The following is a 904,811-nucleotide window of genomic DNA, read 5'->3' as shown; positions in this document are numbered from 1 at the left end:
GCCGCCACGGCAACAAGGGCGTGGTGTCGAAGATCGTGCCGATCGAGGACATGCCGTTCCTCGAAGACGGCACCCATGCCGACATCGTGCTCAATCCGCTCGGCGTGCCCTCGCGCATGAACGTCGGACAGATCCTCGAGACCCATCTCGGCTGGGCCTGCGCCGGCCTCGGCAAGCGTATCGGCCAGACGGTCGATGCCTATTTGTCGAAGCAGGACATCAAGCCGCTGAAGGAAACCTTGAAGAAGGTCTACGGCGAGGACGAGACGATCAGGTCGCTCAACGACAACGAGCTGATCGAGCTTGGCCATAACCTCAGCCGCGGTGTTCCGATCGCGACGCCGGTGTTCGACGGCGCCAAGGAAGCCGACATCGAGGAGATGCTGAAGCTTGCCGGTCTGGACGCTTCGGGCCAGTCGACCGTCTATGACGGCCGCACCGGCGATCCGTTCGATCGCAAGGTGACGGTGGGCTACATCTACATGCTCAAGCTGCACCATCTGGTCGACGACAAGATCCACGCGCGTTCGATCGGTCCGTACTCGCTCGTCACCCAGCAGCCGCTGGGCGGCAAGGCGCAGTTCGGCGGCCAGCGCTTCGGCGAAATGGAGGTGTGGGCGCTCGAGGCTTACGGCGCGGCGTACACGCTCCAGGAGATGCTGACGGTGAAGTCGGACGACGTCGCCGGCCGTACCAAGGTGTACGAGGCGATCGTGCGCGGCGACGACACGTTCGAGGCCGGTATTCCGGAATCGTTCAACGTGCTGGTCAAGGAAATGCGCTCGCTCGGCCTCAACGTCGACCTGCACAACTCCAAGGTGGGACCGGCGCCGACGTCGGAAGCGGCCGAGTAATCGACCTGTTCATGCCCGGCCTTTACGGCCGGGCACCGGCGCCCCGCCCGAGGCCTTGAGGGCAGGGCGCCTGCTCAAGTGATTTTCGAATTTGCGGCCGGAGGCGACCGGCACGCGAGGAGAAGACGATGAACCAAGAAATTATGAATCTCTTCAACCCGACGACGCCGGCTCAGGTCTTCGACCAGATCCGGATCTCGATCGCGTCTCCAGAGAAGATTCTGTCCTGGTCCTACGGCGAGATCAAGAAGCCGGAGACCATCAACTACCGTACCTTCAAGCCCGAGCGCGACGGCCTGTTCTGCGCCCGCATCTTCGGGCCGATCAAGGACTACGAGTGCTTGTGCGGCAAGTACAAGCGCATGAAGTACAAGGGCATCATCTGCGAGAAGTGCTCGGTCGAGGTCACGCTGTCGCGCGTCCGGCGCGAGCGCATGGGCCATATCGAGCTCGCAGCCCCCGTCGCCCACATCTGGTTCCTGAAGTCGCTGCCCTCGCGCATCGGCCTTCTGCTGGACATGACGCTGAAGGATCTCGAGCGGATCCTCTATTTCGAATACTACGTCGTGCTCGAGCCGGGCCTCACCGCGCTGAAGGACCGCCAGCTGCTGTCGGAAGACGAGTATCTGAAGGCGCAGGACGAGTACGGCCAGGATTCCTTCACCGCCATGATCGGCGCCGAAGCGATCCGCGAGCTGCTCAAGGGCATGGACCTCGAGAAGCTCGAATTGTCCTTGCGCGCGGAGATGCAGGAGACCGACTCCGACATCAAGCACAAGAAGCTCGCCAAGCGCCTGAAGATCGTGGAAGCGTTCCGCCACTCCGGCAACAAGCCGGAATGGATGATCATGACCGTGGTTCCGGTGATTCCGCCGGACCTGCGTCCGCTCGTGCCGCTCGACGGCGGCCGTTTCGCGACCTCGGACCTCAACGACCTCTACCGCCGCGTCATCAACCGCAACAACCGCTTGAAGCGGCTGATGGAGCTGCGCGCGCCTGACATCATCATCCGCAACGAGAAGCGCATGCTTCAGGAAGCGGTCGATGCGCTGTTCGACAACGGTCGCCGCGGCCGCGTCATCACGGGCGCCAACAAGCGTCCGCTGAAGTCGCTCGCCGACATGCTCAAGGGCAAGCAGGGTCGCTTCCGCCAGAACCTGCTCGGCAAGCGCGTCGACTATTCGGGCCGTTCGGTGATCGTGGTCGGTCCCGAGCTGCGCCTGCATCAGTGCGGCCTGCCGAAGAAGATGGCGCTCGAGCTGTTCAAGCCGTTCATCTATTCGCGGCTTGACGCCAAGGGCCTGTCCACCACCGTGAAGCAGGCGAAGAAGCTGGTCGAGAAGGAGCGGCCCGAGGTCTGGGACATCCTGGACGAGGTCATCCGCGAGCATCCGGTGCTGCTGAACCGCGCACCGACGCTGCATCGCCTCGGCATCCAGGCGTTCGAGCCGGTGCTGATCGAGGGCAAGGCGATTCAGCTTCACCCGCTGGTCTGCTCCGCGTTCAACGCCGACTTCGACGGCGACCAGATGGCCGTGCACGTCCCGCTGTCGCTCGAAGCGCAGCTGGAAGCGCGCGTCCTGATGATGTCGACCAACAACATCCTGCATCCGGCCAACGGTCAGCCGATCATCGTGCCGTCGCAGGACATCGTGCTCGGTCTCTACTACGTCTCGATCATGCGCGAAGGCCTGCCCGGCGAGGGCAAGGTGTTCGGCGAGATGGCCGAGCTCGAGCACGCGCTGCACGCGAAGGTCATTCACCTCCACACCAAGATCAAGTACCGGTGGGAAGGCATCGACGAGACCGGCAAGATCTCCAAGCGCTGGATCGAGACCACCGCCGGCCGCGTCATGCTCGGCAATCTGCTGCCGAAGAACCCGCGCGTCCCGTACGAGATCATCAACAAGCTGATGACCAAGCGCGAGATCTCGGGCGTCATCGACCAGGTCTACCGCCACTGCGGTCAGAAGGAGACGGTGATCTTCTGCGACCGCATCATGGCGCTCGGCTTCTACAACGCGTTCAAGGCCGGCATCTCGTTCGGCAAGGACGACATGGTCGTACCGCACTCCAAGTGGAAGATCGTCGACACCACCCGTACGCTGGCGAAGGATTTCGAGCAGCAGTACAACGACGGTCTGATCACCCATGGCGAGAAGTACAACAAGGTCGTCGACGCCTGGTCGAAGGCCACGGAAGAAATCGCCAAGGCGATGATGAAGGAGATCTCCTCCACCAAGAAGACGGCGAGTGGAGCGGATGCCGACATCAACTCGATCTACATGATGGCTCACTCCGGTGCCCGCGGTTCGCCGGCCCAGATGCGCCAGCTCGCCGGCATGCGCGGCCTGATGGCCAAGCCGTCGGGTGAGATCATCGAGACGCCGATCATCTCGAACTTCAAGGAAGGCCTCTCGGTTCTCGAGTACTTCAACTCGACCCACGGCGCCCGCAAGGGTCTCGCGGACACCGCGTTGAAGACCGCGAACTCGGGCTACCTGACCCGTCGTCTGGTCGACGTCGCGCAGGACTGCATCATCACGCAGAGCGACTGCGGCACCAAGCTCGGCATCAAGATGCGCGCCATCGTCGATGCCGGCACCGTGGTTGCTTCGCTCGGTTCGCGCATCCTCGGACGCACGGCCTGCGAAGACATCCGTGACAGCTCGGGCAAGGTGATCATCAAGCGCGATACGCTGATGGAAGAAAGCCATCTGGACGCCATCCAGCAGGGTGGTGTGCAGGAGGTGAAGATCCGTTCGGCGCTGACCTGCGAACTCGTCAACGGCATCTGCGGCAAGTGCTACGGCCGCGACCTCGCCCGCGGCACGCCGGTCAACCACGGCGAAGCGGTCGGCGTCATCGCGGCGCAGTCGATCGGTGAGCCGGGCACCCAGCTCACCATGCGCACCTTCCACATCGGTGGTGCGGCGCAGCTCAACGAGCAGTCGTTCGTCGAAGCCAATTTCGACGGCAAGATCGTGATCAGGAACAAGGCCATCGCTCGCAACAGCGAAGGTCACCTGGTTGCGATGGTGCGCAACATGGTGGTGGCGATCGTCGATGCCGACGGCACCGAGCGTGCGACGCACCGCGTCCAGTACGGCTCGCGCCTGCACGTCGACGAGGGCGACAACGTCAAGCGCGGTCAGCGCATCGTCGAGTGGGATCCCTACACCCGTCCGCTCCTCACCGAAGTCGAAGGTACCATCGGCTTCGAGGATCTGGTCGAAGGGCAGTCGATCTCGGAAACGCTGGACGAGGCCACCGGTATCGCCAAGCGCGTCGTCATCGACTGGCGCTCGACCCGCGGCGGCGCGGACCTGCGTCCGGCCATCGTGGTCAAGGGCAAGGACGGCAAGGTGCTCAAGCTCGCCCGTGGCGGCGATGCCCGCTACATGCTGTCGGTCGACGCCATTCTCTCGGTCGACGTCGGAGCCAAGGTCAATCCGGGCGACATCCTCGCCCGTGTCTCCACCGAAAGCGCCAAGACGCGTGACATCACCGGCGGTCTGCCGCGGGTGGCGGAACTGTTCGAGGCCCGGCGTCCGAAGGATGCGGCGATCATCGCCGAAATCGCGGGCACCATCCGGTTCGGGCGCGACTACAAGAACAAGCGTCGCATCTCGATCGAGCCGATGGACAAGACCGACGAGCCGCGCGAGTACCTGATCCCGAAGGGCAAGCACATCCACCTTCAGGACGGCGACGTCGTCGAAAAGGGCGACTTCATCGTGGAAGGCAACCCGGCCCCGCACGATATCCTGGCGGTCAAGGGCATCGAGGAGCTCGCGGCCTATCTGGTCAACGAGATCCAGGAGGTCTACCGGCTCCAGGGCGTGCTCATCAACGACAAGCACATCGAGGTGATTGTCCGTCAGATGCTCCAGAAGGTGGAAGTCACCGACCAGGGCGACACGGACATGATCTCCGGCGAGCAGGTCGACAAGATCGAGTTCGACGCGCTGAACGAGAAGGCCAAGGAAGAGGGCAAGAAGGTCGCCACGGGGACGCCGGTTCTGCTCGGCATCACCAAGGCGAGCCTCCAGACCCGTTCGTTCTTCTCGGCGGCCTCCTTCCAGGAGACCACCCGCGTCCTCACGGAAGCGGCGGTCAACGGCAAGGTCGATCCGCTCGAAGGCCTCAAGGAGAACGTCATCGTCGGCCGGCTGATCCCGGCAGGCACCGGTGCCTCGATGGCCAAGATCCGCGAAGTCGCCATGAAGCGCGACAAGCTGATCCTGGACGAGCGCGAGAAGCAGGCGGCCGTCGTGTCGCCCGCGCCGGAAGCGGAGCTTCCTGCACTGCCGCCTGCGGAATGATGGTTCATCCGTAGGAATACCGAGGACAATGAAAAGGCCGGCGCAAGCCGGCCTTTTTGCTGCTTTCATTGCCTGCTGCGATGCAGGATCAACCTTTGTTCATCTTTCCTTCAGGCGCAAAAGCGCTTCTGCTAGGAGAGTTTAGACCGGTGGATCCCGTGACGGGGGCAGGGCCGGAGACCACGGAACTCACATGCTTGATCTCGCAATCGTAGGCGGCGGCCCCGGTGGGCTGATGAGCGCCTGGTATCTGAAGCGCAAGCTTGGCGATCTCTGTCGTGTCACCATCTACGAGGCCTCCGACCGGCTCGGCGGCAAGATCGTCACGCGCAAGTTCGATTCCGCGCCTGCGATGTACGAGGCCGGCGTTGCCGAGATCTACGACTACTCGATGACCGGGCCCGATCCGCTGCGCGAGCTGATTCAGCATTTCGGGCTGCAGACCATTCCGATGGATGCCGAGCAGGTGCAGTTCGGCGGCGAGCTGCTGAGCGACGTGCCCGGCATGCGCCGCAAATACGGCGCCAAGACCGCGGCTGCCATCGAAGCGTTCCGCAAACGTTGTACCGAGGTGATGTCGCCGATCGAATATTACGAGGGCGTCGGCGCGCACGACAACGACAACCCCTGGGCGTACAAGACCGCCGAGCAGGTGCTCGACGAGGAGGTCGAGGACGAGACCGCAAAGCGCTTCTTCAAGGTGATGGCGCGCTCCGACATTGCGACCGAGAGCCACAACACCAACGGCCTCAACGCGCTCAAGAACTATCTGATGGATGTTGACGGCTATATTGGCCTCTATTCCATCCAGAACGGCAACGAGCAGCTGATCGAATGCCTGCAGTCGGAGGTCAACGCCGACATCCAGCTCAATCACCGCGTGCTCACCGTGGGCAAGGCGCCGACCGGCCGCTACCAGCTCAAGATGATGAACGGCAAGGGACCGGAGACCCGCGACTTCGATCTCGTGCTGGTCTGCCTGCCGCATTCCTGGCTCGCCACCGTCGGCTGGGAAGGCGAGCAGCTGCGCAAGTCGATGGTCAAGCACGTCTCCTATTTCGACCGTCCCGCGCATTACCTGCGCGTCTCGATTCTGTTCGACACGCCATTCTGGGGCGAGAAGATTCCCGGCGCCTGGTTCATGTCGGAAGCCTTCGGCGGCTGCTGCGTCTACAACGAGGGCGCGCGCCACGACGTCGGCAAGCACGGCGTGCTGAACTGGCTGATTCCCGGCTCGGACGCGCTGGCCTTCGCCAATCTGTCGGACCAGGAGCTGATCGACGCCGCGCTGAAGTCGCTGCCGGCTTCGCTCGGCGATGCGCGGTCGCATTTCATGGAAGGCAAGATCCACCGCTGGCTGTCGTCCGTGAACGCTATACCGGGCGGTCTGCCCGTGCGCGACGTCATGACCAACCACCGGCCGGAGCCGAAGGAGCATCCGGGCATCGTGGTGGTCGGCGACTATCTGTTCGACTCGACGCTGAACGGCCTGCTCGATTCCTCGGACGCGGCGACCGACATCATCCTGACCGAGATGATGCGCCTGCGCCGCAAGCGCGCGCAGGATGGCAAGCCGGTCTCCGACAAGATCGACCGCGACTATTTCGAGAACTATCGGGGCCTTGGCCCCTATCACGAGGCGTGGCGCCACTTCACCGACCCGGATTATCTCGCCAAGCTGCTTGGCATCGTCTGGGGCAAGACCAAGGGCGCCAAGCTGCTCGTCGCGGGCTCGGCCAGCGGTGAGCTGGTCGGCGCCTTGCGCGAGCGCGGCATCGATGCCTTCGGCATCGAGAACAACCGTGCCGTCCACGCCAGGACGCCGAAGGCGCTGAGCAAGTACAACAAGCTCGGCTCGATCACCGACATGCCGTTCAAGGACGGCGCGTTCGACTTCGTGTTCGAGACCAGCCTTTGCCACGTTTCTCCGAAGCAGGTGGTCCGCGCGATCAAGGAGCTGAACCGCGTGGTCAAGACCGGCCTCGTGTTCGGCTCGATCACCTCGGACATGGCTCCGGCTCTGATTGACCGCTACGACCTCCTGCGCGGGGTCAAGAAGCTCGGGACCTGGTGGGAATGGTCCGAGCTGTTCTTCGGCAACGGTTTCGACCTCTCGATGCACCGCAAGGATTGCACCGATGCGCTCTGGGAGGCGACGCTCGCCGCCAACAGGGGGCCGGGGCAGTGGTATGCCGACGCCGACAGCTTGCGCTATTCCTTCTTCGACAAGGTCGAGGACGAGGACGACGATTAGCCGCTTGGAGCGAGCGCCTTCGCCAATTGTTTTGCCGAATTCATCTTGATCGCATAGAATCGGTGCAATAGCGGTTACCGCTATCTCCTGCTTTCTCTGCGGTCATGCCGGCCGTCAGCATCGGTTGGTTTCATGGCGTCCAAGCCCCTCCCGCCCGACAAACAGAAGCTCGCCGCCGAAGAGGCGGCCGAGCTCGACGACAAGCTCGCCGCTTCTGCCAAGCCGGACCTCGAAGACGACGAGGACGACGAAGACGAGGCAGATGACGAGTTGGAGCTTGATGACGACGATGAGGACGAGGACCTCGTCGTCTTTACCGCACGCGAGGCCGCCGGCGCGCTCGCGACCATCGTCGGGTTCGTCAAACCCCATCTGACCAATTACAAGCGGATGCTGTCATTCGTGGCGTTTGGCGTCCTCGTCGAGACGCTGTTCAACGTCATCATGCCTCTCAGCCTCAAGTTCCTGATCGACGATGCGCTCGGCGAGGAGGACTTCCAGGCGCTGTACAAGATCCTCGGCGTGCTCGCCGTCGCCGGCATCTTCACCTCGATCGTCGCCGTCTGGTACGAGCGCTGGGATGCGCGGCTGGCGGCCTGTATCATCTCCGACGTCCGCAAGCGCCTGTTTGAGCACGTCCAGGACCTGCCGGCGGCCTATTTCGGCCGCATCAAGCGCGGCGAGATCCTGTCGCGCTTCTCGGTCGACCTTTCGGCCTTTGAAGGCTCGGTGAAGACTTTCGCCAACAGTGCCGCGCTGCCGTTTCTGGAATTGATCGCCGGCATCGTCCTGATGGTGTTCCTGAACTGGCAGCTCGCGGCCGTTGCGCTGCTCGTGTTCCCGATCACGCTGATCGGCCCGCGGATCCTGACGCCCAAGGCGGTGCAGGCCAATTACGAGCAGAAGCTCAACGAGAGCGCGCTGCTCGGGATGGTGCAGGAGAACGTGGCGGCACAGGCCGTGATCAAGGCATTCAGCCTGCAGCGCAAGATGTTCGGGTTCTTCCGCTTCCGCAACGACGAGACCCGCAACAAGATCGCCTCGGCCACGTTCCTGTCGACCATGGTGGAGCGCACGGTCACCATCTCGGTGCTGCTGCTGCACCTCGTCGTGCTGGCCATCGGCGCGTACCTGGCGACCAAGGGCCAGATCACCATCGGCACCTTCGTCACCTTCGAGAGCGCGTTCTGGGAGGTCTCCTACAACATCGCCCACGTGATGCATTTCATCCCCGTGTCGATCTCCTCGGCCGCCGCGATCCGCCACATCCAGGAGTTGCTGGACCAGCCGACCCGCAGCGCTGATCGCCCTGGCGCGCCCGACCTGCCGCGCATCACCAACGACATCACCTTCGATCACGTCACCTTCCAGTACGAGGGCAGTCAGACGCCGGTGCTGGATAATCTCAGTCTCAAGCTCAATGCGGGCAAGCGCATCGCGATCGTCGGCCCGAGCGGCTCCGGCAAGAGCACGTTGCTCAACCTGATCCTGCGGCTCTACGTGCCCAACGAGGGGCGCGTCACCATCGACGGCGTCGACGTCCGCAAGGTGACGCTGGATTCCCTGCGCCGGAGCATGGCAGTGGTGTTCCAGGAGAACATGCTGTTCAACATGTCGATCCGCGAGAACATCCGGCTCGGCAAGGAAGGCGCGAGCGACGAGGAGGTGGAGGACGCGGCCAAGAAGGCCGAGATCCACCGCTATATCATGAGCCTGCCGCAGCGATACGACACGCCGGTCGGCGAGCGCGGCGATACCCTGTCGGGCGGCCAGCGCCAGCGCATCGCGATCGCGCGCGCGATCATTCGCAATCCCTCGGTGCTGCTGCTGGACGAGGCGACCTCGGCGCTGGACCAGACCACGGAAGCTGCAATCAACCGGACGCTGCTCAAGGTCGCCAAGGGCCGCACCATGATCTGGTCGACCCACCGGCTGACCTCGGTGGTTGAGATGGACGAAATCATCGTGATTTCCGCGGGCAGGGCGATCGAACGCGGCTCGCATGCCCAATTGCTCGCCAAGAACGGCACCTATCGCAAGCTGTGGAACGACCAGATCCACCAGCCGCATGGCGCGGCGGCTCACGCCGACGACGGCAGAGACGATGATGATGAAGACGACCTCGAGGATGATGAGGACGACGACGGGGAGGAGTAAGCGGGCCGCACCGATTCTGTGATTCCGGTCTTCGGCATTCGCGGGGGTCCGCATGGACCGATGAACTCGTCGATTCGAAAGCTCGGCCGGATATCTCTCACGGGGAATCGGCCGGGACGCGATGTCACGGACGTTGGTCGCGCGGGCGACCTTTCGCCATTTTTTGGTAACGTCCCGATGCCGATTGCTGTCGAAGCGAAGAGATTAACGCTCGTTAACGCGTTAAGAGCCCAAAAAGCTCTCGCAGATCGTTATAAAGTTACATTTCGCCCGGATATAAATGTTCGACGAGCTGGCGAAATGGGTGCTGCGCTTCCATATCAGGGGCAGGCGGCGAGGGCGGCAAACAGCGATTTTGACAGGCTCCTGAGCGCTTTGTGACTGTCGTTTCGCCTTGACTTGAACGATTCTCACTTATAGAAAGCGCCTCACTTAACGACAGGCGGTGAGCATCGCCAGCGTCGGAACGGGCCACCCGTTAGATCCCCAAGAGCTAGATCCCACAAGGACTAGATCAGCAGGGATCGCTCAAGACGGGCACCAACCTCGACGAATGCCGCTCAAACGCTGTCGATCATAGCTAGGCAATGCCAGTGCGATTCTAGTTCTCTTGAGCACGTTCTCTAGAGATCGAATTCGGATGCATGACCTCAGTGCGCGGGCCGCGGCTTTACGCTGACCGGCCTCATACTGCGGTCCTCTGTGGCGTCGAAGCGCTTTCCGCCCGTTGATGGGGCGGTTGGCGCGATTTCGCTTTGTGCGGATTGTTCCGCGGAAGGCGACCCCGTCGGGCGGGTTGCTCGAAAGAATTTGCGGTCCCGGCAACGGGCTGCGGCAAGACAGCGGATCCGGAAGGATCTGCGACAGAACAAAGGGTAAGGCCAGGATGCCGACGATCAACCAGCTGATCGCTCAACCGCGTGAAGTGCAGAAGTCGCGCAAGAAGGTGCCGGCGCTGCAGCAGTCGCCGCAGAAGCGTGGTGTTTGCACCCGCGTCTACACCACGACCCCGAAGAAGCCGAACTCGGCGCTTCGTAAGGTCGCCAAGGTGCGCCTGACCAACGGCTTCGAGGTGATCGGCTACATCCCCGGTGAGGGCCATAACCTCCAGGAGCACTCGGTGGTCATGATCCGCGGCGGTCGCGTCAAGGACTTGCCCGGCGTGCGCTACCACATCCTCCGCGGCGTTCTGGATACCCAGGGCGTCAAGAACCGTAAGCAGCGTCGTTCGAAGTACGGCGCGAAGCGTCCGAAGTAAGCGGGAACCAGGTCCATGTCTCGTCGCCACTCAGCGGAAAAGCGCGAAGTCCTTCCCGATCCGAAGTTCGGGAACATCATCGTCACGAAGTTCATGAACTCGGTGATGTACGCCGGCAAGAAGTCGGTCGCGGAAGGCATCGTCTACGGTGCGTTCGGCATCATCGAAACCAAGACCAAGCAGAACCCGCTCGGCGTGTTCGAGCAGGCGCTCGAGAACGTCATGCCGACGATCGAAGTCCGCTCCCGCCGCGTCGGCGGCGCGACCTACCAGGTCCCGGTCGAGGTTCGTTCGACCCGCCGTCAGGCGCTGGGCATCCGCTGGCTGATCTCCGCTGCGCGCGATCGCAACGAGAAGACCATGACCGAGCGGCTGTCGGCGGAACTCCTGGATGCGTCGAACAACCGTGGCAACGCCGTCAAGAAGCGCGAAGACGTGCACCGGATGGCGGAAGCCAACCGCGCCTTCTCGCACTATCGCTGGTAACGGCGAAACACGGAATCTAAGGAACACCCAATGCCCCGCGTTCATGCCATAGAGAATTACCGCAACTTCGGTATCATGGCGCACATCGATGCCGGCAAGACGACGACGACCGAGCGCATCCTGTATTACACCGGCAAGAGCCACAAGATCGGCGAAGTGCACGAAGGTGCCGCGACGATGGACTGGATGGAGCAGGAGCAGGAGCGTGGCATCACGATCACCTCGGCTGCGACCACCGCGTTCTGGGCCGGCAAGCGTCTGAACATCATCGACACCCCCGGCCACGTCGACTTCACCATCGAAGTCGAGCGTTCGCTGCGCGTGCTCGACGGCGCCGTCTGCGTGCTCGACTCCAACCAGGGCGTCGAGCCCCAGACCGAGACCGTCTGGCGTCAGGGCGACAAGTACAAGGTTCCGCGCATCGTCTTCGCCAACAAGATGGACAAGACCGGCGCCGACTTCTTCAAGTGCCTGGCCGACATCGTCGACCGCCTCGGCGCCAAGCCGATCGCGATCCAGCTTCCGATCGGTGCCGAGAACAACTTCAAGGGGCTCGTCGACCTCGTGAAGATGCAGGGCATCATCTGGAACGATGAATCGCTCGGCGCGAAGTTCGACTATGTCGACATTCCCGAGGATCTCGTCGAGCAGGCCAAGGAATACCGCGAGAAGATGGTGGAAGCCGCCGTCGAGCTCGACGACGACGCCATGGCCGCCTATCTCGACGGCAAGGAGCCGGACGAAGAGACGCTGAAGCGGCTGATCCGCAAGGCGGTTCTGACCGGCGCGTTCTATCCCGTGCTGTGCGGCTCGGCCTTCAAGAACAAGGGCGTGCAGCCACTGCTCGACGCCGTCGTCGACTATCTGCCGTCGCCGATCGACGTGCCCGCGATCAAGGGCACCGACGACCGCGGCAACGAGGTCGTGCGCAAGGCGGACGACAAGGAGCCGCTCGCGCTGCTCGCGTTCAAGATCATGGACGACCCGTTCGTCGGCACCATCACCTTCTGTCGCATCTACTCCGGCGTTCTGCAGAGCGGCACCGGCGTCGTGAACTCGACCCGCGAGAAGAAGGAGCGTATCGGGCGCATGCTCTTGATGCATGCGAACAACCGCGAAGACATCAAGGAAGCCTATGCCGGCGACATCGTCGCGCTGGCCGGCCTGAAGGAAGCGCGCACCGGTGACACGCTGTGCGATCCTGACAAGCAGGTGATCCTGGAGAAGATGGAATTCCCCGAGCCGGTCATCGAGATCGCGATCGAGCCGAAGTCCAAGGCCGACCAGGAAAAGCTGGGCGTGGCGCTGGCCAAGCTCGCCGCGGAGGATCCGTCCTTCCGCGTGTCGACCGACCAGGAGTCCGGCCAGACCATCCTCAAGGGCATGGGCGAACTCCATCTCGACATCAAGGTCGACATCCTCAAGCGTACCTACAAGGTCGACGCCAACATCGGCGCGCCGCAGGTTGCGTTCCGTGAGCGCGTCACCAAGAAGGCCGAGGTGAAGTACACCCACAAGAAGCAGACCGGCGGTACCGGTCAGTTCGCGGAAGTGTCGATCGTGGTCGAGCCGAACGAGCCCGGCAAGGGCTACGAGTTCGAGTCCAAGATCGTCGGTGGTGCGGTTCCGAAGGAATACATCCCCGGCGTCGAAAAGGGCCTCAACAGCGTGATGAGCTCTGGCGTGGTCGCGGGCTTCCCCGTGGTCGACGTCAAGGTTCAGCTCGTCGACGGCAAGTATCACGACGTCGACTCGTCGGCGCTCGCCTTCGAAATCGCATCGCGCGCGGCATTCCGCGAAGCCTTGCAGAAGGGCAAGTCCGTCCTGCTCGAGCCGATCATGAAGGTCGAAGTGGTGACCCCGGAAGACTACACCGGCTCGGTCATCGGCGACCTGAATTCGCGGCGCGGTCAGATCCAGGGGCAGGACATGCGCGGCAACGCCAACGTCATCAACGCGATGGTGCCGCTCATGAACATGTTCGGTTACGTGAATAACCTGCGCTCGATGAGCCAGGGTCGCGCAACCTTCACCATGCAGTTCGACCACTACGCAGAAGCGCCGGCCAACGTGTCGGCAGAAGTCCAGAAGAAGTTTGCCTGATTGTCGTCGGTCACGAACTGACGATTGAACGGAGAGTCAAATGGCCAAAGCAAAGTTTGAACGTAACAAGCCGCACTGCAACATCGGCACCATCGGTCACGTCGACCATGGCAAGACGTCGCTGACCGCGGCGATCACCAAGGTTCTCGCCGAAGCCGGCGGTGCGACGTTCACCGCGTACGACCAGATCGACAAGGCGCCGGAAGAAAAGGCGCGCGGCATCACCATCTCGACCGCACACGTCGAGTACGAGACGCCGAACCGCCACTACGCCCACGTCGACTGCCCCGGCCACGCCGACTACGTGAAGAACATGATCACCGGTGCCGCCCAGATGGACGGTGCGATCCTGGTCGTGTCGGCCGCTGACGGCCCGATGCCGCAGACCCGCGAGCACATCCTGCTCGCCCGCCAGGTCGGCGTGCCCGCGCTGGTCGTGTTCCTGAACAAGTGCGACATGGTCGACGATCCGGAACTGCTCGAGCTCGTCGAGCTCGAAGTCCGCGAGCTGCTTTCGAAGTACGACTTCCCGGGCGACAAGATCCCGATCATCAAGGGTTCGGCGCTCGCCGCTCTCGAAGATTCCGACAAGAAGCTCGGTCACGACGCCATCCTCGAGCTGATGAAGAACGTCGACGAGTACATCCCGCAGCCGGAGCGTCCGATCGACCAGCCGTTCCTGATGCCGGTTGAAGACGTGTTCTCGATCTCCGGCCGCGGCACCGTGGTGACCGGCCGTGTCGAGCGCGGCATCGTCAAGGTCGGCGAGGAAATCGAGATCGTCGGTCTCCGTGCGACCCAGAAGACGACCGTCACCGGCGTTGAAATGTTCCGCAAGCTGCTCGATCAGGGCCAGGCCGGCGACAACATCGGTGCGCTGCTCCGCGGCACCAAGCGTGAAGACGTCGAGCGCGGCCAGGTGCTGTGCAAGCCGGGTTCGGTCAAGCCGCACACCAAGTTCAAGGCTGAGGCTTACATCCTCACCAAGGAAGAGGGCGGTCGCCACACCCCGTTCTTCACCAACTACCGTCCGCAGTTCTACTTCCGCACCACCGACGTGACCGGTGTCGTGCACCTGCCGGAAGGCACCGAGATGGTGATGCCGGGCGACAACATCGCGATGGAAGTGCACCTGATCGTGCCGATCGCGATGGAAGAGAAGCTCCGTTTCGCGATCCGCGAAGGTGGCCGCACCGTCGGCGCCGGCGTCGTCGCCTCGATCATCGAGTAACAAGCGAATAGGGAATGGGGAGTGGCGAATAGGGAATTCTATTCGCTACTCGCTACTCGCCACTCACTAGAGAAAGCACGGCAATGAACGGCCAAAACATTCGTATCCGTCTCAAGGCGTTCGACCATCGTATCCTCGATACGTCGACCCGCGAGATCGTGAACACGGCGAAGCGCACCGGCGCGCAGGTCCGCGGACCCATTCCGCTGCCCACCCGCATCGAGAAGTTCACCGTCAACCGTTCGCCCCACGTCGACAAGAAGAGCCGCGAGCAGTTCGAGATGCGCACTCACAAGCGCCTGCTCGACATCGTCGATCCGACCCCGCAGACCGTCGATGCTTTGATGAAGCTCGACCTGGCCGCCGGTGTCGACGTCGAGATCAAGCTCTAAGATTTTTGGATCCCGTTCGCGCAAGCGGACAGAAAGAACAGGAAGCAAGCCGATGCGCTCCGGAGTGATCGCACAAAAGGTCGGGATGACGCGGGTCTTTACAGAGGCCGGCGAACATATCCCCGTGACCGTGCTGAAGCTCGGCAATTGCCAGGTCGTAGGCCACCGCACCGAAGAGAAGAACGGTTACGTCGCGCTCCAGCTTGGTTCTGGCAGCCGCAAGACCGTTTACATGCCCAAGGCGGAGCGCGGCCAGTTCGCGGTCGCCAAGGTCGAGCCGAAGCGGCAGGTCGAGGAATTCCGCGTCACCGCGGATGCCATGATCCCCGTTGGTGCCGAGATCCTTGCCGACCACTTCGTCGTCGGCCAGTTCGTCGACGTCACCGGCACCTCGGTCGGTAAGGGCTTCGCCGGTGGTATGAAGCGCTGGAACTTCGGCGGCCTGCGCGCCACCCACGGCGTCTCGGTCTCGCACCGCTCGATCGGTTCGACCGGTGGCCGTCAGGACCCCGGCAAGACCTGGAAGAACAAGAAGATGCCCGGCCATATGGGTGTCGACCGCATCACCACGCTCAACCTTCGCGTCGTTCAGCTCGATGTCGAGCGTGGCCTGATCCTCGTCGAAGGCGCCGTTCCCGGCTCCAAGGGCGGCTGGATTCGCGTGCGCGACGCCGTCAAGAAGCCGCTGCCGAAGGAAGCTCCGAAGCCCGGCAAGTTCAAGGTTGCGGGTGGCGAAGCCGAGGCTGCGGCCCAGCAGGAGGGTGCGTGAGATGGAACTGAAGGTCACCACCCTCGAAGGTAAGGAAGCCGGTTCGGTCCAGCTGTCCGACACCATTTTCGGCCTCGAGCCGCGCCAGGACATTATTGCGCGTTGCGTGCAATGGCAGCTCAACAAGCGTCAGGCCGGCACGCACAAGGCCAAGGGCCGCGCCGAGATTTGGCGCACTGGCAAGAAGATGTACAAGCAGAAGGGCACCGGCGGTGCTCGTCACGGTTCGGCCCGCGTGCCGCAGTTCCGCGGCGGCGGCCGTGCCTTCGGGCCGGTGGTGCGTTCGCACGCCACCGACCTGCCGAAGAAGGTCCGCGCACTGGCGCTGAAGCATGCGCTCTCGGCCAAGGCCAAGGACGGCGATCTCGTCGTGATCGAGAAGGCCGCGCTGGAAGCCGCCAAGACCAAGGCGCTGCTCGGTCACTTCTCGGGTCTCGGCCTGACCAACGCGCTGATCATCGACGGCGCCGAGCTCAACAACGGCTTCGCCGCTGCGGCTCGCAACATCCCGAACATGGACGTGCTGCCGATCCAGGGCATCAACGTCTACGACATCCTGCGCCGTCAGAAGCTCGTTCTGACCAAGGCCGCCATCGATGCGCTGGAGGCGCGCTTCAAATGACGAAGAACATCGAGGCTCGCCACTACGACGTGATCGTGTCGCCGGTCGTGACCGAAAAGGCGACGATCGCCTCCGAGCACAACAAGGTTCTGTTCAAGGTGGCCGCCAAGGCGACCAAGCCGCAGATCAAGGAAGCGATCGAGAAGCTGTTCGACGTCAAGGTCAAGAGCGTCAACACGCTTGTCCGCAAGGGCAAGACCAAGATCTTCCGCGGCAATCTCGGCTCGCAGTCGAACACCAAGCGCGCGATCGTGACCCTCGAAGAGGGCCACCGGATCGACGTCACCACCGGTCTGTAAGGTCGTACGACGATGGCACTGAAGACATTCAATCCTACGACGCCGGGCCAGCGCCAGCTGGTCATGGTCGATCGTTCGGCCCTCTACAAGGGCAAGCCGGTCAAGGCGCTCACCGAGGGCAAGCACTCCTCGGGCGGCCGCAACAACACCGGTCGCATCACCGTGCGCTTCCGCGGCGGCGGTCACAAGCAGACCCTGCGCATCGTCGACTTCAAGCGCGACAAGGTCGATGCGCCCGCGACGGTCGAGCGGCTGGAATACGATCCGAACCGCACCGCGTTCATCGCGTTGGTCAAGTATGAGGACGGCACCCAGGCCTATATCCTGGCGCCGCAGCGCCTGGCCGTGGGTGACACCGTCGTCGCCGGCAACTATGTCGACGTGAAGCCGGGCAACGTCATGCCGCTCGGCAACATGCCGGTCGGTACGATCATCCACAACATCGAGGTCAAGATCGGGAAGGGCGGCCAGCTTGCCCGTTCCGCGGGCACCTATGCTCAGCTCGTCGGCCGCGACCAGGACTACGTGATCATCCGCCTGAACTCGGGCGAGCAGCGCCTGGTGCACGGCCGTTGCCGCGGCACGATCGGCGCGGTGTCGAACCCGGATCACATGAACACCTCGATCGGCAAGGCCGGCCGTAACCGTTGGCTGGGCCGCAAGCCGCATAACCGCGGTGTCTCGATGAACCCGATCGACCATCCGCACGGCGGTGGTGAAGGTCGTACCTCGGGCGGCCGCCACCCGGTCACTCCGTGGGGCAAGCCGACCAAGGGCAAGAAGACCCGCACCAACAAGTCGACCAACAAATTCATTCTCCTAAGCCGCCACAAGCGGAAGAAGTAAGGAACGCCGGACATGGTTCGTTCAGTCTGGAAAGGCCCGTTCGTCGAGGGTTCTCTGCTCAAGAAGGCAGATGCCGCCCGCGCGTCCGGCCGTCACGACGTCATCAAGATCTGGAGCCGTCGCTCGACGATCCTGCCGCAGTTCGTCGGCCTGACCTTCGGCGTCTACAACGGTCAGAAGCACGTGCCGGTGGCCGTCAACGAGGAAATGGTCGGTCACAAGTTCGGCGAGTTTTCGCCGACCCGGACCTTCCATGGCCACTCCGGCGACAAGAAAGCCAAGAAGGCTTGAGGATTAAACGATGAGCAAACCTAAGCGCGAACGGAGCCTCGCCGAGAACGAGGCCAAGGCGGTCGCCCGGATGCTGCGGGTGAGCCCGCAGAAGCTCAACCTGGTCGCCCAGCTCATTCGCGGCCGGAAGGCAGCTGCTGCGCTCGCCGATCTGCAGTTTTCGCGCAAGCGGATCGCGGTCGACGTGAAGAAGTGCCTGGAATCGGCTATCGCCAACGCCGAGAACAACCACGATCTCGACGTCGACGATCTCGTCGTGGCGCAGGCCTTCGTCGGCAACGGTCTCGTGATGAAGCGCTTTGCCGCTCGCGGCCGTGGCCGCTCGGGCCGTGTCTACAAACCATTTTCGCAGCTGACGATCATCGTTCGTCAGGTCGAAGCTGAAGCCGCCGCTTAAGGGCGCAGGAGAACACGATGGGTCAAAAGATCAATCCGATCGGTCTGCGCCTCGGCATCAACCGTACCTGGGATTCCCGCTGGTTCGCCGGCAAGCAGGAATACGGCAAGCTGCTGCACGAGGACGTCAAGATCCGTGAGATCCTGCACAAGGAGCTCAAGCAGGCGGCCGTCGCCCGCATCGTGATCGAGCGTCCGCACAAGAAGTGCCGCGTCACCATCCACTCGGCCCGTCCGGGCGTGGTGATCGGCAAGAAGGGCGCAGACATCGACAAGCTGCGCAAGAAGGTCGCGGACATCACCTCGTCCGACGTCGTCATCAATATCGTCGAAATCCGCAAGCCGGAGCTCGATGCGACGCTGGTGGCCGAGTCGATCGCGCAGCAGCTGGAGCGCCGCGTGGCGTTCCGCCGTGCCATGAAGCGCGCCGTTCAGTCGGCGATGCGTCTCGGCGCGGAAGGCATCCGCATCAACTGCTCGGGTCGTCTGGGTGGCGCGGAAATCGCGCGTATGGAGTGGTATCGCGAAGGTCGCGTGCCGCTGCACACCCTGCGCGCCGACATCGACTACGGCGTTGCGACCGCGTTCACGACCTTCGGCACCTGCGGCGTCAAGGTCTGGATCTTCAAGGGCGAGATCCTCGAGCACGATCCGATGGCCCAGGACAAGAGAATGGCCGAAGGCGAGACCAGCGGTGGTGGTGATCGCGGTGGCCGTGGGCGCCGTGACAACGCTGCGGCCTGATCCGCACTGAGAATTTGAGGGCTTAAAGCCATGATGCAACCTAAGAAGACGAAGTTCCGGAAGGCGCATAAGGGCCGTATCCACGGCGTTGCGTCGTCGGGCGCGACGTTGGCGTTCGGCCAGTTCGGCCTGAAGGCGACCGAGCCTGAGCGCGTCACCGCGCGCCAGATCGAAGCCGCTCGCCGCGCGCTGACCCGCCACATGAAGCGCGCCGGCCGCGTCTGGATCCGCGTATTCCCCGACGTTCCGGTGTCGAAGAAGCCGGCCGAAGTCCGCATGGGCTCCGGCAAGGGTTCGCCGGAATTGTGGGTCGCCCGCGTCAAGCCGGGCCGGGTGCTGTTCGAGATCGACGGCGTCAACACCCAGACGGCGCGTGAGGCGCTGACCCTGGCGGCCGCCAAGCTGCCGATCAAGACGCGCTTCGTCGAGCGCATTGCGGAGTAATGGCCATGGCCCAGATGAAGATCGAAGACATCCGCGCGATGAGCCCCGACCAGCAGGACGACGCCGTCCTGAACCTGAAGAAGGAGCGCTTCAACCTGCGCTTCCAGCGCGCCACCGGGCAGCTCGAGAATACCTCGCGCCTGCGCGAGGCCCGCCGTGACATCGCCCGGATCAAGACCGTCGCCGCGCAGTCGCGCGCGAAGAAGAAGTAAGAGGCTTACGAAGATGCCGAAACGTACTTTGCAGGGCGTGGTCGTCAGCGACAAGCAAGCCAAGACCATCGTGGTGCGCGTCGATCGCCGCTTCACGCACCCGATCTACAAGAAGACGATCCGCCGTTCGAAGAACTACCACGCGCACGACGAGAGCAACGAGTTCAAGCCGGGCGACATGGTGTGGATCGAGGAATCGAAGCCGATTTCGAAGTTGAAGCGCTGGGTCGTGATCCGGGGCGAACACAAGAAAAGCGCCTGATCTGTTGGCTTTAGCCGACTGACTTCAGGGAAATGTTGAGCGCCGGCTGGGCTGGCGCAAATAGAAGAGGACGAGGTGCATCAATGATTCAGATGCAGACCAACCTCGACGTGGCCGATAATTCTGGCGCACGCCGTGTCATGTGTATCAAGGTGCTCGGGGGCTCCAAGCGCCGCTACGCCACGATCGGCGACATCATCGTCGTTTCGATCAAGGAAGCGATTCCGCGTGGCAAGGTGAAGAAGGGCGACGTGATGAAGGCCGTCGTGGTGCGCGTCCGCAAGGACATTCGCCGCGCCGACGGTTCGGTCATCCGCTTCGACCGCAACGCCGCCGTCCTGATCAACAACCAGTCCGAGCCGGTCGGTACCCGTATCTTCGGGCCCGTGCCGCGCGAGCTGCGCGCGAAGAACCACATGAAGATCATCTCGCTCGCGCCGGAGGTGCTGTGATGGCTGCGAAGATCCGCAAGGGCGACAAGGTCGTCGTGCTGACCGGCCGCGACAAGGGCCGCACCGGCGAAGTGTTCGAAGTGCGTCCCGGCGCCGGCACGGCACTCGTGCGCGGCATCAACATGGTCAAGCGTCACCAGAAGCAGACGCAGGCCCAGGAGGGCGGCATCATCTCGAAGGAGTCGCCGATCCAACTGTCCAACATCGCGTATGTCGGCAAGGATGGAAAGCCGACCCGCGTCGGATTCAAGATTCTGGCGGACGGCAAGAAGGTCCGCATCGCCAAGAGCTCGGGAGCTGAGATCGATGGCTGAGGCCGCTTACACGCCGCGCCTGCGCGCGGAATACGATGCGAAGATCCGCACGGCGATGACCGAGAAGTTCGGTTATGAGAACGTCATGCAGGTTCCGCGTCTGGACAAGGTCGTGCTGAACATGGGCGTTGGCGATTCCGTCAACGACCGCAAGAAGGCCGAGACCGCCGCCGCCGAGCTGACCCAGATCGCCGGTCAGAAGGCGATCGTGACCTATTCGCGTGTCGCGATTGCGACCTTCAAGCTGCGCGAGAACCAGCCGATCGGCTGCAAGGTCACGCTGCGCAAGTCCCACATGTACGAGTTCATCGATCGCCTGGTGACGGTCGCGCTGCCGCGCGTCCGCGACTTCCGCGGCCTGAACCCGAAGAGCTTCGACGGCCGCGGCAACTACTCGCTCGGCATCAAGGAGCACATCATTTTCCCCGAGATCGACTTCGACAAGGTCACGGAAGCCCGCGGCATGGACATCACCGTCTGCACCACGGCCAAGACCGACGAAGAGGCGAGGGCCTTGTTGACCGCTTTCAATTTCCCGTTCCGGCAGTGAGACGCTGACCTAAAGCCTCTCAAACGCGGATACCCAGGAGCCAAGCATGGCAAAGAAGAGTTCAGTCGAGAAGAACAACCGGCGCAAGCGGATGGTGAAGAACGCCGCCCCGAAGCGCGAGCGGTTGAAGGCGATCATCGCCGACAAGAAGCTGCCGATGGAGGAGCGGTTCGCCGCCACCCTGAAGCTCGCGGAAATGCCGCGCAATTCGTCGGCAACCCGCATCCGCCTGCGTTGTGAGCTGTCGGGCCGCCCGCGCTCGAATTACCGCAAGAACAAGCTGTCCCGTATCGCGCTGCGCGAACTTGGCTCCAAGGGCATGGTCCCGGGCCTCGTGAAGTCCAGCTGGTAAGGAGGGTCGTTTAGATGTCTACGCACGATCCAATCAGCGATCTGATCACCCGTATCCGCAACGCGCAGATGCGCTCCAAGAACAAGGTCTCCACGCCTGGCTCGAAGATGCGCGAGAACGTGCTCGAGGTCCTCAAGAGCGAGGGCTACATCCGCGGTTACGCCACGCTCGAGCATTCCTCGGGACGCAGCGAGATCGAGATCGAGCTGAAGTATTTCGACGGCGAGCCCGTCATCCGCGAGATCGAACGTGTCTCCAAGCCCGGGCGTCGCGTTTACGCCTCGGTGAAGAACCTGCCGCGTGTGAACAACGGACTCGGCATTTCGGTGTTGTCGACGCCGAAGGGAATCATGGCCGATCACAGTGCGCGTGAAGCGAACGTGGGCGGTGAAGTTCTCTTCACGGTGTTCTGAGAAGGATTTTTGATCCATGTCACGAGTTGGCAAAAGGCCTGTTCCGGTTCCGTCGGGTGTGACCGCGACCGTCGATGGGCAGACCGTCAAGATGAAGGGGCCGAAGGGCCAGCTTCAGTTCGTCGTCCATGACGACGTCGAGGTGAAGCTTGAGAACGGCCAGGTGAAGGTGAACCCGCGGGCCGAGACCAACCGCGCGCGCGCGCTGTACGGTACCGCTCGCGCCCAGGTCGCGAATCTGGTCGAAGGCGTCACCAAGGGCTTCGAGAAGAAGCTCGAAATCACCGGCGTCGGTTACCGCGCCGCGATGCAGGGCAAGAACCTGCAGCTCGCGCTCGGCTACAGCCACGACGTGGTCTACGCGATCCCGGAAGGGATCACGATCACCGTGCCGAAACCGACCGAGATCACGGTCTCGGGCAGCGACATCCAGCGTGTCGGCCAGGTCGCGGCCGAGATCCGCAGCTATCGCCCGCCGGAGCCCTACAAGGGCAAGGGCGTGAAGTATGTTGGCGAATTCATCTTCCGCAAGGAAGGCAAGAAGAAGTAACGGAGCCGGTCATGTCCAAAGCCAAGGTTACCAATGCCCGGCGCAAGCGGAGTGTGCGGCTGAAGCTGCGCCGCTCCGGCGGTGGTCGTCCGCGTCTGTCGGTGTTCCGCTCGTCCAAGCACATCTACGCCCAGGTCATCGACGACCTGAAGGGCGAGACGCTGGCCTCGGCCTCGTCGCTCGAGAAGTCGATGCGCGACGGCGGCAAGACCGGCGCCGACATCGATGCGGCGAAGGCAGTCGGCAAGCTGCTGGCCGAGCGCGCCGCCGAGAAGGGCGTCAAGGAAGTCGTTTTCGATCGCGGCAGCTACCTCTATCACGGGCGCGTCAAGGCTCTGGCCGACGCGGCGCGTGAGAGCGGGCTGAGCTTCTAACGGAATTTGAGGATTGAGGCGTAAGCCTCTGAAGGATTGGAAAAATGGCAGAACGCGAACAGCGTGGTGGACGCGATCAACGCGGCGGCGGACGTGAACGCAGGGAGCGCGAGGAGCGCGACAGCGAGTTCGTCGACAAGCTCGTCCACATCAACCGCGTGGCCAAGGTCGTCAAGGGCGGCAAGCGCTTCGGTTTCGCCGCGCTGGTCGTGATCGGCGACCAGAAGGGCCGGGCCGGCTTCGGTCACGGCAAGGCGCGCGAAGTGCCCGAGGCGATCCGCAAGGCAACCGAGTCCGCCAAGCGCAACCTGACTCGCGTGTCGCTGCGCGAGGGCCGCACCCTCCATCACGACATCGCCGGCCGTCATGGCGCGGGCCGTGTCTACCTGCGTGCGGCTCCGGCCGGTACCGGGATCATCGCCGGCGGTCCGATGCGCGCCGTGTTCGAGACGCTCGGCGTCCAGGACGTGGTGGCGAAGTCGATCGGCTCGTCGAACCCGTACAACATGGTGCGCGCGACCTTCGACGCGCTGAAGCATCAGGATTCGCCGCGCTCGGTCGCTGCCCGCCGCAACATCAAGGTGTCCACCCTCCAGTCTCGCCGTATTGGCGGCGACGCCGAGGCGGCTGCCGACTAACGGAAGCTTTTCGGAGTAGACTCCCATGGCCAAGGCCGCAAAGACGATCAAGCTCGAGCAGACCGGCAGCGCGATCCGCCGCCATCACTCGCAGCGCTCGACGCTGATCGGGCTCAAGCTCAACAAGATCGGTCGCACCAGTGAACTGCCGGACACCCCGGCGGTCCGCGGCATGATCGAGAAGGTTCACCATCTCGTCCGCATCGTCGACGAGAAGTAAGCAAAGGCGCATGATCCCGAAGAGCGGGCACCGTTTTTCGGCGAAGATCGTGCGCAAGACACAAGGAGAAGGGCGATGAAGCTCAGCGATATCGCCGACAACGCCGGCTCGCGCAAGAAGCGTATGCGCGTCGGCCGCGGCATCGGTTCGGGCAAGGGCAAGCAGTCCGGCCGCGGCGGCAAGGGCCAGACTGCGCGTTCGGGCGTGCGCATCAAGGGTTTCGAAGGCGGTCAGATGCCGATGCATCGCCGTCTGCCCAAGCGCGGCTTCAACAACATCTTCCGCGTCGAGTTCGCCGAGATCAATCTCGACCGGCTCCAGGAAGCGGTCGATGCCAAGAAGATCGACGCTGGCAGCGTCGTGAACGTCGAGGCCCTGGTGAAGGGCGGCGTGCTGCGCCGCGCCAAGGGCGGCCTGCGGCTGCTCGGCCGTGGCGAGCTCAAGTCCAAGCTCAACATCGAAGTGCACGGCGCCACCAAGACCGCGATCGCCGCGGTCGAGAAGGCCGGCGGTTCGGTAAAGATCCTCGCCCCTGCCAAGGAAGAAGGCGAGGCGGCGTAACAACTGCGTCATTGGCCCGCGGCTCGCGGGCCTTTACGCATGCGGGACGTGGACTTATCGAAGCCGAGCCCCAGATAATGTCCGGCGTCCGCGAGAGTAGCCCGGCCGCGGGCATGACGGCGCAATAGGCGGCGGGAGAAAGTCCAAGATGGCCTCTGCAGCGGAACAACTGGCAGCCAATCTCAATTTCGGTGCGTTTGCCAAGGCTGACGAACTGAAGAAGCGCATCTGGTTCACCCTGGGTGCGCTGCTCGTTTATCGGCTCGGGACCTACATCCCGCTCCCCGGCATCGATCCCAATATATGGGAGCAGGTGTTCCGTTCCCAGGCGGGCGGCATCCTCGGCATGTTCAACATGTTCGCCGGCGGCGGCATCCACCGCATGGCGATCTTCGCGCTGAACATCATGCCGTATATCTCGGCCTCGATCATCATCCAGCTCCTCACCACCGTCTCGCCGCAACTCGAGGCGCTGAAGAAGGAAGGCGAGTCCGGCCGCAAGCTGCTGAACCAGTACACCCGCTATCTCACCGTGATCCTGGCCGCGTTCCAGTCCTACGGTATTGCGGTGGGTCTCGAGGGCGCCGGCAACGTCGTCAGCGACCCCGGGTTGTTCTTCCGCCTGTCCACCGCGATCACGCTCACCGGCGGCACCATGTTCCTGATGTGGCTGGGCGAGCAGATCACCTCGCGCGGCATCGGCAACGGCATCTCGCTGATCATTCTCGCCGGCATCGTCGCCGAGCTCCCCGCCGCGCTCGCCAACATGCTCGAGCTCGGCCGTCAGGGCGCGATGTCGACCGGCCTGATCCTGGTCGTCATCATCATGGCGGTCGCCGTGATCGCCTTCATCGTGTTCATGGAGCGCGCGCAGCGCCGCCTCTTGATCCAGTATCCGAAGCGTCAGGTCGGCAACAAGATGTTCGAGGGCCAGTCCTCGCACCTGCCGCTCAAGCTCAACACCTCGGGCGTGATCCCGCCGATCTTCGCGTCCTCGCTGCTGCTGCTGCCGACCACGGTTGCGAACTTCAATGCGGGCAGTGGGCCGGAATGGTTCCAGTGGATCACCACCCAGCTCGGCCACGGCCGTCCGCTGTTCCTGATCATGTATCTGGCGCTGATCGTGTTCTTCGCATTCTTCTACACCGCGATCGTGTTCAACCCGACCGAGACCGCGGACAATCTCAAGAAGCACGGCGGCTTCATTCCGGGCATCCGTCCCGGCGAGCGCACCGCGGAATATATCGACTACGTGCTCTCGCGCGTCACCGTGCTCGGCGCGGTCTATCTGGCGATCGTCTGCTTGATCCCGGAGATCCTGATCTCCTACGCCTCGGTGCCGTTCTACTTCGGCGGCACCTCGCTGCTGATCGTCGTCAGTGTCACCATGGACACCGTGGCGCAGGTGCAGGGCTATCTGCTGGCGCATCAGTATGAAGGCCTGATCCGCAAGTCGAAGCTGCGCGGCCGCCGCCGCTAAATGCGTTCTCTCGGCGGCGCCAATGCGCCGCCGATTCGCGGCGCAAGCAATGCGCCGCTGCGCCGTCAGCGGGCCACCGGCCGCGTCGGCAGAGCTGCTCTCACTGCGGCGCAATCCCTGATTTCAAAGCCTCCTTGGCGTCCGCCCATTCGCTCCCTTATGATATGGGTAGCGGTGCGGCGCTGATTGTGGTTTGCACCGTTCTTGATCTTCAAACACAGGTGCGCGACGTATCGCTCACCAATCCGGGGGGCGTACGCCGATGAGAATTATACTTCTGGGACCGCCGGGGTCGGGCAAGGGGACCCAGGCGCAGCTCTTGGTGCATCGCTATGGCATCGTCCAGCTCTCGACCGGCGAGATGCTGCGCGCGGCTGTTGCGGCAGGAACGCCGGTCGGGCTGAAGGCCAAGGAGATCATGGCCAGCGGCGGCCTCGTGCCCGACGAGGTCGTGGTCGGAATCATCTCCGACCGAATCGACCAGCCTGATGCCAAAAACGGTTTCATCCTCGACGGCTTCCCGCGCACCGTGCCGCAGGCCGAGGCGCTGGACGAGTTGCTCAAGCACAAGCACCTCAAGCTCGATGCCGTGATCGAGCTCCGCGTCAACGAGAGCGCGCTGCTGAGCCGCGTCGAGACTCGCGTCGCCCAGATGCGTGAGCGCGGGGAGGAGGTCCGACTCGACGACACCCCGGAGGTCCTGACCAAGCGGTTAGCCAGCTACCGCAATCAGACGGAACCGCTGATTCACTACTATTCCGAGCGGCGGAAGCTCTCGACCATCGACGGGATGATGGCCATCGACGAGGTCACCCGCGCCATCCATCGGCAGCTGTTGGCGCTGGGCGCGGTCGAGCCGAAGACCCACGCCAGAAGCGCAGCCAAGGCGGCGCCGGCCAAGAAGGCCAGGGCGGGCAAGACGGTGAGCAAGGCGGCGACCAGGAAAACAGCCAAAAAGCCGGCGAAAACGACCAGAAAACCCGCCAAATCGGCTAAAAAGGCAGCCAAGACGGCGGTGAAGGGCCCCAAGAAGACGGCCAAGAAAGCCGGCCAGAAGACCGTCAAGAAGGCAGCGAAAAAGGCAGCCCAAAAGACCGCCAAGAAGGCAATCAAAAAGGGTGCCAAGAAGGCTGCAAAAAAGGTCACGAAAAAGCGAGCCAAGCGCTAGCAGCGGTTGACGAAAGCCCCTGGAATCCCTTAATAAGCCCCGCATCCAAGTCGGATAGTTTCAGACGATGCCGGGCCCCAGGAAGACCAGGGGTGGGCGTCGTGTTCGCGTTTGTGAACACCTGCCCGAGAACACAAGCACTTAAGCCCGATCCTGACGAGGATCGGCGACAGGAGAGAAGGCCGTGGCCCGTATTGCCGGCGTGAACATTCCCACCAACAAGCGCGTGCTGATCGCGCTCCAGTACATCCATGGCATCGGTCAGAAGATCGCCGGTGAGATCCTGGAGAAGGTGAAGATCCCCGTGGATCGTCGCGTCAATCAGCTCAGCGATGCCGAAGTGCTCCAGATCCGCGAAGTGATCGACCGCGACTATCTCGTCGAGGGCGACCTGCGTCGCGAGGTCGGCATCAACATCAAGCGTCTGATGGACCTCGGCTGCTATCGCGGCCTGCGTCATCGTCGCGGCCTGCCGGTGCGCGGCCAGCGCACCCACACCAATGCGCGCACGCGCAAGGGCCCGGCGAAGGCCATCGCCGGCAAGAAGAAGTAAACTGGCGAATTGAGAGTGGCGAATGGCGAGTAGGGAGCTTTCCCTATTCGCCATTCGCTACTCGCTATTTCGCTTTCACAGGTGTAGCCGCTGGCATTACGGCGGCGTTTGAGATCTTCAGGAAAGGTACTCTATGGGCAAGGAAGCCACCCGCGTTCGTCGTCGTGAGCGCAAGAACATCGCCTCCGGCGTCGCGCACGTGAACTCGTCGTTCAACAACACGACCATCACCATCACCGACGCGCAGGGCAACACGATTGCCTGGTCTTCCGCCGGCACGATGGGCTTCAAGGGCTCGCGCAAGTCGACCCCGTACGCCGCGCAGGTTGCCGCCGAGGACGTGTCCAAGAAGGCGCAGGAGCACGGCATGCGCACGCTGGAAGTCGAAGTTGCCGGTCCCGGTTCGGGCCGCGAATCGGCGCTCCGCGCGCTTCAGGCCGCAGGCTTCACCGTCACCTCGATCCGCGACGTGACCACGATCCCGCACAACGGTTGCCGTCCCCGCAAGCGTCGGCGCGTTTGATACCAAATTGCGGGCGCATTGGCGCCCGCAATGACTTTTCTAAGAAGCCGCAGGAATGATCTGCGGCCTTTCTCCAACGCCAGTATTTGAACTTTCAAATTGACTGGCCTGTATGGGTGAAACAGTGACGATCCAGAAAAATTGGCAAGAACTGATTCGACCGAACAAGCTCCAGGTCACGCCCGGCAGCGATTCGAACCGTTTCGCGACCATCGTCGCCGAGCCGCTCGAGCGCGGCTTCGGCCAGACGCTCGGCAACGCGCTGCGCCGCATCCTGCTCTCCTCGCTCCAGGGCGCGGCGGTGCAGTCGGTGCATATCGACGGCGTGCTGCACGAGTTCTCCTCGATCGCGGGCGTTCGTGAGGACGTCACCGACATCGTGCTCAACATCAAGGACATCTCGATCAAGATGCAGGGCGAAGGCCCCAAGCGCATGGTCGTGAAGAAGTCCGGCCCGGGCGTCGTCACCGCCGGCGACATCCAGACCGTCGGCGACGTCGTGGTGCTCAACCCGGACCTGCAGATCTGCACCCTCGACGAGGGCGCCGAGATCCGCATGGAGTTCACGGTCGCCACCGGCAAGGGCTACGTGCCCGCCGAGCGCAATCGTCCCGAGGACGCGCCGATCGGCCTGATCCCGGTCGACAGCCTGTACTCGCCGGTCCGCAAGGTCTCCTACAAGGTCGAGAACACCCGTGAGGGCCAGATCCTCGACTACGACAAGCTGACCATGACGATCGAGACCAACGGCGCGATCTCGCCGGATGATTCGGTGGCTTACGCCGCCCGCATCCTGCAGGATCAGCTCAACGTGTTCGTCAACTTCGAAGAGCCCCGCAAGGAAGTCGCCCAGGAGATCATCCCGGACCTCGCCTTCAACCCGGCCTTCCTCAAGAAGGTGGACGAGCTCGAGCTGTCGGTGCGTTCGGCCAACTGCTTGAAGAACGACAACATCGTCTACATCGGCGACCTCGTGCAGAAGAGCGAAGCGGAAATGCTCCGCACCCCGAACTTCGGCCGCAAGTCGCTCAACGAGATCAAGGAAGTGCTGGCCCAGATGGGTCTGCACCTCGGCATGGAAGTGCCGGGCTGGCCGCCGGAGAACATCGACGAGCTCGCCAAGCGCTTCGAGGATCACTACTAAGCGAATTGGGAGTGGCGAATAGCGAATAGAACATCCATTCGCTACTCGCCATTCGCTATTCGCGACCCAGGGCGAACGCAGGAAGCCCACCTGAAAACCAGTCGCTGAACCACCGCGACACAATCGAAAAAGGACTACACACATGCGTCACGGCAAGGTTCATCGTAAGCTCAACCGCACTGCCGAGCATCGCCGCGCGATGTTCGCCAACATGTGCGCCGCGCTGATCAAGCACGAGCAGATCGTCACCACGCTGCCGAAGGCGAAGGAATTGCGTCCGATCGTCGAGAAGCTGGTCACCCTCGGCAAGAAGGGCGGGCTGGCCATGCGCCGCCAGGCCATCTCCGAGATGCGCGACAAGGACCAGGTCAAGAAGCTGTTCGACGTCCTGGCGCCCCGCTACAAGGATCGTCAGGGCGGCTACACCCGCATCATCAAGGCCGGCTTCCGCTACGGCGACAACGCCGCGATGGCCGTGATCGAGTTCGTCGATCGTGATGTCGATGCCAAGGGCCAGGATTCCGGTCCGGTGCAGGAGAAGGAAGCCGAGGCGGCGTAAGCCGACCGGCACTTAAGTTTTCAGAAAGCGGCGCCCCTGGGCGCCGCTTTTTTGTATGGCGCGGCGACATCTCATGCTGCGCATCGTTTTGTTGAACGCATTCCGGGCGGGGGCTCTCATGAGGATTGTGTTTGGATTCGTGTTGGCGCTGCTGATGTCGCCGGCCGCTGGCGAAACGCTGTTCGAGCGGGGCGCCTATCTGGTTGGCAGCGTGATGGTCTGCCATAACTGCCACACGCCGCGCGGACCGCAAGGGCTCGATCTCTCGCGCGCGCTCTCTGGCGGGAGCCAGGTTTTCGACGAGCCCGCGTTCAAGGTCACCGGCTCCAACATCACGCCGGACAAGGACACCGGCATCGGCAACTGGAGCGATGCGGAGCTGAAGCATTTCCTCGTCAGCGGCATCAGGCCGAACGGCACCAAGGTCGCGCCGATCATGCCGACCGCGTTCTACACCGTGCTCACGGGCCGCGATCTCGACGCGCTCACGGCTTATTTGCGCTCGGTACCATCCGTGCGCCATGAGACGCCGGCGCCGGAATACAAGATCGCGCTGAAGCCGGAGGTGCCGATCTATGCCGGCAAGCAGGCGAGCGAGCAGGAGCTGTCCGACCAGCTCGCGCGCGGCCGTTATCTGTTGACCATTGCCCATTGCCTGGAATGCCATACGCCGGAAGGCCCGTCCGCCGTGCACGATTTCGCCGCAGCGAGCGGCAAGGGCGGCCGGACGTTCAGGGGGCCGTGGGGCGAGTCCGTCTCTCCCAACATCACCCCCGATCGAGCGGTCGGCCTGGGCCAATGGAGCGACGACGAAATTAAACGTGCGATTACGCAAGGCATCGCGCGCGATGGTCACAGGCTCAAGCCGCCGATGGCTTATGCTGCTTATGCCAGCATGACGGCCCAGGATCTCGATGCGATCGTCGCCTTTCTCAGGACGCTGCCGCCGCGATGACGGACCGTAGGGTGGCAAAGGCGCGCTCTTCGCGCGCCGTGCCCACCATCGGTCTAGCACCGTCTCGAAATGGTGGGCACGCTCCGCTTTGCCCACCCTACGATTCCTCATTGTGGCGGCCGATCCTCACGCGTCGGTGAGTGGCGATTGCATCTGTCTGCGCTGCGCACGATATCCGCACCACCTTCAAATGGAGATGACGCATGAAGATCGACCTTTCCGGAAAGACCGCGCTCGTGACCGGCTCGACCGCCGGCATCGGCCACGCCATTGCAAAAGGCCTTGCCGGCTCGGGCGCGAGCGTCGTGATCAACGGCCGTGGCCAAGACAAGGTCGATGCCGCCGTACGCAAGCTGGAAGGGACGGGCGCCAAGGTCCGCGGCATCGCCGCCGACGTCTCGACCGCCTCGGGCTGCAAGGCGCTCGTGTCTGCGCTGCCGGACGTCGACATCCTCATCAACAATGCCGGCATCTTCGAGCCGAAGGATTTTTTCGACATCCCCGACGAGGACTGGAGCCGTTTCTTCGAGGTCAACGTCATGAGCGGCGTGCGGCTGTCGCGGGCCTACATGAAGGGCATGCTCAAGCGCAATTGGGGCCGCATCGTCTTCATTTCCTCGGAGTCCGGGCTCAACATTCCCGTCGAGATGATCCACTACGGCATGAGCAAGACGGCCCAGCTCTCGGTCGCGCGAGGCCTGGCGCAGCTCACCCGCGGCACCGGTGTCACCGTCAATTCCGTGCTGCCGGGCCCGACCATGTCGGAGGGCGTCGAGACCTTCGTGAAGGATCTCGCGAAGCAAAACGGACAATCCGTGGACGAGGCCGCGGCCAATTTCGTCAAGCAGCATCGCCCGAGCTCGTTGATTCAGCGCTTCGCCAGCGTCGACGAGATCGCCAACATGGTGGTCTACGTTGCTTCGAAGCAGGCGTCTGCCACCAACGGCGCGGCGCTCCGCGCGGAAGGCGGCATCGTCAACACGATCGCCTGAGGCAGCGAAATGGCTGCCTACGTGATCTCCGAAGTCGAGATACGCGATCCCGACGGATTTGATGCCTATCGGACGCTCGCCGCGAAGACGATCGCGCAGTACGGCGGGCACTATCTCGTCCGAGGCGGCAAAGCCGAATTGGCGGAGGGCAATCTTCCGCCGAAGGCCATCGTGATCGTCGAATTCCCTTCGATGGCGAGGCTGAAGGAATGGTACGCCTCGCCGGAATACGCCGAGGCGCTCAAGCTGCGGCAGACGGCGCTCGAGCGACGGCTGCTATTCGTCGAGGGCGCGGCTTAAATGTAGCTGCCGTAGGGTGGGCAAAGCGTAGCGTGCCCACCTCTTCGAGTGCTGTTGAGAAGATGGTGGGCACGGCGCAAGTGCGCCTTTGCCCACCCTACGAGCCCTTCGCCTACCACCCCTCCAGCACGATCTTGCCGCGCGACTTGCCGCTCTCGAGCAGCGCGTGCGCGCGCTTGAGGTTGGCTGCGTTGATCGTGCCGAAGGTCTGGTCGAGCGTGGTGCGCAAGACGCCCTTATCGATGAGGTCGGCGACGTCATTGAGCAGGTGATGCTGCGCGATCATGTCCGGCGTGTGGAACGAGGAGCGCGTGAACATCGATTCCCAATGCACCGAGATCGCCTTGCCCTTGAAGGCGGCAACCGTGAACTCCGGGGGATCGTCGATCAGGCCGAACTTGCCCTGCGGCGCCATGAACTCGGCGATCGCCTTGTAGTGCTGGTCGGTGAAGGTGAGGCTCGCCACCAATGCGACCGGCGGCAGCTTGAGCTTCTCGATCTGCTCCTTCATCGGCTTGCCGTGATCGACCACCGCATGCGCGCCGAGATCGAGGCACCATTTTTGCGATTCCGGCCGCGTCGCGGTCGCGAGCACCGTCAGCCCGGTGAGGCGGCGGGCAAGCTGGATCAAAATCGAGCCGACGCCACCGGCGCCACCTGTGATCAGCAGCGTGCGTGGATCGACGCTCTTGCCGGGCACCGCGCCGAGCCGGTCGAACAGCAGCTCCCATGCCGTAATGGAGGTGAGGGGAAGGGCGGCGGCCTGCGCGAACGACAAGCTCTTCGGCTTGTTGCCGACGATGCGTTCGTCGACCAGATGGAATTCGGCATTGGTGCCTTGGCGCAGGATCGAGCCGGCGTAAAACACCTCGTCGCCCGGCTTGAACAACGTAACCTCGGGGCCGACTGCGTCGACCACGCCGGCCGCGTCATAGCCCAGGATCTTCGTCTCGCCCTCGGGCGGGGCGGCGCGCTTGCGCACCTTGTAATCGACCGGATTGGCCGAGATCGCCTTCACGGCGACGCGGATGTCGCGTCCTTTGGGATCTGGCTTGGCGGTCTCGAAATCGAACAGCGCGTCCTGATCCTCGATCGGAAGCGATTTCTTGTAGCCGACGGCCTTCATGGCTTGTCTCCATCAGATGGCGTGCTCGCCTGCGGTCCTAACTGTCGCTATGGCTCCGATTTGGCAAGTACTGTAAATTCGGGGATATAGTCCCTGTTTGGATACTATTGGGAAAACACGCATGAAACGGCGAGACTTTGCCCGTCGTCCCGGCTGCTCGGTCGAGGCGACGCTGGATCTGATCGACGGCAAGTGGAAGGGCGTGATCCTGTATCATCTGCAAGACGGCACCCAGCGCTTCGGCGAACTGCGCCGCCGGATGCCCGGCATCACCCAGCGCATGCTGACGAAACAGCTTCGCGCGCTGGAAGAGGACAAGCTCGTCATTCGCAAGGTGTATGCGGAAGTGCCGCCGCGGGTGGACTATTGCCTCTCCGAGCTCGGCGAGAGCCTCAAGCCGGTGATCGATATCCTGAAGGCTTGGGGCGAGAGCCATCAGCAGCGATCGTCCTGTGCGCCGGCGCCGGTTGTCGTGAAGAAGCCCAAGCGCGCGGCGTAAACATCCGGGAGCAGTGTGCCGCTCCCGGATGAACGAGCCTCAGAACGCGAATTGCGTGCGCATCGCGACGGCATTGAACTTCGAACCGACGTCTGCGGTCGAGACCGGCGAGGCCTGCCTCGAGACCGTGCCATGCAGGTAGTCGAGCATGAAGCGGACGTTGCCGTTGACGTACCAGTTCAGCGCCAGCGTGTAGACGGTCTGCCGGCCGCCGGCGATGCCGGTCGCCGTTCCCAGCTGATTGTTGAGGTCGATCGTCGAGAAGCGTCCCGCGATCTCCCACGCGCCCCAGCCGCCGCCTTCGAGCGAGAACGGATGCGCCGGCTTGACGCCGTTATAGGCGGCGTTGGCGGCGTTGTAGGTCCGGCCTTCGCCCGTCAGCACATAGCCGGCCTGCGCATAGCCGCCCTGGAATTTGAGGCTGGGCGCGCCGACCAGCGGCACGCCAGTGTTGGCGCTGCGATCGACATTGTACCAGAAGTACTCGCCCTGAACGATGAGCGGGCCATATGTCGCAGCAGCTTCGACGCTGTAGACCTGCGCGCCCGAAGCGTTGGCGATCGCGCCGGTCGAGATCAGCGTCGTTGGATCAAGCCGCAGTTCCGGGCGGTCGCTGAGCGTCACCGTTTGCGTGTTGGCGATGAGGTTGCGCGGCGGCTGGATCAGCCACTGCGCGTCGGCGCCGATATGAATGGAATAGTCCTTGCCGCTGACCGGATTGCCGGCAATACGCGCCACGGCGCCATATTGCTCGCTCGTGCCGGCTGGTGTCGCGCTCGAGGCGGAGTGGATCGCGCCCGTTGATGGTCCGGTGACGTAGCCGCCGATCCAGAGCTGGTCGGTGTACCAGCGTGTGCCCGCCGCGGAGCGGAAGTCGCCGGCGGCGATGTTGGTCGCGATCACGCCGGGCGAGGCGCGCTCCATGAACATGATGTCGTTGGAGCTCGTGGCCTCGTCCATGGTGTAGGGCAGGTCCATGATGCCGGCCTCAATCGCCATCTTGCCGCCGAACGGCTTCAAGCCGGTGTAGCTGAGATAGGCGTTCTCGACGCCGGAGACACCGCCGCCGGGGAGCGATCCCGGAGCCGTCCCACCAAATCCGTCGGAGGAGCCGCCGAAATCGTAGACCAGTGCGAAATTCCAGTCGTTGAAGAATTTGCCGGTAACGCCGATGCGCGCGCGGCGGACGTTCTCGCCGCTGTCGAGCTTCTGCGGCACGGTCGCCGCCGTGTTGGGGCGATAGTCGTAGCCGCCGACATCCCAGTGCACGCGGCTGGTGATGGCGACGCAATTTGCCTGGTCGGCGGTGCAGATGGTCGGCCGGTTGTTCGGCATCGTCACGACCACGCCGGAGGCCGGCGCCGGCCCCTTGAGCGGGATCGCTGCGTTGGCATTGGCCACGACCGCTTTCGCCTCCGATCGCGCGTCGGCCTTCGCTTCAGCCCTGGCCTTTGCCGTGGCCGCCGTGTTTGCGGCGGTCTGGCTCTGGAGCTTGTCGAGCTTCTGCTCCAGCATCTTCAACTGTTGCTTGAGCAGCGCGATCTCCTGCTCGCTGCTGCTTGCTGATTGGGCCTGGGCTTGCGAGGCCGTCAGCGCGCTGGCGAGACCAATTGCCGTCGCTGCAATTCTTGTTTTGCTCCTGCTCACGTCACGCCTCCATCGTTAACTTTGCCAAGTCGCTGGCGGAGAGCCTAGGTATGATCGATGACTGCCCCGCGACGCTGCGCCCGGTTGCGTGGGTTCCTGCTGATGCAAATTCGCCGCAACCGAATCCGCTCGGCGTTACAATGAGGGAGGATGCACATCATGCCAATCGAGCCCTCAGGCCAATTGCCGATTCGCACGTTCAGCTTGCATCCCGGACACACCGGAAAGGGCCCCGAATTGCCGCCCGGCGCCCTTCTATTGAGGGGCGAACGCGCCTATATTCCGGCGTCTTTTCCAAGAGGTAGGAATGTTTCGATCGACCTGGACCGCCGCCGTTACGGCATTGTGCATAGGCTTTTCCGCCCACTTCAATCCGGCTGCGGCGCAGGACCGCCGTGTCCCGTCCTCGCCGGCCGAGCTGCGGCTGTCCTATGCGCCGATCGTGCAGCGGGTGCAGCCGGCCGTGGTCAACGTCTATGCCGCCAAGGTGGTCCAGAACCGCAATCCGCTGCTCGATGACCCCATCTTCCGCCGCTTCTTCGGCGTGCCTGGCCAGCAGCCTGAGCAGATGCAGCGCTCGCTCGGCTCGGGCGTCATCGTCGACGCCTCCGGCCTCGTCGTCACCAACGTCCATGTCATCGAGGGCGCGGACCAGGTGAAGGTGTCGCTGTCGGACAAGCGCGAGTTCGAAGCCGAGATCCTGCTGAAGGATTCCCGCACCGATCTCGCCGTACTCCGCCTGAAGGACACCAAGGAGAAGTTCCCGACCCTCGATTTCACCAACTCCGACGAATTGCTGGTCGGTGACGTCGTGCTTGCGATCGGCAATCCCTTCGGCGTCGGCCAGACCGTGACCCACGGCATCATCTCGGCGCTCGCGCGCACGCAGGTCGGGATCACCGACTACCAGTTCTTCATCCAGACTGACGCTGCGATCAATCCCGGCAATTCCGGCGGCGCGCTGGTCGACATGAGCGGCAAGCTCGCCGGCATCAACACCGCGATCTATTCGCGCTCCGGCGGCTCGCAAGGAATCGGCTTTGCGATCCCTGCCAACATGGTGCGCGTCGTCGTCGCCTCCGCCAAGAGCGGCGGCAAGGCGGTGAAGCGGCCGTGGCTCGGGGCAAAGTTGCAGGTGGTGACGCCGGAGATCGCCGAGAGCCTCGGCTTGCGTTCGCCGACCGGTGCGCTGGTCGCGAGCGTGGTCTCGAACGGCCCCGCGGCGAAGGCCGGCCTGAAATCCTCCGATCTCATCATCGGGATCGACGGCCAGACCGTGGATGATCCCAACGCTTTCGATTATCGCTTCGCCACCCGTCCGCTCGGCGGCAGCGCGCAGATCGACGTGCAGCGCGGCGGCAAGCCGCTCAAGCTGGCGGTGGCGCTGGAGACCGCTCCCGATACGGGGCGCAACGAACTCGTCGTCACCGCGCGCTCGCCGTTCCAGGGAGCGAAGGTCTCGACCATCACGCCGGCGGTCGCCGACGAGCTGCATCTTGACGCCGATACCGAGGGTGTCGTGATCACCGATCTCGGCGGCGACAGTGCGGCCGCCAATGTCGGCTTCCAGAAGGGCGACATCATTCTCGCGGTCAACAACCAGAAGATCGGCAAGACCGGCGACCTCGAAAAGGCGGCCGGCGAGCGCCCGAGGATCTGGCGCATCACGCTGGTGCGGGGCGGCCAGCAGATCAACGTCACGCTGGGCGGATGAGTCCGAAGCGACCACAGGAGACGCCAACTCTCTTCGCCGCGGCGGGGCTCGACCACGACGCCCCGCATCCGCTGCCGGACCGGCTGCGCCCGCGCGCATTGTCGGAGGTCGTCGGCCAGGACCATATCCTCGGCCCCGACGGGGCGCTCACGCGCATGCTGGAGACTCGCACGCTGGGATCGCTGGTGTTCTGGGGACCGCCGGGCACCGGCAAGACCACGGTGGCGCGGCTGCTGGCGGATGCGACGGATTTGCATTTCGAGCAGATCTCCGCGGTGTTCTCCGGCGTTGCCGATCTGAAGAAGGCCTTCGACGCCGCGCGCGCCCGCCGCGAGATGGGCAAGGGCACGCTGCTATTCGTCGACGAGGTGCACAGATTCAATCGTGCCCAGCAGGATTCGTTTCTGCCGGTCATGGAAGACGGCACGGTGGTGATGGTCGGCGCCACCACCGAGAACCCGTCGTTCGAGCTCAACGCGGCGCTTCTGTCCCGCGCGCGGGTGCTGGTGTTTCGCTCGCTCGACGCGGCGGCAATTGAAAAACTGTTCGCGCACGCCGAGGAGGTCGAGGGCCGCAAGCTGCCGCTCGATGAAGAGGCGCGCGCCGTGCTGGTGCGCATGGCCGACGGCGACGGAAGGGCGTCGCTGACGCTCGCCGAAGAGGTCTGGCGCTCGGCGCGGACGGACGAGATTTTCAACGCCGCGCAGTTACAGGACATCCTGCAGCGCCGTGCACCGATCTACGACAAATCGGCCGATGGCCACTACAATCTGATCTCGGCGCTGCATAAATCGGTGCGCGGCTCCGATCCCGACGCGGCGCTGTATTATCTCGCGCGCATGTTGGATGCCGGCGAGGACCCGTTGTTCCTGGCCCGCCGCGTCGTGCGCATGGCGGTGGAAGACATCGGGCTTGCCGATCCGCAAGCGCTCGTCATCGCCAATGCGGCCAAGGACGCCTTCGACTTCCTCGGCCATCCCGAGGGCGAGCTCGCGATCGCGCAGGCCGTGGTCTATCTCGCCACCGCACCGAAATCGAACGCGGTCTATACCGCCTTCGGGACCGCGATGCAGGTGGCAAAACAGGCAGGCTCGCTGCTGCCGCCAAAGCACATCCTCAATTCCCCGACCAAGCTGATGAAGTCGGAAGGCTACGGCGCATCTTACGAATACGACCACGACGCGCCGGATGCCTTCTCCGGCCAGGACTACTTCCCGGAAGCCCTGGGCCGCCAGACCTTCTACGACCCGCCCGAGCGCGGCTTCGAGCGCGAGATCAGAAAGCGGCTGGATTACTGGGCGAAGCTGCGGAAGGAGCGGGGCGGCTCAGGCTAGAAGCGGCCATTTCGCCGTGACGGCAGCCGGCTTTTAGGGTACGCAGGCAGCCATGAGCCGCCGTATCAAAAGAACCGATCCAAAGCCCCGTTCGCGCGACGAGCGCAAGGAGGCGCGCCCGTTCAAGGCGCGCAGCGCGAAGACAGCCGGCCCGCGTCCGGGCGGCAAGCCGAGTGGCAAGCCGCCGCGCTTTGGGGGCGAGCGCGCCGAGCGACGTGCGCCCAAGGCTGAACAGGAGAGAGCCGCGCCGGAAAAACCCGTGGAGGCATTGCTGCCGACCAAGGTGCAGACCGTCACGGTGACGGCCGACGAGAACAACATGCGTGTCGACCGTTTCCTCGAAGCGCGCTTTCCCGGCCTGTCGTTCTCCCACATCCAGCGCGTCGTGCGCAAAGGCGAGCTGCGCGTCGACGGCAAGCGCGTCGACAGCAAGGACCGCCTGGAAGAGGGCCAGAGCGTCCGCATTCCGCCGCTGAAGCTCGACACGCCGAAGACGGCCGGCCCGCTGTCGGACGCCGCGCAAAAGACGCTCGCCGCGCTGAAGGAGATGACGATCTTTGAGGATGACGACGTCCTCGTCCTGAACAAGCCGGCGGGCCTTGCCGTGCAGGGCGGCTCCGGCATGACGCGGCACATCGACCAGATGCTCGAGGTGATGCGCGATGCCAAGGGCCAGAAGCCGCGCCTTGTGCACCGCATCGACCGGGAGACGTCGGGCTGTCTCCTGATCGCCAAGACGCGCTTTGCTGCCTCGCATCTAACCGGCGCATTCCGTTCGCGGTCGGCGCGCAAGACCTATTGGGCGCTGGTGCCGGGCCTGCCGAAGCCGAAGCAGGGTCGTATCTCGACCTTCCTCGCCAAGGAAGAGAGCGAGGATGACACCATCATGCGCGTCGCCCAGCATGGCGACGAGGGCGCGAGCCACGCGGTGACCTATTACGCGATGGTCGAGACCGCCGGCAACAAGCTGACCTGGGTGTCGCTGAAGCCGGTGACGGGTCGCACCCACCAGCTGCGCGCCCACATGGCCCATATCGGCCATCCCATCATCGGCGATCCCAAATACTTCAACATCGAGAACTGGCAGCTGCCGGGCGGCCTGCAAAACCGGCTGCATCTGCTCGCGCGCCGCATCGTCATCCCGCATCCGCGCGGCGGCGTGATCGACGCTACCGCGCCATTGCCGCAGCACATGCAGCAGTCGTGGAATCTGCTTGGGCTCGATGCGAGCCGGTTTGATCCGATCGAGAACGCGCCGGAGGAGTAGGGCGCGAGTTCCGCTGCCAGCCCCGACATTGCGAGGGGCTCTTGCGACGAAGCAATCCAGAGTCCCACCGCACATGCATTCTGGATTGTTTCGCTGCGCTCTGACGGAATGGAGATAGCGGGTGGTTGTCACCCTCAATTCCGAAACTGCTCCAAAAACATCCGCAAGGAATCGTGCGGGCTCTCGACATCCGTGATCAGCCAGCCCTCGGGCCCGTTCACCAGGACGAAGTTCAGCACCATCCGCCTGCCGCGATTGTCGAAATTCGCCGCGACATAGGTCTTGTCGTATTGCCTGCGGACGACCGCGATTGCGACCGGGCCCAGCCTCCAGCTGTGGCTCTGCACCAGGAAATCGTAGGGCTCGACCCGCGGCGTGCTCCAGGCCTTGCGAAGGGGAGGATCGAAGAATTGCCGGGCGGTCGCAGCATCCCTTGGTAGTCCCTTGGACAGTTCAGGCGCGCCTTCGCCGTAATGGGCATAGACGTTGCGAACCAGCGATTCCGGGCTGCGAAAGCCGGCCTCCGCCGCGGCCAGCCAAAGCCCGGCGAACAGGGCCACAATGCCCGCAAGTTCCCTCATGCCCGCCGCTCGCTTTATCGGCCGCCGATCTTATCTTAAAAGCCTAGCATCCAGCGACCGGGGCCGAAACTATATGCGTGAATTGTTCGAAGAAGCCGCGGGACAGACCCCGCTCGATCCGCAAGGCGCGATCCGGCAGGCCGCGCGCCCGCCGCAGCGCAAGCGCTTCTACAAAGACGCAGGCGTCACCGATGTCGAAGGCGGCTTCGCCATCAGCCTCGACGGCAAGCCGATCCGCACGCCCTCCGGCCGTCAGGTGGTGATCCCCTCTCGCGCGCTGGCCGATGCGGTGGCTGGGGAATGGTCAGCCCAGGGGGAGACGATCGATCCCGTGACCATGCCGCTGACGCGGATAGCCAACAGCGTCGTGGAAGGCGTCGTCGATCGGGTCGAACTCGTCAGCGAAGACCTCGCAAAATACTTCGAGTCCGATTTGCTGTTCTATCGTGCCGGCCATCCCGAAGGGCTGGTCGCCCGCGAGGCCGCGCATTGGGATCCCGTGCTGTTCTGGGCCGCGGAGGCGCTGGGGGCGCATTTCATCCTGTCTGAGGGCGTCATGCACGTGAAGCAGCCCGACGAGGCCGTCGCAGCCGCGCGCGCCGCGCTGCCAGGGGACGCCTGGTCAGTGGCCGCACTCCACGTGATGACGACCCTGACCGGCTCAGCGCTGCTGGCGCTGGCCCTGGCGCATGGCGCGCGGGACGCCGGCCAGGTCTGGGCTGCCGCCCATGTCGATGAGGATTGGAACGCCGACCAATGGGGCGTGGACGAGGAGGCAGCCAGCCGCCGGGCCACCCGCCTCAGGGATTTCGAGGCCGCCGTGGCGGTTTTGGCGGCCCTGAAGGCGCCCGTGGCCGAAGGTCCTTAACGAGAGGTTTACGACGGCGGCGTTAGGGTGGCCCGTGCTCCATCCCGTGCTCCTTTGGGCTCCCTGAGATGCCGACGCCGGTCACTTCCATCGTTCCCGTCAGTGCCGCCAGCCCCGTGGCGGATGCGGCGACGCCTGACCTCGTGCTTCAGGCCGGCAGCGTCGTCGATGCCAGGGTGGTGAGCGTGCTCGCCGACAATCTGGTGCGGATTGCGATCGCCAACCTCTCGATGGACGTGATGTCGGAGGTATCGCTGACGCCCGGGCAGAATCTCCAGCTGGCCGTGTCTCAGAACGAGGGCACCATCCGCCTCGCTGTATTGGGCGGGGCAGGCGAGGCGGCCACCGATCAGATCACGCTGACGCCGCGTGCGGCTTCGCTGGTGGAAAGCCCGCCGCTTGCGCCCTCGGTCAATGCGGCACGCACTGCCCTGACGCCGACCGAGCAGATTGCAGTCACATTGGCCTCGGCCGAGGCCGCGACGAAGCAGGGCAGCCAGGCGCCGCTGTTCGCCAATCTGGCCTCCGTCGTCACCGGCAGCAATCTGCCCGCAGGCTTGAAGCAGGCGGTGCTGGACGTATTGGCGCAGCAGACGCCGCTCAATCCCGGGCTCGATGGCGCCGATGTCGAGTCCGCATTCCAGAAGTCCGGCTTGTTCCTCGAGGCCTCGCTGGCCGCGGGCGGGACGCCGCCCTCCGGCACGATGCCCGACCTGAAAGCGGCATTGCTGGTGCTGCGCCAGACCTTGGCCACACTCGAGTCCGCTGCGCCGCAGGCGCAAGGCGCCGCGCTTCCGGGCAGCACCACGGGATCACCGCAGGTTGCCGCCGCGCCTGCTCAGGCGTCGTCGACCGAGCCGGAAATCGCCCAACAGCCGCAAATGCCGCGCAGTCCCAATCTCGCGGCCGCCGTGCTGGCCGACATGGCGTCAGACGCGCCGCAACCAGCGATGCCGCGGCTCATGTCCGTCGGCCTTGCCGCGAGCCTCCTGCAGGAGGTCACGCAAAGCCTGCCGCGCCTGACCGGCAGCGTGCCCGGCTCCAACAGAGCCGTGCCTGACGGCCATATCTTCGAGGCAGCGGCGCGCACGACACCGCCGCCGTTCCGTGGCGCGCTGCCGTCGCCGCAATCCATTGCCTCGCCATCGCTCGCGCCGGATACGCCGCTCTCCGCGACCGTGCATCGCCTGCTCGACGATACCGATGCCGCGATCGCGCGGCAGACCCTGCTGCAGGTCGCTTCGCTTCCCGATCGCGCGGATGCCAGCGGTCACCGCGTTGATCCGGCCGTGCCGCAGTGGAATTTCGAAATTCCCTTTGCGACGCCGCAAGGCACCGCGATGGCGCAGTTCGAGATCTCGCGTGACGGTGGCAACGAATCCCCCGATCCCGCCAAGCAAGCCTGGCGCGCGCGCTTTTCGCTCAATGTCGAGCCGGCCGGCCCGGTGCATGCGCTGATCACACTGAACGGCGACAAGACTTTCGTGCGGATGTGGGCGGAGCGGCCGGCGACGGCGCAGCAGCTCCGCGCCGGAATCGGCGAGCTCAACCAGGCTTTGACGCGAGCCGAGCTCAAGCCCGGCGATATCGTGGTTCGCGAGGGCACGCCACCACAACCGGCGCCGGCCCGCGCCGGCCATTTCCTGGATCGCGCCACATGAGCGATTCCTCCAAGCTTGCGATTGCCCTGCACTACGAGAAGGGCACCAACGCGCCGGTCGTCGTCGCCAAGGGCAGGGGCACGATCGGCGAAAAGATCGTCGAGATCGCCAAGGCCCACGACATTCCGATCGAGGAAAACGAGGTCTTGGCCGGCGCGCTGTCCAAGGTCGAGCTCGGCGAGGAGATCCCGCCGGACCTTTACAAGGCGGTCGCCGAGGTGCTGGTTTTCGTGCTGCGGCTGTCGGGCCGAGGGCGGTAGCTGTCATCGTTTGACCAGATATCGACGGCAGTGTAGCCGTCACCTTCATCGTTCAACGGACATCGCTCTTGATCACCCGCCGTTCCACTCTCGGCCTGCTCGCCGCAGCCACAATCGTGCCCTCGCGCGTGCTCGCCCACGTCGCGCCGCCGCGCAACGAGATCCGCGACAGCCTGGCAAAGCGCTTCACCGACCTTGGCACGTCAGGCACCTTCGTCGGCTACAAGGTCGAGGACTATCTGGTCGTCGCCAGCGACAAGGAGCGCTCGGGCGAGGGGAAGCTGCCGGCCTCGACCTTCAAGATTCCCAACTCGCTGATCGCGCTGGAGACCGGCGTGGTCGCCGACCCCGACAAGGATGTGTTTCCCTGGGATGGCGTGAAGCGCCCGATCGAGGCCTGGAACAAGGATCACACGTTACGCAGTGCGATCGCGGTGAGTGCGGTGCCGGTCTATCAGGAGATCGCGCGGCGCATCGGGCAGGAGCGCATGCAGAAATACGTCGACGAGTTCGACTACGGCAATCGCGATATCGGCGGCGGTATCGACCAGTTCTGGCTCACCGGGGCGCTGCGCATCGATCCGGTCGAGCAGATCGATTTCGTCGATCGGCTGCGCCGCCGTGCGCTGCCGATCAGCAAGCGCAGCCAGGATCTCGTCGCTGACATCCTGCCGGTCACCAAGGTGGGCGACAGCGTCATCCGCGCCAAGTCTGGGTTGCTCGGCGCCGAGCGCGGCGAGCCGTCGCTTGGCTGGATGGTCGGCTGGGCCGAGAAGGGCGAAGCGCACACCGTGTTCGCGCTCAACATGGACTGCAAGGAGCCGCGTCTCATCAGTGAGCGCATGCCGCTGACGCAAGCCTGCCTTGCCGAGATCGGCGCGATCTAGCGTCATTACGCCGGCGCCTCTCTCCAGCGTCCTCGTCATTGCGAGGAGCCCTTGCGACGAAGCAATCCAGACTGCCGCCGCGGGAAAAGTCTGGATTGCTTCGCTGCGCTCGCAATGACGGAGTATATCGAGCGCCGGCGCAGATGCCGTAGCAACCATTAAAGGCTAGGCGACTTTTTCGGTCCAGGGCGTGCCGCGTTGTACGACAGTATTGGCGTAGATCAGGAGTTTCCTGGCGCAGGCGATTAGTGCTGCGTTGTGGACTTTGCCCCTTGCCATGAGGCGTGCATAGAGCGCGATCAAGGCCTTGTTCCAGCGGAAGGCAGCTGGAAGGGCCGCGGCGAACAGGGAGCGCCGTAGGCGGCTGCGGCCTCCGGCGATCTTGCGCTGTCCTCTGTGCTGTCCGCTGTCGGAATCGAAGGGAGCCAGCCCGGCCAGGGCTGCGGCTTGCTCCCGGCTGACGCGTCCGAGTTCGGGCATGCGGATGACGATCGCCAGCGCCGTCCGCTCGCCGATGCCGGGAATGCTCAGCACCAGCTTGAGCCGCATGGCTAGGGCGTCGTGGGCACGAAGGCGCTTGGCAATGTCACGAATCTGCGCGGCCTTGCGTGCCTTCAACCGGGCGATGTCGCTGTTGATGATGCGTCGCAACGCAGGCTCGTCGATGTGCTCGAGACGCGTCTTGAAGCGCCGGATATCTTCCTCGATCTGCTCAAGGAAGGTCAGATAGTCGGCCAATTCCGTCAATCGCGGATCCGGCGCGATCTCAGGGGGATCGAGCGCCGCAGCACAGGCGGCGATCAATACGGCGTCGAGCGCATCGTTCTTGGCCCGGCGCAAATGCACCTTGGCGAAGGCCTTGACCTGAAGCGGCTGCAGCAACAGCACGGTAAAACCGGCCGATCGCAAATGCTCCACCACGCCACGTTCATAGCCGCCAGTGGCCTCGATCCCGATCCGCGTGACGCCGGCCTTGGCCAGGTTTGCTGCCAGAGCGCGCCAACCCGGTAAAGCATTGGCGACCTGCCAGCGTTCGGTTCGACCATGAACCGCGATGTCCAGTTTAGCCTTGGACGTATCGATCCCGGCCGTCGTTATGTTAGTCTGTGTCATCTTCGTCGACCCTGCCTTGTGAAGCGAACCAAGTTGTTCCGGCAACCATCCGGGTCCGATGAAGGTGCTGACGCGATCACGCTACGGGGCAGCCACAAACTGCTCTGGGTGGGCTCGATCCGATCGCCAGCGGCCTGTCGCGGGGTGCAAACCGCGGCAGGCCATTCCTCATGGAACGGGTCGAGAATAAACGATCGCGCTATTACAAGGGTGGGCAAAGGCGCGTAGCGCCGTGCCCACGATCTTCCTCTGTAGTGACCGTTAGGTGGGCACGCTACGCTTTGCCCACCCTACAAGACCGCATTCGGAGCAGGCGGTTTCACCCCAGCTTGAACAGCGCCAGCAAGAACTCCACGACCGCTTTCCGCGACTCCGCAGCCGTCTTCGGATTGCCGCCGACATGCGGGTTGAGCTCGACACACGCGTCCTTGTAGGAGAAGGGCGCGTTGGTGTCGCCGTTCATCAGCACGCTGCCGTCGCCTTCCCTGATGTGGCAGTTGCGCACGGTCTGCGCATTGGCCGATACGGCGACGGTGCTGACGCCGAGCAGGCCGCTGTCGAACCCGTGCGCGCTATCAGGATATTCGGTCAGCACCACATCGCGCCCGGCGGTCTTGAGCCGCTCCACGAAGGCCTTGCAGCTCTTGACGGGATTGTAGTCGTCGGGCGTGCCGTGGAAGATCCTGATCGGGCGTGCGGTGACCTCGCTGTCGCCAACGTAGGTCGTGGAGCAGTCCGGATAGAACGGGATATAAGCCGCGAACTGGATGCCTGACTTGTTCCAGAGCTTGTGGAAGCGGTCGAGGCTTGCATAGAGCGTCGCCTGTCCGCCGCGCGAAAAGCCCATCAGCACGATACGGTCCGGATCGACGCGCGGGTGTTTCGCCAGGATTTCGAGCGAGCGGTAGATGTCGACGATCAGGTTGAGCCGGCCAAGCAGCGCCTGGTTCGGTCCCACCACGGTCAGCCCGCGGCCGGTGAAACCGTCGATCACGAAGGTCGAGACGCCCATGGCGTTGAAAGCGTGCACCCAGGCCTCGGTGGTCGCGCCGACCCCGCTCGAGCCGTGCATCAGCACCACGACCGGGAGCTTGCCGGTCCCCTGGGCCACGCGGAATTCGCCGGCCACCGTCACCGCCTTGCCGGCGGCGGCATCGCCGCTGAGGAATTGCTGGTCGGAGAGCGTGAGCGAGGGGATCGGATAGATCTCGGCGCGGGTGGCGACTTCCTTGGGCAGCGACTGCGCGGCGGCTTCGCCGCCGGCGAACGAACTCGAAACGCACAGCGCGATCAGCACTGCGAAAGCGCGCCATGTCGTGGCCATTGGATGCTCCCCTGAGTTTTTGTCAGTAGAACAATGGGCCCGCGCGCTGTCAATTGATGCGTGCAATTTGCCCGTCAGCCCGGCACCTGCACTTCGGTCGTCGCAATCAGGCGCCAGTCGGCGAGCGCGGCCAAGCGGTGCGGTTCGGCGTCGCGGCGATAATCCGCGCTCAAAACAATGCGCTGAAAGGTTGCGAAGTCGGGATAGCGGACGATGGCCGCGTCGTGCCAAGCTTCGCCTTCCGCTCCCACCAGCAGAGCTCCGACCGATCCAAGCCAGTTTGGCACGACCCCTTGGCTGAGCGCCAGCTTGCGAAATGCAGGAACATATCGCGTGTAGTAGGCTTCGCGGCCACTGCAGGCGGGAAGCTTCGGGCTCGCCCGGTACAAGGCCTCATCCCGATAACGGAGAAGGTTGAGCATGAAGATCGGCTGATCTTCCTTTAATTTCGCTGCCGCTGAGGCGAGTGATGCTTCGCCGATTTCAACAAACACTGTTCTCTCCAATTGTCAGATGCATTGTTGCGATCTGATATCAGCCCTCGCAGCCGGTCTTGTAGTGGGCTTAATGTCATTGCTATGATGACACCATGGCAACACCACGCAGCCATCAGCAGCTCCTCAATCTGCTCCAGTTCGTCCGCGTCGTCGAAGCTGGCTCGTTCGCCGAAGCCGCCCGCCGCGCCGGAACGTCGACCTCGGCGATGTCGAAGGCGATTGCGCGGTTCGAGCAGATGCGGGGCGTGAAGCTGCTTCATCGGACCACGCATGCGATCTCGCTGACGCATGACGGCGAACGCCTGCTGGAGAGCGCCCGCGATCTGTTGCGGCAGGCCGAGCAACTCAACGTGATGCTGGACGAAGCCACCGGGGGCGAAGCCGGACGCGTGCGCCTTGCAGCGCCGGGCGCTTTCCTCAGGGCCTGCATCGCGCCGAAGCTGCCGGCCATTCTCAAGGCCAATCCGGCGCTCGAGCTCGAGCTGAAGGTGGACGATTTCGGCCTCGATCTGGGATCCGAGGGGATTGACGTCGCTATCCGCTTCGGCCCCCTCGATCGCCATCCGGGCGTCACCGCGAAGCGGCTGGCGACGTTCCCCTGGGTGCTGGTCGCGACCCGCCGCTACGTTGAGTTCATGGGAGAACCGCGCTCGATTCGAGACCTCAAGGCGCATCATCAGATTGGTTTTCGTGATCCGGCAACCGGGCAGCTCATGCCGTGGCAGTTTCAGGATCCCTCGGACGGCGCGCTGATCAGGATGGTGCCGCGAAAGCGCGTGGTCGTCGAGGACATGTCGGTGGCGTGGGCGATGGTCTCGCGCGGCCTTGGAATAGCCTGGCTTCCGGCATGGTGCGGCCTGAAGGATCTCGAAGGTGGACGCATTGTCGAATTGTTGCGCCGCTGGCGGGTGCCGAATACGCCGATCCATGCCGTGCAAGTCAGCCGTAAACAGATGCCCACACGAATCCGCAGTCTGTTGCGGGTTCTCTCGGACGGTGCGTCCACTTGGGAATATCACGGGTAATCCGGGGATCAGCTTCGGCGGCCGGGCCGAGGACCTCAGGCGGGACCGGCGGTCTTCTTCGCCGTCAGCGCCTTGTCGATCGCAAAGCCGCCGATCTCGCTCATCGCGTGCGAGATCACGTCGCCCTTGCGGGCAAAGCCGTCGGAGAGGAAATCGAACTGTGTCCGCGCCAGCCGCAGCACCTCGATCGGCACGGAGACCGCGGTCTCGTTGAAACTGTCGACGGAGGCGCGCAAGCTGTCGAGCTCGGTTGTGAGCTTGCCGATATGGCTCTCGGCATTCTGCATCAGGCCGATCAGCTTGCCGCGCTCGGCATCGAAGGCGGCGCGCTCCGCTGCGGCTGCCGCGGTGACCTCGGCAAGCTGCGCCCGTAGTCCCTCGATCTGGCCGACCATGGCATCGGAGGCGAGCTCGGCGGCCTCGCGCAGCTCGGAATTGCGCCTGCCCTCGACCTGCTGCTCGTGATAGAGCTGCTCGGCCGACATCGCCCGCTGTGCCAGCGACTCGATCAGGCTTGCGGCACGCAGCAGCATTTCGCCGTTCCGCCCCGACACCATGCTGGCCATCCGCCGCAGGAAGTCGATGGTTGCGGACGATGAGTTCGGCAGCAGGGGAACGACCGTCGCGGACATGTGTGATGCCAAAGCCAAGGCTTGGTGACCGCCGCCGTACCGACTGGGCTCACGCAACATTCGGCGCCTGATCGTAAGGTCGGAGCAAGCCTGAATCGGCGGGCCCGGTCAACCGGGCGGGGACACCAATTTGCTGGAGACAGCCGGGATCAGGCGCTCTTATGCCAGCCAATCCGGCCGTGACGGGTGAAGCCGAAGCCCGGCCCGTCCCGCCATTCCCGCGTCCACGATCGGCTCCCAGGCAAAACTTTGTAATTCCTTGCGCTTTCACGCTGCTTCAGGGCAGCCCTGCGACGCCGAAAGCGGCTTCCCGCTTCGCAAAATGCCGTGTTAGAACCCCCGGCATCTTAAGGCCTAAGAACTGGCGGGAGCAAATGAAACACATCCTGGACGCCCTTGAAGATCGTCGTGCCGGCGCAAAGCTCGGCGGCGGGGAGAAGCGCATCGAGGCGCAGCACGCCCGCGGCAAGCTGACCGCGCGCGAGCGCATCGAGCTGCTGCTCGACAAGGGATCGTTCGAGGAATTCGACATGTTCGTCGAGCACCGCTCCACCGAGTTCGGCATGGAGAAGACCAAGGTCCCCGGCGATGGCGTGGTCACCGGCTGGGGCACCGTCAACGGCCGCAAGACGTTCGTGTTCGCGAAGGATTTTACGGTCTTCGGCGGTTCGCTCTCGGAAACGCACGCGCTGAAGATCACGAAGCTGCAGGACATGGCGATGAAGGCGAGGGCGCCCATCATCGGCCTCTATGACGCGGGCGGCGCCCGCATCCAGGAAGGCGTGGCGGCGCTCGCCGGCTACTCCTACGTGTTCCGCCGCAACGTGCTCGCCTCGGGCGTGATCCCGCAGATCTCCGTCATCATGGGCCCCTGCGCCGGTGGCGACGTTTATTCGCCGGCGATGACCGACTTCATCTTCATGGTGAAGAACACCAGCTACATGTTCGTCACGGGCCCCGATGTGGTGAAGACCGTCACCAACGAGGTCGTCACGGCCGAAGAGCTCGGCGGCGCCTCGGTGCACGCCACGCGTTCCTCGATCGCCGATGGCGCCTTCGAGAACGACGTCGAGACGCTGTTGCAGATGCGGCGCCTGATCGACTTCCTGCCGTCCAACAACACCGACGGCGTTCCGGAATGGCCGAGCTTCGACGACATCGGCCGGGTCGACATGTCCCTGGACACGCTGATCCCCGACAATCCGAACAAACCCTACGACATGAAGGAGCTGATCCTGAAGGTCGTGGACGAGGGCGACTTCTTCGAGATCGCCGACATGTTCGCCAAGAACATCGTCACCGGCTTCGGCCGCATCGCGGGGCGCACCGTCGGCTTCGTCGCCAACCAGCCGATGGTGCTGGCCGGCGTGCTCGACAGCGATGCCTCGCGCAAGGCCGCGCGCTTCGTGCGCTTCTGCGACGCCTTCAACATCCCGATCGTCACCTTCGTCGACGTGCCGGGCTTCCTGCCCGGCACCGCGCAGGAATATGGCGGCCTGATCAAGCACGGCGCCAAGCTGCTGTTTGCCTATTCGCAGTGCACCGTGCCGCTGGTCACCATCATCACCCGCAAGGCCTATGGCGGCGCCTTCGACGTCATGGCCTCCAAGGAGATCGGCGCGGACATGAACTACGCCTGGCCGACCGCCCAGATCGCAGTGATGGGCGCCAAGGGCGCGGTCGAGATCATCTTCCGCTCAGACATCGGCGACCCCGACAAGATCGCCGCACGCACCAAGGAATACGAAGACCGCTTCCTGTCCCCCTTCATCGCCGCCGAGCGCGGCTATATCGACGACGTCATCATGCCGCACTCGACCCGCAAGCGGATCGCACGCGCGCTGTCGATGCTGAAGGACAAGAAGGTGGAAACGCCGGCGAAGAAGCACGACAATTTGCCGTTGTGAACGCACGTAGCCCGGATGAGCGCAGCGACATCCGGGACTTTGCCTAGGTCCCGCAGGTCGCTTCGCTCATGCGGGCGACTAATTCTCTTGAATTGGCATGACTGAAGACGATCCGACCGACGAAATCTCCGATATCGAAGATCGGATCGAGCGGCTCGCCGAGATCGCCGAGCGGTGCCGGAAGTACATCCTGGCGTCCAAGATCGCCATCGGCGGCGGGGCCGCGCTGCTGTTGATCACGATCCTGGGTGTGCTTGGCTTTGGTCAGACCGCAGCGCTCGGATCGATTGCGCTGGTGCTGGGCGGGATCGTGTCGCTCGGCTCGAACGTCTCGACGCTGCGGCAGACGGACGAGGCCATCAGTGCTGCGGAGGCGCGGCGTGCGGCCCTGATCGGCAGCATCGACCTGCGCGTCGTCGCGGACGCGCCGCTGAAGCTGGTGTGAGGTGTAGGGCGGATTAGCGATAGCGTAATCCGCCAAGATTGCGTCGTCGGATGGAGAAGTGGCGGATTACGCTGACGCTAATCCGCCCTACGTATCTCACGCATCCGGCCCACCACGCCTCAAGCGGCGGTCTTGAGCGTCAGCTCCGACAATTCCGTGCGGCATTCGGCGGCGAAGGCTTGCAGCCGATCGGCGGTTTGCCGGTCGAGGATGGCTTTGGCCAGCCGCTCGGCGCGGGCGATCTGTCGCTTGAGATATTCGATGCGGACCATGTGTCACCTGTCGAATTGCTTCTGTCCGGTTGCGACGACTGTAGGCCGGGCACCGGAACGATTATGTGAGGCGCATCACGCTCCGCGCGCCTTATCCGCCGCAGCGAAATGCGCCATCTGGTCCGCGTGCGCCTTGGCGAACGCCGGGCGGCCGGTGGAGCGTGCGACGTAGGCGCGGCAGGCAGGACTGTCCGCCAGCCCTTCGAAACCATCGACGACGCGCAGCACGTCCGACATCAGGATGTCGGCGACGGAGAACGAGCCCGCCAGCCATTCGCGGCCGGCCAGCACCGGCTCGAGATGCTTGAGCCGAAGCTTGAGGAAGTCGTCGACGAATTTCCACGCCGCCGTGTCCGTCGGATGTCCCATGAACTTCGACATCGCCCAGGGCAGGCTGGCCATCTCCACCGAATTGAGCGCCGCGAACACCCATTCCGTCGTCTCGGCGCGGCCGTGCGGGTCCGTGGGCATCAGCTTCGCGCTGCGCTCGCCGAGATGCAGCAGAATCGCGCCGCTCTCGAAGATCGAGAGGTCGCCGTTGGTCAGCCACGGCACCTGGCCGAACGGCTGGTGCGCGAAATGCGCAGGCCCGCGATCTTCGAAAGGCGCGCTGGCGACTCGATAGGGCAGCGCGGCTTCTTCGAGGGCCCAGCGCACGCGCAGATCACGCACGAAACCTCGCGGCGGTTCGGGAACCCAATCGAAGGTGGTCAGGGTGAGGTCGGCCATTAGATGTCTCCGTGTCTGGCTCGAAGCAAAGGACGAGTGAAGGGCGCCCGTTCCGACACCGGTAGCAACCTTTTTGTCGCCGGCGGCCGAAGCGGTTAGTGTTGGTTCAAACAAGAGGAGGAAACCCGATGCCATCAGCGTTCTTCGTCGTCCGCGCCACCGTCCCCGACGCCAGCAAGCGCGCCGCCTTCGACAGATGGTACGAGACGGAACATTTGCCCGACGCGGTGAAGGCATTTGGCGTCAACAAGGCTTGGCGGTTCTGGAGCCTTGATGATCCCTCGCTGCACCAGGCGATGTATCAGTTCGATGACGAGGCCAGGCTCGCGGCGATGCTGAAGGGTGACGCGCTGCAAAAGCTCGTCGCCGATTTCAACCGCGACTGGCCCGACGTGAAGCGTACGCGCGAGACGCTGGTGCTGGCGCAGGAGTTTGTGAAGTAGCGAAGTCCTGTAGCCCGGATGGAGCGCAGCGCAATCCGGGGTCTTTGCCCCAAGCACGAATCCCGGATTGCGCTGCGCTCCTCCGGGCTACGAATTCTCCATGTCGCTTCGCGTGTGAATGCGAACCCATGATTCAGCCTTGGTTGATTCAGCCTTGGTTCATGTCGTGAGCGCAACACTTCCTCTGCATCACTTGCTCGATAGCCTAGAGGATATGTCATGGAGCGTCGGAACTTTTTGAAACTTGCATTGGGGGTGACGGCGGGCGCTGCCGCCTTCGCCGCGACGGCGCAGGCCGCGCCGCTGTCGCCGCAGCCGCTCAGTGATCCCGCTCGCACGCCGCAAGGCAATCCCGACGCTCATCCGGCCGTCACCACCAGCGAGGAAGCCGCCAAGCTGACTCCCGAACAGGTTCACTGGCATGGCCGCCATCGCGGCTGGGGCCACCGTCATTGGCGCCGGCATCGTCGGCGCTGGCACCGCCGCCATCACTGGTAAGCTCGCCGCAGCGCGTGAATTGGACGGGGATCGCAGCCAGCGGTCCCCGTTTCGATTCCGAGGTGCTCCAATTCGCGGCGAATCGTCAGGCACCCCCAGAACGAAAAATGGCCGCGCAGGCTTTCGCCGCGCGGCCATTTCGCAAACGTTAATGGACGAGATCAGAACGGGCGGCAGCGGCCAGCGTACCAGCGGAAGCCATAGGGGCACACGCGCGCGCGGGGCACGACGACGACCGGCGGAGCCACCACCACGGGGGCGGGACGCACCACGACCGCGCCACGCATCGGGCGGCAATTGCCATAGGGACCGCGATAGAACCCTCGGCCGCAGCCCTCGGCGGCGCTGGCCGCCTCGCTGAAACCAACGACCGCGCTGGCGAGCATGGCGGCGGCGAACAGGTATTTCATTTGATCTTCCTTCTCGTCCTTGGGGGCAAGTCTTTGGGGGCAAGTCTTGGGGGCAAGTCTTTGGGTTTGGCGCTTCCGGCGCACAGTGAATCAAAAGACACGATTCGACATGTCAAATCTTGCAACACATCGACACGGCGCGATCCAAACCTGCCAATCATGACCTGAATGCGGCATGAACGTTCGCCGCGTGCGGTCTGGGACGACAGAAACTGACGCAGGCGGACGGGAAAGCCCGGCCTCAGCACCTGAAGCGCGCGCGGTCAGTCCTTTCCATTACCGAACAGCACGGCAAACTGCTTCTCGCCGGTGCGGGTGAAATTCACGACGCGACTGCCGGGCGTGGCGTCGCGCGCCGCCCATTTCAGCTCGGCGAATCGCTGCATCATGGCGGCTCCCAGCGTGCCCGCGAGGTGATGCCGCCGCTCGCTCCAGTCGAGACAGGCCTTGCACACCGGGCGGCGCGGGTGGCTCAGCATATCGGGCGAGATCTGCAGATGTTTGGCGAGGAAGCGCTCGCCCTCGGCCGTCAGCTCGATGTCCTGCTTCTTCTGCCTGACCAGATTCCGCTCGCGCAGGGAATCGAGCATTTGCACGCCGAGATCGCCGGCGAGATGGTCGTAGCAGATTCGCGCGCGCCGCAACGCCGGATCCTTTGGCCCGGTGCGCACCCGCATGTGGCCGGTCCGCGCCGCAAGTCCCGCCAGACCTTCGAGCACGCCGGCGACGTCGTCGTCGGTGAGGCGATAGTAGCGGTGGCGGCCCTGCTTCTCCGGCTCGACCAGCCCGCCGGCCTCAAGCTTGGCCAGGTGCGAGCTCGCCGTCTGCGGCGTGATGCCGGCCTCCTGCGCCAGCTCGCTCGCAGTCAGCGCGCGCCCGTTCATCAGCGCGGTGAGCATGTTGGCGCGGGCGGGGTCGCCGACCAGCGAAGCGACCAGGGCGATGTCGGGTCCTGATTTCATGCTTCGATGATAGCCGAAGCATTGCGGTCGGGCAAGGGCGTAGCGTGTTGCCAAGTCGTCATTGCGAGGAGCGAAGCCGTAGGCTGGGCAAAGGAGCGTAGCGACGTGCCCACCATTCGTCGTTGCCGACAAATGACGTGGGCACGCTTCGCTTTGCCCACCCTACGAGACTTCGCAAAACCAGGAGCCCATCATGTCCGTCACCGTCTTCATTCGCTACCAGCTCGACCCTTTCAAGCGCGCGCAGTTCGAGGAATATTCAAAGCGCTGGCTCACCATCATCCCGAAATGCGGTGGCGATCTGATCGGCTATTTTATGCCGCACGAGGGCACCAACAACATTGCCTTTGGGCTGATCACCTTCGAGAGTCTCGCCGCCTATGAAGCCTATCGGACCCGGTTGCGGCAGGACGCCGAAGGCATGGCCAATTTCCATTTCGCCGAGGAACACAAATTCATCCTCGCCGAAGAGCGCACCTTCCTGCGCAAGGTGGTATTGTAGGCGAAATAGCAGCAGGAGATGCCCATGATCGCCGTGATCTTCGAGGTCTGGCCCAAGCCGGAACATCGTCAGGATTATTTCGACCTCGCAGCCGATCTGAAGCCGCTGCTGCAAACCATCGATGGCTTCATCTCGGTCGAGCGTTTCGAGAGCCTGACCGAGAAGGGCAAGATCCTGTCGGTGTCGTTCTGGCGGGACGAGGCGGCGGTGCAGGCCTGGCGCAACACGATGGAGCACCGCCGCACCCAGGCCAAGGGCAGGGCGCAGATCTTTGCCGATTATCATCTGCGCATCGCCAGCGTCGTCAGGGATTACAGCATGAATGATCGCGAGCAGGCGCCGAAGGACAGTCGCGCCGTGCACGACGCGCACTAGCGCTGCCGGGCGCGCTCTGGCGCTGCCGCGTGAACGTGCCTATGTCTGCGCGGCTATCAAGGGAGAGAAACATGCACGTGACAACCGCTGACAAGCGCGCGGCGTTCAAGAAGATGCACGAGAGCGGATGCTTCATCCTGCCCAATCCGGTCGATGTCGGCAGCGCCAAGGCGTTGCAGCATCTCGGTTTCAAGGCGATTGCCTCATCGAGCGCGGGCTTTGCCTGGACCATCGGCAAGGCCGACAACCACGTTACCGTCGAGGACGTCTGTCAGCATCTGGCAGCATTGAGCTCGGCGGTCGATATTCCGGTGAACGCAGATTTCGAGGGCGGCTTCGCGGTCGAGCCGGACAGGGTCGCGGACAATGTCGAGCGCTGCGTGCGCACCGGCGTTGCCGGTCTGTCGATCGAGGATTCCACCGGCGACAAGGACAAGCCGATCTACGAGCGCACGCTCGCGGTCGAGCGCATCAAGGCCTCGCGCAAGGCGATCGGCGACAGCGGCACGCTGCTGGTCGGCCGCTGCGAAGCCTATTTATGGGGCGTGACCGATCTCAAACTGGTCATCGACCGGCTCACCGCTTACGCGGACGCCGGCGCCGACTGCCTCTACGCGCCAGGCCTCAAGACCCGCGAGGATATCGCCGCAGTGGTGAAGGCTGTCGCACCAAAACCATTCAACCTGCTGATCGGTGCACCCGGCCTGTCGTTGCAGGAAGCCGCCGACCTCGGCGTACGCCGGATCAGCGTCGGTGGGTCGCTTGCGCGCGCCGCCTGGGGCGGCTTCATGCGTGCGGCGAAAGAGATGGCGGAGAAGGGCACATTCACCGAGCTCGGCGGCGGCTATTCCGGCGGCGAGCTCAACAAGATGTTCAGCTAACAAACGAAGAGCGGCGGGACATTGTCCCGCCGCTCTCACGTCTCAGCGAACTATTGCTTCGCGCCGTCAGACGGCGTCTGCGTATCCGGCGCCGGCTTTGCGGCAGGCGTATCCGGAGCCGCCGGCTTGCTCGGTGCAGCACCCGTGGTCACGCCCGGGCCGGTATTGGTGCGCGGCGTCACGTCGCGCATGCCGGGAGGCGTGGCCGGATTGGCGGGCTGCGTCTGTGCCGTCTGCGAGGCCGGTGCGTTGCTGGCCTGATTGGTCGTGCTGGTATTGTTCAGGCCGTAGAACACGGCACCCAGCACCAGTGCAATCGCAACGGCAAACAACGCAACCTTGCCGCTGGAGGCGGGGCCTTCGCCAAGCTCGGGATCGGCCTGAAGGTCGGCATCCCGGCGCGCCGCGCGAAGATACTCATCGTCGGCGAGGTTCGGGCGGTACGGATCGTTGGGAAAACGGTCGTCAGCCATCGATTGGGTCTCCTCGGTTATGACGCCCGGACAACCCTCAGGTGCGAGATTCTGTTCCGCGCTCCCTATGCTTTCGTTGCATGTTGCTCTCATCCCGGGAATCGGGAACCTGTCTAGCAGGGAACTGGACGCGAGTTCCATCGCCGCGACGAAGGGAACAAGCCCAACGGAACAAGCCCAAGGGAATAAGCTATGTGGAGTCTGCCGCCGACAGATAGCGTACTGCATTTCCTGTCCCTGGTCGCGATAGCCGCCCAAGGCATGACGGCGGCGCTGGCTGCCGGACGCCGCAGCATGGACTGGCTAGGAGTCTGCTTTCTCGGCTGCATCACCGCGCTCGGCGGCGGTACGTTGCGCGATCTCTTCCTCGGACATTACCCGCTGGCCTGGGTACAAAACCCGACCTACCTCGCGCTCGCAGGCGGTGCCGCTTTCCTCACCATCCTGTTCGCGCGTCTGGTGCACCGGTTGAAGGTCGCCTTCATTGTGCTCGACGCCATCGGGCTCGTCGTCTTCACCATGATCGGCTGCGATGTTGCTTGGCAGATGGATGCCTCGCTGCCAATCGTGATCGTCTCCGGCATGGTGACGGGCTGCGCCGGCGGCGTGCTCCGCGACGTGCTCTGCAATGACGTGCCGCTGCTGTTTCGCTCCGAGCTCTATGCCAGCGTCTCGGTCGTGACGGGCCTGTTCTACGCCACCGCGTTCGGCCTCAAGCTCAACGCCGAGCTCTGGACCATCCTGACCTTCGTCCTCGGCATCAGCTTCCGCCTGCTCGCGGTGCGCTACAAATGGGAGATGCCGAAATTCGTGTTCAGGGGGCAAGACGAGAAGTAGCGCTTCACGCGCACAGCTTTATCCACGTCGTCATTGCGAGCGTAGCGAAGCAATCCAGGATCTTTCCGCGGAGGCAGTCTGGATTGCTTCGCTGCGCTCGCAATGACGGGGATGGAATTACTCTTCCTTCCGCGCCTTCGCCACTTGCGCCGACGTCACCAGCACGCCGGCATTGCCCCAGGAATTGCGGATGTAGTTCGTGACTGCCGCGATCTCCTCATTGGACAATTGCTTGGCATAGCCCGGCATCTCGCCGGTGTTGGGCGCGCGCGCCGTGGTGACGGTGTGGGCGCCGTCGAGGATGATGCGCAAGGTGGAGGACGGATTGATCGATTGCAGCAGCGCATTGCCGGGCAGCGGCGGATAGATGCGCGGTGCACCGGAGCCGTCGGCCTCATGGCAGGCGATGCAGAGTTTTGCGTAGACCGCTTGGCCGGCCTTCATCTCGGCGTCGTCGGGCGGCGTCACGATCGTCTCGCGCCGTGCCGGCGGCAGGCTCTTCAGGTAAACCGCGATCGCGCGCACGTCGGCATCGCTCATCTTCGAGGTCGAGTTGACGACCACTTCCGCCATCGGCCCGCCTGCGTGGCTCCTGGCGTTGCGTCCGCTTTGCAGATACTCCGTGATATCAGCCTCGCTCCACGATTTCAGCCCGGTGCGGGTGGCGCCATCGAGGCGCGGGGCGAACCAGCCGCCGATCTCATTGCCGGACAGCGGCTGCGCGTCTCTGTCGGCGCCGAAATAATTCTTCGGCGTGTGGCAGGCGCCGCAATGGCCGAGCCCGGTGACGAGATAGCCGCCCCTGTTCCAGGCCGCGCTTTTGCTCTGGTCCGGCTCGAACAGGCCGGGCTTGAAATACATGGCATTCCAGACCCGCACCAAGCCGCGATAGCCGAACGGCCAGCGCAACTCCGGCGGCTTGTTGCGGCTGACGACGGGCGCCAGCGTGCCGAGATAAGCGCGGATCGCCAGCGTGTCGCCCTTCGTCATCTTCGTGAAGTAGGGGTAGGGGAAGGCCGGATAATAGTTCGAGCCGTCAGGCGCGATGCCGGTGCGCAAGGCGCGGGTGAAATCGGCATCTGGCCAGGCGCCGATCCCGGTGTCGCGGTCTGGGGTCAGGTTCGGCGCGTAGATCGCGCCGAAGGGCGTGTCGATGCGCTTGCCGCCCGCGAACGGTTTTGCGGGATCGGCGGTGTGGCAACCCGCGCAGTCGCCGGCCTCGACCAGCGTCTTGCCGTAGGCGATCAGCTCCGGTGACGGCTCGGCAGCAGGGGCGGCATTCACAACCGCACTGCACAACGCGATCACAGCCAGAATCGTCCGCATCAAAGCCACTCCTGCGACCAATCGCCCGCATCCCCGCACGAGGCCGCGTCAATTCATTTCGCGGCGGCGGGGGTATGGTGACACAAATTGAAAATGCCCAGCGTGTTTCAGGCCACGAAATTGCGATTTTTACTCAGGCCTCCCTTTGGTCCAGATTTGTGATGCGGATCGTGAAATATCCGACATAGAGTGGCGGAGATGGTCGGCGCGCCCTAGCTAAAAACAACGGGAAGGCAACGGCTTAAGTCAGCAAGACCTGAACAGGGCGAAACGAGGACAGCATGGGCATCAACCAGGGTCCGATCAGTCTCGATCAAAAATACACCCAGGAAACCGGGCACGTCTTCACCACGGGCATCCAGGCCCTGGTCCGCTTGCCCATGGCCCAGATCCGGCGCGACCGCGCCAGCGGCCTCAACACCGCGGGCTTCATCTCCGGCTATCGCGGCTCGCCGCTCGGCGGCTACGACCAGCAGCTCTTTGCCGCCCGCAAGCATCTCGAAGCGTACAACATCAAGTTCCAGCCTGGCGTGAATGAGGATCTGGCGGCCACCGCCGTCTGGGGTTCGCAGCAGCTTAACCTCTCGCCCGGCGCCAAACACGACGGCGTGGTCGGCATCTGGTACGGCAAGGGCCCCGGCGTCGACCGTTGCGGCGACGTGTTCCGCCACGGCAATGCCGCAGGCTCGGCCAAGAACGGCGGCGTGCTGTGCCTTGCCGGCGACGACCACGGCGCAAAATCCTCCACCGTCCCGCATCAATCCGACCATGCCTTCATGTCGGCGCTGATGCCGTATCTGTATCCATCGAGCATCCACGAGATGATCGAGATGGGCCTGCTCGGCATCGCAATGTCGCGGTACTCCGGCTGCTGGGTCGGCATGAAGGTGATCACGGAGACGGTGGAGACCACCGCCGAGATCGACCTCACCGACGAGATGAAGCCGTTCATCATCCCCAGCGATTTCGAGCTGCCGCCCGGCGGCCTCAATCTGCGCTGGCCCGACGACCGCTTCGAGCAGGACCGCCGCCTGCAGGACTACAAGGGCTTTGCCGCCATCGCCTTTGCGCGCGCCAACAGGGTCAACCGCGTCACCATGGACTCGCCGAACGCCCGCTTCGGCATCATGGCCTCGGGCAAGAGCTACGAGGACGTGCGGCAGGCGCTGCGCGAGCTCGGGATTACCGAGGAGGTCGCCGCAAAGATCGGCCTTCGCCTCTACAAGATCGGCATGCCCTGGCCGCTGGAGCCGGAAGGCGTGCATGAATTCGCGGTCGGCCTGGAGGAGATCTTCATCGTCGAGGAGCGCCGCGAGATCGTCGAGAACCAGGTCAAGCAGGTGCTGTTCAACTGGCGCGACGATGTTCGTCCGCGCATCGTCGGCAAGATGGACGAGCACGACAAGCGCTTCCTCACCTTCGCCGCCGAGCTCAGCGTCGCCTCGCTCGCGACCTCGCTCACCGAGCGGCTTCTAAGGCTGAATCTCAATCCAGAGATCGCGGAGATGCTCCGTGTCAAGGCCGATTGGTTCAACGGCCGCCAGGCGACCCAGATGCAGGCGGTCGCACCCGTTTCACGCACCCCGTATTTCTGCTCCGGCTGTCCCCACAACACCTCCACGAAAGTCCCCGAAGGCAGCCGCGCGCTGGCCGGCATCGGTTGTCACTTCATGGCGCTGTGGATGGACCGCTCGACCGAGACCTTTACGCATATGGGCGGCGAGGGCGTGCCGTGGGTCGGCATCGCGCCGTTCACCAACGAGAACCACATCTTCGCGAACCTCGGCGACGGCACCTATTTCCACTCCGGGCTTCTGGCGATCCGCCAGGCGGTGGCGTCCAAGGCCAACATCACCTACAAGATCCTCTACAACGACGCGGTGGCCATGACCGGCGGCCAGCGCCATGACGGCGATCTCTCGCCGCAGCAGATCACGCATCAGCTCCACGCCGAAGGCATCCGCGAGATCTATCTGGTCTCGGAAGCGCCTGACGCTTATCCGGCCGACACCATCGCGCCCGGCGTGAAGCTGTATCATCGCGATCAACTGCAGAACGTCATGAAGATGTGCCGGGAACACAAGGGCACCTCGGCCATCGTCTTCGTGCAGACCTGCGCCGCCGAGAAGCGCCGCCGCCGCAAGCGCGGCCTGATGGAAGATCCGGCGCGCCGCGTCATGATCAACCCGGCCGTCTGCGAAGGCTGCGGCGACTGCTCGGTGCAGTCGAACTGCATCTCGGTCGAGCCGCTGGAGACCGAGTTCGGCCGCAAGCGCGCCATCAACCAGTCGTCCTGCAACAAGGATTATTCCTGTCTCAAGGGTTTTTGCCCGTCCTTCGTCACCGTGGATGGCGGCAAGCCGCGCCACCGCGCGCCTGGCGAGCTCGCTGATATCGGTGAGCTGCCCGAGCCGGCCTCGCGCCCGACGCTCGACAAGCCCTACAACATCGCCGTCGGCGGTGTCGGCGGCACCGGCGTTCTCACCATCGGCGCACTGCTCGGCATGGCCGCCCATATCGAGGGCAAGGCCTCGATGATCCTCGACATGTCGGGCCTTGCGCAAAAGGGCGGGGCGGTGCTCAGCCACGTCCGCCTGTCGGATCATCCGGCGGAGGTGACCTGCTCGCGCATCGTCACCGGCACGGCCGATCTGGTGCTCGCCGCGGATGAGGTGGTCGCGGTCGCCAAGGACACGATCTCGCTCTGCGATAGCAGCCGCACCCGCGGCATCATCAACAGCCACGTCATCCCGACCGCCGACTTCGTCCTCAACCGCGACTTCAACTTCCAGACCCGCAAGCTGAACGGGCTCTTGGAAACCGCGCTGCACAAGGACTCCGTCTTCTTCGACTTCACCAAGCCGGCCGAGCAGCTGCTCGGCGATGCCATCGCCACCAACATGATGATGATGGGCTATGCCTATCAGAAGGGGCTGTTCCCGCTGTCGGCGGAGGCGATCGAGCAGGCGATCGAGGTCAACGGCGTCTCGATCAAGATGAACAAGGAAGCCTTCCGCCTCGGCCGCCTCGCTGTCGCCGACCCTCAGCGCCTCGCCGACATGCTGAAGGGGACGGACGAGCTCGTCGCGCCCAAGACCCTCGACGCAATGACGCTGGACGAGGTTATCGAGCACCGCGCCAAGCATCTGACCGCCTATCAGAACGGCCGCCTCGCCAAGCGTTACCGCAAGCTGGTCGATCAGGTCCGCGATGTCGCGGCGAAGGGCGGCTATGGCGAGGCGCTGCCGCGCGCGGTCGCGGTGAACTACGCCAAGCTCCTGGCCTACAAGGATGAGTACGAAGTCGCGCGCCTCTACACCGACGGGGCCTTTGAGCAGCAGCTTCGCGACCAATTCGAGGGTGACTTCAAGTTCAACTTCAACCTGGCACCGCCGATTTTGGCGAGCGGCGTCGACGCGCTCGGTCGTCCGAAGAAGCGCGCGTTCGGCCCGTGGATGCTGAACGTCTTCCGCGTGCTGGCAAAGTTCAAATTCCTGCGCGGCACCGCGCTCGACATCTTCGGCCGCAGCGCCGACCGCAAGCTCGAGCGCGATCTGATCGCCGGCTACGAGAAGGACGTCGCCACCGTGCTCGGCCTGTTGTCGCCCGTGACGATCGACACCGCCGTCGAACTGCTCTCGCTGCCCGACCGCATCCGCGGCTACGGCCCGGTGAAGGAGAAGGCCGTTGCGGACGCCAAGGTGCGTTACGCCCAGCTCGCGGCGGACTTGGCGAACCCGCCGCCCGCGCCAAGGCAGATCGCGGCGGAGTAGGGCAGTCTCGTAGGGCGGATTAGCGAAGCGTAATCCGCCACGTCTGTTGGCGCCGAGATCAAAGCGGCGGATTACGCCTTCGGCTAATCCGCCCTACGAGCTGGCGCTGGCTCCGAGGCAGATCACAACCAATCAGGGCGCTCCAGTAGGGTGGACAAAGGCGCAAAGCGCCGTGCCCACCATTTCACCAGGATTGCACGAGAAGACGTGGGCACGCTTCGCTTTGCCCACCCTACGGAGGGTTGCTCCTGCTGCGCTCCATCCGGACCACAACCTCAGCAAGCCAGTGTCATTCCAAGCTGGTTCGTCGCAGTGTATCCTCACCGTCTATGACTGGATGCTGCTGCGATGTTCACAGCCCTTGATGCCCCTCCTGACCGGCTCGATAAGCATGAGCAGAACTTCGTCGAGAAAGTCCGCAAGCACGGCTGGTTCGGCACGCATGTCATGCCGGACGAAGAAGGATCGGGCTTCGCCTACACCACCGGCTTCTGGCTGAAGTTCAGGTTTCCAGAGGTGATCGTGTTTTCGATGCGGCAGCAGACGGCGCAGGATACGTTCTGGACGATCTACCGTGAGCTTGACGCTGGACGGCGACCGATGCGCTGTTTCAGAATGCCGCCGCTGTGCTTCTTCCGGTGTCGTCGCAGCACTATCGCTCGCATCTCGGATGGAGCAGGTGGTTCTACGGCAATGACGAGTTCGAATGTCTGCAGGTCGTGTACCCCGATCGTGACGGGTATTTTCCCTGGGCCGTGGACGCCTCTGGTGAAGCCCGCGCTGCGCAGCCCGATTTGACGGAAGGCAACTGGCAAGGCCTGCGCAGGGTCTCGTAGGGTGGGCAAAGCGAAGCGTGCCCACGTCTTCGGGATTGATCTCGGCGACATGGTGGGCAGGGCGCGTTGCGCCTTACCACCTTGTGACACCATCCCTTGTGTTGCCCGACGGGCAAAACATCCACGCCGTGGGGCAATCCATTCGCGCCAAAATATTCCGATTGACCGAAATTCGGAAAGGTCGTATCGATCCGCCACCTCATCCCAGTCAGAGGGGCGTATCGCGATCGTCACGAACGCGGGGTGAGCGGCGGTGGACGCAGGCGGCGTCGGCGCGGAGGCGGTTGCAGGGCGGGTCACACCGTGAGCAACGCCGGCGCGCACACGACCGGCGCGGTCTCGCGTACGGCAAAATCGTGTGGTCCTGACGCCCGGGGTCTGTGCGTCAAGGCTTGCGGTGATGTGGAGGCCCGACCGGGTCCGCGCATCGATCATCCGCAAGGCGACGGGGGCAATAGTGCAACGCTCCCCGGGGAGAGCACGACATAAGCCGTCAAACCACTGCGCAGGGAAGGCCGGATGTTTGGCCGCACCTGTATGCCGCTGTGCATCTGTGCTTCGCGCATTTGCGCACAGCGGACCGTGGGTGCCCAGCCGGCACCCGGTCTTCCCTGCGCCCTCTGTTTCGGGAGGGAGCCAGACGGACGCAAAGCTCGGGCGAGAAGCGCCGCGAGGATGCGGGGGTGTGTCTGGCCGTCATTGCGAGCGCAGCGAAGCAATCCAGAAATGTATCCGCGGAGAAACTCCTGGATTGCTTCGCTGCGCTCGCAATGACGATGTGGAGGCACCGAGCCATGTCTGACCGTCATCCCCTTGCAACGGCGAAGTCGTTGTCGCTGGAGGCGCTCGCCTCTTCGGCGAGCCTCGAAGGGGCGACAGCCCGGCTGTCGCGGCGCGGCTGTCGAGATGGCCGGGCCGTTCATCCTTCGAGGCTCCCGGCGCGATGCTTTGCATCGCGCCACCCGCGCCTCAGGATGACGGGGCGGGGAGTTGCGCTCACCCGCTGCCCTCTCGCGGGGCGGAATATTTCCGCGCTTGCCAATCCGGCCACCGCGGTTCAGAAAAAAGAGCGAAGAAGAAACGCCAGCGGAGACCTGAAGTTTGACCATCAAGGGCAAGGCCTACATTGCCGGGATTTTTGAACACCCGACCCGGCATGCGCCGGACAAATCCACCGCGCAGCTCCATGCCGAGGTCGCCAAGGGCGCGATCGAGGATGCCGGGCTCTCCAAGGACGATGTCGACGGCTATTTCTGCGCAGGCGATGCGCCCGGCGGCGCCTGGCCGATGGTCGATTATCTCGGCCTGAACACCAAGAAGCTCCGCCACGTCGATTCCACCGAGACCGGCGGCTGTTCCTATATCATCCATCTCGGCCATGCCGCCGAGGCGATCGCGGCGGGCAAGTGCTCGATCGCGCTGATCACGCTCGCCGGCAAGCCGCGCACCGGCGTGATGCCGCCGCGTGCCGCTGGCGCGGAAGCCGATTTCGAGTCCGCTTACGGCGCGACCACGCACAATGCCTATGGCATGTGTGCCATGCGCCACATGCACGACTACGGCACCACCTCAGAGCAGCTCGCCTGGATCAAGGTCGCGGCCTCGCATCACGCGCAATACAATCCGCATGCGATGCTGAAAGATGTCGTCACCGTCGAGGACGTGCTGAACTCGCCGATGATCTCCGATCCCCTGCATCGCATGGATTGCTGCGTCGTCTCCGACGGCGGCGGCGCGCTGATCGTGACGACGCCGGAGATCGCCAAGAGCCTGAAGAAGCCGCTGGTCACGCTGATCGGCCACGGCGAGGCGATGAAGGGGCCGCGCGGCGGCAAGGATCTCGATCTCACGTACTCCGCCGGCATCTGGTCCGGTCCGCGCGCCTTCGAGGAAGCCGGCATCACGCCGAAGGACATCAAATACGCCTCCATCTATGACAGCTTCACCATCACGGTGCTGATGCAGCTCGAAGACCTCGGCTTCTGCAAGAAGGGCGAGGGCGGCAAGTTCGTCGCCGACGGCAATCTGATCTCTGGCGTCGGCAAGCTGCCGTTCAACACCGATGGCGGCGGCCTTTGCAGCAACCATCCCGTCAACCGCGGCGGCATGACCAAGATCATCGAGGCTGTGCGGCAGCTGCGCGGCGAGGCGCATCCGAAGGTGCAGGTCAAGAATTGCGATCTCGCCATCGCCCACGGCACCGGCGGCCTTTTGGGTGTTCGCCACGCCGCCTCGACCGCCATTCTGGAGCGCGTGTGATGAGTGAAGCGAAGAAATATCCGGCCCCGGTCACGAACCCCGAGACCGCCGCGTTCTGGGACGCGGCCAAAGAGGGCAAGTTCATGATCAAGCGCTGCACGGCGTGCGGCGAGGCGCATTACTTCCCGCGCTCGATCTGTCCGTTCTGCTATTCCGACAAGACGGTGTGGGAGCAAGCTTCGGGCGAGGGCACGATCTACACCTGGAGCCTGATGCGGAAGTCGCCGACCGGGCCCTATGCCATCGGCTATGTCACGCTGAAGGAGGGGCCGTCGGTGCAGACCAATTTCGTCGACTGCGATCTCACGACGCTGAAGATCGGCCAGAAGGTGAAGGTGGTGTTCAAGCCCACGGATGGCGCGCCATTGCCGTTCTTCACCGTGGCTTGAGCGCGAGGCTGCGTTGGGTGGGTAGAGCGAAGCGAAACCCACCGACGCTCGCAATGATGGGTTTCGCTTCGCTCTACCCATCCTACGAATTCTTTCTTCCTTCTCCCCTTGTGGGAGAAGGTGGCGCGAAGCGCCGGATGAGGGGTTTGTCTCCGCAGAGAGACTGCTCGATGAGGAAGCAACCCCTCACCCAAATGAGTTTGTTGCGGGCAGCATCTGGCCCTCTCCCACAAGGGGAGAGGGCACATTAACGAGCGCCGCTGCTCGCGGAGAGTCCGGGAAGGAAACCAGAAAAATGTCCGCCAGATACGAAGAACTGAAGTCCCTCAAGAACCTCGGCCAAAAATATGCCTACACCGACCGGGAGGTGATGCTCTACGCCTACGGCATCGGCCTCGGCGCCGATCCCATGGACGAGAAGGAGCTTGCCTTTGTCAACGAGGGCACGTTGACGCCGCGGCCGCTGAAGGTGGTGCCGACGTTCGCGTCCGTCGCCGCGTGGGGCTCGGGGCCGGGCGAGATGAATCTCAACCGCGTCATGGTGGTGGACGGCGAGCGCGACATCACCTTCCACCAGCCGCTGCCGGTCGCTGCGAACATCACCGCCGACTCCTCCGTCGTCGAGGTCTACGACAAGGGCAAGGACAAGGGCGTCGTCATCGCCCATCAGACCGTGCTCAAGAACGAGAAGGGCGAGAAGCTGGCAACGCTGGTCGCCTCGCGCTTCGCCCGCGGCGACGGCGGCTTTGGCGGGCCCAACCTGACCCAGCCCGATCCGCACAAGATCCCCTCACGCAACCCCGACAAGACCATCGACATCGTAACGCGCCCCGATCAGGCGCTGGTCTACCGCCTCTGCGGCGACCGCAACCCGCTGCACTCGGACCCCGAGTTTGCGAAGAAGGCCGGCTTTCCGCGCCCGATCCTGCACGGCATGTGCACCTACGGCATCACCTGCCGCGGCGTGCTCCAGACCTATGCCGACTACGACGCCTCCGCGTTCCGCCAGCATGTCGCGCGGTTCTCCTCGCCGGTCTATCCCGGCGAGACCGTGACCATGGACCTCTGGAAGGACGGCAACGTGATCTCGTTCGAAGCCAAGGTGAAGGCGCGCGGGGTTACGGTGATCAAGAACGGCAAGACGGTGCTGGGTTAGTCTCCGCTGTCATTCCGGGGCGCGCGAAGCGCGAACCCGGAATCTCGCGCTAGGACCTCCGGATTCCGGGTTCAGCGCTGCGCGCTGCCCCGGAATGACAATAACAAAAAGGGAGAGGCCACCATGGGACTACTCGACGGCAAGGTTGCGCTGATCACCGGCGCGGGCGGGGGCCTCGGTGAGGCCTACGCAAAGCTGTTCGCGCGGGAAGGGGCCTCGGTCGTGGTCAACGACCTCGGCGGGCCCCGCGACGGCTCCGGTGCCGACAAGTCCATGGCGCAGCTTGTGGTGGACGCGATCACGGCCGAGGGCGGCAAGGCGGTCGCCAACGGCGCCGACATCTCCACCATGGAGGGCGGCCAGTCGGTGTTCGACGACGCCATCAAGCACTTCGGCCGCGCCGACATCCTGGTCAACAATGCCGGTATCCTGCGCGACCAGACCTTCGCAAAAGCCACCGAATCGGACTGGGACAAGGTGATCAAGGTGCATCTGAAAGGCACCTTTTGTTGCACCCTGCCGGTGTTTCGCTGGATGCGGGAAAACGGCGGCGGCGTCATCGTCAACACCTCCTCGACCTCGGGCCTGATCGGCAATTTCGGCCAGACCAATTATGGAGCTGCCAAGGGCGGCATCTGGGGCCTGTCCAACGTGCTGGCGATCGAGGGCCGCAAGTACAACATCCGGATCTGGACGCTGGCGCCGGGCGCCCTGACCCGCATGACCGCAGACCTGCCCCGCTATAAGGAGAACCCGGGCGCGGCGCTGGGGCCGGACGGCATCGCGCCGGCCGTGCTATACATGGTCAGCGACTTGTCGGGCGACCAGACCGGCAAGGTGCTGGGCGTGTCCGGGCCCCGCGGCGTGCGCGAGATGCGGATGATGGAAATGGAAGGCTGGAAACCGCCGCACACGGGCTGGAAGGCCCAGGACATCGCCGATCATGCCAAGGAGATCTTCTTCTCCGAGGAGCAGATCAAGATGGGAGCACGGCGGTTTTAGCGTGATTTGTCGTTCCGGGGCACGCGAAGCGTGAACCCGGAACCTCGAGATTCCGGGTTCGATGCTGACGCATCGTCCCGGAATGACGAAACAAAGGATACAAGGACTGATGAAACTCACCGCCGACGCCAAGGGCACTTTCGCAATCGCGCCGACGCCGTTCCACGACGACGGCCGGATCGACGAGCGCTCGATCGACCGCCTGACCGATTTCTACGAGGAGGTCGGCTGCGACGGCGTCACGGTGCTGGGCATCCTCGGCGAAGCGCCCAAGCTCGACGCCGCTGAAGCCGAGCAGGTCGCGGTGCGCTTCGTCAAGCGCGCCAAGAAGATGCAGGTGATCGTCGGCGTCTCCGCGCCGGGCTTTGCCACCATGCGCTCGCTGGCGAAGGCGTCCATGGATGCGGGTGCGGCCGGCGTCATGATCGCGCCGCCGCCGTCGCTTCGCACCGACGACCAGATCGTCGGCTATTTCAAGCAGGCGGCCGAAGCGATCGGGCCTGATGTGCCCTGGGTGCTGCAGGATTATCCGCTGACGCTGTCGGTGGTGTTCACGCCCGCCGTGATCCGCAAGATCGTCATGGACAATCCGAATTGCGTGATGCTCAAGCATGAGGACTGGCCGGGGCTCGAGAAGATCACGACACTGCGCGGCTTCCAGAAGGACGGTTCGCTCCGTCCGCTCTCCATTCTCTGCGGCAATGGCGGCACGTTCCTGGACTTCGAGATGGAGCGCGGTGCCGACGGCGCCATGACCGGCTACGCCTTCCCGGAGCTTCTGATCGACGTCGTGAATCTCTCCAAGGCCGGCAAGCGCGATGCCGCGCATGATCTGTTCGACGCGCACCTGCCGCTGATCCGCTACGAGCAGCAGCCCGGTGTCGGCCTGACCATCCGCAAATACGTGCTCCAGAAGCGCGGCATCATCGCCTCCAGCGCCCAGCGCAAGCCCGGCGCGACCATCACGGCGATGGCGAAGGCGGAGGTCGAATACCTGCTGTCGCGCGTCGCCCGTGTCGACAAGCGCGCCAATCTCGGCCCGCAATCCAGCGCCGCGGGTTAATCGCATGGCCGAGACATCAGCATCACGCCCGGCCTCGACGATCCTCCTGCTGCGCGATGGCGCGAGGGCCGACGGCAAGGGCCGCGGCGAAATTGAAGTCTTCATGATGGTTCGCCATCATCAGATCGAGTTCAGCTCGGGCGCGCTGGTGTTTCCCGGCGGCAGCGTCGATGCCGGTGACAAGGAGATCGTCGCCCGCACCGATCTGTATTCGGGCGGCGAGGGCTTGAGCGAAGCGGACCGCGGCTTCCGCATCGCCGCGATCCGCGAGACCTTTGAGGAAAGCGGCATCCTGCTGGCGAGCTCGAGGGGGACTGGTGCGCCTGTCGATGCCAAGCGTGCCGGCGAACTCGCAGATCAACACCGCGTCGCGCTCAACGAGCACAAGGTCAGCTTCCTGAGCATCCTGGCCGACAACAATCTGCAGCTCGCGCTCGACACGCTGGTGCCTTACGCGCACTGGATCACGCCCGAGGGCATGCCAAAACGCTTCGACACCTGGTTCTTCCTTGCCGCAGCGCCGCCCGACCAGCTCGGCGCCCATGACGGCCGGGAGTCGACGGATTCGATCTGGATTTCGCCGCGCGAGGCGGTGGACGGCGGCGAAAGCGGCCGCTTCAAGCTGCCGTTCCCGACCACGCGTAATCTGATCCGGCTGGCGAAGCAGGCAACGGTGCAGGCCGCGATGGAGCATGCCCGCGGCATGTCGATCGTCACGGTGATGCCGGTCATGACCAAGACCGAAACCGGCCGCCAGCTCCGCATCCCCCGCGAGGCCGGCTATGACGGCGAGGTGTTCGAGGTGGGGGCACTGGGCTAAGACACTTCGACACCCGACGAAGTATCAAGGACTGCGGTCGCGCTAGGTTCCGTCCGTCGCGAACGGATGGGACGCACAGAATGGACAACCGGCAGGACACCAACATCGCCGTCGAGCTGGCGCTCCTGGTCGCGCTCGCAACGCTCTGGGGCGGGTCCTACACCTTCATCAAGCTCGGCGTTGCCACCATCCCGCCGATCACGCTGATCGCGGCGCGCACCACGATCGCGGGCCTGTTGCTGCTGGCCGTCATGTGGGCACGCGGCATCCGAATGCCGACGGATGCCGCGACCTGGCGGCGGTTCGCGTTCCAGGCCGTACTCAACAGCGTGATCCCCTGGACGCTGATCGCCTGGGGCGAGCGCCACGTCGATGCCGCGCTGGCCACCATCCTCAACTCGGCCGGACCGATCTTCACCTTCCTGCTCACTGCAATCGTGACCCGTCACGAAGCGACGACACCGCGAAAGCTGTTCGGCGTCGTCGCCGGCATGGCCGGCATCCTGCTGATCGTCGGCGTCGATGCCTTCCATGACATTGGCGGCGGCCTCGTCGCGGAGGCCGCGATCGTCGCCGCCACCATCTGCTATGCATGCGCCGCGATCTTCGGCCGCAGCTTCAAGGGGCTCGATCCCATGGCGCCGGCAGCCGGCTCGCTGCTGGCCGGGGCCGCCGTCCTGATCCCGGCCTCGCTCGTGGTCGAGCAGCCCTGGACGCTGTCGCCCTCGCAAAGCTCAGTGCTGGCGCTGCTCGCGCTCGCCGTGTTCTCGACGGCCGCAGCGTTTGCGATCTACTTCCGCCTGATCCAGACCCTGGGCTCGGTCGGCACCACGGCGCAGGCCTATCTCCGCGTGCCCATCGGTGTCGCCATCAGCGTCGCCCTTCTCGGCGAGAGCCTGAGCCAGACTGCCTGGATCGGGCTTGCCTGCGTCGTCCTCGGCGTCGCCGCCATGACGATCCCGGCCCGGCGGCAGGCAAGCGTCAAACCGTCATAGGGGGACGGGGGCTCCGAAGACCGCAATATTAAGGATAATCGGCGGCCCGAGGCATGTTTCCCCCGGGCGGCAATACGTCGTATATTGGGCCTCCAGTAGCCCGGTCCCCCCAAAGACACCAATGTCCGCCGAATTGACGCCGACCCCTGAGAAAAAGCGAACCTTCTCGCTCTCCATCGGCCAGCTCACCTTCGGCAGCTTCTTGCTCGTGCTGGCGGTGATCATCGTCACATCGACCGCGAGCGTGATCGCGATTCGGCACATCGACACGACCTTTGCGGAGCTGCAGCGGCTCCAGAGCGTCGGCGACCTCGCCGAGGACATCGACCGCCGCATGAACGAACTGCGCCTTGCCGCGCGCGACTTCGTCACCGATCCCGGCGCCGGCACCCAGTTCCAGCAGGTCGGCGAGGCGGCCTCGACGCTCAGCGACATCCTGAAGAAGACCCGCATCGAGCTCGCGCCCGAGCAGCAGGACATGATCGACGGGGTCACCGAGCGGCTTGCCACTTATCGCACCGGCCTCGAGCGGATCTCGACCCTGATCGATCGTCGCGCCCAGCTGCTCGCCAACCTGCCGCCGCTGCGCGAGCAGTTCGACGCCGTCGTCGCAGGCACCGCCGACCGCGAGCTGGCCTCGCGCCTGTCCGAGGCGCAGAGCCGCATCGCGCTCGGGCTGCTCGCGCGCAACCCGTCCGCGGCAGAGCAGGCCGCGCAGAACATGCGGGCGCTGAATATTGGCGATGCCAGGCTGAGGTCGGCGGTGAACGATTATGCCGAGGCCATCATGGCCGTGGCCGTCCGCGAGCGGCAGATCGCCGACATCGACCGCGAGGTGCTGGGAACCGAGGGCCGGCTGATCGGCCGCGTCACCGAATTGCTGCGCGAAGTCAGCGACCGGCGCGGCCACGTGCTGTCGCGTGACTTTGCCCGTACGCTGACGGAAGCGCGATGGCAGAGCATCGTGCTTGGCACCATCGGGGTTCTGATCGGCATTCTCGCGGCCGGCTTCGTGGTGCGCAGGACGGTCCGTCCGCTCGCCCAGATCGCACGCTCCATTCGCGCGCTTGCGGCGGGCCAGAAAGACACCTCCATCCCGTCCGCCGACCTCGACAACGAGATCGGCGACATCGCGCGTGCGGCCGAAGTGTTCCGCCGTGCGCTGGAGGAGGCCGATACGGCGCGCGAGGCGGCGGTGCGCGCACTCACCGAGCAGCGCCTCGCCGAAGAGAGCTACCGGAAACTGTTCGAGGGCTCGGTCGACGGCATTTATGTGACGACGCCGGCCGGCGATCTGCTCAACGCCAATCCGGCGCTGGCGCGAATGATGGGCTACGACAGCCCGCAGCAGCTGATCGACAGCATCAACGACATCGCCCACACCATCTACGTCCATCCCGAGGCGCGCGTCGAATACCAGCGGCTGATGACGCGCGACGGCATGGTGCGCGAGTTCGAGTATCAGGTGCGCCAGCGCAGCGGCGACATCCTTTGGCTCTCCGACAGCGCCACCGGCGTGCGCGACGAAGCGGGCAATATCGTCCGCTACGAGGGCACGCTGCGCGACATCACCGACCAGAAGCGCGCGGAAGATGCCATCGCCGAAGGCCGGCGCCTGCTCCAGCAGGTCATCGACACCGTGCCCGCGGTGATCAACGTCAAGGACCGCGACCTGCGCTATGTGCTGATGAACCGTTACATGGCCGGCATCTTCGGCATCGAGCCGGGCGATGCGCTCGGCCGCACCACGGCCGACCTGATGTCGCGCTATGGCGCGGCCAAGTCCGACGAGAGCGACAAGAGGGTGCTCAAGCTCCGCAAAGGCCTTGGCTTCTACGAGGAGGAGTACAAGGACGCCTCCGGCAACATGCGGCAATGGCTCGTCAACAAGCTGCCGCTGCTCGATGCCGAGGGCGAGATCGAGCGGATCGTCACCGTCGCGCTCGACATCGGCGAGCGCAAGCGCGGCGAGCAGGAGATGCGCAAGGCCAAGGAATCCGCCGAGACCGCGCTGCGCAATCTGCGCGAGACGCAGGCTTCGCTGATCGAGGCCGAGAAGCTCGCGGCGCTCGGCCGCCTCGTCGCCGGCGTTGCGCACGAGGTCAACAATCCCGTCGGCATCAGTCTCACGGTCGCTTCCGCGTTGGAGCGCAAGACCGCGATGTTCACCGCCGAGGTCGAGCGCGGCGAGCTGCGCCGCTCCACGCTCAACGACTTCCTCAGCACCAGCCGCGACGCATCCTCGCAGCTCGTCTCCAATCTCAACCGCGCCGCCGAGCTGATCCAGTCGTTCAAGCAGGTCGCGGCCGACCGCAATTATTCGGACCAGCGCAACTTCGACCTCGGCGACCTCACCGAGCAGGTGGTGATGAGTCTGCGGCCGGGCCTGCGCAAGCACAATCTGACGCTCAACGTCGAGTGCCAGCCGGATCTGACCATGAACAGCTATCCGGGCCCGTACGGCCAGGTGCTGACCAATCTGTTTCTCAATTCGGTGGCGCACGCCTTCCCGGACGGCCGGCCCGGGACCATCGACATTCAGGTGCGGGAGTCCGGCAAGGACAATGTCGGGATCATCTTCTCCGACAATGGCTGCGGCATGTCGCTCGACGTCCGCCGCCGTGCCTTCGATCCGTTCTTCACGACGCGGCGCGACCAGGGCGGCACCGGCCTCGGATTGCACATCGTCTATAGCATTGTCACCAACCGGCTCGGCGGGCGGCTCGATCTCGATTCCGAGCCGGGCAGCGGCACCCGCATCCAGATCATCCTGCCACGCACGGCGCCGCTCGAGCAGGCTGCGGAATAGCTAATCAGCCTCGGCGAGCTTGTGCAGCGTTGCGCCGAAAATCAGGCTGGCCTTGCCGACCAGCGCGGTGCCCGTCATCTCCGCGCGGGTGTCCGTGTAGGTCCCGCTGACACCGATGCCGACCGGGGCAGGGCCGCCGAATAGCGGATTGTCGTCGCCCCGCGGCGAGGTGTGCCGTTGCACCAGCACCTCGCCTTTGAAGGTGGTGTCATCCTTCACCACGTAGCTGCCGGTGTAATAGAGGTAGGCATCGCCGCCAAGAATCTTGCCGTCGCGAAAAAGAATGACGCCGCTGCCCTTGCCGGCTCGACCATCGAGCAGGGTCACATGAATCGAATAGAGACCGTTCTTCATAACGTCCCGCAGGCCGGCCGCCATCGCCCAATGGCGCAACCAATCCTGCTTTTATGCCAAAGCGCATCCGCTCGCGCAACGCGGCAGTTTGCCTGCCAGCGGCGGGAGTTTCCGCTTCGAGCCGTAGTTGTCCCGGCTTGTGCGTGACGCCCGCATGACGGTCTGATGATGGGGCGAGGCCGGTCGTTGCGAATCAGAGTTGGCCCGCGAAATGCATAAAATTTGCTGCACTGGCCGCGGGGTGCTGGAGCACGACGATGAGCAACTGGATCGATTCCGGCGGCGATGAGCCGCGTCTGTACAGTGCGCGCCCCACGAATTGCACAAGCGAACGACGGCGCTCCGGTAGCGCAACACGCTGGCGAAGCATGACAGGGCTGGCTTCCGTGAGGCTGGCTTGCGTTTTGGCCCTGATTGCGCTCGCCGCTCCGTTCGGGCATGCGCGCGACCGCGGCCAGTTCGTCAATACCAATGCGGATTTGAAAGCCTGGTTCGACGGCCTTCGCAGCGGCAAGGGACCATGCTGCTCCGATGCCGACGGTTCGGCGCTCTCGGATACCGACTGGGACAGCAAGGACGGGCACTATCGTGTCCGCCTCCCGCGCTATGCTTCCGGGCTCGAAGGGCGGCCGCAAGAGCTTGTCTGGGTCGAGGTCCCCGAGGAGGCCGTGATTTCCGAGCCGAACCGGGTGGGGCGCACCATGGTGTGGCCGATCTACGGCTATATGGGCGTCACCATCCGTTGCTTCATGCCCGGCAGCATGACTTAGCCGCATCGGACGGAATGTCGTCCGGTGCGGCACGCGCCGCGTCAGGTGTATTTCTTATCGCGCTCCAGCAGCTCGATCGAGATGCCTTCGGGGCCGCGGATGAAGCAGATGCGCACGCCGGGCCGGATCGTGGTCGGCTCACGCGTGAAGGTGACGCCCTTGGCCTTGATCTCGGCCGCGACGGCATCGATGTCCTTCACCGTCAGGCCAAAATGATCGAGGCCCTGATGCGGGTGCGGAGGCGGCGGGTTGACGGCGCTATCGCCCTCGAGCGGTGCGATGAAAATCCTGGCGCCGCCAAGGTTCACGTCGATCCGTCCCGGCGCATGCACGATCTCGCCACCGAGGATGTCCCGCAGCCAAGCTGCCGTGGCCTCCGGATCGGGGCTGCGCAGATGGACGTGATCCCAAGTGACGACGACTGGCATTCCAATTCTCCCAACGCGATCGTTCGATGTTGCGGCGCATGTTAACGGTCCCGGCCGGTGATCGCCATCCTTGCCGATTCGGAGGGAACCTTAGTTCGTCTTCTGGATTGAAGTAAGCTGCGGCCGAGTCTGTGTCGCAAGTCCGTCGTCGGACGTGCTCAGCCGCTATCGGTGATGCAATCATGAACGCCAGGCTCCACCGGATGGTATTGGAGCGCTTCGCCGGAACCGGCGAGCGACTGGCGCGGGCCGTGACGTTGGCGAGCGTCTCATTTGGCCGAAGCCTGCTGTGGCTGATGGCCGCCGTCATTGTCGGCTGCGGGGTCTGGATGCTGCTGCCCCTCTCCAAAGGCAATAGTGCTGAGCCCCTGAAGTCGGAGCTGGCGGCAGCCGAGCCTTCTCCTTCGGGCGATCCGGCGGCATCGGCCTCGTTGGCTTCCGAAGCTCAGGTCCCGGCTATGGCGGACCTCGATCGTCTCAGGATTTCATCGCAGACCTGGCGGCGGGGCGGCCTTGGCTCGAAAGCCCTGGTGACGCTCACGCTGCGAAACGACAATGACTATGCCGTAAAGAATGTCGAGATCGTTTGCGCCTTTTCGCGGCGCGACGGCAGTCATCTCACCGATCGGAGCCGCGTGCTGGCAGATCCGGTCAGCATGAAGAGCCGCAAGACCTTTGCCCGAATCTCCGTGGGCTTTGTCAACGTCAATGCCGATCAGGCGAAATGCTCGTTGGTTGCGGCACGTCGCGCGTAAGCACGGCATGTTCCGGTAGCGGAAAAGTTACCCTCCCTAGTGCTTGGCAAAAAAACCTGGCGTCGCCATTTGAACCGAACGGCTGGGTCAGGAACCAATTAAATGATCGCCTGTTGAAGGCGAAGAGCCCACGCGGGGATGCGGGGGGCGGAGCTCGGCCAATGCCCATCTTTCGGTATTTCGTCTTTGTCGGTGGAGCCTTGCTCGCACTGCTGTTTGCAGCGAACTATGTTCTGCCATCGCAACCGGTTGCGCAGGCTGTCGCCACCGTAAGCAATGATCAGCCGCTGATCCGGATCCGCTCCGACCGCCATCTGCCGGAGCGTGTCGTGCTGGATACGACCCAGCCCACGATTGCCGCGCCCGCGGTGCAGACCGCCGCAGTCGTGCCTCCCCGGCCGCTGGTGCAGGAGGGCCTGTCGCCGGCCTTGGCCGAGCTATCGGCCAAGGCGCGGGTGCGCGAGACATTCGCCCAGTTCACGCCGCCGAAGGCCGATGCTGCCGCGGCCAGGAAGCCCGAGGCCAAGCCGCAGGGCTCTCAGGCCCAGGGTTCTCAGGCCCAGGCTGCTCCGGTCCAGGCTCAGCCCAGGCGCAGGGTCGCCAGGGCGCATCCGGCACAGCCTCAGGGCCGGCCGATGATGGTCGCCCAGCAGCCGCATTTCGGCCTCTTCAACACGACCTGGTAAGAGCAGCCTCGATCCGTATCGAGGGAGGCGAGGAGGGCTTTTTATTGGTCAGCCTCTCTGCTAATTCGTATCCATCCGAACGCCGCCCCGGTGTGCTGGCTCGTCAGCAGCCGGTCGGGCAGGTCTCGGTTTGCGGCCCGGTAGCCCCGGGCCGGGGCGCTCGTAGCTCAGCTGGATAGAGCATCGGATTTCGATTCCGAGGGTCGGAGGTTCGAATCCTTCCGAGCGCGCCAGTCCCCTGGCGTTCCAGATATGTCCGAGATGACGCCGATGCCGGTCACCGTCGCGAGGGGCTTGCGGCGTCAGTCAGTCCGACGGGACACCTGCCGCCCCCGGGCCAGCGTGTCCGAGGGCGCCTCGTGGAACGTCGCGCGGTAGGCTGCGGCAAATTCACCGAGATGATGGAAGCCCTGGGCACGGGCGCAGGTCGCGACGGTGGCGCCGCCACCCCTCAGGAGGCGGCCGCGGGTCGCCCACAGCCTCTTGAGGCGAATGTACTGGTGCAGGCTCATGCCACGCACCTTGCTGACTGCGCCGCCGAGCGTTCGGATCGAGACGCCGAACTCGCCGGCGAGATCGGCGGTGTAGATCGGCGCGGTCGGATGGGCCGCGACGTAGTCGTCGATCCGCTGCACGAGCTTGATCGCGCGCTCGCTCTGGGCCGAGGCGCTCAGATCCGACATCGAATCGATCCGAAACAAATCGTCGAGCGCGAGCAGCAGACCCTCCTGGAGATGGGCGGCCACCTCGCTGGTTTCGAACAGGAACGGCTGCACGGACGCGGTTCGCAGGATGTCGAGCAGGAGTCGCCGCGTGTGGAGCAGGGCGGGCCGGTTCGCGACGCGGGCTCGCAAGTCGTCGGCGTGATCGAACCAGCCCCGGTCTCTCAGCTCGGGGGAGAAGATGATCATGGCATGATGATTGGTCTGAGGCTCGACGAAATGGCATTCATCGTTGCCGCGGAGCGCAACGAAGAAGCGCGCATCGAGATCCAAACCCTTGAAGTTGACCTGGAGGTCGTCGGTCATGGACAGGATTACCATCCCGCCCGGCATCCGATAGGCGGTGTCGAGGATGCGCGCAAACGACCTCATCACGACGATGCGGCATGCCGGCAGGGAGACAACGGCGCGGGCCGCTGCGAAGCTTGGGATGTCGAGCGGAATGCTTCTCGCGTCCTCCATCGTCTCGATCGGCCGAAACGCATCGACGTCGGCAAAGCCGATCAGTTGGAGCGCGGAGGATGGAGCGAGGGCGTCGAACAACATGCGTCTGGCCGGCTGCTGAAATGTGACAAATCAAATGAACGTCGGTACATCGCCATCAATGGCGAAACATCGCGTTTCAGTAAATCGAATTCCAGGCCGTAGTATTGCGGACATCATGCCATGACGCCCGCAAGATCAATGTCACCGTCAACGTTCCCGGTTCATCGGTTGGCCGGAGGCTGCGTCGAGGAAATGTAGCCGCATGCACGCGGGGCAGGCGAAGGACGCAAAGCTTCGTCCCTCCTGTCTCGGCTGCTTCTCAAGATGCGTCTGCACGTTCATGCCCGTCTGAGGGCATCGAAAAACGATCAACTCGGCCATCACCGCAGAATGACGGTGCGGGCCGATTTCATCTTTGATCTGGATCAGTTTTGGAATCGCTCCAGGCCGGCGACAACCGCGCAAGGAATGATCTCGCAAAAGCGAAGGGGCCCTGAGGCCCCTTCGGATGTCACCAGCGGCGATAGCGTGGGCCATAGCCGTAATAGCGCGGCCCGTAAGCACGTGGTCCATAATACCGCGGGCCGTAATACGGCCGCGGACCGTAATACCCATAATAGTTCGGACGCCACCAGCAGCGTCCCCAGGCGTCGCAGACCATGCGAACCTGCTCGACGCCGGAGACCTGCGGTGTCGCAGGCGCGGGCGCGACGGGCATGGCGGACGCCGCCGGCAATGTCGCCAAGGCACCCAACGTGGCACCGAACAGGGCTGCGGCGACGAGGCCGATCTTGAGAGTCATGATGTCTTCCTCCGCTTACGCGATCCAGAATATCGAAGTTGTTCTGATCAAATTGTGGCGGAAGCGAAATGTAATGCTGATGAACAAATTCAGCAAATCGGCCCGGCTGGCTTTGACCGCATGGCCGATGCCGTGCCGGAGACCTTGATCCTGCGCAATTCGCAAGTCTGCCGCGGCCCTTAGTGTTGCTGGCGTGGCAGCGGCGTGGTGCTTGCTGCCGGGCAAGGTGAACCGATGCTGGTCATTCCAAATCTGTCGATCTCGCCGGAGAAAGTCTTCTTCGTCATCTCGAAATCGCGCCGGTCCGACAGCGAGGCGGCCGGAGGGGGCGTCATCGTGGACTTCGGCGACGATGACATGAGCTATGGCCGTAGCGGGCGCGGCGGGTCCACCGATCGTGCGGAGCTCGCGGGCTTTATCCGCGATCTCAATGTCGACGAGCAGATCGACCTCGTGGCGCTGATCTGGCTTGGTCGCGGCGGCGGCGATCTCTCCAATTGGCGGGAATTGCATACCCAGGCCGCGCAGGCGCACAACCAGCGCACCGCTTCCTACCTGATCGGCACGCCAATGCTCGCTGACTATCTGGAGGAGGCGATGGCGCAATTCGGCAAGTCCTTCGAGGAATTCGAAGAACATCTCTGATGCCGGACGCGGCGTCGATAAGTTTCAAGGAGAGTTGCAATGGACAAGATGAGAATCGACAAGGGCGACTGGCTGGTCGTGTGCGATGGGCGCAAGGCGCTCATTCTGGAAAATCTCGGCGACGAGATGTTTCCGAACCTCCACACCAGGGAGGTGCACGAGCACCCCAACCCCTCGACCAGTGCGCAAGGGACCGACGCGCCGGGCCGCCTGCATGCCGCTACCGGCGGGGCGCGCAGCTCGGCCGAGCAGACCGACTGGCATGATGAGGCCGAGCGCGCCTTCCTGCGAAGCCTGGCGGGTCGGCTCGATGCCGCCGTGAACTCCGGCGAGACCACGGCCCTGACCATGGTGGCCTCACCACGTGCCCTCGGCATGATCCGTGCCGACTATTCGGAAGTCATGCGCAAGGCGCTTCGGGGCGAGATCGGCAAGGATCTCGTCAAGCTGCCGGTCTACGAGATCGAGAAGCAATTGCTGCTGTCGGGCGCCGCCAAATAGGGGCGCCCTCAGAGACCGCGCCAGCGTCCCTCAGTAGCAGGGGTGCCGGCGGCGGTCCTGGCCGACATAGGCGGCCGCGCTCTGGTAGCAATGGTTGGTCGACGGGCCATCGTAATAGGCGAAGGTGCCGGGGGTGATGCCGGGACCGTAATTGTGGACGTAGCTGATCGGGTAGGGCAGCGGGTTGACGTAGCGGTGGTACCGGTGGTGCCCCCGCGCCTCCGCGAGGCCAGGGGCTAGGATTGCGGCCGACAGGGCAGCAACCGCGGCTACAAGCTTCAACTTGCTCATCTTGATTCTCCGGGACCCGCGCGAATAAGTCGGCCATCTATAGCCACTTCGGGCCTCCGGGGCACCCGTTCGGTGCCCGGAAATCCGGGATAGTCCCGCAGATTCCCGGGTGGGTGTGACAGAATTGCCGGAAACGGCGTCGGGCCTTGCCCATTTTTGGCCTTTTCGGGATGCTTAACGAATTCCCCACACAAGTATGACCAAAGACTATTCGGTTAAGAATCCTCTCGCCGGCCCCAGGGCTCATTCACGGGTCCTTCGAGGCCGGTCCATTCCTGAAGGCTTTCGCCGTCACGCCGCCATGCGCATCACGCTTCTGAGCCTGCTGTTGCTCTCCATCGCCGCCGCCGCGCCGGCGCGGGCCGACCTGCATATTACCCGCGACCACGGCGGCTATGTCGAGGAATACAAGGCCAAGTACAAGCGCGTCCGCGAGAAGGGCGAGCGGGTCATCATCGACGGCATCTGCAACTCAGCCTGCACGCTGGTGCTCGGCATGGTGCCAATGAACAAGATCTGCGTGACGCCGCGCGCAAGCCTTGGCTTCCACCAGGCCTATTACGACAAGGCCTTCACCTTCGGCATCAAGGTCACCAGCTCCGAGGGGACGTCCGACCTGATGTCCTACTACCCCAACACGGTGAAGGACTGGATTCGGCGCAATGGCGGGCTCACCACCGACATGAAGAAAATCAAGAACGGCGTCGAGCTCTGGAAGATCATCGACCCCTGTCCGGAAGAGTGGTGAGCGGCTGGCGCCGTTGCCCTGCCTCGCAGCGCAGCATCGTCCGGACGAAATTCGCATTGCCGCATGAGCCCCCATGAGGCATGAGGGCGGCAATGGACCACAATCAAGAAGCCCTGACCGCCCGCGCCGCGCCGATCCTGTTCGTGCTGCTCTGGAGCACCGGATTCATCGGCACCAAATACGTCGTCGACAATGCCGATCCCTTGACCTATCTCGCCATCCGCATGGCGATCGTGGTCGGCCTGATGGCGATGATCGCGGCGATCGCGCGGCCGAAATGGCCGGATCGTATCGGCATCGCGCATAGCGCGGTCGCCGGCATTCTCGTCCACGGCTTCTATCTCGGCGGCACCGCGATCGCGATCGCGCACTCGATCCCGGCCGGACTCTCCGCGCTCATTCCGGGCCTTCAGCCGATCCTGACCTCGACCATCGCCAACCGCTGGCTCGGCGAGCGGGTGACGCCGCTGCAATGGGCAGGGCTGGTGCTCGGCCTCGGCGGCGTGGTGATGATCCTGCACAACCGTCCCATGACCGGCGAAGCCGGGCTTGGCTGGCTCGCCTCGGTGGTTTCGCTGATCAGCATCACGCTCGGCACGCTCTATCAGCGCCGCTACTGCAACCAGATCGACTGGCGCGCCGGCAATCTCGTGCAATATGTCGCTGTCACCATTTTCTTTGCGATCGGGGCCTTCCTGTTCGAAGACCGCGTGGTGCACTGGACGCGGGAATTCGTGCTCGCGCTCGCCTGGCTCGCCGTGGCACTTTCGATCGGATCGATCGGGCTATTGTACTGGCTGATCCGCCACGCCGCGGCGACCTCGGTCGCGAGCCTGTTCTATCTGGTGCCTGCCGTGACCGCGCTGATGGCTTATCTGCTGTTCGGCGAGAAGCTCGATGGGCTGGCGATTGCCGGCATGGCGATGTGCGCGGCCGCGGTGTTCGTCGTCAACCGGCGCTTCTAGGCAGACAGGGCAGGACGCCGGATTACATCCCTGACGTGCGGGACCCGCTCGTGTTAGGTTGGGCTGATTTCAGCTTCCCTTTCACACGGTGATTTCATGAAGAAAGCGCGGCGCGCACTGCTCGGCAGGTCCTTAAGGCCCGTCCGGATTGCCTGCATCAATTACGCGGAGGAGATGATAAGCGACCGGATGATGGCGAGGCTCACGGCCGCGCTTCAGAAATGCTACGACGAGCACTTCCTGCCAATATGGGGCTACCCCGTCCATCTCGACGTCACCCGCAAGCCGAAGCCGACGGACTGGCAGCTCGTCTATTTCGACGATGCCACCCACAAGAACTTCCTCGGACGGCACGAGTTGACCCATCGGGGGCAGCCGATCTCGAAGATCTTCGTCAAGGCGCTGGGTGACGAGCCCGTCAGCATGGCGGCGTCGCACGAGCTGTTCGAGATGGTGCTCGATCCCATGGCCAATCTGTGGGCCGACAAGACCCGCCACACCCAATATGCCTATGAGGTCTGCGACGCCGTGGAGGAGGAGTCCTTTCTCGTCAACGGTTTTCCGATGTCGAACTTCGTCTATCCGTCCTGGTTCGAGTCGTTCGGGCATCCCCGCGGCACCAAATTCGACCATATGGGATCGTTGAAGGAGCCGTTCTCGATGACGGAGGGCGGCTACGTCATCAAGAAGGTCAACGGCAGGCGGCTGATCAAGCAGTTCGGCTCGCCGGAAAAGCGGCGGCGCTTCAACGCCGAGGACCGCCGTGGCCATCGCAGCGAATTCCGCGATCCGAAGGGAGAGCATCACCCGGGCCGGCGCGCAGCCAAGCGACGTGGATAGGGTGTCGCTGTCTCCGGGTGCGTCCGCACCCGGAGACGTCTCCAAGCGTTGGGCTCAGCGCTTGGCCTTCTTGGCCTTCTTCTTCGACCTGGTGGCTTTCTTGGCGCCTTTCTTGGCGGCCTTCTTCGCAGACTTCTTGGTGGCCTTTTTCGCGGCTTTCTTTGAAGACTTCTTCGCCGCTTTCTTCGTGGTCTTCTTCGCAGCCTTCTTGGCTTTCTTCTTGGCAGCTTTCTTCGGGGCTACTTTCTTCGCGACCTTCTTGGCGGCTGTCTTCACCTGCTTGACGGCGATGACTGCGGCGTCCTTGGTCGCTTCCACCGCATTGGTGATCGTGTCCATCGCCTGCTCAGTGATCGGCTTCTCGTCGTCCATATCGTCCCCCATTGTTTGAATGGAGCGATCACGATAGCGGGTTTCGAAATTGTGTCAAAGCAGCGCTCAACCTTTGCGGATCCTTGCGTAAGCGGCGAGCGCGCGCTCGCGCCCCCTGGCATGATCGACGATCGGCTGCGGATAGGTCTTGCCGGGTGTGATGCCCGCGCTCGCAAGCTCGATCGGCGACGCCCGCCACGGCTGGTGGATCAGCTTCACCGGGAGATCCTTCAGCTCCGGCACCCAACGCCGTACGTAGGTTCCATCGGGATCGAACTTCTCGCCCTGAAGCTGCGGGTTGAATACGCGGAAATAGGGCGCGGCGTCGGCGCCGCAGCCGGCGACCCACTGCCAGTTGGCGGGATTGCTGCCCGCGTCCGCATCGACCAGTGTATCCCAGAACCAGGCCTCGCCCTCGCGCCAGTCGATCAAGAGGTGCTTGACGAGGAACGAGGCGACCACCATCCGCACCCGGTTGTGCATCACCCCGGTGTGCCAGAGCTCGCGCAGGCCGGCATCGACGATGGGATAGCCGGTGCGCCCGCGCTGCCAGGCGGCGAGAGCCTTGCCGTCGGGTTTCCAGGGGAAGCCGTCGAAGTTCGTCTGCAGGTTTTCGGTGGCGAGGCCGGGATGATCGTGGAGGAGGTGGCGGCAGAACTCGCGCCAGCCGAGTTCGCTCAGGAACTTGTCGATGCCCGGTCCGAGTGCCGGATCTTCATCCGCGGCGAACCGCGCCGCGTGCCAGACATGGCGCGGGCTCAGTTCGCCGAACCTCAAGTGCGGCGACAGGCCTGAGGTGCCCTCGCGATCCGGGCGGTCGCGATCGCCGACATAGCGGCGCGCGGTGTGCTTGAGGAAGTCGCGCAGGCGTGTGCGGGCCGAGGCCTCGCCCGGTGTCCAGCTCTGACGCAGGCCGCCTGACCAGTCGGGTTTGGTCGGCTCAAGCTTCCAGCTCTCCAACCTGTCGCTCGCAATTGTCGCAGCCGGGCGAAGCTCCTTCGGAGCAGACAACGGTTTTGGCGGATCGCCGAGCGACAACACGCGCCGCCAGAACGGCGTGAACACGCGCAGGCCACGGCCTTCCTTGGTGCGGATCGCCGAGGGCGGCACAAGGAGGTCGCCAGGGAAGCTCTGCGAATCGACGCCGAGCCTTGCGAGGGCCGCTTCGAGTTGGCGCTCAACCGCCTGATGCGGCGCCTGCGCGATCCCGTTCCAGTAAACGGCCCGGGCGCCGCTCTCTCGCGCCACCTCGGGGACCACCCTGGCCGCACGTCCCCTGCGCAGGACCAGAGATCCGCCGCGCGCGGCGATCTCGGCTCCGAGCGCCCGCAGCGACTGCGCCAGCCACCAGCGCGTTGCGGCGCCGGGCGGACGCCCGACGCTGTCGTCGAGGACGAAGAGGCAGAGCACGGTTGCGCCCGCTTTCGCTGCGGCGTGGAGAGCGGGATGGTCGGACAGGCGAAGATCATCGCGGAACCAGACGATGATGGGCGGCGCGTTTGGCGTGGTCAGGGAGGGCCTCGTTTACCAATTGGAAACCATGCCGGGGTGCGGCGGTGCGAACCGCCGTTAATGCGGCCGTAAGCCGATTGCACGAATATGCAGGAATTACGGGGGTCATTCCATCCATGTCTAATATTCCAACGGCGAAGTTCCTGCCGCAGTTCAAGCTCGGCACCAAGGCGGTCCTGTGCGCCGTGTTGCTGATCGCCGTGAACACGGCGCTCGTGGTCGGCGCCGGCTATTGGTCGCTGACGTCCGCCTTCAATGACCGCGCATTGCGCGACATCGAGGTCAATCTGCGCACGCTGGCGCTGGCCTTTACCGAGACCGTTCCGGCCGCCAAGATCACGATGCGGGATGGCGCGGTGGCGCGCGCCGAGATCCCCAAGATGCCCGACTTCAACGATCACGCCATCGTCGATCGTGCCGTGTCCTATGTCGGCGGCAACGCGACCCTGTTCGTGTTCGACGATGCCAGCGGACAGTTCGTCCGCCGCTCCACCAACGTGAAAAAGGAAAATGGCGACCGCGCCGTCGGCACCCAGCTTGCCGCCGACCATCCGGGACAGGCGCCGCTGCGCCGGGGCGAGGCCTATAAGGGGCCGGCCACACTGTTCGGCAAGACGTTCATGACCGCCTATTTCCCGATCGCGGACGCCACCGGCAAGGTCACCGGCATCCTCTATGTCGGCATCCCCATGGCCCAGTATGAGAGCATGCTGGCCCACGCCATCGAGAGCATGGCAGCGGCCGCCGGGCTCGCCGCGCTTCTGGTGCTGGTCCTGACCCTGCTGGTCGTCCGCCGCGTCACCCGGCCGCTCACCTCGGTCACACGCTCGCTCACCGCGCTTGCCGACGGCCAGAGCGACGTCGCGATCGAATGCGAGGATCGCGCCGACGAGATCGGCGAGATCGCCCGCACGGTCGCGGTGTTCAAGAGCAATTCGCTGGAGCGGGCGCGGATGCGCAGCGAGCAGGCGGCGGCCTCGGCCGCAGCGGTCGAGCAGCGCAAATCCGACCTGCGCAACTTCGTCGAGGAATTCCGCGGCAGCGTCGGCGGCGTCCTCGACAAGGTGCTGACCTCGTCGGGTGAGTTCGAGCGCGTGGCGCGACAGCTCACCGACGTCGCACGCTCCACCGCCGATCTGTCGGCTCAGTCCGCCGGCGCCTCCGAAAATGCCTCCGAGCACGTCCGTTCGGCAGCGTCAGCCTCCGACGAGCTGTCTCAGTCGATCTCCGAGATCACCCGGCGCGTGCAGGAATCGAACGAGATTTCCGCCGAGGCGGTGCAGCAGGCCGAGGCGACCGACCAGCGCATCGCGCAGCTTTCCGAGGCAGGCGCGCGCATCGGCGACGTCGTCAAGCTGATCACCTCAATCGCCGAGCAGACCAACCTGTTGGCGCTGAACGCCACCATCGAGGCCGCGCGCGCGGGCGATGCCGGCCGCGGCTTCGCGGTGGTGGCCCAGGAGGTCAAGACGCTCGCCGGCCAGACGGCCAAGGCGACCGACGAGATCTCGAGCCAGATCGAAAGCATGCAGCTCGCGACCGAGGAATCGGTCGCCGCCATCAAGGCGATCAGCCAGACCATCGAACGCATCAGCGGCATCGCGGGCTCGATCTCGGCTGCGGTCGAGCAGCAGAAGAGCGCGACCCACAACATCGTGGCCAGCGTTCGCGCCGCGGTGTCGGGCACCGCCGATGTCGCCGTCAACGTCCGTCACGCCGCCGAGGGCGCAAGCGAGACCGGAGAGACCTCGAGCCGGATGTTCGTCTCCGCACAGGCTCTGTCGGGCGAGAGCCTGCATCTGAAGGCCGAGGTCGACAGGTTCCTCGACCGCGTGAACGCGGCGTAATCCAACCTCGTCATCCCGGGATGGTCCGAAGGACCAGACCTCAGGTGCGCAATTGCGCACCGGGGGATCTCGAGATTCCGGGTTCGGTCCTTCGGACCGCCCCGGAATGACAGTTGGATTACTTCGGCTGCGGCACGATGCGGATGTAGGGCTTCGGCTCCTTCCAGCCCTGCGGGTAGATCGTCTTGGCCTCGTCATTGGAGACCGAGCCCGCGATGATGACGTCCTCGCCCTGCGACCAGTCCGCGGGGGTGGCGACGCGATGCTTGGCGGTGAGCTGGAGCGAGTCGATGACGCGCAGGATCTCCTGGAAGTTCCGCCCCGTCGTCATCGGGTAGACCAGCACCAGCTTGATCTTCTTGTCCGGCCCGATGACGAAGACGTTGCGGACGGTCTGGTTGTCGGCCGCGGTGCGGGTGAGGGGATCGCCCGAGATCGCGGCCGGCAGCATGCCGTAGAGCTTCGAGACGTTGTAATCGGTGTCGCCGATCATCGGATAGTTGGGAGCTGCGCCTTGCGTCTCCTTGATGTCTTCCGACCATTTGGCATGGCGGTCGACCGGATCGACCGACAGGCCCATCAGCTTGACGCCGCGCTTGTCGAACTCCGGCTTCAGCTTGGCGAGCGCGCCGAGCTCGGTCGTGCAGACCGGCGTGAAGTCTTTCGGATGCGAGAACAGGAGCGCCCAGCTGTTGCCGATCCAGTCGTGGAACTTGATCTTCCCTTCGGTGGTCTCGGCTTCGAAGTCGGGTGCAGTGGTGCCGATCGGGAGTGTCATGGATCTACCTCATCGCATTGAATCTAAATGAGAAATTGTCTTTGTCGTCACGCCCATTATAGGGCGTCGTCGAACTGAAGTGAACCGCTTCAAGTAAAATGTGAATTCCTACTTTGAAGGGCCGATATCGTAGCACTTTTTTGTTACAGCTGCGCCTGCGACGAAACATCTCCACCGGAGCCGCACGGGACCCGATTGCCCCGATAAAGCCTTTTATGACTTTCATCACGCTCGCCCGGCGCTCCTAGAACCAAAACGGTCCTGACAGCGACCAATTGGCAACCATCTCGAAAAGTCGCGATCGCCGTATCGAATCGTTAACCACCCCTTTACGCCGGCATGAAAATGCTGGTCGATCAGAAGAAGTCTGGAAGTGAACTATGTCTGCCGCTGCGCCTAAATCTGTTGAGTCACCGTCCCTGGAGCCGTCCTGCCGCGATACCGCGGCCCATGCGCTGAGCATCGTGCGCGACGGCGTGATTACGGGCGAAGGCCCGACCACCAAGGGAAGGGTGCATTTCTCCCGCTCGCTCGATGCCGATGACACCGCCTGGTGCACGCGCATCCTGACCGCAACCGCCGTCAACGACCAGCCCGTTAGCCGCACCGAGGCTGAAGTGCTGTTCGAGATCAACGAGGCCGCGACCGAGCGAACCGATGGCGGCCGCTTCGACGATTTGCTCGCCAAGGCCGTTGCCCATTATGCCGCAAGCGCCTCGGGCCTCAAGGTGCCGCCGCGCAGCGTTGCGCTGTCGGCCGACACCGACATCGAGAGCTGGGCGCCGTCCTATGCCTCCAAGGTCAACAGCGAGATGCTGGAGTGGATCGCCGGCCAGATGCGCGGCAAGCGCCACAACAACCGTCGCCTGATGGCGATGGTGGCGACCTTCCTGGGCGCCACCGCGCTGCCTCTGGCGGGCCAGCTGCCGAACGTGTTCGACATTGGGATGTAAAAATCTGGGCATGTAACAACCGGGATCTTCTCGCGCCCCCTGCGGGGCGCGAGCGAAAGCGGCGGGGTTATTTCCCCGCCGTTTTTTGTTTGCCGGCGTCGACCTCGAGCCCCAGCGTGCGGCCCGGGAAGCCGGCGGCGTCGAAATAGCGCTGGCTGCCGACGCGCTGGAGGTTGAGCACGGTCTGAAGGCCGTTCTCGGAGACTTTCGACTTCTCAACCGCCTTGAACGCTTTCGGCGTGTCGCCGTTGGGCAGCGCCTCGGACATCACCCGGCCGACCAGGCCGCCGTTCTGGGTGGCGCGAAGGCCCATGAGCTGGACGGCCGTCATGCCCACGTCGGCATTGCTGACCGGCAGCTCGTCGACGAAGCCGGCTTTGAAGTCCGGCCCGATCGCCGCCATGAAGTTCATGGTGTCGCCGCGGCTGAAGCTGCCATGCATGCCCTGTCCCTGGCGCAGCACGGTGTCGGCGACCTGCACCGAGCAGTTGGTCGGCGCCTCGCCGCAATCGCTGGCATAGGAGCGGAAGTTGACGACGATCGACGGCGTCGGCGTTGCCGACTTGCCGCGCAGATTGATGCTCGACAGCGGTAGCGTGCCGGGGAAGCGGCCGAGCGAATCCTCGACGAACAGGCCGGAGACGTAGTCCTGCTCGAGCAGCGCCTTGATGGTTTTCGCCGCCAGCTTCTTGTCCTTGGTTGGCAGGTAGACCAGGTCGGAACCGCCATTGGTGGCGACGACGAGATCGGGCTTGGTGGGATCCTTGCCGAGCACGCCGTTACCGGCCTTGGGATGCTTGTTGCCTTCGACCTTCGCGTTCTTGTCGTTGGGGTCGAACAGCGGCAGGTCGAGCGCCTTGGCGAGGTCGAGCGCCAGAAAGCCCATCGGCAGGAAGTCCTTCGGCGTGTCGTCATAGCTGACCTTGGCCGAGGGGCTGGTCTTGCTCTCCTTGGAGATGGTGGAGAAGCCGTGATCGGCCGACACGATGATGTTGGTCGAGGCGGCGAGCCCGAGCTCGTCGAGCGCCTTTCTGAGCTGGGCGAGGTTGGTGTCCGCGTTCTTGATGCCGGCCATCGAGGTCGGGCCGTTGATGCCGGGCTTGATCTGGTTGAGGCTGTCGCCGGTGTTATGCTGGCTGCCGTCGGGATCGCGCGACCAGAACACCAGCACGAACGGCTTGTTGCGCGCCTTGAACATCGGCAGCACCACCTTGGTGGCGACGTCGGCGAAGTAGGCCTGCTGGGCAACGTTGGCAGACGTGGTGCCTGGCGTCTTGGCATCGCCCGCCTTGGAATTGTCACCGCGCGGCGGCGTGGCGGCGGGCAGGCCGGCCTTGGTCAGCGCGTCCTTCACCTCGTCCGATAGCGCGACACCATTCTTGCCGCCGGTGGAGTCGTCGAACACGACCGAATGCAGGCCGGCCTTCTCGGGCTTGTCGGTGTGGTCGAACTGGTAGGTCGGGCCGACCTTGCCGATCGCCGCGGTGCTGAGGCCCTTGTCGCGGGCCAGCTTCAAGATGGTCTCTTCGTTGAGATAGTCGCCCTTGAAATGCTCATCGATGTCGCCGAGCACGGCGTCGTTCTCGATGAAGGGCACCACGGTGTCGCCGGCGGGCACGGAGGTGTAATTGGTCCAGATCGTGTTGGAGAACACGCCGGTGTCGCCGAGATAATGGCCGGTCGACATCGCCGAGCCGTTGGCCATGGTGAAGGTCGGGAAGAGCGAATGCGAATTCTTGAAATTGACGCCCTTGTCGCGGACCTCGGCCATGGCGGGTGCCGTTTCAGGGTTGACCTTCAGCGCGCGCAGGCCGTCCGGAATGAACAGGATCAAATTGCGGGGCGTGTTGTTCTGTGCGGAGGCAAGTCCGTTGGCAAGTCCGGCGGACAGCATTGTCAGTCCGGCGGACAGCAACACCAGTGAACGGCGCATCAAAATCTCCCTGCGGTGAGGCTTGGCCGCCGACCGCGGCCCCCGGTTCGTTTAGTTTCGCTGGATGTCAGTTTTGTTACAAGGCCTGTGACATCTGCAATGGGCTGGGGAGGCCACCTGCCGCTCTCGTGTCCCGGACGCGACGCGCGCGCGAGCGTGCGACGCAGAGCCGGGACCCAGGAGGTCACGGTACTCGCTGCTGCATGGTCCGGGCTCTGCAGCGCATCACTTCGTGCTGCGCAGCGTCCGGGGCACGAGAGCGGAGTTTGGCGCGAAGCTGCATCAACATCGTCATTGCGAGCGCAGCGAAGCAATCCAGAATCTTTCCGCGGAGGCAGCCTGGATTGCTTCGTCGCAAGGGCTCCTCGCAATGACGGAAGGTGTTGGGGGCGGCATCGCTCTTTCGATTCGCATCGTCATTGCAGTCGCCGTAGGATGGGTAGAGCGAAGCGAAACCCATCAACGCGCTCTCCACGTTTAAACATGGTGGGTTTCGCTTCGCTCTACCCATCCTGCAATCTACTGCAGTGGCTGGAGAGGGCGCCTGCCACTCTCGTGTCCCGGACGCGCTGCAACGCTCTTCGCGTTGCTGCGCAGAGCCGGGACCCAGGAGGCCACGGCACTCGCTGCCACATGGGCCCCGGCTCTGCAGCGCATCACTTCGTGCTGCGCAGCGTCCGGGGCACGAGAGCGGAGTTTGGCGCGAATCTGCATCAACATCGTCATTGCGAGCGCAGCGAAGCAATCCAGGAATCTTTCCGCGGAGGCAGCCTGGATTGCTTCGTCGCAAGGGCTCCTCGCAATGACGGAGGGTGTGGGGGGCGGGCGTCGCTCATCATTTGCATTTCACCCGCTGACACACTTCTCACCTGCAGACACACCTTCGCAGCCTCGCGGCTCAATTCGCCCGAGCTTTGCCTCGTTGCCTTGCCCTCAATTGAAAGAGGGCGCAGGGAAGGCCGGGAGCCGGTTGGCTCCCGTGGACCGCCATGCCAAGAGCAGATTGCGTGTGCTTCTGCATAGCGGAGAACAGGGCAACCGGAGACATCCCGGCCTTCCCTGCGCAGTGGTTTGACGGCTTATGGCGTGCTCTCCCCGGGGAGCGATGCACTATTGCCCCCGTCGCCTTGCGGATGATCGATGCGTGGGCCCGGTTGAGCCGCACTCATCACCGCTGAGACTTGACGCACAGACCCCGGGCGTCAGGACCACACGATTTTGCCGTACGCCGATCACACCGGTCGTGTGCGCGAGGCGTTTCGCTCACGGCTCTCCGCCCTGCGAAACCCTTCGCGCCGATGTCATCAGCGCCCACCGCCGTCCGGCCCGCGTTCGTGACGATCGCGATACGCCCCTCTTCGTTGGGCCGGGTTGCGACGACACATACGCTCTTTCCGAATTTCGGTAAAGTGGAATATTTCTCGCTGCGCGCGTTGACCCAGGGCTCGCCTGTTTTGCCCGTCGGGCAACGCAAGGGATTGTGTCCGGCGTTCAATCCGGCGCGGTCAGCACCGGTGAACTTTGAGCAGGCGCCTGCGCGGGCTTTGGCGCCGTCGGACGGAGGTCGGACTTGGCGCGGTCAATCCTGGCAAGATCGCGGCGGAGCGACAATGGCGCCGCGTGCAGGGCAAACGCGATCGCGATCTGCGTTCGGTTCGAAAGCCGGTATTTGCGCATGATGTTGCCGATATGCGCCCGAACCGTGTTCTCCGAGATCTTGAGCTCGTAGGCGATGTTCTTGTTTTGCAGCCCCCGGGCGATCAGCATCATCAGCTCACGCTCGCGCGGTGTCGGTGTAATCGAATCCTTCGGATCCGGGCTCATGGTAGGCTCCTCGCTGGTCTTCGGGCTGAATTGGCCGCCTTTGGCATCTTCTCACTCCGTTTTGAGCGCCTCGATCGGGCTGAGCTTGGATGCTTTGTGGGCGGGATAGAAACCGAAGATGATGCCGGTGGCGATCGAGAAGACCAGGGCAAGACCGATCGCCTGACCGTCGATCGAGGTGACCCATCCTGCCATGCGGGCGACTGTCATCGAGAGCGTGACGCCGCCGGCGACACCGATGGCGCCGCCGAGCAGGCAGAGCACAAGCGCTTCGCAGAGGAACTGCAGGCGGATGTCCCGCATCCGCCCGCCCAGCGCGCGGCGGATTCCGATCTCCCGCGTGCGTTCGGTGACCGAGACGATCATGACATTCATGATGCTGATGCCGCCGACCAGCAACGAGACCGAGGCGATGGCAACGAGCAGCAGCGCGACAGTGCGGATCGCGCCCTGCTGCGCTTCCATCGCGGCGGCGGGATCCTGGACCTTGAAATCGTCCTCCTGGCCGGCGGGGATGCGGTGGCGCTGCCGCAGCAGGTTCTCGATCTCCGATCGGGCACCCGCCATCTGGCCGTCGCCGGCCACCTTGGCGATGATGTAGGCAACCGAATCCCGATTGATGTTGCTGGCACTGCCGAGAAAGCGCAGCTTGGCGGTGGCGAGCGGCACGAAGGCGACGTCGTCCTGCGCCGGTCCCTTGCGATCGAGCACGCCGACCACCTCTAACGGCACCTTCATGATCCGGATCTGCGCGCCGATCGGGTCGTCGCCGGGCGCGAACAGCTCGCGCGCGACCGTGCTGCCGAGGATCACCACCTTGCCGGCGCCTGCCTCCTCGGAGCCGGAAAAATAGCGCCCGCTCGCAAGCTGCCAGTCGCGCACCATGAAATGCCCCGTCGTCGTGCCGTTGATGGTGGTATTCCAGTTCTTGCCCTCGTGGATGACCTGCGCCGTTCCGGCGATCGAGCCGGCCGCAGCCTGGATTTCCGGAATCTGCTCGAGGATGGCCTGCACGTCACTCTCGGTCATCGTCAGCTTGCTGCCGTCCTTGAGACGCACGCCGCCCTGATAGACCGCGCCGGGGGTGATCATCAGCACGTTGGCGCCGATCGAGCGGATCTGCTCCTGCAGGCGAAGCTGCGCGCCGGCTCCGATCGCAAACACCGTCACGATGGAGGCGACGCCGATCACGATGCCCAGCATGGTGAGGAAGCTGCGCAGCGGATTGAGGCGCAAGGCGTGCAGAGCAATCTGGAAGCCCTGGAGCATCGTCATGACACGGCGCTCCGTTTCGGCAGGATCGGGACCAGGGTCTCGTCACTGACGAGCTCGCCGTCATGCAGGCGGATGGTGCGGCGGCACTGCGTCGCGATGCCGGGATCATGCGTGATCATCACGATGGTCTGACCGGTCCGGTTGAGCGCGGCGAACAGCGCCAGGATCTCGGCGCCGGTGCGGCTGTCGAGGGCGCCGGTCGGCTCGTCGGCGAGCACGATCAGCGGGGAGGCGATCAGTGCGCGCGCAATCGCGACACGCTGCTGCTCGCCGCCGGAGAGCTGCCGCGGGAAGTGATGGGCCCGGTGCAGCATGCCGACGGACTGAAGGCTCTGCTCGGCGCGCGCCAGACGTTCCTTGCGAGCGATGCCGCAATAGACCAGCGGCAACGCGACGTTCTCGATTGCATTGTGGCGGGCAAGCAGATTGTAGGACTGGAACACGAAGCCGATGCTGCGGGCACGCAAGGACGAGCGGCGATCTTCCGACAGACCGGCGACGTCGGCGCCCTGGAGATAGACGGCGCCCTCGTTCGGCAGGTCGAGCAGCCCGATCATGTTCATCAATGTCGATTTGCCGGAGCCGGACGGTCCCATCACGGCGACGATCTCGCCTTGCGCGATCTCGAAACTGACATTGCGTACCGCAGTCACCGCGACCCCGTCCGTGCGATAGGTCCTGCTGACCGACTGGAGGCTGATGAGGGGTGGGGAGGCGGTCATGATCCGAACCTGATTCCGAGAAATTCAAAGCCCGCCGGGCGGATCGCCTGGCCGACGGCAACCTGGCTGCCCTCGTCGAGATCTCCGCTCTTGAGTGCGACCTGTTCGATGCCGGCCGCGCCCACCGTGACGGCAATGCGCTGGAGCGCGCCGCTTGCGGTGCGGACCCACACTCCGCTGCGCGTGCTGCCTGAGTCCGGCCGCGTGCCGGAGGGCTGGAAACGCAGTGCGGCGAGCGGCACCTTCAGAACGTCGTCCTGCCGCTCGATCACGATCTTCACCAGCGCGGTCATTCCGGGGAGCAGCGCGCCGTCCAGATTCGAGGTCGCGAGGACCACGGTGTAGGTGACGACGTGCTGCTGGTTCTGCGGCGCCTTGCGCACCTGCCGCACCACCGCCTCGAAGCGGCGGTCCGGGTAGGCGTCCACGGTGAAATGCGCGCGCTGGCTAGGGGCGATGCGGCCGATATCGGCTTCGTCGACCTGCGCGTGAATTTCCATGTCTTCCAGGCGATGCGCCACCACGAAGGTGGTGCGCGATTCCAATCCGACCGCGAGCGTCTGGCCCTCGTTGACGAACCTGCCGACGACGACACCATCGATCGGCGAGCGGATCACGGTGCGGTCGAGATCGGCTTGGGCCGCGGCGAGAACGGCCGCTTTCTCCGGCACGGCCATGCGTGCCTGCTGCAACTCCGCCTCGATCCGGCGGACGTCGGCCTGCGCGCCCTCCACCGAATAGGAGTTGAGGGACATCAGGATCTCGGCCTCGCGCTCCTGGGCGAGGCGGGCGGTGAACTCCGTCTGCGCGTCGTCGACCGTCGACGTCGCCACCACGTTTTGCGACTGGAGCGCCAGCTTCCGCTGCAGGGTCTTCTGCGCCGAGCTCTTGACCGCCTGGGCGCTTTCGAGCTTGGCCGCGAGCACGTCCCGGCTGCCCCTGGCATTTTGCAGGTCGATCCTGGCGCGATCGAGCTTGGCCCGTGCGATGTCGACCAGGGAATTGGCGACGGCGAGGGAGGCCTTGGCTTCGTCGACCTTGGCCGCAAAGCTGCGCGGATCGATCAAGGCGAGCGGCTGATCCTTGGTGACGGTGTCGTTGAAATCGACATAGACCCGGGCGAGCTGCCCGGACAATTGGGAACCGACCTCGATCGTCTTGACCGGCTGCAGGGCACCAGTGACGGTGACGGTCTGCTCGATGCTGCCGCGCTGGATCGAGGCATAGCGGAACATTGGCGCATCCGACCCGAAAGTCGGGACGTCTCGCCCAGCAGGCACGAGCAGCCGCCTGGTGGAGTCCAGGACGTGCGACGCCCTGTCCGCAGCGCTCCCGGCCGCGCCGGTGATGACGGCGGGCCCCGCGATGTAGATCGCGGCGAGGCTGCACCCAGTTCCGAGCAAGGCAATAATTGGTACAAATCGCATATCAAAAACCCGCCTCTTTGAAATGGCCTCGATGGCGGCGCGGACAAAGATCGCGCTATGGTTGTAAATCTCCCAAAGCGATATCGATCGTCCGTATGTCGCTGCTGCCGGGGCGACGGTCGGGCTCGACTCATCATCCAGTAGTAAAGTCGGTGCCGTGCTACTTTTCGTGATTTGATCGAAATGCATACCGAGCGTATCGATATGACGCGCGCGGTATCGAACTCGATAGACTGACTGAACATCCCGTCTGCTTTGGCGAAGCGGACGGTGCCCGCGTTCGAGTCGGCACATGAGCGGCGATGCATGACGCAGTTGGCGATACTGCTTTCAAGATACCGGACTGTACGACACCGGATTGTCGCATTTTCGCGATCGCGCGCTGCGGACGGCGGCGAGCTCAATTCCTTCCAATCACGAAGACCGATATGTGAACGCCTTCACTCGTCACGAGCGCGTGTTGGCCTTAAGACGTCGAACCGGTGGACCGATGCGCTTCGCCCGATCCCCGCGAATACTTCCAAGCACATTGTTTTCGCTTGCAAGAAGAATGGATGGCTCGTTGCCTGCTCATCGAGCCCCAAGCCGGGGAGTCCGTTGCCATGAATTCAGGTCAAGCCATAGTTTATATCGTTGACGACGAGATTCAGATTCGAACCGCGATCGGAAGTCTGTGCGAGGAGACCGGACACCAGGTGAAGCTGTTCGCTTCGACGGAAGAATTCCTCGCGGAGAATATTTCGCCCGGGCCTGCGTGCCTTGTGCTCGATGTCCGCTTTCCGGGCACGTCGCCGACCGGCCTCGAGCTTCAGCGCCGGCTCGCCGAGACGGGCGTGCCTATCCCGATCGTCTTCATCAGCGGCCATTCCGACGTCCGCGTCTCGGTCGAAGCCATGAAGCGCGGCGCGGTCGAATTTCTGCCAAAACCCTTTCGCGAGCAGGAGATCCTCGACGCGATCCGGCATGGCATCGAGCGCGATCGCAGGCGGCTCGAACGCGAAGACACGGTGCGGGAAGCCCGCCAGCGGGTCGAGACGCTGACGGCGCGAGAACGCGAGATCATGCTGCTGATGGCCGAAGGGCTCGTCGCCAAGCAGATCGCGGCGCGGCTCGGCGTGAGCGAAGTGACGGCGAAGGTCCATCGCGCCAGGATGATGCGAAAGCTGGAGCTGCGTACGCCGATCGAAGTGGTGCGGCTGATTGACAGCATGGAGCGCGAAGCGGGGACGACACGCGCCGGCATGGGATAGAAGCTGCTCCTGCGCTTTCATGTGCCGACATTTCGCGCAACGTCTAGTCCGTACCGATTAGCATGAACTGCAGTCTGTCGCGCAGGCCACGATCGGTTCACAGTATCCCTACGATGTCGGCCTCTTCCAAGACGGCATCCGTACTCAGCCACTCAGACAACTTGGCCAGAAAGGGATACTCCATGCGTAAATTTCTTTTTGCTTCCGTTGCATTGTTCGCCCTGTCCTCCGCCGCGCAGGCCGCCAACACCTCGACCACGGTGCAGGTCGGACTCGTGAACGGCTCGAGCGTTTCGCAGCAGGGACTCACCAACGACACTTCCTCGACCAGCCAGCTCGGCATCGTGAACACTGCGACCACGATGCAGGGCACCAGCTCCGCCTCGCTCAACAACGGCAGCACGGTGAACCAGGTCGGCGTGCAGAACACGGCAACCACCGGTCAGGTCGCGTTCGGCAACAACGGCAGCTCGATCACCCAGAACTCGTTCGGGCCGCCCGCGCTGCAGAACAACGCCGCCAGCGTCGGCCAGCTCAGCGTGTTCGGCATCAACGGCAGCACCGTCTCGCAGACGGCGCACTGAACCACGCAACCGTTTGGCCGGACGCATCCAGTTGCGGTGCGTCCGCGCCATCCTCGAATGCACCGCAACCGGCCGGCCGATCAATTGCGATGGCTCGCTTATTCTCGCGGAGGAATTGACATGCGGATCACCTATTTCATTGCAACGGTTGCAGCGTTCGGTGCGCTGACGGCCGCCGATGCACAGGCCGGCAACAGCGCCAGCGTGCTGCAGTTCGGAACGACCAACACTTCGTTCATTTCGCAGAGCGGCGGCACCAGCAACAGCGCCACGACGCTGCAGTTCGGCGCCACCAATACCGCGACCACCTTGCAGACGGGCTCGCTCCTGACCGTCAACAATTCGGTGATCGGGCAGGGCGGCACCACCGCGACTGCATCCAACACCGCGCTGGCCGGCCAGGTCGGTGGCATCAATTCGAGCCTGATCGGCCAGATCGGTGCCAACAACACGGCCGGCGTCGGACAGCTCGGAATCCTGAACGGCTCGACGATCATCCAGCAGGCTCCGTGAGCAGATCCGAAGTGGCGAGGCATGTCATGAAACATCATTTGGGATGCGCGGGCGCCATCATGCTCGCTTTGTGCTCGGTCGGCGCCGGGTCGGCCGGTGCCCAGACCGCCGACATCAAGACCATCGTCTCGGTCGGCGGCCCGCCCGTCGTGCTCAATCAGAACAGTCAGCTCAACATGGCGGGCGTGTTCATGATCGGCGGCAGTACCAGTGCGACCGTGACGCAGAACGGCACCAACAATGCCACGGGCGTTCTGCAATTCGGCGGGACGACTTCCGCATCGATCGGGCAGACGGGAGCGAACAATCTCGCGTTCGTCGGTCAGACCGGTCAGTCGGCGACCAGCCTGATATCCCAGCTCGGCGCGATGAACGCGGGCACGGTGGCGCAATTTGGCACGGTCAACGCCTCGACGATCGTCCAGACCGGCCCGTAACAGGCGAGCGAGCTCGCCGCTGGCACGCGCAACTATGCCAACGTGATCCAGGTGGGCGGCACCACCAATGCGATCATCGGTCAGTCCGGTGTGAGCAACACCGCCGATATCACCCAGATCGGCAATTCCAACCAACGCGCTCCTGCTCCAGATCGGAGACATGAATTCGGGAGCCGTAAGGCAGTTCGGGCGTTTCAACTGGCTGGCGATCTTTCAGTTCAGCCGATGATGGAGGTGTGACATGAGGTTGCTCCTGCTCGCATCCGGAATAGGACTCATGAGCGTGATTGCGGCGGCGCCGGCCGGCGCCGGCGACGGTTACAGCACGGTGGTCCAGGACGAAAACGGCACGTCGGTGATCACTCAGAGCGGCGATCCGGCGCAGGCCGAGGTCAAGATCGAGAAGGAACCCGGGCGCACGACGGTCTATCGCCGCAGCGGCGGCAACACCGCGATCGTGACGCAAGGTACTGGAGAAGGCACTGGAACGCCGCAGGACATGCTCGACTGGCTGCGCAAGCAGCAGGGCCGTTGACGCACGAAGGCCCACCGTCCGATGTGGACGGTGGGCCTCACGTCGGGCGCCCTACCAGCGATAGCCGCCGGTCAGCGTGCCGTTGTTGTTGCCACCAGGGCCGACGTCGCCCTGTGTCGAGCTCGGGGTCGGATGGTTGCTGCCGTTGATTGCGCCGTAAGGTCCCGCGACATCAGGATAGTACGCACGCGGCTGAACCGGCTCGTAAGGGGACGCGGTGCGGTCCCAACCCACGCGCGGACCATTCCAGTCGTAGCCCTGCGCCGAGGCAGCCGCAGTGCCGGCGACGAGTGATGCCGTGATCAGGCAGAGGAGTTTTGACTTGTTCTGCATTCGAGATGCTCCTTGCTTGTGTCGGGAGCCAACGGTTGCAGTGCGGGAGCGTTCCGGACCTGTTGGCCGCCCGCGATCAACTCCGATCAACTGGTTATGAGGGGCTTTTCGCGGAACGAAGTGTCGATCAGCGGAGAATTTCGGTCGACTTGCCGCAGTTGTTCCGCGGTTAATCCCGTGCCTTAACCAATAATTAATTATACGTTTGCGGGTGGGCGACGGCCCGGCCTAGCGTGGCTGCGGGGAGCCGCAATCGCTTAAGCCAAACGAGTTGGTGCGTATCATGACGTATAGAATGCATGGGGCCTTGCTCGCCTCGCTCTACACAGCCGTGCTGCTCCTTCCCGCCAATGACAGTTTTGCCAGACCCGGCGGCGCCGCGCCGCATGGGGTGACGGCTGCGCCGTCCGGCGCAATGGCGCGTGCGCCGATCGGGCCGGGAGGCCGGTTCCATCGGCGGAATAATCCCTGGGTCTACTGGCCGGGCGGCGGCGGGTTCTTCTACGACGGCGCCGGCTACAGCCAGCCCTTCGTCGATGCCGGGCAGCCGGTGTCCACCGACGTGCGCTACACCTACACCTACGACGTTCCCTGGGACTGGACGCATCGCTTCCCGCCGAACGTCGTGCCGTCCGACCGGCCCTATGTGCCGAGCTGCCCGACGGAGCAGGTGACGGTGCCCGGCCGCGGCGGCAGCGAGCACACCGTCAACATCATGCGCTGCTATTGAGCTGCGCTCTAACCTAGCTCAAAGCTGGTCACGCCGAAGACGCGGTCGATGTGCAGCGGCGCAATCGGCCCCGTGTACATCCGCGCGGTCTCGAACACCGGCTTGAGCCCGAGCGCCTCCGCGAGCGCGATCGCCTCGCGATTGAAGGCGGGGACGTCGAGGAAGACTTCGCCGATATCGGCGCTCGCAAGCAGGGCCTGCACGATCGTCTCCGCCGCCGCGCGGTCGTCGGCGACGAGCGGGCCGATCTTGTGGCCGGTCCGGCACGGCCGGATCACGCCCCATGCGGCGAGCCTGCCGTCGCGCACGAGCGCGCGTCCAGCATGGCCCGACGTGTTGATCCAGGCGCGCAGGAAGGCGCTGCGCCGGGCCGGGAAAACGGTGGCATCGTCGGTCTCCACATTTGCAAACGGGATTTTGTCGAGCGCAACGACATCGACCGGCGGCTCCACGGGCGCGGCGGCGATGCCGCCATAGCGGATGTTGGCGTAAGCGAGCTGGAAGCCGGATTTCCTGTAATTGTCCTGCTGCGCCACGACGCCGTCGAGCCCGATCACGCGCGCGCCCGCATGCGCGATCGCCGCATTCCAGATGCGCAGGCCGTGGCCAGAGCCGCGCACGTCTGCGCGCACGATATAGAAGCCGAGGAAGGCGAAGCGGTCGTCGTAGTTGACGCAGGAAACGGTCGCGACCGGTTCGCCATCGATCTCGCCGACGAAGAAGCCTTGCGCGTCGGGAACCGCGAAGCAGGCGGCATCGCTGAGGCCCGGATTCCAGCCCTCGGCCGCGGCCCAGTCGGTGGCGAGAGAGATCTCCCCGGGGCGCAAATTGCGGATCTGCAAATCACTCATCTCGCATTGCTCATGAGGTAGCGTCCTTCGACCATGGACCTGCCGGCAGGTCTGGCTGTAGAAGGCCTCATGATAGGCCGAGCCTGTGGCTCGCCTCAACTCAAGGGATGATCGGTCATGGCAGCAGAGAAGGTTGCGCTCGTTACCGCCGGCGGCAGCGGCATGGGGGCAGGGGCTGCGCGGCGGCTGGCGGCGGACGGGTTTCGCGTCGCGATCCTGTCGTCTTCCGGCAAGGGCGAGGCGCTGGCCGCCGAACTCGGCGGGCTCGGCGTCACCGGCTCGAACAAGGAGAACGACGACCTGAAGCGTCTCGTCGACGGCACTCTCGCGAAGTGGGGACGGATCGACGTCCTCGTCAACAGCGCTGGCCACGGGCCGCGCGCGCCGATCACCGAGATCACCGACGAGCAGTGGCACACCGGCCTCGACACGTATCTGCTGAACGTGATCCGTCCGACGCGGCTGGTGACGCCGATCATGCAGGTGCAAAAGGGTGGCGCCATCATCAACATCTCGACCGCCTGGGCGTTCGAGCCCAGCGCGATGTTCCCGACCTCGGCGGTGTTCCGCGCCGGCCTTGCCGCCTTCACCAAGATCTTCACCGACACCCATGCCGCCGACAACATCCGCATGAACAACGTTTTGCCGGGCTGGATCGACAGCCTGCCGCAGCTGGATGCGCGCCGCGACACCGTGCCGATGAAGCGCTACGGCAAGGTCGAGGAGGTCGCGGCGACGATCTCGTTCCTGGCCTCCGACGGCGCGGCTTACATCACCGGCCAGAACATCCGCGTCGACGGCGGGCTGACGCGCTCGGTCTGAGGCCCAGAGCCGAATCGCGCCCTGGTGGTCTTGTCGTGATGCGACACCGGCGTTGCGCTGCGCGCCGCCAGTGGTGGTTGATGCGTGGCTCTCCGGCCACACCCGTCATCCGTTCGCACGATCTGAGGCTCACACTACGTCACAGTCCTTATGAACTTCGCCGCAGCCCAAGACGAGCAGCGGCGCACGCCCTATGCCCTCACTGCGCCGGTTGCCTTTTAGCCGCGCGCATTCGAAACGCGAGGTCAATCGCGTGGGGCAAGGAGACTGGAATGAACAAGTTTTTGCTGGCGATCGCTTCGGTTGTCCTGGGGACCGCATCCGTTCAGGCGGCTGACCTCGCGGCGCATTACACCAAGGCGCCGGTGATGGCGCCGGCCTATAACTGGACCGGCTTCTACGTCGGCGGCAATGTCGGCGGGCAGTGGGGCAGCGCGAACCCCGCCACCACCACGTTGTTTCCGGTGGCCGCCTATTTCGCGGATTCGAGCGTGACCGCCATCGGATCGGTCGGCGCCCAGCACATCAACAGCTCCGGCGTGACCGGCGGCTTCACCGCCGGCTACAACTGGCAGGTCAACAACGCCGTGCTCGGCCTCGAGGGCGACATCAACTATTTCGGCTTCAAGGGCAGCGCGAGCAGCACGGCATTGTATCCCTGCTGCGCGCCGACCACCTTCACCGTCAATTCGTCGGTCTCGGCCGATTGGCTCGCCACCATTCGTGGCCGCATCGGCTTCCTCGCGACACCGAGCTGGCTGATCTACGCCACCGGCGGTGCCGCCATCGCCGAGGTGAAGGGCAATTTCAGCTTCACGGACACCTTTGCAGGCGCGACCGAGTCCGGAGCGATCCGCGACACCCGCGTCGGCTGGACGGCAGGTCTCGGCGGTGAATACGCCGTTGGCAACGGCTGGTCGTTGAAGGCCGAATATCTCTATGTCGATCTCGGCCGCAGCAGCATGACCAGCAACAATTTCAACGTTGGTGTGGCGTTGCCGGCCCAGACCTTCACCCATTCGGTCGATCTCAGGTCGAACATCGTGCGCGTCGGTGTGAACTACAAGTTCGGCGGACCCGTCGTCGCCAGGTATTGATCCATCCCGGTCCCATCCTGGTGTGGAAAGCCCCGGCTCGGCCGGGGCTTTCTGTTTTAAGGCTCAGCCGGCGTGCGATGCCAGCAGCCGCGCCAGTGCCGGCAATATCTTGTAGCGGGCGATCTCGTGCGGATACTCGCCGCGATTGGCGAACATGACGATGGCGATCCGCCGCGACGGCACCAGGCCGATATAGCCCGAGGCGTTGTTGAGGCCGCCCGGCTTGTCGACGACGGTGGCATCAGGGAGATGCACGGTCTCCCAGGCCATGGCCTGTCCGAATTTCTCGTCGACGCGGACGACCTCACGCTGCGTCATCCGCAGCGCCTCGCGCAAATGCGGATCGATCGCCCGGCCGTCGACGCAGGCCGCTGCGAAAGCGGCAAGATCCCGGGCGGAGGAGAACATCTGGCCCGTGCCGGGAAAGTCGAAATAGCTCTGCTGGCTGCCGATTGGGCCGATCGCCACGCCCTGGTCGGAATAGCCCTGGACCACGCGCTGCATCCAGGCCTCGTCCATGACGGCGCGATTGTCTGCGCCGCGCTCGGGGATGAAGGTGGCTTCCATGGCGAGGGGCCGGAGAATGCGGTGCTGGATCAGCGCGTGGATCGGCTTGCCGTAGCAGCGCTCGAGCACGAGCTGAAGCACCACGTAGCCGGCATGGGTGTAGATGCGCTGCCGGCCGGGCGCAATGCCGGGCGCCGGCGCGAAGGCGTTCAGCATGGCGATGAACCGCTCGCGCGTGTACTGCTCGTTCGGCCAGGGCGGATGGTCGGTCGGCAGCAACAGCCCCGAGCTATGCGTGACCAACTGGCCAACGGTAACGTTGCGGATATAGGTGCCGTCCAGTTCGGGCAGGTATTTCGGCAGGCGGTCGTCGAGCCGCAGCTCGCCGCGCAGCACGCCGAGCGCGACGAGAGCCGCCTCGAACGGTTTTCGCAATGACGCGAGGTTGAACAGCGTGTCCGGCGTCACCGGCCGCTTCGTGACATCGTCGGCAAGACCATAGCTGAAGAACTCGACATGGCGTCCGGCATAGAGCGCGGCAGCCAGGCCCCCTGCATGGTCCGGCGTCGCGGTCGGCGTCAGCTCGTTCGCAACGATGTCGCGCATCTGCGCGATCATGTCGGAATCCGCCGAGGCGCGGCGCGGGCGAAGCGCGATGGCGAGTGGAATGAGCGCTGCCCGGGAGAGCGCGCGCCGGGTGAGGTGCGATGAAGTGACAACGGCTGGCACGGCTCTGACGCATGTGTGATGCGCCCCCGGGGTCTTCTTAGCGCGAAGAGGCGAGCGTCCCAATTCACGATTGCGCGTTGTCGGTTCCGTCTGACGGATGCAGTTCGTAGCCCGGATGGAGCGAGCGTAATCCGGGATTCTTTGCCTCGAGCACGAAGGTTCCGGATTTTGCTTCACTGCATCCGGGCTGCGGAGCGACAATTTAAACTTAGCTAAGTGGCTAACAATTATTGACACGGGACCATGGTGGGTCTATAGTTAGCTTCATGGCTAACCAATTATCCGCCCTCGACCAAGTCTTCTCCGCGCTCGCCGATCCCACGCGGCGGGCGATCGTGATGCGGCTCTGCGCGGGGGAGGCGTCGGTCGGCGAGCTCGCCGATCCCTTTGACATGGCGCTGCCGAGCTTCATGAAGCACATCCATGTGCTGGAGACGAGCGGGCTGGTTCTGTCGGAGAAATCCGGCCGCGTGCGCACCTGCCGCCTCAGCCCGGATGCGCTCCTCGGTGCGGAGGACTGGTTCCAGCGGCAACGCGCGATCTGGGAGGCGCGGCTCGACCGGTTCGAAGCCTACGTGATGAAGCTCAAGAAAGAGAAGGAGAGGGCGGCCGCCAAGCGGCCGTCCCGCACAACAAAGAAGAAAGGTTCTGAGTGATGACGAATTCTGCCAATCCCGCTCTGTCGCAATGGTCACTCGACCGCGAGATCGTGATGTCGCGCGTGATCGACGCGCCGCGCGATCTGGTGTTCGAGGCGTGGTCCGACCCGAAACATCTGCCGCAATGGTTCGGGCCGAAGGGGTTCAAGGTCGAGACCTTCGAGATCGACGTGCGGGTCGGCGGCGTCTGGCGCTTCAACATGATCGGCCCCGACGGCACGGTCTATCCAAACCGCATGCGCTTCCGCCGTATCGAGCGGCCGCACCTGTTGGAGATGGATCATGGTCTCGACCAGGACGAGGATCCCGGCATGTTCCGCTTCACCGTCACCTTTGCCGAGCAGAGCAATGGCAAGACCGTGCTGATGATGCGCCAGCTGGCCTCGAGCGCCGAGCAGCGTGACGGCATGATCGGTTTCGGCGCAGTCGAATACGGCTACCAGACGCTGGACAAGCTTGCAGCCTATGTGGCGGGCATGAATCGGTGAGGACAAATGCGGTCCCGGCTGAGGACAAGCCGGGACCGTTCACGCGCGCACCGTCAAAGTTCGATTGCCGAAGCGCGATCGACGGCGCAATTAACGCCGTGGTGTCGTGCCGTTGGACCGCGGAGTGGTCTCGTTGCGCATGCCTGGAGCGCTGGAAGCGCCTTGTCCGCCGCGTTCCGTATGGGTGATTCCGCCACTGCCGGAGCCGGAGCCGTCTCCGGCGCTTCCTGAGCCAGCACCGCTACCGCCCGCACCGGCGCCTGCGCCCGCTCCAGCGCCTGCACCTCCCGCACCGCCGCCGGCGCCACCAGCACCGCCAGCGCCACCGCCCGCACCGCCACCGGCGCCTTGTGCGATCGCTGCGCCGACCGAAGCACCGGCCAGCATCGCGGCTGTTAAGATTGTCAGAATTGTCTTACGCATGTTGTTTCTCCTCGATGTTCATGCTGGACCAATCACGCCCGCCGCCAACCGTTCCTGCACGCGTTGATGGGAAGGGGCTGTGTCGGCCAAGGTGCTAGGCGGCGCTATCGCAGGTTAGTTTCGGGTCCCAAGTGCGGAACATCGTTCGGGATCGGTGCCGGAGGCCAAGGCACCGCTGGAGACATCGTTGAAGGAGGAGCAACGCATGGCCGCCTTGATCGATTGCAATGTCGGGAAGGTGACGATGGAGTTTCTGTCGCAGCAGCGCCAGGCGGCGTAATTATTCGCCTTCTTTGCCAGGATCGAACCATCGGCGCGCCAGGTCGGCCGGTGGCGTTTCAGGCCTTCAGCCCCGGCCGTGCCCGCCCGCCCGGTAGGAACGATCGTCGCGCTCCGGCTTTGCCAGTGATGACGCACATTATCTTCAGCGACTATCGCAATCCCGCCGCGGAGCAGGCTTACGAGATCGCCTGGGACTTTCTCGCCCGCACCGGCGGCATCCGCGACGAATTCCAGGCCTGCGTGTTCCTGGCGCAGCGGATCACCGTTATGGTCGAGCAGGGAGAGACGAACCGAATCCGCATGGCCAATCGCGCCATCTCCCTATATCAGCGCCACGTCGCGGAGAGCGACGACGTCATCAGCAGCGGCGGCCGTCGTGCGGAAGGGCGTTGATCGCCGCACGCGAACCAGCCTCGCGCCGCCTCATTCCCTGGCCTCGTACGTCACGATGTCGCCAAGCGCATGTGCCTGTGCGATCGACATCACCGGGTGAGCGCCGTGACCGCGACGCGATCGAGAAGACGGTTCTTCATTTTCATTCCCTGTTCGCTAACGGTCATTCGCCCTTGAGACCGGCGTCGCGGATCAGCTTGGTCCATTTCTGCGTCTCGGCGTCTATGAACTGGCCGAACTCGGCCGCATTGCCGGCGCGCACTTCGAGGCCCTGAGCAGTCAGCTTGTCGTTGATCGCAGGTTCTGCCAGCGCGCGTAGAACTTCGGCCTGGAGCTTGTCGACGACCGCGCGCGGCGTCGGCGAGGGCGCCATGAATCCGTACCAGCCGGCAGCAGCCACGTTGGGAAAGCCCTGCTCGCGCAGGGTCGGCGCCTGCGGGTAGAGTGCGCTGCGCTCGGGCGAGGCGACGCCGAGCACGATGAACTTGCCGCTCTGGATGTAGGGCAGGGCGGTCGGCAACGCCGTCAACGTGGCATCGACGCGGCCGGCGAGCAGCTCGGTATAGGAGGCGGCATCGCCCCGGAACGGGATGTTGAGACCCTTGACGCCAGCGTCGCGAAACAGAAGCTCGCCGGCAAGGTGTGGCTGCGAGCCGGCGCCGGGTGACGCGAAGGTCAGCCCCTCCGGTTTCGACTCGCCGTGGGCGATCAGTTCGGGAAGCGTCTTGAACGGCGCGTCGGCGCTGATGATGAGAAACAGCGGCGCGACCACCGCCATTGCCACCGGCTGCAGATCCTTGCGGTCATAGGTCAGCTTGCCGAACAGCGCCTCGGCGGTGGCGTAGGGGGCCGCGACGTAAAGAAGGGTGTAGCCGTCGCCCGGTGCATGCGCGACCATGTCGTTGGCGATGCGGGTGCCGGCACCCGGCTTGTTCTCGACGATGAATTGCTGACGGAGACTGCGGCCGAATTCCTCGGCCAGCAGGCGCAAGGAGATGTCGTTGGAGCCGCCGGGCCCGTAGGGCGAGATCAGCCGCACCATCCGCAAGGGCCAGGCATCCTCGGCGCGTGCCGTCAGGCCCGAGCCGGCGACCAGGCCGCCTGCGATTGTGCCCAGCAGGGTTCGTCGCGTGACTTCGAGTGATGCCACGATCTTCTTCCTCCCTTTTGTTGTCAGTCTTCTTGTTACGTTCAGATCACCTTTCGCTGGGTGAGCCGTTCAATCTCGTCCTCTGAAAGGCTGAGCCAATCGCAATAGACTTCGCGATTGTCCTGACCGACATCACCTGCGGCGTGACGCATTCGCGTGGGATCGACGGTGAAGCGCGGAACGACGTTGGTCATGGCGACAGTGCCGAAATCCCTGTCAGGGACGCGCGTGATGACTTCGCGCGCTTGCATTTGCGGGTCGTCCGCGATCTGGTCGATCGAATAGACGGGGCGAGCGTGCCTTGCGCGGCGTTGAATCTGGCGAGCACCTCGTCGAGGGGATGGGCGGCGCACCAGTTGGCGAAAATGTCGTTGAGCTCGGCGGCATGCTTGACGCGCCGGTCGTTGGTGGCAAAGCGCGGATCGTCGATCAGGTCGGGCCGCTCGATCGCCCGGCAGTTTGCCGCAAACAGCGCATTGGTCGAACCCGCGAGCGTCACCCAGTGATCGTCGCTGGTGCGAAACACGGCGGCCGGCGCCGAATAGCCGTTGGCATTGCCGATCCGGCTGCGAATGGCGCCGAGCTGATCGTGCTCGATGGCGAGGACGTCGAGCAGGCGGAAGGTGGCCTCTGTCAGCGAAAGATCGATCTCCTCGCCAGGCGCATTCGGGTCGCGCGCCCGCTTCCACAGCGCCGCGAGCGCGCCGACGGCGCCGAACAGTCCGCCGATCGAATCCCCGATCGGGTATCCTGGATGGGTCGGCTCGCCGTCGCTCTCCCCGGTGATGTAGGTGAGCCCGCCCATGGCCTCGAAGATGCGGGCAAAGCCGGGCCGCTCGCGATAGGGGCCATCCTGCCCGAAGGCGGTGGCGCGCAGAATCACGAGGCGCGGCTGGATCGACCACAGCACCTCCTTCGACAGCCCCCATCGATCGAGTGTCCCCGGACGGAAATTCTCGACCAGCACGTCGAAGCGCGGAAGCAGCTGCTTGAACAGCGCAAGACCATCCGGCGTGCGCAGATCGAGCGTGGCAAACTTCTTGTTGCGGTTGGCCGCCTTCCACCACAGCGGCTTGCCGTCCTTGAACGGCGGAAACGCCCGCACGCCGTCGCCATGCCCGGGCATCTCGATCTTGAGCACGTCCGCGCCGTAGTCGGCCAGCAGTGTTGCGGCAAAGGGCGCTGCGATGATCGTCGCGATATCGAGAACCTTCAGTCCCTCGAGCGGTCCAGCCATGTCATGTCCCGGCGCTTGTGATTTTCCTGGTTTTGCGCGGTGGCATGAGCTCAGCCTGCCCGACGATGGCGCGGATGCTGTCGGCGAGCGCCGCGATTCGCGGTCCGATCTCGCTCTCCAGCTGCCCCGGCTGGAGCCGGAACGCGGGGATGCCGCAATTGATCGAGAACGTCTGCTTGGATTCGCTGGCGTGAAACAGCGGCGCGGCGACCGCATGGATCGAGGCCATGTATTCGCCCCAGCAGGTGCAGAAGCCGCGGCTTTTTCCTTGCGCGATCCCGGCGCGGTATTTGTCACGAAAGGCCGACCATAGCTCGGCGTCTTCGGCGGCGATGTTCCGTTCGAGCCGGTCCGCATCGCCCGGCGGCAAAGTCGCCGCCGCGGCGCGTCCCATCGCGGTCATCACCACGGGAATCGGCATGCCGATGTCGGGCGCGTGCGGCCCGACATCGCCGGAGCGCGCGGTCTCGACATAGATCATCGAGGTGGCGTCGAGCAGGCCGATCGAGACCGTGCCGCGGACGCTGAGCGCCAGCTCCTGCATCATCGGCCGCGCCACTTGGCGGAATTGCATTCCGGCCAGCAGAGGATGCGCGATCCGCAGCGCCCGCGCGCCGACGCGGTACTTGGCCCGCTCGGCGTCGTAGCGGAGATAGCCGAGCTCGGCCAGCGTGTGGGTCAGCCGCGCGACCGTCGGACGCGGAATTCCGGTGAGCGTCGACAGCTCCATGTTGCCCAGCAGCGGGCTGCCGGCCTTGAACGCCTCGAGCACCACGAGCCCCTTTGCCAGCGTCGTGGCGAAGGCGGCGTCATCGACACTCTCCGCCAGCACCGCCGCGGCGGAGGAAAGTGGATGTCGAGGTTTGGCGGAATCGGTCCGGGGCATTTCTAACTATCGGACGGAGAGACTTCGAATGTCCAATAAATTCGTCAATTGTGCGCAAAATGTCCAATATGTGGACGGCAGGGCGACGCCGAGGTTTCGCTGAAGCACGCGCTCGACCGACCGAACACACAGATTTTTGTCGTGATTGCATGCCGTCCTGTGACAGGATTATTACGTCGGCATGTCAGATTGATAATTCTTGGAGCGGTTCATGTTGCAGTGGCAGGCGCGGTCGAATCCCCTCGCGTGGTGGTGGGGGTCCCTCACGCTCGTGAGCGGCGCCAACATCCTGGTCTGGTTCATGCTGTACCGCGAGTTCTACCCGACGCCTTTGGGTAGCCTCGGTGGCGGCTCGGACATCGGGCTGATGTTCCTATTGTGCGCCGGCTATGTGTTCGGCTGCGCGTTCCGCTCGATCCTGCCGCGCGCGGACGTGCAGCGCATCTGCCTGTTCGACACATGGCTCTCGAGCGTCGTCGTCGGCCGAACGGTCGCGACCGTGGCCGAGCTCTGCTTCGTCGCGCAATGGGCCATCATCCTGCACCAGCTCGGCAAGATGACAGGCGCCGAGACGGTCGTGAACATCGCGCTCGTGATCGTGCCGATCATCATCATCGCGGAATGCTTCTCCTGGTACGCGGTGGTGACGACCAACTTCCTCTACAACGCGATCGAGAACTCGCTGTGGGCGGTGACCTTCTTCCTGGCGGGCATCGCACTCTGCCGCCTGATGCCGGAATTCCAGGGCCCGGTGCGCTGGGCGCTGACCGCCGGCATCGTCGGCATCGCCTGCTTCCTCGCCTTCCTCGTCACCGTCGACGTGCCGATGTATCTCAGCCGCTGGCGGGCAGGGCACGTCGAAGGCAATAGGTTCCTCGGCTTCCTCGAAGGCCTGCATGACGTCTCGACGCGCTGGGTGGTGACCCACGACATCGCGCACTGGAAGGGCGAGCTGACCTGGATGTTTCTGTATTTCAGCGCCGCGGTGTGGTCGAGCCTGGCGCTCTGCGCGCTCTATGCCATGGAAGGCTATCTCACGCGTTATCTGGCCTGAGCGATCAGGCCTCGCCGAGATCGAGCTGCGTCAACAGTCCCTGGCGGAGCGCCAGGCGGACCAGCTCGATGTCGGAGCCTACGCCGAGCTTGTCCTTGATCAGGGAATGCAGGTTCGCCACCGTCTTCGGGCTGACGTGGAGCGTCTCGGCGATTTCGTCGGTCGTCTTCTCCGCGAGCAGCAGCCGCAGCACCTCGAACTCGCGCGCGGTGAGGACGTCGGCAGCCGAGCTTTCGCCGCCGAGCCGGCTCAATGCCAGCTCGTGGTCGATGTCGGGGCTGATCGCGATCTTGCCGGCGAGCACGTCCATCACGGCGCGCACCAGCGTTTCGGGCGGGCTGGTCTTGGTGACGTAACCCCTGGCGCCGGCGCGGATCGCCTGCACGGCGAAGCCCGCATTCTGGTGCATGGTGAAGATGAGAATCTTTGCGCCCTTGTCCCACTGCCTGATCCGCCTGACGGCCTCGATGCCGCCGATGCCGGGCATGCTGAGGTCCATGATGACGAGATCGGGCGCCTCTGATTTGTACAGACGATAGGCCTCCGCGCCGTCGGCCGCTTCAGCGATGACGCGCAGGCCCGGCTGCTTCTGGAGCACGGAGCGATAGCCCTCGCGGACGACGGAATGGTCGTCGACCAGCAGGATGGACGCATCCGCCGCGCTCATGCCGCATGCTCCAGCGCCTGCCGGTCGGCGGCGGCGAGCGGAATGACGACGCGCAGCGCCGAGCCGCCGTTGGGGCCGACTTCAAAGTTCATCCGGCCGCGCAGGGCCGCAACGCGCTCGCGCATGCCGAGCAGTCCCATGCCGGATTTGCCCGAGGCATCGCTCGGCCGGCCGTCGTCGTCGATGGCAAGCGCAATCTCGTTTTCCGCCATCGTCAAATGCAGGTCGACCTTGGTCGCGCCGGCATGCTTGGCGGCGTTGGTGAGCGCCTCCTGCACGATGCGGTAGAGGTTGGCGCTGATCGCCGCGGGCAGGGTTTCGAACGCGCCGTCGAAATGGATCGAAAAGCGCGTCTCGCCGCGGCTGCGCCCGTTCCAGCCAGCGACGAGGCCTTCCAGGCTTGCAACGAGCCCGAGCTCCTCGACGTCGGGCGGGCGAAGCCGGAACAGCGCGCCGCGCAGCGTCTCCATCATGCCGGTCGCGGTCCGCGCGATACCGTCGCATTCGCCGAGCAAAGCCGGGCAGTCCTGCGCGGCGGTCTGGCGGGCGGACGAGGCCAGCGCGCGGATCGCGGCCAGCGACTGGCCGAACTCGTCATGCAGCTCGCGGGCGAGATGGCGGCGCTCGTCGTCCTGCAGCGCGATCAGCTTCCGCGTCAGCTCGCTGCGTTCGGCCAGCGCATTGTCGAGGCTTTCGGCGAGATGGTTGAAGCCGTCGCGGATCGCGGAGAGCTCGGCGAGATCGAACGGCGGCAGCCGCGCCGTGAGGTCGTTGGCCGCGATCCGCTCGAGACCAGTGCAGATCAGGCGGGTCGGGCGCAGCGCGCGCGCCAGCGCAGCATAGACCAGCAGGCACAACAGCGGCAGCGCGATTGCAAGCGCAATCATTAGGCGGCCGGCCTCGTGCCACGCCTCCGCCGTCTGCACGGCCGGATCGACCGAAACCACGGTCTCGCCGAGCTTGGCCCCGCGCACGATCACGGGCCGTGCCGCTTCGCGGCCGGGATCGAACAGGCTGCGATAGAAGGCCGCGAAAGCCTGCGGGGGCGGGTTCGCCGGGGCAGGCGCACCGCTGCAGAACCGCTGCAGCATCTCGCCGCTCGCGCCGCGGAAGGCCAGACACAGGCCGGGCGTCATCACATAGGCCGCGACGGGGTCGAGGTTGGGAAAATCGCGCGGGCCGGCCGCCCACTGGATCTTGCCTTGCTGCAGCTCCAGCGATTTCGCCACAATCGCGGCGATGCCGTCGATGCGCGCGTGCACCGCGCGGTCGGCCGCGATTAGGAAATAAGCGGAGATTGCCGCGAAGCAGGCGGCCGTGATGGCAGCCACGCGCAACGTCAGACGGACCTTGAGATCGAATCTCGGGCGGTTCCACATCGAAGGCACCTAGCGCGAACGGGTTGTCGCAGCCGTATTAAACGGCAGAACGCCAGCTGCGGAAAGCGCTACGCTCTGCCGCAGTGCAGCGCCGTGAAATTTTCCCGGCGCTCGCCGGGAGGGCCGCCGTTGCAGGGGCGCGGGCTGGCCGCCGAGATTTGCGAACCGCTTCCTGCTGCGAGGCCCGCTCATGCACCTCTTCCGGTTGATCCTTCCTGCTTTGCTCCTCGCTGTCCTCGTGGGTGTCCGGCCTGCCGACGCGGGCCCAGAGGCGGCAGCGCCGGCCGGCGTGTCGATCGAGGATTTCCAATATCTGGATACGTCCGGCGAGCCGGTCGACCAGACCGCCGCCCACGAGAAGCGGCTGGCCGCGTTCATGGCCGCGCTGCGGCGGGATGTCGGGGCGGACAGGCGCTATCAGCTCACGCCCGCCGGACAAGCCGATGCGAAATTCAAGGTCGTCGGCGGCGTCCAGAAGACCAGCACGCTGGTGCAATGGGCGCGGGTTGCCGTGATCGATACCGGCGCTAGGAAGGTCCTGTTCGAGAAGCTCTACACCTTCCGCGGCGACAACGACGAAGCCTGGGACCGCGCCGAGGCGTTCCTCGCCCGCGAGGTCATCGCGGCGCTCGCGCAGCCTGCGCCGGTCGCGCTTGCCGTGTTCGATTTCGAGCTCGAGGACATGACCGCCGCCTCGGGAGGCACCTTAGCCGCTTCAGACGCCTCGTACCTGGCCGAGGTCACTGGCGGCGTGCGCGACGTCCTCGGCCAATCCGGGCGCTACCGCATCGTCGACGTTGGCAGCGGCGAGGCGGCAAAGGCGGGCGCTTTACGCGACTGCGGCGGGTGCGAGGCGGCGATGGCGCAGAAGCTGGGCGCGGATCAATCGCTGATCGGCGTGGTGCGACGGGTCAGCCGCACCGAATATACGCTCGGCTTCCAGGTGCGCGACGCCGGCACCGGCGCGGTGCTGGCGCGTGGCGACAGCGGCCTGCGCCTCGGCGCGGACTATTCGTGGAAACGGGGCGCCGTGCGGCTGGTCAGCGACCGGCTGATCGAGAGCCAGCAGGCCGCCGACGCGGCTAAAAAGTAAGCTGCACCTTCATCGATTGCGAGCGGTCGCTGGCGAGCTCGAAGGCGGCGACCGCGTTCTCGAATGGCATGGTGGCCGTGATCAGCGGCTTGACGTCGATCAGGCCTTCGCCCATCAGGCGCACCGCAAGCTCGAACTCGGGATCGAACCGGAAGGTGCCGCGGAGCTGCAATTCCTTGGCGACGATGGAATTGATCGGCAGCGTCATCTCGCCGCCGAGGCCGAGCTGAACGAGGGTCGCGCCAGGGCGCAGCACGTCGAGCGCGGTGCGCAGCGCAGCCTGGTTGCCTGAGGCTTCGAACAGCGTGTCGAACACGCCCTTGCCGGCGCGCCAGGGATCGAGCGCGGCGGCCTCAGTCGCGACGTTGATGGCGTGACTGGCACCGAGCTTTTTGGCGACCGCGAGCGGTGCGTCGGCGACATCCGTCACCACGATCTCGGCCGCGCCGCCAAAGCGCGCGACCAAAATCATCAGCGCGCCGATCGGGCCGCAGCCGGTGATCAGCACGCGCTTGCCGAGCAGCGGGCCGGCCTGCTTGCCGGCATGCAGGCACACCGCGAGCGGTTCGGCGACCGCGGCTTCTGCCAGCGAGAGCTTGTCCGCGATCGGCACCGCCTGCGTGGCGTCGACGGTGATGAATTCACGGAAACCGCCTTGCACATGGGGAAAGCGCATCGCGCTGCCGAGGAAGCGCATGTCGAGGCACTGGTTGCGCATGCCCTCCTGGCAATGCAGGCACTGGCCGCACGGCTTGCTCGGATTGACCGCAACGCGTGTGCCTGCCGTCACGCTGGTGACGCCGTCACCGACGGCGGCGACCACGCCGGCGATCTCGTGCCCCAGCGCCATCGGCTGCTGGATGCGCACGACGCCGAAACCGCCGTGATGGTAGTAGTGCAGGTCGGAGCCGCAGATGCCGCCATTGGCGATCTTGACACGGACCTCGCCCGGGCCGGGCGCCGGATCGGGATGGAGGTCGATCCGCAGGTCTTTCGGGGCGTGGATGACGACGGCGCGCATGGTCTCGTTCCCTGTTTCGCGGGTTACATCGCGGCGATCATGCCGCCATCGACATAGATGATCTGGCCGTTGACGTAAGTGGAGGCGTCCGAGGCGAGGAAGATCGCCGCGCCCACCAGCTCGTCCGGCTTGCCCCAGCGCTTGGAGGGAATGCGGCCCATCAGCCAATTGTTGAAATCGGTGTTGTTGACCAGCGCCTCGTTCATGTCGGTCAGCATGTAGCCGGGGCCGATCGCATTGGCCTGGATGCCGTGCTGGGCCCATTCCACCGCCATCGAGCGGGTCAGGTTCTTGATGCCGCCCTTGGCCGCGGTGTAGGGCGCGATGGTGGGGCGGGCGAGCTCGCTGCCGAGCGAGCCGATATTGATGATCTTGCCGTGCTTGCGCGGGATCATGCGCTTGGCCGCCTCGCGGCCGATCACGAAGGCGCTGGTCAGGTTGGTCTCGATCACCTTGCGCCACTCGTCGGTGGTGAACTCCACCAGCGGCTTGCGGTGCTGGATGCCGGCATTGTTGACGACGATGTCGACGGCAATGCCTTGTTTGTCGAACTCGTTGAAGGCGGCGACGATCGCGGGCTCGTCGGTGACGTTGAAGGCGGCGCCTTCGGCCTGATGGCCGGCGGCACGAAACTCGCCGACAGCCTGCTCGACTCGCTCAGGGTCGACGCCGTTGACGATGATCCTGGCGCCTGCCTTGGCCATGCCCTCGGCGATGGCGCGGCCGAGCCCGCGGGAGGAGCCGGTCACGAGCGCGGTGCGGCCGGAGAGATCGAAGAGGGACGTGCTCATCGCAAGAATCCTTAAGAGTTGGAGCGGCGCACGATCAGATCGGTGCGGTCGAAGACGGCGGGCAGGAGGTCGACGCCAAGGCCGGGGCCCTCCATCGGGAAGACATAGCCGTCCTTGATCACGGGCATCGTCGTGACGAGCTCGTTGTACCAGCCTTTGTAGAAGGCGCGCACCGATTCCTGGATCAGCGTGTTGGGCTGGCTGAACGACATGTGGATGGCGGCGATGAAGCCGATCGGGCCGATGCAATCGTGCGGCGCGAAGGGGCGGTGATAGGTCTCGGCCATCGCGGCGATCTTGCGCCCTTCGGTGAGACCGCCGGTCCAGCACAGATCGGCCATCACCACGTGCATGGCGTCGCGGTCGAGCATGTCCTTGTAGGGGAAGCGCGAGCCCAGCGTCTCGCTGGCGCAGACCCAGACGTCGGTCGAGCGCGCATATTCGGCGAGCGCCTGCGGCGAGTTCATCCGGATCGGGTCCTCGTACCAGGTCGGCTTGTAGGGCTCGATCGCGCGCGCGATCTGCTTGGCGGTCGGCAGATTCCACAGCGAATGAAGCTCGACCATGATCTCCATCTTGTCACCGACCGCCTTGCGGATCTTCTCGAACGGCTCGATCGCCTGCTTCATCTGCGCGGCGGTGATGTAGAGGCCCTTGTTCTCCTGCGCCGCCGGATCGAACGGCCAGATCTTCATCGCGGAGATGCCGCTTTCCAAGAGGCTCTCGGCGAGGGCGTCGGCACGGTTCATGAAGCCGTCGAGATCCTCGTAAGGCCCCTTGTTGGCGCCGAGATTCCAGTTCGCGACCGGGCTGATATTGGTCGAGCGGACATATTGCGTGCCGGCGCAGGTGTTGTAGATGCGCTGCTTGTCGCGGCAGAGGCCGCCGAGCATCTGGTGCACCGGCTGGCCGCAGACCTTGCCGAACAGGTCCCACAGCGCGATGTCGATCGCGGAGGCCGCGCGATATTCCACGCCGGTGGATGACTGCGCCATCGGCAGGTTCAGCATGTCGCGGTGGATGGCCTCGATGTGCAGGGGATTGCGGCCGAGCAGGCGGCCGGCAAAGGTGTCGTGGATCTGCGCTTCGACCGCGCCCGCGCCATAGAAGGTCTCACCGAGCCCGATCACGCCAGCGTCGGTATGGACACGCACCCAGATGACGTTGGAGAACTCCTCGGTGCGCAGGGTTTCGATCGACGTGATCTTCACGGCAACAATCCTCCCGTCGGGTCCATAGCGCCCGCTTTGTTTGTCATTTCTGCGCCGCCATTACCGGCGGGACCTGAGGCCGTTCTACGCCCGCTTGTAATATATCACAACATGTTTTAAGGATATCACAAACAAGGCGTCGCCAAGCGAGGCGAGAACGCGGGCTGACGGGAGGACGACATGGCACGGCGCAAGCGCACGCTCGAGGTGGTGAGAAGCGATCACGACGGCGAGGGCAGGCCCTCCCGGCGCAACCGCCTCAACTTCTTCGAGCTGGCCTATCAGAAGATCGAGGAGCTCCTGGTCCATTGCGAGCTCAAGCCCGGTCAGTTCATGACCATGCTGGAATTGCAGGAGATGACCGGCTTCGGCCGTACGCCGGTGCACCACGCAGTCAATCGTCTCTCCGCCGACACGCTCATCATCATCCGTCCGCGCCACGGGCTGCACATCGCGCCGATCGATCTGGCGCGCGAACGCATGCTGCTGGCCTTGCGCCGCGACATGGAGCGCTTCGTGATCCGCCTCGCGGCCGATCGCGCCAGCCTTTCGCATCGCAATCAGGCACTGCACATCGAGCGCCTCCTGCGCGAGCGCCGCGCCAGCCTGACGCTCGACGAATTCAACAGCATCGATCGCCGCATCGACGCGCTGGTGCTGGAGGCGGCCGGCGAACCGTTCCTGGTGCACACGCTGCGGCCGCTGCACACGCTGTACCGGCGTATCGGCTACATCCACCACCGCTTCATGCCGGGGCAGGCCGATCTGTCAGGCACGATCGATCATCATCTCGCCATTCTCAACGCGGTGGCCAACCGCCGCGTCGATGACGCCGTGAAGGCGAGCGATGCGCTGATCGACTACATGGGCGAGATGTTCACGGGCATGGAGGTGGGAATCGACCCGCGCCTGCTCGATTGCAGCATCGAGCCGCTGCTCGGCGCGTAAAAATTTTGAAAAGAGGACCAGACATGTCAACGATGGCGATGCCACAACCGACCGCGAGCGAAGCCGCGGTCCGCTACCTCATCACGAACTACAGCCCCAAGGGCAACAAGGTCGGCTGGCTGATGATGGCCTCGATCCTGGTCGAAGCCTGGGACCTCTATTCGATCGCCTTCGTGCTGATCTTCATCAAGGAGCAGTACAATCCCGATCCGCTGATGCTGGGTCTGGCCGCCGCCGGCACGCAGGGCGGCGCGCTGATTGGCGCACTGCTGGGCGGCTGGCTCTCCGACAAGATCGGCCGCCGCGTCATGTTCCTGGCGACGATGGTGCTGTTCATCGTGCTGGCGCTGGCGCAGGCCTTCGTGCCTAATGTCACCTGGCTGATCGTGATCCGCTTTCTGCTCGGCATTCCGCTCGGCTCGGACATCTCGACCGGCTACACCTACATCATGGAATCCATGGCCAAAGGCGAGCGCGAGGTCATGGGCAATCGCTGGCAGTTCATGTTCGCGGTCGGCGAAGTCCTCACCATCGGCGTCATCGTGATCTTCCTGCTGATCGACATGCAGCACGAGATGCTCTGGCGCGTGACGCTCGGTCTCGGCGCGTTGCCGGCGCTGATCATTCTGATCATGCGCCACGACGTGCCTGAGACTGCCGTCTGGCTGGTGCAGAAGGGACGCTACCGGGAGGCCAAGCAGGTCGCGCGCGAGATGTTCAACGACGATCTCGCGATGCTGCCGGACCGGGACGTCGAGGTGCCGAAGGTCTCGACCCGCGCCTTCCTCGCCGACCTCAGGAAGGATCCGATCCGCTGGCGCGCCACGGTGTACGGCTGGATCGCCTGCTTCGCGCAAGCCAGCGAATTCTCGACCTTCGCGTTCTATCTGCCGGTGCTGTTCGTGATGGTCGGCGTGTCGAGCGTGCTCGGCATCAATCTGGTGACGATGGCGCTGTTCTCCTTCGCCGCCCTGTCGGGCTGGGTCGGTCCGCTGCTGACGCCGAAGATCGGCCACCGCGGCATCTCGATCGCGGGCTTCTCGATCGTGCTGGCCGCGCTGCTGGTCGCGGCCTTCGCGCTCTACACCGACAACAAGATCCTGCTGCCGTTCGCGGCCGCCGCGATGCTGTGGGGCCATTATTGGGACGCGTCAAACTGCATGACGATCCCGACCATGGTCGCCAAGCCGAAATATCGCGGCACCGCCAGCGGCTTCGCCTACATGTTCGTGAAGCTGCCGTCGTTCCTGGCGATCTTCCTGTTCCCGACGGTGTTCGCCGCGATCGGGCAGGCGAATGCCACGCTGATGGTCGCGATTTTCCCGCTGATCGGATTGCTCGCCGCGATCTTCATCCTGCCGGAAGTCTACGGCTACGAGAACGACTGACGAAGCGCGGGTCCGGTCGCGGCGTCATCGAGCGTGGGCTTAGCGGATCGCAGCCGCCAGCGCCGCGATCAGGGCCGGCGGGGTCACCAGCAGGCCGAGCTTGAGGAACGGCCAGGCGCCGACCTCGATCTTCTCCCGCCGGAGCGCGACCAGCCAGAGGATGGTGGCAAGCGATCCGGTCACCGACAGATTGGGGCCGAGGTCGACGCCGATCAGGATGGCGCTGACGACCGGGGCGGGCAAATGACCGTTGGCGGCGACCGAGCCGGCGACGAGGCCGACGGGAAGGTTGTTGGCGATATTCGTGGCGAGTGCGGTTGCAATGCCCACGCTCCAGGCCGCCTTCGGGACCGATTGGGCCACCGCCTGGTGCAGCAGCGCGCTGAGCTGCGCGATCACGCCGGTCTTGATCAGTGCTTCCACCATGACAAAGAGCCCGCCGACCAGTGGCAGCACACTCCAGGACACGCCGCGCAGCACCGGCAAGGGCGATTGCCGGCTGAGCAGCAGCACGATCGCGGCCGTCACGCCGCCGCAGATGAAGGTCGGCAGGCCCAGTTGCTTGTCCAGCGCCGACGCCGTGACCAGCACGACGCCGATCGCGACGATGCCGATGGCCGTCAGCTTGCCGCCGCGGCCGAGCTTGGGATGCGGCACGCTACGTGCGATCGTCTCCTCCTTCAGCGCGCGGTGCTGGGTCAGGCGCAGCACGATGTAGGTCAGCAGGATGGAGGCGGCCGAGGGCAGGGCGAACAGGCGCAGCCATTCGGTGAGCTCGGGCATGCGCGCGCCGAACACGACCAGATTGGCGGGGTTGGAGATCGGCAGCACGAAGCTTGCGGCATTGGCGATGAAGGCGCAGACGAACAGATAAGGCAGCGGTTTTGCGCCGGCCGCGCGCGTCGCGGCATAGACGGCCGGCGTCAGCACGATCGCGGTGGCATCGTTGGAGAGCAGCACGGTGACGAGCGTGCCGACGAGATAGATCAGCAGGAACAACCGCTGCGGCGAGCCGTCAGCATATTCCACCGCGAGCGCGGCGAGATAGTCGAACAGGCCCTCGAGCCGCGCCAGCTCGGCGATCAGCATCATGCCGATCAGGAAGAGGTAGACGTCGACGCCCTTTTCGATGCCGGTGAGCGCGTCCCGCCATGGCAGCAGGCCTGATAGCACCAGGGCGCCTGCACCGATCACGGCCCAGACCGCCTCGGGCAGGCGAAACGGACGGATGATGACGCAAGCGGTCGCGACGACGATGATGCTCCAGGCCCAGATGGCGTCAGACGGCACGGTCAGTTCTCGAAACGGGTTGGGTTCATTCGGCAGCGATAGCCGATGCCGACGCCGCTGTCTTCCCCTGTGGGCGAGGGGCGCCATGTCGTGTCTCGGGCAGCGCGAGAATGCAAATGACGGCACCGATCGCAGCGACGGCGCCGAGGCTGATGAACGCGGCGCTGTAACCCGCACCGACCACCACGGAGCCCCCTAGCGTCGTCGACAGCGCGGCACCGATGCTCTGGGCGGTGATGACGGCGCCTTGCGTGACGTTGAAGCGGCCAGTGTTGCGCATAAGGTCGGCGACGATCACCGGGAAGATTGCGCCGAAGATGCCCGCGCCGACACCGTCCAGCAACTGCACGCCGACCAGCCAGAACGGATTGTCCGAGAGCGTGTAGAGGGCGGCGCGAACAGGCAGGGTCAGCAGCGCGGCGAGAAAGAAGCGCTTGTGGCCCCAGTGGTCGGCCTTCGCACCGACCAGCATCGCGAACGGCACCATGACGATCTGGGCGGCGACGATGCAGGCCGACATCAGGCTGGTGCCCATGTTCTTGTCCTGAAGCGCCAGCTTTTGCCCGACCAGCGGCAGCATGGCCGCGTTGGACAGATGGAAGAGCAGCACGCAGATTGCAAAGACGAGCAGGGGGCGGCAGGTCAGTAGCACGGTGATGCCCGACGGCGTGTCCCGCCGCGCATCGGCGTCTGCATCATGCAGCCCGCGGGCCAGGTCGTGATCGATGGCGCGGGCAGGGATCGCGAGGATACTGAGGAGGCTCGCGATCGCCATCGCGCCGAGGAGGAAGAAGACGACAGTCGGGCCAAACCAATAGGCGGAGACACCCGCGAGCGCGGCCGCGACCGCATTGCCGGCGTGGTTGAAGGTCTCATTGCGGCCGATCCGCCGGGTGAAGGCGGCATGGCCGAAGATGCCGAGCGAGACGGCTGCGATCGCGGGCGGAAACATCACGGCAGCGGCCTGCGCGATTCCTTGCGAGATCGCGACGGGGAGGAAGCTCGGAAACAACGGCAGCGACAGCGATGCCAGCGTCACCATGATCGCAGCAATCACCATCACGAGCCGCTTCGCCCGGGTCGCATCCACGAGCGCGCCAGCCGGCGTCTGCGCCACGATGCCTGCAATGGTCGCGATCGACATCACGAGGCCGATGCGCGCCTCATCCCAGTGCTGCTCGGTGAGGAGATAGACGGCGAGATAAGGGCCGAGCCCGTCGCGAACGTCGGCAAGGAAGAAATTGGCCGCGTCCAGCGCGCGGCCGGCTCGCCTCGTCTGATCGGGATCTTGGCTCGACATCAGGTTCTCGATCGAGGCTGGAAAGCGCCGCCGCAAGAACCGATTTCAAGGCAACTTTGTTCCCCCTTAAGACTTCACATCGGCGGCAATTGCGCCGTCATTGCGAGGAGCGGAGCGACCAAGCAATCCAGACTGCTTCTGCGGAAAGATTCTGGTTTGCTTCGCTTCGCTCGCAATGACGGAGTTTGCGACAGCTTCCTGCGCCCATAACACTCACCGCGTCAGCGACAGCTTCTCCGTGATCGCCTTGCGCAGAATCCGCGACAGCGACTCCACCGAATACGGCTTCTGGATCAGCTCGAACCCGCGATGGGCGTTTTCGGCGAGCACGTTGCTGTAGCCGGAGGTGAGCACCACCGGCAGGCCCGGATAGCGCTCGCGGATGATGCCGGCGAGCTCGACGCCGTTCATGCCGGGCATGATGACGTCGGAGAACACGAGGTCGACCGCGAATTCGTTCTCGCCGAGAATCGCCAGCGCCGCGCTGGCGTTGGCGACGCGGCGGACGACATAGCCGAGATCTTCCAGAAGCTCGGTCGAGAACTGGCCGACATCGTCATTGTCCTCGACCACGAGCACGCGATAGCCGCGCCCGGTGGTCGCAGCCTCATGGGTCAGCGCCGCGGCTTCCTTCTCGGCGGCGGGGCTGTGCGCCTGCGGCAGATAGATGGTGAAGGTCGCGCCTTTGCCTTGCGTGCTCGTCACCGCGATGTCGCCCTCGGACTGCTTTGCGAATCCGAAGGCCTGGCTGAGACCGAGACCGGTGCCCTTGCCGACCTCCTTGGTGGTGAAGAACGGCTCGAAGATCGAATCGAGATGATCCGGCGCGATGCCACTGCCGGTATCAGTGACCGAGATCGCGACATAGTCGCCGCCGCGCGCCCATTGCGCGCGCAGGCTCGGAATGCCAGAGACCTTGCGCACGGCGATGGTGAGGCGGCCTTCGCCGTCCATGGCGTCGCGTGCGTTGATGGCGAGGTTGATCAGCGCGGTCTCGAACTGGGCGATGTCGGCGACGGTGAAGCAGTCGGCATCGTCGATCTCGACGACGATCTCGATGCGGCCGCCGACCAGCGGCCGGATCAGCTGCGCGACGCCCTCGACCTGGCTGCCGACGTTGAAGATCTGGGGTTTCAGCGGCTGCCGGCGCGCGAACGCCAGAAGTTGAGCGGTCAGCTTGGAGGCGCGCTCGACCGTCTCCGAGATGGCGTCGACATAGCGGCGGCGGCGCTCTTCAGGCAGCTCGCGCCGGCGCAGGAAGTCGGTGGCCGAGCGGATGATGGTGAGGAGATTGTTGAAATCGTGCGCGACGCCGCCGGTGAGCTGGCCGATCGCCTCCATCTTCTGCGACTGCCGCAATGCTTCCTCGCCGCGGCGGCGCTCGGTGATGTCGACGGCCTCGGGCACGGCGCCGGTGATGTTGCCGTGGCGGTCGAGCACGGGGCGCATGCCGAAGTCGAAATCGCGCTCGCCGACGGGAAGGCGCAGCCGCATCTCAAGCCGCACAGCTTCGCCCTTGAGCACGGTGTGGAAGGCGTCCTGCACCTGCGCGCTCATGCCCTCCGTCGCGCTGAACCAGGGCGTCTCCCACAACGGCTTTCCGATCACGTCTGCAGAGCTCGCCTTGATGCCGTCGAGTGCGGTTCTGTTGGCGTAGAGCAGTTCGCCCTTGAGATTGACCAGGCCTTGGTACTGGTTGCTGGTTTCCAGGATCGCGCGCAGCCGCGCCTCGTTGAATTCGAGCTCGGCGGTGCGCTCGGCGATGCGTTCTTCCAGCGTCTCGTTGAGCCGCCTGAGCTCGATCTCGGCCTGCTTGGCGACGGTGATGTCGTGGGCAACGCCGATGAAGCCGATATGCTTGCCGGTCGGGTCCCAGCGTGGCTGCGATTCCGAGCGTAGCCAGCGCCATTCGCCGCTGGCGTTCTTGTAACGCGCTTCCAGCACGAAGGGTTTGAGTGACGCTTCGCCTTGCACGGATTGCTGGAGCACGTGCGGCAGGTCGTCCGGATGCAGCACCTTGCGCCAGTCGAAGTCGATGGCCTGATCATAGGGCAGGCCGACGAAGTCGACATAGGCCTGGTTGGCGAAGGACCGCTTGCGATCGAGCTTGGTCACCCAGATCGGCACCGGCGCGCTGTCGGCGATCAGCCGGAAGCGATCCTCGCTCTCGCGCAGGGTCTCGCGCGCGAGCATCTGGCCGGTGATGTCGATATGGGCGCCGACGAGGCGGATGGCGCGGCCATCCTTGTCGCGCTCGATCTTGGCGACGACTCGGATCCAGCGGGTCTCGCCGTCATTGGGGCGGATGATCCGGTATTCGGCGGTGTAGTCTTCGCTCGTGCCGGCGAGAGCCTCGAAGAAATGCTGGACCGTCGCTTCCCGATCCTCAGGATGGAGGCGATTGACCCAATCCTCATGTGACTCGTCGGCGGCCTCGAGCGGCAGGCCATGAATCATCAGATATTCGGGCGAGCGGCGGTTCTTGAAGCCTTCGCGAAAGTCGACCTCGACGCCGCCGACCTTGCCGATGCGCTGGACGCGTGCGAGCTCGGCCTCGCGCTCCTGGAGCGCGCGGTAGGCGTTGTCACGCTCGCGCGCGACGTCTTCGAGGTGCTGGCGCAGCCTTTCGGCGGCGATGGTTTCGGGCAAGGGATCGTTCAAGGCATCGGCCGTTGTCATGCGGTTGCGCACGTGCCGGACCGATATTCACACAGACGGAGCGTGATGGCCATTGTTTAGAGGAAATAGACTGTCTGGAAAGGCCGGCGGCGAGCCGGAGCATGCGGAAAGTGCAGTCAGGCAACCCCGGGTCTGGCATTTTGTTCCTGAAGTTGGAACGATGCAGCTGCGGATGCGTCTTCGCGAGGCGCCACAACGCTCGTTCGTCAGACTCCTTTCCGAAGAGGCTAAATCTTGAAGCTCTTTGTCTGCCAGGCCTGCGGCAACGTCCTCTATTTCGAGAACCGTGCCTGCGAACGCTGCGGTCATCGGGTCGCCTTCCTCCCCGAGAAGGAGACGATGTCGGCGATCGAGCCCGACGGAGAGGCCTGGCGGACACTGGCGGGCAAGGGCGAAAGCCGGATGCTGTGCCGGAATGCCGAGTACGATTCCTGCAACTGGCTGACGGATCCAGGTGAGGGCAACGGCTATTGCCGCGCCTGCCGCCACAACGGCATCGTACCGGATTTGTCCGACCCCGCCCAACTTGCCGGCTGGCGCGAACTGGAGGTGGCGAAGCACCGTCTGTTCTATTCCCTGATCCGCTGGAAGCTGCCGCTTAAGACCCGGCAGGACGACCCCGAGCATGGTCTGATCTTCAATTTCCTCGCCGACGATCCGAACAGCGGAGAGAAGATCATGACCGGCCACGACAACGGCCTGATCACGATTGCGCTCACCGAGGCCGATACCATCGAGCGCGAGCGGCGCAGGCTCGAGATGGGCGAGCCGTACCGTACGCTGCTCGGGCATTTCCGCCACGAGGTCGGCCACTATTTCTGGGACGTGCTGGTGCAGGGCGGCGGCAAGCTCGATGAATGCCGCGCCGTATTCGGTGATGATTCCGCCGATTACGGCCAGGCCTTGCAGCGCCACTATGCCGAAGGCCCGCCGCCGGACTGGCAGCAGAATTACGTTTCGGCTTATGCCACGACCCATCCCTGGGAAGACTTCGCCGAGACCTGGGCGCACTATCTCCACATCGTGGATGCTCTGGAGATGGCCGGCGAGTTCGGCATGGAGGTGCGCCCCAAGGTCGACCGCGACGGGGAGTTGACGGCGCGCATCCGCTTCAACCCCTACGAGGCAAGGGACGTCGAGGCGCTGGTTGGCGCATGGCTGCCCTTCACCTTCGCCATGAACAGCGTCAACCGCGCCATGGGCCTGCGCGACCTCTATCCCTTCATCCTGTCGCCCGCGGTGGTCGGCAAGCTCGGCTTCATTCACGGCCTGGTCCGGGACGTGGCCAAGGCCAGGAAGGTCCGGGACGCCGCAGGACGTCCCTAGGGGCTTGCCGAGCCCGTTTCAGTCTTGCGCTGGTACGCCAGAGCGGGCCGGATTTAGACCGTTGCCTCCGGCCCATTTTGATGTACGACGGGAGCCACACGGCCCGTCCCCCATAGGCCCCAACGGCCAGGGAAGGGTCCCGCCCAAGGTCGAGACTCAAAAAAAGCATGTTCAAACGCATCCTGATCGCCAATCGCGGCGAAATCGCCTGCCGGGTCATCAAGACCGCTCGCCGCATGGGAATTCAGACGGTTGCGGTCTATTCCGAAGCCGATCGCGACGCCCTCCATGTCGAGATGGCCGACGAGGCCGTGCTGATCGGCCCGCCCGCAGCGGCTGAGAGCTATCTGGTGATCGAGAAGATCGTCGAGGCCTGCCGCAAGACGGGCGCTGAGGCCGTGCATCCCGGTTACGGCTTCCTGTCCGAGCGCGAGGCGTTTCCGCGCGCGCTGGAAGCCGCCGGCATCGTCTTCATCGGTCCCAACCCCGGCGCGATCGCTGCGATGGGCGACAAGATCGAGTCGAAGAAGGCGGCCGCCAAGGCCAAGGTCTCGACCGTGCCCGGCTATCTCGGCGTCATCGAGGATGACAGGCACGCGGTCAGGATCGCCGACGAGATCGGTTATCCCGTGATGATCAAGGCTTCCGCCGGCGGCGGCGGCAAGGGCATGCGCATCGCGCATTCGACGGCCGAGGTCGCGGAAGGTTTCAACCTCGCCAAGGCCGAGGCCAAGGCCTCGTTCGGCGACGACCGCGTCTTCGTCGAGAAGTTCATCGTCGATCCCCGCCACATCGAGATTCAGGTGCTCGGCGACAAGCATGGCAACGTCATCTATCTCGGCGAGCGCGAATGCTCGATCCAGCGCCGCAACCAGAAGGTCATCGAGGAGGCGCCATCGCCGCTGCTCGACGAGGCCACCCGTCGCCAGATGGGCGAGCAGGCGGTCGCGCTGGCGAAAGCCGTGAATTACGACTCCGCCGGCACCGTCGAGTTCGTCGCAGGACAAGACAAGAGCTTCTATTTCCTGGAGATGAACACGCGCCTCCAGGTCGAGCATCCCGTCACCGAGCTCGTCACCGGCATCGACCTCGTGGAGCAGATGATCCGCGTTGCCGCCGGCGAGAAGCTCGCGCTGGCGCAGAAGGACGTCACGCTCACGGGCTGGGCGGTGGAATCGCGCCTCTATGCCGAGGATCCGTTCCGCAACTTCCTGCCCTCGATCGGGCGTCTGGTAAAATATCGTCCGCCGGCGGAAGCCAGCCAGGACGGCATCACAATCCGCAACGACACCGGCGTGCAGGAGGGCGGCGAGATCTCGATCCATTACGATCCGATGATCGCCAAGCTGGTCACGCATGCGCCCTCGCGCGCGGCTGCGATCGAGGCGCAGGCCACCGCGCTGGATTCGTTCTATGTCGACGGTATCAGGCACAACATCCCGTTCCTGTCGGCGCTGATGCATCATCCGCGTTGGCGCGAGGGCCGGCTCTCGACCGGATTCATCGCCGAGGAATTCCCCAAGGGCTTTGCGGTGCGCGTGCCCGAAGGCGAGGTCGCGCGGCGGATCGCCGCGGTCGGCGCCGCCATCGATCACGTGCTCGGGGAGCGCAAGCGACAGATCTCGGGCCAGATGGGCGGCCGCATCGTGCAGCGCGAGCGCCGCCGCGCGGTCTGGCTCGACCGACAAGAGATCCAGCTCGAGGTCGGCCGCGAGGGCGAGGCGATCGCGGTGCGTTTCGTCGATGCCGCCGGCAAGGCCGGCAATGCGCATCTGTTGCAATCGCCGTGGAAGCCCGGCGATCCGGTCTGGCAGGGCACCATCGACGGCCATTTCGTCGCGGTGCAGACGCGGCCGATTCCCAATGGCATTCGTCTGGCGCATCAGGGCGTCGAGGTGCCGGTCTATGTCTGGACCGAAGCCGAAGCTGCGTCCGCGCGCTTGATGCCGGTGACGACCGCCTCCGACAGCGGCAAGAAGCTGCTGTGCCCGATGCCCGGCCTCGTGGTCTCGATCGCGGTCACCGAGGGACAGGAAGTCAAGGCCGGCGAGACGCTCGCGGTGGTCGAAGCCATGAAGATGCAGAACGTGCTTCGCGCCGAGCAGGACGGCACCGTGAAGAAAGTCCACGCCAGCGCCGGCGCGACGCTTGCGGTGGACGCGCTGATTTTGGAGTTTGCGTAAAGATGTGAGTGGGGCGGGCGGTCCGTCCCCCAACCACCGTCATTGCGAGGAGCCCGCGACAAAATTGCGGAGCAATTTTGCGCTGGCGACGAAGCAATCCAGTCTGTCTCCGCGGACGCATTCCTGGATTGCTTCGCTTCGCTCGCAATGACGGAGTATGCTGTGGCCTCCGTGACCTAACCGAGACAGCACCATGGCCTTTCGTTCCCGCCGCGAGAAACTGCGCTCCGTCCTGTCGGGCGCAACCTGTGTCCATCCCGGCTCGGTGTACGACGCCATCTCGATCCGTATCGCCGAGGACCTCGACTTTCCGCTCGGCATGTTCGGCGGTTCGGTCGCCTCGCTCGCGGTGCTTGGCGACCCCGACATTACCCTGATCACGCTCACCGAGCTCGCCGAGCAGATGCGGCGGATGTCGCGCGCCTCCGCGCTGCCGGTGCTGGTCGATGCCGATCACGGCTATGGCAATGCGCTCAACGTGCGCCGCACCGTGCAGGAGCTGGAGGCGGCGGGCGCCGCCGGTCTCACCATCGAGGACACGCGGCTGCCGGCCGCTTTTGGCGAGGCGAAGACGCAGCTGATCTCGCTCGAGGAGGGCGTCGGCAAGATGAAGGCCGCGCTCGGCGGCCGCAGCGATGGCTCGCTGGTCATCATGGGCCGCACGGGAGCTGCTTCGATCACCTCGATCGAGGACGCGATCCGCCGCGCCTGGGCATATGAAGCCGCCGGGGTCGATGCGCTGTTCTTCACCGGCATCAAGTCGCGCGCCGAGCTCGAGGCGGTTACCGCTGCGACGCGCCTGCCGATCGTGCTCGGCGGGGCGCCGGAGGACTTGAACGGGCTCGATTACCTCGCCAGTCAGCGCGTACGCATCGCGCTCCAGGGACATGCGCCGATCGCAGCCGCGACGCAGGCGGTTTACGAGACGCTGAGAGCGCTACGCGAAGGCGCGCCGCCGAAAAGCCTCAAGGGGCTCGCATCGTCGGAGCTGACGGCCCGCGTCATGCGCGAGGCCGATGTCAAGGCGCGCAGTGCCGACGTCCTCGGATTGAAAAAATGAGCCGGGCTATTCTCCAGGTAATGATCCGCGGGCGCGTGCAGGGCGTTGGCTACCGGGCCTGGGTCGAGCACCAGGCGATAACGAGCGGCCTCGAAGGCTGGGTCCGCAACCGCCGCGACGGCGGCGTGGAAGCGCTGTTCGCCGGCCCGCCAAATCACGTCGCCGACATGGTCGCGCTCTGCCGCCACGGCCCGCCATCCTCGCGCGTCGACAGTCTCACCAGCGAGACCGCCGGTGCCGATGAGCTGAATTTGCGCAGGGCAGGGGAAGCGTTTTCGGTGCTGCCGACGGTGTAGGTGCTGTCTGTGCGCCGGCCGCGGGCAAATGCCGAGCAGCTAAGTTGGTCTCGTAGGGTGGGCAAAGGCGCCTTCCGTGCCCACCATGACTTTCGCGATCGTGATGAGATGGTGGGCACGCTCCGCTTTGCCCACCCTACGCGTGTTCACCTCTTGAGAACCTCACCTTGGCAGCTTGGCGATCGCCTCGCTGAGCTCGTGGATCTCATACGGCTTGCGCAGGATCGGGAAATCCCCGCGCACGCCGGCGGCGACCTCGCTGTAGCCGGTGGCGAGCAGGATCGGCAGGCCGGGCCGGATCTGGCGGAGATGATGGGCGAGGGTGAGGCCGTCCATCTTGCCGGGCATGACGATGTCCGAGAACACGAAGTCGACGCCGTTGTTCTCGATCTCGCGCAGCGCAGCTTCGGCATCGGCGACCCGGCGCACATGGTAGCCGAGCTGCTCCAGCAGGCCGATGCTGACGATGGCGACGTCCGGATTGTCCTCCACCAGCAACACCGTGCCGCTGCCTTGGAACGCCGGCTCCCCGGCCGTGTCGGACGATGGCACGTCTTCTCCGCGCGGCAGGAGGATGGTGAAGGTCGTGCCCTTGCTGAGTTCGCTTGCGACGCTCACCGTGCCGCCGGCCTGGTGCGCGAAGCCGTGCACCTGAGACAGGCCAAGGCCCGTGCCCTTTCCGATCGGCTTGGTCGTGAAGAACGGCTCGAAGATCTTGTCGAGAACGTCACCGGGAATGCCGAGCCCGGTATCGGTGACGTCGATCGCGACGAAATCGCCGGCGAGGGTTGTCTCGTCCAGCACGACATTGCGCGCGCTGATCGTCACCGTGCCGCCGTCGGGCATTGCGTCGCGGGCATTGATGACGAGGTTGAGCAGCGCGGTCTCGAGTTCGGAGACGTCGGCCTTGATCGGCCAGACCTCGCGGTCGATGTGGAAGGCCAGGCGCACGGAGCTGCCGACGCCGGCATCGAGCACCTCGCGAATCGCCGTGATGCGTTCGGCGAAATCGATCGCCTGCGGATTGACGCTCTGCCGCCGCGCGAAGGTGAGGAGCTGGTTGGTCAGCGCCGCGCCGCGCTTGGTGGCGGTCTCGATGGCCGAGATCGCACGCTGGAGCTTGGCCGCGTCGTCGGCCCCTCGCTTCAGCATGTGGAGGCTGCCGCTGATGATCATCAGGAGGTTGTTGAAGTCGTGGGCGACCCCGCCGGTGAGTTGTCCGAGCGCGTCGAACTTCTGGGACTCGGCGAGCTGCTTCTGCATCGCCTCGAGCTTGATCTGGGTATTGCGGCGTTCGGTGATGTCGCGCGTGATCTTCGCGAATCCGACCAGTTCGCCGTCCTCGTAGATCGGATCGATCACGACACTGGCCCAGAAGAAGGTGCCGTCCCTGCGGACGCGCCAGCCTTCCTCCTCGTAGCGGCCCTTTTCCCTGGCGATGCCGAGCGCACGGGTCGGCTTGCCGTTGGCGCGGTCAGTTTCGGTGTAGAAGCGGGAGAAATGCTGGCCGAGGATCTCCTCGGGTGAATAGCCCTTGATGCGCTCGCCGCCGATGTTCCAGCTGGTGATGATTCCGTTGGGATCGAGCATGTAGAGCGCGTAGTCCGCAACTCCCTCAACCAACAGCCGGAAACTGCGTTCGCTCTCGAACAAGTCTCTCTGTTGACTGAACTTTTTTACCATTCCCGGACCCTGCGTCGACCGGAGCAAACGCCACAGATGGCGGATGGTTCCCTGAACTTGGGACATTTTTAGGCAGATATCCCCGCGTCGTATACGGATCCACGCACGCTTGACAGGGGAACGGTATCGTCAGATATTTCTGTCATGACAGAAATAACCGGAAAGAAGAAACTCCCAGCCGCCGTCGAGCGCTTCATCCTGCATTGGGGCGATATGGGGGACGAGTGGGGCGTCAATCGCTCGGTCAGCCAGATCCACGGGCTGCTCTACCTCGCCGAAGCGCCGATGACGGCCGAGGACATTGCCGACACGCTCGGCATGGCGCGCTCCAACGTCTCGAACTCGCTGAAGGAGCTGCTCGCCTGGAACTTGATCCGGCGGGTGCCGATCCTCGGCGACCGGCGCGATCATTACGAGGCCGAGACCGACATCTGGGAGGTCGCGGCGAGAATCGCGGCGCGGCGCAAGGAGCGGGAGCTCGATCCGGCGATCGCGGCGCTCAGGGCCTGTGTGTCCGATGCCGCCGAGGATCCGACCGTCAATCCGGTCGCGAGCAAGCGGCTGAAGGAGATGCTCGCCTTCACCGAGCTCGCCGACCACTGGTTCATGCAAATGCTGAAGGTGCCGAGGCCGCGGCTGGTCGCCTTGATGCGGCTTGGCGAGAAGATCGCCAACCTGCTGCCGCTGGGCAAGGCCAAATAGCCTCGAGGAGGATACGATGACGTCGGCAAGATTATCGGGCTGCAACGCATCGACCTCCGCTCATACCAGACTGCTCGACGATCGCCGGTTCCGCGCGCTGCTATCGGACGAGGATTGGGGCCGCCTCCCGCTCGCGACCTGGCGGCGCTTCTCCAAGCGCGTCGCCGATGGCGACAGCGTCGTCTATGTCGGAACCGTCGACGAGATCGGCTTCAGCAACATTGGCTGGTGGGTCGCACAGGCCGCACGCATGATCGGCCGGCCGCTGCCGACCGGCCGTGACACCGGCGTGCCGATGATCGTGACTGTTACCGAGGACGCCGCAACTGATGGTCAGACCTGGACGCGCATCTGCGCGCGCAAGCGCGGCTTCCCCCAGGTGATCCATTCCGCCAAGCGTTTTGCCGGTCCGACCGGGCTCGAAGAATATGTCGGCTTCGGCGTTTCGATGGCGCTCCGCATCGCGGTCGAGGACCAGGCGCTGACCTTTCGCAGCGCTGGTTACGGCCTCCAGCTCAGACGCCTCTGGATCCCGCTGCCGCAATGGCTGACGCCGGGCGATCTCACGGTGACGCACCGCGACCTCGGCGAGGGCGCGTTCCGCTTCACCCTCGATGTCATTCATCCGCGTTACGGCGCGCTGATCCACCAGTCCGCCACCTTCAGGGAGGCCGTGTCATGACACAGCTGTTGTGGACGCTCATCGCCATCCAGATCGTGATGGGCGTGTTCGACACCTTCTACCATCACGAATTCACCGAACGTCTGGCCTGGCGGGTGTCGCAGCGCTTTGAGCTGAAGCTGCACGGCATCCGCAACATGCTCTATGCGCTGCTGTTCCTGCTGCTCGGCTGGCTCGAGGTCTATGGCGTGCTGGCGCTCTTGATCGTCGCGGTGCTGATGGCCGAGATCGTGATCACGCTGATGGATTTCGTCGAGGAGGACCTGAGCCGAAAACTGCCGCCGAGCGAGCGCATCAATCACACGCTGCTCGCGATCAATTACGGCGCCATCCTGGTGCTGCTGCTGCCGGTGCTGATCGACTGGGCGATGCAGCCGTTCGGCGTGACCGTGGTGTATCAGGGCCTGCTCAGCATGGCCGCGACCGCCTGCGCGGTCGGCGCGGCGCTCTGCGGCGTCAGGGACTTTGCCGCGATGCGCCGGCTCGGCCGCATGCGAAGCGTGCCCGCACACGGGCTCGTCGAAAAACTCCCCGCCCGCAAGACCGTGCTGATATCAGGCGCCACCGGCTTCATCGGCAGCCGCCTTGCGGCGGGCCTCAGCGGGGCAGGGCATCACGTCATCGCGCTGATCCGCAATCCCGCCAAGGCCGAGATGCTGCCGCCGCCGGTGACGCTGATCACCAGCCTCGATCAACTCGCCGCGGACAGGAAGATCGACGCCATCGTCAATCTCGCGGGCGAGCCGATCGGCAACGGCCTGTGGACCGAAGCGAAGCGCGCGAAGATCATCGGCTCGCGCATCGACATGACCGGCGAAATCGTCAAGCTGATCGCGCGGCTCGACCACAAGCCCGAGGTGCTCGTCAGCGGCTCCGCGATCGGCTGGTACGGATTGTGGGCCGACCAGGTGCTGACGGAATCGGCGAGGTCGCATGCTTGCTTCAGCCACGAGCTGTGCGCGGCCTGGGAGCAGGCGGCGCGGCCGGCGGAAGAGCTCGGCGTCCGCGTGGTTTACTTGCGCATCGGCCTCGTGCTCGGCACCGAAGGCGGTTTTGTCACGCGCATGCTGACGCCGTTCGAGTTCGGGCTCGGCGGCCCGCTCGGTACCGGGCGGCAGTGGATGTCCTGGATCGAGCGCGACGATCTGATCCGGCTGATCGCCTATGTGATGGCGACGCCCGATCTCGCCGGCCCCGTCAACGCCACCGCGCCGATCCCCGTCACCAACGCAAAGTTCACCGAGGAACTCGGCCGCCGCCTGCATCGGCCGGCGGTGTTCCGCATTCCCGGCGGCTTGCTGCGCCGGATCGGCGGCGGCTTTGCCGACGAGCTTTTGCTGGGCGGTCAGCGCGTGCTGCCGAACAAGGCGCTCAGCCGCGGCTTTGTGTTCCGGCACGAGACGTTGCGCAGCGCGTTCGAGGCGATCTTGTGAGACTTCAGGTGGCAGCTACACTCCGAAACGTCGCCGCGACCGCGCGTAGTGCCGCGAGCTTGGCGGGATCGCTGACCTTCGAATGCAGCATCACCTTGGAGCTGCCGAGCTTCGGCAGCCTGTGCGTGGGTCCGATGTCGATCAGCCCGGGAGGCGCGATCCGCCGCGCCAGCGGCGCAATCGCAAGTCCGGCAAGTGCGGCCGCGACCACTGCCGTCACGCCGCCGCCGACAAAGCGCTCGCGCCAGGCGAGGCCGGCCTTGTCGAGTGTGCGGACGGCGACGGCGCGGACGCCGCAGGGCGGGGCGAGGGTCGCGAGCGGCAGCGCTTCGTCCTTCGGCAGCGTGAAGCGTCGCGATGCGAACCAGCCGAACTCGTCCTCAGTCAGCTTCTCGCCGCCGCGGCGGCTGCCTTCCTGGCGGACGATCACCGCATCGAGCTGACCTTCATCATAGGCATCCTGCATCTCGCGCGAGAAGCCGATGGTGACGGCGAGGGTGAGGTTTGACGACATGGCGTGCAGCCGTTCGAGCAGCGGCACCAGTTCAGGGCCCGCCGCGTGATCGGAGATGCCGAGCGAGAGCGATTGCGCGGCCGGTGCATCACCCGTCAATGCACGATCATGCGCCGCGATCAGCGCACGGGCGCGTTCGAGGAATCCGGCGCCGTCGGCGGTGAGCCGGACCGCGCGCGGCGAGCGCTCGACGAGGCGTTTGCCCAGCAGCGTCTCCAGCCGTTGCAGCTTGAGGCTAACGGCGGCCTGCGTCGTGCCGAGCGCTTCGGCGGTGCGGGTAAAGCTCTGGAGGTCGGCGACCAGCAGGAAGGCCTTGATGGTGGCGATGTCGAGTGTGGCTGTCGTCATTATGATTTATTATCATTTATTATCACTGGTATCAACATAGATAAGATACCAAAATGACGGCCGGAGGTCTAGCTTCTCACCAACGCCGCGCAAATCGCGCGACATGTTGAGGAGAACGACAATGCCCCTGATCACCGTGGCTTACACCACCTCCCGCCAGTCGCCCTCGCTGAAGGCTGACATCGCGAGCGCCGTGTCCGAGCTCACCGCTGAGATCCTGCACAAGGATCCGAAGGTGACCGCCATCATCGTCAAGCCGGTCGATGCCGATGACTGGTTCGCCGGCGGCAAGTCGCTGGCCGAGCAGAAGCTTGCAAGCTACTGGATCGACATCCACGTCAGCGAAGGCACCAACACCAAGGACGAAAAGGCAGCCTATCTCGCCGCGATGTTCAGGCGCATGGCCGAGATTCTCGGCCCGCTGCATCCCGAGACCTATCTGCATGTCGACGAGGTCAAGGGCGATGCCTACGGCTTTGGCGGCCTGACCCAGGAGCGGCGCTACATCGCCGGCAAGCTCGAGGTTTCGCTCAAGGCGGCGTGAGGCCTTAGAGCCGCGGGTGAGACCATCTCACCCGCGGCCTGATTGTCAGCTTGCGGCGCGGAACTGAACCTCGGCATTGTTCAGGAAGCACGTCTTGTCGAACAGCTTCAGGTCCAGCGGGTTCGGCAACCGGACATCGCACAGATCGGGGCAGGGTTTTATCGACGGATCATAGGACCGGTCGATCTGCGAAATGAAGACGACGATCAGTCCCTTGTCGCGCGCGAAGGATTTCAGCGCGCGCACCTGAACGGTGAGATCAGGGTTTTCCCGCCGCTGGTCGAGCAGCTGCAGATAGTCGATCACCACGAATGTGCCGCTGGGAGCCGCGGCCATCTGCTTGACGACGTGATCGGCGCTGATGGCATCGGAGCAATCGACCTCGAAGAGCTTTTCGAATTGCGCGGGGTCCACGCCGATCGCCCGCAAGCGCTCCAGAACGTCCTTCTCGGTATATTCGAGCGAGAAGAACGCGGCGCGATGGCCGGACCGCATCGCCTCCACGGCAAGCTCGAGGCTCATCAGCGTCTTGCCGTGACCGGGGCGCGCCCCGACCAGCACCATGTCGCCCGGCCGGAATTGCGGGAACAGCTTGTTCGCCGGCGTCATCGCGGCAGCTTTCGCCGCGAGCATGCTCCAGGCGGAAAAACCTTCCGTCGCGGCGACGCGGTCGAGCGCATCGTGCAGCGGGATGTTTTCGTCGCGCGACAGCCGCTTTGCTTTTCGCTTCAGATGATAGATCGGTGCAGACAACTTCATCGAAAGAACCTCCCATCGCGGGCAGAAGCGCAATCCCTCCTTATGCCTGGCGCCCGAACAGTCGGTCCGATGGTCTCGTCGCCCGGCATGAAGTCTGCTTTCCCGGCGGAGGGGGAGGCGTGGGCGGCGCCGGAGTGAAGCCTAGCCGATTCCGCGCCTGCGGAGAACAAGCGGCTTAGAGCGCCGCCTCCGGCACCAGCGCGCGTGTCGGGCCGAACAGCTCCTCGAACGCCTGGCGGAGTGCGACGTCGACATCAGTCATGGTCACGAGCTGGCCGAGATCGACCAGCGAGGTGACGCCGTAGCGGGCGTCAGTGACGCCGCACGGCACAATGCCGGCGAAATGCGATAGCTCGGGCTCGACATTGATCGCGATGCCGTGGAACGAGACCCAGCGCTTCAGCCGGACGCCGATCGCGGCGATCTTATCCTCGTAACCTTCGCCCTTGTCGGGCCGCTTGACCCAGACCCCGACCCGGTCCTCGCGCCGCTCACCGCGGACGTTGAAGGCGGCGAGCGTGCGCAGAATCAGCTCCTCCAGGCTCGCGACATAGGCCCGGACGTCCGGTCGCCGGCGCTTGAGGTCCAGCATGACATAAGCCACCCGCTGGCCGGGCCCGTGATAGGTGAGCTGGCCGCCTCGTCCGGTGGCGAAGATCGGGAATCGGGGATCGAGCAGGTCGGTGGCCTTGCCCGAGGTGCCGGAGGTGTAGAGCGGGGGGTGTTCGAGCAGCCAGACCAGCTCCGCGGCTTCGCCGGCCGCGATGGCGGCGACCCGGGCTTCCATGGCGGCCACCGCCTCGGCATAGGGCACTGGCGCGTCCGAGATGCGCCACTCGACGGGCTCGCCGCCTGCGGCGGAGAACGACGTCAAATCGAGCTCTTGACGCTGGTTTTGGCGTGGGTTTTGAGGCGAATTAACCATTGGCTAACCATAACGTGGTGATCATCTCGGGAGCAAATGCCAGTCTCAAGTTGCGGCGGTCCTGACAGTGCCCACCCTCGATAAAGTTACCGTGGATCTCATGGTCGTCCTCGGGACGACCACCATGCCGATCCATCAAGTATTACGTCTTTCCCGCGGCGCCATCATCGAACTGGACGCAACCGAGGCCGACGAGGTCAAGGTTTTGGCCAATAATCTGCCGGTCGCTTCCGGCGTCGTCCTGGTCGACCGCAACCGGATCGCGGTCGAGGTCAAGCAGATGCTGCCGCGCTCACCGGGCACGCGGTAACGGCCTGGGCAAGCGGTAGCTGCCTGGGCACGCCGTAGCGGCCCGGACACCCCCGGTCATGCCGATTCGGGCGAGGGGGCCCGAACTTTCCTGCAAAGCTTGTGGAATTCAGGGCTTTTGCAGGCTTGTACCCCTCTGATGGATTTGTTAGATCGGCGCCGTTGATCCGGCCGGCCCTCAAGCCTCAGGCCGGCATCCCCAAAGCGCTCGTGGCGGAACTGGTAGACGCGCTGCCTTGAGGTGGCAGTGAGTAAAATCGTGGGGGTTCGAGTCCCTCCGAGCGCACCAGGGCTCTTTCTCTTATTGAAATCATTGAGTTTTCCAGACGCAATCCCTTGGGATTGCGTCGTTGCGGTCGATTCCGCCGCACTGGATTTGTGCTGCCTAGCGAGAGTTCGCCGGTCGCATCAGCGCAAGCCTATTGCGGCTCGATTCCGGCCGCTTTGATGATCCGTCCCCATTTGCCGATCTCGGCTTTCAGGAATGTCTCGAGCGCTTCCGGCGTCGCACGCTCGGGCTCGACCGGCGCCATGCTGAGCTCGGCAAAGCGGCTGATCAGGGCGGGATCCTTCAGCGCTGTCTGCAGCGCGCCCACGAGATGGTCGATCACGGGTTTCGGTGTCCCCTTCGGCGCGTAGAGACCATACCACGTCGTCACGTCGAATGCGGGAACGCCGGCTTCGGCCGAGGTCGGCACGCCGGGCAACGTCGCCACGCGCGTCTTGCTGGTGATCGCGTAGCCCTTGATCGTGTTCGACTGGATATAGGGCGTCGGTCCGGTCGCGGGATCGCAATAGACGTCGATATGGCCGGCGATGACGTCGTTCAGCGCCGGTCCGCCGCCCTTGTAGTAGATCGGGGTGAGCTTGGTATCGGTGGCGCTCATGAACATCAGGCCGCAGAGCTGCGAGGCCGAGCCGAGACCGACATTGCCGAAGGTGATCTTGTCGCCGGCGTTGCGAATGGTCGTCACCAGATCGCGAAGATCCTTGGCCGGAAAGTTCGGTCGCGCCACGAGGATCATCGGGACGTCGGTGACGAGCCCGATCGGAGCGAAATCGCCGACCGGGTCGAACGGCAGCTTGGCGTAGAGGGAAGGCGCGGTGGCCTGGCCGACGTGCATCAGAAGCACCGTGTAGCCGTCGGGGGCGGCCTTGGCGACGCGGTTGGTGCCGAGCGTGCCGCCGGCGCCGACGACATTCTCGATGACGATGGACTGTTTCAGCGTCGCGCTCATGGCGCTGCCGAGGATGCGTGCGATGACGTCGCCGGGACCGCCGGCGGAGAACGGCACGATGACCGTGACCGGCCGGGCGGGGTAGTCGTCCGCGATCGCCGCGTCGCGAGGACAGAGCAGGAGGAACAGGATCAGCGATCGTACGAGAAACTTCATCGAACACTCCCTGGCGGCATTTCTCAGTCGTCGGAAGGCGCCGCCTCCTTGGCCGCCGACGATTTTTCGATCATGTCGAGGGCGGCCACCGCAGCCGCATTGATGTGGTCGACGCAGCAACGCTCGGCGAGATCCGCATCGCCGTTCTGGATCGCACGCCAGATCGCGGTGACCTCGCGAAGGCTCTTGTTGATCCGCTTCGGTTGCGACATCGAGGTGATCCGCAACAGCTGGATCCGGTCGTGGAGCGGCTTGAGCGCGCGCTCGATGAAGGCATTGCGGCAGCCACCGATCAGCGCGGCGTAAAAGTCGGTCTTGGCCTCGAGGCACCCGATGAGATCCTGTTTGGCCGCCGCGGCCTTCAGGCGAGTCAGGGCGTCCCCGATCCGGCGCGCCACTTCCGGGTCATGCAGCCTGGCGCATTCGCGGCCGGCGAAGCCTTCGAGCACGGCGCGCGCGGCGTAGAGCTGCCGCGCCTCTTCGAGGCTGATCGTGGAAACCACGGGGCCGCGGTGCGGGACCGTGTTGACCAGCCCGTCGGCTTCGAGCGCACGCAGCGCTTCGCGGATCGAGGGGCGGCTGACGCCCATCATCTCGCAGAGCTCGCGCTCGACCAGGCGCTGGCCCGGCTTCAGCGTTCCCGACATGATCGCCGCGCGCAGCTTTTGCGCCACCATCGCCCGGACGGTCGGGACGTCCTCGATGCGGAGTGTCGACTGCAATTCGCGACGTCTTTCCATGTCCGGGCCTTGGTTTGAATGATTCAATATCGATTTACAGGCAGAATCATCATTTCGGCAATTTGAACGTGGGCGGGCTGGTCGAGGGCGAAGACGATCGAGCGGGCGATATCGGCCGGATCGAGCGTCATCCTGAACTGGTCGAAATAGTCTTTTTCCTTCTGCTGATCGCCGCGGTAGCGGGTCAGGATGATGTTGGTCCGGGTCAGGCCGGGCTGCAGCTCGGTCACCCGGATTGCGGTTTCGGCCAGCTCGCCCCGGAGGGTCTCGGTGAACATGTGCACGCCCGCCTTGCTGGTGCTGTAGGCCGCCATGTCAGGCACGATCCGGACCGCGTTGATCGAGCTGATGTTGACGACATGACCGGCGTTGCGCTGGACCATGCCGGGCAGGATCGCGCGCGTGACACGCATCAGGCCGATCAGATTGGTCTGGATGATGTTGGACCAGTCGTCCGCAGAACCAATGTCGAAGCGCGTCCGGCCGCCAATGTCGTGGCCGGCATTGTTGATGAGAACGTCGACCGGCTTGAAATGAGCGGGAATGGCATCGGGCAGGCGATCGACGCCGTTTGCATCGCTGACGTCGAGCTGGATCGGAAAAACCGCGTTGCCTGCCGCAGCTGCCAGCTCCTGAAGAGCCTTGGCGTCGCGGTCAACCAGCACGACGCGGCGGCCGCTGTCCAGCAGCGCCTTGGTGATGGCGCGTCCCATGCCGCCGGCGGCACCCGTCAGCACGACGGTCTGGCCAGATGGTTCAGTCATCGCAGCACTCCCATTCCAATGCTCTCATGCGACCGACCAGCCGCCGTCGATCGGCAGGCTGGCGCCGGTGATGTCGTTTGCGGCGGGACCACAGAGAAAGACGACCATGGCGGCGACGGCGTCCATTTCGATGAAGCGCTGCGTCGGCTGGCGCTCGTCGAGATAGTCGCGCGTCACGTCCGCGACGGGACGACCGCTGTTCGATGCCATCGTCGCGATCTTGTTCAGGATGGCCGGCGTCGGCAGCGTGCCGGGGCAGAGCGTGTTGCAGGTGATGCCGCTGCGCGCCGTCTCGATGGCGACCGCGCGGGTCATGCCGAGAATTGCCGTCTTGGTGGTGACGTAGTCGATGCGGTCCTCGACCGCGCGGGTCGAATAGATCGACCCCATGTTGATGATCCGGCCCCAGCCGCGCTGCTTCATCGCGGGCAGCGCCAGGCGAATGAGGTGGAACGGCGCCGAGAGGTTGACGGCCAGCGCCTCGTCCCAGCGATCGGGCGGAAACTGCTCGATTGCTGAAAAATGCCTGATGACCGCATTGTTGACGAGGATGTCGATGGCGCCGCAGCGGTCGAGCAGGTCCGCCATCATGGCCTCGATCGCCTCGCGTCGGGACAGATCGACGCCGACAGCTATCGTTTCGACGCCGAAGCGGGCGCGAAGGACATCCGCAACCTGTTTCGGCTGAGCGAGGTCGTGCAGGACAATGTTGGCACCCGCGCCGGCCAGGCCTTCCGCCATGGCGAGGCCAAGGCCTGCGGTCGCACCGGTCACGAGCGCCCATTTGCCCTTCATCGCCGTCACGCTCCGTTATGCCTTGTCGAGCTCGGCGAAGACTTCCTTCGCGTTTCGGAACGCATCGACGCCGGCCGGCACGCCGCAATAGATCGCGACCTGCATGAAGACCTCGCGGATTTCCTCCCGGGTCGCGCCGTTGGCGAGCGCGCCGCGGACGTGCGTCTTCAGCTCATGCGGGCGGTTGAGCGCGCAGAGCATTGCAAGGTTAAGGAAGCTCCGGGTCTTTCGTGTCAGGCCTTCGCGGCCCCAGACGTAGCCCCAGCAATACTCGGTGGTCAGGTCCTGCATCGGGCGGTTGAACTCGTCCGCGGATGCGATCGCCTTGTCGACAAACTCGTTGCCGAGCACGCTCTTGCGGATCTCGAGACCGCGGTCGTAGGTCGCCTTGTCCATTTTTGTTTTCCGTTTCTTGTTCGGGGTTGTCAGTTCTTCGGCCAGAACGGTTTTGCCAGCGCCAATTCGGGCGGGAACACCGTCACCGGCACGCCGGCCTGCCACTGCACGATGGTCATGCCGGCGCCGACGCGGCGGCCTTTCTCGTCGAACTTGATCTCGCCCAGCGGGTAATATTTCGATGGACCGCCATCCATGGTGCGAAGCGCTTCGCCGACGGCGACGCGATCGGCCTTGCCGGCTTTCTCCAGCGCGTCCTTGATCACCCACATGTCCCCATAGGTGGAGATCGCGTTTTGCGTCATCCACGGCTCCTTGTAGCGGGTCTTCAGCTCGGCGATCAGCGCCTCGTGGCCCTTCGCGCCCCAGCTTGCGACGCAGGTCAAGACGCCCTGGAGCAGCTCGGCGCTGACGGTCTGCAGCATGTCGGGCTCGGCGATCGCGATGCCGAACGAGATCGTCGGAATCTTGCCCTGGCCGAGGCCGAACTCGTTCATCTTCTCCAGCAGCAGCTTCGCATCCGAGATCACGGTCGGCAGGAAGAACAGCAGGTCGGGTTTGGCCGAACGGATCTTCTGCACCAGGGAGGTTGCGTCGGCCAGCGGCGGTGTGAACGTCTCGTCCACGATCAGCTGCAGCTGGTTCTCCGCGAGCAGGCCCTCGCGCATCGCCTTGGCGGAGGCGATCGAGGCCCCCGTGTTGTCGGTCAGGATCGCGACCGTCTTCGGCCGCTTGCCTGCGGCCGTCTCCGCCAGCTTGACGATCTGGGGCAAGGCTTGCCGTGCCTGCGAACCTGCAGTGGCCGCGGTCTGGAATACGTACTTGAATCCGCGCTCGGTGATCAGGTCGGAGTAGGAGAGGGTGAGCATGGGCAGGTTGGCGCGCTCGGTCACTTCCGTCACCGCGAGGGTGAACGAGGACAGATAGGCGCCGCTGGCCGCGACCAGATCGGTCTCCTGCGCCACCATGCGCTGCGCCGCGTTCTTGGCCTTCTCGGTGGTGTCGCCGGAATCGAGCACGACCAGCTTCAGCTTGGCGCCGCCGAGCGCCTTGATGCCGCCTTGCGCGTTGATGTGATCGATCGCCATCTCGGCGCCTTCGCGCATCACCGTTCCCGGACGGGCATAGAGCCCGGAGATCGGCACCAGCAGGCCGACTTTCACCTCCGATGGCAGCTGCGCCCAAGCGCGGGATGCGATCAGCGTGCCGGAGGCGCCGGCGAGCAGCGTTCGTCGGGTGATCGAGATCTTGCTGTTTGCAGTCATGACAATTCTCCTCCCTGAAAAATTGCGCGACGCTGTCAGGATTTTTTCGGCCAGAACGGCTGCGCCTGCGCGAGTTCGGGCGGATAAACGGTGACGGGCACGCCCGATTGCCATTGCACGATGACGACGCCGGCGCCGACGCGGCGGCCCTTCTCGTCGAATTTGAGCTGACCGCCCGGATAATATTTGGAAGGACCGGCATCCAGGGTGCGGAAGGCCTGAGCGACAGCGTTGCGGTCGGCCTTGCCGGCCTTCTCCAGCGCTTCCTTCATCAGCCACATGTCGCCATAGGTCGAGATGACGTTCTGCGTCATCCAGGGCTCCTTGTATTTGGCCTTGAGCTCGGCGATCAGGGCCTCGTGGCCCTTCGAGCCCCAGTTGGCGACGATGGTCATGATGCCTTGCACCGTCTCCGGGCTCACGCTCTGCAGCATGTCGGGCTCGGCAATGGTGATGCTGAAGGACACGGTCGGAATCTTGCCCTGGCCAAGGCCGAACTCGCTGATCTTCTCGAGGCCGAGCTTGGCGTCCGACACCGCATTCGGCATGAACAGCAGCAGGTCGGGCTTGGCCGAGCGGACCTTCTGGATCAGCGGCGTCGCATCAGACAGCGGCGGGGTCCAGACTTCCTCGACCACGAGCTGGAGGCCTTCCTGCGCGAACAGTTTCTCCTTGAGCGCCTTTGCGGTTGCGACTGACGTTGCGGTGTTGTCCATCAACATCGCCACGGTCTTGGGCTTCTTGCCCGAGGCATTCTCGGCGAGCTTCATCAGCGTCGGCAGGCCGAGCTCGGACTGGCGGCTCGCGGTCGCCGCGGTCTGGAAGATGTATTTGAAGCCGCGGTCGGTCAAAAGGTCGGAATAAGACAGCGTCAGCACCGGCAGTTCGGCGCGCTCGGTCACCTCGGTCACCGCCAGCGTGAAGGAGGAGAGATAGGAGCCGGTGGCGGCGACGAGGTCGGGCTCCTGTGCCACCATGCGCTGTGCTGCGTTCTTGGCCTTCTCGGTGGTGTCGCCGCAGTCGATCACGACGAGCTTCAGCTTGGCGCCGCCGAGCGCCTTGATGCCGCCTTGCGCGTTGATGTGCTCGATGCCCATCTCGGCGCCCATCTTCATCACCTGGCCGGGGCGGGTGTAGATGCCCGACAGGGGCACGATCAGGCCGACCTTGATCTCGCCAGGGGCCTGTGCGCGCGCAACGCCTGCGAGGCCGACGGCGGCGGCGCCCGACAGCACGGTCCGGCGCGTCAGGCCCGTCGATATCCCGCCCTTCGATGTCTTGTTCATTTTGCTTGCTCCCTGGTCCTTGTTTTTATGATCGTCACATGCCGAGATAGGCCTTGCGCACGCGGTCGTCGGCGCGCAGCGTGGCGTTGTTGCCTTCGAGCACGACGTGTCCGGCTTCGAGGACGTAGCCGTGATCGGCGGATTCCAGCGCTTCCGCGACGCGCTGCTCGACCAGCAGCATGGTCAGCCCGGCCTGGCGCCGGATCTCGATCAGTCGCTCGAAGATGAAATCCGCCGTCGAGGGCGCGAGCCCCATCGAGGGCTCGTCCAGCATCAGTAGCTTCGGCGAGGAGGCGAGGCCGCGGCCGATCGCGAGCATCTGCTGCTGGCCGCCGGACATCGTGCCGGCGAATTGATCGCGGCGCTCCTTCAGCACCGGCAGCCATTCGAAGATCCGCTCGATATTGGCCTGCCAGTCACGGCGGCCGCTTTCGGTCATCGCGCCCATTTCCAGATTCTCCAGCACCGTCAGGGACGGGAAGACCTGGCGTCCCTCCGGGACGTGGGCGATGCCGAGATGGGCGCGCTGCGGCGGCGGCACTGCGAGCAGGTCGATGCCGTCGAACGTGATCGCGCCACCGCTCGGCTTGACGATGCCGGAGATGGTCTTGAACAGCGTGGTCTTGCCGGCGCCGTTGGGGCCGACGATCGCGACGAACTGGCCCGCGCCGACGTTGATCGAGACGCCGTTCAGGACCGGCTTTGCCGAATAGCCTGCACTCAATCCCTCAATTCGCAGCATGGCCCACCCACTTTTTGCCGAGATAGGCCTCGATCACGCGGCTGTCGCGCGTCACCACTTCCGGCAGGCCCTCGGTGATGACGGCGCCGTGGTCGAGCACGAGGAAGCTGTCGACCAGGCGGACCATGGCCTGCATCGTGTGCTCGATGATGGCGATGGTCATGCCGTCGCGCGCGAGCTGCTGGATCACGGCGACGACCTCGTCCGCCTCGCCGTGGCCGAGGCCCGCGAGCGTTTCGTCGAGCAGCAGGATGCGCGGCTGGCCGGCGATCGCGCGGGCGAGCTCCATCAGCCGCAGCTCCTTGGTCGAGAGCTCGCCGGCGACACGGTTCGCGACGGCAGAGAGCCCGACGCGAGCCACCGCGTCGGCGGCCAGCTTCCGGGCCTCGTCGTCGGAGCGCGCGCGCACATAGGCGCCGACCACGACGTTGTCGAGGATCGACATGCGCAGGAACGGTCGCATCACCTGGAAGGTGCGGCCGATGCCGGCCTCGCAGATCACGTGCGGCCGCTGGCCGGACATGTTGCGGCCGTCGATCAGCACCTCGCCCTGGCTCGGCTTCAGGAAGCCGTTGAGGAGGTTGAATAGCGTGGTCTTGCCGGCACCGTTCGGTCCGATGATGCCGAGGATCTCGTTCTTGTGCAGCTTGAAGCTGACGTCCTGCACCGCCTTCAGGCCGCCGAAGGAACGCGATAGGTTGCGCACTTCGAGCACGACCTCAGCGGTGGCTGCGCGTTGCCGCGCGGTGGGCTTCAGGGCCGTCACGTTGGCCACTGCCGGTTCCGGAGTTTCGCTGGCGGCTGGTTTGGAAACACTCCGCTTGCGCAGGAGATCGCGCAGCTTCCAGAACAGTCCTTCCGGAGCCAGCAGGATGACGCAGACGATGGCAATGCCGAAGATCACGCCCTGAATGCCGGGGATACGCGCACCGGCCTCCGCGTGCAGGATCTCGGCGAGGGGGATCAGGATCACCGAGCCGATCACCGGACCCCAGACCGTGCCGACGCCGCCGAACATCGCAACCGTCAGCGCCTGCGCCGACACCAGCATGCCGAACACGGATTGAGGGGTCACGACCAGCAGCACCTGCGCGTAGAAGCCGCCGATGGCGGCGGCGATGGCCCCGCTCAGCGTGATCGCGCGCAGCTTCCAGGCCAGCGTGTTGATGCCGGCTGCCTCGGCCGCGGCCTCGTTCTGCTTGATCGCGAGCAGCGCCATGCCGAAGCGGGATCGCTCGATCCATTGCGTCAGCACGATGGTGGCGAGCATGATCGCCAGTCCGAGCAGGGTGTAGAGGTGCGGATCGGCGAACTGCATATAGGCAATCGGCGCATCGCGCTTGATCGGAAGCGTCACCTCCTGGAAGCCGAGCCACTCGAACACGTAGAGGATGGCGAGCGGGTAGGCGAGCATCGCCAGCGCGAAGTAGTGGCCCTGGAGGCGGAAGGTCGGAAAGCCGATCAGCAGCCCGGCGATGCCGCCGAGCATGGCGGCGACCGGGATCAGCAACCAGGGCGAGATGTCGAAATAGATCTGGCCGAGCGCGGTCGCGTAAGCACCGATCCCGAAGAAGGCGGCGTGCCCGAACGAGATCAGGCCGGTGTAGCCGCTGAGCAGATTCCACGACAGCCCGAACACCGCCCACACCGGCACCAGCGTCAGGATGAGCTGGTAGTAGGAGTTGGTGACGCCGAGCGAGATCCCGGCGTAGGCGAGCGTGAAGAGCAGGGGAGGCAGCAGGGAACGCATCCGGAGCATGGTCACGTCCTCTCGACCATGCGCCCGAAGAAGCCTTGCGGACGGAAGAAGATGATAAGGAGGAAGACGGCGAAGATCGCGGCGTTCTGCAATTGCGTGGGCAGGATCAGCGTCGACATCTGCTGCACGAGGCCGATCGTCATGCCGCCCCAGAACGCGCCGATGATGCTGCCCATGCCGCCGAGCACGACGCCCGCATACATGACGATGACATATTCGAGGCCGACGAACGGGTGGAACGGATAGTTGGTGGCGAGCAGGCCGCCTGCAATCGCGGTGATGCCGCAGCCGAGCGCGAAGGCGGTGCGGTGGGCGCGGTCGACGTCGATGCCCATATAGGTCGCGGCGGTCGGATTGTCCGCGGCGGCGCGGAGCGACTTGCCGATCCGGGTCCGCGTGATCAGCAGCGAAAGCAGGATCATGATCGCCAGCGAAACGACCATATCGATGCTGCGGGCCTTGTTGAGGAAGATGCTCATGTCGAAGAACGGGCCGAGCTCCCAGGCCGAGCTCGACAGCGGCGTGCGGATCGAGGCCAGCACCGAGCCGAACACGATGAGGCCGCCGTTCTGCAGGATCAGCGCGATGCCGAGCGTGAGGATGAGCTGGGCGTAATGGCCTTCGCCTTCGAGCGAGGCGGTGCGCGTCCCCGATACGTGCGAGATCAGCGCCAGATGCACGAAATAGCCGAACACGGCGAGCACGGGCCCAGCCAGCAGGATGGCGACGAACGGTCCCACCGTGTTGCCGAACAGCGCCTGAACGCCGGCCGCGGTGAAGAGATAGAAGGCGGTGTACATGCCGAGCATCATGAAGTCGCCATGGGCGAAGTTGATGACGCGCATGACGCCGAAGATCATGCCGAGCCCGACGCACATCAGGCCGTAGACCGCGCCGATCAGAAGGCCCGCGGCGAGCGCTTGAAAGAATCCTTCCATCAGCCCGGACTCCGCGTCGCTGACGATTCCAAGCTGGTCTCCAGGTCGACCATGTTTCCCCCGTACTCTCCGGCAATTCTTATGATGCCGATCGTAAAGCCCGTTCCGTTGCGTTCAGGCGGCATTGCGCGGCGATGGCGCCGGCATTGCCGAGCTGCTCGCAATCGTCGATGAGTTGCTCGAGCCGGCGCGCGCGGTCCTCGCCGAGAGCGCCGGCTGCCGCGCTGCGGAAGCGCGCGCGAATATCCGAAGAGGTTGCGGCGATGACGTCGGGCAAAGCGTGCCGAATGGTCCGGCCATCGCGCAGCCGCACGGTCACCTCCGCGCCCTGCCTGCCCGGGAAGGCGGCCGTGAAGCCGGCATCTGCCTTGAGCTCGGTGACCGCAACCAGGCGGATGATGTCGGCATCATCGAGCTCGGCGTAGTTCTCTTCCTCGATCTCGCCCCGCGCCAGTGTGGCCGCGACACTGAACGGAATGCTCATCTTGGCCTGGAGCGCATTGCGATAGGGCCCGGCGGAATCGCAGCCGGGATAGCGAACGGCGGCATCGGGCGCGCTGATGACGACACGATCGATCTCCTCAGTGCTGGCGAGCTCGTGCGAGACGCGGAGCGCCGCTTGAGCCGCTGTCTGCGCGAAATTGCAGGCCGGGACCGGCTTGTTGTAGACGGCCATGATCTCGCATTCGCCGTTCGGGAATAGCGCGATACTGTCGGGCGCGGCCTGGCGTCGGTAGGCGGCGAACAGGCCGGCCTCGCCTTCGAGGATGGTCTCCGAGCCGAAGGCGCCGGCCGCGGCAAGGCCGATCGCCTTGATCGCGTTGCTGGCGGCAAAACCCGGATGGAAATACATGTCGGAGCCGCCGGCATGCGGCCATTCGTTGAGTCCGGAGGACGTATTGGCCGCGAACGCGATGGCGCTGGTTGCCTGGTCCTCGGAAAGGCCGAGTGCGAAACTTCCGGCAAGCGCAGCGCCCGGAGGGGCCACGAGGCCGGTTGGGCGGTAGAGACGCGCGAGGTCGGAGGTCAGTAGCGCGCGGCCGATCCGCGCGCCGGTCTCATAGCCGATGATGGCGGCCGCCAGCAGTCTGGCGCCGTGCAGCGGCGTCTGTTCGGACAGGGCGAGAAGGGTCGGCCAGATCACGACGCCGTGGTGTGCGATGCTGGCGGCATGCATGTCTTCGCGCACGAGGCCGTGACCCATGACGGCATTGGCGAAGGCGGCGTCGGCGGGCGAGGAGAGTTGCGAGGTCCCAATGATCGTTGCGGGGCCGCCGGCTTGCGCGATGGCAACCGCCTGACGGCTCCAGGGATGATGACCGGCCTCGAAGGCGCAGGACAGGAAGTCGAGCAGGCAGAGCTTTGCCTTGGCGACGACCTCCGGCCCGAAATCGCCGAGATCGACAGCAAGTGCGCTCCGCGCCATCTGGCGCGCGAGCGATACTTTGCCGGATTCGGTCGGGACGATCGTCATCGCGGGGCGCTCTCTCCCATGGCTTGCGCGCTTAGCCGCGCATCTCGACCCCGGCCCACTCCTCGAGCACCTTGGCGATCGAGGTGAAGTCGGATGACGCGCCGTATTTGGCGTTGGTGATCGCGAGCATCTGCCGCACCACCGCGCCGCAGACCATCGGCACGCCCATGGCCTCGGCCTCGTCCACGCAGAGACGGACGTCCTTGTAGGAAAGGCCGGTGGTGAAGCCGAAATCGAAGGTGCCGGGCAGCACCGCGCGCGGGAATTTGTCTTCGGATGCGCTGTTGCGGCCGCTGCTGGCGTTGATGATGTCGATCAGCACCTTGGCATTGACGCCGCCCTTGACGCCCATCGCGACGGCTTCCGAGGTGATCACGAGCGCTGCGGCCGCCATCAGATTGTTGGCGAGCTTGGCCGTCTGCGCCACGCCGGGCTTGTCGCCGGTATAGAACAGCTTGCCGAAATTCTTCAGGATCGGCTGCACGGTCTCAAAGGTCGCCTGTGGGCAGGACACCATCACGGCCAGCGTGCCGTTGACGGCGCCCTTGATGCCGCCGCTCACGGGCGCATCGACCAGCGTCATGCCCTTGGCCTTCAGGCCTTCCGCGACGAACTTCGCCGCGCCGAGACCCGAGGTCGACAGATCGATGACGATCTTGGCGCGGTTGCCGCTGCTGATGCCGTCCTGGCCGAGCGCAACGGCCTTGACGATGTCGGGCGTCGGCAAGCTCGCAAGCACGATATCGGCGCGGGAGGCGACCTCGGCCGGCGAGTTGGCAGGGAGGGCGCCGCGCTTGATCAGCGGCTGGGTTGCCTCGGTCTGCGTGTCATAAACGACGAGCGAATAGCCCGCGTCCATCAATCGTCCCGCCATGGGACCGCCCATGCGGCCCGTGCCGATCACGCCGAGCGTTTCTCCCGCCATCGTTCACTCCCTGTCGCGCGGTCCCGTGACGGGCGCGCCTTCTTGATCTTCTGGTCGATCGTTTCGCGGTCGGTCTCGTCGGCCGCAAGCGTTGCGGCGAGGGGACCCCGCGCCAGCGGGCGGGATTGTTATGATTGTCAGACAAGCTGTCAAGCATAACATTTGGGGTCGACAGTTTGCCGCGGATCGGCATATGGTTCGGGAAAACGAGGAAGACGCCCCGCGTGCCGCAAGACTCAATTCCAAGCGTGAGCAGGACGCTCGCTGATTTCGTCGCGGCCTCGTCGTGGGCGGAAGTGGAGGCGCAGAGCCTCGAGGCGCGACGATCGATCCTCAATTTCTTTGCGACCGCGCTCGGCTCTGCACGCGATCCCGTGGTTGTGGCCGCGATGCGGACGCTGTCGCCGTTCAGCGGTGCCGCGACTGCGACGGTCATCGGTCATTCGGAGCGAATGGACGCGATGTGCGCCGCGTTTCTCAATGCCGTCTCGGCGAATCTGCTCGACTTCGACGACACCCATCCCGACACGATCATTCATCCGGCCGCGCCTGTCGCCGCGCCTGTGCTGGCGCTCGCGGAAACGCGCGGGATGACGGGGCGCGAGGTGCTGACCGCGTTCATCCTCGGTGTGGACGTGGAGTGCCGGATCGGCAACTCAGTGTCGCCGCGCCACTATGCGCGCGGCTGGCACGTCACCTCGACCTGCGGCATTTTCGGCGCGGCGGCGGCGTGCGCGAAACTGCTGGGGCTGCCGGCGGAGGGGATCGCGAATGCGATCGGAATTGCGGCGAGCCAGTCGGCCGGCAATGTCGAGAACCTGCCCAGTGCCGCCAAGAATGTCAGCGTGGGCAATGCTGCGCGGAACGGATTGTTCGCCGCGCTGCTGGCGCAGCAGGGCTATGAGGCGGCCCCTCGTGCCATTGAAGGCCCGCTCGGTTGGGCGCGCACCATGGGCGACGAGCCGGATATTGCTCGCCTGCTCGACGGTCTCGGCAAGACCTGGGAGATCGCGAAGAACACCTACAAGCCTTACCCCGCCGGCATCGTCTTCCATTCGGTCATCGATGCCAGCCTTGTTTTGCGCGAGCGCATCGGCCGGCAGGTCGATCAGATCGAGTCGGTAACGGTACAGGGCTCGGCGCTGCTGCTTGCCCGCGGCGATCGCCCCGTCAACAACGAGCGCGATGCGCGCGTCAGCATCCATCATGGCGTGGCGTGCGGATTATTGCTTGGTGCCGCCGGGGTCGCTGAATTTGCGCGCGAGACGGTCGTCCGGCCCGATATAGCCCGACTGCGGCAGAAGGTGAGGGGGCAGCTTGATGACCAGATGCCTGACGGCGCCGCACGTGTGACCTTGCGCCTGGCGTCCGGTGAGGTCTTCACCGAGACCGTCATCTCGCCCCGGGGCAGCCAGGCGGCGCCGCTCGCAGATCGGGACATCGAGGCCAAGCTGCGCGAGGGCGTGCGGACCGGTCGAAGCGATTGGGACGCAGACCGTGTCATCGAAGCGGTCTGGCGACTCGACGCGGTCGATGACATCGCCGGCTTCATGCAATCGCTGCGGCCGCCGCCGGCGTCGCGCCATGCCGCTTCCAACTAGAATCTCCAAGACCTGAAAGGGACGATCATGAGCAAGACCGAACTGTTCGAAAAGGGCCTCAAGGTCCGTAAAGAGGTGCTCGGCGAGGACTACGTCAACAAGTCGATCGCCGGTGCCGACGAGTTCACGCGCACCATGGCGGAGTGGTCGACCGAATTCTGCTGGGGTGCGCTGTGGACGCGGCCCGGCGTCGACCGGCGCACGCGCTCGATCGTCAATCTGGCGATGCTCGGCGCGCTGAACCGGCCGCACGAGCTGAAGCTGCACGTCAAGGGCGCCCTGAAGAACGGGCTGACCAAGGAGGAGATCAAGGAGATTTTGCTCCAGGTCGCGGTCTATTGCGGCGTTCCGGCCGGCATCGATGCCTTCCGCAATGCGCGCGAGGCCTTCAACGAGGTCGACGCGGCAGGTTCTTGACCGCGAGCGCCATGGCAGACCCGGAATACGAGCTCTTCGCCATCCGCTACGCAACGCGCGATGCCCAGCGCAGCGAGCACTTCATCGGCGGCGATCCGCATGACGGACCGATGCCGATGGACTATTTCATGTGGGTGGCGAGGGGAGGCGGGCGCACATTCGTCATCGACACCGGCTTCAACGCGGACGTTGCCAAGCAGCGCAGGCGGAATTTCCTGCGCTGCCCGATCAAGACGCTTGGCGCCTTCGATATCGATCCTGCCGACGTCAAGGATGTGATCCTCACGCATCTGCACTACGACCATGCCGGCAATTTCGACCGGTTTCCGAACGCGCGATTCCATCTGCAGGAGCGCGAGCTGGCCTACGCCACCGGACGCTATATGCAATATCCGAGATTGTCGCATTCGTTCGAGGTTGAGGACGTCTGCGGGATCGTGCGGCTGAACTACGCGCGCCGGGTGCTGTTCTACGACGGCGACGCCGAGATTGCGCCCGGGCTGACGGTCCACGCGGCCGGCGGCCACTCAGCCGGTCTTCAATTCGTCCGCGTCAACACACGCCGCGGTCTTGTCGTGCTCGCCTCCGACGTCAGTCATTTCTACGAGAACATGACCAGCGAGCGCCCGTTCACGACGGCGTTTCATGTCGGCGACATGCTGGTGGGCTTCGACAAGCTGCGCGCCGCGGCACCTGACGCGGACCACATCGTTCCCGGCCACGATCCGCTCGTCATGAAGCTCTATCCGGCGCCAGGCCCGGGCCTGAATGGCATCGCGGTTCGTCTCGACGTGGCGCCGGCAGAAGCCGCCGAGGGCGAGGGCGTCTAGGGAACGCCGGCGCGACCGGGTTCGCGGAACCAAAGCCCTTCCATTGGCATTCAGTCGCTGAATTCGCCGCCGCGATGTCGACTGACGGCTTGCGGCGATGCGCTTGACGGTGGAGACCAATGAGGGACAGCGCTTCGGACGTCGCCGACATCAGGGATGCCGTTCACCTCTGCATCGATATGCAGAACATTTTCGCCCCCGGCGGCTTATGGGCGACACCGTGGATGGAGCGGGTCCTGCCGGCGATCGTCTCGATCGTTTCGCGCCACCAGGCCAGAACCATCTTCACGCGATTCATCACGCCGCAGGATCCGGAAGATCGTCCCGGCCAGTGGCAGAGCTATTTTCATCGCTGGCGCGAGGCGACCCGCAATCGTCTTCCGCCATCCGCGCTCGAACTCGTGCCGGCGCTGAACAAGTTCGTTCCGCCGGCTGCCATCATCGACAAGCCGGCCTATTCCGCGTTCAGCAATCCCGCCCTCGCGAGCCTGCTGGTCGACAAGAATGTCGGCACGGTCGTGATATCAGGGGCAGAGACGGACGTCTGCGTGCTGTCGACGGTCCTGAGCGCCGTCGATCTCGGCTTCAGGGTCGTCATCGTCGAGGATGCGCTGTGCAGCTCGTCCGACGTCGGGCATGACGCGCTCATGACGATGTACCGCACCCGCTTTCACGGCCAGGTTGACCTGATGACCGCGGAGGAGCTGTCGGAGTTCTGGCGCGAGTAGGGGTGGACATCCCCTCCAAGCCGAAAAATGCATCGCGGCCGATTCACATAGCCTAATGCGCAGCCGCCCCGAAACCGTCAAATTGTACGGGCTGGAAACAGAAGGGGGCTGAATGGCGATGGATCGCATCGAACAGGCCTTTGTCGCGACGGCAATCACGGGATTTCTCGTGATGTTGGTGGCATTTGCCTGGATGATGATGAGCTGACGCGGGGAGGCTTGCCGTCTTGCGCGTCGCGTTACCTTACGCCGCGGTTCTGCTCTGCCTGGCGGTGACCGCCTGGCTCGCCTTTGCGCATCTGTTTTGATCGTCGATCGGCTGCGAACCCCAGAGCTGCGAACCCTCAGATCAGTGCTCGTCTCCGGATTTCCGGCTGACCCGGCGCGCTTTCTCGCGGCGTTCCTGCTCCAACTCGTCGCGCAGGCGCATGGCGCGCACGAGTTGGTCACTGCGGCGCAGCAGCGCCATGGCCTCGCGAACCAGCGCCTGCGAATGGCTCACCAATTGCTTGTCGATGGTCGTATCGGGTGCGTAGATCATCGAACGTCACTCTTGTTTGCAACAGATGCTTGCAAGGCAGGCCAATTTGCAAGCAGCGGTCACGGCGCTGCTGCGTCGCCCGTCGCCGGTTGATCGCCGACGAGACTCGCAAGGTTCTGCACCATGGCCACGATATCAATCGGCTTCTCCCAGAGCGGCACATCCTGGAATTCCGTCTCGATGCAAATCTTGTCGTAACCCGTGGTGAACACGAACGGCACGTGGCGTGCCCTGAGCTCGCGGGCGATCGGAAAGACCGGCTCGGCGCGGATGTTCACGTCCAGGACCGCGGCATCGAGGGCGCCGCCATTGTGCAGCATCTCGACCGCATCCTCGATGTGGCCGACGGGACCTGCGATTTCCGCGCCGAACGTGCGCAGCGCGTTGCCGATGTCATCGGCGAGAAAATATTCGTCCTCGACCACGAGGATGCGGCGACCCTGCAGCGGCGCGCGTTGACGAGACGACGTGGGCGATACCGGCATGATCCCTCCAGCGTTCCCTCCTCCTATTAGGAACATAAGGCCGGAGGACGCCTTGGTGCAACGATACAGCCAAAGGCGGGTTCCATGAGCCACCGCGATATCATCGTCATCGGAGGCTCGGCCGGAGCCACCCAGCCGTTGAAGCAGATTCTGAGCCGTCTGCCCGCGGATCTGCCGGCCGCCGTCTTCGTCGTCCTGCACATTCCCGCGCAGGGCATCGGCATCCTCTCGACGGTTGCCAGCAGCGCCGGCCCGCTTCCGGTCCGGCAGGCCGAGAACGGCATGAAGATCGAGCCGGGCCGGGTCTATCTGGGCGCGCCGGATCATCATCTCCTCCTTGCGGAGGATCACATTTTCCTCGGCCGCGGTCCGCGCGAGAACATGGTCCGGCCGGCGATCGACGCCCTGTTCCGATCGGCGGCCCTCAATCACGGGCCACGCGTGATCGGGGTGCTCCTCAGCGGTCTGTTGTCCGACGGCGCGGCCGGGCTCAACGCCATCAAGCGCTGCGGCGGGATGACCGTGGTCCAGGACCCGGCGGACGCCGTCTCCGACGAGATGCCGCGGCGCGCGATGGAGGCGACCACCATCGATCTCTGCGTCCCAGGCGCCGGTATGGGCGACGTCCTGTCCGATCTCGTCAGGGAACAGGCCGGAGCCTCTTTGCCGATCCCGCCCGAGATCAGGCTTGAGGTCGAGATCGCGGCCGGAGACCGGATCGGCAGCGACAAGCTCGTTTCCGTGGCTGAACCGGTCGCCTTGACCTGTCCGGCGTGCGGCGGCGTCATGTCCGAGGTCAAGCAAGCCCGCCCGCTGCGCTTCCGCTGCCAGGTCGGTCACGCCTATACGGCCGATGCGCTCGCCAAGGAGCAGGAAGGCCGGGTGGACGAAGCCCTGCGGGTGGCGCTGCGCATCATCGAGGAACGCGCCGAACTGGTGCATCGCATGGCCGCCGACGGCCGGCGGAGCGGGAGGTCCGCGATCGCCGAGATGTACGAGGCGCGGGCGGCCGAGTACCGCGAATATGCCGACATGATCCGGCGCGTTGTGCTACAGTCGCTCGACCCTCCGGTGCGCAAGCCGGAGGCTTGAAGGCGCCACCATGGCTATCCCTCTTGCCGAACGGGCCGCCCAGCTGAACGCCGAGCAGACTCTCCTGGTGAAGGCCGACAAGGACATCGAGGAGGGCTGGCAGCGCATCCGCAATCAGGAAGACCGCGTGCGCGAGCTCATGGCGGGCGGCCACGATACGCGCCAGGCGGAACGGCTGGTCGATCTGCTCAAGCAGACCCTGGTCGAATGGGAGCGCCACCGCGTCCTGATAGAGCAGCGTGTCAGGTATCTGCAGCAGGAGGTCGAGGCGGGGTAGCCGGCGCTGGGCCGGCTGAACGCCGCATCAGGCTCGACATAGGGCATATGCTGCCTGGCATCCCCTATCCCTGTCGCCGGATCGAAACAGGTCCGGGCACATTTTTGCCTTTGATCTGTTGGGATAATATCGATTTCTGCTATTTGCGGGGGCCGGGCGCTCGTTGGCCCCGCGTCGGTGAACGAAAGCTGCCTGAGCCATGAATGAAGTCGGCGACCAGCCGGTCGATGGAGAGCGTCAGACGAAGACCCCGCTGATCATCGGCGTGGGCGCCTCGCCGGGGGCGCTGGACAGCATCGAGCGATTCTTCGCCAAGCTGATCGTCGGGGCCGATCAGGCCATCGTGCTGGCGCTTCAGTATCATGAGGCTTTCGACGAGCCGCGGCTGCGCGAGGTCGTGCGAAATGCCAACGGCAAGATCGCCGAGATCGCCGATGGCCATGCGGTGGAGGGCGGCAGGATCTATCTGTGCCCGCCGGCGATGATCACCACCATCCATGACGGCCGATTTGCGATCCGCAAGGCCGAGCAGGCGCCTGGCGAGCGCGCCACCATCGACAGCTTCCTGGTATCGCTCGCGGAGGAACGCGCCGAGCAATCGATCGGCGTCCTCCTCGCCGGGACCGGCGGTGACGGCACGCTGGGCACTGCGACGCTGAAGGATCATGGTGGCCTCGCCATTGCCGAAAGGGTCGCGAGCCCCGAACAAGCCGAGCATCTGGTCGACGGCAATACGCCCGCTTCGATCGCGGACTACGTGCTGCCGCCGGAGGACATCCCCGAGCACATCCAGGTCTATGCCCGGCATCTGCGGCGCCTGGAGGAGAAACAGGGTTTCGACGAGGTTCTGGCCGCGGCGGCGAGCTCGCTGTCGCGCATCGCGGATATCCTGCGCAACAAGACCGGCAACGACTTCCACGGCTACAAGCAGAACACCTTCCTGCGCCGCGTGCAGCGGCGCATGCAGGTGGTCCAGATCGATGACATTTCCGCCTATGTCGATTTCCTGCGCAGCGACAAGGACGAAGCGCAGAATCTCTTCAACGACCTCCTGATCGGCGTCACCGAGTTCTTCCGCGACAAGCGCGAATTCGAGGTGCTCGAAACTCAGATCATTCCGAGGATTTTCGACGGAAAGAGCGCGGGTCAGCAGGTTCGCATCTGGGTGCTCGGCTGCGCCACCGGCGAGGAGGCCTATTCGATCGGCATCCTTCTGCGCGAGCAGATGGCGCGGATGGATTCGGCGCCGCAGGTCCAGATCTTCGCCACCGACATCGACGGACGCGCGCTCGCGACCGCCCGCGTTGGCCGCTATCGCACCAATATCGAAACAGACATGACGAGCGACCGCCTGGCGCGCTGGTTCGTGCGCGAGGGTGACACTTACTGCGTGGTCAAGGAGCTGCGCGAGATGTGCATCTTCTCGCAGCACAACGTCATCAAGGACGCGCCGTTTTCCAAGCTCGACCTCGTCTCCTGCCGCAACCTGCTGATCTATCTCAATGCCGAATTGCAGAACCGCGTGATCCCGCTGTTCCATTTCGCGCTGCTGCCCAACCGTTACCTGTTTCTCGGCAATTCCGAGAACGTGACGCGGCATCCGAAGATGTTCGAGCCGATCGACCGCCGCGCCCGCATCTTCAAGAAGCTGGAGACCGGAACGCGGCTGCCGCCGGAATTCCCGATCACGACCGCGGCGGGCAGGGCTCCGGTCGAGGTGCCGCCGGCCCGCTCCTTCGGCCCCGACGTCGGACTGGAGCGGCGTGCCCAGCGCATCGCGGAGCGCTATGCGCCGGCCTATGTCATTATCGACGACAATTTCCACATCCTGCACTTCTCCGGGCGGACCGGGCGCTACATCGAGCCGACGGCGGGCGCCGCTACGCTCGACCTGCTTCAATTGGTGCATCGTGATCTGCGGCTGGAATTACGCACCGCGCTCAGCCGCGCCGCCGAGACTAACGAACCTGCTCATGCCGAGCAGGTGCAACTTGGGGTGAACGGTCACCGCATCCTCGTCGACGTGACGGTCGAGCCGATCCAGGAGGGGGCCGGAAGCCACCGCAATTTTGTCGTGCTGTTCAAGGACGGTCCCATCCGCGCGATCGAGGCTGACCGGAACAATCCCAATGTGCTGGTGCGCACCGAGCACGTCGAGCGCCTCGAAGGCGAGCTGCGCGCCACGCGCGAACGCCTCCAGGCAACCATCGAGGAACTCGAAAGCACCAACGAAGAGCTGAAATCCTCCAACGAGGAGTATCAGTCGCTCAACGAGGAGCTTCAGTCAGCCAATGAGGAACTCGAGACCTCGCGCGAAGAGCTGCAGTCGGTCAACGAGGAATTGACGACGGTCAACGGCGAGCTGGCGCACCGTGTCCAGGAATTGACGCGCGCCACCAGCGACCTCAAGAACTTCCTCGAGAGCACGCAGATCGCCACCGTGTTTCTCGACAACGATTTGCGCGTGATGAACTTCACGCCTGCGATCACGCAGATCCTGCATCTCGTCGAGACAGATACGGGCCGGCCGATCGCCCACATCAAGGCCCGCATCCCGATCGAGGAGCTCTATGACGACGTCCGCCGCGTGCTGCGCACGCTCGCCAGCGTCGAGCGCGAACTGAGCGCGCCGGACAGCGGCACGCGCTACATCGTGCGCATCCTGCCGTATCGCAGCATCGACAATTTCATCGCGGGCGTGGTCGTCACCTTCATCGACGTCACCGCCATCACCCGCGCCGAGGAGCGCCAGCGCCTGCTGCTGGCCGAGCTGCAGCATCGTGTCCGCAACACGCTCGGTGTGGTGCGCTCGATCGCCCGCCGCTCGGCGGAGTCGAGCTCAACCGTGGAGGAATACGCCTCGCATCTCGACGGCCGGCTCAACGCATTCGCCCGCACCCAGGCGATGGTGACGCGCGATCCCGAGGGCGGCATCGATCTGGAATACCTCGTGGTCGAGGAGCTTCTGGCCTATAATGCCCACGAGGGTGAGCAGATGCGGGTATCCGGCCCCAAGGTGCGCTTCCAGGCCAAGGCCGCGGAGACGTTTGCGCTCGCGATCCACGAGCTTGCGACCAACGCACTGAAATATGGCGCCCTGAGCCAGCCGAGCGGACGTCTCGAAATCACCTGGCGCATCGACGAGGGCAGGGACCCTGCTGAGCTCCTCTTCGAATGGCGCGAGCGCGGCGGGCCGCAGGTCAAGCCGCCGCCGCGAAAGGGTTTCGGTACCGAGCTTCTGGAGCGCACGCTGGCATTCGAGTTCAAGGGGCACACCGCGTTGGCATTCAGCCCAGCCGGGCTGGAATGCTCCATCACGATTCCCCTCAGCAGGCGTACTTTCCATACACCGGTGGTGGCTGGCTGATGCCGTTGTTGACGTCTGATCGCAGCGTGATGGAGCCGGCCGTTCGCCGGCTGAGCGCGTTGAGGCCATTGTCGGCGGAGGCCCGCGCTTCACTCGAATATGCGATGCTCGAAGGGCTGCAACGCGCCGGCTCGGGCGAGGACCTCCTCTCGGAGGGGGATCGCGTCGACGGCGTCCGTATCGTGCTGTCGGGCTGGCTCTGCCGCTACAAGACGCTCGAGGACGGCCGTCGCCAGATCGTCAATTTCATTTTTCCGGGCGAGAGCTGCGACGCCCATGCGTTCCTGCTCTCGGTGATGGACCATTCCATTGCGACGCTGACGCCGGCAGTCTACGCCGAGGTCAAGCGCGCGCGTTTCGAGAGCCTGCTGGCCGGCGACCACTCGCTCGCCGAAGCGTTCTGGTGCGAGACCCTGGTCAACACCGCGATCCAGCGCGAATGGGCCGTCAATCTCGGCCGGCGCGTGGCGGTGGAGCGCGTGGCGCATCTGTTCTGCGAGATATTCGAGCGGCTTCGTCCTGTCGGCATGGTCGAGGGCAATTCCTGCACCATGCCGGTGACGCAAATGGATCTCGCCGATGCAACGGGGCTGTCGGTGGTTCATCTCAACCGCACCGTCCAGGAGTTGCGCGCGTCGGGCCTGATCGTGCTGCGCGATCGGACGCTGACCATCAACGACCTCGACGCGCTCAAGGACGCGGCGCTGTACTCGCCGAGCTATCTGCAGCTCTATCGGCGCGGCTAGACCGCGACCTGCACCGGACCGCCGGCCGTGGCCGGGCCGGGGATCGATCATTCAACGATCGTGATCATTTGCGTCACCCAGACCATCACCTGAATCAAGCCTCTCCTTGGGGAAGGGCTCGTAGCTCTTGCGGCCAAGAAACGTGTCCGGCGGGGACGTCGTGAGCACGTCCCATGCCTCGCGGATCGTCCTGCGCGCATGCTCGACGTGCTCTGCGTCAGACGGCAATGGAAAGTGAATCGGCGTTTGCATGGCCGTGCTCCCTGTTGTGCAGGCGGGAGCGCAAGCGGTCTCTCAGCCACCGGCGCCTAGGGCAAAGCCTCAGCCGGTGATGAACGGACGATACGCCTTTCGCGGTGTTATGGCCATAGGTGCCATGCCCGCTGCTCAGGGCTTTTCGGTCCGTCCGGGCGCGGCGGCCTGAAGCTCCACGCATTCGGCTCGTTTGCGATACTCCTCCGCCATTTCCAGGAGCGCAGTTCGCGTTGCGGAGGAGGAACTAAGAGCGGCCTGATGCTCGCAGCTCTTCTGGAGTTGGCGATAACTGTCCATTTGCGTCAATCCAGGCTGGGCCACGATGTTCCTAGATTAGCAAAAGACGTCATCGGCTGATTTAACCCATGTTACGCTTCTGATGCTGTGGACGGCTCCTCCACGGGCACGAGAGTGCCAAGGAGTGGGCGCCGTTTAAAGCTCCCACGATTCGGAGGAGCAGCCTATGCAGTCAATTTCGACGATTGGTCTGGATATCGCAAAGTCGGTCTTCCAGGTGCACGGCGTCGATGGAGCCGGTCAGGTGGTGATGCGCCGGCAGTTAAAACGCCGTTTTGTGCATTCCTTCTTTGAGAAGCTGCCGCCGTGCTTGGTGGGAATCGAAGCTTGCGCGTCATCCCATTATTGGTCCCGCGAACTGCAGGCGTTGGGGCATACAGTGCGGTTGATGCCTCCGGGTTACGTGAAGCCCTACGTCAAGCGGCAGAAGAACGATACGGCCGATGCAGAGGCGATTTGCGAGGCGGTCACGAGACCCAATATGCGGTTTGTGCCGACCAAGACAATCGAGCAACAGAGTTGCCTAATGCTTCATCGAGCGCGCCATCTTTTTATCCGGCAGCAGACTTCGGTCATCAATTCAATCCGCGCCTATCTTGCCGAGTTCGGTATCGTCGCTCCCGTCGGACGCAGAGGTGTCGAGCAACTACTGGAAGTCGTCGCCGATAAAGCCGAAGACCGGATCCCGGAGGTCGCCCGGATGTGCCTAGCCGCTCTCGGCGAACAACTGTGCGCTCTAAAGGCTCGCATCCTTGAGTTCGACCGACGCATCATAGCCTGGCATCGATCAAACGCGACGAGCCAGCGGCTTGATGTTATTCCCGGCGTCGGTCCGGCGCTGGCAACAGCGCTGGTCGCCAGCATTGCCGATCCTAAAGCCTTCCGATCCGGGCGAGACTTCTCGGCTTGGGTCGGTCTCGTGCCAAAGCAGAGCTCGAGCGGGGGCAAAGACAGGCTTGGCAGCATTACCAAGCAAGGCGATCGCTATTTGCGTAGCCTGTTCACGGCTGGCGCACTCGCGGTGATCCGCTACGCCAAGATTCACGGCCCCGATCATCGACCCTGGCTCACACGATTGTTGGCCCGGCGGCCCGCCAAGGTCGCGGCGATCGCGTTAGCCAACAAACTCGCCCGGATTGCTTGGGCGATGATGGCCAGGAACGAACGCTATCAGGAACCGGCCGCGCTGGCGGCCTAAACGAGATCGCGTCGGGCATATCCGACGTGACGTAACGGTTGGGAGGACGAACAGCACGTAATGCAGTGCCGGTCGATCCGGCGATCAGGACAACCCACATGGGCCATGGCATCTCGAATGCGTGCTTTTGACCGGGACCTGATCCGCGGAGGGCATTATGGCCAGCGGTCACGTATACCGCGCGAAAAGGCCGAACACATGGCTGCTCCGACCAATCCCTGCAGCGTGAAGATTCTTCTTGCCAACCCGGAGCCGTCCACACATGGCCCATGTTACGCCTCGCGAAGCGATCCCTCTCTGACGGCGCTGAGCAACCGTTCCGTGTCTGGAATGTTGTAGAGGCATCGCCTGCGCGATGATCTCAATCGGTAAGAACGCAACGGAGCGCTCGACCCAATGATCAGGGAGAACGCCCCATGTTGATGCGGCGTCGAGTGAGGCAAATGGATCCGCTGGAGATACGGCTTGCCGCCGAAGCGGAGCGGCTGCGCGAAGAAGCAAAATTGCTTCCGCCCGGCGCGGCTCGCGACGAGATGCTGCGCAAGGCGCGTCAGGCGGAAACTGGCTCTCAGATGAGCGAGTGGCTGCGATCGCCGGGCCTGCAGCCACCGGATTAACGTCTGCTGAACGCTGCGGTGCTAGCGCCGCTTCGCCGTCTTGCTGCGCCGGTTGTAAGGCGAGCGGTTGGCGGGCCGCAGCGAAATCCCCTCGCGTTGCGCCTTGCTGCGAATAGCCGCGACCGGACGCTGCAGCTTGATGCTCATGACGCCGGTCGGCGTGTTGCCTTTCGCGAGCTGCTTCAACTTGCTCACGTCCGCGGGCGTCCACGGTTGCCGCGCGCGGCGCTTGTACGCGGGATTTGCCTTGCGCGGTCCCTTGCGCCCGATCGGTGAGCCCGCGCGCTTCCATGCTGCTTTTGCCATGATGGTCCTCCTTCAAGTCCTTCAAGAACATACGAATCAGCATTTCGGTTCCGCCGCAATCAGGCGACGGACCGGGCGTCACGCCCGCTCGCGATCGCAAAATCAGCCGGCGTTAACTTATTGAAATGCTGGAACCCTCTGTTGCGGCGGAAGCTACCAGCGTTGCCGGCTGGGCCGCCTCAACCGGCAAGCGACTGAGTGACAGAGAACTGGCCCCGGCCAGATCCCCCGCCGGGGCCGATTTCCTTCCATCCGAAATCCGCTGTGAAAGTCCAATGACCGCAAAACGAAACCGCAGGAAACAGACCCAATCGCTCCAGGAGCGGTTGGCGGCATTCGCTGAAAAGGCTCGCGAGCGCGCAAGCAGCCTGCCACCCGGCAAGGAGCGCGAGACGCTGCTGCGGCGCGCGAAGCAGAACGAGATGACCTCGAACCTCACAGACTGGCTGAGCGCCCCGGTCTATCCAAGGCGAGGCGGTGACCATGCGTAGCTTCAAGCATTACCGCGCGTTCCAGATCGATCCGGACGGGCACGTGTTCGGATGCATCAACCTCGTCTGCGACGACGACGAGCAGGCCAAGCGGGAAGCCGCCGCGCTCGTGCTGGTCCATCACATCGAGCTGTGGCGACTGGACCGGCGGATTGCGCGATTCGATGTGCCCCCGGAAGCGGCTCGCCAGTAAGGGTTGAGGAACCGCGTGCAGTGCACCGGGTTGGTCGGATACCGACTTCGCCGGGAGCCAGCATGACGGACGCCGAAATTCGCAAGGGGATGCCGCCCGTCAAGCTGTCGCGCGGAGAGTTCGAGCAGCGTTACAAGAGCCAATTCGTCGATCCCGCCTTTGCGCCGCTGCAACGCGAGCTCGATGCGATCGTCGGCGCCGCCTGGGACGCCTACAGCCATTCGCGCAAGGCGCCGCTGACGCGAAAGGCGGGCGCGGGCTTCTCCGATCCCGACTACGACATCGCCATCGACTGGCTGGATGCGCGCGCAAAAATCCTGGAAGCGCAGCGACGGCACGACGATGCGGAGGAGACGCCGCGCATCCTCGTCATCAACGGTTCGGCCCGCAGCGAGCACACCTGTCCCGGCGAGATGTCCAAGACCTGGCGCCTGGTCAAGCTGGCCGAGCCTGTCTTCACAGAGATGGGATTTGCCGTCGACATCCTCGATCTGTCACGCCTCGCCTCTGAATTCGGCAAGACCATTTATCCCTGCAAGTCCTGCGTCGGGACGGCGATGCCGCTCTGCCATTGGCCATGCAGCTGCTATCCGAACTATTCGCTGGGGCAGACCCACGACTGGATGAACGAGATCTATCCGCTGTGGGTTGCCGCCCACGGCATCCTGATCGTGACGCCGGTGAACTGGTATCACGTGCCTTCAGGGCTCAAGGCGATGATGGATCGCATGGTCTGCGCCGACGGCGGCAATCCCGATCCAACCTCGACGCACGGCAAGAAGGCCGATGAAGCCAAGGCGATGGAGCTGAAGGGCTGGCGCTATCCGCGCCATCTCGCCGGCCGTCATTTCGGCGTCGTCGTTCATGGCGATGCCGTCGGTGCCGAGGGCGTGCGCCGCGCCTTGTCGGACTGGCTGACCGACATGCAGCTGATCTCGGCGGGACGCTTTGCCGAGCTCGATGGCTATGTTGGCTACATGGAGCCGTACGCCACTTCGCATAGCGCGCTCGATGAAGACAGGGGATTCCAGCAGGAGGTGCAGAACACAGCGCGCGCGCTCGGCAACGCCGTCCGGCTGGCGAGAAGTGGGCGCCTTCAGGAGCCCGGCGAGGGTCTTCAGGACCCGAACCCCAAATGACCATTGCGCGGTTTGATTGCCTGATTGTCGGCGGCGGCCCTGCGGGTCTGATGGCTGCGGTCTATCTGGCGCGCTTCCGCCGCAGCGTCTGCGTCGTGGACGCGGGCGCGAGCCGGGCCGCGCTGATCCCGCGCAGCCACAACGTCCCCGGCTTCGTCCACGGGCTGTCAGGCACGGATCTGATTGCCCGCATGTCGGCGCAACTTGACGAACTCGCCGTCACGCGCGTGGAGGCCGAGGTCACCGCGTTGCGGCGGCACGATCATGGTTTCGAGGCGAGCTGGAACGGCGATGCGCATGCAGCCGCCACTGTCATTCTGGCCAGCGGCATCGTCGATACCCATCCGCCATTCCGGGAGTGGCGCGCTGCGGTCGCGGACGGGTTGTTGCGCTACTGCCCGGTCTGCGACGCCTTCGAGGCGGCCGGCCAACGCATTGGCGTCATAGGCCCGCTGCACCGTGCCGCCGGCAAGGCGCTGTTCCTGCGCGGCTACTCGCGCGACGTGACGCTGCTCGCCGTCGGCCAGGATGACGAAGCCGGCGCAACGCCGGAGCTGACCGAAGCCGGCGTCGAAATCGTGTTCGCGCCCGATCTGCATCTGCGGCGGAGGAGCGGGGGCATCGAGGCTGTCTTCGCCGACGGGCGGACGCTGCCGTTCGACACGGTCTATCCGGCGATGGGCGCCGAGGTGCGCTCGCAGCTCGCGGTGTCGCTGGGGGCCGAGCATGTCGGGGAAGGCTATCTGAAAGTCGATGACCACCAGCGTACCTCGGTCCGCGGGCTCTACGGTATCGGCGACGTCGTCACCGACCTGCACCAGATCTCGGTCGCGTTCGGCCACGCGGCGGTCGCGGCTTGTGCGATCCACCACAGCCTGCCGCGGCATCTGGCTTGACGGGGAACGATGGGCGCGGCTCCGCCTTGGTTGAGCGGGACGCGCGACATCGGAGCGCAATGCCGACCTGAAGGAAGTCCTCATGCTGGAAGAGAAACTGAAGGAAGCCATCGTTGGTGAGTTGCAACGGCAAGCCGCCAACCGGCCGCAGACGCTCAAGGTTCAAGGCGCGGACGATGCGAACAGTTCGGAGGAGCTGATCGTCAATGGCAGGATCGACCTGGGCGCGCTGGCGATGGTGATCGCGGGATCCGTCGCCGGCGGGCCCTAGCCATATTCCTCGCCGATGCCGTATTCCCGGTAGATCTCCAGCGGGTCGAGGTCGGGAAACAGGCGGCATTTGGCCTGGGCGAGGTGCAGGCTCACCGCCGCCGGCTCCTTGCCGTTCGACAGCATCTTGCGGATGTCGTCCATATGCGCGTTCGGCTGGTGCTTTGGCTCGAGCTGCTCCAGCGCGACCAGGGCGGTCGCGAGGGCCTCGGTCAGAACCCAGTCGTCGTGGCCGGTGATTCCCTTCTTCGGCATCGGCAGACCCCAGCTGTGGCGGCAGCGCCCAGTCTATCGCGACTTCCGCCAAATCACCATTGAGCCGTTGCGGACGCGCTGCGGGCCAGGGTGACGGCCGTCCTCTAGCTTGCATTATGGCCGCGTGTGGCTAAAAGGCGGCGACTTGCAGTATCTTTGTTGAAACAATCTTGGCGTAGACGGGCCTGCACCGCATCCAGGCCGGCTGTTCCGGTTTGGGCCCCTGATCCCGTATCGCAACGATTCGATCGCGCTTCCCCTTCAAGGCTCGAGCCAGCATGATCTTTCTTAGCTTCGTCTACCGCTTCGTGACCAATTTCGCATTCATGGCGATGGTCTATTTCAGTCTCAACTTCATGGAGAAATACCAGAACCGGGCGATCATCGCGATCCTGGTGCTGGTCTATGCCGCCATGCGCGCCGCCTCGACGCTGCGGGCGTTCTACTTCTTCCAGAAGATCGAGAAACTGGAAGCCGAGACGCGGCGCCTTCAGGGCCCGATCAACGACGGCTCCGGGGGAACGAACGCGCGCAAGCAGGTCGTCGCCGACGTCGCGCGGCTGCGGCGCGACGGCGAGCTCAAGTCCTATATGGACCTGTTCTTTCTCGCGCTCATCGTGCTGCTCTGCGTCGCCGCCATCATGCGGCAGTAGGACTCAGGCGCGTTTCTTCGCGCTGGTGGCGAGGCGGGTCGGGCGGGAGGCAGTCGTCTTGGCCTGTGCGGCATGCTTCGGTGCGGCCTGCGCCGCATGTGCCGTTCGCCGTCCCTGCGGCTTGGCCTTGTTCTTGGCCGCATGCGGCGTCTCGGCCGCCATCGCCAGCCGCGTCGCGGCACGCCGCGACAATGTCGTCGACATCAGCACCTCGACCGAGCCTTCCGGGATCGCAAAGAGAGTGCGGCCGGGCACGGGCAGGGTGGCCGCGACATTGGCCTGCGCCATGGTCCGGCGCGGCAGCAGCGGCTGATGCTCGGTCTGCGCATTGAGGTCGGCGAGCGAGGGCGCCGGAAGCGTTTTGGTCTGCGTGAACACGAAGCCCGGAACGGCCGGCCAGCGCGCGATCGGCACAGTCTCGGTCGGCGGATGCAGCAGCCACTCCACGGGATTGGTCGGTGTCGCCGGCCGGTCGGCGGTCGCGGGCACCACATGCACGATGCGATAGCCGCGCGCCTTGAGGTCGCGGATGATCTTCGGCAGCGCCGCCACGGTGCGGGCCTGGATGTCGTGCAGCAGCAGGATGCCCTTGCCCTTGGCCTCCAGCCGCTGGATCGCGAGCTGATAGACGCGGTCGGACGACACATGGCGCCAGTCGTCGGCCGGGAAGTCGGCGCTCCAGACCTGGATGCCGCGCGAGATCAGATGGTGCTCGACGCCTTCGGCGCGCATCAGGCCGGGAATGCGGAAGAACGGCGCCAGCTTGGACGGATCGGTCATCGCGGCCGACGTCCACGCGATGCCGCCGTTGATCTCGGCCTCGAATTTCTCGGCCGGCATCCGGTCGAAGGTCAGCGGATGGTCCATGCTGTGCGTGCCGACGGTGTGGCCCGCCGCCACCAGCTTGCGCACGCCTTCCGGGTTCGCCTTGGCCTGGTTGCCGATGATGAAGAAGGTCGCCTTGATGCACTCGTCGTCGAGGATCTTGAGGACCTGGTTGGAATATTTCGGCAGCGGACCGTCGTCGAAGGTCAGGACGACTTCATGATCCCTAAGCGGCAGCGTCTCGCGGTACTGCATGGTGCCGATCAACGGATGCTCGCGCGGGTCGACCACGAGGGTGCGGGACGTGCCGATGGCGTCGGGGTGGCCCGGGCAGTCGGCCGCAAGCGCCGCCGGCGATCCGAGGGTGGAAAATCCGAGGAATCCGCCGAGGCAAAGGACGGTCCACGATCGCGTCTGCGAAACAACGCTACTTCCGATCATGAACCCCGTCTGCCCTCATATGCGCTTGCCGCCATAGTAGGTCGGAGACATCAGGAAACGGTTCAGGCGCAAAGAACCTTTCCCATCGCAAAGTCCCCATCCATTTGCAGGGGGTAGCATGAACAGAGTGTTAATAGGGCCCAAATCACCCCATTTTGCGCCGGCGTGACATTCCGGCATCAGCGCGCATCGGCATTCTTCTGCGGCACGCCGGCCGGTACGACGTGAACCACGCGAAAACCGTTCTCCCTCAGATACCGCAGGAAGGCCGGCATGATCGCGGCCGTGCGCACCTTGGGGTCGTGGAAGAGGACGATGCCCTTGCCGCTCGCGGCAAGGCGCTCCGTGACGAGCCTCAATTCCTGCTCAGGCGTCATCTCGTTCCAGTCGCTGGCCCACAAATCGGCCCCGAACACGACGATGCCGCGCGACTGCAGCAGGTCGAGCTGCGCCGGCGTCCCCTGGAAATAGGGGAAGCGGAAGAACGGCGTCGAGGGCGTCGTCGTCGACGTCCCGTGCAGCGCCAGCTCGTCGGCCGCGATGCCGCGGTCGATCTCGCTCTTCGCCTTGTCGAACGGGATCCGCGCCATGAACGGGTGCGAGAAGGTGTGGTGGCCGATGGTGTGGCCTTCGCGGGCGATGCGCTTGACCATGTCGGGATGCTCGCTGGCGTGCAGGCCGATCAGGAAAAAGGTCGCGCGCACGCATTCCTGCGCCAGCGCGGCCAGCACCTTCGACGTCGTCGGCGGGTTCGGCCCGTCGTCGAAGGTCAGCACCACCTCGCGATCGGCCAGTGCAAGCGTCTGCGGAAAGCTCTTCAGGCCCACGCGCGGCGTGGTCTTGGCATCGACGCTCAGCACGCGCGAGGTGCCGAGCGCGTCCTTGCGCGGGCACTCGGCGGCTTCAGTGGAGGCAATACCGGCGAGGGCCGCGAGGGCCACGCCCAGCGCCATCGAAGTCCCCCTCAGTCGAAGCATCTTTGTCATTGCGCTCGCAGTTGGCTTGTGGGTATTGCCTGACCGTCAGCTCAGACCACCTGATCCAACCTGTCAAACGGCGAGGCGCGCCATGGATGAACATATGGACGTTGCCCGATCCGCCGCGGATTCGGTACTCGACCACGTGCCGATGCGCAATGAAGACGGCGATATCAGGCACGAATTCGTCGAGGAGATCGCGCATGCGATCGAGGCCGGCGACAGCGCATCGCTGCGCGCCTGCGTCGCCGAGCTGCACGAGGCCGATCTCGGCGATCTGATCGGCGCTCTCGAGCCCGACGACCGCGTCCGCCTGGTCGAGCTGACCGGACGCGACTTCGACTTCTCCGCGCTGAACGAGGTCGACGAGGCCGTCCGCGAGGAGATCCTGGAGGAACTGCCGCCGGAGACGGTCGCCGAGGGCGTCCGCGAGCTCGAATCCGACGACGCGGTCGAGCTGCTCGAGACCCTCGACCAGGCCGAGCAGGAGGAGATCCTCGAAAAGCTGCCGCTCAAGGAGCGCGTCGCGCTCGAACGCAGCCTGCTATATCCCGAGAATTCCGCGGGACGTCGGATGCAGACCGAGTTCATCGCGGTGCCCCAGGACTTCACCGTGGGCCAGGCGATCGACTATATGCGCGAGACGCCGGATCTGCCCGACCGCTTCTACGAGATTTACGTCGTCGACAAGGACCAGCATTGGCAGGGCGCGGTGCCGCTCGACGTGCTCCTGCGCGCGCGCCGGCCGGTGGCGCTCACAGAACTCACCGACGAGGATCGCCGCCGCGTCTCCGTCCTGGAGGACCAGGAAGAGGTGGCGCGCATGTTCGGCAAGTACAATCTCGTCGCAGCCCCCGTGCTCGACACCCACGATCGCCTGGTCGGCGTCATCACCGTCGACGACGTCGTCGACGTCATCGAGGAGGAGGCGGACGAGGACCTCAAGGCGCTCGGCGGCGTCACCAGCGACGAAGAGCTGTCGGACACCTTCCTGACCATCGCGCGCGGCCGCTTCAACTGGCTGCTGGTCAATCTCGCCACCGCCTTTCTGGCGTCTTCCGTGCTGGGCCTGTTCGAGGGCCAGCTCGAAAAGATGGTCGCGCTCGCCGTGCTGGCGCCGATCGTGGCGAGCCAGGGCGGCAATGCCGCGACCCAGACCATGACGGTCGCGGTGCGGGCGCTGGCGACGCGTGAGCTCGGCTCCTCCAATGCCTGGCGCGTGGTGATGCGCGAGGCGCTGGTCGGTCTGATCAACGGGCTCGCCTTTGCCGTGATCACGGGCATCGCGGCGGTCGCCTGGTTCAAGATTCCCGGCCTCGGCATCGTCATCGGGCTTGCGATGGTCTGCAACCTCATCGCCGGTGCGCTCGGCGGCATCCTGATCCCGATGGCGCTCGAACGCGTCAGGGCCGACCCGGCGGTGGCCTCCGGCACCTTCGTCACCACCGTGACCGACGTCGTCGGCTTCTTCTCCTTCCTCGGGATTGCGACGCTCTGGTTCGGGCTGAGGTAGGGGGCGAGGCCACGCTCTCTCCACGTCATTGCGAGCGCAGCGAAGCAATCCAGAATCCCTCCGCGGTGGCAGCCTGGATTGCTTCGTCGCAAGAGCTCCTCGCAATGACGGGGATAGGCAACGGGCTCCCCCCGTGTCCCGAGCGCGTTGCAACGCGTAGCGCTGCTGCGCAGAACCGGGACCCAGAAGGCGGCATGCTCCGCGGCAATATAGGCCCCGGCTCAGCTGCGCATCACTTCGTGCTGCGCAGCGTCCGGGGCACGAGACCTCGTATCTTTAATCCGAACTTAAGCGACCTGCCGCATCATCGCCTCGCTTGGGGGAATGAGCATGCGGTTGCGGCTGAAGGCGGACGGACGGGTCGTTGAGTTGCGGGACGGACAGGAGTTTCCCGTCCAGCCGTCAGCGGTGGAGCCCACGGCAACAGCCGCGCCCGGCGATAGCTCTTCGCTCGCGGTGCGCGATTTGCGCCGCCGCGCCTGCCTGACCCAGATGGAGTTCGCCGCCAAGCTCGGCGTTCCCGTCGAGACCATCCGCAATTGGGAGCAGGGCAAGCGTGCTCCGCGGGGACCGGCCCGCGCGCTGCTCGCGGTGATCGCGCACGCCCCGGATACGGTGTTCCAGGCGCTCGCCAAAGCCTGACGCCAAAGCCTGGCGTCAAGGGCTACGAGCCCCGACGCGAACCTCCCGTTAGCATTGCGCCAAATATCCCCCCGGGACTGCCGCGGCTTCCGTTGGCAGCGTCATGGGCCGGGTCCATAATGAGGCCTGATGACGTCAGGGGTTGCCGCAACGGAAGAGGACTCCTCATGCTGTTCGTCGAGGCCAATGGCGCAAGAATCCCGGCGATCGGGCTCGGGACCTGGGAGTTGAGCGGAAGGCCTGCCGCGCGACTGGTCGAGCAGGCGCTGCGGCTCGGCTATCGCCACATCGACACCGCGCAGGTCTACGACAATGAACGCGAGGTCGGCGACGGCTTGCGCGCCTCTGGCGTCCGCCGCGACGACGTTTTCCTCACCACCAAGGTCTGGACCAACCATTTCGCGCCCCACGATCTCGAGCGCTCGGTCAAGGAGAGCCTGGCGCGCTTGCGGCTTACCTCCGTCGACCTGTTGCTGCTGCACTGGCCCAACCCGCACGTGCCGCTGGCGGAGACGCTCGGCGCGCTGTCGCATGCCAAGCGCATGGGCCTGACCCGCCACATCGGCGTCTCCAATTTCACGGTGGCGCTGATGGAGCAGGCGGTGGCGCTGTCGGGCGAGCCGCTGGTCTGCAACCAGGTCGAATACCACCCCTATCTCGGCCAGGCGAAGGTGAGGGCGGCCTGCGATCAGCATGGCCTTGCACTCGTCGCCTACAGCCCGATCGCCAAGGGCCGCATCAAGTCCGACCAGACGCTGGCCGGGATCGGGCGCACCCATCGCAAGACGCCGGCGCAGATCTGCCTGCGTTGGCTGGTGCAACAGAATGTCGCTGCGATCCCGCGCACCTCGCGCATCGAGCGCCTGTCTGAAAACATCGAGATCTTCGATTTCGAGCTGTCGGAGGACGAGATGAGCCGGATCGCCGCGCTCGCCAACCCCAAGGGCCGCCTGACCGACTTCGGCTTCGCCCCGAAATGGGATTGAGAGGGGGCCGGGGTATGCTAGGACCGCGACGGCAACCCAAGATCGGTCGATGGAACTGCGGAAGATCATACGGACGGACATTGCGGCGTCGGCAATCGCGCATCTGACGCTGGTGGCGCTGATCATCGTGATCAGCGAGGTCCATCCGTTTCACGCCGCGCCGCCCGAGACCGTGACCGTCGACATCGTCACGCCGGAGCAGGTGAAGGAGGAGATCAAGGAGCAGGAGACGAAAGAGGCGGCCAAGGAGAAATTGCCGGAGCCGCCGCCCGATCTGAAGCTGCCGAAGCTTGATTTCACTGACAAGTCCGAAGCGGCGGGCAAGCCTGCGGCCAAGCAGCAGGCAGCAGCACCATCGCCGCAGCAGACGCCAGCTGAACCGCAGCAGAAGCAGCCGCAACCCTCGTCGGCGCCGAAGCAGCGTGAGGCCAACGTGCAGCCGCAGCCTGAACAGCCGCAGCCCTCGCAACAGCCGCCGCCGCAACCGCAGCAACAACCGCCGGCCCAGCCAATGCAGCAGCCATCGATGCAACCGCCGCCACAGGCGATGCAGCAGCCACAGGCCGCGCCGCCGCCGGCCTATCAGGCTCCGCAGCCTGACGTCACCGTCAAGTACGGCGTCATGCTGGGCCTGCCACCTGAATTGCCGCCGCAGTTGCCGAAAGACGCCCCCAAGGACGATGGCGGCGATGCCAAGGATTCGATCGCAGCCAAGTTGCCGGCTGAAATCATCGCCGCGCTTCGCAGCCACTTGCGCAGCTGTGCGAAATTGCCGGCCGGACTTGCGCCGACCGACAACGTTCGTATCAAGCTGCGCACGGTGTTCGCCACCGACGGCACGCTGGCGCGCGAGCCGATCCTGCTCGAAGCCCCGCCGTCCACCAAAGGGGTGGCCCTCGTGAAGTCCGCAATGAGCGCGCTTCAGAATTGTCAGCCCTACAAGATGCTGCCAGCCAATCTGTACGAGGAATGGAAGGTGCTGGACCTTGCGTTCAGCCCGCGGGATTTAGGGTCGTAGCTTCCCGTAGCCCAGATGGAGCGAAGCGTAATCCGGGGCGCCGCTCGCCCGGCATCTCGCACCGTCCCGGTTTACGCTGCGCTCCATCCGGGCTACGGCTCCATCACCGTCACCCTGAGGCGCTCGCCTCTTCGGCGAGCCTCGAAGGGCGACGGCCCGGCTGTGGCCGTTCATCCTTCGAGGCTCCCGGCGCGATGCGATGCGCATCGCGCCACTCGCACCTCAGGATGACGGAACGAGCGGCACCCTGTGTCGCCCTCTGTCAATCCACCCCCACAAAAATATTCCACTTTACCGAAATTCGGTTTCGGCGTATGTGTCGCTCATCCCGGCTCACCAAGAGGGGCGATCTTGTGTCGTCACTGTCGCGAGCCGGGCCTGCGGTGGACGCGGCAGCGTCGGCACGAGATGGGGCGGGCAGGGCGGGTAGACCCCTGTGAGCTCGAAACCCGCGTGCGGACGAGCGGCGCTGCTAGGTTCGTCTCGCCTGTAAGTTTCCGGCCTTGTCGACAGGGCTGGGAAAACTGCGGCGAAATGGCGGGCCGTGCGTACGGCAAAACCGTGTGGTCCTGGCCGTCGTTGCTACGGTCAAGCCTTTCGCGAAGGTGCGAGCGAGCCCAACCGGGCAGACTGCATCATCAATTCGCGAGGCGAGGGAGGCCAGAGGGAAAGTTCGGCTCCCGGGAGATCACGGTATAAGCCGTCCGACCATCGCGCAGGGAAGGCCGAGTGATCGGCACCACCTGTATGCTGCTGTGCGGTTCTTCCTGCGTGCGCGTTTCGCGCAGCGGACCGCGGGTGCGAGCTGGCACCCGGCCTTCCCTGTGCCCTCTTGGATTTGGGGGTGGAGTGATCAAGCAAAGCTCGGGTGATTCAAGCCGCGAGATCGAAGAGCCATGTCTGCCACCATACACGTGGTGTCATCGCCCGGCCTGACCGGGCGATCCAGTACTCCGAGACGGTCGTGATCGAATCGAGAAGCCGCGGCGTACTGGATTCCCCGCTTTCGCGGGGAATGACAGCGTCACTTGGGGAAGCAACTTGTCACCTCATCCTCCGTCATTGCGAGCGCAGCGACTTGTCCGCCGAAGCCTTGGCGAAGGCGGAAGCAATCCAGAATGTCTCCTCGGCGGGACTCTGGATTGCTTCGTCGCAAGGGCTCCTCGCAATGACGATGTGGATTCGGACATGCGCCTCACCCGCTCTCGTGCCCCGGACGCAGCGCAGCGTCCCCGGCGATGCGAAGCATCGACCGGCGACGGTGCGCTGCAGAGCCGGGGCCCCATCCATCCGCATTGTGCCGTGTCGCCTTCTGGGTCCCGGCTCTGCGCGGCAACGCTGCGCGTTGCCGCTTGTCGGGGACACGTGCCCTCAATGACCGCGCTTTCCCATCTCCTCGCCATCCGCCCCCTCCGGCGCCATCGCCGCCCAGGCACTGGACGCAAACTGCCGTCGCCAGGTCACGATCACCACGGCTGCCGTGGTGACGAACAGCAGCCAGGGGCTGACGAACCAGCCGAGATAGCCGAGCGCGAAGAAGAAGGCGCGCTGGCCGCGGTTGAAGTGGCGGCCGGCGGATTCGAACAGGCGCGAGGTGCGGATGACATGGGCTTCGGCGGCAGGCGTGTCGCGCTGGTCCGCCGGCGGCATGCCGCCGAACAGGATCGCGACGTAATTGAAAAGGCGGTAAGCCCAGGCGAACTTGAAGAAGGCGTAGACGCAGATCAGCACGAGGCCGACGCATTTCAGCTCCCACATGGCCGGCGAGGTGCTGAGGTCGATCGGCAGCTTGCTCAGAATCGTGATGGCGTCGTTGGTGGCGTGCAGCAGCGCCAGCGCGCCGCCGAGCGCGATCAGGCTGGTGGAGGCGAAGAAGGCGGTGCCGTTCTGCAGCGAGGCCATGATCTGCATGTCGACCATGCGGGTGTCGCGGTCGAGCAGGCGGCGCACCCAGACCTCGCGATAGCGGTTCATGCGCGCCGACAGGCTGTCGCGGCCATAGGCCGAATGCTCCAGCGTCAGCGCATAGACCAGCCATTCGATGATGAAGAAGCCGACGGCGGTGATGTCGACCCAATGCCTGCTCATGTCTGTCTCCTGGCGCGGACCGCAACGATTGCCACGCATGACGAGATGCAGCAACGATTGATTGGCGGCAGGCGATGGCGTTAAAAGCGGCTCGCTCTAGGACGTCTCGGGAAGGACTGAGGACATGGCTGCGCTTAAACTCGCGATTGGCAACAAGAACTACTCGTCATGGTCGATGCGGCCCTGGCTCGCGCTTCGCGCCAACGACATCCCGTTCGTGGAGACGCTCATCCCGCTCTACACCGACAATCCCGCGGACAAGGAGCAGATCCTGTCCTTCAGCCGCGCCGGCAAGGTGCCGGTGCTGGTCGACGGCGACGTCACGGTGTGGGATTCGCTCGCCATCATCGAATACGTCGCCGAGCGCTATCCGGAAGTGAAGCTGTGGCCGGACGAGGTCGCCGCGCGCGCGCATGCCCGATCGGTGTGCGCCGAGATGCATTCCGGATTCGTCGCTCTGCGCAACGAATGCGGCATGAACCTGCATCGGCCGATCGGGCCCGTGGCGCTGTCGGCGGACGCCAAGGCCAACATCGCCCGCATCGAGGAGATCTGGCGCGAATGTCGCACGCGCCATGGTGCCAAGGGTCCGTTCCTGTTCGGCCGCTTCGGTGCCGCGGACGCGATGTACGCGCCGGTCGTGCACCGCCTGCGTACCTACGCGATCGACGTCGCGCCGGACACCAAGGCCTACATGGAGGCGATGATGGCCTTGCCGGCGTTCCAGGAATGGACCCGCGACGGGCTGGCCGAAACGCTCGTCATCGCCAAGTTCGAGGACGTCTGATCGCCGGATCCGACCGAGGCGGCCGGCCGCGTGCCGGCCGGCGGCGCTCATGTCCGGGCAATTGACCGGGCTACGGATCACCCGGGCTGCGACCGGCCTGCGACATGCCGCCTGAACGCGCGGCCCCGGCGGCATCATCGGTCCGCCGGTTCCATCGCTATCGCTCTGAAAAGACTTCAAAATGTGCGTGTTTGCCATGCGGGCATGGCGCTGGCCAAAACGACCGGCCGCGTGCTATACAGCGCCCGGGTTTCTGGCCGGCCGTCGCAGTGGGACCATGGGCGAGGCAGGCGTTGTTTGAGTGGAGAGGGTGTTGAAGCACAAATTCCCGATTGGAACGCGCGTATTGTTCACGGCCAGCAACGTCGCGCGCCCCGCTGCCAGCGGCTCGTATGAGGTCATCCGTCTGCTGCCGACCGACGGCGATGATTGCCAGTACCGGATCAAGAGCTCGACCGAAGCCTTCGAACGCGTCGCCAAGGAAAGCCAGCTCGCGCTCTCCTGAAGCCAGCACGCGCTCCTGAAGGCTGACGCACCCCGCGCATTGGTGCCATCCGGGAATTGTATCCTGCCGCCGTCAAAAGGCCCGCTTCACCTTCAAAAGGTGCGCCGGGGCAGTTGCCGACTCGCGGTGCTCGCTTGACCATTCGCTCTCTGTTCGGGTGAGGGGACGTCGCGCATGAACTGGGCATTGGCCACTTCGCTCGACCAAATCTGGCGCTCGCCGGCCTTTCCGATGTGGATGACGCTGGCCGCTGCCGGATTCTTCGGGTTGATTCTCCTGATCACGCTGCTGCGCGCCGACAGGTCGGTCGCCAATGGCGCGCTGACGGTGATTACGCTGCTGTCCATCGCGATCGCCGGAGCCGCCACCGTGCGCGTCTATGGACCGGCGGGGCAGGACGCCCCGACCGAAGCGCGCGCGCAAGGTGCGGTCATCGCGAGCCTGCCGGCGCTGTCGTGCCTCGACGATCTCGCCGGCGATGCGGTCGCCATCGGCTGCGAGAAGGCGCTGTTCGGTTCCCCGGATGCCGCGGCTGCGGCCGTATCCTACACCGCGGTCCGGATCGACCGGCTGACCGCGCTCGGTGATGCCGGGACCGCGGACAAGAGCCTGACGGCGGACATGAAGGCGCTGCGCAAGGCGCTGGAGCACGATCGCTACGGCTTCGTGGCGCAGGTGCTGGTCGCGCGTGACGGCTGCACGCAGTTCGATTGCGCCGCATTTCGCGCGCTGACCGACCAGCAGCGGGTCGCCGCCAACATGGATTCGCATCTCTACGACACGCTGATCGCGCGCCATGCGCCGACCTGGAACGCGCCTGCAGGGGTGCCGCCGATGCCGGCCAATGCGGCGCTTGCCGGGCTGCCGCCCTCGATGCCGACGGGCAAGCCGACCAGTGCGGAGTTCCCGAGCGCCTCGTCGACGCCGCCCGTGAGCATCATGAATCCGGAGCCCACGGCCACGACGCGGCAGGCGGCGCCCGCTGCAAACGCGACGGCCGCGCCGCGCGCGCCAGCGGCTGCCTCCGCACAGGCCGCGGCCCCTGCGGCACCACCGGCCGCGAAGAAACCGCCGGCTCCCAAGGCTGCTCGCGCTCCCGCAGCACCGGTTCCGCTCGCTCCGCCGCCGGCCACGGCGGCCGCTCCCGCGGCTGCGGATAACGAATAGATCGGCATTCCAAATGCGGTGCTGCCCGGCTAATGCTTGGGCATGCCGCTACATCTGATCAAGCTCGCCGTCGGCTGCGACTCCGTCAAGGAATTGAAGGAGTGGATCGCCGAACGGATGCAGACCGCCAAGAAGAAGGGTCTGCCGCAACATCACATCCACATCACGCGCATGGTGCCCAAGCGCGACACCGAGATCCTCGCGGGCGGGTCGCTCTATTGGGTGATCAAGGGCGAGATCGCCGCGCGGGAGAAGATCATCGGCATCGAGCCGTTCCGCGACAAGGACGGCATCGGGCGCTGCCGCATCGTGATGCAGCCGAAGGTGATCTCGGTGTCGCCGCGTCCGATGCGCCCGTTCCAGGGCTGGCGCTATCTCACTGAGGATGCCGTGCCGCCCGATCTCGGCAAGTCCGCCGCCGGCTCGATCGCGGCGATGCCGGAGCCGATGCGGCGCGAATTGCGCGATCTCGGGCTGCTCTAAGCATGATCCGGAAAAGTGCGCAGCGGTTTTCCGAAAAGATCATGTTCAAACAATAAGCTGAAGCGCGATGATATCATCGCGGTTCAGACAGCGATATTGTCGATCAGGCGGGTGTTGCCGAGCTTGGCCGCGACCAGGATCCGCAAGGGGCCGTCCTTGCGCGAGGTGACCGGCGCCAGCGTCTCGGCATGGCGGACCTCGAAATAATCGAGCGCAAAGCCAGCCGCCTTGATCATCTCGGCGCCGCCCGCCATCGCGGGCGCGACGGCTTCGCCGGCCTTGATCCGCCGCCCGCTCGCTTTCATGGCACGGTAGAGGGCGGTGGCGGTCTGCCGCTCCTCGGGCGACAGATAGACGTTGCGCGAGGACATCGCGAGCCCGTCGCGCTCGCGCACGGTGCGCGAGCCGATCACCTTGACGCCGAGGTCGAGGTCGCGCGCCATCTGCGTCACCACCCGCAACTGCTGAAAATCCTTTTCGCCGAAGATCGCAAAGTCCGGCCGGCACTGCGTGAACAGCTTGCCGACGACGGTTGCGACGCCGCCGAAAAAATGCGGGCGGAAGCGGTCCTCGAGCCCGGCGAGCGCCGGCCCCTCCGGCACGATGCGGGTGACAAAGCCGTCGGGATACATCGCCTTGACCTCCGGATGCCAGACGACGTCGACATCCTCGGCCGCGAGCTTGGCGATGTCGGCCTTCCAGGTGCGCGGATAGGCGCCGAAATCCTCGGTCGGTGCGAACTGGGTCGGGTTGACGAAGATCGAGACCACGACGCGGCTGGCGCGCCGCTTGGCGAGGCGGACGAGGGACACATGGCCGTCATGGAGAGCTCCCATGGTCGGGACCAGCGCGATCGTGGCCTTTCGCTTGCGAAGATTGTCGACGGCGCGGCGCAAGGCGGGGACCGTGCGGGCGATCAGGGGGCTTGGTGACATCGGGACTCGACAGGGTTTGGGAATCGGCGCGGCACGATCTGGCGCCCGGGGCGGCTAACCTTAACAAGCAGCGATCATGGACGCCATGCACCCGGATGCGGCACAGCATCCTCCGCAAGCTGGCGCACGACGTCCCGACATCGTGGGCTGTATCACAGACGAAGATGAGTGCCGCTATTCATGATGAAGAACGGCGCGATACGATTTGCATAACCTGTCACGCATTTCACTTGACCGCAGACGCGGCCAACTCGAAGATTATTCATCAGGGGTGTTGAGGGTCGCCATGCTTGTGCAGGCTAGCCAAGGCCAATCCGGCTCGGCGCACGTTGTCGTGCTCGGCAACGAGAAGGGCGGCTCCGGCAAGTCGACCACCGCCCTGCACATCGCGGTTGCGCTCCTGAAGGCCGGACAGCGGGTCGCCACCATCGACCTCGACTGCCGTCAGCAGAGTTTTACCCACTACATCGGCAATCGTGCCGCCTGGGCGCGCCGCACCAAGCTCGACCTCGAGCTGCCGGTGCATCGCTGCATCAAGCTCGGCGAGACCATGCAGATCGCCGAGAACGAGAACTCCGAGTTCCTGCAGTTCATGGAGGCTGTCTCGGCAGTCGAGAGCAGCTTCGACTTCATCGTCATCGATACGCCGGGCACCGACAGCTACCTCATGCGCCTTGCGCACTCGATGGCGGACACGCTGGTCACGCCGATCAACGACAGCTTCCTCGATTTCGACGTGCTCGGTACCGTCGATCCCGCGAACTACGCGGTGACGGGCGAGAGCCACTATGCCGAGATGGTGCGCGACGTGAGGCGCAAGCGCCGCCAGCTCGACGGTTCGACCACCGACTGGATCGTCGTGCGCAACCGCCTGTCGATGCTCGGCTCCCGCAACAAGCAGCTCGTCGCCGAGGGGTTGAAGGATCTGTCGCTGCGGCTCGGCTTCCGCTACGTCGACGGCTTCGCCGAACGCGTGGTCTATCGCGAATTTTTCCCGCGCGGCTTGACCGCCCTCGACGAGATCGACGAGGCCACGCTCGGCATGCGGCCCAATCTCGGCCATCTCACCGCTCGGGAAGAGGTGACGAGTCTGCTCCGCCAGCTCAAGCTGCCGCTCGATGAGCGCGGGCGCCGTCGCGCGGCTAACCGGGCCGAGTGGTTCAATCAGATCGACAAGCCGCTCGAAGTTCACGACATCCTGGGCGCCTGAGCGGTATATCGCTACTTTCGATCGATCAGAATGCCTGGTTCCCGGGGGAACCCTGGTCGCGTTCGGCCGTTTTCATCCCGCATTTACTGTGAAATTGAACCCGATTGCCACTGGTTGCGTCCGATGGTGAGCTGCACCCTACGTAACTTAGGAATAGCGGAGTGCCCACAAAACGTGTGCGCCGCACAACGAAAGAGCTGCCGGTTCACAATATTTGGCCTTCCTGTCACGCGCCTGTGACATATATTAGCGATTAGGCGACCAGGGGACGAAGAGCCCCGGAAGAACACGATTTTCAACAGGGATTCAGGCCGCAAGAGCCTGAGGCTGAGGACGAAAATGAAGCGTGGAATTGCCGTTTTGGTTTCCGTCAGTGCCCTCTGCGGCATCGCCTATTTCACGGCGAGCAAGTGGGCGATCAAGCACGAGACCATCACTTTCTACGACGCCTCCCGCGACAACCGTCCAGTGCCCGTCCAAATCGCGGTGCGACGCGACAAGGAAATGCAGGCCAATGCCGGCATGATCACGCTGCCGGTCGCAGTGATCAATCACGGCAATACCGTCAAGAACACCGAATACGGCTTCCTCGCCAACATCTTCGCTGCGCGCGGCTACATGGTCGTGAGCCCGCAGCACGACTTGCCGACCGATCCTCCGATGGTCACCAAGCCGGGTGAGCTCTATGTTGGCCGGCTGCCGCAGATCCTGCGCGGCGTCGCCAACATTCATCTCGCCATGCAGGAGATGAAGAAGGTTCAGCCCAACGCCGATTACGCCAGGGTGACGATGGTCGGCCACTCCATGGGCGGCGACATCACGATGTATTTCGCCAAGCAGTATCCGGATGAGGTCAAGAAGGTCGTCACGCTCGACAATCTGCGCGTGCCCTTCGTCACCGCGGGCAAGTTCAAGATCCTGTCGTTCCGTTCGCAGGACCCGCAGTTCAAGGCCGATGCGGGCGTGCTCCCGACCGACGAGGAATGCGAGAAGGCGGGCATCCAGGTCGTGAAGACCGAGTTTCAGCACAACGACATGCGTGACACCGGTCCGGATGTCGCAAAGAACTCAATCCAGAGCATGCTCGACAAATTCCTGAGCGCGACCGACAGCGAGATCGCGCCGGTCGACACGCAATCGTCGCCGCCCAACATCCTCGAGCCCGGCCCGGTCGCGCTGATGGCGCCTGCCAAGAGCTAACTTCGAGAGCCGACCCTCTCACCCCCGATTGTACTGATTTCCAAAGCCTCCGCCGGCCTCCGCCCGCGGAGGCTTTGCACATTGACCGGGCTGCCTGCGCTGACCACATTAGCTGCTTACGCAGGGTCAAGCGATGTCGGGCGAACCCATCAAGCCGCGCGGCGGCGATGCCGTCTCGGCACAAGGAGGCGGCGCGGTGCCGCAGGCCGGAACGTCGACCGCGGAGGACATTGCCGCTTTCGTCGCCAAGGCGCGGGCGCTGTCACCTCATGCGCCGGGCGCGAAGGGGCGGCTGATCTTCGCATTGGATGCCACGATGAGCCGGCAGCCCACCTGGGACATGGCTTGCGCGCTTCAGGCCGACATGTTTCGCGAGACCGCGGCACTCGGCAGTCTCGATATCCGGCTCGTCTACTATCGCGGTCTGAACGAGTGCCGCGCCACGGGATGGATCTCCGATAGCACCAGGCTTGCGGCGTTGATGAGCAAGATCGATTGCCGCGGCGGCGACACTCAGATCGGCAAGGTGCTGAGTGAGGCGCGGCGCGAAGCGGTCGCATCGGGCGTGCGCGCCGTCGTCTTCGTCGGCGATGCCATGGAGGAGAATGTCGACGAGCTCTGCGTCAAGGCCGGCGAGCTCGGCATGCTCAAGGTGCCGGTGTTCGTGTTTCAGGAAGGTCATGACGCGGTCGCCGAGCAGGCCTTTCGCGAGATCGCGCGCCTGACCGGCGGCGCCTGGTGCCGGTTTGATCCGGGCGCGGCGGCGCAGCTGCGCGAGTTGCTGCGGGCAGCCGCGGCCTATGCCGCCGGCGGTCGCGAGGCATTGTTGAAATTGGCAAAGACCGCGAGCGGCGCGGCCAAGCTGATCGGTCAGATGAAGTAGCGCTCAGGTCGTCGCCGCTCGCGGCGGGGCGTATGCCATGCATTTTGCCGCGAGGGCGACTATATTCCTGATATGACCCTCATCGCCGGCGCTGTCGCTGTTATCACGCTTTACCTGCTGCTCCAGATGTTCCACGCCGCCAACCCGGCGTCGCTGGCGCGCGCCATCAGGTTCGGCGGCGGCGCGGTGGCGCTGGCGGTCGCAGCATTCACGGGCTTGCGGGGCGAGCTGGCGGTGGCGATCCCGCTGGGGATTTTCGGTGCCGGGCTGCTGGGTTGGAAGCCGCTGGCAAACGCCGGCTTCGGCAATGTCGGTGGGCTGTTCGGCGGCGGTGCTGCGCCCGCGTCAGGCCAGGCCTCACGCGTGCGCTCGCAATTCCTGCACATGCGGCTCGACCACGACACCGGCCAGCTTGGCGGGCAGATCGTCGCCGGGCCTCACGCCGGGCGCGATCTCGGCGAGTTCGATCTCGCGGGACTTTTGGCGATGGTCCCGACGTTCGACGCGGAGAGCGTAGCCCTACTTGAAAGCTATCTGGACCGCCGGTTTCCCGCTTGGCGTCAGAACGCGCAGGGCGACGCGGCAGGGGGGCAGCGCCGCACGGCGGCGAGCAGCAAAATGACGGCGGAGGAGGCCTATCAGATCCTTGGCCTGCAGCCGGGGGCGGGGCGCGACGACATCAGCCGGGCGCACAAGTCCCTGATGAAGAAACTCCATCCCGACCAGGGGGGCTCGAACTATCTCGCTGCCCGTGTAAACGAGGCCAAGGATACTCTGCTTCGTACGCATAACGGCTAACTCCGGCACAACGCCACAAACGCCCGTACCGTGTGAGCTCCGCTTGCTCCGTTTGCCGTCGCCCCGATGCCCGCCATTTCGGCGTGGTCGATCCCTTGAGCAAAGTTTTAACCCTAAATTCTTGACGAGAGGTTGTCGTGGAACAGCCTTGTCACGAACAGCGCCCGCGTCATCGCGTCCCAAAAACGAAAATGCCCGCGCTTAGCGCGGGCATTTCGTCTCAAATCGGCAAAGAGATCAGTTGCGGACGGTGATGCAGGAGATCTCGGCGCGCTTCAGGGTGCGACAGACGGCTTCGGCCTGGTCGCGCTCGAGGCCGGCGAAGCGGGCGCGGTAGAGCTTGCGATTGTCCTTTGCGACGACTTCGGTGAACGGATCGGCCTTGCTGAGCAGGCCGCGGGCCGAGCTGCGCGCGGCGTCGATGCGGTGCTGCGCTTCATTCTCGCTCTCGAGCGCGCCGACCTGGACGATCCAGCCGCTATGGGTGACGGCCGGCTTGGTGGTGGCGCTCATCTGGACCGGCATCGGATCGGCGGAGGCGAGCTTCGGCGCGGCCGGGGCGGGCGCGGCGGCGTTTGCGGCCGGCAGCACCCCGAGGATGCCGTTCCCGGTGCCGAAGCCCGCCGGCTGCCGGGGCATGTCGGTACGGGCGATCTCGGCCTTCGGCGCCTCCGGTTGGCTGACGATCTCGGGCTTGTTGATGAGATCGGCCCGGGCGACGACGGCGCCGGAGGTTTCCGCGACGTCGGAACGGGGCGAAATGGCGTTGGTGACCGGCGGGGCGACCTGGGTGGGGGCGGCGGAGGCGACCTTCACGGCGCCGGCCTTGACCTGAACCGTCTTGACCCGAACCGGCTTCATCGGCTCGGACGAGCCGGGGATGATGGAGAGCGGCTGGCTCGAGATCACGCCATTGGTGAGCGGCGCGGGCTCGATCCTGGATTCCGTCGGCCGAACCTCGGGTTTGGGCTGGGCCGGCGGCACCGCGGCCGTCGCAGCCGCCAGCGTCGACAGACGCGCCGCCAGACGCGACGGGGCGGCCTCGGGAGCAGGAGCGGCTGCAGCCTGAACCTGCGCCGCGGGCCGTGCCGGAGTATCCGATGCGTCGGCGACCTCGACATTGGCATCAGCGCCGTTGCGCTCGGTGACCGCGACAACGGTGTGGGTGGTCGCGCCCTTATCGAGATTCTCGGCGAGCAGGTTGCGCATGATGGCATCGCGCGAGCCGCCGCTGCGGCCGCCGAGCACGACGCCGATCAGGTGGCGGTTGCCGCGCCGCATCGAGCTGACGAGGTTGAAGCCGGAGGCGCGGGTATAGCCGGTCTTGATGCCGTCCACGCCCTCGACGCTGCCGAGCAGGTGATTGTGATTGCGGATCGACTGTCCACGCCAATTGAACGTGGAGGTCGCGAAATAACGATAGTAGCGCGGGAAGCGCTCCTGGATGGCGCGCCCGAGCGTGGCCTGGTCGCGTGCGGTCGTGACCTGCTCGTCGTTGGGAAGGCCGTTGGCGTTGCGGTACACCGTCTTGGACATGCCGAGCGCGCGGGCCTTGCGCGTCATCATCTGGGCGAAATCGTCCTCGTCGCCGGCGATTGCTTCCGCGATGACCACAGCGGCGTCGTTGGCGGAGCGGGTGACGAGACCCTTGATGGCATCCTCGACACGGATGGTCTGGCCGGCACGCAGGTTCAGCTTGGTCGGATCCTGATCGGCGGCATGCTTGGACACCGGCATCTCGGTGTCGAGTTTCATTTTCCCGGACTCAAGGCGCTCGAACAGCAGGTAGAGCGTCATGATCTTGGTCAGCGAGGCGGGATGGCGGATCCCGTCGGGACTCGTTGCCTGCAGCACCGCGCCGGAATTGCCGTCGACGATGATGGACGCGAATTTCGGGCTGGAGCTCTCGGACACATCGCGCTGCACCCGGTGGTGCGCGTAGTGGCGGCGATGGCGCCGCGCCTCGGCGGCATCGGTGGTGAAGATGACCGCGGTGGTGACCGTAAGAAGCCCGAAAACGCCAACCCGCGCCAAGCGCGAGGAAGACAAGTTTTTACGAAGCATGGAACCCCGTCCCCGTTTCTGACTTGATCACCGGCTCGTGAGGCGAAATTGTGCCCAAGGACCCGGGATCATTACCTGCTCAGGCTGTCCCTCCGCTGGTGTTCGCCGCGGGGGACGTTCGGCCTGAGCCGCTATTCTGGCTAAGGTGATGTTCTTGAACGGCTTCTGACCGCTTGCGGAAGTGAACACGTCCAGGGAATCAGGGTAGGGGGCCTGGGTTTCCAAAAGCTTAAGGAACTATTGCGGGAAACCCCGGGAATCTCCGCGATTTGCATTCAATTTTGTGCGTCGCACAAAGATTCTTGACTTTTTTGTGCGTTGCACTAATTGTGGGCAGAGTCAGGGAGCCGGGGCTTCCCGACGAGAGCCAGGGAAAAGGATTCCGAAATGTTCAAGGTTGAAGACTTTCAGAACTACGGGAAAGAGCACTTCGAGCAGTACGTCGCCTCCGCGACCTCGGTGCAGCACGGCCTCCAGGCGATCGCCAGCGCCTATGGCGACTATACGAAGAAGTCGTTCGAAGACACCAAGTCCTTCGTCGAGAAGCTTTCCGGCGTGAAGTCGCTGGACAAGGCCATGGAAGCGCAGACCGACTTCGCCCGTTCCTCCTACGAGACCTTCGTTGCGGAATCGCAGAAGATCGCCGGCCTCTACAGCGACCTCGCCAAGCAGGCGTTCAAGCCGGTCGAGACCATCGTGTCGAAGTTCACCCCGGCCGCCCAGTAACGTTTTCAGGACATCCTGGAATCGAAAAGCCCGGCTGAACCAGCCGGGCTTTTTGTTTGCGCGCGGTCGATCCGTCAGCGCGCCACGCGCAGCTTCGACAGCGAGGTGCCGATGTCCTTGAACACGGAGACGGTCTGGCTGGCCGATGTGACCAGATAGAATTTGTCGGTGCTGCTGGCGCAATATTGCAGCACGGTCGAGGTCGGATCGCTGCCGGTGTTCACCTGCACCGAGTAAATGGTGATGTTCTCGGCCTTGGCGTTGTCGCACAGCTTTTTCTGTCGCGTGTCGATCTGCGAAGCATTGCTGTACCAGCGGTTCTGCGTGTTCAGACCGTCGGAGAGCAGAACGATCGCGTCCTTGTAGGTGTAGTTCGCATCCTTGGCTGGCGCGTTCATGGGATTGCCGGTCGACAACGTCATCCAGCCCCAGGCGAGGCCGATGCCCTGGTTGGTGTTGCCGGTCGGCTTCATGGCATCGATGCGGCTCTTGAGCGCGCTCCAATCGTAGCTCAGCGGCATGATCGGTTGCAGATAGGACGAGCTGCCGGAGTTGCAGTAGGAATATTGCTCGGCCGGGAAGAGCGTCCCCACATTGCCGTTCGTCGGCGTGGTGTTCTTGGTGTCGTAGTCCTGGTCGCGATCGACCATGCAGCCGGTCCAGGTGTTGTGATTTGCCGGCGTCCACTTCCAATTGTTGCAGTTCCAGTTGTTGCCTGCGCTGCAGGTCCAGCTGCCATTGGCGGCATCCCATTCGCTGAAATCGATCCAGTCCTTGTTGTAGTTGCTGGCGTCGACGTTGACGTCCTTGGCGAACGGAACGATCGAGATGTAGACGTCGCCATCGGCCTTCGCGAGCGCGCTGAGCTGGTCGACGAGGTTCTTCGCGGCCGTCTGCATCGCCGGCATCTTGCCGTCCTGGGCCATGGAGCCGGTGTTGTCGAGCACCAGGGCCACGCGCATGCGGACGTTGCCCCAAGCGCTGGTGGACGTGGTGCCGATGCCGAGCGTCGGGAAGCCGGCGATCTTCATGAAGCTGGTCGTGTAGGTGCCAGTTCCGGTGAGCTGGATCGTGGAGCCCATGCTGGTGCTCGCGGTATAGGTGGCGGCGACGCTGACCGATGGCAGGGTGGCGGTGCCGGTAAACAGCGCGTTGAAATAGGCTTGCGCCTTCGTGCTGATCTGCGACGTGGTGATGGTGCCGGACGACAGATCCTTGGAGAGCATCAGGGCGGCGGAGTCGAGGGCCGCCTGCATGGAAGTGCGGGCCTGAACAGCGCGGCTATAGTCCACCGCGGCACCGACCAAGCTCAGGACCGGGACCAGCGCGATGGCGAAGATCATGGCGATATTGCCTTGCTCGGCTGCCGCGAAGCAGGTGAGCCGTCGACCGATCAGGCTGACAAGCGGCGAGCGAAACATGACGATCCCCGAAATCCGTGGTTTTGCCCGATTTCGCGCCACGGCCATTGAATGCTTGGTAAATTGCACCGTAGAAGTCCGGGGAAGCCCGGGCGAAACGTCGCAATCGTGTTAAATGACCGGGTTCCTGGTCAAAATGTTCTAACTGGCGCCGGGGAAATTTTTGTCAAATCGGTCCGGGTTGATTAACCTTTGCTGGATCGCCCGGATGGGAATCGGGACTGCCGCAACCGCATTGGCCGGATTTTTGCGCGCTTGCGGCGAGCCGGGGGCAGGCCCATATTGCTGGCGAACGATCCGGCTTGGACCGGATTTGTCGGGAGCGGCGATCCAACAAGGCGGCGCGCCTGCGCCAGGCTCCGACGGGCGGGGTCGCGCGGTGACCGCCATTCGCTTCCATGGGGAAATTTGAACGCCTGAGCCATGCCGCAATTGACTTCAAGACTCGACCTGTCCGCGCCAGCCGCTGCCTACGCTCCTCGCTTGAGCAATGACGAGAACCGTTCGGGTAACCCCTCGGGTCCGAACACTTCGGTCATCACCAAGGTCAAGCCCAAGACCAAACGGCCGAACCTCTACCGGGTGCTGATCCTGAACGACGATTACACGCCGATGGAATTCGTCGTCCACGTGCTGGAGAAGTTCTTCAACAAGGACATCGAGGCCGCGACCAAGATCATGCTGCACGTCCATCATCATGGCATCGGGGAGTGCGGCGTGTTCACCTACGAGATCGCCGAGACCAAGGTGACGCAGGTGATGGATTTCGCCCGCAAGCACCAGCACCCGCTGCAATGCGTGATGGAAAAGAAGTAATCGCGCGTCCGGGTTCTTTAGAGTGGTTCTGTTCGCGTGGTGTGTGATGTCAGCACGAGCTGCTGCATGATCCGGCGGGCATCGGCGCCAGCGTCAACCTGCCCGATTGGGTAGTTCTGCCCAAATCGGAACGGGTTTTGCATCGAAAATGTCGCGGTGTGTCGCCGCCCGAGTCGCGGAACCGGTCTTTCGCCGCGATCTTGTATAACTATATGTGACAAAGGTTGTTGTTGCCTGACCGGGCGATGGCGATCATGATGGTGGGGGCCATAGAGGACGCGAATGCCGACTTTTTCCCAAAGCCTTGAACAATCCCTGCATCGTGCACTGGCGATCGCAAACGAGCGTCATCACCAATACGCGACGCTCGAGCATCTCTTGCTCTCCTTGATCGACGACTCCGATGCAGCCGCCGTCATGCGCGCCTGTAGCGTCGATCTCGACAAGCTCCGCACGAGCCTGGTTAATTACCTCGAGACCGAATTCGAGAACCTGGTGACGGATGGCGCCGACGATGCCAAGCCGACCGCCGGCTTCCAGCGCGTGATCCAGCGCGCGGTGATCCACGTGCAATCCTCCGGTCGTGAAGAGGTGACCGGTGCCAACGTGCTGATCGCTATCTTCGCCGAGCGCGAGAGCCACGCCGCGTATTTCCTGCAGGAGCAGGACATGACGCGCTATGACGCGGTCAACTACATCAGCCATGGCATCGCCAAGCGGCCGGGCGTCTCTGAGGCGCGGCCGGTGCGCGGCGTCGACGAGGAGACCGAGGCCAAGGGCAACGAGGACGCCAAGAAGAAGGGCGAGGCGCTCGAGACCTATTGCGTCAACCTCAACAAGAAGGCGCGCGACGGCAAGATCGATCCGGTGATCGGACGCAATTCCGAAATCAACCGTGCGATCCAGGTGCTGTGCCGCCGGCAGAAGAACAACCCGTTGTTCGTCGGCGAAGCCGGCGTCGGCAAGACCGCGATCGCCGAGGGCCTCGCCAAGCGCATCGTCGACAGCGAAGTGCCGGAGGTTCTGGCGGCCGCCACGGTGTTCTCGCTCGACATGGGCACGCTGCTCGCGGGCACGCGCTATCGCGGCGACTTCGAAGAGCGCCTGAAGCAGGTGCTGAAGGAGCTCGAAGCGCATCCCAACGCCATCCTGTTCATCGACGAAATCCACACCGTGATCGGTGCGGGCGCGACGTCGGGCGGGGCGATGGATGCCTCGAACCTGCTCAAGCCGGCGCTCGCCTCGGGCACCATCCGTTGCATGGGCTCGACCACCTACAAGGAATACCGCCAGCACTTCGAGAAGGACCGTGCGCTGGTGCGGCGCTTCCAGAAGATCGACATCAACGAGCCGACGGTCGAGGACGCGATCGCGATCCTCAAGGGTCTCAAGCCGTATTTCGAGGATTACCACCGGCTGAAATACACCAATGAGGCGATCGAGGCTGCGGTGCAGCTGTCCTCGCGCTACATCCACGACCGCAAGCTGCCGGACAAGGCGATCGATGTGATCGACGAGTCCGGCGCGGCGCAGATGCTCGTCGCCGAGAACAAGCGCAAGAAGACGATCGGCATCAAGGAGATCGAGACCACGATCGCCTCGATGGCGCGGATCCCGCCGAAGAGCGTGTCGAAGAACGACGCCGAGGTGCTCAAGCACCTCGAGCAGACCCTGAAGCGCACCGTGTTCGGTCAGGACAAGGCGATCGAGTCGCTCGCCGCCTCGATCAAGCTGGCGCGTGCCGGCCTGCGCGAGCCGGAGAAGCCGATCGGCAGCTACTTGTTCTCGGGTCCGACCGGCGTCGGCAAGACCGAGGTCGCAAAACAGCTCGCGGCGTCGCTCGGCGTCGAGCTGCTGCGCTTCGACATGTCAGAATACATGGAGCGCCACACCGTGTCGCGCCTGATCGGCGCGCCTCCCGGCTATGTCGGCTTCGACCAGGGCGGCCTGCTGACCGACGGCGTCGACCAGCATCCGCATTGCGTGGTGCTGCTCGACGAGATCGAGAAGGCGCATCCCGATCTCTACAACGTGCTGCTCCAGATCATGGATCACGGCCGGCTCACCGACCACAACGGCAAGCAGGTCAATTTCCGCAACGTGATCCTGATCATGACCACGAACGCGGGTGCATCCGATCTCGCCAAGCAGGCGTTCGGCTTCACGCGCTCCAAGCGTGAAGGCGACGACCACGAGGCGATCAACCGGCAGTTCGCGCCCGAATTCCGCAACCGGCTCGATGCCGTCGTCTCGTTCGGCCATCTCAGCGTCGAGGTGATCGGCACGGTCGTGGAGAAGTTCGTGCTGCAGCTCGAGGCGCAACTCGGCGATCGCGACGTCACCATCGAGCTGTCCGAGCCGGCCAAGGCCTGGCTGGTCCAGCATGGCTACGACGAGCAGATGGGCGCGCGTCCCATGGCCCGCGTGATCCAGGAGCACATCAAGAAGCCGCTGGCTGACGAAGTGCTGTTCGGCAAGCTCAAGGGCGGCGGCCATGTCCGCGTCGTTCTGGTCAAAGACGAGGCCGACGAGACCAAGGACAAGATCGGCTTCGAATTCGTCGAGGGGCCGGTTACCCCGAAGCAGGAGAAGCTGCCGGGCGCCCGCAAGCGTCCGCCGGGCAAGTCCAAGCCGGGCGGCCCCGGCGGCTCCAAGGGGCCGACCTCCAAGGGTCCGCTGGTCAAGGCTTGATCTGGGCTAGATGAAATCGAAAAGGCCGGCTGCGAAGCCGGCCTTTTTGTTTCCGTGGCTGGGTGTGAGCCTTACGTTCCGGCTTCGGGCGCGGGCGCGGTCGCTGGCGGACGCGGCTTGCGCGGCGCGGCCGGCCGCGCGCTGCGGGCGGGGGCGGTCGGCTGCATCGTCACGATGACCGGATTGGGCTTGTGATCGGTGGCCGCCCCGGTCGCGGCATCGACGCCCATGCCGATGACGCCGCCGGCGAGGAGATTGCCGGCGAAACCGGCGGCGCCCGTGCCCGACACTTCCTTGGTGAGTTGCACCGTCTGGGGTTGATAGCCTTCCTTTTCGAAGGTGATCGTGATGTCGGCGCTACGCTTGGCGACGATGGCGCAAGGTGTTGTGCAGGTTGTCGGCACCTCAAGCCCGCTGACCACGGCCTCTACACCAGAAGGTGTCGATGAGATGCTGATATTCTCGGTCGTGCCGCGCGTGACAGACGCGCAGCCGCCCAGCATGACGCTGAGCGCCACAATTCCCAATGAACGCATGAAATGCCCCTTGTTCCCCACGCCAATGAAGCGCAACCGGAGCGCGAGGGCAATAGGTCACAGGTCGGGATAGTTAAGCCACGCAGGGGTTGTGCACGAGAACAGCGGGCACCTGGACGTGGGGCCGTGCTATTCGCCGCGCAGGCGCTGATCGTCCTGCACGCGGACGCGCTCGGCGCCGCGCGCGCCGGCGGGAGACAGCCGCATCATGCTCAGCACGGCGCCGCACAGTGCAAATCCTACGCCGGCAAGCAGCGCCAGCCTGGTCCCCTCAACCGGATACTGTCCGAGCAGCAACGCCACCAGCGCAGCGCCGGTGGTCTGGCCGAGCAGGCGCGCCGTGCCCAGCATGCCGCTGGCGCCGCCGGCGCGCTCGCGCGGGGCGGCTGCGATCATGGTGCGATTGTTGGGGGTCTGGAACAGACCGAACCCGGCGCCGGCCAGCGCCATGCGCCAGATCACGTCGAACGGCGTCGGGTCCGCGGGCAGGAAGGCGAGCGCGGCAAGGCCGCAGGCGAACAGCGTAAGCCCGATGCCGCCGAGCAGGCCGGCCGGGTAACGCTCGACCAGGCGGCCGGCGAGCGGCGCCGCGAAGGCTAGCGCGATCGGCCATGGCGTGATCAGAAGACCCATATGCACCGCCGAATAGCCGAAGCGGCTCTGGAGGTAGAAGGGGATCGCGACGAAGGCGAGCATCTGCCCGCAGAACGAGGCGATCGAGGTCGCAATCGACAGCGCGAACACCGGGATGCGCAACAGGTCGACCGGCAAGAGCGGCGAGGTCATGTGGGTCTCGCGGTAGATCAGGAGCGCACCGGCGACGACAGCGATGGCGAACTCGATCAGGCAGGTGATCGCGGCTTCGCCATGGCCGACGCTGTCGACCGCGGCGATGCCGACACCGAACGTGATCGCTGATAGCCCCGCGCTCTGCCAGTCGAACGAATGGCTGGCGGGCTTGGTGTGCGGCAGGCTGCGCAGGCCCAGCAGCAGCGTCGCCGCGCCGAGCGGCACGTTGATGGCGAACAGCCAGGGCCAGCTTCCGACCGCGAGGATGCCTGCAGCGAGCGTCGGGCCGACCGCTGCGGAGAAAGCGACGACGAGCGCGTTGAGCCCGATGCCGCGGCCGAGCTGGCTGCGCGGATAGGTGAAGCGCACCAGCGCCGCGTTGACGCTCATGATGCCGGCCGCGCCGAAGCCCTGGATGATGCGTGCGATCGTCAGCAGCGGCAGCGTATGCGCCAGCGCGCAGAAGGCGGACGCCAGCGTGAACAGCACCAGCCCGACCAGATAGACGCGGCGATAGCCGACGATCTCTCCGAGCGAAGCCAGCGGCAGCAGCGAGATCGTGATCGCGAGCTGGTAGCCGTTGACGATCCAGATCGAAAACGCCGGACTAGCATCCAGGTCGGCCGCGATCGTCGGCAGCGCGACATTGGCGATGGCGCTGTCGACCACCGCCATGATGATGCCGAGCGCGATGGTCAGCACCGCCTGGTTGCGCTGCGGCTGCGGCAGGCCGTCGGCATGCTCGATCGGGGCAGGCGACATGATGGAGGCGGGCTTGATTCGAGCCGTGGTGCATCTCCGAATAGGAAATTGCCGGATCGACCGCAACCCGGCAGGACCCGGACAGTTCCCAAGCCGGAAGCAGTCTCTCCGGCATGGCAAGCATGGTCGGGAGCGCTGTCGAGAGCGCCCTAGGGCTGGGCCGTTAGGCGATTGGCTGTCGCTACACCGCCGGCGGGTTCCGGTCGGTGAAGGTCGTCCGCTGGTGCCAGTAGGGATAGGGCAGCGTCACCTTGCTCGCTGCGTCGAGCTTTGCGATCTGGTCCTTGGTCAGCGACCAGCCGACCGCGCCAAGATTTTCGCGGAGCTGCGTCTCGTTGCGCGCGCCGATGATCAGCGTCGACACGGTGGGGCGCTGCAGCAGCCAGTTCAGCGCGATCTGCGTCACGCTCTTTCCGGTTTCCTTCGCGACCTCGTCGATGGCCTCGACGACACGATAGACGTGCTCGTCCGGCACCGGCGGGCCGAAATCGGCCGTCTTGGGCAGGCGGCTCACCTCGGGCTTCGGCTGACCCCGGCGGATCTTGCCGGTGAGGCGTCCCCAGCCGAGCGGCGACCAGACCACGGCACCCAGCCCCTGGTCGAGGCCGAGCGGCATCAACTCCCATTCGTAGTCGCGCCCGATCAGCGAATAATAGGTCTGGTTGGCGACGTAGCGCGGGAAGCCGTGCTTGTCGGCAACGGAGAGCGATTTCATCAGGTGCCAGCCGGAGAAATTCGAAACGCCGACGTAGCGGATCTTGCCGGCGCGCACGAGCACGTCGAGCGTGCCGAGCACCTCTTCGGGCGGAGTGAAGGCGTCGAAGCCATGAAGCTGGAACAGATCGATGTAGTCGGTGCCGAGCCGGCGCAGCGAACCGTCGATGGCTGCGAGCAGATGGTGCCGTGACGAGCCGATGTCGTTGGGGCCGTCGCCGAAGCGGAAGGTGGCTTTGGTCGAGACCAGCACCTTGTCGCGGCGGCCCTTGATGGCTTCGCCGAGCACTCGCTCGGACTCGCCGAGCGAATAGACGTCCGCGGTGTCGAACATCGACACGCCGGCATCGAGACAGATGTCCAGCAGGCGCCGGGCTTCGGTCGCGTCCGTCGTGCCCCACGCCGCGAGGCGGCCGACACCGCCGAACGTGCCGGTCCCGAGACTCAAGGCGGGCACCATGAGGCCCGACCGGCCCAAGCGTCGGTATTCCATCGATATGCTCCTCGGCTGACTGCGGATTGTTCGTTGCGGCCCTGGTGCCGAAGTTAGCGCAAGCGGACGTCTTGTCCTATCATGCGCTCACATACCGGCCCTGCTTGGGAGCAGCCTAGTCGTGCAGCAGCATGTCATCGAACGCTGCATCGGCAACCTGCGAGCGGATCGCTTTCGCCTGAGGCTCGCTGCTCGTTACAGGTGAGGGAAGGCAGGCGCGTTCGCTGTCACGCGTTTGCCGTGGCAGGAACGTCAGGCCCCAGCCGACCAGAACCAGCGCCGCGAGTCGGATCGCGATCATACCCAGCAACAGCTCCGATCCGCCTATCGTGGTGCGCGTCCTCATGTGCGCCAGCCTGATGCAGGCGGCAGGGCCTGACAATCTGGAATTGGCGAGCCTTGTCTTCGTCGCAAACGAAGGCTCGCGGCGATGACCGCTCAGTAACCGGCGGCATGAGACAGAGTTGGTGGAAGAGCCTCGCCGCGCTCGAGCGCTGGGCGCAGTCCCTCGATGATCAGCCCACGCAATGCCCGAGCAATTCCGGATGCGCGGCGCAGATGTGATGCGCACCGGCGTCCCTGAGCTCGGCCTCGCTGCCATAGCCATAGAGCACGCCGATGGCGGTCATGCCGTTGGTGCGGGCGCCGACCACGTCATGGCTGCGGTCGCCGATCATGATCGCACTGCTCGCATCGACCCTGGTCTCGTCGAGCGCGTAGCGCAGCAGGTCGCGCTTGTCGACGCGCGTGCCGTCGAGCTCGGAGCCGAACACACGCTCGAAATAGGGCTTCAGACCGAAATGATCGACGATGCGGGTGGCGTAGACCGCGGGCTTGCTGGTCGCGACAAACATGCGCGGCGTCGTCGCGGCCAGCGTCGTCAGAGTGTCCACGATGCCGGCATAGGCTTCGTTCTCGAAGAGGCCGATATCGCTGAAGCGCTCGCGATAGAGCAGTAACGCGCGGTCGGCGAGCTCGTCGGTTCCGGTGAGCATTTTCAGACTGGCATGCAGCGGCGGGCCGATGCACCAGGTCAGCTCGTCCTCGCTCGGCACCGCGACACCCAGCCGCTCCAGCGCGTACTGGATCGAGCGCGTGATCCCCGGCTTCGGGTTTGTGAGCGTGCCGTCGAGATCAAAAAAGATTGTCACCATTCGGGTGGGACCTGCGTTGATACTGCCGTCTGTTGCTAGTTGGCTGGGGTTCCAAGTCAAGGTCCGATTTTGGTCGATTGCGTCGATGCCATGCGAATAGCTCGGTTTATCGCTGTCTTGTGCCTTGCCCTCGTGCTGTCGCCGGCGCTCGCAGAGGAGGCGCCGCAGCCCGTCGCGCCTCCGAAGGCGGAGGAGCCCGCGAAGCCGGCGGAGAAGCCGGCTGACGCGCGCGAGAGCGATATGCGGGAATCGATCTGCCTGATCGTGGAGGCGGCCGCGCGCGATGCCAATCTTCCGCTGGAATTCTTCGCCCGGGTGATCTGGCAGGAGAGCCGCTTTCAGGCCGATGCGGTGGGCCCCACGACGCGCAGTGGCGAGCACGCACAGGGGATCGCGCAGTTCATGCCGGGCACCGCCAGCGAGCGCGGGCTGCTCAATCCGTTCAATCCGGTGCAGGCATTGCCGAAGTCGGCGGAGTTCTTGAGCGAACTGCGCAGCCAGTTCGGCAATCTCGGCCTTGCCGCAGCCGCCTACAATGCCGGCCCGCGGCGCGTGCAGGAATGGCTCGCCGGCACCGGGGGCATGCCGGAGCAGACCCGCAACTACGTCTTCGCCATCACCGGCACGAGCGTCGATGCCTGGGCCAAGGCGGGAGCGACCGGCAAGGGCCCGCCGAGCTCACCGCCGACCAGCTGCCGTGATCTGATGGCGCTGCTCAAACGCGCGCCGAATGCCTTCGTCGCCGAGCTCGAGCAGCATGTGGAGCTTGCGGCCGCAAAGGCATGGGGCGTCCAGCTCGCCGCCGGCTTCGACCGCAACAGGGCACTGGCGATGTACTCCCGCGCCGTGACGCGGCTCAGCACGGTGATTGGCGAGCGCGATCCGAGCCTGCTGTCATCCGTGATGCGCAGCCGCGGCACGCGCGCATTCTACCAGGTACGCATCGGCACTGATACGCGTAGCGAGGCGGATGATCTGTGCAACCGCATCCGCAAAGCGGGTGGGGCGTGCTTCGTGCTGAAGAACAAGGGTGTGGCGGGGTAGGGGTGCGTATCTCTCCGCTCGTCATTCCGGGGCGCGCCCTCTTGGGCGCGAGCCCGGAATCCATACTCACGATGGTGGTTATGGATTCCGGGCTCGCGCTTCGCGCGCCCCGGAATGACAGCGGTGAGTATGTCACGCATGCCAGCCCCGCCGCCGGCTTCCTTGACGTCAGCCGTCGTCTCGCACGTTATGCGGGCACGAGTCCTCACCCGGCCAAACCCTCCGTGGCGCTTCCTCCGCTCGATTCTCCTCAATGGCAAAGTCCCTGGCTTGCCTTCGGCTGGGGGCTGCGCTCGATCACGCAGACGATCCTCACCATCGTGCTGTTCGTGACCTATCTCGGCATCGGCGCACTCGCCCATGACACCCATTTCAGCCTGGCCTGGGCGCTCTGTTCGACGCTGTTCGTCTGGGCGGGGCCGGCGCAGATCATCCTGATCACCACGCTCGGCTCCGGCGCCACCATCATTCAGTCGGCGATTGCAGTCACGGTCAGCGCGATCCGTCTGTTTCCGATGGTGGTCTCGGTGCTGCCGCTGATGCGCACGCCGACGACCAAACGCCGCGAGCTGATCTTTGCTGCGCATCTCACCGCGGTGACGCTGTGGGTCGAATGCCACCGCTTCCTGCCGCAAGTGCCGCGTGAGCGGCGGATCGCGTTCGTTCACGGGCTCGGCTGCGGCCTCGTCTCGGTCTGCCTCGTCGCCAACACGGTCGGCTATTTCCTCGCCGCCAATCTGACGCAGACGCTTGGAGCTGCGATCCTGCTGCTGACGCCGCTGTCCTTCCTGTTCTCGACCGCGCGCAACAGCCGCGAGATCGCCGATGTCGTCGCGCTCGTGCTCGGCATATTGCTGTATCCGCTGGCCGCGAAGATGAACTCCGGCGTCGATATCCTGGTCAGTGGGGTGGTGGCCGGCACGATCGCCTATGGCGTGCATTGGTGGCGACAGGTGCGCGCATGAGCTTTGCGCAAGCGATCGGCGACTGGCATGCGCTGGCGGTGCTGTTCGTCGCCGGCGTCGTTCCCAACCAGATTTGGCGCATGCTGGGCCTGTGGTTCGGCGGCGGCATCGACGAAGGCTCCGAACTGCTGGTCTGGGTGCGGGCGGTTGCGACCGCGATCCTCGCCGGCGTCATCGCCGAGATCGTGGTCGAGCCGCCGGGCGCGCTCGCCAGCGTGCCGGATGTGCTGCGCTATGGCGCGGTGGCGGCCGGCCTCGTCGCCTTTCTGCTGGCCCGTCGCTCGATCTTTGCAGGCGTGGTCACCGGCGAGGTCTTCATGCTGGCCGGCAAGTGGTGGTTGGGCTAAAACCGCCGGCGAACAGCTAAGGAACAGGAATATGGTTCGCGAACAGGAGCTCCGCGAGGGCGAGGTCGCCATCGAGCTGCCACCGACGCAAGATGCCGGCCTCGTCTTCATCGGCCGTATCCGCACGCCCTGGGCGTCGCGGCTGGAGACGCCGCGGCAGGGACGTCAGGATGGTCCGGTGTGCCGTCTCGAGATCTTCGAGCCGTTCGTGCCGGCCATCAAGGGCGTCGATTTCTACAGCAATCTCGAAGTGCTCTACTGGCTCGACCAGTCGCGCCGCGACATCATCCTGCAAAGTCCGAAGAACAACGAGAAAACCCGCGGCACCTTTTCGCTGCGCTCGCCGGTCCGGCCTAATCCGATCGGCACCTCGATCGTGAAGCTGGTCGGGATCGAGGGCAATGCGATCCTGGTGCGCGGGCTCGACTGCCTCGACAACACGCCGCTGATCGACATCAAGCCGGATCGTTGCGAGTTCACGCCTCTGGCCGCGCCGCAGAAGGGCGATTTCGAGACGGAGTAGCCTGTCATTCCGGGGCGACGCGAAGCGTCGAACTCTGGTGCGCAATCGCGCACCTGAGAATCCATCGGGCGGCAGTGATGGTGGTGAAATGGATTCCGGGTTCGCGCCAAGAGGCGCGCCCCGGAATGACGAGTGGAGAGACCTAGCCTGCCTTCAGCGCCGCGATCAGCTTCGCGGCGTGCTCTTCCAGCACCTTGGCGTCTTCCTTGCGGCTGGCGGGAGGCAGCATCGCGACGCCGTCGTGGCGCGGCATCACGTGCATGTGCAGGTGAAACACCACCTGTCCGCCGGCGGGCTCGTTGAATTGTTGCACGGTGATGCCGTCGGCCTTGAAGGCCTTCATTGCGGCCGCCGCGATCTTGTGCGCGCCGCGGGCGACATGGGCGTAATCGTCAGGCTTGATGTCGAGGATGTTGCGAGCAGCGGCCTTCGGGATCACCAGCGTATGACCGGGGACGCGCGGCATGATGTCGAGGAAAGCGAACACGTGCTCGTCCTCGTACACCTTGGAGCAAGGCAGCTCGCCGCGCAGGATCTTTGCGAAGATGTTGTTGGTATCGTAGGCGGTCATACGGCGGCTCCTCGAATTTTGCGCTTACTGTCACCAGCCACGGCAAACCGTCAAGGCGCCTCGTCGACGCCTTTGCGGAACGGGCCGAGCTCGGCGAGCTCCCGTCCGGCTTCCGCGACATAGGCGCGCTCGCGCTTGAGATAATCGTCGATGGCGCGGCGCAGGCCGGGATCGGCGATGAAGTGGGCGGAATGGGTGGTGCGCGGCAGGTAGCCGCGCGCGATCTTGTGCTCGCCTTGCGCGCCGGCCTCGACATGCTGCAGGCCGCGATTGATCGCGAAATCGATCGCCTGATAGTAGCAGACCTCGAAATGCAGGAAGGGATGATGCTCGACCGCGCCCCAGTTGCGCCCGAACAGCGTGTCCGAGCCGATGAAGTTGATTGCGCCTGCGATCCAGCAATCGTTGCGGCGAGCCATTACCAGCAGCACGTCCTCGCTCATGGTCTCGCCGATCAGCGAGAAGAACTCGCGCGTCAGATAGGGGCGGCCCCATTTGCGCGAGCCGGTCTCCATGTAGAACATGAAGAAAGCATCCCAGGCGTCCTCGGTGATGTCCTTGCCCGTGAGCCAGTGGATGGTGATCCCGGCGGCGAGCGCATCGCGCCGCTCGCGCTTGATCGATTTGCGGTGGCGCGAGTTCAGCGTCGCCAGGAAATCGTCGAAGCTCGCGAAGCCCTCATTGTGCCAGTGGAACTGCTGATCGGTGCGCAGAAGGAAGCCGTGCTCGCCGAGCAGCTTCCACTCGGCCTCCTGCGCGAACGTGACATGGACAGAAGAGGCCTTGCTGACGCCGCACAGCGCCACCAGCCCACTCGCCAGCGCCTCCATGATGCGTTCGCGATCGACGCCGTCGCGGACCAGCAGCCGCGGCCCGGTTGCCGGGGTGAAGGGAACCGAGACCTGGAGCTTCGGATAATAGCGCCCGCCGGCGCGCTCATAGGCGTCCGCCCAGCCGCGGTCAAAGACGTACTCGCCTTGGGAATGCGATTTCAGATAGCAGGGCACGACGCCGGCGACGCGGCCATCGAGCTTGGCCACGAGGTGCCGCGGGCCCCAGCCGGTGCGGATGGTCGCCGAACCCGATGTCTCGACGGCGGAGAGAAATGCGTGCGAGACGAATGGGTTATAGGCAGGTTCTAAGAGACCGAGGGAATCACCTGGAAGTCCGGATGAGGTTCCCGGGCCATGTCCGTTGCAGGTCTTTTCGTTAAAGGCCTTGCCGGGGTTGGCGCAGGCGTCCCAGTCCTCCGGTGACACGTTGCCAATCGAAGGTACGGCCTCGAGCGTGATTTCAGGTGATGCCATCCCGCCCAAGATCGTGCATTGCAGCAGCGACTTCAAGGGGGCGGGAAGTGGCTCGATCGTGCCCCGGACGCAGCGCAGCGCTGATTCAGCGGTGCGCTGCAGAGCCGGGGCCCATGTGGCAGCGCGCTTGCGGAGAGATGGGTCCCGGCTCTGCGCAGCAACGCTACGCGTGGCAGCGCGTCCGGGACACGAGCGAGGCTTACGGCACGAACCCTTCAAAAATCATTTGATCCGCATGCTGCCCAACCCGCGTCCGCTGCTCGCCCGTGCGCACCGTCCAGCCGAGCAGGGCGCAGCCGAAGACGTTGCGGGCGATCCAGGGGGCGGGGGCCGGGAGGTCGTCGACCCGAAAGGCGACGAAGTGGGGCTGGGTCCGAAAGCCGTGGCGCAGATACAGCATGCTGTCGCGCTGCTCCTGGCTCAGCTTGGCCCAGTAATCGTCCTCATAGGTGCGCTGCGCGACGATGCCGCGCGGGCGGTTGGGCAACAACTCGCGCAGCGCCAGCACCTGGTCGGGATCGAAGGACATGCCGACGGCTGGCCCGTCATAGGATTCCAGCACCTCCGCCATCCGCTTCACCAGCTTGCGGTCGCCGCCAAAATGGCTCTTCACCTCGATCACCAGCGGGACGCGGCCGGCGACGAGCGCGCAGAGATCGCTGAGCGACATCATCCGCTCAGGCGTGTCCTTGAACTTGATCGCCTTCAACTCCGCCGCGGTCCTTTCGACCACCTCGCCGGTGGCCTCGGTGAGGCGGCCGAGCGCATGGTCGTGATGCACCATGGCCTCGCCATCGGCGGAGAGCTGGATGTCGACCTCGATCGAGAAATTGCCCGCGATCGCAGCCTGCACCGCGCCCGGCATGTTCTCGACAATGCCACGAGAGATGTCGTGCAGGCCGCGATGGGCGACTGGCCGGGCTGTTAGCCAATCCGGAGCGCGCATGCGCGTCAGGCGACCTCGAACACGCCGTCGACCTCGACCGCCGCATCGGCGGGCAGCGAGGCGACGCCGACGGTGGTGCGGGCATGGCGGCCCTTGTCACCGAAGGCGGCGACCATCAAATCCGAGGCGCCGTTCAGGACCTTCGGCCCGTCCAGGAAGTCAGGCGCCGAATTGATGAAGCCACCGAGGCGGACCACGCGCACGACCTTATCGAGGTCGCCCAGCGCCGCCTTGACCTGGGCCAGCAGGTTCACCGCGCAGCCGCGTGCCGCCGCAGCGCCGTCCTCGATGGAGACGCCGGCGCCCAGCTTGCCCTTGGCGATCAGCTTGCCGGCGGGGTCGAAGCAGACCTGGCCGGAGACGAACAACAGATTGCCGGTGCGCACGAACGGGACGTAATTGGCGACGGGCGTGGGAGCCTCGTGCAGCTTGATGCCCTGTTCCGCCAGCTTCTGCTCGACCGTGCCCGCCATGTCCGACCTCGTTGTCCAGAAATCATTCGCCCCGGCGCGTCCGCAGGCGGCCGGGCGCGCCCTGTTTCGCCCATCGGGCCGCCACATGCAAGCAACCGGAAGGGGGCTGTATTTGTTGAGGCCCGGCAGCAGGTTCAACGCAAGGGCCGCAACTTTACGTGAAACGGCCTCAGTTGCGACGCAATGGAACGGTCATTAAAATGTCGAATCTGCGCTTCCCAAGGACGCGTCCCCAAGGAATAGACATGGTGCACCTTTTCCGGACTTCGCTCGGTGTGATGGCGCTCGCGGCGGCCGCTTTCGGTCCCGGCGGCGGGGCTCAGGCCGCCAACGGTCCGTTTCTGGCGCATCAAGCGCTCTATGACCTCAGCCTGGTGAAATCGCGTTCCAACTCCGTCAACAGCGCGCGTGGCCGCATCCTCTACAACTTCACCGGAAGCTCGTGCGAGGGCTACACCTCCGAATTCCGTCAGGTCTCCGAGCTCGACAGCGGCGAGGGCAAGGTTACGCTCAGCGACCTCCGTTCCAATTCCTGGGAGGATGCCGCCGGCAAGAGCTATCGCTTCAAGATCGAAACGCGCATGAACGAGGCGGATGCCGGCCGGGTCGACGGCTCGGCCGAGCGCGACGGCGACCACATCAACGTCAAGCTGAAGCTGCCGGCGCCGAAGAGTTTCACCCTCGATGGCAAGATCGTGTTTCCGACCGAGCAGATCCAGCGCATCATCGCGGCAGCCAACGAAGGCAAGTCGCTGCTCGAGCTCTCGGTCTATGACGGCTCCGACGACGGCCAGAAGGTCTACAACACGCTGACCGTGATCGGCCAGCCGGTCCCCGCCGACCGCGCCGGCTCGCCGGATCCGTCGACCTCCGACGAGCACATGAAGTCGCTCAAGCGCTGGCCCGTCACCGTCAGCTATTTCGACCGCGAGGCCCAGCAGAAGGAAGGCGAGCAGACGCCGGTCTACGCGATGGCGTTCGAGCTCTACGAAAATGGCGTCTCGCGCCAGCTCGTGCTCGACTACAACGATTTTGTCATTTCCGGCGCGATGGGCAAGTTCGACGTCAAGGACAGCAAGCCCTGTAATTGAGGGGGCGCTCCCTCTGCGCGAGCAGGGCCGTAGGGTGGGCAAAGTAGCGTGCCCACCACTTCCCAGGTCAACTGCAAGATCGTGGGCACGGCGCTGGTGCTCCTATGCTCACCCTGCAAGATCTATTCTATCACCGTCACGCTGAGGCGGCCGCTTCTTGAGCGGCCCTCGAAGGGCGACGGCCCGGCTGCAGTAGCGGGGGCCGTGCATCCTTCGAGGCTCGCTGCGCGAGCGCCTCAAGATGACGGAGTGCCATTGGTGCGCGTCGCATCTAGCTCTTGTCATGATCCCCAGCTACGCTCCCGCCCAAGCAAAAACCTAAGGGAGCCAGCCCATGCCCAAGCTCGATCATCTCCGCCCCAGCGGCTTGCATCACAATCCCGCTTATTCCCACGTCGTCACGGCGACCGGCGCGCGGACTATCTACATTTCCGGCCAAGTGTCGGTGGACGAGGAGGGGCGGATCGTCGGCGAGGGCGATATTGCCGCGCAGACGACGCAGGTGATGCAGAATCTCGGGCACGCGCTGAAGGCGGCGGGGGCGAGCTACGCCAACATCGTCAAGATCACGACCTTCGTCGTGAACTACAAGCCGGAGCTGCGCCCCATCATCGGCAAGGCTCGCTCCGCCTTCTTCGAAGGCATGGAGCCGCCGGCCTCTACGCTCGTCGGCGTCTCCGCACTCGCCGCGCCGGAATGGATGATCGAGATCGAGGCGGTGGCCGTCGCGGATTGAGGTGATCGTAGGATGGGTAGAGCACTTGCGAAACCCATCGCGCCTGGTGCGCGGAAAGAGCTTGATGGGTTTCGCTTCGCTCTACCCATCCTACGTTGCTTTGGACATCTCTCGCAGGAGAGCCAGCGCCTCGTCGGCCCGGTCAGCCCGCACGAAGAGATGATCGTGATGGTAAGCCGAGACGGCGTTCACGCTGATGCCGGCTTCGGCCAGACGCGCCGTGATGGCGGCCAGGAAGCCCACCGCATCGAGCGCGGAGCGAACCGTCAGGGTGATCAGGCGCGATGGAAATTCATGGCGCAGTCCGGCACGTTCGGCCTCCTCGTGCAGTAGCACCAGCGTCGTACCTTCACGTTCGCGGAATGTCAGCATCGGGCTGATCGTGGCTGGAAGCCTCGCGCCCGGCGCAAGCGTGCAAAACACGAAGGTGCCGTTCATCATCTCCGGCTTCATGCCTTTCAGCAGCGCGTCGAGATCGCATTCGCCTGTCACGGTGCGAGCCTCAGGACGAGGAAGGACGCCATTGCGAAGCTGTCGGCGCCGGCGGCTGTGGAAACCATGTCCAACATACCTTTGTATGTCTCCTCCAATCCTTCTCATACGCCGAGCTTACGCTGGTACAATTGAGCGACGGCGGGAGATTCTTACAATTTGAGTCCACTCGGGTCACTGCGAGGAAGCTCAAATGAACGTGGTCATTCGAAAGCTCAACGGCCTGTGGCACCTCATCGTCGGATCTTGTCAGATCCGTACTCCGTTCCTGGAGACACAGGATCGGCAGCTGGTGGTTCAGTATGCCAGGCGCGCCTATCCGGGGGCACGGATCTTCGAACGCGACTGAGTTGAGCAGGGCTCGATCACTCCTGCGCCTTCGGTCGCTCGTAGGCAATGCCGCGGATCACGGCGGCGCTGCCGAACTTCTTGCGCAGGCTGTCCACGGCGCGCTCGGCATGGGCGGCGCGGCGGTCGAGCATGTCGGTGTCGTCGATCGCCGATCCCTCGCGCAGCGCGCTGACGCCGGCGCCCATCAGGCGGAAGGCGGTGCCGTCGATTTCCTTGGCCAGCATCTCGCGGCAGATCGAGAAGATCTTCGCGGCGAGCTGCGTCGGCGCCGCGATCGACTGCGAGCGGGTGCGCTGGCGGAAATCGGCGGTCTTCAGCTTCAGCGTCACGGTCGAGCCGGCGAGCTCGCTGCTCTTGAGCCGCGACGACGTCTTTTCGCACAGCCGCCACAGGATCTTCTCCAGCGTCGCGAAATCGCGGATGTCGGTCTCGAAGGTGGTTTCGCTGGAAATCGTCTTGGCGCCCCGATCAGGCTCGACGCGACGGTCGTCGATGCCGCGCGCGAGCCGCCACAGCCGGCGGCCATCGCTCGGAAACTGCCGCATCATCTCGATCTCGTCGGCCTTCTGCAGGTCGGCGATGAGGCGGAAGCCGCGCTGCACCAGGCGCTCCTGCGTGGCGGGGCCGACGCCGAAGATGAAGCCAACCGGCTTGTCCGCGAGCATCAAACGTGCGTCCTCCTGGTCCAGCGCGGCAAAGCCACGCGGCTTGTCGAGGTCGGACGCGATCTTGGCCAAAAACTTGTTGCAGGACAGGCCGACCGAGACGGAGATGCCGATGTCGCGTTCGACGTTGCGGGCAAAGCGCGCCAGCACCTTGGCCGGGATCATGCCGTGCACCCGTTCGGTGCCGGAGAGATCGAGGAAGGCCTCGTCGATCGAGAGCGGCTCGACCAGCGGCGTCAGCGCCTGCATGGCCTGGCGCACCTCGCGGCCGACGCGAACATACTTCGCCATGTCGGGCGGGATTACGGTCGCATGCGGGCAGGCTTCGAGTGCCTTGAACATCGGCATCGCCGAGCGCACGCCATAGGTGCGGGCGATGTAGCAGGCAGCCGACACCACGCCGCGCTTGCCGCCGCCGATGATGACGGGCTTGTCGGCAATATCGGGGTTATCCCGCTTCTCGACGGTCGCGTAGAAAGCGTCGCAGTCGATATGCGCGATGCTCAGCGTCGACAGCGCCCGGTGGCGGACGAGGCGAGGGGAACCACAGGCCGAGCAGCGCCGCACGCCCATGTCCAGATCGGCCAGACAATCCCGGCAGAAGCAGCGGGGCCCGGCCGGGTCGGAGCTGGTCACGGCACGTCGCGCTCCCAGGAAGGGTCGCCGAGCGCGTCGCCGAGGACCTGCCGCGCTGCGGCAACGTTGGTCGGGTGTAGTTCCGCGGAGCTGGCAAAGGCCTTCACAGTGGCGTCATCGCGCAGCACGAAATCGAGCACACTGAGCAGGAAATTGGGGTCCGCGGCAGCATTACGCAGGGTCTCCGGACCGACCCCTGTCTCAGCCAGGAACAGGCCCAGCCGCTCGGGCTCGCTCGCGACGAAGGACAGTGCCTGAATCGCAACGATTTCAGCGACTTCGCGGGGGTTGTGAACAGGCTTTTTCAAGGGGACGGTTTGCCTTTCCGTTAACTTTCGGTCTCTAATTTGGAATCATCATGCCCGAGTCTCGTCCGTGAGTCTTCCGACCCCAGGCAAGCAACTGGAAACCACATCGCGGAAAGTCGACCCTCGGGTTTAACGAAACTCAAGCGAATCTGAGGCTAGTTTGAATCCAGTTTTCGAAACGCCGGAAAGCGGCGTCTGAGGCGTCACATGTACTGGTCTGCGGACCCATCAGGAGGGCGGGATGGCTAAGACCGTCCTGATCGTGGAAGACAACGAGCTCAACATGAAGCTCTTCCGCGACCTGTTGGAGGCGCACGGCTACCAGACCTCCGGCACCAGCAACGGCTACGAGGCGCTCGACCTCGTTCGCAAGATGCGGCCCGACCTCGTGCTGATGGATATCCAATTGCCGCAGGTCTCCGGCCTCGAGGTGACGCGCTGGATCAAGGACGATCCGGAGCTGCGCGCCATTCCCGTCGTCGCGGTCACGGCGTTCGCGATGAAGGGCGACGAAGAGCGCATCCGCGAGGGCGGCTGCGAGGCCTATTTGTCCAAGCCGATCTCGGTCGGCAAATTCATCGAGACGGTCCGGCGTTTTATCGGATAGGAAGTGAGTTCACAGTGTCCGCGCGTATCCTGGTTGTCGATGACGTTCCTGCCAACGTCAAACTCCTCGAAGCCCGCCTGTCCGCCGAATATTTCGACGTGATGACCGCCTCGAACGGCACCGAGGCGCTGGCGATCAGCCGCCGCGCCGAATGCGACATCATCCTGCTCGACGTGATGATGCCTGATATGGACGGTTTCGAAGTCTGCCGCCGCCTCAAGACCGATCCGGCGACGCACCACATTCCCGTCGTCATGGTGACGGCGCTCGATAGCCCGGCCGACCGCAATCGCGGGCTGGAGGCTGGCGCCGATGATTTCCTGACCAAACCCGTCTCCGATGTCGTGCTGATCGCGCGCGTGCGCTCGCTGACGCGGCTGAAGATGATGACCGACGAACTGCGCATGCGCGCCATCACCTCGCTCGAGATCGGCATGCAGGCGCCCGAGCGCAGCGCCGTGGCCGACACCGGCAAGGGCGGCCGCATCCTGCTGGTCGACGACCGTCAGTCCTCCTACGAGCGGCTGGCGACGATCCTTGCCGCCGAGCACACCATCGACGTCGAGCCGAACCCGACGGAGGCGTTGTTCCACGCCGCCGAGGGCAATTACGACCTGCTGATCGTCTCGCTCGACCTCAACAATTTCGACGGCCTCAGGCTCTGCAGCCAGGCGCGCTCGCTGGAGCGGACGCGGCACGTGCCGATCCTGGCGATCGCCGACCCCGAGAACTCGACGCGGCTGCTCCGCGGCCTCGAGATCGGCGTCAACGACTACCTGCTGCGTCCCATCGACAAGATCGAGCTCTTGGCGCGCGCACGCACCCAGATCCGCCGCCGCCGCTATACCGATCATTTGCGCGACAACGTGCAGAACTCGATCGAGATGGCGATCACCGATGCGCTCACCGGCCTGCACAATCGCCGCTACATGGAGAGCCATCTGGCGACGCTCGCAGAGCAGGCCGCGACCCGCGGCAAGCCGTTGGCGCTGATGATCCTGGACATCGACTTCTTCAAGTCGATCAACGACAATTTTGGCCACGACGCCGGCGACGACGTGCTGCGCGAGTTCGCGGTGCGGGTCCGCAAGTCGATCCGCGGCATTGATCTGGCCTGCCGCTACGGCGGCGAGGAGTTCGTCATCGTGATGCCCGAGACCGATCTCCATGTCGCCGGCATGGTCGCCGAGCGCCTGCGCCGCTCGATCGCGGGAGAGCCGTTCGCGATCCACAAGGGTGCCAAGCGCATCGAGGTCACGATCTCGATCGGCCTGACCACGCTGGAGCAGAAGGGCGAGGCGGTAGGCGACGTGCTCAAGCGCGCCGACACCGCGCTCTATCGCGCCAAGCACGACGGGCGCAATCGCGTGGTGTCGCAGGCGGCGTGAGGGCGCCCCCGCGAATTCGCGAAAACAACCCCATGCACAGTAGCCGGCGCTAGCCGGATCAATGGCTTACGGGGGTGGCAAAGCGGCGTGCGCTGGCAGCAACGCCGTTTGACTCGTCGGGCAAAACAGGGGCATGTTGTTAGGATCGCGACAGTCCCACAAACTCCGCTGTCATTCCCCGCGAAGGCGGGGAATCCAGTACGCCGCGGCTTCTCGGTTCTAGCTTTACTGCTGGTGGAATACTGGATCACCGGCCTTCGCGGGTGATGACACCGAATAATGCGTCGACAGCGGTTATTGTGGCGTGGGCTTGCGCTTCCTGACCGGCTTCGCACCATCCCCCACATCCACCCCCGCATTCTGCAAGAGCACCTTCGCCGCTTCCTTCGCCGCGCGCGCCATCGCGGGGTCGTCGCGGACGAGGTCCTGTGCGATGGAGCCATCGACCAGCAGCACGAGCTGCGTTGCCAGCGCCTCGGCATCCGCAACGCCGAGCTCGTTCAGGCGGTCGCGAAACCAGACGCGGCGGCTTTCCTTGAAGGCAACTGCGATCTTCTTCACGGCACGGTCCTGAGGGCCAAGCTCGGCCACCGCATTCACGAACGGGCAGCCGCGGAAATCCTTGGCCGCAAAGCGCCGCTCCAGCGAATCGAAGGTGGCGAGGATCTGCTCGGCCGGCGGCTTGTCGGAGGGACGCTGAGCTACGAAGCGGCGTTGCAGATAGGCCGCGATCAGCGCGTCCTTGGAGGGGAAGTGGTTGTAGAGCGTGCGTTTGGAGATGCCGATCTCGGCCGCGATGGTGTCGACGCCGATCGCGCGAATGCCCTGCAGATAGAACAGCTTGTCGGCGGTCTGAAGGATCCGCTCTTTCATCGTCTGTGGGGCGGGCGGGGGAGCCATGCGGTAGCGCGCGTCCAGTTCGCTTGACAGCACCAGCTATCCATAGCCTAAGTACACAGGTCTGTGTACCCAAAATCAACGGCAAAAGCGGACGACGGCAATTGCGCCGTGCCCAAAAGGGAGAAGAAAATGCCCCTGCTGCAGGTCCTGCGTCCGACATTGCCCATCCTGATCGGCGCCTCGATCATGCTGACGCTGAGCATGGGGCTGCGGCAGTCGCTCGGGATATTCATGCAGCCGCTGACGCATGACATCCACATTTCGATCTCTGATTTCACGCTGGCGCTGGCCGTGCAGAACCTCGCCTGGGGCTTTCTTCAGCCGCTCGCCGGCGCGATGACGGTGCGCTACGGCTTCCGTCCGATCATGATCGTGGGATCGCTGATGTACATCGTCGGCCTCATTCTGATGGCGACCGCGAACGGGCTGGTCAGCCTCATGATCGGCGCCGGCGTGCTGATCGGCACCTCGCTCGCCTGCACCGCGGCGGCGATCGCGATGTCGGTGGCGGCGCGCGCGGTGCCGGCGACGGTGCGCTCCACCGTGCTCGGCATTGTCTCCGGCGCGGGCTCGCTCGGCGCGCTGCTGTCGGCGCCGATCGGACAGGTGCTCAACGAGGGGTTTGGCTGGCGCATCGGCCTTGCCGGCTTCGTCGTCATGTCGGTGCTGATGATCCCCGCGGCCTGGTATGCCGGCCGTGTCGATCAGGTCCCGCTGCCCAAGCCCGCCCCCGATGACATTGGCGATGCGACCGCCGCGTCGGTAACCAGGGCGGCGTTCGGGAACGCCTCCTTCGTGGTGATGACCTGCGCCTATCTCGTTTGCGGCATGCAGCTCGTGTTCCTCACCACGCATCTGCCGTCCTATCTTGCGATCTGCGGCCTCGATCCGATGCTGAGCGCGCAGACGCTCGGCATGATCGGCGGCTTCAACGTGCTGGGTTCGCTGTTCTTCGGCTGGGCCGGCGAGCGCTGGAACAAGCTGGCGCTTCTGGGCGGCATCTACATCCTGCGCTCGCTGGCGCTCGCCTGGTACTTCATGCTGCCGGCAACGCCGTTCTCGACGCTGCTGTTCGGCGCGATCATGGGCTTCCTCTGGATGGGCGTCGGCCCGCTGGTCGCAGGCGCCGTCGCCGAGATGTTCGGCCTGCGCTGGCAGGCGATGATCCAGGGCCTCGCCTTCATGAGCCACCAGATCGGCAGCTTCCTCGGCGCGTATGGAGGCGGGGTGCTCTACGACGCGCTCGGCTCCTACACAATGGCCTGGCGCATCGGCGTGGCGCTGGGGCTAGCCGGCGGCATCTTGCAGGTGGCGTTCGCGCTTGTCAGGCCGTCGCAGCCGCCGGCGCCGGTGCTGCGGGCGGCGTAGGCGGGAAGGGTGATCGCGAGCGTCGGCTTGGGAGCTCATAGCGGTCCCCACGCTACTTGGTCGTGATGGTCGCTTGTGACCCTGAGCCGCCGTTCAGACGTGGACGGCTTCATGCCACTGCTGAAAACCGTCCAGATCCCATCCAAGCGACTGGCTAAGAGCCAGCCATGCTCGTGCACCTCATTAACTAGCGGTATCTCGGGTCTTCTCGGAGCTGGCAGTGATCTCGCGAAGTGTTGCTCTGGCAGCCTGAAGATCCGCTGTCCCAAAACCCTCAGTGAATTGGCTGTAGAGCGGGATGACAAGGTCGTGAGCCTCGTCGTGCCGACCTTGTTCGTTCCACAAGCGTGCAAGACGTGTCGCTGCGCGCAACTCCCACAGCTTGGCACCTTGCTGGCGCGCCGTTGCAGCGGCCTGCCCGAACTGTGCTTCCGCCGCGATCGGGTCGGGCTTGGGCAACTGCAACATCAGCTCGCCCATGATCCGATGGAGTTCGGCCTCGAACCATCCCTCGCCGGTTTCTTCCACGCGATCCAGCGCCGTTTCAACCAGCTCCAAACCTTCCTCCACCGCGCCCAAACAGCCGCGTGCCTCAGCCTGCAGGCCGAGGAAATACGGCTCATAGAGACCAGCCCCGGTGGCACGCCATGCCGGAAGGCCCTGCCGAAGCTGCGTGAGCCCAATCTCCGCTTCACCCGACTGAGTCAGAGCCCAACCGCGGATTACCGTGGCAGGCGCGAGGAAATGCGGAAATCCCTGTTCGGTCGAGAGCTCAACCAGTGCTTCGGCTCGGTCCTTCGCCTCACGCCACGCCAGACAATACTGCTCGAAGAAAGACGCGAACAAAAGGGCGTAAGCCACCGTGTTGAGGTGAGCGAGCTCACGTGCCGCATCGAGCGCTTCGCGGCTCCGCGTCCGAGCCTGCTCCGGATAGCCCAGCGCAAACAACGTCCATGAGAGCCCCGACAGCGCAGCCACCCGCGGATCCTGCACATAGAGAGAGACGAGCGAGTGATGCTGCTCCCGGTCATAGAGGGCAAGCGTCCGCTCCAGATGGATGCGGGCAGCAGGCAGCTCGCCGCGCCACAATGCACCGGTCCCGCAGATGCGGTGAGCAACCACCGCCGGCGACGTGTCATTATGGTCCTGCGCCCGGCGAAGAAACTCGTCTGCCACGCTTCGCGCCGCGTTGTGCTCGCCTCGCACCCCGTGGAACACCCATTGACCGTAGAGCACGGGCCAGAGCTGAGCGGCGGCGCCGAGCTGCTCGCAGAGCTCGCGAGCACGGGCGTTGGCTCGCCCGGCTTCCGGCGCTGCCCAGCCTTGCGTTGCCATCAGTGCCACACCCAACGCCACCTGGAGGTCCAGTTCTCGCCGCGGGCGGGCGACCTCGGGCAAGCGCGCAAGCAGGCCCAACCCGCTCCGCAACTGCGCCAGCGCTTCAGACATCGCCGAGCGCGTGATGGCTCGCTGTCCCGCCCTCAGCCAATAGTCGATCGCCGGTTCGACCAGTCCGGCCTCCATGTAATGGTGGGCCAGAAGTTCGGGCTGCACCTGCACCTTCTCCGGAAAATGCTGCTCAAGCGCGGCAGCGATCCGGGCGTGCAAGCGCTGCCGTTTCGCGCGCACCAGCGTGGCATAGGCGGTGTCCTGTACGAGTGCATGCTTGAAGCTATAGGTCGCCTGCGGCGCAGTTCCTCTCTGGAACACCAGGCCCGAGTCGACAAGCTCGTCCAACCCCGCCTGCAGATCGCTCTCCGGCAGCGCGGCAGCGATCCCGAGCAGTTCGTGAGAGAATTCCCGGCCAATAGCGGCTGCGACCTGGGCCACCTCCCGGGCTGGAGCCAGCCGGTCGAGCCGCGCCAACAGTGACTCCTGGAGCGTGGCCGGGATCGCCATCGGCGGCAGCGGTCCGGCAAGCGCGTAGTGGTCGCCCTCATCGCGGAGCAAATTGGTCTCCAGCACCGTCCGCGTCAGTTCCTCGACGAACAGCGGCACGCCGTCCGTCTTGGCAACGATCTGGTCGAGCACGGCAGGGGGTAGCGCCTTGCCGCCGCTCAGCTGCGCGACCATGGCCGCACCCTGCCGACGGCTCAAGCGGCTGAGGGTCAGCGCTGTGACGTGGGCATAGCGCATCCAAGGCGGCTCGAACTCGGGCCGGAAGGTCATGAGGACGAGTACGCGGGCGCCTTGCACCCGGTCGACCAGGAGATCGAGCAGCTCGAGCGACGTCGGATCTGCCCAGTGCACGTCCTCGTACATGGCCAGCACGGGCCGCCTTGCTGCGAGCCCCAATACCTGAGCGACCAGCTCCTCGAGTGTCCGCTCCTTCTGCCGATGCGGACTCATCTCGAGGGGCGGGTACCGCGCACCCGTCTCGAGCGACAGTAATGCCGCGAGCAGCGGCGCCACCGCGGTGACATCGTCGGTCGATAGCGCGAGCAGCGCCTGGAGCTTGTCGAGCCTCGTTGCGGCGGGATCGTCCGTGGTGAAGCCCGCCGCGCGCTCCAGCAGGCCGATCACAGGATAAAGCGGGCTGGTCTGATGGTGCGGTGAGCAGTAGTGGCTCAGGGTGGTATGCGGCTCATCTTCAAGTCGTCCGCGCAGCGTCCGCACAAGGCGTGATTTGCCGATGCCAGCCTCGCCCGCCAGCAGCACCACCTGGCCTTCACCCTCCTTGGATCGCTCCCAGTGCTCGAGCAGCAGGCCGATCTCATTTTCGCGGCCGACAAGCGGCGTCAGACCTGCCCCGTGCAACGCCTCGAACCGGCTCTCGGCGGCGCCTTCCCCGACCACCCGCCACGGGCGTACCGGTACGGGAAATCCCTTCAAGATCTGCATGCCAAGCTCGGCGAGTTCGAACAGCCCGCCAACGAGCTCCCGGGTGCGAGCGGAGATCACCACCGTGCCCGGGTCGGCCAAGGCTTGCAGCCGCGCCGCGAGGTTCGGCGTGTCGCCGACCACCGTCTCCTCCCGCGCCGCGCCTTCGCCGATCAATTCACCGACAACCACTGGGCCGGTCGCGATACCGACCCGGGCCGCCAGTGACTTGCCATGCGCCGACTCCAGTCTGTGCACCGCCGCGACTGCAGCGAGGCCGGCCCGTACAGCGCGTTCGGCCTCATCTTCATGGGCGCGAGGATAACCGAAGTAGGCCAGCACACCATCCCCCATGTACTTTGCCACGTACCCTTCGAACCGCGCGATCGCGCCGGTCACTACGCTCTGATAGATCCGCAGGACTTCGGCCATTTCCTCCGGATCGAGGCGCGCCGCGAGGGCGGTCGAGTCGACCAGGTCGACGAACATCACTGTGAGCTGGCGGCGCTCAGCCTCGGGTGCGAGCCAAGCCTTTTCGGAGATAGCGGCGGGTGCAGACGTGGCAGGAGTAGTGGCCGAAATTGAGCCGGCACGCAGGGCAGCAATGGCGGCGAGCAGCTTGCGGCGATGGCCGATCGAGGCGACGCCGAGCCCGATTAAATCCTCGGCCGTGAGATCGGCCAGGACCCCGGCGTCGACGTCGTTCTCGCGGAACGCCTGCTCGTACTGTCCCAGCCCCAAACCGCGCAGCCAGGCCGCGACGTCCATGGGCTCATCTCCCGGCTCGGCCGTCCTCAGACGTCCTTAGAGCGCTAGGTACTCTAGTCTATCTCAAAATGGCGTGCGGTGGGCGCGGTGAAACGTCACGAGCTGACCGTGAGGAGGGTCAGCTATCGTCCCTAGGGAATTTTGGTTAGGTCATGGCCGCCGGGGGGCACTGACGCTTTCCATCCCTTGAAGGTTCGAGCGGCTCCTTTGATTTAGCGGCACCGTAGCGCGCGGCTGCACAGCTTGCGGCTGGAAGCGAATTTGAATGAAGACGCCTGGGACGCTGGCTGGGTCCCGGCCAGGACAGCCGCAGCGGCTCCAGATGCCGAAATGGCGCGGCCAGCCCCTTGAACCCGGCTTTCACAACATCCATCTAACATCCACACACCATCCATATGGATGGAATGAGGTTGTTGCATGGCTGATAACGTGCGCGAGCTGCGATCCAGAACCCCCGACACTGAGAAGATCACGATCAACCTTGGCTATGTCGACCTCGGCCACGTCGATCTCATGGTGCAGGAGGGGTTCTATTCGAACCGGACCGATTTCATCCGGACGGCTATCCGGAACCAGCTCGAGCGCCATGCAGATGTCGTCAGGCAATCCACGGCTCGGAAGAGCCTTGACCTCGGCCTGCGCAACTACACCCGCGATGATCTCGAAGCGGCGCGGCGCGCCGGCGAGATGCTGCAGATCAATGTTTTGGGCCTGGCCACCATCGCCCAGGACGTCACTCCCGAGTTGGCCCGCGCCACCATCGCGTCGGTCTCGGTGCTGGGAGCCCTTCATGCCACTCCCGCGGTCAAGGCCGCTCTCGCCGACAGAACGAGGTGAACGATGCTGAATCAAGACATAGTCCGCGAAGCGACCCGCCTCACGCGTGCCGGTCAACTGGTCGAGGCCACCGCGCTCCTGCAGCGCATGCTTCGGGGCGATAGCGCCCGAGCACCGACAGCTCGCAGCGCCGCCCCGGCTCCGCCCGCGCGGCTCGAGCCGCCGACCATCGACGTCGAGCCCAACGTCGTCGAAGACAGGGAAAGCCGGCCGACCTCGCAGCCTCGCCCTGTTCAGGGACGCAAACGCACCTCACCGCTCGATGAGATGAGGAAGTTTTCCGGGTTCGGCCTGCAAGGTCCGATCGGACGTACTCCGCCATCCACGTCGGACATCGTGCCCGAGGGCACACGGTTCATCGCCGGCACCTACGGCAACGCGGCAGGAAGCCGGACCTACAAGCTGTTCATCCCGAGCGGCTGTCAGGGACAACAGCTTCCCCTCATCGTCATGCTCCATGGTTGCACGCAGTCGCCGGACGATTTCGCCGCTGGCACCAGGATGAACTTCCTGGCGGAAGAGCAGAATTGCTTCGTGGTGTATCCCGAGCAGCCGAGGGGAGCCAACCAGTCGAAGTGCTGGAACTGGTTTCGCACGGGCGACCAGCGCCGCGGCGGGGGCGAGCCCTCGATGATCGCCGGCATCACGCGTCAGATCATGCGCGACCATGCGATTGATCCGAAGCGCGTCTACGTCGCGGGTCTGTCGGCCGGCGGGGCCGCCGCCGCCATCATGGGCGCAACGTATAGCGACCTGTACGCGGCCGTCGGTGTTCATTCGGGCCTGGCGTGCGGGGCCGCGAGCGATCTTCCCTCTGCGTTCGCCGCCATGCAGGGAGGCGGCTCCAAGGCAATTGCGGATGGCAAAACGTCTGTGCCGACCATCGTTTTCCATGGCAATCGCGACACGACGGTGCATCCCAAGAATGGCGACCAGATTATCGAGCAGTCCGCCGGAGCGATGAGACCGACAACGAAGGTACTTCGCGGACGCGTACCCAACGGTCATGCCTACACTCGCACCATCCTGAGCGACGCGGGCGGTCGGGCAATCTCCGAACACTGGAACATCGATGGCGCCGGACACGCGTGGTCGGGCGGTAGTCCGGCCGGGTCCTACACCGACCCGCAAGGGCCGGATGCGACGAGGGAAATGCTGCGCTTCTTCCTCGAGCACTCGCTCGGTAGGTAGTCGGACTTCACAGTGCGCTTAGTTCCTCGGGAACGTGGCCGAACTTCCGGATCAGCTCGGCGTCGCCGAAAGTCGCCGGTGGCGGTATCCTCGCTGCGGTCCTTAGCGAGCCGAGGGTGACTGTTCTTAGGCCGCCGCCCTTGGACGCAGACCCTCGGACCGCCAGCTCGACGTTCGTTGGTTGGCGTTGCTACCTAAAATCATCGTCGAGATCCAGAACGCGCCATTGCTCTAGTTCATGCGGAACTCGCATCATCCACGCGTTGGGAACGCCGCCCCGCAAAGCCGGTTGTCTTTTCAGAAATGACCGACGTGGTCGCCCCCGTTTTCTTGGAGCGTCAGATGAGCAAACGTAAGCCGGCAAAACCGTCAAAGCGCCCGCGCACCGCGAAAACGGCTGAGCGGGTCCAACGGAGCAAGGAGGCCATTGATAGGAGCCCGAAAGAGAATGACAATCTTCGCTCTGTCGCGATAGCCGCGATTGAATCGCCTCTCAAGCTTCATGACGATTCAAGGCACGAGGCTCCCCTCGTTGAAAATGGGGCCGGTGATCTAAAGGATGATCTCCGTCAGAAGATGAGGGACAGCGATCCAAAGCAAGGGTGTGGTTTAGCGGCGCCAAACATGCCAGCTTATCAAATGAAGCTTCTTGAAATAGCGCAAGCCAACATGCACTTCGCTTTCGAATTCGGCCTGAGGCTTGCTGCGATCAGGTCACCGATCGACTTTTTCGCCGTCATATCGGAATTTACGACCAGACGGGTCGACATGTTCGGGCAGCATTCGAAAGAATTGGCGGCATATCCGTTCTGGCGCATCGAGCCGTCCCGGGAGCTCACCGCTCTGCGGGCACGATAAGTGTAAGCCGTACCCGCAGCGGCAAATGGATGGACGCAATGCGGATCGCGCACGCGCCGAGCACGGTTGCTTTCGGCTGGGGACCGCGGCTCACAGAGGAGAGGAATCAGCATCCGCATTGGCCCTTAGCGGGCTCAGGGCCGCCGATTTGGAGCCCGCCAGCGCGAAATATAGGTTGACCCGATGTCCACAACCGAAACCGTCCTGCTGATCATTTTGGTCGGACTGGTCGTTCTGATACTCGGCAACATCGCCTTTCAGGTGGCAGCTGAGCAAAAGAATCCGCCGATCGGCGTCTTCACCGTGTGCGACGGAGTGCGCCTTCACTATATCGAACGGGGCGATGCCGCCGCGCCTTGCGTGGTCCTGCTCCACGGAAATGGCACCATGGTTCAGGATCTCGTCCTGAGCGGTTTGGTCGACCGCCTGGCCCAGAACTATCGCGTCGTTTGCTTCGACCGACCAGGGTTTGGCTACAGCCACCGTCCGCGCACGCGCATCTGGACGGCCACAACGCAAGCTGCCTTGTTCGCGAAGGCTCTTGATCAGCTTGGGGTGCGCAATCCCGTGGTGCTGGGCCACTCCTGGGGAACGCTGGTGGCGATCGCGCTGGCGCTGCGAAGCGACTCTGCCGTGAGTGGGCTGGTGCTTGTGTCCGGCTACTATTTTCCAACCTCTCGGATGGACTTTTGGCTCATGTCAGTTCCGGCACTGCCGCTGCTCGGCGATCTGATGCGCTACACTATCTCGCCGATCATATCGTGGGCCATTATGCCGAAACTGATGCGCACCTTGTTCGCGCCGCGTGCCATTCCGCCGGAATTCAAGAACGAATTTCCGATCTCGTTGGCTCTCCGGCCCAAGCAGTTGAGGGCGGCCGCCGAGGAGAGCGCGCTCCTTATTCCAGCTGCTGCGCAATTGCGGCTTCAATATCGGGGCATCCGGTGTCCGGTTAGGATCGTGCATGGAAAGGCTGACCGGCTCATCGAGGCCGACCAGTCGCGTCGCCTGCACGAGGCGTTACCCCGCTCCCTGCTACATCTGGTCGAGGATGGCGGTCACATGGTTACCTATGCAGATGCGCCGGGAATAGCGGATGCCGTGGCGGCGCTGGCGCTCACCGCACCGGCAAGGACCGCATAGGCATTCTTGTTGCACGTGGGTCCGGCAGTGGCCCATCGCTTGCGTTGACGCGGTGCCGCTACATGTCGGTTCAGAGGGATAGAAGCGGCGGCGATTTCAGGCCGGGTCTTCGCCAGCTTCACTGGGCCACGCCGAAGTGGGTCGCATCGCCCGTTTCATTTAACGCGTCGGCAGAACCAAACGCGAGTTCAGGCTGGATCGATAGAAAAGATATCGTCGGCTTCGAGACGCATGGCGTCGCGGCATTCGCACGCCACCGCTGTGCCCCGGGCACGGCGCAGCGTCACTTCGACGGTGCGCTGCTGAGCCGGGGCCCATGCGTCCACATCGCCGCGTATTGCTTGCTGGGTCTCGGCTCTGCGCAGCAGCGTTGCACGCTGCAGCGCGTCCGGGACACGAGATGGCACAAAATAAAACGGGGCCCGTGAGGGCCCCGTAAAACTCTTCAACGCTGCGCCGATCTTACTTGATCTTCTTACTTGATCTTGGCTTCGCGGAATTCGACGTGCTTGCGCGCGACCGGATCGTACTTCTTCTTGACCAGCTTGTCGGTCATGGTGCGCGAATTCTTCTTGGCGACGTAGTAGAAGCCGGTGTCGGCCGAGGACACGAGCTTGACCTTGATGGTGACCGCTTTGGCCATGTTTCGAACCTCAGAGATGAAGGGAATCTGGAGCCGGCCAAACGGCCCGCGTTGGCCGGCAACCTAGCCAGAAACCGCCTGATGTCAAGGTTTTACACCCCAAAAAACCACCCAAAACGGGCCCATTAGGCCTCAAAGAACCGGTTTTTCGGCCGTGGCAGGCCCAGATTTTCCCTCAAAGTGGCCCCTTCATACTCCTTGCGGAAAATCCCGCGGCGCTGCAGCTCCGGGACCACTTTGTCGACGAAATCGTCGAGGCCGGCGGGCAGGAACGGGAACATGATGTTGAAGCCGTCGGAGCCGCGCCCGACCAGCCATTCCTCCATCTGATCGGCGATGGTTTTGGCTGTGCCGACGAAGGACAGCCCACCATAGCCGCCGACGCGCTGGGCGAGCTGGCGCACCGTCAGCTTGTCGCGCCTGGCGAGGTCGACCATGCGCTGACGGCCGCTCTTGCTGGCATTGGTTTCGGGAATCTCCGGCAACTGGCCATCCGGATCGAATCCCGATGCGTCGGTGCCGAGGATGACGGACAGTGAGGCGATGGCGCTGTCGTAGTGCACGCGGCTGTCGAGCAGCGCGCGCTTCTCCTTGGCTTCATCGACGCTGTCGCCGACCACGACGAAGGCGCCGGGCAGGATCTTGAGGTGCTCGGGGTCGCGGCCAACCTTCTCCATGCGGCCCTTGATGTCGGCGTAGAGCTTTTGCCCGTCGGCGAGGCTGCCGCCGCCGGTGAAGACGGCTTCCGCTGTTTCGGCCGCGAGTTGCTTGCCGTCTTCCGACGCGCCGGCCTGCACGATCACCGGCCAGCCCTGCACCGGACGGGCGATGTTGAGGGGACCTCGCACCTTCAGGTATTTGCCGTTGTGGTCGAGCGTGTGCATCTTCGCGGGATCGACGAACAGCCCGCTCTCGACGTCGCGCACGAATGCATCGTCGGCGAAGGAATCCCACAGACCGGTGACGACGTCGTAGAACTCGCGCGCGCGCTTGTAGCGCTCGGCGTGCTCCATGTGATCGTCGAGACCGAAATTCAGCGCCGCGTCCGGGTTCGAGGTCGTGACGATATTCCAACCGGCGCGGCCGCCGCTGAGATGGTCGAGGGAAGCGAAGCGGCGCGCGACGTGATAGGGCTCGTCGAACGTGGTCGAGCCCGTCGCGATCAGGCCGATGCGCTCAGTGACCGCCGAGAGCGCCGACAGCAGCGTGAACGGCTCGAACGAGGTCACGGTGTGGCTGCGCTTGAGCGCGTTGATCGGCATGTTCAACACGGCGAGGTGATCGGCCATGAAGAAGGCGTCGAACTTGCCGGCCTCTAACTTCTGGATCAGCTGCTTGATGTGACCGAAATTGAAATTGGCGTCAGGCCAGGCCCCGGGATAGCGCCAGGCGCCGGTGTGGATGCTGATCGGGCGCATGAACGCGCCAAGCTTGAGTTGCCGTTGTGCCATCGCCCGGTGTCCGTTCTTGGTGACGCTCGGGAAGACATAGGCATGCTCGGGAACTCCGCCATCGGGGGAGGCGGGAAGATTATTTTGTTTTTTTATGCTCTCTCAGCACGTCATTCCAGGGCGCGCGTAGCGCGAACTATGGTGCGCAATTGCGCACCTGAGAATCCATTTTCCAGCGATCTCCGCGGCCCAATGGATTCTCAGGTGCGCAATTGCGCACCATAGCTCGCCGCTGACGCGGTCGCCCCGGAATGACGACAGGAGAGAGCCGCGCCCCGCCATGACGGCCTAGCTCAAAACATCCTTCTGCATCTTGCCGCCGTAGAAATGGAAGAACGGCACCGACGCATCGTGGCGGAGCGGGCCGGTGGCAAGGCGGGCGTCGAGCTCGTTGAGCACGTTGCGCGTCATCGGATGCAGATCGGCCAGCGGCTTCGAGCCGAGCTCGACCCAGACCAGCTCGACCAGCTCGGCATCGGCATGGATCACGCCGTCGACGCGATGGGTGATCGCGGAGGCATCCGCGGTGAAGAAGCGCGTGTCGAACCGCTTGACGCGGCCGGGCGGAGTGATCGCGCGGGCGATCAGGAACAAGCCGGAGGGATCGGGCAAGAGGCCTGCATCCGCGAACGGTTTCCAGGGGCCATCGAGCTTCGGCGTTTTGCCCTCCGCTTTGCGGCCGAGGCAGAGTCCCGTCTCCTCGCAGGCCTCGCGGATCGCGGCAATGGCGAGCGACTTCGCGCGCGAGGCTGGCGTCTTCGGGCTGCCCTTGGCGAGATTGGCTTCGAGCTCGGCCGTGATCGGCGCCGCACAGGGCACGCGATAGTCGGCCTTGTCGACGCGCCCGCCCGGGAAGACGAACTTGCCGGGCATGAACACCACCTTGTCGTGGCGTTTGCCGACCAGCACTTTCGGAATGGCGCCGCTGCGATCGACCAGGATCAGGGTCGCCGCATCCCTCGGGCGAAAATAGGGATGGTGATCGACCTCCTTCTCCTCGTGGATCTTGGCCTTCTCCGTGACTTGCGCAATATCCGCCATATCCTCACCCAAACCGCTTCTTGCTTCTTGCTTACACAGGCGGAATACCATCCGGAGGGTTCTCGTCAAACCCGTGCATGCGCAGAGCCCATTGCAGGCCGACCACAGCTCCCTTGACGGGCTGCAGCAGCGCGAGCGAGGCGACGAAGGTGAAGGGCAGATAGGCCGCGAAGCTGAGCCAGACCGGCGTGGTGTAATTGGTCTCGATCCAGAGGATGGCAGGCACCACGATGTGGCCGACAATGACGATGACGAGATAGGCGGGCAGGTCGTCGGCACGATGCGGCGTGAAATCGAGGCCGCATTTGGCGCAATCGTCAGCGGTCTTCAGGAAGGCGCGGAACAGCTTTCCCTGGCCACAGCGCGGGCAGCGGCCGCGAAAGCCGCGCTTCATTGCCGTCCAGAGATCGCGCTTCTCGACGAGACCGGTCTCCCGCGTCCAGATTTTTGGGGCCGTGCTCATCGTCACCATGCTTTGCCCTTTTTGCCCTTGGCTTTTCCCTTGTTCTTCTTCCCCTTGCTGGATTTTAGCTTCGCCGGCTTGCGTTTCTTATCCGGGCTGCGTCCGGGATGCGCCTTGAACGAGGGGCGGCGTTGCGGGCCGGATGGCCTGCGGCCACGCGGCGCGCTTTCACTGGCCGACGACAGCAGCTCGAAGCGTAGCGCGCCCGCGATCGGGGCAGCTTCGATCAGGCGGACGTCGACGACGTCACCGAGCTGATACATGGTGCCGCTTCGGGTGCCGACGAGGGCGTGCCGGCCCTCGTCATAATTGAAATATTCCGTGCCGAGGGATCGGATCGGGATCAGACCGTCGGCACCGGTCTCGGCAAGCTTGACGAACAGGCCGGCGCGCGTGACGCCGGAGACGCGGCCCTGGAAACTCGCGCCGATGCGGTCGGCGAGGTGATGGGCGATCAGGCGGTCGACGGTCTCGCGCTCCGCCTTCATCGCGCGCCGCTCGGTCACCGAGATGTGGGCTGCGACTTCGCCAAGGCTTTCCGGCGTCTCGCTGTCGGGCAGGGCGCCTTCGCCGAGGCCCAGCGCGCGAACGAGCGCGCGGTGCACGACGAGGTCCGCATAGCGGCGGATCGGCGAGGTGAAATGCGCGTAGCGGCGCAGGTTCAAGCCGAAATGACCGTAATTCTCGGAAGAATATTCGGCCTGCGCCTGGGCGCGCAGCACCACCTCGCTCACCAGCGGGTAGTAATCATGGCCTTCAAGCTGGGCCAGCACGCGGTTGAACAGGGTGGGGCGCAGCGCGCCTGATTTCGCGAAGGGGACGTCGAGCGTCTCCAAGAATTCCGCGAGCGCGTGAACCTTCTCCAGCGTCGGCTCGTCATGCACGCGGTAGATCAGCGGGAGCGACTTCTTCTCCAGCATCTCGGCCGCCGCGACGTTGGCGAGGATCATGAATTCCTCGATCAGCTTGTGCGCGTCGAGCCGTTCAGGCACGACGACGCGGTCGACCGTGCCGTCGCTCTTGAGCAGGATCTTGCGCTCGGGCAGATCGAGATTGAGCGGATCGCGCTCGTCGCGTGCGCGCTTGGCGCAGGCATAGGCGGCATAGAGCGGCCGCAGGATCGGATCGAGCAGGGGACCGGTGGTGTCGTCCGGCCGTCCGTCGATCGCGGCCTGCGCCTGCGCGTAGCTCAGCTTCGCGGCCGAGCGCATCAGGATGCGGTGGAAGCTGTGCGAGCGTTTCCGGCCATCGGGACCGAGCACCATCCGCACCGCGAGCGCGCCGCGCGGCTCGCCAGGCACCAGCGAGCAGAGATTGTTGGAAATGCGCTCGGGCAGCATCGGCACGACGCGGTCGGGGAAGTAGACCGAGTTGCCGCGGTCGAGCGCGTCGCGGTCGAGCGCGGTGCCCGGCCTGACGTAGAAGCTGACGTCGGCAATGGCGACGTTGACGATGAAGCCGCCTTTGTTGTTCGGATCAGGATCTGGCTCGGCATGCACCGCGTCGTCATGGTCCTTCGCATCCGGCGGATCGATGGTGACGAGCGGCACGTCGCGCCAGTCCTCGCGCCCCTTCAGGTTCGCGGGTTCCGCCGCTTCCGCCTCGCGCTCGGCGGCAGAGGAGAATTGCAGGGGGATGTCGTGGGCGTAGATCGCGATCAGGCTGATCGCCTTCTCCGACTTGACCGAGCCGAGCTTTTCTTTCACCCGGCCGGACGCAAGCCCAAAGCTGCGCGAGCGGACAATGTCGACGCTGACGAGGTCACCGTCCTGCGCGCCGTGCGTATCGGCTGCTGCAATGTTGAGTTCGCGGTCGGCAGCCTTCTTGTCAACGGGCACGAGCCGGCCGCCGCCTTCGGGAAGGCTGCGGAACACGCCGAGGATACGGCTCTTCGTCTTGTCGAAGACCTTGATGACGTGGCCGAGATAGGCCGGGCCTTCGGCCTCGTTGCTCGGCTCGACGCGCAGCAGCACCCGGTCGCGAACACCGGCGACAGTGCCGGGCTTCGGCCGGCGCGGCATCAGGATGCGGATCTTCGGCGGCTCGCCGCTTTCGACCTCGTCCCATTCGGTCGGAGAGGCGATCAATTCGCCGTCGGAGTCGCGCCCGGTAATGTCGGCGACCAGCGTCGGCGGCAGCGTGTCCGGCTCGGACACCTTGTGACGTTTTTTCTTGATGGTCCCGTCGTCGGCGAGCTCGCGCAGCATGCGCTTGAGCTCGACGCGATCGGCGTTCTTCAGGCCGAACTCGCGCGCAATTTCGCGGGTCCCGACCTTTCCTGGATTTGCCTTGATGAAGGCGACGATGGCTTGCCTGTCGGGAAAGCCATGGTCATTCTTGCGTTTCACTTAACCTCTAATTCTGACTTAAGTCTTGCCGGCACTCTTCTTGGCCGGAGCCTTGCCGGCGGCGGCCTTGGTCGGCGACGTCTTGGCTGTCGACGACACGGCGGCGCGCGCCTTGCTGGTGGATTCAGTTTTCGATTTGGCCGCGGCTTTCTTCGCGGCCGGCTTCTTCGGCTTTGGCGCGGCGTCCTCGCCGTCCGTAGCCTTCTCCGTAGCTTTGTCCGTAGCTTTCTTGGCCTTGGCCGGCTTTGCCGCCTTCTTGGCCGTCTTGGTGTTCTTGGCCTTGCCGCCGCCCTTGGCTGCGCGCTCGTCGATCAGCGCGATCGCCTGCGGCAGCGTGACGGTGTCCTTTTCGAACTCGGCGGGGATCGTCGCGTTGACGCCGCCTGCGGTGACATAGGCGCCGTAGCGGCCGCTCTTCACGGTGACGGTGCCGAGTGTCGGATGATCGCCGATCGCCTTGCCGGGATCGGCGCCGAAGCGGCGGCTCGGGCCCTTGGCGACCTTCTCCGCGATCAGCGTCACCGCGCGGTTGAGGCCGATGTCGAATACCTCGTCGCCGCTCTCCAGGCTGGCATAGGTCTTCTCGTGCTTCACGAACGGCCCGAAGCGGCCGAGGCCGGCGGTGATGGGCTGGCCGGTTTCCGGATGTTTTCCAATTTCGCGCGGCAGGGAGAGGAGCTTCAGCGCGAGCTCAAGCTCGACATCGCCGGGCGAGGTGCCCTTCGGGATGCCTGCGCGCTTCGGCTTCTCGCCTTCCTCATAATCCTTCTGCTCGCCGAGCTGGATATAGGGGCCGAACCGGCCGGCCTTGACCCAGACATCGCGACCCGTATCGGGGTCCTGGCCGAGCGAACGATCAGCAGTCGCCTCGCCATCGGCGGCGAGCTGGCGGGTGTAGCGGCACTCCGGATAGTTCGAGCAGCCGACGAAGGCGCCGAACTTGCCGGCCTTCAGATTGAGACGGCCATTGCCGCAGCTGGGGCACTGCCTGATGTCACCCCCATCGGGCCGCGGCGGATAGATATGCTGTCCGAGCATCTCGTCCAGCACGTCGAGCACCTGCGCCACACGCAGGTCCTTGATCTCGTCGACGGCGCCGATGAAGCCGGTCCAGAAATCCTTCAGCACCTGCTGCCAGGAGATCTCATTGTTGGAGATGCGGTCGAGCTGCTCTTCCAGATTGGCGGTGAAATCGTATTCGACGTAGCGGCTGAAGAAGCTCTCGAGGAACGCGACCACGACGCGGCCCTTGTCCTCGCCATGCAGGCGCTTCTTCTCCAGCTTGACGTAGCCGCGGTCCTTCAGCACCTGGAGGATCGACGCATAGGTCGAGGGCCGGCCGATGCCGAGCTCTTCCATGCGCTTGACCAGCGAGGCCTCCGAGAAGCGCGGCGGCGGCTCGGTGAAGTGCTGGGTGACGGACAGGCTCTGCCGCTTGAGCGCGTCGTTCGGGCTCATAGCGGGGAGGCGGCGCGAATCCTCGTCTTCCTCGTCGTCACGGCCTTCCTGGTAGAGCGCGAGGAAGCCGTCGAACTTGACGACCTGGCCTGTGGCACGCAGCTCCAGCGTGCGGGAGCCTGCCTTCGCCGTGATGTCGACGGTGGTGCGCTCCAGCTCGGCGGATTCCATCTGGCTTGCGATGGTGCGCTTCCAGATCAGCTCATAGAGACGCGCCTGATCGGCATCGAGCTTGCGGCTCATGCTGTCGGGGCGGCGGGACATGTCGGTCGGGCGGATCGCTTCGTGCGCTTCTTGCGCGTTCTTGGCCTTGGTCTGGTACTGGCGCGGGGCGTCCGGCACGTAGGCGTTGCCGTAATCCTCGCCGATCACCTTGCGCGCCTGCGTGATCGCGGACGGATCAATCTGCACGCCGTCGGTACGCATATAAGTAATGAGTCCGGTGGTCTCGCCGCCGATGTCGATGCCTTCATAGAGGCGCTGGGCGATGCGCATCGTGTGCGCCGGCGCAAAGCCGTATTTGCGGCTGGCTTCCTGCTGCAGCGTCGAGGTGGTGAAGGGCGCCTGCGGATTGCGCCGCGCGGGCTTGGCGTCGACCGCCGTGACGGCGTAGGCCGCCGTCTCCAGCGCCTTCTTGAAATCCTCGGCTTCTGCGCCAGTGCCGATGTCGAGACGCTGGATCTTCTTGCCGTCGGCGCCGACGAGGCGGGCCTCGAACGCATCGCCGCGCGGGGTCAGCAGGGTCGCGATCAGCGACCAATATTCACGCGCGACGAACTTCTCGATCTCGAGTTCGCGGTCGCAGACGAGGCGCAGCGCCACCGACTGCACGCGGCCGGCGGAGCGGGCGCCCGGCAACTTGCGCCACAGCACGGGGGAGAGGGTGAAGCCGACCAGATAGTCGAGCGCGCGGCGCGCCATATAGGCGTCGACAAGCGCGCCGTCGATCTGGCGCGGATGCTTCATCGCGTCCGAGACCGCCTGCTTGGTGATGGCGTTGAACACCACCCGCTCGATCTTCTGGTCCTTCAGTGCGCGCTTTTCCTTCAGCACCTCCAGCACGTGCCAGGAGATGGCCTCGCCCTCGCGATCAGGGTCGGTGGCGAGAATCAAGCGGTCGGCGTTCTTCAGGGACTTGGCGATGTCGTTGAGCCGGCCGGCCGCCTTGGGGTCGACCTCCCAGATCATCTTGAAATTGGCGTCGGGATCGACGGAGCCATTCTTCGCGGGCAGGTCGCGGACATGGCCGAACGAGGCCAGAACCTCGTAGGACGAGCCCAGATATTTGTTGATCGTCTTGGCTTTCGCCGGCGACTCCACAATGACGATATTCATGTAGTTCCAGTAACTTATGGGAAAATCTTGGGCCGAAAACGAAAGGACTCGGGTCGGCCGTTTCGACCCGAACATGGGTGGTGAGGCCGTTCCTGTCAAATCGAAGGGTGTTGAAAGCCGCCGCGATGGGAAAAGTTTCATATCGAGAAAGTTGCAAAATACCACCTTGGAGTTGCGGCCGATGTCGGCGTAATGTTTCTGCGGGGCATGGATTCGGGGTGGGGTCTGGTGACTAAGCCAGGAAAGAAACGAGCGCGCGCCGCATCGGGCGTGCCGGGGGGCTCGCGCCACGAGGAACCGGGCGAAGGCGGCGCGGATGAGGCGGTCGCCTTCATCGCCGAGCAGACGGCTGCCCTGCGCAAGCTCGCCGAGCGCCACAAGCTGCACGTGTTACATTATTTATTGGGCATGACGCAGCTGGAAGCCGACGAGCACTCAAGGCTGCGGAGCAGGCGCAAGCTGTCGTGAGCGTGCGAGCGTAGCGAAGCACAGATTCTTTTCCGAGGAGACAGTCTGGATTGCTTCGTCGCAAGGGCTCCTCGCAATGACTGTGTGGCGGCAGTCGGACGCTCTCAGGCCGATCGCCGTCGCGGCGCCGGCCGCGGCTTCAACGTCGTATCAGCGGAGCTGAGCAGCCGCCCGTCCTCCGCGCGGATTTCGAGCTTCTTCACCGGGCGGCCCTTGGCGCGATCGACCAGGATGGTCGCGATCTCCTCCGGATGGTCGTCGAACTCCTCGCTCCATTGCCGCAGCGCCACCAGGATCGGGAAGGTGCCGCGGCCCTTTGGCGTCAGCACATATTCTTGATAAGCGCTGCCGTCGGAGGCGGGGGCAGTCGCCAGAATGCCGTGATCGACCAGCGCGCGCAGCCGCGCCGACAGGATGTTCTTGGCCATGCCGAGCTTGCTCTGAAATTCGCCGAAACGGCGCTGCCCGGACAGCGCCTCACGGATGATCAGCAGCGACCACCAGTCGCCGATCGCTTCCAGCGCCCGTGCGACCGGGCAGGAATCACCTTCGAAGCTCGTTCGTTTCACCATCGTGTTCGTCCCACAGCATTCGCCAGGTCTGGCGCCGATCACGCGCTTGTGTGGTTGCATAATAAAACCATTTGCCCTAGATGGCAATCTAGTTTCATCATGAAACTGATGGAGGCGAACGTGAGACTGAAGAACAAGACGGCCCTGATCACCGGCGGCAACAGCGGCATTGGGCTTGCGACCGCGAAGCTGTTCGCGGGTGAGGGCGCGAAGGTGGTGATCACTGGCCGCAACAAGGCGACGTTGGAAGCGGCGGCGAAGGAGCTGGGACCCAACGCGCTCGCGCTCGCCGCCGATGCCACCGACATCGCCGCGACGGAAGCTGCGATCAAGCAGGGCGCCGAAAAATTCGGCAAGTTCGACATCGTGTTCGCCAATGCCGGCATCGCCGGCAGCACGCCACTGGGCGCGGCAACGCTCGAGGTATTCGAGAAGGTCATCAGCACGAATCTCACCGGCGTGTTCTTCACCGTGCAATCTGCGCTGCCTTATCTCAACGACAACGCCTCGATCATTCTCAACGGCTCGGTGATCTCGGTGCTCGGCATTCCCGGTTTCTCGGCCTACGGTGCAGCGAAGGCAGGCGTGCGCGCGATGGCGCGGATCATGGCTTCGGAGCTGTCGCCGCGCGGCATCCGCGTCAACGTCGTGGCGCCCGGCGCGATCCGCACGCCGATGTGGGGGCCTGCGATCGCGACGCCGGAAGCCGAGAAGGCATTCGAGAAGCGGATCGCGCTGTCGACGCCGCTCGGCCGTCTGGGCGAAACCGATCACGTTGCGAAGACGGTGTTGTTCCTGGCTTCGGATGATTCCGCGCACGTACAGGGCCAGGAAATCTTCGTCGACGGCGGCGCGGTAGCCTCTCCAAGCGGCGCGCCGATCTATCGCGGCTGATTGCTCGCGCGAACCTGGTCGGGCGCAACGAGCGAGTTGCGCCCGACGGTACAGCCGTCGCGAGCCCTATGCGGCGTGCAGGCTGGTTGCGGCCTGGAGCGCTCCGGTGAGCGCCTTCTCGCGATGTTCCGGCCCGACCTGGATGCCGTCGGCAATGATGAATTCGGCATCATGGATGCCCATGAAGCCGAACACGCCGCGCAGATAACTTTCGAGATGCTCCAGCGCCGCGGCAGGCGAGCCCGCGCCGTAATAGCCACCGCGCGAGATCGCGACGATCACGCGCTTGCCTCCGGCGAGCCCCTCGGGCCCGGTCGCGCCGTATTTGAAAGTCTTTCCCGCCACCAGGATGCGGTCGATCCAGGCCTTGAGTTGGCTCGGAATGGTAAAATTGTACATGGGCGCGCCGATCACGACGATGTCAGCGGCCAAAAACTCGTCCAGCGCAGCCGCGCTCGCGGCGAGGTCGGGCGCGAGTTCAGCCGGCACCGGGGCGCCTTGCGCGGCCGCAAGATGCGAGCCGGAGAGATGGGCGAGTGGGGTCTGGGTCAGGTCACGATAGGTGGCATCGAGGCCGGGCGTCGTCTGCCGGAGGCGGTCGACGATGGCGGCGGAAACCTGCCTTGAGACGGAGTGGGGGCCGAGCACGCTGGAGTCGATATGGAGGAGTTTCATTTGGGGTCACCTTGGTATATGTTTGTAACCAGGGCTACATGAGTGACTGTAGAAATCCCCGCAAGAACGCACTTTTTTGAGCCATGGGCACATTATTGAAACCTGAGAACACTGATTTGCCTGCCTCGCCGAGGCCAGATGCAAGGTCAGATACGAGACCGGACCCCAACCACGCGGACTGCCGCGGGGTGGCCTCCGTGTTGTCTCGCGTCGGCGATAAATGGAGCGTGTTCGTGATCATGATGCTCGGCGGCGGGCCGAAGCGCTTCAATGAGCTGAAGCGCATGATCAACGGCATCTCGCAGCGGATGCTGACCTTGACGCTGCGCGGGCTGGAGCGCGACGGCCTCGTCACGCGCACGATCTTTCCGACCATTCCGCCGCGCGTCGACTACGAGCTGACCGATCTCGGCCGCGGGCTGTCGCAGCCAGTCGAGGCCCTCGGCAGATGGGCGATGGAGCATCTCGCGCAGATCGAGGCTGCGCGGACACGTTTCGATCAGCGCAACGATAACTAGATCAGCGACACCAACCCGCCGCCGTGGCGTTCGAGCTTTCCGGCAAGCTCGAGCTCCAGCAGCACGGTGCGCACGATGGCGGGCGATGCGCCGGACATCCGCACGAGATCGTCGATCGTAACAGGGGCAGGACCAAGCAGGCCGGTGATCTGGTCGCGGTCATGCCCTTGCGGATCGCTCTCGAACGGCTCGCTGTCGGGCTCGCTCGCCGGATGCATCAGCGGGCGCTCCATGATCGGCTGGACCGCGTTGACGATGTCGGCGGCTTCCGTGACCAGCGTGGCGCCCTGCTTGATCAGATCGTTGGCGCCGGCGGCGCGCGGATCGAGCGGCGAGCCCGGCACCGCGAACACCTCGCGGCCCTGTTCGGCCGCCATGCGCGCGGTGATCAGCGAGCCCGAGCGGTGCGCGGCTTCCACCACGACCACGCCGAGCGAGGCGCCCGAGATCAATCGGTTGCGGCGAGGGAAGTCACGCGCGCGCGGCTCGTGGCCGAGCGGCATCTCGGAGATCGCGGCGCCCGCGTGGTCGAGGATCGCTGTGAGGAGATCGCCATGCTCGGGCGGATAGATGCAGTCATGGCCGCCTGCGAGCACCGCGACCGTGCCGCTCTCGACGCTGGTGCGATGCGCGGCCTGATCAACGCCGCGGGCGAGGCCGGAGATGACCACGAAGCCGGCTTCGCCGAGCTCACGCGCCAGCATGCCGGCGAATTTCAGCCCGGCGCCGGAAGCATTGCGCGAGCCGACGATCGCGATCATCGGCCGCATCAGGGTTTTCGTGTCGCCGCGCACTGCGAGCAGCGGCGGCCCATCGTCGATCATCGCCAGCCGCTCAGGATAACCGTCCTCGCCCGGCGCGAGCCAGGCGATGCCGAACTTGCGGCTCGCGGCAAGCTCGGCCTTGGCTTCATCGGCGCTGCAGATGCGTCCCGATCGCTGCGCGCCGCCGCGGCGCGCCAAATCAGGCAGCCGCTCCAGCGCGGCGCGCGCGGTGCCGAAATGATCGACCAGCGAGCGGAAGGTGCGCGGCCCGACATTGTCGGAGCGGATCAGCCGCAGGCGGTCGATCCGCTCAGCCTCGGTCAGCTCCACGCTCGGATTGATGGCGTCCACGGCGTCTCCTTGCAGGCATAGCATGGAACAACCTGAGGGCGTTGCGCAACAGTGACGTGTGCTTGCGCGACCTCGCCCCGATGCTAAAAGCGATCCAATAAGAAGGATGTTGCCATGATTTCACTCGCCGACCTCCAGCGCCGCATCGAAGCGGGCGAGTTGTCGCCCGATGCCGCCATCGCGCAATCGCACGCGGCGATCGAGGCCAGAGAGAAGGACGTCCGTGCGTTCGTCCGTCACGACAAGGCTGCCAAGGCACAAGCATCCGGCCCGCTGCGGGGCATTGCGGTCGGCATCAAGGACATCATCGACACCGCCAATATGCCGACCGAGATGGGTTCGGAGATCTATCGCGGCTGGCAGCCGCGCTCGGACGCGCCTGTGGTGATGATGCTGAAGCGGGCGGGGGCCACCATCATCGGCAAGACCACGACGACCGCGTTCGCCTCGCGCGATCCGACCCCGACGCTCAATCCACACAATCTCGGCCATTCGCCGGGCGGCTCCTCCTCGGGTTCGGCGGCGGCCGTCGGCGCCGGCATGATCCCGCTGGCGCTGGGCACCCAGACCGGCGGCTCGGTGATCCGGCCCGCGGCGTATTGCGGGACCGCTGCGATCAAGCCGTCGTTCCGCATGCTGCCGACGGTCGGCGTCAAATGTTACTCGTGGGCACTCGACACCGTCGGCCTGTTCGGCGCGCGTGCGGAGGATCTCGCGCGCGGACTTTTGGCGATAACGGGCCGCAGCGAATTTTCCGGCATCGCTCCGGCGAAGTCGCCGCGCATCGGCGTGGTCAGGCAGGAATTCGCCGGCGCCGTGGAGCCTGCGGCGGAAGAAGGCTTGCTGGCCGCGATCAAGGCGGCGGAGCGCGCAGGTGCCAGCGTGCAGGCCATTGATCTGCCCCAGGCGGTGCAGGAGGCCTGGCGCATCCATCCGGTCATCATGGAATTCGAGGCGCATCGCGCGCTGGCCTGGGAGTTTTCCGAGCGTCACGACGAGATCGCGCCGCTGCTGCGCGCCAGCCTCGATGCGACGGCCCATCTGACGCCGAAGGAGTATGACGAGGCGCGCCGGATCAGCCGCCGCGGCCGCCGCGAGCTCGGCGAGCTGTTCGAGGGTTTCGACGTGCTGCTCACCTATTCCGCGCCTGGCACGGCGCCTGCCAAGGAGCTCGCGACCACGGGCGATCCCCGCTACAACCGGCTCTGGACGTTGATGGGCAATCCTTGCGTCAACGTGCCGGTGCTGAAGGTGAGTGGCCTGCCGATCGGCGTGCAGGTGATCGCGCGCTTCGGCAACGATGCGCATGCGCTGGCGACGGCGTGGTTCCTGGAGGACGCGCTGGCGAAGTCAGGCTAGCGCCGGTTCGGCCGCGGGCAATCTGCGTTGGGCCGCGTTGCTCGTCGCGCTTTGCCCGAGCCAGCGCTCGGCGGCTGCGCGGCCGCTCCGGTGCAAGAGGCGAATGAAGCCGTGGCCGAGATCGGTCGATGAGCGCTGGGCCAGGCCGTCAACGGAATCTTCTGCCGCGATCCTGGTGAGCCGCAGCGAAGATACTGCGTGCGACTGCCCCCATGCGATCGCGGCGATCTCGGCATTGAGCGCGGCGTTGGCCGCGATCTGGTCGAGCCGGCGATCGATCGCGGCGAGGGTGATCGGCACGTAGCTGTCGCGCGCCGGCGTAACCTGGACGAGCAGGACGTCGGAGGTCGTCGTCTCCTGCGCCAGCCGCAGCAAAGGCGGATTGCCGCCGAAGCCGCCGTCCCAATAGGCCTCGCCGTCGATCTCGACGGCGCAGTGAACCAGCGGCGGACAGGTCGAGGCCAACGCGACGTCGGCGGTCAGGGCGTCGTTGCGGAAGATCTGCTGCTGACCGTCGCGGATCCGCGTCGCCGCGATCAGCAGATTTGGACAGCGGGCCCCGCGCAACGCGGAAAAGTCGATGTCGCGCGACAGCGCCTGCCGCAGCGGATCGAGATCGAACGGATCGAACTGGCCGGAGCGCAACGTCGGGCCGAATGCGACCGAGCTTCCCGCCGGCGAAAAGCCGCCGACCAGCATCAGCGAGCGAAACGAGGCTTCGTGCATCAGGCGGAGCCAGAACCGGTTCAGCCGGCTACGTGCAGCTTCGCGGCCGCCCTCCGCGAGGCCGGAGGCGAGCAGGAGCGCATTGATGGCGCCGGCACTGGCGCCGCTGATCGTGTCGATCTCGATGGGGTCTTCCAGCAGCCGCTCCAGCACGCCCCATGTGAAGGCGGCAAAGGTGCCGCCGCCCTGGAGCGCCAGCGATAGTCTTCGCGGCGGCCATTGGTCGGAGCGTGCCTGCGCGTGCCCGACCGGCGTAGCTCTGGTCTCGACCTCGGCCGTCACAGGCGCTTGCGCGATCACATCGGGCTCCGCCGCGGGCGGCAAGACCGGAACAGGCTTTGGCGAAGGCGAGGGCCCGTCGGACCAGATATTGGTCGTCGAGAGCAGCCGGCTTGCTGCGGTGCAGGAAGCACCCAGCGAACCAACTCCGTCATGCGCGTCGACAATCTTCTCGCTCATTCTGAGCAACCGCGTAACGCCATCTCGGCCGTCAGGATGACAGGCCCCGGACCCGTTCGCCAATACAACCGTGATTCGGCCGCAAGTTGCGAACAGGATTTGGCATATAATGCAGAAGGGTCGCTTCGGTATCCGTAGATGCCCGGCTTCAAGCCTTCTCGCCGATCCGGCTTTCCTTGCCCCCTTGCAACCGCTTGATGTTCTCGCGATGCGCGTAGAACAAGAGCAGCGTCAGCACCGCGAACAATGCTGCGAGCGCGAGATGGCCGAACCACCACAGGAACATCGGCGTGATGAACGCCGCGACCAGCGCCGACAGCGAGGAATAGCGGGTGGTGAAGGCGGTCGCGAGCCAAAGCAGGCAGAACACCAGTGCGCCGGGCCAGAACAGGCCGAGCAGGATGCCGATATAGACGGCGACGCCCTTGCCCCCTTTGAACTTCAGCCAGACCGGGAAGAGATGGCCGAGGAACGCGCCGAGCCCGGCCACCATCGCGGCGTTGGGGCCGGCAAGGTAACCGGCGATCACCACGGCCACCGTGCCCTTGAGCGCGTCGAGCAGCAGGGTGCCCGCGGCGAGGCTCTTGCGTCCGGTGCGCAGCACATTGGTGGCGCCGATGCTGCCGGAGCCGATCGAGCGGATATCCTGCGTGCCGGCGAGCCTGGTCAGCACCAGGCCGAACGGAATCGAGCCGAGCAGGTAGCCGATGACGAAAGCCACCGGCAGGAACGCTTCAAGCCCCATGGCGGCAGCTCCAAAGGCTGGATCTCAATATCGAGGGATCGCGCACGTCAGACATGCTCATACACCGTCCGGCCACCGACAATGGTGCGCACCACGCGGCCTGTAAAGCGGGCCTCGTCGAACGGGGTGTTCTTGCAGGGCGATTTCAGGTCGGCTGGATCGACCACCCAGGGCACGTCGGGGTCGATCACGATGACGTCGGCCGGGCTGCCTGCGCGCAGGGTTCCGCCAGGCAGGCCGAGCAACTCGGCCGGGCGGGTCGACATCGCCCGGATCAGCGTCTTCAGTTCCAGCTCGCCGTTGTGAACGAGGCGCAGGCCGGCGGGCAGCATGGTTTCAAGACCGACGGCGCCGGGAGCGGCTTCCGCGAACGGCAGGCGCTTGACCTCGACGTCCTGCGGATTGTGGTCGGACATGATGACGTCGAGAAGGCCGGAGGCGATTGCGGCCACCAGCGCGCGGCGGTCGTTCTCGGTGCGCAGCGGCGGCGACAGTTTCAGGAACGACCGGTAGGGGCCGATGTCGTTCTCGTTCAGCGCAAGATGGTTGATCGAGACCGAGGCGCTGACGGGGAGCCCGGCATCGCGGGCGCGCTGGAGGACATCGAGCGACTCGATGCAGGTCAGCGCGGCCGCGTGATAGCGGCCGCCGGTCAACGCCACGAGGCGCATGTCGCGTTCGAGGATCACCGCCTCGGCGGCATTCGGGATGCCCACCAGGCCGAGCCGCGATGCGAACTCGCCCTCGTTCATCACGCCCTCGCCGACGAGATCGGGGTCCTCGGTGTAGTGGACGATCAGCGCGTCGAAATCGCGCGCATAGGTCAGCGCGCGGCGCATCACCTGCGCATTGGTCACGCTTCTGGCGCTATCGCCGAAGGCGACGGCGCCCGCGGCCTTCAACAGGCCGAACTCGGTCATCTCCTCGCCGTGCATGCCCTTGGTGAGGGCGGCCATCGGCTGGATGTTGACGATCGCGGTGTCGCGGGCGCGGCGCATCACGAAGTCGACGGTCGCCGAGTTATCGATCACCGGAGACGTGTCGGGCTGGCAGATGATGGTGGTGATGCCGCCGGTCGCAGCCGCCTGGCTCGCGGTTGCAAAGGTCTCGCGATGGCTGAAGCCCGGCTCGCCGACGAAGGCACGCATGTCGATCAGGCCGGGCGCGACGACCTTGCCGGAGCAGTTGACGATGTCGGTGCCCTCGGGGACGCCGGCAGCGCCAATGCCGCGGCGGGTCTCGCGGATGATGCCATCGGCGATGAGGACGTCGCCGAGACCGTCGAAATCCCTGGAGGGATCGACGACGCGGGCGTTGGCGAGCAGGATGGGGCGGCGATCGGTCAACATCGGCATCACGCGTTCGGCAGGTTACGGGCGAGCGCTTCCAGCACCGCCATGCGGACGGCGACGCCCATCTCCACCTGTTCGCGGATCAGGGACTGCGCGCCGTCGGCCACGATCGAGTCGATCTCCACGCCGCGGTTCATGGGGCCGGGATGCATCACGAGTGCATCCGGCTTGGCGTAGGCGAGTTTCTTCTGGTCGAGCCCGAAATAGTGGAAATACTCGGACGACGAGGGCACGAAGGAGCCGTTCATGCGCTCGCGCTGCAGCCGCAGCATCATGACGATATCAGCGCCGTTGAGGCCCTCGCGCATGTCGCGCGCGACCTCGACGCCCATCCGCTCGATGCCGGGCGGCAGCAGCGTGGTGGGGCCGACCACGCGGACGCGGGCGCCCATCGTGTTGAGCAGAATGATGTTGGAGCGGGCGACGCGCGAATGCAGCACGTCGCCGCAGATCGCGACCACGAGCCCTTCGATGCGGCCCTTGTTGCGGCGGATGGTGAGCGCGTCGAGCAAGGCTTGTGTCGGATGCTCATGCGCGCCGTCGCCGGCATTGATCACGGAACCGTCAACCTTGCGCGCCAGCAGTTCCACCGCGCCGGAGGCGTGATGGCGCATCACCAGGATGTCCGGATGCATCGCGTTCAGCGTCATCGCGGTGTCGATCAGCGTCTCGCCCTTCTTCATGGACGAGGAGGACACCGACATGTTCATCACGTCGGCACCCAAGCGCTTGCCTGCGAGCTCGAACGAGGATTGGGTCCGGGTGGAGGCCTCGAAGAAGAGGTTCACCTGCGTCCGTCCCCGCAGGACGGTGCGCTTCTTGTCAACCTGACGGTTGAGCTCGACATATTCTTCGGACAGGTCGAGGAGGCCGGTGATGTCGGCCGCGGAAAGGCCCTCGATGCCCAGCAAATGCCGGTGGCCGAGGACGAAGGTCGATTTCGATGTCATTAAAGCGAGAGCTATAGGCGCGGATGGCTGGGGGAGCAAGGGCCAATGCCGGGGCCGGGAGTTATCCCCTGATAGTCCTACCTCCTCCGTCATGCCCGGGCTTGTCCCGGGCATCCACGTTCTTCTATCGCATTGACGCAATAAGAACGTGGATGGCCGGGCATAGGCGAGCGGAAGCGACGCCGTCCTTCAGACGGCTATGCCCGGCCATGACGAAGTTGGGGCTTCCGATGAAAACGACTCCGATCGCGCTCTTGGCCGCAATGACGATCAGCGCAGCCCAAGCCCAGTCGCTCCCCGGCGGCTTCGCCTATCTGCGCGACATCGATCCCGGCATCGTCCAGGACATCCGCTACGCCACCTCGAACAATTTCGTCGGGCGTCCGCTCGCCGGCTATGGCGCCGGCGAATGCGTGGTGAAGCGCGAGGTGGGGCTGCGGCTGAAGGCGGTTCAAGAAGAGCTGACCGCGCAAAACCTGTCGCTCAAGATGTTCGACTGCTACCGGCCGGCGCGGGCCTCGCTCGACATGGTCAAGTGGTCGCAGAACGGCCACGAGACCGCCGCCGAGCGGCGCTACAATCCAAAGATCCCGAAGACCGAGCTGTTCCGCCTGGGCTACATCGCGAGCCGCTCGCAGCACTCCACCGGTGCAGCACTCGATCTCACGCTGGTCGATCTCAAAGCTGACAATTCGGGCAAGTACGACCCGTCAAGGACCTATGCCGACTGCACCGCGCCGGTCGAGACGCGCGCGCCGGAAGGCAGCGTCGACATGGGCACCGGCTACGACTGCACCGACACGAAAGGCCATACCGCGGCACCGTCGATCACGTCCGAGCAGCGCATCTGGCGCAAGCGGCTGGTCGCTGCGATGGCCAGGCAAGGCTTTGTGAACTATTCGAAGGAGTGGTGGCATTTTTCCCTGCCAGGGGCCGGTGGGGCAGCCTATGATTTCCCGATCCAGCCGCGCCGGAACTAAAGTCCGCGCCGAGGAAACTGATGACCCAGCCGAGCTTCGCGACCCACGAGGTCTTCAATCAATCGCCCCCGTTCGAGGATGTTGACCTGTTCGCCATGGATCGGCCGCTGGTCGAGGCGGTCAAGGCCAATGGCGGTGCGGCGGCTGAACGTGAGCTGTCCGCGTTCGGCAAGCAATGGGGCTCGGCCGCGATGGCCGACCGCGGGCGCGCCGCGAACGAGAACACGCCAAAGCTGCGCACCTTCGATGCCAAGGGCAACCGGCGCGACCAGGTCGAGTTTCATCCCGCCTATCACGAGCTGATGGCGCATTCTGCGCACGCCGGCGTCCACAATTCGACCTGGACCGCGGATGGAAAGCCTGCGGGCGATGCCGCCGAAGTCATTCGGGCGGCAAAATTCTACATGGCGTCGCAGGTTGAGACGGGGCATCTGTGCCCGATCACAATGACGCGCGCCTCCGTCGGTGCGCTCGCGACGCAGCCGGACCTGCTCGCGCGCGTGATGCCGGTGCTGTCGACCAGGAGCTACGACCCGAGCTTCGCGCCGTGGTGGGACAAGCGCGGCATGACGCTCGGCATGGGGATGACCGAGAAGCAGGGCGGCACCGACGTGCGCGCCAACGTGACCCGCGCGGTGCGCGAGGGCGAGGTCTATCGCATCACCGGCCATAAATGGTTCATGTCGGCGCCGATGTGCGATGCGTTCCTGGTGTTGGCGCAGGCCGATGGCGGGCTGACCTGTTTCTTCATGCCGCGCTTCGCGCCGGATGGCTCGGTGAATGCGATCCAGTTCCAGCGGCTGAAGGACAAGCTCGGCAATCGCTCCAACGCCTCGTCCGAGGTCGAATTCACAGGTGCCTACGCCGAACGGATCGGCGAGGAGGGCAAGGGCATCCGCACCATCATCCAGATGGTGCAGCTGACGCGGCAGGATTGCGCGATCGCCTCCGTCGGCCTGATGCGCTCGGGGCTGGCGCATGCGCTGCATCACGCCCGCCACCGCAGCGTGTTCCAGAAGCATCTCGCCGACCAGCCGCTGATGCAGGCCGTGCTGTCGGACATGGCGTTGCATGTCGAGGCGAGCACGGCCCTGGTGATGCGGCTCTGCCGCGCCTTCGACCGCACGCCGCAGGATGCGGCGGAGGCCGCCTATATGCGGCTGCTGACGCCCGCCATCAAATACTGGACCTGCAAGAGCGCGCCGCCGTTCCTCTATGAAGCCATGGAATGCCTCGGCGGCAATGGCTACGTCGAGGACGGCATTCTGGCGCGGCACTATCGGGAGTCGCCGGTCAACGCGATCTGGGAAGGCTCGGGCAACGTGATGTGCCTCGACGTGCTTCGCGCGCTGGCACGCGAACCGGAGCCGGCGACGGCTGTGCTGCAATCGCTCGCAGGCGAGACGAAGGGCTTGCCCGGGGCTGGGGAGACGGTCGCGTTTATCGGTAAGATGTTTCGGCGCGCCGATGGCGAGCGTGTCGCGCGCCTTGCGGTCGAGAAGCTGGCGCTGCTTGCGGCTGCTGCGGCGCTCAACGGCGTGTCGCCGCGCCATGCCGAACTGTTCGCGAGCACGCGTCTCGCAACCAATCACGCCAGCATGTACGGCGCCGTGGAGCTGGAGAACGGTGACGTGCATGCGCTGCTGGAGCGCGCGCTGCCGTGAATAGGCACGGTCTTTCCACAACGTCATGGCCGGGCCTGACCCGGGCATGACGACCCCTCGAATAGTTTGCCCGACCTAGCGAAAGCCCGCTGATGGACACCCTCAATCCCGATCATCCGCCGCTGACCGTGACGCCTGCGGAACAGGCGCCTCGCGTCTGGAAGTTCTGGGGCACGGCGCTGTGGGGCCTCTTCGTCTTCGTCGCGATGTTTGTCGGGCAGATTGGCGCCGTCGTTCTGCTGGCGGCGCAGCGTGGCCTTCCCATGGACCTCGCCTCGGTCCAGCTCGTCGGCCACGAGCCCCAGACGCTCGCGCTGTCGGTCATCATGGGCCTGCCGGCGACGCTTTTCGCGGTGTGGCTCGCCATTGCCATCAAGAAGGCCTCCTTCGTCGACTATCTCGCGCTGCATTGGCCGTCCTGGAAGCAGCTCCTGTTCGGTGCCGTCGGCCTCATCCTGATCGTGCTGGCCTGGGAGACGATGTCGCGCGCGCTCGGCCGCGAGGCGACGCCGGGCTTCATGACCGATCTCTTGAAATCGGGCCGCGACAAGGGCGCAGCGTTGTTGCTTCTGTTCGCCTTCAGCGTGGCCGCGCCGATGTCGGAAGAGATTCTGGCGCGCGGCTTCCTCTATCGCGGCTGGTCGGCGAGCTTCCTGCGGGTACCGGGCGCGATCCTGTTGTCGTCGCTGGTCTGGACAGTCGTGCACCTGCAATACGACATGTACTTCCTCGCCGAGGTCTTCACCATCGGCCTGTGGTTCGGCTACATGCGTTATCGCGCGAGCTCGCTCTGGCTCACCATCATCCTGCACGCGCTGAACAATTTGACCGCGGTGGTGCTGACGATGTGGCTGGGGAGCTAACTCCGCACTCCGTCATTGCGAGCGCAGCGAAGCAATCCAGAATCCCTCCGCGGAAAGACCCTGGATTGCTTCGTCGCTAGGGCTCCTCGCAATGACGGTGTGAGAGAGGTGCGTCCCCAAATGACGCGTTCTACGCCACCAGCGCGATCGCGATCGGCATGGTGATCGCCGCCAGAATAGTCTGCAGCGTGATGATCTGCGCCAGCAGCGGCGCGTCGCCGCCCATCTGGCGGGCGAGGACATAGGCGCTCGACGAGGTCGGGACCGCCGAGCAGATCGCGACGATCGCCAGGCTCTCGCCCGACAGCCCGAACCAGACGGCGAGGACGAGGGCAAGTGCCGGCATCAGCACCAGCTTGAAGACGACGCCGATCGCAGCGCTGGCGCTCGGGCGCAGCAGGCCTTCGAGATGCAATCCCGCGCCGGTGACGAGCAGGCCGATCGCGAGCGAGGAGCGGCTGAGCGCGTCCGCCACCTCATGCCAGAGTTTTGGCAGCGGCAGGTGGGTGACATTGACCAGGAGCCCGATCGCACAGGCCCAGATCAGGGGATTGCGGACCAATGTCATGACGATGGCGCGGCCTGACTGCTTCTCGGGCGCGGCATAGTGCGCGAGCACGGCGACGCTGAACACGTTGACGAGAGGAATGATGGCGACCATGGCCACGGAGGCGAGCGCCAGCCCGACGTCGCCGAACATGTTGGCGCAGACGGACAGCCCGACGAAGGTCTGCCAGCGTGTCGCGCCCTGGAAGATCGAGGTGAAGGCGGGGCCGTCGATGCCGAGCCGCGCCAGGGCGGGGCGGAGCGCGAGGCATAGCAGCGACATCGCGAGCGCCGACAGCAGCAGCGCGCCGCCGACGCCGGCGACCGGCACCCTGGAAAGGTCGGCCTTCACCAGCGTCTGGATCAGCAGCATCGGAAACAGCACGAAATAGGTCAGCCGCTCCAGCCCGTGCCATTGCGTGTCGAGCCGCATCAGGCTGCGCTTCAGCACGACACCGAGCACGATGAGGATGAAGACCGGCAGCAGCGCCGCGATCACGACGGCCATGGATCAGTCAGTCCCCGAGGCGGCGCGAAGATTGGCGAGGCGGTCGAGCGCGCCTTGCAGGATGAAGATCGCGGCATGCTCGTCGATCACCTCGGCGCGCTTGGCGCGGCTGACGTCCATGCCGATCAGCTCGCGCTCGACCGCCGCAGTCGAAAGGCGCTCGTCCCAGAGGCCGATGGGAAGCGCGGTCAGGCCGGCCAGGTTGCGGGCGAAGGCGCGGGTGGATTGCGCGCGCGGGCCCTCGCTGCCGTCCATGTTGATGGGCAGGCCCAGCACGAAACCGGCGGCCTTGCGTTCGGCCGCGATTGCGAGAAGGCGGGCGGCGTCCTGCTTGAACGCCTTGCGCTGGACCGTCTCGACGCCGGTCGCAAGCCGCCGGTCCGGGTCGGACACGGCGATGCCGATGGTCTTGGTGCCCAGATCGAGCCCGACCAGCGCGCCGCGCGCGGGCCAGTGGGTTGCAGCATCGACGAGAGGCAGGATAAGAGCCGGCATGGCCTAGCGCATATCACGCGTCGCGCCGCGGAGTGAACCCGGAACATGGATGCGCTGACATTATTCGGCCTGTTCGCCGTGACGGCGATGCTGGTCTGTTATGCGATGGAAGATCGCAGCCATTGGTTCGTGCTGCTGTTCGCGGCGTCCTGCGCGCTCGGCTCAGCCTACGGTTTTCTCCAGGGCGCCTGGCCGTTCGGCTTGGTCGAAGCGATCTGGTCCGTCGTCGCGCTGCGGCGGTGGCACCTCCAGGCCGCGGTAAGAAAGGGGGCGGGCGAGGGCACTTGCGGTCCCCGCCCGTGAGAAGCTTGTCGCTCAGCGGATCGCGATCGGATTGATGATCGCCTGTACGCCGCCGGTCCAGCGCGGCTGTCCCAGCACGAACAGGAATTCGTAACCCTTGTCCCGGGCGAGCGCGGCGGTGTCCATGTTCTCGAGGATGTAGGTCCCGTTCATCGCAAGCAGGATCTGGTGCACCTCGAACACGTTCTTGGATTCGAACGGCAGCACCTCGAGGCCCCAGGTGTCGGCACCGACCGCGACGACCCCCTTGCCGGTGAGGTACTTCGCGCCTTCGACGCCGAGGCCGGGCTCGCCCGCCGAATAGCGCTTGTCGTCCCTGCCGATCAGGCTGAGCCAGCCGGTGTGGAAGATCACGACGTCGCCTTGCCGGATCTCGACGTTCTGCTGCTTGGCGGCTTCCTCGATTTCCTTGACGTTGAAGGCGGTGCCCTCCTTGACCACGTCGGTTTTGAAGTAGGCCGCCATGTCGAGCAGCACGCCGCGCGTCACCATCGGCGGCACCTTTTCGATGCCGAGCTTCTTCAATCCGTTCGGGTCGGCGAAATCAGCGAGCTTGTTGCCGTTGTAATAGACGTGCTCGACGCCAAGATGGCCGAGCCCGTCGAGTTGGCTGCCGATGCCGACCCAGGTGTCGAGGATGTCGTCGTTATAGGTCGCCTTGTTGGGACCGAGACCCGGACTGCCGGCCTGTCCGGGCTGCACGATGGTGAGCTTGAACGCGCGCGGCGGATAGGCCGGCGTCTGCGGCGTGACTGGAATGCCGAGTGCGTAGGTCTTGCCGGTCTTCACCAGCGAGGCGGCCTTCAGCACGAGTTCGGGCGTCATGTAGTTGGCGGCGCCGATCTCGTCGTTCGGCCCCCATTTCGATTTGGTCCAATCCTGTGCGCTTGCAGTTCCAGATATCGCCGACAACGCGGCGACGCAGCACAACACGAAGGTATTGCGCATCGATAGTCCTCCCAATGTTTTTGCCGATGTTTGGCTTCGTTATGGTTTCGCGCTTGGCCAGTGACGCATCGTAGCGCAGAAGGAGCGCGCGCTTCAAAATGATTCAACGCGCTGTGCCGCGAGAGCTGAACGCAGCGCAACGCGCAATCGATTCAAGTACGACAGATTTGTGACAACGAAATTTCGCGCGATGGAACGAAAGCGTCGCGTCAGGCGGCGATGACGTCTTCGTCCTGCTTCAGGCATGCGGCAAAACCGCAGAGTGCGCTGGTTCGATGTCCGGCGGAGCGTTGGATGAAGAGTGTCTCGACGCGCGCATGCGAGGCGCTCAACGCGTGGATCGAGACGCTGCCATTCATGGCGCTGCGTTCGACGACCGCACGGGGCAGTAGCGTCACGCCCATGTCGGCGGCGACGCAGCCGATCATGCCGTCGAGCGTGCCGAGCTCGAAGCGTGCGGCCGAAGGCCAGCCGAAATCGACGAAGATCTGCTCGAGCCGTTGGCGGTAGGTGCAGCCGGTGCGGAACACCAGCGCGGTCGGCCCGGACTCCGGCGTGCCGGCGCGCAGCTCGGCAAGCGAGCTCCAGCGCCGCGCGCTGACCAGCACCAGCTCCTCGCGGAAGGCGCTCGTCGCCGTGAGGTCGACATGCGCGATCGGACCTGCGACGAAGGCACCGTCGAGCCCACCTTCGAGCACGCCTGCCACGAGGTCGGCCGTGGTTGCGGTGCGCAAGGAAAGCCGCACGGCGGGAAAGCGGCGGTGGAAGTCGGCGAGCAGCGGCGGCAGCCGCACCGCCGCGGTCGTTTCCATCGAGCCGATCGCAAGCGGTCCCTTTGGCTCGCCATCGTCGCGCGCGGCGAGCACGGCCTCGCGCGACAACGCGGCCATCCGTTGTGCATAGGGCAGGAGGCGCTTGCCGGCGCCGGTCAGCGTCATGCCGCGGCTGTGGCGTTCGAACAGCGCCGTGCCGATCTCCGCCTCCAGCGCCTTCACGCGCTGGGTGACGTTCGACTGCACCGTGTTGAGCTCTTCGGCGGCGCGGGTGATGCCGCCGGTACGGGCGACGGCGGCAAAGGTCTGGAGATCGCTGAGTTCCATGGCCCGTTTCTCTTTTGAGATGGCAGCGTTCTGTAGAATTCAATTTTGCAGAATGTTATTCGCGCCTAGTCTTCCTGTCCAGAGTGGGAGAACCCATGCCGATTGCCACGCCGCTGACGGAGCTTCTGGGGATCAGGCATCCGATCCTGTCGGCGCCCATGGATACGATCGCTGGCAGCCGGCTGACCCGCGCGGTCAGCGAGGCCGGCGGATTCGGCATCCTGGGTGGCGGATACGGTGACCCTGTTCGACTTCAGACAGAGGCCGCAGAGCTGAAGGGCTTTGCGCCGTTCGGTATCGGCTTCATCACCTGGAGCCTGGCGAAACAGCCCGAACTGCTCGACATCGCGCTCGACGCTCGCCCGCAGGCCATCATGCTGTCATTCGGCGATCCCGCGCCGTTCGCGCCGCGCATCGCGGCGAGCGGTGCGCGACTGATCTGTCAAGTACAGAGCGAGGACATGGCCAAGCAGGCGCTCGATGCCGGCGCGGAGATCCTGATCGCACAGGGCACCGAAGCCGGCGGCCATGGCGGATCGCGCACCACGGTCGACATCGTGCCCGCGATCGTCGATCTGGCGGCCGGACGTGTGCCTGTCGTCGCGGCCGGCGGGATCGCCGACGGCCGGGGTCTCGCCGCAATGATGATGCTGGGCGCATCCGGCGTGCTGATCGGCACGCGCTTCTACGCCAGCGTGGAGGCCAACGGCGCGCAGGAGGCCAAGCAGCGCATTGGCATGGCGAGCAGCAACGACACGGTGCGCGGCGTTGTCGCTGACTGGTCGCGAAGCCTGTTCTGGCCGGCCCCGTTCACGGCACGAACGCTGGTCAACGACCATATCAGGCACTGGACCGGCCGCGAGATCGAGCTCATGCAACGCGCTGGCGAGGTCGCTGTGGAATATGCTGCGGCGAAGGCCGCTGGCAATTTCGAGGTCGCAGCCGTCTTTGCCGGCGAGGCGGTTGGGCTGATCCATGATATTCCGCCCGCAGCCGAGATCGTCGAGCGGATTGCGATCGAAGCGGAGCAGTTGCTGGAAGGGCGGCGGAATTCGGTGAGAGGAGTTCTTCCTTCTCCCCTTGTGGGAGAAGGTGGCGCGTAGCGCCGGATGAGGGGTATCTCCCCGCAAACTTAGTCTGGTGATTGAGGAGAGATACCCCTCACCCGTCTCGCCGCTGCGCGGCGATCCACCCTCTCCCACAAGGGGAGAGGGGAAGAGCGAATACGAGGCAAGAACCATGTGGCCTGACCGTCGATTGATCGACCTCTTCAAGACCGAATTTCCGATCGTGCTGGCGCCGATGGCCGGAGTGATGGATGCCGAGCTGGTGATCGCCGTGGCGGAAGGCGGAGGGCTCGGTTCGTTGCCGAGTGCGATGCTATCGCCGGAGAAGGCGCGGGAGCAGGTCAAGCTCATTCGTCAGCGCGTGAAGGCGCCGGTGAACATGAACTTCTTCTGCCACACGCCGGTTGACCTTACGGCCGACGCCGAGGCGCGCTGGAAGCAGCGGCTCGCGGGCTATTACACCGAGCATGGCCTCGATCCCTCGGCGCCGATCACTGCCGCGAACCGTGCGCCGTTCGATGCCTCTTTCTGCGAGGTCGTCGAGGAGCTGAAGCCGGAAATCGTCAGCTTCCATTTCGGCCTGCCGGACGCGACGCTGCTCAAGCGCGTCAAGGCGGCCGGCTGCCTCGTCATTTCGTCGGCAACGACGGTGAAGGAAGCGGTCTGGCTGGAACAGCACGGCGCCGATGCCGTTATCGCGCAAGGCGCGGAGGCCGGCGGTCATCGCGGCATGTTCCTGACCGACAAGATCGCCGAGCAGCCCGGCACGTTTGCGCTGGTGCCGCAGGTCGTCGATGCCGTGAAGGTGCCGGTGATAGCTGCCGGCGGCATCGCCGACGGGCGCGGCATTGCCGCCGCTTTCGCGCTCGGTGCCTCAGGCGTGCAGATCGGCAGCGCTTATCTGCGCTGTCCGGAATCCAAGGTCAGTGCGGGAGGCCGCAAGGCGCTGGCCGAGGCGCGGGACGATTCCACCGTCATCACCAATGTGATGACCGGCCGTCCGGCGCGCGGGGTCCAGAACCGGCTGATGCGCGAGGCCGGCCCGGTCTCGCCGGATGCGCCGCCCTTTCCCCATGCCGCGACCGCGCTGGCGCCGCTCAAGGCGGCTGCCGAAAAGCAGGGCAGGGTGGACTTCACCAATCTCTGGGCGGGCCAAGCTGTGGCCCTCAGCCGCGAGGTCCCGGCGGCTGAATTGACCCGGGATCTGGCCAGATCGGCGCTGGCCCGCATGAAAGCGCTGGCCGGTTAGGTGTTCTAGGTTCTTGTTGCGCATGATCTTTTCGGAAAACCGCGCCACACTTTTCCGGATCATGCGCTAGCGCCGGTTGCGGCGCAAAACCGGCCTCTGCTATACGGCACATAGGTTTTGCCGTGAGAGGCCTTATATAATGTCCGTCGACGCCGCTACCGTCCGCCGCATCGCGCATCTGGCGCGCATTGCGGTTTCCGAGGGCGAGGTTCCGCATCTTCAGGGCGAGCTCAATGCCATGCTCGCCTTCGTCGAGCAGCTTTCGGAAGTCAATGTCGAGGGCGTGGAGCCGATGACCTCGGTCACCCCGATGCAGATGAAGAAGCGGCCGGACGTGGTCGATGACGGCGAGATCGCCGACGATATCGTTGCCAACGCGCCCGCGACCGAAGGTCACTTCTTCCTGGTGCCCAAGGTTGTTGAGTAGTTCTTAGGACCAAGTCCGATGTGCATGCTTTGCGATGATGAAAAGGCCTATCAGGCCTACATGAACTATCTCGACAAGATGGAACGGCAGGGCAAGGCTGCCGACCCCAACGTCGCCGTCAATGCCGTGCTCGACGACATCGAGGCCGCCGCGAAAGCAGCCGCCAGGAAAGACGACCCGGCCAACGACAAGACCCTGTCTCCGTTCTTCTGCAGCCCGATCAATAAATGACCGATTTGACATCGCTGACGCTCGCCGAGGCCCGCAAGGGTCTCGCCGACAAGACTTTCACGTCCCTCGAGTTGACCGACGCGCACCTCTCCGCGATCGAAGCCGCGCGCGTGCTCAATGCCTTCGTGATGGAGACGCCGGACCGGGCGCGCGACATGGCGCGCGAGGCCGATGGCAAGATCGCCAAGGGTGAGGCGGGCCCGCTCGCGGGCATCCCGCTCGGCATCAAGGATCTGTTCGCGACCAAGGGCGTGCGCACCACGGCGTGCTCGAAGATCCTCGGCAACTTCGTGCCGACCTATGAGTCCACGGTGACCTCGCAGCTTTGGCGCGACGGTGCCGTGATGCTTGGCAAGCTCAACAACGACGAGTTCGCGATGGGCTCGGCCAACGAGACCTCGTGCTTCGGTCCCGTCGGCAATCCCTGGCGGCGCGAGGGAAGCAACACGACGCTGGTGCCGGGCGGTTCGTCCGGCGGTTCGGCCTCGGCCGTGGCGGCGCTGCTGTGCATGGGTGCGACCGCGACCGACACCGGCGGCTCGATCCGCCAGCCGGCGGCGTTCACCGCGACCGTCGGGATCAAGCCGACCTATGGCCGCTGCTCGCGCTGGGGCATCGTCGCCTTTGCGTCCTCGCTCGATCAGGCAGGTCCCATTGCGCGCAGCGTGCGCGACAGCGCGATGCTGCTGCGTTCGATGGCCGGGCACGATCCGAAGGACACGACCTCCGTTGACGTTCCGGTACCGGACTATGAGGCCGCGATCGGCAAGTCCGTGAAGGGCATCAGGATCGGCATTCCCAGGGAATACCGCCTCGACGGCATGCCGGCCGAGATTGAGAAGCTGTGGAGCGAGGGCGCGGCCTGGCTGAAGGCGGCCGGCGCCGAGCTCGTCGAGGTGTCGCTGCCGCACACCAAGTACGCGCTGCCGGCGTATTACATCGTGGCGCCGGCGGAGGCCTCCTCCAACCTCGCGCGCTATGATGGCGTCCGCTACGGCCCGCGCGAGCAGGCGAAGAACATCAACGAGCTCTATGAGAACACCCGTGCTGAAGGTTTTGGCGCGGAGGTGAAGCGCCGTGTCATGATCGGCACCTATGTGCTCTCGGCCGGCTATTACGATGCGTATTATCTCCGTGCGCAAAAGGTGCGCACGCTGATCAAGAAAGATTTTGAGGATTGCTTCGCGAAAGGCGTCGACGCGATCCTGACGCCGGCAACGCCCTCGGCGGCCTTCGGTATCGGCGAGAAGGGCGGTGCCGATCCGGTCGAGATGTACCTGAACGACATCTTCACGGTGACCGTGAACATGGCGGGCCTGCCCGGCATCGCCGTGCCCGCCGGCAAGGACGCGCAGGGCCTGCCGCTCGGCTTGCAGCTGATCGGCCGTCCCTTCAACGAGGAGACATTGTTCTCGCTCGGCGAGGTGATCGAGCAGGCGGCCGGCCGCTTCACCCCCGCGAGGTGGTGGTGAATGTCGCCGCGTTCATCGCGAGCCTCGACGGCGCGGCGCCCGCGCCGGACCTGAACGCGCCGCTCGCCGGTCTCTGGTGGGCCGCCAAGGGCGACTGGGACCGCGCGCACAAGATCGTTCAGGACGAGAGCAGCCGCGAGGCGGCCTGGGTGCACGCTTACCTGCACCGCGTCGAAGGCGATCTCGGCAATGCCGGCTACTGGTACCGCCAGGCTGGGCAGGTCGCCGCGAAGGATTCATTGGAAGCGGAGTGGGAGCGGATGGTTTCCGCGCTGCTCGGGGATGGAAAAGCATGAACACGTCAGTCAGACAGGGAAAACTGATCAAGGGCCAGACCGGCGATTGGGAAGTCGTGATCGGCATGGAGGTGCATGCTCAGGTCACCTCGCAGTCGAAACTGTTCTCCGGGGCCGCGACCGAATTCGGCGGCGAGCCCAACAGCCATGTCTCGCTGGTTGACGCGGCGATGCCGGGCATGCTGCCTGTCATCAACGGGGAGTGCGTCAGGCAGGCTGTCCGAACCGGGCTCGGTCTCAACGCCGCGATCAATTTGCGCTCGGTGTTCGACCGCAAGAACTATTTCTATCCGGACTCGCCGCAGGGCTACCAGATCAGCCAGTACAAATCGCCGATCGTCGGCGAGGGCGACGTCGTCGTCGAACTGGACGGTGGCAAGGTCGCCACCATCGGTATCGAGCGGCTGCATCTGGAGCAGGATGCAGGCAAATTGCTGCACGACCAGTCGCCGACCATGTCCTTTGTCGACCTCAATCGCTGCGGCGTTGCGTTGATGGAGATCGTGTCAAAACCCGACATCCGCGATGCCGAGCAGGCCAAGGCCTATGTGACCAAGCTGCGCTCGATCCTGCGCTATCTCGGCACCTGCGACGGCGACATGGAGAAGGGAAGCTTGCGGGCCGACGTCAACGTCTCGGTGCGCAAGCCCGGCGGGCCGCTCGGCACCCGCTGCGAGATCAAGAACATGAACTCGATCACCTTCATCGGGCAGGCGATCGAGTACGAGGCGCGGCGCCAGATCGAGATCCTCGAGGACGGCGGCGCCATTGACCAGGAGACGCGGCTCTATGACCCCAACAAGGGCGAGACCCGCTCGATGCGCTCCAAGGAAGAGGCGCATGACTACCGCTACTTCCCCGACCCGGACTTGCTGCCGCTGGAGTTCAGTCAGGCGTTCGTCGACGCGCTGAAGGCGGAGCTGCCGGAGCTGCCGGACCAGAAGAAGACGCGCTTCGTCGCCGACTTCGGCCTGTCAGCCTATGATGCGAGCGTGCTGGTCGCCGAGCGCGAGAGCGCGGTGTTCTACGAGACCGTGCTCGACAGGCTCGCCAACCGCGCGCGCGACGGCAAGATGGCGGCGAACTGGGTGATCAACGAGCTGTTCGGCCGCCTCAACAAGGAAGGCCGGGATATTACGGACTCTCCCGTCAACGCCGAGCAGCTGGCTGCGATCATCGACCTGATCGGCGAGGGCACGATCTCCGGCAAGATCGCCAAGGATCTGTTCGAGATCGTCTGGCAGGAGGGCGGCGATCCCCGCGCACTGGTGGAAAGCCGCGGCATGAAGCAGGTGACCGACCTCTCGGCGATCGAGAAGGTGGTCGACGACATCATCGCGGCCAATCCCGACAAGGCCGCGCAGGTGAAGGACAAGCCGCAGTCGCTCGGCTGGTTCGTCGGCCAGGTGATGAAGGCGTCCGGCGGCAAGGCCAACCCGCAGAGCGTCAACGAACTGCTCAAGTCCAAGCTCGGCGTCTAGCGTCGCGCGTTCGAACGAGGTGATGGAGCGTGTCCGTCACCTCGCTTTCCGTTCGCGGCGCGACGCTCGCACGCATCCTCGGCGGCGAACTTCATCCCGATCAGACGCGATGTGACGACCGAATCGCGGTCACGCGATTCGCGCCAAACGGCGGCCCGCGCGCGCTTCGACGAGGGCTCGCGGCGTTAAGCATGAAAATATTTTCGTTGCCAAAAGTCGCGACTCAGAGTCCGCGAAACGCCCTTGCGAGGCGATCGCGCGCGTCGCGACACGCATCGTCGCGTTGATCATGCGCAATGCGTTAGTGCAGGAAAATACTTTCTGCATAGTGTTTTCCTGCAATCACTAGTCTGGCGAACACCGATGACGCGGCCACTCTCTGCGATCGCACGAACGCGTCATGCAGTGCGCTTGCGTCGCACTCGCCAAGCGCACGCGCGTTGCGTCGTCAACACTTCTTTAAGCGAGACGCTGTTTTTTTCGTTGTGTTGGTGTATTCGGGATGAGTGCATTCGATCCCCGACTGCACGCAGCGATTAAAGCCATCTCACACATCGGAGGGCAACATGGCCAAGAAAGCAAAGAAGGCGAAGAAGGCGAAGAAGGCGAAGAGCGCAGTGAAGAAGACTGCGAAGAAGACCCGCAAGGTCGCCAAGAAGAAGTAACTTCGCTTCTGAAGTTGCCGGCTCTTGAAATGAGCCGGCACGTCATCAGCGCCTCCTAAAGGTTCTGGTCGACGATAGAGGGTGTCGGCGAGACATCAGGTCAACGGTCGGATCGTTCACTTTGACGGTCCGGCAGAAGAAACAAGTTTTCTTCGTTCGGTGCGGTTCTCCGTAAGGGGCTCCGCAATTTCATAGGCGGCCTTCGGGCCAACGTGAAATCTGGTCCTGACGTGTTCGCCGACGCCCTCGTTCTCCTGAGGCCGGGGCATTGCCGGCATTCCTTTCCCCAGACATTGCTGATCTGACCGCGACGTCGTCGCACTGCCGTTGAGCAGGCGAAGGGCTCCGTGCACGTTGGGTGCCTGCCGCAGTCCGCGGGTCGTTCGACCTGTGCGGCGTCATCGCCCGGCATCGACCGGGCGATCCGGTACGCCGCAACTTCTCGGCGGATCACTGCTGCCTCTGCGATACCGGGTCACCCGCCTTCGCGCAGGGCAATTGCATATGACATTGCGGCGCCTGAGCGCGCGCCTCGTCCTTCGAGATGACCTGCTGCCGAACACTCCGTCCTCATCCTGAGGGCCTGGCAAAGGCGGGCGTCTCGAAGGATGGCCGCAGGCGGTCTTCAAAGGCGATAGCCCTGCGCCTTCGCGGGTGACGACAGAGGTTGGAAGCCGCAGGGCGCGCGCCACTGCGCGCAATGGTTATCGTTCTCTCAAAATCGCAGGGTAAACCGAATCTGACGAATCGCAGAAGTACCTGCAAGTCGGGGATTTTTCGCATTCCGCGCGCTCGCGTCGCGCGCTCGCGTTTACGTCTGCTTCATCGCGATACTTAAACTGCCATTCAAATTTGCCCGCCATCATCGCCTCCAACAAGCCGGCAAACGGCACGGGGATGAGTTGAACAATATCTGGACGGGAGCCGCGCTCGGGGGAACGAGGCGGCACAAGAAAAAAGGGGATGCGTGATGTTTCAGGGTACTTTCGATATGGAGACGGCAACGCCGATCGACGCGAGCGCGCTGTCGGACGTGCTGTTCGAGCGCGGGATTTATTGGGCGAGCGGCCGCGCCGGCCTCGTCGATCTCGTCGCCGCACACAAATGGTTCAACCTCGCCGCCTTGAAGGGCCGCAAGGATGCCGTGACGCTGCGCCAGGAAGTTGCCGGGCAGATGTCGGAGGTCGAGATCTCGGCCGCGCAGCGTGCGGCGAGGGCGTGGGTTTCCGCCCACTGAACCTTGGAAACGCATCCACACCCGTGTTCGCACGGGTGGGCCCGGTTGCGTTGAATCAAGTTTCGTCGTCGTGCCGTCACATAAGACCCAAGCGGCATGAGCGAGCTCGACACCAATGGACGATGGCGACCGATTCAGATCGCTCCCGATGAGTGCGAGCTGGAACTCGGGCGTCGACGCAAGACGGGGATTCTGCCCTGGTCGTTTCCGTGCCGGCGCAGGTCCGGCGTATGGTTCAACGCCTGGGCCGATGAAGCGGTGCTGATTTCGCCCTCGCACTGGCGGATCTGGCGGTTCCGCCGCGAGACGCGGACGCACATATATAAAGATGGTGCGAATCGATCTGAGCGCACCGCGCCGATCCCAGCGCCAGGCTTTCGCGCCGGCCTCACGATCGATTTCAGGTGAAACGCCCAGATCTTGATTGATTCTGCCGCTGGGTGGCGGAGAGGGAGGGATTCGAACCCTCGATACAGCTTGAGACCGTATGACGCTTTAGCAAAGCGTTGCCTTCAGCCACTCGGCCACCTCTCCGGTGCGAGCCTTATGCATCCAATTGCTTGGGCCGGTCAATTTGGAAGCGTGTGTTTTCGCTCGAATATTCCCAGCGATTTTCGAAACAGGATGGCTTGGCTTCCCGGGGCCTGAACGTAACGTTGCGGGAATGGGCGCATGGGAGGAGCGCCTGGCACATGTCGAAGCAGGGTTCCGCGTCTGAGCCCGTCTTTGCTCCGTGTAAGAGACTGAGTTTCCTGGAAGATTCGATCAGGGGCGGGATGAAGGCTGTCGAAAGTTCGAATCGCCCGTCTCCGCCGGCCGGGCCCGCATAGTCCCGCGCTCCATTCATAGAGTGTTCGCCGCGCGCCCTGAGGCCGTGCCTGCTTAGGCCAGAGAGTTGGCAGAGAGCAGTTCGACCCTCTCCTTGAGTCTCCCCCTGATTCCACGATTCGAGCGCGTCAAAGCCCCTCCAGGCCACCACCCCGTCTGCAGTGCCTTAAGTGAGGAACTTTGATGGCAATCGGAACCGCTTCAAAAACATCAGTTGGAACAATGCCTTACGAAGGCGATCCGATCACATCTGCGTGTTATTTGTGCAACACCCGTCGGAAAACAAGCTCCATAGGCCCGTCTCGAAGCGTTCTGTTGTTGTGTGTGCAAGGACGTTCGGTAATTGTGACTGAGCGACGGAGGGGGGCATCCCGAGGTCGTCCCGTTTAGGTCATTCGCTTAAGTCCCTCGCGTTCATGCGGGTGTGTCCGAAGACGCGAAGGAGCCCAAAGCGGTGATTTAGAGGGGGTTGGGGAATTGGCCGTCCGGTCAGTGACCTTCCCTGAAGAGCAACTTGGAGGTTTAACATGAAGTTGGTTAAGAGCCTTTTGCTCGGCTCAGCGGCGGGTCTGATCGCCGTGGGCGGAGCGCAGGCAGCCGATCTCCCCGTGAAGGCCAAGGCGGTCGAATACGTGAAGATCTGCTCGCTGTACGGAGCCGGTTTCTACTACATCCCGGGCACCGACACCTGCATCAAGCTGGGTGGTTATCTGCGCGCTGAAGTCGCGCTGAACACCAACTCGAGCTTCAGTGGTCAGCTCACGTCGAACAACGGTTCGCGTAACCGTCTGACGAACTACTACACCATGCGCGCTCGTGAAGATCTCAACATCGACACGCGCACCGCGACCGAGTACGGCGTCGTCCGTACCTTCTTCGACGGCGTGTTCTCCTGGACCACCGGCAACTACGCCGGCACGGGCAGCGCGACGGGCACCACCGCCTACAGCGGCACGCTGGCGCTCAACACCTCCGGCGCCACTCCGGCGCTCGTTGGTTCGTCGATTAACGGCACCGACGGCAACACCTCGGGCGGTTCGCTCGGCGTGTACTACGCCTTCATCCAGTTCGCTGGCTTCACCATGGGTAAGGCCGTGTCGCAGTTCGACGCGCCCTGGACCAACTATCCCGGCAACAACTTCGACAGCCTCGTCGGCGGTTCCGGCACGGTCACTGGTGTCAACCAGTTCACCTACACTGCTGACTTCGGTCAGGGCGTGACGGCCTCGTTCTCGGCTGAAGACGCGACGGCCTACTACCAGGCCGGCAACCTGAACATGACCGGCGCTTCGGTGGCGGGCATCGCAGGCGGCGCGTATGGCTCCAACGCCATCGGCGGCTCGCGTTCGCCGAACCTCGTCGGTATGGTCCGCGTCGACCAGGCCTGGGGTCTGTTCCAGGCGTCGGTCGCTGCTCACGACAACCACGTTGCCTACTATGGCGCCACCGAGCCGACTGGCCACCCCGACGACAAGTGGGGTTGGGCTGTTCAGCTCGCTCTGTCGATCAAGAACATCCCGACTGGCGCGGGTGACGTGATCAACATTTCGGGCGTCTACACCGACGGCGCGTCCCGCTACAACTTCCAGAACCTGGCGGGCGGCTCCTACTCGATGTTCGGCAGCTCGGGCGTCGCTTACCAGAGCGTCGGCTTCGCTCAAGCTCCGGACACGGTGTTCGTGACCGGCTCTTCGCAGGAGACTGTGAAGACCTGGGGCTTCCGTGGTGCCTACACCCACAACTGGGATCCCTTCTGGAACACCGCGCTCTACGGTGCCTACGCTCAGGCGCAGTTCGGCTCGCTGGCCAAGACCACCATCTGCGGCGCTGGCGGTGCAGGCGGCGTGTTCGGCGGCCTGGTTGGTGTGACGAGCTGTAACCCTGACTTCGCGGTTGCGCAGGTCGGTGTCATCACCCGTTGGACCCCGGTCAAGAACCTCACCTTCTCGGCTGACTTGAACTGGACCCACCTCGACCAGAAGTACTCCGGTACTTTTGCTTACCCGGGTTCGGGCACGACGGCCAAGCCGGCCACCGTGTATCAGCTGAAGGATCAGGACACCATCACCCTGCTCCTCCGCGCTCAGCGCAACTGGTAAGTTCGGTCTAACGACCTGACAGAAAGCCCCGGCGGGAAACCGCCGGGGCTTTTCTTATGTCGCATGCTTGCTTTCGCGCCTGACGCAATGGGCAGGCTGGCCCGTCGCTCTTCCTTGATCGGCCTTCGTTGCGATCTGATGGAAGCCGTTGTGGAAAGCGGATGCCCGCGCGCTTGCCCCCGACCGGGGCGACGAGGGGAGAGCTGCCGTTGATCAGGGTGGCCGTGCAAATCCCTCGCTGATCTGCCTTCGCAAGCGATAGCGGCCGGCGCCTTCATCTTCGCTCGGACGGAGCAGCGCCGCGCTTGCCGATCTGACCGCGGCTGTCGCAGCACGCGAGAAGCGTGTCGAGCAAGGCTCACCTGAACCGCCCCTGATCGCTGGATATGCTTCGGGCGGGCTCGGTCCTGCCAGGACAGCGCGCGCCGTCCATGCTCAGGGCTGCGAATCGAAAGTGGGACCGTTATTCCACGCTTGCGGTGCCGCGGCGCAGATCGGCCTCGATCTGCAAGCGCGAGCCGCCGCCGAAGCGGGCGCGGTAGACCTGAAGGTTCTCCATGATCCGCTGCACGTAGTTGCGCGTCTCCGAGAATGGAATCAGCTCGACCCAGTCGACCGCGTCCACCTTCGGGTCGCGCGGATCGCCGTAGCGATCGATCCACTTCTTCACGCTGCCGCGGCCGGCATTGTAGGCGGCAAAGGTCATGATGTAGGAGCCGCGGTAATCCTCGAGCAGTCCGCCGAGCTCGGCCGAGCCGAGCGTGGCATTGTAGACCGAATCGTTCTTCAGCCGGCCCAGATCGTAAGTCGCGCCGTGCCGCTTGCAGACATAGCGCGCGGCGTCCGGCGTCACCTGCATCAGCCCGTAGGCTTGTGCCGGCGAGACCACCGAGGGGTTGAACGCGCTTTCCTGCCGGGCGATCGCGTAGACGATGCTGCGCTCGACCTCGGGGCCGATCGGCGTGAATTGCGGAATGCCGTTGACGGGGTAGGCGTAGAAGTCGAAGGGCAGGCCGCGGTTGAGCGCGGCCTTGCCGAGCAGCAGCATGCCGCGCGCGTCGCTATAGCGCTGGGTCAGTTCGCCGAGGCCGGCAAGCGCTTCGGGATCGCCGTTCTCGCCCATGTCTGCAAGCAGAGGTATCGCCATCTCACGCTCGTCGAGCTCGTAGAGCAAATGCGCGGCGCGCACGATCTCCAGCCGGTCGGCGCCGCGCCCGCGCGGCTGACTGTTGAGCTCGATCTGCGGCAGGCCGAGCTTTGCGCGTGCGAGCTGGCCGTAATAGCTGGTCGATTGTTCGGCAGCCCGCCCATAGGCGTTGCGCGCCTCCTGCTGGCGGCCCATCGCCTCCGCGGCGCGGCCCTGCCAATAGCCGGCGCGCGCCAGCGCGGTCGGATTGACGCTGCCGACCCCGATGCGGGCGAAATGCTGCGCGGCGGCGGCGGGGTCGTTGAGGAAGCGGAGCGCGATCCACCCGGCGGTGAACTCCTGCTCGGTCTTGTAGATGTCGCGCGAGGGCAGCGCGGCATCGCGCGCGATCAGATAGGCACTGCGGAATTCCTCGGTGTCGATCATCTTGCGTGCCAGCAGACGCCGCTCGATCCACCATTCGTCGAGATTGTGGAGGCGGCCCGGATCCTTCGGCGCGGACAGCATCAGCTGGGCGGCCTCGGCGAACTTCTCCTCGCGGCGCAGGAGCTGGATCTTGCTGAAGGTGAAGCCGGGATCGTTGTGCAGCTCACGCGGTACCGCGTCGAGCAGCGCGCGTGCGTTCGGTGCCTTCTTGACGGCGGCGATGCGGGCCCTGGCGAGTGCGACATAGCCGGCGCCGAGACGCTTTGCGGCGCGCAGCGCGGCCTCGTTCTCGCTGCCGTAGAGCAGGGTGTCCATCCGCGCCTTCTGGTCGCCCGGCGTCAGCAGGGCGCCGAACTGGTCGAGCGCGTTGTTCTCGGTGTCCTCTGACATTGGATCGCTGCGCCAGGCCTCGCGCACCAGCCGCTCGGCGTTGGCGCGGTCGCCGCGCGCCAGCATCGCCTTGGCGAGCGTGAAGCGGCCCTTGGCCGAGATCGGAGATTCGTTCTCGAACCACGACCACGCGACGGAATCGTCGCGCCTGTCGTCCCACATCGCAGCTTCGAGGCGACGGCGTAGAAAGGTCTGCGACGGCCAGCTCGGATTGGCGGAGAGGAAGGCGCGGTAGCGCTCCACGGTCGCGCCATTGTCCTCGCTGCGCAGGATGATCCATTCCGCAAGTTTTCGCGCGACCGGATCGGAAATGCTGGCGCTCGCGTTGGTGGCGTCACCCGCCTTGCGCTTGCGCACGAGCTCGATGACGCTCTCCAGCGTCTCCTTGTCGCCCTGGGACGTCGACGACGTCGCAGCGACCGCGGCCGGGACGACCGGCTTGCGCGGCGCGGCATGTTGGCGGGTCGCCGGAGCCAGCACAGGCGCCGCGGCCGGCCTGGCGACGGGGGCAGAAGGTCTGACGGTGGCGGTCGCGGCCGGCGCGGGGGCCGTTTTCGGAGGCGAACCGTGGGCGGTCGAATGTGATTTCGGAGCAGGTGCCGCTGCGGCAGGCTTGGGTTTGTCCTTTGCGGGTTCTTTCCCGGCGCTCTTGCCCGCGTCCTTGCCAGTATCCTTGCCCGTATCCTTGGCCGGTTTCTTCGCGGTGTCCTTACTCGGGGCGCCAGCCGCCCCTTTGCTCGCCCCCTTGGCTGCGTCCTTCGAAGTGTCCTTGCCGGTTCCCTTGTTGGTCTCCTTGGACGAGCCCTTTGCCGCGTCCTTGGCGGCGGGCTTTGCGGTGACGGTCTCCGCCGTCGTCTCGTTGGACTTGGCCAGGGCGGCGCAGCCGACCGAGAGCCCTGCCATCAGGCACACGACCAGACCAGTGGACCGCCAAGCGGCGCGAGGGAATGAGGTCACGGGTTTTGTCGCCCCCGAATCAGTCAAGTGGCTCAAGATCTAGCTGTATTTGATTGAATATGCGGACAAAATACCAACAGCGGCTTACCTCGGGCCGATTTGCACCACCACCGCGGCAAAATCGCGGCTTAAACGGTGCGTCACACGGAAGCGGGCCTTTTACCGGCGGGATAGACCCGATATGAATGGCGCTTGCTCGAGATAGCCGCGTACGGAGGAAGTCCATGGCAGCCAAGACGAAATTCCGGGGGTCGTTCACCGCCTTGGTCACGCCGTTCAAGAACGGCTCGCTGGACGAGGCGGCGTTCCGCTCCCTCGTCAACTGGCAGATTTCAGAGGGCACCAACGGCCTGGTCCCGGTTGGCACCACCGGCGAGAGCCCGACCCTCAGCCATGACGAGCACAAGAAGGTGGTCGAATGGTGCATCGCCGAGGCCAAGGGCCGCGTGCCCGTCGTCGCCGGCGCAGGCTCCAACTCGACCCAGGAGGCGGTCGAGCTCTCCCAGCACGCCGAGAAGGCAGGCGCGGACGCCGTGCTGGTCGTGACGCCCTATTACAACAAGCCGACGCAAGAAGGCATGTACCAGCACTTCAAGGCGATCAACGACGCGGTCGGGATCCCGATCATCATCTACAACATCCCGCCGCGCTCGGTGATCGACATGTCGGTCGACACCATGAAGCGGCTGTGGGAGCTGAAGAACATCGCCGGCGTCAAGGACGCCACCGCCAGCATGGTGCGCGTGTCGCAGCAGCGCGCGGCGATGGGCGAGGAGTTCAACCAGCTCTCCGGCGAGGACGCCACCATCCTCGGCTACATGGCCCATGGCGGCCACGGCTGCATCTCCGTCACCTCGAACGTGGCGCCGCGCCTGTGCTCGGAGTTCCACGTCGCCTGGCAGAAGGGCGACCATGCCACCGCCTTGAAGCTGCACGACAAGCTGATGCCGCTGCACAACAACCTCTTCATCGAGAGCAATCCGGCGCCGATCAAGTATGCACTGTCACTGCTCGGCAAGCTGGACGAGACGCTGCGGCTGCCGATGGTGCCGGTTTCCGAGCCGACCCGCGTTGCGGTCCGTAGCGCCATGGTGCACGCTGGCCTGATCAACTGACGCGCTGGCATCGGGAGGCCGTTCATGGGCGTCGAGGAAAAGGGCACACGCATGCTCAAGGAATTCCGCGAATTCGCCATGAAGGGCAACGTCGTCGATCTCGCGGTCGGCGTCATCATCGGCGCGGCCTTCGGTGCCATCGTCACGTCGCTGGTCGGTGACATCATCATGCCGATCATCGGCGCGGTCACCGGCGGCCTCGACTTCTCGAACTACTTTGTCCCCTTGTCGAAGGCGGTCTCAGCCACCAACTTAGCTGATGCGAAAAAGCAAGGCGCCGTACTTGCTTACGGCAGCTTCCTGACGCTGACGATCAACTTCATCATCGTCGCCTTCGTGCTGTTCCTGGTGATCCGCGCCATGAACACCTTGAAGCGCAAGGAGGAGGCGGCGCCGGCCGCGGCCCCGAAGTCGTCGGCCGAGGTCGAGCTGCTGACTGAGATCCGTGATCTCCTCAAGAAGTGACGCGCGCGCTTCATCCGAACTGTTAGCTTACGCGCACATCTCGATCAGGTTTGCCTGTCATGGCCGATAAAAACGAACGTCCAATCAAGGTCATGGCGGAGAATCGCAAGGCCCGCTTCAACTATGCGATCGAGGACACGATCGAGGCCGGCATTGCGCTGACCGGCACCGAGGTCAAGTCGATCCGCAACGGCAAGAGCACGATTGCGGAATCCTACGCCGACTCCAAGGACGGCGAGATCTGGCTGATCAACGCCACCATTCCCGAATATCTCCAGGGCAACCGTTTCAATCACGAGCCCAAGCGGCCGCGAAAATTGCTGCTGCATCGTCGGCAGATCAACAAGCTGATGGGCGCGGTCGACCGCGAGGGCATGACGCTGATCCCGCTCAAGCTCTATTTCAACGAGCGTGGGCGGGCCAAATTACAGCTGGCGGTGGCAAAGGGCAAAAAGCTGCACGACAAGCGCGAGACCGAGAAGAAGCGCGATTGGAGCCGGGAGAAGGGGCGCCTGATGCGGGCGAGGGGCTGACGAGATGACTCAGCGGAACCTGCTCGAGGTCGATTGGACCCGGATTCCCGCGCCCGAAGATGATGGCGCCGCCGCGCATCTCACGGGCATGACGCTGCCCTCGATCGGCCTGCTCGCAACCGACGACACGTCAGTCACGCTGTCGGCGCTGCGCGGCCGCACCGTTGTGTTCGCCTATCCGCGCACGGGCGAGCCCGGCAAGATCGCGCTGGTCGACGATTGGGACATGATTCCGGGTGCGCGCGGTTGCACGCCGCAGACTTGTGCGTTTCGCGATCTGTTCGCCGAGCTGAAGGCCGCCGGTGCCGCCCACGTGTTCGGCCTCTCGACACAAAGCAACGAATACCAGACCGAGATGGCCTCACGGCTGCATCTGCCGTTCCCGGTGCTGTCGGACGAGAAGCTGGCGCTGACGCGCGCGCTGAAGCTGCCGACGATGGAGGTCGCGGGCCTGACGTTGATCAAGCGCCTCGCGCTCATCATCGACGATGCCAGCATCACGCACGTGCTCTATCCCGTGTTCCCGCCTGACCGGAACGCCGGCGACGTCCTGGACTGGCTGAAGGCCAATCCAGCAAAGGCGTAAGGCGTATCCCGTACGCGGGCAGTTCAACAGCCTGCCATGATGGGAGTAATGCCGCGCACCTAAGCCTGTCACCGTCATCCTGAGGTGCTCGTCCTGCAACGCAGGGCGAGCCTCGAAGGACGACGGCCCGGCTGCATCCCGGCCGCTCATCCTTCGAGGCTCGCCGAGCGCCGCTCCCCGCCGCGCGGCTCACGTCTCAGGATGACGGTTTAGACAAGGCCCGTGCCCTGGCTGCTCTCTAATCGAGATCCGCCTTCACCTTCGCGAACACCGACCGGAACATGCCCGCCGTCAGCACGCCCGTGTTCGTGTTGTAGCGCGAGCAGTGATAGCTGTCGTAAAGCTTGAACGCGCCGGCCTGATGCACGGCGCCATGGCCGAAGGGGGCTTGAGAGGCCTTCAGCTTCAGCGGCTTGAGCACGCTGTCGTGCGCAATTCGCCCGAGCGCGATGATCGCGCGCAGCTTCGGCATCGTCTCGAGATTCGCGACCAGAAACTGCCGGCAGGTGTTGATCTCGACCGGCAGCGGCTTGTTCTGCGGCGGAACGCAATGCACTGCGTTGGCGATCCGGCAGTCGATCAGCTTCAAGCCGTCATCGGGACGCGCCTGATAGGTGCCCTTGGCAAACCCGTATTCGAGCAAGGTGGCGTAGAGCAGGTCGCCGGCATAATCGCCGGTGAACGGCCGTCCCGTGCGGTTGGCGCCCTGCATCCCCGGCGCGAGGCCGACGATCAAAAGGCGCGCCTTGATGTCGCCGAAGGGCGCTACCGGCGCATTGTGCCACAACGGCTCACGCGCCCGGTTCGCCTCGCGAAAGGCGACCAGACGCGGACAGAGCGGACAATCGCGGTCGGGAACGACGGTGGAAGGCTGGCGGCTTGACCGGGCCGCCTCACTCCTCGAAGTCGTCATCGCCCCTCGGCGCCATCGTGGTTGCGCGCTGGAGGAATTGGGGGGCGTGGTGGCGTTCGCCACGCTCACCACGGTCACGCGGGGCGGGGCGTTCGGACGGATCGCGGCCGAGCTTGGATTGCAGCTCGACCAGGTCGGTGAAGACGTCGGCCTGGCGGCGCAGCTCGTCGGCGATCATCGGCGGCTGGCTGGCGATGGTGGAGATCACGGTGACCCGCACGCCGCGGCGCTGCACGGCCTCGACCAGGGAGCGGAAGTCGCCGTCACCGGAGAACAGCACCATCTGGTCGATGTGCTCGGCGAGCTCCATGGCGTCCACGGCGAGCTCGATGTCCATGTTACCCTTGACCTTGCGGCGGCCGGAGGCGTCGATGAACTCCTTGGTCGCCTTGGTCACGACGGTGTAGCCGTTGTAGTCCAGCCAGTCGATCAACGGGCGAATCGAGGAGTATTCCTGATCCTCGATGATCGCGGTGTAGTAGAACGCCCGAAGCAGCGTCCCGCGGCTCTGAAACTCCTTCAACAGGCGCTTGTAGTCGATGTCGAAGCCCAGAGTTTTCGCCGTCGCGTAGAGATTGGCTCCGTCGATGAAGAGCGCGATCTTGTCGGTAGAGGAAGGGGACATTCAGTTTGCTCGCGTAGTGTGTCGTGATTGATCGTTTATTGTTGGCGCGCGGCGGCAAGCCACGCACTTCAGAGTGCTGCCGAAACCCGTCGAAACCGCAAATCCGGAGAAGTCGGGGCAATCAAGGTATAGTTATGGCGGACTTTCATATCTCCGGCGCCGCCCTCGATGGCAGCCCGGGAAACCACCCGTCCCAGCCCCAATGTGGGGGTAGCAGAGCCGTTTGGCGAGGCCAAATCACAAATTGGCCTTGCGAAACCGTCCTGGCCCCTATAACTAGCCCCAATCATCCACATATTTCGTCCCACCCACAACGGAGCGACAGTCCATGGCTCGCGTCACCGTAGAAGATTGTATCGACAAGGTCGACAACCGGTTTGACTTGGTCCTGCTGGCCGCCCACCGTGCCCGCATGATTTCGTCCGGTTCACAACTAACGGTTGACCGCGATAACGACAAGAACCCCGTTGTGTCTTTGCGCGAAATTGCCGAGACGACCATTTCGCCCGAGGACCTCCGCGAGGAGCTGGTGCACTCGCTCCAGAAGTTCGTCGAGGTCGACGAGCCCGAGCCGGATACGGTGCCGCTGATCGGTTCCGCGGGTGCAAGCGTCGATGCGGACGATACCGAAGTCGCCGTCGAGCGCATGACCGAAGAGGAGCTCCTGAAGGGTCTCGAAGGCCTCGCGCCGCCCGAGGAGCAGCCCGAGGAAGACGAGTAAATCGTCGGTCGCGATTGTCGACTTCTTGTGATTTTATCAAGGGCCCGAACGGTTGTTCGGGCCTTTGCTTTTGTTGACGTTTTCGTGGTTACCATAGCGTGTCGCTGACAATGCGTCCTGTCACCGAATTGATCGGACACAAGCGCGATCGGAGCTAAGATGTATACAGCGGGTTGCTTAGGGCCCGTTTGAAGGCAGGACGGCATGGTCTATCGGCGCCGCAGATTCACGCAGATGCAGGCCGCAACCGAATCGGTTGCCGTGGCCCCGACTGCGCCGGTCGCCCGCCCGGCCAAGCCCCGCGCGCGCATGATGCGTCAATATGACCTCGTCGAGCGCGTCCGGTCCTACAATCACAACACCAACGAAGACCTGCTGAACCGCGCCTATGTCTATGCCATGAAGGCGCATGGCTCGCAGACCCGCGCCTCGGGTGATCCGTATTTCTCGCACCCGCTCGAAGTGGCAGCGATTCTCACCGACCTGAAGCTCGATGACGCCACCATCGTGGCCGCGCTGCTCCACGACACGATCGAGGATACCGAAGCAACACGGGCCGAGATCGACCAGATCTTCGGGCCGGAGATCGGCGCCCTGGTCGAGGGGCTGACCAAGCTGAAGCGACTCGAGCTGGTGTCACGGGAGGCCAAGCAGGCCGAAAATCTGCGCAAATTGTTGCTGGCCATTGCCGACGATGTCCGCGTGCTCTTGGTCAAGCTCGCCGACCGTCTGCACAACATGCGCACGCTGGACTTCGTGCCGACGGAATCGCGCAGACGCATCGCCGAGGAGACGCTCGACATCTATGCACCGCTGGCCGGGCGCATGGGCATGCAGGAAATGCGCGAGGAGCTGGAGGATCTGTCCTTTCGCACCCTCGATCCCGAAGCCTATTCGGTGGTGATGCAGCGCCTCGACGCGCTCGCCGAACGCAACCGCAATCTGATCGGCGAGATCGAGGACCAGCTCTCCAACAATCTGCGCCACAGGGGCTTGGGGGCGCGGGTCTATGGCCGCCGCAAGAAGCCATTCTCGATCTGGACCAAGATGGAGCGCAAGTCGGTCGGCTTCGAGCAATTGTCCGACATCTTCGGCTTCCGCCTCGTCGTCAACGACATCGAGGCCTGCTATCGCGCGCTCGGCATCGTCCACACCACCTGGCCGGTCGTGCCGGGGCGCTTCAAGGACTACATTTCGACGCCGAAGCAGAACGACTACCGCTCGATCCACACCACGGTGATCGGCCCCGGCAACCAGCGCGTCGAGCTGCAGATCCGCACCGAGGCGATGGACCAGATCGCCGAGCGCGGCATCGCCGCGCACGTCTTCTACAAGGAGGGCGTCGGCTCGCCGACCGAATTCCTCAAGCGCGAGTCCAACGCGTTCGCCTGGCTGCGCCACACCATCGGCATCCTCTCGGAGAGCGCCAACCCGGAGGAATTCCTCGAGCACACCAAGCTCGAGCTGTTCCACGACCAGGTGTTCTGCTTCACCCCGAAGGGCAAGCTGATCGCGCTGCCGCGCCACGCCAACGTGATCGACTTCGCCTATGCCGTGCATACCGACGTCGGCAACAGCGCGGTGGGCTGCAAGATCAACGGCCAGTTCGCGCCGCTATCCTCGGAGCTGCAGAACGGCGACGAGGTCGAGGTGCTGACCTCGGAAGCGCAATCGGCACCGCCCTCGGCCTGGGAAACGCTTGCGGTCACCGGCAAGGCGCGTGCCGCGATCCGCCGTGCCACGCGCACCGCCGTGCGTGATCAATATGCCGGTCTTGGCCGGCGCATCGTCGAGCGCCTGTTCGAGCGCGCCAAGATCGAATATGCCGACGACAAGCTCAAGGGCGCGCTGCCGCGCCTCGCGCGCACCTCGATCGAGGACGTGATGGCGGCTGTGGGGCGCGGCGAGATCAAGGCTTCCCACGTCGCGCGTGCGATGTACCCCGACTACAAGGAGGAGCGCATTGCGCGCTACGGCGTCAAGAAGGGGCTTGCCGCCAAGCTCAAGGAGAAGTCCTCGGAGCCGCGCAGCCCGGTCGCCATTCCGATCCGCGGCATCAATTCCGACCTGCCGGTGAAATTCGCCCCGAACGGCGGCGCCGTGCCGGGGGATCGCATCGTCGGCATCGTCACGCCGGGCGAGGGCATCACGATTTATCCGATCCAGGCGCCCGCCCTGAAGGATTTCGAGGAGGAGCCGGAGCGCTGGCTCGACGTCCGCTGGGACATCGAGGACTCCGCGCCGCAGCGATTCCCGGCCCGCATCAAGGTCGAGAACGTCAACGAGCCCGGAGCGCTCGCGCAGATCGCGACCGTGATCGCCGAGCACGACGGCAACATCGACAACATCAGCATGCAGCGCCGCTCACCTGATTTCACGGAGACGACGATCGATCTCGAAGTCTACGATTTGAAGCATCTGAGCGCGATCCTGGCCCAGTTGCGCGCGAAGGCAGTCGTCGCCAAAGTCGAACGTGTTAATGGATAGGTGCATCTCGCATGCGCCTTTTCCTCTGATTTCGTGAGTTCTGAAATGCCCGCAACTCCGCTCCGCCTCGGCGTCAATATCGATCACGTCGCAACCGTGCGTAACGCCCGCGGCGGCCGCCATCCCGATCCGGTGCGTGCGGCGCTGCTGGCGATCGAGGCCGGCGCCGACGGCATCACCGCCCATTTGCGTGAGGACCGCCGCCACATCCGCGACGAGGACATGGCGCGGCTGAAGGCCGAGATCTCCAAGCCGCTGAATTTCGAGATGGCGGCGACCGACGACATGATGCGCATCTCGCTCGCCACCAAGCCGCACGCGGTGTGCCTGGTGCCAGAGCGTCGGCAGGAGGTGACCACCGAAGGCGGCCTCGACGTGGTCGGCCAGCACAACGCGCTCGCACCCTACATCGCGCGGCTGAACGATGCCGGTATTCGGGTCTCCCTGTTCATCGCCGCCGATCCCGCCCAGATCGAGATGGCGGCGCGGCTGCGCGCGCCCGTGATCGAGATCCATACCGGCGCCTGGTGCGACGCCGTGGTCGACGGCCACACGGAGAAAGCTGAGGCCGAATGGCAGCGGATCGTGGCGGGGGTGAAGTTGGCAAAGTCCGCCGGACTGGAGGTTCATGCCGGGCACGGGCTCGACTATGCGACCGCGGAGACGATCGCGGCCCTGCCTGAGATCATGGAGCTGAACATCGGCTATTACATGATCGGTGAAGCGCTGTTCGTCGGCCTTGCCGAGACGGTACGCAGCATGCGCGCGGCGATGGACCGCGGCCGGAGCCGGGCGTGATCATCGGCATCGGCTCCGACCTCATCGACATCACCCGCGTCGCCAAGGTGATCGAGCGCCATGGCGAGCGCTTCCTCGACCGCATCTTCACCCCGGCCGAGCGGGCCAAGGCGGAGCGGCGCGCCAAGAACGAGAAAATGGTGGTGGCGACCTACGCCAAGCGTTTCGCCGCCAAGGAGGCCTGCTCCAAGGCGCTCGGCACCGGGATCCGGCGCGGCGTGTGGTGGCGCGACATGGGGGTGGTCAACCTGCCGGGCGGGCGGCCGACCATGCAACTGACCGGCGGCGCCCTGGCCCGGCTTCAGGCCCTGACGCCGGAGGGGTTCGAGGCGCGGATCGACCTGTCGATCACCGACGATTGGCCGCTGGCGCAGGCCTTCGTCGTCATTTCCGCCGTGCCGCTGCCGAAACCCTGATTGGGCGTCGGGATTTATGATTGTCTTTGTAAATCAATATCTTATGAAGTTTTAACGCGATCCTTGATTGCGTGACCTCCGACAACCGTCTAAAAGTCCGCGGACGCAAAATCAGCTTGGGCGAATTCGGCTTTACGCCGGAATTGGCCCTCACTATCAGAATCAGGACAATCTCCTTGTGCCGCGAACCGGTGGGCCGTTCGCGGGAGGAGGGCGCTCTGTGATCGCCGGCCGGAATTGAGAGAGCAATGAGCGTGACTTCGGGAACGAAAACTGAGAGCGGCGTCGGCGAAACGATCCGGGTCGTGATCCACGCTCTCCTGATCGCGCTGGTGATCCGCACCTTCCTGTTCCAGCCGTTCAACATCCCGTCCGGCTCGATGAAGGCGACGCTGCTGGTCGGCGACTATCTGTTCGTCTCGAAATATTCCTACGGCTATAGCCACTATTCGATTCCATTCTCGCCGCCGCTGTTCTCCGGGCGGATCTGGGGCTCGGACCCGAGCCGCGGCGACATCGTCGTGTTTCGCCTGCCGAAGGACGATTCCACCGATTACATCAAGCGCGTGATCGGCCTTCCCGGCGACCGCATCCAGATGCGGGACGGGCTGCTCTACATCAACGACACGCCGGTCGAGCGGCAGCGGATGAGCGAATATGTCGGAGAGGAGCCCTGCGGCTCGGAAGGCGGCGGCATCTCCCGGGTGAAGCGCTGGAAGGAAACGCTGCCGAACGGCGTGTCCTATGAGACGCTCGACTGCGCCGACAACGGCTATGTGGACAACACCAACGTCTACACCGTGCCATCAGGCCATTTCTTCATGATGGGCGACAACCGCGATAACTCCACCGATAGCCGCTTCCTCGGCCAGGTCGGCTATGTGCCGCAGGAGAATCTGATCGGCCGCGCCCAGATGATCTTCTTCTCCATCGCCGAAGGCGAGCATGCCTGGATGTTCTGGCGCTGGCCGTGGGCGGTGCGCTGGAATCGCTTCTTCAAAATCGTCCGATGAAAGACGAAGCCAAGGACATCGCGATCCAACCAACCGAGGCCCAAGCGGGCCCCGACGGCGAAGTTGCGACCACGAACCTTGCGACCAAGACTCCTGAAACCAAGACTCCTGAGGCCAAGGCGCCCGCCAAGAAGAAGCGGGCGCGGAGCAGCAAGGCCAAGGGCTCCGATGCCAACGCGGCGCTCGAGGCGCGCATCGGCTACAGCTTCACTGACCCGAACCTCCTGATGCAGGGGATCACGCATGTCTCGGCGCTGAAGTCCGGGCGCAAGCGCGGCGACAGCTATCAGCGGCTGGAATTCCTCGGCGACCACGTGCTCGGGCTCGTCGTCTCCGACATGCTCTATCACGCCTTCCCGAACGCCGATGAGGGCGAGTTGTCCAAGCGCCTTGCCGAACTCGTGCGCAAGGAAAGCTGCGCCGACGTCGCCAAGTCGCTCGGTCTGCTCGACGACGTCAAGCTGGGCTCGGTCGGCCCCAGCGCCGACGCGCGCCTGCGCAAGTCTGTGCTCGGCGACATCTGTGAGGCCGTGATCGGCGCTGTCTTCCTCGACGGCGGCTACGCGGCGGCGTCCGAGTTCGTCAAACGTAACTGGACCGAGCGCATGCACAAGCCGCGCCGTCCCTTGCGCGATCCCAAGACCGTGTTGCAGGAATGGGCGCAGGGCAAGGGGCTGCCGACGCCGGTTTACCGCGAGGTCGAGCGCACCGGCCCGCATCACGATCCGCAGTTCCGCGTCGCGGTGGATCTGCCGGGCCTCGCGCCGGCCGAAGGCATCGGCGGCAGCAAGCGCGCAGCAGAGAAAGTAGCAGCATCAGTGATGATCGAACGTGAAGGTGTTGGCGGCGGCAATGACGGCTGAAGCAAGCGGCGAGACGCCCACCGCGACGCGCTGCGGCTTCGTTGCGCTGATCGGCGCGCCCAATGTCGGCAAGTCCACGCTGGTCAATGCGCTGGTCGGGGCCAAGGTCACGATCGTCTCGCGCAAGGTGCAGACCACGCGCGCGCTGATCCGCGGCATCGTGATCGAGAACAACGCCCAGATCATCCTGGTCGACACGCCCGGTATCTTCCTGCCCAAGCGCCGGCTCGACCGCGCCATGGTCTCGACCGCCTGGAGCGGGGCGCATGACGCCGATCTCGTCTGCGTGCTGCTCGATGCCAAGGCCGGGATCGACGAAGAGGCCGAGGCGATCCTCACCAAGGTCGCCAGCGTGAAACACGAGAAGATCCTGGTCATCAACAAGGTCGACCTGGTCCAGCGCGAGAAGCTGCTGGCGCTGGCGCAGGCCGCCAACGAGCGCATGAAGTTCGCGCGGACCTTCATGATCGCGGCGATCTCGGGCGATGGCGTCGACGACATCCGCACGACGCTTTCAGAGATGGTGCCGCCGGGACCGTTCCTCTATCCCGAGGACCAGATGTCGGACGCGCCGATGCGGCAGCTGGCGGCCGAGATCACGCGCGAAAAAATCTATCAGAAGCTGCACCAGGAATTGCCCTACCAGTCCACGGTCGAGACCGACAAATGGGAGGAGCGCAAGGACAAGTCGGTGCGGATCGAGCAGACGATCTTCGTCGAGCGCGAAAGCCAGCGCAAGATCGTGCTCGGCAAGGGCGGCGCCACCATCAAGTCGATCGGCGCGGACTCGCGCAAGGAGCTGATGCAGATCCTTGACGTGCCGGTGCACCTGTTCCTGTTCGTCAAGGTGCGCGAGAACTGGGGCGACGATCCCGATCGCTACCGCGAGATGGGCCTGGACTTTCCCAGGGAATAACCAGGAAAAGATCGGTATCCGATGAGCGTGCCCAGCAACGTCCGGCGCTTCGAAGCGCTGCTCTATGCATCGTTGATGCTGGACGCCTTGTCCGTTGCGGTGCAGGACCGCACGCCCAATGCCGAGATGACCGAGCAGATGATCATGACGGGGACCTTGCTCGCCGGCGGCATGATCCTGCTCCTGGTCTATTTCGTCCGGCTGGCCGCGCATCATCGCAAGAATTGGCCACGCTGGGTGCTGGCGGCGGCCCTCGTGCTGACGGTGATCTCGCTCGGCCAGATCATCGGGGAGAAGGGCATGGAGCTCGACAGCGCCATCGAGATCGTGTCCTGCGCGCTGACCACGATGGGCCTGTATTTTTCCTTCACCGGCGACGCGCAGGGCTGGTTCAACGCGTGACGTTTGCGCGGTGCCGTAGGGTGGATTAGCGAAGCGTAATCCACCATTTGACGTGCACGAGCGATTGGCGGATTACGCCTTCGGCTAATCCGCCCTACGATTGAACGCCGGAATCCGCTACACTTCCTCCCATGGAATGGACCGACGAAGGCATCGTGCTGGGCGTGCGGCGGCATGGCGAGAGCAGTGCCATCGTCGAGCTGCTGACGCGCGCGCACGGCCGGCATCTGGGCCTTGTGCGCGGCGGCGCCGGCTCGCGGATGCGGCCGCTGCTCCAGCCGGGGAACAGCGTCAGTGTGGTGTGGCGGGCACGGCTCGACGAGCATCTCGGCACTTATGCGATCGAAGGCCTGAAGCTGCGCGCGGCCAATTTGCTCGGATCATCCCATGGTGTCTACGGCGTCACCCATCTCGCCTCGATTGCGCGGCTGCTGCCGGAGCGCGATCCGCACGAGGAGATCTTCGCACTGCTCGAGCATTCGCTCGACGATTTCGACGATATCGGCGGCGCCGCCGTCCACGTCATCCATTTCGAGCTGGCGATGCTCGCCGAGCTTGGTTTCGGCCTGGCGCTGGACAATTGTGCGGTGACCGGCGAGACCACCGACCTTATCTATGTTTCGCCGAAATCCGGGGGCGCGGTGTCCCGCGGCGCCGGCGAGCCGTGGCGTGACCGCCTGTTGCGCCTGCCGCCGTTTCTGCGCCAGGGCGAAACCGCAAGCGACCTCACCGAGCAGGATCTCCAGGACGGCTTCCGGCTCACCGGCCTGTTCCTGCTTCGCCATGTGCTGGAGCCGCGGGGGCAGGGCCATTCCGACGCGCGTGCGGGCTTCATCAATGCCCTGATACGGCAGCAGGCGAGGGCGGCGATCCCGGCGCCATGAGCGCAGCGGGACTCTGCCTTGTTCCCAAAACGGAGTTCTCCGGGAACTAAATCGGTGTCGTCGAGTTCGGCTCTGAGGTTCCACAACGGGGACAGCCTAAATGTTGATCAGGGGATTCGCCTTGTCCGCGGCGCTGCTCGCGTTTGCGCCTGATGCAATGGCCGGCGAGCCGCAACCCGGCGTGTTTCGCCGGGCATCCTGTACCGTCGTCCGGTACTATGTGGCCAAATATTCCGCTGCGGCCGCAGAGACATGGGCGCGGTCGAAGGGGGCGACGGAGGCCGAAATCGAGGCCGCCCGGCGTTGTCTGACCAATGGGCCGGCGCCCGTTCAGGCCAAAACCGAGACCGTGACAGCCGGCTGGGCGGGCCACTAGCCGCCCACAGGGAACCAATCCATCCTTGCCCGATTCGCTTCCACGGTTTAACCGGGCGGCATGGGAAAACGATTGATTCCGCCGCAAGAGCCGGCCGAAATTCACGAGGTGCCGCTGCGTGAAGCGCTGGAAGAGCGCTATCTCGCCTATGCGCTCTCCACCATCATGCACCGCGCGCTGCCCGACGCGCGCGACGGCCTGAAGCCGGTTCACCGGCGCATCCTCTACGGCATGCGCCTGCTCAGGCTCGATCCCGGCACGGCCTTCAAGAAATCCGCCAAAATCGTCGGCGACGTGATGGGCTCGTTCCATCCGCACGGCGACCAGGCGATCTACGACGCCATGGTCCGCCTCGCGCAGGATTTCTCCTCGCGTTATCCGCTGGTCGACGGCCAGGGCAATTTCGGCAATATCGACGGCGATAACCCCGCCGCCTACCGCTACACCGAAGCGCGCATGACCGACGTCGCGCGGCTTCTGCTCGACGGCATCGACGAGGACGGTGTCGAGTTCCGCGCCAATTACGACGGCCAGTCGAAGGAGCCGGTCGTGCTGCCCGGCGGCTTCCCGAACCTGCTCGCCAACGGCGCGCAAGGCATCGCGGTCGGCATGGCGACCTCGATCCCGCCGCACAACGCCGCAGAGCTTTGCGACGCCGCGCTGCATCTGATCGAGAAGCCCGACGCCAAATCCAAGGCGCTGATGAAGTGGGTGAAGGGCCCGGACTTCCCGACCGGCGGCATCTGCGTCGATTCCAAGCAGGCCATCGCTGAAGCCTACACCACCGGCCGCGGCTCGTTCCGCGTTCGCGCCAGGTGGGAGCAGGAGGAGGGCGCGCGGGGCTCCTGGGTCGTCGTCGTCACCGAGATTCCCTTTCTGGTGCAGAAGTCGCGCCTGATCGAGAAGGTCGCCGAGCTGCTCGACCAGAAGAAGCTGCCGCTGGTCGGCGACATCAGGGACGAGTCGGCCGAAGACGTCCGCATCGTGATCGAGCCGAAGTCGAAGAACGTCGATCCCGCCTTGATGATGGAATCGCTGTTCCGGCTCACCGAGCTCGAAAACAAGATCCCGTTGAACCTCAACGTGCTGATCAAGGGCAAGGTGCCCAAGGTGGTGGGGCTCGCGGAGTGCTTGCGCGAATGGCTCGACCATCTGCGCGACGTGCTGATCCGGCGCAGCAATTACCGCAAGGCGCAGATCGAGCACCGGCTGGAAGTGCTCGGCGGCTTCCTCATCGCCTATCTGAACATCGACAAGGTGATCAAGATCATCCGCACCGAGGATGAGCCGAAGCCGGCCTTGATGAAGGAGTTCAAGCTCACCGAGGTGCAGGCCGAAGCCATCCTCAACATGCGGCTGCGCTCCTTGCGCAAGCTCGAGGAAATGGAGATCCGCACCGAGGACAAGAATCTCCGTGCCGAGCTCAAGGGCATCAACGCAGTGCTCGCCTCGGAAGCCGAGCAATGGAAGAAGGTCGGCGAGCAGGTCGGCAAGGTTCGCGACATGTTCGGGCCGAAGACGCCGCTCGGCAAGCGCCGCACCACCTTCGCCGACGCGCCCGAGCACGATCTGGCCGCGATCGAGGAAGCCTTCGTCGAGCGCGAGCCGGTGACGGTCGTCGTCTCGGACAAGGGCTGGATCCGCACCATGAAGGGCCATGTCGAGGACCTCTCGGGGCTCGCCTTCAAGCAGGACGACAAGCTCGGCTTCGCCTTCTTCGCGGAGACCACTTCGAAGCTGCTGCTGTTTGCCACCAACGGCAAGTTCTACTCGCTCGATGTCGCAAAGCTCCCGGGCGGCCGCGGCCACGGCGAGCCGATCCGCCTCTTCATCGATCTCGAGCAGGAAGCGGCGCCCGTCGCGCTGTTCGTCAACAAGGGCGGACGCAAATTCCTGGTCGCGAGCCACGAGGGCCAGGGCTTCGTCGTCAACGAGGACGATTGCGTCGGCACCACCAAGAAGGGCAAGCAGGTCCTCAACGTCGACATGCCGAACGAGGCGCGCACGGTCACCGAGGTGATCGGCGATACCGTCGCGGTCATCGGCGAGAACCGCAAGATGCTCGTCTTCCCGCTCGATCAGGTGCCGGAAATGGCGCGCGGCCGCGGCGTGCGCCTGCAGAAGTACAAGGACGGCGGCCTCTCCGACGTCGTCGTGTTCGAGGCCAAGGCGGGCCTCACCTGGAAGGACTCTGCGGGGCGCGAATTCAGCGCGACCATGAAGGAGCTCGCGGAGTGGCAAGGCACCCGCGCCGACGCCGGCCGCCTGCCGCCGAAGGGTTTCCCGAAGTCGAACAAGTTCGGCAAGGTGATCGGGTAGGGCGGCAGGACGCACTGCTGCCACAACATTGGTGTCATGCCCCGGCTTGACCGGGGCATCCAGTAGGCCGCGGCTTCTCCGCTCAATCACTGGCGTCTCTGGAATACTGGATCGCCCGGTCAAGCCGGGCGGTGACGGTAGTGGTGCGACGCGCGCCTGCGCCCACACCGTCATTGCGAGCGCAGCGAAGCAATCCAGTCTGCCTCTGCGGAAAGACTCTGGATTGCTTCGCTGCGCTCGCAATGACGAGCTGCGACAGCGCCGCTCTCCAATTCGCATTCCACCGCCCAGCGCGGTCTGATACCGTTCACGACGCCGGTGTTCTGGAATGTTGAGACCTAACGCGATGTACGATGTCATTGTTGTCGGCGGCGGCTCCGCTGGCGCTGCTGTTGCGGCTCGGCTGTCTGAGGATCCCGCACGGCGCGTCCTGCTGCTGGAGGCGGGCCTGGACTGGCGTGCCGACGAGGCGCCGTGGGAGGTGCGGACGCCGAATCCGATCCCGATCATCCACAAGCGCGAGTACCAGGAGAAATGGCAGTGGCCTGATCTCCTGACGCGCCGGGTGGCGGGGCAGGAGCCGCGCTTCTACTGGCGCGGCAAGGGGCTCGGCGGCTCCTCGATGATGAACGGCCAGATTGCCATTCGCGGCGTCGCGGACGCCTTCGACGAATGGGCCGCCAATGGCTGCTCCGGCTGGTCGGCCAGGGAGGTGATGCCGTTATTCTCCGTGATCGAGGACGATCTCGAATTCGGCGATGCCGCAGGCCACAGCCGCGGCGGACCGCTGCCGGTCTATCGCGCGCCACCGGAAAAGTGGGGACCGATCGATCGCGGCTTGCGCGATGCCGCGCTTGCGAGCGGCTATCCCTGGTGCGCCGATCTCAACGGCCCCGACGGCGAGGGCGTTGCCTGCTATCCCATCAACAGCCGCGACAGCCGGCGCATCGGCACCAATGAGGGTTATCTCGAGCCCGCGCGCGGCCGCGCCAATCTCGAAATTCGCGGCCATGCGCTGGTCGATCGCGTCCTGATCAGCGACGGAAGGGCGACCGGCGTCCGCGTCCATATCGAGGGGCAGGGCACCAGCGAGATCAGCGCCCGGCAGATCGTGCTGTGTGCCGGCGCCATCCACAGTCCGGCGATCCTGCTGCGCTCGGGCATCGGGCCGGCCGAGGAATTGAAGGCGATGGGGATTGCGGTCGAGCGCGACCTGCCGGTCGGCAAGCACTACTTCGACCATCCGTTGTTTCGCGCCACCATCCAGCTCCACGAAAACCTGCGGCCAACCGATCCGGACACCCGCCACACCAATTGCTGCGTGAGCTATTCCTCGGGGCTTGCGGACGGCGGCAAGCGCGACATGATCCTGATCGCCTTCAATCACCGCGGCATCGGCGTGCCGGGCGCGATCGGCGCGGGCCTGTTCAATGCCTATTCGCGTGGAACGCTGAAGCTGGCCTCGACCGATCCCGCGGTCGATCCCGTCGTCGAGGAGAACATGCTGGCCGATCCCCGCGACATGCTGCGCATGATGGATGCGGTGAAGCGGCTCGCCGTGATCACCTCCCAGCCGGCGCTGTCAGGCATTGCCGACTGGATCCGGCTCGCCGACACCGACCTGACGCTGCCGCAGGCAGCATCACTGCCGGATCGCGAGCTCGACGCGGTGCTGCGCCGTGAGACCGGCGACATCCAGCATGCCGCCGGCAGTTGCCGCATGAGCGGCCCCGGCGATGCCCATGGTGTGGTCAATCCCGATGGCGGTGTGAAGGGCATCTCGGGCCTGCGCGTCGCCGACGCCTCGATCATGCCGTCGGACTGCCGCGCCAACACGCATCTCACCACGGTGGTGATCGGGGAAGCGATCGCGCGGATGATGATGCGATAGTATCCACAAAGTTGGTGTCATGCCCCGGCTTGCCGCCTTCGCTGAAGCTCCGGCGCGCCGAGTGACTCCCTGGGCCTCGGCATAGCCTTGGCGGAGCCGGGACCGGGGCATCCAGTACGCCGCGGCCTTTCTTTTCGATCACGCCCGTCTCGGAGTACTGGATCGCCCGGTCAAGCCGGGCGATGACATCGAGGGTGGGGCTCGCGGCTTCCACATCGTCATTGCGAGCGCAGCGAGGCAATCCAGAATCCCCATCGCGGAAAGACTCTGGATTGCTTCGCTGCGCTCGCAATGACTGAGCCAGGGGCGAGGCCGTCGCTCTCCAATTCACACTTCAAACAGCAGTCACACTTTCGCCTTCTCGCGGCGCGTCTCGCCCGAGGTTTGCGTCTCGCACGCCCTCGAAAATGACAAGGGCGCAGGGAAGGCCGGGCGCCGGCTGGCACCCGAGATCCGTGCGCGATACAAATGCACACGGGGTGGACCACAGGTGTGCCGGTCGCCCGGCCTTCCCTGCGCGAATGGTTTTAACGGTGTCCTTCGTGCTCTCCTCGGGGGGCGTTGCGCTATTGCCCCCGTCGCCTTGCGAATATCGATGCGCGCGCCCGGTCGGGCCGCCACATCACCGCAAGACTTGACGCACAGACCCCGGGCGTCGGGACCACACGACTTCTCCGTCCCCGCACGTCCTCGCTGGGAATCCGGGGGGTGGCGTGTGCTCGCCCCCGAAGCCATGCGAAGACGCTGTCAGCGTCGGGTCGTATGCGCGGAAAGGCGATTGCTCACGGTGTCCCGCCCTGCAATGCCCGTTGCGCCCGACGCCGTCGCGTCCATCGCTGCCCAGCCCGCGGTTCGTGACGATCGCGATCCGCCCCTCGTCTCGGGTCAGGGTGTTTTGTATGTACGACAAATCCGAATTTCGGTAAAGCGGAATATTTTCAGCGACGGGGCTTGACAGGCGGCATGGTCAAACTGACCGACTGTGGTGCCCGACGGGCATGCGGCCCTGAATCGCCACGAAAGCCAATTGTTTCAGCGCGGATTCGTGGTTAATCTACCTGTTCCGTCTGGGCAGATAAGCCGGAGACGAACATGGTGCGATTGGGAGCGGCCGCTCGGGCGGCAGGTGCACTGACCATAATTCTCGTAGGTACGGCGGGCGCGCACGCGCAGGTCACCGAGAAGCCACCGTTTTGGGCCTACACTTACAACCCGCCCGACTTCAAGCCGCCGCCGGATGACGGTCAACCTCGCCGCGTTCCCGACAGCACGGCGAGCTATACGGTCCCACAAACGCGCGATCGCTTCCTGGCGCCGGATTGGCACCCAGGTGACCATCCGATGATGCCGGCAGTCGTGGCGAGCGGTCGCCAGCCTGACGTCTACGCCTGCGGCTTCTGCCATCGTGCCTCTGGCACGGGTGGTCCGGAGAACGCCGACATCGCTGGCCTGCCGGTTTCCTATTTTATTCAGCAGATGCACGACTACAGGAGCGGCAAACGCTCGACGGCATTGCCCGACCGCGTTCCGCAAGCATGGATGATCTCGCTTGCGAAGGCGGCGAACGACGATGAGATTAAGGCGGCGGCAGAATATTTCGCCGCCATCAAGCCAAGGAAGTTGGTCGATGTGGTGGAGACTGAGACCGTGCCGAAGCCTACCGTCGCCGGCTGGTTCTTCGTCACCAAAGGCGATGAACGCGAGCCGATCGGCGCGCGCATCGTCGAGACGCCGGCTGACGTCGGCCGCTTCGTCAACCGCGACGCGCGAGTTCGCTTTACCGCCTACGTGCCGACAGGCAGCGTGGCTGCCGGCCGCGAGCTGGCCGCAAGGCCCGAAATCGCTTGTGCCACCTGCCACGGCGACAAGCTGACCGGCACGAACGTCGTGCCAGGCATCGCCGGGCGCTCGCCGACCTACATCTTCCGCCAGCTCTACGAATACCGGCACGGCTTCCGCGCTGGGCCGGAGAGCAAGCCGATGATCGACGTCGTCAAAGCGCTCAACGAGGCAGATTTTTTGACGCTCGCCGCCTATCTCGCCACGCTGGAGCGATGAAGTGGCGCCGACGGTCACCCCCGCTGGCTTCTCATTGATCTATCCTCGACAGGAACTACCGTGCTCTCACGACCTTGAGGGTTCCAATGAAGCGGCGACATTTGATTGCGCTTTTCCTGATCGCAACAATTATCTCGCCTTGCGCGGCATACGCGGAAAAGGGCACGCTTCCAACAATTGGCTATCTCGGCTTCGACACAGCCGACAAGAGCAAGGAACTGCTCGTCGCCTTTCGGGATGGTCTCCGCACCAACGGCTTTGTAGAAGGCCAGAACGTGGCGATCGAGTACCGCTTCGCTGATGGAAAGTATGATCGCTTTCCGGACTTGATTGCAGGTCTCATTCGGGATCGCGTCCAGGTGATCGTCGCCGCCACTGGTACGAACGGAGTTTTGGCGACAACGGCAGCGACTAAGACGATTCCGATCGTGTTTGCGATTGCCATGGACCCGGTACATCTTGGCGTTGTTTCCAGTTTGAACAGGCCGGGAGGAAATGCAACCGGCGTGAGCATGTACACTCCGCAACTCACCGCCAAGCGACTTGAGCTGTTGGCAGAGTTGACGCCGGCAGGCGGAACGATCGCCATGCTGGTAAATCCAACAAATCCAAATGCGAATGTAGTGGTTTCGGATGCCGAAGCTGCGGCCAAGTCGCTTGGCCGAGAAATTCACGTCCTGAAGGCGAGTACGGACGAGCAAATTGCTGCTGCCTTCGGCGAAGTCAGAAACCGGAAGCATGCCGCGCTTCTCGTCAGTCCAGATGCATTTTATATTGCACGTCGAGAGCAACTCGCAGCGTTGTGCGAGCAGTATCGGATCCCCGCGACTTATGAATGGTCTTTTTTTGTCAAATCCGGCGGCCTTATGAGTTATTCGCCTCGCATTACCGATGTTCAGCGTCAGCTTGCCGACTATACAGGAAAAATTCTAAACGGCGCTCGACCCGCCGACCTTCCGGTCGAACAGCCCACCAGATTCGAGCTGGCGATCAATCTCAAAACAGCAAAGAGCATCGGCCTTACTATCCCGCCTTATCTCCTCGCTCGCGCCGACGAAGTCATCGAATAGAGTAGCGTTTGCTGCGATGCATGTTCCGCAAGTGGCCCGCCGCTGACCTTAGCTTATGGTGCGGTGTCTGCTTCCTGACGGTGACCCGAACAGGCCGTGCAAGCTGGTCAAGGCAGCCTTTGACCCAAAGCCGTCCTGCGCCACACGCCGTACTTGCGACGCAGCATCGCAGTCCGCGCGACCATCGAACGTGATACTTTGTCTCCCATCGTCCTCAAGCTGCGATGAGGATCCGATGAAGCGGCGGGAGTTCATAGCGGCTACTGCGGCACTGCTCGTTTCGCGAAGGCGCTCGTGGGCGCAGGGAGCTCGCCGTCAACTTGGCTTTCTTGCCATAGGTGATGGGAGCGGGCGGGCCCTAAACCAAGCCGAGCGTGTGTTCGTTGATGCGTTGCGAAGTCTCGGCTGGGTGGAGGGGAAAAATCTGGTGATCGAGTATCGCTTTTCCCAACCCCCGGATCGACTGCCAGCTTCCGTCGCCGACCTGGTTGCACTCAATCCGGATGTCCTTGTTGCTCCGGGACCACAAGCAGCCATGGCCCTGAAATCGGCGACTGCCACCATTCCGATTGTATTCGTGGGGGTAGCCGATCCCGTGCAGCTTGGCCTCGTCCAAGGCCTGTCACGCCCCGGTGGCAACATAACGGGTCTTTCGACCATGGTACCAGATGATTTCCTCGCTAAACGTCTCGAAATCCTTCGGGAACTCGTACCCGGCGCCTCGAAGATCGCGCTCTTGGTCAATCCCGACAACCCAATGCAAAGGCATTACTTGGCGGAAGAGATACCCGGCCTGACTCGTAGGCTCGGTATACTCGGTATAGTTCTGCTGATAGTTGAGGCGACCACGGCCGAAGAACTCGACGCCGCCTTTGCCTCGGCCGCCGTTCAGCACGTCGATGCGATAATCGATTTTGGTGATCCTCTCACCTATGTCCAGGCTCCGCGAATCATCGCGCTGGCGGCGAAATATCATCTGCCGGCAATGTACTTGTTCCGACATTACGCCAATGGCGGATTGTCGGTATACGGAGCCGACGCGGGCGATCTGATGCGCCGTGCGGGCGGCTACGTGGACAAGATACTCAAGGGCACCAAGCCTTCCGAGTTGCCGGTAGAGAGGCCAACCAAATTCGAGTTGGTCATCAACATGAAGACCGCCAAAGCACTTGGTCTCACTGTGCCTACCTCGTTACTCATCCGCGCCGACGAGGTGATCGAATAGCAACGACAATTGCAGCGGTGCATGAGTCCGCAGATGGCCCAAAGCCGTCATGATGCGCTGTCGGCTGCAACGTCTACTCTCGATGCGATCCGGACGCGACGAACCGACGAGGATACGCCTAGATCACGCCCGCCATTCGCAACGCCACGCCCGCCGCGCAGCTCCCTGCCAGCACCGCCAGCATCCCCAGCTTGAACCGGAAGATCGCCGTCGCCGCCGCGATCGACAGCAGCAGCGCGGGGATGTCGACGCTGGTCAGCACCGGCCTATCGAAGTTCAGCGGAAACGCGTGCACCGGCGCCGTCTCGCGGAACAGCGTGTGCAGCGCGAACCAGATCGAGAGGTTGAGGATCACGCCGACGACGGCGGCCGTGATCGCGCTCAGCGCGCCGGCCAATCCCGTGTTGCCGCGCAGGCGCTCGATGTAGGGGGCGCCGACGAAGATCCAGAGGAAGCAGGGCGTGAAGGTGACCCAGGTCGCGAGCAATCCGCCGAGGGTCGCCGCCAGCATCGGCGACAGCCCGCTGGGGTCGCGGTAGGCCGCCATGAAGCCGACGAACTGGAGCACCATGATCAGCGGGCCCGGCGTGGTCTCGGCCATGCCGAGGCCGTCGAGCATCTCGTGCGGCTTCAGCCAGTGATAATGCTCGACCGCCTGCTGGGCGACATAGGCCAGCACGGCATAGGCGCCGCCGAACGTGACCAGCGACATCTTCGAGAAGAACAGCGCGATCTGGCTGAACACGTTGGCCTGGCCCAAGGCAGCGAGCAGCGCGATCACCGGCACCAGCCAGAGCGCAAGCCATAGCGCACCGACGCGGATCGCGCGCGCCGTATTGGGCCGCACGTGCTTGGGCACGGCTTCGCCGAGCATGCTGTCGATCACCGCATTGCTGTCGCCATGGCCGTGTCCGGCCGGCGCGAATTCGGGCCGGCCGCTCCGCGCGCCGGCATAGCCGATGATGCCGGCGGCGATGATGATGATCGGGAAGGGGACGGCGAAGAAGAAGATCGCGACGAAGGCTGTGGCTGCGAGCGCGATCATGATGCGGTTCTTCAGCGCGCGCTTGCCGACGCGCACTACGGCCTCGACGACGATGGCGAGCACGGCGGCCTTCAGCCCGTAGAACAGCGCCTCGACGAAGCTGACATTGCCGAAAGCCGCGTAGATGTAGCTGAGGCCCATGATGGCGATGATGCCGGGCAGGATGAACAGCCCACCCGCCATCAGTCCGCCGGCGGTGCGATGCATCAGCCAGCCGACATAGGTCGCGAGCTGCTGGGCCTCCGGTCCCGGCAGCAGCATGCAATAGTTCAGCGCATGCAGGAAGCGTCCCTCGGAGATCCATTTCTTCTCCTCGACCAGGATGCGGTGCATCACCGCGATCTGGCCCGCGGGCCCGCCGAAGCTCAAGGACGCAACGCGAAGCCAGACGCGAAAGGCTTCCCCGAAGCTGATGCCGTGACCGGCATCAGCTCCTGCTTGAACGTTACGGGTGTCCATTACGCCTTCACCTTGTTGGTCGGCCAGTTGTGCGTCTCGGTGGTGGCGTCGCGGCACCAGCGGTAGAAGGCATCGTAAAGCGTCATGCCGGCCTCGAGCTGTTCGAGGTCGTCGTCGTACATCCGCGACAGCCCGAGCGAGGCCGCGAGCAGGCCGGGTGCCTCCGGCGCCAGATCCGGCCGCGCCGTGTCGGCGCCGCGCACCAATGTTGCCAGCCGCACCAGGGCCGGGGTGGCGATGCCGAACTCCTCGATCATCACGTCGAAGGTGCAGAGCTCGCCGCGGTGACTCCAGAACACGTTCTCGATGTCGAACGGGGCTGCGCCAAAGCGCTCACCGACGGCGATCACCTCGGATGGCGCCACATAGAGGAACACCGCCTGGGGATCGACGAAGCGGCGGATCAGCCAGGGGCAGGCGATGCGATCGACCTTCGGCCGGGCCCGCGTCACCCAGACCGTGCGCCCCTTGGCATCGCGCGGCGGCAGCTTGCGGGCGTCGACGAGCGGCAGCTTGGCCGCCTTCCAGCCCTCGAAGCCGCCCTCCAGCGTCTCGGCTTGCACACCGAGCTGGCGCAGCCAGGCCGCGGTGCCCTGCGCGAGCTTCTCGCCGCGGAAGCATGAGACCACGGCGCGGCGGCCGGCGAATGCGCCGCCCCAGTCCGTCACCTTGTCGTGGCTGAGCTTGATGGAGCCCGGGATCAGCCGCTGGTCGGCGGCAAAATCCTCCTCCGTCCGAACGTCGATCAGGGCAGGGCCGTTCGCCGTGCCGATCAGCCGTGCCAATTTGTCAGACGATATCGCTGTGAATGTAGACATGTTGCGTCCTCGCAAGAATTGAACGGGACGCGATGCTTGGGCCTGTCGCCTCGTGGGGAGATCGCTCAAATCCCCATGGGGCAGATTACAGCGAAACTAAGAAGCACTGTCAATCCGCCGGACGATTGCGCCTTCGAAAATTGCTGTCCGCCGGGCTATACTGAATCCCAACAGACCTGAATCTCCTGGAGAATTCGATGCATTCCCATTCCATCGAACAATGGACCCACGACCACGCCTTCCTGGGCGAAAAGCACGACGAGAACGAGCGGCGCACCTGGCTCGTGGTCCTGCTGACGCTCGTCATGATGGTCGGCGAGATCGTGGCCGGTTCGCTGTTCGGGTCGATGGCGCTCCTGGCCGACGGCTGGCACATGGGCACGCATGCGGCGGCGCTCGGCATTGCCGTCTTCGCCTACCGCTTCGCGCGGCGGCATCTGGGCAATGCGCACTTCACCTTCGGCACCGGCAAGTTCGGCGATCTCGCCGCCTTCGCCAGTGCGATCATCCTCGGCCTGATCGCGGTCGAGATCGCGTATGAGAGTGTGCTGCGGCTGATCAATCCGGTGCCGATCGTCTACGGTGAGGCAATGGCGGTGGCCGCCCTCGGTCTCTGCGTCAACCTCGCCAGTGCGTGGCTGCTGCGCGACAACCACGATCATCACCATCATGGTCATGAGCACGGCCATGCGCATGATGAGCACGACGATCATGACCATGATCACCACGGCCATCACCATCACGACAACAATCTGCGCGCGGCCTATGTCCATGTCATGACCGATGCCGCGACCTCGGTGCTGGCGATCGCAGCGCTCGCGGTCGCCATGTATTCGGGATGGGTCTGGGCCGATCCCGCCGTCGGCCTGATCGGCAGCGCGGTGATCGCGAGCTGGGCCTTCGGCCTCGTCAAGTCGTCAGGTGCGGTGCTGCTCGACGTGCGCGCCGACGTGAAGCTGGAGCGGGTGATCCGGGCGCGCATGGAGGTCGGTGACGACCGCGTCACCGATTTGCATCTGTGGCAGGTCGGCCCCGGCCATTGTGCCGTGCTGCTCTCGGTGGTGTCGGACCAGCCGAAGCAGCCGGCCGCTTACAAGCGGCGGCTCGCCGGGCTGAAGGGCCTCAGCCATGTCACGGTGGAGGTCGAGACCTGCCCGCATTGACGAGACCGGAATTCTGCGGCGCGGCCGGGGTTGTTCCTCGGTCGGCCTGCACGGCTGCAAGGGAGGAACAATGATGCGCAGGACCAAGCTCGCTCTCCTTATCGCTGCACTGGCCCTGTCCGGCCCCGCGGCGCTGGCGCAATCGGAAAAATCCGGCGTCGAAAGGCTCTACGTGCTCAATTGCGGCGAGGGCACCGCCGGCGACATCTCGCGCTGGACGCCCGGCCTGAACGAGGGCAAGACGATGGACTTCGTCGACAGCTGCTATCTCGTCAAGCACAGCAAGGGCTGGTTCCTGTGGGATACCGGCATCGCCGATTCCGTCGCTTCCATGCCTGGCGGTCTCGTGCCCGCCGACCCCAAGGCCGTCACCTGGCGGCGGCCGAAGACGCTGGCCAGCCAGCTCGAACAGCTCGGCCTCAAGCCGGAGGACGTCAAGGCGATGGCCGTCTCACATACGCATCCCGATCACACCGGCAATGTCGAGCTGTTTCCGCAGGCCATGCTTTACGTGCAGAAGGCCGAATATGACTGGCCCGGTGCCAACAACGCACCGCGCTTCAAGCCTTCGCATCCGGTGGAGCTGCTTAACGGCGACAAGGATGTCTTCGGCGACGGCAGCGTGACCATCCTGTCGACGCCCGGCCACACGCCGGGACACCAGTCGCTGCTGGTGAAACTGCCGAAGACCGGCGCTGTGGTGCTGTCCGGCGATGCCGTGCACTTCAAGGACAATTGGGACAACCGCCGCGTGCCCGGCATGAACGTCGACAAGGACCAGAGCGCGGCCTCGATGCAGAAGATCGCCGATACCCTCGCCAAGGAAAAAGGGCAGCTCTGGATCAACCATGACAAGGCCCAGCGCGACAGCCAGAAGATGGCGCCGGAGTTTTACGACTAAGGCGTGGATCAGCCTTTCGGCGCGGTCGCCGCGGGCGGGCTCGGCTCCGGCGTCCTCTTCGGCTTCAGCGTGCCGGCATAGAACGAGAGCAGCCAGATCAAGAGGAGGGCGAGGAGGTAGACGCCCCAGGCCTGCGGCGGCGTGGTCGCCCAGCGCAGGAGGCCTTTGAATGTGCGGGGCGGGCCGGCGTCTTCGCTCATGGCCCGCTTCTGCGCGAAAGCTCCCCCGCCGTCAATCCGGCCGCGGCCTGGTGCGGATCAGGAACAGCGCGGCCAGCGCCGAAAGGCTTAGCGCGGAGGAGACGATCAGCACCTTGGCGCCCATGAGGTCGATCAAGAGGCCGAAAGCCAGCGGCGCCACCGCCTGAGCCATCCGCGCGGGCGCGCCGACGATGCCGAGACGGTAGCCGAAATCGTTCGGGCCGAAGATCGACAGCGGCAGCGTGCCGCGCGCGATCGTCAGGATGCCGTTGCCGGAGCCGTGGAACAGCGCGAAGGCGCTTGCCGCAGCGCCGCCGAAGATCGCCACGATCACCGCGCCGATCGGGTGGGTGAGGCAGGCGAGCCGCGTCGACCACAGCGGATGGAAACGGCTGAGGAAGCCGGCCTCCAACATGCGCGCACCGACTTGCGCCGGGCCGATCAGTGCGCCGGCGGCGATCGCCTCGGCCGGCGTGGCTCCTGTCGTCTCCAGGATGCGCGGGAAATGCGCGGCCATGGCGCCGGTGACGGTCCAGACCGCCGCGAAGATGAAGGCGAGCAGGAGCATGGTGCGGTCGAGCGGCAGATGCGGCTTCTCGGCCGTGGCCGCCGCCTGCCTGGCGCCCTTGATCACCGGCAGCATGAAGAAGTTGAGCGGCAGGCCGATCAGGATGTTGGCGGCCGCCCAGGCAAAGCAGGTCTCGCGCCAGCCGATATGCGCGAGGCCCCAGGCGGTGAGCGGCCAGCCGACGGTGGAGGCAAAACCCGCCATCAGCGTGATGCCGGTGATGGGCCTGCGTGCCTCGGTGCCGTAGATGCGGCCCAGCGCGGCGAACGCGGCGTCGTAGAGCCCCATGGCCATGCCGATGCCGAGCACGAGCCAGGCGAATACCATCCCCGGGATGGAGTGTGCGAAGCCAAGCAGCGCGAGGCCGGCGGCAATCGTCAGGTTCGAGGCCGACAGCACCTGCCGGCCGCCGACGAGATCGATCTGGCGCCCGATGCGCGGGCCGAGCATCGCCGAGATCACCAGCGAAGCCGAGAACGCGCCAAAGATCCAGTTGGAGGAGACACCGAGGTCGCGCGCCATGGGATCGGCGATCAGCGCCGGCAGATAATAGCTGGACGCCCAGGCCAGCGTCTGCGTGGTGCCGAGCGCCAGGATAATCGGGAGCTGGCGCTGGCTCATATTCCTGTATTTATGGTCGGCGGTGTCATCGGTTCCATTTGCAGTCGGCATGACAGCGCGTCAACAGCGGCTGCGGCATATTCGACCTGCTATGGGCGGGAGCCTCGGATGCACGAGGTTCGCGCGTGGCCTTCCGCTCGTCACGAATGCACGCCATAATGGCGCATGCAATTGACCTCGCGCCTTGCGCTGATGAACTGGCTCACCGGCCAGGGACTCACGGGCCTGCCCGAAAACGAACTGCTCCGCGGCTTCTGCGAGCGCTGCTGCGCCGAAGGGCTGGACCTGTCGCGCGGGCTGGTCGTGATCGACACGCTGCATCCGATCTATGAAGGCCGCGGCTTCCGCTGGAGCGACCGTGCCAGCAACGAGAGCGACGCGTTCGAATACGGCTCGACCGCCGACGGCGACGCCGCCAAGAGCTGGCGCCGCTCGGTGTTCTTCCACATGCTCGAGAATGGCGACGACGAGATGGTGATCGATCTCGCCGATGCGCCGTCGCTGGATTTCTCGCAGATCGGCGAACTCGCCGAAAAAGGCCACAAGCACTATCTCGCCTTCGTGCATCGCTTTGGCGAGAACGGCGCGCTCGGCCTGATGGACTGTCTTTATTCCTGCTGGACCACGCGGCGCGACAGCGGCTTCAGCCAAGCCGAGCTGGAAGCGCTGCGCGATCTCGTGCCGGTGCTGGGGCTCGCGATCAAATCGGCGCAGCAGGTCGACATCGTGCGCACGCTCGGCCGCGTCTATCTCGGCCGCGATGCCTCCGAGCAGGTGCTGCGCGGGCGCATCTCGCGCGGCGTCACCGAGCGCATCAACGCCGTGCTGTGGTACTCCGACCTGCGCGGCTCGACCGGGATCAGCGAAAGCATCGGCCCCGACGAGATCATCCCGTTCCTCAACGATTATGCGCAGGCCGTGATCGACGCGATCCACGATGCCGGCGGCGACGTGCTCAAGCTGATCGGGGACGGCGTACTCGCGATGTTCTGGGGCGAGGACATGGCGGATGCACGGCGCGCAGCGCTTCGCGCCGAGCACCTGTTCCGCAAGAACGTCGCGGCGCTGAACAAACGGCGCGAGGCCGATGGCCGTCCCACCACGTCAGCCTATATCGGCCTGCATGTCGGCCAGGTCTTTTACGGCAATATCGGTAGCGAGGACCGGCTCGACTTCACGGTGGTCGGCCCGACCGTCAACGAGGTCAGTCGCATCGCCTCGATGAGCCGTTCGGTCGACCGCGAGCTGCTGGCTTCCGCGGAGTTCTACAAGGGCCTGGATGCCGCTGGGCGGCGCTATCTCGTCTCCACCGGCCGCTACGCCCTGCGCGGCATCGGCCGCGCGCAGGATCTTTACACGCTCGACCCTGAGGTCGACGCCAGCGAGCCGGTGACGGGGAGCTACGAGCGCTATCTGGCGGGTTAGGCTTCACGACTGCATCGATGGCCGGACGCCGCAGGAGCGAGCGTCCGGACGTTCGAAGCGGATCAGCGACGCACTGTGACGCGCCTGCTCGTCGTGGACGTTCGTCCGCGGTCCGGCTTGGATTGGCCCCCGCGCTGCTGGCGCGTCGTTGTGGTCCTGCGATTGGGCGAAGCCGGTTTGGCACCGGCTTGTCCAGACGCCGCCGCCGGCAGGCCGCGCAGCACCTTGCCGATCTGTCCGATGGTGAACGAGGGCAGGAAGTTCTCGTTCTGGACGATGCTCATGGCCTTCTTCTGGGTCAGGGCGCCTTGCCGCGTTACGTTCGTCTCGCCATTGCCGATCTGCCAGGCGCTTTCCCAGAGCACGGCGAGCAGATGCGCGCCGTCCTGCATCACGCCGATGGTCTTCTTGCCGAACAGGGACCACAACTTGGCAGAGGCGGCCTTGCCACCCTTGCCCACGTCGACATAGGCCTGCACGACCTTCGCAGGCGGCAACGACTTGAACGTCTCGCGCATCAACTTGATCGTCGCGATCGCCGCGTCGCGGCCGGAGGCGACGAGCTCGGATTGCTGAACCTTGGGCGTTTGCTTCAGTCCCTGGAGAATGGCCTTGCGGTTCTCGAAGACCATGGCGTCCTCATAGGCGCTGTGGACGCCCATGCCGAGCGCTTGCAGCTTGGTCTGTCCAGCCTTCTTTCCCTTGCTGAAGACATGCTTGACCGCGCGTCCGGGATCGCCGTCGTGCAGATAGGAAATATGGAGCGGCTGACAGGCGTCTCCGAGATAGTGGGCGAGCACGCCGGCAGCGCAGACGAATTCCTCGGCCTTGCCCTTCGCGGCGAAGTCGCACATCTGGTCGAAGATCTGCCAGACGCGGAACGGCAGCAGGCCGCGCCGATCTTCCTTGATCTTCTCGCCGCTGAGGATGTCGGTGATGCCATCGTAGAAGGTTTCCCAGACGTTCGGGTCGACGTTGGCGTCATTCTTGGTGAGATCCAGCAGCGTCTTGCCTTGCGGACCGGGCTGATCCATGTCGGCGAAGTGATTGCTGCCTTCGAATTGGCGGGCGAAGCCCTGCTTAGCGACACGCGGCTTCCAGAAGAAGTCGGGAACGTCGGCCATGGGCACGAAATCCTCGCTCCCCATGCCTTTGAAGTCGCCCTCGTCGAGGGCCGCGTCCTCATGGCTGATGATGGCGAGATTGTTCTCCATCAGCTTCTTCAGCTTCGGGAAGCGGGTCGACAGCGCGACCAGCGTTCGCGAGGCGATGGAGAAATGTCCAAGCGCGCCCCAGGTGTCGGGCTGATCTATGTTCCACCCGCGCACGAAGTCGACCTCGAGCAGAGCGCAGGTGCGCGACAGCAGGGTGGTCAACGCGAAGCCCTGAGGCGGAGCCTTGTCTGCCGAATAGAGCATATTGCGCCCCCACTGCATGGCCAGCGGCAGGTACTGAGCGTTGGCGGCCTTGTCCCTATCGTCGGCATCCGCTTTTCCGGCCGGCTCGAGCAACCAGAGCGCTCCAGAGTCTCCCGGCAGCGTTGCGAACTTCGTCGCCGCCTGCTTGCCTGCCGCCTCGTGTGTCCGCGGTCCGATCATCAGGTCGGCGACATATTCGAATCCGCCGCTGGTCTTGTAGCGGTAGAAGAGGCCGTGAATCTCCCCGAGCATGGTCCCGCTGGCCGCGCCGATGCCGCGCACGGCGCATCCGACCAGACTCAGTGAGAGGTTGGAGCCGGAGAAGTCAGCCATCGGTCCGACCGTGCCCTCGATGCCTTTGACTTGCGTGGTCCAGCGCGAGATATCGTCGATCTCGACGAGCCCAACATCGAGGTTCACGAAGGTGTCGCTGAGCGTGAGGTTTGGGTAAAGCGACGAGAACGGAAGGCGGGTAAGCTGTTTGGCGGCGGTCTCACCGATGCGCTCCTCGGTCCCCGCCAAGATCGCGTTCACCGGCTCGCCTTCCTCTCCCGCAACGTGGCGATTGGTCAGGGCATAGAACTTGTGGCCGTCGCTGACCAGGCAGGCGATCGTCGCGAGAAATCTTTGCCCCTGGACGTTGGCGATCAGCGGGTTGCCCGGACCGATGTTGTTGAGGGGATAGCTGATGTCGTTCGGTGCCTCGATGGACGTCTCCGATTCCCTGGGGGCCTCGATGACGCAGATCGGGACTTTCGAGCCGTCCGGCATGAACACCGTGCTCGGGATCAGATCGCCCGGCCGGGACTGGAATTCGCTCGGGTTCTGCCACTCCGAGACGAAGACCAGGATACAGGGCCACGAGTAGGGGCGGATTTCCGAGTTGTCGAGGCGCCGTACGCCCTTGCCGTGATGCTTTTTCCTGGCATGCGGCCAGCTGTCTCCCTTGCGAATGCGGTAGCGGCCGATCGCGGTGGCGACGACGTTGGGATGCCGCATCAAGTGAATGTGGAAGAGTTCGCGGGCGTCGATCAGGTTCTTCAATGACAAATGCGCGAAATCATTGTCGTCAGTGTGAAACTTCGACAGGTCGATCGGAGGCTGACGATGGGGCATGGCAATCTCCAGGAGGGTGATGAAATCCAAATTCAAAAGCGCGAATGAGACAGGAAGCCGCGTCCGAAAATTCCCGACATGGAAACGGCGCGGCAATATTGGCCGAAAGGGGTCGGTGTCGCGCCCAAAGTGCAACATGAAAAAGTTGCAACTTCAAGACTGGTTTGGCGAATTCTTGATCCGCGCGCTCTGCGCACGGGCCGAGCCAGTGTTGACCGGATCCGACGAGCTGCGTCGTGGCCGGCTCGTTAGAACCCCACCGCCACTTCGTCTCCCACCATGTCCGGCTGCCGATGCAGCGCCACCGCCGGCGACAGCCAGATCACCAGCGCCTGCACGCCGAACACGGCGGCCGCGAGATAGAGGCACGCTTCCGCGCTCCAGAGGCCGCCGACGACCGCGCCCAGTGCCGAGCCGAGCGGGCGGGCGCCGTAGCTCATGATGTTGATGGCGGAGACGCGGCCGAGGAGGCGCGGCGGCGTCACCGACTGGCGCAGTGTCGTAGTCGAGATCACCCACAGGATCGGCCCGACGCCGAGCAGGAAGAAACTCAAGGCCGCGAGCCAGGGCGAGGGGACCAGCACCGTCAGCGCCATCACGACGGCGGCGACGAAGCCGGTGACCGGGCCGAGACCGACGACGGTGCCGAAGGCGATACGCTGCATCACGCGGGTGGCGAGCAGCGCGCCGATCACCATGCCGACGCCGTACATCGTCAGCACGGTGCCGACGCCGGCGGCGGTCAGGCCGAGATGGCGCACGGCGTAGGGCACGAACACGGCGATCTGCAGGAACCAGCCGGTGTTGAAGATGAACTGGGTGATGAACACCGGCCGCAGCAGCGGATGGTGAAACACGAAGGCCGCGCCTTCACGGATGTCCTGGAACGGATGGCGCCGCGGCGCCGGCGCGCGGGCAGGTTCGAAGATGCCGGAGAGCAGCACCACCGCAATCGCCGAGAGCGCCGCGGCGAAGCCGAAGGCCGGGCTCGCGCCCCACCAGCCGACCAGCGCGCCGCCGAGCGCAGGCCCGCTGGCAAAGGCGATGGTGCGCGCGAGCTCGATCCGCGCATTCGCTGCCGGCAACAGCTCCGCGCTCACCAGCGAGGGCACCAGCGCCGGCGCGGCTACGCTATAGACGACGGTGCCGCACACCGCCGCGAAGCCGAGCAGCGCCAGCAGCGGAAGATTGAGGGCGCCGAGCGCCAGCAGCAGCACGATGGTGGCGAGCGCCACCGCCCGTAGCGCCTCGGCCCCTGCCATCAGCGAGCGGCGCGAGATGCGGTCGGCGAGCAGGCCGGCCGGAATGGCGAACAGCACAAAGGGCAGGGTCAGGGCGGTCTGCAACAGGCCGGTCTGGCCTTCCGCGACCCCGAGCGTGAGCACGGCGACGATGGGGGCTGCGGCCAATGCGATCTGCTCGGCCGACTGCGCCGCGAGGTTGGACCAGGCGAGGCGGCCAAAGGTGTCGGGGAGACGGGGCGGGTTTGACATGGCTCGTGTCCTGCAAAGTACGGGTTGGCGCCAGTATCCGGCTGCGAGGCCCGCCAAACCCACCCGCTTTCCGACAGGATGGCCGCATCCCGGCCGGGACGGGAACCCATGCCGCTAGATGCAGTTGCAAATGAGTTGCAATAAGGAGGAAGTTCGGTATTCTCGCCCCATGGATGCCCGATCACCCCACCTGAGCCCCGACGCCGCCGGCTGGCGCACGGATGCGCCCACCACCAAGAGCCTCGCCGAGGTCAATTCCACAGTCGCGATCCCGGCCGCTGGCCATTGGTCGCGGCGGCTGCTGGCCTTTGTCGGTCCGGGCTATCTCGTGTCGGTCGGCTACATGGACCCCGGCAACTGGGCGACCGACCTCGCGGGCGGATCGAAGTTCGGCTACACGCTGCTCTCCGTCATCCTGCTCTCGAACCTGATGGCGATCCTGCTGCAGTCGCTGGCGGCACGGCTCGGCATCGTCACCGACCGCGACCTGGCGCAGGCCTGCCGCGCCACCTACTCGCCGGCGGTGAACTTCCTGCTCTGGCTGGCCTGCGAGGCGGCGATCATCGCCTGCGATCTCGCCGAGGTCATCGGCACCGCGATCGCGCTCAAGCTCCTGTTCGGCATTCCCCTGATCGGCGGGGCGCTGCTCGCAGCCCTCGACGCTTTCCTGCTTCTGATTTTGATGAACCGCGGCTTCCGCTTCCTCGAAGCCTTCGTCATCGCACTGCTCGCGGTGATCGCGGTGTGCTTCGCGGTCCAGATCGTGGCCGCGGCCCCGCCGGTCGCGGAGGTGCTGCGCGGTTTCATGCCGAAGAGCGAGATCTTCACCAACCCTGAAATGCTCTACATCGCGATCGGCATCATCGGCGCGACCGTGATGCCGCATAATCTCTACCTGCACTCCTCGATCGTGCAGACGCGCGCCTATGAACGCAACGACACCGGCCGCCGCGAGGCGATCAAATGGGCGACGACGGACTCGACCATCGCCCTGATGCTGGCGCTGTTCATCAATGCCGCAATCCTCGTCGTGGCGGCTGCGACCTTCCACAAGAGCGGCCATTCCGATGTCGCCGAGATCGGCCAGGCCTTCGAGCTGTTGTCGCCGCTGCTTGGCCTCGGCATCGCCTCGACGCTGTTCGCGGTGGCGCTGCTCGCCTCCGGCCTCAACTCGACGGTGACCGCGACGCTCGCCGGCCAGATCGTGATGGAAGGCTTTCTCGACCTGCGCCTGCCGAGCTGGGCGCGCCGCCTGCTCACGCGCGGCATCGCCATCGTCCCCGTGATCGTCGTGACCGCGATCTATGGCGAGCGCGGCACGGCCGATTTGCTGGTGTTCAGTCAGGTCGTGCTGTCGATGCAGCTGCCCTTTGCGGTCATCCCGCTGGTCCGCTTCGTCTCCGACCGCCGCAAGATGGGCCAGTTCGCGATTCCCGCCTACGTCGCCGCGATCGCGTGGATCGTCGCGGGCGTGATCGTGATTTTGAATCTGAAGCTGCTGGCGGATACGCTTTTTGGGTGAGCGATTAACGCTGTCATCGCCCGCGAAGGCGGGCGATCCAGTATCCCAGAGGCGTTAGTCGTAGAGCTCGCTCTCACCACAACTGCCGCGGCGTACTGGATGCCCCGCCTTCGCGTGGCATGACGAGAGAACTAATCCTGCGGTTCGGACGCCGTATCCCCCTGCGCGTCAATGCGCAGCCAGCCTGAGGGCGCGAGGCGCTGCTGCGGCAGGAAGCGGGCCTTGTAGTCCATCTTCTTCGAGCCCTCGATCCAGTAGCCGAGATAAACGTAAGGCAGGCCCTGACGTCGCGCGCGGGCGATGTGGTCGAGGATCATGAAGGTGCCCATCGAGCGGCTGACCTGGCCAGGCTCGAAGAACGAATAAACCATCGACAGACCGTCGCTGAGCACGTCGGTGAGCGCCACCGCGATCAGCTCCTCGCCGCGGCCGGTGATGCCACTGTCGGGGCCGCGCTTGCGGTACTCGATGATGCGGGTCTCGACATGGCTGTCCTCGACCATCATGGCGTAGTCGAGCACGGTCATGTCGGCCATGCCGCCGTGGCGGTGGCGGGCGTCGAGATAGGCGCGGAACACCGAATATTGCTCGGAGGTGGGCACTGCGCTGCGCTGCTCGCCGATGATGTCGGCGTTGCGTGCCATCACCTTGCGGAAGTTGCGGGAGGGACGGAACTCGTTGGCGACGACCCGGACCGAGACGCAGGCGCGGCACTGGTCGCAGGCCGGCCGGTAGGCGATCGACTGGCTGCGGCGGAAGCCGCCATGGGTCAGGAGGTCGTTGAGGTCACCGGCGCGCTCCCCAACGAGGTGCGTGAACACCTTGCGCTCATGCCGGCCCGGCAGATACGGGCAGGGCGAGGGCGCCGTAAGGTAAAATTGGGGGGTGTCGCGCGAGTGCTGGGTCAAGGGACGTCGTGGGCCTCCGAAGTGAGTATCAGCATCGCGCTACGGAAGCCCCCGGTCAATTGGTCAGCTCGGCAGGTCAGATCAGTCAGCTTAGATGGTCCTGGTTGATAGGTCGTTGCTCAGTAGGTCCTCGCGGCCTGCGGCTCCGGGGCGCGGATGGAATTGTTGATCACGACCGTTCCCAGCACAATGTCATGCAGCAGGCGCCGGCGGCCGTTGAACAGTCCGACCAGCACCACGAAGGGCGTCAGGAACGAGACCGTCACCCAGAACAGCACGGCATGGGTGGCGCCGAGCACGAAATAGCCGGGCGCGCCGTACCAGGTGCGCAGCTCCAGATCCATCAGGCGCATGCCGACCGTCGCCGACGAGGGACCGCCGATGCAGGCGCCATAGTAGACGATGGCCCAGATCACGGAGGCCGGCCAGGCCAGCCAGAACAGCGCCCAGCCGATGCCGAGGGTGACCACGCCGAACAATGCGATGAAGACGTAGCCGAGGATGACCGGCACCGAGATCACGACCATGTCGATCAGGAAGGCGAATGCGCGCCGCGTCGCAACGCCGCGGAACAGTTCCGGATGCAGATAGGGGTCGTAGGCATGCGGTTGCGCCCCGCCGTCATTGCGCCAGGCGCCTGAGTTGCCCGAGTCATACGACATTGGTCCGTCCTCCCAGGGGGAACAGAGGGAAAACCCTCGAGCAGGACATGGGAACAGGCCATCCCCGTGCCAAGGGCGCAGGGACATTAACAAGCCGAAATATTCCGGCGATTCGGCGGCGGGGGCCGCAGGCGAGATGCTGTAGGGTGGGCAAAGGCGCGCAGCGCCGTGCCCACCATTCTCTCGATTCGATAAAGGTGGTGGGCACGCTTCGCTTTGCCCCCCTACGGCACCTTACCCCTGGCTGCGCAGTTTCTCCGCCGCCTTCGGTGCAAAGTAGCTCAGCACGCCGTCGGCGCCGGCGCGCTTGAACGCCAGGAGGCTCTCCATCATCGCGCGCTCGCCGTCGAGCCAGCCGTTATTCGCGGCGGCCGCGATCATCGCGTATTCGCCGGAGACCTGGTAGGCGAAGGTCGGCATCGCAAAGGTGTCCTTCACGCGGCGGACGACGTCGAGATAGGGCATGCCGGGCTTCACCATCACCATGTCGGCGCCTTCGGCGATGTCGAGCTCGACCTCGCGCAGCGCTTCGTCGGTGTTGGCGCTGTCCATCTGATAGGTGCGCTTGTCGCCGGTGAGCGTTTTGGCCGAACCGATGGCGTCGCGGAACGGGCCGTAGAAGGCGGAGGCGTATTTGGCCGCATAGGCCATGATCTGCACGTCGAGCAGGCCTGTGCGATCCAGCGCCTCGCGGATCGCGGCGACGCGACCGTCCATCATGTCGGAGGGCGCGATGATGTCGCAGCCGGCCTCGGCCTGCACCAGCGCCTGACGCACCAGCACGGCGACCGTCTCGTCGTTCAAAATCTTGCCGTCGGAGAGCAAGCCGTCATGGCCGTGGCTGGTGAAGGGATCGAGCGCGACGTCGCAGAGAACGCCGATCTCCGGAAACTCCTTCTTGATTGCACGCACCGCCTGGCAGACCAGATTGTTCGGATTGGACGCTTCAGAACCGTCCTCATCGCGCAGGGAGGGGTCGGTGTAAGGGAACAGCGCGATGCAGGGGATGGTCAGCTTCATCGCGCGCTCGGCCTCGCGCACCGCCTGGTCGACGCTGAGGCGCTCGATCCCGGGCATCGAGGCGACCTGCTCGCGCTTGTTGTTGCCGTCGATTAGGAACAGAGGCCAGATCAGATCGTCCGTGGTGAGCACGTTCTCCCGCACCATGCGTCGGGCCCATTCGGCCTTGCGGTTGCGGCGGGGGCGGACGGTCAGATCGAGGGCAGGGGAGGCGCCAGCGCCATCCCGGCGAGAAACCTCGCGCAATTCGATCGGACGTCCGTATTTTATCGCCATCACTCTTCCTCCCGCTGGAATTATTCTTATACCAGCTCGCATGGTTCCCGCCACCGCGGCTTGACCTGCCGCAAGGCAGAACGGAAGCGATTTGGGCAGCCGATTGATTTTGCGGGCCGAAGCAGCCAGAAGGGGCCCATGTCCGAGATCTCCACCCGCGATGCGGCCCGTGACGGCAGCCCCAGGGACGCCGTCAGAGACAATGCCCGAGACAGCGCGATGTCGGTGGCTGCGATCTCGTCGGAGCGCTCGGAGTCCGACGACAATGTCTGGACGCGCCGCCTCGTGCTGTTCCTGCGGGTGATGGCGCTGCTCTCGATCCTGAAAGGTCTCTATCACTGGGCGCAGGTGACGGGCTTCGTCGGCGGCGAGGACGAGGCGTTCGAGAACCAGTCGATGGCATGGCAGGCCGCGACCGTCTACTTCGCCGTGATCGAGCTCGTCGCCGCGGTCGGCCTGTGGCTGGCAACGCCCTGGGGTGCGGTGGTGTGGCTCACGACCGTGGTGTCGATGGCGGTGATCGAGCTGATGTTCCCGGGCATCTACGGCGGCAGCCTGATCGTCGTCGGGGTCGAGGCCTTCATGCTCGCCGCCTATCTCGCGCTCGCCTGGATGGCCGCGCGCGAACGGCCGCCGTAGGCGATCTCTTGTAGGATGGGCAGAGCGAAGCGAAACCCATCGATGTGGCCGCGCGGTGGATGATGGGTCTCGCTTCGCTCTACCCATCCTACGATCTGTTCAGCCCTGGGACACGAGAGCGGCGCTGGTCCGGGACACCAGAGTGTTGCTCTTGGTTGACCGTTGGTTGCCTAAAATTTGCGGTAAGTTTTCGTTGACCAGCTGTGTTCCGCCACAGCCGTTACGCGCCCGTTTCGAAACGGGGCGGGGCTGTTCTGGAATGCGACAACGGGGGCGGACGGAGGGTGAACAGGACCTTGCGAAGGTCAACAGAGCGTTGCGAAAAGTGCTTGTGGCACAGGCTTAATCCGCAATTCACTGTCTTAAATTCATGATCTCTTTATTCTCTTATTTAAGCCGATCTTCAAACGAGCCCCTTAAGTTGCACCTATCAGACGGAGCACAAGTTTCGTCGAATAAGTGTCGATAAAAACGACAACAGGGGAAGTGTCATGATGAAAGCCGTCGCAACTGCGGCAGATACCGCAGAGCGCGTCTCCGGCCAGCAGGGTTCGGTGCAGTCGCTCTATCTGGAAGCTTTGACTCTGGTGGAGCGGCTGCATCGCCGGCTCCTCGACGTGATCAAGGATGAATTCGATCGCCGCGGTCGTGCGGACATCAACTCGGTGCAGGCGCTCCTGCTCTACAACATCGGCGACAAGGAGCTGACCGCGGGCGAGCTGCGCACGCGCGGTTACTATCTCGGCTCCAACGTCTCCTACAATCTGAAGAAGCTCGTCGAGCTCGGCTTCCTCGATCATCAGCGCTCGCGCGTCGATCGCCGCTCGGTGCGCATCCGCCTGACCCCGCAGGGCCAGGAAGTCCGCCGCATCGTCGATACGCTCTACCAGAAGCACGTCAAGACGGTGGAGCAGGTCGGCGGCATCTCTGGCGAGGAGTTCTCGACCCTCAACAAGTCGCTGCATCGCCTCGAGCGGTTCTGGACCGACCAGATCCTCTATCGGCTCTGAGTTTTCTTAAGGGATCAAGGCCAAGCCGGCCCCCAACAAGACCGGCAGGCTTCCCGAACGTGCCTGAACTTCCCCAAGCGCGCCGGCCCGGAGTTGCCCCGGACCGGTGCGTTTTACTTTGTGCACCTGCGAAAAAATTGCTCGCGATGCGGAACCAGCTCCGGCCTCAGCGCTTATCTCCTTCGGATCGGAGACAAGTCGATGCTGGTCGAGCGCGGGCTTCAGGCGATGAACGTGGAACTCGTGAGCGAGGCCTACGCCATCGCCGCGAACTACCTTCGCCGCTCCGGCGCGATCCCCGATACCCTCGTCACCGACGAACACCTGCTGGGGATTATTGTGAAGCTGCTCCAACAGGGCGAATTCAACAAGATCAGGCTCGCCAACAAGGCGATCACGTGGTTCGAGACGCAGTCCGAGGCCCGCGCGGTTGCCTGAACAAGACTCCGAAATTCAAGAGAACCAGAGGGTGCCATGGAAGCCGCCATCGACCGCATCATGCAGACCTATGACCTGCTCGCCAACCGCACCGCCGCGGCCAGCGAGGAGGCACGGGCAAAGGTCACGAACTATCTCACTACTCTGATGGAGGCCGGCGAGAAGGACCCCCATAGGTTGACCGTTTGCGGCCTGACCTATCTGCGCCAGCTCGATGGCAGCGTGGACCCCGTGAAGGCGGGGTATACCGGGCTGTGACGCGATTTCTGCCGTACCCGCGGCTTCGGGCATGAGGAATTAAAGGCCCGAAGCGGCCCCATTTCGGATGTAACGGACGGGCGATTCCCTCAGGCCGGCCCGTTGCCGAAAACCTCCGCTCCCCACCATATCTTGCACAAATCTCGCCCCCGACCCGCAAATGCTTGGCCTGTTGCGGGCGATGTGGTAGATCGCGCTCGCCGCTTCCGATCGCCACACCAGACCGCCCGTAGCCCGCCAAAAGGCTGCGGCGGTGGAGATATTCGCAAGATGACCGCAGCCAAAACCGCCTCCGCGCCCGATTCGTTTTTCACCGCCTCGCTCGAGCAGGCCGACCCGGAAATCGCCGCCGCCATCAAGGGCGAGCTCGGCCGGCAGCGCCACGAGGTCGAGCTGATCGCCTCCGAGAACATCGTCAGCCGGGCCGTGCTGGAAGCGCAGGGTTCGGTCATGACCAACAAATACGCGGAAGGCTATCCGGGCGCGCGCTACTATGGCGGTTGTGAGTGGGTGGATGTCGCCGAGAACCTCGCGATCGATCGCGCCAAGAAGCTGTTCGGCGCCAATTTCGCCAACGTGCAGCCGAACTCCGGCAGCCAGATGAACCAGGCTGTGTTTTTGGCGCTGCTGCAGCCCGGCGACACCTTCATGGGTCTCGATCTCGCGGCCGGCGGCCATCTCACCCACGGCTCGCCCGTCAACATGAGCGGCAAGTGGTTCAAGGCTGCGCACTACACCGTGCGCCGCGAGGACCAGATCATCGACATGGACGCGGTCGCCAAGCAGGCCGAAGAGGTCAAGCCGAAGCTGATCGTCGCCGGCGGCTCGGCCTATTCGCGCGCCTGGGACTTCAAGCGCTTCCGCGAGATCGCGGACTCGGTCGGCGCCTATCTCCTGGTCGACATGGCTCACTTTGCGGGCCTCGTTGCCGGCGGCGTGCATGCTTCGCCCGTGCCGCATGCCCACGTCACCACGACGACGACGCACAAGTCGCTGCGCGGTCCGCGCGGCGGCCTGATCCTCTCCAACGACGAGGCGCTCGCCAAGAAGCTCAACTCGGCGATCTTCCCGGGCCTGCAGGGCGGCCCCTTGATGCATGTGATCGCGGCGAAGGCGGTTGCCTTTGGCGAGGCGCTGCGTCCGGACTTCAAGGTCTATGCGAAGAACGTCGTCGAGAACGCCAAGGCACTGGCCGAGGCGATGAAGAGCCACGGCTTCGACATCGTCTCCGGCGGCACCGACAACCATCTGATGCTGGTCGACCTCCGGCCGAAGGGCCTGAAGGGCAACGTCTCGGAGAAGGCGCTGGTTCGCGCCGCCATCACCTGCAACAAGAACGGTATTCCGTTCGACCCCGAAAAGCCCTTCGTCACCTCGGGCCTGCGTCTCGGCACCCCGGCGGCGACCACCCGCGGCTTCGGCGTCGCCGAATTCCAGCAGGTCGGCGGCATGATCGCCGAGGTCCTGAACGCGATCGCGCAGTCCGACGACGGCAAGGCGCCGCTGGTGGAAGCCGCGATCAAGGAGCGGGTCAAGGCGCTCACCGACCGGTTCCCGATCTATCAGTAAGGCTAGGCCAAGCGGATGCGCTGCCCGAACTGCAACAGTCTCGATACGCAGGTAAAGGACTCGCGTCCGACCGAGGACTCTTCCGTGATCCGCAGGCGGCGCGTGTGCGTCGCCTGCAATTTCCGCTTCACCACGTTCGAGCGCGTGCAGCTGCGCGAGCTCACCGTGATCAAGCGCAACGGCCGCCGCGTGCCGTTCGATCGCGACAAGCTGATGCGCTCGGTGCAGATCTCCTTGCGCAAGCGGCAGGTCGAGCCGGAGCGGGTGGAGAAGATGGTCTCCACCATCGTGCGCGAGCTCGAGACCGGGGGCGAGGCCGAAATCTCCTCCGAGGTGATCGGCGAGACCGTGATGGAGCATCTGCGCACGCTCGACGACGTCGCCTATGTGCGCTTCGCCTCGGTCTACCGCAATTTCCGCGAGGCCAAGGATTTCGCCGAGGTGCTCGGCGAGCTCTCCGGTGAGGAGGAAGCGCGGCTCGCCGCGATCCGCAAATGATCTTCCGTATCCTGGAAGATCAGTTCGCGCAGAGGGCCCGCGAGGCTAAGGACGCCGATTTTCGTTTCATGCAACTTGCGCTGGCGCTGGGTAAGCGCGGGCAGGGGCGCACCTGGCCCAATCCGGCCGTCGGCGCGGTCATTGTGAAGGACGGGGTCATCGTCGGGCGGGGCTGGACGCAGCCCGGCGGGCGGCCGCATGGCGAGCCCGAGGCCTTGCTGCGGGCAGGCGAGGCGGCGCGGGGCGCCACGCTCTACGTCACGCTGGAGCCGTGCTCGCATTTCGGCAAGTCGCCGCCTTGCGCCGATGCTGTGATCGCAGCCGGCATCAAGCGGGTGGTGGCGGCGATCGAGGATCCCAATCCTGAGGTCGCGGGACAGGGGCATGCGCGCCTGCGCGCCGCCGGCATCACGGTAGATTTGGGCCTGTGCGCGGCGGAAGCCGCATTCGACCATGCCGGGCATTTCCGCCGCATCCGGGACAAGCGTCCGCATGTGATCCTGAAGCTCGCGGTCTCGCCCGACGGCAAGATCGGCGCTGCCGGCGGCAAGCCGGTCGCGATCACCGGCGAAGCGGCGCGCAATCGCGTGCATCTGCTCCGCGCCCAGAGCGATGCGATCCTGGTCGGCATCGGCACGGTGCTGGCGGACGATCCGCTTCTCACCTGCCGCCTGCCGGGCATGGGGCCGCGCTCGCCGGTGCGCGTGGTGCTCGATCAGAGCCTGCGCATTCCCGGCGCGAGCAGGCTCATAGGCTCCGCGCGCGAGACGCCGCTCTGGGTGGTGGGATCTGAGCTTGCGGAAGCCGCAGCTGCGACGCGTCTCGGTGCGACCGGCGCGCAAGTGATCCGCGTCCCGCCGGCAAATGCCTCCGGGCTCGATTTGCCGGCCGCGCTGCATGCGCTGGCCGGGAAGGGCATCTCCCGCCTGATGGTCGAGGGCGGCAGCAGGGTTGCGTCCTCGTTCGTCGCCGCCGACCTCGTCGACGAGATTTGGCTGTTCCGTGGGGCGGAAGCGGTGGGCACGGGCGGCGTCGATGCGCTCGATGCATTGCCCCTGTCGAAAATCACGCAGTCGCAGGCCTACAAGGTTCATGCTAGCGAAACATTCGACAAGGATACTCTCACCATCTACGAGCGCGCGTAATGTTCACCGGCATTGTCACCGATATCGGCGAGATCGTCAGCTTCACGCCCGTGGCGCAGGGCCAGTTGCACCGGCTGCGCATCGCCTGCAGCTATGACCAGACCAGCATCGCCGACGGCGCCTCGATCGCCAGCAACGGCGTGTGCCTCACCGTTGTCGCCTCCGGCGTCGCAGGCGGCAAAACCTGGTATGAGGTCGATGCGGCTGCGGAGACGCTGGCTCTGACGACGGCGAAGCTCTGGAAGCTGGGCACCAAGCTCAACCTCGAGCGCGCCCTCAAGATCGGCGATGAGCTCGGCGGCCACATCGTCGCCGGCCATGCCGATGGCATTGCGACCATCGTCAGCCGCGAGGACCTGCCCGACATGGCCCGGTTCGAGCTGTCGACCACGCGGGAGCTGGCGCGGTTCATCGCCACCAAGGGCTCGATCACGCTCGACGGCGTCTCGTTGACGGTCAATACGGTCAAGGACGTGACCTTTTCGGTGCTGATCATCCCGCACACGCTGACGGTGACGACCATCGGCGGCTGGAAGGCGGGGGCCGAGGTCAATATCGAGGTCGATTTGATGGCCCGCTACGCGGCGCGGCTGACGGAAATGACGGTTTAAAACTTGGCTTACGTGCCTGCGGCGACTACATAACGCGCCGACCACTGTAGAGTAGAACGGATCGAACGATGGCAGACGCGCGGCGCGCACCCCTGAAGGACCAGACCGACATTTCCGGCGCGCGCGCGCTGATTGTCGAGGCGCGGTTCTATGACGATCTCCAGGACGCGCTTCTGGGCGGCGCCATTGCCGAGCTGAAGGCGGCCGGCCTGACGCATGACGTCATCACGGTTCCCGGCGCGCTGGAGATTCCGGCGGCGGTGGCCATCGCGGTGGATGCCGCGGCGGCGAACGGCAAGCCCTATGACGCCGTGATCGCGCTCGGCTGCGTGATCCGCGGTGACACCATTCACTTCGAGATCGTGTCGCAGGAATCCTCGCGCGCGCTGATGGACCTTGCGGTTTCGCGCAAGTTGCCACTGGGCAACGGCATCCTCACCGTCAACACCGAGGCGCAGGCATGGGCGCGGGCGCGCGCCAGCGAGCTCGACAAGGGTGGCGATGCCGCGCGCGCCGCGCTTGCGATGCTGCGCATCAAACGCCGCCTGGCGCAGGCCTGAGCCATGGCCGACAACACCAAAAAGCCGGCAGGCGTTGCCGAGAAGAAGGCGAACCGGCGCGGTGCGGCGCGGCTCGCGGCCGTGCAGGCGCTGTACCAGATGGATATCGCGGGCGCCGGCATCAACGACATCTTTGCCGAGTTCGAGAGCCATTGGCTCGGCAACGAGGTCGAGGGCGACACTTACCTGCCGGCCGAAGCCGCGTTCTTCCGCGATGTCGTTTCGGGCGTGGTGCGCGACCAGAAGAAGCTCGACCCCCTGATCGACGAGGCGCTGTCGAAGGGCTGGCCTTTGAAGCGGATCGAGGCAATTCTGCGCGCGGTGCTGCGGGCGGGGGCTTACGAATTGGAGCACCGCAAGGACGTGCCGGGCCGCGTCGTCGTCTCCGAATATGTCGACGTCGCCAACGCCTTCGTCGACCGCGAGGAGACCGGCATGGTCAATGCCGTGCTCGACCAGATCGGCCGCCAGTTTCGCGGCGACGAGTTCGGGCGGGGGTAGTTACCCGCAAGGGCGGTGAATTGATGCGCGATGGCTGCCCCATACTCCGCTGTCATCACCCGCGAAGGCGGGTGATCCAGTACGCCGCGGCCTATCGATTTGACACGACCGCCTCTGGGATACTGGATCGCCCGGTCAAGCCGGGCGATGACAGCGATGGGTGTGGCTAGCGCCGATGGCAAATACTCCCTCCGCCGAAGACTCCCTCATCGCGCGCTACTTCAGGCCGCTGGCGACTGATCCCGGCGCGTTCGGTCTGGTCGACGACGCCGCGGTGCTGTCGTCATCCGGTGACGATATCGTCGTCACCACCGACGCCGTCGTCGAGGGTGTGCATTATCTTGCCACGGACCCGCCCGACACCATCGCGCAAAAAGCGCTGCGGGTGAACCTGTCTGACCTGGCCGCCAAGGGCGCGGTGCCTGCCGGCTTCGTGCTGACGCTGGCGCTGCGCAGCAAGGAGGATGGCTGGCTGCGCCCCTTCGCGGATGCGCTGGGCGAGGATGCCAAGGAATTCGCTTGTCCGCTGCTCGGCGGCGACACGGTTTCGACGCCGGGCCCGCAGATGGTCTCGATCACCGCCTTCGGCCGCGTGCCTCAAGGGCGGATGGTCGGCCGTACCGGCGCGAGGCCAGGCGATCGCATCCTGGTGACGGGCACGATCGGCGATGCTGCGCTCGGCCTCGACGTGCTCACCGGCGGCGCCGCTGCGGCGGCGCTCGCGACCGATCCCGCAGCAAGGGACGCCCTGGTCCGGCGCTATCGCGTGCCGCAGCCGCGCAATGTGCTGGCGCGGGCCGTGCGCGATCATGCGACCGCGGCGATGGACGTCTCCGACGGGCTCGCCGGCGATCTGGTGAAACTCTGCGCAGCGTCCGGGGTCTCGGCCACGGTCGACGTGGCAAGCGTTCCGCTCTCAGCGGCGGCGGCGGGCCTGGTCGCCCGCAAAATCGTTTGCGTCGAGACGCTGCTAGCGGGGGGCGATGATTACGAGGTGTTGTGCACCGTCCCGCCGGCGCAGGCCGATGCACTGATTGCCGCTGGGCGGACGACCGGCCTTGCCGTCACGGCGATCGGCACCATCGTCGCGGGGACGGAGAGGCCGCGCTTCCTGGACGGGCAGGGCCAGGAATTGGCCCTGACAAGGCTATCCTACAGCCACTTCTAGGAATTGCTCCAAACCGGCATCTTAGTTCTCGGGACTTGCCCTAAATACTTGCCGAGATCGGCTTTTTCGGCCTCATCCGGCGTTGCACCCTCAATTTGATTTTGGCAAGCTTGCGGCTGACTAAGGCCGTCCCTTTTGGGCAAGGGGCGGCTTTGTTCGAAAATCAAGGCGCCGCACCGCACGACGGACAACAAAAGGCGCCGGGGGTACATCAAGGATCTGAGGCAAAAATCACATGACAGCATTATGGTTGATTGTGCTCTGCGGAGCGCTTTCCGTCGTCTACGCGATTTGGGCGACGTCTTCGGTGTTAAGCGCGGATGCGGGGTCGCCGCGCATGCAGGAGATCGCTGGAGCGGTCGCTGAGGGTGCACAAGCCTACCTACGGCGCCAGTACACCACGATCGGTATCGTCGGCATCGTCATCTTCGTGCTGCTTGCCTATTTCCTCGGGCTTTATGTCGCGATCGGTTTTGCCATCGGCGCTATCCTGTCCGGTGCCGCGGGCTTCATCGGCATGAACGTCTCGGTCCGCGCCAATGTGCGCACGGCCCAGGCTGCGACAACGTCGCTGGCCGGCGGCCTCGAGCTCGCCTTCAAGGCGGGCGCCATCACCGGCATGCTGGTGGCGGGTCTCGCGCTGCTCGGTGTGACGCTCTATTTCGGCTTCCTGGTCCATTCGCTGAAGCTGGCGCCCGATAGCCGCACTGTGGTCGACGCCATGGTGGCGCTCGGCTTCGGTGCCTCGCTGATCTCGATCTTCGCCCGTCTCGGCGGCGGCATCTTTACTAAGGGTGCGGACGTCGGCGGCGACCTCGTCGGCAAGGTTGAGGCCGGCATTCCCGAGGATGATCCGCGCAATCCCGCCACCATCGCTGACAACGTCGGCGACAACGTGGGCGACTGTGCCGGCATGGCCGCCGATCTGTTCGAGACCTATGCGGTGACCGCGGTCGCCACCATGGTCTTGGCGGCGATCTTCTTCGCCAAGACGCCGATCCTTGCCAACATGATGACGCTGCCGCTCGCGATCGGCGGCATCTGCATCATCACCTCGATCATCGGCACCTTCTTCGTCAAGCTGGGGCCGAGCCAGTCGATCATGGGCGCGCTCTACAAGGGCCTGATCGCAACCGGCATCCTGTCGCTGGTTGGCATCGCGCTGGTGATCTACTACCTGATCGGCTTCGGCAAGCTCGACGGCGTCGACTATACCGGCATGGCGCTGTTCGAATGCGGCGTGGTCGGCCTCGTCGTCACCGCGCTGATCATCTGGATCACCGAATACTACACCGGCACGGACTATCGGCCGGTGAAGTCGATCGCCCAGGCCTCGGTGACCGGTCACGGCACCAACGTGATCCAGGGCCTCGCCGTCTCGATGGAGGCGACCGCGCTGCCCGCGATCGTGATCATCGCCGGCATCCTGGTGACCTACAGCTTGGCCGGCCTGTTCGGCATCGCGATCGCGACCGCCACCATGCTGGCGCTGGCCGGCATGGTCGTCGCGCTCGACGCGTTCGGCCCCGTCACCGACAATGCCGGCGGCATTGCCGAAATGGCGGGCCTGCCGAAGGAGGTGCGCAAGTCGACCGACGCGCTCGACGCGGTCGGCAACACCACCAAGGCGGTGACGAAAGGCTACGCGATCGGCTCCGCCGGTCTCGGTGCCCTCGTGCTGTTCGCGGCCTACAACCAGGACCTCAAGTTCTTCGTTGCGGACAGCGCGCACCATCCCTACTTCGCCGGCGTCAATCCGGACTTCTCGCTGAACAATCCCTACGTGGTTGTCGGCCTGCTGTTCGGCGGCCTCTTGCCGTATTTGTTCGGCGCGATGGGCATGACCGCGGTGGGACGCGCCGCCAGCGCGATCGTGGAAGAGGTACGGCGCCAGTTCCGCGAGAAGCCCGGCATCATGCAGGGCACCGACAAGCCTGATTACGGCAAGGCGGTGGACCTGCTGACCCGGGCGGCGATCAAGGAGATGATCATCCCCTCGCTGCTGCCGGTGCTGTCGCCGATCGTGGTCTACTTCCTGATCTACGCCATCGCGGGCGGTGGCGTGGCCGGCAAGTCGGCGGCGTTCTCCGCGGTCGGCGCGATGCTGCTCGGCGTGATCGTGACGGGCCTGTTCGTCGCGATCTCCATGACCTCGGGCGGCGGCGCCTGGGACAACGCCAAGAAGTACATCGAGGACGGCCATTTCGGCGGCAAGGGCTCTGATGCCCACAAGTCGGCGGTGACCGGCGACACCGTCGGCGATCCCTACAAGGACACGGCAGGTCCCGCGGTGAACCCGATGATCAAGATCACCAACATCGTGGCCTTGCTGCTGCTGGCGATCCTGGCGCACTGAGCGGCGAGCAGAGGCTCTGCAAGACAAAACCCCGCGGCACGAGCCGCGGGGTTTTTGTTTGATGGACTGCACGCTCTCACCGCGTCATTGCGAGGAGCTCTGCGACGAAGCAATCCAGAGTCTTTCCGCGGAGACAGTCTGGATTGCTTCCGCCTTCGCCAAGGCTTCGACGGTCAAGCCTCAGGCTCTCGGCTCCGATCCCTCGGCTCTTTGCGCAAAGACCTCCTTCGCTGCGAACAGGCCGTTGACGGCAGCCGGGAAGCCGGCATAGACGGCCATCTGCATGAGGATCTCGATGATCTCCTCTCGGCCGAGCCCGACATTAAGACCTGCCTCGATATGCACCTTGAGCTGAGGTGCAGCGTTGCCCAGGGCCGCGAGCGCTGCGATCGTTGCGATTTCGCGCGAACGGACGTCGAGCCCCGGCCGTGAGTAGATGTCGCCAAATGGGAATTCGAATATATAGGTGGCGAAGTCCGGGGCGATGTCGCCAAGCGCCGCCACGACCTTATGGCCGGCCTCTCCGTCGATCTTAGCGAGTGCGCGGCGACCGCGCTCCAGCCGGCTTTCGTCGGCGTTCGGGAAGTGTTGCATCATAATCTTTCATCCTCTGTTCCGTTTCGGCATAACCGCCGATTTTGGTGTCGAGGACGAGAAGGCAGGCATTCAGCTCGTCGACGTGGGCGCGCACGCTTTCGCGGTGTCGCTCCAGCAGCGCGCGCCGCTCGGCCTCAGTGCCGCTGCCTCGATCCCGGAGATCCGCATAAAGCAGCATGTCCCGGATCGGCATGCCGGTTGTCTTCAGGCGGCCGAGAAACTCGATCCAGGCAAGGATCGAGGCGTCGTAGTCACGTCGGCTGGATCGATCCCGGTCGGCGTAAGGCAACAGTCCGATCCGCTCGTAGTAGCGGATCGTATGGGCCGTCAGTCCGGAACGCTTCGCGAGTTCGCCGATCTTCATACCTGTCTCTCATCACGACGCACGCAAACTACGAGTTTGAGCGCGCTCTAAGTCAAGAGACATTCTGGCCCAGACAGCGAACTGTGTAGGGCGGATTAGCGAAGCGTAATCCGCCCCCACTCGAACAGAAGAAGGCGGATTACGCTTTCGCTAATCCGCCCTACAGATCGCGGCCATGCGTCACTGCACGTCCATCTGCAGGCCTTCCTTCTGGATGATGCCGGCGAACTTCGTCGTCTCGGCGTCCACGAAGGCGGCGAATTGCTGCGGCGTGCCGTAGTCGGCGCGGGCGCCCATGGCGGCGATCTGCTTCTTGATGTCGTCGCGCTCCAGCATCGCCTTGACCTGGAGGTTGAGCGCGTTGAGCACCTCGGGCGAGACGCCCTTCGGCAGGAAAACCGAGAACCACGACGAAACGTCGAAACTCGCCAGCTCCGGCGCGCTCTCGCGCATGGTCGGCAGGTTCGGCGCGAGCTCGCTGCGCTCGGTGGTGGTGACGCACAGCCCGTTGAGCGTGCCGCTCTGCACCTGCGGCAGGCTCGGATAGAGATTGTCGAACAGGATCTGGATGTCGCCGGCGAGCGCGGCCTGAAGCGCCGGGCCTGCGCCGCGGAACGGAATGTGGGTCATCTTCAATCCGGTGAGCTGGAGAAACCAGGCGCCGGTGAGGTGAGGGCTCTGGCCGACGCCGGAGGAGGCGTAGCTGAGCTTGTCCGGATTGGCCTTGAGATAGGCGATCAGCTCGGCGATCGACTTGATGCCGGTCTTCGGATGCGCCGAGACGATGTTCGGAATCCGGATCATGTTGGAGACCGGCTGAAGCTGATCCGGCTTGTAGGTGAGATTCTTGAAGATGCTGTAGGCAATCGCGTTTGGACCCGGATTGCCGACCAGGATGGTGTGGCCATCAGGCTTGGCGCGGACCGCCTCGGCGGTGCCGATGGTACCGCCGCCGCCTGAGCGGTTCTCCACGACGGCCGTCCCGCCCCATGCGGTCTGCAGATGCGCGGCCAGCAGCCGGCCCATGACGTCGGTCGAGCCGCCGGCCGCGGCTGGCACAATGAGACGAACGGTCTCGGTGGGCTTCCAGTCCGCAAGGCTCGAACGCGGCAGGATGGCTGCGGCCGAAAGGCCGGCAGCACCGGTGAGCACGCGACGGCGGGACAACAAAGTGTTCTGAAGTTTCTTGGACACGAATCCACTCCCAGCTTCTTGCTTTGGCGGGAGCGTAGGGAACCTCACTTGTGACGGCAAGTCGCACGCCACGGCAAAGGCCGCGCGAAGGGCGGCACGACGCCGCAGGCTAGAGCCAATTACCTTGTGGTGGAATTGGAACGGGCTCTAGCTTCTTGTTTGACGCGCTTCTTGACGCGAACCGGTATCCACCTTCGCTCGAAAGGTTCTGCTCAGTTGAAGCTGAGCAGCTTGAACAGCGGCGTGAGGTAGCTCATCTCCTGACCCGACGTCGGCGTGGTGCGGCTGATGAAGTCGAAGATCTTGCCGTCCTGCAGGCCGTAATTCGCCAGCCGGCGCACGCGCCGGTTCTTGTCGAAATAGATCGCGATGACGCGCTGGTCGACCACCTTCTGGTTCATGAAGGCTACCATGCGCTCCGAGCGCTGCGAAATGTAATAGAACACTTCGCCGTCGAGGGTGGCGACCGTCGAGGGGGTGCCCATCACGATCAGCACCTGATCCTGGCTGGCGCCGATCGGGATCTGCTCCAGCGCGCCGGGCGGCAGGATGTAACCCTTCTGGAACTGCTCACCGGTGCAGCCCGCGAGCGCCGCACCGATCAGGGTGACGGCCGCGAGCATGCGCAAGCCGCGCCAGCGTGCATGAAGGCCGCGCCGGTGACTTGCGCGCTGGCTGGTCTGGTTCGTTGTGGTCATAGCGGAACTGATTCCGTCCCCTTGCGTCGCGCGAGGCGCTGAAGTACCGGGCTGAGGCTCTGAATGCAACTCGCGCGCGCCCGCTTGCGGAAACCACAATGCTTTGGCCGTTCAATCACTTCAGGAAACCCCGGCTAACCCCGTCGGGCACCATCGAAGCCATCTATGGCATGATCGTGACGCAGGCGCGAGAACCCATGTTTTACCGCGACTTGGGCGTGCCCGATACGGTTAACGGGCGTTTCGATCTGTTGCTGCTGCATCTCTGGCTTCTGCTGCGCCGCCTGCGCACCGTCCACGGCGCCACCGAGCTGTCCCAGGCGCTGTTCGACCGATTCTGCGAGGATATGGACGACAATCTGCGCGAGATGGGGATAGGCGACCAGACCGTGCCGAAGCGGATGCGGGCCTTCGGCGAGGCCTTTTACGGCCGGGTGCAGGCCTATGACCAGGCCATGGAGGCCGGGGGCGAGGCCCTGGCAGAGGCGATCTGCAAGAATATCTTGAACGGGACTGGCCTGGACCGGGCGCGGCGACTTGCCGCCTATGCCCGGGCCAGCGAGGCCGATCTCGGCCGCGCCGGCGAGGCTGCGTTGCTCCGCGCCTCCTTCAGGTTTCCTCCAGCTACTCCCGAGGATGTCACGCCATGAGCCGACCGAATGCCGAATCCCGACCCGATCCCTGGCGGTCCCCCGTCGTCGTCGCGCAGATCCCCGACACGGGCCTGCATCGCAAGCTCGAGGCTTCGGCCGCCGAGCGGCAGGCCATTGCTGAAGTCGGCGGCTTGCGGGAAGTGCTGTCCGCCCAGGCCGAGCTCGACGTCGTGCCCAAGAGCGGCGGCCGGGTTCAGGTGACCGGCACCGTCCGGACCCGGATCGGCCAGACCTGCGTGGTCACGCTCGATCCCATCGAGAGCGAGATCGAGGAGGAGGTGGACCTGGTGTTCGCTCCCGAGGCCGAGGTTCGGAAGATGGCCGACCTGATCGAGGAGGGGCAGGACGATGAGGAGCCGCCGGAGGTGATCGATCCGCCGGAGCCGATCATCAATGGCATCATCGACCTCGGCCGGATCGCCACCGATGCCCTGTTCCTGGCGGTTGACCCCTATCCGCGCAAGGAGGGGGCCGTGTTCGAGGCCGAGATCACGGCGCCCGATCCGGAGGACCATCCTTTCGCGGCGCTGAGGGCGCTCCAGGACAACACCAAGAAGGGCAGGAAGAAAGGCAAATAGCTGGGCATTCCCCGTAAGACCACTTTTGCCAGGGAGCGTGAGGGGATTGCGGGAGTGGTTTGAGAGGCTGATTTATCTCTTTGATCTTTTTATGTATTTCCTGAGCATTCCTTTGTTCGCCCCCGGATCGACCCGGATGCAAAAGGCTGGGGGCAAGAGGTTGTTTCGGGATAACAAAACGCTATTGTCGCGCCCCGGTCCGGGCGCGGCGTGGCGCCTGACCGGTCGCCATGTCCATGGCGAAGCCATTCTGCGGCCCCGCTCGTTCAAGACCGCACCAGACCAGGTTTTCCAGGACTTTTATGCCAAGCAAGGTTCGCATTGCGCTTGACGCCATGGGAGGCGACGCCGGCGCCGCCGTGGTCATTCCGGGCGCGGCCATCTCGCTTGGCAGGCATCGCGACACCGAATTCCTGCTGGTCGGGGACCGCGCCAAGATCGAGCCCGAGCTCGACCGGCACCCCCAGCTCAAGGCCGCCTCGAAGATCATCCATACCGACGTTGCCGTCAGTGGTTCGGACAAGCCGAGCCAAGCGCTGCGGCGCGGCCGCAGGACGTCCTCGATGTGGCTTGCCATCGACGCGGTGAAGAAGGGGGATGCGGATGTCGCGGTCTCCGCCGGCAATACCGGTGCGCTGATGGCGATGTCGCGCTTCCACCTGCGCACGCTGAAGGGGATCGACCGCCCGGCGATTACGGGGTTATGGCCGACCATGCGGGGCGAGTCCGCCGTGCTCGACCTTGGCGCCACCATCGGGGGCGACGCGCACCATCTGGTGGCGCTCGCACTGATGGGCGCCGCGATGGCAAGCGTGCTGTTCGACAAGAAGCGGCCCACGGTCGGGCTCCTCAATATCGGAACCGAAGAGATCAAGGGCCACGAGGAAATCCGCGAGGCCGGGGAAATCCTGCGTGCCAGAAACCTGCCGGAACTCGACTATATCGGCTTCATCGAGGGCGACGGCATCGGCAAGGGGCTGGCCGACGTCATCGTCACCGAAGGTTTCAGCGGCAATATCGCGCTCAAGGCCGCCGAGGGAACCGCCCGGCAGATGGCCGAATTACTCCGCAACGGGATGAAGCGGAGCTGGCTGTCCAAGCTCGGCTATCTCTTTGCCCGCAGCGCCTTCCAGGCCCTGCGCGACAAGATGGACCCGAACAAGTCCAATGGCGGCGTGTTCCTGGGTCTGAACGGACTGGTGGTCAAGAGCCACGGCGGAACCAGCGCCGAAGGCTTTGCCTATGCGATCGATGTTGGCTATGAGATGGCTCACTACGATCTCCTGAACAAGATCAATCAGACGCTCAACCGCGAGGGTGGTGCACTCAATTCCGTGCAGGCCGCGCAGGAGGCTGTTTCGTGACTCAAATTCGTTCGGTCGTGCTTGGCTGCGGCTCCTATCTGCCGGAGCAGGTGGTGACCAACGCCCAATTGGCGGCGCGCATCGATACCTCCGACGAGTGGATCGTGCAGCGCACCGGCATTCGCGAACGGCACATCGCGGCCGAGGGCGAGTTCACCTCGCATCTGGCGATCAAGGCGGCGCAGGCCGCGCTCAGCGATGCCGGCATGGACGCGCAGTCGATCGACCTCATCGTGCTGGCGACCTCGACGCCGGACAACACCTTTCCCGCCACCGCCGTCGCCGTGCAGCATGCCCTCGGAATCAACCACGGCGCGGCCTTCGACCTCCAGGCGGTGTGCTCGGGCTTCGTGTTCGCGCTCGCCACTGCCGACAATTTCCTGCGCACCGGCGCCTTCAAGCGCGCGCTGGTGATCGGCGCCGAGACCTTCTCGCGCATCCTCGACTGGAACGACCGCGGCACCTGCGTGCTGTTCGGCGACGGCGCCGGCGCGGTGGTGCTGGAGGCGCAGGCGCAGCCGGGCAATGCCGCGACCGACCGCGGCGTCGTCACCACCCACTTGCGCTCCGACGGCCGCCACAAGGCAAAGCTGTTCGTCGACGGCGGGCCGTCCTCGACCCAGACCGTCGGCCATCTGCGCATGGAGGGCCGCGAGGTCTTCAAGCATGCGGTCGGCATGATCACCGACGTCATCGTCGACGCCTTCCAGGCGACCGGGCTCAATGCCGAAACCATCGACTGGTTTGTCCCGCACCAGGCCAACAAGCGAATCATCGACGCTTCCGCCCACAAGCTCCATATCTCGCCGGAGAAGGTGGTGCTGACGGTGGACCGTCACGGCAACACCTCGGCCGCCTCGATCCCGCTGGCGCTCTCGGTGGCGCGCAAGGACGGCCGCATCAAGAAGGGCGATGTGGTGCTGCTGGAAGCGATGGGCGGCGGCTTCACCTGGGGCTCCGCGCTCGTGCGCTGGTAGAGCCACAGTCGATAAAATTCTGCCGATCAGCGCCGATTATCGATGCGTCTGCATTGATGAGCGCTGTTGACCGCTGTATCGTAAGCTCCTAATTTCAGACAACAATTGTTCGCCGTGATGTGGGGCAGGGCGATGACCGATCAAAGTAAAACCGTAACGCGTGTCGATCTCTGCGAAGCCGTCTACCAGAAGGTGGGCCTGTCGCGGACGGAATCGTCCGCCTTCGTGGAACTCGTGCTGAAGGAGATCACCGATTGCCTGGAAAAGGGCGAGACGGTGAAGCTGTCCTCGTTCGGGTCCTTCATGGTCCGCAAGAAGGGTCAGCGCATCGGCCGTAACCCGAAGACCGGCACCGAGGTACCGATCTCGCCGCGCCGGGTCATGGTGTTCAAGCCGTCGGCCATCCTGAAGCAGCGGATCAACGCTCAGCACCGCACCAATGGCGATGCCAGCAAGGCTCAACCCGAGGCATAACCGCCTCCGCGAAGGATTTGGCATTTGGACAAGGCGCCGGATGCGTTCCGAACCATCAGCGAAGTAGCGCAGGAACTCGACATCCCGCAGCACGTGCTGCGGTTCTGGGAGACCCGGTTCTCCCAGATCAAGCCGATGAAGCGCAGCGGCGGCCGCCGCTATTACCGCCCCGACGACGTCGACCTGCTCAAGGGCATCCGCCGTCTGCTCTACGGCGAGGGCTACACCATCCGCGGCGTGCAGCGGATCCTGAAGGAGCACGGCGTCAAATCGGTGCAGGGCCTCGCCGACAGCGCGGCCGCGGTCTCCTTCGGTGCGATCGAGGACGCCATCGGCGCGAGCCTGATGGAGCCCGAGGACGAGGAGGCGCCCATCAAGGGCGTCACTGACTCCGACGATGACGACTACCAGGGGGACGAAGAGGAAGGCATCGACTTCCGCTTCACCGAGGTCGACGACGAGGACATCCTCACCACCTTCCGCAAGGGCGGCACCCCCGCCGCACCCGCCGGCCCCAGCGCGCTGGACCGGGAGCGGCTCGGCCGTGCGCTCGCCGACCTCGTTGCCATCAGGGAAATGCTGAATCAGGCGCTGAACGACGGGTAGGACACTTTCGCCGGTTTTGCGGCCAGTTCCCAGGCTTGGACGGAGACACCAAAATGGTGTCGCTCGCCTTGCGCATCGCGCCGATCCTAGCTAATGGAACGACGTTCGGAGCGTGGCGCAGCCCGGTTAGCGCACTAGTCTGGGAGACTAGGGGTCGGAGGTTCAAATCCTCTCGCTCCGACCATTTACCTCAAGTCAGCTGTTGGGTGGATTGACGTCGGCGTGGAGCTCCTGCTCCTGCCCGTGACGCATGCGCGCCCGTCGTTGGCGGGTGGGGCGTCGGCGGCTGGTAAGCTAAAATGTCGAAAACAACCCCATGCACAGTAGCGAAATCGTTGGCGGAGTGATGTTTTTCCGAATCAGTTTGACGCGTCGGGCAAAAACAGGGGCATGATGTCATCATGCCAGCCTGTGGGATCGGGGAATGTATCGGATCGTTCTGTTCTGTATGTTCGCCCTGACCGCCTCGCCTACGTTGGCCGGCGATCAGCCGAAAGACCAAGAAACTGATCGGCTCATGCAGGTTCTTCGCGATGAGATCGCGCGCGAGGATTGTCTGTGGCGCGAGAGCTTGGAGCGATTGTCCAATCAAACTTCAGACGAGCAGCAGAAGATTGCCGGGCTCGTCGCCTATTTCTGCAGCCAGAAGAATAGAGAACGCATCGTTCAAGGGGCGACGACGGAAGATCTCGTCAGGCATGAAGTCGCTCAATACGACCAACTGGGGGCGCAGGAGAGGGCGATCGCGATCGGACGGCAGATTCGCAATCTTAGAGAGCGCCGGCTTCCCTAGAAGCACGCGTGCTCGGGATTGATGCTCGCCTTACCTCAAATACCCCACCACCATCCGCGTCGTCTCTTCCACCAGCACCTTCACCATCTTCTCCGACAGCATCTCGGCATGGTCCAGCACCGTGTTGTGCGCGACGGCCTCGATCGCGCTCACGCAGATGAAGGTTGCGACGTCGAGGTCGATCTTGCGCATCTCCTTGCGGCGGCTTTCGAGATAGGTGCGCACTAACGTGTGGACCTCGCGGTTGAAGGCTTCGACGTCTTTGAGCTGGCCGGTGCGCGGGATCTGCTCGGCGAGGACGCGGTGAAGCTTCGGGTTGATGCGGTGGGCTTCGATCGCGACGGTGACGAGTTTTCGCACGGCCTTGTCGATCGGGAGGTCCGCGGCTTCGGTGAGGGCGGCGCGGACGATGCCCATGATCTCCTCGTTGTGACGCTCGATCACGGCGGCGATGAGGGCCTCCTTGCTCGGGAAATATTGGTAGAGCGAGCCGACGCTGACGCCGGCCACATCGGCGATGCGGTTGGTGCTGGCCTTCTCGAAACCGTCGCGGACCAGAATGCGAGCAGTCGCCTCGACCAGCGCGTCGACGGTGGCGCGGGATCGCGCCTGCAAGGCATTTTTCCGGGGCTTTGTCGGTGGCGTGCGCACCATGGGCGTTGCGGTCCGAAATGCGAGTAGGAAAAGCGAGCGAATGCTCGCATTATATCCGCCTATGGCGGCCTTTCGGCAAGCCTTCTCGTCGCCATATGATCCGAGCCAGGTGGAGAACTGACCATGAGCGTCGCAAGGCTTGTGTCGGCCCTGCAGTTTTGTCCTGATGTCTGCGGACCGCGGAGCCGCGATCCCGCACCAAGCCTGCAAAGCCGCGTCTTCAACCTGCTGCTGCGACAGCTTCCCTATAAGCAGCAACTCGCCTCCGCCGAGGCGGTGCAGGCGCATGTGCAGAAGCTTGCCTTGCAGCCGGCCTCGTTCGAGCCGACCGGGCTCGGTCGCGGCGTCGAGGCGATCCTGACCAGGATGGGCGGCTGGCCCGTGTATTACACCGCGCCGTCGTCGGGCCATGAGGGCTGCAACTACGTCATGTTCCTGCATGGCGGCGGCTACATCAACGAGATCGTGCCGGCGCATTGGCGCTTCATCGGCGAGATGACGCGCAAGGCGCGCGTCTCGTGCGTCGTGCCGATCTATCCGCTGGCGCCGCGCGCGACCGCCAGGGATGTCGTGCCGAAGACGGCCGAGCTGCTGCAAATGTTGCTTGAAGACGCTGGCGCCGCAAAGGTCACGGTGGTGGGCAATTCCGCAGGCGCAGGGCTTGCGCTCGCCGCCTGTCAGTGGCTGCGTGATCGCGGCCATCGGCAGCCGGCGCGGCTGGTGCTGATCTCGCCCGCGGCCGATGCGTCGGTCAGTCGTCCGGAGCAGGTCGAGATCGCAACGCGCGATCCAATCCAGAATATTCCGGGCATCGTCGAGGCCGGACGGCTCTATGCCGGCGAGCTCGATGTCGGTCATCCCTTCGTCAGCCCGCTCAACGGCGCTTTCCGTTTCCTCGCGCCGATGACGATCTTCGCAGGGACGCGCGATCTTCTGTACCCTGATAGCGTCGATCTCGCGGCGCGGGCGAGGGCAGTGGGCGTGCCGGTGGAGCTGCATCTCTTGCGTGACCTGCCGCACAATTATGCGCTGATGCCGACGCCGGAGGGGCGGCAGGCGCGTGCGCTCATCATGCGCGCGGTGGCGTGATTGGAGAGGCGTATGATCGTTGTCACAGGACGCGCCGTCTCATCGGACTGGCGCGGCGCGGCCCATCGGAGGCGGCCCCCGGGGCGTTTCCTCGATCCGTCGTCTTCGGATCAGCAGTTTTGCGGGGCCTTAGGCGTGGCCCTTGATCTCGTAATGGCCGGGCACGCATTTGTATCGATCCAGGCGCCAATTGGCGTGATAGATCGGATGCTCGCCCATCCATTTCGCCAGCGGTGCCTGTGCGCCGACCGCGCACTGCATCATCGAAATCTCGGGCGTCATGTTGCTGTCGGTCACGATTTCCTCGACGCAACTGCCTGAGCTTGCTGCGCTTAGCCGGCAGAGCACGGCAACGATGGTCACGAACATTCCTGTCACCTCATCGGTAGTTTCAGACCACGAAGAGGATGCAAGCGGAGTGCCAGAGCCTGTGACACGCAAACAACACGCTGGCCTGGCCGACTCGCCCCAGCGTCCGGCGTCCATTTGACGATTCGGATTGTAAAAAAATTGCCCATAAACCGAAGCCGGACAAATACGGGAACCGGGCAGTTTTGCCCGGTGGCGGGCCCGGCGCTCTAAGGGGCGGCCGCGCATCGAAGCGGCGGAATAGTCCATCCGCCGAAATAAGCGATGTCGAACAGGATGGCGCGCTGCTTTTACCTGCGGATGCGGCACTGCTACATTTCGCGCGCGCCCGGCGAGCGGTGCGCTAACGAAGAAACATACCGACAGGGAGGGGCCGAAAGTCCCATGAAGGATTTTGCTGGAAAGATCGCGGTCATCACCGGCGGCGGCACGGGAATGGGGCGCGAGCTCGCACGGCAGCTCGTGGCCGAGGGCTGCAATGTCGCGATGTGCGACGTCTCGGAGGCCGCGATGGCCGAGACCAAGCGGCTCTGCGAGGCCGAGAAGCTGCCGCAGGGCCTGCGCGTCACGACGCACGTCGCCGACGTCGCGATCGAGGATCATCTGAAGCGTTTTCGCGACGAGCTCGCCGAGCAGCAGAAGACCGACAAGATCCATCTGCTGTTCAACAATGCCGGCATCGGCGGCGGCGGCAGCCTGTTCACCAACACGCGCGAGCAGTGGGAGCGCACCTTCAACATCTGCTGGGGCGGCGTCTATCTCGGCGTGCGCACCTTCCTGCCGATGCTGGTCGCCGCCGACGAGGCCCACATCGTCAACACCGCGAGCGTCAACGGCTTCTGGGCCTCGATCGGCATGGGCCAGGCCCACACCGCCTACAGCTCGGCGAAGTTCGCGGTGAAGGGATTTACCGAAGCGCTGATCAACGACCTGCGCCTGCACGCGCCGCACGTCAAATGCTCGGTGGTGATGCCCGGTCACATCGGCACCTCGATCGTCTCCAATTCGCGCAAGGTGCAGAGCGCCGACGGATCGGAGCGGCTCAACGCCGACGAGGTCGCGCTGACCCGCAAGCGCATGGTCGCGGCCGGCGTGCCAGATGCTGACAAAATGTCGGACGAGGACATCCAGGCGGCGTTCGCCGAGCGCGCCCGCAGTTTCCTCGAGGATGCGCCGACGAGCGCGGCAGAGGCCGCGAAGATCATCCTCGACGGCGTCAAGGCGGAGCGCTGGCGCATCCTCGTCGGCGCGGACGCTGAGCGCCTCGACGCACGCGTGCGCGCGACGCCCGAGCAGGCCTATGACCGCGCCTTCTACGAAAGTTTTACGCAGGAGGTCGGCTGGCGACTCGGTTGAGACCGCCGGGCCGAGCCTCGTCGAACGCGCGCGCATGTAGGTATGATAGTCATCATGTCAAGAGCCGCGCCGGTCATTTCACCGACCGTCTGCCGCGCGCGTTCGCCATCTCATGACAAAATGGAATGTCACGCATGACGTGACGTTCGTTCAAGCGATGGTGATCTCGAACGGCTCTCATTCGGCGCGCGGCTGCTTGGTTGGGGAACTGAAATAGTTTAGTCAATCAGGGGTAACGCGATGATAGAGCGTAGCTCCCGATGATACCCGCATGCCTCTCTGACGACTTGATTCTTTGCCCGGAACGAGAGGACATCTCCGCTGAATTCACGCGGCTGCTCATCGCGGCGCAGGAGGGCGGGGCCACGATTGCCGAATGCCTGATGATTGCGCGGCAGCTGAAGCGCGGCGACGATCAGTCTTGGCATCGTGAGTGGAAGCGGCTGGCGCAGGCCAATCGGCAGCGCGCCGAGGCCGCCTTCGCGGAAGGTCACATGGCGAGCGCCCAGCGCAACTGGCTCCGCGCCATGAACTATTATAGTGCGGCGGCGATGCCGCTCGAGCCGGACGACGAGCGCCGCTGGGTTGCAGTGCTGGCGATGCAGGATTGCGCTCGCCGCTACCTTTCGGCGCGCAGCCCGGCGGGCGAGGTCGTGACGATCCCCTGGCTCGACGGGCACGCGTTGCAGGGCTACTTCCTCCCAGCGCCGTCGGGAAGCGGCCAGGCGCCGACCGTGATCTGCATCGGCGAGCCCGGCCACCGCAAGGAGGAGTTTCTGTTCAAGCTCGTGCCGCATGCGCGCGAGCGTGGCTTCTCGATGCTGGCGCTTGATCTGTTCGGCGACCAGCGCGACGATTTTATCGATGCGCTGCTGCGGCGGAGCGATCTCGAGAGCGCGATTCCCAGTGTCATGGACTATCTGGAGACGCGCAGTGATGTCGATTTCGCGCGCGTCGGGATCATCGCCGACGGCTGGGGCTCTTCCTTCGTCGCGCGCGCGGTGTTGCAGGAGCCGCGGCTTGCCGCCGCTGTCTGCGACGGCGGCCTGTGGGACCTGCACGAGCGGGCCTTCTTTGCCAGCCGATTCGCGATGAGCGACCTCAGCATCGTGCCGGTGCCGCATGCGCCCCTGATGGCCTCCAGCGCCGACTGTCCGGTGCTGATCACGCTCGGCGAGGACGGCTGGCTCAAGGCCGACCGGGCGCGTCAGATCGTCCAGAACTCCCGGCTCGGCAGCTCGAATGTCATGTTGAAGGTGTTCACGGCGGCCGAGACCGGCGCGGCTCAGGCCCATGCGGACAATCCGAGCCTTGCCAATGAATACATCTTCGACTGGCTCGAATCGCGGCTAGGCCCCGCCGTCCGGCGGATCTGAGCGCCGCTTTATTGTGTGGCCATGATCTCCGCGCAAACGCGTGTCGCGTTTGTCGTGAGGGAAAACCGCTACGCACTTTGCGCTAACGGGGCCCTTCGGGTCCGGATCATGCCCTAGAAGTCGAGCGAGATCCGGACGCAGGCCTTCTCGAGGCGATTCTTCAGCGTCGCGAGCTTGGTGGTGAATTCGGTCAGCTCGTTCTCGTCGAACTCCTGGAAGACGAATTCGCGGATCGTCTTGTACTGCTCGTTGAGGCTTGCGATGTGCTTCTGCGTCTTCTCGGCCAGCGACAATCGCACCACGCGGGCGTCGGTCGGCGAGGGGCGACGGCGCAACAGGCCCTTCTTCTCGAGCAGCTTGGACTGCGTGGTGATGAAGGACGGATCCACGTTGAGGAGCTTGGAGACGACGTTGACGGGGATGCCGTCGTCCTTGTCGAGGTCGGAGATGGCCATCAGGATCAGCCATTGCGGTCCGCTGATGCCGAGCGTCTTCGCCCAGAACTGACGCAATTCCTCCAGATGCATGTTGATCGACGATATCTCCCAGGTGAAGCGCCTGATGATATCCAGGTTGCCGATCGAGCGCATTCGCGCTCCTTCTTTTCTCGTCGCGGACACAGCGTCACTCCAGTGAACGATAGTTCAGGCCAGTGTTCGTGGAGGGCCATAGTCCACGCAAGCCTGCTCTGACGCAAGTGCAGAGCAGGGTAATCTCGTCATTAAAATTACAAAGATGATTTGCTCAGCGATTGGGCCGGGGACATACGGTGTGGCGCGTGGGGCACAGGTCGAACGAAACCATAAAGCTGATCTAATAAACTATTTTGATTAGCGAACGACGCGCTGCATATTGTTCCCCGACGGTGGGGGGTACTCGATCGTCCCGTTGCAGGTGGTTCGCTCACGTTCCTCGCGTCGAAAAGCGGGGGTGTCCGAAAGCGGCCGAGCGGATTTGAGAGACGGGGATCTTGGGGGGCCTCACGGTCCGGTCTCCGTAAAATGAGCAACTTGGAGGTTTTAAATGAAAGTGGTGAAGAGCCTTTTGCTCGGCACTGCGGCGGGTCTGATCGCCGTCGGTGGAGCCCAGGCGGCCGATCTTCCGGTCAAGGCCAAGGCAGTCGAGTACGTCAAGATCTGCTCGCTGTACGGCGCGGGCTACTACTACATCCCCGGCACCGACACCTGCATCAAGCTGGGCGGCTATGTGCGCGCCGAAGTGGCGCTCAATGCCGGCGGTAACTACAGCGCCCAGTACAACGGCGTGTTCGCGGCTAACAACCGCCTGACCAACTACTACTCGATGCGCGCTCGTGAAGATCTCAACATCGACACGCGCACCGCGACCGAATACGGCGTCGTCCGCACCTATTTCGACGCGGTCTTCACCTGGACGACCGGCAACTATGGCGGAACGGGTTCGGCCACGGGCGCGACCCAGTACAGCGGCACGATCGGCCTCAACGCGGCCGGCACCGGACTCACCGGCTCGAGCGGCGGCAGCATCAACGGCACCGACGGCAACACCTCGGGCGGTGCGCTCGGCGTGTATTACGCCTTCATCCAGTTCGCCGGCTTCACCATGGGTAAGGCCGTGTCGCAGTTCGACGCGCCCTGGATCAACTATCCCGGCAACAACTTCGACCAGCTCGTCGGCGGCAGCGGCAGCACCAACGGCGTGGCGCAGTTCACCTATACGGCCGATTTCGGCCAGGGCATCACGGCTGCGTTCTCGGCCCAGGACCAGACGCAGGTCTTCCAGACCAGCCTCTGGAACACGGCGGGCATGTCGACCACGGGCGTGCTCGGCGGTGCGTACGGCTCCAACGCCATCGGCGGCAGCCGCTCGCCGGACCTCGTCGCGATGGTTCGCGTCGATCAGGCCTGGGGCCTTTTCCAGGCGTCAGTCGCCGCGCACGACAACCATGTCGCCTATTACGGCGCCAACGAAGCCACCGGTCATCCGGAAGACAAGTGGGGCTGGGCCGTTCAGCTCGCGTTGGGCATCAAGAACATCCCGACCGGCGCAGGCGACGTGATCAACATCTCGGGCGTCTACACCGAAGGCGCGAGCCGCTACAACTTCCAGGAGCTGGCTGCGACCAGCTACTCGATGTTCGGCAGCTCGAACGCCGCTTATCAGAGCATCGGCTTCGCCGGCGTGTCTGACGCGGTGTTCGCGCCTGGCGGCGGCCTCGAGCTGACCAAGACCTACGGCTTCCGGGGTGCCTTCACCCACAACTGGAGCCCGTACTGGAACACGGCGCTCTACGGCGCGTGGGCTGCGGTCAACTACAACGGCACCGCGAAGGGCCTGATCTGCGGCAGCGCCGCGTTCGCCACCCTGACCGGCACCTGCAACCCGGACTTCAACATCGGCCAGGTCGGTGTCATCACCCGCTGGACGCCGGTGAAGAACCTGACCTTCTCGGCTGACTTCACCTACAGCCACCTCGATCAGAAGTATTCGGGTGCGATCACGACCGCAGCGCTGACGGGCGTCGCCAAGCCGGCGGCGACCTACGAGCTGAAGGACCAGGACACCTACAGCCTGCTGCTGCGCGCCCAGCGCAACTGGTAAGCTTTCGGGTTCTTCGATGCGACACAGCCCCGGCGGGAGACCGCCGGGGCTTTTTTTGCGCGGACTTTCGGAAATCCAAATGGCCCGTTGCAGCGGACGAAGACGAGCCATGCGATTCAACCGTCCTCAAATTAATTTACTTACATGAGTTACTAAGCTATATAGTTCCAAGCCAGATACGAAAGTTGCGGCTCTTAGCTTCATGCTAAGCCTCCAGAAACCTCCGGTGATGCCCCGCCGGAGGTTTTTCGTTTGGGAGGGATTCAACCGCGCATGACGCGGGCACGCGCGTTCGGCCGGTAGGCGAGGCGGCTGTGGCCGGCGCAATAGGGCTGGCCGTCGGGCGCGGAGTTGCCGCAGAAGCAGAAATCCTCGGCGCCCGGCGTCGAGATCGGCCAGCGGCAGCGGTTCTCGGCAAGCTCCAGCAGCGAGCAGCGATTGGCGTCGTCGATGGGACCTGTCACCACGGGGGCGTCGGTCTCGCCATAGATCGTGGCGAGCATCTCATATTGCAGCCGTGGCACGGCCCTCGATGCCCGCGCCAGGCCTCGCTCGTGAACCTTGCGGTCGTCATTCGTCGTGCCACGCGTCAGATTGAGGCGAGACAGCTTGCCGATCACGGCGTTGCGGCTGACGCCGATGTCGGCGGCGATCTCGCGGCAGGAGAGGCCGGCCTCGAAGTGCCGCTTCAGAAGTTCGATGCGTTCGTCGGTCCAGGTCGGGGAGAGAACAGGCATGTGTAACGGTCCCAGGTTGCAGATGTGGCCATCCGCTTCTCGAAATCCGTCCGCTTCACGTTCGGCGCACGCTCACGTCCTGCCATTGTCGCGGATCGACAAAAGTCCGTCCTTGATGGCGAGACGGATGCCTTCCTCGATCAAGGTACGCGCGACGCCGGGAACGCTGGTGCCGTGGGTGCCCTGTCTCACCAACTTCTCCAGGTAGGTGATGGTCGAGAGCGCCAAGGTTACGGGAATACGGTCAGTCTCGGCTTTTTCGGTGGCCATGGCCTGAACGCTAGCCTCTTACTCAGGTACATAAAAGTAACGATTAAGACTCTATTTAGGTTCGGGGGCGGGAGTCAAATGCAGTCTGAGCTTGACGCTCAGCGCGTTGGAATCGCACAGGAAATTAGACACGACTCGGATCGCCGCGCGGAAGACCGGCGGCGGCGTGGCGTCAACAGGTCGGGGAAGGGTGGGCCGGTCTCAGCCGTGCACGAGCGCCTTGTCGATCATGCAATGGATGCCCTTGGCGCCATTGACGGTCTGGGTCACCCGCAGATCTGCCGCCAGGCTGCACAGCGTGTAGGCGTCCTCGCGCGACAGGTTTCGCTTCTCGCCGAGCAGTGCGATCATGTCGCGCAGCGCGCGCACCACGCATTGGTCGAGGTCGGGGTCCATCGCCATGGTCATGTAGTGGGTCGCCGTCTCGGCGCGGGGATAGTCGAACCGGAGGTCCTTGCGCAGCGTCAGGCGGAAGCGGCCCTGGAGCGCAGTCTCGATCGCGGTGACGCAGACTTCGCCGTCGCCTTGCACGCCATGGCCGTCGCCGCAGGAGAACATCGCGCCCGGCACGAACACCGGCAAATAGAGCGTCGCGCCGGCACCCAACTCCTTGTTGTCGAGATTGCCGCCCATGGCGCGCGGGATCAGCGAGGAGATGCGGCCCCAGCTCGGTGGCGGTGAAACGCCCATCACGCCGAAGAACGGTTTGAGAGGCAGGTCGAGGCCCCACGGCATGCGGCCGACCATCCTGGTACGGTCGAGCGGGATGTTGAGGATGCGCGTCTCGTGGAAATCGTCGGGCAGGGTGCCGGACAACGGCTTGATCATGTTCCAGCCCCAATCCTGCCGGAGCTGAACGTCGAGGATATCGACCGCGAGCACGTCGCCGGGCTCGGCGCCTTCGACCGCGATCGGGCCGGTGAGGATGTGACCGGGCAGCATGCGCTCGTTGTTGGCATGAACCTCATGCATCTCGGGCGGTATATGAAACTTGTCGCGGTCGGGCAGCATGTCGGGGCCGCCGCTGATGGTGTCGACCGTTACCTCATCGCCGCTCGCGATGGTGAGGACGGGCTTGAGCGCGGCTTCGAAGAAGCCCCAATGGCAGGTTTTGGGGCTGGAATGCAGGTGGTGATGGGTCATTTGCCGCGTCCGGTCGCTTTCATCAGGCCGGGCTTGACCCGGCGATCGATCCTCTTTCAAGAAGATTTCCGAGGATCGCCGGGCAGGTCAAGCCCTGCGCCGACTGGCAAGCTCATTCCAGCGAGGCTCCCCTGTTTTTCGTTCTGTCCAAGACCCTCGGCACCGCGCTGCTGCCGATCAACCTTCTGGTCGAGCTCGGTATCCTGTCGCTGGTGCTGATGGCGACACGCTTTGCCGGGCTCGGCCGCAAGCTTGCCGTGACCACGCTGGTGCTGCTGGCGCTGGCGGCGTTCTCGCCGCTCGGCAATCTCCTGATCTATCCGCTTGAAGCGCGCTTTCCCGCGTGGGACGCCTCGCGCGGCGCGCCCGACGGCATCATTGTGCTCGGCGGCTCGGTCGACACCGATCTGTCGGCGGCCCATCGCACGCCGGTGGTCGCGCACGCAGCCGATCGTCTGTTTGCGCCGGCCGAGCTCGCACGCCGCTATCCGAATGCACGCGTCGTGTTTACCGGCGGAACCGCGAACCTGGTTGCAACCGAGGCGAAGGAGGCCGACTATTCCGCGCCGATCCTGGAGAATCTCGGCATACCGAAGGACCGCCTGATCCTCGAACGCAATTCCCGCAACACCTGGGAGAATGCGATCTTCACGAAAGAGCTGGTGACGCCGAAGCCGGGCGAGCGCTGGCTGCTGGTGACCTCGGCCTTCCACATGCCGCGCTCGATGGGAATCTTCCGCAAGGCCGGATTTGACGTCGAGGCCTATCCCGTGGACTGGCGGATGGGCGGACGTGACGATCTTTTGTCCTTCACCAACATGGGTGCGGACGGGCTGGGCCGAACCGAAGTCGCCGTACGCGAATGGATCGGCCTCGTGGCTTACCGTCTGATGGGCCGGACCGGCGAGTTGCTTCCGGGGCCCACCAAGGACTAGAACGAGGACCGCAAAACAAGAACACGCGGCGCGCGATCGGCCGGTCCGGAGGAAGCCATGCAACAGCAGAATGCAGACAGCATCGATCTCGCCGGCCTCGTCGCCGATCTCAACGGCCTGCTGCGGCTGAAGACGACAGTGATCGGCATGAAGCTGTTCGCGCAAGCGGCGGAGATGGAGGCGATCCCGAAGATCCGGCGGCCGAACGCGATTCACACCACCGACCAGATCGTCTCGATGGCCGCACGGCTGGGCTGGACCGTCGGCATCACCGCTGATGATCTTGTCGGCGCGCAATGCCGCGCGGTGATCGGGCTTGCGCCGCAGGACGAGACATGGCTCGCCGGCGAAAATTATGTCGGGGTCTGGCACGGCACGGCCGAGGACGCGCGCAAGCGCCAGGAGGCGCTGGACGTGGTTCCGTTCGGACAATATCAGGCGCTCGCCGTCAGTCCGCTCGCCAGCGGCCGGCTCGATCCGCCCGACATCTGCCTCGTCTATGCGACGCCCGGGCAAATGATCATCCTGATCAACGGGCTGCAATATACCGGGTACAAGAAGTTCGAATGGGGCGTGGTCGGCGAAACCGCCTGCGCGGATTCCTGGGGCCGGGCGCTCAAGACCGGGGAGCCCAGCCTGTCCTTGCCATGCTATGCCGAACGGCGCTATGGCGGCGTGCCGGACGAGGAGATGCTGATGGCCTTGAAGCCGTCGTATCTCGCCAAAGCGGTTCTGGGCATGAAGGCGCTGGCCAAGAACGGCCTGCGCTATCCGATCCCGCCCTATGGCATTCAAAGTGACGTCCGTGCCGGCATGGGCGTGAGTTACGCAAAGAAATAAAGGCCGATCATGAGCTCTGCGAAATTCGACATCGTCATCTACGGTGCGACCGGTTTCACCGGCCAGCTCGTCGCCGAGTATCTGACGAGGCACTACAAGACCGACAATTCGCTCAAATGGGCGATGGCAGGCCGCAGCCTCGGCAAGCTGAAATCGGTGCGCGATGCGATCGGCGCGCCCGGGAATACGCCGCTGATCGTTGCGGATGCGTCGGACGCGGCGTCGCTGAAGGCGATGGCGGAGCAGACCATGTCGGTGATCACGACGGTCGGTCCGTATCAGTTCTACGGCGAGGAATTGTTAGCTGCCTGCGTCGCCACCGGCACGGACTATTTCGATCTCTGCGGTGAGCCGATCTGGATGCGGCAGATGATCGACAAGTACGAGGTGGCTGCCAAAGAGAGCGGCGCGCGCATCGTGTTTTCCTGCGGCTATGATTCCGTGCCGTTCGAGCTTGGGACCTTCTTCGTGCAGGAAGAGGCCAAGCGGGTGTTCGGCGCGCCGGCGCCGCGCGTGAAGGGCCGCGTGCGCGACATGCGCGGCACGCTGTCAGGCGGCACCGCGGCAAGTGCAAAAGCGACCTTCGATGCGGTCGCCAAGGACCTCAGCCTCGTCGCCATTCTCAACGATCATTTTGCGCTGACGCCGGGATTCACTGGCCCGAAGCAGCCGAAGGGCAACAGGGCGATCCTCGAGGACGATCTGCAATCCTGGGCCGCGCCGTTCATGATGGCGCTGATCAACACGCGCAACGTCCATCGCTCCAACATGCTGATGGGCTTTCCCTATGGTCAGGAGTTCGTCTACGACGAGATGGTCCTGACCGGTCCTGGCGAGAAGGGTGAGGCCAACGCCAAGCGCGTGATGGCCGCCAACGCCGAGAAGACCGGCCCGAACGCGCCGAAGCCGGGCGAGGGGCCGTCGAAGGAAGAGCAGGAGAACGGCCGCTTCGATCTGCTCTATGTCGCGATCGCACCCGATGGCCGCATGGTCCGCGCCGGCGTCACCGGCGACCGCGATCCCGGCTACGGCTCGACCTCGAAGATGATCTCCGAATGCGCGATCTGCATGCTGCGCGATACCACGGACGTTCCGGCAGGCTTCTGGACGCCGGGCGCAGCGATGCAGCACAAGCTGATCAAGCGGCTGCGGGACAATGCGGGGCTGACGTTTGAAGTGGAAAGCTAGCTTGGTATCGTAGGGTGGGTTAGCCGAGCGGACGCGCAAAGCGCATCCGCTCGGCGTAACCCACGACTTCGTCCCGCATGTGAGGACGCGTGGTGGGTTACGCCTTCGGCTAACCCACCCTACGGCACCGCGCCGCTACACCGCCCGCGCGTCATACGCGTACATGAAGTCCATGCTCTTGGCGCCGAGCGGCAACAGCCATTTCAGCATCTGATTGCGCATCCACGCGCCGGTGGCGCTGAATTCGCGCTTGCTGTTGCCGTTGCGGCGGGCCATCGCGACGATCTTCTCGGTGCGCGGGCGACGCTCGGCCTCGAAGGCCTGGAAAGTGGCGCCGAGCTCCTGGCGCTCCTGCATCAGACGGGCAAGCCGCATCGCATCTTCCAGCGCGAGCGAGGCGCCCTGGCCGGCATGGGGGCTGGTCGCATGCGCGGCATCACCGATCAGCAGCGAGCGCTTGCGCGACCAGGTCGGCAATGTCGCCACGTCGAGCGTGTCGGTGACCACGATGTTCTCGGCCGCGTCGATGATGGCGGGGATCGGATCGTGCCAGCCGCGGTGGAAGCCGCGCAGATGCTGCTTCAGCGTCGCCGGATCGAGCGCGCGAAACATCGCCGCGTCCATGCCGTGCGCCGGCTGCGTGCTCCACCACATCACACCATCGTTCGGATTCGGGCTGCAATAGCCGTAGCCGAAGAAGCCGCTCTGGCCGAACGTGGTCTCGACGTGCCGGCCGATCGATCTGCCGTCGAGCACGGTGTGCGGGACGAAGCCACCGAAGCCGATCAGGCCCGTGTCGAACGGCTGCGGTCCGTCCGGCACCACTTGGCGGCGTGCCACAGAATGCACGCCGTCGGCGCCGATCAAAAAGTCGCCCTCGGCGGTGGTGCCATCGGCGAAATAGGCGATGATCGGCTGGTCGCCGCGGTCCTCGACCTTGATCAGGCGCTTGTCGAAATAGAGCGAGACGCTGGCGCACCAGGCCTTGTCGATCAGGATCTCGTTCAGCGTGGCGCGAGAAATGTTGACCGCCGGCTGGCCGAAGCGCCGCGCCATGTCGCGGTTGATCGAGCCGAGCCGCTCGCCGCCTTGCGAATAGAAGTCGAAGGATTCCGCAACCGAGCCGCAGCTGATCAACTCATTCGCCAGCCCGATCTCGTCCATCACATGCATGCCGTTCGGCGCGATCTGAAGCCCGCCGCCGATGCCCTTGGAGTAGGGCCAGGCCTCGTAGATGGCGCACTCGATGCCGGCGCGGCGCAGCAGGATCGCGGCCACGGGTCCGGCAATGCCGGCGCCGATGATCAGCGCCTTGCGGGGACGATAGGACATGGCTTGCTCCCGACGTTTCCGTGGTGCTAGGAGAAATTACGGTCGCTAAATCTCTTAGCGACTAAGATATATATCGCCTAAGAGATGGGGCCAACCTTGTCAAGGACGAAGGCGCGTACGGCGCTGTTGCAGGAGCTCGAGGAAGCGATGCGCCGGTCGTCCGCGCAGGGCGTGCTCTATGGCCAGACCGTTGCGAACGTTGCCGGAATTGCCAATTCCGACCTCGAATGCATGGACATCCTGTATCTCGAAGGCCGCGTCACCGCAGGGAGGCTCGCCGAGGTCACGGGCCTCACGACGGGCGCCATTACCGGCGTGGTCGACCGGCTCGAAAAGGCCGGCTTGGTCCGCCGCGAACGCGACGAGAAAGACCGCCGCAAGGTTTTCATCGCGGTCGTGCCGGAGGCGGCCATGAGGATCGGCCAGTTTTACGTGCCGATGCAGCAGGCGATGGAGAAGGTCTTCGTTGGTTATTCCGACGAGGAACTGCGGCTGCTGCTGCGTTTCGCGAATGAGGGCTACAAGGGCGTGCTCGCGGCGACGGAAGCACTGAAGGGGCTGCTCGACACGCCGCCGGAGAAGCGTCCCGCTCTCAAGCTGAAGACGCGTCCTCGCCAGCCCTGATCTTGTAGATCTGTGCGGCCGCGATCATGCCCCACATCACGCCCAGCATCATCCAGAAGTGGCGCCAGTGGTCGGTGTCGATCACGAAGCTTTCGCCGACGGTGCCGACGAACGCGGTGAACACGGCGAGATAAGCGCGCTGCCAGGGCACGCGGACGAAGACGTGCCGGAAGCCCATGATGACGGTGGTGAAGACCAGCGCGGGATAGCACACGCCTGCCAGCCAACCGCCGGACATGAAGGCATTGAGGTAGGAGTTGTGGGTGTCCTCGGGGAAGAACCGATGGAATTGCAAGGGACCGATGCCGAACGGCAGGTCGAGCGCCATCTCCGCTCCCAGGATGTGCCGGCCGAAGCGGCCGAAGCGGCCTTCGTCGTAGCTCTGGTCGAAGCTCGCGCGCTGCTTGAACATCTCGGCGGTGGAATCGAACGACAGCAGCACCGCGATCAGCGCGAGCCCCAGCACCGCGGCGACGATCGCCATGATGATGATGCGCGAGCGCTGCGCGTTGGTGCGGCTGGTCAGCACCATCAGCGCCAGCATGAAGGCCGAGGTCAGCACCAGCCCGCCCCAGGCGGCGCGCGAGAAGGCGAGCAGGATTGCCAGCGACATGATGCCGAAGGCGAAGACGTTGCGGAACGCCTTGCCGAGCTTGTCCGAAACCACACTCTGAAGCGCGAACAGCGCCGGCAGGATCAGGAAGGCGCCAAGCACGTTCGGGTCCTTGAACGTGCCGCGCGCGCGCCCGTAGAGCGTAAGGAGGTCGTTGCCGCCGGGAACCAGGTGGAAATAGCCGGCGACCGCCAGCACCGAGGCGACCATCGCGCCGACCACGAGGCCGCGGCGGAGCATGTCGAGCCGGGCCAGTGTATCCTCGGACATGACCATGGCGAAGAACACCACGGTCACCGCCATGTACCAGGAGGTCGCGATCCAGCTCACCACCTCGGACTTGTCGAACAGCGGGATCGCGCTGATCGTGTAGCCGACATTGAGCAGGACCAGCAGGGCGACCAGCGGCATCAGGGCGAGCCGCAAGCGCAGGCCGGTGGCGAAGAACGTCACGGCCGCGAGCAGCGTCACGATCTCGTAGGGGCTCGGCTCGATGAAGACGACCGCGCCGGAGGCGCCGACCAGCCACACCAGCGCGCGCTGCAGCGCCAGCACGCCGGGCGCAGCCGGTGCGGCCACGTTCATTCCACCGGCTGTCGCCGCATACGCCATCACACGCTCATACGCTCACGCAAAACTCGTCGTCACAACTTCCGCTGTCATCGCCCGGCTTGACCGGGCGATCCAGTACTCCGCAGCGAGCATTGCGAGAAACGACTGCCGCGGCGTACTGGATGCCCCGGTCAAGCCGGGGCATGACAGAAACTCAAACTCAATACGCATTCTCGTTCTTGGTCAGCAGCGAGATCGGCGTCTTCAGGAGAATGTAGAGGTCGAACAGCACCGACCAGTTCTCGATGTAATAGAGGTCGAACTCGACGCGCTTCTGGATCTTCTCTTCGTTGTCGATCTCGCCGCGCCAGCCGTTGATCTGGGCCCAGCCGGTGATGCCCGGCTTGACGCGGTGGCGCGCGAAATAGCCGTCGACGGCTTCGTCGAACAGCCGGCTTTGCAGCTTGCCTTGCACCGCATGCGGACGCGGACCGACCAGCGAGAGATTGCCGGCAAAAACCACGTTGAAGAGCTGCGGCAGCTCGTCGAGGCTGGTCTTGCGGATGAAGCGGCCGACGCGGGTGACGCGCGGATCGTTCTTGGTCACGACCTTCGAGGCCGTGGGATCGGCCTGATGATGGTACATCGAGCGGAATTTGTAGACGTCGATGCGTTCGTTGTTGAAGCCGAATCGCTTCTGGCGGAACAGCACCGGGCCGGGGCTGTCGAGCCTCACTGCGAGCGCGACGAGGCCCATCACCGGCAGGGCGGCGAGCAGGGCGAGGCTGCCGACGACGCGGTCGAACAGCCATTTCATCACCAGATCCCAGTCCGTGATCGGCGCCTCGAACACGTCGAGCGTCGGGACCTCGCCGAGATAGGAATAGGAGCGGGGCCGGAAGCGCAGCTTGTTGGTGTGCGCGGAGAGGCGGATGTCGACCGGCAGCACCCAGAGCTTCTTCAACATTTCCAGGATGCGTGTCTCCGCCGAGATCGGCAGCGCGAACAGCACGAGATCGACGCGAGTGCGGCGGGCGAATTCGACGATGTCGTCGACCTTGCCGAGCTTGCGCGCGCCGGCGCAGGTGTCGAGCGCTCGGCTGTCGTTGCGGTCGTCGAACACGCCGAGCACGTGGATGTCGGAGTCTTCTTGCGCCTTCAGCGCTTCGACCAGCTGCTCGCCATTGCTGTCGGAGCCGACGATGATGGTGCGGCGGTCGAGCCGGCCCTGGCGTGCCCAGCCGCGAACCAGCGAGCGCAGCACCAGGCGCTCGGCGATCAGCGCGGCGAGCCCGAGGAAGTAGAAGGCGGCAAGCCACAGCCGCGAGATTTCGCTGCCGTATTTGGCGAAGAAGGAGATGCCGATGAACAGCAGGAAGACGAACGACCAGGAGGAGATCATCCGTGTCATCTGCCGCAGCTGCCCGCGGAACAGCTGCACCTGATAGATATCGGCGGCCTGGAAGCAGACCACGGCGGCGATCGCCACGGCGACGACCTCCGCAGGATAGACCCAGTTGAAGCCGGAGTTCGGCACGACGTAACCGGCATAGAGCGCGATGCCGACGAGGCTCAGCAGCACGAAATCGGCGAGGCGCACGAAGCCGGCGATCACGATCGGCGAATAGGCGCGGGCGACCTTCTGGTTGACGACTTCGAGCGCAGCGGGCGACAGCCGGCGGCGGCGCTCCACGAAGGGCTGGTCAGCGGGCTTCGCCGCGGCGCTGGTCGCGGCGTCGAGCATCGAGCGTGCGTTGAGCGGTTCCACGGGCGTCCACGTCCATTCCAAAGCCCGCGGCACGGCCTTGCGCGCGCGGGCGAGCATCCCCTGGCCCTTCGATTATCGAACAAATCGGAAGATTTTCTAAAGCGGGCTTAAGGATGGTTAATGATTGGCAAATGCGTCGCGATAGCCCGCGATCACGCCGTCCACCATCGCGGCTTGCGAGAAATGCGCCGAGATGCGTTCGCGCAACGAGACCGCGCGCTGCGCCGTTGTTTTGGGATCGTCGAGTGCGGCCGCGATCGCCTCGGCCATGGCCTCGGAATTGCTCGGCGCGAACAGGGCCGGACTGTCGGTTCCGAAGATCTCGGGGATGCCGCCGATTCTGGACGCGATCATGGGAATGCCGGCCGCGCCGGCCTCGATCACGACATAGGGCATGGAATCGCCGCGCGAGGGGACGACAAGCAGCCGCCCCTTGGAGAAGCCGTAGCGCGCCTTGACGTGACCGATGAAGCGGATGGCGCTGGTGAGGCCGAGCTTCTCGACCTGCGCCTTCAGCGCCGCCGTTTCCTCGCCATCGCCGCCGAGCGTCAGCGTGACCTTCTTGCCGCTCTCGTGCAGGCGCGCCACGGCATCGACCAAGAGGTCTGCGCCCTTGATGTGCCTGAACTCGCCGACATAGCACAGGTCGGTGGCATCGTCGGCGGTCACGACAGGCTCGAACTCCTCCGGCGTGACGCCGTTGAAGACGCAATGCACCACGCCGTTGGGCGTTCCGACAATGCGTTGATAGGTGTCGCGGGCAAACGCGCTCTCGAACAGGAACAGGTCGGTCGAATCCATCAGCGTTCGCTCGAGCCGTGCGTAGAATTCGCCCTTCAGCGTGTTGAGCGGATAGTGCAGCGAGCCGCCATGCGGCGTGTAGATGCGGATGGTGTCGTCGGAGCGCCGCCGCATGCGGATGAAGGCGCCGGCCTTGGCGCCGTGGCCGTGCATGACGTCGGGCTTGAGCGTGGCGATCAGGCGCCGCATGCGAAGCCACACCAGCACGTCGTCGGGCGAGGGTTCACGGCGGATCGCGAGCCGGTGCACGCCGAGCTTCAGCCGCGGCGCGAGCTCGGCAAGTGCCTTGTCGGCGCGCTCGCCGCCGGTGAGGCTGTCGGCGAGAATGCCGACATGATGGCCGTGGTCGACCTGGCCATTGGCGACGTCGAGGATGTGGCGGAAGATACCGCCGACCGGAGCGCGCACGGCGTGCAGGATGCGGAGCGGCCGGTCGGGAGAAGGGGGCATGAATGAAAACCAGCGCTCGACGGCTTATGCCGAACAATTCCTAGGAAATATCGAGACGGATTAAGGGCCCTCGTGGTTAACAAACGGTGACGAGCGCGCGCGCGACGCTCGCCGGATGCTGCGATTAACCCAGCGGCAACCTTAATGGAGTGTAATCGCGCCGGTTGAGGTAGCTTGTGGCGTTGCCCCTGCGGGAGTGTTCGATGCGTTTAGCGTTCTGGCGTGCCGGCAAGGACAAGGCGGTGATTGCGCGGGCCGTTGCAAAGCCCAAGGCCGAAGCCGCACCCAAGGTCGAAGCGCAGGTTGAAGCCGAGGTCGAGACCCAGGTTGAGGCAAGACCTGCAGCCGTCCCCACCAAGCAGCCGCAAGCAGAATCGGGTGACATCGACCTGCACGCGCTCGGCGCGGCATTGGCGCGCAGGCGCGGCTGGATCATCGTGCCGACGGTGCTGGCGCTCGTCGCATCCGTTGCCGTCGTCAATCTCGTTACGCCCCGCTACAAGTCCGAATCGCGCATCCTGATCGATGGCCGCGAGAACGTGTTCCTGCGCCCGAGCAGCGACCGTACCGAGGAGCGCCAGGCGCTCGACGCCGAGGCCGTCACCAGCCAGGTGCAATTGGTGCTGTCGCGCGATCTCGCGCGCGAGATCATCAAGAAGAACAAGCTCGCCGAGCGCCCCGAATTCGATCCGGTGCTGCAAGGCATCTCGCCCTTGAAGTCGCTGGCCGCGATGATCGGTATCGGCCGCGATCCGTTCTCGATGACGCCGGAAGAACGCGTGCTCGACGCCTATTACGAGCGCCTCCAGGCCTACGCCGTCGACAAGTCGCGCGTGATCGTGGTCGAATTCCAGTCCGCCGATCCAGAGCTTGCCGCCCGCGTCGCCAATTCGATCGCCGACGGCTATCTCGTGCTCCAGCAGGGCGTGCGCCAGGAGCAGGCCAAGAACGCCAGCCAGTGGCTGGCGGGCGAGATCGAGAACTTGCGCAAGAAAGTCTCCGACGCCGAGGCCCGGGTGGAGGACTTCCGTTCCAAGTCGTCACTCTTCATCGGCACCAACAACACGACGCTGTCGAACCAGCAGATGGGTGAAGTCAACACCCAGCTCAACAATGCACGCTCGATGAAGGCCGACGCGGAGTCCAAGGCGCGGTTGATCCGCGAAATGCTCCAGAGCGGCAAGCCGATCGAGGCATCCGAGGTCGTGAACTCCGAATTGATGCGGCGGCTGTCGGAGCAACGGGTGACGTTGCGTGCGCAGCTCGCCGAACAATCATCCACGCTGCTCGGCAATCACCCGCGGATCAAGGAGCTGAAGGCCCAGCTTGGCGACCTCGACAACCAGATTCGCGACGAAGCGGCCAAGATCTCACGCTCGCTCGAAAGCGACGCCCGGATCGCCAGCGGCCGGGTCGATGGCCTGACCGTGAGCCTCGAGCAGCTCAAGAAGCAGGCGGCCTCGACCAACGGTCAGGACGTCCAGCTCCGCGCGCTGGAGCGTGAGGCCAAGGCGCAGCGCGACCTGCTCGAGACCTACCTCGCCAAGTACCGCGAGGCCAACACCCGCGAAACCATCGACACCGCGCCGACGGACGGACGCATCATTTCGCGCGCCATCGTCTCGAACACGCCGGCCTATCCGAAGAAGCTGCCGATCGTGCTGATCGCGACGATCGCGACGCTGCTGCTTTCGTCCGGCGTCGTCGTCACCGGCGAGCTGCTGCGCCAGACCGCGCCGCGCGCGGTGCCGGCGGTGCTCCCGGCACAGGCGCCGGTGCGCCAAGAAGTGCAAGTCCAGCCGATCGTCGATCCCGTCATCGATCCTGTCATCGATCTCGCGTTGGCAGAGCCCGCGCCGCTCCAGCCGGAGATGACGACCGATATGGACGTCACCGAATTCACCGAGATCGAGCGTCTCGCCGACAGCCTGCTTGCCGCCGGCGCTGCGGCGAAGAAGATCACGGTGCTCGGTACCGCGGCCGGCGAAGCCATCACGCTGTCGACATTGACGCTCGCCCGGCATCTGGCACGCGAGGCGCGCGTCGTTGTGGTCGATCTCGCCGCGTCCTCGCCGACGATCGCCGCGGTGTCGGTCGATGCTTCGGCTTCCGGCCTTGCCGAGCTGATGCAGGGCGAGGCGTCGTTCGCGCAAATCATCACCCGGGACAAGCTGTCGCGGCTGCATCTCGTCATGGCCGGCCGTCCCGGCTTCGACCGTAGCCTGCTGCAATCGCCGCGGGTGACGCTCGCCATCGACGCGCTGCTGCGCGCCTACGATCACGTGCTGATCGACGCCGGCAGTGCCTCAGACCTTCCGGCCGAGCTGCTGACGGCGCATGCCCGCGCCGTCGTGGTGCCCGATGCGTCGATGGCGCCGGATGCGCGGACGCTGATGTGCGAGCAGCTGAGGGCGGTCGGCTTCAGCGAGGTGACGATGCTGAGCAAGCCGGTGCAGGCTTCGGATGCGGTGGACGCGCCGCGCGTGGTGGCGGCGTAGGCCTCTTTACCCTCTCCCCTTGCGGGAGAGGGTGGCTTCGCGAAGCGAAGACGGGTGAGGGGCCTCTCTCGGCGAGTCCCGCTGTATTTTGAGCCAGAGGATAAATACCCCTCATCCGGCGCTTCGCGCCACCTTCTCCCACAAGGGGAGAAGGGATGACATCTCGCGAGAGGATGGATTTTACCCGAACGCCTGCCGCACGCGCCGCGCTAAATCAAACAGCATCTGGTTCTGCTTCACCAGCCGCTTGCCGTGGCTCAGCGATGACATCGCCATCGCCGCGAGTTTTCCGCGCGAGGTCAGCGGAACAAAACTGTCAAAGATCTCTTCGTCGTCCTTGCAGAACATCCGCTTGTAATCGTCCGAACCGATGCCGAGGTCGAGCGAGCGGTAGCCGCGCTCGCCGTAGCGATCGATGATGTAGCGCATCAGGATCAGGCCGGGGCTGTAGCGGGCGTGCTCGGACATCGTGTAGGTGTTGAACATCATCGAGAAGCGCCCGCCGTCGGCGACGCCGGCGAAGATCGCAATCACCTCCTCGTCGCATTCGAGCGCATGGATGTCGATGACGCGGCCTTCACCGCGCGGCGCAAGGCAGGCGCTGCGGACGAACTGTTCGACGCCGGGCTCGGCGAAGACGTTCGGGAGCTTCTGTTCCGCCATTCGCACCGGCTTGACGCGGAAGAACCAGTCGAGCAGGCGGGTGATGTCTGCGTCCGACGTGGCAAGGTGGTAGCGATAGCCGGGGAGTGCCTGGAGCTTCTTTTCCTTGCTCTTGAGTCGGCGGCGGAAGGAGTTGCTGATCCGCGATGCCGGCGGCCCGCCCGGCTCCATCACCAGCTGCGGGCAGCCGTTGATCGCGCTCTGTCGCGGCAGCAGCGCAAACGGGTTCTGCTGGTCGTGCCAGCGCAGCGGCTGCTGCGTCAGCGCAAGCACGTCGATGTGCTCGCGGAGCGGCGCAAGCAGCGCCTCAAGATCGGCGGTACTGGTCTGTGCGGCACACGCAACGTTCCACAGGCCCATGTTGAACGTCGTATGCTTGCCGCCCATGAAGCAGGCCGTGCGCACGCCGTGGCTCTGGCGCAGCGAGAGCGGCAGAAGCAGCAGCGGCCGGTGATCGGCGTCGCGGCCGATCATGACGAAGGGGCGCGCGCCCTCGCGCTCGCCGACCAGTCGTTGCCAGGGGCCCAGCAGGTCGAACCGCTGATAGGGCGTGAAGAGATGGCCGGGCTCCTCGAAGCCGCGCCAGATCGCCTCGGCGGCGTCGAGATCGGTGACGATATCGACATGCGCGATACGGCTCGCTTCCGACCGCGCTGGCGCTTCTGCCGTCCGGCTTTGCATCGCCGCAGCCATGGTCATCCGCGAAACCTGTCGAGAAATCAGAAATAGACGTCAATCGGCCTGTGGCCGACCTTTGCAAAGAAATGTCAACAAAGGGTAAGGACAATGGGAACGGGAACAGGCGCCTTAGGGGCGCGAAGGGTGGGATATTGGCATCCGACGACAGATGGCTGGAACGGCTGCGCCTCGAGCTGGCCTGGTTCACCGGCCGGGCCGCGCTAGGCCGTCGAGGCAGCGGCGCCATCCTGCGCTTTGAGCGGGTGCGGCCGCGGCGGCGCGGCGGATTTCAGCCACTGCGCCCGCACGAGATCACCCCGCAGTTTCTCGACCGAGCCATTCGCGCGCTCAAGCGTTGGAAATACGATTTTCTCGGCATGGATGAAGTCTGCCGGCGCGCGGTGACGCTGCCGGAGCAGCGGCGCTTCGTGGCGCTTACCTTCGACGGCGCCAACAAGGACCTGATCGACTTCGCCTATCCGGTGCTGGCGCACCACGCCGTGCCCTTCACGGTCTACGTGCCGACCGCCTTTCCCGACGGCGTCGGACAGGCCTGGTGGCTCGGGCTCGAACGGGTGATCGCACGCGAGAGCCGCATCAGCCTGATGATGGGGGAGAAGGAGCAACGCTTCGTCGTCACGGATCGTGCCGAGAAGCAGGCGCTGTTTTCGCACCTTGAGAGCTGGCTGCGCTCGCTGTCGCCGGCGGATCTGTCGGCGGCGATCGCCGACCTCTGCACGCGCTACCGGATCGACCTCGCCGCGCTCTCGCGCGAGGCGTCGATGGATTGGGAGGATCTGGCGAAGCTGGCAGCCGACCCGCTCGTCACGATCGGCAGCGCGACCGTGAACTATCCAGTCCTCACCAACATGAAGGACGCAGCCGCGTTGCGCGAGATGACGATGGGCAAGGCGGTCGCCGAAGCGGCGTTCAGGCGCGAGATCCGCCATCTTGCCTTTCCGTTCGGTGATCGCACCTCGTTCCGGCATAGCCATGTCGTCATGGCGGAGGAGGCCGGCTTTACCAGCGCGGTGTCGACGATCCCAGGTATCGTGGATGCGGAGGGGCGGACCAATCTGCGCGCGCTGCCGCGGATCGCCTGGGACGGCCGTGTGCGCTCGCTGCGCATGTTGCGTGCGCTGGTGTCAGGCGTCGCCTTTGCGCCGGTGAAGCCGACCGGCGGCGCTGCGAACTAGAGGCGCTACGAATTGGACTTGGCGCGGTCGGGACGCTGCATCCAGCTCACGATCGGCATCGCCGGCAGCACCCAGCCCATGCCGACAACGACGTAGTAGATCGCCTGCCGCCAGCCGGACTCGGCAATCCACGGCATCTGCGCCGCGGCCATGCCGAGCAGGGCCCAGACCGTGGCCAGCACCAGGAGCAGGATGGCGCCGAGGAACTTGCGGGTACGGATCGTCATGGCGGGAGCTTGCTGCCTTCGCGTAACTTGCGCTGCGGGAGCGGGGGACTATAAGGGGCACGCAATCCGGTTCAAGCCCTGGTTTTAACCTGAAATGACGACGAATTCCGTTCCAACCAACCCGCATCGCGCCGTGCGCTGGTGGCTGATTTCGGTGGCTGCTTTGATCGCGCTGATGGTGCTGGTCGGCGGCGCGACGCGGCTGACGGAATCCGGCCTCTCGATCGTCGAATGGAAGCCGGTTACGGGCAGCGTGCCGCCGCTGTCGGAGGCGCAGTGGACCGAGGCGTTCGAGGCCTACAAGAAGATCCCGCAATATCGCGAGCTCAACGCCGGCATGAGCCTGTCCGAGTTCAAGCAGATCTTCTGGTGGGAGTGGAGCCACCGGTTGCTGGGCCGCTTCATCGGCGTCGCCTATCTCCTGCCGTTCCTGTTCTTCCTGTGGCGTGGCGGCCTGTCCGGCGAATTGAAGCGCCGGCTGTGGTTGCTGTTCGCGCTCGGCGGTCTTCAGGGTGCGGTCGGCTGGTGGATGGTCGCCTCGGGCCTGACGGAACGGGTCGAGGTGTCGCAATATCGGTTGGCGACGCATCTGCTGCTCGCGCTGCTGATCTTCGCCGGCATCGTCTGGACGGTGCGGCGGCTCAAGCAACGGCCGCAGATCGCGGCACCGGCGCGGCTGCGGTTCACGAGCGCGCTGCTGCTCGTCCTGACGTTCGTGCAGATCTATTTCGGTGCGCTGGTCGCGGGCTTGCGCGCAGGGCGTGCCTACAACACCTGGCCGCAGATCGACGGCGCGTTCATTCCCTCGGCGGAGCGGCTGTGGTTCGAGACGCCGTGGTGGCGCAACATGTTCGACAACGTCCTGACGGTGCAGTTCGAGCACCGCATGACCGCCTATGCACTTTTCGTGCTGGCGGCATTGCATGCGATCGACGCGGTGCGCTCGCGCGCGGGTTCAGCGGCCGGCGGCGCGCTGTGGCTGCTCGCGGCGGTGAGCGTGCAGGCGGTGCTCGGCATCCTCACGCTGCTGAATCAGGTGCCGATCGATCTGGCGCTTTCGCACCAGGCGGTTGCGATCGTGGTGCTGACGCTTGCGGTGGTGCAAGTGGAACGGCTCGCTTCGCGCCAGCAGGCGCACGCGCAGCCGCGCGCGGTTCCGGTCGGTCAGGCCGGCTGATCAGATCAGCAATAGCCGTAGATGCCGCACGCGTAGGGCAGCCGCCAGAAATAATCGACCTGCTGCCCGCCGTAATACGCGCCCTGATAGTCGTAGTCCCATGGGCGGCCGTAATAGCCCGGCAGCGTGTGGGAGCCCGGCAGCAGCGGTGTGCCCGGCAGGTTGCGAATGTAGCTGCCGATGCCATAGGCCGGCGAGATCAGCGCATCCGGATCGGTCTCGACATAGACCTTCGGCGGCTCCTGCTGCGTGGCGGCCCGCCGTTTCGGCGTGGCCGGCAAGTCGGCGGCAACGGCAGCCGAGACCGTCAGCATTGCCGCAAGGGCAGGCACCATCCAGCGCAACATCGTCGGCTCCGAATCAGAAGGGGCGATCCAACGATGATGTATGCGGCAGATATGGTTAATGACTGTTAATCGAGGCTGTCATTCCGGGGCGGCTCGGAGAGCCGAACCCGGAATCTCGAGGTTCCGGGCTCGGTGCTCTGCACCGCCCCGGAACGACTCTAACTCTTACGCGCCCAGCGCCTGCTCCAGATCGGCGATCAGATCTTCCTTGTCCTCGATACCGATCGAGAGCCGCACCACGTCGGGGCCGGCGCCGGACTTCACCTTCGCCGCGTCGTCGAGCTGGCTGTGCGTGGTCGAGGCGGGATGGATCACGAGCGAGCGGGTGTCGCCGACATTGGCGAGGTGCGAGAACAGCTGCAGCTTCGACACCAAATTGACGCCCGCGTCATAGCCGCCCTTCAGGCTGAAGGTGAACACGGCGCCTGCGCCCTTCGGCGCGTATTTGCGGGCGAGCTGGTTGTACTTGTCACTTGGAAGGCCCGCATAGCTCACCGAGGCTACCGCCGGATGGCCCGCCAGGAATTCGGCGACGGCCTTGGCATTGTCGCAGTGCTTCTGCATGCGCAGCGGCAGCGTCTCGATGCCGGTCAGGATCATGAAGGCGTTGAACGGCGACAGCGCAGGGCCAAGGTCGCGCAGGCCGAGCACGCGGCAGGCGATCGCGAAGGCGAAATTGCCAAAGGTCTCCTGCAGGCGGATGCCGTGATATTCGGGCCGCGGCTCCGACAGCATCGGGTATTTGCCGCCGGTGGACCAGTCGAAGGTGCCGGCATCGACAATGATGCCGCCGAGCGAATTGCCGTGACCGCCCAGGAATTTCGTCAGCGAGTGCACGACGATGTCGGCGCCGTGGTCGATCGGGCGGATCAGATAGGGCGAGGCCAGCGTGTTGTCGACGATCAGCGGCACGCCCGCCTTGCGCGCCACCGTCGATATCGCCTCGATGTCGGTGATGCTGCCGGCGGGATTGGCGATGGACTCGATGAAGATCGCCTTGGTGCGCGGCGTCACCGCGCGCTCGAAGCTGGCGATGTCATCGGGATCGGCCCACACGACGTTCCAGCCAAAGCTCTTGAACGCGTGCGTGAACTGGTTGATCGAGCCGCCATAGAGCTTTCGCGCCGCGATGAACTCGTCGCCGGGCTGGAGCAATTGCTGCAACACCACGACCTGGGCGGCATGGCCCGAGGCCACCGCAAGCGCAGCCGTGCCGCCTTCGAGGGCGGCGACGCGCTCTTCCAGCACCGCGTTGGTGGGATTGCCGATGCGGGTATAGATGTTGCCGAACGCCTGCAAGCCGAACAGCGAGGCGGCGTGATCCGCGTCGTTGAAAACGAACGAGGTCGTTTGATAAATCGGAGTCGCCCGCGCACCGGTCGTCGGATCGGGCTGTGCACCGGCATGCACGGCGAGGGTTGAAAATCCCGGAAGGCGATCGCTCATTGAGGGCGTCCTGTTCTCTTGGTCTGAAATCGCGCGGCATGCTGATGGGCGCCGCGCTCGCCGTCAAGGCGCCGCTTCACGTCGATGCCATTTGGGCATGATCGTGCTACGCATTGTCGCGTTCGCGAAAAGATTCCTTCGCGATCGGGTCAGCTTTGCTCGGTCTTGTTTTTGGCGGCGCGATCGGAGGCGGCAGTATCGCCGCCGCCGACGCTCATCCGATTGAGGGATAAGCGCATACCTTGCGTCGGCGCCGGCGGGCGCTTGGAACTGAGGGTGCGCGAGTTCACACCCATCCAGGAAATCTCGGACGACAAGCGGCCATATTCGATTTTGGGGCAGCGGTTCATCACCACCTTGATACCAACTGATTCCGCCTTCAGCGCCGCCGCGTCATCACGCGCGCCGAGCTGCATCCAGATCACCTTCGGTAGCGGATCGAGCGTGAGCGCCTCTTCGACGACAGGCATGATGTGGCTGGAATTGCGAAAGATGTCGATCATGTCGATGGGACGGCCGATGTCGGAGAGCGAGGCGACGAAGGGCTTTCCGAGCAGCTCCTTGCTGACATGGCCGGGGTTGACCGGGATCATGTCGTAGCCGCGCTGCGCCAGATATTTAAACGCGAAATAGCTCGGCCGCACATTCTGCGGCGAAGCGCCGACCATCGCGATCGACTTCACGCTGTTGAGGATGCCGCGGATGTAATTGTCGGGATAGGCGTCGTGGTTCATTTGTGGTTCTTTTTCTTCCTTGTCATTGCGAGAAGCGAAGCGACGAAGCAATCCAGGCTGTCACCGCGCAGGTATTCTGGATTGCTTCGCTCCGCTCGCAATGACTAGTGTCACTCATCCCGCCAATTCGGCGTGCGCTTCTCGATGAACGCGCCGATGCCTTCCTCGGCATCTCGCGCCATCATGTTCTCTGTCATCACCTCGGCCGCATAGCGATAGGCATCGGCAAGGCTCATCTCGGCCTGGCGATAGAACGCTTCCTTGCCGAGCTTGACGGTGTAGGCGGATTTCAGCGCGACCTGCTCCGCCAGCGCGATCGCGGCATCGCGCTCGGTCCCGGCCGCGACCACGCGGTTGACGAGTCCGATCTCACGGGCGCGCACGGCCGGGATCGGTTCGCCGGTCAGCAGCATCTCCATTGCCTGCTTGCGCGGCACGTTGCGCGACAGCGCCACCATCGGGGTCGAACAGAACAGGCCGATGTCGACGCCGGGCGTGGCGAAGCTTGCCGCGTCCGAGGCAATGGCGAGATCGCAGCTCGCCACGAGCTGGCAGCCGGCCGCGGTCGCGATGCCCTGGACGGCAGCGACCACCGGCTTGGGCAGGTGCACGATCGCCTGCATCATCGCGCTGCAGGCGGTCATCATCTCGGCGAAGAAGGCACGGCCGCGATCGGGGTCGGTGCGGCGGGCGGTGAGCTCCTTCATGTCGTGGCCGGCGGAGAAGGCGGGACCGTTGGCCGCGATCACGACGCCGCGGACCGCCTTGTCGTCGCGGATCTCGTTGAGCTCGGCATGCAGGCTGGCGATCATCGCTTCCGACAGGCTGTTGCGCGCGGCCGGCCGGTTAAGCGTGAGGACGGTGATGGGGCCTGCGGTCTCGCGCAGCAGGATCGGCGGTTGCGGGGAGGGGGCGCGGGCGGCCTGGCCGGACATCGGAGCGTTTCCGTTGGATTATTGCATTTGGATGACGCAGATAACTTAATGTAACAGGGGACGTGAAGCGAGGGTGGGGAACAGCATGGCATTAGCGAAAATGAGCGTGGCGGAAGTCGAGCAGTTTCTCCGCGACCAATTCCCCCAGGCGTTCAGCGGCGACGACATCACGATCGAAAGTGCGGACGGCCAGACCTGCCTTTTGCGCCAGCGCTACAGCGAAAGGATGCTGCGGCCGGGTGGAACCGTGTCCGGCCCGACGCTGATGGCGCTCGCAGATTTTGCCATGTACGTGGTGCTCCTGTCCGCAATCGGGCCGATTGGGCTCGCCGTGACCACCAATCTCAACATCAACTTCCTGCGCAAGGGCCAGCCCGGGCAGGACGTGCTGGCTGAGGCGCGGCTGCTCAAGCTCGGCAAACGGCTGGCAGTGGGGGAGGTGAACCTCTTGTCGGGCACCTCACCCGATCCGATTGCCCATGTCACCTCGACCTATTCCATTCCAAATGTTTGAGCTTTTCGCAGGTAATATCGCACCATATTTTTAAACTACTGATATTGCAGCGTTAAATTCCGTCTTCGGGCATTGACCGTGGCGCGTCTGTTCTCTAGAAAACCGCGCAGTCCGGTGCGGTGTTCGCGCCGATGCTCCCCGTCCACGGAAACTCTGACATGAAAACCTTTTCGGCAAAGCCGGCTGAGGTGACGAAGAAGTGGGTGCTGATCGACGCCAAGGGTCTGGTCGTCGGCCGCCTCGCCACCATCGTCGCCATGCGCCTGCGCGGCAAGCACCTCCCGACCTACACCCCGCACGTTGATTGCGGCGACAACGTCATCATCATCAACGCGCAGCATGCGGTCCTCACCGGGCGCAAGCGCGAGCAGAAGACCTATTACAAGCACACCGGTTACGTCGGCCACATCAAGGAGCGCACCGCGCGCCAGATTCTCGAGGGCAAGCATCCCGAGCGCGTGCTCGAGAAGGCCGTCGAGCGCATGATCCCGCGTGGCCCGCTCGGTCGCGTCCAGATGGGCAACCTGCGTGTCTACGGCGGCGCCGATCATCCGCACGAGGCTCAGACCCCCGAGAAGATCGATATCGCCAAGTTGAACCGCAAGAACACGAGGGCCGCATAACATGGCCGAATCCATCCAGTCGCTCGACCAGCTCTCGCAGCTCAAGACGGCGGCCGCGCCCGACGCGCCCAAGCACGAGAAGAAGGTCGACAAGTTCAACCGCGCCTATGCCACCGGCAAGCGCAAGGACGCGGTCGCTCGCGTGTGGATCAAGCCGGGCGCCGGCAAGGTCACCGTCAACTCGCGCGAGGTCGAGGTCTATTTCGCCCGTCCCGTGCTGCGCATGATGATCGAGCAGCCGTTCTCCGTGGCCGCGCGTTCCGGCCAGTACGACGTGATCTGCACCGTCGCCGGCGGCGGTCTGTCCGGCCAGGCCGGCGCGGTCCGTCACGGCATCTCCAAGGCGCTGACCTATTTCGAGCCGGAGCTGCGCTCCGTGCTCAAGAAGGGCGGCTTCCTGACCCGCGACTCGCGCGTGGTCGAGCGCAAGAAGTACGGCAAGGCCAAGGCCCGCCGGTCCTTCCAGTTCTCGAAGCGTTAATCGCTTCAATCGCATTCGCCGCGAAAGCGGCTTCAATGAGATGCAAAAGGGCGCTGATTTCAGCGCCCTTTTTGCTGTTCGTTTGTACGCAAATTGATGGCGTGTTTCCCGAAAACTTGGCCTCCGACGAAAACCTGAATGGAACTCGCGGGACCTAGCGTCGCATTCGGAAGGGCGCGCAAATCGGCTGGGCCGGTCGCGTAACTGCTATGTTCTAGAGGGGGCCGACATGATGTCGCTCGATAGCATCACGCTCTATTTGGTCGCCACCATGGTTGCCGCACTGCTCGGCGCCATGATGGTGTTTTTCGGCAGGCAGGAGGACAGCCCTGCACTGAAATGGTGGGGCACCGCCTATCTGCTCGGTGCCGCCTCGGTCGCGCTATGGACCGCGGCCGGCGACAGGATGGGCCCGCATCTCTATCTGGCGTTAAATGCCGTCGGCTTCGTTGCCTGCGGCATGGTGTGGAATGCGGCGCGCGTTTTCCATGGCCGCAAGCCGAACTGGCCCGGCCTCGTGCTCGGCGCGCTCGCCTGGGTCGCCGCCGTCACGCTGCTCGATCCCGCGGCGTCCATGCTGCGCATGATCGCTGGTGCCGGCATCGTCTCGGTCTATGCGGCGCTGACCGCCAGCGAGCTCTGGACCGAGCGGCGCAAGAGCCTGCAGCGGCGCTGGCCGGCCTTCGTGATGCCGGTGATGCACGGCTGCGTGTTGATGCTGCCGATCCTGATCGGCAGCTTCCTGCGCCCGCACGATGCCGGCTTCTCGTCGAGCATCTGGGTCACGGTGTTCGCCGTCGAGCTCGTGCTCTATGCCGTCGGCACCGTGTTCGTGATCTTCATGCTGGTGTCGGAGCGCACCGTGACCGCGCACCGGACCGCCGCGTCGACCGATCCGCTGACCGGCATGCTCAACCGGCGCGGCTTCTCGGAGGCCTGCTCGCGCGTGATCGAGCGCGAGGCAAAGGGCGGACGTCCCGTGACCGTGATGATCTTCGACATCGACCACTTCAAGTCGATCAACGACCGCTTCGGCCATCCTGCCGGCGACGAGATGCTGAAGCTGTTCTCGACCGTCGTCGTCAGCAACCTACGCATCACCGACCTGTCGGGCCGCATCGGCGGCGAGGAATTCGCAGCGCTGCTGCCGTGTTCGCTGGAGGAGGGCGTGCTGGTCGCCGAGCGCGTGCGTGAGGCGTTCGAAACCTCCGGCGTCGTGGTCGATGAAGGCCCGGTCGACACCACCGTCAGCATCGGCGTCGCCGGCGGTCCGGCCGGCACCGAGCTCGAGGTGCTGCTGGCTTCGGCCGATACCGCGCTCTACCAGGCCAAGCGCGGCGGCCGTAACCGCGTCGAGGCCGCGGAGGAGCTGCCGCTGTCGTTGGAGAACTGGCGCCGCCAGAGCGCCGCGCGGGCCGGTGCGCCGCAGGTGCGGCCGGCCACCGCCTGAGACGCAAGGCGGCGTTGCGGTAATCTTCTGTTTACCATTCGATCCCTACCATTGCGGTCATGGAATCGATCCGTCGACAGAACCCGCAAGCCGCCTTGATGTCGCTCGAAGCCGCTGCAGCCTCGGCACGCAGTGGTTTCGCCTGTCTGTTCTCGACCGCGGATGAGTACGAGAGCGCGCTGATCAGCGAGCGCCGCGCGCAGGGACGCTACACGCAAAGCCGCCGCAGCTACTGGCCGCTGGCGCTGTTCGTCGGTTGCGCCCTGATCGTGGCGGGCGCGGTTCTGCTGCTGGTCTGAGTGACGTGTAAGAGACCTGCATTTTCTGGCCTACCAGGGCGCCGTTTCGGCGCCTTTTTCTTTTTGGCCGGCTGCGCTAGACACGCCGATCGAACAAAAATGGGTGGAAACCGATGATCACCGAGATCGCGCAAATCGACGTCAAGCCGGGCAGCGAGAAGGACTTTGAGGCCGCCGTCGCCAAGGCCAAGGCCGCTTTCGGCCGTTCCAAGGGGTTTCACGGCTTCGAGCTGCACAAGTCGATCGAGAAGCCGCAGCGCTACCGGCTGATGGTGAAATGGGCGACGCTGGAAAACCACACCGTCGATTTCCGCGGCTCGGAGAATTTCACCGAATGGCGCGGCCTCGTCGGCCAGTATTTTGCCTCGCCCCCTGAGGTCGAGCACACCGAGACCGTGCTGACGACCTGATCTGCTTGATGACGTATTACGCCGCCTCGGCCAGCGGCGGCGCCTCATACGTCTTGAAATGGTCGATCATGACCTTGGCGATGGCGACCAGCGGCAGCGCCAGCGCGAGGCCCCAGATTCCGAACACGACGCCGAGCACGATCTGGAACGCGAACAGCGTGGCCGGCGGGATGTCGAGCGCCTGCCGCTGCAGGATCGGCGTCAGCACGTAGCTCTCCATGGCGTGCACGCCCATGAAGAGCAGAAAGGCCGACAGCGCCGGGATCCAACCCGAGGCGAGGCTTGCCAGCACCACGATGACGCCGGCGATGATGGCCCCGACGGTCGGGATGAAGGCGAGCAGGCCGGCCTGAATCGCCAGGATGAACGAGCCGGGGATGCCGATGAGGGCAAGCCCGATCCAGGTCACTGCACCGACCGCGAGCATGACGATGATCTGCGCGATCAGCCAGCGCTCCAGGGTCTCAGCTATGCGGTCGATGATGAGGGTGACGCGGGTGCGGTGCCTCGCCGGCGCCAGGAACAGCAGGCCGTCGTGATAGACGGCGGGCTGGGCGGCGAAGGCGAATCCCAGGAACAGCACGATGAAGATGTTGCCCACACCGTGGATGGTGCCGAGCAGCAGCTTGAAGGTCTGGCTCACGATCGCCCCGCCGCTGGAGGCCAGCGCGCCCGCGCCGGGCAATGGACCGCGCGAAGGCGCTGCCGGTGCGGGCGTCGCCTCCGACGGCGTGCTGACCGAGGAATCAGACGCGCCGTTGCCGAGATCGAAGAAGCTGGTGTCGATGCCGTGGTTATCGAGGAAGGACCGGACATTGGCGAGCTGCGACTTGAGGGTCTTGCTCAGCAACGAAGCCTGCTCGGCAATGGTGGCGCCGCCGAGATAGGCGATGCCGGCGAGCATCAGGGCCAGCGCGGTGCAGACGATCGCGAGCCGCACCGCATGCGGCAGGGGCACGCGGCGGCCGAGCGCGATCGTCAGCGCGTTGAGACCGAGACCGAGCAGCATGCCGGTAAAGATCAGCAGCAGGGTGGCGGCGAAATACCAGGTGAAGGCGATCAGCGCGGTGAACAGCACGACGCCGATGCCCCCGACCGAGATCGCCCAAGCCTGATCCCGAGCCAGGTCGTCGCGGGTCCGGAAGCGTTCATCTTTGGACATCGTCACATCGGGTCCTTTTCAGCGCGGTGCGCCGCACTCTCTCGACAAACGCGCTTCCGATCAAGACCGCGTCAACGCGCTGGTTTGACGCCGCCGCGCCGGCGGTGCAGAGCGATGAGGAAAGAACAGTGGGGGCCGTTTGAGCTTCATCAGCAAATGGGCCGGTCTGCTCGGGCTCCTGGCCGTGCTCGTGATCGGCGACCAGATCCGGATCAACCGGCCGGGCCACAAATTTCGCCTCACGGTCGAGGTGACGACGCCTGACGGGATCAAGACCGGGTCCGGCGTTCTGGCCGTCGTGCCCGACCGCAACTATAACCGGGGCGGCCGTACCACGACGCGCGGGGAGGCGGTGTTCGTCGACCTCGGGCAGGACCTCGGCCAAAACTTGGGCCAAAACTTGGGCCAAGACTTGGGCCAAGACTTGGGCCAAGACCGCGGCAAAGGCAGGAATCTGGTGGCATTGCTGGCGCACCGGCAGGGCGCAAAGCTGGATTTCGACGACATCAACTATGTCGCGCTCCGCGCCTATGGCGCCGCGCGCGGCAACCGCGTCTCGTTCAACGATATCCACCGGCAGACCGGCGTCGTCCCGGTGCAGGGAGACCTCATTCCCGTGCTCGTGAGCTTTGGCGATCCCAATGATCCCAAGACCGCGCGCCTTGTCGCTGCCGACCGTGCCGAGGCGGTTCTGGGCGAGGGCTATGCGATCCGTGGTCTCACGGCCGAGGTCGTGCCCAACGGGTTTTGGCCGATTGATTTCGGTGGGGCGCTCGGGGAGCCCGTGACGCGCGGAATCGACGCGAAATTGCCCTGGCTGGCCGCGCCGGGCGATCCGGCGGCAACTGCACTGGAGGCCGCCGGCCTGCCTGCCGGGGGCGAGGCCCGGGAGGCATTTGCGCGAAAATAGCATTGCCGTCCCGCGTACCCTTCTGTTGAATTTGTTCCATCGGAGAGGCATGTTTGGGGAATCTTCTTCGGCGGAGAGGCACGGAACGACAGATGAGAAAGCCGGTCGTCGGCGTGATCGGGAATTCCCATCGCGTCGAAAATCGATTTCAGGTCCAGATGGTCGGCGAGCGAAACCTGCGCGCCGTAGCCGAGGTCTCCGGTGCCTTGCCGTTGATCGTCGCGGCCGCGCCCGACATCACTGATATCGGCGCGCTGCTCGACGTGGTCGACGGGATCGTGCTCACCGGCGCCCGCGCCAATGTCCATCCGACCCGCTTCAATGTCGACCCGTGTGAGCGGCACGAGCCCTACGATATCCATCGCGACGAGGTGGCGCTGGCGCTTTCGGTCGCCTGTGTCGCCCGCGGCGTGCCGCTGTTCGGTATCTGCCGCGGCCTCCAGGAGATGAACGTCGCCTTCGGTGGCTCGCTGCACCCCGAGATCCGCGAAATCCCCGGCCGCATGAACCATCGCATGCCCCGGCTCGAGAACGGCGAGATCCATCCCGATCCGACCGTCGTGTTCGCCGACCGTCACGACGTCGACCTGACGCCCGGCGGGGCGTTCGCAAGACTGCTCGGCTGCGAGAAGATCCGGGTCAATTCGCTGCACGGGCAGGGCATATTGGAGCTCGGCAAGCGCGTGCTGATCGAAGGCATCGCCGAGGACGGCACCATCGAGGCGATCGGCATCGCGGAAGCCCCGACCTTTGCGCTCGGTGTGCAATGGCACGCCGAATACGATCCCCAGCACAATCCCATCAACCGCAAGCTGTTCGAGGCGTTCGGCGAAGCGCTGGTCGCAAGGCAGAAGGCGGCGGCGTAGGGCAGGAGAGCGCGAGTGGCGCTCCCTCTCTCCACGTTGTCATTGCGAGGAGCTCGCGACAAAATTGCGAAGCAATTTTGCGCTGATGCGACGAAGCAATCCAGACTCATTCCGCGCCGGCAGTCTGGATTGCTTCGCTGCGCTCGCAATGACGGAGTATGAGGGGTCATCTTGCTTCTCCAAGTGACGCAATCATTCCCCGCGAAGGCGGGGAATCCAGTACGCCGCGGCCTCCCGATTCAATCACCTCGGCCTCTGGAATACTGGATCACCCGCTTTCGCGGGCGATGACACCGAGTGTGTAGCTGCAGACACGCCTTCGCAATCTCGCGGCGCGTTTCGCCCGAGGCTTGCTGTCGTTCGGCGCCCGATGGAGGCCAAAGGGCGCAGGGAAGGCCGGGCGCCGGCGGCACCCGAGATCCGTGCGCTACGAAGATGCACACGGGGTGGATCACAGGTGATGCCGGTGCCCGGCCTTCCCTGCGCGGATGGTTTTAACGGTGTCCTTCGTGCTCTCCCCGGGGAGCGATGCACTATTGCCCCCGTCGCCTTGCGGATGATCGATGCGCGTGCCCGGTCGGGCCGCCACATCACCGCTGAGACTTGACGCACAGACCCCGGGCGTCAGGACCACACGACTTCTCCGTCCGCGGACGACCGGGCCGGATCGTCAGGGGCTGGCGCGTGCTCGCCCCCGATGTCCAACCTGACCGCTGTGACCGCGCCGGGTCGTATCGCGCCGCCTGAAGACTCACGGTTGCCCGCCCTGTCATCACGCTATCCGCGCCGGCGCTACCGCGTCCACCGCAAGCCCGGCCCACACTCGTGACGATCGCGAAGCGCCCCTTTGGCAAGGGCCGGGATGTCGGGTGTATGCCACAAATCCGAAATTCGGGAAAGTGGAATATTTTTTCGGGTAGGGGTTGACGCCGTGTTTCGCTGTGTTGCCCGACGCCTCTGGGGCGGCTTGATCTTCTTGGGCGCTCCCTCCGGCCCAGAACGTCGAGGTCTGCTGCGGGATCGAAGCCGGTCCGTGCTCGCCGCTGCGCTGCCAGCAAGTGACCCGGGCGGACCGGGCCGGATTGCGCTATCCCAATGCCGGGAGCGGCTTTATCGGAAAGACTTGTTTGATGGGTTTGGCAGATGCAATTAAAGTTCTGCCCCAAGACGGAGGATTACCTTCATGAGCAGACCCGTGAAGACTGAAAGCGAACTGATCGCCATGGCGAAGGCCGAGTTGAAGGTCCACGCCGACTGTCCCGATGGCATGACAATTTCCATCCTTCGCGATGGTCATTCCTGGGAGTTTCGAGCCAGCGCGGATCAGGCCACCTCAGATCGGCCCGGTTACCCTGAATGCGTCGCCATGCTTGTCCAGATCGGCGATCATCTCTGCAAGCAGTACGACGTCGAGGGGTAGGCCTACCCGCAATTCGACATGCCCCGCAGGCCAACCCATTAAGCACTGCGACCATGTTTTAGGCGTTGCTGCGGCAAACTGGCCATTTTTTTTGTTGACCCGGAATTGGCCGACGGTAATGGTGGCCTCGCTTCACGCGGCGGGTGAGACCTCAAAATGTCTTGCCAAAACCGACAAACAAGAACGGGCGGAAGCATCAGGAGGGGTAACTAGCTCCCGTGCAGAAATGGAAGGCTGCTGCTGCAGCCCCATGGTCCTGCTCGCCTGGGGGGTAGCACTCAGCGAGCGGGGAAAAGGCATCGATGCGCCCATTGTTGGCGGTAAGTACGGCTATCGACTGGCTGAATGAAAAGGTCGGCAACGTCTGCAACATTCTGGTGCTCGCGGCCTGCGTGGTCAGCGCTGTCAATGCGATGATCCGGTATGCCTTCAGCTACAGCTCCAACAGCTGGCTCGAGACTCAGTGGTACATGTTCGCCGTCATCGTGATGTTCGGCTCGTCCTACACTTTCAAACGCAACGAGCATGTGCGCGTCGAAATCCTGTACCTCATGCTTTCCGAACGCGGCCAGCTGTGGCTCGACCTGATCGGGACATTGGTTTTCCTCGTCCCGGCGTGCCTGCTCCTCAGCTACCTCTCATGGTCGATGTTCTACAACTCGCTCATCATCGGCGAAATGTCCAATAATGCTGGCGGCCTCCTCCGGTGGCCGATCAAGTTCGTCCTGCCGGCAGGATTTTTCATGGTGGCTTTGCAAGGTGTTTCGGAAGCCATCAAACGCATTGCGGCCTTGCGTGGTGAAGTCACCATCGAGGCAAAATATGAGCGGCCGACCCAATGATCACGATTGATATGATGCCGCCGCTGATGTTCGGCGGGCTGGTCTTCGCCATGCTGATCGGATTTCCGGTCGCTTTCACGCTGGCCGCTCTCGGCCTTTCGTTCGGTTTTCTCGCGATCCACGAAGGATTTTTCGGGTTTAGCTTCCTCCAGGCAATCCCCGAGCGCATCTACGGCAGCGTTCTGGCAAACGAACTGCTGCTGGCAATTCCGTTCTTCACGTTCATGGGATCGATCCTCGAGCGATGCGGCCTCGCAGAGGACATGCTGGATTCGATGGGGCAGTTGTTCGGCCCCATTCGCGGCGGTCTCGGTTATTCCGTGATCATTGTCGGTTTCATCCTCGGTGCCATCACGGGCACCGTGGCGGCGCAGGTGATCGCGATGGCGCTGATCTCGATGCCCGTGATGATCCGCTACGGCTACAACATGCGCTACATCACCGGCGTGCTCGCGGCCTCCGGCACCATCACCCAGCTGGTGCCTCCCTCACTGGTTCTGATCGTGCTCGCGGACCAGCTTGGGAAGTCGGTTGGTGATATGTATCTGGGCGCCTGGGGCCCATCGCTGCTTCAGATCGCACTCTTCGCGGGCTACACGTTTGCTCTGAGCGTGATCAAGCCGCATCACGTTCCGGCGGTGCCCAAGGAAGCAAGGACGCTCACAGGTTGGGCGCTCTGGCGCAAATGCCTGTTGGGCATCATCCCGTCCGCCGTCCTGATCTTCGTGGTGCTCGGCACGATGATGCTCGGCCTCGCGACCCCGACCGAAGCAGGCGCGATGGGCGCAGTCGGCGCGATCGTCCTCGCCGTCATCCATCACAAGGATTTCAGCTCGGCTGGTCACAAGATATTGCTGATCGGCGTTGCGGCCGCGGGTGTCGGTACCATCATCGGCATCTACTTCACGCCGAATCTGCTGTTCAAGATCGCCTTTGCGATTGCCTATCTCGCAGTCGCCTGGGTTTGCATCGAGACGATCAGGATTCCCGACCTCCGCACCCTGGTCAAGCAGGGCTATGAGACCACCATGCGCATCACCTGCATGGTGACGTTCATCCTGATCGGATCGACCTGCTTCTCGATCGTCTTTCTCGGTTGCAATGGTGGTGTCTGGCTGGAGCACATGCTGACATCGCTGCCGGGCGGGGTCTGGGGCTTCCTGATCTTCATGAACCTCTTCATCTTCTTCATCGCCTTCTTCCTCGACTTCTTCGAGATCGCCTTCATCATCATCCCGATGATCGCGCCGATCGCGCAGAAGCTGCTCACTCCCGTCGTCGGGGCGGATGCGGCCTTGATCTGGTTCGGTGTCATGCTCTGCGTCAACATGCAGACCTCGTTCCTGCATCCGCCCTTCGGCTTCGCCTTGTTCTATCTGCGGGGTGTGGCGCCGAAGGAGGTCAAGAGCTCGGACATTTATTGGGGCGCGATGCCCTGGATCGGCCTGCAGGCGATCATGGTCGCGGTCGTCATCGCGTTCCCGATCACCGTCACCGGGCTGCTGGACGCTCCCAGGAAGGTGGATCTGGACAAGATCAAGATCGAAATTCCGGATATTGAGCTGCCACCGCCGCTCGATTTCGGCCAGCCGAAGAATTGAGAAGATATCTCTGCCCGGGATTGATCCGGGGAGAGATATTGGGAGGTCTGCCGGCCGCCTGCGAAGGCATGCCCTTTGCACGGGGAACAGCAGGCCCAATGGGGACTTTGCGACTGACCAATCGTCTGGTGGAGTGGTGGCTGTCGGGTGACGATCCGCTTCGGCGGGAAGACGGGTGCGCCCAGGTCGCTGTCCGGTGACGGCGTGAAGACGGCCTCCGACAATGCGGCGCTGGTGAAATGGGCGCCTGTCGTGACGGAGATCGGCGGGAATTTTCCGGACAAGTGACGATGTGTGCTGGTGCGTAGGGCGGATTAGCCGAAGGCGTAATCCGCCATCTTGACCTGATCGGGCAGCTTCAATGCCAAACTATCGCCGTGCATTTGTTCCGGGTGGTTGCTGGTTCTTCACGGTCAATCTTCTCGACCGGAAGCAGAGGCTGCTCGTCGAGCACATCGCAGCGCTGCGGGCGGCCGTTGCAGCGACGCGTCGGGACTATCCTTTCACAATCGATGCGTTTGTCGTTCTTCCGAACCACCTTCATGCTGTCTGGACGCTTCCGGACGGCGATGCCGATTTTTCCATGCGGTGGAGGTTGATCAAGACGCGATTCGTCAAGACCTTGCCGAACACGGAGCCCTTGACGGCGGTACAGATCGCTGGACGGGAACGTGGCATATGGCAGAGCCGGTTCTGGGAGCACCTCATCCGCGACGAGACCGACTATGCACGCCATGTCGAGTATTGTTACATCAATCCAGTGAAGCACGGATATGTGACCCGCGTGTTGGATTGGCCACATTCGTCGTTTCACCGAGATGTCGAGGATGGGCTGTTTCCCGAGGATTGGGCGGGGGATAGCAGCGCGGACGTTGACTTTGGCGAATCTGCGTGAGCGTCGCGAGCAGTCGGCGGATTACGCCTTCGGCTAATCCGCCCTACGAGAACTGGCTCCATGCATCGAATGCGCATTCCAAATCTCGGACGGAATAAACCAATCGGTAGGAATTGGTCCGCCCCGGTTTTTCCGGATCTGATTTGTTCTTTGAGAACGAAGTGGAGTCAGATGCAGAACGAAAGCCGACGGATCTGATCTGCATGGTTATCCCTGCACCGTCCGCTCCATCCGCCGCGCGCGATAGGCCTGCGGTGACATCAAGGTCAGCTTGCGGAACGCCTTGCGAAAGCTGCTCTCGTCCTCGTAGCCGGCCGTGCGTGCGATGGCCTTGATCGGCTGCGTCGTCGTCTCCAGCAGCGTGCGCGCGTGCTCGACGCGGCGGCGCATGATGAAGGCTTGCGGCGGTTCGCGCGTGAGCTCCTGAAATTTCCGGTTCAGCGTACGCTCGCTGAGGCCGAGCGCGCCGGCAAGGCGCTTGACCGTCATCGGGGCCTTGCCCGTGCGGCGAACCAGCAGGTCGGCTCTGGTCAGCAGCGGGTCCTGCGAGAGCAGATAGCCGACGGGCATGAAAATCGATTGGGTCCGCTGGGCCGTGTCGATGACGACGTAGTCCGCGCACAGCTTTGCGATCTCCTTGCCCTCGACCATCTCGATCAGCCGGAGCAGGAGGTCGACCCACGACATCGGTCCGGCCGCGCAGACGATGCGGTCGGTCGCGGTGACAACAGCGTCGGCCGCGAGGTCGACCGCGGGATGCCGTTGCCGCAGCTCGCCTTGCAGCCACCAGGTGATGGTGGCGCGGCGGTTGTCGAGCAGGCCGGCGCCGGCCAGCAGGAACACGCCGCTGCAGAAGGCGCCGATCAGCCGGCCGTTTGCGTGCTGCTGCCGGAGCCAGGCGCCGGCACGGGCATATTGCGGTTGCAGCCGCTCGGCCGTGACGTGATCGACGAGGTTGCCGGGGACGATGATCGCGTCGAAGCGCGCGCGTTTATCGATCGCGCCATCGACTGGGACCACCCGGCCACCGCCGGCGCGCACGGGCTTGCCGTCAAGCGACAGCGTCTGGAACGCGAAGCGGGATTTTGCGCCGCTCTGCTGCATGACGTGGTTGGCGAGCGACAGGATGTCGGCGATCCCCGCGATCGCCGAATGCATGCAACCTTCCAGTGCCAAAATTGCGAGCTTCAAGAGACCTCCGGGTTGATGCCGCGATCCTAGCCGAACGGCGCGCGGACGCGTGGCGGAAATTGCCTTATCTCTGTCTTATCCGCCACTGCCTTGCGGCGAGGGGCCGGTCCAATCTGCCGCCGTCGTTACCCGACACGATTGGAGAGAGACATGCCTTACATCACCATTTCCACCGTCCGCGGCATCCTTGATGCCGCCCAGAAGAAGACGCTGCTCGAACGCGTCACCGACCTGATGGTCGAGGTCGAAGGGCAGAACAACCCGGACTTCCGCCGCAACGTCTGGGTCAGGATCGAGGAGCAGGAGCCTTCCCACTGGTCGCTCGGCGGCATGCAGCCGACCAGCGAGATCATCGCTGGAATGTTCGGCACGATAGGGTCCGATGGCGTGAGAGTGGCACGGTAGCAACTCGTGGGGCAGGGCGGACCAGTCGCAGGGCATGGTCCGCCAGCGCCTTTGCTTGACGGACCACATCGCCATCCTGCGTGGCCATTTTCCATTGCGTTGCACAATCGCAGCGCCGGTCTCTTCGCACAGCATTGAGGTTCAAGAGACGAGCACCATATGCTCTGCAAGGGAGCCCTGCCGTGCAGACCATGAAGGCGGCCCTCGTTGCGGCGATTGGCGTCGTGGCTTTGATCTGCTGCCTCCTTCCCAGCTCAGCGGAGGAGAACGGCCGTCTTGCACTGATTGTTTCGATCGACGGGGCGATTGGCCCTGCGTCGGCCAGCTACGTGAAGGAGGCCTTGGCCAAGGCGAGCGAACGGCGCGCCGAGGTCGTGCTTCTGAGAATGAACACGCCCGGCGGTCTCAATTCCAGCATGCGCGAGATCATTGCGGACGTGCTGGCCTCGCCCATCCCCGTCGTCGGTTACGTCGCGCCCTCCGGCGCCCACGCGGCGAGCGCGGGGACCTATATCCTTTATGCGACCCACATCGCGGCGATGGCGCCAGGCACCAATATCGGTGCCGCGACGCCGGTGCAGATTGGCGGGCCGCTTCCGGGCCTGCCGAGCGGTACACCCGACAAGGACGGCAAAGACAAGAAGGATGAGCCGAAGGACGCGATGACGGCGAAGGTGACGAACGATGCCGTCGCTTTCATCCGCAGCCTCGCGGAGCTGCGCAACCGCAATGCGGACTGGGCGGAGAAGGCGGTCCGTGAAGCCGCCACGCTCTCTGCCAACGGCGCGCTCGAGGCCCATGCCATCGATCTCGTCGCGCGCGATCAGGCTGAATTGCTGAGGCAGCTCGATGGTCGCGAGGTGGAAGTTGCAGGCGGCAAGACGCAACGCCTCGCGACGAAGGATGCGGTCGTTGAAGCCGTCGACCCCGGACGAATATCCCGCTTCCTGGCGGTGATCACCGATCCGAACGTGGCGTTCATCCTCCTGATGATCGGCATCTACGGCCTGATCTTCGAGTTCATATCTCCCGGTGCCGTCGCCCCGGGAGTCGTCGGCGCGATCTGCCTGCTGATCGGCCTCTATGCCCTCAATTTGCTGCCGATCAACTATGCCGGACTTGCCCTGATGCTGGTCGGCATAGTGCTTCTCACCGTCGAAGCCTTCAACCCGACGGTGGTGATCGGTCTCGGAGGGATCATCGCTTTCGTGCTGGGAGCGCTGATGCTTTTCAGGGTCGAGGCGCCCGGCTACCACCTGTCGTGGTGGGTGATCGGCATCACCGCAGCTGTGTTCGTCGGCTTTGCTCTCGTCGTGCTTGGTTCGCTTCGGCGTGCCGCCAAGGCTCCTGAACGGGTCGGCGCGCAGGCCATGCGAGGCTTGCCCGCCGAGGTTCTCGACTGGCGTGGGAGCGAAGGTCATGTTTTCGCCCATGGTGAGCGCTGGCAGGCGCGCGGCGCCGAAACGTTCAAGCCCGGAGAGACGGTCGAAGTCGCGAACGTTGTCGACCTCACTCTGCTGATACGGCGCGCACCAGCCCGCACGGGCGAGGGAGGTCCATCATGATGCTGGAATATCTGACTTATGCGGCGCTCGCGTTGCTTGTCATCATGTTCCTGTCCCAGGCTATTCGAATCCTGCGTGAATACGAGCGTGGCGTCGTCTTTACGCTCGGTCGCTTTACCGGCGTGAAGGGCCCGGGCCTCATCATCCTCGTTCCGGTCGTGCAGCAACTCGTCAAGGTCGATCTACGGGTGATGGTGCAGGTCGTCCCGCCCCAGGACGTGATTTCGCGGGACAACGTCTCCGTCAAGGTCAACGCCGTTCTGTACTTCCGCATCGTCGATCCTGAACGGGCCATCATCAAGGTCGGCGACTACATGGCTGCCACCAGCCAGCTCGCGCAGACCACCTTGCGCTCGGTGCTCGGCAAGCACGAGCTCGACGAGATGCTTGCCGAACGCGACAGGTTGAACGCCGACATCCAGGAGATACTCGACAAGCAGACCGACGTCTGGGGCATCAAGGTCACCGGGATCGAGATCAAGGACATCGATCTCAACGAAACCATGGTGCGGGCGATCGCCAAGCAGGCCGAAGCGGAGCGGTTGCGGCGTGCCAAGGTGATCAATGCGATGGGCGAGCAGCAGGCTGCCGAAAAGCTCGTCGAGGCCGGCCGGATTCTCGCGCAAGAGCCCCAGGCGATGCAGCTCCGTTACTTCGCGGCCCTGCACGATATCGCGGGCGAACGGTCGTCGACCGTCGTCTTTCCCCTGCCGACGGGTTTGCTCGACCATTTCATGCCGCGGCGGGACAACCCGCAGCCGTAAGCGGCAGGCTGACCCATCTTCGGCCTTAATAGACGTATCGAATGGCGATCCCTACTTAAACGGGAGGACAATTCGATGACGACGCCTACCGCCAATGCAGCCGGTCGCCGCCAAAGCTGGATTTCAATTCTCTCCATTCCCCTGTTCGCGCTCACACTCTGGACGTGCGAGAGCGCGGTCCAGGCCGCGGAGCCGGGCAAGGACGCGGCGGCCGCCGGCCTGCCGCGCATTCTCGTGCTCGCGACGGGAGGCACCATCGCCGGTCAGGCCGACCCGCGTGCCACGGGTGCGTACAAATCCGGCCAGATCACGGGCGAGCAGCTGATGGCGTCGGTGCCGGGCCTGGACAAGCTCGCCAAGATCAACGCCGAGCAGATTTCGTCGATCGGCTCGCAAGACATGAACGACAAGGTCTGGTTTGCGCTGGCCCGTCGCATCCAGGATGCCTTCGACAAGAACGAAGCCGACGGAATCATCATCACCCATGGCACCGATACGCTGGAGGAGACGGCGTTCTTCCTCGACAATGTGGTGCGCGGCGACAAGCCGGTGGTGATCGTCGGCTCGATGCGTCCGGCCACGGCCGTCAGCGCGGACGGCCCCGGCAATCTCTACGAGGCGGTGCAGGTCGCCGCCGATCCCCGCTCGCGCGGGCGCGGCGTGATGGCGGTGCTGAACGACAAGATTCAAGGCGCCCGTTCCGTCACCAAGACCAACACCACGAGCATCGAGACGTTCGGTTCTGCCAATGACGGGCCGGTCGGCTATGTCGATACCGCCGGCGGCATTCGCTTCATGGCGCAGGCTCCCGGTTTCAAGCGTGCGACCTATCAACTGCCGGCCGGTGAGCAATTGCCCCGCGTCGCGATCGTCTACTCGCACGCCAATATGGACGCGGTTCCGGTCGAGGACGCCCTCTCGCACGGCGCCAAGGGCATCGTGCTGGCCGGGGTCGGCGACGGTAACACGTCGAAGTCGGCGCTCGATGCGCTCGAAGCGGCGGCGAAGAAGGGGATCATCGTCGTCCGCTCCACGCGGGTTCGATCCGGCTTCGTCACCCGCAACGTCGAGGTCGACGACGACAAGAACGGTTTTGTCGTCTCCGAGGACCTCAACCCGCAGAAGGCACGCGTTCTCACCCAGTTGCTGATTGCGGGCGGCGTCACGGCGCCTGCCGAGTTGCAGAAGGCGTTCACGGCGACGTGGTAGCGGCTGAGTAGGATGGGTAGAGCGCAGCGAAACCCATCGTCCTTGCAAGGCGCGGGATGATGGGTTTCGCAAGGGCTCTACCCATCCTACGCCCCCGAAACAAAAAGGCGCCCCGAGGGGCGCCTTTCGCGTGTCGTCTCTCCGGGCCGATCAGCCCGAATAGTACATTTCGAACTCGACCGGGTGCGGGGTCATTTCGAAGCGGGCGACTTCGGTCATCTTCAGCTCGATGTAAGCGTCGATGAAGTCGTCGTCGAACACGCCGCCGTTCTTGAGGAAGCCGCGGTCCTTGTCGAGGTTTTCGAGCGCCTCGCGGAGCGAACCGCAGACGGTCGGGATCTGCTTCAGCTCTTCCTTCGGCAGGTCGTACAGGTCCTTGTCCATCGCCGGACCCGGATCGATCTTGTTCTTGATGCCGTCGAGGCCGGCCATCAGCATCGCGGCGAAGCCGAGATAGGGGTTGGCCATCGGATCGGGGAAGCGCACCTCGACGCGCTTGGCCTTCGGCGAAGCGGTGTAGGGGATGCGGCAGGAGGCCGAGCGGTTGCGCGCGGAGTAGGCGAGCAGCACGGGGGCCTCATAGCCCGGGACCAGACGCTTGTAGGAGTTGGTCGACGGGTTGGTGAAGGCGTTGATCGCCTTGGCGTGCTTGATGATGCCGCCGATGTAGTGCAGGCAGGTCTCCGACAGGTCGGCGTATTTGTTGCCGGCGAACACCGGCTTGCCGTCCTTCCAGATCGACTGGTGCACGTGCATGCCCGAGCCGTTGTCGCCGAAGATCGGCTTCGGCATGAAGGTGGCGGTCTTGCCGTAGATGTGCGCGACCTGGTGGATGCAGTACTTGTAGATCTGCATGTGGTCGGCCATCAGCGTCAGCGTGTCGAACTTCATGCCGAGCTCGTGCTGGGCGGAAGCGACCTCATGGTGATGCTTCTCGACCTTGACGCCCATCTTGGCCATGGCGCCGAGCATTTCCGAGCGCATGTCCTGCACCGAATCCTGCGGCGGAACCGGGAAGTAGCCGCCCTTGGTGCGGATGCGGTGGCCGAGATTGCCGCCTTCATATTCGGTGTCGGAATTGGTCGGCAGCTCCGAAGAGTCGAGCCGGAAACCGGTCTTGTAGGGCTCGGCCGAGTAGCGCACGTCGTCGAACACGAAGAACTCGGCCTCGGGGCCGACGAACACGCTGTCGCCCACTCCCATCGACTTCACCATGGCTTCGGCCTTCTTGGCGATGCCGCGGGGGTCGCGGTTGTAGGGCTCGCCGGTGGTCGGCTCGAGCACGTCGCAGGTGATGACCATGGTGGTCTCGGCGAAGAACGGATCGATCGTCGCGGTGACCGGATCGGGCATCAGGCACATGTCGGACTCGTTGATCGCTTTCCAGCCGGCGATCGAGGAGCCGTCGAACATCGTTCCTTCGGCGAAGATGTCATCGTCGATCATGCTGACGTCGAACGTCACATGCTGCCACTTGCCGCGCGGATCGGTGAAGCGCAGGTCGACGTACTTGACGTCGTTGTCCTTGATCGATTTCAGGACGTCTTTGGCGGTCTTCATGCATACCCCTTTTGGCTCTGCGGGTCGGTTTCCAGATGAGCAAAATTATTCTCGCTCGGGCGAGTTTTGCGCGACCGCACAAACGAAATCAGGCCGCCGAAGCAGCCTTCTTTCTAGTCGGAGTGTCGCAAAATTCGGGATAGCACCCGGCTCAGATAGCGTCCAGCCCGGATTCGCCGGTTCGGATGCGGATCGCCTCTTCGATGTTGGAGACGAAGATCTTACCGTCGCCGATGCGCCCGGTCTGCGCGGCGCGGCGGATCGCGTCGATGGCGCGCTCGACCAGATCGTCGCCGATCACGATCTCGATCTTCACCTTGGGCAAGAAGTCGACGATGTATTCTGCGCCGCGGTAGAGCTCGGCGTGCCCCTTCTGCCGGCCAAAGCCCTTGGCTTCGGTGACAGTGATGCCCTGAAGGCCGACTTCCTGAAGCGCTTCCTTCACCTCGTCGAGCTTGAATGGCTTGATGATGGCTTCGATTTTCTTCACTGCGCGCCTCCCGGCCTTTCGATCAAATAGCAACGTCTTCGTCAGGATGCGCTTTTCTTAACGCACGATCTTGTCTTCGCTAAGCCGGGATCCCTGACCTGTCCGGCAACAACGGCCGGCGACACCTGATAAATGCCAGTGAGCACGACGAACCGAAGCGGCTTCCTCGAAAGCAGGGTCTATGCCAAGTTGCAAATGCCCTGATTATTGGAGCGTTATCAGTCTTTTAACGAGCATCTCTGAGTGGTGGCGCCAACTTGCACAAAATACCGAAGACTACGAAATAGGCAAACGGTTCAATATGTGTGCAGATCGTTGTTTCCCCGCGTCGGATCGGCGCGGAAGATGCCTGTTGAAAAGGCGATTGTACTAGGGAAGTGGCATGGAAGTTCTGACCAACGCCGAAATGCAGCGGGCGGACCAGCTCGCCATCGCGGCCGGTACGCCGGGTTTCAAGCTGATGCTGAGCGCGGGACAGGCGGTCGCCGAGGCCGCCCAGGCGCTGGTGGAGGAGGGGCCGATCCTGATCGTGGCCGGGCCCGGCAACAATGGCGGCGACGGTTTCGTCGCAGCCGCCGAGCTCGTCGCCCAGGGGCGCGAGGTCTCGGTGATCGCGATGTGCGAGCGCGACCAGCTCCAGGGCGATGCGGCCTCCGCCGCGCGCGGCTGGAAGCATCCGCTGCTGCCGTTCAATCCGCAGGCGATCGGACGGCCCGCGCTGATCATCGATGCGCTGTTCGGCGCGGGCCTCAGCCGTCCTGTCGACGGCGAGGCGCATGCGATGATCGAGGCGATCAACGCCAACGGCGCCCCGGTGCTCGCGGTCGACCTGCCGAGCGGCATCAATGGTACCAGCGCGGCCGTGATGGGCGCCGCGGTGAATGCCACCGAGACCGTCACCTTCTTTCGCAAGAAGCCGGCGCATCTGCTGCTGCCGGGCCGGGTGCATTGCGGCCGCGTGCGCGTCGCCGACATCGGGATCGACGCGCAGGTGCTGGACGAGATCGCGCCGCAGACCTTCGAGAACGATCCGGATGTCTGGGGCGCCGCTTTCCCGGTGCCTCGCATCGACGGCCACAAATATGCGCGGGGCCATGTGCTGGCGGTCTCCGGCGATGCGGCGGCGACCGGTGCGGCACGGCTGGCCGCGCGCGGCGCGCTGCGGGCAGGAGCGGGCCTGGTGACGCTGGCGAGCCCCCGCGATGCGCTCGCGATCAACGCGGCCGCACTAACGGCCGTCATGGTGCGTCCCGTCGACACCGTCGTCGAGTTCGGCGAGCTGCTCGGCGACAAACGCTACGGCACCTGCATCATCGGTCCCGGCGCGGGCGTCGGTGAGCGCACCTGCGATCTCGTTCACACCGTGCTGAGCGCCCAACGTCGTCTGGTGCTCGATGCCGATGCGCTGACGAGCTTTGCCGCAACCCCCGAGCGGCTGTTCGAATCGATCAGGTCCTCAGGTGACAATGCGGTGGTGCTGACCCCGCACGAAGGCGAGTTTCCGCGCCTGTTCTCCGACCTCAGCAACAAATTTCCGGGCCGCTCCAAGCTGGAGCGCGTGCGCGCCGCCGCCGAGCGCTGCGGCGCCGTCGTGCTGCTGAAGGGACCCGACACCACGATCGCCGCTCCCGACGGCCGCGCCACCATCGCCGCCAACGCGCCGCCTTGGCTTGCCACCGCCGGCGCCGGCGACGTGCTCTCCGGCATCATCGCAGGCCTCTTGGCGCAGGGCGTGCCGGCGTTCGAAGCCGCCAGCATTGGCGTATGGATGCATGGTGAGGCGGGGAGCGAGGCGGGACCGGGGCTGATCGCGGAAGACCTCACCGAGACGCTGCCCGCGGTGCACCGGCGTATCTATGGTGCGCTCGGGGTGGAGTACTAGCCATCAAGTAGGATGGGTAGAGCGCAGCGAAACCCATCATCTCAAACCTTGCCGCAGTAGCGATGGGTTTCGCTGCGCTCTACCCATCCTACGAAATCTCACTCCACCCCATACCACCGCACCAGCCGCGGCGCGGCCCAGTCGGTCGTGACGGATCGATCAGCCATCGTCCGGGGGAGGTCGCGGCGAAGGCGATACGCTGGGTCTGGCCGGGCTCGATCGCGAGCGTGTCGAGCCAGTAGGGCTTCCAGCCATCGTCGAGCTTGTCGAGCAGGCGGAAGGGTTGGCCGTGCAGGTGGAAGACGGTAGTTGCGGGAGCAGCGTTCTTGAGGGCCAGCACAACGGTGCGGCCGGGCTTGGCGCGGAAGGCGGGGGCTGAGGCGGTGGAGAAGCTTGCAGGCCGGATCCAGCCGGCGTCGGGTGCGCCGAGCGCGACATCGAACCGCAGGGCGCTTTTCAGGTCGAGCTTCTCGGGGAGATCGTTTGCAGGGAGCGGCTGCGGCGGCAACAGCGGCACGCGCCGCTCCAGTGTGCCTGAGATCGTCAACTGACCGACTTGGCGCGCCTCCTTGCCGTCATGCAGCAGGAATGCGGCCGATGTGGCTGTATCCACAAACGTATCGGCGCGTGCGCCCGGCGCCAGCACCAGGGCGCCGTTGCGGGCCGGGAACGGCTCGGCCGGCTGTCCATCCAGGGCCATCACGCGGACCTCGTGGTTTTCCAATTTGATTGCCAGAACAGTACGTTGGGAGCCATTGATAAAGCGCAACCGCAGCCGCTGATGGCCCTGGGCTGAGAGTTCGAATGAAGTCTGCCCGTTGATTGTATAGAGCGGCTTCGCGTCCTTCGGGTCCTGGCCCGGCGGGACAGCGGTGCCATCCGGCTGCAGGCGCCATTCCTCGATCAGCAGGACCTCGTCACGATCGACGGCGACCGGGCCGGTCTCGGCCGAGATGATCGGAAGCGGGCGGGCCGGCTGCTTCAGGCCGTCCTCGAACAGGCGGAAGTCGGCCAGCAAGGTTCCTGCATTGGGAATTGAAATGATTGATGTTTCGACTGCAGTTGGTGGGGCAGGCGCGCGTCCCCGGAGCGGGTCGGCCGGGCCCCCGCCGCTGAGGCCGTACCAGACTGGCGCAAGCGGCACAGGTAGGTCGTTCCGAAACACCATTTCGCAACGGTCACCACGCCTCAGACGGACGTCCCCAATGTGGCTTACGGCGGCGAGCTCCCAGATTGATGTAGGTGGCTGCCCTGGCCTGAGAGCCAGCGTCGCCGGCCTTGCCTGAAGGGCGAGCTGGGCGGTCACGAGCGGGCCTGCGCCACCCGCGATCAGCCCGGCCGCCGAGGCGCCAAGCCCGGCTGAAAGTCCGGCGCCAAGGCCGGCCAAAAGCTCGCGTCGGGTCGGGTCGAAGATCCCAGGTTTCATGGGCCGATCCGGACCACGCCGCGCTGGATAAGTCCAGCCGCCGTGCCTACGTAAAGCCTGCCTCCATCGGGCCATTTTTTTGCTGCGAACAGTCAGGCACATGCTATAAGCCCGGCCGCCCGCGGCATCGCGGCCGGTCTTGATGCAACTTCACGCGGGCGTGGCGGAACTGGTAGACGCGCTGGATTTAGGTTCCAGTGACGAAAGTTGTGGGGGTTCGAGTCCCTCCGCCCGCACCAAGCGCTTATCGCGTTTGCACGGATTACGAGACCTGCTTCCGCGCGGATGTTTGTCCGCTGGGAGCCGGTCCGATAAAGCACCGGCGTTGAGGCGTTTGCCTCGCGCCGGATCGATTAATGACAGCGTCCCGACGCATGCGCGCCGGGACCGAACGAGAAGAAGATGGACGCCATGCAGGTCACAGAGACCCTCTCGGAAGGTTTGAAGCACGAGTTCAAGATCAGCGTCCCTGCGTCGGATCTCGACGCCAAGGCCGGTGCCAAACTCGTTGACCTCAAGGACAAGGTTCGCATCAACGGCTTCCGTCCCGGCAAGGTGCCGGTCGCTCACCTCAAGAAGGTCTATGGTCGCTCGGTGATGGCCGAGACCATCGACCAGACCATCCGCGACACCAACACGCAGCTGTTTTCCGAGCGCGGCTTTCGCCTTGCGACCGAGCCGAAGATCACCATGCCGAGCGAGCAGGCCGAGGTCGAGGAATTGCTGAGCGGCAAGACCGATCTGACCTACACGGTCGCGATCGAGGTGGTGCCTTCGATTGCGCTCGCCGACTTCAAGTCCTTCGAGGTCGAGAAGCCCGTCGCCGACGTCACCGACGCCGACGTGGACGAGGCGATCAAGCGCATCGCCGATACCAACCGCACCTTTGCCGACAAGGGTGAGGGCGCCAAGGCCGCCTCGGGTGACCGCGTCACCATCAACTTCAAGGGCAGCATCAACGGCGAAGTCTTCGAGGGTGGCACCGGCGAGGGCATCCAGGTCGCCATCGGCTCCAACACCTTCATTCCCGGCTTCGAGGAGCAGCTGATCGGCATCGGCGCCAATGAGACGCGCACGCTGAAAGTGTCGTTCCCGAACAACTACATGAACGACAAGCTCGCCGGCCAGCCGGCCGAGTTCGAGACCACCGCGACGCTGATCGAGGCGCCGCAGGATCTGGCGATCGACGACGAGTTCGCCAAGACGCTCGGCCTCGAATCGCTGGACAAGCTGAAGGAAGCCGCGCGCGAGCGTCTGGTTGCCGAGTTCGCCGGCGCGACGCGCCAGCGCGTCAAGCGCGCGTTGCTCGATCGCCTCGACGAAGCGCACCGCTTCGAGGCGCCGCCCTCGCTGGTCGACGAAGAGTTCAATCTGATGTGGAACTCGGTCAAGGCCGAGATGGCCTCCGCCGGCAAGACCTTTGCCGACGAGGACACCACTGAGGACAAGGCCAAGGAAGAGTACCGCAAGATTGCCGACCGTCGCGTGCGGCTCGGCCTCGTGCTCTCCGAGATCGGCGAGAAGAACAAGATCTCCGTGACTGACGACGAGGTCGGCCGCGCCGTGATCGAGCGTGCGCGCTCGATGCCCGGCCGCGAGAAGGAAGTCTGGGACTATTATCGCAGCAACGCCCAGGCGTTGGCCCAGCTTCGCGCACCGATCTATGAGGACAAGGTCGTCGACTTCATCCTCGAACTTGCCAACGTGACCGAGAAGAAGGTCTCGCGCGAGGACCTCTACAAGGACGACGAGGCGGAAAAGACCGCCGCCTGAAGGCTCTGGAGCGTTTTCGTGGATGCCGGTTCGCGCAAGGAAAACGCGTCAAAACTAAAATCCAGAGCCCCGTTCCGATTCCATCGGAATGGGGCTCTGGGACAGTCATCTATTAAGGATGATCAGCAAAGAGGCCCAGCTAGCCAGATGGCCGGCTGGGCCTCTTTGTGCGAATCAGCTTCAACTGCCCGACGGATTAAGCCTTAATGCGCTCCGCACTTGTCAGAAGCGAATTGGGCTATATCTGTCGGTACGCCTTCTACCTCTTACCCAAGTTCCTGCATCACAGGACGTCCATCCGCCCTTCCGGCAAGCCAAACTGGCAGCCTGGCCCGGCGATGTCCGTCTCCGAAAACCCTAGGTGACTCATGCGCGATCCGGTTGAAACCTACATGAACCTCGTGCCCATGGTGGTCGAGCAGACCAACCGTGGCGAGCGCGCCTACGACATCTTCTCGCGCCTCCTGAAGGAGCGCATCATCTTCCTGACTGGGCCGGTCGAGGACGGCATGTCGACGCTGGTCGTCGCGCAGCTCTTGTTCCTCGAGGCGGAAAATCCGAAGAAGGAAATCTCGATGTACATCAACTCGCCAGGCGGCGTGGTGACGTCGGGCCTTGCGATCTACGACACCATGCAGTTCATCCGCCCGCCGGTTTCGACGCTGTGCACGGGACAGGCCGCCTCGATGGGCTCGCTGCTGCTCTGCGCCGGCGAGAAGGACATGCGCTTCTCGCTGCCGAATGCGCGCATCATGGTGCATCAGCCCTCCGGCGGCTTCCAGGGGCAGGCCACCGACATCATGCTGCATGCTCAGGAAATCCTGAACCTGAAGAAGCGGCTCAACGAGATCTACGTGAAGCACACCGGCCAGACCTACAAGTCGATCGAGGACGCGCTGGAACGCGACAAGTTCCTGACCGCGAACGACGCCAAGGAGTTCGGCCTGGTCGACAGGGTCATCGACAAGCGCGCTGAGGAAGCGGCAGCGGCGAAGACTCCGTAACACTACTGGAGTGTGACGGCGATCCCTCGGCAACCTCTTGGGATCGTCGCGCACCATCAGGATGGTGTTCACGCTATGGGCGCGTGTGCGCGCTGCAAAACGCGGTTTTGCGCCCTGCGACAGGCAGAAAGTTCCGCTTTCGTGCTTGTTTTTCGTGGCAATCCAGCAACGCCGGGGTGATTTCGATCACTTCGCCCGTGCCAAGACCGGAAATCACGGTATTGTCACGGGTAGCCGGCGACCCCCGATTAGCGAATTCTTGATAGTCGGGTGACAGCATGGTTGGCTACGAATGATCGGCTAAGATCGCGGAGAATCGAGTGACCGTGATTCGCACGGGATGTAACGCGTAGGGTCTTTTTTGGTACGCAATTTGCTCTACTTAAGCTTCAAGCCGGCCACCGTGCCGGAATGGAGCGATCGAGCGGAACGGGATCGAACCGCGGACGGAGACATGAATGAGTAAGGTCGGCACGAGCGACTCCAAGAACACGCTATATTGCTCGTTCTGCGGCAAGAGCCAGCACGAAGTCCGCAAACTGATCGCGGGTCCCACGGTCTTCATCTGCGACGAGTGCGTCGAGCTCTGTATGGACATCATCCGCGAGGAGAACAAATCCTCGCTGGTCAAGTCGCGCGACGGCATTCCGACGCCGAAGGAAATCTGCAAGGTCCTGGACGATTACGTGATCGGCCAGAGTCATGCGAAGAAGGTCCTGTCGGTCGCGGTGCACAACCACTACAAGCGCCTCAACCACCAGACCAAGCACAACGACGTCGAGCTCGCGAAGTCGAACATCCTGCTGATCGGTCCGACCGGCTCGGGCAAGACGCTGCTCGCGCAGACGCTCGCCCGCATCCTCGACGTGCCGTTCACCATGGCGGATGCGACGACGCTGACCGAAGCCGGCTACGTCGGTGAGGACGTCGAGAACATCATCCTGAAGCTGCTCCAGGCCGCCGACTACAATGTCGAGCGCGCCCAGCGCGGCATCGTCTACATCGACGAAATCGACAAGATCAGCCGCAAGTCCGACAACCCCTCGATCACGCGCGACGTGTCGGGTGAGGGCGTGCAGCAGGCGCTGCTCAAGATCATGGAGGGCACGGTGGCTTCGGTCCCGCCGCAGGGCGGCCGCAAGCATCCGCAGCAGGAATTCCTGCAGGTGGACACCACCAACATCTTGTTCATCTGCGGCGGCGCGTTCGCGGGTCTCGAGAAGATCATCTCGGCACGCGGACGGTCGACGTCGATCGGTTTCGCTGCCCAGGTGATGGCGCCGGAAGACCGCCGCACCGGCGAGATCTTCCGTCACGTCGAACCTGAGGACCTCCTGAAGTACGGCCTCATCCCCGAATTCGTCGGCCGTCTGCCTGTTGTGGCGACGCTCGAGGATCTCGACGAGGCCTCGCTGAAGAAGATCCTGACGGAGCCGAAGAACGCGCTGGTGAAACAGTACCAGCGGCTGTTCGAGATGGAGAACATCGAGCTGACCTTCGCCGACGAGGCGCTTGGCGCGGTCGCCCGCAAGGCGATCGAGCGCAAGACCGGCGCGCGCGGGTTGCGTTCGATCCTCGAAGCGATCCTGCTCGAGACGATGTTCGATCTGCCGGGCCTGGAAGGTGTGGAAGAAGTTGTGATTTCCCGCGAGGTCGTGGAAGGAACGGCGCGTCCGCTCTACATCTACGCCGATCGGTCCGATCGCGCCGTCGAGAACGCCAGCGCCTGATCTGGCGGCGCTGGAGCGCTCCAATTGTACCCTCAAGTTGGGCTGCGGAAGTTTATCTCCGCAGCCGGTGTTGCGTCGCTTATCGCGTTGCGTAAGCGCCTGATGGCGCGCGTTTTTCAATGACTTGACACCCCCCGGGTCGATAGCCACCTAATGTCGGCGGCGAGCGAAAATTCTCTTCCAGATTCGCCTCAGTTCCGATCCGGCAAGCCCGGTCCGACCTTCGATTGGTAGGGACGGTTTTGTGGATCACCTCGGCACCTTGTGGCGGTTGCGCATGAAGACGGCGGGCTGCGTGCAAGGGGGCAAAGCAAAAGGAAAAGGCCATGACTAATCCAAAACCGCGGCCAACCATCGTCCATGGCGAAACGCACGCTTATCCCGTGCTGCCGCTGCGCGACATCGTGGTCTTCCCGCACATGATCGTTCCGCTCTTCGTCGGCCGCGAGAAGTCGATCCGCGCGCTGGAAGAGGTGATGAAGAACGACGCGCTGATCATGCTCGCGACGCAGAAGAACGCGTCCGACGATGATCCGGCGCCCGATGCCATTTACGAGACCGGTACGCTCGCCAGCGTGCTGCAGCTCTTGAAGCTCCCCGACGGCACCGTGAAGGTGCTGGTCGAAGGGCTCGAGCGTGCGCGCGTGCAGAAATACACCGATCGCGCCGACTATTACGAAGCGACCGCCATTGCGCTCGCCGACACCGATGCGAAGTCGGTCGAGGCCGAAGCGATGGCACGCTCGGTCGTGTCCGACTTCGAGAGCTATGTGAAGCTCAACAAGAAGATCTCGGCCGAGGTCGTCGGCGTCGTGCAGGCGATCACCGATTTCGCCAAGCTCGCCGACACCGTGGCATCGCATCTCGCCGTCAAGATCGCCGACCGCCAGGGCATCCTGGAGACGCTGTCGGTCACCACGCGCCTGGAGAAGGTGCTGGGCCTGATGGAGAGCGAGATCTCGGTGCTGCAGGTCGAGAAGCGCATCCGCTCGCGTGTCAAGCGCCAGATGGAGAAGACCCAGCGCGAGTATTATCTCAACGAGCAGATGAAGGCGATCCAGAAGGAACTCGGCGACGACGACGGTCGCGACGAGCTCGCCGATCTCGAAGAGAAGATCTCCAAGACCAAGCTCTCCAAGGAAGCGCGCGAGAAGGCGCAGCATGAATTGAAGAAGCTGCGCCAGATGTCGCCGATGTCCGCGGAAGCGACCGTCGTGCGCAACTATCTGGATTGGCTGCTGTCGATTCCGTGGAACAAGAAGTCCAAGGTGAAGAAGGACCTGGAAGCGGCGCAGGCCGTCCTGGACTCCGATCACTACGGGCTGGAGAAGGTCAAGGAGCGCATCGTCGAGTATCTCGCCGTGCAGTCGCGCGCCAACAAGCTGACGGGCCCGATCCTGTGCCTCGTCGGGCCTCCCGGCGTCGGCAAAACCTCGCTCGGCAAGTCGATCGCGAAGGCGACGGGACGCGAATTCGTGCGCGTCTCGCTCGGCGGCGTGCGCGACGAGGCCGAAATCCGCGGTCACCGCCGCACCTATATCGGCTCGATGCCCGGCAAGATCATCCAGTCGATGCGCAAGGCGAAGTCGTCCAATCCGCTGTTCCTGCTCGACGAGATCGACAAGATGGGCGCCGATTTCCGCGGCGATCCGTCCTCGGCCTTGCTCGAGGTCCTCGACCCCGAGCAGAACGGGACGTTCAACGACCACTATCTCGAGGTCGACTACGATCTGTCCAACGTGATGTTCATCACGACCGCGAATACGCTCAATATTCCGGGACCGTTGATGGACCGCATGGAGATCATCCGGATCGCGGGCTACACCGAGAACGAGAAGGTCGAGATCGCGCGCAAGCATCTGATCCCGAACGCGGTGTCCAAGCACGGTCTGGACTCCAAGGAGTTCTCGATCGACGACGACGCGCTGCTGCTTCTGATCCGCCGCTACACCCGCGAAGCGGGCGTGCGTAATCTGGAGCGTGAGCTTTCGACACTCGCCCGCAAGGCGGTGAAGGAGCTGATGATCTCCAAGAAGAAGGCGGTCAAGGTCACCGAGAAGACTCTGGAAGAGTTGCTCGGCGTGCCGAAGTACCGCTTCGGCGAGATCGAGAGCGAGCCGCAGGTCGGCATCGTCACCGGCCTTGCCTGGACCGATGTCGGCGGCGAGCTGCTGACCATCGAAGGCGTCATGATGCCCGGCAAGGGCAAGATGACGGTCACGGGCAACCTGCGTGACGTGATGAAGGAATCGATCTCGGCAGCGGCGTCCTATGTCCGCTCGCGCGCGATCAATTACGGCATCGAGCCGCCGATGTTCGATCGCCGCGACATCCACGTGCACGTGCCAGAGGGCGCGACGCCGAAGGACGGTCCGTCCGCGGGCGTCGCCATGGCCACCGCGATCATCTCGGTCATGACCGGCATCCCGGTCCGCCACGATGTCGCGATGACCGGCGAGATCACGCTGCGCGGCCGCGTGCTGCCGATCGGCGGCCTGAAGGAGAAGCTGCTGGCTGCGGCCCGCGGCGGCATCAAGACGGTGCTGATCCCCGAGGACAACGCCAAGGATCTCACGGAGATTTCCGATGCGATCAAGGGCGGCATGGAGATCATCCCGGTCTCGCGCCTCGACGACGTCGTCGCCAAGGCGCTGGTCAAGAAGCCGGTGCCGATCGTCTGGGAAGAGGACACCAAGGTGACGGTGAAGCCGGACGGCGATGAAGCCGCCGGCGGCCTGACCGCTCACTAGGCCATCGCGAAACATGATAAAACGGCGCCTTCGGGCGCCGTTTTTGTTTTGGGGCAAGGAGACGCTGGCGATGCAGATCGACGGGCAATGCCATTGCGGGACAATCACCTTCGAGGCCGAGGTCGATCCGGAGGCGGTCTCGGTCTGCCACTGCACCGATTGCCAGACGCTGACCGGCTCGCCGTTCCGGGTCACGGCGGTCTGTTCCGGCGCCGATGTCCGCCTGACCGGCGGTTCGCCAAAGATCTACGGCAAGCGCGGCGACAACGGCCGGATGCGTTTCCAGCACTTTTGCGCCGATTGCGGTTCCCCGCTGTTCACGAGCGGCGAGGGCGAGGAGGCCGACGATTGGGGCATCCGCTGGGGCAGCATCCGCCAGCGCGACAAGTTGCGGCCTGTCCGGCAGATCTGGTGCCAGTCGGCGGCGGTGTGGATCGACGCGGTGCCCCTGCTGCCGGGGCGGCCGGGGGATTGAAGTCCGTTAGGGCTGGGCACTTGCCCCTTTGGGGTACGTAGGGCTAAAGAGGCGGCGAGGGCGGTTAGCTCAGCTGGTTAGAGCATCTCGTTTACACCGAGAGGGTCCGCGGTTCGAATCCGTGACCGCCCACCAATCTCCTCCTGCGGCGCCGCTTTCGTTGTCCGTCGGTCAATTGCAGACCTCACGCAGGCCGCTGACCGTATTATCGGCGACTTTCTCCAAATGGCACCCCTTGCGCACGGGACGACAGCCAGCATTGTTGCAAGTCATTTGCCCCGCCACCTGCGGCGCTGAGGGCGCTGCCTCGATTTGCCTGCGCGCCCTGTCTCTGTGGGTCGAATCCTCTCGCGTCGCGACAGGCTTCTTGTCCTGCACCTTCTCGCATTCATTGTCGTCGTTGACGCGATAGCCGGCACGGCAAGCAATCTTCACGCAGGCGTCGCCGTCGGCCTTGAAGCCGTAGTCGCAGACCAGCGGGCAGACACGTCCCGGCTTGGCCTTGATCGCATCGAGCGCGTCGAAGCTCGCGAGCTTGGGGTCGAACTTGGTGCCGGCGTACTTGTTGAAAAACGTCAATGAGCGTTGTGACGACGCGTTCCAGTCGCCGTCTACCGAAGTCGTCAGGCACCCGACGCGGTGCAGCTCCGCCTGCACCAGCTTCGTCGTTTCCTGCGCTGACATCGCGGGCGGGGACGAAGAGGGCGCCACGGCTGCGACCTTCTGCTCCGCATTGGCGGAGGCTGGTTTCTCCGACGCCTGATTGGCCGCCAGATCAGCTGCGGCCTTGTCGGTCGCGAGCCTATCGGCCAGCGCCTTCTCCGCTGCCAGTTTGTCGGCCAATGCGTTTGCCACCGCGGCTTCGGCGGCTCTGGCCGCAGCCGCCGCCTTGTCCTGCGCGGCCTTGTTGGCGCGCTCGGCTGCGAGCCGGGCCTTGGCGTCTTCAGCCTGACGTGCCTTCTCGGCTGCGGCTGCGCGCGCCTCTTCGGCCGCGACGTTCTTCAGTTGCGCGCGGGCGAGGCCGGCATAGAACCCGTCGGGATAGGCCTGCAGGAAGGCCTCCCACGCGTCCCGATTGCCCGCCTGCAGCGCCAGCTCATAATCCCGGCGAATTGCGTCCTGAGGGCTCGCTTGCGGTCCTGCGGCAACAGGCTTGGCCGGGATCAGCGCGACGTCATCGCCGCCGAGCGAGCCGTAGACATAAGGCTCCTGCTTGTAGCCGGTGTTCTTGAGGACATCGTCACGGACGAAGCCGAACGCCTTGCGCAGGTCGAGCCCGGGGGTGGGGAGGCGTTCGACCAGCGCCGCGGCAAACGGGCTGTTCCTGGAATCGCCGTCCGAGGCGGTCGAGCCGGCCTTGGCCGCGAAGGCGATCATGGTGTTCGGGCTGGTCGGTTCGACCTTGGCGAGGCCACGCCCGATCGCGCGCGCGGCCATCGTCCGCTTCATGGTTTTGGAGAACGGATTGTCGCGGCAGGCATCCAGGATCACAAGGCGGAGCTGCTTGGCCGGCTCGACGGCGAACAGGGCGCGTTCCAGCGGCAGCGTCTCGTCGAGCACATCGCTGTCCGTCTCGAGCGTGGCATCGGTGGGGATTAAATAGTTGGTGCCGTCCAGCTCAATGCCGTGACCGGCATAGTAGACCACGGCCACATCGGCTTCGCGCGTCCTGCCGCCGAAGTCGCGGAGTGCCCGGCGCATCTCGGCGGCATTGAGGTCCAGCTTGACGTCGACGCTATCGAACCCGGCCTTCCTGAACATGCCGCCGACGAGGCTCGCATCATTCACCGGGTTGGTCAGTCTGGGTGCACTCTTGTAGGCGGAATTGCCGATCACCAGCGCGACGCGCTTCTCGGCCCTCGCGGAGCCAAGACCGAGCCAACACGCCAGGAAGAAAAGAATGGTGAGCCGTAGAACGGCCATGCTGCCCCCGGATCGCCTGCAATCAGACTAGCCAGAGTCTCTCTAAAGGCAAGGCGTCGATCTGTGACGGCGGTCACAAAGTCGGATTAACGTTTATCGCCAGGCATCGTCTCTGCGGAAGTCCGGATCGAGTAGAGCAGCCCTGCAGCAGACCTGCTGCAGGGCAATTCTCTTCGTACCGCGGATCTCGTTGCCCGGCCGAGGAGGCGGCGATCATGCTCGCCGCTGCCGTGATGCGCCTCGAGCCCGTCTGATGTCAGGCTGTCTTGGTGAACATCGTCAGGACACCGTCGGCGATGTTGATCGCGACGACTTGTGACGAACTCAAGCCCTTGGCCTTGAGCACGGAGGCTGCCTGCGGCGTGGCGTCGATGGATTGCCGAAGCGACTGGATGTCTTTATCGGTTGTGTTGGCCACGAGTTCATCGACTTTCGCGCGCACCGCCGGCTGCAATTCCTTGACGTCCACGACCTGTATGCTCCGGATCTCCGTGCGGGACTGCGTGGAGGGCTGTTCCGCGCCGGGTTGCGACGATGCGCCCTGTGCCTGCACCAGAGCAGGTGTTCCGAGGGAGAGAGCTGCAACGATGACGGATGCCGTGAAGGTGCGCATGGTCATGCCTTTTCCAGTTTGAGGAGCGGCGACCCTATCGAGAAAATTGGGTTGGCATCTGATTCCGATGTGGCCGTTCGGTGAAACCAATGCGGCCGCAATGCGCACGGATGAAACCGGCTGTGGGTCCGGCGACGTCCAAGCGCCGCGAAGGAGAGCGGCGCTCAGCCCGCCTGGGTTCCGGGAAAGGGTGCGCCGGACATCCCGACGTGATATCGCCGGTGTGCGGTTGTAGAACCGCGACAGGATGGGCATCGCGAATGGGAATGACCGGGGACATCATGCAGCAACCAAGCGGACACGCCGAGAACGCCGACCAGATCGCGTATTGGAACGGCCCGAGCGGGCAGCGCTGGGCCGATCGCCATGCGGCGCAGGAGAACCTGCTCGGCCCCATTGCCGACGCGCTGATCGACCACGCCAAGCCGAAGCCGGGTGAGCGCGTCCTCGATGTCGGTTGCGGCTCCGGTGCGACGACGTTCGCGTTCGCCAAGGCGGTGTCCCCGAACGGTTTTGCGCTCGGCCTCGACGTGTCCGAACCGATGCTGTCACAGGCGCGCACGTTTGCGCCAAAAGGCCTGCCGCTCGATTTCGTGCTGGCGGATGCGACGGTCTATCCGTTCGAGCCGGCCAGCTTTGACCTGCTGGCCTCGCGCTTCGGCGTGATGTTCTTTGCCGATCCCATTGCGTCCTTCACCAACCTCCGCCGCGCGCTGAAGCCGTCCGGGCGGCTCGCCTTCGCCTGCTGGCGCGAGCCGAAGGAGAATCCGTGGATGATGGCGCCGCTGATGGCGGTCTACAAACATGTACCCAAGATGCCGCCGGTCGGGCCGGAGGAGCCGGGCCCGTTCGCCTTCGCCTCGGAAGAGCGCGTGATGCGAATCCTGAAGGGAGCGGGCTTCGCGGACGTAGCGATGGAGCCGCACAATCTGCCGATGGATGTCGCGATCGGCGGCGGCATCGATGCGGCCGTGGACGGCGCGTTGCAGATCGGCCCGGCCAGCCGCGCGCTCCAGGGCCATCCGCCAGAGACGTATGCGGCCGCCAGGGCCTCGATCCGCGAGATGCTCACGCCGTTCCTGAAGGGGCAGAGCGTGGCGTTGCAGGGCGCGATCTGGATCGTCACAGCGAAGGCGGGGTAGGCGGCGAAGGCGAATCTCTCTCCGCCGTCATTGCGAGGAGCACTTGCGACGAAGCAATCCAGAGCGCCTCCGCGGAGACAGTCTGGATTGCTTCGCTGCGCTCGCAATGACGACGTGTATGGAGCTGTGGCGCCTCACACCACATCGTCCGGCGCCAGCGCGCAGCCATTGTCCGGATGCGTTTCCACCTGAAGCGTGGTGTGGCCGATGCGGAACGACGCCTTCAGCAATTGCGCGGTCTCCATCAGGAACGCATCGCCGGTGCCGGTGGGCATGACGAGGTGGCAGGTCAGCGCCGTCTCGGTGGTCGAGATCGGCCAGACGTGGAGATCGTGGATCGCCGAGACGCCGGGCCGCGCGAGCAAAAACGCCCTGATCGCGGCGAGATCGGTACCCTTCGGCGCCGCTGCCATCGACATGTCGATGGAGCCGCGCAAGAGGCTTGTCGTGCTCCACAGGATGGTGGCGCAGATCACGAGGCTGGTGACGGGGTCGAGCCAGAGCCAGCCGGTCCAGATGATCAGCGCCGCCGAGACCACGACGCCGAGCGAGACCGCGGCGTCGGCCGCCATGTGCAGATAAGCGCCTTCGATGTTGATGTCGTCCTTGCGCCCGCTTGCAAACAGCATGGCGGTGAAACCGTTGATGAGAATGCCGATGCCGGCGACCACCATCACAGTGACGCCTGCGACCGGCTCCGGCTCGCGCAGGCGCAAAATCGCCTCCCAGCCGATCGCGCCGGTTGCGACCAGCAGGAATACCGCATTGGCCAGCGCCGCCAGGATGGTGGAGGCGCGAAAGCCATAGGTGAAGCGGCCGCTCGGCGCGCGCCGCGCCGCGATCGAGGCGCCCCAAGCCACGACCAGGCCGAGCACGTCGGACAAATTATGGCCGGCGTCGGCGAGCAGGGCGGTGGAGTTGCCGATATAGCCGTAGACGGCTTCGGCCACGACCAGCGCGGTGTTGAGCGAAATGCCGATCGCGAAGGCTTTGCCGAAATTCGCGGGGGCATGGACATGGCCGTGACCATGACTGTGGTTGTGACCATGACTGTGGTCGTGACCATGACCATGGGCATGGTCGCCATGATCATGGTGGTGGTGACCGTGATGATCGTGGCTGCCCAATGCTAGCGCTCCCGGGAAGTCGCCAAATCAGGCGCCATTGTAGGCGTTTCGCTGGTCCCGTCACGACGGAACAGCACGTAAAGCGCCGGCAGCACCAGCAATGTCAGCACCGTCGAGGAGATGATGCCGCCGATCACCACGGTCGCAAGCGGCCGCTGCACTTCGGCGCCGGCGCCGGTGGCGAGCGCCATCGGCACGAAGCCGAGCGAGGCGACGAGCGCCGTCATCAACACCGGGCGCAGCCGCGTCAGCGCACCCTCGCGCACGGCGTCCGCGATGGGGTGTCCCTCGCTGCGGAGTCGCTCGATGAAGGCGATGATGACGAGGCCGTTGAGCACGGCGACGCCCGAGAGCGCGATGAAGCCGACACCGGCGCTGATGGACAGCGGGATGTCGCGCAGCAGCAGCGCGGCAACGCCGCCGGTCAGCGCCAGCGGCACGCCGGAGAACACCAGCGCCGCATCGGCCGCCGATCCCATCCCCATGAACAGCAGCAGGAACACCAGCAACAGCGCCACCGGCACCACGATCGTCAGCCGCTTGGTCGCGGACACCAGCTGCTCGAACTGGCCGCCCCAGCCGATCCAGTAACCCGGCGGCAGCTTGACCTTCTCCGCCACCGCCGCTTCCGCCTCGGACACGAAGGAGCCGAGATCGCGTGCGCGGACATTGGCGGTGACGACGATGCGCCGCTTGCCGTTCTCCCGGCTGATCTGGTTCGGTCCGGGCGTCGCATCGACGGTCGCAACCGAGGACAGCGGCACATAGCGCATCTGGGTGAGCGGGGAGGCCGCCAGCGCGGTTCGAAGGGCCGTGCCGGAGCCGGCCTCCTCGCCGGGCGGCAGCGGGATCGGGATGGCCCGGATCGCCTCGAGATTGCCGCGCAGGTGTTCCGGCAGGCGCACGACGATGTCGAAGCGGCGGTCGCCCTCGAACAGCTTGCCGGCCGATTTGCCGCCGACCGCGATCTCGACGATGCCCTGCACCTCACTGATGCTGAGGCCGTAGCGGGCGAGCGCCTGGCGATCGAGGCGGACGGTGAGGATCGGCAGGCCGGAGACCTGCTCGATCTTGACGTCGCTGGCGCCGCGGATGCCGCGGATCGCGGCCTCCACCTGTTTTGCCGCGCCTTGCAGGATGTCGAGGTCGTCGCCGAAGATCTTGACGCCGACGTCGGTGCGCACGCCGGAGATCAGCTCGTTGACACGGAACTGGATCGGCTGGGAGATTTCATAGGCGCTGCCGGGAATCTCGTCAGCGGCATGCTCGATGGTCTCGATCACCTCCGATTTCGGCTTGTCCGGGTCGGGCCATTCGGCGCGCGGCTTCAGCATGATGTAGCCGTCGGTCTGGGCCGGCGACATCGGGTCGGTCGCGATCTCGGCGGTGCCGATGCGGGTGAAGAACTCCTTCACTTCGGGGATTTGCTTGATGCGCTTTTCCAGCGCCTTCTGAAGATCCAGCGATTGGGTGAGGCTGGTGCCGGGAATCCGGATCGAAGCCAGCGCGACGTCGCCTTCGTCCAGGCTCGGGATGAATTCGCCACCCATCCGCGACGCGGCGATGCCGCTCGCGATCACGATGAGTGCGGCCATGATGGCGACCGCGCCCCTGTTGTCGATGGCAAAGCGGAGCAGGGGCAGGTAGACGCGTTTCGCAACCCGCATGAACAGGTTTTCGTGTTCGGACACTTTGCCGGTGACGAAGATGGCAACGGCCGCCGGCACGAAGGTGATGGAGAACAGCACGGCGGCACCCAGCGCCATCAAGACGGTCAGCGCCATCGGCGTGAACATCTTGCCCTCGACGCCGGTGAGCGTCAGCACGGGCAGATAGACCACTGCAATGATCAGCGTTCCGAACAGGCTTGGCTTGATCACCTCGCTCGATCCGCGCAGGATCGCGCGCAGCCGCTCTGAGGTCGTCAGCAGCCCGCCTTTCTCGCGCTGGGCCGCGGCCAGCATGCGCAGGCAGTTCTCGACGATGATCACGGCGCCGTCGACGATGATGCCGAAATCGATCGCGCCCAGGCTCATCAGGTTGGCGCTGACTTTTGTCTCGACCATGCCGGTGATCGTCATCGCCATGGACAGCGGGATGACGCAGGCCACCACGAGGGCCGCGCGGATGTTGCCGAGGATCAGGAACAGCACCGCCACCACCAGTGCTGCGCCTTCCAGCAAATTGTTCTTGACCGTGCGGATGGTGGCTTCGACCAGATCGGTGCGATCGTAGACGGTCCGCGTCACCACGCCTTCGGGCAGCGATTTGGCGATGTCCTCGAGCCGGGCTGCGACGCGGCGGGCCACGCTGCGGCTGTTCTCGCCGATCAGCAGCATCGCGGTGCCGAGCACGGTCTCTTCGCCGTTCCACGTCGCTGCGCCCGTGCGAAGATCGCGGCCTTCCCTGACGGTCGCGACGTCCCTGATCCTGACGGGATTTCCGCCACGCGAGCCGATGACGATGTCCTGGATCTCGCTGACATTGCCGACCTGGCCCGGCGAGCGAACCAGATATTGCTCGCCGTTGCGCTCGATATAGCCGGCGCCGACATTGGCGTTGTTGGCGGCGAGCGCGGTCATGACGTCGCGAAAGCCCAGCCGATAGGCCATCAGCTTGCCCGGGTCCGGCAGCACGTGGAACTGCCGCTCGAAGCCGCCGATGGTATTGACCTCGATCACCCCAGGCACGTTGCGAAGCTGCGGCCGGATGATCCAGTCCTGCACGGTGCGCAAATCGGTCAGCGAATAGTCATGGCCGCCTTGGGTCTTCGCGCCTGCCTTGGCCTCGACGGTGTACATGAAGATTTCGCCGAGCCCGGTCGAGACCGGCCCCATCGCGACCTCGACGCCGGCCGGAAGCTGGTCCTTCACCTGCTGGATGCGTTCGCCGACGAGCTGGCGGGCGAAAAAGATGTCGGTGCCGTCCTTGAAGACGACCGTCACCTGGCTGAGGCCGTAGCGCGACAGCGAGCGGGTGTAGTCGAGTTTCGGCAGGCCGCCCATCGCGGTCTCGACCGGGAAGGTGATGCGCTGCTCGTTCTCGAGCGGCGAATAGCCGGGTGCGCGGGTGTTGATCTGGACCTGGACGTTGGTGATGTCAGGCACGGCGTCGATCGGAAGGCGCTGGAAATTCCAGGCTCCGAAAGCGATAGCGCCGAGCGCGAGCACGAGGACCAGCCAGCGCTGCTGCAGCGAGACGGCGATGAGGCGCTCAATCATGCTCAGCCTCGCCCTTGCCCATCTCCGCCTTCACGACAAAGCTGTTCTCCGCGACGTAGTGCTCGCCGGCGGACAGGCCGGCCTTGATCTCGACATGACGGGGATCGGAATCGCCAAGCTCCACGGGGCGCGCCTCGATCTTGTCGCCGTCCTCGCGGACGAACACGATGGTCCGGTTCTCCAGCGTCTGGATTGCGCTCCGGCGCACGGCGACCGCGACGTTACGGGCGGCGAGGATCAGCCGTGCCGTGACGAACAGGCCGGGGCGTAAGCGGCCGTCCGGATTTTGCAGCACCACGCGGGCCAATGCGGTCTGGGTCTCGCTCGAGCCGATCGGCGCCATGTAGGAGATCGTGCCCTTGATCTCGCCGCGGCCGTCGTCGGGATCAATCAGCACCTCGTCATTGAGGCGAACACGCCGGAGGTCCTGCCGGTAGATCGACAGATCGACCCAGATGGTGGATAGGTCGGCGACCACGAAGGCCGGCTTCTGCTCGGAAGCGTATTCGCCGAGCGAGATCTGCCGTTCGATGATGGTGCCGGCAATCGGAGCCTTCAGCTCGTAGACGGTCAGGCTCTGGTTGCTCTCGATCGCGGCGAGCAGGTCGTCCTTGGCGACCTTGTCGCCGATGCGCTTCTGGATGGATTTGGCGAGGCCCGGGAAGCGCGGCGTCACCTGCACGACCGCTTCCTGGTTGGCGCGCAGAATGCCGTTGAAGGCGAGCGTGTCGGTCAGTGTCGCGCTCGCAGCCTCCGCCAGCGTGACGCCGGCGGCCGCCAGTTTGACGTCGGAGATGCGGATGCGGTCGGCGCCGTGCTCGTCCTGCTCGACATGGTCGTTCGGCTTCTTCGGTTCGGAATGCTCGGAATGCTCGCTGTGCGCGGGCTTGGCCGGCGCGAGCAGGGAATAGCCGTAAGCGCCGAGCCCGGCGGCAACGATGGCCACGAGAATGGTGGAGGACGTCTTCATCGTGCGCTCTCCCGCGCCAGCGTGAAGGGATTGCCGACGAGGCCTTCGATGGTCGCAACGCCCGCGTGGAAGTTCTGGAGCGCCTCCTGCTCGCGCAGCCGTGCCTGGGTGACGCTGGCCTGGGCATCGAGCACCTCGAGCAAAGTGAAACGGCCCTGGCCATAGCCTTGTGAGATCGCCTCGGACGCTTCGACGGCCTTGGGGATAGCGGTCTCGCGCAAGATCGCGAGCTCGCGCAGCGAGCCCTGGAGCGAGTCATAGGCGCGGCCGGCGATTACGATCAGCGTGTTGCGGTTGGCCTCGCGCTCGGCCTTGGTCTTGGCGAGGCTTTCCTGCGCCGACAGGATGTTGCCCTGGTTCTGGTCGAACACGGGGATCGGTACCGAGACGGTCATGCGCACGGCATCGTCATTGGTTTCGTTATAGTGGCGCCAGCCAGCCGCGATCCGTACGTCCGGATAGGGCTTGAGCCGCGCCAGCAGCAGCTCGGCATTGCGCTGGGCAAAGACGGCGGTCCAGCGCACCAGCTGCGGATTGGCGTCGATGGCGGAAACCACCGCCTGGAACGCGGGCGGCCGTCCCGTGGTGTCGAGCCGGCCGGAAACCTCGCCGAAGTTCGCCGTGGGATCGCCCATCAGCACCGCAAGCTCGCGCCGGGCGCTCGCCAGCGTCGCCTTGAAGCGCTCGCGGTCGGCCTTCACCAGCGCTGAGGCGACCTCGGCGCGGCCGGTCTCGGCCGGCGAGGAGGCCCCAGCCTCGACGCGGCGTCGCAACAGCGGCGTCAGGCGGTCGATGGCGGCGATCTGCTCGTCGAGGATCTGGATGCGCCGCTGCGCGCCGAGCACGCTGAGGAAGGCGATCGCGGTCTCCGACAGCACCTCCAGCCTGACGGCCTTGCGCTGGATCGCGGCGACCTCGATGCCCGCCGCTCCAGCCGCGATCCGCGCGTCGCGCTTGCCGAACAGCTCGAAGGCCTGGCTGATCTGGAGCGTGGTCTCGGCCGATCGGGTCCCGCGATATTTGCCTGAGCCGAATGAATCGTCCTGTTCATAGGTCAGTTCCGGATTGAACAGCGCACCGGCCTGGATGCGCTGGCCCGTGGCGATGCCGACGTCGCGTTCCGCCGCCGTCAGCCGCGGACTCGCGGTCAGCGCGCGCGACAGAGCGCTCCGCATCGTCAAAGTCTGGGCGTGAGACGGTGCAAGCGCCGCTCCGGCAATCAGACACACCGCCGCGCACGCCAGGCGCGCAGCCATTCCCCTGCAAAACATGAAACCGACCTGTGAAGGATGAACCTAATGGGCGCGGAACGCCCGACCAATCCGTTCAGGCAATAGGCTTGGGGGGCGGGGACGTCGTGTCGGGTGCGATGCCGACCAGCATCGGCTGCCGCTGCGCGACCGGTGCGGCAATGACACCGGCCGTGGTTGCGGAGTGCAATGGCTGCGCGATCGCGACTGAGAAGCAGCCATGGCAGTGATGGCCGGCGAGGGCCTTGTGATCGCCGTGCCCAGCCGAACCGTCGTCGACAAACGAGGCGATTTCCGAGCCGCCAGAGGGGCTGGTGACATCGATGTCGCACAGCCCGTGAGCGGCACCTGCGAACAGATAGGTCACCGCAACAAGCACAGCCAGCAGTCCGCGCCAATGACGCAGGCGGTGGAGTATCGCAGGCCGGCGGTTCGGGAACACGAATTCACTCTCGTTGTCGGTAGGGCTGGCCTAGCACGGCAACGGGAATAGTGTCGACCCGCAACAATGTTACGGGTGAGGAACTTGATGTCGCGGGCAGGACGGCCCTCGTGATTGTCCGGGACGCGCAATCGCCCTATCTTATCGGCATGGCCGACGCATGCTGCTCGCCTCCGCCGCTCAATCTGGATCGCCATCGCGACAACAAGGCCTATGGCCGCGTGCTATGGGCGGTGCTCGCCATCAACGCCGTCATGTTCCTGGTTGAAATCGGCGCGGGTCTCGCCGCCGGATCAGCGTCGCTCCAAGCAGATGCGCTCGACTTTCTCGGAGACGCCGCGAACTACGCTATCAGCCTCCTCGTGGTGGGGATGGCGCTGCGCTATCGCGCCGCCGCGGCACTCGCGAAGGGGCTGACGATGGGCGCTTTCGGCCTGTGGGTGGTCGGTACGGTGGTCTGGCACGCGGCTCATGGTACGCTGCCGAGTGCGTTCACAATGGGTGCGGTCGGCGCTGCGGCCCTTGCCGCGAATGCAGCCTCCTTTGGATTATTGTGGGCCTATCGCAAGGGCGACGCCAACATGCGCTCCGCCTGGATCTGCACCCGCAACGACGTGCTCGGCAACATCGCCGTGCTGCTGGCCGCCCTCGGCGTGTTCGGCACCGGTACGGGATGGCCCGACGTGATTGTCGCCGCCATCATGGCCGGCCTTGCGCTCCAGGGCGCGGTCGTGGTGGTGCAGCAATCACGCATGGAGCTGAACGTTCGTCCAGCCTGACGCGAGAGTTGCCATGCCGGCAGTGCTCATGCCGCAGACTCCTCAATATTCTTGGGCTCCATGATTCGGACATCCTGTGCCGGCGACGTTCGTTCGTGGCCTGATGGCAGGCTGACACTCTTCACCAGGGCGAAGATCGCGGGGATCACGATCAGCGTCAGCAGGGTCGAGGAGATCATACCGCCGATCATGGGCACGGCGATCCGCTGCATGATCTCCGAGCCGGTGCCGGTGCTCCACATGATCGGCAACAGGCCGGCCATGATCGCAACCACCGTCATCATCTTCGGGCGGACACGTTCGACGGCGCCTTCCATGATAGCGGCGTGAAGGTCCGCGCGGGTGAGCGAGCGGCCGGGGGCCGCACAGCGTGCCTTGGTTTCGGCCAGTGCATGGTTGAGATAGATCAGCATCACCACGCCGGTCTCGGCCGCGACGCCCGCGAGCGCAATGAAGCCGACGGCGACCGCGACCGACAGGTTGAAGCCGAGCCACCACATCAGCCAAAGGCCGCCGACGAGGGCGAAGGGCAGCGAGAGCATGACGATCATCGTCTCGGTAACCGAGCGGAAGTTGAGATAGAGCAGCAGGAAGATAATCAGGAGCGTCACCGGCACTACGATCTTGAGCCGCGCGGTGGCGCGTTCGAGATATTCGTACTGCCCGCTCCACACCAAATAATATCCGGGCGGGAACTGGACGCTTGCCTGCACCGCGCGCTGGGCCTCAGCGACGTAACCGCCGAGGTCGCGATCGCGGATGTCGACGTAGATGTAGGTCGCGAGCTGCCCGTTCTCGGTTCGGATCGAACTTGGCCCGCGTGCTGGCGTCACACTTGCGACCTCACCGAGGGGGACGACGCCGCCTGATGGCATCGGCACCAGGAGGTCGCTGGCTATCGCCTTCGGATTGTCGCGCAGGTCGCGCGGGTAGCGCATATTGACCGTGAAGCGCTGACGGCCTTCGACGGTCGTGGTCACGGTCTGGCCGCCAAGCGCGGTCGCGATCGTGTCCTGCACGTCCTGCACCATCATGCCGTAGCGGGCCAGCGCTTCACGGTTCGGCGTGATCTCGAGGTAATAGCCGCCGAGGCCGCGTTCGGCATAGGCGGAGGAGGTGCCGGGGACCGCCTTGAGCACCTGCTCGACCTGTTTTGCAAGCTTGTCGATCCCGCCGAGATCGGTGCCGATGACCTTGACGCCCACGGGCGTCCGGATGCCGGTCGAGAGCATGTCGATGCGGGCCTTGATCGGCATGGTCCAGGCGTTGGAAACGCCGGGGAACTGCAGCGCCTTGTCCATCTCCGCGATCAGGCTGTCGACGGTTACGCCTGCCCGCCACTCGGCCTTGGGCTTCAGGTTGACGATGGTCTCGAACATCTCCGACGGCGCCGGATCGGTTGCAGTCGCCGCGCGGCCGGCCTTGCCATAGACCGAGGCAACCTCGGGGAACGATCGGATTATGCGATCCTGGGTCTGCATCAGCTCGGCGGCCTTGGTCACGGAAATGCCGGGCAGCGTCGTCGGCATGTAGAGCAGGGTGCCTTCGTTGAGATCAGGCATGAACTCGGAGCCGAGCTGACGTGCCGGCCAGATCGAGACGGCGAGCACGCCAAGCGCGAGCAGGATCACGGGGATTTTTGCGCGCAGCACGCCTGATATCACCGGACGATAGATCCAGATCAGGAAGCGGTTGATCGGATTCTTGTGCTCCGGAAGGATCTTGCCGCGAACGAAGATCACCATCAGCGCCGGCACCAGTGTGACCGACAGCAGCGCCGCCGCCGCCATCGCAAAGGTCTTGGTGAAGGCGAGTGGGCCGAACAGCCGGCCCTCCTGCGATTCCAGCGTGAAGATCGGCATGAACGACACGGTGATGATGAGGAGGCTGAAGAACAGGGCAGGGCCGACCTCGGTGGCGGCTTCGATCAGGATCTCCACCCGAGAACGGCAGGGCTCGGCGCGTTCGAGATGCTTGTGCGCGTTCTCGATCATGACGATCGCGGCGTCGATCATGGCGCCGATCGCGATCGCGATGCCGCCGAGACTCATGATGTTGGAACCGATTCCGAGCAGCTTCATCGCCCCGAAGGCCATCAGCACGCCGACGGGAAGCATCAGGATGGCGACCAGCGCGCTACGCACATGCAGCAGGAACACGATGCAGACGAGGGCAACGACGATGCTCTCCTCGACTAGCGTGTGCTTCAGCGTGTCGATCGCCGCGTAGATCAGGTTCGAGCGGTCGTAGACCGGGACGATCTCGACCGACTTCGGCAGGCTGGTCGCGATCTCCCGGAACCGCTTCTTGACGTTCTCGATGACGTCGAGCGCGTTCATGCCGAAACGCTGGAGAACGATGCCGCTCGCCACTTCGCCCTCGCCGTTGAGCTCGGCGATGCCGCGCCGCTCGTCAGGGCCGAGCTCGACACGGGCGACGTCGCGCAGCTTGACGGGCGTGCCGTTGTCGGTCTTCAGCACGATGTTGCCGATGTCGTCGGTGCTCTTGAGATAGCCCTTGCCGCGGATGACATATTCGAACTCCGAGAGCTCGACGGTGCGGCCGCCGACATCGGCATTGCTCGCGCGGATCGCCTCGCGCATCTTCTGCATGGTGATGCCGAGATCGCGCATGCGCTGTGGATCGAGGATGACGTTGTACTGCCTGACGAAGCCGCCGACGCCGGCGACTTCCGCGACGCCTTCCGCCTTGGCGAGCGCAAATTTCAGATTCCAGTCCTGGATCGTCCGGGTCTCCGCGAGGTTCAGCTCCTTCGACATCACGGCATATTGGTAGACCCAGCCGACGCCGGTGGCGTCGGGGCCGATCGTCGGCGATACGCCGGCGGGCAGCCGCGAGCCCGCGCCGTTGAGGAATTCGAGGACCCGCGAGCGCGCCCAGTAGATGTCGGTGCCGTCCTCGAAGATGACGTAGACGAAGGAGACGCCGAAAAAGGAGAAGCCGCGCACTACTTTCGACTTCGGCACCGTCAGCATCGCGGTGGTGAGGGGATAGGTGACTTGGTCTTCGATCACCTGAGGCGCCTGGCCGGGATATTCGGTGTAGACGATGACCTGGGTGTCGGAGAGATCAGGAATGGCGTCCAGCGGCAGATGGAGGAGGGCGTAGAGGCCTGCTGCGGCGGCAAAGCCGGTGCCGAACAGCACCAGCAACGGGTTGCGTGCGGACCATGCGATGAGGCGGGCGATCATTTGCGCGCCTCCGTACCACCCGCTCGGTCCAAACCCGGCGTGTTGTCGGCGTCGGCAAATCCCTTCAAAGCCGCTTTCAGATTGCTTTCGGCGTCGATCAGGAAGTTGGCCGAGGTCACGACCGCTTCGCCTTCGGCGAGGCCTTCGGCGATCTCCACGTAGCCGCCGCCCCGACGGCCGAGTTTGACGTCGCGCGGCTCGAAACGGCCCTGGCCCTTATCGATCAGGACCGCTTGGCGTTTGCCGCTGTCGAGTACGGCACTTTCGGGAACAGCGAGCACCGGACCTGGCGGCCCGGTCTCGATCTCGGCGTCGACGTACATCTCGGGCCGCAGCGTTTCATCCGGATTGGGCACTTCGACGCGGATGCGCGCTGTGCGGGTCTTGGCGTTCAGATGCGGATAGATCAGCGCCACGGTCCCTGTGAAGGTCTGGCCGGCCAGCGCGCGCGGCCTGACGGTTACTTTCGCGCCGATGGAGACCTGAGCCAGATCGCGTTCGGCGACATCGATGAGAACCCACAGCAGCTGGTGATCGGATATCCTGAACAGAACGTCGCCGGCTCCCGCCCGCATTCCGTTCACCGCGTTTCGTTCGAGGATTTCGCCATCCTGCGGAGCGGGCCAGGCAATCGAGAGCGAGATGTCGCGGGTACGTTCGAGATCCCTGATGGCCTGCTCGGGTGTCGCGAGATTCTCAAGCCTCCGACGAGCGCCCTTCAGTTCCTTTCCGGTGGCGCCCGCGGCGATTGCGGACAGATATTCCGCGGCAGCGCTGGAAAGCGCCGGGCTGTACACGTTCATGAGGGGCTGACCCTTGCGAACGTGGTCGCCGGTCGTGACGTTGGCAACGCTCTCCACGAAGCCCTCGAAGCGCAGCGCGACGACCGAGATGCGGCGCTCGTCCTCCTGGACAGTCCCGGGCGCGCGGATGACCGATCTGACGGGCTGCCGCACGACCGGCTCGGACTTCGCGCCGGTGCGCTGGATCTTGCCCGGCGAGAGCTTGACGGTCCCGTCGCTGTCGTCGCCTTCGTAGACGGGGATATAGTCCATCCCCATGGAGTCCTTCTTCGGCACCGGCGAGGTGTCGGGCAGGCCCATCGGATTGCGGTAGTATTTGATCTTGCGGTCGCCCTTGGTCTCGGCCGCCGCCATCTCAGCAGGCTGCTCGGGCTCATCAAAGCTTATGTCGGCGCCTGCAGGCACGGCACGATAGTCGCGGCCGTCCGCCGTCTTCTTCGGCGTCGGGGAATAGAGCGGTTTGCCGTCCGGGTCCTGATAGTAGATCGGGGCGCTTGTATCTGCTGCGTTCGCGGCGGATACAAGTTGGCCGACGTCCGGCTGTCGCCGCACGGCGCCGGCGGTGAGTAGCACGAGGGCTGCCGCTGCGAGGATCGCAGCGACAGTGCTCACGGGGCCGAGGCGGGTCATTTGTCGGCCGTGACGACGAGCTTGTTCTCGACCGTGCCGGTCTCGCCCTGCACCTTGGCGCCGAGCGAGAGCTGCCAGCGTCCGGCCATGCTGAAATTGGCCTTGAAGCGGTAGGTCCCGGGCTCCGTGCCCGGCATCGGCGTCACTTTGGTGGCCATCTCCTGCATGCCGTCAGGGGCCATGTCGAGTCGGCTGGCAAAGATCACCGCGTCGGGGACCGCCTTGCCGCTGGTCTTGTCGACCAGCCGCACGGTCACAATGCGATCGGCGCCGGCCTTGACGGTCGGTTGAACGAGCTGGAACTCGTAGTTCTTGATTTCGGCGTGTGCGGCTCCCGTGAGTGCAGCACCGATCAGCGCGGCCATGGCGGCACGCGCGAGTTTGGTGGTCGTCATGATTTATAGATCCTCGATAGGTCTGATGGAGCCGCCGGGCGGCACGCGGCAACCTAGATGCAGCGCGGCGACAGGGGATAGCGCGCACGCCGATGTTTGCGCGCACGATCATCAGGCGCGTTAGCGCCGATCAGACCTGGGTTCGAGGGGGGTGGTCGGGGGGCTTTGCGGCGAGACCGATTTGCAGGCGGTCATTGCTCAGCGCGAGCGCGCTCTTCCGCGGCTGCCTAGCTATCACCGAGCTCGCTCCGGACGGGGCGGGGAGCGACAGGCTCAGCATGCACAGCGCGACGAACGGACAGGAGTCGCAGGTCTTGCTCTTGGTCTGGTCCGGACAGCAGGGCATGTCCTCGGACATCGACTGCATGTCGTCTGATATGGCCGGCATGACGCTGCCGGCACTCGATACCGGCATGGCAGATGCCGGCGCGGCCAGCGGCGCGAGCAGGAGCCCGGCCGCGACCAGCAACATCACCACAGCGTTGGCGGACCGTTTCAGCAGCATGCGCCATTGTCGCACGCCATCGCGGAACCCGCAAACCGGACCGCTTCACGATTTAGCCATGCAGGCGAATGGCGCCGAGGGCCGGCTCCGGAACATCGCAGGTAGGGTCAGCCTCCACGGTAACGATGGCGCACCGACCCGCTTCCATCGCCTGCTCCAGCCATTTGATGGCTTCATCGATCCACTGGTCGTGGTGCTCGGGATCGGCGAGAGCCTTCTCCCGGAATGCATCTGCCTGATGCAGGCACGCCGTTCTGCGATCCACGCGCCGCTCCCGGTCCGGAAGGTTCCGCCCCGATCGCATCCTTGATGATCCCGGGGCCGGCGTCCTTAACATAGGACAGGCGTAGGAGAGATAAGGCGCTGCAAATGCGGAAAGGCCCCAGCCCGGGGCTGACCGGCTGAGGCCTTTTGTGCTCACAATCTTCATCCTTGGGACTCGAACAGGCAACGCACATCTTGCCGGTTCGTTCCGCAACCGACGCCGAATTAGGAACGTTCCTCATTCCTCCCGATTAGCAACCAGAAATGTCTGAGGAGGATGGGACTATGGACGGACTGATTTATCTCATCGGCTTGATCGTCGTGATCATGGCGATCCTGTCGTTCTTCGGCCTGCGCTGAGAGAACGGCAATGGAAACTCTCGTACGGGACAACATGATGGAGGGCGGTGCCGCTGCCGACGACCGCCGGACCATCCAGTGGAGTTCGGTGTTCGCAGGCGCTCTCTCCGCCGGCGCAATGTCGTTCATCCTGGTCGGCTTTGGCGTTGCCATCGGCCTGGGTGTCAGTTCGGCCTCGCCGACATGGCGCGATGCCTCGGCGGCGCTTGCGCTGCTCTCCGGGTTCTATCTGATCATCCAGGCGATCATCAGCTTCGGCTTTGGCGGCTACATCGCCGGCCGGACAACCCGACCGGCGCCTGCGCTTGCAACGATCGAGGATGATGGGGAGCGGCGCGACGGGCTGCATGGCCTGACCTCCTGGGCGCTGGCCGTGCTGGCCGGCGCAGCTCTGCTGGCGCTTCTTGGCGCTGCTGCGATCGACCGTTCGCCGATGCGCAGCTCGGCGAGCAATACGTCCGCAGCTGAGCCTCTGTTGAGCTACGAGCTCGACAAGCTGTTCCGCGCACCCCGCCGTGCGCCAAACACCGATCTGAGGGAAGTCCGCGCCGAAGCGGGTCGTGTCCTCATGACGTCATCCAGCCACAGCGGCGTCAGCGCCGACGACCGAACCTACCTCGTGCAGCAGGTCGCCGCGGTGACGGGACTGGCGGCCCCCGACGCCGAACGGCGCGTTGATGCGCTGATCGCAGACTCCAAGACGGCCATCAACCGTGCGCGGCGCAATTCGATCATCGTGGCGTTCTCGGTCGCAGCCGCGACCCTGATCGGCGCAGCGGTCGCCTGGGCTGCGGCTGTCGCCGGCGGGCGCCACCGCGATGGAGAGCCGTTGCCGAACTGGATGGCGAGCTCCAACCGTTTCCATCGCAGCCCGCGCGCAATGCCGGTGCCGTAAATCTCCGGGCGGATTGGCCGGGCGCGAGCCCGGCCATGACGGAGATTTGCGCGGCTAGCTCAGGCCTTCTCTTCCCAGATCATGGCGAGGTGCACGATGGTCTGCACGGCCTTTTCCATATCCTGCCGGCTGACCCATTCCAGCCGCGAGTGAAACGCGTGCTCGCCGGCAAAGATGTTGGGGCAGGGCAGGCCCATGAAGGACAGGCGCGAGCCATCGGTGCCGCCGCGGATCGCGGTGCGCATCGGACGCAGGCCGGCACGGCGGATCGCCTCGATGGCATATTCGAGCACGTGCGGGTGACGGTCGATCACCTGCTTCATGTTGCGGTACTGCTCGCGGACGTCGAACTTGTAGGTCGAGCGCGGATAGTCCTTCATCACGTCCTTGACGATGGTCTCGAGCAGGTCCTCTTTCTCCTTCAAACCTTCCTCAGTGAAGTCGCGGACGATGAAGGACAGCGTCGCCTGCTCCAGCGCGCCCTCGATGCCGATCGGATGCAGGAAGCCCTGCTTGCCTGAGGTCGTTTCCGGCGAGCAGCCTTCCTTGGGCAGGCGCTCGACGATGGCGGCCGCGATCTTGATCGCGTGCTCCATCTTGCCCTTGGCATAGCCGGGATGGGCGCTGACGCCGTTGATGGTGATGGTGGCGCCATCGGCCGAGAAGGTCTCGTCCTCGACGCAGCCCGCGCTCTCGCCGTCCATGGTGTAGCCGAAATCGGCCCCCAGCTTCTTCAGGTCGACATTGTCGACGCCGCGGCCGATCTCTTCGTCCGGCGTGAACAGGATCTTGATGGTGCCGTGCTTCACATCGGGGTTGTTGATGAAGAAATACGCGGCATCCATGATCTCGGCGACGCCGGCCTTGTTATCGGCGCCGAGTAGCGTCGTGCCGTCGGTGGTGATGATGTCGTTGCCGATCTGGTTCTTCAGCGCAGGGTGCTCATTGAAGCGGATCACCTGGCTGGCGTCCCCGGGCAGCGTGATGTCGCCGCCGCGATAGTTCTTCAACAGCTGCGGCTTGACGTCCTTGCCGGTCACGTCGGGCGAGGTGTCCATGTGCGAGCAGAAGCAGATCACCGGCACCTTCTTGTCGGTGTTGGCCGGGATCGTGCCGTAGACGTAGCCATAGTGGTCGAGATGCGCGTCCTCGACGCCAATGGCTTTCAGCTCGGCGGCGAGCACGCGGCCGAGATCCTTCTGCTTCTCGGTCGAAGGCGAGTGAGGGGATTCCGGATCGGACTGGGTGTCGATGGTGACGTAGCGCAGGAAGCGCTCGGTCACGGTATGCGAGAAGGTGAGGGAGGACATTTCTGGTCAAACCGCCGGGGTCAGGGAAGCGGGCGGTATATCAGAAAAAGCGGGCCGGGATGCGGCCGGAACGGCGCGGATAGGCTTAACGAACGCTTACGTCAGACGTCAAGAATCCCGGTATGTATGTAACCGGGCGCTATGTAGCTGTGACTCAACACGGAATCGGGGTGCTGGTGAGGAAACGTAACCGGCCCGCTCATACATTATACTCCTGCCCCTCGTCGGACCGCAGCGCAGCCGCCGCGGCCGACCCGTTTTATGGGATTGATGTTCCAAGGAATCTGCGGGAAGCGCTGCCGTCAAGTTTAACGCAACGTCAGTCCACAGTTTGGAGAATGCCGGCCGGAACCGAGCTTACTCGTCCTCTTGGCCGCGATCGATGTCGGTGAGCTTCTCGTCGAGCTGCGTGATCGTCATCCCCGCCGCAAAGGCGTTTCGCTGCCAGCGGATGAACTGCTGTTTGAGGCTCTTGTTTTCGTATTCGAGCAAAGCGATGCGGTTGTCGCGAGATTTGATCTGCTCCTCGAAATATTCCTCCATGCCGGAGGAACGGCGTGACTTGCGCGGCTTCCCCGCTTGGGATTTCCGTTCGTCTTCTTTGCTCTGGCGCGCGTTGCGGTAGCGGACTTTCGTGGCGTCGAAGGCCTCCCGGAGGGCCTTGTGCTTCCAAAGCGTCTGCCGGTTGATCTTCAGGTCCGGATAAGGTTTGCGGAATTTTTTCCGAACGAGCTCGCATACCAATTCCCATGAAAACGCTTCCGCGTCCCAGGCGAGGATTTCCTTCTTGATCCATGCTCTGATCGCGGGCGTCAACGTGAAGCGATCAGAGGGCGGGACGGCGCGATTCTGCTCAGGTAACGTCGGGGGGAGCGTGGTGCGGGCACCAACGGTGACCCGTTCCGCGACAGACGACGGGCCCTTGGCCGCATTGGCGTTGATGGGAACGGAGCGCTTCGCCATGACATGCGGCCCGCCATCGAGCCACGCGCCCCCGTTCGCCGGAGTGATCGCTCCGACGTCGGGAGTGCATTGATACCGCGGAACAGGAGAGATTTTGAGCGCCGGCCGCTTGTCATCTCGATACCTCGAGATAGAGTCGGTCTGTTGGTTGGGCTCGGCCCCGTGGGTTTCGCGACCCATGGTGTTTCCGGTTCCACTCTGGAAAGGGCGTCCGCCACTAACGGACGTCCTTTCTGCTTTTGGGCGGGGCTGCCAACTCCTTTCCACTGGTTCCCTTTCCTTCCAATCCTACGCAACCCGCGCCGCTGAGTCGATGGGTTTGACAAGGAAAATCATCGCAAGGCATTGAAACAACAAGGTTATTTCAAGGATTCGAAATTCGATGGCGTGCATTTCCGAATCCTTGCTCGGGAGACTCACCCGCAATCGCGCTCAGCGGCCGCGATCGCGCGGCACGCGCTCTCGACGACGGACCAGATGTCGCCGCGGCCGCGTATCTCGACCACGCAGGAGGTGACGGCCAGGCCTCCGTCGTCCTCGATGGCGCACACATCGACCTCGCAAATCGAGTACGGAGCCGAGACGCTTTCGATGCGCATGGCCACCAACCGACGCCGGCGCGTCTCGTCGCCGTCCGGAACTTCATCAATGGTAACGGCCAGCATGGGGCCTCCGTTCTCCGAGGAAGAGGATGCGATCGGCGGCCGTGCCGCTCGCGGCGAAGATCCTGCGCGCCTCGTCGCCGTCGACGTGGCGCTGCTCCATCAGCAGCTCGGCGAGTTCGAGAAGGGCGTGTCGGTTGGCGCGCATGATGTCGAGCGCGCGGCTCTCGAGGCGCCGTAGGTCGCGCTCGACGGCGCGGCGAATGCCGCGGTCCGCCCGGACCGCCTGCAGTGCGTTCTCCCAGCTTGCGAGGTAGGCGATGCTGTCGCCGAGGCCGGCACTCGCGTGGAGGCCGGCGATCAAGCGCGTGGCGGTTGCGACGTCGCCTTGCTCGCCTCCGGATCCCACGCCCTCCGCGGACAGGAAGATACGTTCGGCGGCGCGGCCGCAGAGGTCCACGGTCACGTGATCCTCGATGGTCACGCGCGTGAACTCGTCGGGAGGATCGATGTCCGTGCGCCCGAGCGAGATGCCGCGTTCGGCCGCGGAGAGGGACAGCAGCGTCCCGTACCCCAAGGCCAGGCTACCGATTGCGTGACCGCTCTCATGGATGCAGATGCGGAACAGCTTCTCGAGCGTCGTCGGACTCGCGGGCAGGATGGCGGCGACGAGATCGTCGACGTGCAGAGCCCGATTGGCCTGGCGCGCGCTGCGCCGCGCGGTCTGAACGTGCCCCGCGATCTCGGCCGAGGTGAGCCGTTCCGCGATGCGGGCGGCGGCTTCGATGTCCGCTTCACCGAGCGACCCGCGCAAATGGTGGCGCAGGACGTTGGCGGCGCCGGCACGGTCCTGTCGGCCGAGCTCGACGATGCGCTCGAAGCGCCCCGGGCGGCGCAGCGCGGCGTCGACGCCGGCGAGGTAGTTTGTCGCGGCCGCCAGGATGATCGCGCCGCCTCCCGGTCCGCTGGTGGTCCGACGGGGGCCGGCGAGAGCCGTATCCACCGCGAGCATGAACTCAGTGATTACAGGCCGCCAATAGTCGGCCCCTCTGCTACCTAAAGTTGCACGATTGGGCAAAGCGTCAACCTCGTCCCAGAGGACGCAGACCGGGCGGGGAGGACCGCCCGAACCGTCGTTGATCGCGCTCATCGCGGCAGCCCTCGAATAGACCTCGCGGATTCCTCGGATCACCTCATCCAGGAACGCGCTCTTCGTGAAAAGTTCGGAGATCGACATCGGCAGCATCGGCACCGAGCACGCATCCATTACCAGCTTGATTCCGTAGGTTTTCCCGCAGCCGGGCTCGCTATGGCACAGGATAGCGCGCCCGACGTCAGCCCATGGAAGCCCCGAGGCGCGGTATGCTTCCAGATCCCGTTTGAGCTCGAGACCATACGTCCGCAGAGGTCCGAGTTCGTGCGCGGAGTCGAGATCGGGCAGACGTTCGGCCACCGTGGCGAAGGGGCCTCGGTTGCGCGCCCTGGTCAGCCGCTGGACGATCGCGTCGGCGTCCGAGCCAGGACGGAAGGCGGTGGCGATCTCGTCGAAATCCAGCCCCGCGCACAGATCGTCGTCGGCCACCTTTGAGCAGTCGCCGGTGAAGAGTTTTATCGCGCGTGAGAGCGCCTTGCCGTTCACGCCGCGGAGGGAGATGTAATGGTCCGCAGCGGTGATCAGTGCAGCCGGCAGGAGATCAATGGACGGTGCGATGCCCACCGTGCAGCAGCCCCTGCCAAGCGCCGACGCGACCTCGTCGTTGCCGAGCGAGGATTTGTGACGGGAGCGGTCGGTCCCGTCCCTCGCGATGCAGACCCACGACGAGCGGCTCAGCGACGCGCAGAACTTCTGTGCGGGTTTCACCCATGCCGCGCTCGGCACGGTGACGATGATCGCGAGATTTACCGAGTTCTCGATGAGGGCGCGCTGCGCGTCATCGAGCGTGGTCTCGAACACGGCGCGAAACAGGGCAAGGGGTGCCGACGGACGGCGGAAGGAAGACATCGCCGCGCGCTCCTCGGAGGCTTCCTCCGGAGCGGGCGGGTTGTCGTCGGGCTCCGTTTGGTTGGAACGGATCATCGGCGCCTCGCGATGACCAGGGTATCGGGCCCGAGCGTGTGCTCATCCAGATCGATGCAGAGCCGGTCCGCGCATGCCAGCGCGAAGATGGCCGCGCCGCCATCGGGCTCGGCTCCAACGGTCTTGAGCAACCGTCCCAGTTTCGTGGGGCCGACGTCTTCGAGGTGACCGAGGACCCGGCAGCGTAAGTCGAAGGAGACGGGGTGGTTGCGGCAGCGCCAGACGGCGCGCGCATTCGCGAAGCGCGGCTGCTCCATGATGCGTGCCGACGTCAGCACAAGCGACCGCAGACCGAGATCTTCGAGCCCGATGAGGAAAAGGCCTTCCTGCTCGATCGTCCGCAACGGGCGCGCGGCGACGACGTCGAGGTGGAAGCGGCCGTCGGCACGGTCGAGGACGATAGCGTCCAACGCCACGGCTTGGTCGCAGACTGTCGTCGTTCCGACGTAGTCGATTGCCGTTACGTCGGTGGCGAGCGTAGCCTGAATGAGCGCGTCCTTGACGAGGCCGCCGACGGAGGGAATGGATCGAACGCACTTGGCGGATGCGAAGGCATGGGACCCGGCGAGAGAGGCGAACGCAAAACGGGACATGTGACGCTCGATACTTGTTCTTGTTTTGTTCCAATACGCTCGACACTAATGGCAGGTCTCATCACGAATGGCAACATAGTTATTATAGATATATATCTATGTTGATATGTTGTGGTGAATCCGGACGGGAGCGCTATTGGTAGTCGACTTTGTAGCGAGGCGACGGCGGAAAGCAGTAGATGACCGAAGACAAAGCGAAGAAAAAGACCGGACGGCCGCTCCCGCCGAATGCCGAGAACCGGAAGCAATTCCTGGCTGTCATGGACGCCGACGTGATCCGAGACATCAAGGTAGCTGCGGCCGCGCAGCAGACCACCGCGTCGCTGCTTCTCGAGAAGATCGCAAGGGAATACCTCGATCGAGGCGGCCGTGTGAACGGGCGGAAGCGCTGATCTAGGCGGGCAGCCCGAATATCTCGAGCGCGGTGGCACGATGTTTGGCGTCCGGAGCCGTGAGGTGTTGGCAGGTCCCGGCGGACGCGTCGATCCAGAGGAAGAGGTCGATCGTGCGCGCAGCGTCGCAAACCTGGCCCTGCATTTTTTTGCCCAGCATGAAGAGCGGCGGGCGGCCTGGAACGGGTAGGCCCGCGATTGTCGCGATCAGATCGCGCCGCTCGATCTCGGGCGTGTGGCTCACGAACACGATGACGTTCGGTTTGTCGTGCTCTGGATTTCCCGCGTCCAGTTGCTTCGCTGCGCCGATGACGCGTTGCCCCAGCTTCCGATAGAAGGGGACGTTCCTGCGGACAGCCATTTCGCCTTCGGGCGGATCCCCAAGGGCTTCGAAGTCGAACAAGGATTTGACCTCGCAGTAACCGACGAATTCGCCATCCTTCGTCAGCTTGAAGTCGGGTGTCTTGCCGGCGTTGAGGGCGGCATTGTCGTAGGGCTCAAGCACGATGCCTGCGCCGTCGCAGATCAGATCGTGCAGCAGCTGGACGTCCGCGGCCTCGTCTGGAACAGGCACACCTGCGGAAACTCTCGGCGCTGCCGGATCGTGGGTGATCTTCACGAGGTGCCGGACCTTGTGGATCATGCCCCGGGTCGCCGGCGTGTCGGCTGGCCACGCTACCCGTCCGATTTTATTTAGCTTGAGCCCGATCAGCGTCTCGCGTTGATCTCGGCGGCGGCGGATCGGACTGCCGATCTGTTCGATCTCGATGTATCGCATCCTGTCCTCAAACCCTTGCCGAGAACCGCGTGAAAGCGGTCAGCCTCTGCGTTCGCGGCTCGACGTCGCGCAGGTAGATCTCCGTTTTCAGAAACGCGATTTCGTCGTCGAGGGCGGCTTCGCAGACGTCGACGAACCAACTCCTGGGTCTTCCGTCGCTGCCGTCGCTCCATCGATAGCCGCGGGTTTTGAGGCGATTTTTGAGCTCGAACGGCGATTGCTCCGCCCACACGCGAACCGTTCTCTTCCGCGCGTTCTCCAGCAGCAGGGCGAGCTGGGCGGCCGATGGTAGGCAGCTCGAACGCTAGGATTTCGAGCAAGGCGTTGCAATCGTCGACGGCGCGATGGGCTTGGTGGAAATAGCCGGCACCGTGCAGCAGATAGCCCAGTTTGGCGCCCTCGAAGCCGTACTTGCGCCACTCGATTTCGGTCGCGCTGCAGGCCCATGCCTTCTGCGCGAACACTGGCCAGTATCGCTCGGCAAACCCGCGGTCGAATTGGCTGTGATGCGCGATAATTAAGACCGCGTCATCGACGAATTTCTCCACCGCTACGGCGTCGATGCGGTGACCGGCGACTAACTCATCGCTGATGCCGGTCAAGTCGGTGATGTCGGCGGGGATTGGATCGATCGGTTCGTTGAAGGCCGAGAATGTGTCCCGCACGCCGACGATGTTGCCGTTGGGAGTATAGTCAAATTTCACCATCCCCAATTCGATGATCTCGTTCCGCTGCGCGTCGAGGCCGGTCGTTTCGGTGTCCAGGATGACCGCCGTTTTAGTCTCCTGGTCCGAAGACGGCGTGAACGGAAGGCGCGCCATCAGGCGCCGCAGTACGCGGTAGTCCGGCGACTGGCTCAAGGCCTCGGCCATCGCGGCCAGGCTGCTGGTGTCCTGAAACATCGAATCCCTGGGGAACCGTAGAAACCTGGGGGCGGAATCTAGCACGCGCCCGTGTGGCGCGCAGCGCGATCTTCCTTGGTCTGGCTTTCATCAAAAGAAAGCCCGCGATCGCTTCTACAGACCCCTTATTTTGTTGCAGTTTCGAAGAGTGATTTTTCGAGTCCAGCCGGCGATTCACATCATGCGTCAACGGATGCGCAGGCGATGAGCCTGAGCCGTTCGCCGGGACGTGCCCGATTTGCGGAATTTTGAGGATCGGCTGCTGCCTGGTAGGATTCCCGGCGGGAGCAGGGGGAAGCGATCAGTGGACGCCGAGGGCGTAGCGCCAGGAGCCAAGGGGACCGACTGGACGGCTGAGCAGGTCGCCATCGTGGTCGCGAGCTACTTCCAGATGCTCGAGCGGGAGCGCGCCGGCGACAAGATCAACAAGGCCCACCTGTACCGGCGCCTGGCGCTGGAAGTGGGGCGCTCCGAGAAGTCGATCGAGTGGAAGCTTCGCAACGTGTCGGCCGTCTTGGAGGAGCTAGGGATCGCCTGGATCCCGGGCCTGCTGCCGGCCCACAATTATCAGGACTCCCTGGTGGAGGCTGTCGAGGCCCAATTGGGGCTGCATCCGAGTCTCCTGATCGATGCGGTATCGGTGAAGCCGCGCTTCACCTCGGCGGGAGGGCCGGCCCTGGTGCCGCCGCCGGCGTTTTTGAATTCGGACCCGCAGGATCTTCAGCCGGCGCTGCGGCGCCTGGTCGGCAAGTACGACCCGGCGGCCAGGGACGAGCTCAACCGCTTCCTGGGACGCGCGGGCGAGGAGATGGTGTTCAAGTTCGAGTTCGACCGGCTGTGTCAGGCCGGCCGGCGTGACCTGGCCAAGGAGATGGACTGGCCCGCCGATCGCGGCGAGGACCATCGGGGCTACGACATCAGATCCTTCGAACCGAGCAACGGCGAGGAGCGGCTGCTCGAGATCAAGACCACCAACGGGCACGCCCGCACGCGGTTCTGGCTGTCGCGCAATCAGTACGAGGCGGCCGCGCAGAACCCGTCGACCTACCGCGTCCGCAGGGTCTTCCACTTCCGGAATGGCGCGGAGATGTTCGACATCAAGCCGCCGCTTGACGCCGGCCTGTGGCTGGCGCCGGACAAGTATGTGGCCGTGCCGAGGTGACGCGGTTCACGTGGAGCGGCCGGAAAGCTGCGCCGGCGAACGCCAACCCGGCCAAGAACCCGCGGAAGGCAGGCAGAGGGAGATGCCGATCAAAGGAAACGGCCGCGAAGAAGCCGCGGCCAAGCCCGCAGCGGAAATCGGCGTAGCCGCCCCTTCTCTGGGTACGAAGGTGTAAACGCGGAATTTTATCTGCAAGAATTTGATAGTCGGCCTGTAACCGAAACGATCGCGCGATCGAACTTAGGTGTAGATGGCGAGCATGACCGTGGAAATGGAGCTGAAGGCGCTCATGCTTGCCAGTCAGGACGGGGACGCGGCCGCGCATCGCATGCTGCTTGGGCGGCTGAGCCGGCATTTGCGTGCCTACTACAAAGGCAAGCTGGCGCGGATCGGTCGAGGCGCAACGGAGGCGGAGGATCTGGTTCAGGAGGCCGTCTTGGCCATTCACACCCAGCGACACACATACGATCCAGGAGAGCCGTTGACGCCGTGGCTACACGCGATTGCGCGCTACAAGCTGATCGATTTTCTCCGCCGGAACCGGGCGTTTATGGCCGATGTGCCGATCGACGAAGCCAGTGAAGTCACGGCGCGCGACGATCACCTCAGCGTGGAGAGCAGCCTTGACCTCCGGCGTCTGCTGAAGCTGCTGCCCGAGAAGATGGCATGCGCGATCGAGGCCGTGAAGGTCGACGGCCTGAGCGTAGCGGAAGCCGCACGGCGGTGCCGCATCTCGGAATCGAGCGTGAAGGTCAATATTCATCGTGGATTGAAGGCCTTGGCGACGTTGATCGCTCAGAGAGCGCAAACATGAAGACCGACGAACTGATCGCCGCACTCAGCACGAACGTCGAGCCGGTCAATCGGCGGCTGGTCGATCGGAACGTGGGCATCGCGCTTGCGGTCGCAATCGTCGTTGCGATCGGGATCGCGTTGTTCGCGCTGGGCGTCCGTAGCGACCTGACGACGCCTCGCGCCGCGATTTTCCTGTTCCTGAAGCTCGCGTTCGCGATCGGAACGGTAGGCGCGGCGTCCGTCTATTTGACGCGGCTTGCCCGTCCAGGAGGCGAGCGAAGAGTCTCTGCTGGCCTCGCCGCGCTACCGTTCGTGGCGATCCTGCTGCTTGCCGGCATCCGCCTTGGACAGGCGCCCAGCTCGCACTGGGACGAGATGGTGATGGGGAAAGACTGGCTTGAATGCCTCATTTCCATTCCGATCATTGCGATCGTTCCCTTCGCGGTCGTTATCTGGGCCGTGCGACAGGCGGCGCCGACCAACCTGGTGCGCACAGGCGCGTTCAGCGGGCTTGTCGCGGGTGGCGTGAGTGCGATCGGCTATGCGCTTCACTGCACCGACGACTCGCTGCCCTTTGTCGCGCTCTGGTACGGCGGCACGATCGTGCTGTGCACGCTCGCGGGCGCAATCCTGGGACCGCGGCTGCTGCGCTGGTAACTGACGTCTCACGTCGGCGTGAGCGTGTAACCGCCGGACGATCGGCTCCGAACTCCTCATTAGAAGCGCAACGCATGCGCTTCAGCAAAATGATGGAGCCGGGACCATGTTGACGAAAAGCCTTCTCGCAATCACGCTTCTGGCGGCGTTGTCCGCCAGTGCCCAGGCGGGCTCGACGATTTCCGACAGAAGCTATTGGCCAAACGAGGCCAAGCAACCCGCGCAAGCCAGAACTACCATCCCGCAGCGCAGTCCGTATGCGGCGTTCGCCTATGATCGCGGAGCGTTGGGGTATGAGGCCGTGACCGCTCCGATGGCCGGTGAATCCCCATGGCGCTATCACGGCGGACCCAAATCCCGCTAGTTTTCGTGGCCGACGTTCGCTGATTGGCCCATCGAGGGATCGCGGATAAGCTCCGCAATCCTTCTACCTTCTTCATCACGGAGAGGCGTCCGATGACCGACCGAAAACGAAGCGCCGAGATGGACGGCTTTGCGCGACGATCCTTTCTGGCCCTGATCGCTGCCGCGACGCTTGGAGCAGCGGCCCGCCCCGCCGTTGCCGCTGAACCCATGATCAAGGTCCACAAGGATCCCAACTGCGGCTGCTGCTCGGGCTGGGTACAACACCTGCGCGACGCAGGATTCACGGTCCAGGTGGTGGATGCTTCCGACCTCCCGAACGTCCGGAGACGCCTTGGCGTCCCGGCCGATCTGGCCGCGTGCCACACGGCAGAGGTGGACGGCTACATCCTTGAGGGACACGTCCCTGCGTCGGCGGTGCGGCGGTTGCTGACAGAGCGCCCGAAGGCTGTGGGGCTTGCCGTACCCGGCATGCCCGTAGGATCGCCCGGGATGGAAGGTGGACACCCGCAGCCTTACGCGGTCGTACAGTTTGGACCGGCAGGTCGGACGACGTTCATGCGTTTCGTCGGCAAGGAAGTCATCGGCTGACGCTTGAGAAGGTTAACCACCACGGCGTCCGGCTCGCGCATTTGTGAACCGGGGCACTTTCCAGCGTTCCGCCCCTGTGAGACTGTGACCACATGAATGCTCGCCGCTTCCTCAGGTTCCTGCTCGCGGTCCTTGTGACCGCGGGACTGACGGTCGCGCCGCTGGTGACACCGGCGGCGGCGGGACATTCGATGGGCGCGATGCAGATGGCAGACGCGCAAGACATGCCGGATGACATGTCGTGCTGCCCCGACAAGCAGAACAGCAAGCAATGCCAGGACTGTCCTCTCATCGCGATCTGCATGTTGAAGGTACTCCAGACCGGACCGTCGGCGGCAACGGGAAGCATCAGGCAACCCGTGCGTGAGCTGCTGCGGCCGCTCGATGACATGATTGCCGACGGCCTGACCCGCCCCCCTCCAGACCAGCCCCCTCGATCGATCGTCTGACCGGCGCTGCGGCGCCGGAACGCTGGCGCGCGTCCATTGCGCGCATTTCGCATGCCGCTTCGGCGGTTCAACAGACGTTTCGAGGAACAGACATCATGAGGATCTCCACTGCTGCGCGCGGGCTGGCCGCCGCGCTGGTCGGCCTTTCGCTTACGGCAGCGCCGAAGTTCGCCTTCGCCGACATCAAGGATTACGAATTCCAGCTCGTCCAGCCGACGGTTCAGACGGGCCCCGAGAAGGTCGTGACGGTGCGGCTGGTGAACAGGAAGACCGGCAAACCCGTACCGGACGCGGTCATATTCGCGTCCCGGCTCGACATGGCGCCGGACGGCATGCAGGAGATGGTCACGAAGGTGACCTCGATGCCGGGGACGGAGCCGGGGACGTACCGGTTCAAGGCCAACTTCAGCATGGCGGGCCGCTGGCAATTGTCCCTCGGCGCCAAGGTGCAGGGCGAGACCGGCACGGTCGAAAACAAGCTCGTCGTCACGGCGAAGCAATGAGGCGCGCCATCACCATAGGTGCGGCCGCTGCGATGTGCGCAGCGGCCGGCGCCGCCCTTTACGCGGGCGCGATCCCGCGGGCGAATCCGTTCGCCGGCGCCGTGACGTCGGTCGCCGCAGCAGCCGAAGGCGGCGCGACGATCTACTACCAGGATCCGGATGGGAAGCCGTTCTATTCGCTTGAGCCCAAGAAGACGTCGGATGGGCGCGCCTGGCGCGCCGTGCCAGCGGGTGCCGATATCAGCTTCGAAGAACCTGAGGAGGCGCCGGCGCAGAGCAAGGCGGCGGACGCGAAGGCAGAGCGAAAGATCAATTACTACCGCAACCCGATGGGCCTGCCCGACACCTCGCCGGTGCCGAAGAAGGATTCCATGGGGATGGACTACATCGCCGTCTACGAAGGCGAGGACACCGACGACGGCTCCGTGAAGCTCTCGCTGGGCAAGATCCAGCGCACAGGAGCCAGGTCCGAGCCGGTCGTGCGGCGGCCCGTCACGACCCTGATCCGCGCGCCAGGGACCGTTCAGGAGGACGAGAGGCGCGTCTCGGTGGTCGCGCTGCGCTTCGAGGGATTCGTCGAGAGCGTGGCCAACGTCACGACCGGCGATCACGTTCACAAGGGGCAACCGTTGCTGAACGTGTACAGCCCCGCGCTGTCGAGCGCCGCGGCGGAATATCTGTCGGCCTTCAACGCCGGCGCGACCGGAAAAGAACTGAAGGGCGCACGCCGCAGACTGGAGAACCTCGCGACCCCGGAGGCGGCCATCAAGGAGCTCGAACGCACCAAAGAGATCTCGCTCTCGATTCCATGGCTTGCACCGCAGGACGGCGAGATCCTGGAGCGCAACGTCGTGCCCGGCATGCGTGCCGGGCCCGGAGACGTGTTGTTCAGGATTGCGGACCACCGCCTGGTCTGGGTGCTCATCGACGTCGCGGAGCGCGATCTGCCGCAAGTCGCCGTCGGCACGAAGGTGACCATCAGGCCGCGGGCGTTCGCCGGCCAGAGCTTCGCCGGCACGGTGGCGCTGATCTATCCCCATCTCAACGCCGCGACGCGCACCGCGCGGATCCGGGTCGAGGTGCCCAATCCCGACGAGGTGCTGCGGCCCGAGATGTACGTCGATGCCGAGATCGAGGCCGGCACGCCGGGACCGGTGCTGGCGGTGGCGGAGAGCGCCGTGCTCGACAGCGGAAGCCGCCAGGCCGTCCTGGTCGACAGGGGAGAGGGCCGTTTCGAGCCGCGTGAAGTGAAGCTCGGCCGTCGCGGCGGCGGCTTCGTCGAGGTGACCCAAGGCGTGTCGGAGGGCGAGGCCGTCGTCACCTCGGCCAATTTCCTGATCGACGCCGAGAGCAACCTGAAGGCCGCGCTGAAGGGGTTTACCGCGCCCGAGGGTACGCAACCCGCCCAGGCGGCAGGCACGACGGGAGCGCGCCCATGATCGCCCGCCTCATCGCCTGGTCGGCGCGCAACCTGCTGCTGGTGCTGTTCGGCACCGGCTTTGCCGCTGCCGCCGGAATCTACGCGCTCGTCCATCTGCCGCTCGACGCCATCCCCGACCTCTCCGACACGCAGGTCATCGTCTACACCGAGTATTCGGGGCAGGCGCCACAGGTGATCGAGGACCAGGTCACCTATCCGCTCGCGACCGCAATGCTGACGGTGCCGAAATCCAAGGTGGTGCGCGGCTTCTCCTTCTTCGGGGTCTCCTTCGTCTACGTGATCTTCGAGGACGGCACCGACATCTACTGGGCGCGCTCGCGGGTCCTCGAATTCCTCAACGCCGCGACCTCACGGTTGCCGGCGGGGGTGACGCCGACCATCGGTCCGGACGCGACCGGCGTCGGCTGGGTCTACCAGTACGCGGTGATGTCCAAGGAACTGAATCTCGCGGACACACGCACGATCCAGGACTGGAATCTCAAATTCGCGCTCGCCAAGGCCGAGGGCGTCGCGGAGGTCGCGAGCGTTGGCGGCTTCGTCAAGCAGTACAACGTCGTCCTCGACGCGCAGCGGATGCGCGATCTCGGCATCACCATACAGAAGATCCGGGACGCCATCCGCGCCAGCAACGCCGACGTCGGCGGGCGTACCGTCGAGCTGTCGGAGTTCGAGTACGTCATCCGCGGAAAGGGCTATCTGAAGAGTATCGACGATCTCGGCAACATCGTCCTCAAGACCGACAAGGGCACGCCGGTGCTGCTACGGGACGTCTCCAGGGTCGAACTGGGACCGGACGAGCGGCGCGGCATCACCGAGCTCAACGGCGAGGGGGAAGTCGCCAGCGGGATCGTGCTGCAGCGCTTCGGGATGAACGCGCTCGACGTCATCGAGAACGTCAAGAAGCGGTTCAAGGACATCGCGACCAGCCTGCCGAAATCGGTCGAGATCGTGCCGGTCTACGACCGGTCGAACCTGATCTATGCCGCCATCGACACGCTCAAGCACACCTTGGTCGAAGAAAGCGTCGTCGTCGCGCTGGTCTGCGTGGTCTTCCTGCTGCACGTCCGGAGCGCGCTGGTCGCCATCCTGATGCTGCCGGTCGGCGTGCTGATGGCGTTCGGAGCGATGAAGCTGCTCGGGATCGGCTCCAACATCATGAGCCTCGGCGGCATCGCGATCGCCATCGGCGCCATGGTCGACGCCGCCATCGTCATGATCGAGAACGCCCACAAACACCTCGAGCGCGCCGAGCCGAATAAGTCGCGGATCGCGATCCTGATCGAGGCGGCCTCGCAGGTCGGACCGGCGCTGTTCTTCAGTCTGCTGATCATCACGGTATCGTTCATGCCGATCTTCACGCTGGAATCCCAGGAGGGGCGGCTGTTCAGCCCGCTCGCCTTCACCAAGACCTTCGCGATGGCTGCGGCCGCGCTGCTCTCGGTGACCCTGGTGCCCGCGCTGATGGTGATCTTCGTCCGCGGGCGGATCGTTCCGGAGCATCGCAATCCGCTCAACCGCTTCCTGATCTGGATCTACCGTCCGGTCATCAAGGGCGTGCTGCGCGCGAAGACGCTGGTTATCCTGCTTGCGCTCGCCGCGCTCGCGGTCACGATCTGGCCCGCCCGTCAGCTCGGCACCGAATTCATGCCGAACCTCAACGAGGGAACGCTCCTCTACATGCCGACGACCTTGCCGGGCATCTCGGTGACGAAGGCGGCCGAACTGATGCAGACCCAGGATCGCATCATCAAGTCGTTTCCGGAAGTGGAGTCCGTCTACGGCAAGGCCGGCCGCGCCTCCACGTCGACCGATCCGGCGCCGACCGAGATGTTCGAGACGGTGGTCAATCTCAAGCCGAAGGAGCAGTGGCGGCCAGGCCTCACCACCGACGGGCTGATCGCCCAAATGGACAAGGCGCTACAGTTTCCCGGCGTGTCGAACGCATGGACGATGCCGATCAAGGCGCGCATCGACATGCTCTCGACCGGCATCCGGACCCCCGTCGGCGTCAAAGTGATCGGCACCGACCTCGTCGAGATCGACAGGCTCGCGAAGCAGATCGAGCAGGTGCTGCGGGTGGTACCCGGGACCTCGTCCGCCTACGCGGAGCGCAGCATCGGCGGCTACTATCTGGAGATCACGCCCGACCGGTCGGCGCTGGCGCGCTATGGAATCATGGTCCAGGACGTCCAGGACACCATCGCGACCGCGCTCGGCGGTCAGGCGGTCACCACCACCGTCGAGGGCCGGCAGCGCTTCACGGTCAACATGCGCTACCCCCGCGACCTCCGGGACGATCCGAAGAAGATCGCAAGCGACGTCCTCGTTCCGATGCCGGCCGGCGGCGCCGTCCCGCTCGCGGAAGTCGCGACCGTCCAACTCGCGAGAGGCCCGACGTCGATCCGGACGGAGAACGCGCAGCTTGCGACCTACATCTACGTCGACATCCGCGACCGCGATCTCGGCGGCTACGTCGCGGAGGCGCAGCGCGCCGTCCAGGCCAGCATCCAATTTCCGCCGGGCTACTATGTGGTCTGGAGTGGCCAGTACGAATATCTCGAGCGGGCCATGGCCCGTCTGAAGATCGTCGTGCCGGCGACGCTGCTCATCATCTTCCTGCTGCTGTACCTCAATTTCAGGTCGGTGACGGACACGATGATCGTCATGCTGTCGCTGCCGTTCGCGCTGGTCGGCGGGCTTTGGCTGATGTGGTGGCTCGGATTCAATCTCTCGGTCGCGGTCGCCGTCGGGTTCATCGCACTCGCCGGCGTCGCCGCCGAGACCGGCGTTGTGATGCTGATCTACCTCAACCAGGCGCTTGCGGAGCTCAGGGAGCGCCGCGCCGCCGAGGGTTGGACGCTGAGCCGGATCGACCTCCGCGAGGCCATCATGGAGGGCGCGGTCGAGCGCGTCCGACCCAAGATGATGACGGTGGTCGCCATCATGGCGGGACTGCTGCCGATCATGTGGAGCACCGGTACCGGCTCCGAGATCATGCAGCGGATCGCGGTGCCGATGATCGGCGGCATGATCTCGTCGACCCTGCTCACGCTGATCGTGATCCCGGCGATCTTCGGCCTGGTCAAAGGCTTCCGTCTGCCTCCTGCGGGCAAACCGCTACCATCGGCGAAGTCGAAAGCGATCGTCTCGAAATTGCTAATGCCGGAGCCTGCCAAATGAGGTGATCCAATGATGCAGGACATGATGTCGGGAATGATGGGCGGCATGGGGCTGATCGCAGTGCTGGTCGTGATCGTGCTCGCGCTGGGGGCCGCCGCGCTGGTCAAGTACCTGTTCTTCTCAAACCGGGGAGATTGAAGATGGATCGCCTTCTCTTCGTGGCATTAGTCGCCTTCTTCGTCTCCTCGCCGGCCGGCGCGCAGCAGGACAGCGCAGCGCCGGGCGAACGCAATTTTCGCGCCTGCGCGGCCTGTCACTCGCTCGAGCCCGACCGCAACATGACGGGGCCGAGTCTTGCGAACCTCTGGGGAAGGAAAGCCGGAAGCCTGCCGAGCTTCGACCGCTACTCCGACGCTCTCAAGGCTTCCGGAATTATCTGGGACGACCGGTCGCTCGACGCTTGGCTGACCGATCCTGCGCACATGGTGCCGGATAACGAGATGCCGTTCGAGGGTATCAAGGACTCACGCGCTCGCGCGGATCTGTTGGCATTCCTCAAGGAGGCCACCAAGCCTGGGGCCGCGCCGGAGCGGACGGCCGAAAACCGCATGAACGGGATGGGCGGCATGATGGGTGGGATGATGGGTGGCGGCCGGGCCCCCAATCTGAAGGATCTGGATCCCTCTCAACACGTCACCGGCATCACCCATTGCCGGGACACCTACCGAGTGACCACGGCTGATGGCAATACCCGGCACTTCTGGGAGCGCAATCTGCGCCTGAAGACGGATTCCGGCCAGGACGGACCGCAGAGCGGAGCGCCCGCCATCGTACCCGCCGGAATGATGGGCGACCGGGCGGACGTGATCTTCGCCGCGCCCGAGGAGATCAGCAAGTCGATCGAGCCGCGATGCTAGGAGATGCGCGGATGGGCTTCTACAACGACGTCATTCTTCCGCGTCTATGCGACCTTGCGATGCGCAACAAGGATCTTCTTCCCTACCGGGAGCGGGCGATCCGTGCGGCGCGGGGCCGCGTGCTCGAGATCGGGCTCGGGTCCGGTCGCAACCTGCCGTTCTACGGGCCGGCCGTGAAGCAGGTTGTGGGGCTTGAACCCGGTCCAAAGCTTCTCGAGATGGCGCAGTACACTCCACATCCGGGAACTCCGGTTGAGTTTGTCGAAGCTTCGGCCGAGGCGATTCCGATCGAGGACCGCAGCATCGACACGGTCGTGACGACCTGGACCATGTGCAGCATCCCGGATGTCGATCGCGCCATGACGGAGGTGCGGCGGGTGCTGAGACCGGGAGGAAAGCTACTCTTTGTCGAGCACGGCCGCGCGCCGGAACCGCGCGTGCGCTGGTGGCAGGACCGCCTGACCCCCGCGTGGAAGCGCATCTCGGGCGGTTGTCATCTCAATCGGGACATCGCTGACGTCCTGACCAGGAACGGCTTTGGCATCGAAGACATGCGTACCGGATATATGAATGGGCTGAAGCCTATGACCTTCATGTACGAGGGGCAGGCGAGCCCTCGTTGACGCCTGAGGTTTACCGATCTTGCGTTTGTCTGTAGAGGCTCGTCGAATGGACACAGGATTGACGACCATGGGCGGCATCGTCAGTAGGCGCGTATTATTGATGCCGCCGTTTACGTCGGCGGAAGAGTGGGCAGGAGCTTCTGTCTTCATTCCAAGCGGAAAAGGGGCCGTTCAGCACGACAGCGCGCTCTGGAGGAGCCTTTCTGCCGACCACCTCGATCTGCTCCCTGGCAAGCTCCAGCTTCGGACTGAGCTCATCGGGTCCGCCAACAGCTAAGCCGTCAGGGTCTTCAGATTCCGTAGAACGACGGCCGCACTCTCTTCGCTCGATATGCCTCTCGCCATCGCCAAGTGCCTCACGGCCGTCGCGACATCGCACGGCCGGGCAGGGCCGTCGCCCTCGGATGTGAAGGGGCCGTCGGTCTCCGTGAGGAGGCGGTCGATCGGCAGCGAGGAGACCAGCGCGCGCCCACGGTCCGTCTGCAGCATCTGACTGTTGACCGAGAAGTAGCAGCCAAGGTCCGCGGCACGCCTTGCGTCCGCGGCCGAACCCGTGAACCAATGGAAAACGAATTTCGCGCGGCCCTTCGGAACCTCTTCCTCGATCAGATCGAGCACCTTGGGCGCCGCGCGCACGCTGTGGATCGACAGGATCTTGCCGCCCGCCTGTGCGCAGCAGCGCAGGACGCGGCGCAAAACCTCGGTTTGGCGATCCATCGAGGAGTAGTAGCGGGGACCGGCATCGAGGCCCACTTCGCCGACGTACCGCGTTTCGTCGAGAAGACGCTCCCAGAGGTCGATCTCTCTCCACCGCTCCGCCACCAACTGGGGATGCAGGCCGAGCGCTGCTCGGACGTACTTGGTCGAGGAGGCCAGCTTGTTGTTGCGCGCCCAGGCCTTCGGCGTCGTGGTGACCGCGAGCGTGAAGATGCCGAGCCGCTCGCTTTCGGCGACGAGCGTCTCGAACTCCGGATACAGGTCGAGGTGGCAGTGGAAGTCGACGAGCCTCATGCCGTCATCTCGGCCTCTGCCGCCGGTGAAAACGTCTTTACGTCGCGTAGCAATTGGCCGACCTCCATGATGCCCCGCGAATACACTCCGGCAAGCCCGTCGAGCTGGGCGATGTCCTCGAGCAGCGGTCCCGGTTCGTGGATCAGGACGCGGGCGAGATCGGGGCGTCCCGCGAGGCGGGCCACCGCGTACTGGAACGCCCGCACCTGCTTGCCTTCCGCCGCCCGCGTACTCAAGCGATTCTGGTGGATGTCGACCCGATATCCGGTGGGATCGTTGCCTCGGCCCCATGCGCGGTCGAACGCAGCCTGGCGTATGAGGCACGGGACGCAATGGCCGCAATGGGTATGCCGGCCGGCCGCCGACTTGACCCAGCGGCCGGCGGCTGGGTGGGCGCAGGAGAGGGACGCGCCGGCGAGCTCGCGCAGCAGGTCCGGATTGAGGCAGCGTTCCATCATCTCGCCCTTGGTCTTGTCCCAGTAACGGTTGACGATGACGCCGTCGATTCCGACCTGCGACAGCAATTCGTTCCAGCGGCGCAGATAGAAGGGGTGGGTCGTGCGCGTGCTCAACGATCCCAACCTGACGCTGTCGAGCGGGACGTTCAATGCGATCAGGCCGTTCTCCGGGACTTCGAGCGAAAAGCGACGACCCAGCCCGGACCCAGCCGCGGCGGCGAGGGCGATGAACAGAAACGACCGGCCGCGGGTGCTTTCCTCGCGTCCTACCCCCGGCGTGATCTTGTCGGTGAAGCTCATTCCGAGGCGGACCCGCCTCGGTTCGCGATTGCCGTTGCGGTACGCCGCGGCGACATCCACGAACAGATCCTTCTGAGGCTTGCTGATCGCTCCGTCGCCTCCATGGCTCACGAACAGGGGAAAGGAGCCCTGCTCAAGACGATCGATCGCGCCGATCAGGCTGTCCAATCCGCCCGAGAAGAGGGCAACCCCGTCGAAGCCGTGGTCCTGCAGACCCGCGACGGGTCGTCTGACGAAGTCGGCCATTCCCTCCGGGCGTGGCCTGAACGAGACCGTCCAATGGTCTCCGGTGAGAAACCGGAGCGTCTTTTCGAGCAAGGCGCGCTGCGCGGTCCATAATTCGGGATCGGATACCGGCACGCAGATGCCGAGTTCGCGCGTCCACGCGTCCTGGGACGTCTGAACGCGATTGATGCGCGTGTCGGCGGCATGCACCATCGCCGCGAGGACCAGAACGTCGACGCCGACTTCGCTCGGATAGACGCCGAGCCTTCCGAGGGTCCGGACGACGCCGCCCATCCCGTATCCCAGCGTCCTGTTCCCGCTCAAAAGATCGACGCGGAACTGGTCTTGCCAGCGACCTGCGAGATCAGGTGCCTGGTCGGCTGGTCCCATGTGACCGATCAAAGAGTAGGCCGTCATCACGCGATCTCCCCATGGGCTTCCACTTCGAGCTCGTCACCCGTTTCGACGTCCGGACCTTCCTGGTCCGACCCCTCCAACAGGACGACGGAGCGTTCGTAGATGTCGTCGATGGTCGACACGATAATGTCGGCGGGAAAATCTTCGCCGGCCTCCGTCATCGCGTCGTTCACCTTGCCCCGGATGAAGTCGTTGATCTGCTGCTCGACGTTCTGGACCGCGGCGACGTCGCGTGGAATCGCGACGACCTTGTTTCCGACCGCGTTGAGCAATCGGTTTTGGATCGCGTTGGTGATGAAGGAGGCAAGGAAGGAGATGGTGGTCTCGGGTGACGGACGTTCGAGATCTGCCTGGGCCTCGCTGATTTCAGCCAGCGCTTTGATGTAGGCCTCTCTGGCGAATGACTCGTCGAGTTCGCCGCCCGGTTCGCAGATGACGTCGACGAGGGCGGCATATATGTCCTGCACCGGCAGCGTTGCCAACTGCGCGAAGCCTAGCCGGCGGACGGTCTCCTGGATGCCGGCGGTGCCGGCAGTGGAAAGGATCCGTCCCAGGCTCGCAGTGGCGCTGCGCTCCGCCGCCATGCGCTGCGTGGCCCGGCGCGCGCCGCCGCTCGACTTTCCGACGAACGACCGGACCGCGCGGCGCAGGTTGCGGTTGGTCCCGCCGCCGCGACCTCCGCCTCCGCCGCCCCCGCCGGATTTGGCGAACTTGAAGAAGTTGGTGCGCGCGCTTTGGAAACGGTTTGGCGCCGGCGCGTCGCCTTGGCCCGCAGCGCCGCCGTTTCCGCCAGCCGCAGGCGCGGCGCCCGGATTGCCTCCACCTGGGTTCGCGCCGCCCGGATTTCCGTTGCCGGGAGTGCCGCCACCCGGAGCACCTGGTGCGCCGGGGGGACTGGGGGGAGGAGCGCCCGGGGGTGCAGCACCCGGTCCGGCCCCCCCGACCCAGTCGGGCACGAGAGGATTGCGGTTGTTGCCGCCGTTGAAGGGATTAGACGTTCCCATGGCCGCGGCCCCCTCGTGCCGGTTTCTTCGGCTCCAGCTCGGCCCTCAGCAACGGGTTCTTGGTCGCCTTCTTCCACTTGTCGCGAAGGGCTTCGATCCGGGCTTTCGGAGCCGCTTCGGTCACGAAAGCATGTCCGGATGCGACCCACAGGCCGACGCGGTCGGGCGGCAGGGCTTCGAGGATGTCGACGTACCGGCCCTGAAGGGACGGGTGCGCCTCCACCACGACGGCGACGCCCGGTATCGCTGCCGGTCGGGCCTCGAAATTCGGCGCCTCCCGCACCTTCCTTCCCAGCGCATCGAAGAGCAGGATGGCCTCCGGCAGATTGAGGCTCTTGACGTCGGGGAGGGCGCCTTTGGCCGACATGTCGCCGCCGAGCAGCTTTTCCAGGAGCGCAGCGAGTTTGGCCGGCAGCGGCGCGGCGGAGGCGAGATAGTTTTTCCTGTCCTTGATCACGAAGAGGTACGGTTTGAGCGAAACCTTGCCGAGGTCCGGTTTGACCGCCGCCCACCGCATGACGTCGGGGCGCGTCTTCCATTCGTCGATCACGGGATTGCCAGCTTCGGTCGCTTCTTCTTCCTCGCTCGTCGATGCAGGTCCGCTACCGCCGGCGGCGATCTTTTCGATCAGCGCGATCTCCGGGCAGATGCCGTCCTCCGAACTGGCGGCCGTCGTGGCGATATGATCGAACACCGTCGTGTGCAGGAACATCTCGGCCAACATGACCTTCGCCAGATGGGGTTGTTCGATGGCGTTGCCGAAGCCGCGAGCTTCCGCAATCGCGAGCCTGAGGGCGAGGGCATTCAGGAAGCGCTTGATCTGTCGCGGATTGCCCTTCGTTCCGGCGGCGAGCACCGGACTAACGCGATCGGCCAGCGCCAGGGCATCGACGATCTCGTCGAACCTCTTTCCGGCCGCGGTCTTGATCGCGTCGTGATCGATCCCCTTGCCCTCCCACGGCTTGCCCAAGGCCGCTCGGCCGAGAGCCAGCAACTTCGTGAACTCCTCCGAGTCCTCGCCGAGAGCCCGGCCGAGCAGTAGGAGCGTCACGTAGATGCCGGTTTCGGTTTCGCCCAGCGCCGGGATGCGGAACGGCACCTGCAGCAGCTTTTCGAGATACGACCGCCTGTAGTTCTGGTTAGAATCGCGTGCGTTGCTGGATACGACGTCGACTTCGGGCAGGTTCTTGAAATGGTCGCGGACCGCGATCTCGATCATGCCTTCGTCGGCGCCGACGATGAAGGCCGTCTTGTCCCACAGCACGAACAGCCGGATGGCCTCGAGCGTCTCGATCGCGGTCTGAGGCAGGCAGCGGTCCAGGTCGTCGATCAGCACGACGAGGCGCTTGATGCCGGCCTTCTTGATCAGATCCTTGTAGGCCTCGCGGAATTCTTTGATTTCCGTCGGTACGCTTTTGCTGGTGGCCTCGTCGCTCTTTTCCTTCTTGAATTCCTCGATCTGCTTGATGGCCGCTTCGCGCGCATCCTTGTCGGTCAAGGCGTTCTTCACGCGATCGACGACGGAGCCGACCAGGTCGTCGAGGCCCAACATCGGAATGCCCGTGTAGGCCGTGAGCGCCAGGCCGCCGCCCTTCTTGGCGACCTTCAGCCAGTCGATGCTTTTCAGCACACGCTTGACCTCTTCAACCGCCTTGGTCGTGAGCGAGCGCTTCTCGATGAGGCCGTTCACGACGCCTTCGATTAGCGCGATCTTGGCGTCCTCGAATCCCTGAAACTGCCAGCCGCTGAACTTCAGGCAGAGGACGTCGCCTCCGTCGGGGAAGGCGGCCTCGACCATCTCCAGCACGCTGGATTTTCCTGCACCCCAGTCACCGTGGACGCCGATCGTCACGGCGGAATCGGCGGTCTCCGCGATTAGCCGGACTATGGTTTTCGCGATCGCCTCATTGTTGAGAAGATCGACCTTGGTTTCCTTATCGCTCAGATAGCCCAGCGGCGTGACCTTTTCGGCGGACACAGGCCCTCCTTTTCGCAATGCGGCGAAGGCGTCGCCGATAACCGTTGGTTGCAACGCGCCCCAAAAGCATACAATTAGGTTCCCCGGAGCTTCGCCGCAAGTCGACAAGAAGACGGAGCGGTCTCGGCACTTGCGGGATGATGTCCGAGCGAAGGCGCTCGGGCTCTCCAGGGATCATGACGCATGATCCCCGGATGTAGCCGTCTTCGGCTCGTCCTTGGCATCGGCGTGCTCGCCCGCAAGGGACGCTGCGCTCTTCGCCCTTGCCGTGCTGTGCGCGCCGTCGCCTGCGGGTCGCCTGCGACGGCGACACCGGGGATCATGAAGACATCGACGAGGGAGCCGTCGTCTCCGCGGTTGGAGGCCAACGCAGGCCGTGGATCCGGCTTTCCGCCGCGGGAGGCTTCGCCACGGCTCTCGCGAACACGTCGCGATCGCCGACGAGGACGACCTGCTCTTCGGCGCGGGTAACGGCGGTGTACAGCCACGACCGGTCGAGTAGCCGGCTTTCGTAGATCGGGATGACGACGCGCTTCGCGCTCGACCCCTGCATCCGGTGGCACGTGACCGCGTAGGCGAGATCGAGGTCGACGAGGTGCTCGTCGCCCAGCCGCTTCGGCTGGCTGTCGCCGTCGAACAGGATGTCGATGGTCCGTTCGTCGGGATCGATCGCGACGACATGGCCGAGGAGGCCGTTCCAGAGGCCGGCGCGGTAATCGTTCTTGCCGAAGATGATGGGCTCTCCGACCGAGAAGCGGCGGCCGAAGAAGCCTCGCAGTTCGGCGCTCCCGCCGGCGACGTGCCGACGATGGCCACGTTCGTTGACGGCGTCGACGCCAGCGGCGCCCGCGACCGTTGCCGTGACGACGAGCACCTCGCCGTCGCCGGCGAGCCTCGCGACGACCTCGTCGAGCTTGCGGTCCAGCGCGGAAGGGTCGACATCCAGGAACGACACGCCTGCGGTCGCGCCGGCGAACTCGGAGAATGCGGGCATGGTGCCGGACCGTACGGCGGCGGCGGCGTGCGGGATGCCGGTCGCTTCGGCCTGCCGATGGACTTCGGTCAGCCGCAGCGCGACGGCGGGATCCTGCACCAGCTTGTGGAAGACGATCCCGAATCCGATCGGCGGCAGTTGCGCCTCGTCACCGACGAAGAGCAGGCGGCTGCCGGCGACCAGGCGCTTCGCTATCGCGTGGACCGTCGGCAGGTCGGTCATCGAGGCCTCGTCGACGACGACCAGCGTCTTGTCGTCGACGAGGCTGAGGGATTCGAGCTTGGTCCGGATCTTCGCGCTTTCGCTCTCGGACGTGTCCGGATCGCTCAGGGCGGATTCCAGTTCGTCGCGCTCGGCGAGCTCCGCCAGCATGCGTGCCAGGGTCTTGGCGAGGCGCCCGGTCGAGCGCGACAGCCGCAGCGCTGCTTTGCCCGCGAGGGCGCACAACAGCACGCGACCGCCGAGACGCACCCACAGATCGCAGATGAGCTTGCACGTGTACGTCTTGCCGGTGCCGGCGCCGCCGACGAGGCAGGCGAGCGGGCGCGAGATCATGCCGACGGCGGCGGCGCGCTGCTCGTCGGTGGGCGTTCGTCCGGGCCCGGCGATATCTGCGAGCAATTCTGACCAGCCGCTGGCGCTGCGGAGGGCCAGGCGCGCCTCGCGCGGCGTGCGCGATAGGGCGGCGAGCATCTCGACCAGGTCGTCTTCGAGCGCTGCGGCGCCCGGTGCCCTCACCACACGGTCCGCAGGTACGACGGCCCCGTTCCTCAGGGCGGCGGCGACGGCCGTCTCGATCACCCGCTGCTCCTCGGTCGCCAGCAGGATCCCCAGTTGATCGGCGAACTCGTCGACCTCGATTGCGGTGTCGCCCCGTCGGAGCATCCTTTTGACTGCCTCGTCGGCGGCGCCGACCAGCCGCCGCGTGTCGGCGGCGGGGTCGCATCCATCTTCGCGCAGCAGGCGGCGGCCGAGTTCGTCCATCTGCTTCCACGGCAGAAGGGGCACCATGCTGTAGGGGTTCTCGGCCAGGGTCTCGGCCGCAGACGCGCCCAGCACCCGGTGCAGTCGGCGGACGATCCTGAGGTCGCGTACGCCCTGCCGGTCGAGCCAGGCGACGAGGTCGGCTTCGCCAGCGGCATTCTGCCAGGCCGAGGTAACGAATACGGCGAGGCGGCGCCCGAGCGACGGTTTGTCGGGCGACATGACGGCGGCGATCTCGGAGAGCATGTCATTGTTGGACAGGATCTCCGGAAGGTTCTCGCCGAAGGCCGCCCAGAGGCGGTGGGCGCGTTCGGGACCCACGCCAGGCACGTGGCTCGCCAGGAATTGCTTGATCAGGAGTCCCGACGGCAGGATGCGGCGACCGTATTTGGCGGCGATCTGCGGTCCGAACGCGGTCTGGAGAATCTCGCCTTCGATCTCCCAGGTGTCGCCGGGTACGGGAATGCCGAGGAGCCTGTCGAAGCCGGCGCGTACGCGAAGCTGCTGTCCCCGGACGGCGCCGTCCGTCACGGTGCCGGCGAATATGATTCCGAAGGGCCTTTCCGAAACGATCCCGTCGACCGCGACCCTCACCGCAGCACCGGCCCCGTCCGCAACACCTGGCCGGTCTCCTCGAACATCCTCAGCTGCTCGCGCAGGCTCTCGATCGTGCGACGCTGTTTCAAGATGACGGCGGCCTGTTCGGCGGCCAGCTTCGAAACCTCGCTGCTGCGCATGTCGGTCCGGCGGATCCGGTCCGCGACCGCCTTGTCGGGCTCCTCGGACTCAGGCCGGCTGCGGATCGGCTTTAGCCCCTGTTCGATCGCGACCGCGTTGACCGCCGATTTCAATTCGGCCTTGCGGAAGATGTGCTGCTCCTGCGATTGCGGCCGCCCGAGCGCGGCGACGAGCGCGCGGACATTCACCTTTCCGTCGAGCGTGGCGGGCAAAGTCGGCGTGCGCTCGCCGGTCTGGGCCAGCCAGTCGCGCGCTTGGCGATCGAGATAGAGTTCGAGGTCCTTGAGGAATTCGGGAACGATCGATTGGGGCATCGGATATCTCCTGCAGATGACGCGTGATCGGCCTGCGGCTCTCTCAGACCTGCACCATCTTCCCGTCCTCGAGGTCGGGGTTTTCGTGCACCGCGAGGGTCTTCCTGAGGCCGTCGACGATCTTCTGGTTGTGCGCGACCCAGTCGCTGGCGCCATAGGTGCCCTCGTCCATTTCCGCCTTCGCCTGCGCGAGCATGCTTTCGTGCTCGGCGAGCAGCCGCGCGGTGCGGGCCTTGTGTTCTGGGTTTCCCTTGATGACCAGGTGGTCGCCGCAGCCGCCGCACTGGCCGTACTTGGAGCAGGGCGTCAGGGACCAGTCCTGGATGCACGCTCCGATGTCGGTGATGTGCAAGGTGTTGATGCGGGCCTCGATGAAGGCATCGCGGTCCGTCGGAGGAAGCCTGTCGACCGCGTCGACGATGCGTCCGCCCATCGCCTTCGTTTTCAGCATCTCGCGGGCGCGCTTCTTCGTCTGGCGTCCGTCGCCATGGTAGTAGGCGGCGTTCTGCTCGATGCGCTTGCGGCCGCTCCAGCGTGCCATGTCCAGTTCCGACATGCCGCCATCCTTCGCGATCGTGTTGAGATAGTGCCGGAAGGCGTGGCTGGTGACCCGGTAGGCCTTGCCGTTGGAGTCGTTGATCTCCAGCCGTTCGAACACGGAAGGACGCTTGTTCGTCTTGCCCGAGGAGGGATTTTTCCTTTCGTGCGAAGTCAGGAAATCGCTGATCTGGAAGTCGCTGACGAACGTCACGACGCCGTACTGGGTGCTCAGATCGTCGCGGAAGTAGTGCTGCGGGACGAGCATCAGGTATTGCGACAGTGTCTGCGGCAGATCCGCAGGGATCTTCGGCTGCAGCCGCAGCATCGCGGCTTCCACCTCGTCGAGGCGGCACCAGCGTTTGCCGTCCCGCTTTTCGGTCGGAACCTTGTTCGATGTCAGCCAGTCGACGGCCGCGGTCAGGCTCCTGACGCCGAGTGCGACGACGAGGTCTTTCATCGAGAGTTGAGTGGACGGGTCGGCCAGACGGAACGGTTCGGCCAGATACGCGCGGCCCGGATGCTGCTCCATCCAGCGCGCGATGTCCCTCGTCGGCTGGGTGATCCGGACGATGTCCGCGAACGCGCGTCTGGCGATCTCGACCATCTTCGGCGCGACCCATTTGACGGCGTCGTCGGCCTCCTTCGAACCGTCGTAGGCGAAGCCGAAGCCTTCGTAGGTTTCGCCCGTGGCGGGATCGAGCCCGGTTTTCGCCCGGTCGGACTTGGCCCGCAGCATCAGGGTCTCGTTGATCCTCCATGGGGCGCACAGCAGGAGTTCGACGATGGCGGCGCGCAGGATGTCGCGATCGTCGCCCCGTTCGCGCACGATGTCGCTCATCGCGATGACGGCGTCGATGAGTTCTTCCGACGGCATCTTGCTGGCACGATGCTGCTGCGCCTTCTTGTTGGACTGGGCGTCGAGCCGCTGCGGAGGGTGCGGATTGGTGTAGACGATCCGCGACTGGGAGAGTGCGTTCTTGTTCACGAACTCGGCGATCACCTCGAGATCCTGCGCCACATTGTATTTGTAGCCGGGTGTTCCTTCGATGGCCCGGGCCGCGGCGTGGAAGTTGTCGCTTCGTAGCCTGGCGGGATCGAATCCGCGGTTCTCCATGGTTTCGTAGAGCAGGCGGGCCGCCTGCAGCAGCTTGCGGTAGCGGTCCGCGCCGACCGGTCTGGCGAATTCGCGGAGCGCGATGATGGCCTTGATGAGGTTGCCGAACGCGGGATCGAAGGGGACGCGTCCCTCCATGCTTCTGGTTTCGCGCTGCGTGATGCGGGTGAAGTACAGGTTGTGGGTCTGCTGGGCCGATGGCCGGCCGATCTTCACGTCCGAGAGATTCCAGACCGGCGCATCGAAATCCACCGTTGGACCGAAGACCTGAAGCGCGCGGGCGCGCTCGGATAGGTGCGCGAGCGAGGTCGCTGCGTCAAGCAGTCTGCGATCTGGAAGGGCAACGACGTTCATGGCGACGGAGCCTCGCAGGCCTTCACTACTTCGGCGACCGCGAGGATGGTGGCGTCGTGGATGCGGATGAACTGCTGGTTACGCCCTTCCTTGAGCCTGCGGTCGCGCTCGTCGCACAGCCAGTTCAGCACCTCTTCGTGGGGGCCGTCGCGCCAAGGCTGGAACGATTTGCAGGTGTAGCAGGAGAGCGGCGCGAACAGGCCGCATGGTCCGGAGCCGCAGGTGCCCAGGTCTCCGGCCTTCTCCGGCGGGCGGTCGGGATGGCGGTTGTAGAACGGAATACGCTTGGACGGGTCGTTGCCGTTGACCGCGTCGCGTTCGGTGCGGACGATGCGCCCCATGAACGCGTCGGCGATCGGACCGAGATGCATGGCCGTGGCGGCGTCGAGGCGCAGCACCTGACTGACGCGGCTTTCGAAGTACGTCATCACGGTGCCGAGGTCCGAATGGTCGAGCATGACCGCAAGCTCCGAGGGCGTGGCGCCGGCCTCGACGGCGCGGGTGGCGAAGGTGCGACGAAAGCGGCGCATGTTGACGACGAGGGGTTCGCCGGTCCGGTGCGAGATGATCTCCAGCTTGGCGATCGCCTGCTGGATCGTCCTGGTGATCTCGTCCGGAGTCATGTGCATGGCGTAGGCGTGGTAGGGGCCGTTCGCCCGCGCCGGATCGGGGTCGAAGCGCCTGAACAGCGGGTATTCGCAGCCTTCTGGCCAGCCCTGCTGCTGGCGATGGGCCCGGTTCTCCATGACCAGGCGGTTGACCCAGGTCCCGACGTCGTCGTTGAGCATCCGCGGATGGAATTGCTGGCGGTAGAGCGCGTCGCCCTTCTTGATCCGCGGCAGGTCCAGCAGGGCGTGGATGCGACCGGTCTCTGGTTCCTGTAGGGGCTTGTAGTCTTCCTCGCGCGTCAGGGCGTAGGCGAGTGCGTTCGCGCCGCAGGCGACGGCGAGCCAGCAGAGCGTGTTCTCCAGGGTCGTCAGGCGATCTGGGCCTAGTGCCCGCAGCTTGGTCGTGATGGCCAGGAATTCGATGTCGTCGAACGCTCCCCGGACCGGGTCTTCGGTGCGCACCGCGTGGCCCTGTTCATTGCCGGGGATGCTCAGCTCGCGGATCCGCAGCGCGGTCTCTTCCGGAAATTGATCGATGCCATGGTCGGCGCACCAGCAGTACCAGGCGCGCACGTAGTGAAGCCTGTATTCGGCGAACTCGGGAAGCTGGCGCAGGTCGCTGATGAGCTGCTCGCCGACGATGCCGCCAGCGGCGTCGACTTCGCGGAAGTGCGCGGACCGCTGCACGTAGGTCAAGGTCTCGAACGTGCCGCGCACATTGTCGACCGAGGTGACTTTGATCAGGTCGGCGATGAATCGGGCGACGGAGGAGAGGAGCGCGCCGGATCCGATCGCCAACCTCCGAAAATTGAGCACCGTCGCATTCACCGGATGATGGAGCTTCCACTCCCAACCGGTTGCGTCCACCTCGCAGTCGGCCCGATCGATGATCGTGCCCTGGCTCGGGAAGGTGGGGAGGGCGGCCGTGACTTGGCGGATTGCGGAATCAGTCATCCTTGCGACCCTTTGTAGCCATGTCCTGCATCTTGACGGCGAGCTTGTTGCCCTTTTTCCGGAGACTGCGGCGCTGGTAGTTGAGGCGCGTCTTGGAGTTTCGCGTCCAACCGCTCTCCTGGTTGACGACCTCTTCCTCCTCGTCGGGGGTCCATTCGAGTTCGTCCGCGGCGTCCTTCATGTGATCCTTGTTGGTGCGACGGACCATGTGCGGTCCGAAGTTCTCCGGGATGCCGGGTACCTTCGCGCGCAGCTGCTTGTACATGTGCTCGACAGAGCCGATCGAGAGCGGCTTGGGCGCCGTGTTGGAGCTTTCCTGGGAGAGGAAGACGTACTTGGATTTTTTCGCGCCCTTGTACGTGGGCCGGTGGTTGACGATGTAACGATGGATGATGGCGGCCCTATCGGGGCTCAGGTTCACCGGGTGGGCCTTCGTCTTGTTGCGCGGTTCGTGCGCGCGGGAGTCGTCCTTGTCGTCCTGGACGCGCGGGACGTAGACGTATGGTTCGTCCTCGTTGAGATGCAGGTGGCGCCCGGTGAGCGTGAGCGGCGCCGAGCGGCGCAGCCCGGCATGGTAGAGCAGCCAGAGTGCCTGGTTGCGATGCTGGTTGCGAGGGTTGAAAGGATTGGTCGGGTGGTCGGGAGTGATCGCTTCTAGGAACGCGACCTCCGTCTTTTCGTCCATGCCCTCCTTGGACGAGTTCTTGCTCACGACGATCTTCCCGACCAGGCGCTTCGGCAGACGGTCCACCCGACGGCGCACTTCCGCGAGTCTCGGGTCGCGTGTGGAGACGCGGTCGATGACGGGGTCCGTCCGCCAGACGATGTAGTCGTTGACCGCGGTCAGTCTGCTCTTCCAGTGCGCGGCCTTCACGGCGTTCGAGTCGCCGGGTCTGACGATCTGACGTTTGCGTAGCTCGTCGCGGATCGTCGCGATCTCGTTCTCGCGGAAGAGTTCGAGGCTTTCGATGCGAGCGTCGATGTCGATATCGAGTTTGGCGCAGACGTTGTGGAAGACGCAGATGGCGTTCATGTACGCCTGCATCGTGGAGTAACCGATGTTCCTCTCGCGGATGGCGATCTGGCAGTAGAGGTTCGGCCACCAGGCCGGCATGGCGTTGGCGGCGACCGTCAGCGAGAAGCGCTCGCCGGTTTCGAGGCGAAGCTGTTCGGTGCGGAATGGGGTCGGCTCGATCAAGGTTCGTTTCCGGGTTGTTCCCGGTCTGAGCCTGTCAGGTCGGCGGAGCCTTGTGTACGTGCATTTTCGACGGCGAAAACGTGCGGCGATGGATTCTTTGAAATGCCTGTGGCGCAGGCGTTTCTCGCGCTTTCGGTTACATTTTTCGAAACTAATGTTCTTGGAGGCGCTTTCGGTTACATTTCGAAAAAGAAGAACCCCTCGAAATCCGTGTGATTTCGAGGGGTTAGGAGAATCTCGGTTACATTCTGAAAACTAATGTTCTAAATCGCCTCTTTCAGTTCCTTGACCGGGCGGAAGGTGACCTTCTTGCTGGCCTTGATGTGGATCGGCTCGCCGGTGGCGGGATTGCGGCCGGTGCGGGCGGCGCGCTTGCGGACCTGGAGGATACCGAGCCCGACGATGCGGACGCGGTCGCCCTTCTTCAGGTGCTTGGTGATCAAATCAACCATGTCGGTGAGGACAGCTTCGGCGTGCTTTTTCGACAGGTCCTGGCTCTCTGCGATATCGGCGGCGAGGTGCTTGAGCGTGATGGTGGCGGGAGCGGCTGCCTTCTTTGCCGAATCCTTCTTAGCCAAATCCTTCTTAGCCATGTCTGGCCTCCTCGATTCCAATGACAGGGAAGCCCGGAAAAGCCGGAAATGCGTGGGAATCCCTCTAAGTGCTGGAAGGCGTAGACGATTCGGACGTGGGCTGACTATGCCGCGAGTTCCCGCCGGACGTCGGCGATCACCGGCGCAGATGCGACAGGCCTTGAGGCGTTTCGGCTAAGACTATGAAGGGATTGCCAAAATGGCGCGAGAGACGGGGCTCGAACCCGCGACCTCCGGCGTGACAGGCCGGCGCTCTAACCAACTGAGCTACTCCCGCGTGGTTCGCTGATGCGCGCGGAACGAGGGGGGACTTAAAGGCGGGGCTGGGTGAAGTCAAGGACGTTGCGCTGGCGCGGTCGATCTCGGCTAAGCATTGCTCTGGAAAACGAAAAAGGCCGCCCGGAGGCGGCCATTGGTCAGCCCGGAAGAGACTGTTTCAGCGAATCTCCGACGTCCCGGCGCTCGTCACCACCACCGGCTTGCCGGCCTTGATGACGTGGGTGGACTGGGCGGTCTGGCTATAATCGGCATTGGTACGGGCTGCGATCCCGAAGCCGGCCACCATGATGCCGGCCACGAGCGCCACCACCACGATCTTGAGGTGGGTCGCACGATCAGCAGAGTGAATGGAGTGGTTCATCTGAGCCTCCCGACGGGCTTTGCCGCCGTCTATGGCTCTGTCTTAAGGACCATCTGTTTCCGGATGGTTTCGCGGGTTCCGCAAAATGGTTTCATCTCCCGCCCGGCTGGTTTCGCCGAAACGGGCCGAGCCGGGCCCGGTCTCAGGCGGCGGCACGGCCGATGTCATCCCGGATCGTGCGGGCGGCCCAGATGACCAAGAGGGCGCCGAGCCTGGTCGTGACCGCGGAGGTCGCTGTGACCCGGCTTGGCAGGTTCGGGCTTTCTTGGCAGAGGTGGATCATGAGCCAGACCGAGAGCTGGGGCGTGGCGACGTTGCCCGCAGCGGCCGAGAGCGAACCGTTGGCCCCGATCACCGTGATGCTGTCGTCGCGACTGATGGTGCTTGCCAGTTTGCTCAAGCGTGGCGCGATCCTGCGCTACAAGCGCCTCACCGGCTTGTCCTTGGTCGAGTTCGGTCTTGCCGCCTCGCTCGGCCGCCGGCCGCCGATGAGCGTGGCGCGGCTCGCCGAGGCCGTCGGCCAGGACAAGGGACAGATCAGCCGCGCGCTGGCCAATCTGCTCTCGCGCAAGCTGATCGCGAAATCGGCTAATCCGGAAGACAGCCGCGAGGTGCTGATCTCGCTGACGCCTGCAGGTCTCGTTGCGCATGACGCGATCGTCGACGGCGCGCAGGAGCGCAACCGGCGCCTGCTGGAGCATTTGAGCGAAGCCGAGTTCCACACGCTGATGCGGCAGGTCGATCAGCTCACGGCGATCGCCACCGAGATGCTCGAGAGCGAGAAGAGTTCGCGCTGATCTCGCAGCAATCTCCGGAACTGTTGGAGCGCTTCTAAGAGTCCTTCTAAGAAGCTTTCAATTAGGGAAATCGCGCACCCTCCCATAAGCGTCATCGCAAGTGCATGCCGCCACGGGACTGACGGCATGACGCATGCAGATACGTTTTGGGGTAGCGCGTGAACAGTCTGGGAATGCTGCGGTCGGCTGTGTTGGCGGCCGCGTCCGCTTTGGTTTTGGTGCCGCAGGCATCGCTTGCACAATCGTCCGCACCGAGCGGCGCAACGAGCCTGCCGTCGGTCACCGTCACCGCGCCGGAAGCACGCCGCCGCGTCGCCACGACGCCGCAGCGTCGCGCGCCGCGGTCGGTGCAGACCGCCAATCGAAGCAAGCCGCAGCCACAGCGCAATGTCGGCTTCGTCGAGACGCCGCGTGGCCCGGTAAATGGCTACGTCGCCGGTCGCAGCTCGTCCGGCACCAAGACCAACACGCCGATCATAGAGACGCCGCAATCGGTGTCGGTCATCAGCGCGGAGCAGATCCGCGACCAGAAGATCGTCAGCAAGTTCGACGAGGTGCTGCGTTACACGCCCGGCGTGATCGCCGGCACCTACGGCGCCGATTTCCGCAACGACTGGTTCTTGATCCGCGGCTTCCCCGCGCAGAACGAGTCACTGTTCCTCGACGGCCTGCAGCTGTTTTACACCTCCTATGCGAGCTGGAAGCTGCAACCATTCAACCTCGAGCGCGTCGAGGTGCTGCGCGGGCCGTCCGGCATCCTGTACGGCGGCTCGGCGCCGGGCGGTCTCGTCAACGCGGTGAGCAAGCTGCCGCGCGCCGAGCCGGTGCGCTATCTCGAGACCGGCATCAACAACCATGGCAACGCCTACATGGCGTTCGACATCGGCGGCGTGGTCCCGCAGTCCGGCAACGGGCAAACGTTGTACCGGTTTGTCGGCCAAGTGCAGGGCGGCGGCACTCAGACCGACTATACCTATGACAACAACTTCTTCTTCGCTCCGTCGGTGACGTGGCGGCCGGACGGCGACACCAAGCTCACCGTCTACGCGACGGCTGCGCACAACAACACCAGGGCGGAGAACTTCCTGCCCTATGTCGGCACCGTCACCAACGCGCCGTTCGGCCGCATTCCCACCAGCCTGTTCGCCGGCGACCCCCGCGCCGACCAGTTTCGCCGCGAGCAGGAGACGCTCGGCTACCAGTTCGAGAAGAACATCACGGATAGCCTCGACTTCCGCCAGAATGCGCGCTTCGCCCACGTCGACGTCTTCTACACCGGCCTCTATGGGCTGGGCTACGCGACGACGCCGGCGGCCGCCGACATCATGCGCGGCAATTTCTACGCCCGCGGCGTCGCCAACCAGTTGAACCTCGACAACCAGCTCGAGTACCGCTTCGCCACCGGCGCGCTGCAGCACACCACGCTCTTCGGCGTCGACCTCAAGCACTATGCCCTCGACGACCGCCAGGGCTTCGGGGTGGGCACCAATCTCAACGTGCTCAACCCGGTCTACGGCGTCAACGCGCCGTTCAACGCTGCGCTGTATCAGGACGCCTATCTCACTCAGGGCATGGCCGCGGTATATCTCCAGGATCAGGTCAAGCTCGATCGGCTGACGGTGGTGCTATCCGGCCGTCAGGATTGGGTTGACCTCGACAACGACAACCGGCTCGGCCCCGATCAAAGCCGCAAGGACGGCAAGTTCTCCGGCCGCGTCGGCGCGATCTACAATCTCGACTTTGGCGTTGCGCCCTATGTCTCGTACATGACGGGCTACAATCCGATCATCGGCGTCAACGCGGCCGGGCGGCTGCAACTGCCGGAGACATCGGAGCAGACCGAGGTCGGCGTGAAGTACGAGCCGGTCGGGCTCAACGCCCGGTTCAGCGTCGCGTGGTTCGATCTGAAGCGCAAGAATGCGCTGACCACCGATCCGAACAATCCGCTGTTCCAGACCCAGAACGGCGAGATCACTTCGCGTGGCGTCGAGCTCGAGGCGGTGGCGAACATCACGCCGGACTTCAAGCTGGTGGCGAGCTACACCAATTACGATCTGTTCGTGAGCCAGGACCTCAATCCCGCGCTGATCGGCACTGTTCCGACCAACACACCCCGGGAGTTCGCCTCGGTCTGGACCGACTATACATTCAGCGAGGGCCCGCTGCGGGGCTTCGGCCTTGGCGGCGGCGTGCGCTACGTAGGCTCGTCCTTTGCCGACACCGCGAACACCGTGCTCGTTCCGTCTTTCGTGCTGGGCGATCTCGCAATGCACTACGAATGGGACAACCACTGGCGTGCGGCGCTCAACGTCGCGAACGTGACGGACAAGATCTACGTCGCGAGCTGCGCGGTCATCACCTCATGCTATTACGGCGACCGTCGCCGCATCACCGCAAGCCTCGGCTACAAATGGTGATGGCGGGCGAGGGGAGAGCTTCGTGAAGGCGCCCACTGTCAAGGGGTGGTCTTCGCGGGATCGATGAGCTCGCGGGCCATGCCCCCCGGCCCGAAGCTCATCCAGGCGCGGCGCGCGCGACGACCACCAGGTCGTCGCCGCCGCGCTCGCGGCTGATCCGGGGCGGGGCGCCTGCCGATGCATTCGCCGGATGAGCCCCGATCCCATCATGATGCATGGCTCGTCTGACCTTCGCGCCTGTGGATACGTGTCTTTCCTGCACCTGTTCCGCGCGTGGTCGCAACCATCACAGGCGCTCCCGGCCGCGCTGCCCTGAGGGAGGCGCGGCTAATATGTCGCCCGGGTGACGGTGGGCGTCTGTTCACGTTGTAATTTGGATTTTGCCGCGCCCCGGCTTAAATAAAGCGAGCTTCCCCAACACCGGACCTTACGGCCGAGCGCGCCTAGAATGATCGGGATCGCCCTTGCTGGCCTTGGCGATCTGCTCCATACCAGCCGCGGGGTGATTCCGGGATTTCCAGCGTGCTGGGGGCGGCAAAGGGCCTAAAAAGAGCGTGTCTTGCGCCCATTGGTGCACTGCGCTAAGGCTCAGAATAATTCCAAATCGGACGAATCCGTGGCTGTCCCGAGGCTGCGGGAAAAAGGGCTCGTCAATGAGCGGCATTCTGCAGAACTATCTTCCACTCGTCGTCTTTATAGGGGTCGCGGGCCTCATCGGCCTCGTGCTGCTGATCGCACCCTTCGTCGTGGCGTTCCAGCAGCCGGACCCGGAAAAGCTGTCGGCATATGAGTGCGGTTTCAACGCCTTCGACGATGCCCGCATGAAGTTCGACGTCCGCTTCTACCTGGTCGCCATCCTCTTCATCATCTTCGACCTCGAGGTGGCGTTCCTGTTTCCCTGGGCGGTGGCGTTCGGCAAGCTTGGCGCGACCGGCTTCTGGTCCATGGTGGTCTTCCTCGCCGTGCTGACGGTCGGGTTCGCCTATGAATGGAAGAAGGGAGCACTCGAATGGGATTGAACCCTGCATCGTCCATGGGTCCGGTCGTCGCGCCGGCTCCCAAGGGCATCCTGGACCCGTCGACCGGCAAGCCGGTCGGGGCCAATGATCCGTTCTTCCTCGAGGTCAATTCCGAGCTGTCCGACAAGGGCTTCTTCGTGGCCGCGACCGACGACCTCATCACCTGGGCCCGCACCGGGTCGCTGATGTGGATGACCTTCGGTCTCGCCTGCTGCGCGGTCGAGATGATGCAGGTGTCGATGCCGCGCTACGACGTCGAGCGCTTCGGCTTTGCGCCGCGCGCCTCGCCGCGCCAGTCCGACGTGATGATCGTCGCCGGCACGCTGACCAACAAGATGGCGCCCGCGCTGCGCAAGGTCTACGACCAGATGCCGGAGCCGCGCTACGTCATCTCGATGGGCTCCTGCGCCAATGGCGGCGGCTACTATCACTATTCCTACTCGGTCGTGCGCGGTTGCGACCGCATCGTGCCGATCGACATCTACGTGCCGGGCTGCCCGCCCACGGCGGAAGCGCTGCTCTACGGCGTGCTGCTGCTGCAGAAGAAGATCCGGCGCACCGGCACCATCGAACGCTAAGGTTTTACGTCATGGACGACGCCAAGCTCGACGCCCTGGGGCAGACGATCGTTAGCGCGCTTCCGGGCGCTGCCATCGGTCATTCGGTGGCCTTCAACCAGCTCACGGTTGATGTCGAGGCCAGCAAGATCGTCGAGGTGGTCAAGTACCTCCGCGACGACCCGAATTGCCGCTTCATCAACTTCACCGACATCACGGCAGCGGACTATCCGTCGCGCGAGAAGCGCTTCGACGTGATCTATCACTTCCTGTCCCCGACCCTGAATACGCGCATCCGGCTCAAGGCCCAGGCCGACGAGACCACGCAGGTGCCGTCGCTGATCGACGTGTTCCCCGGCGCCGACTGGTTCGAGCGCGAGGCCTACGACCTCTACGGCGTGTTCTTCGTCGGTCATCCCGACATGCGCCGCATCCTCACCGATTACGGGTTCGAGGGCCATCCGCTGCGCAAGGATTTCCCGACCACCGGTTTCGTCGAGGTCCGCTACGACGACCAGGAAAAGCGGGTGGTGTACGAGCCGGTCCGGCTCAATCAGGAATTCCGCAAGTTCGACTTTTTGTCGCCGTGGGAGGGAGCCGACTATCCGGTCCTTCCGGGTGATGAAAAAGCGGGACCGAAGGTCTGATCATGAACGAGCAACCCGAACAGCTTCGCAATTTCACCATCAACTTTGGCCCCCAGCATCCGGCGGCGCACGGCGTGCTGCGTCTGGTCCTGGAGCTTGACGGCGAGGTCGTCGCGCGCGTCGATCCGCATATCGGCTTGCTTCACCGCGGCACCGAGAAGCTGATCGAGCAGAAGACTTATCTCCAGGCGATCCCTTATTTCGACCGGCTCGACTACGTCGCACCGATGAACCAGGAGCACGCCTTCTGCATGGCTGCAGAAAAGCTGCTCGGCATCGAGGTGCCGCGCCGCGGCCAGCTGATCCGCGTGCTCTATTGCGAGATCGGCCGCATCCTGTCGCATCTGCTCAACGTCACCACGCAGGCGATGGACGTCGGCGCGCTAACCCCGCCGCTGTGGGGTTTCGAAGAGCGCGAGAAGCTGATGGTGTTCTACGAGCGCGCCTCGGGCAGCCGTATGCATGCGGCCTTCTTCCGCGTCGGCGGCGTGCATCAGGACCTGCCGCAGAAGCTGGTCGACGACATCGAGGCCTGGTGCGATCCGTTCCTGAAGGTGGTGGACGACCTCGACCGTCTCCTCACCGCCAACCGCATCTTCAAGCAGCGCAACGTGGACATCGGCGTGGTGCCGCTGAAGGAAGCCTGGGAGTGGGGTTTTTCGGGCGTGATGGTGCGCGGCTCGGGCGCGGCCTGGGATTTGCGCAAGTCGCAGCCCTATGAATGCTATGCCGAGATGGATTTCGACATTCCGATCGGCAAGAACGGCGACTGCTACGACCGCTACCTGATCCGCATGGAAGAGATGCGGCAGTCCATCCGCATCATGAAGCAGTGCATCCAGAAGCTGAACGCGCCTGACGGTAAGGGCCCCGTCGTCGTCGCCGACAACAAGGTCGCGCCGCCGCGCCGTGGCGAGATGAAGCGTTCGATGGAAGCGCTGATCCACCACTTCAAGCTCTACACCGAAGGCGTCCACGTGCCGGCCGGCGAAGTCTACGCCGCGGTCGAGGCGCCCAAGGGCGAGTTCGGCGTCTATCTGATCTCCGACGGCACCAACAAGCCCTACAAGTGCAAGATCCGCGCGCCGGGCTTTGCGCATCTGCAGGCCATGGATCACATCTGTCGCGGCCATCTGCTCGCCGACGTCTCGGCGATCCTCGGCTCGCTCGACATCGTGTTCGGAGAGGTCGATCGGTGATGGCGCAGGCGCCAATCCAGTTTGACCGTGCCTCGGGGGCCCTTGAAGGGGCCAACCTGTGGGAGCGGACGGCTGCCTTGGCGCTGGTGACGGGATCGAAGATCTCGTCGCACTTCTCGCATATGGGCTACATCGCCTGTGCCAACCTGCTGCGGAAGACGCTGCCCGAGCGCAACATCGCGATCAGGCTCAATCCCGACGCCGTGTTCGAATTCCCTTACGGCGACGGCTATTGGAGCAAGCTGCTCAACCGCTCGTACAATTATGAAGACGAGCTCGAGCTGCTGTTCGCCGACTCCATCGACGTCGATTACACGTTGCTGGATTGCGGCGCCAATTACGGCTACTGGTCCGTGCTGGTCTCGAGCAAGCCGTTCGGCGCGCACAGGGCGATCGCGATCGAGCCGTCGGGACAGAACTACCCGAAGCTCGCCAACAACGCCCGCGTCAACGGCAATCGCTTCGAGACCATGAAATGTGCGATCGGTGCATCGCGCGGCACTGCGCGGCTGTCGGGCACCAAGCACGAGGCCTTCAGCATCGCCGGCGATCCATCGGCCGGCGGTGAGGACGTGCCGGTCATCGCACTCGACAATCTGATCGAGGACGGCACGATCGCGAGCACCGGCAAATACCTGATCAAGCTCGACGTCGAGGGCGTCGAGATCGAGGCGATCAAGGGCGGCGCCCGGCTGCTTGAGGCCGACAGCGTCATCATGTGCGAGGAGCACGGCAGCGACCGCTCTCATGCCGTGTCGCGTTTCATCCTCGAACAGACCCCGCTGAAGCTGATCGTGTTCGATCCGCGCAGCAACCGCATGGAGACCGTGACCGAGCTGTCGATCCTCGACCGCATCAAGGTCTCGACCCACGTCGGCTACAACGTTTTCGGCACCGCAAGCGCGTTCTGGCAGGACAGGATCGATGCCCTGAATGCCAAGATCTTGAACGCCAAGTCCGCGCGCCGCATGCAGTGAGAGATTGAAGAGATGTCCGTTCGCCGATTAGCACCGAAGGAAGTCCAGCCCGCGAGCTTTACGTTCACGGAGGAGAACCTCGCGTTCGCCAAGCAGCAGATCGCGAAATATCCGGCGGGACGTCAGGCCTCCGCGGTCATCGCGATCCTCTGGCGCGTCCAGGAGCAGCATGAGGGCTGGGTCTCGGAAGCCGCGATCCGCGCGGTCGCCGACCTGCTCGACATGCCCTATATCCGTGTGCTGGAAGTCGCGACCTTCTACACGATGTTCCAGCTCGCGCCCGTCGGCAAGAAGGCTCACGTCCAGGTCTGCGGCACCACGCCGTGCCGGCTGCGCGGCGCCGAGGATCTGATCCACGTCTGCGAGCACCGCATCCATCACGAGCCGTTCCATCTGTCCAAGGACGGCAATTTCAGCTGGGAAGAGGTGGAGTGCCTCGGTGCCTGCGTGAACGCGCCGATGGTGCTGATCGGCAAGGACACCTATGAGGACCTGACCAAGGAAAGCTTCGGTAAGGTGCTCGACGGCTTCGCTTCGGGCAATCCGCCCAAGCCGGGTCCGCAGAACGGCCGCCAGTTCTCGGCGCCGATCAACGGACCGACCACGCTGAAGGAGATCACCTGATGCGTGATCTCTCGTCGCAGGCCATGGAGGGGAGCGGTGCCATGAAGAAGTGGGGCTTCATCGCGATGCATGCCGCTGTTGCGGCCGCCTTCATTTTCCTGCTGCAGCGTTTCAGCCTGAACGCGTCGCTGGAATCCAGTCTGCTCTGGGCGCTGACCTTTGGCATCTGCGCCGCCGGACTTGCCTACAAGCAGTCCAATAGTTGATCGGAAAGCACTGATATGCTCGAGGACAAGGACCGCATCTTCAAGAACCTCTACGGCCTCCACGATTGGGGGCTCGAGGGCGCGCGGCGTCGCGGCGCCTGGGACGGCACGAAGAACATCATCGACAAGGGCCGCGACTGGATCATCAACGAGATGAAGGCCTCGGGCCTGCGCGGCCGCGGTGGCGCAGGCTTCCCGACCGGCCTGAAATGGTCGTTCATGCCGAAGGAATCGACCGACGGCCGGCCGAGCTATCTCGTCGTCAACGCCGACGAATCCGAGCCCGGCACCTGCAAGGATCGCGAGATCATGCGGCACGATCCGCATCTCCTGATCGAGGGCTGCCTGATCGCGAGCTGCGCGATGAACGCGCACGCCTGCTACATCTATGTCCGCGGCGAGTTCATCCGCGAGCGCGAGCATCTCCAGGCCGCGATCGACCAGGCCTATGAGGCTAAGCTGGTCGGCAAGGACAACATCCACGGCTGGCCGTTCGACATCTACGTCGCGCACGGCGCCGGCGCTTACATCTGCGGCGAGGAAACCGCGCTGCTCGAAAGCCTCGAAGGCAAGAAGGGCCAGCCGCGGCTGAAGCCACCGTTCCCGGCCAATGTCGGCCTGTTCGGCTGCCCGACCACCGTCAACAACGTCGAGTCCATCGCCGTTGCACCGGACATCCTGCGCCGTGGCGCGGCCTGGTTCGCCGGCATCGGCCGTCCGAACAATGTCGGCACCAAGCTGTTCTGCATCTCCGGCCATGTCGAGCGGCCCTGCAACGTCGAAGAGGCCATGGGCATTCCGTTCCGTGAGCTGATCGACAAGCATTGCGGCGGCATCCGTGGCGGCTGGGACAACCTCAAGGCCGTGATCCCCGGCGGATCGTCGGTGCGCATGGTGCCGGCCGAGCAGATCATCGACACGCCGATGGATTTCGACTCCTTGAGCAAGCTGCGCTCGGGCCTCGGCACCGCGGCCGTCATCGTGATGGACAAGTCCACCGATTTGATCCGCGCCATCGCCCGCATCTCCTACTTCTACAAGCATGAGAGCTGCGGCCAGTGCACGCCGTGCCGCGAGGGTACGGGGTGGATGTGGCGCGTGCTCACCCGCATGGCGGAAGGCCGCGCCCACAAGCGCGAGATCGACATGCTGCTCGAGGTGACGAAGCAGGTCGAAGGCCACACCATCTGCGCGCTCGGCGACGCGGCGGCCTGGCCGATCCAGGGCCTGATCGCGCATTTCCGTCACGAGATCGAAGCGCGTATCGACCAATATTCGCACAGGGCTGACATTGACGATATCGGCGTCCGCGATCCCGTGAACATGGTCGCGGCGGAGTGATCGCGATGTCGCAACCGAGCGTTTTCTGGTGGCAGAAATTCGGCACGCTGGCGCAGATGGCGCAGGCGGCCGTGGCGCTGCTCGGCTTTGTTGCGATCCTGTTTCAGATCAACGAAATCCGCACCAACAACCGTGCCGCGAGCGCGCGTCAGGCGTATCTCGGCTATACGGATCTGGCGTTCAAGAATCCGAAATTCTCGCAAGCCGATTACGAAGCGATCAAGACTGGCAACCGCGAGGAGCGGGTTCGGTACGAAAGCTTCGTGTCGTACTTCCTCTATGCCTGCGAGGAGACGATCGCTGCTTTTGCCGACAAGCGGGAATGGCAGGCCTCCTGCGATTACGAGCTGAAGCCGCATCTGCCGTTCCTGTGCGAGAAGAATGCGGCGCAGCCGGCCTATCTCGCCACCTACGGCGTCGAGACCCAGCAATGGATCAAGGCGTCACTGAAGACCGCCAGCGTTACACCGCCAGACTGCAAGCTGGGAAAGACCTGAGACCGCAATGACCAAACTCATCATCGACGGCAAAGAGATCGATGTCCCCGCCGAGTACACGCTGCTCCAGGCGTGCGAGGCCGCGGGCGCCGAGATTCCGCGCTTCTGCTATCACGAGCGGCTGTCGATCGCCGGCAATTGCCGGATGTGCCTCGTCGAAGTGAAGGGCGGCCCGAAGCCGGTCGCGAGCTGCGCGTGGGGCGTGCGTGACTGCCGTCCGGGGCCCAAGGGCGAGCCGCCGGAAATCTCCACGCGTTCGCCGATGGTGAAGAAGGCGCGCGAAGGCGTGATGGAGTTCCTTCTGATCAACCATCCCCTGGACTGCCCGATCTGCGACCAGGGCGGCGAGTGCGACCTGCAGGACCAGGCGATGGGCTATGGTGTCGACACCAGCCGCTTCGCCGAGAACAAGCGCGCGGTCGAGGACAAATATCTCGGCGCGCTGGTCAAGACCTCGATGAACCGCTGCATCCAGTGCACGCGCTGCGTCCGCTTCTCGGCGGAAGTCGCCGGCGCTCCCGAGATGGGTGCTACCGGTCGCGGCGAGGATATGGAGATCACGACCTATCTCGAGCACGCGCTGACGTCGGAATTGCAGGGCAATCTCGTCGACATCTGCCCGGTCGGGGCGTTGACTTCGAAGCCTTATGCCTTCGCGGCGCGTCCGTGGGAGCTCGGCAAAACCCAGTCGATCGACGTGATGGACGGCATCGGGGCCGCCATCCGTGTCGACACCCGCGGCCGCGAGGTGATGCGCGTGCTGCCGCGCATCAACGAGGCCGTGAACGAGGAGTGGATCTCCGACAAGACCCGCCACGTCGTCGACGGCCTGCGCACCCAACGTCTCGATCGGCCCTATATCCGCGAAGCCGGCAAGCTGCGCGCGGCGAGCTGGACCGAGGCCTTCGCCGCGATCGCCGCCAAGGCGGCGCGTACCGACGGCAAGCGCATCGGCGCGATCGCCGGCGACCTCGCCGGCGTCGAGGAGATGTTCGCGCTGAAGGACCTGCTCGCCAAGTACGGCTCGACGAATTTGGCGGTGCAGGGCGGCGACGCCTTCGACCCCGCGCTCGGCCGCGGCTCCTACATCTTCAACCCGACGTTGGCGGGCGTGGAGAGGGCAGATGCACTGCTCATCATCGGCGCCAATCCGCGGAAAGAGGCGGCCGTGTTCAACGCCCGCATCCGCAAGCGCTGGCGCGCCGGCGGATTCAAGGTCGGCGTGATCGGCGCCAAGGTCGATCTGACCTACGATTACGATCATCTCGGCGCGGGCACCGAGACGCTCAGTGAGCTCGCGGCCGGCCGGCACTCCTTCATGGACGTGCTGAAGAACGCCAAGAATCCCATCATCCTGGTCGGCGGAGGCGCGGCCTCGCGCCACGACGGCGCCGCCATTCTCGCCGCGAGCGCCAAGCTCGCGCTCGACGTCGGCGCACTTAAGGACGGCTGGAACGGCTTTGGCGTGCTGCATGAGACCGCCTCGCGCGTCGGCGCCCTCGATATCGGCTTCTCCGCAACCACCGGCGGGCTGAACGCTGCGCAGATGACGACGTTCGGCACGCTGGACTTGCTGTTCCTGCTTGGCGCCGACGAGATCAACGCACCGGATGGCACCTTTGTCGTCTATATCGGCACCCATGGCGACCGCGGCGCGCACCGCGCCGACGTGATCCTGCCGGCGGCGGCCTACACCGAGAAGTCCGCGATCTACGTCAACACCGAAGGCCGCGTGCAGATGACGGGCCGCGCCGCGTTCCCGCCGGGCGAGGCCCGCGAGGATTGGGCGATCGTCCGCGCGCTGTCGGAGGCGCTCGGCAAGAAGCTCGGCTACGACTCGCTTACGGCCCTGCGCCAGGCGGTGTTCAAGGCCGTGCCGCATCTGATCCGTCTCGACCAGATCGAGGCCGGCTCTGCCGACCAGATCAAGAAGCTGGCGGGGAAGGGCGGCTCGCCGGAGAAGGCGCCGTTCAAGCCGCGGGTCGAGGACTTCTACCTGACCAACCCAATCGCGCGTGCATCCGCCGTGATGGCGGAATGCTCGCGCCTCGCCTCCGGGCATATGCTGACCGCAGCGGAGTGAGCGTGATCTGATGGAATTCTTCGAAAGCGCATTCTGGACCGGGTTCCTCTGGCCGCTGATCATCATGGTCGCGCAGAGCGTCCTCGTGCTCGTCGTCCTCCTGGTGGCGATCGCCTACATCCTGCTCGCCGACCGCAAGATCTGGGCGGCGGTGCAGATCCGGCGCGGCCCGAACGTGGTCGGCCCCTGGGGCCTGCTGCAATCCTTCGCCGACCTGCTCAAGTTCGTGCTGAAGGAGCCGATCATTCCGGCCGGCGCCAACAAGGGCGTGTTCCTGCTGGCCCCACTGGTGTCGTGCGTGCTCGCACTGGCTGCCTGGGCGGTCATCCCGACCAATCTCGGCTGGGTGATCTCCGACATCAATGTCGGCATCCTCTTCATCTTCGCGATCTCGTCGCTGTCGATCTACGGCATCATCATGGCCGGCTGGTCGTCGAACTCGAAGTATCCGTTCCTGGCCGCGCTGCGCTCCGCGGCGCAGATGGTGTCCTACGAGGTCTCGATCGGCTTCGTCATCATCACGGTGCTGCTCTGCGCCGGCACGCTGAACCTGTCGGCCGTGGTCGAGGCCCAGCATGTCCGCGGCCTTGCCAGCCTTATCGGGCTGCCGCAGCTCACCATCCTGAACTGGTACGTCTGGCCTCTGTTCCCGATGTTCGTGGTATTCTACGTCTCGGCGCTGGCCGAGACCAACCGTCCGCCCTTCGACCTCGTCGAAGCGGAATCCGAGCTCGTCGCCGGCTTCATGGTCGAGTACGGCTCGACGCCGTATCTGCTGTTCATGCTCGGCGAGTATGTCGCGATCGTCACGATGTGCGCGATGGCCACGATCCTGTTCCTCGGCGGCTGGCTGCCGCCGGTGGACCTGCCGCCCTTCAATTGGGTGCCGGGGATCATCTGGTTCTCGCTCAAAGTCTTCTTCATGTTCTTCCTGTTCGCGATGGCAAAGGCGATCGTGCCGCGCTACCGCTACGATCAATTGATGCGCCTCGGCTGGAAGGTGTTCCTGCCGCTGTCGCTGGCGATGGTGATCGTGGTGGCCGGCGTGCTGCATTTCGCCGGCATCGCGCCGAAGTGAGGGCCGTCATGGGTATCAACATCAACGCGACTGCACGCTCGCTTCTGCTGTCGGAATTCGTCTCGGCGTTCTTCCTCGCCATGCGCTATTTCTTCCAGCCGAAGCCGACGCTGAACTATCCGTTCGAGAAGGGCCCGATCTCGCCGCGTTTCCGCGGCGAGCACGCGCTGCGCCGCTATCCGAACGGCGAAGAACGCTGCATCGCCTGCAAGCTGTGCGAAGCGATCTGTCCGGCGCAGGCCATCACCATCGAGGCCGGCCCGCGCCGCAACGACGGCACCCGCCGCACCGTGCGCTACGACATCGACATGGTGAAGTGCATCTATTGCGGCCTCTGCCAGGAGGCCTGTCCGGTCGACGCCATCGTCGAAGGTCCGAACTTCGAGTTCGCGACCGAGACCCGCGAGGAACTGTTCTATGACAAGGCCAAGCTGCTCGCCAACGGCGACCGCTGGGAACGCGAGATCGCGAAAGCGATCGAGCTCGACGCGCCGTACCGGTGAGGTGAGGGCATGATCCTTCCCGCGCTGTTCTTCTATCTCTTCGCCGGCGTCTGCGTCGCCTCGGCCGTGATGGTGATTGTCTCGCGCAATCCCGTGCACTCCGTGCTGTACCTGATCCTGGCCTTCGTCAACGCCTCCGGCCTGTTCGTGCTGATGGGCGCCGAATTCCTGGCGATGATCCTGATCGTCGTCTATGTCGGCGCCGTCGCGGTGCTGTTCCTGTTCGTGATCATGATGCTCGATGTCGACTTCCTCGAGCTGCGCGAGGGCTTCATCGAGTACCTGCCGGTTGGCCTGGTGATCGGCGGCATCTTCCTGTTCGAGCTGCTGCTCACCGTCGGGTTCTGGGTCATCAACCCCGGCGTCGCCAAGACGATCACGGCGGCGATTCCGGCCAACGTCGCGAATACCGAGGCGCTGGGTCTCGTGCTCTATACGAAGTACATCCACTACTTCCAGCTATCGGGCATGGTGCTGCTGGTCGCCATGATCGGCGCCATCGTGCTGACGCTGCGCCACAAGGCGAGCGTGAAGCGGCAGGACATCAACGTTCAGAACGCGCGCACGCCGGAGATGGCGATGGCGATGCGCAAGGTGGCGCCGGGGCAGGGGCTCTCGGATGCCGACGCGGCGGAGTGGGTGAAATGACGATCGGGCTCGGACATTATCTGGCGGTCGGCGCGATCCTGTTCACGCTCGGCATTCTCGGCATCTTCCTGAACCGCAAGAACATCATCGTCATCCTGATGTCGATCGAGCTGATCCTGCTCTCGGTCAACATCAACCTCGTCGCGTTCTCGACCTTCCTCGGCGACATCGTCGGCCAGGTCTTCGCGCTTTTGGTGCTGACCGTCGCAGCCGCTGAAGCCGCGATCGGTCTCGCTATCCTGGTGGTCTATTTCCGCAACCGCGGCTCGATCGCGGTTGAGGACGTCAATCTGATGAAGGGCTGAGCTCAGTCATGGTTCAGGCAATTGTCTTTCTGCCTCTGCTGGGCGCCATTCTGGCCGGCTTCATCGCGCTGTTCGGCGCGCATGCCCGCAATCCCTCAGGCGACGAGCTCGAGCATCACGGCGACCATGGTCACGGTGCGCATGGCCATGCTTCCGATACGATCAATGAGGATGCCTCCGTCATCCACGAGACGCATCATGAGCCCGGCGACGGGCACGATGATCACGGCCATGGCCCGACCGAGCCGCCGGCGGCCGGCTCGCGCGCTGCCGAGCTGATCACGACCGCGCTGCTGTTCGTCTCGGCGGCGCTGTCCTGGATGACGCTGGTCGATGTCGGCTTCATGCACCACGACTACAGGATCCAGCTGCTGCCCTGGATCTTCTCCGGAGACTTGCAGGTCTGGTGGACGCTGCGGGTCGACACGCTTACCGCCGTGATGCTGGTGGTGGTGACGACCGTGTCCTCGCTCGTGCACCTCTATTCCATCGGCTACATGGACGAGGATCCGAACCGGCCACGCTTCTTCGGCTATCTCAGCCTGTTCACCTTCGCCATGCTGATGCTGGTGACGGCGGACAACCTCGTGCAGCTGTTCTTCGGCTGGGAAGGCGTGGGTCTCGCCAGCTACCTCTTGATTGGGTTCTGGTACCAGAAGCCGACGGCCAACGCCGCCGCCATCAAGGCCTTCGTCGTCAACCGCGTCGGCGATTTCGGTTTTGCGCTCGGCATCTTCGCGATCTTCATGCTGGTCGGCTCGACCGATTTCGAGACGATCTTCCATGCCGCGCCCGGTCTGACCGGCAAGACCATCAACTTCCTTGGCTGGCATGCCGATGCGCTGACCCTGACCTGCCTCCTCCTGTTCATGGGTGCGATGGGCAAGTCGGCGCAGTTCCTGCTGCACACCTGGTTGCCGGACGCGATGGAAGGTCCGACCCCGGTCTCCGCGCTGATCCACGCCGCGACCATGGTCACCGCGGGCGTGTTCATGGTGGCGCGCCTGTCGCCGCTGTTCGAGCTCGCGCCGAATGCGCAGGCCGTCGTGATGTTCTTCGGCGCCACCACGGCATTCTTTGCCGCGACCGTCGGTCTCGTCCAGAACGACATCAAGCGCATCGTCGCCTACTCGACCTGTTCGCAGCTCGGCTACATGTTCGTGGCGATGGGAGCAGGGGCCTATTCGGTCGGCATGTTCCACCTGTTCACGCACGCCTTCTTCAAGGCGCTGCTGTTCCTAGGCTCCGGCTCGGTGATCTATGCGATGCACCACGAGCAGGACATCCGCAACATGGGCGGCCTCTGGAGGAAGATCCCCTACACCTATGCGGTGATGGTGGTCGGTACCCTGGCGCTGACCGGATTTCCGCTCACGGCCGGCTATTTCTCCAAGGACGCGATCATCGAAGCGGCCTACGCCTCGCATAATCCGTTCGGGGTGTACGGCTTCCTGATGACGGTCGTCGCGGCTGGCCTGACCTCGTTCTACTCCTGGCGCCTGATCTTCAAGACCTTCCACGGCGAGCCGCATGACGAGCATCATTACGAAGCCGCGCATGAGGCTCCGCTCTGGATCCTGATCCCGATCGGCGTGCTCGCGGTCGGCTCGTTCGTCGCAGGGTTACCGTTCAAGGAGTTGTTCGCCGGTCACGGCGTCGAGGAATTCTTCCGCGAGTCCGTGAAGATGAACCCGCACATCATCGAGGAGATGCACCACATCCCCGAGACCATCGCCTTCCTGCCGACGGTGATGATGGTGCTGGGCTTCCTCGTGTCGTACCTGTTCTACATCCGCCGGCCTTACCTGCCGGTCGAGCTCGCGAACACACAGCCGATGCTGTACCAGTTCCTGCTCAACAAATGGTACTTCGACGAGCTCTACGACATCATCTTCGTCCGTCCGGCGAAGTGGATCGGCTACCAGCTCTGGAAGAAGGGCGACGGCTTCATCATCGACGGCCTCGGCCCCGACGGCGTCTCCGCCCGCGTGCTGGACGTCACCCGCAACGTCGTGAAGATCCAGACCGGCTATCTCTATCACTACGCGTTCGCCATGCTGATCGGCGCCGCCGGCCTGATCACCTGGTTCATGTTCGGCTTTGGAGGCCAGTAAATGACAACCTGGCCCATTCTTTCGGTCACGACGTTCCTGCCGCTGGTCGGCGCGCTGATCGTTTATCTCAGCCGCGGCGATGACGAGGCGGCCCGGCGCAACGCGCGCTGGATCGCGCTCTGGACCACGCTGATCACCTTCGCGGTGTCGGTGATCCTGGTCATGCGCTTCGACCCCAGCAATCCCGACTTCCAGTTCGTCGAGAAGGCGAACTGGCTCGCCACCGGCATCACCTACCACATGGGTATCGACGGCATTTCGCTGCCGTTGGTGATCCTCACCACCGCGGTGATGCCGTTCTGCATCATCGCGAGCTGGAAGGCGATCACCAACCGCGTCCGCGAATACATGATGGCGTTCCTGATCCTGGAAACGCTGATGATCGGCACCTTCTCGGCGCTCGATCTCGTGCTGTTCTACCTGTTCTTCGAGGGCGGCCTGATCCCGATGTTCCTGATCATCGGCGTCTGGGGCGGTCCGCGCCGGGTCTACGCGTCGTTCAAGTTCTTTCTCTACACGCTGCTCGGCTCGGTCCTGATGCTGCTCGCCATCATGGCGCTGTACTGGAACGGCGGCACCACCGACATCCCGACCCTGATGCACACCGCCGTGCCGCGGTCGTTGCAGACCTGGGCGTGGCTCGCCTTCTTCGCTTCGTTTGCGGTGAAGATGCCGATGTGGCCGGTGCACACCTGGCTTCCGGACGCGCACGTCGAGGCGCCGACCGCGGGCTCGGTGGTCTTGGCCGCGATCCTGCTGAAGATGGGCGGCTACGGCTTCCTGCGCTTCTCGCTGCCGATGTTCCCGCTGGCCTCGCACGACTTCGCGCCGCTGATCTTCACGCTCTCGGCCATCGCCATCATCTACACCTCGCTGGTGGCCTTGATGCAGGAGGACATGAAGAAGCTGATCGCGTACTCGTCCGTCGCGCATATGGGCTTCGTCACCATGGGCATCTTCGCCGGCACCATGCAGGGCGTCGCCGGCGGCGTGTTCCAGATGATCTCGCACGGCATCGTCTCCGGCGCGCTGTTCCTCTGCGTCGGCGTCGTCTACGACCGTCTGCACACCCGCGAGATCGCGGCCTATGGCGGCCTCGTCAACCGGATGCCGCTCTACGCGCTGACCTTCATGGTCTTCACCATGGCCAATGTCGGTCTGCCCGGCACGAGCGGCTTCGTCGGCGAGTTCATGACGCTGCTCGGCACCTTCAAGGTCTCGATCCCGACGGCGTTCTTCGCCAGCTTCGGCGTGATCCTGTCGGCGTGCTACGCGCTGTGGCTCTACCGCAAGGTCGTGTTCGGGGCGCTGGTCAAGCCGTCGCTGGCGAGCATGAAGGATCTCACCTTCCGGGAGTGCCTGACGCTGTTCCCGATGATCGCGCTGACGATCCTGTTCGGCGTCTATCCGAAGCCGGTGCTCGACATGTCGGCCGCCTCGGTCCAGCAACTCGTCAACAATTACAACACCGCTGTGACGGCCGTGAAGGCCGCCGCACTGCTCCAGTGATCGGGCAGGTCAGGATATCGCCATGAGCTTTGAGACTGCAGGTTATCAACTGGCGCCGGTGCTGCCCGAGATCGTGCTCGCGATCGGGGCCATGGCGCTCCTGATGCTGGGAGCCTATCGCGGGCAGGGGACGACCGGCACAGTCACCTCGCTGGCGGTCGTGCTCCTGGTCGTGGTCGGTGTGCTCGAATACATGCTGCCCGCGGGCAAGCATGTGACCTTCGGCGGCAGCTTCATCGTCGACGACTTCGCTCGCTTCATGAAGATTCTCGCCCTGATCGGCTCGGCGGTGACGCTGGTGCTGTCGACCGAGTTCCTGTCCGACCCTTCGCGGCGGATCTTCGAGTACGCCATCCTGGTGCTGCTCTCGACGCTCGGGATGATGGTGCTGATCTCGGCCGGCGACCTGATCTCGCTCTATCTCGGCCTCGAATTGATGTCGCTGGCGCTCTACGTCGTGGCGGCCTCGAACCGCGACAACGCCAAGTCGACCGAAGCCGGTTTGAAGTATTTCGTGCTCGGCGCGCTGTCCTCGGGCATGCTGCTGTACGGCGCCTCGCTCATTTACGGCTTCACCGGCACCGTGAGCTTCGCCGGCATCGCGGCGGCCGCGACGGTCTCGAATGTCGGCCTCGTCTTTGGCCTCGTCTTCCTGCTCGTCGGCCTCTGCTTCAAGGTCTCGGCCGTGCCGTTCCACATGTGGACTCCGGACGTGTATGAAGGCGCGCCGACCCCGGTCACCGCCTTCTTTGCCTCGGCGCCGAAGGTCGCCGCGCTCGCCGTGTTCACCCGCGTCACGCTGACCGCATTCCCGGGCATCGTCTCGCAGTGGCAGCAGATCCTGGTGTTCGTGGCGATCGCCTCGATGGCGCTGGGTTCGTTCGCCGCGATCGGCCAGAGCAACATCAAGCGCCTGATGGCCTATTCCTCGATCGGTCATATGGGCTTCGCGCTGGTCGGCCTTGCCTCGGGCACGGTCGAGGGCGCGCAGGGCGTCCTGATGTACATCGTGATCTATGTCGCGATGACGCTGGGTTCGTTCTCGATCATCCTCGCGATGCGCCGCAACGGCCAGGCCGTCGAGCAGATCAGCGATTTCGCAGGTCTGTCGCGGACCAATCCGCTGCTCGCCTTCATGTTCGCGATGCTGCTGTTCTCGCTGGCCGGCATTCCGCCGCTCGCCGGCTTCTTCGCCAAATGGTACGTCTTCGTCGCCGCCATCAAGGCGAACCTGTTCACGCTCGCCGTCATCGGCGTGCTGACCAGCGTGGTCGGCGCCTACTACTACCTCGCCATCGTCAAGACGATGTATTTCGACGAGCCGGCCGGCCAGGTCGACCCGGTGCGCGTTGAGGTGAAGACGGTGCTGGCGGTCGCGGGCCTGTTCAACATCCTGTTTGCGCTGTTCGCAGGTCCGGTGGTGAGCGTCGCCTCCGCCGCCGCAAAGTCGCTGTTCTAGGATGGCTTTCGCGCTCGGTCCTCGCGCATCGGCCGCGGGCTACAAGCTCGCAGCGTTCGAACGGATCGGCTCGACCAATACCGAGGCGATCGAGCAGGCGAGGGCCGGCGAGCGCGGCCCAATCTGGTTCGTCACGTCGGAACAGACCGCCGGCCGCGGCCGCCGTCAGCGCGCCTGGATCGCGCCGCGCGGCAATCTCGCCGCGAGCATCCTCGAAGTCATGGACGTCGTTCCCGCCGTCGCCGCCACGCTCGGCTTTGCCGCCGGGCTCGCCGAAGAGGCGGCGCTGGAGAAGGTCAGCCTCGAGGCCGCGCTGCGCCTCGGCGAGGGCCGTCCCCGCTACGCCCTGAAATGGCCCAATGACGTGCTCGCCGGCGGCAAGAAGCTGGTCGGCATTGCGCTCGAAGCCGAGGCCATCGGGGATCGCCTCGCTGTGGTGGCGGGCATGGGCACCAACGTCGTCGCTGCACCAGAGGGCACGCCGACGCCCGCCGTGTCCTTGGCCGCGCTTGGCGTCCAGATCAGTGCGGAAGAGCTATTCTCGGCGCTCTCCGACGCCTGGGTCGAGTTCCGCGGCATCTGGGACAATGGCCGCGGCTTTGCCGAGATCCGCAAGCTGTGGCTGGAGCGCGCCGCCGGTCTCGGCGAGAAGGTCGCGATCCACACGGGAACGACGACGCTGGAAGGCATTTTTGACACCATCGACGACACCGGCTGCCTGATCGTCCGCACCGCGGAGGGCCGCCTTGTGCCGGTGGCTGCGGGCGAGGTGTTCTTCGGCCCGGTCGCCTCCGTGGGAGCTGCGTGATGGCGAAGCCCGAGGAACTGGTATTTGCGCCGCTCGGCGGCGTTGGCGAGATCGGCATGAACCTGTCGATCTACGGCCTCGGCAACCGCCAGCAGCGCGCCTGGCTCGCGGTCGATCTCGGCGTTTCCTTCGGCGACGAGGAGCATCTGCCGGGTATCGACCTGATCATGCCCGACATCAGCTTCCTGGAGAAGGAACGCAAGAACCTGATGGGCCTGGTGCTGACCCACGCCCATGAGGACCATTTCGGCGCCATCATCGATCTGTGGCCGAAGCTGAAATGCCCGATCTATGCGACGCAGTTCAGCGCCGCGTTGTTCGAGGCCAAATGCGCCGCCGAGCGCAACGCGCCGAAGATCCCGGTGACGGTGGTGCCGTCGGGCGGGCGTATCGATGTCGGCCCGTTCAATGTCGAATTCATCCCGGTCGCACATTCGATTCCCGAGGCGCACGCGCTGGCGATCCACACCTCGGCCGGCACGGTGCTGCACACCGGCGACTGGAAGATCGACCCGACCCCGACCCTGGGACGTCCGACCGACGAGAAGCGGCTGCGCGAGCTGGGCGATGAGGGGCTTCTCGCCCTGATCGGCGATTCCACCAACGCGGTGCGCGACGGCCGCTCGCCCTCGGAAGCCGAGGTCGCCCGGACCATCATCGACCTCGTGAAATCGGCCAAGGGCCGCGTCGCGGTGACGACCTTCGCCTCCAACGTCGCCCGCATCAAGGCTGTGGCCGCCGCTGCGAGAGCCGCCGACCGCGAGGTCGTCGTGGTCGGCCGCGCCATGGAGCGCGTGGTTCAGGTGGCGCGCGAGACCGGCTATCTCGACGGCGTGCAGAATTTCCGCTCGCCCGACATCTACGGCCACCTGCCGCAGGACAAGGTGCTGGCGCTCTGCACCGGCAGCCAGGGCGAGCCGCGCGCCGCGCTGGCGCGCATCGCCAATGACGACCACCCCGAGATCACGCTCAATCGCGGCGACAGCGTCATCTTCTCCTCGCGCACCATTCCGGGCAACGAGAAGGCGGTCGGCTCGATCATCAACAATCTGGTGCTCCAGGGCGTCGAGATCATCACCGACCGCGATGCTCTGGTTCACGTCTCCGGCCATCCCCGCCGCGACGAATTGCGCGACCTGATCGCCTGGACCAGGCCACAGCTCTTGATCCCCGTCCATGGCGAGGCCCTGCATCTGCACGAGCACGCCAAGCTGGCGCGCGCTGCCGGCGTGCCGCGCGTGCTGGTCTGCCGCAACGGCGATCTCGTCAAGCTTGGCCCCGGCGATCCCGGCATTATTGGCGAGGTGCCCTCGGGCCGTCTCTACAAGGACGGCACGATCCTGGAGGATTCCAAGTCGCGCGCCGTGGTCGAGCGGCGGCGGATGGCCTTCTCCGGCTGCGCCTTCGTCGCCATCGCCATGACGGAGCAGGGAGAGCTCGCCGACGATCCCGAGGTCGATCTGGTCGGCATTCCCGAGAAGAACCGGGCAGGCGAGCCCTTCGACGACATCGTCTTCGATGCCGTGATGTCGACGATCGAGGGACTGCCGAAGGCGCGCCGCCGCGATGCGGACGCTCTCGCCGAGTCGGTGCGACGCGCTGTCCGGGCCGTCATCAACGAACATTGGGGCAAGAAGCCCCCCTGTCTGGTACATGTACTGACAGTCTAACGGGAGAGAACCATGCTGGGCCGGCTCAACCATGTCGCGATCGCGACCAAGGATGCCGTCAAGGCTGCCAGGATCTATGGCGCCGCATTTGGGGCCCAGATCTCGGAAGCCGTGCCGTTGCCCGAGCACGGCGTCATCACCGTGTTCGCCACGCTCCCCAACACCAAGATCGAGTTCATCGAGCCGCTCGGCGAGGCTTCGCCGATCGCAAAGTTCGTCGAGCGTAACCCGGACGGCGGCATCCACCACGTCTGCTACGAGGTCGTCGACATCATCGCCTCGCGCGACACGCTGGTGAAGGAGGGCGCCCGCGTGCTCGGCGACGGCGTGCCGAAGATCGGTGCCCACGGCAAGCCGGTGCTGTTCCTGCACCCGAAGGATTTTTCCGGCGCGCTGGTCGAAATCGAGCAGGCATAAGGCCGTCCCATGGCCATCCAGATATCGACCGCGATTGCGATCTACTTTGTCATCTGGTGGGTCGCGCTGTTCGTGACGCTGCCGTTCGGCGTGCGCAGCCAGCACGAGGACGGCGTCGGCGCGCCCGGCACCGACCCCGGCGCCCCGATCCTGACCCGGATGGGCGGCAAGCTGATCTGGACCACGATCATCTCGGCGATCATCTATGGCCTGGGCCTCGCCGCCTATCACGCCGGCTATCTCTCGATCGAGCGCCTGTCGAAGATGATGGGCATGCCGTTCTGAGAGTTCGAGCCGATCGCGACGAAAGGCGATAGACTAAGGCTCTCGACCAAGTTCGTCATTGCGAGCGCAGCGAAGCAATCCAGTGTCCCGCCGCGGAAAGATTCTGGATTGCTTCGCTGCGCTCGCAATGACGCCGAGATAGTTTGCATATTGAAACAAAGTTAGGGGACACGAATGACTTTTCAACGCATCGTCATTGCGCTTCTGGTGCTGATCGTCGCCGGTCTCGGCACCATCGGCTATGTCGAGTGGAAGATGGCGGTGCAGGTGCGGACGCTGAAGGCGTTCGTCGAGGGCTATGTCTTCAACGAAGCCGTGATGGCCTGCGAGCAGGCCAAGAGCTCGACGCCGTTCAAGTGGAACGGCGGCAAGAGCACCTCGGTGATCGGACTGAACTCGGTCAAGACAGACAAATACACCGTCAGCGCCAGCTACACGCTGGTGGCGGACCTCGTTTATTGTGATTACGATCCGATCAAAAGAAAGGCCGAGATCGGCTCGAGCTTCCTGGAGCGGGAGTAACGATCCGCGCGAGCCTAGATCGCGCGGCGTTGCCGGCCGGCGACGAGACCGTAGACGAACAGCACGACGATCGCGCCGACCACGGCACCGATCAGGCCGGCCCCTTCGCCAGGGCGATACCAGCCCAGCGCTTGCCCGAGGTAGGAAGCAACGAAGGCGCCGACGATGCCGAGAATGGTCGTCAGGATGAAGCCGGACGGTTCATTGTCGCCCGGCATGATGAATTTGGCGATCACGCCGGCGAGAAAGCCGATGATGATGGTCCAAAGAAGGCTCATGTTTACACCTCTTCTGAATAGCCGTTGCAGCTAGGCGTTGGGCAGACGTCCATCCGGCGTGTATTTGTCGATGGCAGTAGGAAGCTCACGGGATAGACGTGTGACGATCTCGTCTTGAGAAAGCCCGGTCTGCTGGGCGAGCTTCTCGAGGACATCGCTGCCGATGGCTTGCTTGAGCTCCGGCGAAGATATTTCCTTATTGGGGCCAGGCTTCACCCATGAATCGGCAATCTCGCCCTGCCCATTCTGGTTAAACCGCTCCAGGAGCTCGCCAATTCCGCCATTGAGCAGGCCACCGATTCCGCCCGCGCCGAGCATGCCGCCGAGATTGCCGAGCACGCCTCCAGGCGGCTGCTGGCCGCCAGCGGACGAGCCGGCGCCCGCGCCTTTCAGCAGCTCTGCCAGTTTATCGCGGTTCTGATATCCGGCGATGGCCAGCATCGCCAAAAGGGCAGTCATGGAGGGCATTCCGCGGCTCATGGGCAGCTCCTTCAAAGGTTCACAAAAGCAAAAACCGTCTCGGCCCGCTTGTGTTCCTAGTCGGCAGGTCGTGGGCTGGCGACCAAGCGTCCCAGTTGGCCGCCCGATACTCACGACCTTGCGTCCGTCTCCCTGTTCACCGGCACAGCCAAAAGCGCCGGGTGGCAGACTGCATTGATTGCGATTACGATCCGATCAAAGAATGGCCGCGATCGGCTCGAGCTTCCCAGCATCGGGAGAAATGATCCGGCCCAGAGGTGGGATGGGATCGCCATGACCGGGAGCTGGACGGGGGACTATCGGATTTTGCAGGAAGCGGCTTTGCGGGACTACCTCGCGGGCCTGCCCGATATCGCCGCGCTGCTCGGCGGCGAGCCGTCCGGCTGGGGGATCACCGAAGTCGGCGACGGCAACCTCAACCTCGTCTTCATCGTCAAGGGCGCGAGCGGCGGCGTCGCCGTCAAGCAGGCGCTGCCCTATGTCCGCCTCGTCGGCGAGAGCTGGCCGTTGCCGCTATCGCGGGCCCATTACGAATATCTGGCGCTGTCGAAGCAGGCCCAGCTCGCCCCCGGCCTTGTGCCGGCCTTGCTGCATCACAGCGAAAGTCTCGCGCTGACGGTGATGGAACTGCTCAAGCCCCACATCATCATGCGCAAGGGGCTGGTCGCGGGCACGCAATATCCCGGCTTCGTCGGTGATATCTCCACGTTCATGGCGCGAACGCTGTTCTTCACCTCCGACCTCGCGCTGTCCGCGGCCGAGAAGAAGGAGGGCATCGCGGCTTTCGCCGGCAACCATGCGCTCTGCAAGATCACCGAGGATTTGATCTTCACCGATCCCTACCGCATCGCCGAACAAAACCGCTGGACCGCGCCATATCTCGATGCGCTCGCCGCAAGCCTGCGTGATGATATGGAGCTGCATGTCGCGATCTCCCGGCTCAAGCTGAAGTTCATGGCAAGCCCCGAGGCGCTGCTGCACGGCGACCTCCACACCGGATCGATCATGGTCACGGACAGCCAGACGCGGGTGATCGATCCCGAATTCGCGTTCTATGGCCCAATGGGGTTCGACGTCGGCGCCCTGCTCGCCAACCTCTTGATGGCCTATTTTGCATCGAGTGGCCACGAGCGCGCGCCGGGCGGGCGGGCCGCATTCGAGGCCTGGGTGCTGGAGACGGTCGAGCAGGTCTGGAACGAGTTTTCCCGCAAATTCCTCGACCTCTGGCGCGCGGGCGCCGCGGGCGATGCCTATCCGGTCTCGCTCTTCGCCGGCGAGAAGGGCGCCGCGCGCCTGGAGGCCGAGCGGCAGGCCTACATGCAGCGCCTGTTCACGGATGCCGTCGGCTTCGCCGCCGCAAAGATCGTCCGCCGCATCTTCGGCCTCGCCCACAACATCGATTTCGAGCTGATCGAGGATCCGAAGACGCGCGCTGTCAGCGAGGCGCGCGCCGTGCGGTTGGCGCGGGCGATGATGGTGGAGGCGGGGACGTTTCGGACGATCGCTGACGTCACGGGCGCCGCGCGAAAATTGCGCGATTGGCAGCCGGAACTGTCTGGCTGAAGACGTCGTGAGAGGCGTACCCACACTCCGTCATTGCGAGCGCAGCGAAGCAATCCAGACTGCCACCGCGGAAAGAGTCTGGATTGCTTCGTCGCAAGTGCTCCTCGCAATGACGGGGGGAAGAAAGGCGCCCTCAATACAGCCGCAACGGAAGCGGGGCCCCATCGGGACCGACCAGGAGGCCCCAGGTCTCGTCGGCCGCGACCTCGAACTCGCGCTGCTGCGCCGCGCTGCCTTCGAGCTTGAGGGTGACCTTGTACCTGCCCGGCGGCAGATCGATCTTCTGGTTATCAGGCAGCTTGGCCGCGGCGGCGTCGGAGGCCGTCAGGTCCTCTCCGGCGCGAGCCTCCAGTCTGATGGTTCGCTCATTGACGGTGATGTCGGCCGCTTCATCCGTCTTGTTGCCGACCAACAACATCACTCGGTCCGGCGCCGGCCGGATGCCGGACGTGGCGGCCAGCAGCTTGCGCAGCGACAGGTCGGCAATCGTCATGTTGTTCTGACGGCGAAGCCGGAGCAGCCCCGGCCCATCTGACGTTGTGAAGGCGACGACGGCCCTGTCAGCCTCGACGACCGCGCCGTCGTTTTCAGTCCAGCCGCGTTGTTCGAGTGCGGCGCGATAGAAGCCGAGCACGGCCTCGAGACCGAGCGGCGTCTCGACGTGAGCCGACCTGATGAAGGGTGAATTCTTCGCGGTCATCAGGCCCCAGCGGTCGGCAAGCGGCAGGCCCACGTCGTCGGACATTTTGGCTTCGAACGTCCGGCTGGCGGCCCCTGCCAACAGTCCGATGGCATCGCAGAGCAGGCGCTCGCCAAGATTGTCCGGGGCGCAACGGTCCCTGAGCGCCCACCATGTATCGTCGACATATCCGTTGGACCGCGTGGTGTGGGACCAGTTGATATGGATGGTGTTCGTCGGGCGGTCGCGGACAGGGTCCGGCGTGACCGGGATCGCCATCGCCGCCGTTGCGGCGACTAGACTGCCGGCGAGCAGGATACCTAGCTTTCGGCGTTTCATTTTTCCCGCGATCCCTGTTTTTCGCGATTCCTGAGGCTCAGGTAACGATCCAGAGCTTGGTCGCGTCGACCGCGACGAATGTTCACGGGTCCCGGCCGCCTGATGACGCACCGCGTCAATCGGCGGCTTGGATCGCTGCGGGATGCAACCCGGTCTCGGAGGTCTCCTCGTTGAAAACGCGCCCTCCCGGAACCGACATTGGTCGTCAGCAAAAACGAAGCTTGCATTCGACGGGCTGCGAATGATCAAATCTCTAATCGGCATGCACCTGCGTTGTTGGGGGACTCATGATGTTCAGGATGATTGCGATCGTCGCTGGTTTGGGACTGGCGCTCGCCGGATCGGCGGAGGCCCAGACTCCACGCAAGGGCGGAACCATCCGCATGACCGCGCCCTACGGTTCGAGCTTCACGAGTCTCGACATTCACACCACGCAGCGCGCCCAGGACGAGATCTACGCCAAGGCGCTGCATCGCTCGCTCTACGTCTGGAATTCGGCGGAAGGCAAACCGGTTCTGGAACTGGCCAAGGAGGATGCCGTCTCGGGTGGCGGTCTCGTTCACACCTTCAAGCTGCGCGACGACGCCTATTTCCACAATGGCCGTAAGATGACGGCTGACGACGTCATCTGGTCCTACACCCGCATCATGGACGGCACCAAGGCCTTTCCCGGTGCGCGTTTCGTCCGCGTGATCGAGGGCGCGGCCGCGGTCGAGAAGGGCCAGGCCAAGGAGATCTCCGGCCTGAAGAAGATCGACGATTTCACCCTCGAAATGAAGCTGACAGAGAAGGTCGATCCCGGCTTTTACTTCTTCACCGCGCTGACCTCGATCTATCCCGCCGACGAGGGCGCCAAGGAAAGCTTCATCCAGAAGCCGATCGGTCTCGGACCGTTCAAATTCGTCGAGCACGTGCCGGGATCGCGCATCGTGCTGGAGCGGTGGGACCGGTTCTACAAGCCCGGCAAGCCCTATGCCGACAAGATCGTCGTGTCCGTCATGGGCGAAGCCGCGGCCCGCGATGTTGCCTTCCGCAACAAGGAGATCGACACCTCGGTGCTGGGGCCGGCGCAATACGTCGCCTATCAATCCGACGCCGCCCTCAAGGGCACCATCGTCGAGGTCGCCGAGGTCTTCACGCGCTACATGGGCATGAATCCCTCGTTCAAGCCGTTCGCCGATAAGCGCGTCCGGCAGGCCATCAACTACGCGATCGACACCGATTTGATCATCACCAAGCTAGTCAAGGGCAAGGCCTACCGCGCCACCAGCTGGCTGCCGCTGACCGCTCCGGCCTACGACAAGGCGATGAAGCCGTACCCCTACGATCCCGCCAAGGCCAAGCAACTGCTCGCCGAGGCGGGCTATCCCAACGGCTTCGAATTTGAATGGACCACCAGCCAGAATGAAAGCTGGGGCCTGCCGATCGTCTCGGCCGTCATCCCGATGCTGGACAAGGTGGGCATCAAGGCCAAGGTCAAGCAGGTCGAGACCGCGGTGCTGGCGGAGGTGGTTCGCAGCGGCGACTACCAGGCTTTCATCTATTCCCAGGCGAGCGGGCCGGATCCGCAGGCCGCGCTCAAATGCTTCCACTCGTCGACGCCGCAGCCGGCCTGCAACTACACGACCTTCAAGAACGCCGACTTCGACAAGATCGTCGACGAGGCCGGGCAGGCCGACGATCCCGCCAAGCGCATCCAGCTGCTGCAAAAGGCCAATGCGCTGCTCTATGAGGAGGCGCCGGTCTGGTTCTTCAACTACAACAAGGCGGTCATGGCGGTGCAGCCGTGGCTCAAGGGCGTTCAGTTGAATGCGACGGAGCTGACCCATCAGAACGTCGAGGACCTCTGGGTCGACGAGACCTCGCCCGCGAAGTGACACGCGCTGTCGCGCTCCCTCCATCGCATCATGTGATGGAGGGAGAGAGGAAAAGTGCCGATGCTCTCGTTCCTGTTCCGTCGACTCCTGCAGACCATTCCGACCGTGCTCGCCGTCGTGCTGCTGGTCTTCGTGCTGTTCAGCGTCGTTCCCGGCAGCATCGCTTCGAGCATGAGTGATGATGCAGATCCGCAGGTCGAGCTGCGCATGAAAAAGCAGCTCGGCCTCGACGACCCCGTCTATGTGCGTTTCGGCGTCTACATTGCCAAGCTCGCGAGCGGCGATTTCGGGACCTCGTTCCGGACGCACGAGCCTGTCACAAGCATGATTGCCAAGCGGGCATGGCCGACGCTGCAACTCATATTCACCGCCATGGCGTTTGCCGTCGTGATCGGCGTTCCTCTTGGCTTTATCGCGGCCCTTCAACCCGGGGGCATCGTCGATACGCTCGCCATGGTCGTGGCCGTGTCGGGCCTTTCCATTGCCAAATTCTGGCTCGGACTGGTGCTGATGTATCTGTTTGCGTTGAAGCTCGGCTGGCTTCCGAGTTTTGGCTACGGCGATGGCGGGCTGAAATATCTGCTGCTGCCGGCCGTGACGCTCGGTGTCTCGCCGATGGCGCTTTTCGCCCGCACCACGCGCGCTGCGGTCCTCGAGATCATGACCGCTGATTTCGTCCGCACCGCACGCTCCAAGGGCATGAGCGAGACCAGGGTGGTGAAGTGGCACGTGATGCGCAATGCGCTCGTCATCATCCTCACGACGGTCGGCCTGCAGTTCGGCGGACTGATGGGGCAGGCAGTCGTCGTCGAGAAACTGTTCTCCTGGCCGGGCATCGGCTCGCTGCTGGTCGACAGCGTACTCCAGCGCGACATTCCGGCCGTTCAGGGCTCCATTCTCGTGGTGGTGCTGGCCTTTCTCGCGATCAATCTGCTGATCGACGTGCTCTACGGCGTGATCGATCCCAGGATCAGATACGCATGAAGCTCCGGGCCAATCTCGTCATCGGTGGCGTGTTGTTCGCGCTGGCGATCTTCGTTGGCCTGCTCGCGCCCTGGCTGGCGCACACCGATCCCGTCATGGACGCCAACCTCATGAACGCGGAGGAGCCGCCGAGCTGGACCTGGTGGTTCGGGACCGATGACCAGGGCCGCGATATCTATTCCCGCGTCGTGTACGGCGCGCGGGTCTCGCTGACGGTCGGCATCATCTCGCAGCTGATCAACAGCGTCATCGGCGTGGCCCTCGGCCTGAGCGCCGGTTATTGGGGCGGCTGGTGGGATGATGTCGTCAACGCCCTGACCAATGTCATGCTCGCGATCCCCTCGCTGATCTTCGCGCTCGCCATCATGGCGGTGCTGGGACCAGGCTTGACAAGCCTGCTTATCGCCCTCGGTCTGACCAACTGGTCCTTCACCTGCCGGATCGCACGGGCCTCGGCGCTGTCGCTCAGGAGCCAGGGCTACGTGCAGGCTGCAACCGTGCTTGGCTATGGCGATGCGCGGATCATGATCACGCAGCTGCTGCCGAATATGCTCGGACCGATCGTCGTCATCGGCACGCTCGGCATGGGCAGCGCGGTGCTGTCCGAGGCCGCATTGTCGTTCCTCGGCCTCGGGGTCCGCCCGCCTTTTCCGAGCTGGGGCAGCATGCTGTCTGAAGCCCGCGAGCAGATCACGACGGCGCCGTGGCTCTCGATCTTTCCCGGCCTCGCAATCTTCCTGACGGTGCTCGGCCTCAATCTGCTCGGCGACGGCCTGCGCGACATCCTCGATCCCCAATCGCGGAGCCGGCGGACATGACCGGCACGCCGCTGATCGAAGTCGAGGATCTGCGCATCGATCTCGATGACGGGTCCAGAGCCGTTGCGGCAGCCGAGGGCGTTTCGTTTCGCATCGACCGCGGCGAGACGTTCGGCCTCGTCGGCGAATCCGGCTGCGGCAAGAGCATCACGGCGCTCGCTTTGATCGGCCTGTTGCGGCACCCCTTGTCGATCGGCGGCGGCGTCATCCGGTTCGAGGGGCGGGAGATCCAGCACCTTTCCGCCGCCAGGCAGCGGGAGCTCCGCGGCAATCGCATCGCCATGATCTTCCAGGAGCCGATGACGGCGCTGAACCCGGTCTCACCCGTAGGCCGGCAGATCGCCGAGATGTTCGTGCTGCACAAGGGCAAGAGCTGGCGGGAGGCCGATCAACTCGCGGTCGAGGCGCTGGCGAGTGTGCGCGTTCCCGCACCCGAGCGCCGCGTAAAGGATTATCCGCACCAGCTGTCCGGCGGCATGCGTCAGCGCGTGATGATCGCCATCGCGCTGGCATGCGGTCCGGATCTCCTGATCGCCGACGAGCCGACCACCGCGCTCGACGTGACCGTGCAGGCCGAAATCATCGAGCTGATGCGGAATTTATGCGCGGAGCGAGGAACGGCGATCCTGATGATCAGCCACGATCTCGGCCTGGTCGCCAATGTCTGCCGCCGCGTCGCCGTCATGTATGCCGGCCGCATCGTCGAGGAGCGCGGCTCGGCGGATATCTTCCGCTCGCCCTCGCATCCCTATACGCAAGGCCTGGTCGCCTCGCTGCCGCGGCTCGGCAGCCGCGCCGCGCTCGGGCGCAGCAGGCTCAAGGAGATCGCGGGCGTCGTCCCGGCCATCACGAATTTCCCTGATGGCTGCCGGTTCAATCCGCGCTGCGCGCAGGCGACCGATATTTGCCGGACTGTCGCGCCGGAGACGGATCCCCTGGAGGCAGGCGGTCTGGTCAGGTGTCATCACCATGCATGAGCCGCAAGTCGTGCAGGGCAAGGCGAGGCCGAACGACGATCTCATCCTCAGCGTCGAGGATCTCGCGGTGCATTTTCCGCTGGGAGGCGGCTTGCTGGGCCGTGGCCGGCGGCTGCTCCGGGCCGTCGACGGCGTTGATCTCAGCTTGAGGCGGGGTGAATGCCTCGGCCTCGTCGGCGAGTCCGGTTCCGGCAAGTCGACGGTCGCCTTGTCGATCCTTGGTCTCCTGACGCCGACACGCGGCCGCATTGTGCTGGACGGGGAGGTCGTCACGAACCGGCAATCCGGCGATCGCAAGGCGTTGGCTCGCATCGTGCAGATGGTATTTCAGGACCCTTACGCCTCGCTCAATCCACGCCAGACCGTGCGTCGCACGCTCGAAGATCCGCTGCGCGTGCATGGCGTGACCGCAAAGAGCGAGATCGAGGACCGCGTCGCCACGATGCTGCGACATGTGGGCCTGCGGCCCGAACAGTCAGGCCGCTACCCGCATGAATTCTCCGGCGGCCAGCGCCAGCGTATCGGCATTGCCCGTGCCCTGATCCTCAACCCCAAGATCGTCATCTGCGACGAGCCGGTCTCGGCGCTCGATGTCTCGATCCGCGCCCAAATCATCAATCTGCTGCTGGAGTTGAAGGAGACGCTCGGCCTCTCCTACATCATGATCAGTCACGACCTCGGCGTCGTCGAGCACATGAGCGACCGCGTCGCCGTGATGTATCTCGGCCGCATCGTCGAGAATGGCGACTGGCGCGAGATCTTCGAACGGCCGGCGCACCCGTACACGCAAGCCCTGATTGCCGCCATTCCCGATCCGCTGCGCCATGCGCCGCTGGCGACGACAGGCGGCGATCTGCCAAATCCGCTCAATCCGCCCAACGGCTGTGCGTTCAGCCCGCGCTGCCGTTATGCGGAGGGCGTGTGCCGCCACGAGCCGGGGCCAGTGCTGGAGACGCGGCCCGACGGGCATGCGGTGCGGTGTTGGCGGGCTGACGAGATTGCGGGGCAGGCGGTATTAGCCACGACCGAAAGCGGACATCCCTAGGTGGATGGCGCATCCATTGTGCGTCAAAAGCATGGTCCTAATCGCGCGCCAGTCACTTCCGGTCTGTCCCGATAGCGGACGATTTGGAGCGCGCCCATGGGCAATCGCGCGGGGTTGATCCTAGAGGCGGTCCAATCGCGTACCGTCGCATTTCCATGTGTGCTACCTAGTTGGATAGCAAAATGGTAGCAGGAGAGGCAGATCATGACTGACGATCAGGTCAATCTCGTCGTTCAGCACCTTTGCGAGCAATTGCACTTGGCGCTCCGATTGAAGGGCAGCGAAGCACATCCACCAAACGCCAAGGATATTGGATTCGATCCGGCCTCTGTGAGAACCGTATTGCTGACCGGCTTGCGTTCGGCGGGTGTCACGATCCACCACGAGGCGGTCGGGACGAGCGAAGAGCCGCCGTGGTCCTAAACACAAAACGCGGGACAGAAGCCTCGCGCCAATGTCTAGGTTGGGGCAGCAGCGGACAAGTCCACTACAGCGTCCATAAGTTCGTTAAGGGCCAACAGCAGAAGTCACGCCATTATTCAGCTCGTCGCCACGGCTGAGCACCTGGCCGCGATGGTCATTCCGGCAGCCCGGCTTGCCGCAATCCCTCTTCAAATCGCGAGAGGTCTACCGCCCGCCGAAAAGGGCCTACCACGTCTTTTAGAGTGGAAACACGTAGCGTGGGGTTGAGTTGCCGCACCCGAGCCACGGCCTGATGTGCTTGCTCCGGGCGTCCGGCCATCGCATTGCTTGCGGCGGCGATCCGTAGTCCAGGTTGATAGTTGTCCTGCAACGCCATTGCCACCCACGATGCCGCTTCGGCATAGCGGCCCAGGAAGAAATGTGCATGCGCGGTCCCAGCCCGCGAGGCTAACGCCCGCGGATCAAGTGGGCTCAAGCGCATGGCACGCGCGAAGCGCTCGATCGCCAGTTCCGGCTCGCCGAGGTAGTTTTTTGCCCAGCCGCCGTAAAACCATGCCTCGGCCAGATTGGAATTGAGCACAAGCGCGCGATCGATTAAGCCGGCCCCTGCCTCCAGATCGCGAACAACATGGGCTAACGCCCACCCGCTGGCGGCGAGCGCCATCGCATCATCTTTACCCAACTCAACCGCCCGCTGAGCGAGCCTCGTCACTTCGGCAATCTCGCTCGGTGTGCCTGAAATCCAGCCATTGCCCTTGGCATAGGCGTAGCAAGACGCGGCACGAGCGTAGGCCGACGCAAAATCCGGGTCGATCTCGATCGCGTTGTTGAACAGGCGCAATGCCTCGTCGTTCACTTGCCGACCAGCAAACTGATAAAACCTGGCCAAACCGCGTAAATAGATGGCATAGGCGTCGAGACTCTCGGTCGGCTTGCGCTTGGCACGCTCGATCTCGGCTTTCTCCAGCGCTGGCGCGATCGCCCCGACAACGCTCTCGGTCACCTGATCCTGCAGATTAAAGACGTCGCCGAGACCACCATCAAACCGGTCCGCCCATAGATGTGCACCGGTGGCGGCATCGACGAGCTGTCCCGTGATGCGCACTCGGTTTGCTGCTTTGCGAACGCTGCCTTCCAACACGTAACGCACCCCTAGTTTTCGCCCGATCTGCTTCACGTCAACGGCGCGCCCCTTGTAGGTGAAGCTCGAGTTGCGAGCGATGACGAACAGCGCCTTGAACCGGGATAGCGCCGTGATGATGTCATCTACCATTCCGTCCGCGAAATACTCCTGTTCGGGATCACCTGACAGGTTGTGGAATGGCAACACCGCGATCGAAGGCTTATCGGGCAGCGTAAGGACCGGTTTCGACGGTTCTACGGCGTTATCGGTGACTACCGCATCTGTGGCTCCCTGTGCTTCCCGCACTGGTCCGACGAAACGGAAGCCCTTGCGCGGGAGGGTTTTGATGAGGCGTTGTTCCTCACCGGAATCGCCGAGCGCACTGCGGGCGGCATTCAGGCGCGTTGTCAGCGCCGCATCGGACACGATACGGCCGTTCCAAATGGAATTGATGAGGTCGTCTTTACTGACGACGCGCTCCCTGTTGCGGATCAGGTAGTCGAGCAGGTCGAATACCTGTGGCGCGACGGAGACGACGTCCGCCCCGCGATGCAGCTCGCGCCGGTCAGTGTCGATTGCGTACTCCTCGAAGAGATAGCGCAAGCTGCCAATCCCTCAGGCGGCCTCCGATCGTCGGGACCTCTAGCACCGCTTGGAACGCAAAGAATAAGCCGCCGGTAAGGAAAATGTAAGCCGAATGTCAAGCGCGCTCGCTTATGCCTTGGCACCCTCGTCCGGGTAGAAACAACACCCAGGAGATTCCGCCATGAGCACGACCTATGGTGCAACAGGGTTGGGACAGTCGGCCGTATCGACCCGGCGCGTCTCCAGTTTTTTCATGACATATTGGGGCGCGTTTCAGGAACGACGCAAACGCCAGAGGTTGATAGCCAACTTGTGCGACCTGAGCGACAGGGAGCTAATGGATATCGGTACTACGCGCGGCGAGATCGACTACGTCGCCTCGAACAGGGGTATCGACCCGCGGGGCATCCGATCCGCCGAATGATCGTTCGATTTTCCGCCAAGTAAGGATGGGATGGTCGGACACGACTAGACGCATCATTGCCCAGAGGCCAGCTTCCGGCAGGGGTCATGAACGACAAAGCCCGAACTGAGCGCAATAGGTCTGCTTTCGGGCATATTGCCGCCAATCTGCTCGGCGGCAGGCTAGGTTGAGCCAGACCGCCTAGCCGTGATTCAAGCTCCCGATTAGGAGGCGAGTGCGGCTCGAACGACCAAGCTGGGTTTGAGCTTAGAGCTCGCCAGACACGCGATCGCCGCATGATGATGTTCTGATCCTGTTTTGCCCGACGTGTCCAACCGTCGTCGCGGCGAGGCTATGGATTGCCGGTCGAGCCTATCGTCTGATGCCCACCAGGCGAGGGCGGTGTTGGTCTGCGCGCGGCTTCTCAGCCTTCAGGGCGCGCAGCCATTCGCGAAAACTGACGACCTCGGGACAGTCCGCCGTACCTTCGGGCGCAATCAGCCAATCACCCAAACCCGATCCCTCATCGATCCGGTCGCAGCGATAGCCGGGATGGTGGCCGAGACCGCGGGCGATCAGCAGATCGACCTTGCCTTCGACCAGTTCGTGCAGGCCGGCAGGTTGCAGCACCCGCAGACCGATGTCGGGATGCGCGCTGCGAAACTCCGCCAATTCGAGGCGGCGCAGGTCGAAGCTGCCATGGACCCCCAATTGCAGCAGCACCGCGCCTGCTGGCTTCAAATGCGAGGTCGCTTCGGCAATGTGACGAAAGCCTTCGGATATCCCGGGCAAATAGGCCTGGCCGGCTGCGGTGAGGATGAGCTGCTTATGCAGCCGCTCGAACAGGCGTACGCCGAGGCGCGCCTCCAGCGCCTTCACCTGCTGCCCCACGGCGGCGGGCGTCACGTGCAGCTCGTGCGCGGCCAGCTTGAAGCTGAGATGCCGGGCCGCGGCTTCGAATGCGCGAAGCGCGTTGAGTGGTGGAAGAGCGTAGGTCATCGCGCGGCACTTTGACACCGATGGAGCACGGCCTTGCAATAGATTTTCTTGCGCTGAACCGCAGGAATGATGCTTTGCGCCGCCGCGACGCCGCCGGATAGGCTTCGGTCTGCAACCCGGAGAAGCCCATGTCCCCAGCTCATATCGTCAGCCACAATCCTGCAACGGTCAACGCGCCCGCCGGCGGCTACAGCATGGGACTTGAACTGAAGCAGCATCGGCGCCTGTTGTTCATCAGCGGCCAGGTCCCTGAAAGCTCCGACGGCGCCGTGCCCGAAGGTTTCGAGGCGCAATGCGAGCAGGCCTGGCGCAACGTCAAGGAAGTGCTCGCCGCAGCCGGCCTCGGCGTCGCGCATCTGGTCAAGGTCACGACGTTCCTGACTGACCGCAACCAGGTCGTGACCAACCGTACCATTCGGCGCGCGATGCTCGGCGATCATCAGCCCGCGTTAACTGTCGTGATCGTCGAGACCGTTGACAGCAAATGGCTGCTGGAGATCGAGGCGATCGCTGCAGAGTGAAGTGACAGTCCAACCCGATCGAGAAACATCCAATGCCTGAGACGATCCATTCCTTTTACGAAGCGCATCGCGGTGCCATGGAAGCCGCCATGTGCCATCGGCTCGACCTCGCCGAAACGATGCTGTCCAAGCGCGCCCTTGTGTCCGATACCAACGCCATCCGGCGGGAGGTGATGGACGAATTCGAGCTCGTGCTCACCCAAATGCCCTATGTCGGTGGCGCGGCAAGCCGCATGAGCGATTTCTTCATGCGTCTCATGGGCTTCATGGCCATCAGCCGCGTGCTCCGGCGACACGGCGTGCCGCTGCCCGTGATCGGCGACATCGAGCGGGAAACCTACAAGGCGCAATTGCTCACGGTGCCTGAAGCGGAACGTCTAGCCGCGGGACGCCAATTCATGTCGCCGGAGAACCAAGCGTTGCTCCGCGAGCAGGCCGCAGAGAGCGTCACGAAGAGCCATCGGGACGCGTTTTCGGAAGATTTCGTCTACGATTTCGTCGAACCCGGTCCGGGTGACCACTTTGAATTCGGTATCGACTACAAGGCTTGCGGCTTCTGCAAATTCGCTGCTCGCCACGGAGACAAGGCCATCCTGCCGAACATCTGCGGGCTCGATTTCGACGCCTACGCAACGCGCGGCATCCGCCTGGAACGGACGCAAACGCTGGCCGGCGGCGCGAGCCACTGCGATTTCAGATTTTCGCGGCTTCCGCCGGACCGGACCGCCGGGAGCTAAGCAACGTTCTCAACGTTGTTCAGCCCTCTTGTCGCCACATCGTCATTGCGAGCGCAGCGAAGCAATCCAGGCTGCCACCGCGGAATGATTCTGGATTGCTTCGCTGCGCTCGCAATGACGGGATCGATACAGCGAGCCTCGCTCTCTCTCCGTCACCCTGAGGTGCCGGAGCGCAGCGGAGGCCTCGAAGGGCGACGGATCACCCTTTTGCGCGTCGCCGGCAAGCCATTGATTTCGCTAGCCCCGGTTACTGTGCATGGGGTTGTTTTCGCACTTTTTGTTTCGAGCGGAGGCTACTCCGCCGCTTTTTCCCTCAGCCGCTGCGCATAGACGTTGATGACCAGCGCAGCCAAGAGGATCAGGCCGCGGATCAGGATCTTCAGGAAGCTGTCGATGTTGACGTGGTCGAGGCCGTTATTGAGAACACCGAGCACGAAAAGACCGACGATGGTGTTGCCGATGCCGCCGCGGCCGCCGAACAGGCTGGTGCCGCCGACGACGACGGCGGCGATGGAGTCGAGCAGATAGGTGTCGAACTCGTTCTGCTGCGCGCTGCCGAAATGGGCGACGCCCAGCATGCCGCCGATGCCGGAGCAGACCGCCGAGATCACCATCACCGCGCCGAGGATGAGCTTGACGTTAAGGCCGGCATACTCGGCCGCCTCGCGGTTTCCGCCGACCATGTAGACGTAGCGGCCGAAGCGCGTGTAGGTCAGCACCAGATGGCCGGCGAGCAGCATGATGGCTGCGACGATGACGAGCCAAGGGATGCCGCCGATCGAGCCCGAGCCGAGCGTCGTGATCAGGCTCGGAACCTTGTAGGCGATCTGTCCGCGCACCAGCAGCGCCGAGATGCCGGCCGCGATCTGCATCATCGCCAAGGTCATGATGAAGGAGGGGATGCCGATCACGGTCAGCCCGAGGGCATTGACGAGGCCGAGCAGGGCGCAGAGCAGGATCGACAGCAGAATCGCGACTGCGCCGGGCAGCGGCACGTTGGCGATGTTGACGTAGGATTCCTGGAGCGTGAAGTAGGCGACCGCGATGCCGGTGACGTTGGCGATGCTGGCGATCGACAGGTCGATCTCGGCGCAGAGGATCACGAAGGTGAGGCCGACCGCGATGATGCCGGTGACCGACACTTGCGTCAGGATGTTGCCGAGATTGTCCAGCGTCGCGAAGGACGGGCTGGCAAAGGCGAAGAAGCCGGACAGGAAGATCAGCGTCAGGAACGGGGCGATGTTGCGCATCTGCGAGCGCAGGAAGGGCGCTAGACCGCGTGCCCGCTGCCCCACCGCCGGAACCGTTTCACTGCTCGCCATGGTGCTTCTCCGTCACGCCGCTTCCAGCAGGCGGTCCTTGCTGACCGGCTCGTTCTTGAATTCCCGTACCACCGCGCCGCGCTTGAGCACGAGGATGCGGTCGGCCAGCGACAGCACCGTTTCCGGCTCGGTCGAGAGCACGATGATCGCAAGGCCCTTGGCGCGGAGGTCGCGGACGATGTTGATGACGTCGTTCTTGGCGCCGACATCCATGCCGCGGGTCGGCTCGCACAACACCAAAAGCTTGGGCGGGTAGGTCAGCCATTTCGCCAGCGCGACCTTCTGCTGATTGCCGCCGGAGAGCATGCCGAGGTCGAGGCCGACCACCGGCGGCCTGATCTGCAGCTGCTCGACCTGGCGCTGGGCAATGTCGCGCTCCTGCGCCGGCTTCAGCAGCAGCGCCGAGATGCGGTCCAGAATGCTGATCGAGATGTTCTTGTAGACCGGCTCCTGGTGAAACAGCATGTCGCGCCGGCTCTCGGGCACCAGCGCCACCCCGGCCCGCCGGGCCGCCGCCGTGCTGGCGAAGGTCTTTGGCTTGCCCTCGACCGCGAGCGTGCCGCTGTCCGGCTTCAGCTTGCCGAACAGGATGCGCGACAGCTCCTGCTGGCCACAGCCCATGAAGCCGTAAATGCCGAGCACCTCGCTGGCGCGCGCCTCGAAGGAGACGTCTTGAAGAGTGCGGGCGAGCGATAGCTGGTCGACCTTCAGGATCACCGAGCTTCCGCTCGGTTGTGGCAACATCAGATCGTCGGTGTAGCTGTGCTCGAGCGCCTCGCCGCCGCGGCCGATCATCGCTTCGATCAGCGCGCCCTTGCTGGTCGCGGCGCTCGCCGTCTCCGCGACCTTCCGCCCGTTGCGGAACACAGTCACGGTGTCGGACACGCGCAAAATATCCTCGATGAAATGCGAAATGAAGACGATGGCAGTGCCTTGCTCGCGCAGGCGCCGAAGCGTTGCGAACAGCCGCTCGACCTCGGGCGGGGAGAGGGCGGAGGTCGGCTCGTCCAGGATGACGATGCGGGCGCCGGAGAACAGCACGCGGGCGATCTCGATCAGCTGCTGCAGCCCGATCGGCAAGTCGCCGAGCCTGCTCATCGGATCGACGTCGATGCCGAAGCGGGCGAGCTGCTCGCCGGCCTCGCGCGCCATGCGCCGCCATTGCACGAGGCCCAAGGCGTTGGTCGGCTGGTTGCCGAGGAAGACGTTCTCGGCGACCGTGAGGTCGGGCGCGACAGAGAGCTCCTGATGCACCATGGCGATGCCGGCCGCGTGCGCGTCGCGGGCCGAGCGAAAATGTGTCTCCGTCCCGTCGATCAGGAAGCGTCCGGAGAATTCGGTGTGCACGCCGGCGATGATCTTCATCAGCGTGCTTTTTCCGGCGCCGTTCTCGCCGACGAGACCGTGGATCTCGCCGGGAAGAAGCGCGAAGTCGACACCACGGAGTGCTTCGACGCCGCCGAAGCTCTTCGTGATGCCCTGCAGTTCAAGGATGGGCGAGCGACCCTCTGACATGAAAGTTCAGATCTTGGAGGCTCAGATCAGGAAGTGATCCTGCATCCACTGCATTCCGGCGGCATTGGCCTTGGTCACGACCGGGCCGTCGGTGACGACGTTCTTGGGAATGCCCTGTCCGCTCTTCTCGCCGCCGACCACGGCCGAGACGCCCGCGATGATGGCGCCGCCATGGATGCGGCAGGAGGGGTTGCGGACGGTCGCGAACATGCGGCCCTCGCTGACGGCCTGGATCGCCGGCGGCATGGCGTCGACGCCGCCGATCAGGATGTTGGTGCGGCCCCGCGCCTTCATGATGTTGGCGGCGGCGAGCGCCATGTCGTCATTGTGGAAGAACGCCGCGTCGATTTGCGGATACTTGGTCAGATACGTTTCCCACAGACGCGCCGTCTTGGAGACGTCCCAGTCGGCCGGCTGGGTATCGAGTACCTCGATCCCGGGGAATTGCTTGACCACCGAGGTGAAGCCCTTGGCGCGGCCTTGCGCGCCGGTATGGCCGAGCGCGCCTTGCGTCATGATGATCTTGCCCTTGCCGCCCATGGCGTTGCAGAGGGCCTGGGTCACCGAGGCGCCCATGAACTCGTTGTCGGGGGCGAGGAAGGAGTGGACGTTGATCTGGTCGAGCGGCGCGATCAGCGTGTCCATGTCGATCACGGGCGTGCCGGCGTCGATCATTTTCTGCACGGGCTGGGTGAGGGTGCCGATGCCGAAGGCCTGGATCGCGACGAAATCCCATTTCTGCGAGGCCATGTTGTCGATCGCCGCGCGCTGCTTCACGGCGTCGAGCTGGCCATCGAACCAGGTGACCTCGACGTTGAACAGCTTGCCCCAGAACTCCGCGGCCTGCTTGCCCTGTGCGCACCAGGTGGCCTGAAGGCCCGCATTGGAGAATGCCGCCTTCAGCGGCTTCTCGCTGCGTCCGACTTCGGCCGCCAGTGCTGGATTGATACCCATGCTGCCGAAGAGGGCAGCTCCGGCGCCGGCGGTCGCGGCCGCCTGAAGAAGATCGCGCCTCGTCGTCGAGAAATCTTTCGTCCCGGACATCGCTCGCTCCCATACACTTTATCGTCGGCGCGTCATTGATTGCGCGACCGATGTCCGAAAGTGTCTCACAAGAGTTGGTGCCACTCAATCCGCAATCACTCGCCATCGCGGCAAGCCGGGTTGGTGCAGCGCAAAGCGTCAGCCGGTCGCGCCGGTGAGTGCGTCGATGTCGACGAGCAATGTGTCCCAGGCTTGCGCGATCTCGGTCGACCATTCATCGCCGAGCAGATCGCGCAGCGTATCCCTGATGACGGCGAAGAAGGCGATGAACAGCTCGCGCGGCGTGCCGTAGCCATCGTGCGAGGCGATCTCGCAGGTGATCAGCCGGAAATGCCCGCGCCGCTGGCCTGCGAAGTCGAGGATCGCCTCGATCGTCAGCGCGAGCATCGACCCCATCACGAGCCCGCTGCCTTGCGAGCGGAACATCGCCTGTGTTTCAGGATGCTCTTTGAACAACCGTTGATAGACGAGCGGCGTGAGATCAGTGCAACGGGAGGCTGCAAGCTCAAAACTCTTTTCGATGGGATTGGGAGACGCATGCATCGGCGCCTCAGCCTCGCGGACAAAAAAAGAGCGGGGCCCTGGCCCCGCTCAAAAATTGTGTCGACCCTATTATCCCCGATTCTAAGATTTGCTCTTGATTGACGGGGCGACGCTGCGTTTTGCGCGCCAGGGGCTCCTCCCGAGACTTGGACCACCAGGCCTTGACCTCGCGGTCAGCGCCTGAGCAAGAGGGATGCTAGATCAACTTTTCTCACTTGTCATCATTTTCGGCAACGAATGTTCAAAATTCGAGCAGTTGGCGAAATGATCGGGCTTTTGGCCCCCAAGTATATGACAAATCTAAGAAATCTGTGGGCGGCGGGCCGTTTGACGCGCCTCAAATCCCCGACCCCGGTCCCGTGGTGGGTTACTCCGACCACGGTTCTCGGCCAAATTTGCGCTGGACCAAGAAGGCGGCGGAACTGACCTCGACTTGGGGCCGGCACGGTGTTTAGTTAGCAGACGAACGAATGGTTCGGCGGATGCGCGCGCGGCTACAAGAATTCCTGCCCCTGGTCTTGCTCGCTTTGGCGATGCAGGTGCTGGCGCCGATTGCCGCCTGCTGGGCGACGGGGCTCGCCGTTGCCGATCCGCTGTCTGCCGGAATCATCTGCCACAGTGGGGGCGATCAAGGCGGCCTGAACGATCGGACCGGCGCGCCGACCGCGCATGCCGGCGCGTGCGCCCTGTGTTGTCTGGGCCAAGCCAATGCGTCGCTCGATTCGCCGACGCATGCGGTACTCCAAATTCCCTTCCGCCATGCCGAACCCGTGGTGTGGCACCCGGCGGATGCGCTTGCGATCGCCGTTCACGCGGGCACGAGCGCTCAGGCGCGCGCCCCACCTCAATCTTCCTGACGTAGCGACAAACCGAACCGTTGGTGCGCGCCGTTGCGTGCCGATGGCGTGCTCAATGACCGGCCGACATGCCGGATGTCAGGAATTCAAGAGATGTTACGCATTCGTGCGATCGGGAGCGCGGGCTTGCCCGTGCTTGTCGGACTGGTGTCCCCGATCGGTTCAGGCGCGCTCGCCCAGTCTGCCTCGGAAGCGCTCCCCGCGGTGACGGTCGAGGCGCCGCAGGTCGCCCGTCCCAAGCCAATCACCCGGCCATCGCGATCGCGCTCCGCTTCGGCGGCCCGTGCCGTGAGGCCGGTCGCGCGGAACGCGACCGATGGCGCCCATGGGCAGAACAACGCCGGGAGCGCCGGCGAAGCGCGGGCTAGCCTCAACCAGTCGCCGGCCGGCCAGACCGCGACCACCATCGACCGCAGCCAGTTCGACAATCGCCCGTCGTTTTCGGTCAGCGACGTCCTGCGGGACAGTCCGGGCATTTCGATCAAGCAGGGCAACGGTCCCCGGGACTTCGGCATCTCGATTCGCGGCTCCAACGCCCGCAACGGCTTCGCGATCCGCAATCTCGTGATCTTCGAGGACGGCTTCCCGGTGACACAGCCGGACGGTCTGTCGCGCAGCGACCTGATCGATCCCCATGCCTATGGTGCGATCGACGTGGTCCGCGGCCCTTCGTCGGCGCTCTACGGCAATTATGCGACCGGCGGCGCGCTCAATTTCCGGACGCGGCCGGGCGGCACGATCGACGGCGTCGAATATGGCGTCGACGGCGGCAGCTACGGCTATCTCAACAACTACCTCGCCGCCGGCAAGAAGGTCGGGAATTTCGAGGGCTCGCTGTTCGCGAGCGACACAAGGGGCGACGGCTACATCGGCAACAGCTGGTTCAATACCCAGACCGTCAACTTCCTCGGCACCCTCCAGGCGACGCCGGACGATCGCTTCACGGTCAAGATCATCAACAACGATCTCAGCGCGCGGCTGCCGATCCGGCAGTCGCTGAACCAGTTCTACACCAATCCGTTCCAGCGGGGGTGCTCGACCGGTGCAACGGCGGCCGCCGGATGTCCCACCGTGTCTCTCTTCAACAACGGCTTTAACGGCGGCAAGGACACCGAGACAGCGACGCAAGCAGGTCTCGGGCGAAACGATCGACGAACCATTGTCGGAGCACGATGGGAGCACGACTTCGATAACACGATGACTTGGCGGAACCAGTTCGTCTTCGACGACAGGAACATCAGCCAGCCCACCGGCGCGACCAGCGCGATCGGCGATTTCCCCTCGTACAACTACATGAGCGACATCACGAAGCGCGGCGAGATCTTCGGCATGGAGTCCACCACATTGGTTGGCGCCTGGTACAACACGCTCGTGGCCTCGAGCGACACGCGTAACGTCATGCCCGGCGGAAACGCCACGCTGGGACTGATCTCGGCCAACACCTACAGCGATACATCCAACTACGGGATACGGGCGAGGGAGGAGTTGAAGCTCACTCCCGACTTGACCGCGATCGCCGGAATTGGATGGGAAACCACCATTCTGAAGGGCGTCAATACCCTCTACAAATACAACACGATCAACGTTCCGGTCGTTACGATACCTACGCCCACCGCCGTCGACCGCAGGATTGAGAACACGGCTCCCGAATTGGCGCTGCTCTACAGGCTCAATCAGGAATGGCAGTTTCGCGGACGGGTCGCGACCGGTTACGGAACGCCGCAAGTGTCGAATCTGTTCGTTCTTCCGAACGGTGATTTCGGCAACAACACTCAGCTCAAGACGCAAACCAATGTCGGCTATGATCTCGGCTTTGATTGGACGCCAAGCAATGCGGTCAAGCTGAGTGCAACGGCATTCTACGAGTTCTTCCGGAATGAATTGGTCAGCCAGGCCGCCAGCAATCCCAGCGCGAGCAACACGACCTATATGTTCAACGCGCCGCGGTCGGAGCACCGCGGCATCGAGCTTGCCGCCGACTGGAAGTTCTATCCGGGCTGGCGGTTCATGGCGGCGTATACCTATCTCGATGAGGTCTACACCGAATATGTCGAGAACATCACCAATGGCGCCGTCTTCAGCTTCAACCGTGCGGGTAACAAGATTCCCGGTATCTCACCCAATGAGCTGACAGCCCGCATTGGCTACGACGAGTTCGCCGGACCGCTGGCTGGCCTCGGAGGCTTCGTCGAGGTCCAGTGGAAGGACTCCTTCTACATGGACAATGCGAATCTGCTGAAGGCGCCGGGCTATGAACTGGTCAATGTGAACGTCCACTACAAGACCGATCTGGTGTCCGACACTTTCAGGTCACTCAATCTGTTTTTCGAAGTCAGGAACGTATTCGATCGCACTTATGTTGCGTCGGCAAACAACATCGCAAATACGGTGACGGCGGCCGGCCTTCAAATTCCCGGGAGCACGCTCGCAAACACGACGGGATCGATCTATGCGGGCTCGCCGCGCCTGTTCGTTGCAGGTATGAAGGTGGCGTTCAAATGATCCGGGCTCTTGAAGGGAGTGGGGCCATGATCCGAACCGGCTTGCTCGGGATAGTCGCCTGCGTGTTCCTGCAAAGTGCGGCCCAGGGACAGATGCACGGCAAGCACGCGTCCGAAGCGGCCTGTGAGGAGCCGACGCTGCGCTGTGCGACCAAGGCGACGCCGGCCTTCGGCCCGGACGGAACGTTGTGGCTGGTCTGGATGGCGGGGGGGCAGGTCTCGGTCGCACGTTCGCAGGATGAAGGCCGCAGTTTTTCGGCGTCAACCCAGGTCACGACGAAGCGGCTGAATCTCGATTGGGGGCCGGATGCGCGGCCGAAGATCGTCATCGACCGCAAGGGCGGCATCGCGCTCGCGTTCTCGGCCTTCAGGGACGAGGCCTTCAACGGAGAGGTGCTCTACACGCGCTCGGCCGACGGGGGTAAGAGCTTCGCGGAGCTGAAGCCCATCACCGCAAACAACGAGAGCCAGCGGTTCGAGGCGCTGGCGCTTGATCAGGATGGAACGGTCTTTGCGGCCTGGGTCGACAAGCGCAATCGTGTCCCTGCCAAGGAGGCAGGACGCAAGTACGAGGGAGCGGGGCTGTTCTTTGCCGCCTCGCGCGATGGCGGCGCCACCTACGCGGAAGCCGCTCTTGCGCGTGAGGGCACCTGCGAGTGCTGCCGATTAGGGGTGACGTTCGCGGCGCCCGGGCGGCCGGCCGTGATCTTCAGAAACATCTTCGACGGCGGCGTGCGCGACCATGCGGTGATGACCTTCACCGATATGTCGACACCGGGCGAAATCCGTCGGGTCAGCGAAGACGACTGGCAGATCAATGCCTGCCCGCATCACGGGCCGAGTCTCACCGTTGCGCCGAACGGAACCTATCACGTCGCCTGGTACACGAACGGGAAGGCGCGAAAGGGATTGTTCTACTCCCACTCCCGCGACGAAGGACGGACCTTCTCTGCGCCGATGGCGCTGGGGCAGCCACGCCGCAACCCGACACGCCCCTACGTGCTTGCAGGCGCGAAGGGAACGGTGATCGCCTGGAAGGAGTTCGATGGCGAGAAGACCTCAGTCCACATCGAGACCTCCCGCGATGATGGCGAGACCTGGTCGCCGCCGAAGGCGATATCGAGCACGACCGACACCTCCGACCATCCCTTGCTCGTTTCCAACGGTGGGCAGATCTACCTGTCATGGATGACGAAGGCGGATGGCTATCGTCTTATCGCGATCGAGGACCAACCATGAGACGTCGACTTGCAGCTATTATTCTGGGTCTGGGTGTCCTGGTCGCATCGGCGTCGGCGCTTGGGGCGTCGCCCGGCCTCAAACCGTTCGAACGCGGCACTTGGCAAAGCGTACTGAGGGGGCATACCGGGCGTCCGACGCTCGTGCACTTCTGGGGCGTGACCTGCGGGCCCTGCAAGGTCGAGCTGCCGCTGCTCGGGCGGTTTGCAAAAGACCATCCAGAGATCGACGTCGTCACGATCAGCGCCGATCTCGTGCCGAACCTGCCGGCCGCCACGCAATCGATGCTCGACAAGGCGGGACTGTCGTCGACCGAGAACTTCGTCTTCAACGACGGCTTTGCCGAGCGCTTGCGGTTCGAGATTGACCCTGCCTGGCAAGGCGACATCCCCAGGACCATGCTCATCTCCCGGGAAGGGGCCATCACGACGATCGAAGGCTCCGCCGAAATTGCCGATCTCGAAAAATGGTCGGCGCAACAACGCTCCAAACGCTGAAGTTCAGTCTGCAAAGGGAATACCGTTATGAAGACAATGTTGAAAGACGTGCTGCTCGCTGCGTTCGCTGTTGCGCTCTGCGCAGCACCGGCGGTCGCGGACGACGTCAAGGCCGGCGATCTCGTGATCTCGCAGGCGTGGAGCCGCGCGACGCCGGGCGGCGCGAAGGTCGCCGGCGGCTATTTGACCATCGAGAACAAGGGGACGGCGGCAGACAAGCTGATCAGCGTGTCCACCGATATCGCGGGCAAGGCCGAGATTCACGAGATGGCCATGGACAATGGCGTCATGAAGATGCGCCCACTCGACAAGGGGCTCGCGATCGATCCCGGCAAGATGGTGAAGTTCGCGCCCGGTGGCAATCATTTGATGTTGCAGGAGCTGAAGGGCCCGTTCAAGCAGGGCGACAAGGTGCCGGTGACGCTGCAATTCGAGAGGGCCGGCAAAGTCGCCGTCTCCCTCGACGTCCAGGGCGTGGGTGCGCAGGCGCCTGGTGATGCCGGGCATTCAGGTCACATGGACATGAAGAAAATGCCGGACCATTCGGGAATGAAAATGAAATGAGACTGATCTGGGCTCTCGGGAGACCGAACATGAAGCGATCCTGCCTGTTCCTGACTGCCGCGCTCGCCGCCTCGCCGGCGGCGGCGCATGTCTCGCTCGAGACCAAGCAAGCAACGGTCGGCGCGTCGTACAAGGCTGTTTTCACCGTGCCGCACGGCTGCGCGGGCTCGCCGACGGTGAAGATCCGCGTCCAGATCCCGGAAGGGGTGATCGCGGTGAAGCCGATGCCGAAGGCGGGCTGGAACGTCGACGTCGTCGAGGGCAAATATGCCGGCGAATATGACTATCACGGCAACAAGCTCTCCTCCGGCGTCAAGGAGGTGGTGTGGTCCGGCGGCAAGCTGCCGGACAAGAATTATGACGAGTTCGTCCTTAGCACGTTCCTTACCGACGCCCTGAAGGCGAACACGATTCTGTACTTCCCCGTCGTTCAGGAATGCGAGGCAGGCGTCAGCCGCTGGATCGAAATTCCGGCGGCGGGGGCAGGGCATTCACATGAGGGCAAGTCCGAGGGCAAGGCGCCGGCGCCGGGCGTGAAATTGTTGCCAAAGCCCTGATGCGCCTTCTCGCCGCGCTTGCGACGCTGCTCCTCGCTGCCGGCCTCGCGAGCGCCGCGTGGGCGCACGCCGCGCTGGTCTCGGTCGAGCCGGCGAGCGGCAGCATGCTCAAGACCGCGCCCAAGGCGGTGGAGTTGCGCTTCAACGAGACGGTGACGCCCGGCGCGATCCGGCTGATCGACGCTGCGGGCAGGGCGCGGAACGATACCCGTGTCAGCGCATCGGGCGAGACGATTTCGGTCGCGATGCCGGCGGACCTGCCTGAGGGGACTGCGGTCGTCAGCTATCGTGTGATCTCGCAGGACGGCCATCCCGTCACGGGATCGGTGACCTTCTCGATCGGCATGCCGACGGCGACGAAGCCTCCGGCTGCCGCGGATAACAGGTTGGACGTGCTGATCTGGCTGGCGCGGATCGGGCTTTATGTCGGGCTGTTCGTCGGAATCGGCGGCGTGTTCTTCGCGCGCTGGGTTGCGTGGTCGATGATCGGCATGGCCGTTCCGCGCCTGGCGCTCGCGATCGGCCTTCCGAGTGCGGTGGTCTCCGTTGGCGTATTGGGCCTCGATCTCCTCGGGCTGCCTCCGACTGCTCTTGCGACGGCCAGTCCCTGGAAGGTCGCATTTGCGACCAGCGCAGGCCCTGCCTTGATCGTTGCCCTCGCAGCCACGCTGTTCGCATGGATGGCGCTGCACAGCGCATGGTACGCGCGCGCTTTTGCGATGATCGCATTCATCGGTGTCGGTCTGTCGCTCGCCATGACCGGGCACGCCGCAACGGCGCCGCCGGAGGCGCTGACACGGCCGGCGGTCTTTCTCCATGGCCTCGGTGTTGCCTTGTGGATCGGCGCTCTCGCGCCGCTGGTCGCGCTGGTGTCGAAGCCGACGACGGCGACACTCCCGATCGTGAACCGCTTTTCCCGCATTGCTGCGCTCGCGGTCGGCGTGTTGGCCTTGACCGGCCTCGCACTCGCGATCGTGCAGCTCGAAAAGCCGGGAGCGCTGGTCGCGACCCGTTACGGGCTGATCCTCTCGATCAAGCTCGTCCTGGTCACGGGATTGCTGGCGCTGGCCGCGCTCAATCGGTTCCGGCTGACTCCGGCTCTGGCCCGGAACGAGACAGGGACGCCCGCCCTCAAGCGCTCGATCCTGCTCGAATGCGCCATCGCTCTCGCCATTCTCGCCGTGGTCGCCGGCTGGCGCTTTACGCCGCCGCCGCGGACCATCGTTCCGGAGACGCCTTTGGCGATCCACATCCACAGCGACAAGGCGATGTTCCAGGTCCTGGTCTCTCCGGGCAAGGCGGGGCTCGACGATTTCGTGCTCCAGCTCATGACCGGCGAGGGGACACCGTTGGCGGCCAAGGAGGCGACGTTGACGCTGAGCCTGCCCGAGCGCGGCATCGAGCCGATGGAGCGGAAGGCCTCGCTAGGGGCGGACGGCTACTGGCATGTGCGCAAGGTGGAGCTTCCCTTTGCCGGCCGCTGGCATGTGCGAATTGACGCGCTGGTGACCGACTTCGAGCAAATCACGCTCGAAGATGAACTCGACGTCACGTTGCCGTAAGGCACAGCTTAAGCAGAACCTGAAGTCCGACGGAAAAATGACAGGAATTCCGTTGCCTTAGCGGCTTTTCCTCATTCCCGGTCTTGTGTTTTCGCTCTCAATCCGGTTTCACTGCAGGCGATCACTGATTCCCAGAGTATTGCCATGCGGTTGTCGCGGTTCTTTCTGCCCATCCTGAAGGAAAATCCGAAAGAGGCGGAGATCGTCTCGCATCGGCTGATGCTGCGCGCGGGCATGATCCGGCAGGAGGCGGCCGGCATTTATGCCTGGCTGCCGCTCGGCTTCCGCGTGCTGAAGAAGATTGAGCAGATCGTGCGCGAGGAGCAGGATCGCTCCGGCGCGCTGGAACTGTTGATGCCGACCCTGCAGCTTGCCGACCTCTGGCGCGAGAGCGGCCGCTACGACGCCTATGGTCCGGAGATGCTGCGCATCGCCGACCGCCACAAGCGCGAGCTGTTGTACGGGCCGACTAACGAGGAAATGATCACCGAGATCTTCCGGGCCTATGTGAAGTCCTACAAGAACCTGCCGTTGAATCTCTATCATATTCAATGGAAATTCCGCGACGAGCAGCGTCCGCGTTTCGGCGTGATGCGCGGCCGCGAGTTCCTGATGAAGGACGCCTATTCCTTCGACCTCAACGAGGCCGCGGCGCGTGTTGCCTACAACAAGATGTTCGTGGCTTACCTGCGCACCTTCGCGCGCATGGGGCTGAAGGCGATCCCGATGCGGGCCGAGACGGGCCCGATCGGCGGCGACCTCAGCCACGAGTTCATCGTGCTGGCCGAAACCGGAGAATCCGGCGTCTTCATCAATCGCGACGTGCTGGACCTGCCGGTGCCCGGCGAGGACGTCGATTATGAGAGCGACCTGACGCCGATCATCAAGCAGTGGACCTCGGTCTACGCCGCCACCGAAGACGTCCACGATGCCGCGCGCTTCGAGCAGGAAGTGCCCGTGGACAAGCGGGTGAACACCCGCGGCATCGAGGTCGGGCAGATCTTCTATTTCGGCACCAAATATTCGGACGCGATGAAGGCCCTGGTTGCGGGTCCCGACGGCGTCGACGTGCCGATCCATGGCGGTTCCTACGGCGTCGGCGTCTCGCGCCTGCTCGGCGCCATCATCGAGGCCTGCCATGACGATGCCGGCATCAAATGGCCGGAGGCGGTGGCTCCGTTCCGCGTGTCGATCCTCAACCTCAAGCAGGGCGATGCTGCCGTCGATGCGGCCTGCGAGAAGCTCTATGCCGAGCTCACCGCCAAGAGCGTTGACGTGCTCTACGACGACACCGACCAACGCGCCGGCGCCAAGTTTGCCGCCGCCGACCTCATCGGTATCCCCTGGCAGATCATGATCGGGCCGAAGGGGCTCGCCGACGGCAAGGTCGAGATCAAGCGGCGCAGTGACGGCTCCCGCGAGACCATGTCGCCTGCCGACGCGGTCGCAAGACTTGTGGGCTGATAAGGCTGGTCGGCTGAATATTGTTCATCGCGCGAGATCGCGGCCGCCAATCCGGCCACATTTGACCCCGAATCATGGGATTATCGAGCGATGGATGAGACCATGACCGAAACCGTGCAGACCGCGCCTTTTGCGCCATTCGAGTGGATGCTGTCGGGGCGCTATTTGCGGGCGCGCCGCAAGGAGGGATTCATCTCGGTCATCGCCGGGTTCTCCTTTCTCGGCATCATGCTGGGCGTGGCGACGCTGATCATCGTCATGGCCGTCATGAACGGCTTCCGCAAAGAGCTGCTCGACAAGATCCTGGGGCTGAACGGCCACATCCTGGTCCAGCCGCTGGAATCGCCGCTGACCGACTGGAAGGACGTCGCCGACCGCCTCAGCCAGGTCCAGGGCATCCGGCTCGCCGCGCCCGTGGTCGATGGTCAGGCGCTGGCGTCATCGCCGTGGAACGCCTCTGGCGTGCTGGTGCGCGGCATTCGCTCCGACGACCTCAACAACCTCACCTCGATCGCCAAGAACATCAAGCAGGGCTCGCTCGAGGGCTTCGACGACGGGCAGGGTGTTGCGATCGGCCGGCGCCTCGCCGACCAGCTCTCGCTGCATGCCGGCGACAGCATCACGCTGGTGGCGCCGAAGGGCGCGGTCACGCCGATGGGCACGACGCCGCGCATCAAGCCGTACAAGATCGCCGCGGTGTTCGAAATCGGCATGTCCGAATACGATCTCGGCTTCGTGTTCATGCCGCTCGCCGAAGCGCAGGCCTATTTCAACCGCAGCAACGACGTCACCTCGATCGAGGTGTTCACCACCAACCCCGACAAGATCGACGCCTTCCGCAAGGCGGTGACGGAGGCCGCGGGCCGTCCGGTCTTCCTGGTCGATTGGCGGCAGCGCAACTCGACCTTCTTCAACGCGCTCCAGGTCGAGCGCAACGTGATGTTCCTGATCCTGACCATGATCGTGCTGGTCGCGGCGCTGAACATCGTGTCCGGCCTGATCATGCTAGTGAAGGACAAGGGCAGCGACATCGCGATCCTGCGCACGATGGGCGCCTCGCAAGGATCGATCATGCGGATCTTCCTGATCACGGGCGCCTCGATCGGCGTGGTCGGCACGATGGTCGGCTTCTTCGTCGGCCTCGTGATCTGCCTCAACATCGAATCGATCAGGCAATTCCTGTCCTGGCTGACCAGCACAGAGCTGTTCTCGCCGGAACTCTATTTCCTGTCGAAACTGCCCGCCGAGATCGACGTCGGCGAGACCACGGCCGTCGTCATCATGGCGCTGACGCTGTCGTTCCTGGCGACGCTGTATCCGTCGTGGCGCGCCGCGCGCCTCGATCCCGTCGAAGCGCTCCGGTACGAGTGAGGGGCTGATGGAGCAGCAGCAGGGGGCTGAAGATGTACCGGTCATTTATCTCCACGAGATAAAGCGGCAGTACTTGCAGGGCGAGGTGCCGCTGACGATCCTCGACGGCGCCAAGCTCGCGCTCTGGGCCGGCCAATCGGTCGCGCTGGTCGCGCCGTCGGGCTCGGGCAAATCGACGCTGTTGCACATCGCGGGGCTGCTCGAAGCGCCGGATTCCGGCGAGGTCTATGTCTCGGGCGCGCCGACCTCGCAGCTGCCCGACATCGAGCGCACGCAGCTGCGCCGTACCGATATCGGCTTCGTCTACCAGTCGCACCGGCTGCTGCCGGAGTTCTCTGCGCTAGAGAACGTCATGATGCCGCAGATGATCCGCGGCCTCAAGAAGTCCGAGAGCGTCAAGCGCGCCAAGGAGATCCTTGGCTATCTCGGTCTCGGCGACCGCATCACCCATCGCCCCGCCGAGTTGTCTGGCGGCGAGCAGCAGCGCGTCGCAATCGCGCGCGCGGTTGCCAATGCGCCGCGCGTGCTGTTTGCGGACGAGCCGACCGGCAATCTCGATCCGCACACCGCCGATCACGTCTTCCAGGCGCTGATGCAGCTGGTCAAGGCAACCAAGGTCTCGATGCTGATTGCGACTCACAACATGGAGCTCGCCGGCCGCATGGACCGGCGCGTCTCACTGTCGAACGGCCAGGTGGTCGAGCTCGAATAGAAACGCGAAAACAACCCCATGCACAGTAGCCAAGTGCCTGGTCGGACTGACGAAAAACAAGGCGACGGCGCTCCGTCGCCGCCCGAATGCTCAGGGCCTGATCACCGTCATTTTGAACGGTCCGCCGTTGGCGGCGGCATGAGCGATGGCTTCGTTGGCATGGTCGAGGTCGAAAGCCGTGGCCTCGTACTCGTCGAGCCGCAGCAGACCCGCGCGGACCAGCGCGATCAGGCGGCTCGCGGCGTCCGGCGGATACATCCAGACGCCATGAATGCTGATGCAGTTGCGCATGATCCAGGGGTAGGGCAGCTCGAGCCCCGGGCCGCCCGCCATACCGACGCCGCCCATCAGCACGACGCGGCCATAGGGGCGCACCGTCATGACCGCCGCCCGCACGACGTTGGTGCCGACCGAAGGCGGCATGATGTCGAACACGCAATCGACCGGGCCTGATGCGGCGCGCTTCATGCTTTCGCGGTCGTCGTCCTCATTGCCGGTGAGTTTCACCGGCTTCACGCGGGCGCCGAAGCGGCGGACGAGGTCGGCCAGGATCTCCTCGTTGCGGCCGGGCGCGACCACGCAGGCCGCGCCCATCGCCAGCGCGACCGAGACGGCGGCGCTGCCGAAATTGCCGGTTGCCCCGCTCACCAGCACGCTCTCGCCTGGTCGCAGTTTCGCGGCGAGGAAGCCGCCATAGGGCACCATCAATGTCCCAAGGGCACACCATTGCGTCGCTTGCTGCGATGTGATCGCGCCGAGGGGTTTGACGTTCTCGGTCGGCACGCGCATCTGCTCGGCAAACGAGCCGTGGCGAAAATGCTGTTGCAGGCGCATGCCGCCGGGGCCGGCAGCGGTCAGTCCTTGCAGGGCGATGTCGGGCGCGACGGCGTCGTCGCGCGAACGCACCGTCGGATCGCAGAACACCCAGTCGCCGACGGCCAATTTGGTCGCGTCCGGGCCGATCGCACGCACGCGGCCGATGCCGCCGGGGCCGGGGATGATCGGCAGGTCGAGCGCGTAGTTGCGCGTCCCGTCGAAGACCTCGTTCATGTAGGACAGCACGCGGGTGGCGACGATATCGACGATGACCTCGCCGGTGCCGAGCACCGGGGCGGGGGCATTCTCGATCGCCAGCGGCGAGCCGAAGGATTTGAGCACGGCAGCTTTCATGATGTTCACCTCAAGATCGGGTGAAGCCGATATGCACCGCCTTGGAGGGGACAAGAAGGCCTGGTATTATCCTAGTATTCCAGGAGCCCTCCATCGCGGGAGCGACAGCAATGGCCGACCCACGGCGCGTCGAATTCGGCGATTTTCTCAGGTCCCGCCGCGAAAAGCTGTCGCCGAAGATCGTGGGCCTTCCGGCGGGCCGCCGGCGGCGCACCGCAGGCTTGCGGCGTGAGGAGGTCGCGCAGCTCGCCGGCATCGGCGTCGACTGGTACGTCCGCCTCGAGCAGGGCCGCACCGTCAGCCCGTCCGTCACCACCATCGACGCGCTGGCCCGCGCGCTCCGTCTTACCAAGACCGAGCACGCGCATCTGAAGGCGCTGGCCCGTGACGGCGCGAGGGCCGCCTTCGTGCCCGAGATCGTGCCGCCGCCCATCCGGCGGATGATCGAAAGCCTGAAGCAGCCGGCCTACATCACCGGGCGACGTTGGGACGTGCTGGCCTGGAACGCGGCGGCCGAGGAGATCTTTGGATTCGGCCAGTTGCCGGAGCAGGATCGCAATACGCTGCTGCTGGTGTTGACGAACAAGCAGACGCGAAAATTCTACGGCGCGGGCTGGACGGACGTGGCCAAGAGCATGGTCGCGATGTTTCGCGCCACCCACGATGTCTGGGCCGGCGATCCCGCCTTCTCGGAACTGCTGACGCGGTTGCGCCAGGGCAGTTCGGAATTCGTCAAATGGTGGGAAGCTCACGATATCCGCAGCACCATGTCCGGCCTCAAGACCATGAACCATCCGACCAGGGGCGTGCTGAATTTCGAGCACACCAGCTTCCAGGCCAATGACGATCCTGCGCTGAAGCTCGTGATTTACACGCCGCTCGACGGCGGAGACTGACGGACCGGGCTCGCTTCGGCTTCGGAAGGGGTGATTGGCAAGCCGGCCCATCGCTTGCCGCGTGCTTACGGCGCGGGCGCGGCCGAAGGCGCTGCGCTGACGTTCGGCAAGGAACCTGCTGCTGTCCAGGGAGTGGCCGTCCAGGGTGTCGGCTGCAGAGCATTCGCTGGCCAGGGTTTTGCCGGGCGTGCCGCCGCCGAGCTGCACGACGTCCCGAGCTGAATCCACAGCGAAGTCAAACCGGACATGTCGATGTTGAAGCTTGTGACCTCAGCCTTTCCCTCTGATTCCGGCGTGGTTTCCCGGACCTGCAGGGAGTGCGAGGCAAGCACCGCCTTGACCATGTCGGGATCGACGGCGCCGCTCCAGACCTCGTACTTTCCGAGCCGCACCGGAGGTCCTCCCGCTTCCTTGCTCAGGTCGGCGCTGGCGGCCATCAGGATCGATTTCTTGCCGGTGGCGGATGCGTCGATCTCGCTTGCGAACATCAGCGGGACGCGCTTCTTGTTTTCGCAATACAGGCGCCATTCCATGGTCCGGAACGAGGCGTCGCTCTCCTTCTTCACCGCGGCGACCTTGCTGATGAACGGTCGTGCTCCCTTCTCCAGCCGCCACATCGTCTCGGCCAGCGGCCGCGTGTCTACTCCGAACCGATAGAGCTCGGGCCGCGTCAGCACGTGCAGGCTTTCGAACTTCACGGTGCGGATCAGCGCATCGAGCTCGCCGCTGATTCCCATCGCCGCAATGTACGCGGCGCGGTCGCGGTCTGCGCCGGCGATCCGGCGCCGCCGCGCCTCTGCGACCACCTCCGGAGGTGGATTGCCGCGAAAGTGGAGGATCAGCCTGGAGTTATGGACCGCCAGCGCGGCATCGGGCGCAACCTCGCGAGAGGTCGCCCCGAAAAACAGGTAACCGCAGGCCGAGTTGCACATCGCATGGTAGGTGGTGAGGTCGGCCTCGACCTCGCCGGTCGCATTCTTGATCTTCAGGCATGCGGCGTCCTCCTGCGCGCCTGCGGCGCACGCCGTCGCGATCGTTCGGCCAACCCGCGCGACCGCCTTGCGGCTGCGCAGCAGCCGGCCGATCACATAGGACTGCTCCACGTTTCCGCCGGGCGAATGAAAGTAGATCGGCCGCTGCGTGTCCTTGACGCCGGCGAGGAAGCGGCGAAGGCGGGACGCTGCGTCCTGGTCGATTTGGCCTTCGATCGCGATCCAGCGGTCGCAACCCGGCCCGCACGCGTCGGGGGCGCCCTTGGCGAGATAGATCGTCAGCTTGGACGAAAATCCGGCTTTCTCGGCCGGCGGTCCTTCTGCGCGCAACGCGCCGGGAAACAGGCAGGCCAGGAGAAACAGGACTCGGACGAGCATGAACTGTCAGACCACGAGGTGCATACCAACAGCGACGCTATACGACGATCGGCGCCGTCACAACTTGCGGTGGCGTCTCGGGCCGCGTTTATTTTGCGACATCCCGCGCCGGTTCGAGCAACACGAGCTACCAGGCCGACGATAATCCCCGACTGAAGTTCGTGATTGCACGCCGCTGTAGGGCAGCCTCAGTTCGCTCTCACCAGTGTCGGAGGCGGGGAGTGGAGCAACCCGGCGTATGACGTGCGCCGGCGGAACCTTAACGCCTTCATGAAGTTATCGGACGCGCGGGTGCCGATTTCTCGCTGGCGTCGTCGTCGGCTCGAAGCGGACATCACGTCGCAAGCTTGCTTTGAAACGCTATTTGGTGAAACGAGCAAACTGTCGGGGGGAGTCAGATGACAACGGCGGCCGGGGAGAACTCGACCGATCGCAATGCCGTCTTGGCCGCACTTGGCGACTACATCCGAGAGATCGCTAACCCCGACCATCTTGCCTATGCTGCGGCAGAGTTGCTCGGCCGCAGTTTGAAGGTGAGCCGGGCAGGCTATGGCACGGTCGATATTTCGGCCGAGACCATCACCATCGTTCGCGACTGGAACGCGCCCGGAATCTCCAGCCTGGCGGGGGTGCTGCGCTTCCGGGACTACGGCAGCTACATCGAAGATCTGAAGCGCGGCGACACCGTCGTCTGTGCGGATGCGGAAAAAGATCCTCGTGTCGGCGACCGCGCCGGGGCTCTCGAGGCCATCTCCGCGCGCGCGCTCGTCAACATGCCGATCTCGGAGCCCGACGGGGTCGTGGCGCTGCTGTATCTCAACAACGCCGCGCCCCGCGAATGGAGCCTCGAAGAGCTGGAGCTCATCCGCGACGTCGCCGAGCGCACGCGCACTGCGGTCGAGCGTCGCCGTGCAGAGACGGCCGTGCGGGAGAACGAGGCCCGGCTGCTCTTCCTGGACGCCCTGAACAAGGAGACGGCCAAGACGCGCGATGCCGATGGCGTGATGGCGGTGACGACCAGGATGCTTGGCGAGCATCTCGGTGTTTCCAATTGTGCCTATGCTGACATGGATCCCGATCAGGACGGCTTCACCATTCGCGGCGATTGGGCCGCGCCCGGCGCGATGCATATCCTTGGCCACTACAGCCTCGCTGATTTCGGCACGAAGGCGGTGCGAGAGCTCGGTGCCGGCAGGCCACTCATCATCAACGACAATCTGAAGGAGATTGCACCCGAGGAAGCTGCCACGTTCCAGAACATCGGGATCGGTTCGACGATTTGCATGCCTTTGGTCAAGGAAGGGCAGCTCACCGCCTTGATGGCGATCCATCACCGCGGCCCGCATCGGTGGACGTCGCGCGAGCTCGCCCTGCTCACCGAGGTGACCGAGCGATCTTGGGCGCATATCGAGCGCGTTCGCTCCGAACAGGCTGCCCGGGAAGCAGCCGAGCGGCTGGTGCTCGCGAACAAGGCGGCCGGCATCGGCACCTGGGACTACGATCCGGTCAACGACGTTCTGCGATGGGACAGCCGCTGCAAGGAGGTGTTCGGTCTCTCGCCGGACGCCGAGGTCAGCTATGAAGCGTCGTTCCTGCGGGGCATTCATCCCGACGACAGGCAGCGCGCTCACGAAGCCGTATCAGCAGCGCTAAATTCCAATGCACCGACGGGTTACAACATCGAATACCGAACCGTCGGGATCGAGGATGGTGTCGAGCGCTGGGTTGCCGCGACTGGTGAAGCCATCTTTGCCGACGGCCAGGCCGTTCGATTCATCGGGACGGTCCTGGACATCACCGCGCAAAAGAAAACCGAGCGTCACCTCAGACTACTGAACGACACAGGTGCGTCGGTCGCCCGTGAACGCGACCTCGAGAAAATCGTGCAGACCGTGACGGATGCCGGCGTCGAGCTGACGGGTGCCCAATTTGGAGCTTTCTTCTACAACGTTCTGACGGCGGACGGCGGCAGCTACATGCTCTATTCGTTGTCCGGCGTGCCGCGATCCGCCTTCGAGAACTTTCCGATGCCCCGCAATACTGCCGTGTTCGGGCCGACCTTCGAGGGCACAGGCGTAGTGAGGTCCGACGACATCCTGCAGGATCCGCGCTATGGCAAGAACGCACCGCGGAAGGGCATGCCCGAGGGCCATCTACCGGTCCGATCCTATCTGGCGGTCCCTGTGATCTCGCGGACCGGCGAGGTGCTCGGGGGGCTTTTCTTCGGTCATGCCGAGACAGGTAAATTCCAGCCCGAGCATGAGGCCGCGTTGCTCGGAATTGCCGGCCATGCTGCCACCGCGATCGACAACGCCCGGCTTCTGACCCGGCTCGAGGCGCTCAACGCCGAGCTGGAGCAGCGTGTCGCAGATGAGATCGCCGAGCGCATGAAGGCCGAGGAGCAATTGCGACAATCCCAGAAGATGGAAGCCGTGGGTCAGTTGACCGGAGGCATCGCCCACGACTTCAACAATATGCTGGCCGTGATTCTCGGCAGCTTGAATCTCGCCAAGCGGCGGCTCGGCAAGGGAGAGGTCAACATCGACCGCTTCATCGAGGGCGCCATCGACGGAGCAAACCGGGCTGCCACCTTGACGCAAAGGTTGCTCGCGTTCTCTCGCCAACAACCCTTGGCGCCCGAAGTCGTAGACCTCAACAAGATGGTCGGAGGGATGAGCGAGCTGCTGGAGCGATCGCTCGGCGAGCTTGTCCGCCTCGAAACGGTCCTTGCGGACGGCCTCTGGCGCGTCAGGGCGGATCCGGCCCAGTTGGAAAGCGCGATCATCAACCTCGCGGTGAATGCGCGCGATGCGATGCCGAAGGGCGGCAGGCTGACGATAGAAACCAGCAACGTCTCGATCGACCGGAAATTCGCCCGCGAATACGCATTGTCGCCGGGACAGTATCTTCTCATTGCCGTGACGGACAACGGCATTGGAATTCCAGCCGACGTGCTGGGAAAGGTATTCGATCCGTTTTTTACGACCAAGGTCGTGGGCAAGGGCACCGGTCTCGGCCTCAGTCAGGTCTACGGCTTCGTCCGGCAGTCGGGCGGTCATGTCAAAATCTACTCGGAAGTCGACGTCGGCACGACCGTGAAGATCTATCTTCCGCGTTTCGCGGGCGAGACGGCTGCCTCGACTCCGTCGCAAGGCGTGACACATCCCAGTGCAAGCCTTCGCGGCGAGACCATCCTCGTCGTCGAGGACGACGAGCGGGTCCGCAGCATCTCATCCGAAAGCCTGCGCGAGCTTGGCTATACGGTGATCGAGGCCGCGAGCGCCAAGGAAGCGATCAGGACGATCGAAAGTGGTTTCGTTCCGGATCTGCTGTTTACCGACGTCGTCATGCCCGACATGACCGGCGCTGAACTTGCGACCGAACTGTCGAAGCGACACCGGGATCTGAAAGTGCTGTTCACCACCGGATATACGCGCAACGCGATCGTTCACAACGGCATGCTCGATGCCGGCAAGCATCTGCTTTCCAAGCCCTTCGCGATCGAAGACCTGGCCGCCAAGGTTCGCAATCTGCTCGACGAGGGTTGAAGACGTTTCGGGCGAGGAGAACTCTGCGGTTTGCAAGCCGGCTTCGCAAGCGCTATGCCAGCGCTTTCGGAAGAGCATGGCATGACGATCTCGGATGACGACGACCTCACGCGCCTGAAAGAGATCGGGCGTATCGTCGCCAATACGCTGGAGGCGATGGGGAAGGCGCTTGAGCCGGGCATGACCACCTCCGAACTCGACCTGATCGGGCGAAAGCTCCTGGAGGGCGCCGGAGCGCGTTCGGCCCCGGAGCTCGCCTACGATTTTCCCGGGGCGACTTGCATCAGCGTGAACGAGGAGATCGCTCACGGCATTCCTGGCGAGCGGCGGATCGCGCGCGGCGACCTCGTGAACATCGACGTGTCAGCCGAGAAGAACGGCTTGTTTGCCGATACGGGCGCCTCGTTCGCCGTTCTGCCCGCAACGCGCGCTGTCGAACGTCTTTGCAGGGATGGCCGGCGCGCGATGTGGACGGGCCTGCAGCAGGTCGGAGCCGGCAAACCGATTGCCGGCATCGGTCAAGCCATCGGGACGTTTGCGCGCAAGAACGGTTACAGCCTGGTCCGCAATCTCGCCAGTCATGGCGTCGGCCTGTCGCTCCACGAGGAGCCGACCGAGATCGCAACATGGCCCGACCGCTCCGAGCGCCGCCTCATGAACGAGGGCCTGGTGTTCACCGTCGAGCCATTCCTGTCTCTTGGCGCCGAGTGGGCAGAGGATGGCGATGATCCGTGGACGCTCTATAGCAGCCCCGCGGCACCGACCGTCCAGTACGAGCACACCGTGATCGCCACGCGAAACGGACCTTTGATCGTGACGCTGGCTGGTTAAGGTCATCGAGGCCGGAGTCGAATCACGATGGGCGGTTGATGATCTTGAGGAGCCGGTCGCAGGACACCTCGATCCTCCTGAGCGGAGACGTTGCGATACCCAGCAACAGTCCTGGGCGCGCCGAAGCCTTCGACGCATACCAGAGCGACAGCGGCGTAGGCGCCAGCCCAAGCGGTGCTGCTTCCCGGGCGATGGCAAGATCGGATGCCCGGTCCGGCAATCGCAGCACCGCCGCCAATCCGGCAATCGCAACGTTTGCGGTGCGTGGGCGAAGGTATTTCAGCAACGCATCGCCTTGCGCGGCGTAGGTGCGCTTCGTGCGTCGCAGATGCCTGAGATAATGGCCGTCGCGCATGAAATCGGCCGTGGCGAGCTGCACCGCGGGCCCGGGTGCCGGCGCGAGGCACGCCGCAGTCTCGGCGAATCGCGACGCCAGAGCGGCGGGTACCACGACAAAGCCGAGCCGCAAGGCAGGGGTTATGGTCTTGCTGAAGGAGCCGATGTGAATAACCCGGCCCGCGCGATCGAGCGAGGCGAGCGCCGGCGTGGCCCGGCCCTTAAGTTGAAGTTCGCTCAGATAATCATCCTCGATCACCCATGCCTTGCTTTGGGCCGCCCAGTCGAGCAGGCGCGCGCGCCGTGCCAGTGACAGTGTGGATCCGAGCGGCGCTTGCTGCCCTGGGGTCACGACAACCAGCGCCGCGTCGGGTGCATGTTGCAGCCCGAAATCGACATCAATGCCATCATCGTCAACCGGGATCGGCACGATCGACAATCCCGCAAGCCCGAGCCCGTGCCGGGTGAAGGGAAAGCCGGGATCCTCGATCCAGACCTTCTGCTTTTGCTCGATGCCGAGGACACGGAGCGTCAGGCCGAGGCCGCCGCTGAAGCCGCTGGTGATGATGATCTGGGACGGCGTGCACTCGATCCCGCGCGCCAGCGCAAGGTAGGCCGCGATCTCATCTCGCAAGTCCGGCTCGCCGCGCGGATCGGGGTAAATCGTAGGAGCGCTCATTTCGACACGAACCGCCCGCGACCGCATTCGCGCGAGCAGCGTCGCAGGAAAGGTCTCCTGTGAAGGCACGCCCATCTGGAAGATCGCCGGGCCCGCCGTGAGCTCCTGGTACATTTCCATGAATGAGCCGGGGGCGGGGGCCTTGTCCCGCCGCACGGGGAGGCGCGGCCGGTCCGCGACATGCGTGCCTGTCGCGCGGGCTGCGACAATCAGTTGGGCGGATGCGAGCTTTTCATAGGCTGAGCGTACGGTGCCGCGCGCAACGCCAAGCTGGGCGGCCAGATCCTGCCATGAAGGCAGGCGTGCGCCCGGTGCGAGCACGCCGCTTTCGATGGCGGCCCTGATCCCTTTGTGGATCTGCTCTGCCAGCGGTGCCTTCGCGGACCGATCGAGCTCCAGCCGCAGCGGTTTGGTCATGGTTCTTGGTACATGATTTTCGTGCGTTCTTGGTTCTTTTTTATGAACCAGAGCGAGGGCATTTGAGAGAGGAAGGGGGAGTGCTTGTCCCCTCGATCATCAAGGAGAATGCAGATGAGTGAACGCCTCAACTACAACCACATCGCACCGGCAGGCGCGAAGGCGCTCGGCGGCGTCTATGGCTACGTCATGCAGAGCGGACTTTCCGCGACGCTGGTGACCCTCGCTTACCTGCGCATCTCGCAGATCAACAATTGCGCCTACTGCCTCGACATGCACACCCGCGATCTGCTCAAGAGCGGGGTGAAGATCGAAAAGCTCGCGCTGGTCCAGGCATGGGCTGAGGCCGGCGATCTCTTCGACGAACGCGAGCGCGCGGCGCTCGCATGGGCCGAGACGGTGACTCGCGTCGCCGAGACGGGCGTGCCGGATGAGGCGTATCAGGCTGCCCGCGCGGTCTTCGGTGAGCGTGAACTTGTCGATCTCACGATCGCCATCAGCCTGATGAATGCGTACAATCGTATGTCGATCAGCTTCCGAAATATGCCGCAGGCCGCGCTCGAGAAGGCGGCCTGACGGATCGTGCGGCATCAGCCGAAACGCAAAGCAGGAGCTTGAAAATGACGAGCGTGATTTCCGGCGTCAAAATTCCCGACAGCCAACTGGCGCGAGAGGCCACTGAATTGGTGCGCAGCTACGAAGACGACATGCTGTTCAATCATTCCGTCCGCGTCTACGTGTTCGGCGCGATGAAGGGGCTGCGTCAGAAACTGAAATTCGATTCCGAGCTGCTCTATGTCGCGGCGCTGTTCCACGACCTCGGCTTGGTCGATCATTATCACACGCAGACAAAGCGATTTGAGGTCGACGGAGCCGACGCTGCGCGTGAGTTTCTCCGGACGCGCGGTATCGCCGAGCCGCAGGCCGATCTGGTCTGGGAAGCAATCGCGCTGCACACCACGCCCGGCATTCCACAATATATGAGGCCGGAGATCGCTCTCACCAACGCAGGCGTTTTGGTGGACGTCGTCGGCGTTGGATATGACGACTACACACCGGAGCAGCGGGACCAGGTGATATCAGCGTTTCCGCGTGGCGACTTCAAGAACGAATTCCTCAAGGTGCAGACCTGTTCGGCCCTGAAGAAGCCGCAGACGACGTTCGGGACGGTCAATTTCGACTACATCGAAGATCACGATCCGAGTTTCCGCAAGCCGAACGCGTGCACGCGCATCCGCAATACGCCTTGGCAAAGCTGAGGGACGCGAAGGCAATAGTTGGGGAATCATTCGGTGTCAGCTGCACCGCGTCTGGAGCGACGAGAGGGCGGCGGTTTCCTCTGCGAGAAATACGGATTCACCACGCAACTCGCCGAACGTCCGACGGCGAGATATCTGCACTGTTCGAGCGAGCCGTAGCGGCAGTCGAAATAGCCGACGGGGCCGTAGATCTGCATGCACACGGGATAGCTCGGATCATAGGTCTGCGCGCGTGCAGATCCGCCCGCGAGGAGCAGACCGATCACGACGAGTGCGAGGCGAGGGCGGTGCATCTCAGCGCGGCAGGTAGTAGCCGGGTGAATAACCCGGCGTCTGCGCGCGCGGACGATTCTGGTAGGCGTAGGGGTCGTCGCTCTGTCCGGCGAAGAAGGGATTCGCGATGCAGGTCAGCGCGCGACCCGATGCGCTTGCCTGACACTGCGCGTAGGTGTCGAACCTGCAATTGCTCAGACCCGGCCATTCATCGCCGGTGAGGCAAAATGGATGGTGCGTGCCGAACGCGCGCGCCGGTGTGCTTGCGCTCGACGAGAGTGCAAATGTGGCGAGTGCGAGCGAAAATGTGGCCACAATGGGGAGGGCAACTCGTCTAGGCATCTTCAATTCTCCATCACGCGAACGTGCGAGCGACGTTGTTACGCGTGCATGCAATTTATCTCGTGTTGCCGACATTGGAACTACAGAAAACACTTGTTTCAAAGGGTTTCCAGCCCGCGTTGATAAATCTTCATTCATGAAGCGCGGGCCTTTGGTGCGAACTGTGGCGTCGAGGTTACAGCAATTCCGTTGTTCGCTGTTATGACCACTGCGCGGCCAGGGGGCCTAACGACGAAACTGGAACGGGACTCAAATGAAGAAGAATTTGTTGCTTGCTGCTGTGAGCCTTGTCGCGCTGAGCGCGACTGCGCCGGCGCTGGCTGCTGATCTCGCGGCACGGCCCTACACCAAGGCGCCAGCGATGGTCGCCGCGATCTACGACTGGAGCGGCTTCTACATCGGTATCAACGGCGGCGGCGGTTCGGCCGATACCTCGTGGAACCTCGTCGGCTTCGGCCCCGAAGGCTCCCACAATTCCACTGGCGGCACGGTCGGTGGTCAGGTCGGTTACCGCTTGCAGTCCGGCCAGTTCGTGTTCGGCGTCGAAGGCCAGGGCAACTGGGCCGACTTCTCGGGCGACAACATCAGCGGCATCACCGGCTTCCGGAACCGCACGCGTGTCGACTCGTTCGGTCTGATCACCGGCCAGGTTGGCTATGCCTGGAACAACGTCCTGCTCTACGCGAAGGGCGGTGCGGCCGTCGTCAGCAACAAGTACGACGTTTACAGCGCTGTCACGGGTGCGAACCTCGACCGGGCCGATGAGACCCGTTGGGGTGGCACGGTCGGCGCGGGCCTGGAGTTTGGCTTTGCTCCGAACTGGTCGGTCGGCGTCGAGTACAATCACATCTTCCTCGGCGACCACGACGTCACCTTTGCCAGTGGCGCTGTCGAGCGCGTCAAGCAGGACGTGGACATGGGCCTCGTTCGCCTGAACTACAAGTTCGGCGGCCCGATCCTCGGCCGTTACTGATATCAATCGCTCTCTTCGGGCGTTTGTCGAAAGCCCCGGCCTTGCGCCGGGGCTTTTTTTATTGTGCGGATTCAACGAGTTAACCATTCGATTGCGGGATGGTTGAGGTGGCTTGACTCCTGAGAACGAAATGAGAACAATGTTCTTCATACGTTCTAGCAAGGGAGCGAGATCATGTTCAAGATTTTCGTGGAAGAAGCTGCAGCCCTGGCGTCCATCACGCTGTTCGTAGGGATGATCGCCATCTGGGCCCAGGTCATACCGCAGCTCTGATTCCGCAGCTCCAGGGCGGCGGCTTGTGAACCGGTGCTCCTCTTGTCGGTGGCCCCTTGGGGAAAAGCGGGACGACGCGGCGAATCGGCCGCTCCGGCGTGGACTCTGGAGCAGTGACACCTCACCATTGTGAGGCGAGTCGGCCGGGCGAGGGCATGATGCCTTGAAGAGCCGGCGACCGCTCCATCTCATCTGCAAGAGGCCGTCACGCGACCATGCCGAGCGCCGGATTTGTTCACCTTCACGTTCACTCGGCCTATTCGCTGCTCAAGGGCTCGATCAAGATCGCCAAGCTCGCCGAGCTTGCCAAGAAGGATCACCAGCCGGCCCTGGCACTGACCGACACCGACAATCTGTTCGGTGCGCTGGAGTTCTCCGACAAGATGGCGGGCTCCGGCATCCAGCCGATCGTCGGCTGCGAGCTGGCGATCGATTTCGGTGACCAGGATCCGAACGCGCGCAACGCGATGGGGCCCTCGCGCGTGGTGCTGCTGGCGGCGCAGGAGCGCGGCTATCGCAGCCTGATGCGGCTGAACTCGCGCGCGTTCCTCGAATCGCCAGACAGCCATGCTCCGTTCGTCAGGCTCGACTGGTTCGACGGCGAGACCGAAGGACTGATCGCGCTGACGGGCGGACCGGACGGGCCGATCTCGCTGGCGCTTGCCGGCGGTCACGCCGAACTTGCCGCACTGCGCTGCGAGCGTCTGGCCGGCCTGTTCGGCGACCGCCTCTACATCGAATTGCAGCGCCACAACACCGACAAGGAGCGGCGTGTCGAAAGCGGCCTGATCGACATGGCCTACGCCAAGGGATTGCCGCTGGTTGCGACCAACGAGCCGTATTTCGCCTCGACCGACGATTACGAAGCGCATGATGCACTGCTCTGCATCGCCGGCGGGCGGCTGATCGCGGAGACCGAGCGCGAGCAGCTCACGCCCGATCACCGTTTCAAGACCCGCGCCGAGATGGCGGTGCTGTTCGCCGACATTCCGGAGGCGCTGGCCTCGACGGTGGAGATTGCCGAGCGCTGCTCGTTCCGGCCGATGACGCGCAAGCCGATCCTGCCGTTCTTCACCGTCGGCGCCGCGCAGAGCTCGGACGCCGCGGCGGTCGAGTCGGCGGAATTGAAGCGCCAGGCGGAGGCGGGGCTTGCCAACCGTCTCAGCGTCCACGGCCTGTCGCAGGGCACCACGGAAGAGGACTACAACAAGCGCCTGGCGTTCGAGCTCGACGTCATCATGCGCATGAAATACGCGGGCTACTTCCTGATCGTGTCCGACTTCATCAAATGGGCGAAGGGCCAAGGGATTCCGGTCGGGCCGGGCCGCGGCTCCGGCGCAGGCTCGCTGGTCGCCTGGGCGCTGACCATCACCGACCTCGATCCGATCAAGTTCGGCCTGCTGTTCGAGCGCTTCCTCAATCCCGAACGCGTCTCGATGCCGGACTTCGACATCGACTTCTGCCAGGACCGCCGCGGCGAGGTGATCAGCTACGTGCAGCAGCGCTACGGCCGCGACCAGGTCGCGCAGATCATCACCTTCGGTACGCTGCAGGCGCGCGGTGTGCTGCGCGACGTCGGCCGCGTCCTGCAAATGCCTTACGGGCAGGTCGACAAACTCACAAAACTCGTGCCGCAGAATCCGGCCGCGCCGGTGACGCTCGCCGCGGCGATCGAGAGCGAGCCAAAGCTCCAGGCGTTTCGCGACGAAGACCCGGTGGTCGCGCGCGCCTTCGACATCGCCCAGCGCCTGGAAGGCCTGACGCGCCATGCCTCGACCCATGCGGCCGGCATCGTCATCGGCGATCGGCCCCTGAGCGAGCTCGTGCCGCTCTACCGCGATCCCAAATCCGACATGCCGGTGACCCAGTTCAACATGAAGTGGGTCGAGCCGGCCGGCCTCGTCAAGTTCGACTTCCTCGGCCTGAAGACGCTGACCGTGCTCGACGTCGCGTGCAAGCTGCTCAAGCCGCGCAACATCGACGTCGATCTTGCGACGCTGCCGATCGACGATGCCGAGAGCTACCAGATGCTGGCGCGCGGCGAGGTGGTCGGCGTGTTCCAGGTTGAAAGCCAGGGCATGCGGCGCGCGCTGGTCGACATGCGCCCGGACCGGTTCGAGGACATCATCGCGCTGGTCGCGCTGTATCGCCCGGGCCCGATGGCGAACATCCCGACCTATTGTGCGCGCAAGCACGGCGACGAGGAGCCGGAATATCTGCATCCCGTGCTGGAGCCGATCCTGAAAGAGACCTTCGGCGTCATCATCTACCAGGAACAGGTGATGCAGATCGCGCAGGTGATGTCGGGCTATTCGCTCGGCGACGCCGACCTCCTGCGCCGCGCCATGGGCAAGAAGATCCGCGCCGAGATGGACAAGCAGCGCGACATCTTCGTCGCGGGCGCGGTGAAGAACGGCGTGCCGAAGGCACAGGCCGAGACCATCTTCGAGCTGCTCGCCAAGTTCGCCGACTACGGCTTCAACAAGAGCCACGCGGCGGCCTATGCGCTGGTGTCCTACCACACCGCCTACATGAAGGCGCATTATCCGGTGGAGTTCATCGCGGCGTCGATGACGCTCGATCTCAACAACACCGACAAGCTCTCTGAATTCCGCTCGGAGGCGCAGCGCCTCGGCATCAAGGTCGAGCCGCCGAACGTCAACCGCTCCGGCGCGACCTTCGAGGTCGGCGAAAAGACGATCTACTACGCGCTCGCAGCGCTCAAGGGCGTCGGCATCCAGGCGATTGAGCAGATCATCGAGGAGCGCACCAAGCGGGGATTGTTCACCTCGCTCGCCGACTTTGCCGCGCGGGTCAATCCGCGCGCGATCAACAAGCGCATCATCGAAAGTCTCGCCGCCGCCGGCGCCTTCGACACGCTGGAGCCGAACCGCGCCCGCGTCTTCGCCGGCGCGGACTCGATCCTCGCCGCCTGCCAGCGCGCGCATCAGGCCGAGACCATCGGCCAGAACGACATGTTCGGGATGTCGGCGGATGCACCGACCATCATGCTGCCGCAGATCGAGCCGTGGCTGCCGGCCGAAAAGCTGCGCCGCGAATATGATGCGATCGGATTCTTCCTGTCGGGACATCCGCTCGACGATTACGCCACAGTGCTGAAGCGCCTGCGGGTGCAGAGCTGGGCCGAATTCTCGCGCGCCGTGAAGACCGGCGCCACCGCCGGCAAGGTCGCGGCCACCGTGGTGTCGCGCATGGAACGGCGCACCAAGACCGGCAACAAGATGGGCATCATGGGCCTGTCTGATCCGACCGGCCATTTCGAGGCGGTGCTGTTCTCCGAAGGCCTCGCGCAATATCGCGATGTGCTGGAGCCGGGCGCCGCCGTGCTGCTGCAGCTCGGGGCCGAGCTCCAGGGCGAGGACGTGCGCGCCCGCGTGCTGCATGCGGAGCCGCTGGATGATGCCGCCGCCAAGACGCAGAAGGGGCTGCGCATCTTTGTGCGCGACACCAAGCCGCTGGAGTCGATTGCCAAGCGGTTGGCCAGCCCCGACATGGCCGCATCGAATGGCGCCGCGCCAAAGATCGGCAGTCCGGGCATCGCACCACGCTCGAACGGCGATGGCGAGGTCTCACTGGTGATGATGCTCGACCTCGAGACCGAAGTCGAGATGAAGCTGCCCGGCCGCTTCAAGGTCTCGCCGCAGATCGCCGGCGCGATCAAGGCGGTCGCGGGCGTGGTGGACGTGCAGCAGCTATGATCGCGCGCCGCGGACGCACCCCCGTGAAGGCCGCGGGTTCGGGCGGCAGATGTTGTGGTTTCGTCACGTCATCGCGGCTATGATCGCGGCGTCGTCGCGTATTCGCGGCGACGGCTTCGATCGCGCCGGGAGGAGATGAGAGATGTGCCACAAGTGCTCTGAATCTCGACATGACGGGTTCGTCCCCTCGCGGCGGTCCGCGATGCTGCTTGCGGCCTCTGCGCTCGGCCTCGCCTTCACTGGCAGGGCCCTTGCCAAGGAGGCGAAGGCGCCGCCCAAGCCGCAGAACGTGCTCTCGCCGGATGCCGCCTTGAAGCGTCTGACGGAGGGCAATGCGCGCTATGTCCAGGGCGTGTCGCGGCGGCACGATTTCAAGCACGAGCGCGAGGCGCTGGCCGGCGGGCAGAACCCGTTCGCGGCGGTGCTGAGCTGCGCCGATTCACGCATCGCGCCGGAATATGCCTTCGACACCGGCCGCGGCGATCTGTTCGTCTGCCGCGTCGCCGGAAATTTCGCCGGCGTCGAGACCATTGCCAGCATGGAATATGCGGTCGCCGTGCTGGGCGCGCCGCTGATCCTCGTTCTCGGCCACGACGCTTGCGGCGCCGTCGATGCGACGCTGAAGGCGATCAAGGACAACACGTCGCCGCCCGGCCACATCCCCGCGCTCGTGGATGCGATCGCGCCTGCCGCCAAGGCGGCCATGCAGCAGGGCGGGGAGGTGCTCGACCAGGCGATTCGGCAGAACGTGATCGATAACGTCGCGAAGCTGAAGTCGGCGGCGCCGATCCTCAATGCGGCCGTGGAGCAGGGCAAGCTGAATGTCCTGGGCGGCATCTACCGGCTCAAGACGGGGACGGTCGACCTGATTGCGCAGGGATGAACGAGGACGGAGCGGGGTGCCGCAGGGCAGCGAGGCTGGCCTGGGGCTGACGGCCGGAACGATCTGGCCACGCCACCGCCTCAATCCAAGCCTTTCATAATTCAAGCCTTTCGTTATTCAAGCTTTCGTTCAAGCACCATTCAGCCGGCTGCGCGCCTGGATGCGCGCGGCACCTCAACGACACTAGCGGGCAAGCAAGCCATGCGTGGGACGCTCAAACTCTTCATCTGCCTTCTCCTGCCGATCGTGGCGCTTGCCGCGGGCGCGCCGGGACCAGCGGGCGCCCAGCAGCAGGAGAAGCGCATCGCGCTCGTGGTCGGCAATGGTGCCTACGCCAAGTCGCCGCTGGCGAGCACCGCGAACGATGCCGGCCTGATCGCCCAGACGCTGCAGGCGGCGGGCTTCGACGTGGTCGGCGCGCGCGACCTCGACGGCGACACGCTGCGCAAGAGTTTTCGCGATTTCGTCCAGAAGGCGCAGGCGTCGGGACCAGGCACCGTCGCGATGGTCTATCTGGCCGGCTACGGCGTGCAACTCGCCGGCGAGAACTATTTCATCCCAGTCGATTCCAACATCACCCGCGATACCGACATCCCGACCGAGGCCTTGCGCATCAGCGACTATGCGCGGCAGCTTGCCGCTATTCCGCTCAAGGCCAACATCGTCGTGCTCGATGCTGCCCGCGCGCAGCCCTTCATCGAGGGCGGCCAGCCGATCGCCAGCGGCCTGGCGCTGGTCGAACCTGATCCGAACATGCTGATCGCCTTCAACGCGGCGCCCGGCACGGTGGCGCCGGAGGAGCCGGGCCCCTACGGCATTTACGCCCAGTCGCTGGCCGAGATGATCCGCACCGGCGGCCTGCCGCTGCCTGAGGTGTTCGACCGCGTCCGCCTGCGCGTCAACGAGGCCTCGAAGGGTGCGCAAGTGCCCTGGAACGAGCAGAAGATCACAGCCCCGTTTTCGTTCTTCGAGCGGGCGCCCGACGCGCCGCCGCCGGAGACCGCGCCCGACCAGGTCGCCGCGATCAGGAGCAAGCCGATCCGAGATCTCGGCGTGCAGGATGCCTATGCCGCCGCGCTCGAGCGCGACACGCTGCCGGCCTATGAGGAATTCCTCGCGGCCTATCCCGGTGATCCCTTGTCGAAGCGCGTGATGGCGATCGTCGCGGCGCGCCGCGAGGCGATCACCTGGCGGCGCACCTACCGGAACGACACGCCGGAGGCCTATTGGTCGTATCTGCGCCGCTATCCGCGCGGGCCGCACGCGGCCGATGCACGCCGGCGCCTCGCGATTCTCACCGCACCGGCCGAGCCGCCGCCGACCTTTGCGATGATCGACTACGACGTGCCGCCACCGCCGCCGGAGGAGGTGGTCTATGTCGATCGCCCGGTGCTGTATTTCAGCGACCCCGATTTCGGCTTCGTGCCGCCACCGCCGCCGCCGGTCTATTATCTGCCGCCGCCGCCGCCGGATTTCATCGTGCTGCCGCCGCCGCTGCCGGTGGTCGGCCTGTTCGTGCTGCCGCAGCCGGTGTTCGTGCCGATCCCGGTGTTCGTCAGGCCGCCGGTCTATGTCGCGCCGCCGCCGAACAACATCATCTATCAGAACATCCACAATACGACGGTCATCAACACCGTGATCAACCGCCCGCCGGCTCCGCCGACGGGCGCAGGGCCCGCGCTGGGCAATCTGGCGCCCGCGGTCGCCGGCCGTGCCAACCCGGCCGGACCCGCCGTGCCGCAGGCGGTCGTACAGCGAGCCGCGCTGATCCAGCAGGGCAAGGCGCCGATGCCGCCGAGCGCAACCATCCAGCCGACGGCAAGGCCCGGTCCCGCGGCACCGCCTCCGGCCAATGTCGCTCCTCTCACGACAGCGCCGCCGCCGGCGGGCGCAAAGCCGCCGCAGGCCAATACCTTGCCGGCACCTGGCACTCCTGGCGCTCCAGCCGCCGGGGCAGGGGTGGTGCCCGGCGTTGTCACGCCGAACGGCACGCCGAGTCCGACCGCGACGGTCCCGGCTGGCAACGCTGCTGCGACCCCGCAAGCAGCGGCACCGGCCAAGCTGCCGCAGGCCAATACGCTGCCGCAGGCCAATACGCTGCCGGTGCCCGGGACGCCTGGCGGACCGCCGCCCCCAGCACGGGCAGGGGGCGCGCCCGGCGCCGCCCCATCCCATGGCAAACCCGTTGCGACTACCCCGTCGCCCGCCGGCAATATCCCCCCGGCGCAGCCGAACGCGGCAACCGCTACGGCGCCCAACCAGCCGCCGGCTTCCGGAGGGACGACCCCGTCCGCTGGGCTGCCCAAGCCTGCGGCATCGCCTCCGTCCGCGACTGACCCGCGCGGCAGGCCGACCGGCCCGCAGCCGGGCGGTTTGCCGCCGCCGAGCGCGGCTGCGGGCAAACCGGCCGTCCCGAACACGGTCAAGCCGGTGGCACCTCCACCGCCGCCCGTGGCAGCACGGGAGCCGTCCAGGGTTCAAGGTCAGCGGCCCGCTGCGCCGCCGCAGGCCGCCAAGCCCGTTGCGCCCCCAGCCCATCCACAAGCTCTGGCGAGACCGACCCCGCCGCCACCGCCTCGGGTCGCACCACCTCCGCCGCAAAGGGCTGCGCCTCCGCCCGTGGCCGTAGCGCGCCCGGCACCACCACCGCCCATTGCCCGGCCCGCACCGCCCCCAATGGCGCGTGCAGCGCCACCGTCGCCGGTCGCTCGGCCGGCTCCCCCGCCACCGCCCCGGATGGCGGTCGCACCACCACCCCCGCCGCGCCCGGCAGCGCCTCCGCCGCGTCCCGCAGCGCCGCCGCCTGCGGCGAAGAAATGTCCGCCGAACCAGCCGAAGTGCTAGGGGACGGCCCGCCCGCCATGAAAGGCCTCCCGGAGGCGAATACCGCCCCCGAAAGGCCCTTATTTCCTTGCTTCTGGCCGAAATGGCGCTATACAGCGCGCCATCTCACACGGAAACATGGCTCACAAGGCCGTCCGGTGGCAGCCGGGGCGAGAACGCTCCGTTTTGCTCACACGTTTCCGGAGGAACCAACCGGAGAATTAGAACGATGGCAATACCCGATTTCACTATGCGTCAGCTGCTTGAAGCTGGCGTGCACTTTGGTCACCAGTCTCACCGCTGGAATCCGAAAATGGCTCCGTTCATTTTCGGCGCTCGCAACAACATTCACATCGTCGACCTCGCGCAGACCGTGCCGATGCTGCACACGGCCTTGCAGGCGGTCAGCGACACCGTCGCCAAGGGCGGCCGTATCCTGTTCGTCGGCACCAAGCGCCAGGCGCAGGACGGCGTCGCGGACGCTGCCAAGCGCTGCGCGCAGTATTTCGTCAATTCGCGCTGGCTCGGCGGCACGCTGACCAACTGGAAGACGATCTCGGCCTCGATCAAGCGCCTGCGTCACCTCGACGACGTGCTGGCCGGCGGCGATGCCAGCTCCTACACCAAGAAGGAGCGCCTGACGCTTCAGCGCGAGCGCGACAAGCTCGACCGCTCGCTCGGCGGCATCAAGGACATGGGCGGTCTGCCCGACCTGATCTTCGTCATCGACACCAACAAGGAAGACATCGCGATCCAGGAGGCCCAGCGCCTCAACATCCCGGTCGCCGCGATCGTCGACACCAATTCGGACCCCAAGGGCATCACCTATGTGGTGCCGGGCAATGACGACGCCGGCCGTGCGATCGCGCTTTATTGCGACCTGATCGCGCGCGCCGCGATCGACGGCATCTCCCGCGCCCAGGGTGATTCGGGCATCGACGTCGGCGCGTCCGCCCGTCCGCTTGCTGAAGAGCTGCCGGCGGCCTCGTCGAGCGGCTTCCAGGGCCTTGCAGGTCCGCGCGGCACCGCCGACGATCTCAAGAAGCTCCCGGGCGTGTCGGGTGCGATCGAGAAGAAGTTCAACGACCTCGGCATCTTCCACTACTGGCAGCTCGCCGAGCTCGACCACGACACCGCGCACAAGATCGGCGAAGAAGTCGGTCTGCCGAGCCGTGCGGATGCCTGGGTGGCCAAGGCCAAGGCGCTGACCGCGGAAGCGGAATAGTCAAAAAGAGCGATGGGTTGGCCGGATAGGATCCGGCCACCATTTCAGTTGACGCGAATCCCTGAGATGGACCGCGGCGAGGCGATCAGGCCGCGCCGCGGCGAACCGGCAGGCACAAAGGATTTTCAACGATGGCAACGATCACAGCTGCGATGGTCAAGGACCTGCGCGAGTCGACCGGCGCGGGCATGATGGACTGCAAGGCCGCGCTGACCGAGAACGACGGCAACATGGAAGCGGCGCAGGATTGGCTGCGCAAGAAGGGGCTGTCCAAGGCCGCCAAGAAGTCGGGCCGCGTTGCGGCCGAGGGTCTGATCGGCGCGCTCACCAAGGGCACCAAGGGCGTCGTGGTCGAGGTCAACTCCGAGACCGACTTCGTCGCGCGCAACGGTCAATTCCAGGGCCTGGTCAAGCTGGTCGCCCAGGTCGCATTCGACGCCGGCGCCGATGTCGAGAAGATCAAGGCCGCCAAGGTCGGTGAGGTCACGGTCGAAGCCGCGATCAATGACGCGATCGCCACCATCGGCGAGAACATGACGCTGCGCCGCGCAGCTTCGCTCGAGGTGAGCCAGGGCGTCGTGGCGCATTACGTCCACGGTGCCGTCGTCGACGGCGCCGGCAAGATGGGCGTGATCGTGGCGCTGGAATCGCCCGGCAAGGCCGACGAGCTCGCAGCCCTCGGCCGCCAGATCGCGATGCATGTCGCTGCCGCCAACCCGCTGGCGCTCGGTCCGTCCGGCCTCGATCCGGCGGTCGTCAAGCGCGAGAAGGACGTGCTCGCCGACAAATATCGCCAGCAGGGCAAGCCCGAGAACGTGATCGAGAAGATCGTCGAGTCCGGCCTCAAGACCTACTACAAGGAAGTCTGTTTGCTCGAGCAGGCCTTCATCCACGACACCGGCAAGTCGGTGGCGCAGGCGGTGAAGGAGGCCGAGGGCAAGGTCGGCGGCGCTGTAAAGATCGCGGGCTTTGTGCGCTATGCTCTCGGTGAGGGAATCGAGAAGCAGGAAAGCGACTTCGCAGCCGAGGTCGCCGCGGCCAGCGGCAAGAAGTAAGCGCCGGAACGTTCCTTCCGGCGTGCCGCCGGAAGCGGCGCCCGGACAAGGAAAAGTGCTCATGACTGATCCGGTCTATCGTCGCGTCGTGATCAAGCTGTCCGGCGAATATCTCGCGGGACAGCAAGGCTTTGGCATCGATCAGCCGACAGTCGACCGGGTTGCGGACGACCTGATCGCGGCCCGCAAGCTCGGCACCGAGGTTGCGGTCGTGATCGGCGGCGGCAATATCGTGCGCGGCGTCGAGGTCTCGGCCCGCGGCGTGTCGCGCCCGACCGGCGACACCATGGGCATGCTCGCCACCATGATGAACTGCCTCGCCCTAGAAGCGGCGATCGAGCGGAAGGGCACGCCGGCGCGCACGCTGTCGGCCTTCCTTATGCCCGAGATTTCCGAGCTGTTCACCCGCACTGCGGCGCACAAATATCTCGCCGAAGGCCGCATCGTGCTGCTTGGCGGCGGCACCGGCAATCCGTTCTTCACCACCGATACAACCGCGGTGTTGCGCGCCGCCGAGATCGGCGCCCAGGCGGTGCTGAAGGCGACTAATGTCGACGGCGTCTACTCGGCCGATCCGAAGAAGGATCCGTCCGCCACGCGGTTTGACCGGCTGACCCATTCGCAGGCGATCGAGGGTGGCTACAAGGTGATGGATGCGACCGCCTTCGCGCTTGCCCGCGAGACGTCGCTGCCTATCATCGTATTCTCGATCGCGGAGCCGGGGTCGATCGGCGCGATTCTGCGCGGCGTCGGCCACGGAACCATCGTCGCCGGCTGACGGCTCGTCTGGCGCGCCCGAGGGAAGGGCGCCGAGCAGCCGCCGGGATTTTGAAGGAGAAACGTGATGCCCACGGAAAATTTCGACCTCAACGAAGTGAAGCGCCGCATGCAGGGCGCCGTCGCCTCCCTCAAGCACGAGCTCGGCGGCCTGCGGACGGGGCGCGCCTCCGCCTCGATGCTCGATCCGGTGCAGGTCGACGCTTACGGCAGTCACATGCCGCTGAACCAGCTCGCCACCGTCAGCGTGCCGGAGCCGCGCCTGATCTCGGTCCAGGTCTGGGACAAGTCGATGGTCAAGGCGGTGGAGAAGGCGATCGTCGATTCCAATCTCGGCCTGTCGCCCGCGACCGAGGGCCAGGTGCTGCGTCTGCGCATCCCCGAGCTCAACGAGGAGCGGCGCAAGGAGCTGGTGAAGGTCGCGCATAAATATGCGGAAGCCGCCAAGGTCGCCGCGCGCCACGTCCGCCGCGACGGTCTCGACGTCCTCAAGAAGCTCGAGAAGAACCACGAGATGTCGGAGGACGACCAGAAGCGCCACGCCGACGAGGTGCAGAAGGCGACCGACAGCACGATCGCCGAAATCGACCAGCTGCTGGCCGCCAAGGAAAAAGAAGTCCTCACCGTTTAAGGCATCGCCTTCATGTCCAACGCCGCCGCGCCCGCAACGGAAGGACCAGATCGGTCCGAGGCGCCCGCGCATGTCGCCATCATCATGGATGGCAACGGGCGCTGGGCGGCCGCGCGCGGTCTGCCGCGTGCGGAGGGGCATCGCCGCGGCGTCGAGGCTCTGCGCCGCGTCGTGCGTGCCTCGCACGAGCTCGGCATCCGCTATCTCACCATCTTCTCCTTCTCTTCGGAGAACTGGTCGCGCCCGGCGAGCGAAATCGGCGATCTCTTTGGTCTGCTCCGCCGCTTCATCCGTAACGACCTGGCGAGCCTGCATCGTGACGGCGTCAAGGTCCGCATCATCGGCGAGCGCGAAGGGCTGGAGGGCGACATCTGCGCGCTTTTGAACGAGGCCGAAGAGCTGACGCGCGACAACACGCGCCTCACGCTCGTCGTCGCCTTCAACTACGGCTCGCGGCAGGAGATCGCGAAGGCGGCGCAGAAGCTTGCCCGCGAGGTCGCGGAGGGGAGGCGCGACCCTGATTCGATCGACGCCGAGACGCTCGGCGCGCATCTCGATGCGCCTGATATTCCGGATCCCGACCTCATCATCCGCACCAGCGGCGAGCAGCGCCTGTCCAATTTCCTGATGTGGCAGGCCGCCTATAGCGAACTCGTGTTCGTGCCGATCCACTGGCCCGATTTCGACAAGGCGGCGCTGGAAAGCGCGATCGCCGAATTCGCCAGGCGCGAGCGCCGTTTCGGCGGCCTGGTCGCGAAAACCGCCTCGTGAGCGAACAAGACGCCGCACCGGCGGGCGCCAAGCCTGCCCCGAGCAATCTCGTGATGCGAGTCCTCGCAGCGCTGGTGCTGGCGCCGCTGACCATTGCGATCGCTTATGCCGGCGGCTGGCTGTGGGTGTTGCTCGTCACCCTCGTCTCGATCGGACTATTCGCAGAATGGCTGACGGTGGTGGGCGCGGGATCGGCCGCGCTGACCGGGGCAGGGACGGTGGTCATCGCGATGATGGGGGCCGCTGTCGCTTTTGGCGGGCTCAAGACCTCCGTCATCGTCGGCCTCATCGGCGGCGCGATCGTGACGCTGATGGCGCGCGGCAAATTCATTTGGGCCGCGACCGGGTTCGCGTATGCGGCGGCGGCGCTACTCGCCTCAATCCTGCTCCGGAAGGATCTCGTCAACGGCTTCTCGGCATTGATGTTCGTGCTGCTGGTGGTGTGGGCAACCGATATCGGCGGCTATTTCGCCGGCCGCAGCATCGGCGGACCGAAGCTATGGCCGCGCGTGAGCCCCAAGAAGACCTGGGCGGGCGCGATCGGCGGCTTTGTCGCAAGCCTCCTGGTTGCGGTCGGCTTTGCGGCTTGCGGGCTCGGAAAGATGGCGCCATTGCTGCTCGTCAGCGCCATCCTCTCGGTGGTATCGGCGCTCGGCGATCTGTTCGAATCCGCAGTGAAGCGGCGCTTCGGCGTCAAGGATTCCAGTCACTTAATTCCCGGCCATGGCGGGCTTATGGACCGCCTGGACGGCTTTGTCGCCGCCATCCTGGCGGCATGGATTATCGGCTTTCTCCGCCATGGTGTGCATAGCGCCGGAAGCGGTCTTATGGTTTGGTGAGGATATGAGCGCAGTCCCATTGCGTAATAACAGGCTTGCTGCGTCCGACGTCCGCAGCGTCTCGGTTCTCGGCGCCACCGGTTCGATCGGCGACAGCACGATGGATCTGCTGCGCGCCTCGCCCGAGCGTTACCGCGTCGAGGCCTTGACGGCGAACAGCAACGTCGAAGCGCTAGCGAAGCTCGCGAAGGAATTTTCCGCGCGCTACGTCGCAATCGCCGACACCTCCAAGCTCGCCGAGCTCAAGTCCGCGCTCGCGGGAACGAGCACGGAATGCGGCGCCGGTGAAAGCGCGGTGATCGAAGCCGGCGCGCGTCCGGCCGATTGGGTGATGGCGGCCGTGAGCGGCGCCGCCGGATTGAAGCCGGCACTGGCAGCGGTCGATCGCGGCGCGCATGTGGCGCTGGCCAACAAGGAATGTCTGGTCTGCGCCGGTGATTTCTTCATGCAGCGTGCGGCCAAGGCCGGGGCCTGCATCCTGCCGGCCGATTCCGAGCACAATGCGCTGTTCCAGGCGCTCGCTTCAGGCAATCGCGATGAGCTCGTCCGCGTCATCATCACGGCCTCGGGCGGCCCGTTCCGGACCTGGAAGCCGGCGGATATCGAGCAGGCGACCCTCGCGCAGGCCCTGAAGCATCCGAACTGGAGCATGGGCCAGAAGATCACGATCGATTCCGCCTCGATGATGAACAAGGGGCTCGAGGTGATCGAGGCGTCCTATCTGTTCGCGCTCACGCCCGACGAGATCGACGTGCTCGTTCATCCGCAGTCGATCATCCACGGCATGGTCGAGTTTTCCGACTGCTCGGTGGTGGCCCAGCTCGGCGCGCCCGACATGCGCACCCCGATCGCGCACTGCCTTGGCTGGCCCGATCGCATCAAGGGGCCGGCGGCCAAGCTGGACCTCGCCAAGATCGGCCAGCTGACCTTCGAGGCGCCCGATTTCGAGCGCTTCCCCGGGCTTCGGCTGGCTTTCGATTCGCTCCGGACCGGGAAGGGGGCGACCACCGTTTACAACGCGGCCAACGAGGTTGCGGTCGCCGCGTTCATCGCCGGCAAGATCCGGTTCGGCGCGATCGCCCGGCTGGTGGAGGCGACCCTGGACGACTGGATCCGCAGCGGGAACCAGGCGCCCCTGACGTCCGCCGACGATGCAATCTCTGTTGACCATGTTGCTCGAAATAGGGCTGCCGCCCTATTGCCTCAAATTGCCTTAAAGGCATCCTAGATGGTTCGCGGCCAGGGCCTTGCGGCGCTGGATGAGGGAATTCGATGATCGACTTTTTTGTCCATAGTTTCAATACGTTGAGCCATGGGCTCCTCGGCTACGCGGTTCCCTTCCTGTTCGTCCTGACCATCGTCGTGTTCTTCCATGAGCTCGGCCACTTTCTGGTCGCGCGCTGGGCGGGCGTTCGCGTGCTAACTTTTTCGCTCGGTTTCGGACCTGAGCTGGTCGGTTTCAACGACCGCCACGGCACCCGCTGGAAGATCTCGGCAATCCCGCTCGGCGGCTACGTCAAGTTCTTCGGCGACGAGAGCGAGGCCTCGACCCCGTCGGCCCAGACGCTTGCGGCCATGACGACCGAGGAGCGCGCCGGCAGCTTCCACCACAAGAAGGTCGGGCCGCGCGCCGCGATCGTCGCGGCCGGCCCGATCGCCAATTTCATCCTGGGCGCGCTGATCTTCGCGGGCATGGCGCTCTACTACGGCAAGCCCAGCACGATCGCGCGCGTTGACGGCGTCGTCGCCGACGGCGCCGCGGCGGCGGCCGGCTTCAAGATCGGGGACGTCGTCGTCCAGATCGACGGCAAGCCGATCGAGAGCTTTGCCGACATGCAGCGAATCGTTGCGATGAATGCGGGTTCGGCCCTTGCCTTCCAGGTGAAGCGGGACGGGACCATCGTCTCGCTGACCGCAACGCCGGCGCTGCTCGAGCGCAAGGATCCGTTCGGCAACAGCCACCGTCTCGGTGTGCTCGGCGTCGAGCACAAGTCGCAGGCCGGCGAGGCCTCGACCGCCCCGGTGGGCGTCGGCGAGGCGCTCAAGATCGGGGTCGAGCAGGTCTGGTTCATCATCACCAGCACGTTCAAGTTCCTGGGCTCGCTGTTCGTCGGAAACGGCAATCCCAACGAAGTCAGCGGCGTTCTGGGAATCGCGAAGATGTCGGGGCAGGCGGCCAGCGCCGGGTTCCAGTTCGTGATCAACCTGTGCGCGGTGCTGTCGGTGTCGATCGGCCTTTTGAACCTGTTCCCGATCCCGCTGCTCGATGGCGGCCACCTTATGTTCTACGCGGCCGAAGTGGTCCGCGGCCGGCCCTTGTCCGAGCGGACTCAGGAGATGGGGTTCCGAATCGGGCTCGGCTTGGTACTGATGTTGATGGTGTTTGCGACCTACAACGACATCCTGCGGATGGCGGCATCTTGATGGAGGCTTTTTTGTGGCGTTGCTGTTGAGCAACGTCTTGGAATGAAATTGAAATCACGACGCTTTCGGCCGTTTGCGGCGTCGGCGAAATTGGCTACAAGCGGCCTCGACTTGGGGAATCTCCAGACCGGCGTTGGGGTTGGGTCTGGCTCGGAATGATAAGGGCGCGTTGCGCGATGAAGTTTGGACTGCGACTCCGGGGGGGCTTGCTCGCAACCCTGATCATGTTCGGCGCGCCGGTGGTTGCCCCGGTCGGGGCTGTTTTTGTGTCTTCGTCTGCGCTCGCTCAGACCGTTCAGTCGATTTCCGTCGAAGGAAATCGCCGCGTCGAGGTGGAGACGATCCGCTCCTATTTCAAGCCGGGTCCGGGCGGTCGCCTGGATCAAGGCGCCGTCGATGACGGCCTCAAGGCGTTGATCGAAACCGGCCTGTTCCAGGACGTCAGGATCAACCGCGGCGCCGGCGGCCAGATCATCGTCTCGGTGGTCGAAAACCCGGTCATCGGCCGGGTCGCCTTCGAGGGTAACAAGAAGATCAAGGACGAGCAGCTCACCACTGAGGTCCAGTCCAAGGCGCGCGGCACCTTCTCCCGCGCCATGGTGCAGTCCGACACGCTGCGAATCGCCGAAATCTATCGCCGGTCCGGCCGCTACGACGTGCGCGTCACGCCCGAGATCATCGAGCAGCCGAACAACCGTGTCGACCTCATCTTTACGGTCGAGGAGGGCGCCAAGACCGGCGTCAAGTCGATCGAGTTCGTCGGCAACGTCGCATTCTCGTCCTACCGCCTCAGGGACGTCATCAAGACGCGTGAATCGAACCTGCTGAGCTTCCTCGCCAGTGGCGACATCTACGATCCCGACCGCGTCGAAGCCGACCGCGACCTGATCCGCCGTTTCTATCTCAAGAACGGTTTCGCCGACGTCCAGGTGGTGGCTGCGCTCACCGAATACGATCCGGAGAAGAAGGGCTTCAACGTCACCTTCAAGATCGAGGAAGGATCGCAATACCGCGTCGGCGCGATCGACTTCCGCTCCAGCATTCCGAACTTCGATCCCGCGTCGATGCGCGGCTATTCGCGCGTCAATGTCGGCTCGCTCTACAATGTCGAGTCGGTCGAGAAGTCGGTCGAGGAGATGCAGATCGAGGCCTCCCGCCGCGGCTATGCCTTCGCCGTGGTCCGGCCCGGCGGCGACCGCAACTTCGAGGCGCACACCGTCTCCGTCGTGTTCAACATCGACGAGGGCCCGCGCACCTATATCGAACGCATCAACCTGCGCGGCAACACGCGCACCCGCGACTACGTGATCCGCCGCGAGTTCGACATCTCGGAAGGAGATGCCTACAACCGCGCCCTGGTCGACCGTGCCGAGCGTCGCCTGAAGAACCTCGACTATTTCAAGAGCGTGAAGATCACGACGGAGCCAGGCTCGTCGAGCGACCGCGTGGTTCTGATCGTCGACATGGAAGAGAAATCGACCGGCGACTTCTCGATCTCGGGCGGTTACTCCACCACCGACGGCGCGCTGGCCGAAGTCTCGATCTCCGAGCGCAATCTGCTCGGCCGCGGCCTGTTCGCCAAGGCGTCGGTGACCTATGGCCAGTATGCACGCGGCTACTCGCTGTCGTTTGTCGAGCCGTATCTGCTCGACTACCGCGTCGCGCTCGGCCTCGACCTCTATCAGCGCCAGCAACTGTCCAACAGCTACATCTCCTACGGCACCAAGACGCTTGGCTTCTCGCCGCGCCTCGGCTTCTCCCTGCGTGAAGATCTGGCGCTGCAGCTGCGCTACTCGATCTACCAGCAGGAAATCACGCTGCCGTACTACCTGGCGAACTGTAACAACAATCTAGGTACGTCGGCCTTCAATCCGAGCCCGGCCTTCGCCGCGTCGCAGGTTCCGCCGATCGACCTGAGCGCCACCAATGGTCTCGGCTGCTACAGCGACGGCGAAGCTTCGCTGCCGGTGCGCAGGGAGCTCGCCAACGGCAAGACCCTGACCTCGGCGCTCGGCTACACGCTGACCTACAACACGCTCGACAACAACAAGAACCCCAGCGATGGTCTGCTCGTCGACTTCCGTCAGGACTTCGCCGGCGTCGGCGGCGACGTCTCCTACCTGAAGTCGGTCATCGATGCGAAGTACTACACTCCGCTGGTGTCGGACATCGTCGGCCTCGTCCGCCTGCAGAGCGGCATGCTGAACAAGATCGGCAGCGATCTGCGCATGCTCGATCACTTCCAGATGGGTTCGAACCTCGTCCGCGGCTTTGCCCCGAACGGCATCGGCCCGCGCGATTTGAACCCCTTCGGTACGCAGGACGCCCTCGGCGGCACCAAGTACTGGGGCGCATCGGTCGAACTGCAGATGCCGTTCTGGTTCCTGCCGAAGGAAGTGGGTCTGAAGGGTGCGGTTTATGCCGATGCCGGCGGCCTCTACGACTATAAGGGACCGACCAGCTGGACCACGACCAACGAAGTCAATGTGCCGGGCTGCATTCCCTCGACCGTCAATCCGTCGTCTGCGGGCACCTGTACCGGCCTCGTGTATGACGACAGCAAGGTCGTCCGTTCGTCGGTTGGTGTCGGCCTGATCTGGCAGTCGCCGTTCGGTCCGCTGCGCTTCGACTACGCCGTGCCGCTCAGCAAGGGCAAGTACGACCGTACGCAGGAGTTCCGGTTCGGCGGCGGCACCACGTTCTAGTTCGAACAGCACGGCACGATCCGGATCACTGGAGCCGGTTTCCGAAAGGGATCGTGCCAATCCAACAGATGAGGCATGATGCGGCCTGACCGCTTCATGCCGAAGCCGGACCGCGACGGGGTGGAATGGCGCAGCCGATCTTCTTCACAAAGCCGCCTGCCTCAGCACTGGCTGACATTGCCGCGCTGACCAAGGCGGAGCTGGTCGATCCCGGCAGGGGCGGTCAAATCATCACGGGCCTTGCTTCGCTCGACGAAGCGGGCCCGATGCATTTGGCATTCTTCGACAACCTGAAATACGCCGACGAGCTCAAGGCGACCAAGGCCGGCGCGTGCCTGGTGAGCCCGCGCTTCGAAGCCAGGGTGCCCGCGCATGTGGCGGTGCTGCGGGTGGCGCAGCCGTTCCGGGCCTTCGTCAGGCTCGCGCGGGAATGGCATGGCGATGCGCTCAGGCCGCAATCCTGGGTCGGCAATGACGGCATCGCGCCGTCCGCGATCATCGATCCCACGGCCCGGCTCGAGGACGGCGTGATCGTCGATCCCCTGGCGGTGATCGGCCCGGACGTTGAGATCGGCAGCGGCACGGTGGTCGGCGCCGGGGCGGTGATCGGTCCCGGGGTCAAGATTGGCCGCGATTGTAACGTCGGCGCCCGTACTGCCATCCAATGCGCGCTGATCGGCAACGACGTGCTGATCCATCCCGGCTGCTCGATCGGCCAGGACGGCTATGGCTTCATCTTCTTCGGCCCCGAGGGCCACCTGAAGGTGCCGCAGACCGGCCGCGTGCTGATCCAGAACAATGTGGAGGTCGGCGCCGGCACCACCATCGATCGCGGGTCCTTGCGCGACACCGTGATCGGGGAGGGCACCAAAATCGACAATCAGGTCCAGATCGGCCACAATGTGACCATCGGCCGGAACTGCCTGCTTGCGGCTCAGATCGGGCTGGCCGGCAGCCTGACCATTGGCGACAACGTGGCGCTGGGAGCCAAGGTTGGCATCAACAACCACCTCAAGATCGGAGATGGGGCCCAGGTCACCGCGATGAGCGGCGTCAAGGACGACATCCCGGCAGGCGGCCGCTGGGGTGGTTTTTTTGCCAAACCGACCAAGCAATGGTTCAAGGAGATCATCGCGGTGGAGCGTCTGGTGCGCGACAGCAAGGCCGATGCGAAGGACGAGGGACGGGAATGACGGCGGAATCACCTGTTAAGTTCGAGCTGGTGGATATCAATGCCATCCTCCAGACCCTGCCGCACCGCTTCCCGATGCTGCTGATCGATCGCGTGATCAACATCCGCGCCGACTACAGCGGCATCGGCATCAAGAACGTTACCTTCAACGAGCCGGCCTTCCAGGGGCATTTCCCTGAGCGTCCGGTCTATCCCGGCGTCATGATGATCGAGGCGATGGCGCAGACCGCGGGCGTGATCGGCATCAAGTCGGTCGAAGGCACCGAGAAGCCGCGGGCGGTCTATTTCCTCACCATCGACAAGTGCAAGTTCCGCAAGCCCGTGCTGCCCGGCGACACCATCGAGTACCACATGCGCTCGGTTGGCCGCCGCAAGGCCATGTGGTGGTTTCACGGCGACGCCAAGGTCAACGGGCAGGTGGTTGCGGAAGCCGATGTCGGCGCCATGCTGACGGACTGAGCGGCTTCGGCCCCGAGCGACTGGGCTCACGCGCTGCAATCGTAGCGGCTGCCGGCGGCCTCGCGCCCGATATGCCGGTTGAAGAACTGGCCCATGGACGGCGCGCCCAGAAGGCGGTCGACTGTCTCGGCCGCGACGCCGCAATAGCGCGCATAGAAGCCGCCAGTCGCGACGACGAGGTCGTGCTGAGCGCGATCATAGCAGACACGCTGAAGCACCGTGCTGCGAGTGATTTCGCGGCATTCGAATGTCGCGAGATCGATGGGCCGGCGATCGCCGGTCTCGACCGTCTCGGACACGATCGGCACCGCCGCGAGCTGTGCGAGTAGAAGTGCCAAGGCCCTGACCACGAGTGCTGAAGCTCCGTGTGAACATGTTTGACGGACCGGGAAGGCCGCCTCATCCAGTACTTGAAACAGGCAGAGATGATACGTCACTGGACAGATCGGGCATAGTCGCGCTAACCACCGGAAAACTGAGCTACTTCAACACATAATCAGAGCTTCCTGACGAGTAAGATTTGCTTGATGAGCAAGATTGATCCCACCGCACGGGTCGCGGACGGCGCCGTGATCGGCGAGGGCACCGAGATCGGACCCTATTGCATCATCGGCCCGCATGTCGTGATCGGCAACAATTGCAAGCTGGTCGGACATGTGCACGTCACCGCGCAGACCACGATCGGCGACGATTGCACCATCTATCCGTTCGCCTCGCTCGGCACGCCGCCACAGTCGCTCAGCTATCGTGGCGAGCTGACACAGCTCAAGATCGGCTCGGGCTGCACCATCCGCGAATCCGTGACCATGAATGCCGGCACCGTCGCCGGCGGCGGGGTCACCACGGTTGGCGACCGCGGCTATTTCATGAACTGCAGCCATGTCGGCCACGATTGCCATGTCGGCAATGACGCGATCTTAGCGACGTCGGCAACGCTCGGCGGTCATTGCGAGATTGCCGACTTCGTCTTTATTGGCGGACTGTCCGCCGTGCACCAGTTTACCCGCATCGGCCCGCAGGTCATGGTTGGCGGCGTGTGTGGCGTGCGCGACGACATCATCCCGTTTGGCCTCGTCAACGGCCAATATGCGGTGCTGGAGGGCCTCAACCTGATCGGCATGAAGCGGCGCAAGTTCACCAAGCAGCGGCTGGCGACGGTGCGTGGGTTCTACCAAAAACTCTTCCACGGCCCGGGCACCTTCGCCGAGCGGTTAGAGGCGTCCAGGCCGCTCGCCGGCGAAGATCCGGCGATCGCCGAGATCCTCGACTTCATCGGCAAGGGCAAACGCCCGCTCTGTCTTCCCGCTATTACGAAGTGATGTTGGGATGGCCGCGGGCATGACATCGGCGGCGTCGGAGATTGCATCGCCGGTCGGCATCGTCGCCGGCGGCGGCGCAATGCCGTTCGCGGTCGCCGACTCGCTCGCCGCCCGCGGCATCACGCCCGTGCTGTTTCCCCTTCGCGGGGCCTGCGATCCGGCGCGGGTGGAGAAATTCCGCCACCGCTGGATCTCGGTCGGCCAGCTCGGTCGCGCCATGCGGCTGTTTCGCGAGGAGGGCTGCCGCGACCTGATCTTCATCGGGACGCTGGTGCGACCTTCGCTCGCGGAGATCCGGTTCGACGTCAAGACGCTGCGCCTGCTCGGCAACGTCATCCGCGCCTTTCGCGGCGGCGACGATCATCTCTTGTCCGGCGTTGGCCGCATCCTCGAGCAGGATGGCTTTCGCATGATCGGCATCAAGGACGTCGCGCCTGATCTGCTGATGCCCGAAGGCTGCATCAGCCGCGCCTGGCCCAGCGATACCGGCAAGACCGACATCGCGCGCGGCCGTGCGGTGCTGACGGCGCTCGGTCCGTTCGACATCGGCCAGGCCGCGGTGGTGATCGACGGCCATGTGGTGGCGGTCGAGGACATCGAGGGCACCGACGCGCTGCTCGCGCGCGTTGCGCGGCTGCGCGAGGAGGGGCGCATCCGCGCCGCCATGGGCCGCGGCGTGCTGGTGAAGGCGCCAAAAAGCGGCCAGGATCTTCGCTTCGACCTGCCGACGATCGGCCCGCGCACGCTCGAAGGTGTTGCCGCCGCCGGCTTGGCCGGCATTGCCGTCATCGCCGGCAACACTATCGCCGCCGAGCCGCAGGCGATGATCGCCTTCGCCGACGCGAAATATCTCTTCGTCATCGGTCTGCCGGCGTGATGCAGTCGCGCGATCCCAAGCGCAGGATCTTCCTGATCGCCACCGAAGAATCGGGCGACCGGCTCGGCAGTGCCTTGATGAAGGTGCTGCGGCAGCGCCTCGGCGACGGCGTCGAGTTCGTCGGCGTCGGCGGCCGCACCATGGCGCGCGAGGGGCTGGAATCTCTGTTTCCGATCGAGGAGCTGTCGATCGTCGGCTTCGCCGCGGTGGTGCAGCAATTGCCGAAGATCCTGCGGTTGATCCGCAACACGGCGGACGCCGTGCTGGAGGCCGCGCCGGACGCGCTCGTCATCATCGACAGCCCCGATTTCACCCATCGCGTCGCCCGTCGCGTGCGCGCGACGAATTCGGCCATTCCCGTCGTCGACTACGTCTCGCCGCAGCTCTGGGCGTGGCGGCCGGGACGGGCCCGGACCATGCTCGGCTATGTCGACCATGTGCTCGGCCTTCTGCCTTTCGAGCCGGAGGAATACCGCAAGCTCGGCGGGCCGCCGTGCAGCTATGTCGGCCATCCCCTGGTCGAGCAATTGCCGTCGCTGCGGCCAAACGCAGAGGAGCAGGCGCGTCGCGACAGTGAGCCGCCGGTGCTGCTGGTATTGCCCGGCAGCCGTCGCAGCGAGGTCAGGCACCATCTCGAGGTGTTTGGCGCAACGCTCGGCCGGTTGCAGGCGGAAGGGCGTGCGTTCGAGCTGGTACTGCCGACCATGCCGCATCTCGAAGCCACCATCCGCGAGGGCGTCGCGAACTGGCCGGTCAAGCCAAGGATCGTGACCGGCGAGAACGAGAAGCGTACCGCGTTCCGGATCGCGCGTGCGGCACTGGCCAAATCCGGCACAGTGACGCTGGAGCTTGCATTGTCGGGCATTCCGATGGTGACGGCCTATCGCGTCGGTGCCATCGAGGCCTTCATCCTGCGCCGCGCGATCCGCGTCTCCTCCGTGATCCTCGCCAATCTCGTGATCGGCAAGGACGTGATTCCGGAGTTTTTGCAGGAGGAGTGCACGCCGGAGAAGCTGGCGCCGGCGCTCGCCGAGGTGCTGACGGATTCACCGCTGCGCCGGGAGCAGGTCGAGGCGTTCGCCCGGCTCGACACCATCATGTCGACCGGCAACAAGTCACCAAGCGTGCTCGCCGCCGACATCGTGCTCGCCACGATGCGCAAGAGCCGGTGATAAGAGGCGGTTTAGTAGGGTGGGCAAAGCGCAGCGTGCCCACCATGTCTTGCGCAGTCACGAAGAGTTGGTGGGCACGCTTCGCTTTGCCCACCCTACAAGACTACGCAAGTCCGCCATCGACGCGAAAACACTGGCTGGTGATGCGCTGGCTTTCGTCGGAGGCGAGGAACAGCGCCATGTTGGCGATGTCCTCGGGCGTCACCGCATCCGGAACGGCCTGGCGCGAGCGCATCTCGGCGATGACCTGCTCGTCCGGATACCACAGCCGGCGCTGGCGTTCGGTGATGACCATGCCCGGCGCTATCGCGTTGACGCGAATGCGGTCGAGGCCGACCGAACGCGCCAGCGAGTTGGTGAAGCCGACGATCGCAGCCTTTGCCCCGGCGTAGACCGGCAGCGCCGGTGCGCCTCGCATCCAGGCGATCGATGACATGTTGATGATCGAGCCGCCGCCGCGCGCCTGCATCTGCGGCACCACCGCTTGCGCTGCGAAGAAAACGTGCTTGAGATTGGCGCCGATCATCCAGTCGAACTCGGTGGGCGTCACCTCGGAAAGAACCTGGCGTTGATCATTGGCTGCGTTGTTGACGAGGACGGCGGCGTCACCGAGCGATCGCTGGACCTGCGCCATGGCGGCGCGCAAGGCGTCGATGTCTAGGAGGTCGCACGGCACGAACAGCGGCGCCGTACCGGAGGAAGCCGCGACCTCAGCGGCCAGCGCCTTGCCGGCCGTCTGATCGATATCGAGAAACGCCACACGGGCGCGTTGGGTGGCGAAGGCGCGCACGAAGGCTGCACCGATGCCGCTGGCGCCACCGGTGATCAGCACCACGCGGCCCGCGAGGCCGGCATAGTTCGTCTTGGTCATGCGATCAGTCGCTCCGTCTCGGGGTCGAACAGGCAAATGCGGCGGGTGTCGAGCGCGAAGGGCGCAGAGGTGCCGGGCGTGGGGCGGACGTCCGGCGAGATGCGCGCCTGCGCCGGTTCGCCGCCGAGCCGGAGCAGGACGATGGTCTCGGCACCGGTGGGCTCGACCATCTCAACCGGCGCGGTGATTACAACCGGCGCGCTCACGGCGCCGGAGAACGCGCGGTCCCCCTCGGCAATACACTCTGGCCTGATCCCGAACACCAGCTCGCGGCCGAGATAGGGTGCCGCCGCATCGTAGCCCTGCAGACGAAGGCGAACCTCGTCCGATCGTCCTGCCCCGATCACGACCGTCGGCCCGTCGCCATCTGCTTCGAGCCGCGCCGGCATCGTGTTCATCGGCGGCGAGCCCATGAAGCGCGCCACGAACAGATTGGCGGGGTAGCGATACACCGTATCGGGATCGGCGAACTGCTGCACCACGCCGCGATGCATCACGGCGATCCGCGTCGCCATCGTCATCGCCTCGATCTGGTCGTGGGTGACATAGACGATGGTAGCGCCGATGCGCTGGTGCAGGCGCTTGATCTCCATCCGCATCTCGACGCGCAGCTTGGCGTCGAGATTGGACAGCGGCTCGTCGAACAGGAAGAGCAGGGGATCTCGCACCAGCGCGCGCCCCATCGCCACGCGCTGGCGCTGGCCGCCGGAGAGCTGCGAAGGTTTGCGTCCGAGCAACGGCTCGATCTGCAGCAGCTTCGCCACGTTCGCGACCGCCTTCTCCTGCTCGGCCTTGGCTACACCTCGGCATTCCATGCCGAAGGTGATGTTCTGACGTACCGTCATCGACGGATAGAGCGCGTAGGACTGGAACACCATGGCGATGTCGCGGTCCTTGGGCGGGATGTCATTGACCACGCGTCCGCCGATCTCGACCGTCCCTGCGCTCGGATGATCGAGCCCGGCAACGATGTTGAGCAGCGTGGACTTGCCGCACCCGGATGGCCCGACCAGCACCGTGAACTCGCCGCTTTCGATATCGAGATCGACGCCCTTCAGCACCTCCAGATTGGCGTAGCGCTTCGACAGGGTGCGAATGCTCAGTGCTGCCATGATGGCCTCGTCATTTCACGGCCCCGGCGGTGAGGCCTCGGACGAAGTATCTGCCGCCGAGGACATAGATCAACAAAGTGGGGAGCGCTGCGATGATCACCGCGGCGCTCTGCACGCCATGCTGCGGGATGTCTGCCACCGCGGCAGATAGCGCGATGAGCGCGGCCGTGACGGGCTGCTGCTGGCCGCTCGTGAACGTCACGCCATAGAGGAACTCGTTCCAGATATGAGTGAACTGCCAGATCACGGTGACGATCAGGATGGGAGGCGACAGCGGCAGGATGATGCGCCAGAAAATGCGAAAGAACCCGGCGCCGTCGATCCGCGCGGCCCTGATCAATTCATGGGGAATGGCGACATAGTAGTTTCGGCAGAACAGCGTGGTGAAGGACAGTCCCTGGATGGTGTGGATCAGCACGAGCCCCGCCAGCGTGTTGATGAGGCCGATGTCCCGCAGCACGATGGTCCAGGGCAACAGGCGCATCTGCTGGGGAAGGAAGAGGCCAAGGGTGACGATTCCGTAGATCCAGTTGTCGCCGCGAAAGCGCCAGAGCGACACCGCGTAACCCGCGACCGCACCGAGCAAGGTCGAGAAGATTGTCGCGGGAATCGTGACCAGCGCGGAGTTCAGCATGTACGGCCGAATGCCGGCGCAGGTCTCGGCGACGCAAAAGCCGCTCCAGGCCGCGGTGTAGTTGCCCCAGGCCAGATGTTGCGGCCAGCCGATCATCGAACCTTGCGCGATCTCCTCGTTGGTGCGGAGCGAGTTCAGGACGACGACGGCCAGCGGCGCGAGCCAGGCCGCGGCGATCAGCAGGACGACGAGGTAGATCAGGATCCGGCTTGGTGCGAAGCCTCGCTCACGCATGGGTCGCCCGCCGCCGCTGGAGATATCGCCACGCTGCATAGGGCAACAGGACCGCGAGAAGAATGAGCAACATGAGCACCGCCGCCGCCGCGCCTCGGCCGAGCAGGCTGCGCTGGAACATCAGGTCGTAGACGACGAGGGCGGGCAGCTGGGTCGCTATACCCGGCCCGCCGTTGGTAAGCGCGCGGACGAGATCGAACGTCGAAATCGCGAACTGCAGCTGGATCACGACGACGGTGACGGTGATCGGCCAAAGCGAGGGCAGAATGATGCGCCGGTACATCCTGACTGGTCCGGCGCCGTCGATCTGCGCGGCCTTGACGATGTCGCCGTCGACGGACCTGAGGCCGGCAAGGAACAGCGCCATGGCAAAGCCGGAGGATTGCCAGATCGCGGCGATGACGATGGTCCAGATCGCCATGTCGCGGTCGATCAGCCAGTCGAACTTGAAGGAGGTCCAGCCGAGGTCGTGGACGAGCTTCTGGATTCCAAGGCCAGGATTGAGCAGCCAGCTCCAGACCGTGCCGGTGACCACGAACGACACCGCGAGCGGGTAGAGGAAGACGGATCGCAGCACGTTCTCGCCGCGAATGCGCTGGTCGAGCAGGATCGCAAGGACGAGGCCGGTCGCCGCGCTCAACACCACGAAACAGATGCCGAACAGCAGCAGATTATCGAAGGCGATCTGCCAGTTCCGCGATGCCGCGACCGCCGAGTAGTTGCGCAATCCCACCCAGCCCGAGACCGGAACGAGGGTGGATGGCGTGAACGAGATCCAGATCGTCCACAGCGAGAACGAGACGAGGTGCGCGGCGGAGAGCAGCAGCGGCACCCAGATCATCAGATATTCGGGCAGCCGGCGCACCCATTCAGGGAGCGCCGACCGGCCCGGTCTCATCGCGGCGGCATTGCTCAACGTGAGCCCTCGACGGCCTCGGCGAGGCGCGTGGCCGCCTGCTCGGGCTTGATCGTCTTGTTCTTCACGTACTCCGTGATGACGTCGATCATCGCGGCGGTGATACCGTTTTCCTGCGCCATATTGTGCGCGAGGCTCAGGACTGCCTGATTGCTGGCGATAGCCTCCTTCAAAGCCGCGCCGGTCCGGCGTTGACCATCCGACCAGCCTTCACCGGACAGATCGACATCGGTACGCACGGGGATTGATCCCGTGATCTGCGAGTACATGGTCTGGATCGCCGGATCCATGACGAGCTGGGCCATCAGCGTTTGGCCGGCTTGCAAATCCGCCTCCTTGCGCTGCCAGAAGATGAAGGCATCGGCATTCAACAGGAAGACAGGCTTGCCGTTGTCGCTGGGGCCCGGCGCAATCACGAAGTCCTCGAACTTGAAACCGGCGTTGCGCAAGACGCCTTGCGCCCAGCCGCCCATGATCATCATGCCCATGTCGCCGTCGACGAAGCGCTTCAAATTGGTCGAGAAGTGCTGGGCGCCGACATTGGGATCCATCCAGTCGGCGATCTTGCGCACTTGCGCGAACGCAGCGTTGATCTCGGGACCCTCGAGAGCCTTCTTCTCGAGGTTCATGATGGCGGCGCGGTAAGCGAGCGGACTGATGCCCGCCAAGGCGGCCTCGAACTTTTGCCCGTCGTCCGGGCGGGTCCCGCCGTTGGCGATGGGATAGGCGACACCGCCCGCCTTCATCTTTTCAGCGAGGTCGTTGAACTCCGCCCACGTGACGGGAATCTTGTCGGCCTTGGCCTTGTCCATCGCGCGCTTGGAGAGAAACAGCATGTTGGTGCTGTAGATCTGCAACGGCAGTGCAATCCACTTGCCGCCCGGCTTGTGCAATTTCGCAAGGTCTGGAGCGACGACCTTTTCGTAACCGGCGGCAGCGACAAGGGCATCGAGGTCGACGGTCGGGGCAATCTTCGACCAGGCCGCAATCTCGGGGCCCTTGAGTTGCGAACAGGCCGGCGGATCGCCGGCCATGATCTGCGCCCGCAGCTTGTTCATCATCTCGGTTGTGAACCCGGGCACGGGCGAATGCTGCCAGACGCCGCCTTTCTCCTCGAATTTCTTGCCGAGCGCGGTGATCGCCGCGCCATCGCTGCCCGCGGACCATTGCGAGATCACGGTCAGGCGCGGCTTGGCCGCGCCTTGCGCGCGGGCAAATGCCGGCAGTGCGAGCGTGGCAACGGATCCAGCGAGCAGACGACGCCTTGTTGTTGTGATCGGCATGGCAGTTCCTCCCGGTGTGAAATCTCGGCGCGTATGGGCCGTGCAGGCTCAGCGCATGTCAGGCCGCCTCCGTCGATGCGGCGGGCATGCCGCCGCGGCTGGCGAGACAAAAGGCGGCGAAGGCAAGTGCGGCCTGCGGATCGTTGCCCGTCGACGGCGGCACGAAGGCGAGGGACACCTGCGCCAATTTGCGGCCGCCCAGCAGGCACGCGTCAATTCCGTCGACCACGGCGTTGCGATCGTCGTCGGCGAGAAGCGACGGCCAGCCGCTGATCGCGACGCCACCGCACGGCTTCACGTTCAGCGTGTTGCCGATCGCAAGGCCGAGCCGGAACAAGCGCCGGCGCAGCTCCTGGCGCACGCGCGAGGCGAGCGGGATCGTGTTCACCCATTCGCTGCCGAGCTGGAGCAATTCGGCTTCGGCAACGCCGAGAAGCTCGGCAAGGGCGGGAAGCGACGTGTACGCCTCGACGCAGCCATGGTGGCCGCAGCGACAACGTGGCCCGTCGGGACCGAACACCATGTGGCCGAGCTCGACCGGCTGAAGGTTGTCGGCCTCGGTTGGATCGTCCATCCAGGCGCCGGCAACGCCCTGGCTGACGAAGACGAACAGATGGGTGTCGCTGAACGGATAATTGTCCGTGCGACAGCGGTGAAAGGTGGCGTGCGCGACGACTGAATTGGTGAACTCGAGCGGCACGTCGGCGAACATCTCGCCGAACATGTCGCTGATGCGACCGACATCGCAGGGGATGATCGGATTGGCCGATATGCTGAGACGGCCGAGGCCGGGAATGGAGACGCCGATCTGGGACAGGGTAACCCGGCGGCGCCGCGTCCAGTCGCGCAGCAATGTCATGGCTTCGCGAAACGCCCGGCCGACGGTCTCGACGGTTGGCGTCTTCGGTAGCTGCACACGCTCGGTGTAGTGCAGTTCGCCTGACAGGCCGCCGACGCCGACGCTGAGGTGCTGAGCGGTCAGCTCGAAGGCTGCGAGGGCGACCGAGCCATCGAGCAACACGAGGCCGGTCGGGCCGCCGACGTAAGGGGCAGGGCGCCGCACTTCCTCGATCAGGCCTTCGGCCTTCAGGTCGAACAGGATGCGCGACAGGCTCGCCTCGGACAGGCGCACGGCCTTGGCCAGAGGCGGACGAAACGAGCCGCCCGACTGAAGCAGATGAGTCAAAATGGCAGCGCGCGTCTGCCGCCGACTTCTCGGCTGCTCCGGCATTTCCATCCCTGTGGTCATTCTTACTTAGTGTAAGAATGCGCGCGGAGGGTTTCGACTGTCAAGCGTTCGGCGGCGCGATGCCTGGATTTGTTGTTGTGCGCGGCAGCAAGCGTGGAGCGGCACAATCGGTCTCGTAGGGTGGGCAAAGCGAAGCGTGCCCACGACTTCGTACCGGTCGCGGACAGGCGGTGGGCACGCTTCGCTTTGCCCACCCTACAAGCGCATGCACAAACAAAAACGGCGCCATCTTGCGATGGCGCCGTTTCGTTGGACACTTTCGTCCGAAGTTACTTGCGATCCTTGATCGCGACGTAGTCGCGACGGGTGACGCCGGTGTAGAGCTGGCGCGGACGGCCGATCTTCTGCTGCGGATCCTCGATCATCTCGCTCCACTGGCTGATCCAGCCGACGGTGCGGGCGACCGCGAACAGCACGGTGAACATCGAGACCGGGAAGCCCATCGCCTTCAGCGTGATGCCCGAATAGAAGTCGACGTTCGGGTAGAGCTTGCGGTCGATGAAGTACTGGTCGCTGAGCGCGATCTTCTCCAGCTCCATCGCCACCTTCAGCATCGGATCGTCGCCATGGCCGGTCTCCTTGAGCACGGCGTGACACATCTTCTGCATGATCTTGGCGCGCGGATCGTAGTTCTTGTAGACGCGATGACCAAAGCCCATCAGGCGGACTTCAGAGTTCTTGTCCTTCACCTTGGCGATGAACTCGGGGATCTTGTCCACAGAGCCGATCTCGGCGAGCATCGCGAGCGCGGCCTCGTTGGCGCCGCCATGCGCCGGGCCCCACAGGCAGGCGATGCCGGCGGCGATGCAGGCGAACGGATTGGCGCCGGAGGAGCCGGCGATACGCACCGTCGAGGTCGAGGCGTTCTGCTCGTGGTCGGCGTGCAGGATGAAGATCTTGTCCAGCGCGTCAGCAAGCACCGGGTTGATCTTGTACTCCTCGCACGGCACGGCGAAGCACATGTTGAGGAAGTTCTCGGCGAAGGTGAGCGAGTTCTTCGGATACACGAAGGGTTGGCCGACCGTGTACTTGTAGGCCATCGCCGCCAGCGTCGGGATCTTGGCGATCATGCGCATGGAAGCGATCATGCGCTGCTTCGGATCGTTGATGTCGGTGCTGTCGTGATAGAACGCGGCGAGCGCGCCGACCGAGGCGACCATAACGGCCATCGGATGGGCGTCGCGGCGGAAGCCCTGGAAGAAGCGGGCCATCTGCTCGTGCACCATCGTGTGACGGGTCACACGGTCGTCGAAATCCTTCTTCTGCGCGGCGGTCGGCAGGTTCCCGTAGAGCAGGAGATAGCAGGTCTCCAGGAAGTCACCGTTCTCGGCGAGCTGCTCGATCGGGTAGCCGCGGTATTCCAGCACGCCCGCGTCGCCGTCGATATAGGTGATCTTGGACTGGCAGCTCGCGGTGGAGGTGAAGCCGGGATCATAGGTGAACAGGCCGGACTGGCCGTAGAGCTTGCCGATATCGATGACATCAGGCCCGACGCTGCCGCTATGGATCGGGAGATCGTAGTTCTTGTTTCCGACCGTCAGTGTAGCGGTCTTATTGCTCGGTTTTGCGTCCATCGTTGGTCCCCGATGAAATGTGAAACGGGCCGGAGCCGGAGGCCCCTTTGCGAGATGATGGGGCAGGCCGGATGTTCCAGAAGGTACGGGGGAGATGGGTATATTATTGCTGTGTGCGCTGCAAGATCACCCCACGCATGGTCGACTTACGTCGTAGACTGGTCCTTGAGCCGGGCGAGGCTCTCCTGGCGTCCCAGAACGTCCAAAACCTCAAATATACCAGGCGACGTCGTCCGTCCGGTCAGCGCCGCCCGCAAGGGCTGGGCGACCGCGCCGAGCTTGAGACTATTTTCCTCGGCAAAAGCGCGCAGGGCGGCTTCCGTGCTGGCCCCGCTCCACGTCTCGACTTTCTCCAGCGCGGAATGAAGCTGGCCGATCAGCTTGCTGTTCTCTTGTGTCAGCAGCGCCTGCGCCTTGGGATCGAGCTCCAAGGGACGGTCGGCGAAGATGAAATAGGCGCTGTCGATCAGCTCAATCAGCGTCTTGGCGCGCTCCTTCAGCGCCGGCATGGCCTTGAGAAGTTGCGCGCGCGTGGTGTCGCTCAACTTGGCCTTAAGCTCGTCGCGGCTGGGCACGAGATGGTCGAGCACGTCCTCGAACATCTTCACGAGTGATTGATCGTCGGCGTGGCGGATGTAGTGGCCGTTGAGATTTTCCAGCTTGGCAAAATCGAAGCGGGCAGCGGCGCGGCCGACGCTGGCAAGGTCGAACGCCGCGATCATCTCCTCGGTCGAGAAAATCTCCTGATCGCCATGGCTCCAGCCGAGCCGGACGAGGTAATTGCGGAGCGCGGCCGGCAAATATCCCATGGCGCGGTAGGCATCGACACCGAGCGCGCCATGCCGCTTGGACAGCTTTGAGCCGTCCGGGCCGTGGATCAGGGGAATGTGGGACATGCTCGGCAGAGCCCAACCCATCGCATCGTAGATCTGCTTCTGGCGCGCCGCGTTGATCAGATGGTCGTCGCCGCGGATCACATGGGTGACGCCCATGTCGTGGTCATCGACCACCACCGCGAGCATGTAGGTGGGGTTGCCATCGCCGCGCAGCAGGACGAGGTCGTCGAGGTTCTCGTTCTGCCAGACCACGCGGCCCTGGACCTGATCCTCGATCACGGTCTCGCCGGTCTGCGGTGCGCGCAGGCGGATGGTCGGCTTGACGTCGCTCGGCGCCGTCGTGGGATCGCGGTCGCGCCACATGCCGTCATAGAGGCGGGTTCGCCCTTCCGCACGCGCTTTCTCGCGCATGGCGGCAAGCTCCTCGGCGGTCGCGTAGCAGCGATAGGCCTTGCCGTCGGCGAGCAGCTGCTCGGCGACCTCGCGGTGGCGCGCGGCGCGGCTGAACTGGTAGATGACCTCGCCGTCCCAGCCGAGCTCCAGCCATTTCAGGCCGTCGAGGATGGCGCCGATCGCGGCCTCCGTGGAACGCTCCCGATCGGTGTCCTCGATCCGCAGCAGCATCTTGCCGCCATGCTTCTTCGCATAGAGCCAGTTGAACAGCGCCGTGCGGGCGCCCCCGATATGGAGGAAGCCGGTCGGAGAGGGGGCAAAGCGGGTGACGACGGAATCGGTCATTCTTGGCAGGGCCTATGCATTGGAGGCGGTGGTGTATAGCAGGAACGGGACATAAACAAAGCCCGTCGGCGGACCTGCCAGGCGTTGCTTAAGCTCTTGGCTCAGCCTTCCGAATTTGGCAGAAGGACCGCTGATTTCCCTGCAGGATTTTCGTAATGACAGAACCGGTGGCGACAGAGGTTGGGCGCGATTTCATTCGTGACATCATCCAGGCCGACCTCGATCAGGGCAGGTACCGGGAGATCGTGACCCGGTTCCCGCCGGAGCCGAACGGTTACCTGCATATCGGCCACGCCAAGTCGATCGCACTCAATTTCGGCATCGCCCAGGAGTTTCCGGGCCGCTGCCACTTGCGCTTCGACGACACCAATCCGGTCAAGGAAGAGCAGGAATATATCGATTCCATCCAGGCCGACGTGCGCTGGCTCGGCTTCGACTGGGGCAAAAATCTGTTCTTCGCCTCAGACTATTTCGAGCGCCTGTACGAATGGGCGGAGCAGCTGATCCGCGACGGGCTCGCCTATGTCGACGACCAGACCCAGGAGGAAATCCGCACCTCGCGCGGCACGCTGACCGAGCCGGGCAAGAACTCGCCGTTCCGCGACCGCAGTGTGGACGAAAACGTCGACCTGTTCCGGCGCATGAAGGCCGGTGAATTCCCGAACGGCGCGCGCGTCCTGCGGGCCAAGATCGACATGGCCGCCGGCAACATCAATCTGCGCGATCCCGTGCTCTATCGGATCCTGCACGCGCACCATCCGCGCACCGGCACCAAGTGGCACATCTATCCGAGCTACGATTATGCGCACGGCCAGTCGGACGCGATCGAGGGCATCACGCACTCGATCTGCACGCTGGAGTTCGAGGACCACCGGCCGCTCTACGACTGGTTCATCGAGAAACTGCCGGTGCCGTCACAGCCGCACCAGTATGAATTCGCGCGGCTGAACCTGACCTACACGCTGCTGTCCAAGCGCGTGCTGACCCAGCTCGTCCGCGACGGCCATGTCGCGGGCTGGGATGATCCGCGGATGCCGACCATGGCGGGCATGCGTCGCCGCGGCGTGCCTCCGGCAGCCTTGCGCGAGTTCGTCAAGCGCATTGGGGTTGCGAAAGCCAACAGCGTGGTCGATGTCGGCATGCTGGAGTTCTGCATCCGCGAGGAGCTGAACCGCACGTCGCAGCGGCGCATGGGCGTGCTGCGGCCGCTCAAGGTGGTGATCGAGAACTATCCGGAAGGGCAGACCGAGGAACTCGAGGCGATCAACCACCCGGATGATCCCAGCGCGGGCACGCGGAAAATCACGTTTGGCCGCGAGCTCTATATCGAGCAGGACGACTTCATGGAGACCCCGCCGAAAAAGTTCTTCCGCCTGTCGCCGGGCAACGAGGTGCGGCTGCGCTACGCTTACTTTGTCAAGTGCACCGGCGTGATCAAGAACGATAAGGGCGAGGTGGTGGAGCTGCGCTGCACCTATGACCCCGCGACCAAGGGCGGCAACGCGCCCGACGGCCGCAAGGTCAAGGCGACCATGCACTGGCTGCCGGCGGCGACGTCAAAGCCTGCGGAGATCCGCATCTACAACCAGCTGTTCGCCAATCCGAGCCCGGACGCCTCGAACTTTGCGGCCGATCTCAATCCGAATTCGCTGGAGATCCTGTCCGACGCGCGGATCGAGGCGTCGGTGGCCGAGAGCAATTCGACCGAGCCGATGCAATTCGAGCGCCAGGGCTATTTCGTGCGCGACAAGGACTCGACGCCCGGCAAGCCGGTGTTTTCGCGCACCATCGGCCTGCGCGACACCTTCGCGAAGGAAGTCGCGAAGGGCTGACAGGGGAAGGCATAATGAGCAACGAAGCCGACGCCATCGTTTCCGTCATCATCGCGAAATGGTGCGCCGGCTTCGCGACGCTCGACGCGGCCGCGCTGTCGCAACTGTATTCGAAGAACGCGTTCTTCTTCGGCTCCAACCCGAAGCTTTATCGGGGCAGGGATGGTGTCGCCGATTATTTCAATGGTCTGCCGCGGTGGCGCAAGCCGACCGCTGTGTTCTCCGATGTGAACGCGGCGCAGGCCGGCCCTGATCTGATCAATATGGCCGCGACCATCTCATTCGATCTCGCCGGCGAGCGGGACGATCTCATCGTCAAGATGAGCTGGGTCATTATCCGCGAGGATGGCGACTGGAAGATCGTCAATCACCACGCCTCGTCACAGGCGCCGCTGATTTAGCGCTTGCGCTGCAAGCGGTTTCGTCATTCTGGGATGGCCCGAAGGGCCAGGCCTGGAATCCACAACCCCGCCTCGTGGTTATGGATTCTCAGCGCCGTAGGGTGAGCAAGGCGCAAAGCGCCGTGCCCACGGTCTTTCGGTGACGAGAAAATTGGTGGGCACGCTTCGCCTTGCCTACCCTACGGCACCTGACGAAACAGCCTCGCACGGCATCGTCATTCACGAGAGAGAACGAACTTCCTCTCCGCGCGTTGGCGTGGGTCCAACAAGGAACCCACCATGCAGAACATCGCAGAGCATATGGAAGTCATCGGCGCCGACGGCGTCCATGTCGGCACGGTCGACAAGGTCGAAGGCAATCGCATCAAGCTGACCAAGAAGGACAGCGGCGAGGGCAGCCACAAGGGCCATCATCATTTTATCGACAAGGGCCTGGTTGCCGACGTCGAAGGCAACAAGGTCCGCCTCTCGGCCAAGGCCTCGGTGGCCGTGACCATGGAAGAGGAAAAGTAGGGCGCCTCCGAGCCCGTTCCTGATCCGTACCCTATTCGGCCAACTGCACGTTCCGGTAGCCTCTGGACCCATCGCGTCGCGTAAGGTGCAGGGGTATGGCGGAGCCGGGGCGGCCAGTGCGCTCCCAAGGTATAGCCGGGACGTGGCCCGTTGGCCGCGCTGCGCCCGCCGGCGGCTTTGTTCCGGCGGGCCTTGGCGTCTGGCCCGCAATCGTCGAGACCTTGCGCGGGTGGGCCCGCGCCGAAGCCGGCCCCGGGCGCCTGCTGCCGTGGGTGCCTGTCGCCTTCGGCGGCGGCATCGCGCTCTATTTCGCCGCCGATCATGAGCCGGTGCTGTGGGTCGTCGCGGCGACGGCTGTCGCGCTCCTGTTCGGCGCGGTCCTGTTGCGGCGGAGCCGCCTGTTCGCGCCCGCGATCATGATCGCGGCGGTCGCGGCGGGGTTTGCCGTGGCGACCTGGAAGACCGCGCGCATCGCCCACCCCGTGCTGGCAAAACCGCTCTATTCGGTGGCGCTGTCAGGCTTCGTCGAGACGCGCGACATCCGCGAGCGCACCGATCGCTTCGTGCTGCGGGTCACCGCCATGGAAGCGCAGCGCAGCGACGTCAAGCTGGAACGCGTCCGCCTCTCCGTGCGCAAGGGCACGGCGCCCGAGGTCGGCAGCTTCGTGCAGCTCAAGGCGCGGCTGATGCCGCCGCTCTCGCCGGTGCGCCCCGGCAGCTACGATTTTTCGCGCGATATGTTCTTTCAGGGTATCGGCGCCTCCGGCTTCGTGATGGGCGCGATCACGGCTTCAATCCCGCCCGATGCCGGCGGCCTGCGGCTGCGCTATGCCGCCTTCATGCAGGGCCTGCGCGATGCGATCGACGCCCGCATCCGCTCAACCCTCGAGGGCGACAATCGTGCGATCGCGACAGCGCTGCTCACCGGGCGGCGCGATGCGATTTCCACGCCCGTCAACGACGCCATGTTCGTCTCGGGACTCGGACACGTTCTCTCGATCTCCGGCTATCACATGGCGGTTGTCGCGGGCGTGGTCTTCTTCGCGGTGCGCGCGTTGCTGGCGTTGGTCCAGGGCCTGGCGGTCAGCTTCCCCATCAAGAAATGGTCGGCCGGCGCCGCGCTGGTTGCGGCCGCATTCTATCTGCTGCTGTCGGGCGCGGAGGTCGCGACGCAACGTTCGTTCTTCATGACGGCGGTGGTGCTGATCGCGGTGATGGTCGATCGCCGCGCCATCACCTTTCGCACGCTGGCCGTGGCGGCGCTGATCGTGCTCGCGGTCGCGCCGGAGGCGCTGGTGCATCCGAGCTTTCAGATGTCGTTCGCGGCAACGCTTGGGCTGGTGGCGCTGGTGCAGATCGGCATGCCGAACCTGTTTGCCTCGCCTGATCATTCGGCGACAGCGCGCGTTGCGCTGTGGGGCGGCCGCGAGATCGCGATGCTGTTCCTGGCCTCGCTGATCGCGGGGCTTGCGACCACGCCCTATGCCGCCTTCCACTTCCACCGCGTTACGCCTTACGGCGTGCTTGCCAATCTCGGCGCGATGCCGGTGGTCTCCGCGCTGGTGATGCCGGCGGGCCTGTTGGGACTGCTCGCGGCGCCCTTCGGGCTCGATGGCGTGTTCTGGTGGCTGATGGGGATCGGCATCGACTGGATGGTCGCGGTCTCGCGCTGGGTGGCGGCCTTGCCGGGCGCGGTCGGCCGCATCCCCGCATTTGGTATCGCGCCGCTGATTGCGGCAAGCCTTGGGATCATCGTGATGGGGCTGTTGCGCACGCCCCTGCGCTGGTGCGGTGCCATGGTGCTGCTGGCCTCCATCGCCTGGGGCCTGTCGGTGCGCCAGCCCGATATCCTGATTGCCGGGGACGGCGCGAGCGTTGCGGTGCGCGGCGGGGACGGGCGGTTGCACCTGATCAGGACGGGCAAGGATAGTTTCTTGCTGAGGGAGTGGCTAGCGGCCGACGCCGATCCGCGCGATGCCGGCACTAGCGCGTTGGCCGAGCGCGTGTCGTGCGACGAGTCCGGATGCGTGACGCCGCTCGCCGACGGGCGGCTGGTCGCGCTGGCTTCGCGCATCGACGCGTTGGCGGACGATTGCAGCCGGGCCACGCTGGTGGTGACGTCACGGCCCGCGCCGCCCGATTGCGCGGCGATGGTGGTGGATCGGCAGCGGCTCGTTCGCCAGGGTGCGCTGGCTCTGACACAGCGTGGCGATGGTTTTTCGGTTCAGGCGGTGAGGGCGAGAGGCACGAACCGCCCGTGGTTACCGGCCGGTGCCGGCGAAGGTGATTTCGACGGCAGCCTTGCGCCGAAGGCGGCGCCCCGCAACCGGGACGCAACGCCATCAGAGACCGACCCGCAGGCCGACGATTGACGCGATTGATTTACAGATACCAGGCCAGCACGGCTTCCAGCCTTGCGTTGCCGATGACCGGCAGGGCCACCATCCGGCTCAACCCGGCTGCGCAGGCCTCGGAGCCGGCGATCGAGCCGTCATCGGTGAGATCGTCGTTGAGCACTGGCATGCCGGCGGCCCAGGCGCCGCCGATGCTGCCTTCGCCCCAGGCAATGGATTGCGTCGCATAGCGTGCGGCAAGGTCGGTGTGCGCGCTGCAATCGCCGGCACGCAGGACCAGCGCCGAACGGGCCTCGTTCGGGACCCAGATCTCGACGCGTCGCGCGATCGGCGTTGCCTGCGCGGAGAGGAATGTCAGAACCCAGGTTTGGTCGGTGCCGGTCCGGTAGGGCACGCCGACCCCCAAATTGATCCCGATCTTGGCCGCGTCCTCCCAGCGCAGGAAGCTCCTGGCGTCGTGCAGGTCCTTGATAATCAGTGGCAGACCCGCCTTCCAGGTGCGTCCGGGCAGGCCGAAGCCGCGAGGAAACGTGGTGTGGCGGGAGTTGAATTCGAACATGTCCGCCGTGCCGTAATAGCCGTCGACAAGCGCCATCTCGTGGGAGCGATCAGGATCGTTGTGCCAGAGTTCGATCGCGCCGACATGCGCCTCGTCGTCGCCGCAGAACAGCACCATCACGGCTTGCAGAAATTCGCCTGCAAACACCGGCACGGCCACGCCGCAGGTGAGGCCGGCCGCGAGCGCCTGATCGGTGCGCTTGAAATAGGAGTTGGCGAATGTCGTGAGGATGACGGGATGGCCAGAGGCCCAGGCCTTGCCTGGAAGCCCCTCGTCATATCCGAAATGCAGCTCTGCGCTGGCGGTCTTGAATGCGGACAGGCCTTCGTCGTAGAGGCCGCCGCCGAATTCCAGCCGCATGCGCGTCCGGTCAGGTATCCAGAGTTCAACGACGCGAATGAAGGTCTTCATCGAGCTGTCCGCCGCCTCAAACCACGACAGCATCGGACATTTGGCTGCGGAGCGGACGTTCAAAATTCAGGCAGGACGGGTTAAACTTCGTGCGGCGACGATGTGCGGCGGCGGGTCTCGCCGATCGATTTTCGTGAAACACAAACCCGCCGGGCTCGCCGGCCTCGGCCGGCGATGGCATTTCAATCCTGGCCCGACCTATTGTCGGTCGAGTGGCGTCAGCCGATCGGCAGGCGCGTGACCGTCGGCCGGCCGTCGGCGATGATCTGCGGCTTGTGCTCGCGCTCGCTGACGGGCTGGGTCACCGGCAGTTGCAGCACGGTTGCGCGCTGGCCTTCGACGAGTTGCGTCACCAGCACGTATTTGCCATCCGGGAATTCGATCGCGTCGTGATGGCGATCGGGAATGTGCGGATCGATCTTGCCGAACTTGCCGACGCGCGAATTGACGGTGCGCGTCCAGATCCAGCGATTGTCGTAACGGACGTTGTCGGCGAAGGCGAGCTCCGTCCCCGGCAGCAGGCAGACGGCCACGGTCGGATCGGCCGCAGAAGCAAAACCACGCGTCGAGGTGCCGCGGAACGTTGTCGACACGATCGTCTCGCCGACTTCGGCGGGGCGCGATGCAACGGCATGCAGGCTGTAGTCACACATCGGGTGCTCCTCATGCGAAGATAGCAACCCGCGCCTCCCTCGGAGGCGCAAGCCTCTATCAGAGTGGAAGCAGACAACGCTCTGCTTGGTTGTAGGCAAATCTGCGGCTGGCACGCGGGATGCGATCAAATTATCTTTTCGAATCCGCGAGGAACAAAGCTCACATCAATGCATTCGGCAAAGACGAGCGTTAGCGGCCCGCGCGCGCCGATGTATCATTGTCTGCTCGAGGCCTCGAGACCGAAAAGTGACGAGTGCTTGGCGGCGACACGCCGGGGCGTCGCGCTGGAAGGGGCCGGACAATCTGCGCAAGACCAGAAGACTGCCCAGCAGGAGCGGATCAGATCCGCTCCAATCGGAATCATTGGTATCGAATGACCGCCGAGGGGTCTCAGTACTTCCGGTAAAGCCCGATCAGCTTGCCCTGAATTTTCACGCGGTTCGGCGGCAGGATGCGCACCTCATAAGCGGCATTGGCGGGTTCGAGTGCGATCGAGGCGCCGCGGCGGCGGAAGCGCTTGAGCGTGGCCTCCTCGTCGTCGATCAGCGCCACCACGATGTCACCGGTATCGGCGCTCTCGTTGCGCTGGATCAGCGCCATGTCGCCGTCGAGGATACCGGCCTCGACCATGGAATCGCCGCGCACTTCGAGGGCGTAGTGCTCGCCGGAGCCGAGCATGTCAGGCGGCACGCTGATGGTGTGGCTGCGGGTCTGCAACGCCTCGATCGGCGTGCCGGCCGCGATGCGGCCCATCACGGGCACTGCAACGGGCCGCTCGCCCTCGTCCACGGCCGGGCTGGAGCTCGCGCGGACCTTGCCGAGATTGCCCTCGATGACGCTCGGCGTGAAGCCGCGTCGGTTGCCGGCGGCAGCTTGAAGCTCCGGCAGCTTGATCACTTCGATGGCGCGGGCGCGGTTGGGCAGGCGGCGGATGAAGCCGCGCTCCTCGAGCGCGGTGATCAGGCGGTGAATGCCTGACTTCGAGCGCAGGTCGAGCGCATCCTTCATCTCGTCGAAGGAGGGCGGCACGCCGCTTTCCTTCAAGCGTTCGCTGATGAACCGCAGAAGCTCGTATTGTTTGCGCGTTAACATCTCGACCAAAGTCCCCCGGTTGATGTCGTTCGATTCCGAGACGATGAATTCAGCGATAAGCCGCTGCATGCTCGAAACAAATCATGAACGGACACTATATGTTCGATACATGTTCCGCAACTGCTTAATTTACCGTGAACAGAGGCAAACTCGCGGAATGCGTGTGGCCGCGCAGTTCAGACGGGGAGCCGCAGCACCTCGCAAGGGCTGCCGGCCTCGGCCTTCGGGGCGAACGGTGGGCGGACGAGAAGTACCTGTGCTGCAGCGAGATTCGCAAGCAGAGAGGAGTCCTGATGACTGACGGGAACGGCGACGAGCGTGCCGTCGTCGCGCAGCTCCAGCCGCGCGCGCAGATAATCCTCGCGCTGGTCGTTGGCGCCGAGATCGCGGCCCAGCACGGCGCGCTCGCGACGATGATGGATCACTGAACGGCCCGACAGCGCGCGAATCAGCGGCACCATGAACAGGAAGGCGCAGACGTAGGAGGACACGGGATTGCCGGGCAGGCCGATCACACCCATCGCGCCGAGCCGTCCGTGCATCATCGGCTTGCCGGGCCGAATCGCGATCTTCCAGAACGCCATCGAGATGCCTTCGTCCAGGAGCGCCTGCTGGACCAGATCGTGGTCGCCGACCGACGCGCCGCCGGTCGTGATCAGGATGTCGGTACCGCTCTCGCGGGCGCGACGGATGCCGGCGGAGGTGGCTGCAAGCGTATCGGCGGCAACGCCGAGGTCGATGGTCTCGGCGCCCTCGCTGCGGGCTAGAGCGTGCAGGGCGTAGCCATTGGAATAGACGATCTGGCCGTGCCCGGGCGTTGAGCCCGGCATCACCAGTTCGTCGCCGGTGGCGAGGATCGCGACCTTCGGACGGCGGCAGACGGCGAGATGCGGGTGATTCATTCCGGCTGCGAGCGCGAGGTCGCGCTCTGTCAGACGGGTTCCTTTGCGCAAGAGCACGTCGCCCTCGCGGAAGTCGACGCCTGCCGGGCGGATGTGCCGTCCGGCGATCGCGGCTTCCTTGATCGTGACGCTATCGCCGTCCGCGACGGTGTCCTCCTGGATCACGACCGCGTCCGCACCGTCGGGAATGACGCCGCCCGTGAAGATCCGTACGGCTTCGCCGGCACCGACCGTTCCTGCGAAAGGACGGCCCGCCGCGACCTCGCCGATGACCGTCAGCCGGGAATCGATCGTTGCCGCATCGGCGGCGCGCACGGCATAGCCGTCCATCGCCGACATCGCTTGCGGCGGCTGCGTGCGCCGCGCCGCGACGTCGCGCGCGAGCACGCGATGGTAGGCCTCGTCGAGGGAGGCCTTCTGTTCGGGCAGTGGCTCTGCACCCGCCAGCACCGCGGCAAGCGCGTCCGAAACCGGCATCAGGGCCACGGGCTAAACTCCTGCTGAGCACATTGGTAAATGGCCGGCGAGAGTTCTATCCGAGTGCGGGCGCGAGGCAAAGCAGCACGCAGGGTGATTTATCCTGCGTGGCCTCAGCAGTGGAGGAGGCGGCTCAATTCCGTCGCGGCATGATCCGGAAGGCGAGACAGACCGGGATGAGGATGGCCATGGCGAGCACGAGAAGGACGAATGCCACGGCCAGCATCGGTCAACTCCCGCTCGGTCGGCCCGAGCCGTCGTTCAGTGCGACGTCGGGAGCTTTGGGACCTTGATCCTTGTCGGGCAGAGGGTCGGCCTGAGACTTCAGGTCGGCGGCCTTGCTGATCAGCTTGGCGGAAAGGTCAGAATCCGAGGTGGTTCTTGCGAATTCAAGCAGGAGAGAGGCTTGCTTGGTGAGATAGGTTTTGCCCAGCACGTCGATAAGTCCGATGTAGAAGTCCCAACCGACTCATGAGTCCGAAGGGTGGCATTCCGTTCCCGGAACTCTGTACAAAAATGCACAAAGGGTTTGGGTTCCTCATGTTCCGCAGATTTGGTCCCGGGAACCGGGGCGTGCGGTGGGCTCGCGCTGGGACCGTTTAGCCTCAGATTCCTAGGGCCTTCAAGGCGTTCCCGACATCGCGCGGCGACGTGACATGCACGGCGGTCAGGCCGCGCGCCTGCGCTCCCTCGATGTTCTCGGCGAGATCGTCGAAGAACACGATGCGCTCCGCTGGCACGCCGATCGCCGCGACGACATGGTCGAAAGCCTCCGCATCCGGTTTGCGCAGGCCGATGCTGGAAGACAAATACAGTCCGCGGAAATGGCCGAGCAGATCGGCATATTCCTTCGAGAAATAGTCGACGTGCGGCCGGTTGGTGTTGGAGAAGGCGTAGAGCGGCATCTGCTTCGCCGCGCGCGGCAACAACTCGGCGATATCCGGCATTTCGCCGGCGAAGATCGCGTTCCAGCCCTCCAGGAACTGGGCGTCCGAAATGCCGATTCCGAGCGAAGCACGTAGCGAGGCGAAATAATCCTCGTCGCTGATCTTGCCGACCTCGTGCAGCCGGTAGGCCTCGTCACGCACATAGCGCGCGACAATGGATTCGGGCTGGCAGCCGGCATGCCCCGCCCAGCAGGCGATCGCCTTGGAGAAGTCGATGTCGAGCACCACGCGCCCGAGATCGAACAAAAGCGCATCGGCGCTGCCGGGAGAGAGCGATGTCACCTGCGTCCTTTCACTTCGATATCGGCAAGAGTTCGGCAAGAGTCGGCAAGTCACTATCGACAAGTCAGTATCGATAAGGCTCGTGGTCGAACAGCGGGAACGCGCTGAACACGCTCGGCGCGTTGGTGGCGGTCGCCGGATGCAGGCAGGATTTGTCGACTTCGGCAAACGAAGTGGCGCCCAAGAGGCCGAGGCAGCGCAGCACTTCGTCCTCCATGAGCTCCAGCATCCGTGTGATGCCGGCTTCGCCGGCCGCCGCCAGTGCCCAACATTGCATCCGGCCGATGCCGACGAGGTCTGCGCCTGCCGCGATCGCCTTGACGATATCGGTGCCGCGACAGATGCCGCCGTCTACCATGATCTTGGCGCGACCCTTCACGGCCTCGACGATTTCGGGCAGCACATGCATGGCGCCGCGGCCATGGTCGAGCTGGCGTCCGCCATGGTTGGAGACGTAGATCCATTCGACGCCGTGATCGACCGCGATCAGGGCGTCCTCCGCGGTGGCGATGCCCTTCAGGATCAGCGGGATCTTGAACTTGTCCTTGACCATCTTCACGGTCCGCCACTCCAGGCCCTTCTGGAAATCGCCGCCGGTGGCGCGCAGGCGGCTCTCGCGAACGTAGCGCTTGGCGATGTCACGTTCGCGACGGCTGTAATGGGCGGTGTCGACGGTCAGACAGAAGGCGGCATAGGCGTTCTTCTCGGCACGGCTGACGACATCGGCAACGAAGGCGTCGTCGCCGCGGACATAGAGCTGATAGAGCCGCAGCGCATCGGGGGCCATCTCGGCGGTCTTCTCCAGGCCGGGCTCGGACACCGAACTCAGCATGTGCGCGGCACCGAAGGTGCCGGCGCCGCGCGCAACGCTGGCCGCGCCATCCGGATCGAAGATCTCGAGCGCGCCGACGGGGGCGAGCACCACCGGCAGGCGCATCTTGCGGCCGAACTGCTGAACCGAGCCGTCCACCTTGCGGACGTCGCGCAGCACGCGCGGGCGAAAGGCGATCTCGTCCAGCGCCATGCGGTTGCGGCGCATCGTGGTTTCGGTCTCGGCGGCGCCGACAATGTAGTCCCAGGCGTTCTGGTTGAGGTTGGCCCGCGCTTTCCGGATGAATTCGTGCAGGTTCTGGAACGGCTCGTTGCTGGCGCCGAGTTCGACGTTCCGTTCCGGCCGGATGCGGGGTGCTTCGTTCATTGTTATCCTCCCGAGAATTTGAAGCCTTATGTCATCGCCTAACCCGTCCAGCCCTCCAAAACTATCCTAAAATCGCATAGCTGCGAGGCGTAGACCGGCCCACCGATTCCCCTTGCGGGCGGACCAGTCCTGCAACGTTGCCAAAAGTTTAGGCCCGAACGAAGCGATTTCTGCGGAGGTACCCGCCCGCGTGGCGTCCCGGCCTTGAAGAAACCAGAATGGTATTGTGAGAAACGGACTGGATCGCCAATTGCATGGCGCCCCAAAGCCCCAAGCGAAAAGGTCAGACTACATGCGGAAATCCCTGCTGTTCCCTCTGGGCGCGCTCACCGGAGCGTCTCTGACCTTTCTGGTAGCCAGCCCCCACGGCGGCGTATGGGCGGCGCGGGCGGCAGCGGGTGCGAATGATGCCTATTCCCAGCTCAACCTGTTCGGCGAAGTGTTCGAGCGCGTGAAGGCGAGCTATGTCGAGAAGCCGGACAATGCCAAGCTGGTCGAGGGCGCGATCACGGGCATGGTGACCTCGCTCGATCCGCATTCGCGCTACATGAATGCGAAGGCCTGGACCGAGATGCAGGAGACCACCTCCGGCGAGTTCGGCGGCCTCGGCATCGAGGTCACGATGGAAGACGGCCTCGTCAAGGTCGTCTCGCCGATAGACGATACGCCCGCCTCGAAGGCCGGCATCATGTCCGGCGACCTCATCAGCAAGATCGACGGCGAGGCCGTGCAGGGCATGACGCTCGAGCAGGCCGTTAACAAGATGAAGGGCCCGGTCGATACCCAGACCAAGCTCACCATCGTGCGCAAGGGCGCCGACGCCCCGCTCGATGTCGCGATCAAGCGCGAGATCATTCATGTGCGCCCGGTTCGCTTCCATGTCGAGAACGGCGACATCGGCTATATCCGCATCACCTCGTTCAACGAGCAGACCACCGATGGCCTGAAGAAGGCGATCGCCTCGATCACCAGGGACGTCTCGCAGGACAAGCTCGTCGGCTACGTGGTGGACCTGCGCAACAATCCGGGCGGTCTGCTCGACCAGGCCGTGTCGGTGTCGAGTGCGTTCCTGCAACGTGGCGAGGTCGTTTCGACCCGTGGCCGCAGTCCCGAAGAGACCCAGCGCTTCACTGCGCATGGCGGCGACCTCACCAAGGGCAAGCCGCTGGTGATCCTGGTCAATGGCGGCTCGGCCTCCGCCTCGGAGATCGTGGCCGGCGCGCTGCATGACCACAAGCGTGCCACGATCATCGGCACGCGCTCGTTCGGCAAGGGCTCGGTGCAGACGATCATTCCGCTCGGCGCCGGCAACGGTGCGCTGGCGCTGACCACGGCGCGTTATTACACGCCGTCGGGCCGCTCGATTCAGGCCCAGGGCGTTGCCCCCGACATCGAGATCCTGCAGGACGTGCCGCCCGAGCTGAAGGGCCGGATGGACACCATGGCGGAGTCGCAGATGCGCGGGCATCTGTCGGCCGGCGAGGGTGGCGAGCAGACCGGATCGCAGTCCTACGTTCCTCCGAAGGAGGAGGACGACAAGGCCCTGCATGCGGCTTACGATTTCCTGCACGGCGTCACGGCGAATGCGGTTGCGGCGAAGCGCGCGCCGAAGGCTGCGGTGCCGAACTAAGCTCTACGACTTCGAGACATCGAGATCGCCCGGGAGTGCATCACCGCTCCCGGGCGATTTCGTTTGGGGACTGTCACGGTAATCCGCAGCCCGGATGGAGCGCAGCGCAATCCGGGCTACAGCGCTACGTTCCGGTCTAACCCGCCTCGCGGCGCCGGCTGCCGCTGCCTTCGCGCTGGGCGAGCCGGCTGCGATGCAGCGCGAACAGCTCGAGCACTTTGTCGGCGGGCTTGGCGGCGCTGAAGAGATAGCCCTGCATCTCGGAACAGCCGAGCGCGCGGAGCAGGCGCTGCTGCTCCTCGGTCTCGACGCCCTCGGCCGTGGTGGTCATGCGGCGCGCGGCCGCCAGATTGACGACGGCCTGGACGATGCTGGCTGAGCCGTCGGGACCGGCGATGTCGTTGACGAAACAGCGGTCAATCTTGATCTTGTCGAACGGGAAGCGGTGCAGATAGCTCAGCGACGAGTAGCCGGTGCCGAAATCGTCGAGCGCGATGCGCACGCCGATGGCCCGGAGCTGGTGGAGGATCGTAAGCGCAGTGTCGTCGTCGCGGATCAGCACCGCCTCGGTGATCTCGAGCTCCAGCCGGCTCGCCGGCAGGTTCGAAGCAGCGAGCGCCGCCATGATCTTCAGCGCCAGAGTGCCGCTCTTGAACTGCACCGGCGAGACGTTGACGGCGAGGCGGATGTCGTCGGGCCAGCTTGCCGCGTCCCGGCAGGCGGTCGCCAGCACCCATTCGCCGATCTCGTTGATCAGGCCGGTATCTTCGGCGATCGGGATGAACTCCGCCGGCGAGACCATGCCGCGCTCGGGATGGCGCCAGCGCACCAGTGCCTCGCAGCCGGTGATGCGATCATCCTTCAGGCCGAGGCAGGGCTGATAATAGACCTCGAGGCCGCCTTCGAGACCCCCTTGGACGATGGCGTGGCGCAGGTCGCTCTCGAGCTGCCGGCGTTCGCGAGCCTTGGCGTCCATCTCCGGCTCGAAGAAGCGATAGGTGCGACGTCCGGCGGATTTGGCGGCGTACATCGCCATGTCCGCGTTCTTGAGGATCTGGTCGAGCGCAGTGCCATGTTCGGGTGCGAGCGCGATGCCGATGCTGGCATCGGTATTGAGATGATGGCCCAGACAGTCGAACGGCGCGCGGATGGCCTCGAAGACCCGCGCGACGAGTTCGTTGACCTGGTCCAGCGACGTCACCGGGCTCTGTACGATGGCGAATTCGTCGCCGCCGAGCCGCGCCACGAAATCCGCCGGGCCCGCACAGCGACGCAGGCTTGCGGCAACCGATTTCAACAGCTCGTCCCCGACGAGATGGCCGAGCGCGTCGTTGACGCCCTTGAACTCGTCGATGTCGATGTAGTGCACCGCGATCTCTTCGCCGTTGCCGACAGCGGCGAGCTCTTCGCGCAGATGCTCGTGAAACATGGTGCGGTTGGGCAGATCGGTCAGCGCGTCGTAATGGGCAAGGTGAGTAATGTGCTCCTCGATACGACGTCGCTCGGTGATGTCCTCATGGGTAGCCACCCAGCCGCCGTCCGCGAGCGGTTCGTTGAGGACGAGGATCGAGCGGCCGTCGGAAGTATCGACGACCATCGAGTTGCGCGCATGTACGTCCTTCAGCACGCGCGCGACATAATCGTCGACGTCGCCCGTGAAGGAGCCGGTCACCTTGCGATGCGCGATGATATCGTGGAAGCTCGAGCCGGGCTTCACGGTTTCGGCCGAAAGTCCGTACATCTCGATGTAGCGCTGGTTGCAGACCACCAGCCGACGGTCGGCGTCGAACAGCAAAAGGCCTTGCGTCATGTTGTTGACGGCGCGGTCGAGCCGCTGCTTTTCCAGCGTCAATCGTTCCCGCGAGAGTCGGTGCTGTGTCAGCAGCTTGCGCACGACCGCGATCAGGACGCCTGCGATGGCGAGCGCGGAAGAGGCGGCGACCGAGATCAGGATGCCGATCTGCTCTCGCCAGTCCGCTAGTGCAGCCGCGCGCGTCGTGGTGGCCATCATCAGGATCGGGTAGTGGGGCAGGGCGCGCGAGGAGATCAGCCGGTCGTCGCCGTCGATCGGGCTTACAAAGCGGCCGGCGAAGTGATCGAGACCAAAAACCCTCTGCTGCGCAAATGAACCGTTCTTGAAATTCCGTCCCATCAATTCGCTGGAATGCGGATACCGGGCGAGCAGCGTACCGTCGCGATGCAGCATCGAGATTGTGGCGTCTTCGCCGAGCGCGACGGAGGCGAAGAATTTCTCAAAATTCGCGGGCTCGATCCCGCGTCCGACGACACCCAGGAATTCGCCGCTCGGTCCGACGATCTTCCGGGCCACCAGGATGGTCCATGCGCCGGAGACGCGGCTATGCAGCGGCTCGATCAGCACGTCAGGCGAATAGGGATCGTATTTGAAGGTGCGAAAATAGCCGCGATCGGCAACGTTCACTTTCGGAGCCGGCCAGGCCGTGGAGGAGTTGATCAGATCGCCGTCGGCGTCGATGATGTTGACGCCGCCGATGTAGGGCAGCGCCTCGATCTTCGAGCGCAACATCCGATGGACGTCCTGGCCCGAGAGGCGCTTGCGATAGTCCTCGGCACTGTTGATTGCTGTGCTGCGGACGTGGTCGACGAAATCCTTCTGGATGACCGCGAAATCCAGCAATTGCTGATCGAAATGGTGGGCGAGCAGCAAGACCGTGTTGTCAAGCTCGCGGCTGGAGTTACGCAGCGCCCGCTCGCGGAAATTCTGCGCCATCAGCACCGAGCCTATGGCAATTGCCGCGATCAGCAGCGTGCCGCCCATCACCAGCCAGCGGATCGGTCCGCCGCGCACGAAGGCCTGGTCAAAGAGGCGATTGCCGAATCTCGTCATCATGCTGGATCATTGCCGTGCACACGTCAGGGTCAATTCTTGGCCCGGTAAACATCCGTTGGTTTACGGGATCGGTGTGGAGGCGAAGTTAGGAAGCGCGGTTAATGCGATGTGAACGGCCGCGCACAAAAGCAATCGATGCGCAGGGCGCAAGACCGTGCAGGAATTGCCGCAAGCTCCCGCGATGCCGGTCAATTCCTGCCGGCCGTGCCGTGATCAACCAGGGCTTAACCATCTAACATGTTGGCGTTCCTCGAAAGCGCATTGGCACGTGATTTGCGAACACATCTGCCAGCGACACAGAGAGGGACGCGATCATGACGAACATTCTGAAGAGCTTCATCGCCGACGAGCGTGGTGCGACCGCGATCGAATACGGCCTGATCGCCGCCGGCATCGCGCTTGCGATCATCACCGTCGTGAACGGCCTGGGCTCCAGGCTCAACACGAAATTCACATCGATCAGCACGTCGCTGAAGTAACGTTCACGCGCGGTAGTGGCCGGACTTGCCGCCGAGCTTCTCGACCAGATGGATCCCGTCGATGCGCACGCCGCGCTCGACCGCCTTGATCATGTCGTAGATGGTGAGGCAGGCGACCGACACGGCCGTGAGGGCCTCCATCTCGACGCCGGTCGGGCCCGTCACCTTCACGCTGGCGCGAACGAGGCAGCCCGGCAATTTCACGTCGGGCTCGATGTCGAGCGTCACCTTCGACAGCGCGAGCGGATGGCAGAGCGGGATCAGTTCCGAAGTGCGCTTGGCGGCCATGATGCCGGCGATGCGGGCGGTGCCGAGCACGTCGCCTTTTTTGGCATTGCCGGATACGATCAGGTCGAGCGTCGCCCTGGTCATGACGACGCGGCCTTCGGCGACCGCGAGCCGCTCGGTCGCGGGCTTGTCCGACACGTCGACCATCCGCGCCTCACCGGAGGCGCCGATATGGGTGAGGGCGGGGCCGGCCTTGGTCGGTTTGGGCTTCGCGGGCGTGCGCGCCATGTCAGCGCGTGCCCGTGGCGCGTGCCGTCGTCTCGCGCGCGAGCAGGGTGCGCGTCGCCGCGGTGACGTCTGCCTGCCGCATCAGGCTCTCGCCGACCAGGAAGGTCGACATGCCGACGCGCTCGAGCCGGGCGAGATCGGCAGGCGTGAAGATGCCGCTCTCGCCGACCATCAGCCGCCCCTCGGGGATCAGCGGTGCCAAGGACTCGCTGGTGGCGAGCGTGGTTTCGAAGGTGCGGAGATTGCGGTTGTTGACCCCGATCATCGGCGAACGAAGTTTCAGCGCCCGGTCGAGCTCGGCGCGATCGTGGATTTCGATCAGCACGTCCATGCCGTAGGCAGTCGCGGCGTCTTCGAGATCCCGGGCGGCGGCATCGTCGAGCGCCGCCATGATGATCAGGATGCAGTCGGCGCCGTGCGCACGGGCCTCGACCACCTGATAGGTGTCGAACATGAAATCCTTGCGCAGCACCGGCAGCGACGTCGCCGCGCGCGCTGCCACCATGAAGTCGAGATGGCCCTGGAACGAGGGCGTGTCGGTCAGCACCGACAGACAGGCCGCGCCGCCGGCTTCATAGGCCTTGGCAAGCTGGGGCGGGTCGAAATCGGCGCGGATCAATCCCTTCGACGGCGAGGCTTTCTTCACCTCCGCGATCAGCGCGTAATCGCCATTGGCGTGCTTGGCCTTGATCGCGCGCACGAAGCCGCGCGGGGCGGGTTGCGCTTTGGCCTTTGCTTCCACCGCTGACAGCGGCCGCGCGCGCTTGGCCGCGGCGATCTCTTCGCGCTTGTAGGTTTCGATCTTGGTCAGGATGTCCGACATGTCAGGCTCAGCCGTTCGAGACCGCGATCAGGTGCTTCAGCTTCGCGTTTGCCGCGCCGCTGTCGATCGACTTCGTTCCGATTGCGACGCCGTCCTTGAGGTCCTTGGCGCGGCCGGCCACGACCAGAGCGGCGGCGGCGTTCATCAGGGCGACGTCGCGGTAGGGGCTCGGCTTGCCGTCGAGCACGCTTTGCAGTGCGACCGCATTGGCATCGGCGTCACCACCCTTGAGCGCGCCGGCCTCGCAGCGCGGCAGGCCGGCGTCCTCGGGCGTCACCTCGAAATTCCGGATCTCGCCATTGTGGAGCGCGGAGACGAAGGTCGGGCCGGTGAGGGTGATCTCGTCGAGGCCATCGGAGCCGTGCACCACCCAGGCGGATTCGGAGCCGAGGTTCTTGAGCACCTGCGCCAGCGGCTGCACCCATTGTCGCGAGAATACGCCGACCATCTGGCGCTTGACACCGGCCGGGTTGGACAGGGGGCCGAGCAGATTGAAGATCGTGCGTGTCGCAAGCTCGACCCGGGTCGGACCGACGTTCTTCATGGCGGGATGGTGGGCGGGGGCGAACATGAAGCCGATGCCGCATTCGCGCACGCAGTGTCCGACCTGCTCGGGCCTGAGGTCGATCTTGACGCCGAGCGAGGCGAGCACGTCGGCCGCGCCCGAGCGGGACGACAGCGCGCGGTTGCCGTGCTTGGCCACCGGCAGGCCGGCGCCCGAGACGATGAAGGAGGCGCAGGTCGAGACATTCACCGAGCCAGAGCCGTCGCCGCCGGTACCGACGATGTCCACGGCGCCAGGCGGCGCCGTCACGGTCAGCATCTTGGAACGCATCGCCGTAACCGCGCCGGTGATCTCGTCCACGGTCTCGCCGCGCACGCGCAGCGCCATCAACAAGCCACCCATCTGCGAGGGCGTGGCCTCGCCGGACATCATGGCGTCGAAGGCGGAGGCGGCTTCGTCACGCGACAGGCTGGCGCCGGTCGCCACTTTTCCAATGATCGATTTCAGGTCGTCCATCGCGTGCTTTCAACTCACTGGTTCGCGCCGGTCACCTGCGCGAAGGCGGCCTGATTAATGGTGGTCCCGATGTCGGTTTCAAGCCTGTTGACGTAGGAAGCAACCTGCTCCTCGGTCTGGGCGCGGTCGAGACTCTCCTTCAGCTTCTTGAACGCCTCGGAGGCTGCGTCGACGGCGGGATCGACGATGTCGGTGACGCGGAAGACGACCACTTCGCTGCCGCCGCTGACAGCCGTCTGTCCGACGCCGTCCTTGGCAGTGCGGAAGGCGGCCGACACCACGGCTGCGGGCACGCCGGCGGGAGAATCGTCGCGCTTGAAGCCGGTCGCGGTCTCGACCTTGGCGCCGAACGCTGCGGCTTCATCGGCAAGCTTGCCGCCGGCTTCGAGCTTCTGCACCATCTCGGTCGCCTTGGCCTTGAGCTTGGCCGCGATCTGGTCCTGGCGCCAGCGCGCCTCGACCTGGTCGCGGACCTCATCGAGATTGCGGTCACGCGAGGGCGTGATGGCGAGCACGTCGTACCAGACATAGCCGCCATTGAACGAGATCGAGTCGTTGTCGACGCCGACATCGGTGTTGAAGGCCTGCGACACCACGTCGAGGCCTTGCGGAATGTTGGCGACCGGCTGGCCGTTCGGGGCGCGTCCGGAGCGGTCGACGGCGTCGATGGTCACGGCGGTGAGGCCGAGCTTCTGCGCCGCGTCGATCACGCTGGAGCCGCCGCCACGCTCGTCTTCCATCTTGTCGCGGAGATCGGCGACCTTGACGCGCGCGCGCTCGGTGGCGATCTCGCGCTTGATGTCGCCGGCAAGGCTGGCGTAGTCCGCCTCTTTGCCCGGCTCGATCTTGTCGACCTTGACGATCGCGACGCCAAGCCCGCCCTCGATCGGCTGGCTGATCTCGCCGGCCGGAAGCGCGAAGGCGGCATCGCCGACTGCGGCAGCGAGCGAAGACTTGGTCACGAGCCCGAGGTCGACGTCGGAGGCGCTCAGCCCGCGCTCCTTGCCGAGGTCCTCGAACGACATTCCGCCGACGAGGCGCTCGCGTGCGGCCTGCGCGTCGGCGACGTTCGGGAACACGATCTGCTGGATCTGCCGCTTCTCCGACGTGCCGAGCCGGTCCTTGCGCTGCTCGAACATTTTCTTGGCGTCCTCGTCCGACACCTCGGTCCACTTGCCGATCTCCTCCGGCGAGACCACGACGAAGGCGAGCTTGCGATATTCGGGCGCGCGGAACTGGACCTTGTGATCCTCGAAATAGGCGGCGAGCGTCTCGGGCGAGGGCGCGTCGATCTGGCCTGCCTGGGCGGCGTCGAGCTTGACGAACTCGATGGCGCGCTGCTCGTTCTGGAAGCGCGTCAGCACGTCGAGCATGGTCTTCGGCGGCTCGAGGCCGGCGCCGATCGTGCCGGTGATCTGCCGGCGCAGCGACACCTTGCGCTGTTCGGCGACGTATCGCTGCTCGGTATAGCCGAAATTGCGGATCAAGGCCTGGAAGCGGTTCGCATCGAAATTGCCGCCGACGCCCTTGAAGTTGGGATCGTTCATGATGAGCTGGCGGATCTGCTCGTCGGACTGACCGAGCCCGAGCCGGCGCGCCTCCTCGTCGAGGGCGGCTTCCGCGATCGTCTGCTGCAGCACCTGGCGGTCGAGGCCGAAGGCACGCGCCTGATCGGGCGTCAGCGGACGGCCGAACTGGCGGCTGATCTGTTGCAGGCGGTCCGTGTAGATCTGGCGGAACTCGTTCAGCGAAATCTCGGTGCTGCCGATCTTGGCGACCGTGGACTGTCCGAATCCTTTGAAGATGTCGGCGATGCCCCAAATGCCGAAACTGACGATCAACACGCCCATCACCACGGCCATAATGGTCTTGCCGAGCCAGTTTGATGAGGCCTTGCGCATTCCTCGAAGCATTTGGTCCAACTTGTTTGAGCAGGAGGGGAACGGGAGCGCGTCTTAATGCAGATTCAGCAAAAGCGCCTCACCAAATTGATCAATCATCATAAAGTGGCGGCTTTCCCCCCGCAACCTCGGCTCATGCGGCCTCGCGAAGCGGTTAAAGAGGTTTGGTCTCTGGAACTGCGGCAGGTCCTCTGCTAGCGCATGCACAACCCTCATCTTGCTGGAAATTAATATGACCGATGCCATCCGACCGCTGATCGCCGGCAACTGGAAAATGAACGGCCTGAAGGGCTCGATTGCCGAATTCGACGCCATGCTCAATGGCACGGCAGAGGTGGCCGCCAAGGCCGACCTGCTGGTCTGCCCGCCCGTGACCCTGGTCGCTGCTTTCGCCGGGAAGGCGGCCGGCAAGAAGGTCGCAGTGGGGGCCCAGGACTGCCATCCCAAGGCCTCCGGCGCGCATACCGGCGATATTGCCGCCGAAATGCTGGTGGATGCGGGCGCAACCGCAATCATCGTCGGCCATTCCGAGCGGCGCGCAGATCACGGCGAGGGCGATGCCCTGATCCGCCAGAAGGCCGAAGCCGTCTGGCGCGCCGGGGCGACGGCGATCGTCTGCGTCGGTGAGACGCAAGCCCAGCGGGACGCCGGTCAGACCCTGGACATTCTGCGCGGGCAGCTCGCCGGCTCGCTGCCTGATGGCTCGACCGCCGCGAATCTCATCGTGGCCTACGAGCCGGTCTGGGCGATTGGCACCGGCCTGACCCCAACAGCCCAGGATGTTGAGCAAATTCATGGGTTTATCCGGGAGCTCCTGACCTCGCGGTTCAAGGCCGACGGTGCCAAGATGCGCATCCTCTATGGTGGCTCGGTCAAGCCCTCGAATGCGGCCGAGCTGATGGCGGTCAAGAACGTCAATGGCGCCCTGGTCGGCGGTGCCAGCCTGAAAGCGGCAGATTTCCTTGCGATCGCGAAGGGCTGCTCCTAGCTAACCCTAAAGCACGGATCCGGACCCGATCGGGGGTGGCAATACCCCCTCTGATCGTGTAACACCGCGCAACTTCAGGAAAACCCGCGAAGCGCGATCGGCCGCCGTCAGGCGCCGCCCGCTTGTGACGGAAGGGCACTATGCAGACTGTTGTCATCGTCATCCACCTCATGATCGTCGCCGTCATGATCGGCGCCGTCCTGCTCCAGAAGTCGGAAGGCGGCGGCCTCGGCATGGGCGGGGGCGCGGGCTTCATGTCGAGCCGTGGCACTGCGAACCTTTTGACGCGGACCACCGGGATTTTGGCTGCGGGCTTCTTCCTCACCAGCATGTTCCTGTCATGGCACGCAGGCTACAGCCGTGCGCCGTCGTCGATCATCGGCACGCCGGCCTCGCAGACCCAGCCGGGCGGCGGATCGCCGATCGCGCCGCCGACCTCGGGCGGCATCCTGGATTCGCTGAAGAAGGCCGACGAGCAGCAGCAGGCGCCGGCCCCGAGCGGCCCGCAGGTGCCGCGCTCGCAATAAAGCAGGGGGGCCACGCAGGGCGGCTGCTACCGTCCTGCATCAACAATCCCCATCAAGACACTGTCACCACTCTTAGTTTTGGCTCACCCACAGGCCCGCAGAATCTTTGGGGCGGAATACGAATCGCTTTGGCGAATCGAATTCGAGGGATTAGAGGTTAAGTCCCATGGCGCGGTACATATTCATCACCGGCGGCGTGGTTTCTTCGCTCGGCAAGGGTCTGGCTTCAGCGGCACTCGGTGCGCTGTTGCAAGCCCGGGGCTACAAGGTCCGCCTCCGCAAGCTCGACCCCTATCTCAACCTCGATCCCGGAACGATGTCGCCGTATCAGCACGGCGAAGTGTTCGTGACCGATGACGGCGCGGAGACCGATCTCGATCTCGGTCACTACGAGCGCTTCACGGGCCGGCCTGCGACCAAGCAGGACAACATCACCACGGGGCGCATCTACCAGGACATCATCTCCAAGGAGCGCCGCGGCGATTACCTCGGCGCGACCATCCAGGTGGTTCCGCACGTCACCAACGCCATCAAGGAATTCGTCCTCTCCGGCAATGACGATTACGATTTCGTCCTGGTCGAGATCGGCGGCACCGTCGGCGACATCGAGGGCCTGCCGTTCTTCGAGGCGATCCGCCAGCTCAAGAACGAGCTGCCGCGCGATCACGCCATCTACATTCACCTCACGCTGCTGCCTTATATTCCGAGCGCCGGTGAATTGAAGACCAAGCCGACGCAGCACTCGGTGAAGGAGCTGCGCTCGATCGGCATCCAGCCGGACATCCTGCTCTGCCGCACCGACCGCGAGATTCCGAAGGAAGAGCGGCGCAAGCTCGGGCTGTTCTGTAACGTGCGTGAAAGCGCCGTGATCGAGGCGCGCGACGCCGACAGCATCTATGCCGTGCCCGAGGCCTATCACGCGGCGGGCCTTGACGACGAAGTGCTTGCCGCCTTCGGTATCGGATCGCGAATCCCGCCGGTGCTCAAGAGCTGGCAGCAGATCAACGAGCGCATCCGCAATCCCGAAGGCAACGTCACCATCGCGATCGTCGGCAAATATACCGGCATGAAGGATGCCTATAAGTCGTTGATCGAGGCGCTCTCGCACGGCGGCATCGCCAACAAGGTGAAGGTCAATCTCGACTGGATCGAGAGCGAGATCTTCGAGAAGGAAGATCCGGCACCGTTCCTCGAACACGTCAACGGCATCCTGGTGCCCGGCGGCTTCGGCCAGCGCGGCGCGGAAGGAAAGATCCGTGCGGCGCAGTTCGCGCGTGAGCGCGACGTGCCGTATTTCGGCATCTGCTTCGGCATGCAGATGGCGGTGATCGAGGCGGCGCGAAATCTCGTCGGCATCGAAGAAGCCAACTCCACCGAGTTCGGTCCCACCAAGGAGCCGCTGGTCGGCCTGATGACGGAATGGCTGCGCGGCAACGAGCTCGAGAAGCGCTCGCAGGCCGGCGATCTCGGCGGCACGATGCGGCTTGGCGCTTATCCCGCTGCGCTCAATCGCGGCAGCCGCGTCTCGCAGGTCTATGGCGGCGCCACCGAGATCTCCGAGCGCCACCGCCATCGCTACGAGGTCAACACCGCCTACAAGGACCGCCTCGAGCAGCACGGGCTGAAATTCTCAGGCCTGTCGCCCGACGGCGTGCTGCCTGAAATCGTCGAGTACGAGGATCATCCCTGGTTCATCGGCGTCCAGTTCCACCCCGAACTGAAGTCGCGGCCGTTCGAGCCGCATCCGTTGTTCGCCTCGTTCATTCAGGCGGCGATGGTGCAGAGCCGGCTGGTGTAGCGCATTCTCCGCCTTTGACGATCGCGCGAATTGTTGCGACAACTCCCTGCCGCAAGAACAACAATGCAGGGAGTAAACTCCAATGATCTACGAAATGCGCGTCTATCGCTGTGTGCCCGGCCGCCTGCCGGCGCTGCTGAAGCGGTTCGAGACCGCCACGCTGAAGATCTGGGAGAAGCACGGCATCAAGCAGGCCGGGTTCTTCACGACGCTGATCGGTGAATCCAATCAGGAGCTGACCTATTTCCTGGCCTGGGACTCGCTCGCCGACCGCGAGAAGAAGTGGGGCGCGTTCATGACCGATCCGGACTGGATGAAAGCACGCGCCGAGAGCGAGGCCGACGGCCAGATCGTCGGCAACATCGTCAGCCAGATCCTGACGCCGACCGCCTTCTCGGCGGTCAAGTAGCGATCCTTGCCGCAGCGGGGAGCTCTGGCGCAACCCTGATATTCGAACGGCCCGGGCCGAATGGGGTTGATCCGACCCCCATGGCGGCTATGGTCGCGCCGAAACGAGGGATTGGCCTTGAGCTCTTCGAATTCAGCGGCGCCGGTCGTCACCATTGGCACGGTCAAATTCGGCAATGATCTGCCGATCGCGATCATTGCCGGGCCGTGCCAGCTCGAAAGCCGCCAGCATGCGCTGGAGGTGGCCTCCGCGCTCAAGGAGATCGCCGCGCGGCTGAACATCGGCCTCGTCTACAAGACCTCCTTCGACAAGGCCAACCGCACCAGCGCGTCGGCGGCGCGCGGGCTGGGCCTCGCGCAGTCGCTGCCGATTTTCGCCGAAATCCGCTCCTCGCTCGGTCTGCCTGTCCTGACCGACGTGCACGATGCCATGCAGTGCGCCGAGGTGGCGCAGGCGGTGGACGTCCTGCAGATCCCGGCCTTCCTGTGCCGGCAGACTGATCTGCTGCTCGCTGCCGCTGCGACCGGCAAGGCCGTCAACGTCAAGAAGGGTCAATTCCTGGCGCCGTGGGACATGGCGAATGTCGTCACGAAGATCACGAGTGCGAACAATCCCAACGTGCTCGTCACCGAGCGCGGGGCGTCATTCGGCTACAACACGCTGGTCTCCGACATGCGCGCGCTGCCGATCCTGGCGCGCACCACCGGCGCGCCTGTCATCTTCGATGCCACCCATTCGGTGCAGCAGCCGGGCGGGAAGGGGACCTCCTCGGGCGGCGAGCGCGAATTCGTGCCGGTGCTGGCGCGCGCGGCCGTTGCGGTCGGCGTTGCCGGCGTCTTCATCGAGACCCATCCCGACCCTGACAGCGCGCCGTCCGACGGGCCCAACATGGTGCCCCTGCGCGAGTTCGAGGGGCTGATCGCCAGGCTGATGGCGTTCGACGCGCTCGCCAAGAATCCGCGCTGATGCAGCAAGGCGAGGCGCGGCCGCAAGATCACGGTCTGCCGACAGCGCTCTACGTCATCTCAGGCGCAAGCTTCGCCGCAGCGCTGTCGGCCCGCGCGCTCGATCCGGTGCTGCCGCACGTCGCCGAGGATTTTGGCGTCAGCATCGCGACCGCCGCGGGCTTTGCCGCGGTGTTCGCCTTCACCTTCTCGATCATCCAGCCCATCGTTGGCGCCGCCGCCGATCTGTTCGGCAAGACGCGGCTGATGATCGGCTGTCTCGCGCTGCTCGGCCTTGCCAACATCCTGGGCGCGCTCTCGTCCTCGTTCTCGGTTCTGTTTGCGACCCGCATCCTCGCCGGCATCGGCTCGGGCGGCGTGTTTCCGGTGGCGCTGAGCCTGACCAGCGATCTCGTCGGGCCGGAGAAACGCCAGGTCGCGATCAGCCGCACACTTGCCGGCGCCATGACCGGCAATCTGCTCGGCGCCTCGGCCTCCGGGCTGATCGGCGATTTCCTCGGCTGGCGTGGCGTGCTGGCGGTGCTCGGCGTGCTCGTGATCGTCGCCTCGATCGCGGTCGCCGCCGGCTTCCACGGCGCCAAGGTCAAGCATCCGCCGAAGACGAGCCTGTCGGCGCTGAAGGCAGGCTATCGCACCATCTTCACCAATCCGAATGCCTATGTCTGCTATTCGGCGGTGTTCATCGAAGGCTGCTGCGTGCTCGGCCTGTTTCCCTACATCGCCTCGTTCCTGTTCGAGCTCGGACAGACCTCGCTCTCGATCGCCGGCATTGTCATCGCGGGCTTTGCGGTCGGCGGGCTGTTCTACACGCTGACGGTGTCGCGTCTGCTGCCCTGGCTGGGCGTGAAGGGCATGATGATCTGCGGCATGACGCTGGTGGCATCGCAGCTCATTGCCGTCGCCTTCGGCCCGCGCTGGGAAGTGCAGGCACTGAATCTCATCGTGATGGGATGGGGCTTCTACATCGCTCATGGCTGTCTGCAGGTCTTCGCCAGCGAGCTCTCGGTCGAGGCGCGCGCCACCGCGCTGTCGCTGCATTCGTTCTTCTTCTTCATGGGGCAGACCGTGGGACCGCTCGCCTATGGCTTCGGGCTCCAACACGCCGGCAAGATGCCGACCCTGTTCGCGAGCGCAGTGATCATGGTGGTGCTGGGCGTTGTCTGTGCCCGGCTGCTCAAGCCGCGGGCGCCGTCCGACGCGCGCAACTGACGAAAGTGCGCAGGAAACCCTGCAACTAAATCGGACGTCCTGCCCTCAGCATGCTACAGCCGGGGATGACAAAGTTCCTGATCGCCGCGCTGCTCGCCATGGGTCCGGTCGCCGCGCAGACGTCTCAAGCGCAGCCCAAGCCATCCGTGACGGATCGCGAGCAGGTGCAAGCCGACCGCGCGAAAGCGGCTGCCGAGGAAAAGAACGCGCCGACCACGCGTCCCTGGGACAGAGATGCCAACGGCAAACGTCCCTGGGAAAGGTCATCCGTCTCCAAGTAGCCCGCGCGGCATTCGCTTTGTCGCTGGCGAACACGTCGAACTTCTCCGTAGCAGGATTGAAGCGAACGATGGCATTCGCGGAGAAATCGGTCAGTCAGACGTCTACGAGGTCCGGCGACAGTGCGGTGCCGTTCACGATCCAGCCGGTATCGTAGGCGTTCGTCTTTGCGCTGGCGCTCGAGATGGTCGGCGAACAGCACGTGGCCGCCACCATCGGCGTCGAGCCGACCGGCGAAGCGTTCAACTCGATCCGGCTCACCAACGACAACCGGCCCTCAACCCGATGGTCAATGCCGGCGTATTAGACGAGTTGACGGCGCCTACGATTGACTCGCCGATTCCTGGACCGGCTCAGCGAGTGCCCGGGAATTGTGCAACCTTTTGTTGCCTTGCAGCCACACCGCCGTGGAATCGCCGATTGGCCCGGCGACGAAACCGGTCATCGGTGGTTCGTAGGTGGCGAAGCAGCTAGATATTTCCCGTTTGAAATATCTGGCAATCAAGGGCAGCGCAGGACTCAGCGGAATTTTCAATGATCGGGGCAGGCGGGGCTGGGCCCACGCGTGGGGCGCTCTTAATCAGGTTTTGGTTGGCCGGCACAGCTCTTGCGACGGTTGCATTGTTGCCGTCCCTGGCGCGAGCGCAGGTATGGCAGGATGGCGGCGTCGCCAACGGCAATTACAACGAGGCCACCAATTGGACGACAAACACCGTCCCCGACACCGCAGGCGAAACCGCGACCTTTTCCAGCACGGGCACGAAGGCAGTCACCGTCACTCTTGGCCCCATCTCACCCCAGTCCTGGATTTTCAGCGCTGCGTCCCAGGACTACTTGATAAGCGGTCAGGCGGTGAATTTTGTCACCGGCATCACCAACAATGCCGTCGGCGTCGGCATCGGCACTTTCATCTTTATCAGCAACGACATGACGGGCGCCTCGATCTCGCAGGCGGGGTCGTCCAGCGGGTTGACGCTGTCCGGCACCAACTCGTTCACCACCACCAGCGTTACCGCCGGGACCTTCGTCAACGCCGGTAGCCTGACGACGTCGCTGACCGTCAGTGCGTTCGCGAGGAATCAAGGTACCCTGATCGGCGACATCACCACCACCACCGGTTTCTCCAACTTTCCCACCGGCATCATCTCCGCGACGACGATTGCCAACAACGGTGGCACGTTCGTCAACACTGGCTCGATCACGACGACCGGCGGCACGACCAATGCCGCCGGCGCCTCCTTCAGCACGACGGGCACGGTCAACGGCGGGCTGACGAATTCGGGCACGGCCTACGCGGGGGGCGCATTCAATGACGGCATCACCAACCAGGGCAGCGGCTCCTTCGCGGTGGTCGGCGATCTGACCACCAATGGTGCGGTGACCAACAACGCGACGTCGAGCCTGGCCGTGCAGCTCGGCAGCTTCACCGGCATCACGACGCTGACGAACAATTCGACTTCCGTCACCGCGGTCCAGGTCTCGGCGGGCCGGACGCTGAGCGCGACCAGCATCGCCAACAACGCCGGCACTTTCACCAACGGCGGTACGGTGACGACAACTGCCGGGACGACGAACGCGGCCGGCGGCACCTTCACGACCACTGGAACGGTCAATGGCGGACTGACGAATTCCGGCACCGCGAACGCAGCCGGGACGATCAACGGCAACGTCGACCATCAAAGCGGCACCTTCACGGTGACCGGTGCGCTCACCGTCAACGGTAACCTGACTACCGGTGCAATATCCGACCTTTTTGTCTCGGGCGGCAATCTCACCGTAACGACGCTGATCAACCAGTCCAATGCGATGGTTCACGCGATCTGGATCGACGCCGGCCGCACCGTCAACGCCACCACCTTCACGAACTCTGGCGGCCAAATCAGTGTTGGCGGAACACTGAACTCCACCAATACCATCTTGAATGACGGCAAAATGATCGTCGAGGCGACCGGCACGGTCAATGCATCGATCAACAGCATCTCCGAATACATCGGGCTGGACGGAACGATCAACGGGAACGTCACGATCTCAGCCCCTAGCCAATTGAGCTCGGGGGGCGGCAGCGTGTCGGGACGCGTGACCCTCGGCACCGCCGGCGCGATCGCCAATGTCACCGGTGGCGGCGCGACCTTTGGGTCGGTGGCCGGCGTGGCAGGCAGCGTGCTCGATACCGGCGCATTCACCATGACGGTCGGCGGGGACAATTCGACGTCGATCTTCGCCGGCTCCTTGATCGGGAGTGGTGGATTCGTGAAGACCGGTTCCGGCATCATGTTGCTGTCGGGCGACGGTAGCGCATATACCGGCACGACGACGGTCAACGGTGGCACGCTCGTTGTCGATGGCTCGATGTCATCGAGCCTCACCACGGTGAACGCGACTGCAGCGTTGGCCGGCACCGGCACTGTGGGGGCGCTCCAAGTCAACGCGGGCGGCATTTTCTCGCCGGGTGGCGCGGGCGGGCCGGGAACCTCCATGACCGTGGCAAGCCTCACGATGCAGTCAGGGGCCCTGTTCAGTGTTTTCGTCGATCCCTCAACCTCCAGCTTTGCCAATGTGACCGGAAACGCAGCACCTAACGGCGCCATCGTGGGTGCGCATTTTGCCGCCGGCTCTTACGTCGCCAAGCAGTACATGATCCTGACTGCGAGCAGCATCGCCGGCACGTTCGATCCCACCGTGGCCAACACTGGCCTGCCGTCGGGCTTCCACACGACGCTGAGCTATGACAGCACCCATGCCTATCTGAATCTTGCGCTGAATTTCGCGCCGCCGTCCGGCAACCTCAACGGTAACCAGCAGAACGTCGGCAACGCTATCATCAACTTCTTCAACACAAACGGCACCATCCCGATGGTGTTCGGAAGTCTTACGCCCACCGGCCTAACTCAGCTCTCCGGCGAGGTCGGCAGCGCGCCGCAGCAGACGACGTTCAACGCGATGAACCAGTTCATGGGCGTGATGACGGATCCGTTCATCGCGGGCCGCGGCGATCCCGTCAGTGCGGGCGGCGCGCCGAATGCCTATACGGACGAGACAGCCCTGGCTTACGCGCGGACGCGCAAGCCGAACGACGCGCTGGCTGCGATCTACACCAAGGCCCCGATCGCGCCGTCGTTCGAGCAGCGCTGGAGCGTCTGGGCGGCGGGCTTCGGCGGCGCGCAGCAGACTGACGGCCGCACAGTGGTCGGGTCCAACACCACCACAAGCAATCTCTATGGCACCGCTGTCGGTGCGGATTATCGCATCTCCCGCGATACGCTGGTCGGCTTCGCGCTCGCCGGCGGCGGCACCAACTTCACCGTGGCGAATGCCCTCGGCGGCGGGCGATCCGACCTGTTCCAGGCCGGCGCCTTCTTCCGGCACATCATCGGGCCTGCCTACATCACCGGCGCGCTGGCCTATGGCTGGCAGGACATCACCACCGATCGCACCGTGACGGTTGCCGGCGTCGATCGCCTGCGTGCGGAGTTCAACGCCAACACATATTCCGGCCGGCTCGAGGGCGGCTATCGCTTCGTCACGCAGGGCGTCGGCCTCACGCCTTACGCCGCAGCGCAGTTCACGACGTTCGATCTGCCGGCCTATGCCGAGCAGGCCATCGTCGGCAGCAACACGTTCGCGCTGGCCTACGGCGCCAAGAGCGCCACCGACACCCGCACAGAGCTCGGCCTGCGCACCGACAAATCCTTCGCCCAGGCCGACGGCATCGTCACCCTGCGCGGGCGGCTTGCCTGGGCGCATGATTTCAATCCCGACCGTGCCATTGGCGCCACGTTCCAGACGTTGCCCGGTGCAAGCTTCGTCGTGAATGGCGCGGCCATGGCCTCGGACTCCGCGCTGGTGACAGGATCGGTCGAGAAGAAGTGGCTGAACGGGTGGTCGGCCGCCGGTACGTTCGAGGGTGAATTCTCCGGCGTCACGCGATCCTACGCAGGCAAGGGCGTGGTGCGGTACGCGTGGTGATCGCGAACGCAGGATGCGCGGCTCATCCCCGCCCGCGATACGGCGCGACGCCCTGCTCGGGCAGCCAGAGGCCCTTCGGCGCGCGGCCGGTCTGCCAGAACACATCGATCGGAATGCCGCCGCGCGGATACCAATAGCCGCCGATGCGCAGCCATTTCGGCTTGATCTCGCTCGCAATGCGCTTGCCGATCATGACGGTGCAGTCCTCGTGGAAGGCGCCGTGATTGCGGAAGCTCGCGATGTAAAGCTTGAGCGATTTCGACTCCAGCAGCCACGCCCCCGGCGCGTAGTCGATCATCAGATGCGCGAAATCCGGCTGTCCCGTGACCGGGCAGAGCGAGGTGAATTCCGGCACGGTGAAACGCACCAGATAGTCGGTGCCCTTTTGCGGATTGGGCACGCGGTCGAGCTGAGCGTCTTCCGGTGTGTGCGGCCAGTCGACCGCACGGCCGAGCTGGAGGGATTTCTTCGCCATCGTCGTCACATCCTGTGGAGCAGATCCGGACCCGGAGGGCCGCGTTAGCGCAAAGTGGGTACCGGTTTTCCGAAAGATCATGCTCAGTCAAAAAACGGCTAGAGCGCGATAAGGTCGCGCTCTAGAGGGTGCCGGGATGGACGTAAATGCCGCTGCCGTCAACCGGCGGCGAGGGTCTGGACCATGACGATCCGGTCGTTGCCGGACTCGCAGCCCCAGAGCTCGCCCGGCCTGCCGTCCAGCTGGCGCACGGCGGCATTGGCCTTGTCGCTGGCGAACACGTTGAATTTCTCCGTAGCAGGATCGAAGCGGACGATGGCGTTGGCGGAGAAGTCGGTCAGCCAGACCTTGTCCTTGTCGTCGACGAAGACGGCATAGGCGCGGGGACGCTCGCCCGGCAGCTTCCACGTCTTCCACGACCCATCGGCGGGATCGTGCACCGAGACATGGCCACTGTTCCACTCGCTGACCCAGATCCGGCTTTTCGAGTCCGACCACACGCGCCGCGAGCCCGCGCCTGGCGTCGGCGGCTCGACCATTGCGGCATTACCCGTCGCGCGATCAATCTTCGCGATGTAGCTGCCGGCGAGCGAGGCGTACCAGATATCGCCCTTGGGCGTCACCGTGATGCCGTAGGGGCCAACGCCTTTGGGCGCCCTGAACACATTCATTTCGCCAGACTTCGGCGCGAGCCGGCCGTAATAGCCGGACTGGCCGGTGAACCAATAAGTGCCTTCCTTGTCGAACACGCCGGTGTTGAGATTGGCGGAGGCGAATTTTTCCGGCAGGCGGTACAGCGTAACTTTGAGATCGGACGGATCGACCCGCGCGATCGCGTTCTGGCCGCCCTCGGTGATCCAGGGCGCGCCGTCGGGGCCGATCGTCACGCCATGCGGGGCGGCGCCCTGACCGAGGCTGACCGTCTTGAAACGGCCATCCCGGGGATCGAGTCTGCCGAGCAGGCCCTTGCCCTGCGCCGTGAACCAGACCAAACCGTCAGGGGCGGGTGCGAGATCGTGCAGGCCGATGCCCGCACTGATCGGGAAATATTTCGTCCGGAATGGGGCCTCTTGGGCAAAACCTGGGCGGGTCACCAACAGGGCGGCAGTCGAGGCGAGAAATTGGCGGCGATTCATGGCGTTACCCCGGCTGGTTCAGATTGAGGTTGGACGCGCAGATCAGTTGATTTCAAGCTTAGCCCCGGCCGCTTCACGCGTCAGTCGAAGCACGCGGTCCAAGCGTTCACATTTGCTTGCGGCCCGTGTAAGACCCGCGGCGAACCGATCAAACCTAACGAACGGAAGTGCACATCATGACCGCCATCATTGACATCATCGGCCGCGAAATCCTCGATAGCCGGGGCAATCCCACCGTCGAGGTCGATGTCGTGCTGGAGGATGGCGCGCTCGGCCGCGCTGCCGTGCCCTCCGGCGCGTCTACGGGGGCCCATGAGGCCGTGGAACTGCGCGACGGCGACAAGGCCCGCTATCTCGGCAGGGGCGTCACCAAGGCCGTCGGCGCCGTGAACGGCGAGATCTTCGAGGCCCTGAGCGGCCTCGATGTCGAGCAGCAGGCCCAGATCGACCAGATCATGATCGACCTCGACGGCACAGCGAACAAGAGCCGGCTCGGGGCCAACGCAATCCTCGGCGTCTCGCTCGCCTGCGCCAAGGCGGCCGCGAACTCGCTCGACATGCCGCTCTACCGTTATGTCGGCGGCACCTCGGCGCGCCTGTTGCCGGTGCCGATGATGAACATCATCAATGGCGGCGTGCATGCCGACAACCCGATCGACTTCCAGGAATTCATGATCCTCCCCGTCGGCGCCTCGTCCTTCGCCGAGGGGCTGCGCTACGGCGCGGAGGTCTTCCACACGTTGAAGTCCGAGCTGAAGAAGGCCGGCCACAACACCAATGTCGGCGACGAGGGTGGCTTTGCCCCGAACCTGCCGTCGGCCGATGCCGCGCTGGAGTTCGTCATGAACGCGATCGGCAAGGCCGGCTTCAAGGCGGGGAGCGATATCGTGCTCGGCCTCGACTGCGCCTCGACCGAGTTCTTCAAGGGCGGCAAATACGTCTATGAAGGCGAGGGCAAGACCCGTTCGATCTCCGAGCAGGCCAAGTACCTTGCCGACCTCGTCTCGCGCTATCCGATCGTCACCATCGAGGACGGCATGTCCGAAGACGACATGGACGGCTGGAAGGAGCTCACCGACCTCGTCGGCACGAAGTGCCAGCTGGTCGGCGACGACCTCTTCGTCACCAACGTCAAGCGCCTCGCCGATGGCATCAAGGCCGGCCGCGCCAACTCGATCCTGATCAAGGTCAACCAGATCGGCACGCTGACCGAGACGCTCGCCGCCGTCGAGATGGCGCACAAGGCCGGCTACACCTCGGTGATGTCGCACCGCTCGGGCGAGACCGAGGATTCCACTATCGCCGATCTTGCGGTCGCAACGAATTGCGGTCAGATCAAGACCGGGTCCCTTGCACGTTCCGACCGCACCGCCAAATACAACCAGCTCCTGCGCATCGAGCAGCAGCTCGGCAAGCAGGCGCTGTACGGCGGCAAGGCCGCACTGAAGGCGCTGGCATAAGCCAGCGCTTCGACTCGCGAAAAGACCGACAGGGGAGGATCGACATGAGCGATGGCAAGTCCGGACTGCAACTGCGTTCGCTGCTGAAGAAGAGCGGCGAGCTGGAATTGTCCCTCGTGGATGTCCCGACGCCGGAGCCGGCCGACGACGAGGTCGTGGTCCGCGTCGAGGCGACCCCGATCAACCCCTCCGATCTCGGGCTCCTGATCGGGCCGGCCGACATGTCGGCCGCCAAGGCCTCCGGCACGAAGGAGATGCCGGTCATCACGGCGAAAATGCCGGAGGCTGCGATGCGGATGATGGGAGCCCGGCTCGATCAGTCGCTGCCGGTCGGCAACGAGGGCGCCGGCACGGTGATCCAGACGGGCTCGTCGGATGCGGCGAAAGCCCTGATGGGCAAGACGGTGTCGATGATCGGCGGCGCGATGTACACGCAGTATCGCGTGCTGAAGGTTCGCGACGTCATGGAGCTGCCGGCGGGCACCACGGCCGCGGACGGTGCGTCCTGGTTCGTCAATCCGCTGACCGCCCTCGGCATGACTGAGACGATGCGGCGGGAGAACCACAAGGCGCTCGTGCACACGGCGGCTGCGTCCAATCTCGGCCAGATGCTCAACAAGATCTGCATCAAGGACGGCATCGGGCTCGTCAACATCGTCAGGAGCAAGGAGCAGGCCGACATCCTGCACAAGATCGGCGCCAAGCACGTCGTGGATTCCAGCGCGCCTGATTTCACGGACGATCTCACCAATGCGCTGGTCGAGACCGGCGCCACGATCGCCTTCGATGCCATCGGCGGCGGCAAGCTGGCGAGCCAGATTCTGACCGCCATGGAAGCTGCGGCCAACAAGACTGCGAAGGAATACAGCCGCTACGGCTCCAACGTGTACAAGCAGGTCTATATCTACGGCAGCCTCGACAATCGGCCGACTGAATTGAGCCGGTCCTTCGGTCTGACCTGGGGCGTCGGCGGCTGGCTGCTGACGCCGTTCCTCCAGAACATCGGTCCGGCCGAGATCGGTCGTCTGCGCCAGCGCGTCGCGTCCGAGCTCAAGACCACTTTCGCCAGTCACTACACCAAGGTGGTCTCGCTGACCGAGGCGCTCGATCTCGCCAACGTCGCCGTGTACGCCAAACGCGCCACCGGCGAAAAATTCCTCATCAACCCGAATAAATAATCGTGATCTGCAACGGCAGGTTACCGAAGGAAGGTCTTGCCTTCTGAGCGCAGCCGGAGATTATTCCGCCGCCATTGCAAGCGGAGAAACCGCGGGGCGCTCAGAAGGGGACCTCTCCATGACTGATCTCAATCGCCGTCATTTGCTCACAGGCGCCGCCGCCCTCAGCGCGGCTGCCGTATCCGGCTTCGTGCCGACCGCGGCCAATGCCTCAGTGCCGCCGACCGGCACGCAAGCGCCGGGCTTCTATCGCTACAAGGTCGGCAGCTACGAGTGCACCTCGATCAATGACGGCGCGCGCACCTTCCCGATGCCGGACAAGTTCGTCGCCAACATTCCCAAGGACGAAGCGCTGGCCGCGGGCGAAGCAGCCTACATGCCGAAGGGCATGGTCACGGTGCCGTTCAACCCGCAGCTCATCAACACCGGCTCCAAGCTGGTCCTGATCGACACCGGCAACGGCATTGCGAATCTCGAGGCGAGCAAGGGCGCGGTCGGCCGCACGCTGCAGAACCTCCAGGCTGCCGGCGTCGAGGCGAAGAACATCGACATCGTGCTGCTCTCGCATCTGCATCCCGATCACACCAACGGCATTCGCCTTGCCGACGGCGCGCTCGCATTCCCCAATGCCGAGATCATGGTGCCGGGCAAGGACTGGGAGTTCTGGACCAGCGAGGAGAACGCGGCCAAGGCCGAGTCCAATCCGATGATGAAGAACTACTTCGCCAACGTGAAGAAGACCTTCGCCGGCCTCGAGTCCAAGGTCACCAAATACGAGTGGGGCAAGGAGGTCGCGCCCGGCATCACCTCGATCGCAACCCCGGGCCACACGCCGGGCCACACCTCGTTCGCTGTCGCCTCGGGCCATGCCAAGGTGCTGATCCAGTCGGATGTCACCAACATCCCGGAATTCTTCCTGCGCAATCCCGACTGGCACGTGATGTTCGACTACGACGCCGCGCTGGCGCAGGAGACGCGCCACAAATTCTACGACATGGCGGCGGCGGAGAAGGCGACGGTGGTCGGCTTCCACTTCACGTTCCCTTCGGTCGGCCATGTCCAGAAGGACGGCGCGAAGTACCGCCTGATCCCGTCGGCGTGGAATCCGACGATCTGATCTGAATTTGACATGTGGGCGAAAGATCGGGCCGTCGCTTGGCGGCCCGATTGTTTTGAGATTGTAGCCCGGATGGAGCGAAGCGTAATCCGGGGTCGTGCCCCAAGCTATGCCGGCCCCGGATTGCGCTGCGCTCCATCCGGGCGACGGGTCCAATGTCTGCTTTCGCGAAACACAGGGTTTCCAAATCAGGCTAATTCATGCACTTGCATCCATCGATCCGGATCGCTTAAGTGCCGTCCGGCACTTCCCCTCAAGGTTTCAAGGACATCTCATGGCCTACAACATCGTCACGATCGCCGGCAGCCTGCGCAAGGAGAGCTTTTCGCTGAAGATCGCCAACGCGCTCGCCAAGCTTGCGCCTGATACCCTCAAGCTCGAGGTCATCACGCCGGCGGGCATCTCGTTCTTCAACCAGGACCTCGAGGGTGCGCCGCCCGCGGACTGGCTGGCCTTCCGCGACAAGCTCCAGAAGTCGAATGGCGTGCTGTTCATCACCCCCGAATACAACCGCTCGATTCCGGGCGTCCTCAAGAACGCCATCGACGTTGCCTCGCGCCCCTATGGCAAGAGCTCGCTCCTCGGCAAGCCGGTCGGCATCATCTCGAATTCGCCGGGACCGCTCGGCGGCGTCAGCGCGGCCAAGCATCTGCAGAACATTCTGCCGGGCATTTCCGGCTCGCTGCTCCAGCAGCCTGAAATCTACCTGAACGCCGTCGGCGATGCGTTCGATGCAAACGGAGATCTGACCAAGGACTCCCTGAAGACGGTGCTGCAGCAGTACATCAACGCCTTCGCCGCGCACGTGGCGAAACACCAGGGCTGAAGCAAAATATCCCCGCGGCCAGTCGGGAGGTCTTCAATCCTGAGGAGACCGCGAAGCGGTCGTCTCGAAGGATGGCCGCGGGGACAGCCGGGCCTGCATGGTTCGAGACGGCGCTTCGCGCCTCCTCACCATGAGGGGCGGGTGGGGCGGGGAGTGGCTCGAATTAGCACTCCCTTAACCAACCTGTCCCATCTTCCCAAGATGGTCTCCCGCGCGCGCCTGAAATCGATCCTGACCGGCCTTGCCCTCTACGCGATGGCGGCCGCCATCGTCGGCTATTTCGGCGTCAACGCCTATACCGGCAAATACGGCCTCAACGCCCGCCAGGAACTCGACCAGGAGATCATCGCCCTGACCAGCGAGCTGGCCCAGCTCAAGCGCGAGCGCGCCAGGAGCGAGCAGCGGGTGTCGCTGCTGCGATCCGAGCGGATCGACCCCGACATGCTGGACGAGCGGGCGCGCTTCCAGCTCGACTACGTCAATCCGCGCGATCTCGTTCGGATGATCCCGGCGAAGTAGCGTTTTCCGCAGCTTTTGAAAGCGACCCGAAAGCCGATGCCGAAATCCGACCACCGGGTCCGTGGCTCCTGCGAAGGTCGTAAGTCCGGAACCCACCGGTTGCCTTGACGGCAGCGCGTCAGCGGGCTCATGGCTTGCGTGGCGCTCGCCGAAGTTGACGCAGATCAATCAGGCAGCGCCCGCCCGTTCTAGTCTGCCATCCGGAGGAAACAGTGATGAATGGGACAATGCCCCGGCATCACGCGGCCCGTGTCGAGGCCGCCATCGCGTCAGGCCAGGCGGCACGATCCGCGCTCGTGGCCTCGTGGCGCCGTTCGTCCAGATTGCATCATCTCGATCCCGGCGGCCGCACCTCGCCGATGCGGCTGACCGAAGCCGAGCTGCACCAGGCGCGCGAGCGCGTCGCGCCGCTCCTGGCCGCAGCGCAAGGCGTGATGGACCGGCTCTATCAGGCCGTCGGTGCGAGCGGCTGCTGTGTGCTGCTCGCCGACGGTGAGGGCGTGCCGGTCGATCGTCGCGGTACGGCGGCGGACGACGCCACGTTTCAATCCTGGGGCCTGTGGACCGGTGCGCTCTGGAGCGAGGAGCACGAGGGCACCAACGGCATCGGCACCTGCCTCGTCGAGCAGCGTCCGCTGACGATCGACCGCGACCAGCATTTCTTCACCCGCAACACGCTTCTGAGCTGCAGCGCCGTTCCGATCTACGACCATGAGGCGGCGCTCGCGGGCGTGCTCGACGTGTCCTCCTGCCGCACCGACCGGACCGATGCATTTTCCAGTCTGATCGCGCTTGCGGCAGGCGAGGCGGCCAAGCGCATCGAGGCCGATCTGTTCCGCCGGGCCTTCGCCCATGCCCGCATCGTGCTGACGCAAGTTGCGGATGGCCAATGCGGAGGCCTCATTGCGGTCGATGCCGATGATCTCGTGATCGGCGCGACCCGCTCCGCCCGGGTGGCGCTCGGCATCGCTCCTGGCCGGGCATTGCAGCCGGTGCCGGCGGCGGATCTGCTCGGCGGCGATACTGCGCGCGATCATCTTGCCGGCGGTCAACGCGCGGTGGTGCAGCGGGCGCTGCTCCGCGCCGGCGGCAATGTGTCGGCAGCCGCCAAGGCCCTCGGCGTAAGCCGTGCCACGCTGCACCGGAAGCTGAAGCGGTTCGAATTGAACCACTAGGCCCTACGGTTTTCCCAGCCGTCATTGCGAGGAGCTCTTGCGACGAAGCAATCCAGAGTGTCTCCGCGGAGGCAGCCTGGATTGCTTCGCTTCGCTCGCAATGACGCTGTGGGAGCGGCCAGCGTTCCATCTTGCACTTGCCTCGCCCCCCGACTGTCGCAGAACTGCGACAGGTCCGCTCCACCATCGCCCCTGCCTGGGCTGACAGAAAACGCTCCCCGCATCATCGTTCGCGCAAGTCGCGAGCACGCGACGAATTGCGCAAACAGCAAACATCGGGAGTGATCAATGAACAAGGTGGAATTCCTCAGCGTCACCAAAGTCCCCTTCGCCGAACGCTACGACAATTTCATCGGCGGCAAGTTCGTCGCGCCGATATCAGGCAAATATTTCGACAACGCCTCGCCTGTGAACGGCCAAATCGTCTGCAAGATCGCGCGGTCCGACGCGCAGGACGTCGAGGCGGCCCTCGACGCGGCGCATGCGGCCAAGGCCGCCTGGGGCCGCACCAGTGTCGCCGAGCGCGCCGCGGTCCTGAACCGGATCGCCGATCGCATGGAAGAAAATCTCGAGCGTCTCGCCATCGCCGAGACCTGGGACAATGGCAAGCCGATCCGTGAGACCCGCGCCGCCGACATCCCGCTCGCCATCGATCACTTCCGCTACTTTGCCGGCGTCGTCCGCGCCCAGGAAGGCTCGATCGGCGAGATCGACCACGACACCATCGCCTATCATTTCCACGAGCCGCTCGGCGTGGTCGGCCAGATCATCCCCTGGAACTTCCCGCTGCTGATGGCCTGCTGGAAGCTCGCGCCTGCGCTCGCCGCCGGCAATTGCGTCGTGCTCAAGCCCGCCGAGCAGACCCCGGCCTCGATCATGGTCTGGGCCGAGATCATCGCCGACATACTGCCATCAGGCGTCCTCAACATCGTCAACGGCTTTGGTCTCGAGGCCGGCAAGCCGCTGGCCTCCAGCCCGCGCATCGCCAAGATCGCCTTCACCGGCGAGACCTCGACGGGCCGGCTGATCATGCAATACGCCAGCCAGAACCTCATTCCGGTCACGCTGGAGCTGGGCGGCAAGTCGCCGAACATCTTCTTCAACGACGTCACCGCGGAAGACGACGATTTCTTCGACAAGGCGATCGAAGGCTTCGTCATGTTCGCGCTGAACCAGGGCGAGGTCTGCACCTGTCCGAGCCGGGCGCTGGTGCACGCCGACATCTATGACCGCTTCATGGAGCGGGCGCTGAAGCGTGTCGCGGCGATCAAGCAGGGCGACCCGCGTGCGGCCGACACCATGATCGGCGCGCAGGCCTCGGGCGAGCAGCTCGCAAAAATCCTCTCCTATATCGACATCGGCAAACAGGAGGGTGCGAAGGTGCTGGCCGGCGGTGGACGCGCCGAGCTCGGCGGCGATCTCTCGGGTGGCTTCTACGTCCAGCCGACCGTGTTCGAGGGCCACAACAGGATGCGGATCTTCCAGGAGGAGATCTTTGGGCCCGTCGTTTCGGTCACGACGTTCAAGAACGACGAGGAAGCGCTCGAGATCGCCAATGACACGCTCTATGGCCTCGGGGCCGGTGTCTGGAGCCGCGACGCCAACCGCTGCTACCGCTTCGGCCGGGCGATCCAGGCCGGCCGGGTCTGGACCAACTGCTACCATGCCTATCCCGCGCATGCGGCGTTCGGCGGTTACAAGCAGTCGGGCGTCGGTCGCGAGACCCACAAGATGATGCTCGATCATTATCAGCAGACCAAGAATCTCCTGGTCAGCTATAGCCCGAAGAAGCTCGGCTTCTTCTGATCGGCGGTGCGGAGAGGGCGGCGCCATTTCGGCGCCGTCCGCTCTAAGGGCTGGGATTGGCGTGGCCCACATTCTTGATCCGGTCACGAATCTGCGCACGCGCGTGAGGCGCATAGATTTGTTGCCCGATCGGCGCCAAAGATTTTCCAATATTTCGACCACGTTGCACTGCGGCATAATGAAAGTCGTGCCATGTCGCCGCGGTGCTTTCCAAGGGTGTTTGACTTGGGTTAGAGAGGACGAAAGTTTTCTCTGACCCGGAATTCCTATGGCCGCACCCAAGAAAGCCGCCGCAAGCACTCCACAGGACAAGCCCGACGGCGGTTCGCCCCCGGAATTCACCAGGGAGCAGGAGCTCAAGGCGCTCCGCGACATGCTCCTGATCCGGCGGTTCGAGGAAAAGGCCGGCCAGCTCTACGGCATGGGCGCGATCGGCGGCTTCTGCCACCTCTATATCGGCCAGGAGGCCGTAGTCGTCGGCATGCAGATGGCCCTGAAGCAGGGCGATCAGGTCATCACCGGCTATCGCGATCACGGGCACATGCTCGCCACCGGCATGGACGCCAACGGCGTCATGGCCGAGCTCACGGGCCGCCGCGGCGGTTATTCCAAGGGCAAGGGCGGCTCCATGCACATGTTCAGCAAGGAGAAGCACTTTTACGGCGGCCACGGCATCGTCGGCGCCCAGGTCTCGCTCGGCACCGGACTTGCCTTCGCCAATCGCTATCGCGGCAACGACAACGTCAGCGTCACCTATTTCGGCGACGGCGCGGCCAACCAGGGCCAGGTCTATGAGAGCTTCAACATGGCGGAGCTCTGGAAACTGCCGGTGATCTTCGTCATCGAGAACAACCGCTACGCCATGGGCACCTCGGTCTCGCGCGCCTCAGCGCAGCAGGACTTCTCCAAGCGCGGCGCGTCCTTCAACATCCCCGGCAAGCAGGTCGACGGTATGGACGTCCGCGCCGTCAAGGCTGCGGGCGAGGAGGCGGCGGCCTGGTGCCGTGCCGGCAAGGGCCCCTACATCCTGGAAATGCAGACCTACCGCTATCGCGGCCACTCGATGTCCGATCCTGCAAAATATCGCACGCGCGAGGAGGTCGAGAAGGTCCGCCACGACCAGGATCCGATCGAGCAGGTGCGTAACCGCCTGCTCGCGGCCAAGGTCAGTGAGCAGGACCTGAAGGCGATCGACGCCGAGGTGCGCGACATCGTGAACGCGTCCGCCGATTTCGCCCAGCATGATCCCGAGCCGGATGCCGCCGAGCTCTGGACCGACATTTACCGCTGAACGCGCGCAAGCTTTCTTTTGGAGTCGCTATGCCAATTCAAGTGCTGATGCCCGCGTTGTCGCCCACGATGGAGAAGGGCAACCTCGCCAAATGGCTGAAGAAAGAGGGCGAGACGATCAAATCGGGCGACGTCATCGCCGAGATCGAGACCGACAAGGCGACCATGGAGGTCGAGGCGACCGACGAGGGCACGCTCGGCAAGATCCTGATCCCCGAGGGGACCGCCGACGTCGCGGTGAACACGCCGATCGCGACCATCCTCGCCGACGGCGAGAGCGCGGCGGATCTCGCTAAGGCGCCCGCGCCGGCCCAGAAGGCGGCGGAGTCCGCGCCGCCCGCCGCTGCGAAGTCCGAAGCGCCGGCACCGAAGGCTGCGCCCGCGCCGCAGGCCGTCGCCGAGCCCGATCCGGAAGTGCCTGAAGGCACCGAGATGGTGACGCAGACCATCCGCGAAGCCTTGCGCGATGCCATGGCCGAGGAAATGCGCCGCGATCCTGATGTCTTCGTGATGGGCGAGGAGGTCGCTGAGTATCAGGGCGCCTACAAGGTCACGCAAGGGTTGCTCCAGGAGTTCGGCGCCAAGCGCGTCATCGACACCCCGATCACCGAGCACGGCTTTGCCGGTGTCGGCGTCGGCGCCGCGATGACCGGGTTGAAGCCGATCGTCGAGTTCATGACCTTCAACTTCGCCATGCAGGCGATCGACCAGATCATCAACTCCGCGGCCAAGACGCTCTATATGTCCGGCGGCCAGATGGGCTGCTCGATCGTATTCCGCGGCCCGAACGGAGCGGCCGCCCGCGTCGCCGCCCAGCACAGCCAGGACTATTCGGCCTGGTATTCGAACGTTCCGGGCCTCAAGGTCGTCGCGCCTTTCTCGGCAGCGGATTACAAGGGCCTGCTCAAGGCCGCGATTCGCGATCCCAATCCGGTGATCTTCCTCGAGAACGAGGTGCTCTACGGTCACACCGGCCAAGTGCCCAAGCTCGACGATTTCGTGATCCCGATCGGCAAGGCGCGCATTGTGCGTTCGGGCAGCCACGTCAGCATCATCTCCTGGTCGAACGGCATGACCTATGCGCTGAAGGCCGCCGACGAGCTCGCCAAGGAGGGCATCGAGGCCGAGGTGATCGACCTGCGCACGCTGCGTCCGATGGACACCGAGACCATCATCAACTCGGTCAAGAAGACCGGGCGCGCCGTCACGGTGGAAGAGGGCTGGGCCCAGAGCGGCGTCGGCGCCGAGATCGCCGCGCGCATCATGGAGAACGCCTTCGACTATCTGGATGCGCCTGTCGCGCGCGTGTCCGGCAAGGACGTGCCGATGCCCTATGCCGCCAATCTGGAGAAGCTCGCGCTGCCCTCGGCGGCTGAGGTCGTCGAGGCCGCCAAAGCCGTCTGCTACAGGTAGATCATGGCGGGCCCGAAGGAGCAGCCACTGCCGCCCGACGTCATGACCCGCGATGACGCGGTCGAGATCCTGCGCGTGTTCGTGCTGGACGGCGGGCTGTCGATGGCGTTCCAGCGCGCCTTCGAGGAGCCCGACATGTGGGGCCTGCTGCTCGTCGATCTCGCCCGCCACGCCGCGCGCGCCTATGCGCGCGAGAGCGAATACACCGAAGAGGACGCCCTCAACCGGATCCTGGAGATGTTCCAGGCCGAGATCGAGCGTCCCACCGACACCGGCACCACGACGCCGCGCGGCAAGGGACACTGACCGTGGCGATCGAATCCCATCATTTCGATTTCATGCTGGAAGCGATCCGCGAGGCGGAGGCTTCGATCGCGCAGGGCGGCCTGCCGATCGGCGCCGTGCTGACGCGCGACAACAAGATCATCGCCCGCGGCCACAACAACCGCGTGCAGGAGAACAACGTGATCCTGCACGGCGAGATGAGCTGCCTGCGCGAGGCCGGCGCGATCTCGTTCCACGACACGATCATGTACACCACGCTGTCGCCATGCTCGATGTGCGCCGGTGCGCTGGCGCTGTTCAAGGTCAAGCTGGTGGTGATCGGAGAATCCGTCACCTTCGAGGGCTCGAAGGACATCCTGGACAAGTTCGGCATCCCCTGGATCGACCTTGCCGACGACCGCTCCATCACCATGATGAAGACTTGGCGTTCCAATCCTGCCAATGAGCGCCTCTGGCAAGGCGACATCGGCAACTAAACCTGGTCAGTTCGTCTTCGCTGTCGAAGACGACGTTTTGAGAAGTTCTTCGTGAGGTCAGCATGCCCATCAACATCCTGATGCCCGCTCTTTCGCCGACGATGGAGAAGGGCAACCTCGCCAAGTGGCTGAAGAAGGAAGGCGACAAGGTCAAATCCGGCGACGTCATCGCCGAGATCGAGACCGACAAGGCGACCATGGAGGTCGAGGCCATCGACGAGGGCACGATCGCCAAGATCCTGGTGCCCGAGGGCACGCAGGATGTCCCGGTCAACGACGTGATCGCGGTGCTCGCCGGCGAGGGCGAGGACGTGAAGGCGGCGGGCGCTGCGAAGCCCAGCGCTTCGGCCGCGCCTCCGAAAGCTGCTGAGGCACCCGCTGCAGCGCCGGCTCCGGCCGCTGCGCCTGCCGCGCCCAAGGCTGCGCCGCCCGCCGGAGCGCCCGCGCCGCAGGCTGCCGCGGCTCCGGCCACGCAGAAGAGCAACGGCCATGGCGGGCGCGTGTTCTCATCGCCGCTGGCGCGGCGTCTCGCCAAGGACGCCGGCATAGATGTCGGCATGGTCACCGGCACCGGCCCGCATGGCCGCGTGGTCGCACGCGACGTCGAGCAGGCCAAGTCCGGCAAGGGCCTCAAGGCTCCCGCAGCGGCGCCGTCAGGTGCGACTTCGATCGCGCCGACCATGTCGGACAAGCAGATCCTGTCGCTGTTCGAGCCGGGTTCTTACGAGGTCGTCCCGCATGACGGCATGCGCCGCACCATCGCGCAGCGCCTGACCGCCTCGATCCAGAACGTCCCGCACTTCTATCTCACCATCGACTGCGACATCGGCAAGCTGCTCGCCGCGCGCGAGGAGATCAATGCGGCTGCTCCCAAGGACAAGGAAAAGAAGCCGCTCTACAAGATCTCGGTCAACGACTTCGTCATCAAGGCGATGGCGGTCGCGCTGCAGAAGATCCCGAACTGCAACGTGAGCTGGACCGAAAGCGGCATGGTCAAGCACCATCATTCCGACGTCGGCGTCGCGGTAGCGATGCCCGGCGGCCTGATCACGCCGATCATCCGCAAGGCCGAGACCAAGACGCTCTCCACCATCTCCAACGAGATGAAGGATTTTGCCGCGCGCGCTCGTTCCCGCAAATTGAAGCCCGAGGAATATCAGGGCGGCACCACCGCCGTCTCCAATCTCGGCATGTTCGGCATCAGCCACTTCACCGCCGTGATCAACCCGCCGCATGCGACCATCCTCGCGGTCGGCACCAGCGAGGAGCGTCCCGTCGTGCGCGGCGGCAAGATCGAGATCGCGAACATGATGAGCGTGACCTTGTCCTGCGATCACCGCGCCATCGACGGCGCGCTCGGCGCCGAGCTGATCGGCGCGTTCAAGCAGCTGATCGAAAACCCCGTCATGATGATGGTCTGAGGCGGCGGCAGAGGGGGCAACCTTGCATGTCCATACCCGCTGGCCATGGATATCGCTGCTGCTCGGCGCCGTCGTCGCGCTCAACCCGATCGGGTTCGATTTTCTTCATTCTGCGTTCTTTGCCGGCGAGCAACTGGCACGGAACATCGCTCAGCCCATCGTGCTCACCGCGCTGGCCGTCATAGTCCTGTTGGTGGTGCTCGAATGGCTGGTGAGGTCTTTTCTGGTCAAGCGCCGCGCTCGCGGCGCCTCTTGAGTTGAACGGGAGCCGCCATGGCCGATACATCTTTCGACGTCATCATCATCGGCTCCGGCCCCGGCGGCTATGTCACCGCGATCCGCGCCGCCCAGCTCGGCTTCAAGGTCGCGATCGTCGAAAAATCCTATCTCGGCGGCATCTGCCTGAACTGGGGCTGCATCCCGACCAAGGCGCTCTTACGCTCCGCCGAGATCTATCACTACATGCAACACGCCAAGGATTACGGGCTGTCGGCTAATAACGTCTCGTTCGATCCGAAGGCCGTGGTGCAGCGCTCGCGCGGCGTCTCCAAGCGGCTGAACGACGGCGTCGGCTTCCTGATGAAAAAGAACAAGGTCAGCGTGATCTGGGGCGCGGCCTCGATCGACGCGCCCGGCAAGGTCACCGTGAAGAAGTCCGACGTCGAGGGCCCCAAGGGCTCGCTGGGCGAGGGCAGCTATCAGGCCAAGCACATCATCGTCGCGACGGGCGCGCGGCCGCGCGTGCTGCCCGGGCTCGAGCCCGACAAGAAGCTGGTCTGGACCTATTTCGAGGCGATGGTGCCGGAGCGGATGCCGAAGTCGCTGCTGGTGGTCGGCTCCGGTGCGATCGGCATCGAGTTCGCTTCGTTCTTCCACACCATGGGAAGCGACGTCACCGTCGTCGAGGTGCTGCCGCAGATCCTGCCCGTCGAGGATGCCGAGATCGCCGGCCTTGCGCGCAAGCGCCTGGAGAAGCAGGGCATCAAGATCATGTCTTCAACCAAGGTGACCAAGCTCGAGAAGAAGGCCGACAGCGTCGTTGCCACCATCGACGACGGCAAGGGCAAGCCCGTCACGACCGAGTTCGAGCGCGTGATCTCGGCGGTCGGCGTCGTCGGCAACACCGAAAATCTCGGCCTCGAAAAGCTCGGCGTGAAGACCGACCGCGGCATCATCGTCGTCGACGGCTATGGCAAGACCAACGTTCCCGGCATCTACGCCATTGGCGATGTTGCCGGCCCGCCCATGCTGGCGCACAAGGCCGAGCATGAGGGCGTGATCTGCGTCGAGGCGATCAAGGGCCTGCATCCGCATCCCATGGACAAGAACATGATCCCGGGCTGCACCTATTGCCAGCCGCAGGTGGCGTCCGTCGGCCTCACTGAAGCCAAGGCCAAGGAGAGCGGCCGAGAGATCCGCGTCGGTCGCTTCCCCTTCGTCGGCAACGGCAAGGCCATCGCGCTCGGCGAGGATCAGGGCCTCGTCAAGGTCATCTTCGACAAGAAGACCGGCCAGCTGCTCGGCGCTCACATGGTCGGCGCGGAGGTCACCGAACTGATCCAGGGCTACGTTGTTGCCATGAATCTGGAGACCACGGAAGAAGAGCTGATGCACACGGTGTTCCCGCATCCGACCCTGTCGGAGATGATGAAGGAAGCCGTGCTGGATGCCTATGGACGGGTGCTGAATATTTAACTGCTAGACCCGTCATCCTGAGGTGCTCGCGCAGCGAGCCTCGAAGGATGCGCGGCCCAGATCGAGCAGCCGGGCTCGTCGCCCTTCGAGGCCTCCGCTTCGCTCCGGCACCTCAGGGTGACGGTCAGACATTAAACAAGCAGAACAACAAAAGGGAATGAACCCATGCACGACAACGACAACCTCACCATCGAACGCCCGACCTTCGTCACCCATCTCGAATGCGCGATGGAAGGCGACCATTACGCCGCTGACCAGGTCCACAATCTCTCCAAAGCCGGCAAGCCGCTTCTCGTTCGCTACGACCTCGCTGGCGTGAAGAAGGCGCTGACCAAGGACGCGCTTAGCCAGCGTCCCGGCGACATGTGGCGCTATCGCGAGCTGCTGCCGGTGCGCAAATGCAGGGATATCGTCTCGCTCGGCGAGGTCACGACGCCGCTGATCCGGCTGCCGAAGCTCGGCAAGAAGCTCGGCGGCGGAGAGATCATCGTGAAGGACGAGGGGCGTCTGCCGACCGGCTCGTTCAAGGCGCGTGGCCTCGTGATGGCGGTGTCGATGGGCAAGGCGCTCGGCATTAAACACATGGCGATGCCCACCAACGGCAATGCCGGCGCGGCACTCGCGGCCTACGCCACGAGCTGCGGCATCAAGACCACGATCTTCTGCCCGGCCGACACGCCCGAGGTGAACGTCAGCGAGATCGAGCTGCAGGGCGCGACCGTCTACCGCGTCAACGGCTATATCGACGATTGCGGCAAGATCGTCGGCGAGGGCAAGGCCAAGGTCGGCTGGTTCGACACCTCGACGCTGAAGGAGCCGTATCGCATCGAGGGCAAGAAGACGATGGGCCTCGAACTCGCCGAGCAGCTCGGCTGGGACGTGCCCGACGTGATCTTCTATCCGACCGGCGGCGGCACCGGCCTGATCGGCATGTGGAAGGCCTTCGACGAGCTTGAGAAGATCGGCTTCATCGGAAGCAAGCGCCCGCGCATGGTCGCGGTGCAGGCCTCGGGCTGCGCGCCGATGGTGCGGGCCTATGACGCCGGCACCGAGCATGCGACGCGCTGGGAGGACGCCCACACCATTGCGTCGGGCATCCGCGTGCCGCAAGCGATCGGCGATTTTCTCATTCTGCGGGCCGTGCGCGAGAGTAAGGGCTTTGCCATCGCGGTCGATGACGACAAGATCTCGGCGGCGCTGAACGAGGTCGCACGCGAGGAGGGGCTGCTGCTGTGCCCCGAGGGCGCCGCCACCTATGCCGCCTACAAGGAGAGCCTTGCCGACGGCCGCGTCTCGAAGGGTGACCGCGTCATGCTGTTCAACTGCGCCACCGGCCTGAAGTATCCGCTGCCGCCGGTCACCCGCACGCTCGACCGCCACAAGCCGATCGATTATTCGCAGTTCTAGCGCGGCAATACGCCACGAATGATCCCTCTTCCCGTACGCGGGAAGAGCAAAAATAATATCGACATCGCTGGGGAGAAGACAATGACGAAGGCCGTCTGGGCTGCGCTGTTTGCTGTTCTCGCTGTTTCAGGCGCCGCGCGCGCCCAGGATTATCCCTCCCATCCCATCACCATCATCGTGCCTTTCTCGGCCGGCGGCCCGTCGGATGCGATGGCGCGCGTGCTCGCCGAGCGGATGCGGGTGTCGCTTGGCCAGGCCGTCGTGATCGAGAACGTCACCGGCGCGGGCGGCTCGATCGGCGTCGGCCGCGCCGTGCAATCACCGCCGGACGGCTACACCATCTCGTTCGGCCATCTCGGCACCCATGTCGCCAATGGCGCCGTCTACAAGCTGAAATACGACCTCGTCGCTGATCTCGAGCCGGTCGTGCTGCTGCCGAGCAATCCGATGATCATCGTCAGCAAGACCGCGGTGCCCGCGAACTCGCTGAAAGAGCTTCTGGAATGGCTGAAGTCGCGGCCCTCGCCGCCGACAGCGGGCACCGCCGGCGCCGGCTCCGGCAGCCACATCGCCGGCGTCTATTTCGAAAGTGTCTCCGGCATCAAGCTGCAATACGTGCCGTATCGCGGCACTGCGCCCGCGCTGAACGATCTCATCGCGGGTCAGATCGACATCATCGTCGACCAGACCTCCAACTCCATCGGCCAGGTCCGTGCCGGCACGATCCGCGCTTACGCCATCACCGATAGCAAGCGCCTGTCCTCGGCACCGGAGATCCCGACCGCAGAGGAGGCGGGCCTGAAGGGCTTCAACATGACGCTGTGGTCGGGCCTATGGGTGCCGAAGGGCACGCCGAAGGAGATCGTTGCCAAGCTCAATACTGCGGCGGTGGAGGCGCTGAACGATCCTGCGGTGAAGAAGCAGCTCGAAAACCAGGGGCTGGAGATGACACCGAAGGACCAGCTCACACCCGAAGCGCTCGGCACCCGGCAGAAGGCCGAGATCGCAAAATGGTGGCCGATGATCAAAGCGGCGAACATCAAGGTGGATTGAGGCGGACGGCGCGTGCTTCGGCCGGTATGCCGCCAAGTGATGCGATCCCATCGTGACGAGGCCGCAAATGCGGCCGTCTCGCGGGAGGGCTCGCGAGAGGCGGGATTGATCTGGCCGCTGTCACCGTCGCGATTGCCCGACCGCCGCAATCACTCCATGGTTTCGTCACCTGCTGCCAGCGCCCGGTTCAGGCATTGCATCAGATCCGAGGTGGCAAACGGCTTACCGAGGAAACAGGTCGCCCCGGCCTTGAGCGCACGCTCACGCACGCTCTCGTCCGGGAAAGCTGTGATGAAGATGAACGGCGTAGCCGAACCGTGCGCGCGCATCTGCGTCAGCAGATCGATTCCGGTCATCAACGGCATCTGGACGTCGGCGATCACGCACGATGTGTTGTTCGAATCGGTCGACCTCAAAAACTCCTCGGCGGAGGCGAATGTGTGGACGATGTACCCGCGCGATTCCAAGAGGTTGTTAACCGCGGCCCGCAAGAATGGGTCATCGTCAAGCACTGAAATGACGGAAGCCGCTGACAAGACGTCCGCTCCTCGCCCCGGATTGAGCTTGCCGTCGTGACGGCCACACCTAAACACGCAAGGTGGACCTGCCAGTCATCATTGGAAACTCATACTTAGGTTTGTACGTCGGACTTGTTGGGCCGAATCCCGAGCGCCTCGCTCATTCTCACCAGATCGGCCAACGACTTCGCGCCCATTTTCCGCATGATCTGGCCGCGATAGATTTTGACGGTGATTTCCGCCAACCCGAGCTTGGCGGCCACTTGCTTGTTCATCAGGCCGGACGTCACCAATGACAATACGTCTCGCTCCCGCGAGGACAGGGTGTCGAAGCGTGATTTGACGGTCGAGACCATCCTGTTGAGGTCGCGGCGCTCGCGGTCCCGCTCGATCGCAGCCTGGACTGCGTCCAGGATGTCCTGATCGCGAACCGGCTTTGTCAGGAAGTCGATCGCGCCGCTTTTCATGGCCCGAACGGTCATGGGAATATCGCCATGACCGGTAATGAAGATGATCGGCGTGTGAATATTTGCCTTGGCGAGGTCGGTCTGCAGGTCGAGGCCGCTCGCGCCGGGCAGGCGGATGTCGAGCACGAGGCAACTGGGGACTTCCGGCGGCTTGGCCTGGAGCAGTTGCTGTGCCGAGCCGAATGCTTCGACCTTGAGGCCGACCGACTCGAACAGATTGGTGAGCGCGCGGCGCATGGACGCGTCGTCGTCGACGATGAAGACGATTGGCTGTTCGCTTTCCTCCTGCTGCGGCGAAGGCGCACGCTCGGTCACGATGTTTCCTCTCGATGGAGGGGCAGGGTGATTTGGAAAGTTGCGCCGTGGTGCTGGTTCGGTGCGGCGGAAAGTCGTCCGCCATGGGCCTCGATGATGGAGCGGCAGATCGACAGCCCCATGCCCATGCCGGAAGCCTTCGTGGTAAAGAAGGGCATGAACAGCCGGTCTCTCGCCTGTTCACTGATGCCGACGCCGCAGTCGGAAACGCTCATCAGCACCGCGCCATCGTCGTCCGCTGCTGAACGGATCGCCAGCTCGCGCGGACGATCACGGACGCCTTCCATGGCCTCGATCCCGTTCATGATCAGGTTGATCAGGACCTGTTGCAATTGGATACGATCGCCAAAGACCCTGGGCAGTGCCGACCACAGCTCCATCCGTACCGACACGGCGTGGCTGGCCATCTCGCGCTGAACGAGCGCGACGGCCTCGCGCACGACCATGTTGGGGTCGAGCGGAACCATCTCGATGTCGGACTGCTTGGCGAGTGCCCGAACGTGACGAATCACGTCGCTGGCACGCTTGCCATCCTCGATGATCCACTCCACGGAGCGGCGGGCGGCCTTGAGATCGGGCGGATTGCGCTGGAGCCAGGCGATGCAGGCGTCGGCATTTGCGATGACGGCGGCGAGGGGCTGGTTGATTTCGTGGGCGATGGAAGCCGTCAGCTCGCCCAGTGTCGTGACCCGCGTCACATGGGCCAGCTCGGCTTGGGCCTTGCGCAGCGCGTTTTCGGCCTGATCGGCCCGGATAGCCGCAGTCACATCGGTGCAGACGCCACGATAACCCAGAAACACGCCGTCGGCGTCGAAGAACGGCTTGCCGCTGGTTCGAACGTAGATCGGCTGCCCGTTGCGGTCTTTGCTGCGATAGACTAGGTCGCGGAACGGAACGTGGGCGTCGAGCGCCGCCCGATGTTCTCGCCATTTTTCGGGTTCTAGATCTGCGTCCGGAGCGATGTCCCAACGCGTCAGTCCGATCAGGCCCGCCGGCGCGGTGATGGTATCGGAATGTTCGGATATCTGGGTCACGCGGTGGTCTGGCCCCGTCTCCCAGAACCAGTCAGACGCGGTCTCGGCATAGGCGCGAAAGCGCTGCTCGCTCTCACGAAGCCTGCGCTCTGCCTGCTTGGTGGCCGTGATGTCGGTCACTGATCCGACGAACTCCACGTGACCTCTGGGATCTCGCATCGCCCGGGCGACCGCTCTGACGTGCTTGATGGAACCGCCAGGCATCACGAGCCGGTATTCGTGGTCGTAATCTTTTCCCTCTCGGGCCGCCCGCCCCGTGGTCTTCTGCACCGCGAGCCGGTCCTCCGGATGGATCCGCTGGAGCATGAACGGGATCTCTGGCGTGGTCCCCTCGTCGCATTGGAAGATGCGAAAGGTCTCCTTGGACCAGGTGATCTCGCCGGTTGCTGACTTCCAGCCGAAACTACCGGTGTGGCTCAATTCCTGCGCCTGGGCGAGATAAGCCTCGCTCTGTCGCAGCGCATTCTCCGCTTCCTTGCGCTCGGTGATGTTCTCGCAGGCGACCAGCACGATCGGACCGCCATCGGCCCGCAGCATGGTCTTGGCATTCTCGCGCACCCATAGCACCGAGCCGTCCTTGCGCACCTTCCGGATCTCCCAGGTGTGGGACTGATCGACGGTCTCAAGGCACAGCGCGACACATGCGCGGACGAAGTCGCGATCCTCCTCGAAGAAGACATCCAGCACCGATCGGCCGATCAACTCCGCGGCCGTATAGCCCAGTTGCGCGGCGCCGAATGTGTTCACGTTGATCACGGTTCCACCCGGATCGACCATGAAGTACATGACCGGGTTGTGCTCGAAGACTTGCTGCCACTGCTTGACCGCTTCCAGCAAACCGGCGTCATCGGGCCGAATGCGCGGCTTGGCGGTAACAGCTTGCCTGATCCGGCCGGCGAGGGATTGCGCGGCAGACTTCCCGAACGTGACGGCCCGGACAGGCTTCATCGCAGACGCTCCCGGCGCTCTCTGCGTGAATACAAGTAGAGCACGTTGACGCCAGAGGAGCAATTCAGGCCAAAGTCGGATGGACATCACGACGTCGCCTTCGAATGACGGCTCGCCCTGTCCATTGCGGCGCATCAAGCACGCCATGCCGGCATGGTTTTCACGGTGACCGTGCAACCGAAACGTCGTGCGCCGTCTCGTTGAACGCGAGCGAGCGCGGAGCCCCCGGGCGGCTACGGACAAACCTAAGTATAGCTCCTCCATTCCTAGTCATGTCAACCATTTACCTCCGTACAATTGGGCGCTTCGTGCCGGTGGACTAACCTCATGACCAATCGGGAGCGTCGACCAGCCAATCGGCAAGCGGACGGGAACCGGGTCTGATGTTTGCGGCCGAGCCGCCTGATCGACAGGCGGTGATCAAGGAGAGGCCGCTGCAATTCCCGAGACGGAGCCGCGATCGCGGCAATTCACGACCCGTATGAGGTCCAAGGGAACGAACTGGCAAACGCGCAAAGCAACAGAGGGAGACAACAATGTGCGATACATCGCTACTTCCTGAGCGTCGCCTATCCGAGTCCGAACGCTGCGCTTCAAACAACGGCTGTGCGGTGTGTAGCAGCAAGTTTGGTTTGATCCGCTACTATTCGTGGCGCACTGCGCTCTGCTCCAAGAAGTGCGTCGATCGCTTCCGCACACGCCGCGAACGCGACCGCCGGTGGTTGTTCCAGGCTCAGGCCGCATGAGGCTGAATTGGAGAGCTGACATCGTTCGGTAGGTCTGATCCGGGAGCCCATTGTGTTGAACCGCTCATGCAAGCTCTTGTGCTGGTTGGTTCTCCTCGGCTCCGCGGCGACCGTCCAGGCGCAGGAGACAGGGCATGGTGCCGTTCATCGCCAGCACCCACCCCAGGACCAGGGGCTGCACGAAAAATTCTATTCGACCTGGCACATGCCCGACAATCCGAGCCTCAGCTGCTGCAACAGCGCTGACTGCTATCCGACCGACATCAAGTACATCGATGGCCGGATCCATGCACGGCGCAGGGAGGACGGGAGATACATTCTGATCCCGCCGCAAAAAGTGGAGCGAAACAGGGATAATCCCGACGGCCGAAACCATCTTTGCGCTCCACCACCCGCACTATCTCCGTTGGACAGCGTTTATTGCTTCGCTTTGGGAGGTGCCACATGAAATTCGCGTTCGTGCTGGTGAACGACCGGACCCCGTTCCGGCAGACCTGGTGCTTGCAGTGCTGCGAGCCGATCGGCGGCAGCTATCTCCGCGAGATCGCCACCCGTCTGCCTTACTGCGACTATCAGTGCTACGCGCTGTTCTGCGAGGCGCTCGCGGAAGATCGCGTGAGGGCGGCTTCATGAAATTCGTGGTGGTCAATCACGAGCCTCCATCGCACGCCGCCAGGTGCAGCACATGCTCGCGGTCACTCAGCTCCGGCTATGTCCGGCACGTGCGGACACCGCGCCGCTATTGTGACCACGATTGCTACCGGCGCGGCGAACTCGTGACGCTGTTCATGCAATGGTCGCCGCCTGGGCGCACCGGATGGGCCACCCCGCACGTCGAGCTCGCCGCTGGCAACATGATCGAGATGGTGGCCGTCTTCAGTGCCGTCTCGTGCTGGAGCTGGACGATACACGCCTGGACCTTCGCAAGAGCCTTGACCGGCGCATACTTGGACGGTCGCGATCTGATCCGGATGGAAGGAGGTGACACCTAGCTGCGCGACTGCACTCGCGTGGTAGCCGCGGCAACGTTACCTTGCAGGCGCCGCGGTCCAGCCCCGGCGGCGCCGACTAGGGAGCGGGTGCTGCGGCCGCCACGGGTGCCGTTGCGCCGACGCTTTGCGTCACCACGCGCTGATCGTTCTTCCCCGCGATCATGCCGCTGTCCTCGAACCTTGCGCGATAGACGAGGACATTCTCGATCACCCGCTGGACGTAGTTGCGCGTCTCCGACAGCGGGATGCGCTCGACCCAGTCGACCGGATCGACCTTGGGATCCCTGGGATCGCCGCGCGCCTGCACCCATTCGCGCACCCGGCCGCGGCCGGCATTGTAGCCGGCGAAGGTCATGATCTGGTTGCCGCGATATTCCGACAACAGCGCGCTGAGCTCGGCCGCGCCCATTTGCGTGTTGTAGACGGGATCGGAGACCATCTTGTCCCAATCGTAAGTCAGACCGAAGCGCTTGGCGGTATCGCGGCCGGCTTCAGGCGTCACCTGCATCAGCCCGACCGCATTGGCGGGTGACTTGTCGCGCTGGTCGAACGAGCTTTCGGTGCGCGCCACTGAATAGATCACGCTGGTCTCGATCGCGGGCGCGACCTGCTGGTGCTCGGGGATGCCGATGGTGGGAAAAGCGTAATGGTCGAGGGCGAGCCCGCGCGCCAGCGCCGACTTGCCGACCTCCAGCATCACGCGCGCATCTTTGCGCTGGCCGGCGAGTGCGCCGAGTCCTTCGAGCGCCGCGACGTCGGTGCTCTCCTTGGCGAAATCCTCGGCATAGTAGAACACCACGTCGCGCTCGCCGATGCCGTAGAGCATGTCGGCGGCGCGCACGCGCTCGTCTGCCGGCGGCGTGTCGACTGCGGCCAGTACGGGCGAGGGCGCACGCAGCTCGATGCGGTCGAGGCCGAGCTTTGCACGCGCAAGCTGGCCGTAATAGGCGGTCGGATAGCGCGATGCCGCCCGATAGCTCATGCGCGCATCCGCGGTCGCGCCCATCGCCTCGGCGGCACGGCCGCGCCAGTAATGAGCGCGCGACAGCGCGATCGGATTGGCCGAGCCTTCGTCGATGGCGGCGAAGTGCACCATCGCAGCCTTGGGATCGTCGAGGAATCGCAGCGCGATCCAGCCGCACATGAAATGATAGTCGACGCGGTAGACTTCCTTGTCCGGTACCGCGGCCGTACGGACCACATCATACGCCGTTTTGAACTTGTCCTGGTCGAGCAGCTTGCGCGCGAGCAGGCGACGCTCGCGCCACCAGGCATCGGTGTCCTGGGCCGCCATGGTGTCGGGCGCGGCGGCCAGGATCACCTCGGCCGCGTCGTCGATGCGGTCCTTCTGGAGGTGCCATTGCGCGCGGCACAGCACATAGCCGAGATCGCGGCGCGCGTCAGCCGGGACGTCCTCGAGATAATCCTTGGCCTTGCTGTCCTTGCCGGTGACGGCGGCGCAGGCCTTGACGATCGCGAGCGTATCCTCGCCGAGCCGTTTTGCGGCACGCCGCGCCCCCGAATAGTCCTTGGCGCCGAGCCGCTTGTCCATGCGGGCACGGTGATCGTCCGCGGTGAGGAGATCGCGGAACGCTTCGTAGGAATCCTCCTCGCTGCGCTCCGACAATTCGTCGGCGCGCCAGGCCTCGCGCACGAGCCGCGCGGCCCTGTCAACATCGCCCTCAGCGAGCAGCACGCGGGCGAGCGCGAACTTGCCCTTGGCGCTGGTCGGCCGGTCCATGGTGAATTTATGCACAATGGCGGCGTCGCTCTTCTCCTGCCACAGCCGTGCCTCGGCGCGCCGGCGCAGGAGCGCGCGGCTCGGCCAGTCCGGATTGGCCTCGAGGAAGGCGGCGTAGCGCTTGAAATTGGCCGTGCTCTCGGAATGGCGCAACATGAACCAGTCCGCGAGCTTCCGTCCGGCGGGGTCGGCGATGCGGTCGCGCGCCGCGCTCGCGTCGTCGGTCTTGCCCTTGCGCGCGAGATCGATTGCGTCCTTCAGGGCGGCGAGGTCGCCGGTCAGCGGCGGGGCTGCCGGCTTGTCAGACGTCGCGTCGTCGCTCTTCTTCGACTTGCGCTTGGCGTCGGCGTGCTTGCCATGCCGCGATTTGCCGGTCGCGGCATGACGCTGCTTGCCGGCTTTCGCCTCATGCGTCTTCTTCGGCGCGGACGATTTGTGACTGCTCTTGGCCGCGAGCTCGGTGGGAAGAAGGGCCATTGCGGCCACGGCAACGACACACGCGAGCGAGCGTAGGCACTGGTTCATTCCATGGTCCCCCTGCGAAACCACCACAAACCAAGGTCCGCGACGACATGCGGCTTGAGAATCAAAGCACCGACACGATGCATCAGCACCGTGTCGCATCCTCACGCTGTCGCAACAATGCGGCAAAATACGGATGAGGCAAGGGAACTTGCGCAAAGGAGAAAGGTTGGGCCCTTCAGCTTTTGTTAACGATGCGGGATCGCGCGACGGTTGTGCGCGGCTTTGAGCGTCACAGGGGCCGATTGCGCGTGTTCCCGTCGCCAAATCGGTGTATGAGTTCCCCCAATCCATCCTTTCAGCCTTTGCTCCGCGCCTATGCCGATTTTCAACCAGTCGATCCGGCGCAAGATCGTCGGGATCGCCCTCGGATTGATCGTCCTGATGCTGGTCACCGCGATCCTGTCGATGGTGATGTCGAGCCAGGTCGGCGTCCTGCTTGACGAGCTGACCAACCGCTACATCCCGGCCTATAGCCACCTGGCCCGCGCCAACATCCGCTCGCTGGAGCGGGGGCTGGCGCTGCGGCGGATGGTCATGACCAAGATGGAGGCGCCGTCGGACGAGGAGGCCTATACGGCACGCCTGCGCGAGTTCGAGCAATCGGACAGCAAGATCGAGGAGGAGGCTGAGGCCGCGCGCAAGCTCATCAACGCGATCATCGACGATTCCAGGACGCCCTCCGACAATGCCGCGCTGGCGCGGATCGATATCCGGGTAGAGACGGCCGTCACCGAGCTGCGCCGCGATCTGAATGAGGACCACGGCAGGCTGGTCAAGCAGGTCGACGCCAAACAGATGGTGGAGGCCCGCGGCACGCTGGAGCACATCGACGTGTTGCGCGACCAGTTCAACCGGAAGATCGACGCGATCCGCGCCGACATGCTGACGCAGGTCTTCGCCTCGACATCGCAGGTGATCAGCCGCCAGCACCAGGCAATGGTCATTTCGGGCGTCGTGACATTGCTTGCGGCGATCGTCGGATTTGCCTTTGCGCTCCTGGTATCCAGCGGCATCACGCGTCCGGTGCGGCTGCTGCTCGCCGGCACCCGCGAGGTCGAGGCGGGACGCTTCGACAAGACCATCACCGTCTCGACGCAGGACGAGATCGGCGAGCTCGCCGCGGCCTTCAACCGCATGACCGAGCAGCTCAGGCACAACGAGCGCATCCGCGAGACCTTCGGCCGCTACATCGATCCCAAGGTGGTGCAGGGGCTGATCGATCGGCCGGAGGTCGCGATCGACGGCGAGCGCCGGGTCATGACCATCATGTTCTGCGACATGAGCGGCTTCACCGCGATGAGCGAGGGCATGACCCCGCGCGGCCTCGTCAGGGTGATGAACCACTATTTCACGGTCATGTCCGGCCCGATCAGGGGCAATCGCGGCATCATCGACAAGTATATCGGCGATGCCATCATGTCCTATTGGGGCCCGCCCTTCATCGAGGAGGACGAGCAGGCGCTGCTCGCGGGCCTTGCCGCCATCGAAATGATCGACCAGGTGCCGGCGCTCCAGAAGCAGCTGCCCGACCTGCTCGGCATCCGCGCCATGCCCGCGCCGTGCGATTTGCGGATCGGTATCGCCACCGGCGAGGTCCTGACCGGCAGCATCGGCTCCGAATTGATGATGAGCTTTACGGTGATGGGCGATGCCGTCAACCTGGCCTCGCGGCTGGAGGCCGTCAACAAGGCCTACGGCACCCGCATCCTGATCTCGCAGGCAACCGCTGACGCGATCGGATCGCGGCTCGAACTGCGGGAGATCGATCGTTTGGCCGTCGCCGGCCAGAGCGCACCGCAGGCGATCTTCGAGGTGATGGCGAGGGCAGGTGCACTCACCGGCGCACAGGGCAGCTTGCGCACGCACTATGCCGAAGCGCTCGCCGCCTATCGCGCCCGGCGGTTCGATGAGGCGCGCGCTGCCTTCAACGCGGCGCTCGAAGCCGTCCCCGGTGACGGCCCCTCGCGCACCATGCTCGGCCGCATCGCGCAATTCGAAGCCAACCCGCCGGACGCCGGCTGGGATGGCGCCTGGCGGCTGGACAGCAAATAGGCCGCCGCACCGCAAAAATTGATTCTACTCGATAACGATGTTCGCCGTGACCTATTTCCCGGGCTTAGGTTGGATGTCCTTGAGGCGTTTGACGGGGACACGCCGATGACAGACCTTCAGAACAGACTGGAACGGTTCGAGACGCTCACCGCCGAATGCGAGCTGATTGCCAAGCTCGCCACCGACAGCACCAAACGCGAGTTCTATCTGAAGCTTTCGGAGCAGTACCGCCAATTGGCGGCGGACATGCGCCAGGCGATCGCGACCAAGGCTGCTGCCTGACGCCGGCTGCAATCCGTTCTTAATGTTTGGCGCGCATCCTTGAAGCACGCGAGCGATGGCTCGTGCTGGAAGGCCGGGGTTCGCCGCAGTGCAGCGAGCCTCGCGAGTGTCATTTGCCATGCTTGACAGGGCAATCACATGCGCCTCGTTGCCGTGATCATATTCGCGCTCATGACGGCGGCCTGCGATCAGGAGCAGGACATCACCGGCTCGACGTCGGCCTGCCCGATGCGGAACTACAGCTACAACCCCCGCGACATGAATCAGTGCGTCAATGCCTGCAAATCGTGCGATCGCGGCACCACGGTCACCTGCACGACCTCTTGCAGCCTCAAGGGCGCGCGCTGAGATCCTGACGCCTATGGCGGCTGGGAATGGCGAGCCTGAGATATCCGCTTCCAAGGAACAGGAGCTGGCGGTGCTGGGGCACCGGAACGATTCACTTGGGTTAAACATTGAAGGAGGCGGCAGGACGCGGAGTCCGATGGAAATGGGTATGCTCGATCCCGGTCGATTTCTGGTCTCGTGCTCGCATTGCGATGCCTGGCCGATGGCGGCCAATGTGAAGCGGTCGAGCTGGTGGGCGTCCCCGCACGAGGTCCGCTTTGTCTGCACGCGCTGCCGCCGCGAGGAAACCGCGATCGTCTCGGCCTCCGGCGAATTGACCCCGATCAAGCGCGTCGATGTTCCGCCTCGCGACGTCGCTGCTGCCTGGGCCCAGGCCCAGCGTTTGCGAGGGCGGACCTGACGGCGGTGACAACAGCCGCCGGTCGATTGACTCCCCGGCGGAACGACACGTAAGTTGATTGGTGACGGTTCTCCTCACGGAGATCAAAAGGGAATGTGGTGCGGGATTGTCCCAACGGGGGATTTGTCTCAACGCCACGGCTGCCCCCGCAACTGTAAGCGGTGAATCTTTCGTCCTATGCCACTGGGAATCTCGGTCCTGGGAAGGCGACGTAAGGTAACGACCCGCGAGCCAGGAGACCTGCCGTCAGCCGTGGTCACACGCGAAGATGTCGGTCGGGGAGTACAGACATTGGCTTCACCGGAGCAATCCATTGCTCTGCCGTGAAACCTCGTTCGCTGTGACGTGCCACTGACGTCATACCGAGGTCTACAACCGTGTCCCGTCTTGTCTCTGCCGCCGGGCGCCTCAGCGCCGGCCTGCTCGCGTCCGTTTCCCTCCCTTCGCTCGATCTATCCCCCGCCTTCGCCCAGCAGGCCCTTGCCGAGCAGCTGCCGCCGATCGAAGTGACCAAGCCCGACGATCAGAACCGCACCCGCGCCAGGGCGATCGGTGATGGCGAGCCGACGAAGCGCCGGGGAACCGTGAATGTCGCGTCGGCAGGCAATGGCGCCGGCTCATCCGGCTCGGGCTCCGAGGCTGTCGCCAGCAACGGCGGTATCGTCGGGGCCGCCACGACCGTCATCACGGCCGCGGATATCGCGCATTCGCCGTCGCAGACGCTAGCCGAGATCATCGCGACGCAGACCCCGGGCGCCCAGATCACGACGTTCTATGGCGGTCAAATCGGCGCGAAGACCAGCGTGGATCTGCGCGGCTTCGGCGCGTTTGCCAACGCCAACACGCTGGTGCTGGTCAACGGACGGCGGCTGAACGACGTCGACATGGCACAGGTGGACCTCTCCATCATCCCGCTCAATTCCATCGAGCGTATCGAGATCACGCGCGGCAATTCGGGAGCGGTGCTCTACGGTGACAACGCCATCGGCGGCGTGATCAACATCGTCACCAAAAACGGCGTCGGCGGACCGCCGGTGACCGCGCGCATCGAGGCCGGCTTCGGCTCGTTCAACGCCAGGCTCGGCAACGTCTCGACCTCGCTCAGTTCCGGTCCGTGGTCGACCTCGTTCTATGGCAATGCCGTCAGGACCGATGGCTATCGCGACAACAATCGCTATTCCCAGCAAAACGGCGTCGGCAATCTCAATTACTCGACACCGGGCCTGACCGCTTTTCTCACCGTCACGGGCGACAATCAGGAGCTGCGATTGCCGGGCGGGCGCACCGTCGATCCCTCGATCGGCCTCGACGAGCTCGCGGCCAACCGGCGGGGGACGAGCACGCCGTTCAACTTCGCCAACCAGCAGGGCTTTAGCGCAACAGCGGGCTTCACCAAGACCCTCGTCAACGGCGTCGATCTCATCGTCGACGGCGGCGTGCGCGACAAGAAGCAGCAGAGCGCGTTCTTCTCCAGCCCGGTGCCGGTTCCGGCCTTCTTCACGTCGACCTATGTCGAGTCCCATCTGACGACATGGTCGATCACGCCGCGGCTCAGCGTGAAGAGCCTGCTGCTCGGCATGCCGTCGCATCTCCTGACCGGCATCGACTATTACGATGCGAGCTTTCAGCAGAACCGCGGCGCCGGGCAGGGGCTCTCCTCCTGGCACAATTACGATCTCAGGCAGCAGACGGTTGCGGGCTATTTTCAGCACACATTGGGCGTGGCGCCTACGACCGACATCTCCTATGGCGCGCGGGTGCAGACCGTCAGTCTTGCGGCACGCGACAATTTCGACCCGGCGGCGCCGTTCAACGCCGACATCGGCGCGCTGCCGCTGACGAGCAACGAGACCCAATATGCGCTGCATCTCGGGGCCGAGCATCGCCTCAACGACATGGTCTCGCTGTTCGGCCGCGCCGCGCGCGCGTTCCGCACGCCCGACGTGGACGAGCGCCTGTCCTCGGGGCCTTCGTTCGATCCCCTGACCTTCGCCGCGATCCCGCAAACGTTCCAGCTCAAGACCCAGACCTCTTGGGATATCGAGGGCGGTCTGCGTATCAAAGGCGGCGGGCTGCAGTTGCAGAGCAGTCTCTATCTGATGGACCTCACCAACGAGGTCCATTTCAACCCGGTCCTGTTCTACAACACCAATCTTGATCCGACCCGCCGCTACGGCTCGGAGACCAGCCTGTCTTATCGCGTCAACGACGCTCTGCTGCTGCGCTCCGGCGTGGCCTACACCCGCGCCGTCTTCCGCGAAGGCGCCTGGGCCGGCAATGACGTGCCGCTGGTGTCGCGCTACACCGCGAGTGCGGGCGTCACCTGGAACATCTGGCAGAATTATTTGGTGCTCGATGCCACCGCGCGCTTCTGGAGCGAGCGGCGCATGGACAACGATCAGGCCGGCACCCAGAAGCCGATTCCCGCCAACGGCACGATCGACCTCAAACTCAGCGGCCAGTATGAGCGCTACTTCTGGTCGCTCAGCGTCAACAACGCGCTGAATGCGCTCTACTACGACTACGCCATCGCAAGCACCTTCACGGACGGCCGCTTCAGCGCCTATCCGCTGCCCGGTCGCACCTACCTGCTCAAGGCCGGCGCCACGTTCTAATCACATTCCCTGAAATGGATGAGCATCCGAACGAGAAAGAGATGACCCATGCCTCTCAACACCCAGCCGTCCCACGGCGACCGTTTCCGGCTTCACCCGGTCGCGCCGCGCCTTGCGCCGATGTTCTGCTTTGCGCTGCTGACGGCGTCATGCGCGCTCGCAAGTTTCGCCTTCGCCTGCGCAACGCCGTTTGCGGCCTTCGCCGTCGTTGCCGCGGCGATGCTGCCGGTGCGCCCGGCGCTGCTCGTCGTCACCGGCGCCTGGCTCGTGAACCAGACCATCGGTTACGGCGTGCTGCATTATCCGATCGATGGCAGCACCATCGCCTGGGGTTTTGTCATCGGCGCCGCTGCGCTTCTCGCGACTGCCGTGGGGTCGGCCGTGCTCCGCACGCTGCCGCAGGGCCGCACACCGCTGATGCTGGCGATCACGCTCGTCGCCGCCTACGGGACCTACGAGATCGCGCTGCTCGCCGCGACGCCGTTCCTCGGCGGTGACGGCGCCTTCACCGCCGCCATCGTCACGCGCCTCGGGCTGACCTGCGCCGTCTGGCTCGCCGGGCTCGTCGCTGCGTGCGAGATCTTTCGCCTGGTCGATCCGTTCGGCCGGAAGGGCGCAATGTCGGCCTGAGTTGTTCTTGTAGCCCGGATCGAGCGCAGCGAAATCCGGGATCCCAGCGAGTGGATCCCCGGGTATCGCTGCGCTCACCCGGGCTACAAGACCGGAGTTTGGACCTTGGCCCACCGCCGCACGGCGACCGCCGTCCAGACCGTCTCGACAAGTCCGAACGGCCAGGCGCCCTGGAGAAAGCCGTAAATCCCGCTGAGCGCGCACGCCGCCGCGAAGGCCAGCACATAATGCGGCCCGCGCGGCTCGAGCGCGTAGAACAGCAGCATCGCGCTGACCGACAGCAGCCCGAAGATCGTGATTGTGTCCATCAACTCGCTGGCGGCCTCGGCTTCTTGGCGACCCCGAGCGCGTGGAACACCGCTGGCTCCATGACCGGCCATAGCGCGGCCGTCGCAGTCAGGATGGTCGCGGCGCCCATGAGAGCCAGCACCGACGATCGAATCCTGGAGCCGGTCGTCCGCGCTCGCCAAGCGATCCAGATCCAGGCGCCGATCACTACGGCGATCGACAATATCGTCATCAGGCCGTGCGCATGGTCCAGGACGGCAATCAGGCTTCCGGCACCGGCGAGCACGATGGCGGGCAATGTGAAGGGGAGCACGCAGCACGCCGTGCAGGCCGCAGCCAAGGCCGCGGTCGTGAGTGCTGCTGCGCCGGCAGCCTTGCCGCCGCCTCGCTTGGCCTTGCCGGTGCAGCCGCATCCTGACGTCTCCGACGGCAGGTTGCAGGACGGTCCGATAACGCTCATGTGATTCTCCTCATGCTTGTGCGTCAGGGAACCGATCGCTACGCCCTCAAGCCACTTGAGGTTCAAGCGAAAAGTGAGAGCTTTCATGAGAATTGGCGTCCTCGCCAAGGCGGCCGGAGTCTCGGTCGCCACCATCCGCTATTACGAAAGCATCGGCCTGCTGGCCTCGCCGGCGCGGCAAGGCGGTCAGCGCATCTACGGCGTTGAAGACGTCAAGGCGCTCAACCTCATCCGGCATTGTCGCGATCTCGATTTCTCGATCGACGCGACGCGCGATATCGTCGCATCGGTTCAGCGGCGGCTGCCCTGCAGCGACACGAAGAGTTTTGCGGAAAGGCACCTCGGCTCGATCAGGAAGAAGATCGCCGAACTGCGCGCCCTGGAGACGACGATCGCTTCGCTGGTCACTGGTTGTGAGACAACGTGTTGCGGCAGCGCCGCGCCGGACTGCGTGATCCTGCAGCCGGGATGCGGCGGCGCGTGAGCCAGCAGCCCGGATGAGCGCAGCGATACCCGGGGGGCCGCTCGCGCGGCATCTTGCACTGTCCCGGATGTCGCTCCGCTCATCCGGGCTACGGCTCCATCACCGTCACCCCTGAGGCGCTCGCCTCTTCGGCGAGCCTCGAAGGGCGACGGCCCGGCTGTGGCATTCATCCTTCGAGGCTCCCCATGGGACGCGTTGCGTCCCATGTCTCGCACCTCAGGATGACGGGACGGGCGTCGCCCTGTGTCGCCCTCTGTCAATGCACCCGCGCAAAAATATTCCACTTTACCGAAATTCGGTTTCGGCGTATGTGTCGCTCATCCCGGCTCATCCAAGAGGGGCGATCTTGTGTCGTCACGCATCGCGAGCCGGGCTTGCGGTGGACGCGGCAGCGTCGGCATGAGAGGTGCGGGCAGGGCGGGTAGTCCCTGTGAGTCCGCGGCCGCGTGCAGACGAGCGGCGCTGCTAGGTTCGTCTCGCCTGTAAGTTTTCGGCTCCGTCGACAGGGCTGGAAAAACTGCGGCGACATGGCGGGCCGTGCGTACGGCAAAACCGTGTGGTCCTGGCCGTCGTTGCTACGGTCAAGCTTTTCGCGAAGGTGCGAGCGAGCCCAACCGGGCAGACTGCATCATCCAATTCGCGGGGTGAGGGAGGCCAGAGGAAAGTTCGGCTCCCGGGAGATCACGGCATAAGCCGTCCGACCATCGCGCAGGGAAGGCCGAGTGATCGGCACCACCTGTATGCTGCTGTGCGGTCTCCTTTGCGCATTATTCGCGCAGCAGACCGCGGGTGCCTGCCGGCACCCGGCCTTCCCTGTGCCCTCTTGGATTTGAGAGGGGGACGAGACGAAGCAAAGCTCGGGTGGTTCAAGCCGCGAGATCGAAGAGCCATGTCTGCCACCATACACGTGGTGTCATCGCCCGGCTTGACCGGGCGATCCAGTACTCCGAGACGGTCGTGATCGAACCGAGAAGCCGCGGCGTACTGGATTCCCCGCTTTCGCGGGAATGACAGCGTCACTTGGGGAAGCAACTTGTCACCTCATCCTCCGTCATTGCGAGCGCAGCGACTTGTCCGCCGAAGCCTTGGCGAAGGCGGAAGCAATCCAGAATCCCTCCGCGGCGGGACTCTGGATTGCTTCGTCGCAAGGGCTCCTCGCAATGACGGGGAGAGAGCACGTACGTCACACTCCGCTCTCGTGCCCCGGACGCAGCGCAGCGTCCCCCGGCAATGCGAAGCATTGTCCAGTGCAGCGGCGCGGTGCTGAGCCGGGGCTCATCTCGCCGAGCCCTCCCGTGTCGCCTTCTGGGTCCCGGCTCTGCGCAGCGTCACGGCGTGCCGCAGCGCGTCCGGGACCCGAGAATGCTGGAGAGAGGCCGACTCACCTGGGAATCTCGTCAGCGAACGGATGCGGGCGCGTGCCTTAGATGTGAAATCAGAGGTTGTACCTGTCATCTTCGCGGGTATCTCAGTAAGACACTCCCGTGTCTTCCCGGTAACGATTGTGCCGTCCTTGCAACACCCGGCCCGGATTTAACCCTCATCACCGGCGGTTCGCATCACCGCCGCTTTTTGGCCACACCCAACCATGAATAAAATCGCTCTAATGTTTTGGAGGTAGCGGGCAGTCCTCGACGCCACGAGAAAATCCCAAGGTCGATTCAAAATCTTGGCTCTGATTTTTCGGGTCTGAAAGGGTTGACCGGGGAAGCTGGTTTGCGATGGGCGCGAAGATTGACAAGCAGAGGCTGCCGAGCCGTCACGTGACGGAAGGCCCTGCGCGCGCGCCCCATCGGTCCTATTTCTACGCCATGGGTCTGACCACCGCGCAGATCCACCAGCCCTTCGTCGGCGTCGCCTCCTGCTGGAACGAGGCGGCTCCCTGCAACATCGCGTTGATGCGTCAGGCCCAGGCGGTGAAGAAGGGCGTGGCGTCGGCGGGCGGCACGCCGCGCGAATTCTGCACCATCACCGTGACCGACGGCATCGCCATGGGGCATGACGGCATGCGCTCATCGCTGCCGTCGCGCGAATGCATCGCCGATTCGGTCGAGCTGACCGTTCGCGGCCATGCCTACGACGCCCTTGTCGGGCTCGCCGGCTGCGACAAGTCGCTGCCGGGCATGATGATGGCGATGGTCCGTCTCAACGTGCCCTCGATCTTCATCTACGGCGGCTCGATCCTGCCCGGCACTTTCCGCGGTCAGCAGGTCACCGTACAGGACATGTTCGAGGCCGTCGGCAAGCACTCGGTCGGTGCCATGTCGGACGAGGAGCTCGACGAGATTGAGCGCGTGGCGTGTCCTTCGGCGGGCGCCTGCGGCGCGCAGTTCACCGCCAACACCATGGCGACCGTTTCCGAGGCGATCGGCCTCGCACTGCCTTACTCGGCCGGTGCGCCGGCACCGTATGAAATCCGCGACGCCTTCTGCATGACCGCGGGCGAACAGGTCATGGAGCTGATCGCCCAAAACATCCGGCCGCGCGACATCGTCACCCGCAAGGCCCTGGAGAACGCGGCTGCCGTGGTCGCAGCCTCCGGCGGCTCGACCAATGCTGCGCTGCACCTGCCGGCGATCGCGCATGAGTGCGGCATCAAGTTCGACTTATTCGACGTCGCCGAAATCTTCAAAAAGACACCATATATCGCGGATTTGAAGCCGGGCGGCCGTTATGTCGCCAAAGACATGTTTGAAGTAGGTGGCATACCGCTTCTGATGAAGACGCTGCTCGACAACGGCTTCCTGCACGGTGATTGCCTTACCGTCACGGGCCGCACGATCGCTGAAAACCTCAAGAGCGTGAAGTGGAATCCGCACCAGGACGTGGTGCACCCGGCAGACAAGCCCATTACCGTGACAGGCGGTGTGGTCGGTCTGAAGGGCAATTTGGCGCCAGAAGGTGCGATCGTGAAAGTCGCGGGAATGTCCAACCTCAGGTTCACCGGTCCGGCCAGGTGCTTCGACCGCGAGGAGGATGCTTTCGAGGCGGTCCAGAAGCGCACCTACCGCGAAGGCGAAGTCATCGTGATCCGCTACGAGGGGCCGAAGGGCGGTCCCGGCATGCGGGAAATGCTCCAGACCACCGCAGCGCTGACCGGCCAGGGCATGGGCGGCAAGATCGCGCTCATCACCGACGGCCGCTTCTCCGGCGCCACCCGGGGCTTCTGCATCGGCCATGTCGGGCCGGAAGCCGCCATTGGCGGCCCGATCGGGCTGCTCGAGGATGGCGACATCATCGAGATCGACGCGGTTGCCGGTACCCTTAACGTAAAGTTGAGCGACGCCGATCTCGCCCAGCGCAAAACCAAATGGAGCGCTCGCGCGACTAACCACACGTCGGGTGCGCTCTGGAAATATGCTCAGCAGGTTGGACCAGCGGTCGGGGGGGCAGTGACCCATCCGGGCGGCGCGTACGAGAAACAGTGCTATGCGGACATCTAGGCGTGCCATAGTTGCGTTTGTGTTGGGGGCTGCTGCGCTGGCCGCGCCGGCGCTCGCCTTCGACGGCGCCCCTGTCAACCCGAAGGACGCGACCATCCCGGTCGTGACCACCTTGCCGGGGACCGCCGCGACCGTGCGCGGCAAGGTCGCGCCGGTGGTTGTGCCTCAGGAGACCTCGCTCAGTGCGCTGCAATATGCCGCCGAGGGTGGCCACCCGATCGCGCAGTGGAAGCTCGGCCGCATGTACGCCAATGGCGACGGCGTCGCCCAGGACGACCTGCGCGCTTTCGAATATTTCACCCGGATCGCCAACGCGCATGCCGAGGACAGCCCGTCGGCGCCGCAGGCGCAGATCGTGGCCAACGCCTTCGTCGCGCTCGGCCGCTACTATCTCAGCGGCATCCCGAACTCGAAGATCAAGTCGGACCCGGAGCGGGCGCGGGAGATGTTCTCCTATGCGGCTTCCTATTTCGGCAATGCCGACGCGCAATACGATCTCGCCCGGCTGTACCTGAAGACGCCGGACGCCTCGCGTGAGGATTACCGCTATGGCGCGCGCTGGCTCGGCCTTGCCGCCCAGAAGGGCCAGCACGAGGCACAGGCGCTGCTCGGCCAGATGCTGTTCAACGGCGACCGTCTGCCGCGGCAGGCCGCGCGCGGCCTGATGTGGCTGACCCTGGCGCGCGACAGCGCCGGCATTGAAGAGACCTGGATCAAGGAAAGCTACAACCGCGCCTTCGCCAAGGCCTCCGACGACGACCGCGCCATGGCCCTCCAGATGCTGGAGCAGTGGGTGCAGGGCCGCCGGGAGTAATCTCGGTCCCGTAGGGTGGATTAGCCGAAGGCGTAATCCACCACTCGAGGCCACGCTCACGCCGCCTCGAGATCCAGATCCGCCCAAACCGGCACGTGGTCCGACGGCTTCTCCCAGCTGCGCAAATAGCTGTCGATGCCGACATTGGCGAGCCGGTCGCTCGCCTGGGGCGACAGCAGCAGATGGTCGATCCGCAGGCCCTGGTTCTTCTGCCAGGCCCCGGCCTGGTAGTCCCAGAAGGTGTAGAGCCCGGGCTCGTCGGTGACGGCCCGCAAGGCGTCGGTGAGGCCAAGGCCGAGCAGGGACTGAAAGCTCTCGCGGGTCTCGGCCTTGAACAGGGCGTCCTCGGTCCAGGCGGCGGGGTTGTGGACGTCGCGGGCATGCGGAATGACATTGAAGTCGCCTGCGAGGATCAGCGGCTCCTCGGTCTTGAGACGCTCCTTCGAATAGTCAAGAAGCCGCGACATCCATTTGAGCTTGTAGGGATATTTCTCGGTCCCGACCGGATTGCCATTAGGCAGGTAAAGGCAGGCGATGCGCAGCACGCCGCGCTTGAGCGTCACCACGCCCTCGAGGAAGCGGGCGTGGGCGTCCTCGTCGTCGCCGGCGAGGCCCGACTTGGTCTCGTCGAACCGGAGCTTGGAGAGCAGGGCAACGCCGTTGAACGTCTTCTGCCCATGCGTGACCACGTTGTAGCCGAGCGCCTCGATCTCCAGCCGCGGGAAGGCCTCGTCGATGCATTTGATCTCCTGGAGGCAGACGATGTCCGGCTGGCATTCCTTCAGCCAGGTCAGCAGGAGGTCGATCCGCTGCCGGACCGAGTTCACGTTCCAGGTGGCAACTCTGATGGTCATGTCGGCGGGCTCCGGGCAGGGGCCATGGTTAGAACAAACTGCAAACGCGCCCGTCAAGGACGCCGCAAAATCTCCCACAAAATTAACTCGGCTTAAGCAGGCAGCAGGCCATTGATCGTCAAAAGGTTCCTCGGATGGGATGGCCGGACAAGTCGATAGAGCGAACTGAGCCGCGTGACGGCCTGATCGGCGCATTCCTGTATTGGCTCGGCGGCTTCGAGATCGAGGACGGCCTGACCGCCGATCTCAGCGAGCGCGAGATCCGCCGCATCCGCGCCAAGCAGATCGACGCGGTGACGCAGCTGATCCCGGTGACGATGGCGGTAACGATGCTGAACGTCGCCATCGTGCTGATCCTGTTCTGGGGCCGGGGCTGGAACGACTTCCTCGCGATCTGGGGTCTGACGCTCGCCACCACCGCCTCGCTCGCGGTGCGCGCATGGCGGCGGTCGCATCTGAATCCGCTGCAGGAGGCCTCACCCCGCGCCGCGCAGCAGATGCTGCGGCAGGCCGTGTTCCTCGCCGCGATCTGGGGCATGCTGCCGCTCGCCTTGTTCAGCCGCATCGAGCCGACCAGCCAGCTGCTCCTGGCCTGCCTGATGGTCGGCATGATGTCGGGCGGCGCCTTCATGCTCTCGACATTCCCGCGTGCCGGCCTCGTCTATCTCGCCACCATGACGCTCGCCTGCGCCGGCGCGCTGCTGCTCTGCGGCACCGGGCCCTATCTGATGACAGCGGTGTTCCTGTTGCTGTTCGCGTTTTTCATGGCGCGCAACATCGTCTCGCAGGGCAATCTGTTCCTCGGCAATCTCAAGGCCCAGCTCGAGCTCGAGCGCCAGACTGAGATTATTTCGCTGCTGCTGAAGGATTTTCAGGAGAACGCCAGCGACTGGCTATGGCAGACCGATGCCGAAGGGCATCTGGTAGACGTGCCCGAACGGTTCGCAGACGTCGCTCAGTTGCCGCTGCCGCTGCTGAAGGGATCGCATTTCGTCGACGTGCTCGACATGTTGTGTCCCGAAGACAAAAGCGCGGCCTACAACGTCGTCGGTCTGATGGAGCAGAACGAGCCGCTGCACGAGATGAATCTGAAGGTCGTCGCCGGTGGCGAGGCGCGGCTGTGGTCGCTGACGGCCAAGCCGGCCTATGACCGCGAGGGGCAGTTCCTCGGCTATCGCGGCTTCGGGCGCGACGTGACCGAGCGCTGGCGCGCGGAAAAGGCCGAGGCCGAGAGTCGCGCCAAGTCCGACTTCCTGGCGGTGATGAGCCACGAGATCCGCACGCCCATGAACGGCGTGCTCGGGCTTGCCAGCATGCTGCTCGAAACCAACCTCGATCCGGAGCAGCGCGAGGCGGTTACCACGATCCGCGAGTCCGGCGACAATCTCCAGCGCATCCTCAACGACATTCTCGACCTGTCCAAGCTCGAGGCCGGCCGCTTCGCGTTCGAGGCGATCGACTTCGCCCCGCAGGCGCTGGTGGAGACGGTCGCAAACGTCGCGCGCGCGAGTGCCAAGAGCAAGGGGCTGGCGGTCAAGGTCGAGCTTGATCCGAACCTGCCGCCGACGCTGCGCGGCGACGTCGCGCGCATCCGTCAGGTGCTGCTCAACCTCGCCTCCAACGCGGTGAAGTTCACCGATGAAGGCGGGGTGACGATCTCTGCAACCTGCCAGGCGCGCCGTGACCTGCTGGCGACCGTCGAATGGACGGTGACCGACAGCGGCATCGGTATCGCCCCCGAGAAGCTCGGCCAGCTCTTCAGCGACTTCGCGCAGGCCGACGCCTCGATCAGCCGCCGCTTCGGCGGCACTGGCCTTGGGCTTGCGATCTCCCGGCGCATCATCGAGCAGATGGGCGGCACGATCGGCGTTACCTCGACGCCAGGGGAGGGCTCAACTTTCCGTTTCACGCTGGTGCTGCCCTGGAGCCAGGCGCAGGCCTCCGAGCAGACGGCCGGCCGCGACGAGGCCGACGAGCTCCAGGCCCGCATCGCCGGCCTCGATCGGCCGCTGAAGGTGCTGGTCGCGGAGGACGATGCGGTCAACCGCATGGTCGTGAGCAAGATGCTGGGGGCCTTCGACGTCGAGCTGCGGGTCGTCACCGACGGCACCGAGGCCGTCGCGGCGGCCTCCGAGGGCAATTACGATGTCGTGCTGATGGACGTGCGCATGCCCGACATGGACGGGCTCGCCGCCACCCGCGCGATCCGCGCGCAGGACGGGCGCTTCGAGGGCTTGCCCATCATTGCGCTGACCGCGAACGCCTTCCCCGAGGACGTCAGGATCTGCCGCGAGGCTGGCATGTCGGACTTCCTGGCCAAGCCGCTGCGCAAGCCGGCACTGGTCGCGGCATTGCTGCGCGCGCTGGACGGCCACGTGATGTCGGGGGACGCGCCGCTCCAGCCGGAGCTGTTGCCGGTCGAACTCGAGTGGACGGACGAGGAAAGGCAGATCACCGGCGCCTAAGCGCTCAGATCGAAAAACTCGTCCCGCAGCCGCAGGACGCCGTGGCGTTGGGATTGTTGACGCGGAACGAGGCGCCGATCAGGTCGTCGACGAAGTCGACCTGGGACCCCTCCAGGAACGGCTGCGAGGCGGAATCGACCAGCACCACCGCATTGTCCTGCTCGATCACGAGATCGTCGTCAGTGCGGGCACGGTCGATGTCGAACTTGTACTGGAAGCCGGAGCAGCCGCCGCCTTCGACGGAGATGCGCAGCATCGCGCCAGAGCCTTCGCCCTTGAGGATCTCCCCAATCCGGCGTGCGGCCCGATCGCTGATGGTTACGGCAGTCGTCATCGTTGGTCTCCGATCGTCCAGTGCGTCATACCCAATTCATTTGGTATCCCGCGCCCGACATAGTTAAGTGCCACCATACGCAGAATCAAATGGATAGGGACTAAATTCGCCGTGTCCGTCGGAATGGCAGCCCCCCGCGCGCCCTATGCCTGCGACCCCGATCGCAGCCGCGGCCGGTTGGTCGCCGAGCCGCCGAGCCGGACCCGCAGCCCGTTCCGCCGGGATTGCGACCGGGTGATCCATTCCACCGCGTTCCGCCGGCTGAAGTACAAGACCCAGGTGTTCGTGTTCCACGAGGGCGACCACTACCGCACCCGACTGACCCATTCGCTGGAGGTGGCCCAGATCGCCCGCGCGCTGGCCAGGCAACTCGGGCTGGACGAGGACCTCACCGAAACCCTGGCGCTGGCCCATGATCTCGGTCATCCCCCCTTCGGCCATGCCGGCGAGCGGGCGCTGGACGCTTGCCTCAAGGCGTTCGGCGGCTTCGACCACAACGCCCAGACGCTCCGCGTCGTCGCTTCGCTCGAGCACCGCTATCCTGAATTCGACGGGCTGAACCTGACCTGGGAGTCGCTGGAGGGCATCGTCAAGCACAACGGTCCGCTGACCGACCGCAGTGGTGCGCCTGTCGGGCGCTACCGCGAGCAGGGTATTCCCGTCGGAATCGCCGACTACATCAAGAGCTACGACCTCGAACTCTGGAGCTTCGCCTCACTGGAGGCTCAGGTCGCGGCCATCGCCGACGACATCGCCTATGACGCCCACGATATCGACGATGGCCTGCGCGCCGGCCTGTTCCATCTCGACGATCTCAAGGTGATGCCGCTCACCGCTGAAATCATCGCCGAGACCTCGGCGCATTATCCTGAGCTCGAAGAGCTCAGGCGCGGCGCTGAATTGGTGCGCGAGTTGATCTCGCATCTGATCGGCGCGGTGTTCGCGGAGGCGCAGAAGAACATCGCCGCGGTCAAGCCGCAGTCGGCCCAGGACGTCCGGCAGCAGAGCAGGGCGCTGATCGCGTTCCCGGCCGAGGTCGCCGAGGAAGAGGCGGCGATCAAGCGCTTCCTGTACCAGCACATGTACCGTCACAAGCGGGTGATGCGGGTGATGGGCGAGGCGGAGCAGATCCTGTTCGACCTGTTCGCCAAATACCTGAAGGAGCCGGCCGAGTTGCCGCCGGAATGGCTGCTGGGGGCGGAGGCTGACAACGAGGGCGACCGGGCCCGCCGGATCGGCAATTTCATTGCCGGAATGACCGACCGTTTCGCCCTGACCGAGCACCAGCGGCTTTTTGACTCGACCCCGGATTTGCGTTAGGCGGCGGCCATGCCCCAGACATCCTCATCCCTGCATTTGTTCGCCGACGTGCTCGCACGCGTGCACGCCGCCTGCCGTGCGCTGGCCGTGGAAGCCAACTGGCCCGAGGGCATCGATTACGCGCGCGTGGTGGTCGAGCCGCCGCGCGATGCCTCCCATGGCGACATGGCGACCAACGCCGCGATGGTGCTGGCCAAAGAGGCAAAGGCAAAGCCGCGCGATCTCGCCGAGCAGATCGCCGAACGGCTGCGCACTGATGCATTGATCGCCAAGGTCGACGTTGCCGGTCCCGGCTTCATCAATTTGACGCTCAAGCCGGCCGCCTGGGCGGAGGCGCTGCGGACCGTGCTGCGCGAGGCTGCTGATTACGGCCGCGTCCGCGGCGGCACCAAGGTCAATGTCGAGTACGTCTCGGCCAATCCGACCGGGCCGATGCACGTCGGTCATTGCCGCGGCGCCGTGTTCGGCGACGCGCTTTCGAGCCTGCTCCAGTTCGCCGGCCACGACGTCACGCGCGAATACTACATCAATGATGCCGGCGCCCAGGTCGACGTGCTCGCGCGCTCCGCCTTCCTCAGGTATCGCGAGGCGCTCGGCGAGGACATCGGTCCGATCCCCGAGGGCCTTTATCCCGGCGACTACCTCAAGCCAGTCGGCGCAGCCCTGGCGACGGAGCACGGCGACAAGCTGCTCGCGATGAGCGAGGCCGAATGGCTGCCGACGGTGCGGGCCAAGGCGATCGCGATGATGATGGACGAGATCAAGGACGATCTCGCCGCCCTCAACATCCGCCACGACGTGTTCTTCTCGGAACGCTCGCTGATCGAGACCGGCAACAACAAGGTCGCCGAAACGATCGATTTCCTGAAGGCCAAGGGCGATATCTACGAAGGCCGCCTGCCGCCGCCGAAGGGCGCCCCGGTCGAGGATTGGGAAGATCGCGAGCAGCTGCTGTTCAAGGCGACTGCTTACGGCGACGACGTCGATCGTCCGCTGATCAAGTCGGACAATTCCTACACCTACTTCGCCTCCGACATCGCCTACCACAAGAACAAGTTCGACCGCGGCTTCGCCGAGATGATCGACGTCTGGGGCGCCGACCATGGCGGCTACATCAAGCGCATGCAGGCGGCGGTGAAGGCGACGACGTCAGGCAAGGGGGCGCTCGACGTCAAGATCGTCCAGCTCGTCAAGCTGCTGCGCAACGGCGAACCGGTGAAAATGTCCAAGCGGAGCGGGGACTTCGTCACCCTGCGTGAGGTGGTGGATGAAGTCGGCCAGGACGCCGTCCGCTTCATGATGCTCTATCGCAAGAACGACGCCGTGCTCGACTTCGACCTCGCCAAGGTCATGGAACAGTCGCGCGACAACCCGGTGTTCTATGTCCAGTACGGCCATGCCCGCGGCCACTCGATCTTCCGCAACGCGCGAGCTGAGGTGTTCCCGGAACTGCCGGAGGATTCGGACAAACGCATCGCCTGGCTCAGTGAGTCGGCGGTAGAACGGTTGTCAGACCCGGTCGAGCTTGAACTTCTCAAGCGCCTCGCAATATATCCGCGCATGCTCGAGGCCGCCGCCGCGGCCCACGAGCCGCACCGAATTGCCTTTTATCTCTATGATTTAGCCAGCGAATTTCATGCACTTTGGACGAAGGGGCGCGATTTGCCCTATTTACGCTTCATTATCAATAATGATGCAGATCTAACAAAGGCGCGGCTGGCCATGGTCCAGGGCGTCGTCTCGGTTCTGGCATCGGGCCTCGCCATCCTCGGCGTCCATGCCCCGAACGAGATGCGGTAGTTTGGGGCGAACTACTTAAGGGAAATTCGGGGGTAACCGGCAGAAGCCGGATCGCTTAACTTGGTTGAAAGCCTTGTGGGTCGAAAGCCGCGCCTTGGTCGAGGGGTGCGCGGCTTTCCCGAAGGGACGCATCATCACGATGGCCGAACGATATCAGGACAGACCGTTTCCTTCCGATGACTATGGTCGCGGTGGCGACCCGCATGGCAGGACGGAAAGCGATCCCTTGGCTGAACTCGCCCGCCTGATCGGACAGACCGATCCTTTCGCCTCGCAGTCGCGCCCGCCGGCAGCGTCTCCGCCCGCGCCGAGCTATCAGGACGACGATCGACAGCACGATTATCAGCAGGACGATGCCGAGCCGGCCCCGCCGACACCGCCCGGGCCGCCCTCATGGATGCGGCGCGCCAATGTGCAGCGGGCACCCGCGCCCGAGCCTGACTATCCCGTCCCCGTGAACCCGGTCCATCCGCTGCATCGCTATTCAGCCCAGCCCGCTGCGCCCGAGCCTGATCTTCATCAGCCGCAGGCCTATCAGGATCAGGCCTATCAGGATCACGCCTATCAGGGGCAGGCCTACCAGCAGCAGGATCACGCCTACCAGCAACAAGCCCATCAGGAGCCATATCAGCAGCCCGATCCGGAGCGCTACGACGATGCGCTCTACGGCCGGCTGGAGGCAGGCAAGCAGGACTATAAGCGCGATCCGGCCTATCCCGACGATCCCTACGCCTATCAGAGCGATTATCCCGACGCGGAGCTCGAGGAGCCGAAGAAGCAGCGCGGCGGCATGATGACGGTCGCGGCGATCCTGGCGCTTGCCGTGGTCGGCACGGGCGCTGCCTTCGCCTACAAGACCTATGTCGGCTCGCCCCGCAGCGGTGAGCCGCCGATCATCAAGGCTGACAACACCCCGACCAAGATCGTGCCCGCGCCGGCGGATTCCTCGGCCAAGGTGCCGGATCGCATGGTGAGCGGCGATGGCTCCGAGAAAATCGTGCCGCGCGAAGAGGCGCCGGTCGACGTCAATGCCAAGGCGGGCGGTCCCCGCGTGGTGTTCCCGCCGTTGAACCAGAATGCGAACCCGCCGTCGGTCGCGAGCGTGTCGCCGTCCACGGTACCGCCGCCGGGCGCGGGGGTGGCTGCGAGCAACGGCACGCTGCCGAACAATTCGCCGCGCGCGATCAGGACCGTGGCCGTGAAGGGCGATCAGACCGATAGCGCCACGCCGCAATCGGCCGCTGCCGCGAGGCCCGCGCCCACGACGGCTGCACCGAAGCCTGTTGCTGCGCCCGTCGTCGCACCGGCCGCGCCGCGCAATCCGCCGACCTCGGCCAATGCCAGCGCCAACCAGCCGATGTCGCTGGCGCCGCAATCGGCACCGGCGGCTGAGCCGCCGCAGCGGATGGCTGCGACCGCCCCGACGCAAATCGCGCCCGCGAGCAGCGGCGGTGGCGGCTACATCGTGCAGGTCTCCTCGCAGCAGAGCGAGGATAGCGCCGCCGCGTCGTACCGCGTGCTTCAGAGCAAATATGGCAGCGTGCTCGGCTCCCGTTCGCCGGTGATCAAGCGCGTGGACCTCTCCGACAAGGGCAAGGGGGTCGTCTACCGCGCCTTCGCCGGGCCCTATGGTTCGGCGGAGGAGGCGACGCACGCCTGCAACAGCCTGAAGTCTGCGGGCTTGTCCGCCTGCTTCGTCCAGAGGAATTAATGGCCGTTTCCTTGACCCCCTCGCGGGTCAGGGTTAATCGGCCGTTATGAGCACGCGGGCCTTCATTACCGGCGTATCCGGAACCGAACTGACCGCCATCGAGCGGGAGTTTATCCGCGACCAGCGCCCATGGGGCTTCATCCTGTTCAAGCGCAATGTCGCAACGCCAGCTCAAGTCGCTGCTCTGGTTGCGGAATTGCGGGCGGCGGCAGGTGTTGCCGACGCGCCTGTCCTGATCGATCAGGAGGGCGGACGGGTGCAGCGGCTGGGTCCGCCGCACTGGCCGGTCTATCCGCCGGGCACCGTGTTCTCGACCTTGTACGACACTGATTCGGCGCTCGGGCTCACCGCGGCACGTCTCAGCGCACGCCTGATCGCGGCTGATCTCGCCGATCTCGGCATTACCGTGGATTGCCTGCCGCTGGCCGACGTACCGGTGCCGGGCGCCGATGCCGTCATTGGGAACCGGGCCTACGGCACTGAGCCGGCCAAGGTCGCGGCGATCGCGCGCGCCGTCACCGAAGGGCTGGAGCAGGGCGGCGTCCTGCCGGTCCTCAAACACATTCCCGGCCATGGCCGGGCCACCGCCGACACCCATTTCAAGCTGCCGACGGTGGATACGCCGAGGAACGAGCTGGAACAGACCGACTTCGCGGCGTTCAAGCCGCTTTCGGATCTGCCAATGGCCATGACTGCACATGTTGTGTTTAGCGCGGTCGATCCCGCCCATCCGGCGACGACATCTGCGACAATGATTGCTGACGTGATTCGCGGCGTAATCGGGTTCCAGGGTTTGTTAATGAGTGATGACGTGTCGATGAACGCGCTGTCGGGGAATATCGCGGAGCGAACCCGCGCGATTTTCGCGGCCGGCTGCGACGTGGCCCTGCATTGCAACGGCAACATCGAGGAGATGCGCGAGGTTGCCGGCCAGACACCAGAATTGTCCGGCCGGGCGCTGGAGCGGGCGAACGCCGCGCTCGCCGCGCGCAAGGCGCCGCAGCCGCTCGACCGCGTCGCCGCACGCACTGAGCTGGACGCATTGATCGCACGGGCAAACACGGCATCCGCATGACTGCAGAAATCTTATCGTTTGAGACCGGGCGGCCTGCAGAGCTGGCCGAGGATGAACCGGCGTTGGTGGTGGACGTCGAGGGCTATGAGGGCCCGCTCGACCTGTTGCTCGCGCTGGCTCGGAACCAGAAGGTGGACCTCGCCAAGATCTCGATCCTGGCACTGGCGGACCAATACCTCCACTTCATCGAAGCCGCGCGAAAAATCCGGCTGGAGCTTGCGGCCGACTACCTCGTCATGGCGGCCTGGCTCGCCTTCCTGAAGTCGCGCTTGCTGCTGCCGGAGCCGCCGAGCGCAGAAGGCCCGAGCGCGGAGCAGATGGCGACAGCGCTCGCCAACCGTCTGCGCCGGCTGGAAGCCATTCGCGAGGCTGCCAACCGGCTGATGAACAGGCCGCAATTGCAGCGCGACATCTTCCCGCGCGGCGAGCCCGAGCAGATCGCCGAGATCAAGCATCCGAAATACACGGCGACGCTGTACGACTTGCTCACCGCCTATGCTTCGCAGCGCCAGTCGCGCGTGCTGGCGAGCGTGCATCTGGCCAAGCGCACGGTGTGGTCGCTCGCCGAGGCGCGCGCCACGCTGGAGCGGCTGGTCGGCAGCATCAGCGAGCAGGACGATTGGGGCGTGCTCGACGACTTCCTGATCCGCCACGTCGCCGATCCGACGCAGCGCGCGACGGTGTTCGCCTCGAGCTTTGCCGCCGCGCTCGAATTGGTGCGCGAAGGTCAGCTGGAGCTGAACCAGAAAGAGGCCTTTGCCCCGATCTATTTCCGAAAGGGGCGCCCGAAACCGGTCGCGGACGCAGTTCCTGCGCCTGATGCGCCGGTCGGTTAAGTGCAAGAAGGAGAAGCTACCATGGCAAGCCTGGCTGAAGTGCGGGTAGAAGAGGCCGAGCCGATGGAGAACGAAACCCAGGCACGTCCCGAGGAACTGCGGCTGCTGGAAGCGCTGCTGTTCGCTTCGAGTGAACCGCTGGATACCGCGACGCTGGCCAAGCGCATGCCCGAGGGTGTCGACGTCAAGGCGGCGCTCGAGCAGCTCCAGGCCGATTATGCCATGCGCGGGGTGAATCTCGTTCGCGTCGCCAACAAATGGACCTTCCGCACCGCCGGCGATCTCGCCTGGCTGATGACGCGGGAGAGCACCGAGACCCGCCGCCTGTCGCGCGCCGCGATCGAGGTGCTGGCGATCATTGCCTATCACCAGCCGGTAACGCGCGCCGAGATCGAGGAGATCCGCGGCGTCGTCACCTCGAAGGGCACGCTCGACGTGCTGCTGGAGACCGGTTGGATCAAGCCGCGTGGCCGGCGCAAGACGCCCGGCCGTCCGCTGACCTTCGGAACCACCGAGGACTTCCTGTCGCAATTCACCCTGGAACAGCTCGGCGATCTGCCGGGCCTCGAGGAGCTGAAAGGCACGGGCCTGCTGGATTCGCGCCTGCCGACCGGATTCAGCGTACCGACGCCATCGGACGACCCACAGCTCCGCGAGGACGAGGATCCGCTGGAACCGGGCGACGAGCTCGATCTGGCGCTGGCGCCTGCGGTCGAGCCCGAGACCCCGGAAGAGACGCCGGACGGTGGCAAAGAGGGCGGCGGCGAGGGCGGCACCGAAGAGTGACACCCCGGCTGTTTGCGGGCTCCTGCGACCGGTTAACACTAGCAAGATTACGTAGTGCCGACAGCGAATTGGCACTGCCTTGGTCCTTGTTTTTGAGCCTTGCCAAGCCTAGGTTTCGGTGAAGATCGGCCGGGTCCCCGGCCATGCGCGTTTGGAGGGTTGCAGGATGGGTTCACTCAGCATTTGGCACTGGATCCTGGTGATCGCAGTGGTCCTGTTGCTGTTCGGCCGCGGCAAGATTTCGGATCTGATGGGCGACGTGGCGCAGGGCATCAAGGCATTCAAGAAGGGCATGCAGGACGACGACAAGCCCGCCGAGAAGCCGGAGCCGGCCAAGTCCATCGAACACAATGGCGCGCCGACTGCGGCGCGGTCCGACGTCGGCAGCAAGGCCGTCTGAGCCAGAGAACACGCGAGACGCGGCCAGCGCCCCGATCCTGCGCGCAAGGGTTGGGCCGGCTGCGGCTGTCGTGAACGGAAGACCTCATGTTCGACATCGGGTGGAGTGAACTGGTCCTCATCGGGGTCGTGGCCCTGATCGCCATCGGCCCGAAAGAGCTGCCGGGCGTGCTGCGCATGGTCGGACAGTGGTTGGGCAAAGCGCGCAAGATGGCCGCCGAATTCCAGGGCCAGTTCCAGGAAGCGATGCGCGAGGCCGAAATGGCCGACCTCAAGAAGAGCTTCGACGAGGTCAAGGAAGCCGCCACGGGATTCAATCCGCTGACCTCGCTCCAGAAGGACGTCAGCGACGCGCTGCGCGTCGATGCGCTCGACAAGCCGGCGGAGACCTCCACGACGACTGCCGCTGAACCTCCGGCGACTTCAATTGAAGCGCCGGCGACTTCAAGTGAAGCGCCGACGACGCCCACGACGCCGGAGGCCCCGACGCCCGCGACCTTCATGGAAGCCGAGGCGCATGCGGCCGCGAACGAGCCGCTCGCGATCACCCGCGAGGTCGAGCAGGCGCAGGTTGCGCAGGACACCGCGCCATCCGAAGCGATCAAGGACGCCAAAGCGTCATGAGCGACGCCGATATCGAGGCCAGCAAAGCCCCGCTGATGGACCATCTGATCGAGCTGCGTTCGCGGCTGATCAAGGCGCTGCTCGGATTCGGCATTGCTTTTATCTTCTGCTTCTTCTTCGCCAAGCAGATCTACAACGTGCTGGTGTGGCCGTTCGTGTGGATCGCGGGTCCGGAGAATTCCAAGTTCATCTACACGGCGCTGCTGGAATATTTCATCACCCAGCTCAAGCTCGCACTGTTCGGCGCCGGCTTCATCTCGTTCCCGATCGTGGCGACGCAGATCTACAAATTCGTCGCGCCGGGGCTGTACAAGCACGAGAAGCAGGCCTTCCTGCCGTATCTGGTCGCGACTCCCTTCTTCTTCGTGCTCGGCGCGGCGCTGGTCTATTTCGTCGTGCTGCCGATGCTGGTCCGCTTCTCGCTCGGCATGCAGCAGGCCGGCAGCGACGAGACCGCGCAGATCCAGCTGTTGCCCAAGGTCGGCGAATATCTGTCGCTGATGATGTCGCTGATCTTCGCCTTCGGCATCGCCTTCCAGCTTCCGGTGATCCTGACTCTGCTCGGCCGCATCGGCATCGTGACCTCGAAGATGCTGCGCGAGAAGCGTCGCTATTTCATCGTCATGGCCTTCGTCATCGCGGCCGTGCTGACCCCGCCCGACGTGCTGAGCCAGTGCTCGCTCGCGATCCCGCTGATGGCGCTCTACGAGGGCTCGATCATCGCGGTCGGGATCGTGGAAAAGAAGGCGACGGCAGCTGCGCAGGCGACCACCAGTACCGACGTCTCGACGCCGGCCAATCCGGCGGAGTAGGGCGCCGCCACACGCACCGCCGTCATTCCCCGCGCATGCGGGGAACCAGTACGCCGCGGCCGATCGTGGAATCACCGCCCTCTCTGGAATACTGGATCATCCGCCTTCGCGGATGATGTCAGCTATGCTAGGGGGAGGCGCGCTGGCGTACAACGTTTGCCGGTGTACGTTTACGCGCTGATCCAGGACCACGCCCATGCACGACATCAAATCGATCCGCGACAATCCGCAAGCCTTCGACGCCGGTCTCGCACGGCGGGGTCTGAAGCCGTTGTCGGCCTCGCTGCTCGCGATCGACGAGAAGCGGCGGGCGGCGATCCTGGCCTCCGAGCAGGCGCAGGCGCGGCGCAATGCAGCCTCCAAGGAGATCGGCGACGCCAAGAAGGCCAAGGACGAGGCCCGCGCGGCCAAGCTGATGGCGGAGGTCGCCGAGCTCAAGACCACGATGCCGCAGCTCGAGGCCGCCGCGAAGACCGCCGACGAGGAGCTGACGAAAGAGCTGTCCGCGATCCCGAACATTCCGTTCGACGAAGTACCCGACGGTGGCGACGAGCACGGCAACGTGCTGCACCACGTGTTCGGCAACAAGCGCAACTACAGCTTCGCGCCGAAGCTGCATGACGATCTCGGCACCGCGCTCGGTGACATGGATTTCGAGGCGGCGGCAAAACTCTCGGGCGCGCGTTTCGTCGTGCTCAAGAAAGGACTGGCGCGGCTCGAGCGCGCGCTCGGCCAGTTCATGCTGAATCTGCACGTCGACGAGCACGGCTATACCGAGATCAATCCGCCCCTGCTGGTGCGCAACGAGATCATGTTCGGCACCGGGCAATTGCCGAAATTCGAGGACGACCAGTTCTGGGCAATCAAGGGCGAGCTTCTCGCTGCGCCCGACCAGGAGCGACTGAGGACAGAGCGCCTCGGCCTCATCCCCACCGCGGAAGTGTCGCTCACCAATCTCGCGCGCGAATCCATCCTCGACGAGAAGCAATTGCCGATGCGGCTGACGGCATTGACGCCGTGTTTTCGTGCTGAGGCAGGCGCCGCGGGACGCGATACGCGCGGCATGATCCGTCAGCATCAGTTCACCAAGGTCGAGCTGGTTTCGATCACGACGCCGGAGACCAGCAAGGACGAGCACGAGCGGATGCTTGCCTGCGCCGAGGAAGTGCTGCGCCGGCTCGATCTGCATTACCGCGTGATGACGCTCTGCACCGGAGATATGGGTTTTTCGTCGCAAAAGACCTATGACATCGAGGTTTGGATGCCGGGCCAGGGCGAGGGCGGGGCATTCCGCGAGATCTCGAGCTGCTCGGTCTGCGGCGACTTTCAGGCGCGCCGTATGGACGCGCGCTCGCGCGGTCCCGACGGCAAGCCGCGTTTCGTGCACACGCTGAACGGTTCCGGCACCGCGCTCGGCCGTGCGCTGATCGCCGTCATGGAGACCTATCAGCAGGAGGACGGCTCGATTGCGGTCCCCGACGTGCTGCAACCCTATATGGGCGGCGTGAAGGTGATCGGGCGCGACTAAAGCGTTTTCGAGCGAAGTGGATACCGGTTCGCGTCAAGAAAACGCGTCATGACGAGAATCGCGTTGCGAAGATGGGGCGGCCGGCTATCCTGCCGGCCCGTCAACGAGAACCCCACCGTTCATGGCCTTGCACCGCGACATCTTCTGGGTCGGCAGACAATGGGCGGTGACGGCTGCCGGCATCCAGGCCGTGGACCAGCGCCTGCGCGGCGTGCTCGACATCGAGATCGCGCGGCTCTGGGACGACGATCTCGTGCAGAGCCGGCGCGCCAAGCCCGGTGTGAATGCAGCTGACTTCGACAAGGCGCTGACGGTGGCGCGCGAGCGCTTTCCGCAGGCGCCGGAATCGAACCCGTTCGTTGCGCAATTGGAAGCGCTCGGCGTGATCGAGGCGCCCGTCGTCAGCCCGGTGCTTCCGGTGATGAAGCTGCGTGCGGAGGGCAGGCTGGCGCGTTTTCTGCCGCAATGGCGCATCCGCCGGTAACAGAATTCAGCCGGAACCTGCCACCTGGGCCCCCAGCGGCCGGTTTGCCTGATCGGCCAGAGCCGGATAAGACGGCTCAGACCCCCCATTTTGGAATCGACCCTTCGCATGCGCATTCTCTGCACCAATGACGACGGCATCCACGCCCCCGGCCTCAAGGTCGTGGAGGAGATCGCGCGCGCTCTGTCCGACGATGTCTGGGTGGTTGCACCCGAGCTCGACCAATCCGGCGTGTCGCATTCGCTGTCGCTGAACGATCCGTTGCGTCTGCGCGAAGTCGGGCCCCGGCACTTTGCCGTGCGCGGCACACCGACTGACTGCGTCATCATGGGCGCGCGCCATATCCTCGGTGCCAAACTGCCCGACATCGTGCTGTCCGGGGTCAACAAGGGCCGCAACGTCGCCGAGGACGTGGTTTATTCCGGCACCATCGCCGGCGCCTTGGAGGGCACCATTCTGGGGTTGCCGTCGTTCGCGCTGTCGCAGGAGTTCAGCGTCGAGACCCGCGAGCACCCGCCGTGGGACACCGCGCGCAAGTTCGGGCCCGACATCCTGCGCAAGGTGATCGCCGCCGGTATCCCGAAGGACACCGTCATCAACGTCAACTTCCCCTCCTGCGCGCCGGAGGATGTGCTGGGCATCCGCGTCACGCGCCAGGGCAAGCGCAATCTCGGTTTTCTCAGGATCGACGAGCGCAAGGACGGCCGGGGCAATCCCTATTACTGGATCGGCTTCGAGCGCACGGCGATGATGGATACGCCGGCCGACGGCACCGATCTCGCGGCGCTTCGCGAGCACTATGTCTCGGTCACGCCGCTCAGGCTCGACCGCACCAACGAAGCGTTTTCGGAAGAGCTCAGCGCGACGCTGAAGTAGCGGCTAGCCTGTAGCCCGGATGGAGCGCAGCGAAATCCGGGGCCGGCTTCGCTTGTGGCACGATTCCCGGATTGCGCTGCGCTCCGTCCGGGCTACGGAGAATTCAGCTAGCCGCCGCGAAGGGCGGCTTCGATGGTCTTGCCGAGCGCGTCGAGCTGAAACGGCTTCTGCAGCGCCGGCCGGTCGCGGTACTGCTCGGGCAGGCCGGAGGAGCCGTAGCCGGTGGCAAAGATGAACGGGCAGCCCTTGGCCTTGATCACGTCGGCAACCGGCGAGATGACCTTGCCGTTGACGTTGACGTCGAGGATGGCGATGTCGAACTCGGTCGCCTGGGCGAGCCGCATGGCCTCGGTGATGTCGCCCGCCTCAGCCGCGACCTTGTAGCCGAGCTCTTCGAGCATGTCCGCGACCATCATCCTGATCATCACCTCGTCCTCGACGAGGAATACAGAGCGGCCGGAAAGCCCTGTCGCGGTCATGGTTGAGTCCTTGCCCATTATCAAAAACGTTCGCAGATAACACGAATTGACGCAATGCGCGTTTCGACCAACGGATGCCTGAAAATGGTTATCGCGGCTTGTCCGTGGCAAGCCAATTTGTGGTCAAATGCGTTACCCGAAGAGTATCATGAGTTCCCGAGCAGGAACACGATTCTGGCGTCCGGGCTCAACGCCCACGGGCCCCGGCAAGACAGCGTAATCAGGAAATGACCTCCAATCAGCACCCGCCGGAAAAGATGATGTTTCAGCTCACGCTGAGGCGTCGGGGCATCAGCGATCAGGCGGTGCTGCGAACCATGGAGGAGGTGCCGCGCGAACTTTTCGTCGATGAGGCCGATCGCGACGGCGCCTACCGCGACAGCGCGCTGCCGATCGCCTGTGGGCAGACCATCAGCCAGCCCTTCGTCGTGGCCTATATGACCGAGCAGCTCCAGCTCCGGAAGCAGCACCGCGTGCTCGAGATCGGGGCAGGTTCCGGCTATCAGGCGGCGGTGCTGTCGCGGCTCGCCGGCCAGGTCCTGACGGTCGAACGCTATCGCAAGCTTGCAGACGCGGCACGCGCCAGGCTCGAAAAACTGGACTGTCACAATGTCGAGGTGATGCTTGGCGACGGGCTCAATCTGCCGTCCAATATCGGCCCATTCGATCGCATCATCGTCACCGCCGCGATGGAGCAGATTCCGGAGAATTTGGTCGAGCGGCTCCAGGTTGGCGGCATCCTGATCGCGCCGGTCGGCCCGCATCAGGGCGTGCAGACGTTGATCCGCCTGACCCGCGGTGAATCCGGGATCGAGCGCAAGGAACTCGTCGAAGTCCGCTTCGTGCCGGCACTGCCCGGGGTGGCGCGGGAGCTGTAGATTTCCGGATTGGCTGTGCCGCCAACATCTTATTGGGAGGGTTAAGCCGTTATTTACTCGGCGCGTGTTTACTTAAAAGACCAGTTCTGTTGCGTACGAGTGAGTAACCATGTCCGCTGTCGCCGAGTTGCTTTACTCGCGCCGCGTACCGCAGGTCGCGGTGCTGGCGCTGATTTCCTTCAGCTTCGCAGGGTGCAGCGCCGACATGTCGTCGCGGCTGTCCCAGTCGAACTTCTCCAATCCCTTTGCCTCAGAGCAGACCGGTTCGGTGCAACAGGCACCGCCGCCGCAGCGCGAGCTGCCGCAATATTCGCGGCCGCAGACGCAGCCCGGTTATTATCAGTCGCAGCCCTTGCCGCCGCCGGCAGTGTCCGCGCCGCAATCCTATCCCGTCGCAGGTGGTGGCGGGGTGTCCGGAGGCGGGCGCGGTGTCAGCTCCTACGCGCCCCCGACGCAGCCGCATCTGGAGACCACGGCCACCGTGCCGCTGCGCTCCGTTGCTGCCGCTCAGCCGACTGGCGGGACCAAGATCATCGTCGGTACCAGCGACACGCTCGACCTGCTCGCCAAGCGCTATCGCGTTACGCCGCAGGCGATCCTTGCCGCCAATGGCTACAAGGGCCCGCGCGCGCTCTCGCCCGGCCAGCAGCTGATCATCCCGCATCCAGCCACGGCCGCTGCACCCGCGCCAGTGATGGCTCCCGTTGCGGCAGCTCCCGCTGCGAGGCCGGTTGCTACCATGGCTGCGCCATCGAGCACCCATTTCGTCAATCATGGCGACACGCTCGCCAGCATTGCCCGCAAGAACCATATTTCGTCGGCCGAGCTTGCCCGTGCCAACGGCCTCGATCCCTCGACCAAGCTCAAGCTCGGCACCAAGCTGACCGTGCCCGGTGCCAAAACCGCCGCCGTTGCAGCTCCGGTTGCTGCGGCTCCGGTCGGGGCCGCTCCGGTTGCGGGGACGCTGCAGCCGGTTGCCGCAGCTCCCGCGCCGGCCACCAAGATGGCGGCAGTTGCCGCTCCGGTGCAGAGCGCGCGCCTGGCCCAGGCCACGACGAACGTCGAAGAGAAGCCCGCCGAGACGCCGGCGAAGGCTGCGGAGACCACCAGCGCGCTGCCGACCTTCCGCTGGCCGGTGCGCGGCAAGGTGGTCACGAGCTACGGCGCCAAGACCAACGGCAAGTCCAATGACGGCATCAATCTCGCGGTGCCCGAGGGGACGCCGGTCAAGGCGGCAGAAGATGGTGTCGTCGCCTATTCCGGCAACGAGCTGAAAGGATACGGCAATTTGGTCCTGGTTCGGCATTCCAACGGCTACGTCACCGCATATGCCCATGCGAGTGAGCTGCTGGTGAAGCGCGGCGATCCGATCAAGCGCGGTCAGGTCATTGCCAAGTCGGGTCAATCCGGGGAGGTGGCGTCGCCGCAGCTCCACTTCGAGATCCGTAAGGGATCGAGTCCGGTTGACCCGCTTCAATTCCTCAACGGGGCGTGAGGCCTACGTGCCTCGACACTGACGCTGTCGTCGCCCGGCTTGACCGGGCGACCCAGTATTCCAGAGACGGTTATTGTTGAGCCGATAGGCTGCGGCGTACTGGATTCCCCGCTTTCGCGGGGAATGACAGTTGTGGATTGGGCTATAGCTTCCGCGAAAGATTCGGCTACATCGCCGTCAGCTTCACGCCCAGCCGACCCGCCAGCTCCTGCACGAACTGCCAGGCGACGCGGCCCGAGCGTGAGCCGCGGGTGGTCGACCATTCCAGCGCCTCGCGCTCCAGCGCCTCGTCGTCGACCTCAATGCCGAAATGGCTGCAATAGCCGCGCACCATGGCGAGGTATTCGTCTTGGCTGCAGCGGTGGAAGCCGAGCCAGAGGCCGAAGCGATCCGACAGCGAGACCTTTTCCTCGACGGCTTCGCCGGGATTGATCGCAGTGGAGCGCTCGTTCTCGATCATCTCGCGCGCGAGCAGATGGCGGCGGTTCGAGGTGGCGTAAAGGATGACGTTCTCGGGCCGGCCCTCGATGCCGCCTTCGAGCACCGCCTTCAGCGACTTGTACGAGGCGTCGTTGCCGTCGAAGGAGAGGTCGTCGCAGAATACGATGAAGCGGAAGGAAGAGGCCCGAAGCTGCTCCATCAACGCGGGCAGGCTCTCGATGTCCTCGCGATGGATCTCGATCAACTTCAGCTTCTCGGCCGGTTTGCGCTCCGCGTTGATGCTGGCATGCGCGGCCTTCACCAGCGACGATTTGCCCATGCCGCGTGCGCCCCAGAGCAGGGCGTTGTTGGCGGGCAGGCCACCTGCGAACCGCTCGGTGTTCTCCATCAGGATGTCGCGCATCCGGTCGACGCCCTTCAACAGGAACAGCTCGACGCGGCTGACCCGCGGCACGGCCGACAGGCGGCCGTCGGGGTGCCAGACATAGGCATCCGCCCGCTTGAACGACTCGCGCTCGACGACCGGCTTGCCCTGGGCGGAGAGGTGCGCCGCAATGGTCTCCAGCGCGCGGACGATGCGTTCCTGGGAGAGGTCTGGGGCTGGCTGAGAAGTGGCCTTGGAGGCCGTCGTGGGGCGTTTTGCCGCGACGCGGGCAGGCTTCCTGGCAGGGGTGCGGGGGCCTTTGCCGGCCGGGCTTTTGCTTGATTTTTTGGGCATGTCCGAAGTTCCTGAGAACGCAGCCTTTATCGGGCCTGAGGGCGCGCCGCAAGGTGGCCAAAAGGGCGGTCTGGCAGCGTTGCAATTGGGACAATGGCCGCTATAGTCCGCGCGAATTTGACCGAACCGGTCGCCTTTGAAGGCCTGACCGGCCTTCCCCCGTTCTCACGAGGATCGTCCGAATGCTGATTACTCCTGCGTATGCCCAGGCCGCGGGCGCCGGCGACACCAACAGCATGTTGATGTCGCTGCTGCCGTTCGCCCTGATCTTCGTGATCATGTACTTCCTGATTCTGCGCCCGCAGCAGAAGAAAGTCCGCGACCACGCCGACCTCGTGAAGAACATCCGCCGCGGCGACACCGTCGTGACCTCCGGCGGCCTCGTCGGCAAGGTCACCAAGGTCGTCGATGACGACCAGATCGAGTTCGAGATTTCCGACGGCGTGCGGGTGCGGCAGATGCGCCAGATGATCTCCGGCGTGCGCGCCAAGGGCGAGCCGGCCAAGGAATCCAAGGAAAGCGCTAAGGAAGCCGCCAAGGACGACGCCGCGTCGAAGTGAGCGCTTCCGCGAGCATCTCAAGTCTCCTGATCTGACAGGTCCAGTCGATGTTGTATTTCACGCGGTGGAAGGCGCTCGGGATTATCCTGACGGCGCTGATCGTGTGCCTCTGCGCGGTCCCGAACTTTTTCCCCGAGGCCCAGGTCAAGACCTGGCCCGCCTGGGCGCAGCGCCGGATCGTGCTCGGCCTCGACCTCCAGGGCGGCTCCTATCTGCTGCTCGAGGTCGACTCCGCCTATGTGAAGAAGGAGCGGCTGGACCAGGTTCGTGACGACGTTCGCCGGACGCTGCGCGATGCCAAGATCGGCTTCACGGGTGGCGTGACCGTGCGCAACGACGCGGCCGAGGTGCGCATCACCAAGGAATCCGACGTTCAGGCTGCGCTCGCAAAGCTGCGCGATCTGTCCCAGCCGCTGGGCGGCCTGATGGGATCCAGCGGTCAGCGCGACCTCGAGGTGTCCGATGCCGGCGGCGGGGTGATCCGTCTGACCGTCCCGCAGGCCGCAATGCTCGATCGCCTGCGTAAGACCATCGAGCAGTCGATTCAGATCGTCGAACGCCGCGTCAACGAGCTCGGCACCGTCGAGCCCGTGATCCAGCGCCAGGGCAACGACCGCATCCTGGTGCAGGTCCCCGGCCTTCAGGACCCGACTCGCCTGAAGGAATTGCTGGGCAAGACCGCCAAGATGGAATTTCGTATGGTCGACCCCTCGGTGCCGCCGGACCAGGCGCAGCAGCGCGGGTTGCCCCCTGACACTGAGTTCCTGCCGAGCGCAACGCCGCCGCCGCCGGGCTACGTGGTCAAGAAGCAGGTGCTGGTTGCGGGCGGCGATCTGACCGATGCCCAGGCCACCTTCGACCAGCGTACCAATGAGCCGGTCGTCAGCTTCAAGTTCAATACCTCGGGCGCGCGCAAGTTCGCGCAGGCCACGCAGGAGAATGTCGGGGTGCCCTTCGCGATCATCCTCGACAACAAGGTGATCTCGGCGCCCGTCATCCGCGAGCCCATCACCGGCGGCCAGGGCCAGATCTCCGGCAGCTTCACCGTGCAATCGGCCAACGATCTGGCGATCCTCTTGCGCGCCGGCGCGCTGCCGGCGCCGCTGACCGTGGTCGAGGAGCGCACCGTCGGTCCGGGCCTCGGCCAGGACTCGATCGAGAAGGGTGAGCTGGCAGCTTACGTCGGATCGATCCTCGTCATCATCTTCATGCTGCTGACCTACCGGCTGTTCGGGGTGTTCGCCAACATCGCGGTGGCCATCAACGTCGCCATGATCTTCGGCCTGTTGTCGTTGCTCAATGCCACGCTGACGCTGCCCGGCATCGCCGGCATCGTGCTCACCGTCGGCATCGCGGTCGACTCCAACGTGCTGATCTACGAGCGCATCCGTGAGGAGCTGCGCGGCGGTCGTAACGCGATTTCGGCGATCGACGCCGGCTTCAAGCGGGCGCTGGCAACCATCCTCGATTCCAACATCACAACCTTCATTGCCGCCGCGGTGCTGTTCTACATCGGCACCGGCCCGGTGCGCGGCTTTGCCGTGACGCTCGGCATCGGCATCATCACCACGGTGTTCACCGCTTTCACCATGACCCGGCTGATCGTCGCCTGGTGGGTGCGGTGGAAGCGGCCGCAGAGCGTGCCGATCTAGGAGCCTGATCGTGACTCACACCGTTCTCATCGGGCTCGGCGTCCTCATTGCCATTCTCACAGTGGTCGCAGCCCTCGGCCTGCTGCCGTCGCTGCGTATCGTCCCGGACGACACGCATTTCGATTTCACGCGCTTCCGCCGCATCAGCTTCCCGATCTCGGCGGCGCTGTCGATCGTCGCGATCACGCTGTTCTTCACCCACGGGCTGAATTTCGGCATCGACTTCCGCGGCGGCACGCTGCTGGAGGTCAGGGCGAAGTCGGGCGCCGCCGACATTGCCGCGATGCGCACCACGCTGGATTCCTTGCGTCTGGGCGAAGTCCAGTTGCAGCAATTCGGCGATGCCGCGAACGTCCTGATCCGAGTAGCCGAGCAGCCGGGCGGCGATGCCGCGCAGCAGGCAGCGGTGCAGAAGGTTCGTTCCGCACTCGGTGATTCCGTCGAGTATCGCCGCGTCGAAGTGGTCGGCCCGCGCGTTTCGGGCGAGCTGTTGGCGTTCGGCATGCTCGGCCTGATGCTCGCGATCGTCTCGATCCTGATCTATCTCTGGTTCCGGTTCGAATGGCAGTTCGCGCTGGGCGCCATGATCGCCAACGTGCACGACATCGTGCTGACGATTGGCTTCATGTCGATCAGCCAGGTCGATTTCGACCTGACCAGCATCGCCGCGCTTCTGACCATTCTGGGCTATTCGCTCAACGACACCGTCGTCATCTACGACCGCATCCGCGAAATGCTGCGTCGCTACAAGAAGATGCCGATGCCGCAGCTGCTCAACGAGTCCATCAACTCGACGCTGTCGCGTTCGATCATCACCCACTTCACCGTGACGCTCGCGCTGCTGGCGCTGCTCTTGTTCGGCGGTCACGCGATCCACAGCTTCACCGCGGTGATGATGTTCGGCGTGGTGCTGGTCGGCACCTACACCTCGATCTTCATCGCGGCCCCGATCCTGATCTATCTCGGCGTCGGCGAGCATCGCGAAGATGCGCCCGATACGGCTACGCCGTCGAAGAAAAACAAGGCATGATCCGAACCGCATGCCCTCGCACGAGTTGGCGAGGGCAGTAAGCCCATCGGACCAAGCTCATGGCCGGCGATCCCAACGCTCCCCATTTCCCGCGCTCTGCGCCGATCGAGGCCTATGGCAAGGGCGGCTTCGCCTTCGCCGGCATGTCGCATCGCGGCTCGCTGCTCTGCCTGCCGGACGCGATCTGGGCCTGGGACGTGACGGATCCCGCGAAGATCGACCGCTATTCGCTGGATCGGGTCTTCACGGCCGCCAACAGCATCGACACGCTCCTGATCGGCACCGGAACCGGGGTCTGGCTGCCGCCGCCGGCGCTGAGGCAGGCGCTCAAAGCGGTGAGGGTGGTGCTGGACACGATGCAGACCGGTCCCGCCGTGCGCACCTACAACATCATGATCGGCGAACGGCGGCGGGTCGCCGCCGCGCTGATCGCGGTGCCATGAACCGCACATGAGCAGCGCCGCTCCGCCGCCCGATTCCGTCACCTTTTGCGCCGATCTCGTGCGCAGCCATGACTTTCCGCGCTATGCAGCGACCCTGTTCGCGCCCGCCGTAGAGCGCCGCGCATTGCTGGCGCTCTACGCCTTCAATGTCGAGATCGTCCGCGTCCGCGACCAGGTGAGCCAACCCTTGCCCGGCGAAATCCGCTTCCAGTGGTGGACGGATCTGTTCTCGGGCCTGGTCCACGGCAGCGCCGAGGGCAATCCGGTGGCGGCGGAGCTGCTGCGTGCGATCCGTGATTTCGAGCTGCCGATCGAGCCGCTCTCGCTGCTGGTCGATGAGCACCAGTTCGATCTCTACAACGACCCCATGCCGACGCTGACCGCGCTGGAGGGCTATCTGGCCGCGACCTCATCGGCGTTGTTCGGTCTGGCGGCGCAGGTTCTGGGGCCGCCATCGGAGGCGGTCGAGCATCTCGCCCGTCATGCGGGACTCGCGCAGGGCATCGTGCAGGTCATTGCGAACCTGCCGCGCGACGCATCGCACCGGCAGCTGTTCCTGCCGGAGCAGGTGCTGGCGAGCCATGGCTGCCAGATGGAGGACGTGTTTGCCGGCAAGGACACGCCGAACCTCCGCGCCGTGTTGGAGCAGCTCATGGGCGAGGCGCAGCAGCATTTGACCACGGCGATGTCGCTGCTGGCGCAAGTGCCGGTCGCGGTGCGTCCGGCGTTTCTGCCGCTGAGCCAGGTCAAGGCCGATCTCAAGCGCCTGTCGCACCCCGGCCGCAACCCGTTCGCGCCGCAGCCGACGTCGCGGCTGCGCACGCTCTGGACGCTGTGGCGGGCTTCACGTTCCCGCGAATTTACCAAATAGCGGCTGGCATATCGCCTCGAACCGCCGGATGCTCTATGCTGTCCCATGGCTGAGTTGTCCCAAAGCACGTCGCCCGATCTAAGCGGTTTTCCGGTCGCGCCAGGCGACATTCATGCCGCCGCGGCCACCATCCGGGGTGCCGTCGTCGAGACGCCCTGCAGTTACAGCCGCACGCTGAGCAGCATCTGCGGCTGTGAGATCTGGCTCAAATTCGAGAACCTTCAGTTCACGTCCTCCTTCAAGGAGCGCGGCGCGCTCAACCGCCTCACCGCGTTGACGCCGGAGGAGCGTGTGCGCGGTGTCATCGCCATGTCGGCCGGAAACCACGCGCAGGGTGTTGCCTATCACGCCAAGCGGCTCGGCATTCCCGCCACCATCGTCATGCCGGTCGGCACGCCGATGGTGAAGATCGAGAACACAAGGCATCACGGCGCGGAAGTGGTCGTCACGGGCGCGACGCTGGAGGAGGCGGCCGTCTTCGCACGTCACCACGGCGAAGCTCGCGGCATGATCTTCGTCCACCCCTACGACGATCCGCTCGTGATCGCGGGGCAGGGCACCGTCGGTCTGGAGATGATGAGAGCCGTGCCGGAGCTCGATACGCTCGTCGTCCCGATCGGCGGCGGCGGCCTGATCAGCGGCATCGGCATTGCTGCGAAATCGATCAAGCCGTCACTGCGAATCCTGGGCGTCGAGGCCTGGCTCTATCCCTCGATGTACAACGCCATCCATGACGGCAATCTACCGGCGCGCGGCGATACGCTCGCCGAAGGCATCGCGGTGAAATCGCCCGGCAAGCTCACCACCGAAATCGTCCGCCGCCTCGTCGACGACATTGCGCTGGTGAACGAAGCCGAGCTCGAGCGCGCCGTTGCGACCCTGATCTCGATCGAGAAGACGGTGGTCGAGGGCGCCGGCGCCGCCGGCCTCGCCGCGCTGATGTCCGATCCCTCCCGCTTTGCCGGCCAGAAGGTCGGGTTGGTACTCAGTGGCGGCAATATCGACACGCGGCTGATCGCCTCGGTCCTCACGCGCGAGCTGGCGCGCGAGGGGCGGCTGACGCAGCTCTCGCTCGATATTCCTGATCGCCCCGGGCAGCTGGCCGCCGTTGCGGCGCTGCTGGCCGAAGCCGGCGCCAACATCATCGAGGTCTCGCACCAGCGGACGTTCTCCGACCTGCCGGCCAAGGCGACGCTGCTGCAGCTCGTCATCGAGACCCGTGACAGCGCGCATCTCGACGAAGTCATGGCAAGGCTCAGCGCATCCGGCTTGAGCGCGCGCTGCACCTGAGCGCGCGCTACGATCGCCGCGCCAATCCCGCGACGTGGTAGATCAGGCGGTCGACCTCGGCTTCAGTGTTGTAATAGTGCGGGGACGCCCGCACGACATGCGGCAACGCGCGGCGTTCGGCATCGATGCGCGTGCTCGGCGGATCGGAAGCGCCGACCGTGATGGCGGCGGCAGCGGCACTGGCGACAACGGCGTTCGCCTCGTGTCCGTCCACCGTGAAGCTGACGATGGCCCCCGGCGCGCGTCCGAGGTCGCGAATGGTGATGCCGGGAAGGGCCGCGAGGCCGCTGCGAAGACGGCCGGCAAGCAGGCGGCAGCGGTGTTCGATCGGAGCGATGCCGATCTCGAGGGCGTAGTCGACGGCCGCCCCCAGCCCAAGCCGGGCTGCGTAGTTGTTCTCCCAGGTCTCGAAGCGGCGGCCATCGTCGCGCAGCCGATACTCGTCGCGCGCAACCCAGGGCGCGGCGAAGTGATCAATCATCGGCGGCTCGAGCCGCTGCAGCATCGCCCGGCGGACGTAGAGAAAGCCGGTGCCCCGCGGGCCGCGCAGGAATTTGCGCCCCGTGGCCGACAGCATGTCGCAGCCGATCGCCTCGACGTCGACCGCCATCTGGCCGACCGCCTGGCAGGCGTCGAGCAGGTAGGCAATGCCGTGCGCCCGCGCGACCTTGCCGATCGCCGCCGCGGGATTGATCAGCCCGCCATTGGTCGGAACCCAGGTGATGGCGATGAGTTTTACACGCTCATCGATCATGCGTTCGAGCGCGTGGACGTCGAGCTCGCCGCTGGCATCGCTTGGCACCACGTCGATGACCGCGCCGGTACGTTTGGCGACCTGAAGGAACGCCACATAATTGGCGGCATATTCCGCCTCGGCGGTCAGGAGGCGATCGCCCTGGCGAAACGGAAGCGAATAGAACGCCATCTGCCAGGCAACCGTCGCATTCTCCACGAGCGCGATCTCGTCGGGCGCAGCATTCAGCAGGCGCGCCACAGAGCCGTAGACCGCTTCGAGCCGGTCGGTCTCCCGGTCGGCGGCGGCATAGCCGCCGATCTCGCTTTCAAGATCGATATGCCGCTTCATCGCCTCGACGACAGGTAACGGCATCAACGCCGCCCCGGCGTTGTGAAGATACGCATGCCGGGAGGCGGCCGGCGTGTCGGCTCGTATTTGGTCGATGTCGATCACTGACGCCTCCACTTTCTCGCAACCTGCATGTACGAACTAATGCGTCGAACAGTCTGAGCAAGATGTCAGGCCAAAGGGCTGGCCAGGCCTCAGATGCAGATGCTGAGCAGCTTGATGTGACAGTTGCTGGACTTCGGCTTGCTTGCGGGCGCGGCCTCGCGTTTCACGGCAACGAGCGGCTCCTTGTCCTTCTTCTTGCCTTTGCCCTTCGGCTCGTAATCGCCCGCGATCACCATGGCCCAGTAGGTCCGCTTGCCGCTGGCGTTCCTGGCGCTGGCGATGCCGACGCGGGAAGCGTTGTGCAGCAACAGGTTCTTGCGGTGCCCGGAGGAGTCGATCCACTGTCCCAGGGTCTTCTCGAAATTATCGTAGCCGTAGGCGATGTTCTCGGCGGCGCGGCCGGCGCCGGCCGGTGCGACACGGCGGTTGAACGGCCCGAGCGCGTCGTGGCTGAGATCGTCCTTGGCGGCCATCGCGCGGGCCTGGTCCATGGCGATGCGGTCGAGGGTGGAATCGCGGACGACGCGGACTTCACCGTGTTTGAGGCGGAAGCTGGAGATCAACTCGGCCGGAGAATCCGCCCTCGCAGGCGCGCCCGCCAGCAGCAGCAGGCCGGCGATCATTCCGCCGACCCCACGACGCATCATCGTCCACCGAGTGCCCATAACCCCACCGAGCCCAAATTGCCGGACCGCTTCTCTATCGCCAATGTGGACGCTTCAAGGCGCGGCAGCCTGTCAGCTCGTCGGCAGGTCCGCTTCGAAGTTGAAGCGGTCGCGCAGGTTTTTTCGTTGTTCCAGGATGTCCTTGAGGAAGGCGCGATCCTGGTCGTTCTTCATCATGGGCTCGATCAGGTCGAGCTGGTTCATGGCGACCAGTTGCAGGATTTCGGTCCGCGGCTTGCCGCTGGTATCGCGCGGCAGCGCGTGCACGACCTGGATGTGTTCCGGCGGCTTCGGCCCCTTCGCGGCCGTGAGCTCGTTCCGCAACTGGCCTTCGAGCGTGGCTTGATCCGCCTCGACGAAGGCATAGAGCCCGACGCCGGAGCGGCGGTCGGCAAAGGCGACGATAGCGGTGTCGCGCACGGCCGGGTTCTTGCGGATCAACTCGGTCAGCACCGGCGCATCATTGACCAGCCTGCGGCCGCCGCCCTCGCGGTCGGTGAAGTTGAACAGGCCGCGGGTGATGGCGCGATAGACCTTCTTGCCGGTGGCGAGCCACAGGCTTGCCGCGAACGATTTCTTGGCCAGGATCTTTCGCTCGCGCGGCGTCAGCGCGTCCGGCGCGTAGGAGCGCTTGTGCTTGAGCAGATGCCGAAGGTCTTCGTAGGCGAGGATACGATAGAGCCGACCGCGCCGCGCAAAGCACGCGGCGAGCTGGAAGTCGGTCACATAGGCGCGGCCGTCGCGGCCGACCAGCCAGTTCTGTTCCTTGGCAAGATCATTGTGGCAGATGCCGGCGCGGCGCAGCCGGCGCAGGGCCACCTTGGCCGAACGGAAATAGGCGAGGTCGCCATGCGGCTTTGCCAGATGCAACGCGGCGCCGTCGACGAAGCCGCGCACCAGCGCGCGGCGGCCGGCCCAGAGCAACTCGGGGCCGACGTTGAGGCCTTTGGCGAGCACCAGCGCATGCTTCTCGCGCGCGAACAGATGGCGCGCCAGCAGGAATGACCACCACGGCACCTCGTCCAGCCGGCGCAGCACCGCGTCGACCTCGCCGCTCTCGCCGCGGAAGCGCCCGCGCTCGACGGTCGAGAACACGTCGCGCTTGAGCAGCACGCCCTCGGTCCAGCGCGCCGAGAGCGTCGCGGCGTCGTCTTTGGGGAGGCTCATTGCAAACTCACGCGGCTGCGGCCATGCGCAAATGATCGGCAATCCAGCGATCGAGATCGGCGAGTGCCAGGGCGCTCATCGCCTGCTTCTTGGCCACCGTCTTCTCGTTGCCGCGCAGGCGCGTGCCGTCGGGCTTCTTCGTCGGCACGGTCGCAAGCGGCGGAAAAAGGCCGAAATTGATGTTCATCGGCTGGAACGATCGTGTCCCGGGCTCGATGGTCTCGATATGCCCGCCGGTGATGTGGCCGAGCAGAGATCCCAGCGCGGTCGTGCCCGGTGGGCTCGCCAAAGTTTCGCCGCGCGCGTCGGCCGCCGCATAGAGACCGGCGATCAGACCGACGCTGGCAGACTCCACATAGCCCTCGCAGCCCGTCATTTGCCCGGCAAAGCGCAGCCGTGGCTGCGCGCGCAGGCGCAACTGACTGTCGAGTAGCTTTGGCGAGTTGAGGAAGGTGTTGCGATGCAGGCCGCCGAGGCGGGCAAACTCAGCCTTCTCCAGACCGGGAATGGTGCGGAAGATGCGCTGCTGCTCGCCGTATTTCAGTTTCGTCTGGAAGCCGACGATGTTGTAGAGCGTGCCGAGCTTGTTGTCCTGGCGCAGCTGCACGATGGCGTAGGCTTTCGTCGCGGGATCGTGCGGATTGGTGAGGCCGACCGGCTTCATCGGGCCGTGGCGTAGCGTCTCGGGGCCACGTTCCGCCATCACTTCGATCGGCAGACAGCCGTCGAAATAGGGCGTGTTGGTCTCCCACTCCTTGAATTCGGTCTTCTCACCTGACATCAGCGCGGCGACGAAGCCATCATACTGCTCCTTGGTCATCGGGCAGTTGATGTAGTCGGCACCGGTGCCGCCGGGGCCGACCTTGTCGTAGCGTGACTGGAACCAGGCCACCGACATGTCGATGGATTCGCGGTGCACGATCGGTGCGATCGCGTCGAAGAAGGCCAGGGCGTTCTCGTCGGTCAGCTCTCGGATGGCATCGGCCAGCGGGGCGGAGGTGAGCGGGCCGGTGGCAACGATGACATTGGTCCAGTCGGCCGGAGGCAGGCCTGCGATCTCGCCGCGGGCGATCTCGATCAGGGGATGGTCGTTCAGCGCCGTAGTAACGGCCGCGGAGAAACCATCGCGGTCGACCGCAAGGGCGCCGCCGGCCGGCACCTGGTTGGCATCGGCCGCGCGCATGACCAGCGAATCGAGCCGGCGCATCTCGGCGTGCAGGAGGCCGACGGCGTTGTTGGCGGCATCGTCCGAGCGGAATGAATTGGAGCAGACCAGCTCGGCGAGCCCGTCGGTACGGTGCGCCTCGGTCATGCGGGTGGGCCGCATCTCGTGCAGCACCACGGGGACGCCGGCTTTCGCGACCTGCCAAGCCGCCTCTGAGCCGGCAAGGCCTGCGCCGATCACGTGCACAATGTTGGATAAGGATCCTGTCATGGGGCGGACAGGTAGCGCTTTTCGGCGGTCAGTGGAATCGTCGAGATCGAGTTTTCTGCCACCAGATACGACAACGCCCGCACGAGGCGGGCGCTATCGGTTCGTCCGGTGGAGGGCTGAACGATATCAGCCCTGATACTGACCGGCGGCAACGCGCGGGATGTCCGAGCGATCGAGGCCGATATCGGCCAGTTCGCGATCGCTGAGCTGGGACAGCTCGGCAACATTGCGCTGATAGTCCCGGAAGGCCTGGATCATGCGGATGAGCGAGAGCAGCATTGGTAGTCTCCTGTAGTTCGATTCAGCCCTTGCCCGGGCTTCATCGTTGAAATGAATATAGGGGAGAGTGGTGCGGTGCGAAAGTTCCGATGTTGCGATGCAGCTAAGCGAATAGCGCATAGCGCGAGTAAGGAAGACTTAACTCCTAGGCGATCCCACCCAAGCGGTAGGCTAGGCGCGCCTAGTCTTCAGCTAAAGGTCCGTGAAATCACGGGTTTAGTAGCGGATATTTGATTTTTTATCATCACGGAAATAAGTTGTCTGGCTGTCGCGGGCAAGCGGGCGCTTCAGCGTCTACACCCAAGTCCGATATGCGCTAATCGCATGAGAAAGAGAGATCCGTATATTGAATTTATGTTCATTATTTGAGTTGAATGGAGCGAAGCCGCGAGGATGAAGCGGATTCGCCACCGTAGATCTCGCGGCGGCGCTATGCCCTCCTCCAGGGTTTGTCTCGGCCAAATTCGCCTCCTTGCTGCGGGATCCGCACGCCGAGCGTGTGCTTTGATGACACGGATGTAATGAAAAACAGAATTCCTGCATGACGCTCTGCGCGGCGCGCAACATCACGCAATTCTCGCGAGGAATTTATTGCGGCAAGTTGCCGCGCCCGGAGGAAGGTGTGGTCGCAGAGTCCGGCAATGTCGCTGGGTCTGTCCTAAGAACACAAGAGAAGGAAAGTAACATCATGACGAAGTTACTCGGGGTTATCGCCATTGCCGCCGTCGCGTTCGCGGTTGCGCCGGCCCAGGCCGCCAAGCACGCCGCCATGGGCGGCTGCAGCTCGGCCAATCTGGAGAAGACGGAAACTGCGATCGAGGCCATGCCCGACGGTGACGGCAAGCTCGTCGCTCAGAAGGAGATCGCTGCGGCGCAGGATTCGCTGCTCAACGGCAAAATGGGTGCGTGCGGCGCGCATCTGAACAAGGCGATGCACGCCACCATGGGCAAGTAAACGCAACCCAAGAGAGGGCCGGTCGCCGGACGATCGGCCCTACGCGTTGTAGATGGGTCTCTAAGGAGCGCGCGCGAGCTGCGTGGCGAAATAGGCGATGGTCTTGGAATAGACCTCGCTCTTGTTCCACTGCTTGAGCACCTCGAAATTCGGACTGCCCGGCTGCCAATCCTTGCCCTTCTGCCAGCCATAGCCGGCTAGATAGTTGGCAGTGGAGGCGAGCACGTCGGGCGCGTTGTGCAAGAGGTCGCGCTTGCCGTTGCCGTCGAAATCGACCGCGTATTTCATCCAGGATGACGGCATGAACTGGGTCTGGCCGAGCTCGCCGGCCCAGGCGCCCTTCATCTCGGCTGGTGCGAGGTCGCCGCGCTGGACGATGCGCAGCGCATCCATCAGCTCGGCGCGAAACTGCTCGGCGCGCCGGCAATCATGGGCCAGCGTCGCCAGCGAGCGGATGGTCGCGAACTTGCCGGTGTTGACGCCGAAATCGGTCTCCAAGCCCCAGATCGCGACCAGCACTTCGCCGGGAACGCCATAGGTCTGCTCGATGCGCGACAGCACCGAGCCGTATTGCTTCATCCTGTTGGAGCCACGCTCCAGGCGCGGCGGCACCATGCGGCCGGAAAATTCCTCGAAGGTCTGGGTGAAGACCTTCTGCGAGCGGTCGCGGTTGAGCACGCTTTGATCCAGCGTCACGCCGGCGAGCCCCGATGCGATCGCCTGTTGTGAGATGCCCTTGGCCGCAGCGTCGGTCTTGAAGTCCGCAAGCCAGGCATCGAAATTGCTCGAACCGCACGCAACTGCGGCGGATGCTGGCTGGGCAGACAGGATTGACGCGGAGAGGGCGAAGGCTGCGAGGGCGAGACGAGAAATCGTCGAGGTCATTCGAGTAAATGAATTCCGTGAAGCGATCTGACCGGCGGGCGCAATCTCGGTCCGAACCGCGGCCAAAGCAAGGCGTGTGACAGAGCGCGATCCTGCCCGAGCCGGGGCAGGATCGCATGTCACGATATCGTCAGACGTCCGTCCGGTTACGCCAGGGGAAGAGGTTGGCCGGGAAGTCGGCAGCCGGCTTGCGCGGACGATGCGGCGGGGGCGGCACCGGACGTGCACCGGGCTCCGAGACGATCACCTTGCGGTAGAGATGCCAAGTGGCATGGCCGAGCAGGGGGATCACCACGGCAAGGCCGACGAAGGCCGGGATCGTGCCGAGCGCAAGCAGCACCGCCACGATCAGGCCCCAGACCGCCATCGGCACCGGGTTCCTCGCGACAACGCGCAGTGAGGTGCTCATCGCCTCGAACGCGCCGGCATGGCGGTCCAGCATCAAGGGGAACGACACGGCGCTAATGCAGAGCGCAGCGAGCGCGAACAGGAAGCCGGCACCACAGCCGACCACGATCAGCCACCAGCCCTGCTGCGTCGTCAGCACGCGCGTCATGAAGTCCGAGATCCCGGTCACGCCCTCATAGCCGAACGCCGCGACATATATCGCCTGCGCGGTGGCAACCCAGGTCACGAACAGCGCGAGCAGCAACGTGCCGAGGCCGAGCATCGCCCCGAACGACGGCGAGCGCAGCACCTCCATGGCATCCCAGGCGCTGGCTTCTTCATAGCGTTCGCGCCGGCTGGAGAGCTCGTAGAGACCGAGCGCTGCGAAGGGGCCGATTAGTGCGAAGCCGGCGGCAAGGGGAAACAGCAGTGGCAGCACCGAATAGCCCATCACCACGCGGGCGAGCACGAGGCCGAGCACCGGGTAGATCACGCAGAGAATGATGGCGTGGCTCGGAACGGCCTTGAAATCCTCCCAGCCGCGCCGGAGCGCGTCGTGCAGATCGGACAGCTGGATGGTTCGAATGACGGGTCCAGCCGCATCCGCGCTCTGGCCCATTGTGGGGACATTGCCCTGGTAGAAGGTGGCCATGGTCGCTAGCTCCCTTGCCGAGCGGCCGAATCCGGCGCCGGCAAACGGCGCGAGCGGCCGCCATTTTTGAGTTTCGCGATCCCGACCAGACGCGAATTCCGGAAGGCATCGCGAGCTGAACGCAAAGCGTACGCTTATTTCCGAGTCCTGTCCCTCACGCTTGGGTGAATTTCGATGTCGCAGCGCAACCTCGACGACGTCATTCGGTCGTCATTTCGCCGCAGATAAGCTGATGCTGCTCGTTGGTTCGCAGAACTTCGCGGGCGCATCGCAGTAACTTGGTCTATAAGTGCCACTCAAGGCCCTTCCAACGGATCCTTTTCGGGGAGCAGATATGAGCATTTTCGGGAAAATCATGGGCGCGATCTTCGGTGGCCAGCCGGCTTCCGCCGCACCCGCTGGTGGCGCAGCTTCGCCCGCTGGAGCGGCGCCGGGAGCATCGGCGCCGGCCGGCGCGCCCATGGCCGCGGTCGACGTCGCCGCGGTCGTCGACAAGGCGGTGGCCGCGCACAAGGGCGAGAAGCTGGAGTGGCGTACCTCGATCGTCGACCTCATGAAGGCGCTCGACATCGATTCCAGCCTTGCGGCCCGCAAGGATCTCGCCAAGGAGCTGGGCTACACCGGCGACATGAACGATTCCGCGAGCATGAACGTCTGGCTGCACAAGCAGGTAATGTCCAAGCTCGCCGCCAATGGCGGCAAGCTGCCACCGGAGATCAAGCACTGACCGACCGCCGGTCGTGCCGCAAGGGCCCGCGATCTCGCGGGCCCTTTTGCGTTCAGGCGACCAGATCCGCATCCTCCGGATGCCTGTCGAGATAGTCGACGACGAAGCCGCAGCCGGCAATCACCTTCCTGCCGTCGCGCCGGATCAAGTCCAGCGCGCCCTTGACCAGCTCGGATGCGATGCCGCGACCGCGGAGCGCGCGGGGCGTTTCGGTGTGGGTGATGACGACCGCCGTCGGCGTCAGCCGGTAATTGGCGAAGGCGATATCGCTGCCGACATCGAGTTCGAAGCGGCTCCTGTCCTTATTGTCCCGTACAGATGCGGCGGCCATGCAAGATCCTTCCGTCGTGCGTCTTACGCGTTGATCTAGGAGCCCGTCCCCGTCCTTGGCAAGGCGCAGCCAAGGGAGCTTGCCGCACGGCAGACATCTGCAAACGCGCGTGCCTGTAGCTGCAGCGCAGTATGAGAAGCCTTCCTTTCGTGAACACCATGCCTGCTCCAATATTTGCCGGCGTCGCTCTTGCAAGTTCCACGGCGGCTCCCACGTTTTCTCAAGGACATACGTCCGAATGCGGCCGGCAGGGTCGCAAGACATTCGGAGTGTCGTGACCGCCAGCCGCCGACGTGTGCCTCTGTCACAGGAGGGTACGATGTCGGACTTTGGTTTCTTGAATACTCATCGAACATGGGAAGACTGGTGCGGAATGCTGCTCGGCGCGCTCATCGTGGCTTCGCCGTGGTTTCCCATCCAGGATCAGGCGGCGATCACCGGAAACCAGACGGCGGTCCTGAATGCGGTCACAATCGGCCTGGTCGTGTTTGGCATTAGCCAGCTCGAATACGTCGCCTTGCAGCGCTGGCAAGAGGTGACGACGATCCTCGTCGGACTGTGGCTCATCGCCTCGCCTTACGCCCTCGGCTATTCCGGTGAAGGTTTTCTCCGCATCTATCACACGAGCCTCGGCGGGGCGGTGGTGCTGCTGGGCATACTCCAGCTGTGGCAGGACTGGGATCTGAATGATCAGGACATGCTCCGGCATGGATAACAGGCCGTAGAGATCGGCAGGCCCGCTGGCTATGGGCGGCGGGCCTGTGCTCTCACCTCGTCACGAGGTCCGCATAGTCCGGATGCTTTTCGATCCACGCTTTCACGAACGGGCATTGCGGGATCAGCTTCAATCCGGACGCGCGGACTTGGTCGAGTGCGCCTTGCACCAGCTTCGAGCCGACGCCCTTGCCGCCGAGCTCCTTCGGCACGTCGGTGTGCTCGAACGGGATCACATCGCCGTCGATCTTGTAGTGCTCGGTCGCAAGATGGCCTTCCACCGAGAGCTCGTAGCGGCAATGGTCCTTGTTGTTGATGACGTCGGTCATGTTGTCGACCCTCCAGCTGCCAGCCTCGCGCACCAAGTCATAACGCACGGTCGGGCCGGCCGGTTTCCGATGTTGAGGTCGTCGGTTCAATCGGTCGCTTTGGCGAGCCTGGAATCTTCGGGCTGCTGCTGCGGGCGCAGGCATCCCCGGCAGATGACCAGGGAGCGGTTGACCCTGGCATCCTGCTCAGCCTCACTGCCGTCCTGCGCTTGCCACCACTCCTTCGAATGGGGCTGAAGCCCGGCTTGCGAGCTGCTTCGCTCGGATCGGGTCGCGGTCCGTGTTGGTTGTGAGGCCGCATGCGGCCGATTGGGATCCTCGCCGGCGCCATCCCAGGCATAACGGGCAGGCTTGAAGGCGGGATCGGACGCAAGATGCGCCTGCGGCGCCACGGCACATCCGGCGAGCGCCAGCGACAACAGGAGGAGGGCAGGCGCTTTGACCATGATGCGGCACTCTGTACGCGAGAACTGAGCGAGGGTGCGCCGATCATGTTTAAAATTCCCTGAACGATTGCGACCGCGCCGGCGACCAACCCGCATGCGTTATCTGATCCTCATGCTCGCCCTGTTCGCCTCTGCCGCGCGCGCCGAGGATGCAAGGACGTTCAATCCAGCCGACTATCCGCCTGGCGTGCAGAAGGCGCTGCGCTACGCCAATGAGGAATGCACCAGTCAGGACGGCGGCGACGTGAGCTTCGCGCCTGATACGGTGCGCAGGATCGACCTCACCGGTGATGGCCGCGACGACTACATCGTCGATTTCGGCGAGACCAAATGCGGAGATCGCGAGACCACCTATTGCGGAACCGGCGGCTGCGTCATCAAGATCCTGGCGACGTTGCCAGATGGCAATCTGCGCGAGGTGTTTGACGGCTATGTCCTCCGCTACAAGATCATGGCCCCGCCGATGAAGCGCGGCGCCGCGCGAACCGTTCGCTTCGATCTGCATGGCAGCTTCTGCGGCGGCTTTGGTCCGCAGGCCTGCGTCAAGCAGAAGACCATCACGGCGACGCCGTTTGCATTCAAGCAACCGTAGGGGAGCCGTGCATCCGGCGGCCTTGCAGGCGTGCCGCTGATGGCGATAAATGGGCTGCAATGAGCGGGTGGCCAGTGTGCCGTCCGCCTTCGAAGAGGAAGCCCCATGCAGCCCCTGCGCATGTCCCGCCGCGTCATGAATCTCGCTTACATGCTGACCCAGAATGCGCGGCGGCATGGAACGCGTCCCGGCTTCGTCTGGGGAGACAAATCCTGGACCTGGCACCAGATCGACGCGCAGGTCTCGGCGCTGGCGGCGGCGCTCGCCGCGCGCGGCATCACCAAGGGCGACCGCATCCTGGTCCATTCCAAGAATGGCGACGAGATGTTCTTCTCGATGTTCGCGGCATTCCGGCTCGGCGCGGTCTGGGTGCCCACCAATTTCCGCCTGATGCCGGATGAGGTCACCTATCTCGCGCAGGCCTCCGGGGCCAAGGCATTTCTGTGCCATGTCGATTTTCCCGAGCACGCCGCGGCCGTGAAGGGCGGCGCGCTTGAGTTCACCTGGAGCATCGACGGCAAGGCCGCGTTCGGCGAGCGATCGGTTGCCGATGCCATTGCCGCGCAGGCTGGCGCCAGTATCGCGAATGCCGATGTCGAGCACGACGATCCCTGCTGGTTCTTCTTCACCTCGGGCACGACAGGGCGTTCCAAGGCGGCGGTGCTGACCCACGGCCAGATGGGATTTGTCGTCACCAACCATCTTGCCGACCTGACGCCTGGCGTCACGGAGAACGACGCCTCGCTGGTGGTGGCGCCGCTGTCGCATGGCGCCGGCGTGCATCAGCTGGTGCAGACCGCGCGCGGCGTCTGCACCGTGCTGCTGCCGACCGAGAAGTTCGACGTCAACGAGGCATTCCGCCTGATCGAGACGTATCGGGTCGCCAATCTCTTTACCGTGCCGACGATCCTGAAGATGATGGTCGAGCATCCCGGCGTCGACAAATACGACCATAGCTCGCTGCGCCACGTGATCTATGCCGGCGCGCCGATGTATCGCGAGGACCAGAAGACCGCGTTGAGAAAGCTCGGCAAGGTCATCGTGCAGTATTTTGGCCTCGGCGAGGTCACCGGCAACATCACCGTGCTGCCGGCGGCGCTGCACGATGCTGAGGATAGTCCGTATGCCAAGATCGGCACCTGCGGTTTCGAGCGCACCGGCATGCAGGTCTCGATCCAGGACGACGAAGGCCGCGAGCTCGCGGCCAACCAGAGCGGCGAGATCTGCGTGATCGGCCCTGCCGTTCTCGCCGGCTATTACGACAACCCTGAAGCCAATGCGAAGGCATTCCGCAACGGCTGGTTCCGCACCGGCGATCTCGGCCACATGGACGAGGAGGGATTCGTTTACATTACCGGCCGCGCGTCCGACATGTACATCTCCGGCGGCTCCAACATCTATCCGCGCGAGATCGAGGAGAAGATCCTGACGCATCCGGCGGTCGGCGAGGTCGCCGTGCTCGGCGTGCCCGATGCGACCTGGGGCGAGGTCGGCGTCGCCGTCTGCGTGGCGCGCGAAGGCGAGAAGCCGGTGAGCGAAGCCGAGATGGCGGCGTTCCTCTCGCCGAAGGTGCCGCGCTACAAGATGCCGAAGCGGTTCTTCTTCTGGGAGGCGCTGCCGAAATCCGGTTATGGCAAGATTCCCAAACGCATGGTGCGCGACGAGCTCGAGGCGCGTGGGCTGCTCGATCTCGACAAGACGAAAGCTGGCTGAGCGAAGGCGATGCGGAGTATCAAGCAGCCGGGCGCGGCCGTCGCGGAACGCATCCAATGGGTGGAGGCGAGGGGGCGCGCCTTCTCGTTCACGCTTCAGGCAGGTCTGCCGCTGCTGGAAGCCGCACGGCGCGGCTTTGCGGCCGAAGGTTTTACAAGCGGCGTGCTCAACTTCAGGCACGGCGCGCTGGGGCCGTTCGCCTATGTCATGCCGGCGCTGTCGAAGACCGGCGAGAACGCCGCGTTCTACAGCGACACGTTTCGGCCCGGCGGCGTGACGCGCACGAAGCTCGGCAGCATGACGCTCGGCATGCGCGCCGGCGCGCCGTTCTTTCATTGCCATGGGCTGTGGACTGAGGCTGACGGCAAGGCCAGTGGCGGCCACATGCTGCCGGACGAGACCGTCGTCGCCGAACCGTTCGAGGTCGAGGCCTTCGGTCTCGACGGTGCGATGTTCACCGCCGAGCCCGATCCCGAGACCAATTTCAAGCTGTTCGGCCCGGTGGCGGCTGAGAGCTCGCGCGCGCGCACGACCAGCCGCGCGTATCCGCTCCGGCTGCGCCCGAACCAGGATTTTGCTGGCTCGCTCGAAGAGTTCTGCCGCGCGCACGGGGTGGCGCGTGCGAAGATCCATGGCGGCGTCGGTTCGACCATCGGCGCGCGCTTCACCCATGGCGGCGTGACCGAGCCGTTTGCGACCGAGCTTGCGGTGACGGCCGGGCTGATCGCGCCCGGTCACTCTGGCGCGCCCGAAGCCGCGCTCGACGTCGCGCTGGTCGATTACACCGGCGGCCTGGCGGAGGGGCGTCTGGCCCGCGGCGATAATCCCGTGCTGATGACGATGGAGTTGGTGCTGGAGGCGCAGGACTAGCCTTGCGGTCGGGGCTTGCGCCGGGCGTATCCTGCCGGTTGCGTCGGATTGCACAAGCTGAAGGGCGATCGCAGGGGACAATGAGCAATGACGGTCAATGAGCGTTGGCGCATTTGCTTCGAATTCAGCAAGGGCGATGCCTACGAGGTAGAAATCGTCGAGTATCACAAGGGCTGACATCCATCCCGGACGGCCGCTCAAGCGCGAATTGGTTGCGCGAGGGCTGAGCGCCAACAGGCTTTCACTCGACATCGGCGTTCCCTCGGGGCGGATTACCGATATTCTGAATGGACGCAGAGGTATCTCGGCTGACACCGCGGTGCGCCTTGGTCGATATTTCGGCAACAGTCCTCAATTCTGGTTGGACTTGCAGGGGCAGTACGACATCGGTGTCGTCGAGCGGGAGAAGGGCGCGGAGATCGCTCGACGTGTGAGGCCCGCCGACGCGGCTTGATCTGCTCGCCACGTTCGTGTCCCGGACAAGCCGCAACGCGCAAGCGGTGCGGTGCAGAGCCGGGACCCAGAAGCCGCGCATATCGCTGCGACGGGCCCCGGCTCTGCAGCGCACCGCACCGGGCGATGCTTCGCATCGCCGGGGCGCTGCGCTGCGTCCGGGGCACGAGAGCGGTATTCGTCTTCATGTTCGAAACTCAATCGCACGCGCGGTTTCCCGTTCTCGCGGCGTATTCCGCCCGAGTTTTGCGGCCGTTGCCGCCCTCGAAAACGCCGAGGGCGCAGGGAAGGTCGGGTGCCGGCTGGCACCCGCGGTCCACTGTGCGAAGCGTGTGCTGAAAACAGCTGCACAGCGGCATACAGGTGAAGCCAGACATCCGGCCTTCCCTGCGCAGTGGTTTTACGGCTTATGTCGTGCTCTCCCCGGGGAGCGATGCACTATTGCCCCGTCGCCTTGCGGATGGCTGATGTTGCACGCCCGGTTGGGCCGCCACATCACCGCAACACTTGGCGCACAGACCCTGGGCGCCAGGACCACACGATTTTGCCGTACGCTGAGCGCGCCGGTCGTATGCGCGAGGGGTAACTGCTCATGGTGTGACCCGCCCTGCAACCACGCCTTGCGCCGACGCAAGCAGCGTCCACCACGTCCCATCCCGCATGTCGTGACGATCGCGATGCGCCCCTCGGCCGGGTTGGGGTGGCTTTTCTATACGATAATCCGAAATTCTGATAAAGAGAATTATTTAAACCTGATGGCGTTGACCCTCCCATCGGGTGTTTTGCCCGACAGGCAGCGCAACAGGTTGTGGGCTGTGCCGAGTGCCGCCGCAAGGGCGCCACGAACCGGTCTCCCCTCGGCCCCAAAATACGCTAGGATGACCGGAGCGCGCATTCCAAGTCGCGCATGATCAACTGGACGTATGAGGAAACGAGATGAGGGTGACGATTGGACGGCGCACGGCGGTGGCTGCGGCGCTGGCTGTGATTGGGGCGGCAGGCTTGACGGCGACCTTTGGCCCGGCGTGGGCGCATGGGCCGACTCGGCAGAAGGTGCGGGAATCCATCGAGATCAGTGCGCCGCCGGCCAAGGTCTGGGCCGCGATCTCCAATTTCCAGGACATGAGCTGGCTCCCGATCGTCACCAAGACCACGGGTGAGAAGGGCAACGAGATCGGCGCGACGCGGACGCTGACCCTGACAGGCGGCCCGACGGTCGAGGAGGAGCTCTACAAATACGAGCCCGACATGCAGAGCTACTCGTACCGGATCACCAAGGTCGACGTGAAGGTGCTGCCGGTGACCAATTATTCCTCGACCTTGACGGTGTCGCCGGCGCCCGACGGCAAGTCCAAGTTGGAATGGGCCGGCGCGTTCTACCGCGGCTTTCCCAACAACGATCCGCCGCCGGAGCTGAGCGACGAGGCCGCGGTGAAGGCGGTGAGCGAGCTCTACAAGACCGGCCTCGAGGCGCTGAAGAAGAAGATCGAGAGCGGTAGCTGATCGTGCGGGCACTGGACTTGCGGGCGCTGCTCTTGGCGGCGCTCGTTGCCAGCCTTTGCTGGGCTGGTCCCGGCAGCGCGTGCGCTGAAGAGGCGTTCGTCACCAACCAGCTCAGCGACGATCTGATGGTCGTGGACCTCGCGACCTCGCGTAGCGTGGCAACCATCGCCATCGGCGGCAAGCCGGCGGGGGTGGCCGTCAGCGCCGACGGACGCTTTGCCTATGTGACGAGCCCCGACGCCAAGGCGGTGACGGTCGTCGACGCCACCACGCGGCAGGTTGCCGGACGCATCGAGGTCGGTGGCGGGCCGCTCGGCATTGCGGTGGCGCCCGACGGCAAGTCGGTCTATGTCGCCGACTGGTATGCCGCCGCGGTGCGGGTGATCGACACGGCCTCGCGCAGCGTCACCGCCAGCATCGCGGTCGGCGCTTCGCCCTCGGGGCTGGCGGTGACGCCGGACGGCAAGCTGCTGCTCTCGGCGGACCGTGACGACGACAGCGTCTCGGTGGTGGACACCACGGCGCGTCAGCGCAAGGCGACGATCAAGGTCGGCACCCGTCCGTTCGGCGTCACCATCGACGCGGACGGCAAGCGCGCCTACACCGCCAATGTCGGCTCCGACGACGTATCCGTGATCGACATCGCGGAGATGCGCGAGATCGGGCGCGTGCCGGTCGGGATGCGGCCCTACGCGGTGGCGCTGACGCTGGGGCGTGGCTTCGTCAGTGATCAATATGGCGGCACCGTCAGCGTGTTCGACCTGGCGAGCCTGAAGCCGATCAAGCGGATCAATGTCGGCGACTATCCCGAAGGCATCAATGCAACCGCCGACGGCAAGCGCGTCATCGTCGCCTGCTGGGAGAGCAACACGCTCAGCATCATCGACGCGACTGAGCTGAAGGTGATCGGCGAGATCAAGACCGGAGACGGCCCGCGCGCGTTCGGGGCGTTTTTGCGGAAGACGGAGTAGGGCGTGTAGGGCGGATTAGCGAAGCGTAATCCGCCATCTAGCATCGACGATCGATCGGCGGATTACGCTCCGCTAATCCGCCCTACGGCACCGGGGCACAGCGTCAACACAATCTCATCCATCCGCTCGAACACGTGATCCGGCCCCAGCGCCCGCAACGCCGCCGGCGCCGCGTAACCCCAGCATACCGCGCCGCAGGCGATGCCAACGGCGCGGGCCGCGTCGACGTCGCGCACCTCGTCGCCGATCGCAATCACGTTGCCTGGCTGGACGCCCGCGCGCCGCACGACCCGGCGGAATTTCGCGGGCTTGCCGAACAGCGACGCTGCACAGTCGAAATGCGAAAACAGCGCGGCGGCATCCCCAAGCTTCTCGCGCGCATTGGCCTCGCTGTCGGAGGTCACCAGCGCCAGCTGCACGCCATTCTCGCTAAGCGTCCGCAGCATCGTCTCGACGCCCGCAAACAGCGGAATCTCGGCTGCCGCCTCCGCCTTCAGCCGCCGCGCATGCCGCGCGATCGCCGGCAGCTTCCACAAGGGTACCTCGAGCCGGGTGAGGATCTCCCGGCTCGATGCATGCCTGAGCTCTTCGATCTCCCCATCCGAGACACGACGAAAATTGAAGCGATCGGCGACATCGTTGATGGTGCGCAGGAACCACGGGAAGCTGTCGGCCAGCGTGCCGTCGAGGTCGAAGATGGCGAGGGCGTAGGGCATGGAGGAGACGGAAGAGCCAAGCGGACCTGCGCATCCCGTTCAGCCGGGGACGCGCTGACCAATGCGACGAGAGATGCTATATTTTGATCCAGAGGTGCCAGATGACGGAGCTACTGGCAAGGATTACGGTCGATCCCCAGCGTATGCATGGGCGCCCTTGTATTCGCGATCTCCGCATCACGGTCGCCGACGTCTTGGGACTGTTGTCCGCGGGACAGTCGCGTGAGAGCATTTTAGAAGACTATCCATATCTAGAAGAGGCCGACATCGACGCGGCGCTCGCCTATGCCGCCCGTCAGGTCGATCACCCGATCAGAGCGGCCAAATAGTTTGCGCTTCCTAATCGATGCTCAGCTTCCACCAGCACTCGCGGAAGCCATGCGTCGCGTTGGATGCGATCGTCTCCAAGATCGATTCCGGCGGCATGCATGCCAAGGGCTTCACGTTTTTCGCGCAGACAATGGCGTGTGGCTGACCGACCATGTGCCGCCGGAGTTTTTGGCGTGGCTTACGTCCGGGATGTCCAGACGGTCTCTTCGGTCCAGCCGAACTTGGCGAACTCGGCAGCCCGGAGTGGCGCTTCGCCTTCCGCAAAGAACTCGTCGAGTTGCGGCGGCGCGACGGTTGTCTCGGACAGCATCGCATGCGCCTGTCCCCGATGATGGATCTGGTGCTGGAAGAGATGCATGAGCAGCCGGTCGCACCGCTCGGTCTGCACGCGTGTATCGCGGTTGATCTTCACGACCTCATCGAGCCCCGCGGGCGTCAGTGCATCGCAGATGGCGATCAGGCGCTTGTCCATCGCGGCTTGCGCGGATTTCAGCGCAGTGAGGGCAGGAAACGGAACTTCGTTCTCCCAGGCTCGTGGTCCGAGCCGGCCACCCTCGAGCGCGTCGATGTAGAAGAGATCGATGACGTAGATGTGGTTCAGCGTGCGCTGCAGGCTTGGAAAGAAGCCGGTGCGGTGGGCTTCGAATTCCGGCTGGGACAGCGCGGCGCAGGCCGCGAGCAGCCGATGGTTCGCCCAGGCATTGTTGTAGGCGAAGGCGCGATAGGTTTGCACAAGTCCTGCGGACATGTCGGTTCTTCCCCGATCGTGCGTGGTTCGTCGGGCGGGATCACGATGCGTGGTCCAGCTCGTTGCGCAGGAAGAGCAGTGGCGGATTACGCTTCGCTAATCCGCCCTACGGCTTCGGTTCAGAGCAACTACTCCGCCGCCTCGCTCGTGGTCCTTCGCTTCGGCTTCCCCGCCTTCTTCAGCACCGGCGCCAGAAACTTGCCCGTATAGCTCCGCGGCGCCTTCGCGATATCCTCCGGCGGGCCCCAGGCGACGATCTCGCCGCCGCCGTCGCCGCCTTCGGGGCCGAGGTCGATGACCCAATCGGCGGTCTTGATGACTTCGAGATTGTGCTCGATGACGACGACCGTGTTGCCCTGCGCGACCAGCTCGTGCAGCACCTCCAGCAGCTTCTTGACGTCGTGGAAGTGCAGGCCGGTGGTCGGCTCGTCCAGGATGTACAGCGTGCGGCCGGTGGCGCGCTTGGACAGCTCCTTGGCCAGCTTGACGCGCTGGGCTTCGCCGCCCGAGAGCGTGGTGGCCTGCTGGCCGACATGGATGTAGTCGAGGCCGACGCGGTGCAGGGTCTGGAAGGTCTCGCGCACGCGCGGCACCGCCTTGAAGAAGTCGGCGGCTTCCTCGACGGTCATGTCGAGCACGTCGGCGATACTCTTGCCCTTGAACAGCACCTCCAGCGTCTCGCGGTTGTAGCGCTTGCCCTTGCAGACGTCGCAGGTGACGTAGACGTCGGGCAGGAAGTGCATCTCGATCTTGATGACGCCGTCGCCCTGGCAGGCCTCGCAGCGGCCGCCCTTGACGTTGAAGGAGAAGCGGCCGGGCTCGTAGCCGCGCGCCTTGGACTCGGGCAGGCCGGCGAACCATTCGCGAATCGGCGTGAAGGCGCCGGTATAGGTCGCCGGATTCGAGCGCGGGGTGCGGCCGATCGGCGACTGGTCGATATCGATGATCTTGTCGATATGCTCCAAGCCCTCGATGCGGTCGTGCGGGGCGGCGCCTTCGCTGGCGTTGTTCAGCTTGCGGGCGATCGACTTGTAGAGCGTGTCGATCAGCAGCGTCGACTTGCCGCCGCCGGAGACGCCGGTGACGGCCGTGAACAGGCCGAGCGGAATCTCGGCGGTGACGTTCTTGAGGTTATTGCCGCGCGCGTTGACCACCTTGATGGTGCGGCGATGGTTCGGCGGGCGCCGCTCCGGCACCTCGACCTCGAGCTCGCCGGTCAGGTACTTGCCGGTGAGCGATTTCGGATTGCGCATGATCTCGGCGGGCGTGCCTTCGGCGATGATGTTGCCGCCATGCATGCCGGCGCCGGGGCCGATGTCGAGGACGTGGTCGGCGAGGAGGATGGCGTCCTCGTCATGCTCGACCACGATCACGGTGTTGCCGAGGTCGCGCAGCCGCTTGAGGGTGTCGAGCAGGCGGGCGTTGTCGCGTTGGTGCAGGCCGATCGAGGGCTCGTCGAGCACGTAGAGCACGCCTGTCAGGCCAGAGCCGATCTGCGAGGCCAGGCGAATGCGCTGGCTCTCGCCGCCGGACAGCGTGCCGGAGGAGCGAGACAAGGTGAGGTAGTTGAGGCCGACGTCGAGCAGGAAGGTGAGGCGCTCGCGGATCTCCTTGAGGATGCGGCCGGCGATCTCGTTCTGCTGCGCGTTCAGCGCGTCGGGCACGGTCTCGAACCATTCGCCGGCCTTCCTGACCGACAGCTCCGAGATCTCGCCGATATGCTTGGTCCCGATCTTGACGCAGAGCGCCTCGGGCTTGAGGCGGAAACCCTTGCAGCCCTCGCATGGCACGTCGTGGAAATACTTCGCCAGCTCCTCGCGCGCCCACTCGCTTTCGGTTTCGCGATAGCGGCGGTTGATGTTGGTGATGACGCCCTCGAACGGCTTCTTGGTGTCGTAGGAACGTACCCCGTCCTCGTAGGAGAACTTGATCTCGTCCTCGCCGGAGCCATGAAGGATCGCGTTCTGCGTCTTCTTCGGCAGATCCTTCCACTTGGTGGTCAGCGTGAATTTGTAGTGCTTGCCGAGCGCGGTCAGCGTCTGCACGTAATAAGGCGAGGACGATTTCGCCCAGGGCGCGATCGCGCCCTTGCCGATCGCGAGCTCCTTGTCGGGGATCACGAGATCCTCGTCGACATGCTGCTCGACGCCGAGGCCGCCGCAGGCGGGGCAGGCGCCGTAGGGGTTGTTGAAGGAAAAGAGCCTGGGCTCGACCTCGGGAATGGTGAAGCCGGAGACCGGGCAGGCGAACTTTTCCGAGAACAGCATGCGCTCGGGACCGCTCTTGTCGTGGATCTTCGCGGTCTTCTTTTTCTCTTTCTCTTCGGCGGGTGCCGCCGCCGGCGCGTCGGCGAACTCGACGACGGCCAGGCCCTCGGCGAGCTTCAGCGCGGTCTCAAAGCTCTCGGCGAGACGCTGGCCGATGTCGGCGCGCACCACGATGCGATCGACGACGACGTCGATGTCATGCGGGAATTTCTTGTCGAGCGTCGGCGCTTCCGCCAGCTCATGAAAGGTGCCGTCGATCTTGACGCGCTGAAAGCCCTTCTTGAGCCATTCGGCGAGCTCCTTGCGGTACTCGCCCTTGCGGCCGCGCACGACCGGCGCGAGCAGATAGAGACGGGTGCCCTCGGGCAGCGCCAGCACGCGGTCGACCATCTGCGAGACGGTCTGGCTCTCGATCGGAAGGCCCGTGGCCGGCGAATAGGGCACGCCGACGCGCGCCCAGAGCAGGCGCATGTAGTCGTAGATCTCGGTGACGGTGCCGACGGTGGAGCGAGGGTTCTTCGAGGTCGTCTTCTGCTCGATCGAGATCGCCGGCGACAGGCCGTCGATCTGGTCGACGTCAGGCTTCTGCATCATCTCCAGGAACTGACGCGCGTAGGCCGACAACGATTCGACGTAGCGGCGCTGGCCCTCGGCGTAGATCGTGTCGAAGGCGAGCGAGGATTTTCCGGAGCCTGACAGGCCGGTGAACACCACCAGCTTGTCGCGGGGAATCTCGACATCGATGTTCTTGAGGTTGTGCTCGCGCGCGCCACGGATCGTAATTGCGCGCAGGCTGGAGCCCGCGTTCTGCTGGTGGCGCTTCGCCTTAATCACTTCATCCATCCGAGTTGCCCTCAAGGAGCCCAAAGGCTCGCGATCGCGCCAACGTCAAGGCGCGCTTCGCCCGGAACCGGGATCGGCGCCGATGGGGTTGGCAGCGAACGTAGGAAGAACGCGGGCGGATTTCCAGAGGGAGTTGCGAATCGTCAACGGAATGTTGGCGCGCTGGCGGCATCTGGCAGGAGCGGGGCGGGCGGAACCTCGCGGGACGTGTCCGCCCAAACAAAAAGGCCGGCGCAAGGCCGGCCTTTCGTGACGATGTGACGTCGGTAGATCGGGACTTCCGATCAATACCGGGCGACCACCGGGCCGCCAAAGGTGTAGTTGAGGCGGACGGTGCCCATGTCGACGTCCTGCTTGATACGGTCGATGCGGTCGTTGACACCGAGAATCGTGAACGAGTTGTTGCGGCGGCCCATGAACAGATGGTCGTACTCGATCGCGACGGACCAGTTCGGGGCGAAACCGAATTCCACGCCGGTGCCGACCGCGCCGCCCCAGCGCGTTTCGCTGGCGCTATCGAGGACGACGCCGCCCAGCAGACCGTTATATTTGGCGTGCGTGACGGCCGCGCCGCCCTTCACATACCAGAGCACGTTGTTCCAGGCGTAGCCGATCTGGCCGGTGAACAGGCCCAGCGCATCGATCTTGGTCTGGTTGACCAGCGCGGGCGGCCCAAGCACCAAGCTCGTATTGGAGCCCTTCAGGTTGGCCCAGTCGCCCTGAGCTTCGAGACCAAACACCCAGTTGGCCGACTGCCAGCGATAACCGACCTGGCCACCGACGACGCCGCCGGTTGCATTGTGACAGCCTTCGGGCGTGTCTGGTCCTGCAATGCCGAAGATATTGTTGACATCCCAGCAATTGCGGCTCGAGGCGCCACCGCCGTTGATGCCGATGTAGAAACCGCTCCAATTATACATTGCGATCGGCGCGACCGGAGCCTTGGTGTAGGGGCGGGCCGCCAAATCGGCCGCCGAGGCCGGTGCCAGCGCGCTGAGTACGAACAAACCGGCCGAAGCCAGCAAAATCTTCTTCATATCGATTCCCCAGTTCCGTTTCTCGTTTTTGCCTTCCAAAAAGCGGAAGAGCAGCGGACCTATGCCCGACCAATGCCATTGTTTTATACCATTGAAGCCAAAGGTTGTGTCACCCGGGCGCCACATCTCTCCAAAAACGCTGGCCAGCAAGCGGGTTGTCGCGGACAAACAAAAAGGCCGGCGCGAGGCCGGCCTTTCGTAACGCGAAGCGTTGGAGCGTTGACTTAGTACTTGGCGACCACCGGGGCGCCGAAGTGATAGTTCACGCCGACCTGCACGGTGTGGAGGTTGAGGGTGCCGGTGTTAACCGGAGCGCCGATGCCCGAGAAATAGGTCTCGCCGCCCAGGCTGCGATAGAGGTACTCGCCCTTGACCGACCACTGCGGAGCGAAGAAGGCCTCGATGCCAGCGCCGACGGTCCAACCCGAATGCCACTTGGACTCGGAGAAGGTCAGGCCAGGCGTGCCGGCGGTGATCTTGTTGTCGATCCAGGCGTAACCACCTGTGCCGTAGAACAGGACGTTGTTGACGGCCCAGCCGAGACGGCCGCGCACGGTGCCGAGCGCGTCGATGCGCGAGGTCACCGTAAACGGGACGATGGCGCCGCCAACGAGAACCGGAGTGGACGCCGAGGCGCTGACGTCGGCCCACGAGCCATCAGCCTCGATGCCGAACACGACGTTGCCGGTCTGCCAGTTGTAGCCGCCGGTGCCGCCGACGAAGCCGCCCTTCATCCGGGGGTCGCCGGAACCGCTTTCCCAGGCGCCGCCACCGACGACACCGAGATAGAAACCGGTCCAGTTGTAGACCGAAGCCATCGGAGCGATCGGAGCCTTGGTGTAGGGGCGGGCCGCGAGGTCAGCAGCCGAAGCGGGGGCCGCCAGAGCGAACAAACAGGCCGAAGCCAACAAAACCTTCTTCATTTTCAACTTAATCCCAGTCCCAGTTTCTGTTGTTGCCTTCCGCGGGCGGAAGGGCAGCGGACTCTGTGTCCAACTGACGCCGTACTTACACCACCAAAGCCGCAAGTTGTGTCTCCAAAAAGCCACAGGGTACCCAAAACGTAAGCGTGACTGACTCATCCGGCTTGCGGTCAAACGAAAAAGGCCGGCGCGAGGCCGGCCTTAGACTTCAATGATGTCAGAGGGATATCAGTACCTGGTGGTGCCCAGCCCGCCCCAGTTGAAGTGATAGTTCACGCCTGCCTTGACGGTGTGAACGGTATCGGTCCACTCGGAGCGGTTGGTGGGCACTGCGGAGTACTGGATCGTGCTGCTGCCGAAGTCGATGTAGTTGTATTCGACCTTGGCCGACCAGTTCGGAGCGAACATGTATTCCGCGCCGGCGCCGACGGTCCAACCCCAGCGGGTGTTGTTCTGGATGAAGACGTTTCCGGGGATGCCATCATAACGGTGCTGAATGTCGCCGACCGCAGCGCCACCGCTGACGAACAAGAGAGCGGGGCCGGTCGAGTAGCCGAGACGGCCCTTGATGTCGCCGAAGCCGCGGATTCTCGTGAAATAGGTGTCGCCGAGGCCGGCATTGATTTCGGCCGAACGACCGTTGATGTCAGCCCAATGATAGTCGCCCTCGATGCCGAACACCCAGTTGGCCGCCTGCCAGTTGTAGCCGAACACCCCACCGACAAAGCCGCCGGTGGTGTCGTAGTTCTGACTTCCAGCAAATATCGCCGTATTCGGAGCGCCAAAGAAGGTTTCGTCGCTGCGGCCCCAGGCACCGCCGCCCTGCACACCGACGTAGAAGCCGGTCCAGGTATAGATCGGAGCGGGCGGCGCGACCGGCGCCTTGGTATAGGGACGGGCTGCGAGGTCCGCAGCACCGGCCGGAGCCGAGACGGTCAGCGCAACCGCGCCGACGAAGCCGATCAGGATCTTCTTCATTGTAATCTCCCCAGTCGTGTCCGCCTCTCTGAGTTCCCCAAGGCGGACTATCAGGCGCGAGGCCCATTGCATCAATTCCAGGCACGACGATAGCTCGATTCTGCGGCAGAGTCCGTGCCCGGAGCGCAACAGTTGGGTGTAATCGACTTGGTCCTAACTTAATGAATGTTAAGTGGTATTTGGCATTTGTGGGAACTCGGTCTGGTTCCATCCCAATTGCCATCGCGGCGCCATTTAGATGCCATTCCGTCTCCACATTTGGCGATTGATTCCGTAGGAACAAATCTGGAACAAATTTCCGGTCGGTGCTATATAGTGGGGATAACCCTGGGGTGACGGGCTGAGCGGCGCCTGCAAGTGTATAGGGTCGCCTCAACAGGCGCAGAGGAACGCGGGTAGTGCGCTCGGCCTTTTGAATTCAGTGGCATTCGGAGTGGAGAGCGGCGATGGCGGGAAGCGTCAATAAGGTCATTCTGGTTGGAAATCTCGGCAAGGATCCTGAAATCCGCCGCACCCAGGACGGGCGGCCGATTGCGAATCTGAGCATCGCCACCTCGGAGACCTGGCGCGACAAGAACTCCGGCGAGCGCAAGGAGAAGACCGAGTGGCACCGCGTCGTGATCTTCAATGAGGGTCTCTGCAAGGTCGCCGAACAGTACCTGAAGAAGGGCGCCAAGGTTTACATCGAGGGCGCGCTCCAGACCCGCAAATGGACCGATCAGAGCGGCGTCGAGAAGTACTCGACAGAGGTGGTGCTCCAGGGCTTCAACTCGACTCTCACGATGCTCGACGGCCGCGGCGGCGGCGGTGGAGGCGGCAGCTTCGGCGATGAGCCGGGCGGCGATTTCGGCTCCTCCGGACCCGTCAGCAGCGCACCGCGCCGTCCCGTTGCCGCCGGCGGCGGTGGCCGCAACAGCGACATGGACGACGATATCCCGTTCTGAGGGCGATCGGACGATCAGGGCGCTGGCCGATTGAGCCGCGCCTTCCACGTCGTGTCAGCAAACTTTACTAATCGACAGGAAGGGCTCGGGATTTCCGGGCCCGCTTCATATTTGAGTTGAAGTCGGACGGCGCCAGCGCAAAACAGGCCGATGACATGCGCTCGCCGCGCGATCGACGAGGGTGTCAGCGGCGATTTCGGAAGGCCTGTTCCAGGGCTGTCCGAGACGCTCCCCGCAACGCCGTAAGCTATTGGAAAAATAGACGGAAAAAGCGCTTCCCTGGAGCCTGCAAGGGTGGTTATCAGGGGCTCGATGCGCTATATGATTCCCAGATAAAACCTCACCGGATTTCCCCTTGGCTGACGACGACGACAAGCCCGGCGACCAGCCGGCGCAACCCTCGGATATTCGCCCCGTCTCCATCTTCGAGGAGATGAAGAAGTCCTATCTCGACTACGCCATGAGCGTGATCGTGGCGCGGGCGCTGCCTGATGCCCGCGACGGTCTGAAGCCGGTGCACCGCCGCATCCTGTTCTCGATGAACGAGCAGGGGCACACGCCAGACAAGAAGTACGTCAAGTCCGCCCGCGTGGTCGGTGACGTCATCGGTAAGTATCATCCGCATGGCGACCAGTCGATCTACGACGCCATGGTCCGGATGGCGCAAGACTTCTCCATGCGCGTGCCGCTGATCGACGGCCAGGGCAATTTCGGCTCGGTCGACGGCGATCCCCCGGCCGCCTATCGTTACACCGAAGCCCGCCTGACAAAGGCGGCGCTGGCGCTGCTGGCCGACATCGACAAGGACACCGTCGACTTCCAGCCGAACTACGACAACAACGAGACCGAACCATCGGTCTTGCCGGCCAAGTTCCCGAACCTTCTCGTCAACGGTGCGGGCGGCATCGCGGTCGGCATGGCGACCAACATCCCGCCGCACAATCTCGGCGAGGTCATCGACGCCTGCGTCGCGCTGATCGACAACCCCGCGCTCACCATCGACGAGCTCATCAACATCGTGCCGGGACCGGATTTCCCGACCGGCGGCGTCATCCTGGGACGGCAGGGTATCCGCTCGGCCTACCACCTCGGCCGCGGCTCGATCGTGATGCGCGGCAAGGTCGCGATCGAGACCATCCGCAAGGAGCGCGAGGCGATCATCGTCACCGAGATTCCCTACCAGGTGAACAAGGCGACGATGGTCGAGCGCATCGCCGAGCTGGTCAAGGAAAAGAAGATCGAGGGCATCGGCGACCTGCGCGATGAATCCGATCGCGATGGCTACCGCGTCGTCATCGAGTTGAAGCGCGACGCCGTGCCGGATGTGGTGCTGAACCAGCTGTACAGATTCACGCCGCTGCAGACCAGCTTCGGCGTCAACATGGTGGCGCTCGACAGCGGCCGTCCGCGGATCATGCATCTGAAGGACCTGCTGGCCATCTTCGTCGACTTCGGCGAGCGGGTCGTCACGCGGCGCACCAAGTACCTGTTGGCCAAGGCGCGCGATCGCGCGCACATCCTCGTCGGTCTCGCGATCGCGGTCGCCAATATCGACGAGATGATCCGCGTGATCCGGACCTCGCCCGACCCGACCACCGCCCGCGACAGCCTGATGTCGCGCGACTGGCCCGCACGGGACGTCGAGGACATGCTAACGCTGATCGACGATCCGCGCCATCGCATCAGCGCCGACGGAACGATCCGGCTGTCGATGGAGCAGGCGAGGGCCATCCTCGACCTGCGCCTGCAACGCCTCACCGCACTCGGCCGCGACGAGATCCGCGAGGAGCTCGACAAGCTCGCGGGCGAAATCGCCGATTATCTCGACATCCTGCGCTCGCGCGACCGCGTGCTGGGCATCATCAAGACCGAGCTCGCCGAGGTGAAGGCCGAGTTCGCCACGCCGCGGCGCACCGTCATCATCGAGCAGGAAGGCGAGGTCGAGGACGAGGACCTGATTCAGCGCGAGGACATGGTCGTCACCGTGTCCCACGCCGGCTACGTCAAGCGCGTGCCACTGTCGGCCTATCGGGCGCAGCGCCGCGGCGGCAAGGGCCGTGCCGGCATGCAGACCCGCGACGAGGATTTCGTTTCGCGCCTGTTCGTGGCTTCCACGCATACGCCGGTGCTGTTCTTCTCCTCGCGCGGCCAGGTCTACAAGGAAAAGGTCTGGCGCCTGCCGATGGCCGCGCCGAACGCGCGCGGCAAGGCGCTGATCAACATCCTGCCGCTGGAGCAGGGCGAGCGCATCACCACCATCATGCCGCTGCCGGAGGACGAATCGACCTGGGGCAACCTCGACGTGATGTTCGCCACCACGGGCGGCAACGTCCGGCGCAACAAGCTGTCGGACTTCGTCGACGTCCGCCGCTCCGGCATCATCGCGATGAAGCTCGACGACGGCGAGGCGATTGTCGACGTGCAGATCTGCACGGAGCGCGACGACGTGCTGCTGACCGCCGCCGGCGGTCAGTGCATCCGCTTCCCGGTCCCCGACGTGCGCGTGTTCACCGGGCGCACCTCGATGGGCGTGCGCGGTATCGCCCTTGGCGAGGGCGACAAGGTGATTTCGCTGGCGATCCTGCGCCATGTCGAGACCACCTCGGACGAGCGTTCGGCGTACTTGAAGATGCGCCGCGCGGTCGCAGGCGAGGCCGCGGCCGAAGACACGGCCGTGGACGGCGAGGCCGAGGAGACCTCCGGCAGCTTCCAGCTGGCGCAGGAGCGTTACGCCGAGATGTCGGCGCAGGAGCAGGTCGTGCTCACCGTCTCCGTCAACGGCTATGGCAAGCGGACCTTGTCCTACGAGTACCGCACCACGGGTCGCGGCGGCAAAGGCATCGTCGCGATGAGCGTCAACAACCGCAACGGCAATCTCGTGGCGTCCTTCCCGGTTGAGGAGGCGGATCAGATCATGCTGGTCACCGACAAGGGCCAGCTGATCCGCTGCCCGGTCGAGGGCATCCGCATCGCCGGAAGATCGACGCAAGGCGTGATCGTGTTCGACACCGCCGAGGACGAGCATGTGGTGTCGGTCGAGCACATCACGGAAGAGGCGGAGAGCGGGAACGGAGCGAATGGGGAGTAAGGGTAGCCGCTCGTAGCCCGGATGGAGCCGCTGCCCGTAAAAGAGTCCCGGATTGCGCTTCGCTCCATCCGGGCTACGCACTCCCGCTAGATCTCCAGCTCCGTGCCGAACTCCACCACCTGCCGGGTCGGCACGCCGAAGAACGCGGCCGAGCGTTCGGCGTTGCGCTGGAGGAAGGCGAACACGCCTTCGCGCCAGACCCACATGCCCGGAATGTTCTCGCTGGGGATGATGGTCTCGCGTCCCACGTAATAGGTGATGTCGGAGAGATCGACGCCGGGCAACTTGCTCTGGCGGCAGACGAGCTTCAGTCCCTCATAGATCGTCGGGTTCTGCATGAAGCCGTAATGCAGGATCACGCGGGTGATGCCGGGAATGATCTCGATCATCTCGGCGCGTTCCTCGTCGGCGATGTGCGGGGATTCCTCGATCAGCACGCTGACCAGCAGCACGCGTTCGTGCAGCACCCGGTTATGCTTGACGAACTGGGTGAGCGCGAGCGGCACGCCGCGCGGTGCGGATGCCAGGAATACGGCGGTCCCGGGCAGCCTTGCGTGGCACTTGTTGACCGCGGTCTCGATCAGGTCCTCCTCCGGCTGGCGCAGCTTCGCGCGCGCGACCTCGACCAGCTTGACGCCGGAGCGCCAGGTCAGCATCAGGAAGGCGACGAGGCCGGCGAGCAGCAGCGGAAACCAGCCGCCCTCGAACAGCTTGACCGAGTTGGCCGAGAAGAAGATCACGTCGATGACGAAGAAGGCCCCATTCACGGCCACCACCAGCCAGGGCGAATAGCCCCACTGGATCGCGACCAGCGCGGCGAGCAGCGTCGTGATCGCCATCAGCAGCGACACCGCGATGCCATAGGCGCCGGCAAGCGCGTCCGACGTGCCGAAACTCAGGACCGCCCCCAGCGTGGCGGCGGCGAGCAGCCAGTTCACCAGGGGCACGTAGATCTGCCCGATTGCATTGCTCGTGTGGCGGATCTGCATGCGCGGCAGGAAGCCGAGCTGGATCGACTGCTGGGTCAGCGAGAACACGCCGGAGATGATCGCCTGCGAAGCGATCACGGTGGCGACCGCCGAGAACGCGACGAGCGGATAGTGCAGGGCGTCGGGGCAGAGCTGGAAGAACGGATTCTCGATCATGGCGGGATCGGTGATCAGCAGCGCGGCCTGGCCGAAATAGTTCAGCACCAGCGCCGGCAGACAGATAGCAAACCAGGCGAGGCGGATCGGGAAGCGACCGAAATGCCCCATGTCGGCATACATGGCCTCGCCGCCGGTCACCGCGAGAAAGGCCGCGCCGAGAATTCCGAATGAGATGTGAAAATCCTGGTGGATCAGGAATTCGAAGGCATAGAGCGGGCTGAGCGCCGCCAGTACGGCCGGCGCCTTGACGATGCCGTGGATGCCGAGCGCGGCGAGCACGACGAACCAGGCCAGCATCACCGGTCCGAAGATGCGGCCAATGAAGCCGGTGCCCTGCTTCTGCATCATGAACAGGCCGATCAGGATGGCGACGGTCACGGGCACCACGACGGGCGCGAGTGAGGGGGCATCGACCTTGAGGCCCTCGATGGCGCTGAGCACGGAGATTGCCGGCGTGATCGCGCCATCGCCATAGAGCAGGGCGGCGCCGACGAGGCCGACCACCAGGAGATGGGCGCGCCATGTGCCGGGCTGGGCATGGCGGGCGTGGAGCAGGGCGAGCAGCGCGACGATGCCGCCTTCGCCGCGATTGTCCGCGCGCAGGATCAACAGCGCATATTTCAGCGAGATGATCAGCAGCAGGGCCCAGAGGATCAGCGAGACCACCCCCAGGACGGCTTCGGGCGCGATCGTCGCGCCGTGGGCGGCCGCCTTAGCGGCTTCCTTCAGGGCGTAGAGGGGGCTGGTGCCGATATCGCCGTAGACGACGCCGAGGGCGCCCATGGTCATGGCAAGCGGCAGCGGATCTGGGTGGTGGCCGGAAGCGACTGCGGGCGTACTGGACAAGGGCGGCCCCCCAATGGGATCGCGCCCAACGGGCCATTCCGCTGGGCGCGATCATCGCCCAGTCTGCGATGAGACGTCGCAAAACTCCATCGGGATTATATGACGCGAAGCTGACAGACCCGACTACGGCATCCGGTTAGCGGTCACGAGGCGCGCCTCGCGGACATTCGCCTTGGTGCCAGCCTTGCGCAGGCACGAGGCCTCGAAATTCGGCCAGGCCTGCTGCGAGCAGTCTTTCCCGATGGCGCGGATATCGAGCCGGTCACTCTTGGCCAGCGGCTGCGGCACGCTGGCTTCGACGGTCGGGGCAAAGCCGGGCAGGAGGGTGAGGGCTGCGGCAACAGACGCAGAGAGTGCGATCGCTGAAAGAGCCTTGATCATTGACAGTCCCCTGTGATGCGGCCGCCTACGCCCAGTGTGCGGCCCGTCTTTTCGTTGGCCGGATTAGTAACCATGGCCAGTTTCCAGACGTCTTCGCGGACGCCGGAAATGGTTTCGTTCGCGCTCCGTTTTGTTTCGTGGCTGTCCCGAGGACGAAACAAACCGGCCACTGCCGACACGGCCGGCGACGATTTCGCCTGAAACGGCCAGGGAACCGGTCCGGCTTGCCGGGCCGGCCCGGGCGCGGTAGGAGGGAGCCATGCCGCGTATCGCCTTCTATCCCGGTTCCTTCGACCCCATCACCAACGGCCATCTGGACGTGGTCCGACATAGCGTGTCGCTGTGCGACCGGCTCGTGGTCGCGGTCGGGGTCCACCCCGGCAAGAAGCCGCTGTTCTCGACCGAGGAGCGGCTGAAGATGCTCGATGATGTCTGCGGGCCGGTGGCGGCGCAGGCCGGCTGCGTCCTCGAAGCGGTGACGTTCGACGACCTGTCAGTGACCGCGGCGCGCAAGCACGGTGCAACCATCATGATTCGGGGCCTGCGCGACGGCAGCGACCTCGATTACGAGATGCAGCTCGCCGGCATGAACGAGGCGATGGCGCCCGAGGTGCATACGGTCTTCCTGCCGGCCTCTCCCATGGTTCGCCCGATCACCGCCACTTTAGTCCGCCAGATCGCCGGCATGGGCGGGGATGTCTCGGCCTTCGTCCCGCCGCAGGTTGCGGCACAGCTCAAGGCAAAATTCGCCGCATAGCGGCGCGCTTCCTCTTCTCTCTGATCCGGAGTTGTCATGATCCGAATTCTCGCAGTTCTTGCCGCGCTTCTGTTCGCGGTGCCGGCGGTGGCGCAGCAATTGCCGGCGGGCCTCGACAAGGCCAATGCCATCGTCATCGACAGCACCAAGGGCCGTATCGTCATCAAGCTTCGCACCGATATCGCGCCCCAGCATGCCGAGCGGATCAAGCAGCTCGCGCGCGAGGGCTATTATAACAACGTGCCGTTCCATCGCGTCATGGACGGCTTCATGGCGCAGACTGGCGATGGCGAGAAGTTCAACGGCACCGGCGGCTCGAAATATCCGAACCTGAAGCAGGAATTCTCCAAGGTGCATTTTGCGCGTGGCATCGTCGGCATGGCCCGGCGCGGCGACAGCGTCGACAGCGCCAATTCGCAGTTCTTCATCATGTTTGCCGACGGCGGCAGCCTCGATAACCAGTACACCGTGATCGGCGAGGTCGTGCAGGGCATGGACGTCGTCGACAAGCTGAAGAAGGCACCGCCCGGCTCCGCCGGCGGCGCCGTGACCGATCCCGACAAGATGGTGAAGGTGCAGGTCGCCTCCGACATCAAATAGGAGCGGCGATGGCGCGCTGTGGTGACAAGCTCCTGCTGGTTGCCGCGGTGTTGCTGTTCGGCACCTCGGGCGCTGCCTCTCAGGATGGGCAGGTCAACACCATCCAGGACATCTTCCGGCACCTGCGTACCTGCTGGAGGCCGCCATCGCCGGCCAAGGCGCGCCCCCTCGACATCACGGTGGTCGTGAGCTTTAACCGGGCCGGAAACATTCTGGGCCATCCGAGGATTACCTATGAATCCGCGGAGGCCTCCGACAATGACCGGCTGCAATACCGGATCGCGGTGATGGAGGCGTTGCAGCGCTGCACGCCGGTGCCATTTACCGATGCAATGGCCGGCGCCGCCGCGGGGCGACCGTTCGCGATCCAGTTCCGCAACCGCAAAACGTCGCCTGACAAGACTTCACCCCCAACGCAAGAGAGACGAGCATGAGCGCCACCGAAAACACCCTGATCCTCGAGACCACGCAGGGCCCCGTCACCATCGAGATGCGCCCCGACCTCGCGCCCGGCCATGTCGCGCGCATCAAGGAGCTCGTGCGCGAGGGCTTCTATGACGGCATCGTGTTCCACCGCGTGATCGACGGCTTCATGGCGCAGACCGGCTGCCCGCAGGGCACCGGCACCGGCGGCTCCGGCAAGAAGCTGAAAGCCGAGTTCAACAAGGAGCCGCATGTGCGCGGCACCACCTCGATGGCGCGCGCCGCCAACCCCGATTCCGGCGACAGCCAGTTCTTCATCTGCTTCGACGACGCCCGCTTCCTCGACAACCAGTACACGGTGTGGGGCAAGGTCACCGAGGGCATGGAGAACGTCGACAAGATCAAGCGCGGCGAGCCGGTGCAGAACCCCGACAAGATCGTCAAGGCGCGGATGGCCGCGGACGCTGCGTAACACCTGCGCGTCGTGCCCCCGCTTCGGCGGGGGCGCGCCTAGGTATCAAACGTGCGCACCGATCTGTTCGATTTCGACCTGCCCGCCGAGCGTATTGCACTGCGCCCGGCGAGCCCGCGTGACTCCGCGAGGATGCTGGTCGTGGAGAACGGTGCGCTGCGCGACCAGACCATCGCCGACCTGCCGCAATGGCTGAAGGCGGGCGACCAACTCGTCGTCAATGACACCAAGGTGATCGCAGCGCAGCTCAGGGGCCGCCGCATCGGCCGCGAGACCGAGCCCAGGATCGAGGCGACGTTGATCAAGCGTCTCGACGGCTCGCGCTGGCAGGCGCTGGTGAAGCCCGCGAAGAAGCTTGTCGCCGGCGACCGCGTCCGCTTCGGCAATGAAGGCAAGGTCTGCCTGCTCGGCCATCTCGATGCCGAGGTCGAGGCCAAGGGCACCGAGGGCGAGGTCACGCTGTCGTTCTCGTTCCACGGCCCGGCGCTGGATCAGGCCATCGCCGATCTCGGCAGCCCGCCGCTGCCGCCCTACATCGCCTCCAAGCGCACGCCCGACGATCAGGATCTCGCCGACTACCAGACCATGTTCGCCGCGAACGAAGGCGCGGTCGCAGCGCCCACCGCGGGACTGCATTTCACACCGGCCCTGGAGCAGGTGCTGCGCGCGCGGGGCGTCGGGGTCAACCGCATCACGCTGCATGTCGGGGCAGGGACGTTCCTCCCGGTGAAGGTGGACGACACCGAAGGCCACAAGATGCATGCCGAGTGGGGCACGATCTCGGCCGAGACGGCGGAGCGCCTCAGCAGCGCGCGAAAGAACGGCGGCCGCATCATCGCCGTCGGCACGACGTCGTTGCGACTGCTTGAGAGCGCAGCGAGCGAAGATGGCGCGATCCAGCCCTTCGCGGCGGAGACGGCGATCTTCATCACGCCCGGCTATCGCTTCCGGGCGGTGGATATTTTGATGACGAACTTCCACTTGCCGAAGTCGACGCTGTTCATGCTGGTGTCGGCGTTCTCCGGGCTGGAGACGATGCAGCAGGCCTATGCGCACGCGATCGCGAATGGCTACCGGTTCTATTCGTACGGCGATGCGTGCTTGTTGTTCCGGGTAAACGACTAGTGCCGGCGCCGTAGGTGGGCAATGCGAAGCGTGCCCACGTCTTTCTTGAATATGGAGAAGAATGGTGGGCACGGCGCTTGCGCGCCTTTGCCCACCCTACTGTCCCTGTTGTTTCAGGAAACGAAGCAGGGTGGGTCAGCTGAGCGGAGGCGCGAAGCGCATCTGCTCAGCGTAACCCACCATCTTTGTTCGCGCTCGAAAGTGGTGGGTTACGGCTTCGCCTAACCCACCCTACGCACCGTCCGCTACGCCATCACCCGCTGCGGCAGCAGCTCCGCGATCTGCACCGCATTGAGCGCGGCGCCCTTCAAGAGCTGATCGGCCGCCACGAACATCGAGATCGAATGCCCTGAGGGGTCGCTGAGGTCCTTGCGGATGCGGCCGACCAGGACGTCGTCCTGGCCCGAGGCATCGATCGGCATCGGGAAGTAGTTCTTCATGCGGTCGTCGACGACCTTCACGCCGGGGGCCTGCGCCATGATGGCGCGGACCTGGTCCTCGCTGATCGGCTTCTCGCATTCGAAGGTGATCGCCTCGCAATGGGCGCGCAATACCGGCACGCGCACGCAGGTGACGCCGATGGCGATCTTCTCGTCCTCGAAGATCTTGCGGGTCTCCTTGATGACCTTGGTCTCTTCGTCGTTGTAGCCGGTCTCAGGATCGACGGCGGTGTTGTGGTTGAAGAGGTTGAAGGCGTAGGGGTGCGGCATCACATTCGGGGTGTAGACCTGCCCGTCGAGATTGGCACGGGTGGATTCGACGAGCTCCTCCATCGCCGCTGCCCCGGCGCCGCTGGCCGCCTGATAGGTCGAGATGATCACGCGCTTGATGCGGTTCTTCTGATGGATCGGCCACAGCGGCACCAGCGCGGTGATGGCGGCGCAGTTCGGATTGGCGATGATGCCCTTGTGATCCCTGATGCGGTTCGCATTGATCTCGGGAATCACCAGCGGCACGTTCGGGTCCATGCGGAAGGCGGAGGAATTGTCGACCACGACAGCGCCGGCCTTGACCGCGATAGGCGCGAACTTCTTCGAAATGCTGCCGCCGGCGGAGAACAGGGCGATATCGACACCGTCGAAAGACCGCTCGGTCAGTTCCTCGATCACGACTGACTGGCCGCGGAACGATACCGTCTTGCCGGCCGAGCGCGCGCTGGCGAGCGCCTTCAGCTTGCTGACGCGAAAGTCGCGCTTGTCCATAGTGGCGATGAATTCGGCGCCCACCGCACCGGTGACGCCGACAATCGCGACGACGGGATCGTTACTCACTTTGTCCTCCATTGAATTGAAAATTTGGGCAACAAAAAAGCCCCGGACCATCGCTGGCGGGGCTTCGGTAGAGTGGATTGCGTTCTAGTCGACGACTACGCGCGCACGCCTCCCCGGGCCCCTGAGGCCGTGGTGGTTTTGGTCGTGCGTTTGGTGGTCGTGAACATGGCGGCGACTTATGCGGGAGAGTCTTGCAGTCGTCAATGGCCTTTCGCCCCCGGTCAACGCCGGGGGGCGAACCTTGTGCCGCTATGTGGCAGTCGCTATTTCGCAGCTACTATTTCGTCCTGGCGCCCGGCGGCTCCAGGATGACCTCCTTGAGGTCGTCGCCGCTGATCACGACGATCGCAAAATTGAGCCGGCCGCGTTCGCGCACCAGCCCGCCGCTGATCGCCTTGCCCGAGGCCGCGCGTTCAGCGACCCGCACGGCATCGGCGAGGCGGTGCCTGATCGCACCGAGTGCTGCGAGGTTGTCGCGGTCCTCGTGGTCGAGCTCGGCGAGGGGCAGGGCGGCTTCCCCACCGACCAGCTCGCCGGTCGAAGCATTGATGGTGTGGCGCCAGATCCGGTCGTTGTGCAGGGTCTTCACCCGATACACCGGTACGCCGGAGGCTCCGTCGAAACTCACATCCGCCGTGGTGGCGCCGGCGTGGCGGCGTTCCGCAATCGCCATGGCCTGGCCGATCGAGATGGTCGAGCTGCGGAATCGTTCGATCTCGCGGCTGACGGCCTGGCGGTCGGCTTCGGGATCGCCATCTATGTCGCTGTGAAGAGAAGTGGGCGTGCTCGAGGTCACGATCGCCCGCGCGGGGGCGGCCAGAAGCAGCGCGGGCAAGGCGATCGCCAGCAGTCCTGAAGTCCATCGTTTGGCTGTCGTCATGCTCGAAACCCTCGGCCTACGAGTGTGCCGGATGGTCGTAAAGAATTCGCGGCCGGCCTTGGGCATCGGCCGGCCGCGGAGCGCCGCACCGGGCTGTACCCGGCACGGCGATCTCAGCGGTACGGGCCACCTTTGGGGCTGGTGAAAAAGCGGTCCGTATCGCCTATAACTAAACCATACCGTATCGTTTTATTTTGGTCAATCGAGCCGATCGCGTCTCCCGCGGGGAAAGCGCTCACCTCACGGAATTGTCAGCGGGCGGGACGGCGGCGTTGCGTGCCTTTGGCGTCCTGGAGACGGTCGGCAGGTCCCAGGGCGCCGGCCAGGAACAGCTTGATCGCCGCGCGCATGCGCTTTTCAGCGGCCTTCATCTCGAGCGCAGTTCCGAAGGTCGCCATGCGGTGGGTGTGGCCGACGACCACGTCGAGAAACACCTCGGCCGCAATGGCGGTGTCCTCGACGTCGAGCGCGCCCTGCGCCACCAGATGGTCGAAGAAGCGTGCCGTGGTGGCAACGGCCTTGAGCCAACCTTCTTCCTTGCCGAGCTTGGCGACGTCAGGGAAATTGATGGCCTGCGACGTCATCATGCGGCTGAAGGCGACGGCATCGGGACCGCAGGTGAATGTCAGCATCTCGCGTCCGATCTCGATCAGCCGTTGCTCGACCGAGATGTCCGCAAGGCTGCTGAGCTGGGTCTCCGCCGCGGCGGACAGTGGTGCAAGCCAGCGCGCGATCTCGCGCCTCAGCACGGCGGCAAACAGGCCGCGCTTGTCGCCATAGCGGGAATAGACGGTCGGCTTGCTCACCCGGGCCGCTTCGGCGACCGCGTCGAGCGAGGTCGCGTCGAAGCCGCGGTCCAGGAACAGGCGGGTGGCGACCTCGATCAGCCGCTGGTCGCGCTCGATGGCGGCACTTTTCGTCGGCCGGCCGCCGCGGGATTTCGGCACCTCGCGGCGCGCCGCTGCCGCTCTCGTCTTGGTCGCAGTCAATCCCATGCCCAATGATTCCTGCGCGTTTCCGACAATGGTCATTCGCTCTATATCGCGCAGGAGCGGAGGCGTCATCGCGAATCTGGCCGAATTGGCCGTATCGTCAACGATTTCAGCAGGGCCTCGTTCCGGCACCGGCGCTCACGGCACCGTCGAACTCCAGGCCTGGCCTGAAGCAGCCTTGTCGTATCCGTATTGATAGAGCGCCCGCATATAGGCGGTGTCGAACCCTTCCGACGGCGGCGCCGGATATTCGCGGGCGATGTAGGAGAGATGAAAGCCGAGACGGTTGCGCTTGGCGAAATCATAGGTCGAGAAGATGATCGAGCGCGTCTGCGACTGGGTGATCGCCGACAGGCTGCGCGAGGCGACATCGATGGTGCCGTTGGAGACAAGCTCGAAATTGCGTTCGATCTTCTTGTTGACGAGGATGTAGATGTCCAGCTTTGCATTGCCCGGCAGTCGGCTGCCCTGGAAAAGCAAGGCTTCCGGCAGCGTCAGCACCGGGGCGGTTACGCCGCCGTCGACATGCATCTCCTGAAACTTGCGGCCCTGGCCCTCGGCGTCGATCATGATCGGCGGAAACACCAGGGGGATGCTGGCGGAAGCCGCCATCACGTCGCGAAACAGTTTTAGCGCCTCGGGCGTTCCGACCGCGGCGATCTTGCCCATGTCCCAGATCGCGGTGCGCTGGGTGTCGAGATCGGTCGTCACCACCAACAGCTTGCGGCCCTTGGCGTTCTCGCGCGCGACTTGCGCCATGATCTCGGGCCCGACATAGCGGGCGACGAGTTCGCGCAGCCTTGTGTTGCCGAACAGGCCGGACCCGAACAGCACGCGCATGATGCTGGGATCGTTTAGGAGGCTCTCCGCGATGCCGCTGGTGTAGACCTCCTTCAGCGTGTCGTCGTATTGCGAGCCGAGGAAGGCAAAGGGCGCGATCAGGCCGCCGGTGCTCACGCCCGAGACGACCGAGAAGGCGGGACGGGTCCTGGCCGCAGTCCAGCCGTTGAGCACGCCGACGCCATAGGCGCCATCGGCGCCGCCGCCCGACAGCGCCAGATACGACTTCGTCGCGGTGCTGTTGTCCTTCTCGAAATTGAATTTGGTGACGGGCTCGTCGGCGTAGCGCCTGAGGCCATCGATATCGAGCACGCGCGAGGTGCTGGCTTCAGCGGCCGTATAGGGCGTGCGGGGCAGGGAGGTGCAGCCGGCGAGTGCCAGGCTGCACGTCAGGACCAGGAAGCCGATCAGACGAGCAGGTGTGTGCCTGATCCAGTCACGCGAGCGGCTGGAGAGATCGGTCGAACATGAGGGGAAAGGCATTGTCGGTGGATGTCGATCACGCATTGACCGCCGCCGGCAAATTCGCCCACGGCATCTCGTTCAGCCCACGATAAAACTACACGGTATCGTTTTGTTTAACAAGGGGCGCGGCGTCCATATCCGCTTTAATTGTGTCCCGGTCTGAGGCACGGGCCGTCCAGGACCGGTTGGGCGGGTTGATCAGCTTCCTCCGACACGCAATAAGCACCGCCATGAATCCCGACAATGACCTTCCCAATCACTTTGAATTGCTCGCCACTGACGGCGCCGCGCGCACCGGACGCCTGACTACACCGCACGGCGTGGTGCGGACGCCGGCCTTCATGCCGGTCGGCACCGCCGGTGCCATGAAGGGCATGCACTGGCGCGAGGTGCGCGATGCCGGCGCCGACATCGTGCTCGGCAACACCTATCACCTGATGCTGCGTCCGAGCGCCGAGCGGATCGCGGCGCTCGGCGGCCTGCAGCGGTTCACCGGCTGGAACGGGCCAATGCTGACGGATTCCGGCGGCTTTCAGGTGATGTCGCTGGCGGACCTGCGCAAGATCAGCGAGCACGCGGTCACCTTCCGCTCGCATATCGACGGTGCCAAGGTCGAGTTGTCGCCGGAGCGCTCGATCGAGGTGCAGCGCCTGCTCGGCTCCGACATCGCCATGCAGATGGACGAGTGCGTGCGGCTGCCGGCCGAGCGCGCCGACATCGACCGCGCGATGCAATTGTCGCTGCGCTGGGCCGAGCGAAGCAAGCGCGCCTTCGAGAGCGCTCCCGACGGCTACATGCTGTTCGGCATCGTGCAGGGCGGCGACATTCCCCAGCTTCGTCATGCCAGTGCGGAAGGCCTGGTCGCGATCGGCTTCCACGGCTATGCGATCGGCGGCCTTGCCGTCGGCGAGCCGCAGGAGGTGATGCTGGCGATGATCGACGAGACCGCGCCGGTGCTGCCGAAGGAGCGCCCGCGCTACCTGATGGGCGTCGGCACGCCCGACGACATCCTCGAAGCCGTGAAGCGCGGCATCGACATGTTCGATTGCGTGATGCCGACGCGCAATGGCCGGCACGGCGTCGCCTTCACGCGCTTTGGTCAGGTGAATTTACGCAATGCGCGCCACGCCGACGATCCGCGTCCGCTGGACGAGGAAAGCTCATGGCTGTCAACGCGCAACTGCGCGCGCGCCTATCTGCACCATCTCGTCAAGGCGGGCGAGACGTTGGGGGCGATGCTGCTGTCCGAAGTCAATATCGCCTATTACCAGTTCCTGATGCAGGGCATCAGGAACGCGGTCGCACAGGGAAAATTCGACGAGTTCTATCAGCGTACACGCGCGGACTGGGCGAGGGGCGACATCGCCCCGCGCTAGATCAGTTGCACAGGAAGCGGGTTTTCACCGCGTGCTTGGTCACGAAGCCATAGCCGCAATTGTCGCAGGTCCAGAGATAGCTGATCATGTGGTCCGACACGTAGGCGGATGCTTCGGCGGCGACCATGGAGTCGGCGCAGACGGGACAGGTGGGCAACTCGCTGCAACGCGGATCGCGGTTCGCCGCGACGGTCGGCAACACTTCAGCGACTGCTGACATCGTGGGACCTCCCTGCTTTAAGACGTAAGTCTAACATAAGCAGAAGGAGTTGACGAGGTCGCAACACAAATGCGTTGGCTCTCATAAAATTAGCTTCACCTCGAGGTGTCATGCTGCCGTCACCTTGCCGAACTCGCAGTCGCAACTATCGCAATGCAAACAATCCCTGTGCATTGCGATAAGTCGCCGCACTGCTTCGCGCGTCGGGACGTTCGATTACTGCGCCGCACCCTGCCGGCCGAGAGCCGGCTCGATAGCGACCGGCGTGCTGCGGTCTGAACGGAGTTTGCGCCCAAACGAGATCGAGGGGGTCTCGACGAGGGAATATGTCATCAAGCTGACAAGGATCGACGACGTCACGACCTCGGCGACGAAGACGAACCATGCCAGAGGTCCGTCGCCCGGCCAGGCGTAGTGCTGAATCCAGTCCATTGCGAACGGCGACATCAAGTAGACCGAGTAACTGATGACGCCGATGAACGCGATCGGGCGCCACGCCATCCTCTCGCCGAATGCGGCAAACACGATGAAGACGAGGGCCGCGCAGACATAGGCTGCCCCGATCGAATAGCTGTAGAAGAAATCGTCCTGGTAGATCCCGCCATAGCGTTTGCCGGACAGCGTGATGGCGAACAATACGTAGAGTGTCGTGCAGAGCGCGACATGCCGCCATCGCAGCCTTCCGCCGATGACGGTGTCGCGAATGATCTTGCCGAGGAACATCGCCGACAGGTTCAGTCCGACCTCCGTCACCATCCAGGCCGCCCTGTCCTCAACTAGGACAGCCACCGCCGTACCGACAAGAGCGGTTGCAACGACGATCGCGACGGCCGTAAGGCGCCGGTGCAGCAGTCCTGCCGCGAAGAGAACGATGCAGACAAGATAGAACAGCAGTTCGATGGTGAGCGTCCAGTAGAAGTCCCAGAGGTGAGGGACCTCCAGGAAGGACTGGAGCATCGTGAGGTTCGCGGCGATCTGCGACAGAGGATAGGTCCTGGACGTGAGCGCCTGCATCGTGACCAGCCCGATCACGATCGAGGCCCAGTAGGCCGGGTAGAGCCGGAAGAAGCGACTGATCGCGAAGTCGTTTACGGGAGATGCGCTGGCGGGAAAACTGAAGGGAATGACGAAGCCGCTGACGAAGAAGAACAGCACGACGCCGAACCGGCCGAAATTCATGTAGTAGCCGATCGCGTCGTGAAGGACCGCATGATAGGCGCCGGTCGGGTGTTCCCGCACGATCACCTCGAGAGCATGCTGGATGACCACCGCCAGGACGGCGATGCCGCGCAGGCTATCGATGAATGCCAGCCGTCTGTGCATCAGGCCTTCTCTGCGCTCCCGCCGCCCGTGATCGGCCGATCGCAACGGACGTCGCCTGCCCGGACGGCATTTGGCTAGGGCACAAGCGATGATCGGAAGGCTGCACGCCGGTCCGGCAGTTCAACACGGCAATCGTGAACGGATTGACAACGAAATCGGCTCGGGGGCGGGGCTTGGGCCTCCCGCCGGCGCCCAGACAGCCGGCCTGCCGACACAATTTTGCTATGCAGCAGAATTCCGGGCCGCCCCGCATTGTGCTTGCGCGTCGCCGCAAGCTGTCTGTAACTGCGCAACGGTCGACAGAAGCATTGTCGCCACAGGGAGTTCATCATGGACGCATCGTCCACCACGGGTGCAGCGCACCAACCCGGCCGCGGCCGGATCTACGACTCGATCGTCGAGGCCTTCGGCAATACGCCCATCGTGCGCTTGCGCCGGCTGCCCGGCATGCACGGCGTGAATGCGACCATTTTGGCAAAACTTGAATATTTCAATCCCGCCGCAAGCGTGAAGGACCGCATCGGCGCGGCCATGATCATCGCGATGGAGAAGGCGGGCATCGTCAAGCCCGACACCGTGCTGATCGAGCCGACCTCCGGCAATACCGGTATTGCGCTGGCCTTCGTGGCGGCTGCGCGCGGCTACCGCCTCAAGCTGGTGATGCCGGAATCGATGTCGATCGAGCGGCGCAAGATGCTGGCTTTTCTCGGTGCCGAACTGGTTCTGACGCCGGCGGCGCAAGGCATGAAGGGTGCGATCGCTGCCGCCGAGGAGCTGCTCAAGACGACGCCGAACTCGGTGATGCCGCAGCAGTTCAAGAACCTCGCCAATCCCGAGGTGCACCGCCGCACCACCGCGGAGGAGATCTGGAACGACACCGGCGGCAATATCGATTTCTTCGTGGCCGGCGTCGGCACCGGCGGCACGATCACCGGCGTCGGCCAGGTGCTCAAGCCGCGCAAGGCCTCACTTCGCGTCGTCGCGGTCGAGCCGGAGGAGAGCCCGGTGCTGTCAGGGGGACAGCATACGCCGCACAAGATCCAGGGCATCGGCGCCGGCTTCGTCCCTGACATCCTCGACCGCGCCGTGATCGACGAGGTCGTGAAGATCAACTCGACGAATGCGATCGAGATCTCGCGCGCGCTGGCGCGGCATGAGGGCATTCCGGGCGGCATCTCCTCGGGTGCGGCGATCGCTGCAGCACTGCAGATCGGCAAGCGGCCGGACGCCGCGGGAAAAACCATCCTGGCTATAGTGCCGTCCTTCTCCGAGCGGTATCTTTCGACGGCTCTGTTTGAGGGAATCTAGGACATGGCGGACCAACCACCGAGGCGGCCGCGCACGCTTGGCGATGCCCGGACCGAGGCGGAGGCAGCGTTCAAGAAGGTGACGGCCAAGGTCGCCGCGGCGCCGCCCAAGCAAAACACCGTTCCCGGCGTCAAGGAGCAGGTCACGCTGCGCCTCGACCAGGACGTGCTGGAGTTCTTCCAGTCCGGCGGACCGGGCTGGCAGGACCGCATCAACGAGGCCTTGCGAAAGGCCGCGGGGAAGTAGGCCTTGGTCGAATGCGTCCGAGCGTTCGGCTGGACGCTAAGACATTCGTCTTTATCCGCGTCATTGCGAGGAGCTCTTGCGACGAAGCAATCCAGAGTTCCGCCACGGAGGGATTCTGGATTGCTTCGCTGCGCTCGCAATGACGGAGTACGTGACAACACCGTCGTACCAAAGAAAAAGCCCGGCGCGAGCCGGGCTTTTGTGCTTTCAATCTCGCTTCGTCTCAGCGGCGGAACATGCCGCCCATCATGCCGCCGACGACACCGCCGACAAAGGCCGCACCGGCGGCATCACCGGGGTTGCTCCGTTGTTGGGGAGCCGGCGCGCTGCCTTGAGCAGGGGCGCTCGCGGCGCGCCGGGCTGCCTTCTGGCTGGTATCGCTCGCGGTCGCCGGGGCAGCCACGATCTCCGAGAGCAGGGCCTTGTGCTGGTGCTTGTTGAGATAGCCTGACGAGGGATAACCGCGCGCCGTCTGCCAGCGCTTGAGCACCGATCGCGTCTCGTCGTTGAATGCGCCGGTCTGCTGGGTGTCGAAGCCGAGCGCCGTGAGCCGACGCTGCACGTCGCGGCGCTTGCCCTTGTCGAGGCCGATCTGATCCTCGGTGACCTGAGTCGCCTCATCGGTGAAGGTTGCGGGATCGACGCCGGCGTTGAGAGCGCGGGTCGCGGTCGAGGGGCCGCTCTTGATCGCCGCGAGGCGCGCCAGGGCCAGCGCCTTGAACTGACCGTTCGGATAGGCGGAGAGGTAGGCGTTGAGCTCTTCCGGCTTGTTGGACTCCTTTACCGAGCGCCAATATTCGAGCTCGACACCGTCGGAGCCGGTCGCAGTCGGCACCATGCCAGAAGCGGTCGGTGCTGCATTGGCGACCTGCGTCGTCGGGGCCTGGTTGAGATAGACGGAGCCGGTCAGGTTGGTGTGGCCCCAGGGCAGCTGACCCTTGCGGGTCTCTTCATTGACCTGGGCGCGTACCGACGTCATCGCCTGCTGGATCTCGATGCCGGGCTTGGTGATGTTGTCGATCAGCGCACGCGTGAACGGGCTGTTGTTGCCCTCCTGACCGTCAAGCGCGGTCTGGCCGGGGCCGGTGGCGAACGCTATGAGGGTGCCTTCACCGGACTTCATCTCGGCAAGACCGCTCTGCACGTTGACGCTGCGTGTCGCGGCGTTCGACTTGATCTTGGCGGCGAACGGATTGTCGCGGCAGGCATCGAGGAAGACGAGCTTGACCTTGGCATCGCCCATGGTCTGCTCGAGCGTCAGGTCGATGTTGATGGCGGCACCCAGCTTGACGTCCATCTCCGACTTGATGTCGGCGTCGACGGGCAGCAGGTAGTTGGTGCCACTGACGGCGATGCCATGGCCGGCATAATAAAATAGCGCGATGTCGGAGCCCTGCGCCTTGCGGCCGAAGTCGAGCAGCTTCTCCGTCATCTGGTCGCGGCTGAGATTGGATCCTTCGATCACTTCGAACCCGACATTGCGCAGCGTGGACGCCATCGCCTTGGCGTCGATCGGCGGGTTCGGCAATTGGGCGACGTTCTTGTAGTTGCCGTTGCCGACAACGAAGGCGACGCGGCGGTCGGCCTTCGCGGCACTGACCGACAGGGCCATGCACATCAGCGAAGCGAGGAGGGTGAGATAGCGCATCTGAGATCCCCAACAGAATCGAATTGCAGGCAGCAACGAATTGGCAACGAACCTACACGAAGTGCCCGACTTCGTGCCACCAAAACGGCTAGTAGGTCGCGTCCAAACCGCTGCTGTGTGGCCGAATGTGCACGATGGAAATGCGCTCCAACGTGATCCAAATCACACGGCCACTTTGTTTTGTCGCGCGAGGCGGCGTGAGGTTCACTGCGCGCGGGCGGGAACGGCTGGTGCCGGCTTCAAATTCAGGAGGTTGCCGCACAGGATCAGCGCCGCGCCGAGCACGGTCCAGCTATCGAGTCGCTCGGAATACAGCAGCCAGCCGGCCGTCGCAGTCAGTGGAACCCGCAGGAAGTCCATGGGAACCACGATCGTCGCATCGGCGTAGCGGAGCGCGCTGGCGAGGCAGTAGTGCGAGAAAGTGCCGCAGACGCCGATGACGAACAGCCACCCCCATAAACGAGGCGACGGCCAGATCCACACAGCGAGCGTCGGCAGCAGGCCCACGACGGCCTGGACCACGATCATCCAGAACAGGATCGACAATGCGCTCTCGGTCCGCGTCAGCGACTTCGCCAGAATCATGGAAATGCTGAAGCCGATCGCGGCCCCGAGCGCGATCAGCTGGCCCGGATTGATCTCGCCGGTGGCGGGCCGCACGATCATGACGACGCCGACGATGCCGAGCACGATGGCGGCGACCTTCCAGACCGTCATGCGTTCGGACAGGAACGTTGCGGCCAGCACGGCGGTCCAGATCGGCATGGTGAATTCGATCGCGACGACTTGCCCGATCCCGATCAGAGTCAATGCGTAGAACCAGCCGAGCTGTGCGAAATAATGGACCCCGTTGCGCGCGAGGTGCTGGGGCAGGCGTTTGGTCGCGACTGCCTTGAAGCCGCCGGCGTGGTAGATTATCGGCAGGAGCAGCGTGAACCCGATGATGGAGCGTACTTCCATGATCTGGAAAACGTTCAGCTCGCGCGTGGTCTCGCGCCCGGCAACTGCCATGACCAGCATCAGCGACAGCCAGCCCGCCATCCACAATGCAGCCATCGTTTTGGACGGTGTCGCGCTCATTGGGGGCAATGCTGGAGGATGGAAGCCTGAGAGGACGGCCGGTATCGGCGACATCGCCGTCGTTTGCAACGGTCAATCTGTGGATGCAGCGATGCAGCGTGTCGTGCTAGGCATCATCGAACAACGAGAAAATCGGGAGAACTCCGCTCATGCACATCTTGCAGCCGGCCGAATGGAAGAAACCTCGCGGCTTTTCCCATGGCGTCGTGGTCGAGGGGCCGGGGCGCTGGGTGGTTCTGGCCGGCCAGACCGGTGGCGACGAGACCGGCAATTACGCACCCGACATGGCGGCGCAGGTTGCGACCGCGCTGAAGCGGATCATCAAGCTCCTGGGCGAGGCCGGCGCCGGCCCCGAGCACATCGTCCGCCTGACCTGGTACCTGACGAGCCGCAGCGAATATGAGGGTGCAGGCGCCGGCATCGGTGCCGCCTGGAAGGAAACGCTCTGGCGCAACTTCCCGCCATCGACGCTGCTCTACATCGGTGGCCTTGTGGACGAGCGGGCCAAGGTCGAGATCGAGGTCACGGCTTTCGTGCCGGGCGCATAAAAAATCGACCCGGCGGGGGCGCTGGGTCGATTGTCGTGCCGCGTGCTGAGATCTTATTTCGAAAGCGAGACGTTGGCGCCGCGGAACTGGCTGTCCGCGCGTATCGAGACGCTCTGCTTGTTGCCGCTCGTCTTCAGCGAGATGTTGGCATTGAAGCCGGCGGTGGAAGCAACCAGCTCGTAATTCCCGCCGGCGCCGCGGCCCTGGAGCGAACCGGAGATATTGCGGCTGGCCTCGGACCAGCTGCCGGCGATGGCGCCACCTTCAGACTTCACGTTAGCGCCGAGGTTGAACTTGTAGGCGTCGCTGGCGCAGGTCAGCGACATCTCCATGGTCGGCCCGATCGGAGCGTATTTGGCCCGGCAGCGGATCCGCTCGGTCGAGCCGTCGTCCAGCATGACGGTGCCACCGCCGCTCCAGCTGCCCGCCAGCGCGGCGAACGGGCCGGACTGGGCCATGCTGTCAGTGTTGGCGATCCCTGCCCCAAACAAAACGGCGGCCGCGATCAGCAGCCGCCGGTTCCGGGCGCGAGCCTCAAATGCTTTATTGGCGCGATGCCTCCCACCGCCCGCTGCACGGTATGCCTGCAGATGCTCCATTCCACTTCCCCGATCCGGCGTTGCCGCTGAGTTGACCGTTAGCATATGCACCATTGATCGAAACTTTCACAAGTCCCCCGCTACCGATGGTGCCGGAAACGTTAGCGCCAGGCGCGGTGATCTTGCCGTCGGCAACCGTCAGCATGGAGCTCGCGGTGGGTTCGCAGGAGCCGCTCTTGGTCACGATCGTGACCTGCCAGTTGCCGTCATAGGGGGTCTGGGCAAAGGCGGAGGCGGCGAGGGTGCCGGTGAAAACTGAAGCGGCACAGAACACCGCGATGCGAGCAAAACGCATAAATTCCGTCCTTGAATCTGTCTGATATGCTGTCGTTTATCTGGACCAAATGTGACGGAAATTTGTTGCGATGCCAAATCGAAAATTGTTCCTGTGGGAACAATGGTTTATTCCGGTTTTTGGCGGCGATTTCCGAAGCAGAATCAGTGCAGCTTCACGTTAAGGATAAACGTCAGAGAGGCGCCCCTAGGACAGGCTTGGCGCGGAGGTCGCGAACTGCTCGTCCTGAGTCTTGGCGGGCAGCGCCTTGTGGACCTTGGCGTAGTCGATCACGTCGGCCAGCAATTTGAGGCCGAGGGGTGCCAGCGCGCGCTCCCAGAGGTCCCGCGCCGTCTCGCCCTTCTTGACGAAGCACCAGTCCTGGGCGGCGATGGCGCCGGCGTCCATGCGGTCGGCGAGGTGATAGATCGTGCCGCCGGCGATCGGGTCGCCTTCCTTGATGGTCCATTCCACGGCGGCCTTGCCGCGATGGCGCGGCAGCAGCGAGGGGTGATAGCCGATGCCGCCGAGCTTGGCGGCGGCGAGCGCGTCCTTGCCGATCCGGGCGTGGCTGTGCGCCGTGATGATCAGATCGGTATCGGGGGCGATCTCGGCGGCCACCACCAGCTTCGGATTGGCCTGGACCACGACCTCGATGCCGGCCGCCGCGGCGGTTGCAGCGAGGCGATCCTCGGCATCGGCCACTACGACCCGGACGATCGAGACGCTGTGCTCCCGGAGCATGTTCAGGGTGGTCACGCCGAAATGGCGGGAGCCGACGAGGGTAATGCGCATGGGTGTCAGATCCGGTCTCGCAACTGCGTCATCCCCCGATAACACGTCCCGACGCCCTGTCACCACCCGCGCAGCGTTTGCGCGGGTTATCAACAGTGCGCGGAGGCGCTGGCTGCGATGAACGTCCTGATTGCGCTGCCGGCCGTTCCGGTGCTTCCATGGCGGGCATTGCACCGGTTCGGGAGCGAGCGCATGCGAAGCGCCTGGTTTTTCCTTCTCGCGGCACTGCTTGCGGCCGTTCCAGCCCATGCGGGCGGACCGTACCCGGCCGTGCCGCCCGAAACCGGGATCGCGCCGTTCGTGGGGCCGACCTGGGATAGCTATCGTTGCGCCCGAGGGCCGGTGACCAATTTCTATCACCGCGCCTATTACGGCGAGGAGCCGCCGGCGCTCTATCGCGGTTATGCTTACCGGCCGCATTACCGTTACAGCGCCTATCGCAGATGGCCGCGCACTTACTTCTGCGTCACCGACTAGCGTTGCCGCGCCGCCACGGTCGGACGAAAAGCCGGTTCCTGTGTTTCATTTTAAACAGAGATAACCTTGGTCGGCTGATAAGAGTGAGCCACCGGGGCTGGCGACATTTCAACCCGCATCCGTTTTTGAACCCGGCTTTGGCCGCTGGCGCAATCGTCAGCGGCCTTTTCATGCGCGCACCACGAAATCATCGAATGGTAACGCGATCTCAACCAGCCTGGCGTATCGACGAATCCGTCGCGGATTTGTATTGCGTACCGCGACACCGAAATGTCCCGCGGGCGTGGGTGCGCCGCGCGGGCCTTTTCGCCGGGACAGATTTCATGCCGAGCGCCATTGAGCAGATCGTCGACAGCTACGTGCGGCTGAAGAACCGCCGCGGGCTCGACGAGCTGATGATGCACAGGCAGCGGCTCGCGGTCGATCTGAAGAGCAAGTCCGGCTATGATTTCAGCCTGCCGATCGGCCAGATCGACGAGGAGATCGCGATCATCGAGGCAGGCCTCAGCCGGCTCAAGGCGGAGAATTCCACGGTGATCTAGGGCGGGCTGCGACGCCGGCTCTTGCGTGGATGGGGGGACGGCGCATCGTCGCAGTTCGAGACCGGTTCATGCGTGGTTCAGGCCGACCATGGCTCAATCCTCAGGTTGTTTCGTGGGACACGAATCCTGCTAGGCTTGTCCCCGTGAATTGGAGGAGACGTCATGATCGAGCTTGCGCTGGCTGGCCTGCTTGCCTTTGCAACCGTGCCTGCGGCATCGCCGGAGCCTATGGTGGAGCAAGTTCAGTTCAGGGGTGGCCCGGGCGGACAATGTCCGCACGGCTATGATTACAACCACTCGAACGGCCGCTGCTATCCCAACGACTATCATGCGCCGGGCATGTATACGCGGGATCCCGGGCCGGGCGAATACGGACGACGCGGCGGCCTGTGCCCGCACGGTTACGATTACAACTATTCGCAGGGGCGGTGCTATCCGAACGGCGCACGCGCTCCCGGCATGTACGGCCGATAACCCATCGCCGTGCTGAGGCGGGCGCGCTCAGTCGCGCCGGCCGCCGTCGATCACCGTGAACAGCGGCCGCGCCGGGGTCGGCTCGACCAGCAATTCCTCCACCAGCGCGGTGGCTGCATCGACATATTTGCGTGTCGGCTTGTCCAGCGGGCGCTTGGCCTCGTCGTCGAGCGCGATCTTTGCGGCTTCGACCAGCTTGCGCATGCGCGCTGCATGGTCGTCGCCCGCCGTCAGCGTGGCGCGCGCCAGCGAGCGCAGCACGAACAGCTCGCCCTCGAGGCGGAGCAGGCGGTCGTTGAGCCTGGTAAGGACGGCGTTGAGGTCGGCCATGTCTGCTGTTCGGCGCGAAGGATCCGTCCTGATTTAGCGGCGATCGGTGAACGGAGTCCAAATGGCGCCGGTGCAATTGGGCCGATCTTCCGGTCCGTCTCGGATGAACCGCGTGGCGTCATCAGGGGTGCGCGCGTGTGGACAAGCCTACCACTCGACGTCCGCCCAGCGCCTCCCGAACACGGGCGGCCTCGTCTTCACGGCTTGCCAGCCGAAGAAATGATGTTTGCCGGACCAGGCGTGCACCACGCCGCTGCAGATGCTGCATTTGAAGCTGCCGGCGTGGGCTTCGCTGTGCTCCTCCCTGGTCGCGGTGTAGTTCATGCCGCAACCCGCACAGGTGAATTGTTCGATCGTCCAGATGGTGTTGGCCATTGCGCCGAATGCTTCTTGTTGAGCTCGATCCACGGTAGTCACGGGCGTTTGCAGCGGCGTAAACCGGCGCGGGGAAATCCGGTTAATGGGCGTTAGCCAAGCCCGGCCGAGTTGCGGGCCCGTCTCGAATGCGGAGCGGTCCGAGGTGTTCCCAATCGCGGCCCCGGCGGTTCCAGTCGTCTTGACGCCGGATGCGTTGCTGGCAATAACGGCTAGGCCTCGCAAGCACCGGAAGTTGCGTTCATGCCGCAAGGAAAGCTGTGCCCGTGAAAAGTCTCCGTCAGCTCCTGACCGGAGAGGACGTCATCCAGCTCGTGATCCGGCTCGGCCTGCTCGCCCTGTTGATCATCTGGACCTTCCTGATCATCCGCCCGTTCGTGCCGATCCTGGCCTGGAGCGGAGTGCTCGCCGTTGCGTTCTATCCAGCCTTCAGCTGGGTCGCCAAAGTCCTCGGTGGCCGGCCGAAGACCGCAGCGGCGATCCTGACCCTGATCACGCTCGGCATCGTCATTGGCCCGGCGACCTGGCTGGGCATCAGCGCGGTGGACGGCGTGCGCGAGCTGGCGCAGCAGCTCGGCACGGGCGATCTGGCGCTTCAGGCGGCGCCTGAGCAGCTGAAATCGTGGCCGCTCGTCGGACCCTGGCTCTACGATCTCTGGGACCAGGCCTACACCAACATCCGTACGGTGGTGCGCGAGGTGGCGCCGTATCTCCAGCCGCTGGCGGGCCCGCTGCTTTCGCTCGCGGGCGATGCCGGCGTCGGCACGCTCCAGTTTCTGGTCTCGGTGTTCGTGGCCGGCTTTTTGTTTCCGCATGGGCCGAGGCTGGTCGCGGCCGGCCGCGGCTTCCTGTTTCGCATCGTGCCCGAGCAGAGCGAGCATTTCCTGTCGCTTGCGGGCGCGACCATCCGCGCCGTGGCCCAGGGCGTGATCGGCGTCGCGATCGTGCAGGCACTGCTCGCCGGCATCGGCTTCAAGCTCGCGGCGGTGCCGAGCGCCGGCCTTCTCGCCTTCATCGTGCTGCTGCTTTCGATCGTGCAGATTGGCGCCTTCCTCGTGCTGCTGCCGGTGATCATCTGGATCTGGACCGCCAAGGACGTCACCACGGCGCTGCTGCTCACCGTGTTTCTCGTCCTGGTCGGCTTCATCGACACCATGTTGAAGCCGCTCGTGATGGGGCGGGGCCTGACCACGCCGACCATCGTGATCTTCGTCGGCGTGATCGGCGGCACGCTCGCTCACGGCATCGTCGGCCTGTTCATCGGACCGATCATCCTGTCGGTGGCCTGGGAGATGATGATGGCCTGGATCAGGACCGAGGATCGGGCAGGGGCGGGCGAGGGCTGATCTCGCTTCGAACGGCGCGATCTGCCCGCGATGTCCCGCCGATCCCGACGGCGCGCGGCCTGTGGTCAAAGTCTGTCGCAAACTTGTCTGTTCCACTAGACAAGTTACGATTGGGCCGATTCTGTTTCAATGACGGCAGCGATGGCGAAGTCTTCCAAGCTGGTTGCCGCAAGGCGCGGCAAAGTATTGTTGGTCAGACGCCGGTCGGACGGCCTGTGGATGTTCCCGGGCGGCCGCAAGCGTGCGCGCGAGTCCGACAAGGATTGCCTGCGGCGGGAGATCAGGGAGGAGCTGCCCAAGCTGAAGCTCGGCAGGATCAGCCTCTGGAAGGAAGTGAAGGCGAGGAACAAGCGCTCCGGCCGCAAGATGAGCGACGCGATCTTCATTGCCAAGACGGCCAAGGGCAGGCTGGCGATCGGCGACAAGAAGGAGATCGACCGCGCCGCCTGGCAGAAACCACGCGGCATCCGTCTGACGGCGACCTCGCGCTACATCCGCGACCGGCTGTTTCCGAGGAAGCAGAAGCGGAGATGAGCTAGTCTTCGCGTCCCGCCGATCGCGTCCGTCCAGCGAACGATCTCGATCGCGCCGCGCGCGGCTCCGGAGCAGCCAGTCTTGCCGCATTCGCCTCGCGCATCTCCTTGCGGACCTTGCGCGCATTGCGCATCGCGCGCTTGATGAAGGGATGTTGGGAGTCCTCGGCGAAGAACAGCACCACTTCGCAACTCGGACATTGCCTGGAATAGCCGTCTTGCAACCGCCCGGCGCGATCGCGAAACACGTTCTTGCACCGCGTGCACTGGATCTGGACCGAACTCATGCGTGCACAACAATGACTTTGGAAATGGATCGTCAGCTGATCGCAAATGTCTGAAGAAAGCTTGAATGGCTTCGCGGCTGGAACGCGCGCGGCCAAGCGCCGTCGGCCAGCCGCGGCCGGCGGCGGACGATACCGGTTGGAAACAGGCTGTCGGCCGTTATTGCTTGGCTGCCAGCGTGTCCAGGCACTGGTTCAGAAAGGCGGTGCGGTCCCTGGGCAGCACCTTCTCGAGGTCCGCCTTCAGCGCGCATTCGCGCTGGCGCAACTGCTCGGCCCGGCGCTTCTCGGCCGCCTCGCGGTATTCGGGAGCAACCTTGCTGGGATCGACCAGCGCTTGTGAGCGGACGGGAGCGCTCGCAAGCAGCGTGATGGCGGCGATGACAATGAATGATTTCAAATGAGCCTCCGTAAAAGGGCCATCGTAACGCGCGGCGCGTGCCCACTCAAACCGGGGGACGCGGTATCCCGCTCCGGCGTGATGGGGCCGACGACGCCGGCGCGGATCTCCAACCAGCACTTTTGGAACGACTGCGCGTGGCAGGCGTCGAATCCTGGCTCTCGGCTCATCCCCAAGCCCCCCCAAGCCCCCGGGCCGAGAGAAAACCTTCCCCACAAAGGTTGGCGACCTCGGTCCCCCGAGGTCGTTTGTTTGTTGCAAGGCGTGTGAACCAGTTCACAAACGCGCGGCCAATCCGCTGCTAAGAAGACGTCATTGCTTAACCGATTTATTTTGAACGAAACGCCCCAGCGTGGCTCCAAGCGCTGGGGCTTTTTCGTGGCTCCCTGCGCGCAGAACGTTTACAATCGCGCCAAGCGTCGCATCGACAGACGCAGATCCCGCGCCGCGCCAGTTCCGATCCATAGCTTGATCAAACAGCCCATGTGTCGGGATCGCGGCGCCGTGCCGAACGTTGCCACCAGGGGTGCGTTCGCGGGGCAAATCCCATATGCAGGGCGAGAAGTCGCCGAATCGAACATGAGGGCGGCTGGCGTTCAGTTGACGACGGTTTACGACCAGAAACGGATCCAAGTGAGGCTTAGCAAAAAGGCGCGGGTGGCCAAGACGCTCCCGAAGAAGACGCCGCCGAAGAAGGCGTTGCCAAACAAGACGACGCCAAGGAAGAGCAAAGCGGCGCAGCGCGGCACGATCTCGTCTTCGTCGCCGCTCGGCGTGCTGGCCCTCCATCTGCTTGCCCAATGGAAACAGTCTGGACCGAGCGGCATCGTTTTTCTCGCCGAGAACGAGAACAGGGCGGAGCGGCTGGGCAGTGTCATTCACGCGCTCGACCCCTCCTGTGAGGTCCTGGTGTTTCCGCGATTGAACACCTTGCCGTTCGATCAGCTGGAGCCGTCGCACGAACTCGCAGGGCGCAGGGCCTCGGTGTTGCGGCGCCTCGCAAAATCAAAGAAGCCGCTGTTTCTCGTGTCGACGGCGGAAGCCGTGATGGAGCGCCTGCCGCCGCCGGCGAGCCTGTCGCGCCTGAGCCTCAGCTTGAAGGTGGGCGGCGCGTTCTCAGAGCGCGATCTCGAGCCGCGCCTCGAGGCCTTGGGATACGATCTCGAGGACGAACCGGACTATCCGGGCGGGGCGCTGTTCCACGGGCAGACCTTCGAGATATTCCCCGCAGGCGCGCTGGGGCCGTTCCGGATCGAGCATTCGGATCGCGCGATCAAGCGGATCGTGGCGTTCGATCCGAACGAGCACAGGATCATCTTCGAGACCAAGGAGCTTGTGGTCGATCCCATGTCGGAGCGGCTTGCCGGCAAAGGCGGCAAGCGCGCGAGCCTGTTCGACTATTGCGGGCGCGCCAAATGGATCGCCGATGCGGGCGTCCCGGTGCACGCCGACGGCTGGCTCGATACCATCGAGGAGGCCGCGCCGCGCGCCGAGCGTGAGCGCGAATATCTCGCACGGCGCGATTGGAAGCAGCTCTCCAGGGGCATGAAGGTGCTGCCGCGCGCTTCGTCCTTCCAGACCATCCCGGAGTTTTCGAAGCTGACATCCTCCAGGAAGGCGCTGCGTGGTTTCGTCGAGGAGACGCGTCGGGCCGGATCGCGACTGATCCTGGTCGCGGCGCAGGAGGACGATCTGCGCGTGATGGAGCGGATGAGCGGCCTCAAGGCGCAGCGCTGCGACGATTGGGACGAGGCGACACGCGGGCGGAACGGCGAGGCGGCGCTGCTGGCCGATCTCGATGCGGGCTTCGTCGTGCCGGGAAAAAAGCCTCTCGTCGTCGTGACGGCCTCCGATGTGCTCGGCAGCCGGGCGCATCATCCGCAGCCGATGGCGCGCGCCTGGAGCGCGGCCTTCGAGCATGCCGATGTGCCCGAGCAGGGCACGGTGGTCATCCATCTCCAGCGGGGCCTCGGCGTGCTCGACGGCCTGCAGACCGTGAACACCGGCGGCGGAAGCTTGCGGGAGATGATCCGCCTGAAGTTCGCCGGCGACAATGCGGTGCTCGTGCCGCCGCCTGATCTCGCCTTGATGTGGCCTTACGCGGCGGAGCTCGGCAAGCTGGCGCTCGACAAGGCGGATGGCAGCACATGGTGGGCCCGCCGCACGTCGGCCGAGCGTGAAATCCAGGCCGCCGGCAAGGCGCTGGCCAAGCACATCAGCCAGCGCCGCCGTCGTCGCGGTGAAAAGCTGGTTCCGCCGGGATCGGCCTACGAGAAGTTCGTCGCGCGTTTCCCTTATTTCACCACGAGCGACCAGGCCAAGGCGATCGCCGACGTGCTCGACGATCTCGCCTCCGGTCATCCCATGGACCGGGTGATCTGCGGCGACGTCGGCTTCGGCAAGACCGAGGTGGCGCTGCGCGCGGCGGCCGCCGTGGTGCTGTCGGGCAAGCAGGTGGCGATCGCGGTGCCGACGACGGTGCTGGCACGCCAGCATGTCGCAACGTTCCAGAAGCGCTTTGCGCCGTTCGGCATCGAGGTCGGCAATTTGTCGCGCGCGACCTCGGGCGCGGAGCTGCGCGAGACCAGGGAGGGACTGCGCAGCGGCCGGATCAAGGTCGTGATCGGCACCCAGGCGCTCACGGGCAAGGACGTGAAGTTTGACGATCTCGGTCTCGTCATCATCGACGAGGAGCAGCATTTTGGCGCGGCCGAGAAGGCCAAGCTCTCGGGCCTCGCCAAGAACGTCCACGTGCTGATGATGAGCGCGACGCCGATCCCGCGCACGCTCGCCACTGGCCTTGCCGGCTTCCGCGACCTCAGCGTGATCGCATCGCCCCCGGTGCACCGATTGCCGGTCGCGACCCGGATCGCGCCATTGTCGGATGCGGCGATTGCCTCCGCGCTGCTGCGCGAGCAGCGCCGCCACGGCCAGAGCTTCCTGATCTGCCCGCGCATCCAGGATCTCGATCCCATGCTGGCGCGGGTGCAGGCGGTGGCGGGCGATCTTCGCATCGTATGCCTGCACGGCAGATTGGCGGCCGACGAGATCGACGACCGCATGATGAGCTTCGTCGAGGGCAGGGCCGACGTCCTGCTCGCGACCAACATCGTCGAGAGCGGTCTCGATATTCCCCGAGCGAACACCATCGTGGTCTGCTGGCCGGAGAAGTTCGGCCTCGCCCAGCTGCATCAGCTGCGCGGGCGCGTCGGCCGTGGCGGCATCCGCGCCTTCGCCCATCTCCTGACCGAGACGCAGTCCGGGCAATCCGAGAAGCGGCTGGCGGTGCTCGAAGAGTTCAGCCGGCCCGGCGCGGGCTTTGCCATCAGCGAGCGCGACCTGGACCTGCGAGGCGCCGGAGATTTGTTTTCGGAGCAGCAATCCGGCCACGTCCAGGTGTTCGGGCCCGTGCTCTACAGCCACCTCCTGAAAATGGCTTCGGAGAAGCTCGACGAGGGGCAGGCCGTGTGGGTGCCGGACCTGAACCTGCCGGTCGCGGACATGCTGCCCGAGACCTACGTGCAGTCCGAGCCGGTGCGTCTCGAACTCTATGCGCGCGCCGCAAGATGCACTGACGAGGACGACCTCGAAGACCTCGAGGAGGAAACCTCCCGCCGCTTCGGCCCGCTGCCGAAGGTCGCGCGCGACTTCTTCGCCGCAGCCAGGCTCAGGTTCGAATGCAAGCGACGCGGCATCATCCGCCTCGACGTCGGCCCTGAGGCTGCGGCCGCGACGTTCCTGCCGGGACGCTTGCGGAAGTCGCGGGGCAAGTCACTGCAACGCGACGGTGATCGCGTGGTCTATCACGCCAAGATGCAGGACGCGCCGTTCGAGCGGGTGGAGGAGCTGTTCGATCTGCTGGACGAGGCGTAGGGGCTCGCGCCCTTGTCAGCACCGATACCTTCGACTGGCAGACCTGGAACTCTTGCAGCGGCGGGCTTCTGCAACCGCGAATTCATGGCGGGAACCCGGCCTCATCATTATAGTTAATGAAGCTTGGCGATGGAGATTGTCTGATGTCCCGTGCCATCCCTCCGATCATTGTCGTGATTATCGCAACCTCATTTCTGTTCGTTCTGGCGCAAGCAGGCGGTGCAATTGCCGGGCCCGGGGGAGCGGGCATGGGGACGGGAGGGGGTAGCGCCGGCGGGTCGGCACCTTCTGGAATGGGGACGAGTGCAGGCAATGCGGGTCCCTCAGCGCCTCCAGGGATGGGGACGAAGGACACCGCCCCCGGTGGAAATCTGGGCACCGACGGCCAACCGATCAATCCGAACGTTCAGTCCGCCACGCCCGCGAGGTCGCGGGCGGCAGCCCAGGCCGCGAAAAATGCCGGGGTCGGTCACGCTCCAAATGGTCTGCCGATCGGCGCAATTGGGAGCGGCACGAGCAATGAGGATCAAATGGCGACTGTCCCCTCCCGAAACAGCTTCCGGCCGGCAACGCAGGCTCAAGGAAACACGAATGTTGGTTCAGAAGGTCCGCCAGGGAGAGGCACGAGCCTTTCGGACCGGATCAGACTGCCGCGAGCCGCACGAGCTGGGGACAAGGTGCTGGACGCCAAAGCGCAGGTCGAGCGACGAACTACTGTGTCGCCCAGACGGGTTCCGAACCCGATACGGCCAGGTTTGTAGCCTGCGAGCGAACGGGCGAAGAGACAGGATCGGCGCAATGCGTCATCGCCCACAGCCCGAACGTTGAGCTAGGTACGGCTGTCGTAGGGTGGGCAAAGGCGCGAAGCGCCGTGCCCACCATGCATCCAAGTCACGCGATCGAAGTGGTGGGCACGCTGCGCTTTGCCCACCCTACGGCGGCGGTGCTTTGCGGCAGCCAGTGTCAGCGCCTGAGGACTGCATCGCATAACCCCGTAATCGGCCGGGGTGGCCCGGCCCGTCAGCCGGCCACGTCGCTAACGTGGAATTAATCCAAAAAGCCTACAATTTTAGGCAGTTGTGTATGGGTGCTGCGTAAGGGGTGCGTCGTGACGGCGTTCCAGGGGCGGCTTCCTTTTGCTCGCTCATTGGGGTCAATGCAAATGACCACGACCTTCGAAACGGCAAGCTTCGCCGAAGAACTTGACGCTGCAGCCCTTGCTGCCGCCGCAGCAGCGCACGAACCCGCAATCCCGGAAGCTCCAGTCTCGAGCAAGAGATCCAGCCGGAAATCAGTCCTGGTCTTCTCGGTGTGCGCGTTGGCCATCAACGGCGCGGCGGCGATCTACACGTCGCCGTCTGATTTTTCCTCGCTGAATGTCGGCCGCCTGGCTGAATTGCTTCCGCGCCTGGAAGCGTCCGTGCCAAAGCCGGATCCAGTTGTCGCTGCCCTCAAGGACATTCAGGCGGCCCAGCAGCAACACACAGCGATGCTGCAGCAGAACAATCAGGCATCGGATCAGAACTCGGTTTTGCTGCAGCAGGATTCAATGTTGCTGCTGTCGCTGCGACAGAGCATCACGGACGAACGGGTCGATGTGAAGAAGATATCTTCGCAGCTGTCCACACTGATCGCGAAGGTCGACTCGCTGCAAAATACAATGATGTCGGACGTCACGTCGTCCGTTCGAAGAGCGCATGCGCGCTATGGACTGTCCGCAGCGATGCGCAAACGGCTGGTTCGGGAGCCGAAGTCGGTGGGGCCTGTTTCGGTTGGCGGCGCTCCGCTGAGTGTGCCGGCTGCGGTTTCGGCGCCAGAGAGCTAATGCGTAAGATGGGTTGAGCTCTTGCGAAACCCATAACTCGTTGCGATCGGCGTCGCTGTGATCCGCGATCGATGATCGGAGCGACACTCAAAGGGCCGCGGAGGGACCGACCGAATTGCCAGCGATGGGTTTCGCAAGCGCTCAACCCATCCTACAGGCTGTCACGGTCGTCTCACTTCAAGGCGTGATCGATCTTGTGCCCCAAATGTCCGGTGTCGTGATCGCGGCGCAACTGGCTCAGCGATGTCTCGTTCAGCTGGGCCAGGACCTCGCTGAGTGGCGTCGCATCGGGATACCCGGCGGCAAAACCCTTTCCGTAGATCTTGCGCAATGTGCCGACAAGCGTGTTGCCGTGCTTCTTGCTGATACCGCCGTCCTTGTCCCGGTGGCGGCCATCCAGGCCCTGTTCCTTCATGTGTCTCTCCCGTGCGGCGTCTTGAGCGCCTGGAGAGAAGCCTGCTCCCAAACGGGTTGACTGGCAATGGCATCGCGCGCGGCAGTTGAGGGGCGGCTTGCACCACGGCAGGAGCCAAGCGCTTCTCTCTCGTGCTTGTGAAGCCGCGAAGGATTGTGGCGAACCGATCGACGCATCAGATCACAGCGGGCGATTGCTCGATTGGAGTTGATGCGATGCGCTCTCTTTTTGCCATGGGTCTGTTGCTGGTGCTGTGCAGCTCCGCAAACGCCGCAACGGTGCATCACGCCCGCGCACGCCATCCCGCGGCGGAGCGGCCCCGCGCGAATGCGACTCCGCCGGCGCGCTTCGCCGTCCCCGGCTGGAGCGACGATGCAACGCTGCGCTGGCTGAACAACGCCTCGTCAAACGTCGGCCGAGGCGGATAGCGGCGGAAACAGGCGCCGGTGCTCGCTCGAATGGCGCCGAAGGTGGGGTGGCTAGGCGGCCTGCTCTTCAAACGAGGTGTAGACGCGGCCGCTGGGATCGACGACCTGAACGTCCCAGCACCCGTCCTGGACAAGTTCTTTGGCCTTCTTGAGGGCGGCGGTGAGTGACAGCCGCTTGAGACTGACCACGCCCGCCGTGTCGAAACCGTTGATTTCAAACATGCCGCTCCTCCGGTTTTGCTGAATCCTACACGTTTCCGGTGGGTTGTCAGCGGCTTTTTGAGGGAGGGCTCTTGGAACGGCCGCAGATGCCAAGCAATTGCAGTGTGCGGCAGTTGAGTACGTAGAGCGCGCTATCACCGCAATTCCGGCCTCACGTCAGCGGGATGGTGTCCACCCGCAGACAGGGACGGCACTGGTAGGCATGTACTGCAGGAAGCGTGAAGATGGCCGGCAGCGTCGCCAAAAACGTCATCGGCCGCCCGCACTTGGAGCAGATCAGAACGGGCGGATTGTCTTTCTCTGCGCAAATCATCGCCACAATGCCCGGAGGGGGAGGGCACAATAGGCGCCTGTTGGGTGTAGTTCATCTCGGGGTGACTACTGGACTCTATCGGAATCTGGCGCGATTTTGCGAGGAAGCGTTGGCTTCGCGTGGACGAAATCGGGACCATATGAACGGCGCGTAGGACAGGTTGCGCTCTTGCGAAACCGATCGCTGGCAATCGGTCGGTCACTCCGCGGCCCTTTGAGTTGTGCTTCGATGATCGACCGCGGATCGCAGTGACGCTGATCGCAACGAGTGATGGATTTCGCAAGAGCTCAACCCATCCTAGGCTTAACCCTGAAAGCCTGGGTACACGCGCGGAGCAGCGCGTCAGACCGCAAGAGGCGTGAAGCCGGCGCGCCGACTGATCGATAGCTCAAACATGGAGCCAGGGGCGGCGGCTGAGATAAATTGCTCCATAACCGGCCAACGGCCAGAGCAGCACGATGCGCCCTGGTTTACCGGGGTTTTCTTGTAGGACGGCGCGAGCACGAACGCTTTGAGCCCGGTGCGTATCCACGCTGTGCGCTCGGCAAGGTTCTTCCGGATGCGCTGATCGCCGGTGATCACGAGCCATACCGACGGGTCGGCACCGAGCCGCGTGATCAGTCAACGTCGGGTGTGTTGTGCGCGAATTCGCAATCCGACATGTGGCGGATGTGGCGAGCGCGATGGCCCAGCGGCGTGATCAAAGCGTCGAGCGTTCCCGCAAAGACGGGCGAGGTGCAATTATCGAAGAAGACGTTCAAGCCGCCATCTGCTGTTCAAATGCCACTGCTCGGCTCAATGAGCTTTGCGGGACCATGAACATCTTGGCAGCTTGCAATGCACTAAACTCCCGTCGTGCAGCCGTCCGGAAAGGGCCGCGAAGCAAGAGCTTCGTTGAGCGCACTATCACCGTATTCTCTCAGCACCTTGGCCGTTTTCCCGAGGCTGCGTTTGAGGACGGCTCCGGCACCAGGCGCGACAACGTTCAGCCGTGGCCTTTGGGACGGAGCAGCCTTGCGGACGACGTGGATTGTTTAGCTCCGCAACGGACTTTCCGGCGCTCTAATGCAGGACGCGCGTGGCTTCGGCCGCCTGGACCCTTTCTCTCAGGTCTTCGAGCTCATCGATCGCGTCCAGCAATCTAACCAGCTTGCGCGCGATATGCTTCAAACTGGGCCTTGGGCGTCTGGGAACACGAACTCGTTGTGCCATCGGTGCACGCCTCCATGCTTGGGAAGTCTCTATGGCAAGAGGCGCGCCAAGGCGCCGGGAGCGCGAAAACGGCCTTTAAGTAATTGATCCGGCTTTTGGTGAGCGCGCTGGGGCTCGAACCCAGGACCCCGTGATTAAAAGTCACGTGCTCTACCGGCTGAGCTACGCGCTCCCATGGCCGCTGATGGCTTGAAGAGATCGCCATCGTGGTCGGACATTCGAGAAGCATGTCTTGCCGCAACGCTAAGGACGTCGCGAGGAAAAACCGGCTGTTTCCGGATCATGCTCTCGGCCTGCGCTGTGTAGGGGGAGTGGCTGCGCAGGTCAATAGTGCGGGGCGCTGCCGAAAGTCTCGGCAGGAGCGGGGATTTGCTCGCGGTCTCTGCGGCTTAGGCCGGAATTCTCAACCCGATTGGCGGGCCGCCATCCCCGTCGAGGAGCACGTGACTTTTGATCACGAGGCCCGAACTGGGTGGGCGCCCGTCAGTTCGTCTCCCGCCGCACCTCGGTCGGCACGGCCTGCGGCGCGCCCACGGGAGGCAGCGCGACGGGGCGGAGGCCGATCAGCTCGGCGGTGCGGATCGCGCTATCGCGCCAGAACTGGAACGAGTTGATCCGGCTGAGCTCGAGGATGGCGATGGCGACGGCGGCCAGGAACGGCAGGCTTTGCAGCACCAGGACGCCGGCGAAGATGTAGATCTCTGTGATCTGGCGGTAGCTGTTGGAGGCGATCAGCACGCCGGCGCCGATCAGCAGCAGGGTGCCGATCACGGCCTCCCAGAACGCCTGGAACTCGATCGACATTCTGCTAAGGCCGCCCTTCGAGGTGCGCGCGAACGCGATGTGCTCGGTGATGAGGCCCTGCGCCACGGCGCGCGACACCGTCCACTGCACGCTCATCGCCGCGATCATGGCGCCCAGCATCTGGCCGGGCTTGATCGCGACGCGGGCGCGGTACATCGACAGGAAGTGCGCCAGCGAGACGACGAACGCGCCGATGATCGGCAGCGTCAAAATCTTGTCGGGAATGGCGATGTCGGCGAAGGCGACGATCGGCACCCAGACGAGGTTGAGCAGCGCCACCACCACGCCGAGGCTCTCGGCGCCCAGCCAGTTCAGCCAGCCGAGGCCATATTCGCGCTTCTGGTCGGATGTCAGCCGGCTCTTGCCGGGCAGGAAGTGGCGCCAGTGCTTCTTGACGATCTGCAGCCCGCCATAGGCCCAGCGATGGCGCTGCTTCTTGAAGGCCTCGTAGGTGTCGGGGAGGAGGCCCTGGCCGTAGCGGTGGTTGGTGTAATGGGTGGTCCAGCCGAGCTCCTGGATCGCAAGGCCGAGATCTGAATCCTCGCAGATCGTGTCCGACGACCAGCCGCCGGCCATGTCCATCGCGGCGCGGCGGATCAGGCACATCGTGCCGTGCACGATGACGGCGTTGAGCTCGTTGCGCTGGACCATGCCGATGTCGAAGAAGCCGGCATACTCGCCGTTCATGATGTAGTGCATGATCGACAGATCGCCGTCGCGGTGCTCCTGCGGCGCCTGCACGAGACCGACACGCGGATCGGCGAAAGCCGGCACGAGATCCCTGAGCCAGTCGGGATCGACGACATAGTCGGCATCGAGGATGCCGATGATCTCGGCGTCGGCCGCTGTGCGGTCCATCGCGATGCGCAGTGCGCCGGCCTTGAAGCCCTGCACCTTCTCGGCGTTGATGAACTTGAAGCGTTCACCGAGCGCGCGGCAATGGTCCTGGATCGGCTGCCAGAAGGCGGGATCGGGCGTGTTGTTGATGATGACGACGCATTCGTAGTTCGGATAGTTCAGCCGCGACAGCGCATCCAGCGTCTGCTTGAGCATGTCGACCGGCTCGAAGTAGGCGGGGATGTGGATCGAGACTTTCGGGTAGTAATTCTCGGGAACGTTCTCGACTGGCTTGCCCTTGCTGAGCAGCCGCTGGGGCGGCCGGCCGAAGGCGACCGCGGCGATCTCGTCGATGCGCGCCATCGCGATTAGGACCAACGGAACGAGAAGGATCATGCCGAGCGTCAGCGCGAAGGCCGAGCCGAAGATGAAGTAATGGCTGTTCCAGAACGCGAACACGGTCGCGGCCCAGGCGCCGACGCCGTTGGCGCTCGCCGACAGCAGCAAGGCCTGCTTCGCGGTGGGCTTTTCAAGCCGCAGGATCGGCAGCGACAGCAGGATGCCGACCAGCAGCGCGATGCCCATCAGCTTCCAATAGTCGGGGTTCTCGACCGGACCGGTCCAGGCGAATTTCGGCTCGCGGCTGGCGTTGAGGATGCCCCAATAGGGACCGACGCCGCCTTCGAAGAATTTCCAGGGCTGATCGATGGCTTCGACGATGTTGTATTCCATGCCGATGGCTTCGGCGCGGCTGACGAAGTTGCGCAGGATCAGCGCCTGCTGGAACGCGCCCGGATCGGCGTTGCGTAAGTTGTAGCCCTGACTCGGCCAGCCGAACTCGGCGATCACGATGCGCTTGCCGGGGAACAGGTTGCGCAAGAGGTTGTAGCGGTCGACGGCCTGGTCGACCGCCTGGTCCGAGCGGAAGTTTTCCCAATAGGGCAGCACGTGGGCGGCGATAAAGTCGACGCTGGAGCCGAGGTCGGGATTGTCGCGCCAGATGTTCCAGATCTCGCCGGTCGTGACCGGCACGCGGACCGAGCCCTTGACCTTCTTGATCATGTCGATGAGGTCTTCGACCTTCTGCTCGCCGCGGTAGATCACCTCGTTGCCGACGACGACGCCGACGACGTTGCTGTTCTTGCGGGCGAGCTCGATCGCAGCCTTGATCTCGCGCTCGTTGCGATCCTTGTCCTTGTCGATCCAGGCGCCGACGGTGACCTTGAGGCCGAACTCGGCCGCGATCGGCGGCACCAATTCCACACCGCCCGTGGACGAATAGAGGCGGATCGCGCGCGTCATGGTCGACAGCGTCTTGAGGTCGGCGCGGATTTTCTCGACGGTCGGGATGTTGTCGATATCAGGGTGGGCCGAGCCCTCGAACGGCGCGTAGGAGACGCTGGGCAACAGGCCTCTGAAATCAGGCGCGGGTTCCTTGTCGCGCAGGACTCCCCACAGCCCTGCGTGAAGCGCAGACACGAGCAACAGAACGGCGGCGACAACGCGCATCGCGGCTAAACCAAAAGGGGCTGAGGGGGCAGGGAAGCGGATCCGACCCCGAGATCCGACCAAGTCCGCGGCAAATGGAGCATACCTCTGCCGCGCGGTTTCTCAACTGTCATGGCGTCATGTCCTTATGAGGGCATGGCCTTTTCCAGAAAATGCGTGGCAGTGCCAACAGGTCTATGGCCGATCGTTCCTGAACGACAGCTGAAACGATCGCGGCTATTTCTGGGGCGCCGGCGTCGGGCTTGCCGCAGGCGAGGGGCTCGCGGCCGGCTGCGCCGCCGGCGGATTACCCGAGGCCGGTGCCGCCGGCTGCGACGCCGCGGCCGCCGCCTGCTGCGGCTGGGCCGCCGGGTTGATCCAGCAGGCGTGCACGCGGCTGTCCAGGGTCTCGGCGACCTTGGGATCGATCTGGGCGCCGAACCGGGTCAGGCAGCGGAAGGCCGCCTGGATGTGGCCGCCGGGGCAGCCGAAGCGGTCGTAGAGGTCGAGATGGCGAAACGCGGTATCGAGATCATCCCGCCACATCAGCCGTACCACGCGCCGGCCGAGCCAGACGCATTCGGGGTTGCCGCCCGGTCCGTTGATGGCCTGGGCTGCTTCGGCGAACTCGTCGGTGCGGCGCTGGTTCTGGGCGGCATCCTTGGCGGCGTCGGCGGGCTGGGCCGCGGCCTTGCCCTGGTCCGGCGCGGGCGTGCCGCTTTGGGCGGAGGCGCCACCGAGACCGGCGAGAACGAGAAGGCAGGAGACGGCCAAGGTGGCGGCGAACTGCCGCAGGACCGCATTTCGTGACTCGAACACCCGTTGCCGCATGAATTCCCCAATGTATCCGATGGCCGTCCGCGTCAGGATCCCGTGGACGCGCCGGTGATGGCGTCCAAATGGGTCTCCAATGCGGCGGAAAAGTCTTTCGGAGTCCATGACCTGTATTTGGAATTTTGTCCAGCAAAGTCACGACGCTAGGTCCCGGTCGAACCGCCGCAGCCCCATTCCTTTGGGGCAGGAGCGCATCCGCACCGGAGCACCCCCTTGGCAGACGGCGTGCAAGCAGGTAATCGACGGACCCTTCGCGGAGGACGGAACCGATTTCACTTCGTACGCCACTGGCGCTTCTGCTCGTTTCACTGGGTGCGATTGCTGCCGTGTGGTGGTGGTTGGCGACGCCGATCACGCTCGCGCGCGCCCCGATCGATCCCGCCGAGAAGGTCCAATGCGTCTCCTACGCGCCGTTCCGCGGCGAGCAGACGCCGCTGGAGGCCTGGACCCATATCGAGGCCGAGCAGATCGAGCAGGACCTGCGCCAGCTCAAGCAGATCACCGACTGCGTCCGCACCTATTCGATGGAGAACGGGCTCGACCAGGTGCCGGCGATCGCCGCCAAGGTCGGCGGGCTGAAAGTGCTGCAGGGCATCTGGCTCTCCAGCAACCGCACCAAGAATTATGAGCAGGCCGCGCTCGCCATCCGCCTCACCAAGCAATTCCCCGACATCATCACCTCGGTCATCGTCGGCAACGAGGTGCTGCTGCGCGGCGAGATGACCACGGCCGACCTTGTCTCCATCATCCGCTTGGTGAAGACGCAGGTCAGCGTGCCCGTCACCTATGCCGACGTCTGGGAATATTGGCTGAAGAACCGCGAGGTCTATGACGTCGTCGACTTCGTCACGATCCACATCCTGCCCTATTGGGAGGATTTGCCGGTCAAGGCCAAATTCGCTTCCGCCCATGTCGAGGCGATCCGCGAACGCATGGCGGTGGCGTTCCCCGGCAAGGAGATCCTGATCGGCGAGACCGGCTGGCCGAGCGAGGGGCGCATGCGCGACGGCGCGTTGCCCTCACGCGCCAACCAGGCGCGCGTCGTCTCGGAAATCCTGAGCCTTGCGAAGGCGAACAAGTTTCGCGTCAATCTGATCGAGTCCTACGACCAGCCGTGGAAGCGCAAGCTGGAAGGCACCGTCGGCGGCTATTGGGGCCTGTACGACTCGGTGCGCCGGAGCCTGAAATATCCGCCGGGCGAGCCGATCAGCAATTTCCCGTACTGGAAATGGTACATGGGCGCGGGCATGGGCCTGTCCGTGCTGGTGTTCGCGGTCGCGCTGATCACGCTGCGCCGGCGGCCGTGGACGCCGCGCTTCTCGGCCTGGCTCGGTGTCGCCATCTCGGCGACGACGGCGGGGAGCCTGCTCGGGATCGGCGCCGACAAGATGTATTACGAGAGCTACGGCATCGGCGGCTGGCTGCTCTGGGGCGCGCTGCTGCTCGCCGGCATCCTGTCGCCGATCTTCTGCGCGCAGGCGATGGTGATCGGCCGCAGCCTTCCGACCTTCCTCGATCTGCTCGGTCCGCGCGAGGGCCGCAAATGGTCGAAGCTCACCGCCGTGCTTGGCCTGACGCTCGCGGTGACAGCGGTGATCGGGGCCGCTACCGCGCTCGGCTTCGTGTTCGACCCGCGCTACAAGGATTTTCCCTACGCCTCGCTGACGATGGCGGTGGTCCCGTTTGCGCTATTGATGCTGAACCGGCCGCAGATCGGCCAGCGTCCGATCGCGGAATCGGTGTTCGCGGGCGTGCTGGCGCTCTCGGCTGTCTTTGTGCTCTTCAACGAAGGTCGCGACAACTGGCAGTCGCTGTGGACCTGCGCGATCTATCTGTTGTTCGCGCTCACGCTGTGGCGGGCGCGGGCCGAGCAAATCCAAGAATGAACAGGCCGATCGCCAGGCCCGACAGCACGACATTGTAGAGCACGATGCCGAGGCCGGCGGCGATGATGCCGACGGTGAGCAGCACGATCGATGGCCGCATCAGGTTCAGCGTCGCAACCACCAGCGCGACGATGCCGAACACCGAATTCTTGAACAGCACGGTCGAGACGGACCGCGCCTTGCAGACCAGCGTCTGAAGCCCGGCGTCACAGGCGAGGGCGACCTGCGAGAACTCGATCGCGAGATAGCGCACGTAGAGCGCACAGCCGACGGTGACGAAACCGACGACGAGCAGGAACTGCACCTGGTAGGGCGTGAGGCGGAAGGGCTTTTTTGTCATGGGGGCAATATGGTCGGGATGGCGGAACGGGGCAACAGGGGAGGCGGAAGTTTCTGTACGACCAGTGAACTGTCAACCCTGGGAGCGTTCTTGCGTCTGCCGGCTCTGTGCGGCCAGCCGACGCTCATACTTGTCGGCTAATGCAAGCAATCGCTGCTTGATATAGGGATCCGCCCGTTCGGCCAGTTCGCGCACCAACGCGAGTTGCTCTCGCAGAAACTTCGCCTCCATCATCTCCGCTCCGAATCAAATCCGTCGCGGATACTGCCGAGTTATGTCGGCCTTGATCGTATCATTTGGTACAGACTGAGCCTCAGCGGCTATTTCAGTCCCAGCCGGCGCTCGACCCAGCCGAGAACGAACAGCACGAGCAACGTGACCGCGATTGCGGCGGCGACCAGCAGCCAGGCTCCCAGCGCGCAGGCAATTCCGAGCCCTGCCGCAATCCACACGGTCGCCGCAGTCGTGAGGCCGTGAACGGTCTTCGCCTTGGCATCGTGCAGGATGACGCCTGCGCCGATGAAGCCGACGCCGGTCAGCACGCCGGCAACGACGCCCTGAATGACCCGGGAGATCGCATCCGGGTGGTCCCGCAAGTTCTGGAACTCGATCACGGAGATCGAGACCAGCGCGGAGCCGAGGGCGACCAGCGACAGGGTTCGCATTCCCACCGGCTTGTCATTCATGTCGCGGTCGATGCCGATCAGGAGGCCCGTACCCGCCGCGACGAGAAGCCTCAGCACATCATCCAGTTCGTTCATCAAATTCCGCGAGTTGTGGAAGGGTCGACGCTTGGAGCGCGTTGTGAATGAACGCAAATCTGCTGCGAAAGGGCAGCTCAGGTCCAAGCGTCCGATCGCCGCATGCAAGCAGCTTCCGCCCAGATAGGGCCGCGCCCTATCGTCTGAAGAACGAGGACAATGTCGATCCCGCGGAGGTCGACGCGGCCTCTGGCTTCGCTGGCGCCGGCTGCGCCGCAGGGGCGGGCGCGGGCTCCTCGCGCTTCGAGCGCTTTGACGAGTAGCTGCGGCGGCGCTGCGGCTTCTCGGGCTTTGCGCTGGGCGCGGGGGCGGTTTCGGCCTGCGGGACCGCGTCCTGGTTCTTCTCTGAGGTCTTCTCCTGAACCCTGTCTTGAGACTTCTCTTGTCCCTTGTCTTGCGTCTTTTCCGAGCCGCGCATCGACAGGCGCTGGCCGTCGAAGACGGTGGTTTCGCAGTGACGCTCGTTCTCGGCGAGGCTCGCGCAGAATTTTGCGGCGGCGGCGGCGTTGACGAGGGGGCCGGCACCGAGGCGGAGCTGCATGCCGAGCCCGGCGGCGCCTTCCTTGATCATGATGATCGGCCGCAGCGCTGCGACATCCGGATTGGATTTGGTCACGCCGCGCCAGAGTGCGCGCAGGCCGTCGATCGAATTGGCGCCGCCGAGATCGATCGCGAAACGCGTCTGCTGAACCGCGATCGCGGGGGATTCGCTCTCGGCTGTTTCCGGTGGCTTTGCGGCTGTGGCGACGACTTCGGTCGGGGCGGGCGCCGGCTCGGCCTTCTTCTCCGCGGCCTTCTCGATCGTCTCGGGCTGAATCAATTTTGATGCAGCCGGATCTGGCGGCGCCATGATCGACTTGGACGGCACCAGCGGAATGGTCGGCAACGCCGAATTCATGGCCGGCGATTGCTGCACGAGCGATGCGGCGGCCGCCGTCTGCGGCGGCGGGCTCGGCGGCTCCTTTGCAGAATCCTTGGACGTGTCCTTGGCGGCCTCGGTGCGCGGCTTGTCGCCGGCGGCGGCGGGCGTCGAAGCGACCGGCGCGACGCTGGGGGCGGCAGGCGCGGCATCCTTGCCGGCCTGTGGCGGCGGGGTGGTCTGCTTGGCGATGGCGCCGGTGACGGAATCGAGCCCTTGCTCCAGCACGGTGACGCGCGAATAGAGCCGGTCGCGATCGCCGTTCAGCGTCTCGATGGCGGCGGCGAGGCGGCGGGCCTCGTTCTGGCTCTCCTTGGTCAGCATCTGGAGCCGGTCGGCCTGGCGCGCAAGATCGGCAGAGGCAACCTGGTCGCGCCGCCAGCCGAGCCCGGCCTGGCTGGCGATCACCGCGATGGTGACGGCGCCCACGGCCGCCACGCCCCACGAGCCCAGCCGCCACATCATGCGGCGGTCGAACGCGCTTTCCTCGGCCACAAGTCCGGAGAACAGCCCGCCGGTCTCCTTGGTGCCGAAGGCATCCGCCAGTGGGTCGGAATCCTTTGCCATGAACGTTAAGTGCCCAGCCCCGAAGCTTCCCCGAATCAGCCAGGGAACATTAACAGGAAAACCCCATCGCACTTGAATTCCGGGCGTTTGCGGGGGTAGCAAGACGAGAGCTTTTCAGGATTCCGCCGCCCGTCGCGCCAATTGATGCAGTATCTGACAGGATTTCGATGACCGCCCGTTCCAGCCTCACGATCGTGCTCGCCGCCGGCGAAGGCACGCGCATGCGATCGAGCCTGCCCAAAGTGCTGCATCCGGTAGCTCAGCAAACGCTGCTTGCCCACGTGCTCGCCGCGGCACCCAAGGGAACCGGTACCTCGCTCGCAGTCGTGATCGGCCCCGACCACGAGGCGGTCGCGGACGAGGCGAAGCGCATCAGGCCCGATGCGCTCACCTTCGTGCAGGCCGAGCGACTCGGCACCGCGCATGCGGTGCTGGCGGCGCGTGAGGCGATCGGACGCGGCGTCGACGATCTCCTGATTGCCTTTGGCGACACGCCGCTGATCTCGGCCGAGACCTTGGCGCGGCTGCGCGCGCCGCTCGCCAGGGGCGCTGCGATTGCCGCGCTCGGCTTCCGCGCCGCCGATCCCACCGGCTATGGCCGTTTCATCGTCGAGGGCGAACGCCTGGTCGCGATCCGCGAGCAGGCCGATGCGAGCACTGAGGAGCGCAAGATCGATTTGTGCAATGCCGGCGTGATGGCGATCGACGGCCGCCGCGCGCTTCAAATCCTCGGGCAAATCGGCAATGCCAATTCCAAGGGCGAATATTATCTGACGGACGCGGTCGAAATCGTCCGCAAGCAGGGATGGGAGTCCGTGGTGATCGAGACCAGCGAGGACGAGGTACGCGGCATCAACACCAAGGCACAGCTCGCCGAGGCAGAAGCCGTCATGCAGGCGCGCCTGCGGAAAGCGGCGATGGAGGCCGGCGTCACGCTGATCGCCCCTGAAACCGTTTATCTCGCCGCCGATACCGTGTTCGGCAAGGACGTGACCATCGAGCCGTTCGTGGTGATCGGCCCCGGCGTGTCGATCGCCGACGGCACGGTGATCCATTCCTTCTCGCATATCGTGCAGACCACGCTCGGCAAGAACGTCTCGATCGGCCCCTATGCGCGGCTGCGGCCCGGCACCTCGCTCGGCGATGGCGCGCGCATCGGCAATTTCGTGGAGACCAAGGCGGCGACGCTGGAGGCCGGCGTCAAGGTCAATCACCTGTCCTACATCGGCGATGCCACCGTCGGCGCCAACTCCAACATCGGCGCCGGCACCATCACCTGCAACTACGATGGCTTCAAGAAGCACAAAACGATCATCGGGCAAGGCGCCTTCGTCGGCACCAACTCCTCGCTGGTCGCCCCCGTGAAGATCGGCAACGGCGCCTATATCGGCTCCGGCTCGGTGATCACCCGTGACGTGCCTGACGATGCCATGGCGCTCGAGCGCAACCAGCAGACCATCAGGGAAGGAGGCGCTGTGCGCTATCGCGAGATGAAGACGGGCGGGAAGAAGCCGGAGAAGTAAGCTCTATTGTGTCGCAGCATCCTCCGCCCTCATCCTGGGGGCCCTTTGGAAGCGGGCGTGTCTCTCGAAGGGTGGCCGCAGGGGAGAGGCGGGCCTTCATGGTTCGAGCTTCGCGCTCCTCGCCACGAGGGTCTTCGTCGCGGCTACTCGTCGTCGGCGAATTCGGAGAAGATCGCGCGGGTGAGACGCCAGCCGCGTGGCTTGGCGCGCTTGGCCGGCTCGCCTTCGGAGTGCTTGATGAAGAGGGGCTTGCTTTCCTTGCCGCGCTGCGGCGGTGGCCAATGTGCCAAGTGCGTGCCCGTGGTCTCGCTGGCGCGCAGGTACATCGGCGATAGACCTTTACGGTCGGACGAGCCTTTCATGGCCATACTCTCCTGGCGCGGAATCGTTGGCCAAACATATTGACAACAAGTTAACGCGCGCGGGTTAACGCCGGCCAATTCGACGCAGGCTAAGCCCGGGTTGCGGTCCTTGCTGTCTCAATCCGCAATAATTATTGAGTATATGGTTCCCTAGGAACTTCGCTAAAAACCGAGCGCGTCGTTTAGGCGATTTTTCGACGATTTGGGGGATAGTGATCCGCATGTGCGGGATTGTCGGCATTCTCGGGCGCGAACCGGTTGCAGAGCAGCTGGTGGATTCGCTCAAACGGCTTGAATATCGCGGCTACGACTCGGCGGGCGTCGCCACGCTCGAAGGCAAGCATCTCGAGCGCCGTCGCGCCGAAGGCAAGCTGAAGAATCTGGAGAAGCGGCTGGAAGCCGAGCCGCTCAAGGGCACGACCGGCATCGGCCACACCCGCTGGGCGACCCACGGCAAGCCGACCGTCAACAACGCCCATCCGCATGCGACCGAGCGCGTCGCCGTGGTCCACAACGGCATCATCGAGAACTTCCGTGAGCTGCGCGAGGAGCTCGAGAAGAAGGGCGCGGTGTTCCACACCGAGACCGACACCGAGATCGTGCTGCATCTCGTCGACAATTTGCTCACGCGCGGCAACAAGCCGGTCGAAGCCGTCAAGCTGGCGCTGGGGCGCTTGCGCGGCGCCTTTGCGCTCGGCTTCATCTTCGCCGGCGACGACGATCTGCTGATCGGCGCCCGCAACGGCCCGCCGCTCGCGATCGGCTATGGCGACGGCGAGATGTATCTCGGCTCGGATGCCATCGCGCTCGGCCCGTTCACCGACACGATCAGCTATCTCGAGGACGGTGACTGGGTCGTGCTGACGCGCAAGAGCGCAACGATCTTCGATAAGGACGGCCACGCCGTCCAGCGCGACAAGATCAGGCACGCCGCCTCGACCTCGCTGGTCGACAAGGCCAATTACCGCCACTTCATGGCCAAGGAGATCCACGAGCAGCCGGAAGTGGTCGGCCATACGCTGGCGCGGTACGTCGACATGGCCACCGAGCGCGTCTCGCTGCCGGTCAAGCTGCCCTTCGATTTCAAGAATATCCAGCGCATCAACATCACGGCCTGCGGCACCGCGAGCTATGCCGGCTACGTTGCAAAATACTGGTTCGAGCGCTTTGCGCGCCTGCCGGTCGAGGTCGATGTCGCCTCCGAATTCCGCTACCGCGAGGCGCCCTTGCGCAAGGGCGATCTGGCCATCTTCATCTCGCAGTCGGGCGAGACCGCCGACACGCTGGCGGCACTGCGCTATGCCAAGGCCGAGGGCGTGCACACGATCGCCGTCGTCAACGTACCGACTTCGACGATCGCGCGCGAAAGCGAGACCGTGCTGCAAACGCTGGCCGGCCCTGAGATCGGCGTCGCCTCGACCAAGGCCTTCACCTGTCAGCTCATGGTGCTGGCAAACCTCGCGATCGCGGCCGGCAAGGCCAGAGGCGAATTGTCCGACGAGGACGAGACCAAGCTGGTTCACGGCCTGGTCGAGGTGCCGCGCCTGATGGCGGATGCGCTCACCACCGAGCTCCAGATCGAAAAGCTGGCGCACCGGATCGCCAAGTCGAGCGACGTGCTCTATCTGGGCCGCGGCACCAGCTTTCCGCTCGCGCTCGAAGGCGCGCTGAAGCTGAAAGAGATTTCCTACATCCACGCCGAGGGCTATGCGGCCGGTGAGCTCAAGCACGGGCCGATCGCGCTGATCGACGAGACCATGCCGGTCGTCGTCATCGCGCCTCATGATCGGGTGTTCGAAAAGACGGTCTCCAACATGCAGGAGGTCGCCGCCCGCGGCGGCAACATCATCCTGATGACGGACGCGAAGGGCGCGGAAGAGGCGACCGTCGAATCCCTCGTCACCATCGTCATGCCTGATATGGCGGCGGCCTTTACCCCGATGGTTTATGCCGTCCCCGTGCAGCTGCTCGCCTATCACACCGCTGTCGTCATGGGCACCGACGTCGACCAGCCGCGTAACCTCGCGAAATCGGTGACCGTGGAATAGGCGGAGGGGATATCAACCGGTCGCGGTCTTCCAAAACCTGCAAGAAGAACCTAGCTTGTGTGCTGCGACCGACTTGGAACCCGAATGACCCCCCGCGACGATGCGCCTGCGCCTCTTGATCCCCTGCCGGAACCGCATACCGGCCTGATGGGCCGCTTCCGCAATTATTTTCTGACCGGCCTCGTCGTCACAGGGCCGATTGCAATCACGCTGTACCTGGTCTGGTGGTTCGTCACCTGGGTCGATGGCGTGGTGCGGCCGTTCGTCCCGCTCGCCTACCGGCCGGAAACCTATCTGCCGTACGTCATTCCCGGCTGGGGACTGGTTGTCGCGTTCTTCACGCTGACGCTGGTCGGCTTTCTCGCGGCCAATCTGATCGGCCGGACGCTGGTCGACGTCGGCGAAACGTTCCTCGGCCGGATCCCGGCCGTGCGCGCGATCTATCGCGGCCTGAAGCAGGTGTTCGAGACGCTGTTCTCGGGCAAGGGCTCGAGCTTCCGCAAAGTCGGCCTGGTCGAGTTTCCTTCGCCGGGCATGTGGTCGATCGTGCTGATCTCGCAATCGCCGAACGAGGACATCGCGCGCAACCTGCCGGGGCAGGAGGAGCACGTCTCGGTGTTCCTGCCATGCTCGCCGAACCCGACCACCGGCTTCTTCTTTTATGTCCCGAAGAGCAAGATCATCGAAGTCGATCTCACCGCCGAAGACGCGGCGACGCTGATCATGTCGGCCGGTGTGGTGCAGCCAGGTTCAGCGCCTGATCCGAAAAAGGCCGCGGCGCTCGCGGGCGTCGCGAATGCCGCGCGTATCGCCAATGCCTCGGCGCTTCAGCCCGAGCCTGCGAAGGTGGAGTAGGGCCATTCCGCCGCGGGATGGCGTCGGTCACGCGCGCGCTGGCATCCTCTGCTAGTCTCCTGTCGAGCCGAGCGCTTCGCTCGGCGATCGACCTGGAGTGCATAATGTCCAAAACCATTGCGATCCTCGCGCCCGGCGCCATGGGCAGCGCCGTCGCCCGCCGCCTCAGCGAACATGGTGCGCGCGTGCTGACGTCATTGAAGGGACGCAGCGAGGCAACGCGCAAGCGCGCAGCCGACGCCGGCATGGTCGGCGCCGATGACGATGCAATCGCAGGTGCCGACATCATTCTTTCGATCGTGCCGCCGGGCGAAGCCGTCGCGCTGGCTGAACGGCTGGCGTCGCTGCTCGTCAGGCGCGAGAAGAAGCCGGTCGTGGTCGATTGCAACGCCATCAACGTCGACACCGTGTTGCGGATCGAGGAGATCATCGGCTCGGCGCAGGCCCCGTTCGTCGATGGCGGCATCATCGGATTTCCGCCGCAGCCAGGCGGCAAAAGCCCGGCCTTCTACATGTCCGGCGAGCACGCCAAAGACGTTGCGGTGCTGAAGGATCTTGGCCTCGACGTGCGGATCGTCGAAGGCCCGGTCGGCGCGGCCTCCGCGCTGAAGATGTCCTACGCCGGGATCGTCAAGGGCCTCGCCGGCATCGGCTCGGCCATGGTGGTCGCGGCGACGAAAGCGGGCGCGGCCGATGCGCTGCGCGACGAATTGGCACTGAGCCAGCCCGCGGTCCTCGCCCGGCTCGAAGTCGCGCTGCCGGACATGATCCCGAAGGCCTATCGCTGGGTCGCGGAGATGCGGGAGATTTCCGGCTTCCTTGGCCCGGATCATCCGGCCAGCCAGATCTACGAGGGGTTTGCAAAGTGGTTCGAGCATCTCGCTGAGGATGCGCAGGGCGAGGCGGTGGACGCGGGGCTGCTGAAGGCGTTTGCGGCGGGGATCGCGCGGAAGAAAGCCTGATCGTCGGGGCTCACTCGCCGTTCACTGAAACCGAGTCCAGAAAACCCTGGACGTCCCAGTCGCGTCGCAAGCGCACGACTGGGACATCAGGGCCATATTGGATGCGCTCGGCCTCGATGACCGGCACGCGCTCAGTGTTGTAGCGCCACGCCTCCTTCATCAGTTTCCAGTCGAACTGTTCGCGGCAGCCCTCGGGCAGATCGGGCCGCGTGCTGTCGCGATCGAACGTCGAGCGCCAGAGAATGCGCCACTGGCAGAGCCAGCGCGGACGGTCGATGATGACGAGCGTATCGGCGCGCGCGAGCGCCAGATCGAAAGCCAGCCCGGAGAAGCTGCCGTCGACGACCCATGCGTCGCCAGCGATCGCTTCAGTGACCCGTGCGCGAAAGCCTGGCTTGTCGGATGGCTTCCATCCCGGCCGCCAATAGAGCACGTCGAGATGCACCACCGGCAAACCGAGCTTTCGCCCGAGATTCCGGGCGAGGCTCGTCTTTCCGCTACCCTGGGAGCCAACGACGATGATCCGGCGCATGGCCGGAGGATTTCATGAAGTTGGCCGCAACGAAAGGGTAGGATTTCTGCGACGGCTCCATCCACGTCATTGCGAGCGGCGCGAAGCGATCCAGAGTCCCTCTACGGAAAGATTCTGGATTGCTTCGCTCCGCTCGCAATGACGAGAAAGAGGCGCCTCGGCTGAGGCTCAACCCGCCCCGATCAGCGGGATCGCTTCGTCGCGCTCGTAGAGATATAGCAGGCACCGCAGCGCTTCGCCGCGATCGCCCTTGAGCTTCGGATCGTCCTTGAGGATGCGCAGCGCTTCGTCTCTAGCCTGGGTGATGAGCTGGCCGTGCACCTCCGACCGCGCGATGCGGTAGCCGGGCAGGCCGCTCTGGCGCACCCCTAACACGTCGCCTTCGCCGCGCAGCTTCAGATCTTCCTCGGCGATGCGAAAACCGTCAGTGGTTTCGCGGATCACCTTCAGCCGGGCCTTCGACATCTCGCCGAGCGGCTCCGAGTAGAGCAAGATGCAGGTCGAGGCTTCCGAGCCACGCCCGATACGGCCGCGCAGCTGATGCAGCTGGGCCAGGCCAAATCGCTCGGCGTTTTCGATCACCATGATGGTCGCCGCGGGAACGTCGACGCCGACTTCGACCACGGTGGTGGCGACCAAAAGGCCGATCTCGTGGGCGGCGAACTGGCCCATCACGCGGTCCTTTTCGGTGCCCTTCATCTGGCCGTGGACGAGGCCGACACTCTCGCCGAAGCGCTTTTGCAGGCTCTCGAAGCGCTTGGTCGCGTTGGTGAGATGCTCGGTGCCCTCCGCCTCGGATTCCTCGACCAGTGGGCAGATCCAGTACACCAGCTTGCCGGACTCGAGCGCTCGGCCGACGCCCTCCATGACCTCGTTGATCCGGCTCATCGGCACCGCGCGGGTGTCGATGGGTTGGCGGCCGGCCGGCTTTTCGCGGAGCTCGGAGATGTCCATGTCGCCGAAATAAGTCAGCACCAGCGTGCGCGGGATCGGCGTTGCGCTCAGCACCAGCACGTCGACGGCTTCGCCCTTGGACGTGAGCGCGAGGCGTTCGCGTACGCCGAAGCGATGTTGCTCGTCGACGATGGCAAGCGCGAGATCATGGAAGATCACGTCGTCCTGGATCAGCGCGTGGGTGCCGACGAGGAGATCGATTTCGCCGGCTTCAAGCTGCGCCAACAGCTCGCGCCGCTCCTTGCCTTTCTCGCGCCCGGTGAGGATCGCGACCCGCATGCCGGCACGCTCGGCGAGCGGGGCGATGGTCTTGATGTGCTGGCGCGCCAGGATTTCGGTCGGCGCCATCAGCGCGGCCTGCTTGCCGACCTCGGCGACGGCGGCGGCAGCGAGCAGCGCCACCACGGTCTTGCCGGAGCCGACGTCGCCCTGGAGCAGACGCAGCATGCGCACGGGCTGTTGCAGGTCCTCGGCGATGGCGGCCGCAGCGTTGCGCTGCGAGGGCGTCAGGGCGTAGGGCAGCGCGTCGATGATCTTGTTGCGGAGATGTCCGTCGCCGGCATTGCGCACGCCGGCGGGACGGCGCAGTTGCGTCCGGATCAGGGCGAGCGCGAGCTGACCAGCCAGGAGCTCGTCAAAGGCAAGACGCGACCAGAACGGTTGGTCCGGCAGGATGTCCGTGAGCTCGACCGGCTGGTGCACGCGGGTGAGTGCCTCGGCGATCGGCGGAAAATTGCAGCGGCGGATCACCTCCGGGCTGATCCATTCCGGCAGCGCAGGCAACTTCTGCAGCGCCTGCGCGATCGCGCGGCGGAGCGAGCCGAGCGCGAGGCCCTCCGTCAGCGGATAGACGGGATCGATGCCCGAGAGGTTCGAGATCGCTTCCTCGTCCAGCACGCGGTCGGGATGCACGATCTGCGGAATGCCGTCGTACATCTGCAGCGTGCCGGAGACGTAGCGCTTCTCGCCCATAGGCAGCAGTTTTTCGACATAGCCGGGCTTGGCGCGGAAGAAGGTCAGCACGACGTCGCCGGTGTCGTCGCTGGCGTAGACCAGATACGGGGCGCGCGCGTTGCGGGGCGGGGGCGGGCGGTGGCGGTCGACCGTCACCTCCAGCGTCACCATGGTTCCCTGCACGGCGTCGCGGATTTTTGGCCGCGCGCGGCGGTCGATCACCTGGCTCGGCAGATGCAGCAACAGATCGACCAGCCGCGGCGTTTCGCTGCGGCTGAGCAGATACTGCAGCAGCTTGTCCTGCTTCGGACCGACGCCGGGCAGGCTGGTCACGGGGGCAAACAGCGGATTGAGCAGGCTGGGGCGCATCAGGCGAATCTAGGATCGTTTCGGCCCGTCATGCCCGGCTTTATGCCGGGCTTCCACGTCTTTTTTCGTGCCCGCAGGGGGCATCAGCCCATGCCAAATCGAGGGCTGACATAGCCACCCCGAGTGGCTATATCACCCCGGCCCGGCACGTCCGGGCTTTCTGCGTTTGACTGGATTTGAGACATGACGGGAACGACACGATCGAGCAACGGGCTGGACGATCGCCGCAAGCGGCTTCTGTTCCGCTGCTGGCACCGAGGCACGCGCGAGATGGACCTGATCCTCGGCCGCTTCGCGGATGCCGAGATCGGCAACCTGTCCGACGCGGAGCTGACCGAGCTGGAGACCCTGCTCGAGGTCAACGATCCCGATCTCTATGCCGCCATCACCGGCGACAAGGTGCTGCCGGCTGATGTCACCGGCGCGCTGTTTGCCCGCATCAAGGCCTATCCGATCGCGGACGGCGGCGTATGAAACAGGGAATGAAGTCTCCGGCCGAGCTCCTTGCGCCCGGCCGTGCGCTGACGCTTGCCAATGTCGCGGAAGGCGCCGAAGGCCTCGTCGTCTCCGATCTCGCCCGGGCCATTGCGGCGCGGCCGAAGAAGCCGGCGGTCAGCCTTGCGGTGGTCTGCCGCGACGGTCCGCGGATGCAGCAGCTCGAACGCGCGCTGCAGTTCTTCGCGCCCGATCTGCCGGTGCTGACTTTCCCGGCCTGGGACTGCCAGCCCTATGACCGCGTCTCGCCACATGGCGGCATCCTGGCGCAACGCCTCACCACGCTGGCACGGCTTGCGTCCCTGACGGGCAGCGACAAGCCGCTGATCGTGCTGACGACGGTGAACGCCGTCGTGCAGCGCGTGCCCGCGCGCGAGTTGGTCGCGGCGCAGGCGCTGTCGGTCGCGCCCGGCAACGTCGTGCCGATGGACACCATCGTCGCCTGGCTCGAGCACAACGGCTACAACCGCTCCTCGACCGTGCGCGAGCCCGGCGAATATGCCGTGCGCGGCGGCATCCTGGACCTGTTCCCGGCCGGCCTGGATCAGCCCGTGAGGTTCGACTTCTTCGGCGACAGCCTGGAATCGATCCGTACGTTCGATGCCGAGACCCAGCGCACGCTGCTCGACATGCGCGCGCTCGACCTGGTGCCGATTTCGGAGTTCCAGCTCGTCACCGACACCATCCGCCGTTTCCGCATGGGCTATGTCGCCGAGTTCGGCGCGCCCGAGCGCGACGATGCGCTGTACGAGGCCGTCAGCGAGGGCCGCCGCCATCCCGGCATGGAGCACTGGCTGCCGCTGTTCCAGGACCGGATGGACACGCTGTTCGACTACCTGCAAGGCGCTCCGATCGCGATCGAGCCGCAGGCCGAGGACGCCGTGCGCGAACGCTTCAAGCAGATCCTGGACTATTACGAGGCTCGCCGCGATGCCATGGAGCATCCGGGCGGCGGCGCGATCTACAAGCCGCTGCCGCCGGATCGGCTTTATCTCACCGACGAGGAGTGGACCAAGCGCGAGAGCGACATGCCGCTGGTGCGGTTGACGCAGTTCTCCGTGCCGACCGATGGCACGAGTGTCGTCGACGCCGGTGCGCGCAAGGGCCGCGACTTCGCGCCGGAGCGCAACGACACCACGGTCAACGTGTTCGAATCCGTGGTCAGCCATGTGATGGCGCTGCACGCCCAGCGCAAGAAGGTCGTGATCGCGCTCTGGAGCGAAGGCTCGCGCGACCGCATGACTTCGATGCTGCGCGACCACAAGCTGACCCACACCATCAGCGTCAACTCCTGGCGCACGGTGCAGGCCACCCCGCGCAACGAGACCATGCTCGCCGTGCTCGGCCTCGAGAGTGGTTTCGAGACCGACGAAATCGCACTCATCAGCGAGCAGGACATTCTCGGCGACCGCCTGGTGCGGCCGCGCAAGGCCAGCCGCAAGCTCGACAATTTCATCTCGGAGGTGACGAGCCTTGCCGCCGGCGACATCGTGGTCCACGTCGACCACGGCATCGGCCGCTTCGTCGGCCTGCAAACGCTGGATGTTGCCGGCGCGCCGCATGACTGTCTCGAACTGCACTATGCCGCCGAAACAAAACTGTTCCTGCCGGTCGAGAACATCGAGTTGCTGTCGCGCTACGGCTCCGACCAGACCACGGTCGAGCTCGACCGTCTCGGCGGCGGCGGCTGGCAGACCCGCAAGGCGAAACTCAAGAATCGGATCCGCGAGATCGCGGGCGAATTGATCAAGATTGCTGCCGCTCGCCATCTGCACGAGGCGCCCAAGCTTCTGGTGCAGCCCGGCCTCTACGACGAGTTCTGTGCGCGCTTCCCCTATGATGAAACCGAGGACCAGCTAGGGGCCATCGAATCCACGCTGAAGGACCTCGAACTTGGCCGTCCGATGGACCGGCTGATCTGCGGCGACGTCGGTTTTGGCAAGACCGAGGTGGCCTTGCGCGCCGCGTTTGCCGTGGCGCTCGAGGGCAAGCAGGTCGCAGTCGTGGTGCCGACCACGCTGCTGGCGCGCCAGCACGCAAGGACCTTCACGGAGCGCTTCAAGGGCTTTCCGGTGAACGTGGCGCAGGCGTCCCGCCTGATCGCGACCAAGGAGCTCAATCTGGTCAAGAAGGGCATTGCCGACGGCTCGGTCGACATCGTCGTCGGCACCCATGCGCTGCTCGGCAAGGCGATCAAGTTCCGCGACCTCGGTCTCGTTATCGTCGACGAGGAGCAGCACTTTGGCGTGACCCACAAGGAGCGGCTGAAAGCGCTTCGCTCCGAGGTGCACGTGCTGACGCTGTCGGCGACGCCGATCCCGCGCACGTTGCAACTCGCGCTCACCGGCGTCCGCGAACTCTCGATCATCGCCTCGCCCCCGGTCGATCGCCTGGCCGTGCGCACGTTCGTCGCCCCGCATGATCCGCTGATGATCCGCGAGGCATTGCTGCGCGAGCGCTATCGCGGCGGGCAGGCGTTCTACGTGGTGCCGCGCATCGACGACCTCGCCGAGGTCAAGGACTTCCTCGACAAGAACGTGCCGGAGATGAAGGTCGCGGTCGCGCACGGCCAGATGCCGCCCGCCGTGATCGAGGACATCATGACCGCGTTCTACGACGGCAAGTTCGACATCCTGCTGTCGACCACGATCGTGGAATCCGGCCTCGACATTCCCAACGCCAATACGCTGATCGTGCATCGCGCCGACATGTTCGGCCTGGCCCAGCTCTATCAGCTCCGCGGCCGCGTCGGCCGTGCCAAGCTGCGCGCCTACGCGTTGTTCACGCTGCCGGCGCAGCAGAAGATCACGGCGCAGGCCGAGCGCCGGCTCACCGTGCTGCAATCGCTGGAGACGCTGGGCGCGGGTTTCCAGCTCGCCTCGCACGACCTCGACATTCGCGGCGCCGGCAATTTGCTCGGCGAGGAGCAGTCCGGCCACATCAAGGAGGTCGGCTTCGAGCTCTATCAGTCGATGCTGGAGGAGGCGATCGTCAACCTCAAGGCCGGCGTGTCCGAGCCCGCCGCCGACCGCTGGTCGCCGTCGATCACGATCGGCATGCCCGTGCTCATTCCGGAGGACTATGTCGGCGACCTCTCGGTGCGGCTGTCGCTGTACCGGCGCCTTGCCGACCTCGACACCGAGGAGGAGATCGAGAACTTTGGTGCCGAGATGCGCGATCGCTTCGGCGTGCTGCCGGACGAGGTGCGCTACCTGTTCAAGGTCGCCGCGATCAAGGCGTTCTGCCGAAGGGCCAATGTCGGGAAGATCGATGCCGGCCCGAAGGGCGCCGTTATCGCCTTCCGCGACAATTCGTTCGCCCATCCCGATCGCCTGGTGACCTTCATCCGCAGCCACGGCCAGGCCGCCAAGGTGCGGCCCGACATGAAGGTGGTGTTCCTGCAGGACTGGGAAACGCCGGAAGAGCGTCTCGCCGGCACAACGGAGATCATGCGCCAGCTGGCGCAGCTCGCGGAAAGTAAGAAGGCGGCGTGAGGAGAGGCGAGATGCCGTAGGGTGGGCAAAGCGAAGCGTGCCCACGCGATCTATCGTCCTGGAAGCTCGTGGGCACGGCGCAAGTGCGCCTTTGCCCACCCTACGGCAGCGAGCCTGAGACTACGACGCCGCCCGTGACGCATCCGCCGACAGCCGCGCCAGCAGCGACCTTGCCGTATCCGAGGACGAGAGCGAGTCCACGCTGACGACGGGCTCGCTGCGCATCTCGTGCTTGCCGTTGGAGGTGTGCCGCATCACCGCGGAGAGGCGGCGGGCGATCATGTGGGCGGTGCGGAAGTCGGTTTCCGCAAACACGACGATGACCGAGCCGTCCTTCTGCGCCGTGCCGAAATCCATCTGCCGCATCAGGCGGCTGAGGATCCGTGCGGCATCGAGCTGGGCGCGGGAATTGCCGGGCTCGAAAGCGAAGCGTGCGACCGACAGGCCACCGCCGCGGGCCAGCGTCTGCTCGACCGCCTTGGCAAAGTCGCGGGCGAAAGCTTCCACCGTCAGCAGGCCGCTGCGCGGATCGAGCCAGCCGCCGGCATCGATTGAGCGCAGCGTGCGGCTCAATTGTGCTTCCATCGCGTGCTGGCGGATCAGGGGCAGCGCATTGGCCGCGACCCTGGCCGGCTCGCCCGGGATCAGCTCGAGATTGGGCAGGTCGTAAGTCTGGGTCAGCTGGTGCTGGGTGACGACCACGGGCAGGCTGCGGAAGCGGGTGTCCTCGGCGAGCACCGTGAGAAAGGCGTCGGTGACGCGCGCTGTAAAACCCTCGGCGAGCACGACGCCATCGAGGTCACGGGTGTTGAGATGTTTCGCGGCGGCCTCGATCGAGAGTGCGCCGACCACGCCGACGCGTTCGCCGAGCGCGACGGAGAGCGCGGGATAGGCCGCGCCCCTGCCGACCAGGAGCACTGTGGCATCGCGTGCGGGATCGCCTTGCGGCAGTGCGACCTTCACTTCCGGCAGCCGGCGGAGCACCGTGGCATGCAGCGTGCGCACGCGCAGGGCGGCGCGAAGCCGTGCGATCAGGCGGTCGGGATTGCCGCCGCGCGAGGTGAAGGGCAGGGCGTTGTGAGGCAGCGTGCCCGCCGCATCCACGGCCACGAAGGGAAGGTAGGGCGATTGGTCGGCGATCTTTCTCGAGAGCGCGGCCAAATGCGGCTCGTGTCCGCTATGCATTGCAGCGAGAATCGCGGCTGGCTGCACCTCTTCGACCGCGCGCGCCGCGCTGGCCCAGTCAATATCGACCACGGGAAACAGCCGGGCCTCGTCCAGCGCCCCGACGAAGGGCGGCCGCTCGGCATTGGACACAAACAGGATCGGGCCCGCCTGGGACATTCGGAAACTCTGATCACGCGACAGTTGCCGAGCAATCTAGTTTGGCCGCATTAATGCAGCGTCAACGTACCAGGCGAAACTGCGCCTAGACCGGCCCGGAGCGGTCGCGAAAAGCTTCGACCATCAGGGGGTTAAGGCCGAGTTCGCTGAGCGCCTCGCGGGCGCGGGCATTGTCCTGGGCGCGTCCGGCCAGCCTGTGGCCGGAAAGCCGGTCGGGCAGCGCGGTGAGCAGCGCGCCCTGGCCGAGCCGGCGGGCCCATTCCTGGAGGTCGTTGGAGAGGAAGCGGTAGCCGCCGACGGCCATGATGCCGGAGGGCGGCGCGGTGATGCAGATCGCGCCGCTCGGGCGGTCGAGCCGGGCGGCATAACCGGTGTCGACATAGTCGCGCGGCGGCTGTGCGATCAGAGTGTCGCCGACCGGCTGCGGCGGGGCATAGGCCGCGATCGGCACCATCGCGCCGCGCAGGCCGAGCGTGCCCTTCGGCGTCAGCAGGATTTCGCCGGCAATGGACGAGCCGGCCTGCTCGCGCGGGGCGCCGTGTGGCCCGGGCATCACCGCGACCGGCATGCCGTCCTCGCCGCGGCGGGCGCCGAACAGGCCGGCCTCGCCGAACAGATAGACGTCGGTCAATGGCGCATGCGGCGCGATCCAGGCATCGCTCGCCGCCACCTGCTCGGGCGCGCGCCACAGGCCGACGACGTTGCGTAAGGACGGCATCCGGGCCGCGAGGTCGGAATCGCCAAGGCGCAAGGCAAGCTGCGCCGGCGCGATCAGCACCTCGCATTCATGCTCGTTGATCTGCTGCTCCAGCACCTCGTTCTCGAAGGGATGATGCAGCGCCAGCGCGCCGCCGGAGAGCAACCATACCGCGAGCGAGGAGGCGAGGCCGGCGAACGACATCGGCGCGAACGCCGCCATCAATGTCGCGCCCTGCCTGATGTCGGCTTCCAGCGACATCGCAAGCCCGCCGGCGATCAGGCTGAAATGCGGCCGCGGCACCGGGCGAAAGCCCTCCGCCGTGACGTCGAAGGAGATCATCGCCGCCTTGCGGCCGTCCTGGATCACGGTGCGCGTGGCGCCGGGCGGGCGGGCCAGCACCTCGTCGAGCGAAGCCATGCCTTCGGGCAGATCGGTGCCGAAGCCGCAGACGTGACGGATCGAGAAGGCTTCGGCGGCCGCATGCATCGCGAGGTCGGCATAGCTGACGCCGTCGATTGTGCTCATGGTGACGATGGCGCGCGCCGCGGTGCGATTGAGCGCAGCGGTCAGTTCCGCATGCCGCCACAGCAGCGGCAGCACCGCTACGACGAGGCCGGCACGATGGGCTGCGAGCACGGTGAGCACGAACTCGACCGTGGCAGGCAATTGGATCGCAATGACGGAATTGGCCGGCAGCCCCGATTCGACGAAATAGGCCGACAGCGCCTCGATCGCCGTGTCCGCCTCGGCATAGGTCATCCGTCGTGGCTGGTGCCCGGTCACGCGGGCCTTGTTGAGGGGGTCGAGCAGCGCGGGCGCGTGCGGTTGCCGCATCAGCGTGCGCTGGAACAACGTGTCGAGCGTCGGCGATATGGCTGGCTGGTTCACGGAGTCACTTTGCTTGATGAGCGGGAGGCTGCCCCTTCGACCACCAGGTCTCCGGCAAATAGCCTGAGAGCGAGGTGGCCTTGGGCCGTTCTATCCGATTCCAGCGCGCGATCCATTGCTCGGATACGTTAAACAGGGGGATTGTGTAGAAGCCCGCGATCAAAGCGCGATCGAGGGCTCGTACCGTCGCGACGAAATCCGTATGTTCACGGGCCTCGAGCAGGGCGGCGATCATGGCATCGACCGCAGGATCCCTCGCGCCCATGTAGTTGCGAGTCCCCGGATTGTCCGCGGCGGCGCTGCCCCAGTAGAAAGATTGCTCGTTGCCGGGTGATAGCGACTGATCCCAGCGGTTCTGGATCATGTCGAACTCGAAAGCGAGCCGGCGCTGGTCGAACTGCACGGGATCGACCGACCGCACGCTCGGCTCGATGCCGGCGCGCTTGAGGTCGCGCTGGAACGCGAGCGCGATGCGCTCCTGGTCGCGGGTCGTGACCAAGATCTCGAAGGTGAAGGGCACTTTGGTCGCACGGTTGCGCAGCACGGTGCCGTGGAGTTCGTAGCCGGCCTCCGACAACAGTTTCAGCGCCGCGCGTAGCGTGGTGCGGTCACGCCCCGAGCCTTCGGTCATGGGAAGGCGGTAGCTGCCGTCCATGATGTCGGCTGGAATTCGAGCCGCGAACGGCTTGAGCAGATCGCGCTCGCGCGCATCCGCGGGGCGGCCATAGGCCGACAGGTCGGAGCCGGCGAAATAGCCGGCAACGCGCGAATAGAGGCCGAAGAAATAGTTGCGGTTGACCAGCTCGAAATCGAACAGCAGCGTCAGCGCCTGGCGCACGCGGATGTCGGCGAAGATCGGCCGCCGCGTGTTGAACACCAGGAACTCGGATGGCTGCGGCACGCCCGGCTTGATGGTGTCGCGGATCACCTCGCCGCTTTTCGCGGCCGGAAAATCGTAGCCGTCGTGCCAGCGCAGCGGCTCGTGCTCGACGCGGAAATCATAGAGGCCGCGCTTGAAGGCTTCGAACTGGCCGTTGGCCTCGCGAAAATAGTCGAGCCTGATCTCGTCGAAATTGTAGAGCCCGCGGTTGATGGGCAGGTCGCGGCCCCAATAGTCGGGATTGCGGGTGAGCGTCACGTTGGCCCCGGGCTTCACCGCCGTGACGCGATAGGGACCGGAGCCGATCGGGCTGGTCAGAGTCGTCTCCTCGAAGGTCGCGACCTCGACTGCGTGCTTGGGCAGGATCGGCATCAGGCCGAGGATCAGCGGCAACTCGCGGTCATTGGCGCCTGCGAGGTCGAAGCGGACGGTGAGGGGATCGGTCGCCTCGGCCTTGGCGACTTTGGCGTAGTACTGCCGGTGGTTCGGCCGGCCGTGGTCGCGCAGCAACTGCCAGGAGAACAGCACGTCCTCGGCCGTGACCTGCTTGCCGTCGGCGAAATGGGCGCGGGGATCGAGGCGGAACGTGACGAAGCTTCGCTCGTCGTCGGTTTCGACGCTCCTGGCGAGCAGGCCATAGAGCGTGAACGGCTCGTCATTGCCGCGCGCGAGCAAGCTCTCGACCACGTAGCTCCGCATCTGCTGCACGGCCAGTCCCCTCACGATGAAGGGATTGAGACTGTCAAAGGTTCCGAGAACACCCCAGGTCAACCGGCCGCCTTTGGGGGCATCGGGATTGACGTAGGGCATGTGGGTGAAATCGGCCGGCATCGCCGGCTTGCCGTGCATGGCGATGGCGTGCGCCTCCTCGGCCCGTGCGGCGCCTGTCGAGAGTCCCCCGCCGAGGACCAAGACAAGGGCTGAGGCCAAGACGCAAAGACGGACACCGGGGCCCTCGAAAAGGCGTTGGAACATGAACATCAGCACACGTTGATTCGAGGACCGGTAGGCCTGAATCCTATCACAGGGAATTTCACCGGGGTGCAGCTGCGGATGTGGCCAAAGGCGCTTGTCGGCATTGATCTTTTCGTCGGCCACGTTAAGAAGGCGGGCAATCGCGCAAGAGCGCCGAGCCCGTCACTTATCTGCCTCAATTGACGGGAAGAGAGCCGCGCCCAAGGCGGCTAGGTTCGGCGCTTCGGAGCGGTTCGGGCACTTCCCGTTCAGAAAGGGTTTTCCGCAATGAATTTCCGTTACTTGGCCGCGTCCGTCCGGCCGCGTGGGCGACTTCTCGCCCTGTTGACGGCGACGGCGTTGGCCGTTCCGTTTGCCGCCGAGGCCCAGACCCCGGCGCCGGCCCCGGGCGCGCCCAAGGCGGCTCCGGCTCCGAAAGCCGCTCCCAAGGCTGCTCCGAAGGCGCCGGCACCCGCAGCGTCTCCGCAGGCGCAGCAGGCTCCCGCCCAGGGCGCTCCGGCGCAGCAGGGCGCGGCCCAGCCGGCTGACCAGCAGATCCAGCTGATCTACGCCCCCTGGACCAAGTTCTGCCTCAAGGGCCAGGACGCCAACGCCAAGCAGGTCTGCTTCACCGGCAAGGACGGCCGCATCGAGTCGGGCCAGCCGGTCATCGCCGCCGTCATCATCGAGCCGGAAGGCGAGCCCAAGAAGATCCTGCGCGTGACGCTGCCGCTCGGCATGCAGCTCGTGCACGGCACCCGCATCATCGTCGACAGCAACGCACCGCTGCAGCAGCCCTATGTGATCTGCTTCCAGAACGGCTGCATGTCCGATTACGAGGCGACGCCCGAGCTCATCAACAACATGAAGAAGGGCCAGAATCTCGTCGTCCAGGCGATCAATGCCAACGGCGCGCCGCTGACCCTGCCGCTGCCGCTCGCCGGTGAATTCCAGAAGGCCTATGACGGTCCGCCGACCGATCCGAAGGTGTTCGAGGAGACCCAGAAGAAGCTGCAGGAAGAGCTTCAGAAGAAGGCGGACGAGCAGCGCAAGAAGCTCGAGCAGAGCGGTGGTGCCCCCGGTGCGGCGCCGACCGGCCAGAAGTAATCGGGCTCGAATCCCGGACATGAAAAAGGCGCTCGCAAGAGCGCCTTTTTTGCTGGCCGCTCGATGGCACGCAGTTTTCGACGGACGCCGTTTGCGGGCGCCGTTCACCTCTCCCGAGAGGTGAAGCCGAGTCCCTGGGGCTCAGTTCAGCGAGGGATTGCGCGGGCGGTAGCCGCCGTCCTTGTTCTTGATGAAGATCTCGGCCACCTGGGAATGCCGGATCGGCTCGCCGGACTCGTCCGGCAACAGGTTCTGCTCGGACACGTAGGCGACGTATTCGGACTCCGCGTTCTCTGCGAGCAGGTGATAGAACGGCTGGTCCTTGTGGGGCCGCACCTCCTCGGGGATCGACAGCCACCACTCCTCAGTGTTGTTGAATTCCGGATCGATGTCGAAGATCACGCCCCGGAACGAGAAGATCCGGTGGCGCACGACCTGTCCGATCTGAAATTTGGCGGTCCGCGCTTTAATCATTCCCCGTCGATAGACCAGGATTGTGGCCGATGCTAGTGCCCTGATCCGGAATAAACCTTCGGTTAAGGGGTGGATAGCCCCAAAATCTTCAGAAAACACTTCATCAATGGTCGATATCCTCAATCTGGCTCTACCTTATTTCGGCTTGATCTTCGTCGGATTTGCCTGCGGCAAGGTCAAATCCCTGCCGGAATCGGGCCTCGCGTGGATGAACTTCTTCCTGCTCTACGTCTCGCTGCCGGCACTGCTGTTTGCGATCATGTCCAAGACGCCGTTCTCGGAATTGAACAACCCGCCGTTCCTGGTGGCGACCACGCTGTCCACCGTTGCCGCGTTCACTTTGGCGCTGATCGTGGGCAAGGTTTTTGGCCGGCTGACATTGCGTGAGGCGACGCTCGCCGGTCTCTCCGGCGGTTACGGCAACATCGGCTACATGGGGCCCGGGCTGGCGCTCGCCGTGCTCGGGACCAAGGCTGCGGCGCCGACCGCGCTGATCTTCTGCTGCGACAGCATCTTCCTGTTCACCATCGTGCCATTGCTGATCGAGCTCTCCGACCGCGACCATCCCTCGATCGTGCACGCCTTCGGCGTCGTGCTGAAACAGATCGTGCTCAACCCGCTGATCATGTCGGCGTGTTTCGGCGCGGCCTTCGCATCGCTGCATATCGAGATGCCGGTCGCGCTCGATCGCACCATCACCTTCCTCCAGAACGCGGCCGCGCCAACCGCACTGTTCGTGCTCGGCGTGACGGTGGCGCTGCGGCCGTTCGACCGCGTCCCCTGGGAGGTGCCGGGCGTGATCGCAATCAAGCTGCTATTCCATCCGCTCGCAGCATTCGGTCTGATGCTCGCGTTCGGGCCGTTCGCACAGCCCTGGGCCGCGACCGCGGTGCTGATGGCCTCGCTGCCACCGGCGCTAAACGTGTTCGTGATCGCCCGCCAGAACGATGCCTGGATCGAGTCCGCCTCCGTCGCGGTGCTGCTCGGCACGTTTGCGTCCGTGGTCACGCTGACCAGCGTGATGTGGGCAATCCAGACCGGCCGGCTGGCGTTTCCGTGAGGCTTGGCCGCATGGCCAAGCAAAGCCCGCTTTGATCTACTATTCGGCTATCTTCGCCAGGTCGGCGTCAGGCCCTCGCGCATCGCAAAACGCCGGAGCGGGCCGATGGCGCCGAGCAGGTGCAGGCCGACAGCGCGGACCGGCTGCAGCGGCAGGAAATCGTTGAGCAGGGAGCGGTTGGCCATGTCGATCGCAAAGGTCCGGCTCAGAATGTCCGGACGCCGCGCCCGGTCGTAACGCTTGAGCACCTCGTCTGCGCCGGGATCCTGGCCCGCGGCGATGGCTTCGCCTGCGAGCCGCGCGATGTCGGCGGCATCGCGCAGACCGAGGTTGAGGCCCTGGGCACCGATCGGAGGAACCACGTGGGCGGCTTCGCCGACCAGCGCGATGCGATCGCTACCGAAGGATTTTGGACGTTCGATCGCCAGCGGAAACAGGTTGCGGCCGGGCTCGACCGTCATCCGTCCGAGGATCGAGTGGGACTGCTTCTCGATCGCGGCGGAGAGCTCCTCATCGCTTAGGCCGCGCAGGCGCTCGGCTTCCGCGGGTGCCGAAACCCAGACGATGCTGGAGCGGTCGCCGGGCAGGGGTACGAACACGCAGGGGCCGTGCGGCGTGTGGAACTCGGTCGAGACATTGCGATGCGGCCGCGTATGGCCGACGTTGAAGGTCAGCGCGGTCTGGTTCAGCTCGCGCCGCGTCACCGCAATGCCGGCGACCTCGCGGCACAGCGAACGCCGACCGTCGGCGCCGACCACGAGCCTGGCCGAGAGAAACTGTGCGGAGACTGTGCGGATCGCGACGTCGTCGGCCTCGATGACGACGCTTTCGGCCTCGTCGTCGAAACGGTCGAGATTGGGCAGCTCGGCCGCACGCTGTTCCAACGCAAGCATCAGCGAGCGGTTATCGATGTTGTAGCCGAAGGCGTCGAGCGCGATTTCGTGACAGGAGAACCGGACCTCCGGCGCCCGGAACAGCCGGCCGGTGTCATCCACGAGGCGCATGACCTCGAGCGCAGCCGCCTTGTCTTTGCAGCGCGACCAGACGTCGAGCGTCTCCAGCAGATCGACGGAGGCTCCTAACAGCGCGGTGGTGCGATTGTCGGCATAAGGCACGCGCCGCGCCACCAGCGCGGTCCGCGCACCCGCCTGTGCCAGTGCGATGGCTGCCGCAAGTCCGGCCGGCCCACCGCCGATCACGGCAGCGTCATGGAGTGTCGATGCGTCTGTCATGGAACGACACATGACACGCCCGGCGGCAAATTCAAGTCCACTGATTTAGCCTGATTTTTCGACGAATTGTGCGACCGAGCGGCGCCATGGCGGATGTGCAAACCGGCCTCATTCTGATAGCAGAAGCCATGGACAGCCAAGAAGATTCCCTGAAGCCCACGCCCGCGATCCGCGCCGCGGCCTTCTCGGTGCACATCTTCACCGCGTTCGGCGCGGCGATCGCGCTGCTGGCGATGCTGGAGGCCGTGCGCGAGCACTGGGCGGCGATGTTTCAGTGGCTGGGCATCGCCCTGATCATCGACGCGATCGACGGTCCGATCGCGCGCCGGCTCAACGTCAAGAACGTGCAGCCGAACTGGTCGGGCGACGTGCTCGATCTCGTGGTCGATTTCGTCACCTATGTCTTCGTGCCGGCCTATGCGATCGTGGCCAGCGGGTTGCTGCTGCCGGTCGCAGCTCCCTTGCTCGGCATCGCCATCATCGTCACCAGCGCATTATATTTCGCCGATCTGCGCATGAAGGCGGACGACAATCATTTTCGCGGCTTTCCGGCGCTGTGGAATGCGGCGGCGTTCTATCTGTTCCTGCTGCACTGGCCGCCGCTGTGGTCGACCATGCTGGTGAGCGCGCTCGTCGTGCTGACCTTCGTGCCGTTCCACGTGCTGCATCCGGTCCGCGTCGTCCGGCTGCGGTGGCTGACGATGTCGCTGATCGCGATCTGGGCAGTGCTCGGCCTCTACACGCTGGAGATGGATTTCCGCGTCGGCGCCGGCGTCACCATCGTGCTGTGCGCCATCGCGCTCTGGATCAGTTTCAGCGACGCCTTGATCCGCCTGGCAAGATCCTTCGCATGATGCACCTGCTGACCAGCCCCGAAGCCTGGGCGGCGCTGCTGACATTGACGGCGCTCGAGATCGTGCTCGGCATCGACAACGTCATTTTCCTGTCGGTGATCGTTTCGCGCATCCCCGAGAAGCAGGCGCATCGCGCCCGCCAGATCGGGCTCGCGCTGGCGCTGATCTTCCGCATCATCCTGCTCAGCCTGCTGGTCTGGCTGATCGGCCTGACCGCGCCGGTGTTTTCGTTCTCGGCCTACGAGTTCTCCTGGCGCGACCTCATCCTGATCGGCGGCGGCCTGTTCCTGATCGCCAAGGCGACTCACGAGATCCACGCCGAGGTCGAAGCCGATGACGGCGAGGGGGATCAGAAGTCCGGGGGCAGCGCCTTCTTCTGGGTGATCGTCCAGATCATCGTCATCGACATCGTGTTTTCGCTGGACTCGATCATCACGGCGATCGGCATGGCGCAGGACATCGAGATCATGATCGCGGCGGTCGTGATCGCCTGCCTGATCATGTACATTTCGTCGGGACCGGTGTCGCGCTTCGTCGCGGAGCATCCGACCACCAAAATGCTGGCGCTGGCCTTCCTGGTGCTGATCGGCGTCGCGCTGGTCGCGGACGGATTCCAATTCCACATTCCGCGCGGCTACATCTATTTCGCGATCGCGTTCTCGGCGGCGGTCGAATTCTTCAACGTGCTGGCCAAACGCAATCGCAGGAAAACCGGCAGGCCGTCCGCTTAGCCGTTGCAGCTGGCGTCGAGTTGACAAGGCGGGCGCGATGCCTTTCGCTGGCCTGCAAGAAGAGGAGGTCAGGTGATGACCAAAGCCGTCCGTGTGCACAAGGTCGGAGGCCCCGAAGCCCTGGTCTATGAGAGCGTCGACGTGCCGGCGCCCGGGCCCGGCGAGGTGCGCATCCGCCAGCACGCGGTCGGCCTGAATTTCATCGACGTGTATTACCGCACCGGCCTCTACAAGGCGCCCGGACTGCCCTTCATCGCCGGCAACGAGGCCTCGGGCGAGGTGGTCACGGTCGGGCCGGGGGTGACGCACTTCCATCCCGGCGACCGCGTCGCCTACTACCACAATCTCGGCGCCTACACCGGCGAGCGCAACATCCCCTGGGAGAAGCTGGTCAAGCTGCCCGACCACATCACCCACGAGCAGGGCGCCGTGCTGATGCTGAAGGGGCTGACCGTCTGGTATCTCCTGCACAAGACTTTCAAGGTCGAGCCGCATCATCGCGTGCTGGTCCATGCCGCCGCCGGCGGCATCGGCCTGCTCGCCTGCCAATGGGCGAGGGCGCTCGGCGCTCATGTCATCGGCACCGTCGGCTCGCGCGAGAAGGCCGAGCTTGCCGAGGCCAATGGCTGCGACCACGTCATTCTCTACAACGAGGAGGACTTCGTCGCGCGCGTCAAGCAGATCAGCCGCAACGAGGGCTGCGACGTCGTCTATGACGGCGTCGGCAAGGCGACCTTTCCGGGCTCGCTGTCCTGCCTGAAGCCACGCGGCATGTTCGTCTCGTTCGGCAATGCCTCGGGCCCGGTGCCGCCGTTTGCGATCGCCGAGCTCAACAATCACGGCTCGCTGTTCGCAACGCGGCCGAAGCTCAACGACTACGTCGGCACGCGCAAGGAGCTTCTGGAAGGCGCCGACACGCTGTTCGCCGCCGTCATCAACGGCAAGCTGCACGTGCCGATCAACCACGCCTACGCGCTCAAGGACGCCGCGAAAGCGCATATCGATCTCGAGAGCCGCAAGACGACGGGCGCGTCGATCTTGAAGCCGTAGAGCACCGTCGTCTTCACTCTCGTGTCCCGGACAAGCTGCAACGCGTAAGCGTTGCGGCGCCGAGCCGGGACCCAGAAGGCGACAGGGGACGTAGTCGAGAGATGGGCCCCGGCTCAGCAGCGCACCGCCGAAGAGGGCGCTGCGCTGCGTCCGGGGCACGAGACTGGTCTTACGCCACCCGTCGTGCGGCGCCGGCCTTGGTCAAGATTCCGTCGAGACAGTCGATCATCTCGGCGATCTCTGCCTTCGCGACGTTCAGGGCAGGCATGAAGCGCAAGGTGTCGACCTGCGGGGCGTTCAGCAGCACGCCGGCTTCGAACGCTTGCGCGACGATGCCGGGCGCGATCGGCAGCTTGAGGTCGAGCGCGAGAAGCAGGCCGCGCCCCCGTACGCCGCCGAGGCCATGCCGGGCCGAGACCTTCTGCAGCTCGCTTTCGAGCAGCAGGCCGGTCTCGGTGACCTGTTTCAGGAAGTCCAATTTGCTGACCTCCTCGAGCACCGCAAGCCCTGCCGCGCACATGATCGGGTTGCCGTTGAACGTGCCGCCCTGGTCGCCGTGCTCGAAGCAGGAGGCGCGTTCTGTGGCGAGCAGGGCGGCGAGCGGCACGCCGCCGCCGATACCCTTGCCGAGCGTCATGATGTCGGGCGAAATCCCGGTGTGCTCGTAGTGGAAGAGCTTGCCGGTCCGGCCCATGCCGGTCTGGATCTCGTCGAAGATCAGCAAGAGGCCATGCGCTTCGGTCAGTGCGCGCAGATCCTGCAGGAACTGATCGCTCGCGGGCCATACGCCGGACTCGCCCTGGATCGGCTCGAGCATCACCGCGACGGTGTTGTCGTTGATCAGTCTTTCGACCGAGGCGATGTCGTTGAGCTTCGCCTTCTTGAAGCCGGCGACCTTGGGCTCGAACAGCGGCTCGAAAGCCTTTTTGCCCGAGGCCGACATCGTCGCCAGCGTTCTTCCGTGGAAGCCGCCTTCGAAGCTGATGATCTCGAACGCGCCGCCCTTGTGCAGGCTGCCATATTTCCGGGCGAGCTTGATCGCGCCCTCGTTGGCTTCCGCGCCGGAATTGGCGAAGAACACCTGGTCGAAAGCGCTGCCAGCGACGAGCGACTTCGCGAGCTTGAGGCTCGGCTCGTTGTAGAAGGCCGGGCTCGGCGTCAGCAGCCGCTTGGCCTGCGCGGTCAGCGCGTCGGCAATTGCCGGCGGCGAGTGGCCGAGACAGTTCACAGCCCAGCCCTGCACGAAATCGAGATAGCGCTTGCGACCGTCGTCCCAGAGGTAGGAGCCGGCGCCGCGGACGAACACGGCCTTGGGCCGTGCGGTGATGTCCATCAGCGCGTCATACGGATGGGTGGCGATGGTCATGTCGAACTCCTCTGGAGGCGGGTGGAAAACGGGCGCAAAAAGCAGAAAGGCCGCACCTTGCGGGTGCGGCCTTCTCGAAGACTTCAGCTGAATTCAGTGGTTCAGCGGCGTCGTCGGACATGGCGCACCCTCTCATCGTCGCGGGAGCGACGACGGAGCATTTCGGTGCGCTGGTGGGTCCGAGAGTTGATCATGGGGCGCGTCCGTACAGCCGAATGGCAGGACTTGTCAAGCGGGTGTTTTGCAAAATGCGCGTCGGGCGTGTGTCAGTCGCCGCCGATGGGCGGCTTCTTCACTGAATGCCGTAGTGCGCGAACTCATTGGCGATGCCGGCATTGATCGCTTTGGCGGCCGCAATGTCGCGCTCGCCGCCTTCGTTGTCGCCCTTCTTCCGCTTCGCAAGTCCACGGCCGTAGAGCGAGCTGTCGTAGCCGGGTTTTGCGCTCAGCGCTGCGTCATAGTCGGCGATCGCCGCGTCGAGATGGCCGAGCTTGAGCTGGGTGAGGGCGCGGCTGTCCAGCGTGTAGGGATCGTTGGGAGCCATTTTCAGCGACTGCTCGCAATCGGCCAGCGCCTCCTGCAATTGGCCGAGGATCGCGTGGGTCATGCAGCGCGAGTTGAACACGTCGGAATGGCTCGCGTTCGCCTTGATGGCGCGGTCGTAGTCCTCCAGCGCCCGCGCATAGTCGTGTTCGTTGAAATACATGTTCGCGCGGGCATAGAAATCGCGGTCGTTGTTCGGGTCGAGCTGGAGCGATTTGGCGAAATCGGCCAGCGCGCGGGCGCGGTCGCCGCGATCGCGGAAGATCCGCGCGCGGTTGCCATAAGCCGGGCCATAAATGGGATCGAGCTTGATCGACATGTCGAAATCGGCGAGGGCGCGGTCGGCCTCGCTGTGCTCGCGATAGGCCGTGCCCCGGTTGTAATAGGCGAGCGCGAATTCCGGATCGAGCTTGATGGCCTGGTCGTAGTCCGCGATCGCACGCTCGTAGTCGTTCTTGTCAATGAGGGAGTTGGCGCGATTGTTGTAGTAGTGCGGGTCGCGAGCATTCAGGCGGATGGCGCGTGTGTAGTCGGCAATGGCACGATCCTTATCACCGAGATCGTCATGGGCAATGCCCCTGTTGTACCACAGGTCGGGATGTCCAGGATTGAGCCTGATCGCACGGTTGAAGTCCGCCAGCGCGCGTGCGGCGTTCCCCTTTCGCCGAAGCATCTCGCCGCGATTGGCGAGCGCATACACATCGTTGGGACTGGCCTTGAGCATGGCCGAACAACCCTCGAAGCGCTCCTCCTCGCTGACCCCGTCGCCCTCCTCGTAGCACCATTGACGCAGCTGTGCGGCCGACGGGGATCGCGCCGCAGCGGGCGCGGACAGCGCGAGCAGGACCATGGTGAGGCCGATTGCCGACAGCTTGAACCAAATTCCTGATGTTTCGTCGAATTTCATTGTGTACCGCGCCGAAACCATTGCGTCTCTAGCGTGTTTGTGATCGAAGCACTCGACTTGGTTCGAACCGAATGCATGACGGCTCAGACCAAGAGGGACGGGACCAACCAGACAGTTTTCAGCCTTGTCCGATACGCCTTATCCGATCGACCTCGACAGCATTCGCGGCGCGTTTCCGCCGGGCATCGAAGCGCCTCCGCTGCTGGTCGACTTTGCCGCATGGCTCAACGGGCGCCCGTGGGGCAGCGTCGGCTGCTTCTCCTTGCAGGGGCAGTTCTCCGATCACGCACCGATCATCGACGGCAGTTCCCTGCGGGACAGGTTTTCGCTGTTCATGCGGCTGCCGGATGGTTCGGCCGTCGGCGGCTGGTACGGCGCAGGTCTCGACCGCGACAATCCGCCGATCGTGGGACTGGGGTCGGAGGGCGACTACGAATTGCTGGCGCCGAGCCTCGATGGTCTGCTCGCCAAACTGACGTCGCAACAATTCGACAATGCCTGGAGCGATCTCAAGCCGCATGACGAGGTCGAGTGCCAGACGGTCGAGCTCGCGCAGTGGCTCGCCGGACGACCGCATGGCGAGCCGATGACGCCGGACGACAATTCGTCCGAGCTGCCCGACTTTCGCGGCTTCGTGGAAAAGTGGAGCCGGGATCGCGAAGACTATTGGGCCAATCACCGGCTGATGGCCGAGCTCGGCTGGCGGCTGGCCGCGCATCTGCCCAAGGGCAAGAAGCCCTGGGACAAGACGCGCTTCGAGATCGCGATTGTCGGCAAGCAGTACGAGGCGCGCGTGCTCTCGCGCGGGCCCCAGCCGTTCGAGGAAGCTGCATCAATCGAATCCCTGCTGCGCGATCTGCGCGAGGAGATGCGTCGTGCGCAGCCCGAGCTTGGGCTGTGGTACGCGATGAATTTTGGGCTCTATGCGGACGGCCGCGTCATGCCCAATTTCGAATACGATGTACGCCCGACGATCGACGGCGAGCCCGCGACATTGTCCGAAGCACAGGCCGATCTCGCCCGTGCTCCGCGCCCTGAGCGCTGGGTGCCGAAATGGCTGGTTTGACGAGCGGCTCTAATTGCCGTTCTTTGCTTGCGTTGAATGTGCGGCTTAGCTTTGGCGGGCTCGACCGAGCTGCCCGCACCGTTGCCATACGACGGTGATCCGCAAGAGGTGCTGACGACAAAGATCGATAGTTCTTAGTTGTCACATTTACCCGGGTTGGCGCTGCACCAGCGACTAACCGCGGCGCTCTCCCAACCACGCGCTTTGTTTACAGCGACGCACTGATCGTAGGTGCACGTCTTGCCTTTCGCTTTTGGCTGCGATGCCTTCTGGGCCAGGGCCTGACCGGTCGTGGCGAGCCCGAGAACGAGGGCCAGAGCGATCGCACGCATGAATTCTCCTGCTTGAAATATGCAAAGAACTCTAGGTGTGACTGCACTGTTTGACAATCGGTCGGAGCGCAATTGCTACTTCGCTTTCCGAATTGGCGCGCTGCAAGTCGCATTGGGGACGGCAACCTCCGCTTGTGGATTCTTGAGAAGCCGCTATCCTCCGGTCGTTTTTTTGGGGGGATTGCTGATGAAAATTCTACGATTGAGTGTACTGGCTGCGGTCGTCTTCGCTTCGCAGTCCGCCTTGGCGCAAGTGGTCATGAAAACTGAACCGCCTCCGGGGCAGCTTGGCGCTGGGCAAGTCGTCTACGTGGAGTGTGGCCCTGGCAAGGCCAAGAAGATCACAGGGGGAAGCAACGTCAGTGCAAACGGCGTCGTCGGTCAGGGACAGCGCCGCCAATACGGGCCGTGCGTCGCGATGAAGCGTTAGCTCTGCCGCAAGGCCGATTGGTAAGGTCTCGGTTGGCCGGGCTTCGAGCAAGCTTCGATGCGACGACACTCGAGATGATTAGGTGCATGGCCTCGCGGGACTAGAAGCCTGCGACGCTGCCGTGCAGATCGTATTGGTCGGCGCGCTCGATCTTCGCGGTGACGATCTCGCCGACGCGTAAGGGGCGGCGGCTGGTGAGATAGACCGCGCCGTCGATCTCCGGCGCGTCGGCCTTGGAGCGGCCCTTGGCCACCGTTGGGCCGACCTCGTCGATGATGATCTGCTGGCGGGTGCCGACTTTGCGCTTGAGCCGGCGCGCGGAGATCTTCTGCTGGCGGGCCATCAGCGCGTTGTAGCGCTCCTGCTTGACCTCTTCCGGCACCGGGTTCTCGATTGCATTCGACGTGGCGCCGGCAACCGGCTCGTATTTGAAGCAGCCGAGGCGGTCGATCTCGGCTTCGTCCAGCCAGTCGAGCAGATAGGCGAAGTCGGCGTCGGTCTCGCCGGGGAAGCCGACGATGAAGGTCGAGCGAAGTGCGAGATCCGGACATTCCTCGCGCCAGCGCTTGATCCGCGCCAGTGTCTTGTCCTGCGCCGCCGGGCGCTTCATCGCCTTCAGCACCTCGGGGCTCGCATGCTGGAACGGGATGTCGAGATAGGGCAACACCTTGCCCTCATTCATCAGCGCGATGACCTCGTCGACATGCGGGTAGGGGTAGACATATTGCAGCCGCACCCACGCGCCGAGTTCGCCGAGCTCACGCGCGAGATCGAGGAATCTGGCGCGGACCTGGCGATCCTTCCACGGGCTCTCGGCATATTTGAGATCGACGCCATAGGCCGAGGTGTCCTGCGAGATCACCAGGAGCTCCTTGACGCCGGCACCGACCAGGCGCTCGGCCTCGCGCAGCACGTCATTGGCGGGGCGCGAGACCAGATCGCCGCGCAGCTTCGGGATGATGCAGAACGTGCAGCGGTTGTTGCAGCCTTCGGAGATCTTCAAATACGCGTAGTGGCGCGGCGTCAGCTTGATGCCCTGCGGCGGCACCAGGTCGAGATGCGGATTGTGGGCGGGCGGCAGCGCGCGGTGCACGGCATCGAGCACGCTCTCATATTGCTGCGGGCCGGTGATGGAGAGCACACCCGGATAGGCCTGCTCGATCTGCTCGGGTTCCGCGCCCATGCAGCCTGTAACGATCACCTTGCCGTTCTCGGCCATGGCCTCGCCGATCGCCGAGAGCGATTCCTGCTTGGCGCTGTCGAGGAAGCCGCAGGTGTTGACGATGACGATATCTGCCCCGTCATGCTTGCGGGCAAGCTCATAGCCCTCGGCGCGCAGGCGCGTGATGATACGCTCGGAATCCACCAATGCCTTGGGACACCCGAGCGACACGAAGCTGACCTTGGGCGCAGCCGTCTGATCCATATCCAAATCTGCCTGATTGACCGGCCTGAGCTAGTCCCAATTGCCCACAATTACAACCCTTTGCAGGTCGTTCCGGCGTGCTATGGATGAATCACCTGCCGTGAGTGAGCTATGAGCGCCGAACAGTCGCCCAAAATCGTAATCGTCGACGAAAGCCCGATCCGGGCTGCGATCCTGGAGGAGGGATTGCGGGAGGCCGGATTCACGCAAGTGGTCCATATCCGCGAGATGCAGAGCCTGCTCGCCCGTATTTATGCGGTGGACCCCGACATCATCCTGATCGATCTGGAGAACCCCAGCCGCGACGTGCTGGAGGCGATGTTCCAGGTCAGCCGCGCCGTGAAACGGCCGATCGCGATGTTCGTCGACCAGAGCGATTCAGCCTCGATCCAGGCCTCGGTCGAGGCGGGGGTATCCGCCTACATCGTCGACGGGTTGAAGAAGGAGCGCATCAAGCCGATCCTCGACCTCTGCGTGTCGCGCTTCAACGCCTTCGCCAAGCTCCAGGAAGAGCTGGAGCGCACCAAGTCGCAGCTCGAGGACCGCAAGATCATCGAACGCGCCAAGGGCATCCTGATGAAGGTGAAGGGCCTCACCGAGGACGAGGCCTATGTGCTGCTGCGCTCCACGGCGATGCGCGAGAAGAAGAAAATCGGCGAGATCGCGCAATCGATCATCACCGCGTCGGAGATGCTGAAATGACTGCTCCCCTCCGCATCGGGTTCATTCCGCTGGTCGATGCCGCAGCCCTGATCGTTGCCGTCGACAAGGGATTCACCGCTGCCGAGGGGCTCGACGTCGAGCTGGTGCGCGAAGTCTCCTGGTCCAACGTTCGCGACAAGCTCAATATCGGCCTGTTCGACGCGGCGCATCTCTTGGCGCCCGTGGCGATCGCGTCCTCGCTCGGGCTCGGCCACGTCAAGGTGCCCATCGCCGCGCCCTTCAATCTCGGTATCAACGGCAATGCGATTACGGTCTCGCCGGCGCTCCATACTGCCCTGATGGAGGAGATCGATGGCGATCGCTTCGATCCGCTCGCCACGGCGAAAGCGCTGGCACGGGTGGTCGCCAAGCGCCGCAAGGCCGGCGTGGATCCGCTCACCTTCGGCATGACCTTCCCGTTCTCGACCCATAATTACCAGCTGCGGTTCTGGATGGCCGCGGCCGGCGTCGATCCCGACGAGGACGTGCGTCTCGTTGTGTTGCCGCCGCCTTACATGGTCGACAGTCTCGCCAATGGCCATGTTGATGCATTCTGCGTCGGCGCGCCCTGGAATTCGGTCGCGGTGGATCTTGGCATCGGTCACATTCTGCATTTCGTCTCCGACATCCTGGCGCATGCCGCGGAGAAGGTGCTGGCGGTTCGCCAGGTCTGGGCCGACACGCATCCGGACGTGGTCGCCGGCCTGGTGCGCGCGGCGGTGAAGGGGGCCGAGTTCATCGAGAACCCTGCGAACCTCGCCGAGGCGGCGCATATCCTGGCGCAGCCCGAGCGGATCGGCGTCGACGCCGAAGTCATCCAGCGCACCCTGACGGGACGCCTGAAGATTTCCCCGGACGGAACCTTCCGCGAAAGCGGCCGCTACCTCCTGGTGGGGCGGGAAGAGGCGGGGTGCCCCGATCCGGTTCAGGCCGCCTGGCTCTATGCGCAGATGGTGCGTTGGGGGCAGACCGCGCTTAGCCCCGAGGGTGTCAAGACGGCGATGGCCGTGTTCAGGCCGGACCTTTACGATGCGGCCCTCGGCCGCCGGTCGCCCGAACAGGCGCCCGCGGCGTTCGGGGCATTCGCCGGCCCGGTTTTTGATCCCGACAACATCCCGGGGCATCTCGAGGCCTTCGATGTTGGGCGCTGGAAGGGCTGATTCGGGATTTGCATTGTTTTTGAGCACGCAGGTCCATCGCCTAAATATTAATCATGGTGCTCGAATTTCGTGAAAGTGCGCCGCCCGGGATTTTCAGGGCGAGCGCCTAATCAGCTGAAAAGATAGATCTTTCCATTTTGCCCAAGCTGGCACGCAACTTGAATGTTGCAGTGCGGCCAGCTTGTCACAGGTGCCTGCTGAGCCGAGTCCCGCAGCAACGAAGCTGATCGGACCGTCGGGTAGCGAAGCCGGCTCTCAGGGCCAGCCCAGTTCCTCGCGGGTCGCGCCAATGTCCGTCGATGCCACCCGGGTGGCCGCAGGAGCTTCGTTACCGACCATGAAAATCGATACGCTCGCAGTCGACTTTACCGACGAGCAGAAACGCTATCTCGAAGGCTTCACGACCGGTTTGCAGATCAGCAAGGTCGGGCGCGGTCTCGGCGGCGCCGCCGCCGGCAAGGCGAGCACCGAGCCGACGGGTCCCGATGCCGTGCACATCAAGGCGCAGGACAAGGTCATCGCGTCCGGCAAGAAGCTAGCCGACCAGGAAAAGTTCAAGCGCGACGAGCATCCGTTCGATGCCTATCCGCGGCTGCGCCAGCAGGCGCTCGACAACACGCCGCCGAGCCCGGCGGACAATTTCCGCTGGCGCTATTACGGCATCTTCTACGTCGCGCCGACGCAGGACTCCTATATGAGCCGCCTGCGGATTCCGAACGGCATCATGAAGCACTGGCAGATGTCGGGCCTTGCCGACCTCGCCGACGAGCTGTGCGGCCCCTATAGCCACGTCACGACGCGCGCCAATCTCCAGCTCCGCGAGATCCCGCCGAAGAACGCGGTGAAGCTGATCGAGGGCATCCAGGACCTCGGCCTGTGCTCGCGCGGCTCCGGCGCCGACAACATCCGCAACGTGACGGGCACGCCGACGGCGGGCATCGATCCGCAGGAAATCATCGACACGCGGCCCTATGCACGCGAATGGCACTACCACATCCTCAACGATCGCTCGCTCTACGGCCTGCCGCGCAAGTTCAACGTCGCCTTCGACGGCGCCGGCAAAATCGCCGTGCTTGAAGAGACCAACGACATCGCCTTCACGGCCTATGAGGTGAAGGACGGTTTCGGCGTCGAGCCCGGAATCTGGTTCCGGCTCGGCCTCGGCGGCATCACCGGTCACAAGGATTTTGCCAAATATTCCGGCATCATCGTCAAGCCGGAGCAGGCGACCGCTGTTGCCGACGCGATCGTGCGCGTGTTCATCGACCATGGTGACCGCACCAACCGCAACAAGGCCCGGCTCAAATATGTGCTCGACGCCATGGGCCATGACGGCTTCCTCAAGCTGGTCGAGGAACGGCTGAAGACGCCGTTCACGCGCGTGCCGGAAGAGGCGTTTCTCCCGCGCCCCGCAGCAGACCGCATGGCGCATGTCGGCGTGCACAAGCAGAAGCAGGACGGCCTCAACTGGATCGGCGTGTCGCTGACGCTTGGCAAGCTCAGCTGCGAGCAGATGCGGGGTCTTGCCAAGGTTTCGCGCGATCTCGGCGACGGCGAGATCCGGTTGACGGTCTGGCAGAACCTGCTGATTTCGGGCGTGCGCGACGAGAACGTCGATCTCGCGGTCGCGGCCATCAAGCAGATCGGGCTCGCGGTCGAAGCCTCGCACATCCGCGCCGGCCTGATCGCCTGCACCGGCAATGCCGGCTGCCGCTTCGCCGCCGCGAATACCAAGCGCCATGCCGCCGAGATCGGTGACTGGTGCGAGCCGCGCGTTGCCATGGACAAGCCGGTCAACATCCACGTCACCGGCTGCCATCATTCCTGCGCGCAGCACTACATCAGCGACATCGGCCTGATCGGTGCGCGCGTGCCTGTCAACGAGGACGACACGGTCGAGGGATATCACCTCTTCACCGGCGGCGGTTTCGGTCCCGACGCCGATGTCGGGCAGGAGGTCTATCACGACCTCAAGGCCGAGGACGCGCCGAAGACGGTCGAGGCACTGCTCAAGGCCTATATCGCCCATCGCGCGTCTGCCGACGAAACCTTCCTCTCCTTTGCGCGCCGCCATGACGGCGAAACGCTGCGCAAGCTTGCCGATGCACAGGTGTCCGCATGAACCAGATCACCCCTCCGCCCAGGCTCGACATCATTCCCGCCAGCGCACCGTTCTCCGATGCGCAGCGCTCCTGGCTGAACGGCTTCTTCGCCGGCCTGCTGTCGCCTGACGTCGCCGCGCCGCTGTCGGCGGAGCAGGGCGCCGCCGTCATGCAAGGCGCAACCGGTGACGGCGACGACGGCGAAGCGCCCTGGCACGACCAGACCATGCCGATTGCCGACCGGATGAAGCTCGCCGAGGGGCGCCCCGTGCGCCGCAAGATGATGGCGGCGATGGCGCAGCAGGATTGCGGTCAGTGCGGCTACAATTGCCATGACTATTCGGAAGCGATCGCAGGCCGTAGCGAAGCGCGGCTCAATCTCTGCGTTCCCGGCGGCAAGGAAACCGCGCGGATGCTGAAGTCGCTGTACGAGGAGCTCGACAAGGCCCCGGCGGCCAAAGCAGCGGACAAGCCGGACGCTCCGGCGCCGGCCGTGACGGTGACGATCGCAGAGCCCGGCCGCTCGCGCGACAACCCTGTTGCCGCGACCTTCCTGTCGCGCCGCCTGCTCAACAAGGGAAAGTCGGAGAAGGAAACTTATCACGTCGAGTTCGATCTTTCCGAGAGCAAGCTCGACTACGTCGTCGGCGACAGCTTTGGTGTGTTCGCGCGCAACGATGTCGGCCTCGTCGACCAGATCATCGCGCTGCTGGGCGCTTCCCACACCACCAAGGTCAACGGCAAGACGCTGCGCGAGGTGCTGATCGACGACGTCTCGCTGTCGCCGGCACCCGACACGTTGTTCGAGCTGATCTCCTTCATCACCGGCGGTGCGGCGCGCGAGAAGGCGCGGGCGCTGGCGCAGGGGGAGGATCCCGATGGTGATGCCGCAACTCTCGACGTGATGGCGGCGCTGCAGAAGTTTTCCGGCACGCGGCCGCATCCGGAGGCCTTCGTCGAAGCGCTGGAGCCGCTCCAGCCGCGGCTCTATTCGATCTCCTCCTCGCACAATGCCACGCCCGGAAAGCTGTCGTTGACGGTGGATTCCGTGCGCTACGTCATCGGCAAGCGCAAGCGTCTCGGCGTCGCCTCGACCTTCCTCGGCGAACGCATCAACGAGGGCGAGAATCTCAATGTCTACGTGCAGAAAGCGCACGGCTTCGGCCTGCCGCAGGATCCGAAGACGCCCGTCATCATGATCGGCCCCGGCACCGGCATCGCGCCGTTCCGGGCCTTCCTGCTTGATCGCAAGGCCACCGGCGCGCCCGGCAAGAATTGGCTGTTCTTCGGCCATCAGCGCAGCGATTGCGACTTCTTCTACCAGGAGGAGCTCAATGCGATGAAGACCTCGGGTCTGCTGACGCGCATGTCGCTGGCCTGGTCGCGCGACGGCGAGAAGAAGTTCTATGTGCAGGATCGCATGCGGGAGGTTGGCCGCGAGGTCTGGACCTGGCTCGCCGAAGGCGCGCATCTCTACATCTGCGGCGATGCCAAGCGCATGGCCAAGGACGTCGAGCGCGCGCTGGTCGACATCGTCGCCCAGTTCGGCGCACGTTCGACCGACGAGGCCGTCAGTTTTGTCGCCGAGCTCAAGAAGACGGGCCGCTTCCAGGCCGACGTGTACTGAGGCATGGCTGCGTAAGGTGGGTTAGCCGAAGGCGTAACCCACCAACTTCGTTCGAGAGTACGCGAGCATGGTGGGTTACGCTGCGCTAACCCACCCTACGAGAGCCGTCATCTCATTGTCATCCGCCCGGTTCCAACTGGCTTGAATCTTAACGAATAAGATTCTCGGAATCGGTCGACGAAGAGAATTTGCGCCCACGACGGGGCTTATCGAGAGAACCCGCATCGCTATTTGCACCACCATCTTGCCTCCCGCCCTGGTTGATCCCTCATAATCCCGCAAATGGGGCGTTGGAGATCGACCATGCGCGAAGTATCGGCGGAAGCCAGACTGCATTTCTACGCGCGCTCGCTCTCGCGGCAGACCCGGGCGAACGCCCATCATCTGGCGCTCTACAGCGCGTTTGCGGTTATCGCGGCCATCGTGCTCGGCTCGTTGTCGGTGCATCCGTTCTAGCGAAGTTGGACGCACTCGTAGGGTGGGCAAAGCGAAGCGTGCCCACCACCTGTCTCAATCATGCAGAGATCGTGGGCACGGCGCTGTGCGCCTTTGCCCACCCTACGGCACCTGTGATACCTCACCCGCGCTTGAACGGCGCCACCTCGATCCCCGCAGCCTTCAACGCCTGACGCAAGCCGCGCGCGATGTCGACCGCGCCCGGCGTGTCGCCATGGATGCACACCGTGTCCGTGCGCATCTTGATCACCTTGCCGGTCACCGAGACCACCGCGCCGTCCTGCACCATGCGCACCACGCGATCGGCGATCGCCTTGGCATCGTGCAGCACTGCGCCGGGCTTCTTGCGCGAGACGAGATTGCCGTCGTCCTCATAGGCGCGGTCGGCGAACACCTCGTGCACCATCGGCAGGTTGGCCGCTTCGCCGGCCTTCACCAGCTTCGAATTGGCGAGCACGACGAAGATCAGGCTGGGGTCGACCGCCCTGATGCCGGCGGCGATCGCCTTCGCCGTCATGTCGTCCTCGCAGGCGACGTTGGAGAGCGCGCCATGCGCCTTCACATGGGTGACCTTGTGGCCGGCGGCAGTCGCGATCGCCTGAAGCGCGCCGATCTGGTAGGCGACGAGGTTCTCGATCTCGGAGGCCTTCAGGCCCGCGATCGGATGCCGGCCGAAGCCGTGCAGGTCGCGGTAGCCCGGATGGGCGCCGACCGAGACGCCGCGCGCCTTCGCCAGCTCCACCGTCCGGCGCATGATGTCGGGATCGCCGGCATGGAAGCCGCAGGCGACATTGACCGAGCTTGCCAGCTCGATCATCGCGGCGTCGTTGCCCATCTCCCACGCGCCAAAACCTTCGCCGAGGTCGCAATTGAGGTCGACTGTCTTCATGGGTCCTCTCCGCCTCTGGTTTTGTTGTTGCCTTAAGGCTCCTCGGTGACCTGCCAGGTCCCGGCATCGACAGCGCTCACGGCATAGCCCGCGACGTTGGCATCGCTGAGCGCCTCGATGTTGAGTGCGACGGTGTCGGAAGAGTGCAGGCGATCGGGCAGGGTCCGGATCAGTTGCGCGAATTTCTTCGCCTCGTCCTGCGCCTCGGCCACGCTGACGGCCTTGAAGCGGAATGCCGTTCCCGCCGAGGTCTGCGCGAGGCGGCCGACGTCGGCCGTGATCACGGTTGCGATCTTTGGATAGCCGCCGGAGGTGCCGCGATCCATCATCAGGGCGATCGGCGCGCCGTTGCCGGGCACCTGGATGCTGCCGTTGACGGTGCCGTCAGAAACGATGTTGTGGCCGTGCAGATGCTTGATGGCGGGGCCCTCGAGCCGATAGCCCATGCGGTCGGAGGTCGCCGAGATCTTCCACTCGCTTCCTAGGAACAGCGCCTTGTTGGCGTCGTCGAACTCGTCGTCCTGCGGGCCCAGCACCACACGGATCGGGCCGCTCGCTGACTTCGGCAGCTCGATCCGCAGCTCCGGCGCGCCGCTCGCGGCGTCAACGGTGAACTCGTCGCCAGCCTGCAGCGGGCGCGGGTAGGGGCTGCCGAGCCCCGCGCGGGCATTGACCGCGAGACTGCCGAACACCGGCTCGCCCTTGATGGCGCCTTCGATCGCCAGATAGGTGAAGGCGCCGCCGCGGGCAAAGCCCAGCGTCAGCGTCTCGCCGTCCTTCAGCGTCACCGACGTGTCCATGGCGAGGGGGCTCCCGGCGACGTCCGCATTGCGCGGCGCGCCAGAGATCGCGACGCGCACGGCGCCGTCACGCGCGGTGAAAGAGGCGCCGAACGGGCCGATCTCGACGGCGGCCGCGAACGGCTCGTTGCCGACCAGCGTATTCGCCGCGGCCAGCGACAGTCGGTCCATCGCCCCGCTCACCGTCAAGCCGTAGCGCTGCGCGCCGAGGCGGCCGCCATCCTGGACGGAGCTTGCAGGGCCGACGCTGGCGATGACGAGCCGGCTCATGCGTCCACCTGCTCGGCGACGATCTCGCCGGCTTCCGCGGCGCGGTCCAGCTCCTCGAAGGTCTTGTGGTCGATGGCGAAGAACGTCACGCGATCACCGGGCTCGGTGAGGAAGGTCGGGTTGCGGTGGAGCTGATAGGTTCTGACAGGCGTGCGGCCGAGCAGATGCCAGCCGCTCGGCGCGGCGAGGCACTGGATCCCGGCCTGGATGCCGCCGATCGAGATCGTGCCGGCGGGCGTCAGCAGCCGCGGATTTTGCCGCCGCGACATGTGCAGGGATGTGTCGAGGCCGCTGAGATAGGACCAGCCCGGCGTGAAGCCGATCATGGCAACCTTGTAGTCGCCGCCAACATGACGGGCAACAATGTCGTCCGGCGTGGTGTTCAGCGCCTTGGCGACATCCTCGAGATCGATGCCGTGCTCGCCGCCATAGGCGACGGGAATGCGCCAGCGGCGTGCCTTGGTCACCGGCGGCAACGGCCGGGTGGCGATCGGCAGGATCTTTTCGCCGAGCGCGTCGAAACCGATCTTGTCGGGATCGTAATGCACCAGCAGCGAGCGATAGGTCGGCACGGTCTCGGTGATGCCGTCGATGGGGCTTGCCGCGAGTGTCTTGTCGAGCGCCAGCACGCGCTGGTTGGCGGTGTCATCGATCGTGCGGCTGAACTCGACCGTGACGGCGCTGTCGCCACTGGGCAGAAGGCGGGGCGGGGGAAGCGTCGCGGCCATGAGCTGTCGAAGAGCTGTCGAAAACGGGAATGCGGCCCCCGACGTGGGAGTTCCGCTTCGTCCTGCTTCGCGTAAATGCGCCCGCAAGTCCAATAAATTAATGCAAGGGGGCGCGATAAGACCTTGTTATCGCGTCGCATAACGGCTCAGCCGCCCTGCGTTATTGGTGGCCTCTTGGCCCTTGACGCAAGGGCTGCGGCTCGCAAGATGCGCGCGTTCTTTCCCGCCATCCGGAGCTCGTTGTCGTCCATGTCGCTGTCCCCCGAAGCCCGCAAGACCCTCGCCGGCATCACCACCGCCACCATCACCACGGTCCTGCTGAAGAAGGGCCTGCGCAATGTGTGGATGCGGGGCGCGCGCCCGCTGCGTCCGGGCCTGCCGCGCCTGGTGGGACCGGCCTTCACGCTGCGCTTCGTGCCGGCGCGCGAGGATCTGGCGACGCCGGAATCCTGGTCGTCGCCGATCTCGACCCGCACCGCGATCGAGGCGATGCCGGAGGGATGCATCGCCGTGGTCGATGCCATGGGCATCACCGATGCCGGCATCTTCGGCGACATTCTCTGCGCCCGCATGATGAAGCGCGGCGTCACCGCGCTCGTCACCGACGGCGTCGTGCGTGACGTCGAGGGCGTGCTCGGCACCAATCTTCCGGTGTGGTGCGACGGCTATGCCGCGCCGCCCTCCGTGGCCGGCCTGACCTTCGTCGGCTGGGGCGAGCCGATCGGCTGCGGTGGGGTTGCCGTTTTTCCGAACGACATCGTGGTCGCCGACCAGGACGGCTGCGTGCTGATCCCGCAGGCGATGCTCGATCACGTCCTCAACGAGGGCGTCGAGCAGGAGCGCATGGAAGCCTGGATCGTCAACGAGGTGAACAACGGCGCGGTGCTGCCGGGCCTCTATCCCATGAACGCCGAGACCAAGGCGCGCTACGCCGCCAGCAAGAAGTAACGGAAGCGAGGACCCCCCATGGAGATCACTGTTGCAGGCACGCGGCCGACCCGCCGCGCGCCCAAGGAAAACTTCACCGGCACCGTGTGGCAGGACCCCGTCATCATGGCGCCCGCGCCGGCACGGCTGAACTGCTCGCGCGTTGCGTTCGAGCCGGGTGCTCGCACCAACTGGCATCACCATCCGCTCGGGCAGACGCTCTACGTCATCTCCGGCGTCGGGCGCGTGCAGACCAAGGGCGGTCCGGTCAGGGAGATCCGTCCCGGCGACACTGTCTGGATTCCACCGGGCGAGTTGCACTGGCACGGAGCGTCGCCGACCAACGGCATGTGCCACATCGCCATGCAGGAAGCGCTCGACGGCGTCTACTCGACCTGGTTGGAGCCGGTCACTGACGCGGAGTATGGGGCCGCGCTGGGCTAAGGCGCCGTGTCCCGCACAAGACGCATCGCCTGAAGGCGATGCGTCGCCGATCCGGGACCCAGAATCTTCCGGCGACAACCAAGACTGCTGGGTCCCGGCTCTGCGCAGCAGCGTTGCACGCTGCAGCGCGTCCGGGACACCAGACCTCCTACATCCGCTCCGCCGTCCACGTTCCCGTGCACAGCGCGCCGCGCCAGGTGCCGGAGCCCGAGGTGCCGCTCAGTCGTCCGAAGCCGACGGCGCGCTTGATGCCGGTGCTCAGGGTGACGTTGATGCTGCCGGCGTCCGCCACGCGGCCCGACGCCGACACTGCGGTGCTGCTCGAGGCGATCTGCCCGTTGTTGATGCCGATCGCGACGGTCGCGCCGTTGCCGCAGGTCTCGCTCGATGAGGAGATGCGGACATTCCATGTGCCGTCGAAAGTGCTTGTCGCAGCATCGACCTGCGCGAGCGGGAAGGCGATGGCGACGATGGTGGCGAAGAGACCTTTGCGGAAGCCGTTCATGACACGCCTCTGTGGGTGACCATGCGGGGAACATGGCACGGGCGCGGAACCGGCGATGTGAGGGCTGTCACGCGAGCAGCAGGCTGTGTGAGGTGGCGCACCTCGCAACTGAGCGCGGGGCAAAAGCAAAGGGGCCCGGATCGCGGGCCCCTTCTTCAATCAGAACGTCGAGTCAAAACTCAATTCACGCGCGTCCAGGTCTGTCCGCCGCAGAACATGCCGCCGAAGGCGCAGCCCTGCACGCGCAGGCGATCGGTGCCCTTCATTGCGATCGTCGAATCATAGGTCGAGCCGGAGTTGGGATCGAGGATGCGGCCGGACCATTTCTGGTCCTTGTTCGGCTTCATGTTGATCAGAACCTGCTCGCCATTCTGGTTCGATTTGCTGTCGACCGAATAGCCGCACAGATTGCTGCCGCATTGCTCGATGCGGACCTTGCCTTCCTTCTCCTCGGTGAGCCAGACGCCGAGCGGTGAATTGAGATCGCGCGTGGGCGCGGCTGCGGGAGCTGGCGTGGCTGCGGCCGCCTTGGCGGGGGCTGGTGCGATGGGCGCAGGGGCGGGTGGCGGAGGCGGCGCCGGTGGCGCGACAGCCACGGTCGGGGCGGGCGGCGGCGCTGCGGCGGGCGCTGCCTGCTGCTCGACGGGAGCAGGGGCTGGAGGCGGCGCGGGCGGGGGCACAACGGCCGTATCGGCCGGCGCGTTGGTGGCGGTCGTGGTCGCCGGCGGAGCCGGCGGCGGCGCAGGAGGCGGCGCTACGGCCGCAGCCGCGGGCGCCTGCACGGCGGCGGGTGGCGCGGCAGGAGCGGGCGCAGGTGCCGGAGCAGCCGGCGCTTGCGGATCGACGGTGGCTTGCTGCGGCGCCTGCTCGTTCTTCTTGGCCTTCTTGGCCTTGCCCTGGCCGGTGTTGTCGTACACGCCCGGGATCTGCACCGTGCCGCGGTCCGGATCGATCCGGATGGTGCGCCCGCCATATTCGAAAGTGTACTGTGCTTGAGCAGCTGTACTCGCCAAAAGGAATGCGGCCGCAGCCAACAGCTTCCTCATTTCCATCTCCTGAGCAGATAGTCCCCGGACCGACGCTTACGCCCCGGCTCGATCTTCAAAAGTGATCTAGATCACTGTTCTCGGTATGAGTCGTGCTCGTGCTGACCTTGGTTCAATAACGCCGAACTCTGCCTGGAGTTGGGCGGGGGGGCGCCGCTCGGCGCCTGATCAGCGAAATTCAGCGTGCCCCGTCTACTTCCGCGGACAACCCGCATTGGCCGCCTGTTGAGCGCGAGCAAGCGCTGCGTCGTTCGCCTTGTCGGCATGAACATCGACCGAACCAACGAGGCAGGCATTTGCGCCGCTGATCGCGAACACGGAGAGCTCCTGGAGCTCCTTCTCATCGTCGTCGACCCGTCGCCAGGTGCGGATCACCGCGGCCCTTGGTACGCCGGCACGCATGATCCATTGCACCTTTCCGCCAAACGACTTGCCGGCGCCGCGCCATTGCGCGGTCGGCCCGGACACCTTCTCGATTCCGCTCCGAGGCGCAATCGTGACCGATACGATGTTGCCTTCGTCGGCAAAGCGCACCACGTAACCGGCCGGACCCGGGCAGGTCCAAAGAGACCGAGCTCGTCTGTCGACTCGTCCTTGCATGCTGGCCCGGTCGCGGGTGTGAACTTCGACTGTGCGAGCGCACCGTGGACCCCGCTGATCCCGAGCACAATTACGACCGCCAATTCCCTTCGCATGTCAGTCGAACCAGGCGGCGTAGATCTTCTTGTAGCTGCCGTCTTCCATGGAAATGTGCAGCCATTGGTCGACGAAAGCCTTCAGCGCCACGTCGCGCTGGAGCCAGTAGGCCTTCTCGGAGAAGTCGAACGGTTTTTCGGGATGCACCGCGCAGAGCACGCCAGCGTGCTGCTTCTGCTGGTAGCGCGTCTCGGAGGCGTCCGTCATCATCAGATCGGCGTTGCCCTTGGCGATCTCGTCGAAGATCACGGTGTTGTCGGGGAAGACGGTGATCTCGGCGTCCTTGACATTGGCGCGTGCGAAACGCTCGTTGGTGCCGCCGGGATTGACGATCACGCGGGTGCCCTTCTTGTCGATGTCCGGAAGCGTCTGGTACTTGCCGACGTCGGCGCAGCGCGTGATCGGCGTCTTGCCCTCGCGCATGATCGGTGTCGAGAAGAAGCCCTTTTTCTGCCGGTCGAGCGTGACCGAGACGCCGCCCATGGCGATGTCGAACTGGTCGGCCTCGAAATCCTTCATCAGCTTCGGCCAGGCCGTCGGCACGAACTCGACCTTGACCCCGAGCGCCTTGCCGAGCGCTTCCGCCATGTCGACGTCGAAGCCGCTGAACTGCTGCGTCGCCTTGTCCAGGTAGGTGAAGGGCTTGTAGTCGCCAGTCATGCCGACGCGCAGAGTGCCGCGCTTGACGATCTCGTCGAGGCGCGAGGGCGCCTGCTGCGCATGGGCCGAAAGGTTTGCCAGCAACGCCACGGCCACAGCCGCCAGGATTCGAACAGCCCTTCGAACGATCATCTCTTTTCCACCCATGCCCGAGCTGTCATTGTGCAGCTCCTGACGTGTGGATTTAGACCAGATGCCCGTCGCTGGCGAGGCGCAATTGAAGGGAATTCAGAGGTGACCATCTCGATGTACGAGGCCTCGGTCGGCCTCTTCGTGCCCTACTTGCGAAATCTGTCCGCACTGCTCGACAAGGGCGTTGCCTATGCCGAGGCCCGCAAGTTCAACCCGACGGTCCTGCTCGGCATGCGAATGGCGCCGAACATGTACGATCTGGCGCAGCAGGTCGGCGAGGCCTGCCGTCATGCCACCGTCGCGCCGGCCTTGCTGGCCCAGTGCGAGCCGGTGGCGTTGCCGGTGCTGGAGCACGACATGGCCGGGCTCCAGGCGCGCATCGCGACGGCGATCGAGTTCATCGAAAGCCTGCCGCGCGCGGAGATCGATGCGGCGGCGGAACGGAATGTCTTCTTCTGAAGAACGGCACCGAGCTGCCCTTCACCGGGCGGACGCTGTTGCTGACGTTCAGCGTCCCGCAGTTCTTCTTTCACGTCACGACGGCCTACGACCTGTTGCGGCACGCCGGCGTCGAGCTGGTGAAGCGGGACTTTCTCGGTGCGCGCGAGCGCTAGAGCATGATCCGGACCCGAAGGACCGCGTTAGCGCAAAGTGCGAAGCGGTTTTCCGGAGGGATCATGCTCAAACAATAACCTAAAGCGCGATGATCGCGCTTTAGGCTTCGCCTTTGCGCTCGTAATCGGCGAGCGAGCTGCGGCCGGCGATCTCGCTGCGCAGCTCTTCGAAGCGCCGCTGCGCCTCGTCCTCCTGCGTGTCGACGAAATGCACCGCGGCCTCGCTCGTCATGGGGCCGCTGACCACGGGGACGGATTGCTCGCCGATGGTCTCGTGGACGTAGAACTGGTCGTCATCGCCGCGATGGACCGTCCATTTGAGCCGGATCGCGACCATCGGGCCGGGGCCGACCTTACTGTAGCCGTCGGCATCGGCGTGCTCCGGCACCAGCGGCTGCTCTTCGACCACTGGATGCTCTTCGATTGACGGATGCTCGTCGACTGACGGATGTTCGTCGACGACCGAATACTCGTCGACGACCTGCTGTTCGTCGGAGTCGATGTGCTCGCGCTCTCCGGCGACGACGATCTCGGTCTCGGTCTTGCGAATGACGAGAACGGGCTCGGGGTGCTCCAGGATGCTGGCGATGGTCGCCAGCGCGTGGTCGGTCGGGTCGATCTCTGACAAGGGTTCATCCTCCAGCTCGACGCGCCGGCCAGTCTGTCCCACTGCCGCCGCGCTTCCGGCTCCATTACGCGCGCTTGATTAAGGCTGAGTTGGGGCTCGATCTGCACCAAAATGGGACGCATTCTGGCCTTCCGAAGGCGGGCGGGATTGCCCGCCCGACCCCGGGTTCGTTCAGCCCAGCACATCGTGGTTGATGACGTTCTGACGGATGGGATCGCCGTCCAGCACACTCAGGATGTTGCGCGCGGTCTGCTCGCTCATGCGCTGGACCGCCTCGACCGTCACGCCGGCAACGTGCGGGGCGATGATGACGTTGGGCAGGGCGAACAGTGCATTGCTGATCGGCGGCGGCTCCGCCTCGAACACGTCGATGCCGGCGCCGGCGAGCTTGCCGGAGACCAGGGCGTCGTAAAGCGCGGCTTCCTTTACGATGCCGCCGCGTGCCGTGTTGATGAGATAGGAATTCGGCTTCATCCGGCCGATCCGCACCGCGTCAAACAAGCCGATCGTCTCCGGCGTCTTCGGGCAGTGGATGGTGACGAAATCGGCGTGAGGCAGCGCGGCATCGAAGTCAGTGACAGGTTCGCAGCCGGCGGCCTTGATCTCAGAGGCAGGCTTGTAGGGATCGTAGACCTGCACGTTCATTTCCATCGCGAGGCACCGCTTGGCGGTACGGCTGCCGATGCGACCGAAGCCGATGACCAGTACGGTCTTGCCGTAGAGATCGAACGGGAGCATGCCGAGCCGGTCCGCCCATTTGCCGTCCTTGACGCAGGCATGCAGCTCCTGCGCACGTTTGGCGAGCGTCAGCATCATGAACAGCGCCGCTTCCGCGACCGAAGGAGAGTTCGCGCTGCCCGCAACCATCAGCGGCACCTTGCGGCGGGAGAGGGCGGGCACGTCGACGGCGTCATAGCCGACGCCGATGCGGGTCACCACCTGCATGCCGCGGGACGCCTCGAGCTCGGTCTCGCCGAAAGCGGTGGCGCCGAGTGCCACGCCGTGGACCGGCGCATGGCTCTTCAGCAAGGCCTCGAAATCCCCAGCCGAGATCAGGTTCGGAAACTCGACGAGCTCGATATCGTCCCGCTGGGTGAGGAGGGCGCGTGCCCCTTGCGACAAAGTTTGCGTAACGAAAATCTTCTTCTTGTTGGTCGCCATCGTCTCCTGCCTGCGCGAGTTTCTTGGACCGGCGTCACAACACGACGCCGGTCGCCTCGTTTAGCAGGTGCATATTATTGAGGTCCATCGCCAAACGCATGGGTGCCCCGTCCTTGGCGCCGGCATTGGGATTGACGCGGCCACACACCGGCGTGCCGTCGAGACCGAAATAGACCAGCGTCTCCATTCCCATCGGCTCGGTGACGTCGAGCACGGTGTCGAAACTCTCGACGCCGGGCTCCAGATGCGCGTGCGACTCGGTGAGATGCTCGGGCCGGAGGCCGAGCAGCAGCTTGTCGGTGCGCGGCAGCGCATTGTAGCGCGCGGCACGGGCCGGCGGCAGCGCAAAGGCGATGCGGTCGGTGAGTCGGATCTGAAGCGTGCCGCCGACGTCCTCGAGCCGGCACGGCAGGAAGTTCATCGCGGGCGAGCCGATGAAGCCCGCGACGAAGCGCGTCGCCGGCTTGTGGTAGAGCTCGTTCGGCGTGCCGATCTGCTCGATCCGTCCTTTGTTCATCACCACGACGCGGTCGGCCAGCGTCATCGCCTCGACCTGGTCGTGGGTGACGTAGACCGTGGTGGTGCGCACCTTCTGGTGGACCTTCTTGATCTCGATCCGCATCTGCACGCGGAGTTTCGCGTCGAGATTGGACAGCGGCTCGTCGAACAGGAAGACCTTTGGATTGCGCACGATGGCGCGGCCCATCGCGACGCGCTGGCGCTGGCCGCCGGAGAGCTGCTTCGGCTTGCGGTCGATCAGGTCGGTGATGTCGAGGAGGCGGGCGGCTTCCGTCACCCGGGCCTTGATCTCCGCCTTGGGATAGTGCTTCAGCCGCAATCCGAACGACATGTTCTCCGCGACCGTCATGTGCGGGTAGAGCGCGTAGTTCTGGAACACCATCGCGATGTCGCGGTCTTTCGGCGGCACGTCGTTGACGACGTCGCCGCCGATCATGATGTCGCCGTCGCTGATGTCCTCGAGGCCCGCGATCATGCGCAGCGTCGTCGACTTGCCGCAGCCGGAGGGGCCGACCAACACGATGAACTCATGGTCGGCGATGTCGAGATCTATGCCGCGCACGGCTTCGACATCGTCGTAACGCTTAACTACCTTCCGCAAAGCAACGTCAGCCATCAGACATCAACCCTTTGTCGCGCCGGCGGTCAGGCCGGCAATGTAGTAGTCCATCAGGAAGGCGTAGATGACCAGCGGCGGCGCAGCGCCGAGCAGCGCGCCGGTCATGATCTGTCCCCAGTTGAACACGTCGCCCTTGATCAGCGTGGTGGTGATGCCGACCGGCAGCACGAGCTGGTCCACCGACGTCGTGAACACCAGGGGATAGAGGAACTGAGCCCAGGACACCGTGAACGCGAAGATGGTGGCGGCGATCAGCCCGGGCAGTGCGACGGGAATGAAGATCCGCGTCAGCGTCTGGAGCCAGGAGGCGCCGTCGATCAGAGCGGCCTCGTCCAGCTCCTTCGGGATCGAGGCGAAGTAGCCGATCATGATCCAGGTGCAGAACGGTACGGTCAGCGTCGGATAGATGAAGATCAGAACGTACCATCGGTTGAGCAGCGTGATGCCGGTCAGCTCCTGGACCATCCCGAGCACCTTGAACAGGGGGATGAACAGAAGGCTGTCCGGAATCAGGTAGGTGAGGAAGACGCCGGTGGCCAGTGTCGCCGATCCCCAGAACTTCATCCGGGCCAGCGCGAAGGCCGCGGGGATGCTGATCATCATGGTCACGATCACCACGATGATCGAAATGATCGACGAATTCCAGAAGAAGCGCAGAAACTGGTTCGAGCTCAACAGCTCGACATAGTTCGACAGCGTCGGATGAAACACCCACCAGGGATTGGTCGCCGCCGATATCTCCGCGCTGCTCTTGAGCGAGGTGATCAGCATGTAGATCGGCGGTGTCAGGAAGAAGATGGCGAACAGCACCAGGAAGAAATAGGACCAGCGTAGCGCCCAGGTGCGGTCTCGGCTCATGCTGCCGTATTTGACCTTGCGGGACGGTCCGGCCTTGTCGATTGCGAGCGTGCTCATCAGGCTTCGTTTCCGCGTTTGTTGACATCGCGCAGGATGAAGATCGCAGCGACCGCCAGGATCGGCACCATGAACAGAGAGACGCAGGCGCCGAGCGGAATGTCGCTGCTTTGGATGCCGACCTGGAACGCCCAGGTGGCGAACAGATGCGTCGTATCCAGCGGGCCGCCCGATGTCAGGATGCGCACGATGTCGAAATTGGCGAAGGTGACGATCAGCGAGAACAAGGTGGTGATCGCGATGATGTTGCGCATCATCGGCAAGGTGATGTGCCAGATCTTCTGCCACCAATTGGCGCCGTCGATCTCCGCGGCCTCGTACAACTGGTCGGGCACGGATTTCAGCGCGGCCAGATACATGATCATGAAGAACGGCGCCCCGTACCACACGTTGACGAGGATGACGGAGAACCGTGCCCAGAAGGTATCGCCGAGCCAGGGGATCGGCCCGACACCGAAGAAGGACAGCGTGTAGTTGAAGGCGCTGTAGGAGGGGTCGAACAGCCACAGCCAGGCCAGCGTGCTCATCGCCGGCGGGATCACCCAGGGCACCAGCAGCATGCCGCGCCATTTGCGCTGGCCCTTGGCCGGGATGTTGTGGACGAAATGCGCGACGATGAAGCCGATCAACGCCTTGAAGACCACGGCGGTGATGGCGAAGATGCAGGACTGCCGCACCACCATCCAGAACGTCTCGCGCTTGAACAGGAAAGTGAAGTTGCTGAGGCCGACGAACTTCGTCATCGCCTTGTTCAGCGTCGCGAGGTGGACCGAGTAGAGGGCGGGATAGAGCACGAGCAGCAGGATCAGGAGGATCAGCGGGAGCGTCAGGAAGAACGCAACCGTCGATTTTCGCCCGAGCGCGTTGCGCAGGCTCGATCCCTTTCGCGCGCCCGTCGTACGGGCGACGTGACCTCGCTCAACGACGACATCGGCCATGTCAGCTTCCTTAAGTCAGCTTTCTTGCAACTCTCCAACCGCGAAGCCGCCAAAGGCTCGGCTTCGCGGTCACGCGGATTGGAGGATCGGAGACGGCGGCTCACGCAACGTGGCGCGAACCGCCTCTGTCACCCCCCGGCCTAGCTCCGCATGAAGCCTTCGCACTCGCCCTCGGCCCAGGCGAGCGCCTGATCCATCGTCTCGCCGCGCGCAAAACGCAGCGCCATCTTGGTCAGCGTCGCCTGGAAGTAGATCTGCTGAGCGATCTTGGGCGGCGCGGGTGACGCCGCGATCGACAGCGTCTGATGCTTGTGCGGGTCCGGATAGTGATAGAGCGTTCCCTTCGGCGGACCTTCCTCCTCCCAGGTCTTGAACTTGTTCATGTTCGCATAGGCCGGCAGGTCATAGCCGCCGCTCACCGCGACGAATTTCTCGATCGATGATGGCGCGGACAAATGAACCAACAGGCTCTTGGCCGCCTCCTTGTTCTTGCCGAAGCTCCAGACGCCCCAGAAGTAGGGCAGGTACGGTGCAAACCGACCCTTCGGACCGGACGGGAAGCCGTGCGTCCAACACTGCTCGGCAACCTGCGGCGCATCGCGCTTGGCAACGGCCCAGGCGCTCGGCGGATTGAGGATCATCGCGCCCCGGCCGGAGATCAGCCATTTGTTGTTCGAAGCGTCGTCCCAGGACGGCGCGTCTGGCGGCAGAAACGCGATCAGCTTCTTGTAGAACTCCATGGCCTGGCGAACCTGATCGGTCTTCACCGTGATATCGCCCTTGGCGTTGACGAGCTCGGCGCCGAACGATTGGAAGATCGCGCCGGCGGTGTCGACGCTGTCGGTGGTCTCGCCGAGACCGATGCCGAACGGAACGCCGGCCTTGTGGCAAGCCTCGGCTGCCTTCAGGAAGGTCTCCATGGTCCAGTTTTCGACCTTGGGCGCGCCGCCTGCCGGATACATCTCCTGCACGTCGATGCCGGCATGCTTCTTCATGAGATCGATGCGGGAGCAGGGGCCCTTGATCTGGCTGCCGGGTGTCGCGGGCACTGCGAGCCATTTGCCGCCCGACTGCCCGAGATATTTGACGGTGCCGTTCACCTCGCCATTCTGCTTGAGCAGCGGCTCCATGACGTCGTTGAGCGGCTCGAGATTCTCGGCATAGGCCTGCGGCCACCAGCTCGGCATCTGAAGGATGTCGTGACCGGATTTGGCCTGGGCTTCGGCCGCGGCGGTCAGCTCGATCTTCTTGTTGTTGCTGGTGATGTAGTCGATGGAGACTTCGACCTTCTCCTTGGCGGCCCATTCGTTGACGAGATCGGTCGAGGCCTTGTTGGCGCCGGGTACCCAATGGTCCCAGAAGCCGATCGAGAGCTTGCCGGCGGCGTAGGCGCCTCGGACATAGGGCGCCGAGATCAGCGCCGCGGAGGACATTGCAGTGGCAGCCACAAATTGACGTCGCGTCAGTGTCTTGCGTGACATCTCGTTTCCTCGCCTGGGTGTTTGTTGTTGGAGTTTCCTCTGAGAGACTTCTTGTTGAGTTCTTGTTGTCGGATTTTCTTATTGGTGCCGTCGGCTGACGTGAACAATTCACGCAGGCCGCAGCAAATTGGTAGCGCGATCAGATCATGATTGACCGCGTCTGTCGAGAAAGCCGAACGGCTCCTCGTCTAGAACTAATGGTGTGCCCGACACCGACTTGATTGCACGTCGGGACCATGCGCCGCGCGTCAACGCAAATGTTCATTTTGCGACGCACACTTCGTGCGAGCGAGCCCTCGCACGGTCCGTGCGCAATTACGCCGCAGTTTCGAATGAGCCTGCATAACCGCTTCGCGCGAAAGACTTTTCAGGCGTGGACAGCAATCGGCCGCGTCTGGACCTTGGCGCGGCGGAAACGATAGAGTTGCAATTGGCGAGGGCTCTCGCCCGACAGGCCAGTCAGATCGACGATGGAGACGAGAATGATCAACCCGGCGCCGTCAGCGCGGCTTCACATGCGGCGATGGTTTGCGCTAGGGGCCGTGCTCGCGCTGCTGCTCGGCAACGCCGCGGCGGCCAATGCTCAAGGGCTGGTCAAAGGCGTTCAGGAAGGTGCGGCGGCCGGGAACAAGGCGGCAGGTCCGGTCGGTGGCGTGCTCGGCGGCGCAATCGGCGGCGTGGTCGGCGTCTTCACCGGCGTGCTCGGCGTCGGCAACAACAATGGCAATCAGGCCCCGGCCGCCAAGGACGCTGGCAAGGACACCGGCAAGGATGCCAAGCAGCAGGGCGCGGCCAAGGACAAGGATGCCAAGAGCGGCAAAGCGGGCAAGGGCGCCAAGGCGAGCAAGGAGGCGAAGAATGCCCCGCAGGGCAAGGACAATAAAGATGTCACGGTCCTCACCCAGCCCGGCGCGCCCCAGCAGACCGCCGAACAGATCGTCGCCAACAGCGATGCCTATATCGAGCGGATCAAGACCGAGCTGAACCTCACGCCCGATCAGGAGAAGCACTGGTATGGCTTCTCGAGCGCCATGCACTACCTGGGGCATAATGGCGCGGAGCGGCTCAACTTGCGGGTTGCGCGCGCCAAGCGGGATCCGCCCGATGACATCATCGAGCAGATGCGCAACGAGTCGCAGTTCCTGATCGACCGGGCCGCTGACCAGCGCAACGTCGCCGACGCGGCCGAGCCGCTCTTTTCGAGCCTCGATGACAAGCAGAAGCAGGTCTTCATTCAGGAGATGGTGCGCCTGAGCCACGAGCGCGGATTGGATTGATCAAGTTGAATCGGATCGGGCGCGTCTGAATTAACGGCGCCCGCCACGAATTCGTGAATCCTCTCCACAATTGATGTATGGTTACCTTTGCTAAGCTGACTGCGGGGTTGATATGGCGGACGGACTCTCCGTTTTCCTGGTCGAAGACGAGGCGTTGATCCGGATGATGATCGCCGACATGGTGGTTGAACTCGGCCACCACGTCGTTGCAGAAGCGGACAATGTGCGGGACGCCAGCGCGTTCGCCATGACCGCGCAATACGATCTGGCCATCCTCGACATCAATCTCATGGGCGTCTACGTCGATCCCGTCGCCGACCTGATCGAGCGCCGCGGCAAACCGTTCCTGTTCGCCACCGGTTACGGCCCCGAGCTGCTGCCGTCCTTGCTCCGGCGCAGGCCGATCCTGCGCAAGCCGATCGCAATGGATCAGCTCAAGGCGATGATCGATTCGATGTTTCCGGGAGCGCCTGTCAAAGCGCAGCACTAGCGACGGCGAAGGCGCCGCACTGGCGACGGCGAAGACGCCGTGCGGGGATTGCCAACGAAAATGGCCGCCCGTTAGGGGCGGCCATCTGGCGACGGACTTTGTCGCGGTCTCACATCAGGCCGGCGCCGAGGTCGATGCCGTGCGCCATCAGGCCGAACGAGGCGACCAGACCCGTGCAGCAGAACAGCAAGATGGTTTTGAAGGACGAATCGGCGAAACGCGTTTCGACGACGGCCGGCATCGCGGCGATCGAAATCATGCTCATGTTCATTGCCCCCTGTGTTGATCCTGAATTGCATCAGGTGAGGGAACTCTTAGAGCAAAAAGTTTGACGTCGGATTGCGGGAAATCGTTAATGGAATTGCAATGGTTTCCCGCGTTCGTGCCTGCCGCAGCCGGATTGCAAGTCTCAGTTGCGACCGTTCCTCAGCACGGTGGCAATGGTATGGGCCGTCATGGCCGCGCGGTCCGAGGCGCGCTGGGCGGCCAGCCGGTCTCGCGCCCTTTCCTCGATCAGGAGGTCGATCAGGGCCAGCCGCTTGTCTTCGTTGTCCGCCTCGCTCAGCAGACGGCGATAGCGGTGATAGTCGAAACCCAGATCCTGCTTACGCATGTTACGCCCCCGCAACTACGCCACACACGGTCTGATTGTTTCTCATCGGGAACATGCAGGCAAGCGCGTTCATGCGTGGAACCGCACATGCGCTGAATCAACTGTGAATACTGGAACCGGCGAGCAGAGAGCTTTCGTGCCTCAATCGACGTTGTGGTCGGCGAACATCTTCAGGCCGACGAAGCTCGCATCGGGCTTGATCACGAGCCTGGTTGGAATGTTGCGCAAATAGTCCTGGAACCGACCCTTGGCTTCGAAGCGTGCCCGGAACGCGGAGGCCATCAGGAACTCGGGAAAGCGCGGCACGATTCCGCCGGCGATATAGACACCGCCGCGGGCGCCGAACGTCACCGCGAGATTGCTGGCGACGGAGCCAAGGATGGCGCAAAACATGTCCAGCGTCGCGCGGCTGACGGGACAACTGCCCTCCAAGGCGGCCTTGGTGATGCCGGCAGCATCGCGCTGCGGCACCTGAGCGCCGTCAACCTCCGCCAAGGCTTCGTAGAGATTTTGCAGCCCGGAACCCGAGAGCGCGCCACGCTCGATAGAGACGTGGCCGAGGCGCCGGCGCAAGCACGTGATCACACGTTCCTCGCGCTCGTTCTCCGCCGGCAGCGTCGCGTGTCCGGCTTCGGTGACGACGGCCAGTCGCGCGCCATGGCGGTCGACCAGGCAGGAGACGCCAAAGCCGGTTCCGGGTCCGACCACCAGCAACGGCTCTCCGGGCAGGCCATCCTGTCCGCCTAGCGGGATCAGATCGGCAGGCTGCAATGCGGGCAGGGACCAGGCGACCACCTCGAAATCGTTGAGCACGTGGACGCTGTCGAAGCCGAGAGCCGGTTGCAGCTCGTTGCCGTCGATGACCCAGGGACTGTTGGTCATGACGCAGCGGTTGTTGGTGACGGGACCCGCGACGGCCAGCACGGCTCTTTGAGGCGGCTTGCCGCCGGACCTGCGTGCCAGGACGTCCGAGATGGCTTCCCGGACGGTCGGGAAGTCGGCGACCTTCACATAGTCAATCGGTCCGAGTTGATCGAAATCGCCGCCGCCCAATTCGCTCTGGCTCAGCGCGAAGCGCGCATTGGTGCCGCCGATATCGGCGAGAAGAATCTGTCCTGTCTTGCCGATATTCATGACTTCGCGGCTGCCACCGCCTTCCGGCGGCGCCAACCCTGTCCTCCACGCCTTTGACCCGATCCGCCCTGTCGGACAGTGCGAGAATCCGCCCTTGGATGCGCCTAGTCAACACGGACGAGGCCAAAGCGTTGCATCCCGTCCGTCATCCGGTGACCAATTCGCGCAGGCCTCGCACGGTGCCGCCGGTTGCGAAGCAGCGCGGGAAGGTCGACACTGAGGGGACGGGTCTGGCACCGGCGCGCCCGGCGCATCGAACGAGACTGGCGATGAAGATTTCCGACCGCGACGTGCTGCTGGCGATCGACGTGCAGAACGACTTCTGCACCGGCGGAGCGCTTGCCGTTCCCGGCGGCGAGAAGGTCGTGCCTGCGATCAACCGAATCGCCCAAAAATTCGCCAACGTCGTGCTGACCCAGGACTGGCATCCGCGCGACCACGTCTCGTTCGCGCCGAACCATGCGGGCAAGCAGCCGTTCCAGACCATCGAGCTCGATTACGGCACCCAGGTGCTCTGGCCGGCGCATTGCGTGCAGGGCACCTCGGGCGCCGAATTCCATCGCGATCTCGACGTCGTCAGACCGAGCCTCGTGGTGCGCAAGGGGTTTCGCCGCGGCATCGATTCCTATTCGGCACTGTTCGAGAACGACCATCGGACGGCGACGGGCCTGCTCGGGTATTTGCGCGAACGTGAGCTGAAGACTGTCTTTGTCGCCGGTCTCGCGCTCGACTTCTGCGTCCGCTTCTCGGCGGAGGATGCGCGCAAGGCGGGGTTGGAAGTGGCCGTCATCGAGGACGCCTGCCGCGGTATCGATCTCGACGGCTCGGTAGCCGCGGCCCATCAGAGTTTTCGGGACTTCGGCATCTCCGTCGTCGGCCTCGAGGCGTTTCTGTAAGGACTTGAGAAAGTCATGGTGGAAAAGATCGGCAAACAGCCGGGCGGACCGGATCATGCCCCTGACGAGCCGCTGCTCTGGCCGTTTACGGCGGCCCGGCTCGCCATGGACGCTTGCTTCTGGTGGGTCGAGCGCGGCCGGGCAGAGCAGGGTGAGCGCAAGCTGCCGTGGACGACGCCCAACAGCGTTGCGTTGGAACTCGCGACGATGCGCCTGCGCGATTGCACGCGGACGCGGTCCGGCCAGCCGGTGCTGGTCTGCGCGCCCTATGCGCTGCACCGGGCCCTGATCGCCGATTTCGCGCCCGGCCACAGCGTGGTGGGCTCCCTGCAAGACGGCGGCATTGACCGGATCTATCTCACCGATTGGCGGTCAGCTACGCCTGACATGCGCTATCTCTCGATCGACAGCTATCTTGGCGATCTCAACGTCGCCATCGACGAGATCGGCGCGCCGGTCGATCTGGTCGGCCTGTGCCAGGGCGGCTGGCTGTCGCTGCTCTATGCGGCGCGCTTCCCGGCCAAGGTGCGGCGGCTGGTGCTGGTCGGTGCTCCCGTGGACCTGTCGATCGATTCCTCGTTGTGCCGGCTCACCCGTAACGCACCCGAGATGGTCTACGACCAACTCGTCGCACGCGGCGGCGGCAACGTCAGCGGCGGGGAGATGCTCCGCTTGTGGTCCAAGGCGCCAACCCGCGACGATATCGTAGCGGCATTGCAGAGAGACCTGTCGGACGAGGAGGGTGCGGCCCTGATCGCGCGCTTCGACCGCTGGAATGCGGAGACGCTCGATCTGCCAGGCAAATATTATTTGGAGGTCGTCAACCGGGTTTTCCGGGAGAACCAGATCGCCGGCGGCAGTTTTGTTGCTCTTGGCCGTACGGTCGATCTGAACGACGTCAAGGCGCCGGTCTTCCTGCTCGCCGGGCTCGACGACGACGTCGTGCCCGCGGCGCAGGCGCTCGCCACCGCTGGCCTCCTCGGCACGCCGCCGGTCTTCATTGCGGCGGCTTCCGAGCCGAGCAACCACCTCGGCCTGTTCATGGGCGCGCGCACCCACGCGCATGCCTGGCCTCGGATCGCCGAATGGCTGCGCGACGACCTGTCCGGCGTGCTGGCCCGCAGCGCCTGAACTCGCCAGGCGCCGGGCCGGCCTTCCTGCAAATCCGTTATGCATGACGGCGGATGGCCTGCACGGGCCCCGGCCAATGGGCTACATAAGGTCCGGAGCTGCCGGCTTCGGCAGCGAAGAGATCAAGGGTACTGCGCTCGATGACTTTCCACTCGATCTACGCCCACGGATTTGCGCGCGTGGCGGCTTGTGTCACCACGTCCCATGTCGCCGATGCCTCGGCCAACGCGAAGGCCGTGCTGGCGGCAGCCAATGCCTGCCACGAGCAGTCGGTAGCGGTCGCCGTGTTTCCCGAGCTGTGCCTGTCCGGCTATGCGATCGAAGATCTGGTCAAGCAGGATCCGCTGCTCGATGCGGTCGAGCGCGGCCTTCTGGGCATCGTCGAGGCCTCCGCAGGACTGATGACGGTCGTCATCGTCGGCGCGCCGCTGCGCTTTGGTCATCGCATCTACAACTGCGCCGTGGTCATTCATCGCGGCAACATTCTCGGCGTGGTGCCGAAGACTTACCTGCCGACCTACCGCGAATTCTACGAGGGCCGGCATTTCGCCTCCGGCGCCGGCATGGTCGGAGAGACGATCTCCTTTGGCGGGCTGCATGCCCCGTTCGGCGTCGACCTCCTGTTTTCGGCCGAGGACGTGCCGGGCCTGACTATCGGCGTCGAGATCTGCGAGGACATGTGGATCCCGGTGACGCCGGCGTCCGAGCTCGCACTTGCCGGCGCGAGCGTGCTGATCAATCTCTCGGGCAGCCCAATCACGATCGGCCGTGCGCGTTCGCGCGCGCTGCTGTGTCAATCGACGTCGGCGCGTTGCCTCGCGGCTTATGTCTACTCGGCCGCCGGGGCAGGGGAATCGACCACCGATCTCGCCTGGGACGGCCAGACCTCGATCTACGAGAACGGCGTGCTGCTGGCCGAGGGCGAGCGGTTCCGCCAGGGCGGCCAGATCACCACTGCCGACATCGATCTCGACCTGCTGAGGCAAGAGCGCGCGCTGATGGGCACGTTCGACGACAATCGCCGCCAGCGCGAGGCGTTTTTCCGCAAGGTGACATTCGCGCTGAAGCCCCCGGCTGCCGACATCGGTTTCCTGCGCAAGGTCGAGCGCTTTCCGTTCGTGCCGAGCGACGAGAGCCTGCTCGAGCAGGATTGCTACGAGGCCTACAACATCCAGGTCGCTGGCCTCGTGCAGCGCATGCGCGCCACCGGCACCAAGCGCGTCGTGATCGGCGTCTCGGGCGGGCTCGATTCCACCCACGCCTTGATCGTGGCCGCCAAGGCGGTCGACCTGCTCGGGCTGCCGCGCGAGAACATCCTGGCCTATACGATGCCGGGCTTTGCCACCGGCAGCGAGAGCAAGTCCCATGCGCTGGCACTGATGCAGGCGTTGCACACGAGCTGGCAGGAGCTCGACATCCGCACCACGGCGACGCAGATGCTGAAGGACATCGGCCATCCCTTCGGCCAGGGCGAGAAGGTCTACGACGTCACCTTCGAGAACGTGCAGGCGGGCCTGCGCACGGATTATCTGTTCAGGCTCGCCAATCATCACGGCGGCATCGTGATCGGGACCGGCGATCTCTCTGAACTCGCGCTCGGCTGGTGCACCTATGGCGTCGGCGACCAGATGGCGCATTACAACGTCAACTCTGGGGTACCGAAAACGCTGATCCAACATCTGATCCGCTGGGTGATCTCGTCGAAGCAGTTCAGCGACGAGGTCAACCGGACGCTCGGCTCGATCCTGGTGGCCGAAATCTCGCCCGAGCTCGTGCCGGTCGAGGCCGGCGAGAAGCCGCAGAGCACCGAAGCGGCCGTCGGTCCGTACGAGCTGCAGGATTTCAACCTGTTCTACACGCTGCGCTTCGGCATGCGTCCGTCCAAAATCGCCTTCATGGCGCAGCATGCCTGGAAGGACGTCGCCAAGGGCGAATGGCCGCCGGCATTCCCGAACGACCGGCGCAAGGCCTATGCCCTTCCCGAGATCCGCCGCTGGCTCGAAGTGTTCCTGCGCCGCTTCTTTGCCTTCAGCCAGTTCAAGCGCTCGGCGATGCCGAACGGCCCGAAGGTCTCGGCCGGCGGGTCGCTGTCACCGCGTGGCGACTGGCGCGCGCCGTCGGATGCGAGCGCGACCGCGTGGCTCGAAGATCTCGAACGGAACGTGCCCAGCTGATCGGGGCGCGGATCGACATGGGGAGATGATCGGATGTCGGCCGGGGACAGGGCGGAAGCGGGTGGAGAGGCCGGGGTCGTCAACGGCCTCTACATCTTCGACATCGAGATGCGTGACGGCAAGCGCGGGCAGGCCAGAGGCGTGGTCGTGCTCAGTGATGGTCGCATCATGGGCGGCGACAGCTTCTTCTACTACACCGGCAGCTACACGTTCCGGAACGGCAAGTGGCGGGGCGACATGATCGTCAATCAGCACACCGAGGCCGTCGGCAGGATGCTTGCGTTCGGCGGCCGGGAGGTCACTTGCGGTTTCTCGGGTGACTATTCCGCCGGTGGCGCCGAGGTCGAAGGCATGGCGCTGGTCGGCAAGACCACCGTGACATTCACGGCACGCCTCACACTCAAGGACGCAATGTGAACGCGGCGTGATCGGCCCTCGTTCCTGCTCAGGAACCTTCGCACCCACAGAACGTTCGCGTCTGTTGTTGCGAATTGTCGAGGAGAGGGACCATGCGCAAGCACTTGATGTTATCGACTGCAGCTATCGGACTGATGCTCGCCTCCGGCTTCGCCTACGCCCAGGCACCCGGTGAGCGCAGAGACGAGCCGAGACGGACCGAGGAGCCGGCGAAAGGCGCCGCGCCGCAGCGCGGCGGCGCCCAAGAACGTGTTCAAGAGCGCGCGCAGGGGGCCCAGGAGCGACTGCAGGGTGCCGGCCGAGAAGAGAAGGGCGGCGCGGCCAAGCAGGAGGCGAATGACGGCAAGCGCCAGCCTGCCAATGCTGCCGAGCGCAACCAGCCGAAGGCTAGGGATCAGGCACAAGAATCGCGCGAGCCTGCGCGCGATCGCAACCGTGAAGCCGAGAGCGCGAAACCGGGACGCGACAGCAAGAGCAGCGCTGAGACGAAGCAGGACAAGTCAGCGCCGCAGAAATCAACGGCCGAGTCCGAGAAGTCCAAGACCGGCCCGGCTGGCCAGCAGAACGAGCGCACTGGGGCAACTGCCAACCAGAACGAGCGCAACCAGGCCCAGCCGCCACGCAATGCGGCCGAGCAACAGCCGGCGCAGCAGAACAACAGGCCGGCCACCGCGACGGATACGGGCCGGACGGCTCCGACCAACAATGCGCAGACCGCGCCTGGCACTTCGGGCACGCAGACCAATCAGGCCAATCAGACCACGCAGACCAACACGCAGGTCAATCAGCAGACCCAGGTGACATCCGAGAAGCAGGTGCGGATCTCTGAAACGGTCAGCCGCGCACGCCTGGCGCAGCCGGAGCGCAATCTGAACATCTCGATCCGGGTCGGCGAGACGATTCCCTCGCGGGTGCGTCTCCATCGTCTTCCGCCCGAGATCGTCTCGATTGAGCCGGAATATCGGGACTACGAGTACTTCGCGACGGATGACGAGGTCGTCATTGTGGAGCCGCGCTCGCATCGCATCGTCAGCCAGGTGCCCCGCGATCCGTCGCGGGCCCGCGCACAAATGGGCGGCGGCGCGTCGTCGACGAGCATGGCGGCAGCCGGTGGGAGCAATGTGAACTGCCAGATCATGCGGCGTGACGCCTCGGGCAATGTGGCCCAGGCAGAGCCCTCGACTGTGGGATCGACCGCGCGCACCGATTCCGTGAGCGTGATTGTCCAGATGCCCGGCGGCGGCTCGTCCGCGCCGATCGTCCTCGGCGCTCCCGCGGGCAATATCGTGGTCGCAACGCAAGGGCAGGGCGACTGCACGGTCACACTCGAGCCGCAGACACGCTAACCGAAGAACACGCTGAAACGACAACGCGCCGCCCGGATATGCCCCACCGGACGGCGCGTTGCTGCGTTCAGTCTAAAAAGTTTCGAGGTCCGGAGTGCCTAGGAGTCCGGACCTCGTCACCTTGCCCCAGCCTACAATCCCCCGCCCCATGTGGTCCCCCAACCCCATGTAGCGCGATCAGAGGGTGATGCCCGTGGAATTGGCCGCCGATCGATGTCCCGCGATGTACGCGACATCGCGATAGGCTTCCATTCCGGATCACTACGGACACGAATACCGCTTGCTAGTGTTCGTTCGGCATCGGCGCTGCGATCGCTGTTTCCTGAATCTGGAGCGCGCGGCCGGCAGGATGTCCACATCTCCGGGCGCCGCGGGACCTCGATTTCACCGGCCTGTCATTGAACTGGTCTAGCGCTGCTCCTCGTCGTCGCTGACAGAAGGAGCAAGCCATGTCGAAGCCGGTGCTGGGTGCCGCATTGTCCATCAAATCGATCCCCGCGCATCGCGACTGGCTTCTCGAAAGGCAGCGTGATCTCGAAATCCAGGATTTCTTCCGCGCGGATCTGCTCGATAGCGATTGGCGCAGCACGGCTGGCGAGATCAAGCAGATGCTCTCAGGCCATACCGGCCGGCTCGGCATCCACGGTCCGTTCTGGGGTTTCAAGATCGACAGCCACGATCCCATGATCCGCCAGGCGGTGACCAAGCGCCTGCTTCAGGGCCTGGATGCCGCCGAGTTCCTCGGCGCGACGCAGATGGTGATCCACTCGCCGTTCACGACCTGGGACCACAACAATCTCGATCTCTATCCTGACAATCGCGGCAATCTCGTCGAACGCGTCAAGGCGACGCTTGCCGAGGTGATCGCGCGCGCGGAAACCATCGGCTGCGAGGTCGTCATCGAGAACATCGAGGACAAGGATCCGCGCGACCGGGTGCGCCTCGCCAAGGCGCTCGAAAGCAGCAAGGTCCGCGTCTCGCTCGACACCGGACACGCCAACTACGCCCACATCTCCACCGACGCGCCGCCGGTCGACTATTATGTCGAGACCGCCGGCGACATGCTGACCCATGTGCATCTGCAGGACACCGACGGCTTTGCCGACCGGCACTGGGCGCCCGGCGAAGGCAACATCCCCTGGATTGCCGTGTTCCGAGCGCTGGGACGGCTGAATTCCAACCCGCGGCTGATCCTCGAGCTTCGCAATCACGACGATGTCCGCGCCGGCGCAGCCCATCTCGCCGCGCTCGGTCTCGCCGAATAACCGCATCATCCAGGGCAGGGGTTACCGCCATGAGCAAATTTACCCGTCGAACCATCCTGAAATCCGGCGGCGCGGCCGCAGGCACATTGCTCCTGCCGCGCTTTGCCATCGCGCAGGGCGACAATCGTCCGTCGGTGACGATCGCCGTGCAGAAGGTGACGAACGCCAATGTGCTCGACGTGTTGCGCGAGCAGTCCAATGTCGGCGAGCGCGTGTTCTTCTCCTCGATCTGGGAAGGCCTGATTTCCAAGAACTGGCGCGGCAACCTCGAGGCCGTGCCGGGCCTTGCCACCGAATGGCGCCGCATCGACGACCAGACCGTCGAGCTGAAGCTGCGCCAGGGCGTCAAGTTCCACAATGGCGACGAGCTCACGGCCGAAGACGTCGTCTTCACCTTCAGCCGCGAACGCATGTTCGGTGAGACCGAGGCCAAGAGCCGCTCCACGATCCAGGCCTTCGAGAAGATCCCGACGCCGCGTCCGGGCAAGGAATTGCCGCCTGATGTGCCCGCCGTCGCCCGCCGCATCTGGCCCGACCTCGTCCGCGTCGATGCCGTCGATAAATATACCGTGCGCTTCTACAACGCGACGCCCGACGTCACGATCGAGGGCCGCTTGATGCGCTACGGCTCCGACATCATGAACCGCCGCGCCTGGGAAGAATCCGCAAGCTATCTCGACTGGGCGCGCAAGCCTGTCACCACCGGTCCCTACAGGGTTGTCGAGCTCAAGCCCGACGTGTCGCTGACGCTGGAAGCCCATGACGAATATTGGGGCGGCCGCCCGCCGCTCAAGCGCATCCGCTTCCTCGAAGTGCCCGAGGTCGCGAGCCGCATCAACGGGCTGCTGTCGGGCGAATACCAGTTCGCCTGCGACATCCCGCCGGACCAGATCGCCGGCATCGAGAAGAATGCCGCGTTCGAAGTACAGGGCGGCACCATCCTTAATCACCGCCTGACCGTGTTCGACAAGAACCACGCCGTGCTCGAGAATCCGCTTGTCAGGCGCGCTTTCACCCATGCGATCGACCGCCAGGCCATCGTCGACAGCCTGTGGGCCGGCCGCACCCGCGTGCCGAAGGGGCTTCAGTGGGAATTCTACGGCGACATGTTCAACGCCGATTGGAGCGTGCCGGCGTACGATCCCAAGCTCGCGCAGGATCTGCTCAAGCAGGCCAATTACAAGGGCGATCCGATCCCCTATCGCCTGCTCAACAATTACTACACCAACCAGGTCGCGACCGCGCAGGTGCTGGTCGAAATGTGGAAGTCGGTCGGCCTCAACGTGCAGATCGAGACCAAGGAGAACTGGTCGCAGATCATGGAGCGGGCGCCGACCCGCGCGGTGCGCGACTGGTCGAACTCGGCCGCCTTCAACGATCCCGTATCCTCGCTGGTCGCCCAGCACGGGCCGAACGGCCAGCAGCAGCAGATCGGCGAGTGGACCAATGTCGAGCTGAACAAGCTCTCGGAGTTCCTGGAGACCTCGACCGACCGGCCTGCGCGCAAGAAGGCGTTCCGCCGCATGCTGGAGATCGCCGAACGCGAAGACCCCGCCTACACGGTGCTGCACCAGAACGCGACCTTCACGGCCAAGCCGAAATCGATCAAGTGGAAGGCATCGCCCGCCTTCGCGATGGATTTCCGCGCCGGCAATTTCGAGGCGTAAGCGGTGACACCGCTGGTCAGCATCCGGGACTTGTGCGTCGCCTTTGGCGGCGTGCCGGTCCTGCGCCGCGTCGATCTCGCTCTTGGCAAGGGCGAGGCCCTTGGCCTCGTCGGCGAGTCCGGATCGGGCAAGTCGGTGACGTGGCTTGCCGCGCTCGGGCTGCTGCCGCGCCATGCGCAAATCTCTGGCTCAGTGCGGCTCGAGGGGCACGAGATCCTCGGCGCGCCGGCCGCCGAGCTCGACCATGTCAGGGGCGGGCGCATCGCCATGATCTTCCAGGATCCGGCGAGCGCGCTCAATCCGGTGCTGACCATCCGCAAGCAGCTCTGCGAAGCGCTGGCGCTGCATCGGGATCTCCAAGGCAATGCAGTGAAGGCGGAAGCGCGACGGCTGCTCGATCTCGTCGGCATTCCCGACGCAGGCCGGCGGTTAGAGGCCTATCCGCACGAATTCTCCGGCGGCCAGGTTCAGCGCATCATGATCGCGATGGCGCTTGCTGGAAACCCTGATGTCTTGATTGCGGACGAGCCGACCACGGCGCTCGATGCCACCATCCAGGCGCAGATCCTGGAGCTGCTCTCGACGGTCCGCCGCGAGCTCGGCATGGCGATGGTGCTGATCAGCCACGATCTCGGCGTCGTCGCCGAGAACTGCGACCGCGTCGCCGTGATATATGCCGGCCGCATCGTCGAGGAAGCCCCCAGCAATCAGCTTTTCGCCGATCCCGTGCATCCCTATGCACAAGGTCTGATCGGCGCCCTGCCGCCGCTCGATGGCCCGCGCCGCCGGCTCACGGCCATTCCCGGCACCGTGCCAGATCCCGCGCACATGCCAGATGGCTGCGCCTTCGCGCCACGTTGCACCCTGGCGTCCGAGCCGTGCGGCCTTGCCGCGCCGACCCTGGCGCCGATCGCAAACGACCGCAGCGTTGCCTGCATCCGCGCCGAGGCCTCGCGCCGCGCGCTGCTCGGGATCGCCGCCGAATGAGCGGGCCGCTCGTCGAGGTGTCCGCGATCTCACGCAGCTATTCCATGCGCTCCGGAATGTTCGGCCGGAGCACGGCCGTCCATGCCGTCGATGGTGTGTCGCTCACCATTGCCAAAGGCGAGACGTTGGGTCTCGTCGGCGAGTCCGGCTCGGGCAAGTCGACGACGGGGCGTATCGTGCTCGGCCTCGAGCCGCCCGATTGCGGCGAGGTGAGGTTCGAGGGCGAGCCGATGGCTGCGCCGGGCACGCCGGCATGGCGCGCGCAGCGGGCTCGCATGCAGATGATCTTTCAGGACCCGCTTGGCGCACTCGACCGGCGTTTGCCGGTCGCGGAGCAAATCCGCGAGCCCCTCGACATTCACGGCGTCGGCACGCCCACGATGCGCGAGGAGCGCGTCCGCGAACTCCTGCGCGCCGTCGAGCTGACACCGGCGCATGGCGCGCGCTATCCCGGCGCGCTCTCCGGCGGCCAGCGTCAGCGCATCGTGCTGGCACGCGCGCTCGCTACGAAACCCGATTTCCTGGTTTGCGACGAGCCGGTCAGCGCGCTCGACGTCTCGATCCAGGCGCAGGTCGTGAACCTGCTCTGCGATCTCCAGGCGCAATTGTCGCTGACGCTGCTGTTCATCAGCCACGATCTGCGCGTCGTCAGGCAGATCAGCAATGTCGTCGCCGTGATGTATCTCGGCCGCATCGTCGAGATCGGCAGCGCCGACGATCTGTTCGCGCGGCCGGAGCATCCGTATACGCAGGCGCTGGTCTCGGCCTCGCCCGCGCCGGGCCGCCGCAGTGCGGGCCGCATCGTGCTCGCGGGCGATCCGCCGAACCCGGCGGCGCGTCCCCAAGGCTGCGCCTTCCATCCGCGCTGCCCGCGCGCGGTTGCGCGCTGCGCGAGCGAGGTGCCGGCTCTCTCTGCTGTCGGCGGCAACAGGCAGGTCGCCTGTCACCTCGTCACCGGCGCCGAGACGCGGGACGCCGCCTGATGGGGCGCTATTTCGCCATCCGCATTGGACGCGCGGCGCTCACGATCGTGCTCGTCGTCACTTTCGCCTTCGTCGTGCTGCGGCTCTCCGGCGATCCCGCGCTGATGATCCTGGGACCGGAAGCGCCGCCGGAGGTGCTCGCGGCGTTCCGCAAGGCCTGGGGCCTCGATGATCCCATCTGGTTTCAGTATCTCGATTATTTCGGTGCCATCGCCAAGGGCGAACTCGGTCGCTCCATGCGCGATGGCCGCCCGGCGATCGAGCTGGTGCTGGAGCGGATCCCGGCGACGCTGGCGCTGACCTTGCCGGCCTTTGCGTTCAAGGTGGCGCTCGGCGTTCCCGCCGGCATCTACGCCGCGCTGCACCGGGGCTCGGGAATCGACCGCGCCGTGATGATGACGGCGGTTGCCGGCTTCACCGTGCCGAGCTTCGTGCTGGCGCTGTTGCTCGTGCTGGTGTTCGCCGTGCAGCTCGGCTGGCTGCCCTCGGGCGGGCAGGACAGCTGGCGCCACGCGATCCTTCCCATTGCGACGCTGAGCCTCGGCGGCGCGGCCGTACTGGCGCGCTTCACCCGCAGCGCGATGCTCGAGGTGCTGGGCCAGCCCTATATCCGCACCGCTTCGGCCAAGGGCGTGCCGTGGCGCAAGGTGGTGACGTCCCATGCGCTGCCGAACGCGGCGATCCCGACCGTGACCATTCTCGGCTTCATGGTGGGCACGCTGATCGCAGGCGCGGTCGTGGTCGAGAGCGTATTTTCCTGGCCCGGAGTAGGGCGCCTGCTCGTCGTCGCCGTCGCCAACCGCGACCTCGCCGTCGTGCAATGCATCCTGCTGCTCGTCGCCATGACCATGGTGACGTCCAATTTGATCGTCGATTTCCTCTACGGCTTCCTCGACCCGCGGCTGCGCGCGAAAGGAGCCCACGCATGACCGACGCGACGCTGAAGGATACCGCGCGCCGCCGCATCAGCCTCCCCGCGATCCCGCTCTCGGTCGGGCTCGCGATCACCTGGATCGTCGCGATGCTGATGATTGCGGCCCTTGCCGAGACGATCGCGCCTTACGGCTTCACCCAGCTCGATCTGCGCAACCGGCTCGCCGCGCCCGGCAATGCCGCGCATTGGCTCGGGACGGACGAGCTCGGCCGGGACGTGCTGTCGCGGCTGCTCGTCTCGATCCGCATCTCGCTGCTGATCGCGTTCGGCGCAACCGCGATCTCGGCCGTGGTCGGCACCACGCTCGGCTTCCTCGCCGCCCATTTCCGCGGCGCCGTCGAGCAGCTCGTGCTGATGCTGACCGACTTTCAGGCCAGCATGCCCTTCCTGATCATGGCCCTCGCTGTGCTCGCCTTCTTCGGCAATTCGCTGCCGCTCTTGATCGGCCTGATGGGGCTGTTCGGCTGGGAGCGCTACGCCCGCATCGCGCGGGGTCTTGCCATCTCGGCCAACGCGCAAGGCTACGCCGCCGCGGTCAGCCAGTTAGGCGCGACGCCGCCGCGGATCTACCTCCGGCACATCCTGCCCAACATCGCCTCGACCCTGATCGTCTCAACCACGCTGGTATTCCCCGAGGTGATCCTGATGGAATCGGGCCTGTCCTTCCTCGGCCTCGGCGTGCAGCCGCCGATGACCAGCCTCGGCAACATGGTCGGCTATGGCCGCGAATACCTCACCCGGGCGCCCTGGATCATGCTGGCCCCGGCCATGACCATCGTCGTGACCACACTGGCGGTGTCCGTGATCGGCGACTGGCTGCGCGACCGGCTGGATCCGACGCTGCAGTAGGGCGCTCTCATGTCCCGGACGCGCGAAGCGCGAGCCGGGACCCAGGAGGCCACAGCACCCGCTGCCGCATGGGCCCCGGCTCTGCAGCGCAGCGTCGAAGAGACGCTGCACTTCGGCCGGGGCACGGGAGAGAGCCCGCGCCGGGAGCAGGGGAGCCCTGTCCGGCCCAAGTTCCCGTTGCGCGCGTTCCCGGCGTGCGCTATCCGGCGACAAAGGCCTGAGGCGGCTCCATATTTTCCCGCCCGGCCGGTCAAACCGAGGACGGAAACCGCCATGCCAGCCTATCGCTCCCGCACCACCACCCACGGCCGCAACATGGCGGGTGCCCGCGGCCTCTGGCGCGCGACGGGCATGAAGGACGGCGATTTCGGCAAGCCGATCATCGCCGTCGTCAACTCCTTCACCCAGTTCGTGCCCGGCCACGTCCACCTCAAGGACCTCGGCCAGCTCGTCGCCCGCGAGATCGAGCAGGCCGGCGGCGTCGCCAAGGAATTCAACACGATTGCAGTGGATGACGGCATCGCCATGGGCCATGACGGCATGCTCTACAGCCTGCCGTCGCGCGAGTTGATCGCCGACAGCGTCGAATACATGGCCAACGCGCACTGCGCCGACGGCCTCGTCTGCATCTCCAACTGCGACAAGATCACGCCCGGCATGCTGATGGCAGCGCTCAGGCTCAACATCCCCGCCGTGTTCGTCTCGGGCGGCCCGATGGAGGCCGGCAAGGTCAAGCTGCAGGGCAAGACCAAGGCGGTCGACCTCATCGACGCCATGGTGGCCGCGGCCGATTCCAAAGTCAGCGACGAGGACGTCAAGGTGATCGAGCGCTCGGCGTGCCCGACCTGCGGCTCATGCTCGGGCATGTTCACCGCCAACTCCATGAACTGCCTGACCGAGGCGCTTGGCCTCGCGCTGCCCGGCAACGGCACCGTCGTCGCGACCCATGCCGACCGCAAGCGCCTGTTCGTCGAGGCCGGTCACACCATCGTCGATCTCGTCCGCCGCTATTACGAGCAGGACGACGCATCCGTGCTGCCGCGCAACGTCGCGAATTTCAAGGCGTTCGAGAACGCGATGACGCTCGACATCGCCATGGGCGGCTCGACCAACACCGTGCTGCATCTGCTCGCCGCCGCCCATGAAGGGCAGGTCGAGTTCACCATGAAGGACATCGACCGGCTGTCGCGCCGCGTGCCCGTGCTGTGCAAGGTCGCGCCGTCGGTAGCCGACGTTCACGTCGAGGACGTGCATCGCGCCGGCGGCATCATGGGCATTCTGGGCGAGCTCGACCGCGCCGGCCTAATCGACACCTCGGTCTCGACCGTGCACGCGCCGACCATGAACGAGGCGCTGGAGCGCTGGGACATCAAGCGGACCAAGAGCGAGACGGTCCGCACTTTCTTCCGCGCCTCGCCCGGCGGCATCCCGACCCAGGTCGCCTTCAGCCAGGAGCGTCGCTACGACGAGCTCGACGCCGACCGCGAGAAGGGCGTCGTGCGCAACCTCGAGCACGCCTTCAGCAAGGACGGCGGGCTTGCCGTGCTCTACGGCAACCTCGCGCAGGACGGCTGCATCGTGAAGACCGCGGGCGTCGATGCCTCGATCCTGAAATTCGAAGGCCCCGCGCGCGTGTTCGAAAGCCAGGACGCCGCCGTTGAGGGCATTCTGGGCGGCAAGGTGGTCGCCGGCGAGATCGTGGTCATCATCTACGAAGGCCCGCGCGGCGGCCCCGGCATGCAGGAGATGCTATATCCGACGAGCTATTTGAAATCGATGGGCCTCGGCAAAGCTTGCGCGCTCGTCACCGACGGACGTTTCTCCGGGGGCTCCTCGGGCCTGTCGATCGGCCATCTGTCGCCGGAAGCGGCCGAAGGCGGCAACATCGGTCTGGTCCGCACCGGCGATCGCATCGCGATCGACATCCCGAACCGCAGCATCAGCCTGGAGGTCTCCGACGAGGAGCTAGCCAAGCGCCGCGCCGCGGAAGAGGCGAAGGGCGACGCCGCCTGGCAGCCGGCTGCGCGCAAGCGCAACGTCTCGACCGCGCTGCAGGCCTACGCCGCGCTCACCACCAGCGCCGCGCGCGGCGCGGTGCGCGAGGTGAAGCGGCGCTTGAGATAGGCGCCTGATCGGCGGCGCCACAAGGCTGGATCGATTGCTCCGGAGCGCATCGCGCTCTCCACGCGAGCTGCGCAGATGCGCCGTTGCAGGAGGAATCTGGAGCCGGGACGGAGGTTCGCAAAGAACGGCCCCCGCCTTCCGGGGCGTGGGCTATTGGGGTGGAGGCGGGAGCCGTTTGCGAAGTGGGCACCCGACGCGCGGGCTCGCCCGCCAGGCACCTTCAACTTAGTGCATTTGTCCACATCTTGCTATTTAATTTTTATTAATTCCGTTTTATTTTAGATTTAATCATGCCATCCTAGGAAAAATAACCGAAAATCCGTTTTTCCGAATCCGGCCAAAGCGGTCGCCGTGTCGAGATCCGTCCGAAACGGTCCGGATTGCCAGTATCGGAGTGAGCCATGAGTCATTCTCCATCACTCGTGCCGCAAATTACGACAGACCGGGACGTCTATCTCGTGCTCGATGATTTCGGCCGGCAGCTGGGCCGCGCCTGGTGTGAGACGGCCGAGGAGGACGCCAATCGCGCGACCCTGCTCAGACATCTCGCTGAAGGGCAATATCTCCATCCCACGCGTATCGTGGCCTTCAATACCGCGGAGGGATGGTCGCGGGATGCCACGGCCGAAATCGCCGACGAGCTGCGCCGCCGCTATGTCGAACTCGAGGAGAGCGATCCCTCTCTGCTGGAGTTCTTGGAAAGAGCAGCGAGGCGTTGAGACGCGACCATCGAAGGCGGATGAACGCTCCGCAATTGCGCTCGAACGAGGACCGCGCCCGGGCAGCGATCACGCTCTCGCTTGTCATGCGGACTTCGGATCGCGCGCGTTAATGCGCGTGGTCAATGAGTCCTTACCGGGTCGCCGCGATTGGCCGTTCGCATTAAGGATGCCCCGACGAAGTTCGGCAGAGCAAGGTTTTGCGGCGTATAATGCGCCGACCTTCGCAAATCCATTTCGGGCAACTGGGGCACCACACGCAATGTCTCGTACTCTCGCCGTTGTTTTCTCCACCGCCGTCGCCGCGATTTCCATGACGGGCGCAGCCTCCGCCGGCTGCTACAATTGCTACACGCCGCCGCCGTGCACGACCTGCTATCAGCAGCAATACGTGCAGCCGCAATACCGCACCGTCGACGAAACCGTGATGGTCTCGCCGGGCTCCGTCGTCGCGCACCGCACGCCGGCGCAGTATCGCACCGTGATGGTGCCGCAGACCGTGATGGTCGCGCCGCCCAGCGTCCAGTACCAGCGCATCCCACCGCAATACGCCACCCGCCAGCGCGTCGAGATGGTCTCTCCCGGCTATTCCTATTACGCCCCGGTGCAGATGGGCTGCGCATCCTGCGGCTACTGACGCCAAGGACGCGGCAGGCTTCGAGCGGCGCTCCTCACGGGGCGCCGTTTTCTTTTGCGTGCCGCAAAACGAGGCCCGGCTATGGAGACCAATCCTGCCGGGCCTCGCAACCGGCGACGCCCTGGGAGGTGTCGCCAGTGTCGGGATTGCCGAGACGTCGGCGCGCGGCGGCGCCGAACCTGCCGCCAAGCTAGAGGAACAGGCTGACGCTCGCCTGACAGAGGGCGGGCGGATGGGCCGGAGGCGAGGGTGCCAACTTGGCGTTGCCTTGTGCCGTCGACTGCGTTAAGCGACAGCCATTCCAGGCTTGGAAGGGTGGCCGAGTGGTTTAAGGCACCGGTCTTGAAAACCGGCGTGCCCGCAAGGGTACCGTGGGTTCGAATCCCACCCCTTCCGCCAAAAGATCAGCAAAATCAGATACTTAGCTGCCTTTATCGCCTTCAACGCACAATCCAACGTACAATGCAAAATCGGCTGCGTCGGCGTCATATGGCTCAGCTGAGTCAAATGGCCGCGACCTGTCGTGAGATGGCCGAGGACGCCGACGCGGCAACCGGCGCGGCTCTTCTCGAAATGGCCGAGACGTATCAGCAGGCAATCGAAAGGGAAGGGCGGATACTGCTCAACACCCACGACGCACAGTAGCTCGCGCTCGTTCCAAGCCACTAGGAATCGATAATTTGACTCTCGCGAGCGGCGCGTTTCGATGTCGGTATGCCTCGCCCGAAACGCCACACACCAACGCACGCAGACGGCCGGCCGCTCAAGATCACGTTCGGCGAGATGCGCAGCATGGGCCTTCGTGGTGTGCTGGTGTACTGCCACTGCGGTCGGCACATTGCCCTGGACGCCGATCGCTGGCCGGATGAGGTGCGGCTATCCGATATCGAGCCAAAGTTCGTCTGTCAGGGATGCGGAAGCCGCGGTGCCGATGTTCGGCCTGACTTCGAGCGGGGGAATCCAAAGCTTGCGATCATGGGCGCGAAGCGAGGCGCTAGCTAAGGCGGCCTCACCCGTCTATACGGGCGCATCTATAAGCCCAGCACCAGCATATATGCGAGGGCTGTTGAAAGAGCGCCCAATCCAACGATGGTGATTATGAAAACGAGGTCTGGCGCCGTCACGCTGCCCCCCTTTGGTTTCGCAAATCACCTGAATCTTACGCTTTAATCCGGCGGCTGCAACCCGGGCGACGTAAGCCATTCGGTCATGTGAGCGCCGACCTCGTTTTGTCGGGCCCTACGCAGCAAGGCTTCCCGCTGCGCTCCATGCGGGAGCTTCTTCGCTTGCTCGCGTAGGTTTTTCGCTTCTTCTGCTAGTCGCAATTCTAGCGGCGATGTCTGGCGGACCCTGCGGCGCGTTCCCATGGCCCTTCTCCATGACGAATGAACCGGCGATTTAACTGCAAATACTCGGAGCGGGTTCCTCGCAAATTGAGGCGTTCCGATTATGAATATGTTCGCGTTCGCAACCTGTTCTATGTGACTGAATTCCTTGATCTATGCCAAGAGCCGTCCCCGAGTATAGGAACGTTCCGGCAACGGAGAGCAAGGCCCGCCAGCGTGAACCGGCGGGCCGTTGAATTTGCAGTCCGATCAAACTGAACCTTCGTAGGTTCTGTGCGTCCTATCTGTATCCGGGATTTTTGCTTTCCCATCTCGGGGCTGGACGAAACACACCGCCGCCGGGACACTGTATTTCGAGCCCGGCGGCGCATCTTTTGGGGACAGCCGATTGGATCAGGCGCACTCGTTGCCCCCGATCAGCACCACTACTGGTGCCGGCTTCTGCGTTGGCTCGGGAGCCTCCAGGAAGTCGGTAACAAGCCGCTCCATCAGGCGCAGAATAATTATGGCGTCCTCATTCCCATCCGGGAGTTGGCTGGCAAGCTGGATGGCGTGGCGGCGATGCCAAGAATTTTCCTTCATGCCATCACCGTGTTGGTCCAGTCGCGATACCCGATTTGCTCCAGCAGGCCGTCGTGGTCCCCAACACCGCTCTCGGCGTGGTCTAGCTCGAGGTCTCGCCGGCCACCCGCGGCCCATCGCTCTTGGCTGTGGTAGTGGTCGAGGCTTCCGAGGGACGGCTCGTCGTCGAGATCATTCTCTGCCGGGTCGTCGTCCTCGGCTGGGCTGTCGTCCTCCAGGTCGGCTGAAATGTCGTCCTCGAGCTCGGTCATGACATAGGGGTCGGACGCATCCAGGAAGGCGATCAGCCGCTCAATCTCGGCGGATGCCTCTTTCCTGAGTCTGGCAAGGTCGCTGAGAGCCCTTGCGCGCTCCCGCTGTTGGATACCGAGGCCGGACAAAATCGCACGGGTGGAGTCCGCTGGCAGTTCTCTGACGTTTTCCATGATGGTTGGTCTTTCGGTTTGGCTTTCCACAGCCGTCGCCGGTAACAGACCGGCAGCCGGGGGGTGGAAACCAGCCGAAAGACTGGTCGGCAGCGCTTTTAAGGGTTTCCCCTCTGGACATGACGCACCGCCCCCGGCATAAAGGCCAGGTTGAGGCGCGCCGCCAAGCGCTCCTAAGCGCCTGAGGATACCCGCCAAGGTCTCCTACGCGCATTCGGGTTAGACCCCGCCAAGGGTCTCCCTATTTCGGTCCGGGTTTCCACACCCACGGGCAGTCCACCACTGATTTGGTTAAAAATCCACCCCTTTCGGGGGCGCTTCGGCGCGTCTGGCTATGAGCCAGCTTCCCATTGATTGAACGATATGACGTCAACCCATGTTTGCCGCCCGTCCGACGTCGTAGCAGCGTCCAGGCCCTCTTCCCGCAAGGGGTTGCCCACAGTCCGGTTATGCTGTGACACAAAATCCATGATCCGGCGGCGCACCTGCTCTCTGCTGATCGCCCGCCGTAGGAGTGACTCGATCACATCCTGAGCAAGGTCCATTCTCATGTCCCGCGGCAAACGACGGTCTATGAGCGACAATATCCACTCGTAGTCACCGGCTCTCATCTCAAATGGCGGGATCTCTGGGTGAGCCTCCCTCAAACTGAAGAATGCAGCATTCGCCGGCACGATTCGAAAGCGCATCAACTGACTTCTCGCCAGCGGATCGCGAGTATTCTCAATGATGAAGCGGTCGAACTCCGGATGCTCGATACGGTGTCGCTTAATGATTTTGAATGACGTGATGTACGTGCTCGTATCAAACCTGCCGCTGCCGGCAATGCGTCGCCCTTTTGTGATCTGAGTAAGATTTGCGCCACGCTCGATAGCGGCCTTCACTCGCGCCGCGATATCCGCATCCATTGGTGACGCCTTCGCCGCACTCAGCAGGCGACATGCCCGGCAGCGGCGCCGCCCGTGCGTGCCGTCAATATCGACATTGTTGCCGGTCATTGGATGAAGGCCGGAGCGGCAGTGCGTCGTCAATCGATGAACGCTGCCCTTTCGATCGAGAGCGGCCTTCGCATTCGCCACGAGTAGTGGTCGAGCCTCGGCTGCGTATTCGGGGTTAGCCTGAAGGTAGGCCTCCAGCCGCGCGGGCGTTATCGAGAACACTCGTGGCGTCTTTCCGACCCGCAAGCCCTCCATCAAGCGGGCGGCCGTCTTGTCGGTGATCCTGTGCAGCGTCACTCCCATGCTCGCCTCCACAAAGCGCAGAATTGCGCTGCGGAAGGGCGCGCCTGAGTCGGGGCCAGTCAAAGACTTCAGGGTGTCAATCCACCGCTAATAACGGCTTGCTCTCGCGCTTCGGTTGCGCTTGGAATAGGGCTAGGGGGCGGTGATGTTTAACAAGAAGACAGTTTTCATTCTCGGCGCAGGTTCTAGCGCAGAGTTCGGAATGCCGACCGGGGAAAAGCTAAAATCTGAGATTGCAGCGCTTCTGGCGCCCGGGCAGGGCGAGGAGCCGATACGCTTCAAAGAGGTTCTCAGGCGTCAGAATAAGAACTGGCCGGAGCTAATGGCTGCCGGCAGCCATGTCGCAGCCGCGCTGCCAAGCTTCTTATCCATTGACGAAGCTCTGCATTACCTTTCAGATGATCCGAACGCCGTGTTTGTTGGGAAGCATGCGATCGCGTATTCGCTTCTCCGACATGAGGCGGCATCTAAGGTTGGTTTTGATCATAACGGAAGGGTCAATCCATCTCGGTGGGGTAATACCTGGCTCTCTGAATTTCTGTCCGTAGCACTGAGTTTTGCGCGAAGGCAGGAGGCGGACGAACTCTTTTCAAACGTGACCGTCATCAACTTCAACTACGATCGCGTGCTAGAGCAGTATCTGGTGCACGCTCTACAGCATGTTGGAAGGCTAACTAAGGGCAGAGCTGAAACGCTCACGGAGAGGCTCAAGGTTGTTCGCCCCTATGGATCGCTCGGCAGACTCCCGTGGCAAGCACATCAGGCGCGCGATCTACCGTTGATTGAGTTCGGGCTAGACAACATCGATAATTCGAACCTGGCTGCTGTCAGCGCCGGATTGATGACTTACACCGAACAGGCGCACGAGCCAGAAAAAATGCAGGAAATTTCGAACGCAATGCATACAGCAGAGGTCATCATAGCGATTGGGTTCGGCTTTCATCAACAGAACATGACACTGCTGAAGAGCGCTGTGGACATTGGCAATCGTACGACCATGGTGACTGCGGCTGGCATCGATAAGGAAAATCACTCGATCCTTGTGGATCAGCTTAGGGAGTTTTTTCGCTGTGGCCGTGTCGGTGTCTTTGACAAGCGGGGCTATGAATTTATGTCCCACCTTAGGCCGATTATCTCCGCTGCCGTTTCCTGAACTGATGAGAATTTCCTGGTATGGCTCGACGCGAGCCCCGGTGGTGGTTACTCGCCGCTATGCCTTCAAGTTCGCGAAGAACCACCGCGGACGCGCATGCAATTTGTATGAGGCGAAACTCTACCACGAGGCGAACGATATTCGTCGAGAGATGCTCTGTCCGGCGCTTTGGGTTTCCCCTTGTGGTTTGCTGCTTATTCAGAGAGCCGTCGATCCTCTCAAAGAGATAATGCCCCTTCCAGAGTATTTAGAGATGGGCCGGAGGTGGCGACATGCAGCGTTGGACACTGAGCCAGATCCATTCGAGCCAAAGCCAGAGAATTGGGGATGGCTCAATGGCCGAATGGTTACTTTCGACTATTCCATAAGTGTTTTGGAAGGCGATGCCGACTAGGCCAGTGCCTGCACACCAACAGTCAATGCCTCACAGCTCCGGCCGGCACCGGCTCCTCAGCCAGAGCCACCTGGTCAAAGGCCATCCCGATCAGCCGTTGAGCCATGTCGTGCAGCAGTTCTGCGTCAACGTCGCCGCGAGCGAAGCAGACCGCCGCTGCAGCATGCAGGGCGCGGCCACAAGCGATCAAGCCCGCCAAGGTTAGCTTGGGAGCATCCGCGACCAACTGGGCCACCTCAGCGCTGGTCTGGCTGTCCAGGCCTGCAGAGGCGACCTCAACCAAGCGACGCTCGAGCATCAACGCGATTACGCCTTCGTCATGGATGTCAGCAGACATTGTTCCTGATCCTCTCTGTTTAGCCGCTGATGGATGCGCCGCAGCTCTTCCGCGCCGTCTTCCCAAGGCTTGCCGATGAAGCGAGCCCAGCGCCGGATCGTGGCGACCTCATCCGCAGTCAGTCCCGGCGTGTCGATGCGCACCGCGCATTCCGAGACGATGTTCTTGTGCTCGATCATGGCTGCGCACCATTCGGGCGAGCCGGGGGCAGGGGGCGCCGCCTCTGTCCGCTCCAGGGCCGCTTGCGCTGCAAGTCGCTCGCCCTCGTTGGGGCTCTCAAGCAGCTTCGCGATCTTCTGCCGGCGTGTGAGCATCGGAAGCCCTCGCAACTAGTTCCTGGATACGGTGATCGCGCAGAAGCACCGGCGCTGCCCCCGATACGGCCGCTCCGATCTCGGCCTCGCTGAAGCCGACGCCGGCCAGTGCATGGGAAATGGCGGCTTGCCCCTTCGTGCCGGCCGCGAGCTCTGCGATTTGCTGACAGACTGGGCTCGACAGCTTGAGAGGCGTCGGTGTCAGCCACAGTTGCTGAAGCTCTGCCCTGGTGCTGCCAAGACCTTCCAGCATGGAGACAACCCGCTCGGTATCTTCTGCTGACCAATCTGGCCGAAGCGCCTCGAAGGCTTCGACTTCAGCCGCACACTCCGCTTTCCACGCCTCATCCTCCTCCTTGCAGGCGGCTTCATAAGGCTGCCTGAGGCCAATCGCATAGCCGTACACGGCCTGGAAGTCCGGATTAGAAAGAACCGCCATGTCATCCATGCCGTCGAACAGCGGCAAGGCCCGATCAATGAAATCCGTAAGCGTCGCGTGATGCTCCAGCTGCTTGCGGGTAGCGGCAGCTCGAGCCCGCCGCAGCTCGGACAGATCAGCGAAGGGCGTCTCGATCTGCTTTGCGGCTTCAGTGACAGTGATCTCGGCTTTCTTTGACTTGCGCTCCGCAGGCACCTTGCCGATTACCCGATCGGACAGCATCGCCGCGGCGTCATCGAGCGACAACCACTTGCCCTTGGGGCTGGATACCAGGGCCGTAGACGTTCCGGTCTCTTCAGCAAAGACGGGAGCGAGGCGTTCTGCCGCCTCCGTCAGGGTTAGAGCGTTCGTCATCTAGATGTTTCCCTTGAAGGTACGGAATGCGGCGTGGCTGGAGTCGTTTAGAAACCGCTTGATGTATTTCCGATCGCGCTGCTTCATCGGCTCGGCCAGCTTGTCAAAGAACAAATTGAGAGGCAGGCGGGACACCACCTTGCCGTCGCCGAAACGCTGTCCAAGGGAGTTGTTGAAATCTTCGCTGTTCGCCGCGAGCAGATCATCTACGGGGGTCTCCGTCTTGACCACCCACGCGTTGCCGATGTCCATGAAATAGGTCACGGTGCCGTCTTCATCGCGCGAGAGGATCTTCCAATCTTCCATTCGTGCTTGCTCCGTAGAGGAGGAGCGGCCCCGTAGGGCCGCCCCAGCCGTGTTAAGGCAGATCCGCCATGGTCGGGACGGTCGTGCTGACAACATGCCCGACGACGTTCCAGTGCGTGCCATCGGCGCACTCGATCCTCACGCGCGTTCCGACGTCAGGCGTCACAACGGTTAACTTGGCATTGGAACTGCCGTTGCTTCGGACAGGCACAAGCTCGTCAGTGCCGGCGCCTGCGTCGGCGTCCATGTGGATCACGCCGCCCTTGTAGTAATTCGTGTTCGAGCCGGTGCTGATGATCCAGTTCTGGGCATCAGCGGCTGCGCCGATATAGGCGAACTCGAACCAAAGCCCCGTCTGAGGCGTCGGCAGAGTAATCGTGCAGGTCGCCGTGAGATCCGGCATGTAGTGAACCAGGCCGGAATTGTCCGGGTCCACAGTGTAGGTCGCCGCATCAGCAACCGAGATCGGAAAGTGAGTAACAGGCATGTTCGTTTTCCTTAGGTGCCGGCGGTCAGGCCGTAGGTGTCGGCAATGACGGTGGAAGCGAGCTCGTTCTTCATGACCAAGCAGAACTCAGTCACGACAGCCCGCTTTTCGGCGTCGCCGGTCTTTGCAAGCTTCTCCGTCTGCATCGCACGGAAAACGCCGCGCGCGACATAGTCCGGGTCAATGACCATCACGTTGCGAGAGGCGGAGGCGTTGAGCATTACCCGGTTCGGCACCACGGCCAGCTCGCCGAAGTCCGACAGGTACATATCCGCCGCCGCAACAATGGCGGTCTTCTTGCCGTTCGCAGCGGAGCGCTGCTGCGCAACGTTGCTGTCCGACATGAAGGTCGAGAAAACGCGCTTGTTGTACGGCGAGACCATCACCGTGGTCGGATTGCCGCCGGCGTTGTAGCAAGTGGAAATGGCGGTATCGAGCATGGTCTTGGTGAAGGCGCGCTGGGTGCCGTTGGTGGCAGCGGCCACCAGTCCGGTACCAGAACTGAAACCGCCAGAGGTGCCGGTTGCGCCACGCAAGCCGTTCGTGGACGTCGCGGACGAGATCCAGGCCGGGAAGCCTGCCGAGACGCGGCCGGTCGTCGTGCTGCCGGCAGAAGATGCCGTATTGGACACCAGCGAAAGCTCAACGTCCTTCTTGATCTCCGCGCCCATCTTGGCGAGCTGATAGCCAAGCTCAGACTTTCGGCCGGCCTTGTCTGCCTTTTCCTGAGAGTTGGAAACGATCAGGGTATCGCTCGCGATCTGGGTGAAGTTCTGAACGCGAACGGTCGGGCTCTTGGTCTGGAAGGCATAGTCGTCGCCTTCGACCTGGGCGTTCGCAGCCGGCGCGCGAAGCGCGTCCGTCTGCCAGTCATGACGAGTTGCGGAGACCGGGACAGAGCCGATCAGAGACACAAACGGGGTGTCCTTCGGCGAGATGTTGTAGACAACATCCTCCAGGTCTTCGCGGTTACCTACACGATCGTAGGTCTGCAACGTTCCGGAAACGACAGTCATTGTCAGTCTTTCATGCGTTGGGCGAGGATCGCTGCTGCGTCATCCAGTCGCCCGGTGTTCTGGAAATGCTCGAATTTCGTTCGCGCGACGCGGTCGGACCTTGCGGCCCTGTCCATGCGTCTGTTGCTCGTCAACACGGGGGCGCCTGCAACCTTGTCCTTGACCTGAGAGACCGATTTCTTGGCCTTCAGGTAGCGGGTCAGATCGCGCACGATCCGGAAATTTCGCCAATCGTTGAGCATGGTGTTGAGCTCCTCAACCGAGCAGCCGTATTCAGCCATGGTGTCGATTGCGTCTTCCTGAAATCGCCGGGCTTCCTTCGTGTTCGCCAGTTCCGGCATGTGCTCGAGCAGCTTTTCTTGCTGCTGTTGCCTCGCCAACAACTGCCGATGCACGAGATCGCGCCCTTCGGCGTCGCGTGCTGCCTTCGCAGCCTCGATTTCGTTCCGAGCGGTTTGCTGGGCATGCGCAATGATGCCCATCTTGAACTCGTAATCCGCCTGTTGGTCCTTCCAGAGCTGAGGGTCAGCATCGATCAGGCTCGGATCGGGTTGCTGAGGCAGTAGGATAGCGGCGACCACGTCTAGCGTTTGGCGCAATTCTGCGACCAGGCCTGCGTGGCGTTCGATTTGAGCGCGAACCTCCTCAAAGCGAGCTCGCTCTTCAGCGAGGGCCTGGGTTTTCGCGGTAAACGTCTTGCGGCTAATGTAGCCGCGCTTCAATTCTCGCAATGAAAGCTCGGCGCCGTCCTTGAGCGTGATCTTAGTATCATCGTTCAGGGTAGGCGGGTTCGCTTCCTCCTCCTCAACGGCTGGCGTGCGGCGTTCAACCGGGACAGCATCGTCATGGAGTTCAGACGACAAGACTTCCGCCGCGGTGGCGACGGTCAACTCGGTAGATTCACTGACGGGCGCATCTGCGCGGGCGTCGGCCTGCATTTACCAATCCTTCAAACGGTCCAAAAAGGCGGCGAGAGACACAAGGAAAGCTCTCGCCGCTTAGTCATGGACCTCGACCTGGGACGGAGATCCCACGCCAAGCTCTGAAAATCTAAACAACCCATGCTGCATCCGGAGCGGTGTAGCTCGTGCGCTCCCTCCCTACCAAGGCGAGACGGGTCGCAATGCGCTCCGCGGTCTGGCCTGGTTGCAAAACGTAACTGGCTTTCTCACCGTCAATCGGCGAGCCCTTCGCGTCTGTCAGCGTTACCGTGCTGCCATCGAAGCGATAATTGACAGCCATCACCTCGCCGGGGTCCCCGGTCTCTTCGTTCGGCCGTCGTGTCTGAGCAAGTGTCGTGTAGCGGGCAGCCCGCGGCTTGCGCGGCTTTGGCTGTTTGCTGGCGCTGTGCGCCTTGAGTTTCGCGGTCCAGGTCATCGGATCAGATGATCCTCAGAAGCTTGTTCAGAACCATGGTCGGCTGAAGAATGCCGAACGCAGCGCTCGTGCCGCCTTGCGCTGTGCCTGTGAACGTCGCGCCTGACATCGAAAATGATAGGGCAGCCTCGTTCGTTTTGGGGTAGCTGGAGTCAGCCCCGGTAGCCAGCGAGCCATGAGACGTGCCGTTCCCGATCTGGATACTGTACGGGTTCGAAGAGATGGAGCCGCCGATCGAGCCAGCCGGGGTATAGGGAGGCAAGTTAGACGTTGCGAGCTGGCGGGACTCGGAACCGCCCGTTCCGCCGAGCGTTGTGGGTCCCGTGATAAAGCTGCCAGACAACCGGCTCGCGGCGCTGCCCCCCATGTCATCCTTGCCGGCGACCACCCGCCCGCGAAGATCGGGAATGTTGAACGTGCTCGAACCATCGCCGCTGCCGTAAGTGGTCGAGATCAGCGAGAACAGCGTCGAATAAGTCGAACGCGAGATCGCCTGACCATATGGCAGCACAAAGCTCGAATTGGGCGAAGTCGAGCCGATGAAATCGATCGTGGCGCCGATCGGGATCAGGTACGGATTAGCGAATGAGTTTTGTAGATAGAAAACGCCGTTTGCGGCGTTGTAGATCACGACATAGGGCGAGCCTGCGACCAAATAGCCGGCTGGAACGTCCACGCCAGGATTTAGCTGGATCGTCTTGGCTCCGAGGGAGTCAACGTTGAGCGTGATATTCGGAGAGCCGGCCGTACTGGTTGTGTGCGGCGTGAACGCAATGACCTGCCCATTGAGCCGGGCAAGGGTGTCAAAGCTCTGGAAAGTAGAGAGGGTGTAGGCGGTCGAACTTCCACCCGTTACCGTCGCGCCTGCGATGTCGTCCGCCCACTTCTTGACGGAGGCCATCTCAGCCCGCGCGCTGTCATTGACGCTGCTGGGCGCCATTCCCTCCGCCCACCCGACGCTAGGGTCCGCGTTGGAATTGGCTGCCGCCGTCTGGGACCACCATGCAACGCCGCTCATGCGTGCTCCTGACACTTGGCGATAACGGGGTAGACGCGAAGCACCACGCCGCGCGCCGCATCGAGGCGAAGGGGTAGGGGCTTCATCCGCCAGTGCTTAGCCGGGTCGAAAGGCTCGGTGTCCTCGTTCTCGATCGGAAGCCACTCGCCGCCGTCTGGATCTTTGGCCGGCTTGAAGCTGGTCAGGATCAGCTCGCCACCCCGAACGAGGCAGTATTGCTGCTCGCCAACAGGGAAGCCCTCAGAGGCCAGCGCAGCGTCTGCAATCGATCGCAGGTAAGCCGAGACGGTCAGGCCCTTGCGCTCGGCAGCGGCCTTCAGAAGCTCCTCACGGGCATATCGAAACTCGGGCATCAGCGGCGCAGCGCTCCGTTCAAATCAGTCACCGAGAACGTAGGGCAATCGCCCGACACTCGCCACGAGATTTGTACGTAGGATTGTACGCTAATGGACGCTGCTGGAATTTATCTTTGCTTTTCTGCTTTATATCGCGCCATCAGGCAGAAGACGTTTCCGCCGGAATGATTGGTTCGCGGTCGTAACCAATCTCCGTTGCGGGTGTTGCGCCTGCGTTACCGCAACGTTGCGCGCAACGATCAGGGCCTAGCGTTGCGCTGTTGCGTTACGTTCCACCACCCTATAGGGGTGGACGTAACCGCAACACGTAACGCCCTCACGCGCGCGTAGTTGTTTCGTTTGGCTTGGCGAGGAATGGCCTCGCAGAAGTATGAATGTGCGAAGCCCACTAAGCGCGTTACGAACGGCCAACTGTCCGACATCGTAATGAAGTTCCTCAGGGAGCATCCTGAAGATCGACACCTGCCGGCGGTTCTGCTTGCAAACCGAGCTTATTACGTCGCCTTCAACTGCCGGCCGCTAGATAGTGTTTCCTCAACGCCGCCTCGATGATCCCAAAGACGGCTTCCGGCATCTCGTCCGATGGTGCGATCTGCTCAATCAGCTCTGACACCCTGGTGATGCGTGCCCATGCCTCAGGCGTAAGGTCTGCCGGCGGCTGTGCCGGTTGGTAAGTGAGTTGCGGGGGTGGCCCTGCCGGGTGTCTGTCGGCGGCTTCCGTTCGCTCCCGGCCATCAACGCTCCTCGTCCTGCCATCCACCTCCCGCATCAGATCGGCCACCGAGGCGTCAGCGCCGTCCCTGATGTCAAAGCCAATCCGGACGCTCTTGGCGCCCTTGGCCCGGGCCTCCTGGGCGGCCCTCTCGATCGCGGCGTCATATTCCGGCGTATCCCTTGGAATGAGCGTGCCGTCTTCCCTCAGCATCGGGTGGACGATCACGCGGACAGGGTCCTTCCATTGGAAGGTGTTGCCGGCCTGGACGCCAATCAGTTCGATCTTGTTGACGCTTTCGCCTTCCTGGACGTTCTGGCCTAACAACTCCATCTTGTCGCCGTAGCGCTTCGGGAACAGCCGGCTCGCGGTCCATTTCAGGCTGTCCACCTTGAGCCGGTCGCGCTGCACCTTGGCATGGTTGGCAACGGCAGAGGTCTTGCCGTCCTTGCCCTGGTCCAGGATCACGTCGCCGGACTCGTCAAAGGCGATATTCAGGATCTGCTCGGCGTAGAAGTCCATCAGGGCTTCTCGAGCCTCTGCAAAACGCTTCCGGAACTCGGGATTGGAGGCGAGCCATCGATAGACCGTGACCCGGCCGGGCATCCCTTCGTCGGCGCAGATCTTCAGTAGGCCTTGCCCGTTCACCATGCGATCGCAGATCGCGTCCACCACCTCGGGGCTGTATTCAGACGGTCTAGCCATTGTTGGCCCTCCAGATGCCGGCGTATTCGCGCACAAGGCCCTTGTCGCAGAGCTGCGACCTGACATTGTGGAGTGTGGCCCGGCGCTTCACGCCAATTCCGATTTCTCGAGCCTTATCGTTCCAGTCCTCGGTGCTTAGACCGGCCGGTCCAGCGTCACGGAGAAGACGATACATGGCCTCCTGCGTCTCACTCAGCCGCCGTTCGGGTTTTTGCGCAACTTGCGCAGAAACTTCCTCTGAGCTGACAATATTGACCGTGATCGGGTCGCCGTCCTCGTCGGTGCCGAATTGATGGAGGTCCGATTTGAAGGAAAACAGTGGGCCTTCTGGAGCATCGTTGGCTTTGGTGACGGTTGCGGTCTTGATGGTGTCGCCGCTGATCGTCACCATAACGTCGGCATCGCCCAAGATCGCGTTAGATCCGCGCGAGCCGCGGCTTTCGTCCTTGCCAGTGTGACCGACAAGCGCGACATGCGGCCCGCCATGCCCAAGTGCGTCCTTGATGCGCTGGACGTTGGCGAACACCTTGCCTTGGTCCTTGGCCTTGTCCTCGTCACCACCGCCGGCCGCTACCAGCTTGGCGAACGTGTCGAAGATCAGAAGTCCAGGGGCCGCGGAATAGTATTCTTGCCTGATATGCTCGATGGTGCGCAGAACCTTCGTGACAGCCTCGGGCGCCATAAGGTCAACTGTCTCGGCAACCAAAAAGATTGGCATCTCGTTGATTGCATCTTGATCAAGGTTGGCTCTCTCAATATGCGCGCGAAGCCGTCGCTTCACCAAGTCGCCACGTTCTAAAGCGAAATAGATCACGCAATGAAGGTCATCCACCTTTCTGCCGTGCCACGGTTCGGCATTGGCGATACAGAAAGCCAACTCTGCCATCAGAGCCGATTTCATCCCGCCAGGCGGAGCAATCCAAGCTGAGGTCTCGCCGGCAGCAATGATGCCCTTCACAAGCCAGCGCTTGCGAACCGGCGTTGATGTCAGCTTGGAAATGGGGAGGGCGGTAAAGCGTCCCGCCCTCCGGTCTGCCTCGATTGCGAGCCTGTCCAGGCGTGCATTCTCCAGGACTTGCCACGCCCGTTCGGCTTGCCGCTTCTCTACTCCATCTTTGTAAAGCTGATAGCGAAGGTCGGCAGATCCCGGATGCGTCTCCGGGAACGGGTCTTTCGGATCAATCGGCGGAACGTCGCAGTCGAATTGGTTCTCGTGCTTCATTCGGCACCCATTAATTCCGGGTACACCAAGTCGAGCGCGCCCATTTCCTCTAGCTTGGCGTCAACCTCATCTGAGGTCATGTTGCCGGCCTTCAGGGCGATACCGAGCTTGGTAGCCTCGCTGTCGAGCCATCGCGCGCGGCTGCACATGAACCGCAGTCCTGCAAGCTGCAGAAGCTTGCGGATCTTTGGATCGTTGACGGCGAGAGGGCTGACTTTCGTTTCAACCTGAAATGAAATTCGTTCGTGCATCATGCTGACGCCCTCCGCACGATCCGGCGCCTTTTCCGTTCAACTACGGGCAGGGGCTTGCCGAACACGATCGCGGCGAGCTGGTGCGCAAACGCGCGCTCCGCCATCGGATCGGCTTGAATTGGGGGCAGGGAGGCGATATTATCCGAACAGATCGAAGCGCCAGCCAGATCACATTTCGGAGCCCCGCACGCCGCCAGCGTTGCGGGGTTTCCTTTGGGGGGCTGCATCAGGCGGCAACCTCCGCGGCCGGCTTCCACTCGCCGCGCTTCCAGCGCTCGATCTCGTCCACGTCCCACGTGTGGAGGCGGATGTCAGTGCGGCTGGTGCCAGGCGGGAATTTGCCCGTGCCAATGTGCTTGTAGATCGTGGCTCTCGCCAGTCCGGTTGCTTCCATCACAGCCGGAAGCCGCAACGCCTTCTGCATCTATGGTCCCTTTCGTCTCGGGGATAGCTGTATGGCTATCCATGTGGATGACGATTGAGACCATGATGGAATCTGCGGGCGTTCGCGAACCAGACTACTCCAATAATCAAACGTCCGGCTTGGCGTCCCAGATGCTTCTCACCATGCGGCGAGACACGCCGCGATCTTTGGCGACCTGCTTGATGATAGCTTCCCGCGCGCGATAAAGACCAGGGAGCGGCATGGAGTAAAGCCTGGGCTTACCCTCCAACTTCCGTTTGTTGTCACGAATGATCTCGATCGCGTAGCGCACTTCCTCTGGAGCGTCTCCCGGGATCTTCTCGTCCGGATGGAGTGAGCCATAGTAAGAGACGATCGCGCGATGACGTTGCGGAAGATCGAGAGGATCAGCTTCGCCTTCCTCTTGCCACGACACCCCAGCGGCTTTGTTGGCGCGCTCGCCAGCTTGCTCTAGCCGCTTCTGCCAAGCAAGACGCCTGCAATCCTCGAGAATTTGAAACTCGAGCAGCGGGGATATCGTGGACGGACGACCCGCGCCCTCTCGCTTGCCTCCGCGGCTCATCGATGCGCCCCGATTGCCACCACGTTGTCACCGGCAGGCGCTTTGGCCTCGCAATAGCTCGCCCAATCCTGCATCAGGCGGACGCGCTTCTCGCGCTGGTCGCCTCGGCGGTACGCCCGCTCGGTCTTGTCGCTCACAATGTGAGCCATCGCCATTTCGGTGAGCTCGTTGGCATAGGCCGTCTGCTCGGAAGCCCAATCCTTGAAGGTTGAGCGGAATCCGTGAACGGTTGCCTTATCACCGTCATAGCCCATCTCCTTCAGGGTTTCGGCCATCGCCATATTGCTGAGGCCAGTCCCTTCCTTTGCGCCCGAGAACACGTACTCGCCGTCGCGGGGTAGGTCCGCCAGAATGGCAAGGGCACGGTCCGACAGCGGGATGACGTGATTGGGCCGACGCTTGCCTTTCTTGCCCTTCATCAACTCGCCGGGGATAGTCCACGTCTTTCCCTTTTCGTCGATCTGATCCCACTTCGCGCCGATAGTGTTGGCGGTGCGGGTGACGTTGAGGACGGTGAACTCGAGCGCTCGGGCGCTGATGCCGTCGCGCTTGCGAAGCTTCGCCATGAAGGCCGGCAACTGCTTGTAGGGCAGGGCGGCGAAGTGCTCCACAGGAGCGACCTGCGACTTGCGCGGTAAGAGCTGGTCGAGGTGCCCAATCCACCGAGCCGGGTTTTCACCTTCCCTAAGACCCAGGGCCTTGGCCCGGTCCAGCACCTTCTCGATCCGCCCGCGGACGCGGCTGGCGGTCTCGGTCTTGGTCGTCCAGATCGGCTCAAGGATCTTCATGACGTGATTGCGATCGACCAAGGCAACGGGCAGGTTGCCGATGGTCGGATAGGCGTAGGTTTCCAGCGTCGCCTCCCATTGGCTGGCGTGCTTGGCGCTTTTCCAGCCAGCTTGGTTGGCCTTGATGTAGGCTTCGGCACACTGCCGGAAGGTCGTCGTCTTGGCCTTCTGTATCTCGTGCTCAGCCACCAAAGCCAGCTTACGGGTGTTCCGCTCCTCGATCGGGTCGCGCCCTTCCACCACGATTAGCCGCTGTGCCTGCGCCAGCTTGCGAGCCCCCTTAAGGCTGACTTGATCGATATCACCGAGCCCCATCTTCCGAGCTCGGCCGCGGATCATGAATCGGAAGATCCAGCTCTTCGTGGGCTTCTCGCCCTCAGTGTATGAGGGGCTCACCTGCAAATAGAGTCCGTTCCCGTCGCCGTAGAGACCGGGCTGGATGTCGGTTTTCTTGATCCACTTGTCCGAGAGTTGGTTGACTGCTCGCCCCATAGCCCGCTCCTACGTATTAAGCTACGTACAAATCAGACGTGGAAGCTAGTGGACTTCTGGAATCCTGTATAGCCCAAAAATGTGCGGAATCGCTGCAAAATAAGGGGTATGATGGTCGTTGGTAGACTTCTGGAGACCAGAAAGATGATCCCACCCCTTCCGCCAGTTCCCCTTCAAGTCGTTGATCTTCCAAAAACTCTGCAGTTCCAATGGCTTCCAGTTGATGGGTGCTACGGTGAGCTGCTACAGCGAGCCCATGGAAGACGTGCCTCATCCTCGACTACACAAACGCAAAAACACCTACTACCTCCGAGCGTCGTACCCCGCCGATCTGCTGCATCTGTTCAAGGGCAAGGAACGGTGGAAGTCCCTTGCGACCTCTGACTATCGCGAAGCTGTTCGGAGGGTCCGCGCCGCGAGTTCGGCTTTCGATGCCGAGATGGACCGCCTCCGGGCGACCGACGTAGGTCCACCAGCGAACCTATCTCAGCAAGAGATCGTCCGGCTGTGCGGCAAGGCTTACGAGTTCGCCATTCGGCAATGGGGAGCCCGGCCCGGCGGTCCCGTCATCTACGAGAAGTTCATCGACAAGATGGTGCGGACGGAGAGCCCGACTGAGCTGGAAGCTGAGATCGGTCCTCACCTTGCCGAACTGCTCAGTCGCTCCTCGACCGTCGGGAAGATCGACGAGGATACAAGGGCTCGGTTCCTGCCTGCCTTGCGCGACACCATCCGGGACGCCGCCACTACACTCCTGCGTCGAGCCAACAACGACTATGGCTCCGACGATCTCGTGCAGAGGTTTGGAGAGGCGCTCAAGAAGCCCGCCGGAGGTGTCAGCTTGCGGCAACTTATGGACGACTACTTGGCTGATCCCAGCGTTACGCGCGGCGAGAAGACGCTGCTCAGTTACCGCATCGTGTTCGACGCCATCGAGGAACTCATGGGACCGGACAAGCTGGTCCGAGATGTGAACCGAGCGGACTGCAAGCGAGTTCGGTCTCTGCTGCAGACGATCCCCAAGAACGCCCGGAAGGTGTATCCAGGCAAGTCTCTGCAGGAAGCCGCTCGACTGGCTAAGATCGACGGCAAGCCGCTCATGTCTGTCGGAACGATCAACTCGTATCTGATCAATCTGTCGTCGCTCTTCAACTGGGCAGTCAAAGAGGAACATGCAGATCGCAACCCCGCCGCGGATCTGCAGTTGGCCGACCCGGTCAAGGACAAGAATAAGCGCAAGCCGGTGCCATTGGGCGATCTGCCGAAGCTGTTCCAGATGCCGCTCTATACGGGCTGTGTGGACGACGAGAACGGTTACGCGAAGCGTGGCCCGAACCACCCAAGACGAGGCCGCTTCTGGGTGCCACTACTGGCGCTCTTTCACGGGCTACGGCAAGGCGAAGCATGTCAGCTCCACAAGACGGACGTTCGGCGGGTCGGAAACGTCTGGTGTCTCATGCTCTCCGAAGGGGACCCCGCCGAGATGGAAGTCGAAGATAGGAAGCGGATCAAGACCGAAGCCGGTGAGCGGTTCGTGCCACTCCACGCGGAGTTGATCGCGATGGGGTTCCTTGACTTCGTTCGGAGCTGCAATGGCGTTCGTCTGTTCCCGGAGCTGGAACGCGACAGCTACGGCTACTTCTCGACAATGTCGAAGTGGTTCGGGCGGTTCTTGGCCAAGGCTGGTGTCAAGCAGCCCCGCGTGACCTTCCATTCGCTCCGACACAACTATCGTGACGCCCTGAGCCGCGCGAGGCTGTCTCGTGACGTTATCCGAGCTTTAGGTGGATGGGCCAGCGATGGCGTGGACGATGACTATGGCGGCGATCTGGAAGCGTTCGTCTCGGTGTTGGCCGACGCCGTCGCGAAGGTGTCCTACGAGGACTTGAACCTGTCGCACCTTCACGTTTCGACCCCTCTGGCCAGAGCGGTGGCGTGATGACAGAGCAGTTGCCCAAAGCTCTCAAGAAGCAAGCCGAGCCTATCTATCGGCTGATCAGCTATGCTCGCGAACAGGACCGACTGGGCAAGGTGAAGTCCGCTCGCCACGCCTTGATCGCAGCTCGAAGGCAAATCGCCGAACAGCTTGGAGAGACCTTCGATCCCGCCGATGTGGAAGTCGAGGTCAAGAATGGTAGGCGTCGCATCAGGAAGGCCGCCGATACCGGCGAGCACCATCTGAAGGCCCTCGTCAGTTCCGCCCGGCTCTGGGATTGGACCGACTCCGACCGAGCAATCCGCGACATGAGGGCGGCACACTTCGGCTTCGGTTTCTCACACCTCCCGCTGACCGACATCGAGGCCGATCTGGTCGAGAAGGGGAACGTCCTGTTCATCCTCGCGATCTACCCCACCTTGAAGTTCTCCATCCTTCGCCGTCTGCAGACGCGGGGTGTCGAGAATGTGCAGCCTGCCGCAACATCGGCAGCTCCCGAGACCAACGAAACTCACGAATAGACCATCGAACATGCTGATCCGCGAGACCTTCGGCCCCGCCGACGCCCATCCTATGGCTCATGGAGGGGGTGATAATTCCACTTCCCTTAGTGAGGTTTTCACCCCCTTGGGGCTCGCCGAAGACGGTCTTGCCGGTGCCACCCTGAAGGCACTGCAGGGTTCCTTCGCTGGCTTCGGGCACTCACTCACAAGGGAGATGTGGGACGGGCTCGCTGCTGTTGCTGGCGTCTTGGAAACGATGGCGAACGGCACCTGCCCGAAGTCGGTGTATGTCTCCAGTCTCGATCCCGGTGTCGGCAAGACCCAGCTCCTTGTTCACTTCCTGCGAGAGTTGCTGCGGTCCCCCGACCATCGAGGAGCGTCGGCAGTCATCTGCGCCAATCGAAAGGACCAAATCCGGGCCATTGCGACGGAAGCTGGTCTTGATCAGTTCGCTGTGCTGACAGGTGACGACGATCTCAACGCAATCGCCACCGCCGATCCGAACGAAGCCCGCATCCTGTTCACCACCCACCAGATGGTCGAGGCTCGCTGCCGAAACTCGAACAGCTTCGAGGCCGTGTCCGCGTTCCACTACGATGGCCGTCCGAGGATGGTTCGCATCTGGGACGAAGCGATGCTGCCGGGGGAGCCAATGACGGTCACGCTGGACGAACTCCACACGATCCCGGCCGAGCTGCGTGGGCGTCGTCCCCGGTTCACGGCAGACCTCGACAAGATGTTCGATCAGATCGTCCAGGCGGACGAGGGGGATCGTATCGAGCTGCCAAACCTACCTCGCATTCATGAGTTCACCGAGCGGGAAGCTCGAAGGATGACCACAGGGCAGGCTGCGAAGGCCGTCGAGCTGATCTGGCCGCTGTTCGGGCGCACCGTCACCGTGAGGCGTCGCTACCGGGTCTCGATCCTCGACTACAGAGAGAGCCTCCCTGCGGATTTGCAGCCGGTCATGGTGCTGGACGCATCGGCCCGTGTCCGTGCCACTTACGATCTCTGGGAGCGGCACAGAGGCGGCATGCAGCGGTTGCCTTCCGCGACGAAGAGCTACGCAGGGCTGACCATCGACGTGTGGGATCGAGGGGGTGGTAAGGACGCCTTCTTCTACGACGCCGCGACCATAGCGGAAGGCGTAGCCAAGACGATCAAGACGAGGCCCGATGAGGATTGGCTTGTCGTCCACCACAAGGCCACAGCGGACTTCGACTTCGAGAAGTTGGTCAAGAAGCGGCTCTCCACCGGTGCGGACAACGTGAAGTTCGTGACGTGGGGGCGGCACGACGCAACTAACGACTTCGCCCGCATCCCGAACGTCATCTTGGCGGGTGTGCTGTTCAAGCCTGAGACGACCTACGAGGCCACTGGAAGGGCCTCTGCGGCGCTGCCGTCCGCCTCTGGTGCGTTTGAGTGGACTGACGAGGTCCGACGCGGCGAACACGCGCATGGCATTCTGCAGGCCCTCTGTAGGGGCTCAGTACGACACCTCCAGAATGGTTGCTGTCCTGTCAGCCGAGCATTCATCATCGCGCACAAGGGCTCAGGCATCCCCGCGCTGTTGGAGAAGATATTCCCCGGTGCATCCATCGGCGAATGGCTTCCGATACCGAAGGTTCTCAGAGGGCACACCGAAACCGCCTTCGACTACATCGTTGGCCGGATTGAGGCTGATCCGTCAGCGGTAATTGCGCCAGCCGAGGTCTACAAACACCTCGATGTAGCGAAGGACAACTTCAAGGACATTCGTCGCCACAAGGCCTTTCGTGCGGCTTTAGCGGCCTACGGCATCACCGAAACCACGGATGGAGACGATCAGCCACCGGGCTTCTGGCACCCATGCCGCTACTACTTCGGAGACGACGATGACTGACATCGCCCGGTGGAAGCGTCGCGCCGCTCGCAAGTCCGAGGTTAAGGGCCGCGCCCAAGAACCCAGCCACATGTTCAAGATGTGCCGGGTGGTCGGCTGCAAGAACACACCCCGAGCGGGAACCGGCGACGGTCTCGACACGCGCTTCTGCAGATCGCACGCAGACCACTACGCGCGGCACGGCAGTCCTTACCACGCGAGCTTCAAGGCCAGCGAGATCAACCCGTATCGTCGGGCGGCAGTCGAGTGGCTCGTGGATAATGAGGGCGACCGAGTGGTGGCGAACGCGCTCCAGCGTGTGCGCGGTCTCTACGACCGGGCGGGGCCGCACGTCGAGGCGTTTCGGCTCCGTGGCATGTCCTCTGGTGAGCGAGCGAAGGCTGCGTGGGCGCGTCTCCGGCAGCACGAGGTAGACCCTCGCATGGTGGTCGCGGCATGGCTCGCTGTCGAAGCGAAGACCGCCGCCGATCCACGTGCTGAGACCAAGAGCGAGTTCAAGCAAGTGCAGGCCGCGAAGATCGTTCACCGGCTCGCCTCGGGAAGCCACAAGAGCTGGCAGCAAGGCGGCGGCAAGACCACTGAGCTGCACGTCTACCCGGCCTCCAGAGGCAACGTCTTGCGTCATCTTGGCGAAGACATCGAACGCGCCGCAGAGATGGTCGCGGAGCGGTATGCGAAACAGCCTACCGGTGATCCTGCAGTGGCTCGTTACGGTGGCACTCTACGTGCCGCCCCGAGGAAGCTGAAGGTGCGCCGCCGAGTTGCCCGCAGCGTGTGATCTAATTGACCGCTCACGGTTCTAATTCAGATTTGGAAGTATCATAGTTTAATTCGGATCGTGGAACCGTCAGCTACACTGTCGGCATCACCGGCAACGGCTATGCCCGTAGGCGTCGGTGGCTGAGAGACCCGATTTGCGCTCCCGCCTGCATCATCAGGGAGCGAACGCCATGGGCGGAAGCAATCGGTGCTACCAATATTATTCGATAGGAGAGCTGCGGTTACCAAGCAGGTCGAAGACACTCGCAAACTCTTGGACAGTTTGAAGGACATACTGGACCGCTCCACAGTGGACACATTCTTGGGCCGGAAAACTCAAGAACCATTTCCGAAAGTACCATTTTCCCGCGACACCGAGCGCCGTTGAGCCGGGGGAAGTTTTACCATGCACCGCAAGTATCGAGCGTTACAGCAAGAGTGTCACCTTCAGGCGGCTTTGACGGGCCACGAGGAGACCCGCAAAGCGCTAAAGGAAATGGAGCGGGAGTACAAAGTCCTCGCTGATCGGCTTGAGCGTCGGCCTCTGTCAGAAGATCAGGCGGCCTCCAAAGGGACAGACGTAGGGCCCGCCCTATAGTCTCGTTGAGCAGAGAACCCGTTTGCTTTCCTCGGCAGCGCAAATCAGGCAGGTTGCTGCAAGCCCGGCGACGAGAGCCATCCCTCCAGTCGTGCCGCCTCTTCGTGCTGGCGAGCCCTCTTAATAAGCTGGTCTTTGGCATCGCCGTCCGGCATTTGCTGCGCAGCTTCCAACAGTTCATCGGCAGCTCTGTGTAACCTCTCGGACAGTGACAGGGACTGCTTCACGCGCCGTCGCTTGGCGTTCATTTGTCCACTCCATCTGTGAAGTGCACGAATAAACGCGACGTCTGCGCTGGAGTGCCTTGTTGGCTACACGAAAATTCGTGGAACAAAGTGACCGCTCCCGCGTTTGGCCGACCGAGCGTGTGCTGGGTACAACGATGTGCTGAGTGCCCACCTCGCAACTCGTACGATTTATTTTTCTCCGTGCCCGTGAGATACAGGGCGAGTGCACCAGTGCTGGATGTATTCTTGGTCGAAGACGAAGCGCTCATCCGAATGATGATCGCTGACATGATCGCAGAGCTTGGCCATCGCGTCGTCGCCGAAGCCGGGAGCATCGAAGACGCTCAGCCGATAGCCGAGGCGTCGCAGTTCGATTTTGCCATTCTCGATATCAACGTCGGAGGACACCTCATTCTGCCCATCGTCCGCGCTCTTGAGGAGCGGAAACTGCCGTTTTTGTTGGCCAGCGGTTACGCAGCGTCCGGACTGCCCGAACCTTTCCGCTCCCGCCCGATGCTGCGAAAGCCGTTCATGATCGAACAACTCGGCAAGGCTATCGACACGACCTTCGCTCTACAGCCTCACTGATGCTCGGCGCTGTTGTGTGCCAAGGCTCCACGCTTCGCAGCGGCCAAGACCCAAGCGCCCAACACCGCATTGTCAAGGTACTGAAGGGCCAGGGCGGCAACCCGCGCTTAGACAGTGACATCGGCTCCCGGATAGTCAGTGCCGAAATCTAAAAGGGCAATTCGAGGGTAGCCCTTGCGCCAGTTTCCCCCTGCCGGGGGGACGCCAGCCATGAGGCCTCCGCCGACGGCACTTCGCGCAAGGGAGCGCGTATCGGCCAGCACCTCGCGGGCGGCCCCAGCCGTGGCCGGTCGCTGGTCTACCCAGCGCATTGAGAGGTGGGGGCGTTGCCTCGCAGCTCTCTGCCCCCCGATGCCTTCCCGGCCCACGTCAGGCATTGAGAGGCCACGCTTGACCTCGGTTGATGGCCGCTCCGCTTACCTGCGTGCGGATTCCGATCGATGTCGCCCAGGATTCCGAGATGATCTCGCCCACCATTCCGATTTGAAGTCGCCCACCCGTTCCGAAATGATGTCGCCCACCATTCCGGGATGATGTCGCCCGGGTGACGAGGCCTCTTCTGGCTCCCATAGGGTCAACTCTTTCGGCTTTGCGAAGGGGACCCTGGATGCCGACGGAGAGGCTTGCGATGCGCCGTGTGCGCGATGTGATCAGAATGAAGGCGGCCGGGCTGCCGAGCCGCGAGATTGCGCGACGGGTGGGCGCGGCGCCCTCGACGGTGCGCCTGGCGCTCCGGCGGTTCGAGGCCGCGGGCTTGAGCTGGCCGTTGCCAGACGACGTCACCGACACGGTTCTGGAACTTCGCCTGTTCGCGAAGACCGGCAATGGCAACCGTCAGGGTCACCGCCGCATCGCCGAGCCCGACTGGGCGACCGTGCACCGCGAGCTCAAACGCAAGCACGTGACGCTGTCGATCCTGTGGGAGGAATATATCGCCACCGAGCCCGGCGGATACCGGTACTCGCGCTTCTGTGAGCTCTACCGCGCCTGGGAGGGCCGCCTGTCGGTGACGATGCGCCAGGCCCATGCGGCCGGCGACAAGTTGTTCGTCGACTATGCCGGCGATGGCGTGCCGGTGGTGGTCGACCGCCTGACCGGTGAGCGCAGAACGGCGCAGATCTTCGTCGCCGTGCTCGGCGCATCGAGCTTCACCTACGCGCAGGCGACGTGGACGCAGGGGCTCGCCGACTGGATCAGCGCCCATGTTGGCGCCTTCGCGGCGATCGGCGGCATACCGGCGCTGGTGGTGCCCGACAACACCAAGGTCGCGGTCATTAAGGCGAGCCTGTACGACCCGCAGATCAATCGTACCTACGCGGAGATGGCGGCGCATTACGGCACCGCCATCTTGCCGGCGCGGCCGCGCAAGCCGCGCGACAAGGCCAAGGTCGAGCAGGCCGTCCTCATCGTCGAGCGCTGGCTGCTCGGCCGCCTGCGCCATCGCACCTTCTACAGCCTGGCCGAGGTCAATGCGGCGATCGGCGAACTGCTCACGAGGCTGAATGAGGAACGGCCGATCCGGCGGCTCGGCGTGACACGCCGCCGGTTGCTCGAGGAGGTCGACCGGCCGGCGCTCAAGCCATTGCCGGCGTCCCCCTATGTCCTCGCCGAGTGGCGGATCCGCCGCGTCAGTCTCGATTACCACGTCGAGGTGGAGAAGCATTACTACAGCGTTCCGCATCGCTTCGCCCGCGCCGAGGTCGAGGTGCGGTTCACGGCCCGTACCGTCGAGATCTTCCACAAGGGCGAGCGGATCGCCGCGCATCAGCGCATGAGCGGCAATCACAAACACACCACCGTGCCGGAGCACATGGCCTCCAGCCATCGGCGCTACGCCGGCTGGACCATCGCGCGTATCCGCCAGGACGCCGCCGCGATCGGGCCGGCGACCAGCGCGTTGTGCGACCTCATTCTCGACGAGCGCTCGCACCCCGAGCAAGGCTTCCGCGCCTGCCTCGGCATCCTCAGGCTCGCCGCCTCCTATGGGCGCGAACGGCTGGACGCCGCGGCTGCGCGGGCAATCGACATCGGCGCGCGCACCTATGGCTCGGTCAAGTCGATCCTCGCCAACAATCTCGATCGGCGTTCTGCTCACCAGCGTTCCGCGGACGATGCGCCGATCCTGCATGCCAACATCCGCGGACCGCGCTACTACAATTAGGAGATCATCCCTTGCTCACCCATCCGACCCTCGACCGCCTCAACGCCCTCGGCCTCCACGGCATGGCCAAGGCCTTCGCCGACATCGAAGCCACCGGTGAGGCCGCAAGCCTCGGTCACACCGAATGGCTTGCGCTGCTGCTCGAACGTGAAGCCTCGCTGCGGCACGACAAACGGCTCGCCACTCGCCTGCGCTACGCCAAGCTGCGCCAGCAGGCGTGCGTCGAGGACATCGACTACCGCACCCCGCGCGGTCTCGACCGCCCGCTGTTCGCTAAGCTTGTCGAGGGCCGCTGGATCGACGACCACGTCAATCTCCTGATCTGCGGCCCGGCCGGCGTTGGCAAGAGTTGGCTCGCCTCGGCGCTCGGCCACAAGGCCTGTCGCGACAATCGCTCCGTGCTCTATCAGCGCGTCCCGCGACTGTTCGACGATCTGGCGCTCGCCCGCGGCGACGGCCGCCATCCACGCCTGTTGCGCGGCCTTGGCCGTGTCGATCTGCTGATCCTCGATGATTGGGGACTCGAGCCGCTCGACGCCGGTGCCCGTCACGACCTCCTGGAAATCCTCGAAGATCGCTACGGTCATCGCTCCACCATCGTCACCAGCCAGCTCCCCGTGGACCAGTGGCATCTGCTCATTGGAGATCCCACCTATGCCGACGCCGTGCTCGATCGCCTCGTCCACAATGCCCATCGGCTCGACCTCACCGGTGAGAGCCTGCGCCGAACCCGGCAATCCGCCCGAAAGACCTGAGCCCGTGGCGCTGTGGACATGCCGCTGCGCTTGGACAACGCAATCGCGTTGCCCACATGCCCACAGCAACTGCAGAAGAAGAAAAACAGGTCGAAGTCGCGATTCCAGATTGACCACGCGGCTTGACCGATGCCAGAGAACCAGCCGGCCAGAACGCCTCGCCGCTGGGCGAGATCAAATCGGAAAGGTGGGCGACATCGTCTCGGAATCCACGGGCGACTTCATATCGGTACGCCTGGGCGACTTCGTCGGAATCCGCAACCTGCGTTTCTGTTCGCGGCGGGAGAACATTCGGAAGGGTGGGCTCGGCGTGTCCTTTAGGGTATGCCCGTGCGGACAAACAAAGAGGCACCGAAAGCCGCGTCCGTTAGGGTTGACTTCGCCCAAGGGACAGCATACACAACGGACATTATCCTAACGGACAAGCGGGAGCATTCATGGCCACGATCTTCTACGCGCGAGTTTCCACCATCGATCAAACCGTCGAGCACCAACGGATAGGGGCGGAGGCGGCAGGCTTCAAGATCGACCGCGTCCTCGCGGATCATGGCGTCTCGGGCGTCAGCACTCGCCTCGCGGAACGTCCCGAGGGCAAGCGCCTCTTTGACATTCTCCGCACCGGGGATACCCTCGTCGTTCGCTGGATCGACCGCCTCGGGCGCAATTACGGAGACGTGTGCGATACCATCAGGGAGTTCATGCGACGAGGCGTCGTCATCCGCACCGTCATCAACGGGCTCACCTTCGACGGTGCAACGACGGACCCCATGCAGCAGGCTGTCAGGGACGCGCTCATTGCCTTCATGGCCGCCACCGCACAGGCCAACGCCGAGGCCATCAAGGAAGCTCAGCGAGGCGGCATCGCTCTCGCTAAGGCGACAGCGGGTGAGACGAAGTATCGAGGACGAAAGCCGACGTTCGACAAGGATCAGCTCGAAACGGTGCGCGACATGCTGGAGCAGTCGGCCGGCGTCGCGCAGATTGCCGCTGCAACGGGGCTGAGCCGACAAACGATCTATCGCATCAAGGAAGACCAGGCAGGAGCCGAAGCGGCGCTGAGGAGCTGGGCTGCTTAGGCTCGCAACTCTTAGTACATCTTTCTGGCACGATCAGTGTTTTTGCATCTGCTCACTACAAGGTAGTTGGCGGAAAGCTCGTCGCAGCGGCCGCGAGCCGAGCAACGAGGTTTTACACGGGAATTGCACATGAAAATCGAACTCTTGAATTGTGGTTCCGCTCCCCTATAGTTTTTAGCGTTTGCGATTTTGTGCACGGATTGAGACCCATGCCCAACACACCGCCCCAACCTCCGATCCCCCAAATCTCCCGGATCTATAGGACGACGCCGGCGGACTTCGAGATGATCGCTGATGCTCGCGAGGCCATACAGCGGTCGTATCGCATTCTCAACGAGAGCCGACAGCTTGCGGCCTCCCCGGACAGCCGATACTACGGCCGGCCGTCGCCATCGTTCGGTGAGCCTTACACACCTGATGCGACGGGACCGCCGGAAGCCTCAGAAATTCCAAATAAATAGCGCTTGCAAAGGCTACGCAACGCGCCCACCTTGCGCTCATCACCGGCCAAGGCTCGTCCGTAGGCGTCGGTGGCTGAGAGACAGACCGCGCTCCCGCCTTGTGCAAGGGAGGAACGCGATGGTTTCACTCAGCCTCGAAACTCAGGAACTAATTGACCGCGCCGATAGAGCGATTGAGCATTCGACACAGTTGAAGGCAGCGCGGACGCTGATCAGGGCTGAGACGAGGGGCCGTCTCTTGAAACTCGAAACGACGCGACGAACAGATGGTCCTTTGATCGGAGAGCGCAGTGGCCTGTCAGGATCATGACCGGCGAGCCTGTCGCGTCCTGATTGTTGAGGACGAATACTTCCTTGCTGCTGATCTGGAATTGGCGCTCCGCGAGGAAGGTGCACAGGTCGTTGGTCCGATAGCTGACCTCTCCGCAGCGCTTGCGCAAGTGGATCGGGACGGGTTTGACGCGGCGGTGCTCGACATCAACCTACACGATGAGCACGCCTATTCCATTGCCGACAAGCTGGTCGAGCACGGCGTCCCGTTTGTTTTTGCCACGGGCTATAGCGCGGAGGTTCTTCCCGATCGCTTTTCAGAGGTAGAGAGATTTGAGAAGCCTTACGACGTGCACGCCATAGCGAAAAAGATCGCTGAATTAGGGCGACTGCGTCGAGACCCAGTTAGTTGAACTTGGTCTCTTGCGGCGGTCTTCGTGCCGTATCCGAGGACCATTACCTCAGCGAGCCGCCGTTCGCCTTCCTTCGCCGAGTAGGCTTCAAACAGCGAGTAGATTTCACGTCGCAGTTCTCGTTCTTCTTGGGCGCGATCAAACGAGGGACACGCTGACATCGAATACGCAACATCATTCGCTTGGCCAAATTCTTGCTCTTCAGCACGGCGTTCATCATGGCAGTTGCCTCCATGAGAACGACCTATCTGTTTTGAGGCAGGACAGGGCAAGCTGTACCTTGCCCCCAAGGTCACCTGATCCGACGACACGTTCAGCAAAACAACATCCGTGACGCTGCTACAGAAATCTGCTACGGTGAAACCCGATCGCACAAAGAAAAGTGCTTTTAGATCAGCGTCTTCTGATGCCGGGTAGGCGGTCCCACCCCTTCCGCCAAAAAGTCGACTGAAGATGCCGACGCAGCATCAGGCGCGGTTCTCCTCGAAATGGCTGAGAGCTACCAGCAGGCAATTGAAAGGGAAGGCCTGCCAGCGTGAACCGGCGGGCCGCTGATGCGGCTTAATGGATAGCCTTGTCTTCTCGTTTAAGCAGCTCCAGCCGCCTTTCCAGCTCTTCCTTCTTCGCCGCGAGCCTCGCGGCGAGAACCTCATTGACGATAGTGTGAAGTTGCCACAGTTCTTCGAGAGACATGCTCTCAAACGGCTTCCCTTCCATGAATTCCCCCGACTCACAGATGGGTTGAAAGCTTGGAGTTAGTAGACGAGGACGGCAACGAGACGTGGGTTGAGTGGAAGGTTTTTTACAGCTGCTCCCGATTCTAACCGACAGCGCTAAAACGGGCCTCTTTAGCCACGGCGGCCTGCCAGCGCGAACCGCCAGCAGCCTTGCTGAAGCTGCTCCAACGTCAGTTCAGTCGATCGACTTCTCGAGCTTCCGGGCTGCCCGGAAGTCATCCATGTGCTGCAGGTTCGGCCCGTAGGCCGACTCCTTGGTGAGCAGATGGTAGATCCGGGCCACCACGGTTTGGAGATGCTTCATTCGTCCGCGCGGCATCGCCCGGGCCTTGCAAAGGGCTCGGACCGCGTGCGCTCGGAAGTAGTCAAAAGCGTCGGACATCGGGAGTTCAACGTCGCGCTCAGGGATTGGTTCTTAGCCGTGGATTTGGGAAACCCCGGTCCAAACAAGATCGCAGACCAGGAACGGTGTCGAACCTGAAAAATTGCCCCGCAGGACGTTCACAGCGGGCAACGCATGTTCTTCTTCTTCTCGAACCGGCTCGGGTGTCTCGGCTCGCTGCTGATCTCCGGCTTGATCACAGTCGCGCTGCTGTTCCTGTTCGGGGTGATCAGGTTCTGACGTCGAGCGCGGACAGCCGTTCGAGCTGAGCTGCGGGTCAGCAAGCCCCAGGAACCAGGCCCTCGCTCGCCTGTTGTTCGCACTCTCATCCACCCACGGAGTGCGCCCTTGGAAAGTACGATCATCGGAGAATTCGACACGCGCCGCGGCGCCGAGCTTGCGGTTGAGCACGTTGTGCAGGAATGCGGCGTGCCGCGAAGCGATGTCTTCGTTCAGCCCGCCGGCGGCGCGAACAGCGCGGGGACACGGCCGGCAGGCAGCGACGCCAAAGCGGCGCCGGCGCCGGAGGGCCGGCAGAAGTTGGAAGGTCCGATCGAGGTCTCCGTGGACTTTCACGGCAACGCCCCTGAGAAGATCGCAGACGTCTTGAGGGGCGCTGGCGCAAAGACTGTCCGAACCAAATAGCGGCAATCGGCGACCGTGCCGAGCGGGCGCCATGGCGCCGGCATCCACCCGCTGAACGGCCGCCCGGTCCTGAAGTCGTGGAACCCCTTGAGCGTTCAGTGCGTTTAGACGCGAATGCGAAATGCGAGGTTCACCTGCTTCAGAGTTCATCGACCCTGATCCCCGGCGACACCGTCTGGCGACGGTGCAAGACGCGGCGCGTGGCGGTTCTGAACGATGCTGCCGCTTATTTCTCGGCCCTGCGGGACGCGCTGCTGCAGGCGCAGGATCTCGTCTACATCATCGGATGGGATATCCATAGCGAGACCAGGCTGGTCGGAGCTTCCGGACATGCGGATGACGGCTTGCCGGAACAGCTTGGCCCATTCCTGCGCGCGCTGGTTCAACGGCGTCCCGCCCTGCAGATTAACATCCTCGTCTGGGACTTCGTCTCGTTTTACGCCTCCGAAAGGGAATGGAATTCCGCGGCCAAATTCACGACCGACACAGATGGTCGCGTCCGATTTCATCTGGATGCCACGCTTCCGTTTGGCTCGGCCCAACACCAGAAGATCGTCTGTGTCGACGGTTCACTGGCGTTCGTCGGCGGGCTCGATCTGACCATTAGGCGCTGGGACACGAGTGACCATCGCGCCGATCACGCATTGCGTTGCGACCCCGGGGGCAAGCCTTATCCGCCGTTTCATGATGTTCAATGCATGGTCGACGGAGACACTGCGGCGCGGCTGTTCGATCTCGCGGAGGAGCGCTGGCGCGCGGCGGGCCAACAGGTTCATGATCGGCGCGCCCAGAAGAGCATCCGGTGGCCGGCGAACGTGCCGGTCGAGGCCGAGCACTTGCCGGTGGGTATCGCCAGGACCGAGGTGGTCTGTCCTGCAGGTTCGACGATCAGGGAGGTCGAACGCTCGTTGATCGCAGCGATCCGGTGCGCGACGCGCTTCGTCTACATCGAAAATCAGTTTACCAGCGCAACCAAGTTCGCACGTGAATTGGCGGAGCAGATGCGTCGCGTGCCCATGCTTCGGGTACTCGTTGTCACGCCTAAGCTGCATTCCTCGTGGGTGGAATCCCAGGCGATGCAGAACGGTCGTGGCGCCTTCATCGACTGCTTCAGCGCGGCCGACATCGCGGATCGTATCCGCTTCGTCTACCCGGTCTCACGTAGCGGGGACACCGAAGCTGCCGTGATGGTGCACAGCAAGCTCATGATCGTCGATGACGGGATCCTGAGAATTGGCTCGGCGAACCTGAACAATCGCTCGATGGGCGCCGACAGCGAATGTGACCTCATCTTTGAAGCCTCGTCCGACGAGCACCGGGCTTTCATCGCGTCGGTCCGCCATCGCCTGATCGCCCATTTCTGCGGTGTCGACGAACGGGCCGTCGCACAAAACGAGGATCGTCTCTTTACGTTGCTGGAGGAGGTGTCGGACGCCAATGGGGCGAAGACGCTGCGACAAGTCGAGTCCTCGGTCCTGACCAGCACACTGGCCACGATGGTTCAGCCGGTTGCGGACCCTGAACGGCCTCTTCATCTGGAGCGGGCGGCATCTCGCATGTGGAACACGAAGACGATCATCGGGATCGTTTCGATAGCCGTGGCGCTTCTTGGACTGGCGATGGCCTGGTCGTACACGTCCTTGAGCGATTTCGCCAATGCGGGCCGTCTTTCGACGCTCCTGTCTGCCTACGCGCAGTCGGTCTGGGGACCGCCATTTGCGATCGCAGCCTTTGTCGTCGGCGGGTTGGTCGTGTTTCCGGTTCTCGTGCTCATTGCGGCAACCGCTGCCGCACTCGGGCCATGGCTGGGCTTCGTCAGCGCCATGGCGGGCGTCTTGCTCAGCGCTCTCATTCTTTTTGCGATCGGTCGGGTGCTCGGCCGGGAACGCCTTCAGCGTTTGCTGGGGCGGCGTGCCGCGCGCATCCAGGAACGCGTTGTCGGTAAGGGCATTCTGGCTGTCGTCGTCATCCGGATGATTCCCATCGCGCCGTTCTCGGTGGTGAACGTCGTGGCTGGTGCGAGCACGCTGCCTCTGCGCGATTTCCTGGCCGGAACTCTGCTGGGCATGACGCCCGGGATTCTCGCCATGGCAATTCTGGGCGCTCAGATCGCAGATCTGGCCAGGAATGCATCCTGGACCAACGTATTGCTGCTCGCACTGGCGTTCCTGGGCTGGCTCGCGATCTGCGCAGGCGCGCAATTCGTCGCGACGTGGCTCGCCGGGAGGCGCTGATGGCGCCGATGCGCTTCATGACGTGGAATGTGCATGGCACGTTCAATCTCAATCCGAAGTTCGATCTGGAGGGCATCTGTTCCATCGTTCACAAATGGGCTCCCGATGTCGTCGCGCTTCAAGAGGTGGATTCGCGATCGCGATCGGATGATCCGTTTGCGAAGCTGGCGAGCGTTGTCGGCGATCACCGTGTTCACGCCAAGTCGATCGTCACAGCGGATGGCGATTACGGTCAGATGCTGCTCAGCCGCTTTCCGTTCTCCAGCGTGCCGGAGATCGTGGACGTGTCGTATCGCGAGCGCGAGCCGCGCAGAGCGATTGCCACGGATCTGCTGACGCCCGCCGGCGATGTACGTGTGGTCGCCACGCATCTCGGCCTGAGTATCCACGAGCGCTATGCCCAAGCTCAGGCCCTGGCGAGCCTGGTGAAACCTGGAAGGACCGTCGTCCTCGGCGATTTCAACGATTGGTTTTGGGTCAAATCGGTGCGGCGCGTGCTCGCGCAGGTCTGCCCAAACCGGACGCGGCTGCGAACTTTCCCGTCGCGCTTGCCTCTCATGCGACTTGACCGGATCTATGCAACGTCCGACAGCCGGATCCGGAAAGTCTGGACCGACGATGAGGCGAGGGCCTATTCAGACCATTTGCCGGTGATTGCGGACATCGAGATCTCCGCCGACGGAAGATGATCTCCTCGCGGGCCTCCCGCCACTGTCTTGCCCGACGGGTCAATCGCCTCGAGCGCATGATGGAAAAGTCCTTGCCGTAGAATGGCTTGGCTACTGTGCATGGGGTTGTTTTCGCAAATTATGGGGCCGGCCCGGTGTGCCCCTCGGAGGGCAGGCGGAACTTTTTCCTCGCCGCCGCGTTCTCTTGGCATGACTGAAGACCTTTCCTTCCGACGCAAACCCCTGACCCCCGAACAGCGCCAGGCGCGCGATGCGGCACGCCGGATCGAGGCCGAAAAGGCCATGCGCGACCATGAAGTGGCGCAGAAGGCGTTTTACGCCAACAAGGAGCGGCTGAGAGCCGAGCGGCTCGCGCGCGAAGCGGCGGCGGCAAAAGACTGATCTTGCGGCTCCCGTCAGCAAATCTTCTGTGGTGATCTCCGACCGATGCTGACGGCTAGTGCCGGTTAGACATCCGCGTTGCGCTCAAGGCCAGGACGAGCGCCTGGACGGCCCCTACGAAGGGCCCGCGGGGCGATCGCGCCTCGATCGCTTCGGCTGCGATGCGACAGTCCTCGGCGACCTTGAGCAGCCCGCTTCGCGTCAGGTCCATGGTGGAGAGGGCGGCCTGCTCCAGGCAGACCCGTTCAAGCCGTCGAAACTCCCGCAGCTCTTTGTTCATGCGTCAGCTCTCGGTGTGCCCCAAGCCATGCGGCGCTGAGTCTGCTTAACGAGTGGTAAACGATCTCCATCTAGCCGAGTTGGCTGGCGCCGGGCTTGTGCGAGCGATGCACGCGACCGGGCCGGGGGACACGGCAGGCTTGACGGCGTTTGGCTTCCGCCGGAAGCTTCAAATCGTCTTACACCAGCGTGAACCGCGGAGACTTTTGCACCAGCCGACCTCATCAGCGAAAGCGCAATGGAGCTGACCATGACCACGTTCGACAAGCGCGAGCAGGGCTTCGAGGCCAAATTCGTCCACGACAAGGAACTCATGTTCAAGGTCACCGCCCGGTCCAACAAGCTGCTCGGTCTATGGGCCGCAAGCCGGCTCGGCCTGAGCGGCGATGCCGCGGCAAGCTATGCAACGACGCTGGTGACGGACCATCTGGAAAACCGGACGATGGACGAGGTGCTGGACAAGGTGTCGGAGGATCTTGCCGACACGGGCCTTGCGCGCGAGCAGGTCGCGGCCAAGCTTCAGGAATGCCTGCATCAGGTCATGCAGCAGCTCGAGACCGACAGGTAAAGCGGCCGCGAGGCCTCACTCGGCGTGCTTGCGCATTCCGGACTCGCTGAGCTTGTCGACATAGGCGATGCCGATCGCCGAGAGAATGAAGGTGATGTGAATCAGGACCTGCCACATCACGCCGGTCTCGGTGAAGCCGGCGCGGTCCGAGCCGAGATTGCCGGCCTCGATGAAGGTGCGCAGCAGCGCGATCGAGGAGATGCCGATGATGGCCATGGCGAGCTTGATCTTCAGCACGCTCGCATTGACATGGCCGAGCCATTCCGGCTCGTCGGGATGGCCCTGGAGGTCGAGCCGCGAGACGAACGTCTCGTAGCCGCCGACGATCACCATTACGAGCAGGTTGGAGATCATCACGACGTCGATCAGCGCGAGCACGCTCATCATGATCTGTTGCTCGGTGAGATCGATCGCGTGCCAGGAGAGGTGCCAGAGCTCTTTCAGGAACAGCACGATATAGACGCATTGCGCCGCGATCAGTCCGAGATAGAGCGGCAGTTGCAGCCAGCGCGAGCCGAAGATGATCATCGGCAGCAGGCCCAGGCGCGGCGAGGGCGGGCGGGGCTCGGTGCGGGTCTCAGGCTCAACCGACATTCAGGCCGCATCCTCGCAATCGAAACGATCTCGCTTTCATTTAACCCGACAAGATGGCCGGCGGAAGACGCGGCCCGCGTCTCGCCTTCGGCGGATCGCGCCATTTCGTGCTAGCGTGCCTTGCGGCCATCGTGCGACGGCTGGGATCGGGAGGCGGGGAGTGAGCAGGGGCGGCTTCGGAAGATGGGGCAGCGGAATCGCGCTCGCCGGCGCGATTATGATTGGTGCCGGCTCCGCGGAGGTCTCGGCGACACCGCTGACGCCGTTTCGCTACGAGGCGCAGGCGCAGCGTCATTGTCCGCACGACAAGGTGGTCTGGCTCGATTTCACGAAAGGGGTCTACTACCGCAAGGGTCAGAAGCGGTATGGCCAGGGGTTCGACGGCAGCTTCGTCTGCCAGAACGAGGCCCGCGACAGCTTCTATCGCCGCTCCCTGCTGGGCCTGCGCTGAGCGGCGCGTGCGCCCTGACGGTGCGGCTATTTCTGACCAGCCAGCTTCACCGGTATGTGCGGGGAAGTGCTGATGACGCGGGGGCTTCCGTCCGGATAGGTGCGGTCACCGCGGATCAGGGATTCCAGAACCAGGAAAAATTTCTCGGCAAGCATTTGCGTCACCTTCGTTGGTGATGGCCTCTTGAAATGAGTCGAGGCGTCGAATGCAGAAATTCAATCAACTAAACGGGAGCGGGGCAATCCTAAGGGATTGCGGTGCTGCATCGCGGTGTAGTTGTGGTTAGAAAACGGGAAAGGCGCTGGCGGTGTTCAGGCGAAGACCAGTGCCACGAGGCTCGAGCAGAGCAGGACCAAGCCGCCGGCGGTCAATGCCAGGAAGCTGTCAGATACCAGGTCATGGTTGCGCATGGGACACCTGCCGCTCTCGTCTTCGTTGCTCGGTCGGATCGATCAAATTCGCCGAACGCGCCGTCTGGAAAGAGGTGATGCTTGCCGTTCGCGCGAGTGCCTCAGGCCCTCGTGCGGTAACCTTCAAACGCATGGGCCAGGAAGATCCCCGCGCTTACCAGACCCATCAGTGCCGAAACCGTCTCGATCATCGTTAAATTCCAAATCCCGCCCTTGCATCCGAGAAAACGCGTGCGGCCTTGCACAGTCAAAAGAATTTCGGTGAGCAGGGCGACAATGGGGTTGGAGTGAGGATTTGGCGCAACAGAATGTCCAGCCATGGCACAGCGCAGGCGCCATCGCTCCGTAGAACAACGGAAAAATGCGAACGTCCCGTTTACCATCCCGGCGGGATCGCTGTGGGCTCCCCATTTCCGCCGTGTTCGGGTTGCGTTATCGTTACTGCTTCTGACGCGGTGGTGGGCCGCTTCGGATCAAAGGACCGGACAGCGCTCCCCGTAGCCATAGCGGGTTAGGCATGCTTCCGGCGAAGTGGTATTTGGGGCGCATGGGGATCCGACGGTCAGATTCGGTTTTGCGGGCCGCGCGCGGTGTTGCGGCGGTCGCGACCTGCCTTGCGCTTGCCAATTGCGCCTCCTCCAACAAATTCGCCAGCCGCGTCGACCCGAAATACGGCGTGTCCTCGAGCCCCCGGGTCGTGGCTTTGGGTGATCCGGTCCCGAAGGGCGGCGGCACCTACCGCGTCGGCAAGCCCTATGTGGTGGCCGGCCGGACCTACGTGCCCGAAGAGGACGTCAACTACCGTGCCGAGGGCATGGCGTCCTGGTACGGCGATGACTTCCATGGCCGCCTGACCGCCAATGGCGAAGTGTTCGACATGACCTCGCTGACCGCGGCGCATCCGACCCTGCCGATGCCGTCCTATGCGCGGGTGACCAACGTGTCGAACGGCAAGTCGCTGATCGTCCGGGTCAATGACCGCGGTCCCTATCATGGCAACCGCCTCATCGATGTCTCGAACAAGGCCGCCGAACTCCTTGAGTTCAAAGGCAATGGCGTCGCCAAGGTCCGCGTCGAATATGTCGGCCGGGCGCCGCTTGAAGGCTCCGACGACCGCCAGCTTCTTGCAACCCTGCGCACTGGCGTTCCGGCGCCATCGCCCTCGATGGTTCGGGTCGCCTCCGCAAGGCCCTTCGTGCCGGAATTGCCGGGATCGAGCCGCGGCGCCATTCGTGGCGACGTGCCAATGCCGGAGGGGCGGCCCTATAATCTCGGCAACACCTCCGCCGATATGGCCTCGCTCAATGCGACCTCGGAAATGTCGGCCTCGAGCCGCAGCCGGGGCCGGGCCGTCCAGAACGCCCGCGCGGTGTCCTACGACGGGGACGGCCGCTACACCGCCGAGAACGCGCCCTCATCGGCTGACGGCGCCGCCGAGGCTCGCAACATCCTGAGCGGCCGCGGCCTCTACTAGGTTGCGTTCTCCCTCAAGAACCTCACGAGCGCCGCGTTCACCTCGTCGGGCCGTTCCTGCTGCACCCAATGGCCGGCGCCCTCGATGATCAGCTTTTGCTTCAGATTGGGCAGCACGCGCTGGAGCTCGTTGACGCGCTTGCCGCCGATCAGGCCGGTGATGACGGCGTCTCTCGAGCCAGCAATGAACAGCGAGGGCTGAAGGATCTGCGCGTCCTGCCAGGGCGCCGTCAGCTCCCAATTGCGGTCGATGTTGCGGTACCAGTTCAGCCCGCCGCGAAAGCCGGACTTGCGGAAGCTTTCGGTGAAATAGGCCAGATCAGTCTCGTTGAGCCAGCCGGGCAGGGGCTCCTCCGTGGTCGCGTGGCTGAGAAAGCCCTTGCCCTCCTGCACGAACATGGCGGCGGTGGGATCGGCGAGGCCCCGTCCCCCAAGCACGATGCGCATGGTGCGGGCAACGTCGCGCTCCAACTCGGCCTCGGCGACGCCGGGCGCCTGGAAGTACTGCCAGTAGAAATTGGTGACGCCGCCCTGGCGGAGCAGGTCGAGCGGCTTGCCGCGGCCGCGGAACGGCGGCGGCACGCTCAGACCCGCGACGGCCGTGAAGATGTCGGGCCGGAACAGCGCCGCGTGCCAGGCCACCGGCGCGCCCCAGTCATGGCCGACCACCATCGCCTTGGTCTCGCCCAGCGCCTGCACGAGGCCGACCACATCGCCGACCGTGTCGAAGATCGAGTAGGCGGCAACGTCAGGGGGCGCGGCGCTTTGGCCGTAGCCGCGCATGTCGGGGGCAACGACGTGAAACCCGGCCTCGGCGAGCACGGGGATCTGGTGGCGCCAGGAATAGGACAGCTCCGGCCAGCCATGGCACAGCACCACCAGCGGACCCTGGCCGGCTTCGCGGATGAAGAGATCGATGCCGTTGGTCTTGATCACGCGGGTGGAGGACATCGCTTTTCCGCCTTGTTTCAGGGGTTTGGTCGAGAAACATGAGGCGCCACGATAGGGGCGCGGCGAGAATCGTGCAATCTCGTGGCAGGCGTCCAACCTCGTGTTGTTCGCACCGGTTCCAGCTGTTAGAACGCCGCTCTCAGGGCTTGGCCATGGCATTTCGTCCTTCTTCGCTTCGTCGCACCCGCTTCACCGCCGGAGCGCTGTTGCGCGGGCTGATGGCGACGGTTCTGGTTGTGGGTATCGGCTGGAGTGGGGCGCTTCTGGCCGCCAACCAGAGCGTCCAGGGCGCCAAGAAGGCGGACGATACCGGCTTCGACGGCGATGCCCCGACCGCGATCCTGATCGAAGCCTCCAGCGGCAGCGTGCTGTTCGAGAAGAACGCCGACGAGCTGCGCGCGCCCTCCAGCATGATGAAGCTGATGACGGCGGAGGTGGTCTTCAATGCCATCAAGAAGGGCGACATCAAGCTGACCGACGAGTACCGGATCAGCGAGAACGCCTGGCGCCGGGGCGGCGCGCCCTCGGGCGGCTCGACCATGTTCGCCGCCATCAACAGCAAGGTCTCGGTCGACGATCTCCTGCACGGCGCGATCGTCCAGAGCGGCAACGACGCCTGCATCGCGCTCGCCGAAGCCATGGCGGGCAACGAGCGGATCTTCGCGGCCGACTTCATGACCAAGCGGGCCCGCGAGCTCGGCATGACCAGGTCGACCTTCGGCAATTCCAACGGCCTGCCCGACTCCGGCAACAAGATGACGGTGCGCGAACTCGGCATCCTCGCCCGGCACATCATCCTGGACTTCCCCGAATTCTACAAATTGTTCGGCGAGAAGGAGTACACCTGGAACAAGATCCGCCAGCCCAACCGCAATCCGCTGCTCAATTCGATGGAAGGCGCCGACGGCCTCAAGACCGGCTACACCAAGGAAGGCGGCTACGGCATGGTCGGCTCGGCGGTGCAGAACGGCACGCGGCTGATCGTCGTCGTCAACGGGCTCGAAGATCCCGAGGATCGTGCTACGGAAGCCAAGAAGATGCTGGAATGGGGTTTTCGCAATTTCGAAACCCGCACGCTGATCGCGGCCGAGCAGCCCGTCGGCTACGCCAAGGTGTTCGGCGGCGAGAGCCGCTCGGTCAAGCTCGTCGCCAAGAACCCGGTGAAGGTGATGGTGCACAAGAACGGCAGCGACAAGCTGATTGCGCGCGTCGTCTATAGCGGCCCGGTGCGGGCGCCGGTCGAGGCCGGCCAGCGGGTCGGCGTGGTCAAGGTCTGGCGGAGCGGCAACATCGCGGTGGAGACGCCGGTCTATGCGGCCGAAGCGATCGGTACCGGCTCGACCGTGCGACGTGCGATCGACGGCGCCAGCGAGCTCGTGATCGGCATGTTCCGTGCAGGCGCCGAGAAGCTCTGACCATGAGTGAGAGCGCGCCACAGCGGCCGTCCGGACGCGGACGCTTCATCACCTTTGAAGGCGGCGAGGGCACCGGCAAATCGACCCAGATCAAGAAGCTCGCCGACCGCCTCAAGGCGGCAAAGCTCCGCATCCGGGTCACGCGCGAGCCGGGCGGCTCGCCGGGTGCCGAGATCATGCGTCATCTGGTGCTGTCCGGCATGGGCAAGCTGCTCGGACCCGAAGCCGAGACGCTGCTGTTTGCCGCCGCACGTGATGACCATGTCCGCACCGTGATCCTGCCTGCGCTCAACCAGGGCACCTGGGTGCTGTGCGACCGTTTTGCCGACTCGACACGCGCCTATCAGGGCAGCCTCGGCAAGGTTCCAATCGGCCTCATCAACGCGATGCAGCGGGTCACGATCGGCGATCTCAAGCCGGACCTCACCCTCATCCTCGACCTGCCGGTTGAGATCGGCCTCCAGCGCGCCGCTGCGCGCCGCGGCAACGGCGCGCCCGACAGGTTCGAGGGCGAGAAGCTCAGTTTTCATCAGGGTCTGCGCGAGGCCTATCGCAAGATCGCTGCGGACGAACCCGCGCGCTGCGTGCTGATCGACGCCAATTCCGACCCGGATACGGTTGCGGCACGAGTCTGGACGGCGCTGCGCGATCGTCTGCTGCCCACGCCGGCCTCGGTGATTTCCGCATGAGCCCACGTCAGACCGAGCGCGAAAGCGCCAGTCCACATCCGCGCGAGACGAGCCGTCTGTTCGGCCATCGCGAGGCCGAGACGGCGCTGCTCGCGGCCTATCGCAGCGGACGCATCCCGCATGCCTGGCTGATCGGTGGCCCGCAAGGGATCGGCAAGGCGACGCTGGCCTATCGTATGGCGCGCTTCGTGCTCGCCCACGGCCAGCCGCTGGCGGAGTCCGTGCAGCGCGCCGAGAACCTTGCGATCAATGCCGATGACGCCGTGGCGCGGCAGGTTGCGGCCGGCTCGCATGGCGGCCTCTTGACGCTGGAGCGCACCGCCAACGACCGCGGCGTGATGCGCACCGTGATCACTGTAGACGAGACGCGCGAGACCATCAGCTTCTTCGGCTCGACGGCCGCCGCCGAAGGCTGGCGTGTCTGCATCGTGGACACCGTCGACGAACTCAATCCAAACGCGGCCAACGCGCTTCTTAAGATTCTCGAGGAGCCGCCGCAGCGATCGTTGTTTCTTCTGGTGAGCCACGCGCCCGCGCGCGTGCTCGCCACGATCCAGTCGCGCTGCCGCAAGCTGCGTCTGCGGCCGCTCGCCACGGATGACGTGATCGGCGCGGCGGCTTCGGCGGCAGAGCTCGATCCGAGCGATCCTGCGCTGCGCGAGGTGGCGGAGGCCTCCGAGGGCAGCGTTGCAAGGGCCCTGACACTGCTCGGCGGCGATGCCCTGAAACTTCAGCAGCGCACGGCGGCGCTGCTCGCGCGCCTGCCGCAGGTCGATCCGCGCGAATTGCACACGCTCGGCGATTCGCTCGGCACCAGCGATCGTGTCGCACTTGCCGCCTTCATCGACGGCATCGATCGCTGGATCGCGGAACGCCTGCATGCGGACGAGGCCAATGCCAACCAGAACCTGCCGCGCCTTGCGCGCCTAGCCGAGGTATGGGAAAAGATCGTCCGCGCCGCGCGCGACACCGAAACCTACAATCTGGAGCGAAAGCCCTTGGTTTTCTCGGTGTTCGGCTGGCTGGCGGACGCAACGCGCTAGAGCATGATCCGGAAAAGTGTGCAGCGGTTTTCCGAGAGGATCATGCTCAAACAATAACCGAACGCAGGTTTGTTTCCAAATTTCGAGAAGCCGGTAAAAGGAATTCGTCGTGGCAACGCGAGCTAAGAAAACCGTCAAAGCCAAGGGCAGCAAGAAAGCTGCGAAAAAAGCCACGAAGAAGGCTGTGAAGGCGCGCGCCAGCAAGGCCGTCAAGAAGACCAAGAAGGTCGCCGCCAAGAAGGGCGTGAAGAAGAGCGTCGCGAAGACGGCGAAGAAGGCCGGGAAGAAAGTCGCAAAGAAGCAGGCCGTCGCCAAGAAGACGGTAAAGAAGGCGGCCAAAAAGCCAGCCAAGGCTCCGGCGAAGAAAGTGGCCAAGAAGGCGAAGGTGAGTGCGCCTGCCGTTGCCGCTGCGCCGGCGCCTGTTGCCGTGCCCCCGAAAGCCGTGAAGCCCAAGGTCTCGAAATCCGAGATTTCAAAATCCGAGATATCAAAACCCAAGATCTCTGAACCCAAGATCTCTAAACCCAAGGCACCGCCTGCGCCGAAGCCCGTCGCAGCTCCGCAAGCCGCAGCGCCGATTGCCGCCCCGGCGCGCGACAACGTCTTCTACATCACGACCGCGATCGCCTATCCCAACGGCAGCCCGCATATCGGCCACGCTTATGAGGCGATCGCGACCGACGTGCTCGCACGTTTTGCACGGCTTGACGGCAAGGACGTGTTCTTCCTGACCGGCACCGACGAGCACGGCCAGAAAATGGTTCAGACGGCCGCCGGTGAGAACATGTCCGTCTCCTCGCTCGCCACGCGCAATGCCGGCCGCTTCAAGGAGATGGACGAGCGCCTGAACGTGTCGTTCGACCGCTTCATCCGCACCACCGAAGAGCAGCATCATCGCTCCAGCCAGGAGATCTGGCGACGCATGGAGGCGAACGGGGACATCTATGCCGACACCTATGCCGGCTGGTACTCGGTGCGCGATGAAGCCTATTACGCCGAGGACGAGACGCGCCTGAACGATGACGGCGTACGGCTCGGGCCGCAGGGCACGCCGGTCGAATGGGTCGAGGAGAAGAGCTATTTCTTCCGCCTGTCGGCGTACCAGGACAAGCTGCTGAAGCTCTACGCGGATCATCCCGATTTCATCGGGCCCGACTCCCGCAAGAACGAGGTGGTGAGCTTCGTCAGGGGAGGCCTGCGCGATCTCTCGATCTCGCGCACGACGTTCGACTGGGGCGTCAAGGTGCCCGGCGACGAAGAGCACGTGATGTATGTCTGGGTCGACGCGCTGACCAACTACATCACCGGCGTCGGCTTTCCCGACGAAGGCGACGGAAACTGGCGTTATTGGCCGGCCGACGTCCACATCATCGGCAAGGACATCATCCGTTTCCATGCGGTGTATTGGCCGGCGTTCCTGCTGTCGGCCGGGATCCCGCTGCCGAAGCGGGTCTATGCCCATGGCTTCCTGTTCAACAGGGGTGAGAAGATGTCGAAGTCGGTCGGCAATGTCGTCGATCCCTTCAACCTCGCCGACCAATATGGTGTCGACCAGATGCGCTATTTCTTTCTGCGCGAGGTGCCGTTCGGACAGGACGGCAACTACAACCACGAAGCCATCGTCGCGCGCATCAACGCCGACCTCGCCAACGATCTCGGCAACCTGGCGCAGCGTTCACTGTCGATGATCGCCAAACAGCTCGGCGGCGTATTGCCCGAGCCCGGCGAGTTCAGCGACAACGACAAGACAATCCTGGCGATGGCCGACGGCATGATCACGGCGTCACGCGAAGCCATGGCGACGCAGCAGATCCATCACTGGCTCAACGCCGTCTGGGCCGTGGTCGCGGAGGCCAACCGCTATTTCGCCGGCGAGGCGCCGTGGGCGCTCGCCAAGACCGATCCGGCCAGGCAGAAGACGGTGCTCTACGTCACCGCCGAAGTCGTGCGCCAGATCGCGATCCTGGCTCAGCCCGCGATGCCGGCCGCCTCGGGCTTGCTGCTCGACAGCCTTGGTATCCCCGAATCCGAGCGCAGCTTCGCGATGCTCGGCGGCGCCAGGCGGATCGCGCCCGGTTCGACGCTGCCGGCGCCGACCCCGGCGTTCCCGCGCTACGTCGAGCCGGCGGCCTGAAGGCGTTCGCCCGATGCTGGTCGACAGCCACTGCCATCTGGACTTTCCGGACTTTGCGGAAGATCTCGACGGGATCGTGTCGCGGGCCCGTGCGGCCGGCATCGGCCGGATGGTGACGATCTCCACGCGGGTGCGAAAGCTGAATCAGCTTCTCGCCATCGCCGAACGCTATGACGACGTCTATTGCTCGGTCGGCACCCATCCACACAACGCGGATGAAGAAGACGGAATCGCACCGGACGAATTGGTGGCGTTGACGGGGCATCCCAAGGTCGTCGCGCTCGGCGAGGCCGGGCTCGACTATTTCTACGACAATGGCGCGCCGGAGGCGCAGGCGAGGGGGTTTCGCGCCCACATCGCCGCCGCCCGCACCACCGGCCTGCCGCTGGTGATCCACACCCGCGAAGCCGACGAGGACTGCGCCCGCATCCTGGAAGACGAGGCGGCCAAGGGACCGTTTCGCGCCGTGCTGCATTGTTACACGGGCGGACGTGAGCTGGCGCTGAAGGCGGTGTCGCTCGGGCTCTATATCGGTTTCACGGGAATCCTGACCTTCAAGAAGTCGGAGACCTTGCGCGCGCTCGCGGCCGAGCTGCCGTCCGATCGGATCCTGGTCGAAACGGACTCGCCCTATCTTGCGCCGGGCAAGTTCCGGGGTAAACGGAACGAACCGGCTTATGTGGTCGAGGTCGCAAAGGTGCTGGCCGAGACTCGCGGCGTTTCGTTTGACGAGATTTCGCGCCAGACCAGCGAAAACTTCTTCCGTCTGTTCTCGAAGGTGAAAGCTTGAAACTGGGAGCCGCATGACGCTGACGCTGACGATCCTGGGCTGCGGCTCCTCCGCCGGCGTGCCGCGCCCGGCGCTCGGCTGGGGCGCCTGCGATCCCAACAATCCCAAGAACCGCCGTCGCCGTTGCTCGCTGCTGGTCGAGCGGACCTCCGAGCACGGCACCACGCGTATCGTGATCGACACCTCGCCGGACCTGCGCGAGCAATTGCTCTCAACCAATGTCGATCACATCGACGCGGTGTTCTTGACGCATGAGCACGCCGATCAGACCCACGGCATGGACGATCTGCGTTCGGTGGTGATGCACATGCGCCGTCGTATCCCGACCTACTTCAACCAGTCGACCGCCAAGGACATCCTGTCGCGGTTCTCCTATTGCTTCATCTCGCCGGAGGGCAGCGACTATCCGCCGATCCTGACGCGGCATTCGATCGAAGCGGGCGGAAGCCAGACCATTCTGGGGAAGGGCGGCGCTGTGACGCTGACGGCCTTTCTGGTCCAGCATGGCAACATTCCCGCACTCGGCTATCGCATCGGGGATGCAGCCTACACACCCGACCTCAACGACATCCCGCGCGAGAGCTGGGGGGCCCTGGAAAATCTGGACCTCTGGATCGTCGACGGCTTGCGCTACAACAGCCACGTCAGTCATTTCAGCATCAACGACGCGCTGTCCTGGATCGAACGGTTCAAGCCGAAGCGCGCGGTCATCACCAATATGACGGCCGACGTGGATTACGAGGTGATCCGGCAATCGCTGCCCGCCGGCGTCGTGCCCGCTTTTGACGGGCTGCGGCTGGAGACGCACTGAACGTGCGGTGGAAATTCCGCTGCCCGCAGGCATACTCCTTGCCTGCATCGGCTGCATCATGTTGATCTAACGTCTGAAAGACAGGCGTTGGGCAAGGGCGATATTGATGCAGGACAGGCGGCGAGCGATTTGTGACCGCCGGAGCGCCTCGTGTTGAGGATGGGGATCGCGTGACAGGGAACGACGTAACGGCAGGGGGACTGGTGCGCCGCGCTCTGGATCTCCTCTATCTCGGAGCAGGCTACGCCGCTGGCGTCTTCCTGGTTGCGATCTTTGCAATCATGATGGCCATGTCGGTCGGGCGCCAATTTGCGATCAACATTCCCGCCGGCGATGATTTCGCGTCCTGGTGCATGGCCGCGATGGCGTTCCTCGGCCTTGCGCATACCTTCAAGCGCGGAGAGATGATCCGTGTCGGCCTGCTGCTGGAACAGCTGCACGGGCGAACCAAGCAGATCGCGGAGATCGTGGCACTCGGTATCGCCACCGCCTTCATCCTGTATTTCACTTGGTATGCCGTGCAGATGACCTACGATTCCTGGCGCTTCAACGATGTGGCGCAGGGCGTCGTCGCGCTTCCGCTCTGGATTCCGCAGCTCGGTTTCGCCGGCGGACTTGCGATCCTGTCGATCGCGCTCGTCGACGAAATGATTAGCGTCATCAGTGGCAACCGGCCGAGCTACGAGAAGGGCTCGCCGGATGAGACGCCGGACGAGTTCATCGAGCGCATCTCGCAGGGCGGCGGGGGTTGACCATGGCCAATCTCGGCATGATCGAGCTGTCATTCGTCCTGCTCGTCGTCATGATCCTGCTGCTGGGAAGCGGCGTCTGGATCGCGGTTTCGCTCGGGCTCGTCGGGTTCGTGGCGATGGCGCTGACCACAAGCCTGCCGCTTGGCGCTGTGCTCGCCACCACCACCTGGAGCGCGAGCTCGTCCTGGACGCTGGCGGCGCTGCCGCTGTTCATCTGGATGGGAGAGATTCTGTTCCGCACCAAATTGTCGGAGGAGATGTTCCGGGGACTGTCACCCTGGGTGCAGTGGCTGCCGGGACGGCTCACGCATGTCAACGTCATCGGCTGCGGAATCTTTGCGGCGGTGTCGGGCTCGTCGGCGGCGACCTGTGCAACGATCGGCAAGATCGCACTGCCGGAGCTCGACAAGCGCGGCTACGACAAGGGCCTGAGCCTCGGATCACTCGCGGGCTCCGGCACGCTCGGCCTGTTGATTCCGCCCTCGATCCCGATGGTGGTTTACGCGGTTACGGCGAACGTCTCCGTGCTTCAAGTGTTTCTCGGCGGCTTCCTGCCGGGACTGCTCGTGATCGTGCTCTATTCCGGCTACATCATCATCTGGTCGCTGCTCAATCCGACGAAGATTCCGCCGCGCGATCCCCCGATGCCATTCCGGCAGAAGCTCCGCGAGTCGGCCAAGCTTGCGCCCTGTCTGCTGCTGATCCTGGCAGTCTTCCTCTCGCTCGTGCTGGGTTTCGCGACCGCCACTGAATGCGCAGCATGGGGCGTCTCAGGCGCGCTCCTGCTGGCGTGGTGGAGCGGCACGCTGACGCGCAAGAACTTCCTCGAGAGCATCATGAGCGCGACGCGCCTGACCTGCATGATCATGCTGATCCTGGCGGGCGCGGCCTACACTACGGCCGCAATGGCCTATACCGGCATTCCGGCCGCGCTCGCGACCTGGGTCCAGGGGCAGCAGCTCACGCCGGGCATGCTCGCGCTGTATCTCAGCATCATGTACATCATTCTCGGTTGTCTGATCGACGGCATCTCGATGATCGTCCTGACTGCCGTCATCGTGCTGCCGATGGTCAAGCAGGCCGGTCTCGACCTGGTTTGGTTCGGCGTCTACCTCATCATCCATGTCGAGATGGCGCAGATCACGCCGCCGGTCGGCTTCAATCTGTTCGTGCTGCAGAACATGAGCGGGCGCGATACTTTCACCGTGGCGCGAGCGGCGTTCCCGTTCTTCGTCCTGCTGCTGGCCGCCGTGTTTATCATCACTGAGTATCCGCAAATCGTGATGTTTCTGCCCAAGCTCGCTTTCCCAGACTGATCGCACCTGGTTTTCAGAATACAGTGAGGAGAAGTCCGATGATGTCTCGTTTATTCTGCGCATCCTTGATCGCCGGCGTCGTGGCGGCTGCGACACCCGCTTTGGCCCAGACCAAATGGAATCTGCCGGCAGCCTATCCAGCGGATAATCCGCACTCCGAAAACCTCGTCGCCTTCGCCAAGGACGTCGAAGCCGCCACGTCCGGAAAGCTCCTGATCACGGTTCATCCGGGCGCCTCGCTGTTCAAGGCGCCGGACATCAAGCGCGCGGTGATGACCGGGCAGGCGCAGATGGGCGAGGTGCTGCTCTCGATCCACGAGAATGAGGATCCGCTGTTCGGCATCGACGTCGTGCCGTTCCTCGCGACCAGCTTCCCGGATGCGATGAAGCTGTATCAGGCCTCCAAGCCGGCGATCGCCAAGAAGCTCGACGCGCAGGGTCTCAAGCTGCTGTTCGTCGTGCCGTGGGCCCCGCAGGGCGTCTACGTCAACAAGCCGCTCGCCTCGATCGAAGACATGAAGGGCTTGAAGTGGCGCGCCTACAATGTCGGGACCGCGCGCATTGGCGAGCTGGTCGGCGCGCAGTCGGTCACGATCCAGGCCGCGGAGCTGCCGCAGGCGCTGGCGACCGGCGTGGTGAATTCCTTCATGTCGTCGGGCGGGACGGGCTACGACGCCAAGGCCTGGGAGTCGCTGAAGTACTTCTACGACGTGCAGGCCTGGATTCCCAAGGACTACACCTTCGTCAACAAGGCCGCGTTCGATGCGCTCGACAAGCCGACCCAGGAGGCCATCCTCAAGGCGGCGGCAACGGCGGAGACCCGCGGCTGGAAGGCCTGGCAGGACAAGAGCACCTGGTACATCGATCAGCTCAAGGCGAAAGGCATGGCCGTCGAGCCGCCAAGCCCGGCGCTCAAAGCCGGATTCCAGAAGATCGGCGAACAGCTCACGGCCGACTGGCTGAAGAAGGCAGGGGCCGACGGCCAGGCGGTGGTCGACGCCTACAAGAAGATGTGAGACCGGCGAGGCCTTCCGCCCACCGCCTTGCGGCGTGTGGGCGGAAGTCTCTTCCTCGATCGTGGGGCAAGGCCACCATGCGCCGCCACTCTAGGCCGTAATCGCCTTCGCCGAACCCACCTCGTTGCGCAGCAGGAATTTCTGGATCTTGCCGGTCGAGGTCTTCGGGATGGGCCCGAACACGACGGCCTTCGGCGTCTTGAAGCCCGACATGTGGCTGCGGCAGAACGCGATGATGTCGGCTTCGCTGGCGCTGGCGCCGTCCTTCAGTTCGACGAAGGCGCAGGGCACTTCGCCCCATTTCGGATCGGGCTTTGCGACCACGGCGGCGAACAGCACGGCCGGGTGCTTGTAGAGAATGTCCTCGACCTCGACGGAGGAGATGTTCTCGCCGCCGGAAATGATGATGTCCTTGGATCGATCCTTGATGATGACGTAGCCGTGCTCGTCGAGCACGCCGAGGTCGCCGGTGTGAAACCAGCCGCCTTCGAACGCTTCCTTGGTGGCCTTCTCGTTCTTGAGATAACCCTTCATCACGATGTTGCCGCGGAACATGACCTCGCCGATGGTCTCGCCGTCGCGCGGCACCTCTTGCATGGTCTTCGGATTGATGACGGTGACGGCTTCCTCGAGCGGGTAGGGCACGCCCTGCCGGCGCTTCATGCGCGCGCGTTCGGGAGCGGGAAGCTCGTCCCAACCGGGCTGCTCCGCACAGACGGAAGCGGGGCCGTAGACCTCGGTCAGGCCGTAGACATGCGTCAGCTTGATGCCGATGCTCTCGGCGCCTTCGAGCACCGCGACCGGGGGCGCTGCGCCCGCGATCAGGCCGACGACGCGGCGGGCGGTGTTGCCTTTGGGCGCGTCGGGAGCGTTAATCAGCGTGTTGTAGACGATCGGCGCGCCGCACATGTGGGTGACGCCGTGCTGCTTGATCAGCTCGAAGATTCTGGTCGGCTCGACCTTGCGCAGGCAGACGTTGATGCCGGCTGAGGCCGCAATGGTCCAGGGAAAGCACCAGCCGTTGCAGTGGAACATCGGCAGCGTCCAGAGATAGACCGGATGCTGGCCGAGATTGCCGGCGAGGATATTGCTGACGGCGTTGAGATAGGCGCCGCGATGATGGGTGACGACGCCCTTGGGATTGCCTGTGGTGCCCGAGGTGTAGCTCAGCGCGATGGCGTCCCATTCATCGCTCGGCGCGATCGCCGCGAAGTTCGGATCGCCTTCCGCGACGGCCGCTTCATATTCGATCTCGCCGATGCGCTCGCCGCCCTTGAACGAGACGTCGTCGACGTCGACCACGAGCGGCTTGGGCCCCTTCATCTGCGCCAGCGCGTCGGTGATCACGCCTGAAAACTCGGGGTCGACCAGGATGATGCTGGCGCCGCCATGGTCGAACTGGAACGCGATCGAGGGCGCATCGAGACGGATGTTCAACGCGTTGAGCACGGCGCCCGTCATGGGGACGGCGAAATGCGCCTCGTTCATCGCCGGGATGTTCGGCAGCATCGCCGCCACGGTGTCGCCGACGCCGATGCCCTTGCGCGCGAGCCAGGACGCAAAACGCTTGCAGCGCTCATGGGTCTCAGCCCAGGTGAAGCTGCGCCCCTCGTAGACCGTGCTGACATGATCGGGATAGACGGCGGCGCTGCGCGCGAGGAAGCTCAGCGGGCTCAGCGGCACGTAGTTGGCGGGCGTCTTGTCGAGGCCGATATTGTACTGGTTCTGCTGCTCACTCATCGACGCCCTCCTTAAAACCGCGCCTCAAAGGAATCCGATCGAGATCCAGGGGAAGATCGCGACGATGATCAATCCCACCAGCAGTGCCAGCAGATAGCCCCAGATCGGCCGAATGCCCTCGGCCGGATCGACGCGTCCGATGGCGCAGGCGGCATAATAGCCGACGCCGAAGGGCGGGGCGAATAATCCGATGCCCATGGCCAGAATGATCACCATGGCGTAGTGCACCTCGTGCACGCCGACGGCCCGGGCGATCGGAAACAGCAGCGGCCCGAACAGCACGATCGCCGGGATGCCCTCCAGCACGCTGCCGAGGATGGTGAAGGCCAGGATCGAGACGGCGATGAAGGTCGCAGCTCCCCCGGGTAGTCCAGTCATGGCCGCAGCCAGCGAGCGCGAGAAGCCTGATTGCGTCAGGCCCCAGGCCATGCCGGTCGCAGTGCCGATGATCAGGAGGATCGCGCCCGACAGCGCCGCGGTCTCGACCAGCATCGGAAACAGCCGCTGCCAGTCGAACCGGCGGTAGACGAGGAGGCCGACAAGGGCGCCGTAGACGATGCCGATGGTGGAGACCTCGGTCGCGGTCGCGATGCCCTCGACGACGGCGTACCGGATCACGAAGGGCAGAGCGAGCGCGGGCAGGGCGACGACGAAGGTCTTGCCGATCTCACCACCCGTGGCGCGGCGGACGTGGCTCATGTCCTCGTGGCGGTAGCGCCACCACACCAGCATGCACAGCGTGATCGCGAGCACGACGCCGGGCAGGAGGCCGCCGGTGAACAGCGCGGCAATCGAGACGCCCGTCACCGAGCCGATCGTGATCAGCACCAGGCTCGGCGGAATGGTCTCGGTTTGGGCGCCCGTGGCCGCCAGCAGCGCGACGAGATCGCCGGGCTTGGCGCCGCGTTGTTTCATCTCCGGAAACAGCACGGGCGCGACGGCCGCCATGTCGGCGGCCTTGGCGCCTGATATGCCGGAGACCAGGTACATCGCGCCGACCAGCACGTAATGCAGGCCGCCGCGGACATGGCCGAGCAGGCTCGCCAGGAACGCCACCATGGCCCGCGCCATGCCGGTCATCTCGATCAGCAGCCCCAGGAACACGAACAGCGGCACCGAGAGCAGGATGAGGTGGCTCATGCCCTCGTCCATCCGTCCGACCAGCACCATGACGGGCGTCCGCGTGGTCAGCGCGAGATAGCCGAAGATCGCAAGGCCAAAGCCGAACGCAATGGGAACGCCGGCAAAGACGCAGAAGCCGGCGACGCCGACAAAGAAGATGACGAGGTTGAGATTGCCGAGCGGCCGCAGCAGCGGCTCCGCCAGCCAGAACAGGCCGACCAGGACGGCAACCGAAAGCACCGCGGATGCAACCATCCGGTAATCGGCCGCGCGCAGCAGCCGCAGCAAGGCGAAGGCGGCCATCAAGGCAATACCGGCCGGCAGCGCGGCAGCGCGCCACATATTCGAGATCTGGAGCGCCGGCGTGGTGATGTAGCTTTCCTCATAGGCATAATCGCCGGACGGCCAGATGATCAGCGCCAGGAACGCCAGCGCCGCAGCGGTCGCGACCAGATCGAGATAGGCCCGCATCGCCGGACCGGCGCTCGCGACGATCGCGGTCATGCGCATGTGCTCGGAGCGACGGAACGCAACCGCCGCGCCCAGCATGGCAAGCCACAGGAACAGGATCGAGGCGAGCTCGTCCGACCAGATCAGCGGCCGGTGCAGGCCATAGCGCGCGACCACGCCCGCAAACAGGATCACGATCTCGGCGACGACAAGGATCGCCGCCGGGATTTCGACGGCGAGACCAAGCACGCGCTCGATTGAATTCAGCAGCGAAGGTCGGCGAGGGGACTGCATAGCCGCCTCGCCCGCCACCTCGATCACCTCGATCTCGACATGAGCCATCCTGATACGAACCTCGACGGCCCCGACGCGTTACGACAGCTTGCCGACGGCCTTTTCCAGGAGATCCCAGGCCTGGTCGCCATATTTGCCCTTCCACTCCGCATAGAAGCCGGCAGACCTCAGCTTGTCGCGGAACGGCGCCACGGCCGGTTGATTGAAGGTCAGGCCCTTGGTCGCGAGCTCCTGCTGCAGGTTGGCATTGAGCTTGGCGGTATCGGCGCGCTCGTTGACCGCGGCGGCGTTGATGTTCTTGGCGACAATGGTGCGCACGTCCTGCGGCAGCTTTTCCCAGGCTCTGCGGTTGGCCAGGAACCAGAAGCCGTCCCACATGTGGTTGGTCAGCGAGCAGTACTTCTGCACTTCGTAGAGCTTGGCGGTCGAGATGATCGCCAGCGGGTTCTCCTGGCCTTCGACGATCTTGGTCTGCAGCGCCGAATAGACCTCGCTGAAATTGATCGAGGCGGGCGCGGCGTCGAACGCCTTGAACATCGAGGTCCACAGCGGCGACACCGGCACGCGGATCTTGAAGCCCTTGAGGTCGTCAGGACCGGTGATCGGCTTGGACGACGACGTGGTCTGGCGGAAGCCGTTGTCCCAGATCTTGTCCATGACCTCGAGGCCGGCCTTCTTGATCTCGCCGCGGACATGGGCGCCGAGATCGCCGTCCATGGCCTTCCAGACCGTGTCGTAGTCCGGAAATGCGAAGCCGATGCCGTTGATGGACGCCGCCGGCACCAGGGTCGACAGGATCAGGCCGGACAGCGTGAAGAACTCGACGCCGCCGGAGCGGATCTGGCTCAGCATGTCGGTGTCGGACCCGAGCTGGTTATTCGGGAAGATCTGGAGGTCGAACTTGCCGTTGGTCTCGGTCTTGATCGCCGCGGCCATCTCCTTGGCGCGGACGTTCAGCGGATGGGTGTCGGGCAGGTTGTTGGCGTATTTGTAGGTGAACTCGGCGCTCTGCGCGCGGGCCACATGGGGCGCACCGATGCCGCCCAGGACCGCGGTCGCGGCGGAGGCCTTGAGAAGCGTGCGTCGGGAAAAGCGCGTCGAAAAGACCATGGGTCTGCTTCCTCGGAAGGTTTGTTGTTGTTCTGAGATGCAAACCTATACGGACGGAAGGTCAGAAGGTCATCTGCGATCTCGCGAGTCCTCGCTTATTGCAGCCGGACAAGGTCACGGCAATATCGGCTTTCGGAGACATCGGCCGGATTCGAAATCTGAAAAACAACCCCATGCACAGTAGCGAGGACGAGGCTCGATGCCTTGGCCGAAGAGCGTCGCAAGCGAAGGCGTCATGGAAGGAATTCCGTCTAAATAACTGATCTGATTGTATATAAATATATTCCATAATATACCTTATGCGAATTACAGATATGGCAGTCCGACCAGTCGGCTGTGATGTAAGGCAAGCCAAAATCCCTCCTCGACGTTCTGCGAGGCGTCGCCGCAGCAGCCCTTCTCCACGACGGGCTGCGTTCAGACGGGCGCCACCGGAAGATCCGGTTGCCAATCACGACGGCGCCGCGAAGTCGTAAGAGATGCGTCCGGCGGGCAGATAGAACAGCGCGATGACGGCGCCGCCGCGGACCTCGGGATAGTGACGGCTGCCGGGATCTGGCGCGGTCCAGCCGGGTCCCTGCCAGCCCTGCAGCCCCTTCAGCTCGGCGCCCTTGTCCAGCGGGACGACCAGGTTCAGTTCCCCGTATGGATGGCCATGATACTGTCCGCGCAGCACGTCGTGGTCGTCTTCATCCTTGAAGCGACGTGGATCGGTGCTGTTCATGTAGACAGCCGTGATGCTGAACTGGAACGTTTCAGGCACCGGCTCCAGGACGCGGCTGCGCCGGTAGTTCGGGCCTTCGACCTCCTGGTTGGCTGCCCAGCCTTCCGCGACCCCGCGCTTGATCAGCCGCGCCAGGTCCTGGTAGAGCTGGCTGCCCTCGCCGTATTTCTCATTGAGCCACCGCTCCATCTCCGCGCCGGGTGTCATGTCCTTGACCTCGAGCAGAAACGGAATACTGCATTGAATCAGCTCGTCTCGGCTTCTCATGGCCTGGTCCTTTCTTCTTAGGTTTCGCTTTGTTCTTCGAAGCCCGCGAAAGACGCGAACTCCGCGAGGTCGGCGCGTGGCATCAGCCTGCTCCTGGTTGCTTCCCTGGCACGGCCAATCGAGATGCCGCACACCACCATCTGCTCCGGTGGGATCGACAGCAGCGGGCGCAGGATCCGGTGATATTTCGAGAATGTCTCTTGGGGACAGGACTGAAGCCCATGGCCCGCAGCAGCCAGCAGCACGCTCTGGACGAACATGCCGAGGTCGAGCCAGCTTCCGGCCTGCAGGCGCCGGTCGATCGTGACGATCAGGCCGACGGACGCGCCGAAGAACGCATAGTTCCTGGCGGTTTGTCTGCTCCTGGCTTCGATGTCGGTTTGAGCGATGCCAAGCGAGCCATAGAACAAGCGGCCGAACTCCTGGCGTCGCTGCAAGTAGGGTTCGGGCAGGTCGCTGGCGTAGTAGCTGTATTCCGACTTGTGCTGGTCACGGGCGGTTTCGTGCGCCTCACGCAGCGCCGTTGACACCCTGCCCCTAGCTTCGCCTGCCAGCACGTAGACGTGCCAGGGCTGGATGTTGGCACCGCTTGGCGCAAACCGCGCCACGCGCAATATCTGCTCGATGGTCCCTCGCCCAACCGGTTCGCCAGAGAAATCGCGGCATGCGAAACGGCCAGCGATGATCTCGTCGACGCAGCTCGGCGCAGCCGCGCCCTCGCTGATCATGGCTTGTTCAGGAGCGGACATCCGCCTTGCTCCATCGGCCGGAAGGCTTCCTCGCCCGGAATCGTCGCCAGCAGCTCGTAATAGTCGAACTTGTACCTGGACTGCTCGGATGACTTGACGCGGAACAGATACATGTCGCGGACCAGCCGGCCATCCTCGCGGATCCGGCCGTTTCGCGTCATGAAATCGTTCACGGGCATCTCGCGCATCTTCGCGGCGACGGCCGGCCCATCCAGCGTGCCGGCTGCCTGGACCGCCTTGAGGTAGTGCATCACGGCGCCATATGTGCCGGCGTGAATCATGGTCGGGACTTTGCTGGTCTTTGCGATAAAACGCTTCGACCACGCGCGCGTGTCTTCGTTCAGGTCCCAGTAGAATGCCGAGCTCAGCATCAGGCCTTGGGCGCTCTGGAGTCCGAGGCTGTGAATGTCGGCGATGAAGACGAGCAGACCGACCAGCTTCTGCCGCTGGGTGATGCCGAATTCGCCGGCCTGCTTGACGGCGTTGATGAAATCGCCGCCGGAGTCGGCCAGCGCGATCACGTCGGCCTTCGTGGACTGCGCCTGGAGCAAAAAGGAGGAGAAATCGGGCGTGTTGATCGGATGTTTCGCGGCACCGAGCACCTTGCCGCCCGTGGCCTCGATAACCTTACGGCTGTCGGCTTCGAGTTGCGCGCCGAGGGAATAGTCGACCGAAATGAAGAACCAGGACTTTGCGCCGAGACGCGACATCGCCCTCGTCGTTCCCTGCGAGAGGGCATAGGTATCGTAGGTCCAGTGAATCCCGGTCGGCGAACATTCGTCTCCGGTGAGGCGGGACGTGGCGGCGCCAGTGGCGAGGAATAGCTTCTTCTTGTCGCGCGTGATGCCCTGCACCGCCAGCGCGACCGCCGAATTCGGCACGTCGAGAATGGCCTCGACGTTTTCGTTTTCGATCCAGCGTCGGGCGATCGTACCTCCCACATCGGCCTTGTTCTGGTGATCTCCCGCGACGATCTGGATGCCGCGTCCGAGCACCTGACCGCCGAAGTCGTCGACGGCCATTTGCGCCGCGACCACCGAGCCCTGGCCGCCATTATCGGCGTAGAGCGAGGACATGTCGGTCAGGACGCCGAGTTTCACCGGCCGCTCCTGCGCTACGACCGGCGCCGTGAACAGCGCCAGCGCTAGTCCGAGAGCTCCGATCGACATCCCGCGGGATTTCATTGCGCGTCTCCTCCAAATCCGGCGCCGGGATCATGACGAGATCGCGAGATTGCGGAAGTGAAACTCTTGCAGAGTGATCCTGAACCGGCTTCAGATTGGTGATGCGGCATTCGAGCCCCTGCTCGGTTGCGCCGGCTGCGCGTATGGCCTTAACTGCGGCTGATCGCAATATCGCAACGGGCGCGCGATCCGCCTGCGATGGTGTCCTGCTCGTGGCTGTTTCCTTCAAGACCCTGGACCTGAACCTGCTCAAGGTCTTCGACGCCGTCATGGAGGAGCGCAGCGTGCTGCGGGCAAGCCACCGGGTTGCCCTCAGTCAATCCGCCGTGAGCCATTCGCTCGCCCGTCTGCGCGAGATGCTCGAAGACGATTTGTTCGTGCGCACGGCGACGGGCATGCAGCCGACGGCACGCGCATTGACGATGGCGCCACAGGTTCGCGAAGCCCTGCGATCTCTCGAAGCCGCGGTCGAGCAGCCGAGATTCGTGCCGGCAGATTCCACGAGGCGGTTCACCCTGGCCGCGAACGACTTCACCACGATGGTGCTGGCCTCGCCACTCCTGAAGATACTCGGCCGTGAAGCGCCGGCGATCGACCTCATCATCAAGCCGGTGACACGGATCGACCTCGCCGAGCAGATCGACCTTGGCCGGATCGACGTTGCGATCGGCGTCTTCTCGGATCCGCCGAGCCGCTTCCGGACGTCGCTATTGTTCGAGTATGACGACGTGCTGATCGTGGGGGGAAAGCACAAGCTCGGCCGGATCGACAACGCTGCTCTGGCGCGCCTGCCGCTCGTCGTTGTCTCTTTTGGCGGCGAGCAGGAGGGAGCAATCGGAGGCTTCATCTCCGAGCGTGGTCTTGCGAGGCGATCGGAGATGTATGACCGCGCCGCGCTCGAACGGGCACTGTCCGAAAGCGACCGGCCGCCGCGGATAGCCGTTTCGCTGCCGCATTTTCTTACTCTGCCCGCCCTGCTCGCGGACTCCGAATTGGCGGCTATCGTTCCGCGTCCGTTAGCGCGGGCGTTCGAACGCGCGCATGCCGTCACGACGTACGAACTGCCTTATGCCACGACGCCGGTTGAGGTCCGCTTGTTGTGGCACGAGCGTATCGAGGGTGAACCGTCGCATGACTGGCTTCACGACATCCTCCGGCGCGCGACCGAGGACCTCAGGCGCGGACGCTAGCTGAAGACGTTCTCGGTCCAGGTTCCATTTTTCATCCAGCCGTCCAGTTGGGACGCGCGCGGGTGGAGTTAGTGCTAGCCTGGACGCCGCAGTCTTGAAGAGGCCAACGATACAAGGCGGTCTCAACCGCCGCTGAAAGGAGTCCATCATGCAAGAGAACGCCGGCTGCGCAGCCCGCTTGCGCGCCATTCCATTCGATGCCGCCAAGCTTGACCGTCTGATGGACGCGGCCGGCCTCGATGTGCTGGTCGCGACCTCCAAGCACAATGTGCAGTACCTGTTGGGCGCCGAGCGCGCGATCTTCTTCGATTACATGGACGCACTCGGCGTCAGCCGCTATCTGCCGGTCCTGGTCTATCCCAAGGGCGCCCGAAAAAGCCGTCTACGTCGGCCACCGGCTGGAAACCCATCAGCGCACGGTGGCGCCGCCCTGGGTGCCGCAGGTCCGGACCGAGTCCAACGGCTCTGTCGACGCCGTCACGCGGGCTATTGACCTGATGCGCGATGCCGGCGTGCCCTTGAAGCGGGTCGGGGTCGAGCTGGCTTTCCTGCCGATGGATGCGGGCCGGGCGCTGGCCGACGCCCTGCCCGGCGCCGAGCTCAAGGACGCCCTCCTGATCCTGGAACGCTTGCGGGCCGTGAAGTCGGCGGAGGAGCTTGCGAAACTCAAGACTGCGTCCGAGCTGGTCATCGCCTCCATGCTGGAGGTGATCGCCGGGCACGGGCCGGGCACGACCAAGCAGCAATTGTCGGACGCATTACGCATCGCCGAGGCCGCGGTCTGACCTTCGAATACTGCCTGCTGGCCTGCGGCAACAGCCACAACCGGGCGCCGTCGTCGCAGCGCTGGGAGCAAGGCGACGTGCTGTCGCTGGATTCCGGCGGCAACTATCATGGCTATATCGGCGATCTCGCGCGCATGGCCGTGTTGGGCGAGCCAGATGCCGAACTCAAGGACTGCCTGGCCGAGATCGAGGTGGTGCAGCGCGCCGCCTTCGCCGCGGTCCGCCCCGGCGCCATGGGCGGCGACATCTACGTCGCCGCCGAGCGGCAGCTCGCCCAGATCAGCCAGCGCGACTGCACCGATTTCCTCGCCCACGGCATGGGTCTCGTCAGCCACGAGGCCCCTCGCCTGACCGCCACGGGTCCGGTTCCCTACGAGGACACCGACGCCCGCCTGCCGCTCGAAGCCGGCATGGTGGTGTCGATCGAGACCACGATGAAGCATCCGAAGCGCGGCTTCATCAAGCTCGAGGACACCGTCGCGGTAACGCCGACTGGCTATGAGATCTTTGGCGAAGGTGGACGCGGATGGAATTTGGGCGGGAGCGCGCGCTAGCGTAGCGGCAGCAGATCCAGCTGGCTCTGCGCCTTCTTGACGGCGGCCGCGAACCAGCTCTGGCCCGGCGCTTCCCTGGCGAAGCATTTTGTGTAGGCGTCCATCGCCTGGTCTTCCCTGGCCATGTCGCCGCGCGGGTCCTTCTTGTTGACGGGCTTCGCCATCATTTGCTTCCACACGCGCTCGCAGGCCGGGATTTCGGCTGTCTTCACGGCGTCGCTTGTGGCGATAAAGAAGACCTTGTCGCCCTTGATCGCCACGACGTCGATTTCGTCCGGCGCTCCCTTGAGCCCACCATTGCCGCGCACGCCGAGCACGGCGACCGCTGCACTCGTGCCCGCGGGCTTGGTGATCGGCAGCTCGGCATATTTGGCGAAGGCGGCGTCCTGGATCGCATGATAATAGAAGCGGTCGGACTTGAACGCTGCGCCGCTCTCCTGCGGCATGCCGTCCTCGCGATGCTCGCGCAGCCAGTGCTTGAGCAGCGTCATCGTGGTCACTACGGCTTGGGTCTTGTAGCCTTCCGAAGCGAAACTGAGCCCGTCGAGGTGGCCGAAGCCGATGTCACTCCGAAAGAGCGTATCGACGCTCGACTTGCCCTCGGCCGGAAGCCCCTTGATCGCGACCGGTCCCACCACGCCGCGCAGCACGCCTTTCAGCTCCTTCAGCGCGGCCTCATGTTGCTTGTAGATCTCGTCGCTCTCCTTGGCTTTGGAGAATTTCTCGATGTAGCGATCGCGCAGGTCGAGATAGTGCTGCTCGGGCGTGGCTGCATGGACGGGCGTCGCCAGGACGAGCAGGCTGAGCAAGGCAAGCGATTTCATTCGATGTCCGCGGGCTGGGAAGCCATTTCCAGTCTTTGGTGCAAGTGTGGAGCGGGAAGGTTCATCGGCCCGCACGGGTTTGCACCGCTTGGCTGATAGAGCCGTGCTCCCCTTAGCGAGAAATTGCCCTCAAACGAAGTCCGCGATGCGGGCGTCGAGCGCGAACATGCTCTGATAAATCTCCGGCTCGCTCGCGTGGTCCATGACGTCAGGCGCAATCTCCCCGGCCTTTTGAAGAGCGGCTTGCAAAGACGTCACGTCCAGCGCCTCGATCAGCAAAAGCCCTGCGAAAAATCCCTCGTTCTTCCGCATGCCCTTCTCCGCTGTCGGCACCGAGGTCCGCGCCTGATCGGTCGCGCCGATCTGCACGGCGGCGACCCCGTCGCAGGCGACGAGCGCCTGAGCCATTCCTTGCGGATCTCCAGGCAGCTTCTCGATCCGCAGGGCCATGATTGTTGCCCCCTCGCCCCTCCCCGCGCGCGTGACCATAACGCCCCCGCCCCGCATGAAATTGCCGAGCTTCGGCATGATGCGCTGCGACCACGGCGTCGGCGCGTTGAGGCGCGCCAGATAGGCTTCGCCATCGAGAACCTCGGGCGCTTCCAGCTCGTACAGGATGAAGAAGCGGTTGATGTCGGCCCTTGCAGCGCGATAGACACGGGCGGCCAGGAAGCCCCTGGTCGTCACGCGCTCGGTGGTGTGCTCGCGCGTCAGCCAGTGCCGGTAATCAGTCAGATCGTGCGCCTCGACGTCGCTCCAGATGGCGAGAAATCCCGCTCCGCGCATTCCACTCTCCCCTGCTCAGGACTTGCCGGCGGCCGCGAGTCCGTGAAGAGCGGCCGGGATCGTGTCGGGCAATTGTCCGATCCGCTGGACAGCTGCGAGCATCGCGGCGAGATAGCCGTATGGGCCCAGACCGCAAATGACCGCCGTGCAGGCGCTCGACGTGATCGAGTGGCGGTGAAGCTCGTCACGTGTATGGATGTTCGAGATATGCACCTCGATCTTCGGTCCTTCGAAGATCTTCAGCGCATCGATCAGCGCGATCGAGGTGAAGGAATAAGCCGCCGGGTTCATGATGATCGCATCCGCTTTCCCATGGGCGGATTGGATGAGGCTGACGAGCTCGCCTTCCATGTTGGACTGGTGGAACGAGATCGAGACACCAAGCTGATCGGCCAAGGCCTGACAGCTGGCTTCAATCTCCTTCAGCGTCGTCGAGCCATAGATGTGAGGCTCGCGGATGCCGAGAAAGTTGAGATTGGGTCCATTGAGGATCATGATCCGTGCGGTCATTTTCGTTCCTCGTGTCCTTTGCCAATGCGCGACTAACCACCAAACCACTTCGCCGGGATCGTCACCAGTCCGGGGAATAGCACCATCGCGAACAGGACGATCAATTGCGCGATCATAAAGGGCCAGACACCCTTGATGATGTCCTCCATGCTGATCTTGGAGACGCCGCAGACGACGTTGAGCACGATGCCGACAGGCGGCGTGATCAGGCCGATGGAATTGTTGATGATGAAGAGCACGCCGAAATAGACAGGGTCGATGTGCGCGGCCTTGATGATTGGCATCAGGATCGGCGTCAGGATCAGGATGGTCGGCGTCATGTCGAGCGCCGTGCCCACGACCACCACCACGACCATGATCGCGAGCATCAGGATCGTGTTGTTGCCCATGAAAGGCTTGAGGAGATCGACGACCTGCGCGGAGATTTCGGACACCGTGATCAGCCAGGACGACACCAGCGCCGCGGCGACGAGGAACATGACGACGCTGGTCGTCACCGCCGACGACACCAGAACCGCATAAACCTGCGACCATTTCAGCTCGCGGTAGACGCAGGTCGCGACGAACAACGAATAGACCGCGACCACGACGCCGGCCTCGGTCGGCGTGAAGATGCCGAAGCGCAAGCCGACGATGATGATCCCGGGGAGCATGAGCGCCCAGAAGCCGTCGATGATGGCGTGCAGGATTTCACGCAGCGAGGCCCGCGGCGGCGGCGTCAGGTCTTCCTTGCGCACGACCCAATACCAGGCGGCGCAAAGGCCCAACCCAAGCAGCAGGCCGGGGACGATGCCGGCGAGAAACAGCTTGGAGATCGACACGTTGGCGGCGACGCCGAAGATCACGAAGCCGATGCTGGGCGGGATGACCGGGCCGATCACGCCGCCGGCAGCCACGAGACCTGCCGCATAGGTCTTCTTGTGTCCCGCGGCCACCATCATCGGCACCAGCAACGCCGCGAGCGCGGCAGCGTCAGCCGCAGCAGATCCCGAAAGCGACGAGAGGATACAGGCCGCCAGGATGGTCACGTAGCCGAGGCCGCCTCTGAAGTGCCCGACCGCAACGAGGGCGACATTGACGATGCGCTTGGCCAGCCCTCCCTTGTTCATGATCTCGCCGGCGAGCATGAAGAAGGGAATCGCCATCAGCGGAAAGCTGTCCGCGCCGTTGATGACGTTCTGCGCCACGATCTGGGCGTCGAACATGTCGATTGTGCTCATCAGCGCGACGCCGCAGATGAGGAGCGCAAAGGCGATCGGCATGCCCAGCGCCATGGCGCCGAGCAGCGAGAAGGTGAACACGGCGATCGTCATGGCATGATCCGGGTGGCGCGAAGCGGATGAGCAGGCGCGATGGCGACGGACGGCATCACTGCTCCTCCGATTCCCTGACGGCGACCATGTCCTCCTCGCTCGCCTGCCCGCTGATCACCCGGTACAGGTCGTAGAGAAGGATGATTGCAGTCGAGACACCGAAGATTACGCCGACCGCATAGAAGATGCCCATCGAAAGACCCGTGGCCGGCGCCCGATCGTCGATGTTGATGATGGTCTGGCGCCAGCTGCCCGAGAGCAGCAGCCAATCGGCAAACAGCATCAGGCAATAATTGATGACGAAGCAGATGCGCTTGCCGTAAGCCGGCAGCATCCGGACCAGACTATCGACGCCCAGATGCGCGTGCTCGCGCATCGCGACGATTGCGCCGAGGAAGGTCAACCAGACCAGCAGCCACCGCGAAAGCTCTTCGGAGATCGTGATGCCGGAGTTGAAGCCGTAGCGCAGGACGACGTTGCCGAACACCAGCACCACCATGACGGCAAGACACGCGGCAATGACGGCCTTCAGGAACGTGCAATAGAGGTCGAGAGCTCGCGCCATGCGTGACGTCCGGGCAAATCAAGGGCTGGAGCCGGCCACTCGCCGGCTCCAGCGCCTGCGTGACGAGGAAGGCGGCTACTTCACGTCCTTGCGGATGCGCTCGACCTCTTCGTTGAAGAGCTTCACCGTCTCGGCACGAAGGTTGGCCGAGATCTTTTCGACGACGGGTTGAACCGCCTTCCGCATGCGGTCGGTCTCTTCGGGAGCGATCGCATTGTACTGCATGCCCTTGGCCTGCAGCTCCGCCAAAGCCTTTTCGGTCTGAAGACGCGTCTGCTCCTTCTGGTAACCGCGGCTTTCTTCATAAGCCTCGCGCATCAGGCGCTGCTCGGTCGGCGACAGCTTGTCCCAGAATGCCTTGCTCACCAAAATGATGTTCAGGGTGAAGGTGTGATTTGTGGCGGAAACGTACTTCTGCACTTCGTAGAATTTGTTCGAGAGAATGACCGTGTAGGGATTCTCCTGACCGTCGACGGTGCGGGTCTCCAGCGCCGAATACAGCTCGCCGAACGCCATCGGGACGGGGTTCGCCTTAAAGGCGCTGAAGCTTTCGAGATAAACCGGATTCGGAATGACGCGAAGCTTGAGCCCCGCGAAGTCCTCGATCTTGGTGATCGGGCGGGTGCTGTTGGTGACGTTGCGGAAGCCGAGGCCCCAATAACCGAGGCCCGCCAGCCCCTTCGCCGGCAGCGTGTCGAGCATCGCCTTGCCGAATTTGCCGGTGCCGAGAGCATCGGCCTGCTCGGTCGAGTTGAACAGGAACGGGAAATCGATGAGGCCGAACTCGGGAATGACGGTTGCGAGCGAGGTCGTCGAGGCCGACAGCATCTCCTGGGTGCCGCCGCGTAGCGCGGATTGCTGCTGCAACTCGTTGCCAAGCTGCGAGGCCGCGAACTCGCGGACCTTCATCTTGCCTCCGCTCTTGGAGAGCAGGATCTCGGCAAACTTCTGCACGCCCTGGCTCACGGGGTGATCGGTATTGTTCAGGTGGCCCCACCTGATGGTGCGCTCCTGAATATCCTCGGCAGATGCGCCGACCGTCAGCGCCACGCAGATCGCCGTCGCAGACAGCGCCCGTACCAACAAGCTCATCGCTTCCTCCCCTATGCGAGCGAGCACGAACCGCGGCTTAAGCCGTCTTTCGCGCCCTCTGGCCATTTAGAGAACATACATGAATCTACATGTCAAATGATGATCATGGCTTCATATGATATTTTGGTAGACGTCAGGCATCTTAGGTCTGCTATATTGCTGTCAACATTGATGTTCGACCCTCCGCACGAGCGGCAGCGATCGGGAAGTGGGATCGGGAAAGCATGACGGCAGTTGAGGAACGGCCCCTGTCGGCGGGCGACAGCGGCTATCAGCGCATTCGGTCCGACATCATTTTCGGGGTGCTCACGCCATCCGGGCGTCTCAGGCTCGACGCCATGAAGGAAGATTACGGCGTCAGCATCAGCACATTGCGTGAGATCCTCAATCGTCTGACCTCCGAAGGTTTTGTGGTTGCCGAAGGCCAACGTGGATTCGAGGTGGCGCCTGTCTCGATCCAGAATCTGCGGGAGCTCGCCGAGCTGCGAATCCTGCTGGAGCACCATGCGATGGCTGAGTCGTTCCGCGCTGGCGACGTCGAGTGGGAGGGCCGCGTGGTTTCCGCCCACCACAAGCTGGCGGCCACCGAACGCACCGTCCTCGCCGAGGGCGACGATCCCGAACTCCGCAAGCGCTATGACGGCGAATTTCACCAGGCGCTGATCTCTGCTTGCGGCTCGCGCGAGTTGATGCACACCCATTCGGTCGTGTTCGACAAATACTTCCGCTATGCGCTGCTCTATCGCGGCGCCGAGACGATCAACCAGCACAAGGCCTTGCTGGACTGCGCCCTGAAGCGGGACATCAAGACGGCGAGGGCCGTCCTCACCGACCATATCAATGGCTGCGTCGCGCATGCGCTGTCCTCCTGGAAGAGCGGCTGACCGCCCGCTCCCGCCAGGAAAACTCAAGTTGTCGACGGCTGGAATAGGATTCCTGGATGACCCCGGCTACGATCCCCGCGCATCGGGTTGAGACCGCGGTCGCCAGCGCGGATATTCTCGGCGAAACGCCATTGTGGTGCGACCGGTCCCGCAAGCTGTGGTGGATCGACATCGACGGCCGGCTTCATCAATCCTTCGATCCGGCGACGGGCGCCCATCACGTCGCCTCCCATGATGGCCAATTCCTCGGCAGCCAGGCCCTGACGGCGGACGGCTCGCACCTGCTTGCGCAGGATCTGCGCCTCTCTCGTCGCGTTCCGGACAAAGCTCCTCCCGCCGAGTTCTGCGAGGTCGAACGCGGCCTGGACAACCGCCTCAACGACGGCCGCGTGGACGCCCGCGGCCGCCTGTGGATCGGCACCATGGACAATCAGTTGCATCGTCCGAACGGCTCGCTGTATCGCGTGACGGGCGACGGTGAGATGTCGCGCATCTTTGGCGACGTCATCGTCACGAACGGAATTGCGTTCTCGCCTGACAATCGCACGTTCTATTTCACGGACACGCGACGCTACTGCACCTGGATGTTCGACTTCGATGTCGATGACGGCGTGATCCGAAACAAGCGCTTGTTTGCAGACTATAGCGCTTCTCAGGAAAGACCTGACGGCGCGTGCGTCGATGCTGCCGGCGGGCTATGGACCGCCTTCTTTTCCGGCGGCCGGGTCGTGCGGTACCGGCCGGACGGGCAGATCGATACCATTATCCCGATGCCCGTGACCAATCCGACGTGCCTGTGCTTCGGAGGGAGCGATCTCAAAACGCTGTATGTCACGACGACGAGAAAGTTCCTGGATCAGCGCCAGTTGAGCATCGAGCCTCAGGCCGGTCATGTGCTTGCCATTCACGGCGTCGCGCAGGGCCTGCCGGAACATCGCTTCGTCTAGCCCTACTCCGCCGGAGTCAGTTGCCGCTCATTCAAGCGCATTGCAGCGGTCTCGCGCACGCGGACCCGGGCGCGGCGCTTGCGCCACCAGATCACGACGCCGGTGACCGAGAGCGCGGCCACCACGAGACCCATGATCGAGATCAGGATGCGGCCGAACAGGCCGACGATGCGTCCCGAATGCAACGGAAACTGCGCCTGCACGAAGATGTCGGCGGCGGTGCCGACCCATGGCAGCCGTTCACCGATCGGGCGGCCATCCTCGCTATCATAATAAAGCTGGGCCGGGCCGACGCCGCCGGCGCCGTGATCGTCGCCGGGATGGAAGAAGGCGGCGGCATAGACGCCATGGGCCGGGCCGTAATTGATCGAGCCGACCGGGATCGTCCACCCTCGCGCCTTACCGTCGGCCGCCGCGCGGGCGGCGATGTCGGCGAAGCTGACCTTGGGCTCGATGGGATTGTCGAGATCGCGATAAGGCCGCTGCTCATAGGGCGTCGGCGTGTAATTCGACACCATCTTCATCAGCGGCGAGAACACCTCGAAATAGAGATTCAGCGAGAACGCGGTGAAGGCGATGACGAACAACAGGCCCCAGGTCCACAGGCTGAAGGCGCGATGGATGTCGAAATTGATCCGGTAGGCGCTGCCGGAGGTCTTGATGGTCCAGGCCGGTGCCCAGCGAGCCCAGAAGCCGCGCTCGAGCTGGCGCGTGACGGCAGGCGCCCGCGCCGCCCTGGCGCGCCGGCGGGAGGGCAGCGTCAGATAGAAGCCGACGAAGCAATCGATGGTCCAGATGATCGCAATCACGCCGAGCACGCGCATGCCCCAGCGATCGCTGCCCCAGAACTCGGGGATATGCATCGTGTAGTGCAGCTTGTAGAGAAACGAGACGAAGTTTTCCCGCGTCACCGGCCACACCGCACCCCAATAGCGCCGGCCCAGCTCCGCGCCAGTGTTGGGGTCGAGGAAGACCTGATTGTAGTCGAGCGAGTAACGCTTGCCGGTCGCGGTATCGATCCGCGGCATGACGAAGAACCACAGCGAATGGCCCTCCTCCGGCGTCATGAAGAGGTAGACGACGCGCGCGCGGGGATCGCGCTGCTCGATCATCTTGGCAAGCTCGATCGAGGGGATCGCCGGTCCCTTGCTGGTGACGTCGAACAAATGGCTGTTCAGGACGTCATCGATCTCGTGATCCCACGAGATGATCGCGCCAGTGATGCCGGAGAAGAACAGGAATCCGGCCGTGAGCAGTCCCGCCCAGCGATGCAGCTTGCCGAATATCGCCCTCATGGTCGTCTACTCTCATCAAGCGGTCCGGCTCGCATTCGCCGTCAACCGTCCTCAGATTGAACTCACCAGCGGTACGTCAGCTTGCCGATGGCTTTCCGTCCCTCGGCATACATGCAGCCCGACAGGCTGTAGCAGGCGGCGACGTAGCGCGTGTCGGCGAGATTGGTGACGTTCAGCGACAAGCGCCAATTGTCCCTGGTATAGGCGACAAGCGCATCCAGCACGGTCGCCGATCCCACCTTGAACGTATTGGCATCATCGCCCCAGGTCGCGCCGACATAGCGAATGCCGCCGCCGAATTGAAGTCCGGCGGCCGGCCCGTTTTGGAGCGTGTAGTCGCTCCACAGCGAAGCACGGTTGAGCGGCACGGTGACCGGGGCCTTGCCGACATTGACCGGATCCTGGGTGACCATGGCATCGACATAGGCGTAGGCGGCACGCAGGTTCCAGCCGTCGGCCAGCGACATCGTGCCTTCGAGCTCGATGCCGCGCGACTTCACTTGCCCGGTCTGCTCGGCAAAGGTGCTTGCAGGCACATAGACGACGACGTTGTCACGGGTCAGGTCGAACGCGGCGATTGTGAACAGCGCGTTCCATCCGAGAGGCTGGTATTTGACACCGACCTCGTATTGCACGCCGGTCTCGGGATTGAGCATCTGTCCGGACGCACTGGTCGCAAGCACCGGCAGGAACGATTCCGAGTAGCTGAAATAGGGGGCGATGCCGTTGTCGAAATTGTACATGACGCCAGCGCGGCCGGTGAACGCCGAGGCGTCCTTCGAGCTCGACGTATTCGTCATACCGCTGTCGAGCTGTGTCGTCACGAAGTCCTGGCGACCGGCGAGCTGGAACGAGAGCCGGCCGAGCTTGATCTGATCCTGTGCATACAGCCCGACCTGCGACTGCTTGACGCCGGTGTTGTCGTACAGACCCCCGATGGCCCAGTCGTAGCTGTAGACCGGATTGAAGACGTTGATCTCCGGCGTCGACGTCGTGACGGCAAAGGCGGTGTCGCGAAACGTGGTGTTGCGATAGTCGATCCCGACCAGGGTGGTATGGCTGAGGATGCCGGTGGTGAACTTGCCCTGGAGCTGGTTGTCCACCGCGAAGGAGTTGATGTACGAGTTGCTGTAGCTGCCGAAACGCCCCAGCTGCCCTGGCGCTTCGTCGGTGTATCCGGTGCCGTAGAAGGTCTTTTCCTCGTTGTGCTGATAGGCGTAACGCAGGTTCTGCCGGAACGTAATGTTGTCGGTGAAATTGTGCGAGAGCTGGTAGCCGGCGGTCGCGATCTCGGTGTTGAAGGCGTTGAAGCTTGGCACGCCCGCGAAGAACGAGACCGGGATGGTGCGGCCGTTGTTCGGCCACACCGTGCCCGAGGCCGGCAGGAATTGCAGGCCCCACCCTGCCCGATCCCGCTGGTAGTTGGCCAGGATCGTGATGGTGGTGTCCTCGTTCGGCTTGAAGGTGACGGCGGGCGCGATGAAAACGCGGTTGTCCTTGGTGAAGTCGACCTGGGTTTCGCCATCGCGGACAACGCCGGTCAGGCGCCACAGCACGGTGCCTTCCTTGTTGGCGGGGCCGCCCATGTCGAACTGGCCCTGATAGCGGTTGAAGCTGCCGCCGGAGATCGAGACTTCGCCGAACTGCTGCGCAGTCGGCAGCTTGGTCACGTAGTTGAGGATGCCGCCCGTGCCGCTGCCGCCATACATCGCCGAGGACGGTCCCTTGAGAACCTCGAGGCGCTCGGCGCCGTAGGGATCGAGACCGTTGAAATGTACGTAGTTGCTGGAGGGAATCCGCAGGCCGTCGACGTAGAGGCCCGACATGGTTGTGTCGAAGCCGCGGATCTGCAGCGCGCCGAACCGGGTGTCAGAACCGCCATTGACGTCACCGCTGACCCCGGCGGTGTAGCGCAGTGCCTCGCCGATCGAGACCGCACCCTGGTTCCTGACCTGGTCGGTGGTGACGACGGACACCGACTGCGGCGTTTCGATCAGCGGCGTATCCGTCTTGGTCGCGGTGCCGCTCCTTGTGGCGACGAAGCCGCGCACCGGACCATTGGCGCGTTCGCCCGCGGCGCCGTCCGATGCGGCCGACTGGGCTGATGCGGCCTGCTGCGCGGGAGAGCGACGATTGGCGCGCGAGGTCCGTGTCGCCGCCCTTCGCGACGGAGCGATCGCTGCAGGACGGGCGCGCTGGGCTGGCGCATCGACGGTGACAGCGGGAATCTGCGTCTGGGCCTCCACGGAACCGAAGGGAATAACGACGGCGAATGTGCTGACCGCCCCGAGGAAGAGCATCTGGATCTGTCGACGAGGCGTGTCCTCACGCGAAGAAAGTTGAAAGTCGGTCACGTCTTGCGAGGCCCCGCGCACTGCCGGCTTTGCCGGTATCATTTTTGATGGCCCGCCCTAACGCAGGCGGTTTTGGAGCGCGATAGGAACAGCGTTAGAATCTCTCCAGACACGTGCGCAGCACGTGCGACGAATGCGCTCATCCGTGCTGCGAGGCCGCTTTCTTAGAATTGGAATATTTCCAGACTGAAGTTCGGCGGTCTGTCCCGGATACCGCATGCAATGGCTGCATCGCCTATCAGGGTTGCGACCGAGACCGAAGGCACGAGCTGTTGGACGTTACCCTGGGTTCGCGTGACAACAAGTTGCGGACGCGCCCTTTTCGCCTGCCAGCACGCTGCGGCTGTTGCGGTCCGGCGGAATATCGCCGGCCGCATTGGCCGCAAAGAAGCCGGTTGGCTTCAGCATGAAGCCGGTATATTCGACCGGCATGACCGGAAAGTCCTCGGGCTTGCAGACATGGGTGTGGCCGAACGAGTGCCACACCACGATGTCGGCATTCTCGATGTTTCGGTTCAGCGCGGCATAGCGCGGCAGGCCGTCGCCGCCCGCATGGACGTTGGGATAATCGCCGCTGGCGTATTTTTCGCTCGGGTCGAACGCGGTCACCCAGACGTGCTTCGTGGCAAAGCCGCCGCGCCTGCGCACATAGCTGCCCTCCTGCGCCAGCATCAGCGGGCTCGGATTGACGACAAGCTTGTAGGCGGGAGCATTGCCGACCGAACTGGTCTCGTTGGGATTGCTGATCTTCCAGAACCGGCCGGTCTCGCCGTTGGCGATCGCCGCTGCATCGCGCTCGCGCGACAGAACGCGCGTGGTGGTGTCGAACACGTTGCCGTGCGGATTGTCGTGGCCCCAAGGCCGCGGCACGAAGTCGTGCTCGGTGACGGTATTGCCGCCGCCGTCGAGGTCCATGTGCAGGCGCGCGTTGAAGAAGTGCTGATGCGTCGGTCCGCCCAGATTGTCGTCGACCATGCCGCCCCATTTGTATGTCTGGCCCGGCTGCACGGCGGCGGTCTGGATGATGCCGGTGAGCTTGGTCTCGAGCTGGATCGTGCCGTCCTGGTAGAGATACCAGTAGAAGCCGTAGTCGTAATTGCCGACGGTTGCGAAAAACGAGATCACGAGCCGCCGGGACCGGCGAACCTCGAACAGGCCGTTGCGGAATTCATAGTGCTTCCAGGCAATTCCGTAGTCTTCTTCATGCATGCAGATGGCGTTCTGCATGACGAAGGGCTCGCCCCTGCTGTCGGCAGCCGGCACATCGAAATAGTGGATGTTGCCGAGGCAGTCGCAGCCGAGTTCGAGCGCGTTGGCGAGCATGCCGAGGCCGTATTCGCCGGCATCGAACGCCGACTTCCAGAAATGATTGGCGGTCGGGTCGGCGTAAGGCACCACCATCTCGGTGACGCTGGCGCGATGAATCAGCGAGCGCTTGCGTGCGCCGTCCTGGTAGGCGAGCTGATGCAGCACGAGGCCCTCGCGAGGCGTGAAGCCGACGCGAAAGCTCCATTTCTGCCAGTCGACCTTCCAGCCATCGACGCGAAAGCTCGCGCCCTCGGGCTGTTCGATGTGCAGCGGCTTGAGGTCGGTGCGCGGGTCCGTGACCTCATGCGCGCCGTAGTTTCGCTTCTTGCGCGGGATCGGCACGATCGGATCCTCGTCGGTGAGGTCGATGACCTTGCCGCCGATCAGATCGACGACCGCGACAACGCCCTCGATCGGATGGGCGTAGCCGTTGTCCTGGAGGTGCTCGCGGAAATAGCTGACGGCGCGCACGATGCGGGCGCCGCGCTCGAACTCGTTGTCGAAGAAGCCCGAGGAGAACGGGTCGACCTGAACCAGCTCGATGTCCTTGTCGCTGAGCCCGCGCCGCTGCATCGCCGCACGCCAGCCGGGATCGGCCTTCACCACGGCCTCGCATTTGAAGAACTCTTCCAGCATCACCGGCGGCTGCCCATAGGGCGCCTCGCGGTTGGGGACGAGTTTGCGATCAACGATCTCGCCGCGGCCGAGATCGACGATGTGCTCGATCGCTTCCCCGGTGACGACATCCAGCGTCATCACGAAGGCGCGGCGCGGAAGCCGTGCTCCGCCCGCGGCCAGCTCCTGCTTGGTAGGCTCCTCCAGCCGCACCGTCGGGAAGCGGCAGTTCTCGGGTGAAGCCACAGCGGCGCGTACCATCGTGCAGGCGGCCGTGATCTCCGCGGCAGTCAGCGGGTCGAGCGGATATGGTGCGGCAGCTTGCGCTTGCGGTTTGGCTTTGGCGGTATCGAGCATTTTCTCTCTCCGAATATTGTGTCAGCACGCGAGGCCTGGCGCGCCGCAGCGGCAGGCTCGGTTCACCTCTCCCGCTTGCGGGAGAGGTCGCCGCGTAGCGGCGGGTGAGGGTTCTCGCCTCATTGGGAATCTCTCTGCGGAGACTCCCTCTCCCCACCCCTCTCCCGCAAGCGGGAGAGGGAGCGCAGCGAGTGCGCCGTCGCCAGCCGAACTCATCGCTCAAGCATGAGCGGGATGCGCGGTGATGGCGCGGAAGGCGGCGAACCAGCGCAGGTCGATCGGTACGTCCATCGCCTTCGGCTGCGTCGCGAGCTTGACGATGACGGTGTCCGAGTCCAGGTCGACATAGAGCAACTGGCCATGGATGCCGATCGCCGTGAGCGCGTTGCGCGACGGATCGATCGTGAACCATTTGCTGCGGTAGCGCGCGCCCGGGAAGAATTCGGCGAGATCGCCATCAGCCCAAGCCTTGGGATCGCCGTTTTCACGGATGTCGTCGATCCACCAGCCGGGCACCACCTGTTGTCCCTGGACGACGCCACGGCAACGGATCATCTCACCAAAGCGGATGAGATCGCGCGCGGTGACGGAGAGACCGCCGGCAATGCGGCCCATGCCGTGGCTATCGAGTGTCAGGGAGCCGTCTTCCTCTGCGCCCATCGGCTGCCAGAGATATTCGGACAGAATATGCTGGTATGGCATACCGCAGGCACGCTCATAGACCCAGCCGAGCACTTCGGTGTTGGGCGAGACGTAATGGAACACTTTGCCGTGCGGTTTCCCTGTCCCGCGTAGCGTGGTGAGATAGGCGCGCTGGTGACCGGCCTCGACGCCCGGCGGCGGCATGTCCCAGCCCGAGGAAAAGCGATAGCGCGCGACGTCGCCGGCGGGGTCCTCGTAATCCTCCTCGAACTTGATGGCGACGGCCATGTCGAGGAGATTGCGGACGGTGCAGCCGCCGTAGACCGAGGTCTCGAGTTCCGGCACGTAGCGCACCACCCTCGCCTCGGGATCGACCAGGCCACGTGCCGCCAGCACGCCGCCCAAGGTGCCGGCGATCGCCTTGCTGATGGAGCAGATCAGATGCGGCGTGGCCGCACTCATGCCGTCGCCATACCATTCGTGGATCAGCGTGCCCCGGTGCATCACGAGCAGCGTGTCCGCGAAGGTTTCGCGCAAGGTTGCCTCGACCGTGGTGGGCGTGCCGTCGGGCGCCGTGAAGCCGAGCTTTGCCAGCTCACGCGGCGAGCAGGTGATGGGGCTGGGATTCGCCGAGCGCTGAACCTCGGCCGTCGGCAGGACTTCGCGGGTATGGGTGAAGCCCCAGCGGATCGCGGGATAGCTGCGCCAGTTGGCGCGCGTCACCAGGGCCTCGGGCGCCGGCGGGCTGCCACGCATGATCTCGGTCGGCCGCATCTTGATCCTCCGCGAAGCGCCACCAGCGGCGATGCTGGGACGGCGAGCGAGCAAGACTGCACCCCGGGCGCCACCCGGCGTTATCGAGATCCAGCAATATTTTGCTGGACACGGGCGATGGCCATGCCCAGTCTTGGCGAAGTTCTTGCTAATTTTGCCTGGCAAATTTCGACGTGCTGTCATGGCCTTAAGCGCAACTTCTCCGATTCAAGACTCGGCTGCCAGCCTGTTCCAGGCCAGCAGCACGGACGTTGACGAGCACTGCGCCGCGCTCGGCCGCTGGCGCCTGAGCTACGACCAGATCAGCGCCGGCGCATTCAAGGGCAGTTTCACCCAGCTCGCCCTGCCCCGGCTCGACGTGTTTCGCGAAATCACCAGCCAGCAGGTCCGCCAATACGGCCAGTTGGGTGCCGGTAGCTTTGGCATCGGCCTGCCTTGGCACGGTGACGGCGAGGTCAATTGCGACGGAGCGAACGCGACGGGCGCGCAGGTGATCGCCTGCATCGATGCCGAGGTCGATATGTGCACGCCGAGGGCATTCGAGCTGCGCGGCGTCGTCGCCAGCGCGGCGCTGATCGAGCAGCTTGCCGCCAGCCTCGACATCGCGCTGCCGCGCCGCGCCTGGCATCGGTTGCAGGTGATCGAGATGGCGGAGGCGCCGGTCGCCCGGCTACGCGCGCATCTCACCGCAATTCACGAGACCATCACGACCGCACCCGGGCAGTTTGACGATCCCTCGGCACGGCAGGCGCTGGAGGATGCTCTCCTCCTGGAGATCATGGACATGCTGCCGACGGCACGGCCGAGCGATCCCGGCCGCAGCGCCGCGGCGCGCAGGCGGACCGTCGATCGCGCCCGCGAGCTGATGCACGGCAGTGGCGATCGGTCGCTGTCGTTGTTGGAGGTCTGCACGGCGGTCGGCGCCAGCCCGCGCAAGCTCGGCTATTGCTTCCAGGAGGTCTTGGGCACGAGTCCGATGCACTATTGGCGCGCGATGCGGCTGAACCGGGTTCGGCGCGACCTGAAACGCGCCGGCGGCGCCGGGACATCCGTCTACGACGTCGCCGTGCAGCACGGCTTCTGGCACTTCAGCCAGTTCTCGCTCGACTATAAGCGCCACTTCTCCGAGCTGCCCTCGGAGACGATGCGGCGGGCGAGGCGTGCCGCGTGATCCGGCTCAGTGATGCCGCAGCCGGCGATTGACCCGGCGCGCCAGATAATCGCCGGCGCTCTGAACGAGCTGCACCAGCGCGATCAGCACGACGACAACGGCCAGCATCATCTCCGGCATGAAGCGCTGATAGCCGTAGCGGATGCCGAGGTCACCCAAGCCCCCGCCGCCGACCGCGCCGACCATCGCGGAATAGCCGAGCAGACTGACCACTGCGAGCGTCAGCGCCAGCAACAGGCCCGGCAGCGCTTCGGGGATCAGCACCTTGAACACGATCTGAAGCGGCGAGGCGCCGAATGAGGACGCGGTCTCGATCAGGCCGCCATCGACCTCACGGATGGCGGCTTCGACCAGACGCGCGATGAACGGCGCCGACGCAATCGTCAGTGGCACGATCGCTGCACTCGATCCGATCGAGGTGCCGGCAATGAGGCGCGTGAACGGGATGATGGCGACGACCAGGATGATGAACGGCGTCGACCGCGTCGCATTGACGACGATGCCGAGCACGCGATTGACGATGGGAGCCGCAAACAGCTCGCCCTTGCGGCTGGTGGCGAGGAAGACGCCGAGCGGCAGGCCGAAGACAGTGCCGAGCAGTGCCGCGATGCCGACCATGTACAGGCTCTCGAAGGTCGCCTGGATGATCAGGTTGATGAGTTCAGGCGACATAGCCGAGACGCTCCGCCGGGAATTGATGTTGAGACAAAAAGGCCAGCGTCCGCGTCACGGCGTCCTCGCCGCTGGACATATCGAAGGGAATGCCGAGAACGAGCGAGCCCACATGCTGGCCGCCGATCTCGTCGATGCGGGCCGACAGCAGCGCCACGTCGAGGCCGAGCTCGCGGGCGAGCCGCGCGATCAGGGTGTCGCCCGCCCCTGCCCCGCGCACCTGGAGACGAATCACGGCCTGTCCGCCGGCCGACGGCGCCGCCACGATCCGGCTCGCCAGCGAGACGGGCAAGCTATCGCCGATGACCTCGGCCAGGAAGGATTGCGTGATCGGATGCTTCGGGTGCGTGAAGATGTCGGCGACATGGCCGCTTTCGACCACATGGCCGGCATCGAGCACCACGACTTCCTTGGCGAGCTGGCGCACCACGGACATTTCGTGGGTGATCAGCACGATGGTCACCCCGAGCTCGCGGTTGATGTTCGCCAGCAGATCGAGGATCGCGCGCGTGGTCTGCGGATCGAGTGCGGAGGTCGCCTCGTCCGACAGCAGCACGCTCGGCCGCGTCGCCAGCGCACGGGCGATGCCGACGCGCTGCTTCTGGCCGCCGGAGAGTTCTGACGGATAGCGGTCATGCTTGTCGGCGATGCCGACGAGCGCGAGCAGATCCGTGACGCGGGCCTTGATATCGGCCTTGGCCCAGCCGGCAATCTCGAGCGGCAGCGCGATGTTGTCGGCCGCGGTGCGCGACGACAGCAGGTTGAAATGTTGGAAGATCATGCCGATCGAGCGCTGCGCCAGGCGCAGCTCGCGGCCCGCCAGTGCCGAGATATCGCGGCCGTCCACGATCACGCGTCCCGTGGTCGGCTTCTCCAGCCCGTTGATGAGCCGCACCAGGCTCGACTTGCCGGCGCCGGAGCGACCAATCACACCGGTGATGGAACCGCGCGGGATGGCGAAGTCGATGTCTTGCAGCGCGTTGACGCCCGGCTTGCCCCGGTAAGCCGGATAGGTCTTCGAGATGCCGGCGAAACGGACCATCGCGTCCGGGTCAGCTGCGGCAGGAGCAATCGCTTCAGGCGGCGCTATCAGCTGTCCGACGGCGAGCGATTGATGAGCGCGTTCATGGAGATGGCCTTCATGCATAATAGTTCTTTCGCCCACCCGAAAAGGCAAATGAGAGCCGGGTCGTATCAGCGACTGGGGGGTGGAACAGCAGCAAACGCCTCAAAGGGGCGCGCGCTGCACCGCAGCACACACCATCGCCTTTTCCAGTCTTTCTTGCAATGTCAGATATTTGCGAGGAGATGGACGAAGATTCCCCAATCCCTCCCCGGAGAAGAAAATTTCTTCACCCGGGGGTCTCAGCCTCCCGCCGGGCTCATCCCATCTGCAGCCAGGGCAGCACGATCAGCAGCAGCCCGGCGAAATAGAGCAGCCCGAAGATCAGGCCAAAACCCCAGAACTGGCCCTTTCCGATAAAGCCGCTGCCGAAATACATCGGCGCGGGTCCGGTCGCGTAAGGCGAGATCACGCCCATCAGGCCGAGCGAGTACATGCAGAGCATGGCCAGCGTCGTGACCGGCAGACCGGGGATGCCCGATCCGACCGCGAGCACGACGGGCAGCACGGCGGCGGCATGCGAGGTGATGCTCGAGAAGAAATAGTGGATCCAGAAGAACAGCGCGACCAGCAGCAGCATCGCGGTCGACGGCGATAGCCCGGCGAGCGGCTTTGCGTATTCGGTCGCGAACCATTTGATGAAGCCGATCTCGTTGAGGCCGGAGGCCAGCGTCAGCAGCGAGGTGAAATAGAAAAACACCTCCCAGGCGCTCTTCTCGCTGACGATGTCGGCAAACTCGATCACGCCGGTCGCCAGCATCAGCGAGATCACGATGAACACGACGGTGGTGGCATTGACGAAGTTCGAGCCGAGGACGGGCACATGAATGTCCGGGCTCGAGCCCGCGATCCACAGGAACATCGCGAGCACGATCAGGGCGAGCATGATCCACTCATTGCGCGACATCGGGCCCATCTCGGCGAGTTCCTTCGCCGCCCATTCGGTGATCTCTGGGCTGCGTTTCACCTCGGGGCGGCACACCGCGTAGCTGAGCAGCGGCACGAGCACCATCAGGAGTATGCCGAGCGGCGCGAAGCCGAGAAACCACTGGCCCCAGCTGACCTCGACCCCGACCGTCTTCTTGGCGATCGCCAGCGCCGCCGCGTTGGGCGCAAGGGCCGTGAAGAACAGCGAGCTGGTGACGGCGGTCGCGGCAAACGCCGTCCACATCACATAGGTGCCGATCCTGCCGGCGGTCGGCCCCGGCTCGGAGCCATAGATGCGCGGAATGTTGCTGATGATGGGATAGACGATGCCGCCGCTGCGGGCGGTGTTCGACGGCGTCGCCGGCGCGAGCAGGAAGTCCGACATCGCCACCGCATAGCCAAGGCCGAGCGTGTTGCGGCCGAGCCGCTGCACCAGCACCAGGGCAATGCGCCGGCCGAGCTGGCTCTTGCGATAGCCGATCGAGAACACGAAGGCGCCGACGATCAACCAGACCGTGCTCTCGGCAAAGCCTGCCAGCATCCAGCGCAGCGACTTGGTCGGATCGGGATCGATATAGCCAGCGACGCCTGCGACCGTCAGGCCGATGAATCCGACCGCGCCAACCGGCATCGATTCCAGGATGAGCCCGGTGATGACGGCCGCGAACACCGCGAAATAGTGCCACTGATTGACGTTGAGCCCTGAGGGCACCGGCCACAGATAGATGGCCAGCCACACGACGAGCGGTGCGACCAGCTTCCAGCGAAACCCTTTTGCTTCAGGCGCCTGTGAACCAGTGGCCATGAGCCCTCCCCTCGATTGCCGTCACATCGTGCGCCCGTTGTCCGGGCTGCTTTTGTCCCTGCGCGGCGTATACGGATTGTCCGCGATGCGATCAATGGTCCGACGTCGGTTTCTACCGCCCCTTGAAGCGCGGCTTGCGGCGGGCCAGGAACGCATCGACGCCCTCCTTGTGATCCTCGCTGAAGCCAGCGAGCGCGAACTGGTCGACGTCCATGTGACTGGCGAGATCGTCAAGCGCATGTGCGAGCCGGTTGACGGTGAGTTTCGTCATCGTCACCGAGAGCGGCGGCTGCACGGCGACCTTCCGGGCGAGATCCATGGCGGCATCGAACGCATGGCCGGGATCGACGACGTGCTCCACCAGACCCCATTCATGGGCTTCCTCCGCAGAGATGCGCTGATCGGCCAGGATCACCGCCTGCTTGGTGCGGGCGGGCCCGATCAGATGCAGCATGCGCGGGATGCTCTGCCAGCTCATGTTCATGCCGAGCCCGATCTCGGGCACGCGCAGATGGGCGTTGCTCCCCATGACACGGAAGTCGAGCGCAACGGCCAGCGCCACACCGCCGCCGACGCAAAAGCCCTCGATCGCCGCAATCGTGATCTGCTCCATCTCCTGCCAGGCGTGGGTCAGACGTGGCCCGAGCTTGAGGTGGCGCCGCAGCGTGCCGAGATCCATGTCCTTGCGTGCGCGTCCCTCGGCATCCTTCAGGTCGAAGCCGGCGCTGAATGCGCTCGCGCTGCCGGTCAGCACGACGACGGAGGTCGCAGCATCATCCTCGAAGCTGCGCGCCGCAGCGGTGAGCTGGCGCAGCGCCTCCGGCGACAGCGCATTGATGCCGTCGCCGCGGTCGAAACGCACCACCGCGATCCGTCCCTCGGGCCCGAGGCCCTTTTCGATCTTCACGTAGTCCGTCACCAACGTCTCCCGATCTGCCGTGCGGCGATGCTAGCCTACATCCGGCCTCACGAATATGGGACCCGGTTGCGCCGCAACGCATACTCGACAGGCAGGGCCCATTGCCCCTATCTTCCCGACCATGAGCCACGATCACGACCATCACCACGATCACGATCATTCCGAATTGTCGGAGACCGAGCTGCGCGTGCGCGCGCTCGAGACGATCCTGACCGAAAAAGGCTATGTCGAGCCCGCCGCGCTCGATGCCATCATCCAGGCCTATGAGACCAAGATCGGCCCGCACAACGGTGCCCGCGTCGTCGCCAAGGCGTGGACCGATCCGGCCTTCAAGCAGGCTCTGCTGGAGGATGGCTCCAAAGCGATCGGCACGCTCGGCCATGTCAGCCGGGTGGGCGACCATCTCGTCGTGGTCGAGAACACGCCTGAGCGCCACAACATGGTCGTGTGCACGCTGTGCTCCTGCTACCCCTGGGAAATGCTCGGACTGCCGCCGGTCTGGTACAAGGCTGCGCCCTACCGGTCCCGTGCCGTGAAGGACCCGCGCGGCGTGCTCGCCGATTTCGACGTCGCCCTGCCCAAGGACATGGAGATCCGGGTATGGGACTCGACGGCAGAGACGCGCTTCCTGGTGCTGCCGATGCGCCCCGAAGGCACCGAAGGCTGGAGCGAGGAGCAGCTCGCCGAACTCGTCACCCGCGACTCCATGATCGGGACCGGCTTTCCCAGGACACCCGGAGCGCCCTCGTGAACGGCGTGCACGACATGGGCGGCATGGACGGGTTCGGCAAGGTCGAGCCCGAGCCGAACGAACCGATGTTCCACGAGGAATGGGAAGCCCGCGTGCTGGCGATGGTGCGCGCGATGGGCGCGGCTGGCGCCTTCAACATCGACACCTCGCGCTTCTATCGCGAGACGCTACCGCCGCATGTCTACCTGTCGAGCTCCTATTACAAGAAATGGTTCCTCGGGCTCGAGGAGATGCTGATCGAGAAGGGCTACCTCACGCGGGACGAGGTCGCCGCCGGCCATGCGATGCAGCCCGCAAAGACGCTCAAGCACGGCAAGTTCGATCTCGCGAACGTTGAGCGCATCATGGTGCGCGGCAAGTTCGCCCGCCCGGCCCCGGCTCCCGCCAAGTTCAACATTGGCGACCGCGTGCGTGCCAGGAACATCCACCCAACCACGCACACCCGCCTGCCGCGCTATGTGCGCGGCCATGTCGGTGTCGTCGAGCTCAACCACGGCTGCCACGTGTTTCCCGACACGGCGGCGATGGAGCTCGGCGAGAGCCCGCAATGGCTCTACACCGTCGTGTTTGAGGGTCGTGATCTCTGGGGCGAGGATGGCGATCCCACGCTGAAGGTCTCAATTGACGCCTTCGAGCCCTATCTGGATTCGGCCTGATGAGCGGTAGCGCCGCTGCCGCCGCGACAGCGGCGATCCCGAGCATTCCGCGCGACGACGACGGCCCGGTGTTCCGCGCGCCCTGGGAGGCGCATGCCTTCGCAATGGCGTTGACGCTGCACGAGCGCGGCGTGTTCACCTGGCCGGAATGGGCAGCCAGCCTCGCCTCCGAGATCAAGCGCGCGCAGGCTGCGGGTGATCCTGATACGGGCGAGACCTATTACCTGCACTGGCTCGCCACACTCGAAGGATTGGTCGCACGCAAGGGCGTTGCGTCGATGGACACGCTGCATCGTTATCGCGAGGCCTGGGACCACGCCGCGGACCGCACGCCGCATGGCAAGCCGATTGAGCTGCGGCCTGAGGATTTTAGGTAAGCTCCGCTCGCGCCACAATCTCGTCATTGCGAGCGCAGCGAAGCAATCCAGAATCCCTCCGCGGCGGCAGTCCTGGATTGCTTCGTCGCAAGGGCTCCTCGCAATGACGCGTTGATGGAGCGTGAGCTCTCTCCTCCGTCGTCGCCCGGCTTGACCGGGCGACCCAGTACGCCGCGGCCTCGGCCCGAGCGAGGTCTCTGGGATACTGGCTTCCCCGCCTTCGCGGGGAATGACAGCGGAGGTTGGAGCGCCCCATCAGCGCCCCGCCACGAACTCCCGCCATCCCTTCGCCCGCAGGCTGCACGCCGGACATTCGCCGCAGCCATAGCCCCAATCGTGCTGCGCGCCGCGCGTCCCGAGATAGCAGGTGTGGGAGTGCTCGCGGATGAGATCGACCAGCCCCTCGCCGCCGAGATCCTGCGCGAGTTGCCACGTAGCGGCCTTGTCGATCCACATCAAGGGCGTATGCAGCTCGAAGGATCTGGCCATGCCGAGCGAGAGCGCAGCCTGCATGGCGCGGATGGTGTCGTCGCGGCAATCGGGATAACCGGAATAGTCGGTCTCGCACATGCCGCCGACGATATGCGTGATGCCGCGCCGGTAGGCCAGCGCCGCCGCAAACGTCAGGAACACCAGATTGCGGCCGGGCACGAAGGTGTTGGGCAGGCCGTCGGCGCCCATCGCGATCGCGACGTCGCGCGTCAGCGCGGTCTCGGACACCGCCGCCAGCGTCGGGATCGACAGCGTGTGGCTCTCGCCGAGCTTTGCGGCCCAGTCTGCGCGAAGACCCTTGATGCCATCGAACAGCCGATCGCGGCAATCGAGCTCGATGGCGTGGCGCTGGCCGTAGTCGAACCCCAGCGTCTCCACCCGGGCAAAGCGGCTCAGCGCCCAGGCGAGGCAGGTGGTGGAATCCTGGCCGCCGGAGAACAGCACCAAGGCGGTTTCGGAGGAAAATGCGTCACTCATGGCCCCGCGCTTTAGCACTGTGGAACCCATCAGCCAATCGGTGGAAATCGACCCGTTGCGGACGCCTACGCTGGGAACGGCGGCCCGCTTTTGGCATAAGGCTGGGACCCAGGAGAGCGCCCCGCAATGACCCCTTCCCGCGACATATCCCGCCTGATCGAAATCATGGCGGCGTTGCGCACGCCGGTGACCGGCTGCCCCTGGGACAACCGATGTACACAAAAGTTTCAGCCAAAGAAAAAGCCGCCCGGAGGCAGCTATGACTTGGACAATCAACTGGTCAATTAGGGCGTGTACGTATTAGGACCGAGATGTCGGCTTTCGGATGCGAAGGCAAACCTAGCGTGGAGGCGGCTTGTTCCCTGATCCCACTCTTAGATGGCGGCCATACGAGTCGATTATCGACGGCATCGAACGCCCACCCTATGTTTTCGACCAAGGACTTTGGCGCGGCGTGCTCTACCTAATTGTCGTCGCACCAAATCCCAGTCGTCGCGCTTATGGCATCGAATTGTCCTGCGAGATTTATGCGGGCTTTGATGAGATGATTTACTCGGTAGCCAATCATGGTGACAGCGCAGGAATGTACGATGGGGGTGTTTACATTAAGGAAGCCAAAAGCTCCGCGCTGCTGAGCGCATATGCCGCTACCGATCCAGTCGGCCGGAAGCCACGACATTTCTCCTTCGTCGGTAGCGATTACTGCTATGAGGTGCTTGGCTTCTCGGAGCCGATGATCCGACCGTTCGACAACCCGGAAGAGGCTTATGCATGGGGGCCTTCGAGACAGGGTTCACCGTCGGATTTCCATTAGCTGTCTTTCCCGAAGCGCATGGCACCGGTGTTTGGTTGTATGGAATTTCATGACATGAAGGCTTCCCGCGATATTTCCCGCCTGATCGAGATCATGGCGGCGCTGCGCACGCCGGAGACCGGCTGTCCCTGGGACCTCGAACAGGATTTTGCGACGATCGCGCCCTATACGATCGAGGAGGCCTACGAGGTGGTCGAGGCCATCAGCCGCGGCGATCTCGACGATCTCCGTGAGGAGCTCGGCGACCTCCTGCTCCAGGTGGTGTTCCACGCCCAGATGGCTTCGGAGCAGAACGCCTTTGCTTTCGGCGATGTCGTCGAGGCCATCACGCGAAAAATGATCCGCCGCCATCCCCATGTCTTCGCCGACAAGGACGGCAATCTCGCCTCCTCTCACGTCAAGGAAGTCTGGGACCGCATCAAGGCCGAGGAGAAGGCCGAACGCGCCGCGCGCCGGCCGCCGGAAGAGACGCCGACGCACAAATCGTTGCTCGCGGGGGTGAAGGCCGGCCAGCCCGCGCTGACGCGCGCCTTGGAGCTGCAGCGCAAGGCTTCCACCGTCGGCTTCGACTGGAACGACCCACGCGCGGTGCTGGCAAAGATCCGCGAGGAAGCCGACGAGATCGAGGCCGCGCTCGACCGCAACGACAAGCAGGAGATCGCCGAAGAGACCGGCGATCTGATGTTCGCCCTCGTCAACCTCGCCCGTCATGTCGACGCCGATCCGGAAGCAGCCCTTCGCGCGACGAACGCGAAATTCGAGCGGCGCTTTGCCTATATCGAGCGGGCGCTGGAGGCACAGGGCCGGACGCTCGAACAGGCGTCGCTGGCGGAGATGGACGCGCTGTGGAATGCGGCGAAGACGGCTACGTGATGCAAGGGCGCGCCATGGAAATCAGGCAGGACGATCCGAAGGCGCCGCACGTCGCCGATCTGCTGACCCATCATCTGGAAGAGCTCCGCAGTGTCATGGGCGAGCACGCGCAAGCGCTGGATGCGAGCGGTCTGTCGGCTCCGAACGTGACGTTCTGGACCGTCTGGCACGGCGATATGCTGGTTGGTTTCGGTGCCCTGAAGCAGCTGGATAAGACACTCGGCGAAGTGAAGTCGATGCGCGCCGCGCCGGCCGCGCGTGGGACCGGGGTCGGTCGCGCGATCCTGCTCCACATCATCGGCGAAGCTCGCAAGCGAGGCTATGCGCGTCTCAGCCTGGAGACCGGCACGGCGCCGCTGCACGTTCCCGCCGTCGCACTCTACCGCAGCGTCGGCTTCGTCCCCTGCGAGCCGTTCGCCGACTACCAGGCGAGCCCGCACAACCAGTTCATGAGCCTCGACCTCGTCAATTGATCTGGTGCGTAGCCCGGATGGAGCGCAGCGCAATCCGGGGGCCAGCCGTCGAGACGCGAGATTCCCGGATTACGCTTCGCTCCATCCGGGCTACCAAGCTCCGGGCTACGCGGACAGACGAGGCACCGCGTCGAACCTGTTCACCACGATATCCCGCTTGGTCTCGTCCACCCGCACGGTCATGTCGAAGCGGCCGTCGTGCAGCTCCTTGGCCAACACCTCGGCATTGCGATGCAGCCAGGAGATGCCGGCGCCGTCGGCGGCGTCGATGGAGAGATCGAGCGTAGTGCGTTTGGCGGCGAGACGCTCCTCGATCGCCGCGAGCAATGCATCGACCCCCTCGCCCGACACGGCCGAGACCAGCATCGCCGGATGATCCTCGGGCCTGCGCGCGGCGATGTTCAAGAGCTCTTCGCGCTGCTCGGAATCGTAGCGGTCGATCTTGTTCCAGACCTCGATGATGCGGCCTGAGTCATCGGGGTTGATGCCGAGCTGGCGCAGCACGGCGTCGACGTCGCTCTGCTGCGCTTCGGCGTCCTCGTGCGAGATGTCGCGGACATGGAGAATGACGTCGGCCTCCAGCACCTCCTCCAACGTGGCGCGGAAGGCGGCGACGAGCTGGGTCGGCAGGTTGGAGATGAAACCGACCGTGTCCGACAGCATCGCCTTGCCGCCATGCGGCAGGCTCAGCGCACGCAACGTCGGATCGAGCGTGGCGAACAGCATGTCGGCCGCCTGCACGTCGGCACGCGTCAGGCGGTTGAACAGCGTCGACTTGCCGGCATTGGTGTAGCCGACCAGCGCGACGACGCGATACGGCACGCGCTGCCGGCCCGCACGATGCAGCCGACGCGTCGCCTGCACCTTCTTCAGCTCGCCCTCGAGCTTGGAGATGCGCTCCTGGATCAGGCGGCGGTCGGCCTCGATCTGCGTCTCGCCGGGACCGCCCATGAATCCGAAACCGCCGCGCTGGCGTTCGAGATGGGTCCATGAGCGCACGAGGCGCGAGCGCTGGTAGTTGAGATGCGCAAGCTCGACCTGGAGTGAGCCTTCCCGCGTCTTGGCGCGGCGGCCGAAGATTTCCAGGATCAGTCCGGTGCGGTCGAGCACCTTGGCGTGCAATTCCTTCTCGAGATTGCGCTGCTGGATCGGCGCCAGCGCGCAATCCATCACCACGAGCTCGACGTCGAGGGTCTTGATCAGCGCGGCGATCTCCTCGACCTTGCCCTTGCCGATATACGTCGCGGGCCTGATCTGGTTGATCGGCGCGATGATGGCGTCGGCAATGACGAGGTCGATCGCGCGCGCGAGGCCCGCGGCTTCATCAAGCCGGGCCTCGGCGTCACGCAAGACATGAGTTTCCGATTGCGCGTCGGCACTGCCTGCGCGCCCTCGCAAGTAGGGACCGATGACAAGCACCCGCCCCGTCTGCTTAGCCCCAGCCGACCGCGGACGGTCGGCATCCCCGTCGAAATTCCGGGGTTCCAATCAGATCACTCTCAAGCCGGCTGATCCTCGCCGCCTTCGAACAACTGAATCGGTGCGCCCGGCATGATGGTCGAGATCGCGTGCTTGTAGACAAGCTGCGAATGACCGTCGCGCCGAAGCAGCAAACAGAAATTGTCGAACCAGGTCACGATGCCCTGGAGCTTCACTCCGTTGACCAGAAAGATCGTCAGTGGCGTCTTGGTTTTGCGAACGTGATTAAGGAAGGTGTCCTGCAGGTTTTGTGCGCGGTCTGCCGCCATTTTTTTTCTCGCTTTGAGTTTCTTTTTATTGCGCCGGTTGCGGCCCTCTTTGTGATGTTCGAGGCCTCTCCCGGTTGCCGTTCCTCATGAGATCCCCCTCGGAAGGAACAGCTGTGCAATTAGAGGACAGGTGGACCTATTAGGCAAGCCGCTTCACGCGGCAAGGCGCGCCGTATTGCCCCGAAAAACTACGGAATTCGATGACTTTTCTTACCCATCCCGAGGTGTAACCGCAGCCCAGCGGCGCTAGATTCCTGTTTTGACGCGTTTTCTTTACGCGAACCGGGAATCCACTTCGCGCGAAAACGCTCTAACCGACACCGAGCGCCTTCAGCTTCCGATGCAGCGCCGAACGTTCCATGCCAACGAACTCGGCCGTTCGAGAAATATTTCCTGAAAAACGGCTGATCTGTGCAATCAAATAGTCGCGCTCGAAGACTTCGCGCGCCTCTCGCAGCGGCAGGCCCATGATGTGCTCGCCGTTGTTGCTGGTCGGCATCGCCGGCACCATGGAGCCGACGTCCTGCGGCAGCATGTCGGCCGTGATGATGACCTCCGGGCCACCCGCAGCCAGAATCATGACTCTCTCAACGTTGTTGCGGAGCTGGCGCACATTGCCCGGCCAGACATGCGATTGCAGTACCGCCATCGCATCCTGCCCGATCTGCCGCTTGGGCAGGCCGCTGCCGGCCGAAATCTGCTCCATGAAGTAGTCGATCAATTCCGGGATGTCCTCGCGCCGTTCCGACAGCGCGGGCACGCGGATCGGCACCACCGAGAGCCGATGATAGAGATCCTCGCGGAAATGGCCGGCCGCGATCTCCTCTTCGAGATTGCGCGCGGTCGATGAGATGATGCGGACGTCGACCTGCACCTTGGAGGTACCGCCGACGCGCTGGAACGACTGCTCGACCAGCACGCGCAAGATCTTGTTCTGGGTCTCGCGCGGCATGTCCGCGATCTCGTCGATGAACAGCGTGCCGCCATGGGCTTCCTCGAGCGCACCGGGCTTGCGCGCGTGTTCGCCGTTGGACTGTTCGACGCCGAACAGCTCGTGCTCCATCCGCTCGGGCGTGATCGCGGCGGCGTTGATGACGACGAAGGGACCGTCGGCACGGCCGGAGGCCGTGTGCAGCGTGCGTGCGGTCAATTCCTTGCCGGCGCCGGCGGGGCCGACGATCAGGATGCGGCTGTTGGCTTTGGCCGCACGCTCGATGGTCTGGCGCAGCTGGTTCATGCTGGGCGAACGGCCGACAAGCTGGCTGGCGCTCGGCGCCAGCTGCTTCAGCTCCTTGACCTCGCGCTTGAGCCGCGAGTTCTCCAGCGCTCTGGTCGCGACCAGGATCAGGCGATCGGCCTTGAACGGCTTCTCGATGAAGTCGTAGGCGCCGCGCTTGATCGCCGCGACGGCGGTCTCGATGTTGCCGTGGCCGGAGATCATCACCACCGGGAGGTCGGCATTGTCCTTCTTGACCTGCTCCAGCAGCTGCAGGCCGTCAAGTTTGGAGCCCTGCAGCCAGATGTCGAGGAACACCAGGTGCGGCCTGCGGTTGGCGATCTCGGCAAGTGCCGTATCGCTGTCGCGTGCGGTTCGGGTGACGAAGCCCTCGTCCTCGAGAATGCCCGCAACGAGATCGCGAATATCGGCCTCATCATCGACAATCAGAATTTCACTAGCCATGGGTTCGCGCCTGTCTTGTCAGCTGCCTGTTGAGGCTTCGATTTTCGGTGAATCATTGGTCTTTTCAGCGGGCTCTTTGGTTTCGGCCGCCGGCTCTTTTGTTTCCTGCGCCTGGTCCTTGACAGGAGCGCCGGCCTGCTCGCCGGTTGCTTCCTTGACCGCGGCCGCCGGGGCCTGCTCGGCTCCCTCGGACTTCGCAGGTTGCCCGGAGATCGCAAAGCGCATCCGCATCCAGGCGCCGCGCTGGCCCGCGCGGAAGTCGGAAGCATCCTTCAGCTCGATGCGCCCACCATGGTCTTCCAGCACGCGGCCGACGATTGCAAGGCCAAGCCCAGTGCCTTTGGCGCGCGTGGTAACATACGGTTCGAGCAGACGCGAGCGCGCAACCTTGGGCAGGCCGATGCCGTTGTCGACCACGTCGATCAGCACGTCCTCGCCTTCGCGCGACACCACGACGTCGATGCGGCCTTTTCCGAGTTCCTCCGGCGGGACCTGCTCGATCGCCTCGGTGGCGTTCTTGACGATGTTGGTGACCGCTTGGGAGATCAGCCGCCGGTCGAACTGGGCGCGCAGCGGATCCTGCTTGAACTCGGCCTCGATATCGATCTCGGGATGGGCGACCTTCATCAGGAACACCGCCTGCCGCACGGTGTCGGCGACGTCCTCGCCCTCCATCACCGGCTTAGGCATCCGCGCGAAGCGCGAAAACTCGTCGACCATGCGCCTGATGTCGTCGACCTGGCGCACGATGGTATCGGTGCACTGGTCGAAGATCTGCTTGTCCTTGGCCTCGGTGATGTCCTTGCCGAATTTGCGGCGAATGCGCTCGGCGGAAAGCTGGATCGGCGTCAGCGGGTTCTTGATCTCGTGGGCGATGCGGCGCGCCACATCGCCCCAGGCCGAGGTGCGCTGCGCCGAGACCAGCTCGGTGATGTCGTCGAGCGTGATGATGTAGCTGTCGTGCGGCTGGTTCTTCTCAGCGCTGACGCGGACTGACAGATTGCGTTCCTGCCCGTCGCGCGTGATCGTGATCTGGCCCTGCACCAGGCGCTGGGTCCCTTCCCGCGTGGTCTTCATCATCTCGTCGAGCTCGGGCAGCACGTCGGAGAGCGGATGGCCGAGCGTCTCGGATTCGGCGTGCCCGATCAGCTTCTCGGCGGAGCGGTTCAAAATGCCGACGCTGCCGGAGGCATCGACGCCGATGATGCCGGCGCTTGCCGAGGACAGCACGGCCTCGATGAAGCGGCGGCGGCTGTCGATGAGGTCACTGGCGTTGACGAGCTCGTCGCGCTGGCTGCGCAATTCCTGCGTCATCTTGTTGAAGGTCTCGCCGAGCTGGGCGAGATCGCCTTCCGACTGGTGCACCGGCACCTGGACATGGAGATCGCCGGTCGAGACCGTGTGGGCCGCATTCATCAGCCGCCGGATCGGCGAGACCAGCGAGTTGGCGAAATTGAGACCGATCAGCACCGAGGCCATCAGGATGGTCAGCGCGATCACCGCGAACATCAGCGCGAAGGCGACCTGGATGCCGAGGCGGCGCGACTCGATCTGGGCGTATTCGGCGACGCTGACCTCGGTCTGCTTGAGCTGATTGACGACGTTGGGATCAAGCGGGCGGGCGACATAGAGGAAGGTGTCGTTGAAGGCGCGAAGGCGGATCACCGCGGCAACGTAGCTCGCGTCCGGCAGCACCGCGATCTCGGGTTCGTTCTCGTTGACGTTGCTGAGGAAGTCGGGCGCCGGCGGCGAATAAGCGAGCCGCATGCCGGTCTCGGCGGATTCCAGGATGTTGGTGTTCTTGTCGATGATCATCGCGCCCGGCAGATTGCGCGAGCCGGCGCTGGCGGTGAGCATCTCGCGGAACGAGCGACGATCCTGGTCGTAGAGCGGCCGGGCGTGCGCGATGTCGTTGGCCATGCCGAGAATGTCGCCACGGATCAGCTGCGCATGGTCCTGCATGTAGGCCCGCGCGATCGTCAGCGAGTTCTGGATCACCTCCTTGGTCGGGCCGGAGAACAACCGGTCGAGGCCGCGCTCGATGGTGACATTGGCGACGACCGCGACCAGCACCGCGGGCAGCACCGCCACGATCGAGAACAGGCTGACGATCTGGACATGGAGGCGCGCCGCCGCCCTGCCCCGCCGCCGCGCCAGGATCAGCTGCCAGAGCTCGCGGACGATGATGCCGACCAGCAGCAGGATCGTGGCCGCATTGATCAGGTAGAACGAGCGGACGACTTCGGGCGTCGGCTCGATCTTGGTGAGGCCGGTCAGGACCAGGAAGGTCAGGAACGCCGAGCCCAGCGCCATGGCCACGGCAATGGGCGCCAGCCAGCGCCGCACCGACCAACGCCGGGGCTCTTCCGCTGGGGCCGTGTCAAAGTGTGCGGCCGAGGTGTCTGCGCTGGTCATTCCGGCAATGGTGGTGCTGAAAACGGGTCCGCGACGGGGCGGATACTGATGTATTCGTACCACATTGTTGCCGAATTGCGACAATTCCGCGGCGCCCGCGATGAGACGGAACGGCGCATCCACAGGCAATGCCAAATCAGCGGGAACGGAATCCGGCTATACGGGCTTGACCCCGCATGGAGAGGATCTTTCTCGCGATAATGGCTTCGGCTGTACTGCTGCTGATCGTGGCCTCCGACCTGCTGGTCAATGGCCCGGGTCTGCAGGAACGAGCTGACTTGGCCATGCTCCCAACATCAACTCGCCTGGTCAGATGAGGCGCGGCAGTGCGCCCCTGCGGCCAAATGACGAAATCGTCCCCTTTCAGCGGAACATTTAGCTCCGTGTCGGACTTCTGCTCACCGCGTCAGCCACAACGGCCAGCGCGATCCGGACAGGCTCAGCTCCGCTTTGGTAGGGGGAGCTGAGCCACCTCCGCGCAAACGCTCTTAAGCGCTTGTCGCGCCGCGTAAACGCGTTCAGCGTTTGTCGCGAGCTAGCCCCCGCTACGATAGACCTGGATATCGAGGTCCCGGATCTTCTTGCGCAGCGTGTTGCGGTTGAGGCCGAGCAGGTCGGCGGCCCGGATCTGGTTGCCGCGGGTGGCGGCGAGCGCGGCCGTGAGCAGCGGCACCTCGATCTCCTTGAGGATGCGGTGATAGAGGCCGGGCGGCGGCACGCCGTTCGGAAAGCCCTGGAAGTGCGAGGACAGATACGCCTCCACGGCGCCGCCGAGATTGTCGACACCCTGCTGCACTGCCGCACCCGGGCTGACCGTCGGCGGGGCGAGCTCGCCGTCGATGACGGAGCCCGTGATCACGTCCTGCGGATAGAGTGCCGCCAAACGCCGGGCGAGGTTTTCCAGCTCGCGCACGTTGCCGGGCCAGCGGTGCTGCTTCATCCGCTCCAGCGCCAGCGCATCGAGCTTCTTCGGCGGCAGCCCGTCCTTCTCGGCCAGCGCGAAGAAGTGACGCACCAGATCCGGCAGATCCTCGATGCGCTCGCGCAAGGGAGGCAGCCGCAGCGGCACGACGTTGAGGCGGAAGAACAGGTCTTCCCGGAACAGGCCCTGCTGGATCAGGACCCGCAGGTCCTTGTTGGAGGCCGCAACGATGCGCACGTCGGTCTTGATCGGCGTGCGGCCGCCGACGGTGGTGTATTCGCCCTGCTGCAGCACGCGCAACAGACGGGTCTGGGCCTCCATCGGCATGTCGCCGATCTCATCGAGGAAAAGCGTGCCGCCCTCGGCCTGCTCGAACCGGCCGGAGGCGCGGGTGTTGGCGCCGGTGAAGGCGCCGCGCTCATGGCCGAACAGCTCGGATTCGATGAGGTCGCGCGGGATCGCCGCCATGTTGACCGCGACGAACGGGCCGTTGCGGCGCTTGCCGTAATCGTGCAGCGCGCGCGCCACCAGCTCCTTGCCGGTGCCGGACTCGCCCGTGATCATCACGGTGAGATCGGTCTGCATCAGGCGCGCGAGCACGCGGTAGATTTCCTGCATCGCCGGCGAACGGCCGACCAGCGGGATCGCCTCCATCTCGGCGTCCTCGTCCGGCGTCGAGACGCGCTCCTTCGGCTCGGCGAGCGCGCGGCCGACGATGGCGATCAGCTCCTTGAGGTCGAAGGGCTTTGGCAGATATTCGTAGGCCCCGCGCTCGGAGGCACGGATCGCCGTCATGAAGGTGTTCTGCGCGCTCATGACGATGACGGGCAGATTAGGCCGCATCTTCTTGATCCGCGGCAGCAGGTCGAAGGCGTTTTCATCCGGCATCACCACGTCGGTGATGACGAGATCGCCTTCCCCCTGGCTGACCCAGCGCCACAGCGTTGCGGCATTGCCGGTGAGCCTGACCTCATAGCCGGCCCGGGACAGTGCCTGATTGAGAACGGTGCGGATGGCGGTATCGTCATCAGCTACGAGAATGCTACCTGCGGGCATCGTTAATCCTCATTTCGCCCCCTGTGACACAGGCGACGACTTCCCGGCAGAGTCGGCGCGACTGCTTTGATCGGCATGTTTCACCGATGTGGAATACATCGGCATCAGCACGCGGAAGGTGGTTTTGCGCGGCTGAGATTCGCATTCGATGATGCCCCCGTGATCGCCGACGATCTTGGCGACCAGCGCAAGGCCCAGCCCCGAGCCGGTCTGCTTGGTGGTCACGAAGGGGTCGAACAGATTGGGCAGAAGATCGTCCGGCACGCCTGGTCCGTTGTCCTTCACGCAGAATTCAAGCGGCAAGGATACCCGGGATTTTTGACCGGGGACTGACAGGCGCACGCCGGGGCGGAACGCGGTGGTGAGCTGGATCTCGGCGTCGGGCACGTCGATCAGGGCCTCCGCGGCGTTCTTCACGAGGTTGAGGAACACCTGGATCAACTGGTCCTGGTTCGCCAGCACCGGCGGCAGCGAGGGATCGTAATCCTCGATGAAGCGGATGTTGCGCGCAAAGCCGGACTGCGCCAGCCGCTTCACATGGTCGAGCACGGAGTGGATGTTGACGGGGCCACGCACCACGGGGCGCTCGTCGCCGAACACCTCCATGCGGTCGACCAGCGTCACGATGCGGTCGGCCTCGTCGCAAATCAAACGCGTCAGCATGCGGTCCTCGGACGAGGCCTGCTGCTCCAGAAGCTGCGCCGCGCCGCGGATGCCCGAGAGCGGGTTCTTGATCTCGTGCGCCAGCATCGCGGCCAGCGCGATCACCGAACGCGCCGCGCTGCGATGGGTGAGCTGGCGGTCCATCTTGTCGGCGATGGTGCGCTCCTGCAGCATCACCACGATATGGCCGGGCCGCTCGGTGAGCGGGGCGACGTGAAGATCGACCTGGCGATCGCCGCCCATGCGCGGCGTGCCGAGATCGACCTTGTATTCGTTGACCGGCGAGTTCGACGAGCGCACCTGGTCGATCAGCGCCAGCAACGGGCTGCCGAACGGCACCAGCTCTTTCAACGACTGCCGCTTCAGGAACTGGGTCGAGATCTCGAAGAAGGCTTCGGTCGCGATATTGGCGGCGACGATCTTGCCGTCCGGCCCGATCATGAGCACGGGATTGGGCAAGGCATCCAGTATCGCGTCGCTGTCCGACGGCCGGCGATGTTCAGCGGCTGAGCTCATGCAGCAGCGCTCCATGCGAAGTCGTCGAAGGCATCCTGCAGGGACTGGTGGACGAGGCGCGGATCCTCCGAGGTGAGGATCTTCTGGCGCCAGGATTTCAGCTTTTCGGCCGGCGCACGGCTCGCCTGCGCCGCGACATCGAGCGCCCAGCCGAGATGCTTGCGGGCGTGCCTGAGGCCGATGCGGAGACCATAGAGCGTGCAGACGCCCTCATAGAGCGTGCGGACATAATGCAGCTGGGTTTCGAGCGAGGGCGTTGGTTCCTCGATCCCTCCGTTCAGGCGGCGGCCGATCTGGCCGGGCAGCCAGGGCTGGCCCTGCGCGCCGCGGCCGATCATCACGGCATCGGCGCCGGAGGCCTCGAGGGCGGCGAGCGCCTTCTCGTAGGAGGTGATGTCGCCGTTGACGACGAGCGGAATGGCGATGGCCTCGCGCACGGCGCGGATCGCATCCCAATCGGCCTCGCCCTTGTAGAACTGGTTGCGGGTGCGGCCATGCACCGTGACGAGCTTGATTCCGGCGGCTTCCGCGCGCTGCGCCAGCTCCGGCGCGTTGCGCGTGCGATCGTCCCAGCCGAGCCGCATCTTCAGCGTCACCGGCACCTTTACCGCCGCGATGGTCGCATCGATCAGGCTGACGGCATGGTCGAGGTCGCGCATCAAGGCCGAACCGGACTGGCCGCCGGTGACGTGGCGGGCCGGGCAGCCCATGTTGATGTCGATGATATCGGCGCCTTCGGCCTCGGCGATCCGGGCGCCCTCGGCCATCCAATGCGTCTCGCAGCCGGCGAGCTGGACCACGTGCGGACCGATCCCGGTGGCTTCGCAACGCAACCGGGACATCCGGTGGCCGTTGGCGAGCTCATCACTGGCGGTCATTTCGGACACGACCAAACCGGCCCCAAGCTCGGCGGCCAACTTGCGGACGGGCGAGTCCGTCACCCCCGACATCGGCGCCAGGAAGACCGGGGTGGCGACATCAATATCGCCTATTTTCAACGGCTTAGAGCCGGATACTGCCGAACCGGTCACAGGGGTCTCGTCGACTGGGCAGCGCCTCATCGCGCGTGCCATGACCTATCTTGCGCACAATTCTTGTGCAGTCAAGCGTCATGCCTACAGTTTAGACAATTCTGCAAATCTTTCAAGTGCACTGCAGCAAAATGCTGTTTCCAACAATCCGGGGAAACCCCCTTTTTTTGCGGGCCTGTCGTGCTAGAGGCATGCGGCAATCACCCCACTCCCCGACTGTTCATCACCAATTGAGTACTTGAGTCCTATGGCGAAATCACAGCGCACCGCGGTCGTCCTCGTCGCAGCCGGGCGCGGGCTGCGGGCAGGCGCCGGCGGGCCGAAGCAATATCGCGAGATCGGCGGCGTGCCCGTGATCTACCGCGCCATGGAAGCCTTCAGCCGCCACGCGGACGTTCTTGCGGTGCAGCCGGTGGTGAACCCCGATGACGGCGCCATGTTCACGGCCGCGGTTTCAGGGCTCAGCCACGAGCCGCCGACCAATGGCGGTGCCACCCGTCAAGCCTCGGTGCTCGCCGGTCTCGAAGCCCTCGCCAAGCACAAGCCCGACATCGTCCTGATCCACGATGCCGCGCGTCCCTTCGTCTCGGACGGCGTGATCTCGCGCGCGATCGAGGCGGCCAGCCGCACTGGCGCTGCGATTCCTGTCGTTGCCGTCACCGACACCATCAAGGTCACCGGCGCGGGCGGCGATGTCGAGGACACGCCAGACCGGTCGCGCTTGCGAATCGCGCAGACGCCGCAATCCTTTCGTTTCGACGTCATCCTCGAGGCGCATCGTCGCGCGGCGAAGGACGGTCGCAGCGATTTCACCGACGATGCCGCGATTGCCGAATGGGCGGGATTGACGGTTGCAACCTTTGAAGGCGATGTTGCCAACATGAAGCTCACCACTCCCGAGGATTTCGTGCGCGAGGAAGCGCGCCTGGCTGCCCAGCTCGGCGATATCAGGACCGGCACCGGCTACGACGTGCACGCCTTCGGCGAAGGCGACCATCTCATGCTCTGCGGCGTCCGCGTCCCGCACACCAGGGGGTTTCTGGCCCATTCCGATGGCGATGTCGGCCTGCATGCGCTGGTCGACGCCATCCTCGGCGCGCTCGCCGACGGCGACATCGGCTCGCACTTTCCGCCGAGCGATGCGAAGTGGAAGGGCGCCTCCTCCGACCAGTTCCTGAAATACGCCATCGAGCGCGTCACGGCGCGCGGCGGCCGCATCGCCAATCTCGAGGTCACCATGATCTGCGAGCGGCCGAAGATCGGCCCCTTGCGCGACACCATGCGCGCACGCATCGCCGAGATTTCCGGCGTCGACATCTCCCGCGTCGCGGTGAAGGCGACCACCAGCGAGCGGCTCGGCTTCACCGGCCGCGAGGAAGGCATCGCGGCCACCGCGAGCGCCACCATCCGCCTGCCGTTTAACGAAAAGACTTGGAGCGTCTAGGTCATGGGCGGCAGCGACGCACGCGCCCTCTCCCGCTCGCTGCTCGATCTGTGCCGGATGCGCAAGCTGACGATCGCGACCGCTGAATCCTGCACCGGTGGCCTCGTCGCCGGCGCGCTGACCGATATCCCCGGCTCGTCCGACGTGATCGATCGCGGCTTCGTCACCTATTCCAACGACGCCAAGCGCGCGATGTTGGGTGTCGAGGCGGGCACGCTCACCAATTTCGGCGCGGTCAGCAAGGAAACCGCGACCGCGATGGCGATCGGCGCGCTGGAGCGTGCCGGCGTCGATCTCGCTGTCGCCATCACCGGCATTGCCGGTCCTGGCGGTGCAACGCCCGGCAAGCCGGTCGGTCTCGTGCACTTCGCAGCAGCCGCGCGCGATGGCCGGATCATTCACCGCGAGCATCGTTTCGGCGCGATCGGCCGCTCCGCCGTGCGCCAGCGCTCCGTCGTCGAGGCGTTGCGCATGCTGATGGATCTCGCCCGCGGCCCGCAAGCCCAGACCAAGCCGCGCGCCGCCGCAACCCGGCTGCGCCCGCGCGTGACCCGCTCGCCGCGCCGGCACGCGGTGAAGCGCAGGCCGCCGCGCTCGCCGCGGGGCTAAACCGAAAGCCGTTGTTCGTAGGGCGGATTAGCGAAAGCGTAATCCGCCACGTCTGTCGCCGCGGAGAGAGACTTGGCGGATTACGCCTTCGGCTACTCCGCCCTACGCGGCTCATGCGGCCGCCAATAACGCGCTGGCATGATCCAGCACACGCTGCTTGACCGCATCGGCATCGGACGGCTTCACCTTCGCACTCACGGTCAACTCCACCAGAGGCGCTGCTGGATCGGCTGCGAGCACCTTGGACACGTTGACCGACGGCGCGGTCCGCTCGTCGACGCTGGGATCCTCGCGCAATTGCTTCAGTATCTGGGCCGCCAGCGCATTGACCGATCCGGCCCTGACCGGAAACGCGACCTTGATCTCGCCCGAGCCGGGATAGGCGCTGTGGTTGATGATGGCCGCGCCCCACACCTGCCCGTTCGGCAAGAGGATCTGCGTGTTGTCGGGCGCGACCAGCTCGGTCATGAACAAGGACAGTGACCTCACCTTCCCCGCCTTGCCGGCCACCTCGACGTCATCACCGATATGAAAGGGCCGGAACAGCAGCAGCATCACGCCGGCGGCGAGATTGGAGAGCGTGCCTTGAAGCGCCAGGCCAATGGCGAGGGATGTCGCGCCCAGCACGGCGACAAGGCTCGCGGTCTGGATGCCGAAGAGCTGGAGCACGGCAATGCCGACCACCGCGAGCACACCGTAGCGCGCCAGGCTGCCCACGAACAGCGTGACGAGGGGGTCGACGCGGTGCGTGACGCTCAGCAGGCGGGTGACGAAACGCTGCATGGCGCCGGACAGATACCAGCCGATCGCAAGCAGCAGGATCGCGTAGATCGCATTCAGACCATACAGGACGAGCGAGGCTTTCAGCGTGTCGAAATTGATGGTCATGGCGGCTCCAACCCGGACAATCCGGAGAGAACTCGCAGCGGTGCGAAATGATCCCGGCAGCGGCCGAGGGAACATGGCACGCAACACTGCGTAGGGTGGATTAGCGAAGCGTAATCCACCGCTTCTGTCTCCACATCGGCAGACGCGGTGGATTGCGCCTTCGGCTAATCCACCCTACGCACCTACAAGCCCTTGCGTTGCCCGACGGGCAAAACATCCAACTGGCTGGTCAATCCGCGCAAGCGAAAATATTCGCCTTTACAGAATTTCTGATTTGTCGCAGTGTCGGGCCAACTCACCCCAGTCAGAGGGGCGTATCGCGATCGTCACGAAACGCGGGGTGAGCCGTGGTGGACGCTGGCAGCGCCGGCGCGAGAGGCATCGCAGGGCGGGCAACCGTGAGCGATAGGCCTTCGCGCACACGACCGGTGCAATCAGCGTACGGCAAAACCGTGTCGTCCTGACGCCCGGGGTCTGTGCGTCAAGTCTTGCGGTGATGTGGCGGCCCGACCGGGTACGCGCATCAGTCATCCGCAAGGCGACGGGGGCAATAGTGCATCGCTCCCCGGGGAGAGCTCGGTATAAGCCGTCAAACCACTGCGCAGGGAAGGCCGGTTGTTTGGCTTCACCTGTATGCCGCTGTGCAGCCTCTTGTAGCGCAACCTTCGCACAGTGGACCGCGGGTGCCCAGCCGGCATCCGGTCTTCCCTGCACCCTCTGACAAAGAGGGTGATGAGATGAAGCAAAGCTCGGGCGAGATGAGCCGCGAGACCGCAAACCTATGTTTGCTTTTCAAAAAACACGCAAATTTTGTCGAAATGGATCGTCGTTGCATTGCAAACCGCGACCAAACGTCGTTGATCCCTTCGGCGCTTGCGCGCAGCTATATTGGCGCAATAATGCCGCTCTACATTGTGGCCAGGAATCAACCCGGTCCTGCTTTCTGGAGGGCGACGAAAGTGTTCGCTCGCTACCCTGCTCTGGCCTTCGCCATTGCCACCTTGGCCGTCTTTGATGGCGCGGCTGCACAAACGGCCAACCAGCCGCCGGATACGATGGCGGCGCGGGTAGAGGCATGCACGCCCTGTCACGGCAACAAGGGCGAAGGCACCAGCGACGTCTATTTCCCGCGCCTCGCCGGAAAGCCCGCCGGCTATCTCTACAATCAGCTCCTCGCCTTCCGCAGCGGCCGGCGCAAATACCCGCCCATGAATTATCTGCTGGAATTTCTGCCGGATCCGTATCTGGAGGCGATGGCGGCTTATTTTGCCAGCGAGCACCCTCCGCTACCGCAGCCTGCCCCGAGCGAGGTCAGCAAGGAAGTCCTCGCTCAGGGCGAGCTGCTTGCGACCAGCGGCGACGCCGATCGAAACATACCGGCCTGCGTCAGCTGTCATGGTCCCGGCCTCACGGGCATGCAGCCCGGCATTCCCGGTCTGCTCGGTCTCCGCGCCGCCTACGTCAGCGCCCAGCTCGGCGCCTGGCGCTACGGCAACCGCACGGCGAAATCGCCCGACTGCATGCAGCTCGTCGCCGGGCATCTGACCGAGGCCGATGTTACCGCCGTTGCCGCGTGGCTGGCGACGCGGCCCGCGCCCGCGAACCCTGCTCCCGTGCCGAAAGGCACCTACGCGCTGCCATTCGGCTGCGGCAGCCAGCCCAACTGACGAGGCGGATGATGGGCTCGAAACTGTCGATCACGCTTCTCGCCCTCGCTGCGCTGACGACGGCGACACAGGCGCAGGACAAAAACAGCGACGTCGTCGCGCGTGGCGAATATCTCGCCCGCGCCGGCGATTGCACCGCCTGCCACACCGCGGCGGAAGGCCATTTGTTCGCCGGCGGCCGCGCCATGCCGACGCCGTTCGGCACCCTCTACACCTCCAACATCACGCCCGATCCTGCGACAGGGATCGGCAAGTGGAGCGCGGACGACTTCTACAAGACGATGCACAGCGGCCGTTTTCCGGACGGCGGACTGATCTATCCGGCGATGCCGTTTGCGTCCTACACCAAGGTCACCCGCGCCGACAGCGACGCGATCTTCGCGTACTTGCGCTCGATCCCGCCGGTCGTCCAGAAGAACAAGCCGCACGAACTGCGCTTCCCCTATGACAACCGCCAGCTCATCCTCGGCTGGCGCACGCTGTACTTCCGTGAGGGCGAGTTCAAGCCCGATCCGGCCAAATCGGCCGAATGGAATCGCGGCGCCTATCTGGTCGAGGGCCTCGGTCATTGCAGCATGTGCCATTCGCCGATCAACGCGCTCGGCGGCACCTCGCAATCGGACGCTTTCAAGGGCGGCCTGATCCCGATGCAGAACTGGTACGCGCCCTCGCTGACCTCCAACCGTGAGGCCGGGCTCGGCGACTGGAGCATCAAGGACATCACCGACCTGCTCCAGACCGGCGTCTCCATGCGCGGTGTGGTCTACGGCCCGATGGCCGAGGTCGTGCACAACAGCCTGCAATATCTCAGCGACGAGGACACCAGGGCGATGGCGGTGTACCTCAAGGGCATCGCGGAAGGCTCGTCGCCGCCGCCCACGGCCACGGCCCTCCCGACCACCGAGAGCAGCCTGCTGATCAGCCTTGGCAAGACCGTCTACGACAAGAGTTGCGCGAGCTGTCATGGCACGCAGGGCGAAGGCAAGCCGCCGCATTGGCCGCCGCTCGCCAACAACCAGTCGATCGAGATGCAATCGGCGGTCAATCCGATCCGCATGGTGCTCAATGGCGGCTATCCGCCGGGCACCAAGGGCAATCCGATGCCCTACGGCATGCCGCCTTTCGCAGGCCTCCTCTCCGACAACGAGGTCGCCGCCGTCGTCTCCTACATTCGCACCGCCTGGGGCAATCGCGGCACGCCGGTCTCGGCGCGCGAGGCCAACGAACTTCGCTCCGCACCGCTGAATTGAGAGGAGCCATGATCAATTCCGATCCGCCGACCAGCCCCGCCGCCGCCGACCAGGCCGTCGAGGAGGTCGTTGCGCAAGGGCCCTCCGGCGCGATCGTGCTCGCCGGCATCGCCACGGCCTGCGTGGTCGCGATGTGGCTCGCCTTTTACCTGTTCGTGTTCCTGCCCCGCGGGCCGCTACAATGAGCGCCGAGGACACCCATGGCAGCGCCGAGGTCGCGGCCCGCGTCGAGCGGCGTTGGGCCACCATTGCCGTGATCATCATCGTGATGATGGCGCTGCTGGCGGCCTTTGCCGGCATCCATCGCGCGACCATGCCGCAGCCACGCGTCGAGATCACCGATCCCTCGCGCCTGCATCTGTCCGGCGAATTCGTCGAAAGCAATCTCGGCAGCGTGCTGGAGGCCAATGGCAATGTGACCGTGCGCGCGATCGGCCAGCAATATTCCTTTACGCCGGCCTGCATCGTGGTGCCCGTGGACACGCCGATCACGCTGCGCGCCACCAGCGCCGACGTCGTGCATGGCATTCTGATCCAGGGCACCAACGTCAACACCATGCTGGTGCCCGGCTACATTTCCGAGCAGCTCATGCGCTTTACGCGGACCGGCGACTACCTGATGCCCTGCCAGGAGTTCTGCAGTTTTGGCCATGAGGGCATGTGGGGCAAGGTCAAGGTGATCGACAAGGCCGGCTTCGCGGATCGTGCGAAGGCTGGCGGGAGGCTGAGCTGTGTTGGTCAATAGGAAGCTCATCCTCGCCCATTTCTGGCTGGCCTTCGCCGTATTCGGCATCGCGCTCACGCTCGGCGCCTGGCAGATGTTCATCCGCAGCCCGATCGGCACCTGGCTGTCCAATCCCGAGCTCTATTACCGCTCGCTGACCGCGCACGGCACGGTGATGGGCTACGTCTTCCCGACCCTGGTGGCGATGGGATTCGGCTACGCCATCAGCGAGTCGGCGCTGGGGCAGCGCCTGGTCGGCGTGCGCTGGGCCTGGGCGGGCTTCTGGCTGATCGTCGCCGGCAGCATCATGGCGGTGATCCCGATCGCGCTGGGCCGCGCCTCGGTGCTCTACACCTTCTATCCGCCGCTCATCGGCAACGTCTTCTACTATCTCGGCGTCGTGCTGGTCGTGGTCGGCTCGTGGTTCTGGGTCGCGCTGATGTCGATCAATCTGCGGATCTGGCGAAAGGCCCATCCCGGCGCACCAGTGCCGCTGGCGATGTTCGCCAATGTCGCGGGTTCTTATTTGTGGGCCTGGACTGCGGTGGGCGCCGCGCTCGAGTTGCTGTTGCAGATCATCCCGGTCGCGGCGGGGCTGAAGAACACCATCGACGCCGGACTCGCCCGCATCTTCTTCTCCTGGACGCTGCACGCCATCGTCTATTTCTGGCTGATGCCGACCTACATCGCCTATTACACCATCGTTCCGCGCGCGATCGGCGGCCGGGTCTATTCCGACAGCATGGCGCGGATCTCTTTCATCCTGTTCCTGGTGGTGGCGATGCCGATCGGCATGCATCACACCTTCGCCGATCCGCAGGTCGGCGCCGGCTTCAAGTTCATCCACTCGGCCTTCACGGCGCTGGTGGCGTTGCCGACGCTGCTGACCGTGTTCACGATCTGCGCGTCGGTCGAGATCGCGGCGCGGCTGCGTGGCGGGCGCGGCATGTTCGGCTGGATCGGCGCCCTGCCCTGGGACAATCCGATGATGCTGGCGCTGGCGTTCTCCTTCGTCATGCTCGGCTTCGGCGGTGCCGGCGGCCTCATCAACATGAGCTATCAGCTCGATGCGTCGATCCACAACACGCAATGGATTACCGGCCATTTCCACCTGATCTTCGGCGGCGCCATCGTGATCATGTACTTTGCGATCGCCTATGATCTGTGGCCGCATCTGACCGGGCGCGAGCTGATCGATATCCGCCTGATGCGCAGCCAGCTCTGGCTGTGGTTCGTCGGCATGATCGTCACCACGTTCCCCTGGCACTGGGTCGGCATCTTGGGCATGCCGCGCCGCATGGCCTATTTCGACTTCGGCGATCCCGCCATCGCGCCGCAGGCGCTCTCGGTCACGTTCTCGGCGATCGGCGGCTTCATCCTGCTGGCGTCGGGCATCATGTTCATCGTCATCCTGGCGCGCGGTATGCGCGCACCTCAGGCCGACGCCGGGCCCTACCGCTTTGCGCTCGCCGTGCACGAACCGAGGACGGTGCCCGTCGCGCTCAATACGCATGCATTGTGGGTGGCGCTGATGATCGCCCTCACCCTCACCAATTACGGCTATCCGATCCTGACGCTCGCGCTGACCGAGGGCACGTCGGTGCCGGCCGTCTATGTGGGAGCGCAGTGATGAGCGCGCGCGACCTCTTCACCTTCAGCAATCCGCATTTCACGCGAGGCGTCGGCATCACCGCCGCGATCCTGATCGTGACGGCGATTGCCGGCTTCATCGTGCTGCCCTTCGCGCAGCCCTGGGTGCAATTCGCCAACGTCTGGGACGCGATCTGTAGCGCCGCCGGCGTGCCGCAGCGTGCGGCCAGCGTCACGGCGCCCGAGCAGACCAAGCGGCTGTCCGGGGTCGTGCTCACCTCGAATACGCTGTCACGCCCGAGCCAGGAGGCGATCGGCCGCGGCGCGACGCTGGCGCAGCGTTGCGCCATCTGCCACGGCCCGACCGGCATCAGCCGCGCGGATTCGCCCAATCTCGCCGGTCAGTATGCGGCTGTGATCTACAAGGAGCTGCACGATTTCCGCTCGGGTGCGCGTACCAATGCCGTGATGTCGCCGTTTGCGGTCAACCTGACCGACCAGGAGATGGCGGATCTCTCGAACTATTACGCCTATCTGCCGCGGCTTCCGGCCTACCACCCGACACCGCAACTGCCGAAACCCAACATCGTCATCTACGGCGCGCCGATGCGCGGGATCGCGCCCTGCGGCGCCTGCCATGGCAGCCTCGACAACAAGACCGGGAGCCCGTGGCTGGAGGGGCAATCCGAGGCCTACATGAAGGCGCAGCTCCAGGCGTTTGCCACAGGCGAGCGTCGCAACGACATCAGCCAGCAAATGCGCAACATCGCGCGCGCAATGACGCTCCAGGAGATCGAGCAGGCCGCGGCGTATTACGCCTCGCAGCCGCCGGATGTGGTGAAGGCGGTGGATTGAAGGGTGACGCACCGCCCCCTCCACCGTCATTGCGAGCAAAGCGAAGCAATCCAGAATGCCTCCGCGGAAGCAGTCTGGATTGCTTCGTCGCAAGAGCTCCTCGCAATGACGGTGGAGGGAGTATGCCTTACGTCGACGCCAGCTTCGGCCGCCCGTAGATCGCATCCGCCCGCTTTTCGAACGCGATGGAGAATCGCGCGAAGGCGGCATCGAACATCGAGCCCATCAGCAACGCCAGCATGCGGCTCCTGAACTCGTAGGACAGGAAGAAACCGACGTCGCAGACGCCCTCACCCTGCTCTTGGCCTTTGGGCTCGAACGTCCAGCGGTTTTCGAGATTACTGAACGGACCTTGCAGATATTCGACCAGGATTTTCAGATTTGCGCGATCCAGCGTCACCCGGCTGGTGAAGGACTCCTTGACCAGCTTGAACGACACCGTCATGTCGGCGACCAGCACCTCGGTGCCGTCGGGCTTGGCCATCCGCTGGCGCACCTTCAGCGCGCTGCACAGCGGCACGAACTCCGGATAGCGCTCGATGTCGGCGACCAGATCGAACATCTCGGAGGCGCTGTGATTGACACGGCGCTTGCTCGAAAATTTGGGCATGGCGGTTCAGCGGGCAGTCGCGGCCCGCGCGGCCTTCAGTCTCGCGAAATCCTCGCCGGCATGATGCGACGAGCGGGTGAGCGGGCTCGCCGACACCATCAGGAAGCCCTTGGTGTAGGCGACCTTTTCGTAAGAGGCGAACTCGTCCGGCGGCACATAGCGCATCACGGCGTGGTGCTTGCGGGTCGGCTGGAGATACTGGCCGATGGTCAGGAAATCGACCTCCGCCGAGCGCAGATCGTCCATCACCTGCTGCACCTCGTGGCGCTCCTCACCGAGGCCCACCATGATGCCGGACTTGGTGAAGATGGTGGGATCGAGTTCCTTGACTCGCTGCAACAGCCGGATCGAATGGAAGTAGCGCGCGCCGGGCCGCACCGTGAGATAGCGCGACGGCACGGTCTCGAGATTATGGTTGAAGACGTCGGGCTTCGCGGCAACGACCACTTCGAGCGCGCCTTCCTTGCGCAGGAAGTCGGGCGTCAGGATCTCGATCGTGGTCGAAGGACACGCAGCGCGGATGGCGCGGATCGTCTCCGCGAAATGCTGGGCGCCGCCGTCCGTGAGGTCGTCGCGGTCGACCGAGGTGATGACGACATGGGCAAGGCCGAGCTTTGCGGTCGCCTCGGCGACGTTCTGCGGCTCGGCTGCGTCCAGCGCATTCGGCAGGCCGGTCTTGACGTTGCAGAAGGCGCAGGCGCGGGTGCAGGTGTCACCCATGATCATGAAGGTGGCGTGCTTCTTGTCCCAGCACTCACCGATATTCGGGCACCCCGCCTCCTCGCACACGGTGTGCAGGCCGTTGGCGCGCACGATGTTGCGGGTGTCGGCATAGCCGCGGGTATTGGGGGCGCGCACGCGGATCCAGTCCGGCTTCGGCGGGGAAGCGGAGTCAGGCCGGTTCACCTTTTCGGGGTGGCGTGGGCGCAGCGGGTTCGAGATGGTATCGACAATAACGACCATGGGGTGTCCGGTCTGTTCAGGTCCTACCTAGTCGGTCTCGCCAGGCATCGCAACCCGGCTCGCACCGCTTCAGGGAACATGGCAGATATGGGCAATATCCTGCTCTGTTCTCAAGCGATTCTCACCTCGAATGGCTCCAATCCCGAAGACTTCGCCACCGCGGCTCGGCAAAGCCCTGAAGCGCAGCTTTTTCGATCGCAACGTCCGCGAGGTCGCTCCCGACCTGATAGGCGCCACCATGCTGGTGGACGGCGTCGGCGGGATCATTGTGGAGGTCGAGGCCTATCATCATACCGAGCCGGCGGCGCACTCCTACAACGGCCCGACGCCGCGGAACCAGATCATGTTCGGCCCGCCCGGCTTTGCCTATGTCTACCGCTCCTACGGCATCCATTGGTGCGTCAATTTCGTCTGCGAGGAGGAAGGCTCGGCCAGCGCCGTGCTGATCCGCGCGCTGGAGCCGACCCATGGGATCGCCGCCATGCGCCGCCGCCGTCATCTCCAGGATTTGCAGGCGCTGTGCTCGGGCCCTGGCAAGCTGACCGAAGCGCTCGGCATCACCATTGCGCACAACGCCCTGCCGCTGGACCGGTCGCCGATCGCGCTGCATGCGCGGACAGAGGACGTCGAGGTCGCGACCGGCATCCGGATCGGCATCACCAAGGCGGTCGAGCTGCCCTGGCGCTACGGCGTCAGAGGCTCGAAGTTTCTCAGCAAGCCGTTCCCGAAGTAGTTGTCGTTCCGGGGCAGCTCGGAGAGCCGAACTGCGGTGCGCAATTGCGCACCGGAGAACCTCGAGATTCCGGATTCGATGCTGCGCATCGCTCCGGAATGACAACCAGATCACGAAGCCTGCTTCAGCCGCTCCATGGCTTCAAGCAGCTTGGCCTTGCGGGCCAGCGCGGCCTCGCGCTTTTCGCGCTCCTCCTCGACAACCTCTTCGGCCGCATTGGCGACGAATTTCTCGTTCGCCAGCTTGGACTCGGCGCGCTTGATGTCGGCGTCGGCCTTGCCGATCTCCTTGTCGAGACGCGTGCGCTCGGCGGCGACGTCGATCACGCCCTTGAGCGGCAGCGCGGCGACCTCGCCGCGCACCAGCAGTTGGACCGCACCGTCGGGCGCACGGTCGGCGAAGGAGATGTCCGACAGCCGGGCCATGCGCTTGATGACGTCGGTCCAGCGCGGCGCGCGCTCCCTCGTTTCAGTCGAGGCGCCCGCAAGCACCAGCGCCGTCAGCGTCGCCGGCGGGATGTTCATCTCGGCGCGCACCGAACGGATCTGCGTGACGAGGTCGATCACCCAGCCGATCTCGGCTTCCGCCTTGGGATCCGTGAAGTCGGCATGGTCGAAGATCGGCAGCACCCAGGCCGGCGAGACGAGCGGATCGGTCGCCCCCGTCGTCGCAGCCAGCATCGCAAGCTGCTCCGGCGTCGGCGCGGCAGTCTTCAGCGGCCACGACGCCAGTGCGAGCAGGCCGTCGCGCTTCGCCGTGACCTCCCACAGCTCTTCGGTGATGAAGGGCATGAAGGGGTGCAGCAGCTTCAGGATCTCATCGCGCGCCCAGGCGACCATGGCGCGGGTCTCGTCCTTGGCGGGACTGTCCGGACCAAGCAGCACGGGTTTTGCGAGCTCGACATACCAGTCGCAATAGACGTTCCAGACGAAACGATAGATCGCGCCTGCCGCGTCGTTGAAGCGATAGGCTTCGATCGCCTCGGTCACCTCACGCGTGGTGTGCGCGCTCTCATGCGCGATCCAGCGGTTCAGCGTCTCCTTCGCCTTCGCCGGCTCGAAGCCTTCGGGCACGGCGCAGTGGTTCATTTCCGCAAAGCGGGACGCATTCCAGAGCTTGGTCGCGAAATTGCGATAGCCCTCGACGCGACTGGTGGCGAGCTTGATGTCGCGCCCCTGCGCCGCCATTGCGGCCAGCGTGAAGCGCAGCGCATCCGCGCCGTATTCGTCGATCAGGTTGAGCGGATCGATGACGTTGCCCTTCGACTTCGACATCTTGGCGCCCTTCTCGTCACGGACGAGGGCGTGAATGTAGATGGTCGAGAACGGCACCTCCTTCATGAAGTGCAGGCCCATCATCATCATGCGGGCGACCCAGAAGAAGATGATGTCGAAGCCGGTCACCAGCGCGTTGGTCGGGTAGTAGCGCTGCACCTCGGGGGCGTCTTCCGGCCAGCCGAGCGTCGAGAACGGCCACAGCGCCGAGGAGAACCATGTGTCGAGCACGTCCTCGTCGCGCGTGATGAAGCCTTCGCGCTTGTTGCGGTCGAGCGCCATCTCGCGGCCCTGCTCGGCCGTGATGACTTCCTGCTCGACATAATAGCCGAGCGCGTGGCTGACGGCCTCCTCCTCGGTCTCGGCGACGAACACCTTGCCGTCAGGTCCGTACCAGGCCGGGATCTGATGACCCCACCAGAGTTGGCGCGAGATGCACCAGGGCTGGATGTTCTCCATCCATTCGAAATAGGTCTTTTCCCAGTTCTTCGGCACGAACGACGTTTCGCCCGAGCGCACCGCCGCGATCGCCGGTTTCGCGAGCGTCTTGGCGTCGACGTACCACTGGTCGGTCAGATACGGCTCGATCACCGTGCCGGAGCGATCGCCGTGCGGCACCATGTTGGTGTGCGGCTCGATCCGCTCGACGAAGCCGAACGAGTCCAGCCGCTCGACGATGCGCTTACGCGCCGCGAAGCGGTCGACCTTGTGAAACTCCTCGGCGAATTGCGCGGCGCCTTCCGGCAGGTCGTGCAGGTAATCCTCGTTGTCGACGAGATCGAGACAACCTTCCCTGTCGATCACGCTGATGCGGCGCAGGCCGTGGCGATTGCCGACCTCGAAATCGTTGAAGTCGTGCGCCGGCGTCACCTTGACCGCGCCCGAGCCCTTTTCCGGATCGGAATAATCGTCGGCAACAATCTGGATCTTGCGGCCCACCAGCGGCAGGATCACGTTCTTGCCGACCAGCTTCAGATAGCGCTCATCCTCGGGATGCACGGCAACGCCGGTATCGCCGAGCATGGTCTCGGGGCGCGTGGTGGCGACGACGATGAAGCTCGAGGGATCCTCGGGATTGAACGTCTTGCCCTCGATCGGATAGCGCAGGTACCACAGGTGACCCTTCACCTCGGTCTGCTGCACCTCGAGATCGGAGATCGCGGTGAGCAGCTTGGTGTCCCAGTTCACCAGCCGCTTGTCCTTGTAGATCAAGCCGTCGCGATGCAGTTCGACGAACACCTTGATGACGGCCTTGGACAGACCCTCGTCCATGGTGAAGCGTTCGCGCGACCAGTCGCAGGAGGCGCCGAGCCGCTTGAGCTGGTTGATGATGGTGTCGCCGCTCTCGGCCTTCCACTGCCAGACCCGCTCCAGGAATTTCTCGCGGCCCATCTCGCGGCGGCCGGGCTGCTGGCGCTCCATCAGCTGACGCTCGACCACCATCTGGGTCGCGATGCCGGCATGGTCGGTGCCGGGCTGCCACAGCACGTCGCGGCCGCGCATGCGCTCGAACCGGCACAGGATGTCCTGCAGCGTGTTGTTGAGGGCATGGCCCATGTGCAGCGAGCCCGTCACGTTCGGCGGCGGGATCACGATGGTAAAGGGCACGGCGTCGCGACGGTCGGGGCGACCGGCCTTGAAGGCAAGGCTGTCCTCCCACACCACGGACATGCGGGCTTCGATATCGGCGGGCTGGTAATTTTTCTCGATCATGGGGCTGCTAGAAAGCCGCGTGTGCGGGTCAAGTCAACGGGAAGCTCAGCGGCAAAGGGCATTCGGCCCGATCCGCAGGCCGAATATGCCCTGGGAGCAGGGCTATATCGGGGCCGAACGCCCGTCTCAGCGGCCGCCGCGCGAGACTCGCTCGATTTCGGCCTTCACGATGCGTTCAACCAGGCCCGGAAGGTTGTCATCGAGCCAGGATTTCAGCATCGGACGCAGCATCTCCTTGACCAGATCCTCCAGCGTCCGCGCATTGCTGCTTAGCACCGTATGGGCCAGGGAGTTGAAGGCGGATTCGACCGCCGAGACCGTCGACTGCGCGAGGATCGGCTGCTGCGGCGGCAGCGGCGGGGCTTCGAAGTCCACCGGCGCGTAGGACGGTGGCGGCGTTGGACGCGGCGGAGGCGATTCGGCGAATTCGAGATCGTCGCGCGGCTCAACCTTGCGGAAGCTCGGTGGCGGCGGAGGCGGCGTCGGATCCATCGCCATCTCGTCGGTCAATTCGAGCACGTCGGGTTCGGGCTCAGGCTCAGGCTCGGGCGCGCGGACCTCGGGCGCAGGCGTGGCCGCATCGAGCCCCGCCAGCAGCGCGTCGATGTCGTCCTGGCTGTTTGGCGATGCTTCCGCCGCGGGTGGCGGCGCCGGTGCCGGCTTTGCGGCCGGGGCTGGAGCGGGCTTCTCGGCGGCCGGCTTGGCCGGTGCGACCTTGGATGGCGGAATGTCGTTCATCGCCTGCGGCTTTGGCGGCGCGGCCGGTGCCGCGGCTTTCTCGGGCTTGGCGGTCTCAGCCGGCGGCGGCTTGGCCTCATCGTCGGCAATAATGCGCCGGATCGAGGCCAGAATCTCCTCCATCGAGGGTTCTGTGACCTTTGCAGGCTGCGTCATCTCCGACTCCACATCATCAACGCCCTCGCATGCGCTGTTTTACACCAAGCACGACAGGATTGGCCGGTTCCGCAACGAGCGGCCCGACATTTTCGTCGCGGCAGCCCGACTTGTCCCCAGATCACGGCTCAACGTGCAGCGGTGCGTCCCTGCCCCCGGCACTCAAGCTTTACGCATACGGCATCAACGCGGGGCGAATCGACCCGCATTGTCTTGGCAAGGCTATGTCAGGGATTTTGATGATTGCAAGCAAAGCGCCGATCGGCCTCGGCTGTTCGCGAGGCCGATCGGATGACGACGGGGAATCAGCGTCCGTCAGGCGTGCGCACGCCGGCCCAGCTGTCGCGGACCTGATGGTAGTGAACGCTGGGATCATAAACCGTGGTCCCAAGGCCGAGGACCTGCGGCGCCAGACGGCCGACGGCAGCAAGGACGTTATAGGATGCAACGACCCGGTCGTGCTGCGCGGTCACCAGTGCAACGCGCGCATTGACCAGCGCCTGCTGCGCGTTGAGCACGTCGAGGGTGGTACGCTGACCGGCCTTGGCTTCTTCGCGCACGCCGTTCAGCGCGATCTCGGATGCCGTCACCTGCGCCTGCGCGGACTGCACCTGCGCCTTGCCGGCCTGCAACGAACCCCACCACTGCACCACGGTCGCACGGGTCTGGTCGCGCGTCGTTTCGAGGTTGAGACGCTGCTGCGCCAGGTTTTCCTTGGACTGGCGGATCAGCGAATATTCGCTACCGCCCTGATAAATCGGCACCGACACCTGCGCGATCGCGGATGCGTTGAACGAACGGTACTGAATCAAGGACTGTTCGTAGGACTGGGTGACAGCCGCCTGCAGGGAGACGGTCGGCAGCAGAGCGCCCTCGGCGACCTTGACCTGCAAGAAATTGACGTCGATGCCGAACATTGCAGCCGTGACGTTGGGATGTTCGACGAGGCCGAGCTCGACTGCGGCGGCAAGCGTCGCGGGCAGGAAGCGATCGACAGGCGAGCCAGGTGCAAGGTTCGTCGGCTCGTTGCCGATGATGCGGCGGAAGTTCGCGCGCGTCGTGGTGAGGTTTGCTTCCGCGGTAAGGGCCTGCGTCCTGCCGGCCGCCAGCTGTGCTTCCGATTGCGCAACGTCGGTGCGCGTCACTTCGCCGACATTGAAGCGGTCACGGGTCTGCTTCAGCGTCTGCTCGAGCACCCGCACGTTGCTGCGCTGAACTTCGAGCGTGGCCGAGTCGCGCAGATAATCCATGTAGGTCGTGGCGGCCTGGAGCAGCACGCTTTGATCGAGGCTGCGCAGCGCTTCGCGGGAGCCGGAAACCTGACTCTCCGCGGCGCGCGTCCGGTTGGCAGTCTGGTTGCCGTTGTAGAGTGTCTGGGAAGCAGTCAGGCTTGCGCTTCGGGGATAGCCTTTACCGTTGACCGGATCGCTGGTGGAGGCACTCTTGAAGTCCGAGTACTGGTAACCACCGCTCGCAGTCAGCGAGACCTTCGGGCGATAGCCCGACAAGGCCTGCGGCACGTTTTCGTCAGTCGAGCGCACCTGGGCGCGCTGTGCGTTGAGCTGCGGATTGTTCTGATAGGCGCGCACCAGTGCGGACTCGATCGTATCCGCCAAGGCAGGCGCCGGCCCGGCTAGCGACAGCAGCAGGACCGAAACCGCAGCTCCGGTGAAGAGCTTCACCCCATGCATCCCAAAAATTCCGTTCATTCTAACGCCCGGCTCGTGCCCGCGAGCTGGGTACCGTCTACGAGTGGAGTCGCTGCCCCGCTGCAACATAGGACGCGGTCAAGCGCGACGGAACCACCCCAGAGTAGTTCTCGGTGGAAACTCTTCACGTGCAGCATCCCGGCCACACTTCTGATTCAGAACGGGATTTTATGAGCTTTGAGCTGTCAGAAGACGAAGGCGGCAGTCCGCGCCAGGCCGGGAAGGACCGGAGCGGCGGCGTCAAACAGGGTCCGATGACCGAATTCACCATGGGTATGTGTCACGATCATGGCCCGGGGCGGCCTGGATTCGGCCGAAACCCCCACTAGACGCCCGCCCTCCTTCAGCTGCCCGAGCAGCGCCTCCGGCGTCACCTCGGCGGCGCCATTGAGGATAATCACGTCATAGGGAGCAGCGGAAGGATCGCCTTCGGTGCAGGCTGCGGCCTTGCAGGTCACATTGGCAAGCCCCAGGGCAGCGACGGCATCCTTGGCCTTCGCGGCCAGGGCCGAATCGCATTCCGTTGCGGTGACCTGGCGCGCCAGCTTGGCTGTCAGCGCCGCGAGGTATCCCGTGGCGCAGCCGACCACCAGCACGTTGTCACCCTCCCCGATTTCGGCGGCCTGAAGCAGCTTGCCGGTCAGCTGCGGCTTGATCAGGAAGCGCTTGTCTGCGCCCTCGCTCACGTCGAGGTCGAGATCGAGATAGGCCAGCGCCTGCCGGCCTGCCGGCACAAAGGCCTCGCGCGGAACCGTAAGCATGGCATCGAGAACACGACGGTCGGTGACGTCACTGGTGCGCACCTGGCCATCGACCATTTTGAGGCGCGCGGTCGAAAAACCGGACATTTGCGGACCCTGCAATGCGGCGATGCCGCGAACCAAAGTTGGCGGCATCTTTGGAACATGGCCGGCCAAAACGCAACGGCCGTTAGCCCTGTGGGGCCAAGGCTTTTGTGCCAAGGCTTTTGGGGCTAAGGCGTCCGCATCTTACCGCGTCAGGGGGTGGAACGGATTATTCGATCGCCACGGCGAGGCGGCCGATCAGAGCCGCGACCTCGTCCAGCCGCGCTGACTCGGGTGTCTCGACCGCACGCGCCAGACAGGCGAGACATTCGTCGTCGCTGAGCTCGGGAATGTCGGCCGGCAGAATCGAGGGGGCCATGTGGTCGACCTGGATGTCTGGCATGGGAATCAGCTCCGTAAAAATCCGGCAGTCGCGAAGCTCGATTTCAATTGAGTCGATTTGGGGCCGCCCGCATGGCGCGACGGGGCCCATGCACACATCTGCTTGAAGGCGATTCCAGCCAGGGACCCCGAACACGCTGATCAGAATTCAATGCAACAAGGTCGTGCGCCGCCTGAGGGCGCGATCACAAGTCATTGAATTTGCGGTAGAATTTGGCTCCCCGGGCTGGATTCGAACCAGCGACCATCCGATTAACAGTCGGATGCTCTACCGCTGAGCTACCGAGGAAAAGGCGAACCAGTCGTTCGCGCGCGGCTGCGTATAACAAAGCCGCTTGCGCTTGCAAAGACGAATTCGTCATCATCCGCAACGTGCCTGAGGAAGGGCCGAGCGGCCCCTCCTCCGGCCATACGGGCCAATCGTTATTCCGCGAGGAACGAGGTGGTCTTGGTGCCGGGGTCGTAGCGCAGCCGAAGCGCGGTCATCTTGCAGAGATTGACGTTCTTCCAGAGCACCGCCTGGTCGTAGCTCTGCCAGTCGACGCGGATATTCCAGACGCAGCCCTCGTCGTCCTCGTCGAACTCGACATAGGTGCTGGCCTGGTTCTGAAGCACCTTGTCGAGCTCATTGTCCCACTCGTCCAGACCATCATCCGGCGCGTTGAAGCCCAGGAATTTGATGGCATAGCCGGTCTCGTTGACGATGGTAACGTTGCGGGCGTCGGCTGCGAACGACGGCATGGCGGCGATCGAAAGACCGATCGCGATCAATCCAGACAGAAAATACTTCATGTGAAAATCCTCCGATCGAAACAGGCCTCAGCGCCTGGCGTCGATCGGCGCAGGCGCCGCGGCAACAAAAGGCGTTGCCTCGAGACACGTCCGGAGCGCGATCGAAAGGTTCAGGACACGATCGATCTGCACTCCGGGACGTTGCGCGACGCGAGACGCGCCGAGCCTGTTTATCGATTCGAATTCTCCGCAGCAATGAACGGGCATTCATAGATCGGCGGCGTTTGTCTTTTCCGGCGCCGGCGCAGGCACGGCAGCGCCATTGCTCTTCCCGGTCACGGCGCCGACCAGCGCCTGCACGGGATCATCGCCCGGCGCAAAGCCGCCCTGGCGCAGGATCTCGTCGATCATCGGACGCAGCGCGTGCACCTTGAGCAGCTCGCCGGCGAGTCCTTCGCCAAAGCCGACATTGCCTCCGCCGGCGCCGTTGCCGCCGAATGCGCCGCCGGTGTGCAGGATGCGGACGTCCTTGAGGTTGGCGATAGGCTTGACCATCTCGGCCAGCGCCGACGGCATCGTCTCGATCCGCTTCTTGGCGATCTCGAAGTCGATGACGTTGCTGCCGAGCTTGTTCTGCGCCTCGTTCTTCATGGTGATGACGGCGGCCTCGGCCTCACCGATGTTGCGGACGCCGACGGCCTTGATCTTGTTGGACTCGGCTTCGGCGGTGGCCAGCGTCTTGACGGCCTCGGCGCGATCGAGCGAAGCCTTCTTCTCGGCCTCCGCCGCAACGATCAGCTCGGTCGATTTGCGTTCGGCCTCGGTGCGCGCGGCCAGCACCTGGGTCAGACGGGCACGATCGGCGACCTCGACCGCACGCGCGGTGACGACCTTTTCCTCCGCAGAGACTGCGAGCGCTTCGGCGGCCTTGGCTTCGGTGACGGCTTCCGAGGTCTGCTTGCTCTTGGCGGCGATCTGGATCTCGTTTTCCTGTGTGGCGATCTGGATCTCGCGCTGAGCGTCGGTCTTGCGCTTGTTGATCGCCAGATCCGACTCGATCACCGCGGTTTCCTTGACCTGCTTGGCGCCGGCCTCCTTCTCGGCGACGGCTCGGTCGGTGTCGATGCGGGCATTTTCCTCGGTGAGGCGCGCGGTCTGCGTGGCGGTCGCGACCTCGGCCCGGGTGCTTGCGGTCTTGTTGGCGATGTCGCGCTCCTGGGAGAGCTCCGCTTCCTTCTTGGTCCGTTCGATCCCGAGGGTTTGCTGGCGCGCCTCGAGGTCCTTTTGCGCAATCGCCACCTCGTTGTCGCGCACAATGGCATTGCGGTCGCGCCGCCGGGTCTCGGTGACCGTCTTCAATTGGGTCAGGCCCTCGGCGTCGAAGAAGTTTTCCGGGTTGAAGAACTTGACGTCGGTCTGGTCGAGCTTTGTGAGCGACACGGATTCGAGCTCGAGGCCGTTGGATTTGACGTCGGACTCGACTGTCGCCTGCACATGCTTGACGAAGTCCGAGCGCTTCTCCTGGAGCTCGAGGATGCTCATGGTCGCCGCCACCGAGCGCAGGCCGTCGACGAATTTCGCCTCGACCTGGTTGCGCAGGGCTTCGGCGTCATTGGTCAGTGCACCCAGCGTCTGGCTCGCAAGCGCGATACTCTCATCGTCGGGGCGGACGCGCACATAGAACTCGGCCACGATGTCGACGCGCAGGCGGTCCCTGGTGATCAGGGATTCCCGCTCCTTGCGTTCCACGGTGAGCCGCAGCGTCTTCAGATTGACGCTGGCATAGGAGTGGAAGATCGGCAGGATCATGGCGCCGCCGTCGAGCACGACCTTCTTGCCACCGAGTCCGGTGCGCACGAAGGCTTCATCACGCGTGGCGCGCTTGTAGAGGATGGTGAAGACGATCCCGAGGACGACGATCAGCGCGACGCCGATCATGGCCGGGACTGCGATGTCGAACATGACTTTCTCCAATGAATGAACTGCTAGCTGCTTAGAGGTGGCTTGGACGGCTTAAGTTCATCGTCGGCCTTCACTGCGACGAAGCGGGTGCCGTCGCGGTCGACCAGTAGGACCATGGTTCCCTGCGGCAGGGGTGCTGACGACGGCGCGGCGACCGCCCAGACGAAATGGCGGTTGCCGTGGATATCGGCGACGCTGACGCGGCCGGGCGGTCCCTGGTCGAGCGGGCCGATGACGACCTCGCCGATGCGGCCGACGAGATCGCCGAGGCCGACGGCGTAGCTTTCATCCTTGGGAATGACCCGCGCGATGGCCCTGCTGGCCGCACGGACCATCGGAACCGACACCACGACGGCCCCGACCGAGGCGACCGAGGCCGGCAAGGGACCGGCCAGCATCCGCGCGATGTCCTGGATCAGAAAGCCGGTGATGGAGAACGCGCCGAGCAGGAGCAGCAGGAAGATCAAGAGCGGCACGCCGCCGACATTGATCCAGGAGATGGCGTTGATCACGCCATTGTCGCTGGGATGGCCGAAGTCGATGTTGGTGCCGAGCATTTCGCTCAGGGAAGCCCCGACCAGCATCGAGACCACCTCGATCGAGCCGACGATGAGGATCATGGCCGCCGCGATCGCGAACGGCCTGACCTCCGGTGACATGACGTGTTCGAGCAGAGCGCTCATGACGCGGTACTCAGGAGCGTGACTTCAGCCGCGCCAGCCTCGCCGCAATTTCCTTGTCGCGATGGAGCGTGCTGAGTTCGTCGATGTCGCTCGAATACGGGATGCCCGGCGGCACGCCGGTGGCTCGCGCCACCGCCCTGCCCGCCCGCAACGCCTTCGCCGCCGCAGAGCTGCCGCCCTGTTTACGGGGCGACGTCGAGGCCTGATGGCTTGCGGCCGCCTCACTCTTTTCAAGATCGGCGCGGCGCTGCTCGGCGTCCTGAAGTGCCGACAGCACCGCACGCAGCGACGTGACGCATTGCTCGATCTTCTCGTTGTTCTCGTCGATGGCGCGGGACAGCACCTCGAACTGCGCCTCCAGATCCATCTGCCGCGCGATGCCGGCGCGGGCGAGGTCGTCGCGCCCGTCGGTGATCGCCCCTTCGATCTTGGGCGCGAGATCGACCATCTCGCGCTCGATCTCGGTGCGGCGCGCGTTGAGGCGGTATTCCTCGGCACGCGCAGCGCCGAGCGCATCGCGCGCCTCGCTCTCGGCGCGCTCGATCTCGCGGATGGCCTGTCCGACCACCCCAAGCTTGTTTTTGCCTTCCGCCTGCTCGATCGCGTCATAGGCGATCCCGGCGATCAGGCGTCCGACCCGGGACAGGAAATTTTCGGGAGCGGCAGCGATGGTATCCATAGCGTTCTCCTCCTCTGGCAGACTGTTCGGCGTGACGCCGTAGTGAACTTCGAAACCGTCGTCAGTGCGGATCAGACGCGCCGGCACGCTCTGCCCCCAGCCCTCGGCATAGCCGGCATAGTCGAACGGCACGCTGAAGCGCCCTTGCACGGTCGCAATCGAAATGGTGGCCGGGCCCTTGATCTTGGCGAGCTTGTCGTCGAGCGGCAGACGACGGCCCTGCGCCGCGCGATATTCGGCGCGGTCGCGCAGGCCCAGCGTCACCAGGCGCGACGGCAGCGCGGTCTGTTTGCGGATCGGGTCGTAGGCGTGGGCATGCAGCAGCACGACGTTGGAACCGACATTGTGGCTCCGCGCGACCTCGTCGAGGATCTCCATCATGCGGTCATATGCCCTGAACGTCGCCTCCAGCGCGGCCTTGGCGGCCGGATCAGGGGCAAGCCTGTAACGCAGCGCGGACGGCGCGTTTCGGGGCGACTGGCTCATGGAAAGCACTAAAGCACCATTTTGGTGCTTTAGGAAGGGGAGCTGCGATCACATTCCGCTGATCCTTTTGCACTCTCCCATTGGTCGCCGTGGTCAGGGCGCGCGTTCAAGCCGCACGTTCACCCCTAGATCACAGCCGATCAAGACTTCTTGCACGCGCGGGTTGCAATTTGAGACGAAATGCAGGGACCGTTGGATCGACCTCACCAGGCTCCCGTGTCCCGGGTGCACCGCAGCATTCTTACGCTGCTTCGCAAAGCCGGGACCCAGGAAGCCGCACGCATGCTGCCACATGGGCTCCAGCTTTGCAGCGCATCAATTCGTGCTGCGCAGCATCGGGGCACCAGACTGAGGTTCTCGCCCGAGCTTTGCTTCATCTCCTCATGCGTAGGGTGGATTAGCCGAAGGCGCCATCCACCGCGTCTGCCGCAGTGGCAGGAGAAGAGGTGGATTACGCTTCGCTAATCCACCCTACGAACTGCACCCGGGGCTACGCGATCTGCGAGTTCGCCATGTCCCTGATCCACAGTCTGTCCGCAGCATATCCACAGGGGCCGATTTCGCGGATTCCTCAGCGGGTCGGGCGACTTGCTGCGCACAAAACCACAGGCTGCTGCGTTCAGCCGCCGGCCTGATCGAACACGCTGCGGCAGGCTTCGCTCAGGCTCGAGCGGTTGCGCCGCAGGCACGCCGTGATGGCGCGGACGTTGGGGATTTCGCCGGCGCAGAGCCGGTAGACGTCTGGCGTGCAGGCCCGGCGCTGTTCGGCCGTCCCTTGCGCGTGGGCGGCGGAGGCGAACAATGTGAGGAAGAGCCCAACCGTCGAGGCGCGGCGCGCCCGGCTCTTCACACCCGCAAACCGCAAGAACCTCGCCTTCATGACCAATCTCCTGTCTGCCCTGCCCGCCCCGGCCTGCATTGGTCGGTGTGCGAAGGGGTAGGAGAAATAAACCGCTCAGGATGTGATCTCTTTCACACTGTCGGCGCAGCGGAGGAACCTAGGATCCCCAGGGGATTTAGAAATCGCTAACCAATTGGGGCCCGATCGCCGGATCGTTAAAATGCGAATGATCAGGTCAATCGGGTAACAAACCGGCTTTGCGACATTGCGCCATCCGCGTTGTGCGAGGGTGCGATGAGAAGCGAAGCCGAATTCAATTTGCTGCTGGACGCCGTCCGGGACGCCATGGTCATTGAAGATTTCGCTGCCGCGCCGGAGAAGGAGTTCGTGCTCCGCTCGCGGAGTTTTGACGCGACGCCCAATGCGGCCAATGACAATGAGGGCGCCTGGCCTCTCCTGCCGTTTCCCGACGGCTGGTACGCGGCCTGCTGAAGGCTGCTTTCGCCGTTGATCGCAGCGCGCCCGCGGGCGTTTTGCTAGAGCTCAAACCCGGCCCGGCAACGATCAGGTCTTGACGCGATCCTCGCCATCCTGCGTCGCCCGCTCGGATGCGGCCGATGGAAAGATGCTGTCATAGATCGCGCGGGCCTCACGGATGAGACGAGCCCGCTCAAGCTCGGTTTTCGGGACAAATCGGACGATATCGCCCACGGGGTGCTCCAGCGCTCGTTGATGAAAGTCGCATCACTTCGCAGATGCGAACTCTATGCCAGCGGGCGTGAATCAGCGTTTCCAGCACGTCCCGGGCAGATCCGGTGACCGAGCCCCCTCGCACCTCGGTGGACGGCCGCACAGGATCGGCGGAACCTGCGCTGAGATCGAATTTTGCTGAAAGATCAGGGATTTGTAATGGAGGCCACGACCAGAATTGAACTGGTGTACACGGTTTTGCAGACCGTTGCGTAACCACTCCGCCACGTGGCCCCGTAAGGGCGGAGCAATATAGAGGATGCAGGGTTTAGGCAACCGCCTTCGTCCCACTTTCCCGACGAGTTTCAGCAGCTTGATGCCCGGCTTGAAGCGCTAGACCTTCGCCCCGCCCGGCCCGCCGAGATAACGGCCGAGAATCTCCTCGGTCGTGCCTGCCGCCGTAATCCGCCCCTGCTCCAGCAGGATCGCCCGGTTGCAGGTGCTCTTGATCAGTTCGACGTCGTGCGAGGCGAGCACCAGGATGCCGGCACGGGCGACGATCTCGTCGAGCCGCTGCCGCGCCTTGTTGCGGAACTGTTGGTCGCCGACGCCGATCCATTCGTCGAGCAGCACGATCTCGCCCTCGACCGCGGTTGCGACCGCGAAGATCAGGCGCAGCATCATGCCGCTGGAATAGGTGCGTAGCGGCAGATCGAGGCGGTCGCCGAGCTCGCTGAACTCGGCGATCTCCGCGCGACGCGCATCGATCTCGGCGCGCCGCGCGCCGATCACGAGGCCGCGCCGCATGATGTTCTCGTAGCCGGTTGCTTCCTCGTCGAAGCCGGCCGACAGATCGAACAGCGACAGGCAGCGGCCGAGCACATCGATGCTCCCCGCCGTCGGATGGTAGATGCCGGCGAGAACCCGCAGCAGCGTGGTCTTGCCGGCGCCATTGGCGCCGATGATGGCGAGGCGGTCGCCGGCGCGGATGTCGAGGCTGACCTCGTTCAAGGCCGTGATGAGGTGCGAGACCGCCGCCTTCCGCCGCAGCGTCACGGCGCTGACGAACCGGCTGCGCAGCGAACGATCGCGAAACGACAGCACCGGAAATGTGACCGAGACGTCGCGTAGCACGATGTGGGCCGTGGTGGTCATGCGCGCATCACAGCCAATACGCCACGCGATGGCGGTATCTTGCGTAACAGCCGAGGCCGATGACGGTCACGACGATCGCATAGACCGCCCCCAGCAGCCATTGCTCCGCAGAGGTCGGCTGCGACAATAGCGGCCGGCGCACGAGGTCGAGCAGCGTCGCAAACGGATTGCCCCACGTCAGCCAGTGAAAGGCGGTGCCGCGCACACTGTCCTCGGTCCAGATGATCGGTGTGAGAAAGAAGATGAACTGCAGGCCGCTGACGATCGCCGAACCAATGTCGCGAAAACGCGCACAGAGCATGCCGAGCGCGACCGCGCCACCGAGCAGCACGAGAAACAGGATCGCAAAGCCGGGCACCACGAGCAGCATGTTCCAGTGCAGCGGCCAGGGCATCACGACATAGAGCAGCACGACGATCACCAGGTGATGCGCGAAGATGAGGACGTTGCGCGCGATCATCTGGAGGACATGAACGATCAGCGGCGCCGGCACCGCCTTGATGAGATGACCTGACGCCACGAAGATGTTGGAGCCCTCCTGAAGCGTCGTGGCGATCAGGGTCCAGACGATCAGGCCGACCGCGAAGGACGGCAGGAAGGCGCCGATGTCCTGCTTGAACAGTGCCGCATAGACCGTGCCGACGCTCGCGATCGTCGCAGCGAGGGTCAGCGTGATCCAGAGCGGGCCGATTACGGTTCGCCGGTAGCGCAGCGAAATGTCCATCAGCGCGAGCGTGCCCCAACGATCGGGCCGCGCCGCCTGTGTCAGAATTTCCTTCGCCGCGACCTGAATTCGACTGCCCCTTCGGATGCCGCTGTCCGATGCCGCAACAGGGAAGCGGATCGCGACCGGTTTCGATCGATGCCCTCAAAATGCCCGCGCCTCGCGGTGCAATCAACCGTACAGATCAAGTGGGCCGAAGTCAGGCTCGTTTGCGCCGACGGAAGTCGCGCCGGCCCTTCGGCGCAGGTTTTGGCGCCAATTCCGGCATCTCTGCCTGGACCTCGCGGTAGCGTGTCAACAGCCGTTCAAAACTCGCATGCAGCGTGTCGGCGATGTCGGGACGTCGCTCGAGACCGGCGAGAATCGTTGCCGCGGCCTCGATGGTCGAGAGCCCGTCGCTGCGCGGCTCCTTGCGCAGGCGCCCATAGCGCGAGGGATGCGCCGGGTTGAGGATCACGCGCTGGCACTTGAGCATCCAGGGATTGCGCCACCACAGTGCCTTGGCCTGGCTCCAGGTGCCGTCGAGCAGCACGACGCCTTCGAGCTTGCCCAGGATCGCGCGCTGGTTGTCCGCGACCTCGCCCTTGCGGTTGAGCGCGACGATCTCGCCTTCGGCTTCGAGATCGGCGGCACGCGCCGAGCCGAGATAGAGCACGGCCCAGCGCGCGGCATTCTCGACCGGCCGCCCCAGCGCCTTGGACAGGCTCGGCCAGGACAGGCCGACTTTCACCGTGGCATCGGCGAAATGGCGGGCGAGCAGGCGCGCGGTGCCGAGCGCCCTGTCCTGCTCCTGCGGATGCTGGAGGATCAGGAGCGACAGCCGGTTTTCAATCGGGGTGACGCTGTCGCAGATGCACAGGGGCATCGGCTTCTGGCAATGCGGGCATTCGGGGATCGGCTCGGCCGGCGCGGCGGCGATGGTTTCAGGCGGCTTCGACATGGCCGCCGCTATACGCTTGATGTGGCCCTTCAACAACCTATTCCGCGGGCGCAGCCAGCGGGCGCGGCGCGGACCGCCGCCGCAGGCGGTCGATCAGGAGGTAGATCACGGGCGTGGTGTAGAGCGTCAGGATCTGCGAGACGAACAGGCCGCCGATGATGGTGATGCCGAGCGGACGGCGCAGCTCCGTACCGGGGCCGGTCGCCACCACGAGCGGAATGCCGGCGAACAGCGCCGCCATGGTCGTCATCAGGATCGGACGGAAGCGCGCCTGGCAGGCCTCGAAGATCGCCTCCGCCGAAGACAGGCCGCGCTGGCGTTCGGCGTCGAGCGCGAAATCGACCATCATGATGCCGTTCTTCTTGACGATGCCGATCAAGAGGATGATGCCGACGAAGGCGATCACGGTCAGCGGCGTGTTGGTGAGCTGCAGGGCGAGCAGCGCCCCTAACCCGGCCGAGGGCAGCGTCGAGATGATCGTGAGCGGATGGGCGAGGCTCTCATAGAGCACCCCGAGCACGATATACATCGCCACCAGCGCGCCGAGGATCAGCAGCGGCTGGCGGCCGCTGGTCTTGGCGAAGTCGCCGGCATTGCCGTCGAAGCTGCCGCGGATGCCCTCGGGCATGTGCAGCTCCTCGACAGCCCGCTGGATGTTTTGCGTCGCCGCCTGAAGCTGCACGTCCGGCAACAGGTTGAACGAAACCGTCGTCGAGGGGAACGACTGCGAGTGATAGACCGCGAGCGCGGCAAGACCGCGCGTTGCGTGCACGACGGCCGACAGCGGCACCTGCGCATCGCCTGCGCCCGCGACGAAAATGCGCTCGAGGTTGGAGGGATCGACCTGGAATTTCGGATCGATCTCCAGCACGGTCATGTACTGGTTGCGCTGGGTGTAGATGATCGAGATCTGCCGCTGCGAGAAGGCGTTGTTCAGCGCGTTGTCGATGTCCTGAACCCTGACGCCGAGCGCCGAGGCCTTCTGGCGGTCGATCGACAAGGTCAGTTGAAGTCCGCCGGGGTCGCGGTCGCTGGAGATGTCGGTGATCCCCTCGACGCTCTCCATGCGCTTGGCGACGATCGGCGCCCACTTCTGCAGCAGACTGAGGTCGGTGCTGGTCAGCGTGTACTGGTAGTCGGAATCGCTCTGCCGCCCGCCGGCACGGACGTCCTGGGCGGCGAACATGAAGAGGCGGATTCCGGGCACGGGGTACAACGCGCGCCTGAGACGATCGATCACGACTTGCGTCGAGACGTGGTCGCGCTCCTCCGGCGGCTTCAGGCTGATATACATGATGCCGCGGTTCGAGGTCGCTCCCCCCGGCCCGCCGCCGGCGCCGACGGTCGAGCCGATGCCGGCGACGGCCGGATCCTGCATCACGATGTCGGCAAGCCGCTGCTGGAGGCCGAGCATCGACTGGAACGAGATGTCGGCCGAGGCGCGCGTGGCCCCGATGACGAAGCCGGAATCGTCGGTCGGGAAATAGCCCTTGGGGACCTTGATGTAGAGCGTCACCGTGAGGCCGATGGTGGCGAAGAACACCAGCAGCGTCGCCAGCGGGTAGTCCAGCACGGTGCGCAAGGTTCGGGTGTAGAAGGCGACGATCCGCGACAGCGAGCCCTCGATCAGCCGATCGAACAGGGTCGCCGTGCCGGACGTGGTCTGCCGGATGTAATGGGCGCAGATCATCGGCGTCACCGTGAGCGACACCAGCGTCGAAACCAGGATGGCGAAGGTCAGCGTCAGCGAGAATTCACGCAGCAGGCGGCCGACGACGCCATCCATGAAGATCAGCGGCGTGAACGCCGCGATCAGCGACAGGCTGATCGAAACCACGGTGAAGCCGATCTGCTTCGCGCCCTCCTGCGCCGCCCGGAACGGCCGCATGCCATGCTCGAGATTGCGATACATGTTCTCGATCATGACGATGGCGTCGTCGACCACGAAGCCGACGGAAATCGCGAGCGCCATCAGCGAGAGATTGTCGATCGAGAAGCCCGCGACCCACATGCCGGCGCAGGTGCCAGCCAGTGCCAGCGGCACCGAGATGCCGGCCGCAATCGTCGGCGTCAGCCTGCGCAGGAACACGAACACCACGACCATCACCAGGATCGCGGTCGCCAGCAAGGTCCATTGCATGTCGAGCACGCTGGCGCGGATCGTGCCGGTCCGGTCGACCAGGGTCGAAATCTCGACGCCGGCCGGAATCCATTGCTTCAGCTCGGGGATCAGCGCCTTCACCCGATCGACGGTGTCGATGACGTTGGCATCGCCCTGCTTGACGATCTGGATCAGCACCGCCGGCTGCTTGTTGAACCACGCGATCGAACGGGCGTTGCGGACGGAATCCTCGATGTCGGCGACGTCGGAGAGCCGCACGAAATTGCCGTTGGAGCTCTTGATGACGATGTCGCGGAACTCTTTCGCGGTGCGCATCTGCTTGTTCAGCGACAGCGTCTCGCTTTGCCGCTCGCCATTGAAGATGCCGACCGGGCCGAGTGGATTGGCATTGATGATCGCAGTCCGCACGTCGTCGGTGGCGATGCCGGCGTTCGACAGCGCGACGGGGTTGAGCTGGACCCGCACGGCCGGCTGGTCGGCGCCGGAGATCATCACATTGCCGACCCCCGGCACTTGCGAAATGCGCTGCGCCAGCACGCTGTCGGCGACGTCGTAGATTGCGGCTGCAGAGATCGTCTTGGATGTCAGCGCCAGCACGAAGACGGGCGCGCCGGCCGTGTTGGCCTTGCGGAAGCGCGGCAGCGTCGGCAGGTCGCTTGGCAGATCGACCATCGCGGCGTTGATCGCCGCCTGCACGTCGCGCGCGGCCTTGTCGATGTTGCGGCCGATGTCGAACTGGAGCTGGATGCTGGTCGAGCCGAGCGTCGAGGTCGAGGTGATCTGGTTGATGCCGGCGATCTCGCCGAGCCGCCGTTCCAATGGCGAGGCCACCGTCGCCGCCATCACGGCCGGGTCGGCGCCGGGCCGGCTGGCCGAGACGAAGATGGCGGGGAAGTCGACGTTCGGGACCGAGGCGACGGGAAGGAACTGGTAGGCGACCACACCCAGCAGGAACAACCCGATCGACAGCAGCGTGGTCGCGACCGGGCGGCGGATGAAGGGCTCCGAGATCGATGCCATCACTGCATCCCCTCGGTCGCGCCGGCAACCGGCGGGTCGCCGGATTCGGCCGGCGGCATCGCCTGCTCGAGGCGGCGGTTGATGCGGTCGAGCGCGAGATAGATCACGGGCGTCGTGTAGAGCGTCAGCAGCTGGCTCAGCAGCAGGCCGCCGATGATGGAGATGCCGAGCGGGAAGCGCAGCTCGGCGCCGGTGCCGCTCTCGATCGCGAGCGGCAGCGCGCCGAACAGCGCCGCCAGTGTCGTCATCATGATCGGGCGGAAGCGCAACAGGCAGGCCTGCACGATGGCTTCGTGCGGCGACATGCCCCGCCCGCGCTCGGCCTCGAGCGCGAAGTCGATCATCATGATCGCGTTCTTCTTGACGATGCCCATCAACAGGATGATGCCGATCAGGCCGATCACCGAAAGGTCTTGCCCGCACAGAACCAGCGCCAGGATCGCCCCGACGCCGGCCGAGGGCAGCGTCGACAGAATCGTGATCGGGTGGATGTAACTTTCATAGAGAACGCCGAGCACGATGTAGATCGTGATCACCGCGGCGAGCAGCAGCCAGGGCTGGCCGGCGAGCGCCTTGGCGAACTCGGCGGCATCGCCGGCATAGACGCCGACGATGCTGCCCGGCATGTCGATCCGGGTCTCGATCGTCTTCACGGCGTCGACGGCATCGCCGAGCGCCGCGCCCGGCGCGAGGTTGAAGCTGAGCGATACCGACGGGAACTGCGCCTGGTGCGAGATCGCCAGCGGCGCCGTGGTGCGCTTCAGGGTCGCCACGGCCGACAGCGGCACCTGGGCGTTGGGCGCGCCGGCGGTGGCGCTGGCGGCGCCCGGCAGATAAAGCTTCGACAGGATCGAGGGATCGCGCTGGTACATCGGCAGCGCCTCCAGCACCACGCGGTACTGGTTGGCCTGGCCGTAGATGGTCGAGATTTGCCGCTGTGCAAAGGCGTCGTTGAGCGTATCGGTGATTCCTTGCAGGCTGACGCCGAGCTGGCCCGCACGGGTGCGATCGACGTCGAGCTGCGCCCGCAGACCGCCCTCCTGTGCCTCCGACGAGACGTCGCGGAACAAGGGATCGCGCCGCATCTCCGTGACCAGCTTGCGCGCCCATTCGGACACCAGCGTCGCGTCGGTGCCGGTCAGCGTATACTGGTATTGCGAGCGGCTCGACTGGGTCGAAATCTGCACATCCTGCACCGGCTGGAAATAGACGGTCATGCCGGGGATGCCGGCCACCCGCTCCTTCAACCGGGTGATCACCACGCTCACATCGTCGTGCCGCTCGCCACGAGGTTTCAGCGTCATGACAAGACGCCCGACATTGGTGGTCGGGTTGACCGAGCCTGCGCCAATGACCGAGACCACGCCGGTCACATCAGGGTCGGCCTTGATGGCGTCGGCGGCCTCGCCCTGCCGCTTCTGCATCTCCGCGAACGACACGTCGGGCCCCGCTTCCGTCACCGCCGTGATCGAGGCGGTGTCCTGCAGCGGCAGGAAGCCCTTTGGCGCGACGACATAGAGGACGAGGGTCGCAACCAGCGTAGCAAAAGTCACGACCAGCGTGGCGCGCTGGCGTTCGAGCACCCACAGCAGCGTCCGGTGATAGGCCTCGACGGTGCGGTCGATGAAGCGGCTGACCGCGGCCAATCCCGGCACGGCCAGCTCCTCATGGGCGTGCTTGAGCAGGCGCGAGCACATCATCGGCGTCAGCGTCAGCGAGACCACGGCCGAGGTGACGACCGCGATCGTCAAGGTCAGCGCGAATTCGCGGAACATGCGCCCGACGAGGCCCGACATGAACAGCAGCGGGATGAAGACCGCGATCAGCGACACCGTCAGTGAAATCACGGTGAAGCCGATCTCGCTGGCGCCCTTGAGCGAGGCTTCCATCGCGCTGTCGCCGTTCTCCATGTGGCGGACGATGTTCTCGATCATGACGATGGCGTCGTCGACGACGAAGCCGGTGCCGATCGTGAGTGCCATCAGCGACAGATTGTCGAGGCTGAAGCCGGCGAAATACATGATGCCGAAGCTCGTGATCAGCGACAGCGGCAGTGCCACGCCCGCAATCACGGTTGCCCGCAGCGAGCGCAGGAACAGCAGCACCACCAGCGTCACCAGCACGACGGCAAGGACCAGCGTGAACTGCACGTCGCGCACGGAGGCACGGATGGTGACGGTGCGGTCGGAGACGATGGTGAGGTTGACGCCGGCCGGGATCGCGCGCTGCACCTTGGGGATTTCGGCGCGGATCTGGCTGACGACGTCGATCACGTTGGCGCCGGGCTGGCGCTGGATGTCGATGATGACGGCCGGCGTGCCCTGGTACCAGCCGCCGGTGCGGTCGTTCTCCAGGCCATCGACGATCTGCGCGACGTCGGCGATGGTGACCGGCGAGCCATTGCGGTAGGCGATGATGACGGGCTTGTAGGCGTCCGCCGCGGCGATCTGGTCGTTGGCCGCGATGATGTAGGATTGCTGCGCGCCGTCGAGCGAGCCTTTCGGCCCCGAGACATTGGCATTGGCGATTGCGGTGCGCAGATCCTCCATGGCGATGCCGTAGGCGGCGAGCCGCGCCAGATCCGCCTGGATACGGACGGCCGGCTTCAGCCCGCCGAGCACCGAGACGCGTCCGACGCCGGAGATCTGGCTCAGCCGTTGCGCCAGAAGCGTGTCGGCGATGTCGCTCATCGCCCGCAGCGAGATGGTGTCGGAGCGCAGCGCCAGCGTCATCACCGGCGCGTCCGCCGGATTCACCTTGGCGTAGGTCGGCGGGTAAGGCAGCGTCTTGGGCAGCACGCCCGCCGCGGCATTGATCGCAGCCTGCACGTCCTGAGTGGCGCCGTCGATGTCGCGGTTGAGGTCGAATTGCAGCGATATCTGGCTGACGCCGAACGAGCTCGTCGAGTTCATCGCCGACAGCGACGGGATCTGCCCGAGCTGCCGCTCCAGCGGCGCGGTGATCAGCGAGGCGATCACGTCGGGGCTGGCGCCGGGAAGCTGCGTCGTCACCTGCACGGTCGGGAAATCGACCTGCGGCAGCGCCGAGACCGGCAGCGCGAAATAGCCCAGCAGCCCGCCGATCAGCAGCGCGATGCCGAGCAGCGAAGTTGCGATCGGCCGTCGGATGAAGGGTTCGGAAACACCCATGGGATCTGCCTGCCGCTCAGGCGGCTGTTGTCGGGATCATGGCTGCTTGGCTCCAGATCCCGATGCCCCCGGCCCCGGTGCCGGCCCGGTCTGTCCCTTCTGGTCGCCCTCGCTGCTCTTGCGCTTGGCGCGGAACTCGCCGTCCTTGCCTTGTCCGTCCTTCTGACCTTCCTTAGCGCCTTCCTTGGCGCCGTCCTTCTTCTGGGCGTCAGGCCCGCGCGCGCGCTTGCGCGGGGCGAGATCCGCCGACGGGGTCTGGTCGTCGCGGCCGATGGTCACCTTCGAGCCATCCGACAGATTGGCAAAGCCCGTTGTGACGACCTTGTCGTTTGCCGACAGGCCGCTTGCGATCACGGCGTCATGCTCGTTCTGCTGGGTCACCGTCACCGGCTTGGCCGAGACGACATTGTCCTCGCCGATGATATAGCTGAACGTCCCGATCGGGCCGCGCTGGACGGCAGATGTCGGCACCACCAGCGCCTGCATCAACGTCTCGACTTTGAGGCGTACATTGACGAACTGACCCGGCCAGAGCTGGTAATTGGCGTTGGGAAATTCCGCCTTGAGCTTGAGCGTGCCGGTGGTCTGGTCAACCTGGTTGTCGATGCCGGTGAGCTTGCCGGTATCGATCACGGTGATGCCGTCATTGCCGAACACGTCGACCGCGAGCGCGCCTTTCGCCGCGGCGGCATTGACCCGCATGATCTGCTGCTGCGGCAGGCTGAACCACACCGCGATCGGCTGCAGCTGCGTGATCACCACGAGACCCGTGGTGTCGGAGGCGTGGATGATGTTGCCCTGGTCGACCTGGCGCAGGCCGGCGCGCCCCGAGAGCGGCGCCACGATCTTGGTGTAGCTCAGCGTCGCCGCCGCGTTGTCGATCGCAGCCTGATCGGCTTTGACCAGTGCCTCGGTCTGCGCAACCAGCGCACGCTGGGTATCCGCCTGCTGCTTGGAGCCGGCATTGGAGGCGGCGAGCTGCTCATAGCGCGTCAGGTCGATGCGCTGGTTGGCAAGCTGGGCCTGATCCTGCGCCTTCTTGGCGACCGCCTGGTCGTATTGCGCCCGATAGATCGCCGGATCGATCTCGCCAAGCACGTCACCCTTCTTGACGTCCTGTCCCTCGGTGAAATTGACCGCGATCAGCTTGCCGTCGACCTGCGAGCGCACCGTCACGGTGTTGAGCGCGCGGATCGCGCCGACGCCGTCGAGATAGACCGGAACGTCCTGTACCCGCGGGCTCGCCGCCAACACGGGCACCGGCAGATCGGGCCGCTGGTTGCGGTTGTTGGCCTGTTGCTGATGCGTGGCGATCCAGCCGAGATAACCGAGCCCGCCGAGGATGGCGAGCGTGATCAAGGTCATGACGAAGCCGCGGCCGCGCGATTTTTTCGCCGTCCCCTCTTCCGCGCCCTGCTTCGTATCCGGCTTAAAGAGCATTGACCGGTTTCTCCATTCGCGGCTCCCAGCCGCCGCCGAGCGCCTGATACAGGCTGACGATGGCGAGCAGGCGGGCCAGTTGCGCCTGTGACAGCGCGTCTTCCGCCTGGAACAGGGTCAGTTGAGTGTTGAGCACGGTCACGATGTCGGCGGTGCCGGCGCGCAATTGCTGCTCGGAGAGATCGAAGGCGCGGCGCGAGGCGACAACGACGTCGCGCTGCAATTGCAGCTTGATCGTGGTCTGCTTGATCGAGAACAGCGCATTGTCGACGTCGGCAAAGGCCTGGACGATAGTCTTGCGGTAGGTCTGGAGCAGTTCGTCCTGCCGCGCCTTGGCGAATTCGAAATTGCCGAGGATCTTGCCGCCGTCGAAGATCGGCTGGGTGGCGCTGCCGACGAGCTGGAAGAAGGCCGCATGCGGCTGGAACAGCGAGACCAGCGCCGAGCTCTGATAGCCGCCATTGCCGGTGAGCTGGATGGCGGGAAAGAACTGCGCGCGGGCGTTACCGATGTTGGCGGTCGCCGAGGCGAGCTGCGCCTCCTGCCGGCGGATGTCCGGTCGCTGCGTCAGGAGCTCCGACGGCAGGCCGGGCGTCACGCGCGGGATCGCGACCCGGTCCAGGGAGCCGCCGAGCACGCGCACGCTCTCCGGCGGGCGCGACACCAGCACGGCGAGCGCGTTGACGTTCTGATCCAGCGTCTGGCGCAGCGGCGGCACCAAGGCCTTCTGGTTGGCAAGCACGCTTTCCTGCTGGGCGACATCGAGATCGGTGCCGGTGCCGGCCTTGCGCCGTTCCCTGACGGCGTCGAGGATGCGCTGCGCGCTCGCGATGTTGCGCTGTGACGTCCTGATGCGGTCCTGCGAGGCCAGCACCTGGAAATAGGCGTTGGCGACGGCCGCCAGCGTCGTCAGCGCGACGGTGTCGCGATCGAAGCGGTTGGCGTTGGCGGTCTCCTCGGCCGTCTGCAGCGCGTCGCGGTTCTGGCCCCAGAAGTCGAGCTGATAGCTCGCGCTCAGCGAAGCCGAATAGTTAACGACTTCGCGGCCGCCGATGGACAGACCCGAGGAGCTTGCGCCCGAGGTGCGCGAATAGGTTTCCGATCCGCCCGTCGATACGCTCGGCAACAGCGCCGCGCCCGCCTGCCGCGCCTGGGCGTCGGCCTGGACGATGCGCGAGACGGCGGCGGCGATGTCGAGGTTGACGGTCTGCGCCTCTTCCATCAGCTGCGTCAGCTCTGCGGAGCGGAAGCCGCGCCACCAATCCAATGACGGCGGCGCATCGCCCTTGCCCGCGTATTTGTACTGCGTGGGAACGTCGAGGGCGGGATCGGGAAGGTCCTGGGTCAGCACGCACGCGCCCGAGCCGGCGGCGAGGCACAACACCGCGAGCCAGCGCGCCGCGCGCCGCGTCCGGGATGCAGAACCTTCGGACCGCCGCATGGCGATCGCCGGAACATCCTGTGTCACATCCACCCCCCGCCGGGCAGATCAAGCCGCCGCGCAACCGGATTAACCGATTCGCGGCGGGACAATCGGGGGGCTTTGGACAACTCGTTCACAGCGGCGGTGCTTTCTGCGGAACCTGGATGTCGATACTAGCCGGGCGCTGAACCGCGGGACAGTCCCGCAGTTGCGAGATGGACGGACCAACGCGCCGGAAGCGGATCGATGAAAATGCAAAAGGTACCTGTCTCGCAGATATTTCTCGCATTCTGAAAACATCGGGAGATGTGAACAAGCTTACCAAGATTTCATGTGATATTGCGGCCACACCGGCACCTCGGCCTTTCCATCCGGCCTCACCACGCCCCGCGCGGCTTCGGCTCGGTCGCGCCCTCCGGCCGCCATCTCACAAAGCTGTCGGTTGTCGAAAGGAATCCATGCCTCGCGCAGGTATGACTTCGGCCATCCAGGCCGCCATCGACTTTCCCTGATGTCGTCCCGACTCGCCCTTGGAAAAAAGCGGTCGTGGAGGAGCTGGTGACGACCATCATCTTCCGTGCTCTGACTGAGTTCAGTCATATCCTCCTAGTGATATCCCGCCGCGCGGCCAAGCGCATCATCGCCGGTCGCGGCGCTCGAGAATGTCGCTGTTTGGACAGGCGCTTCAGCCGGTTTCGCCGCAGCGCAAAAGCCTTCCCCTTTGCCCTCCCAAGCACTAGGTTCTGGTTAACCAGATCAACCCCCTTGGTAGCGATTTCCCCGACATGACCATTCGAAACGACGTTGTCGAAGCCATCGGCAACACCCCGCTGATCAAGCTGAAGCGCGCCTCGGAACTGACCGGCTGCACCATTCTCGGCAAGGCCGAGTTCATGAACCCCGGCCAGTCGGTCAAGGACCGCGCCGGCAAATGGATGATCCTGGAGGCCGAGAAGCGCGGCGAGCTCAAGCCCGGCGGTCTCGTGGTGGAAGCGACTGCCGGCAATACCGGCATTGGCCTGGCGGTCGTGGCGAGCGCGCGCGGCTATCGCACCCTGATCGTGATCCCGGAAACGCAGAGCCAGGAAAAGAAGGACTTCCTGAATCTGTGCGGCGCCGAGCTGATCGAGGTGCCGGCCCTGCCCTATGCCAACCCCAACAACTATCAACACGTCGGCCGGCGGCTTGCGGACGAGCTGCGCAAGACCGAGCCCAATGGCGTGCTGTTCGCAGACCAGTGGAACAACCTCGACAATGCCAAGGCACATTACGAATCCACGGGACCCGAGATCTGGGAGCAGACCGGCGGCAAGGTCGATGGCTTCGTCTGCTCGGTCGGCAGCGGCGGCACGCTCGCCGGCGCCAGCCGTTATCTGAAGGAGAAGAACAAGAACGTGAGGATCGCCTGCGCCGATCCGCACGGCGCCGGCATGTACGAATATTTCAGGACCGGCGATGCCAAGGCAACGCCCGGCGGCTCGATCACCGAGGGCATCGGCCTCAACCGCGCGACTGCGATCGTCGAGACCGCCAAGGTCGACGACGCCTATCTCATTCCCGATGCCGAAGCTGTCAGCGCCATCTACGAGTTGCTCCAGCACGAAGGCCTGTGCCTCGGCGGTTCGACCGGCATCAACATCGTGGGCGCGATGCGCCTCGCAAAACAGCTCGGGCCCGGCAAGACCATCGTCACCGTGCTGTGCGATTCCGGCAGCCGCTATCAGTCGAAGCTGTTCAACGCAGATTTCATGCGGGCCAAGAACCTTCCGGTGCCGGAGTGGCTGGAGAAGCGCAGCAACATCAAGCCGCCGTTCGTGTGATCGTTGCAGGCGCGCTCAGGCCGGGGACGCGCGTCCACAAGGTCCGCGCGGTTCGGCCGGTTTATGCGCCCTCGCCGCGTTCCGAGGCCGCGGCACAATGGTCGCGCCAGAACCGGCGATAACCCTCCTCGACCCTGCGCGTGTAGATCTCGACATTGCCGGCGGGCGAGGCTGCGATCCGTGCCGGCAGCTCTGCACGCAACTTTGCCAGATGCTCGGGCTGCGCCGCATATTTGCACGCGATCGCGGCATACCCCTCGTCATCCTCGGCGACCCAGTCATTGAGACCGACGGCAGCCACGATGGAGCCGCCGGCGCGCGACGAGGCGCCGTGGCCGAGCTTGGCCACGACCGGAACGCCTGCATAGAGGGATTCCCAGGTGCTGACGCCGCCATTTTGCGGGAAAGTATCGAGCGAAATATCGACGTTCGCAAAGGCCCGCAGATGCTCAGCGCGCTCGGACGAGCCGAGGCAGGTGATGTTCTCTTCGCCGACGCCCTGCGCCAAGAAACGCGCGAGAAGGCCATCCCGCACCAGCGGATCGTCAAGCAGCGTATGCTTGATGATGATCTTCGATCCGGTCACCTCGCGCATCACCTTCGCCCACACCCGGATGGCCTCATCCGAGATCTTGGGGATGCGATTGAAGACGCCGAAGGTCACATGGCCGTTGCGGAGCATGGGAGGCTCCGAAGCGGGCACATCCAGGATGGGATCCATCGTGATCAGGCACGGCAGATCATGAACCTTTTCGGCCAGCAGATGGCGGGCCGATTCCGGAATGAAGATCGGATCCGCGAGCAAATAATCCATGGTCTGCAGGCCGGTCCCCGTGGCGTGTCCAAAACCCGTCACCTGGATCGGAGCCGGCTTGCGGGCGAAGAGAGGGAGCCTGTTGCCGGTGGTATGCCCGGACACGTCGATCAGGATATCGACCTTGTCGGCCTCAATACGATCGGCCAGCTCGTCGTCCGAAAGCTGCGAGGCGTCGACCCAGACGTCCGCCAACGACTTGAACCTGGCGGTCATCTCGTCTCGCGTCGGAGAGCACGAATAGCAGACGATCTCGAATTGGGCGCGATCGTGATGGCGGAGCACCGGTAACAGACCGAACGCCGCCGAGTGGTACCAGAACTCTGCGGATACGTAACCGACCACGATCCGCCTGTCGGGATCGAACTGCCGGGGCGCGAGCTTCCTTTGCGGCAATCTGGCGCCGATCGCATCCCACCAGGATTTGCGCGCCGCCTGCTGGATCGCGAAGTCCGCGTCGGAGAGAAAGTCCAGAAAGTAGATTTTCCGCGCGATCAGGTCCGGCTCGCCCGGTGCGATCGCCAGGGCGGCGTCGAGATGTTCGATAGCGGCCGCGATCTCTCCCTGGTTTGCAAAACAGGAACTCAGCAGTGCGAGCGCGATCGCAGAGCGCGGATTTTCCTCGAGCAACGCCGTGCAGGCCAGGATCGCCTGCGCGGTATTTCCCAAACTCAGCGAGACTTCCGCCTTCCCCCGCAACGCCACTTCGAGCTTGGGCGAAAGCGCAAGTGCTGCGTCAAAATCCGCGGCCGCTCGTTCCGGCCGCGACAGCGCAACATTGAGCCGGCCGCGGTGCGCGAGGACCTTCGCCGAACCGGGCCTGAGCGCGAGCGCCGCTGCGAGCGCGGCTTCCGCCTCGTCGTAGTGCTTGAGCTCGATGCTGACCACGCCTTTGCCGACGAGCGCTTCGGCGTGCCGCGGCTGAAACAACAGAGCACGCTCGAAACTTTGCCTGGCCCGCTCGAACTGGCCCAGCGCCAGCTCGGCCAGGCCACGATTGCAGAGCGCATCGGCATAGTCGGGCTTCAGCTTGATCGCGCGATCGTACAGCTCGATGGCCTGCTCGGGCAGGTTCATCTGGAGCAAGGTATTGCCGAGGCCGGTCAGGGCCGGCGGAAAGTTCGGCTTCAGCGCGATCGCCTTCTCCTGACACGCGCGGGCGGCCTCAAATTTGTGAAGCGCACAGTGTACGGCAGCAAGATTGTTGTAGGCCTCGTGCGAACGCGGATCGATCGCGATCGCGCGCTCGAGCAGCTGTTGCGCCTCTTCCAGGCGCCCGCCCTGTTGCACGCTCAGGCCGAGCAGGTGCGTGGCGTCGAAATGATCCGGAACGGCTTGCACGATCTGGCGGCAGAGTGCCTCGGTCTCCGCATATCTGCCCTGGCCATAGGCGCTCGCCGCGGCGGAGATGATGGCGTCGGCCTGCTTCTTCAACTTTTTCTGCAATCGCGCATTCTGAAATGCGCGCGCGCCGGCGCTGCTCTGCAAGGTGTCTCTCCGGAAGATGGCCCGTGGCGAGTCTAACTGATTCGCGCGCCGCGACGGGCGGTCGGCGTGACCGGGGGTCCCCCCGGGATATCCCGGGGCTCACCGCAGCACCTGGCCGAGCCATCGCTTGGGGCGCCTGCCCCGCCTACGCCACCTCGCCGCGTTCCGCTGTGGCAGCACAATAATCGCGCCAGAACTGGCGGTAACCCGCTTCGAGCTCGCGCGTGTAGATCTCGACATTGCCGGCGGGCGAGGCTGCGATCTGCGCCGGCAAACCCGCGCGCAATTTCGCCAGATGCTCTGGCTGCGAGGCAAACCTGCGGGCGATCTCGACATACCCATCGTCATCTTCGGCGACCCAGTCGCCGAGGCCGACGGCGGCCACGATGGAGGCGCCGGCACGCGAGGAGGCTCCGATGCCGAGCTTGGCGACGACGGGTACGCCCTTGTAGAGGGATTCCCAGGTGCTGATGCCGCCGTTTTGCGGGAACGTGTCGAGGGAAATATCGATCTTGTCAAAGGCCATCAGGTGGTCGTCGCGCGAGGTGGTGCCAAGGCAGGTGATGTCCTCCTCCGCAATGCCCTGCGCGATGAAGCGTGCGACCAGGCTGTCGCGCAGCAGGGCATCATCGAGCAAACCATGCTTGAGGATGATCTTCGATCCCGGCACCTCCCGCATGATGCGCGACCACACGCGGATCGCATCATCCGAGATCTTGTAGATGCGGTTGAACACGCCGAAGGTGACGTAGCCGTTGCGGAGCATCGGCAGCTCGGAAGGCTGCAGATTAGTCACGGGCTCCATCGTGATCAGGCATGGCAGATCGTGGATCCTTTCGGGAAACAAATGCCGGACCGACGGTGGAATGAAAATGGGGTCGGCAAGCACATAGTCCATGGTCGGCATGCCCGTGCCCGTCGCGTGTCCGAAGCCCGTGGCCTGGATCGGGGCCGGCTTGCGCGCGAAACACTGCAGCCGGTTGCCGGTCGTGTGGCCCGAAACGTCGATCAGGATGTCGACATTGTCGGCCTGAATGCGGTCGGCGAGTTCGTCGTCCGAAAGCCCCCAAGCGTCAACCCAGACATCCGCCAGTTCCTTGAACTTGGCCGTGTACTCGTCCGCTCCGGGCCAGGAGTAGTAGCAGATGATTTCAAACTTGGCGTGATCATGATTGCGCAGCACCGGCAGCAGGGTGAGTCCCGCCGAGTGCTGCCGGAATTCGGCCGCGACATAGCCCACCACGATCCGCTTTTCCGGATCGAGCGGCCGCTTCGGCAACGTCCTTTGCGGCAGCTTGGAGCCGATCGCATCCCACCAGGATTTTCGCGCCGCCTGCTGGACCGTGAAATCGGCCTCGGGGCGGTAGTCCTGCAAGAAGATCTTTCCCCTGATCGCATCCCCGTAGTCCGGCCGGACTGCCAGCGCGCGATCGAGATATTCGATCGCAGTGTCCATCTCTCCCTGGGTCGAAAATGCGAAGCCCATCAGCGCCAATCCGATTTCGGAGCGCGGATTTTGTTCGATCAAGGCGGTGACGGCCGCAATCGCCGGCGCGGTCTTTCCCATGACGAGGCAGACTTGTGCCTTCCCTCGCAGGGCGAGTTCGAGCTTGGGCGAAACCGCAAGCGCCGCTTCGAAATCCGCAAGCGCGGGTTCCAAGCGCTGCAGCTCGTAACTGAGCCGCCCCCGCTGGGCCAGGATCCTTGGCGCGCCGGGCTTGATCGCCAGCGCCATGGCAAACTTGGCTGCGGCTTCTTCGTGGTGCCGGAGCTCCATGCTGACCATGCCGCTGCCGACGATGGCCTCGGCGTGACGCGGCTGGAACAGCAGAGCGCGATCGAAACTTTCCTTGGCGCGCTCGACTTGTCCAAGCAATATCTCGACCATGCCGCGATTGCAGAACGCATCGGCGTAGTCCGGCTTCAACTTGATGGCGCGCTCGTGCAGCTCGATCGCCTGTCCGTACAGCCCCAGATGCATCAGCGTGTTGCCGAGGTTGGTCAGTGCGACCACGAAGTTCGGCTTCAGCGCGATCGCCCTCTCCTGGCACTGCCGCGCTTCCTGGTAATTGCCGAGGTCGAAATGCACGGTCGCGAGATTGTTATGGGCATCGTGCGAGCGCGGATCGAGCGCAATCACGCGCTCGAGCAGCTGCTGCGCCTCCTCGAGGCGCCGGCCGTCATGGGCGCACATCCCGAGCAGGTGCGTGGCGTCGACATGATCCGGAAGGGCTTTCAGGATTTCACGGCACAGCGCCTCGGTCTCGGCATATCGACCCTGGCCATAGGCGCTCGCCGCAGCGGCGATGACGGCGTCGGCCTGCTTCATCAATTTCTTCTGCAATCGCGCGTTTTGGAATGCGCGCGCGCCGCCGCCGCTGCTCTGCAAGGTGTCTCTCCGGAGGATGCCCTCGGCAGAGTCTAGCTGATTCGCGAGCCCGGCCGGCCGGTCAGGGGACCAGCATCGCCCCCGGGATTTCCCGGAGCGACGCGCCTGGCCGGCTATGCCCCCTCGCCGCATTCCGAGGCGGCGGCACAATGCTCGTGCCAGAACCGGCGATAGGCCGCTTCGACCTCACGCGTGTAGAGTTCGACGTTGCCGGCAGGCGAGGCTGCGATCCGTGCCGGCAGATCCGCCCGCAACTTGGCCAGATGTGCGGGCTGCGCCGCATATTTGCATGCGATCGCGGCATAGCCGTCGTCATCCTCAGCGACCCAGTCGCCAAGGCCGACGGCCGTTACGATGGAGCCGCCGGCGCGCGACGAGGCGCCCTTGCCGAGCTTGGCGACGACCGGAACGCCCGCATAGAGGGATTCCCAGGTGCTGATGCCGCCATTTTGCGGGAATGTGTCGAGGGAGATGTCGACTTTCGCAAAGGCCAGCAGATGCTCGTGGCGCGAGGTCGAGCCGAGGCAGGTGATATTCTCTTCGGCAATGCCCTGGCCGACGAACCGCGCGATCAGTCCGTCGCGCAGCAAGGGATCGTCGAGCAGCCCGTGCTTGATGATGATCTTCGATCCCGCCACCTCACGCATCACTTTCGACCACACCCGGATCGCCTCATCCGAGATCTTGTAGATGCGGTTGAATACGCCGAACGTCACATGGCCGTTCTGGAGCATGGGAAGCTCCGAAGGCGGCACATCCAGGATCGGATCGATCGTGATCAGGCACGGCAGATCATGAACCTTCTCGGCCAGCAGATGGCGGGCAGATTCCGGAATGAAGATCGGATCCGCAAGCACGTAGTCCATGGTCTGAAGGCCCGTCCCCGTGGCATGTCCGAAGCCCGTGACCTGGATTGGGGCCGGCTTCCGGGCGAAGACAGGGAGCCTGTTGCCGGCCGTGTGCCCCGACACGTCGATCAGAATATCGATCTTGTCGGCCTCAATACGATCGGCCAGTTCGTCGTCCGAAAGCTGCGCGGCGTCGACCCAGACGTCCGCGAGAGGCTTGAATCTCCCGGTGATCTCATCCTGCAACGGCCAGCAGGAATAGCAGACGATCTCGAACCGGGCGCGATCATGATGGCGCAGCACCGGCAACAGCGCGAACGCTGCCGAGTGGTTCCTGAATTCCGACGCGACATATCCGACCACGATCCGCCTGCCCGGATCGAGCTCCCGGGGTGGCGGTGTCCGTTGCGGCAATCCGGCGCCGATCGCATCCCACCAGGATTTTCGTGCCGCCTGCTGGATCGCGAAATCGGCTTCCGGCAGATAATCCAGGATGAAGATCTTGCGTGCGATGGCATCCGCATAATCCGGCGAGATCTCGAGCGCCGCGTCGAGGTGCTCGAGCGCCGTCGCGACATCTCCCTGGTTCGCATAGCAGGCGCCGAGCAGCACGATCGCGTAATCGGACCGCGGATTGTCCTCGAGCAGGGTCTTGACGGCGGCGATCGCCTGCGTCGTGTTCCCCAACAGAAGGTTGACCTGCGCCTTGCCGCGCAGCGCGAGCTCGAGCCTTGGCGATTGCACCAGCGCCGCATCGAAGTCCACGGCCGCCTGCTCCAGCCGGTACAGGTCGAAGTTGAGCCGTCCGCGCTGCGCCAGAATCCTCGGTGAGCCCGGCTTGATCGCGAGGCCTGCCGCGAGGGCGGCTTCCGCCTCCGCGTAGTGACGAAGCTCGATGCACACCATGCCCTTGCCGGCGAGCGCTTCGGCGTGCCGCGGCTGAAACAAGAGGGCGCGATCGAAACTCTCCTTGGCGCGCTCGCACTGGCCGGTCATCAGCTCCGCCATGCCGCGATTGCAGAACGCATCGGCATAGTCCGGCCGTAGCCGGACGGCGCGTTCGTGCAGTCCGATCGCCTGCTCGCCGAGGCCGAGGTTCAGTAGCGTATTGCCGAGATTCGTCAGGGTGATCGGACAATTCGGCTTCAGCGCAATGGCCTTCTCCTGGCATGCGCGGGCGTTCTGGAATTTCTGCAGATCGAAATACACCGCCCCGAGATTGCCATGGGCATCGGGCGAGCGCGGATCGAGCGCGATTGCGCCCTCGAACAGCTGTTGCGCTTCCTCGAGCCGCCCGCCCCCATACGCACGCAAGCCGAGCAGGTGCGTGGCGTGGAAATGATCCGGAACCTCTTTCAAGATCTCGCGGCAGAGCGTCTCGGCCTCCGCAAATCTGCCCTGGCCGAGTGCCTCGACCGCGAAGGACATCACGGCGTCCGCCTGCTTCCTCAACTTCTTTGCCAATCGCGCATTCTGGTATGCGCGCGCGCCGACACTGCTCTGCAAGGTCTCTCTCCGGAGGATGGCCGAAAAGATGCAAAGCTGATTCGGATGGTGCCAAGCTGGCGGGTCGCTCAGATCGGCGAGGCCACCCGATTGCGGGTGGTCACCGCAGGATCTGGCTCAGGAACAGCTTTGTACGGGCGTGCTGAGGCGCCGCAAAGAACTCATTCGGGGTGTTGGCCTCGATGATCTGGCCGGCGTCCATGAACACCACGCGGTTGGCGACCTCGCGGGCAAAGCCCATTTCGTGGGTGACCACCAGCATGGTCATGCCCTCCCCGGCGAGGTCCACCATGGTGTCCAGCACCTCCTTGACCATCTCGGGGTCGAGCGCCGAGGTGGGCTCGTCGAACAGCATGACCTTCGGGTTCATCGTCAGGGCCCGCGCGATCGCGACCCGCTGCTGCTGGCCGCCGGACATCTGCCCCGGAAACTTGTTGGCCTGGTGCGGGATCTTGACCCGCTCCAGGAACTTCATCGCGGTCTCCTCGGCGTCCTTCTTCGGGATGTTGCGCACCCAGATCGGCGCCAGCGTGCAATTGTCCAGCACGGTCAGGTGCGGGAACAGATTGAAGCTCTGGAACACCATGCCGACTTCGCGGCGCACCGCGTCGATATGCTTGAGGTTGGGACCGAGCTCGATGCCGTCGACGACGATCTCGCCCTCCTGGAATTCCTCGAGCGCGTTGATGCAGCGGATCAAGGTCGACTTGCCGGAGCCCGAGGGCCCGCAGATCACGATGCGCTCGCCCTTCCGGACCGCGAGGTCGATGTCGCGCAGCACGTGAAAGTCGCCGTACCATTTGTTGAGGCCGGAAATCTTGACGATGGGGTCAGCCATGATGAGCTCGATCAGTTGCGGCGGTGGGCATTGAGACGATGCTCGACGAACAGCGAATAGCGCGACATTCCGAAGCAGAAGATGAAGTAGATGATCCCGGCGAAGGCGAAGCCGGTGAACGCGGTCGAGGGCGTCGACCATTTCGGATCCGAGAACGAGGCCCGGAGCGAGCCCAACAGATCGAACAGCGCCACGATCGAGACCAGCGAGGTGTCCTTGAACAGCGAGATGAAGCTGTTGACGAGGTTCGGAATGACGTGACGCAGCGCCTGCGGCAGCACGATCAGCGAGGTCGTCTTCCACCAGGACAGGCCCAGGGCTGCGGCCGCCTCGCCCTGCCCGCGCGGGATCGCAGCGAGCCCGCCGCGGACGTTCTCGGCCTGGTAGGCGCCTGTGAACAGCGCGATGCCGATCAGCGCGCGCACCAGGCCGTCGACGGTGAAATTGCCGGGCAGGAACAGCGGCAGCATGTAGGTGGCGAAGAACAGCACGGTGATCAGAGGCACGCCGCGCCAGAACTCGATGAAGGCGATCGAGAAGATCCGGATCAGCGGAATGGTGGAGCGGCGGCCGAGCGCCAGCGCGATGCCGATCGGCAGCGAGGTGACGATGCCGGTGACGGAGACCACCAGCGTCACCAGAAGGCCGCCCCACAGATTTGTTGCCACAACGGGCAATCCGCCGTGATCGAGCCCCATCAGCTTGATGACGATGGCGATGGCGATGAAGGTGGCGACGCTCGATGCGAGAGCCCGCCCGCCGGTGCGAACGCCTCCGCCGAGGACAAACGCGATCAGGGAGACGATCGCAGCCGTGATGGCGAAATCGGTCCAGACCGATTGGCCCGTTCCCAGGAGCTGGTCACGCAGCCAGGTCAGCGGAAAGATCAGCCAATAAATCGCCGTGCCGACCAGCACGATGAAATTGCCGACAATCCAGAAGAGCGGTGCGACGGCCGACGTCTTGCTGAGAGTGAGCAGGGCCTGTCCGGCATTGACGATACTCTCGTCGAACAGCTGCAGCAGGTCAGCCGTCCAGCTCAGGCCAAAGCCCTTGATGCCGCCGCCGTGCAGCAGGAAGAAGGCGACCACGGGAAAGGCGAAGAAGAACACGCCGGCATTCAGGCCCTTTGCCGGCAGCCGGGGAACGAGCATCGGCACCAGCAGGACCACCGCTAGGACGAATGTGAGATTGACGCGCCAGCGCTCGGCCTCGGGATAGAAGCCGTAGATCAGTTGCGGCAGCTTGGCCTGGATGTAGGGCCAGCAGGCGCCGACGGCAAAGCCGGCGTTCTCCGTGAGGCATGCCGTGCGGTCCTTGCCGCTCCACACCGCATCGACCATCAGGAACCTGACGGAGGGAACGATGGTGAACCACAGCAGCAAGGCGCCAACGATCGTGAGCAGGATGTTGGTCGGCGAGTTGAACAGACGCGTCCGCATCAGCCCGACAAAGCCCGTGGTCTTCACCGGCGCAGGACGCTCGGTGAGGAGGTCCTGGCGGACGAAGCTGCTCGAGGCGATATCGCTCATGCGCCCAGACTCCGGCTGACGCGCCAACCGTAGACGCTCATGACGGCGCTGGTGAGCAGCGAGATCAGGAGATAGATGCCCATGGTCATGGCAATGATCTCGATCGCCTGCCCGGTCTGGCTCAGCGACGTGCCGGCGAACACGGAGACGAGGTCAGGATAGCCGATCGCGACCGCCAGCGACGAGTTCTTGGTGAGATTGAGGTACTGGTTGGTCAGCGGCGGCACGATGACACGCATGGCCTGCGGCACCACGATCAGCCGGAGCGTTGTGCCGCGGCTGAGGCCGAGCGAGAACCCCGCCTCCATCTGTCCCTTGTGGACGGACAGGATGCCAGCGCGCACGATCTCGGCGATGAAGGCGGCGGTATAGGTCGACAGCGCCAGCGTCAGCGCCACGAACTCCGGAATGATGCGCGAGCCGCCGGCGAAATTGAAACCCTTCAGCTGCGGCAGCTCGAAAGTGAATGGCCGACCGAACACCAGCATCGCGGCGAGCGGCAGCCCGAACAGCAGACCCAGCACATAGGGCCAGATCCGGATCATCCGCCCTTCCTGAAACAATGCGCGCCGGGCATAGAAGCGCAAGACCAGTGCCGCGACGATGCCCAGCGCCAGCATCGCCAGGAACGGCTCGAGGCCGCTCTGGCCGATCGGACTGGGAATGACGAGTCCGCGATTGCTGATGAAGGCAATGCCGAACAGCGAGATGCTCTGCCGCGGATTGGGCAAGGCCGCGAGCACCGCGAGGTACCAGAACAGGATCTGGAACAGCAGCGGCAGGTTGCGGATGATCTCGACATAGATCTCGCCGACGCGCGACAACAGCCAATTGGGCGACAGCCGGCACAGCGCGACGATGAAGCCGATCAACGTGGCGAAGACGATGCCCACCACCGAGACCACGAGTGTGTTGAGGAGACCGACCACGAAAACGCGCAGGAAAGTGTCCGAGCCGGTGTAGGGGATCAGGGTCTGGTTGACGTCGAAGCCGGCATTGTTCCGCAAGAAGCCGAAGCCAGCGGCGATGTGCTGGTTCTCGAGGTTGGCGCGGGCGTTGGAGACGATCTCGTAGCCGATCCAGCCCAGGATCGCCGCGAAGGCAAACTGGACGACGACGCCGTTCCAGCCTGCCTTGCCGCCCAGAATGCGCCGGATCTTCAGCGCGATCTGGGGCGGCGGTTGTCGGGCCTCGGTGCTCATGCCGCTGCCAGCGGGTCAGAGGCGATCAGCGGATCGGCGGCGCGTACTGGAGACCGCCCTTGTTCCAGAGATTGTTGAGACCGCGGTTGATGGCGAGGGGCGAGCCCGCGCCGACATTGCGATCGAACACTTCGCCGTAATTGCCGACCGCCTTCACGACCCGCACCACCCAGTCCTTGGTCAGTCCGAGCTGTTCGCCGAAATTGCCGTCGGTGCCGAGCACGCGCTTCAACTCGGGATTTTCCAGCTTCGCTTTCTCGTCGACGTTCTTAGAGGTCACGCCAAGCTCTTCGGCGGTGATCATCGCGAACAGGGTCCACTTCACGATGTCGAACCACTGGTCGTCGCCGTGGCGCACCATCGGGCCGAGCGGCTCCTTCGAGATGATCTCGGGGAGCACCATGTGTTCGTTGGGATTGGCGAGCTTCAGGCGATTGGCGTAGAGACCCGACTGGTCGGTGGTGAAGACGTCGCAGCGCCCGGCTTCATAGGCCTTGACGGTTTCGTCGTTGGTGCCGAACGCGATCACCTCATACTTCATGTTGTTGGCCTTGAAGTAATCGGCGAGATTCTGCTCGGTGGTAGTGCCGGTCTGCACGCAGACCGAGGCGCTGTTGAGCTCGAGCGCCGAATTCACCTTGAGCGACTTCTTCACCATGAAGCCCTGCCCGTCGTAGTAGGTCACGCCGGTGAAGTTGGCGCCGAGCGAGGTATCACGCGAGATGGTCCAGGTGGTGTTGCGCGAGAGCAGGTCGATTTCACCGGATTGCAGCGCGGTGAAGCGGTCCTTGGCGGACAGCGGCACATATTTGACCTTGGTCGCATCGTTGAAGATCGCCCCGGCGATCGCCCGGCAAAGGTCGACGTCGAGGCCGGTCCAGTTGCCCTTGTCGTCGGGCGAGGAGAATCCCGGCAGGCCCTGGCTGACGCCGCAGGACAACATGCCCCGATCCTTGATGGTCTTGAGCGTTTGCGCATCGGCGACTTGGGCAGAGAGGCCGGCGGCGAGAGCAAGGGTGAGAGCCAGGGTTACGCGTTTCATGGGCTTTGGGCCTTTCAAAGTCGTCTCAAGGAATGTTGTCTCAGGATCATCCCTGCCGGGGCCAGGCGTATCAAGACCAGCCCTGCAAGAGTCATGCTGGAAAACCTTGCCGAACACCCGCCGATCCCGGGAGGCCAATACCTTAATCCCCGCCGCAGGCGCCCGCCATCATGGCTGTGACGCAAAGTCCGGTCAGGCGATGGATCGAAGGTCGCGGCAGGCCCCTCAACATGCGGCGACTGAATAGCACCCGCGCATCTCAGAACGACTGGCGTGCCGGGTCAAGGGGTTGACGGGACTCTTCTGTGTTCTGTTATTAACGACAGCGGCCTTTCGGCCAGCCCGTCAGGCGCTAGGCCCGAGCGGAAACGCGGTTTTGAAAGCAGACGCATGGATTCCTCGCACCCCCAAGAGCAGCACGCCGAGACCCGGCTGGTCACCTCCGGCCGCGACACCAAGGCGCAGAAGGGGTTCGTCAATCCGCCGGTCTTTCACGGCTCGACCGTGCTCTACCCGACCGCCGAGGACCTGCACGCCCATCGCGGCGAGTTCACCTATGGCCGCCACGGTTCCCCCACTAGCAAGGCGTTCCAGGAGACGCTGATGGCGCTGGAGGGGCCGCAATGCGCCGGCGTCGGCATCGTGCCGTCGGGCCTGTCGGCGATCTCCACCACCCTGCTCTCGGTGCTGAAGACCGGGGACCATCTCCTGGTCTGCGACAACGTCTATCGGCCCTCGCGCAATTTCTGCAACGGCATGCTCGTGCGCTATGGCGTCGAGACCACCTATTTCGACCCGATGATCGGCGCCGGCATTGAAAAGCTGTTCAAGCCGAACACCCGCGCGGTGCTGGTGGAGGCGCCGGGCTCGCAATCGTTCGAGATGCCCGACATCCGCGCCATTGCCGAGGTCGCACATGCGCGCGATGCGCTCGTCATCGACGACAACACCTGGGCAACCCCGCTCTATCACCGCTCGCTCGAGCAGGGCGTCGATATCAGCATGCAGGCCGCCACCAAATATATCGGCGGCCATTCCGACATCATGTTCGGCACCATCTCGGCCAATGCCAAGGCCTGGCCGATGGTCGCCGAGGGCATCCGCCTGCTCGGCGTCTGCGCCGGTCCCGACGACGTCTTCCTCGCGCTGCGTGGCCTGCGCACGCTGTCGGTGCGGCTGGCGCAGCATCATCGCTCCGGGCTCGACATGGCGCGCTGGCTGGCTGGCCGGCCCGAGGTCGCGCGCGTCCTGCATCCGGGCTTGGAGACCGATCCCGGTCACGCCATCTGGAAGCGCGACTTCACTGGCGCCTCGGGCCTGTTCAGCATCGTCCTGAAGCCGGCGCCGCAGAAGGCGGTCGATACCATGCTCAACACGCTCACACTATTCGGCATGGGCTTCTCCTGGGGCGGCTTCGAGAGCCTCGCGATTCCATTCGACTGCGACGCCTATCGCACCGCGACCAAGTGGGCGCCGGGCGGCCCTACCCTGCGTCTGCACATCGGTCTCGAAAGCGTCGACGATCTCAAGGCCGATCTCGATCGCGGCTTCGCTGCCCTCAAAGCGGCAATGTGAGCCTGCTCACAAGTTATCGCGCCTGAGGACAGGGCATCGCGCGCCGGCGGACGCGCAACGCGCGCCGCGGGAACGTGACGCACTCGTAAACGTTAACGCCGATGCGCCAACAAATGGTTTGAACCTCAAGCATTTGGCGCTAGCCTCACCAATCGACTCCAATCCGGACACGGAGCATGGGAACGTTGGTTCTGCTCGATCTCATGGGCGGCGTTGCGCTGTTGTTGTGGGGCCTGCACATGGTCCACAGCGGGATCCTGCGCGCCTTCGGTCCCGACCTCAGGCGCCTGCTCGGCAAGGCGCTGAGCAACCGCGTCAGCGCCTTCGCCGCCGGACTCGGGCTCACCGCGCTGCTCCAGAGCAGCACGGCGACTGCCCTGATCACCTCTTCATTCGCCGCCGAAGGCCTCGTCAGCCTCGCCGCTGCGCTCGCCATCATGCTCGGGGCCAATGTCGGCACGACACTGATCGTGCAGGTGCTGTCGTTCAACATCGCGGCCGTCGCACCCGTGCTGTTCGTGCTCGGGCTCGTCGCCTTCCGCTCGGGCCCGCGCTCGCGGATCAAGGACATCGGCCGCGTCTGGATCGGCCTCGGCCTGATGCTGCTTTCGCTGCACATCCTGCTCGACACGCTGGCACCGGCGGAGAACGCACCCGGCGTCCGCGTCGTGATGTCCGCCATCACGGGCGATCCGGTCCTGTGCATCGTCATCGCGGCCCTCGTCACCTGGGCGGTGCATTCGAGCGTTGCCAGCGTGCTGCTGATCATGTCGCTGGCCTATTCGCAGTTCATCACGCCCGATGCGGCCCTTGCACTGGTGCTCGGGGCCAATCTCGGCAGCGCCATCAATCCCGTCTTCGAGGGTGCCAAGCGTGACGATCCCGCGAGCTATCGCCTGCCGGTCGGCAATCTCGTCAACCGCGTGATCGGGATTGCCCTCGTCCTGCCCTTCCTGGGCGCGATCGCCGAGCACATGCACGCCTGGCAGCCCGATCTCGCCAGGATGACCGCGGCATTCCACATCGCGTTCAATGTCGGCACGGCCATTATCTTCATCGGCCTGCTCGATACCATGTCGCGCCTGCTCACCCGCCTCCTGCCGGATCGCGTGCGGGAGGCCGACCCCGCCCGACCGCGCTATCTGGACGAGACCGCGCTGGAGACGCCATCGCTGGCGCTCGCCGACGCCGCCCGCGAGACCTTGCGCATGGGCGATCTCGTCGAGGTCATGCTGCGCAAGGTGATGGCCGCGATGATGACAGGCGACCGTGCGCTGGTCGACCAGGTCTCCAAGATGGACAATTTCGTCGACGGTCTCGACGAGGCGATCAAGCTCTACGTGACCAAGTTGATGCGGGGCAGCCTCGACGAGAGCGAAGGACGGCGCGCGATGGAGATCATCTCCTTCGCCATCAACCTCGAACATATCGGCGACATCATCGACAAGAGCCTGAGCGAACTCGCCACCAAGAAGATCAAGCGGCGCTTCCAGTTCTCGGCGGAAGGGGCCGACGAGCTCGCCGCCTTCCACAAGCGCACGATGGACTCGCTGCGGATCGCGTTCGGTGTCTTCATGTCGAGCGACGCCAACGAGGCGCGCAAGCTGCTGGTGGAGAAAACCGCGCTGCGCAACACCGAGCTTGCGGCGGTCGAAAGGCATCTCGACCGCTTGCGCGAGGGCCGGCCCGAGACCATCGAAACGACGTCGCTGCATCTCGACGTGCTGCGCGACCTCAGGCGCATCCACTCGCACATCTGCTCGGTCGCCTATCCCGTGCTCGACGCGGCCGGTGAGCCCTATCGCAGGACCGAGGCGGAGACAGCCGCCCTGCCCGCGTCGGGCGCGGCGTCGGCGTTGCCGCGCTAGAGCGGAATGGCTTTAGGTTGAATCAATCGCCGCGGCTCGTTCACCTCTCCCGCTTGCGGGAGAGGTCGGCGCGGCCCGGGCGATGCGAAGCATCGTCCCGCGCGCCGGGAGAGGGCCTTTCTCCTCTAGGGGATTGTCCCATTGCGGAGACACCCTCTCCCCAACCCTCTCCCGCAAGCGGGAGAGGGAGCGCACTTCCGTACGCGCTAGCGCTCAGCGATCCAGCGTCTTCGAAGCGCGGCCGCGGTTCTTCACGATCAGCATGATGTTGCGGATATAGATGATGGTCGCGAGCGATTGTCCGAGGATGATCACCGGCTCGCGCTTCACGACGCCATAGACCAGCGTCATCAGCCCGCCGCCCATCGAGCAGAACCAGAACGCCATCGGCACCACGCTGTTGCCAGCGCGCTCGCTCGCGATCCACTGCACCAGGAAGCGCGCCGTGAAGAACAGCTGCGCGACCAGGCCGAATGCCAGCCAGAAATCGAACTTGGCGACGAAGACGTCGTAGAGATAGTTGCTCAGCGCCTGACCGTATTGGATGATCATGCGTTCACCTCAGTCACATCTGGTGTCGGCTTCTTGCGGCGGATCAGCCACCACACCCCGGCGAGATCCATGATGCCGACCCACAGCCGATCGAAGAAACCGTAGTTCGACACGCCGGAATGGCGCGGCCGGTCGATCACGTCGACATAGGCGATCTCGTAGCCTTCGCGGCGGACCAGCGCCGGCAGGAAGCGATGCAGCCCGTCGAAATAGGGCATCATCAGGAAGACCTCGCGCCGGAATGCCTTCAACCCGCAGCCGGTATCCCGCGTGCCGTCCTTCAGGATGGCGTTGCGGACGCCGTTGGCCACGCGCGACTGGAATTTCTTGAAGCCGGTATCCTTGCGTCCGACGCGCTGTCCCGCAGCGAGGCCGACGCGCCCTGCTCCCTTCTCGACCGCCGAGATCAGGTCGGGCAGGAAGGCCGGATTATTTTGGCCGTCGCCGTCGAGCGTTGCCACGATCCCCCCGCGCGCCGCGCGGACGCCGCTGCGCACGGCGGCGGATTGGCCGCCTGATCTGGCGTGGCGGAGCTGGCGCAGATTGTCCCGCTGCGCCATGAGCGTCGCGAGCCGTTCGCCGGTCGCATCGGTCGAGCCGTCGTTGACGTAGATGATCTCATAGGCCCAGCGGCCGTCGAGCGCCGCACCGATCTCCGCAATCAGCGGAGCGATGTTGTCGGCTTCGTTGCGCACGGGAACGACGATGGAAACCGAAGGCTGGGAAACCGAGGGCTGGGACGACGACAAATCGAGGCTCGTGGTTGGAATGGGACTGCCCGGGGAACCGGCGCCTCCGGCAGGCAGCCGCTTTTATGGGGCGGATGCCCCGTGGGCAACCCTTTTGAGGCGGCCCGAGACCGCCCCCGCAAGAGGCACGATGGTGCCGTCGGTGCGGATGGCAAAGCCCAGCCTTCGGGCCGCGAACCAGTAGCGGACTGCCATGGCGCCGACCGTGCCGACCAGGGCACCGGCCACGACGTCGCTCGGGTGATGCGCGACCAGCACCAGCCGCGTCAGCAGGATCACGATTGCGTAAGTGAACATGAAAACGCGCAGCCGCGGCCACAATGCTGACACAGCAAACGCCAGGGCGAACGCCGCCACTGCATGGCCCGACGGCAGGCTGGCATAGGCCCCGGTCCCCTCGAACGGCACGAAGTTGAAGGGATTGGCCTTGCCGCCGACGAACGGACGGCCGCGGCCGAAGAGATATTTCAGGATCTCGGCGACGAATGCCGAGACGGCAATCGACAGAAACACAAACTGCAGCCGTGTGCCGAGTCCCAGCAGCAGCGCGCGGCGCGTCCCATGCAGCCCCGCCGCAACGAACGCCAGAACCACCAGCGTAGCCCCCAGCACCGACAACAGATACTCGTCCTTGCCGAAATCGGTGAGGATGCGGATCGGCCACAGTCCCGGCGTGCCGCGCGCCGGCATCAGCTGGATCTCGGTCTGGTCGAACGCGACCATCAGAACGATGACCAGAGCCGCGCCCGCTGCGCTGAGCCACAGTGAATGCCGAGCCAGTTTTCGCGCGGCCTCTGCGCGGCGCGAATGCGAGGGCGTGCGAACCAGCTGCGCCAGCGCCTGCCGGGACACAGCGAGCAATTGCGCGGGATAGGACGGACGCGGCGCGCTGCTGGTCGGGGCCGGCATCCTATTCGGTGCCTTCCGACCGGAAGATCGAGATCGAGATCGCGCGGCCTTGCGAGAAATTATAGCCGTCGATGCGCGTCCCGACCTTGTAGCGCAATCCGATCGCTTCGGCGCGCTGCACGAAGCTGCGCTCCGAGCGCTGCTCGATCAGCGCGAAGCGACAGCTGCCTTGCCGCAGAAAGTCCGCGGCTCCCGAGCCGTCGGTCAGCAGCGTCTGCGTGCCCGTCAGGAAGACCAGGCTCGGCTCGTGATAACCGGCAGCAGCAGCCTTCGGCCCGACGCAGGTGACATTGCGGAGCGCGCGCGCGACCTCGATGCTCGGAAACAGCGGCGTCAACGACGGCAGCACGATGCCGTACACGATCACCGCCAGCATCAGGGCCGCGACCAGCGCGTTGAGCAGCGAGCGCTCGGCGCGATTGTTGTCGTAGAGCCACCAGGCGAACAGGCCGAAGATCAGCGACGCCGCGATGAACGGCCAGGCCACGAAGGCCGGCTGCCGGGTCAGCATCACCGCGCCGACCACCGCGATGATCGAGGCGGCCGCGGGGATCGCGAACCACCAGGCTGAACCGCGCATCAGCCAGGAGCGCGACAGCACGCGCCGCTCCACCGCGCCCGCGGTGAGAATGGCGATCGCCGGATAGAGCGGCAGCACGTAATGCGGCAGCTTCGTCAGCACAGCCTCGAACACGATCCAGGATGGGATCAGCCAGGCCAGCAGAAACTGCGCGCCGGGCTCACGCCGGGCCCGCCAGACCGCGGGCGCCGCCATCGCCGCGAGCGGCGCGCCCGGCCAGAACGTGATCCAGAACAGCGCCAGGTACAGGCCGGGCGGCGCGCCATGGGATTCCTGGGCGCCGATTTTGCTCAGCATGTCGCCGCCGACGGAATCGGCGAAGAACGTTTCGCCCGCGCGCCAGAAGATCGCGACGAACCAGGGCAACACCAGCACGAGCATCCACATCAGGCCCCAGACCGGGCGCAGCCGCCACAGCCAGGAGGCATCGCGGTCCTGGATCGCGAGCGCAACGATGGTCAGTCCTGCGAACATCAGGATCAGCGGACCCTTGATCAGGATGCCGACGGCGAGCGCGGTCCAGAAGATCGCGGGCCAGCTCCAGGGCGGATGCGTCTCGTCCTCGGCGCGCTGCCAGGACAGATAGGCCCGCGCCATCGCCCCCATCGCCGCGACCACGCAAAGCAGCAGCATCGCGTCGGTCTTGGCGAGCCGTGCCTCGACGCCGAGCAGCACCGAAGCGCACATCATCAGCGCCGCCAGCACCGCGGCGCGCCGCGTGACGAAGCCGAGGGCGGCCCAATAGGTCATGAGCACTGCGCCGATCGCCCCCAGCAGCGACGGCAGCCGGTAGACCCAGATGCGCAATTCGGCCTTCGGCAGCTTGAGTGCCGATGCCGCCTCAACCGCCGCCGACTGCAACCAGTAGATGCCGACCGGCTTCTTGTAGCGGACGTCCTCCTGAAAGCGGATGTCGACGTAATCGCCGCTCTCGACCATCTGCTTAGTGGCCTGGGCGAACCGCGCCTCGTCGCGATCGATCGGCGGGATGGTGAAGAATCCCGGCAGGAACAGCAACAGCGCGCAGAGCACGAGGAAGCCGACCGCGCGCGCATGGCTGGCCGTGACGACATCGAGCATGCGCACGAGCCCGCTGCCTGGATTTGCAGGCGATTTCGACTCGCGGGGAGCTCCAAAACGAGGGCTGGGGTAGGTCTCGGCCATTGGTTCCGCTTACGCTGAAACCGCCATCGCCACAACCGCTTAAGCCGGGCTCATTGAATTCGAATGACGACTGTGTCCGCGGCGCCCGTGGCATCGATCACCGTGAGCCGCGCAAAGCCGGGACCTGGCGGATCGATCAGGCGCTGGCGGCGGCCGTCGATCTCGCCGAGTGCCGTGCCGTTAACCATGACGGTCATGGGCAGAACGCCGCCGGCAACCTTGACCGGCATCGCTGCGCTCTCCTGCCCTCCGGAGCGATCGACATCGATCCGCGAGCCGTTCAGCGGAAACTGGATGTGCAGCGCCTGCTCGCGGCCGGTCCGCACCAGTTCCCCCACCGGGCGGAACCGCTTCAGCGGCAACGGCAGCTTGGCATTGCTGGCAACCAGGGTTCCCCTCGGCGGCTTCGGTAACGGGGCCAGCGTCTTGCCGGTGCGGGCGAAGGCGTCGAACAGGATCGGCGCAGCGGCGACGCGCCCGATCAGGCCAGGGACCGGCGCGCCATCGGGCCGGCCGACCCAGACGCCGATGGTCATCCGGCCGTCGAACCCGACCGACCACGCGTCGCGATAGCCGTAGGAGGTGCCGGTCTTGAAGGCGATGCGGTTGTGAGCGGCGTTCTCCGGAGGCGGCGTGCCCAAGAGCACGTTGCCGACCTGCCAGGCCGCGACCTGATCCAGCAGCCGGAGCGGTTCGCGGTCGTCCCTGTCCGCCATGATCTCGCGCAGTGGCTTGGCGGTGCCGAGGCGGGCGAAGCCGGTGTAGAGTTGGGCGAGATCCTGCAGCGTCACGCCGACGCCGCCGAGCCCCATGGCAAGCCCGGGCGCTTCGTCCTTGGGCAGCACGAGATTGCCGCCGGCCTGCCGCAGCCGCGAGGCCAGCCGGCTGGAGCCGACGCGGTCGAGCAGCACGATCGCCGGGACGTTCAGCGACAGTTGCAGCGCCTTCCTCACCGGCACCGTGCCCTGGAAAGTCATGTCGAAATTCTCGGGGGCGTAGGAGCCGAAGCGGACGGGACGATCGTCGATCAGGCTTTCCGGATGAACGAAGCCGTCCTCGAAGGCGAGCCCGTAGATGAAGGGTTTCAGCGTCGAGCCCGGCGAGCGGATCGCGCGGGTCATGTCGACCTGCCCT

At 64.5% G+C, this 904,811-nt stretch carries 869 protein-coding genes, 11 tRNA genes, 8 pseudogenes and 1 riboswitch (2 of these 889 only partly in view); of the genes and pseudogenes, 511 read left to right on the top strand and 377 right to left on the bottom strand.

The window, feature by feature from the left end:
* The 38 genes from rpoB to IVB26_RS24790 form a co-directional block, all read left to right on the top strand.
* A protein-coding gene (rpoB, locus tag IVB26_RS24975; RefSeq protein WP_247967833.1) for a DNA-directed RNA polymerase subunit beta crosses the window boundary here: on the top strand, window positions 1-854 show its 3' end. It extends 3,265 nt beyond the left edge of the window; only the last 854 of its 4,119 coding nucleotides appear in the window; its start codon lies off the left edge, out of view; its stop codon occupies window positions 852-854.
* A gap of 128 nt (window positions 855-982) precedes the next feature.
* Window positions 983-5,179, top strand: a complete 4,197-nt coding sequence (rpoC, locus tag IVB26_RS24970; RefSeq protein WP_247967832.1) for a DNA-directed RNA polymerase subunit beta' — start codon at window positions 983-985, stop codon at window positions 5,177-5,179.
* Window positions 5,180-5,372: 193 nt separating this feature from the next.
* Window positions 5,373-7,433 (top strand): FAD-dependent oxidoreductase, encoded by a 2,061-nt coding sequence (locus IVB26_RS24965; RefSeq protein WP_247967831.1) that lies wholly within the window; start codon window positions 5,373-5,375, stop codon window positions 7,431-7,433.
* Window positions 7,434-7,565: 132 nt separating this feature from the next.
* Window positions 7,566-9,590, top strand: coding sequence for an ABC transporter ATP-binding protein (locus IVB26_RS24960; protein WP_247967830.1), 2,025 nt, complete (start codon window positions 7,566-7,568; stop codon window positions 9,588-9,590).
* A gap of 886 nt (window positions 9,591-10,476) precedes the next feature.
* A complete protein-coding gene (rpsL, locus tag IVB26_RS24955) occupies window positions 10,477-10,848 on the top strand; it encodes a 30S ribosomal protein S12 (protein ID WP_007603006.1) in 372 nt (123 codons plus the stop codon).
* A gap of 15 nt (window positions 10,849-10,863) precedes the next feature.
* Window positions 10,864-11,334 (top strand): 30S ribosomal protein S7, encoded by a 471-nt coding sequence (rpsG, locus tag IVB26_RS24950; RefSeq protein WP_018322260.1) that lies wholly within the window; start codon window positions 10,864-10,866, stop codon window positions 11,332-11,334.
* Window positions 11,335-11,364: 30 nt separating this feature from the next.
* The gene (gene fusA, locus IVB26_RS24945) at window positions 11,365-13,437 is read left to right on the top strand and encodes an elongation factor G (RefSeq protein ID WP_018322261.1); all 2,073 of its coding nucleotides are present in this window, start codon (window positions 11,365-11,367) and stop codon (window positions 13,435-13,437) included.
* Between the two features lie 40 nt (window positions 13,438-13,477).
* A complete protein-coding gene (tuf, locus tag IVB26_RS24940; RefSeq protein WP_008136415.1) occupies window positions 13,478-14,668 on the top strand; it encodes an elongation factor Tu in 1,191 nt (396 codons plus the stop codon).
* Between the two features lie 83 nt (window positions 14,669-14,751).
* The gene (gene rpsJ, locus IVB26_RS24935; RefSeq protein ID WP_002712302.1) at window positions 14,752-15,060 is read left to right on the top strand and encodes a 30S ribosomal protein S10; all 309 of its coding nucleotides are present in this window, start codon (window positions 14,752-14,754) and stop codon (window positions 15,058-15,060) included.
* Between the two features lie 52 nt (window positions 15,061-15,112).
* A complete protein-coding gene (gene rplC, locus IVB26_RS24930) occupies window positions 15,113-15,829 on the top strand; it encodes a 50S ribosomal protein L3 (protein WP_028141005.1) in 717 nt (238 codons plus the stop codon).
* Window position 15,830: 1 nt separating this feature from the next.
* A complete protein-coding gene (rplD, locus tag IVB26_RS24925; RefSeq protein WP_020508797.1) occupies window positions 15,831-16,451 on the top strand; it encodes a 50S ribosomal protein L4 in 621 nt (206 codons plus the stop codon).
* On the top strand, window positions 16,448-16,750 hold the full coding sequence (locus IVB26_RS24920) for a 50S ribosomal protein L23 (RefSeq protein ID WP_194402791.1): 303 nt from the start codon (window positions 16,448-16,450) through the stop codon (window positions 16,748-16,750). The genes rplD and IVB26_RS24920 overlap by 4 nt, the downstream gene beginning before the upstream one ends.
* Before the next feature lie 12 nt (window positions 16,751-16,762).
* The gene (rplB, locus tag IVB26_RS24915; protein WP_247967829.1) at window positions 16,763-17,596 is read left to right on the top strand and encodes a 50S ribosomal protein L2; all 834 of its coding nucleotides are present in this window, start codon (window positions 16,763-16,765) and stop codon (window positions 17,594-17,596) included.
* 12 nt (window positions 17,597-17,608) lie between these two features.
* Complete coding sequence (gene rpsS, locus IVB26_RS24910) at window positions 17,609-17,887, top strand: 30S ribosomal protein S19 (protein WP_008136357.1); 279 nt, start codon at window positions 17,609-17,611, stop codon at window positions 17,885-17,887.
* Window positions 17,888-17,897: 10 nt separating this feature from the next.
* Window positions 17,898-18,284 (top strand): 50S ribosomal protein L22, encoded by a 387-nt coding sequence (gene rplV, locus IVB26_RS24905; protein WP_008136353.1) that lies wholly within the window; start codon window positions 17,898-17,900, stop codon window positions 18,282-18,284.
* A 17-nt stretch (window positions 18,285-18,301) separates the two neighbouring features.
* Window positions 18,302-19,027: a 30S ribosomal protein S3 gene (gene rpsC, locus IVB26_RS24900; RefSeq protein WP_129268065.1), complete on the top strand. Its 726-nt coding sequence runs from the start codon at window positions 18,302-18,304 to the stop codon at window positions 19,025-19,027.
* A 30-nt stretch (window positions 19,028-19,057) separates the two neighbouring features.
* Window positions 19,058-19,471: a 50S ribosomal protein L16 gene (gene rplP, locus IVB26_RS24895; protein WP_008136349.1), complete on the top strand. Its 414-nt coding sequence runs from the start codon at window positions 19,058-19,060 to the stop codon at window positions 19,469-19,471.
* A 5-nt stretch (window positions 19,472-19,476) separates the two neighbouring features.
* A complete protein-coding gene (gene rpmC / locus IVB26_RS24890) occupies window positions 19,477-19,683 on the top strand; it encodes a 50S ribosomal protein L29 (RefSeq protein WP_247967828.1) in 207 nt (68 codons plus the stop codon).
* Between the two features lie 13 nt (window positions 19,684-19,696).
* The gene (rpsQ, locus tag IVB26_RS24885; protein WP_007603028.1) at window positions 19,697-19,945 is read left to right on the top strand and encodes a 30S ribosomal protein S17; all 249 of its coding nucleotides are present in this window, start codon (window positions 19,697-19,699) and stop codon (window positions 19,943-19,945) included.
* A gap of 83 nt (window positions 19,946-20,028) precedes the next feature.
* Window positions 20,029-20,397: a 50S ribosomal protein L14 gene (gene rplN / locus IVB26_RS24880; protein WP_007603030.1), complete on the top strand. Its 369-nt coding sequence runs from the start codon at window positions 20,029-20,031 to the stop codon at window positions 20,395-20,397.
* Window positions 20,397-20,711, top strand: a complete 315-nt coding sequence (gene rplX / locus IVB26_RS24875) for a 50S ribosomal protein L24 (RefSeq protein ID WP_247967827.1) — start codon at window positions 20,397-20,399, stop codon at window positions 20,709-20,711. Before rplN ends, rplX begins: the two co-directional genes overlap by 1 nt.
* Complete coding sequence (rplE, locus tag IVB26_RS24870; protein WP_247967826.1) at window positions 20,704-21,261, top strand: 50S ribosomal protein L5; 558 nt, start codon at window positions 20,704-20,706, stop codon at window positions 21,259-21,261. Before rplX ends, rplE begins: the two co-directional genes overlap by 8 nt.
* 46 nt (window positions 21,262-21,307) lie before the next feature.
* On the top strand, window positions 21,308-21,613 hold the full coding sequence (gene rpsN / locus IVB26_RS24865) for a 30S ribosomal protein S14 (protein WP_074116736.1): 306 nt from the start codon (window positions 21,308-21,310) through the stop codon (window positions 21,611-21,613).
* 14 nt (window positions 21,614-21,627) lie between these two features.
* The gene (gene rpsH / locus IVB26_RS24860) at window positions 21,628-22,026 is read left to right on the top strand and encodes a 30S ribosomal protein S8 (RefSeq protein ID WP_007603034.1); all 399 of its coding nucleotides are present in this window, start codon (window positions 21,628-21,630) and stop codon (window positions 22,024-22,026) included.
* A 16-nt stretch (window positions 22,027-22,042) separates the two neighbouring features.
* Window positions 22,043-22,576, top strand: coding sequence for a 50S ribosomal protein L6 (gene rplF / locus IVB26_RS24855; protein WP_247967825.1), 534 nt, complete (start codon window positions 22,043-22,045; stop codon window positions 22,574-22,576).
* An 11-nt stretch (window positions 22,577-22,587) separates the two neighbouring features.
* Entirely contained in the window at window positions 22,588-22,950 is a 363-nt protein-coding gene (gene rplR, locus IVB26_RS24850) for a 50S ribosomal protein L18 (protein WP_007603036.1), read from the top strand.
* Window positions 22,951-22,994: 44 nt separating this feature from the next.
* On the top strand, window positions 22,995-23,588 hold the full coding sequence (rpsE, locus tag IVB26_RS24845) for a 30S ribosomal protein S5 (RefSeq protein WP_025036985.1): 594 nt from the start codon (window positions 22,995-22,997) through the stop codon (window positions 23,586-23,588).
* A 25-nt stretch (window positions 23,589-23,613) separates the two neighbouring features.
* On the top strand, window positions 23,614-23,808 hold the full coding sequence (rpmD, locus tag IVB26_RS24840; protein ID WP_011088137.1) for a 50S ribosomal protein L30: 195 nt from the start codon (window positions 23,614-23,616) through the stop codon (window positions 23,806-23,808).
* A gap of 75 nt (window positions 23,809-23,883) precedes the next feature.
* A complete protein-coding gene (rplO, locus tag IVB26_RS24835; RefSeq protein ID WP_011088136.1) occupies window positions 23,884-24,369 on the top strand; it encodes a 50S ribosomal protein L15 in 486 nt (161 codons plus the stop codon).
* A 148-nt stretch (window positions 24,370-24,517) separates the two neighbouring features.
* A complete protein-coding gene (gene secY / locus IVB26_RS24830) occupies window positions 24,518-25,849 on the top strand; it encodes a preprotein translocase subunit SecY (RefSeq protein ID WP_247967824.1) in 1,332 nt (443 codons plus the stop codon).
* Between the two features lie 262 nt (window positions 25,850-26,111).
* Window positions 26,112-27,017: an adenylate kinase gene (locus IVB26_RS24825; protein ID WP_247967823.1), complete on the top strand. Its 906-nt coding sequence runs from the start codon at window positions 26,112-26,114 to the stop codon at window positions 27,015-27,017.
* A 184-nt stretch (window positions 27,018-27,201) separates the two neighbouring features.
* Window positions 27,202-27,570 (top strand): 30S ribosomal protein S13, encoded by a 369-nt coding sequence (rpsM, locus tag IVB26_RS24820; protein ID WP_008549231.1) that lies wholly within the window; start codon window positions 27,202-27,204, stop codon window positions 27,568-27,570.
* Between the two features lie 133 nt (window positions 27,571-27,703).
* Entirely contained in the window at window positions 27,704-28,093 is a 390-nt protein-coding gene (rpsK, locus tag IVB26_RS24815) for a 30S ribosomal protein S11 (protein ID WP_007603045.1), read from the top strand.
* 112 nt (window positions 28,094-28,205) lie between these two features.
* On the top strand, window positions 28,206-29,237 hold the full coding sequence (locus tag IVB26_RS24810; protein ID WP_063195091.1) for a DNA-directed RNA polymerase subunit alpha: 1,032 nt from the start codon (window positions 28,206-28,208) through the stop codon (window positions 29,235-29,237).
* A 142-nt stretch (window positions 29,238-29,379) separates the two neighbouring features.
* The gene (gene rplQ, locus IVB26_RS24805; protein ID WP_018322277.1) at window positions 29,380-29,796 is read left to right on the top strand and encodes a 50S ribosomal protein L17; all 417 of its coding nucleotides are present in this window, start codon (window positions 29,380-29,382) and stop codon (window positions 29,794-29,796) included.
* A gap of 118 nt (window positions 29,797-29,914) precedes the next feature.
* Entirely contained in the window at window positions 29,915-30,751 is an 837-nt protein-coding gene (locus IVB26_RS24800) for a c-type cytochrome (RefSeq protein WP_247967822.1), read from the top strand.
* Window positions 30,752-30,954: 203 nt separating this feature from the next.
* The gene (locus IVB26_RS24795) at window positions 30,955-31,743 is read left to right on the top strand and encodes an SDR family NAD(P)-dependent oxidoreductase (protein WP_247967821.1); all 789 of its coding nucleotides are present in this window, start codon (window positions 30,955-30,957) and stop codon (window positions 31,741-31,743) included.
* A gap of 9 nt (window positions 31,744-31,752) precedes the next feature.
* Entirely contained in the window at window positions 31,753-32,043 is a 291-nt protein-coding gene (locus tag IVB26_RS24790; RefSeq protein ID WP_247967820.1) for a DUF1330 domain-containing protein, read from the top strand.
* 112 nt (window positions 32,044-32,155) lie between these two features.
* On the opposite strand, the gene IVB26_RS24785 is transcribed toward IVB26_RS24790, so the two are convergent.
* On the bottom strand, window positions 32,156-33,169 hold the full coding sequence (locus IVB26_RS24785) for a zinc-binding alcohol dehydrogenase family protein (protein WP_247967819.1): 1,014 nt from the start codon (window positions 33,167-33,169) through the stop codon (window positions 32,156-32,158).
* Between the two features lie 121 nt (window positions 33,170-33,290).
* On the opposite strand from IVB26_RS24785, the gene IVB26_RS24780 reads away from it, so the two are divergent.
* A complete protein-coding gene (locus IVB26_RS24780) occupies window positions 33,291-33,668 on the top strand; it encodes a winged helix-turn-helix transcriptional regulator (protein WP_247967818.1) in 378 nt (125 codons plus the stop codon).
* Between the two features lie 39 nt (window positions 33,669-33,707).
* Here the strand turns inward: IVB26_RS24780 and IVB26_RS24775 are convergent, their stop codons facing one another.
* Window positions 33,708-35,315 (bottom strand): OprO/OprP family phosphate-selective porin, encoded by a 1,608-nt coding sequence (locus IVB26_RS24775; protein WP_247967817.1) that lies wholly within the window; start codon window positions 35,313-35,315, stop codon window positions 33,708-33,710.
* A 307-nt stretch (window positions 35,316-35,622) separates the two neighbouring features.
* Between IVB26_RS24775 and IVB26_RS24770 the strand changes: the two genes are divergently transcribed.
* From IVB26_RS24770 to IVB26_RS24760, 3 genes are read left to right on the top strand one after another with little or no spacing between them, the layout of a single operon-like run.
* Complete coding sequence (locus IVB26_RS24770) at window positions 35,623-37,029, top strand: DegQ family serine endoprotease (protein WP_247967816.1); 1,407 nt, start codon at window positions 35,623-35,625, stop codon at window positions 37,027-37,029.
* A complete protein-coding gene (locus IVB26_RS24765; RefSeq protein WP_247967815.1) occupies window positions 37,026-38,363 on the top strand; it encodes a replication-associated recombination protein A in 1,338 nt (445 codons plus the stop codon). Before IVB26_RS24770 ends, IVB26_RS24765 begins: the two co-directional genes overlap by 4 nt.
* A 52-nt stretch (window positions 38,364-38,415) precedes the next feature.
* Complete coding sequence (locus IVB26_RS24760) at window positions 38,416-39,630, top strand: RluA family pseudouridine synthase (protein WP_247967814.1); 1,215 nt, start codon at window positions 38,416-38,418, stop codon at window positions 39,628-39,630.
* Window positions 39,631-39,764: 134 nt separating this feature from the next.
* On the opposite strand, the gene IVB26_RS24755 is transcribed toward IVB26_RS24760, so the two are convergent.
* Window positions 39,765-40,211 carry a hypothetical protein gene (locus IVB26_RS24755; protein ID WP_247967813.1) on the bottom strand — a complete coding sequence of 149 codons (447 nt, stop codon included), beginning with the start codon at window positions 40,209-40,211 and terminating at the stop codon, window positions 39,765-39,767.
* 73 nt (window positions 40,212-40,284) lie between these two features.
* Between IVB26_RS24755 and IVB26_RS24750 the strand changes: the two genes are divergently transcribed.
* The 4 genes from IVB26_RS24750 (at window position 40,285) to blaOXA (ending at window position 43,887) form a co-directional block, all read left to right on the top strand.
* Complete coding sequence (locus tag IVB26_RS24750; RefSeq protein ID WP_247967812.1) at window positions 40,285-41,079, top strand: ATP12 family chaperone protein; 795 nt, start codon at window positions 40,285-40,287, stop codon at window positions 41,077-41,079.
* A gap of 68 nt (window positions 41,080-41,147) precedes the next feature.
* Window positions 41,148-42,740 carry a flagellar hook-length control protein FliK gene (gene fliK, locus IVB26_RS24745; RefSeq protein WP_247967811.1) on the top strand — a complete coding sequence of 531 codons (1,593 nt, stop codon included), beginning with the start codon at window positions 41,148-41,150 and terminating at the stop codon, window positions 42,738-42,740.
* Entirely contained in the window at window positions 42,737-43,000 is a 264-nt protein-coding gene (locus IVB26_RS24740; protein ID WP_247967810.1) for an EscU/YscU/HrcU family type III secretion system export apparatus switch protein, read from the top strand. The genes fliK and IVB26_RS24740 overlap by 4 nt, the downstream gene beginning before the upstream one ends.
* Window positions 43,001-43,068: 68 nt before the next feature.
* On the top strand, window positions 43,069-43,887 hold the full coding sequence (gene blaOXA, locus IVB26_RS24735) for a class D beta-lactamase (protein ID WP_247967809.1): 819 nt from the start codon (window positions 43,069-43,071) through the stop codon (window positions 43,885-43,887).
* 165 nt (window positions 43,888-44,052) lie between these two features.
* Here the strand turns inward: blaOXA and IVB26_RS24730 are convergent, their stop codons facing one another.
* The 3 genes from IVB26_RS24730 to IVB26_RS24720 form a co-directional block, all read right to left on the bottom strand.
* Window positions 44,053-45,000: an IS110 family RNA-guided transposase gene (locus IVB26_RS24730; RefSeq protein ID WP_247967808.1), complete on the bottom strand. Its 948-nt coding sequence runs from the start codon at window positions 44,998-45,000 to the stop codon at window positions 44,053-44,055.
* Window positions 45,001-45,319: 319 nt separating this feature from the next.
* A complete protein-coding gene (locus tag IVB26_RS24725; protein WP_247967807.1) occupies window positions 45,320-46,324 on the bottom strand; it encodes a dienelactone hydrolase family protein in 1,005 nt (334 codons plus the stop codon).
* A gap of 74 nt (window positions 46,325-46,398) precedes the next feature.
* Complete coding sequence (locus IVB26_RS24720; RefSeq protein ID WP_247967806.1) at window positions 46,399-46,818, bottom strand: hypothetical protein; 420 nt, start codon at window positions 46,816-46,818, stop codon at window positions 46,399-46,401.
* Between the two features lie 95 nt (window positions 46,819-46,913).
* Here IVB26_RS24720 and IVB26_RS24715 point away from each other — a divergent pair, with 95 nt between their 5' ends.
* Window positions 46,914-47,846: a LysR family transcriptional regulator gene (locus tag IVB26_RS24715; protein WP_247967805.1), complete on the top strand. Its 933-nt coding sequence runs from the start codon at window positions 46,914-46,916 to the stop codon at window positions 47,844-47,846.
* A 35-nt stretch (window positions 47,847-47,881) separates the two neighbouring features.
* On the opposite strand, the gene IVB26_RS24710 is transcribed toward IVB26_RS24715, so the two are convergent.
* On the bottom strand, window positions 47,882-48,478 hold the full coding sequence (locus IVB26_RS24710; RefSeq protein WP_247967804.1) for a hypothetical protein: 597 nt from the start codon (window positions 48,476-48,478) through the stop codon (window positions 47,882-47,884).
* Window positions 48,479-48,852: 374 nt separating this feature from the next.
* Here IVB26_RS24710 and IVB26_RS24705 point away from each other — a divergent pair, with 374 nt between their 5' ends.
* Window positions 48,853-50,385, top strand: a complete 1,533-nt coding sequence (locus tag IVB26_RS24705; RefSeq protein WP_247967803.1) for an acyl-CoA carboxylase subunit beta — start codon at window positions 48,853-48,855, stop codon at window positions 50,383-50,385.
* A gap of 97 nt (window positions 50,386-50,482) precedes the next feature.
* A complete protein-coding gene (locus IVB26_RS24700; protein WP_247967802.1) occupies window positions 50,483-50,830 on the top strand; it encodes a hypothetical protein in 348 nt (115 codons plus the stop codon).
* Between the two features lie 119 nt (window positions 50,831-50,949).
* On the opposite strand, the gene IVB26_RS24695 is transcribed toward IVB26_RS24700, so the two are convergent.
* Together IVB26_RS24695 and IVB26_RS24690 are read right to left on the bottom strand one after the other, a co-directional pair.
* Window positions 50,950-51,102: a hypothetical protein gene (locus IVB26_RS24695; protein WP_194402766.1), complete on the bottom strand. Its 153-nt coding sequence runs from the start codon at window positions 51,100-51,102 to the stop codon at window positions 50,950-50,952.
* A gap of 75 nt (window positions 51,103-51,177) precedes the next feature.
* Window positions 51,178-51,831, bottom strand: coding sequence for a glutathione S-transferase family protein (locus IVB26_RS24690; protein ID WP_247967801.1), 654 nt, complete (start codon window positions 51,829-51,831; stop codon window positions 51,178-51,180).
* 128 nt (window positions 51,832-51,959) lie between these two features.
* On the opposite strand from IVB26_RS24690, the gene IVB26_RS24685 reads away from it, so the two are divergent.
* Both IVB26_RS24685 and IVB26_RS24680 read left to right on the top strand, forming a co-directional pair.
* Entirely contained in the window at window positions 51,960-52,274 is a 315-nt protein-coding gene (locus IVB26_RS24685; protein ID WP_247967800.1) for a hypothetical protein, read from the top strand.
* 219 nt (window positions 52,275-52,493) lie between these two features.
* Entirely contained in the window at window positions 52,494-52,772 is a 279-nt protein-coding gene (locus IVB26_RS24680; RefSeq protein ID WP_247967799.1) for a twin-arginine translocation signal domain-containing protein, read from the top strand.
* A gap of 161 nt (window positions 52,773-52,933) precedes the next feature.
* Here IVB26_RS24680 and IVB26_RS24675 read toward each other — a convergent pair whose 3' ends face one another.
* Window positions 52,934-53,182: a GCG_CRPN prefix-to-repeats domain-containing protein gene (locus IVB26_RS24675; RefSeq protein WP_247008038.1), complete on the bottom strand. Its 249-nt coding sequence runs from the start codon at window positions 53,180-53,182 to the stop codon at window positions 52,934-52,936.
* Between the two features lie 263 nt (window positions 53,183-53,445).
* Window positions 53,446-54,144, bottom strand: coding sequence for a winged helix-turn-helix domain-containing protein (locus tag IVB26_RS24670; RefSeq protein ID WP_247967798.1), 699 nt, complete (start codon window positions 54,142-54,144; stop codon window positions 53,446-53,448).
* Window positions 54,145-54,337: 193 nt separating this feature from the next.
* Between IVB26_RS24670 and IVB26_RS24665 the strand changes: the two genes are divergently transcribed.
* The 3 genes from IVB26_RS24665 to IVB26_RS24655 all read left to right on the top strand — a co-directional run bounded on the left by IVB26_RS24665 (window position 54,338) and on the right by IVB26_RS24655 (window position 55,902).
* Entirely contained in the window at window positions 54,338-54,646 is a 309-nt protein-coding gene (locus IVB26_RS24665; RefSeq protein WP_247967797.1) for an NIPSNAP family protein, read from the top strand.
* A 24-nt stretch (window positions 54,647-54,670) separates the two neighbouring features.
* Complete coding sequence (locus tag IVB26_RS24660) at window positions 54,671-55,021, top strand: antibiotic biosynthesis monooxygenase family protein (protein ID WP_247314964.1); 351 nt, start codon at window positions 54,671-54,673, stop codon at window positions 55,019-55,021.
* A 71-nt stretch (window positions 55,022-55,092) separates the two neighbouring features.
* Window positions 55,093-55,902 carry an isocitrate lyase/PEP mutase family protein gene (locus IVB26_RS24655; protein WP_247967796.1) on the top strand — a complete coding sequence of 270 codons (810 nt, stop codon included), beginning with the start codon at window positions 55,093-55,095 and terminating at the stop codon, window positions 55,900-55,902.
* Between the two features lie 50 nt (window positions 55,903-55,952).
* On the opposite strand, the gene IVB26_RS24650 is transcribed toward IVB26_RS24655, so the two are convergent.
* Window positions 55,953-56,375, bottom strand: a complete 423-nt coding sequence (locus IVB26_RS24650; protein WP_247967795.1) for a hypothetical protein — start codon at window positions 56,373-56,375, stop codon at window positions 55,953-55,955.
* Between the two features lie 192 nt (window positions 56,376-56,567).
* On the opposite strand from IVB26_RS24650, the gene IVB26_RS24645 reads away from it, so the two are divergent.
* A complete protein-coding gene (locus IVB26_RS24645) occupies window positions 56,568-57,212 on the top strand; it encodes a trimeric intracellular cation channel family protein (protein ID WP_247967794.1) in 645 nt (214 codons plus the stop codon).
* A 117-nt stretch (window positions 57,213-57,329) separates the two neighbouring features.
* Here the strand turns inward: IVB26_RS24645 and IVB26_RS24640 are convergent, their stop codons facing one another.
* Window positions 57,330-58,538 carry a c-type cytochrome gene (locus IVB26_RS24640; protein WP_247967793.1) on the bottom strand — a complete coding sequence of 403 codons (1,209 nt, stop codon included), beginning with the start codon at window positions 58,536-58,538 and terminating at the stop codon, window positions 57,330-57,332.
* A 281-nt stretch (window positions 58,539-58,819) separates the two neighbouring features.
* On the opposite strand from IVB26_RS24640, the gene IVB26_RS24635 reads away from it, so the two are divergent.
* The 10 genes and pseudogenes from IVB26_RS24635 (at window position 58,820) to IVB26_RS24590 (ending at window position 73,640) form a co-directional block, all read left to right on the top strand.
* Window positions 58,820-62,311 (top strand): indolepyruvate ferredoxin oxidoreductase family protein, encoded by a 3,492-nt coding sequence (locus IVB26_RS24635; protein ID WP_247967792.1) that lies wholly within the window; start codon window positions 58,820-58,822, stop codon window positions 62,309-62,311.
* A gap of 348 nt (window positions 62,312-62,659) precedes the next feature.
* A pseudogene (locus IVB26_RS24630) lies at window positions 62,660-63,147 on the top strand (DUF4262 domain-containing protein).
* 1,101 nt (window positions 63,148-64,248) lie between these two features.
* Window positions 64,249-65,406 (top strand): thiolase domain-containing protein, encoded by a 1,158-nt coding sequence (locus IVB26_RS24625; protein ID WP_247967791.1) that lies wholly within the window; start codon window positions 64,249-64,251, stop codon window positions 65,404-65,406.
* Window positions 65,406-65,795, top strand: a complete 390-nt coding sequence (locus IVB26_RS24620; protein WP_247967790.1) for a Zn-ribbon domain-containing OB-fold protein — start codon at window positions 65,406-65,408, stop codon at window positions 65,793-65,795. Before IVB26_RS24625 ends, IVB26_RS24620 begins: the two co-directional genes overlap by 1 nt.
* Window positions 65,796-66,090: 295 nt before the next feature.
* Complete coding sequence (locus tag IVB26_RS24615) at window positions 66,091-66,951, top strand: MaoC family dehydratase (RefSeq protein ID WP_247967789.1); 861 nt, start codon at window positions 66,091-66,093, stop codon at window positions 66,949-66,951.
* Window positions 66,952-67,074: 123 nt separating this feature from the next.
* Entirely contained in the window at window positions 67,075-67,953 is an 879-nt protein-coding gene (locus tag IVB26_RS24610) for an SDR family oxidoreductase (RefSeq protein WP_247967788.1), read from the top strand.
* Between the two features lie 109 nt (window positions 67,954-68,062).
* Entirely contained in the window at window positions 68,063-69,016 is a 954-nt protein-coding gene (locus tag IVB26_RS24605) for a dihydrodipicolinate synthase family protein (RefSeq protein WP_247967787.1), read from the top strand.
* 4 nt (window positions 69,017-69,020) lie between these two features.
* Window positions 69,021-69,836, top strand: coding sequence for an NUDIX hydrolase (locus tag IVB26_RS24600; RefSeq protein WP_247967786.1), 816 nt, complete (start codon window positions 69,021-69,023; stop codon window positions 69,834-69,836).
* 80 nt (window positions 69,837-69,916) lie between these two features.
* Window positions 69,917-70,831: a DMT family transporter gene (locus IVB26_RS24595; RefSeq protein ID WP_247967785.1), complete on the top strand. Its 915-nt coding sequence runs from the start codon at window positions 69,917-69,919 to the stop codon at window positions 70,829-70,831.
* Between the two features lie 121 nt (window positions 70,832-70,952).
* Entirely contained in the window at window positions 70,953-73,640 is a 2,688-nt protein-coding gene (locus IVB26_RS24590; protein ID WP_247967784.1) for a PAS domain S-box protein, read from the top strand.
* Here the strand turns inward: IVB26_RS24590 and IVB26_RS24585 are convergent, their stop codons facing one another.
* On the bottom strand, window positions 73,641-73,994 hold the full coding sequence (locus tag IVB26_RS24585) for a GrlR family regulatory protein (RefSeq protein WP_026202721.1): 354 nt from the start codon (window positions 73,992-73,994) through the stop codon (window positions 73,641-73,643).
* 257 nt (window positions 73,995-74,251) lie between these two features.
* Here IVB26_RS24585 and IVB26_RS24580 point away from each other — a divergent pair, with 257 nt between their 5' ends.
* Complete coding sequence (locus IVB26_RS24580; protein ID WP_247967783.1) at window positions 74,252-74,764, top strand: hypothetical protein; 513 nt, start codon at window positions 74,252-74,254, stop codon at window positions 74,762-74,764.
* Window positions 74,765-74,805: 41 nt separating this feature from the next.
* Here IVB26_RS24580 and IVB26_RS24575 read toward each other — a convergent pair whose 3' ends face one another.
* Window positions 74,806-75,192 (bottom strand): VOC family protein, encoded by a 387-nt coding sequence (locus IVB26_RS24575; protein WP_247967782.1) that lies wholly within the window; start codon window positions 75,190-75,192, stop codon window positions 74,806-74,808.
* A gap of 182 nt (window positions 75,193-75,374) precedes the next feature.
* On the opposite strand from IVB26_RS24575, the gene IVB26_RS24570 reads away from it, so the two are divergent.
* From IVB26_RS24570 to IVB26_RS24560, 3 genes are all read left to right on the top strand, one after another.
* Window positions 75,375-75,947, top strand: coding sequence for a hypothetical protein (locus IVB26_RS24570; RefSeq protein WP_247967781.1), 573 nt, complete (start codon window positions 75,375-75,377; stop codon window positions 75,945-75,947).
* Between the two features lie 161 nt (window positions 75,948-76,108).
* On the top strand, window positions 76,109-76,633 hold the full coding sequence (locus IVB26_RS24565) for a hypothetical protein (RefSeq protein ID WP_247967780.1): 525 nt from the start codon (window positions 76,109-76,111) through the stop codon (window positions 76,631-76,633).
* A 156-nt stretch (window positions 76,634-76,789) separates the two neighbouring features.
* A tRNA-Arg gene (locus IVB26_RS24560) sits at window positions 76,790-76,866 on the top strand.
* 69 nt (window positions 76,867-76,935) lie between these two features.
* Here the strand turns inward: IVB26_RS24560 and IVB26_RS24555 are convergent.
* Both IVB26_RS24555 and IVB26_RS24550 read right to left on the bottom strand, forming a co-directional pair.
* Entirely contained in the window at window positions 76,936-77,901 is a 966-nt protein-coding gene (locus tag IVB26_RS24555; RefSeq protein ID WP_247967779.1) for an AraC family transcriptional regulator, read from the bottom strand.
* A gap of 451 nt (window positions 77,902-78,352) precedes the next feature.
* Window positions 78,353-78,643, bottom strand: coding sequence for a hypothetical protein (locus IVB26_RS24550; protein ID WP_247967778.1), 291 nt, complete (start codon window positions 78,641-78,643; stop codon window positions 78,353-78,355).
* 234 nt (window positions 78,644-78,877) lie between these two features.
* On the opposite strand from IVB26_RS24550, the gene IVB26_RS24545 reads away from it, so the two are divergent.
* Together IVB26_RS24545 and IVB26_RS24540 are read left to right on the top strand one after the other, a co-directional pair.
* Window positions 78,878-79,288, top strand: coding sequence for a DUF3775 domain-containing protein (locus IVB26_RS24545; protein WP_247967777.1), 411 nt, complete (start codon window positions 78,878-78,880; stop codon window positions 79,286-79,288).
* A 39-nt stretch (window positions 79,289-79,327) separates the two neighbouring features.
* Window positions 79,328-79,789, top strand: coding sequence for a host attachment protein (locus IVB26_RS24540; RefSeq protein ID WP_247967776.1), 462 nt, complete (start codon window positions 79,328-79,330; stop codon window positions 79,787-79,789).
* Between the two features lie 30 nt (window positions 79,790-79,819).
* Here IVB26_RS24540 and IVB26_RS24535 read toward each other — a convergent pair whose 3' ends face one another.
* Window positions 79,820-80,080 (bottom strand): hypothetical protein, encoded by a 261-nt coding sequence (locus IVB26_RS24535; protein ID WP_247967775.1) that lies wholly within the window; start codon window positions 80,078-80,080, stop codon window positions 79,820-79,822.
* A gap of 301 nt (window positions 80,081-80,381) precedes the next feature.
* Between IVB26_RS24535 and IVB26_RS24530 the strand changes: the two genes are divergently transcribed.
* The 3 genes from IVB26_RS24530 (at window position 80,382) to IVB26_RS24520 (ending at window position 82,633) form a co-directional block, all read left to right on the top strand.
* On the top strand, window positions 80,382-80,828 hold the full coding sequence (locus IVB26_RS24530) for a hypothetical protein (RefSeq protein ID WP_247967774.1): 447 nt from the start codon (window positions 80,382-80,384) through the stop codon (window positions 80,826-80,828).
* 92 nt (window positions 80,829-80,920) lie between these two features.
* Window positions 80,921-81,793 (top strand): DMT family transporter, encoded by an 873-nt coding sequence (locus IVB26_RS24525; protein ID WP_247967773.1) that lies wholly within the window; start codon window positions 80,921-80,923, stop codon window positions 81,791-81,793.
* A gap of 96 nt (window positions 81,794-81,889) precedes the next feature.
* Window positions 81,890-82,633: a hypothetical protein gene (locus tag IVB26_RS24520; RefSeq protein WP_247967772.1), complete on the top strand. Its 744-nt coding sequence runs from the start codon at window positions 81,890-81,892 to the stop codon at window positions 82,631-82,633.
* 54 nt (window positions 82,634-82,687) lie between these two features.
* Here IVB26_RS24520 and IVB26_RS24515 read toward each other — a convergent pair whose 3' ends face one another.
* Together IVB26_RS24515 and IVB26_RS24510 are read right to left on the bottom strand one after the other, a co-directional pair.
* Window positions 82,688-83,005, bottom strand: a complete 318-nt coding sequence (locus IVB26_RS24515; RefSeq protein ID WP_247967771.1) for a histone — start codon at window positions 83,003-83,005, stop codon at window positions 82,688-82,690.
* A gap of 66 nt (window positions 83,006-83,071) precedes the next feature.
* On the bottom strand, window positions 83,072-84,463 hold the full coding sequence (locus tag IVB26_RS24510; RefSeq protein ID WP_247973266.1) for a cryptochrome/photolyase family protein: 1,392 nt from the start codon (window positions 84,461-84,463) through the stop codon (window positions 83,072-83,074).
* A 170-nt stretch (window positions 84,464-84,633) separates the two neighbouring features.
* On the opposite strand from IVB26_RS24510, the gene IVB26_RS24505 reads away from it, so the two are divergent.
* Window positions 84,634-86,364 carry a methyl-accepting chemotaxis protein gene (locus tag IVB26_RS24505; protein WP_247967770.1) on the top strand — a complete coding sequence of 577 codons (1,731 nt, stop codon included), beginning with the start codon at window positions 84,634-84,636 and terminating at the stop codon, window positions 86,362-86,364.
* A gap of 118 nt (window positions 86,365-86,482) precedes the next feature.
* Here IVB26_RS24505 and IVB26_RS24500 read toward each other — a convergent pair whose 3' ends face one another.
* Complete coding sequence (locus IVB26_RS24500; RefSeq protein WP_247315055.1) at window positions 86,483-87,142, bottom strand: peroxiredoxin; 660 nt, start codon at window positions 87,140-87,142, stop codon at window positions 86,483-86,485.
* Between the two features lie 380 nt (window positions 87,143-87,522).
* Between IVB26_RS24500 and IVB26_RS24495 the strand changes: the two genes are divergently transcribed.
* Window positions 87,523-88,095, top strand: a complete 573-nt coding sequence (locus tag IVB26_RS24495; protein WP_247315057.1) for a hypothetical protein — start codon at window positions 87,523-87,525, stop codon at window positions 88,093-88,095.
* Between the two features lie 67 nt (window positions 88,096-88,162).
* Here IVB26_RS24495 and IVB26_RS24490 read toward each other — a convergent pair whose 3' ends face one another.
* The 5 genes from IVB26_RS24490 to IVB26_RS24470 form a co-directional block, all read right to left on the bottom strand.
* Window positions 88,163-90,028 (bottom strand): alkaline phosphatase family protein, encoded by a 1,866-nt coding sequence (locus tag IVB26_RS24490; RefSeq protein WP_247967769.1) that lies wholly within the window; start codon window positions 90,026-90,028, stop codon window positions 88,163-88,165.
* A gap of 1,491 nt (window positions 90,029-91,519) precedes the next feature.
* A complete protein-coding gene (locus IVB26_RS24485; RefSeq protein WP_247967768.1) occupies window positions 91,520-91,852 on the bottom strand; it encodes a response regulator transcription factor in 333 nt (110 codons plus the stop codon).
* Window positions 91,853-91,903: 51 nt separating this feature from the next.
* Entirely contained in the window at window positions 91,904-93,127 is a 1,224-nt protein-coding gene (locus IVB26_RS24480; RefSeq protein ID WP_247967767.1) for an ABC transporter permease, read from the bottom strand.
* Window positions 93,124-93,849, bottom strand: coding sequence for an ABC transporter ATP-binding protein (locus tag IVB26_RS24475; RefSeq protein ID WP_247967766.1), 726 nt, complete (start codon window positions 93,847-93,849; stop codon window positions 93,124-93,126). Before IVB26_RS24475 ends, IVB26_RS24480 begins: the two co-directional genes overlap by 4 nt.
* Window positions 93,846-95,276: an efflux RND transporter periplasmic adaptor subunit gene (locus IVB26_RS24470; RefSeq protein ID WP_346732832.1), complete on the bottom strand. Its 1,431-nt coding sequence runs from the start codon at window positions 95,274-95,276 to the stop codon at window positions 93,846-93,848. Before IVB26_RS24470 ends, IVB26_RS24475 begins: the two co-directional genes overlap by 4 nt.
* Before the next feature lie 602 nt (window positions 95,277-95,878).
* Here IVB26_RS24470 and IVB26_RS24465 point away from each other — a divergent pair.
* From IVB26_RS24465 to IVB26_RS24440, 6 genes are all read left to right on the top strand, one after another.
* Window positions 95,879-96,526 carry a response regulator transcription factor gene (locus tag IVB26_RS24465; RefSeq protein WP_247967764.1) on the top strand — a complete coding sequence of 216 codons (648 nt, stop codon included), beginning with the start codon at window positions 95,879-95,881 and terminating at the stop codon, window positions 96,524-96,526.
* Window positions 96,527-96,708: 182 nt separating this feature from the next.
* On the top strand, window positions 96,709-97,110 hold the full coding sequence (locus IVB26_RS24460; RefSeq protein ID WP_247967763.1) for a curlin subunit CsgB: 402 nt from the start codon (window positions 96,709-96,711) through the stop codon (window positions 97,108-97,110).
* 120 nt (window positions 97,111-97,230) lie between these two features.
* Window positions 97,231-97,623 carry a curlin gene (locus IVB26_RS24455; RefSeq protein ID WP_247967762.1) on the top strand — a complete coding sequence of 131 codons (393 nt, stop codon included), beginning with the start codon at window positions 97,231-97,233 and terminating at the stop codon, window positions 97,621-97,623.
* A 26-nt stretch (window positions 97,624-97,649) separates the two neighbouring features.
* Window positions 97,650-98,060, top strand: a complete 411-nt coding sequence (locus IVB26_RS24450; protein ID WP_247967761.1) for a curlin — start codon at window positions 97,650-97,652, stop codon at window positions 98,058-98,060.
* 51 nt (window positions 98,061-98,111) lie between these two features.
* Entirely contained in the window at window positions 98,112-98,300 is a 189-nt protein-coding gene (locus IVB26_RS24445) for a hypothetical protein (protein ID WP_247967760.1), read from the top strand.
* Window position 98,301: 1 nt separating this feature from the next.
* The gene (locus IVB26_RS24440; RefSeq protein ID WP_247967759.1) at window positions 98,302-98,595 is read left to right on the top strand and encodes a hypothetical protein; all 294 of its coding nucleotides are present in this window, start codon (window positions 98,302-98,304) and stop codon (window positions 98,593-98,595) included.
* Between the two features lie 51 nt (window positions 98,596-98,646).
* On the opposite strand, the gene IVB26_RS24435 is transcribed toward IVB26_RS24440, so the two are convergent.
* A complete protein-coding gene (locus IVB26_RS24435; RefSeq protein ID WP_247967758.1) occupies window positions 98,647-98,928 on the bottom strand; it encodes a hypothetical protein in 282 nt (93 codons plus the stop codon).
* A gap of 283 nt (window positions 98,929-99,211) precedes the next feature.
* Between IVB26_RS24435 and IVB26_RS24430 the strand changes: the two genes are divergently transcribed.
* Window positions 99,212-99,658 carry a hypothetical protein gene (locus tag IVB26_RS24430; protein ID WP_247967757.1) on the top strand — a complete coding sequence of 149 codons (447 nt, stop codon included), beginning with the start codon at window positions 99,212-99,214 and terminating at the stop codon, window positions 99,656-99,658.
* A gap of 8 nt (window positions 99,659-99,666) precedes the next feature.
* Here IVB26_RS24430 and IVB26_RS24425 read toward each other — a convergent pair whose 3' ends face one another.
* Window positions 99,667-100,509: a GNAT family N-acetyltransferase gene (locus tag IVB26_RS24425; RefSeq protein WP_247967756.1), complete on the bottom strand. Its 843-nt coding sequence runs from the start codon at window positions 100,507-100,509 to the stop codon at window positions 99,667-99,669.
* A 117-nt stretch (window positions 100,510-100,626) separates the two neighbouring features.
* On the opposite strand from IVB26_RS24425, the gene IVB26_RS24420 reads away from it, so the two are divergent.
* On the top strand, window positions 100,627-101,331 hold the full coding sequence (locus IVB26_RS24420) for an SDR family oxidoreductase (protein ID WP_247967755.1): 705 nt from the start codon (window positions 100,627-100,629) through the stop codon (window positions 101,329-101,331).
* 272 nt (window positions 101,332-101,603) lie between these two features.
* Complete coding sequence (locus IVB26_RS24415; RefSeq protein WP_247967754.1) at window positions 101,604-102,428, top strand: outer membrane protein; 825 nt, start codon at window positions 101,604-101,606, stop codon at window positions 102,426-102,428.
* Between the two features lie 63 nt (window positions 102,429-102,491).
* On the opposite strand, the gene IVB26_RS24410 is transcribed toward IVB26_RS24415, so the two are convergent.
* Complete coding sequence (locus IVB26_RS24410) at window positions 102,492-103,664, bottom strand: serine hydrolase (RefSeq protein WP_458309286.1); 1,173 nt, start codon at window positions 103,662-103,664, stop codon at window positions 102,492-102,494.
* Between the two features lie 266 nt (window positions 103,665-103,930).
* On the opposite strand from IVB26_RS24410, the gene IVB26_RS24405 reads away from it, so the two are divergent.
* The gene (locus tag IVB26_RS24405; RefSeq protein ID WP_247967753.1) at window positions 103,931-104,320 is read left to right on the top strand and encodes an ArsR/SmtB family transcription factor; all 390 of its coding nucleotides are present in this window, start codon (window positions 103,931-103,933) and stop codon (window positions 104,318-104,320) included.
* Window positions 104,320-104,811, top strand: a complete 492-nt coding sequence (locus IVB26_RS24400; protein ID WP_247967752.1) for an SRPBCC family protein — start codon at window positions 104,320-104,322, stop codon at window positions 104,809-104,811. The genes IVB26_RS24405 and IVB26_RS24400 overlap by 1 nt, the downstream gene beginning before the upstream one ends.
* A gap of 90 nt (window positions 104,812-104,901) precedes the next feature.
* Here IVB26_RS24400 and IVB26_RS24395 read toward each other — a convergent pair whose 3' ends face one another.
* Window positions 104,902-105,234, bottom strand: a complete 333-nt coding sequence (locus tag IVB26_RS24395; RefSeq protein WP_247967751.1) for a hypothetical protein — start codon at window positions 105,232-105,234, stop codon at window positions 104,902-104,904.
* A 408-nt stretch (window positions 105,235-105,642) separates the two neighbouring features.
* On the opposite strand from IVB26_RS24395, the gene IVB26_RS24390 reads away from it, so the two are divergent.
* Window positions 105,643-105,909, top strand: a complete 267-nt coding sequence (locus IVB26_RS24390) for a hypothetical protein (protein ID WP_247967750.1) — start codon at window positions 105,643-105,645, stop codon at window positions 105,907-105,909.
* Window positions 105,910-106,072: 163 nt separating this feature from the next.
* Here the strand turns inward: IVB26_RS24390 and IVB26_RS24385 are convergent, their stop codons facing one another.
* From IVB26_RS24385 to IVB26_RS24375, 3 genes and pseudogenes are all read right to left on the bottom strand, one after another.
* A complete protein-coding gene (locus tag IVB26_RS24385; protein ID WP_247967749.1) occupies window positions 106,073-107,059 on the bottom strand; it encodes a Bug family tripartite tricarboxylate transporter substrate binding protein in 987 nt (328 codons plus the stop codon).
* A gap of 41 nt (window positions 107,060-107,100) precedes the next feature.
* Window positions 107,101-108,296, bottom strand: a pseudogene (locus tag IVB26_RS24380) (CaiB/BaiF CoA transferase family protein).
* Between the two features lies 1 nt (window position 108,297).
* Entirely contained in the window at window positions 108,298-109,182 is an 885-nt protein-coding gene (locus IVB26_RS24375; protein WP_247967748.1) for an IclR family transcriptional regulator, read from the bottom strand.
* A 211-nt stretch (window positions 109,183-109,393) separates the two neighbouring features.
* Between IVB26_RS24375 and IVB26_RS24370 the strand changes: the two genes are divergently transcribed.
* Window positions 109,394-110,236 carry a hypothetical protein gene (locus IVB26_RS24370; RefSeq protein WP_247967747.1) on the top strand — a complete coding sequence of 281 codons (843 nt, stop codon included), beginning with the start codon at window positions 109,394-109,396 and terminating at the stop codon, window positions 110,234-110,236.
* A gap of 4 nt (window positions 110,237-110,240) precedes the next feature.
* Here the strand turns inward: IVB26_RS24370 and IVB26_RS24365 are convergent, their stop codons facing one another.
* Both IVB26_RS24365 and IVB26_RS24360 read right to left on the bottom strand, forming a co-directional pair.
* Window positions 110,241-110,903: a response regulator gene (locus tag IVB26_RS24365; protein WP_247315120.1), complete on the bottom strand. Its 663-nt coding sequence runs from the start codon at window positions 110,901-110,903 to the stop codon at window positions 110,241-110,243.
* The gene (locus IVB26_RS24360) at window positions 110,900-112,282 is read right to left on the bottom strand and encodes a sensor histidine kinase (RefSeq protein ID WP_247967746.1); all 1,383 of its coding nucleotides are present in this window, start codon (window positions 112,280-112,282) and stop codon (window positions 110,900-110,902) included. The genes IVB26_RS24365 and IVB26_RS24360 overlap by 4 nt, the downstream gene beginning before the upstream one ends.
* Window positions 112,283-112,472: 190 nt before the next feature.
* Here IVB26_RS24360 and IVB26_RS24355 point away from each other — a divergent pair, with 190 nt between their 5' ends.
* Window positions 112,473-113,375, top strand: coding sequence for a DUF3280 domain-containing protein (locus tag IVB26_RS24355; protein ID WP_247967745.1), 903 nt, complete (start codon window positions 112,473-112,475; stop codon window positions 113,373-113,375).
* Here the strand turns inward: IVB26_RS24355 and IVB26_RS24350 are convergent.
* From IVB26_RS24350 to IVB26_RS24340, 3 genes are read right to left on the bottom strand one after another with little or no spacing between them, the layout of a single operon-like run.
* A complete protein-coding gene (locus IVB26_RS24350) occupies window positions 113,365-114,396 on the bottom strand; it encodes an L-idonate 5-dehydrogenase (protein ID WP_247967744.1) in 1,032 nt (343 codons plus the stop codon). The two genes, IVB26_RS24355 and IVB26_RS24350, sit on opposite strands and share 11 nt — an antisense overlap.
* Window positions 114,397-114,419: 23 nt before the next feature.
* On the bottom strand, window positions 114,420-115,187 hold the full coding sequence (locus IVB26_RS24345) for an SDR family oxidoreductase (protein ID WP_247967743.1): 768 nt from the start codon (window positions 115,185-115,187) through the stop codon (window positions 114,420-114,422).
* Window positions 115,188-115,198: 11 nt separating this feature from the next.
* A complete protein-coding gene (locus IVB26_RS24340; protein ID WP_247967742.1) occupies window positions 115,199-116,398 on the bottom strand; it encodes a mandelate racemase/muconate lactonizing enzyme family protein in 1,200 nt (399 codons plus the stop codon).
* A gap of 180 nt (window positions 116,399-116,578) precedes the next feature.
* Here IVB26_RS24340 and IVB26_RS24335 point away from each other — a divergent pair, with 180 nt between their 5' ends.
* Together IVB26_RS24335 and IVB26_RS24330 are read left to right on the top strand one after the other, a co-directional pair.
* On the top strand, window positions 116,579-117,346 hold the full coding sequence (locus tag IVB26_RS24335; protein ID WP_247967741.1) for a GntR family transcriptional regulator: 768 nt from the start codon (window positions 116,579-116,581) through the stop codon (window positions 117,344-117,346).
* 23 nt (window positions 117,347-117,369) lie between these two features.
* Window positions 117,370-118,734, top strand: a complete 1,365-nt coding sequence (locus IVB26_RS24330) for an MFS transporter (RefSeq protein WP_247967740.1) — start codon at window positions 117,370-117,372, stop codon at window positions 118,732-118,734.
* Between the two features lie 39 nt (window positions 118,735-118,773).
* Here the strand turns inward: IVB26_RS24330 and IVB26_RS24325 are convergent, their stop codons facing one another.
* From IVB26_RS24325 to IVB26_RS24315, 3 genes are all read right to left on the bottom strand, one after another.
* On the bottom strand, window positions 118,774-120,024 hold the full coding sequence (locus tag IVB26_RS24325; RefSeq protein WP_247967739.1) for an arsenic transporter: 1,251 nt from the start codon (window positions 120,022-120,024) through the stop codon (window positions 118,774-118,776).
* Between the two features lie 25 nt (window positions 120,025-120,049).
* Entirely contained in the window at window positions 120,050-121,324 is a 1,275-nt protein-coding gene (locus IVB26_RS24320; RefSeq protein WP_247967738.1) for an MFS transporter, read from the bottom strand.
* A 213-nt stretch (window positions 121,325-121,537) separates the two neighbouring features.
* Window positions 121,538-124,015, bottom strand: a complete 2,478-nt coding sequence (locus tag IVB26_RS24315) for a hybrid sensor histidine kinase/response regulator (protein ID WP_247967737.1) — start codon at window positions 124,013-124,015, stop codon at window positions 121,538-121,540.
* Window positions 124,016-124,237: 222 nt separating this feature from the next.
* Between IVB26_RS24315 and IVB26_RS24310 the strand changes: the two genes are divergently transcribed.
* From IVB26_RS24310 to IVB26_RS24295, 4 genes are all read left to right on the top strand, one after another.
* Window positions 124,238-125,329 (top strand): zinc-binding metallopeptidase family protein, encoded by a 1,092-nt coding sequence (locus IVB26_RS24310; protein ID WP_247967736.1) that lies wholly within the window; start codon window positions 124,238-124,240, stop codon window positions 125,327-125,329.
* A 167-nt stretch (window positions 125,330-125,496) separates the two neighbouring features.
* Complete coding sequence (locus tag IVB26_RS24305; protein ID WP_247967735.1) at window positions 125,497-127,512, top strand: acetyl-CoA carboxylase biotin carboxylase subunit; 2,016 nt, start codon at window positions 125,497-125,499, stop codon at window positions 127,510-127,512.
* Between the two features lie 193 nt (window positions 127,513-127,705).
* Window positions 127,706-128,572: an isocitrate lyase/PEP mutase family protein gene (locus IVB26_RS24300; protein ID WP_247967734.1), complete on the top strand. Its 867-nt coding sequence runs from the start codon at window positions 127,706-127,708 to the stop codon at window positions 128,570-128,572.
* Window positions 128,569-128,868 carry an acylphosphatase gene (locus IVB26_RS24295; RefSeq protein ID WP_247967733.1) on the top strand — a complete coding sequence of 100 codons (300 nt, stop codon included), beginning with the start codon at window positions 128,569-128,571 and terminating at the stop codon, window positions 128,866-128,868. The genes IVB26_RS24300 and IVB26_RS24295 overlap by 4 nt, the downstream gene beginning before the upstream one ends.
* A gap of 162 nt (window positions 128,869-129,030) precedes the next feature.
* Here the strand turns inward: IVB26_RS24295 and IVB26_RS24290 are convergent, their stop codons facing one another.
* Window positions 129,031-130,551 (bottom strand): PAS domain-containing sensor histidine kinase, encoded by a 1,521-nt coding sequence (locus IVB26_RS24290; RefSeq protein ID WP_247967732.1) that lies wholly within the window; start codon window positions 130,549-130,551, stop codon window positions 129,031-129,033.
* Window positions 130,552-130,695: 144 nt separating this feature from the next.
* Between IVB26_RS24290 and IVB26_RS24285 the strand changes: the two genes are divergently transcribed.
* The 3 genes from IVB26_RS24285 to IVB26_RS24275 are packed head-to-tail and all read left to right on the top strand — an operon-like array spanning window position 130,696 to window position 133,368.
* Window positions 130,696-131,253, top strand: coding sequence for a GbsR/MarR family transcriptional regulator (locus IVB26_RS24285; protein ID WP_247967731.1), 558 nt, complete (start codon window positions 130,696-130,698; stop codon window positions 131,251-131,253).
* A 16-nt stretch (window positions 131,254-131,269) separates the two neighbouring features.
* Entirely contained in the window at window positions 131,270-131,935 is a 666-nt protein-coding gene (locus IVB26_RS24280; protein WP_247967730.1) for a DUF4166 domain-containing protein, read from the top strand.
* The gene (locus IVB26_RS24275) at window positions 131,932-133,368 is read left to right on the top strand and encodes a TIGR01777 family oxidoreductase (protein WP_247967729.1); all 1,437 of its coding nucleotides are present in this window, start codon (window positions 131,932-131,934) and stop codon (window positions 133,366-133,368) included. The genes IVB26_RS24280 and IVB26_RS24275 overlap by 4 nt, the downstream gene beginning before the upstream one ends.
* Window positions 133,369-133,372: 4 nt before the next feature.
* Here IVB26_RS24275 and IVB26_RS24270 read toward each other — a convergent pair whose 3' ends face one another.
* On the bottom strand, window positions 133,373-134,230 hold the full coding sequence (locus IVB26_RS24270) for a LysR family transcriptional regulator (protein WP_247967728.1): 858 nt from the start codon (window positions 134,228-134,230) through the stop codon (window positions 133,373-133,375).
* A gap of 121 nt (window positions 134,231-134,351) precedes the next feature.
* On the opposite strand from IVB26_RS24270, the gene IVB26_RS24265 reads away from it, so the two are divergent.
* The gene (locus IVB26_RS24265) at window positions 134,352-134,774 is read left to right on the top strand and encodes a tautomerase family protein (protein ID WP_247967727.1); all 423 of its coding nucleotides are present in this window, start codon (window positions 134,352-134,354) and stop codon (window positions 134,772-134,774) included.
* 45 nt (window positions 134,775-134,819) lie between these two features.
* Here IVB26_RS24265 and IVB26_RS24260 read toward each other — a convergent pair whose 3' ends face one another.
* Both IVB26_RS24260 and lipB read right to left on the bottom strand, forming a co-directional pair.
* Window positions 134,820-135,533, bottom strand: coding sequence for a DNA helicase (locus tag IVB26_RS24260; protein ID WP_247967726.1), 714 nt, complete (start codon window positions 135,531-135,533; stop codon window positions 134,820-134,822).
* 175 nt (window positions 135,534-135,708) lie between these two features.
* On the bottom strand, window positions 135,709-136,458 hold the full coding sequence (lipB, locus tag IVB26_RS24255) for a lipoyl(octanoyl) transferase LipB (protein WP_247967725.1): 750 nt from the start codon (window positions 136,456-136,458) through the stop codon (window positions 135,709-135,711).
* Window positions 136,459-136,525: 67 nt separating this feature from the next.
* Between lipB and IVB26_RS24250 the strand changes: the two genes are divergently transcribed.
* Both IVB26_RS24250 and IVB26_RS24245 read left to right on the top strand, forming a co-directional pair.
* The gene (locus IVB26_RS24250) at window positions 136,526-136,768 is read left to right on the top strand and encodes a FliM/FliN family flagellar motor switch protein (protein ID WP_018647371.1); all 243 of its coding nucleotides are present in this window, start codon (window positions 136,526-136,528) and stop codon (window positions 136,766-136,768) included.
* Between the two features lie 203 nt (window positions 136,769-136,971).
* Window positions 136,972-137,056, top strand: a tRNA-Leu gene (locus IVB26_RS24245).
* A 130-nt stretch (window positions 137,057-137,186) separates the two neighbouring features.
* Here the strand turns inward: IVB26_RS24245 and IVB26_RS24240 are convergent.
* From IVB26_RS24240 to IVB26_RS24185, 12 genes are all read right to left on the bottom strand, one after another.
* Complete coding sequence (locus IVB26_RS24240) at window positions 137,187-138,161, bottom strand: tripartite tricarboxylate transporter substrate-binding protein (protein ID WP_247967724.1); 975 nt, start codon at window positions 138,159-138,161, stop codon at window positions 137,187-137,189.
* A 23-nt stretch (window positions 138,162-138,184) separates the two neighbouring features.
* The gene (locus tag IVB26_RS24235) at window positions 138,185-138,901 is read right to left on the bottom strand and encodes a GntR family transcriptional regulator (protein ID WP_247006233.1); all 717 of its coding nucleotides are present in this window, start codon (window positions 138,899-138,901) and stop codon (window positions 138,185-138,187) included.
* 23 nt (window positions 138,902-138,924) lie between these two features.
* A complete protein-coding gene (locus IVB26_RS24230; protein WP_247967723.1) occupies window positions 138,925-139,665 on the bottom strand; it encodes an SDR family oxidoreductase in 741 nt (246 codons plus the stop codon).
* Between the two features lie 24 nt (window positions 139,666-139,689).
* A complete protein-coding gene (locus IVB26_RS24225) occupies window positions 139,690-140,460 on the bottom strand; it encodes an SDR family oxidoreductase (protein WP_247973264.1) in 771 nt (256 codons plus the stop codon).
* A 15-nt stretch (window positions 140,461-140,475) separates the two neighbouring features.
* Window positions 140,476-140,856, bottom strand: a complete 381-nt coding sequence (locus tag IVB26_RS24220; RefSeq protein ID WP_247967722.1) for a carboxymuconolactone decarboxylase family protein — start codon at window positions 140,854-140,856, stop codon at window positions 140,476-140,478.
* A gap of 29 nt (window positions 140,857-140,885) precedes the next feature.
* Window positions 140,886-142,121 carry an ABC transporter substrate-binding protein gene (locus IVB26_RS24215; RefSeq protein WP_247967721.1) on the bottom strand — a complete coding sequence of 412 codons (1,236 nt, stop codon included), beginning with the start codon at window positions 142,119-142,121 and terminating at the stop codon, window positions 140,886-140,888.
* A gap of 35 nt (window positions 142,122-142,156) precedes the next feature.
* Complete coding sequence (locus IVB26_RS24210) at window positions 142,157-143,407, bottom strand: ABC transporter substrate-binding protein (RefSeq protein WP_247967720.1); 1,251 nt, start codon at window positions 143,405-143,407, stop codon at window positions 142,157-142,159.
* A 34-nt stretch (window positions 143,408-143,441) separates the two neighbouring features.
* On the bottom strand, window positions 143,442-144,149 hold the full coding sequence (locus IVB26_RS24205) for an ABC transporter ATP-binding protein (protein ID WP_247967719.1): 708 nt from the start codon (window positions 144,147-144,149) through the stop codon (window positions 143,442-143,444).
* Window positions 144,136-145,908, bottom strand: a complete 1,773-nt coding sequence (locus IVB26_RS24200) for a branched-chain amino acid ABC transporter ATP-binding protein/permease (RefSeq protein ID WP_247967718.1) — start codon at window positions 145,906-145,908, stop codon at window positions 144,136-144,138. Before IVB26_RS24200 ends, IVB26_RS24205 begins: the two co-directional genes overlap by 14 nt.
* A gap of 2 nt (window positions 145,909-145,910) precedes the next feature.
* Window positions 145,911-146,846 (bottom strand): branched-chain amino acid ABC transporter permease, encoded by a 936-nt coding sequence (locus IVB26_RS24195; protein WP_247967717.1) that lies wholly within the window; start codon window positions 146,844-146,846, stop codon window positions 145,911-145,913.
* A gap of 79 nt (window positions 146,847-146,925) precedes the next feature.
* On the bottom strand, window positions 146,926-148,320 hold the full coding sequence (locus tag IVB26_RS24190) for an MmgE/PrpD family protein (protein ID WP_247967716.1): 1,395 nt from the start codon (window positions 148,318-148,320) through the stop codon (window positions 146,926-146,928).
* Window positions 148,321-148,351: 31 nt separating this feature from the next.
* Window positions 148,352-149,245, bottom strand: a complete 894-nt coding sequence (locus IVB26_RS24185) for an NAD(P)-dependent oxidoreductase (RefSeq protein WP_247967715.1) — start codon at window positions 149,243-149,245, stop codon at window positions 148,352-148,354.
* 224 nt (window positions 149,246-149,469) lie between these two features.
* Here IVB26_RS24185 and IVB26_RS24180 point away from each other — a divergent pair, with 224 nt between their 5' ends.
* The 4 genes from IVB26_RS24180 to IVB26_RS24165 all read left to right on the top strand — a co-directional run bounded on the left by IVB26_RS24180 (window position 149,470) and on the right by IVB26_RS24165 (window position 152,821).
* Complete coding sequence (locus IVB26_RS24180; protein ID WP_247967714.1) at window positions 149,470-150,846, top strand: MmgE/PrpD family protein; 1,377 nt, start codon at window positions 149,470-149,472, stop codon at window positions 150,844-150,846.
* Window positions 150,847-150,873: 27 nt separating this feature from the next.
* Entirely contained in the window at window positions 150,874-151,263 is a 390-nt protein-coding gene (locus IVB26_RS24175) for a carboxymuconolactone decarboxylase family protein (RefSeq protein WP_008557256.1), read from the top strand.
* Between the two features lie 11 nt (window positions 151,264-151,274).
* Complete coding sequence (locus IVB26_RS24170; protein ID WP_247967713.1) at window positions 151,275-152,093, top strand: N-acyl homoserine lactonase family protein; 819 nt, start codon at window positions 151,275-151,277, stop codon at window positions 152,091-152,093.
* 119 nt (window positions 152,094-152,212) lie between these two features.
* Window positions 152,213-152,821, top strand: a complete 609-nt coding sequence (locus IVB26_RS24165; protein WP_247967712.1) for a cysteine hydrolase family protein — start codon at window positions 152,213-152,215, stop codon at window positions 152,819-152,821.
* Window positions 152,822-153,170: 349 nt separating this feature from the next.
* Here IVB26_RS24165 and IVB26_RS24160 read toward each other — a convergent pair whose 3' ends face one another.
* Both IVB26_RS24160 and IVB26_RS24155 read right to left on the bottom strand, forming a co-directional pair.
* Window positions 153,171-153,362: a hypothetical protein gene (locus tag IVB26_RS24160; RefSeq protein ID WP_247967711.1), complete on the bottom strand. Its 192-nt coding sequence runs from the start codon at window positions 153,360-153,362 to the stop codon at window positions 153,171-153,173.
* 59 nt (window positions 153,363-153,421) lie between these two features.
* Window positions 153,422-153,847, bottom strand: a complete 426-nt coding sequence (locus tag IVB26_RS24155; RefSeq protein WP_247967710.1) for a response regulator — start codon at window positions 153,845-153,847, stop codon at window positions 153,422-153,424.
* An 84-nt stretch (window positions 153,848-153,931) separates the two neighbouring features.
* Here IVB26_RS24155 and IVB26_RS24150 point away from each other — a divergent pair, with 84 nt between their 5' ends.
* From IVB26_RS24150 to IVB26_RS24135, 4 genes are all read left to right on the top strand, one after another.
* Window positions 153,932-154,939: a chemotaxis protein CheB gene (locus IVB26_RS24150; protein ID WP_247967709.1), complete on the top strand. Its 1,008-nt coding sequence runs from the start codon at window positions 153,932-153,934 to the stop codon at window positions 154,937-154,939.
* Between the two features lie 10 nt (window positions 154,940-154,949).
* Window positions 154,950-155,216, top strand: coding sequence for a hypothetical protein (locus tag IVB26_RS24145; protein ID WP_247967708.1), 267 nt, complete (start codon window positions 154,950-154,952; stop codon window positions 155,214-155,216).
* A 199-nt stretch (window positions 155,217-155,415) separates the two neighbouring features.
* Complete coding sequence (locus IVB26_RS24140; RefSeq protein ID WP_247967707.1) at window positions 155,416-158,583, top strand: CheR family methyltransferase; 3,168 nt, start codon at window positions 155,416-155,418, stop codon at window positions 158,581-158,583.
* A complete protein-coding gene (locus IVB26_RS24135) occupies window positions 158,583-159,329 on the top strand; it encodes a Crp/Fnr family transcriptional regulator (protein ID WP_247967706.1) in 747 nt (248 codons plus the stop codon). Before IVB26_RS24140 ends, IVB26_RS24135 begins: the two co-directional genes overlap by 1 nt.
* A gap of 51 nt (window positions 159,330-159,380) precedes the next feature.
* Here the strand turns inward: IVB26_RS24135 and IVB26_RS24130 are convergent, their stop codons facing one another.
* On the bottom strand, window positions 159,381-159,581 hold the full coding sequence (locus tag IVB26_RS24130) for a hypothetical protein (RefSeq protein ID WP_247967705.1): 201 nt from the start codon (window positions 159,579-159,581) through the stop codon (window positions 159,381-159,383).
* Window positions 159,582-160,047: 466 nt separating this feature from the next.
* Here IVB26_RS24130 and IVB26_RS24125 point away from each other — a divergent pair, with 466 nt between their 5' ends.
* Window positions 160,048-161,079 carry an IS110 family RNA-guided transposase gene (locus IVB26_RS24125; protein ID WP_247967704.1) on the top strand — a complete coding sequence of 344 codons (1,032 nt, stop codon included), beginning with the start codon at window positions 160,048-160,050 and terminating at the stop codon, window positions 161,077-161,079.
* 416 nt (window positions 161,080-161,495) lie between these two features.
* A complete protein-coding gene (locus IVB26_RS24120) occupies window positions 161,496-161,696 on the top strand; it encodes a hypothetical protein (protein WP_247967703.1) in 201 nt (66 codons plus the stop codon).
* Window positions 161,697-161,717: 21 nt separating this feature from the next.
* Here IVB26_RS24120 and IVB26_RS24115 read toward each other — a convergent pair whose 3' ends face one another.
* Window positions 161,718-162,002 (bottom strand): hypothetical protein, encoded by a 285-nt coding sequence (locus tag IVB26_RS24115; RefSeq protein WP_247967702.1) that lies wholly within the window; start codon window positions 162,000-162,002, stop codon window positions 161,718-161,720.
* A 275-nt stretch (window positions 162,003-162,277) separates the two neighbouring features.
* Here IVB26_RS24115 and IVB26_RS24110 point away from each other — a divergent pair, with 275 nt between their 5' ends.
* The 5 genes from IVB26_RS24110 (at window position 162,278) to IVB26_RS24090 (ending at window position 164,992) form a co-directional block, all read left to right on the top strand.
* Entirely contained in the window at window positions 162,278-162,493 is a 216-nt protein-coding gene (locus IVB26_RS24110) for a hypothetical protein (RefSeq protein ID WP_247967701.1), read from the top strand.
* On the top strand, window positions 162,486-162,686 hold the full coding sequence (locus IVB26_RS24105; protein ID WP_247315288.1) for a hypothetical protein: 201 nt from the start codon (window positions 162,486-162,488) through the stop codon (window positions 162,684-162,686). Before IVB26_RS24110 ends, IVB26_RS24105 begins: the two co-directional genes overlap by 8 nt.
* Before the next feature lie 62 nt (window positions 162,687-162,748).
* Window positions 162,749-163,825, top strand: coding sequence for a flavodoxin family protein (locus tag IVB26_RS24100; protein ID WP_247967700.1), 1,077 nt, complete (start codon window positions 162,749-162,751; stop codon window positions 163,823-163,825).
* A complete protein-coding gene (locus IVB26_RS24095; RefSeq protein ID WP_247967699.1) occupies window positions 163,822-164,721 on the top strand; it encodes an NAD(P)/FAD-dependent oxidoreductase in 900 nt (299 codons plus the stop codon). The genes IVB26_RS24100 and IVB26_RS24095 overlap by 4 nt, the downstream gene beginning before the upstream one ends.
* Window positions 164,722-164,803: 82 nt before the next feature.
* Entirely contained in the window at window positions 164,804-164,992 is a 189-nt protein-coding gene (locus tag IVB26_RS24090) for a hypothetical protein (protein WP_247967698.1), read from the top strand.
* On the opposite strand, the gene IVB26_RS24085 is transcribed toward IVB26_RS24090, so the two are convergent.
* A complete protein-coding gene (locus tag IVB26_RS24085; protein WP_246932461.1) occupies window positions 164,989-165,246 on the bottom strand; it encodes a hypothetical protein in 258 nt (85 codons plus the stop codon). The genes IVB26_RS24090 and IVB26_RS24085 overlap by 4 nt on opposite strands.
* 278 nt (window positions 165,247-165,524) lie before the next feature.
* Between IVB26_RS24085 and IVB26_RS24080 the strand changes: the two genes are divergently transcribed.
* Window positions 165,525-165,899 carry a hypothetical protein gene (locus tag IVB26_RS24080; protein WP_247967697.1) on the top strand — a complete coding sequence of 125 codons (375 nt, stop codon included), beginning with the start codon at window positions 165,525-165,527 and terminating at the stop codon, window positions 165,897-165,899.
* A 3-nt stretch (window positions 165,900-165,902) separates the two neighbouring features.
* Here the strand turns inward: IVB26_RS24080 and IVB26_RS24075 are convergent, their stop codons facing one another.
* Window positions 165,903-167,165, bottom strand: a complete 1,263-nt coding sequence (locus IVB26_RS24075) for a polysaccharide deacetylase family protein (protein ID WP_247967696.1) — start codon at window positions 167,163-167,165, stop codon at window positions 165,903-165,905.
* 179 nt (window positions 167,166-167,344) lie between these two features.
* Window positions 167,345-168,118 (bottom strand): polysaccharide deacetylase family protein, encoded by a 774-nt coding sequence (locus IVB26_RS24070; RefSeq protein ID WP_247967695.1) that lies wholly within the window; start codon window positions 168,116-168,118, stop codon window positions 167,345-167,347.
* A 115-nt stretch (window positions 168,119-168,233) separates the two neighbouring features.
* Between IVB26_RS24070 and mgtE the strand changes: the two genes are divergently transcribed.
* The 4 genes from mgtE to IVB26_RS24050 all read left to right on the top strand — a co-directional run bounded on the left by mgtE (window position 168,234) and on the right by IVB26_RS24050 (window position 172,301).
* Complete coding sequence (gene mgtE, locus IVB26_RS24065; protein ID WP_247967694.1) at window positions 168,234-169,655, top strand: magnesium transporter; 1,422 nt, start codon at window positions 168,234-168,236, stop codon at window positions 169,653-169,655.
* A 324-nt stretch (window positions 169,656-169,979) separates the two neighbouring features.
* Window positions 169,980-170,297, top strand: a complete 318-nt coding sequence (locus IVB26_RS24060; RefSeq protein ID WP_247967693.1) for a helix-turn-helix domain-containing protein — start codon at window positions 169,980-169,982, stop codon at window positions 170,295-170,297.
* A gap of 167 nt (window positions 170,298-170,464) precedes the next feature.
* Window positions 170,465-171,283, top strand: coding sequence for an aldo/keto reductase (locus tag IVB26_RS24055; RefSeq protein WP_247967692.1), 819 nt, complete (start codon window positions 170,465-170,467; stop codon window positions 171,281-171,283).
* Window positions 171,284-171,332: 49 nt separating this feature from the next.
* Window positions 171,333-172,301 (top strand): hypothetical protein, encoded by a 969-nt coding sequence (locus IVB26_RS24050; protein ID WP_247967691.1) that lies wholly within the window; start codon window positions 171,333-171,335, stop codon window positions 172,299-172,301.
* Window positions 172,302-173,672: 1,371 nt separating this feature from the next.
* Here the strand turns inward: IVB26_RS24050 and IVB26_RS24045 are convergent.
* Window positions 173,673-174,389 (bottom strand): DUF599 domain-containing protein, encoded by a 717-nt coding sequence (locus tag IVB26_RS24045; RefSeq protein WP_246928005.1) that lies wholly within the window; start codon window positions 174,387-174,389, stop codon window positions 173,673-173,675.
* A gap of 124 nt (window positions 174,390-174,513) precedes the next feature.
* On the opposite strand from IVB26_RS24045, the gene IVB26_RS24040 reads away from it, so the two are divergent.
* The 4 genes from IVB26_RS24040 to IVB26_RS24025 all read left to right on the top strand — a co-directional run bounded on the left by IVB26_RS24040 (window position 174,514) and on the right by IVB26_RS24025 (window position 177,331).
* Window positions 174,514-175,176 (top strand): glutathione S-transferase family protein, encoded by a 663-nt coding sequence (locus IVB26_RS24040; RefSeq protein WP_247967690.1) that lies wholly within the window; start codon window positions 174,514-174,516, stop codon window positions 175,174-175,176.
* Window positions 175,177-175,489: 313 nt separating this feature from the next.
* Window positions 175,490-175,681 (top strand): hypothetical protein, encoded by a 192-nt coding sequence (locus IVB26_RS24035; protein ID WP_026202495.1) that lies wholly within the window; start codon window positions 175,490-175,492, stop codon window positions 175,679-175,681.
* A gap of 174 nt (window positions 175,682-175,855) precedes the next feature.
* The gene (locus IVB26_RS24030) at window positions 175,856-176,848 is read left to right on the top strand and encodes a hypothetical protein (RefSeq protein ID WP_247967689.1); all 993 of its coding nucleotides are present in this window, start codon (window positions 175,856-175,858) and stop codon (window positions 176,846-176,848) included.
* Between the two features lie 42 nt (window positions 176,849-176,890).
* Window positions 176,891-177,331: a DUF1489 family protein gene (locus IVB26_RS24025; protein WP_247967688.1), complete on the top strand. Its 441-nt coding sequence runs from the start codon at window positions 176,891-176,893 to the stop codon at window positions 177,329-177,331.
* 83 nt (window positions 177,332-177,414) lie between these two features.
* Here the strand turns inward: IVB26_RS24025 and panC are convergent, their stop codons facing one another.
* The gene (panC, locus tag IVB26_RS24020) at window positions 177,415-178,266 is read right to left on the bottom strand and encodes a pantoate--beta-alanine ligase (RefSeq protein ID WP_247967687.1); all 852 of its coding nucleotides are present in this window, start codon (window positions 178,264-178,266) and stop codon (window positions 177,415-177,417) included.
* Window positions 178,267-178,552: 286 nt separating this feature from the next.
* Here panC and IVB26_RS24015 point away from each other — a divergent pair, with 286 nt between their 5' ends.
* From IVB26_RS24015 to IVB26_RS24000, 4 genes are all read left to right on the top strand, one after another.
* Complete coding sequence (locus IVB26_RS24015; protein ID WP_247967686.1) at window positions 178,553-179,476, top strand: division plane positioning ATPase MipZ; 924 nt, start codon at window positions 178,553-178,555, stop codon at window positions 179,474-179,476.
* A gap of 339 nt (window positions 179,477-179,815) precedes the next feature.
* The gene (locus IVB26_RS24010; protein ID WP_247967685.1) at window positions 179,816-180,676 is read left to right on the top strand and encodes an alpha/beta fold hydrolase; all 861 of its coding nucleotides are present in this window, start codon (window positions 179,816-179,818) and stop codon (window positions 180,674-180,676) included.
* Between the two features lie 133 nt (window positions 180,677-180,809).
* Window positions 180,810-181,559 (top strand): vWA domain-containing protein, encoded by a 750-nt coding sequence (locus IVB26_RS24005; RefSeq protein WP_247967684.1) that lies wholly within the window; start codon window positions 180,810-180,812, stop codon window positions 181,557-181,559.
* Between the two features lie 72 nt (window positions 181,560-181,631).
* Window positions 181,632-182,357, top strand: a complete 726-nt coding sequence (locus tag IVB26_RS24000) for a DnaJ domain-containing protein (protein WP_247967683.1) — start codon at window positions 181,632-181,634, stop codon at window positions 182,355-182,357.
* Window positions 182,358-182,594: 237 nt separating this feature from the next.
* Here IVB26_RS24000 and IVB26_RS23995 read toward each other — a convergent pair whose 3' ends face one another.
* Window positions 182,595-184,421, bottom strand: coding sequence for a D-alanyl-D-alanine carboxypeptidase (locus tag IVB26_RS23995; RefSeq protein WP_247967682.1), 1,827 nt, complete (start codon window positions 184,419-184,421; stop codon window positions 182,595-182,597).
* Window positions 184,422-184,808: 387 nt separating this feature from the next.
* Between IVB26_RS23995 and IVB26_RS23990 the strand changes: the two genes are divergently transcribed.
* Window positions 184,809-185,147 (top strand): phasin family protein, encoded by a 339-nt coding sequence (locus IVB26_RS23990; protein ID WP_028143975.1) that lies wholly within the window; start codon window positions 184,809-184,811, stop codon window positions 185,145-185,147.
* A 74-nt stretch (window positions 185,148-185,221) separates the two neighbouring features.
* Here the strand turns inward: IVB26_RS23990 and IVB26_RS23985 are convergent, their stop codons facing one another.
* On the bottom strand, window positions 185,222-186,568 hold the full coding sequence (locus IVB26_RS23985; protein WP_247967681.1) for a vWA domain-containing protein: 1,347 nt from the start codon (window positions 186,566-186,568) through the stop codon (window positions 185,222-185,224).
* Between the two features lie 483 nt (window positions 186,569-187,051).
* Here IVB26_RS23985 and clpS point away from each other — a divergent pair, with 483 nt between their 5' ends.
* Both clpS and clpA read left to right on the top strand, forming a co-directional pair.
* Entirely contained in the window at window positions 187,052-187,384 is a 333-nt protein-coding gene (gene clpS / locus IVB26_RS23980) for an ATP-dependent Clp protease adapter ClpS (RefSeq protein ID WP_026202494.1), read from the top strand.
* A gap of 282 nt (window positions 187,385-187,666) precedes the next feature.
* Window positions 187,667-190,075 carry an ATP-dependent Clp protease ATP-binding subunit ClpA gene (gene clpA, locus IVB26_RS23975; protein WP_247967680.1) on the top strand — a complete coding sequence of 803 codons (2,409 nt, stop codon included), beginning with the start codon at window positions 187,667-187,669 and terminating at the stop codon, window positions 190,073-190,075.
* A gap of 71 nt (window positions 190,076-190,146) precedes the next feature.
* Here clpA and IVB26_RS23970 read toward each other — a convergent pair whose 3' ends face one another.
* From IVB26_RS23970 to IVB26_RS23950, 5 genes are all read right to left on the bottom strand, one after another.
* Window positions 190,147-190,611: a peptidase associated/transthyretin-like domain-containing protein gene (locus tag IVB26_RS23970; protein ID WP_247973263.1), complete on the bottom strand. Its 465-nt coding sequence runs from the start codon at window positions 190,609-190,611 to the stop codon at window positions 190,147-190,149.
* Window positions 190,612-190,740: 129 nt separating this feature from the next.
* The gene (locus IVB26_RS23965) at window positions 190,741-192,162 is read right to left on the bottom strand and encodes an MFS transporter (protein WP_247967679.1); all 1,422 of its coding nucleotides are present in this window, start codon (window positions 192,160-192,162) and stop codon (window positions 190,741-190,743) included.
* Window positions 192,163-192,343: 181 nt separating this feature from the next.
* Entirely contained in the window at window positions 192,344-193,369 is a 1,026-nt protein-coding gene (locus tag IVB26_RS23960; RefSeq protein WP_247967678.1) for an aldo/keto reductase, read from the bottom strand.
* Window positions 193,370-193,484: 115 nt separating this feature from the next.
* Window positions 193,485-193,715: a hypothetical protein gene (locus tag IVB26_RS23955; protein WP_247967677.1), complete on the bottom strand. Its 231-nt coding sequence runs from the start codon at window positions 193,713-193,715 to the stop codon at window positions 193,485-193,487.
* Window positions 193,716-193,884: 169 nt separating this feature from the next.
* The gene (locus IVB26_RS23950; protein WP_247967676.1) at window positions 193,885-194,523 is read right to left on the bottom strand and encodes an HAD family hydrolase; all 639 of its coding nucleotides are present in this window, start codon (window positions 194,521-194,523) and stop codon (window positions 193,885-193,887) included.
* 90 nt (window positions 194,524-194,613) lie between these two features.
* Here IVB26_RS23950 and IVB26_RS23945 point away from each other — a divergent pair, with 90 nt between their 5' ends.
* The 4 genes from IVB26_RS23945 (at window position 194,614) to tsaA (ending at window position 197,402) form a co-directional block, all read left to right on the top strand.
* Window positions 194,614-195,567 (top strand): lytic transglycosylase domain-containing protein, encoded by a 954-nt coding sequence (locus IVB26_RS23945; protein ID WP_247967675.1) that lies wholly within the window; start codon window positions 194,614-194,616, stop codon window positions 195,565-195,567.
* 224 nt (window positions 195,568-195,791) lie between these two features.
* Entirely contained in the window at window positions 195,792-196,532 is a 741-nt protein-coding gene (locus tag IVB26_RS23940) for an AzlC family ABC transporter permease (protein WP_247973262.1), read from the top strand.
* A complete protein-coding gene (locus IVB26_RS23935) occupies window positions 196,529-196,879 on the top strand; it encodes an AzlD domain-containing protein (protein ID WP_247967674.1) in 351 nt (116 codons plus the stop codon). The genes IVB26_RS23940 and IVB26_RS23935 overlap by 4 nt, the downstream gene beginning before the upstream one ends.
* A 31-nt stretch (window positions 196,880-196,910) precedes the next feature.
* Window positions 196,911-197,402, top strand: a complete 492-nt coding sequence (tsaA, locus tag IVB26_RS23930) for a tRNA (N6-threonylcarbamoyladenosine(37)-N6)-methyltransferase TrmO (RefSeq protein WP_246919863.1) — start codon at window positions 196,911-196,913, stop codon at window positions 197,400-197,402.
* Window positions 197,403-197,544: 142 nt separating this feature from the next.
* On the opposite strand, the gene IVB26_RS23925 is transcribed toward tsaA, so the two are convergent.
* The 4 genes from IVB26_RS23925 to IVB26_RS23910 all read right to left on the bottom strand — a co-directional run bounded on the left by IVB26_RS23925 (window position 197,545) and on the right by IVB26_RS23910 (window position 200,699).
* Entirely contained in the window at window positions 197,545-197,973 is a 429-nt protein-coding gene (locus IVB26_RS23925) for an HIT domain-containing protein (RefSeq protein ID WP_247967673.1), read from the bottom strand.
* A gap of 50 nt (window positions 197,974-198,023) precedes the next feature.
* Window positions 198,024-199,280: a GNAT family N-acetyltransferase gene (locus tag IVB26_RS23920; protein WP_247967672.1), complete on the bottom strand. Its 1,257-nt coding sequence runs from the start codon at window positions 199,278-199,280 to the stop codon at window positions 198,024-198,026.
* 199 nt (window positions 199,281-199,479) lie between these two features.
* On the bottom strand, window positions 199,480-200,226 hold the full coding sequence (locus tag IVB26_RS23915) for a glycerophosphodiester phosphodiesterase (protein ID WP_247967671.1): 747 nt from the start codon (window positions 200,224-200,226) through the stop codon (window positions 199,480-199,482).
* Window positions 200,227-200,231: 5 nt separating this feature from the next.
* Window positions 200,232-200,699 (bottom strand): RidA family protein, encoded by a 468-nt coding sequence (locus IVB26_RS23910; RefSeq protein ID WP_018321130.1) that lies wholly within the window; start codon window positions 200,697-200,699, stop codon window positions 200,232-200,234.
* A 245-nt stretch (window positions 200,700-200,944) separates the two neighbouring features.
* On the opposite strand from IVB26_RS23910, the gene IVB26_RS23905 reads away from it, so the two are divergent.
* Window positions 200,945-201,790 (top strand): cell envelope integrity EipB family protein, encoded by an 846-nt coding sequence (locus tag IVB26_RS23905; RefSeq protein ID WP_247967670.1) that lies wholly within the window; start codon window positions 200,945-200,947, stop codon window positions 201,788-201,790.
* 334 nt (window positions 201,791-202,124) lie between these two features.
* On the top strand, window positions 202,125-202,526 hold the full coding sequence (locus IVB26_RS23900; RefSeq protein WP_085351382.1) for a RidA family protein: 402 nt from the start codon (window positions 202,125-202,127) through the stop codon (window positions 202,524-202,526).
* Window positions 202,527-202,616: 90 nt separating this feature from the next.
* Here IVB26_RS23900 and IVB26_RS23895 read toward each other — a convergent pair whose 3' ends face one another.
* The gene (locus IVB26_RS23895) at window positions 202,617-203,018 is read right to left on the bottom strand and encodes an ACT domain-containing protein (RefSeq protein WP_247967669.1); all 402 of its coding nucleotides are present in this window, start codon (window positions 203,016-203,018) and stop codon (window positions 202,617-202,619) included.
* 193 nt (window positions 203,019-203,211) lie between these two features.
* On the opposite strand from IVB26_RS23895, the gene IVB26_RS23890 reads away from it, so the two are divergent.
* The gene (locus IVB26_RS23890; protein ID WP_008548553.1) at window positions 203,212-203,367 is read left to right on the top strand and encodes a hypothetical protein; all 156 of its coding nucleotides are present in this window, start codon (window positions 203,212-203,214) and stop codon (window positions 203,365-203,367) included.
* A 16-nt stretch (window positions 203,368-203,383) separates the two neighbouring features.
* Here IVB26_RS23890 and IVB26_RS23885 read toward each other — a convergent pair whose 3' ends face one another.
* Together IVB26_RS23885 and IVB26_RS23880 are read right to left on the bottom strand one after the other, a co-directional pair.
* On the bottom strand, window positions 203,384-204,670 hold the full coding sequence (locus IVB26_RS23885; protein WP_247967668.1) for a DNA polymerase IV: 1,287 nt from the start codon (window positions 204,668-204,670) through the stop codon (window positions 203,384-203,386).
* Window positions 204,667-204,978 carry a DUF3572 domain-containing protein gene (locus tag IVB26_RS23880; RefSeq protein ID WP_247967667.1) on the bottom strand — a complete coding sequence of 104 codons (312 nt, stop codon included), beginning with the start codon at window positions 204,976-204,978 and terminating at the stop codon, window positions 204,667-204,669. Before IVB26_RS23880 ends, IVB26_RS23885 begins: the two co-directional genes overlap by 4 nt.
* A 241-nt stretch (window positions 204,979-205,219) precedes the next feature.
* On the opposite strand from IVB26_RS23880, the gene IVB26_RS23875 reads away from it, so the two are divergent.
* Window positions 205,220-205,585, top strand: a complete 366-nt coding sequence (locus tag IVB26_RS23875) for a response regulator (RefSeq protein ID WP_008566616.1) — start codon at window positions 205,220-205,222, stop codon at window positions 205,583-205,585.
* 14 nt (window positions 205,586-205,599) lie between these two features.
* Entirely contained in the window at window positions 205,600-206,973 is a 1,374-nt protein-coding gene (locus IVB26_RS23870; protein WP_247967666.1) for a PleD family two-component system response regulator, read from the top strand.
* A gap of 294 nt (window positions 206,974-207,267) precedes the next feature.
* Here IVB26_RS23870 and IVB26_RS23865 read toward each other — a convergent pair whose 3' ends face one another.
* A complete protein-coding gene (locus tag IVB26_RS23865) occupies window positions 207,268-207,873 on the bottom strand; it encodes a TetR/AcrR family transcriptional regulator (RefSeq protein WP_346732890.1) in 606 nt (201 codons plus the stop codon).
* A 129-nt stretch (window positions 207,874-208,002) separates the two neighbouring features.
* Between IVB26_RS23865 and IVB26_RS23860 the strand changes: the two genes are divergently transcribed.
* Window positions 208,003-209,241 carry an MFS transporter gene (locus IVB26_RS23860; protein ID WP_247967664.1) on the top strand — a complete coding sequence of 413 codons (1,239 nt, stop codon included), beginning with the start codon at window positions 208,003-208,005 and terminating at the stop codon, window positions 209,239-209,241.
* Window positions 209,242-209,424: 183 nt separating this feature from the next.
* On the opposite strand, the gene IVB26_RS23855 is transcribed toward IVB26_RS23860, so the two are convergent.
* Entirely contained in the window at window positions 209,425-212,829 is a 3,405-nt protein-coding gene (locus tag IVB26_RS23855) for an adenylate/guanylate cyclase domain-containing protein (protein WP_247967663.1), read from the bottom strand.
* Between the two features lie 417 nt (window positions 212,830-213,246).
* Between IVB26_RS23855 and IVB26_RS23850 the strand changes: the two genes are divergently transcribed.
* The 4 genes from IVB26_RS23850 to IVB26_RS23835 all read left to right on the top strand — a co-directional run bounded on the left by IVB26_RS23850 (window position 213,247) and on the right by IVB26_RS23835 (window position 216,858).
* Window positions 213,247-213,666, top strand: coding sequence for a CopG family transcriptional regulator (locus IVB26_RS23850; protein WP_247967662.1), 420 nt, complete (start codon window positions 213,247-213,249; stop codon window positions 213,664-213,666).
* Between the two features lie 3 nt (window positions 213,667-213,669).
* Window positions 213,670-214,857 (top strand): extracellular catalytic domain type 1 short-chain-length polyhydroxyalkanoate depolymerase, encoded by a 1,188-nt coding sequence (locus IVB26_RS23845; protein ID WP_247967661.1) that lies wholly within the window; start codon window positions 213,670-213,672, stop codon window positions 214,855-214,857.
* 342 nt (window positions 214,858-215,199) lie between these two features.
* Window positions 215,200-215,715: a Phasin protein gene (locus IVB26_RS23840; protein WP_247967660.1), complete on the top strand. Its 516-nt coding sequence runs from the start codon at window positions 215,200-215,202 to the stop codon at window positions 215,713-215,715.
* Between the two features lie 183 nt (window positions 215,716-215,898).
* Window positions 215,899-216,858, top strand: a complete 960-nt coding sequence (locus tag IVB26_RS23835) for an alpha/beta fold hydrolase (protein WP_247967659.1) — start codon at window positions 215,899-215,901, stop codon at window positions 216,856-216,858.
* A gap of 475 nt (window positions 216,859-217,333) precedes the next feature.
* Here IVB26_RS23835 and rpmG read toward each other — a convergent pair whose 3' ends face one another.
* The 6 genes from rpmG to topA form a co-directional block, all read right to left on the bottom strand.
* Entirely contained in the window at window positions 217,334-217,501 is a 168-nt protein-coding gene (rpmG, locus tag IVB26_RS23830) for a 50S ribosomal protein L33 (protein WP_007603295.1), read from the bottom strand.
* Between the two features lie 125 nt (window positions 217,502-217,626).
* Window positions 217,627-218,952: an LLM class flavin-dependent oxidoreductase gene (locus IVB26_RS23825; RefSeq protein ID WP_247967658.1), complete on the bottom strand. Its 1,326-nt coding sequence runs from the start codon at window positions 218,950-218,952 to the stop codon at window positions 217,627-217,629.
* 288 nt (window positions 218,953-219,240) lie between these two features.
* Window positions 219,241-219,993 (bottom strand): NUDIX hydrolase, encoded by a 753-nt coding sequence (locus IVB26_RS23820; RefSeq protein ID WP_247967657.1) that lies wholly within the window; start codon window positions 219,991-219,993, stop codon window positions 219,241-219,243.
* A 31-nt stretch (window positions 219,994-220,024) separates the two neighbouring features.
* Window positions 220,025-220,465, bottom strand: coding sequence for a DUF983 domain-containing protein (locus IVB26_RS23815; RefSeq protein ID WP_247967656.1), 441 nt, complete (start codon window positions 220,463-220,465; stop codon window positions 220,025-220,027).
* Window positions 220,459-222,804, bottom strand: a complete 2,346-nt coding sequence (gene rnr / locus IVB26_RS23810) for a ribonuclease R (RefSeq protein WP_247967655.1) — start codon at window positions 222,802-222,804, stop codon at window positions 220,459-220,461. The genes IVB26_RS23815 and rnr overlap by 7 nt, the downstream gene beginning before the upstream one ends.
* 18 nt (window positions 222,805-222,822) lie before the next feature.
* Window positions 222,823-225,597 (bottom strand): type I DNA topoisomerase, encoded by a 2,775-nt coding sequence (gene topA, locus IVB26_RS23805; protein WP_247967654.1) that lies wholly within the window; start codon window positions 225,595-225,597, stop codon window positions 222,823-222,825.
* Between the two features lie 228 nt (window positions 225,598-225,825).
* On the opposite strand from topA, the gene IVB26_RS23800 reads away from it, so the two are divergent.
* Entirely contained in the window at window positions 225,826-226,065 is a 240-nt protein-coding gene (locus IVB26_RS23800) for a hypothetical protein (RefSeq protein WP_247967653.1), read from the top strand.
* 104 nt (window positions 226,066-226,169) lie between these two features.
* Here the strand turns inward: IVB26_RS23800 and IVB26_RS23795 are convergent, their stop codons facing one another.
* Complete coding sequence (locus IVB26_RS23795; protein ID WP_247967652.1) at window positions 226,170-226,637, bottom strand: winged helix-turn-helix transcriptional regulator; 468 nt, start codon at window positions 226,635-226,637, stop codon at window positions 226,170-226,172.
* A gap of 120 nt (window positions 226,638-226,757) precedes the next feature.
* Between IVB26_RS23795 and IVB26_RS23790 the strand changes: the two genes are divergently transcribed.
* Window positions 226,758-227,531, top strand: coding sequence for an SDR family oxidoreductase (locus IVB26_RS23790; RefSeq protein WP_247967651.1), 774 nt, complete (start codon window positions 226,758-226,760; stop codon window positions 227,529-227,531).
* Between the two features lie 66 nt (window positions 227,532-227,597).
* Here the strand turns inward: IVB26_RS23790 and IVB26_RS23785 are convergent, their stop codons facing one another.
* Window positions 227,598-228,206, bottom strand: a complete 609-nt coding sequence (locus IVB26_RS23785; RefSeq protein WP_247967650.1) for an FMN-dependent NADH-azoreductase — start codon at window positions 228,204-228,206, stop codon at window positions 227,598-227,600.
* 83 nt (window positions 228,207-228,289) lie between these two features.
* Here IVB26_RS23785 and IVB26_RS23780 point away from each other — a divergent pair, with 83 nt between their 5' ends.
* Window positions 228,290-228,724 carry a winged helix-turn-helix transcriptional regulator gene (locus IVB26_RS23780; RefSeq protein WP_247967649.1) on the top strand — a complete coding sequence of 145 codons (435 nt, stop codon included), beginning with the start codon at window positions 228,290-228,292 and terminating at the stop codon, window positions 228,722-228,724.
* Here the strand turns inward: IVB26_RS23780 and dprA are convergent.
* Window positions 228,721-229,863 carry a DNA-processing protein DprA gene (gene dprA, locus IVB26_RS23775; protein ID WP_247967648.1) on the bottom strand — a complete coding sequence of 381 codons (1,143 nt, stop codon included), beginning with the start codon at window positions 229,861-229,863 and terminating at the stop codon, window positions 228,721-228,723. The genes IVB26_RS23780 and dprA overlap by 4 nt on opposite strands.
* Before the next feature lie 90 nt (window positions 229,864-229,953).
* On the opposite strand from dprA, the gene IVB26_RS23770 reads away from it, so the two are divergent.
* Window positions 229,954-231,198 carry an amidase gene (locus IVB26_RS23770; RefSeq protein WP_247967647.1) on the top strand — a complete coding sequence of 415 codons (1,245 nt, stop codon included), beginning with the start codon at window positions 229,954-229,956 and terminating at the stop codon, window positions 231,196-231,198.
* On the opposite strand, the gene IVB26_RS23765 is transcribed toward IVB26_RS23770, so the two are convergent.
* The 4 genes from IVB26_RS23765 to IVB26_RS23750 form a co-directional block, all read right to left on the bottom strand.
* A complete protein-coding gene (locus tag IVB26_RS23765; RefSeq protein ID WP_247967646.1) occupies window positions 231,190-232,383 on the bottom strand; it encodes a patatin-like phospholipase family protein in 1,194 nt (397 codons plus the stop codon). The two genes, IVB26_RS23770 and IVB26_RS23765, sit on opposite strands and share 9 nt — an antisense overlap.
* Before the next feature lie 148 nt (window positions 232,384-232,531).
* Complete coding sequence (plsY, locus tag IVB26_RS23760) at window positions 232,532-233,128, bottom strand: glycerol-3-phosphate 1-O-acyltransferase PlsY (protein ID WP_247967645.1); 597 nt, start codon at window positions 233,126-233,128, stop codon at window positions 232,532-232,534.
* A gap of 47 nt (window positions 233,129-233,175) precedes the next feature.
* Window positions 233,176-234,477, bottom strand: coding sequence for a dihydroorotase (locus IVB26_RS23755; RefSeq protein ID WP_247973261.1), 1,302 nt, complete (start codon window positions 234,475-234,477; stop codon window positions 233,176-233,178).
* Between the two features lie 5 nt (window positions 234,478-234,482).
* Window positions 234,483-235,430 carry an aspartate carbamoyltransferase catalytic subunit gene (locus IVB26_RS23750; protein WP_028135931.1) on the bottom strand — a complete coding sequence of 316 codons (948 nt, stop codon included), beginning with the start codon at window positions 235,428-235,430 and terminating at the stop codon, window positions 234,483-234,485.
* A gap of 230 nt (window positions 235,431-235,660) precedes the next feature.
* Here IVB26_RS23750 and IVB26_RS23745 point away from each other — a divergent pair, with 230 nt between their 5' ends.
* From IVB26_RS23745 to IVB26_RS23735, 3 genes are all read left to right on the top strand, one after another.
* Window positions 235,661-236,410 (top strand): M15 family metallopeptidase, encoded by a 750-nt coding sequence (locus IVB26_RS23745; protein ID WP_247967644.1) that lies wholly within the window; start codon window positions 235,661-235,663, stop codon window positions 236,408-236,410.
* A gap of 20 nt (window positions 236,411-236,430) precedes the next feature.
* Complete coding sequence (locus tag IVB26_RS23740) at window positions 236,431-238,074, top strand: acyl-CoA dehydrogenase family protein (protein WP_247967643.1); 1,644 nt, start codon at window positions 236,431-236,433, stop codon at window positions 238,072-238,074.
* Between the two features lie 92 nt (window positions 238,075-238,166).
* Window positions 238,167-238,937: a CPBP family intramembrane glutamic endopeptidase gene (locus IVB26_RS23735; RefSeq protein WP_247967642.1), complete on the top strand. Its 771-nt coding sequence runs from the start codon at window positions 238,167-238,169 to the stop codon at window positions 238,935-238,937.
* Window positions 238,938-239,067: 130 nt separating this feature from the next.
* On the opposite strand, the gene IVB26_RS23730 is transcribed toward IVB26_RS23735, so the two are convergent.
* Window positions 239,068-239,991 carry an AEC family transporter gene (locus tag IVB26_RS23730; protein ID WP_247967641.1) on the bottom strand — a complete coding sequence of 308 codons (924 nt, stop codon included), beginning with the start codon at window positions 239,989-239,991 and terminating at the stop codon, window positions 239,068-239,070.
* Window positions 239,992-239,994: 3 nt separating this feature from the next.
* Window positions 239,995-240,486 (bottom strand): Holliday junction resolvase RuvX, encoded by a 492-nt coding sequence (ruvX, locus tag IVB26_RS23725; RefSeq protein ID WP_247967640.1) that lies wholly within the window; start codon window positions 240,484-240,486, stop codon window positions 239,995-239,997.
* Window positions 240,487-240,531: 45 nt separating this feature from the next.
* Between ruvX and IVB26_RS23720 the strand changes: the two genes are divergently transcribed.
* Complete coding sequence (locus IVB26_RS23720; protein ID WP_247967639.1) at window positions 240,532-240,789, top strand: hypothetical protein; 258 nt, start codon at window positions 240,532-240,534, stop codon at window positions 240,787-240,789.
* A 12-nt stretch (window positions 240,790-240,801) separates the two neighbouring features.
* Here IVB26_RS23720 and IVB26_RS23715 read toward each other — a convergent pair whose 3' ends face one another.
* Window positions 240,802-241,737: a cyclase family protein gene (locus IVB26_RS23715; RefSeq protein ID WP_247967638.1), complete on the bottom strand. Its 936-nt coding sequence runs from the start codon at window positions 241,735-241,737 to the stop codon at window positions 240,802-240,804.
* A gap of 209 nt (window positions 241,738-241,946) precedes the next feature.
* Window positions 241,947-242,837 carry a LysR family transcriptional regulator gene (locus IVB26_RS23710; RefSeq protein WP_247967637.1) on the bottom strand — a complete coding sequence of 297 codons (891 nt, stop codon included), beginning with the start codon at window positions 242,835-242,837 and terminating at the stop codon, window positions 241,947-241,949.
* 95 nt (window positions 242,838-242,932) lie between these two features.
* On the opposite strand from IVB26_RS23710, the gene IVB26_RS23705 reads away from it, so the two are divergent.
* The 9 genes from IVB26_RS23705 to IVB26_RS23665 all read left to right on the top strand — a co-directional run bounded on the left by IVB26_RS23705 (window position 242,933) and on the right by IVB26_RS23665 (window position 251,370).
* The gene (locus IVB26_RS23705; RefSeq protein ID WP_247967636.1) at window positions 242,933-243,940 is read left to right on the top strand and encodes an NAD(P)H-dependent flavin oxidoreductase; all 1,008 of its coding nucleotides are present in this window, start codon (window positions 242,933-242,935) and stop codon (window positions 243,938-243,940) included.
* A 136-nt stretch (window positions 243,941-244,076) separates the two neighbouring features.
* A complete protein-coding gene (locus IVB26_RS23700; RefSeq protein ID WP_247967635.1) occupies window positions 244,077-245,153 on the top strand; it encodes an NAD(P)H-dependent flavin oxidoreductase in 1,077 nt (358 codons plus the stop codon).
* A gap of 139 nt (window positions 245,154-245,292) precedes the next feature.
* The gene (gatC, locus tag IVB26_RS23695) at window positions 245,293-245,580 is read left to right on the top strand and encodes an Asp-tRNA(Asn)/Glu-tRNA(Gln) amidotransferase subunit GatC (protein WP_246931375.1); all 288 of its coding nucleotides are present in this window, start codon (window positions 245,293-245,295) and stop codon (window positions 245,578-245,580) included.
* 18 nt (window positions 245,581-245,598) lie between these two features.
* The gene (locus tag IVB26_RS23690) at window positions 245,599-245,811 is read left to right on the top strand and encodes a hypothetical protein (RefSeq protein ID WP_247967634.1); all 213 of its coding nucleotides are present in this window, start codon (window positions 245,599-245,601) and stop codon (window positions 245,809-245,811) included.
* Entirely contained in the window at window positions 245,808-247,283 is a 1,476-nt protein-coding gene (gatA, locus tag IVB26_RS23685) for an Asp-tRNA(Asn)/Glu-tRNA(Gln) amidotransferase subunit GatA (protein WP_247967633.1), read from the top strand. Before IVB26_RS23690 ends, gatA begins: the two co-directional genes overlap by 4 nt.
* Window positions 247,274-247,579, top strand: a complete 306-nt coding sequence (locus IVB26_RS23680) for a hypothetical protein (protein ID WP_247967632.1) — start codon at window positions 247,274-247,276, stop codon at window positions 247,577-247,579. Before gatA ends, IVB26_RS23680 begins: the two co-directional genes overlap by 10 nt.
* Window positions 247,576-249,060: an Asp-tRNA(Asn)/Glu-tRNA(Gln) amidotransferase subunit GatB gene (gene gatB / locus IVB26_RS23675; RefSeq protein WP_247967631.1), complete on the top strand. Its 1,485-nt coding sequence runs from the start codon at window positions 247,576-247,578 to the stop codon at window positions 249,058-249,060. The genes IVB26_RS23680 and gatB overlap by 4 nt, the downstream gene beginning before the upstream one ends.
* Window positions 249,061-250,695: 1,635 nt before the next feature.
* Window positions 250,696-250,962: a hypothetical protein gene (locus IVB26_RS23670; RefSeq protein ID WP_247967630.1), complete on the top strand. Its 267-nt coding sequence runs from the start codon at window positions 250,696-250,698 to the stop codon at window positions 250,960-250,962.
* 96 nt (window positions 250,963-251,058) lie between these two features.
* Window positions 251,059-251,370 carry a hypothetical protein gene (locus IVB26_RS23665; RefSeq protein ID WP_247967629.1) on the top strand — a complete coding sequence of 104 codons (312 nt, stop codon included), beginning with the start codon at window positions 251,059-251,061 and terminating at the stop codon, window positions 251,368-251,370.
* Window positions 251,371-251,403: 33 nt separating this feature from the next.
* Here IVB26_RS23665 and IVB26_RS23660 read toward each other — a convergent pair.
* Window positions 251,404-251,496 (bottom strand) — tRNA-Ser (locus tag IVB26_RS23660).
* Between the two features lie 821 nt (window positions 251,497-252,317).
* Here IVB26_RS23660 and IVB26_RS23655 point away from each other — a divergent pair.
* Window positions 252,318-253,889: a porin gene (locus IVB26_RS23655; protein WP_247967628.1), complete on the top strand. Its 1,572-nt coding sequence runs from the start codon at window positions 252,318-252,320 to the stop codon at window positions 253,887-253,889.
* 463 nt (window positions 253,890-254,352) lie between these two features.
* On the opposite strand, the gene IVB26_RS23650 is transcribed toward IVB26_RS23655, so the two are convergent.
* A complete protein-coding gene (locus IVB26_RS23650; RefSeq protein ID WP_247967627.1) occupies window positions 254,353-256,755 on the bottom strand; it encodes a lytic transglycosylase domain-containing protein in 2,403 nt (800 codons plus the stop codon).
* Between the two features lie 278 nt (window positions 256,756-257,033).
* Here IVB26_RS23650 and dapA point away from each other — a divergent pair, with 278 nt between their 5' ends.
* The 4 genes from dapA to IVB26_RS23630 are packed head-to-tail and all read left to right on the top strand — an operon-like array spanning window position 257,034 to window position 259,508.
* A complete protein-coding gene (gene dapA / locus IVB26_RS23645; RefSeq protein ID WP_247967626.1) occupies window positions 257,034-257,924 on the top strand; it encodes a 4-hydroxy-tetrahydrodipicolinate synthase in 891 nt (296 codons plus the stop codon).
* A gap of 24 nt (window positions 257,925-257,948) precedes the next feature.
* Entirely contained in the window at window positions 257,949-258,389 is a 441-nt protein-coding gene (gene mscL, locus IVB26_RS23640) for a large conductance mechanosensitive channel protein MscL (RefSeq protein WP_247967625.1), read from the top strand.
* A gap of 59 nt (window positions 258,390-258,448) precedes the next feature.
* Complete coding sequence (smpB, locus tag IVB26_RS23635) at window positions 258,449-258,922, top strand: SsrA-binding protein SmpB (protein ID WP_027530006.1); 474 nt, start codon at window positions 258,449-258,451, stop codon at window positions 258,920-258,922.
* Window positions 258,923-258,926: 4 nt separating this feature from the next.
* Window positions 258,927-259,508, top strand: a complete 582-nt coding sequence (locus tag IVB26_RS23630; RefSeq protein ID WP_247967624.1) for a peroxiredoxin — start codon at window positions 258,927-258,929, stop codon at window positions 259,506-259,508.
* 238 nt (window positions 259,509-259,746) lie between these two features.
* Here the strand turns inward: IVB26_RS23630 and IVB26_RS23625 are convergent, their stop codons facing one another.
* Together IVB26_RS23625 and IVB26_RS23620 are read right to left on the bottom strand one after the other, a co-directional pair.
* On the bottom strand, window positions 259,747-260,421 hold the full coding sequence (locus IVB26_RS23625; RefSeq protein ID WP_247967623.1) for a uracil-DNA glycosylase: 675 nt from the start codon (window positions 260,419-260,421) through the stop codon (window positions 259,747-259,749).
* Entirely contained in the window at window positions 260,402-261,046 is a 645-nt protein-coding gene (locus IVB26_RS23620) for a LabA-like NYN domain-containing protein (protein WP_063194883.1), read from the bottom strand. The genes IVB26_RS23625 and IVB26_RS23620 overlap by 20 nt, the downstream gene beginning before the upstream one ends.
* Before the next feature lie 328 nt (window positions 261,047-261,374).
* On the opposite strand from IVB26_RS23620, the gene rpoZ reads away from it, so the two are divergent.
* From rpoZ to IVB26_RS23545, 15 genes are all read left to right on the top strand, one after another.
* Window positions 261,375-261,767, top strand: coding sequence for a DNA-directed RNA polymerase subunit omega (rpoZ, locus tag IVB26_RS23615; RefSeq protein ID WP_007603391.1), 393 nt, complete (start codon window positions 261,375-261,377; stop codon window positions 261,765-261,767).
* 204 nt (window positions 261,768-261,971) lie between these two features.
* Window positions 261,972-264,254: a RelA/SpoT family protein gene (locus IVB26_RS23610; RefSeq protein WP_247967622.1), complete on the top strand. Its 2,283-nt coding sequence runs from the start codon at window positions 261,972-261,974 to the stop codon at window positions 264,252-264,254.
* Between the two features lie 45 nt (window positions 264,255-264,299).
* Entirely contained in the window at window positions 264,300-265,052 is a 753-nt protein-coding gene (locus IVB26_RS23605) for a pyridoxine 5'-phosphate synthase (protein ID WP_247967621.1), read from the top strand.
* Entirely contained in the window at window positions 265,049-265,468 is a 420-nt protein-coding gene (acpS, locus tag IVB26_RS23600) for a holo-ACP synthase (RefSeq protein WP_247006372.1), read from the top strand. The genes IVB26_RS23605 and acpS overlap by 4 nt, the downstream gene beginning before the upstream one ends.
* A gap of 248 nt (window positions 265,469-265,716) precedes the next feature.
* On the top strand, window positions 265,717-266,481 hold the full coding sequence (gene lepB, locus IVB26_RS23595) for a signal peptidase I (RefSeq protein WP_246927291.1): 765 nt from the start codon (window positions 265,717-265,719) through the stop codon (window positions 266,479-266,481).
* The gene (gene rnc, locus IVB26_RS23590; RefSeq protein ID WP_247967620.1) at window positions 266,478-267,344 is read left to right on the top strand and encodes a ribonuclease III; all 867 of its coding nucleotides are present in this window, start codon (window positions 266,478-266,480) and stop codon (window positions 267,342-267,344) included. The genes lepB and rnc overlap by 4 nt, the downstream gene beginning before the upstream one ends.
* Window positions 267,334-268,260: a GTPase Era gene (gene era / locus IVB26_RS23585; RefSeq protein WP_246927277.1), complete on the top strand. Its 927-nt coding sequence runs from the start codon at window positions 267,334-267,336 to the stop codon at window positions 268,258-268,260. The genes rnc and era overlap by 11 nt, the downstream gene beginning before the upstream one ends.
* Window positions 268,261-268,281: 21 nt before the next feature.
* Window positions 268,282-268,662, top strand: coding sequence for a hypothetical protein (locus tag IVB26_RS23580; protein WP_246927266.1), 381 nt, complete (start codon window positions 268,282-268,284; stop codon window positions 268,660-268,662).
* Window positions 268,663-268,793: 131 nt separating this feature from the next.
* The gene (gene recO, locus IVB26_RS23575; protein ID WP_247323364.1) at window positions 268,794-269,546 is read left to right on the top strand and encodes a DNA repair protein RecO; all 753 of its coding nucleotides are present in this window, start codon (window positions 268,794-268,796) and stop codon (window positions 269,544-269,546) included.
* A gap of 100 nt (window positions 269,547-269,646) precedes the next feature.
* Window positions 269,647-269,922, top strand: a complete 276-nt coding sequence (locus IVB26_RS23570; RefSeq protein WP_247967619.1) for a hypothetical protein — start codon at window positions 269,647-269,649, stop codon at window positions 269,920-269,922.
* Between the two features lie 60 nt (window positions 269,923-269,982).
* Window positions 269,983-272,241, top strand: a complete 2,259-nt coding sequence (gene parC / locus IVB26_RS23565; protein WP_247967618.1) for a DNA topoisomerase IV subunit A — start codon at window positions 269,983-269,985, stop codon at window positions 272,239-272,241.
* A 346-nt stretch (window positions 272,242-272,587) separates the two neighbouring features.
* Complete coding sequence (locus IVB26_RS23560) at window positions 272,588-274,132, top strand: GMC family oxidoreductase (RefSeq protein WP_247973260.1); 1,545 nt, start codon at window positions 272,588-272,590, stop codon at window positions 274,130-274,132.
* Between the two features lie 1,092 nt (window positions 274,133-275,224).
* Window positions 275,225-276,190 carry a c-type cytochrome gene (locus IVB26_RS23555; RefSeq protein ID WP_247967617.1) on the top strand — a complete coding sequence of 322 codons (966 nt, stop codon included), beginning with the start codon at window positions 275,225-275,227 and terminating at the stop codon, window positions 276,188-276,190.
* 86 nt (window positions 276,191-276,276) lie between these two features.
* Window positions 276,277-277,260 carry an ABC transporter substrate-binding protein gene (locus IVB26_RS23550; RefSeq protein WP_247967616.1) on the top strand — a complete coding sequence of 328 codons (984 nt, stop codon included), beginning with the start codon at window positions 276,277-276,279 and terminating at the stop codon, window positions 277,258-277,260.
* A 235-nt stretch (window positions 277,261-277,495) separates the two neighbouring features.
* Window positions 277,496-278,485, top strand: coding sequence for an ABC transporter substrate-binding protein (locus IVB26_RS23545; protein ID WP_247967615.1), 990 nt, complete (start codon window positions 277,496-277,498; stop codon window positions 278,483-278,485).
* A 118-nt stretch (window positions 278,486-278,603) separates the two neighbouring features.
* Here IVB26_RS23545 and chrA read toward each other — a convergent pair whose 3' ends face one another.
* A complete protein-coding gene (chrA, locus tag IVB26_RS23540; protein WP_247967614.1) occupies window positions 278,604-279,989 on the bottom strand; it encodes a chromate efflux transporter in 1,386 nt (461 codons plus the stop codon).
* Entirely contained in the window at window positions 279,989-280,807 is an 819-nt protein-coding gene (locus IVB26_RS23535; protein ID WP_247967613.1) for a chromate resistance protein ChrB domain-containing protein, read from the bottom strand. The genes chrA and IVB26_RS23535 overlap by 1 nt, the downstream gene beginning before the upstream one ends.
* 197 nt (window positions 280,808-281,004) lie before the next feature.
* On the opposite strand from IVB26_RS23535, the gene dmeF reads away from it, so the two are divergent.
* Together dmeF and IVB26_RS23525 are read left to right on the top strand one after the other, a co-directional pair.
* Entirely contained in the window at window positions 281,005-281,970 is a 966-nt protein-coding gene (gene dmeF / locus IVB26_RS23530) for a CDF family Co(II)/Ni(II) efflux transporter DmeF (protein WP_247967612.1), read from the top strand.
* A gap of 70 nt (window positions 281,971-282,040) precedes the next feature.
* Complete coding sequence (locus IVB26_RS23525) at window positions 282,041-282,871, top strand: N-acyl homoserine lactonase family protein (RefSeq protein ID WP_247967611.1); 831 nt, start codon at window positions 282,041-282,043, stop codon at window positions 282,869-282,871.
* An 8-nt stretch (window positions 282,872-282,879) separates the two neighbouring features.
* Here the strand turns inward: IVB26_RS23525 and IVB26_RS23520 are convergent, their stop codons facing one another.
* A complete protein-coding gene (locus IVB26_RS23520) occupies window positions 282,880-283,071 on the bottom strand; it encodes a hypothetical protein (RefSeq protein WP_247967610.1) in 192 nt (63 codons plus the stop codon).
* A 31-nt stretch (window positions 283,072-283,102) separates the two neighbouring features.
* Window positions 283,103-284,260 (bottom strand): MFS transporter, encoded by a 1,158-nt coding sequence (locus IVB26_RS23515; protein WP_247973259.1) that lies wholly within the window; start codon window positions 284,258-284,260, stop codon window positions 283,103-283,105.
* Window positions 284,261-284,425: 165 nt separating this feature from the next.
* Between IVB26_RS23515 and IVB26_RS23510 the strand changes: the two genes are divergently transcribed.
* Complete coding sequence (locus IVB26_RS23510; RefSeq protein ID WP_247967609.1) at window positions 284,426-285,685, top strand: adenylate/guanylate cyclase domain-containing protein; 1,260 nt, start codon at window positions 284,426-284,428, stop codon at window positions 285,683-285,685.
* Between the two features lie 62 nt (window positions 285,686-285,747).
* On the opposite strand, the gene IVB26_RS23505 is transcribed toward IVB26_RS23510, so the two are convergent.
* Window positions 285,748-288,219, bottom strand: coding sequence for a hypothetical protein (locus IVB26_RS23505; RefSeq protein WP_247967608.1), 2,472 nt, complete (start codon window positions 288,217-288,219; stop codon window positions 285,748-285,750).
* 248 nt (window positions 288,220-288,467) lie between these two features.
* The gene (locus tag IVB26_RS23500; protein WP_247967607.1) at window positions 288,468-289,712 is read right to left on the bottom strand and encodes an MFS transporter; all 1,245 of its coding nucleotides are present in this window, start codon (window positions 289,710-289,712) and stop codon (window positions 288,468-288,470) included.
* 169 nt (window positions 289,713-289,881) lie between these two features.
* Between IVB26_RS23500 and IVB26_RS23495 the strand changes: the two genes are divergently transcribed.
* Window positions 289,882-291,234, top strand: coding sequence for an Nramp family divalent metal transporter (locus IVB26_RS23495; RefSeq protein ID WP_247967606.1), 1,353 nt, complete (start codon window positions 289,882-289,884; stop codon window positions 291,232-291,234).
* A gap of 131 nt (window positions 291,235-291,365) precedes the next feature.
* On the opposite strand, the gene IVB26_RS23490 is transcribed toward IVB26_RS23495, so the two are convergent.
* The 3 genes from IVB26_RS23490 to hemB all read right to left on the bottom strand — a co-directional run bounded on the left by IVB26_RS23490 (window position 291,366) and on the right by hemB (window position 294,100).
* Entirely contained in the window at window positions 291,366-292,142 is a 777-nt protein-coding gene (locus IVB26_RS23490; RefSeq protein ID WP_246927132.1) for an arginyltransferase, read from the bottom strand.
* A gap of 119 nt (window positions 292,143-292,261) precedes the next feature.
* The gene (locus IVB26_RS23485) at window positions 292,262-292,804 is read right to left on the bottom strand and encodes an RDD family protein (RefSeq protein ID WP_247967605.1); all 543 of its coding nucleotides are present in this window, start codon (window positions 292,802-292,804) and stop codon (window positions 292,262-292,264) included.
* A gap of 234 nt (window positions 292,805-293,038) precedes the next feature.
* Window positions 293,039-294,100, bottom strand: coding sequence for a porphobilinogen synthase (hemB, locus tag IVB26_RS23480; protein ID WP_247967604.1), 1,062 nt, complete (start codon window positions 294,098-294,100; stop codon window positions 293,039-293,041).
* 138 nt (window positions 294,101-294,238) lie between these two features.
* On the opposite strand from hemB, the gene IVB26_RS23475 reads away from it, so the two are divergent.
* The 12 genes from IVB26_RS23475 (at window position 294,239) to IVB26_RS23420 (ending at window position 304,853) form a co-directional block, all read left to right on the top strand.
* Window positions 294,239-294,739 carry a DUF6163 family protein gene (locus tag IVB26_RS23475; RefSeq protein WP_246927126.1) on the top strand — a complete coding sequence of 167 codons (501 nt, stop codon included), beginning with the start codon at window positions 294,239-294,241 and terminating at the stop codon, window positions 294,737-294,739.
* A 491-nt stretch (window positions 294,740-295,230) separates the two neighbouring features.
* A complete protein-coding gene (gene ldtR / locus IVB26_RS23470) occupies window positions 295,231-295,749 on the top strand; it encodes a transcriptional regulator LdtR (protein WP_106952563.1) in 519 nt (172 codons plus the stop codon).
* Window positions 295,750-295,950: 201 nt separating this feature from the next.
* On the top strand, window positions 295,951-296,187 hold the full coding sequence (locus IVB26_RS23465) for a hypothetical protein (protein WP_246927124.1): 237 nt from the start codon (window positions 295,951-295,953) through the stop codon (window positions 296,185-296,187).
* Window positions 296,188-296,223: 36 nt separating this feature from the next.
* A complete protein-coding gene (locus IVB26_RS23460; RefSeq protein WP_028144414.1) occupies window positions 296,224-296,445 on the top strand; it encodes a hypothetical protein in 222 nt (73 codons plus the stop codon).
* 270 nt (window positions 296,446-296,715) lie between these two features.
* Entirely contained in the window at window positions 296,716-298,014 is a 1,299-nt protein-coding gene (gene glyA / locus IVB26_RS23455; RefSeq protein WP_247323395.1) for a serine hydroxymethyltransferase, read from the top strand.
* A gap of 15 nt (window positions 298,015-298,029) precedes the next feature.
* Window positions 298,030-298,512: a transcriptional regulator NrdR gene (nrdR, locus tag IVB26_RS23450; RefSeq protein ID WP_028135990.1), complete on the top strand. Its 483-nt coding sequence runs from the start codon at window positions 298,030-298,032 to the stop codon at window positions 298,510-298,512.
* A complete protein-coding gene (ribD, locus tag IVB26_RS23445; RefSeq protein ID WP_247967603.1) occupies window positions 298,509-299,657 on the top strand; it encodes a bifunctional diaminohydroxyphosphoribosylaminopyrimidine deaminase/5-amino-6-(5-phosphoribosylamino)uracil reductase RibD in 1,149 nt (382 codons plus the stop codon). The genes nrdR and ribD overlap by 4 nt, the downstream gene beginning before the upstream one ends.
* Window positions 299,657-300,268, top strand: a complete 612-nt coding sequence (locus IVB26_RS23440; protein ID WP_247967602.1) for a riboflavin synthase — start codon at window positions 299,657-299,659, stop codon at window positions 300,266-300,268. Before ribD ends, IVB26_RS23440 begins: the two co-directional genes overlap by 1 nt.
* 68 nt (window positions 300,269-300,336) lie before the next feature.
* Window positions 300,337-300,828 carry a 6,7-dimethyl-8-ribityllumazine synthase gene (gene ribH, locus IVB26_RS23435; protein ID WP_247967601.1) on the top strand — a complete coding sequence of 164 codons (492 nt, stop codon included), beginning with the start codon at window positions 300,337-300,339 and terminating at the stop codon, window positions 300,826-300,828.
* Window positions 300,829-300,831: 3 nt separating this feature from the next.
* Window positions 300,832-301,329 carry a transcription antitermination factor NusB gene (gene nusB, locus IVB26_RS23430; protein ID WP_246932800.1) on the top strand — a complete coding sequence of 166 codons (498 nt, stop codon included), beginning with the start codon at window positions 300,832-300,834 and terminating at the stop codon, window positions 301,327-301,329.
* A 175-nt stretch (window positions 301,330-301,504) separates the two neighbouring features.
* Window positions 301,505-302,497 carry a thiamine-phosphate kinase gene (gene thiL / locus IVB26_RS23425; protein WP_247967600.1) on the top strand — a complete coding sequence of 331 codons (993 nt, stop codon included), beginning with the start codon at window positions 301,505-301,507 and terminating at the stop codon, window positions 302,495-302,497.
* A 235-nt stretch (window positions 302,498-302,732) separates the two neighbouring features.
* Window positions 302,733-304,853: a sodium-translocating pyrophosphatase gene (locus IVB26_RS23420; RefSeq protein ID WP_247967599.1), complete on the top strand. Its 2,121-nt coding sequence runs from the start codon at window positions 302,733-302,735 to the stop codon at window positions 304,851-304,853.
* Window positions 304,854-305,033: 180 nt separating this feature from the next.
* Here IVB26_RS23420 and IVB26_RS23415 read toward each other — a convergent pair whose 3' ends face one another.
* From IVB26_RS23415 to IVB26_RS23400, 4 genes are all read right to left on the bottom strand, one after another.
* Window positions 305,034-305,447 (bottom strand): carboxymuconolactone decarboxylase family protein, encoded by a 414-nt coding sequence (locus tag IVB26_RS23415; RefSeq protein WP_247973258.1) that lies wholly within the window; start codon window positions 305,445-305,447, stop codon window positions 305,034-305,036.
* On the bottom strand, window positions 305,386-305,814 hold the full coding sequence (locus IVB26_RS23410) for a MerR family transcriptional regulator (protein WP_247967598.1): 429 nt from the start codon (window positions 305,812-305,814) through the stop codon (window positions 305,386-305,388). Before IVB26_RS23410 ends, IVB26_RS23415 begins: the two co-directional genes overlap by 62 nt.
* A 180-nt stretch (window positions 305,815-305,994) precedes the next feature.
* Entirely contained in the window at window positions 305,995-307,008 is a 1,014-nt protein-coding gene (locus tag IVB26_RS23405) for a Bug family tripartite tricarboxylate transporter substrate binding protein (RefSeq protein WP_247967597.1), read from the bottom strand.
* Window positions 307,009-307,220: 212 nt separating this feature from the next.
* Window positions 307,221-307,706 carry an outer membrane protein assembly factor BamE gene (locus IVB26_RS23400; protein ID WP_247967596.1) on the bottom strand — a complete coding sequence of 162 codons (486 nt, stop codon included), beginning with the start codon at window positions 307,704-307,706 and terminating at the stop codon, window positions 307,221-307,223.
* A gap of 98 nt (window positions 307,707-307,804) precedes the next feature.
* Here IVB26_RS23400 and IVB26_RS23395 point away from each other — a divergent pair, with 98 nt between their 5' ends.
* The 9 genes from IVB26_RS23395 (at window position 307,805) to IVB26_RS23355 (ending at window position 313,151) form a co-directional block, all read left to right on the top strand.
* Window positions 307,805-308,356, top strand: coding sequence for a ubiquinol-cytochrome C chaperone family protein (locus tag IVB26_RS23395; RefSeq protein ID WP_247967595.1), 552 nt, complete (start codon window positions 307,805-307,807; stop codon window positions 308,354-308,356).
* On the top strand, window positions 308,353-308,937 hold the full coding sequence (locus IVB26_RS23390) for a YceD family protein (protein ID WP_247967594.1): 585 nt from the start codon (window positions 308,353-308,355) through the stop codon (window positions 308,935-308,937). The genes IVB26_RS23395 and IVB26_RS23390 overlap by 4 nt, the downstream gene beginning before the upstream one ends.
* A gap of 46 nt (window positions 308,938-308,983) precedes the next feature.
* Entirely contained in the window at window positions 308,984-309,268 is a 285-nt protein-coding gene (locus tag IVB26_RS23385; protein ID WP_247967593.1) for a hypothetical protein, read from the top strand.
* Entirely contained in the window at window positions 309,240-310,301 is a 1,062-nt protein-coding gene (gene plsX, locus IVB26_RS23380; RefSeq protein ID WP_247967592.1) for a phosphate acyltransferase PlsX, read from the top strand. Before IVB26_RS23385 ends, plsX begins: the two co-directional genes overlap by 29 nt.
* On the top strand, window positions 310,298-311,278 hold the full coding sequence (locus tag IVB26_RS23375; protein WP_247967591.1) for a beta-ketoacyl-ACP synthase III: 981 nt from the start codon (window positions 310,298-310,300) through the stop codon (window positions 311,276-311,278). The genes plsX and IVB26_RS23375 overlap by 4 nt, the downstream gene beginning before the upstream one ends.
* 132 nt (window positions 311,279-311,410) lie before the next feature.
* Entirely contained in the window at window positions 311,411-311,752 is a 342-nt protein-coding gene (locus tag IVB26_RS23370) for an integration host factor subunit alpha (protein WP_018456841.1), read from the top strand.
* 24 nt (window positions 311,753-311,776) lie between these two features.
* Entirely contained in the window at window positions 311,777-312,358 is a 582-nt protein-coding gene (locus IVB26_RS23365) for a MerR family transcriptional regulator (protein WP_247967590.1), read from the top strand.
* Window positions 312,359-312,464: 106 nt separating this feature from the next.
* Window positions 312,465-312,542 (top strand) — tRNA-Pro (locus IVB26_RS23360).
* Between the two features lie 240 nt (window positions 312,543-312,782).
* Window positions 312,783-313,151, top strand: coding sequence for a hypothetical protein (locus IVB26_RS23355; RefSeq protein WP_247967589.1), 369 nt, complete (start codon window positions 312,783-312,785; stop codon window positions 313,149-313,151).
* Window positions 313,152-313,181: 30 nt separating this feature from the next.
* Here the strand turns inward: IVB26_RS23355 and IVB26_RS23350 are convergent, their stop codons facing one another.
* Window positions 313,182-313,766 carry a TetR/AcrR family transcriptional regulator gene (locus tag IVB26_RS23350; protein ID WP_247967588.1) on the bottom strand — a complete coding sequence of 195 codons (585 nt, stop codon included), beginning with the start codon at window positions 313,764-313,766 and terminating at the stop codon, window positions 313,182-313,184.
* A gap of 162 nt (window positions 313,767-313,928) precedes the next feature.
* On the opposite strand from IVB26_RS23350, the gene IVB26_RS23345 reads away from it, so the two are divergent.
* Complete coding sequence (locus IVB26_RS23345; RefSeq protein ID WP_247967587.1) at window positions 313,929-314,894, top strand: alpha/beta fold hydrolase; 966 nt, start codon at window positions 313,929-313,931, stop codon at window positions 314,892-314,894.
* Between the two features lie 129 nt (window positions 314,895-315,023).
* Here the strand turns inward: IVB26_RS23345 and IVB26_RS23340 are convergent, their stop codons facing one another.
* Entirely contained in the window at window positions 315,024-315,263 is a 240-nt protein-coding gene (locus tag IVB26_RS23340) for a hypothetical protein (RefSeq protein WP_246922386.1), read from the bottom strand.
* Window positions 315,264-315,647: 384 nt separating this feature from the next.
* Between IVB26_RS23340 and IVB26_RS23335 the strand changes: the two genes are divergently transcribed.
* Both IVB26_RS23335 and IVB26_RS23330 read left to right on the top strand, forming a co-directional pair.
* Window positions 315,648-316,619 carry an SDR family NAD(P)-dependent oxidoreductase gene (locus IVB26_RS23335; RefSeq protein WP_247967586.1) on the top strand — a complete coding sequence of 324 codons (972 nt, stop codon included), beginning with the start codon at window positions 315,648-315,650 and terminating at the stop codon, window positions 316,617-316,619.
* Between the two features lie 260 nt (window positions 316,620-316,879).
* Complete coding sequence (locus IVB26_RS23330) at window positions 316,880-317,995, top strand: alpha/beta hydrolase family protein (RefSeq protein WP_247967585.1); 1,116 nt, start codon at window positions 316,880-316,882, stop codon at window positions 317,993-317,995.
* Between the two features lie 113 nt (window positions 317,996-318,108).
* Here the strand turns inward: IVB26_RS23330 and IVB26_RS23325 are convergent, their stop codons facing one another.
* On the bottom strand, window positions 318,109-318,615 hold the full coding sequence (locus tag IVB26_RS23325; RefSeq protein WP_247967584.1) for a MarR family winged helix-turn-helix transcriptional regulator: 507 nt from the start codon (window positions 318,613-318,615) through the stop codon (window positions 318,109-318,111).
* 403 nt (window positions 318,616-319,018) lie between these two features.
* Here IVB26_RS23325 and IVB26_RS23320 point away from each other — a divergent pair, with 403 nt between their 5' ends.
* A complete protein-coding gene (locus IVB26_RS23320; RefSeq protein WP_247967583.1) occupies window positions 319,019-320,575 on the top strand; it encodes a porin in 1,557 nt (518 codons plus the stop codon).
* Window positions 320,576-320,838: 263 nt separating this feature from the next.
* On the opposite strand, the gene IVB26_RS23315 is transcribed toward IVB26_RS23320, so the two are convergent.
* From IVB26_RS23315 to IVB26_RS23305, 3 genes are all read right to left on the bottom strand, one after another.
* Complete coding sequence (locus tag IVB26_RS23315) at window positions 320,839-321,312, bottom strand: GcrA family cell cycle regulator (protein ID WP_247967582.1); 474 nt, start codon at window positions 321,310-321,312, stop codon at window positions 320,839-320,841.
* A gap of 72 nt (window positions 321,313-321,384) precedes the next feature.
* On the bottom strand, window positions 321,385-321,582 hold the full coding sequence (locus IVB26_RS23310) for a hypothetical protein (RefSeq protein ID WP_007603456.1): 198 nt from the start codon (window positions 321,580-321,582) through the stop codon (window positions 321,385-321,387).
* A gap of 201 nt (window positions 321,583-321,783) precedes the next feature.
* The gene (locus tag IVB26_RS23305; RefSeq protein ID WP_247967581.1) at window positions 321,784-322,725 is read right to left on the bottom strand and encodes an acetamidase/formamidase family protein; all 942 of its coding nucleotides are present in this window, start codon (window positions 322,723-322,725) and stop codon (window positions 321,784-321,786) included.
* A 167-nt stretch (window positions 322,726-322,892) separates the two neighbouring features.
* Here IVB26_RS23305 and IVB26_RS23300 point away from each other — a divergent pair, with 167 nt between their 5' ends.
* The 3 genes from IVB26_RS23300 to IVB26_RS23290 are packed head-to-tail and all read left to right on the top strand — an operon-like array spanning window position 322,893 to window position 325,688.
* Window positions 322,893-323,660 carry a YdcF family protein gene (locus IVB26_RS23300; RefSeq protein WP_247973257.1) on the top strand — a complete coding sequence of 256 codons (768 nt, stop codon included), beginning with the start codon at window positions 322,893-322,895 and terminating at the stop codon, window positions 323,658-323,660.
* Window positions 323,661-323,717: 57 nt separating this feature from the next.
* A complete protein-coding gene (locus IVB26_RS23295; RefSeq protein ID WP_247967580.1) occupies window positions 323,718-324,500 on the top strand; it encodes a DUF169 domain-containing protein in 783 nt (260 codons plus the stop codon).
* Between the two features lie 9 nt (window positions 324,501-324,509).
* Window positions 324,510-325,688 (top strand): saccharopine dehydrogenase family protein, encoded by a 1,179-nt coding sequence (locus IVB26_RS23290; protein WP_247967579.1) that lies wholly within the window; start codon window positions 324,510-324,512, stop codon window positions 325,686-325,688.
* Between the two features lie 135 nt (window positions 325,689-325,823).
* On the opposite strand, the gene IVB26_RS23285 is transcribed toward IVB26_RS23290, so the two are convergent.
* Window positions 325,824-327,020, bottom strand: coding sequence for an FAD-dependent monooxygenase (locus IVB26_RS23285; RefSeq protein WP_247967578.1), 1,197 nt, complete (start codon window positions 327,018-327,020; stop codon window positions 325,824-325,826).
* Window positions 327,021-327,167: 147 nt separating this feature from the next.
* On the opposite strand from IVB26_RS23285, the gene IVB26_RS23280 reads away from it, so the two are divergent.
* Window positions 327,168-327,644 carry a MarR family transcriptional regulator gene (locus IVB26_RS23280; RefSeq protein ID WP_246931284.1) on the top strand — a complete coding sequence of 159 codons (477 nt, stop codon included), beginning with the start codon at window positions 327,168-327,170 and terminating at the stop codon, window positions 327,642-327,644.
* Here IVB26_RS23280 and IVB26_RS23275 read toward each other — a convergent pair.
* The 3 genes from IVB26_RS23275 to IVB26_RS23265 form a co-directional block, all read right to left on the bottom strand.
* On the bottom strand, window positions 327,613-328,869 hold the full coding sequence (locus IVB26_RS23275) for an O-antigen ligase family protein (protein ID WP_247967577.1): 1,257 nt from the start codon (window positions 328,867-328,869) through the stop codon (window positions 327,613-327,615). The genes IVB26_RS23280 and IVB26_RS23275 overlap by 32 nt on opposite strands.
* 160 nt (window positions 328,870-329,029) lie before the next feature.
* Entirely contained in the window at window positions 329,030-330,577 is a 1,548-nt protein-coding gene (locus tag IVB26_RS23270) for an undecaprenyl-phosphate glucose phosphotransferase (protein WP_247967576.1), read from the bottom strand.
* A gap of 117 nt (window positions 330,578-330,694) precedes the next feature.
* A complete protein-coding gene (locus tag IVB26_RS23265) occupies window positions 330,695-331,828 on the bottom strand; it encodes a glycosyltransferase family 4 protein (protein WP_247967575.1) in 1,134 nt (377 codons plus the stop codon).
* A 203-nt stretch (window positions 331,829-332,031) separates the two neighbouring features.
* Here IVB26_RS23265 and IVB26_RS23260 point away from each other — a divergent pair, with 203 nt between their 5' ends.
* Window positions 332,032-334,326: a GumC family protein gene (locus IVB26_RS23260; RefSeq protein ID WP_247967574.1), complete on the top strand. Its 2,295-nt coding sequence runs from the start codon at window positions 332,032-332,034 to the stop codon at window positions 334,324-334,326.
* 180 nt (window positions 334,327-334,506) lie between these two features.
* Here the strand turns inward: IVB26_RS23260 and IVB26_RS23255 are convergent, their stop codons facing one another.
* Window positions 334,507-335,688, bottom strand: coding sequence for a GNAT family N-acetyltransferase (locus IVB26_RS23255; RefSeq protein ID WP_247967573.1), 1,182 nt, complete (start codon window positions 335,686-335,688; stop codon window positions 334,507-334,509).
* Between the two features lie 131 nt (window positions 335,689-335,819).
* On the opposite strand from IVB26_RS23255, the gene IVB26_RS23250 reads away from it, so the two are divergent.
* Window positions 335,820-336,863 carry a polysaccharide deacetylase family protein gene (locus tag IVB26_RS23250; protein WP_247967572.1) on the top strand — a complete coding sequence of 348 codons (1,044 nt, stop codon included), beginning with the start codon at window positions 335,820-335,822 and terminating at the stop codon, window positions 336,861-336,863.
* Between the two features lie 5 nt (window positions 336,864-336,868).
* On the opposite strand, the gene IVB26_RS23245 is transcribed toward IVB26_RS23250, so the two are convergent.
* Window positions 336,869-337,090: a DUF2842 domain-containing protein gene (locus tag IVB26_RS23245; RefSeq protein ID WP_246928193.1), complete on the bottom strand. Its 222-nt coding sequence runs from the start codon at window positions 337,088-337,090 to the stop codon at window positions 336,869-336,871.
* A gap of 94 nt (window positions 337,091-337,184) precedes the next feature.
* Between IVB26_RS23245 and IVB26_RS23240 the strand changes: the two genes are divergently transcribed.
* The gene (locus tag IVB26_RS23240; RefSeq protein WP_247967571.1) at window positions 337,185-338,267 is read left to right on the top strand and encodes a COX15/CtaA family protein; all 1,083 of its coding nucleotides are present in this window, start codon (window positions 337,185-337,187) and stop codon (window positions 338,265-338,267) included.
* Between the two features lie 5 nt (window positions 338,268-338,272).
* On the opposite strand, the gene IVB26_RS23235 is transcribed toward IVB26_RS23240, so the two are convergent.
* The 4 genes from IVB26_RS23235 to IVB26_RS23220 all read right to left on the bottom strand — a co-directional run bounded on the left by IVB26_RS23235 (window position 338,273) and on the right by IVB26_RS23220 (window position 341,729).
* Complete coding sequence (locus IVB26_RS23235; protein ID WP_247967570.1) at window positions 338,273-338,614, bottom strand: hypothetical protein; 342 nt, start codon at window positions 338,612-338,614, stop codon at window positions 338,273-338,275.
* Window positions 338,615-338,779: 165 nt separating this feature from the next.
* Complete coding sequence (locus IVB26_RS23230) at window positions 338,780-340,060, bottom strand: O-acetylhomoserine aminocarboxypropyltransferase (protein WP_194407811.1); 1,281 nt, start codon at window positions 340,058-340,060, stop codon at window positions 338,780-338,782.
* A 149-nt stretch (window positions 340,061-340,209) separates the two neighbouring features.
* Entirely contained in the window at window positions 340,210-340,794 is a 585-nt protein-coding gene (locus IVB26_RS23225) for a CoA-binding protein (protein ID WP_247967569.1), read from the bottom strand.
* Between the two features lie 110 nt (window positions 340,795-340,904).
* A complete protein-coding gene (locus IVB26_RS23220) occupies window positions 340,905-341,729 on the bottom strand; it encodes an enoyl-CoA hydratase (RefSeq protein WP_247967568.1) in 825 nt (274 codons plus the stop codon).
* An 85-nt stretch (window positions 341,730-341,814) separates the two neighbouring features.
* Between IVB26_RS23220 and IVB26_RS23215 the strand changes: the two genes are divergently transcribed.
* The 6 genes from IVB26_RS23215 to IVB26_RS23190 all read left to right on the top strand — a co-directional run bounded on the left by IVB26_RS23215 (window position 341,815) and on the right by IVB26_RS23190 (window position 345,506).
* Window positions 341,815-342,243: a PaaI family thioesterase gene (locus IVB26_RS23215; protein WP_247967567.1), complete on the top strand. Its 429-nt coding sequence runs from the start codon at window positions 341,815-341,817 to the stop codon at window positions 342,241-342,243.
* A 158-nt stretch (window positions 342,244-342,401) separates the two neighbouring features.
* The gene (gene rplM / locus IVB26_RS23210; protein ID WP_091965253.1) at window positions 342,402-342,866 is read left to right on the top strand and encodes a 50S ribosomal protein L13; all 465 of its coding nucleotides are present in this window, start codon (window positions 342,402-342,404) and stop codon (window positions 342,864-342,866) included.
* Between the two features lies 1 nt (window position 342,867).
* Window positions 342,868-343,347, top strand: coding sequence for a 30S ribosomal protein S9 (gene rpsI, locus IVB26_RS23205; RefSeq protein WP_008547917.1), 480 nt, complete (start codon window positions 342,868-342,870; stop codon window positions 343,345-343,347).
* Window positions 343,348-343,576: 229 nt separating this feature from the next.
* Window positions 343,577-344,797: a GGDEF domain-containing protein gene (locus tag IVB26_RS23200; RefSeq protein WP_247967566.1), complete on the top strand. Its 1,221-nt coding sequence runs from the start codon at window positions 343,577-343,579 to the stop codon at window positions 344,795-344,797.
* 59 nt (window positions 344,798-344,856) lie between these two features.
* Window positions 344,857-345,096 carry a hypothetical protein gene (locus IVB26_RS23195; protein WP_247967565.1) on the top strand — a complete coding sequence of 80 codons (240 nt, stop codon included), beginning with the start codon at window positions 344,857-344,859 and terminating at the stop codon, window positions 345,094-345,096.
* 113 nt (window positions 345,097-345,209) lie between these two features.
* Window positions 345,210-345,506, top strand: a complete 297-nt coding sequence (locus IVB26_RS23190) for an antibiotic biosynthesis monooxygenase family protein (protein ID WP_035673823.1) — start codon at window positions 345,210-345,212, stop codon at window positions 345,504-345,506.
* 16 nt (window positions 345,507-345,522) lie between these two features.
* Here the strand turns inward: IVB26_RS23190 and IVB26_RS23185 are convergent, their stop codons facing one another.
* Window positions 345,523-346,674, bottom strand: coding sequence for an AI-2E family transporter (locus IVB26_RS23185; protein ID WP_247967564.1), 1,152 nt, complete (start codon window positions 346,672-346,674; stop codon window positions 345,523-345,525).
* Window positions 346,675-346,852: 178 nt separating this feature from the next.
* Here IVB26_RS23185 and IVB26_RS23180 point away from each other — a divergent pair, with 178 nt between their 5' ends.
* The 7 genes from IVB26_RS23180 to IVB26_RS23150 all read left to right on the top strand — a co-directional run bounded on the left by IVB26_RS23180 (window position 346,853) and on the right by IVB26_RS23150 (window position 353,202).
* The gene (locus IVB26_RS23180; protein WP_247967563.1) at window positions 346,853-347,578 is read left to right on the top strand and encodes a hypothetical protein; all 726 of its coding nucleotides are present in this window, start codon (window positions 346,853-346,855) and stop codon (window positions 347,576-347,578) included.
* 92 nt (window positions 347,579-347,670) lie between these two features.
* Window positions 347,671-348,444 (top strand): gamma-glutamyl-gamma-aminobutyrate hydrolase family protein, encoded by a 774-nt coding sequence (locus IVB26_RS23175; protein WP_247967562.1) that lies wholly within the window; start codon window positions 347,671-347,673, stop codon window positions 348,442-348,444.
* A 1,183-nt stretch (window positions 348,445-349,627) separates the two neighbouring features.
* Window positions 349,628-349,864, top strand: coding sequence for a hypothetical protein (locus IVB26_RS23170; RefSeq protein ID WP_246926580.1), 237 nt, complete (start codon window positions 349,628-349,630; stop codon window positions 349,862-349,864).
* Window positions 349,865-350,166: 302 nt separating this feature from the next.
* Window positions 350,167-350,706 carry a TRAP transporter small permease subunit gene (locus tag IVB26_RS23165; RefSeq protein ID WP_246926571.1) on the top strand — a complete coding sequence of 180 codons (540 nt, stop codon included), beginning with the start codon at window positions 350,167-350,169 and terminating at the stop codon, window positions 350,704-350,706.
* The gene (locus IVB26_RS23160; protein WP_247967561.1) at window positions 350,703-352,307 is read left to right on the top strand and encodes a TRAP transporter large permease; all 1,605 of its coding nucleotides are present in this window, start codon (window positions 350,703-350,705) and stop codon (window positions 352,305-352,307) included. Before IVB26_RS23165 ends, IVB26_RS23160 begins: the two co-directional genes overlap by 4 nt.
* 147 nt (window positions 352,308-352,454) lie before the next feature.
* Window positions 352,455-352,595 carry a hypothetical protein gene (locus IVB26_RS23155; protein ID WP_247967560.1) on the top strand — a complete coding sequence of 47 codons (141 nt, stop codon included), beginning with the start codon at window positions 352,455-352,457 and terminating at the stop codon, window positions 352,593-352,595.
* A gap of 73 nt (window positions 352,596-352,668) precedes the next feature.
* Window positions 352,669-353,202 carry an REP-associated tyrosine transposase gene (locus tag IVB26_RS23150; RefSeq protein WP_247967559.1) on the top strand — a complete coding sequence of 178 codons (534 nt, stop codon included), beginning with the start codon at window positions 352,669-352,671 and terminating at the stop codon, window positions 353,200-353,202.
* Window positions 353,203-353,409: 207 nt separating this feature from the next.
* On the opposite strand, the gene IVB26_RS23145 is transcribed toward IVB26_RS23150, so the two are convergent.
* A complete protein-coding gene (locus IVB26_RS23145; protein ID WP_247967558.1) occupies window positions 353,410-354,360 on the bottom strand; it encodes a GlxA family transcriptional regulator in 951 nt (316 codons plus the stop codon).
* Between the two features lie 183 nt (window positions 354,361-354,543).
* On the opposite strand from IVB26_RS23145, the gene IVB26_RS23140 reads away from it, so the two are divergent.
* From IVB26_RS23140 to IVB26_RS23125, 4 genes are all read left to right on the top strand, one after another.
* Complete coding sequence (locus tag IVB26_RS23140) at window positions 354,544-354,798, top strand: tautomerase family protein (protein ID WP_247967557.1); 255 nt, start codon at window positions 354,544-354,546, stop codon at window positions 354,796-354,798.
* A gap of 182 nt (window positions 354,799-354,980) precedes the next feature.
* Window positions 354,981-356,363, top strand: coding sequence for an NfeD family protein (locus IVB26_RS23135; RefSeq protein WP_247967556.1), 1,383 nt, complete (start codon window positions 354,981-354,983; stop codon window positions 356,361-356,363).
* A complete protein-coding gene (locus IVB26_RS23130) occupies window positions 356,360-357,127 on the top strand; it encodes a slipin family protein (protein WP_247967555.1) in 768 nt (255 codons plus the stop codon). The genes IVB26_RS23135 and IVB26_RS23130 overlap by 4 nt, the downstream gene beginning before the upstream one ends.
* Window positions 357,128-357,202: 75 nt before the next feature.
* The gene (locus IVB26_RS23125) at window positions 357,203-358,336 is read left to right on the top strand and encodes an asparaginase (RefSeq protein ID WP_247967554.1); all 1,134 of its coding nucleotides are present in this window, start codon (window positions 357,203-357,205) and stop codon (window positions 358,334-358,336) included.
* Between the two features lie 150 nt (window positions 358,337-358,486).
* Here the strand turns inward: IVB26_RS23125 and glnA are convergent, their stop codons facing one another.
* The gene (gene glnA, locus IVB26_RS23120) at window positions 358,487-359,896 is read right to left on the bottom strand and encodes a type I glutamate--ammonia ligase (RefSeq protein WP_246929819.1); all 1,410 of its coding nucleotides are present in this window, start codon (window positions 359,894-359,896) and stop codon (window positions 358,487-358,489) included.
* Between the two features lie 151 nt (window positions 359,897-360,047).
* Window positions 360,048-360,386, bottom strand: coding sequence for a P-II family nitrogen regulator (locus tag IVB26_RS23115; RefSeq protein ID WP_007603495.1), 339 nt, complete (start codon window positions 360,384-360,386; stop codon window positions 360,048-360,050).
* Window positions 360,387-360,768: 382 nt separating this feature from the next.
* Here IVB26_RS23115 and IVB26_RS23110 point away from each other — a divergent pair, with 382 nt between their 5' ends.
* Window positions 360,769-362,268 carry an NAD(P)H-hydrate dehydratase gene (locus tag IVB26_RS23110; protein WP_247967553.1) on the top strand — a complete coding sequence of 500 codons (1,500 nt, stop codon included), beginning with the start codon at window positions 360,769-360,771 and terminating at the stop codon, window positions 362,266-362,268.
* A 98-nt stretch (window positions 362,269-362,366) separates the two neighbouring features.
* Here IVB26_RS23110 and IVB26_RS23105 read toward each other — a convergent pair.
* Window positions 362,367-363,694, bottom strand: a pseudogene (locus IVB26_RS23105) (multicopper oxidase domain-containing protein).
* 154 nt (window positions 363,695-363,848) lie between these two features.
* On the opposite strand from IVB26_RS23105, the gene IVB26_RS23100 reads away from it, so the two are divergent.
* The 7 genes from IVB26_RS23100 (at window position 363,849) to IVB26_RS23070 (ending at window position 371,561) form a co-directional block, all read left to right on the top strand.
* Window positions 363,849-363,933 (top strand) — tRNA-Leu (locus IVB26_RS23100).
* A 172-nt stretch (window positions 363,934-364,105) separates the two neighbouring features.
* Window positions 364,106-365,467: a trigger factor gene (tig, locus tag IVB26_RS23095; protein ID WP_247973256.1), complete on the top strand. Its 1,362-nt coding sequence runs from the start codon at window positions 364,106-364,108 to the stop codon at window positions 365,465-365,467.
* Between the two features lie 368 nt (window positions 365,468-365,835).
* Window positions 365,836-366,471 (top strand): ATP-dependent Clp protease proteolytic subunit, encoded by a 636-nt coding sequence (locus IVB26_RS23090; protein ID WP_246926009.1) that lies wholly within the window; start codon window positions 365,836-365,838, stop codon window positions 366,469-366,471.
* A 458-nt stretch (window positions 366,472-366,929) separates the two neighbouring features.
* Window positions 366,930-368,201, top strand: a complete 1,272-nt coding sequence (gene clpX / locus IVB26_RS23085; protein ID WP_091965274.1) for an ATP-dependent Clp protease ATP-binding subunit ClpX — start codon at window positions 366,930-366,932, stop codon at window positions 368,199-368,201.
* A gap of 326 nt (window positions 368,202-368,527) precedes the next feature.
* Window positions 368,528-370,951 carry an endopeptidase La gene (gene lon / locus IVB26_RS23080; RefSeq protein WP_247967552.1) on the top strand — a complete coding sequence of 808 codons (2,424 nt, stop codon included), beginning with the start codon at window positions 368,528-368,530 and terminating at the stop codon, window positions 370,949-370,951.
* Window positions 370,952-371,021: 70 nt separating this feature from the next.
* Entirely contained in the window at window positions 371,022-371,426 is a 405-nt protein-coding gene (locus IVB26_RS23075; RefSeq protein ID WP_247967551.1) for a GFA family protein, read from the top strand.
* Window positions 371,427-371,484: 58 nt separating this feature from the next.
* Window positions 371,485-371,561, top strand: a tRNA-Val gene (locus IVB26_RS23070).
* A 36-nt stretch (window positions 371,562-371,597) separates the two neighbouring features.
* Here the strand turns inward: IVB26_RS23070 and IVB26_RS23065 are convergent.
* Together IVB26_RS23065 and IVB26_RS23060 are read right to left on the bottom strand one after the other, a co-directional pair.
* Window positions 371,598-373,349: a caspase family protein gene (locus IVB26_RS23065; protein WP_247967550.1), complete on the bottom strand. Its 1,752-nt coding sequence runs from the start codon at window positions 373,347-373,349 to the stop codon at window positions 371,598-371,600.
* 256 nt (window positions 373,350-373,605) lie between these two features.
* Entirely contained in the window at window positions 373,606-373,968 is a 363-nt protein-coding gene (locus IVB26_RS23060) for a hypothetical protein (RefSeq protein ID WP_247967549.1), read from the bottom strand.
* A 275-nt stretch (window positions 373,969-374,243) separates the two neighbouring features.
* Between IVB26_RS23060 and IVB26_RS23055 the strand changes: the two genes are divergently transcribed.
* The gene (locus IVB26_RS23055; RefSeq protein ID WP_247973255.1) at window positions 374,244-375,104 is read left to right on the top strand and encodes a class I SAM-dependent methyltransferase; all 861 of its coding nucleotides are present in this window, start codon (window positions 374,244-374,246) and stop codon (window positions 375,102-375,104) included.
* 134 nt (window positions 375,105-375,238) lie between these two features.
* Here IVB26_RS23055 and IVB26_RS23050 read toward each other — a convergent pair whose 3' ends face one another.
* Genes IVB26_RS23050 through IVB26_RS23030 form a run of 5 tightly spaced genes read right to left on the bottom strand, consistent with a single transcriptional unit; the run spans window position 375,239 to window position 382,114 of the window.
* The gene (locus tag IVB26_RS23050) at window positions 375,239-376,231 is read right to left on the bottom strand and encodes a cation diffusion facilitator family transporter (RefSeq protein ID WP_247967548.1); all 993 of its coding nucleotides are present in this window, start codon (window positions 376,229-376,231) and stop codon (window positions 375,239-375,241) included.
* Between the two features lie 2 nt (window positions 376,232-376,233).
* Window positions 376,234-379,452 carry an efflux RND transporter permease subunit gene (locus tag IVB26_RS23045; RefSeq protein WP_247967547.1) on the bottom strand — a complete coding sequence of 1,073 codons (3,219 nt, stop codon included), beginning with the start codon at window positions 379,450-379,452 and terminating at the stop codon, window positions 376,234-376,236.
* Window positions 379,445-380,422 carry a divalent metal ion exporter adaptor subunit IhpB gene (ihpB, locus tag IVB26_RS23040; RefSeq protein ID WP_246930902.1) on the bottom strand — a complete coding sequence of 326 codons (978 nt, stop codon included), beginning with the start codon at window positions 380,420-380,422 and terminating at the stop codon, window positions 379,445-379,447. Before ihpB ends, IVB26_RS23045 begins: the two co-directional genes overlap by 8 nt.
* Entirely contained in the window at window positions 380,419-381,693 is a 1,275-nt protein-coding gene (gene ihpA, locus IVB26_RS23035) for a divalent metal ion exporter subunit IhpA (protein WP_247967546.1), read from the bottom strand. The genes ihpB and ihpA overlap by 4 nt, the downstream gene beginning before the upstream one ends.
* Before the next feature lie 55 nt (window positions 381,694-381,748).
* Window positions 381,749-382,114 (bottom strand): hypothetical protein, encoded by a 366-nt coding sequence (locus IVB26_RS23030; protein ID WP_247967545.1) that lies wholly within the window; start codon window positions 382,112-382,114, stop codon window positions 381,749-381,751.
* Window positions 382,115-382,263: 149 nt separating this feature from the next.
* Between IVB26_RS23030 and IVB26_RS23025 the strand changes: the two genes are divergently transcribed.
* Complete coding sequence (locus IVB26_RS23025) at window positions 382,264-382,893, top strand: cation transporter (protein WP_247973254.1); 630 nt, start codon at window positions 382,264-382,266, stop codon at window positions 382,891-382,893.
* Window positions 382,894-382,919: 26 nt separating this feature from the next.
* On the opposite strand, the gene IVB26_RS23020 is transcribed toward IVB26_RS23025, so the two are convergent.
* The 5 genes from IVB26_RS23020 to IVB26_RS23000 all read right to left on the bottom strand — a co-directional run bounded on the left by IVB26_RS23020 (window position 382,920) and on the right by IVB26_RS23000 (window position 388,703).
* A complete protein-coding gene (locus tag IVB26_RS23020) occupies window positions 382,920-386,105 on the bottom strand; it encodes an efflux RND transporter permease subunit (protein ID WP_247967544.1) in 3,186 nt (1,061 codons plus the stop codon).
* Window positions 386,102-387,538, bottom strand: a complete 1,437-nt coding sequence (locus IVB26_RS23015) for an efflux RND transporter periplasmic adaptor subunit (protein WP_247967543.1) — start codon at window positions 387,536-387,538, stop codon at window positions 386,102-386,104. The genes IVB26_RS23020 and IVB26_RS23015 overlap by 4 nt, the downstream gene beginning before the upstream one ends.
* Window positions 387,535-387,933 carry a FixH family protein gene (locus tag IVB26_RS23010; RefSeq protein WP_247967542.1) on the bottom strand — a complete coding sequence of 133 codons (399 nt, stop codon included), beginning with the start codon at window positions 387,931-387,933 and terminating at the stop codon, window positions 387,535-387,537. The genes IVB26_RS23015 and IVB26_RS23010 overlap by 4 nt, the downstream gene beginning before the upstream one ends.
* A 130-nt stretch (window positions 387,934-388,063) precedes the next feature.
* Window positions 388,064-388,438, bottom strand: coding sequence for a hypothetical protein (locus tag IVB26_RS23005; protein ID WP_247967541.1), 375 nt, complete (start codon window positions 388,436-388,438; stop codon window positions 388,064-388,066).
* 52 nt (window positions 388,439-388,490) lie between these two features.
* Entirely contained in the window at window positions 388,491-388,703 is a 213-nt protein-coding gene (locus tag IVB26_RS23000) for a hypothetical protein (protein WP_247321766.1), read from the bottom strand.
* A gap of 369 nt (window positions 388,704-389,072) precedes the next feature.
* Between IVB26_RS23000 and IVB26_RS22995 the strand changes: the two genes are divergently transcribed.
* Window positions 389,073-389,957: a hypothetical protein gene (locus IVB26_RS22995; protein WP_247967540.1), complete on the top strand. Its 885-nt coding sequence runs from the start codon at window positions 389,073-389,075 to the stop codon at window positions 389,955-389,957.
* Window positions 389,958-390,016: 59 nt separating this feature from the next.
* On the opposite strand, the gene pepT is transcribed toward IVB26_RS22995, so the two are convergent.
* The 5 genes from pepT to IVB26_RS22970 all read right to left on the bottom strand — a co-directional run bounded on the left by pepT (window position 390,017) and on the right by IVB26_RS22970 (window position 395,502).
* Window positions 390,017-391,267 carry a peptidase T gene (gene pepT / locus IVB26_RS22990; protein WP_247967539.1) on the bottom strand — a complete coding sequence of 417 codons (1,251 nt, stop codon included), beginning with the start codon at window positions 391,265-391,267 and terminating at the stop codon, window positions 390,017-390,019.
* Between the two features lie 357 nt (window positions 391,268-391,624).
* A complete protein-coding gene (locus tag IVB26_RS22985) occupies window positions 391,625-392,410 on the bottom strand; it encodes a hypothetical protein (RefSeq protein ID WP_247967538.1) in 786 nt (261 codons plus the stop codon).
* Between the two features lie 236 nt (window positions 392,411-392,646).
* Window positions 392,647-392,895: a hypothetical protein gene (locus IVB26_RS22980; RefSeq protein WP_247356303.1), complete on the bottom strand. Its 249-nt coding sequence runs from the start codon at window positions 392,893-392,895 to the stop codon at window positions 392,647-392,649.
* Complete coding sequence (locus tag IVB26_RS22975) at window positions 392,876-394,909, bottom strand: AAA family ATPase (RefSeq protein ID WP_247967537.1); 2,034 nt, start codon at window positions 394,907-394,909, stop codon at window positions 392,876-392,878. Before IVB26_RS22975 ends, IVB26_RS22980 begins: the two co-directional genes overlap by 20 nt.
* Window positions 394,906-395,502, bottom strand: a complete 597-nt coding sequence (locus IVB26_RS22970; RefSeq protein ID WP_247356299.1) for a hypothetical protein — start codon at window positions 395,500-395,502, stop codon at window positions 394,906-394,908. The genes IVB26_RS22975 and IVB26_RS22970 overlap by 4 nt, the downstream gene beginning before the upstream one ends.
* Before the next feature lie 179 nt (window positions 395,503-395,681).
* Between IVB26_RS22970 and IVB26_RS22965 the strand changes: the two genes are divergently transcribed.
* Window positions 395,682-395,894, top strand: a complete 213-nt coding sequence (locus tag IVB26_RS22965; protein ID WP_247356297.1) for a hypothetical protein — start codon at window positions 395,682-395,684, stop codon at window positions 395,892-395,894.
* 601 nt (window positions 395,895-396,495) lie between these two features.
* On the opposite strand, the pseudogene rpmD (IVB26_RS22960) reads toward IVB26_RS22965, so the two are convergent.
* A pseudogene (gene rpmD, locus IVB26_RS22960) lies at window positions 396,496-396,672 on the bottom strand (50S ribosomal protein L30); the annotation flags it as partial.
* The gene (locus IVB26_RS22955) at window positions 396,603-397,574 is read right to left on the bottom strand and encodes a 3'-5' exonuclease (RefSeq protein WP_346732830.1); all 972 of its coding nucleotides are present in this window, start codon (window positions 397,572-397,574) and stop codon (window positions 396,603-396,605) included. The gene IVB26_RS22955 and the pseudogene rpmD (IVB26_RS22960), both read right to left, overlap by 70 nt.
* 304 nt (window positions 397,575-397,878) lie before the next feature.
* Between IVB26_RS22955 and IVB26_RS22950 the strand changes: the two genes are divergently transcribed.
* From IVB26_RS22950 to IVB26_RS22900, 12 genes are all read left to right on the top strand, one after another.
* Window positions 397,879-398,736 (top strand): protein NO VEIN domain-containing protein, encoded by an 858-nt coding sequence (locus IVB26_RS22950; RefSeq protein ID WP_247967536.1) that lies wholly within the window; start codon window positions 397,879-397,881, stop codon window positions 398,734-398,736.
* 259 nt (window positions 398,737-398,995) lie between these two features.
* Complete coding sequence (locus IVB26_RS22945) at window positions 398,996-399,550, top strand: sigma-70 family RNA polymerase sigma factor (RefSeq protein ID WP_247967535.1); 555 nt, start codon at window positions 398,996-398,998, stop codon at window positions 399,548-399,550.
* Window positions 399,547-400,188 (top strand): NrsF family protein, encoded by a 642-nt coding sequence (locus IVB26_RS22940; protein WP_247967534.1) that lies wholly within the window; start codon window positions 399,547-399,549, stop codon window positions 400,186-400,188. The genes IVB26_RS22945 and IVB26_RS22940 overlap by 4 nt, the downstream gene beginning before the upstream one ends.
* 106 nt (window positions 400,189-400,294) lie before the next feature.
* Complete coding sequence (locus IVB26_RS22935) at window positions 400,295-400,552, top strand: hypothetical protein (protein WP_247967533.1); 258 nt, start codon at window positions 400,295-400,297, stop codon at window positions 400,550-400,552.
* A gap of 92 nt (window positions 400,553-400,644) precedes the next feature.
* On the top strand, window positions 400,645-401,142 hold the full coding sequence (locus tag IVB26_RS22930; RefSeq protein ID WP_247967532.1) for a DUF411 domain-containing protein: 498 nt from the start codon (window positions 400,645-400,647) through the stop codon (window positions 401,140-401,142).
* A gap of 92 nt (window positions 401,143-401,234) precedes the next feature.
* Window positions 401,235-401,591 (top strand): hypothetical protein, encoded by a 357-nt coding sequence (locus IVB26_RS22925; RefSeq protein WP_247967531.1) that lies wholly within the window; start codon window positions 401,235-401,237, stop codon window positions 401,589-401,591.
* A gap of 95 nt (window positions 401,592-401,686) precedes the next feature.
* Window positions 401,687-402,094, top strand: coding sequence for a FixH family protein (locus IVB26_RS22920; RefSeq protein ID WP_247967530.1), 408 nt, complete (start codon window positions 401,687-401,689; stop codon window positions 402,092-402,094).
* Complete coding sequence (locus IVB26_RS22915) at window positions 402,091-403,533, top strand: efflux RND transporter periplasmic adaptor subunit (protein WP_247967529.1); 1,443 nt, start codon at window positions 402,091-402,093, stop codon at window positions 403,531-403,533. The genes IVB26_RS22920 and IVB26_RS22915 overlap by 4 nt, the downstream gene beginning before the upstream one ends.
* Complete coding sequence (locus tag IVB26_RS22910; RefSeq protein ID WP_247967528.1) at window positions 403,530-406,715, top strand: efflux RND transporter permease subunit; 3,186 nt, start codon at window positions 403,530-403,532, stop codon at window positions 406,713-406,715. The genes IVB26_RS22915 and IVB26_RS22910 overlap by 4 nt, the downstream gene beginning before the upstream one ends.
* Before the next feature lie 9 nt (window positions 406,716-406,724).
* Complete coding sequence (locus IVB26_RS43025; protein WP_256468191.1) at window positions 406,725-406,853, top strand: hypothetical protein; 129 nt, start codon at window positions 406,725-406,727, stop codon at window positions 406,851-406,853.
* Window positions 406,854-406,855: 2 nt separating this feature from the next.
* Window positions 406,856-407,572 (top strand): c-type cytochrome, encoded by a 717-nt coding sequence (locus IVB26_RS22905; protein ID WP_247967527.1) that lies wholly within the window; start codon window positions 406,856-406,858, stop codon window positions 407,570-407,572.
* An 11-nt stretch (window positions 407,573-407,583) separates the two neighbouring features.
* Window positions 407,584-408,195 (top strand): class I SAM-dependent methyltransferase, encoded by a 612-nt coding sequence (locus tag IVB26_RS22900; RefSeq protein WP_247967526.1) that lies wholly within the window; start codon window positions 407,584-407,586, stop codon window positions 408,193-408,195.
* Between the two features lie 273 nt (window positions 408,196-408,468).
* On the opposite strand, the gene qatD is transcribed toward IVB26_RS22900, so the two are convergent.
* From qatD to IVB26_RS22840, 12 genes are all read right to left on the bottom strand, one after another.
* Complete coding sequence (gene qatD / locus IVB26_RS22895; protein ID WP_247967525.1) at window positions 408,469-409,206, bottom strand: Qat anti-phage system TatD family nuclease QatD; 738 nt, start codon at window positions 409,204-409,206, stop codon at window positions 408,469-408,471.
* On the bottom strand, window positions 409,203-410,483 hold the full coding sequence (qatC, locus tag IVB26_RS22890; RefSeq protein ID WP_247967524.1) for a Qat anti-phage system QueC-like protein QatC: 1,281 nt from the start codon (window positions 410,481-410,483) through the stop codon (window positions 409,203-409,205). The genes qatD and qatC overlap by 4 nt, the downstream gene beginning before the upstream one ends.
* A 122-nt stretch (window positions 410,484-410,605) precedes the next feature.
* Window positions 410,606-411,610, bottom strand: a complete 1,005-nt coding sequence (gene qatB / locus IVB26_RS22885) for a Qat anti-phage system associated protein QatB (protein ID WP_247967523.1) — start codon at window positions 411,608-411,610, stop codon at window positions 410,606-410,608.
* Complete coding sequence (gene qatA, locus IVB26_RS22880) at window positions 411,597-413,588, bottom strand: Qat anti-phage system ATPase QatA (RefSeq protein ID WP_247967522.1); 1,992 nt, start codon at window positions 413,586-413,588, stop codon at window positions 411,597-411,599. Before qatA ends, qatB begins: the two co-directional genes overlap by 14 nt.
* Before the next feature lie 319 nt (window positions 413,589-413,907).
* Window positions 413,908-416,160, bottom strand: coding sequence for an ATP-dependent DNA helicase (locus IVB26_RS22875; protein WP_247967521.1), 2,253 nt, complete (start codon window positions 416,158-416,160; stop codon window positions 413,908-413,910).
* Window positions 416,157-416,618 carry a hypothetical protein gene (locus IVB26_RS22870; RefSeq protein WP_247356242.1) on the bottom strand — a complete coding sequence of 154 codons (462 nt, stop codon included), beginning with the start codon at window positions 416,616-416,618 and terminating at the stop codon, window positions 416,157-416,159. Before IVB26_RS22870 ends, IVB26_RS22875 begins: the two co-directional genes overlap by 4 nt.
* A 43-nt stretch (window positions 416,619-416,661) precedes the next feature.
* The gene (locus tag IVB26_RS22865) at window positions 416,662-418,626 is read right to left on the bottom strand and encodes a hypothetical protein (protein ID WP_247967520.1); all 1,965 of its coding nucleotides are present in this window, start codon (window positions 418,624-418,626) and stop codon (window positions 416,662-416,664) included.
* Entirely contained in the window at window positions 418,623-420,188 is a 1,566-nt protein-coding gene (locus tag IVB26_RS22860) for a hypothetical protein (RefSeq protein ID WP_247967519.1), read from the bottom strand. The genes IVB26_RS22865 and IVB26_RS22860 overlap by 4 nt, the downstream gene beginning before the upstream one ends.
* The gene (locus tag IVB26_RS22855; RefSeq protein ID WP_247967518.1) at window positions 420,181-421,386 is read right to left on the bottom strand and encodes a site-specific integrase; all 1,206 of its coding nucleotides are present in this window, start codon (window positions 421,384-421,386) and stop codon (window positions 420,181-420,183) included. Before IVB26_RS22855 ends, IVB26_RS22860 begins: the two co-directional genes overlap by 8 nt.
* Window positions 421,387-421,649: 263 nt before the next feature.
* A complete protein-coding gene (locus IVB26_RS22850) occupies window positions 421,650-421,979 on the bottom strand; it encodes an HU family DNA-binding protein (RefSeq protein WP_247967517.1) in 330 nt (109 codons plus the stop codon).
* A 200-nt stretch (window positions 421,980-422,179) separates the two neighbouring features.
* Window positions 422,180-422,256, bottom strand: a tRNA-Asp gene (locus IVB26_RS22845).
* 159 nt (window positions 422,257-422,415) lie between these two features.
* Entirely contained in the window at window positions 422,416-422,619 is a 204-nt protein-coding gene (locus IVB26_RS22840; protein ID WP_063194782.1) for a hypothetical protein, read from the bottom strand.
* Window positions 422,620-422,900: 281 nt separating this feature from the next.
* On the opposite strand from IVB26_RS22840, the gene IVB26_RS22835 reads away from it, so the two are divergent.
* The 24 genes from IVB26_RS22835 (at window position 422,901) to IVB26_RS22720 (ending at window position 446,301) form a co-directional block, all read left to right on the top strand.
* Complete coding sequence (locus tag IVB26_RS22835) at window positions 422,901-423,416, top strand: MarR family winged helix-turn-helix transcriptional regulator (protein WP_247973253.1); 516 nt, start codon at window positions 422,901-422,903, stop codon at window positions 423,414-423,416.
* Between the two features lie 173 nt (window positions 423,417-423,589).
* Window positions 423,590-425,833: a TonB-dependent siderophore receptor gene (locus tag IVB26_RS22830; protein WP_247973252.1), complete on the top strand. Its 2,244-nt coding sequence runs from the start codon at window positions 423,590-423,592 to the stop codon at window positions 425,831-425,833.
* A gap of 653 nt (window positions 425,834-426,486) precedes the next feature.
* On the top strand, window positions 426,487-426,852 hold the full coding sequence (locus IVB26_RS22825; protein WP_018320139.1) for an NADH-quinone oxidoreductase subunit A: 366 nt from the start codon (window positions 426,487-426,489) through the stop codon (window positions 426,850-426,852).
* Complete coding sequence (locus IVB26_RS22820) at window positions 426,843-427,430, top strand: NuoB/complex I 20 kDa subunit family protein (protein WP_247967516.1); 588 nt, start codon at window positions 426,843-426,845, stop codon at window positions 427,428-427,430. The genes IVB26_RS22825 and IVB26_RS22820 overlap by 10 nt, the downstream gene beginning before the upstream one ends.
* Window positions 427,431-427,441: 11 nt before the next feature.
* On the top strand, window positions 427,442-428,056 hold the full coding sequence (locus tag IVB26_RS22815) for an NADH-quinone oxidoreductase subunit C (protein ID WP_247967515.1): 615 nt from the start codon (window positions 427,442-427,444) through the stop codon (window positions 428,054-428,056).
* A gap of 2 nt (window positions 428,057-428,058) precedes the next feature.
* A complete protein-coding gene (locus IVB26_RS22810; RefSeq protein WP_038971425.1) occupies window positions 428,059-429,255 on the top strand; it encodes an NADH-quinone oxidoreductase subunit D in 1,197 nt (398 codons plus the stop codon).
* Entirely contained in the window at window positions 429,255-430,232 is a 978-nt protein-coding gene (locus IVB26_RS22805) for an FkbM family methyltransferase (RefSeq protein WP_247967514.1), read from the top strand. The genes IVB26_RS22810 and IVB26_RS22805 overlap by 1 nt, the downstream gene beginning before the upstream one ends.
* Before the next feature lie 12 nt (window positions 430,233-430,244).
* Window positions 430,245-430,856: an NADH-quinone oxidoreductase subunit NuoE gene (nuoE, locus tag IVB26_RS22800; RefSeq protein WP_247967513.1), complete on the top strand. Its 612-nt coding sequence runs from the start codon at window positions 430,245-430,247 to the stop codon at window positions 430,854-430,856.
* Window positions 430,856-431,062: a hypothetical protein gene (locus IVB26_RS22795; RefSeq protein WP_247967512.1), complete on the top strand. Its 207-nt coding sequence runs from the start codon at window positions 430,856-430,858 to the stop codon at window positions 431,060-431,062. The genes nuoE and IVB26_RS22795 overlap by 1 nt, the downstream gene beginning before the upstream one ends.
* 15 nt (window positions 431,063-431,077) lie before the next feature.
* The gene (nuoF, locus tag IVB26_RS22790; RefSeq protein ID WP_247967511.1) at window positions 431,078-432,403 is read left to right on the top strand and encodes an NADH-quinone oxidoreductase subunit NuoF; all 1,326 of its coding nucleotides are present in this window, start codon (window positions 431,078-431,080) and stop codon (window positions 432,401-432,403) included.
* Between the two features lie 5 nt (window positions 432,404-432,408).
* Window positions 432,409-432,900 (top strand): hypothetical protein, encoded by a 492-nt coding sequence (locus IVB26_RS22785; protein WP_247967510.1) that lies wholly within the window; start codon window positions 432,409-432,411, stop codon window positions 432,898-432,900.
* A gap of 7 nt (window positions 432,901-432,907) precedes the next feature.
* Window positions 432,908-434,983 (top strand): NADH-quinone oxidoreductase subunit NuoG, encoded by a 2,076-nt coding sequence (gene nuoG / locus IVB26_RS22780; protein ID WP_247967509.1) that lies wholly within the window; start codon window positions 432,908-432,910, stop codon window positions 434,981-434,983.
* 10 nt (window positions 434,984-434,993) lie between these two features.
* A complete protein-coding gene (nuoH, locus tag IVB26_RS22775) occupies window positions 434,994-436,061 on the top strand; it encodes an NADH-quinone oxidoreductase subunit NuoH (RefSeq protein ID WP_018320148.1) in 1,068 nt (355 codons plus the stop codon).
* Window positions 436,062-436,075: 14 nt separating this feature from the next.
* Entirely contained in the window at window positions 436,076-436,564 is a 489-nt protein-coding gene (nuoI, locus tag IVB26_RS22770; RefSeq protein WP_027529879.1) for an NADH-quinone oxidoreductase subunit NuoI, read from the top strand.
* Between the two features lie 9 nt (window positions 436,565-436,573).
* Window positions 436,574-437,212, top strand: coding sequence for an NADH-quinone oxidoreductase subunit J (locus tag IVB26_RS22765; protein WP_247967508.1), 639 nt, complete (start codon window positions 436,574-436,576; stop codon window positions 437,210-437,212).
* Window positions 437,209-437,517, top strand: coding sequence for an NADH-quinone oxidoreductase subunit NuoK (gene nuoK / locus IVB26_RS22760; protein WP_008547737.1), 309 nt, complete (start codon window positions 437,209-437,211; stop codon window positions 437,515-437,517). The genes IVB26_RS22765 and nuoK overlap by 4 nt, the downstream gene beginning before the upstream one ends.
* Before the next feature lie 8 nt (window positions 437,518-437,525).
* The gene (gene nuoL, locus IVB26_RS22755; RefSeq protein WP_247967507.1) at window positions 437,526-439,631 is read left to right on the top strand and encodes an NADH-quinone oxidoreductase subunit L; all 2,106 of its coding nucleotides are present in this window, start codon (window positions 437,526-437,528) and stop codon (window positions 439,629-439,631) included.
* Window positions 439,632-441,140 carry an NADH-quinone oxidoreductase subunit M gene (locus tag IVB26_RS22750; protein WP_247967506.1) on the top strand — a complete coding sequence of 503 codons (1,509 nt, stop codon included), beginning with the start codon at window positions 439,632-439,634 and terminating at the stop codon, window positions 441,138-441,140.
* A 22-nt stretch (window positions 441,141-441,162) separates the two neighbouring features.
* Window positions 441,163-442,599, top strand: a complete 1,437-nt coding sequence (gene nuoN, locus IVB26_RS22745; protein ID WP_247967505.1) for an NADH-quinone oxidoreductase subunit NuoN — start codon at window positions 441,163-441,165, stop codon at window positions 442,597-442,599.
* A gap of 1 nt (window position 442,600) precedes the next feature.
* The gene (locus IVB26_RS22740; RefSeq protein ID WP_247967504.1) at window positions 442,601-443,407 is read left to right on the top strand and encodes a biotin--[acetyl-CoA-carboxylase] ligase; all 807 of its coding nucleotides are present in this window, start codon (window positions 442,601-442,603) and stop codon (window positions 443,405-443,407) included.
* Window positions 443,407-445,077, top strand: a complete 1,671-nt coding sequence (locus IVB26_RS22735; RefSeq protein ID WP_247967503.1) for a ribonuclease J — start codon at window positions 443,407-443,409, stop codon at window positions 445,075-445,077. Before IVB26_RS22740 ends, IVB26_RS22735 begins: the two co-directional genes overlap by 1 nt.
* 12 nt (window positions 445,078-445,089) lie before the next feature.
* Window positions 445,090-445,494, top strand: coding sequence for a methylmalonyl-CoA epimerase (gene mce / locus IVB26_RS22730; RefSeq protein ID WP_018320156.1), 405 nt, complete (start codon window positions 445,090-445,092; stop codon window positions 445,492-445,494).
* Window positions 445,495-445,503: 9 nt separating this feature from the next.
* A complete protein-coding gene (locus tag IVB26_RS22725; RefSeq protein WP_247967502.1) occupies window positions 445,504-445,779 on the top strand; it encodes a DUF1467 family protein in 276 nt (91 codons plus the stop codon).
* Window positions 445,780-445,953: 174 nt separating this feature from the next.
* Complete coding sequence (locus tag IVB26_RS22720; protein ID WP_247967501.1) at window positions 445,954-446,301, top strand: hypothetical protein; 348 nt, start codon at window positions 445,954-445,956, stop codon at window positions 446,299-446,301.
* A gap of 14 nt (window positions 446,302-446,315) precedes the next feature.
* Here IVB26_RS22720 and IVB26_RS22715 read toward each other — a convergent pair whose 3' ends face one another.
* Window positions 446,316-446,579 carry a GlsB/YeaQ/YmgE family stress response membrane protein gene (locus IVB26_RS22715; protein WP_247967500.1) on the bottom strand — a complete coding sequence of 88 codons (264 nt, stop codon included), beginning with the start codon at window positions 446,577-446,579 and terminating at the stop codon, window positions 446,316-446,318.
* A 30-nt stretch (window positions 446,580-446,609) separates the two neighbouring features.
* Window positions 446,610-447,059 (bottom strand): YidB family protein, encoded by a 450-nt coding sequence (locus tag IVB26_RS22710; protein ID WP_247967499.1) that lies wholly within the window; start codon window positions 447,057-447,059, stop codon window positions 446,610-446,612.
* A 273-nt stretch (window positions 447,060-447,332) separates the two neighbouring features.
* On the opposite strand from IVB26_RS22710, the gene mtnK reads away from it, so the two are divergent.
* Window positions 447,333-448,622: an S-methyl-5-thioribose kinase gene (gene mtnK, locus IVB26_RS22705; protein WP_247967498.1), complete on the top strand. Its 1,290-nt coding sequence runs from the start codon at window positions 447,333-447,335 to the stop codon at window positions 448,620-448,622.
* A 133-nt stretch (window positions 448,623-448,755) separates the two neighbouring features.
* On the opposite strand, the gene IVB26_RS22700 is transcribed toward mtnK, so the two are convergent.
* On the bottom strand, window positions 448,756-449,640 hold the full coding sequence (locus IVB26_RS22700; RefSeq protein WP_247967497.1) for a hypothetical protein: 885 nt from the start codon (window positions 449,638-449,640) through the stop codon (window positions 448,756-448,758).
* A 287-nt stretch (window positions 449,641-449,927) separates the two neighbouring features.
* Between IVB26_RS22700 and IVB26_RS22695 the strand changes: the two genes are divergently transcribed.
* The 6 genes from IVB26_RS22695 to IVB26_RS22670 all read left to right on the top strand — a co-directional run bounded on the left by IVB26_RS22695 (window position 449,928) and on the right by IVB26_RS22670 (window position 455,764).
* Complete coding sequence (locus tag IVB26_RS22695; RefSeq protein ID WP_247967496.1) at window positions 449,928-451,517, top strand: ABC transporter substrate-binding protein; 1,590 nt, start codon at window positions 449,928-449,930, stop codon at window positions 451,515-451,517.
* 60 nt (window positions 451,518-451,577) lie between these two features.
* Window positions 451,578-452,501: an ABC transporter permease gene (locus IVB26_RS22690; protein ID WP_247973251.1), complete on the top strand. Its 924-nt coding sequence runs from the start codon at window positions 451,578-451,580 to the stop codon at window positions 452,499-452,501.
* Window positions 452,498-453,319 (top strand): ABC transporter permease, encoded by an 822-nt coding sequence (locus tag IVB26_RS22685; RefSeq protein WP_247967495.1) that lies wholly within the window; start codon window positions 452,498-452,500, stop codon window positions 453,317-453,319. The genes IVB26_RS22690 and IVB26_RS22685 overlap by 4 nt, the downstream gene beginning before the upstream one ends.
* A complete protein-coding gene (locus IVB26_RS22680) occupies window positions 453,316-454,296 on the top strand; it encodes an ABC transporter ATP-binding protein (protein ID WP_247967494.1) in 981 nt (326 codons plus the stop codon). The genes IVB26_RS22685 and IVB26_RS22680 overlap by 4 nt, the downstream gene beginning before the upstream one ends.
* Entirely contained in the window at window positions 454,289-455,341 is a 1,053-nt protein-coding gene (locus IVB26_RS22675) for an ABC transporter ATP-binding protein (RefSeq protein ID WP_247967493.1), read from the top strand. Before IVB26_RS22680 ends, IVB26_RS22675 begins: the two co-directional genes overlap by 8 nt.
* Window positions 455,342-455,545: 204 nt before the next feature.
* A complete protein-coding gene (locus IVB26_RS22670) occupies window positions 455,546-455,764 on the top strand; it encodes a hypothetical protein (RefSeq protein ID WP_247967492.1) in 219 nt (72 codons plus the stop codon).
* Window positions 455,765-455,918: 154 nt separating this feature from the next.
* Here IVB26_RS22670 and IVB26_RS22665 read toward each other — a convergent pair whose 3' ends face one another.
* Entirely contained in the window at window positions 455,919-457,490 is a 1,572-nt protein-coding gene (locus IVB26_RS22665; RefSeq protein ID WP_247967491.1) for a winged helix-turn-helix domain-containing tetratricopeptide repeat protein, read from the bottom strand.
* A gap of 163 nt (window positions 457,491-457,653) precedes the next feature.
* Between IVB26_RS22665 and IVB26_RS22660 the strand changes: the two genes are divergently transcribed.
* Entirely contained in the window at window positions 457,654-457,896 is a 243-nt protein-coding gene (locus IVB26_RS22660) for a DUF1127 domain-containing protein (protein WP_028154014.1), read from the top strand.
* 351 nt (window positions 457,897-458,247) lie between these two features.
* Here IVB26_RS22660 and IVB26_RS22655 read toward each other — a convergent pair whose 3' ends face one another.
* Window positions 458,248-458,874, bottom strand: coding sequence for a LysR family transcriptional regulator (locus IVB26_RS22655; RefSeq protein ID WP_247967490.1), 627 nt, complete (start codon window positions 458,872-458,874; stop codon window positions 458,248-458,250).
* Window positions 458,875-459,002: 128 nt separating this feature from the next.
* Between IVB26_RS22655 and IVB26_RS22650 the strand changes: the two genes are divergently transcribed.
* Both IVB26_RS22650 and IVB26_RS22645 read left to right on the top strand, forming a co-directional pair.
* Window positions 459,003-459,395: a RidA family protein gene (locus IVB26_RS22650; protein WP_247967489.1), complete on the top strand. Its 393-nt coding sequence runs from the start codon at window positions 459,003-459,005 to the stop codon at window positions 459,393-459,395.
* A 32-nt stretch (window positions 459,396-459,427) separates the two neighbouring features.
* Window positions 459,428-460,132, top strand: a complete 705-nt coding sequence (locus IVB26_RS22645) for an L-2-amino-thiazoline-4-carboxylic acid hydrolase (RefSeq protein ID WP_247967488.1) — start codon at window positions 459,428-459,430, stop codon at window positions 460,130-460,132.
* Window positions 460,133-460,425: 293 nt separating this feature from the next.
* Here IVB26_RS22645 and IVB26_RS22640 read toward each other — a convergent pair whose 3' ends face one another.
* From IVB26_RS22640 to IVB26_RS22625, 4 genes are all read right to left on the bottom strand, one after another.
* The gene (locus IVB26_RS22640; RefSeq protein ID WP_247967487.1) at window positions 460,426-461,454 is read right to left on the bottom strand and encodes an ABC transporter permease; all 1,029 of its coding nucleotides are present in this window, start codon (window positions 461,452-461,454) and stop codon (window positions 460,426-460,428) included.
* A gap of 12 nt (window positions 461,455-461,466) precedes the next feature.
* Complete coding sequence (locus IVB26_RS22635; RefSeq protein ID WP_247967486.1) at window positions 461,467-462,969, bottom strand: sugar ABC transporter ATP-binding protein; 1,503 nt, start codon at window positions 462,967-462,969, stop codon at window positions 461,467-461,469.
* 21 nt (window positions 462,970-462,990) lie between these two features.
* A complete protein-coding gene (locus IVB26_RS22630; protein ID WP_246921063.1) occupies window positions 462,991-464,013 on the bottom strand; it encodes a sugar ABC transporter substrate-binding protein in 1,023 nt (340 codons plus the stop codon).
* Window positions 464,014-464,151: 138 nt separating this feature from the next.
* Window positions 464,152-464,556 (bottom strand): globin, encoded by a 405-nt coding sequence (locus tag IVB26_RS22625; RefSeq protein WP_247967485.1) that lies wholly within the window; start codon window positions 464,554-464,556, stop codon window positions 464,152-464,154.
* A gap of 470 nt (window positions 464,557-465,026) precedes the next feature.
* On the opposite strand from IVB26_RS22625, the gene IVB26_RS22620 reads away from it, so the two are divergent.
* The 10 genes from IVB26_RS22620 to IVB26_RS22575 all read left to right on the top strand — a co-directional run bounded on the left by IVB26_RS22620 (window position 465,027) and on the right by IVB26_RS22575 (window position 475,880).
* The gene (locus IVB26_RS22620) at window positions 465,027-465,413 is read left to right on the top strand and encodes a DUF2946 domain-containing protein (RefSeq protein ID WP_247967484.1); all 387 of its coding nucleotides are present in this window, start codon (window positions 465,027-465,029) and stop codon (window positions 465,411-465,413) included.
* A 93-nt stretch (window positions 465,414-465,506) separates the two neighbouring features.
* Complete coding sequence (locus IVB26_RS22615) at window positions 465,507-467,915, top strand: TonB-dependent receptor family protein (RefSeq protein ID WP_247967483.1); 2,409 nt, start codon at window positions 465,507-465,509, stop codon at window positions 467,913-467,915.
* A gap of 26 nt (window positions 467,916-467,941) precedes the next feature.
* Entirely contained in the window at window positions 467,942-469,153 is a 1,212-nt protein-coding gene (locus tag IVB26_RS22610; protein WP_247967482.1) for a sialidase family protein, read from the top strand.
* A complete protein-coding gene (locus tag IVB26_RS22605; RefSeq protein WP_247973250.1) occupies window positions 469,150-469,650 on the top strand; it encodes a TlpA disulfide reductase family protein in 501 nt (166 codons plus the stop codon). The genes IVB26_RS22610 and IVB26_RS22605 overlap by 4 nt, the downstream gene beginning before the upstream one ends.
* Before the next feature lie 27 nt (window positions 469,651-469,677).
* Window positions 469,678-470,214, top strand: coding sequence for a copper chaperone PCu(A)C (locus IVB26_RS22600; RefSeq protein WP_247967481.1), 537 nt, complete (start codon window positions 469,678-469,680; stop codon window positions 470,212-470,214).
* Window positions 470,215-470,243: 29 nt separating this feature from the next.
* Window positions 470,244-470,771 carry a YcnI family copper-binding membrane protein gene (locus IVB26_RS22595; RefSeq protein ID WP_247967480.1) on the top strand — a complete coding sequence of 176 codons (528 nt, stop codon included), beginning with the start codon at window positions 470,244-470,246 and terminating at the stop codon, window positions 470,769-470,771.
* Entirely contained in the window at window positions 470,771-472,333 is a 1,563-nt protein-coding gene (locus tag IVB26_RS22590; RefSeq protein WP_247967479.1) for a copper resistance CopC/CopD family protein, read from the top strand. The genes IVB26_RS22595 and IVB26_RS22590 overlap by 1 nt, the downstream gene beginning before the upstream one ends.
* 144 nt (window positions 472,334-472,477) lie before the next feature.
* The gene (proS, locus tag IVB26_RS22585; protein WP_247967478.1) at window positions 472,478-473,797 is read left to right on the top strand and encodes a proline--tRNA ligase; all 1,320 of its coding nucleotides are present in this window, start codon (window positions 472,478-472,480) and stop codon (window positions 473,795-473,797) included.
* Window positions 473,798-473,887: 90 nt separating this feature from the next.
* A complete protein-coding gene (locus IVB26_RS22580) occupies window positions 473,888-475,168 on the top strand; it encodes a lipoprotein-releasing ABC transporter permease subunit (protein WP_247527002.1) in 1,281 nt (426 codons plus the stop codon).
* A gap of 7 nt (window positions 475,169-475,175) precedes the next feature.
* Window positions 475,176-475,880 carry an ABC transporter ATP-binding protein gene (locus IVB26_RS22575; RefSeq protein WP_018320184.1) on the top strand — a complete coding sequence of 235 codons (705 nt, stop codon included), beginning with the start codon at window positions 475,176-475,178 and terminating at the stop codon, window positions 475,878-475,880.
* Window positions 475,881-475,970: 90 nt separating this feature from the next.
* Here the strand turns inward: IVB26_RS22575 and IVB26_RS22570 are convergent, their stop codons facing one another.
* On the bottom strand, window positions 475,971-477,050 hold the full coding sequence (locus tag IVB26_RS22570; RefSeq protein ID WP_247967477.1) for a zinc-binding dehydrogenase: 1,080 nt from the start codon (window positions 477,048-477,050) through the stop codon (window positions 475,971-475,973).
* Between the two features lie 110 nt (window positions 477,051-477,160).
* On the opposite strand from IVB26_RS22570, the gene IVB26_RS22565 reads away from it, so the two are divergent.
* On the top strand, window positions 477,161-477,946 hold the full coding sequence (locus IVB26_RS22565) for a helix-turn-helix transcriptional regulator (RefSeq protein WP_247967476.1): 786 nt from the start codon (window positions 477,161-477,163) through the stop codon (window positions 477,944-477,946).
* Between the two features lie 65 nt (window positions 477,947-478,011).
* Here IVB26_RS22565 and IVB26_RS22560 read toward each other — a convergent pair whose 3' ends face one another.
* Window positions 478,012-479,316, bottom strand: a complete 1,305-nt coding sequence (locus tag IVB26_RS22560) for a COG3904 family protein (RefSeq protein ID WP_247967475.1) — start codon at window positions 479,314-479,316, stop codon at window positions 478,012-478,014.
* Window positions 479,317-479,714: 398 nt separating this feature from the next.
* On the opposite strand from IVB26_RS22560, the gene IVB26_RS22555 reads away from it, so the two are divergent.
* Both IVB26_RS22555 and map read left to right on the top strand, forming a co-directional pair.
* Entirely contained in the window at window positions 479,715-482,864 is a 3,150-nt protein-coding gene (locus IVB26_RS22555; protein WP_247967474.1) for a GAF domain-containing protein, read from the top strand.
* Window positions 482,865-482,945: 81 nt separating this feature from the next.
* Entirely contained in the window at window positions 482,946-483,695 is a 750-nt protein-coding gene (gene map, locus IVB26_RS22550; protein ID WP_247967473.1) for a type I methionyl aminopeptidase, read from the top strand.
* Between the two features lie 22 nt (window positions 483,696-483,717).
* Here map and pdxR read toward each other — a convergent pair whose 3' ends face one another.
* Window positions 483,718-485,127, bottom strand: a complete 1,410-nt coding sequence (pdxR, locus tag IVB26_RS22545) for a MocR-like pyridoxine biosynthesis transcription factor PdxR (RefSeq protein ID WP_247967472.1) — start codon at window positions 485,125-485,127, stop codon at window positions 483,718-483,720.
* A gap of 114 nt (window positions 485,128-485,241) precedes the next feature.
* Here pdxR and IVB26_RS22540 point away from each other — a divergent pair, with 114 nt between their 5' ends.
* Entirely contained in the window at window positions 485,242-485,703 is a 462-nt protein-coding gene (locus IVB26_RS22540) for a carboxymuconolactone decarboxylase family protein (protein WP_247967471.1), read from the top strand.
* 44 nt (window positions 485,704-485,747) lie between these two features.
* Window positions 485,748-486,386 (top strand): HD domain-containing protein, encoded by a 639-nt coding sequence (locus IVB26_RS22535; RefSeq protein ID WP_247967470.1) that lies wholly within the window; start codon window positions 485,748-485,750, stop codon window positions 486,384-486,386.
* A gap of 26 nt (window positions 486,387-486,412) precedes the next feature.
* Here the strand turns inward: IVB26_RS22535 and IVB26_RS22530 are convergent, their stop codons facing one another.
* Together IVB26_RS22530 and IVB26_RS22525 are read right to left on the bottom strand one after the other, a co-directional pair.
* The gene (locus IVB26_RS22530) at window positions 486,413-486,679 is read right to left on the bottom strand and encodes a DUF3551 domain-containing protein (RefSeq protein WP_247967469.1); all 267 of its coding nucleotides are present in this window, start codon (window positions 486,677-486,679) and stop codon (window positions 486,413-486,415) included.
* A 1-nt stretch (window position 486,680) separates the two neighbouring features.
* Entirely contained in the window at window positions 486,681-487,001 is a 321-nt protein-coding gene (locus IVB26_RS22525) for a DUF3551 domain-containing protein (RefSeq protein ID WP_247973249.1), read from the bottom strand.
* Between the two features lie 253 nt (window positions 487,002-487,254).
* Here IVB26_RS22525 and IVB26_RS22520 point away from each other — a divergent pair, with 253 nt between their 5' ends.
* From IVB26_RS22520 to fabZ, 15 genes are all read left to right on the top strand, one after another.
* A complete protein-coding gene (locus tag IVB26_RS22520) occupies window positions 487,255-487,974 on the top strand; it encodes an outer membrane protein (RefSeq protein ID WP_247967468.1) in 720 nt (239 codons plus the stop codon).
* Between the two features lie 488 nt (window positions 487,975-488,462).
* Window positions 488,463-491,966 (top strand): DNA polymerase III subunit alpha, encoded by a 3,504-nt coding sequence (gene dnaE / locus IVB26_RS22515; protein ID WP_247967467.1) that lies wholly within the window; start codon window positions 488,463-488,465, stop codon window positions 491,964-491,966.
* A 142-nt stretch (window positions 491,967-492,108) separates the two neighbouring features.
* Window positions 492,109-492,849 (top strand): carbonic anhydrase, encoded by a 741-nt coding sequence (locus tag IVB26_RS22510; RefSeq protein ID WP_247967466.1) that lies wholly within the window; start codon window positions 492,109-492,111, stop codon window positions 492,847-492,849.
* A 201-nt stretch (window positions 492,850-493,050) separates the two neighbouring features.
* Entirely contained in the window at window positions 493,051-495,693 is a 2,643-nt protein-coding gene (locus tag IVB26_RS22505; protein ID WP_247967465.1) for a caspase family protein, read from the top strand.
* Window positions 495,694-495,901: 208 nt separating this feature from the next.
* A complete protein-coding gene (locus tag IVB26_RS22500) occupies window positions 495,902-496,897 on the top strand; it encodes a 30S ribosomal protein S2 (RefSeq protein ID WP_247967464.1) in 996 nt (331 codons plus the stop codon).
* 131 nt (window positions 496,898-497,028) lie between these two features.
* A complete protein-coding gene (tsf, locus tag IVB26_RS22495; protein ID WP_247967463.1) occupies window positions 497,029-497,952 on the top strand; it encodes a translation elongation factor Ts in 924 nt (307 codons plus the stop codon).
* A 61-nt stretch (window positions 497,953-498,013) separates the two neighbouring features.
* Window positions 498,014-498,730, top strand: coding sequence for a UMP kinase (gene pyrH / locus IVB26_RS22490; protein ID WP_247967462.1), 717 nt, complete (start codon window positions 498,014-498,016; stop codon window positions 498,728-498,730).
* A 66-nt stretch (window positions 498,731-498,796) separates the two neighbouring features.
* The gene (frr, locus tag IVB26_RS22485) at window positions 498,797-499,360 is read left to right on the top strand and encodes a ribosome recycling factor (RefSeq protein WP_246931230.1); all 564 of its coding nucleotides are present in this window, start codon (window positions 498,797-498,799) and stop codon (window positions 499,358-499,360) included.
* A 12-nt stretch (window positions 499,361-499,372) separates the two neighbouring features.
* Complete coding sequence (locus tag IVB26_RS22480; protein WP_247967461.1) at window positions 499,373-500,131, top strand: isoprenyl transferase; 759 nt, start codon at window positions 499,373-499,375, stop codon at window positions 500,129-500,131.
* The gene (locus tag IVB26_RS22475; protein ID WP_246926313.1) at window positions 500,128-500,970 is read left to right on the top strand and encodes a phosphatidate cytidylyltransferase; all 843 of its coding nucleotides are present in this window, start codon (window positions 500,128-500,130) and stop codon (window positions 500,968-500,970) included. The genes IVB26_RS22480 and IVB26_RS22475 overlap by 4 nt, the downstream gene beginning before the upstream one ends.
* Window positions 500,971-500,974: 4 nt before the next feature.
* Complete coding sequence (dxr, locus tag IVB26_RS22470) at window positions 500,975-502,198, top strand: 1-deoxy-D-xylulose-5-phosphate reductoisomerase (RefSeq protein WP_247967460.1); 1,224 nt, start codon at window positions 500,975-500,977, stop codon at window positions 502,196-502,198.
* Between the two features lie 44 nt (window positions 502,199-502,242).
* Window positions 502,243-503,394 carry an RIP metalloprotease RseP gene (gene rseP / locus IVB26_RS22465; RefSeq protein ID WP_246926325.1) on the top strand — a complete coding sequence of 384 codons (1,152 nt, stop codon included), beginning with the start codon at window positions 502,243-502,245 and terminating at the stop codon, window positions 503,392-503,394.
* A gap of 176 nt (window positions 503,395-503,570) precedes the next feature.
* Window positions 503,571-506,099 (top strand): outer membrane protein assembly factor BamA, encoded by a 2,529-nt coding sequence (gene bamA / locus IVB26_RS22460; protein WP_247967459.1) that lies wholly within the window; start codon window positions 503,571-503,573, stop codon window positions 506,097-506,099.
* A gap of 125 nt (window positions 506,100-506,224) precedes the next feature.
* Entirely contained in the window at window positions 506,225-507,292 is a 1,068-nt protein-coding gene (gene lpxD / locus IVB26_RS22455) for a UDP-3-O-(3-hydroxymyristoyl)glucosamine N-acyltransferase (RefSeq protein WP_247967458.1), read from the top strand.
* Entirely contained in the window at window positions 507,289-507,750 is a 462-nt protein-coding gene (fabZ, locus tag IVB26_RS22450) for a 3-hydroxyacyl-ACP dehydratase FabZ (RefSeq protein ID WP_018320213.1), read from the top strand. Before lpxD ends, fabZ begins: the two co-directional genes overlap by 4 nt.
* A gap of 26 nt (window positions 507,751-507,776) precedes the next feature.
* Here fabZ and IVB26_RS22445 read toward each other — a convergent pair whose 3' ends face one another.
* Window positions 507,777-508,100 carry a KTSC domain-containing protein gene (locus IVB26_RS22445; protein WP_247967457.1) on the bottom strand — a complete coding sequence of 108 codons (324 nt, stop codon included), beginning with the start codon at window positions 508,098-508,100 and terminating at the stop codon, window positions 507,777-507,779.
* Window positions 508,101-508,277: 177 nt separating this feature from the next.
* On the opposite strand from IVB26_RS22445, the gene lpxA reads away from it, so the two are divergent.
* Genes lpxA through lpxB form a run of 3 tightly spaced genes read left to right on the top strand, consistent with a single transcriptional unit; the run spans window position 508,278 to window position 511,118 of the window.
* Window positions 508,278-509,069: an acyl-ACP--UDP-N-acetylglucosamine O-acyltransferase gene (lpxA, locus tag IVB26_RS22440; RefSeq protein WP_247967456.1), complete on the top strand. Its 792-nt coding sequence runs from the start codon at window positions 508,278-508,280 to the stop codon at window positions 509,067-509,069.
* 19 nt (window positions 509,070-509,088) lie between these two features.
* A complete protein-coding gene (locus tag IVB26_RS22435) occupies window positions 509,089-509,946 on the top strand; it encodes an LpxI family protein (protein ID WP_247967455.1) in 858 nt (285 codons plus the stop codon).
* On the top strand, window positions 509,943-511,118 hold the full coding sequence (gene lpxB, locus IVB26_RS22430) for a lipid-A-disaccharide synthase (protein ID WP_247967454.1): 1,176 nt from the start codon (window positions 509,943-509,945) through the stop codon (window positions 511,116-511,118). The genes IVB26_RS22435 and lpxB overlap by 4 nt, the downstream gene beginning before the upstream one ends.
* Window positions 511,119-511,221: 103 nt before the next feature.
* On the opposite strand, the gene IVB26_RS22425 is transcribed toward lpxB, so the two are convergent.
* The 8 genes from IVB26_RS22425 to gltX form a co-directional block, all read right to left on the bottom strand.
* Window positions 511,222-511,989: an SDR family NAD(P)-dependent oxidoreductase gene (locus tag IVB26_RS22425; protein ID WP_247967453.1), complete on the bottom strand. Its 768-nt coding sequence runs from the start codon at window positions 511,987-511,989 to the stop codon at window positions 511,222-511,224.
* Window positions 511,986-513,101, bottom strand: a complete 1,116-nt coding sequence (locus tag IVB26_RS22420) for an ABC transporter ATP-binding protein (RefSeq protein ID WP_247967452.1) — start codon at window positions 513,099-513,101, stop codon at window positions 511,986-511,988. The genes IVB26_RS22425 and IVB26_RS22420 overlap by 4 nt, the downstream gene beginning before the upstream one ends.
* A 10-nt stretch (window positions 513,102-513,111) precedes the next feature.
* Window positions 513,112-513,969 (bottom strand): carbohydrate ABC transporter permease, encoded by an 858-nt coding sequence (locus IVB26_RS22415; RefSeq protein WP_247967451.1) that lies wholly within the window; start codon window positions 513,967-513,969, stop codon window positions 513,112-513,114.
* On the bottom strand, window positions 513,962-514,867 hold the full coding sequence (locus tag IVB26_RS22410) for a carbohydrate ABC transporter permease (protein ID WP_247973248.1): 906 nt from the start codon (window positions 514,865-514,867) through the stop codon (window positions 513,962-513,964). Before IVB26_RS22410 ends, IVB26_RS22415 begins: the two co-directional genes overlap by 8 nt.
* Window positions 514,868-514,881: 14 nt before the next feature.
* A complete protein-coding gene (locus IVB26_RS22405) occupies window positions 514,882-516,168 on the bottom strand; it encodes an ABC transporter substrate-binding protein (protein WP_247967450.1) in 1,287 nt (428 codons plus the stop codon).
* 58 nt (window positions 516,169-516,226) lie between these two features.
* Window positions 516,227-517,405 (bottom strand): ROK family transcriptional regulator, encoded by a 1,179-nt coding sequence (locus IVB26_RS22400; protein ID WP_247973247.1) that lies wholly within the window; start codon window positions 517,403-517,405, stop codon window positions 516,227-516,229.
* 281 nt (window positions 517,406-517,686) lie between these two features.
* Window positions 517,687-518,991, bottom strand: a complete 1,305-nt coding sequence (gltA, locus tag IVB26_RS22395; protein ID WP_247967449.1) for a citrate synthase — start codon at window positions 518,989-518,991, stop codon at window positions 517,687-517,689.
* Window positions 518,992-519,137: 146 nt separating this feature from the next.
* Window positions 519,138-520,565, bottom strand: coding sequence for a glutamate--tRNA ligase (gene gltX / locus IVB26_RS22390; RefSeq protein ID WP_247967448.1), 1,428 nt, complete (start codon window positions 520,563-520,565; stop codon window positions 519,138-519,140).
* 155 nt (window positions 520,566-520,720) lie between these two features.
* On the opposite strand from gltX, the gene IVB26_RS22385 reads away from it, so the two are divergent.
* From IVB26_RS22385 to IVB26_RS22370, 4 genes are all read left to right on the top strand, one after another.
* A complete protein-coding gene (locus IVB26_RS22385; protein WP_247967447.1) occupies window positions 520,721-522,397 on the top strand; it encodes a glutamine--tRNA ligase/YqeY domain fusion protein in 1,677 nt (558 codons plus the stop codon).
* A gap of 14 nt (window positions 522,398-522,411) precedes the next feature.
* The gene (locus IVB26_RS22380) at window positions 522,412-522,798 is read left to right on the top strand and encodes a nuclear transport factor 2 family protein (RefSeq protein ID WP_247967446.1); all 387 of its coding nucleotides are present in this window, start codon (window positions 522,412-522,414) and stop codon (window positions 522,796-522,798) included.
* A gap of 279 nt (window positions 522,799-523,077) precedes the next feature.
* Window positions 523,078-523,311: a DUF2171 domain-containing protein gene (locus IVB26_RS22375; protein WP_247967445.1), complete on the top strand. Its 234-nt coding sequence runs from the start codon at window positions 523,078-523,080 to the stop codon at window positions 523,309-523,311.
* 95 nt (window positions 523,312-523,406) lie between these two features.
* Entirely contained in the window at window positions 523,407-525,683 is a 2,277-nt protein-coding gene (locus IVB26_RS22370; protein WP_247967444.1) for a ComEC/Rec2 family competence protein, read from the top strand.
* Between the two features lie 10 nt (window positions 525,684-525,693).
* Here the strand turns inward: IVB26_RS22370 and IVB26_RS22365 are convergent, their stop codons facing one another.
* The 7 genes from IVB26_RS22365 to IVB26_RS22335 all read right to left on the bottom strand — a co-directional run bounded on the left by IVB26_RS22365 (window position 525,694) and on the right by IVB26_RS22335 (window position 532,187).
* The gene (locus IVB26_RS22365) at window positions 525,694-526,635 is read right to left on the bottom strand and encodes a GAF domain-containing protein (protein WP_247967443.1); all 942 of its coding nucleotides are present in this window, start codon (window positions 526,633-526,635) and stop codon (window positions 525,694-525,696) included.
* Window positions 526,636-526,853: 218 nt separating this feature from the next.
* On the bottom strand, window positions 526,854-527,288 hold the full coding sequence (locus IVB26_RS22360; RefSeq protein WP_247967442.1) for a hypothetical protein: 435 nt from the start codon (window positions 527,286-527,288) through the stop codon (window positions 526,854-526,856).
* Between the two features lie 391 nt (window positions 527,289-527,679).
* Window positions 527,680-528,381 carry a transcriptional repressor LexA gene (gene lexA, locus IVB26_RS22355; protein WP_247973246.1) on the bottom strand — a complete coding sequence of 234 codons (702 nt, stop codon included), beginning with the start codon at window positions 528,379-528,381 and terminating at the stop codon, window positions 527,680-527,682.
* Between the two features lie 176 nt (window positions 528,382-528,557).
* The gene (locus IVB26_RS22350; RefSeq protein ID WP_247967441.1) at window positions 528,558-529,769 is read right to left on the bottom strand and encodes a molybdopterin molybdotransferase MoeA; all 1,212 of its coding nucleotides are present in this window, start codon (window positions 529,767-529,769) and stop codon (window positions 528,558-528,560) included.
* 220 nt (window positions 529,770-529,989) lie between these two features.
* Window positions 529,990-530,196 carry a hypothetical protein gene (locus IVB26_RS22345; RefSeq protein ID WP_247967440.1) on the bottom strand — a complete coding sequence of 69 codons (207 nt, stop codon included), beginning with the start codon at window positions 530,194-530,196 and terminating at the stop codon, window positions 529,990-529,992.
* 169 nt (window positions 530,197-530,365) lie between these two features.
* On the bottom strand, window positions 530,366-530,989 hold the full coding sequence (locus tag IVB26_RS22340) for an HAD family hydrolase (RefSeq protein ID WP_247967439.1): 624 nt from the start codon (window positions 530,987-530,989) through the stop codon (window positions 530,366-530,368).
* Between the two features lie 64 nt (window positions 530,990-531,053).
* Window positions 531,054-532,187, bottom strand: coding sequence for an alpha-hydroxy acid oxidase (locus IVB26_RS22335; RefSeq protein WP_247967438.1), 1,134 nt, complete (start codon window positions 532,185-532,187; stop codon window positions 531,054-531,056).
* Window positions 532,188-532,479: 292 nt separating this feature from the next.
* Between IVB26_RS22335 and IVB26_RS22330 the strand changes: the two genes are divergently transcribed.
* Complete coding sequence (locus IVB26_RS22330) at window positions 532,480-533,817, top strand: S41 family peptidase (RefSeq protein WP_247967437.1); 1,338 nt, start codon at window positions 532,480-532,482, stop codon at window positions 533,815-533,817.
* A 136-nt stretch (window positions 533,818-533,953) separates the two neighbouring features.
* On the opposite strand, the gene IVB26_RS22325 is transcribed toward IVB26_RS22330, so the two are convergent.
* Complete coding sequence (locus IVB26_RS22325) at window positions 533,954-536,686, bottom strand: bifunctional diguanylate cyclase/phosphodiesterase (protein ID WP_247967436.1); 2,733 nt, start codon at window positions 536,684-536,686, stop codon at window positions 533,954-533,956.
* Window positions 536,687-537,000: 314 nt separating this feature from the next.
* Here IVB26_RS22325 and IVB26_RS22320 point away from each other — a divergent pair, with 314 nt between their 5' ends.
* Window positions 537,001-537,165 (top strand): Flp family type IVb pilin, encoded by a 165-nt coding sequence (locus IVB26_RS22320; RefSeq protein WP_246931295.1) that lies wholly within the window; start codon window positions 537,001-537,003, stop codon window positions 537,163-537,165.
* A 3-nt stretch (window positions 537,166-537,168) separates the two neighbouring features.
* Here the strand turns inward: IVB26_RS22320 and moaC are convergent, their stop codons facing one another.
* Genes moaC through IVB26_RS22300 form a run of 4 tightly spaced genes read right to left on the bottom strand, consistent with a single transcriptional unit; the run spans window position 537,169 to window position 541,438 of the window.
* Window positions 537,169-537,681 carry a cyclic pyranopterin monophosphate synthase MoaC gene (gene moaC / locus IVB26_RS22315; protein WP_247967435.1) on the bottom strand — a complete coding sequence of 171 codons (513 nt, stop codon included), beginning with the start codon at window positions 537,679-537,681 and terminating at the stop codon, window positions 537,169-537,171.
* 1 nt (window position 537,682) lies between these two features.
* A complete protein-coding gene (gene trpC, locus IVB26_RS22310) occupies window positions 537,683-538,504 on the bottom strand; it encodes an indole-3-glycerol phosphate synthase TrpC (RefSeq protein WP_247967434.1) in 822 nt (273 codons plus the stop codon).
* Window positions 538,505-538,511: 7 nt separating this feature from the next.
* A complete protein-coding gene (gene trpD, locus IVB26_RS22305) occupies window positions 538,512-539,525 on the bottom strand; it encodes an anthranilate phosphoribosyltransferase (protein WP_247967433.1) in 1,014 nt (337 codons plus the stop codon).
* Window positions 539,526-539,539: 14 nt separating this feature from the next.
* The gene (locus IVB26_RS22300; protein ID WP_247967432.1) at window positions 539,540-541,438 is read right to left on the bottom strand and encodes a peptidylprolyl isomerase; all 1,899 of its coding nucleotides are present in this window, start codon (window positions 541,436-541,438) and stop codon (window positions 539,540-539,542) included.
* A gap of 220 nt (window positions 541,439-541,658) precedes the next feature.
* Between IVB26_RS22300 and tpiA the strand changes: the two genes are divergently transcribed.
* From tpiA to IVB26_RS22255, 9 genes and pseudogenes are all read left to right on the top strand, one after another.
* The gene (tpiA, locus tag IVB26_RS22295) at window positions 541,659-542,414 is read left to right on the top strand and encodes a triose-phosphate isomerase (protein WP_247967431.1); all 756 of its coding nucleotides are present in this window, start codon (window positions 541,659-541,661) and stop codon (window positions 542,412-542,414) included.
* 140 nt (window positions 542,415-542,554) lie between these two features.
* Window positions 542,555-542,941 carry a preprotein translocase subunit SecG gene (gene secG, locus IVB26_RS22290; protein WP_246929325.1) on the top strand — a complete coding sequence of 129 codons (387 nt, stop codon included), beginning with the start codon at window positions 542,555-542,557 and terminating at the stop codon, window positions 542,939-542,941.
* Between the two features lie 166 nt (window positions 542,942-543,107).
* The gene (locus IVB26_RS22285) at window positions 543,108-544,739 is read left to right on the top strand and encodes a CTP synthase (RefSeq protein ID WP_247967430.1); all 1,632 of its coding nucleotides are present in this window, start codon (window positions 543,108-543,110) and stop codon (window positions 544,737-544,739) included.
* 82 nt (window positions 544,740-544,821) lie between these two features.
* Entirely contained in the window at window positions 544,822-545,148 is a 327-nt protein-coding gene (locus IVB26_RS22280) for an NIPSNAP family protein (protein WP_247967429.1), read from the top strand.
* A 117-nt stretch (window positions 545,149-545,265) separates the two neighbouring features.
* Complete coding sequence (gene kdsA, locus IVB26_RS22275) at window positions 545,266-546,114, top strand: 3-deoxy-8-phosphooctulonate synthase (protein WP_247967428.1); 849 nt, start codon at window positions 545,266-545,268, stop codon at window positions 546,112-546,114.
* Entirely contained in the window at window positions 546,114-547,322 is a 1,209-nt protein-coding gene (locus IVB26_RS22270) for an MFS transporter (protein WP_247967427.1), read from the top strand. Before kdsA ends, IVB26_RS22270 begins: the two co-directional genes overlap by 1 nt.
* Window positions 547,323-547,387: 65 nt before the next feature.
* Window positions 547,388-547,603, top strand: coding sequence for a hypothetical protein (locus IVB26_RS22265; protein WP_247967426.1), 216 nt, complete (start codon window positions 547,388-547,390; stop codon window positions 547,601-547,603).
* A gap of 113 nt (window positions 547,604-547,716) precedes the next feature.
* Window positions 547,717-547,907, top strand: a pseudogene (locus IVB26_RS43555) (glutaminase); the annotation flags it as partial.
* Window positions 547,908-548,192: 285 nt separating this feature from the next.
* Window positions 548,193-551,567 carry an autotransporter domain-containing protein gene (locus IVB26_RS22255; RefSeq protein ID WP_247967424.1) on the top strand — a complete coding sequence of 1,125 codons (3,375 nt, stop codon included), beginning with the start codon at window positions 548,193-548,195 and terminating at the stop codon, window positions 551,565-551,567.
* A 22-nt stretch (window positions 551,568-551,589) separates the two neighbouring features.
* Here the strand turns inward: IVB26_RS22255 and queF are convergent, their stop codons facing one another.
* Both queF and IVB26_RS22245 read right to left on the bottom strand, forming a co-directional pair.
* Window positions 551,590-552,042: a preQ(1) synthase gene (queF, locus tag IVB26_RS22250; RefSeq protein WP_247967423.1), complete on the bottom strand. Its 453-nt coding sequence runs from the start codon at window positions 552,040-552,042 to the stop codon at window positions 551,590-551,592.
* Between the two features lie 158 nt (window positions 552,043-552,200).
* Entirely contained in the window at window positions 552,201-553,178 is a 978-nt protein-coding gene (locus tag IVB26_RS22245) for a Vgb family protein (protein ID WP_247967422.1), read from the bottom strand.
* Window positions 553,179-553,354: 176 nt separating this feature from the next.
* Here IVB26_RS22245 and eno point away from each other — a divergent pair, with 176 nt between their 5' ends.
* The 16 genes from eno (at window position 553,355) to IVB26_RS22165 (ending at window position 570,299) form a co-directional block, all read left to right on the top strand.
* Window positions 553,355-554,638, top strand: a complete 1,284-nt coding sequence (eno, locus tag IVB26_RS22240; RefSeq protein WP_247967421.1) for a phosphopyruvate hydratase — start codon at window positions 553,355-553,357, stop codon at window positions 554,636-554,638.
* A 44-nt stretch (window positions 554,639-554,682) separates the two neighbouring features.
* Window positions 554,683-555,816 (top strand): zinc-binding dehydrogenase, encoded by a 1,134-nt coding sequence (locus IVB26_RS22235; protein ID WP_247967420.1) that lies wholly within the window; start codon window positions 554,683-554,685, stop codon window positions 555,814-555,816.
* A gap of 118 nt (window positions 555,817-555,934) precedes the next feature.
* Window positions 555,935-556,933: an MBL fold metallo-hydrolase gene (locus tag IVB26_RS22230; RefSeq protein ID WP_247967419.1), complete on the top strand. Its 999-nt coding sequence runs from the start codon at window positions 555,935-555,937 to the stop codon at window positions 556,931-556,933.
* Window positions 556,934-557,207: 274 nt separating this feature from the next.
* The gene (locus IVB26_RS22225) at window positions 557,208-557,759 is read left to right on the top strand and encodes an NADPH-dependent FMN reductase (protein WP_246928822.1); all 552 of its coding nucleotides are present in this window, start codon (window positions 557,208-557,210) and stop codon (window positions 557,757-557,759) included.
* 201 nt (window positions 557,760-557,960) lie between these two features.
* Window positions 557,961-558,278 (top strand): FtsB family cell division protein, encoded by a 318-nt coding sequence (locus IVB26_RS22220; protein WP_028141594.1) that lies wholly within the window; start codon window positions 557,961-557,963, stop codon window positions 558,276-558,278.
* A gap of 215 nt (window positions 558,279-558,493) precedes the next feature.
* Entirely contained in the window at window positions 558,494-559,453 is a 960-nt protein-coding gene (locus IVB26_RS22215) for a helix-turn-helix domain-containing protein (protein ID WP_247967418.1), read from the top strand.
* Window positions 559,454-559,741: 288 nt separating this feature from the next.
* Complete coding sequence (gene adh / locus IVB26_RS22210) at window positions 559,742-561,259, top strand: aldehyde dehydrogenase (protein ID WP_247967417.1); 1,518 nt, start codon at window positions 559,742-559,744, stop codon at window positions 561,257-561,259.
* Between the two features lie 268 nt (window positions 561,260-561,527).
* Window positions 561,528-562,550 carry a pyruvate dehydrogenase (acetyl-transferring) E1 component subunit alpha gene (gene pdhA, locus IVB26_RS22205; RefSeq protein ID WP_247967416.1) on the top strand — a complete coding sequence of 341 codons (1,023 nt, stop codon included), beginning with the start codon at window positions 561,528-561,530 and terminating at the stop codon, window positions 562,548-562,550.
* Window positions 562,551-562,579: 29 nt separating this feature from the next.
* Complete coding sequence (locus IVB26_RS22200; RefSeq protein ID WP_247967415.1) at window positions 562,580-563,962, top strand: pyruvate dehydrogenase complex E1 component subunit beta; 1,383 nt, start codon at window positions 562,580-562,582, stop codon at window positions 563,960-563,962.
* A gap of 3 nt (window positions 563,963-563,965) precedes the next feature.
* On the top strand, window positions 563,966-564,268 hold the full coding sequence (locus tag IVB26_RS22195) for a DUF5076 domain-containing protein (RefSeq protein ID WP_018320291.1): 303 nt from the start codon (window positions 563,966-563,968) through the stop codon (window positions 564,266-564,268).
* Between the two features lie 2 nt (window positions 564,269-564,270).
* Window positions 564,271-564,723: a nucleoside deaminase gene (locus tag IVB26_RS22190; protein ID WP_246930226.1), complete on the top strand. Its 453-nt coding sequence runs from the start codon at window positions 564,271-564,273 to the stop codon at window positions 564,721-564,723.
* 62 nt (window positions 564,724-564,785) lie between these two features.
* Window positions 564,786-566,144 carry a pyruvate dehydrogenase complex dihydrolipoamide acetyltransferase gene (locus IVB26_RS22185; protein WP_247967414.1) on the top strand — a complete coding sequence of 453 codons (1,359 nt, stop codon included), beginning with the start codon at window positions 564,786-564,788 and terminating at the stop codon, window positions 566,142-566,144.
* A 22-nt stretch (window positions 566,145-566,166) separates the two neighbouring features.
* Window positions 566,167-566,400 (top strand): hypothetical protein, encoded by a 234-nt coding sequence (locus IVB26_RS22180; RefSeq protein ID WP_247967413.1) that lies wholly within the window; start codon window positions 566,167-566,169, stop codon window positions 566,398-566,400.
* A gap of 17 nt (window positions 566,401-566,417) precedes the next feature.
* Window positions 566,418-567,839 (top strand): dihydrolipoyl dehydrogenase, encoded by a 1,422-nt coding sequence (lpdA, locus tag IVB26_RS22175; protein WP_247967412.1) that lies wholly within the window; start codon window positions 566,418-566,420, stop codon window positions 567,837-567,839.
* Between the two features lie 165 nt (window positions 567,840-568,004).
* Entirely contained in the window at window positions 568,005-569,246 is a 1,242-nt protein-coding gene (locus IVB26_RS22170) for a threonine synthase (protein ID WP_247967411.1), read from the top strand.
* Between the two features lie 81 nt (window positions 569,247-569,327).
* The gene (locus IVB26_RS22165) at window positions 569,328-570,299 is read left to right on the top strand and encodes a tripartite tricarboxylate transporter substrate binding protein BugD (RefSeq protein ID WP_247967410.1); all 972 of its coding nucleotides are present in this window, start codon (window positions 569,328-569,330) and stop codon (window positions 570,297-570,299) included.
* A 149-nt stretch (window positions 570,300-570,448) separates the two neighbouring features.
* On the opposite strand, the gene IVB26_RS22160 is transcribed toward IVB26_RS22165, so the two are convergent.
* The 3 genes from IVB26_RS22160 to IVB26_RS22150 all read right to left on the bottom strand — a co-directional run bounded on the left by IVB26_RS22160 (window position 570,449) and on the right by IVB26_RS22150 (window position 573,581).
* On the bottom strand, window positions 570,449-570,835 hold the full coding sequence (locus IVB26_RS22160; protein WP_247967409.1) for a response regulator transcription factor: 387 nt from the start codon (window positions 570,833-570,835) through the stop codon (window positions 570,449-570,451).
* Between the two features lie 95 nt (window positions 570,836-570,930).
* Window positions 570,931-571,599 carry a response regulator transcription factor gene (locus IVB26_RS22155; RefSeq protein ID WP_458309285.1) on the bottom strand — a complete coding sequence of 223 codons (669 nt, stop codon included), beginning with the start codon at window positions 571,597-571,599 and terminating at the stop codon, window positions 570,931-570,933.
* Window positions 571,596-573,581 (bottom strand): PAS domain-containing sensor histidine kinase, encoded by a 1,986-nt coding sequence (locus tag IVB26_RS22150; RefSeq protein ID WP_458309376.1) that lies wholly within the window; start codon window positions 573,579-573,581, stop codon window positions 571,596-571,598. The genes IVB26_RS22155 and IVB26_RS22150 overlap by 4 nt, the downstream gene beginning before the upstream one ends.
* 1,190 nt (window positions 573,582-574,771) lie before the next feature.
* Between IVB26_RS22150 and IVB26_RS22145 the strand changes: the two genes are divergently transcribed.
* Complete coding sequence (locus IVB26_RS22145; protein ID WP_247967408.1) at window positions 574,772-574,960, top strand: hypothetical protein; 189 nt, start codon at window positions 574,772-574,774, stop codon at window positions 574,958-574,960.
* Complete coding sequence (locus IVB26_RS22140; RefSeq protein ID WP_247967407.1) at window positions 574,957-575,319, top strand: hypothetical protein; 363 nt, start codon at window positions 574,957-574,959, stop codon at window positions 575,317-575,319. The genes IVB26_RS22145 and IVB26_RS22140 overlap by 4 nt, the downstream gene beginning before the upstream one ends.
* A 76-nt stretch (window positions 575,320-575,395) precedes the next feature.
* On the opposite strand, the gene IVB26_RS22135 is transcribed toward IVB26_RS22140, so the two are convergent.
* Window positions 575,396-577,585, bottom strand: coding sequence for a lytic transglycosylase domain-containing protein (locus tag IVB26_RS22135; RefSeq protein ID WP_247967406.1), 2,190 nt, complete (start codon window positions 577,583-577,585; stop codon window positions 575,396-575,398).
* A gap of 315 nt (window positions 577,586-577,900) precedes the next feature.
* On the opposite strand from IVB26_RS22135, the gene IVB26_RS22130 reads away from it, so the two are divergent.
* The 6 genes from IVB26_RS22130 (at window position 577,901) to IVB26_RS22105 (ending at window position 583,912) form a co-directional block, all read left to right on the top strand.
* Window positions 577,901-579,637 (top strand): adenylate/guanylate cyclase domain-containing protein, encoded by a 1,737-nt coding sequence (locus tag IVB26_RS22130; RefSeq protein WP_247967405.1) that lies wholly within the window; start codon window positions 577,901-577,903, stop codon window positions 579,635-579,637.
* A gap of 105 nt (window positions 579,638-579,742) precedes the next feature.
* A complete protein-coding gene (locus IVB26_RS22125; RefSeq protein ID WP_247321525.1) occupies window positions 579,743-579,919 on the top strand; it encodes a hypothetical protein in 177 nt (58 codons plus the stop codon).
* 138 nt (window positions 579,920-580,057) lie between these two features.
* Window positions 580,058-580,267, top strand: coding sequence for a hypothetical protein (locus IVB26_RS22120; protein WP_247967404.1), 210 nt, complete (start codon window positions 580,058-580,060; stop codon window positions 580,265-580,267).
* A gap of 148 nt (window positions 580,268-580,415) precedes the next feature.
* Window positions 580,416-580,667 carry a hypothetical protein gene (locus IVB26_RS22115; RefSeq protein ID WP_247321522.1) on the top strand — a complete coding sequence of 84 codons (252 nt, stop codon included), beginning with the start codon at window positions 580,416-580,418 and terminating at the stop codon, window positions 580,665-580,667.
* Window positions 580,668-580,715: 48 nt separating this feature from the next.
* A riboswitch (cobalamin riboswitch) is annotated at window positions 580,716-580,929 on the top strand.
* A gap of 115 nt (window positions 580,930-581,044) precedes the next feature.
* Window positions 581,045-583,282: a TonB-dependent receptor gene (locus IVB26_RS22110; protein ID WP_247967403.1), complete on the top strand. Its 2,238-nt coding sequence runs from the start codon at window positions 581,045-581,047 to the stop codon at window positions 583,280-583,282.
* Between the two features lie 48 nt (window positions 583,283-583,330).
* Window positions 583,331-583,912 carry a hypothetical protein gene (locus IVB26_RS22105; RefSeq protein WP_247967402.1) on the top strand — a complete coding sequence of 194 codons (582 nt, stop codon included), beginning with the start codon at window positions 583,331-583,333 and terminating at the stop codon, window positions 583,910-583,912.
* An 83-nt stretch (window positions 583,913-583,995) separates the two neighbouring features.
* Here the strand turns inward: IVB26_RS22105 and IVB26_RS22100 are convergent, their stop codons facing one another.
* Complete coding sequence (locus IVB26_RS22100) at window positions 583,996-584,220, bottom strand: hypothetical protein (protein ID WP_247006080.1); 225 nt, start codon at window positions 584,218-584,220, stop codon at window positions 583,996-583,998.
* Window positions 584,220-584,660, bottom strand: coding sequence for a hypothetical protein (locus IVB26_RS22095; RefSeq protein ID WP_247967401.1), 441 nt, complete (start codon window positions 584,658-584,660; stop codon window positions 584,220-584,222). Before IVB26_RS22095 ends, IVB26_RS22100 begins: the two co-directional genes overlap by 1 nt.
* Before the next feature lie 85 nt (window positions 584,661-584,745).
* Between IVB26_RS22095 and IVB26_RS22090 the strand changes: the two genes are divergently transcribed.
* From IVB26_RS22090 to IVB26_RS22080, 3 genes are all read left to right on the top strand, one after another.
* Entirely contained in the window at window positions 584,746-585,144 is a 399-nt protein-coding gene (locus tag IVB26_RS22090) for a MerR family transcriptional regulator (protein WP_247967400.1), read from the top strand.
* Window positions 585,145-586,865: 1,721 nt separating this feature from the next.
* Complete coding sequence (ilvD, locus tag IVB26_RS22085; RefSeq protein WP_247967399.1) at window positions 586,866-588,587, top strand: dihydroxy-acid dehydratase; 1,722 nt, start codon at window positions 586,866-586,868, stop codon at window positions 588,585-588,587.
* Window positions 588,574-589,401 carry a tetratricopeptide repeat protein gene (locus tag IVB26_RS22080; protein WP_247967398.1) on the top strand — a complete coding sequence of 276 codons (828 nt, stop codon included), beginning with the start codon at window positions 588,574-588,576 and terminating at the stop codon, window positions 589,399-589,401. Before ilvD (IVB26_RS22085) ends, IVB26_RS22080 begins: the two co-directional genes overlap by 14 nt.
* Before the next feature lie 56 nt (window positions 589,402-589,457).
* Here the strand turns inward: IVB26_RS22080 and xth are convergent, their stop codons facing one another.
* Window positions 589,458-590,255: an exodeoxyribonuclease III gene (xth, locus tag IVB26_RS22075; RefSeq protein WP_247967397.1), complete on the bottom strand. Its 798-nt coding sequence runs from the start codon at window positions 590,253-590,255 to the stop codon at window positions 589,458-589,460.
* Between the two features lie 134 nt (window positions 590,256-590,389).
* On the opposite strand from xth, the gene IVB26_RS22070 reads away from it, so the two are divergent.
* The gene (locus IVB26_RS22070) at window positions 590,390-592,720 is read left to right on the top strand and encodes a hybrid sensor histidine kinase/response regulator (RefSeq protein ID WP_247967396.1); all 2,331 of its coding nucleotides are present in this window, start codon (window positions 590,390-590,392) and stop codon (window positions 592,718-592,720) included.
* A gap of 4 nt (window positions 592,721-592,724) precedes the next feature.
* Here IVB26_RS22070 and erpA read toward each other — a convergent pair whose 3' ends face one another.
* Window positions 592,725-593,054: an iron-sulfur cluster insertion protein ErpA gene (gene erpA / locus IVB26_RS22065; RefSeq protein ID WP_212084647.1), complete on the bottom strand. Its 330-nt coding sequence runs from the start codon at window positions 593,052-593,054 to the stop codon at window positions 592,725-592,727.
* A gap of 111 nt (window positions 593,055-593,165) precedes the next feature.
* Here erpA and IVB26_RS22060 point away from each other — a divergent pair, with 111 nt between their 5' ends.
* The 12 genes from IVB26_RS22060 to surE all read left to right on the top strand — a co-directional run bounded on the left by IVB26_RS22060 (window position 593,166) and on the right by surE (window position 605,305).
* Complete coding sequence (locus IVB26_RS22060) at window positions 593,166-594,374, top strand: deoxyguanosinetriphosphate triphosphohydrolase (RefSeq protein ID WP_247967395.1); 1,209 nt, start codon at window positions 593,166-593,168, stop codon at window positions 594,372-594,374.
* Window positions 594,375-594,383: 9 nt separating this feature from the next.
* A complete protein-coding gene (gene argS, locus IVB26_RS22055; RefSeq protein ID WP_247967394.1) occupies window positions 594,384-596,174 on the top strand; it encodes an arginine--tRNA ligase in 1,791 nt (596 codons plus the stop codon).
* Between the two features lie 139 nt (window positions 596,175-596,313).
* The gene (locus tag IVB26_RS22050) at window positions 596,314-597,885 is read left to right on the top strand and encodes an SPOR domain-containing protein (RefSeq protein ID WP_247967393.1); all 1,572 of its coding nucleotides are present in this window, start codon (window positions 596,314-596,316) and stop codon (window positions 597,883-597,885) included.
* A 46-nt stretch (window positions 597,886-597,931) separates the two neighbouring features.
* The gene (gene nagZ / locus IVB26_RS22045; RefSeq protein ID WP_247967392.1) at window positions 597,932-598,960 is read left to right on the top strand and encodes a beta-N-acetylhexosaminidase; all 1,029 of its coding nucleotides are present in this window, start codon (window positions 597,932-597,934) and stop codon (window positions 598,958-598,960) included.
* The gene (locus IVB26_RS22040) at window positions 598,957-599,796 is read left to right on the top strand and encodes a segregation and condensation protein A (protein ID WP_247967391.1); all 840 of its coding nucleotides are present in this window, start codon (window positions 598,957-598,959) and stop codon (window positions 599,794-599,796) included. The genes nagZ and IVB26_RS22040 overlap by 4 nt, the downstream gene beginning before the upstream one ends.
* 21 nt (window positions 599,797-599,817) lie before the next feature.
* Window positions 599,818-600,582: an SMC-Scp complex subunit ScpB gene (gene scpB / locus IVB26_RS22035; protein ID WP_247967390.1), complete on the top strand. Its 765-nt coding sequence runs from the start codon at window positions 599,818-599,820 to the stop codon at window positions 600,580-600,582.
* 166 nt (window positions 600,583-600,748) lie between these two features.
* Window positions 600,749-600,982 carry a twin-arginine translocase TatA/TatE family subunit gene (locus tag IVB26_RS22030; RefSeq protein WP_018317874.1) on the top strand — a complete coding sequence of 78 codons (234 nt, stop codon included), beginning with the start codon at window positions 600,749-600,751 and terminating at the stop codon, window positions 600,980-600,982.
* A gap of 86 nt (window positions 600,983-601,068) precedes the next feature.
* The gene (tatB, locus tag IVB26_RS22025; protein ID WP_247967389.1) at window positions 601,069-601,605 is read left to right on the top strand and encodes a Sec-independent protein translocase protein TatB; all 537 of its coding nucleotides are present in this window, start codon (window positions 601,069-601,071) and stop codon (window positions 601,603-601,605) included.
* The gene (gene tatC / locus IVB26_RS22020; RefSeq protein ID WP_247967388.1) at window positions 601,602-602,417 is read left to right on the top strand and encodes a twin-arginine translocase subunit TatC; all 816 of its coding nucleotides are present in this window, start codon (window positions 601,602-601,604) and stop codon (window positions 602,415-602,417) included. Before tatB ends, tatC begins: the two co-directional genes overlap by 4 nt.
* A gap of 196 nt (window positions 602,418-602,613) precedes the next feature.
* Window positions 602,614-603,945: a serine--tRNA ligase gene (serS, locus tag IVB26_RS22015; protein ID WP_247967387.1), complete on the top strand. Its 1,332-nt coding sequence runs from the start codon at window positions 602,614-602,616 to the stop codon at window positions 603,943-603,945.
* Between the two features lie 121 nt (window positions 603,946-604,066).
* Window positions 604,067-604,429 carry a hypothetical protein gene (locus tag IVB26_RS22010; RefSeq protein ID WP_247967386.1) on the top strand — a complete coding sequence of 121 codons (363 nt, stop codon included), beginning with the start codon at window positions 604,067-604,069 and terminating at the stop codon, window positions 604,427-604,429.
* 108 nt (window positions 604,430-604,537) lie between these two features.
* Window positions 604,538-605,305, top strand: coding sequence for a 5'/3'-nucleotidase SurE (surE, locus tag IVB26_RS22005; RefSeq protein ID WP_247967385.1), 768 nt, complete (start codon window positions 604,538-604,540; stop codon window positions 605,303-605,305).
* 107 nt (window positions 605,306-605,412) lie between these two features.
* On the opposite strand, the gene IVB26_RS22000 is transcribed toward surE, so the two are convergent.
* Window positions 605,413-605,784, bottom strand: a complete 372-nt coding sequence (locus tag IVB26_RS22000; RefSeq protein WP_008547195.1) for a response regulator — start codon at window positions 605,782-605,784, stop codon at window positions 605,413-605,415.
* Window positions 605,785-606,011: 227 nt separating this feature from the next.
* On the opposite strand from IVB26_RS22000, the gene IVB26_RS21995 reads away from it, so the two are divergent.
* Entirely contained in the window at window positions 606,012-606,662 is a 651-nt protein-coding gene (locus IVB26_RS21995; protein WP_247967384.1) for a protein-L-isoaspartate(D-aspartate) O-methyltransferase, read from the top strand.
* A 109-nt stretch (window positions 606,663-606,771) separates the two neighbouring features.
* On the top strand, window positions 606,772-608,157 hold the full coding sequence (locus tag IVB26_RS21990) for a LysM peptidoglycan-binding domain-containing M23 family metallopeptidase (RefSeq protein ID WP_247967383.1): 1,386 nt from the start codon (window positions 606,772-606,774) through the stop codon (window positions 608,155-608,157).
* Window positions 608,158-608,323: 166 nt separating this feature from the next.
* Here the strand turns inward: IVB26_RS21990 and IVB26_RS21985 are convergent, their stop codons facing one another.
* Entirely contained in the window at window positions 608,324-609,316 is a 993-nt protein-coding gene (locus tag IVB26_RS21985) for an ATP-binding protein (RefSeq protein WP_247967382.1), read from the bottom strand.
* Window positions 609,317-609,498: 182 nt separating this feature from the next.
* Here IVB26_RS21985 and yajC point away from each other — a divergent pair, with 182 nt between their 5' ends.
* The 6 genes from yajC to IVB26_RS21955 are packed head-to-tail and all read left to right on the top strand — an operon-like array spanning window position 609,499 to window position 615,162.
* Window positions 609,499-609,876 (top strand): preprotein translocase subunit YajC, encoded by a 378-nt coding sequence (gene yajC / locus IVB26_RS21980; RefSeq protein WP_247321458.1) that lies wholly within the window; start codon window positions 609,499-609,501, stop codon window positions 609,874-609,876.
* A 47-nt stretch (window positions 609,877-609,923) separates the two neighbouring features.
* Window positions 609,924-611,528, top strand: a complete 1,605-nt coding sequence (gene secD / locus IVB26_RS21975) for a protein translocase subunit SecD (protein ID WP_247967381.1) — start codon at window positions 609,924-609,926, stop codon at window positions 611,526-611,528.
* Window positions 611,529-611,538: 10 nt separating this feature from the next.
* Window positions 611,539-612,558 (top strand): protein translocase subunit SecF, encoded by a 1,020-nt coding sequence (gene secF, locus IVB26_RS21970; RefSeq protein WP_247967380.1) that lies wholly within the window; start codon window positions 611,539-611,541, stop codon window positions 612,556-612,558.
* Between the two features lie 59 nt (window positions 612,559-612,617).
* Window positions 612,618-613,001, top strand: a complete 384-nt coding sequence (locus IVB26_RS21965) for an Mth938-like domain-containing protein (protein WP_106950502.1) — start codon at window positions 612,618-612,620, stop codon at window positions 612,999-613,001.
* A gap of 7 nt (window positions 613,002-613,008) precedes the next feature.
* Window positions 613,009-613,872: a phytoene/squalene synthase family protein gene (locus IVB26_RS21960; protein ID WP_247967379.1), complete on the top strand. Its 864-nt coding sequence runs from the start codon at window positions 613,009-613,011 to the stop codon at window positions 613,870-613,872.
* A 45-nt stretch (window positions 613,873-613,917) separates the two neighbouring features.
* Entirely contained in the window at window positions 613,918-615,162 is a 1,245-nt protein-coding gene (locus tag IVB26_RS21955) for a threonine ammonia-lyase (RefSeq protein ID WP_247967378.1), read from the top strand.
* A gap of 7 nt (window positions 615,163-615,169) precedes the next feature.
* Here the strand turns inward: IVB26_RS21955 and IVB26_RS21950 are convergent, their stop codons facing one another.
* The 5 genes from IVB26_RS21950 to IVB26_RS21930 all read right to left on the bottom strand — a co-directional run bounded on the left by IVB26_RS21950 (window position 615,170) and on the right by IVB26_RS21930 (window position 619,897).
* The gene (locus IVB26_RS21950; protein ID WP_247967377.1) at window positions 615,170-616,351 is read right to left on the bottom strand and encodes an aminotransferase class V-fold PLP-dependent enzyme; all 1,182 of its coding nucleotides are present in this window, start codon (window positions 616,349-616,351) and stop codon (window positions 615,170-615,172) included.
* 89 nt (window positions 616,352-616,440) lie between these two features.
* Window positions 616,441-616,995 carry a CAP domain-containing protein gene (locus tag IVB26_RS21945; RefSeq protein WP_247973243.1) on the bottom strand — a complete coding sequence of 185 codons (555 nt, stop codon included), beginning with the start codon at window positions 616,993-616,995 and terminating at the stop codon, window positions 616,441-616,443.
* A 93-nt stretch (window positions 616,996-617,088) separates the two neighbouring features.
* The gene (locus tag IVB26_RS21940; RefSeq protein ID WP_247967376.1) at window positions 617,089-618,183 is read right to left on the bottom strand and encodes a serine/threonine protein kinase; all 1,095 of its coding nucleotides are present in this window, start codon (window positions 618,181-618,183) and stop codon (window positions 617,089-617,091) included.
* A gap of 7 nt (window positions 618,184-618,190) precedes the next feature.
* A complete protein-coding gene (gene trmFO, locus IVB26_RS21935; RefSeq protein WP_247967375.1) occupies window positions 618,191-619,618 on the bottom strand; it encodes a methylenetetrahydrofolate--tRNA-(uracil(54)-C(5))-methyltransferase (FADH(2)-oxidizing) TrmFO in 1,428 nt (475 codons plus the stop codon).
* A 126-nt stretch (window positions 619,619-619,744) separates the two neighbouring features.
* Window positions 619,745-619,897, bottom strand: a complete 153-nt coding sequence (locus IVB26_RS21930) for a DUF1127 domain-containing protein (protein WP_007590701.1) — start codon at window positions 619,895-619,897, stop codon at window positions 619,745-619,747.
* Window positions 619,898-620,585: 688 nt separating this feature from the next.
* Here IVB26_RS21930 and IVB26_RS21925 point away from each other — a divergent pair.
* Window positions 620,586-620,852: a hypothetical protein gene (locus tag IVB26_RS21925; protein ID WP_247967374.1), complete on the top strand. Its 267-nt coding sequence runs from the start codon at window positions 620,586-620,588 to the stop codon at window positions 620,850-620,852.
* A 60-nt stretch (window positions 620,853-620,912) separates the two neighbouring features.
* On the opposite strand, the gene IVB26_RS21920 is transcribed toward IVB26_RS21925, so the two are convergent.
* Window positions 620,913-621,737, bottom strand: coding sequence for a lytic murein transglycosylase (locus IVB26_RS21920; protein ID WP_247967373.1), 825 nt, complete (start codon window positions 621,735-621,737; stop codon window positions 620,913-620,915).
* A 130-nt stretch (window positions 621,738-621,867) separates the two neighbouring features.
* Entirely contained in the window at window positions 621,868-622,776 is a 909-nt protein-coding gene (locus IVB26_RS21915) for a DUF2189 domain-containing protein (protein WP_247967372.1), read from the bottom strand.
* Window positions 622,777-623,110: 334 nt separating this feature from the next.
* Here IVB26_RS21915 and IVB26_RS21910 point away from each other — a divergent pair, with 334 nt between their 5' ends.
* A complete protein-coding gene (locus tag IVB26_RS21910; RefSeq protein WP_247967371.1) occupies window positions 623,111-623,503 on the top strand; it encodes a DUF3597 domain-containing protein in 393 nt (130 codons plus the stop codon).
* Between the two features lie 52 nt (window positions 623,504-623,555).
* Here IVB26_RS21910 and IVB26_RS21905 read toward each other — a convergent pair whose 3' ends face one another.
* Window positions 623,556-623,834, bottom strand: coding sequence for a GNAT family N-acetyltransferase (locus IVB26_RS21905; RefSeq protein ID WP_247967370.1), 279 nt, complete (start codon window positions 623,832-623,834; stop codon window positions 623,556-623,558).
* Window positions 623,835-624,153: 319 nt separating this feature from the next.
* Between IVB26_RS21905 and IVB26_RS21900 the strand changes: the two genes are divergently transcribed.
* Entirely contained in the window at window positions 624,154-624,549 is a 396-nt protein-coding gene (locus IVB26_RS21900; protein ID WP_246929340.1) for an SPW repeat protein, read from the top strand.
* A 52-nt stretch (window positions 624,550-624,601) separates the two neighbouring features.
* Here IVB26_RS21900 and IVB26_RS21895 read toward each other — a convergent pair whose 3' ends face one another.
* Together IVB26_RS21895 and IVB26_RS21890 are read right to left on the bottom strand one after the other, a co-directional pair.
* Window positions 624,602-624,877 carry a GNAT family N-acetyltransferase gene (locus IVB26_RS21895; protein WP_247967369.1) on the bottom strand — a complete coding sequence of 92 codons (276 nt, stop codon included), beginning with the start codon at window positions 624,875-624,877 and terminating at the stop codon, window positions 624,602-624,604.
* An 86-nt stretch (window positions 624,878-624,963) separates the two neighbouring features.
* Complete coding sequence (locus IVB26_RS21890) at window positions 624,964-625,323, bottom strand: hypothetical protein (protein ID WP_247967368.1); 360 nt, start codon at window positions 625,321-625,323, stop codon at window positions 624,964-624,966.
* 94 nt (window positions 625,324-625,417) lie between these two features.
* Here IVB26_RS21890 and IVB26_RS21885 point away from each other — a divergent pair, with 94 nt between their 5' ends.
* The 6 genes from IVB26_RS21885 (at window position 625,418) to IVB26_RS21860 (ending at window position 631,425) form a co-directional block, all read left to right on the top strand.
* Window positions 625,418-625,915, top strand: coding sequence for a hypothetical protein (locus tag IVB26_RS21885; RefSeq protein WP_247967367.1), 498 nt, complete (start codon window positions 625,418-625,420; stop codon window positions 625,913-625,915).
* A 105-nt stretch (window positions 625,916-626,020) separates the two neighbouring features.
* Window positions 626,021-627,628 carry an acyl-CoA synthetase gene (locus IVB26_RS21880; RefSeq protein ID WP_247967366.1) on the top strand — a complete coding sequence of 536 codons (1,608 nt, stop codon included), beginning with the start codon at window positions 626,021-626,023 and terminating at the stop codon, window positions 627,626-627,628.
* Window positions 627,629-627,637: 9 nt separating this feature from the next.
* On the top strand, window positions 627,638-628,498 hold the full coding sequence (locus tag IVB26_RS21875) for a PCC domain-containing protein (protein ID WP_247967365.1): 861 nt from the start codon (window positions 627,638-627,640) through the stop codon (window positions 628,496-628,498).
* A 208-nt stretch (window positions 628,499-628,706) separates the two neighbouring features.
* Window positions 628,707-628,952: a HigA family addiction module antitoxin gene (locus tag IVB26_RS21870; protein WP_458309284.1), complete on the top strand. Its 246-nt coding sequence runs from the start codon at window positions 628,707-628,709 to the stop codon at window positions 628,950-628,952.
* A gap of 935 nt (window positions 628,953-629,887) precedes the next feature.
* The gene (locus IVB26_RS21865) at window positions 629,888-630,454 is read left to right on the top strand and encodes an SRPBCC family protein (RefSeq protein ID WP_247967364.1); all 567 of its coding nucleotides are present in this window, start codon (window positions 629,888-629,890) and stop codon (window positions 630,452-630,454) included.
* Between the two features lie 17 nt (window positions 630,455-630,471).
* On the top strand, window positions 630,472-631,425 hold the full coding sequence (locus tag IVB26_RS21860) for a YVTN family beta-propeller repeat protein (RefSeq protein ID WP_247973241.1): 954 nt from the start codon (window positions 630,472-630,474) through the stop codon (window positions 631,423-631,425).
* Window positions 631,426-631,487: 62 nt separating this feature from the next.
* On the opposite strand, the gene IVB26_RS21855 is transcribed toward IVB26_RS21860, so the two are convergent.
* A complete protein-coding gene (locus IVB26_RS21855; RefSeq protein WP_247967363.1) occupies window positions 631,488-632,141 on the bottom strand; it encodes an HAD family hydrolase in 654 nt (217 codons plus the stop codon).
* Between the two features lie 101 nt (window positions 632,142-632,242).
* On the opposite strand from IVB26_RS21855, the gene IVB26_RS21850 reads away from it, so the two are divergent.
* Window positions 632,243-632,470, top strand: coding sequence for a DUF433 domain-containing protein (locus tag IVB26_RS21850; protein WP_247967362.1), 228 nt, complete (start codon window positions 632,243-632,245; stop codon window positions 632,468-632,470).
* 179 nt (window positions 632,471-632,649) lie between these two features.
* Here IVB26_RS21850 and IVB26_RS21845 read toward each other — a convergent pair whose 3' ends face one another.
* The 5 genes from IVB26_RS21845 to IVB26_RS21825 form a co-directional block, all read right to left on the bottom strand.
* The gene (locus IVB26_RS21845) at window positions 632,650-633,219 is read right to left on the bottom strand and encodes a DinB family protein (protein WP_247967361.1); all 570 of its coding nucleotides are present in this window, start codon (window positions 633,217-633,219) and stop codon (window positions 632,650-632,652) included.
* Between the two features lie 128 nt (window positions 633,220-633,347).
* Window positions 633,348-636,329, bottom strand: coding sequence for an excinuclease ABC subunit UvrA (gene uvrA / locus IVB26_RS21840; protein ID WP_247967360.1), 2,982 nt, complete (start codon window positions 636,327-636,329; stop codon window positions 633,348-633,350).
* A 284-nt stretch (window positions 636,330-636,613) separates the two neighbouring features.
* Entirely contained in the window at window positions 636,614-637,366 is a 753-nt protein-coding gene (locus IVB26_RS21835; protein WP_247973240.1) for an outer membrane protein, read from the bottom strand.
* A 224-nt stretch (window positions 637,367-637,590) separates the two neighbouring features.
* A complete protein-coding gene (locus IVB26_RS21830; protein WP_247967359.1) occupies window positions 637,591-638,289 on the bottom strand; it encodes an outer membrane protein in 699 nt (232 codons plus the stop codon).
* Window positions 638,290-638,517: 228 nt separating this feature from the next.
* Window positions 638,518-639,267 carry an outer membrane protein gene (locus tag IVB26_RS21825; protein ID WP_247967358.1) on the bottom strand — a complete coding sequence of 250 codons (750 nt, stop codon included), beginning with the start codon at window positions 639,265-639,267 and terminating at the stop codon, window positions 638,518-638,520.
* A gap of 446 nt (window positions 639,268-639,713) precedes the next feature.
* Here IVB26_RS21825 and IVB26_RS21820 point away from each other — a divergent pair, with 446 nt between their 5' ends.
* Both IVB26_RS21820 and gyrA read left to right on the top strand, forming a co-directional pair.
* The gene (locus IVB26_RS21820) at window positions 639,714-640,211 is read left to right on the top strand and encodes a single-stranded DNA-binding protein (RefSeq protein WP_018317913.1); all 498 of its coding nucleotides are present in this window, start codon (window positions 639,714-639,716) and stop codon (window positions 640,209-640,211) included.
* A gap of 355 nt (window positions 640,212-640,566) precedes the next feature.
* The gene (gene gyrA / locus IVB26_RS21815) at window positions 640,567-643,299 is read left to right on the top strand and encodes a DNA gyrase subunit A (RefSeq protein ID WP_247967357.1); all 2,733 of its coding nucleotides are present in this window, start codon (window positions 640,567-640,569) and stop codon (window positions 643,297-643,299) included.
* A gap of 86 nt (window positions 643,300-643,385) precedes the next feature.
* Here the strand turns inward: gyrA and IVB26_RS21810 are convergent, their stop codons facing one another.
* Entirely contained in the window at window positions 643,386-645,236 is a 1,851-nt protein-coding gene (locus IVB26_RS21810) for a potassium transporter Kup (protein ID WP_247973239.1), read from the bottom strand.
* 180 nt (window positions 645,237-645,416) lie between these two features.
* Window positions 645,417-645,674, bottom strand: a complete 258-nt coding sequence (locus tag IVB26_RS21805) for a hypothetical protein (protein WP_247330204.1) — start codon at window positions 645,672-645,674, stop codon at window positions 645,417-645,419.
* 259 nt (window positions 645,675-645,933) lie between these two features.
* Between IVB26_RS21805 and coaD the strand changes: the two genes are divergently transcribed.
* Genes coaD through queA form a run of 5 tightly spaced genes read left to right on the top strand, consistent with a single transcriptional unit; the run spans window position 645,934 to window position 649,051 of the window.
* Entirely contained in the window at window positions 645,934-646,431 is a 498-nt protein-coding gene (coaD, locus tag IVB26_RS21800) for a pantetheine-phosphate adenylyltransferase (protein WP_247967356.1), read from the top strand.
* 36 nt (window positions 646,432-646,467) lie between these two features.
* Entirely contained in the window at window positions 646,468-647,031 is a 564-nt protein-coding gene (locus IVB26_RS21795) for a peptidylprolyl isomerase (protein ID WP_246925318.1), read from the top strand.
* A gap of 8 nt (window positions 647,032-647,039) precedes the next feature.
* Window positions 647,040-647,465 carry a hypothetical protein gene (locus IVB26_RS21790; RefSeq protein ID WP_247967355.1) on the top strand — a complete coding sequence of 142 codons (426 nt, stop codon included), beginning with the start codon at window positions 647,040-647,042 and terminating at the stop codon, window positions 647,463-647,465.
* Entirely contained in the window at window positions 647,462-647,926 is a 465-nt protein-coding gene (locus tag IVB26_RS21785) for a peptidylprolyl isomerase (RefSeq protein ID WP_247967354.1), read from the top strand. The genes IVB26_RS21790 and IVB26_RS21785 overlap by 4 nt, the downstream gene beginning before the upstream one ends.
* 51 nt (window positions 647,927-647,977) lie before the next feature.
* Entirely contained in the window at window positions 647,978-649,051 is a 1,074-nt protein-coding gene (gene queA, locus IVB26_RS21780) for a tRNA preQ1(34) S-adenosylmethionine ribosyltransferase-isomerase QueA (RefSeq protein WP_247967353.1), read from the top strand.
* A gap of 245 nt (window positions 649,052-649,296) precedes the next feature.
* Here queA and IVB26_RS21775 read toward each other — a convergent pair whose 3' ends face one another.
* The 4 genes from IVB26_RS21775 to IVB26_RS21760 all read right to left on the bottom strand — a co-directional run bounded on the left by IVB26_RS21775 (window position 649,297) and on the right by IVB26_RS21760 (window position 653,541).
* Window positions 649,297-650,334, bottom strand: coding sequence for an aspartate-semialdehyde dehydrogenase (locus tag IVB26_RS21775; RefSeq protein WP_247967352.1), 1,038 nt, complete (start codon window positions 650,332-650,334; stop codon window positions 649,297-649,299).
* 265 nt (window positions 650,335-650,599) lie between these two features.
* Window positions 650,600-651,202 (bottom strand): PepSY domain-containing protein, encoded by a 603-nt coding sequence (locus IVB26_RS21770; RefSeq protein ID WP_247967351.1) that lies wholly within the window; start codon window positions 651,200-651,202, stop codon window positions 650,600-650,602.
* Window positions 651,203-651,453: 251 nt separating this feature from the next.
* The gene (locus IVB26_RS21765; RefSeq protein ID WP_247967350.1) at window positions 651,454-652,197 is read right to left on the bottom strand and encodes a TetR/AcrR family transcriptional regulator; all 744 of its coding nucleotides are present in this window, start codon (window positions 652,195-652,197) and stop codon (window positions 651,454-651,456) included.
* Window positions 652,198-652,332: 135 nt separating this feature from the next.
* The gene (locus tag IVB26_RS21760) at window positions 652,333-653,541 is read right to left on the bottom strand and encodes a patatin-like phospholipase family protein (RefSeq protein ID WP_247967349.1); all 1,209 of its coding nucleotides are present in this window, start codon (window positions 653,539-653,541) and stop codon (window positions 652,333-652,335) included.
* Between the two features lie 188 nt (window positions 653,542-653,729).
* On the opposite strand from IVB26_RS21760, the gene tgt reads away from it, so the two are divergent.
* Window positions 653,730-654,875, top strand: coding sequence for a tRNA guanosine(34) transglycosylase Tgt (gene tgt, locus IVB26_RS21755; RefSeq protein WP_247967348.1), 1,146 nt, complete (start codon window positions 653,730-653,732; stop codon window positions 654,873-654,875).
* Window position 654,876: 1 nt separating this feature from the next.
* On the opposite strand, the gene IVB26_RS21750 is transcribed toward tgt, so the two are convergent.
* Complete coding sequence (locus IVB26_RS21750; RefSeq protein WP_246931047.1) at window positions 654,877-655,095, bottom strand: hypothetical protein; 219 nt, start codon at window positions 655,093-655,095, stop codon at window positions 654,877-654,879.
* 216 nt (window positions 655,096-655,311) lie between these two features.
* Entirely contained in the window at window positions 655,312-656,418 is a 1,107-nt protein-coding gene (locus tag IVB26_RS21745; RefSeq protein ID WP_247967347.1) for an acyltransferase family protein, read from the bottom strand.
* A gap of 330 nt (window positions 656,419-656,748) precedes the next feature.
* On the opposite strand from IVB26_RS21745, the gene cysK reads away from it, so the two are divergent.
* On the top strand, window positions 656,749-657,726 hold the full coding sequence (gene cysK / locus IVB26_RS21740; protein ID WP_247967346.1) for a cysteine synthase A: 978 nt from the start codon (window positions 656,749-656,751) through the stop codon (window positions 657,724-657,726).
* Window positions 657,727-657,729: 3 nt separating this feature from the next.
* Window positions 657,730-657,972: a BrnA antitoxin family protein gene (locus tag IVB26_RS21735; protein ID WP_247967345.1), complete on the top strand. Its 243-nt coding sequence runs from the start codon at window positions 657,730-657,732 to the stop codon at window positions 657,970-657,972.
* A 223-nt stretch (window positions 657,973-658,195) separates the two neighbouring features.
* On the opposite strand, the gene IVB26_RS21730 is transcribed toward IVB26_RS21735, so the two are convergent.
* Both IVB26_RS21730 and IVB26_RS21725 read right to left on the bottom strand, forming a co-directional pair.
* On the bottom strand, window positions 658,196-659,620 hold the full coding sequence (locus IVB26_RS21730; RefSeq protein ID WP_247967344.1) for a caspase family protein: 1,425 nt from the start codon (window positions 659,618-659,620) through the stop codon (window positions 658,196-658,198).
* Between the two features lie 204 nt (window positions 659,621-659,824).
* Window positions 659,825-660,700 (bottom strand): DMT family transporter, encoded by an 876-nt coding sequence (locus IVB26_RS21725; protein ID WP_247967343.1) that lies wholly within the window; start codon window positions 660,698-660,700, stop codon window positions 659,825-659,827.
* 149 nt (window positions 660,701-660,849) lie between these two features.
* Here IVB26_RS21725 and IVB26_RS21720 point away from each other — a divergent pair, with 149 nt between their 5' ends.
* Window positions 660,850-661,248, top strand: a complete 399-nt coding sequence (locus tag IVB26_RS21720; RefSeq protein WP_247967342.1) for a RidA family protein — start codon at window positions 660,850-660,852, stop codon at window positions 661,246-661,248.
* 53 nt (window positions 661,249-661,301) lie between these two features.
* Here the strand turns inward: IVB26_RS21720 and IVB26_RS21715 are convergent, their stop codons facing one another.
* From IVB26_RS21715 to IVB26_RS21705, 3 genes are all read right to left on the bottom strand, one after another.
* Window positions 661,302-661,847 carry a hypothetical protein gene (locus tag IVB26_RS21715; protein WP_247967341.1) on the bottom strand — a complete coding sequence of 182 codons (546 nt, stop codon included), beginning with the start codon at window positions 661,845-661,847 and terminating at the stop codon, window positions 661,302-661,304.
* The gene (locus IVB26_RS21710) at window positions 661,792-662,142 is read right to left on the bottom strand and encodes a hypothetical protein (RefSeq protein ID WP_246925272.1); all 351 of its coding nucleotides are present in this window, start codon (window positions 662,140-662,142) and stop codon (window positions 661,792-661,794) included. Before IVB26_RS21710 ends, IVB26_RS21715 begins: the two co-directional genes overlap by 56 nt.
* 186 nt (window positions 662,143-662,328) lie before the next feature.
* Window positions 662,329-662,916, bottom strand: coding sequence for a formyltransferase family protein (locus tag IVB26_RS21705; protein WP_247967340.1), 588 nt, complete (start codon window positions 662,914-662,916; stop codon window positions 662,329-662,331).
* Window positions 662,917-663,033: 117 nt separating this feature from the next.
* On the opposite strand from IVB26_RS21705, the gene IVB26_RS21700 reads away from it, so the two are divergent.
* From IVB26_RS21700 to IVB26_RS21690, 3 genes are all read left to right on the top strand, one after another.
* Window positions 663,034-663,393: a hypothetical protein gene (locus IVB26_RS21700; RefSeq protein WP_247967339.1), complete on the top strand. Its 360-nt coding sequence runs from the start codon at window positions 663,034-663,036 to the stop codon at window positions 663,391-663,393.
* A 323-nt stretch (window positions 663,394-663,716) separates the two neighbouring features.
* Window positions 663,717-663,935: a hypothetical protein gene (locus IVB26_RS21695; RefSeq protein ID WP_246925280.1), complete on the top strand. Its 219-nt coding sequence runs from the start codon at window positions 663,717-663,719 to the stop codon at window positions 663,933-663,935.
* A 162-nt stretch (window positions 663,936-664,097) separates the two neighbouring features.
* On the top strand, window positions 664,098-664,409 hold the full coding sequence (locus IVB26_RS21690) for a hypothetical protein (RefSeq protein WP_247967338.1): 312 nt from the start codon (window positions 664,098-664,100) through the stop codon (window positions 664,407-664,409).
* 27 nt (window positions 664,410-664,436) lie between these two features.
* On the opposite strand, the gene IVB26_RS21685 is transcribed toward IVB26_RS21690, so the two are convergent.
* Together IVB26_RS21685 and IVB26_RS21680 are read right to left on the bottom strand one after the other, a co-directional pair.
* Window positions 664,437-664,739, bottom strand: a complete 303-nt coding sequence (locus IVB26_RS21685; RefSeq protein WP_018317940.1) for a hypothetical protein — start codon at window positions 664,737-664,739, stop codon at window positions 664,437-664,439.
* A 147-nt stretch (window positions 664,740-664,886) separates the two neighbouring features.
* Entirely contained in the window at window positions 664,887-665,114 is a 228-nt protein-coding gene (locus IVB26_RS21680) for a hypothetical protein (protein WP_246925287.1), read from the bottom strand.
* 260 nt (window positions 665,115-665,374) lie between these two features.
* On the opposite strand from IVB26_RS21680, the gene IVB26_RS21675 reads away from it, so the two are divergent.
* Both IVB26_RS21675 and IVB26_RS21670 read left to right on the top strand, forming a co-directional pair.
* Window positions 665,375-666,460, top strand: a complete 1,086-nt coding sequence (locus tag IVB26_RS21675; protein ID WP_246925290.1) for an AI-2E family transporter — start codon at window positions 665,375-665,377, stop codon at window positions 666,458-666,460.
* Window positions 666,461-666,601: 141 nt separating this feature from the next.
* Window positions 666,602-666,994: an NUDIX hydrolase gene (locus tag IVB26_RS21670; protein ID WP_063203337.1), complete on the top strand. Its 393-nt coding sequence runs from the start codon at window positions 666,602-666,604 to the stop codon at window positions 666,992-666,994.
* 1 nt (window position 666,995) lies between these two features.
* Here the strand turns inward: IVB26_RS21670 and IVB26_RS21665 are convergent, their stop codons facing one another.
* Together IVB26_RS21665 and IVB26_RS21660 are read right to left on the bottom strand one after the other, a co-directional pair.
* Window positions 666,996-667,280, bottom strand: coding sequence for a Zn-ribbon domain-containing protein (locus tag IVB26_RS21665; RefSeq protein ID WP_247967337.1), 285 nt, complete (start codon window positions 667,278-667,280; stop codon window positions 666,996-666,998).
* Between the two features lie 157 nt (window positions 667,281-667,437).
* Entirely contained in the window at window positions 667,438-667,677 is a 240-nt protein-coding gene (locus IVB26_RS21660) for a hypothetical protein (RefSeq protein WP_247967336.1), read from the bottom strand.
* Window positions 667,678-668,451: 774 nt separating this feature from the next.
* On the opposite strand from IVB26_RS21660, the gene IVB26_RS21655 reads away from it, so the two are divergent.
* Complete coding sequence (locus IVB26_RS21655; RefSeq protein ID WP_247973238.1) at window positions 668,452-671,550, top strand: DEAD/DEAH box helicase; 3,099 nt, start codon at window positions 668,452-668,454, stop codon at window positions 671,548-671,550.
* A gap of 1,156 nt (window positions 671,551-672,706) precedes the next feature.
* Window positions 672,707-673,375, top strand: a complete 669-nt coding sequence (locus tag IVB26_RS21650) for a hypothetical protein (RefSeq protein ID WP_247973237.1) — start codon at window positions 672,707-672,709, stop codon at window positions 673,373-673,375.
* Window positions 673,376-673,547: 172 nt separating this feature from the next.
* Here the strand turns inward: IVB26_RS21650 and IVB26_RS21645 are convergent, their stop codons facing one another.
* Complete coding sequence (locus IVB26_RS21645; protein WP_247557999.1) at window positions 673,548-673,790, bottom strand: hypothetical protein; 243 nt, start codon at window positions 673,788-673,790, stop codon at window positions 673,548-673,550.
* A 215-nt stretch (window positions 673,791-674,005) separates the two neighbouring features.
* Here IVB26_RS21645 and IVB26_RS21640 point away from each other — a divergent pair, with 215 nt between their 5' ends.
* Window positions 674,006-674,218, top strand: a complete 213-nt coding sequence (locus IVB26_RS21640; RefSeq protein WP_247967335.1) for a hypothetical protein — start codon at window positions 674,006-674,008, stop codon at window positions 674,216-674,218.
* Between the two features lie 51 nt (window positions 674,219-674,269).
* On the opposite strand, the gene IVB26_RS21635 is transcribed toward IVB26_RS21640, so the two are convergent.
* From IVB26_RS21635 to IVB26_RS21615, 6 genes are all read right to left on the bottom strand, one after another.
* Window positions 674,270-674,440, bottom strand: coding sequence for a hypothetical protein (locus IVB26_RS21635; protein WP_247967334.1), 171 nt, complete (start codon window positions 674,438-674,440; stop codon window positions 674,270-674,272).
* Between the two features lie 655 nt (window positions 674,441-675,095).
* The gene (locus IVB26_RS21630) at window positions 675,096-675,335 is read right to left on the bottom strand and encodes a hypothetical protein (RefSeq protein ID WP_253075745.1); all 240 of its coding nucleotides are present in this window, start codon (window positions 675,333-675,335) and stop codon (window positions 675,096-675,098) included.
* Between the two features lie 35 nt (window positions 675,336-675,370).
* Window positions 675,371-675,457 (bottom strand): hypothetical protein, encoded by an 87-nt coding sequence (locus IVB26_RS43550; protein WP_458309375.1) that lies wholly within the window; start codon window positions 675,455-675,457, stop codon window positions 675,371-675,373.
* Window positions 675,458-676,061: 604 nt separating this feature from the next.
* Window positions 676,062-676,137, bottom strand: a tRNA-Lys gene (locus IVB26_RS21625).
* A gap of 311 nt (window positions 676,138-676,448) precedes the next feature.
* Window positions 676,449-679,115 (bottom strand): glycosyltransferase, encoded by a 2,667-nt coding sequence (locus IVB26_RS21620; protein ID WP_247967333.1) that lies wholly within the window; start codon window positions 679,113-679,115, stop codon window positions 676,449-676,451.
* 216 nt (window positions 679,116-679,331) lie between these two features.
* On the bottom strand, window positions 679,332-679,925 hold the full coding sequence (locus IVB26_RS21615; RefSeq protein ID WP_247973236.1) for a beta-1-3, beta-1-6-glucan biosynthesis protein: 594 nt from the start codon (window positions 679,923-679,925) through the stop codon (window positions 679,332-679,334).
* A gap of 329 nt (window positions 679,926-680,254) precedes the next feature.
* Here IVB26_RS21615 and IVB26_RS21610 point away from each other — a divergent pair, with 329 nt between their 5' ends.
* Entirely contained in the window at window positions 680,255-681,814 is a 1,560-nt protein-coding gene (locus tag IVB26_RS21610) for a glycoside hydrolase family 17 protein (protein ID WP_247967332.1), read from the top strand.
* On the opposite strand, the gene IVB26_RS21605 is transcribed toward IVB26_RS21610, so the two are convergent.
* The 4 genes from IVB26_RS21605 to IVB26_RS21590 form a co-directional block, all read right to left on the bottom strand.
* On the bottom strand, window positions 681,774-682,154 hold the full coding sequence (locus IVB26_RS21605; RefSeq protein ID WP_247967331.1) for a hypothetical protein: 381 nt from the start codon (window positions 682,152-682,154) through the stop codon (window positions 681,774-681,776). The two genes, IVB26_RS21610 and IVB26_RS21605, sit on opposite strands and share 41 nt — an antisense overlap.
* Before the next feature lie 72 nt (window positions 682,155-682,226).
* Complete coding sequence (locus IVB26_RS21600; protein WP_247967330.1) at window positions 682,227-682,388, bottom strand: hypothetical protein; 162 nt, start codon at window positions 682,386-682,388, stop codon at window positions 682,227-682,229.
* A gap of 86 nt (window positions 682,389-682,474) precedes the next feature.
* Window positions 682,475-682,915, bottom strand: coding sequence for an MgtC/SapB family protein (locus IVB26_RS21595; RefSeq protein WP_246931400.1), 441 nt, complete (start codon window positions 682,913-682,915; stop codon window positions 682,475-682,477).
* A 136-nt stretch (window positions 682,916-683,051) separates the two neighbouring features.
* Entirely contained in the window at window positions 683,052-684,401 is a 1,350-nt protein-coding gene (locus tag IVB26_RS21590) for a hypothetical protein (RefSeq protein ID WP_247967329.1), read from the bottom strand.
* A gap of 167 nt (window positions 684,402-684,568) precedes the next feature.
* Between IVB26_RS21590 and glmU the strand changes: the two genes are divergently transcribed.
* On the top strand, window positions 684,569-685,924 hold the full coding sequence (gene glmU / locus IVB26_RS21585) for a bifunctional UDP-N-acetylglucosamine diphosphorylase/glucosamine-1-phosphate N-acetyltransferase GlmU (protein ID WP_247967328.1): 1,356 nt from the start codon (window positions 684,569-684,571) through the stop codon (window positions 685,922-685,924).
* A gap of 143 nt (window positions 685,925-686,067) precedes the next feature.
* Here the strand turns inward: glmU and IVB26_RS21580 are convergent, their stop codons facing one another.
* Window positions 686,068-686,286 (bottom strand): hypothetical protein, encoded by a 219-nt coding sequence (locus IVB26_RS21580; RefSeq protein ID WP_247967327.1) that lies wholly within the window; start codon window positions 686,284-686,286, stop codon window positions 686,068-686,070.
* A 221-nt stretch (window positions 686,287-686,507) separates the two neighbouring features.
* Here IVB26_RS21580 and glmS point away from each other — a divergent pair, with 221 nt between their 5' ends.
* The 3 genes from glmS to IVB26_RS21565 all read left to right on the top strand — a co-directional run bounded on the left by glmS (window position 686,508) and on the right by IVB26_RS21565 (window position 690,151).
* Window positions 686,508-688,334 (top strand): glutamine--fructose-6-phosphate transaminase (isomerizing), encoded by a 1,827-nt coding sequence (gene glmS, locus IVB26_RS21575; protein ID WP_247967326.1) that lies wholly within the window; start codon window positions 686,508-686,510, stop codon window positions 688,332-688,334.
* A gap of 84 nt (window positions 688,335-688,418) precedes the next feature.
* Complete coding sequence (locus IVB26_RS21570; RefSeq protein ID WP_247967325.1) at window positions 688,419-689,189, top strand: DUF502 domain-containing protein; 771 nt, start codon at window positions 688,419-688,421, stop codon at window positions 689,187-689,189.
* Window positions 689,190-689,293: 104 nt separating this feature from the next.
* A complete protein-coding gene (locus IVB26_RS21565; RefSeq protein ID WP_247967324.1) occupies window positions 689,294-690,151 on the top strand; it encodes an NAD(P)-dependent oxidoreductase in 858 nt (285 codons plus the stop codon).
* A gap of 10 nt (window positions 690,152-690,161) precedes the next feature.
* On the opposite strand, the gene IVB26_RS21560 is transcribed toward IVB26_RS21565, so the two are convergent.
* Window positions 690,162-690,683, bottom strand: coding sequence for a P-loop NTPase family protein (locus tag IVB26_RS21560; protein ID WP_247967323.1), 522 nt, complete (start codon window positions 690,681-690,683; stop codon window positions 690,162-690,164).
* A 168-nt stretch (window positions 690,684-690,851) separates the two neighbouring features.
* The gene (gene recG / locus IVB26_RS21555; RefSeq protein WP_247967322.1) at window positions 690,852-692,960 is read right to left on the bottom strand and encodes an ATP-dependent DNA helicase RecG; all 2,109 of its coding nucleotides are present in this window, start codon (window positions 692,958-692,960) and stop codon (window positions 690,852-690,854) included.
* Window positions 692,961-693,143: 183 nt separating this feature from the next.
* Between recG and IVB26_RS21550 the strand changes: the two genes are divergently transcribed.
* Both IVB26_RS21550 and mfd read left to right on the top strand, forming a co-directional pair.
* Entirely contained in the window at window positions 693,144-693,434 is a 291-nt protein-coding gene (locus tag IVB26_RS21550; RefSeq protein WP_247967321.1) for an FAD assembly factor SdhE, read from the top strand.
* Window positions 693,431-696,949 carry a transcription-repair coupling factor gene (mfd, locus tag IVB26_RS21545; RefSeq protein ID WP_247967320.1) on the top strand — a complete coding sequence of 1,173 codons (3,519 nt, stop codon included), beginning with the start codon at window positions 693,431-693,433 and terminating at the stop codon, window positions 696,947-696,949. Before IVB26_RS21550 ends, mfd begins: the two co-directional genes overlap by 4 nt.
* A gap of 120 nt (window positions 696,950-697,069) precedes the next feature.
* Here mfd and IVB26_RS21540 read toward each other — a convergent pair whose 3' ends face one another.
* The 3 genes from IVB26_RS21540 to IVB26_RS21530 form a co-directional block, all read right to left on the bottom strand.
* The gene (locus IVB26_RS21540; protein ID WP_247967319.1) at window positions 697,070-698,293 is read right to left on the bottom strand and encodes a GGDEF domain-containing protein; all 1,224 of its coding nucleotides are present in this window, start codon (window positions 698,291-698,293) and stop codon (window positions 697,070-697,072) included.
* An 85-nt stretch (window positions 698,294-698,378) separates the two neighbouring features.
* On the bottom strand, window positions 698,379-699,881 hold the full coding sequence (locus tag IVB26_RS21535) for a class I adenylate-forming enzyme family protein (protein WP_247967318.1): 1,503 nt from the start codon (window positions 699,879-699,881) through the stop codon (window positions 698,379-698,381).
* 4 nt (window positions 699,882-699,885) lie between these two features.
* Window positions 699,886-701,742, bottom strand: coding sequence for an extracellular solute-binding protein (locus IVB26_RS21530; protein ID WP_247967317.1), 1,857 nt, complete (start codon window positions 701,740-701,742; stop codon window positions 699,886-699,888).
* A gap of 261 nt (window positions 701,743-702,003) precedes the next feature.
* Here IVB26_RS21530 and IVB26_RS21525 point away from each other — a divergent pair, with 261 nt between their 5' ends.
* The gene (locus IVB26_RS21525) at window positions 702,004-702,822 is read left to right on the top strand and encodes an invasion associated locus B family protein (protein WP_247967316.1); all 819 of its coding nucleotides are present in this window, start codon (window positions 702,004-702,006) and stop codon (window positions 702,820-702,822) included.
* A gap of 141 nt (window positions 702,823-702,963) precedes the next feature.
* On the opposite strand, the gene hspQ is transcribed toward IVB26_RS21525, so the two are convergent.
* The gene (gene hspQ / locus IVB26_RS21520) at window positions 702,964-703,296 is read right to left on the bottom strand and encodes a heat shock protein HspQ (protein ID WP_018317973.1); all 333 of its coding nucleotides are present in this window, start codon (window positions 703,294-703,296) and stop codon (window positions 702,964-702,966) included.
* A gap of 106 nt (window positions 703,297-703,402) precedes the next feature.
* Here hspQ and IVB26_RS21515 point away from each other — a divergent pair, with 106 nt between their 5' ends.
* The gene (locus tag IVB26_RS21515) at window positions 703,403-704,356 is read left to right on the top strand and encodes an AEC family transporter (RefSeq protein WP_247967315.1); all 954 of its coding nucleotides are present in this window, start codon (window positions 703,403-703,405) and stop codon (window positions 704,354-704,356) included.
* A 47-nt stretch (window positions 704,357-704,403) separates the two neighbouring features.
* Here IVB26_RS21515 and IVB26_RS21510 read toward each other — a convergent pair whose 3' ends face one another.
* Window positions 704,404-705,588, bottom strand: coding sequence for a UbiH/UbiF family hydroxylase (locus IVB26_RS21510; RefSeq protein WP_247967314.1), 1,185 nt, complete (start codon window positions 705,586-705,588; stop codon window positions 704,404-704,406).
* Window positions 705,589-705,674: 86 nt separating this feature from the next.
* On the opposite strand from IVB26_RS21510, the gene pcsA reads away from it, so the two are divergent.
* The 3 genes from pcsA to IVB26_RS21495 all read left to right on the top strand — a co-directional run bounded on the left by pcsA (window position 705,675) and on the right by IVB26_RS21495 (window position 708,223).
* Window positions 705,675-706,442, top strand: coding sequence for a phosphatidylcholine synthase (gene pcsA, locus IVB26_RS21505; protein ID WP_247967313.1), 768 nt, complete (start codon window positions 705,675-705,677; stop codon window positions 706,440-706,442).
* Complete coding sequence (locus IVB26_RS21500; protein ID WP_247967312.1) at window positions 706,439-707,173, top strand: TerC family protein; 735 nt, start codon at window positions 706,439-706,441, stop codon at window positions 707,171-707,173. The genes pcsA and IVB26_RS21500 overlap by 4 nt, the downstream gene beginning before the upstream one ends.
* 75 nt (window positions 707,174-707,248) lie before the next feature.
* On the top strand, window positions 707,249-708,223 hold the full coding sequence (locus IVB26_RS21495) for a quinone oxidoreductase family protein (protein WP_247967311.1): 975 nt from the start codon (window positions 707,249-707,251) through the stop codon (window positions 708,221-708,223).
* 169 nt (window positions 708,224-708,392) lie between these two features.
* Here the strand turns inward: IVB26_RS21495 and IVB26_RS21490 are convergent, their stop codons facing one another.
* Both IVB26_RS21490 and IVB26_RS21485 read right to left on the bottom strand, forming a co-directional pair.
* Window positions 708,393-709,589 (bottom strand): acetylornithine transaminase, encoded by a 1,197-nt coding sequence (locus tag IVB26_RS21490; RefSeq protein WP_247967310.1) that lies wholly within the window; start codon window positions 709,587-709,589, stop codon window positions 708,393-708,395.
* Between the two features lie 292 nt (window positions 709,590-709,881).
* A complete protein-coding gene (locus tag IVB26_RS21485) occupies window positions 709,882-711,039 on the bottom strand; it encodes a tetratricopeptide repeat protein (RefSeq protein WP_247967309.1) in 1,158 nt (385 codons plus the stop codon).
* Between the two features lie 124 nt (window positions 711,040-711,163).
* Between IVB26_RS21485 and IVB26_RS21480 the strand changes: the two genes are divergently transcribed.
* Window positions 711,164-712,105 carry a hypothetical protein gene (locus tag IVB26_RS21480; RefSeq protein WP_247967308.1) on the top strand — a complete coding sequence of 314 codons (942 nt, stop codon included), beginning with the start codon at window positions 711,164-711,166 and terminating at the stop codon, window positions 712,103-712,105.
* An 862-nt stretch (window positions 712,106-712,967) separates the two neighbouring features.
* Here IVB26_RS21480 and rimO read toward each other — a convergent pair.
* Window positions 712,968-714,293 (bottom strand): 30S ribosomal protein S12 methylthiotransferase RimO, encoded by a 1,326-nt coding sequence (gene rimO, locus IVB26_RS21475; RefSeq protein ID WP_247006658.1) that lies wholly within the window; start codon window positions 714,291-714,293, stop codon window positions 712,968-712,970.
* 111 nt (window positions 714,294-714,404) lie between these two features.
* Between rimO and IVB26_RS21470 the strand changes: the two genes are divergently transcribed.
* From IVB26_RS21470 to IVB26_RS21450, 5 genes are all read left to right on the top strand, one after another.
* Window positions 714,405-714,995 (top strand): ANTAR domain-containing response regulator, encoded by a 591-nt coding sequence (locus IVB26_RS21470; protein ID WP_008564898.1) that lies wholly within the window; start codon window positions 714,405-714,407, stop codon window positions 714,993-714,995.
* Entirely contained in the window at window positions 714,992-716,155 is a 1,164-nt protein-coding gene (locus IVB26_RS21465; protein ID WP_247967307.1) for a CmpA/NrtA family ABC transporter substrate-binding protein, read from the top strand. Before IVB26_RS21470 ends, IVB26_RS21465 begins: the two co-directional genes overlap by 4 nt.
* Window positions 716,156-716,492: 337 nt before the next feature.
* Window positions 716,493-718,277 (top strand): NirA family protein, encoded by a 1,785-nt coding sequence (locus IVB26_RS21460; protein WP_247967306.1) that lies wholly within the window; start codon window positions 716,493-716,495, stop codon window positions 718,275-718,277.
* Window positions 718,274-719,884, top strand: a complete 1,611-nt coding sequence (locus IVB26_RS21455) for a sulfite reductase subunit alpha (protein ID WP_247967305.1) — start codon at window positions 718,274-718,276, stop codon at window positions 719,882-719,884. Before IVB26_RS21460 ends, IVB26_RS21455 begins: the two co-directional genes overlap by 4 nt.
* A gap of 303 nt (window positions 719,885-720,187) precedes the next feature.
* A complete protein-coding gene (locus IVB26_RS21450) occupies window positions 720,188-720,340 on the top strand; it encodes a hypothetical protein (RefSeq protein WP_247967304.1) in 153 nt (50 codons plus the stop codon).
* A 121-nt stretch (window positions 720,341-720,461) separates the two neighbouring features.
* Here IVB26_RS21450 and IVB26_RS21445 read toward each other — a convergent pair whose 3' ends face one another.
* From IVB26_RS21445 to pxpB, 3 genes are read right to left on the bottom strand one after another with little or no spacing between them, the layout of a single operon-like run.
* Window positions 720,462-721,229: a LamB/YcsF family protein gene (locus tag IVB26_RS21445; RefSeq protein WP_247967303.1), complete on the bottom strand. Its 768-nt coding sequence runs from the start codon at window positions 721,227-721,229 to the stop codon at window positions 720,462-720,464.
* Between the two features lie 32 nt (window positions 721,230-721,261).
* A complete protein-coding gene (locus tag IVB26_RS21440) occupies window positions 721,262-722,299 on the bottom strand; it encodes a 5-oxoprolinase subunit C family protein (protein WP_247967302.1) in 1,038 nt (345 codons plus the stop codon).
* Entirely contained in the window at window positions 722,296-723,027 is a 732-nt protein-coding gene (gene pxpB / locus IVB26_RS21435) for a 5-oxoprolinase subunit PxpB (protein WP_247967301.1), read from the bottom strand. Before pxpB ends, IVB26_RS21440 begins: the two co-directional genes overlap by 4 nt.
* Before the next feature lie 249 nt (window positions 723,028-723,276).
* On the opposite strand from pxpB, the gene IVB26_RS21430 reads away from it, so the two are divergent.
* Window positions 723,277-723,975, top strand: a complete 699-nt coding sequence (locus IVB26_RS21430; protein WP_011087336.1) for a ribonuclease activity regulator RraA — start codon at window positions 723,277-723,279, stop codon at window positions 723,973-723,975.
* An 18-nt stretch (window positions 723,976-723,993) separates the two neighbouring features.
* Window positions 723,994-724,398: a (R)-mandelonitrile lyase gene (locus IVB26_RS21425; RefSeq protein ID WP_028144578.1), complete on the top strand. Its 405-nt coding sequence runs from the start codon at window positions 723,994-723,996 to the stop codon at window positions 724,396-724,398.
* A 148-nt stretch (window positions 724,399-724,546) separates the two neighbouring features.
* Here IVB26_RS21425 and IVB26_RS21420 read toward each other — a convergent pair whose 3' ends face one another.
* From IVB26_RS21420 to IVB26_RS21405, 4 genes are all read right to left on the bottom strand, one after another.
* Window positions 724,547-724,903 (bottom strand): hypothetical protein, encoded by a 357-nt coding sequence (locus IVB26_RS21420; protein ID WP_247967300.1) that lies wholly within the window; start codon window positions 724,901-724,903, stop codon window positions 724,547-724,549.
* A 179-nt stretch (window positions 724,904-725,082) separates the two neighbouring features.
* Complete coding sequence (locus IVB26_RS21415) at window positions 725,083-725,949, bottom strand: DUF2147 domain-containing protein (protein WP_247967299.1); 867 nt, start codon at window positions 725,947-725,949, stop codon at window positions 725,083-725,085.
* Window positions 725,950-726,141: 192 nt separating this feature from the next.
* Window positions 726,142-726,486 carry a hypothetical protein gene (locus tag IVB26_RS21410; RefSeq protein WP_247967298.1) on the bottom strand — a complete coding sequence of 115 codons (345 nt, stop codon included), beginning with the start codon at window positions 726,484-726,486 and terminating at the stop codon, window positions 726,142-726,144.
* Between the two features lie 159 nt (window positions 726,487-726,645).
* Window positions 726,646-727,437 carry a transporter substrate-binding domain-containing protein gene (locus tag IVB26_RS21405; RefSeq protein ID WP_247967297.1) on the bottom strand — a complete coding sequence of 264 codons (792 nt, stop codon included), beginning with the start codon at window positions 727,435-727,437 and terminating at the stop codon, window positions 726,646-726,648.
* A 114-nt stretch (window positions 727,438-727,551) separates the two neighbouring features.
* On the opposite strand from IVB26_RS21405, the pseudogene IVB26_RS21400 reads away from it, so the two are divergent.
* Window positions 727,552-728,051, top strand: a pseudogene (locus tag IVB26_RS21400) (DUF1993 domain-containing protein).
* Window positions 728,052-728,151: 100 nt separating this feature from the next.
* On the opposite strand, the gene IVB26_RS21395 reads toward IVB26_RS21400, so the two are convergent.
* The 6 genes from IVB26_RS21395 to IVB26_RS21370 all read right to left on the bottom strand — a co-directional run bounded on the left by IVB26_RS21395 (window position 728,152) and on the right by IVB26_RS21370 (window position 734,312).
* Window positions 728,152-728,679 (bottom strand): hypothetical protein, encoded by a 528-nt coding sequence (locus tag IVB26_RS21395; RefSeq protein WP_247967296.1) that lies wholly within the window; start codon window positions 728,677-728,679, stop codon window positions 728,152-728,154.
* A gap of 171 nt (window positions 728,680-728,850) precedes the next feature.
* Window positions 728,851-729,840: a hydroxyacid dehydrogenase gene (locus IVB26_RS21390; protein ID WP_247967295.1), complete on the bottom strand. Its 990-nt coding sequence runs from the start codon at window positions 729,838-729,840 to the stop codon at window positions 728,851-728,853.
* Window positions 729,841-729,874: 34 nt separating this feature from the next.
* Window positions 729,875-730,975: an ABC transporter ATP-binding protein gene (locus tag IVB26_RS21385; RefSeq protein ID WP_247967294.1), complete on the bottom strand. Its 1,101-nt coding sequence runs from the start codon at window positions 730,973-730,975 to the stop codon at window positions 729,875-729,877.
* 6 nt (window positions 730,976-730,981) lie between these two features.
* Complete coding sequence (locus IVB26_RS21380) at window positions 730,982-731,893, bottom strand: carbohydrate ABC transporter permease (protein ID WP_247967293.1); 912 nt, start codon at window positions 731,891-731,893, stop codon at window positions 730,982-730,984.
* The gene (locus IVB26_RS21375; RefSeq protein WP_247967292.1) at window positions 731,893-732,831 is read right to left on the bottom strand and encodes a carbohydrate ABC transporter permease; all 939 of its coding nucleotides are present in this window, start codon (window positions 732,829-732,831) and stop codon (window positions 731,893-731,895) included. The genes IVB26_RS21380 and IVB26_RS21375 overlap by 1 nt, the downstream gene beginning before the upstream one ends.
* 140 nt (window positions 732,832-732,971) lie before the next feature.
* Window positions 732,972-734,312 carry an ABC transporter substrate-binding protein gene (locus IVB26_RS21370; RefSeq protein ID WP_247967291.1) on the bottom strand — a complete coding sequence of 447 codons (1,341 nt, stop codon included), beginning with the start codon at window positions 734,310-734,312 and terminating at the stop codon, window positions 732,972-732,974.
* Window positions 734,313-734,794: 482 nt separating this feature from the next.
* On the opposite strand from IVB26_RS21370, the gene IVB26_RS21365 reads away from it, so the two are divergent.
* Complete coding sequence (locus tag IVB26_RS21365) at window positions 734,795-735,589, top strand: Spy/CpxP family protein refolding chaperone (protein WP_247967290.1); 795 nt, start codon at window positions 734,795-734,797, stop codon at window positions 735,587-735,589.
* Between the two features lie 112 nt (window positions 735,590-735,701).
* Window positions 735,702-736,079: a response regulator gene (locus IVB26_RS21360; RefSeq protein ID WP_246921571.1), complete on the top strand. Its 378-nt coding sequence runs from the start codon at window positions 735,702-735,704 to the stop codon at window positions 736,077-736,079.
* Window positions 736,080-736,188: 109 nt separating this feature from the next.
* On the opposite strand, the gene IVB26_RS21355 is transcribed toward IVB26_RS21360, so the two are convergent.
* The 3 genes from IVB26_RS21355 to glk all read right to left on the bottom strand — a co-directional run bounded on the left by IVB26_RS21355 (window position 736,189) and on the right by glk (window position 737,826).
* Window positions 736,189-736,344 (bottom strand): hypothetical protein, encoded by a 156-nt coding sequence (locus IVB26_RS21355; RefSeq protein ID WP_211417009.1) that lies wholly within the window; start codon window positions 736,342-736,344, stop codon window positions 736,189-736,191.
* 144 nt (window positions 736,345-736,488) lie between these two features.
* Window positions 736,489-736,692, bottom strand: a complete 204-nt coding sequence (locus IVB26_RS21350; RefSeq protein WP_247967289.1) for a hypothetical protein — start codon at window positions 736,690-736,692, stop codon at window positions 736,489-736,491.
* Between the two features lie 141 nt (window positions 736,693-736,833).
* Entirely contained in the window at window positions 736,834-737,826 is a 993-nt protein-coding gene (glk, locus tag IVB26_RS21345; protein WP_247973235.1) for a glucokinase, read from the bottom strand.
* A 269-nt stretch (window positions 737,827-738,095) separates the two neighbouring features.
* Between glk and pncA the strand changes: the two genes are divergently transcribed.
* The 17 genes from pncA (at window position 738,096) to IVB26_RS21260 (ending at window position 754,957) form a co-directional block, all read left to right on the top strand.
* On the top strand, window positions 738,096-738,722 hold the full coding sequence (pncA, locus tag IVB26_RS21340; protein WP_247967288.1) for a bifunctional nicotinamidase/pyrazinamidase: 627 nt from the start codon (window positions 738,096-738,098) through the stop codon (window positions 738,720-738,722).
* Between the two features lie 15 nt (window positions 738,723-738,737).
* Complete coding sequence (locus tag IVB26_RS21335) at window positions 738,738-739,853, top strand: alpha/beta fold hydrolase (RefSeq protein ID WP_247967287.1); 1,116 nt, start codon at window positions 738,738-738,740, stop codon at window positions 739,851-739,853.
* Window positions 739,854-739,993: 140 nt separating this feature from the next.
* On the top strand, window positions 739,994-742,027 hold the full coding sequence (locus IVB26_RS21330) for an NAD(+) synthase (protein WP_247967286.1): 2,034 nt from the start codon (window positions 739,994-739,996) through the stop codon (window positions 742,025-742,027).
* A 33-nt stretch (window positions 742,028-742,060) separates the two neighbouring features.
* Window positions 742,061-742,444, top strand: a complete 384-nt coding sequence (locus tag IVB26_RS21325; protein ID WP_247967285.1) for a GrlR family regulatory protein — start codon at window positions 742,061-742,063, stop codon at window positions 742,442-742,444.
* Window positions 742,445-742,536: 92 nt separating this feature from the next.
* Window positions 742,537-743,790: a DUF1236 domain-containing protein gene (locus IVB26_RS21320; RefSeq protein ID WP_247967284.1), complete on the top strand. Its 1,254-nt coding sequence runs from the start codon at window positions 742,537-742,539 to the stop codon at window positions 743,788-743,790.
* 449 nt (window positions 743,791-744,239) lie between these two features.
* Window positions 744,240-745,055, top strand: a complete 816-nt coding sequence (locus tag IVB26_RS21315) for a sugar phosphate isomerase/epimerase family protein (protein ID WP_247967283.1) — start codon at window positions 744,240-744,242, stop codon at window positions 745,053-745,055.
* 29 nt (window positions 745,056-745,084) lie between these two features.
* Window positions 745,085-746,722 (top strand): ABC transporter substrate-binding protein, encoded by a 1,638-nt coding sequence (locus tag IVB26_RS21310; protein ID WP_247967282.1) that lies wholly within the window; start codon window positions 745,085-745,087, stop codon window positions 746,720-746,722.
* A 3-nt stretch (window positions 746,723-746,725) separates the two neighbouring features.
* Complete coding sequence (locus tag IVB26_RS21305) at window positions 746,726-747,709, top strand: ABC transporter ATP-binding protein (protein ID WP_247967281.1); 984 nt, start codon at window positions 746,726-746,728, stop codon at window positions 747,707-747,709.
* Entirely contained in the window at window positions 747,706-748,692 is a 987-nt protein-coding gene (locus IVB26_RS21300) for an ABC transporter ATP-binding protein (protein WP_247967280.1), read from the top strand. Before IVB26_RS21305 ends, IVB26_RS21300 begins: the two co-directional genes overlap by 4 nt.
* Window positions 748,692-749,621, top strand: a complete 930-nt coding sequence (locus IVB26_RS21295) for an ABC transporter permease (protein ID WP_247967279.1) — start codon at window positions 748,692-748,694, stop codon at window positions 749,619-749,621. The genes IVB26_RS21300 and IVB26_RS21295 overlap by 1 nt, the downstream gene beginning before the upstream one ends.
* A complete protein-coding gene (locus tag IVB26_RS21290; RefSeq protein WP_247967278.1) occupies window positions 749,618-750,475 on the top strand; it encodes an ABC transporter permease in 858 nt (285 codons plus the stop codon). The genes IVB26_RS21295 and IVB26_RS21290 overlap by 4 nt, the downstream gene beginning before the upstream one ends.
* A 273-nt stretch (window positions 750,476-750,748) precedes the next feature.
* Window positions 750,749-752,599, top strand: coding sequence for a dihydroxy-acid dehydratase (ilvD, locus tag IVB26_RS21285; RefSeq protein ID WP_247967277.1), 1,851 nt, complete (start codon window positions 750,749-750,751; stop codon window positions 752,597-752,599).
* A 401-nt stretch (window positions 752,600-753,000) separates the two neighbouring features.
* On the top strand, window positions 753,001-753,318 hold the full coding sequence (locus IVB26_RS21280; RefSeq protein WP_246928940.1) for a hypothetical protein: 318 nt from the start codon (window positions 753,001-753,003) through the stop codon (window positions 753,316-753,318).
* A gap of 313 nt (window positions 753,319-753,631) precedes the next feature.
* Window positions 753,632-753,955, top strand: a complete 324-nt coding sequence (locus IVB26_RS21275; RefSeq protein WP_247973234.1) for a hypothetical protein — start codon at window positions 753,632-753,634, stop codon at window positions 753,953-753,955.
* Window positions 753,956-754,264: 309 nt separating this feature from the next.
* Window positions 754,265-754,354: transfer RNA gene (locus IVB26_RS21270), tRNA-Ser, on the top strand.
* Between the two features lie 108 nt (window positions 754,355-754,462).
* Window positions 754,463-754,600 carry a hypothetical protein gene (locus IVB26_RS21265; RefSeq protein ID WP_247967276.1) on the top strand — a complete coding sequence of 46 codons (138 nt, stop codon included), beginning with the start codon at window positions 754,463-754,465 and terminating at the stop codon, window positions 754,598-754,600.
* A gap of 69 nt (window positions 754,601-754,669) precedes the next feature.
* Window positions 754,670-754,957 (top strand): hypothetical protein, encoded by a 288-nt coding sequence (locus IVB26_RS21260; protein ID WP_247967275.1) that lies wholly within the window; start codon window positions 754,670-754,672, stop codon window positions 754,955-754,957.
* 737 nt (window positions 754,958-755,694) lie between these two features.
* Here IVB26_RS21260 and IVB26_RS21250 read toward each other — a convergent pair.
* The 3 genes from IVB26_RS21250 to IVB26_RS21240 all read right to left on the bottom strand — a co-directional run bounded on the left by IVB26_RS21250 (window position 755,695) and on the right by IVB26_RS21240 (window position 757,549).
* Entirely contained in the window at window positions 755,695-755,883 is a 189-nt protein-coding gene (locus tag IVB26_RS21250) for a hypothetical protein (RefSeq protein ID WP_247967273.1), read from the bottom strand.
* Entirely contained in the window at window positions 755,880-756,308 is a 429-nt protein-coding gene (locus IVB26_RS21245; RefSeq protein ID WP_247967272.1) for a hypothetical protein, read from the bottom strand. Before IVB26_RS21245 ends, IVB26_RS21250 begins: the two co-directional genes overlap by 4 nt.
* Before the next feature lie 332 nt (window positions 756,309-756,640).
* Window positions 756,641-757,549, bottom strand: coding sequence for a hypothetical protein (locus tag IVB26_RS21240; RefSeq protein WP_247967271.1), 909 nt, complete (start codon window positions 757,547-757,549; stop codon window positions 756,641-756,643).
* A gap of 145 nt (window positions 757,550-757,694) precedes the next feature.
* Between IVB26_RS21240 and IVB26_RS21235 the strand changes: the two genes are divergently transcribed.
* The gene (locus IVB26_RS21235; RefSeq protein WP_247967270.1) at window positions 757,695-758,702 is read left to right on the top strand and encodes a hypothetical protein; all 1,008 of its coding nucleotides are present in this window, start codon (window positions 757,695-757,697) and stop codon (window positions 758,700-758,702) included.
* A gap of 416 nt (window positions 758,703-759,118) precedes the next feature.
* Here the strand turns inward: IVB26_RS21235 and IVB26_RS21230 are convergent, their stop codons facing one another.
* From IVB26_RS21230 to IVB26_RS21185, 10 genes are all read right to left on the bottom strand, one after another.
* The gene (locus IVB26_RS21230; protein ID WP_247967269.1) at window positions 759,119-759,433 is read right to left on the bottom strand and encodes a hypothetical protein; all 315 of its coding nucleotides are present in this window, start codon (window positions 759,431-759,433) and stop codon (window positions 759,119-759,121) included.
* On the bottom strand, window positions 759,403-759,612 hold the full coding sequence (locus tag IVB26_RS21225) for a hypothetical protein (protein WP_247967268.1): 210 nt from the start codon (window positions 759,610-759,612) through the stop codon (window positions 759,403-759,405). Before IVB26_RS21225 ends, IVB26_RS21230 begins: the two co-directional genes overlap by 31 nt.
* A gap of 97 nt (window positions 759,613-759,709) precedes the next feature.
* Entirely contained in the window at window positions 759,710-760,540 is an 831-nt protein-coding gene (locus IVB26_RS21220) for a hypothetical protein (RefSeq protein WP_247967267.1), read from the bottom strand.
* Window positions 760,541-760,846, bottom strand: coding sequence for a hypothetical protein (locus IVB26_RS21215; protein ID WP_247967266.1), 306 nt, complete (start codon window positions 760,844-760,846; stop codon window positions 760,541-760,543).
* 52 nt (window positions 760,847-760,898) lie between these two features.
* Window positions 760,899-761,333: a hypothetical protein gene (locus tag IVB26_RS21210; RefSeq protein ID WP_247967265.1), complete on the bottom strand. Its 435-nt coding sequence runs from the start codon at window positions 761,331-761,333 to the stop codon at window positions 760,899-760,901.
* An 11-nt stretch (window positions 761,334-761,344) separates the two neighbouring features.
* Entirely contained in the window at window positions 761,345-762,349 is a 1,005-nt protein-coding gene (locus tag IVB26_RS21205) for a DUF5309 domain-containing protein (protein WP_247967264.1), read from the bottom strand.
* 2 nt (window positions 762,350-762,351) lie between these two features.
* Window positions 762,352-763,287, bottom strand: coding sequence for a hypothetical protein (locus IVB26_RS21200; protein ID WP_247967263.1), 936 nt, complete (start codon window positions 763,285-763,287; stop codon window positions 762,352-762,354).
* A 112-nt stretch (window positions 763,288-763,399) separates the two neighbouring features.
* Window positions 763,400-763,726: a hypothetical protein gene (locus IVB26_RS21195; RefSeq protein ID WP_247967262.1), complete on the bottom strand. Its 327-nt coding sequence runs from the start codon at window positions 763,724-763,726 to the stop codon at window positions 763,400-763,402.
* Between the two features lie 4 nt (window positions 763,727-763,730).
* The gene (locus IVB26_RS21190) at window positions 763,731-764,744 is read right to left on the bottom strand and encodes a tail fiber protein (protein WP_247967261.1); all 1,014 of its coding nucleotides are present in this window, start codon (window positions 764,742-764,744) and stop codon (window positions 763,731-763,733) included.
* On the bottom strand, window positions 764,741-765,097 hold the full coding sequence (locus IVB26_RS21185) for a hypothetical protein (RefSeq protein ID WP_247967260.1): 357 nt from the start codon (window positions 765,095-765,097) through the stop codon (window positions 764,741-764,743). Before IVB26_RS21185 ends, IVB26_RS21190 begins: the two co-directional genes overlap by 4 nt.
* A 357-nt stretch (window positions 765,098-765,454) precedes the next feature.
* Here IVB26_RS21185 and IVB26_RS43545 point away from each other — a divergent pair, with 357 nt between their 5' ends.
* Complete coding sequence (locus IVB26_RS43545) at window positions 765,455-765,652, top strand: Rap1a/Tai family immunity protein (RefSeq protein WP_458309283.1); 198 nt, start codon at window positions 765,455-765,457, stop codon at window positions 765,650-765,652.
* Here the strand turns inward: IVB26_RS43545 and IVB26_RS21180 are convergent.
* From IVB26_RS21180 to IVB26_RS21155, 6 genes are all read right to left on the bottom strand, one after another.
* Complete coding sequence (locus tag IVB26_RS21180; RefSeq protein ID WP_247967259.1) at window positions 765,606-766,487, bottom strand: terminase small subunit-like protein; 882 nt, start codon at window positions 766,485-766,487, stop codon at window positions 765,606-765,608. The genes IVB26_RS43545 and IVB26_RS21180 overlap by 47 nt on opposite strands.
* A gap of 22 nt (window positions 766,488-766,509) precedes the next feature.
* Window positions 766,510-767,739 carry an AAA family ATPase gene (locus IVB26_RS21175; protein WP_247967258.1) on the bottom strand — a complete coding sequence of 410 codons (1,230 nt, stop codon included), beginning with the start codon at window positions 767,737-767,739 and terminating at the stop codon, window positions 766,510-766,512.
* The gene (locus IVB26_RS21170) at window positions 767,736-767,993 is read right to left on the bottom strand and encodes a hypothetical protein (RefSeq protein ID WP_247967257.1); all 258 of its coding nucleotides are present in this window, start codon (window positions 767,991-767,993) and stop codon (window positions 767,736-767,738) included. The genes IVB26_RS21175 and IVB26_RS21170 overlap by 4 nt, the downstream gene beginning before the upstream one ends.
* Window positions 767,994-768,219: 226 nt before the next feature.
* Complete coding sequence (locus tag IVB26_RS21165) at window positions 768,220-768,417, bottom strand: AlpA family phage regulatory protein (protein ID WP_247967256.1); 198 nt, start codon at window positions 768,415-768,417, stop codon at window positions 768,220-768,222.
* Window positions 768,418-768,523: 106 nt separating this feature from the next.
* A complete protein-coding gene (locus tag IVB26_RS21160; protein ID WP_247967255.1) occupies window positions 768,524-768,979 on the bottom strand; it encodes a hypothetical protein in 456 nt (151 codons plus the stop codon).
* Complete coding sequence (locus IVB26_RS21155) at window positions 768,976-770,259, bottom strand: tyrosine-type recombinase/integrase (protein WP_247967254.1); 1,284 nt, start codon at window positions 770,257-770,259, stop codon at window positions 768,976-768,978. The genes IVB26_RS21160 and IVB26_RS21155 overlap by 4 nt, the downstream gene beginning before the upstream one ends.
* A gap of 256 nt (window positions 770,260-770,515) precedes the next feature.
* Here IVB26_RS21155 and IVB26_RS21150 point away from each other — a divergent pair, with 256 nt between their 5' ends.
* Genes IVB26_RS21150 through IVB26_RS21135 form a run of 4 tightly spaced genes read left to right on the top strand, consistent with a single transcriptional unit; the run spans window position 770,516 to window position 775,358 of the window.
* Window positions 770,516-772,198 (top strand): site-specific integrase, encoded by a 1,683-nt coding sequence (locus IVB26_RS21150; RefSeq protein WP_247967253.1) that lies wholly within the window; start codon window positions 770,516-770,518, stop codon window positions 772,196-772,198.
* Window positions 772,198-772,716 (top strand): hypothetical protein, encoded by a 519-nt coding sequence (locus IVB26_RS21145; protein ID WP_247967252.1) that lies wholly within the window; start codon window positions 772,198-772,200, stop codon window positions 772,714-772,716. The genes IVB26_RS21150 and IVB26_RS21145 overlap by 1 nt, the downstream gene beginning before the upstream one ends.
* A 10-nt stretch (window positions 772,717-772,726) precedes the next feature.
* Entirely contained in the window at window positions 772,727-774,580 is a 1,854-nt protein-coding gene (locus tag IVB26_RS21140) for a hypothetical protein (RefSeq protein WP_247967251.1), read from the top strand.
* Window positions 774,573-775,358, top strand: a complete 786-nt coding sequence (locus IVB26_RS21135; RefSeq protein ID WP_247967250.1) for a hypothetical protein — start codon at window positions 774,573-774,575, stop codon at window positions 775,356-775,358. The genes IVB26_RS21140 and IVB26_RS21135 overlap by 8 nt, the downstream gene beginning before the upstream one ends.
* A 623-nt stretch (window positions 775,359-775,981) precedes the next feature.
* On the opposite strand, the gene IVB26_RS21130 is transcribed toward IVB26_RS21135, so the two are convergent.
* Window positions 775,982-776,185 (bottom strand): hypothetical protein, encoded by a 204-nt coding sequence (locus IVB26_RS21130; RefSeq protein ID WP_247967249.1) that lies wholly within the window; start codon window positions 776,183-776,185, stop codon window positions 775,982-775,984.
* Between the two features lie 252 nt (window positions 776,186-776,437).
* Between IVB26_RS21130 and IVB26_RS21125 the strand changes: the two genes are divergently transcribed.
* From IVB26_RS21125 to IVB26_RS21105, 5 genes are all read left to right on the top strand, one after another.
* Window positions 776,438-776,752, top strand: a complete 315-nt coding sequence (locus IVB26_RS21125) for a response regulator (RefSeq protein WP_247973233.1) — start codon at window positions 776,438-776,440, stop codon at window positions 776,750-776,752.
* Between the two features lie 628 nt (window positions 776,753-777,380).
* On the top strand, window positions 777,381-778,913 hold the full coding sequence (gene istA / locus IVB26_RS21120; RefSeq protein WP_083843304.1) for an IS21 family transposase: 1,533 nt from the start codon (window positions 777,381-777,383) through the stop codon (window positions 778,911-778,913).
* An 11-nt stretch (window positions 778,914-778,924) separates the two neighbouring features.
* On the top strand, window positions 778,925-779,668 hold the full coding sequence (gene istB, locus IVB26_RS21115) for an IS21-like element helper ATPase IstB (protein ID WP_007605871.1): 744 nt from the start codon (window positions 778,925-778,927) through the stop codon (window positions 779,666-779,668).
* Window positions 779,669-780,105: 437 nt separating this feature from the next.
* A complete protein-coding gene (locus IVB26_RS21110) occupies window positions 780,106-780,744 on the top strand; it encodes a recombinase family protein (protein WP_247967248.1) in 639 nt (212 codons plus the stop codon).
* 751 nt (window positions 780,745-781,495) lie between these two features.
* The gene (locus IVB26_RS21105) at window positions 781,496-781,888 is read left to right on the top strand and encodes a response regulator (protein ID WP_247967247.1); all 393 of its coding nucleotides are present in this window, start codon (window positions 781,496-781,498) and stop codon (window positions 781,886-781,888) included.
* Window positions 781,889-782,449: 561 nt separating this feature from the next.
* On the opposite strand, the gene IVB26_RS21100 is transcribed toward IVB26_RS21105, so the two are convergent.
* The 3 genes from IVB26_RS21100 to IVB26_RS21095 form a co-directional block, all read right to left on the bottom strand.
* Window positions 782,450-782,605: a hypothetical protein gene (locus IVB26_RS21100; RefSeq protein ID WP_247967246.1), complete on the bottom strand. Its 156-nt coding sequence runs from the start codon at window positions 782,603-782,605 to the stop codon at window positions 782,450-782,452.
* A 195-nt stretch (window positions 782,606-782,800) separates the two neighbouring features.
* Window positions 782,801-783,007 carry a hypothetical protein gene (locus tag IVB26_RS43215; protein WP_346732829.1) on the bottom strand — a complete coding sequence of 69 codons (207 nt, stop codon included), beginning with the start codon at window positions 783,005-783,007 and terminating at the stop codon, window positions 782,801-782,803.
* Window positions 783,008-783,040: 33 nt separating this feature from the next.
* A complete protein-coding gene (locus IVB26_RS21095) occupies window positions 783,041-783,802 on the bottom strand; it encodes a hypothetical protein (protein WP_247967245.1) in 762 nt (253 codons plus the stop codon).
* A gap of 50 nt (window positions 783,803-783,852) precedes the next feature.
* Between IVB26_RS21095 and IVB26_RS21090 the strand changes: the two genes are divergently transcribed.
* From IVB26_RS21090 to IVB26_RS21080, 3 genes are all read left to right on the top strand, one after another.
* A complete protein-coding gene (locus IVB26_RS21090; protein WP_247967244.1) occupies window positions 783,853-785,886 on the top strand; it encodes a VTT domain-containing protein in 2,034 nt (677 codons plus the stop codon).
* Window positions 785,886-786,575 (top strand): endonuclease/exonuclease/phosphatase family protein, encoded by a 690-nt coding sequence (locus IVB26_RS21085; protein WP_247967243.1) that lies wholly within the window; start codon window positions 785,886-785,888, stop codon window positions 786,573-786,575. The genes IVB26_RS21090 and IVB26_RS21085 overlap by 1 nt, the downstream gene beginning before the upstream one ends.
* Before the next feature lie 189 nt (window positions 786,576-786,764).
* A complete protein-coding gene (locus IVB26_RS21080) occupies window positions 786,765-786,956 on the top strand; it encodes a hypothetical protein (RefSeq protein ID WP_247329598.1) in 192 nt (63 codons plus the stop codon).
* A gap of 55 nt (window positions 786,957-787,011) precedes the next feature.
* On the opposite strand, the gene IVB26_RS21075 is transcribed toward IVB26_RS21080, so the two are convergent.
* On the bottom strand, window positions 787,012-787,236 hold the full coding sequence (locus IVB26_RS21075; RefSeq protein ID WP_212085393.1) for a hypothetical protein: 225 nt from the start codon (window positions 787,234-787,236) through the stop codon (window positions 787,012-787,014).
* A 249-nt stretch (window positions 787,237-787,485) separates the two neighbouring features.
* On the opposite strand from IVB26_RS21075, the gene IVB26_RS21070 reads away from it, so the two are divergent.
* Window positions 787,486-787,803 (top strand): DUF1476 domain-containing protein, encoded by a 318-nt coding sequence (locus tag IVB26_RS21070; protein WP_247967242.1) that lies wholly within the window; start codon window positions 787,486-787,488, stop codon window positions 787,801-787,803.
* 15 nt (window positions 787,804-787,818) lie between these two features.
* Here the strand turns inward: IVB26_RS21070 and IVB26_RS21065 are convergent, their stop codons facing one another.
* Window positions 787,819-788,397: a TIGR00645 family protein gene (locus IVB26_RS21065; RefSeq protein WP_247967241.1), complete on the bottom strand. Its 579-nt coding sequence runs from the start codon at window positions 788,395-788,397 to the stop codon at window positions 787,819-787,821.
* A 160-nt stretch (window positions 788,398-788,557) separates the two neighbouring features.
* Between IVB26_RS21065 and IVB26_RS21060 the strand changes: the two genes are divergently transcribed.
* Window positions 788,558-788,848, top strand: coding sequence for a hypothetical protein (locus tag IVB26_RS21060; RefSeq protein WP_458309282.1), 291 nt, complete (start codon window positions 788,558-788,560; stop codon window positions 788,846-788,848).
* Between the two features lie 26 nt (window positions 788,849-788,874).
* Here the strand turns inward: IVB26_RS21060 and IVB26_RS43015 are convergent, their stop codons facing one another.
* Both IVB26_RS43015 and IVB26_RS21055 read right to left on the bottom strand, forming a co-directional pair.
* Complete coding sequence (locus IVB26_RS43015) at window positions 788,875-789,003, bottom strand: hypothetical protein (RefSeq protein WP_256468844.1); 129 nt, start codon at window positions 789,001-789,003, stop codon at window positions 788,875-788,877.
* A 356-nt stretch (window positions 789,004-789,359) separates the two neighbouring features.
* Entirely contained in the window at window positions 789,360-789,578 is a 219-nt protein-coding gene (locus IVB26_RS21055) for a hypothetical protein (protein ID WP_247967240.1), read from the bottom strand.
* 227 nt (window positions 789,579-789,805) lie between these two features.
* On the opposite strand from IVB26_RS21055, the gene IVB26_RS21050 reads away from it, so the two are divergent.
* Window positions 789,806-790,732 (top strand): septal ring lytic transglycosylase RlpA family protein, encoded by a 927-nt coding sequence (locus IVB26_RS21050; protein ID WP_247967239.1) that lies wholly within the window; start codon window positions 789,806-789,808, stop codon window positions 790,730-790,732.
* Here IVB26_RS21050 and IVB26_RS21045 read toward each other — a convergent pair.
* Complete coding sequence (locus tag IVB26_RS21045) at window positions 790,729-791,682, bottom strand: alpha/beta fold hydrolase (protein WP_247967238.1); 954 nt, start codon at window positions 791,680-791,682, stop codon at window positions 790,729-790,731. The genes IVB26_RS21050 and IVB26_RS21045 overlap by 4 nt on opposite strands.
* Before the next feature lie 152 nt (window positions 791,683-791,834).
* On the opposite strand from IVB26_RS21045, the gene IVB26_RS21040 reads away from it, so the two are divergent.
* The 9 genes from IVB26_RS21040 to IVB26_RS21000 all read left to right on the top strand — a co-directional run bounded on the left by IVB26_RS21040 (window position 791,835) and on the right by IVB26_RS21000 (window position 801,648).
* Window positions 791,835-793,097 (top strand): D-alanyl-D-alanine carboxypeptidase family protein, encoded by a 1,263-nt coding sequence (locus IVB26_RS21040; protein WP_247967237.1) that lies wholly within the window; start codon window positions 791,835-791,837, stop codon window positions 793,095-793,097.
* A 2-nt stretch (window positions 793,098-793,099) separates the two neighbouring features.
* The gene (gene tmk, locus IVB26_RS21035; RefSeq protein WP_247967236.1) at window positions 793,100-793,786 is read left to right on the top strand and encodes a dTMP kinase; all 687 of its coding nucleotides are present in this window, start codon (window positions 793,100-793,102) and stop codon (window positions 793,784-793,786) included.
* Complete coding sequence (locus IVB26_RS21030; RefSeq protein ID WP_247967235.1) at window positions 793,783-794,829, top strand: DNA polymerase III subunit delta'; 1,047 nt, start codon at window positions 793,783-793,785, stop codon at window positions 794,827-794,829. The genes tmk and IVB26_RS21030 overlap by 4 nt, the downstream gene beginning before the upstream one ends.
* Window positions 794,830-794,938: 109 nt before the next feature.
* On the top strand, window positions 794,939-796,963 hold the full coding sequence (gene metG, locus IVB26_RS21025) for a methionine--tRNA ligase (RefSeq protein WP_247967234.1): 2,025 nt from the start codon (window positions 794,939-794,941) through the stop codon (window positions 796,961-796,963).
* 13 nt (window positions 796,964-796,976) lie between these two features.
* Window positions 796,977-797,753, top strand: a complete 777-nt coding sequence (locus tag IVB26_RS21020) for a TatD family hydrolase (protein WP_247967233.1) — start codon at window positions 796,977-796,979, stop codon at window positions 797,751-797,753.
* Between the two features lie 13 nt (window positions 797,754-797,766).
* Window positions 797,767-798,564 carry an MBL fold metallo-hydrolase gene (locus tag IVB26_RS21015; protein ID WP_247967232.1) on the top strand — a complete coding sequence of 266 codons (798 nt, stop codon included), beginning with the start codon at window positions 797,767-797,769 and terminating at the stop codon, window positions 798,562-798,564.
* A 170-nt stretch (window positions 798,565-798,734) separates the two neighbouring features.
* Complete coding sequence (locus IVB26_RS21010) at window positions 798,735-799,316, top strand: TRAP transporter small permease (protein WP_247967231.1); 582 nt, start codon at window positions 798,735-798,737, stop codon at window positions 799,314-799,316.
* Between the two features lie 2 nt (window positions 799,317-799,318).
* On the top strand, window positions 799,319-800,632 hold the full coding sequence (locus tag IVB26_RS21005) for a TRAP transporter large permease (RefSeq protein WP_247967230.1): 1,314 nt from the start codon (window positions 799,319-799,321) through the stop codon (window positions 800,630-800,632).
* 38 nt (window positions 800,633-800,670) lie between these two features.
* Window positions 800,671-801,648: a TRAP transporter substrate-binding protein gene (locus IVB26_RS21000; protein WP_247967229.1), complete on the top strand. Its 978-nt coding sequence runs from the start codon at window positions 800,671-800,673 to the stop codon at window positions 801,646-801,648.
* A gap of 90 nt (window positions 801,649-801,738) precedes the next feature.
* On the opposite strand, the gene IVB26_RS20995 is transcribed toward IVB26_RS21000, so the two are convergent.
* The 6 genes from IVB26_RS20995 to IVB26_RS20970 form a co-directional block, all read right to left on the bottom strand.
* Window positions 801,739-803,388: an acyl-CoA synthetase gene (locus tag IVB26_RS20995; protein WP_247967228.1), complete on the bottom strand. Its 1,650-nt coding sequence runs from the start codon at window positions 803,386-803,388 to the stop codon at window positions 801,739-801,741.
* Window positions 803,389-803,412: 24 nt separating this feature from the next.
* Window positions 803,413-805,302, bottom strand: a complete 1,890-nt coding sequence (locus tag IVB26_RS20990; RefSeq protein WP_247967227.1) for a TRAP transporter large permease — start codon at window positions 805,300-805,302, stop codon at window positions 803,413-803,415.
* Between the two features lie 30 nt (window positions 805,303-805,332).
* Entirely contained in the window at window positions 805,333-806,364 is a 1,032-nt protein-coding gene (locus IVB26_RS20985) for a TRAP transporter substrate-binding protein (RefSeq protein ID WP_247967226.1), read from the bottom strand.
* Between the two features lie 451 nt (window positions 806,365-806,815).
* Window positions 806,816-807,355: a 4-hydroxylaminobenzoate lyase gene (locus tag IVB26_RS20980; RefSeq protein ID WP_247967225.1), complete on the bottom strand. Its 540-nt coding sequence runs from the start codon at window positions 807,353-807,355 to the stop codon at window positions 806,816-806,818.
* A 17-nt stretch (window positions 807,356-807,372) separates the two neighbouring features.
* Window positions 807,373-808,104, bottom strand: coding sequence for a nitroreductase (locus tag IVB26_RS20975; protein ID WP_247967224.1), 732 nt, complete (start codon window positions 808,102-808,104; stop codon window positions 807,373-807,375).
* Window positions 808,080-809,288, bottom strand: coding sequence for an ABC transporter substrate-binding protein (locus IVB26_RS20970; protein ID WP_247967223.1), 1,209 nt, complete (start codon window positions 809,286-809,288; stop codon window positions 808,080-808,082). Before IVB26_RS20970 ends, IVB26_RS20975 begins: the two co-directional genes overlap by 25 nt.
* Before the next feature lie 212 nt (window positions 809,289-809,500).
* On the opposite strand from IVB26_RS20970, the gene IVB26_RS20965 reads away from it, so the two are divergent.
* Complete coding sequence (locus tag IVB26_RS20965; protein ID WP_247967222.1) at window positions 809,501-810,478, top strand: LysR family transcriptional regulator; 978 nt, start codon at window positions 809,501-809,503, stop codon at window positions 810,476-810,478.
* A gap of 148 nt (window positions 810,479-810,626) precedes the next feature.
* Window positions 810,627-811,817, top strand: a pseudogene (locus tag IVB26_RS20960) (M24 family metallopeptidase).
* Here IVB26_RS20960 and IVB26_RS20955 read toward each other — a convergent pair.
* From IVB26_RS20955 to IVB26_RS20930, 6 genes are all read right to left on the bottom strand, one after another.
* Window positions 811,814-812,641, bottom strand: a complete 828-nt coding sequence (locus IVB26_RS20955) for a hypothetical protein (protein WP_247967221.1) — start codon at window positions 812,639-812,641, stop codon at window positions 811,814-811,816. The pseudogene IVB26_RS20960 and the gene IVB26_RS20955 sit on opposite strands and share 4 nt — an antisense overlap.
* A gap of 129 nt (window positions 812,642-812,770) precedes the next feature.
* Window positions 812,771-813,427, bottom strand: coding sequence for a hypothetical protein (locus IVB26_RS20950; protein WP_247967220.1), 657 nt, complete (start codon window positions 813,425-813,427; stop codon window positions 812,771-812,773).
* 15 nt (window positions 813,428-813,442) lie between these two features.
* Window positions 813,443-813,937 carry a type II 3-dehydroquinate dehydratase gene (aroQ, locus tag IVB26_RS20945; RefSeq protein ID WP_247967219.1) on the bottom strand — a complete coding sequence of 165 codons (495 nt, stop codon included), beginning with the start codon at window positions 813,935-813,937 and terminating at the stop codon, window positions 813,443-813,445.
* A 32-nt stretch (window positions 813,938-813,969) separates the two neighbouring features.
* The gene (locus tag IVB26_RS20940; RefSeq protein WP_246920731.1) at window positions 813,970-815,250 is read right to left on the bottom strand and encodes a TRAP transporter large permease subunit; all 1,281 of its coding nucleotides are present in this window, start codon (window positions 815,248-815,250) and stop codon (window positions 813,970-813,972) included.
* A gap of 55 nt (window positions 815,251-815,305) precedes the next feature.
* On the bottom strand, window positions 815,306-815,815 hold the full coding sequence (locus tag IVB26_RS20935; RefSeq protein WP_246920728.1) for a TRAP transporter small permease: 510 nt from the start codon (window positions 815,813-815,815) through the stop codon (window positions 815,306-815,308).
* Window positions 815,816-815,890: 75 nt separating this feature from the next.
* Window positions 815,891-816,907 carry a TRAP transporter substrate-binding protein gene (locus IVB26_RS20930; RefSeq protein WP_247967218.1) on the bottom strand — a complete coding sequence of 339 codons (1,017 nt, stop codon included), beginning with the start codon at window positions 816,905-816,907 and terminating at the stop codon, window positions 815,891-815,893.
* Between the two features lie 224 nt (window positions 816,908-817,131).
* Between IVB26_RS20930 and IVB26_RS20925 the strand changes: the two genes are divergently transcribed.
* Together IVB26_RS20925 and IVB26_RS20920 are read left to right on the top strand one after the other, a co-directional pair.
* A complete protein-coding gene (locus IVB26_RS20925; protein WP_247967217.1) occupies window positions 817,132-817,791 on the top strand; it encodes a GntR family transcriptional regulator in 660 nt (219 codons plus the stop codon).
* A gap of 56 nt (window positions 817,792-817,847) precedes the next feature.
* Window positions 817,848-818,738, top strand: coding sequence for an SMP-30/gluconolactonase/LRE family protein (locus IVB26_RS20920; RefSeq protein WP_247967216.1), 891 nt, complete (start codon window positions 817,848-817,850; stop codon window positions 818,736-818,738).
* A gap of 2 nt (window positions 818,739-818,740) precedes the next feature.
* Here IVB26_RS20920 and fsrB read toward each other — a convergent pair whose 3' ends face one another.
* From fsrB to IVB26_RS20900, 4 genes are all read right to left on the bottom strand, one after another.
* Window positions 818,741-820,033 carry a siderophore utilization protein FsrB gene (gene fsrB, locus IVB26_RS20915; protein WP_247967215.1) on the bottom strand — a complete coding sequence of 431 codons (1,293 nt, stop codon included), beginning with the start codon at window positions 820,031-820,033 and terminating at the stop codon, window positions 818,741-818,743.
* Window positions 820,034-820,095: 62 nt separating this feature from the next.
* Complete coding sequence (locus tag IVB26_RS20910; RefSeq protein WP_247973231.1) at window positions 820,096-822,084, bottom strand: TonB-dependent siderophore receptor; 1,989 nt, start codon at window positions 822,082-822,084, stop codon at window positions 820,096-820,098.
* Window positions 822,085-822,666: 582 nt separating this feature from the next.
* Window positions 822,667-824,667, bottom strand: a complete 2,001-nt coding sequence (locus tag IVB26_RS20905; RefSeq protein WP_247967214.1) for a primary-amine oxidase — start codon at window positions 824,665-824,667, stop codon at window positions 822,667-822,669.
* A 219-nt stretch (window positions 824,668-824,886) separates the two neighbouring features.
* Entirely contained in the window at window positions 824,887-826,083 is a 1,197-nt protein-coding gene (locus IVB26_RS20900) for a serine hydrolase domain-containing protein (RefSeq protein ID WP_247967213.1), read from the bottom strand.
* Window positions 826,084-826,264: 181 nt separating this feature from the next.
* On the opposite strand from IVB26_RS20900, the gene IVB26_RS20895 reads away from it, so the two are divergent.
* Window positions 826,265-827,254, top strand: coding sequence for a helix-turn-helix domain-containing protein (locus tag IVB26_RS20895; protein ID WP_247967212.1), 990 nt, complete (start codon window positions 826,265-826,267; stop codon window positions 827,252-827,254).
* Between the two features lie 6 nt (window positions 827,255-827,260).
* Here the strand turns inward: IVB26_RS20895 and IVB26_RS20890 are convergent, their stop codons facing one another.
* From IVB26_RS20890 to IVB26_RS20875, 4 genes are all read right to left on the bottom strand, one after another.
* Window positions 827,261-827,926: a methionine ABC transporter permease gene (locus tag IVB26_RS20890; RefSeq protein WP_247967211.1), complete on the bottom strand. Its 666-nt coding sequence runs from the start codon at window positions 827,924-827,926 to the stop codon at window positions 827,261-827,263.
* Window positions 827,916-828,968, bottom strand: a complete 1,053-nt coding sequence (locus IVB26_RS20885) for a methionine ABC transporter ATP-binding protein (protein ID WP_247967210.1) — start codon at window positions 828,966-828,968, stop codon at window positions 827,916-827,918. The genes IVB26_RS20890 and IVB26_RS20885 overlap by 11 nt, the downstream gene beginning before the upstream one ends.
* Before the next feature lie 340 nt (window positions 828,969-829,308).
* On the bottom strand, window positions 829,309-830,781 hold the full coding sequence (locus tag IVB26_RS20880; RefSeq protein ID WP_247967209.1) for a DASS family sodium-coupled anion symporter: 1,473 nt from the start codon (window positions 830,779-830,781) through the stop codon (window positions 829,309-829,311).
* 112 nt (window positions 830,782-830,893) lie between these two features.
* On the bottom strand, window positions 830,894-831,700 hold the full coding sequence (locus IVB26_RS20875) for an enoyl-CoA hydratase/isomerase family protein (RefSeq protein WP_247967208.1): 807 nt from the start codon (window positions 831,698-831,700) through the stop codon (window positions 830,894-830,896).
* Window positions 831,701-831,821: 121 nt separating this feature from the next.
* On the opposite strand from IVB26_RS20875, the gene nthA reads away from it, so the two are divergent.
* From nthA to IVB26_RS20860, 3 genes are read left to right on the top strand one after another with little or no spacing between them, the layout of a single operon-like run.
* Window positions 831,822-832,451, top strand: a complete 630-nt coding sequence (gene nthA / locus IVB26_RS20870) for a nitrile hydratase subunit alpha (protein WP_247967207.1) — start codon at window positions 831,822-831,824, stop codon at window positions 832,449-832,451.
* Window positions 832,448-833,107, top strand: coding sequence for a nitrile hydratase subunit beta (gene nthB, locus IVB26_RS20865; protein ID WP_247967206.1), 660 nt, complete (start codon window positions 832,448-832,450; stop codon window positions 833,105-833,107). The genes nthA and nthB overlap by 4 nt, the downstream gene beginning before the upstream one ends.
* Entirely contained in the window at window positions 833,107-833,484 is a 378-nt protein-coding gene (locus tag IVB26_RS20860; RefSeq protein WP_247967205.1) for a nitrile hydratase accessory protein, read from the top strand. The genes nthB and IVB26_RS20860 overlap by 1 nt, the downstream gene beginning before the upstream one ends.
* A gap of 255 nt (window positions 833,485-833,739) precedes the next feature.
* On the opposite strand, the gene queC is transcribed toward IVB26_RS20860, so the two are convergent.
* Entirely contained in the window at window positions 833,740-834,453 is a 714-nt protein-coding gene (gene queC / locus IVB26_RS20855; protein WP_247967204.1) for a 7-cyano-7-deazaguanine synthase QueC, read from the bottom strand.
* 126 nt (window positions 834,454-834,579) lie between these two features.
* On the opposite strand from queC, the gene IVB26_RS20850 reads away from it, so the two are divergent.
* The 4 genes from IVB26_RS20850 to IVB26_RS20835 all read left to right on the top strand — a co-directional run bounded on the left by IVB26_RS20850 (window position 834,580) and on the right by IVB26_RS20835 (window position 836,613).
* Window positions 834,580-834,741 (top strand): hypothetical protein, encoded by a 162-nt coding sequence (locus IVB26_RS20850; RefSeq protein ID WP_247973400.1) that lies wholly within the window; start codon window positions 834,580-834,582, stop codon window positions 834,739-834,741.
* Between the two features lie 67 nt (window positions 834,742-834,808).
* A complete protein-coding gene (locus IVB26_RS20845) occupies window positions 834,809-835,267 on the top strand; it encodes a hypothetical protein (protein ID WP_247967203.1) in 459 nt (152 codons plus the stop codon).
* 54 nt (window positions 835,268-835,321) lie between these two features.
* Window positions 835,322-836,140: a nucleoside triphosphate pyrophosphohydrolase gene (gene mazG, locus IVB26_RS20840; RefSeq protein ID WP_247967202.1), complete on the top strand. Its 819-nt coding sequence runs from the start codon at window positions 835,322-835,324 to the stop codon at window positions 836,138-836,140.
* A 14-nt stretch (window positions 836,141-836,154) separates the two neighbouring features.
* Window positions 836,155-836,613, top strand: a complete 459-nt coding sequence (locus IVB26_RS20835; RefSeq protein ID WP_247967201.1) for a GNAT family N-acetyltransferase — start codon at window positions 836,155-836,157, stop codon at window positions 836,611-836,613.
* Between the two features lie 105 nt (window positions 836,614-836,718).
* Here IVB26_RS20835 and hflX read toward each other — a convergent pair whose 3' ends face one another.
* From hflX to dusB, 7 genes are all read right to left on the bottom strand, one after another.
* Window positions 836,719-838,101 carry a GTPase HflX gene (hflX, locus tag IVB26_RS20830; protein ID WP_247967200.1) on the bottom strand — a complete coding sequence of 461 codons (1,383 nt, stop codon included), beginning with the start codon at window positions 838,099-838,101 and terminating at the stop codon, window positions 836,719-836,721.
* Between the two features lie 11 nt (window positions 838,102-838,112).
* Window positions 838,113-838,361, bottom strand: coding sequence for an RNA chaperone Hfq (gene hfq / locus IVB26_RS20825; RefSeq protein WP_007591126.1), 249 nt, complete (start codon window positions 838,359-838,361; stop codon window positions 838,113-838,115).
* Window positions 838,362-838,671: 310 nt separating this feature from the next.
* Entirely contained in the window at window positions 838,672-840,042 is a 1,371-nt protein-coding gene (gene ntrX / locus IVB26_RS20820; protein ID WP_247967199.1) for a nitrogen assimilation response regulator NtrX, read from the bottom strand.
* Window positions 840,043-840,060: 18 nt separating this feature from the next.
* A complete protein-coding gene (locus tag IVB26_RS20815; protein WP_247967198.1) occupies window positions 840,061-842,457 on the bottom strand; it encodes a sensor histidine kinase in 2,397 nt (798 codons plus the stop codon).
* 535 nt (window positions 842,458-842,992) lie between these two features.
* Window positions 842,993-844,435 carry a nitrogen regulation protein NR(I) gene (ntrC, locus tag IVB26_RS20810; protein ID WP_247967197.1) on the bottom strand — a complete coding sequence of 481 codons (1,443 nt, stop codon included), beginning with the start codon at window positions 844,433-844,435 and terminating at the stop codon, window positions 842,993-842,995.
* Between the two features lie 9 nt (window positions 844,436-844,444).
* Entirely contained in the window at window positions 844,445-845,614 is a 1,170-nt protein-coding gene (locus IVB26_RS20805) for a two-component system sensor histidine kinase NtrB (protein WP_247967196.1), read from the bottom strand.
* On the bottom strand, window positions 845,611-846,612 hold the full coding sequence (gene dusB, locus IVB26_RS20800) for a tRNA dihydrouridine synthase DusB (protein WP_247973230.1): 1,002 nt from the start codon (window positions 846,610-846,612) through the stop codon (window positions 845,611-845,613). The genes IVB26_RS20805 and dusB overlap by 4 nt, the downstream gene beginning before the upstream one ends.
* A 280-nt stretch (window positions 846,613-846,892) precedes the next feature.
* Between dusB and IVB26_RS20795 the strand changes: the two genes are divergently transcribed.
* Both IVB26_RS20795 and IVB26_RS20790 read left to right on the top strand, forming a co-directional pair.
* A complete protein-coding gene (locus IVB26_RS20795; protein ID WP_247967195.1) occupies window positions 846,893-848,089 on the top strand; it encodes a bifunctional 2-C-methyl-D-erythritol 4-phosphate cytidylyltransferase/2-C-methyl-D-erythritol 2,4-cyclodiphosphate synthase in 1,197 nt (398 codons plus the stop codon).
* Window positions 848,090-848,092: 3 nt separating this feature from the next.
* Complete coding sequence (locus IVB26_RS20790; RefSeq protein ID WP_247967194.1) at window positions 848,093-848,698, top strand: CinA family protein; 606 nt, start codon at window positions 848,093-848,095, stop codon at window positions 848,696-848,698.
* 111 nt (window positions 848,699-848,809) lie between these two features.
* Here the strand turns inward: IVB26_RS20790 and IVB26_RS20785 are convergent, their stop codons facing one another.
* Window positions 848,810-849,586 carry a mechanosensitive ion channel family protein gene (locus IVB26_RS20785; RefSeq protein WP_247967193.1) on the bottom strand — a complete coding sequence of 259 codons (777 nt, stop codon included), beginning with the start codon at window positions 849,584-849,586 and terminating at the stop codon, window positions 848,810-848,812.
* A 1,055-nt stretch (window positions 849,587-850,641) separates the two neighbouring features.
* Between IVB26_RS20785 and IVB26_RS20780 the strand changes: the two genes are divergently transcribed.
* Genes IVB26_RS20780 through IVB26_RS20755 form a run of 6 tightly spaced genes read left to right on the top strand, consistent with a single transcriptional unit; the run spans window position 850,642 to window position 855,672 of the window.
* Window positions 850,642-851,253 (top strand): c-type cytochrome, encoded by a 612-nt coding sequence (locus IVB26_RS20780; RefSeq protein ID WP_458309374.1) that lies wholly within the window; start codon window positions 850,642-850,644, stop codon window positions 851,251-851,253.
* A gap of 11 nt (window positions 851,254-851,264) precedes the next feature.
* On the top strand, window positions 851,265-852,503 hold the full coding sequence (locus IVB26_RS20775) for a c-type cytochrome (protein ID WP_247973228.1): 1,239 nt from the start codon (window positions 851,265-851,267) through the stop codon (window positions 852,501-852,503).
* Between the two features lie 8 nt (window positions 852,504-852,511).
* Window positions 852,512-852,688, top strand: a complete 177-nt coding sequence (locus IVB26_RS20770; RefSeq protein WP_018641890.1) for a hypothetical protein — start codon at window positions 852,512-852,514, stop codon at window positions 852,686-852,688.
* A complete protein-coding gene (locus tag IVB26_RS20765; RefSeq protein ID WP_247967192.1) occupies window positions 852,685-853,248 on the top strand; it encodes a cupredoxin domain-containing protein in 564 nt (187 codons plus the stop codon). The genes IVB26_RS20770 and IVB26_RS20765 overlap by 4 nt, the downstream gene beginning before the upstream one ends.
* On the top strand, window positions 853,235-854,857 hold the full coding sequence (locus IVB26_RS20760; RefSeq protein ID WP_247967191.1) for a b(o/a)3-type cytochrome-c oxidase subunit 1: 1,623 nt from the start codon (window positions 853,235-853,237) through the stop codon (window positions 854,855-854,857). The genes IVB26_RS20765 and IVB26_RS20760 overlap by 14 nt, the downstream gene beginning before the upstream one ends.
* Complete coding sequence (locus IVB26_RS20755; protein WP_247967190.1) at window positions 854,857-855,672, top strand: c-type cytochrome; 816 nt, start codon at window positions 854,857-854,859, stop codon at window positions 855,670-855,672. Before IVB26_RS20760 ends, IVB26_RS20755 begins: the two co-directional genes overlap by 1 nt.
* Window positions 855,673-855,799: 127 nt before the next feature.
* Here the strand turns inward: IVB26_RS20755 and IVB26_RS20750 are convergent, their stop codons facing one another.
* Both IVB26_RS20750 and lipA read right to left on the bottom strand, forming a co-directional pair.
* Window positions 855,800-856,282: a type II toxin-antitoxin system RatA family toxin gene (locus IVB26_RS20750; protein ID WP_247967189.1), complete on the bottom strand. Its 483-nt coding sequence runs from the start codon at window positions 856,280-856,282 to the stop codon at window positions 855,800-855,802.
* 6 nt (window positions 856,283-856,288) lie between these two features.
* Window positions 856,289-857,245, bottom strand: a complete 957-nt coding sequence (lipA, locus tag IVB26_RS20745) for a lipoyl synthase (RefSeq protein WP_247967188.1) — start codon at window positions 857,243-857,245, stop codon at window positions 856,289-856,291.
* Window positions 857,246-857,375: 130 nt separating this feature from the next.
* Here lipA and IVB26_RS20740 point away from each other — a divergent pair, with 130 nt between their 5' ends.
* Complete coding sequence (locus IVB26_RS20740; RefSeq protein WP_247967187.1) at window positions 857,376-857,978, top strand: DNA-3-methyladenine glycosylase; 603 nt, start codon at window positions 857,376-857,378, stop codon at window positions 857,976-857,978.
* 110 nt (window positions 857,979-858,088) lie between these two features.
* On the opposite strand, the gene IVB26_RS20735 is transcribed toward IVB26_RS20740, so the two are convergent.
* From IVB26_RS20735 to IVB26_RS20685, 11 genes are all read right to left on the bottom strand, one after another.
* Window positions 858,089-860,965, bottom strand: coding sequence for a valine--tRNA ligase (locus tag IVB26_RS20735; RefSeq protein ID WP_247967186.1), 2,877 nt, complete (start codon window positions 860,963-860,965; stop codon window positions 858,089-858,091).
* Window positions 860,966-861,091: 126 nt separating this feature from the next.
* The gene (locus IVB26_RS20730) at window positions 861,092-861,859 is read right to left on the bottom strand and encodes a PopZ family protein (protein ID WP_247967185.1); all 768 of its coding nucleotides are present in this window, start codon (window positions 861,857-861,859) and stop codon (window positions 861,092-861,094) included.
* A 305-nt stretch (window positions 861,860-862,164) separates the two neighbouring features.
* A complete protein-coding gene (locus IVB26_RS20725) occupies window positions 862,165-863,550 on the bottom strand; it encodes a TolC family outer membrane protein (protein WP_247973227.1) in 1,386 nt (461 codons plus the stop codon).
* A 203-nt stretch (window positions 863,551-863,753) separates the two neighbouring features.
* Window positions 863,754-864,416 carry a protein-L-isoaspartate O-methyltransferase family protein gene (locus IVB26_RS20720; RefSeq protein WP_247967184.1) on the bottom strand — a complete coding sequence of 221 codons (663 nt, stop codon included), beginning with the start codon at window positions 864,414-864,416 and terminating at the stop codon, window positions 863,754-863,756.
* A gap of 166 nt (window positions 864,417-864,582) precedes the next feature.
* Window positions 864,583-864,756, bottom strand: a complete 174-nt coding sequence (locus IVB26_RS20715) for a hypothetical protein (protein WP_246929754.1) — start codon at window positions 864,754-864,756, stop codon at window positions 864,583-864,585.
* Between the two features lie 213 nt (window positions 864,757-864,969).
* Window positions 864,970-865,044, bottom strand: a tRNA-Asn gene (locus IVB26_RS20710).
* A gap of 134 nt (window positions 865,045-865,178) precedes the next feature.
* The gene (locus IVB26_RS20705) at window positions 865,179-865,547 is read right to left on the bottom strand and encodes a hypothetical protein (RefSeq protein ID WP_247967183.1); all 369 of its coding nucleotides are present in this window, start codon (window positions 865,545-865,547) and stop codon (window positions 865,179-865,181) included.
* Between the two features lie 207 nt (window positions 865,548-865,754).
* Window positions 865,755-867,449 carry a flotillin family protein gene (locus IVB26_RS20700; RefSeq protein ID WP_247967182.1) on the bottom strand — a complete coding sequence of 565 codons (1,695 nt, stop codon included), beginning with the start codon at window positions 867,447-867,449 and terminating at the stop codon, window positions 865,755-865,757.
* A gap of 23 nt (window positions 867,450-867,472) precedes the next feature.
* The gene (locus IVB26_RS20695; protein WP_247967181.1) at window positions 867,473-868,132 is read right to left on the bottom strand and encodes an OB-fold-containig protein; all 660 of its coding nucleotides are present in this window, start codon (window positions 868,130-868,132) and stop codon (window positions 867,473-867,475) included.
* Between the two features lie 10 nt (window positions 868,133-868,142).
* Window positions 868,143-869,306, bottom strand: a complete 1,164-nt coding sequence (locus tag IVB26_RS20690) for a PspA/IM30 family protein (RefSeq protein ID WP_247967180.1) — start codon at window positions 869,304-869,306, stop codon at window positions 868,143-868,145.
* 610 nt (window positions 869,307-869,916) lie between these two features.
* Complete coding sequence (locus IVB26_RS20685; RefSeq protein ID WP_015686208.1) at window positions 869,917-870,177, bottom strand: hypothetical protein; 261 nt, start codon at window positions 870,175-870,177, stop codon at window positions 869,917-869,919.
* A gap of 255 nt (window positions 870,178-870,432) precedes the next feature.
* Here IVB26_RS20685 and IVB26_RS20680 point away from each other — a divergent pair, with 255 nt between their 5' ends.
* Complete coding sequence (locus IVB26_RS20680) at window positions 870,433-870,630, top strand: hypothetical protein (protein ID WP_247967179.1); 198 nt, start codon at window positions 870,433-870,435, stop codon at window positions 870,628-870,630.
* Between the two features lie 72 nt (window positions 870,631-870,702).
* Here the strand turns inward: IVB26_RS20680 and IVB26_RS20675 are convergent, their stop codons facing one another.
* The 9 genes and pseudogenes from IVB26_RS20675 to IVB26_RS20635 form a co-directional block, all read right to left on the bottom strand.
* Complete coding sequence (locus IVB26_RS20675; protein ID WP_247967178.1) at window positions 870,703-870,849, bottom strand: hypothetical protein; 147 nt, start codon at window positions 870,847-870,849, stop codon at window positions 870,703-870,705.
* Window positions 870,850-871,048: 199 nt separating this feature from the next.
* Window positions 871,049-871,122, bottom strand: a tRNA-Cys gene (locus IVB26_RS20670).
* Between the two features lie 99 nt (window positions 871,123-871,221).
* A pseudogene (locus IVB26_RS20665) lies at window positions 871,222-871,827 on the bottom strand (ABC transporter ATP-binding protein); the annotation flags it as partial.
* Between the two features lie 163 nt (window positions 871,828-871,990).
* Window positions 871,991-872,707: an ABC transporter permease gene (locus IVB26_RS20660; RefSeq protein ID WP_247967176.1), complete on the bottom strand. Its 717-nt coding sequence runs from the start codon at window positions 872,705-872,707 to the stop codon at window positions 871,991-871,993.
* A gap of 199 nt (window positions 872,708-872,906) precedes the next feature.
* Window positions 872,907-873,647, bottom strand: a complete 741-nt coding sequence (locus IVB26_RS20655) for a tRNA-uridine aminocarboxypropyltransferase (RefSeq protein WP_247967175.1) — start codon at window positions 873,645-873,647, stop codon at window positions 872,907-872,909.
* 37 nt (window positions 873,648-873,684) lie between these two features.
* Window positions 873,685-876,789: an efflux RND transporter permease subunit gene (locus IVB26_RS20650; protein WP_247967174.1), complete on the bottom strand. Its 3,105-nt coding sequence runs from the start codon at window positions 876,787-876,789 to the stop codon at window positions 873,685-873,687.
* A complete protein-coding gene (locus IVB26_RS20645) occupies window positions 876,789-879,938 on the bottom strand; it encodes an efflux RND transporter permease subunit (RefSeq protein WP_247967173.1) in 3,150 nt (1,049 codons plus the stop codon). Before IVB26_RS20645 ends, IVB26_RS20650 begins: the two co-directional genes overlap by 1 nt.
* 36 nt (window positions 879,939-879,974) lie before the next feature.
* Window positions 879,975-881,378, bottom strand: a complete 1,404-nt coding sequence (locus IVB26_RS20640) for an efflux RND transporter periplasmic adaptor subunit (RefSeq protein ID WP_247967172.1) — start codon at window positions 881,376-881,378, stop codon at window positions 879,975-879,977.
* Window positions 881,368-882,852: an efflux transporter outer membrane subunit gene (locus tag IVB26_RS20635; protein ID WP_458309281.1), complete on the bottom strand. Its 1,485-nt coding sequence runs from the start codon at window positions 882,850-882,852 to the stop codon at window positions 881,368-881,370. Before IVB26_RS20635 ends, IVB26_RS20640 begins: the two co-directional genes overlap by 11 nt.
* A gap of 734 nt (window positions 882,853-883,586) precedes the next feature.
* Here IVB26_RS20635 and IVB26_RS20630 point away from each other — a divergent pair.
* Window positions 883,587-884,621, top strand: a complete 1,035-nt coding sequence (locus IVB26_RS20630) for a cysteine synthase A (RefSeq protein ID WP_247967171.1) — start codon at window positions 883,587-883,589, stop codon at window positions 884,619-884,621.
* A 61-nt stretch (window positions 884,622-884,682) separates the two neighbouring features.
* Here the strand turns inward: IVB26_RS20630 and IVB26_RS20625 are convergent, their stop codons facing one another.
* From IVB26_RS20625 to IVB26_RS20595, 7 genes are all read right to left on the bottom strand, one after another.
* Complete coding sequence (locus IVB26_RS20625) at window positions 884,683-886,923, bottom strand: O-linked N-acetylglucosamine transferase, SPINDLY family protein (RefSeq protein WP_247967170.1); 2,241 nt, start codon at window positions 886,921-886,923, stop codon at window positions 884,683-884,685.
* 145 nt (window positions 886,924-887,068) lie between these two features.
* On the bottom strand, window positions 887,069-889,312 hold the full coding sequence (locus IVB26_RS20620; protein ID WP_458309280.1) for an O-linked N-acetylglucosamine transferase family protein: 2,244 nt from the start codon (window positions 889,310-889,312) through the stop codon (window positions 887,069-887,071).
* A gap of 113 nt (window positions 889,313-889,425) precedes the next feature.
* A complete protein-coding gene (locus IVB26_RS20615) occupies window positions 889,426-891,666 on the bottom strand; it encodes a tetratricopeptide repeat protein (RefSeq protein WP_247967168.1) in 2,241 nt (746 codons plus the stop codon).
* A gap of 100 nt (window positions 891,667-891,766) precedes the next feature.
* Window positions 891,767-892,504 (bottom strand): amino acid ABC transporter ATP-binding protein, encoded by a 738-nt coding sequence (locus tag IVB26_RS20610; protein WP_247967167.1) that lies wholly within the window; start codon window positions 892,502-892,504, stop codon window positions 891,767-891,769.
* Window positions 892,505-892,515: 11 nt separating this feature from the next.
* Entirely contained in the window at window positions 892,516-894,036 is a 1,521-nt protein-coding gene (locus IVB26_RS20605) for an amino acid ABC transporter permease (RefSeq protein WP_247967166.1), read from the bottom strand.
* Window positions 894,033-895,238, bottom strand: coding sequence for an amino acid ABC transporter permease (locus IVB26_RS20600; RefSeq protein WP_247967165.1), 1,206 nt, complete (start codon window positions 895,236-895,238; stop codon window positions 894,033-894,035). Before IVB26_RS20600 ends, IVB26_RS20605 begins: the two co-directional genes overlap by 4 nt.
* Before the next feature lie 25 nt (window positions 895,239-895,263).
* Window positions 895,264-896,280: an amino acid ABC transporter substrate-binding protein gene (locus IVB26_RS20595; protein ID WP_247967164.1), complete on the bottom strand. Its 1,017-nt coding sequence runs from the start codon at window positions 896,278-896,280 to the stop codon at window positions 895,264-895,266.
* Window positions 896,281-896,670: 390 nt separating this feature from the next.
* Between IVB26_RS20595 and metC the strand changes: the two genes are divergently transcribed.
* Both metC and IVB26_RS20585 read left to right on the top strand, forming a co-directional pair.
* Window positions 896,671-897,855: a cystathionine beta-lyase gene (metC, locus tag IVB26_RS20590; RefSeq protein ID WP_247967163.1), complete on the top strand. Its 1,185-nt coding sequence runs from the start codon at window positions 896,671-896,673 to the stop codon at window positions 897,853-897,855.
* 176 nt (window positions 897,856-898,031) lie between these two features.
* Entirely contained in the window at window positions 898,032-899,723 is a 1,692-nt protein-coding gene (locus IVB26_RS20585) for a Na/Pi cotransporter family protein (protein ID WP_247967162.1), read from the top strand.
* A 213-nt stretch (window positions 899,724-899,936) separates the two neighbouring features.
* Here the strand turns inward: IVB26_RS20585 and IVB26_RS20580 are convergent, their stop codons facing one another.
* The 5 genes from IVB26_RS20580 to pbpC all read right to left on the bottom strand — a co-directional run.
* Window positions 899,937-900,275, bottom strand: a complete 339-nt coding sequence (locus tag IVB26_RS20580; protein ID WP_246921735.1) for a lipid-A-disaccharide synthase N-terminal domain-containing protein — start codon at window positions 900,273-900,275, stop codon at window positions 899,937-899,939.
* Window positions 900,272-901,024 carry a glycosyltransferase family 2 protein gene (locus tag IVB26_RS20575; RefSeq protein ID WP_247967161.1) on the bottom strand — a complete coding sequence of 251 codons (753 nt, stop codon included), beginning with the start codon at window positions 901,022-901,024 and terminating at the stop codon, window positions 900,272-900,274. Before IVB26_RS20575 ends, IVB26_RS20580 begins: the two co-directional genes overlap by 4 nt.
* Window positions 901,025-901,087: 63 nt before the next feature.
* A complete protein-coding gene (locus IVB26_RS20570) occupies window positions 901,088-901,933 on the bottom strand; it encodes a phosphatase PAP2 family protein (protein WP_247967160.1) in 846 nt (281 codons plus the stop codon).
* 1 nt (window position 901,934) lies between these two features.
* Complete coding sequence (locus IVB26_RS20565) at window positions 901,935-903,677, bottom strand: ArnT family glycosyltransferase (RefSeq protein ID WP_247967159.1); 1,743 nt, start codon at window positions 903,675-903,677, stop codon at window positions 901,935-901,937.
* 50 nt (window positions 903,678-903,727) lie between these two features.
* Window positions 903,728-904,811 carry the 3' portion of a penicillin-binding protein 1C gene (gene pbpC / locus IVB26_RS20560; protein ID WP_247967158.1) on the bottom strand. Its footprint extends 1,127 nt past the window's final position, so only the last 1,084 of its 2,211 coding nucleotides appear in the window; its start codon lies beyond the right edge, outside the window; its stop codon occupies window positions 903,728-903,730.

This window comes from Bradyrhizobium sp. 195, from assembly GCF_023101665.1.
In the GTDB taxonomy this organism is placed as follows: domain Bacteria; phylum Pseudomonadota; class Alphaproteobacteria; order Rhizobiales; family Xanthobacteraceae; genus Bradyrhizobium.
The sequence above is the reverse complement of the archived record's forward strand: the minus strand, read 5'-3'. Positions and strand labels throughout refer to the sequence as shown.

Bases quoted from the DNA above. Each gene is read 5' to 3' on its own strand.
- rpoC (WP_247967832.1), top strand. From the start codon at position 983: ATGAACCAAGAAATTATGAATCTCTTCAACCCGACGACGCCGGCTCAG.
- IVB26_RS24965 (WP_247967831.1), top strand. From the start codon at position 5,373: ATGCTTGATCTCGCAATCGTAGGCGGCGGCCCCGGTGGGCTGATGAGC.
- IVB26_RS24960 (WP_247967830.1), top strand. From the start codon at position 7,566: ATGGCGTCCAAGCCCCTCCCGCCCGACAAACAGAAGCTCGCCGCCGAA.
- rpsL (WP_007603006.1), top strand. From the start codon at position 10,477: ATGCCGACGATCAACCAGCTGATCGCTCAACCGCGTGAAGTGCAGAAG.
- rpsG (WP_018322260.1), top strand. From the start codon at position 10,864: ATGTCTCGTCGCCACTCAGCGGAAAAGCGCGAAGTCCTTCCCGATCCG.
- fusA (WP_018322261.1), top strand. From the start codon at position 11,365: ATGCCCCGCGTTCATGCCATAGAGAATTACCGCAACTTCGGTATCATG.
- tuf (WP_008136415.1), top strand. From the start codon at position 13,478: ATGGCCAAAGCAAAGTTTGAACGTAACAAGCCGCACTGCAACATCGGC.
- rpsJ (WP_002712302.1), top strand. From the start codon at position 14,752: ATGAACGGCCAAAACATTCGTATCCGTCTCAAGGCGTTCGACCATCGT.
- rplC (WP_028141005.1), top strand. From the start codon at position 15,113: ATGCGCTCCGGAGTGATCGCACAAAAGGTCGGGATGACGCGGGTCTTT.
- rplD (WP_020508797.1), top strand. From the start codon at position 15,831: ATGGAACTGAAGGTCACCACCCTCGAAGGTAAGGAAGCCGGTTCGGTC.
- IVB26_RS24920 (WP_194402791.1), top strand. From the start codon at position 16,448: ATGACGAAGAACATCGAGGCTCGCCACTACGACGTGATCGTGTCGCCG.
- rplB (WP_247967829.1), top strand. From the start codon at position 16,763: ATGGCACTGAAGACATTCAATCCTACGACGCCGGGCCAGCGCCAGCTG.
- rpsS (WP_008136357.1), top strand. From the start codon at position 17,609: ATGGTTCGTTCAGTCTGGAAAGGCCCGTTCGTCGAGGGTTCTCTGCTC.
- rplV (WP_008136353.1), top strand. From the start codon at position 17,898: ATGAGCAAACCTAAGCGCGAACGGAGCCTCGCCGAGAACGAGGCCAAG.
- rpsC (WP_129268065.1), top strand. From the start codon at position 18,302: ATGGGTCAAAAGATCAATCCGATCGGTCTGCGCCTCGGCATCAACCGT.
- rplP (WP_008136349.1), top strand. From the start codon at position 19,058: ATGATGCAACCTAAGAAGACGAAGTTCCGGAAGGCGCATAAGGGCCGT.
- rpmC (WP_247967828.1), top strand. From the start codon at position 19,477: ATGGCCCAGATGAAGATCGAAGACATCCGCGCGATGAGCCCCGACCAG.
- rpsQ (WP_007603028.1), top strand. From the start codon at position 19,697: ATGCCGAAACGTACTTTGCAGGGCGTGGTCGTCAGCGACAAGCAAGCC.
- rplN (WP_007603030.1), top strand. From the start codon at position 20,029: ATGATTCAGATGCAGACCAACCTCGACGTGGCCGATAATTCTGGCGCA.
- rplX (WP_247967827.1), top strand. From the start codon at position 20,397: ATGGCTGCGAAGATCCGCAAGGGCGACAAGGTCGTCGTGCTGACCGGC.
- rplE (WP_247967826.1), top strand. From the start codon at position 20,704: ATGGCTGAGGCCGCTTACACGCCGCGCCTGCGCGCGGAATACGATGCG.
- rpsN (WP_074116736.1), top strand. From the start codon at position 21,308: ATGGCAAAGAAGAGTTCAGTCGAGAAGAACAACCGGCGCAAGCGGATG.
- rpsH (WP_007603034.1), top strand. From the start codon at position 21,628: ATGTCTACGCACGATCCAATCAGCGATCTGATCACCCGTATCCGCAAC.
- rplF (WP_247967825.1), top strand. From the start codon at position 22,043: ATGTCACGAGTTGGCAAAAGGCCTGTTCCGGTTCCGTCGGGTGTGACC.
- rplR (WP_007603036.1), top strand. From the start codon at position 22,588: ATGTCCAAAGCCAAGGTTACCAATGCCCGGCGCAAGCGGAGTGTGCGG.
- rpsE (WP_025036985.1), top strand. From the start codon at position 22,995: ATGGCAGAACGCGAACAGCGTGGTGGACGCGATCAACGCGGCGGCGGA.
- rpmD (WP_011088137.1), top strand. From the start codon at position 23,614: ATGGCCAAGGCCGCAAAGACGATCAAGCTCGAGCAGACCGGCAGCGCG.
- rplO (WP_011088136.1), top strand. From the start codon at position 23,884: ATGAAGCTCAGCGATATCGCCGACAACGCCGGCTCGCGCAAGAAGCGT.
- secY (WP_247967824.1), top strand. From the start codon at position 24,518: ATGGCCTCTGCAGCGGAACAACTGGCAGCCAATCTCAATTTCGGTGCG.
- IVB26_RS24825 (WP_247967823.1), top strand. From the start codon at position 26,112: ATGAGAATTATACTTCTGGGACCGCCGGGGTCGGGCAAGGGGACCCAG.
- rpsK (WP_007603045.1), top strand. From the start codon at position 27,704: ATGGGCAAGGAAGCCACCCGCGTTCGTCGTCGTGAGCGCAAGAACATC.
- IVB26_RS24810 (WP_063195091.1), top strand. From the start codon at position 28,206: ATGGGTGAAACAGTGACGATCCAGAAAAATTGGCAAGAACTGATTCGA.
- rplQ (WP_018322277.1), top strand. From the start codon at position 29,380: ATGCGTCACGGCAAGGTTCATCGTAAGCTCAACCGCACTGCCGAGCAT.
- IVB26_RS24800 (WP_247967822.1), top strand. From the start codon at position 29,915: ATGAGGATTGTGTTTGGATTCGTGTTGGCGCTGCTGATGTCGCCGGCC.
- IVB26_RS24795 (WP_247967821.1), top strand. From the start codon at position 30,955: ATGAAGATCGACCTTTCCGGAAAGACCGCGCTCGTGACCGGCTCGACC.
- IVB26_RS24790 (WP_247967820.1), top strand. From the start codon at position 31,753: ATGGCTGCCTACGTGATCTCCGAAGTCGAGATACGCGATCCCGACGGA.
- IVB26_RS24785 (WP_247967819.1), bottom strand. From the start codon at position 33,169: ATGAAGGCCGTCGGCTACAAGAAATCGCTTCCGATCGAGGATCAGGAC.
- IVB26_RS24780 (WP_247967818.1), top strand. From the start codon at position 33,291: ATGAAACGGCGAGACTTTGCCCGTCGTCCCGGCTGCTCGGTCGAGGCG.
- IVB26_RS24770 (WP_247967816.1), top strand. From the start codon at position 35,623: ATGTTTCGATCGACCTGGACCGCCGCCGTTACGGCATTGTGCATAGGC.
- IVB26_RS24765 (WP_247967815.1), top strand. From the start codon at position 37,026: ATGAGTCCGAAGCGACCACAGGAGACGCCAACTCTCTTCGCCGCGGCG.
- IVB26_RS24760 (WP_247967814.1), top strand. From the start codon at position 38,416: ATGAGCCGCCGTATCAAAAGAACCGATCCAAAGCCCCGTTCGCGCGAC.
- IVB26_RS24755 (WP_247967813.1), bottom strand. From the start codon at position 40,211: ATGAGGGAACTTGCGGGCATTGTGGCCCTGTTCGCCGGGCTTTGGCTG.
- IVB26_RS24750 (WP_247967812.1), top strand. From the start codon at position 40,285: ATGCGTGAATTGTTCGAAGAAGCCGCGGGACAGACCCCGCTCGATCCG.
- fliK (WP_247967811.1), top strand. From the start codon at position 41,148: ATGCCGACGCCGGTCACTTCCATCGTTCCCGTCAGTGCCGCCAGCCCC.
- IVB26_RS24740 (WP_247967810.1), top strand. From the start codon at position 42,737: ATGAGCGATTCCTCCAAGCTTGCGATTGCCCTGCACTACGAGAAGGGC.
- IVB26_RS24730 (WP_247967808.1), bottom strand. From the start codon at position 45,000: ATGACACAGACTAACATAACGACGGCCGGGATCGATACGTCCAAGGCT.
- IVB26_RS24725 (WP_247967807.1), bottom strand. From the start codon at position 46,324: ATGGCCACGACATGGCGCGCTTTCGCAGTGCTGATCGCGCTGTGCGTT.
- IVB26_RS24715 (WP_247967805.1), top strand. From the start codon at position 46,914: ATGGCAACACCACGCAGCCATCAGCAGCTCCTCAATCTGCTCCAGTTC.
- IVB26_RS24710 (WP_247967804.1), bottom strand. From the start codon at position 48,478: ATGTCCGCGACGGTCGTTCCCCTGCTGCCGAACTCATCGTCCGCAACC.
- IVB26_RS24705 (WP_247967803.1), top strand. From the start codon at position 48,853: ATGAAACACATCCTGGACGCCCTTGAAGATCGTCGTGCCGGCGCAAAG.
- IVB26_RS24700 (WP_247967802.1), top strand. From the start codon at position 50,483: ATGACTGAAGACGATCCGACCGACGAAATCTCCGATATCGAAGATCGG.
- IVB26_RS24695 (WP_194402766.1), bottom strand. From the start codon at position 51,102: ATGGTCCGCATCGAATATCTCAAGCGACAGATCGCCCGCGCCGAGCGG.
- IVB26_RS24690 (WP_247967801.1), bottom strand. From the start codon at position 51,831: ATGGCCGACCTCACCCTGACCACCTTCGATTGGGTTCCCGAACCGCCG.
- IVB26_RS24685 (WP_247967800.1), top strand. From the start codon at position 51,960: ATGCCATCAGCGTTCTTCGTCGTCCGCGCCACCGTCCCCGACGCCAGC.
- IVB26_RS24680 (WP_247967799.1), top strand. From the start codon at position 52,494: ATGGAGCGTCGGAACTTTTTGAAACTTGCATTGGGGGTGACGGCGGGC.
- IVB26_RS24675 (WP_247008038.1), bottom strand. From the start codon at position 53,182: ATGAAATACCTGTTCGCCGCCGCCATGCTCGCCAGCGCGGTCGTTGGT.
- IVB26_RS24670 (WP_247967798.1), bottom strand. From the start codon at position 54,144: ATGAAATCAGGACCCGACATCGCCCTGGTCGCTTCGCTGGTCGGCGAC.
- IVB26_RS24665 (WP_247967797.1), top strand. From the start codon at position 54,338: ATGTCCGTCACCGTCTTCATTCGCTACCAGCTCGACCCTTTCAAGCGC.
- IVB26_RS24660 (WP_247314964.1), top strand. From the start codon at position 54,671: ATGATCGCCGTGATCTTCGAGGTCTGGCCCAAGCCGGAACATCGTCAG.
- IVB26_RS24655 (WP_247967796.1), top strand. From the start codon at position 55,093: ATGCACGTGACAACCGCTGACAAGCGCGCGGCGTTCAAGAAGATGCAC.
- IVB26_RS24650 (WP_247967795.1), bottom strand. From the start codon at position 56,375: ATGGCTGACGACCGTTTTCCCAACGATCCGTACCGCCCGAACCTCGCC.
- IVB26_RS24645 (WP_247967794.1), top strand. From the start codon at position 56,568: ATGTGGAGTCTGCCGCCGACAGATAGCGTACTGCATTTCCTGTCCCTG.
- IVB26_RS24640 (WP_247967793.1), bottom strand. From the start codon at position 58,538: ATGCGGACGATTCTGGCTGTGATCGCGTTGTGCAGTGCGGTTGTGAAT.
- IVB26_RS24635 (WP_247967792.1), top strand. From the start codon at position 58,820: ATGGGCATCAACCAGGGTCCGATCAGTCTCGATCAAAAATACACCCAG.
- IVB26_RS24620 (WP_247967790.1), top strand. From the start codon at position 65,406: ATGAGTGAAGCGAAGAAATATCCGGCCCCGGTCACGAACCCCGAGACC.
- IVB26_RS24615 (WP_247967789.1), top strand. From the start codon at position 66,091: ATGTCCGCCAGATACGAAGAACTGAAGTCCCTCAAGAACCTCGGCCAA.
- IVB26_RS24610 (WP_247967788.1), top strand. From the start codon at position 67,075: ATGGGACTACTCGACGGCAAGGTTGCGCTGATCACCGGCGCGGGCGGG.
- IVB26_RS24605 (WP_247967787.1), top strand. From the start codon at position 68,063: ATGAAACTCACCGCCGACGCCAAGGGCACTTTCGCAATCGCGCCGACG.
- IVB26_RS24600 (WP_247967786.1), top strand. From the start codon at position 69,021: ATGGCCGAGACATCAGCATCACGCCCGGCCTCGACGATCCTCCTGCTG.
- IVB26_RS24595 (WP_247967785.1), top strand. From the start codon at position 69,917: ATGGACAACCGGCAGGACACCAACATCGCCGTCGAGCTGGCGCTCCTG.
- IVB26_RS24590 (WP_247967784.1), top strand. From the start codon at position 70,953: ATGTCCGCCGAATTGACGCCGACCCCTGAGAAAAAGCGAACCTTCTCG.
- IVB26_RS24585 (WP_026202721.1), bottom strand. From the start codon at position 73,994: ATGAAGAACGGTCTCTATTCGATTCATGTGACCCTGCTCGATGGTCGA.
- IVB26_RS24580 (WP_247967783.1), top strand. From the start codon at position 74,252: ATGAGCAACTGGATCGATTCCGGCGGCGATGAGCCGCGTCTGTACAGT.
- IVB26_RS24575 (WP_247967782.1), bottom strand. From the start codon at position 75,192: ATGCCAGTCGTCGTCACTTGGGATCACGTCCATCTGCGCAGCCCCGAT.
- IVB26_RS24570 (WP_247967781.1), top strand. From the start codon at position 75,375: ATGAACGCCAGGCTCCACCGGATGGTATTGGAGCGCTTCGCCGGAACC.
- IVB26_RS24565 (WP_247967780.1), top strand. From the start codon at position 76,109: ATGCCCATCTTTCGGTATTTCGTCTTTGTCGGTGGAGCCTTGCTCGCA.
- IVB26_RS24555 (WP_247967779.1), bottom strand. From the start codon at position 77,901: ATGTTGTTCGACGCCCTCGCTCCATCCTCCGCGCTCCAACTGATCGGC.
- IVB26_RS24550 (WP_247967778.1), bottom strand. From the start codon at position 78,643: ATGACTCTCAAGATCGGCCTCGTCGCCGCAGCCCTGTTCGGTGCCACG.
- IVB26_RS24545 (WP_247967777.1), top strand. From the start codon at position 78,878: ATGCTGGTCATTCCAAATCTGTCGATCTCGCCGGAGAAAGTCTTCTTC.
- IVB26_RS24540 (WP_247967776.1), top strand. From the start codon at position 79,328: ATGGACAAGATGAGAATCGACAAGGGCGACTGGCTGGTCGTGTGCGAT.
- IVB26_RS24535 (WP_247967775.1), bottom strand. From the start codon at position 80,080: ATGAGCAAGTTGAAGCTTGTAGCCGCGGTTGCTGCCCTGTCGGCCGCA.
- IVB26_RS24530 (WP_247967774.1), top strand. From the start codon at position 80,382: ATGCGCATCACGCTTCTGAGCCTGCTGTTGCTCTCCATCGCCGCCGCC.
- IVB26_RS24525 (WP_247967773.1), top strand. From the start codon at position 80,921: ATGGACCACAATCAAGAAGCCCTGACCGCCCGCGCCGCGCCGATCCTG.
- IVB26_RS24520 (WP_247967772.1), top strand. From the start codon at position 81,890: ATGAAGAAAGCGCGGCGCGCACTGCTCGGCAGGTCCTTAAGGCCCGTC.
- IVB26_RS24515 (WP_247967771.1), bottom strand. From the start codon at position 83,005: ATGGACGACGAGAAGCCGATCACTGAGCAGGCGATGGACACGATCACC.
- IVB26_RS24505 (WP_247967770.1), top strand. From the start codon at position 84,634: ATGTCTAATATTCCAACGGCGAAGTTCCTGCCGCAGTTCAAGCTCGGC.
- IVB26_RS24500 (WP_247315055.1), bottom strand. From the start codon at position 87,142: ATGACACTCCCGATCGGCACCACTGCACCCGACTTCGAAGCCGAGACC.
- IVB26_RS24495 (WP_247315057.1), top strand. From the start codon at position 87,523: ATGTCTGCCGCTGCGCCTAAATCTGTTGAGTCACCGTCCCTGGAGCCG.
- IVB26_RS24490 (WP_247967769.1), bottom strand. From the start codon at position 90,028: ATGCGCCGTTCACTGGTGTTGCTGTCCGCCGGACTGACAATGCTGTCC.
- IVB26_RS24485 (WP_247967768.1), bottom strand. From the start codon at position 91,852: ATGAGCCCGGATCCGAAGGATTCGATTACACCGACACCGCGCGAGCGT.
- IVB26_RS24480 (WP_247967767.1), bottom strand. From the start codon at position 93,127: ATGACGATGCTCCAGGGCTTCCAGATTGCTCTGCACGCCTTGCGCCTC.
- IVB26_RS24475 (WP_247967766.1), bottom strand. From the start codon at position 93,849: ATGACCGCCTCCCCACCCCTCATCAGCCTCCAGTCGGTCAGCAGGACC.
- IVB26_RS24470 (WP_346732832.1), bottom strand. From the start codon at position 95,276: ATGCGATTTGTACCAATTATTGCCTTGCTCGGAACTGGGTGCAGCCTC.
- IVB26_RS24465 (WP_247967764.1), top strand. From the start codon at position 95,879: ATGAATTCAGGTCAAGCCATAGTTTATATCGTTGACGACGAGATTCAG.
- IVB26_RS24460 (WP_247967763.1), top strand. From the start codon at position 96,709: ATGCGTAAATTTCTTTTTGCTTCCGTTGCATTGTTCGCCCTGTCCTCC.
- IVB26_RS24455 (WP_247967762.1), top strand. From the start codon at position 97,231: ATGCGGATCACCTATTTCATTGCAACGGTTGCAGCGTTCGGTGCGCTG.
- IVB26_RS24450 (WP_247967761.1), top strand. From the start codon at position 97,650: ATGAAACATCATTTGGGATGCGCGGGCGCCATCATGCTCGCTTTGTGC.
- IVB26_RS24440 (WP_247967759.1), top strand. From the start codon at position 98,302: ATGAGGTTGCTCCTGCTCGCATCCGGAATAGGACTCATGAGCGTGATT.
- IVB26_RS24435 (WP_247967758.1), bottom strand. From the start codon at position 98,928: ATGCAGAACAAGTCAAAACTCCTCTGCCTGATCACGGCATCACTCGTC.
- IVB26_RS24430 (WP_247967757.1), top strand. From the start codon at position 99,212: ATGACGTATAGAATGCATGGGGCCTTGCTCGCCTCGCTCTACACAGCC.
- IVB26_RS24425 (WP_247967756.1), bottom strand. From the start codon at position 100,509: ATGAGTGATTTGCAGATCCGCAATTTGCGCCCCGGGGAGATCTCTCTC.
- IVB26_RS24420 (WP_247967755.1), top strand. From the start codon at position 100,627: ATGGCAGCAGAGAAGGTTGCGCTCGTTACCGCCGGCGGCAGCGGCATG.
- IVB26_RS24415 (WP_247967754.1), top strand. From the start codon at position 101,604: ATGAACAAGTTTTTGCTGGCGATCGCTTCGGTTGTCCTGGGGACCGCA.
- IVB26_RS24405 (WP_247967753.1), top strand. From the start codon at position 103,931: ATGGCTAACCAATTATCCGCCCTCGACCAAGTCTTCTCCGCGCTCGCC.
- IVB26_RS24400 (WP_247967752.1), top strand. From the start codon at position 104,320: ATGACGAATTCTGCCAATCCCGCTCTGTCGCAATGGTCACTCGACCGC.
- IVB26_RS24395 (WP_247967751.1), bottom strand. From the start codon at position 105,234: ATGCGTAAGACAATTCTGACAATCTTAACAGCCGCGATGCTGGCCGGT.
- IVB26_RS24390 (WP_247967750.1), top strand. From the start codon at position 105,643: ATGACGCACATTATCTTCAGCGACTATCGCAATCCCGCCGCGGAGCAG.
- IVB26_RS24375 (WP_247967748.1), bottom strand. From the start codon at position 109,182: ATGCCCCGGACCGATTCCGCCAAACCTCGACATCCACTTTCCTCCGCC.
- IVB26_RS24370 (WP_247967747.1), top strand. From the start codon at position 109,394: ATGTTGCAGTGGCAGGCGCGGTCGAATCCCCTCGCGTGGTGGTGGGGG.
- IVB26_RS24365 (WP_247315120.1), bottom strand. From the start codon at position 110,903: ATGAGCGCGGCGGATGCGTCCATCCTGCTGGTCGACGACCATTCCGTC.
- IVB26_RS24360 (WP_247967746.1), bottom strand. From the start codon at position 112,282: ATGTGGAACCGCCCGAGATTCGATCTCAAGGTCCGTCTGACGTTGCGC.
- IVB26_RS24355 (WP_247967745.1), top strand. From the start codon at position 112,473: ATGCACCTCTTCCGGTTGATCCTTCCTGCTTTGCTCCTCGCTGTCCTC.
- IVB26_RS24350 (WP_247967744.1), bottom strand. From the start codon at position 114,396: ATGCGCGCCGTCGTCATCCACGCCCCGAAAGACCTGCGGATCGACCTC.
- IVB26_RS24345 (WP_247967743.1), bottom strand. From the start codon at position 115,187: ATGAGCACGTCCCTCTTCGATCTCTCCGGCCGCACCGCGCTCGTGACC.
- IVB26_RS24335 (WP_247967741.1), top strand. From the start codon at position 116,579: ATGGCACGGCGCAAGCGCACGCTCGAGGTGGTGAGAAGCGATCACGAC.
- IVB26_RS24330 (WP_247967740.1), top strand. From the start codon at position 117,370: ATGTCAACGATGGCGATGCCACAACCGACCGCGAGCGAAGCCGCGGTC.
- IVB26_RS24320 (WP_247967738.1), bottom strand. From the start codon at position 121,324: ATGTCGAGCCAAGATCCCGATCAGACGAGGCGAGCCGGCCGCGCGCTG.
- IVB26_RS24305 (WP_247967735.1), top strand. From the start codon at position 125,497: ATGTTCAAACGCATCCTGATCGCCAATCGCGGCGAAATCGCCTGCCGG.
- IVB26_RS24300 (WP_247967734.1), top strand. From the start codon at position 127,706: ATGGCCTTTCGTTCCCGCCGCGAGAAACTGCGCTCCGTCCTGTCGGGC.
- IVB26_RS24295 (WP_247967733.1), top strand. From the start codon at position 128,569: ATGAGCCGGGCTATTCTCCAGGTAATGATCCGCGGGCGCGTGCAGGGC.
- IVB26_RS24290 (WP_247967732.1), bottom strand. From the start codon at position 130,551: ATGGTAAAAAAGTTCAGTCAACAGAGAGACTTGTTCGAGAGCGAACGC.
- IVB26_RS24285 (WP_247967731.1), top strand. From the start codon at position 130,696: ATGACAGAAATAACCGGAAAGAAGAAACTCCCAGCCGCCGTCGAGCGC.
- IVB26_RS24280 (WP_247967730.1), top strand. From the start codon at position 131,270: ATGACGTCGGCAAGATTATCGGGCTGCAACGCATCGACCTCCGCTCAT.
- IVB26_RS24275 (WP_247967729.1), top strand. From the start codon at position 131,932: ATGACACAGCTGTTGTGGACGCTCATCGCCATCCAGATCGTGATGGGC.
- IVB26_RS24270 (WP_247967728.1), bottom strand. From the start codon at position 134,230: ATGACGACAGCCACACTCGACATCGCCACCATCAAGGCCTTCCTGCTG.
- IVB26_RS24265 (WP_247967727.1), top strand. From the start codon at position 134,352: ATGCCCCTGATCACCGTGGCTTACACCACCTCCCGCCAGTCGCCCTCG.
- IVB26_RS24260 (WP_247967726.1), bottom strand. From the start codon at position 135,533: ATGAAGTTGTCTGCACCGATCTATCATCTGAAGCGAAAAGCAAAGCGG.
- lipB (WP_247967725.1), bottom strand. From the start codon at position 136,458: ATGGTTAATTCGCCTCAAAACCCACGCCAAAACCAGCGTCAAGAGCTC.
- IVB26_RS24240 (WP_247967724.1), bottom strand. From the start codon at position 138,161: ATGAAGTTTCTCGTACGATCGCTGATCCTGTTCCTCCTGCTCTGTCCT.
- IVB26_RS24235 (WP_247006233.1), bottom strand. From the start codon at position 138,901: ATGGAAAGACGTCGCGAATTGCAGTCGACACTCCGCATCGAGGACGTC.
- IVB26_RS24230 (WP_247967723.1), bottom strand. From the start codon at position 139,665: ATGACTGAACCATCTGGCCAGACCGTCGTGCTGACGGGTGCCGCCGGC.
- IVB26_RS24225 (WP_247973264.1), bottom strand. From the start codon at position 140,460: ATGAAGGGCAAATGGGCGCTCGTGACCGGTGCGACCGCAGGCCTTGGC.
- IVB26_RS24220 (WP_247967722.1), bottom strand. From the start codon at position 140,856: ATGGACAAGGCGACCTACGACCGCGGTCTCGAGATCCGCAAGAGCGTG.
- IVB26_RS24215 (WP_247967721.1), bottom strand. From the start codon at position 142,121: ATGACTGCAAACAGCAAGATCTCGATCACCCGACGAACGCTGCTCGCC.
- IVB26_RS24210 (WP_247967720.1), bottom strand. From the start codon at position 143,407: ATGAACAAGACATCGAAGGGCGGGATATCGACGGGCCTGACGCGCCGG.
- IVB26_RS24205 (WP_247967719.1), bottom strand. From the start codon at position 144,149: ATGCTGCGAATTGAGGGATTGAGTGCAGGCTATTCGGCAAAGCCGGTC.
- IVB26_RS24200 (WP_247967718.1), bottom strand. From the start codon at position 145,908: ATGCTCCGGATGCGTTCCCTGCTGCCTCCCCTGCTCTTCACGCTCGCC.
- IVB26_RS24195 (WP_247967717.1), bottom strand. From the start codon at position 146,846: ATGGAAGGATTCTTTCAAGCGCTCGCCGCGGGCCTTCTGATCGGCGCG.
- IVB26_RS24190 (WP_247967716.1), bottom strand. From the start codon at position 148,320: ATGACGATCGTCCCGACCGAATCCGGCAAAGTATCGCTCGCGCGCCAG.
- IVB26_RS24185 (WP_247967715.1), bottom strand. From the start codon at position 149,245: ATGGCGGGAGAAACGCTCGGCGTGATCGGCACGGGCCGCATGGGCGGT.
- IVB26_RS24175 (WP_008557256.1), top strand. From the start codon at position 150,874: ATGAGCAAGACCGAACTGTTCGAAAAGGGCCTCAAGGTCCGTAAAGAG.
- IVB26_RS24170 (WP_247967713.1), top strand. From the start codon at position 151,275: ATGGCAGACCCGGAATACGAGCTCTTCGCCATCCGCTACGCAACGCGC.
- IVB26_RS24165 (WP_247967712.1), top strand. From the start codon at position 152,213: ATGAGGGACAGCGCTTCGGACGTCGCCGACATCAGGGATGCCGTTCAC.
- IVB26_RS24160 (WP_247967711.1), bottom strand. From the start codon at position 153,362: ATGATCTACGCACCCGATACGACCATCGACAAGCAATTGGTGAGCCAT.
- IVB26_RS24155 (WP_247967710.1), bottom strand. From the start codon at position 153,847: ATGCCGGTATCGCCCACGTCGTCTCGTCAACGCGCGCCGCTGCAGGGT.
- IVB26_RS24150 (WP_247967709.1), top strand. From the start codon at position 153,932: ATGAGCCACCGCGATATCATCGTCATCGGAGGCTCGGCCGGAGCCACC.
- IVB26_RS24145 (WP_247967708.1), top strand. From the start codon at position 154,950: ATGGCTATCCCTCTTGCCGAACGGGCCGCCCAGCTGAACGCCGAGCAG.
- IVB26_RS24140 (WP_247967707.1), top strand. From the start codon at position 155,416: ATGAATGAAGTCGGCGACCAGCCGGTCGATGGAGAGCGTCAGACGAAG.
- IVB26_RS24135 (WP_247967706.1), top strand. From the start codon at position 158,583: ATGCCGTTGTTGACGTCTGATCGCAGCGTGATGGAGCCGGCCGTTCGC.
- IVB26_RS24130 (WP_247967705.1), bottom strand. From the start codon at position 159,581: ATGCAAACGCCGATTCACTTTCCATTGCCGTCTGACGCAGAGCACGTC.
- IVB26_RS24125 (WP_247967704.1), top strand. From the start codon at position 160,048: ATGCAGTCAATTTCGACGATTGGTCTGGATATCGCAAAGTCGGTCTTC.
- IVB26_RS24120 (WP_247967703.1), top strand. From the start codon at position 161,496: ATGTTGATGCGGCGTCGAGTGAGGCAAATGGATCCGCTGGAGATACGG.
- IVB26_RS24115 (WP_247967702.1), bottom strand. From the start codon at position 162,002: ATGGCAAAAGCAGCATGGAAGCGCGCGGGCTCACCGATCGGGCGCAAG.
- IVB26_RS24110 (WP_247967701.1), top strand. From the start codon at position 162,278: ATGACCGCAAAACGAAACCGCAGGAAACAGACCCAATCGCTCCAGGAG.
- IVB26_RS24105 (WP_247315288.1), top strand. From the start codon at position 162,486: ATGCGTAGCTTCAAGCATTACCGCGCGTTCCAGATCGATCCGGACGGG.
- IVB26_RS24100 (WP_247967700.1), top strand. From the start codon at position 162,749: ATGACGGACGCCGAAATTCGCAAGGGGATGCCGCCCGTCAAGCTGTCG.
- IVB26_RS24095 (WP_247967699.1), top strand. From the start codon at position 163,822: ATGACCATTGCGCGGTTTGATTGCCTGATTGTCGGCGGCGGCCCTGCG.
- IVB26_RS24090 (WP_247967698.1), top strand. From the start codon at position 164,804: ATGCTGGAAGAGAAACTGAAGGAAGCCATCGTTGGTGAGTTGCAACGG.
- IVB26_RS24085 (WP_246932461.1), bottom strand. From the start codon at position 165,246: ATGCCGAAGAAGGGAATCACCGGCCACGACGACTGGGTTCTGACCGAG.
- IVB26_RS24080 (WP_247967697.1), top strand. From the start codon at position 165,525: ATGATCTTTCTTAGCTTCGTCTACCGCTTCGTGACCAATTTCGCATTC.
- IVB26_RS24075 (WP_247967696.1), bottom strand. From the start codon at position 167,165: ATGATCGGAAGTAGCGTTGTTTCGCAGACGCGATCGTGGACCGTCCTT.
- IVB26_RS24070 (WP_247967695.1), bottom strand. From the start codon at position 168,118: ATGGCGCTGGGCGTGGCCCTCGCGGCCCTCGCCGGTATTGCCTCCACT.
- mgtE (WP_247967694.1), top strand. From the start codon at position 168,234: ATGGATGAACATATGGACGTTGCCCGATCCGCCGCGGATTCGGTACTC.
- IVB26_RS24060 (WP_247967693.1), top strand. From the start codon at position 169,980: ATGAGCATGCGGTTGCGGCTGAAGGCGGACGGACGGGTCGTTGAGTTG.
- IVB26_RS24055 (WP_247967692.1), top strand. From the start codon at position 170,465: ATGCTGTTCGTCGAGGCCAATGGCGCAAGAATCCCGGCGATCGGGCTC.
- IVB26_RS24050 (WP_247967691.1), top strand. From the start codon at position 171,333: ATGGAACTGCGGAAGATCATACGGACGGACATTGCGGCGTCGGCAATC.
- IVB26_RS24045 (WP_246928005.1), bottom strand. From the start codon at position 174,389: ATGAGCAGGCATTGGGTCGACATCACCGCCGTCGGCTTCTTCATCATC.
- IVB26_RS24040 (WP_247967690.1), top strand. From the start codon at position 174,514: ATGGCTGCGCTTAAACTCGCGATTGGCAACAAGAACTACTCGTCATGG.
- IVB26_RS24030 (WP_247967689.1), top strand. From the start codon at position 175,856: ATGAACTGGGCATTGGCCACTTCGCTCGACCAAATCTGGCGCTCGCCG.
- IVB26_RS24025 (WP_247967688.1), top strand. From the start codon at position 176,891: ATGCCGCTACATCTGATCAAGCTCGCCGTCGGCTGCGACTCCGTCAAG.
- panC (WP_247967687.1), bottom strand. From the start codon at position 178,266: ATGTCACCAAGCCCCCTGATCGCCCGCACGGTCCCCGCCTTGCGCCGC.
- IVB26_RS24015 (WP_247967686.1), top strand. From the start codon at position 178,553: ATGCTTGTGCAGGCTAGCCAAGGCCAATCCGGCTCGGCGCACGTTGTC.
- IVB26_RS24010 (WP_247967685.1), top strand. From the start codon at position 179,816: ATGAAGCGTGGAATTGCCGTTTTGGTTTCCGTCAGTGCCCTCTGCGGC.
- IVB26_RS24005 (WP_247967684.1), top strand. From the start codon at position 180,810: ATGTCGGGCGAACCCATCAAGCCGCGCGGCGGCGATGCCGTCTCGGCA.
- IVB26_RS24000 (WP_247967683.1), top strand. From the start codon at position 181,632: ATGACCCTCATCGCCGGCGCTGTCGCTGTTATCACGCTTTACCTGCTG.
- IVB26_RS23995 (WP_247967682.1), bottom strand. From the start codon at position 184,421: ATGCTTCGTAAAAACTTGTCTTCCTCGCGCTTGGCGCGGGTTGGCGTT.
- IVB26_RS23990 (WP_028143975.1), top strand. From the start codon at position 184,809: ATGTTCAAGGTTGAAGACTTTCAGAACTACGGGAAAGAGCACTTCGAG.
- IVB26_RS23985 (WP_247967681.1), bottom strand. From the start codon at position 186,568: ATGTTTCGCTCGCCGCTTGTCAGCCTGATCGGTCGACGGCTCACCTGC.
- clpA (WP_247967680.1), top strand. From the start codon at position 187,667: ATGCCGACTTTTTCCCAAAGCCTTGAACAATCCCTGCATCGTGCACTG.
- IVB26_RS23970 (WP_247973263.1), bottom strand. From the start codon at position 190,611: ATGCGTTCATTGGGAATTGTGGCGCTCAGCGTCATGCTGGGCGGCTGC.
- IVB26_RS23965 (WP_247967679.1), bottom strand. From the start codon at position 192,162: ATGTCGCCTGCCCCGATCGAGCATGCCGACGGCCTGCCGCAGCCGCAG.
- IVB26_RS23960 (WP_247967678.1), bottom strand. From the start codon at position 193,369: ATGGAATACCGACGCTTGGGCCGGTCGGGCCTCATGGTGCCCGCCTTG.
- IVB26_RS23955 (WP_247967677.1), bottom strand. From the start codon at position 193,715: ATGAGGACGCGCACCACGATAGGCGGATCGGAGCTGTTGCTGGGTATG.
- IVB26_RS23950 (WP_247967676.1), bottom strand. From the start codon at position 194,523: ATGGTGACAATCTTTTTTGATCTCGACGGCACGCTCACAAACCCGAAG.
- IVB26_RS23945 (WP_247967675.1), top strand. From the start codon at position 194,614: ATGCGAATAGCTCGGTTTATCGCTGTCTTGTGCCTTGCCCTCGTGCTG.
- IVB26_RS23935 (WP_247967674.1), top strand. From the start codon at position 196,529: ATGAGCTTTGCGCAAGCGATCGGCGACTGGCATGCGCTGGCGGTGCTG.
- tsaA (WP_246919863.1), top strand. From the start codon at position 196,911: ATGGTTCGCGAACAGGAGCTCCGCGAGGGCGAGGTCGCCATCGAGCTG.
- IVB26_RS23925 (WP_247967673.1), bottom strand. From the start codon at position 197,973: ATGACCGCCTACGATACCAACAACATCTTCGCAAAGATCCTGCGCGGC.
- IVB26_RS23920 (WP_247967672.1), bottom strand. From the start codon at position 199,280: ATGGCATCACCTGAAATCACGCTCGAGGCCGTACCTTCGATTGGCAAC.
- IVB26_RS23915 (WP_247967671.1), bottom strand. From the start codon at position 200,226: ATGCGCGCTCCGGATTGGCTAACAGCCCGGCCAGTCGCCCATCGCGGC.
- IVB26_RS23910 (WP_018321130.1), bottom strand. From the start codon at position 200,699: ATGGCGGGCACGGTCGAGCAGAAGCTGGCGGAACAGGGCATCAAGCTG.
- IVB26_RS23905 (WP_247967670.1), top strand. From the start codon at position 200,945: ATGGTGCACCTTTTCCGGACTTCGCTCGGTGTGATGGCGCTCGCGGCG.
- IVB26_RS23900 (WP_085351382.1), top strand. From the start codon at position 202,125: ATGCCCAAGCTCGATCATCTCCGCCCCAGCGGCTTGCATCACAATCCC.
- IVB26_RS23890 (WP_008548553.1), top strand. From the start codon at position 203,212: ATGAACGTGGTCATTCGAAAGCTCAACGGCCTGTGGCACCTCATCGTC.
- IVB26_RS23875 (WP_008566616.1), top strand. From the start codon at position 205,220: ATGGCTAAGACCGTCCTGATCGTGGAAGACAACGAGCTCAACATGAAG.
- IVB26_RS23865 (WP_346732890.1), bottom strand. From the start codon at position 207,873: ATGGCTCCCCCGCCCGCCCCACAGACGATGAAAGAGCGGATCCTTCAG.
- IVB26_RS23860 (WP_247967664.1), top strand. From the start codon at position 208,003: ATGCCCCTGCTGCAGGTCCTGCGTCCGACATTGCCCATCCTGATCGGC.
- IVB26_RS23855 (WP_247967663.1), bottom strand. From the start codon at position 212,829: ATGGACGTCGCGGCCTGGCTGCGCGGTTTGGGGCTGGGACAGTACGAG.
- IVB26_RS23850 (WP_247967662.1), top strand. From the start codon at position 213,247: ATGGCTGATAACGTGCGCGAGCTGCGATCCAGAACCCCCGACACTGAG.
- IVB26_RS23845 (WP_247967661.1), top strand. From the start codon at position 213,670: ATGCTGAATCAAGACATAGTCCGCGAAGCGACCCGCCTCACGCGTGCC.
- IVB26_RS23840 (WP_247967660.1), top strand. From the start codon at position 215,200: ATGAGCAAACGTAAGCCGGCAAAACCGTCAAAGCGCCCGCGCACCGCG.
- IVB26_RS23835 (WP_247967659.1), top strand. From the start codon at position 215,899: ATGTCCACAACCGAAACCGTCCTGCTGATCATTTTGGTCGGACTGGTC.
- rpmG (WP_007603295.1), bottom strand. From the start codon at position 217,501: ATGGCCAAAGCGGTCACCATCAAGGTCAAGCTCGTGTCCTCGGCCGAC.
- IVB26_RS23825 (WP_247967658.1), bottom strand. From the start codon at position 218,952: ATGGCACAACGGCAACTCAAGCTTGGCGCGTTCATGCGCCCGATCAGC.
- IVB26_RS23820 (WP_247967657.1), bottom strand. From the start codon at position 219,993: ATGGCGGATATTGCGCAAGTCACGGAGAAGGCCAAGATCCACGAGGAG.
- IVB26_RS23815 (WP_247967656.1), bottom strand. From the start codon at position 220,465: ATGGTGACGATGAGCACGGCCCCAAAAATCTGGACGCGGGAGACCGGT.
- topA (WP_247967654.1), bottom strand. From the start codon at position 225,597: ATGAATATCGTCATTGTGGAGTCGCCGGCGAAAGCCAAGACGATCAAC.
- IVB26_RS23795 (WP_247967652.1), bottom strand. From the start codon at position 226,637: ATGGTGAAACGAACGAGCTTCGAAGGTGATTCCTGCCCGGTCGCACGG.
- IVB26_RS23785 (WP_247967650.1), bottom strand. From the start codon at position 228,206: ATGAAACTCCTCCATATCGACTCCAGCGTGCTCGGCCCCCACTCCGTC.
- IVB26_RS23780 (WP_247967649.1), top strand. From the start codon at position 228,290: ATGGGCACATTATTGAAACCTGAGAACACTGATTTGCCTGCCTCGCCG.
- dprA (WP_247967648.1), bottom strand. From the start codon at position 229,863: ATGCTATGCCTGCAAGGAGACGCCGTGGACGCCATCAATCCGAGCGTG.
- IVB26_RS23770 (WP_247967647.1), top strand. From the start codon at position 229,954: ATGATTTCACTCGCCGACCTCCAGCGCCGCATCGAAGCGGGCGAGTTG.
- IVB26_RS23765 (WP_247967646.1), bottom strand. From the start codon at position 232,383: ATGAGCGAGAAGATTGTCGACGCGCATGACGGAGTTGGTTCGCTGGGT.
- plsY (WP_247967645.1), bottom strand. From the start codon at position 233,128: ATGGGGCTTGAAGCGTTCCTGCCGGTGGCTTTCGTCATCGGCTACCTG.
- IVB26_RS23755 (WP_247973261.1), bottom strand. From the start codon at position 234,477: ATGTTGACCGATCGCCGCCCCATCCTGCTCGCCAACGCCCGCGTCGTC.
- IVB26_RS23750 (WP_028135931.1), bottom strand. From the start codon at position 235,430: ATGACATCGAAATCGACCTTCGTCCTCGGCCACCGGCATTTGCTGGGC.
- IVB26_RS23745 (WP_247967644.1), top strand. From the start codon at position 235,661: ATGAAAACGACTCCGATCGCGCTCTTGGCCGCAATGACGATCAGCGCA.
- IVB26_RS23740 (WP_247967643.1), top strand. From the start codon at position 236,431: ATGACCCAGCCGAGCTTCGCGACCCACGAGGTCTTCAATCAATCGCCC.
- IVB26_RS23735 (WP_247967642.1), top strand. From the start codon at position 238,167: ATGGACACCCTCAATCCCGATCATCCGCCGCTGACCGTGACGCCTGCG.
- IVB26_RS23730 (WP_247967641.1), bottom strand. From the start codon at position 239,991: ATGGCCGTCGTGATCGCGGCGCTGCTGCCGGTCTTCATCCTCATCGTG.
- ruvX (WP_247967640.1), bottom strand. From the start codon at position 240,486: ATGCCGGCTCTTATCCTGCCTCTCGTCGATGCTGCAACCCACTGGCCC.
- IVB26_RS23720 (WP_247967639.1), top strand. From the start codon at position 240,532: ATGGATGCGCTGACATTATTCGGCCTGTTCGCCGTGACGGCGATGCTG.
- IVB26_RS23715 (WP_247967638.1), bottom strand. From the start codon at position 241,737: ATGCGCAATACCTTCGTGTTGTGCTGCGTCGCCGCGTTGTCGGCGATA.
- IVB26_RS23710 (WP_247967637.1), bottom strand. From the start codon at position 242,837: ATGGAACTCAGCGATCTCCAGACCTTTGCCGCCGTCGCCCGTACCGGC.
- IVB26_RS23705 (WP_247967636.1), top strand. From the start codon at position 242,933: ATGCCGATTGCCACGCCGCTGACGGAGCTTCTGGGGATCAGGCATCCG.
- IVB26_RS23700 (WP_247967635.1), top strand. From the start codon at position 244,077: ATGTGGCCTGACCGTCGATTGATCGACCTCTTCAAGACCGAATTTCCG.
- gatC (WP_246931375.1), top strand. From the start codon at position 245,293: ATGTCCGTCGACGCCGCTACCGTCCGCCGCATCGCGCATCTGGCGCGC.
- IVB26_RS23690 (WP_247967634.1), top strand. From the start codon at position 245,599: ATGTGCATGCTTTGCGATGATGAAAAGGCCTATCAGGCCTACATGAAC.
- gatA (WP_247967633.1), top strand. From the start codon at position 245,808: ATGACCGATTTGACATCGCTGACGCTCGCCGAGGCCCGCAAGGGTCTC.
- gatB (WP_247967631.1), top strand. From the start codon at position 247,576: ATGAACACGTCAGTCAGACAGGGAAAACTGATCAAGGGCCAGACCGGC.
- IVB26_RS23670 (WP_247967630.1), top strand. From the start codon at position 250,696: ATGTTTCAGGGTACTTTCGATATGGAGACGGCAACGCCGATCGACGCG.
- IVB26_RS23665 (WP_247967629.1), top strand. From the start codon at position 251,059: ATGAGCGAGCTCGACACCAATGGACGATGGCGACCGATTCAGATCGCT.
- IVB26_RS23655 (WP_247967628.1), top strand. From the start codon at position 252,318: ATGAAGTTGGTTAAGAGCCTTTTGCTCGGCTCAGCGGCGGGTCTGATC.
- IVB26_RS23650 (WP_247967627.1), bottom strand. From the start codon at position 256,755: ATGGCAGGGCTCTCGGTCGGCTGCGCCGCCCTGGCCAAGTCCAACGAG.
- dapA (WP_247967626.1), top strand. From the start codon at position 257,034: ATGGCAGCCAAGACGAAATTCCGGGGGTCGTTCACCGCCTTGGTCACG.
- mscL (WP_247967625.1), top strand. From the start codon at position 257,949: ATGGGCGTCGAGGAAAAGGGCACACGCATGCTCAAGGAATTCCGCGAA.
- smpB (WP_027530006.1), top strand. From the start codon at position 258,449: ATGGCCGATAAAAACGAACGTCCAATCAAGGTCATGGCGGAGAATCGC.
- IVB26_RS23630 (WP_247967624.1), top strand. From the start codon at position 258,927: ATGACTCAGCGGAACCTGCTCGAGGTCGATTGGACCCGGATTCCCGCG.
- IVB26_RS23625 (WP_247967623.1), bottom strand. From the start codon at position 260,421: ATGACGACTTCGAGGAGTGAGGCGGCCCGGTCAAGCCGCCAGCCTTCC.
- IVB26_RS23620 (WP_063194883.1), bottom strand. From the start codon at position 261,046: ATGTCCCCTTCCTCTACCGACAAGATCGCGCTCTTCATCGACGGAGCC.
- rpoZ (WP_007603391.1), top strand. From the start codon at position 261,375: ATGGCTCGCGTCACCGTAGAAGATTGTATCGACAAGGTCGACAACCGG.
- IVB26_RS23610 (WP_247967622.1), top strand. From the start codon at position 261,972: ATGGTCTATCGGCGCCGCAGATTCACGCAGATGCAGGCCGCAACCGAA.
- IVB26_RS23605 (WP_247967621.1), top strand. From the start codon at position 264,300: ATGCCCGCAACTCCGCTCCGCCTCGGCGTCAATATCGATCACGTCGCA.
- lepB (WP_246927291.1), top strand. From the start codon at position 265,717: ATGAGCGTGACTTCGGGAACGAAAACTGAGAGCGGCGTCGGCGAAACG.
- rnc (WP_247967620.1), top strand. From the start codon at position 266,478: ATGAAAGACGAAGCCAAGGACATCGCGATCCAACCAACCGAGGCCCAA.
- era (WP_246927277.1), top strand. From the start codon at position 267,334: ATGACGGCTGAAGCAAGCGGCGAGACGCCCACCGCGACGCGCTGCGGC.
- IVB26_RS23580 (WP_246927266.1), top strand. From the start codon at position 268,282: ATGAGCGTGCCCAGCAACGTCCGGCGCTTCGAAGCGCTGCTCTATGCA.
- recO (WP_247323364.1), top strand. From the start codon at position 268,794: ATGGAATGGACCGACGAAGGCATCGTGCTGGGCGTGCGGCGGCATGGC.
- IVB26_RS23570 (WP_247967619.1), top strand. From the start codon at position 269,647: ATGTTGATCAGGGGATTCGCCTTGTCCGCGGCGCTGCTCGCGTTTGCG.
- parC (WP_247967618.1), top strand. From the start codon at position 269,983: ATGGGAAAACGATTGATTCCGCCGCAAGAGCCGGCCGAAATTCACGAG.
- IVB26_RS23560 (WP_247973260.1), top strand. From the start codon at position 272,588: ATGTACGATGTCATTGTTGTCGGCGGCGGCTCCGCTGGCGCTGCTGTT.
- IVB26_RS23555 (WP_247967617.1), top strand. From the start codon at position 275,225: ATGGTGCGATTGGGAGCGGCCGCTCGGGCGGCAGGTGCACTGACCATA.
- IVB26_RS23550 (WP_247967616.1), top strand. From the start codon at position 276,277: ATGAAGCGGCGACATTTGATTGCGCTTTTCCTGATCGCAACAATTATC.
- IVB26_RS23545 (WP_247967615.1), top strand. From the start codon at position 277,496: ATGAAGCGGCGGGAGTTCATAGCGGCTACTGCGGCACTGCTCGTTTCG.
- chrA (WP_247967614.1), bottom strand. From the start codon at position 279,989: ATGGACACCCGTAACGTTCAAGCAGGAGCTGATGCCGGTCACGGCATC.
- IVB26_RS23535 (WP_247967613.1), bottom strand. From the start codon at position 280,807: ATGTCTACATTCACAGCGATATCGTCTGACAAATTGGCACGGCTGATC.
- dmeF (WP_247967612.1), top strand. From the start codon at position 281,005: ATGCATTCCCATTCCATCGAACAATGGACCCACGACCACGCCTTCCTG.
- IVB26_RS23525 (WP_247967611.1), top strand. From the start codon at position 282,041: ATGATGCGCAGGACCAAGCTCGCTCTCCTTATCGCTGCACTGGCCCTG.
- IVB26_RS23520 (WP_247967610.1), bottom strand. From the start codon at position 283,071: ATGAGCGAAGACGCCGGCCCGCCCCGCACATTCAAAGGCCTCCTGCGC.
- IVB26_RS23515 (WP_247973259.1), bottom strand. From the start codon at position 284,260: ATGAGCCAGCGCCAGCTCCCGATTATCCTGGCGCTCGGCACCACGCAG.
- IVB26_RS23510 (WP_247967609.1), top strand. From the start codon at position 284,426: ATGCAATTGACCTCGCGCCTTGCGCTGATGAACTGGCTCACCGGCCAG.
- IVB26_RS23505 (WP_247967608.1), bottom strand. From the start codon at position 288,219: ATGCCCCATCGTCAGCCTCCGATCGACCTGTCGAAGTTTCACACTGAC.
- IVB26_RS23500 (WP_247967607.1), bottom strand. From the start codon at position 289,712: ATGTCAAACCCGCCCCGTCTCCCCGACACCTTTGGCCGCCTCGCCTGG.
- IVB26_RS23495 (WP_247967606.1), top strand. From the start codon at position 289,882: ATGGATGCCCGATCACCCCACCTGAGCCCCGACGCCGCCGGCTGGCGC.
- IVB26_RS23485 (WP_247967605.1), bottom strand. From the start codon at position 292,804: ATGTCGTATGACTCGGGCAACTCAGGCGCCTGGCGCAATGACGGCGGG.
- hemB (WP_247967604.1), bottom strand. From the start codon at position 294,100: ATGGCGATAAAATACGGACGTCCGATCGAATTGCGCGAGGTTTCTCGC.
- IVB26_RS23475 (WP_246927126.1), top strand. From the start codon at position 294,239: ATGTCCGAGATCTCCACCCGCGATGCGGCCCGTGACGGCAGCCCCAGG.
- ldtR (WP_106952563.1), top strand. From the start codon at position 295,231: ATGATGAAAGCCGTCGCAACTGCGGCAGATACCGCAGAGCGCGTCTCC.
- IVB26_RS23465 (WP_246927124.1), top strand. From the start codon at position 295,951: ATGCTGGTCGAGCGCGGGCTTCAGGCGATGAACGTGGAACTCGTGAGC.
- IVB26_RS23460 (WP_028144414.1), top strand. From the start codon at position 296,224: ATGGAAGCCGCCATCGACCGCATCATGCAGACCTATGACCTGCTCGCC.
- glyA (WP_247323395.1), top strand. From the start codon at position 296,716: ATGACCGCAGCCAAAACCGCCTCCGCGCCCGATTCGTTTTTCACCGCC.
- nrdR (WP_028135990.1), top strand. From the start codon at position 298,030: ATGCGCTGCCCGAACTGCAACAGTCTCGATACGCAGGTAAAGGACTCG.
- ribD (WP_247967603.1), top strand. From the start codon at position 298,509: ATGATCTTCCGTATCCTGGAAGATCAGTTCGCGCAGAGGGCCCGCGAG.
- IVB26_RS23440 (WP_247967602.1), top strand. From the start codon at position 299,657: ATGTTCACCGGCATTGTCACCGATATCGGCGAGATCGTCAGCTTCACG.
- ribH (WP_247967601.1), top strand. From the start codon at position 300,337: ATGGCAGACGCGCGGCGCGCACCCCTGAAGGACCAGACCGACATTTCC.
- nusB (WP_246932800.1), top strand. From the start codon at position 300,832: ATGGCCGACAACACCAAAAAGCCGGCAGGCGTTGCCGAGAAGAAGGCG.
- thiL (WP_247967600.1), top strand. From the start codon at position 301,505: ATGGCAAATACTCCCTCCGCCGAAGACTCCCTCATCGCGCGCTACTTC.
- IVB26_RS23420 (WP_247967599.1), top strand. From the start codon at position 302,733: ATGACAGCATTATGGTTGATTGTGCTCTGCGGAGCGCTTTCCGTCGTC.
- IVB26_RS23415 (WP_247973258.1), bottom strand. From the start codon at position 305,447: ATGCAACACTTCCCGAACGCCGACGAAAGCCGGCTGGAGCGCGGTCGC.
- IVB26_RS23410 (WP_247967598.1), bottom strand. From the start codon at position 305,814: ATGAAGATCGGCGAACTCGCGAAGCGTTCCGGACTGACGGCCCATACG.
- IVB26_RS23400 (WP_247967596.1), bottom strand. From the start codon at position 307,706: ATGACCACAACGAACCAGACCAGCCAGCGCGCAAGTCACCGGCGCGGC.
- IVB26_RS23395 (WP_247967595.1), top strand. From the start codon at position 307,805: ATGCTTTGGCCGTTCAATCACTTCAGGAAACCCCGGCTAACCCCGTCG.
- IVB26_RS23390 (WP_247967594.1), top strand. From the start codon at position 308,353: ATGAGCCGACCGAATGCCGAATCCCGACCCGATCCCTGGCGGTCCCCC.
- plsX (WP_247967592.1), top strand. From the start codon at position 309,240: ATGCCAAGCAAGGTTCGCATTGCGCTTGACGCCATGGGAGGCGACGCC.
- IVB26_RS23370 (WP_018456841.1), top strand. From the start codon at position 311,411: ATGACCGATCAAAGTAAAACCGTAACGCGTGTCGATCTCTGCGAAGCC.
- IVB26_RS23355 (WP_247967589.1), top strand. From the start codon at position 312,783: ATGTATCGGATCGTTCTGTTCTGTATGTTCGCCCTGACCGCCTCGCCT.
- IVB26_RS23345 (WP_247967587.1), top strand. From the start codon at position 313,929: ATGAGCGTCGCAAGGCTTGTGTCGGCCCTGCAGTTTTGTCCTGATGTC.
- IVB26_RS23340 (WP_246922386.1), bottom strand. From the start codon at position 315,263: ATGTTCGTGACCATCGTTGCCGTGCTCTGCCGGCTAAGCGCAGCAAGC.
- IVB26_RS23335 (WP_247967586.1), top strand. From the start codon at position 315,648: ATGAAGGATTTTGCTGGAAAGATCGCGGTCATCACCGGCGGCGGCACG.
- IVB26_RS23330 (WP_247967585.1), top strand. From the start codon at position 316,880: ATGATACCCGCATGCCTCTCTGACGACTTGATTCTTTGCCCGGAACGA.
- IVB26_RS23320 (WP_247967583.1), top strand. From the start codon at position 319,019: ATGAAAGTGGTGAAGAGCCTTTTGCTCGGCACTGCGGCGGGTCTGATC.
- IVB26_RS23315 (WP_247967582.1), bottom strand. From the start codon at position 321,312: ATGCCTGTTCTCTCCCCGACCTGGACCGACGAACGCATCGAACTTCTG.
- IVB26_RS23310 (WP_007603456.1), bottom strand. From the start codon at position 321,582: ATGGCCACCGAAAAAGCCGAGACTGACCGTATTCCCGTAACCTTGGCG.
- IVB26_RS23305 (WP_247967581.1), bottom strand. From the start codon at position 322,725: ATGACCCATCACCACCTGCATTCCAGCCCCAAAACCTGCCATTGGGGC.
- IVB26_RS23295 (WP_247967580.1), top strand. From the start codon at position 323,718: ATGCAACAGCAGAATGCAGACAGCATCGATCTCGCCGGCCTCGTCGCC.
- IVB26_RS23290 (WP_247967579.1), top strand. From the start codon at position 324,510: ATGAGCTCTGCGAAATTCGACATCGTCATCTACGGTGCGACCGGTTTC.
- IVB26_RS23285 (WP_247967578.1), bottom strand. From the start codon at position 327,020: ATGTCCTATCGTCCCCGCAAGGCGCTGATCATCGGCGCCGGCATTGCC.
- IVB26_RS23280 (WP_246931284.1), top strand. From the start codon at position 327,168: ATGCGCCGGTCGTCCGCGCAGGGCGTGCTCTATGGCCAGACCGTTGCG.
- IVB26_RS23275 (WP_247967577.1), bottom strand. From the start codon at position 328,869: ATGGCGTATGCGGCGACAGCCGGTGGAATGAACGTGGCCGCACCGGCT.
- IVB26_RS23265 (WP_247967575.1), bottom strand. From the start codon at position 331,828: ATGCCCCCTTCTCCCGACCGGCCGCTCCGCATCCTGCACGCCGTGCGC.
- IVB26_RS23260 (WP_247967574.1), top strand. From the start codon at position 332,032: ATGCGTTTAGCGTTCTGGCGTGCCGGCAAGGACAAGGCGGTGATTGCG.
- IVB26_RS23255 (WP_247967573.1), bottom strand. From the start codon at position 335,688: ATGACCATGGCTGCGGCGATGCAAAGCCGGACGGCAGAAGCGCCAGCG.
- IVB26_RS23245 (WP_246928193.1), bottom strand. From the start codon at position 337,090: ATGACGATCCGTACCCGCAAGTTCCTCGGCGCCATCCTGCTCCTGGTG.
- IVB26_RS23240 (WP_247967571.1), top strand. From the start codon at position 337,185: ATGACGACGAATTCCGTTCCAACCAACCCGCATCGCGCCGTGCGCTGG.
- IVB26_RS23235 (WP_247967570.1), bottom strand. From the start codon at position 338,614: ATGTTGCGCTGGATGGTGCCTGCCCTTGCGGCAATGCTGACGGTCTCG.
- IVB26_RS23230 (WP_194407811.1), bottom strand. From the start codon at position 340,060: ATGAGCGATCGCCTTCCGGGATTTTCAACCCTCGCCGTGCATGCCGGT.
- IVB26_RS23225 (WP_247967569.1), bottom strand. From the start codon at position 340,794: ATGAACCACGACGCCTATCCCGACAATTACATCCGCGGCATCCTCAAC.
- IVB26_RS23220 (WP_247967568.1), bottom strand. From the start codon at position 341,729: ATGTCCGGCCAGGCCGCCCGCGCCCCCTCCCCGCAACCGCCGATCCTG.
- IVB26_RS23215 (WP_247967567.1), top strand. From the start codon at position 341,815: ATGGCATTAGCGAAAATGAGCGTGGCGGAAGTCGAGCAGTTTCTCCGC.
- rplM (WP_091965253.1), top strand. From the start codon at position 342,402: ATGAAAACCTTTTCGGCAAAGCCGGCTGAGGTGACGAAGAAGTGGGTG.
- rpsI (WP_008547917.1), top strand. From the start codon at position 342,868: ATGGCCGAATCCATCCAGTCGCTCGACCAGCTCTCGCAGCTCAAGACG.
- IVB26_RS23200 (WP_247967566.1), top strand. From the start codon at position 343,577: ATGATGTCGCTCGATAGCATCACGCTCTATTTGGTCGCCACCATGGTT.
- IVB26_RS23195 (WP_247967565.1), top strand. From the start codon at position 344,857: ATGGAATCGATCCGTCGACAGAACCCGCAAGCCGCCTTGATGTCGCTC.
- IVB26_RS23190 (WP_035673823.1), top strand. From the start codon at position 345,210: ATGATCACCGAGATCGCGCAAATCGACGTCAAGCCGGGCAGCGAGAAG.
- IVB26_RS23175 (WP_247967562.1), top strand. From the start codon at position 347,671: ATGAGAAAGCCGGTCGTCGGCGTGATCGGGAATTCCCATCGCGTCGAA.
- IVB26_RS23170 (WP_246926580.1), top strand. From the start codon at position 349,628: ATGAGCAGACCCGTGAAGACTGAAAGCGAACTGATCGCCATGGCGAAG.
- IVB26_RS23165 (WP_246926571.1), top strand. From the start codon at position 350,167: ATGCGCCCATTGTTGGCGGTAAGTACGGCTATCGACTGGCTGAATGAA.
- IVB26_RS23160 (WP_247967561.1), top strand. From the start codon at position 350,703: ATGATCACGATTGATATGATGCCGCCGCTGATGTTCGGCGGGCTGGTC.
- IVB26_RS23150 (WP_247967559.1), top strand. From the start codon at position 352,669: ATGCCAAACTATCGCCGTGCATTTGTTCCGGGTGGTTGCTGGTTCTTC.
- IVB26_RS23145 (WP_247967558.1), bottom strand. From the start codon at position 354,360: ATGCATTCGGCGATCGCGGGGATCGCCGACATCCTGTCGCTCGCCAAC.
- IVB26_RS23140 (WP_247967557.1), top strand. From the start codon at position 354,544: ATGCCTTACATCACCATTTCCACCGTCCGCGGCATCCTTGATGCCGCC.
- IVB26_RS23130 (WP_247967555.1), top strand. From the start codon at position 356,360: ATGATGCTGGAATATCTGACTTATGCGGCGCTCGCGTTGCTTGTCATC.
- IVB26_RS23125 (WP_247967554.1), top strand. From the start codon at position 357,203: ATGACGACGCCTACCGCCAATGCAGCCGGTCGCCGCCAAAGCTGGATT.
- glnA (WP_246929819.1), bottom strand. From the start codon at position 359,896: ATGAAGACCGCCAAAGACGTCCTGAAATCGATCAAGGACAACGACGTC.
- IVB26_RS23110 (WP_247967553.1), top strand. From the start codon at position 360,769: ATGGAAGTTCTGACCAACGCCGAAATGCAGCGGGCGGACCAGCTCGCC.
- tig (WP_247973256.1), top strand. From the start codon at position 364,106: ATGCAGGTCACAGAGACCCTCTCGGAAGGTTTGAAGCACGAGTTCAAG.
- IVB26_RS23090 (WP_246926009.1), top strand. From the start codon at position 365,836: ATGCGCGATCCGGTTGAAACCTACATGAACCTCGTGCCCATGGTGGTC.
- clpX (WP_091965274.1), top strand. From the start codon at position 366,930: ATGAGTAAGGTCGGCACGAGCGACTCCAAGAACACGCTATATTGCTCG.
- lon (WP_247967552.1), top strand. From the start codon at position 368,528: ATGACTAATCCAAAACCGCGGCCAACCATCGTCCATGGCGAAACGCAC.
- IVB26_RS23075 (WP_247967551.1), top strand. From the start codon at position 371,022: ATGCAGATCGACGGGCAATGCCATTGCGGGACAATCACCTTCGAGGCC.
- IVB26_RS23065 (WP_247967550.1), bottom strand. From the start codon at position 373,349: ATGGCCGTTCTACGGCTCACCATTCTTTTCTTCCTGGCGTGTTGGCTC.
- IVB26_RS23060 (WP_247967549.1), bottom strand. From the start codon at position 373,968: ATGACCATGCGCACCTTCACGGCATCCGTCATCGTTGCAGCTCTCTCC.
- IVB26_RS23055 (WP_247973255.1), top strand. From the start codon at position 374,244: ATGCAGCAACCAAGCGGACACGCCGAGAACGCCGACCAGATCGCGTAT.
- IVB26_RS23045 (WP_247967547.1), bottom strand. From the start codon at position 379,452: ATGATTGAGCGCCTCATCGCCGTCTCGCTGCAGCAGCGCTGGCTGGTC.
- ihpB (WP_246930902.1), bottom strand. From the start codon at position 380,422: ATGAAGACGTCCTCCACCATTCTCGTGGCCATCGTTGCCGCCGGGCTC.
- ihpA (WP_247967546.1), bottom strand. From the start codon at position 381,693: ATGTTTTGCAGGGGAATGGCTGCGCGCCTGGCGTGCGCGGCGGTGTGT.
- IVB26_RS23025 (WP_247973254.1), top strand. From the start codon at position 382,264: ATGGCCGACGCATGCTGCTCGCCTCCGCCGCTCAATCTGGATCGCCAT.
- IVB26_RS23020 (WP_247967544.1), bottom strand. From the start codon at position 386,105: ATGATCGCCCGCCTCATCGCATGGTCCGCACGCAACCCGTTGCTGGTG.
- IVB26_RS23015 (WP_247967543.1), bottom strand. From the start codon at position 387,538: ATGACCCGCCTCGGCCCCGTGAGCACTGTCGCTGCGATCCTCGCAGCG.
- IVB26_RS23010 (WP_247967542.1), bottom strand. From the start codon at position 387,933: ATGACGACCACCAAACTCGCGCGTGCCGCCATGGCCGCGCTGATCGGT.
- IVB26_RS23005 (WP_247967541.1), bottom strand. From the start codon at position 388,438: ATGCTGCTGAAACGGTCCGCCAACGCTGTGGTGATGTTGCTGGTCGCG.
- IVB26_RS22995 (WP_247967540.1), top strand. From the start codon at position 389,073: ATGGAAACTCTCGTACGGGACAACATGATGGAGGGCGGTGCCGCTGCC.
- pepT (WP_247967539.1), bottom strand. From the start codon at position 391,267: ATGTCCTCCCTCACCTTCTCGCATACCGTGACCGAGCGCTTCCTGCGC.
- IVB26_RS22985 (WP_247967538.1), bottom strand. From the start codon at position 392,410: ATGGGTCGCGAAACCCACGGGGCCGAGCCCAACCAACAGACCGACTCT.
- IVB26_RS22980 (WP_247356303.1), bottom strand. From the start codon at position 392,895: ATGCTGGCCGTTACCATTGATGAAGTTCCGGACGGCGACGAGACGCGC.
- IVB26_RS22975 (WP_247967537.1), bottom strand. From the start codon at position 394,909: ATGATCCGTTCCAACCAAACGGAGCCCGACGACAACCCGCCCGCTCCG.
- IVB26_RS22970 (WP_247356299.1), bottom strand. From the start codon at position 395,502: ATGTCCCGTTTTGCGTTCGCCTCTCTCGCCGGGTCCCATGCCTTCGCA.
- IVB26_RS22965 (WP_247356297.1), top strand. From the start codon at position 395,682: ATGACCGAAGACAAAGCGAAGAAAAAGACCGGACGGCCGCTCCCGCCG.
- IVB26_RS22955 (WP_346732830.1), bottom strand. From the start codon at position 397,574: ATGTTTCAGGACACCAGCAGCCTGGCCGCGATGGCCGAGGCCTTGAGC.
- IVB26_RS22945 (WP_247967535.1), top strand. From the start codon at position 398,996: ATGACCGTGGAAATGGAGCTGAAGGCGCTCATGCTTGCCAGTCAGGAC.
- IVB26_RS22940 (WP_247967534.1), top strand. From the start codon at position 399,547: ATGAAGACCGACGAACTGATCGCCGCACTCAGCACGAACGTCGAGCCG.
- IVB26_RS22935 (WP_247967533.1), top strand. From the start codon at position 400,295: ATGTTGACGAAAAGCCTTCTCGCAATCACGCTTCTGGCGGCGTTGTCC.
- IVB26_RS22930 (WP_247967532.1), top strand. From the start codon at position 400,645: ATGACCGACCGAAAACGAAGCGCCGAGATGGACGGCTTTGCGCGACGA.
- IVB26_RS22925 (WP_247967531.1), top strand. From the start codon at position 401,235: ATGAATGCTCGCCGCTTCCTCAGGTTCCTGCTCGCGGTCCTTGTGACC.
- IVB26_RS22920 (WP_247967530.1), top strand. From the start codon at position 401,687: ATGAGGATCTCCACTGCTGCGCGCGGGCTGGCCGCCGCGCTGGTCGGC.
- IVB26_RS22915 (WP_247967529.1), top strand. From the start codon at position 402,091: ATGAGGCGCGCCATCACCATAGGTGCGGCCGCTGCGATGTGCGCAGCG.
- IVB26_RS22910 (WP_247967528.1), top strand. From the start codon at position 403,530: ATGATCGCCCGCCTCATCGCCTGGTCGGCGCGCAACCTGCTGCTGGTG.
- IVB26_RS43025 (WP_256468191.1), top strand. From the start codon at position 406,725: ATGATGCAGGACATGATGTCGGGAATGATGGGCGGCATGGGGCTGATC.
- IVB26_RS22905 (WP_247967527.1), top strand. From the start codon at position 406,856: ATGGATCGCCTTCTCTTCGTGGCATTAGTCGCCTTCTTCGTCTCCTCG.
- IVB26_RS22900 (WP_247967526.1), top strand. From the start codon at position 407,584: ATGGGCTTCTACAACGACGTCATTCTTCCGCGTCTATGCGACCTTGCG.
- qatD (WP_247967525.1), bottom strand. From the start codon at position 409,206: ATGAGGCTCGTCGACTTCCACTGCCACCTCGACCTGTATCCGGAGTTC.
- qatC (WP_247967524.1), bottom strand. From the start codon at position 410,483: ATGGGCGGCGTCGTCCGGACCCTCGGAAGGCTCGGCGTCTATCCGAGC.
- qatB (WP_247967523.1), bottom strand. From the start codon at position 411,610: ATGGGAACGTCTAATCCCTTCAACGGCGGCAACAACCGCAATCCTCTC.
- IVB26_RS22870 (WP_247356242.1), bottom strand. From the start codon at position 416,618: ATGCCCCAATCGATCGTTCCCGAATTCCTCAAGGACCTCGAACTCTAT.
- IVB26_RS22865 (WP_247967520.1), bottom strand. From the start codon at position 418,626: ATGAACGTCGTTGCCCTTCCAGATCGCAGACTGCTTGACGCAGCGACC.
- IVB26_RS22860 (WP_247967519.1), bottom strand. From the start codon at position 420,188: ATGACTGATTCCGCAATCCGCCAAGTCACGGCCGCCCTCCCCACCTTC.
- IVB26_RS22850 (WP_247967517.1), bottom strand. From the start codon at position 421,979: ATGGCTAAGAAGGATTTGGCTAAGAAGGATTCGGCAAAGAAGGCAGCC.
- IVB26_RS22840 (WP_063194782.1), bottom strand. From the start codon at position 422,619: ATGAACCACTCCATTCACTCTGCTGATCGTGCGACCCACCTCAAGATC.
- IVB26_RS22835 (WP_247973253.1), top strand. From the start codon at position 422,901: ATGAGCCAGACCGAGAGCTGGGGCGTGGCGACGTTGCCCGCAGCGGCC.
- IVB26_RS22830 (WP_247973252.1), top strand. From the start codon at position 423,590: ATGCTGCGGTCGGCTGTGTTGGCGGCCGCGTCCGCTTTGGTTTTGGTG.
- IVB26_RS22825 (WP_018320139.1), top strand. From the start codon at position 426,487: ATGAGCGGCATTCTGCAGAACTATCTTCCACTCGTCGTCTTTATAGGG.
- IVB26_RS22820 (WP_247967516.1), top strand. From the start codon at position 426,843: ATGGGATTGAACCCTGCATCGTCCATGGGTCCGGTCGTCGCGCCGGCT.
- IVB26_RS22815 (WP_247967515.1), top strand. From the start codon at position 427,442: ATGGACGACGCCAAGCTCGACGCCCTGGGGCAGACGATCGTTAGCGCG.
- IVB26_RS22810 (WP_038971425.1), top strand. From the start codon at position 428,059: ATGAACGAGCAACCCGAACAGCTTCGCAATTTCACCATCAACTTTGGC.
- IVB26_RS22805 (WP_247967514.1), top strand. From the start codon at position 429,255: ATGGCGCAGGCGCCAATCCAGTTTGACCGTGCCTCGGGGGCCCTTGAA.
- nuoE (WP_247967513.1), top strand. From the start codon at position 430,245: ATGTCCGTTCGCCGATTAGCACCGAAGGAAGTCCAGCCCGCGAGCTTT.
- IVB26_RS22795 (WP_247967512.1), top strand. From the start codon at position 430,856: ATGCGTGATCTCTCGTCGCAGGCCATGGAGGGGAGCGGTGCCATGAAG.
- nuoF (WP_247967511.1), top strand. From the start codon at position 431,078: ATGCTCGAGGACAAGGACCGCATCTTCAAGAACCTCTACGGCCTCCAC.
- IVB26_RS22785 (WP_247967510.1), top strand. From the start codon at position 432,409: ATGTCGCAACCGAGCGTTTTCTGGTGGCAGAAATTCGGCACGCTGGCG.
- nuoG (WP_247967509.1), top strand. From the start codon at position 432,908: ATGACCAAACTCATCATCGACGGCAAAGAGATCGATGTCCCCGCCGAG.
- nuoH (WP_018320148.1), top strand. From the start codon at position 434,994: ATGGAATTCTTCGAAAGCGCATTCTGGACCGGGTTCCTCTGGCCGCTG.
- IVB26_RS22765 (WP_247967508.1), top strand. From the start codon at position 436,574: ATGATCCTTCCCGCGCTGTTCTTCTATCTCTTCGCCGGCGTCTGCGTC.
- nuoK (WP_008547737.1), top strand. From the start codon at position 437,209: ATGACGATCGGGCTCGGACATTATCTGGCGGTCGGCGCGATCCTGTTC.
- nuoL (WP_247967507.1), top strand. From the start codon at position 437,526: ATGGTTCAGGCAATTGTCTTTCTGCCTCTGCTGGGCGCCATTCTGGCC.
- IVB26_RS22750 (WP_247967506.1), top strand. From the start codon at position 439,632: ATGACAACCTGGCCCATTCTTTCGGTCACGACGTTCCTGCCGCTGGTC.
- nuoN (WP_247967505.1), top strand. From the start codon at position 441,163: ATGAGCTTTGAGACTGCAGGTTATCAACTGGCGCCGGTGCTGCCCGAG.
- IVB26_RS22740 (WP_247967504.1), top strand. From the start codon at position 442,601: ATGGCTTTCGCGCTCGGTCCTCGCGCATCGGCCGCGGGCTACAAGCTC.
- IVB26_RS22735 (WP_247967503.1), top strand. From the start codon at position 443,407: ATGGCGAAGCCCGAGGAACTGGTATTTGCGCCGCTCGGCGGCGTTGGC.
- mce (WP_018320156.1), top strand. From the start codon at position 445,090: ATGCTGGGCCGGCTCAACCATGTCGCGATCGCGACCAAGGATGCCGTC.
- IVB26_RS22725 (WP_247967502.1), top strand. From the start codon at position 445,504: ATGGCCATCCAGATATCGACCGCGATTGCGATCTACTTTGTCATCTGG.
- IVB26_RS22720 (WP_247967501.1), top strand. From the start codon at position 445,954: ATGACTTTTCAACGCATCGTCATTGCGCTTCTGGTGCTGATCGTCGCC.
- IVB26_RS22715 (WP_247967500.1), bottom strand. From the start codon at position 446,579: ATGAGCCTTCTTTGGACCATCATCATCGGCTTTCTCGCCGGCGTGATC.
- IVB26_RS22710 (WP_247967499.1), bottom strand. From the start codon at position 447,059: ATGAGCCGCGGAATGCCCTCCATGACTGCCCTTTTGGCGATGCTGGCC.
- mtnK (WP_247967498.1), top strand. From the start codon at position 447,333: ATGACCGGGAGCTGGACGGGGGACTATCGGATTTTGCAGGAAGCGGCT.
- IVB26_RS22700 (WP_247967497.1), bottom strand. From the start codon at position 449,640: ATGAAACGCCGAAAGCTAGGTATCCTGCTCGCCGGCAGTCTAGTCGCC.
- IVB26_RS22695 (WP_247967496.1), top strand. From the start codon at position 449,928: ATGATGTTCAGGATGATTGCGATCGTCGCTGGTTTGGGACTGGCGCTC.
- IVB26_RS22690 (WP_247973251.1), top strand. From the start codon at position 451,578: ATGCTCTCGTTCCTGTTCCGTCGACTCCTGCAGACCATTCCGACCGTG.
- IVB26_RS22685 (WP_247967495.1), top strand. From the start codon at position 452,498: ATGAAGCTCCGGGCCAATCTCGTCATCGGTGGCGTGTTGTTCGCGCTG.
- IVB26_RS22680 (WP_247967494.1), top strand. From the start codon at position 453,316: ATGACCGGCACGCCGCTGATCGAAGTCGAGGATCTGCGCATCGATCTC.
- IVB26_RS22675 (WP_247967493.1), top strand. From the start codon at position 454,289: ATGCATGAGCCGCAAGTCGTGCAGGGCAAGGCGAGGCCGAACGACGAT.
- IVB26_RS22670 (WP_247967492.1), top strand. From the start codon at position 455,546: ATGACTGACGATCAGGTCAATCTCGTCGTTCAGCACCTTTGCGAGCAA.
- IVB26_RS22660 (WP_028154014.1), top strand. From the start codon at position 457,654: ATGAGCACGACCTATGGTGCAACAGGGTTGGGACAGTCGGCCGTATCG.
- IVB26_RS22655 (WP_247967490.1), bottom strand. From the start codon at position 458,874: ATGACCTACGCTCTTCCACCACTCAACGCGCTTCGCGCATTCGAAGCC.
- IVB26_RS22650 (WP_247967489.1), top strand. From the start codon at position 459,003: ATGTCCCCAGCTCATATCGTCAGCCACAATCCTGCAACGGTCAACGCG.
- IVB26_RS22645 (WP_247967488.1), top strand. From the start codon at position 459,428: ATGCCTGAGACGATCCATTCCTTTTACGAAGCGCATCGCGGTGCCATG.
- IVB26_RS22640 (WP_247967487.1), bottom strand. From the start codon at position 461,454: ATGGCGAGCAGTGAAACGGTTCCGGCGGTGGGGCAGCGGGCACGCGGT.
- IVB26_RS22635 (WP_247967486.1), bottom strand. From the start codon at position 462,969: ATGTCAGAGGGTCGCTCGCCCATCCTTGAACTGCAGGGCATCACGAAG.
- IVB26_RS22630 (WP_246921063.1), bottom strand. From the start codon at position 464,013: ATGTCCGGGACGAAAGATTTCTCGACGACGAGGCGCGATCTTCTTCAG.
- IVB26_RS22625 (WP_247967485.1), bottom strand. From the start codon at position 464,556: ATGCATGCGTCTCCCAATCCCATCGAAAAGAGTTTTGAGCTTGCAGCC.
- IVB26_RS22620 (WP_247967484.1), top strand. From the start codon at position 465,027: ATGGTTCGGCGGATGCGCGCGCGGCTACAAGAATTCCTGCCCCTGGTC.
- IVB26_RS22615 (WP_247967483.1), top strand. From the start codon at position 465,507: ATGTTACGCATTCGTGCGATCGGGAGCGCGGGCTTGCCCGTGCTTGTC.
- IVB26_RS22610 (WP_247967482.1), top strand. From the start codon at position 467,942: ATGATCCGAACCGGCTTGCTCGGGATAGTCGCCTGCGTGTTCCTGCAA.
- IVB26_RS22605 (WP_247973250.1), top strand. From the start codon at position 469,150: ATGAGACGTCGACTTGCAGCTATTATTCTGGGTCTGGGTGTCCTGGTC.
- IVB26_RS22600 (WP_247967481.1), top strand. From the start codon at position 469,678: ATGAAGACAATGTTGAAAGACGTGCTGCTCGCTGCGTTCGCTGTTGCG.
- IVB26_RS22595 (WP_247967480.1), top strand. From the start codon at position 470,244: ATGAAGCGATCCTGCCTGTTCCTGACTGCCGCGCTCGCCGCCTCGCCG.
- IVB26_RS22590 (WP_247967479.1), top strand. From the start codon at position 470,771: ATGCGCCTTCTCGCCGCGCTTGCGACGCTGCTCCTCGCTGCCGGCCTC.
- proS (WP_247967478.1), top strand. From the start codon at position 472,478: ATGCGGTTGTCGCGGTTCTTTCTGCCCATCCTGAAGGAAAATCCGAAA.
- IVB26_RS22580 (WP_247527002.1), top strand. From the start codon at position 473,888: ATGGATGAGACCATGACCGAAACCGTGCAGACCGCGCCTTTTGCGCCA.
- IVB26_RS22575 (WP_018320184.1), top strand. From the start codon at position 475,176: ATGGAGCAGCAGCAGGGGGCTGAAGATGTACCGGTCATTTATCTCCAC.
- IVB26_RS22570 (WP_247967477.1), bottom strand. From the start codon at position 477,050: ATGAAAGCTGCCGTGCTCAAATCCTTCGGCTCGCCGCTGGCGATCGAG.
- IVB26_RS22565 (WP_247967476.1), top strand. From the start codon at position 477,161: ATGGCCGACCCACGGCGCGTCGAATTCGGCGATTTTCTCAGGTCCCGC.
- IVB26_RS22560 (WP_247967475.1), bottom strand. From the start codon at position 479,316: ATGCTCGTCCGAGTCCTGTTTCTCCTGGCCTGCCTGTTTCCCGGCGCG.
- IVB26_RS22555 (WP_247967474.1), top strand. From the start codon at position 479,715: ATGACAACGGCGGCCGGGGAGAACTCGACCGATCGCAATGCCGTCTTG.
- map (WP_247967473.1), top strand. From the start codon at position 482,946: ATGACGATCTCGGATGACGACGACCTCACGCGCCTGAAAGAGATCGGG.
- pdxR (WP_247967472.1), bottom strand. From the start codon at position 485,127: ATGACCAAACCGCTGCGGCTGGAGCTCGATCGGTCCGCGAAGGCACCG.
- IVB26_RS22540 (WP_247967471.1), top strand. From the start codon at position 485,242: ATGAGTGAACGCCTCAACTACAACCACATCGCACCGGCAGGCGCGAAG.
- IVB26_RS22535 (WP_247967470.1), top strand. From the start codon at position 485,748: ATGACGAGCGTGATTTCCGGCGTCAAAATTCCCGACAGCCAACTGGCG.
- IVB26_RS22530 (WP_247967469.1), bottom strand. From the start codon at position 486,679: ATGCACCGCCCTCGCCTCGCACTCGTCGTGATCGGTCTGCTCCTCGCG.
- IVB26_RS22525 (WP_247973249.1), bottom strand. From the start codon at position 487,001: ATGCCTAGACGAGTTGCCCTCCCCATTGTGGCCACATTTTCGCTCGCA.
- IVB26_RS22520 (WP_247967468.1), top strand. From the start codon at position 487,255: ATGAAGAAGAATTTGTTGCTTGCTGCTGTGAGCCTTGTCGCGCTGAGC.
- dnaE (WP_247967467.1), top strand. From the start codon at position 488,463: ATGCCGAGCGCCGGATTTGTTCACCTTCACGTTCACTCGGCCTATTCG.
- IVB26_RS22510 (WP_247967466.1), top strand. From the start codon at position 492,109: ATGTGCCACAAGTGCTCTGAATCTCGACATGACGGGTTCGTCCCCTCG.
- IVB26_RS22505 (WP_247967465.1), top strand. From the start codon at position 493,051: ATGCGTGGGACGCTCAAACTCTTCATCTGCCTTCTCCTGCCGATCGTG.
- IVB26_RS22500 (WP_247967464.1), top strand. From the start codon at position 495,902: ATGGCAATACCCGATTTCACTATGCGTCAGCTGCTTGAAGCTGGCGTG.
- tsf (WP_247967463.1), top strand. From the start codon at position 497,029: ATGGCAACGATCACAGCTGCGATGGTCAAGGACCTGCGCGAGTCGACC.
- pyrH (WP_247967462.1), top strand. From the start codon at position 498,014: ATGACTGATCCGGTCTATCGTCGCGTCGTGATCAAGCTGTCCGGCGAA.
- frr (WP_246931230.1), top strand. From the start codon at position 498,797: ATGCCCACGGAAAATTTCGACCTCAACGAAGTGAAGCGCCGCATGCAG.
- IVB26_RS22480 (WP_247967461.1), top strand. From the start codon at position 499,373: ATGTCCAACGCCGCCGCGCCCGCAACGGAAGGACCAGATCGGTCCGAG.
- dxr (WP_247967460.1), top strand. From the start codon at position 500,975: ATGAGCGCAGTCCCATTGCGTAATAACAGGCTTGCTGCGTCCGACGTC.
- rseP (WP_246926325.1), top strand. From the start codon at position 502,243: ATGATCGACTTTTTTGTCCATAGTTTCAATACGTTGAGCCATGGGCTC.
- bamA (WP_247967459.1), top strand. From the start codon at position 503,571: ATGAAGTTTGGACTGCGACTCCGGGGGGGCTTGCTCGCAACCCTGATC.
- lpxD (WP_247967458.1), top strand. From the start codon at position 506,225: ATGGCGCAGCCGATCTTCTTCACAAAGCCGCCTGCCTCAGCACTGGCT.
- fabZ (WP_018320213.1), top strand. From the start codon at position 507,289: ATGACGGCGGAATCACCTGTTAAGTTCGAGCTGGTGGATATCAATGCC.
- lpxA (WP_247967456.1), top strand. From the start codon at position 508,278: ATGAGCAAGATTGATCCCACCGCACGGGTCGCGGACGGCGCCGTGATC.
- IVB26_RS22435 (WP_247967455.1), top strand. From the start codon at position 509,089: ATGACATCGGCGGCGTCGGAGATTGCATCGCCGGTCGGCATCGTCGCC.
- IVB26_RS22425 (WP_247967453.1), bottom strand. From the start codon at position 511,989: ATGACCAAGACGAACTATGCCGGCCTCGCGGGCCGCGTGGTGCTGATC.
- IVB26_RS22420 (WP_247967452.1), bottom strand. From the start codon at position 513,101: ATGGCAGCACTGAGCATTCGCACCCTGTCGAAGCGCTACGCCAATCTG.
- IVB26_RS22415 (WP_247967451.1), bottom strand. From the start codon at position 513,969: ATGCGTGAGCGAGGCTTCGCACCAAGCCGGATCCTGATCTACCTCGTC.
- IVB26_RS22410 (WP_247973248.1), bottom strand. From the start codon at position 514,867: ATGAGACCGGGCCGGTCGGCGCTCCCTGAATGGGTGCGCCGGCTGCCC.
- IVB26_RS22405 (WP_247967450.1), bottom strand. From the start codon at position 516,168: ATGCCGATCACAACAACAAGGCGTCGTCTGCTCGCTGGATCCGTTGCC.
- IVB26_RS22400 (WP_247973247.1), bottom strand. From the start codon at position 517,405: ATGGAAATGCCGGAGCAGCCGAGAAGTCGGCGGCAGACGCGCGCTGCC.
- gltA (WP_247967449.1), bottom strand. From the start codon at position 518,991: ATGGACGCAAAACCGAGCAATAAGACCGCTACACTGACGGTCGGAAAC.
- gltX (WP_247967448.1), bottom strand. From the start codon at position 520,565: ATGACCGATTCCGTCGTCACCCGCTTTGCCCCCTCTCCGACCGGCTTC.
- IVB26_RS22385 (WP_247967447.1), top strand. From the start codon at position 520,721: ATGACAGAACCGGTGGCGACAGAGGTTGGGCGCGATTTCATTCGTGAC.
- IVB26_RS22380 (WP_247967446.1), top strand. From the start codon at position 522,412: ATGAGCAACGAAGCCGACGCCATCGTTTCCGTCATCATCGCGAAATGG.
- IVB26_RS22375 (WP_247967445.1), top strand. From the start codon at position 523,078: ATGCAGAACATCGCAGAGCATATGGAAGTCATCGGCGCCGACGGCGTC.
- IVB26_RS22370 (WP_247967444.1), top strand. From the start codon at position 523,407: ATGGCGGAGCCGGGGCGGCCAGTGCGCTCCCAAGGTATAGCCGGGACG.
- IVB26_RS22365 (WP_247967443.1), bottom strand. From the start codon at position 526,635: ATGAAGACCTTCATTCGCGTCGTTGAACTCTGGATACCTGACCGGACG.
- IVB26_RS22360 (WP_247967442.1), bottom strand. From the start codon at position 527,288: ATGTGTGACTACAGCCTGCATGCCGTTGCATCGCGCCCCGCCGAAGTC.
- lexA (WP_247973246.1), bottom strand. From the start codon at position 528,381: ATGTTAACGCGCAAACAATACGAGCTTCTGCGGTTCATCAGCGAACGC.
- IVB26_RS22335 (WP_247967438.1), bottom strand. From the start codon at position 532,187: ATGAACGAAGCACCCCGCATCCGGCCGGAACGGAACGTCGAACTCGGC.
- IVB26_RS22330 (WP_247967437.1), top strand. From the start codon at position 532,480: ATGCGGAAATCCCTGCTGTTCCCTCTGGGCGCGCTCACCGGAGCGTCT.
- IVB26_RS22325 (WP_247967436.1), bottom strand. From the start codon at position 536,686: ATGATGACGAGATTCGGCAATCGCCTCTTTGACCAGGCCTTCGTGCGC.
- IVB26_RS22320 (WP_246931295.1), top strand. From the start codon at position 537,001: ATGACGAACATTCTGAAGAGCTTCATCGCCGACGAGCGTGGTGCGACC.
- moaC (WP_247967435.1), bottom strand. From the start codon at position 537,681: ATGGCGCGCACGCCCGCGAAGCCCAAACCGACCAAGGCCGGCCCCGCC.
- trpC (WP_247967434.1), bottom strand. From the start codon at position 538,504: ATGTCGGACATCCTGACCAAGATCGAAACCTACAAGCGCGAAGAGATC.
- trpD (WP_247967433.1), bottom strand. From the start codon at position 539,525: ATGGACGACCTGAAATCGATCATTGGAAAAGTGGCGACCGGCGCCAGC.
- IVB26_RS22300 (WP_247967432.1), bottom strand. From the start codon at position 541,438: ATGCTTCGAGGAATGCGCAAGGCCTCATCAAACTGGCTCGGCAAGACC.
- tpiA (WP_247967431.1), top strand. From the start codon at position 541,659: ATGACCGATGCCATCCGACCGCTGATCGCCGGCAACTGGAAAATGAAC.
- secG (WP_246929325.1), top strand. From the start codon at position 542,555: ATGCAGACTGTTGTCATCGTCATCCACCTCATGATCGTCGCCGTCATG.
- IVB26_RS22285 (WP_247967430.1), top strand. From the start codon at position 543,108: ATGGCGCGGTACATATTCATCACCGGCGGCGTGGTTTCTTCGCTCGGC.
- IVB26_RS22280 (WP_247967429.1), top strand. From the start codon at position 544,822: ATGATCTACGAAATGCGCGTCTATCGCTGTGTGCCCGGCCGCCTGCCG.
- IVB26_RS22270 (WP_247967427.1), top strand. From the start codon at position 546,114: ATGCAGCAAGGCGAGGCGCGGCCGCAAGATCACGGTCTGCCGACAGCG.
- IVB26_RS22265 (WP_247967426.1), top strand. From the start codon at position 547,388: ATGACAAAGTTCCTGATCGCCGCGCTGCTCGCCATGGGTCCGGTCGCC.
- queF (WP_247967423.1), bottom strand. From the start codon at position 552,042: ATGGCGAAGAAATCCCTCCAGCTCGGCCGTGCGGTCGACTGGCCGCAC.
- IVB26_RS22245 (WP_247967422.1), bottom strand. From the start codon at position 553,178: ATGAATCGCCGCCAATTTCTCGCCTCGACTGCCGCCCTGTTGGTGACC.
- eno (WP_247967421.1), top strand. From the start codon at position 553,355: ATGACCGCCATCATTGACATCATCGGCCGCGAAATCCTCGATAGCCGG.
- IVB26_RS22235 (WP_247967420.1), top strand. From the start codon at position 554,683: ATGAGCGATGGCAAGTCCGGACTGCAACTGCGTTCGCTGCTGAAGAAG.
- IVB26_RS22230 (WP_247967419.1), top strand. From the start codon at position 555,935: ATGACTGATCTCAATCGCCGTCATTTGCTCACAGGCGCCGCCGCCCTC.
- IVB26_RS22225 (WP_246928822.1), top strand. From the start codon at position 557,208: ATGGCCTACAACATCGTCACGATCGCCGGCAGCCTGCGCAAGGAGAGC.
- IVB26_RS22220 (WP_028141594.1), top strand. From the start codon at position 557,961: ATGGTCTCCCGCGCGCGCCTGAAATCGATCCTGACCGGCCTTGCCCTC.
- IVB26_RS22215 (WP_247967418.1), top strand. From the start codon at position 558,494: ATGAATGGGACAATGCCCCGGCATCACGCGGCCCGTGTCGAGGCCGCC.
- adh (WP_247967417.1), top strand. From the start codon at position 559,742: ATGAACAAGGTGGAATTCCTCAGCGTCACCAAAGTCCCCTTCGCCGAA.
- pdhA (WP_247967416.1), top strand. From the start codon at position 561,528: ATGGCCGCACCCAAGAAAGCCGCCGCAAGCACTCCACAGGACAAGCCC.
- IVB26_RS22200 (WP_247967415.1), top strand. From the start codon at position 562,580: ATGCCAATTCAAGTGCTGATGCCCGCGTTGTCGCCCACGATGGAGAAG.
- IVB26_RS22195 (WP_018320291.1), top strand. From the start codon at position 563,966: ATGGCGGGCCCGAAGGAGCAGCCACTGCCGCCCGACGTCATGACCCGC.
- IVB26_RS22185 (WP_247967414.1), top strand. From the start codon at position 564,786: ATGCCCATCAACATCCTGATGCCCGCTCTTTCGCCGACGATGGAGAAG.
- lpdA (WP_247967412.1), top strand. From the start codon at position 566,418: ATGGCCGATACATCTTTCGACGTCATCATCATCGGCTCCGGCCCCGGC.
- IVB26_RS22170 (WP_247967411.1), top strand. From the start codon at position 568,005: ATGCACGACAACGACAACCTCACCATCGAACGCCCGACCTTCGTCACC.
- IVB26_RS22165 (WP_247967410.1), top strand. From the start codon at position 569,328: ATGACGAAGGCCGTCTGGGCTGCGCTGTTTGCTGTTCTCGCTGTTTCA.
- IVB26_RS22150 (WP_458309376.1), bottom strand. From the start codon at position 573,581: ATGAAGCCTGTCCGGGCCGTCACGTTCGGGAAGTCTGCCGCGCAATCC.
- IVB26_RS22145 (WP_247967408.1), top strand. From the start codon at position 574,772: ATGAAATTCGCGTTCGTGCTGGTGAACGACCGGACCCCGTTCCGGCAG.
- IVB26_RS22140 (WP_247967407.1), top strand. From the start codon at position 574,957: ATGAAATTCGTGGTGGTCAATCACGAGCCTCCATCGCACGCCGCCAGG.
- IVB26_RS22135 (WP_247967406.1), bottom strand. From the start codon at position 577,585: ATGAACCAGTGCCTACGCTCGCTCGCGTGTGTCGTTGCCGTGGCCGCA.
- IVB26_RS22130 (WP_247967405.1), top strand. From the start codon at position 577,901: ATGCCGATTTTCAACCAGTCGATCCGGCGCAAGATCGTCGGGATCGCC.
- IVB26_RS22125 (WP_247321525.1), top strand. From the start codon at position 579,743: ATGACAGACCTTCAGAACAGACTGGAACGGTTCGAGACGCTCACCGCC.
- IVB26_RS22120 (WP_247967404.1), top strand. From the start codon at position 580,058: ATGCGCCTCGTTGCCGTGATCATATTCGCGCTCATGACGGCGGCCTGC.
- IVB26_RS22115 (WP_247321522.1), top strand. From the start codon at position 580,416: ATGCTCGATCCCGGTCGATTTCTGGTCTCGTGCTCGCATTGCGATGCC.
- IVB26_RS22105 (WP_247967402.1), top strand. From the start codon at position 583,331: ATGCCTCTCAACACCCAGCCGTCCCACGGCGACCGTTTCCGGCTTCAC.
- IVB26_RS22100 (WP_247006080.1), bottom strand. From the start codon at position 584,220: ATGGACACAATCACGATCTTCGGGCTGCTGTCGGTCAGCGCGATGCTG.
- IVB26_RS22095 (WP_247967401.1), bottom strand. From the start codon at position 584,660: ATGAGCGTTATCGGACCGTCCTGCAACCTGCCGTCGGAGACGTCAGGA.
- IVB26_RS22090 (WP_247967400.1), top strand. From the start codon at position 584,746: ATGAGAATTGGCGTCCTCGCCAAGGCGGCCGGAGTCTCGGTCGCCACC.
- ilvD (WP_247967399.1), top strand. From the start codon at position 586,866: ATGGGCGCGAAGATTGACAAGCAGAGGCTGCCGAGCCGTCACGTGACG.
- IVB26_RS22080 (WP_247967398.1), top strand. From the start codon at position 588,574: ATGCGGACATCTAGGCGTGCCATAGTTGCGTTTGTGTTGGGGGCTGCT.
- xth (WP_247967397.1), bottom strand. From the start codon at position 590,255: ATGACCATCAGAGTTGCCACCTGGAACGTGAACTCGGTCCGGCAGCGG.
- IVB26_RS22070 (WP_247967396.1), top strand. From the start codon at position 590,390: ATGGGATGGCCGGACAAGTCGATAGAGCGAACTGAGCCGCGTGACGGC.
- erpA (WP_212084647.1), bottom strand. From the start codon at position 593,054: ATGACGACTGCCGTAACCATCAGCGATCGGGCCGCACGCCGGATTGGG.
- argS (WP_247967394.1), top strand. From the start codon at position 594,384: ATGCCCCAGACATCCTCATCCCTGCATTTGTTCGCCGACGTGCTCGCA.
- IVB26_RS22050 (WP_247967393.1), top strand. From the start codon at position 596,314: ATGGCCGAACGATATCAGGACAGACCGTTTCCTTCCGATGACTATGGT.
- nagZ (WP_247967392.1), top strand. From the start codon at position 597,932: ATGAGCACGCGGGCCTTCATTACCGGCGTATCCGGAACCGAACTGACC.
- IVB26_RS22040 (WP_247967391.1), top strand. From the start codon at position 598,957: ATGACTGCAGAAATCTTATCGTTTGAGACCGGGCGGCCTGCAGAGCTG.
- scpB (WP_247967390.1), top strand. From the start codon at position 599,818: ATGGCAAGCCTGGCTGAAGTGCGGGTAGAAGAGGCCGAGCCGATGGAG.
- IVB26_RS22030 (WP_018317874.1), top strand. From the start codon at position 600,749: ATGGGTTCACTCAGCATTTGGCACTGGATCCTGGTGATCGCAGTGGTC.
- tatB (WP_247967389.1), top strand. From the start codon at position 601,069: ATGTTCGACATCGGGTGGAGTGAACTGGTCCTCATCGGGGTCGTGGCC.
- tatC (WP_247967388.1), top strand. From the start codon at position 601,602: ATGAGCGACGCCGATATCGAGGCCAGCAAAGCCCCGCTGATGGACCAT.
- serS (WP_247967387.1), top strand. From the start codon at position 602,614: ATGCACGACATCAAATCGATCCGCGACAATCCGCAAGCCTTCGACGCC.
- IVB26_RS22010 (WP_247967386.1), top strand. From the start codon at position 604,067: ATGGCCTTGCACCGCGACATCTTCTGGGTCGGCAGACAATGGGCGGTG.
- surE (WP_247967385.1), top strand. From the start codon at position 604,538: ATGCGCATTCTCTGCACCAATGACGACGGCATCCACGCCCCCGGCCTC.
- IVB26_RS22000 (WP_008547195.1), bottom strand. From the start codon at position 605,784: ATGACCGCGACAGGGCTTTCCGGCCGCTCTGTATTCCTCGTCGAGGAC.
- IVB26_RS21995 (WP_247967384.1), top strand. From the start codon at position 606,012: ATGACCTCCAATCAGCACCCGCCGGAAAAGATGATGTTTCAGCTCACG.
- IVB26_RS21990 (WP_247967383.1), top strand. From the start codon at position 606,772: ATGTCCGCTGTCGCCGAGTTGCTTTACTCGCGCCGCGTACCGCAGGTC.
- IVB26_RS21985 (WP_247967382.1), bottom strand. From the start codon at position 609,316: ATGCCCAAAAAATCAAGCAAAAGCCCGGCCGGCAAAGGCCCCCGCACC.
- yajC (WP_247321458.1), top strand. From the start codon at position 609,499: ATGCTGATTACTCCTGCGTATGCCCAGGCCGCGGGCGCCGGCGACACC.
- secD (WP_247967381.1), top strand. From the start codon at position 609,924: ATGTTGTATTTCACGCGGTGGAAGGCGCTCGGGATTATCCTGACGGCG.
- IVB26_RS21965 (WP_106950502.1), top strand. From the start codon at position 612,618: ATGGCCGGCGATCCCAACGCTCCCCATTTCCCGCGCTCTGCGCCGATC.
- IVB26_RS21960 (WP_247967379.1), top strand. From the start codon at position 613,009: ATGAGCAGCGCCGCTCCGCCGCCCGATTCCGTCACCTTTTGCGCCGAT.
- IVB26_RS21955 (WP_247967378.1), top strand. From the start codon at position 613,918: ATGGCTGAGTTGTCCCAAAGCACGTCGCCCGATCTAAGCGGTTTTCCG.
- IVB26_RS21945 (WP_247973243.1), bottom strand. From the start codon at position 616,995: ATGCGTCGTGGGGTCGGCGGAATGATCGCCGGCCTGCTGCTGCTGGCG.
- IVB26_RS21940 (WP_247967376.1), bottom strand. From the start codon at position 618,183: ATGAGCCTCCCCAAAGACGACGCCGCGACGCTCTCGGCGCGCTGGACC.
- trmFO (WP_247967375.1), bottom strand. From the start codon at position 619,618: ATGACAGGATCCTTATCCAACATTGTGCACGTGATCGGCGCAGGCCTT.
- IVB26_RS21930 (WP_007590701.1), bottom strand. From the start codon at position 619,897: ATGCTGCTCTCGCTCATCCGCATGATCCAGGCCTTCCGGGACTATCAG.
- IVB26_RS21925 (WP_247967374.1), top strand. From the start codon at position 620,586: ATGACGAAGTTACTCGGGGTTATCGCCATTGCCGCCGTCGCGTTCGCG.
- IVB26_RS21920 (WP_247967373.1), bottom strand. From the start codon at position 621,737: ATGACCTCGACGATTTCTCGTCTCGCCCTCGCAGCCTTCGCCCTCTCC.
- IVB26_RS21915 (WP_247967372.1), bottom strand. From the start codon at position 622,776: ATGGCCACCTTCTACCAGGGCAATGTCCCCACAATGGGCCAGAGCGCG.
- IVB26_RS21910 (WP_247967371.1), top strand. From the start codon at position 623,111: ATGAGCATTTTCGGGAAAATCATGGGCGCGATCTTCGGTGGCCAGCCG.
- IVB26_RS21905 (WP_247967370.1), bottom strand. From the start codon at position 623,834: ATGGCCGCCGCATCTGTACGGGACAATAAGGACAGGAGCCGCTTCGAA.
- IVB26_RS21900 (WP_246929340.1), top strand. From the start codon at position 624,154: ATGTCGGACTTTGGTTTCTTGAATACTCATCGAACATGGGAAGACTGG.
- IVB26_RS21895 (WP_247967369.1), bottom strand. From the start codon at position 624,877: ATGACCGACGTCATCAACAACAAGGACCATTGCCGCTACGAGCTCTCG.
- IVB26_RS21890 (WP_247967368.1), bottom strand. From the start codon at position 625,323: ATGGTCAAAGCGCCTGCCCTCCTCCTGTTGTCGCTGGCGCTCGCCGGA.
- IVB26_RS21885 (WP_247967367.1), top strand. From the start codon at position 625,418: ATGCGTTATCTGATCCTCATGCTCGCCCTGTTCGCCTCTGCCGCGCGC.
- IVB26_RS21880 (WP_247967366.1), top strand. From the start codon at position 626,021: ATGCAGCCCCTGCGCATGTCCCGCCGCGTCATGAATCTCGCTTACATG.
- IVB26_RS21875 (WP_247967365.1), top strand. From the start codon at position 627,638: ATGCGGAGTATCAAGCAGCCGGGCGCGGCCGTCGCGGAACGCATCCAA.
- IVB26_RS21865 (WP_247967364.1), top strand. From the start codon at position 629,888: ATGAGGGTGACGATTGGACGGCGCACGGCGGTGGCTGCGGCGCTGGCT.
- IVB26_RS21855 (WP_247967363.1), bottom strand. From the start codon at position 632,141: ATGCCCTACGCCCTCGCCATCTTCGACCTCGACGGCACGCTGGCCGAC.
- IVB26_RS21850 (WP_247967362.1), top strand. From the start codon at position 632,243: ATGACGGAGCTACTGGCAAGGATTACGGTCGATCCCCAGCGTATGCAT.
- IVB26_RS21845 (WP_247967361.1), bottom strand. From the start codon at position 633,219: ATGTCCGCAGGACTTGTGCAAACCTATCGCGCCTTCGCCTACAACAAT.
- uvrA (WP_247967360.1), bottom strand. From the start codon at position 636,329: ATGGATGAAGTGATTAAGGCGAAGCGCCACCAGCAGAACGCGGGCTCC.
- IVB26_RS21835 (WP_247973240.1), bottom strand. From the start codon at position 637,366: ATGAAGAAGATTTTGCTGGCTTCGGCCGGTTTGTTCGTACTCAGCGCG.
- IVB26_RS21830 (WP_247967359.1), bottom strand. From the start codon at position 638,289: ATGAAGAAGGTTTTGTTGGCTTCGGCCTGTTTGTTCGCTCTGGCGGCC.
- IVB26_RS21825 (WP_247967358.1), bottom strand. From the start codon at position 639,267: ATGAAGAAGATCCTGATCGGCTTCGTCGGCGCGGTTGCGCTGACCGTC.
- IVB26_RS21820 (WP_018317913.1), top strand. From the start codon at position 639,714: ATGGCGGGAAGCGTCAATAAGGTCATTCTGGTTGGAAATCTCGGCAAG.
- IVB26_RS21810 (WP_247973239.1), bottom strand. From the start codon at position 645,236: ATGACCATGGGCGCCCTCGGCGTCGTCTACGGCGATATCGGCACCAGC.
- IVB26_RS21805 (WP_247330204.1), bottom strand. From the start codon at position 645,674: ATGATCAAGGCTCTTTCAGCGATCGCACTCTCTGCGTCTGTTGCCGCA.
- coaD (WP_247967356.1), top strand. From the start codon at position 645,934: ATGCCGCGTATCGCCTTCTATCCCGGTTCCTTCGACCCCATCACCAAC.
- IVB26_RS21795 (WP_246925318.1), top strand. From the start codon at position 646,468: ATGATCCGAATTCTCGCAGTTCTTGCCGCGCTTCTGTTCGCGGTGCCG.
- IVB26_RS21790 (WP_247967355.1), top strand. From the start codon at position 647,040: ATGGCGCGCTGTGGTGACAAGCTCCTGCTGGTTGCCGCGGTGTTGCTG.
- IVB26_RS21785 (WP_247967354.1), top strand. From the start codon at position 647,462: ATGAGCGCCACCGAAAACACCCTGATCCTCGAGACCACGCAGGGCCCC.
- IVB26_RS21775 (WP_247967352.1), bottom strand. From the start codon at position 650,334: ATGGAGGACAAAGTGAGTAACGATCCCGTCGTCGCGATTGTCGGCGTC.
- IVB26_RS21770 (WP_247967351.1), bottom strand. From the start codon at position 651,202: ATGACGACAGCCAAACGATGGACTTCAGGACTGCTGGCGATCGCCTTG.
- IVB26_RS21765 (WP_247967350.1), bottom strand. From the start codon at position 652,197: ATGGGATTGACTGCGACCAAGACGAGAGCGGCAGCGGCGCGCCGCGAG.
- IVB26_RS21760 (WP_247967349.1), bottom strand. From the start codon at position 653,541: ATGCGTGATCGACATCCACCGACAATGCCTTTCCCCTCATGTTCGACC.
- tgt (WP_247967348.1), top strand. From the start codon at position 653,730: ATGAATCCCGACAATGACCTTCCCAATCACTTTGAATTGCTCGCCACT.
- IVB26_RS21750 (WP_246931047.1), bottom strand. From the start codon at position 655,095: ATGTCAGCAGTCGCTGAAGTGTTGCCGACCGTCGCGGCGAACCGCGAT.
- IVB26_RS21745 (WP_247967347.1), bottom strand. From the start codon at position 656,418: ATGCACAGACGGCTGGCATTCATCGATAGCCTGCGCGGCATCGCCGTC.
- cysK (WP_247967346.1), top strand. From the start codon at position 656,749: ATGGACGCATCGTCCACCACGGGTGCAGCGCACCAACCCGGCCGCGGC.
- IVB26_RS21735 (WP_247967345.1), top strand. From the start codon at position 657,730: ATGGCGGACCAACCACCGAGGCGGCCGCGCACGCTTGGCGATGCCCGG.
- IVB26_RS21730 (WP_247967344.1), bottom strand. From the start codon at position 659,620: ATGCGCTATCTCACCCTCCTCGCTTCGCTGATGTGCATGGCCCTGTCG.
- IVB26_RS21725 (WP_247967343.1), bottom strand. From the start codon at position 660,700: ATGAGCGCGACACCGTCCAAAACGATGGCTGCATTGTGGATGGCGGGC.
- IVB26_RS21720 (WP_247967342.1), top strand. From the start codon at position 660,850: ATGCACATCTTGCAGCCGGCCGAATGGAAGAAACCTCGCGGCTTTTCC.
- IVB26_RS21715 (WP_247967341.1), bottom strand. From the start codon at position 661,847: ATGGAGCATCTGCAGGCATACCGTGCAGCGGGCGGTGGGAGGCATCGC.
- IVB26_RS21710 (WP_246925272.1), bottom strand. From the start codon at position 662,142: ATGCGTTTTGCTCGCATCGCGGTGTTCTGTGCCGCTTCAGTTTTCACC.
- IVB26_RS21705 (WP_247967340.1), bottom strand. From the start codon at position 662,916: ATGCGCATTACCCTCGTCGGCTCCCGCCATTTCGGCGTGACCACCCTG.
- IVB26_RS21700 (WP_247967339.1), top strand. From the start codon at position 663,034: ATGAACGTCCTGATTGCGCTGCCGGCCGTTCCGGTGCTTCCATGGCGG.
- IVB26_RS21695 (WP_246925280.1), top strand. From the start codon at position 663,717: ATGCCGAGCGCCATTGAGCAGATCGTCGACAGCTACGTGCGGCTGAAG.
- IVB26_RS21690 (WP_247967338.1), top strand. From the start codon at position 664,098: ATGATCGAGCTTGCGCTGGCTGGCCTGCTTGCCTTTGCAACCGTGCCT.
- IVB26_RS21685 (WP_018317940.1), bottom strand. From the start codon at position 664,739: ATGGCCGACCTCAACGCCGTCCTTACCAGGCTCAACGACCGCCTGCTC.
- IVB26_RS21680 (WP_246925287.1), bottom strand. From the start codon at position 665,114: ATGGCCAACACCATCTGGACGATCGAACAATTCACCTGTGCGGGTTGC.
- IVB26_RS21670 (WP_063203337.1), top strand. From the start codon at position 666,602: ATGGCGAAGTCTTCCAAGCTGGTTGCCGCAAGGCGCGGCAAAGTATTG.
- IVB26_RS21665 (WP_247967337.1), bottom strand. From the start codon at position 667,280: ATGAGTTCGGTCCAGATCCAGTGCACGCGGTGCAAGAACGTGTTTCGC.
- IVB26_RS21650 (WP_247973237.1), top strand. From the start codon at position 672,707: ATGCAAATGACCACGACCTTCGAAACGGCAAGCTTCGCCGAAGAACTT.
- IVB26_RS21645 (WP_247557999.1), bottom strand. From the start codon at position 673,790: ATGAAGGAACAGGGCCTGGATGGCCGCCACCGGGACAAGGACGGCGGT.
- IVB26_RS21640 (WP_247967335.1), top strand. From the start codon at position 674,006: ATGCGCTCTCTTTTTGCCATGGGTCTGTTGCTGGTGCTGTGCAGCTCC.
- IVB26_RS21635 (WP_247967334.1), bottom strand. From the start codon at position 674,440: ATGTTTGAAATCAACGGTTTCGACACGGCGGGCGTGGTCAGTCTCAAG.
- IVB26_RS21620 (WP_247967333.1), bottom strand. From the start codon at position 679,115: ATGCGCGTTGTCGCCGCCGTTCTGTTGCTCGTGTCTGCGCTTCACGCA.
- IVB26_RS21615 (WP_247973236.1), bottom strand. From the start codon at position 679,925: ATGCGGCAACGGGTGTTCGAGTCACGAAATGCGGTCCTGCGGCAGTTC.
- IVB26_RS21605 (WP_247967331.1), bottom strand. From the start codon at position 682,154: ATGACAAAAAAGCCCTTCCGCCTCACGCCCTACCAGGTGCAGTTCCTG.
- IVB26_RS21600 (WP_247967330.1), bottom strand. From the start codon at position 682,388: ATGATGGAGGCGAAGTTTCTGCGAGAGCAACTCGCGTTGGTGCGCGAA.
- IVB26_RS21595 (WP_246931400.1), bottom strand. From the start codon at position 682,915: ATGAACGAACTGGATGATGTGCTGAGGCTTCTCGTCGCGGCGGGTACG.
- IVB26_RS21590 (WP_247967329.1), bottom strand. From the start codon at position 684,401: ATGGCAAAGGATTCCGACCCACTGGCGGATGCCTTCGGCACCAAGGAG.
- glmU (WP_247967328.1), top strand. From the start codon at position 684,569: ATGACCGCCCGTTCCAGCCTCACGATCGTGCTCGCCGCCGGCGAAGGC.
- IVB26_RS21580 (WP_247967327.1), bottom strand. From the start codon at position 686,286: ATGAAAGGCTCGTCCGACCGTAAAGGTCTATCGCCGATGTACCTGCGC.
- glmS (WP_247967326.1), top strand. From the start codon at position 686,508: ATGTGCGGGATTGTCGGCATTCTCGGGCGCGAACCGGTTGCAGAGCAG.
- IVB26_RS21570 (WP_247967325.1), top strand. From the start codon at position 688,419: ATGACCCCCCGCGACGATGCGCCTGCGCCTCTTGATCCCCTGCCGGAA.
- IVB26_RS21565 (WP_247967324.1), top strand. From the start codon at position 689,294: ATGTCCAAAACCATTGCGATCCTCGCGCCCGGCGCCATGGGCAGCGCC.
- IVB26_RS21560 (WP_247967323.1), bottom strand. From the start codon at position 690,683: ATGCGCCGGATCATCGTCGTTGGCTCCCAGGGTAGCGGAAAGACGAGC.
- recG (WP_247967322.1), bottom strand. From the start codon at position 692,960: ATGCGCCCCAGCCTGCTCAATCCGCTGTTTGCCCCCGTGACCAGCCTG.
- IVB26_RS21550 (WP_247967321.1), top strand. From the start codon at position 693,144: ATGACGGGAACGACACGATCGAGCAACGGGCTGGACGATCGCCGCAAG.
- mfd (WP_247967320.1), top strand. From the start codon at position 693,431: ATGAAACAGGGAATGAAGTCTCCGGCCGAGCTCCTTGCGCCCGGCCGT.
- IVB26_RS21540 (WP_247967319.1), bottom strand. From the start codon at position 698,293: ATGTCCCAGGCGGGCCCGATCCTGTTTGTGTCCAATGCCGAGCGGCCG.
- IVB26_RS21530 (WP_247967317.1), bottom strand. From the start codon at position 701,742: ATGTTCATGTTCCAACGCCTTTTCGAGGGCCCCGGTGTCCGTCTTTGC.
- IVB26_RS21525 (WP_247967316.1), top strand. From the start codon at position 702,004: ATGAATTTCCGTTACTTGGCCGCGTCCGTCCGGCCGCGTGGGCGACTT.
- hspQ (WP_018317973.1), bottom strand. From the start codon at position 703,296: ATGATTAAAGCGCGGACCGCCAAATTTCAGATCGGACAGGTCGTGCGC.
- IVB26_RS21515 (WP_247967315.1), top strand. From the start codon at position 703,403: ATGGTCGATATCCTCAATCTGGCTCTACCTTATTTCGGCTTGATCTTC.
- IVB26_RS21510 (WP_247967314.1), bottom strand. From the start codon at position 705,588: ATGACAGACGCATCGACACTCCATGACGCTGCCGTGATCGGCGGTGGG.
- pcsA (WP_247967313.1), top strand. From the start codon at position 705,675: ATGGCGGATGTGCAAACCGGCCTCATTCTGATAGCAGAAGCCATGGAC.
- IVB26_RS21500 (WP_247967312.1), top strand. From the start codon at position 706,439: ATGATGCACCTGCTGACCAGCCCCGAAGCCTGGGCGGCGCTGCTGACA.
- IVB26_RS21495 (WP_247967311.1), top strand. From the start codon at position 707,249: ATGACCAAAGCCGTCCGTGTGCACAAGGTCGGAGGCCCCGAAGCCCTG.
- IVB26_RS21490 (WP_247967310.1), bottom strand. From the start codon at position 709,589: ATGACCATCGCCACCCATCCGTATGACGCGCTGATGGACATCACCGCA.
- IVB26_RS21485 (WP_247967309.1), bottom strand. From the start codon at position 711,039: ATGAAATTCGACGAAACATCAGGAATTTGGTTCAAGCTGTCGGCAATC.
- rimO (WP_247006658.1), bottom strand. From the start codon at position 714,293: ATGGATCAGACGGCTGCGCCCAAGGTCAGCTTCGTGTCGCTCGGGTGT.
- IVB26_RS21470 (WP_008564898.1), top strand. From the start codon at position 714,405: ATGAGCGCCGAACAGTCGCCCAAAATCGTAATCGTCGACGAAAGCCCG.
- IVB26_RS21465 (WP_247967307.1), top strand. From the start codon at position 714,992: ATGACTGCTCCCCTCCGCATCGGGTTCATTCCGCTGGTCGATGCCGCA.
- IVB26_RS21460 (WP_247967306.1), top strand. From the start codon at position 716,493: ATGAAAATCGATACGCTCGCAGTCGACTTTACCGACGAGCAGAAACGC.
- IVB26_RS21455 (WP_247967305.1), top strand. From the start codon at position 718,274: ATGAACCAGATCACCCCTCCGCCCAGGCTCGACATCATTCCCGCCAGC.
- IVB26_RS21450 (WP_247967304.1), top strand. From the start codon at position 720,188: ATGCGCGAAGTATCGGCGGAAGCCAGACTGCATTTCTACGCGCGCTCG.
- IVB26_RS21445 (WP_247967303.1), bottom strand. From the start codon at position 721,229: ATGAAGACAGTCGACCTCAATTGCGACCTCGGCGAAGGTTTTGGCGCG.
- IVB26_RS21440 (WP_247967302.1), bottom strand. From the start codon at position 722,299: ATGAGCCGGCTCGTCATCGCCAGCGTCGGCCCTGCAAGCTCCGTCCAG.
- pxpB (WP_247967301.1), bottom strand. From the start codon at position 723,027: ATGGCCGCGACGCTTCCCCCGCCCCGCCTTCTGCCCAGTGGCGACAGC.
- IVB26_RS21430 (WP_011087336.1), top strand. From the start codon at position 723,277: ATGTCGCTGTCCCCCGAAGCCCGCAAGACCCTCGCCGGCATCACCACC.
- IVB26_RS21425 (WP_028144578.1), top strand. From the start codon at position 723,994: ATGGAGATCACTGTTGCAGGCACGCGGCCGACCCGCCGCGCGCCCAAG.
- IVB26_RS21420 (WP_247967300.1), bottom strand. From the start codon at position 724,903: ATGAACGGCTTCCGCAAAGGTCTCTTCGCCACCATCGTCGCCATCGCC.
- IVB26_RS21415 (WP_247967299.1), bottom strand. From the start codon at position 725,949: ATGAGGAAGCTGTTGGCTGCGGCCGCATTCCTTTTGGCGAGTACAGCT.
- IVB26_RS21405 (WP_247967297.1), bottom strand. From the start codon at position 727,437: ATGATCGTTCGAAGGGCTGTTCGAATCCTGGCGGCTGTGGCCGTGGCG.
- IVB26_RS21390 (WP_247967295.1), bottom strand. From the start codon at position 729,840: ATGGCGACCAACAAGAAGAAGATTTTCGTTACGCAAACTTTGTCGCAA.
- IVB26_RS21385 (WP_247967294.1), bottom strand. From the start codon at position 730,975: ATGGCTGACGTTGCTTTGCGGAAGGTAGTTAAGCGTTACGACGATGTC.
- IVB26_RS21380 (WP_247967293.1), bottom strand. From the start codon at position 731,893: ATGAGCACGCTCGCAATCGACAAGGCCGGACCGTCCCGCAAGGTCAAA.
- IVB26_RS21375 (WP_247967292.1), bottom strand. From the start codon at position 732,831: ATGGCCGATGTCGTCGTTGAGCGAGGTCACGTCGCCCGTACGACGGGC.
- IVB26_RS21370 (WP_247967291.1), bottom strand. From the start codon at position 734,312: ATGTCACGCAAGACACTGACGCGACGTCAATTTGTGGCTGCCACTGCA.
- IVB26_RS21365 (WP_247967290.1), top strand. From the start codon at position 734,795: ATGATCAACCCGGCGCCGTCAGCGCGGCTTCACATGCGGCGATGGTTT.
- IVB26_RS21360 (WP_246921571.1), top strand. From the start codon at position 735,702: ATGGCGGACGGACTCTCCGTTTTCCTGGTCGAAGACGAGGCGTTGATC.
- IVB26_RS21355 (WP_211417009.1), bottom strand. From the start codon at position 736,344: ATGAGCATGATTTCGATCGCCGCGATGCCGGCCGTCGTCGAAACGCGT.
- IVB26_RS21350 (WP_247967289.1), bottom strand. From the start codon at position 736,692: ATGCGTAAGCAGGATCTGGGTTTCGACTATCACCGCTATCGCCGTCTG.
- glk (WP_247973235.1), bottom strand. From the start codon at position 737,826: ATGAATATCGGCAAGACAGGACAGATTCTTCTCGCCGATATCGGCGGC.
- pncA (WP_247967288.1), top strand. From the start codon at position 738,096: ATGAAGATTTCCGACCGCGACGTGCTGCTGGCGATCGACGTGCAGAAC.
- IVB26_RS21335 (WP_247967287.1), top strand. From the start codon at position 738,738: ATGGTGGAAAAGATCGGCAAACAGCCGGGCGGACCGGATCATGCCCCT.
- IVB26_RS21330 (WP_247967286.1), top strand. From the start codon at position 739,994: ATGACTTTCCACTCGATCTACGCCCACGGATTTGCGCGCGTGGCGGCT.
- IVB26_RS21325 (WP_247967285.1), top strand. From the start codon at position 742,061: ATGTCGGCCGGGGACAGGGCGGAAGCGGGTGGAGAGGCCGGGGTCGTC.
- IVB26_RS21320 (WP_247967284.1), top strand. From the start codon at position 742,537: ATGCGCAAGCACTTGATGTTATCGACTGCAGCTATCGGACTGATGCTC.
- IVB26_RS21315 (WP_247967283.1), top strand. From the start codon at position 744,240: ATGTCGAAGCCGGTGCTGGGTGCCGCATTGTCCATCAAATCGATCCCC.
- IVB26_RS21310 (WP_247967282.1), top strand. From the start codon at position 745,085: ATGAGCAAATTTACCCGTCGAACCATCCTGAAATCCGGCGGCGCGGCC.
- IVB26_RS21300 (WP_247967280.1), top strand. From the start codon at position 747,706: ATGAGCGGGCCGCTCGTCGAGGTGTCCGCGATCTCACGCAGCTATTCC.
- IVB26_RS21295 (WP_247967279.1), top strand. From the start codon at position 748,692: ATGGGGCGCTATTTCGCCATCCGCATTGGACGCGCGGCGCTCACGATC.
- IVB26_RS21290 (WP_247967278.1), top strand. From the start codon at position 749,618: ATGACCGACGCGACGCTGAAGGATACCGCGCGCCGCCGCATCAGCCTC.
- ilvD (WP_247967277.1), top strand. From the start codon at position 750,749: ATGCCAGCCTATCGCTCCCGCACCACCACCCACGGCCGCAACATGGCG.
- IVB26_RS21280 (WP_246928940.1), top strand. From the start codon at position 753,001: ATGAGTCATTCTCCATCACTCGTGCCGCAAATTACGACAGACCGGGAC.
- IVB26_RS21275 (WP_247973234.1), top strand. From the start codon at position 753,632: ATGACGGGCGCAGCCTCCGCCGGCTGCTACAATTGCTACACGCCGCCG.
- IVB26_RS21265 (WP_247967276.1), top strand. From the start codon at position 754,463: ATGGCCGCGACCTGTCGTGAGATGGCCGAGGACGCCGACGCGGCAACC.
- IVB26_RS21260 (WP_247967275.1), top strand. From the start codon at position 754,670: ATGCCTCGCCCGAAACGCCACACACCAACGCACGCAGACGGCCGGCCG.
- IVB26_RS21250 (WP_247967273.1), bottom strand. From the start codon at position 755,883: ATGAAGGAAAATTCTTGGCATCGCCGCCACGCCATCCAGCTTGCCAGC.
- IVB26_RS21245 (WP_247967272.1), bottom strand. From the start codon at position 756,308: ATGGAAAACGTCAGAGAACTGCCAGCGGACTCCACCCGTGCGATTTTG.
- IVB26_RS21240 (WP_247967271.1), bottom strand. From the start codon at position 757,549: ATGGGAGTGACGCTGCACAGGATCACCGACAAGACGGCCGCCCGCTTG.
- IVB26_RS21235 (WP_247967270.1), top strand. From the start codon at position 757,695: ATGTTTAACAAGAAGACAGTTTTCATTCTCGGCGCAGGTTCTAGCGCA.
- IVB26_RS21230 (WP_247967269.1), bottom strand. From the start codon at position 759,433: ATGTCTGCTGACATCCATGACGAAGGCGTAATCGCGTTGATGCTCGAG.
- IVB26_RS21225 (WP_247967268.1), bottom strand. From the start codon at position 759,612: ATGATCGAGCACAAGAACATCGTCTCGGAATGCGCGGTGCGCATCGAC.
- IVB26_RS21220 (WP_247967267.1), bottom strand. From the start codon at position 760,540: ATGACGAACGCTCTAACCCTGACGGAGGCGGCAGAACGCCTCGCTCCC.
- IVB26_RS21215 (WP_247967266.1), bottom strand. From the start codon at position 760,846: ATGGAAGATTGGAAGATCCTCTCGCGCGATGAAGACGGCACCGTGACC.
- IVB26_RS21210 (WP_247967265.1), bottom strand. From the start codon at position 761,333: ATGCCTGTTACTCACTTTCCGATCTCGGTTGCTGATGCGGCGACCTAC.
- IVB26_RS21205 (WP_247967264.1), bottom strand. From the start codon at position 762,349: ATGACTGTCGTTTCCGGAACGTTGCAGACCTACGATCGTGTAGGTAAC.
- IVB26_RS21200 (WP_247967263.1), bottom strand. From the start codon at position 763,287: ATGCAGGCCGACGCCCGCGCAGATGCGCCCGTCAGTGAATCTACCGAG.
- IVB26_RS21195 (WP_247967262.1), bottom strand. From the start codon at position 763,726: ATGACCTGGACCGCGAAACTCAAGGCGCACAGCGCCAGCAAACAGCCA.
- IVB26_RS21190 (WP_247967261.1), bottom strand. From the start codon at position 764,744: ATGAGCGGCGTTGCATGGTGGTCCCAGACGGCGGCAGCCAATTCCAAC.
- IVB26_RS21185 (WP_247967260.1), bottom strand. From the start codon at position 765,097: ATGCCCGAGTTTCGATATGCCCGTGAGGAGCTTCTGAAGGCCGCTGCC.
- IVB26_RS43545 (WP_458309283.1), top strand. From the start codon at position 765,455: ATGGCCTCGCAGAAGTATGAATGTGCGAAGCCCACTAAGCGCGTTACG.
- IVB26_RS21175 (WP_247967258.1), bottom strand. From the start codon at position 767,739: ATGAAGCACGAGAACCAATTCGACTGCGACGTTCCGCCGATTGATCCG.
- IVB26_RS21170 (WP_247967257.1), bottom strand. From the start codon at position 767,993: ATGATGCACGAACGAATTTCATTTCAGGTTGAAACGAAAGTCAGCCCT.
- IVB26_RS21165 (WP_247967256.1), bottom strand. From the start codon at position 768,417: ATGCAGAAGGCGTTGCGGCTTCCGGCTGTGATGGAAGCAACCGGACTG.
- IVB26_RS21160 (WP_247967255.1), bottom strand. From the start codon at position 768,979: ATGAGCCGCGGAGGCAAGCGAGAGGGCGCGGGTCGTCCGTCCACGATA.
- IVB26_RS21155 (WP_247967254.1), bottom strand. From the start codon at position 770,259: ATGGGGCGAGCAGTCAACCAACTCTCGGACAAGTGGATCAAGAAAACC.
- IVB26_RS21150 (WP_247967253.1), top strand. From the start codon at position 770,516: ATGGAAGACGTGCCTCATCCTCGACTACACAAACGCAAAAACACCTAC.
- IVB26_RS21145 (WP_247967252.1), top strand. From the start codon at position 772,198: ATGACAGAGCAGTTGCCCAAAGCTCTCAAGAAGCAAGCCGAGCCTATC.
- IVB26_RS21140 (WP_247967251.1), top strand. From the start codon at position 772,727: ATGCTGATCCGCGAGACCTTCGGCCCCGCCGACGCCCATCCTATGGCT.
- IVB26_RS21135 (WP_247967250.1), top strand. From the start codon at position 774,573: ATGACTGACATCGCCCGGTGGAAGCGTCGCGCCGCTCGCAAGTCCGAG.
- IVB26_RS21130 (WP_247967249.1), bottom strand. From the start codon at position 776,185: ATGAACGCCAAGCGACGGCGCGTGAAGCAGTCCCTGTCACTGTCCGAG.
- IVB26_RS21125 (WP_247973233.1), top strand. From the start codon at position 776,438: ATGATGATCGCTGACATGATCGCAGAGCTTGGCCATCGCGTCGTCGCC.
- istA (WP_083843304.1), top strand. From the start codon at position 777,381: ATGCGCCGTGTGCGCGATGTGATCAGAATGAAGGCGGCCGGGCTGCCG.
- IVB26_RS21110 (WP_247967248.1), top strand. From the start codon at position 780,106: ATGGCCACGATCTTCTACGCGCGAGTTTCCACCATCGATCAAACCGTC.
- IVB26_RS21100 (WP_247967246.1), bottom strand. From the start codon at position 782,605: ATGGAAGGGAAGCCGTTTGAGAGCATGTCTCTCGAAGAACTGTGGCAA.
- IVB26_RS43215 (WP_346732829.1), bottom strand. From the start codon at position 783,007: ATGTCCGACGCTTTTGACTACTTCCGAGCGCACGCGGTCCGAGCCCTT.
- IVB26_RS21095 (WP_247967245.1), bottom strand. From the start codon at position 783,802: ATGAACTCTGAAGCAGGTGAACCTCGCATTTCGCATTCGCGTCTAAAC.
- IVB26_RS21085 (WP_247967243.1), top strand. From the start codon at position 785,886: ATGGCGCCGATGCGCTTCATGACGTGGAATGTGCATGGCACGTTCAAT.
- IVB26_RS21080 (WP_247329598.1), top strand. From the start codon at position 786,765: ATGACTGAAGACCTTTCCTTCCGACGCAAACCCCTGACCCCCGAACAG.
- IVB26_RS21075 (WP_212085393.1), bottom strand. From the start codon at position 787,236: ATGAACAAAGAGCTGCGGGAGTTTCGACGGCTTGAACGGGTCTGCCTG.
- IVB26_RS21070 (WP_247967242.1), top strand. From the start codon at position 787,486: ATGACCACGTTCGACAAGCGCGAGCAGGGCTTCGAGGCCAAATTCGTC.
- IVB26_RS21065 (WP_247967241.1), bottom strand. From the start codon at position 788,397: ATGTCGGTTGAGCCTGAGACCCGCACCGAGCCCCGCCCGCCCTCGCCG.
- IVB26_RS43015 (WP_256468844.1), bottom strand. From the start codon at position 789,003: ATGCTTGCCGAGAAATTTTTCCTGGTTCTGGAATCCCTGATCCGCGGT.
- IVB26_RS21055 (WP_247967240.1), bottom strand. From the start codon at position 789,578: ATGGCTGGACATTCTGTTGCGCCAAATCCTCACTCCAACCCCATTGTC.
- IVB26_RS21050 (WP_247967239.1), top strand. From the start codon at position 789,806: ATGGGGATCCGACGGTCAGATTCGGTTTTGCGGGCCGCGCGCGGTGTT.
- IVB26_RS21045 (WP_247967238.1), bottom strand. From the start codon at position 791,682: ATGTCCTCCACCCGCGTGATCAAGACCAACGGCATCGATCTCTTCATC.
- IVB26_RS21040 (WP_247967237.1), top strand. From the start codon at position 791,835: ATGGCATTTCGTCCTTCTTCGCTTCGTCGCACCCGCTTCACCGCCGGA.
- tmk (WP_247967236.1), top strand. From the start codon at position 793,100: ATGAGTGAGAGCGCGCCACAGCGGCCGTCCGGACGCGGACGCTTCATC.
- IVB26_RS21030 (WP_247967235.1), top strand. From the start codon at position 793,783: ATGAGCCCACGTCAGACCGAGCGCGAAAGCGCCAGTCCACATCCGCGC.
- IVB26_RS21020 (WP_247967233.1), top strand. From the start codon at position 796,977: ATGCTGGTCGACAGCCACTGCCATCTGGACTTTCCGGACTTTGCGGAA.
- IVB26_RS21015 (WP_247967232.1), top strand. From the start codon at position 797,767: ATGACGCTGACGCTGACGATCCTGGGCTGCGGCTCCTCCGCCGGCGTG.
- IVB26_RS21005 (WP_247967230.1), top strand. From the start codon at position 799,319: ATGGCCAATCTCGGCATGATCGAGCTGTCATTCGTCCTGCTCGTCGTC.
- IVB26_RS21000 (WP_247967229.1), top strand. From the start codon at position 800,671: ATGATGTCTCGTTTATTCTGCGCATCCTTGATCGCCGGCGTCGTGGCG.
- IVB26_RS20995 (WP_247967228.1), bottom strand. From the start codon at position 803,388: ATGAGTGAGCAGCAGAACCAGTACAATATCGGCCTCGACAAGACGCCC.
- IVB26_RS20990 (WP_247967227.1), bottom strand. From the start codon at position 805,302: ATGGCTCATGTCGAGATCGAGGTGATCGAGGTGGCGGGCGAGGCGGCT.
- IVB26_RS20985 (WP_247967226.1), bottom strand. From the start codon at position 806,364: ATGGTCTTTTCGACGCGCTTTTCCCGACGCACGCTTCTCAAGGCCTCC.
- IVB26_RS20980 (WP_247967225.1), bottom strand. From the start codon at position 807,355: ATGAGAAGCCGAGACGAGCTGATTCAATGCAGTATTCCGTTTCTGCTC.
- IVB26_RS20975 (WP_247967224.1), bottom strand. From the start codon at position 808,104: ATGTCCGCTCCTGAACAAGCCATGATCAGCGAGGGCGCGGCTGCGCCG.
- IVB26_RS20970 (WP_247967223.1), bottom strand. From the start codon at position 809,288: ATGAAATCCCGCGGGATGTCGATCGGAGCTCTCGGACTAGCGCTGGCG.
- IVB26_RS20955 (WP_247967221.1), bottom strand. From the start codon at position 812,641: ATGAAATCGCTTGCCTTGCTCAGCCTGCTCGTCCTGGCGACGCCCGTC.
- IVB26_RS20950 (WP_247967220.1), bottom strand. From the start codon at position 813,427: ATGCGCGGAGCGGGATTTCTCGCCATCTGGAGCGACGTCGAGGCGCAC.
- aroQ (WP_247967219.1), bottom strand. From the start codon at position 813,937: ATGACCGCACGGATCATGATCCTCAATGGACCCAATCTCAACTTTCTC.
- IVB26_RS20940 (WP_246920731.1), bottom strand. From the start codon at position 815,250: ATGACGATCGCCGTGTTCACCTTCTCGCTGCTCGGCGCCATGGCGCTG.
- IVB26_RS20935 (WP_246920728.1), bottom strand. From the start codon at position 815,815: ATGGCGCGAGCTCTCGACCTCTATTGCACGTTCCTGAAGGCCGTCATT.
- IVB26_RS20930 (WP_247967218.1), bottom strand. From the start codon at position 816,907: ATGAGCTTGTTGGTACGGGCGCTGTCTGCGACGGCGATCTGCGTGGCG.
- IVB26_RS20925 (WP_247967217.1), top strand. From the start codon at position 817,132: ATGACGGCAGTTGAGGAACGGCCCCTGTCGGCGGGCGACAGCGGCTAT.
- IVB26_RS20920 (WP_247967216.1), top strand. From the start codon at position 817,848: ATGACCCCGGCTACGATCCCCGCGCATCGGGTTGAGACCGCGGTCGCC.
- fsrB (WP_247967215.1), bottom strand. From the start codon at position 820,033: ATGAGGGCGATATTCGGCAAGCTGCATCGCTGGGCGGGACTGCTCACG.
- IVB26_RS20905 (WP_247967214.1), bottom strand. From the start codon at position 824,667: ATGCTCGATACCGCCAAAGCCAAACCGCAAGCGCAAGCTGCCGCACCA.
- IVB26_RS20900 (WP_247967213.1), bottom strand. From the start codon at position 826,083: ATGCGGCCGACCGAGATCATGCGTGGCAGCCCGCCGGCGCCCGAGGCC.
- IVB26_RS20895 (WP_247967212.1), top strand. From the start codon at position 826,265: ATGGCCTTAAGCGCAACTTCTCCGATTCAAGACTCGGCTGCCAGCCTG.
- IVB26_RS20890 (WP_247967211.1), bottom strand. From the start codon at position 827,926: ATGTCGCCTGAACTCATCAACCTGATCATCCAGGCGACCTTCGAGAGC.
- IVB26_RS20885 (WP_247967210.1), bottom strand. From the start codon at position 828,968: ATGGTCCGTTTCGCCGGCATCTCGAAGACCTATCCGGCTTACCGGGGC.
- IVB26_RS20880 (WP_247967209.1), bottom strand. From the start codon at position 830,781: ATGGCCACTGGTTCACAGGCGCCTGAAGCAAAAGGGTTTCGCTGGAAG.
- nthA (WP_247967207.1), top strand. From the start codon at position 831,822: ATGAGCCACGATCACGACCATCACCACGATCACGATCATTCCGAATTG.
- IVB26_RS20860 (WP_247967205.1), top strand. From the start codon at position 833,107: ATGAGCGGTAGCGCCGCTGCCGCCGCGACAGCGGCGATCCCGAGCATT.
- queC (WP_247967204.1), bottom strand. From the start codon at position 834,453: ATGAGTGACGCATTTTCCTCCGAAACCGCCTTGGTGCTGTTCTCCGGC.
- IVB26_RS20850 (WP_247973400.1), top strand. From the start codon at position 834,580: ATGACCCCTTCCCGCGACATATCCCGCCTGATCGAAATCATGGCGGCG.
- mazG (WP_247967202.1), top strand. From the start codon at position 835,322: ATGAAGGCTTCCCGCGATATTTCCCGCCTGATCGAGATCATGGCGGCG.
- IVB26_RS20835 (WP_247967201.1), top strand. From the start codon at position 836,155: ATGGAAATCAGGCAGGACGATCCGAAGGCGCCGCACGTCGCCGATCTG.
- hfq (WP_007591126.1), bottom strand. From the start codon at position 838,361: ATGGCGGCAGACCGCGCACAAAACCTGCAGGACACCTTCCTTAATCAC.
- ntrX (WP_247967199.1), bottom strand. From the start codon at position 840,042: ATGGCTAGTGAAATTCTGATTGTCGATGATGAGGCCGATATTCGCGAT.
- IVB26_RS20815 (WP_247967198.1), bottom strand. From the start codon at position 842,457: ATGACCAGCGCAGACACCTCGGCCGCACACTTTGACACGGCCCCAGCG.
- ntrC (WP_247967197.1), bottom strand. From the start codon at position 844,435: ATGCCCGCAGGTAGCATTCTCGTAGCTGATGACGATACCGCCATCCGC.
- IVB26_RS20805 (WP_247967196.1), bottom strand. From the start codon at position 845,614: ATGAGCTCAGCCGCTGAACATCGCCGGCCGTCGGACAGCGACGCGATA.
- IVB26_RS20795 (WP_247967195.1), top strand. From the start codon at position 846,893: ATGGCGAAATCACAGCGCACCGCGGTCGTCCTCGTCGCAGCCGGGCGC.
- IVB26_RS20790 (WP_247967194.1), top strand. From the start codon at position 848,093: ATGGGCGGCAGCGACGCACGCGCCCTCTCCCGCTCGCTGCTCGATCTG.
- IVB26_RS20785 (WP_247967193.1), bottom strand. From the start codon at position 849,586: ATGACCATCAATTTCGACACGCTGAAAGCCTCGCTCGTCCTGTATGGT.
- IVB26_RS20780 (WP_458309374.1), top strand. From the start codon at position 850,642: ATGGCGGCGCGGGTAGAGGCATGCACGCCCTGTCACGGCAACAAGGGC.
- IVB26_RS20775 (WP_247973228.1), top strand. From the start codon at position 851,265: ATGGGCTCGAAACTGTCGATCACGCTTCTCGCCCTCGCTGCGCTGACG.
- IVB26_RS20770 (WP_018641890.1), top strand. From the start codon at position 852,512: ATGATCAATTCCGATCCGCCGACCAGCCCCGCCGCCGCCGACCAGGCC.
- IVB26_RS20765 (WP_247967192.1), top strand. From the start codon at position 852,685: ATGAGCGCCGAGGACACCCATGGCAGCGCCGAGGTCGCGGCCCGCGTC.
- IVB26_RS20755 (WP_247967190.1), top strand. From the start codon at position 854,857: ATGAGCGCGCGCGACCTCTTCACCTTCAGCAATCCGCATTTCACGCGA.
- IVB26_RS20750 (WP_247967189.1), bottom strand. From the start codon at position 856,282: ATGCCCAAATTTTCGAGCAAGCGCCGTGTCAATCACAGCGCCTCCGAG.
- lipA (WP_247967188.1), bottom strand. From the start codon at position 857,245: ATGGTCGTTATTGTCGATACCATCTCGAACCCGCTGCGCCCACGCCAC.
- IVB26_RS20740 (WP_247967187.1), top strand. From the start codon at position 857,376: ATGGCTCCAATCCCGAAGACTTCGCCACCGCGGCTCGGCAAAGCCCTG.
- IVB26_RS20735 (WP_247967186.1), bottom strand. From the start codon at position 860,965: ATGATCGAGAAAAATTACCAGCCCGCCGATATCGAAGCCCGCATGTCC.
- IVB26_RS20730 (WP_247967185.1), bottom strand. From the start codon at position 861,859: ATGACGCAGCCTGCAAAGGTCACAGAACCCTCGATGGAGGAGATTCTG.
- IVB26_RS20725 (WP_247973227.1), bottom strand. From the start codon at position 863,550: ATGCATGGGGTGAAGCTCTTCACCGGAGCTGCGGTTTCGGTCCTGCTG.
- IVB26_RS20720 (WP_247967184.1), bottom strand. From the start codon at position 864,416: ATGTCCGGTTTTTCGACCGCGCGCCTCAAAATGGTCGATGGCCAGGTG.
- IVB26_RS20715 (WP_246929754.1), bottom strand. From the start codon at position 864,756: ATGCCAGACATCCAGGTCGACCACATGGCCCCCTCGATTCTGCCGGCC.
- IVB26_RS20705 (WP_247967183.1), bottom strand. From the start codon at position 865,547: ATGAAGTATTTTCTGTCTGGATTGATCGCGATCGGTCTTTCGATCGCC.
- IVB26_RS20700 (WP_247967182.1), bottom strand. From the start codon at position 867,449: ATGTTCGACATCGCAGTCCCGGCCATGATCGGCGTCGCGCTGATCGTC.
- IVB26_RS20695 (WP_247967181.1), bottom strand. From the start codon at position 868,132: ATGAGCGCTCTGCTCGAACACGTCATGTCACCGGAGGTCAGGCCGTTC.
- IVB26_RS20685 (WP_015686208.1), bottom strand. From the start codon at position 870,177: ATGAAGGCGAGGTTCTTGCGGTTTGCGGGTGTGAAGAGCCGGGCGCGC.
- IVB26_RS20680 (WP_247967179.1), top strand. From the start codon at position 870,433: ATGAGAAGCGAAGCCGAATTCAATTTGCTGCTGGACGCCGTCCGGGAC.
- IVB26_RS20660 (WP_247967176.1), bottom strand. From the start codon at position 872,707: ATGGACATTTCGCTGCGCTACCGGCGAACCGTAATCGGCCCGCTCTGG.
- IVB26_RS20655 (WP_247967175.1), bottom strand. From the start codon at position 873,647: ATGTCGAAGCCGCCTGAAACCATCGCCGCCGCGCCGGCCGAGCCGATC.
- IVB26_RS20650 (WP_247967174.1), bottom strand. From the start codon at position 876,789: ATGGCATCGATCTCGGAGCCCTTCATCCGCCGCCCGGTCGCGACCACG.
- IVB26_RS20645 (WP_247967173.1), bottom strand. From the start codon at position 879,938: ATGGGTGTTTCCGAACCCTTCATCCGACGGCCGATCGCAACTTCGCTG.
- IVB26_RS20640 (WP_247967172.1), bottom strand. From the start codon at position 881,378: ATGCTCTTTAAGCCGGATACGAAGCAGGGCGCGGAAGAGGGGACGGCG.
- IVB26_RS20630 (WP_247967171.1), top strand. From the start codon at position 883,587: ATGACCATTCGAAACGACGTTGTCGAAGCCATCGGCAACACCCCGCTG.
- IVB26_RS20610 (WP_247967167.1), bottom strand. From the start codon at position 892,504: ATGGCTGACCCCATCGTCAAGATTTCCGGCCTCAACAAATGGTACGGC.
- IVB26_RS20605 (WP_247967166.1), bottom strand. From the start codon at position 894,036: ATGAGCGATATCGCCTCGAGCAGCTTCGTCCGCCAGGACCTCCTCACC.
- IVB26_RS20600 (WP_247967165.1), bottom strand. From the start codon at position 895,238: ATGAGCACCGAGGCCCGACAACCGCCGCCCCAGATCGCGCTGAAGATC.
- IVB26_RS20595 (WP_247967164.1), bottom strand. From the start codon at position 896,280: ATGAAACGCGTAACCCTGGCTCTCACCCTTGCTCTCGCCGCCGGCCTC.
- metC (WP_247967163.1), top strand. From the start codon at position 896,671: ATGGATTCCTCGCACCCCCAAGAGCAGCACGCCGAGACCCGGCTGGTC.
- IVB26_RS20585 (WP_247967162.1), top strand. From the start codon at position 898,032: ATGGGAACGTTGGTTCTGCTCGATCTCATGGGCGGCGTTGCGCTGTTG.
- IVB26_RS20580 (WP_246921735.1), bottom strand. From the start codon at position 900,275: ATGATCATCCAATACGGTCAGGCGCTGAGCAACTATCTCTACGACGTC.
- IVB26_RS20570 (WP_247967160.1), bottom strand. From the start codon at position 901,933: ATGCCGGCCCCGACCAGCAGCGCGCCGCGTCCGTCCTATCCCGCGCAA.
- IVB26_RS20565 (WP_247967159.1), bottom strand. From the start codon at position 903,677: ATGGCCGAGACCTACCCCAGCCCTCGTTTTGGAGCTCCCCGCGAGTCG.